832 protein-coding genes, 4 tRNA genes, 2 other RNA genes, 11 pseudogenes, 7 riboswitches and 4 other annotated features (2 of these 860 running past the window's edge) are annotated in these 922746 nt (G+C 37.2%); of the genes and pseudogenes, 525 read left to right on the top strand and 324 right to left on the bottom strand.

Annotated features, from left to right (window positions below; translation table 11 throughout):
• From IGK54_RS09740 to IGK54_RS09690, 11 genes are all read left to right on the top strand, one after another.
• Positions 1 to 205, top strand: partial view of a CDP-glycerol glycerophosphotransferase family protein gene (locus IGK54_RS09740; RefSeq protein ID WP_002395351.1) — the end only. The gene continues 965 nt to the left of window position 1, outside the view; 205 of the gene's 1170 nt are visible here — the last part of the coding sequence; its start codon lies beyond the left edge, outside the window; its stop codon occupies positions 203 to 205.
• A gap of 18 nt (positions 206 to 223) precedes the next feature.
• Positions 224 to 1693 carry a glycosyltransferase family A protein gene (locus tag IGK54_RS09735; RefSeq protein WP_142957406.1) on the top strand — a complete coding sequence of 490 codons (1470 nt, stop codon included), beginning with the start codon at positions 224 to 226 and terminating at the stop codon, positions 1691 to 1693.
• 69 nt (positions 1694 to 1762) lie between these two features.
• Positions 1763 to 4273 carry a glycosyltransferase family 2 protein gene (locus IGK54_RS09730; RefSeq protein WP_142957404.1) on the top strand — a complete coding sequence of 837 codons (2511 nt, stop codon included), beginning with the start codon at positions 1763 to 1765 and terminating at the stop codon, positions 4271 to 4273.
• Positions 4274 to 4340: 67 nt separating this feature from the next.
• Complete coding sequence (gene murB / locus IGK54_RS09725) at positions 4341 to 6794, top strand: UDP-N-acetylmuramate dehydrogenase (RefSeq protein ID WP_016627369.1); 2454 nt, start codon at positions 4341 to 4343, stop codon at positions 6792 to 6794.
• 17 nt (positions 6795 to 6811) lie between these two features.
• A complete protein-coding gene (gene cpsH / locus IGK54_RS09720; RefSeq protein ID WP_002387128.1) occupies positions 6812 to 7210 on the top strand; it encodes a lipoprotein CpsH in 399 nt (132 codons plus the stop codon).
• 58 nt (positions 7211 to 7268) lie between these two features.
• Positions 7269 to 8408, top strand: coding sequence for a UDP-galactopyranose mutase (glf, locus tag IGK54_RS09715; RefSeq protein ID WP_010825432.1), 1140 nt, complete (start codon positions 7269 to 7271; stop codon positions 8406 to 8408).
• Entirely contained in the window at positions 8392 to 9777 is a 1386-nt protein-coding gene (locus tag IGK54_RS09710; protein ID WP_002397124.1) for an ATP-binding cassette domain-containing protein, read from the top strand. Before glf ends, IGK54_RS09710 begins: the two co-directional genes overlap by 17 nt.
• A complete protein-coding gene (locus IGK54_RS09705; RefSeq protein ID WP_002362627.1) occupies positions 9777 to 10589 on the top strand; it encodes an ABC transporter permease in 813 nt (270 codons plus the stop codon). The genes IGK54_RS09710 and IGK54_RS09705 overlap by 1 nt, the downstream gene beginning before the upstream one ends.
• A gap of 662 nt (positions 10590 to 11251) precedes the next feature.
• The gene (locus IGK54_RS09700) at positions 11252 to 11902 is read left to right on the top strand and encodes a diphthine--ammonia ligase (RefSeq protein WP_002368939.1); all 651 of its coding nucleotides are present in this window, start codon (positions 11252 to 11254) and stop codon (positions 11900 to 11902) included.
• 87 nt (positions 11903 to 11989) lie between these two features.
• Positions 11990 to 12217, top strand: a complete 228-nt coding sequence (locus IGK54_RS09695) for a hypothetical protein (RefSeq protein WP_002362220.1) — start codon at positions 11990 to 11992, stop codon at positions 12215 to 12217.
• Between the two features lie 147 nt (positions 12218 to 12364).
• Complete coding sequence (locus tag IGK54_RS09690; RefSeq protein WP_002390007.1) at positions 12365 to 13096, top strand: HAD family hydrolase; 732 nt, start codon at positions 12365 to 12367, stop codon at positions 13094 to 13096.
• Between the two features lie 23 nt (positions 13097 to 13119).
• Here IGK54_RS09690 and IGK54_RS09685 read toward each other — a convergent pair whose 3' ends face one another.
• The 6 genes from IGK54_RS09685 to IGK54_RS09660 all read right to left on the bottom strand — a co-directional run bounded on the left by IGK54_RS09685 (position 13120) and on the right by IGK54_RS09660 (position 18394).
• Positions 13120 to 13338, bottom strand: a complete 219-nt coding sequence (locus tag IGK54_RS09685; RefSeq protein ID WP_340139837.1) for an SHOCT domain-containing protein — start codon at positions 13336 to 13338, stop codon at positions 13120 to 13122.
• A 143-nt stretch (positions 13339 to 13481) separates the two neighbouring features.
• A complete protein-coding gene (locus IGK54_RS09680) occupies positions 13482 to 14231 on the bottom strand; it encodes a DUF4428 domain-containing protein (protein ID WP_142957034.1) in 750 nt (249 codons plus the stop codon).
• Between the two features lie 101 nt (positions 14232 to 14332).
• Positions 14333 to 14884 carry a DUF5067 domain-containing protein gene (locus tag IGK54_RS09675; RefSeq protein ID WP_010783600.1) on the bottom strand — a complete coding sequence of 184 codons (552 nt, stop codon included), beginning with the start codon at positions 14882 to 14884 and terminating at the stop codon, positions 14333 to 14335.
• A 222-nt stretch (positions 14885 to 15106) separates the two neighbouring features.
• Positions 15107 to 15916 carry a TPM domain-containing protein gene (locus tag IGK54_RS09670; protein WP_002359694.1) on the bottom strand — a complete coding sequence of 270 codons (810 nt, stop codon included), beginning with the start codon at positions 15914 to 15916 and terminating at the stop codon, positions 15107 to 15109.
• Positions 15913 to 17058, bottom strand: coding sequence for a TFIIB-type zinc ribbon-containing protein (locus IGK54_RS09665; RefSeq protein ID WP_142957033.1), 1146 nt, complete (start codon positions 17056 to 17058; stop codon positions 15913 to 15915). Before IGK54_RS09665 ends, IGK54_RS09670 begins: the two co-directional genes overlap by 4 nt.
• Positions 17059 to 17161: 103 nt before the next feature.
• Complete coding sequence (locus IGK54_RS09660; RefSeq protein WP_002356656.1) at positions 17162 to 18394, bottom strand: SPFH domain-containing protein; 1233 nt, start codon at positions 18392 to 18394, stop codon at positions 17162 to 17164.
• A 207-nt stretch (positions 18395 to 18601) separates the two neighbouring features.
• Between IGK54_RS09660 and IGK54_RS09655 the strand changes: the two genes are divergently transcribed.
• The 7 genes from IGK54_RS09655 (at position 18602) to IGK54_RS09625 (ending at position 26186) form a co-directional block, all read left to right on the top strand.
• Entirely contained in the window at positions 18602 to 20644 is a 2043-nt protein-coding gene (locus tag IGK54_RS09655; RefSeq protein ID WP_142957032.1) for a penicillin-binding transpeptidase domain-containing protein, read from the top strand.
• A 115-nt stretch (positions 20645 to 20759) separates the two neighbouring features.
• Positions 20760 to 21479 (top strand): tRNA (adenosine(37)-N6)-threonylcarbamoyltransferase complex dimerization subunit type 1 TsaB, encoded by a 720-nt coding sequence (tsaB, locus tag IGK54_RS09650; RefSeq protein ID WP_202522636.1) that lies wholly within the window; start codon positions 20760 to 20762, stop codon positions 21477 to 21479.
• Positions 21451 to 22005, top strand: coding sequence for a ribosomal protein S18-alanine N-acetyltransferase (gene rimI / locus IGK54_RS09645; protein ID WP_002387121.1), 555 nt, complete (start codon positions 21451 to 21453; stop codon positions 22003 to 22005). Before tsaB ends, rimI (IGK54_RS09645) begins: the two co-directional genes overlap by 29 nt.
• Before the next feature lie 7 nt (positions 22006 to 22012).
• A complete protein-coding gene (rimI, locus tag IGK54_RS09640; RefSeq protein ID WP_016634865.1) occupies positions 22013 to 22477 on the top strand; it encodes a ribosomal protein S18-alanine N-acetyltransferase in 465 nt (154 codons plus the stop codon).
• Positions 22474 to 23520 (top strand): tRNA (adenosine(37)-N6)-threonylcarbamoyltransferase complex transferase subunit TsaD, encoded by a 1047-nt coding sequence (gene tsaD, locus IGK54_RS09635; protein WP_002388334.1) that lies wholly within the window; start codon positions 22474 to 22476, stop codon positions 23518 to 23520. Before rimI (IGK54_RS09640) ends, tsaD begins: the two co-directional genes overlap by 4 nt.
• 42 nt (positions 23521 to 23562) lie before the next feature.
• Positions 23563 to 23766 (top strand) — a binding site (T-box leader).
• Positions 23767 to 23838: 72 nt separating this feature from the next.
• On the top strand, positions 23839 to 25530 hold the full coding sequence (gene argS / locus IGK54_RS09630) for an arginine--tRNA ligase (protein WP_430602934.1): 1692 nt from the start codon (positions 23839 to 23841) through the stop codon (positions 25528 to 25530).
• A gap of 155 nt (positions 25531 to 25685) precedes the next feature.
• Positions 25686 to 26186, top strand: coding sequence for an HD domain-containing protein (locus IGK54_RS09625; protein ID WP_002356666.1), 501 nt, complete (start codon positions 25686 to 25688; stop codon positions 26184 to 26186).
• A gap of 80 nt (positions 26187 to 26266) precedes the next feature.
• On the opposite strand, the gene IGK54_RS09620 is transcribed toward IGK54_RS09625, so the two are convergent.
• A complete protein-coding gene (locus tag IGK54_RS09620; protein ID WP_002382719.1) occupies positions 26267 to 26599 on the bottom strand; it encodes a helix-turn-helix domain-containing protein in 333 nt (110 codons plus the stop codon).
• A gap of 93 nt (positions 26600 to 26692) precedes the next feature.
• Here IGK54_RS09620 and IGK54_RS09615 point away from each other — a divergent pair, with 93 nt between their 5' ends.
• The 19 genes from IGK54_RS09615 to holA all read left to right on the top strand — a co-directional run bounded on the left by IGK54_RS09615 (position 26693) and on the right by holA (position 47816).
• The gene (locus IGK54_RS09615) at positions 26693 to 27016 is read left to right on the top strand and encodes a hypothetical protein (protein WP_002395335.1); all 324 of its coding nucleotides are present in this window, start codon (positions 26693 to 26695) and stop codon (positions 27014 to 27016) included.
• A gap of 64 nt (positions 27017 to 27080) precedes the next feature.
• A riboswitch (Fluoride riboswitch) is annotated at positions 27081 to 27150 on the top strand.
• Positions 27151 to 27226: 76 nt separating this feature from the next.
• Positions 27227 to 28492: a voltage-gated chloride channel family protein gene (locus IGK54_RS09610; RefSeq protein WP_141435612.1), complete on the top strand. Its 1266-nt coding sequence runs from the start codon at positions 27227 to 27229 to the stop codon at positions 28490 to 28492.
• Between the two features lie 49 nt (positions 28493 to 28541).
• Positions 28542 to 28820: a UPF0223 family protein gene (locus IGK54_RS09605; protein WP_002356679.1), complete on the top strand. Its 279-nt coding sequence runs from the start codon at positions 28542 to 28544 to the stop codon at positions 28818 to 28820.
• Positions 28821 to 29603 carry an inositol monophosphatase family protein gene (locus tag IGK54_RS09600; RefSeq protein WP_002359710.1) on the top strand — a complete coding sequence of 261 codons (783 nt, stop codon included), beginning with the start codon at positions 28821 to 28823 and terminating at the stop codon, positions 29601 to 29603.
• A gap of 220 nt (positions 29604 to 29823) precedes the next feature.
• Positions 29824 to 31659, top strand: coding sequence for a translational GTPase TypA (gene typA, locus IGK54_RS09595; RefSeq protein ID WP_002356682.1), 1836 nt, complete (start codon positions 29824 to 29826; stop codon positions 31657 to 31659).
• A gap of 316 nt (positions 31660 to 31975) precedes the next feature.
• The gene (recQ, locus tag IGK54_RS09590) at positions 31976 to 33745 is read left to right on the top strand and encodes a DNA helicase RecQ (protein ID WP_002381558.1); all 1770 of its coding nucleotides are present in this window, start codon (positions 31976 to 31978) and stop codon (positions 33743 to 33745) included.
• A 226-nt stretch (positions 33746 to 33971) separates the two neighbouring features.
• Complete coding sequence (locus tag IGK54_RS09585; RefSeq protein ID WP_002356684.1) at positions 33972 to 34277, top strand: YlaN family protein; 306 nt, start codon at positions 33972 to 33974, stop codon at positions 34275 to 34277.
• Positions 34278 to 34280: 3 nt separating this feature from the next.
• Positions 34281 to 35489, top strand: a complete 1209-nt coding sequence (locus IGK54_RS09580; protein WP_002356686.1) for an FtsW/RodA/SpoVE family cell cycle protein — start codon at positions 34281 to 34283, stop codon at positions 35487 to 35489.
• Between the two features lie 32 nt (positions 35490 to 35521).
• Positions 35522 to 38950: a pyruvate carboxylase gene (locus IGK54_RS09575; RefSeq protein WP_113848539.1), complete on the top strand. Its 3429-nt coding sequence runs from the start codon at positions 35522 to 35524 to the stop codon at positions 38948 to 38950.
• Between the two features lie 16 nt (positions 38951 to 38966).
• A complete protein-coding gene (locus tag IGK54_RS09570; RefSeq protein WP_002362207.1) occupies positions 38967 to 40091 on the top strand; it encodes a CAP-associated domain-containing protein in 1125 nt (374 codons plus the stop codon).
• On the top strand, positions 40088 to 40522 hold the full coding sequence (locus tag IGK54_RS09565; protein WP_002356689.1) for a YlbF family regulator: 435 nt from the start codon (positions 40088 to 40090) through the stop codon (positions 40520 to 40522). Before IGK54_RS09570 ends, IGK54_RS09565 begins: the two co-directional genes overlap by 4 nt.
• On the top strand, positions 40512 to 40862 hold the full coding sequence (locus IGK54_RS09560) for a YlbG family protein (protein WP_002359714.1): 351 nt from the start codon (positions 40512 to 40514) through the stop codon (positions 40860 to 40862). The genes IGK54_RS09565 and IGK54_RS09560 overlap by 11 nt, the downstream gene beginning before the upstream one ends.
• 59 nt (positions 40863 to 40921) lie before the next feature.
• The gene (gene rsmD, locus IGK54_RS09555) at positions 40922 to 41515 is read left to right on the top strand and encodes a 16S rRNA (guanine(966)-N(2))-methyltransferase RsmD (RefSeq protein WP_079995072.1); all 594 of its coding nucleotides are present in this window, start codon (positions 40922 to 40924) and stop codon (positions 41513 to 41515) included.
• Position 41516: 1 nt separating this feature from the next.
• Positions 41517 to 42008 (top strand): pantetheine-phosphate adenylyltransferase, encoded by a 492-nt coding sequence (gene coaD, locus IGK54_RS09550; RefSeq protein WP_002356693.1) that lies wholly within the window; start codon positions 41517 to 41519, stop codon positions 42006 to 42008.
• On the top strand, positions 41995 to 43065 hold the full coding sequence (locus tag IGK54_RS09545) for a SepM family pheromone-processing serine protease (protein WP_002382735.1): 1071 nt from the start codon (positions 41995 to 41997) through the stop codon (positions 43063 to 43065). The genes coaD and IGK54_RS09545 overlap by 14 nt, the downstream gene beginning before the upstream one ends.
• Positions 43066 to 43127: 62 nt before the next feature.
• Positions 43128 to 43805 carry a helix-hairpin-helix domain-containing protein gene (locus IGK54_RS09540; RefSeq protein WP_185938053.1) on the top strand — a complete coding sequence of 226 codons (678 nt, stop codon included), beginning with the start codon at positions 43128 to 43130 and terminating at the stop codon, positions 43803 to 43805.
• Positions 43806 to 43927: 122 nt separating this feature from the next.
• Positions 43928 to 44431 (top strand): ComE operon protein 2, encoded by a 504-nt coding sequence (locus IGK54_RS09535; protein WP_002356697.1) that lies wholly within the window; start codon positions 43928 to 43930, stop codon positions 44429 to 44431.
• 34 nt (positions 44432 to 44465) lie between these two features.
• Positions 44466 to 46730, top strand: coding sequence for a DNA internalization-related competence protein ComEC/Rec2 (locus IGK54_RS09530; RefSeq protein WP_185938055.1), 2265 nt, complete (start codon positions 44466 to 44468; stop codon positions 46728 to 46730).
• A gap of 57 nt (positions 46731 to 46787) precedes the next feature.
• On the top strand, positions 46788 to 47816 hold the full coding sequence (gene holA / locus IGK54_RS09525) for a DNA polymerase III subunit delta (protein WP_142957028.1): 1029 nt from the start codon (positions 46788 to 46790) through the stop codon (positions 47814 to 47816).
• A gap of 51 nt (positions 47817 to 47867) precedes the next feature.
• Here holA and IGK54_RS09520 read toward each other — a convergent pair whose 3' ends face one another.
• On the bottom strand, positions 47868 to 48809 hold the full coding sequence (locus IGK54_RS09520; protein WP_142957027.1) for a ketopantoate reductase family protein: 942 nt from the start codon (positions 48807 to 48809) through the stop codon (positions 47868 to 47870).
• Between the two features lie 168 nt (positions 48810 to 48977).
• Between IGK54_RS09520 and IGK54_RS09515 the strand changes: the two genes are divergently transcribed.
• Positions 48978 to 49535, top strand: coding sequence for an acyl-CoA thioesterase (locus tag IGK54_RS09515; protein WP_174078498.1), 558 nt, complete (start codon positions 48978 to 48980; stop codon positions 49533 to 49535).
• Between the two features lie 86 nt (positions 49536 to 49621).
• Here IGK54_RS09515 and rpsT read toward each other — a convergent pair whose 3' ends face one another.
• On the bottom strand, positions 49622 to 49873 hold the full coding sequence (gene rpsT, locus IGK54_RS09510; RefSeq protein WP_002356703.1) for a 30S ribosomal protein S20: 252 nt from the start codon (positions 49871 to 49873) through the stop codon (positions 49622 to 49624).
• A 210-nt stretch (positions 49874 to 50083) separates the two neighbouring features.
• Here rpsT and IGK54_RS09505 point away from each other — a divergent pair, with 210 nt between their 5' ends.
• The 4 genes from IGK54_RS09505 (at position 50084) to IGK54_RS09490 (ending at position 54390) form a co-directional block, all read left to right on the top strand.
• Complete coding sequence (locus tag IGK54_RS09505) at positions 50084 to 51118, top strand: inorganic phosphate transporter (protein WP_002356704.1); 1035 nt, start codon at positions 50084 to 50086, stop codon at positions 51116 to 51118.
• A 12-nt stretch (positions 51119 to 51130) separates the two neighbouring features.
• Positions 51131 to 51754, top strand: coding sequence for a DUF47 domain-containing protein (locus tag IGK54_RS09500; protein WP_142957026.1), 624 nt, complete (start codon positions 51131 to 51133; stop codon positions 51752 to 51754).
• A gap of 18 nt (positions 51755 to 51772) precedes the next feature.
• Positions 51773 to 52558 carry a ChbG/HpnK family deacetylase gene (locus IGK54_RS09495; protein WP_142957025.1) on the top strand — a complete coding sequence of 262 codons (786 nt, stop codon included), beginning with the start codon at positions 51773 to 51775 and terminating at the stop codon, positions 52556 to 52558.
• 131 nt (positions 52559 to 52689) lie between these two features.
• Positions 52690 to 54390: an IS1182 family transposase gene (locus tag IGK54_RS09490; protein WP_430602928.1), complete on the top strand. Its 1701-nt coding sequence runs from the start codon at positions 52690 to 52692 to the stop codon at positions 54388 to 54390.
• Here IGK54_RS09490 and IGK54_RS09485 read toward each other — a convergent pair.
• A complete protein-coding gene (locus IGK54_RS09485) occupies positions 54372 to 55202 on the bottom strand; it encodes an undecaprenyl-diphosphate phosphatase (RefSeq protein WP_002356708.1) in 831 nt (276 codons plus the stop codon). The two genes, IGK54_RS09490 and IGK54_RS09485, sit on opposite strands and share 19 nt — an antisense overlap.
• A gap of 115 nt (positions 55203 to 55317) precedes the next feature.
• Here IGK54_RS09485 and IGK54_RS09480 point away from each other — a divergent pair, with 115 nt between their 5' ends.
• The 5 genes from IGK54_RS09480 (at position 55318) to IGK54_RS09460 (ending at position 60420) form a co-directional block, all read left to right on the top strand.
• A complete protein-coding gene (locus IGK54_RS09480; RefSeq protein ID WP_002397141.1) occupies positions 55318 to 55878 on the top strand; it encodes a PTS sugar transporter subunit IIA in 561 nt (186 codons plus the stop codon).
• Between the two features lie 154 nt (positions 55879 to 56032).
• Positions 56033 to 57142 (top strand): DUF871 domain-containing protein, encoded by a 1110-nt coding sequence (locus IGK54_RS09475; protein ID WP_002364446.1) that lies wholly within the window; start codon positions 56033 to 56035, stop codon positions 57140 to 57142.
• Positions 57117 to 58007 carry an N-acetylmuramic acid 6-phosphate etherase gene (murQ, locus tag IGK54_RS09470; RefSeq protein WP_002356712.1) on the top strand — a complete coding sequence of 297 codons (891 nt, stop codon included), beginning with the start codon at positions 57117 to 57119 and terminating at the stop codon, positions 58005 to 58007. The genes IGK54_RS09475 and murQ overlap by 26 nt, the downstream gene beginning before the upstream one ends.
• A gap of 22 nt (positions 58008 to 58029) precedes the next feature.
• A complete protein-coding gene (locus IGK54_RS09465; RefSeq protein ID WP_002372194.1) occupies positions 58030 to 59484 on the top strand; it encodes a PTS transporter subunit EIIC in 1455 nt (484 codons plus the stop codon).
• A gap of 87 nt (positions 59485 to 59571) precedes the next feature.
• Complete coding sequence (locus IGK54_RS09460; RefSeq protein ID WP_002382748.1) at positions 59572 to 60420, top strand: MurR/RpiR family transcriptional regulator; 849 nt, start codon at positions 59572 to 59574, stop codon at positions 60418 to 60420.
• A 49-nt stretch (positions 60421 to 60469) separates the two neighbouring features.
• Here the strand turns inward: IGK54_RS09460 and IGK54_RS09455 are convergent, their stop codons facing one another.
• The gene (locus tag IGK54_RS09455; protein ID WP_002359733.1) at positions 60470 to 61180 is read right to left on the bottom strand and encodes a histidine phosphatase family protein; all 711 of its coding nucleotides are present in this window, start codon (positions 61178 to 61180) and stop codon (positions 60470 to 60472) included.
• 40 nt (positions 61181 to 61220) lie between these two features.
• A complete protein-coding gene (locus IGK54_RS09450) occupies positions 61221 to 61847 on the bottom strand; it encodes an MBL fold metallo-hydrolase (RefSeq protein WP_002356716.1) in 627 nt (208 codons plus the stop codon).
• Between the two features lie 219 nt (positions 61848 to 62066).
• Here IGK54_RS09450 and guaD point away from each other — a divergent pair, with 219 nt between their 5' ends.
• The 12 genes from guaD to thrB all read left to right on the top strand — a co-directional run bounded on the left by guaD (position 62067) and on the right by thrB (position 75432).
• A complete protein-coding gene (gene guaD, locus IGK54_RS09445) occupies positions 62067 to 63452 on the top strand; it encodes a guanine deaminase (RefSeq protein ID WP_142957024.1) in 1386 nt (461 codons plus the stop codon).
• Between the two features lie 3 nt (positions 63453 to 63455).
• Positions 63456 to 64787, top strand: coding sequence for a nucleobase:cation symporter-2 family protein (locus IGK54_RS09440; RefSeq protein ID WP_002359736.1), 1332 nt, complete (start codon positions 63456 to 63458; stop codon positions 64785 to 64787).
• A gap of 141 nt (positions 64788 to 64928) precedes the next feature.
• Positions 64929 to 65906: a GMP reductase gene (guaC, locus tag IGK54_RS09435; protein WP_002362677.1), complete on the top strand. Its 978-nt coding sequence runs from the start codon at positions 64929 to 64931 to the stop codon at positions 65904 to 65906.
• 161 nt (positions 65907 to 66067) lie between these two features.
• Positions 66068 to 66400, top strand: a complete 333-nt coding sequence (locus IGK54_RS09430; protein ID WP_002356722.1) for a PadR family transcriptional regulator — start codon at positions 66068 to 66070, stop codon at positions 66398 to 66400.
• Positions 66397 to 67425 (top strand): permease prefix domain 1-containing protein, encoded by a 1029-nt coding sequence (locus IGK54_RS09425; protein ID WP_002356724.1) that lies wholly within the window; start codon positions 66397 to 66399, stop codon positions 67423 to 67425. Before IGK54_RS09430 ends, IGK54_RS09425 begins: the two co-directional genes overlap by 4 nt.
• A gap of 134 nt (positions 67426 to 67559) precedes the next feature.
• A complete protein-coding gene (locus IGK54_RS09420; protein ID WP_142957023.1) occupies positions 67560 to 69011 on the top strand; it encodes a PLP-dependent aminotransferase family protein in 1452 nt (483 codons plus the stop codon).
• Positions 69012 to 69131: 120 nt separating this feature from the next.
• On the top strand, positions 69132 to 70856 hold the full coding sequence (locus IGK54_RS09415) for a phospho-sugar mutase (protein WP_002356727.1): 1725 nt from the start codon (positions 69132 to 69134) through the stop codon (positions 70854 to 70856).
• 106 nt (positions 70857 to 70962) lie between these two features.
• Positions 70963 to 71745 (top strand): pyrroline-5-carboxylate reductase, encoded by a 783-nt coding sequence (proC, locus tag IGK54_RS09410; RefSeq protein WP_113848537.1) that lies wholly within the window; start codon positions 70963 to 70965, stop codon positions 71743 to 71745.
• A gap of 116 nt (positions 71746 to 71861) precedes the next feature.
• Positions 71862 to 72170: an ArsR/SmtB family transcription factor gene (locus tag IGK54_RS09405; RefSeq protein ID WP_002356730.1), complete on the top strand. Its 309-nt coding sequence runs from the start codon at positions 71862 to 71864 to the stop codon at positions 72168 to 72170.
• A 51-nt stretch (positions 72171 to 72221) separates the two neighbouring features.
• Entirely contained in the window at positions 72222 to 73514 is a 1293-nt protein-coding gene (locus tag IGK54_RS09400; RefSeq protein WP_078131156.1) for a homoserine dehydrogenase, read from the top strand.
• A 2-nt stretch (positions 73515 to 73516) separates the two neighbouring features.
• The gene (gene thrC, locus IGK54_RS09395; protein ID WP_430602924.1) at positions 73517 to 74572 is read left to right on the top strand and encodes a threonine synthase; all 1056 of its coding nucleotides are present in this window, start codon (positions 73517 to 73519) and stop codon (positions 74570 to 74572) included.
• Positions 74569 to 75432 (top strand): homoserine kinase, encoded by an 864-nt coding sequence (gene thrB / locus IGK54_RS09390; RefSeq protein ID WP_010709745.1) that lies wholly within the window; start codon positions 74569 to 74571, stop codon positions 75430 to 75432. Before thrC ends, thrB begins: the two co-directional genes overlap by 4 nt.
• Positions 75433 to 75476: 44 nt before the next feature.
• Here thrB and IGK54_RS09385 read toward each other — a convergent pair whose 3' ends face one another.
• A complete protein-coding gene (locus IGK54_RS09385) occupies positions 75477 to 76334 on the bottom strand; it encodes a pyruvate, water dikinase regulatory protein (RefSeq protein ID WP_002389973.1) in 858 nt (285 codons plus the stop codon).
• Between the two features lie 98 nt (positions 76335 to 76432).
• Here IGK54_RS09385 and IGK54_RS09380 point away from each other — a divergent pair, with 98 nt between their 5' ends.
• The 12 genes from IGK54_RS09380 (at position 76433) to IGK54_RS09325 (ending at position 87559) form a co-directional block, all read left to right on the top strand.
• Complete coding sequence (locus IGK54_RS09380; RefSeq protein ID WP_185938052.1) at positions 76433 to 76873, top strand: Fur family transcriptional regulator; 441 nt, start codon at positions 76433 to 76435, stop codon at positions 76871 to 76873.
• Between the two features lie 165 nt (positions 76874 to 77038).
• Positions 77039 to 77215 (top strand): 30S ribosomal protein S21, encoded by a 177-nt coding sequence (gene rpsU / locus IGK54_RS09375; RefSeq protein WP_002356740.1) that lies wholly within the window; start codon positions 77039 to 77041, stop codon positions 77213 to 77215.
• 25 nt (positions 77216 to 77240) lie between these two features.
• Positions 77241 to 77690, top strand: coding sequence for a GatB/YqeY domain-containing protein (locus IGK54_RS09370; protein ID WP_002356741.1), 450 nt, complete (start codon positions 77241 to 77243; stop codon positions 77688 to 77690).
• A 242-nt stretch (positions 77691 to 77932) separates the two neighbouring features.
• Positions 77933 to 78847: a PhoH family protein gene (locus IGK54_RS09365; protein ID WP_369810298.1), complete on the top strand. Its 915-nt coding sequence runs from the start codon at positions 77933 to 77935 to the stop codon at positions 78845 to 78847.
• 28 nt (positions 78848 to 78875) lie between these two features.
• Entirely contained in the window at positions 78876 to 81074 is a 2199-nt protein-coding gene (locus tag IGK54_RS09360) for an HD family phosphohydrolase (RefSeq protein WP_095714921.1), read from the top strand.
• On the top strand, positions 81074 to 81553 hold the full coding sequence (ybeY, locus tag IGK54_RS09355) for an rRNA maturation RNase YbeY (protein ID WP_002356745.1): 480 nt from the start codon (positions 81074 to 81076) through the stop codon (positions 81551 to 81553). The genes IGK54_RS09360 and ybeY overlap by 1 nt, the downstream gene beginning before the upstream one ends.
• Positions 81537 to 81938, top strand: coding sequence for a diacylglycerol kinase family protein (locus tag IGK54_RS09350; protein ID WP_002382764.1), 402 nt, complete (start codon positions 81537 to 81539; stop codon positions 81936 to 81938). Before ybeY ends, IGK54_RS09350 begins: the two co-directional genes overlap by 17 nt.
• 13 nt (positions 81939 to 81951) lie before the next feature.
• Positions 81952 to 82854, top strand: coding sequence for a GTPase Era (era, locus tag IGK54_RS09345; protein WP_142957021.1), 903 nt, complete (start codon positions 81952 to 81954; stop codon positions 82852 to 82854).
• A gap of 82 nt (positions 82855 to 82936) precedes the next feature.
• Positions 82937 to 83731, top strand: coding sequence for a DNA repair protein RecO (gene recO / locus IGK54_RS09340; protein WP_002374343.1), 795 nt, complete (start codon positions 82937 to 82939; stop codon positions 83729 to 83731).
• A 602-nt stretch (positions 83732 to 84333) separates the two neighbouring features.
• Positions 84334 to 85242 carry a glycine--tRNA ligase subunit alpha gene (gene glyQ, locus IGK54_RS09335; protein ID WP_033594489.1) on the top strand — a complete coding sequence of 303 codons (909 nt, stop codon included), beginning with the start codon at positions 84334 to 84336 and terminating at the stop codon, positions 85240 to 85242.
• 1 nt (position 85243) lies between these two features.
• The gene (gene glyS / locus IGK54_RS09330; protein ID WP_142957020.1) at positions 85244 to 87328 is read left to right on the top strand and encodes a glycine--tRNA ligase subunit beta; all 2085 of its coding nucleotides are present in this window, start codon (positions 85244 to 85246) and stop codon (positions 87326 to 87328) included.
• 39 nt (positions 87329 to 87367) lie between these two features.
• Positions 87368 to 87559, top strand: coding sequence for a DNA-directed RNA polymerase subunit alpha C-terminal domain-containing protein (locus tag IGK54_RS09325; protein ID WP_002356753.1), 192 nt, complete (start codon positions 87368 to 87370; stop codon positions 87557 to 87559).
• A gap of 33 nt (positions 87560 to 87592) precedes the next feature.
• Here IGK54_RS09325 and yidC read toward each other — a convergent pair whose 3' ends face one another.
• Positions 87593 to 88525: a membrane protein insertase YidC gene (gene yidC, locus IGK54_RS09320; protein WP_002384232.1), complete on the bottom strand. Its 933-nt coding sequence runs from the start codon at positions 88523 to 88525 to the stop codon at positions 87593 to 87595.
• A gap of 166 nt (positions 88526 to 88691) precedes the next feature.
• A complete protein-coding gene (locus IGK54_RS09315; RefSeq protein WP_002356756.1) occupies positions 88692 to 88967 on the bottom strand; it encodes an acylphosphatase in 276 nt (91 codons plus the stop codon).
• Positions 88968 to 89073: 106 nt separating this feature from the next.
• On the opposite strand from IGK54_RS09315, the gene IGK54_RS09310 reads away from it, so the two are divergent.
• From IGK54_RS09310 to sufB, 11 genes are all read left to right on the top strand, one after another.
• A complete protein-coding gene (locus tag IGK54_RS09310) occupies positions 89074 to 89850 on the top strand; it encodes a TrmH family RNA methyltransferase (protein WP_430602922.1) in 777 nt (258 codons plus the stop codon).
• 19 nt (positions 89851 to 89869) lie between these two features.
• Entirely contained in the window at positions 89870 to 90307 is a 438-nt protein-coding gene (locus IGK54_RS09305; protein ID WP_010815202.1) for a GNAT family N-acetyltransferase, read from the top strand.
• 183 nt (positions 90308 to 90490) lie between these two features.
• Positions 90491 to 91276: a 30S ribosomal protein S2 gene (gene rpsB / locus IGK54_RS09300; RefSeq protein ID WP_002356759.1), complete on the top strand. Its 786-nt coding sequence runs from the start codon at positions 90491 to 90493 to the stop codon at positions 91274 to 91276.
• A gap of 105 nt (positions 91277 to 91381) precedes the next feature.
• The gene (gene tsf / locus IGK54_RS09295) at positions 91382 to 92263 is read left to right on the top strand and encodes a translation elongation factor Ts (RefSeq protein WP_002356760.1); all 882 of its coding nucleotides are present in this window, start codon (positions 91382 to 91384) and stop codon (positions 92261 to 92263) included.
• 260 nt (positions 92264 to 92523) lie between these two features.
• Entirely contained in the window at positions 92524 to 93246 is a 723-nt protein-coding gene (gene pyrH / locus IGK54_RS09290; protein ID WP_002356761.1) for a UMP kinase, read from the top strand.
• Between the two features lie 3 nt (positions 93247 to 93249).
• Positions 93250 to 93807 (top strand): ribosome recycling factor, encoded by a 558-nt coding sequence (gene frr / locus IGK54_RS09285; protein WP_002356762.1) that lies wholly within the window; start codon positions 93250 to 93252, stop codon positions 93805 to 93807.
• A 369-nt stretch (positions 93808 to 94176) separates the two neighbouring features.
• Positions 94177 to 94947: a Fe-S cluster assembly ATPase SufC gene (sufC, locus tag IGK54_RS09280; RefSeq protein WP_002356763.1), complete on the top strand. Its 771-nt coding sequence runs from the start codon at positions 94177 to 94179 to the stop codon at positions 94945 to 94947.
• Positions 94948 to 94961: 14 nt separating this feature from the next.
• Positions 94962 to 96248 carry a Fe-S cluster assembly protein SufD gene (gene sufD, locus IGK54_RS09275; RefSeq protein ID WP_002413696.1) on the top strand — a complete coding sequence of 429 codons (1287 nt, stop codon included), beginning with the start codon at positions 94962 to 94964 and terminating at the stop codon, positions 96246 to 96248.
• Positions 96245 to 97480: a cysteine desulfurase gene (locus IGK54_RS09270; protein WP_002364432.1), complete on the top strand. Its 1236-nt coding sequence runs from the start codon at positions 96245 to 96247 to the stop codon at positions 97478 to 97480. Before sufD ends, IGK54_RS09270 begins: the two co-directional genes overlap by 4 nt.
• Positions 97467 to 97934: a Fe-S cluster assembly sulfur transfer protein SufU gene (gene sufU, locus IGK54_RS09265; RefSeq protein ID WP_002356768.1), complete on the top strand. Its 468-nt coding sequence runs from the start codon at positions 97467 to 97469 to the stop codon at positions 97932 to 97934. Before IGK54_RS09270 ends, sufU begins: the two co-directional genes overlap by 14 nt.
• An 18-nt stretch (positions 97935 to 97952) precedes the next feature.
• Positions 97953 to 99347, top strand: a complete 1395-nt coding sequence (sufB, locus tag IGK54_RS09260) for a Fe-S cluster assembly protein SufB (RefSeq protein ID WP_002356769.1) — start codon at positions 97953 to 97955, stop codon at positions 99345 to 99347.
• Between the two features lie 162 nt (positions 99348 to 99509).
• Here the strand turns inward: sufB and IGK54_RS09255 are convergent, their stop codons facing one another.
• Together IGK54_RS09255 and IGK54_RS09250 are read right to left on the bottom strand one after the other, a co-directional pair.
• A complete protein-coding gene (locus tag IGK54_RS09255; protein WP_142957018.1) occupies positions 99510 to 100112 on the bottom strand; it encodes a YczE/YyaS/YitT family protein in 603 nt (200 codons plus the stop codon).
• An 84-nt stretch (positions 100113 to 100196) separates the two neighbouring features.
• Complete coding sequence (locus IGK54_RS09250) at positions 100197 to 100976, bottom strand: SDR family oxidoreductase (RefSeq protein WP_002359767.1); 780 nt, start codon at positions 100974 to 100976, stop codon at positions 100197 to 100199.
• A gap of 416 nt (positions 100977 to 101392) precedes the next feature.
• Here IGK54_RS09250 and rseP point away from each other — a divergent pair, with 416 nt between their 5' ends.
• From rseP to IGK54_RS09200, 10 genes are all read left to right on the top strand, one after another.
• Positions 101393 to 102661, top strand: coding sequence for an RIP metalloprotease RseP (rseP, locus tag IGK54_RS09245; RefSeq protein ID WP_002362168.1), 1269 nt, complete (start codon positions 101393 to 101395; stop codon positions 102659 to 102661).
• Positions 102662 to 102732: 71 nt separating this feature from the next.
• Entirely contained in the window at positions 102733 to 104451 is a 1719-nt protein-coding gene (locus IGK54_RS09240) for a proline--tRNA ligase (protein ID WP_002359769.1), read from the top strand.
• Between the two features lie 250 nt (positions 104452 to 104701).
• Complete coding sequence (locus tag IGK54_RS09235) at positions 104702 to 109057, top strand: PolC-type DNA polymerase III (RefSeq protein WP_142957017.1); 4356 nt, start codon at positions 104702 to 104704, stop codon at positions 109055 to 109057.
• 211 nt (positions 109058 to 109268) lie between these two features.
• Complete coding sequence (locus IGK54_RS09230) at positions 109269 to 110726, top strand: amino acid permease (protein ID WP_002356790.1); 1458 nt, start codon at positions 109269 to 109271, stop codon at positions 110724 to 110726.
• 218 nt (positions 110727 to 110944) lie between these two features.
• Positions 110945 to 112321, top strand: coding sequence for a hypothetical protein (locus tag IGK54_RS09225; protein ID WP_142957016.1), 1377 nt, complete (start codon positions 110945 to 110947; stop codon positions 112319 to 112321).
• Between the two features lie 180 nt (positions 112322 to 112501).
• Complete coding sequence (locus tag IGK54_RS09220; protein WP_142957015.1) at positions 112502 to 115291, top strand: ATP-dependent DNA helicase DinG; 2790 nt, start codon at positions 112502 to 112504, stop codon at positions 115289 to 115291.
• Positions 115292 to 115366: 75 nt separating this feature from the next.
• Complete coding sequence (locus tag IGK54_RS09215) at positions 115367 to 115885, top strand: DUF5590 domain-containing protein (protein WP_002382785.1); 519 nt, start codon at positions 115367 to 115369, stop codon at positions 115883 to 115885.
• Between the two features lie 38 nt (positions 115886 to 115923).
• Positions 115924 to 117123, top strand: a complete 1200-nt coding sequence (locus tag IGK54_RS09210) for a pyridoxal phosphate-dependent aminotransferase (protein WP_142957014.1) — start codon at positions 115924 to 115926, stop codon at positions 117121 to 117123.
• A gap of 16 nt (positions 117124 to 117139) precedes the next feature.
• Complete coding sequence (gene asnS / locus IGK54_RS09205; RefSeq protein WP_002376912.1) at positions 117140 to 118492, top strand: asparagine--tRNA ligase; 1353 nt, start codon at positions 117140 to 117142, stop codon at positions 118490 to 118492.
• A 319-nt stretch (positions 118493 to 118811) separates the two neighbouring features.
• Positions 118812 to 119024, top strand: a complete 213-nt coding sequence (locus IGK54_RS09200; RefSeq protein ID WP_228770508.1) for a hypothetical protein — start codon at positions 118812 to 118814, stop codon at positions 119022 to 119024.
• A 601-nt stretch (positions 119025 to 119625) separates the two neighbouring features.
• Here IGK54_RS09200 and IGK54_RS09195 read toward each other — a convergent pair.
• Entirely contained in the window at positions 119626 to 120585 is a 960-nt protein-coding gene (locus IGK54_RS09195) for a Gfo/Idh/MocA family protein (protein ID WP_010823027.1), read from the bottom strand.
• Between the two features lie 166 nt (positions 120586 to 120751).
• Between IGK54_RS09195 and IGK54_RS09190 the strand changes: the two genes are divergently transcribed.
• From IGK54_RS09190 to clpB, 12 genes are all read left to right on the top strand, one after another.
• A complete protein-coding gene (locus IGK54_RS09190; protein ID WP_002382789.1) occupies positions 120752 to 121276 on the top strand; it encodes a hypothetical protein in 525 nt (174 codons plus the stop codon).
• A gap of 59 nt (positions 121277 to 121335) precedes the next feature.
• A complete protein-coding gene (locus IGK54_RS09185) occupies positions 121336 to 121515 on the top strand; it encodes a hypothetical protein (RefSeq protein WP_002384259.1) in 180 nt (59 codons plus the stop codon).
• A gap of 99 nt (positions 121516 to 121614) precedes the next feature.
• Positions 121615 to 122256 (top strand): glycoside hydrolase family 73 protein, encoded by a 642-nt coding sequence (locus IGK54_RS09180; protein ID WP_002366997.1) that lies wholly within the window; start codon positions 121615 to 121617, stop codon positions 122254 to 122256.
• A gap of 19 nt (positions 122257 to 122275) precedes the next feature.
• Entirely contained in the window at positions 122276 to 122962 is a 687-nt protein-coding gene (locus IGK54_RS09175; protein WP_002356802.1) for a hydrolase, read from the top strand.
• Positions 122963 to 123108: 146 nt separating this feature from the next.
• Positions 123109 to 123206: riboswitch (purine riboswitch) on the top strand.
• 154 nt (positions 123207 to 123360) lie between these two features.
• A complete protein-coding gene (locus IGK54_RS09170) occupies positions 123361 to 123942 on the top strand; it encodes a xanthine phosphoribosyltransferase (RefSeq protein ID WP_002356804.1) in 582 nt (193 codons plus the stop codon).
• 2 nt (positions 123943 to 123944) lie between these two features.
• Entirely contained in the window at positions 123945 to 125264 is a 1320-nt protein-coding gene (locus IGK54_RS09165; RefSeq protein ID WP_185938051.1) for a nucleobase:cation symporter-2 family protein, read from the top strand.
• A 327-nt stretch (positions 125265 to 125591) separates the two neighbouring features.
• Positions 125592 to 126707 (top strand): 5-(carboxyamino)imidazole ribonucleotide synthase, encoded by a 1116-nt coding sequence (gene purK, locus IGK54_RS09160; protein WP_002382795.1) that lies wholly within the window; start codon positions 125592 to 125594, stop codon positions 126705 to 126707.
• 42 nt (positions 126708 to 126749) lie between these two features.
• The gene (purB, locus tag IGK54_RS09155) at positions 126750 to 128045 is read left to right on the top strand and encodes an adenylosuccinate lyase (RefSeq protein ID WP_002356808.1); all 1296 of its coding nucleotides are present in this window, start codon (positions 126750 to 126752) and stop codon (positions 128043 to 128045) included.
• 386 nt (positions 128046 to 128431) lie between these two features.
• Positions 128432 to 129493, top strand: coding sequence for a DUF916 and DUF3324 domain-containing protein (locus IGK54_RS09150; protein WP_142957038.1), 1062 nt, complete (start codon positions 128432 to 128434; stop codon positions 129491 to 129493).
• Between the two features lie 30 nt (positions 129494 to 129523).
• On the top strand, positions 129524 to 134167 hold the full coding sequence (locus IGK54_RS09145) for a WxL domain-containing protein (RefSeq protein ID WP_241408194.1): 4644 nt from the start codon (positions 129524 to 129526) through the stop codon (positions 134165 to 134167).
• Between the two features lie 204 nt (positions 134168 to 134371).
• On the top strand, positions 134372 to 134743 hold the full coding sequence (locus tag IGK54_RS09140; RefSeq protein ID WP_142956572.1) for a DoxX family protein: 372 nt from the start codon (positions 134372 to 134374) through the stop codon (positions 134741 to 134743).
• Positions 134744 to 135014: 271 nt separating this feature from the next.
• Positions 135015 to 137621 (top strand): ATP-dependent chaperone ClpB, encoded by a 2607-nt coding sequence (clpB, locus tag IGK54_RS09135; protein WP_002362158.1) that lies wholly within the window; start codon positions 135015 to 135017, stop codon positions 137619 to 137621.
• Positions 137622 to 137656: 35 nt separating this feature from the next.
• Here the strand turns inward: clpB and IGK54_RS09130 are convergent, their stop codons facing one another.
• Together IGK54_RS09130 and IGK54_RS09125 are read right to left on the bottom strand one after the other, a co-directional pair.
• Positions 137657 to 138136, bottom strand: a complete 480-nt coding sequence (locus tag IGK54_RS09130; RefSeq protein WP_002362157.1) for a nucleoside 2-deoxyribosyltransferase — start codon at positions 138134 to 138136, stop codon at positions 137657 to 137659.
• A gap of 23 nt (positions 138137 to 138159) precedes the next feature.
• On the bottom strand, positions 138160 to 139380 hold the full coding sequence (locus IGK54_RS09125; RefSeq protein WP_002356813.1) for a GNAT family N-acetyltransferase: 1221 nt from the start codon (positions 139378 to 139380) through the stop codon (positions 138160 to 138162).
• Between the two features lie 246 nt (positions 139381 to 139626).
• Here IGK54_RS09125 and lepA point away from each other — a divergent pair, with 246 nt between their 5' ends.
• From lepA to IGK54_RS09060, 13 genes are all read left to right on the top strand, one after another.
• Positions 139627 to 141462, top strand: coding sequence for a translation elongation factor 4 (lepA, locus tag IGK54_RS09120; RefSeq protein WP_002362155.1), 1836 nt, complete (start codon positions 139627 to 139629; stop codon positions 141460 to 141462).
• 185 nt (positions 141463 to 141647) lie between these two features.
• Entirely contained in the window at positions 141648 to 142664 is a 1017-nt protein-coding gene (locus IGK54_RS09115; protein ID WP_002402919.1) for a LacI family DNA-binding transcriptional regulator, read from the top strand.
• A gap of 158 nt (positions 142665 to 142822) precedes the next feature.
• Entirely contained in the window at positions 142823 to 143857 is a 1035-nt protein-coding gene (gene iolC / locus IGK54_RS09110; protein WP_010730008.1) for a 5-dehydro-2-deoxygluconokinase, read from the top strand.
• 10 nt (positions 143858 to 143867) lie between these two features.
• On the top strand, positions 143868 to 145784 hold the full coding sequence (gene iolD / locus IGK54_RS09105; protein WP_083578515.1) for a 3D-(3,5/4)-trihydroxycyclohexane-1,2-dione acylhydrolase (decyclizing): 1917 nt from the start codon (positions 143868 to 143870) through the stop codon (positions 145782 to 145784).
• Between the two features lie 38 nt (positions 145785 to 145822).
• Positions 145823 to 146662, top strand: coding sequence for a 5-deoxy-glucuronate isomerase (iolB, locus tag IGK54_RS09100; protein WP_016617551.1), 840 nt, complete (start codon positions 145823 to 145825; stop codon positions 146660 to 146662).
• A 39-nt stretch (positions 146663 to 146701) separates the two neighbouring features.
• Positions 146702 to 148159 carry a CoA-acylating methylmalonate-semialdehyde dehydrogenase gene (locus tag IGK54_RS09095; RefSeq protein ID WP_010825391.1) on the top strand — a complete coding sequence of 486 codons (1458 nt, stop codon included), beginning with the start codon at positions 146702 to 146704 and terminating at the stop codon, positions 148157 to 148159.
• Positions 148160 to 148332: 173 nt separating this feature from the next.
• On the top strand, positions 148333 to 149340 hold the full coding sequence (locus IGK54_RS09090) for a Gfo/Idh/MocA family protein (protein WP_142957009.1): 1008 nt from the start codon (positions 148333 to 148335) through the stop codon (positions 149338 to 149340).
• Positions 149341 to 149363: 23 nt separating this feature from the next.
• The gene (gene iolG / locus IGK54_RS09085) at positions 149364 to 150383 is read left to right on the top strand and encodes an inositol 2-dehydrogenase (RefSeq protein ID WP_142957008.1); all 1020 of its coding nucleotides are present in this window, start codon (positions 149364 to 149366) and stop codon (positions 150381 to 150383) included.
• Between the two features lie 21 nt (positions 150384 to 150404).
• Positions 150405 to 151295 carry a myo-inosose-2 dehydratase gene (iolE, locus tag IGK54_RS09080; protein WP_010777829.1) on the top strand — a complete coding sequence of 297 codons (891 nt, stop codon included), beginning with the start codon at positions 150405 to 150407 and terminating at the stop codon, positions 151293 to 151295.
• A gap of 23 nt (positions 151296 to 151318) precedes the next feature.
• On the top strand, positions 151319 to 152914 hold the full coding sequence (locus IGK54_RS09075) for a solute:sodium symporter family transporter (RefSeq protein ID WP_002388280.1): 1596 nt from the start codon (positions 151319 to 151321) through the stop codon (positions 152912 to 152914).
• A gap of 9 nt (positions 152915 to 152923) precedes the next feature.
• Positions 152924 to 153247 (top strand): PTS sugar transporter subunit IIB, encoded by a 324-nt coding sequence (locus tag IGK54_RS09070; RefSeq protein WP_002356829.1) that lies wholly within the window; start codon positions 152924 to 152926, stop codon positions 153245 to 153247.
• A gap of 467 nt (positions 153248 to 153714) precedes the next feature.
• A complete protein-coding gene (locus IGK54_RS09065; protein ID WP_241408191.1) occupies positions 153715 to 157797 on the top strand; it encodes a MucBP domain-containing protein in 4083 nt (1360 codons plus the stop codon).
• Between the two features lie 588 nt (positions 157798 to 158385).
• Complete coding sequence (locus tag IGK54_RS09060; RefSeq protein WP_010730004.1) at positions 158386 to 159219, top strand: hypothetical protein; 834 nt, start codon at positions 158386 to 158388, stop codon at positions 159217 to 159219.
• Positions 159220 to 159259: 40 nt separating this feature from the next.
• On the opposite strand, the gene IGK54_RS09055 is transcribed toward IGK54_RS09060, so the two are convergent.
• Complete coding sequence (locus IGK54_RS09055; RefSeq protein WP_142957006.1) at positions 159260 to 160321, bottom strand: LacI family DNA-binding transcriptional regulator; 1062 nt, start codon at positions 160319 to 160321, stop codon at positions 159260 to 159262.
• Positions 160322 to 160496: 175 nt separating this feature from the next.
• Here IGK54_RS09055 and IGK54_RS09050 point away from each other — a divergent pair, with 175 nt between their 5' ends.
• The 10 genes from IGK54_RS09050 to trpS all read left to right on the top strand — a co-directional run bounded on the left by IGK54_RS09050 (position 160497) and on the right by trpS (position 173800).
• On the top strand, positions 160497 to 160883 hold the full coding sequence (locus IGK54_RS09050; RefSeq protein WP_002356835.1) for a hypothetical protein: 387 nt from the start codon (positions 160497 to 160499) through the stop codon (positions 160881 to 160883).
• On the top strand, positions 160864 to 162663 hold the full coding sequence (locus IGK54_RS09045) for a DUF2264 domain-containing protein (RefSeq protein WP_142957005.1): 1800 nt from the start codon (positions 160864 to 160866) through the stop codon (positions 162661 to 162663). The genes IGK54_RS09050 and IGK54_RS09045 overlap by 20 nt, the downstream gene beginning before the upstream one ends.
• Before the next feature lie 15 nt (positions 162664 to 162678).
• Positions 162679 to 163821, top strand: a complete 1143-nt coding sequence (locus tag IGK54_RS09040) for a glycoside hydrolase family 88 protein (protein ID WP_016633581.1) — start codon at positions 162679 to 162681, stop codon at positions 163819 to 163821.
• Between the two features lie 49 nt (positions 163822 to 163870).
• Entirely contained in the window at positions 163871 to 165148 is a 1278-nt protein-coding gene (locus IGK54_RS09035) for an ABC transporter substrate-binding protein (RefSeq protein WP_174125842.1), read from the top strand.
• A 150-nt stretch (positions 165149 to 165298) separates the two neighbouring features.
• Positions 165299 to 166201: a carbohydrate ABC transporter permease gene (locus IGK54_RS09030; RefSeq protein ID WP_002356840.1), complete on the top strand. Its 903-nt coding sequence runs from the start codon at positions 165299 to 165301 to the stop codon at positions 166199 to 166201.
• Complete coding sequence (locus IGK54_RS09025; protein WP_002383582.1) at positions 166174 to 167091, top strand: carbohydrate ABC transporter permease; 918 nt, start codon at positions 166174 to 166176, stop codon at positions 167089 to 167091. The genes IGK54_RS09030 and IGK54_RS09025 overlap by 28 nt, the downstream gene beginning before the upstream one ends.
• A gap of 12 nt (positions 167092 to 167103) precedes the next feature.
• A complete protein-coding gene (locus IGK54_RS09020) occupies positions 167104 to 167775 on the top strand; it encodes a hypothetical protein (RefSeq protein ID WP_002389950.1) in 672 nt (223 codons plus the stop codon).
• 100 nt (positions 167776 to 167875) lie between these two features.
• Positions 167876 to 168844, top strand: a complete 969-nt coding sequence (locus tag IGK54_RS09015; RefSeq protein ID WP_002369004.1) for a hypothetical protein — start codon at positions 167876 to 167878, stop codon at positions 168842 to 168844.
• 10 nt (positions 168845 to 168854) lie between these two features.
• The gene (locus IGK54_RS09010; protein ID WP_002379622.1) at positions 168855 to 172634 is read left to right on the top strand and encodes an Ig-like domain-containing protein; all 3780 of its coding nucleotides are present in this window, start codon (positions 168855 to 168857) and stop codon (positions 172632 to 172634) included.
• Positions 172635 to 172795: 161 nt separating this feature from the next.
• Positions 172796 to 173800 carry a tryptophan--tRNA ligase gene (gene trpS, locus IGK54_RS09005; protein ID WP_002362895.1) on the top strand — a complete coding sequence of 335 codons (1005 nt, stop codon included), beginning with the start codon at positions 172796 to 172798 and terminating at the stop codon, positions 173798 to 173800.
• Between the two features lie 53 nt (positions 173801 to 173853).
• Here the strand turns inward: trpS and IGK54_RS09000 are convergent, their stop codons facing one another.
• Positions 173854 to 175632, bottom strand: coding sequence for an ABC transporter ATP-binding protein (locus tag IGK54_RS09000; protein ID WP_142957002.1), 1779 nt, complete (start codon positions 175630 to 175632; stop codon positions 173854 to 173856).
• 52 nt (positions 175633 to 175684) lie between these two features.
• Complete coding sequence (locus IGK54_RS08995) at positions 175685 to 177412, bottom strand: ABC transporter ATP-binding protein (RefSeq protein WP_142957001.1); 1728 nt, start codon at positions 177410 to 177412, stop codon at positions 175685 to 175687.
• 66 nt (positions 177413 to 177478) lie between these two features.
• Between IGK54_RS08995 and IGK54_RS08990 the strand changes: the two genes are divergently transcribed.
• Complete coding sequence (locus tag IGK54_RS08990; RefSeq protein ID WP_002383586.1) at positions 177479 to 178294, top strand: MerR family transcriptional regulator; 816 nt, start codon at positions 177479 to 177481, stop codon at positions 178292 to 178294.
• A 63-nt stretch (positions 178295 to 178357) separates the two neighbouring features.
• Here IGK54_RS08990 and IGK54_RS08985 read toward each other — a convergent pair whose 3' ends face one another.
• On the bottom strand, positions 178358 to 178945 hold the full coding sequence (locus tag IGK54_RS08985; RefSeq protein ID WP_002400588.1) for a CPBP family intramembrane glutamic endopeptidase: 588 nt from the start codon (positions 178943 to 178945) through the stop codon (positions 178358 to 178360).
• Between the two features lie 351 nt (positions 178946 to 179296).
• On the opposite strand from IGK54_RS08985, the gene IGK54_RS08980 reads away from it, so the two are divergent.
• The 6 genes from IGK54_RS08980 (at position 179297) to IGK54_RS08955 (ending at position 186562) form a co-directional block, all read left to right on the top strand.
• Complete coding sequence (locus IGK54_RS08980; protein ID WP_002356852.1) at positions 179297 to 180253, top strand: ABC transporter permease; 957 nt, start codon at positions 179297 to 179299, stop codon at positions 180251 to 180253.
• A gap of 11 nt (positions 180254 to 180264) precedes the next feature.
• Positions 180265 to 181188 (top strand): carbohydrate ABC transporter permease, encoded by a 924-nt coding sequence (locus IGK54_RS08975; protein WP_002359877.1) that lies wholly within the window; start codon positions 180265 to 180267, stop codon positions 181186 to 181188.
• Positions 181189 to 181211: 23 nt separating this feature from the next.
• Positions 181212 to 182678, top strand: coding sequence for an ABC transporter substrate-binding protein (locus IGK54_RS08970; protein ID WP_002356854.1), 1467 nt, complete (start codon positions 181212 to 181214; stop codon positions 182676 to 182678).
• Positions 182679 to 182749: 71 nt separating this feature from the next.
• A complete protein-coding gene (locus tag IGK54_RS08965; RefSeq protein ID WP_002362905.1) occupies positions 182750 to 183385 on the top strand; it encodes a YesL family protein in 636 nt (211 codons plus the stop codon).
• Positions 183339 to 185069: a sensor histidine kinase gene (locus IGK54_RS08960; protein WP_029656915.1), complete on the top strand. Its 1731-nt coding sequence runs from the start codon at positions 183339 to 183341 to the stop codon at positions 185067 to 185069. Before IGK54_RS08965 ends, IGK54_RS08960 begins: the two co-directional genes overlap by 47 nt.
• 11 nt (positions 185070 to 185080) lie before the next feature.
• Positions 185081 to 186562, top strand: coding sequence for a response regulator transcription factor (locus IGK54_RS08955; RefSeq protein WP_002356858.1), 1482 nt, complete (start codon positions 185081 to 185083; stop codon positions 186560 to 186562).
• A 40-nt stretch (positions 186563 to 186602) separates the two neighbouring features.
• Here IGK54_RS08955 and IGK54_RS08950 read toward each other — a convergent pair whose 3' ends face one another.
• Positions 186603 to 188744, bottom strand: a complete 2142-nt coding sequence (locus tag IGK54_RS08950; RefSeq protein WP_002381613.1) for a GH92 family glycosyl hydrolase — start codon at positions 188742 to 188744, stop codon at positions 186603 to 186605.
• 172 nt (positions 188745 to 188916) lie between these two features.
• Between IGK54_RS08950 and IGK54_RS08945 the strand changes: the two genes are divergently transcribed.
• On the top strand, positions 188917 to 190017 hold the full coding sequence (locus tag IGK54_RS08945; protein ID WP_142957000.1) for an FUSC family protein: 1101 nt from the start codon (positions 188917 to 188919) through the stop codon (positions 190015 to 190017).
• Between the two features lie 43 nt (positions 190018 to 190060).
• On the opposite strand, the gene IGK54_RS08940 is transcribed toward IGK54_RS08945, so the two are convergent.
• Both IGK54_RS08940 and gloA2 read right to left on the bottom strand, forming a co-directional pair.
• Entirely contained in the window at positions 190061 to 190543 is a 483-nt protein-coding gene (locus tag IGK54_RS08940; RefSeq protein ID WP_142956999.1) for an SRPBCC family protein, read from the bottom strand.
• Between the two features lie 21 nt (positions 190544 to 190564).
• On the bottom strand, positions 190565 to 190945 hold the full coding sequence (gene gloA2, locus IGK54_RS08935; protein WP_002356864.1) for an SMU1112c/YaeR family gloxylase I-like metalloprotein: 381 nt from the start codon (positions 190943 to 190945) through the stop codon (positions 190565 to 190567).
• Positions 190946 to 191155: 210 nt separating this feature from the next.
• Between gloA2 and treP the strand changes: the two genes are divergently transcribed.
• Together treP and IGK54_RS08925 are read left to right on the top strand one after the other, a co-directional pair.
• On the top strand, positions 191156 to 192622 hold the full coding sequence (gene treP / locus IGK54_RS08930) for a PTS system trehalose-specific EIIBC component (protein WP_002388267.1): 1467 nt from the start codon (positions 191156 to 191158) through the stop codon (positions 192620 to 192622).
• A 127-nt stretch (positions 192623 to 192749) separates the two neighbouring features.
• Entirely contained in the window at positions 192750 to 193754 is a 1005-nt protein-coding gene (locus IGK54_RS08925) for a nucleoid-associated protein (protein WP_002356866.1), read from the top strand.
• A gap of 37 nt (positions 193755 to 193791) precedes the next feature.
• On the opposite strand, the gene IGK54_RS08920 is transcribed toward IGK54_RS08925, so the two are convergent.
• Positions 193792 to 194145 carry a YxeA family protein gene (locus tag IGK54_RS08920; RefSeq protein ID WP_002387247.1) on the bottom strand — a complete coding sequence of 118 codons (354 nt, stop codon included), beginning with the start codon at positions 194143 to 194145 and terminating at the stop codon, positions 193792 to 193794.
• Positions 194146 to 194343: 198 nt separating this feature from the next.
• Here IGK54_RS08920 and IGK54_RS08915 point away from each other — a divergent pair, with 198 nt between their 5' ends.
• Positions 194344 to 195048: a zinc metallopeptidase gene (locus IGK54_RS08915; protein WP_002384290.1), complete on the top strand. Its 705-nt coding sequence runs from the start codon at positions 194344 to 194346 to the stop codon at positions 195046 to 195048.
• An 83-nt stretch (positions 195049 to 195131) separates the two neighbouring features.
• Positions 195132 to 195470 (top strand): hypothetical protein, encoded by a 339-nt coding sequence (locus tag IGK54_RS08910; protein WP_002356871.1) that lies wholly within the window; start codon positions 195132 to 195134, stop codon positions 195468 to 195470.
• A gap of 26 nt (positions 195471 to 195496) precedes the next feature.
• On the opposite strand, the gene IGK54_RS08905 is transcribed toward IGK54_RS08910, so the two are convergent.
• Entirely contained in the window at positions 195497 to 196342 is an 846-nt protein-coding gene (locus IGK54_RS08905; RefSeq protein ID WP_142956998.1) for a PhzF family phenazine biosynthesis protein, read from the bottom strand.
• Positions 196343 to 196398: 56 nt separating this feature from the next.
• On the bottom strand, positions 196399 to 197250 hold the full coding sequence (locus IGK54_RS08900) for a PucR family transcriptional regulator (protein ID WP_142956997.1): 852 nt from the start codon (positions 197248 to 197250) through the stop codon (positions 196399 to 196401).
• Positions 197251 to 197327: 77 nt separating this feature from the next.
• Between IGK54_RS08900 and tadA the strand changes: the two genes are divergently transcribed.
• Positions 197328 to 197849, top strand: a complete 522-nt coding sequence (gene tadA / locus IGK54_RS08895; RefSeq protein WP_002369024.1) for a tRNA adenosine(34) deaminase TadA — start codon at positions 197328 to 197330, stop codon at positions 197847 to 197849.
• 39 nt (positions 197850 to 197888) lie between these two features.
• Positions 197889 to 197975: signal recognition particle sRNA small type (gene ffs / locus IGK54_RS08890), an RNA gene on the top strand.
• A gap of 87 nt (positions 197976 to 198062) precedes the next feature.
• On the opposite strand, the gene IGK54_RS08885 is transcribed toward ffs, so the two are convergent.
• Entirely contained in the window at positions 198063 to 199301 is a 1239-nt protein-coding gene (locus IGK54_RS08885) for an aminopeptidase (RefSeq protein ID WP_002362125.1), read from the bottom strand.
• Positions 199302 to 199551: 250 nt separating this feature from the next.
• On the opposite strand from IGK54_RS08885, the gene IGK54_RS08880 reads away from it, so the two are divergent.
• Entirely contained in the window at positions 199552 to 200124 is a 573-nt protein-coding gene (locus tag IGK54_RS08880; protein ID WP_002356883.1) for a TetR/AcrR family transcriptional regulator, read from the top strand.
• A 158-nt stretch (positions 200125 to 200282) separates the two neighbouring features.
• Positions 200283 to 200756, top strand: a complete 474-nt coding sequence (locus IGK54_RS08875; RefSeq protein ID WP_002384294.1) for a TspO/MBR family protein — start codon at positions 200283 to 200285, stop codon at positions 200754 to 200756.
• Positions 200757 to 200829: 73 nt separating this feature from the next.
• Here the strand turns inward: IGK54_RS08875 and IGK54_RS08870 are convergent, their stop codons facing one another.
• Positions 200830 to 201273: a flavodoxin gene (locus IGK54_RS08870; protein WP_002356885.1), complete on the bottom strand. Its 444-nt coding sequence runs from the start codon at positions 201271 to 201273 to the stop codon at positions 200830 to 200832.
• A gap of 174 nt (positions 201274 to 201447) precedes the next feature.
• On the opposite strand from IGK54_RS08870, the gene map reads away from it, so the two are divergent.
• From map to IGK54_RS08810, 12 genes are all read left to right on the top strand, one after another.
• Positions 201448 to 202212, top strand: coding sequence for a type I methionyl aminopeptidase (gene map / locus IGK54_RS08865; protein ID WP_002356886.1), 765 nt, complete (start codon positions 201448 to 201450; stop codon positions 202210 to 202212).
• 15 nt (positions 202213 to 202227) lie between these two features.
• Positions 202228 to 203139, top strand: coding sequence for a YihY/virulence factor BrkB family protein (locus tag IGK54_RS08860; protein WP_002384297.1), 912 nt, complete (start codon positions 202228 to 202230; stop codon positions 203137 to 203139).
• 106 nt (positions 203140 to 203245) lie between these two features.
• A complete protein-coding gene (locus tag IGK54_RS08855; RefSeq protein WP_002366956.1) occupies positions 203246 to 204382 on the top strand; it encodes an MraY family glycosyltransferase in 1137 nt (378 codons plus the stop codon).
• 121 nt (positions 204383 to 204503) lie between these two features.
• On the top strand, positions 204504 to 205292 hold the full coding sequence (locus IGK54_RS08850) for a glycosyltransferase family 2 protein (protein ID WP_002359892.1): 789 nt from the start codon (positions 204504 to 204506) through the stop codon (positions 205290 to 205292).
• Entirely contained in the window at positions 205292 to 206119 is an 828-nt protein-coding gene (locus tag IGK54_RS08845) for a glycosyltransferase (RefSeq protein WP_430602910.1), read from the top strand. The genes IGK54_RS08850 and IGK54_RS08845 overlap by 1 nt, the downstream gene beginning before the upstream one ends.
• A 3-nt stretch (positions 206120 to 206122) precedes the next feature.
• Complete coding sequence (locus tag IGK54_RS08840; protein WP_002362119.1) at positions 206123 to 206836, top strand: glycosyltransferase family 2 protein; 714 nt, start codon at positions 206123 to 206125, stop codon at positions 206834 to 206836.
• A gap of 121 nt (positions 206837 to 206957) precedes the next feature.
• Complete coding sequence (rfbA, locus tag IGK54_RS08835; RefSeq protein WP_002364387.1) at positions 206958 to 207824, top strand: glucose-1-phosphate thymidylyltransferase RfbA; 867 nt, start codon at positions 206958 to 206960, stop codon at positions 207822 to 207824.
• Positions 207825 to 207836: 12 nt separating this feature from the next.
• Positions 207837 to 208409, top strand: coding sequence for a dTDP-4-dehydrorhamnose 3,5-epimerase (rfbC, locus tag IGK54_RS08830; protein WP_002356893.1), 573 nt, complete (start codon positions 207837 to 207839; stop codon positions 208407 to 208409).
• A 24-nt stretch (positions 208410 to 208433) separates the two neighbouring features.
• Entirely contained in the window at positions 208434 to 209462 is a 1029-nt protein-coding gene (gene rfbB / locus IGK54_RS08825; RefSeq protein WP_002359895.1) for a dTDP-glucose 4,6-dehydratase, read from the top strand.
• A gap of 92 nt (positions 209463 to 209554) precedes the next feature.
• The gene (rfbD, locus tag IGK54_RS08820; protein WP_002370379.1) at positions 209555 to 210397 is read left to right on the top strand and encodes a dTDP-4-dehydrorhamnose reductase; all 843 of its coding nucleotides are present in this window, start codon (positions 209555 to 209557) and stop codon (positions 210395 to 210397) included.
• 58 nt (positions 210398 to 210455) lie between these two features.
• Positions 210456 to 211181 (top strand): glycosyltransferase family 2 protein, encoded by a 726-nt coding sequence (locus IGK54_RS08815; RefSeq protein ID WP_002359897.1) that lies wholly within the window; start codon positions 210456 to 210458, stop codon positions 211179 to 211181.
• Positions 211181 to 211531 (top strand): DUF2304 domain-containing protein, encoded by a 351-nt coding sequence (locus tag IGK54_RS08810; protein ID WP_142956996.1) that lies wholly within the window; start codon positions 211181 to 211183, stop codon positions 211529 to 211531. The genes IGK54_RS08815 and IGK54_RS08810 overlap by 1 nt, the downstream gene beginning before the upstream one ends.
• A 73-nt stretch (positions 211532 to 211604) precedes the next feature.
• Here IGK54_RS08810 and IGK54_RS08805 read toward each other — a convergent pair whose 3' ends face one another.
• Positions 211605 to 211946 (bottom strand): EamA family transporter, encoded by a 342-nt coding sequence (locus IGK54_RS08805; protein WP_002356899.1) that lies wholly within the window; start codon positions 211944 to 211946, stop codon positions 211605 to 211607.
• A 247-nt stretch (positions 211947 to 212193) separates the two neighbouring features.
• On the opposite strand from IGK54_RS08805, the gene IGK54_RS08800 reads away from it, so the two are divergent.
• The 9 genes from IGK54_RS08800 (at position 212194) to IGK54_RS08760 (ending at position 226152) form a co-directional block, all read left to right on the top strand.
• Positions 212194 to 212988, top strand: a complete 795-nt coding sequence (locus IGK54_RS08800) for an ABC transporter permease (protein WP_002356900.1) — start codon at positions 212194 to 212196, stop codon at positions 212986 to 212988.
• A gap of 12 nt (positions 212989 to 213000) precedes the next feature.
• Entirely contained in the window at positions 213001 to 214218 is a 1218-nt protein-coding gene (locus IGK54_RS08795; RefSeq protein ID WP_002356901.1) for an ABC transporter ATP-binding protein, read from the top strand.
• A complete protein-coding gene (locus tag IGK54_RS08790; RefSeq protein ID WP_142956995.1) occupies positions 214208 to 217351 on the top strand; it encodes a glycosyltransferase in 3144 nt (1047 codons plus the stop codon). Before IGK54_RS08795 ends, IGK54_RS08790 begins: the two co-directional genes overlap by 11 nt.
• Positions 217352 to 217362: 11 nt before the next feature.
• Complete coding sequence (locus IGK54_RS08785; RefSeq protein ID WP_002364384.1) at positions 217363 to 219504, top strand: glycosyltransferase family 2 protein; 2142 nt, start codon at positions 217363 to 217365, stop codon at positions 219502 to 219504.
• On the top strand, positions 219505 to 221508 hold the full coding sequence (locus IGK54_RS08780; RefSeq protein ID WP_185938050.1) for a DUF7657 domain-containing protein: 2004 nt from the start codon (positions 219505 to 219507) through the stop codon (positions 221506 to 221508).
• A gap of 28 nt (positions 221509 to 221536) precedes the next feature.
• Entirely contained in the window at positions 221537 to 222838 is a 1302-nt protein-coding gene (locus IGK54_RS08775) for an EpaQ family protein (protein ID WP_002383757.1), read from the top strand.
• Positions 222839 to 222943: 105 nt separating this feature from the next.
• Positions 222944 to 224341 (top strand): sugar transferase, encoded by a 1398-nt coding sequence (locus tag IGK54_RS08770; protein ID WP_002356909.1) that lies wholly within the window; start codon positions 222944 to 222946, stop codon positions 224339 to 224341.
• A 119-nt stretch (positions 224342 to 224460) separates the two neighbouring features.
• Positions 224461 to 225294, top strand: a complete 834-nt coding sequence (locus tag IGK54_RS08765) for a glycosyltransferase (protein WP_142957037.1) — start codon at positions 224461 to 224463, stop codon at positions 225292 to 225294.
• A gap of 15 nt (positions 225295 to 225309) precedes the next feature.
• Positions 225310 to 226152: a LicD family protein gene (locus IGK54_RS08760; protein ID WP_142956993.1), complete on the top strand. Its 843-nt coding sequence runs from the start codon at positions 225310 to 225312 to the stop codon at positions 226150 to 226152.
• 267 nt (positions 226153 to 226419) lie between these two features.
• Here IGK54_RS08760 and IGK54_RS08755 read toward each other — a convergent pair whose 3' ends face one another.
• A complete protein-coding gene (locus tag IGK54_RS08755; RefSeq protein ID WP_241408187.1) occupies positions 226420 to 226707 on the bottom strand; it encodes a hypothetical protein in 288 nt (95 codons plus the stop codon).
• Here IGK54_RS08755 and IGK54_RS08750 point away from each other — a divergent pair.
• The 25 genes from IGK54_RS08750 (at position 226700) to IGK54_RS08630 (ending at position 260191) form a co-directional block, all read left to right on the top strand.
• Positions 226700 to 229615: a GW domain-containing glycosaminoglycan-binding protein gene (locus IGK54_RS08750; RefSeq protein ID WP_241408186.1), complete on the top strand. Its 2916-nt coding sequence runs from the start codon at positions 226700 to 226702 to the stop codon at positions 229613 to 229615. The two genes, IGK54_RS08755 and IGK54_RS08750, sit on opposite strands and share 8 nt — an antisense overlap.
• Before the next feature lie 568 nt (positions 229616 to 230183).
• On the top strand, positions 230184 to 230888 hold the full coding sequence (locus tag IGK54_RS08745; protein WP_002378508.1) for an IspD/TarI family cytidylyltransferase: 705 nt from the start codon (positions 230184 to 230186) through the stop codon (positions 230886 to 230888).
• Between the two features lie 12 nt (positions 230889 to 230900).
• Positions 230901 to 231959, top strand: coding sequence for an NAD-dependent epimerase/dehydratase family protein (locus IGK54_RS08740; protein WP_010820952.1), 1059 nt, complete (start codon positions 230901 to 230903; stop codon positions 231957 to 231959).
• A gap of 1 nt (position 231960) precedes the next feature.
• Positions 231961 to 232935 (top strand): glycosyltransferase family 2 protein, encoded by a 975-nt coding sequence (locus tag IGK54_RS08735; RefSeq protein ID WP_002369106.1) that lies wholly within the window; start codon positions 231961 to 231963, stop codon positions 232933 to 232935.
• Between the two features lie 40 nt (positions 232936 to 232975).
• Positions 232976 to 234406 carry an O-antigen ligase family protein gene (locus IGK54_RS08730; RefSeq protein WP_002379606.1) on the top strand — a complete coding sequence of 477 codons (1431 nt, stop codon included), beginning with the start codon at positions 232976 to 232978 and terminating at the stop codon, positions 234404 to 234406.
• A 54-nt stretch (positions 234407 to 234460) separates the two neighbouring features.
• Entirely contained in the window at positions 234461 to 235285 is an 825-nt protein-coding gene (locus tag IGK54_RS08725) for a LicD family protein (protein ID WP_002379605.1), read from the top strand.
• 39 nt (positions 235286 to 235324) lie between these two features.
• Entirely contained in the window at positions 235325 to 236296 is a 972-nt protein-coding gene (locus tag IGK54_RS08720) for a glycosyltransferase family 2 protein (RefSeq protein WP_002369113.1), read from the top strand.
• Positions 236297 to 236306: 10 nt separating this feature from the next.
• Complete coding sequence (locus IGK54_RS08715; protein ID WP_142956991.1) at positions 236307 to 237728, top strand: lipopolysaccharide biosynthesis protein; 1422 nt, start codon at positions 236307 to 236309, stop codon at positions 237726 to 237728.
• Between the two features lie 90 nt (positions 237729 to 237818).
• The gene (locus tag IGK54_RS08710) at positions 237819 to 238778 is read left to right on the top strand and encodes a GDP-mannose 4,6-dehydratase (RefSeq protein ID WP_142956990.1); all 960 of its coding nucleotides are present in this window, start codon (positions 237819 to 237821) and stop codon (positions 238776 to 238778) included.
• A 159-nt stretch (positions 238779 to 238937) separates the two neighbouring features.
• Entirely contained in the window at positions 238938 to 239684 is a 747-nt protein-coding gene (locus IGK54_RS08705) for a glycerophosphodiester phosphodiesterase (protein WP_241408185.1), read from the top strand.
• Positions 239685 to 240614 carry a tRNA (adenosine(37)-N6)-dimethylallyltransferase MiaA gene (gene miaA, locus IGK54_RS08700; protein ID WP_002395447.1) on the top strand — a complete coding sequence of 310 codons (930 nt, stop codon included), beginning with the start codon at positions 239685 to 239687 and terminating at the stop codon, positions 240612 to 240614.
• Between the two features lie 3 nt (positions 240615 to 240617).
• Positions 240618 to 241859 (top strand): GTPase HflX, encoded by a 1242-nt coding sequence (gene hflX / locus IGK54_RS08695; RefSeq protein WP_086318084.1) that lies wholly within the window; start codon positions 240618 to 240620, stop codon positions 241857 to 241859.
• A gap of 202 nt (positions 241860 to 242061) precedes the next feature.
• Entirely contained in the window at positions 242062 to 242445 is a 384-nt protein-coding gene (locus IGK54_RS08690; RefSeq protein WP_002388239.1) for a MerR family transcriptional regulator, read from the top strand.
• A gap of 42 nt (positions 242446 to 242487) precedes the next feature.
• Positions 242488 to 243828 (top strand): type I glutamate--ammonia ligase, encoded by a 1341-nt coding sequence (glnA, locus tag IGK54_RS08685; protein ID WP_002356929.1) that lies wholly within the window; start codon positions 242488 to 242490, stop codon positions 243826 to 243828.
• A gap of 258 nt (positions 243829 to 244086) precedes the next feature.
• The gene (gene nifJ, locus IGK54_RS08680) at positions 244087 to 247818 is read left to right on the top strand and encodes a pyruvate:ferredoxin (flavodoxin) oxidoreductase (RefSeq protein ID WP_174090056.1); all 3732 of its coding nucleotides are present in this window, start codon (positions 244087 to 244089) and stop codon (positions 247816 to 247818) included.
• A gap of 196 nt (positions 247819 to 248014) precedes the next feature.
• Positions 248015 to 248899, top strand: a complete 885-nt coding sequence (gene cdaA / locus IGK54_RS08675) for a diadenylate cyclase CdaA (protein ID WP_002389035.1) — start codon at positions 248015 to 248017, stop codon at positions 248897 to 248899.
• Positions 248896 to 250059, top strand: coding sequence for a CdaR family protein (locus IGK54_RS08670; RefSeq protein WP_002366928.1), 1164 nt, complete (start codon positions 248896 to 248898; stop codon positions 250057 to 250059). The genes cdaA and IGK54_RS08670 overlap by 4 nt, the downstream gene beginning before the upstream one ends.
• Positions 250052 to 251407 (top strand): phosphoglucosamine mutase, encoded by a 1356-nt coding sequence (gene glmM / locus IGK54_RS08665; RefSeq protein ID WP_002356936.1) that lies wholly within the window; start codon positions 250052 to 250054, stop codon positions 251405 to 251407. Before IGK54_RS08670 ends, glmM begins: the two co-directional genes overlap by 8 nt.
• Before the next feature lie 229 nt (positions 251408 to 251636).
• On the top strand, positions 251637 to 252188 hold the full coding sequence (locus IGK54_RS08660) for an ECF-type riboflavin transporter substrate-binding protein (RefSeq protein WP_002356937.1): 552 nt from the start codon (positions 251637 to 251639) through the stop codon (positions 252186 to 252188).
• 100 nt (positions 252189 to 252288) lie between these two features.
• On the top strand, positions 252289 to 253995 hold the full coding sequence (locus IGK54_RS08655; RefSeq protein ID WP_430602902.1) for an ABC transporter ATP-binding protein: 1707 nt from the start codon (positions 252289 to 252291) through the stop codon (positions 253993 to 253995).
• Positions 253992 to 254825 carry an energy-coupling factor transporter transmembrane component T family protein gene (locus IGK54_RS08650; protein WP_002359933.1) on the top strand — a complete coding sequence of 278 codons (834 nt, stop codon included), beginning with the start codon at positions 253992 to 253994 and terminating at the stop codon, positions 254823 to 254825. The genes IGK54_RS08655 and IGK54_RS08650 overlap by 4 nt, the downstream gene beginning before the upstream one ends.
• 442 nt (positions 254826 to 255267) lie before the next feature.
• A complete protein-coding gene (gene glmS, locus IGK54_RS08645) occupies positions 255268 to 257076 on the top strand; it encodes a glutamine--fructose-6-phosphate transaminase (isomerizing) (RefSeq protein WP_142956986.1) in 1809 nt (602 codons plus the stop codon).
• A 396-nt stretch (positions 257077 to 257472) separates the two neighbouring features.
• Positions 257473 to 258711: an aminoacyltransferase gene (locus tag IGK54_RS08640; RefSeq protein ID WP_430602900.1), complete on the top strand. Its 1239-nt coding sequence runs from the start codon at positions 257473 to 257475 to the stop codon at positions 258709 to 258711.
• 48 nt (positions 258712 to 258759) lie between these two features.
• The gene (locus IGK54_RS08635; RefSeq protein ID WP_002359936.1) at positions 258760 to 259050 is read left to right on the top strand and encodes a hypothetical protein; all 291 of its coding nucleotides are present in this window, start codon (positions 258760 to 258762) and stop codon (positions 259048 to 259050) included.
• Positions 259051 to 259225: 175 nt separating this feature from the next.
• Positions 259226 to 260191 (top strand): hypothetical protein, encoded by a 966-nt coding sequence (locus tag IGK54_RS08630; RefSeq protein WP_002384324.1) that lies wholly within the window; start codon positions 259226 to 259228, stop codon positions 260189 to 260191.
• Positions 260192 to 260278: 87 nt separating this feature from the next.
• Here IGK54_RS08630 and IGK54_RS08625 read toward each other — a convergent pair whose 3' ends face one another.
• The 3 genes from IGK54_RS08625 to IGK54_RS08615 form a co-directional block, all read right to left on the bottom strand.
• Complete coding sequence (locus IGK54_RS08625; protein ID WP_430602898.1) at positions 260279 to 260458, bottom strand: hypothetical protein; 180 nt, start codon at positions 260456 to 260458, stop codon at positions 260279 to 260281.
• Positions 260459 to 260671: 213 nt separating this feature from the next.
• Complete coding sequence (locus IGK54_RS08620) at positions 260672 to 262162, bottom strand: glucosyltransferase domain-containing protein (RefSeq protein ID WP_142956985.1); 1491 nt, start codon at positions 262160 to 262162, stop codon at positions 260672 to 260674.
• 156 nt (positions 262163 to 262318) lie between these two features.
• Positions 262319 to 262391 (bottom strand) — tRNA-Thr (locus tag IGK54_RS08615).
• A gap of 207 nt (positions 262392 to 262598) precedes the next feature.
• Positions 262599 to 262844, top strand: a binding site (T-box leader).
• A 199-nt stretch (positions 262845 to 263043) separates the two neighbouring features.
• Positions 263044 to 263294: a binding site (T-box leader), on the top strand.
• Positions 263295 to 263379: 85 nt separating this feature from the next.
• On the opposite strand from IGK54_RS08615, the gene IGK54_RS08610 reads away from it, so the two are divergent.
• From IGK54_RS08610 to IGK54_RS08590, 5 genes are all read left to right on the top strand, one after another.
• Complete coding sequence (locus tag IGK54_RS08610; protein ID WP_002395777.1) at positions 263380 to 264450, top strand: methionine ABC transporter ATP-binding protein; 1071 nt, start codon at positions 263380 to 263382, stop codon at positions 264448 to 264450.
• 18 nt (positions 264451 to 264468) lie between these two features.
• Positions 264469 to 265149, top strand: a complete 681-nt coding sequence (locus tag IGK54_RS08605) for a methionine ABC transporter permease (protein ID WP_002395778.1) — start codon at positions 264469 to 264471, stop codon at positions 265147 to 265149.
• A gap of 19 nt (positions 265150 to 265168) precedes the next feature.
• Positions 265169 to 266002 (top strand): MetQ/NlpA family ABC transporter substrate-binding protein, encoded by an 834-nt coding sequence (locus IGK54_RS08600; protein WP_002366917.1) that lies wholly within the window; start codon positions 265169 to 265171, stop codon positions 266000 to 266002.
• A 14-nt stretch (positions 266003 to 266016) separates the two neighbouring features.
• Entirely contained in the window at positions 266017 to 267210 is a 1194-nt protein-coding gene (locus IGK54_RS08595) for an amidohydrolase (RefSeq protein WP_002379588.1), read from the top strand.
• 369 nt (positions 267211 to 267579) lie between these two features.
• Positions 267580 to 269118, top strand: coding sequence for an ABC-F family ATP-binding cassette domain-containing protein (locus IGK54_RS08590; protein WP_002362078.1), 1539 nt, complete (start codon positions 267580 to 267582; stop codon positions 269116 to 269118).
• 54 nt (positions 269119 to 269172) lie between these two features.
• Here IGK54_RS08590 and IGK54_RS08585 read toward each other — a convergent pair whose 3' ends face one another.
• From IGK54_RS08585 to IGK54_RS08575, 3 genes are read right to left on the bottom strand one after another with little or no spacing between them, the layout of a single operon-like run.
• Positions 269173 to 270099: a metal ABC transporter substrate-binding protein gene (locus tag IGK54_RS08585; protein ID WP_002356954.1), complete on the bottom strand. Its 927-nt coding sequence runs from the start codon at positions 270097 to 270099 to the stop codon at positions 269173 to 269175.
• Positions 270086 to 270955: a metal ABC transporter permease gene (locus IGK54_RS08580; RefSeq protein WP_002377030.1), complete on the bottom strand. Its 870-nt coding sequence runs from the start codon at positions 270953 to 270955 to the stop codon at positions 270086 to 270088. The genes IGK54_RS08585 and IGK54_RS08580 overlap by 14 nt, the downstream gene beginning before the upstream one ends.
• Positions 270952 to 271701 (bottom strand): metal ABC transporter ATP-binding protein, encoded by a 750-nt coding sequence (locus tag IGK54_RS08575; protein ID WP_002360005.1) that lies wholly within the window; start codon positions 271699 to 271701, stop codon positions 270952 to 270954. Before IGK54_RS08575 ends, IGK54_RS08580 begins: the two co-directional genes overlap by 4 nt.
• Before the next feature lie 212 nt (positions 271702 to 271913).
• On the opposite strand from IGK54_RS08575, the gene IGK54_RS08570 reads away from it, so the two are divergent.
• The 4 genes from IGK54_RS08570 to mnmA all read left to right on the top strand — a co-directional run bounded on the left by IGK54_RS08570 (position 271914) and on the right by mnmA (position 275952).
• On the top strand, positions 271914 to 272888 hold the full coding sequence (locus IGK54_RS08570) for a ribose-phosphate diphosphokinase (protein WP_002362076.1): 975 nt from the start codon (positions 271914 to 271916) through the stop codon (positions 272886 to 272888).
• Between the two features lie 156 nt (positions 272889 to 273044).
• Positions 273045 to 274190 (top strand): cysteine desulfurase family protein, encoded by a 1146-nt coding sequence (locus tag IGK54_RS08565; protein ID WP_002360007.1) that lies wholly within the window; start codon positions 273045 to 273047, stop codon positions 274188 to 274190.
• Positions 274191 to 274257: 67 nt separating this feature from the next.
• Positions 274258 to 274602: a DUF1831 domain-containing protein gene (locus tag IGK54_RS08560; protein ID WP_002356959.1), complete on the top strand. Its 345-nt coding sequence runs from the start codon at positions 274258 to 274260 to the stop codon at positions 274600 to 274602.
• A 225-nt stretch (positions 274603 to 274827) separates the two neighbouring features.
• Entirely contained in the window at positions 274828 to 275952 is a 1125-nt protein-coding gene (gene mnmA, locus IGK54_RS08555) for a tRNA 2-thiouridine(34) synthase MnmA (protein ID WP_002356960.1), read from the top strand.
• 179 nt (positions 275953 to 276131) lie between these two features.
• Here the strand turns inward: mnmA and IGK54_RS08550 are convergent, their stop codons facing one another.
• A complete protein-coding gene (locus IGK54_RS08550) occupies positions 276132 to 277370 on the bottom strand; it encodes a multidrug efflux MFS transporter (RefSeq protein WP_142956984.1) in 1239 nt (412 codons plus the stop codon).
• A gap of 16 nt (positions 277371 to 277386) precedes the next feature.
• Positions 277387 to 277902, bottom strand: coding sequence for a YbhB/YbcL family Raf kinase inhibitor-like protein (locus IGK54_RS08545; protein WP_142956983.1), 516 nt, complete (start codon positions 277900 to 277902; stop codon positions 277387 to 277389).
• A gap of 132 nt (positions 277903 to 278034) precedes the next feature.
• On the opposite strand from IGK54_RS08545, the gene IGK54_RS08540 reads away from it, so the two are divergent.
• From IGK54_RS08540 to cydC, 8 genes are all read left to right on the top strand, one after another.
• The gene (locus IGK54_RS08540; RefSeq protein ID WP_002379584.1) at positions 278035 to 278604 is read left to right on the top strand and encodes a TetR/AcrR family transcriptional regulator; all 570 of its coding nucleotides are present in this window, start codon (positions 278035 to 278037) and stop codon (positions 278602 to 278604) included.
• Positions 278605 to 278701: 97 nt separating this feature from the next.
• Positions 278702 to 279067: a DUF1033 family protein gene (locus IGK54_RS08535; protein WP_002356966.1), complete on the top strand. Its 366-nt coding sequence runs from the start codon at positions 278702 to 278704 to the stop codon at positions 279065 to 279067.
• Between the two features lie 130 nt (positions 279068 to 279197).
• The gene (locus IGK54_RS08530; protein WP_002388224.1) at positions 279198 to 281279 is read left to right on the top strand and encodes a DNA topoisomerase III; all 2082 of its coding nucleotides are present in this window, start codon (positions 279198 to 279200) and stop codon (positions 281277 to 281279) included.
• An 84-nt stretch (positions 281280 to 281363) separates the two neighbouring features.
• Entirely contained in the window at positions 281364 to 282227 is an 864-nt protein-coding gene (locus IGK54_RS08525; protein ID WP_002409797.1) for an AraC family transcriptional regulator, read from the top strand.
• A 797-nt stretch (positions 282228 to 283024) separates the two neighbouring features.
• Positions 283025 to 284443, top strand: coding sequence for a cytochrome ubiquinol oxidase subunit I (locus IGK54_RS08520; RefSeq protein ID WP_142956982.1), 1419 nt, complete (start codon positions 283025 to 283027; stop codon positions 284441 to 284443).
• Positions 284440 to 285453, top strand: coding sequence for a cytochrome d ubiquinol oxidase subunit II (gene cydB, locus IGK54_RS08515; RefSeq protein ID WP_104866593.1), 1014 nt, complete (start codon positions 284440 to 284442; stop codon positions 285451 to 285453). Before IGK54_RS08520 ends, cydB begins: the two co-directional genes overlap by 4 nt.
• Before the next feature lie 4 nt (positions 285454 to 285457).
• On the top strand, positions 285458 to 287191 hold the full coding sequence (cydD, locus tag IGK54_RS08510) for a thiol reductant ABC exporter subunit CydD (protein WP_002364369.1): 1734 nt from the start codon (positions 285458 to 285460) through the stop codon (positions 287189 to 287191).
• Positions 287188 to 288954: a thiol reductant ABC exporter subunit CydC gene (gene cydC, locus IGK54_RS08505; RefSeq protein ID WP_002383727.1), complete on the top strand. Its 1767-nt coding sequence runs from the start codon at positions 287188 to 287190 to the stop codon at positions 288952 to 288954. The genes cydD and cydC overlap by 4 nt, the downstream gene beginning before the upstream one ends.
• 79 nt (positions 288955 to 289033) lie before the next feature.
• Here the strand turns inward: cydC and IGK54_RS08500 are convergent, their stop codons facing one another.
• Positions 289034 to 290014, bottom strand: a complete 981-nt coding sequence (locus tag IGK54_RS08500; RefSeq protein ID WP_002360015.1) for a polyprenyl synthetase family protein — start codon at positions 290012 to 290014, stop codon at positions 289034 to 289036.
• 121 nt (positions 290015 to 290135) lie between these two features.
• Here IGK54_RS08500 and IGK54_RS08495 point away from each other — a divergent pair, with 121 nt between their 5' ends.
• The 17 genes from IGK54_RS08495 to IGK54_RS08415 all read left to right on the top strand — a co-directional run bounded on the left by IGK54_RS08495 (position 290136) and on the right by IGK54_RS08415 (position 307699).
• Positions 290136 to 291041 carry a prenyltransferase gene (locus IGK54_RS08495; protein WP_002360016.1) on the top strand — a complete coding sequence of 302 codons (906 nt, stop codon included), beginning with the start codon at positions 290136 to 290138 and terminating at the stop codon, positions 291039 to 291041.
• Positions 291042 to 291069: 28 nt separating this feature from the next.
• Positions 291070 to 292281, top strand: coding sequence for an NAD(P)/FAD-dependent oxidoreductase (locus IGK54_RS08490; protein WP_002360017.1), 1212 nt, complete (start codon positions 291070 to 291072; stop codon positions 292279 to 292281).
• Positions 292282 to 292594: 313 nt separating this feature from the next.
• The gene (locus tag IGK54_RS08485) at positions 292595 to 295018 is read left to right on the top strand and encodes a DNA translocase FtsK (protein ID WP_002364367.1); all 2424 of its coding nucleotides are present in this window, start codon (positions 292595 to 292597) and stop codon (positions 295016 to 295018) included.
• A gap of 130 nt (positions 295019 to 295148) precedes the next feature.
• The gene (locus IGK54_RS08480) at positions 295149 to 295850 is read left to right on the top strand and encodes a GntR family transcriptional regulator (protein ID WP_002364244.1); all 702 of its coding nucleotides are present in this window, start codon (positions 295149 to 295151) and stop codon (positions 295848 to 295850) included.
• 117 nt (positions 295851 to 295967) lie between these two features.
• Positions 295968 to 296717, top strand: a complete 750-nt coding sequence (locus IGK54_RS08475; RefSeq protein ID WP_002381711.1) for an ABC transporter ATP-binding protein — start codon at positions 295968 to 295970, stop codon at positions 296715 to 296717.
• Positions 296707 to 298536 carry an ABC transporter permease gene (locus IGK54_RS08470; RefSeq protein WP_002403891.1) on the top strand — a complete coding sequence of 610 codons (1830 nt, stop codon included), beginning with the start codon at positions 296707 to 296709 and terminating at the stop codon, positions 298534 to 298536. Before IGK54_RS08475 ends, IGK54_RS08470 begins: the two co-directional genes overlap by 11 nt.
• A gap of 123 nt (positions 298537 to 298659) precedes the next feature.
• Positions 298660 to 299733, top strand: coding sequence for a 23S rRNA (adenine(2503)-C(2))-methyltransferase RlmN (rlmN, locus tag IGK54_RS08465; protein WP_002356987.1), 1074 nt, complete (start codon positions 298660 to 298662; stop codon positions 299731 to 299733).
• A 290-nt stretch (positions 299734 to 300023) separates the two neighbouring features.
• Positions 300024 to 301352, top strand: coding sequence for an APC family permease (locus IGK54_RS08460; RefSeq protein ID WP_002396609.1), 1329 nt, complete (start codon positions 300024 to 300026; stop codon positions 301350 to 301352).
• 240 nt (positions 301353 to 301592) lie between these two features.
• Complete coding sequence (gene comGA, locus IGK54_RS08455) at positions 301593 to 302561, top strand: competence type IV pilus ATPase ComGA (RefSeq protein ID WP_002374519.1); 969 nt, start codon at positions 301593 to 301595, stop codon at positions 302559 to 302561.
• Positions 302518 to 303564: a competence type IV pilus assembly protein ComGB gene (comGB, locus tag IGK54_RS08450; RefSeq protein WP_010824788.1), complete on the top strand. Its 1047-nt coding sequence runs from the start codon at positions 302518 to 302520 to the stop codon at positions 303562 to 303564. Before comGA ends, comGB begins: the two co-directional genes overlap by 44 nt.
• Positions 303564 to 303839, top strand: coding sequence for a competence type IV pilus major pilin ComGC (comGC, locus tag IGK54_RS08445; protein WP_002356991.1), 276 nt, complete (start codon positions 303564 to 303566; stop codon positions 303837 to 303839). The genes comGB and comGC overlap by 1 nt, the downstream gene beginning before the upstream one ends.
• Positions 303836 to 304282: a competence type IV pilus minor pilin ComGD gene (gene comGD / locus IGK54_RS08440; RefSeq protein WP_430602892.1), complete on the top strand. Its 447-nt coding sequence runs from the start codon at positions 303836 to 303838 to the stop codon at positions 304280 to 304282. Before comGC ends, comGD begins: the two co-directional genes overlap by 4 nt.
• The gene (locus IGK54_RS08435; protein WP_010824787.1) at positions 304248 to 304574 is read left to right on the top strand and encodes a type II secretion system protein; all 327 of its coding nucleotides are present in this window, start codon (positions 304248 to 304250) and stop codon (positions 304572 to 304574) included. The genes comGD and IGK54_RS08435 overlap by 35 nt, the downstream gene beginning before the upstream one ends.
• Positions 304564 to 304998 (top strand): competence type IV pilus minor pilin ComGF, encoded by a 435-nt coding sequence (gene comGF / locus IGK54_RS08430; protein ID WP_002357060.1) that lies wholly within the window; start codon positions 304564 to 304566, stop codon positions 304996 to 304998. The genes IGK54_RS08435 and comGF overlap by 11 nt, the downstream gene beginning before the upstream one ends.
• A complete protein-coding gene (comGG, locus tag IGK54_RS08425) occupies positions 304998 to 305351 on the top strand; it encodes a competence type IV pilus minor pilin ComGG (protein WP_002360027.1) in 354 nt (117 codons plus the stop codon). The genes comGF and comGG overlap by 1 nt, the downstream gene beginning before the upstream one ends.
• A 128-nt stretch (positions 305352 to 305479) precedes the next feature.
• Positions 305480 to 306487 (top strand): class I SAM-dependent methyltransferase, encoded by a 1008-nt coding sequence (locus IGK54_RS08420; protein ID WP_002357063.1) that lies wholly within the window; start codon positions 305480 to 305482, stop codon positions 306485 to 306487.
• A gap of 24 nt (positions 306488 to 306511) precedes the next feature.
• Positions 306512 to 307699 (top strand): acetate/propionate family kinase, encoded by a 1188-nt coding sequence (locus IGK54_RS08415; protein WP_002357064.1) that lies wholly within the window; start codon positions 306512 to 306514, stop codon positions 307697 to 307699.
• 110 nt (positions 307700 to 307809) lie between these two features.
• On the opposite strand, the gene IGK54_RS08410 is transcribed toward IGK54_RS08415, so the two are convergent.
• The 4 genes from IGK54_RS08410 to IGK54_RS08395 form a co-directional block, all read right to left on the bottom strand.
• Complete coding sequence (locus IGK54_RS08410; protein WP_002357065.1) at positions 307810 to 308283, bottom strand: universal stress protein; 474 nt, start codon at positions 308281 to 308283, stop codon at positions 307810 to 307812.
• A 177-nt stretch (positions 308284 to 308460) separates the two neighbouring features.
• Complete coding sequence (locus IGK54_RS08405; RefSeq protein WP_002357068.1) at positions 308461 to 308793, bottom strand: hypothetical protein; 333 nt, start codon at positions 308791 to 308793, stop codon at positions 308461 to 308463.
• A 7-nt stretch (positions 308794 to 308800) separates the two neighbouring features.
• Positions 308801 to 308994: non-coding RNA, 6S RNA (ssrS, locus tag IGK54_RS08400), on the bottom strand.
• A gap of 72 nt (positions 308995 to 309066) precedes the next feature.
• Positions 309067 to 310344, bottom strand: coding sequence for a replication-associated recombination protein A (locus IGK54_RS08395; protein ID WP_002360030.1), 1278 nt, complete (start codon positions 310342 to 310344; stop codon positions 309067 to 309069).
• 128 nt (positions 310345 to 310472) lie between these two features.
• Between IGK54_RS08395 and IGK54_RS08390 the strand changes: the two genes are divergently transcribed.
• From IGK54_RS08390 to IGK54_RS08250, 29 genes are all read left to right on the top strand, one after another.
• Positions 310473 to 311150, top strand: coding sequence for a DNA-3-methyladenine glycosylase (locus IGK54_RS08390; protein ID WP_002364174.1), 678 nt, complete (start codon positions 310473 to 310475; stop codon positions 311148 to 311150).
• Positions 311107 to 311592 carry a DUF3013 family protein gene (locus tag IGK54_RS08385; RefSeq protein ID WP_002388170.1) on the top strand — a complete coding sequence of 162 codons (486 nt, stop codon included), beginning with the start codon at positions 311107 to 311109 and terminating at the stop codon, positions 311590 to 311592. The genes IGK54_RS08390 and IGK54_RS08385 overlap by 44 nt, the downstream gene beginning before the upstream one ends.
• 15 nt (positions 311593 to 311607) lie before the next feature.
• The gene (prmA, locus tag IGK54_RS08380) at positions 311608 to 312555 is read left to right on the top strand and encodes a 50S ribosomal protein L11 methyltransferase (RefSeq protein WP_002357075.1); all 948 of its coding nucleotides are present in this window, start codon (positions 311608 to 311610) and stop codon (positions 312553 to 312555) included.
• Position 312556: 1 nt separating this feature from the next.
• Positions 312557 to 313309, top strand: a complete 753-nt coding sequence (locus IGK54_RS08375; protein ID WP_002370972.1) for a 16S rRNA (uracil(1498)-N(3))-methyltransferase — start codon at positions 312557 to 312559, stop codon at positions 313307 to 313309.
• Between the two features lie 214 nt (positions 313310 to 313523).
• Positions 313524 to 315737: a RelA/SpoT family protein gene (locus IGK54_RS08370; protein WP_002357079.1), complete on the top strand. Its 2214-nt coding sequence runs from the start codon at positions 313524 to 313526 to the stop codon at positions 315735 to 315737.
• Between the two features lie 23 nt (positions 315738 to 315760).
• Positions 315761 to 316207 carry a D-aminoacyl-tRNA deacylase gene (gene dtd / locus IGK54_RS08365; RefSeq protein WP_002357080.1) on the top strand — a complete coding sequence of 149 codons (447 nt, stop codon included), beginning with the start codon at positions 315761 to 315763 and terminating at the stop codon, positions 316205 to 316207.
• A 139-nt stretch (positions 316208 to 316346) separates the two neighbouring features.
• Complete coding sequence (locus tag IGK54_RS08360) at positions 316347 to 316568, top strand: hypothetical protein (protein WP_002383130.1); 222 nt, start codon at positions 316347 to 316349, stop codon at positions 316566 to 316568.
• Positions 316565 to 317866, top strand: coding sequence for a histidine--tRNA ligase (gene hisS / locus IGK54_RS08355; RefSeq protein WP_010825345.1), 1302 nt, complete (start codon positions 316565 to 316567; stop codon positions 317864 to 317866). The genes IGK54_RS08360 and hisS overlap by 4 nt, the downstream gene beginning before the upstream one ends.
• Before the next feature lie 17 nt (positions 317867 to 317883).
• Positions 317884 to 319653: an aspartate--tRNA ligase gene (gene aspS / locus IGK54_RS08350; RefSeq protein WP_002360034.1), complete on the top strand. Its 1770-nt coding sequence runs from the start codon at positions 317884 to 317886 to the stop codon at positions 319651 to 319653.
• A 149-nt stretch (positions 319654 to 319802) separates the two neighbouring features.
• A complete protein-coding gene (locus tag IGK54_RS08345; RefSeq protein WP_002385835.1) occupies positions 319803 to 320639 on the top strand; it encodes a bifunctional hydroxymethylpyrimidine kinase/phosphomethylpyrimidine kinase in 837 nt (278 codons plus the stop codon).
• Complete coding sequence (locus IGK54_RS08340) at positions 320623 to 321129, top strand: ECF transporter S component (protein WP_002357086.1); 507 nt, start codon at positions 320623 to 320625, stop codon at positions 321127 to 321129. Before IGK54_RS08345 ends, IGK54_RS08340 begins: the two co-directional genes overlap by 17 nt.
• A complete protein-coding gene (locus IGK54_RS08335) occupies positions 321126 to 321695 on the top strand; it encodes a TIGR01440 family protein (protein ID WP_002365825.1) in 570 nt (189 codons plus the stop codon). Before IGK54_RS08340 ends, IGK54_RS08335 begins: the two co-directional genes overlap by 4 nt.
• Positions 321696 to 321837: 142 nt before the next feature.
• Positions 321838 to 322716 carry a YitT family protein gene (locus IGK54_RS08330; protein WP_002357090.1) on the top strand — a complete coding sequence of 293 codons (879 nt, stop codon included), beginning with the start codon at positions 321838 to 321840 and terminating at the stop codon, positions 322714 to 322716.
• Between the two features lie 420 nt (positions 322717 to 323136).
• Positions 323137 to 324174: a sugar-binding transcriptional regulator gene (locus tag IGK54_RS08325; protein WP_002357092.1), complete on the top strand. Its 1038-nt coding sequence runs from the start codon at positions 323137 to 323139 to the stop codon at positions 324172 to 324174.
• A gap of 39 nt (positions 324175 to 324213) precedes the next feature.
• Positions 324214 to 325215, top strand: a complete 1002-nt coding sequence (gap, locus tag IGK54_RS08320; protein WP_002357093.1) for a type I glyceraldehyde-3-phosphate dehydrogenase — start codon at positions 324214 to 324216, stop codon at positions 325213 to 325215.
• Positions 325216 to 325341: 126 nt separating this feature from the next.
• The gene (locus IGK54_RS08315) at positions 325342 to 326535 is read left to right on the top strand and encodes a phosphoglycerate kinase (protein ID WP_002357094.1); all 1194 of its coding nucleotides are present in this window, start codon (positions 325342 to 325344) and stop codon (positions 326533 to 326535) included.
• 48 nt (positions 326536 to 326583) lie between these two features.
• Positions 326584 to 327339 (top strand): triose-phosphate isomerase, encoded by a 756-nt coding sequence (gene tpiA / locus IGK54_RS08310; protein ID WP_002362045.1) that lies wholly within the window; start codon positions 326584 to 326586, stop codon positions 327337 to 327339.
• 131 nt (positions 327340 to 327470) lie between these two features.
• The gene (gene eno, locus IGK54_RS08305; protein WP_002357098.1) at positions 327471 to 328769 is read left to right on the top strand and encodes a phosphopyruvate hydratase; all 1299 of its coding nucleotides are present in this window, start codon (positions 327471 to 327473) and stop codon (positions 328767 to 328769) included.
• Positions 328770 to 329122: 353 nt separating this feature from the next.
• Entirely contained in the window at positions 329123 to 329947 is an 825-nt protein-coding gene (locus tag IGK54_RS08300; RefSeq protein WP_002357099.1) for a toll/interleukin-1 receptor domain-containing protein, read from the top strand.
• 16 nt (positions 329948 to 329963) lie between these two features.
• Entirely contained in the window at positions 329964 to 331325 is a 1362-nt protein-coding gene (locus IGK54_RS08295) for a deoxyguanosinetriphosphate triphosphohydrolase (RefSeq protein WP_142956978.1), read from the top strand.
• A gap of 211 nt (positions 331326 to 331536) precedes the next feature.
• A complete protein-coding gene (locus IGK54_RS08290; RefSeq protein WP_002357102.1) occupies positions 331537 to 331752 on the top strand; it encodes a hypothetical protein in 216 nt (71 codons plus the stop codon).
• Between the two features lie 143 nt (positions 331753 to 331895).
• The gene (locus tag IGK54_RS08285; protein ID WP_430602889.1) at positions 331896 to 334667 is read left to right on the top strand and encodes a sigma 54-interacting transcriptional regulator; all 2772 of its coding nucleotides are present in this window, start codon (positions 331896 to 331898) and stop codon (positions 334665 to 334667) included.
• Between the two features lie 71 nt (positions 334668 to 334738).
• The gene (locus IGK54_RS08280; RefSeq protein WP_002389037.1) at positions 334739 to 335158 is read left to right on the top strand and encodes a PTS sugar transporter subunit IIA; all 420 of its coding nucleotides are present in this window, start codon (positions 334739 to 334741) and stop codon (positions 335156 to 335158) included.
• A gap of 11 nt (positions 335159 to 335169) precedes the next feature.
• Positions 335170 to 335640 (top strand): PTS sugar transporter subunit IIB, encoded by a 471-nt coding sequence (locus IGK54_RS08275; protein ID WP_002395206.1) that lies wholly within the window; start codon positions 335170 to 335172, stop codon positions 335638 to 335640.
• A gap of 15 nt (positions 335641 to 335655) precedes the next feature.
• Positions 335656 to 336447 carry a PTS mannose/fructose/sorbose/N-acetylgalactosamine transporter subunit IIC gene (locus IGK54_RS08270; protein WP_430602887.1) on the top strand — a complete coding sequence of 264 codons (792 nt, stop codon included), beginning with the start codon at positions 335656 to 335658 and terminating at the stop codon, positions 336445 to 336447.
• Positions 336428 to 337261, top strand: coding sequence for a PTS system mannose/fructose/sorbose family transporter subunit IID (locus IGK54_RS08265; RefSeq protein WP_002384383.1), 834 nt, complete (start codon positions 336428 to 336430; stop codon positions 337259 to 337261). Before IGK54_RS08270 ends, IGK54_RS08265 begins: the two co-directional genes overlap by 20 nt.
• Before the next feature lie 10 nt (positions 337262 to 337271).
• The gene (locus IGK54_RS08260) at positions 337272 to 338348 is read left to right on the top strand and encodes an SIS domain-containing protein (RefSeq protein ID WP_142956975.1); all 1077 of its coding nucleotides are present in this window, start codon (positions 337272 to 337274) and stop codon (positions 338346 to 338348) included.
• Entirely contained in the window at positions 338342 to 339346 is a 1005-nt protein-coding gene (locus tag IGK54_RS08255; RefSeq protein WP_142956974.1) for an SIS domain-containing protein, read from the top strand. The genes IGK54_RS08260 and IGK54_RS08255 overlap by 7 nt, the downstream gene beginning before the upstream one ends.
• A gap of 73 nt (positions 339347 to 339419) precedes the next feature.
• Entirely contained in the window at positions 339420 to 339770 is a 351-nt protein-coding gene (locus tag IGK54_RS08250; RefSeq protein WP_002360043.1) for a DUF2200 domain-containing protein, read from the top strand.
• Between the two features lie 10 nt (positions 339771 to 339780).
• Here the strand turns inward: IGK54_RS08250 and IGK54_RS08245 are convergent, their stop codons facing one another.
• Together IGK54_RS08245 and IGK54_RS08240 are read right to left on the bottom strand one after the other, a co-directional pair.
• Positions 339781 to 340131 (bottom strand): iron chaperone, encoded by a 351-nt coding sequence (locus tag IGK54_RS08245; RefSeq protein WP_002387299.1) that lies wholly within the window; start codon positions 340129 to 340131, stop codon positions 339781 to 339783.
• A 150-nt stretch (positions 340132 to 340281) separates the two neighbouring features.
• The gene (locus tag IGK54_RS08240; protein ID WP_002357118.1) at positions 340282 to 340431 is read right to left on the bottom strand and encodes a hypothetical protein; all 150 of its coding nucleotides are present in this window, start codon (positions 340429 to 340431) and stop codon (positions 340282 to 340284) included.
• Between the two features lie 208 nt (positions 340432 to 340639).
• Between IGK54_RS08240 and IGK54_RS08235 the strand changes: the two genes are divergently transcribed.
• A complete protein-coding gene (locus IGK54_RS08235) occupies positions 340640 to 342475 on the top strand; it encodes an LTA synthase family protein (RefSeq protein ID WP_142956972.1) in 1836 nt (611 codons plus the stop codon).
• A 36-nt stretch (positions 342476 to 342511) separates the two neighbouring features.
• Here IGK54_RS08235 and IGK54_RS08230 read toward each other — a convergent pair whose 3' ends face one another.
• From IGK54_RS08230 to yeiL, 3 genes are all read right to left on the bottom strand, one after another.
• Positions 342512 to 343693, bottom strand: a complete 1182-nt coding sequence (locus IGK54_RS08230) for a multidrug effflux MFS transporter (protein WP_002365813.1) — start codon at positions 343691 to 343693, stop codon at positions 342512 to 342514.
• A gap of 109 nt (positions 343694 to 343802) precedes the next feature.
• Complete coding sequence (locus IGK54_RS08225) at positions 343803 to 344198, bottom strand: DUF3224 domain-containing protein (RefSeq protein WP_002365812.1); 396 nt, start codon at positions 344196 to 344198, stop codon at positions 343803 to 343805.
• A 71-nt stretch (positions 344199 to 344269) separates the two neighbouring features.
• Positions 344270 to 344935, bottom strand: coding sequence for a transcriptional regulator YeiL (gene yeiL / locus IGK54_RS08220; RefSeq protein WP_142956971.1), 666 nt, complete (start codon positions 344933 to 344935; stop codon positions 344270 to 344272).
• An 88-nt stretch (positions 344936 to 345023) separates the two neighbouring features.
• On the opposite strand from yeiL, the gene IGK54_RS08215 reads away from it, so the two are divergent.
• From IGK54_RS08215 to IGK54_RS08200, 4 genes are all read left to right on the top strand, one after another.
• Positions 345024 to 345674, top strand: coding sequence for a YczE/YyaS/YitT family protein (locus IGK54_RS08215; protein WP_142956970.1), 651 nt, complete (start codon positions 345024 to 345026; stop codon positions 345672 to 345674).
• Between the two features lie 317 nt (positions 345675 to 345991).
• Positions 345992 to 348697: a cation-translocating P-type ATPase gene (locus IGK54_RS08210; protein WP_002377094.1), complete on the top strand. Its 2706-nt coding sequence runs from the start codon at positions 345992 to 345994 to the stop codon at positions 348695 to 348697.
• A gap of 69 nt (positions 348698 to 348766) precedes the next feature.
• A complete protein-coding gene (locus IGK54_RS08205; RefSeq protein WP_002381760.1) occupies positions 348767 to 349303 on the top strand; it encodes a GNAT family N-acetyltransferase in 537 nt (178 codons plus the stop codon).
• A 69-nt stretch (positions 349304 to 349372) separates the two neighbouring features.
• The gene (locus tag IGK54_RS08200) at positions 349373 to 349813 is read left to right on the top strand and encodes a hypothetical protein (protein ID WP_002385841.1); all 441 of its coding nucleotides are present in this window, start codon (positions 349373 to 349375) and stop codon (positions 349811 to 349813) included.
• Between the two features lie 242 nt (positions 349814 to 350055).
• Here IGK54_RS08200 and IGK54_RS08195 read toward each other — a convergent pair whose 3' ends face one another.
• Together IGK54_RS08195 and IGK54_RS08190 are read right to left on the bottom strand one after the other, a co-directional pair.
• Positions 350056 to 350217 (bottom strand): hypothetical protein, encoded by a 162-nt coding sequence (locus IGK54_RS08195; RefSeq protein ID WP_002357133.1) that lies wholly within the window; start codon positions 350215 to 350217, stop codon positions 350056 to 350058.
• Positions 350218 to 350250: 33 nt separating this feature from the next.
• Positions 350251 to 350607 carry a hypothetical protein gene (locus IGK54_RS08190; protein WP_002357135.1) on the bottom strand — a complete coding sequence of 119 codons (357 nt, stop codon included), beginning with the start codon at positions 350605 to 350607 and terminating at the stop codon, positions 350251 to 350253.
• A 179-nt stretch (positions 350608 to 350786) separates the two neighbouring features.
• On the opposite strand from IGK54_RS08190, the gene IGK54_RS08185 reads away from it, so the two are divergent.
• The 7 genes from IGK54_RS08185 (at position 350787) to IGK54_RS08155 (ending at position 359586) form a co-directional block, all read left to right on the top strand.
• Positions 350787 to 352121 (top strand): FAD-dependent oxidoreductase, encoded by a 1335-nt coding sequence (locus IGK54_RS08185; RefSeq protein WP_086317965.1) that lies wholly within the window; start codon positions 350787 to 350789, stop codon positions 352119 to 352121.
• A complete protein-coding gene (locus IGK54_RS08180) occupies positions 352111 to 353577 on the top strand; it encodes a helix-turn-helix domain-containing protein (RefSeq protein WP_002397428.1) in 1467 nt (488 codons plus the stop codon). The genes IGK54_RS08185 and IGK54_RS08180 overlap by 11 nt, the downstream gene beginning before the upstream one ends.
• A gap of 277 nt (positions 353578 to 353854) precedes the next feature.
• A complete protein-coding gene (gene glpK / locus IGK54_RS08175; protein ID WP_142956968.1) occupies positions 353855 to 355360 on the top strand; it encodes a glycerol kinase GlpK in 1506 nt (501 codons plus the stop codon).
• A gap of 20 nt (positions 355361 to 355380) precedes the next feature.
• Entirely contained in the window at positions 355381 to 357210 is a 1830-nt protein-coding gene (gene glpO / locus IGK54_RS08170; RefSeq protein WP_142956967.1) for a type 1 glycerol-3-phosphate oxidase, read from the top strand.
• Between the two features lie 7 nt (positions 357211 to 357217).
• Positions 357218 to 357937 (top strand): MIP/aquaporin family protein, encoded by a 720-nt coding sequence (locus IGK54_RS08165; protein WP_002357140.1) that lies wholly within the window; start codon positions 357218 to 357220, stop codon positions 357935 to 357937.
• Positions 357938 to 358220: 283 nt separating this feature from the next.
• Positions 358221 to 358748 carry a 5-bromo-4-chloroindolyl phosphate hydrolysis family protein gene (locus IGK54_RS08160; RefSeq protein ID WP_048737323.1) on the top strand — a complete coding sequence of 176 codons (528 nt, stop codon included), beginning with the start codon at positions 358221 to 358223 and terminating at the stop codon, positions 358746 to 358748.
• Positions 358741 to 359586 (top strand): hypothetical protein, encoded by an 846-nt coding sequence (locus tag IGK54_RS08155; RefSeq protein ID WP_002369202.1) that lies wholly within the window; start codon positions 358741 to 358743, stop codon positions 359584 to 359586. The genes IGK54_RS08160 and IGK54_RS08155 overlap by 8 nt, the downstream gene beginning before the upstream one ends.
• A 314-nt stretch (positions 359587 to 359900) precedes the next feature.
• On the opposite strand, the pseudogene IGK54_RS08150 reads toward IGK54_RS08155, so the two are convergent.
• Positions 359901 to 361408, bottom strand: a pseudogene (locus IGK54_RS08150) (helix-turn-helix domain-containing protein).
• A gap of 118 nt (positions 361409 to 361526) precedes the next feature.
• Positions 361527 to 363440: a PfkB family carbohydrate kinase gene (locus tag IGK54_RS08145; protein WP_185938048.1), complete on the bottom strand. Its 1914-nt coding sequence runs from the start codon at positions 363438 to 363440 to the stop codon at positions 361527 to 361529.
• A 146-nt stretch (positions 363441 to 363586) separates the two neighbouring features.
• Here IGK54_RS08145 and rihC point away from each other — a divergent pair, with 146 nt between their 5' ends.
• The 3 genes from rihC to IGK54_RS08130 are packed head-to-tail and all read left to right on the top strand — an operon-like array spanning position 363587 to position 366418.
• Positions 363587 to 364540: a ribonucleoside hydrolase RihC gene (gene rihC, locus IGK54_RS08140; protein WP_002383111.1), complete on the top strand. Its 954-nt coding sequence runs from the start codon at positions 363587 to 363589 to the stop codon at positions 364538 to 364540.
• A 16-nt stretch (positions 364541 to 364556) separates the two neighbouring features.
• Positions 364557 to 365930, top strand: a complete 1374-nt coding sequence (dcuC, locus tag IGK54_RS08135; protein ID WP_002360057.1) for a C4-dicarboxylate transporter DcuC — start codon at positions 364557 to 364559, stop codon at positions 365928 to 365930.
• 11 nt (positions 365931 to 365941) lie between these two features.
• Complete coding sequence (locus IGK54_RS08130) at positions 365942 to 366418, top strand: GNAT family N-acetyltransferase (protein WP_002370992.1); 477 nt, start codon at positions 365942 to 365944, stop codon at positions 366416 to 366418.
• Positions 366419 to 366508: 90 nt separating this feature from the next.
• Here IGK54_RS08130 and IGK54_RS08125 read toward each other — a convergent pair whose 3' ends face one another.
• Positions 366509 to 367537 carry a lactonase family protein gene (locus tag IGK54_RS08125; RefSeq protein WP_142956966.1) on the bottom strand — a complete coding sequence of 343 codons (1029 nt, stop codon included), beginning with the start codon at positions 367535 to 367537 and terminating at the stop codon, positions 366509 to 366511.
• 191 nt (positions 367538 to 367728) lie between these two features.
• Here IGK54_RS08125 and clpX point away from each other — a divergent pair, with 191 nt between their 5' ends.
• A complete protein-coding gene (clpX, locus tag IGK54_RS08120) occupies positions 367729 to 368982 on the top strand; it encodes an ATP-dependent Clp protease ATP-binding subunit ClpX (protein WP_002357154.1) in 1254 nt (417 codons plus the stop codon).
• Positions 368983 to 369079: 97 nt separating this feature from the next.
• Entirely contained in the window at positions 369080 to 369661 is a 582-nt protein-coding gene (gene yihA / locus IGK54_RS08115; RefSeq protein ID WP_002357155.1) for a ribosome biogenesis GTP-binding protein YihA/YsxC, read from the top strand.
• Between the two features lie 16 nt (positions 369662 to 369677).
• Here the strand turns inward: yihA and IGK54_RS08110 are convergent, their stop codons facing one another.
• Positions 369678 to 369830 carry an SPJ_0845 family protein gene (locus tag IGK54_RS08110; protein ID WP_002362024.1) on the bottom strand — a complete coding sequence of 51 codons (153 nt, stop codon included), beginning with the start codon at positions 369828 to 369830 and terminating at the stop codon, positions 369678 to 369680.
• A 178-nt stretch (positions 369831 to 370008) separates the two neighbouring features.
• On the opposite strand from IGK54_RS08110, the gene yidD reads away from it, so the two are divergent.
• Both yidD and IGK54_RS08100 read left to right on the top strand, forming a co-directional pair.
• Positions 370009 to 370311 carry a membrane protein insertion efficiency factor YidD gene (yidD, locus tag IGK54_RS08105; protein WP_002357157.1) on the top strand — a complete coding sequence of 101 codons (303 nt, stop codon included), beginning with the start codon at positions 370009 to 370011 and terminating at the stop codon, positions 370309 to 370311.
• Positions 370312 to 370313: 2 nt separating this feature from the next.
• Positions 370314 to 371195 (top strand): ROK family protein, encoded by an 882-nt coding sequence (locus IGK54_RS08100; RefSeq protein ID WP_142956965.1) that lies wholly within the window; start codon positions 370314 to 370316, stop codon positions 371193 to 371195.
• A 40-nt stretch (positions 371196 to 371235) separates the two neighbouring features.
• Here the strand turns inward: IGK54_RS08100 and IGK54_RS08095 are convergent, their stop codons facing one another.
• Positions 371236 to 371847, bottom strand: a complete 612-nt coding sequence (locus IGK54_RS08095) for an FUSC family protein (protein ID WP_002395185.1) — start codon at positions 371845 to 371847, stop codon at positions 371236 to 371238.
• A gap of 102 nt (positions 371848 to 371949) precedes the next feature.
• Between IGK54_RS08095 and IGK54_RS08090 the strand changes: the two genes are divergently transcribed.
• Positions 371950 to 372909, top strand: a complete 960-nt coding sequence (locus tag IGK54_RS08090) for an aromatic acid exporter family protein (protein WP_002360063.1) — start codon at positions 371950 to 371952, stop codon at positions 372907 to 372909.
• Positions 372910 to 372983: 74 nt separating this feature from the next.
• Here the strand turns inward: IGK54_RS08090 and IGK54_RS08085 are convergent.
• Positions 372984 to 374386, bottom strand: a pseudogene (locus IGK54_RS08085) (IS3 family transposase).
• A 156-nt stretch (positions 374387 to 374542) separates the two neighbouring features.
• Between IGK54_RS08085 and IGK54_RS08080 the strand changes: the two are divergent.
• The 4 genes from IGK54_RS08080 (at position 374543) to IGK54_RS08065 (ending at position 378350) form a co-directional block, all read left to right on the top strand.
• Positions 374543 to 375496 (top strand): hypothetical protein, encoded by a 954-nt coding sequence (locus IGK54_RS08080; protein WP_002360064.1) that lies wholly within the window; start codon positions 374543 to 374545, stop codon positions 375494 to 375496.
• Positions 375497 to 375650: 154 nt separating this feature from the next.
• Positions 375651 to 376988, top strand: coding sequence for a UDP-N-acetylmuramate--L-alanine ligase (gene murC / locus IGK54_RS08075; protein WP_002357163.1), 1338 nt, complete (start codon positions 375651 to 375653; stop codon positions 376986 to 376988).
• 197 nt (positions 376989 to 377185) lie between these two features.
• Positions 377186 to 377671: a MaoC/PaaZ C-terminal domain-containing protein gene (locus IGK54_RS08070; protein ID WP_002357164.1), complete on the top strand. Its 486-nt coding sequence runs from the start codon at positions 377186 to 377188 to the stop codon at positions 377669 to 377671.
• Positions 377664 to 378350, top strand: coding sequence for a Bax inhibitor-1/YccA family protein (locus IGK54_RS08065; RefSeq protein WP_002360066.1), 687 nt, complete (start codon positions 377664 to 377666; stop codon positions 378348 to 378350). The genes IGK54_RS08070 and IGK54_RS08065 overlap by 8 nt, the downstream gene beginning before the upstream one ends.
• Positions 378351 to 378394: 44 nt before the next feature.
• On the opposite strand, the gene IGK54_RS08060 is transcribed toward IGK54_RS08065, so the two are convergent.
• The 3 genes from IGK54_RS08060 to IGK54_RS08050 form a co-directional block, all read right to left on the bottom strand.
• The gene (locus IGK54_RS08060; protein WP_430602880.1) at positions 378395 to 380197 is read right to left on the bottom strand and encodes a glycerophosphoryl diester phosphodiesterase membrane domain-containing protein; all 1803 of its coding nucleotides are present in this window, start codon (positions 380195 to 380197) and stop codon (positions 378395 to 378397) included.
• A gap of 100 nt (positions 380198 to 380297) precedes the next feature.
• Entirely contained in the window at positions 380298 to 380906 is a 609-nt protein-coding gene (locus IGK54_RS08055; RefSeq protein ID WP_002383106.1) for a TVP38/TMEM64 family protein, read from the bottom strand.
• A gap of 221 nt (positions 380907 to 381127) precedes the next feature.
• Positions 381128 to 381502, bottom strand: coding sequence for a VOC family protein (locus IGK54_RS08050; protein WP_002419919.1), 375 nt, complete (start codon positions 381500 to 381502; stop codon positions 381128 to 381130).
• A 196-nt stretch (positions 381503 to 381698) separates the two neighbouring features.
• On the opposite strand from IGK54_RS08050, the gene IGK54_RS08045 reads away from it, so the two are divergent.
• The 4 genes from IGK54_RS08045 (at position 381699) to rplS (ending at position 384913) form a co-directional block, all read left to right on the top strand.
• The gene (locus IGK54_RS08045; RefSeq protein WP_002369213.1) at positions 381699 to 383060 is read left to right on the top strand and encodes an Nramp family divalent metal transporter; all 1362 of its coding nucleotides are present in this window, start codon (positions 381699 to 381701) and stop codon (positions 383058 to 383060) included.
• A 107-nt stretch (positions 383061 to 383167) separates the two neighbouring features.
• A complete protein-coding gene (rimM, locus tag IGK54_RS08040; RefSeq protein WP_002360070.1) occupies positions 383168 to 383692 on the top strand; it encodes a ribosome maturation factor RimM in 525 nt (174 codons plus the stop codon).
• On the top strand, positions 383682 to 384422 hold the full coding sequence (gene trmD, locus IGK54_RS08035; protein WP_142957157.1) for a tRNA (guanosine(37)-N1)-methyltransferase TrmD: 741 nt from the start codon (positions 383682 to 383684) through the stop codon (positions 384420 to 384422). Before rimM ends, trmD begins: the two co-directional genes overlap by 11 nt.
• Before the next feature lie 143 nt (positions 384423 to 384565).
• The gene (gene rplS / locus IGK54_RS08030; protein ID WP_002357176.1) at positions 384566 to 384913 is read left to right on the top strand and encodes a 50S ribosomal protein L19; all 348 of its coding nucleotides are present in this window, start codon (positions 384566 to 384568) and stop codon (positions 384911 to 384913) included.
• A 121-nt stretch (positions 384914 to 385034) separates the two neighbouring features.
• Here the strand turns inward: rplS and IGK54_RS08025 are convergent, their stop codons facing one another.
• Positions 385035 to 385940: a polysaccharide deacetylase family protein gene (locus tag IGK54_RS08025; RefSeq protein ID WP_109537953.1), complete on the bottom strand. Its 906-nt coding sequence runs from the start codon at positions 385938 to 385940 to the stop codon at positions 385035 to 385037.
• Positions 385941 to 386170: 230 nt separating this feature from the next.
• Between IGK54_RS08025 and yqeK the strand changes: the two genes are divergently transcribed.
• The 7 genes and pseudogenes from yqeK (at position 386171) to IGK54_RS07990 (ending at position 392576) form a co-directional block, all read left to right on the top strand.
• Positions 386171 to 386749, top strand: a complete 579-nt coding sequence (yqeK, locus tag IGK54_RS08020; RefSeq protein ID WP_002385850.1) for a bis(5'-nucleosyl)-tetraphosphatase (symmetrical) YqeK — start codon at positions 386171 to 386173, stop codon at positions 386747 to 386749.
• 90 nt (positions 386750 to 386839) lie between these two features.
• A pseudogene (locus IGK54_RS08015) lies at positions 386840 to 386947 on the top strand (DUF4767 domain-containing protein); the annotation flags it as partial.
• Positions 386948 to 387178: 231 nt separating this feature from the next.
• Positions 387179 to 387422: pseudogene (locus tag IGK54_RS08010) on the top strand (hypothetical protein).
• A 685-nt stretch (positions 387423 to 388107) separates the two neighbouring features.
• On the top strand, positions 388108 to 388806 hold the full coding sequence (locus IGK54_RS08005) for a hypothetical protein (protein WP_002374582.1): 699 nt from the start codon (positions 388108 to 388110) through the stop codon (positions 388804 to 388806).
• Between the two features lie 117 nt (positions 388807 to 388923).
• Positions 388924 to 389580 carry a hypothetical protein gene (locus tag IGK54_RS08000; protein ID WP_002374584.1) on the top strand — a complete coding sequence of 219 codons (657 nt, stop codon included), beginning with the start codon at positions 388924 to 388926 and terminating at the stop codon, positions 389578 to 389580.
• 22 nt (positions 389581 to 389602) lie between these two features.
• The gene (locus tag IGK54_RS07995; RefSeq protein ID WP_430602876.1) at positions 389603 to 391393 is read left to right on the top strand and encodes a C47 family peptidase; all 1791 of its coding nucleotides are present in this window, start codon (positions 389603 to 389605) and stop codon (positions 391391 to 391393) included.
• Positions 391394 to 391823: 430 nt separating this feature from the next.
• Positions 391824 to 392576 carry a DeoR/GlpR family DNA-binding transcription regulator gene (locus IGK54_RS07990; RefSeq protein WP_002369238.1) on the top strand — a complete coding sequence of 251 codons (753 nt, stop codon included), beginning with the start codon at positions 391824 to 391826 and terminating at the stop codon, positions 392574 to 392576.
• A 40-nt stretch (positions 392577 to 392616) separates the two neighbouring features.
• Here the strand turns inward: IGK54_RS07990 and IGK54_RS07985 are convergent, their stop codons facing one another.
• The 3 genes from IGK54_RS07985 to IGK54_RS07975 all read right to left on the bottom strand — a co-directional run bounded on the left by IGK54_RS07985 (position 392617) and on the right by IGK54_RS07975 (position 394913).
• On the bottom strand, positions 392617 to 394020 hold the full coding sequence (locus IGK54_RS07985; protein WP_002357183.1) for a PTS galactitol transporter subunit IIC: 1404 nt from the start codon (positions 394018 to 394020) through the stop codon (positions 392617 to 392619).
• 94 nt (positions 394021 to 394114) lie between these two features.
• Entirely contained in the window at positions 394115 to 394417 is a 303-nt protein-coding gene (locus tag IGK54_RS07980) for a PTS fructose transporter subunit IIB (protein WP_430602874.1), read from the bottom strand.
• A 1-nt stretch (position 394418) separates the two neighbouring features.
• Positions 394419 to 394913: a PTS sugar transporter subunit IIA gene (locus IGK54_RS07975; RefSeq protein ID WP_002357187.1), complete on the bottom strand. Its 495-nt coding sequence runs from the start codon at positions 394911 to 394913 to the stop codon at positions 394419 to 394421.
• Positions 394914 to 395135: 222 nt separating this feature from the next.
• Here IGK54_RS07975 and lacA point away from each other — a divergent pair, with 222 nt between their 5' ends.
• Both lacA and lacB read left to right on the top strand, forming a co-directional pair.
• Positions 395136 to 395564 carry a galactose-6-phosphate isomerase subunit LacA gene (lacA, locus tag IGK54_RS07970; RefSeq protein WP_010713306.1) on the top strand — a complete coding sequence of 143 codons (429 nt, stop codon included), beginning with the start codon at positions 395136 to 395138 and terminating at the stop codon, positions 395562 to 395564.
• 25 nt (positions 395565 to 395589) lie between these two features.
• Positions 395590 to 396105, top strand: a complete 516-nt coding sequence (lacB, locus tag IGK54_RS07965) for a galactose-6-phosphate isomerase subunit LacB (RefSeq protein WP_142957154.1) — start codon at positions 395590 to 395592, stop codon at positions 396103 to 396105.
• 245 nt (positions 396106 to 396350) lie between these two features.
• On the opposite strand, the gene IGK54_RS07960 is transcribed toward lacB, so the two are convergent.
• Entirely contained in the window at positions 396351 to 396638 is a 288-nt protein-coding gene (locus IGK54_RS07960) for a hypothetical protein (RefSeq protein WP_002369241.1), read from the bottom strand.
• 580 nt (positions 396639 to 397218) lie between these two features.
• On the opposite strand from IGK54_RS07960, the gene IGK54_RS07955 reads away from it, so the two are divergent.
• Genes IGK54_RS07955 through IGK54_RS07940 form a run of 4 tightly spaced genes read left to right on the top strand, consistent with a single transcriptional unit; the run spans position 397219 to position 399891 of the window.
• Positions 397219 to 397650: a PTS sugar transporter subunit IIA gene (locus IGK54_RS07955; protein WP_010709512.1), complete on the top strand. Its 432-nt coding sequence runs from the start codon at positions 397219 to 397221 to the stop codon at positions 397648 to 397650.
• A 14-nt stretch (positions 397651 to 397664) separates the two neighbouring features.
• Positions 397665 to 398162, top strand: a complete 498-nt coding sequence (locus tag IGK54_RS07950) for a PTS system mannose/fructose/N-acetylgalactosamine-transporter subunit IIB (RefSeq protein WP_002357192.1) — start codon at positions 397665 to 397667, stop codon at positions 398160 to 398162.
• A 33-nt stretch (positions 398163 to 398195) separates the two neighbouring features.
• Positions 398196 to 399047 carry a PTS mannose/fructose/sorbose/N-acetylgalactosamine transporter subunit IIC gene (locus IGK54_RS07945; protein WP_002357194.1) on the top strand — a complete coding sequence of 284 codons (852 nt, stop codon included), beginning with the start codon at positions 398196 to 398198 and terminating at the stop codon, positions 399045 to 399047.
• Entirely contained in the window at positions 399022 to 399891 is an 870-nt protein-coding gene (locus IGK54_RS07940; RefSeq protein WP_002394543.1) for a PTS system mannose/fructose/sorbose family transporter subunit IID, read from the top strand. Before IGK54_RS07945 ends, IGK54_RS07940 begins: the two co-directional genes overlap by 26 nt.
• Before the next feature lie 203 nt (positions 399892 to 400094).
• Here IGK54_RS07940 and larD read toward each other — a convergent pair whose 3' ends face one another.
• From larD to larA, 4 genes are read right to left on the bottom strand one after another with little or no spacing between them, the layout of a single operon-like run.
• Positions 400095 to 400805, bottom strand: coding sequence for a D/L-lactic acid transporter LarD (gene larD / locus IGK54_RS07935; protein ID WP_002357197.1), 711 nt, complete (start codon positions 400803 to 400805; stop codon positions 400095 to 400097).
• A gap of 14 nt (positions 400806 to 400819) precedes the next feature.
• Positions 400820 to 402094, bottom strand: a complete 1275-nt coding sequence (gene larC, locus IGK54_RS07930; RefSeq protein ID WP_002362001.1) for a nickel pincer cofactor biosynthesis protein LarC — start codon at positions 402092 to 402094, stop codon at positions 400820 to 400822.
• The gene (gene larB, locus IGK54_RS07925) at positions 402091 to 402834 is read right to left on the bottom strand and encodes a nickel pincer cofactor biosynthesis protein LarB (RefSeq protein ID WP_142956458.1); all 744 of its coding nucleotides are present in this window, start codon (positions 402832 to 402834) and stop codon (positions 402091 to 402093) included. Before larB ends, larC begins: the two co-directional genes overlap by 4 nt.
• 37 nt (positions 402835 to 402871) lie before the next feature.
• Positions 402872 to 404146: a nickel-dependent lactate racemase gene (gene larA, locus IGK54_RS07920; RefSeq protein WP_024041535.1), complete on the bottom strand. Its 1275-nt coding sequence runs from the start codon at positions 404144 to 404146 to the stop codon at positions 402872 to 402874.
• A 159-nt stretch (positions 404147 to 404305) separates the two neighbouring features.
• Here larA and IGK54_RS07915 point away from each other — a divergent pair.
• The 5 genes and pseudogenes from IGK54_RS07915 (at position 404306) to larE (ending at position 408408) form a co-directional block, all read left to right on the top strand.
• Positions 404306 to 404961 (top strand): annotated as a pseudogene (locus IGK54_RS07915) (Crp/Fnr family transcriptional regulator).
• 18 nt (positions 404962 to 404979) lie between these two features.
• Positions 404980 to 405966 (top strand): cobalt transporter CbiM, encoded by a 987-nt coding sequence (gene cbiM, locus IGK54_RS07910; protein WP_002361997.1) that lies wholly within the window; start codon positions 404980 to 404982, stop codon positions 405964 to 405966.
• Positions 405966 to 406751 carry an energy-coupling factor transporter transmembrane component T family protein gene (locus tag IGK54_RS07905; RefSeq protein ID WP_430602870.1) on the top strand — a complete coding sequence of 262 codons (786 nt, stop codon included), beginning with the start codon at positions 405966 to 405968 and terminating at the stop codon, positions 406749 to 406751. The genes cbiM and IGK54_RS07905 overlap by 1 nt, the downstream gene beginning before the upstream one ends.
• A gap of 1 nt (position 406752) precedes the next feature.
• Positions 406753 to 407466, top strand: a complete 714-nt coding sequence (locus IGK54_RS07900) for an ABC transporter ATP-binding protein (protein ID WP_425135864.1) — start codon at positions 406753 to 406755, stop codon at positions 407464 to 407466.
• A gap of 105 nt (positions 407467 to 407571) precedes the next feature.
• Positions 407572 to 408408 (top strand): ATP-dependent sacrificial sulfur transferase LarE, encoded by an 837-nt coding sequence (larE, locus tag IGK54_RS07895; RefSeq protein ID WP_002374609.1) that lies wholly within the window; start codon positions 407572 to 407574, stop codon positions 408406 to 408408.
• Positions 408409 to 408592: 184 nt separating this feature from the next.
• Here larE and IGK54_RS07890 read toward each other — a convergent pair whose 3' ends face one another.
• Together IGK54_RS07890 and IGK54_RS07885 are read right to left on the bottom strand one after the other, a co-directional pair.
• Positions 408593 to 410515 carry an FUSC family protein gene (locus tag IGK54_RS07890; RefSeq protein WP_024041538.1) on the bottom strand — a complete coding sequence of 641 codons (1923 nt, stop codon included), beginning with the start codon at positions 410513 to 410515 and terminating at the stop codon, positions 408593 to 408595.
• A gap of 108 nt (positions 410516 to 410623) precedes the next feature.
• Complete coding sequence (locus tag IGK54_RS07885) at positions 410624 to 412081, bottom strand: helix-turn-helix domain-containing protein (protein WP_002397404.1); 1458 nt, start codon at positions 412079 to 412081, stop codon at positions 410624 to 410626.
• A 227-nt stretch (positions 412082 to 412308) separates the two neighbouring features.
• Between IGK54_RS07885 and IGK54_RS07880 the strand changes: the two genes are divergently transcribed.
• The 13 genes from IGK54_RS07880 (at position 412309) to sprE (ending at position 432780) form a co-directional block, all read left to right on the top strand.
• Positions 412309 to 414969 (top strand): bacterial Ig-like domain-containing protein, encoded by a 2661-nt coding sequence (locus IGK54_RS07880; RefSeq protein WP_430602867.1) that lies wholly within the window; start codon positions 412309 to 412311, stop codon positions 414967 to 414969.
• A complete protein-coding gene (locus IGK54_RS07875; protein WP_002397402.1) occupies positions 414945 to 415304 on the top strand; it encodes a hypothetical protein in 360 nt (119 codons plus the stop codon). Before IGK54_RS07880 ends, IGK54_RS07875 begins: the two co-directional genes overlap by 25 nt.
• Complete coding sequence (locus IGK54_RS07870; protein WP_002357217.1) at positions 415297 to 415848, top strand: hypothetical protein; 552 nt, start codon at positions 415297 to 415299, stop codon at positions 415846 to 415848. Before IGK54_RS07875 ends, IGK54_RS07870 begins: the two co-directional genes overlap by 8 nt.
• 98 nt (positions 415849 to 415946) lie before the next feature.
• Positions 415947 to 416927 (top strand): DUF916 and DUF3324 domain-containing protein, encoded by a 981-nt coding sequence (locus tag IGK54_RS07865; protein WP_142957148.1) that lies wholly within the window; start codon positions 415947 to 415949, stop codon positions 416925 to 416927.
• A 208-nt stretch (positions 416928 to 417135) separates the two neighbouring features.
• The gene (gene adhP, locus IGK54_RS07860) at positions 417136 to 418152 is read left to right on the top strand and encodes an alcohol dehydrogenase AdhP (protein WP_010819442.1); all 1017 of its coding nucleotides are present in this window, start codon (positions 417136 to 417138) and stop codon (positions 418150 to 418152) included.
• A gap of 47 nt (positions 418153 to 418199) precedes the next feature.
• Positions 418200 to 418595: a hypothetical protein gene (locus IGK54_RS07855; protein ID WP_002361986.1), complete on the top strand. Its 396-nt coding sequence runs from the start codon at positions 418200 to 418202 to the stop codon at positions 418593 to 418595.
• A gap of 503 nt (positions 418596 to 419098) precedes the next feature.
• Positions 419099 to 424726, top strand: coding sequence for a TIM-barrel domain-containing protein (locus IGK54_RS07850; RefSeq protein ID WP_185938075.1), 5628 nt, complete (start codon positions 419099 to 419101; stop codon positions 424724 to 424726).
• Between the two features lie 81 nt (positions 424727 to 424807).
• Positions 424808 to 426802 carry an amidase domain-containing protein gene (locus IGK54_RS07845; RefSeq protein WP_430602864.1) on the top strand — a complete coding sequence of 665 codons (1995 nt, stop codon included), beginning with the start codon at positions 424808 to 424810 and terminating at the stop codon, positions 426800 to 426802.
• Positions 426803 to 427221: 419 nt separating this feature from the next.
• Positions 427222 to 427953 (top strand): response regulator FsrA, encoded by a 732-nt coding sequence (fsrA, locus tag IGK54_RS07840; RefSeq protein ID WP_142957145.1) that lies wholly within the window; start codon positions 427222 to 427224, stop codon positions 427951 to 427953.
• Between the two features lie 88 nt (positions 427954 to 428041).
• A complete protein-coding gene (locus IGK54_RS07835) occupies positions 428042 to 428770 on the top strand; it encodes an accessory gene regulator AgrB (RefSeq protein ID WP_002377181.1) in 729 nt (242 codons plus the stop codon).
• Positions 428767 to 430110 carry a sensor histidine kinase FsrC gene (gene fsrC / locus IGK54_RS07830; protein WP_142957144.1) on the top strand — a complete coding sequence of 448 codons (1344 nt, stop codon included), beginning with the start codon at positions 428767 to 428769 and terminating at the stop codon, positions 430108 to 430110. Before IGK54_RS07835 ends, fsrC begins: the two co-directional genes overlap by 4 nt.
• A 234-nt stretch (positions 430111 to 430344) precedes the next feature.
• On the top strand, positions 430345 to 431877 hold the full coding sequence (gene gelE, locus IGK54_RS07825; protein WP_142957143.1) for a M4 family metallopeptidase coccolysin: 1533 nt from the start codon (positions 430345 to 430347) through the stop codon (positions 431875 to 431877).
• Positions 431878 to 431925: 48 nt separating this feature from the next.
• Positions 431926 to 432780, top strand: coding sequence for a serine proteinase SprE (gene sprE / locus IGK54_RS07820; RefSeq protein ID WP_002379530.1), 855 nt, complete (start codon positions 431926 to 431928; stop codon positions 432778 to 432780).
• A gap of 147 nt (positions 432781 to 432927) precedes the next feature.
• Here the strand turns inward: sprE and IGK54_RS07815 are convergent, their stop codons facing one another.
• Complete coding sequence (locus tag IGK54_RS07815) at positions 432928 to 433758, bottom strand: MBL fold metallo-hydrolase (RefSeq protein ID WP_002369253.1); 831 nt, start codon at positions 433756 to 433758, stop codon at positions 432928 to 432930.
• 390 nt (positions 433759 to 434148) lie between these two features.
• On the opposite strand from IGK54_RS07815, the gene IGK54_RS07810 reads away from it, so the two are divergent.
• The 17 genes from IGK54_RS07810 to IGK54_RS07730 all read left to right on the top strand — a co-directional run bounded on the left by IGK54_RS07810 (position 434149) and on the right by IGK54_RS07730 (position 456132).
• Positions 434149 to 435003, top strand: coding sequence for a LysR family transcriptional regulator (locus tag IGK54_RS07810; RefSeq protein WP_002357233.1), 855 nt, complete (start codon positions 434149 to 434151; stop codon positions 435001 to 435003).
• Positions 435004 to 435384: 381 nt separating this feature from the next.
• Positions 435385 to 436773 (top strand): MFS transporter, encoded by a 1389-nt coding sequence (locus tag IGK54_RS07805; RefSeq protein WP_010712556.1) that lies wholly within the window; start codon positions 435385 to 435387, stop codon positions 436771 to 436773.
• A 41-nt stretch (positions 436774 to 436814) separates the two neighbouring features.
• Positions 436815 to 438875, top strand: a complete 2061-nt coding sequence (locus IGK54_RS07800) for an LTA synthase family protein (protein WP_142957142.1) — start codon at positions 436815 to 436817, stop codon at positions 438873 to 438875.
• Positions 438876 to 439375: 500 nt separating this feature from the next.
• Positions 439376 to 440221 carry a glycosyltransferase family 8 protein gene (locus IGK54_RS07795; protein WP_010825306.1) on the top strand — a complete coding sequence of 282 codons (846 nt, stop codon included), beginning with the start codon at positions 439376 to 439378 and terminating at the stop codon, positions 440219 to 440221.
• Positions 440211 to 441113 (top strand): glycosyltransferase family 8 protein, encoded by a 903-nt coding sequence (locus IGK54_RS07790; RefSeq protein ID WP_002382420.1) that lies wholly within the window; start codon positions 440211 to 440213, stop codon positions 441111 to 441113. The genes IGK54_RS07795 and IGK54_RS07790 overlap by 11 nt, the downstream gene beginning before the upstream one ends.
• Before the next feature lie 385 nt (positions 441114 to 441498).
• The gene (locus IGK54_RS07785; protein WP_002360115.1) at positions 441499 to 442230 is read left to right on the top strand and encodes a GntR family transcriptional regulator; all 732 of its coding nucleotides are present in this window, start codon (positions 441499 to 441501) and stop codon (positions 442228 to 442230) included.
• A gap of 11 nt (positions 442231 to 442241) precedes the next feature.
• A complete protein-coding gene (agaS, locus tag IGK54_RS07780; protein WP_002357242.1) occupies positions 442242 to 443414 on the top strand; it encodes an SIS domain-containing protein in 1173 nt (390 codons plus the stop codon).
• 22 nt (positions 443415 to 443436) lie between these two features.
• A complete protein-coding gene (lacD, locus tag IGK54_RS07775; protein ID WP_033627445.1) occupies positions 443437 to 444432 on the top strand; it encodes a tagatose-bisphosphate aldolase in 996 nt (331 codons plus the stop codon).
• Between the two features lie 15 nt (positions 444433 to 444447).
• On the top strand, positions 444448 to 445389 hold the full coding sequence (locus IGK54_RS07770; RefSeq protein ID WP_078071504.1) for a hexose kinase: 942 nt from the start codon (positions 444448 to 444450) through the stop codon (positions 445387 to 445389).
• A gap of 32 nt (positions 445390 to 445421) precedes the next feature.
• A complete protein-coding gene (locus IGK54_RS07765; protein WP_016615181.1) occupies positions 445422 to 447236 on the top strand; it encodes a glycoside hydrolase family 35 protein in 1815 nt (604 codons plus the stop codon).
• Positions 447233 to 447712, top strand: coding sequence for a PTS system mannose/fructose/N-acetylgalactosamine-transporter subunit IIB (locus IGK54_RS07760; RefSeq protein ID WP_002361968.1), 480 nt, complete (start codon positions 447233 to 447235; stop codon positions 447710 to 447712). Before IGK54_RS07765 ends, IGK54_RS07760 begins: the two co-directional genes overlap by 4 nt.
• A gap of 13 nt (positions 447713 to 447725) precedes the next feature.
• A complete protein-coding gene (locus tag IGK54_RS07755) occupies positions 447726 to 448625 on the top strand; it encodes a PTS mannose/fructose/sorbose/N-acetylgalactosamine transporter subunit IIC (RefSeq protein WP_002357253.1) in 900 nt (299 codons plus the stop codon).
• On the top strand, positions 448612 to 449421 hold the full coding sequence (locus tag IGK54_RS07750; RefSeq protein WP_002357254.1) for a PTS system mannose/fructose/sorbose family transporter subunit IID: 810 nt from the start codon (positions 448612 to 448614) through the stop codon (positions 449419 to 449421). Before IGK54_RS07755 ends, IGK54_RS07750 begins: the two co-directional genes overlap by 14 nt.
• A gap of 19 nt (positions 449422 to 449440) precedes the next feature.
• A complete protein-coding gene (locus tag IGK54_RS07745) occupies positions 449441 to 449848 on the top strand; it encodes a PTS sugar transporter subunit IIA (protein ID WP_002365775.1) in 408 nt (135 codons plus the stop codon).
• Positions 449849 to 449997: 149 nt separating this feature from the next.
• A complete protein-coding gene (locus tag IGK54_RS07740; protein WP_016615180.1) occupies positions 449998 to 453972 on the top strand; it encodes an endo-alpha-N-acetylgalactosaminidase family protein in 3975 nt (1324 codons plus the stop codon).
• A 240-nt stretch (positions 453973 to 454212) separates the two neighbouring features.
• Positions 454213 to 455367, top strand: coding sequence for an AI-2E family transporter (locus tag IGK54_RS07735; protein WP_002386882.1), 1155 nt, complete (start codon positions 454213 to 454215; stop codon positions 455365 to 455367).
• A 120-nt stretch (positions 455368 to 455487) separates the two neighbouring features.
• Positions 455488 to 456132 carry a DUF998 domain-containing protein gene (locus IGK54_RS07730; RefSeq protein ID WP_430602859.1) on the top strand — a complete coding sequence of 215 codons (645 nt, stop codon included), beginning with the start codon at positions 455488 to 455490 and terminating at the stop codon, positions 456130 to 456132.
• 46 nt (positions 456133 to 456178) lie between these two features.
• Here IGK54_RS07730 and IGK54_RS07725 read toward each other — a convergent pair whose 3' ends face one another.
• Positions 456179 to 456790, bottom strand: coding sequence for a lipoprotein (locus IGK54_RS07725; protein WP_002382413.1), 612 nt, complete (start codon positions 456788 to 456790; stop codon positions 456179 to 456181).
• A gap of 178 nt (positions 456791 to 456968) precedes the next feature.
• On the opposite strand from IGK54_RS07725, the gene IGK54_RS07720 reads away from it, so the two are divergent.
• The 4 genes from IGK54_RS07720 (at position 456969) to IGK54_RS07705 (ending at position 460788) form a co-directional block, all read left to right on the top strand.
• Positions 456969 to 457421: a DUF2188 domain-containing protein gene (locus IGK54_RS07720; RefSeq protein ID WP_010710281.1), complete on the top strand. Its 453-nt coding sequence runs from the start codon at positions 456969 to 456971 to the stop codon at positions 457419 to 457421.
• A 189-nt stretch (positions 457422 to 457610) separates the two neighbouring features.
• Positions 457611 to 458630, top strand: a complete 1020-nt coding sequence (locus IGK54_RS07715) for a branched-chain amino acid aminotransferase (RefSeq protein WP_430602857.1) — start codon at positions 457611 to 457613, stop codon at positions 458628 to 458630.
• Between the two features lie 133 nt (positions 458631 to 458763).
• Positions 458764 to 459084, top strand: coding sequence for a cupin domain-containing protein (locus IGK54_RS07710; RefSeq protein WP_016633270.1), 321 nt, complete (start codon positions 458764 to 458766; stop codon positions 459082 to 459084).
• A gap of 63 nt (positions 459085 to 459147) precedes the next feature.
• Positions 459148 to 460788 carry a peptide ABC transporter substrate-binding protein gene (locus IGK54_RS07705; protein ID WP_142957141.1) on the top strand — a complete coding sequence of 547 codons (1641 nt, stop codon included), beginning with the start codon at positions 459148 to 459150 and terminating at the stop codon, positions 460786 to 460788.
• A 97-nt stretch (positions 460789 to 460885) separates the two neighbouring features.
• Here the strand turns inward: IGK54_RS07705 and IGK54_RS07700 are convergent, their stop codons facing one another.
• On the bottom strand, positions 460886 to 461761 hold the full coding sequence (locus IGK54_RS07700) for an NAD(P)H-hydrate dehydratase (protein ID WP_002361958.1): 876 nt from the start codon (positions 461759 to 461761) through the stop codon (positions 460886 to 460888).
• 149 nt (positions 461762 to 461910) lie between these two features.
• Between IGK54_RS07700 and IGK54_RS07695 the strand changes: the two genes are divergently transcribed.
• The 14 genes from IGK54_RS07695 to IGK54_RS07630 all read left to right on the top strand — a co-directional run bounded on the left by IGK54_RS07695 (position 461911) and on the right by IGK54_RS07630 (position 475611).
• Positions 461911 to 462777 (top strand): SPFH domain-containing protein, encoded by an 867-nt coding sequence (locus IGK54_RS07695; RefSeq protein ID WP_002366818.1) that lies wholly within the window; start codon positions 461911 to 461913, stop codon positions 462775 to 462777.
• A 173-nt stretch (positions 462778 to 462950) separates the two neighbouring features.
• On the top strand, positions 462951 to 463439 hold the full coding sequence (gene purE / locus IGK54_RS07690; protein ID WP_002360132.1) for a 5-(carboxyamino)imidazole ribonucleotide mutase: 489 nt from the start codon (positions 462951 to 462953) through the stop codon (positions 463437 to 463439).
• Complete coding sequence (gene purK / locus IGK54_RS07685; RefSeq protein ID WP_016633268.1) at positions 463432 to 464556, top strand: 5-(carboxyamino)imidazole ribonucleotide synthase; 1125 nt, start codon at positions 463432 to 463434, stop codon at positions 464554 to 464556. Before purE ends, purK (IGK54_RS07685) begins: the two co-directional genes overlap by 8 nt.
• A gap of 151 nt (positions 464557 to 464707) precedes the next feature.
• Entirely contained in the window at positions 464708 to 465421 is a 714-nt protein-coding gene (purC, locus tag IGK54_RS07680; protein ID WP_002357270.1) for a phosphoribosylaminoimidazolesuccinocarboxamide synthase, read from the top strand.
• A 13-nt stretch (positions 465422 to 465434) separates the two neighbouring features.
• Positions 465435 to 465686: a phosphoribosylformylglycinamidine synthase subunit PurS gene (gene purS, locus IGK54_RS07675; protein ID WP_002357271.1), complete on the top strand. Its 252-nt coding sequence runs from the start codon at positions 465435 to 465437 to the stop codon at positions 465684 to 465686.
• On the top strand, positions 465687 to 466361 hold the full coding sequence (gene purQ / locus IGK54_RS07670) for a phosphoribosylformylglycinamidine synthase subunit PurQ (RefSeq protein ID WP_002361952.1): 675 nt from the start codon (positions 465687 to 465689) through the stop codon (positions 466359 to 466361). It begins immediately after the preceding gene.
• Positions 466358 to 468577: a phosphoribosylformylglycinamidine synthase subunit PurL gene (gene purL, locus IGK54_RS07665; RefSeq protein ID WP_430602853.1), complete on the top strand. Its 2220-nt coding sequence runs from the start codon at positions 466358 to 466360 to the stop codon at positions 468575 to 468577. The genes purQ and purL overlap by 4 nt, the downstream gene beginning before the upstream one ends.
• Positions 468553 to 469992, top strand: a complete 1440-nt coding sequence (purF, locus tag IGK54_RS07660; RefSeq protein WP_016615173.1) for an amidophosphoribosyltransferase — start codon at positions 468553 to 468555, stop codon at positions 469990 to 469992. The genes purL and purF overlap by 25 nt, the downstream gene beginning before the upstream one ends.
• Position 469993: 1 nt before the next feature.
• The gene (gene purM / locus IGK54_RS07655; RefSeq protein WP_016615172.1) at positions 469994 to 471025 is read left to right on the top strand and encodes a phosphoribosylformylglycinamidine cyclo-ligase; all 1032 of its coding nucleotides are present in this window, start codon (positions 469994 to 469996) and stop codon (positions 471023 to 471025) included.
• Positions 471022 to 471594, top strand: coding sequence for a phosphoribosylglycinamide formyltransferase (gene purN, locus IGK54_RS07650; RefSeq protein ID WP_002360141.1), 573 nt, complete (start codon positions 471022 to 471024; stop codon positions 471592 to 471594). The genes purM and purN overlap by 4 nt, the downstream gene beginning before the upstream one ends.
• Positions 471591 to 473132 (top strand): bifunctional phosphoribosylaminoimidazolecarboxamide formyltransferase/IMP cyclohydrolase, encoded by a 1542-nt coding sequence (gene purH / locus IGK54_RS07645; protein ID WP_025193704.1) that lies wholly within the window; start codon positions 471591 to 471593, stop codon positions 473130 to 473132. Before purN ends, purH begins: the two co-directional genes overlap by 4 nt.
• Positions 473133 to 473150: 18 nt before the next feature.
• Positions 473151 to 474398 (top strand): phosphoribosylamine--glycine ligase, encoded by a 1248-nt coding sequence (purD, locus tag IGK54_RS07640; RefSeq protein ID WP_016615170.1) that lies wholly within the window; start codon positions 473151 to 473153, stop codon positions 474396 to 474398.
• Positions 474399 to 474526: 128 nt separating this feature from the next.
• Positions 474527 to 474856, top strand: coding sequence for a DUF1648 domain-containing protein (locus IGK54_RS07635; RefSeq protein WP_010821661.1), 330 nt, complete (start codon positions 474527 to 474529; stop codon positions 474854 to 474856).
• A gap of 20 nt (positions 474857 to 474876) precedes the next feature.
• The gene (locus IGK54_RS07630; protein WP_078071503.1) at positions 474877 to 475611 is read left to right on the top strand and encodes a TIM44-like domain-containing protein; all 735 of its coding nucleotides are present in this window, start codon (positions 474877 to 474879) and stop codon (positions 475609 to 475611) included.
• A gap of 39 nt (positions 475612 to 475650) precedes the next feature.
• Here the strand turns inward: IGK54_RS07630 and IGK54_RS07625 are convergent, their stop codons facing one another.
• The 4 genes from IGK54_RS07625 to IGK54_RS07610 form a co-directional block, all read right to left on the bottom strand.
• The gene (locus IGK54_RS07625) at positions 475651 to 476172 is read right to left on the bottom strand and encodes a QueT transporter family protein (protein WP_002385866.1); all 522 of its coding nucleotides are present in this window, start codon (positions 476170 to 476172) and stop codon (positions 475651 to 475653) included.
• 145 nt (positions 476173 to 476317) lie between these two features.
• A complete protein-coding gene (locus IGK54_RS07620) occupies positions 476318 to 477103 on the bottom strand; it encodes a 3-oxoacyl-ACP reductase (protein ID WP_016616884.1) in 786 nt (261 codons plus the stop codon).
• A gap of 62 nt (positions 477104 to 477165) precedes the next feature.
• On the bottom strand, positions 477166 to 477399 hold the full coding sequence (locus IGK54_RS07615; protein WP_002357284.1) for a DUF2829 domain-containing protein: 234 nt from the start codon (positions 477397 to 477399) through the stop codon (positions 477166 to 477168).
• Positions 477389 to 478051 carry a YigZ family protein gene (locus tag IGK54_RS07610; RefSeq protein ID WP_010708717.1) on the bottom strand — a complete coding sequence of 221 codons (663 nt, stop codon included), beginning with the start codon at positions 478049 to 478051 and terminating at the stop codon, positions 477389 to 477391. Before IGK54_RS07610 ends, IGK54_RS07615 begins: the two co-directional genes overlap by 11 nt.
• 142 nt (positions 478052 to 478193) lie before the next feature.
• Here IGK54_RS07610 and IGK54_RS07605 point away from each other — a divergent pair, with 142 nt between their 5' ends.
• Together IGK54_RS07605 and IGK54_RS07600 are read left to right on the top strand one after the other, a co-directional pair.
• Positions 478194 to 478481, top strand: coding sequence for a DUF7662 domain-containing protein (locus IGK54_RS07605; RefSeq protein WP_002357286.1), 288 nt, complete (start codon positions 478194 to 478196; stop codon positions 478479 to 478481).
• A 120-nt stretch (positions 478482 to 478601) separates the two neighbouring features.
• Complete coding sequence (locus IGK54_RS07600) at positions 478602 to 478937, top strand: PTS sugar transporter subunit IIB (protein ID WP_002381823.1); 336 nt, start codon at positions 478602 to 478604, stop codon at positions 478935 to 478937.
• 324 nt (positions 478938 to 479261) lie between these two features.
• Here the strand turns inward: IGK54_RS07600 and IGK54_RS07595 are convergent, their stop codons facing one another.
• Positions 479262 to 479978, bottom strand: coding sequence for an AAA family ATPase (locus IGK54_RS07595; protein ID WP_142957138.1), 717 nt, complete (start codon positions 479976 to 479978; stop codon positions 479262 to 479264).
• 273 nt (positions 479979 to 480251) lie between these two features.
• On the opposite strand from IGK54_RS07595, the gene IGK54_RS07590 reads away from it, so the two are divergent.
• From IGK54_RS07590 to IGK54_RS07515, 16 genes are all read left to right on the top strand, one after another.
• Positions 480252 to 481568: a DEAD/DEAH box helicase gene (locus IGK54_RS07590; RefSeq protein WP_142957137.1), complete on the top strand. Its 1317-nt coding sequence runs from the start codon at positions 480252 to 480254 to the stop codon at positions 481566 to 481568.
• On the top strand, positions 481558 to 482244 hold the full coding sequence (locus tag IGK54_RS07585) for a ComF family protein (RefSeq protein WP_002361937.1): 687 nt from the start codon (positions 481558 to 481560) through the stop codon (positions 482242 to 482244). Before IGK54_RS07590 ends, IGK54_RS07585 begins: the two co-directional genes overlap by 11 nt.
• 138 nt (positions 482245 to 482382) lie before the next feature.
• On the top strand, positions 482383 to 482934 hold the full coding sequence (hpf, locus tag IGK54_RS07580; protein ID WP_002357293.1) for a ribosome hibernation-promoting factor, HPF/YfiA family: 552 nt from the start codon (positions 482383 to 482385) through the stop codon (positions 482932 to 482934).
• A 255-nt stretch (positions 482935 to 483189) separates the two neighbouring features.
• On the top strand, positions 483190 to 485727 hold the full coding sequence (gene secA / locus IGK54_RS07575) for a preprotein translocase subunit SecA (RefSeq protein ID WP_010817353.1): 2538 nt from the start codon (positions 483190 to 483192) through the stop codon (positions 485725 to 485727).
• A gap of 76 nt (positions 485728 to 485803) precedes the next feature.
• Positions 485804 to 486905, top strand: a protein-coding gene (gene prfB / locus IGK54_RS07570; RefSeq protein ID WP_111997025.1) for a peptide chain release factor 2 whose coding sequence is annotated in 2 segments (ribosomal slippage) — positions 485804 to 485875 and positions 485877 to 486905 — 1101 coding nt in all. Because the reading frame shifts where the segments join, the coding sequence is not laid out codon by codon here.
• 105 nt (positions 486906 to 487010) lie between these two features.
• Complete coding sequence (gene ftsE, locus IGK54_RS07565; protein ID WP_002361935.1) at positions 487011 to 487697, top strand: cell division ATP-binding protein FtsE; 687 nt, start codon at positions 487011 to 487013, stop codon at positions 487695 to 487697.
• Positions 487690 to 488574, top strand: a complete 885-nt coding sequence (gene ftsX / locus IGK54_RS07560) for a permease-like cell division protein FtsX (protein WP_002360154.1) — start codon at positions 487690 to 487692, stop codon at positions 488572 to 488574. The genes ftsE and ftsX overlap by 8 nt, the downstream gene beginning before the upstream one ends.
• Positions 488575 to 488749: 175 nt before the next feature.
• Positions 488750 to 489604 carry a phosphate ABC transporter substrate-binding protein PstS gene (locus tag IGK54_RS07555; RefSeq protein WP_002357298.1) on the top strand — a complete coding sequence of 285 codons (855 nt, stop codon included), beginning with the start codon at positions 488750 to 488752 and terminating at the stop codon, positions 489602 to 489604.
• A 122-nt stretch (positions 489605 to 489726) separates the two neighbouring features.
• Entirely contained in the window at positions 489727 to 490647 is a 921-nt protein-coding gene (gene pstC / locus IGK54_RS07550) for a phosphate ABC transporter permease subunit PstC (RefSeq protein ID WP_002357299.1), read from the top strand.
• On the top strand, positions 490647 to 491531 hold the full coding sequence (gene pstA, locus IGK54_RS07545) for a phosphate ABC transporter permease PstA (protein WP_002357300.1): 885 nt from the start codon (positions 490647 to 490649) through the stop codon (positions 491529 to 491531). The genes pstC and pstA overlap by 1 nt, the downstream gene beginning before the upstream one ends.
• A gap of 16 nt (positions 491532 to 491547) precedes the next feature.
• Positions 491548 to 492357: a phosphate ABC transporter ATP-binding protein PstB gene (gene pstB, locus IGK54_RS07540; RefSeq protein WP_002357302.1), complete on the top strand. Its 810-nt coding sequence runs from the start codon at positions 491548 to 491550 to the stop codon at positions 492355 to 492357.
• 10 nt (positions 492358 to 492367) lie between these two features.
• Entirely contained in the window at positions 492368 to 493126 is a 759-nt protein-coding gene (gene pstB / locus IGK54_RS07535; RefSeq protein WP_002357303.1) for a phosphate ABC transporter ATP-binding protein PstB, read from the top strand.
• Between the two features lie 14 nt (positions 493127 to 493140).
• Positions 493141 to 493818, top strand: a complete 678-nt coding sequence (gene phoU / locus IGK54_RS07530; protein WP_002357304.1) for a phosphate signaling complex protein PhoU — start codon at positions 493141 to 493143, stop codon at positions 493816 to 493818.
• A gap of 208 nt (positions 493819 to 494026) precedes the next feature.
• Positions 494027 to 495628 (top strand): daptomycin-sensing surface protein LiaX, encoded by a 1602-nt coding sequence (liaX, locus tag IGK54_RS07525; protein ID WP_002357305.1) that lies wholly within the window; start codon positions 494027 to 494029, stop codon positions 495626 to 495628.
• A 74-nt stretch (positions 495629 to 495702) separates the two neighbouring features.
• A complete protein-coding gene (locus IGK54_RS07520) occupies positions 495703 to 496026 on the top strand; it encodes a PspC domain-containing protein (RefSeq protein ID WP_002357306.1) in 324 nt (107 codons plus the stop codon).
• On the top strand, positions 496026 to 496382 hold the full coding sequence (locus tag IGK54_RS07515) for a phage holin family protein (protein WP_002357307.1): 357 nt from the start codon (positions 496026 to 496028) through the stop codon (positions 496380 to 496382). Before IGK54_RS07520 ends, IGK54_RS07515 begins: the two co-directional genes overlap by 1 nt.
• Before the next feature lie 35 nt (positions 496383 to 496417).
• Here the strand turns inward: IGK54_RS07515 and IGK54_RS07510 are convergent, their stop codons facing one another.
• Positions 496418 to 497380 (bottom strand): GIY-YIG nuclease family protein, encoded by a 963-nt coding sequence (locus IGK54_RS07510; protein ID WP_002365747.1) that lies wholly within the window; start codon positions 497378 to 497380, stop codon positions 496418 to 496420.
• A gap of 209 nt (positions 497381 to 497589) precedes the next feature.
• Here IGK54_RS07510 and hprK point away from each other — a divergent pair, with 209 nt between their 5' ends.
• The 6 genes from hprK (at position 497590) to IGK54_RS07480 (ending at position 502587) form a co-directional block, all read left to right on the top strand.
• The gene (gene hprK / locus IGK54_RS07505) at positions 497590 to 498525 is read left to right on the top strand and encodes an HPr(Ser) kinase/phosphatase (RefSeq protein ID WP_002357309.1); all 936 of its coding nucleotides are present in this window, start codon (positions 497590 to 497592) and stop codon (positions 498523 to 498525) included.
• 17 nt (positions 498526 to 498542) lie between these two features.
• Entirely contained in the window at positions 498543 to 499376 is an 834-nt protein-coding gene (gene lgt, locus IGK54_RS07500) for a prolipoprotein diacylglyceryl transferase (protein ID WP_002381830.1), read from the top strand.
• A gap of 68 nt (positions 499377 to 499444) precedes the next feature.
• Positions 499445 to 500467: an NAD(P)H-dependent glycerol-3-phosphate dehydrogenase gene (locus IGK54_RS07495; RefSeq protein ID WP_010777678.1), complete on the top strand. Its 1023-nt coding sequence runs from the start codon at positions 499445 to 499447 to the stop codon at positions 500465 to 500467.
• A gap of 11 nt (positions 500468 to 500478) precedes the next feature.
• A complete protein-coding gene (gene galU, locus IGK54_RS07490) occupies positions 500479 to 501375 on the top strand; it encodes a UTP--glucose-1-phosphate uridylyltransferase GalU (RefSeq protein ID WP_002357314.1) in 897 nt (298 codons plus the stop codon).
• A gap of 177 nt (positions 501376 to 501552) precedes the next feature.
• Positions 501553 to 501984: a DUF948 domain-containing protein gene (locus tag IGK54_RS07485; RefSeq protein WP_002357316.1), complete on the top strand. Its 432-nt coding sequence runs from the start codon at positions 501553 to 501555 to the stop codon at positions 501982 to 501984.
• A 15-nt stretch (positions 501985 to 501999) separates the two neighbouring features.
• The gene (locus IGK54_RS07480) at positions 502000 to 502587 is read left to right on the top strand and encodes a YtxH domain-containing protein (protein WP_002381831.1); all 588 of its coding nucleotides are present in this window, start codon (positions 502000 to 502002) and stop codon (positions 502585 to 502587) included.
• A 120-nt stretch (positions 502588 to 502707) separates the two neighbouring features.
• On the opposite strand, the gene IGK54_RS07475 is transcribed toward IGK54_RS07480, so the two are convergent.
• Positions 502708 to 503811, bottom strand: a complete 1104-nt coding sequence (locus tag IGK54_RS07475) for an aminopeptidase P family protein (RefSeq protein WP_002366790.1) — start codon at positions 503809 to 503811, stop codon at positions 502708 to 502710.
• A gap of 214 nt (positions 503812 to 504025) precedes the next feature.
• On the opposite strand from IGK54_RS07475, the gene ccpA reads away from it, so the two are divergent.
• Positions 504026 to 505027: a catabolite control protein A gene (gene ccpA / locus IGK54_RS07470; RefSeq protein WP_002357319.1), complete on the top strand. Its 1002-nt coding sequence runs from the start codon at positions 504026 to 504028 to the stop codon at positions 505025 to 505027.
• A gap of 6 nt (positions 505028 to 505033) precedes the next feature.
• Here the strand turns inward: ccpA and IGK54_RS07465 are convergent, their stop codons facing one another.
• Together IGK54_RS07465 and IGK54_RS07460 are read right to left on the bottom strand one after the other, a co-directional pair.
• Entirely contained in the window at positions 505034 to 506713 is a 1680-nt protein-coding gene (locus IGK54_RS07465) for an IS1182 family transposase (RefSeq protein WP_430602847.1), read from the bottom strand.
• Between the two features lie 187 nt (positions 506714 to 506900).
• The gene (locus tag IGK54_RS07460; protein WP_430602845.1) at positions 506901 to 509309 is read right to left on the bottom strand and encodes a transglycosylase domain-containing protein; all 2409 of its coding nucleotides are present in this window, start codon (positions 509307 to 509309) and stop codon (positions 506901 to 506903) included.
• A 184-nt stretch (positions 509310 to 509493) separates the two neighbouring features.
• Between IGK54_RS07460 and tyrS the strand changes: the two genes are divergently transcribed.
• The 10 genes from tyrS to ybaK all read left to right on the top strand — a co-directional run bounded on the left by tyrS (position 509494) and on the right by ybaK (position 518545).
• Complete coding sequence (gene tyrS, locus IGK54_RS07455) at positions 509494 to 510756, top strand: tyrosine--tRNA ligase (RefSeq protein ID WP_002357324.1); 1263 nt, start codon at positions 509494 to 509496, stop codon at positions 510754 to 510756.
• 4 nt (positions 510757 to 510760) lie between these two features.
• The gene (locus IGK54_RS07450; protein ID WP_002365741.1) at positions 510761 to 510940 is read left to right on the top strand and encodes a hypothetical protein; all 180 of its coding nucleotides are present in this window, start codon (positions 510761 to 510763) and stop codon (positions 510938 to 510940) included.
• Entirely contained in the window at positions 510937 to 511599 is a 663-nt protein-coding gene (locus IGK54_RS07445; protein ID WP_002409442.1) for a YdeI/OmpD-associated family protein, read from the top strand. The genes IGK54_RS07450 and IGK54_RS07445 overlap by 4 nt, the downstream gene beginning before the upstream one ends.
• Entirely contained in the window at positions 511599 to 512066 is a 468-nt protein-coding gene (locus IGK54_RS07440; protein ID WP_142957134.1) for a DUF1801 domain-containing protein, read from the top strand. Before IGK54_RS07445 ends, IGK54_RS07440 begins: the two co-directional genes overlap by 1 nt.
• A gap of 10 nt (positions 512067 to 512076) precedes the next feature.
• Positions 512077 to 512970, top strand: a complete 894-nt coding sequence (locus tag IGK54_RS07435) for a deoxyribonuclease IV (protein WP_002357396.1) — start codon at positions 512077 to 512079, stop codon at positions 512968 to 512970.
• A gap of 193 nt (positions 512971 to 513163) precedes the next feature.
• Positions 513164 to 513382, top strand: coding sequence for a YneF family protein (locus IGK54_RS07430; protein ID WP_002357397.1), 219 nt, complete (start codon positions 513164 to 513166; stop codon positions 513380 to 513382).
• A gap of 198 nt (positions 513383 to 513580) precedes the next feature.
• Complete coding sequence (locus IGK54_RS07425) at positions 513581 to 515332, top strand: ABC transporter ATP-binding protein (RefSeq protein WP_430602842.1); 1752 nt, start codon at positions 513581 to 513583, stop codon at positions 515330 to 515332.
• Positions 515332 to 517116, top strand: coding sequence for an ABC transporter ATP-binding protein (locus IGK54_RS07420; protein ID WP_421001354.1), 1785 nt, complete (start codon positions 515332 to 515334; stop codon positions 517114 to 517116). The genes IGK54_RS07425 and IGK54_RS07420 overlap by 1 nt, the downstream gene beginning before the upstream one ends.
• Positions 517117 to 517271: 155 nt before the next feature.
• A complete protein-coding gene (aroD, locus tag IGK54_RS07415; protein ID WP_002365737.1) occupies positions 517272 to 518033 on the top strand; it encodes a type I 3-dehydroquinate dehydratase in 762 nt (253 codons plus the stop codon).
• Positions 518030 to 518545: a Cys-tRNA(Pro) deacylase gene (gene ybaK, locus IGK54_RS07410; RefSeq protein ID WP_002397353.1), complete on the top strand. Its 516-nt coding sequence runs from the start codon at positions 518030 to 518032 to the stop codon at positions 518543 to 518545. The genes aroD and ybaK overlap by 4 nt, the downstream gene beginning before the upstream one ends.
• Before the next feature lie 129 nt (positions 518546 to 518674).
• Here the strand turns inward: ybaK and IGK54_RS07405 are convergent, their stop codons facing one another.
• Positions 518675 to 519082, bottom strand: a complete 408-nt coding sequence (locus IGK54_RS07405) for a ribonuclease HI family protein (RefSeq protein WP_002357402.1) — start codon at positions 519080 to 519082, stop codon at positions 518675 to 518677.
• A 100-nt stretch (positions 519083 to 519182) separates the two neighbouring features.
• On the opposite strand from IGK54_RS07405, the gene IGK54_RS07400 reads away from it, so the two are divergent.
• Positions 519183 to 519644: an EbsA family protein gene (locus IGK54_RS07400; RefSeq protein ID WP_010712512.1), complete on the top strand. Its 462-nt coding sequence runs from the start codon at positions 519183 to 519185 to the stop codon at positions 519642 to 519644.
• A gap of 104 nt (positions 519645 to 519748) precedes the next feature.
• On the opposite strand, the gene IGK54_RS07395 is transcribed toward IGK54_RS07400, so the two are convergent.
• Positions 519749 to 519955 carry a cold-shock protein gene (locus tag IGK54_RS07395; protein WP_002357404.1) on the bottom strand — a complete coding sequence of 69 codons (207 nt, stop codon included), beginning with the start codon at positions 519953 to 519955 and terminating at the stop codon, positions 519749 to 519751.
• 178 nt (positions 519956 to 520133) lie between these two features.
• Between IGK54_RS07395 and IGK54_RS07390 the strand changes: the two genes are divergently transcribed.
• From IGK54_RS07390 to IGK54_RS07315, 16 genes are all read left to right on the top strand, one after another.
• On the top strand, positions 520134 to 521804 hold the full coding sequence (locus tag IGK54_RS07390; RefSeq protein ID WP_002365735.1) for a formate--tetrahydrofolate ligase: 1671 nt from the start codon (positions 520134 to 520136) through the stop codon (positions 521802 to 521804).
• 104 nt (positions 521805 to 521908) lie between these two features.
• Positions 521909 to 522613, top strand: coding sequence for a CBS domain-containing protein (locus IGK54_RS07385; RefSeq protein ID WP_002360173.1), 705 nt, complete (start codon positions 521909 to 521911; stop codon positions 522611 to 522613).
• Positions 522614 to 522618: 5 nt separating this feature from the next.
• A complete protein-coding gene (gene lspA / locus IGK54_RS07380) occupies positions 522619 to 523095 on the top strand; it encodes a signal peptidase II (RefSeq protein ID WP_002360174.1) in 477 nt (158 codons plus the stop codon).
• Positions 523082 to 523987 carry an RluA family pseudouridine synthase gene (locus IGK54_RS07375; RefSeq protein ID WP_142957130.1) on the top strand — a complete coding sequence of 302 codons (906 nt, stop codon included), beginning with the start codon at positions 523082 to 523084 and terminating at the stop codon, positions 523985 to 523987. The genes lspA and IGK54_RS07375 overlap by 14 nt, the downstream gene beginning before the upstream one ends.
• 338 nt (positions 523988 to 524325) lie before the next feature.
• On the top strand, positions 524326 to 524865 hold the full coding sequence (gene pyrR, locus IGK54_RS07370) for a bifunctional pyr operon transcriptional regulator/uracil phosphoribosyltransferase PyrR (RefSeq protein ID WP_301280621.1): 540 nt from the start codon (positions 524326 to 524328) through the stop codon (positions 524863 to 524865).
• A gap of 16 nt (positions 524866 to 524881) precedes the next feature.
• Positions 524882 to 526162, top strand: a complete 1281-nt coding sequence (locus tag IGK54_RS07365; protein WP_002357410.1) for a solute carrier family 23 protein — start codon at positions 524882 to 524884, stop codon at positions 526160 to 526162.
• Positions 526163 to 526175: 13 nt separating this feature from the next.
• A complete protein-coding gene (locus IGK54_RS07360; RefSeq protein ID WP_002357411.1) occupies positions 526176 to 527102 on the top strand; it encodes an aspartate carbamoyltransferase catalytic subunit in 927 nt (308 codons plus the stop codon).
• Between the two features lie 8 nt (positions 527103 to 527110).
• Entirely contained in the window at positions 527111 to 528394 is a 1284-nt protein-coding gene (locus tag IGK54_RS07355) for a dihydroorotase (protein WP_142957129.1), read from the top strand.
• Positions 528395 to 528396: 2 nt separating this feature from the next.
• On the top strand, positions 528397 to 529476 hold the full coding sequence (locus IGK54_RS07350) for a carbamoyl phosphate synthase small subunit (RefSeq protein WP_430602838.1): 1080 nt from the start codon (positions 528397 to 528399) through the stop codon (positions 529474 to 529476).
• On the top strand, positions 529476 to 532658 hold the full coding sequence (carB, locus tag IGK54_RS07345; RefSeq protein WP_142957128.1) for a carbamoyl-phosphate synthase large subunit: 3183 nt from the start codon (positions 529476 to 529478) through the stop codon (positions 532656 to 532658). The genes IGK54_RS07350 and carB overlap by 1 nt, the downstream gene beginning before the upstream one ends.
• 107 nt (positions 532659 to 532765) lie before the next feature.
• Entirely contained in the window at positions 532766 to 533557 is a 792-nt protein-coding gene (locus IGK54_RS07340) for a dihydroorotate dehydrogenase electron transfer subunit (RefSeq protein ID WP_002365731.1), read from the top strand.
• On the top strand, positions 533554 to 534492 hold the full coding sequence (locus IGK54_RS07335; RefSeq protein WP_002369312.1) for a dihydroorotate dehydrogenase: 939 nt from the start codon (positions 533554 to 533556) through the stop codon (positions 534490 to 534492). The genes IGK54_RS07340 and IGK54_RS07335 overlap by 4 nt, the downstream gene beginning before the upstream one ends.
• A complete protein-coding gene (gene pyrF / locus IGK54_RS07330; RefSeq protein ID WP_002357417.1) occupies positions 534482 to 535195 on the top strand; it encodes an orotidine-5'-phosphate decarboxylase in 714 nt (237 codons plus the stop codon). The genes IGK54_RS07335 and pyrF overlap by 11 nt, the downstream gene beginning before the upstream one ends.
• A 1-nt stretch (position 535196) precedes the next feature.
• Entirely contained in the window at positions 535197 to 535829 is a 633-nt protein-coding gene (gene pyrE / locus IGK54_RS07325; RefSeq protein WP_002360179.1) for an orotate phosphoribosyltransferase, read from the top strand.
• A 182-nt stretch (positions 535830 to 536011) separates the two neighbouring features.
• A complete protein-coding gene (locus IGK54_RS07320) occupies positions 536012 to 536725 on the top strand; it encodes a carbonic anhydrase (protein ID WP_002397349.1) in 714 nt (237 codons plus the stop codon).
• Between the two features lie 18 nt (positions 536726 to 536743).
• Entirely contained in the window at positions 536744 to 537673 is a 930-nt protein-coding gene (locus tag IGK54_RS07315; protein WP_025190792.1) for a LysR family transcriptional regulator, read from the top strand.
• A gap of 48 nt (positions 537674 to 537721) precedes the next feature.
• Here IGK54_RS07315 and IGK54_RS07310 read toward each other — a convergent pair whose 3' ends face one another.
• Positions 537722 to 538768 carry a GntR family transcriptional regulator gene (locus IGK54_RS07310; RefSeq protein ID WP_002374726.1) on the bottom strand — a complete coding sequence of 349 codons (1047 nt, stop codon included), beginning with the start codon at positions 538766 to 538768 and terminating at the stop codon, positions 537722 to 537724.
• A gap of 156 nt (positions 538769 to 538924) precedes the next feature.
• On the opposite strand from IGK54_RS07310, the gene IGK54_RS07305 reads away from it, so the two are divergent.
• The 4 genes from IGK54_RS07305 to IGK54_RS07290 all read left to right on the top strand — a co-directional run bounded on the left by IGK54_RS07305 (position 538925) and on the right by IGK54_RS07290 (position 545257).
• On the top strand, positions 538925 to 540214 hold the full coding sequence (locus tag IGK54_RS07305) for a glycoside hydrolase family 125 protein (protein WP_002365728.1): 1290 nt from the start codon (positions 538925 to 538927) through the stop codon (positions 540212 to 540214).
• 11 nt (positions 540215 to 540225) lie between these two features.
• Positions 540226 to 542916 (top strand): alpha-mannosidase, encoded by a 2691-nt coding sequence (locus tag IGK54_RS07300; protein ID WP_002399015.1) that lies wholly within the window; start codon positions 540226 to 540228, stop codon positions 542914 to 542916.
• Between the two features lie 161 nt (positions 542917 to 543077).
• Positions 543078 to 544256, top strand: coding sequence for a pyridoxal phosphate-dependent aminotransferase (locus tag IGK54_RS07295; RefSeq protein ID WP_002365726.1), 1179 nt, complete (start codon positions 543078 to 543080; stop codon positions 544254 to 544256).
• Between the two features lie 110 nt (positions 544257 to 544366).
• Complete coding sequence (locus IGK54_RS07290) at positions 544367 to 545257, top strand: phosphate ABC transporter substrate-binding protein PstS family protein (RefSeq protein ID WP_002374731.1); 891 nt, start codon at positions 544367 to 544369, stop codon at positions 545255 to 545257.
• A 40-nt stretch (positions 545258 to 545297) separates the two neighbouring features.
• Here IGK54_RS07290 and pnpS read toward each other — a convergent pair whose 3' ends face one another.
• A complete protein-coding gene (pnpS, locus tag IGK54_RS07285) occupies positions 545298 to 547073 on the bottom strand; it encodes a two-component system histidine kinase PnpS (RefSeq protein ID WP_002390658.1) in 1776 nt (591 codons plus the stop codon).
• On the bottom strand, positions 547070 to 547780 hold the full coding sequence (locus IGK54_RS07280; RefSeq protein WP_002360193.1) for a response regulator transcription factor: 711 nt from the start codon (positions 547778 to 547780) through the stop codon (positions 547070 to 547072). The genes pnpS and IGK54_RS07280 overlap by 4 nt, the downstream gene beginning before the upstream one ends.
• A gap of 162 nt (positions 547781 to 547942) precedes the next feature.
• Between IGK54_RS07280 and IGK54_RS07275 the strand changes: the two genes are divergently transcribed.
• The 3 genes from IGK54_RS07275 to ffh all read left to right on the top strand — a co-directional run bounded on the left by IGK54_RS07275 (position 547943) and on the right by ffh (position 550252).
• Complete coding sequence (locus tag IGK54_RS07275; RefSeq protein WP_002364031.1) at positions 547943 to 548407, top strand: DUF523 domain-containing protein; 465 nt, start codon at positions 547943 to 547945, stop codon at positions 548405 to 548407.
• Positions 548408 to 548490: 83 nt separating this feature from the next.
• Positions 548491 to 548829: a putative DNA-binding protein gene (locus IGK54_RS07270; protein WP_002357429.1), complete on the top strand. Its 339-nt coding sequence runs from the start codon at positions 548491 to 548493 to the stop codon at positions 548827 to 548829.
• Between the two features lie 4 nt (positions 548830 to 548833).
• Complete coding sequence (ffh, locus tag IGK54_RS07265; RefSeq protein ID WP_002360194.1) at positions 548834 to 550252, top strand: signal recognition particle protein; 1419 nt, start codon at positions 548834 to 548836, stop codon at positions 550250 to 550252.
• A 74-nt stretch (positions 550253 to 550326) separates the two neighbouring features.
• Here ffh and IGK54_RS07260 read toward each other — a convergent pair whose 3' ends face one another.
• Together IGK54_RS07260 and IGK54_RS07255 are read right to left on the bottom strand one after the other, a co-directional pair.
• Positions 550327 to 551082 carry a MerR family transcriptional regulator gene (locus tag IGK54_RS07260; RefSeq protein WP_002377293.1) on the bottom strand — a complete coding sequence of 252 codons (756 nt, stop codon included), beginning with the start codon at positions 551080 to 551082 and terminating at the stop codon, positions 550327 to 550329.
• Between the two features lie 117 nt (positions 551083 to 551199).
• Positions 551200 to 551754 (bottom strand): NADPH-dependent FMN reductase, encoded by a 555-nt coding sequence (locus IGK54_RS07255; RefSeq protein ID WP_002357432.1) that lies wholly within the window; start codon positions 551752 to 551754, stop codon positions 551200 to 551202.
• Positions 551755 to 551895: 141 nt separating this feature from the next.
• Here IGK54_RS07255 and IGK54_RS07250 point away from each other — a divergent pair, with 141 nt between their 5' ends.
• The 9 genes from IGK54_RS07250 to IGK54_RS07210 all read left to right on the top strand — a co-directional run bounded on the left by IGK54_RS07250 (position 551896) and on the right by IGK54_RS07210 (position 559476).
• Positions 551896 to 552699, top strand: coding sequence for a GNAT family N-acetyltransferase (locus IGK54_RS07250; RefSeq protein WP_185938072.1), 804 nt, complete (start codon positions 551896 to 551898; stop codon positions 552697 to 552699).
• A gap of 146 nt (positions 552700 to 552845) precedes the next feature.
• Positions 552846 to 553121, top strand: a complete 276-nt coding sequence (gene rpsP / locus IGK54_RS07245) for a 30S ribosomal protein S16 (protein ID WP_002357434.1) — start codon at positions 552846 to 552848, stop codon at positions 553119 to 553121.
• Between the two features lie 11 nt (positions 553122 to 553132).
• Positions 553133 to 553378: a KH domain-containing protein gene (locus IGK54_RS07240; RefSeq protein WP_002357435.1), complete on the top strand. Its 246-nt coding sequence runs from the start codon at positions 553133 to 553135 to the stop codon at positions 553376 to 553378.
• A 120-nt stretch (positions 553379 to 553498) separates the two neighbouring features.
• Positions 553499 to 554065 (top strand): hypothetical protein, encoded by a 567-nt coding sequence (locus IGK54_RS07235; protein ID WP_002357436.1) that lies wholly within the window; start codon positions 553499 to 553501, stop codon positions 554063 to 554065.
• Positions 554066 to 554279: 214 nt separating this feature from the next.
• On the top strand, positions 554280 to 555221 hold the full coding sequence (gene rnz, locus IGK54_RS07230) for a ribonuclease Z (RefSeq protein WP_142957126.1): 942 nt from the start codon (positions 554280 to 554282) through the stop codon (positions 555219 to 555221).
• Positions 555222 to 556010: an SDR family NAD(P)-dependent oxidoreductase gene (locus IGK54_RS07225; RefSeq protein ID WP_002357438.1), complete on the top strand. Its 789-nt coding sequence runs from the start codon at positions 555222 to 555224 to the stop codon at positions 556008 to 556010.
• Between the two features lie 16 nt (positions 556011 to 556026).
• On the top strand, positions 556027 to 556494 hold the full coding sequence (locus tag IGK54_RS07220) for a LapA family protein (protein WP_010707540.1): 468 nt from the start codon (positions 556027 to 556029) through the stop codon (positions 556492 to 556494).
• A gap of 154 nt (positions 556495 to 556648) precedes the next feature.
• Complete coding sequence (gene recJ / locus IGK54_RS07215) at positions 556649 to 558961, top strand: single-stranded-DNA-specific exonuclease RecJ (protein ID WP_095725360.1); 2313 nt, start codon at positions 556649 to 556651, stop codon at positions 558959 to 558961.
• A gap of 2 nt (positions 558962 to 558963) precedes the next feature.
• Positions 558964 to 559476, top strand: coding sequence for an adenine phosphoribosyltransferase (locus IGK54_RS07210; RefSeq protein ID WP_002357441.1), 513 nt, complete (start codon positions 558964 to 558966; stop codon positions 559474 to 559476).
• A gap of 108 nt (positions 559477 to 559584) precedes the next feature.
• On the opposite strand, the pseudogene IGK54_RS07205 reads toward IGK54_RS07210, so the two are convergent.
• Positions 559585 to 560987: pseudogene (locus tag IGK54_RS07205) on the bottom strand (IS3 family transposase).
• A gap of 151 nt (positions 560988 to 561138) precedes the next feature.
• Between IGK54_RS07205 and IGK54_RS07200 the strand changes: the two are divergent.
• Positions 561139 to 562821, top strand: coding sequence for an IS1182 family transposase (locus IGK54_RS07200; RefSeq protein WP_430602834.1), 1683 nt, complete (start codon positions 561139 to 561141; stop codon positions 562819 to 562821).
• A 54-nt stretch (positions 562822 to 562875) separates the two neighbouring features.
• Here the strand turns inward: IGK54_RS07200 and IGK54_RS07195 are convergent, their stop codons facing one another.
• Together IGK54_RS07195 and trhA are read right to left on the bottom strand one after the other, a co-directional pair.
• Positions 562876 to 563073: a hypothetical protein gene (locus tag IGK54_RS07195; RefSeq protein WP_002360203.1), complete on the bottom strand. Its 198-nt coding sequence runs from the start codon at positions 563071 to 563073 to the stop codon at positions 562876 to 562878.
• A 193-nt stretch (positions 563074 to 563266) separates the two neighbouring features.
• Positions 563267 to 563920, bottom strand: coding sequence for a PAQR family membrane homeostasis protein TrhA (gene trhA, locus IGK54_RS07190; RefSeq protein ID WP_002357443.1), 654 nt, complete (start codon positions 563918 to 563920; stop codon positions 563267 to 563269).
• 131 nt (positions 563921 to 564051) lie between these two features.
• Here trhA and IGK54_RS07185 point away from each other — a divergent pair, with 131 nt between their 5' ends.
• The 12 genes from IGK54_RS07185 (at position 564052) to IGK54_RS07130 (ending at position 573154) form a co-directional block, all read left to right on the top strand.
• A complete protein-coding gene (locus tag IGK54_RS07185; protein ID WP_002357444.1) occupies positions 564052 to 564894 on the top strand; it encodes a DegV family protein in 843 nt (280 codons plus the stop codon).
• A gap of 103 nt (positions 564895 to 564997) precedes the next feature.
• Positions 564998 to 565897, top strand: a complete 900-nt coding sequence (locus IGK54_RS07180) for an SGNH/GDSL hydrolase family protein (protein WP_002365717.1) — start codon at positions 564998 to 565000, stop codon at positions 565895 to 565897.
• Positions 565890 to 566543: a YpmS family protein gene (locus tag IGK54_RS07175; RefSeq protein ID WP_002357446.1), complete on the top strand. Its 654-nt coding sequence runs from the start codon at positions 565890 to 565892 to the stop codon at positions 566541 to 566543. Before IGK54_RS07180 ends, IGK54_RS07175 begins: the two co-directional genes overlap by 8 nt.
• 16 nt (positions 566544 to 566559) lie before the next feature.
• Positions 566560 to 567075, top strand: coding sequence for a peptide-methionine (S)-S-oxide reductase MsrA (gene msrA, locus IGK54_RS07170; protein ID WP_002357448.1), 516 nt, complete (start codon positions 566560 to 566562; stop codon positions 567073 to 567075).
• 5 nt (positions 567076 to 567080) lie between these two features.
• Positions 567081 to 567299 carry a YozE family protein gene (locus tag IGK54_RS07165; protein WP_002364020.1) on the top strand — a complete coding sequence of 73 codons (219 nt, stop codon included), beginning with the start codon at positions 567081 to 567083 and terminating at the stop codon, positions 567297 to 567299.
• 87 nt (positions 567300 to 567386) lie between these two features.
• Positions 567387 to 568829 carry a S41 family peptidase gene (locus IGK54_RS07160; RefSeq protein ID WP_002379484.1) on the top strand — a complete coding sequence of 481 codons (1443 nt, stop codon included), beginning with the start codon at positions 567387 to 567389 and terminating at the stop codon, positions 568827 to 568829.
• 18 nt (positions 568830 to 568847) lie between these two features.
• Positions 568848 to 569402, top strand: coding sequence for a signal peptidase I (gene lepB / locus IGK54_RS07155; RefSeq protein WP_002382369.1), 555 nt, complete (start codon positions 568848 to 568850; stop codon positions 569400 to 569402).
• Between the two features lie 114 nt (positions 569403 to 569516).
• Positions 569517 to 569966: a hypothetical protein gene (locus tag IGK54_RS07150; RefSeq protein WP_002357452.1), complete on the top strand. Its 450-nt coding sequence runs from the start codon at positions 569517 to 569519 to the stop codon at positions 569964 to 569966.
• Between the two features lie 148 nt (positions 569967 to 570114).
• Positions 570115 to 570483, top strand: coding sequence for a GntR family transcriptional regulator (locus IGK54_RS07145; RefSeq protein WP_002357453.1), 369 nt, complete (start codon positions 570115 to 570117; stop codon positions 570481 to 570483).
• Complete coding sequence (locus IGK54_RS07140; RefSeq protein WP_002366745.1) at positions 570480 to 571334, top strand: ATP-binding cassette domain-containing protein; 855 nt, start codon at positions 570480 to 570482, stop codon at positions 571332 to 571334. Before IGK54_RS07145 ends, IGK54_RS07140 begins: the two co-directional genes overlap by 4 nt.
• Before the next feature lies 1 nt (position 571335).
• On the top strand, positions 571336 to 572067 hold the full coding sequence (locus IGK54_RS07135; protein ID WP_430602831.1) for a hypothetical protein: 732 nt from the start codon (positions 571336 to 571338) through the stop codon (positions 572065 to 572067).
• A 118-nt stretch (positions 572068 to 572185) separates the two neighbouring features.
• The gene (locus tag IGK54_RS07130; protein ID WP_430602829.1) at positions 572186 to 573154 is read left to right on the top strand and encodes an NADP-dependent oxidoreductase; all 969 of its coding nucleotides are present in this window, start codon (positions 572186 to 572188) and stop codon (positions 573152 to 573154) included.
• Positions 573155 to 573374: 220 nt separating this feature from the next.
• Here the strand turns inward: IGK54_RS07130 and IGK54_RS07125 are convergent, their stop codons facing one another.
• From IGK54_RS07125 to IGK54_RS07110, 4 genes are all read right to left on the bottom strand, one after another.
• Positions 573375 to 573977: an alpha/beta hydrolase gene (locus IGK54_RS07125; protein ID WP_002361880.1), complete on the bottom strand. Its 603-nt coding sequence runs from the start codon at positions 573975 to 573977 to the stop codon at positions 573375 to 573377.
• Between the two features lie 12 nt (positions 573978 to 573989).
• Positions 573990 to 574952 carry a ring-cleaving dioxygenase gene (locus IGK54_RS07120; RefSeq protein ID WP_002381868.1) on the bottom strand — a complete coding sequence of 321 codons (963 nt, stop codon included), beginning with the start codon at positions 574950 to 574952 and terminating at the stop codon, positions 573990 to 573992.
• 10 nt (positions 574953 to 574962) lie between these two features.
• A complete protein-coding gene (locus IGK54_RS07115; RefSeq protein WP_002379481.1) occupies positions 574963 to 575391 on the bottom strand; it encodes a MarR family winged helix-turn-helix transcriptional regulator in 429 nt (142 codons plus the stop codon).
• 128 nt (positions 575392 to 575519) lie between these two features.
• A complete protein-coding gene (locus IGK54_RS07110; RefSeq protein WP_002379479.1) occupies positions 575520 to 576314 on the bottom strand; it encodes an SDR family NAD(P)-dependent oxidoreductase in 795 nt (264 codons plus the stop codon).
• 196 nt (positions 576315 to 576510) lie between these two features.
• Between IGK54_RS07110 and IGK54_RS07105 the strand changes: the two genes are divergently transcribed.
• The 3 genes from IGK54_RS07105 (at position 576511) to IGK54_RS07095 (ending at position 579928) form a co-directional block, all read left to right on the top strand.
• Complete coding sequence (locus IGK54_RS07105) at positions 576511 to 577263, top strand: DUF7006 family protein (protein ID WP_016616339.1); 753 nt, start codon at positions 576511 to 576513, stop codon at positions 577261 to 577263.
• A 104-nt stretch (positions 577264 to 577367) separates the two neighbouring features.
• A complete protein-coding gene (locus tag IGK54_RS07100) occupies positions 577368 to 578090 on the top strand; it encodes a TraX family protein (RefSeq protein ID WP_430602827.1) in 723 nt (240 codons plus the stop codon).
• 155 nt (positions 578091 to 578245) lie between these two features.
• Positions 578246 to 579928: an IS1182 family transposase gene (locus IGK54_RS07095; protein WP_430602825.1), complete on the top strand. Its 1683-nt coding sequence runs from the start codon at positions 578246 to 578248 to the stop codon at positions 579926 to 579928.
• Here the strand turns inward: IGK54_RS07095 and IGK54_RS07090 are convergent.
• Entirely contained in the window at positions 579925 to 580959 is a 1035-nt protein-coding gene (locus IGK54_RS07090) for a YdcF family protein (RefSeq protein WP_023895066.1), read from the bottom strand. The genes IGK54_RS07095 and IGK54_RS07090 overlap by 4 nt on opposite strands.
• 282 nt (positions 580960 to 581241) lie before the next feature.
• Between IGK54_RS07090 and ptb the strand changes: the two genes are divergently transcribed.
• The 8 genes and pseudogenes from ptb (at position 581242) to IGK54_RS07050 (ending at position 589108) form a co-directional block, all read left to right on the top strand.
• Complete coding sequence (gene ptb / locus IGK54_RS07085; protein ID WP_002357471.1) at positions 581242 to 582063, top strand: branched-chain phosphotransacylase; 822 nt, start codon at positions 581242 to 581244, stop codon at positions 582061 to 582063.
• 18 nt (positions 582064 to 582081) lie between these two features.
• The gene (buk, locus tag IGK54_RS07080; protein ID WP_002364005.1) at positions 582082 to 583164 is read left to right on the top strand and encodes a butyrate kinase; all 1083 of its coding nucleotides are present in this window, start codon (positions 582082 to 582084) and stop codon (positions 583162 to 583164) included.
• A gap of 5 nt (positions 583165 to 583169) precedes the next feature.
• Positions 583170 to 584579: a dihydrolipoyl dehydrogenase gene (lpdA, locus tag IGK54_RS07075; protein ID WP_033591475.1), complete on the top strand. Its 1410-nt coding sequence runs from the start codon at positions 583170 to 583172 to the stop codon at positions 584577 to 584579.
• Between the two features lie 10 nt (positions 584580 to 584589).
• The gene (locus IGK54_RS07070; protein WP_002379474.1) at positions 584590 to 585582 is read left to right on the top strand and encodes a thiamine pyrophosphate-dependent dehydrogenase E1 component subunit alpha; all 993 of its coding nucleotides are present in this window, start codon (positions 584590 to 584592) and stop codon (positions 585580 to 585582) included.
• Positions 585583 to 585603: 21 nt separating this feature from the next.
• Positions 585604 to 586590: an alpha-ketoacid dehydrogenase subunit beta gene (locus IGK54_RS07065; RefSeq protein WP_002357475.1), complete on the top strand. Its 987-nt coding sequence runs from the start codon at positions 585604 to 585606 to the stop codon at positions 586588 to 586590.
• A 23-nt stretch (positions 586591 to 586613) separates the two neighbouring features.
• A pseudogene (locus tag IGK54_RS07060) lies at positions 586614 to 586784 on the top strand (biotin/lipoyl-containing protein); the annotation flags it as partial.
• Between the two features lie 192 nt (positions 586785 to 586976).
• Positions 586977 to 587912 (top strand): annotated as a pseudogene (locus tag IGK54_RS07055) (dihydrolipoamide acetyltransferase family protein); the annotation flags it as partial.
• Between the two features lie 143 nt (positions 587913 to 588055).
• On the top strand, positions 588056 to 589108 hold the full coding sequence (locus IGK54_RS07050) for a PTS sugar transporter subunit IIC (RefSeq protein WP_002384478.1): 1053 nt from the start codon (positions 588056 to 588058) through the stop codon (positions 589106 to 589108).
• Positions 589109 to 589116: 8 nt separating this feature from the next.
• Here the strand turns inward: IGK54_RS07050 and IGK54_RS07045 are convergent, their stop codons facing one another.
• Positions 589117 to 590007: a LysR family transcriptional regulator gene (locus IGK54_RS07045; RefSeq protein ID WP_002357478.1), complete on the bottom strand. Its 891-nt coding sequence runs from the start codon at positions 590005 to 590007 to the stop codon at positions 589117 to 589119.
• 176 nt (positions 590008 to 590183) lie between these two features.
• On the opposite strand from IGK54_RS07045, the gene IGK54_RS07040 reads away from it, so the two are divergent.
• The 12 genes from IGK54_RS07040 (at position 590184) to IGK54_RS06985 (ending at position 603185) form a co-directional block, all read left to right on the top strand.
• Positions 590184 to 591125: a 2-dehydropantoate 2-reductase gene (locus IGK54_RS07040; RefSeq protein WP_430602823.1), complete on the top strand. Its 942-nt coding sequence runs from the start codon at positions 590184 to 590186 to the stop codon at positions 591123 to 591125.
• Positions 591126 to 591400: 275 nt separating this feature from the next.
• On the top strand, positions 591401 to 592252 hold the full coding sequence (gene ylqF / locus IGK54_RS07035; RefSeq protein WP_430603367.1) for a ribosome biogenesis GTPase YlqF: 852 nt from the start codon (positions 591401 to 591403) through the stop codon (positions 592250 to 592252).
• Position 592253: 1 nt separating this feature from the next.
• The gene (locus IGK54_RS07030; RefSeq protein ID WP_002357481.1) at positions 592254 to 593021 is read left to right on the top strand and encodes a ribonuclease HII; all 768 of its coding nucleotides are present in this window, start codon (positions 592254 to 592256) and stop codon (positions 593019 to 593021) included.
• A 60-nt stretch (positions 593022 to 593081) separates the two neighbouring features.
• Complete coding sequence (gene dprA / locus IGK54_RS07025; protein WP_002382350.1) at positions 593082 to 593945, top strand: DNA-processing protein DprA; 864 nt, start codon at positions 593082 to 593084, stop codon at positions 593943 to 593945.
• A 90-nt stretch (positions 593946 to 594035) separates the two neighbouring features.
• On the top strand, positions 594036 to 594689 hold the full coding sequence (locus IGK54_RS07020) for a CPBP family intramembrane glutamic endopeptidase (protein ID WP_002361865.1): 654 nt from the start codon (positions 594036 to 594038) through the stop codon (positions 594687 to 594689).
• 184 nt (positions 594690 to 594873) lie between these two features.
• Positions 594874 to 596952, top strand: a complete 2079-nt coding sequence (gene topA, locus IGK54_RS07015) for a type I DNA topoisomerase (protein WP_002357484.1) — start codon at positions 594874 to 594876, stop codon at positions 596950 to 596952.
• Positions 596953 to 597059: 107 nt separating this feature from the next.
• Complete coding sequence (gene trmFO / locus IGK54_RS07010) at positions 597060 to 598367, top strand: FADH(2)-oxidizing methylenetetrahydrofolate--tRNA-(uracil(54)-C(5))-methyltransferase TrmFO (RefSeq protein WP_002357486.1); 1308 nt, start codon at positions 597060 to 597062, stop codon at positions 598365 to 598367.
• Positions 598368 to 598578: 211 nt separating this feature from the next.
• Positions 598579 to 599478 carry a tyrosine recombinase XerC gene (xerC, locus tag IGK54_RS07005; protein ID WP_002357488.1) on the top strand — a complete coding sequence of 300 codons (900 nt, stop codon included), beginning with the start codon at positions 598579 to 598581 and terminating at the stop codon, positions 599476 to 599478.
• A gap of 28 nt (positions 599479 to 599506) precedes the next feature.
• Complete coding sequence (gene hslV, locus IGK54_RS07000; RefSeq protein ID WP_002357489.1) at positions 599507 to 600055, top strand: HslVU peptidase proteolytic subunit; 549 nt, start codon at positions 599507 to 599509, stop codon at positions 600053 to 600055.
• 14 nt (positions 600056 to 600069) lie between these two features.
• Positions 600070 to 601473 carry an ATP-dependent protease ATPase subunit HslU gene (gene hslU / locus IGK54_RS06995; protein WP_002360239.1) on the top strand — a complete coding sequence of 468 codons (1404 nt, stop codon included), beginning with the start codon at positions 600070 to 600072 and terminating at the stop codon, positions 601471 to 601473.
• Between the two features lie 20 nt (positions 601474 to 601493).
• Positions 601494 to 602276 (top strand): GTP-sensing pleiotropic transcriptional regulator CodY, encoded by a 783-nt coding sequence (codY, locus tag IGK54_RS06990; protein WP_002357492.1) that lies wholly within the window; start codon positions 601494 to 601496, stop codon positions 602274 to 602276.
• A 33-nt stretch (positions 602277 to 602309) separates the two neighbouring features.
• Positions 602310 to 603185: an aldose 1-epimerase family protein gene (locus tag IGK54_RS06985; RefSeq protein ID WP_033626888.1), complete on the top strand. Its 876-nt coding sequence runs from the start codon at positions 602310 to 602312 to the stop codon at positions 603183 to 603185.
• A gap of 41 nt (positions 603186 to 603226) precedes the next feature.
• Here the strand turns inward: IGK54_RS06985 and plsY are convergent, their stop codons facing one another.
• On the bottom strand, positions 603227 to 603856 hold the full coding sequence (gene plsY / locus IGK54_RS06980; RefSeq protein WP_002360243.1) for a glycerol-3-phosphate 1-O-acyltransferase PlsY: 630 nt from the start codon (positions 603854 to 603856) through the stop codon (positions 603227 to 603229).
• A 205-nt stretch (positions 603857 to 604061) separates the two neighbouring features.
• Positions 604062 to 604221: riboswitch (cobalamin riboswitch) on the top strand.
• 118 nt (positions 604222 to 604339) lie between these two features.
• Between plsY and IGK54_RS06975 the strand changes: the two genes are divergently transcribed.
• The 29 genes from IGK54_RS06975 to IGK54_RS06835 all read left to right on the top strand — a co-directional run bounded on the left by IGK54_RS06975 (position 604340) and on the right by IGK54_RS06835 (position 633698).
• Complete coding sequence (locus IGK54_RS06975) at positions 604340 to 605368, top strand: ABC transporter substrate-binding protein (RefSeq protein ID WP_002415551.1); 1029 nt, start codon at positions 604340 to 604342, stop codon at positions 605366 to 605368.
• Positions 605361 to 606368 carry a FecCD family ABC transporter permease gene (locus tag IGK54_RS06970; protein ID WP_002361862.1) on the top strand — a complete coding sequence of 336 codons (1008 nt, stop codon included), beginning with the start codon at positions 605361 to 605363 and terminating at the stop codon, positions 606366 to 606368. The genes IGK54_RS06975 and IGK54_RS06970 overlap by 8 nt, the downstream gene beginning before the upstream one ends.
• Positions 606365 to 607132, top strand: a complete 768-nt coding sequence (locus tag IGK54_RS06965) for an ABC transporter ATP-binding protein (protein WP_033626889.1) — start codon at positions 606365 to 606367, stop codon at positions 607130 to 607132. The genes IGK54_RS06970 and IGK54_RS06965 overlap by 4 nt, the downstream gene beginning before the upstream one ends.
• Before the next feature lie 141 nt (positions 607133 to 607273).
• A complete protein-coding gene (locus IGK54_RS06960; RefSeq protein WP_002363995.1) occupies positions 607274 to 607717 on the top strand; it encodes a EutP/PduV family microcompartment system protein in 444 nt (147 codons plus the stop codon).
• Positions 607714 to 608295 (top strand): cob(I)yrinic acid a,c-diamide adenosyltransferase, encoded by a 582-nt coding sequence (locus IGK54_RS06955; protein WP_002385894.1) that lies wholly within the window; start codon positions 607714 to 607716, stop codon positions 608293 to 608295. Before IGK54_RS06960 ends, IGK54_RS06955 begins: the two co-directional genes overlap by 4 nt.
• Before the next feature lie 44 nt (positions 608296 to 608339).
• Positions 608340 to 608489, top strand: a riboswitch (adenosylcobalamin (AdoCbl) riboswitch).
• 292 nt (positions 608490 to 608781) lie between these two features.
• Positions 608782 to 609912: a 1-propanol dehydrogenase PduQ gene (locus tag IGK54_RS06950; protein WP_002382342.1), complete on the top strand. Its 1131-nt coding sequence runs from the start codon at positions 608782 to 608784 to the stop codon at positions 609910 to 609912.
• Between the two features lie 159 nt (positions 609913 to 610071).
• On the top strand, positions 610072 to 610419 hold the full coding sequence (gene eutS / locus IGK54_RS06945; RefSeq protein WP_002345864.1) for an ethanolamine utilization microcompartment protein EutS: 348 nt from the start codon (positions 610072 to 610074) through the stop codon (positions 610417 to 610419).
• A 27-nt stretch (positions 610420 to 610446) separates the two neighbouring features.
• The gene (locus IGK54_RS06940) at positions 610447 to 611019 is read left to right on the top strand and encodes an ANTAR domain-containing response regulator (protein WP_002384488.1); all 573 of its coding nucleotides are present in this window, start codon (positions 610447 to 610449) and stop codon (positions 611017 to 611019) included.
• Positions 611020 to 612453, top strand: a complete 1434-nt coding sequence (locus tag IGK54_RS06935; protein WP_002357504.1) for a sensor histidine kinase — start codon at positions 611020 to 611022, stop codon at positions 612451 to 612453.
• A 66-nt stretch (positions 612454 to 612519) separates the two neighbouring features.
• On the top strand, positions 612520 to 613968 hold the full coding sequence (eutA, locus tag IGK54_RS06930) for an ethanolamine ammonia-lyase reactivating factor EutA (RefSeq protein ID WP_002415553.1): 1449 nt from the start codon (positions 612520 to 612522) through the stop codon (positions 613966 to 613968).
• Between the two features lie 17 nt (positions 613969 to 613985).
• On the top strand, positions 613986 to 615350 hold the full coding sequence (locus IGK54_RS06925; protein ID WP_002357506.1) for an ethanolamine ammonia-lyase subunit EutB: 1365 nt from the start codon (positions 613986 to 613988) through the stop codon (positions 615348 to 615350).
• Positions 615351 to 615367: 17 nt separating this feature from the next.
• Positions 615368 to 616279 carry an ethanolamine ammonia-lyase subunit EutC gene (gene eutC / locus IGK54_RS06920; protein ID WP_002363986.1) on the top strand — a complete coding sequence of 304 codons (912 nt, stop codon included), beginning with the start codon at positions 615368 to 615370 and terminating at the stop codon, positions 616277 to 616279.
• A gap of 13 nt (positions 616280 to 616292) precedes the next feature.
• Complete coding sequence (gene eutL, locus IGK54_RS06915) at positions 616293 to 616946, top strand: ethanolamine utilization microcompartment protein EutL (RefSeq protein WP_002357509.1); 654 nt, start codon at positions 616293 to 616295, stop codon at positions 616944 to 616946.
• A gap of 13 nt (positions 616947 to 616959) precedes the next feature.
• On the top strand, positions 616960 to 617478 hold the full coding sequence (locus tag IGK54_RS06910; RefSeq protein WP_002357510.1) for a BMC domain-containing protein: 519 nt from the start codon (positions 616960 to 616962) through the stop codon (positions 617476 to 617478).
• Entirely contained in the window at positions 617469 to 618947 is a 1479-nt protein-coding gene (locus tag IGK54_RS06905; protein WP_002357511.1) for an acetaldehyde dehydrogenase (acetylating), read from the top strand. The genes IGK54_RS06910 and IGK54_RS06905 overlap by 10 nt, the downstream gene beginning before the upstream one ends.
• Positions 618948 to 619070: 123 nt before the next feature.
• Complete coding sequence (locus IGK54_RS06900; RefSeq protein ID WP_002357513.1) at positions 619071 to 619361, top strand: BMC domain-containing protein; 291 nt, start codon at positions 619071 to 619073, stop codon at positions 619359 to 619361.
• Positions 619362 to 619428: 67 nt separating this feature from the next.
• Positions 619429 to 619992 (top strand): hypothetical protein, encoded by a 564-nt coding sequence (locus IGK54_RS06895; RefSeq protein WP_002382340.1) that lies wholly within the window; start codon positions 619429 to 619431, stop codon positions 619990 to 619992.
• 3 nt (positions 619993 to 619995) lie between these two features.
• Entirely contained in the window at positions 619996 to 620631 is a 636-nt protein-coding gene (eutD, locus tag IGK54_RS06890; RefSeq protein ID WP_002357516.1) for an ethanolamine utilization phosphate acetyltransferase EutD, read from the top strand.
• 14 nt (positions 620632 to 620645) lie between these two features.
• Positions 620646 to 621245: a TIGR02536 family ethanolamine utilization protein gene (locus IGK54_RS06885; RefSeq protein WP_002382339.1), complete on the top strand. Its 600-nt coding sequence runs from the start codon at positions 620646 to 620648 to the stop codon at positions 621243 to 621245.
• A gap of 12 nt (positions 621246 to 621257) precedes the next feature.
• The gene (locus IGK54_RS06880; RefSeq protein WP_002357519.1) at positions 621258 to 621521 is read left to right on the top strand and encodes a EutN/CcmL family microcompartment protein; all 264 of its coding nucleotides are present in this window, start codon (positions 621258 to 621260) and stop codon (positions 621519 to 621521) included.
• A 12-nt stretch (positions 621522 to 621533) separates the two neighbouring features.
• Entirely contained in the window at positions 621534 to 622634 is a 1101-nt protein-coding gene (gene eutH, locus IGK54_RS06875) for an ethanolamine utilization protein EutH (protein WP_002357520.1), read from the top strand.
• A 12-nt stretch (positions 622635 to 622646) separates the two neighbouring features.
• Positions 622647 to 623090 carry an ethanolamine utilization protein EutQ gene (locus IGK54_RS06870; RefSeq protein ID WP_002357522.1) on the top strand — a complete coding sequence of 148 codons (444 nt, stop codon included), beginning with the start codon at positions 622647 to 622649 and terminating at the stop codon, positions 623088 to 623090.
• Positions 623091 to 623177: 87 nt separating this feature from the next.
• Entirely contained in the window at positions 623178 to 623606 is a 429-nt protein-coding gene (locus IGK54_RS06865) for a CoA-binding protein (protein ID WP_002365680.1), read from the top strand.
• A 204-nt stretch (positions 623607 to 623810) separates the two neighbouring features.
• Positions 623811 to 625868 carry a DNA topoisomerase IV subunit B gene (parE, locus tag IGK54_RS06860; protein ID WP_086325786.1) on the top strand — a complete coding sequence of 686 codons (2058 nt, stop codon included), beginning with the start codon at positions 623811 to 623813 and terminating at the stop codon, positions 625866 to 625868.
• Between the two features lie 12 nt (positions 625869 to 625880).
• Positions 625881 to 628343 (top strand): DNA topoisomerase IV subunit A, encoded by a 2463-nt coding sequence (parC, locus tag IGK54_RS06855; protein WP_002357527.1) that lies wholly within the window; start codon positions 625881 to 625883, stop codon positions 628341 to 628343.
• A 289-nt stretch (positions 628344 to 628632) separates the two neighbouring features.
• Positions 628633 to 630879 (top strand): formate C-acetyltransferase, encoded by a 2247-nt coding sequence (gene pflB, locus IGK54_RS06850; RefSeq protein ID WP_002357529.1) that lies wholly within the window; start codon positions 628633 to 628635, stop codon positions 630877 to 630879.
• Positions 630880 to 630955: 76 nt separating this feature from the next.
• On the top strand, positions 630956 to 631720 hold the full coding sequence (gene pflA / locus IGK54_RS06845; RefSeq protein ID WP_002357530.1) for a pyruvate formate-lyase-activating protein: 765 nt from the start codon (positions 630956 to 630958) through the stop codon (positions 631718 to 631720).
• Positions 631721 to 631815: 95 nt separating this feature from the next.
• The gene (locus IGK54_RS06840) at positions 631816 to 632742 is read left to right on the top strand and encodes a manganese-dependent inorganic pyrophosphatase (RefSeq protein WP_002360265.1); all 927 of its coding nucleotides are present in this window, start codon (positions 631816 to 631818) and stop codon (positions 632740 to 632742) included.
• A gap of 71 nt (positions 632743 to 632813) precedes the next feature.
• On the top strand, positions 632814 to 633698 hold the full coding sequence (locus IGK54_RS06835; RefSeq protein WP_142957185.1) for a DUF1803 domain-containing protein: 885 nt from the start codon (positions 632814 to 632816) through the stop codon (positions 633696 to 633698).
• 58 nt (positions 633699 to 633756) lie between these two features.
• On the opposite strand, the gene IGK54_RS06830 is transcribed toward IGK54_RS06835, so the two are convergent.
• A complete protein-coding gene (locus IGK54_RS06830) occupies positions 633757 to 634308 on the bottom strand; it encodes a DUF2179 domain-containing protein (protein WP_002361848.1) in 552 nt (183 codons plus the stop codon).
• Positions 634309 to 634488: 180 nt separating this feature from the next.
• Between IGK54_RS06830 and cls the strand changes: the two genes are divergently transcribed.
• From cls to IGK54_RS06810, 4 genes are all read left to right on the top strand, one after another.
• The gene (gene cls / locus IGK54_RS06825; protein WP_002371124.1) at positions 634489 to 635949 is read left to right on the top strand and encodes a cardiolipin synthase; all 1461 of its coding nucleotides are present in this window, start codon (positions 634489 to 634491) and stop codon (positions 635947 to 635949) included.
• 282 nt (positions 635950 to 636231) lie between these two features.
• Positions 636232 to 638112 (top strand): beta-glucoside-specific PTS transporter subunit IIABC, encoded by a 1881-nt coding sequence (locus IGK54_RS06820; protein WP_142957184.1) that lies wholly within the window; start codon positions 636232 to 636234, stop codon positions 638110 to 638112.
• A complete protein-coding gene (locus IGK54_RS06815) occupies positions 638112 to 639521 on the top strand; it encodes a glycoside hydrolase family 1 protein (protein WP_002357536.1) in 1410 nt (469 codons plus the stop codon). The genes IGK54_RS06820 and IGK54_RS06815 overlap by 1 nt, the downstream gene beginning before the upstream one ends.
• Before the next feature lie 109 nt (positions 639522 to 639630).
• Positions 639631 to 639792, top strand: coding sequence for a hypothetical protein (locus IGK54_RS06810; RefSeq protein ID WP_002357537.1), 162 nt, complete (start codon positions 639631 to 639633; stop codon positions 639790 to 639792).
• 59 nt (positions 639793 to 639851) lie between these two features.
• Here the strand turns inward: IGK54_RS06810 and IGK54_RS06805 are convergent, their stop codons facing one another.
• Both IGK54_RS06805 and IGK54_RS06800 read right to left on the bottom strand, forming a co-directional pair.
• A complete protein-coding gene (locus IGK54_RS06805; protein ID WP_002363973.1) occupies positions 639852 to 640832 on the bottom strand; it encodes a LacI family DNA-binding transcriptional regulator in 981 nt (326 codons plus the stop codon).
• Positions 640833 to 640850: 18 nt separating this feature from the next.
• Positions 640851 to 642311, bottom strand: a complete 1461-nt coding sequence (locus IGK54_RS06800) for a sucrose-6-phosphate hydrolase (protein WP_430603365.1) — start codon at positions 642309 to 642311, stop codon at positions 640851 to 640853.
• Between the two features lie 242 nt (positions 642312 to 642553).
• Here IGK54_RS06800 and IGK54_RS06795 point away from each other — a divergent pair, with 242 nt between their 5' ends.
• From IGK54_RS06795 to IGK54_RS06780, 4 genes are all read left to right on the top strand, one after another.
• Positions 642554 to 644227, top strand: coding sequence for a glycoside hydrolase family 13 protein (locus tag IGK54_RS06795; RefSeq protein WP_430602818.1), 1674 nt, complete (start codon positions 642554 to 642556; stop codon positions 644225 to 644227).
• Between the two features lie 16 nt (positions 644228 to 644243).
• Positions 644244 to 646172, top strand: coding sequence for a sucrose-specific PTS transporter subunit IIBC (locus IGK54_RS06790; RefSeq protein ID WP_002360285.1), 1929 nt, complete (start codon positions 644244 to 644246; stop codon positions 646170 to 646172).
• A gap of 272 nt (positions 646173 to 646444) precedes the next feature.
• Positions 646445 to 647326, top strand: a complete 882-nt coding sequence (locus IGK54_RS06785) for a helix-turn-helix domain-containing protein (protein WP_002363971.1) — start codon at positions 646445 to 646447, stop codon at positions 647324 to 647326.
• Between the two features lie 132 nt (positions 647327 to 647458).
• Complete coding sequence (locus IGK54_RS06780; protein WP_241408331.1) at positions 647459 to 648892, top strand: cryptochrome/photolyase family protein; 1434 nt, start codon at positions 647459 to 647461, stop codon at positions 648890 to 648892.
• A gap of 293 nt (positions 648893 to 649185) precedes the next feature.
• Here IGK54_RS06780 and IGK54_RS06775 read toward each other — a convergent pair whose 3' ends face one another.
• The 9 genes and pseudogenes from IGK54_RS06775 to IGK54_RS06735 all read right to left on the bottom strand — a co-directional run bounded on the left by IGK54_RS06775 (position 649186) and on the right by IGK54_RS06735 (position 658615).
• Positions 649186 to 649437, bottom strand: a complete 252-nt coding sequence (locus tag IGK54_RS06775; protein WP_241408338.1) for a hypothetical protein — start codon at positions 649435 to 649437, stop codon at positions 649186 to 649188.
• A gap of 277 nt (positions 649438 to 649714) precedes the next feature.
• Positions 649715 to 649852, bottom strand: a pseudogene (locus IGK54_RS06770) (helix-turn-helix domain-containing protein); the annotation flags it as partial.
• Between the two features lie 218 nt (positions 649853 to 650070).
• Positions 650071 to 650700: an HAD family hydrolase gene (locus tag IGK54_RS06765; protein WP_105208591.1), complete on the bottom strand. Its 630-nt coding sequence runs from the start codon at positions 650698 to 650700 to the stop codon at positions 650071 to 650073.
• A gap of 8 nt (positions 650701 to 650708) precedes the next feature.
• Entirely contained in the window at positions 650709 to 651470 is a 762-nt protein-coding gene (locus IGK54_RS06760) for a DeoR/GlpR family DNA-binding transcription regulator (protein WP_002357548.1), read from the bottom strand.
• A 222-nt stretch (positions 651471 to 651692) separates the two neighbouring features.
• Positions 651693 to 653129, bottom strand: coding sequence for a catalase (locus IGK54_RS06755; RefSeq protein ID WP_430602816.1), 1437 nt, complete (start codon positions 653127 to 653129; stop codon positions 651693 to 651695).
• A 302-nt stretch (positions 653130 to 653431) separates the two neighbouring features.
• Positions 653432 to 654442, bottom strand: coding sequence for a hypothetical protein (locus IGK54_RS06750; protein WP_430602814.1), 1011 nt, complete (start codon positions 654440 to 654442; stop codon positions 653432 to 653434).
• Between the two features lie 139 nt (positions 654443 to 654581).
• Entirely contained in the window at positions 654582 to 655007 is a 426-nt protein-coding gene (locus IGK54_RS06745; RefSeq protein ID WP_002385906.1) for an 8-oxo-dGTP diphosphatase, read from the bottom strand.
• An 88-nt stretch (positions 655008 to 655095) separates the two neighbouring features.
• On the bottom strand, positions 655096 to 656874 hold the full coding sequence (locus IGK54_RS06740; RefSeq protein ID WP_002360293.1) for an ABC transporter ATP-binding protein: 1779 nt from the start codon (positions 656872 to 656874) through the stop codon (positions 655096 to 655098).
• Positions 656867 to 658615, bottom strand: a complete 1749-nt coding sequence (locus IGK54_RS06735; protein WP_002357553.1) for an ABC transporter ATP-binding protein — start codon at positions 658613 to 658615, stop codon at positions 656867 to 656869. Before IGK54_RS06735 ends, IGK54_RS06740 begins: the two co-directional genes overlap by 8 nt.
• 136 nt (positions 658616 to 658751) lie before the next feature.
• Here IGK54_RS06735 and IGK54_RS06730 point away from each other — a divergent pair, with 136 nt between their 5' ends.
• Entirely contained in the window at positions 658752 to 659570 is an 819-nt protein-coding gene (locus tag IGK54_RS06730; protein ID WP_002357554.1) for a helix-turn-helix transcriptional regulator, read from the top strand.
• A gap of 54 nt (positions 659571 to 659624) precedes the next feature.
• Here IGK54_RS06730 and IGK54_RS06725 read toward each other — a convergent pair whose 3' ends face one another.
• Positions 659625 to 660152, bottom strand: a complete 528-nt coding sequence (locus IGK54_RS06725; protein WP_085443686.1) for a GNAT family N-acetyltransferase — start codon at positions 660150 to 660152, stop codon at positions 659625 to 659627.
• A gap of 19 nt (positions 660153 to 660171) precedes the next feature.
• Complete coding sequence (locus IGK54_RS06720) at positions 660172 to 660672, bottom strand: GNAT family N-acetyltransferase (protein ID WP_002382331.1); 501 nt, start codon at positions 660670 to 660672, stop codon at positions 660172 to 660174.
• Positions 660673 to 660848: 176 nt separating this feature from the next.
• On the opposite strand from IGK54_RS06720, the gene IGK54_RS06715 reads away from it, so the two are divergent.
• Positions 660849 to 661457 carry an NUDIX hydrolase N-terminal domain-containing protein gene (locus tag IGK54_RS06715; protein ID WP_002357557.1) on the top strand — a complete coding sequence of 203 codons (609 nt, stop codon included), beginning with the start codon at positions 660849 to 660851 and terminating at the stop codon, positions 661455 to 661457.
• Here the strand turns inward: IGK54_RS06715 and IGK54_RS06710 are convergent.
• The 5 genes from IGK54_RS06710 to IGK54_RS06690 all read right to left on the bottom strand — a co-directional run bounded on the left by IGK54_RS06710 (position 661422) and on the right by IGK54_RS06690 (position 667523).
• Positions 661422 to 663137 (bottom strand): IS1182 family transposase, encoded by a 1716-nt coding sequence (locus tag IGK54_RS06710; protein WP_430603340.1) that lies wholly within the window; start codon positions 663135 to 663137, stop codon positions 661422 to 661424. The genes IGK54_RS06715 and IGK54_RS06710 overlap by 36 nt on opposite strands.
• A gap of 144 nt (positions 663138 to 663281) precedes the next feature.
• Positions 663282 to 664622, bottom strand: a complete 1341-nt coding sequence (locus tag IGK54_RS06705; RefSeq protein ID WP_002361833.1) for an NADH oxidase — start codon at positions 664620 to 664622, stop codon at positions 663282 to 663284.
• A 297-nt stretch (positions 664623 to 664919) separates the two neighbouring features.
• On the bottom strand, positions 664920 to 665363 hold the full coding sequence (locus IGK54_RS06700) for a Fur family transcriptional regulator (RefSeq protein WP_002357560.1): 444 nt from the start codon (positions 665361 to 665363) through the stop codon (positions 664920 to 664922).
• Between the two features lie 138 nt (positions 665364 to 665501).
• Complete coding sequence (gene cysK / locus IGK54_RS06695; protein WP_002357561.1) at positions 665502 to 666434, bottom strand: cysteine synthase A; 933 nt, start codon at positions 666432 to 666434, stop codon at positions 665502 to 665504.
• A gap of 228 nt (positions 666435 to 666662) precedes the next feature.
• The gene (locus IGK54_RS06690; RefSeq protein ID WP_002357562.1) at positions 666663 to 667523 is read right to left on the bottom strand and encodes a glucosaminidase domain-containing protein; all 861 of its coding nucleotides are present in this window, start codon (positions 667521 to 667523) and stop codon (positions 666663 to 666665) included.
• 354 nt (positions 667524 to 667877) lie between these two features.
• On the opposite strand from IGK54_RS06690, the gene IGK54_RS06685 reads away from it, so the two are divergent.
• On the top strand, positions 667878 to 669068 hold the full coding sequence (locus IGK54_RS06685; protein ID WP_002357563.1) for an MFS transporter: 1191 nt from the start codon (positions 667878 to 667880) through the stop codon (positions 669066 to 669068).
• Between the two features lie 51 nt (positions 669069 to 669119).
• On the opposite strand, the gene tkt is transcribed toward IGK54_RS06685, so the two are convergent.
• Entirely contained in the window at positions 669120 to 671114 is a 1995-nt protein-coding gene (tkt, locus tag IGK54_RS06680) for a transketolase (RefSeq protein WP_010826936.1), read from the bottom strand.
• Positions 671115 to 671185: 71 nt separating this feature from the next.
• Positions 671186 to 671428 (bottom strand): DUF896 family protein, encoded by a 243-nt coding sequence (locus IGK54_RS06675; RefSeq protein WP_002382327.1) that lies wholly within the window; start codon positions 671426 to 671428, stop codon positions 671186 to 671188.
• A 150-nt stretch (positions 671429 to 671578) separates the two neighbouring features.
• Here IGK54_RS06675 and lexA point away from each other — a divergent pair, with 150 nt between their 5' ends.
• Positions 671579 to 672199: a transcriptional repressor LexA gene (gene lexA / locus IGK54_RS06670; protein WP_002357566.1), complete on the top strand. Its 621-nt coding sequence runs from the start codon at positions 671579 to 671581 to the stop codon at positions 672197 to 672199.
• Between the two features lie 13 nt (positions 672200 to 672212).
• Here the strand turns inward: lexA and queG are convergent, their stop codons facing one another.
• The 23 genes from queG to IGK54_RS06555 form a co-directional block, all read right to left on the bottom strand.
• The gene (queG, locus tag IGK54_RS06665) at positions 672213 to 673382 is read right to left on the bottom strand and encodes a tRNA epoxyqueuosine(34) reductase QueG (protein ID WP_002382325.1); all 1170 of its coding nucleotides are present in this window, start codon (positions 673380 to 673382) and stop codon (positions 672213 to 672215) included.
• A gap of 23 nt (positions 673383 to 673405) precedes the next feature.
• Entirely contained in the window at positions 673406 to 673900 is a 495-nt protein-coding gene (gene dfr, locus IGK54_RS06660) for a trimethoprim-sensitive dihydrofolate reductase (protein WP_002360302.1), read from the bottom strand.
• A 17-nt stretch (positions 673901 to 673917) separates the two neighbouring features.
• The gene (locus tag IGK54_RS06655; protein ID WP_002357569.1) at positions 673918 to 674865 is read right to left on the bottom strand and encodes a thymidylate synthase; all 948 of its coding nucleotides are present in this window, start codon (positions 674863 to 674865) and stop codon (positions 673918 to 673920) included.
• Positions 674866 to 674882: 17 nt separating this feature from the next.
• The gene (locus tag IGK54_RS06650) at positions 674883 to 676772 is read right to left on the bottom strand and encodes an ABC-F family ATP-binding cassette domain-containing protein (protein ID WP_002365663.1); all 1890 of its coding nucleotides are present in this window, start codon (positions 676770 to 676772) and stop codon (positions 674883 to 674885) included.
• 110 nt (positions 676773 to 676882) lie between these two features.
• Positions 676883 to 678937, bottom strand: coding sequence for a cation:proton antiporter (locus IGK54_RS06645; protein WP_002371149.1), 2055 nt, complete (start codon positions 678935 to 678937; stop codon positions 676883 to 676885).
• A gap of 35 nt (positions 678938 to 678972) precedes the next feature.
• On the bottom strand, positions 678973 to 679305 hold the full coding sequence (locus IGK54_RS06640; RefSeq protein WP_002357572.1) for an ACP phosphodiesterase: 333 nt from the start codon (positions 679303 to 679305) through the stop codon (positions 678973 to 678975).
• A gap of 77 nt (positions 679306 to 679382) precedes the next feature.
• On the bottom strand, positions 679383 to 679859 hold the full coding sequence (locus IGK54_RS06635) for a hypothetical protein (protein ID WP_002369392.1): 477 nt from the start codon (positions 679857 to 679859) through the stop codon (positions 679383 to 679385).
• Between the two features lie 11 nt (positions 679860 to 679870).
• A complete protein-coding gene (locus IGK54_RS06630) occupies positions 679871 to 680065 on the bottom strand; it encodes a hypothetical protein (protein WP_002357574.1) in 195 nt (64 codons plus the stop codon).
• Positions 680066 to 680258: 193 nt separating this feature from the next.
• A complete protein-coding gene (locus tag IGK54_RS06625) occupies positions 680259 to 681107 on the bottom strand; it encodes a DegV family protein (RefSeq protein WP_002382324.1) in 849 nt (282 codons plus the stop codon).
• Between the two features lie 75 nt (positions 681108 to 681182).
• Positions 681183 to 682355, bottom strand: coding sequence for an LCP family protein (locus IGK54_RS06620; RefSeq protein WP_002365661.1), 1173 nt, complete (start codon positions 682353 to 682355; stop codon positions 681183 to 681185).
• Positions 682356 to 682498: 143 nt separating this feature from the next.
• Positions 682499 to 683347: a prephenate dehydratase gene (gene pheA / locus IGK54_RS06615; RefSeq protein ID WP_010708183.1), complete on the bottom strand. Its 849-nt coding sequence runs from the start codon at positions 683345 to 683347 to the stop codon at positions 682499 to 682501.
• 7 nt (positions 683348 to 683354) lie between these two features.
• On the bottom strand, positions 683355 to 683861 hold the full coding sequence (locus tag IGK54_RS06610; RefSeq protein ID WP_002357579.1) for a shikimate kinase: 507 nt from the start codon (positions 683859 to 683861) through the stop codon (positions 683355 to 683357).
• Between the two features lie 19 nt (positions 683862 to 683880).
• Positions 683881 to 685167: a 3-phosphoshikimate 1-carboxyvinyltransferase gene (gene aroA / locus IGK54_RS06605; RefSeq protein WP_002379447.1), complete on the bottom strand. Its 1287-nt coding sequence runs from the start codon at positions 685165 to 685167 to the stop codon at positions 683881 to 683883.
• A gap of 6 nt (positions 685168 to 685173) precedes the next feature.
• Complete coding sequence (locus tag IGK54_RS06600; RefSeq protein WP_002382322.1) at positions 685174 to 686268, bottom strand: prephenate dehydrogenase; 1095 nt, start codon at positions 686266 to 686268, stop codon at positions 685174 to 685176.
• Positions 686269 to 686301: 33 nt separating this feature from the next.
• A complete protein-coding gene (gene aroC, locus IGK54_RS06595) occupies positions 686302 to 687468 on the bottom strand; it encodes a chorismate synthase (protein WP_002357582.1) in 1167 nt (388 codons plus the stop codon).
• Position 687469: 1 nt separating this feature from the next.
• The gene (gene aroB, locus IGK54_RS06590; protein WP_010777636.1) at positions 687470 to 688546 is read right to left on the bottom strand and encodes a 3-dehydroquinate synthase; all 1077 of its coding nucleotides are present in this window, start codon (positions 688544 to 688546) and stop codon (positions 687470 to 687472) included.
• Positions 688547 to 688568: 22 nt separating this feature from the next.
• The gene (aroF, locus tag IGK54_RS06585; RefSeq protein WP_002363948.1) at positions 688569 to 689594 is read right to left on the bottom strand and encodes a 3-deoxy-7-phosphoheptulonate synthase; all 1026 of its coding nucleotides are present in this window, start codon (positions 689592 to 689594) and stop codon (positions 688569 to 688571) included.
• A 36-nt stretch (positions 689595 to 689630) separates the two neighbouring features.
• On the bottom strand, positions 689631 to 690497 hold the full coding sequence (aroE, locus tag IGK54_RS06580; protein WP_002369402.1) for a shikimate dehydrogenase: 867 nt from the start codon (positions 690495 to 690497) through the stop codon (positions 689631 to 689633).
• Positions 690498 to 690985: 488 nt separating this feature from the next.
• Positions 690986 to 691441 (bottom strand): hypothetical protein, encoded by a 456-nt coding sequence (locus IGK54_RS06575; RefSeq protein WP_002357586.1) that lies wholly within the window; start codon positions 691439 to 691441, stop codon positions 690986 to 690988.
• A gap of 89 nt (positions 691442 to 691530) precedes the next feature.
• Positions 691531 to 691905, bottom strand: a complete 375-nt coding sequence (locus tag IGK54_RS06570) for a thioesterase family protein (protein ID WP_002357588.1) — start codon at positions 691903 to 691905, stop codon at positions 691531 to 691533.
• On the bottom strand, positions 691905 to 693125 hold the full coding sequence (locus IGK54_RS06565) for a CCA tRNA nucleotidyltransferase (protein WP_002365655.1): 1221 nt from the start codon (positions 693123 to 693125) through the stop codon (positions 691905 to 691907). The genes IGK54_RS06570 and IGK54_RS06565 overlap by 1 nt, the downstream gene beginning before the upstream one ends.
• Positions 693122 to 693901 carry a 4-hydroxy-tetrahydrodipicolinate reductase gene (gene dapB / locus IGK54_RS06560; protein ID WP_002357591.1) on the bottom strand — a complete coding sequence of 260 codons (780 nt, stop codon included), beginning with the start codon at positions 693899 to 693901 and terminating at the stop codon, positions 693122 to 693124. The genes IGK54_RS06565 and dapB overlap by 4 nt, the downstream gene beginning before the upstream one ends.
• The gene (locus IGK54_RS06555) at positions 693894 to 694244 is read right to left on the bottom strand and encodes a nucleotide pyrophosphohydrolase (RefSeq protein ID WP_002363944.1); all 351 of its coding nucleotides are present in this window, start codon (positions 694242 to 694244) and stop codon (positions 693894 to 693896) included. Before IGK54_RS06555 ends, dapB begins: the two co-directional genes overlap by 8 nt.
• 123 nt (positions 694245 to 694367) lie before the next feature.
• Between IGK54_RS06555 and IGK54_RS06550 the strand changes: the two genes are divergently transcribed.
• On the top strand, positions 694368 to 695252 hold the full coding sequence (locus tag IGK54_RS06550) for a YitT family protein (protein ID WP_002357595.1): 885 nt from the start codon (positions 694368 to 694370) through the stop codon (positions 695250 to 695252).
• Between the two features lie 37 nt (positions 695253 to 695289).
• Here the strand turns inward: IGK54_RS06550 and IGK54_RS06545 are convergent, their stop codons facing one another.
• The 10 genes from IGK54_RS06545 to IGK54_RS06500 form a co-directional block, all read right to left on the bottom strand.
• Positions 695290 to 695829, bottom strand: a complete 540-nt coding sequence (locus IGK54_RS06545; RefSeq protein WP_002360333.1) for a ReoY family proteolytic degradation factor — start codon at positions 695827 to 695829, stop codon at positions 695290 to 695292.
• A 9-nt stretch (positions 695830 to 695838) separates the two neighbouring features.
• Complete coding sequence (locus tag IGK54_RS06540) at positions 695839 to 697095, bottom strand: tetratricopeptide repeat protein (protein WP_002365653.1); 1257 nt, start codon at positions 697093 to 697095, stop codon at positions 695839 to 695841.
• 9 nt (positions 697096 to 697104) lie between these two features.
• Positions 697105 to 698145: a hypothetical protein gene (locus IGK54_RS06535; RefSeq protein ID WP_430603338.1), complete on the bottom strand. Its 1041-nt coding sequence runs from the start codon at positions 698143 to 698145 to the stop codon at positions 697105 to 697107.
• A gap of 306 nt (positions 698146 to 698451) precedes the next feature.
• Positions 698452 to 698727, bottom strand: a complete 276-nt coding sequence (locus IGK54_RS06530) for an HU family DNA-binding protein (RefSeq protein WP_002357604.1) — start codon at positions 698725 to 698727, stop codon at positions 698452 to 698454.
• A 247-nt stretch (positions 698728 to 698974) separates the two neighbouring features.
• Positions 698975 to 700285, bottom strand: a complete 1311-nt coding sequence (gene der, locus IGK54_RS06525) for a ribosome biogenesis GTPase Der (RefSeq protein ID WP_002379441.1) — start codon at positions 700283 to 700285, stop codon at positions 698975 to 698977.
• A 173-nt stretch (positions 700286 to 700458) separates the two neighbouring features.
• Positions 700459 to 701670: a 30S ribosomal protein S1 gene (gene rpsA, locus IGK54_RS06520; RefSeq protein ID WP_002360341.1), complete on the bottom strand. Its 1212-nt coding sequence runs from the start codon at positions 701668 to 701670 to the stop codon at positions 700459 to 700461.
• A 113-nt stretch (positions 701671 to 701783) separates the two neighbouring features.
• Entirely contained in the window at positions 701784 to 702464 is a 681-nt protein-coding gene (cmk, locus tag IGK54_RS06515; protein ID WP_002357612.1) for a (d)CMP kinase, read from the bottom strand.
• A gap of 236 nt (positions 702465 to 702700) precedes the next feature.
• Positions 702701 to 703330: a LysM peptidoglycan-binding domain-containing protein gene (locus tag IGK54_RS06510; RefSeq protein WP_430603336.1), complete on the bottom strand. Its 630-nt coding sequence runs from the start codon at positions 703328 to 703330 to the stop codon at positions 702701 to 702703.
• Positions 703331 to 703405: 75 nt separating this feature from the next.
• On the bottom strand, positions 703406 to 704848 hold the full coding sequence (locus IGK54_RS06505) for a RecQ family ATP-dependent DNA helicase (protein WP_025189377.1): 1443 nt from the start codon (positions 704846 to 704848) through the stop codon (positions 703406 to 703408).
• A complete protein-coding gene (locus tag IGK54_RS06500; RefSeq protein WP_010777633.1) occupies positions 704849 to 705883 on the bottom strand; it encodes a helix-turn-helix domain-containing protein in 1035 nt (344 codons plus the stop codon). It abuts the gene before it with no gap.
• Between the two features lie 35 nt (positions 705884 to 705918).
• On the opposite strand from IGK54_RS06500, the gene IGK54_RS06495 reads away from it, so the two are divergent.
• Complete coding sequence (locus tag IGK54_RS06495) at positions 705919 to 706137, top strand: ferredoxin (RefSeq protein WP_002357617.1); 219 nt, start codon at positions 705919 to 705921, stop codon at positions 706135 to 706137.
• A 22-nt stretch (positions 706138 to 706159) separates the two neighbouring features.
• On the opposite strand, the gene IGK54_RS06490 is transcribed toward IGK54_RS06495, so the two are convergent.
• From IGK54_RS06490 to IGK54_RS06455, 8 genes are all read right to left on the bottom strand, one after another.
• Positions 706160 to 707491, bottom strand: coding sequence for a zinc ribbon domain-containing protein (locus tag IGK54_RS06490; protein WP_161970579.1), 1332 nt, complete (start codon positions 707489 to 707491; stop codon positions 706160 to 706162).
• 255 nt (positions 707492 to 707746) lie between these two features.
• Positions 707747 to 708412 carry an ECF transporter S component gene (locus IGK54_RS06485; protein WP_002382314.1) on the bottom strand — a complete coding sequence of 222 codons (666 nt, stop codon included), beginning with the start codon at positions 708410 to 708412 and terminating at the stop codon, positions 707747 to 707749.
• A gap of 71 nt (positions 708413 to 708483) precedes the next feature.
• A riboswitch (FMN riboswitch) is annotated at positions 708484 to 708603 on the bottom strand.
• Between the two features lie 153 nt (positions 708604 to 708756).
• Positions 708757 to 709473, bottom strand: coding sequence for a pseudouridine synthase (locus tag IGK54_RS06480; protein WP_002357624.1), 717 nt, complete (start codon positions 709471 to 709473; stop codon positions 708757 to 708759).
• 3 nt (positions 709474 to 709476) lie between these two features.
• The gene (scpB, locus tag IGK54_RS06475) at positions 709477 to 710082 is read right to left on the bottom strand and encodes an SMC-Scp complex subunit ScpB (protein ID WP_002357625.1); all 606 of its coding nucleotides are present in this window, start codon (positions 710080 to 710082) and stop codon (positions 709477 to 709479) included.
• A complete protein-coding gene (locus tag IGK54_RS06470; protein ID WP_002390627.1) occupies positions 710079 to 710873 on the bottom strand; it encodes a segregation/condensation protein A in 795 nt (264 codons plus the stop codon). The genes scpB and IGK54_RS06470 overlap by 4 nt, the downstream gene beginning before the upstream one ends.
• Positions 710874 to 710937: 64 nt before the next feature.
• Positions 710938 to 711828: a site-specific tyrosine recombinase XerD gene (gene xerD / locus IGK54_RS06465; protein WP_002360354.1), complete on the bottom strand. Its 891-nt coding sequence runs from the start codon at positions 711826 to 711828 to the stop codon at positions 710938 to 710940.
• Between the two features lie 168 nt (positions 711829 to 711996).
• Positions 711997 to 712926 carry an alpha/beta hydrolase gene (locus tag IGK54_RS06460; protein ID WP_002357629.1) on the bottom strand — a complete coding sequence of 310 codons (930 nt, stop codon included), beginning with the start codon at positions 712924 to 712926 and terminating at the stop codon, positions 711997 to 711999.
• A gap of 193 nt (positions 712927 to 713119) precedes the next feature.
• Positions 713120 to 714211, bottom strand: a complete 1092-nt coding sequence (locus IGK54_RS06455) for a DUF871 domain-containing protein (RefSeq protein WP_430603334.1) — start codon at positions 714209 to 714211, stop codon at positions 713120 to 713122.
• 181 nt (positions 714212 to 714392) lie between these two features.
• Here IGK54_RS06455 and IGK54_RS06450 point away from each other — a divergent pair, with 181 nt between their 5' ends.
• Entirely contained in the window at positions 714393 to 715142 is a 750-nt protein-coding gene (locus IGK54_RS06450; RefSeq protein ID WP_002374887.1) for a peptidylprolyl isomerase, read from the top strand.
• Between the two features lie 43 nt (positions 715143 to 715185).
• Here IGK54_RS06450 and IGK54_RS06445 read toward each other — a convergent pair whose 3' ends face one another.
• The 5 genes from IGK54_RS06445 to obgE form a co-directional block, all read right to left on the bottom strand.
• Positions 715186 to 715560, bottom strand: coding sequence for a YxeA family protein (locus IGK54_RS06445; RefSeq protein WP_002357632.1), 375 nt, complete (start codon positions 715558 to 715560; stop codon positions 715186 to 715188).
• Between the two features lie 142 nt (positions 715561 to 715702).
• The gene (locus IGK54_RS06440; protein ID WP_185938077.1) at positions 715703 to 716248 is read right to left on the bottom strand and encodes a TetR/AcrR family transcriptional regulator; all 546 of its coding nucleotides are present in this window, start codon (positions 716246 to 716248) and stop codon (positions 715703 to 715705) included.
• A 218-nt stretch (positions 716249 to 716466) separates the two neighbouring features.
• The gene (locus IGK54_RS06435) at positions 716467 to 717765 is read right to left on the bottom strand and encodes a PTS sugar transporter subunit IIC (protein ID WP_002363934.1); all 1299 of its coding nucleotides are present in this window, start codon (positions 717763 to 717765) and stop codon (positions 716467 to 716469) included.
• Positions 717766 to 717791: 26 nt separating this feature from the next.
• Entirely contained in the window at positions 717792 to 718094 is a 303-nt protein-coding gene (locus IGK54_RS06430; protein ID WP_002357636.1) for a hypothetical protein, read from the bottom strand.
• A 138-nt stretch (positions 718095 to 718232) separates the two neighbouring features.
• Positions 718233 to 719549: a GTPase ObgE gene (gene obgE, locus IGK54_RS06425; protein WP_002384537.1), complete on the bottom strand. Its 1317-nt coding sequence runs from the start codon at positions 719547 to 719549 to the stop codon at positions 718233 to 718235.
• 287 nt (positions 719550 to 719836) lie between these two features.
• On the opposite strand from obgE, the gene gap (IGK54_RS06420) reads away from it, so the two are divergent.
• A complete protein-coding gene (gene gap / locus IGK54_RS06420) occupies positions 719837 to 720847 on the top strand; it encodes a type I glyceraldehyde-3-phosphate dehydrogenase (protein WP_002357638.1) in 1011 nt (336 codons plus the stop codon).
• Positions 720848 to 720897: 50 nt separating this feature from the next.
• On the opposite strand, the gene IGK54_RS06415 is transcribed toward gap (IGK54_RS06420), so the two are convergent.
• The 18 genes from IGK54_RS06415 to IGK54_RS06330 form a co-directional block, all read right to left on the bottom strand.
• Positions 720898 to 721347 (bottom strand): Fur family transcriptional regulator, encoded by a 450-nt coding sequence (locus IGK54_RS06415; RefSeq protein WP_002357640.1) that lies wholly within the window; start codon positions 721345 to 721347, stop codon positions 720898 to 720900.
• A gap of 115 nt (positions 721348 to 721462) precedes the next feature.
• A complete protein-coding gene (locus IGK54_RS06410; RefSeq protein ID WP_002361792.1) occupies positions 721463 to 722344 on the bottom strand; it encodes a CvfB family protein in 882 nt (293 codons plus the stop codon).
• Between the two features lie 73 nt (positions 722345 to 722417).
• On the bottom strand, positions 722418 to 724481 hold the full coding sequence (locus tag IGK54_RS06405) for a cell division site-positioning protein MapZ family protein (RefSeq protein ID WP_142957177.1): 2064 nt from the start codon (positions 724479 to 724481) through the stop codon (positions 722418 to 722420).
• Between the two features lie 151 nt (positions 724482 to 724632).
• On the bottom strand, positions 724633 to 725739 hold the full coding sequence (gene rpoD / locus IGK54_RS06400) for an RNA polymerase sigma factor RpoD (protein WP_002360364.1): 1107 nt from the start codon (positions 725737 to 725739) through the stop codon (positions 724633 to 724635).
• 107 nt (positions 725740 to 725846) lie between these two features.
• Complete coding sequence (dnaG, locus tag IGK54_RS06395; RefSeq protein WP_002380276.1) at positions 725847 to 727733, bottom strand: DNA primase; 1887 nt, start codon at positions 727731 to 727733, stop codon at positions 725847 to 725849.
• A 316-nt stretch (positions 727734 to 728049) separates the two neighbouring features.
• Complete coding sequence (locus tag IGK54_RS06390; RefSeq protein WP_002382307.1) at positions 728050 to 730386, bottom strand: cation-translocating P-type ATPase; 2337 nt, start codon at positions 730384 to 730386, stop codon at positions 728050 to 728052.
• A gap of 128 nt (positions 730387 to 730514) precedes the next feature.
• Complete coding sequence (locus IGK54_RS06385; RefSeq protein WP_002357646.1) at positions 730515 to 731132, bottom strand: lysozyme family protein; 618 nt, start codon at positions 731130 to 731132, stop codon at positions 730515 to 730517.
• Positions 731133 to 731423: 291 nt separating this feature from the next.
• Positions 731424 to 732113, bottom strand: coding sequence for a D-allulose 6-phosphate 3-epimerase (gene alsE, locus IGK54_RS06380; RefSeq protein WP_002369425.1), 690 nt, complete (start codon positions 732111 to 732113; stop codon positions 731424 to 731426).
• A 137-nt stretch (positions 732114 to 732250) separates the two neighbouring features.
• Positions 732251 to 733351: a PTS fructose transporter subunit IIC gene (locus IGK54_RS06375; protein WP_142957175.1), complete on the bottom strand. Its 1101-nt coding sequence runs from the start codon at positions 733349 to 733351 to the stop codon at positions 732251 to 732253.
• 108 nt (positions 733352 to 733459) lie between these two features.
• Complete coding sequence (locus tag IGK54_RS06370) at positions 733460 to 733909, bottom strand: PTS sugar transporter subunit IIA (protein WP_142957174.1); 450 nt, start codon at positions 733907 to 733909, stop codon at positions 733460 to 733462.
• Between the two features lie 19 nt (positions 733910 to 733928).
• Positions 733929 to 734246 carry a PTS fructose transporter subunit IIB gene (locus tag IGK54_RS06365; protein WP_002408519.1) on the bottom strand — a complete coding sequence of 106 codons (318 nt, stop codon included), beginning with the start codon at positions 734244 to 734246 and terminating at the stop codon, positions 733929 to 733931.
• The gene (locus tag IGK54_RS06360; protein ID WP_142957173.1) at positions 734246 to 734698 is read right to left on the bottom strand and encodes a PTS sugar transporter subunit IIA; all 453 of its coding nucleotides are present in this window, start codon (positions 734696 to 734698) and stop codon (positions 734246 to 734248) included. The genes IGK54_RS06365 and IGK54_RS06360 overlap by 1 nt, the downstream gene beginning before the upstream one ends.
• The gene (locus tag IGK54_RS06355) at positions 734688 to 736169 is read right to left on the bottom strand and encodes a BglG family transcription antiterminator (RefSeq protein WP_142957172.1); all 1482 of its coding nucleotides are present in this window, start codon (positions 736167 to 736169) and stop codon (positions 734688 to 734690) included. Before IGK54_RS06355 ends, IGK54_RS06360 begins: the two co-directional genes overlap by 11 nt.
• 239 nt (positions 736170 to 736408) lie before the next feature.
• A complete protein-coding gene (gene nagE / locus IGK54_RS06350; RefSeq protein WP_142957171.1) occupies positions 736409 to 738406 on the bottom strand; it encodes an N-acetylglucosamine-specific PTS transporter subunit IIBC in 1998 nt (665 codons plus the stop codon).
• A gap of 36 nt (positions 738407 to 738442) precedes the next feature.
• On the bottom strand, positions 738443 to 739276 hold the full coding sequence (locus tag IGK54_RS06345) for a PRD domain-containing protein (protein WP_002357655.1): 834 nt from the start codon (positions 739274 to 739276) through the stop codon (positions 738443 to 738445).
• 309 nt (positions 739277 to 739585) lie between these two features.
• Positions 739586 to 741238: a peptide ABC transporter substrate-binding protein gene (locus IGK54_RS06340; RefSeq protein WP_142957170.1), complete on the bottom strand. Its 1653-nt coding sequence runs from the start codon at positions 741236 to 741238 to the stop codon at positions 739586 to 739588.
• Positions 741239 to 741255: 17 nt separating this feature from the next.
• Positions 741256 to 742632 carry a transglutaminase-like domain-containing protein gene (locus IGK54_RS06335; protein ID WP_002357657.1) on the bottom strand — a complete coding sequence of 459 codons (1377 nt, stop codon included), beginning with the start codon at positions 742630 to 742632 and terminating at the stop codon, positions 741256 to 741258.
• Between the two features lie 16 nt (positions 742633 to 742648).
• A complete protein-coding gene (locus IGK54_RS06330) occupies positions 742649 to 743713 on the bottom strand; it encodes a dipeptide epimerase (protein WP_010777623.1) in 1065 nt (354 codons plus the stop codon).
• A gap of 275 nt (positions 743714 to 743988) precedes the next feature.
• On the opposite strand from IGK54_RS06330, the gene IGK54_RS06325 reads away from it, so the two are divergent.
• Complete coding sequence (locus IGK54_RS06325; RefSeq protein WP_002357660.1) at positions 743989 to 744333, top strand: metal-sulfur cluster assembly factor; 345 nt, start codon at positions 743989 to 743991, stop codon at positions 744331 to 744333.
• 183 nt (positions 744334 to 744516) lie between these two features.
• Here the strand turns inward: IGK54_RS06325 and IGK54_RS06320 are convergent, their stop codons facing one another.
• Both IGK54_RS06320 and lysA read right to left on the bottom strand, forming a co-directional pair.
• Positions 744517 to 745509, bottom strand: coding sequence for an alpha/beta hydrolase (locus IGK54_RS06320; RefSeq protein WP_015543720.1), 993 nt, complete (start codon positions 745507 to 745509; stop codon positions 744517 to 744519).
• Positions 745510 to 745654: 145 nt separating this feature from the next.
• The gene (gene lysA / locus IGK54_RS06315) at positions 745655 to 746965 is read right to left on the bottom strand and encodes a diaminopimelate decarboxylase (protein WP_025190726.1); all 1311 of its coding nucleotides are present in this window, start codon (positions 746963 to 746965) and stop codon (positions 745655 to 745657) included.
• Positions 746966 to 747162: 197 nt separating this feature from the next.
• On the opposite strand from lysA, the gene IGK54_RS06310 reads away from it, so the two are divergent.
• Together IGK54_RS06310 and IGK54_RS06305 are read left to right on the top strand one after the other, a co-directional pair.
• Positions 747163 to 749043, top strand: coding sequence for a fructose-bisphosphatase class III (locus IGK54_RS06310; RefSeq protein ID WP_010777620.1), 1881 nt, complete (start codon positions 747163 to 747165; stop codon positions 749041 to 749043).
• A gap of 154 nt (positions 749044 to 749197) precedes the next feature.
• A complete protein-coding gene (locus IGK54_RS06305; protein ID WP_025189843.1) occupies positions 749198 to 750085 on the top strand; it encodes a serine hydrolase in 888 nt (295 codons plus the stop codon).
• Positions 750086 to 750135: 50 nt separating this feature from the next.
• Here IGK54_RS06305 and IGK54_RS06300 read toward each other — a convergent pair whose 3' ends face one another.
• The 10 genes from IGK54_RS06300 to IGK54_RS06255 form a co-directional block, all read right to left on the bottom strand.
• Complete coding sequence (locus tag IGK54_RS06300; RefSeq protein WP_002388088.1) at positions 750136 to 750546, bottom strand: hypothetical protein; 411 nt, start codon at positions 750544 to 750546, stop codon at positions 750136 to 750138.
• 74 nt (positions 750547 to 750620) lie between these two features.
• Positions 750621 to 751256, bottom strand: a complete 636-nt coding sequence (locus IGK54_RS06295) for a V-type ATP synthase subunit D (protein WP_002357673.1) — start codon at positions 751254 to 751256, stop codon at positions 750621 to 750623.
• A 4-nt stretch (positions 751257 to 751260) separates the two neighbouring features.
• Positions 751261 to 752637 carry a V-type ATP synthase subunit B gene (locus tag IGK54_RS06290; RefSeq protein ID WP_142957169.1) on the bottom strand — a complete coding sequence of 459 codons (1377 nt, stop codon included), beginning with the start codon at positions 752635 to 752637 and terminating at the stop codon, positions 751261 to 751263.
• Positions 752630 to 754411 carry a V-type ATP synthase subunit A gene (locus IGK54_RS06285; RefSeq protein WP_185938076.1) on the bottom strand — a complete coding sequence of 594 codons (1782 nt, stop codon included), beginning with the start codon at positions 754409 to 754411 and terminating at the stop codon, positions 752630 to 752632. Before IGK54_RS06285 ends, IGK54_RS06290 begins: the two co-directional genes overlap by 8 nt.
• Before the next feature lie 17 nt (positions 754412 to 754428).
• Entirely contained in the window at positions 754429 to 754740 is a 312-nt protein-coding gene (locus tag IGK54_RS06280; protein ID WP_002357676.1) for a V-type ATP synthase subunit F, read from the bottom strand.
• Complete coding sequence (locus tag IGK54_RS06275) at positions 754730 to 755731, bottom strand: V-type ATPase subunit (RefSeq protein ID WP_002363908.1); 1002 nt, start codon at positions 755729 to 755731, stop codon at positions 754730 to 754732. Before IGK54_RS06275 ends, IGK54_RS06280 begins: the two co-directional genes overlap by 11 nt.
• 16 nt (positions 755732 to 755747) lie before the next feature.
• Positions 755748 to 756329: a V-type ATP synthase subunit E gene (locus tag IGK54_RS06270; RefSeq protein ID WP_002365627.1), complete on the bottom strand. Its 582-nt coding sequence runs from the start codon at positions 756327 to 756329 to the stop codon at positions 755748 to 755750.
• 16 nt (positions 756330 to 756345) lie between these two features.
• On the bottom strand, positions 756346 to 756819 hold the full coding sequence (locus tag IGK54_RS06265; RefSeq protein ID WP_002363905.1) for a V-type ATP synthase subunit K: 474 nt from the start codon (positions 756817 to 756819) through the stop codon (positions 756346 to 756348).
• A 27-nt stretch (positions 756820 to 756846) separates the two neighbouring features.
• Positions 756847 to 758826 (bottom strand): V-type ATP synthase subunit I, encoded by a 1980-nt coding sequence (locus tag IGK54_RS06260; RefSeq protein WP_033595230.1) that lies wholly within the window; start codon positions 758824 to 758826, stop codon positions 756847 to 756849.
• Positions 758816 to 759139, bottom strand: a complete 324-nt coding sequence (locus IGK54_RS06255) for a V-type ATPase subunit F (RefSeq protein WP_002381927.1) — start codon at positions 759137 to 759139, stop codon at positions 758816 to 758818. The genes IGK54_RS06260 and IGK54_RS06255 overlap by 11 nt, the downstream gene beginning before the upstream one ends.
• A gap of 116 nt (positions 759140 to 759255) precedes the next feature.
• Positions 759256 to 759303, bottom strand: a sequence feature (sodium ion sensor (DUF1646 type); this cis-regulatory element may regulate processes involved in with the transportation of sodium ions).
• A gap of 208 nt (positions 759304 to 759511) precedes the next feature.
• Between IGK54_RS06255 and nrdI the strand changes: the two genes are divergently transcribed.
• Positions 759512 to 759955 (top strand): class Ib ribonucleoside-diphosphate reductase assembly flavoprotein NrdI, encoded by a 444-nt coding sequence (nrdI, locus tag IGK54_RS06250; protein ID WP_002389303.1) that lies wholly within the window; start codon positions 759512 to 759514, stop codon positions 759953 to 759955.
• Between the two features lie 58 nt (positions 759956 to 760013).
• Positions 760014 to 760193, top strand: a complete 180-nt coding sequence (locus tag IGK54_RS06245; RefSeq protein WP_002357684.1) for a hypothetical protein — start codon at positions 760014 to 760016, stop codon at positions 760191 to 760193.
• Positions 760194 to 760258: 65 nt separating this feature from the next.
• On the opposite strand, the gene IGK54_RS06240 is transcribed toward IGK54_RS06245, so the two are convergent.
• Entirely contained in the window at positions 760259 to 761608 is a 1350-nt protein-coding gene (locus tag IGK54_RS06240; RefSeq protein ID WP_002357685.1) for a glucose-6-phosphate isomerase, read from the bottom strand.
• Between the two features lie 181 nt (positions 761609 to 761789).
• Positions 761790 to 763136: an NADP-specific glutamate dehydrogenase gene (gdhA, locus tag IGK54_RS06235; protein ID WP_010712422.1), complete on the bottom strand. Its 1347-nt coding sequence runs from the start codon at positions 763134 to 763136 to the stop codon at positions 761790 to 761792.
• Between the two features lie 137 nt (positions 763137 to 763273).
• Here gdhA and IGK54_RS06230 point away from each other — a divergent pair, with 137 nt between their 5' ends.
• Entirely contained in the window at positions 763274 to 764560 is a 1287-nt protein-coding gene (locus tag IGK54_RS06230) for an NAD(P)/FAD-dependent oxidoreductase (protein ID WP_002357691.1), read from the top strand.
• Positions 764561 to 764600: 40 nt separating this feature from the next.
• On the opposite strand, the gene abc-f is transcribed toward IGK54_RS06230, so the two are convergent.
• Positions 764601 to 766067: a ribosomal protection-like ABC-F family protein gene (abc-f, locus tag IGK54_RS06225; protein ID WP_185938079.1), complete on the bottom strand. Its 1467-nt coding sequence runs from the start codon at positions 766065 to 766067 to the stop codon at positions 764601 to 764603.
• A gap of 245 nt (positions 766068 to 766312) precedes the next feature.
• On the opposite strand from abc-f, the gene IGK54_RS06220 reads away from it, so the two are divergent.
• Positions 766313 to 766819, top strand: coding sequence for a hypothetical protein (locus tag IGK54_RS06220; RefSeq protein WP_002357693.1), 507 nt, complete (start codon positions 766313 to 766315; stop codon positions 766817 to 766819).
• A gap of 25 nt (positions 766820 to 766844) precedes the next feature.
• Here the strand turns inward: IGK54_RS06220 and IGK54_RS06215 are convergent, their stop codons facing one another.
• Positions 766845 to 768239: a 6-phospho-beta-glucosidase gene (locus IGK54_RS06215; protein WP_010712419.1), complete on the bottom strand. Its 1395-nt coding sequence runs from the start codon at positions 768237 to 768239 to the stop codon at positions 766845 to 766847.
• 141 nt (positions 768240 to 768380) lie between these two features.
• Between IGK54_RS06215 and IGK54_RS06210 the strand changes: the two genes are divergently transcribed.
• A complete protein-coding gene (locus IGK54_RS06210; protein ID WP_002360405.1) occupies positions 768381 to 769379 on the top strand; it encodes a LacI family DNA-binding transcriptional regulator in 999 nt (332 codons plus the stop codon).
• A 35-nt stretch (positions 769380 to 769414) separates the two neighbouring features.
• Here IGK54_RS06210 and IGK54_RS06205 read toward each other — a convergent pair whose 3' ends face one another.
• The 33 genes and pseudogenes from IGK54_RS06205 to IGK54_RS06045 all read right to left on the bottom strand — a co-directional run bounded on the left by IGK54_RS06205 (position 769415) and on the right by IGK54_RS06045 (position 805975).
• Positions 769415 to 770677: an ABC transporter permease gene (locus IGK54_RS06205; RefSeq protein ID WP_002357698.1), complete on the bottom strand. Its 1263-nt coding sequence runs from the start codon at positions 770675 to 770677 to the stop codon at positions 769415 to 769417.
• Positions 770670 to 771569 (bottom strand): ABC transporter ATP-binding protein, encoded by a 900-nt coding sequence (locus IGK54_RS06200; RefSeq protein WP_002357699.1) that lies wholly within the window; start codon positions 771567 to 771569, stop codon positions 770670 to 770672. Before IGK54_RS06200 ends, IGK54_RS06205 begins: the two co-directional genes overlap by 8 nt.
• Positions 771570 to 771673: 104 nt before the next feature.
• On the bottom strand, positions 771674 to 771931 hold the full coding sequence (locus tag IGK54_RS06195; protein WP_002379418.1) for a DUF3884 family protein: 258 nt from the start codon (positions 771929 to 771931) through the stop codon (positions 771674 to 771676).
• 151 nt (positions 771932 to 772082) lie between these two features.
• A complete protein-coding gene (gene uvrC, locus IGK54_RS06190; RefSeq protein WP_002357701.1) occupies positions 772083 to 773879 on the bottom strand; it encodes an excinuclease ABC subunit UvrC in 1797 nt (598 codons plus the stop codon).
• A 164-nt stretch (positions 773880 to 774043) separates the two neighbouring features.
• On the bottom strand, positions 774044 to 774358 hold the full coding sequence (trxA, locus tag IGK54_RS06185; RefSeq protein ID WP_002357703.1) for a thioredoxin: 315 nt from the start codon (positions 774356 to 774358) through the stop codon (positions 774044 to 774046).
• A 97-nt stretch (positions 774359 to 774455) separates the two neighbouring features.
• On the bottom strand, positions 774456 to 776822 hold the full coding sequence (locus IGK54_RS06180) for an endonuclease MutS2 (RefSeq protein WP_002382291.1): 2367 nt from the start codon (positions 776820 to 776822) through the stop codon (positions 774456 to 774458).
• Between the two features lie 110 nt (positions 776823 to 776932).
• Positions 776933 to 777481: a CvpA family protein gene (locus tag IGK54_RS06175; RefSeq protein WP_002357705.1), complete on the bottom strand. Its 549-nt coding sequence runs from the start codon at positions 777479 to 777481 to the stop codon at positions 776933 to 776935.
• A 19-nt stretch (positions 777482 to 777500) separates the two neighbouring features.
• Positions 777501 to 777944: a cell division protein ZapA gene (gene zapA, locus IGK54_RS06170; protein ID WP_002357706.1), complete on the bottom strand. Its 444-nt coding sequence runs from the start codon at positions 777942 to 777944 to the stop codon at positions 777501 to 777503.
• Positions 777945 to 778212: 268 nt separating this feature from the next.
• Positions 778213 to 780315 (bottom strand): heavy metal translocating P-type ATPase, encoded by a 2103-nt coding sequence (locus tag IGK54_RS06165; protein ID WP_430603328.1) that lies wholly within the window; start codon positions 780313 to 780315, stop codon positions 778213 to 778215.
• 121 nt (positions 780316 to 780436) lie between these two features.
• Positions 780437 to 781441: an ATP-binding cassette domain-containing protein gene (locus IGK54_RS06160; protein ID WP_002379414.1), complete on the bottom strand. Its 1005-nt coding sequence runs from the start codon at positions 781439 to 781441 to the stop codon at positions 780437 to 780439.
• Entirely contained in the window at positions 781438 to 782109 is a 672-nt protein-coding gene (gene modB, locus IGK54_RS06155) for a molybdate ABC transporter permease subunit (RefSeq protein WP_002357709.1), read from the bottom strand. Before modB ends, IGK54_RS06160 begins: the two co-directional genes overlap by 4 nt.
• An 8-nt stretch (positions 782110 to 782117) precedes the next feature.
• Positions 782118 to 782918, bottom strand: a complete 801-nt coding sequence (modA, locus tag IGK54_RS06150; RefSeq protein WP_002357711.1) for a molybdate ABC transporter substrate-binding protein — start codon at positions 782916 to 782918, stop codon at positions 782118 to 782120.
• Positions 782919 to 782936: 18 nt separating this feature from the next.
• The gene (locus IGK54_RS06145) at positions 782937 to 783908 is read right to left on the bottom strand and encodes a molybdopterin-binding protein (protein WP_142956372.1); all 972 of its coding nucleotides are present in this window, start codon (positions 783906 to 783908) and stop codon (positions 782937 to 782939) included.
• Between the two features lie 3 nt (positions 783909 to 783911).
• Positions 783912 to 784394: a MogA/MoaB family molybdenum cofactor biosynthesis protein gene (locus IGK54_RS06140; protein ID WP_002361756.1), complete on the bottom strand. Its 483-nt coding sequence runs from the start codon at positions 784392 to 784394 to the stop codon at positions 783912 to 783914.
• Complete coding sequence (locus IGK54_RS06135; RefSeq protein ID WP_002357714.1) at positions 784387 to 784821, bottom strand: MOSC domain-containing protein; 435 nt, start codon at positions 784819 to 784821, stop codon at positions 784387 to 784389. Before IGK54_RS06135 ends, IGK54_RS06140 begins: the two co-directional genes overlap by 8 nt.
• Before the next feature lie 2 nt (positions 784822 to 784823).
• Complete coding sequence (gene moaA / locus IGK54_RS06130; RefSeq protein WP_142956371.1) at positions 784824 to 785798, bottom strand: GTP 3',8-cyclase MoaA; 975 nt, start codon at positions 785796 to 785798, stop codon at positions 784824 to 784826.
• Positions 785795 to 786304 (bottom strand): cyclic pyranopterin monophosphate synthase MoaC, encoded by a 510-nt coding sequence (gene moaC / locus IGK54_RS06125; RefSeq protein WP_002366623.1) that lies wholly within the window; start codon positions 786302 to 786304, stop codon positions 785795 to 785797. Before moaC ends, moaA begins: the two co-directional genes overlap by 4 nt.
• 262 nt (positions 786305 to 786566) lie before the next feature.
• The gene (locus IGK54_RS06120; protein WP_430603324.1) at positions 786567 to 787769 is read right to left on the bottom strand and encodes a molybdopterin molybdotransferase MoeA; all 1203 of its coding nucleotides are present in this window, start codon (positions 787767 to 787769) and stop codon (positions 786567 to 786569) included.
• Positions 787770 to 787786: 17 nt separating this feature from the next.
• Positions 787787 to 790507 carry a formate dehydrogenase subunit alpha gene (fdhF, locus tag IGK54_RS06115; RefSeq protein WP_142957162.1) on the bottom strand — a complete coding sequence of 907 codons (2721 nt, stop codon included), beginning with the start codon at positions 790505 to 790507 and terminating at the stop codon, positions 787787 to 787789.
• Positions 790508 to 790509: 2 nt separating this feature from the next.
• Positions 790510 to 791808 (bottom strand): complex I 51 kDa subunit family protein, encoded by a 1299-nt coding sequence (locus tag IGK54_RS06110; protein WP_002363880.1) that lies wholly within the window; start codon positions 791806 to 791808, stop codon positions 790510 to 790512.
• A gap of 11 nt (positions 791809 to 791819) precedes the next feature.
• On the bottom strand, positions 791820 to 792308 hold the full coding sequence (locus tag IGK54_RS06105; protein WP_002357722.1) for an NAD(P)H-dependent oxidoreductase subunit E: 489 nt from the start codon (positions 792306 to 792308) through the stop codon (positions 791820 to 791822).
• Positions 792296 to 792877, bottom strand: coding sequence for a hypothetical protein (locus IGK54_RS06100; protein WP_002363879.1), 582 nt, complete (start codon positions 792875 to 792877; stop codon positions 792296 to 792298). Before IGK54_RS06100 ends, IGK54_RS06105 begins: the two co-directional genes overlap by 13 nt.
• The gene (locus tag IGK54_RS06095; RefSeq protein WP_142957161.1) at positions 792867 to 793691 is read right to left on the bottom strand and encodes a formate/nitrite transporter family protein; all 825 of its coding nucleotides are present in this window, start codon (positions 793689 to 793691) and stop codon (positions 792867 to 792869) included. The genes IGK54_RS06100 and IGK54_RS06095 overlap by 11 nt, the downstream gene beginning before the upstream one ends.
• A 15-nt stretch (positions 793692 to 793706) precedes the next feature.
• A complete protein-coding gene (mobA, locus tag IGK54_RS06090; RefSeq protein WP_002361748.1) occupies positions 793707 to 794282 on the bottom strand; it encodes a molybdenum cofactor guanylyltransferase in 576 nt (191 codons plus the stop codon).
• A 140-nt stretch (positions 794283 to 794422) separates the two neighbouring features.
• Entirely contained in the window at positions 794423 to 795451 is a 1029-nt protein-coding gene (locus IGK54_RS06085; protein WP_002360426.1) for a lysylphosphatidylglycerol synthase transmembrane domain-containing protein, read from the bottom strand.
• 19 nt (positions 795452 to 795470) lie between these two features.
• Positions 795471 to 795737 carry a DUF1294 domain-containing protein gene (locus tag IGK54_RS06080; RefSeq protein WP_002360427.1) on the bottom strand — a complete coding sequence of 89 codons (267 nt, stop codon included), beginning with the start codon at positions 795735 to 795737 and terminating at the stop codon, positions 795471 to 795473.
• 145 nt (positions 795738 to 795882) lie between these two features.
• The gene (gene pepT / locus IGK54_RS06075) at positions 795883 to 797112 is read right to left on the bottom strand and encodes a peptidase T (protein ID WP_010712405.1); all 1230 of its coding nucleotides are present in this window, start codon (positions 797110 to 797112) and stop codon (positions 795883 to 795885) included.
• Between the two features lie 29 nt (positions 797113 to 797141).
• Positions 797142 to 798260 (bottom strand): Nif3-like dinuclear metal center hexameric protein, encoded by a 1119-nt coding sequence (locus tag IGK54_RS06070; protein ID WP_002369477.1) that lies wholly within the window; start codon positions 798258 to 798260, stop codon positions 797142 to 797144.
• A complete protein-coding gene (locus IGK54_RS06065; protein WP_002360431.1) occupies positions 798244 to 798960 on the bottom strand; it encodes a tRNA (adenine(22)-N(1))-methyltransferase in 717 nt (238 codons plus the stop codon). The genes IGK54_RS06070 and IGK54_RS06065 overlap by 17 nt, the downstream gene beginning before the upstream one ends.
• A gap of 202 nt (positions 798961 to 799162) precedes the next feature.
• Positions 799163 to 801805 carry an alanine--tRNA ligase gene (gene alaS, locus IGK54_RS06060; RefSeq protein WP_002366615.1) on the bottom strand — a complete coding sequence of 881 codons (2643 nt, stop codon included), beginning with the start codon at positions 801803 to 801805 and terminating at the stop codon, positions 799163 to 799165.
• A gap of 345 nt (positions 801806 to 802150) precedes the next feature.
• Positions 802151 to 802834 (bottom strand): annotated as a pseudogene (locus IGK54_RS06055) (helix-turn-helix domain-containing protein).
• Between the two features lie 547 nt (positions 802835 to 803381).
• A complete protein-coding gene (locus tag IGK54_RS06050; protein WP_002385937.1) occupies positions 803382 to 804740 on the bottom strand; it encodes a DEAD/DEAH box helicase in 1359 nt (452 codons plus the stop codon).
• Between the two features lie 53 nt (positions 804741 to 804793).
• Positions 804794 to 805975: a VanZ family protein gene (locus IGK54_RS06045; RefSeq protein WP_142956655.1), complete on the bottom strand. Its 1182-nt coding sequence runs from the start codon at positions 805973 to 805975 to the stop codon at positions 804794 to 804796.
• 55 nt (positions 805976 to 806030) lie between these two features.
• Here IGK54_RS06045 and IGK54_RS06040 point away from each other — a divergent pair, with 55 nt between their 5' ends.
• Positions 806031 to 806429 carry a hypothetical protein gene (locus IGK54_RS06040; RefSeq protein ID WP_002382283.1) on the top strand — a complete coding sequence of 133 codons (399 nt, stop codon included), beginning with the start codon at positions 806031 to 806033 and terminating at the stop codon, positions 806427 to 806429.
• Positions 806430 to 806489: 60 nt separating this feature from the next.
• Here IGK54_RS06040 and IGK54_RS06035 read toward each other — a convergent pair whose 3' ends face one another.
• The 5 genes from IGK54_RS06035 to IGK54_RS06015 all read right to left on the bottom strand — a co-directional run bounded on the left by IGK54_RS06035 (position 806490) and on the right by IGK54_RS06015 (position 811550).
• The gene (locus tag IGK54_RS06035) at positions 806490 to 806828 is read right to left on the bottom strand and encodes a zinc ribbon domain-containing protein YjdM (protein ID WP_002357741.1); all 339 of its coding nucleotides are present in this window, start codon (positions 806826 to 806828) and stop codon (positions 806490 to 806492) included.
• Positions 806829 to 806941: 113 nt separating this feature from the next.
• The gene (locus tag IGK54_RS06030) at positions 806942 to 807895 is read right to left on the bottom strand and encodes a DHH family phosphoesterase (RefSeq protein WP_263696094.1); all 954 of its coding nucleotides are present in this window, start codon (positions 807893 to 807895) and stop codon (positions 806942 to 806944) included.
• A gap of 13 nt (positions 807896 to 807908) precedes the next feature.
• The gene (locus tag IGK54_RS06025) at positions 807909 to 809228 is read right to left on the bottom strand and encodes a DRTGG domain-containing protein (RefSeq protein WP_002357743.1); all 1320 of its coding nucleotides are present in this window, start codon (positions 809226 to 809228) and stop codon (positions 807909 to 807911) included.
• 9 nt (positions 809229 to 809237) lie between these two features.
• Complete coding sequence (locus IGK54_RS06020) at positions 809238 to 809912, bottom strand: metal-dependent hydrolase (protein ID WP_002410711.1); 675 nt, start codon at positions 809910 to 809912, stop codon at positions 809238 to 809240.
• Between the two features lie 204 nt (positions 809913 to 810116).
• The gene (locus tag IGK54_RS06015) at positions 810117 to 811550 is read right to left on the bottom strand and encodes an MFS transporter (protein WP_002369482.1); all 1434 of its coding nucleotides are present in this window, start codon (positions 811548 to 811550) and stop codon (positions 810117 to 810119) included.
• Between the two features lie 191 nt (positions 811551 to 811741).
• Here IGK54_RS06015 and IGK54_RS06010 point away from each other — a divergent pair, with 191 nt between their 5' ends.
• From IGK54_RS06010 to IGK54_RS05990, 5 genes are all read left to right on the top strand, one after another.
• Positions 811742 to 812092: a helix-turn-helix domain-containing protein gene (locus IGK54_RS06010; RefSeq protein WP_101731728.1), complete on the top strand. Its 351-nt coding sequence runs from the start codon at positions 811742 to 811744 to the stop codon at positions 812090 to 812092.
• A 336-nt stretch (positions 812093 to 812428) separates the two neighbouring features.
• Complete coding sequence (locus IGK54_RS06005; protein ID WP_142956652.1) at positions 812429 to 813550, top strand: hypothetical protein; 1122 nt, start codon at positions 812429 to 812431, stop codon at positions 813548 to 813550.
• 297 nt (positions 813551 to 813847) lie between these two features.
• Positions 813848 to 814048, top strand: a complete 201-nt coding sequence (locus IGK54_RS06000) for a cold-shock protein (protein WP_002357750.1) — start codon at positions 813848 to 813850, stop codon at positions 814046 to 814048.
• A 156-nt stretch (positions 814049 to 814204) separates the two neighbouring features.
• Entirely contained in the window at positions 814205 to 815410 is a 1206-nt protein-coding gene (locus IGK54_RS05995; RefSeq protein WP_002382277.1) for a YdcF family protein, read from the top strand.
• Between the two features lie 16 nt (positions 815411 to 815426).
• On the top strand, positions 815427 to 816479 hold the full coding sequence (locus IGK54_RS05990) for an AI-2E family transporter (protein WP_002357754.1): 1053 nt from the start codon (positions 815427 to 815429) through the stop codon (positions 816477 to 816479).
• Between the two features lie 19 nt (positions 816480 to 816498).
• Here IGK54_RS05990 and IGK54_RS05985 read toward each other — a convergent pair whose 3' ends face one another.
• Positions 816499 to 818910, bottom strand: coding sequence for a hydroxymethylglutaryl-CoA reductase, degradative (locus IGK54_RS05985; RefSeq protein WP_002382276.1), 2412 nt, complete (start codon positions 818908 to 818910; stop codon positions 816499 to 816501).
• A 185-nt stretch (positions 818911 to 819095) separates the two neighbouring features.
• Between IGK54_RS05985 and IGK54_RS05980 the strand changes: the two genes are divergently transcribed.
• Positions 819096 to 820247 carry a hydroxymethylglutaryl-CoA synthase gene (locus tag IGK54_RS05980; protein WP_430603320.1) on the top strand — a complete coding sequence of 384 codons (1152 nt, stop codon included), beginning with the start codon at positions 819096 to 819098 and terminating at the stop codon, positions 820245 to 820247.
• A 72-nt stretch (positions 820248 to 820319) separates the two neighbouring features.
• On the opposite strand, the gene IGK54_RS05975 is transcribed toward IGK54_RS05980, so the two are convergent.
• The 5 genes from IGK54_RS05975 to IGK54_RS05955 all read right to left on the bottom strand — a co-directional run bounded on the left by IGK54_RS05975 (position 820320) and on the right by IGK54_RS05955 (position 824376).
• Positions 820320 to 821102 carry a hypothetical protein gene (locus tag IGK54_RS05975; protein ID WP_025191830.1) on the bottom strand — a complete coding sequence of 261 codons (783 nt, stop codon included), beginning with the start codon at positions 821100 to 821102 and terminating at the stop codon, positions 820320 to 820322.
• Positions 821103 to 821225: 123 nt separating this feature from the next.
• On the bottom strand, positions 821226 to 821828 hold the full coding sequence (gene dhaL / locus IGK54_RS05970) for a dihydroxyacetone kinase subunit DhaL (RefSeq protein WP_002360441.1): 603 nt from the start codon (positions 821826 to 821828) through the stop codon (positions 821226 to 821228).
• A gap of 13 nt (positions 821829 to 821841) precedes the next feature.
• Positions 821842 to 822825, bottom strand: coding sequence for a dihydroxyacetone kinase subunit DhaK (gene dhaK / locus IGK54_RS05965; RefSeq protein WP_002357760.1), 984 nt, complete (start codon positions 822823 to 822825; stop codon positions 821842 to 821844).
• The gene (dhaM, locus tag IGK54_RS05960; RefSeq protein ID WP_142957700.1) at positions 822826 to 823224 is read right to left on the bottom strand and encodes a dihydroxyacetone kinase phosphoryl donor subunit DhaM; all 399 of its coding nucleotides are present in this window, start codon (positions 823222 to 823224) and stop codon (positions 822826 to 822828) included. It abuts the gene before it with no gap.
• 12 nt (positions 823225 to 823236) lie between these two features.
• Positions 823237 to 824376 carry a glycerol dehydrogenase gene (locus IGK54_RS05955; protein WP_002363858.1) on the bottom strand — a complete coding sequence of 380 codons (1140 nt, stop codon included), beginning with the start codon at positions 824374 to 824376 and terminating at the stop codon, positions 823237 to 823239.
• A gap of 160 nt (positions 824377 to 824536) precedes the next feature.
• Here IGK54_RS05955 and IGK54_RS05950 point away from each other — a divergent pair, with 160 nt between their 5' ends.
• Complete coding sequence (locus IGK54_RS05950; protein ID WP_002382271.1) at positions 824537 to 825523, top strand: PocR ligand-binding domain-containing protein; 987 nt, start codon at positions 824537 to 824539, stop codon at positions 825521 to 825523.
• Between the two features lie 74 nt (positions 825524 to 825597).
• Here the strand turns inward: IGK54_RS05950 and IGK54_RS05945 are convergent.
• The 10 genes and pseudogenes from IGK54_RS05945 to IGK54_RS05900 all read right to left on the bottom strand — a co-directional run bounded on the left by IGK54_RS05945 (position 825598) and on the right by IGK54_RS05900 (position 841894).
• A pseudogene (locus IGK54_RS05945) lies at positions 825598 to 827000 on the bottom strand (IS3 family transposase).
• Positions 827001 to 827153: 153 nt separating this feature from the next.
• Positions 827154 to 828560: a dihydrolipoyl dehydrogenase gene (gene lpdA / locus IGK54_RS05940; protein WP_002357765.1), complete on the bottom strand. Its 1407-nt coding sequence runs from the start codon at positions 828558 to 828560 to the stop codon at positions 827154 to 827156.
• A 7-nt stretch (positions 828561 to 828567) separates the two neighbouring features.
• A complete protein-coding gene (locus IGK54_RS05935) occupies positions 828568 to 830187 on the bottom strand; it encodes a dihydrolipoyllysine-residue acetyltransferase (protein ID WP_002357766.1) in 1620 nt (539 codons plus the stop codon).
• Positions 830188 to 830329: 142 nt separating this feature from the next.
• On the bottom strand, positions 830330 to 831307 hold the full coding sequence (locus IGK54_RS05930; RefSeq protein ID WP_002357767.1) for an alpha-ketoacid dehydrogenase subunit beta: 978 nt from the start codon (positions 831305 to 831307) through the stop codon (positions 830330 to 830332).
• A 2-nt stretch (positions 831308 to 831309) separates the two neighbouring features.
• Positions 831310 to 832425, bottom strand: a complete 1116-nt coding sequence (gene pdhA, locus IGK54_RS05925; protein WP_002357768.1) for a pyruvate dehydrogenase (acetyl-transferring) E1 component subunit alpha — start codon at positions 832423 to 832425, stop codon at positions 831310 to 831312.
• Between the two features lie 598 nt (positions 832426 to 833023).
• Positions 833024 to 835636 (bottom strand): magnesium-translocating P-type ATPase, encoded by a 2613-nt coding sequence (gene mgtA, locus IGK54_RS05920; protein WP_002413922.1) that lies wholly within the window; start codon positions 835634 to 835636, stop codon positions 833024 to 833026.
• Between the two features lie 223 nt (positions 835637 to 835859).
• Positions 835860 to 836027: riboswitch (M-box (ykoK) riboswitch) on the bottom strand.
• 81 nt (positions 836028 to 836108) lie between these two features.
• Positions 836109 to 836690 carry a TMEM175 family protein gene (locus tag IGK54_RS05915; RefSeq protein ID WP_002407466.1) on the bottom strand — a complete coding sequence of 194 codons (582 nt, stop codon included), beginning with the start codon at positions 836688 to 836690 and terminating at the stop codon, positions 836109 to 836111.
• 169 nt (positions 836691 to 836859) lie between these two features.
• Complete coding sequence (locus IGK54_RS05910; protein ID WP_430603318.1) at positions 836860 to 838473, bottom strand: glycoside hydrolase family 13 protein; 1614 nt, start codon at positions 838471 to 838473, stop codon at positions 836860 to 836862.
• Between the two features lies 1 nt (position 838474).
• Positions 838475 to 840100 carry a glycoside hydrolase family 13 protein gene (locus tag IGK54_RS05905; RefSeq protein ID WP_010715143.1) on the bottom strand — a complete coding sequence of 542 codons (1626 nt, stop codon included), beginning with the start codon at positions 840098 to 840100 and terminating at the stop codon, positions 838475 to 838477.
• Between the two features lie 27 nt (positions 840101 to 840127).
• Complete coding sequence (locus IGK54_RS05900; protein WP_430603316.1) at positions 840128 to 841894, bottom strand: glycoside hydrolase family 13 protein; 1767 nt, start codon at positions 841892 to 841894, stop codon at positions 840128 to 840130.
• A gap of 259 nt (positions 841895 to 842153) precedes the next feature.
• Between IGK54_RS05900 and IGK54_RS05895 the strand changes: the two genes are divergently transcribed.
• The 3 genes from IGK54_RS05895 (at position 842154) to IGK54_RS05885 (ending at position 845700) form a co-directional block, all read left to right on the top strand.
• On the top strand, positions 842154 to 843404 hold the full coding sequence (locus tag IGK54_RS05895) for an extracellular solute-binding protein (RefSeq protein WP_430603314.1): 1251 nt from the start codon (positions 842154 to 842156) through the stop codon (positions 843402 to 843404).
• A gap of 85 nt (positions 843405 to 843489) precedes the next feature.
• Positions 843490 to 844833 (top strand): carbohydrate ABC transporter permease, encoded by a 1344-nt coding sequence (locus IGK54_RS05890; protein WP_002357775.1) that lies wholly within the window; start codon positions 843490 to 843492, stop codon positions 844831 to 844833.
• 3 nt (positions 844834 to 844836) lie between these two features.
• Positions 844837 to 845700: a sugar ABC transporter permease gene (locus IGK54_RS05885; RefSeq protein ID WP_002360454.1), complete on the top strand. Its 864-nt coding sequence runs from the start codon at positions 844837 to 844839 to the stop codon at positions 845698 to 845700.
• A gap of 37 nt (positions 845701 to 845737) precedes the next feature.
• Here the strand turns inward: IGK54_RS05885 and IGK54_RS05880 are convergent, their stop codons facing one another.
• Positions 845738 to 846247, bottom strand: coding sequence for a MarR family winged helix-turn-helix transcriptional regulator (locus IGK54_RS05880; protein WP_002365578.1), 510 nt, complete (start codon positions 846245 to 846247; stop codon positions 845738 to 845740).
• A gap of 124 nt (positions 846248 to 846371) precedes the next feature.
• Between IGK54_RS05880 and IGK54_RS05875 the strand changes: the two genes are divergently transcribed.
• The 3 genes from IGK54_RS05875 (at position 846372) to IGK54_RS05865 (ending at position 849988) form a co-directional block, all read left to right on the top strand.
• Positions 846372 to 848711, top strand: a complete 2340-nt coding sequence (locus IGK54_RS05875) for an ATP-binding cassette domain-containing protein (RefSeq protein ID WP_010715140.1) — start codon at positions 846372 to 846374, stop codon at positions 848709 to 848711.
• Between the two features lie 118 nt (positions 848712 to 848829).
• Positions 848830 to 849330, top strand: coding sequence for a plasmid sex pheromone cAM373 precursor (gene camE / locus IGK54_RS05870; protein WP_430603311.1), 501 nt, complete (start codon positions 848830 to 848832; stop codon positions 849328 to 849330).
• 196 nt (positions 849331 to 849526) lie between these two features.
• Complete coding sequence (locus IGK54_RS05865) at positions 849527 to 849988, top strand: phage tail protein (protein WP_430603310.1); 462 nt, start codon at positions 849527 to 849529, stop codon at positions 849986 to 849988.
• A gap of 41 nt (positions 849989 to 850029) precedes the next feature.
• Here the strand turns inward: IGK54_RS05865 and trxB are convergent, their stop codons facing one another.
• The 4 genes from trxB to IGK54_RS05845 all read right to left on the bottom strand — a co-directional run bounded on the left by trxB (position 850030) and on the right by IGK54_RS05845 (position 857526).
• Positions 850030 to 850944 carry a thioredoxin-disulfide reductase gene (trxB, locus tag IGK54_RS05860; protein WP_002357780.1) on the bottom strand — a complete coding sequence of 305 codons (915 nt, stop codon included), beginning with the start codon at positions 850942 to 850944 and terminating at the stop codon, positions 850030 to 850032.
• A 178-nt stretch (positions 850945 to 851122) separates the two neighbouring features.
• Positions 851123 to 851545 carry a cupin domain-containing protein gene (locus IGK54_RS05855; RefSeq protein WP_142957627.1) on the bottom strand — a complete coding sequence of 141 codons (423 nt, stop codon included), beginning with the start codon at positions 851543 to 851545 and terminating at the stop codon, positions 851123 to 851125.
• A gap of 819 nt (positions 851546 to 852364) precedes the next feature.
• Positions 852365 to 853072, bottom strand: coding sequence for a GntR family transcriptional regulator (locus IGK54_RS05850; RefSeq protein WP_002357800.1), 708 nt, complete (start codon positions 853070 to 853072; stop codon positions 852365 to 852367).
• Between the two features lie 206 nt (positions 853073 to 853278).
• Positions 853279 to 857526, bottom strand: a complete 4248-nt coding sequence (locus tag IGK54_RS05845; RefSeq protein WP_142956661.1) for a 2-hydroxyacyl-CoA dehydratase — start codon at positions 857524 to 857526, stop codon at positions 853279 to 853281.
• A gap of 175 nt (positions 857527 to 857701) precedes the next feature.
• On the opposite strand from IGK54_RS05845, the gene IGK54_RS05840 reads away from it, so the two are divergent.
• Entirely contained in the window at positions 857702 to 858313 is a 612-nt protein-coding gene (locus tag IGK54_RS05840) for a TetR/AcrR family transcriptional regulator (RefSeq protein WP_002357803.1), read from the top strand.
• A 55-nt stretch (positions 858314 to 858368) separates the two neighbouring features.
• Here the strand turns inward: IGK54_RS05840 and IGK54_RS05835 are convergent, their stop codons facing one another.
• The 8 genes from IGK54_RS05835 to IGK54_RS05800 form a co-directional block, all read right to left on the bottom strand.
• On the bottom strand, positions 858369 to 858548 hold the full coding sequence (locus IGK54_RS05835; RefSeq protein ID WP_002357804.1) for a hypothetical protein: 180 nt from the start codon (positions 858546 to 858548) through the stop codon (positions 858369 to 858371).
• Positions 858549 to 858702: 154 nt separating this feature from the next.
• Positions 858703 to 858774 (bottom strand) — tRNA-Gln (locus tag IGK54_RS05830).
• 9 nt (positions 858775 to 858783) lie between these two features.
• Positions 858784 to 858864, bottom strand: a tRNA-Tyr gene (locus IGK54_RS05825).
• A 96-nt stretch (positions 858865 to 858960) separates the two neighbouring features.
• Positions 858961 to 859194, bottom strand: coding sequence for a DUF2969 domain-containing protein (locus IGK54_RS05820; protein ID WP_002357806.1), 234 nt, complete (start codon positions 859192 to 859194; stop codon positions 858961 to 858963).
• A 146-nt stretch (positions 859195 to 859340) separates the two neighbouring features.
• Positions 859341 to 860810: a flotillin family protein gene (locus tag IGK54_RS05815; protein WP_002357808.1), complete on the bottom strand. Its 1470-nt coding sequence runs from the start codon at positions 860808 to 860810 to the stop codon at positions 859341 to 859343.
• 16 nt (positions 860811 to 860826) lie between these two features.
• Complete coding sequence (locus IGK54_RS05810) at positions 860827 to 861360, bottom strand: hypothetical protein (protein ID WP_002357809.1); 534 nt, start codon at positions 861358 to 861360, stop codon at positions 860827 to 860829.
• Positions 861361 to 861542: 182 nt separating this feature from the next.
• Positions 861543 to 864179, bottom strand: a complete 2637-nt coding sequence (locus IGK54_RS05805; RefSeq protein WP_142956636.1) for an FtsX-like permease family protein — start codon at positions 864177 to 864179, stop codon at positions 861543 to 861545.
• Between the two features lie 9 nt (positions 864180 to 864188).
• Positions 864189 to 864890 (bottom strand): ABC transporter ATP-binding protein, encoded by a 702-nt coding sequence (locus IGK54_RS05800; RefSeq protein ID WP_002360463.1) that lies wholly within the window; start codon positions 864888 to 864890, stop codon positions 864189 to 864191.
• Between the two features lie 160 nt (positions 864891 to 865050).
• Here IGK54_RS05800 and IGK54_RS05795 point away from each other — a divergent pair, with 160 nt between their 5' ends.
• Together IGK54_RS05795 and IGK54_RS05790 are read left to right on the top strand one after the other, a co-directional pair.
• Entirely contained in the window at positions 865051 to 865710 is a 660-nt protein-coding gene (locus tag IGK54_RS05795; protein ID WP_002357812.1) for a DNA/RNA non-specific endonuclease, read from the top strand.
• A 13-nt stretch (positions 865711 to 865723) separates the two neighbouring features.
• Complete coding sequence (locus IGK54_RS05790; RefSeq protein ID WP_002357813.1) at positions 865724 to 866110, top strand: hypothetical protein; 387 nt, start codon at positions 865724 to 865726, stop codon at positions 866108 to 866110.
• Between the two features lie 42 nt (positions 866111 to 866152).
• Here IGK54_RS05790 and nagA read toward each other — a convergent pair whose 3' ends face one another.
• Together nagA and IGK54_RS05780 are read right to left on the bottom strand one after the other, a co-directional pair.
• Complete coding sequence (nagA, locus tag IGK54_RS05785; protein WP_002357814.1) at positions 866153 to 867301, bottom strand: N-acetylglucosamine-6-phosphate deacetylase; 1149 nt, start codon at positions 867299 to 867301, stop codon at positions 866153 to 866155.
• Between the two features lie 100 nt (positions 867302 to 867401).
• A complete protein-coding gene (locus IGK54_RS05780; protein WP_002381942.1) occupies positions 867402 to 868229 on the bottom strand; it encodes a helix-turn-helix domain-containing protein in 828 nt (275 codons plus the stop codon).
• 177 nt (positions 868230 to 868406) lie between these two features.
• On the opposite strand from IGK54_RS05780, the gene IGK54_RS05775 reads away from it, so the two are divergent.
• Positions 868407 to 868583: a hypothetical protein gene (locus tag IGK54_RS05775; RefSeq protein WP_002357816.1), complete on the top strand. Its 177-nt coding sequence runs from the start codon at positions 868407 to 868409 to the stop codon at positions 868581 to 868583.
• 65 nt (positions 868584 to 868648) lie between these two features.
• On the opposite strand, the gene IGK54_RS05770 is transcribed toward IGK54_RS05775, so the two are convergent.
• The 19 genes from IGK54_RS05770 to mgtA (IGK54_RS05680) form a co-directional block, all read right to left on the bottom strand.
• Complete coding sequence (locus IGK54_RS05770; RefSeq protein ID WP_002357817.1) at positions 868649 to 869866, bottom strand: pyridoxal phosphate-dependent aminotransferase; 1218 nt, start codon at positions 869864 to 869866, stop codon at positions 868649 to 868651.
• Positions 869867 to 870166: 300 nt separating this feature from the next.
• A tRNA-Leu gene (locus IGK54_RS05765) sits at positions 870167 to 870250 on the bottom strand.
• Between the two features lie 68 nt (positions 870251 to 870318).
• Positions 870319 to 870780 carry a SprT family protein gene (locus IGK54_RS05760; RefSeq protein ID WP_002365561.1) on the bottom strand — a complete coding sequence of 154 codons (462 nt, stop codon included), beginning with the start codon at positions 870778 to 870780 and terminating at the stop codon, positions 870319 to 870321.
• 26 nt (positions 870781 to 870806) lie between these two features.
• A complete protein-coding gene (locus tag IGK54_RS05755) occupies positions 870807 to 872999 on the bottom strand; it encodes a Tex family protein (RefSeq protein WP_002366578.1) in 2193 nt (730 codons plus the stop codon).
• A gap of 97 nt (positions 873000 to 873096) precedes the next feature.
• Entirely contained in the window at positions 873097 to 873831 is a 735-nt protein-coding gene (locus tag IGK54_RS05750) for a metallophosphoesterase family protein (protein ID WP_002377683.1), read from the bottom strand.
• Between the two features lie 132 nt (positions 873832 to 873963).
• On the bottom strand, positions 873964 to 874719 hold the full coding sequence (locus IGK54_RS05745; protein WP_002388066.1) for an ABC transporter permease: 756 nt from the start codon (positions 874717 to 874719) through the stop codon (positions 873964 to 873966).
• A complete protein-coding gene (locus IGK54_RS05740) occupies positions 874691 to 875578 on the bottom strand; it encodes an ABC transporter ATP-binding protein (RefSeq protein WP_010775790.1) in 888 nt (295 codons plus the stop codon). The genes IGK54_RS05745 and IGK54_RS05740 overlap by 29 nt, the downstream gene beginning before the upstream one ends.
• Positions 875562 to 876812, bottom strand: coding sequence for a radical SAM/SPASM domain-containing protein (locus IGK54_RS05735; RefSeq protein ID WP_142957623.1), 1251 nt, complete (start codon positions 876810 to 876812; stop codon positions 875562 to 875564). Before IGK54_RS05735 ends, IGK54_RS05740 begins: the two co-directional genes overlap by 17 nt.
• Entirely contained in the window at positions 876805 to 877446 is a 642-nt protein-coding gene (locus tag IGK54_RS05730; RefSeq protein WP_010819950.1) for a hypothetical protein, read from the bottom strand. The genes IGK54_RS05735 and IGK54_RS05730 overlap by 8 nt, the downstream gene beginning before the upstream one ends.
• Positions 877430 to 877960, bottom strand: a complete 531-nt coding sequence (locus IGK54_RS05725) for a S16 family serine protease (protein WP_016615759.1) — start codon at positions 877958 to 877960, stop codon at positions 877430 to 877432. The genes IGK54_RS05730 and IGK54_RS05725 overlap by 17 nt, the downstream gene beginning before the upstream one ends.
• Positions 877961 to 878022: 62 nt before the next feature.
• Positions 878023 to 878166: a hypothetical protein gene (locus IGK54_RS05720; RefSeq protein ID WP_002384628.1), complete on the bottom strand. Its 144-nt coding sequence runs from the start codon at positions 878164 to 878166 to the stop codon at positions 878023 to 878025.
• Positions 878167 to 878403: 237 nt separating this feature from the next.
• Positions 878404 to 879252, bottom strand: coding sequence for a helix-turn-helix domain-containing protein (locus IGK54_RS05715; protein WP_241408337.1), 849 nt, complete (start codon positions 879250 to 879252; stop codon positions 878404 to 878406).
• Between the two features lie 104 nt (positions 879253 to 879356).
• Positions 879357 to 880526 (bottom strand): molecular chaperone DnaJ, encoded by a 1170-nt coding sequence (gene dnaJ, locus IGK54_RS05710; protein WP_142957190.1) that lies wholly within the window; start codon positions 880524 to 880526, stop codon positions 879357 to 879359.
• 54 nt (positions 880527 to 880580) lie between these two features.
• Positions 880581 to 880703 (bottom strand): hypothetical protein, encoded by a 123-nt coding sequence (locus IGK54_RS05705; RefSeq protein ID WP_002357824.1) that lies wholly within the window; start codon positions 880701 to 880703, stop codon positions 880581 to 880583.
• 114 nt (positions 880704 to 880817) lie between these two features.
• A complete protein-coding gene (gene dnaK / locus IGK54_RS05700) occupies positions 880818 to 882647 on the bottom strand; it encodes a molecular chaperone DnaK (RefSeq protein WP_002357825.1) in 1830 nt (609 codons plus the stop codon).
• Positions 882648 to 882706: 59 nt separating this feature from the next.
• Positions 882707 to 883246, bottom strand: a complete 540-nt coding sequence (gene grpE, locus IGK54_RS05695) for a nucleotide exchange factor GrpE (protein WP_002357827.1) — start codon at positions 883244 to 883246, stop codon at positions 882707 to 882709.
• Between the two features lie 54 nt (positions 883247 to 883300).
• Positions 883301 to 884344 (bottom strand): heat-inducible transcriptional repressor HrcA, encoded by a 1044-nt coding sequence (hrcA, locus tag IGK54_RS05690; protein WP_002357828.1) that lies wholly within the window; start codon positions 884342 to 884344, stop codon positions 883301 to 883303.
• A 226-nt stretch (positions 884345 to 884570) separates the two neighbouring features.
• Positions 884571 to 885719, bottom strand: coding sequence for a radical SAM family heme chaperone HemW (gene hemW / locus IGK54_RS05685; protein ID WP_185938082.1), 1149 nt, complete (start codon positions 885717 to 885719; stop codon positions 884571 to 884573).
• Between the two features lie 243 nt (positions 885720 to 885962).
• Positions 885963 to 888623 (bottom strand): magnesium-translocating P-type ATPase, encoded by a 2661-nt coding sequence (mgtA, locus tag IGK54_RS05680; protein WP_142957193.1) that lies wholly within the window; start codon positions 888621 to 888623, stop codon positions 885963 to 885965.
• Between the two features lie 113 nt (positions 888624 to 888736).
• Positions 888737 to 888907, bottom strand: a riboswitch (M-box (ykoK) riboswitch).
• Between the two features lie 252 nt (positions 888908 to 889159).
• Here mgtA (IGK54_RS05680) and IGK54_RS05675 point away from each other — a divergent pair.
• Complete coding sequence (locus tag IGK54_RS05675; RefSeq protein WP_002382245.1) at positions 889160 to 890035, top strand: LysR family transcriptional regulator; 876 nt, start codon at positions 889160 to 889162, stop codon at positions 890033 to 890035.
• A 23-nt stretch (positions 890036 to 890058) separates the two neighbouring features.
• Complete coding sequence (locus IGK54_RS05670) at positions 890059 to 890946, top strand: LysR family transcriptional regulator (RefSeq protein ID WP_010824580.1); 888 nt, start codon at positions 890059 to 890061, stop codon at positions 890944 to 890946.
• A gap of 61 nt (positions 890947 to 891007) precedes the next feature.
• On the opposite strand, the gene IGK54_RS05665 is transcribed toward IGK54_RS05670, so the two are convergent.
• From IGK54_RS05665 to IGK54_RS05555, 23 genes are all read right to left on the bottom strand, one after another.
• Entirely contained in the window at positions 891008 to 892156 is a 1149-nt protein-coding gene (locus IGK54_RS05665) for an FtsW/RodA/SpoVE family cell cycle protein (protein WP_142957194.1), read from the bottom strand.
• On the bottom strand, positions 892122 to 893297 hold the full coding sequence (locus tag IGK54_RS05660; RefSeq protein ID WP_002377695.1) for an FtsW/RodA/SpoVE family cell cycle protein: 1176 nt from the start codon (positions 893295 to 893297) through the stop codon (positions 892122 to 892124). Before IGK54_RS05660 ends, IGK54_RS05665 begins: the two co-directional genes overlap by 35 nt.
• A gap of 158 nt (positions 893298 to 893455) precedes the next feature.
• The gene (locus tag IGK54_RS05655; RefSeq protein ID WP_104859699.1) at positions 893456 to 893716 is read right to left on the bottom strand and encodes a DUF2087 domain-containing protein; all 261 of its coding nucleotides are present in this window, start codon (positions 893714 to 893716) and stop codon (positions 893456 to 893458) included.
• A gap of 25 nt (positions 893717 to 893741) precedes the next feature.
• Positions 893742 to 894083, bottom strand: a complete 342-nt coding sequence (locus tag IGK54_RS05650; protein ID WP_142957195.1) for a DUF1048 domain-containing protein — start codon at positions 894081 to 894083, stop codon at positions 893742 to 893744.
• 3 nt (positions 894084 to 894086) lie between these two features.
• Positions 894087 to 894410, bottom strand: coding sequence for a PadR family transcriptional regulator (locus tag IGK54_RS05645; protein WP_010775788.1), 324 nt, complete (start codon positions 894408 to 894410; stop codon positions 894087 to 894089).
• A 149-nt stretch (positions 894411 to 894559) separates the two neighbouring features.
• Complete coding sequence (locus tag IGK54_RS05640) at positions 894560 to 895156, bottom strand: GNAT family N-acetyltransferase (RefSeq protein ID WP_430603304.1); 597 nt, start codon at positions 895154 to 895156, stop codon at positions 894560 to 894562.
• A complete protein-coding gene (gene ribF, locus IGK54_RS05635) occupies positions 895156 to 896106 on the bottom strand; it encodes a riboflavin biosynthesis protein RibF (protein WP_002363808.1) in 951 nt (316 codons plus the stop codon). The genes IGK54_RS05640 and ribF overlap by 1 nt, the downstream gene beginning before the upstream one ends.
• Positions 896107 to 896131: 25 nt before the next feature.
• On the bottom strand, positions 896132 to 897052 hold the full coding sequence (gene truB / locus IGK54_RS05630) for a tRNA pseudouridine(55) synthase TruB (protein WP_002360476.1): 921 nt from the start codon (positions 897050 to 897052) through the stop codon (positions 896132 to 896134).
• 154 nt (positions 897053 to 897206) lie between these two features.
• Complete coding sequence (locus tag IGK54_RS05625; protein WP_185938080.1) at positions 897207 to 898331, bottom strand: SH3 domain-containing protein; 1125 nt, start codon at positions 898329 to 898331, stop codon at positions 897207 to 897209.
• A 118-nt stretch (positions 898332 to 898449) separates the two neighbouring features.
• Entirely contained in the window at positions 898450 to 898845 is a 396-nt protein-coding gene (locus tag IGK54_RS05620) for a phage holin family protein (protein WP_002357842.1), read from the bottom strand.
• A gap of 23 nt (positions 898846 to 898868) precedes the next feature.
• Positions 898869 to 900638 carry a hypothetical protein gene (locus IGK54_RS05615; RefSeq protein ID WP_142957197.1) on the bottom strand — a complete coding sequence of 590 codons (1770 nt, stop codon included), beginning with the start codon at positions 900636 to 900638 and terminating at the stop codon, positions 898869 to 898871.
• A gap of 32 nt (positions 900639 to 900670) precedes the next feature.
• Positions 900671 to 902128: a phage tail protein gene (locus IGK54_RS05610; RefSeq protein WP_129193594.1), complete on the bottom strand. Its 1458-nt coding sequence runs from the start codon at positions 902126 to 902128 to the stop codon at positions 900671 to 900673.
• A gap of 12 nt (positions 902129 to 902140) precedes the next feature.
• Positions 902141 to 903067 carry a distal tail protein Dit gene (locus tag IGK54_RS05605; protein ID WP_241408321.1) on the bottom strand — a complete coding sequence of 309 codons (927 nt, stop codon included), beginning with the start codon at positions 903065 to 903067 and terminating at the stop codon, positions 902141 to 902143.
• A 1-nt stretch (position 903068) separates the two neighbouring features.
• Positions 903069 to 906002, bottom strand: coding sequence for a phage tail protein (locus IGK54_RS05600; RefSeq protein WP_142957199.1), 2934 nt, complete (start codon positions 906000 to 906002; stop codon positions 903069 to 903071).
• Complete coding sequence (locus IGK54_RS05595; protein WP_430603300.1) at positions 905992 to 906360, bottom strand: hypothetical protein; 369 nt, start codon at positions 906358 to 906360, stop codon at positions 905992 to 905994. Before IGK54_RS05595 ends, IGK54_RS05600 begins: the two co-directional genes overlap by 11 nt.
• A 17-nt stretch (positions 906361 to 906377) precedes the next feature.
• The gene (locus IGK54_RS05590) at positions 906378 to 906737 is read right to left on the bottom strand and encodes a tail assembly chaperone (RefSeq protein WP_002357848.1); all 360 of its coding nucleotides are present in this window, start codon (positions 906735 to 906737) and stop codon (positions 906378 to 906380) included.
• A gap of 32 nt (positions 906738 to 906769) precedes the next feature.
• Positions 906770 to 907282: a phage major tail protein, TP901-1 family gene (locus IGK54_RS05585; RefSeq protein WP_002369526.1), complete on the bottom strand. Its 513-nt coding sequence runs from the start codon at positions 907280 to 907282 to the stop codon at positions 906770 to 906772.
• Between the two features lie 12 nt (positions 907283 to 907294).
• Positions 907295 to 907711 carry a hypothetical protein gene (locus IGK54_RS05580; protein ID WP_002382237.1) on the bottom strand — a complete coding sequence of 139 codons (417 nt, stop codon included), beginning with the start codon at positions 907709 to 907711 and terminating at the stop codon, positions 907295 to 907297.
• A 221-nt stretch (positions 907712 to 907932) separates the two neighbouring features.
• Positions 907933 to 908340, bottom strand: coding sequence for a RinA family phage transcriptional activator (locus tag IGK54_RS05575; RefSeq protein WP_002360491.1), 408 nt, complete (start codon positions 908338 to 908340; stop codon positions 907933 to 907935).
• A gap of 19 nt (positions 908341 to 908359) precedes the next feature.
• Positions 908360 to 908752: a hypothetical protein gene (locus tag IGK54_RS05570; protein WP_016614156.1), complete on the bottom strand. Its 393-nt coding sequence runs from the start codon at positions 908750 to 908752 to the stop codon at positions 908360 to 908362.
• 66 nt (positions 908753 to 908818) lie between these two features.
• Positions 908819 to 909661, bottom strand: a complete 843-nt coding sequence (locus tag IGK54_RS05565; protein WP_002384644.1) for an ATP-binding protein — start codon at positions 909659 to 909661, stop codon at positions 908819 to 908821.
• Positions 909662 to 909679: 18 nt separating this feature from the next.
• Positions 909680 to 910435: a DnaD domain protein gene (locus tag IGK54_RS05560; RefSeq protein ID WP_162783309.1), complete on the bottom strand. Its 756-nt coding sequence runs from the start codon at positions 910433 to 910435 to the stop codon at positions 909680 to 909682.
• 45 nt (positions 910436 to 910480) lie between these two features.
• Positions 910481 to 910615: a hypothetical protein gene (locus IGK54_RS05555; RefSeq protein WP_002360495.1), complete on the bottom strand. Its 135-nt coding sequence runs from the start codon at positions 910613 to 910615 to the stop codon at positions 910481 to 910483.
• Positions 910616 to 910832: 217 nt separating this feature from the next.
• Here IGK54_RS05555 and IGK54_RS05550 point away from each other — a divergent pair, with 217 nt between their 5' ends.
• Positions 910833 to 911315 carry a helix-turn-helix domain-containing protein gene (locus IGK54_RS05550; RefSeq protein ID WP_002357856.1) on the top strand — a complete coding sequence of 161 codons (483 nt, stop codon included), beginning with the start codon at positions 910833 to 910835 and terminating at the stop codon, positions 911313 to 911315.
• A 34-nt stretch (positions 911316 to 911349) separates the two neighbouring features.
• Positions 911350 to 911835, top strand: a complete 486-nt coding sequence (locus tag IGK54_RS05545; RefSeq protein ID WP_002382232.1) for a toxin — start codon at positions 911350 to 911352, stop codon at positions 911833 to 911835.
• A 416-nt stretch (positions 911836 to 912251) separates the two neighbouring features.
• Here the strand turns inward: IGK54_RS05545 and tnpA are convergent, their stop codons facing one another.
• The 9 genes from tnpA to IGK54_RS05500 all read right to left on the bottom strand — a co-directional run.
• Positions 912252 to 912707, bottom strand: a complete 456-nt coding sequence (gene tnpA / locus IGK54_RS05540) for an IS200/IS605 family transposase (RefSeq protein WP_142957203.1) — start codon at positions 912705 to 912707, stop codon at positions 912252 to 912254.
• Between the two features lie 202 nt (positions 912708 to 912909).
• On the bottom strand, positions 912910 to 913260 hold the full coding sequence (rbfA, locus tag IGK54_RS05535; RefSeq protein WP_002360497.1) for a 30S ribosome-binding factor RbfA: 351 nt from the start codon (positions 913258 to 913260) through the stop codon (positions 912910 to 912912).
• A gap of 24 nt (positions 913261 to 913284) precedes the next feature.
• Positions 913285 to 915681 carry a translation initiation factor IF-2 gene (infB, locus tag IGK54_RS05530; protein ID WP_002357859.1) on the bottom strand — a complete coding sequence of 799 codons (2397 nt, stop codon included), beginning with the start codon at positions 915679 to 915681 and terminating at the stop codon, positions 913285 to 913287.
• A gap of 12 nt (positions 915682 to 915693) precedes the next feature.
• A complete protein-coding gene (locus IGK54_RS05525; RefSeq protein WP_002357860.1) occupies positions 915694 to 915999 on the bottom strand; it encodes a YlxQ-related RNA-binding protein in 306 nt (101 codons plus the stop codon).
• Positions 915989 to 916288: an RNase P modulator RnpM gene (gene rnpM, locus IGK54_RS05520; RefSeq protein WP_002363794.1), complete on the bottom strand. Its 300-nt coding sequence runs from the start codon at positions 916286 to 916288 to the stop codon at positions 915989 to 915991. The genes IGK54_RS05525 and rnpM overlap by 11 nt, the downstream gene beginning before the upstream one ends.
• Before the next feature lie 20 nt (positions 916289 to 916308).
• Positions 916309 to 917508, bottom strand: a complete 1200-nt coding sequence (gene nusA, locus IGK54_RS05515; protein ID WP_002357862.1) for a transcription termination factor NusA — start codon at positions 917506 to 917508, stop codon at positions 916309 to 916311.
• 143 nt (positions 917509 to 917651) lie between these two features.
• Positions 917652 to 918125 (bottom strand): ribosome maturation factor RimP, encoded by a 474-nt coding sequence (gene rimP / locus IGK54_RS05510; protein ID WP_002357863.1) that lies wholly within the window; start codon positions 918123 to 918125, stop codon positions 917652 to 917654.
• 205 nt (positions 918126 to 918330) lie between these two features.
• Positions 918331 to 920217 (bottom strand): Ig-like domain-containing protein, encoded by a 1887-nt coding sequence (locus IGK54_RS05505; RefSeq protein ID WP_142957204.1) that lies wholly within the window; start codon positions 920215 to 920217, stop codon positions 918331 to 918333.
• A gap of 141 nt (positions 920218 to 920358) precedes the next feature.
• On the bottom strand, positions 920359 to 922746 hold the 3' portion of the coding sequence (locus tag IGK54_RS05500; protein ID WP_002393199.1) for a cation-translocating P-type ATPase. The gene runs 33 nt beyond the window's last position; the window shows 2388 of its 2421 coding nt (coding positions 34-2421); its start codon lies beyond the right edge, outside the window; it ends in the stop codon at positions 920359 to 920361.

Here is a 922746-nt window from a genome sequence, read left to right as displayed (position 1 = left end):
TACAAGGGGATTCTATTTTGACCCAACAGCAATTTTGCCTGGGAAAATAGTGACAGATACGGATAGCCTAGTAACGTCTGTAAAAAACGTATTGTTTTCTAAAACGGAACAGGAACAACGTTTATATGTGCAGTTTTTTCGTGAATTTTGCCTTGAAAATCAGGATGCCACTAGACAGCTGATTTCAGAAATTTTAAAGAGATAAAAAGCCGGAGGGTGTAGGTTGGAAAAACAAAAAGAAGTCCAAAAAGAATATGAAGAGTATCAATATATGTTAGATACTGAAACGTGGAAAAAGGAGTTAAGTCAATTTAAGCTGTCCTCTTCAGAAAAAATATCAAAAAATCCTAAAGTCTCAATCATTATTGCTAATTACAATAATGCACCATATCTTAAAAAGATGATGGATTCTCTTGTTCAACAAACCATTGGGATTGAGCAATTGCAAGTGATGTTTATTGATGATTGTTCCACAGATCATTCGTTAAAAGTAATAGAACCATATCTTGAAAGATATCCGAATATTGAAATTTATCAGCTGCTTGAAAACACTGGAGGAGCTCACGGCCCAAGAAACGTAGGGATTGTAAATGCACGTGGTGAGTATAGTGTCTTCTTAGATGCAGATGATTGGTATGATTTAAATGCATTGAAATATTTATCAGACCTACTAGATGACTCTCACGATGATTTTGCTGTTTCTGGTCTAATACAGAGTACGGATGGCCACTTAATGTTAAAAAGTAAGCCATATTATGTGGATGGGTCATTTAAAAATCGGTCTATCCAAGAATTGCCAGCTGAATTTTATGGTTGGTTAGGACCGCAAGCTATCATGTTAAGAACTTCACTGATACACAATAATAATTTACACTTTGTTAATCAACGGGTGGCTGATGATGTGCTGTTCTTTTATGAAGCCATGCGATTTTCAAAAACCATTACACAAGGGGAAAGGTTAACGACTTATTTAAATCGAGATGCAGATAATGAAAGTTTAAGCAAATCAATTAATCGGACATTTATGCTTTCTTGGTTGCGTGCGTTAAGTTATATCAATCAACAGTTTCCAGATGATTTGTCTAAAGAACGGATGTTAGCACGCCGTTTAGAATGGCTAATTTATGACTTTTGTATTCGGAGGGATACTGGGTATCCATTCAGTAAAAAGCGATTACAAGACTTTAAAGTACAGATGGATCAGTATTTAGGTGATGAATTGAGTTTTGATCCTAGCCCGTATTTTAGAAGTGATGTGCGCCAAATCATTTGGACATTTTTACAAACTAACGATATTGATGGTTTGTATTGGTTTATTCAATGTCAGTCCATTCGTTGGGTGTTAGTCAATCGCTTTGGTTATGTTTCAAAAACAGAGAGAAGTTATTATTATCCAAGATTATTGAAACGATTCCCAGCAGTTCGCATGAATGCTTATGCAAAAGCAACGCAACGTGAAGGCAATATGCTTTCTTTAAATGTGTATACACACCAAAAAATTACAGGATTTGAAATAAAAGAGCTGAAAAATCCTTTTGAAACAAGACAGAGGCTGGCGTTTAAAAAAATTAGTGAAACTAGTTATCAGGTAGAGTTGCCAGAAAAATTTTCAAATAAAGAAAGTAGATTTACGATAGTTTTTGATAATTATTTAGAAATTGGGGTTAAAGATTTTAGTAAGTTTTTTGCTTAAATTTTGTCCGTTTAAATCAGGATATTTTGAGTATACAACTATAAATGATAAGTGAGGGAAATTTGTTTTATGGAAAATGTGAAAGTGTCAGTTATTGTACCCGTCTATAACGTAGAAACCTATTTAGAAGAGGCATTAATGAGTTTGAAAAACCAAACATTGAAAGAAATTGAATTCTTAATTATTAATGATGGCTCTACTGATAATAGTCAAAAAATTATTGAAGAAATTGCACAAGATGATCCACGTTTTCGCGTTTTCAATGTTAAAAATGGGGGAATTGGAAAAGCCTTTAACTTGGGTGTTTCAGAAGCAAAAGGTGAGTATATTGCTGAATTTGAAAGTGACGATTATGTAGCATTGCATGCCTATGAGCGTTTATACAATACGGCTAAAAGTCACCATGCAGATGTTGTCCGTTGTAACTGGGTTGAATTTTCTTCTGAAGAAGAGGTCGAGCGAGATATATTATGGCAATATCCCGATAAATACAATCAATTGATTGACTTAAAAACGACGGATTTAATTGTACAAGTTTATCCATGGAATGCCATTTATAAAAAAAGTATGATTGAGAAAGAAAACGTAACTTGGGATGAGGAAATTAAAAGTTATGGGGATACTGGTCTATTTTGGAAAATTAATTCAGCATCTCAGAATGTTATTTTTATTAAAGATTGTTTGTATTTTTATAGACAAGACAACCCAAATTCGACAGTAAATAATGTGGCAACAAAGGTTCCTTTCTTGTTTCAACAATTTAAACTAATTCGTTCAAATTTAATTGAACAAAATAAATTTGAACGCTACAAAGGTTATTTTTATAAACAAATGTTCGAAAAATACTTTTGGGCGATTGAAAAATTAACCCATTTACGTGATGAGTCGGTTTATGAAGTGATTCAAAAGGTGGCAGTAGATTTTAGACAAGCTTTAGAAATAGACCAGCTGAATGATATCGATTTTGAATACATCAAACAATTTTATCAAATTGCAAATGATCCAGCAGCTTATTATGAGGACTACTTGAAAAATCTGTATAAAGTTAGTGTTGTCATGCCGATTCACAATGCTTCAAAATATTTAAGACAAACATTAGAAACTGTTTGTGAGCAGTCTTTACGTGAGATTGAAATCATTTTAGTAGAGAATGGCTCTACAGATAATACCATGGATATTATTAACGAATTTGCAGTAAAAGATCCGAGAATTACGGGGATTTCTATTGGCAAAAGTAATCCTGGACACGCAAGAAATGTGGGCATTTCGATGGCACGAGGACGGTATTTGCAATTTCTGGATGCAGATGATCATTTTGAAGCGAATTTATTACAAGACGCTTATTATCGGGCATATGATAGTGCAACAGATATTCTGTTATTTGGCATGAAAGAAAAGTTACCAAATGGAGAAGTGCACGTTGTTCACAATCCATTACTAACTAATGGTGGACGTATGTCTGGTGAAGAAATTTCATTGGATGAAGTAACTCCTTATTTATATGACAAATTATTTTTATTAGAATACATCAAAGAAAATAATTTGGTAAACTTAGAACAATTTGTTGGTGAGGATGCTTATTTCACTTATACAGCATTATTAGGTACCGAAAAAATTGTTGCCTTAAACAAATATTTGCTGACACGAATCGTTAGACAAGATGGCTTGATGTCTACGTATGGAATGAATTATCGTGATGAGTTCAATTTACATGACAAAATGTTGGAGTACTTAAAACAACATGCTCCAAATCGAATTGAAGCATATCGGTTAAAAATTATTAATACATTAAACTGGTTTATTTTTGACATGAATCGTGTTGATCAAGCATTTAAAGAACGTTTCTATCAAGAATTAAAAGAGAAATACATCCAACAATTAGGGCTAGACTTAGTGAAAAAAGAAAAATATTCTAATGATCCAGAACAAGTAGAGCGTATCACACGAATCCAAAATATTTTACAATACAATCTAGAAATATATCAAAATATTTATAAAGATTTTGGGATGAAAAAAACCTTTATTATTCCGAATGTTCATATTCAAGAGCGTGGAGGTAAAGTAATTTTTGGACAAGAGAAAGCCCAGGGAAATGGGACGGCAATTGAAATGTTTTCAATTATTATTGCAGATAACGATACAAGCAATGCCAGCGGAGTAATTGATTTCGTTTATATGGGTGACAATACAAAAATAATTCATGATAGTTTATTAGTATCTTTATTAATTAAAAAAGAAGGTACTACTTTAAAATCGATTGTTTTACAAGCCGAGTGGGAAAAAGGCTATACCTTACTACAAGAAAATATGTATTATACTTTCGTAGACAATGTTTTTACAATTTGGGCGGGCTATACTCAAAAATATGCAGCATTTGATTACAATGTTCGAATTTTGACTTCTCGAGAAGGGGAAACACATTTTAGTGTCGTTCGACAAAACCAAGGCTATATCCAAGATACAATGACAAGTATTGGTAACGAATTAACACCTATCAATAAAATTGAAGGAAATGAACCTACAACAATTAAAAAAGCTGTATCAAAAAGTCTTAAAAAAGCAAAAGGGTTGTTGAAATAACATGTAAAAAAGATTCTTAAACATGAACGAATAATAAGTAATTAACAGAGAAAGTAGGAGCGGAAAAATGAAAAAAGCAGCAATTATGGGCTGGTGGTATAACCAAAATTATGGATCAATCTTAACATACTATGCTCTAAACAAATATGTACAGAATAAAGGGTACGAGACGGTAATGATTGATGGACCACTAGGTTATAAAAACAGAAGTAACTTTCGAGCATGGATGCCTTTAGCGTATAATTTTTTTAAGAAAAATAATATGCCCTATACTGAGCAATTAACAAAAGAAACGTTACCGACATTGAACGATTTAGAAAATCTAGATACCTTTATTTTAGGCTCTGATCAAATGTGGAATCCGTGGAATGGTTGGGTAGACGACGATGATTTCTTAGATTTTGTTTATCCTCGTAATAAAACAATTGCTTATTCTGTTTCATTAGGAAAAGCAGATACAAGTAAATATGATCCCAAATGGGTTGCAAACCGCAAAAAAGATATTACACAGTTTAATCATGTTTCTATGAGAGAAGATTTTTCTGTACAAATTATGAAAGATATTTTTCAAGAAGAAGTTATTCAGGCTTTGGATCCAACCTATCTTGTTGAAAGAAGTGAATATGATTCTTTAGCTGATCAAGCTACGTTTAAACGACAAGAATCAGGAGATTATATGGCTGTCTTTTTCTTGGATATTAACAAGGAAAAAGTTCGTGTAGCACTAGCGATCGCAGAAAAATTGGGACTGAAATTAGTGGTCTTGCCTAATCCTTTAAAAGGACGTGAACTAGCGAAAAAAACGTTTCCTAATACAGTAGAATATGTTTCTGAAGATACACCAGAAAATTTCTTATCTGTTTATCGAGAAGCAAAATATATTATTACTGATTCGTTTCATGGCACTGTTTTTGCGACTATTTTCCAAAAACCGTTTTCAATTTTTTATAATGAACAACGTGGAATTGACCGCTTTAATAGCTTGATGAACCTGTTTGAGCTTGGCGAAACTAGACGTGTCTATGAGCAAAACACAAAACAAGAAATTGAAGAAAATAAAAATATTAGTTTAGCACTTGACTATCAAAAGACCGCTGGAAAGATTGCTAGAGAAAAAGAGATTTCAGATAAGTGGTTAACCGATGCGTTGACAAGTAAATTTAGCCCAGATGAAGACGAAGTATATGATGAATTTAGACGATATATTATCAATAAACCTTTGGATTTTTATCGAGCTAAAACAACTGTTCCGATTTCCGAAGCAATTGTTTTATCGCCAAATGGTACGATAAAAAATTCCAATCCTAATGAAAGCTTTTGGAAGCTAACAGATAAAGAATTAATTTTTATGAATAATCATCGTGAAGTCACTACAAGATTTAATCGTGAAAAGTTTAAGGGAAAGGAAACGTTCAGTCCTTTTAGAATCGTCGGTAAATATGTGAAAGATGAAAAAATCGAACATGTTATGTATTTGCATCCGATACAAAAACCTAAGCCTAAACCGAAACAAGGCACAGAAAAAAAAGCATTAGCAATTCCCGAGAATCTTTTAACAAGAAAACAATTAATTATGAAAATTGTGCAAAATGAGAGAATTCGTTCGTGGAAACAAGATCTTTTAGAAGAATTACCAGATTTAGAGTTATTTGTAGGTCGTGAATTAAAAGAATATGCTTCGAATTTTGTTGGTGGTCCAGCAGACCTTTTAATTTTTCCAAAAACGATAGAAGAAGTTGCTTTAATTGTAAAATATGCTAAAAATAATCAGATTCCTTTAACTGTTATCGGTAAAGGTTCAAATATTTTAGTCCGTGATGGTGGTATCCGTGGGATTACTTTAAATATGACTGCCTTGAATTATCGTAAAATTACGGGGAATGTTTTAACAGTTTCGGCAGGTGCAAGTTTAATTGAAACATCTTATTATCTACTAGAACACTTGAAATGCGGTTTAGAATGGGCAGATAATATTCCAGGAACCATTGGTGGCGCAGTTTATATGAATGCTGGGACAGTTAAGGATATTAATAGTATGTTTCTTGAAGCTACGATTGTAGATGAAAATGGAGAAATTAAAGTTTTAAATAAAGAAGATGTTCAATTTAGTCATCGCTATAGTTCATTTATGGATCATCCTGAGTGGATTATTTTAGAAACTAAATTACAGATTTCAGAAGGTAATTTAGAAAATATGGTAAATGACATGGTAGGAACTGTCGAAATTAGAGAAAGGATGCACCCACTAACACATCCAAATCATGGGTCAACTTTTACTTGGGGACGGGCACCTCGATTAATTCAACAAGCTGGCTTAGTTGGTACTAGAATTGGTGGGGTAAAAGTATCTGAAAAACATCCAGGTTTCTTTATCAATGTTGAACAAGCCTCTGCTCAAGACTATGAAGCATTAATTTATTTAATTATTGCAAAAGTTTATGAATTTTCTGGATTTTTATTAAAACCAGAAGTGAGAATTTTAGGTGCAAATATGTGGGAAGCAAGTTTAACTTTTAAATAAACAGGGGAGTGTGTGACATGAAGAAAATAATCACAATAATTGTGTCTTTAGCAATTGGTATCGGTTGTGGTTTTTGGTCAGGATATTACATCAGTAAAAAATATTCAGAAAACCAAGAGACAACTATTTCCAAAAGTACTAACTCAGAACAACCTTTGATTACAAATGGAGAGTATCAAGTAACAGCTAATTGGGATTGGAAAACATTAGTTGTTAAAGATAATGTGTGGACATTGGATGGCAAACGTATTTATGATGTTTCCACTACAAATGATAATATTGTGATTTTAAAGGGAAAAAATTTGAAATCACTTGTAGTTTATAAAATAGAAAAAGATAACGAAAAAATCAACTTATATTCTTACACAAAAGAAGGCGTTGGGAAAAAAGTATTGGCTACTCTAGTGAAGAAATAAATAATGCATTTGGTGTTTGAAATAAATTGAAAGTAACTTTGTTAGGAGAAGTTAGTAAATGAAATACAATACGAAAAATTATGACTATTTAATTGTTGGTTCGGGACCTTTTGGGGCAACGTTTGCTTGTGAAGCAGCTAAACGAGGAAAAAAAGTATTAGTTATTGAGAAACGTACTCATATTGGTGGCAATATGTATACACATAAAGAAAACGGGATTAATGTCCATGACTATGGTGCCCATATTTTTCATACTGACAATAAAGAAGTATGGTCTTATGTTAATCAATTGACGGAATTCAATGGCTATATCAATCAAGTAGTGGCTAATTACAAAGGAGAGCTCTACAACCTGCCATTCAATATGAACACGTTCTACCAAATGTGGGGGGTAAAAACGCCAGCTGAAGCACAAGCAAAAATTTCAGAGCAGCGGGAGGCAGCAGGGATTAAAGGAGCTCCAAAAAATTTAGAAGAACAAGCGATTCGTTTGATAGGAACGGACATCTATGAAAAATTAATTAAAGGCTACACAGAAAAACAGTGGGGACGTAAGGCTACGGAATTACCAAGTTTTATTATTCGTCGTTTGCCAACTCGTTTTACTTTTGATAATAATTACTTTAACCATCGCTATCAAGGCGTACCTGTCGACGGTTATACAGCTATGTTTGATAAATTGTTAGAGAGTGAATTAATTGATATTCAATTGAATAAAGACTTTTTGGCAGAGAAAGAAACTTACTTATCAGAGTTTCCAAAAATTGTTTATACAGGGATGATTGATGCATTCTTTGATTATTCTTATGGCGAACTAGAATATCGTTCAGTACGTTTTGAAAATGAAACAGTAGATTCAAACAATGCACAAGGTAATGCCGTAATTAATTATACAGATGCGGAAACTCCCTATACACGGATAATGGAATGGCGACATTTTGATCAACAGGCCGATGAAAACAAAACGATTTTGACGAAAGAATACCCGCAAGATTGGGATCGTTCAAAAGAAGCCTATTATCCTGTTAATGATGAGAAAAATTCACTTTTGTTTAGAAAATACAAAGAAAAAGCAAACGCTCAAGAAAAAGTTATTTTTGGTGGACGTTTAGCCAATTATCAATACTATGATATGGACCAAGTTTTCGGAGCAGCTTTGAAAGCAGTCGCTAAAGAATTTGGTGAAATGGCCAACTAGTGAACGGTTAGACTCGGAGGAACAAATGGAAAAAGAACTGAAAGTTAGAACAAAATTACTTACCAAAGAATACAGTTTAGCGCAAACACGTATTGACAAATTGAAGACACTTTTTAGTATTTTTCAAAACAAAGTTCCCACATTTTGGGCGTTAAAAGGTGTTAGCCTCGACGTATATTCTGGAGAAACAATTGGTATTATTGGTTTAAATGGTTCAGGCAAATCCACTTTATCAAATATTATTTCAGGCATCACCCCTCAAACGTCAGGAGAACTTGAAATAAATGGTGAAGTTTCAATTATTTCGATTGGTGCAGGACTAAATAATAATTTAACAGGACGAGAAAACATTCGAATGAAATGTTTAATGTTGGGGGAAAAGAATAAAGAAATTGATGCCAAAATCGATGATATTATTGAATTCTCAGAATTAGGCGTTTTTATCGACCAGCCTGTTAAAACTTATTCTAGCGGTATGCGTGCTAAGCTTGGTTTTTCAATTGCGGTTCATCAAAATCCAGATATTTTAGTAATCGATGAAGCGTTATCTGTAGGAGATCAAACCTTCTATAATAAAGGCTTAAAAAAAATGCTTGCATTTAAAGAGCAAGGCAAAACTATCTTTTTTGTCTCTCATTCTATTCAACAAGTAGAGCAAATTTGTGATCGTGTAGCTTGGATGCATTATGGTGACCTACGTGCATTTGGTGAAACTAAGCATATTTTAAAGGAATATCGTGCTTTCTTGCACCGTTATAATCATTTCACTGAACCGCAAAAAGAATCGTATCAGAGAGATGGCAAGGCCAAACAGAGAAATTTTTCTTTGGAACAACTTCAAGAAACAATTCTTGAAAAAGCCAATCAACAAGTAGGCAGTCGCCGGACGACTAAAGAAGTCATTAAATTTACTACTAAAAATAAAATTGGAGATAAAATGACTCTTGGTACGAAGAGCTTGTTAATTTTGCTACTTTGTATGATTTTTTATGTAAGTCTTACCTTTGTAAAAGGTATTTCATTAACAACAGCTTTCATTCATCCAGCGGAAACAATTCAACGTATATTTGTTCCTGAGAAAGTAGCAGGGAAGGATACAAACGCTGTGAAAACGACTAAAACTAAACCAGCTTCAACAAAAGAATCTAGGCAGCAGGAGGAAGTTCAGCCTAGCCCAACGAACGTACCAGAAAATAATAATAGCGAACAAGCTGTGTCAACGTATACTGTGGAAGTTGGAGATTCAGTCAGTTTGATTGCTGAAAATCACGGACTCACTATAGAACAACTTCAAACTTTGAATCCAGAAATCATTGAGGTACCTATTTATCCTGGACAAGTGTTGAAATTGAAAGAGGTGACTGAATAATGCGCGAGGTAAAATTAATTTTAGCGGAACAGTTTTCATACTTAGGCGTTGCACAACGAATTGCTAAATACAGTAATAAAGCATTATATCAAAGCCACATCTTAGGAAATTTATGGCAAATTTTAAGTCCTTTAATTCAGTTAGGTGTCTATTATTTTGCTTTTGGGATTGCCCTTGGTGGTGCTCGAACCGTAAAAGGAGGAGTATCCTATATTGCTTGGTTGATGGTAGGATTAAGTACATGGATTTTTTTAAGTACAGTAACAAAACAAGCTTCTAGTTCTGTTTATATGCAAGTTGGCATGGTCTCTAGAATGAAGTTTCCAATAAGTATTTTGCCAATGGTTAAAATATTTTCTGAGTTACCAAGTTATTTTGCATTCACTACGTTAGCAGCGATTGTGTCAATCTCGACAGGTGAAAAGATTTCTATTTATTGGATTCAGCTACCTTACTATATTGTAGCGATGATTATCTTTTTATATAGTTTTAGTCTAATTAATTCAACGATTGCTGCATTAATTAGGGATTATCAAATTTTCTTGAATTCTATTATCCAAGTATTAATGTATATGTCAGGGGTCTTTTGGGATTTGAGTACAAAGAATTTACCGTCTTGGTTATCAAAAATTCTTATGTTGAATCCTTACGCATATATTATTAATGGATTTCGAGATACATTTTTCTATAAAAGATGGTTTTTTGAAGATAAGCCCCAGCTTGTTGTTTTTTGGCTAACAACATTAGTAATATTTATCGTAGGAGCTCATTTACATGTTAAGTTCAGAAGTAAATTTGTTGATTATATGTAATATATGAAGAAGTAAAACCACCGTATACTGACAAGAATACGGTGGTTTTACTCTTTAATTGACAATAGCCTTCTCTTTAAAGAGAAGGCTATCTAACGAATCAATATTATTATTTTAAAGTTGGATCAGACTATTTCTAGTATTCAAGTATTTTTCATTTAAGCGATGTATTCCCTACCTCTAATACATCCTTGTATCTCTCTAGACACGCCAGTTTTGAATAAAATCATCAAAACAATTGAATGGTTCGTTTAAAAATATTTTTCGTGTTCTAATTATTATAACATAAAACTCGTCAACTGACCACTAGCTGACGAGTTCATAATTTTTCCAGATAAATAGACAGCCGTTTTCCGCCGACTGTCTAAGATTAAGATAGATTTGTAAAGAAGTGAATAAATGCTTCCTACTATCTCTTTATAACATGAGGAAAAGAAAACTGCAAAAGATAGCTGTGTTTTTTGAAAAAAAGATCAGCTGGTTTCCGCCAGCTGATCATCCGTTGAAAAGAGATATAAAGAAGTGAATAAAGCTTGCTTTACCTCTATTTTATACCATGTTTTGATTCAAATAACTATTCAGTATTAGTTATACTTAAATAATAAATATGTATACGGATGTATTGTTTTGAGGTATAGTCATAGAGAAAAGAGGGAACGTTTATGAAAAAATTTTGTTTAAGTTATAGCTCTGGTAAAGATTGTTTATTGGCGATGGATCGATTAATACAAGCAGGAAATCAGCCAGTAGCGTTAGTGACAACACTAAGTGATGAAATTAATCGTTCTTGGTTTCACGGGATACCAATCTCCGTCTTAGAAGCAGCGGCTGAAGCGTTAGATTTACCACTTGTTATATCACATAACAATGAAACAAATTACACAGAAAAAGTGGTTGAGGCACTGCATGAAACTAAAAAATTGGGTGCAGAAACGGTTTGTTTTGGCGATATAGATATTGAACAAAATGGTGCTTGGGATCGCCAAGTTGCATTAAGTGCTGGGCTTGAGCCACAATTACCTCTTTGGCAGGAGAATCGCGAAGCACTTGTCAAAGAATTCTTGGCAAAAGGGTACACAGCAATTATCAAAACGGTCAGCAAAGAGGCAGGTATTCCAATAAAATTTTTAGGAGAACCGTTAAATGAAACATTTATCACGTATCTTAAAGAGCATCAATTAGATATTTGCGGAGAAAACGGGGAGTACCATACGTTGGTAATTGACGGCCCGCTATTTAAAAAGAGGCTCCATTATTATGCTTCAGGAATTTATGAAAGTCCTTATGCTTATTCCTTGATTATTGATGCTTAAATGAAAGTAAAAGGACACAAGCTGCCACTTTTTCTAGCGATATGCTATAATTAACTTAAGAAAAGTAGAGAAAGTGAGTGGTTAATTATGGAAGAAACTGTCTTTTTTAATTTAGGAAATGCCCTTGCTTCAAAAAGAGATCAAAAAGAATTAATTAAAGAAGCCCAAATTGCGAAAGATACTCGAAAGATTCCAGGAAAACTGATTATCGTTGAAGATGAAGAAAATGGTACCCATATTTTATTTGAATTAGCTGATCAAACAGAACCATCTGCTGAAACAAAAGAATTCAAAGTGAAAAAAGTGATTGATTAATAAAAAAGCAACGAATTTTTCTAAATTCGTTGTTTTTTTATATTTTTTTACACAAATGATACAAAAAGAATATCAAAATCAAATAAATGATTAGTATACTTGAAGAAACAAATAGGAAGCAAAGCAAACGTTTTGAGGTGTTCTTTCATGGAAAATCGAGGAATTTTATTTGATAAAGATGGTACGTGTATTCGTTTTGACACTCTTTGGCAAGCAGGTTTGCAAGCTTGTTTTGAAACACTAAGTATGTTAGCCCCTCATCATTCAGCAGAAATAAAAAAGATATTAGCTATTCAGGAGCAACGTTTTTTGCAAAAACATTTACTTGATGAAGTCCTTTATCAGGAACTGTATCAGGAATTGGCGCAATTTGAGGAATTAGTCGAACAGGGAATCAGCAGTCGATGGCTGGAGCAATTTTTTTATGATTATTTACGAAAAAATCTGAAAAAGATTGAACCAATTGGTGATTTAAAACAGTTATTTCTTGAGCTAAAACGGAAAAACTATAAAATTGGATTAGCAACTTCAGATACTTTGCCAGCGACTATGTTGATTATGGAATATCTTGGTTTAACAGAAATGTTTGATTTTATTGCGACAGGAGATCGTTACTTACCGAAACCAGATGCGGACATGCTCCAAGCCTTTTGTCAGTCATGTCAATTGAAGGCGACAGAAGTAATTATGGTAGGTGATTCGCTCGTGGATGTTTTCATGGGAACGTGTCATGGCAAAGCAGGAATTGGTGTTTTAACCGGCAACTGCCAGTCAACTGATTTTGAAAAGTTTGAAGTAGCTTATTTTCGTGATATCCATGAAATACCTTATCAAGAATTATGGGAAAATACCAAGAAGAAAAAAATCCTGAAAAGATGACGAGTCTTTTCAGGATTTTTTTATTAATCTAATTGAAGCAATTGCCGTTTCTTTTGTTGAAATTCTTCTTCTGTTAGAATTCCTTCATCAACTAACATTTTTAAATTTCTTAACTCAGCCATTACGTCTTCAATAGTGCTAGATGAGTTTTTTTGTGAATCAGATAGTTTTGGTTCAATCGGTTGGTTTTTATCACTCTTTATAGGAGTTGGTATTTCTTTTTCTTTTATTCGACGAACAATAGTGTCTAATGATGAAAGGGCTCGTTCGGCGTTGAAACGGGCTCTATCGATCGCTAATTGACGATCAAATTCAGTGGTTTGCTCACTAAGTGTCTTTAAAAAGGAAATAGTGATGGTTGGGCGTTGCAAATCATCTAGATTAATCAAAATATAGACACTACTGACGCGATCATAAGGTACGTTTTCTTCGGTGAAATGGGTATTTTTTTCTCTAAAATTTTGTAATCAGCGATAATGCTTACTGGCAAAATTTTTGATGAACCAACCAGTCGAAATTTTTTTTCAGGTTCATCGAATTCAATCGAGCCAGCAATAGTTGTTGTAGGATTGAATAGCCGGTTGTCTTCTTGGACATTTCTTAAATCCGTCAATGTCCAAATTTGGGTATATCCTTGTCCCTGGACACCGAGTTGACCTGCACATTTCTTACAGATTTGGTAATTATCTGAAGTTAAATATTTTCCTTTATTATCCTGACAAAGAGCACATAGATTTCCATAAACTTCAGCATTTTTTTCATTTGCTTTTGCGATTTCAGACTGCTTGTTTATTAACTCTTGCATTTGTTGTAAATCAGCTAAACTTTTTTTATCAACGGACCAAGTGGATACTTTGAGTTTTTTTAAACAGCTTTTTCCTACGCGATAAAAATCACTCGTAAAGTACTTGCCAGTTTCCTCTTCGCAAAGATAACATAAATTTCCCTTTGCTTGCATTGCTTGATCCTTTTTTATAATTTCTTCTTGACGTTTTATAATACTTTCCATTGTTCGATCTTTAATTTCTTTTGGTTTTAACTCTAAATGTTCTGCACAATGTTTACAGATACCGTGATTATCAAAGGTGATGATTTTACCAGGATTTAGATCACACAGTTCGCACATACTTTTCATGGGATGACTCCTTTTTGTTAAGATAAATTAATTTTACCATTCAACTCTATGAAGAACAAACCAAAAAAGCAAGTAGAACTAAGTGCCTACTTGCTTACAGACTATTTAATTGTAATTTCTTCAACAGCGATAGGATCTCCCATGCTGAACATACTGTCTCTGAAAGTAAAAGTTACAGGTTTTGTTTCATCAGCAAATTCATAAGGGTATGCTGCTTGGACAGTTGCGCCAGGATTAACTTTTTTATTTAACATGTCAATTCTATCTTTAATCGGAGAATCATTAACAATTCCATAAGTTAAATCTTCTGTTGTATCGCCGGTATTTTGTGATACGCTAACAAAACTAGAGTATAACATTTGTACATCTTGTGCTTCCTTAGTGTTATTAGTCAAATCAAATAGTACATAAAAGATTGGTTTACCATCGAAACTTGTACCTTTTTGGAATTCGGTGATTTTTAATACACCATCAGGAACAGTCAATGTTCGATCTTTATAAGTCCCTTTATCTTCTTTAGCTTTTGTTTCAGTTGTTGCGGTAGCAGTACTTGAGGTTTTTTTAGTTTTATTAGTGTTGTTTGTTCCAGAACCACATGCACCTAAAATCAGAGTACTAATTAAAACTAATCCTAACATAGAAAATTTTTTCATTTTCACTTTCCCTCCCATAGTTTAGTTAATGATTTGTAGCGCTTACTAAATAGTTGAAAACAATCCCCAATTAAATAACTTTGGACTACAAATCACTTAGTTTAAATGAAAATAAGTATACCGCCATGTGTAAAAATAACACATCACAGTATACTTATTTTATCATTATTTCATAAAAATAACACCATTATTTTTATGAAATAATTAAAAAAGATAAAAAATCTAAAAACTTCGACCGCCGCCACCGAATGTGCCGCCGCCAGTTGAGTGGGTGGTGCTACCACCACCGCCCATTCCGCCACTGCCGCCATTGTTTTTAGGAATACGACGCGTAGTGATGAAAGAGTTGGTTAACTGATCTGTGCGGGAGGTTAAGTTTAAAGTTGTTTTTTCCCTAAAAGGATATTGATAACTTGAAAATTTTAATTGGTATTTAGAAATATTGATGCCTAAGAAGACCAAACTGAGTATCAGAGCAGCAGCAAAAGCAATTACCATTTCCAGCGGGGTAATGACTTTATAACGAGTGATTTTACCTGTTTCGCTGTCCACACGATAGTGACCCCCAGGAACCCCTTTGTCAACAAATGCTTGAGTTTCCTGAACAAAGGTTTGAGCAGCCGCAAAATAATTTCCTTGACTCATCCCATCCATTACTTTATCTAAGGTATCATCAATTCGTGCATCCGTCATATAATCAATCATGTTTCCAGAAGTAGAGATGTAGACTTTCCGTAAGTCCATATCAATGAGAAAAAGAATCGCATTTTGATCCTTGCCAACTTTATTTAAAAGATAATGATCTGCATATTCTTGTTCATCGCCATAGGTATTATTATTTGTGGTCACAATAAAGACAGAGGCTTTTGTTTTTTCTTCTAAAGGTTGTATCTCTTGCTTTAGTTGGTTGATTTGATCAGGTGTCAGTAATTGTGCGCCATCATCAATTGAATTTTCAGCCGCCGAAACGGGTAGGGCAAGGCCAAAGGTAAGAAGTATTAGGAAAAAAATAGGTAAAAGTCGTTTTTTCATAGGAAATAACCTCCTAATAAAAAGAGTGCTAAGAGTCCAGCGAAAATGCCTAACGTTGCTAGTCCTAAACGGGTGTAACTAATTGGAAGCACACCGCTTACTTTACCTGTTTGTCCATTCATGGCATAATAATAAACTTTTTTTGATTGTTCCTGACTGCGATAGGTGACTAACCAAATTGGCAAAAGCATATAGTGATTATTTTCTTGGTTTAGAGAAATATCCGTGCGAACATTTGTCAACGTAGTATAACCAGAAGCAGAGTCCCGTAACAATGATTCCGAATAATCTTGTAATTCTTGTTGGACGTGTTTTTTGATTGCTTCATATTCAATATCGCGTTTTTCTGCTTGGAAACCTGCTAGGTATTGGCTTTTGAAAGGCACTGCTTGATCAATTAAAAATGGTTGAACGCCTTCCACCATTTTTTGTTGGACGTTTTTTGACAAGGCATTTTTAACTAATTCTTTAAACGATAATTTTCCTGAACGTCCCACATTGAAACGTTTTGTTTCGGTGTATTCAATATCACCTACGCGCCAAATGCGAATACTTGTGCCAGTAGCTTGCAGTTGTCCGTCGACTTCTGCATCAATGACCCAATAGGGGAAGTAAACCCCAGTTAATTTATCGATTTGATTTTTGCTGAAAAAATCTCGGGGAATGAACCATTTTTTCTTGGTCCAAGCGAGAAATTTTTCAATCGCTTCGTCTTTTTCAATTGTAAAGGGTAAGACGTTTTCTGGTAAAAATTCGCCACTTAATCGACCAGCCAAGACAACTGGATTATGGCAATAATAACAGTATGTGGCTGCCGTTGTTGCATCGGTGACAATTTGAGCGCCACAGCTTGGACAATTAAAAATTTCCATTGTGCCTGCATCTGCAGTTGCTTCATTCTCAGTGGTCTCTGTTTGTTGCGTAGCGGAGGATTCTTCTTCCGCCGTGAAAGTCAAATTTTCCTCGGCAGTCGTTGTTGAGGGATTCTCTAAATGCGCCTCATGTTGCTGTTGCTCATAACGAGTCACTTCTTCTTCCGTGTAAATATTTAAACAATATTCACAATGAAATTTTTGATCTTTGGGATTAAATAAGAGCGGGCCGCCACAGTTGGGGCATTTATGGGTAAATGTTGTTTCCATTGCAACCGTCCTTTCTAATAGAGTGAGTAAATAACAGGAATCTGATTCAAAGAAAAAGGGTAGACTTGTGCCTGACCCTTTTCTTTAATTGTTCACTACTTGCTTATAAAGGAACCCCTTGGAATGGTTTACCACAATGTGGACAGAACTTAGGAATACCATTACTTAAGTCAACAATTTCGCTACATTCACTACATTTCATTTCTAATTTTGGTTTTTCGTTTGTTGGTTTTGGTGTACCACAGTTTGAACAAAACTTCCCAGTGTTTTCAGTCCCACATTGTGGGCAAGTCCAAGTGTCTGTAGCCCCTTGTGCATTTTGCTGGTTTTGTTTTTCTTGCATTTGTTGTTGGTTTGTTTGAGATGCTTGCGCAAAGTAGTTGCCATTCGCATTCATGCCCATACCAACGCCCATAAAGCCGCTCATAGCGCCACCTTCATTTTTACCAGCAGCCTCCATACCACGAGCCAAGGAACCTTGAACATAGCCTTCGCGAACACCTGGATCGCTGAGCATAGCACCTTCATTTCGCATGTTGATTAATTTTGTTGAATCATCTGTATAAGAAATGCTCGCAACTGCTACAGAAACAATTTCCATGCCGCGATTGGTGCGCCAATCCTCGTCAAGCGCAGTTTGCATATATTTACTTAATTCAACACTTTTTGAGGGAACATAAGAAATACGTTGTCCATCAGCAGACATTTGATTGATTGCTGCTTGCAATGCTGTAATGAACTCTGCCAAATATTGTTCATTAATATCATTAATATCTACTTGCGTTTGATTTTTAGGAATCGCATTAGTATAAAATAGCAAAGGATCTGTAATTTTAATTGAGTAATTTCCGTGTGCACGTAAGAAAAGTTCGGCATTATAAAAATTATCAAAATAGTTTAATGGCGCAGGTGTTCCAAATTTAATGCCTTTAATTTCTTGCAAGTTAATATAAAAAACTTGTTGTTTTTGTGGAGTTACGCCACCAAATTTGAAACGACTGAAGGTCTCTGCAATCGCATCTTTTAAAGAACCGTTAAACATTGAAGGCGCAGAATCATTTTTGACTGTATAATAGCCTTCTTCAGCAGTGTAATCGATGATTTTGCCCCCATCGACAAGAAGCATCATCATGTTGGGATAGACATGTACAACAGAACCATCTGTTAAAACATCGTCCGTTCCTTTACGATTAGAACCACGTTTATCATCTTTACGCACAAAAACACCTTTTGTCATGACGGTTGTGTCCCCCATATTATCAGGTTCAATAACCTCTAGCCATTGATCGGCCAAGCCACCGCCAACTGAACTTGTTGCTGCTTTAATAAGTCCCATGTTCATTCCTCCTAATAAAAAACTAATTGTTACAGCTAGTATACCACACAATGAATGCAGAGAAATCCAACGAAAGCCTGATGAAATGGAAAAAATTGATCAAACTTTATTAAGAAATTAAAAAAAGTATAGGTGAAACACAAGCATTTTAAAAAAAGTTACGTATAATAGAAGAAAAGACATATTATATAGTTAGGGGATTATTGAATGGAACGAAGCAATCGTAATAAAAAATCTTCAAAAAAACCACTTATTCTTGGTGTTTCTGCCTTGGTTCTAATCGCTGCTGCCGGTGGCGGGTATTATGCTTATAGTCAATGGCAAGCCAAACAAGAATTAGCCGAAGCGAAGAAAACAGCTACTACATTTTTAAACGTATTGTCAAAACAGGAATTTGATAAGTTACCGTCCGTTGTTCAAGAAGCTAGCTTAAAGAAAAATGGCTATGATACTAAATCTGTTGTTGAAAAATACCAAGCAATTTATTCAGGGATTCAAGCAGAAGGAGTCAAAGCTAGTGATGTTCAAGTCAAAAAGGCGAAAGACAATCAATACACATTTACCTATAAATTATCGATGAGCACGCCTTTAGGCGAAATGAAAGATTTGTCTTATCAATCAAGTATCGCCAAGAAAGGCGATACCTACCAAATCGCTTGGAAGCCGTCTTTAATTTTTCCAGATATGTCAGGAAATGATAAAATTTCGATTCAAGTAGATAATGCCAAACGTGGAGAAATTGTCGATCGTAATGGTAGTGGGCTAGCAATTAACAAAGTGTTTGACGAAGTGGGCGTAGTGCCTGGCAAACTCGGTTCTGGCGCAGAAAAAACAGCCAATATCAAAGCTTTTAGTGATAAGTTCGGCGTTTCTGTTGATGAAATCAATCAAAAGTTAAGCCAAGGGTGGGTCCAAGCAGACTCCTTTGTACCAATCACAGTCGCTTCTGAACCAGTGACAGAATTACCAACAGGGGCTGCGACAAAAGATACAGAGTCACGTTATTATCCGCTGGGGGAAGCAGCTGCGCAATTAATCGGGTATACGGGCACCATTACTGCAGAAGATATTGAAAAAAATCCAGAGTTAAGTAGTACGGGCGTAATTGGTAAAACTGGCTTAGAACGAGCGTTTGATAAAGAATTAAGAGGGCAAGATGGTGGCTCACTAGTTATTTTAGATGACAAAGAGAATGTCAAAAAAGCTTTACAAACCAAAGAGAAAAAAGATGGTCAAACGATTAAATTAACGATTGACAGTGGCGTACAACAACAAGCCTTCGCTATATTTGACAAACGCCCTGGTAGTGCGGTCATTACCGATCCTCAAAAAGGCGATTTATTAGCAACGGTTAGTTCACCTTCGTATGATCCTAATAAAATGGCCAATGGTATTTCTCAAAAAGAATATGATGCTTACAATAACAACAAAGATTTACCATTCACAGCACGTTTTGCGACAGGCTATGCACCAGGCTCTACCTTTAAAACAATTACCGGTGCCATTGGTTTAGATGCAGGGACATTGAAGCCAGATGAAGATCTAGAAATTAATGGCTTGAAATGGCAAAAAGATAAATCTTGGGGCGGCTATTTTGCGACACGTGTAAAAGAAGCAAGTCCAGTCAATCTGCGTACCGCTTTAGTTAATTCAGATAATATTTATTTTGCCCAACAAACATTACGGATGGGAGAAGACAAATTTAGAGCGGGTCTTAATAAATTCATTTTCGGTGAGGAACTAGATTTACCAATTGCCATGACGCCTGCTCAAATTTCAAATGAAGATAAATTTAATTCTGAAATTCTTTTAGCAGATACGGGCTATGGTCAAGGTCAATTGTTAATTTCGCCAATCCAGCAAGCTACCATGTATAGTGTTTTCCAAAATAATGGAACATTAGTCTATCCAAAACTAGTTTTAGACAAAGAAACGAAGAAAAAAGACAATGTAATCAGCGCCAACGCAGCGAATACAATTGCCACAGATCTTTTAGGTAGTGTGGAAGATCCTTCAGGTTATGTTTATAATATGTACAATCCGAACTTCTCATTGGCTGCTAAAACTGGAACAGCTGAAATAAAAGATAAACAAGATACAGATGGCAAAGAAAACAGTTTCCTTCTAACGTTAGATCGTAGTAACAATAAATTCTTAACAATGATTATGGTTGAAAATTCAGGAGAAAATGGTTCTGCAACAGATATCAGTAAACCATTAATTGATTACTTAGAAGCAACCATTAAATAAAAAGAGAAAATGAACGAAACGAGGTTTCTGTAAAAAGAAACCTCGTTTTCCCTTTTTAGAAAAAGGAAAGTGTGCTACAATGAAGCGACTAAATTGTAGAAGGAAAGGGATTCGTGTGCGAATTTTAGCAATAGATACATCTAACCAAACATTGAGTATTGCTGTGTGTGAAAATCAAAAAATTCTGGGAAGTTATACAGCAACGGTTAAAAGAAATCATAGCTTAACATTAATGCCAGCAATTGACTATTTGATGAGTCAATTGAACTTGGTGCCAACGGCAATTGATCGTTTTGTCGTAGCAGAAGGACCTGGATCATACACTGGCTTACGTTTAGGCGTGACGACTGCCAAAACATTGGCCTATACTTTAAAGAAAGAGCTAGTAGGCATTTCCAGTCTACAAACGTTAGCTGCCAATTGTGTTGGACAAACTGGTTTAATTGTGCCTCTTTTTGATGCGCGTCGTAAAAACGTCTATGCTGGTGCTTATCGGTTTGTCAATGGCGTGTGGCAAAATGAGTTACCGGACCAACATATTTCCCTGCGGGAGTTATTAGAACAACTAAAAAATGAACCAAATCTTTTTTTTGTTGGTGAAGATGTTGAAAAATTCACTGAAGAAATAGCTCAAATCATTCCTCATGGAGAAATTTGTGATGTCCCGCAATGGCAAATTCCTAATGCTGCAGTTTTGGCTGCGTTAGGTAGTGTGGCTGAACCTGTTGAAAATGTTCATGGGTTCTTACCTGCGTATTTGAAAAAAGTAGAAGCGGAAGAAAATTGGTTGAAGACACACACGCCTAATGGAGAAAGCTATGTGGAAAAACTTTAATTTTGTGACAAAATACTTTACAAAAAGACGGCAACGGTATATAACTAAAACCATTGCAATGAACCAGCAAGAATTTCAATTGCGTGAAATCACCTACCAAGATATTAAGGATTTACTAGCAATTGAACGTGAAGTTTACGCTGGGGAACTTCCTTGGACGATGTCTGCTTTCATGGCAGAACTTGGCTCAAAAGCGCCGCATCTCTATTTGTTAGCGGCAATTAACGGAAAAACAGTTGGCTTTATTGGTTGTCGGATTCAAGGAACGGATGCACACATTACGAATGTCGCTGTCCATACAGCATACCAAGGCTTAGGTTTAGGTCGTTCTTTAATAGAAGAAACGCGAATTTTTGCCAAGAAAAATCGTTGTGAAACCTTATCGCTAGAAGTACGAATGAGTAATGTTAAAGCCCAACGTTTATATCGGAAAATTGGCTTTGTCTCACAAACGGTGAAAAAAGGCTATTATGACGAAAATAATGAAGACGCACTAGAAATGATAATTGATTTAAAAGAAGAGTGAAGAAAAAATGTTAGTAACAAAAAAAGAAATATCTGTAGCAAATATTGGTGAAGAATTATGGCGTTTTAGTAATTCTTCTTATACAACTGGCTCTCCTTGGACAGAAACACAATTCGAGGAAGATTTTGCACAGGAAAATAGCGAATATCTTTTTTTAGTTGAAAATGGCCAGTGGTTAGGTTATATTGCCTATCATTTTATTTTAGATGAAGCAGAAATTAGTCACGTTGTTGTGAATGGTCAGAAACAACACCAAGGAATTGGTTGTCAGTTAATGAAAGCTTTTAAAGAATATGTTAAAAGTCGTGACATTACACAAATTTTCTTAGAGGTCAGAGAATCGAATACACTAGCTCAAAAACTTTATGAGAAAACAGGTTTTCGGAAAGTAGCTGTTCGAAAAAATTATTATAAAGAACCTCAAGAAAATGCCTTTGTAATGTGTGCGAAATTAAGGAAGGAAGCCCAATGACAATTTTTACAAAAGAACGTAAATTATTATTAGCTGTGGAAAGTAGCTGTGATGAAACAAGTGTGGCTGTCATTGAAGATGGCGACAAAATTCTTTCCAATATCGTAGCTTCGCAAATTAAGAGCCATCAACGTTTTGGTGGAGTCGTTCCAGAAGTTGCGAGTCGTCATCATGTTGAACAAGTGACAATCTGTATTGAAGAAGCATTAACAGAAGCAAAAGTCACACCAGAAGAGCTTAGTGGCGTTGCTGTGACCTATGGGCCTGGGTTAGTCGGTGCTTTATTAATAGGACTTTCTGCAGCAAAAGCATTTGCTTGGGCGCACCAATTACCACTTATTCCAGTCAATCATATGGCTGGGCACATTTATGCTGCCCGTTTTGTGGCACCGCTCGAATTTCCATTGATGGCCTTACTCGTTAGTGGAGGACATACGGAATTGGTCTACATGAAAGAAGATGGCTCTTTCGAAATTGTTGGTGAAACACGTGATGATGCAGCTGGTGAAGCGTATGATAAAGTCGGACGGGTGTTAGGGTTGCCTTATCCTAGTGGCAAAGAGATTGATGCTTTGGCCCATGAAGGCACAGATACCTATCAATTTCCAAGGGCGATGCTAAAAGAGGATAACTATGACTTTAGCTTTAGTGGTTTGAAAAGTGCGTTTATTAACACGGTTCATAATGCAGAGCAACGTGGTGAAGCACTGTCTACAAAGGATTTAGCCGCAAGTTTTCAGGCGAGTGTGGTAGAAGTATTAGTGACTAAAACCATTCGTGCTTGTCAAGAATATCCTGTTAAGCAATTGCTAATCGCTGGGGGCGTTGCTGCGAATCAAGGATTACGAGAAGCAATGAGACATGCAATCAGTGAACAATTACCAGAAGTGACATTACTTATTCCGCCATTAAAACTTTGTGGGGATAACGCGGCGATGATTGGCGCTGCCGCCTTTATCGAAGCTGAAAAGAATCATTTTGCTTCGTATAACTTAAATGCAGAACCTGGCGTTAGTTTTATGACAATTAGTGAAGAAGGCTAGCCAGCTAGACAAAAATTTGCTATAATGAAGCCAGTTTAACAATGACATTCGATGATAAAGAGAGTACTTATTTCAACGTCAGCTTAGCGATCTTGGGAAGGTGGGAGCCAAGAGTGATCGGAATGAGGAAGCGCACTTTTAGAATTCTGCTGAAAGCAGACGGCAATCACCGTTATCGATGAAGCAGGTCTATCCAAGTAGTATAGACAATTAGAGTGGTACCGCGGGTAAATTCTCGTCTCTGACAAAACAAATCATTTTGTTTTGTCAGAGACGTTTTTGTTTTTTTATACTTACAAATTAATCAGGAGGGTTCTTATGAACAACAAAGAAATCGTAGCAAAAGCGTTACATGATGTTTTAAATGAAGAATTAACGATGGATCAAATCGAACAATTATTGGAAAATCCTAAATCTGTTGATCATGGAGATGTTGCTTTTCCAGCCTTTTCATTAGCTAAGATTTATCGTAAAGCACCACAACAAATTGCAGCAGAATTAGCAGAAAAAATTGATGGCACAAATTTTGAAAAAATTGAAGTGGTGGGACCTTATTTAAACTTCTTCATGAATAAAGAAGCAGTCAGTCAAGCTGTTATTGGCGAAGTAGTCAAAGAAAAAAACAACTACGGAAACAGTACCTTTGGCAATAATGGCAATGTTCCTATTGATATGTCTTCACCAAACATTGCTAAACCAATTTCTATGGGGCACTTACGTTCTACGGTAATCGGGAATTCAATTGCTTTTATTTTAGAAAAAATTGGGTATCAGCCAATTCGGATTAACCACTTAGGTGACTGGGGTACACAGTTTGGTAAGTTAATTGTAGCTTATAAAAAATGGGGTTCTGAAGAAGCAGTCCGCCAACAACCAATTAATGAATTATTGCGCTTATATGTGCAATTTCATGAAGAAGCAGAAGAAAAACCAGAATTAGAAGACGAAGCACGTGCTTGGTTTAAAAAATTAGAAGAAGGAGACCAAGAAGCTAATGAATTATGGAAATGGTTCCGTAGCGAGTCTCTAAAAGAATTTGATAAAATCTATTCCATGTTAGAAGTTGAATTTGATTCTTATAATGGCGAAGCCTTTTATAATGATAAAATGGATAAAATTGTTACTTTATTAGAAGAAAAACATTTATTAACAGAAAATCAAGGTGCAGAAATTGTTGATTTGACAGAATATAATTTAAATCCAGCACTTATTCGTAAATCAGATGGTGCGACGTTATATATCACACGGGATTTAGCTGCTGCGCTTTACCGTAAACGGACGTATGATTTTGCCAAATCACTTTATGTAGTCGGTAACGAACAAAGCAATCACTTCAAACAACTAAAAGCAGTCTTGAAAGAACTAGGGTTTGACTGGTCAGATGATATGGAACACATTCCGTTTGGTTTAATTACTCAAGGCGGTAAAAAATTATCCACACGTAAAGGGAAAATCGTTTTATTAGAAGAAGTATTGAATGAAGCCGTTACTTTAGCAGGAAATCAAATTAACGAGAAAAATCCAGACTTAGCAAATCGTGAAGAAGTGGCGAAACAAGTAGGTGTAGGTGCAGTTATTTTCCATGACCTTAAAAATGATCGTCTAAATAATTTCGATTTTGTATTAGATGAAGTTGTTCGTTTTGAAGGCGAAACTGGGCCATATGTTCAATATACACATGCTCGTGCGATGAGTATTTTACGTAAAGCAAACTTTACACCAGACACTACACAACGTTATGCACTAAATGACAAGGATAGCTGGGAAGTCGTGAAGCTGTTACAAAAATTCCCTGAAACCGTGATGCAAGCTGCTGAAAAATATGAACCATCTGTTATTGCGAAACATAGCATTCATTTAGCACAAGCGTTCAATAAATATTATGCTCATGTTCGGATTTTGGATGAAGATGCTCAAAAAGAGGCACGCTTAGCGTTAGTTTATGCAGTAGCTACTGTTCTAAAAGAAGATTTACGTTTACTAGGGTTACATGCACCAGAAGAAATGTAGAAGTTTTTGTGAAAATTTTGCTACGCTGAACGCTAAACTTATTAAGCAAATATTAAAGTTAAGTTACAGATTGAGAAATTCATAGTAATTAAATAGCTGGGGTGCTATACTCGAGTCAAGTTATAAAAGGATTAGAAAAGGTGGCACCCAATTATATGACAGAAAAATGGCGTGAAGACGAAGAATATCTTTCTTATGTAGAAGATTTATTAGCAACCGAAGAAGTCCAAAAATTAGCAGAATACACACAACATATGCATTCAACTCGTTTAGAACATTCAATTAGTGTTTCCTATCATAGCTATAAATTAGCAAAGCGTTGGAACGGCAATGCTCGTGCAACAGCTCGTGCTGGTTTATTACATGATTTGTTTTACTATGATTGGCGCACAACAAAGTTTGACGAAGGCTCTCATGCTTATGTTCATCCACGAATTGCAGCCAAAAATGCTGAAAAAATTACAGAGTTGTCTGATTTAGAACGAGACATTATTATTAAACATATGTGGGGCGCAACTATTGCACCACCAAAATACAAAGAAAGTTACATTGTAACCTTTGTTGACAAATATTGTGCTGTGAAAGAAGCGGCGTTGCCGATGACGACAGCCATGAAAACCAAATGGCGTCAGTATTTTGGCCAACAGTCAATCTAAAAAAAGCTTATCCGGAAGGATAAGCTTTTTTTGTTTAACGTTGACTAAAAAGTCTAACATTCATCTATTTAAAATAAATATTAAAAGTAATTTTGTTCTGTTAATTTCTTTTGAGCATATCGATAGACTGCTTCTTGATTTTCAGTTGTCAATTGTTTGTAAACATTCATAATATTGGTTGGGACAACAAATGGCGTTTCTTCCGTTTCAGGAATACCTAAGATTTCAAGAGGTGATACATCTAAAACTTTAGATAAGGCGACAATTTTATCCCTCCCCATATTTTCAATCATTCCAGTTTCCCATTTCCTGACGGTACTTTTTCCAACACCAACAAAATTTCCAACTTGTTCTAATGTAAGATTTTTCTCCATCCTTTTTTGCTTTAAAAAATTCTCTTTCAAAAAAATCACCTCCGTAAAAACATTCTAGCACAAAAAGTGTCGCAAAAGAAACATGTTTTACTCTATACATAGAGTGATAAATAATTATTGAATAGGCATATATTGACGGTTTTTTCACAAAATGATATACTTCCAGTGTCTAATAAGACACTAAAAGGGGTGAAAAGGGGGAGTAAAATGGAATCAAATTTAATTCATTCAAAATTGAAATTAAAAGGGAAAAATGTTGAATGGTTAGCAAGTGAAATGACCGCTGCAGGTCAACCAATCTCAGCTTCAACAATTTATAAGAAATTAAAAGGAGAGGTTGTATTTAAAGCTTCAGATATTAAATTGATTTCTAAGTTGTTAGATTTGGAAAGCGAAGAAATCATGGTTATTTTTTTTAATGAACTAGTGTCTAAAAAGACACGTAAAGGTTGTTAAAGGTAATGAGTTATTCTTCTATTGCACTTTCCAGAGTTGCGTGGTATTATTTTTAATAGTTTAATAGCAACATGGTGATGGTGTTCACCACGAACTATTTATCGGACGAATAAATTAATGACGCCTACCAAACGGGAGAAGTGTACCCTTTGGTAGGCTTTTTCTGTACGCTAGGATTGGCGATAAGAAAATTGTAAAGGAGCATGTAAAGTGAAAAAAGAAACAAAGCAACTACTATCAATCGGCGGTTATATGGCAAAATGGTTGCTCATTACCGCAATTATTGGTTTATTTATGGGGGCGTTATCCGCCTTTTTCTTAAAGAGTCTCACCTATGTAACAGATGTTCGTTTAGCAAATCCTTGGTTACTCTTTATCCTCCCCATTAGCGGTGTCGTTTTTACGTATTTCTATACGCGTTTTGGGAAAAATGCTAGCCGAGGAAATAACTTAGTGATTGAACAAGGCAATGGCGGGGAAGAAGATATTCCCTTGCGCTTAATTCCTTTAACGTTGTTTGGCACGATTACTACGCACTTATTTGGTGGTTCTGTTGGTCGTGAAGGGACGGCGGTGCAAATGGGGGGCGCAATCGCAAATGCTGTAGGAAAAGTCTTTAAACTGTCCGCTTTGGAACGACAAGTAATTATTATTAGCGGAATTAGTGCAGGTTTTAGTTCTGTTTTTGGCACACCATTAGCGGGAACGGTTTTCGGATTAGAAGTTTTGGCGATTGGAAAACTTCGTGCAGAGGCACTTTTCCCAAGTTTTTTTGCAGGCTTATTTGCTAATTTTGTGACTGAAAGTTTTGGTGTAACACATACGCATTATCCGATGGGCAAAATTCCGACTTGGTCGGTTGATCTATTCGTAAAATTATTTTTGGCATCGATTTGTTTTGGTTTGGCAGGTTGGGTTTTTAGTCGTTCCATTGTCTTTTTAAAAAAGACCTATGCAAATTGGTTTGCTAATGTCTACCTTCGTGCGTTTCTTGGGGCGTCCATTGTCGTTCTGTTTGTGCTCGTCTTAAACAACCAACGTTATTTAGGCTTGAGTTTACCTTTACTAGAAGATGCTTTTGCAGGTAATGCGCAGCCTTTTGATTTTGTTGGGAAATTATTCTTTACGGTGTTATCCTTGGGCGCCGGATTCCAAGGAGGAGAAGTGACGCCATTGTTTGAAATTGGGGCTACGTTAGGGAGTTCTTTGGCCCCTTTGTTACATCTGTCAATTCCTTTTTTAGCAGGTTTAGGATTTATTGGTGTTTTTTCTGGCGCCACGAATACGCCGATTGCTTGTTTCATTATGGGCATTGAACTATTTGGTAGTGAAGCGGCGGTCTATTTTTTCATGGTCTGCTTAATCAGTTTTATGTGTTCAGGAAATAGCGGTATTTATGCTTCACAACAAAGTTTGTATCGCAAAGGAACAGCAGAATATCCTCTCTTTAATGCATTAAAAAATCGACGTAAATAAGATGTTTTTTTATGAAAATATGCTAAACTAGAGAAGATGAGGTGAAGACATGAAAGACTATCAATATCCATTAGATTTAGATTGGACGACGGAGGAAATGGTGATTGTCACAAATATGTGGACAGCAGTTGAGCAAGCCAACGAAACAGGCTTACCTGTTGACAAATTTTTAACAACTTATCAACAATTTAAAACGGTCGTTAAAAGTATCGGCGAAGAAAAACGCTTAGGTCGTGAATTTGAAAATGCTTCAGGATATTCGTTATATCGTACGCTTCAACAAGCTAAAAAACAGGGAAGCGGCAAATTAAAGCTGGGGGATGATTAGATGACTGAAACGCAAAAATTTGTTCAAACAATTCAAAGTTGGCTTTTTGAAGCAGCCGATGTGATTCGAATGAACTTGGAATCAGAGTTAACCGTTCAACAGAAAAATGGCCGCACCGATTTAGTGACAAATATGGATGAACAAACCCAAGAATTTTTAATGAATAAAATTCAAACAAATTTTCCCGAAGATCAAATTTTAGGGGAAGAAAAAGGCTACAATACTTTAAAAAGTTTTGCTGGTCGCGTGTGGATCATCGATCCGATTGATGGCACAATGAATTTCGTGATGGAAAGAGAAAATTTTTGTATTATGTTAGCTGTTTATGAAGACGGCATTGGTAAATTAGGTTTTATCTATGATGTGATGCGAGAAGAACTTTATTGGGGCGGCAAAGGGCTTGGCGTTTATCGGAATAATCAATTATTAAAAGCGCCTACTATGAAAGCCTTGGCAGATGGATTATGGGGCATGAATGCTTACATGCATGGAAAAAATATTCATCACGCAACGGAAATCGGACAAGCAAGTATGGGCGTGCGTATTAGCGGTTGTGCAGGTTTGGAAATTATTGCCATGTTAAAAGGCAACCATCATGGCTATTTATCTAATCTAAGTCCTTGGGATTATGCAGCAGGCTTAGTACTTTTGGAAGAATTTGGGTTTAAATACTCTGGTATTACAGGAAAACCATTAACTTTTGATGGCCGTGAATACTTTATTGCAGCAACTCCTGAAACCTATGATGAAGTATTTACCCGATATTTAAATGAATCGGAATAATCCAAGAAGAGCGTTGCTGAAAGGTAAGGCTCTTCCTCTTTTAAAAGAGAAAAATTTGTAAAAAAATGTCCTTGTTTTCAGAAAAAGCCGAATAATTTCTAAAACTTTCATTATTTTTGCAGGCGAAAGCCTTTTTTTAATGAAAAAAGTTTGCTATAATAAGCAGTCGGCTTTTATGGACTTAAGTAACATAAGCGTATATAGATAAGGAGCAATTAAATTGAAATACAGAGATGATATTCGTAACGTGGCAATTATCGCCCACGTTGACCATGGTAAAACAACCTTAGTAGATGAACTTTTAAAACAATCTGACACTTTAGATGGACACACACAATTACAAGAACGTGCAATGGATTCCAATGCACTTGAAAGTGAACGTGGAATTACTATCTTAGCAAAAAATACAGCCGTAGATTATAACGGTACACGTATCAACATTCTAGATACACCAGGACACGCGGACTTCGGTGGTGAAGTAGAACGTATCATGAAAATGGTAGACGGTGTTGTTTTAGTTGTCGATGCGTATGAAGGAACAATGCCTCAAACACGTTTCGTATTGAAAAAAGCATTAGAACAAAAAGTAACACCAATCGTGGTTGTTAACAAAATTGACAAACCTTCTGCTCGTCCTGAACACGTAGTAGATGAAGTTTTAGAGTTATTCATCGAATTAGGCGCAGACGACGATCAATTAGATTTCCCAGTTGTTTATGCTTCTGCTTTAAACGGAACTTCAAGTGAATCAGATGATCCAGCAGATCAAGAGCCAACAATGGCCCCAATTTTTGATAAAATTATTGAACATGTGCCAGCTCCAGTTGATAATTCAGACGAACCACTTCAATTCCAAGTCTCATTACTAGACTACAACGATTACGTTGGACGTATTGGGATTGGCCGTGTGTTCCGTGGCACAATGAAAGTCGGCGACCAAGTTGCGTTGATGAAATTAGATGGCAGCGTGAAAAATTTCCGTGTAACGAAAATTTTAGGTTTCTTTGGCCTACAACGTGTGGAAATTGATGAAGCAAAAGCGGGCGATTTAATTGCCGTTTCCGGAATGGAAGACATTTTCGTTGGGGAAACAGTTGTAGATGTTCACAATCAAGAAGCATTACCAATTCTACACATTGATGAGCCAACCTTACAAATGACTTTCTTAGTTAACAATTCTCCATTTGCGGGACGTGAAGGAAAATACATCACCGCTCGTAAAATCGAAGAACGTTTAATGGCTGAATTACAAACAGACGTATCTTTACGTGTTGATCCAATTGGCCCAGATTCTTGGACTGTATCAGGCCGTGGCGAATTGCATTTATCAATTTTAATTGAAAACATGCGTCGTGAAGGCTATGAATTACAAGTTTCTCGTCCAGAAGTTATTGAACGTGAAATTGATGGGGTTAAATGTGAACCATTTGAACGTGTTCAAATTGACACACCTGAAGAATACATGGGTAGCGTGATTGAATCCCTAAGTTTACGTAAAGGCGAAATGCAAGATATGATTAATGCCGGTAACGGACAAATGCGTTTAATCTTCTTAGCACCAGCTCGTGGCTTAATTGGTTATTCAACAGAATTCTTATCAATGACTCGTGGGTATGGTATTATGAACCACACCTTCGATCAATACTTACCAATGATTCAAGGAACGATTGGCGGCCGTCATCAAGGTGCGCTAGTTTCAATCGATACTGGTAAAGCAACGACTTACTCAATCATGAGTATTGAAGAACGTGGTACAGTTTTCGTTGAACCAACGACAGAAGTTTACGAAGGAATGATTGTTGGGGAAAACAACCGCGACAATGATTTAACTGTGAACATCACAAAAGCTAAACAAATGACTAACGTTCGTTCGGCAACGAAAGACCAAACATCAGTCATTAAAAAACCGAAAAAATTAACGTTAGAAGAATCATTAGAATTCTTGAATGAAGATGAATACTGTGAAGTAACACCAGAAAGCATCCGTTTAAGAAAACAAATTCTTAACAAAAACGAACGCGAAAAAGCAAGCAAGAAAAAGAAAAAAGCTGAATAATTTTTCGACAAATAAACATTTAAACCAACTATGCTCGTTTTACTACGAAAATAGTTGGTTTTTTTGATGGCAAAAACGGATTAATGCGTATTTTAAGATAAGGTTATTTTTTATGTGTGGATAACTACTCGTTATCCACAACAAGCAAATGTTGCTATTTTTGAAAGCTTTTGATAGCAAGCTTTCACAATTTTTCATTCTTTTTGATGTTTCACGTTAACTGGTGTTTCACGATTGTGTCTTGTTTTAACACACCTTGTTCCTGTTAGATTAGCGTGTTAAAATGACTTGTAGAACAAAGATTGGAGCGCAATAAATGAGTGCATTACAAGAATTATTAAAAGATACATTTGGCTATGATGATTTTCGGCCAGGACAAGAAACGATTATTCGTCATGTATTGCGACAAGAAAATGTCTTAGGCATTATGCCAACAGGTGGAGGCAAATCGATTTGTTATCAGTTGCCAGCCTTACTTCTGGATAATTTAACATTGGTGATTTCACCATTAATTTCTTTAATGAAAGATCAAGTAGATGCCCTGAATTTAATGGGGATTCCAGCTACATATATCAATAGTACCATTTCCTATCAAGAAATGAATCAACGTATTCAATTAGCGGTTAACAAAGAAGTCAAGCTATTGTATGTTGCGCCAGAGCGATTAGAATCTTATGATTTTCAACAGATGCTGACACATGTACCGATTGATTTATTGGCAGTAGATGAGGCACACTGTATTTCACAATGGGGGCATGATTTTCGTCCAAGCTATTTGCGTTTAGCAGAGATTATCGATCAATTTCAACAGCAACCAACTGTGATTGCACTAACAGCAACAGCAACGCCACAAGTAGCGGAGGATATTGTCAAGCAATTAAGAATTCCATCAGAAAATGAAATCAAAACAGGATTCGCTCGAGAAAATTTATCTTTTCAAGTCGTGAAGGATCAAAATAGAGACGTCTTTCTTTTGGAATATTTAAAGATGAATACTGGACAATCAGGTATTATTTATGCAAGCACGCGGAAGGAAGTTGAACGAATTTATCATTTATTAGAAAGTAAAAAAATTGCAGCTGGGATGTATCATGGGGGCATGAGTGAACAGTTACGTAGTGAAAATCAAGAAGCATTCTTGTATGATCAAGTGCAAGTGATGGTAGCAACAAATGCCTTTGGTATGGGGATTAATAAGAGTAATGTTCGTTTTGTCATTCACGCACAAGTACCAGGGAATATTGAATCTTATTACCAAGAAGCCGGCCGAGCTGGTCGTGACGGTCTGCCTAGTGATGCTGTGTTAATGTTTGCTCCACAAGACTTGCAAATTCAACAATACTTTATTGAACAATCTGAAATGACCATTGATTATAAGCAGAAAGAGTACTTGAAATTACGGGAAATGTCACAATATGCGAATGCACAAATGTGTTTACAAAAATATATTTTACGCTATTTTGGTGAAGAAGGGACTGACTGCGGTCGCTGCTCGAATTGTCTGGATAATCGAGAATTAGTCGATATTACGGTCGATGCCCAAAAAGTTTTGTCTTGTGTAAAACGTATGGGAGAACGTTTCGGTAAGGGCTTAGTTGGTAAAGTCTTGACTGGCTCAAAAGATCAAAAAATTGATCAATGGCATTTTGATCGTTTGCCAACATACGGACTAATGAAAGGTCGCACCCAAAAAGAAGTCACACAGCTGATTGATTATTTGACAGCAGAACGTTATTTAATTCCTTCTGATGGGCAATTTCCGTTGTTATCAGTCTCGACAGAAGGTGTTCAGGTGCTTTTAGGGGAACGGAAAGTCTTCCGAAAAGAAGACCAAAAAGTTCGAAAAGTAGCAGTGGATGATGCCTTGTTTGAACGATTACGCGAATTACGTATGGACATGGCTCAAGAGGCAGGCGTGCCGCCATATGTAGTCTTTTCCGATAGTACACTTAAAGAAATGTGTGAAAAATTACCGCAAACAACGATTCAATTATTGCAAATAAAAGGGGTCGGCCAAAATAAATTAGATAAATATGGCACCGCCTTTTTAGAAGTAATTAAAGAATATCAAGAGACAAAAAAATGATATAGTTTGTTATTTTATTTAAAATTAAAAGCAGAAAATAAGGAAAAAGTCTTTTAATGTATTTGTTGTTGTATTGATAAAATAAGCTTGTTATATAAAGAGATTTCTTACTTAATATATCGCTTGGTTTTAGAAAATTTCTTAAAGGAAATTTTCTGAAATCATCATGTATCTAACTGAGAATTATGTTATAATTATTTAATTAAGATAGGGAGGTTCTGTACAAATGGACGAAGGAATTTCAAAGAAATTTGCCATTCAATTATTAGAAGACGATGCAGAACGCATTAAAATGCTTATTCGTAATCAAAAAAACAGTTTGTGCATTTCTCAATGTAAAGCATTTGAAGAAGTGGTGGATACACAAATGTATGGTTTTTCAAGACAAGTGACCTATGCGACCCGTTTGGGGATTTTAACTAATGATGAAGGACATCGCTTACTAAGTGATTTAGAACGCGAATTGAATCAATTATATACAGATGTTTATGAAGAAACACAAGAAAAAAACGAGATTGGCAAGGAGGGTTAAGCTTTGCCAAACAAAGTAAAGAAACGGCATTTGCTAGACTATAGTATTTTTATTCCATATTTAATTTTAAGTATCGTGGGATTGATTATGGTATATAGTTCCACATCCGCATTACAAGTAATGAAAGGTTTTTCACCTACGTCATTCGTTATTAACCAGGTTGCCTTTTGGGTAGTAGGGTTAGTTGCAATGTTTTTTATTTATAAGATGAAAACATCCGTTTTTCAGAATCGAAGTTTTATCATGTTTGCCATTGCAGTAATTACGGTTATGGTTTTAGCCGTTCGGATTCCTGGTATCGGGAAAGAAATTAACGGCGCACGTGGTTGGATTGAGATTGGTGGATTTTCGATGCAACCAGCTGAGTATTTAAAAATTATGGTTGTCTGGTATCTGTCTTATATTTTAGCACGGCGACAAAAGACAATTAATGGAGGCATGGATCAATTTAAACAAGCTGCTGGGCGCCCGTTGATGCTCGTTTTTGTATTAATTGCTCTAGTTGCAATCCAGCCTGACTTCGGGAATGCGGCCATTCTAACATTAATTACCATCGTGATGGTTTTAGCAAGTGGGATTAATTATATGTATACCTACTTGGTCGGTGGCTTGGGCATTTTAGGTAGTATCACGGCTATTCAGTTATTAATTATGTCTAAAGGAAAAATTTTCCCCGCGCGTTATCAATATATTTATAATCGTTTTGCTGTTTTTAAAAATCCATTTTTAGATGAACGGAACTTAGGCCATCAGTTAGCTAATTCTTATTATGCAATCAGTAATGGCGGCTGGTTTGGCAAAGGTCTAGGGAATAGTGTTCAGAAAAAAGGCTTTTTACCAGAAGCACATACGGACTTTATCTTTGCGATTACTTTAGAAGAGTTAGGCATTATCGGCGGTCTAGCGATTTTAGGATTGTTGATGTTTATGATTGCGCGAATTATTTTAGTCGGTGTACGCTCGAAGAAACCTTTTAATTCACTAATGTGTATTGGAATTGGTACAATGTTATTAATTCAAGTCTTTATTAATGTTGGTGGGATTACTGGGATTATTCCATTAACAGGAATTACTTTCCCGTTCTTGAGTCAAGGTGGGAATAGTTTGCTGATTATTTCGATTGCTGTGGCCTTTGTCCTGAATATCAGTGCAGATGAAACACGTCAGAAATTAGAAAATGAGTACTATTTATCTTTAGAACAGAACCAATAAATTTGAAGGAAATTGATGGTAGGAGTGACGTTATGAAAAAGGTATTAGTTGCCAATCGTGGCGAAATTGCGATTCGAATTTTTAGAGCTTGTACAGAATTAGATATCCGTACAGTAGCGATTTATGCTGCAGAAGATGAGTATTCTGTTCATCGTTTCAAAGCAGATGAAGCGTATTTAGTTGGTAAAGGGAAAAAACCAATTGAAGCCTATTTAGACATTGAAAATATTATCCAAATTGCCAAAAAATCGGGAGCAGATGCCATTCATCCTGGTTATGGCTTTTTATCAGAGAACTTACGCTTCGCCGAACGTTGTGAAGAAGAAGGAATCATTTTTGTCGGACCTAAAACACATCATTTAGATATTTTTGGCGATAAAATTAAAGCGAAAGAAGCAGCTGTAGCTGCGGGGATTGCTTCGATTCCAGGCTCAGACGGGCCAGTAGCAACGGTGGAAGAGGTCGTAGCTTTTGGTGAAACGCATGGCTTTCCTATCATGATTAAAGCTGCTTTAGGTGGCGGCGGTCGCGGGATGCGCGTTGCCCACGATGCCAAAGAAGCACGAGAAGGTTACGAAAGAGCAAAAAGTGAAGCGAAAGCAGCCTTTGGTTCTGACGAGGTTTATGTTGAAAAGTATATTTCTAATCCTAAACATATCGAAGTACAAATTTTAGGCGATCATCATGGGAACGTCTTGCATTTATTTGAACGTGATTGTTCCGTTCAACGGCGCCACCAAAAAGTGGTAGAAGTCGCACCATGTGTATCAATGAATGAAGAACAACGAGCAGCCATTTGTTCGGCTGCTGTGCAGTTAATGGCGCATGTCGGCTACGTGAATGCGGGAACGGTTGAGTTTTTAGTAGAAGGGGATCAGTTTTATTTTATTGAAGTGAATCCGCGTGTTCAGGTAGAACATACTATCACAGAAATGATTACAGATATTGATATTGTGATCTCTCAATTACAAATTGCACAAGGGCTTGATTTGCATAAAGATATGCATTTGCCAAAACAAAACGAATTGACATTAAAAGGCGCGGCTATTCAATGTCGGATTACGACTGAAGATCCCCTGAACCAATTTATGCCAGATACAGGGAAAATTGATACGTATCGTTCACCAGGTGGTTTTGGTGTGCGTTTAGATATAGGGAATGCTTATTCTGGCTACGCTGTGACGCCCTATTTTGATTCTTTATTGGTTAAAGTCTGTACGCATGGTTTCTCTTTTGAACAGGCAATCAGTAAAATGCAACGCTGCTTAAAAGAATTTCGGATTCGTGGCGTGAAAACAAATATTCCGTTTTTACAAAATGTTGTGAGCTATCCAGCGTTTCAATCTGGCGAAGCCAAAACAACCTTTATTGATAATACACCTGAATTATTTGAATTTCCTCGTATGCGCGATCGTGGCAATAAAACGATGAAATACATTGGAGAAGTAACGGTCAATGGGTTCCCTGGCATTGAACGAACGGAGAAAAAATATTTTGAAGCCCCGCGCGTGCCGACAGATATTGAAGTTCCAGAAAAAGTGATCACAGCTAAAAATATTCTAGACGCTCAAGGAGCAACCGCCGTCATCGATTGGGTTAAGAATCAAGAAAGTGTGTTAATGACAGATACCACGTTCCGTGATGCGCACCAAAGTTTATTAGCTACTCGTGTGAGAACACAAGATTTTAAAGCAATTGCTGGTCTAACTGGTGCAGCCCTGCCTGAGCTGTTTTCTAGTGAAATGTGGGGTGGCGCTACGTTCGATGTTGCCTATCGCTTCTTAACCGAAGACCCATGGCAACGTTTAAGAAAAATTCGTCAGTTGATGCCAAACACACTTTTACAAATGCTGTTCAGAGGTTCTAATGCGGTAGGCTATCAAAATTACCCTGATAATGTTATTGAAGAATTCATTAAAGAATCTGCTCGCCAAGGAGTCGATGTTTTCCGAATTTTTGATAGCTTAAACTGGATTCCTCAAATGGAAAAAAGTATTCAAGTCGTTCGGGATACCGGAAAAATTGCGGAAGCAGCAATTTGTTATACTGGGGACATCAATGATCCAGCCCGAGCAAAATATAATGTTCAATATTACCTTGATATGGCTAAAGAATTGGAAAATTTAGGTGCACAAATCATTGCGATTAAAGATATGGCTGGCTTATTGAAACCACAAGCTGCTTATCGTTTAATTAGTGAATTAAAGGCAGCCACGGATTTACCAATTCATCTCCACACTCACGACACTAGTGGCAATGGGATCATCACTTATTCAGCAGCTACTAAAGCAGGCGTTGATATTGTTGATGTCGCAATGAGTGCGATGAGTGGCGCAACTAGCCAGCCAAGTATGAACAGTCTATATTATGCTTTAGTCAATGGTGAACGGACGCCAACTATTAACATTGATAATGCACAGAAAATCAATCATTATTGGGAAGATGTGCGCATGTATTATCAACCATTTGAAAATGGGTTAAATGCCCCGCAAACAGAAGTCTATATGCATGAAATGCCTGGTGGGCAATACTCTAATCTACAGCAGCAAGCAAAAGCGGTAGGCTTAGGGCACCGTTGGGATGAAATCAAAAAAATATATCACACAGTGAATTTGATGTTTGGCGATATTGTAAAAGTGACGCCATCTTCAAAAGTCGTGGGAGACATGGCACTCTTCATGGTTCAAAATAATCTGACAGAACAAGATGTTTATGCGCGTGGTGAAGAACTAAGTTTTCCTGAATCAGTTGTGACTTTTTTCCAAGGTGATTTAGGTCAACCAGTTGGTGGGTTCCCGAAAGAGCTCCAACGAATTATTCTAAAAGGTCGACCAGCCTTCACAGAGCGGCCAGGTGACTTAGCAGCACCTGTTGATTTTGCGAAAGTACAAGAAGAATTAGCCGAAAAAATTGGGTATCAACCTAAATTGGAAGAAGTTTTAAGTTATTTAATGTATCCACAAGTATTTTTAGAGTATCGTCAAAAATACGAAACCTTTGGAGATATAACCTTATTAGATACGCCAACATTCTTTAATGGTATTCGTCAAGGAGAGACATTGGAAGTTCAAATTGAACGAGGAAAAACGTTAATTATTCGTTTAGATGAAATTGGCGAACCTGATATTGACGGAAACCGTGTCTTGTTCTTCAATTTGAATGGGCAACGTCGTGAGGTTTTAGTTAAAGATGCCTCTATTAAGTCAGCTGTTCAAGTTAAACAAAAGGCGGAACCAACTAATAAAGAACAAATCGGCGCAACGATGTCTGGTTCTGTTCTACAAGTATTGGTCAAACGTGGCGATAAAGTAGAAAAAGGTCAGCCGTTGCTGATTACAGAAGCCATGAAAATGGAAACGACTATCGAAGCACGTTTTGCGGGCACGGTAGATCACATTTATGTTGAAGAAGGCGAAGCAATCAGCTCAGGTGATTTGTTATTAGAAGTGAAAGAAAAATAAGATGAGAGGGGAAAAAATGAAGCGATTTTGGGCCTTTACTGCTGTTTTTTTAACAGTTCTACTCATTGGATATTTAGAGCCAGTTTTTTTCCCTGCTGAAAAACCAACCGAAACAGCTCAAAGTGGGCGCTTATCTAGCGCTCACACCGCTGTTCCTCATGAAGAATTGCCAGCTTCTGGCTACGCAGCATACATAGGGAAAGATGTGGAAACCTTTATCCGCCAGTTTGGCAATCCTAAAGAAAAAATTAAAACAGGTCGTACGTATGAATTATGGACGTTCGGTTTGACGATGAATGATTACTTAGAAGTCAACGTTCGAGAAAATAAAGTCATCGCAATTAAGGCCTTTAACAATGACAAAATGATAGAACCGTTTAAGATAGATATGAAGCTTGCTGACTTATCTGATTTAATGACGATTTATTCGAATTTTGCATTTAATTTTCATCATGAAGCTTACGATGTCGAGCTGATGGAAGAAGATATGAACTATCGACCACTGGTTGCTTTTGATAATGGCAGTTTTGCAGTGTTATTTTTTAATCAGCGGACAGGCGGTTTAATGGCAGTTAATTATGTCAATAAAGAAACGTTGCTTACGGAAATGCCGTATCAATTAAATGAAGGTTCTCCTTTGCCAGTTGATATAACGCAGTCAATGACCTTCGATCCTGTTCAAAGTAACCAAGCGATTTATGTCATGAATCTGGTTAAACAGCAAGAAAATCAAGCTGCTTTTTCAGTCTCTACACAAAGTCAAAAAGATGCCCAAACATTGTATCAAACGCTGGCTAACCATACACCAACAATTTTGTCGGCAAATCGACAAGCAGAATTGTTACAAACGAGAGAGGAACATACAGCCATTCATCCCTTTCATTTGACTAAGGACGAATTTTCTTTATTAGTTAAAACGAGCAAACTTTCGTTGAGAGAACCAGCAGGTATTTTCCAAGAACCTGTTTATGATAGTACATTTACTATTTTGTCATGGTTTTCGGACCCGCAATATGATAGCTATTTTGCTGAGTCAGAAACGACAGAATTGGGCGTTGCCTTTTCCAATGAAGGTGTGTTAGTCTTATTAGAGAAACGACCAGAAAATAGGCAAATCACGGAGAGTAGTGAAAAGTTATGATTGTGACAGAACATTTATTTGCAATTGAAGATCAAACAGAATGCTTAATTTCAGCACTTTTAGAAAGTGATGCTGTTCAAAACTATAAAGAAACAAAAAAAGCTATGTATGCTTCGGCGGAAGTTGCTCAGTTACAAAAAGCATTTTTAGAAGCTAAGTCAGCCTTTGAACGAGTAGAAGCTTATGGAATTCATGCACCCGATTTTCGGGAGAAACAACGAGCCCTACGTAAAGCGAAGCGGGCGCTTGATTTAAATGAAATCGTTGCAAATTATCGTTTTGCTGAGACAAACGTTCAAACGTTGCTAGATACAATTGGTTTAAAGATTGCGCAACTAATTTCTGAAGATATTAAAGTAGATGCTGGAAATCCTTTCTTTGAACGAGGAAAGAAACATTCAGGTTGTGGAGGAAGCTGCCATGCAAGCTAAAGAAGAAAAAGAATTTACGCTTCAAGAGCGTCGTTGCCTAATTGTTTGGGTATACACATTAAAACCGTTAAAACAGTTACGCCGATATGGACTGATTCACTATGTTTCACGAAAAATGAAATATGTGGTGATTTACATGAATGAAGAAAATATTGAAAGTAACATGGAAAAAATTAATCAGTTACATTTTGTTCGTAGTGTCGATAAATCGTATCGACCAGATGTCGAAATGAATTTTGCTGAAAAAATTGGTACCAAAGCGGCTTATCAAGAACAAGAAGACGATGGCTATGTAGTAGAGGAATTATCTACAGAGATTCGATTAGCAGAGAATGTCTAATGCAAAAGAGTGAGAAATGTTATGAGAAATTTCAAACATTTTTCACTCTTTTTGTTATAATGAATTATAAAAGAATGATTGATAAAGGAGTCGAAACAATGCGTGTTATTTCTGGAGAATATGGTGGCCGGCGCTTGAAAGCGTTAGATGGCGACAATACTAGGCCCACAACAGATAAAGTAAAAGAATCTATTTTTAATATGATTGGTCCATATTTCGATGGTGGAATGGCGCTGGATTTATATTCAGGAAGTGGCGGGTTAGCGATTGAAGCCGTTTCTCGTGGAATGGACAAAAGTATTTGTATTGAAAAGAATTTTGCTGCACTAAAAGTAATTAAAGAAAATATTGCGATTACAAAAGAACCAGAAAAATTTGAAGTTAGAAAAATGGATGCTAATCGTGCCTTAGAACAGTTTTATGAAGAGAAGCTACAATTTGATTTGGTCTTATTGGATCCGCCCTATGCCAAACAAGAAATTGTTTCACAATTAGAAAAGATGTTAGAACGGCAGTTATTAACAAACGAAGCCGTTATCGTTTGTGAAACAGATAAAACTGTCAAATTACCGGAAACGATTGGTACACTAGAAAAAATAAGAGAAACCGTTTACGGAATCACTCAAGTAACGATTTATCGTCAGGAGGCGTAAGATGCGTAAAATTGCTCTATTTCCCGGAAGTTTTGATCCGATGACAAATGGTCATTTAAATTTGATTGAACGCAGTGCGAAGTTATTTGACGAAGTCATCATTGGCGTTTTTATAAATACAAGTAAGCAAACATTATTTACGCCAGAAGAGAAAAAATATTTAATTGAAGAAGCAACTAAAGAAATGCCAAATGTGCGTGTTATCATGCAAGAAACCCAGTTAACTGTGGAAAGTGCAAAATCATTAGGGGCTAATTTTTTGATTCGTGGCATTAGAAACGTCAAAGACTACGAGTACGAGAAAGACATTGCTAAAATGAATCAACATCTGGCGCCAGAAATTGAAACGGTTTTTCTATTAGCAGAAGAACCATATGCACATGTAAGTTCCAGTTTACTAAAAGAAGTTTTACGTTTTGGGGGCGATGTGTCTGACTATCTTCCTCCCAATATTTATCATGCGTTAAAACAAAAGAAGAATGACTGGAGCTAAAATAATGAATAAAAAAACAGAAAAATTTTCGTTTAAATCACTCATTCCAATGGTATTGGCATTGCTGCTAATTGGTTTGTTTATCGTCCCAATTCCTTATTATATTGAAGGACCAGGAACGACAGAAAATTTAAAAGAGTTTGTAACTGTTGATGGAAAAAAAGATACGCAGTCTGGTGCTTTTTATTTAACAACGGTGGGCATTCGTTCGGCCACTATTTTTTCTGCCATAAAAGCAAACTTTTCGGATTTTCAAGAAGTCATGTCCAAAAAAGAATTAATGGGAGATAGTAGTAATAGCGAATATAATCGAATTCAACAATACTATATGGATTCCTCAAAAAACGCCGCAATTGAGCAAGCCTTAAAATTAGCGAAGGTTCCATATGAGATGAAATTTAAAGGCGTCTATGTGTTAGCAATGGAAGACAACTCAAGTTTTAAAGGAAAAATTGAAGTTGGCGATACCGTGACAGGCGTGGATGGCAAATCTTTTAAAAGCAGTGAAGAATTAATGAATTACATTAAAGCACAAAAAGTGAATCAAAAAGTCACTGTTCAATTTATTCAAGATGGCAAAGCAAAAGAAGCGACCGGCAAATTAATTGAATTGCCAACAGATAAAAAAGCGGGGATTGGTATTGGTTTGACCGATCATACAGAAATTGATTCTTCTATCCCAGTATCTATTGAAGCGGGTGATATTGGTGGGCCATCGGCTGGGTTAATGTTTACTTTGCAGACCTATGAACAATTAAGTCATAAAGATTTACGTAAAGGTCATGAAATTGCTGGAACAGGTACGATGAACAGTCAAGGAATCGTTGGTAGAATCGGAGGCATTGACAAAAAAGTTGTAACTGCCAGTGAGAACGGCGCAGAAATTTTCTTTGCACCCGATGATGAAATAACTTCAGAAATGAAAAAAGTTGAGCCAAAAATCAAATCGAATTATCAAGAAGCACAAGAAGCTGCGAAAAAAATTGGGACAAAAATGAAAATTGTCCCAGTAAAAACGGTTCAAGATGCCTTGAACTATCTAGAAAAATTAAAATAAAAGTGTGCCTGGGCCAAAAATTACTAGTGATTTTTGGTCCAGGCGCATTTTTTTGTTAAAAAATGCGTAATTATATTTTGAAGGGAGGACAAACGATGGATTGGTTGAAACAGTTACCCAAAAAGTGGCTATTGCTAGGTAGTGGCGCGTCTATAGTTATTTTGATAACTCTATTAGTGGGCATTTATTTGATGGTTAATAAGGAGCCACGAGTAGACACCACAATGTGGGAGGAGACAAGTCTGACCACTACGGCAGAGGTCGCCACAGATGCCACAAAAGAAAGGGCAGAAACAATGATCTATGTTGATATTAAAGGCGCAGTGAAAGTACCAGGAATCTATCAACTAAAAAATCAGCAGCGGATTTGGGATGCTTTAGCTTTAGCTGGAGGTGTTAGCGAGGAAGCAGATACCGTTCAGGTCAATTACGCTCAAAAAGTAAAAGATCAAATGATTATTTACGTGCCCAAAAAAGGAGAAGCAGTGGCACAGTCATTAGAAACGCTGCAGGAATCAGCACCTGCTCAGCAAAATCAGGAGGAAAAAATCAACCTTAATACGGCAACAGAAGCAGAGCTACAAACGATTTCAGGAATCGGTGCGAAAAAAGCACAAGAGATTATTCGCTTTCGTGACGAACAAGGACCGTTTAAAACCGTCGAGGAACTGAAAAATGTTCCAGGTATTGGAGAGAAAACAGTAGAACGTTTAAAAGACATGTTGACAGTGACTGGCTAACTTTTAACAGAAAATTCCTGAGAATTCTTGACTATGGGATGCGGATAACATACTATTTGTAATAAGATTAAATGATTTGGCAAATCGAACACAGGAGTCATTAAAAATAAAGGAGGTTTATTATGGAACGAATTCCATGGGACCAATATTTTATGGGACAAAGCGTCTTATTATCATTAAGAAGTACTTGCACACGGTTAACTGTCGGAGCAACCATTGTTCGCGACAAACGAATTATTGCAGGAGGTTACAATGGTTCAGTCAGTGGCGGAACGCATTGTATTGATGAAGGATGTTATGTTGTTGATAATCATTGCGTTCGAACAATCCACGCAGAAATGAATGCAATTTTACAATGTGCGAAGTTTGGCGTCCCTACAGAAGGGGCAGAAATTTATGTGACACATTTCCCTTGCCTGCAATGTACAAAGATGATTTTACAAGCAGGGATTAAAAAGATTTATTATTTAAAGGATTACCGTAATGATGCGTACGCCCTAAATTTAATTGAACAAGTAGGAGCCACGGTTGAAAAAGTGACTTTAGTACCAAAATATTTTGCCGAATTACAATGGGGAGAAGAATTTGCCACACTTGAGGACAATCCTTCCTCAGCTGAGGAATAATTGGTTCTTCATAGCTCTGCTGACTAGTTGTGGGCTGTGGTGTTTTTTCGCACCTAGTCTATTAGGAGCTCTTCTTTTTTCTATCACTGTTATCCGTATTGTCTGTACAAAAAGTTTTCCTGTTATATTGGGAGGTTTTTTGTGCAGTTTTTTAATAGTAGGGGGCATATTGATTTTCCAGTGGTTAAAGCCAGTCTCTTTGTTGCCTAAAGAAGTCCGCTTATCAGGACAGCTAACGATATTACCAGATGAAATACAAGTAGATGGCGATCAAGTGAAAATTCCTGCTAATTGGATCGTAAAAGGCAAAAGTCAGAAAGTGATGGCATTTTATCAATTAAAAAGTGTGAAAGAAAAACAGCAATGGCAACAACTAGCCACAACCATTCAGGCAACCGCTGTAGGTATTTTAGACTCGCCCCAAGGTCAAACCAACAAAAATGGCTTCAATTATCAACTATTTTTAAAGAATCAAGGAATAGAAGCTATTTTATTCGTTGAGGAGATAGGACAACCGCGTTCCTTTTTTTCTTGGCGGTTTAAAGAAATCATTAGCGGCTGGCGGAAATGGGCGATGGTACATATTCAGAAAAATTTTGGTGATACTAGTGCAATGTACATGAATGCGTTGCTTTTAGGTTTTCGTAATGAAGAATTTGCTGAAATAAGTGATAAATTTTCAGCATTAGGCATTTTGCATCTTTTTAGTTTGTCAGGGATGCATGTTTCTTTTTTCCTTCGTTTATTTCGCTTGCTAATGCTAAGAATTGCTCGCCGAACGCAAGAAAGTTATTTTTTGTGGCAATGCGGTTTTTCACTGATATATGCTGGTTTAACAGGATTCTCAGTCAGTGTCATGCGGGCGCTTTTACAAACAAACCTCAATACGTTCAATCGACGGTTTAATTGGCAGGTACCGGCCCTCGATTGTTGGAGTTTAACTCTCTTAGTGCACTTGATTGTTCAGCCAACCCTCTTTTTTTCAGTCGGCGGTCAATTTAGTTACTTACTTTCCTTTGTTCTGCTGTTTTTAGAGCAAACATTGGTTGGTTATTCTTCGCCTTTCATTAAAAATTGTTTAGGCTCTTTCCTATTGGCTGTGGCTTCCTTACCTATTTTAGTCCAATCATTTTATGAATGGCCCTTGTTAGGAAGTTTCTTAACATTTCTCTTGTTACCAATTTTTGAACGGTTCTTGTTACCGCTTTTGACGTTGAGCTTTTTTCTAGTGATTATTATGCCAGCACGTTATTTAGCAGCCTTGCTCGAACCACTATTTTTAACAATGAATGGCTTATTTGAGTGGGTGCTAGTTCACTTAAATCCGAAGCTGACCATCGGCTATTTAAATGCTTGGATACAAATTAGTTTGCTATTACTAGTCGGACTTTCAATGATTTATTTAGCAGACAAGTCTAAAAAAATTTTTTTCTCAATCGGACTACTAATTGTTTTGATAAATAGTAAATACCTTTTGCCAATTGGCATTGTTGCAATGATCGATGTAGGCCAAGGGGATAGTTTGTTTATCCAAGCGCCTTTTCACAGAAAAAATACACTAATCGATACAGGTGGTCGGTTGTCTTTTGACAAAGAAGCTTGGCGGCAACGGAAAAATAGTCGATCAGGAGCGGAATATTCAGTGATTCCTTTTCTCAAAAGTCAAGGAGTCAAACGTTTAGATGAAGTGATCATCACACACGCACATGAAGACCATTTTGGCGATTTATTAGCCATTGCGCAGAAGGTTCCAATTTCTGTTCTTTATTTTCCTAAAGGAGCAGCTGAAGCCAATTTTTCGTTTCGCCAAGTCTTGAAACAACTCCAAAAAAGCGGGACAGACTGTCGGCCGATTTTAGCGCCCAAGCGAATTAATGGGCCCGTTTCTTTTCAAATTTTATCACCAAATAAGAGCAGTATTGGGGGCAATAATGACTCGATAGTGTTTTCCACACAATTAGGCGGACGGCATTTTTTATTTACTGGTGACTTGGAAGCCGAAGGAGAAGAACAAGTGTTGGCTCGCTATCCCCAGTTGAAAATCGACATCTTGAAAGTCGGTCATCATGGTAGTAAAACGTCGTCTACTAAAAGATTTATCAAACAGCTTAATCCGCGAGAAGCATTGATTTCAGCTGGACTGAATAATCGTTTTAAACATCCTCATCAGGAGACATTAGCGACGCTGGAGGAGCAAAAAATAAATTATTATCGGACCGATCTTCAAGGAATGATTTATTATCAATGGTTACCCTGGCAAGGGCTTTCTAAAGCCAAATTTGTTAAAGAACAAGACTAGTATTTCCAGAAGTAACATGATAGGATAAACAAGAGAAACGAGAAAAGGAGCGAGCCAATGGAGTTACAAAAAGCTTTGAAAGAAGTGCGAGAGCAAAAAATCGCTCCAGTTTATTTATTAATAGGAACAGAACTTTATTTAACTGAATTATTTAAAACAACATTGATGAAAGAATTGTTGACGGAAGAGGATGATCAATTTAACTTTTTCTCATTTGATATGGAGGAAACACCTTTAAGTGCAGCGATTGCTGAAGCGGAAACAATTCCGTTTTTTGGTGATTATCGCCTTGTCTTTGTGGAAAATCCTTACTTTTTAACTGCCGAAAGAAAAACAAACGGTGTGGAACATGATGTCAATCTTTTATTGAATTATTTGGAAAGTCCATCACCAACAACTGTTCTTGTTTTTATGGCCTCATATGAAAAATTAGATGAACGCAAAAAAGTTACCAAAGCATTGAAAAAAAATGCCACAGTGGTTGACGTCAATCCAATGGATGAAAAGGCTATTCGTCAGTACATTTCTCAAACGATTGAGAGCGAAGGGTACACTATTCGCTCCGATGCTTTTGATTTATTACTTCAATTGACAGACTTGAACTTATCAAAAATTATGGGAGAATTACAGAAGCTGTATTTATATGCCCTTGAAACGAAGACAATTACACGAGGTGCGGTTCAAGAATTAGTCCCTAAGTCTTTGGAACATAATGTTTTTGACTTAATCAACGAAGTACTTTCTGGAAACAGTGAAAAAGCTGTTCAATTGTATGAAGATTTACTTTTACAAGGAGAAGAAACCATTAAGTTAAATGCAATCTTATTGAATCAGATTCGCCTTTTTCTACAAACAAAAATTTTGGCTAAGATGGGCTATCAACAAGCGAATATCGCTGATACATTAAAGGTTCATCCTTATCGAGTCAAGTTAGCGTTACAACAAGTCCGACGATTTGAATTGTCTCGATTAGAAAGACTTTATGATGAATTAGTTGAAAATGATTACCGCATGAAAACGGGCCAAATGGATAAAGAATTACTATTCCAATTATTTATTTTAAAATTGACTGCGCAAGCAAAATAAGAAAGTGCCAGAGACAATCGTCATACAACGATTGTCTCTGGCACTTTCTTATTATTTAGCTCCTAATAGTTCTTCTTTTCCGTGAACAAGCTGTGTCAACATGGCACAGAAAGGTGTTGCTACGTTGTATTTTTGTCCTTTGCGCCAAACAGCACCATTAATGTAATCAATTTCTGTGAGACGATGATTTTTAATTAAATCTTGATACATAGACGGATAGTGCAAGCCAATACCGTTTGGATCATAAGTTTGAGCAATATGTGTATAGACTTCTGCTTGATCTAAATGAATGGCTTCTTTTTCTGCGACTGCTGCAAATTCACTGATTAATGTTTTAACAAGGGATTCACTAACAGATAGTGCACCAAATTCGGCAATATTACAATCAAGGATTGTACACAAACCGTTTAGCGTGCCATTGACACAGGCTTTCCGCCAAATAGAGTAGCGAACATTGCTACTATAGCTTGGATTTAAACTAGCTTGTTGGAAGACATCAACGACTTCTAAAGCAAATTCTTTACCAGAAGGATCAATATTTTCTAATTCAATTTCGCCATCACCTAAAAGTTTAACACGTCCCGGTCCTTCTAAACCAGCTGTCCACATGGTAATGCCAACCAAGATGTTTTCTTTTGGTACATATTTTTCTAGTACATCTTCATGACCTAAGCCATTTAATAAACATAGTACATATGTTTTTTCGGTAATCATTGGTTGAATCGCTTTAAACATTGCATCTAATTGTTGTGCTTTGGTTAAAGCGATAATTAAATCTACTTGTTCATTTTGATGGTCAATTTCTTCTGGTGAGAAGATTGGTAGTTTTGCGACAACTTCTTCTCCATTAAAATCAGCGATTAAACCATTTTTACGAATGGCTTCAATGTGCGCGGGCCATTGATCGATTAAAGTTACATCATTTCCGCCTTGATGCAACATAATTCCTAAACGGCTGCCCATAGCGCCGGCACCAGCAATTGCAATTTTCATGTGTATCCATCTCCTTAAAAGTTCTTTAACCGTTATTATTATACAGCAACTTTCTTAAAAATGAATAAATGGGACTTGCAAATTTGTTATTTTTTAAATGTTTCCTAAAAAGTAAGGATTGCATCAAATGGTAAAGTAAGCTAAAGTAAAGCGTGGAAAAGTTTATAAATGAAAGTAGAGGAATCGTTAATGACGAAAGAAAAATTTTGTCGAGAATCACGAGTGATTCAAACACATCGTGTATTTCCCTTTGATTTAAATCCCTTTGGTGCACTATTTGGTGGGAAATTAATGTCTTTAATTGATGACGCCGCATCCATTTCCGTTTCACGACATTGTCGGAGAGGGGCAGTTACAGCATCTTTAGATAACTTGAATTTTTTAAAACCTTTAAAAGAAAATCACTCAGTGTGTGTTGAAACGTTTGTTTCTGGCGTGCATCATAAATCGATGGAAGTATTTGTTAAAGTTGTAGGAGAAGATTTAACAACTGGAGAGCGTTATTTAGCGGCGACTTGTTTTACAACTTTTGTAGCCATTCCGTCTCATATGAATCCTGAAAGTGACTTCCAATTAGCGACAGTCGTCCCAGAAACTGCAGAAGAAAAGTTGATTTGTTCCAATTATGAAACGAGACGACAACAACGTTTAGCTTTGCGAGAAGAGACTAAATTATTTAGTCAACATCTCACAACAGATTTACCGTGGATTGATTCACCTTTATAAAAAAATGTCCGAGTCTTTGTGAAAACAGACTTGGACATTTTTTGATGAAAAAAGAAGCTAACATGAATGCTAACTTCTATCTCACATTATTTAGCTAATTTGCTTAAACGAATTTTATCGCGGTTAGCTTTGTTTTTATGGATTAAACCTTTAGTTGCAGCCATATCAACAGCTTTAACAGCTTCGTTGTATAAAGCATCGACGTTATCAGCTCCAGCAGCTACAGCTTCTTCAAATTTCTTGATTGCTGTACGCATTGCGTTTGTTTGAGATGAATTTTTCGCATTCGCGTTAGCACTTGTACGTACGCGTTTGATTGCAGATTCGATATTTGGCATTTGTTTCACCTCCGATGATTTAGGTTTTACACTGGTCAGCCAATGTAATTCAACAGTAATCATTATACCTAATCCATTGTTCCATTGCAATAAAAGACGACAAGTTTTTTTCCTTAACAGACAATTTCAAGAAAAAAATAAGAAAATTTGCCAGAGCCTTAAGAAAAAAGCATACATTTTTTTTAAAACATGCTATGATAAAATAGATAAATGAAAAATGGTGGTGTCTTTGTGAGTATTGCATTATTGGTAACGATTACTTTGGTAATGGGTGTAATTTTTGTTAACGGTTGGACGGATGCGCCGAACGCAATTGCAACCGCTGTCTCGACTCGGGTGTTAAAACCGAATGTCGCAATTTGGATGGCTGTTGTGATGAACTTTTTAGGTGCATTAGTCATGACCTTTTTTAATGCCCAAGTAGCTGAAACGATTAGCAACATTGTTAGTTTTGACGCAAATGGAAACGCTTCACAGGTGGCTTTGGCTGCTTCGCTTTTTTCAATTGTGGTTTGGGCAGTTGCTGCGTGGTATTTTGGTATTCCCACAAGTGAAAGCCATGCGTTAATTGCCGGCTTGACTGGTTCGGCAATGGCATTAGGTGGTTTGGGTGCAGTCAATGGCTCGGAATGGATCAAAGTGCTTGTTGGTCTAGTTGTTTCTACCGTTATGGGCTTTGGCGGCGGTTATTTGATTGCCAAACTTGTTGTGAAAGCTTTCTCGGCTGTGCCTAGAAGAAAAGCCAACAAATTTTTTACAGTTGGGCAAGCCTTTGGTGCAGGAGCTAATGCTTTTTTACATGGTGCGCAAGATGGGCAAAAATTTATGGGCGTGTTCATGTTAGTGCTTTTTTATAATAATTTAGTCGAAAAAACAGGTGGCGGTTTTGTGATTCCGTTATGGGTTATGGTTCTGTGTTCCATTACAATGGGCATTGGAACTTCTGTGGGCGGTATGAGAATCATTAAATCAGTTGGGATGGATATGGTAAAACTTGAACGCTATCAAGGCTTCACTGCAGATTTAAGCACGGCTATTTGTTTATTTTTAGCATCGGCTTTTGGGATTCCGGTTTCAACTACTCATACAAAAACAACAGCGATTATGGGAGTAGGTGCTTCTAAGCGAATCTCAAGTGTTGACTGGCGTATCGTGAAAGAAATGCTGATAGCATGGATTTTAACTTTCCCAGGATGTGGGCTGATCGCTTATGTGATGTCAAAATTATTTATTGCAATTTTTTAAGGAGAGAAAAACATGGCACGTAAAAAACAATTTGATTATTTTGGAGAATTAAACCAGTTAGCAACAAATGCTTATGAAGCGGCAAAGGTTTTGCAAGAAATTGTAGACAATTATTCATTAGAAAACTTAGTAAAAAAATCAGAAGTGATTCATCAATTGGAAAAAGAGAATGATGAAATTGTTCGCAAAATTTTAAATGAACTCTATATTTCCTTTATTACGCCGATTGATCGAGAAGATATTGTCGATATTACGGATCACTTAGATAACATTATCGATAGCATTAATAGTTTGTCTTATTTACTTGATCATTTAGTTGTCGAAGAAATGATTGCGCCCGTGCTAGAATTAACTGCTTATATTGTTAAAGCGACAGAAGGCGTTAAATCAGCAACGAAGGAATTTGCAAAATTTAAGAATTCTAAAACGTTAGTTTCATTGATTGATGAAGTGAATACGATTGAATCTCAAGGCGATAAATTATACAGTAGCGCCATGAAAGATTTGATGACTAACGAAAAAGATTTATTGAAAGTTATCAAGTGGAAAGATGTTTATGATCAGCTTGAGCGCACGATTAATGATTGTGAATCAGCTGTTAATATTATTGTCGGAATTGTCATCAAAAATACGTAAAGAAAAGAGGGGGAGCTGTTGGTTAAAGTAATTGTTGATGCTGATGATTTTGGGATGTCAGAAGCGATTAATCATGGCATTATCAAAAGTTATGTCGATGGTTTAACGACGTCGACACTTTTGATGCCCAATTTACCAACAGCAGAACATGCCGTTGCGTTAGCAAAAAATTATCCAGGCTTATTTGTAGGTCAGCATACGAATTTTTTACTAGGGAAACCTTGTGCGGACTCATGTATGATTCCTTCACTGGTAGATGAACAAGGCAATTTTCATCGCTCTTCTTATTATCGTCAACAAAAACAAGTAACCTTCGTATATGAAGAAGTACGACTTGAAACGATTGCGCAATTGACGCGCTTTAAGGAACTAACTGGACATTATCCTGAACATTTTGATTGCCATTCGATTGGTGATGAAGTGGTTGATCAAGTATTTTTAGAATTAGCAGAAGAGTACGGACTTCATACAACCCTGAAATATAGTGGGGAAAAAGAATATCCACCGCAACAAGGTTATTTCCAGGTGACACATTTGTTAGAGTCTGGGGCGTTATCTTATATTCACGAAGGCGTATCAGTGGAGAATTTTTTAAAAGATGACTTTGGTTTATTACGGATGCCGGAATCGGCAATTGCTGAGATGCATTTTGATGTTGGGTATTTGGATCAATTTGTTTTAGACAATTCTTCATATACCACTTTACGCTGCAAAGAATTAGCAACGATTTGTGATCCTCGTGTTCGTCAGTGGTTTGAAGAACAGGGGATTGAGCGAATAACGTTTGGCGATTTAAAAAAATAAAAGAGAATGGGACAATAATCAGAAAAAAATCTGATTATTGCCCCATTTTTTTAATTTCAAAGTACACAAAAAGCACTCATTCCTGTAAGATTAAAGTGACGAAACCCAATCAGAAAGGAAGCGAGTGCTTTATGTTTAAAAATTATACCATCAATCAAACAACTTTACCATTAGATATGGAACAATATATTCCTGAAACAGATGTCGCTTTTGCGGTTAATGCTTTAGTCGAAGCCATGCCACAAACACTCTTTCTTAAATTAGAAGAACAACTAGGCCGACCGGCCTACCACCCCAAAATGATGTTAAAAATTATTTTATATGCTTATACGCAACGTGTTTTTTCAGGTCGTAAAATTGAATTTCTATTAGATGACAGTTATCGTATGCGTTGGCTAGCTAACCACGAACAAGTCAGTTACCGGACCATCAATCGCTTCCGAAGTCAGGAAACAACTGCTCACCTTTTAGCAGAAGCCTTTGTCTTATTCCGCCGTCAATTAATCACCAATCAGGTAATTGACAATGAAGCGCTATTTATTGATGGTACAAAAATCGAAGCGGATGCCAATAAATTCAGTTTTGTCTGGCGCAAAGCAACAAATCGGTATGAAGCTGCTTTGGATAAACAATCAAACGAATTCTATCAAACCCTTTATAAAGAAGAAATCTTGCCTTCTTTAAAAGAAGAAAACCAAAGTGATAGATTGACAAGCACCCAATTGGAAGAAATCGCGCAGCACTTGGAAACAGAGTTGGTGGCGACAGAAGAACAACTACAAAAGGAAAAGAAGAAAGAAAAACAAAGCCAATTAAAGAAAAAAAGAAGAACCTACAAAAAGTATCTACGCAAAATCCAAGCGGATTATTTACCAAGAAAACAAAGATATGAAACCTATAACCGCCTTTTTCAAGAGCGAAATAGTTTTTCTAAAACAGATACAGATGCCACATTTATGCGGATGAAAGACGATTATATGCGCAATGGTCAACTAAAGCCAGGCTACAATTTACAAATCGCAACAGAAAATCAATATGTCCTAGCGTATGATCTGTTCCCGAATCCAACAGATACAAAAACTTTAAATCCATTTTTAGACAGCTTTTTGGAACAACACAACGAATTACCCGAGTATATTGTAGCGGATGCCGGCTATGGAAGTGAAGAAAATTATACGTATATCAACGATGTCTTGCATAAAACGCCATTAATCACCTATGCTAGTTATCATAAAGAAAATAAAAAGACCTATAGAAACAGTCCTTTTATGGTTGATAACTGGCGCTATTTGGAAAAAGAAGATACATATATTTGTCCTGCCCATCGGGCAGTTCCCTTCAAGCGATATAGTCGAAGAAAAGATAAAGGCGGATTTGTCCGTGACTTCAAAATTTATGAATGTGAAAATTGTCGAGATTGTCCTGTTCGTAGTCAATGTACGAAGGCAAAAAGTGAGCAAAACCGACAAATTTTAGTGAATAATACATGGCGCTATTTCAAAGCCGAATGTAAAAAGAAGCTTTTAGAGGAAAAAACAGGTTCGATTTATCGGAAACGGAAAATCGATGTCGAACCAGTGTTCGGCCACCTAAAGGCTCATTTGGCGTTCCAACGTTTCCACTTACGAGGGAAACAAGGAGCCAAGATTGACATTGGCTTGGCGCTCATGGCATTAAATTTAAGAAAATTAGGGAAATATATGGAGAAAAAACAACGTAAAAATGAAAAACCAAGTCCGATTTTGAAAGTAATCATCAAAATCGGACTTGGTTTCTTTTGGAGAAAGGACTATTGTCCCACTCTCTTTTATTTTTATGAGAATAACCAGTAGCCAATTAAAATCGCACCTAAAATTACACGATACCAACCGAAAACTGTAAAATCGTTTTTCTTCAAGTAATTCAATAAGAATTTAATCGCAATGATGGAAACAACGAAGGCAACAATAGAGCCAGTTAATAAAATAATGATTTCTTCTGATCCAAACGTATTTCCTTTGGCCAAGAATTTAAAGATTTTTAAAAAACTTGCTCCAAACATTACTGGAATTCCTAAGAAAAATGAAAACTCTGTTGCAACAAAACGTGAGGCCCCAATTAAGATTGCCCCTAAAATGGTCGCTCCTGAACGTGAAGTTCCTGGAATTAATGCCAGTACTTGGAAAGCACCAACGATTAAAGCGGCTTTATAAGTGAAGTCTTTTAGATTAGTACACTTCGGTGCAACATTTTTATTTCGTTTTTCAATGATAATAAAAGCAATCCCATAAACAATTAACATAATCGATACTGTTAAAAAGTTATAAAAATGTGCATCTAAATAATCATCAAATTTTAGACCAATAACTGCCGCTGGTAAACAAGCGACTAAGACTTTAGACCAAAGAATCCAAGTATCTTTTTTCTCTTCGCCATTTTTCTTCGGTGAGAAAGGATTCAATTTGTGGAAGTATAAAATAACAACCGCCATAATCGCTCCCAATTGGATAACGACGTTGAACATTTCCATAAAATCTTTACTTAGATCGAGTTTAATAAACTCATCCACTAAAATTAAATGTCCGGTACTACTAATTGGAAGCCACTCGGTAATTCCTTCGATAATACCAAGAATAATTGCTTTCCATAGGTTAGCAAAAAGCATGTCACCATTCCTTTCTGAAATAAATGCAAAATACATCAAGTATAAGTATACCCGCTGACAAAGTAAATGCCAATGCAAATTCTTATTTTAAAATAAATTTTAGAATTATACAAAGGTGCCACTTGTAATTCATGAAACTTTTTTCTATACTAGTGATACTTTAAAAAATGGGGGAAGAGAAATGTTTGGATTTTTGAAGAAAAAGAATGAAGTTATCGAAAATAATACAATGTATGCCGTTGCCAATGGAACCGTTATCCCAATTAGTGAAGTGAATGATCCTGTTTTTTCACAAAAAATGATGGGAGATGGCTACGCAGTAGTTCCAGAAAATGGTGAAATTTATGCACCTATTGAAGGAGAAGTTTTAAGCGTTTTCCAAACAAAACATGCCATTGGTTTAAAAATGACAAACGGTCTTGAAATTTTATTACACATGGGTATCGATACGGTAGAGTTAAACGGGGCACCGTTCACTATTAAAGTGAAAGAAGGCGACCAAGTGACTGCAGATACAGTGGTCGCAATTGCTGATTTAGAAGCAATTAAAGCAGCTGGTAAGGGAACTGAAATGGTTGTCATTATTACCAACATGGATAAAGTAGCACAATTTTCGTTAGAGAAAACTGGCGTGGTTACAGCTGGTACACCAGTTGGCTCTGCCACAGCCAATTAATGCATTAGACAGATATTTCTATAAAGGAATATCTGTTTTTTTTTTTTGAACAGGAATAAAATTTTATTTTGGAATTAAAAAATATTTAGAAAAATAGTTGAAATTTTATTTCAAACAAGTTATAATGAAAGCGTATTAGAGAGGAGCTAAAAAGATGTATGGTATTTCAGTTTTTCTTGGTGAAGAGATTACAAACGATACAATTATTTATATCAAAAAGATGAAAGCGCTTGGATTTGATGGCATTTTCACTTCTTTACACATTCCAGAAGATGATACTTCCCTTTATCGCCAACGCTTGACTGATTTAGGGGCAATTGCTAAGGCAGAAAAAATGAAAATTATGGTAGATATTTCAGGTGAAGCGTTAAAAAGAGCGGGTTTTTCTTTCGATGAATTAGAGCCTTTAATCGAGTTGGGCGTAACTGGCCTTCGGATGGACTATGGCATTACGATAGAACAAATGGCTCATGCTTCACATAAGATTGATATAGGATTGAATGCTAGTACCATTACACTGGAAGAAGTGGCTGAGTTAAAGGCTCACCAAGCGGACTTTTCTCGCTTAGAAGCTTGGCATAATTATTATCCAAGACCTGAAACAGGCATTGGAACAACATTTTTTAATGAAAAGAACCGCTGGCTTAAAGAATTAGGCTTACAAGTTTTTACTTTTGTGCCAGGAGATGGGCAAACAAGAGGCCCAATTTTTGCTGGTTTACCAACATTAGAAAAACATCGGGGGCAAAATCCTTTCGCCGCTGCCGTTGGTTTGATGGCTGATCCTTATGTCGATGCTGTTTATATTGGTGATCCCACAATTAGTGAGCGAACCATGGCTCAATTTGGTTATTATCACCAAACCAATCAATTTCTGTTAGAAGTAGCACCTAGCGAGAGCCGCTATTTGAAGCGAATACTTGGGACTCATACCAATCGTTTAGATGCTGCAAGAGATGTTTTGCGAAGTGAATTATCAAGAACGAGTGAAATGTTCAGAAAAGATGAAATTGCAACGATTGAGTCAGAGCAGACTGAAGCCCGTCCAGTGGGAACCGTAACGATTGATAATGAAAAATATGGTCGCTATATGGGAGAAATTCAAGTCACGCTGGTGGACTTGCCGAAAGATGAAAAAGTCAATACGATTACACGAATTATTGAAAAAGATCAAACGATATTGCCGTTAATCAAGGCAGGCAATCAATTTACGCTAGTCACGGAAGGAACGATAGAGAATGAATTTAGAAAACTTAACAACTGAACGTAGAAATGAAAATACAATGGGCTTAGATGAGATGAGTGTCAAAGAAGCTTTACAAAAAATGAATCAAGAAGACCAAAAAGTTGCAATGGCAGTGGGTCAAGAATTAGCAGCCATTGAACCAGTGGTAGAAGCCATCATCAAAAGCTTCAATCAAGGCGGCCGCTTGATCTACATGGGCGCTGGTACGAGTGGTCGGTTAGGTGTCTTAGATGCAGCCGAATGCGTACCAACTTTTGGCGTCGAGCCAGAGATGGTTCAAGGCCTCATCGCTGGTGGTCAAAAAGCAATGACTGTCGCAGTAGAAGGTGCTGAAGATTCAAAAGAACTAGGTCGTCAAGATTTAGTTGATCTAAAATTATCAGCAAATGACATTGTTGTCGGGATTGCAGCCAGTGGTCGGACGCCTTATGTAATTGGCGGTTTAGAATATGCAACAACGGTGGGAGCAGCTACCGCAACTGTGGCATGTAATAAAAATGCCGAAATTAGTAAATATGCGCAAATGCCGATTGAAGTAGATGCAGGACCTGAATTTTTAACAGGTTCGACTCGCTTGAAATCTGGGACAGCTCAAAAATTAATTTTAAATATGTTATCAACTATTTCCATGATTGGTATTGGGAAAGTCTACAATAACTTAATGGTTGATGTAAAACCAACCAATGAAAAATTAGTGGAGCGTTCCAAACGGATTATTATGGAAGCAACGGGTTGTAGTTATGAAGTTGCCGAACTAAAATTTGTAGAAGCAGAAGAAAATGTGAAGTTAGCAATTGTAATGATTTTAACTGATAGTACTAAAGAAGAAGCAACACAAAAATTAATTGACGGGAATCAATTTATCAAGAATACATTAAATTAAGGAATTAGGAGGGTGTTTTAACATGGCAGAAGAAAGAATTAAACGCATTGCTGATGGGATTTATAAAGAAGTTGGTGGTCAAGAAAACGTGGACAAAGTCATTCATTGTATGACTCGTGTTCGTATGGATATCCGCGATTATGACAAAGTGGATATTGAAGGATTGAAAAAAATTGATGGCGTTATGGGCGTCGTAGAAGACGATACGTTGCAAGTAGTTGTTGGTCCAGGGACTGTTAACAAGGTTGCACAAGAAATGGTAGATCAAGCAGGTGTCAAATTGGGAGAACCATTTAATCATGACACCGCAACTGATGCTGCAGCAGGCAAATCTGGAAAAGATTTAGTAGAAGAAAAAGCCGCTCAAATGAAAGCACAACAAAAAGCGAAACAAAATAACACTTCACCATTTAAAAAAGTGTTAAAAGCCATTTCTAGTATCTTTGTTCCGATGATTCCTGCCTTTGTTGGGGCTGGTATTATTGGCGGGATTGCAGCTGTTATGTCTAACTTAGTTGTTGCTGGTGATATTTCAGCTTCATGGCAACAATATATCGATGTCTTAAATATCATTAAAAATGGGATTTTTGCTTATTTAGCTCTTTACACTGGGATTAACAGCGCCAGCGTTTTTGGTGCAACGCCAGCGTTGGGTGGTGTTATTGGGGCAGTCACAATGTTGACAGGAATGAATCCGGATGCTCCAATCAGTAATATTTTCACTGGGGGAACATTATCTGCAGGACAAGGCGGAATTATCGGTGTTATTTTTGCCGTATGGTTATTATCATTGTTAGAAAAACAATTGCATAAAATTGTCCCAGAATCAATTGATATTATCGTAACGCCAACCATTTCACTTTTAGTGATTGGCTTAGCAACTATTTTCTTAATCATGCCTGTAGCCGGAGCTATTTCTAATGGCTTAGTTGGTATTATCAATGTTGTCTTAGAAAAAGGTGGCATGGTTGCTGGCTTTACTCTTGGTTTAACCTTCTTGCCAATGGTAATGTTTGGTTTACATCAAATTTTGACGCCAATCCACATTGAAATGATTAATCAAACAGGGATGACTTTGTTATTACCAATTCTGGCCATGGCTGGTGCGGGACAAGTCGGTGCAGCTTTAGCATTATGGATTCGTTGTAAATCAGATAAAAAATTAGTTGAAATGATTAAAGGTGCCTTGCCAGTTGGGATTTTAGGTATTGGTGAACCATTAATCTACGGAGTTACTTTACCATTAGGACGTCCATTCATTACTGCTTGTATCGGCGGTGGTATTGGTGGTGCAGTAATTGGTGCCTTCGGTAATGTTGGTGCGATTGCTATTGGACCAAGTGGGGTGGCTTTAATTCCATTAATTGCCAACAACCAATGGCTTGCATATGTATTAGGTTTATTGGCTGCTTACGCAGGTGGTTTTGTAGCAACGTTATTCTTTGGGATTCCTAAAGACATGCAAACAACTAAATAATAAATAGAAAAAAGGAGAACTTGGCTTCTCCCTTTTTCTTTGTTAAAATTTAATTGCGTAGGAAATGGTGTATCAGGAGGGGTGTTTATGCAACAAAATATTGTCTTATCTATCCAAGATCGTCTACAACAATTACCAAAATCAGAACGAAAAATCGCAGAATATATTTTAAAAAATACAGAAACAGTTATTTCAATGAATGCGCAAGAGCTAGCGAAACAAGCAGGATCAAGTCCAGCGGCAATTATTCGCTTTTGTCATTCTATGGATGTGAATGGCTTCACAGAGTTGAAACTTTTATTATCTGCAAATCTTGGCCAAATGAAGCAGCAAATGTATACTGAAGTTACTAAAGGGGAATCAACAGCTGATATTAAACAAAAGTTACAGGCGCGCTTTGTTCATGTGGTTGAGCGAAGCGGTCAGACATTAGAGGATGTCGCAGTGAATGAAGCCGTTGATTTGTTGGAAAAAACAGAAGTAATTTTTGTCTATGGGTTGGGCGCCTCTTCGTTGGTTGCTCAAGATATTTATCAAAAGTTTACGCGATTAGGCCGAACGGTATTTACAACATTGGATCATCATTTATTTGCTTCTATGTTAGGCTCAACAGAAAAGCCTAGTGTTTTTATTGTTATTTCTAATTCTGGAACGAATAAAGAAGCAAGTACTTTAGCTGATTTAGCGAAGCAGCAAGGGATTCCTATTATTAGTATCACACAAGATGAAAAATCAGTGATTGGTGAAAAAAGTGATATCGTCCTTCAAACCTCTAGTGGGGAAGACGTGCCATTGAGAAGTGCGGCTACTGTTTCCTTGGTGGCACAATTGTATGTAGTCGATGTTTTATTTTTTGCTTATGCAGCAAAAAACTATAAGGAAACCTTAGAAAAAATTCAAATCTCAAGAAAAAATGTAGAACGTTTAAAAGAATAAACAAAAAGAGAAGGTTATCTGTCATTTTGACAGATAGCCTTCTCTTTTTTTACAATAAACGGCGCTTTTCAGCGATCTTTTTTCCCTTTTCAATATAAGAAATATCATTAATTCCTTGAATGGTAAATGTTCCTTTTTCGTAAGTTAAGGTCGTCACGCTACCATTCTCCAGTGCCATCTGCATAGGCAAACTTGCATCAATTAAGGAAAGTAAAAAGGAAATTGTTAGTCCATGGGAAACCACCATGACTTTGCCGCCACCATTTTTTTCTCGATGATGAGCGATATCTTCGAAACCAGACCAAACACGATCACGGATAACTTCATAAGGCTCCGCCCAGTCAGCCGTATCGGCTTCAATAATAGCATTTGCTAACTCGCGATAGGTAATCTTCGTGGTCATCATGTCCTCATAACTTTTAAAAGCTAAAATGCGTGGCACCACACCCCAAAGTTCACCATCATAGCCACCATCTAAAGAACCAAAACACCACTCACGAATCCGTTTATCGGTTAGGTAAGGAATCTTTTGGTGGTTTTGATGTTCTTGTAAAATAATCTGAGCGGTTTGCATGGCACGACCACTATCACTACTATAGGCTTCCTTAAAGTCTATGTCTCTAAGACCTAAGCCTAAATGATAAATGCCTTCTTCTCCTTGTTTGGTTAAGGGGGTATCTGACCAGCCTTGGGTTCGGCCAATCGTATTAAACATCGTTTTTCCGTGACGAATAATATAAAGTGTCGTTGCTTCAGTCATTGCTACTCCTCCTAAGTTTCTTTAAATAGTGAATAAATCTCTAATTAAAAAATGGGTTTGTGGCTTTTTCATGTTGAATGGTCGTGGCATCACCATGGCCTGGATAAACAGGAAATTCTTCTGGTAAAGTGAATAGATAGGTCGTAATGCTGTGTAATAATTGTTGCATATCACCAGTGTGTAAATCAGTACGACCAATACTACCTTTAAACAATGCATCCCCAACAACAACAAAATCATCAAAGACAAAGCTGACGCTACCAATTGAATGACCAGGTGTTGGGACTACGGAAAATTTCATGCCGCCAATTTCATAATCGGTTAGTTTAAATTCATGTTCGGCGGGTTGAACAATAATATTTGCTATATCGTCATGTCTGCCTAATCCTGAAAGATTCAAAATAGGATTGGAAAGCCACGCTTGTTCTAATGGACTAACATAAACAGGGATTTGATAATGATGGCGCAATTCTTCTACCGCACCAATATGATCATAGTGAGTATGTGTTAATAAAATAGCGGCTGGTTTCTTCCCTAAACGGGTAATTTCTTGAATTAGTTTTGCTCCTTCTGCACCTGGATCAATAATTAATAATGCTTCTTCATTATAAACAAGATAACAGTTTTCTTGAATAACACCTGTTCTAATTTGTTCGATCTGTATCATCTCAGGACCTCCTAAAGTTCTAACGATTCTCTTCAAGTATACCGAAGAATCTTAAGAATAGAAAGTTTTCTTGTTTATCCAAAGAAAAAATAAATCATTCTTAGAATGTTCGGTTTTTACTTGTTTTAACACGTATTTTTTTAAAAAAAATCACATTTTTATAGTTATTAAGCGAAAGTTTATGTATAATCTTCATGTGATAGTAAGGAGGAGTATTAAATGTTTCATTTTGTAATAAAAGGAACAGGTTTTTCTAGTAAAAATTTGCAAGAGATTAAAGTTTATGAAGAGACACTTTTTTGTATAGATGAGGCCGGAGTAATTCAGGAAATAATTGAACCAGATACTGAAGCGTATGAAACTGTGCTAGCAGAACAAAAAGAGGCACAACGTTTTCAAGAATTGCCCCAAGATTCTTATCTTTTACCCGGCTTTGTTGATTTACATGTCCATGCACCTCAGTGGGCACAATCTGGGACCGCCTTGGATATTCCATTGTATGAATGGCTGAATACGTACACGTTTCCTTTGGAGTCCAAATTTGCAGATTTAACATTTGCCCAACAAGTCTATGATGAATTGGTAACCCAATTGTTAGCTAATGGGACAACAACAGCCCTTTATTTTGCAACCATTCATTATGAAGCTAGCCGTCGTTTGGCAGAGATTTGTGCGGAAAAAGGGCAGCGTGGCTTAATTGGTAAAGTTGTAATGGATGATCTTAATGAGAATCCAGAGTACTATCGTGATCAAACAACGCAACAAGCATTAGAAGAAATGGAACGGTTTATTCAAGAAATTCAAACATTAGCGCAGCAAACAAAACAAGGCGTATATCCCGTTGTAACTCCGCGTTTCATTCCTAGTTGTACAGAGGAAGCACTTAAAGGATTAGGAGAATTAGCAGCGAAATATCAAGTCCATGTTCAAAGTCATTGTAGTGAGAGTGATTGGGAACATCAATTTGTTCAAGAACGTTTTGGAAAAAATGATGCGCAAGCATTGAATGATTTTGGTTTATTGACAGAAAAAGCAGTGATGGCACATGCAGGCTTTTTAGAAGAAGCAGATATGAATTTATTCCATGAAACAGGGACGGCTGTGGCGCACTGCCCAATCTCTAATGCTTATTTTGGTAATGCAGTAACACCGATTGCAAAATTAGTACATCAACATCAAGTAGAAGTTGGTTTAGGCAGTGATATTTCAGGTGGTTTTTCACCAAGTCTTTTTGACAATTTAAAGCAAGCGGTTATTTCTTCTAGAATGTTAGAAGATGGCGTCGATGCTACAAAAAAACCAGAAGTACGAGGTGTTAAAACAGCACGGATTACAGTAAATGAAGCGTTTTATTTAGCTACTGCTGGTGGTGGTCAAGCGCTAAGTTTGCCAATTGGAAAATTAGAAAAAGGGTATGCTTGGGATGTTCAAATTATTAATACAAGCTTGTCACAAGCACGAATCCCTAAAAATCCAGGGGAATCATTGCTTGATATTTTCCAAAAAATCTTATATTTAGCACGACCAGAAAATATTCGAGAAGTCTGGGTACAAGGTGAAAAAGTACATGATAAAAATTTAATGTCAGCAACTAAAGGAGTATAAAAAATGAGTGAAAAGAAACAAAATAATCTTCATTTAACAGTGGGGCCAGAAGATTCAGTATCTTTTGGGCAGGCTACTATGTTAGGGATTCAGCATGTCTTAGCAATGGACGTGTACGTCGTACCTGTAATCATTGCTTCAATTATTGGAATTAGCACAGCACAAACGTCTTCTTTAATCCAAGCAACATTCATAGCAGCAGGACTTGCCACGATTATTCAATCTCATTTTTGTATGAGATTACCAGTTGCGCAAGGCCCTTCATTTATTCCAATCGGGGCAATTGCGGGAATTTATTTTGCCAATAACCAACAAGGAAATGGCTGGGGCGCAGTTTTAGGTGCTAGTTTAGTGGGGGCAATTGTTGTTATTATATTAGGATTTACTGGTATCTTTAATCGTTTAATCACTAAATTTGTTCCACCAATTGTGGGAGGAACAATTATTTTTGTGGTGGGTCTTTCGTTAATGCCAGTCGCTTTATCGGATAATATTTACCACGCAAAAGGGGAATTAGGACAAAATATTTTATTAGCATTTATAGCAGCGGGTACGTTGATCTTCTTTGCGCTCTTAGGTTCTGCTTTGAAAAAAGGGCGGATTTTCCGCGTTTCTTCTGTCATTTTGGCATTATTATTTGGGAGCATCGCGGCACAATTATTAGGGGTACTTGATTTATCAGCCGTTAGTGAAGCGGCTTGGTTTAGTTTGCCTCAGTTACCATTAGTTAACTTTTCTTTCCAATTTGATTGGTCAGCTATTGCCACGATGTTAGTTATTTATCTGGTTTTAATGGCGGAAACAACAGGCACTTGGTTTGCTGTGAGTCATGTTGTCGCTGAACCTTTGACCGAAGAAAAAATTAATCGCGGTGTAATTGGTGAAGGCTTAGGTTGCTTAGTTTCTTCATTCATTGGCGGAACGCCAGTAACTAGTTACTCTACAAATGCTGGGATTATTTCAATCACTGGAGTTGCTAGTCGCAAGGTTTTTGTGGCTGCAGGTGCGTGGTTTGTCTTATTTGGCTTATCTGGAAAACTTTCCACCTTGATTTCAGCCATTCCGGCACCAGTTATCGGCGGCGTTTTTGTGGTTGTTTGTGGCATCATTTCTGTAAGTGGAATGAAAGTCATGAGTGATGTAACAATTCATGAAAAAGAGATGTATGTAATTGCCGTTCCGATTATTATGACATTAGCGTTGACATTGTTACCAAAAGAGTTTTTGGAAACTCTACCACAATTTTTACAATATTTATTTAGTTCACCCGTGGCAACTGCCTCAATTGTTGCTATTTTATTGCAGGCCATTTTACCAAACGTTCAAGAAGGGTAAAAAGATTAATTTTCGTTAAAACGCCTTTGACAAGTGGCGGTAAATAGTGTAAATTAACAATGGTGTTTGTAAACACGAACGTTAAATGACCGAATGTTCGGTTTTTACGTTATTTTTGTAAATAACTAGGAGGCAGTAAGTATGAAAGTTTTTGATTATGAAGATGTCCAATTAATTCCCAATAAATGTATCGTGAATAGTCGTTCTGAATGTGATACTACAGTAACTTTAGGAAAACATTCGTTTAAAATGCCTGTCGTTCCAGCGAACATGCAAACAATTATTGATGAAACGATTGCGGAAACCCTTGCTGAAAATGGTTATTTTTATATCATGCATCGGTTTGATGAAGAGGCGCGAGTGCCATTTATTAAAAAAATGCAACAAAAGGGCTTAATCACGTCAATTAGTGTGGGTGTGAAAGAAGGGGAATACGCTTTTGTTGAAACGTTAGCCCGAGAAGGTTTAGTTCCTGACTACGTGACAATTGATATCGCCCATGGTCATTCAAATGCGGTGATTAATATGATTCAACACTTGAAAAAATTTTTACCAGAAACGTTCGTTATTGCGGGCAATGTTGGAACGCCAGAAGCCGTTCGCGAATTAGAAAACGCTGGAGCTGATGCCACCAAAGTGGGGATTGGACCAGGAAAAGTATGTATTACTAAAATTAAGACTGGCTTTGGGACAGGTGGCTGGCAGTTAGCGGCTTTACGTTGGTGTGCCAAAGCTGCTCGGAAACCAATTATTGCAGATGGTGGAATTCGGACCCATGGAGACATTGCAAAATCTGTGCGTTTTGGGGCAACTATGGTCATGATTGGTTCATTATTTGCTGGACATGAAGAATCACCAGGTGAAACAAAAGTGGAAGATGGCGTTGTTTACAAAGAATACTTTGGTAGCGCCTCTGAATTCCAAAAAGGCGAAAAGAAAAACGTTGAAGGCAAAAAAATCTGGTTACGCCATAAAGGGAAGTTGGCAGATACTTTAGTCGAAATGCAACAAGATTTACAATCTTCCATTTCATACGCGGGAGGTCGTGATTTAGAAGCGATTCGTAAAGTTGATTATGTGATTGTAAAAAATTCTATTTTTAATGGTGATACCATTTAACATTCAACTATAGACTGAAAAGAAGACAGCACGTAGTGCAGAAATTAAAATGATTTCTGCATTACGTGCTTTTTTTACTTTACCTATCGTAGTAATCGTGTTAAGATAATTACAACGACAGACGTAGTACGATAGTTGAAGTACTTGAGGGAGGAATTTATGTGATTGGTAGTGATGCAATTCGGGGATACAACGATACCTTTATTCTCTCAATCTTACAATCCGGCGCTTCATATGGTTATGCGATTTCTAAACGCATTCGTGAAATTTCTAAAGAACAATATTCGATTAAAGAAACGACACTTTATTCTGCTTTTACACGTTTAGAGAAAAATGGCTACATTGAATCATTTCCAGGAGAAGTAACGCATGGCAAAAAGCGGACCTATTATCAAATAACCCATGCAGGAGAGCGTTATTTAGAGGAAAAGTTACTAGAATGGGAAGTAACAAAAGACGTCGTCGAAGCATTTGTAAAGGAGATGGGAAAATGAAAATTATAGAAGAATTTATTGATAGCTTATTTTCAGGCGTTGTTGAAACATCTGAAACAAAACAATTAAAGGCGGACTTATTAGCAAATGCTGAGGATCGTTATGAAGACTTGCTCAGCCAAGGAAAATCGGAAAATGAAGCAATTGGTACAATTATTTCTGAATTTGGTACTATTGATGAATTAATGGAAGAATTGAATTTAGAAAATAAACAAGTGGATGAAACAAACGATTCAATGAACGGTTTGCCAGAAATTTCAGTGGAGGAAGGACTTGACTATTTAGCTGTCCAACGTAAAGGTGCTATTCAAATTGGTCTTGGTGTTGTTGCAATCATGGTGGGTGTTGGCTTGCTGGTTGGTATGCGTGGTGTTCTTTCTAACGGTCTTGGTTTAGTTTGTCTTTTCATAGGTGTGGCAATCGGCGTTCCATTATTTATTGTTGCTGGTAATCGGTTTGTTGCAATGGACAAACAGCTGGGGCAACGATTGATTCCGATTAAGTTAAAAAAAGAAGTTGCACAAAGAGAACAAAGTTTTCAACGATCATTTATTTTTTGTATGGCAGCGGGCGTAGTTTTTTGTATTTTGGGTTTAATCCCAGTTGTTGTCTTTAGTAGTGGCCTTCATCTGATGATGCGCCGTTCCATGCATCAAATGATGGGCGGACAATATTATAATGGAACGATGGGGATTAGTTGGCTCTTCTTTTTAGTATCGGTTGGCGTCTTCTTGTTTATATTTGGTGGAGTAATTAAAGGAAGTTTTAATAAATTGTTGAATGAAACTTATTTTTATTCAGAACATGTTGGTCATCCTGATTTTGCCCCTCAACAAACAAAAACAGAGGAAGGACCTGTGGGAAATCCTGTCGGTGCAATTATTGCATCCGTTTATTGGCCCTTAGTTGTTGCACTCTATCTATTTATTAGTTTTGTTTTAGGGGATTGGCGGTTTAGTTGGTTAATCTTTATGTTCGCAGGAATCTTTTATAACACCATCCAAGCATTTTTACACAAACATTGAGACAAACCTGTTAATAGTAAAACAGAAAAGTGGGACATTCGTCAAAACGGCTGTCCCACTTTTCTTGTATTTTCGATTGACAAAAGCATTAAACTGGATTACTTTTAACTCATCCAATTGTTGAGGTGATTGCTATGTGGCAACTTAAAAAAGAACAAAATGTTCCCATTTATCGCAGTATTATGGAAATGATTGTTCAAAAGATTCAAACAGGCGAATTATTACCAGGCGAAAAAATCCCTTCGGAACGTAAACTGGCAGAGTACTTGTCTGTCAATCGTTCAACCGTTGTTCATGCATTAGACGAACTGGTGGACTTAGGCTGGATTGTGCGAAAAAGAGGGAGTGGAACGATTGTCAACGAAGGAAAATGGGGGGTAATGATGACGCCACGAACGGATTGGCATCGTTATTTAGAACAAAATGTGTTCAAACAAGTTCATCCCTTGGTGGCAGAGATTGAGTTACGTGCTAAACAAAATTTGCCGACTGACTTAGATATGTATACAGGCGAGTTGCCGTTAGACTTAATTCCCAGTTTCGATTTTCCAGCATTAAATTGGAAACAATTTTTAAAAGAGGAAGCACAAGATGAATTAGGTTATTTTCCGTTAAGAAAAGAAATCCAAGCCATTACAGCAACGGAATATCAGCTTCATTTACCAAGTGAAAGTTTATTGCTTACTTCAGGTGCGCAACAAGCACTTTTTTTAGTTTTGCAAGTTTTATTGAGACAAGGAGATAGTGTTGCCGTAGAAGATCCATCTTTCTTCTATGCCTTACCAATTTTCCAAGCTGCTGGTGTGCGCTTATTTGGTGTGCCCATGACAGAGGAAGGGATTGATCTTGAAGCGCTAGAACAAACAATCCGACAACATCGCATCAAAATGGTTATGGTTAATCCTTCCTTTCAAAATCCCACTGGGACAGTGATGCCTTTAAGAAAAAGAGAACAGCTCGTGAAAGTTTGTCAAACGTATCAAGTTCCTATTTTAGAAGATGATGTTTTTGGGCAGCTAAGTTTTATCCCGAAAACAGAAATTCCTCCTTTAAAAAAATTAGATCCAGACAATGTCTTGTATATCGGTTCGTTGTCAAAAATTTTAGGTTCGACCACGAAAATTGGTTGGTTAAGTGCGCCCGCCTCCGTGACGAAACAAATTGCAGAAGCCAGAAAAATGATGGATGTTTCGTTGAGTATTTTTCCGCAGATGCTCGCTAAAATGGCGATTGAAGATCCTTCTTTTTCTGAAAAAATTACGTTATTAAATAAACAAGTGGAACAACGAGCAACAGATGTGTATCAAGTATTTAAATCGTTGCCAGAATGGGAAGTTTCGCCAGTAAAAGGCGGCTTTTATTTATGGGCACATTGGCGTCAAGGGGCACTTAAGCCAGAAGATTGGCAAGTGTTTTTACGAGAAGGTGTTTTGGTAGCACCAAGTGTCGCTTTTAGTGAAAAACGTGGAAGTATTCGTTTGAACTGTTCCCGAATTTCACCAGAAGAAATGCCTCTTTTTTGTGAGCGAATGGTACGGATTACACGACAGCTTTCTGAAAATAGACAAACAAAAATAGAACAGTAAGTAAGATTTTTCTTATAAAAATCATTTGCTGAGAGAAAACGCTACAACTTCCCTTTTCTAAACGAATATCCAATGCTATACTTAAAAAGTAAAAACAAAAAAACAAATGAGGTGTTTTCCATGTCTTGGGAACAAGTTTACCAACAATGGTTAAATGAAGAAAATATTCCAGAAAATTTAAAAAATGAATTAAAGGACTTAAATACAGACCCTGAAAAATGTGAAGATGCATTTTACGCACCATTAGAATTTGGGACTGCCGGGATGCGCGGGATTTTAGGCGCCGGTATTAATCGGATGAATATCTTTACAGTTCGTCAAGCGACAGAAGGGCTTGCACGTTTTATGGATACGCAAGATCCTGAAACAAAACGTCGCGGTGTAGCCATTGCCTATGATTCACGTCATATGTCTCCAGAATTTGCAATGGAAGCAGCTAAAACATTAGCTAAACATGATATTCCTTCTTTTGTGTTTGAAAGCTTACGACCAACACCAGAATTATCTTTTGCGGTCCGTTACTTTAAAGCTTTTGCGGGAATCATGATTACGGCTTCTCACAATCCAGCTGCCTATAATGGCTACAAAGTCTATGGTGAAGACGGTGGTCAAATGCCGCCAGCTGATGCAGATGCATTAACTAAATATGTTCGTAGTATCGAAAATCCTTTGAAAATTGATGTCTTATCAGATGAAGAAGTTGCCCACAGCGGTTTAATTAACATTGTTGGTGAAGAAGTCGATAACGCGTATTTGAAAGAAATTAAAACAGTTACGATTAATCAAGAATTAATTAACGAAATGGGTAAAGAATTAAAATTAGTTTACACTCCCTTACATGGAACTGGGAAAATGTTAGGAGAAAAGGCATTAAAACAAGCCGGTTTTGAAAAATTTGTTTTAGTACCTGAGCAAGCCGTTGCTGATCCTGACTTTACTACAGTTAAGTCACCAAACCCTGAAGAACATTCAGCTTTCGAATACGCGATTCGTTTAGGGGAAAAAGAAGGCGCGGATTTATTGATTGCAACAGATCCAGATGCTGATCGTTTAGGTGCTGCTGTGCGGATGCCAAACGGAGACTACCAAGTATTAACAGGAAATCAATTAGGTTCAATTATGATTCATTATATTTTAGAAGCCCATCAACAAGCAGGCACGTTGCCTCAAAATGCTGCGGTTCTAAAATCAATCGTTTCTAGTGAACTTGCTACAGCGATTGCTGAGAAATATAATACGAAGATGTTTAATGTTTTAACAGGTTTCAAATTTATTGCTGAAAAAATTCAACAATACGAAGAAGACCACAGTCAAACGTTTATGTTTGGTTTTGAAGAAAGTTATGGTTACTTAGTGAAACCTTTTGTTCGTGATAAAGATGCAATTCAAGCGTTAGTTTTATTAGCAGAAGTAGCGGCTTTCTATAAAAAACAAGGAAAAACATTATACGATGGCTTACAAGATATCTTTGAAGAATTTGGTTACTTTGAAGAAAAAACTATTTCCGTAACAATGAGCGGAATTGAAGGCAGCGGTAAAATCAAAGCTTTAATGGCAAAATGTCGTGAACAAGCGCCAACTGAGTTTGCCGGGATTCAAGTTGCTCAAACGGAAGATTTTAAAGAATTAACACGCACTTTTGCAGATGGTCAAACAGAACAATTACAAACGCCTCCTTCTGATGTGCTGAAATATCATTTAGAAGATGGCAGTTGGATTGCTATCCGACCATCAGGAACAGAACCAAAAATTAAATTCTATCTAGCGACAAAAGCAACAAGTAGTTCAGAAGCTTCTGAAAAAATTGCTGCGTTTGAAGCAGTCGTTAATGAATTAACAAAATAAAATAAACGAAACAGGCTGTACGGAAAAAAGTACGAATGTTAGTGTTTGTGTCAAAAGCTAATTGACTTTTGGCGCAAACACTTTATTTAACTAAGGAGGGAATGCTATGAAAATTGGCTTTATCGGTGCTGGCAGTATGGGCGGTGCTATGATTAAAGGATTACTGAAAGCTGAGGCAGTCAAGAAGGAACATTTATATGTGAAGGGCGGCTCAAGTGGAACCGCAGAAGCACTTCAAAAAGAGTGGGGCTTTCAACTTGTCACAGATTATGTACTTTTCCAAGAATGTAAGGTTATTTTTATTGCGACAGGAGCAAAGGTCGTGTTACCTGTCCTTCAGGAATTAGCCCCTCATTTTTCCAACGAAAGTCTATTGATTTCTGTTGCAACAGGTCATACCATACAAGAAGCACAAATGGCCCTTGGCAATAAAGAAGCCAAAGTTGTTCATGCCATTCCTAATACACCAGTTAGCGTGAATCAGGGCGTGATTGGCGTAGCCTTGGCACCAACAATTGAAGGCCAAACGAAGGACCTGGTAATGGAACTTCTTGCTACTTTAGGGTTAGTCAAAGAAATTCGTGAAGCGCAACTGGAAACTTTTGGTACTGTGGCTGGTTGCAGTCCAGCTTTTGTTGATATCTTTATGGAGGCATTGGGAGATGCAGCAGTCTTAGAAGGGTTACCAAGGGATTTATCTTATGAAATTGTCGCTCAAATGATAAAAGGAACGGCGACCTTAGCCTTAGACACGAAAAAACACCCAGGAGCATTGAAAGATGAAGTGACTTCTCCAGGAGGAAGTACGATTCGCGGTGTCGTAGCTTTAGAAAAAAATGGCTTCCGTTATGCCGTGATGGATGCAGTTCAGCAAGCCAACCACGAATAGATGAAGAAAGTTGGAAAATCGACAAGTTTGTCATTTTTCCAACTTTCTTTGTGCCATATTTTTCGTAGGAAAGAACAATCGCAGTTCTTATTTTAAAAAACTCTGTGTTATAATGAGTGCAAAGTGAGGCGACTATAATGAAACAAATGGAAGAAATCAAACAAGTAAGTCAATTATATAAAGTATTAAGTGATCCAACACGTTTAAGAATTTTGCTACTTTTAAAAGAAGGCGAACATAACGTAACGGCGATTAGTGAACAATTGGGAATGGAACAGTCCGCCGTTTCTCATCAACTAAAATTATTAAGAGATAGCCGGGTTGTCAAGGCACGTCGCGAAGGAAAAACGATTTTTTATACATTGGATGATCATCATGTAATAGATATTTTAAATCAGACCTTTGAGCATATTGAACATCGATAAAAAGTAGGAAAAAATAGCGTAACTAGAATAGCGCTGTTGATGGAGGTAAAAATGAAGGATACCTTAAAGATCGGGTTACTAGGATTAGGGACTGTAGGCACTGGCGTTTTAACTCTCTTGAAAGAACATCAAGAGAAAATTTCACAAGTGACAGGAATGAATGTAGTCATTGAAAAAGCATTTGTCCGAAATCTTGAAACGAAACAAGCGCAAGCGGAAGAATACGGTCTTTCTTTAACAACTTCAATTGATGATATTTTAGAAGATAAAGAGATTCAAATCGTTGTGGAATTAATGGGAACCATTGAACCAGCCAAAACGTATATCATGAAAGCTTTAGAAAAGGGCAAACATATTGTGACTGCCAATAAAGATTTACTGGCGCAACATGGGAGTGAATTAGTAGCGTTAGCCCAAAAACATCATTGTGATTTATATTACGAAGCAAGTGTTGCTGGCGGGATTCCTATTTTAAGAACAATTGCTAATAGCTTAGCGGCAGACAATATTCAGCAAGTTTTAGGGATTGTGAACGGTACGACGAATTATATGCTTACGCAAATGGTTTCTGCTGATAAAAGTTATGAAGAAGCTTTAGCAGAAGCGCAAGCGTTGGGATTTGCTGAAGCGGATCCGACAAATGATGTCGATGGAATTGACGCAGCCTATAAAATGGTTATTTTAAGTCAATTTGCTTTTGGGATGAATGTTTCATTACCACAAGTTGATATTCGTGGAATTCGCGGATTGTCTTTAGATGATGTCGCCATGGCTAAACAACTGGGGTATGAAATCAAATTGATTGGCTCTGCTGAACAAAATGAGAATAGTATCTCGGTGGAAGTGGCGCCTATGCTAGTCAATCAAAAGCACCCTATTGCATCTGTTCGGAATGAGTACAATGCAGTATTTATTAAAAGTGCAGGCGTGGGGGAATCAATGTATTACGGTCCAGGAGCTGGCGCTAAACCGACAGCAACCAGTGTGGTCAGTGATTTAATTACGATTGCTAAAAACATTCGCTTGGCAACGACTGGCCATATGTTCAATTCGTATCAACATAAAACCCAATTGACGCGTTCCGAAAATGTATTTGGACAGTACTATTTTTCGTTAGATGTTCCAGATACGCCAGGACAATTTTTGCAGTTGACGCAATTAATGACTAAAGCAGAAGTCAGCTTTGATCAATTAGTTCAACAGAAATCAGATGGACAGCGAGCAAGAATTGTTGCCATTACACACCAGATATCAAAAGCACAAATGCAACAAGTTGTGATAGCTATTCAAAATACGGAAGCCTTTCAGTTATTAAATGTAATGAAGGTTATAGGAGATGAGTAAACATGTATGAAGGTTTGTTAAAACAGTATCAAGCGTATTTGCCCGTAACAGAAAAAACACCAATGATTTCTTTAGCCGAAGGAAATACGCCACTGATTCCTTTACCTAATTTATCCAAAGAATTAGGTATTCAATTATATGGAAAATACGAAGGCTTAAATCCCACTGGCTCATTCAAAGATCGCGGGATGGTGATGGCTGTAGCAAAAGCGGTAGAAGAAGGTGCCAAAGCGATTGTTTGTGCTTCTACAGGAAATACTAGTGCCGCCGCTGCTGCGTATGCCACAAGAGCAGGCATTAAAGCGTATGTAGTGATTCCAGAAGGGAAAATCGCACTGGGAAAATTGGCGCAAGCTATTATGTATGGGGCAGACATTATTTCGATTCCAGGTAACTTTGATGAAGCATTAAAAGAGGTGCGAGAGATTGCGAAAACTGAGGCAGTTGCGCTAGTTAATTCAGTGAATCCTTATCGCTTAGAAGGGCAAAAGACAGCAGCTTTTGAAGTTTGTGAACAATTAGGTCAAGCGCCCGATGTCTTAGCGATTCCAGTTGGAAATGCCGGCAATATTTCCGCTTACTGGAAAGGCTTTAAGGAATGGCATGAAAAACAAGGAACAACTTTACCAAGAATGCATGGTTTTGAAGCAGAAGGTGCCGCAGCGATCGTGAAAGGCCAAGTGATTGAGCAACCTGAAACCGTGGCAACAGCGATCCGGATTGGAAATCCTGCTAGTTGGCAACTAGCAGAACAGGCACGGGATGAATCCGGTGGTTTCATTGATGCCGTGACAGATCAAGAAATTTTAACGGCTTACCGAAAAATTGCTGCTCAAGATGGGGTTTTCATTGAACCTGGTTCGGCTGCTTCATTAGCTGGAGTTATTCAACATGTTAAAAGCGGTAAAATTAAAACAGGTGAAACCGTCGTGGCAGTCTTTACTGGTAACGGATTGAAAGATCCTGATACAGCAATGGAGACAGAAGTAGCTATTTCAAAAATGAGTGACGTGGAAGAAATGCGTCTGCACTTACGAAAAGGAGTCGCAACACTATGAAAATAAGAGTACCTGCCACTAGTGCCAACTTAGGACCTGGCTTTGATTCATGTGGCATTGCATTATCCGCTTATTTAACAATCAACGTTTTAGGTGAAAGTGAATTTTGGGAAATTCAACATACTTTGGGAGAAGAGATCCCTACTAATGAAGAGAATTTATTAATTCAAACGGCATTGAAAATTGCACCAGAATTAACACCAAAAGTTATTCGGATGGTTTCTGACATTCCCCTTGCAAGAGGACTAGGCAGTAGCTCAAGTGTGATTGTAGCAGGCATTGAATTAGCTAACCGACTAGCACATTTAAATTTGTCCCCTAAAGAAAAAGTTCGTTTGGCCACAGAGATGGAAGGACATCCTGATAATGTTGCCCCAGCTATTTTAGGAGATTTCGTGGTGGCTAGCCATGTAGAAAACCAAGTCTACCATGTCAAACATCACTTTCCAATGTGTGATGTCATTGCATTTATTCCAGAGGAACCGTTATTTACCGAAAAAAGTCGCGCTGTTTTGCCCGAAAAATTGGCTTATAAAGAAGCAGTCGCGGCCAGCTCAATTGCCAATGTTATGATTGCCGCAATTTTAAACGGGGATTTACCTTTAGCAGGCAAAATGATGGAACAAGATAAATGGCATGAAACGTATCGTCGTTCATTGGTTCCTCACTTAAAAGAAATTCGTCGTTTAACTCAGCAAAGAGGTGCTTATGGCTCTTTCTTAAGCGGTGCTGGTCCAACTGTGCTAATCTTGTCGCCAGAAGAACGAACCAACGAAATTGTTCAAAGTTTGGAGAAATTATCTACCAAAGCGAGCATCCAAATTTTCAATATTGATCAAGAAGGCGTTCAAGTCTTTTAAAAAAAAAACGAGAAAAAATCACTAGTGATTTTTTCTCGTTTTTTTTAATCCTCGGCTGTTTCCGTGGAATAATAGCTATGATCTTCTAAGTTCAAAGCATTAAGAATCATTGAGGCAGTTTCTTCAATTGAAAGAGAAGCGACATCAATAACGATACAACCTAATTTTTGATAAAGATCATTTGCAAAAGCCAGTTCTCGCCGAATTTTTTCAATATCTGAATAAGAAGTATTTTCAGGCAATCCATATGCGCGCATTCGTTCTTTACGAATCCCGTTTAAAACATTGGGATCGTTGGTTAAGCCAACAATTTTTTTAGGGTCCATTTCGAATAATTGTTTCGGTAAATGTGCTTCAGGAATTAGTGGCAAATTAGCAACTTTTAAGTTCTTGTTGGCTAAAAAGAGACTTAGCGGTGTTTTAGAAGTTCGGGAAACGCCAAGAAGTAACACATCCGCTTCTAAAAAGCCTCGTGGGTCCTTGCCATCGTCATATTTGACAGCAAATTCCATTGCTTCAATTCGTTTAAAATAATTTTCATTCAGATGATGTAAGGCACCTGGTTCCCGCATGGGCGCGACACCTGTTAATCGTTCGATTTCCGCAACTGGTGGTGTCAAAATGTCAAAATGGAACAATTGATGCTCATTGAAAAATTGATTAGCAATCGCCACGAGATGATCATTAATAATAGTATGCAGTACCATGGCTTCTGCTTTTTTGGCATCTTCTAACGCTTGCACCAGTTTATCTTCGTCTTTAACGAATGTTCGTCTAATCAAAGTAAAATCAACAGTGGGGTACTGGGCCATTGAAGCAGCCGCCAATTTTGAAGCGGTCTCGCCAGCAGAATCTGAGATGACAAAAATCGTCACACATTTTTTTTCTTCAGAAATAGTCATAGAGGATAAGTCCTTTCTTGCATTTTTAATAATTTTATTATACCATAAGTCCAGAATCTATTTCGTAATGATTCTGATTTAGGTTGGTGAGGGAGGAAATGGCGATGGCACCAGTAAAAACCAATATTGAACAAGCCTTAGAAACCATGAAAGCCAGTGGATTAAAATATACTAAAAAACGAGAATTACTGATGAGCTATTTGATTAAGCGAAATCGGTATGTTTCTGCACGTGAAGTGTATGAATTTATGAATGAAACCTTTAAAGGAGTCAGTTATGATACGGTTTATCGTAACTTGCATGACTTTGAGCGCTTAGAATTGCTGGAAAAAACAGAATTAAATGGCGAGCAAAAGTTTCGCTTCCGTTGTTGCCAAGAGGTGGAACATCATCATCACTTTATTTGTACGGTTTGTGGCAAAACGGAAGAAATTCACATGTGTCCTATGAATTTTTTTGAAGAACAGTTAAAAGGTTGTTCAATTGAAGGACATCGCTTTGAAATACTTGGTCGTTGTGCCGATTGTTTCGAAAAATAGCGAATAAGACGAAAAATCAAACAAAAATTTCGTATTTTATCAGTAGAGTGGTTGACGGTTATTTATGCTTTAGCTATAATATAACAAGGACAGTATTTTAATTTGTGGGTTTTTCCCACAAATAAGAAAAACGGTTACTTTTTAAGCTCGGAGGGAGGGAATAACATGTCAAAAACAGTCGTTCGTAAAAACGAATCTCTTGATGATGCTCTTCGTCGCTTCAAACGTTCCGTTTCAAAAGCGGGTACTTTACAAGAATCACGTAAACGTGAATTCTACGAAAAACCAAGTGTAAAGCGTAAGAAAAAATCTGAAGCAGCTAGAAAACGTAAAAAATTCTAGTTTTGAATGAATTGGAGTTGGTGGTATGTCATTGCTAACCACATTGAATGACGACATTAAAACAGCGATGAAAGCTAAAGACAAAGAAACTTTAGCCGTACTTCGTATGTTAAAGACTGCCATTCAAAATGATCAGATTAAAGCGGGCCGTGAATTGAACGGAGAAGAAGAACTCACTGTATTGTCTCGTGAGATGAAACAGAGAAAAGATTCTTTATCAGAGTTTGAAAAGGCGGGACGCGACGATCTTGTTGAAAAAGTAAAAGTTGAAATAGCAATTGTTGAAAAATATATGCCTCAACAACTAACGGAGGAAGAAATTCGTCAACTAGTTCAAGAGGTAATGACGCAAACTGGCGCCACTTCACCAAAAGATTTTGGTAAAGTGATGGGCGCTATGATGCCGAAAGTCAAAGGCAAAGCCGATGGCAACCAAGTTAACGCAATTGTGAAAGAATTATTACAAGAAAACTAAGAGCGTTATCGAAACTAGGACAGGATACTGTCCTAGTTTTTTTATGCAAAGAGAAAACCGGTAGCTTTTTACGGTTTTCTCTTTTTTGACTTTCAAAGTCAAATCAGGTACGACTTCTTTTTAAACAGATAAGAATGTGGTATCATTGTAAAGGACTATATAATAAAGGAGATGGACGTTTTTTGACAGATAATCAGTCAAAATCTTTGGAATTAATACTTACTGATTCTGATGATGCACACATGCTTTTAGGAACACATGATAAACATATCAAATTTTTAGAAGAGAATACCCACGTAACGATTAATAGTCGTGGCGAAGTTATTCAGTTAATTGGCGAATCATCAGAGGTAGAGTTAGTCGCTTCCGTGTTAAGAGCGCTACAAACATTAATTCAACGAGGCATCAAAGTGCATACGCCAGATGTCGTTTCTGCTTTAAAAATGGCCAAAGCTGGAAATTTAGAGGCGTTTATTGCCATGTATGAAGAAGAAATTATGAAGGACCATCATGGTCGGGCCATCCGAATTAAGAATGTTGGTCAAAAAAAATATATCGATGCAGTTAAAACTCATGACGTCATTTTCGGGGTGGGACCTGCGGGAACAGGAAAAACCTTTTTAGCCGTGGTGATGGCAGTAGCAGCCTTGAAAAAAGGCGAAGTACAAAAAATTATTTTAACTCGTCCAGCGGTGGAAGCTGGCGAAAGCTTGGGCTTTTTACCAGGTGACTTAAAAGAAAAAGTCGATCCTTATTTACGTCCAGTTTACGATGCCTTGTATCAAATTTTTGGTATGGATCATACAAATCGTTTAATGGAACGCGGCGTTATTGAAATTGCCCCGCTTGCTTATATGCGTGGTCGTACATTGGATGATGCTTTTGTCATTTTAGATGAAGCACAAAATACCACGGTTGCCCAAATGAAAATGTTTTTAACTCGTTTAGGGTTTAGTTCAAAAATGATTGTTAATGGAGATACTAGTCAGATTGACTTGCCACGTGGTGTAACAAGTGGTTTAGTTAACGCCGAGCGTACGTTAAAAGACATTGAAAAAATTGCCTTTGTAAATTTTGAAGCCAGTGACGTTGTGCGTCATCCGGTTGTAGCGCAAATTATTCAAGCCTATGAAAAAGAACAACAAAAGCATTCCTAAGCAGTTAGGGAAGGAGTGAAAGTACCTTTTGAAAAAAGTACTTACAAAGTTAGGGGATCGTTTAGGTAAAGCCTATTTACCTATTTTATTAGCCGTTTTTTCTCTTCTTTTATTTATGATTATGTTTGGCAGTGTCCATCAGAAAAGAGTAGAAATTAAAGAAGGTCAACTGGCCGAGAAAACTATTCGTGCAAATAAAAATATCGAGAATACCTACGAAACAGAACAAAGAAAAAAATTGGCAGCAGAAGCTGTCACACCCGAATATATTTATCAAGAAGATACGGCATCTGTCCAACATAATCGTATTGATAAATTATTTAAATTGATTGATTCTGCGAATGAAAAAGTAGACAAAGAGTATAGCAACAAGCAAGCGAAGGCCAAAAAGGAAGAAACGATTCCTGCGCCGACCGTGGAAGAACGAGTAGCTAGCTTAAAGTCATTGTTTGAATCTTTACCGCAAGATGAAGTTGCGTTTTATCAAAGTTTTCCTAATGTTTTTTATCAAACAATCTTTACATTAACCTCTGAGCAATTAGATAAGGTTCGTTCAGAAAGTTTGATGTTGGTGGATGACGCAATGCAAAATCACGTTCGAGAATCTGATTTGGATAAAATTCGCCAAGAAGCTAACGGTAAAATTCAATACTTAGATATTACGAGTACCATGCAACAAGTCATTCGTTACATTGTTAACCAAGGGATTGTGGTAAACGATATTGCCAATGAAAAACGAACAGAAGAGCTACGCCAAAAAGCGATGAATGCTGTTCAACCCGCAATGATTTATCAAGGCGAAATTATTGTTCGTGAAGGTACTCAAATTGATGCAAAAGCGGTCGAAAAACTTGAGTTACTAGGAATGACTAGTCAAAATACCTCTATTTTTCCGATGGTGGCATTAGCACTAGCTATTTTACTTCAAGTTGAAGTGTTGATTTTCTTTACAAAACAAGTGACTGAGCCTTCGCGACAACGCTCGTTTATTATCTTTTACACGGGTGCTATGCTAATCAGTGTTATTTTAATGAAATTCTTCCAGATTTTCCAAACAGAGCAGTTGATGTATATTCCCTTGTTCTATCCAGCAGCCTTTGCGCCGCTGATTCTAAATCATTTTGTGAATCGTCGTTCAGGGATAATCGCTGCCATTTTCCAAGTCGTTTTTGCTTTATTTATCTTTTATAATTCTATTGGCACAAACTCGTTGACGGTTATTCTGATTATGTACTTATTCTCAGGATTTCTAGCAACAGTTGTTAAACGGAAACGGATGAGTGAGCAAGTTTTCCCAGCTTTAATGTGGGTAGTGGTCTTTCCTGTTTTCATGGCGGTTGTCTTAATGATTTATCAAGGAATGAGTTTAACAGATGGTAAAACGTGGACAGCTTTAATTTGTGCAAGTGCAGGAACGGTACTTTCATTTTTAGCAACAATGGGCTTGCATCCGTATATCGAATTATTAGTGACCGATGATAGTATGATTGTCTTGAATGAATTAAGTAATCCGAACCATCCGTTGTTAAAACAACTGTTAGAAGAAGCGCCAGGTACCTATCATCATAGCATGATGGTGGCTAGTTTGAGCGCTAACGCTGTTGCTGAGATTGGCGGGCGGTCGCTATTAACACGAGTTGCTTGTTATTACCATGACATTGGCAAAATTAAACACGCCAATTTCTTTGTGGAAAACTTACCTGCTGGAGCAGAAAATCCACATAACTTTTTATTACCAGAAGATAGTAAACAAATTATTTTTGGACACGTAATTGATGGCGCCAAAATTTTAGAAGAGTACAATATGCCGCAAATGGTGATTGACATTTGTCGTCAACATCATGGCACAACATTGATGAAATTTTTCTATGTGAAAGCAAAAGAACGCAATCCTGAAATTAAAGAATCCGACTTCCGTTATCCTGGGCCACGTCCACAAACACGAGAAGCAGGGATTGTGAGTATTGCTGATACCTGTGAGGCTGCTGTGCGGGCGATGGATCATCCCACCAACGAAAAAATTCAAGCCTTTGTGCATAATGTGATTCAAGATAGAATTTCAGATGGCCAATTAGATGAATGCGGGTTAACGATGAAAGAGATTCGCATCATTGAAAAATCATTAATTAATGGATTGTGCAGTACCTTCCATTCACGGATTAAGTATCCAAAAATGAAAGCTGAAGCAGAAGAAATGAAAGATGAACAAGAAAAGAGAGATGACTAATGGATATTACTTTCATTGATGAAACCGAGAAAGTACCAACAGAAGAAATCAAAGAAATCGAAAACTTGCTGCAATTTGCAGCGGGTTTTCTAGAAATTGCCGAAGATACGGAGATGTCGGTGACTTTTACAGATAACGCAGGTATCCAAGTGATTAATCGTGACTATCGGGGCAAAGATATGCCTACAGATGTCATCAGTTTTGCTTTAGAGGATGAAGGGGAAGACGAATTGCCAATTATTTTTGATGATGAAGAGTTGGCAGAGCTACCACGGAATCTAGGTGATTTAATTATTTCAACAGAGCGAGCAGCAGAACAAGCAGTTGAATATGGGCACACATTGGAACGAGAAATGGGCTTTTTGGCAGTACATGGCTTTTTACATTTGAATGGGTACGATCATATGGAACCTGAAGATGAAAAAGAAATGTTTGGTTTACAGAAAGAGATTTTAGATGCGTATGGCCTTAAAAGATGAGCAAACAGGAAAAAATAAACATTTTATTAATTCATTAGAATTTGCTTGGCAAGGAATCAAAACAGTTTTTCGAGAAGAACGTAATATGCGCAAACATGTGGCGTTTGGTGTCACGGCCATTGTGTTTGGTTTCTTGTTTTCCTTAACACTTGCTGAATGGCTGTGGTTGTTATTGGCCGTTTTTCTTGTCTGGTTGGCAGAAATTATCAACACAATTTTTGAAAATGTCGTAGATATGTTTACGGATTTTCACTTTCATCCAATCGGAAAAAAGGTTAAAGACATGGCCGCAGGAGCTGTTTTATTAACAGCCGGTTTCGCAGTGCTAGTAGGACTAATTCTATTTGTACCAAAAATTTTACAAATCATTCAAATGTGGAAATAAGAGGAGAAATACAATGACAACTGAACATAAATCTGGTTTTGTAGCCATTGTCGGCAGACCAAATGTTGGAAAATCAACATTGTTAAATCGAATTGTCGGCCAAAAAATTGCAATTATGAGTGACAAAGCACAAACAACTCGTAATAAGATTCAAGGAATTTATACAATTCCTGAAGCACAAATTGTTTTTATCGATACTCCAGGGATTCACAAACCTAAACACCGCTTAGGCGATTTCATGGTGGAAAGTGCCTACAATGCGATGCGTGAAGTAGATGCTACTCTATTTATGGTAAGTGCTGATCAAAAACGCGGGAAAGGTGACGACTTTATTATTGAACGATTGAAAAATAATAATAGTCCAGTCTACTTGATTATTAATAAAATTGACAAAGTCCATCCAGATGATTTATTGAGTATTATTGAAGACTATTCGAAACAAATGGACTTTAAAGAAATTATTCCCATTTCTGCCACGGAAGGAAATAATTTTGAGCATTTAATGGATGTTCTCGTTGAGCAAATGCCAGAAGGACCACAATATTTCCCTGATGACCAAATTACGGATCATCCAGAATATTTTATCGTTTCCGAATTAATTCGTGAAAAGGTGTTACTTTTAACAAGAGATGAGATTCCTCATTCTGTCGCTGTCGTTGTGGACTCAATGAAACGGGATGAAAACGATAAAGCCCATGTCCAAGCAACCATTATTGTGGAACGGGACAGTCAAAAAGGTATTATTATTGGCAAAGGCGGAAAAATGCTGAAACAAATTGGTACCAAGGCGCGTCAAGATATTGAATATTTATTAGATGACAAAGTGTATTTGGAGCTGTGGGTAAAAGTTCAAAAAGACTGGCGTGACAAAAAAATCTATTTACAAGATTTTGGTTATCGCAAAGAAGAATATTAAGAAAGTAGTGTTTGGGAAGTGAGTGTATAAACGAACTTTCCAAACACTACACTAATTTACATAAGAAATGGAAGTGAATTGAATGGCATTAGGGGAGACCAAAGGCATTATTTTATTTACGAAGGATTTTAAAGAGAAGGATAAACTCGTCAAAATTTTTACAGAATCCTATGGAAAATTGATGTTTTTTGTGAAAGGCGCGCATCGAAAAAATAATCCTCTTTTGCCAGCGATTCTGCCATTTACAGAAGCCGTCTACATCGGAAATTTTAGAGAAGAAGGCTTATCTTTTCTCAATAGCAGCAAAGAAGTTCAACCTTTTCGAAACATTCAACAAGACATATTTATTAACGCATATGGAACATATATTTTAAACTTAGTCGATGCAGCAATTGAAGATCAGCACTATGATCCGAACTTATTTCAATTTACCCACATGGCATTATCCGCTTTAAATGAGCAAAAAGATCCGGAAATCATTACAAATATTTTTGAAATTCAATTGTTAGAACGGTTTGGTGTACGACCAGAATGGCATCATTGTGTGGCTTGTGGCGAAACACAAGGGAAATTTGACTACTCTTCAAAGTATAGCGGTGTGCTTTGTGAAAAACATTGGCATTTAGATGAACAGCGCTACCATGCAGATCCTAGAGCGATTCATTTTATTCGCTTATTTTCGCAAGTCTCCTATGAAAAAGTCCAAAACATTCAAGTAAAAGAAGAAACTAAGAAAAGTATTCGAGAAACGATTGATATGTTATACGATGAATATGTCGGGTTGCACTTAAAAAGCAAAAAATTTATTGATCAAATGAAAACGTGGGAAAATACGTTAAAAATTCCACCACGAAAGAAGGAAGAAAAAGAAACATAAACAAGCAGACGTTTTTCTAAAAAAAAATTTGACAACTTCCCTCAGACACCGTATTATGATAGAGAAGTTAAATACGTACGAAGAAAAAGAGAAGTAAAAAGAACCCTCTGTTAAGCGAATCTGGGAGAGTGGGAGCCAGAAACACGGAACTTTTGAAAGGCACTTTGGAGTACGACAAACGAAGCTGCCGATGAACACATCGGAAGTAGGGTGGAACCGCGATAATTATTCGTCCCTATGTCTATTAATAGGCATGGGGACTTTTTGCATGTTCCTCACTGCGACTGACACAAAGTGTCAGAGCAGATGTGGAACAGTACAAGGTGACCAAAGGGAACGTTGTCTCCTCTATGTTAAAACAAACTGCTTAGCCAAAAACATGGAGTAGATGATGAACAGTACAAGGTGACCAAAGGGAACGTTGTCTCCTCTGTGTTAAAACAAACTGCTTAGCCAAAAACATGGAGTAGATGTGGAACGTTATAACAGCATAAAAATTATCCCATTCTACAAAATTGTTTTTCTGTAGCCCTTTTTAAATTTACATTCCCGAAGCAAAGTCAATCCCTATGTCTATAAAAAATATTCCAAGGAGGAAAACAATGAAAAACAAGTTAACCGTACAAGAAATGATTTTAACCTTGCAAAAATTTTGGTCATCTAATGGCTGTATGTTAATGCAAGCCTATGATACAGAAAAGGGAGCCGGCACCATGAGTCCTTACACGTTTTTACGTGCCATTGGACCTGAACCATGGAATGCTGCCTACGTAGAACCTTCTCGTCGTCCAGCTGATGGACGCTATGGTGAAAATCCAAACCGTCTATACCAACATCATCAATTCCAAGTTGTAATGAAGCCTTCTCCTGAAAATATCCAAGAACTTTATCTAGAAAGTTTGAAATTATTAGGAATTGATCCATTAGAACATGACATTCGTTTTGTAGAAGATAACTGGGAAAATCCCTCAATGGGTTGTGCTGGTTTAGGTTGGGAAGTTTGGTTAGATGGCATGGAAATTACCCAATTTACGTATTTCCAACAAGTCGGGGGCTTACAATGTCATCCTGTCACTTCTGAAATTACTTACGGGTTAGAACGCTTGGCATCATATATCCAAGAAGTCGAAAGTGTCTATGATTTAGAATGGACACAAGGCGTTAAATATGGTGAAATTTTTGTGCAACCTGAATATGAACATTCAAAATATTCCTTTGAAATTAGTAACCAAGAAATGCTTTTAGAAAACTTTGACAAATTTGAAAAAGAAGCTAAACGCTGTATTGAAGAAAGTTTAGTTCATCCAGCCTATGATTATATTTTAAAATGTAGCCATACATTCAATTTATTAGATGCTCGCGGTGCTGTCTCTGTAACGGAACGTGCAGGATATTTAGCCCGCATTCGGAATATGGCTCGTTCCGTAGCGAAAATTTTTGTGGCTGAACGTGAAAAATTAGGGTTCCCATTATTAAATAAAGATCAAAGTATATCCAAGGAGGCAGAATAACATGGCAAAAGATTTATTATTAGAAATTGGCTTAGAAGAAATGCCCGCACATGTTGTCACACCAAGCCGTATCCAACTTGAAGAAAAAGTAATCAAATTTTTAGATGAACATCATTTAGACTATGAAACAGTGCAATCCTTTGCCACACCTCGTCGTTTAGCCGTGAAAGTAACTGCGATTCCTGAAAAACAAGCGGATGTTGAAGAAGAAGTAAAAGGTCCAGCGAAAAAAATTGCTTTAGATGCTGAAGGAAATTGGTCAAAAGCTGCACAAGGTTTTGTACGCGGCCAAGGAGTTACAACTGAGGACATTGTTTTCAAAGAATTAAATGGTGTCGAATATGTCTATGTGACGAAGTTTACCAAAGGCCAAAGTGCCAAAGAGGTATTAACAAAATTAAATGACGTGATTACAAGTCTAACTTTCCCGGTAACAATGCACTGGGCAAACTATGATTTCGAATATATTCGTCCAATTCACTGGATTGTGGCACTACTTGATGATGAAGTAATTCCTTTTAAAGTGTTAGACGTGACGACAGGGCAAACTTCTCGTGGCCACCGTTTCTTGGGAGACGATGTGACGTTCCAACACGCTAATGAATATGAAACAAAATTAAAAGAACAATTTGTAGTGGTTCAACCGAATGAACGGAAACAAATGATTGTTGATCAAGCGAACGCACTCGCTGCTGAAAAAAATTGGCAGTTAGCTTTAGATGAAGAATTATTGGAAGAAGTTACGAATTTAGTGGAATATCCAACTGCATTTGTAGGCAGTTTTGATGAAAAATATTTATCTGTTCCAGATGAAGTATTAGTGACTTCTATGAAAGAACACCAACGTTACTTTGAAGTTCGTAACGACCAAGGCTTATTAATGCCGCATTTTATCGCTGTTCGCAATGGGGATAATGTTCACCTTGAAAACGTGATTAAAGGAAATGAAAAAGTGTTAATTGCTCGTTTAGAAGATGCAGAATTCTTTTACAATGAAGATAAAAAATTAACGATTGAAGCATGTGTTGAAAAACTAAAAAATGTGACTTTCCATGAAAAGATTGGTTCAATTTATGAAAAAATGCAACGGGTTGCTTTAATTGCACAAATCATTGGTCGAAAAGTTGGCTTATCTGAGGAGGAATTGGAAGATTTAAAACGTGCCTCTGAAATTTATAAATTTGACTTAGTAACAAATATGGTTGGTGAATTCCCAGAATTACAAGGAATTATGGGAGAAAAATATGCCTTATTACAAGGCGAAAAACCAGCCGTAGCAACGGCGATTCGAGAACATTATCTACCAACTTCCAGTGAAGGTGAATTGCCAGAAACAGCAATCGGGGCTGTTTTAGCCTTAGCCGATAAGCTTGACAGCGTCTTTTCATTCTTCTCAGTTGGTATGATTCCAACAGGTTCTAACGATCCTTATGCACTTCGTCGTCAAACCTATGGCGTTATCCGAATTATTGAAGATAAAGGCTGGACCTTCCCATTAGTCCAATTACAAACAGAAGTTGATGAATCAGTGAATCAAGATGTTGAAAAATATGGTGTTTTACTAAACGAAGGACAAGCAGAAGTCGTTGAATTTGTGAAAGCTCGCTTACGTCAATTACTAATGACGAAAAATGTTCGCCATGACATTATCGATGCAGTGGTGTCTGCTGAGCAAGCCGATTTATCGAAATTATTTGCTTCAGCGAATATTTTAAAAAGCCGTTTTGAAGATCAAGATTTTAAACCATCCATGGAAGCCTTAACGCGTGTTATTAATTTAGCGAAAAAAGGTCAAGAACTTTTAGGTGATACTGAAGAAGGGATTGATCCAAGTCTGTTTGAAAATAAGGCAGAAAAAGAACTGTATCAAGCAGTTAACGATTTATCTGAAGCATTTGCGACACGCACGATTGCAGAAAACTATGAAGCACTAGTAAATCTACGTCCGTTAATTGATGCGTACTTCAATGAAACGATGGTTATGGTTGAGGATGAAAAAGTCAAACAAAACCGATTAAAACAATTAATGCAAATTGCTAAAATGGCGTTATCAATTGCTAGCTTAGATTTATTAATTGTAAAATAAAAAGCGCTGCTTTTCGACCGCTAAGGAGGAACCGACAGCATGCTAGAAACAACATTTGAACAAATTTTAACACAATTATCAAAGCCAGCTGTTCGTGCGCTAACGAATGAAAAAATCGACAGTGTGGATGAACTCTACGCACGAGGCCGAAAAGCGTTACTTTCGTTGCATGGCTTTGGTCCAAAGTCTATTCGAACTATTGAAGAGATGACTGGGAAAGAATTGAAGTAAAAAAAGGATCGCCGTTTAGAGGCGATCCTTTTTTTATTTACGTTTTTGTTTTCCAGCATTGCGACCTTTATTGCCGTTTGCTTTTGGTTGGTTCGTTTTTTGCGTTGCTTTGTTTGTTTCTTTTGGTGTCACATCCTTAATAGGAGTAACCACTTGTTTTGGTGGGTTATTTTTCAATTCTTCTTGTACTTGTTTTTTAATTCTTGGACGTAAGAGGATATTTGTGATGGCAGATTGAATACATGTGAAAATACCACCAACTACCCAGTAAAGCGCTACGCCTGCAGGTGAGCTAAAGGACATGAAAACAATCATTAATGGTGAAACAATCAGCATTGATTTCATTGTTTTCTTTTGTTCTTCAGGAATACCAATCATTGAAATATAACCTTGAGCTAAATAGGCTAAACCAGCTAATGCCACTAAAATCATATTTGGTTGCCCTAAATTCATTCCTAAGAAGCTTGCCGTGGCAATACCTTTTGTATAACGAGCAGCAAAGAACAGAGAAGAGAAAATAGGCATTTGAATTAATAAAGGCAAACAACCAATTCCGCCAACCATACTCACATTGTTTTCTTTATAAATCTTTTGTAGTTCTGCTTGTGCGGCCATTTGTTCTTCACGCGTACTTGCTTGTTTCATTTTTGCTTGTGCAACATCCACTTGGGGTTTGATTGCTTGCATTTTTTCCGTTTGGATAAAGCTTTTTTTCGATTGATGTAAGCCTAACGGTAAAATAATGATCCGTACAATAATGGTGATAAAAATAATCGCCCAACCATAGTTCCAATTAAAGTTATCGACAAGATAAGTAATTGCATTACTCATCGGTAAAACAAGGAAGTTATAGACAAAACCTTCACCAGTTGGTTGTCCATCTGCTCCTGTTTTCACACAGCCTGATAAAAACATTACTAAAAATAGTAAGCCAGAGCCGTAAAGCCATCGGTTTAATTTACGCATGTAATTCGGTCCTTTTCTAAAAAATTTTTACATGGTTAACTATACTTGAAACAGCGCTCTTTTTCAATCAAAATCGAAAAGAAGCTCTTACAAAAATCAATAAAAAGCAGGAACTACTTGCTGTTCAAGGCTTCTTCCCAAAGAAATCAATCGTTAGAAAGTAAGTTTATTGAATCACTTTAAATTGTTCCGTTTCTTCTAACAAAGGGTCTTCTTGAATATCAACATACGTTACACGTCCCGCTGGACTGGGGGAATCTTTGATTTTTTTGATAAATGTTTCCATTATGTCTTCAGGTGCAATTGCTGTGATTGAAACGGACCCGTCGTCTTCGTTCTTCACCGAACCAGTGACACCTAATTGATCTGCCACCATTTTGGTCATGTAGCGGAAGCCAACACCTTGGACACGCCCTTGTACATTCATTCTTAGTTTTTCCATGAGAGACACTTCCTTTGCTTTTTTCTTTATGATAGCGATTTTTCTTGGTTCTAGCAAGTATCCAAGCAAGCTAGAAGCATGCTATAATACAAAGGCGAGGTGACTTATGAAAGAAATTATATCAACGAAAAATAACCAATTAAAAGAATGGAAAAAATTACACAAAAAGAAGTACCGAGAAGAACTGAACCAATATATAATAGAAGGATTTCATTTAGTTGAAGAAGCCGTGAAGGCCAACGCTGATGTTCAGTGGATTTTGTTTAACCAAAGAGGTCAACAAGAATGGGGAACTTGGTTAGCTGAACAAGAAACAGAAAAATTAATTTTTGTTAGTGATGAGGTTTTAAATAGCTTGTCGGAGCTGCCAACTTCACAAGGGATTTTGGCAATTGTCACCTTGGAAACGCAACAAGAGCAGTCGCTTTCTTTTAAAGGTGGTTGGTTACTTTTAGATAATATCCAAGACCCTGGCAATGTTGGTACGATGATTCGCACAGCTGATGCAGCAGGTTTAGCAGGCGTGATTTTAGGTAAGGGCACAGCAGATATTTACAATACAAAAGTGTTGCGCTCAATGCAGGGAAGTCACTATCATTTACCAGTTCTCCAACGAGAGTTGACTGAAGTGGTTCAGGCATTCAAGAAGCAAGGACTACCAGTTTTCGGTACAGAATTAAATGAAGCTGCGATTGCTTATTATGAACAAGAGGCAGTGGAAAATTATGCGTTGATTTTAGGCAATGAAGGTAGCGGGGTTTCGCCAGAATTGTTAGCAGAAACCACGAAAAATCTTTATATTCCAATGAAAGGTCAAGCAGAATCATTGAATGTCGCTATCGCAGCGGGCGTGTTAATGTTTTATTTTGAAAATAATAAATAACAGAAACGAGTGTCAAAAAATGCTGACTATCAAAAAGACAACCCAGTTAACAGAAAAAGAATTAGAAACCATTATGGCTATTTGGCTGCAAACGAACCTAGAAGCTCATCCATTTGTCGCACCAACTTATTGGCAAGAAAATAAGGCATTTGTCCGCGCTGCGTTACCAAAAGCAACACTGATCTTAGCAGAAGAAGAGGGTCAGATAATTGGGTTTTTAGGCTTAATGGATAACTATATCGCAGGAATTTTTATAAAAAAAGTGTTTCAAGGGAAGGGCATCGGTCAGAAATTACTGCAAGTAGCAAAAGAAGAACAGGACATCTTATCTTTGGCTGTTTACAGGGAAAATCAAGCAGCGTACGCCTTTTATCAAAAACAAGGCTTTGTCCAACAAAAGCGAACCATCGATGAAACAGGAAACGAAGAATGTCATCTTGTTTGGCAAGCGCAGTAGGAGCTACATTTCTAGTTTTAAGGCTTGCTATTTTTCTGAAAATATCTTATACTGTTAAAGGTGTGATTTTCACACACGAAATCCACATTCTTTTCCATCTGCGAAGTGGTGCTACTACGGTAGTTCTTCAAGGAGTTGACGAAAAGAAGAGGAAAATAAAAACCAAACTGGAGGAAACACAACATGGCAGTAATTTCTATGAAACAATTACTAGAAGCCGGCGTACACTTTGGTCACCAAACTCGTCGCTGGAACCCAAAAATGAAGAAATATATCTTCACAGAAAGAAACGGTATCTACATCATTGACTTACAAAAAACAGTGAAATTAGTAGATGCAGCTTACGATTACATGAAAAACGTTGCAGAAGAAGGCGGCGTTGCTTTATTCGTAGGAACTAAAAAACAAGCACAAGAAGCAATCAAAGATGAAGCAATCCGCGCTGGTCAATACTATGTAAACCATCGTTGGTTAGGTGGTACGTTAACTAACTGGGATACAATCCAAAAACGTATTGCTCGCTTGAAAAAAATCAATGCAATGGAAGAAGACGGCACTTTCGAAGTTTTACCTAAGAAAGAAGTTGCTGGCTTAAACAAAGAACGTGAACGTTTAGAAAAATTCTTAGGTGGTATCGCTGATATGCCAAGAATTCCAGATGTAATGTACATCGTTGACCCACGTAAAGAACGCATTGCTGTTCAAGAAGCACACAAATTAAACATTCCAATCGTTGCAATGGTTGATACAAACTGTGATCCTGATGAGATTGATGTTGTAATCCCTTCAAATGATGATGCAATCCGCGCTGTGAAATTAATCACTGCTAAAATGGCTGACGCTTTCATCGAAGGTAACCAAGGGGAAGACCAAGCAACTGAAGAGTTATTCGTTGAAGAAACACCAGAAGCAACTTCAATCGAAGAAATCGTTGATGTTGTTGAAGGAAACAACGAATCAGCTGAATAATAATGATTACGGAGCTGTCTCAAAGGCTAGGCGACAAAAAGCCTGATTCTCCTTTGAGATAGCTTTTTTAAAAAGAATTGATAATATCCGAGGAGGACACAAATAATGGCAGACGTTACAGCTAAAATGGTAAAAGAATTACGCGATATGACTGGCGTTGGAATGATGGACGCTAAAAAAGCATTAGTAAAAGTAGAAGGCGACATGGAAAAAGCCGTAGACTTTTTACGTGAAAATGGTATGGCTAAAGCAGCGAAGAAAAATGACCGCATTGCGGCTGAAGGTTTAGCAAACGTAGCAACTGTAGGTAACGTTGCAGCAATCGTTGAAGTAAACTCAGAAACTGACTTCGTTTCTAAAAACGAAATGTTCCAAGATTTAGTTAAAGATATTGCGACTAAAGTTGCTGAAAACAAACCAGCTACGATGGAAGAAGCAATGGCTATTAAAACTGAAAAAGGCACAATCGAATCTGATTTAATCGAAGCAACAACTGTTATCGGTGAAAAAATCAGCTTCCGTCGTTTTGAAGTTGTCGAAAAAGCTGACAATGCTGCATTTGGCGCTTACTTACACATGGGTGGCCGTATTGCTGTATTAACAGTTATCGATGGCACAACTGACGAAGAAGTAGCGAAAGATGTTGCTATGCACATCGCGGCAATCAACCCTCGCTATGTCAACGAATCTCAAATTCCTCAAGAAGAATTAGAACACGAAAAAGCTGTGTTAACTGAACAAGCATTAAACGAAGGTAAACCAGCAAATATCGTTGAAAAAATGGTTGTTGGTCGTCTACAAAAATTCAAAGCAGAAATCGCTTTGGTTGACCAACCATTTGTTAAAGATCCAGATATGACTGTCGAAAAATTTGTTGCTTCTAAAGGCGGCGAAGTGAAATCATTCGTACGTTTTGAAGTTGGCGAAGGTATCGAAAAACGTGAAGATAACTTTGCGGATGAAGTAATGAGCCAAATGAAAAACTAAGAGCATCAAACGCTCGGTTGAAAAGCCGTGAATCATAAGTATCTAAACAGACAGCGATCCCCAAAGGAAGCTGCATAAATTGATTACTGCTTGATTCAAGGCAGTCTTTCAGCCATTTGGGAACGCATAACTTTGATATGCGCTCCCTTTTTTTAGGCAAAACCAGTGGATCGCACTGCTTGGTCTAAAAAATCATTTTGGTGAAAAGTCATCTAAATGAGGAATTGAATGATTTTTAGAGAATCTTGGAGGGAATTATGATGGTTAAACCTAAGTATCAACGTGTCGTATTAAAGTTAAGTGGAGAAGCGCTAGCCGGAGAAGACGGTTTTGGCATTAAACCACCAGTCATTAAAGAAATCGTCCAAGAAATTAAAGAGGTCCATGAATTAGGTATCGAAATGGCCATCGTGGTTGGCGGCGGAAACATCTGGCGTGGACAAATTGGTGCTCAAATGGGCATGGAACGTGCACAAGCTGATTATATGGGCATGTTAGCTACTGTGATGAATGCCTTAGCATTGCAAGATACATTAGAAAATCTTGGTGTGCCTACACGTGTTCAAACATCAATTGAAATGCGTCAAATTGCAGAACCATACATTCGTCGTCGTGCAGAACGTCATTTAGAAAAAGGCCGCGTTGTTATTTTTGCCGGAGGAACAGGAAATCCTTACTTCTCGACAGATACAACGGCTGCGTTACGAGCTGCAGAAGTAGATGCGGACGTCATCTTAATGGCGAAGAACAATGTTGATGGTGTTTATTCTGCGGATCCACGTGTGGATGAAACAGCGACAAAATTTGAAGAACTAACACATTTAGATGTTATTTCTAAAGGGCTGCAAGTAATGGATTCAACAGCAAGCTCATTAAGTATGGATAACGATATTCCTTTAGTTGTCTTTAACCTAAATGAAGCAGGAAATATCCGTCGTGCCATCCTTGGTGAAAATATCGGAACAACTGTAAGGGGGAAATAAAGAATGTCTAAAGAAGTTTTAGCAACAGCCAAAGAAAAAATGACAAAAGCGGAAGAAAGCTTACGCCGTGAATTAGGTCAAATTCGTGCTGGTCGTGCGAACGCAAGTCTATTAGACCGTATTCAAGTAGAATATTATGGTGCACCAACACCAGTTAACCAATTAGCAAGTATCAATATCCCAGAAGCACGTGTATTAATGATTACACCGTTTGACAAAAATTCTATCGCTGACATTGAAAAAGCTATTCAAATGAGTGATATCGGCATTAGCCCAACCAATGATGGAAATGTCATCCGTTTAGTGATTCCACAATTAACGGAAGAACGTCGGAAAGAATTAGCCAAAGACGTGAAAAAAGAAGCGGAGAACTCAAAAGTTGCTGTCCGTAACGTTCGTCGTGATGCAATGGATGAGTTGAAAAAAGCTCAAAAAAATGGCGACATCACTGAAGATGAATTACGTTCATTTGAAAAAGATGTTCAAAAATTAACAGATGATAGCATCAAAAATATCGATGCGATTACTGCTGAAAAAGAACAAGAACTTTTAGAAGTATAAAACCAATCACTAATAAAAATTATTGAATCCAGAGAAGCAAATGCTCTGGATTTTTTTGTATAGATGATGAAGGCGTATCTCAACGCTCTCTTTGCGAAAGTCATTCTAAAGTAATTATTTAAGAAAACGCTTTCTTTAATAATTTTTTTTATTCTACCAGAATTTTTTTCTTTGTGTAGGGAGGATCACTTAAAAATATAGAGAAACTTTGAAATATCAGCCTTTTAAAATTTTCCTTCACAAATTGAATCCTAAAATTTGATGATAAGAGTTGTTATTTTTAGCAATTGTAATTTGCGATTCATTCTCAATTAGGCTAAAATGAGTGAGAACGGAAAAACGATTAAAACAAGTTGGAGGGAATTGTACATGTCTGTGTTAGAAATCAAAAATTTACACGTATCAATTGAAGATAAAAAGATTCTAAAAGGGGTCGATTTAACAATTAATACTGGAGAAATCCATGCAATTATGGGACCTAATGGGACTGGTAAATCTACTTTATCAGCAGCAATTATGGGAAATCCTAACTATGAAGTCACAGAAGGAGAAATTCTATTTGACGGCGTCAACGTTTTAGATTTAGAAGTAGACGAACGCGCTCGCCTAGGCTTATTCTTAGCAATGCAATACCCAAGTGAAATTCCAGGGATTACCAATGCTGAATTCATGCGTGCAGCAATCAATGCAAAACGTGACGAAGACAACAAAATGTCAGTCATGCAGTTCTTAAAAAAATTAGATAGCAAAATGGAATTATTAAATATGCCTGAAGAAATGGCTGAGCGTTACTTAAACGAAGGGTTTTCTGGCGGCGAGAAAAAACGAAATGAAATTTTACAATTATTGATGTTAGAGCCAACGTTTGCCATTTTAGATGAAATTGATTCAGGCTTAGATATCGATGCGTTAAAAGTAGTTTCTAAAGGGGTTAATGAAATGCGCGGCGAGAACTTTGGTGCGTTAATTATTACCCATTATCAACGCTTATTGAACTATATCACGCCAGATGTTGTTCATATCATGATGGAAGGCCGCGTTGTGAAAACCGGTGGGGCTGACTTGGCAAAACGTTTAGAAACAGAAGGCTATGCTGGTATCAGCCAAGAATTAGGTATTGATTACAAAGAAGAAGCGTAAGGAGGACAAGATAAATGAAAAAAGTAAATCTAATGGATTATCTTGACGAAGTCACCGCTTTTTCACTAGAACATGAAGAACCAGCTTGGATGACTGAATTGCGAACAACGGCTTTAAAAAACGCTGACGAAAGTGAGTTACCACATATTGATCGTGTGAAATTTCATCGTTGGCCTTTATTAAATGTTCACATGGAAAGTTATGTGCCTTCTGAAGGAAATGTCGCAAGTTTTGATCAAATGAAAGACAATCCTTTAATTGTTCAACAAGGATCTTTTCATGCTTTTGAGCAATTGCCAGCCTCATTAGCGGAACAAGGGGTAATTTTTACAGACATTTTTACTGCTTTACAAGAGCATCCAGAATTAGTTAAAGAATACTATATGACTAAAGCCGTATTACCAGAAGAAGATAAGCTGACAGCAGCTCATGCAGCTTTCATGAATAGTGGCGTTTTCTTATACGTTCCTAAAAACGTAGTGATTGAAGAGCCCATTGAATCTTTGTTTATTCAGGATTCAGATAGCAACCAACCTTTCTTTAAACATGTTTTAATCGTTGCAGATAATCATAGTGAATTCAGTTATTTAGAACGTTTTCAATCAACCGGTCATCATGCAGAGAAAGCTTCGGGAAATATTATTGTGGAAGTGATTGCGAAAGATGGCGCAAAAGTTAAATACTCAGCTGTAGATCAATTAGGGCAAACTGTAACGACTTATATGAATCGTCGTGGCTATATTATGCGGGATGCCTCTGTTGATTGGGCTCTAGGCGTCATGAATGATGGCGATGTTGTGGCTGATTTTGATTCTGATTTAGTTGGCGAAGGCGCTCATTCAGAAGTTAAAGTTGTTGCAATTAGTGCAGGTAAACAAACACAAGGCATCGACACACGAGTGACAAACAAAGCGCCACATTCGATTGGTCATATTTTACAACATGGAGTCATTCGTGAACGTGGTACTTTAACGTTTAATGGAATTGGCCACATTTTAAAAGGAGCAAAAGGAGCCGACGCACAGCAAGAAAGTCGTGTTTTAATGCTGTCTGATAAAGCTCGTGGTGATGCCAATCCAATTCTTTTAATTGATGAAAATGAAGTGACTGCCGGACACGCAGCCAGCGTTGGTCGAGTAGATCCAGAAGAAATGTATTATTTAATGAGCCGCGGCTTGCGTAAAGAAGAAGCGGAACGTTTGGTGATTCGTGGCTTCCTAGGTTCTGTCATTACAGCAATTCCAGTTAAAGAAGTACAAAATGAATTTGTAGAAGTAATTGAAGGGAAGTTAAACGCATGATGGATGCAGCAACCATTCGTCAATCGTTTCCTATTTTATTTCAAGAAGTTAATGATGAACCGCTAGTTTATTTAGACAATGCTGCAACAACCCAAAAACCAACGGCAGTGTTAGATATTTTACGACATTATTATGAAACCGATAATGCCAATGTTCATCGTGGGGTGCACACGTTAGCCGAACGAGCAACGAAGGACTATGAAGCCTCCCGCGAAAAGGTTCGCCAATTTATCCATGCCAAAGAAACAGCGGAAGTTTTATTTACACGAGGAACAACAACCAGTTTGAATTGGATTGCCAAAAGTTATGGTGACTTGGCAGTTACAGCCGGGGATGAAATCGTCATATCTTACATGGAACATCATTCAAACATTATTCCCTGGCAACAATTAGCCCAACGTACAGGAGCCATTTTGAAGTATATAGACGTCACTGAAGACGGCTTTTTAGACATGGCAAGTGCACGTCAACAAATTACAGAAAAAACGAAAATTGTTTCGATTGCTCATGTTTCAAATGTGTTAGGGGTCATTAATCCAATCGAAGAATTAACACAATTAGCTCATCAAAATGGCGCTGTGATGGTGGTAGACGGCGCGCAAGCAGTTCCTCATATGCCTGTGGACGTTCAAGCCATCGATGCTGATTTTTATGCATTTAGTGGTCACAAAATGTGTGGACCAACTGGAATTGGTGTCCTTTATGGCAAACGTCATTTATTGGAACAAATGGAACCTGTGGAATTTGGTGGCGAAATGATTGACTTTGTTCATCTTCAAGAAAGTACTTGGAAAGAGCTTCCATGGAAATTTGAAGCTGGCACACCTAATATTGCTGGGGCAATTGCCTTAGGTGCCGCCATTGATTATTTAACAGAAATTGGTTTGGAGGCCATTCATCAACATGAAGCAGCCCTTGTTCACTATGTTTTGCCGAAGTTGCAAGCTATCGAGGGCTTGACGATTTATGGTCCACAGAATCCAAAAGACCACACAGGTGTGCTTGCTTTTAATATTGACGGTTTACATCCACATGATGTGGCTACGGCGTTAGATATGGAAGGGGTCGCTGTCAGAGCGGGTCACCATTGCGCGCAACCGCTATTAAACTATTTGAGCGTGCCAGCAACCGCACGGGCAAGTTTTTATTTATACAATACCAAAGAAGACGCAGATCGCTTAGTTGAAGCGATTAAAGCGACAAAGGAGTTTTTCCAGCATGGCACTTTCTAAATTAGATAACTTATATCGCCAAGTCATTTTGGACCATTCTAGCCACCCACATCACCACGGAACGCTAGATGCGTCTAGCCAAACAATTGAACTGAATAATCCTACTTGTGGAGATGTGATTGAACTGGATGTGGCCATTGAAGACGGTGTGATTAAAGATATCGCCTTTCAAGGAAGTGGCTGTTCTATCAGTACAGCAAGTGCTAGTATGATGACTGATGCGGTCTTAGGAAAAACAATCGCCGAAGCAACGGCCTTAGCAGAGGATTTCTCTCAACTTGTTCAAGGAAATGAAGTGGCCGAAGATGAAAAATTAGGCGATGCAGCAATGTTAAGCGGCGTAGCTAAATTTCCAGCTCGGATCAAATGTGCAACCCTGGCTTGGAAAGCCTTAGAGCAGGCTGTTGCTAATAACGGCCAAGGCGAAGCTGGTCATTTACATTGTGAAAAATAAAGAAAGGGTGACGACGAATTGAGTACAGTACCTGAATTAGAAGAATATAAATTTGGCTTTCACGACGATGTGGAACCAGTCTTTAGTACCGGAGACGGCCTAACCGAAGACGTCGTTCGCGAAATTTCTCGCGTGAAAGGCGAACCAGAATGGATGCTTGACTTCCGTTTAAAATCGTTAGAACAATTCAATAAAATGCCCATGCAAGAATGGGGTCCAGACCTGTCAGATATTGACTTTAGTAAAATTAAATATTACCAAAAACCGAGTGACAAACCCGCACGCGATTGGGATGATGTACCTGATAAAATCAAAGAAACCTTTGAAAAAATTGGGATTCCCGAAGCTGAGCGTGCTTATCTAGCTGGGGCTTCTGCTCAATATGAATCAGAAGTTGTTTATCATAACATGAAAGAAGAATTTGAAAAATTAGGCATCATTTTTACAGATACTGACTCTGCTTTAAAAGAATATCCTGACTTATTCAAAGAGTATTTTTCAAAACTTGTACCACCAACAGATAATAAACTGGCCGCTTTAAACTCAGCTGTTTGGTCAGGTGGAACCTTTATTTATGTACCAAAAGGCGTTCGAGTTGATGTACCACTACAAACATATTTCCGAATCAACGCTGAAAATACCGGCCAATTTGAACGGACTTTGATTATTGTCGATGAAGGGGCCAGCGTTCACTATGTTGAAGGATGTACGGCACCCACGTATTCAAGTAACAGCTTGCATGCGGCCATCGTAGAAATTTTCACTAGAAAAGATGCCTATTGTCGTTATACCACTATTCAAAACTGGTCAGATAACGTCTACAACCTAGTAACCAAACGTGCTAAAGCTTACGAAGGTGCCACTGTCGAATGGATTGATGGGAACCTAGGAGCTAAAACAACCATGAAATACCCAAGCGTTTACTTAGATGGCAAAGGTGCCCGTGGCACGATGTTATCGATTGCCTTTGCTGGCGCTAACCAAATCCAAGATACTGGGGCCAAAATGATTCACAATGCGCCGAATACCTCTAGCTCAATTGTTTCAAAATCAATTGCTAAAGACGGCGGCGAAGTTAACTACCGTGGCCAAGTTACTTTTGGCAAAGACAGCGCAGGATCGATTTCCCACATCGAATGCGATACGATTATCATGGACGAAAAATCAAAATCAGATACGATTCCGTTTAACGAAATCCATAACAGCCAAGTCTCCTTAGAACACGAAGCCAAAGTTTCAAAAATTTCTGAAGAACAATTATATTATCTAATGAGTCGCGGCTTATCTGAAGCCGAAGCGACAGAAATGATTGTTATGGGCTTTGTTGAACCATTTACGAAAGAATTACCGATGGAATATGCGGTTGAGTTGAATCGGTTGATTAGTTATGAGATGGAAGGGTCTGTCGGCTAGTTTTTCACTCTACCAACAAATAATCAACTAAAACAACAACGGAAAGCCAAACAAGAAACACACTAATCATGCTTCTTCAAAGAAAGTACAAATAAAAAAGCGATGACTCGAGAAGAAAATCTCTATGGAGCCATCGCTTTTTCTTATATTTTAGTTAAAAAATTATTTTACTAAAGGTTGAAGTAACTTGTTCCAGAAACTAATGAGTGGGCCAGCACCAAATGCACAAATAATTGTACCAATCCCAATTGGACCACCAGCAATAAAGCCAATTAATAGGACCAACAAATCTTGTGCTTTTCGAACAGAAGCATAAGGTTTATTGATTTGTTGACAGATGGTTGGCGCAATCGCATCATAAGGGGACTCACCTTGATCTGTAGCCATGTATAAGGCGCAGCCAAATGTAAAAATCAGGACTCCGACGAATAAAGAAAGTAGTTTGCCAATTGTTGAGCCTTCTAAACTATCGGCGTAAGGTTGAAGCCAAGTAGAAATCTGTTGAATCAAAATTCCTACTAAAAGCATATTTAAAATAGTTCCTAGACCAATGGCTTTTTTGTTTTTTAAATAGACATAGAATAGAATAAACGCATTGACAATAATTTGAAAAATGCCTAATTGCATACCAAACATTGAAGAAAGTCCGATATTCATAGCAGTGAAAGGATCAACTCCTAAACCTGCCACTCTTAAAGTGGATGCGCCAATCCCGATAATAACTAAACCAATTAAAATTAAAAGAACATTTTTGACTAGTTTCATGATAAGCCTCCTGAATAGATTTTGTGTGTGATAGTACAAAGTCTGCAACAAAAATTCATAGAGAATTTTGTTGCAGACTACTTTTTAACCAGCTCCGTGTTGGAACGAAGGGTATAGAGACATCCCGCCATCTACAAAGAGTGTTGTTCCGGTTACGTATGAGGATTCATCAGAAGCTAACCAAGCGGCCGCAGCAGCTACTTGATTGGGTTTACCAATAATGCCCATAGGAACCATGCTCGTTGTTTGTTTTAACTGTTCGGGATCGGAAAATTTTTCAGCATTAATAGGTGTGTTAATCGCTCCAGGTGCAATACAGTTGGCACGAATACCATATTCCGCATATTCCAAAGCGATTGTTTTCGTGAACATTTCGGTTGCGCCTTTACTTGCCGCATAGTGGGCGAACGTTGGCCAAGGAATTCTTTGGTGAACGGAGGACATATTAATGATTGACCCTTTGATTTTTTGATCTCTAAATATTCGGAGTGCCTCTCTAGAACCCAAAAAGACACCGTTTAAATTGACATCAATGACACGTTGCCATTCTTTTAATGGCATATCAATTGTCGGAAAAGAAGCCTCCACACCGGCGTTATTTACCCAAATGTCAACATGACCAAACTCTTTTAAAGCGGTTTCAGCTAACGCTTTAATATCTTCCTCATTAGAGACATCAGCCTTCACGAATTTTACGCGGTCTGCGTGCTTGGCTTGAACATCTTCAAATTCTTTAGGCAGCTCACCGACATAGTCAGCAACAACATTCATGCCCTCTAAGATATAACGCAAAGTAATAAATAATCCTAAACCCGTAGCTGCACCAGTGACAACGGCCACTTTACCATGTAATTCTCCATACATTGATTCATTCCCCCTAAAATTACTATTAATACTTTCATGGTAGCACATGTCAATCAGCGTGTTGATAAAATACGACAAACTGTCGGAAAAGTTTATGGTCTAAAGTTAGCTACTATTGTTGAAGGTCTTTAAAATAAATACTGGTCGTAGTAATCAATTCCTCTCATTTATACAGTTTTCTAAAAAAACACAAAATATCTAGGCGAAGTGGTCAAGTCCAATGGTTATTTATGAGTGAATATGCTAAAATAAAACTTGTCTTACATAAGGAAAGATTTGTTCACTAACAGTGGCGACTGTTCTCAGTAAACAGTTGCACTGGTTTATCGGGAAGGGAACAGAGCAAGTTTTACGAGACTTTCCCATGTAATAATAAAAAGCACTGAACGTCAGTGAATGAAGGAAGAAGGACATCTATGAAAACAATTATCACATTCATTATTGTCTTCGGTATTCTTGTCCTCGTACATGAATTTGGCCACTTTTATTTTGCAAAACGAGCGGGTATTTTAGTTCGTGAGTTTGCAATCGGAATGGGACCAAAGATTTTTGCGCATCGTGGAAAAGATGGCACCACTTATACGATTCGCTTATTGCCAATTGGTGGCTATGTGCGAATGGCTGGGATGGGCGAAGACATGACAGAAATCACACCAGGTATGCCTCTATCTGTTGAGTTAAATGCCGTGGGTAATGTGGTTAAAATTAATACAAGTAAAAAAGTACAATTACCTCATAGTATTCCGATGGAAGTCGTTGATTTTGATCTTGAAAAAGAATTATTCATCAAGGGCTATGTCAATGGAAACGAGGAAGAAGAAACCGTTTATAAAGTTGACCATGATGCAACGATTATTGAAAGTGATGGAACCGAGGTGCGGATTGCGCCACTTGACGTTCAATTTCAATCAGCGAAATTATCGCAACGCATTTTGACGAACTTTGCGGGACCCATGAATAACTTTATCTTAGGGTTTATTCTATTTACGTTAGCGGTTTTTCTACAAGGAGGCGTCACTGATTTAAACACGAACCAAATTGGACAAGTGATTCCTAATGGCCCGGCGGCAGAAGCTGGGTTGAAAGAAAATGATAAAGTCTTATCGATTAATAATCAAAAAATCAAAAAATACGAAGATTTTACAACCATTGTGCAGAAGAACCCCGAAAAGCCGTTAACGTTCGTAGTTGAGCGTAACGGCAAAGAAGAGCAACTAACAGTGACACCAGAAAAACAAAAAGTGGAAAAACAAACGATTGGTAAAGTCGGCGTTTATCCTTATATGAAAACCGATTTACCGTCAAAATTGATGGGTGGTATTCAGGATACTTTGAATAGTACGACACAGATTTTTAAAGCACTCGGCTCACTATTCACAGGCTTTAGTTTAAACAAACTAGGTGGGCCAGTCATGATGTTTAAATTATCGGAAGAAGCATCCAATGCTGGAGTAAGTACAGTTGTATTCTTAATGGCCATGTTGTCAATGAACTTAGGGATTATTAATTTGTTGCCAATCCCAGCTTTAGATGGCGGGAAAATTGTCTTAAACATTATTGAAGGTGTACGTGGAAAACCAATTAGTCCTGAAAAAGAAGGCATCATTACGTTAATTGGCTTTGGGTTTGTCATGGTGTTAATGGTGTTAGTTACTTGGAACGATATTCAACGCTTTTTCTTTTAAGGAGAAAGCTTAAGTAAAAAAGTGTGTAAAGAAATCAAAAATAGTTGATTTTAAAATAGAGGAGAGTTTTAATGAAACAGTCAAAAATGTTAATTCCAACGTTAAGAGAAGTACCAAATGATGCAGAAGTCTTAAGTCATCAAATTCTGTTGCGCGCAGGCTATATTCGTCAAGTCGCTGCAGGGATCTATTCTTATTTACCTTTAGCCAATCGTGTTTTAGAAAAATTAAAAACGATTATGCGAGAAGAATTTGAGAAAATTGATGCAGTTGAAATGTTAATGCCTGCGTTATTACCAGCAGAACTTTGGAAAGAATCAGGCCGTTATGAAACTTATGGACCTAACTTGTATCGCTTAAAAGATCGCAATGACCGTGACTATATCTTAGGCCCAACGCATGAAGAAACCTTCACAGAATTAATTCGTGATGAAATCAATTCTTACAAACGATTACCTTTGAATTTATACCAAATTCAAACAAAATATCGTGATGAAAAACGCCCTCGTTCTGGCTTATTAAGAGGCCGTGAATTTATCATGAAAGATGGCTATTCTTTCCATGCCGATGAAGCTAGTTTAGATCAATCATACCGTGATTACGAAAAAGCTTACTCACGCATTTTTGAACGCTGTGGACTAGAATTCCGTGCCATTATTGGGGACGGTGGTGCCATGGGTGGTAAAGATTCTAAAGAATTTATGGCGATTTCTGAAATTGGGGAAGATACTATTTGTTATTCAACAGAAAGTGATTATGCTGCCAATTTAGAAATGGCAACAAGTCTTTATACGCCGAAAAAATCACATGAAACACAATTAGATTTAGAAAAAATTGCAACACCAGAAGTGGGTACAATTGCCGAAGTGGCAAACTTCTTTGAAGTTGAGCCACAACGAATTATTAAATCAGTACTATTTATTGCCGATGAAGAGCCAGTAATGGTCTTGGTTCGTGGCGATCATGATGTCAATGATGTCAAATTGAAAAACTTCTTAGGCGCTGATTTCCTAGATGAAGCAACAGAAGAAGATGCTCGCCGTGTCTTAGGAGCTGGCTTTGGTTCAATTGGTCCAGTCAATGTTTCCGAAGATGTTAAAATTTATGCAGATTTAGCTGTTCAAGATTTAGCCAACGCCATTGTTGGAGCTAACGAAGATGGCTATCATTTGACAAATGTAAATCCAGATCGTGATTTCCAACCAATTAGTTACGAAGATTTACGCTTTGTTCAAGAAGGCGATCCTTCTCCTGATGGCAATGGTGTCTTAGCCTTTACCAAAGGAATCGAAATTGGTCATATCTTCAAATTAGGAACGCGTTACAGTGATGCTATGGGCGCAACAGTTTTAGATGAAAACGGTCGTGAAAAATCAGTGATCATGGGTTGCTATGGTATCGGTGTTAGTCGTTTACTTTCAGCAATCGTTGAACAAAATGCAGACGAGCGCGGTATTAATTGGCCAACAGGAATTGCGCCATTTGATTTACACGTGGTCCAAATGAATGTGAAAGATGAGTATCAAACAAAACTATCACAAGAAGTTGAAGCAATGATGACCGAAGCGGGCTACGAAGTATTAGTTGATGACCGCAACGAGCGCGCAGGCGTAAAATTTGCTGATGCTGATTTAATTGGTTGTCCAATCCGTATCACAGTCGGTAAAAAAGCAGTCGATGGTGTGGTAGAAGTCAAAATCAAACGTACTGGTGAAATGTTGGAAGTACGCAAAGAAGAATTAGAAAGTACACTTTCTATTTTGATGAACACAACATCAGAAGTGGAATAATAATGAAAAGGGCGGACAGAATGATTAGGATAAACTGTTTCCGCCACTTATCAGCGTTTAAGCTTGAAGCAAAAATCTAAAGTGATTTTTGCTTCAAGCTCTTCTTAGCTCTTTTTAGAAAAGAAACAAGATTGTTTTTTTACAAAAAACGAGTATACTTAATAGAGAAGCGAATGCAGAGAAACCGAAAAAAGGCACTTGACAGATTTGTCTGAGGGCCTTTTTTCAATGATAGAAGGAGGTTCATTTTGTGACAGAAAAAGCACGCGATTTATTTGATAAACTGATGACGCAAATTCAGTTAGATGACACAGCGAAAGAACATCCCTTAATTCAAAATGGCCGGATTGACAAGGTCATTGTTCACCAACAAAGTCGCTTATGGGAATTTCATTTAAGTTTTGATGAATTGATGCCAGTGATGCTATATCAAACATTTATGCAACAATTGGAACTAGCTTTTCAACAAATTGCGCAGGTTTCCGTTCAAATAACCACAAATCAGACAACATTTACTGAGGAACAATTAACGGATTATTGGCAGTTGGCCTTGTTAAATAGTCAATGTAATACGCCGTTAGTTCAGAAAGTCTTAAAAACACAGACACCACAATTTGAAGATCGGAAAATTATCTTACCTGTTGATAATGAAGCAGTTATTCCTTATTTGAAGCAACAATATTTACCAATTATTGAGGAACTTTATTTCTCTTACGGGTTTCCTAAATTTCATATTGAACCAAAAATGGATCAACAGCAAGCTGCAGAAGTGCTGAAAAAGTTTGAAGAGCAAAAATTAGAACAAGCCGCAGCCTTTCAACAACAAGCTGCTGAATCGCTTGTTAAACATGAACAAATGAAAAAAGAAAAACAACAACAAGCGCCTGCGTTTGATGGTCCAATTCGTTTAGGGCGGAATATTCCCAATGATGAACCCATTATGCCAATGGGAAATATACTGGAAGAAGAACGTCGGATAACGATTGAAGGCTTTATTTTTGATAAAGAAGTGCGTGAATTGCGTTCTAAACGAAAAATTTTAATTTTGAAAATAACTGATTATACTTCCTCTTTCGTGGTGAAGAAATTTTCGAATGGGGAAAAAGATGAACAAGTTTTTGATGCGATTCAACCGCAAAGTTGGATTCGTGTTCGTGGTAGTGTACAAGAAGATACCTTCATGCGTGATTTAGTCATGAATGCCCAAGATTTGATGGAAGTCGCCCATGCGCCAAGAAAAGACTACGCGCCAGAAGGTGAAAAACGTGTAGAATTACACATGCATAGTAACATGAGTACAATGGATGCGACCAATAAAGTCGGTGACTTGGTGGCGCAAGCGGGGAAATGGGGGCACAAGGCCATCGCAATTACGGATCATGGCGGCGCCCAAGCGTTTCCTGATGCCCATGCTGCAGGTAAAAAAGCAGGCGTTAAAATTTTATACGGCGTGGAAGCCAATATTGTTGATGATGGTGTACCCATTGCTTACAACGAAGAACATATTGAATTAACAGATGCTACCTATGTGGTCTTTGACGTGGAAACAACGGGGCTTTCCGCTGTTTATGATACAATTATTGAATTGGCCGCAGTCAAAATGCACAAAGGAAATGTCATTGAGACTTTTGAGCAATTTATTGATCCTGGCCATCCATTATCTCAAACAACGATCAATTTAACTGGGATTACAGATGAAATGGTGCGCGGTTCAAAATCCGAAGAAGAAGTTTTACGCATGTTTAAAGAGTTTTCAGAAGGAACTATTTTAGTGGCCCACAACGCTTCTTTTGATATGGGGTTCTTAAATACAAGTTATGGCAAACATGGAATACCTGAAGCGGCTAATCCCGTCATCGATACATTAGAATTATCCAGATTCTTGTATCCACATTTCAAAAGCCATCGTCTAAATACCTTATCGAAAAAATTTGGCGTCAACTTAGAACAACATCACCGCGCCATCTATGACTCGGAATCAACGGGTCATTTATGCTGGATTTTCTTAAAAGAAGCGAAAGAGAATCATGATATGCATTTCCATGATGATTTGAATCGTCATATTGGCGAAGGAGACTCATACAAACGAGCTCGACCTTTCCATGCAACGATTTTAGCAACAACTCAAGCAGGATTAAAAAATCTTTTTAAATTGATTTCGATGTCCAATGTAGATTATTTTTTCCGAGTACCACGGATTCCTCGTTCGCAATTATCGAAGTTAAGAGAAGGGCTTTTAATCGGTTCCGCATGTTCAAACGGCGAAATTTTTGAAGCAATGATGCAAAAAGGTGTCGAAGAAGCAAAAAATCGTGCCAAATTCTACGATTATATTGAAGTTATGCCCAAACCAGTTTACGCGCCATTAATTGAACAAGAATTGGTGAAAAATGAAGCAGATTTGGAAGAAATTATTAGTAATCTAGTGAAAATCGGTGACGAACTTGGCAAGCTGGTTGTCGCCACTGGAAATGTTCATTATTTAAATGAAGAAGATGCCATCTATCGGAAAATTTTAGTCGGGTCTATGGGTGGCGCTAATCCGTTAAATCGCCATAGTTTACCAAAGGTTCATTTCCGAACCACCGATGAAATGTTAACGGAATTTCAATTTTTAGGACAAGACGTCGCTAAGCGAATTGTAGTAGAAAATCCCAACAAAGTCGCTGATTTATGTGAAGAAGTTATTCCAGTAAAAGACGATTTGTATACGCCGAAAATTCCTGGGTCTGAACAAGAAATCACTGATTTAAGCTACAATCGTGCGCGCGAATTGTATGGCGATCCTTTACCAGAAATTGTCGAAAAACGGTTAGAAAAGGAACTGAATTCGATTAACGGGAATGGTTTCTCGGTTATTTATTTAATTTCTCAAAAACTGGTGCATAAAAGTAATGAAGACGGCTATTTAGTCGGTTCACGGGGCTCTGTCGGTTCGAGTTTTGTTGCGACAATGACAGGGATTACTGAAGTAAATCCTTTAGCGCCACATTATTATTGTCCTGAGTGTCAATATTCTGAGTTCTATGAAGATGGTTCCTATGGTTCAGGGTTTGATATGCCTGAAAAAGCCTGTCCAAAATGTGGCGCTCGATTGTTTAAAGATGGTCACGATATTCCTTTTGAAACGTTCTTAGGGTTCCATGGCGACAAAGTTCCCGATATCGATTTGAACTTTTCTGGCGATTATCAAGCCGAAGCCCATAACTACACGAAAGTTCTTTTTGGTGAAGAATATGTTTACCGGGCAGGAACCATTGGTACAGTAGCCGACAAAACAGCGTATGGCTTTGTTAAAGGATATGAAAGAGATCATAATTTACATTTGCGCGGCGCTGAAATTGATCGCTTAGCTAAAGGTTCAACAGGGGTTAAACGGACGACTGGGCAGCATCCCGGCGGTATTATTGTAATTCCTGATTACATGGATGTTTATGACTTTACGCCAATTCAATACCCTGCTGATGATCAAGAGGCAGAATGGAAAACGACGCACTTTGATTTCCATTCCATTCACGATAATATTTTAAAACTTGATATTCTAGGACATGATGATCCAACCGTGATTCGGATGTTACAAGATTTATCTGGGATTGAGCCAAAAACCATCCCAACAGACGATCCAGAAGTGATGCGTATTTTTGAAGGACCTGATGTTCTAGGTGTGGATGCAGAGCAAATTTATTCTAAAACAGGAACTTTAGGAATTCCTGAATTTGGGACACGTTTCGTTCGAGGTATGTTAGAACAGACCCATCCATCAACTTTTGCAGAATTACTTCAAATTTCTGGACTGTCTCACGGAACCGATGTGTGGCTAGGGAATGCAGAAGAATTGATTCGTCGTGGCGAAGCCAATCTTGCTGAAGTAATTGGTTGTCGGGATGATATCATGGTATATTTAATTCATGCTGGTTTGGATAGTGGGATGGCCTTTAAGATTATGGAAACGGTTCGTAAAGGACAATGGAATAAGATTCCTGATGAACTAAGGGATACGTATTTAAATGCGATGAAAGAAAACAACGTCCCTGACTGGTATATTGATTCTTGTTCTAAAATTAAATATATGTTCCCGAAAGCCCATGCGGCAGCATACGTATTAATGGCGTTGCGGGTCGCTTACTTTAAAGTTTATTTCCCAATCTTATATTATTGTGCGTTTTTCTCCGTTCGGGCGGATGACTTTGACTTAGTGGCAATGTCACAAGGGAAAGAAGCTGTGAAAGCACGAATGAAAGAAATTACGGACAAAGGGATGGACGCCTCCACTAAAGAGAAGAACTTATTAACGGTTTTAGAATTATGTAATGAAATGCTGGAACGAGGCTATAAATTTGGCATGATTAATTTGTACAAATCAGATGCTGAAAATTTTGTGATTGAAGGGGATACCTTGATTGCACCTTTCCGAGCAGTGCCAAGTTTAGGCCTCAACGTAGCGAAAGCCATTGTCGCTGCGCGAGAAGAGCAACCGTTCTTATCGAAAGAAGATTTGGCAACACGAGGCAAAGTTTCTAAAACGTTAATTGAATACATGAATGAAAATGGTGTCTTAAAAGACTTGCCAGATGAAAACCAATTATCATTATTTGATATGTTATAAAAGAAAAATCTCTTAGAAAAAGGCTGGTGAAGCAACTTATTCACCGGCCTTTTTTAGTCATCAAATAAATTAGAAAATCATTGCTAGAAGCGTTTTAATTACTTATTAAAAAGCCATCTTTATTTAATTATGTTGAGCTTGTGCATAAAAAGTAAAATGCTTATGATAAATGAAGAGCTTTATTTTTTTTAATAAGAAAGGAATTGGTTATATGGACAAAAAGCAATTACGATGGTTTACCGTCGGGTTAATTGCCTTTAACATGGTCTGGGGTCTTGGAAATGTTGTGAATAATTATGCACAACAAGGGATTTCAGTGGTCACTTCATGGCTTTTGATTTTAGTTTTATATTTTATTCCCTATGCGTTAATCGTAGGACAGTTAGGTTCAACATTTAAAGACAGTAATGGTGGGGTTAGTTCGTGGGTGCAAAATACCAGTACTAAACGTCTAGCCTATTATGCAGCATGGACTTATTGGGTAGTGCACATTCCTTACTTGGCACAAAAACCACAAGCAATTTTAATTGCCTTAGGTTGGGCAGTTCAAGGGAATGGAAACTTAGTCAATACGATGCCAATCGTAACGGTATCATTTATTTCATTAATAATTTTCTTGGTTTTCTTGTTATTATCAACAAAAGGGTTAACCACCTTAAAAGTTATTGGTGGTTTAGCTGGAACCGCCATGTTTGTGATGTCTATTTTATTCATTTTATTAGCGGTAGGCGCACCATTTATTAATTCAACGGTTGAATTTGCGACGCCAAACATGTCACAAGTCAGTACTTACATTCCTAAATTTGACTTTAGTTATTTTACAACCGTATCAATGTTAGTTTTTGCGGTAGGTGGCGCTGAAAAAATTTCTCCTTACGTCAATGCAACTAAAAATCCAGCCAAAGAGTTCCCTAAAGGAATGATTTTCCTAGCAGCAATGGTTGGTTTATCGGCTGTTTTAGGTTCATTTGCAATGGGCATGTTATTCTCAAGTGACAATATTCCTAAAGATTTAATGGCAAATGGTGCCTACAGTGCCTTCCAAAAATTAGGCGCATATTATGGTGTCGGTAATCTCTTAATGATTGTTTATGCTTTGACGAATACAGTGGGTCAAGTGGCTGCGTTAGCCTTTTCAATTGATGCTCCACTGAAAATTCTTTTAGCTGAAGCAGATCCAGAATTTGTTCCAAGTTGGTTACGTAAACGTACGAAAAAAGGTACGTTAATTAATGGTTACCTATTAACAGGTATTTTAGTAAGTATTATTATCGCTTTACCGATGTTTGGGTTGAAGGACATGAACGAAGTGGTTAAATGGCTAACTAACTTAAATTCTGTAGTTATGCCAATGCGTTACTTGTGGGTCTTCTTTGCCTATATGCTTCTAAACAAAGCATACAAACAATTTAATTCAGAATATAAATTTGTTAAAAATCCTAAAATTGGTTTTGTGTTTGGTCTTTGGTGTTTCCTATTTACAGCCTTTGCTTGTATCCTAGGAATGGTGCCTAAATTCGAGTATGCCTCAGACCCTCAAGGCTGGTTGTTCCAATTAGCTTCTAACATTGTGACACCAATCGTCTTAATTCTATTAGGAATGATTTTACCAGCAATTGCACGTCGCGAGAAAAAAGACACGATTTTGCCAATTGATTCAGCAGAATAATTGGTTGCATGTTTCAAGGATAAAATAGTCAGTTTAAGTATTTTGCGTGAGATAAATGGTCAATAGGACTGTTTATCTCACGTTTTTTTCTGTCGATTTTTCTCTAAAATTTCTATTGTCTCTTAAAAATATGAGAAAATCAGAAGAATTTCTCCTGTATACTAAAGGTATCTATCATTAAAAAATGGTTATTAACGGAGAAAAAGGAAGTGAACCTCATGACTAAAACACTTGAAACACAACCAGAAGAGAAAACGGTCTTTCTTTGTAAAGAAACGAATCCAGATTTTTTAGGACGAGAAATTTATGCGGATAATGTTGAAACACCGTATAATTTTTACTTAATTCGCAAGCTTTATTTAGCGAAAGAGTACCAAAATTTAGCAGAAGGGGAACAATTTTTTGAGGCTTTATGTGAAAGTTGGGATGAATCAGAACAGTTTGAAGAGTTAATTGTTAAAAAGATTTATGTCTATGTTGAAACGGAGTTAATGTACTACACTGTTTATTTTGGAAGCTTTGAGCCGACTACTCGTGACTTACGATTCGCATTGAAACAATGGATGTATGAAATACCGACAACTAAAAATAAAAAAACAGTCCGTATGAATGAAACCAATGTGCAAGTAGTGACGCAAGAAAATCAATTAACGGAATTAGCTGGTGAAATTGCTGTCTTACGTGAAATGTTGACACTTTTAAAAGAAAATTTAGCCTCCTTAAATGAAGCCGTTAATCAAACGAGAAATCCCGTCATTACTAGACAAATAAAAACGATCCATTTGAAAAGAGCTTCTCCTGTGATAGCCGCAGAACAGGCATCGCTAAAAGTATCAGAGGATACTAATCTGGAACAACCAGACGTCAATCTATCGCCTGATAATCTGGAAAATCAAGAAGGTGAAACAACTGTAGCAACAAGTGAAGCAGTGCTTCCCGTTAACAAACTAGCACTTGAAGAACCAGCGAAAGAACCAGTGCTATCTGAACCAGCGCCATTTAAAGAAGCGTTGCCAGAAAAAAAACAAGAAAACCAGCAGAGTACCGCGGCAAAACCTTTATTTACTTTTCCACAAGAAACAGAAAAAAGCTCGCTAAATTCAGTGAATAAGTCTGCCGAAAAAGAAGAGGAGCAGAAGTCAGAAAAAGAAGCTGTCTCTATGGAAAGTGAGAAAGAAAATTCATCAAGTCGGACAATTCCTGCGGACTTTCAACGACAATTGGACGAATTAGAAGAGGAAATTTATCGTCGCTTTATGAGTCGCCAGTTAGAGGATACTGATGGAAATCAAGCAGTACCGAAAATAACGATTGAAAAAAGACAGTTAGAAGCACAAATGTTTGAAGCAAAAGCATTCTCACAATCATTTAAACAAGTTCAAAAGAAAAAGGCAGGAGACGTGCGAATTTGCAATCAGTTAAGTTGTATGAAACTAGAAAAAGGATTAGATAAATTTTTAGACGAAGTTACAGAATATGTTGAAAAGCGGACACTATTTAATAAAAAGGTTCGTTGTCCGCTCCCAGTAATCAGAGAATTGGAAGGCTATGGGCAATTAAACCAGTATATGCAGAAAATCCTTGACTGTTATTAATCGTTTATTTAGGAGAAGGTAAGACAAAACCGTTCAATTTATCAGCTTTTAAGCCTGAAACAAAAATCACTTTGGATTTTTGTTTCAGGCTCTTTCTTATTATTTCTGGAAAAGATTTCAAGAGAATTTTTGAAATACTAGTGAAAATCCTATAAATTGTAGTATAATTTTCAAAGATGAATGAAAGGCGTGAAGTCATTGAAAGACAAACAAGTGTATGCAGTAGTTGACCTTGAAACGACTGGAACAGATCCTACAAGTGATCGGATCATTCAGTTTGGATGCGTTCTCGTTCAAGATGGAAAGATTATTGCGAACTTTGCGACAGATGTGAATCCCAATCAAGTAGTACCAAAACAAATTCAAAGTTTAACGGGGATTAGTAATACGCAAGTTCAAAAAGCGCCTTATTTTGAAGATGTAGCACATACAATTTATCATTATCTGGAAGATACTATTTTTGTGGCGCATAACGTCCACTTTGATTATAATTTTTTAGCTCGTGAACTGGTACGGTGTGGCACGCCGCCACTTACTATTCCAGCCATTGATACAGTGGAATTGGCACAGATTTTTTTACCGACAGAAAAAAGTTTCCGTTTAAGTGATTTGTCGGAAAGCTTAGGTTTGTCTCATGAGAATCCCCATCAAGCAGATAGTGATGCGCAGGTTACAGCCGAACTTTTGTTATTAATTCAAGAAAAAATGAAATCTTTACCATTAGTCACTATGGAAAAAATTGCGGAATTAAGTCAACAGACAGCGCGGGAAACCAGTGCCTTTATTCAACAAATGTATGAACAAATGAAAAAACAAGTCACACCATTAAATCCAGCTTATCAAGTGGTCAGTGGCATTGCTTTACGCAAAAAAGAAGTTCCTCTTTTTGAAGAAACGTTCTATCAGACTAGCACGTATCCCAAAACTAAAAAAGCCAAAGAAAAACTGTTTGGCGAACGTTTCGCTTATCGTGCGGAACAGAGTCGGATGATGAATTTAGTCTATGATCATTTTACAGAAGGAACGACAAAAGATTTATTTATTGAAGCGGCGACTGGAACGGGAAAAACATTAGGCTATCTGTTGCCGATGAGCTATTTAGCAACGCCAGAAAAACCAGTCATCATTTCAACAGTTTCGATTGTTTTACAAAATCAATTAGTGGAAAAAGATTTACCATTAGCCAATCAAATCTGCCAAGGGAAATTACGAGGCATTGTTATTAAAAGCCATCGACACTATCTTGATTTACAACGCTTTAAGGCAACGTTGAATCAGCCAACTCCGCAAAAACAATACGCTCTTTATCAAATGGGCGTTCTCGTCTGGTTGCTAGAAACAGAAACGGGCGATTTAGATGAACTACAATTGACGAATTTAAATCATTTATTCTGGAAAGAAGTTACACATCGCGGATTGGATTTTCTTTCAAAAAAAGATGAACTTTATGAAGTTGACTTTTTAAGACATCTGTATAAAAAAGTCGCTCAAAGTAACGTGTTGATTGTTAATCATGCATTTTTGGCGCAAGAGTCGCTAAGAAAACAACCGTTATTACCTGAAAGTCCGTGGCTAATTATTGATGAAGCACATCATTTACCAGACATCGCTAGTCGGATGGCAAGCGAACGAGTAAACAGTGTGATACTAAAAAAACAAGTCACGCATTTTATTGAAAAAGAACAACTTTTTGTTGCTTTACAGCAAATTTTTCAACAGTTTTCTGAAGAGTATCGGCTTGTAAAAATTTATCAGCAAGGTTTACTGGATTTTGTGGATGAATGGCAAGATTTTCTTTTTGAATTGCATCGTTTATTTAGTAAAACACAGAAGCGAATAGACCATCAGGAGTTGCTTTTAACCAAAGAACGTATTGATTATTTATCTGCTGCGGGAGAAAAACATAGTCAAACGCTCCAGCTTTTACTGCAGGAGCTGTTAACTATTCAAAGTAAGTTACAGCAAACAATTATGAGTCAGTTGGAAACCTTTAGTTTGGCTGATCGCATCGTTTTTGTTCGCTTGTTTCAATTTTTTGATGAAATTGAACGTATTCATCACTGTTTTACCATTTATCTTGATGATTGGCGTCCACGTTGGGTAAAAGAATATTTACCACAAAATGAAGACCATGGCTTGATTGAAATTCATGACTTAGAAGCTAGTTTGCTTCCTGAAACAAAGTGGTATCCGCGGTATGAACGAATTATTTATACAAGCGGCACATTGAAGTTTGGCAACAATAAAAAGTATTTACCGCAACGGTTAGGTTTAACAGAGGTGACGTTCAAAACCCTGCCAACGCCATATAACTATGCAGAAAATGCGCGAGTCTATGTACCGGAAGAAGCAGTAGCCATTCAAAATGCCTCTTCCTATGAGATGGGTCAATACATTTCAGATACCATTGAAAAATTGATGGCGCAAGAGGAACGTTCGATGTTGGTTCTTTTTACTTCGCATGAATTATTGTCCACCGTGTATCATCAAGTCCAGCCAAGATTATTGGAAAAAGGACAAGAGGTCCTCGCCCAAGGGATTAGCGGCAGTCGTGAAAAAATTCTTAAACGGTTCTCTAATGGAAAACCGAATGTCTTGCTAGGAGCCGATAGCTTTTGGGAAGGTGTGGACTTACCAGGAACAGCTTTACAGTTATTGATAGTCACGCGTTTACCTTTTGAAAATCCGAAACGACCACTTGTGCAAGCAAAATATGCGTATTTAGAAGCAGAAGGGATACAACCATTTGCTCAAGAAGCGGTACCGAAAGCAGCCTTACGTTTGCGACAAGCACTGGGCCGTTTAATCCGTTCTGAAGAAGACAGAGGGGCATTGCTGATTCTGGATCGTCGTTTAGTCACTGCAAAATATGGCAAACGATTAATCAAAGCGTTTCCTAAGGGACTCTCAGTAAAAGAAGCGCCCATGCCTGAAATTTTAGAAGAATTAAAGGAATTTTTAAACAAATAATCGATTATTTTTAGGTCATATTTGTGAAAGGCCGCTATTTTTCTGCTATAATAAGACCCAGTAAGTTTAGAGAGGATGGAAGGATTTTTGGAGGAATTAGAAGAAAAGAAAGAGAAGAAACGGATTACTGTCCTTTTAACCCTATTGGCAATCCTTTTAGCAATTCTTGTAACAATAATTATCTTTTTTGTACGAACCAATCAACCAATGGCTCAAGCCAAAAAAGAAGCAACCGCAATTGCCAAAACTTCTGCTAATTTAGAAACAGTTGATAAATTTTACTGGTTTACACGCAAAAATACGTATTTTACTTTAACCGGCAAAAATGATAAAGGCACAGAGATTGTCGTGATTGTCCCTAAATCGGGAGAAAAAGTCACGGTCTTAAATCAAAAAGATGGTCAAACTGAACAACAAATAACAGACATTGTTGCTAAAGCCCATCCCGATGAATCGGTGATGAAAGCTACGTTAGGGCTTTATGATAAGCGCCCTGCATGGGAAGTGGTCACCGAAAATGATCAAGGAGTACTAACGTATTATCTTATGAGCTTTGATAAAGGCGAAGAGATTAACGTTGTCAAAGATATTTAATTTAGATAGGTTTTGATGAAAGTGGGAGTGAAAGGTGTATGAACGTATCAAATCGAGCACAGCAATTGACTCCTTCTGTTACATTAGCAGCTGCCGCCAAAGCGAAAGCATTAAAAGCAAAAGGTGTAGATGTTTTAAGCTTAACGGTCGGGGAACCAGATTTTGTAACCCCGAAAAATATTCAAAAAGCAGCAATTGCTTCAATTGAGGATGGAAGAGCAAGTTATTACACACCTTCTGGCGGCATTCCTGAATTAAAGCAAGCAATTGTTTCTTATGTGGAACGAGAATATCAACTTTGTTATCAACCCAAGCAAGTTATTGTGACAGATGGTGCCAAATATGCGCTATATCTATTATTTCAAGCCATTTTGAACGTTGGGGACGAAGTGATTATCCCTGTCCCTTATTGGGTAAGTTATGGTGAACAAGTCAAGTTAGCAGAAGGCAAGCCAGTGTTTGTATCAAGCACGCAAGAGCAATCATTTAAAGTATCAGTCGCACAATTAGAAGCTGTACGAACAGACAAAACGAAAGCAATCATTTTAAATTCACCATCTAACCCAACTGGTGTTATTTATACGGAAGAAGAATTACGCCAAATTGGTGAATGGGTAGTTGCTCATAATATCCTCATTATTGCAGATGATATTTATGGTCGTTTGGTGTACAATGGACATCGGTTCACACCAATTGCAACCATCTCAGAAGCAATTCGTCAACAGACAATCATTATTAATGGTGTTTCCAAAACATATGCAATGACAGGCTGGCGCATTGGTTTTGCAGTCGGTGATGAAAAAATTATTCAAGCAATGACACAACTCGCTTCACAATCCACCAGTAATCCAGTCGCAGTTAGCCAATATGCGGCAATTGAGGCTTTAACAGGTGAACAGTCGACAATTGAAGACATGCGTCAGGCCTTTGAAAAACGCCTGAATCATATCTATCCAAAAGTAGCAGCTTTGCCAGGTGTTTCGCTAATAAAACCTGAAGGCGCCTTTTATCTATTCCCGAATGTCAAAAAAACGTTAGAAATTTGTGGGTATGATAACGTGACTAACTGGGTGGAAGATTTATTACAAGAAGCGCATGTTGCTCTGGTAACGGGAGAGGGCTTTGGTGCACCAGAACATGTGCGGATGAGCTATGCGACAGATTTAATGACGTTAGAAAAAGCGATTGAGCGAATGAATGACTTTATAGAAAAGAAACGAATTCAGCACAACGCCTAAAAGAATAAACTAAGAAATGAACGGAGAGACAAACGTGGAACAAATTCAAATTATTGATTCAAACAAACATGTTGGAGAAACAGTAAAAATTGGCGCTTGGATTGCTAACAAACGCTCAAGCGGAAAAATTGCCTTTTTACAATTACGTGACGGGACAGCCTTTTTCCAAGGTGTCGTGTTCAAACCAAACTTCATTGAAGCCTTTGGTGAAGAAGCTGGTACAGAAAAATTCCAAGAAATTAAACATTTATCACAAGAAACAGCAGTCATGGTTACTGGTGTTATCAAAGAAGATAGCCGTTCTAAGTTCGGCTATGAAATGGATATCACTGATTTAGAAGTCGTTGGCGCTTCAGAAGATTACCCAATTACGCCGAAAGAACACGGTACAGATTTCTTAATGGATCATCGTCATTTATGGTTACGTTCAAGCAAACAACATGCAATCATGTTAGTTCGTAACGAAATTATTCGTGCTACTTACGAGTTCTTTAACGAACAAGGATTCATTAAAATTGATAGCCCAATTTTAACAGGATCAGCACCAGAAGGCACAACAGAATTATTTGAAACAGATTACTTCGGACAACCAGCATTCTTATCACAAACAGGTCAATTATATGCAGAAGCTGGTGCGATGGCATTTGGAAAAGTCTTTACTTTTGGACCAACCTTCCGTGCGGAAAAATCCAAAACTCGTCGTCACTTAACGGAATTCTGGATGATTGAACCAGAAATGGCATACACAACTCATGAAGAATCACTAGATATTCAAGAAGCCTATGTAAAACATTTAATTAAATCGGTATTGAAAAATCAACAATATCCATTGGATGTTTTAGAACGTGATACAGCGTTACTAGAAAAATATGTTTCGGAACCTTTCAAACGTATTACTTACGATGATGCGATTGAGTTATTACAAAAAGAAGAAGCAAACAATGATTATGACCACATTGAATGGGGCGAAGACTTTGGTAGTCCACATGAAACCTTTATTTCAAATTACTATGGCGTTCCAACATTCATTTTAAATTATCCAAAAGCAATTAAAGCCTTCTATATGAAACCACATCCAACACGTGAAGATGTTGTAATTTGTGCCGATTTAATTGCACCAGAAGGTTATGGTGAAATTATCGGTGGTTCCGAGCGTGCAACTGATTATGATTATTTGAAAGAAAAAGTAGCTGAGTTTGGCTTATCAGAAGAAGAATACAGCTGGTATTTAGATTTACGTAAATACGGTTCTGTACCACATTCTGGCTTCGGATTAGGTTTAGAACGTGCTGTTACGTTCATTACTGGTAATGAACACATTCGTGAAGCGATTCCGTTCCCACGTATGTTAAACCGTATTTATCCATAGAGAAAAATGGAAACTGGAAGTTTAAGCGTTTAGCTTGAACTTCCAGTTTTATTTGATGCGATAAAGCTTAAATTGATATTCACCAATTAGTAATGTTAAGGGAGTAAAAAAGATGGTTTTCTTTGGTTTTTTATTTATTTTTCTGCTTTCGGTAATTTTATTTGTCTCTGATCGCTATACAATGAAATACGTTTTATGGATTATTTTAGCTGTAACATGGAAAAATTTATTCATATTTAAACTAATTAGCTATTCTATAAATGATAGTGGATTTTTTTATCTGATATATGACATTTTGGTTGTACCGTTATTTTTTATAATGACAGGTGTGGTTCTTTTAATCGAAAGTTTCTACAAAAAAACACGCTCATTTATTCCAGAGGCACTTTTGGTTTTGACTTTTGCGTTGTTAGGGAGTAGTTATGGAGAAACAGTGTTAAGTGAAGTAACGCCTAGTTGGTTAATGATTCAGTTGATCGTAGTGGTCTATTTTTGTTATTTATTGTTACAAAACTTAACTGAGAAGAAGTAGGAAAGAAAGAGAAAAACTGAATTAAGCTTTTATTATTAAAGGAGGTGAACAGAAGCGATGATCAGTACACATCTATTTGCCTATGAAGATATAATTGGTAGCCTGTTGGCTTTCCTAGGACTGTTATATGCCATCAGGACGGAAAGTATCATTAGATATTTTGTATTGACTATTGTTGCAATTATCTGGATCAATCCAGTCTTATTTAAGAATTACATAGTTGTCTTATCGAACATATTTTTACAATTTATGTTTATTCCGTTATTTTTATTATCACTGTCAATCATTTTTTTGACAGAAAAAGAGAATAGATTATTTTGTATACCAATTATTTTTTAAGTATTTCTTGTCTTTTCACAAGCTACTTGGCTTTATGAGTATAATACAGAGTTAAGAGTTAGTGCAGTATTTATGATACTGTTAGGGATATATCTCAAACTAGTAAAAATAATTAAGCAGTAAAACAAAAAGAGGTCGGGACAGAAGTGTTTAACTCCGAGAAATAAGCCGAAGGGGTTGCTTCTGTTCTCGCCGTGTATCAGTTTTTGAGCGTGGAGCAAAAATCCAAAGTGATTTTTGTCCCACGCTCTTTTTGATTCCCTTACGCCTGCCATAATTTTTGCATCTGGTCCAAAATATCAATGACTTCTGTCGTGAAAAATAAGGAGCGGTTGGGTTGTGTACCTTTGATTGCTTCAACCATATTGTAGATTTCATAATTCATGGCTTCAGCTGAGTACCCAGAAACGATGGTCTCAACCGTACCGTCATTGTAGTGAACGATTGCTTCATCTGCACGTGGATAATCTATAATGGTAATATAGGCATCTTCAAAAGCAACAATTCCTTGCTTTGGCATTTTTGCTTGGAATGTTAATGAAATAGTAGCCAACTCATTTTCTTTATTCCGAAGCAATGTCACCGATTGTTCATCAACGCCAGTAGAGAAGGGAACCATGCTAGAGGCTAAAACGTCTGGCTGTGAGCTGAGAAACCAACGAGCAAACGAAACCGCATAAGTACCAATATCTAACAATGCGCCGCCTGCTAAGTCAGGATTAAAAAAGCGATTTTTAGGATCGGGTTCTTTGTAACTTCCAAATGGTGCTTGAATCATTTTTAACTGACCAAATTTGCCAGCATCCATCAAGCGACGTAATTCGTCGTATAGTGGCATGTTAAAAATAGTCATGGCCTCTGCTAAAATAAGGTCATTTTTTTCTGCAACTGCCAAGGCTTGTTTTAATTCTGCCGCGTTCATCGTAATAGCTTTTTCACACAACACATGTTTTCCAGCCTGGAGCGCTTTTAAAATGTGTTCAGCATGTTGTTTATTTGGCACTGCTATATAAACAACATCGATTGTTTCATCTGCTAGCAATTCTTCATAAGAACCATAGGCTTTAGGGATTGAATAATCAGCGGCAAATTGTTCTGCTTTAGTCAATGTCCGTGAAGCAACAGCTGCAAGTTGGCTAGTTTCTTGTTTAAACGTTGAAGCAAATTCGTGGGCAATCCCACCTAATCCTACGATGCCCCATTGATATAATTTTTTTGTCAAAAGAAGTCCTCCTAATCTATGCAATTTCTTCAAATCTTCTTCATTATTTATTATACTGTAAACAAGAGAAATTAGAAAACAAGGACAATTTTGTAAATATGATAAAATCCAGAGATAAAAAGATGCTTTTTTTAGAGAATTTCAGTAAAATAGAAAATGGAGGCGAATGATTATGCATCAAGTTTATGTAGATATTATTGTTGACGCAATTATTGAACAGTACCAAACAGAAGAAAATTTTTACTCCGCTTATCAAATTCAAGCAGCCGATTGGCAAGCTTGGAAAGAAGGCCAATTTGGTTTGGACAATGAAGTCATGCAAAAAATTAAGAATTTATTTACGGATTATGAGTGGATGCTGACTCAAAAAATACTCCGCCAAACCATCTTATTTCCGGAAAAACGTAACCTAGCTGTTTCGGAATATAAACGGTTAAAAACAACAATTGCCAAAAAATGGTTACAATCTGATTTGGGCGTTGTAGAATTGATTCCTAATAATAAACAGGAACAAGAAATTGCTGCTGGTTATATTGATTTGAAAGTGACGCTGGCCTATGGCGAATGGGGTTTTGATGATATTATTACATTCCGGTTACCAGCTACGATTCAACGACAATTGGAAGGTTCAAAAGTTGAATTATTAGATTGGGTCAATGAAAATCTGATGGATACTTACGTAGGTGAATAACGAATAGGAAGGATGGTCTTTTGAAATACACAATTGCTGGGATTTTATCTGTGATTATTATGTTTGGTGCGGTAATTTTTGTCTTTTTTGGCAAAAAGCCAGTTGAAGAATCTGTTCACACATCAACTGAAACAACAGTGAAATCATCCACTAAAATTTCTGAAAGTAGTACAGTTTCTTCAACTGCTACCACTGAATCAAGTACTGAAATCACGAGCGTAAGCAGTGATGAAAGTTGATAATTTTCTGTGAAAATGATACAATTATTCGGTTATAGTAACAAATGAAATCAATCACGAAAGTGAAAGATAGTGAAACATTTTATCGGAAAATAAAAGATGAAGTGGGGAATTAATGAAGTGAGCAACTATCAGAAAAAAAGAAAAAAGCAGCTGAATTTGCCAAAGTTATTCTTAGGCGTAGTTGTCGTCGGTTTGGCCTTTGTCTTTTCGTTATCTGTCCTTTCTGATTCAGATAAGGGACAAAGCGAGTCAGTCAATCGCCAAAATGAAAACATCTCAAAAGAAGAATTTGTTGCTGAAATCACACCGTATGCACGTGAATTACAAGAATCTTACGGGGTATTACCAAGTATTATTATGGGGCAAGCAGTTTTAGAATCTAATTTTGGACAAAGTCAATTAGCATCGAAATATAACAATCTTTTTGGGATTAAAGCATATGGCAATCAACCAAAAGTCAATTTAGAAACAAAAGAGTATGTCAATGAGGTCTGGATTACGATTCAGGGTGATTTTCGAGTTTATGACAATTGGGAAGAATCCATGCGAGATCATACCAAGTTATTTGTTGATGGGGTCGATTGGGATCCAAATTTATATGAAAAAGTCTTGTTAGCCAAAAATTATAAAGAGGCTGCACAAGCGCTTCAAGATGCTGGATACGCAACGGATCCTACATACGCTGATAAGATCATTCATGTAATTGAAGAATACAATTTAAATAAATACGACCGTTAAGCATGGAGGAACGATGACAATGAGCGAAAAGTGGATTCCAGAAATTATGACGCCGCTGAAACAAGATATTGTAAAAATGCCAGAGATTATTCGGCAAGCCAGTGGCATTAAAATTTTTGGCCGTAAAATAAAATCAATTATTTTTACGACAGATATTGCGATTATCCGCAATACGGATGCACAGGCAGTGATTGCTGTATACCCTTTTACACCGCATCCAGCGATTACAAAAGGCATTATTGAAGCAGCGGATATTCCTGTCTTTTCAGGAGTCGGCGGCGGTTTAACGCAAGGCATGCGTTCTGCTTATATGAGTTTATTTGCAGAAGCACAAGGCTCAATGGGTGTCGTTTTGAATGGTCCTACACCAATTGAAACAATTAAAATGGTGGATGAAGCAATCGATATTCCTATTATCAGTACAGTAACTTCTATTCATACGCCAATTGATGAAAAACTTGCGGCTGGCGTGGATATGATTAATATCAGTGCAGGAAAAGACACTGCAGCCACCGTACGCTATTTCCGTGGCAAGTATCCAGAATTACCGATTATTGCAACAGGAGGACCAACTGAATCGAGTATTCATGAAACCATTATCGCCGGAGCGAATGCTATTACATATACGCCCCCTAGTAACGGTGAATTATTCAGCAAAAAAATGAAAAAATATCGTGAACAAGAAAAAGCAACCGATGAAGAATAAAAAACGCTTTGGCAGTCTATCCTGCCAAAGCGTTTTTGGCTATTTAATGTTCGCTTTTACGGAACAATGGAAGAATGAACCAATTATTTGAAAATTCTAATGAAAAAAAGTTGTTAAACCATTGAAAGTTAGAGATTTTTGTACTATCCTAGAGAAACATAGAAGCTTGTATAAGGTCAAAATACGGTTGACCGTCTCTACCCAGCACCGTAAATGCTGGTCTATAAGTGAAGAAGAGCGGATAGCCCTTTTTTGCTTTGGCAAAATGGGCTTTTTTCTTTTGTTAGAACACGAATATAAATAGCACTTTGTTTTATTTCGTTCGTTTTTAACGAACCGTCCTTTCCTCAGGATGAGAACAAAGCATCTATCGAAAAATAAGTAAAGGAGTTCATATTGTGAAGGAATTAGTCGAACGTATTAAAAATGATGGCCGTGTATTAGGTGAAGGTGTTTTAAAAGTAGATAGTTTTATTACGCACCAAGTGGATCCAGAATTAATGGAGGCTATGGGTAATCGTTTTGCTGAGGTTTTCGCAGAAGCAGGCATTACCAAAGTAATTACAATTGAAGCATCAGGAATCGCTCCTGCCTTATACGCAGCGCAAAAATTAGGCGTGCCAATGATCTTCGCTCGTAAGGCAAAAAGTTTAACCATGGATGAAGAGCTTTTAACGGCTTCAGTTTATTCATTTACAAAACAAGTGACAAGTCAAATTTCAATTTCAAGAAAATTTTTATCTGATGCTGATAAAGTGTTGATTATTGATGACTTTTTAGCTAACGGACAAGCTGCCAAAGGATTGGTAGAATTATGCCAACAGGCTGGTGCAAAGGTTGAAGGAATTGGTATCGTAATTGAAAAATCATTCCAAGATGGTCGTCAGTTATTAGAAGACATGGGCTTAAATGTAGTCTCTTTAGCGCGTATTGCTTCATTAAGTGAAGGAACGGTGACGTTTTTAGAGGAGGATGCATAATCTTGGAAACAAAACAATTGAATACACCACAACAGACGGAAACACCAAATGGGAAAGCCGCCGTTTTAGGATTGCAACATTTATTAGCGATGTATGCTGGAGCAGTTGCCGTACCTTTATTAATCGGAACCGGCTTGAATTTTGATTCGCAACAAATGACGTATTTGATTTCAATCGATATTTTTATGTGCGGCGTTGCGACACTTTTACAATTAACGGTGAATAAGTTTTTTGGGATTGGTTTACCAGTCGTTTTAGGTTGTGCCATTCAAGCAGTTGCGCCTTTAATCATGATTGGTACGAACAAAGGGGTTGGTGCAATTTATGGTTCAATTATTGCTTCGGGCATTTTTGTCGTTCTTATTGCAGGATTTTTCTCAAAAATTAAACGTCTATTTCCGCCTTTAGTCACCGGCACAGTCATTACAGTTATTGGTTTGACCTTAATTCCTGTTGCTGTTGAAAAAATGGGTGGCGGCTTAGCAACGGACAAAAGTTTTGGTGATCCTAAAAACTTGCTCCTCGCATTTGTAACAATTGTCTTAATCATTGTTGTGCAAGTTTGGGGACGTGGCTTTATCAAGTCAATTGCCGTGTTAATCGGCCTAGTCGGTGGCACAATTTTAGCTGCGTTTCTGGGATTAGTGGATTTATCTCCTGTTGGTCAAGCTACGTGGTTTCATTTTCCACAGCCATTTTATTTTGGCAAACCAACGTTTGATCTTTCTTCTATTGTGTTGATGATTATTATTTCAATTGTTAGTATGGTTGAATCAACAGGTGTTTATTTTGCCTTAGGAGACATTACAGGGAAGAAAATTGGCGAAGATGATTTACGTCGTGGGTATCATGCAGAAGGTTTAGCCGTCATTTTAGGGGGGATTTTTAATACGTTTCCTTATACAGGTTTCTCTCAAAATGTCGGGTTAGTTCAATTATCTGGGATCAAAACACGTCGACCAATTTATTTTTCTGCTTTTTTCTTAATTATTTTAGGCTTATTACCAAAAATTGGTGCGATGGCTCAAATTATCCCAGAGCCAGTTTTAGGCGGCGGAATGCTGGTTATGTTTGGAATGGTGGCTGTCCAAGGAATGCGCATGTTGTCAAAAGTTGACTACTCAAATGACAAAAATTTATTAATTATTGCCATCTCGATTGGCTTTGGTTTAGGCTTTAATATTATGCCGACGCTCTTTAATAAAGTACCAGAAACTGTTAGCATGTTTACTGGTAATGGAATTGTCATGAGCAGCATTACCGCAATTATTTTAAATCTTTTATTCAATGGTTTAAAAGAAACCTCAGAAAGTAACGAATAGTTTCAAAAAAGTATGATAGATAAGGTCAGGTGGCTTTTCTTTCATACTTTTTTGACCTAATCATCGTTTAGAAAAATTTAATGTTTTCATCAATCTGAAGAGAAAAAGAGAAAAAAGCTTGGTTACAAAGAGACGAGTAGTAAGTTACCGCTGTTTTATCCTAAAGTATGTTAATAAATTCTGATGAGAAAACCTAATGGAAACACTGCTGGCACTTGAAGTTGAGCCTTTTTCCTTGTATCATGTAAAAAGAGCACTCTTAAAGGCTAGACTGCGACGAGAAACCGCAGAAGGATTTTAAGGATAAAACTGTGATGGAAAGTTGTGATGAACTTGGATAAACCACTATTACCTGGTCAAGTGATTGGTATCATTGGTGGCGGACATTTAGCAAAAATGATGGCCCTTAGTGCAAGAGAAATGGGGTTTCGAGTGGGTGTGCTAGATCCACAAATTGATTGTCCTGCTGCACAAGTTGCCGATTGGCAATTATTAGGAGCATATAATGATCCTGAAGCGTTAGAGAAATTGGCAAAACGTGCCCAAGTGATTACGTATGAATTTGAACATGCAGATGTTGATGCGTTAACAGCGATTCAACATTTGGCGAATATACCGCAAGGAACAGACATTTTAGCGATTACGCAAGATCGCTTAATGGAAAAAAGTTTCTTGGAAGATAATAATATTGTGATTGCACCTTATGCAACGATTGTTAGTCCGACTGATATTCAAGAAGCAATTGATGGCATTGGTTATCCGTGTATCTTGAAGAATACGCGAGGGGAAGGTCGTTATGTACTACATAGTACTTCAGACTTAGCGCCATCCATGAATCTTCTGAGAGAAGGAACCTGTGTCTTGGAAGCTTGGATTCCTTACGAAAAAGAATTATCTGTTCTGATTTCTGGTAATGGTCGTGGCGAATTTGCGACATTTCCAGTTGTGGAAACAATTAAAAAAGAGCGTAAGTTACATGAAACGATTGCGCCAGCCCGAATTGATGACGAAGTCAGTGGCGAGTTGCAACGAATTGCTAAGGTGATTGCTAAAGCTGTTGGTTTAGTCGGTACCCTTTCAATTGAAATGTTTTATACAGAAACAGGCGGGATTTATGTAAATAAAATTTTACCTCGTCCAGAAGATGCTGGGAATTTTTCTATAGATGCTTGTTCTTTTAGCCAATATGATACGCATATTCGTGGTTTATGTAATTGGCCAATGCCAACGATTCAACTGTTGTCTGAAGCAGTCACGGTCAATGTGCTTGGAAATGAGGCCTATGAAACGATGGACATTATTAATGAACATCCAGATTGGCATTTCCACTATTATGGCCACAGTGAAGCAAAAGCGCAACGAGCGATGGGGCATATTACTATATTAACCAAAGAAATCGATGAAACACTGGAAGAAATTAAAGAAACAAAGATTTGGTCGTAATTATTTTTCAAAAATTGAGGAGTAAAGAGGGGATAAGGCACAATGATTGATCGTTATACAAGACCCGAAATGGGCGCAATTTGGACAGATGAGAACCGCTACAAGGCATGGCTAGAAGTTGAAATTTTGGCGGATGAAGCTTGGGCAGAACTTGGCGAGATTCCTAAAGAAGATGTACAAAAAATCCGAGAAAATGCATCATTTGATGTTGCACGTATTTTAGAAATTGAAGCAGAAACACGTCATGATGTTGTCGCTTTTACTCGTGCCGTTTCAGAAACGCTTGGTGAAGAGCGAAAATGGGTGCACTATGGGTTAACCAGCACAGATGTTGTGGATACTGCCTATGGTTATCTATTGAAACAGGCGAATGATATTTTACGGAAAGATTTACAAACATTTACGGAGATTGTCGGAGCCAAAGCCAAAGAGTATAAACATACGGTCATGATGGGAAGAACGCATGGTGTTCATGCAGAACCGACTACATTTGGTTTGAAATTAGCGTTGTGGTATTCTGAAATGAAACGCAACATTGAACGTTTTGAACATGCAGCCAAAGGTGTCGAAGCGGGTAAAATCAGTGGAGCCGTAGGTACCTTTGCCAATATTTCACCATTTGTTGAAGAATATGTTTGCGAACATTTGGGAATCCGTGCTCAAGAGATTTCGACACAAGTTTTACCACGTGATTTACATGCAGAGTATGTTTCTGCCATGGCATTAATTGCGACAAGTATTGAAAAATTTGCAACAGAAATTCGTGGTCTACAAAAATCAGAAACACGTGAAGTAGAAGAATTTTTTGCAAAAGGACAAAAAGGATCTTCGGCAATGCCGCATAAACGGAATCCAATTGGTTCTGAAAATATGACTGGTTTGGCACGTGTGATTCGTGGTCATGTCATTACTGCCTTTGAAAATGTGAGTTTATGGCATGAACGAGATATTTCTCACTCGTCTGCTGAACGGATTATTATTCCCGATACGACGATTTTACTAAATTACATGTTGAATCGTTTTGGTAATATTGTCAAAAACTTAACGGTCTTCCCAGAAAATATGAAGCGTAACATGGATGCGACCTATGGACTAATTTATAGCCAACGTGTCTTATTAAAATTGATTGACCATGGCATGACACGTGAAGAAGCGTATGATCTGGTCCAACCAAAAACAGCTTACGCATGGGATCATCAAACGGCGTTCCGTCCGTTGCTAGATGCGGATGAAAAAATTACTTCTGTCTTATCAAAAGAAGAGCTAGATGATGCCTTTGATTACCATTATCATTTAAAAAATGTTGACACGATTTTTGAACGTGTTGGTTTAGGATAACAAGAAAGCGAGAAGAAGGATGATTCTTCTCGCTTTTCTCTTAGTTATTTTCAGAAAAATAATTGAAAATTATTCAGTAGAAAATAGTAAAAAAATCATTAAATTTTAGCAAACAAACATCAAAAGGTAAGTGACATTCACTTACCTTTTGATGTTTGTTTGCTATTTTACTAGTTGTACTTTGAATTTTAAAGGAGTTATTTTCATAAAATAATGAAATTTAAGCATTTTCATAGGCAAAAAGCACTATTAAACCTTTATAGGGGAAGAAAAAGTTATTTTTCAATTAATTGGTTTAAAAATTTAAAATTATTTTTTTTGTATCTTCAGCTATACTGAATTCATTAACGATAATTATTAAAGGAAGGGAGAAAAAGGTGGTTGAAATGAATTTGTCACAAGCCCTAAATAAGTCTATAGGGGATGGAATGAAAGTATTTAGCTATCTCTGTTTTATAATTATTTATTATCTAATCTTCTTACATTTCGAAGTTACTTTAGCTCAACAACCTGAGTCAAAGCCGCTAGCGGGTTTCACGGTTGAAAGTGTGATACCAGATAATCAGCTAGATAAGAATCAAACTTATTTTTATTTAGGTGTTCAGCCAAGTAGTCAGCAGATTGTTCAAGTGAAAATCAGAAGTTTGCAAAAAGAGTCCGTAACTGTCGCTTTAAGTATTCATGATGCAGTGAACGGAACGGATGGACAGATTGATTATACGCAGACGAGCCCCAAACTAGATTCTAGTTTGACGAATTCCATCACACAAATTGTTCATTTGCAAAATAAGGAAGCTACGGTCACTGTAAAAAACTTTGAAGAAAAAATAGTAAATTATGAAATTAGAATTCCTAAAGAGCCATTTTTGGGAGTTAAATTAGGTGCATTACGATTTGTCAAACAACTAGAGGATGAATCATTAACAACTAATCAATTTACATCAACCTATGCTTATACTATTTCAATCATGCTGACAGAAGATAAACAGCCATTTGATGAAGGAGCAGAATTGAAACTAAAAAAAGTTGATACAACGATCAGCGGTGGCCTACCTGTTGTTCAAGCAACATTCCAAAATCGACAACCAAAAGTTATGAAAGGAGCGACAATTACCAACTGGTTAACCAAAAAAGGTCAGCCAAAAGAGTTACTAAAAAAAGTACAAGCAGATGTGTCAGTGGCACCTAATTCATTATTAGCTATGGATCTACCTTTGAATGAAGTTGTCCTGCCAGCGGGAACTTATACTGTTCACAGCCAAGTAAGTGTTGGTAATCAAGAATGGCAGTGGCGAAAAGATTTTATGCTCACACAAACGCAAATAAAACAATGGTCGGCTAGTACAGCTTCAGCAAAAAGGCAACCGCTTTTGTTAATAGGTCTTAGCGCATTGTGTCTTGTTACAATTAGCGTTTATTTTTATTTTAGAAAGAGTAGAACAAAATAAAGGAATAAAAAGGAAAAGAAGGTGTTGGTTATGAATAAGAAAATGATTTCTCTTATTTGTGTCATAGTTATATTATTAGGCACGATGATTTTACCAATTAATGGCTTAGCTGAGGGGTCTAAGCCGACAACAGTAACGAGTGAAATGCAACAAATTGTTGAAGAGTCATTACCTAAGCTATCAGAGCCACCAAAAAAAACGACAGAAACAACAGATTCTTCATCTGAAAAAACACAAGCTACTGAAGCAACGAAAAAAGTAGAAACTGTTTCTTTTACTTGGACGCAACAAGAACCAGAACGGCAAGTGAGTGCAGGCTCGGATTTTTATGTAAAAATAACTAGCAATGTAACCTGGGCGGAAATACAATTACCTCAGGAAATTCAATATAATCCCCAAAAAAATCAACAATTGAAGGAGCATAGTTCCTATAATCAAGAACAACACAGCTTGGTTTTAAGAGACTTAGCTCAGTTGGGGGAGAGCTACTTGCTGTTAACGACAACAAAAGCAGGAACTTTCAGCTTGTCAGTCAAAGACAAAAATCAAAAAGAATTGGCTAATAATTTAGAAGTGACGGTTGCTAAAGAACCAATACCAGAGCCTCAAAAGCCACAGGAGCATAGTGAGCAGAAGCAAACGAAGGAAAATAAAAAAAGCAACCCCGACGATAAGTCTAAAAACATTGACGCCAAAGCGAATGGGATTACGGTTGGTTTGACTGCTCCTGCCACTTATCGCACGTATACCGACTCTACGACAGGAACAGCACCAGATTACTTAACGATTTCTATGCCAGTTTCCATCAGTCAAGCGGGACTCATTGGTACTTCGATTGAGCTTCCTTATGGCTTTTATCCAAGTAAAAGCGACCCCGTTTTTAAAAACTTTGATAATACAGCACCCATTTTTTCGTTGGTAACCCCTAGTACGCCTAGCGCTAATTCAATTGTGGCGTCGTATGTAAATGACACGACCAATAAAAAGTTGATTATTCGTTTGAAACAAACCAAGACAACATTAGAGACGATTAATTTACGTTTTAAATTTAATAATGTCTATAATGCCAAAATTCCACCTGAACAAATTGTATGGAATAATCTCCAAGCGAAGGTATTTGATAATATAGGTACACAAATCGCAAGTTCAGCGGCGAATAAAATCGTAAAAACTAATGTGGGTTCTGCCGCTTCAGTAGTAAGTTCTGTCTATGGGGTTCCTAGTAACAACAGTTATTTTGACGGTGATATTTTTATGTCAAATGGTTATCAGTTTAATTATTTAGCTAGAGCGAATTTAGATCCTAATTATGATCATCAAGTGTATGTTGAAATTCCAACGGGAGCTACATTAAAGGGAACTTTAGCCAATCGATTATTAAAAACAGGGCTCACAAATGTACAAGACCCTAGTGTGCCAGTTGGTTACACTAGGTACTATCAGAAATTAGTAACTCTCTCTCCAAACGTTTTAGAAAACCCAGCAACGCTTGTTGATTTATACTATCGCGATACAAGAGTTACTTTGAATAAAATTTATGCAGAAGGAAGTGCTTTTTCCATAAATTTTGGAATGAAGGTAAAATTTATGAATGGAAAAATAAATACTCTCACAACTAAGAAAAGTTATATAAAGCGTTCTAGACCAGATTTTCAATTGTCAGGAACAGGATATCATCATAGTGTTGTGGGATCTACTAGCACAGTTAATAACTTAAACGATTTAGCGAAAGCTGGAAATTTTTACGCTTTTGGTATCGATACATTTGGTCGATCTTCTACTATTAAGAATACTGGAGCTAAAGCAATTGAAGGGGTAACATACAAATTACAAGAATTAACTGCAGGATCAGCTAAAGGAAACTTTGCTAATCTATATATTTATGGTCTTACTGATGGAGTGAACGCACCAGCCTATTACCGACCTTGGTTTCAGATAAAAAATGCTGTAACTGGAACGAGTCGCTCTGTTTGGAGTGCTACACCAGCTAAGACTGGCAATTTTGGTCCAGCTTTGCCGACTTTAGCGGCCAATGAGTATATTGCCACCATTAATATTATTCCCATGGGAACCGATGGCAAAACCGCCAATTCGCTACCTCCAGGTAATGGGATGGGATTTAGATATCAGATCAAAAGTTGGCCTACTGGAAAGTGGCCAGATGGAACCGCGCTTTCTAAGAAGTCGAATCCAATCACTTTTGGAGCCACCATGCAGTACAAAGATGCAACTGGCACTCCTACAGAGCTTAAATTAAGCAATAATGTAGTATATTATAATAAAGGAGTAGCATTACATGCTAGTGCTAGCTTCACCAGTGTTAATAGTCAAAACAAACTACCAGGAGACACGATTAACTATGAAATAATCGGGAGAAATAATAGCTACTATGGAAACTCTTCTTGGGGGGATTGGGAGAATCCCATTATTACAATTAAAGTGCCCAAACAGTTACGATTAAAAGCTACTACGAAAAAAGATTTTATTGATGATAGTAATCAAGTTACCTATCCAGCTTCGGTGACTGTTGAAACGTTACCTATAAATGATACAACTTACAATTATTATCGTTTTAAGACATCCAGCACGGCTTATAAATCTAAAGTAGCAAGAGAGAGTAGTATATTCAGAATTCCTTTAGAATTTGTAGTTGATAATTCAGCCACTTCTGGGAATTATCAGATTCCTTATATCGCATATAGTAGTCCTAAGTCAGCTGATTTCTTTACTGGTGTGCCTGCTCAATTAGATGCTACAGAGGCTAAGAAAATCGGTTTAGACAACACGAATGAAAATAGCTACGCAATGAAGTCATCTACTACTAACACCAGCTTCTCTGTCGTAGATTCTTCTAAGTTAGATAGCGCAACAAACGCTCGTGGATCAGCAACGCAATCTTGGTCTAGTAGTAATATTTTTGCGGTGGAAAGTAAAGGAACACCGCAAATGCAAACAGTGATTAAAAATTCAGGAAATACCAATTTCACAAGCGTTCGATTATATAACATATTACCTTCTGCTAGTGATGGTCGTGGTTCGACAGGAAGTATCGGTTTTACAAATTTGACCAATAATAGTGGAACAGCCAAAATTTACTATACAACTAAGCCTGTCTCACAATTACCTAGTTATACTAACAATGATTTACAAGCATGGAATGCCACTAAATTAACTAGTTTAGGTTTCACAACAACCAAACCCGCTAACTCTGCTTTAATCACAGCAATCTATGTCGATTTTGGAGCCACTACAATCAAACCAGGTGAGACATTAGATGCGATTATGAACTTTTTAGTGCCGGAAGCGGAAAATCAAAAAGCGATTAACCAATTTCAATATTCTGCCAAAGAAGCCAAAGCGGGAGCAACTTTAACGGCAGTCAGTAACAAAATTACCTTTAGTACGGAGTTTGCTCAAGTAGCATATGAACAAAATTTACCAAACGTTATCGTGCCAGGAAGTGGTGTGAAAGGTCTACCTTCTCCGCAAACGATTCAGTTAGATGTGAATGATGCAGGAAAAATTGTCATTCCAACAACAAAACCAACGCTTAGTGGTTATACTTTTGTAGAATGGCAAGATGTTGCAACGACAACCAAAAAATATCAACCTGGTGCAACGATCAGCTTTACGTCTACTTCAACTACTACAAAAATAACACTGAAAGCTATTTGGAAACCTATCTCAGTGAATGTGACTTTTAATGCCAATGGGGGCTCGGGTGGTACAGCAGCTAAAGCATATACTTTTGGTACAGTGATTAATTTAAGTACTGTTGCGAAGCCAACAAGGACGGGTTACACTTTCCAAGGTTGGGCTGCAACAGCCAACGCCGCAACCCCAAATATTACAACAAATCCTCTTGTTAATTATGCCTCAGCTAAGACCTATTATGCTGTTTGGAAGGGGAATGCGTATACCGTAAAGTTTGATGCGAATGGGGGAACGGGTACCATGCCTAACGCTAGCTTTATTTATGGAACAGGCAAACCATTACCAGCCAACACCTTTACAAAAGAGAGTAATACGTTCCTTGGGTGGTCGAAGACACGGACAAGTGCAGTTGTATATACGGATAAACAAATAATTTCGACATTAACTGCTACTAACAATGGGACTGTAACGTTATATGCGAAATGGAGTGGGCAACGACCCGTATTGATGGGGACACCAAGTACGTTTGATTTTGGCAAACAAACTATTTCGCCAATGGCAAAAAATTACGGATTAAATTCAGCAAACTATGTAGGAAGTCCCGAATTACAACAAGCTGGTTTTAAGTTACGTCTAGAAGATAATCGACCAATCAGCACAGGTTGGAAATTAAACGTTAGTTTATCTGAATTTAAAGATAGTACTGGTACATCTTTACCACAAGGAGAAGGGATTACCTTGAACTTTGCGAACACTCAACTTCAAAAAGTTCAATATGCTAATACAGCTGTGGAATCAGTAACTAATAGTTTTACCAATGGACCGACGTTAGGTTCTCAAGCTTTTCGATCGGGTGCAACAGCCCAATCAATAATAACAGCAACTGGAACGCAAGGAAGTGGAACTTGGCAACTATATTTTCCTTTTGAAGAGATAAAATTAACTGTGCCTGCAAATGTAGGAGAAATATCAAAAGTATATCAATCTACAGTAACCTGGTCATTGGACGATGTAGTCTAATCTTAGTATGTTTCACTTGAAAGGAAAGTTAATTGTATTAAGAAAAAATGTTTCCGAAGAAAAAATATAAGTTTTACAGTAACATTAAAAAACAAACGTATTGTTAAATACGTTTGTTTTTTTCTATACTTTTTTCGATTTATCCTTTATAATGTAACTTAAATAGTTACATTAACTATTTAATGCAAACAAAGGAGGAGAAGTATGGATAAACAACAGCGAGGCATTCAAGTGATTAGAATTTGGCTAGGGGTGACGATGCTAATTCATGGAGTGATGAAAGTAACGTCATTGGAAGATACTTTAGCGTTTTTTGCTAGTATTGGTTTGCCAAGTCTTTTTGTTTATGGTGTAGCAGCAATTGAATTAATTGGTGGATTATTTATGATTATTGGCTTTTTAATTCCTTTGGTATCAGTAGGATTCATAGCAGTTTTAGTCGGAGCTATTTTTTCTTTTGGCTTGGCAAGTGGTTTTAGTGGTTATGAGTACGAATTATTTTTAGCAATAACCAGTTTGGCTATTTTGGTTAGCTATGCCGATAAAAAGTATCTTATGTTAAAACTTTATTTTTAATAAATCAAAGCAATAAAGAGTTGGTCAAACTAGTTGTTATTGCGAAAAAAGCCCTAAAACAGTGATATTTAGTTGTTTTAGGTTTTTTTTATCAAAAAGGTCAAAAAAGGTCAATTTATCCATTGACCTTTACTGACCAATGGGGTATAATAAATTTATAAGGTTTACAAATACCTTAACTTTTGAAGAAATCCATCAAAAGTCGGATAATAATAATTGTAAAGAATGTTAAAATAAAAAAAGACAAAACAATAAACGGGAGGGATCGTTTATGAATATTGAAAAAATGACAACCACGCTTCAAGAGGCGATTGCTGAAGCTCAAAAAGTTGCGGTGACACGGCAACATCAAGAAATTGATATCGCACATTTATGGAAAATTTTTCTTCAACCAAACCATTTTGGTCGTAATTTTTACACAGATGCTGGTTTAGATGTTGACGCATTTGAACGAGAAGTAGATAACGCGTTAGATGAATATCCAAGTGTGGCGGGCGGTAATGTGCAATATGGTCAAAATTTAAGTCAAAATTTGTTCCATTTATTGCAAGAAGCTGATTCACTTCGAGAAGAATTCCAAGATGAATTTTTATCAACCGAAATTGTACTTTTAGCTTTAATGAAATTGAAAAATTATCGTTTAACAAAATATTTAATGCAACAAGGCATTACGGAAAAAGAGTTAAGAAAAAATATTGAAGAGATGAGAGGAGGAGATCGTGTGACTTCTCAAAACCAGGAAGAACAATACAAAGCATTAGAAAAATACGGTGTTGACTTAGTACAACAAGTAAAAGCAGGAAAACAAGATCCAATCATTGGTCGTGACGAAGAAATTCGTGACGTTATTCGGATTTTATCAAGAAAAACTAAAAATAATCCAGTCTTAATTGGTGAACCAGGTGTTGGTAAAACAGCGATTGTTGAAGGATTAGCACAACGAATCGTTCGTAAAGATGTTCCCGAAAACTTAAAAGATAAAACCATTTTTTCTTTAGATATGGGTGCCTTAATTGCGGGAGCAAAATTCCGTGGCGAATTTGAAGAACGGTTAAAAGCTGTTTTAAAAGAAGTGAAAAAAAGTGATGGCAAAATCATTTTATTCATTGATGAAATTCATAATATCGTCGGAGCTGGTAAAACTGAAGGCAGTATGGACGCCGGGAATTTATTAAAACCGATGCTAGCACGTGGTGAATTGCATTTAATCGGTGCCACAACGCTTGATGAATATCGCCAATATATGGAAAAAGATAAAGCCTTAGAACGTCGTTTCCAAAAAGTATTAGTCAAAGAACCAACAGTAGAAGATACAATTTCTATTTTGCGTGGCTTAAAAGAACGATTTGAAATTCACCACGGCGTGAATATTCATGACAATGCTTTAGTTGCTGCCGCTACTTTATCCGATCGCTATATTACTGATCGTTTCTTACCAGATAAAGCGATTGACTTAGTCGATGAAGCAAGCGCAACGATTCGAGTGGAAATGAATTCGATGCCAACAGAGCTCGATCAAGTAACACGTCGGTTAATGCAACTAGAAATTGAAGAAGCGGCCTTGAAAAAAGAATCAGATGATGCAAGTAAAAAACGGTTAGCCAACTTGCAAGAAGAATTAGCAGATTTGCGTGAAGAAGCCAACTCAATGAAAATGCAATGGGAAACGGAAAAAGAAGAAGTTAATGCGGTTTCCAACAAACGTGCAGAGATTGATAAAGCAAAACACGAATTAGAAGATGCTGAAAATAATTATGATTTAGAACGAGCTGCTGTTTTGCGTCATGGAACAATTCCACAATTAGAACATGAATTGAAAGAATTGGAAGAAAAGAACGCTAAAGATAACGTCAAAATGGTACAAGAATCGGTTACTGAAAACGAAATTGCGCAAGTGGTCGGTCGTTTAACCGGCATTCCTGTGACAAAATTAGTTGAAGGCGAACGAGAAAAATTAATGAAACTGAATGAAACATTACACAAACGTGTGATTGGTCAAGATGAAGCCGTCGATGCTGTTAGTGATGCGGTGATTCGTTCAAGAGCAGGCTTACAAGATCCAAATCGCCCACTTGGTTCGTTCCTTTTCTTAGGACCAACTGGTGTTGGTAAAACAGAACTTGCTAAAGCTTTAGCTGAAGATTTGTTTGATTCTGAAGATCATATGGTACGGATTGATATGAGTGAATACATGGAAAAACATGCCGTGTCTCGTTTGGTTGGTGCCCCTCCAGGCTATATTGGTTATGAAGAAGGTGGCCAGTTAACAGAAGCTGTTCGTCGAAACCCTTATACAATTGTCTTATTAGACGAAATTGAAAAAGCGCACCCAGATGTCTTTAATATCTTATTACAAGTTTTAGATGATGGTCGTTTGACAGATTCTAAAGGTCGGGTCGTTGATTTTAAAAATACGGTTTTAATTATGACAAGTAACATCGGCTCTCAGCTTTTATTGGAAGGTGTGACACCTGAAGGAACAATTCCAGAAGAAGTTGAAAATCAAGTCATGAATATTCTAAAAGGACACTTTAAACCAGAGTTCTTAAACAGAATTGATGATACTATTTTATTTACACCATTAAGCTTGGATAATGTGAAAGGAATCATTGGTAAAATGACCGCACAACTTGCTCATCGTTTAGAGCAACAAGAAATTGTGTTGGAAATCACTGATGAAGCTAAAACATGGATTGCTGAAAATGGGTATGAGCCAGCTTATGGAGCTCGTCCGTTAAAACGTTTCATTACTCGTGAAGTCGAAACACCATTAGCAAAAGAAATTGTTTCTGGACGAGTAATGCCAAAAACAAAAGTCACGATTAGTCTATTAGACAATCAATTAGTTTTTGAAAATGAACCAATAGAAGAAGTATAAAAAAAGAACGAGCGAATTCGCTCGTTCTTTTTTTATTATGACAATCGTTGCTTAATTTCTTCCAACAAATCCTCTTCTGAAGAAACAACCCGACCATTCAATTTAATCAAACCAACTGTATAAAGGTTTAAATAATGGAATTGATTTTCAGCGACTTCGTTCAAAGCATCAAGCTTTTGGTGATTATCAGCACCTTGTTGGCGGCTGTCTGTGTAAAGGGCAACCACCGGAATTCCTTTGGCATAAGCAACACCAATTTCGGAAGCTACGCCCGCATCAATGGTTGGACCGTCTAATAAAGCAACCAATAAGTCGCTAGCAAGGACGTTTTCTGTATCTGCTAAGGCAATCATTTTACTATCGGCATAAGCAGATTTGTCGTTAATCGCCGCATTTTCTTGTGGTAAATAAAGATCGATTGTTTTATCCAATTGTCGAATTTGTTCGACTAAATAGGCATTATAACGTAAGTCAGCTTGCGAAAATAAAGGTCCTGCAAAATAAATTTTTGTCATTTGTCTGTCTCCAATCCAAGGTTTTAGAAATAATCACTGAAATAAGCTTCTTGGTCAGGAAAAATCCGTTCCAAAGAATTTAAAGTTTCTTTATCTGTATCAATGCGCTCAATTCGATGTAAGTACGAAGGGCGTCGGTAATTCATGACTAAACAAGTTAGTGTTTGAATATCTAAGTGAACGGCGGTGCCTAGAGGTTCATCCGTAATGGTCACTTGATCATTTTCATCCCAAATTAAGCCAAAAATACCATTATTCCACTCAGCGACAGGATCTTTAACGACAAAATGGAATGGCTTAGCTGTACTTTCAAAAGGGAAGTTTTCTAAAAAGGCTTTGACATCGACAATTCGCGCCATATAATAGGGTTCAATGCTTTCTTTAATTTGGCTGTCTTCTAAAAGAAAGGCTAATGGTTCGTTTTTATAGATATCGCCCTTGACCCAATAAACCATCGAAAAATGCGCAGTAATAAAATTCCACAAGCCATTTCGGGCTTCTTGGTTCAAGTAAAACATTTCCTTAATATGAAATACCTCATCGGCCACCCAATAGAAAAGTACTCCTAAAGGTTCTTGATTGGCACCATAATAGACAGCAGCAGTCCGTTCTTCCTCGTTTTCGAAACGCCAATATTCTTCCCAGTTGAAGGCACTACGAATGAGCGCGCCGTGATTTTGACGAGCGAATCGCGCATAGACATCAAAGACATCTGGGTGATCGACAGCTAATCGTTCAATCATTCCTGGAACAGGAACGGTTTTTGGTAATTGCGTATCCCGAATTTTAAAAGATAACTTGTCGGACATAATTTCCCAACCTTTACGTCGGTAATAAGGAATGTTGTAAGGGAAAAGATAAGAAATCCACTGTTTATCTTGGCGCATTTCTTCTAATGCCGTTTGAATCAAGTCTTTCATTAAACCGTGGTTGGCATATTCAGGATAGGTACCGACACCAGTAACGCCGCCCATTTTATACAAAGCGCCATGGATATTGACTTCGCATGGATAGATAGCAATTTGTGAAATTAATTGATTTTCGTGAAACCAGCCAAATACTTTTGAAAGTTCTAAAATCGGTTGTTTTGATTTGATAAATGCGCGTTTGTTTTCAAAACCACTTTCTTCAATATCTGCTTCAGTCACTTGAAAAACATAGGAAAGAAGTTCATTAAATTGATCAATGTGTTCTTCCTCAACAGGCTTTAAGGTCAGTTGCTTTCGAAATTCTTGTTCATCCATTTTTCCATCTCCAATAAATTTACTGTTTTTAGTATACCAAATTTTTCGAAACTCTGTTAGCCTTTCGAAACCAAAAGAATAAAAGGGAAGTGCTTTAAATCTTCTTCAAAAATTGGTATAATGAAAAGTGCTGATTATCCTAGACCTTTAAACATGATAATTTGATAAAAAAGGCAACTAAAATATAACAATTGATTGATGAAGCTAGCAGGGAGCTAGCTTTTCTTAAAAGAAATGAGGCAAAAAATGAACAATAAAGAAATGAAAGCAAGACAAGAGAAAATTCGTAATTTCTCGATCATTGCCCACATTGACCATGGGAAGTCAACTTTAGCCGACCGGATTTTGGAAAAAACAAATACAGTTAGCAGTCGAGAAATGCAAGATCAATTACTTGATTCAATGGATTTAGAGAGAGAACGCGGCATTACCATCAAATTAAACGCAATTGAATTAAACTATACAGCCAAAGATGGTGAAACCTATACTTTCCATTTGATTGACACACCAGGACACGTCGATTTCACCTATGAAGTTTCTCGTAGCTTGGCAGCTTGTGAAGGGGCTGTTCTAGTTGTTGATGCGGCGCAAGGAATTGAAGCGCAAACGCTAGCAAATGTCTATTTGGCATTGGATAATGACTTAGAAATTTTACCTGTTATTAATAAAATTGATTTACCCGCCGCTGATCCAGAGCGTGTTCGGACAGAGATTGAAGACGTAATTGGAATTGATGCATCGGAAGCTGTTTTAGCAAGTGCAAAAGCAGGGATTGGGATTGAAGATATTTTAGAACAAGTGGTGGAGTATGTACCAGCTCCATCAGGCGATATTGAGGCTCCTTTAAAGGCTTTGATTTTTGACTCTATTTACGATAGTTATCGGGGGGTCGTTTTAAACATCCGTGTAATTGACGGTGTCGTTCGTCCTGGGGATAAAATCCAAATGATGAGTAACGGTAAAACGTTTGATGTAACAGAAGTCGGCGTTTTTTCACCGAAACCAATTGCTCGTGATTATTTAATGGTTGGTGATGTGGGTTATATCACCGCTAGCATTAAAACGGTTCAAGATACACGGGTCGGGGATACAGTGACTTTGGCCGACAATCCAGCAGCAGAAGCACTACCAGGCTATCGCAAAATGAATCCAATGGTTTATTGTGGCTTATATCCAATTGATACGTCGCGCTACAATGATTTACGGGAAGCATTAGAAAAATTACAATTAAATGATGCGGCGTTACAATTTGAACCGGAAACATCGCAAGCTTTAGGGTTTGGTTTCCGTTGTGGTTTCTTAGGTTTGCTGCACATGGATGTTGTTCAGGAACGTTTGGAACGAGAATTTAATTTAGAGTTAATTACAACAGCACCGTCCGTAATCTATCACGTTAATAAAACTGACGGAACAACCGTTGTTGTTGATAACCCAGCTGAATTTCCAGAACCAGTAACGATTGAATCTGTGGAAGAACCTTATGTTAAAGCGCAAATCATGGTGCCAAACGATTATGTAGGAGCAGTAATGGAATTATCACAACGTAAACGTGGCGAATTCATTACAATGGATTACTTAGACGATTATCGTGTAAACGTAGTTTATGAAATTCCGTTATCTGAAATCGTGTTTGACTTTTTCGATAAATTGAAATCAAGTACAAAAGGCTATGCATCCTTAGATTACGAAATGGCTGGCTATCGTACCAGCCGCCTAGTGAAAATGGATATTCTATTAAATGCTGAAAAAGTGGATGCTTTAAGCTTTATTGTTCACCGAGATTTCGCATTTGAGCGTGGTAAAGCGATTGTTGAGAAACTGAAAAAACTAATTCCACGTCAACAGTTTGAAGTCCCAGTTCAAGCGGCGATAGGTCAAAAAATTGTGGCTCGTTCAGATATTAAAGCCTTACGCAAAAACGTACTGGCTAAATGCTATGGTGGCGATGTTTCTCGTAAACGTAAATTGTTAGAGAAACAAAAAGAAGGGAAGAAACGGATGAAACAAATTGGATCCGTGGAAGTTCCTCAAGAAGCCTTTATGGCGGTTCTGAAAATGGATGAAGATGATCAGAAAAAATAACTTATCAAAAAAGTACCTCAGACTGAGCTGAGGTGCTTTTTTTGAAAATATAAATTAAAGTAAACTACATTTTAAAATAAAACACGCAAAATTGCGTGCTTTTTTATATTGTGATAGAATATACATACGAAAGCTTATAAATAATCAAAATAATTTTGCAAATCAAGTAAATAAGGAGAGAACAAATGGCTGGAACAATAAAAGAAATTGCTGAAAAAGCAGGAGTATCTAGGGGAACTGTGGATCGAGCATTGAATAATCGCGGCCGAATCAATCCTGAGGTTGCTGAAAAAATTAAAACAATAGCGAAAGAAATGAACTATGTTCCGAAGAAAAAAAAGATGGCCAAAGAAGAACCAATCAAATTAGGTGTTGTGACACAATTGGCAAAATCTTCTTTTATGATTCCAATTCGATCAGGTTTACAAGCAGTTATAGGTGATCTAAAAAAAAGAAATATCGATTGCTTTTTAGAGGAAATAGACGGGGTCGATGAAGCGGCGCAGTTACAGGCACTTGAACGCTTGTTAGAACTTGGTGTAAAAGGAATTGCCATCATGCCAGTTGATAGTGTGGCGATTAGGGAAAAAATCAATCAGCTTACGGAACAAGGCATTAAGGTCATTACATTCAATTCGGACATTGTTGGTAGTAAACGTCAGTGCTTTGTCGGAATGGATAACTTTAAAAGCGGGAAGACAGCTGCTGGATTATTAGGAATGTTGACAAAAGGAGAGGGAGATGTCCTAGCTATTACTGGATATTTTGGAAATAGTGTGAATAGTTTACGAGTTGCTGGTTTTGTTGAAGAATTGAAACAGTCATTTCCACAATTGAAATTAACAGGTGTTCAAAGCAGTTTTGATTCGAGCGATGAAGTCGAAAAGATTTTAAGTGACACATTAGAGAACTATACTAATTTAAAAGGTGTCGTTGTGTTTTCAGGAGGTCAAGCAGGAATTGCTCGTGTGTTGAAAAAAAGGGCAGGGAAAGACAGACCGTATGTGATTATCTATGATTTAACTGAGAAAAATATCGAGATGCTGAAAAAAAATCAAGTTGATTTTCTAATTGATCAAGATGGTTTTACGCAGGGCTATCGTTCTTTGCTATTATTAGCGAATCAACTACAGAATAATAAATTTATAACAGAAGAGATGTTATTTACAGATATCATTATTAAAACAAAATATAATCTTTAAAAGAAGTGTGAATCTTGCTGTAAAGCAATTCATGCTTTTTTTTTTGCGTTCTTTTAAAATGCACGCAAAAATAATGTGCTAATTTAATGTTGCACGCATTTTGAAAGCGTGCTATAATTCGTTTGTAAATAATAGAAGAACGAAGAAGAGGTGGATCTATGAGTTATATTAGCTTTGATCAATCAAAAGAATTTGATCTAGTTCTTTTAGGTAGAGTGGCTATCGATTTTAACCCTGCCTATAATGAGCAAGTTAAAGAAGAATTTAAGCCTTTAAAAAATGTTCATATGTTTGAAAAGTTTGTGGGAGGTTCTCCTGCAAATATTTCCGTGGGTATCACCAAACATGGGATGAAAGCTGGCTTCATTGGGAAAGTATCCGATGACCAGTTCGGAGAATATGTTATTGATTACTTTAATGAGCAAGGCATTGATACTTCTCAGATAAGTAAAGCACAGCATGGCGAAAAGTTGGGTCTGACTTTTACAGAAATGCTATCACCTAAAGAAAGTAGTATTTTAATGTATCGGAATCAAGCTGCGGATTTACAACTAAGTGTCGAAGATATCGATGAAGATTATTTGAAACGTTCAAAAGCCTTATTAATTTCAGGAACTGCTTTGGCGGAAAGCCCTTCAAGAGAAGCCGTGTTAAAAGCTGTGATGTTAGCGAAAAAAAACAACGTCAAAATTATTTTTGATATCGACTATCGAGAATACAATTGGAAAAATGTGGATGAAATCGCTATTTATTATTCAATAGTTGCGAAAGAATCAGATATTATTATGGGCTCGAGAGAAGAATTTGATTTAACTGAAAGATTGATTCAACCAAATATGACAGATGATGAAAGCGCTGTTTTTTGGCATAATTGTGGCGCTCAAATAGTCGTTATTAAACACGGAATGAAAGGCTCAACAGCTTATACAGCAGATCAACAACAGTTTTCAATTAAACCATTTCCAGTGGAGGCACGCAAGGGATTTGGTGGTGGTGATGGCTATGCAGCTGGATTTTTATATGGTTTATTTGAAGGTTGGGAAATTATCGATTGCTTGGAGTTTGGCTCAGCGGAAGCTTCGATGATGGTCAAAAGTAACAATTGCTCAGATTCTTTACCAACGACGCAAGAAGTAAAAGAGTTCATTAAACTGGAGAAGGAAATATACGGCGAAATGATCGCCAGGATTTAAGGTGGATAAAATGGAAAAGACGATTCGTTTAACGACAGCACAAGCATTATTAAAATTTTTGAATCAACAATATATCAGCATTGATGGAAAAGAAACACCTTATGTGGAAGGAATCTTTCATGTATATGGTCATGGGAATGTTTTAGGGATTGGTCAAGCGTTGGAACAAGATCCGGGACATTTAAAAAGTTACAGTGGAAAAAACGAACAAGGGATGGCTCATGCTGCTATCGCTTTTGCTAGACAAAGTTTACGTAAGAAAATATTCGCAGTTTCAGCGTCTGCTGGTCCAGGTTCAGCTAATTTATTGACTGCTGCTGGAACCGCCTTCGCTAATAATATACCTGTATTGTTTCTGCCAGCAGATACGTTTGCTACTCGGCAACCAGATCCCGTATTACAGCAGTTGGAACATGAATCAAGTGTAACTTTTTCTACCAACGATGCTTTCCAAGCGGTTTCTCGCTATTGGGATCGTATTAATCGGCCAGAACAACTGATGTCAGCATTGCTACGAGCATTTGAAGTTATGACCAATCCTGCAACTACAGGACCTGCCACCATTTGTTTGCCACAAGATGTTGAGTCAGAAGCCTATGATTATCCAGTAGAGTTTTTTAGAAAAAGAGTTCATTATATCGATCGACGGATGCCGACAATTCGTGAGCTTGAAACAGCTAGTCACTTGATAAAGGATAGTAAACACCCAGTAATTATTGTGGGGGGCGGCTGCAAGTATTCAGAAGCAGGTGAGAGCCTTCAGAAAATTTCTCAAGTTCATCAGATACCTTTGGTTGAAACACATGCTGGTAAATCAACTGTTTCATGGGAATTTGAAAATAATCTTGGAGGCTTGGGAATTTTAGGTACCTCGGCTGCTAATAAAGCTGTTCAGCAAGCGGATTTGATTATTGGAATTGGCACGCGTTATACGGATTTTACCACTGCATCAAAAAGTATTTTTAATTTTGAACAATCAAAAATGATAAATATTAACGTAAGTCGACCACAGACTTACAAAATGGAAGCGTTTCAAATTGTGGGAGATGCTCGAGCAACCTTAGAAGGAATTCTGCCAATGATTGAAGGATATCGGACGGCTTATGGTGAAAAAATCACTGAACTGAAGAACGAATGGGTGAAAGAGCGGGAGCGATTAAAAACAACTCATTTTAAACGGAAAGATTTTGATCCGGAAATCAAAAACCACTTTACACAGGATATTTTAAATGATTATGCTGATTCTTTGAATACAACTCTGACACAAACAGAGGTTTTCGTTCATCTGAATGATTTTGTCGAAGATGATGCGATTGTGATTGGTTCGGCAGGGTCATTACCAGGAGATATGCAACGATTGTGGAATCCTGTAAAGGAAAATACTTATCATTTAGAGTATGGCTATTCTTGTATGGGCTATGAAATTGCTGGTGCAATGGGGGTACGGCTTGCTAATCCTAATCAAGAGGTTTACGCATTAGTCGGTGACGGTAGTTTTTTGATGTTGCATAGCGAACTGGTCTCTGCATTACAATATGACAAAAAAATCAATATTGTTCTGTTCAATAATTCTGGGTTCGGATGCATTAATAATCTGCAAATGGAGAATGGCGGCGTAAGTCAAGGGACGGAATTTAGAAATACAAAAGGCGAAATTATGAATATCAATTATGCTAAAATCGCTGAAGGATATGGTGCCAAAGCGTATCAAGTCCATTCGATTGAAGAACTAAAACAGGCGATTGTCGACGCGAAAAACCAAACGCAATCGACATTGATTGAAATAAATGTTCTTCCTAAAACGATGACTGCTGGTTACGATGGTAGTTGGTGGAATGTCGGTGTTGCTGAAGTATCAGAAAAACCAGCGATTCAAGAAGCATACCAAGTTAAAAAAGAAAAACTTGCAACTGCTAGAAAATATTAGGTATTCGTCATACAACCAAAAAGTTAGGAGCGAATGAATTGAAAAAAACATTGAAACATCAACCGTTGATAAAAGAACTAGCTCCCGGTGTTCGACAAGTTCAAAATATTCGAAAAAACAACACTGATTTACAGTATATTGAGTTTCAAGTTCTTGAATTAGATAATGGAGCAATGTATCAAGAAGCTGGTAATGAACTGGAAGTTTGTATCGTCGTATTAACTGGCAAAATCAATGTTAAGGTGGGCGATAAATGGTACGAGAATTTAGGTAAACGAACCTCTGTTTTTGAAAAAATTCCGACAGATAGTATCTATATTCCAGCAAAAACGTCGTTTGAACTAATAGCAACTTCTGATACTGTTCGTTTGGCCCTTTGTTATTCGCCAGCTAAAAAAACGTTACCAGTGCACGTGATTACCGCTGAGGAAAATACGGTTGAAAAACGAGGGATATATCAGAATAAACGACTAGTGCATAACATTTTACCAGACAATGTCGATACTGCCAGTAGTTTGTTGGTGGTTGAAGTCTACACTGAAGGTGGTAACTTTTCTAGCTATCCACCACACAAACATGACCAAGAAAATTTACCTGACGAATCTTATTTAGAAGAGACGTATTATCATGAGCTGAATCCAGAGCAAGGCTTTGTTTTCCAACGAGTATATACAGAGGATGGTTCTATAGATGAAACGATGACTGTAGAGCATCAAAATGTTGTGGAGGTACCTAAGGGATATCATCCTGTCGGCGTGCCAGATGGCTACACCTCTTATTATTTAAATGTGATGGCAGGACCTGAACGAATTTGGAAGTTTCATAACGAGAAAAAACACGAGTGGATTTTAAATCGGAACGAATTGACTAACAATTAGAAATAAAAAAATAAGTAGACTTTTTTAGGAGGAAAATAAATGACTCGATTTTTAAAGAATTATATAGGTGGCCGCTGGGTAACAAGTGCAGCCCCTGAATTTGAAGAAGTGGTCAATCCGGCAACAGAAGAAGCATTAGTAAATGTTCCATTATCTAGTGAAGCAGAAACTGCAGAAGCAATCAGAGTAGCGGATGAGGCTTTTCAAACATGGAAAAAAGTAAGTGTTCCAGTTCGTGGCCGCTATCTTTTCAAATTGCATCATTTATTGATGACGAATAAAGAAGAGCTAGCACGATTAATTACGCTTGAAAATGGAAAATCTTTGTCAGAATCATTAGGTGAGGTTCAGCGAGGGATTGAAAATGTCGAGCACGCAGCGAGCATTACGAATTTAATAATGGGTGATTCTCTATCCACAGCGGCTACAGATATTGAAATTACCAATTACCGTTATCCCATCGGTGTTGTTGGGGGAATTACTCCTTTCAATTTTCCGATGATGGTACCGTTTTGGATTTTCCCAATGGCGTTAGCAGCAGGGAATACGGTGGTGCTGAAGCCTTCCGAAAAAACGCCATTATTGATGGAAAAAATTGTTGAATTAATAGAAGAAGCAGGATTTCCAAGTGGCGTCTTTAATGTTGTCTATGGGGCACACGATGTTGTTAATACTTTATTGCGTGATCCATTAGTAAAAGGAATTAGCTTTGTGGGCTCAAAAAATGTTGGTGAATATGTCTATAAAGAAGGAACAAAAAATCTGAAACGAGTCCAGGCACTAACTGGCGCAAAAAATCATGTCATCGTTTTAAAAGATGCCAACCTTGATCGTGCAGTAAAAGACATTATCGGTGGCTCTTTTGGATCAGCCGGTGAACGCTGTATGGCCGCTTCGGTGATCGTTGTAGAAGAAACTATTGCAGATCAATTCGTTGAAAAATTTAAGGCTGCAGCACAGACGATAAAAATTGGAAATGGTCTGGAAGAAGGAGTCTTTTTAGGCCCCGTGATTCGAAAAGAGGCGCAGCAACGAACATTTGATTACATTCAAAAAGGTATTGATGAAGGAGCGGACTTATTGTTAGATGGCCGTGAAAATATTCCTGAAAAAGGCTACTTCGTGGGACCTACGATCTTTGATCGTGTCACGATGGACATGAAGATTTGGCAAGATGAAATTTTTGCACCCGTTGCCTCAATTGTTCGAGTGAAAAATCTAGAAGCAGCAGTTACACTGACCAATCAATCAGAATTTGCTAACGGTTCATGTCTCTATACGAGTAATGCTTCAGCTATCCGTTACTTTAGAGAGAATGTTGATGCAGGAATGTTAGGCATCAACTTAGGTGTACCAGCACCAATGGCTTGGTTTGCTTTTTCCGGCTGGAAACACTCTTTCTATGGTGACTTACACGCCAATGGAAAAGACAGTGTAGAATTTTATACACATCGAAAAGTTGTAACTGCTCGATACGCTCCTAGCGAAATAAACTAGTTTTACTTCGAAGCTCTGTCAAAGGAGCTTCGAGGATTCTATGATTAAAGCGGTGAAAGTATCTTTTATTAGTACAAATATAAGACATGACTTTCTGAAAATAATGATTGACTAAATAAAATTGTAAGCGTATACATAATACGCATAAAATAAAGAAATCGGAGGACAAATAATTGAAAGTAAAAGTAGGCGTAATTGGTACAGGGGCGATTGGAATCGAACATATTAACAGAATTAATCACAAGACACAAGGCGCTTTTGTAACAGCAGTATCAGATATTAATGTTGAAGCGGCAAGCAAAATTGCTGAGGAGATTGGGGCTCAATTTTTCAAAACAGGCGAAGAATTAATTGCTTCTGAAGAAGTGGAAGTTGTTGTTGTTACTTCCTGGGACCCAACACACGAAAAATATGTCTTGGAAGCAATCAAGCATGGAAAATACGTATTCTGCGAAAAACCATTAGCAATGGATGCCGCAGGATGTCGCCGAATTGTAGATGCAGAAGTCGCTTATGGTAAAAAATTGGTACAGGTGGGCTTCATGCGTCGATACGATCGTGGCTACATTGAGTTGAAAGAAGCAATTGAATCAAAACAGTATGGTGAAGCTCTGATGCTCCATTGTGCGCATAGAAATCCAAGCGCTGATGAAAATTATAAGACGCCAATGGCAATCAGTAATACTGCAATCCATGAAATTGATGTTCTTCGTTGGCTATTAGCCGAAGATTATGCCTCAGTGCAAATGATTTTACCAAAGAAAACCAGTCATACACATGCAGATTTACATGATCCTCAATTACTGATTTTCCAGACGAAATCAGGTGTAACAATTGATTTAGAAATTTTTGTTAATTGTCGTTTTGGCTACGACATTAAGTGTGACGTAGTTTTTGAAACGGCAGAAGTCGGAATGACGGATCCAGCCTATACCAAAATTAAAGCTGCGGAGAAAAATTACACACCAATTTCGCCCGACTGGCAAACGCGTTTTTTAGATGCGTATGATTACGAATTTAAGTTATGGGTTGATTCAATTAAAAACGATAAACTTGTTGGTCCAACTGCTTGGGATGGCTACGTGGCAGCAATCACAATGATGGCTTGTCATGAGTCTCGTGAGTCAGGGAAAAAAGTAATGATTGAAATAGATGAACAACCAGCGTTATATACCAAATAATTCTTAAAAAAAGGAGGGGTTTTGTGGAAAATATTAGAGTAGGAATCGTAGGACTAGGTAGATTAGGCAAGGTACACGCAAAAAATTTATCTTCTGCTGTTAGTGGCTGTGAGCTTACGGCCGCCTGTAGTTTAGTTGAATCAGAATTAGTATTTGCACAGAAGGAGTTAGGTGTTAAGTATACGTTTTCTAGTTATGAAGAAATGGTTCAAAGCGCTGTAATTGATGCCGTTTTTATTGTTTCACCTTCAGGATTCCACTGTGAACAAGTCCGTTTAGCTATGGAAAATGGGAAACACGTATTTACTGAAAAACCATTGGGAATTGAAATTGAGGACATAAAAAAAACACAAGAGGTTATTGAAAAATATCCCGAGCAAGTATTTATGTTAGGTTTCATGCGCCGTTACGATGAATCTTATCAGTATGCGAAAAAAATGGTAGAAGATGGGGAAATTGGGGAAGTCACGTTAATCCGTTGTTATGGAATTGATCCGAGTGATGGACTGGAAAGCTTCGTTAAGTTTGCAATGAACAATGATAGTGGCGGTTTATTTCTAGATATGGCGATTCACGATATTGATTTGGTTCGTTGGTTTACTGGTCAAGAGGTAGAACAAGTTTGGGCAATTGGTAAAAATGCTGCATATCCAGAATTAGATCAAGTCGGTGAATTGGAAACCGGAGCAGCTATGATGAGTCTTAAAGATAAAACAATGGCTTTACTAGTTGCTGGAAGAAATGCTACACATGGTTACCATGTCGAAACAGAAATCATGGGCACCAAAGGGATGTTACGAGTAGCGCAAGTACCTGAAAAAAATTTAGTGACTGTTATGAATAATCAAGGGGTTGTGCGACCTTGCTCTCAAAACTTTCCAGAAAGATTTAGAGAAGCATTCATTCGAGAAGCACAAGAATTTATTTCCTGTATTCAAGAAAAACGTCAACCGGCAGTTAATGCAGAAGATGGTCTACAATCAACAAAAATTGCATTAGCTTGTCAAGAATCATTTGATACGAATCGTTTGGTACAACTATAAATGAAGTAGGAGAGTGACATAATGGCGAAACAAATTCAACTAGCTATTGCGCCGATTGCATGGACAAATGATGATATGCCAGAGCTAGGAAGCGAAAATACGTTTGAACAATGCGTTAGTGAGATGGCGCTAGCTGGATTCAAAGGTACGGAGATTGGCAACAAGTATCCAAAAGATCCACAGGTTTTAAAACAATATTTAGATATTCGTGGACTAAAAGTAGCGAGTGCCTGGTTTAGTACATTTTTAACAACAAAACCTTTCGAAGAAACCGCGGAAGACTTCAAAAAACATCGAGATTTCTTACATGCAATGGATGCTAAGGTTATTGTTGTGGCTGAACAAGGACACAGCATACAAGGAATTATGACGGCTCCTGTTTTTAATGAAAAACCAATTTTTTCTGATGAAGAGTGGCAAAAACTAGCTGAAGGATTAGAAAAACTAGGAGACTTGGCACATGAAAAAGGTATGGAGATTGTTTACCATCACCATATGGGGACAGGAGTCCAAACGACTGAAGAAATCGATCGATTAATGAAAATGACGGATCCGACAAAAGTTAAATTATTGTTTGACACTGGCCATCTTGTCTTCTCAGGAGAAGATCCAATCGCAATCTATCAGCGCTATCAAGACAGGATTAAACACATTCACTTCAAAGATATTCGCAAACAAATGGCAGAGGAAGTCAGAACAGAAGAAGATAGCTTCTTAAAGGCCGTGAAAAAAGGCGTCTTTACAGTCCCTGGGGATGGTATGATTGATTTTAAACCAATTTGGTCAGCAATCGAAGAGAGTGGCTATGAAGGTTGGATTGTGGTTGAAGCGGAACAAGATCCTGCCAAAGCCAATCCGTTTGAATATGCCGTCAAAGCACGAAACTATATCCGAAAGGTCACCGATCTTTAATTTAATCGAGAAGGAGCTAGACAATGAATCTATTTTCAATAATCAGTTTCCTAGTAATTGTCATCTGCGTATGGATTTTTGCCTATTCTCGATCCAGAAGTGTAGATACTTCTGGATCGGAAGGTTTCTTCATGGGTGGCCGAAGCTTAACAGCCTTACCGATTGCTGGGACAATTATTATGACCAACCTATCCACAGAGCAAATTGTTGGACAAAACGGTCAAAGCTATCATGCAGGAATGGAAGTAATGGCTTGGGAAGTAACTGCTGCAATTGCAATTGTCGCATTGGCAGTCATTTTTTTACCAAAATATTTTAAATACGGTATTAATACGGTTTCAGATTTCATTGAAATTCGTTATGATACAGTTACAAAACGAATTATTTCAATCTTGTTTATTGTTACCTATATGATTTCTTTTTTACCAGTAGTTCTTTATTCTGGGTCACTAGTATTCAATAAGATTTTTCATATTGATGAGCTGTTGGGTGTCGAACCTATTGTCGCAATCATTCTTGTGGCGATGGTGATTGGTATTGTTGGGATTCTTTATCTGCTGATTGGCGGCCTATCTTTAAGTGCCAATAGCGATTCGATTTATGGCGTTGGTTTATTGGTTTGTGGTTTGTTGGTTCCAATACTAGGTTTAATGAAACTAGGTGATGGCAGTTTTATTGGTGGGATTGAACAGGTTGTTGAAAACACACCATGGTTACTGAACTCTGTAGGTGCAATTGATTCTGCTGTTGTACCATGGCCAACATTATTTACAGGGATGTTGTTTAATAATTTGTATTTCTGGTGTACCAATCAGATGATTGTTCAAAAAGCACTTTCAGGAAAAAATTTAGCAGAAGCACAAAAAGGGGCTTTTTTAGTGGGGATTTTCAAAGTGTTTGGCGCATTATTCTTAGTATTTCCAGGAATTGTTGCAAGAAATCTTTTTGGGGATGCGTTGATGTCCAATCCTGATAACGCATATCCATATTTAGTAACTGAAGTTTTACCAAAAATGCTTTTCGGCATTTTTGCTGCAGTTATTTTTGGGGCAATTTTATCTTCCTTTGCGGGGGCTTTAAATGCAACCTCCACTCTGTTTTCACTAGATTTTTACAAACCAATTATCAATAAGAAAGCAGATGACAAACAAATTGCTCGTGCGGGAAAAACAGTTACAGTTATTGTAGGGATTATTTCAATTATCGTTGCACCGTTTATTTCTTTTGCACCAGCTGGATTGTACCAATTTGTTCAAGAGTTTAATGGATTATACAATATGCCATTGTTAGTGATTATACTTTTTGCGTTTTATTCCAAAAAAGCAACTGCTTTTGGAGCAAAAATGACAATTGCTATCCACATTGTTTTGTATGCGCTGTCAAAAGTGTTTTTGAAAGATATCCATTTTTTATATGTCTTAAGCCTGCTCTTCTTCTTAGATATTCTTATTTTAATAGTAGTTTCTAAAATAAAACCAGATGGCGAATTTGTTTTAAATTCTTTTGATACGAAAGTAAATATTGAACCTTGGAAACATACAAAACTTGTCGCAAGTATATTAGTTGTCGTGGTTATCCTAACCTATGTAGCATTTTCACCAATCGGATTTGCTAGATAAAAATATTTCATGAATGAGGAGAAGTTTATGAGCAAAAACATATTGATTATTTGTGAGACGGGAATTAGTGCATCGCTGTTAGTTTCAAAATTACTTGAAGCAATTAGGGAAAAAGAGTTATCTTATGATTTAGATTATGCGCCTGTTTGTCGGATTGAGGAAAAACTTGGTTATAAAGAGTATGATGTGTTAATGTTGACCCCACAAGTCGCTCGTGTCAAAGAAAAAGTGGAAAAATATTTAGAAGGCTGTCAGGGGCAGGTTGTTTTTATCGATCAAGAAGATTTTCGTTATATGAACACAGAGAAGATACTCGCAAGTATCGAAAAGTAAGATTTAGAGAGTGGGGCATCAGTTGAAGTGAACGCTGGTGATTATTGACTTTAGTTAGTTGGAATCTAAAAAAAGATTTTGACAAAAGAATGTGTACTACGTATGGGAGAGATAGCTTTAACGGTAAAAAATCCTTTCGATATAATGGATTAAAGCAACTCTATATTGTCTGATGTTGGTATTTTTACCAACATCTTTTTTCGTTTATAAAAAGACACCTCCCCCTTACATAAGACAATTTAATTTGAACATAAAACGAGAATATTTTGACATGAAAATAATTTTCTCGAGAGTTTTAATGATATAGACTAGTTAATTAGAACGGTTATTATTCTCTAAGAGAGAGATTCTTTATTAGAGTATAACAAAGAAAAAATAAATGAAATAAAAAGAGAGGAATAAATATGAAAAATAATATCAGGTTTAGATTGTATAAGACGAGTAAAAAATGTTTTGTATCGAGCATAGTGACAATTACGGTACTCTTTGGTTCACCTAATTTAGTTGTAACTGCAGATGCGATTGCTAACTCGCCAGCAGATAGAACAGAAAATTCAACAACTAGTGGAACTCAACATATAACAGACCAGTATACCACTCAAGCAAATTCTAAAGAAGATATAGCACAGGACCAAGGTTTGACGTCAACAAAACAAACTTCTGAAAGTATCAACAGTATGAAGGATATTCAACCAGTAAAAATGTCTGGGCTAACTTTAGATATGGATACGAGTACTCAAAGTGTAGAGAATACGATTGCTTACACATTGACCTCTGATGGTGTAGGGTGGCCAAATAATGCTTCAAGTACGAGGCAATTTTCAGTTTCAGCTTCAGTTATTACTGGGGATGAAATTAAAATTACTGTCCCTAGTGGTTTAACTATAGAAACTTACGATATACCTAGTGGAGCTACAGTAACCAAAACTTCGGTTAATGGAGGGACGAACCTCACCTATACTTTTTCAACGCCAGGTGTACAATCTTTCAATATTTCATATTATATGTCAGATCAGGGAGACAATCATCAATTTTCTCCTGGCAGTACAACATTACCTATTACAGTAGAAGGTGGTGGACAGACTTTAAATAGTTCTATAGTAGTTACTAATCCTATAACGTCTATTGCTACTGCAAGGACTCATAATACCGCGGTCGCAAATAATGTCTATACGGCAGATGGAAACTCTATTTATAATTTTGTTTTGGGGGTAAAAACTGATCCAGATTTTACAGCTTCGAGTGCGGGAATTACTCAAGCCCAACATGCCAAAGTAAAGGGTATCATTCACGTGCCTTCTGGCTTCGTATTGGTGGGAGGACATTTAGCGGATTATCGAGATACAAATGAAAATGTCCCAGACGACGGTAGTGCAATTCCCAATATTCCTGATGGACTTTCTCAGCCTAATGGTGCAGGAGGGGATATTATTGTATCTAATGTTACAGGGGGAGGGTATTTTTCATATAATGAAGCATTTATGTACCTTTATGGTTACTTTAAGACAGGAACAGCTTCAGGAACTTATCATTTTACTCCAGACTTGACCTTGATACCTCAATATTATGACGGCTCAGTTGGTAATGAACCAATACTACTAGGTAATTTGGATGATGTTGTTATTGGTGCAGCTAACCCTGGAACGATGACTCCAATGTTTGGGGGTGTCTTAGAAGGATATGACAAATCTACAATTGATCCAGAGCATGAAGGTTTCTATTCTAAAACAATCAGTAATAGTACTGGGGTAACAGGATTTGTTACAGGAAAAGAATCGGATACGACGATCAATAAAAATTTAGCTACCCCAAATCTATCCGTAAATTTTCTAGATGATACAGTAAACCAAACGAACAGGTTAAAAGATTACAAATTCACTCTTCCTACTAAATGGTGTGGTAATTTGACAGATATTTCTTTTGCAACCGGTCCTAACGGTTCTGTGACAACTTCTGGAAATCTTAATGCTATCGGTCCATTTACAGTCGTCTTAGATAATGGGTCCACTTATACTGTTTCTACATTAGCATCTAATGATGCAAAAGTAACTGCAGCATTAGATGCTGGTGCACACATTGTAAGTGTTGCAGGACAAGCTAATATTTTGGCAGGGAATAATGTTGAAGTAAGACTACTTAATGCCGTGATTGAGGACAAAACTTATAATAATGGAGAAAGTGTACCTATTATTTTAGATGTGCACAGTGTAACCACAGATAAAGATATGTCAGTTACGGGGCACCTCAAATACTTTGATGATAGTGTAAGTTCGACCTCCCAATTTAGTTTAAAAGGGACTGTGAATTATGATATTTCCGGAACCTATATACAAGGGCAAACCTTTACGACAGGTGCTAAGTGGGCGGAACTCAATAAAGAAACTACAATGGATGGCGGTGTAGATGGGAAAATAATCATTCCTGGAAGCGCAACGACTGGAGTTACCGCAAAAGTAAAATTGCCAACCTTAGTGATCAGTAGCATTGATAAGGGAATGATTGATATAGATCAAAGTAAAATTACGGAATGGGGCTGGACGTACAAGGAGCATAAATATTATCCTGTTATTACAGATTTAGGGATTGATCCGACGACTGGAGAGCACCTTACACAATTAGATTTTTCTAAGGATAGTGTAATAATCCCTGCGGATATGGGTACGTCATCTGCATTCTTTTATCCAGATGCTCTCCCATGGAAAGTAAGTGATGTTGCAGCACCAATGTCAGGAACGACAGTACACTGGGTAACTCAATTAACGGATAACAACAAGGATGAACTACACCCGATTTATGGTGGGAAAGTTTATGATGGCTCTACTGGTATGAAATGGACAATTACGGCTCCATCATCAATTATATCTACCGTAGGATTATCAGGAAATAGAACAGGTGATTCTAACTATTATAAAGAATCAACAGGGAAAGCAGGATTTGATAGAGGTCTGAGAGTCGATAAAAATGATGATGATAACTCGGGTAAAATAATGCTCTCTATTACTAACGGTTCTAATAAAGAGTATACTAATGCGCAGACTCTTGCTGTTCTCCCTCAAAAAACGAATGGTGATACATTTGATATGGTATTAACAGGTCCTGTTTTAAATCTTTTAGGAGCTGGTGCACACGTTGTTTATTCAACAAAAATATACTCTCTCCCTAAGAATGAATCTAATACTTCGGTTGATTTAACGACAAGTGACTGGGTAGACGAAAAGCAAGTCAGCGATTGGTCAGGTATTCGAACAGTTGCAATTAAGGCAGATAAGCTTAAAACACAAACAACAATTTCAGGTTTTATACCCGTTCAGGTAGCGAAAATTGGAAAAGCAAAAATAGGTGAAACAGCTAAACTACACAGCTATTCTTATGCAAAAGGAACGGTTTCAGGGGCGAATCTGAGTAATAATGTTGAAATGACTGCCCAAATCTATGGTATACCACAAATAACAGTTCACTATGAAGAAACTATTAATGATTCCACATCTAATGGAAATATACTTGCCTCTGAAGAAAAAAATAAAGGTAAAGATACAAATGGTGAAGATTCTGTAGACGAGAGCTATACATCTAAGAAAAAAGATATCAAGGGTTACACCTTTTCAGGATTATCTAAAGATTCTGCGCCAAGTTCTGGAACTTTAACGGATAATACCTCTGATATTACGTATCTTTATAAAAAAATTCCAGTTCCTGGAGGGAACATTACTGTCAAGTATGTGGACACAGAGGGCAAACAAATCTCTTATGATGTAGTAAAAAAGGGGAATGTTGGAGAATCTTACTCAACAGAAAAGAAAATCATTTCAGGTTATACGTTTAAAGAAGTTCAAGGCGATGCATCCGGTCATTTTACAGAAAAAATGCAAACCGTGACTTACGTATATACGCACAATTCAATTCCTGGTGGCAATGTCACAGCGAAGTACGTGGATACAAAGGGAAAAACAATAGCGCATGATGTAGTGAAAACAGGAAATATTGGAAATCCCTACTCAACAGAGAAGAAAACAATCTCGGACTATACCTTTAAAGAGGTACAAGGTAATGTATCCGGTCACTTCTCAGGTCAACCTCAAACCGTAACTTACGTATATACGCATGACCCCATTCCCAGCGGCAATATCACAGTAAAGTACGTGGATACAAGGGGACAAGCAATAGCGCATGATGTAGTGAAAATAGGGAAAATTGGAGGTTCCTATTTAACAGAGAAAAAAGAAATCTCTGGTTATAAATTTAAAGAAGTTCAAGGTAATCCTATTGGTCAATTTACGGTTAAAACTCAAGTAGTCACATATGTGTATACGAAAGACAAAATTAATCCCAAAATAAAACCAGATAATAAAGATAAAACTAGAGATAAAGAAACAACTTCAACGGCAAAACATAATTTACCTGAAACTGGTGAAAACGATAAATCTGTATTGGTAAGTATTTGGATAGGTATAGTATTTTTAGGAGTTGCTCTTATCACTTCTGTTTTACGTTTTCGAAAATTAAAAAAAATTATCATAAATAGTTGTAGAAAAGTACAATTACAAAAATAAATCTTAATTAATTTGTTCTTTTTATCAGATACTATTAGTAAAAAATATAGAATAACATTGAATCCAGAGGAAAAGATCCTCTGGATTCTTTTATGACTTTGGTCAGTTGAAGTAAGATATTAAAAAATATGTGAGATAAAATAAGTCACCATCGTTTAAGCCCGTGCAATGACAATAATCATTCATAAATATCATGCGAATTAAAATAGGATCATGTTAATCGATCATTTTGGATAAAAGAGGTTATTATGTGAGTCTTGTAGGGCTAAGAGAAAGTAGCTAAGTATATACGAAAGCAAGGAGCAGAAAATCGAGTAAGGATAGCAAAAAAAGAATGTAAGATAGTCTGCATTTTAAAAGTTCTCGTTAAGGGAGGTGCAAGTAATGAGTCTTTCTGAGGTTACTGAAAATCTGCCAGGTTTACAGGTGAATATTTATTGTGTTCAAAAAGAGCAGAATCAAAATCTTACGTTTTATAGTGAGTACCAAATACTTTTATAGAAATAAAGCTAAAGTCATTATTTTAGTAAAAAATAGATTAATTTACTAAAATAATATATAATAAAGGTAAAACTAGGAGGGAAGCATATGACGTGTATTTCATTATCGATTTTAAATCAAGAACAAGAAGTTAGAAAAGCTAAGATAGATGATTCAGATTCTTTGAAAGAGTTAACTATTACAGGAAAAGATTTTGTTTGTTTGGCTGCTCGGGATTGTCAATTACAAGACGGCGATGTGATTCAAGTTTGTTTAGATACGCCCAATACTTATTTAATGGTGAAGTTAGATGCTACGCTTGATAGCAGTTTAATTTATGTTCCAGAACAAAAATGGACGTTTCCAATCATAAAAAATGAAAACGTTATCGAAGCGCGAGCAGCGTATCGTTTTGAAACCAAGAAACCTTATATAAGTGTGCGTATTGCCACTAAAGAAGAAATTAAGAGTTATCGTAATTGGGCGTTAAATCCACATGATTTACAACATTTTACTGGTGCGTATCCTCATGCATCTGCCAACGTGGAAACGCGAAATGATGCCACTTTTTTTGCTTGCAATGCGATTGACGGTACCTTTGCTAATCTTTATCATGGGCCGTATCCTTATCAATCATGGGGGATTAATCAGCAATTAGATGCCGCATTAAAAATTGAATTTGGGCGTGAAGTCTTGTTGGATAAAGTGATCTTAACATTACGAGCGGACTTTCCTCATGATAATTATTGGCAACAAGTGACTTTAAAATTTTCCGACGGTACACATGAAGTTTTTAAAACTGTTAAGACTGAGCAACGCCAGAGCTTTACCTTTGCGAAACGGGCAGCGGAGTGGGTGATACTAACAGAGTTAATTCAAGCAGATGAACCATCACCATTTCCAGCATTAACACAAATTGAATTATTTGGTCAAAACAAATAAAAAATAAGGACGGTTCCTTTATAGGAGCGGTCCTTATTTTTTATTTCTGGCGTGGGCTAGTTGTCGATTGGCGGACAACCAATTCTGTGTTTAACAGGACTCTACGAGGAATGCTAGGCATTTGAATTCGTTTGTGCAATAAATTAATGCCTGTCTCGCCCATTTCTTCAGTAAAGGCATGGACAGTGGATAGCGGCGGTGAGACATATTGAGAAATAGAGATATCATTGATCCCCATGACACTAATTTCTTCAGGAACCTTTATACCGTGTGCGGCTAACGTATGTATCACACCGATTGCAAAGGCGTCATTATAAGCAAGAATCGCAGTAGGTAAATCATTTCCCCATTTTTCTAACGCTTCTTCTGTCAATTGTTCCCCCGTTTTGACATCCAACATGCCATTTTCTTTTAAGATAAAATAATCTTCGTTAAACAAGTGATAATGCTGCATAATGTCAAGATAAGCGTTGGTTGTCGGTGTTTTATAGCGACGGAAACCATACATATTTTCGCTTTCTTCGGCACCAATAAAGGCAATTTTTTCGTGGCCCAATTCCAAAAGATGGGTTAAGGCAATCTCGGTTGCTTGATAAAAATCAGTATTTACAGAATCAAATTCTTCCAATGGGAAATTACTGCCAATTACACAAAGATTGGGATGCAGTTGCTGCAACTCTTGTAACGTCTTTTGAGTGAATTTACCAATTGCCAAAATGCCATCAATCCCTTGAAGGTTATGTTGTTCCAATTGAGAAACTTTTAGAATATTGTAACCTAACTCTTCGGCCCGTTTTTCAGCGCCTAAACGAATCGACATATAGTAAATATCCGTTAGTTCTTCGTCATCTGAACGCCACTGAACGACGGCAATCGAAGGCTCTTGCGGAGCTGTTTGTACGGAAAGGTTAGGTGTCAGTTGCTCCTGCTGTTTGTTTTTATTTTTAGTTTTATATTTCGTATAATTCAGGGTTTCTGCTGCTTCAAAAATTTTTCGCTTGGTTTCCTCTGTAACGGATAAGTTTGGATCATAGTTCAGAACTCGCGATACAGTTGAAATTGAAACATTCGCGACTTTTGCGATATCTGTGATAGTTGCCATTCTAAATGCCTCCTTCTCAAGTACTATTATAGCATATAGTATATTTCTTTTTAGTAAAAAAAAGCAAGAAAAAGCTTTTTTTACTTTTTTTTAGCAAAAACTATTGATTTTTTGACTAAAAAAATATACTATAAAGTCAAAGAAAGCGCTTTAATTCGATGGAGAAGGTGGTTTAGTGAAAAGATTTTCACTTTTTTTACTAATTTTACTTGCTTTAACAGGTTGTAAATCCGGTGAAAAAGAATTTGATGAAGAATCTCTTCAAAATCTAAAGGAGACGGCACAGTCTTATTCAGAAACAGAATTACAAAATGGTGACGTTCGTTTAAATGAATATATTTCTTTGAAAGGGGAGATTGTTGAGAGCGACAGTCGTTCCAGTTTAATAAAAAAAGGTGATCGTTTTATTTTGAAAAGTGGTTCTAGTAAATATCAAGTTTTTAATGAGCAAAAGAAAAAATTGAAAATTGGTGACGAAGTGACAGTTTACGGAGAATATTACGGCTTTTTGAAAGGGACATTAATTGAAAGTGAGGAGAATCATGATTCAGCCACGAATTAGACAGAATCCTTTTGAAACATACGAAGAGGTTGCAGAAGGATTTGAAGATTTATTAGCGCCACTGGAATTGTTTTTTGATCGAGAGTATCAAGGTCATCTGGATTTAGGGACACACGGGACAGTTTATTCTAAAGGGACACGTGATGCGGAGGCATTTTTACGACCGTTATGGGGACTAGGTCCTTATGTAACGCAAAATGAAAGTGAGTATTTGAATGACTTTCTAACTGGAATTATCGAAGGAACCGATCCTGAGAGTTCATCTTATTGGGGAAAAACAAAAGATTATGATCAATTGATTGTTGAGATGGCAGCATTAAGTACATTTCTTTTGTTAAACAAAGAAAAAACGTGGGACCAATTAACAAAAGAACAGCAAAACAATTTACACAGTTGGCTGATACAAGCCAATGAAAACATTATTCCGCCAAATAATTGGCATTTCTTTAGAGTGTTGCTGAATTTAGCGATGAAACATTGTGAAATGCCGTATTCAAAAGAACAGATCGCTGTTGATTTGGCTGTTATTGATCGTTTTTATGTCGGTAATGGTTGGTATTATGACGGAGTCGAGACACAAGTTGATTATTATGTTTCTTTCGCTATTCATTATTATAGTTTATTGTATTGTCGTTTTGCCCCGGAAGATACCGCAAGAGTGGCTATTATGAAGGAACGAGCAACTTTGTTCGCGCAAGAGTTTAAATATTGGTTTACTCAGCCAGGAGAAGCGATTCCCTTCGGACGTAGCTTAACGTATCGTTTTGCTCAAGTGTCATTTTTTAGTGCCTTAGTTTTTGCAGATGTTGAAGCATTGCCGTGGGGTGAGATTAAAGGTCTAATCAGCCGACATCTTCATCAATGGATGAACAAAGATATTTTTACAACAGATGGATTATTGTCGGTAGGTTATGATTATCAAAATATGGTCTTTGCCGAAGGCTATAATGGTCCTGGTTCACCTTATTGGGCCTTTAAAACATTCATTTTGTTAGCGGTTCCAAAAGATCATCCTTATTGGCAAGCAGAAACACAGCCTATTAGCTTTCCAGAAAAACACTTACCTTCACCAGAAAGTCGGAACTACTATCAAGTAAATAATGCAGGGACACATGGTTTAATGTTTCCAGCGGGACAATTTATTAATTATCAAGCTCATGCGCATGATAAATATAGTAAATTTGTTTATTCTTCCCATTTTGGTTTCAGTACTATAAAGAGTGATTATTGGTATTACGAAGGTGCTTATGATAATTGCTTGGCTTTAGCTGAAGACGACCACTATTTCCGCACGAAAGGATTAGATGATCAGTACGAAATTCTTGATGATCGTATCATTCATCAATGGCATCCTTGGTCCGATGTAGCAATTAAAACGACAATTGTACCATTAGAAGGCCAGCATTTACGGATCCACGAAATTGAGACACAACGTGCATTAGTGGCTTATGAAGGTGGCTTCTCAATCCCGCTCTTCGATGAAAAGGTCACTTGTGTTTCTGATCAAATGGCTGAGGTAAAAAATGCAAAAGGTGTGTCAAAAGTAGAAAATATCAACGGCTTTTCTGAAGCTGCGATTATTCGAACAGAACCGAATACAAATTTACTTTATCCGTTAACGGAGTTGCCATATTTGAAAGCAAACTTGTCGAAAGGGAAACATCTTTTAATTTCATTGGTGACAGGCGTACTGCCGAATGAACAAATTGAGCCAGTTAAAGTTAGGTTAAAAGAAAATCAGCTTTTAGTTGAAGAAAAAGTTGTAATTTTGGGGAATTAGGGGGAGAAATACACAATGACAGAAAATGGACAGATTGAGTGGTTGCCGAAGCAAATCAGTTTTGCTTTAAACAAAGTTCGAGGAAATTTAGAGACATTTAAAGAATTAGTTCCACCCGCGGCAAGTTTAAATCAAATTTATTATCCTGAAGAAAATATTGACTGGACGGCCAGCTTTTGGCCAGGAATGTTATTTTTAGCAAAGGAATTAACAAATTCAACAGAGTTCGATGAGGTGATTGCCACACAGATGGCTTCTTTTCAACATCGCTTGGATGAACAAATTGAGCTGGAAACACATGATATAGGCTTTTTGTATATTTTAACAGCCATTGCTGATTATCAAGTCAATGGTCATGAGGCCTCAAAAGAAATGGCCTTGCAAGCTGCGGACTTATTAATGAAACGTTATTCACCAAAAGCCAAGATTATTCAAGCTTGGGGGAATTTAGACGATCCAGAGCAACGAGGTAGAATGATTATTGATTGTTTAATGAACTTACCATTATTATACTTTGCAGCAAAAATGACTGGCAAGCAAGAGTATTATGAAGCTGCCTACAATCATGCGAAACAAACACAAAAATATATTGTGCGAGAAAATCACACTACGTTCCATACGTATTATTTTGATACGGAAACAGGCGAAGCCTTGTACGGAAAGACACAGCAAGGATACTCAGATGATTCTTGTTGGGCTCGCGGCCAAGCCTGGGGAATTTACGGCTTTACGTTAAGTTATTTATATACAGGAGATAGTAGTTTTCTGGAAACAGCAAAAAATGTTGCTGATTACTTTATTCAAGAATTACCAGAGGACAAAATCTGTTACTGGGATTTAATTTTCAATGAAGGGAGTGAAGAAGAACGTGATAGCTCATCTGCTGCAATTGCTGCATGTGGCTTACTGGAATTATCTCGTCAGCTTCCATTAAATGATGAAAAACATGGCTATTATGAAAAGGTTGCGCTAGAACTATTACAAGCATTAGCGGAAAAGTATACAACAGTTTTACGACCAGAGTCGAACGGCCTATTGCTTCATGGTGTCTATGATAAAAAAACAAATACAGGAGTCGATGAATGCATGATTTGGGGCGACTACTTTTATTTGGAAGCGCTAACTCGTTTAGCGGAAAGCTGGTATTCTTTTTGGTAATTCATGGAGGAAAACTCCTAAAAAATAATAAATAGCGGAGGTAGTACAAATGAAACTTTGGAAAAAAGGCTTAACAGCGGCAGCGTTGTTAGCGGTGGCGGCAGTAACTTTAACAGCATGTGGTGATTCAAGTGAAAAGAAAGCAACTGAAAAGAGTGAAGATGGCAAAACAAAATTAACAGTAACTACTTGGAATTATGACACGACCCCAGAATTTGAGAAATTATTCAGAGCTTTTGAAGCGGAAAATCCTGATATCACTATTGAACCGGTGGACATTGCTTCAGATGATTATGACACAAAAGTAACAACGATGCTTTCATCAGGAGATACGACGGATATTTTAACCATGAAAAACTTACTTTCATATTCTAATTACGCGCTACGCAATCAATTGGTGGATTTAACCGATCACGTTAAAGATTTAGATATCGCACCTGCCAAAGCAAGTTACGAGATGTATGAAATCGATGGTAAAACCTATGCTCAGCCTTACCGTACAGATTTCTGGGTATTGTATTACAATAAAAAAATGTTTGATGAAGCCGGAATTGCCTATCCCGATAACTTAACTTGGGATGAATATGAAGCGTTAGCGAAAAAATTATCTAAACCAGAAGAACAAGTATATGGTGCCTATCAACATACTTGGCGCTCAACCGTTCAAGCGATTGCTGCTGCTCAAAATAATGCCAATTTGATTGAACCGAAATACAATTATATGGAAACTTACTATGATCGCGCATTGAGAATGCAAAAAGATCAATCACAAATGGATTTTGGAACAGCAAAATCAACAAAAGTAACGTATCAATCACAATTTGAAAATTCAAAAGCGGCGATGATGTACATGGGTAGCTGGTACATGGGGACTTTATTAACAAACATTGATGATGGCAAAACAAATGTCGAATGGGGGATTGCCGAAATACCACAACAAGAAAAAGGTAAAGCAACTACCTTTGGCTCACCGACAAGTTTTGCAATTAATAAAAACAGTAAAAAACAAAAAGCTGCTCAAAAATTCTTAGACTTTGCTTCAGGTAAAGAAGGTGCAAAACTTTTAGCAGAAGTAGGAGTGGTTCCTTCTTATAAAACAGATGAAATTGATAAAATCTACTTTGCAAGAAAAGGAATGCCTTCAGATGAAGTCTCACAAAAAGCCTTTAACCCAGATACAATTAATTTAGAATTCCCATCTGATAAAAACGGTGCCGCAATTGATAAAGTATTACAAGAAGAACATGATTTAATTATGGTCGGCGACGAAAAACCAAAAGATGGTATTGCTAACATGGAAAAACGTGTCAAAGCAGAGATAGACTAACTATTATTTCCTGCAAAAACACAAAAGATTGATGAAAAAAATAAGCTGAAATGAGTAACCTACAATGAATTTCAGCTTATTTTTTTAAATAAAGAATGTAGCTTGAGTTTGGAAGGAGGGCCTGTTAAGTTCACTTAACAGAATACAATTATGGAAATTACTTCAAAAACAAAAACAGCAAATAAATTGAGACGAAAAAATACGTGGACTGCGTTATCTTTTATCGCACCAAACTTTATTGGCTTTTTCCTCTTCACTTTAATCCCGGTTATCTGTTCACTGATTTTAGCTTTTATGAGTTGGGATTCTTTTTCAACTCCTGAATTTGTCGGAATGAAAAATTTCACCAAAATGATTCATGATGATACGTTTTGGATTTCGTTAAAACAAACGTTTATCTATACGATTGGTGTTGTTCCGTTAACATTGATTTGCTCATTAGGACTAGCGATTTTGTTGAATCGTAAAATTAGAGGGATGAAATTTTTTAGAACGGCTTTTTTCTTTCCTTATGTAACGTCATTAGTTGCGATTGCGGTCGTTTGGAATATGCTATTTCATCCAACGATGGGACCAATTAATCAATTTTTGAAATTATTTATTGAAAATCCTCCTGGCTGGACATCTAGTTCTACTTGGGCTTTACCAGCAATTATCATCGTTAGTGTGTGGCGCTTTATGGGGTATTATATGATTTTGTATTTAGCTGGTTTACAAAGTGTGCCAAGAGAATTATATGAAGCAGCGTCAATGGATGGCGCGGGTAAATGGAATCAATTTTTAAATGTTACCTTACCTTCACTACGACCAACGACCTTTTTCGTGACTATCATGCTTGTAATTAACTGTTTCAAAGTGTTTGACTTAGTTCAAGTTATGACTGGTGGTGGACCAGGACGTGCAACGAATGTGTTAGTTTACGAAATTTACAATGAAGCCTTTGTCAAATTTAATTTTGGTTATGCATCAGCCATTGCGATGGTCTTATTCATCATCGTTCTAGCGATTACTGTGGCCCAATTTAAATGGAATCAACATCAAGAGAAAGTTTAGGAGGAGAAAAGATGGAAGCAACTTTTTCAAAAAAAGAAAATACTCGAAAAGCAAAAACGAAAAAAGCAGAAAAAGTCACACCTGGTGGGATCCTTGTAATCATTCTCTTAACTTTACTTGCGTTAATTACTTTGGTGCCTTTCATTTGGATGGTTTCAGCATCATTTAAAACAAACAATGAAGTTTTCACCATTCCAATTCAATGGATTCCTAAAAGTTGGCATCCAGAAAACTATTCCGTTATTTGGGAACGCATTCCGTTGTTAACTTTCTTTAAAAATACATTATTTTTAAGTATTGTGATTACGATTATTCAACTATTTACTTCAAGTTTTGCAGCATATGGCTTTTCAAAAATGAATTTTAGAGGAAGAGATACACTTTTTATTACGTACATCGCAACAATTGCTATTCCTTGGCAATCGTATATGATTCCACAATTTATTATGATGCGTCAATTAGGTTTGACTGACACGTTATGGTCACTTGTTTTATTACAAGCATTTAATGCATTTGGGGTTTTTTTACTGAAACAATATTACAGCAGTATTCCAGATTCACTATGTGAAAGCGCGCGGATTGATGGGTTAAGTGAGTGGGGAATTTATTGGAAAATTATTTTACCATTAACTAAACCAGCTTTAGCTAGTCTCACGATTATTACTTTTGTGAATACATGGAATGACTATATGGGACCTTTCATTTATTTATCTTCTACTGAGAATAAAACAATTCAGTTAGGTTTGAAAATGTTCGTCGGTTTATTTGATGCTGAATATGCCTTAATCATGGCCGCATCAGTGGTTTCTATTTTACCAGTAGGGATTGTCTTTTTAGCAATGCAAAAATACTTTGTTGAAGGTATTGCTACATCTGGAATGAAGAATTAGGAGGAAGTTTGAATGTTTACTAAGCAAACCTTTGATAATAATATCTATATGAAAATTTTTCGCTGGCTTTACATTTTATTTATCGGTAATCTAGGGCTTCTCTTAGTGAACATTCCTTTTTTCATAGCGGTGATTAGCTTAGACATTGATCCACGAAACCTCCCACTTTTTGTAGTAACGTTGCTGCCGATGGGGGCAGGGATGATTGCACTTTTAGGTTTAATCGATACTTTTAAAGAAGAAAAGGAGCTGGATCCGTTTAAAACTTTTTTCCAAAAGTTTCGTCAGTTTGGGTTAAGAGGCTTTCTTATCAGCTTGCTTGGCTTAGGAAGTAGCATCATCAGTGTGACAGATATATTCTTTTTTGCCAAAACAACGATTGGTAAATGGTTTATTCCATTGATGGTCCTTCTGCTAATTTTTGGGTTAGCTATTATGCTGAATGCTTGGTATTTTCAAGTACGAAACCCGCAAGCTTCTTTTAAAGATGTGTTTCGGATTTCAATTTACTATGGACTGCGGAAATGGTATGTCAGCTGTCTAAATGTTTTTTTACTATTCTCAATGTTTGCAATGATGTTTTTGAAGCCACAGTTTGGGTTTGTTGTAACCCCTGTCCTGTTCCTAGGGATTATTTATTTAAATACTGGGAAATTGCATGAAAAGCAAAAAAAGAATAAATAATTTTTACATAATAAGTAATCTCGATTTTCAGGAAAATGAATGAAGGTGGGATTGCTTATTTTGTTCTTGCCTTGTTTATTAAAGTGGAGGGAGCGAACGAATGAAGAAAAAAATAATTATTTTAAGTAGCTTTTTGATAGGTGCTATTTTTGTGCTCGTTATTTTTACTACCAGCCAGCAAAGTATGATTAATAACGAAGCAATCCAAGTCGAAGAATTAATTGTTTATGGCGATAAAAATATGAATCGTGTAGCGAAGCAATTCTCTGATCAGAATAATTTAACTTCGTTTGGGAAAAATTTCTGGCGCAAAACGTATAACGGAAAATCACCCACTCAGGAACTACTGAAGGTTGCAACGGAGGATTTAGTACAACATAAAATGATTAAACAGCTGGCAACGGAGTTAGAAATAGCCCACTCACAAACATTTGGGCAAGAAAAAAAAGAATGGCAAGACCAAAAGAGCAGTTTAACGCTCTGGCAATTTTTAGATGCAAAAGATCAACAATTACAGGACCAAATAAAAGAGAAATTAATGGAGAAAGAAAAGCCAACGCAAAAAGAATTGCGGCAGGCCTTTGAGCAATTGGATGATAAATATAAAAAGACCGATTACTTTGTTGAAGCAATTGAAATTCCAAATTTTTCAGGTAAGCAAGCAGAATTAGAAAAAATAGCCGAAGCAATCTCTCCGAATCTATCTTATGAGGAGACGTTATTGGAGTGGCAAAATAAATTACCTAATCTTGTTATTGAATCGTATCAATTGAAGAGTGCAGAAATCCAAAAAGAGGATATTTATTCGTTGTCTGTTGGGGAGATTCTTAGTGAAAAAGCTGTTGGTACCGTGGTGAAAGGATACCACGAAAACCAATACTTTTATATTTTTAATAAGGAAGGAGGGCAACTTTTACAGTTTGAAGAAGCACCACAATTTGGCAAAAATGCCTATATCAACACATGTTACAAAGAGAAATTAGCTACGTATCAACAAGCAACCAAAGTAGACTTGTTGGAGAAAGACAGAGAAAAGTTTTTTCAAAATTATCAAAATAAAAACAGTTAAGGAGCAGAAAATGAGAAAAAAAGCGTATTTTAAAAGTGTAACCATCTTCCTTTCTATTTTGCTTGTTTTTTCCCAGCTTCAATTATTTAGTCTTCCTGCTTATGGGGAAACAGTGAGTGATCAACCGTTACTTTTTCGTTCAGTAGGTGTCGCTCAAAATGGAACGACCTACTATGTGGATGGGGAAGGAGGAAATAATGCCAATGATGGGCAGTCTCCAGCCAGTGCTTGGCGTGATTTTGAAAAAGTGAATCAGACGGAGTTTCAGCCAGGCGACCATCTTTTGCTGAATGCGCAAAGTACCTGGAATAACCAATTGTTGCATCCAAAAGGGAATGGGACAGCGGCACAAAAGATTGTCATTGATTTTTATGATACGAATGACAAAGGAGAAACCATTTTTGAAACAACGCGGCGTCCGATTATTAACGGTGGTGGCACCTACAGCACAGGGACTTTCAAACGTGCAATCTCAGGGGCCGTGCAGTTAGTGAACCAAGAATATTGGAATATTTCAAATTTAGAAGTGACAAATACACCAGAGCTAGATAATCTCGAAGGCTATAAGAAACCAGGAGATGCTCAAAGAGCGGGGATATTAGTACTAGGATATGAACAAAATCGAACGTTCAATAGTGTCACGATAAGGAATAACTATGTTCATGATGTTCAAACAGAATATTATTTGAATCTAAGTGGGAATACTGCAACCAAACGATTAAAAGCGGTAGGTGGAATTATTGTTTTAGGAAGTTGGTTTGATGAGAATGGCAATGTAGTAACGGCAGCCAATGATCATCGAACAACGACTGGATTTAATGATATTTTGATTGAAAATAATGTGATTCAACGAGTGGGACTTGAAGGAATTCGAACAAAAGCTGATTCAGATACCTCAAGAGGCAACACTTTCTACAAAACGTTTTCTAATATTACGATTCGTAATAACTATTTAGAAGATATTGCTGGCGACGGGATTGTCTTGTCAGAAGCCAAAAGTGGCGGTGTCGTCGAAGGAAATGTTGCTGTCCGAATGTGCAATGCCGATTATGGTACACAAAATTACGCGGGCGTTTGGGCAATGTCTGTAGATGACGGACTGTTCCAATATAACGAAGTATACGGAATCAAATATGGATTTAACGATGCTGAAGCTTATGATGTGGACATGCAGTCAAACAATGTTATTTATCAATATAACTATTCACATCATAATACTGGCGGCTTTTTATTGCTTATGTCTGATCAAAAAAATTCGGTTATTCGGTACAATATCTCAGCTAATGACGGCGGTGGTAACCGAGGAACAGGTAAAGACAATCCAGGCGGAGCTGGTGGCTACAATTATAAAGAACAAAGCATTTTCCATTATTGGGTGAAAAATGATGGAGCGGCAATGCCAACTATCCACAATAATACGATTTATGTTGGCGACGGTATTTCAACATCATTATTTGGTGAAGGAAATAGTTCTGACAACAGTGGTACAGTAGCCAATTTTTACAATAATATTTTATACAAAGAAGGTACCGGACAATTAAAATTCTTATCTAATTATCCAACAAATGGGACACAACCAATTGAACGTAAAATGGTCGATAATCCAGAAAAATATTTCAAAAATAATGTTATTTGGCCAAAAGAAATTGCTACAGAAAAAAGTGGTGCAACTGTTGAAAAATTAGTATCAAGTGGAAACATTTTTGAAAAACCACAATTAGAAATCACAGATAACCCTGAAAAAGTGAAAGAGTTGGCAGAGCAAGAATTTACGACATTGAAACCAACAAAAGATAATGTGGTTGAATTTACTTCTAAAGAACGCTTACGTCAGCGAGCACAAATGTTTCGATTAAAAGAAACCTCTCCAGCGATTGGTAAAGGCTTGTCGGAAGTGAACAGTGCGGCCGAAGACTTCTTTGGAAATAGCTTGAAAAATAAATTTTTAGATATTGGTGCGCAACAAGCATCCACAATTGAAAAAAGTATTCGTTATCAAAATCAAGTGTTAGAAATTAGTTCGGCAACAGGTGTGTATCCTAATTTGCCAGAGCAAGTTGAATTAACGTACGAAGAAGTCGTTAATGAAGAAGTGGTTGCGACAGGCAAAAAAGAATTTAAGTTACAATGGGAAGCAATCCCTCAAGAAAAAATTAATACAGCAGGCACAGTTGAAGTTGCAGCAACAGTTATCGGCTTACCGATAGATGCTGTCAAAGTAACAGCCAAGGTCTCTTTTGAGGGTGAACTTGGTGAAGGAAAAGACACCGTTAAACTAAAAACAGCTCAAACTGCCTATGTTCAAAAGAGTGATGGTAACCGAGCATACTCTGCTATAGCAGGCGGTACCGCTGCCATTAGTTCAGGAGACGCCTATAAATATCCTTATGGAGTAAACTATACGGGCAATTACGCATTAAAATTAAAAAATGCTAGTTCTGCGGGGTATAATCGCCGGATTTACGTTGAAATTGATACACAAGAATTGAAGAACTATCAATCACTAAAAAGTGCCAATTTAGAACTAAATGTGATGCGTTATGATGCGTGGAATGGTGCTGGAAATACAAATGATGAACGTTTGAAAAATACGCAGTTCCAAGTAGATGTTTATGGAACAGATACTAATTGGATGAGTAACACCATTACTTGGAACAATGGTCCAAATAATTTAAATGTACCAAATGAAGAATTTATTGCTCGACAATCTTTTACAAATAGTTCAATTATGAATAATCAAAATACAATCTCTATTGATATTAGTAACTATCTACGGAAGCTAATTCAAAGTGGTGAGAAAATTCCAGCCAAGTTAAGTTTCTTATTAGCGATTACAGACAGTCGTTTGCCTGGTTATGATTCTGATAATGCTGGGTTTGATGCTTTTTCAAAAGAAGGCGCACAAAAGGCCTATCAAGACTTTTTAGCAGGCAAATTGACCTTGCCAACTGGTCAACAGCTAACAGAGGATAGTTTAGCTCCTAAAATTGTTTTATCGAATGTTTTCGAAGTCAAACATGAGTCGATTGAGGTTGCGACAGAAGCGGGTCAAGCCCCTAATCTACCAGAAAAAACAACTATTTTTTATTCGGATGGTTCACAACGAGAAGTGACTGTCAATTGGTCAGAAGTTCCAGCATCTTCTTATCAAAAAGAAGGAATATTCACTGTTGTAGGACGAGCAGCAGGTGTTTCACTGCCAATTATTGCCAATGTAAAAGTCACCGCTAAACATATTGTTGGATTCAAGGAATTGCCTACGCTGGATCGACTAACAGGCACCTCGCGAGGCGAACTGAATTTGCCAACTGAAGTAATTGCAAAATTAGATGATGGTAGCGAAACGAAATTGAAGGTTATTTCTTGGGATGACGATGTTAGTAATTATTCGCCAAGTAGCCCGCCAGGTACTTACCAGTTCCCTGCTGCAGTAGAAGAAAAAATAGGAATTGCGAATCCCGATGAACGAAAAATCTTCCAAGTCGTGCAAACTCATGCGATTCCTGAAAGAATTCAATTTGCTACAGAAACAGCCACTATAAAATCAGGCGAAAATTATCAAATTCAATCTAAAGTGATTGGTCAAGCGCCGCACACAGAAACGGATGCTTGGAGCTCGCAAGTAACGTATGAGTTGGTTACACCAGATGCTGGCAATACAGTAAGTGTAGATGAAAACGGTCTGATTAGGACAGAAGCAACGACTGCTGCAGGAAATTATCAAATCAAAGTAACAAGCAAAGTTTTACCGATAGTGACTGCACAATTTTCAATTAAAGTCACAAAATAAATAAACTGTTTGAAGAGGCTGGAACAAGAATTGCTGTACCTTGCAATCTTTCTAGTCTCTTCGATTATCTAGAATCAATAAATATTCTATTGCCTACTATTCATTCTTTTTAAAACAAGGTAAAATAATAAATGAAAGTAAACGATAAAGGTGTGTAGACAATGAATACTATCTTAACAGGTGATCGTCCAACTGGTAAATTGCACCTAGGACATTACGTAGGTTCCTTAAAAAAACGAGTAGAAATGCAAGCAGACCCTACAAATCAATTATTTGTCATGATTGCAGATTTACAAGCATTGACAGATAATGCAAAAAATCCCGAAAAAGTTTCAGCCAATGTTTTAGAAGTTGCTTTGGACTATTTAGCAGTTGGTTTAGACCCTACGAAAACAACAATTTTTATCCAATCGCAAATTCCACAGTTAGCTGAATTAACAATGTACTATCTAAATTTAGTGACCACGTCACGTGTTCGTCGGAATCCAACGGTCAAAGCAGAAATTGAGCAAAAAAAATTTGGGGAAGGTGTTCCGACAGGATTCTTTATATATCCCGTTTCACAAGCAGCTGATATTACTGCCTTTCAAGCGAATTTAGTCCCGGTTGGGGAAGATCAAAAACCAATGTTGGAACAAGCGCAAGAAATTGTGCATAGTTTTAATCAGACGTACGGTGAAGTTTTAGTTAGACCGGAAGCTGTGTTACCACCAAAAGGCATGGGACGCTTGCCAGGAATTGATGGCAACGGAAAAATGAGTAAGTCTTTAGGCAATGGTATTTATCTTTCAGATCCAGCTGAAGTGGTACAGAAAAAAGTAATGAGTATGTATACCGATCCAAATCATATTCGTATAGAGGACCCAGGACAAGTTGAAGGAAATATGGTCTTTACTTACTTGGATGTTTTTGGGAAAAATAAAGAATATATTGAAGAATTAAAAGAGCACTATCGCCATGGCGGTTTAGGAGATGTGAAAATTAAACGTTACTTAATTGATGTCCTAGAAGAAGAACTCGCACCGATTCGTCGACGTCGTGAAGAGCTGGCTAAAAATCCAGAAGCGATTATGGAAATGTTGCATAAAGGAAGTCTTGCTGCTGAAAAAGTGGCAGCACAAACCTTAACAGAAGTCAAAAAAGCGATGGGAATTCAATATTTCTAAGCAATAAAAGAACTGGAACAAGTCATTCTTCTTTTGACTTGTTCCAGTTCTTTTTAAGTGGTTTGAAATTGACTATTATATAAGCTGGCGTAAAGAGTCGGAGTTTGTAATAGTTCCTGATGCGTTCCTTTTTCAATAATATCGCCATTTTTCATCACTAAAATTAAATCAGCATTTTCAATCGTGGATAATCGATGAGCGATAACAAAGCTTGTTCGATTTTCTGTGACAGTTTCCATCGCTTTTTGAATATGGGCTTCTGTTCGTGTGTCCACACTCGAAGTTGCTTCATCGAGAATAACAACGGGCGGATTTGCTAAAATGATTCGGGCGATGGTTAATAACTGTTGTTGCCCTTGTGATAATGCACCATTTTCGCTAGAAATAATTGTGTCATATCCTTGAGGAAGGGTCCGAATAAAATGATCACATTGAGCAATTTTAGCTGCTTCAATTATTTCTTCACGAGAAGCATCTTTTTTTCCATAGGCAATATTATCTGCTACGGTTCCTTCAAATAGCCAAGTGTTTTGTAAAACCATGCCAAATAAATTTCTTAGATTTTGTCGAGAAAGTTTCGTAATATCAATCCCATCAAAAGTAATGGCGCCTTGATTTATTTCATAGAAACGCATTAATAAGTTAACTAATGTTGTTTTACCAGCGCCGGTGGGTCCTACAATAGCCACTGTTTTTTTCGGTTGAACAGAAAAATCAACATTCTTCATTAAAATTTTTTCTGGTGTGTAGCCAAATTGAACATTTTTAAATTCAATGGCTCCTTTAGGAGAAGAAATAGTTTCTAAATGAGTTGCTTCTGGCTGTTCATCAGCTTCATCTAAGATAACAAAAATCCGATCAATGGAAGCCATCGCTGCTTGAATTGAGTTAATGACATAAGAAGCGGTAGAAATCGGCTCAGAAATTTGGTTGATATATTGCAAATACGCTTGCAAGAAACCAATCGTAATACCACCAGATAAAACGAGCATTGCGCCTAAGATAGCACTAATAATAAAAGCCAACTGATTAATAAAACGAATAGCTGGATAAATCGCAAAATTTAGAAACTGTGCTTTTTTAAAGGCACGATAATGTTGTTGATTAACAGCATCAATTGTTTTTTCAGCATTTTGTTGTTGATTAAAGGTTTTTGTGACCAAATTTCCTGCTAAATATTCTTCCATCTTATTATTTAATTGACCTAATTCAGCTTGACTTTGATCAGCAAACACCTTGTTTTTATTCGCGATTTTTGTCGTCATGAAAGTACTGCCGCCAATTAGGAGCAACACTAAAATGGTTAATTTTGCATCAATATAGAACAACATGATTCCTGCAAAAAGGATAGTCACGACGGAAGTGAAAAATTGGTTGATGCCTGTTAAAAGAACTTGTGACAATTGGTTTAAGCCAGTTGTTGAACGACTAATGATATCGCCCACTTGGTGATTGTCAAAGAAGGCCATTGGTAAAGTTTTAAACTTTTTTGTCACTTCTTTTCTAATTCTTAAAGTAACCCGTTCGCTTAAAGAAGCCATTGCTCGTTCCTGAATAAAAGAAGTGATACTACTAATGATTGAAAAGAGAATTAAAAGTAAGACGGGACCTAAGAGCGCTTCTTCAACTAAAGAAAGTGTCATGCCTTTGAGCCCGACACGCTTGATAGCTTCTAAGAGGTTATCAATCCCGATTGCCATAATATAGGTCATGGCAACAATTAATAAGTTTCCAATTAAACTGCAGATCATTAGACCATAAAAGATTGGATGCTCAGGTTTAATCATTTTCCAGAAACGTTTAAAGCTTTGAAGATTCATTGTTTTTTTCATTGTATAGCTTGAAAAGAAAATTTTCTTTCAAGCGGTCACATCCTTTCTTTAGTTACTTGGGTAAGATACCTTGCGATTTAGCAAAGTCTTGGTAATAGCTATTAGTGGTAAGTAAATCAGCGTGGCTGCCTTGACCAACAATCCTTCCTTCATCTAGGACGATAATATTGTCAGCGTTCATGATTGTACTTAACCGTTGAGCAACAATGAGTAAAGTTTTGTCCGCCATTTGTGCATGTAAAGCGGCACGTAGAGCGGCATCAGTTTTGTAATCTAATGCGGAAAAGCTATCATCGAAAATATAAACATCTGCCGGTTTGATTAAGGCTCGTGCAATACACATTCTTTGTTTTTGACCACCAGAATAGTTGGACCCGCCTTGTGCTACGAAACTTTCAATCCCTTGTGGTAAGGAATCGATAAATTCAGAAGATTGTGAAATTTCTAGTGCCGTTCTTATTTCTTCTGTAGTTGCTTCGGCATTTCCCATTAATAAGTTTGATAAGATTGTCCCACTGAAAAGAAAGGCTTTTTGTGGCACATAACTGATGACTTGGCGAATCGTTTGCTGAGATAATGAGCGGATATCTGTGCCAGAATAGCTAATCGTGCCGGCTGTGACCTCATTTATTCGTAAAAGTAACTTAACTAAAGTACTTTTACCAGCGCCAGTTGCACCAACAATCGCCGTTGTTTTTCCTTTAGGGATGACAAAACTAACATTTTCTAAAACAGGATCAGCTGTTTCTGTATATTGAAACGTGACGTGATCGAAGCAAATCAAGGCTTTCTCAGGATGATAAGCAATGGTTGCTTCAGTGTGAGGATCGCTAATTTCAATTTCTTCTGACAAAACTTCTTGCAAGCGATTCAAGGAAGCAACGGACCGTGGAATGACAACTAATACCATAGCCGCGATCATTAAGTAGGCCAAAGTTAGAAGCGTATATTCAATCACAGCTGTAACGGTGCCAATTTGTAGGGTGCCTACCGCCACTAAATTACCGCCAAACCACAAAATAGAGGCATACACAACGCCCATTAATAAAAAGGCAACGGGAGTAATCCAAGCAAAGATTCGATTCACTTTGCTCATGCGTTCAGCATAATTTTTAAATGTTTGATTGGTTCGCTGCTCTTCAAAATCTTGATTATTGAACGCACGAATCATATTAATTCCAGTAAAGAACTCTCGTAAAGTCGTAGTAATTCGATCCATTTTTGGTTGAATTTTTAAAGATAAAGGGGTACCTTTTTTCATTAAAAAATAAACAACGACTAAGTAAAATACGATGGAAGCCAATGTTACCCAAGCGAGTGAAACTGAATAAGAAAATGTCATCACTAAGGCAAATAAACTAATAATAGGCGCTGGAAAGATTAATTGGCAAAATAGCACAATCATTGTTTGAACATTATCTACATCGTTGGTCATTCTAGTTAGCAAAGAATTTGAACCAAATTTATCAACATTTTTCATCGAGAATTGTTGAAATTTTTTAAAGAACAATCCTCTAACTTGAAAACCAAATTTAGCAGCTACTAAAGCAGACAAATAGCTAGAAATAATTGCGGCAATTGTTCCAATGAATGCCACAAGAAACATTTGTATGCCAATCGTTTTAATTACTTGTTGGTCACCGCTAACGATGCCCACATCAATCAACTTGCCAACTAATTTAGGGACGCCAAGGGTTCCTGCGATTTGCAAACAGATGGTTAAAGTTGTCGCAAGAACAATCCATTTATTTTCTTTAATAAACTCTTTCATTAATTTCATGAAATTTCCTCCTTAAACAATACCGTTTTAGCTGTTACAAAGAGTCATTGTACACGTTCAAGTAACTTGAATGTCAACAGTAGAAATGCTAAACTTTTTGATGGAGGGAACAGTATGGAAAAAAATTACACAATAAAAGATGTTTCTGAGTTGTTAAATATCCCTAAGTCCACGATTCGTTATTGGGACGAGCAAGGGTTGATTAGTACAACACGCAATGAAGAAAACGGATATCGAACCTTTGATTTAGAAGATTTGTTCAAAATATATGATATTGATTTTTATCGAAAAATGGGGATTCCTATCAAAGATATGTTGAATTTATATAAAAAGACACCTACCGATCTCTATGCCACCATGGAAGCAACAGAAGAACAACTGGGGCAAGAAATAAAAAGGCTTCAACATAAATACAAAGAAATCAAGAAAAGAAAATTACATTTACATGCGTTAATTGATTTAGAAACATTGGTTTTTTCAGATGAACCAATTCCTTTTGATAAAATTGTTGTTGTTGATATTGAGGATCCAGAAGAGATGAAAGTTTACATGGAACACATTTCAACTTTAGGTATTTACGGGGATTTAAGTGAATCCAATGAACTGACGTATGGGATTTGTTTGGCAAATCATGTGAATAAAAAAAGTTTAGATAAAGTGATTTGGCTCAAAGAATCAAGTAGCCAATACAAAGGCTTTATTTTAAAAGTCAATACACAAGATACCCGTTTGAATAATATCGAAGAAGTAAAAAAGCGTTTAGCAAAACAAGGATTTGAAACAGGCATCGTTGTCGGGGAACATATCTTGACACAACTAGAAGAGGAAAATCAATATATTGAATATTATTATGGTTGGATTGAAATTTTAGGGGAAAAGTGAAGTAATTGAAACAAAGAAGGAACTAGCAATAGCAAATGTAGCTAAGCTAGTTCCTTTTTTGATTTATAACAAGAAACCCAACATATTATTAACAATGTGAATAGCCATAACAAATACAAGCGAACGATTTGATTTTAAGTAAGCTGCAGATAATAAAATAGCTCCTGGCAGATAAATGAGAAAATCAAGGGGCTGTTGTGTGTGCATAAAGGTGAATAAAAAAATTGAAATCATAGTTGCACAGGCTATACCAATTGTTTCCGATAAACAATTCATTAATACTTGCCGAAAAACTAGTTCTTCAGCAATTGGCCCCACGATTGCTAAGAAAAATAGAGTAACAAGCAATGGGACTTGTGCACCAAATGAGAGAACATCTTGTTGATTAGCAATTAGATTATTACTCATGATTTTTTGAATAATAACATCGACTAAAAAAATCAGACCCACCCATAAGAAAATGCTAAAAATACGCCAAAGAGTCTCTTCTTTAAAATAGTCGAACCCAGCAACGATTTCTTTCCAAAATAAAACTATTCCCACAATAGCAGTAATAGTTAAACCTGTTACGAGATTTGCAAAAGATGATTCTACTAAATTATTATCAAATAACAGTGAAATAGCTAATAATAATAAAGAACCAGCTTGCATTAAAACTGTGAAAAAATATACCACAATTAAACTAATTGCTCTAGTGTTTTTACGGATAAAATTCAAAAATAGTCCTCCTCAAAAATAATTAGATAATATCCTTTGTGAAAATAACAAGTTCTCAGCTTTTATACAACAAATACGCACAAGTGAAACCGCTTTATGAGTGGGATTTATCCAATTATTTTTAATGTTCTTAAGAGGTTATAAAAAAAATATTAGATAAACGTTTTCACAAAGAACGGTCAATTCGGTAAATTTTTAGCTTAAAATGACACAAAATCTATAATTTGTTTCTCAAATCCTATAATTTGTTCCTTAAAAAGATATTATGAAAACGCTATTATATTTATGAAAGGAGCGAAACGAATGAAGAAGAAAAACGGGTTTTTTCAAAATGTATGGCGTTATAAGGCCTTAATCCTTATGGCGTTACCAGGATTTATCTGGTTTATATTTTTCTTCTATATACCAGTCTTAGCCAATGTGGTCGCATTTAAAGATTTTCATATTTCACCAGATGGTTTCTTAGCTAGTCTAAGAGAAAGTCCTTGGGTTGGTTTTGAAAACTTTAAATTTTTATTTGCGTCAAAAGATGCTTGGTTAATTACTAGAAACACCATTTTGTACAATGTCGTCTTTTTAGCCTTTAACTTATTCTTCGCGATTGCTTTTGCTATTATTATGAGTGAATTAAGAAATCGTCGCTTGGTTAAAGTTTATCACACGATGTCATTGCTACCATATTTCTTATCTTGGATGGTTATTAACTATTTTGTTTATGCCTTTTTAAGTCCAGATAAAGGGATTTTGAATCAATGGATTACTGGTAATGGCGGCACAATGATTAACTGGTATGCAGATCCACGTTGGTGGCCAGTAATTTTTGTCTTCCTAAATGTTTGGAAGAGTCTAGGCTACAACAGTATTATCTACTATGCTTCTGTGATGGGGATTGATCCGACATACTATGAAGCAGCGATGGTAGATGGTGCCAACAAATGGCAACAAATAAAAAATGTTACGATTCCACAAATTTTACCAATGATGTCTGTTTTATTAATTTTAAACATCGGCGGTATCTTCAGAGCAGACTTTGGTTTGTTCTACATCGTACCAAGAAACTCAGGTGCGCTTTACAACGTGACAAGTGTGTTAGATACCTATATTTACAATGGCTTAACGGCTACTGGTGATGTAGGCATGACGGCAGCTGCAGCGTTATATCAATCTGTCGTTGGGGCATGTTTGTTATTAATTGCGAATTTAGTTGTTCGTCGAATTGAACCAGATTCAGCACTATTTTAGGAGGAAGGATTATGAAAAAGAAAAAAGTCACTAGCGTTAACGTTCGATCCTTCAACCCGACAGCGAATTTGATTTTCAATATTGTCATTGCTATTTTTGCTATTTCCTGTGTGGTTCCGTTTTTCTTTGTTATTATGATTTCATTGACAAGTGAAGGATCATTAGCAGCAAACGGCTACCGGTTTTGGCCAAAAGAATTTTCATTGGAGGCCTATCGTTACATTTTCCAAGGGGCGATGAGTCAACGCATTATTCATGCCTTAGGGGTAACGGTCTTCATTACGGTGACAGGGACGATTGTCAATGCAACAATGACGTCATTATATGCCTATGTCATTTCTCGTTCCAACTTTCCATTTAAAAAATTCTTTACATTGTTTGCGTTAATTACAATGTTATTTTCACCAGGGATGGTTGCGAACTATTTAGTAATGACAAACTTATTGCAATTGAAAGATACAATTTGGGCGTTAATTTTGCCTTTAGCTTTAGGACCATTTAATATTTTAGTGATGCGAACGTTTTTCAAGAAAACCGTGCCTGACAGTATTATTGAATCGGCACGTATTGATGGCGCAAGTGAAATGCGCATTTTTGTCAGCATTGTGTTACCGCTAGCCGTTCCAGGGATTGCCACAATTAGTTTGTTTGCGGCTTTGGGTTATTGGAACGATTGGTTCAATGCGTTACTTTACATTCAAAAAGATACCTTGGTACCATTACAGTATTTATTGATGAAAATTCAAAACAACTTAGAGTTCTTATCAAGAAGTACGGATATGGGTGCAGCAGCACAAGAAGGGTTAGGCGTTCTACCAAGTGAATCGGCTCGAATGGCGATTGTTGTCTTATCTACGTTACCAATTGCGTTAACTTACCCATTCTTCCAAAAATATTTCGTGGGTGGTTTAACAATCGGCGGCGTGAAAGAATAAAATTGTACAGGAGGAAATAAGGAATGAAAAAATGGCAAAAAGGATTAGCCGTAGCTGGCGCAGCAGCTTTAGCTGTAGGACTAAGCGCGTGCGGTAAATCTTCAAAAGATGCAGCGTCAAAAGGTGATGATAGTACACCAACGTTATTAATGTATCGTGTTGGGGACAAACCAGATAATTATGACCAATTAATCGATAATGCGAATAAAATTATCGAGAAAAAAATTGGGGCAAAATTAAAAATGGAATTTGTTGGTTGGGGCGATTGGGACCAAAAAATGTCAACAATTGTTGCTTCTGGTGAAAGCTATGATATTTCATTAGCACAAAATTATGCAACGAATGCACAAAAAGGCGCCTATGCTGATTTAACTGATTTAGCACCTAAATATGCGAAAGAAGCCTATGATCAATTACCAGATAACTATATTAAAGGAAATACGATCAATGGAAAACTGTATGCGTTCCCAATTTTAGGTAACTCTTACGGTCAACAAGTTTTAACTTTTAATAAAGAATATGTTGATAAATACAATTTAGATATTAGTAAAGTTGATGGTAGTTATGAAAGTGCAACCGAAGTTCTAAAAGAATTCCATAAAAAAGAACCAAATATTGCTGCTTTTGCTATCGGCCAAACATTCTTTGCAACAGGTAATTATGACTTCCCTATTGGTAACCAATATCCATTTGCAGTAAAAACAACTGATACTGGCTCACCAAAAATTATTAACCAATATGCCGACAAAGACATGATTAATAACTTAAAAGTCTTACATCAATGGTATAAAGATGGCTTGATTCCAACAGATGCTGCTACAAGTACAACACCATATGACTTAAATACCAATACTTGGTTCATGCGTCAAGAAACACAAGGACCTATGGATTATGGTGATACAATCTTAACACAAGCTGCTGGCAAACCACTTGTTTCTCGTCCACTAACAGAACCATTAAAAACAACATCACAAGCGCAAATGGCTAACTATGTTGTTGCAAATACGTCTAAAAACAAAGAAAAATCTGTTGAATTGCTAGGCTTATTAAACAGCAATCCAGAATTGTTAAACGGACTTGTTTATGGTGAAGAAGGCAAACAATATGAAAAAGTTGGCGATGATCGTGTGAAATTATTGAAAGATTACACACCAACAACTCATTTGAGTGCTTGGAACACAGGAAATAACTTAATCATTTGGCCAGAAGAATCTGTCACTGAAGACATGGTTAAAGAACGTGATAAGAGCATCGAAGAAGCAAAAGATTCACCAATTCTTGGTTTTACTTTTGTAAATGATAAAGTGAAAACTGAAATCACTAACGTTGCTACAGTTATGAACCGTTACGCAGCAAGCTTAAATACAGGAACTGTTGATCCAGAAGAAACACTTCCAAAATTAATGGATGACCTAAAAACAGCTGGCTGGGATAAAGTTCAAAAAGAAATGCAAACACAATTAGACGAATATATCCAATCTCAAAAATAATTACAGGAGGCTGAGGCATTAGCTGAGCGCTTTTGGCTCAGCCTTTTACATAAATAGAAAGGAAGAGGAAGATGGAAAGTACAGGGATTCAGCGGTTGTTTTACCTTTCCTGGACAGTAATCAAACTAAATTTACTGTTTGTTTTATTTAGTTTAGCTGGAGGGATTATTTTTGGTGTTGGTCCAGCACTCCAAATGATGACTGATTTCATTTTGGAAGAGGGCATGAATTATCAAGCAATTACCGTTAAACGAGCATTTGAATCATGGAAAGCACATTTTAAAAGAAGTAACTGTTATTTTTTACTTTTTCTCTTCACTTTAGGATTTGTTTTTTATAATATTTATTTAGCCGTTCAATTTACCGGAATAATGTGGTTAATTATTACATTTATTTTATTTTTTGTTTCCCTAATACTCGTTATTTTTTACATTTATATGCTACTATATGAAGGAAGCTATTTTATCTCAACTATTGATTTAATGAAGCTTTCATTTATCAGTATCTTTTTAAACCTCGGTGTATTTTTTAAAGTCTTATTCGGTGTAATTAGTATCGTTGCTTTAACTTGGAAAATGAAAGGACTGCTACTATTTGCTTCGTTTGCCTTAATTATGATGTGGTGTGCCTATGTCACGCGTAAAAATCGCCAGTTTATTGATGGAAAGTTGGAACAAAATGAAGCGAATCTTCAAAAAACTGTTTAAAAAAAAATATTTATTAAATCGATTAGTACAAAAATACAGTCTACTGTTAACAAGTATTATTTTGTTAACGGTGGCTGCTTTGTGCGTTTATGTTACTTATACAATTAACTTATCAATTGATTCACAAAAAAATAACGCCGTTTCCCAAATTGACAGCTATGTAACGAATAAAAATAATGCGGCGACCAATATGATTAATGAATTAGCTGGCTCTGCAAGTAAAATTGAAAACATGCGAAAATATATGGAACTTTCTCCTCCTGAGTATTTTGACTATACGTACAGCCAATGGTCGGAAGATCGGGTCAGTACCCACTTTGGAAATAATTTAAGTACATTATTTAGCACCTTTCCTGACTTAGAAGAAGTGATTATTCGCTTAGATGAATTTGATCAGGTTTTGTTCGCCAATCGCACAGCTACAAATGGGAAAAAAATGGATATGTCATCAATTAAAAAACATGGCTTTCAACTAATGCGAATTATCTCCGATCCTTATACAGGACAACCGCTGGGAGAATTATACACTGTGTTTTCAAGTCAAGAGTTGCTAGGCAACCAAGCAGACTTATTGAAAAAATCAGGTATTAATGCGTTTATCTATGATAGTGCTGGGAATCAAATTTTTTCTGAAAAAGCGCAGTTTACCAAAGAAGAAGAGCGGCAACTAGATAAAAGAATGCACACCGATAGTGACATTCAACAGGTTTTTCATAATCGCTACGATATTACGGAAATAGAAAGCAGTGGCCGGAGTACCATTCTCTTATTAACAAGCCGCCGAGTCTTATTTCAACAATTGTTTATGAATTATGCGGCCATTTTAGGGATTGGGTTACTTTTGATTGTTATTTTATTAGTGGGCTTAAACCGCCTATTTAAACGCTATTCTCAACAAGTCCAATTAATTTTAGAAGCGACACGAGCCATTGGCGATGGCAATTTAAAAGAACGAATTGACACGAATCAAGTTCAGGAAGAGTTGAATGATATTGCTTCCGCGATTAATTTTATGGTAGACAGTTTAGATCAATACATTCACGATATTTATACTTTAGAAATTAAGCAACGCGATGCTCACATGAGAGCATTACAGTCGCAAATTAATCCTCATTTTCTTTATAATACGTTGGAATATATTCGCATGTATGCCTTGAGTCGGCAACAAGAAGAACTAGCTGATGTTGTCTATGCTTTTTCAACGTTACTTAGGAATAATATTAACCAAGAAAAAACCACGACCTTGGCAGAGGAAATCTCATTTTGCGAAAAATATGTGTATTTGTATCAAATGCGTTATCCCGATCAATTTGCCTATAAGTTCGAAATAGAAGAAACAATTGCTGATGTTGAAATTCCTAAGTTCATCATTCAGCCGCTTGTCGAAAATTATTTTGTGCATGGTATTGACTATCAACGACAAGACAATGCTATTAAGGTCCACGCCTACCGAGAAAGCGAAAAAATTATTGTGGCTGTTGTGGATAATGGAAAAGGAATTACCGCCAATCGGTTAGAGGAAATTCGCGCACGTTTAAATCAAACAGAAATAGACACGGAACAATCCATTGGATTAAGAAATGTTCATGAACGTTTACAACGCTTTTTTGGGGAGAGTTATGGTTTAACCATTGAAGGGAAAGAAGGAGAAGGGACGACAATTCGTCTTTCGTTTGTAGCATAAGGGGTGAAAAGATGTATCGAGTGATGTTTGTTGATGATGAATATATGATTTTAGAAGGCTTAAAATGGATTATTCCTTGGCAAGAGTTAGGCTTTGAAATTGTTAAAACAGCGCGTAGTGCGCAAGAAGCATTGGCTTTTTTAGAAACAGAATCCATTGATGTTTTATTAACAGATATTACGATGCCGGAAATGAGTGGGATCGAATTAATTGAGCAAGCAAAGAAAAAAGGACATCAATTTATTAGTTTAATTTTATCAGGTTATCAAGAGTTTGATTACGTCAAAAAAGGCATGGCTTTGCAGGTCCAAGATTATCTTTTGAAACCAGTCAATAAACAAGAACTATTAGCCAATATCCAGAGAATTAAAACAGAATTGGACCAACAAAAAAAATCCCATGCCCGCGTGCGTCTATATCTAGAAAATGGCTTGATGCGTTGGCTTAATGATGAAATCAGCGAAGGGGAATACGAAGAGTTAATGCAGCAATTTACGACTATAAAACCAGGTGATTTTACCGTTTTATTGGTTGAAGCTGAGATGCCATTTTTAGAAACAATCAAGGAACTATTTATGAAAAAAGGCCAACTGTTATTCATTGAAAGTTGGATGAGTACGTACCACCAATTGTTACTTATCTATAAAGGGGCCAGACAAGAAGCGTTCTTATTTATTCGTGAAATTGAAGCGATTCTAGCTGGTCAAGGTCAGATTTTTGTAGGGGAATCTGTCAATGAATGGGAAACGGTTTATGAAAGTTATGAGAAAGTAAAACAGTTGCAAGCAATTGAAACGTTCTATCAAGAATTTCTGCCAAATAATCAAAAAGAACAAATGAATCGTTCGGCAGAAGATTTTACTTTTCTAGCGTTTAACCAAGCCTTGATGATTGGGGATATGCAGACCATTCAACGGGAATTAGATGCCATTTTCAATCAGTTAAGTCAACAACACGCTACACCAGAATATGTACGCTATGTAGTCTTTTTACTTTTTTCAGATATTTCCCGTCAGTATCCAACTGTGTTAGAAGAAAACTATGAAAAAATCGTGGAAGAAATTCGAGCCAGCAACAATCTTAATACACTGTATGCGTTAATGCAGCAAGTCTTGGCAGAAGTGAAAAATAAACCTAAAATAAAAAAATATTCAGAAAGTGTTAGCCAAGCTGTAGAAAGAATTGAACAAGGCTATTTAGAAGAATTAAACTTAAAAACGGTGGCGGATGAGCTTCATTTGAACCCTAGTTATTTAGGCCAAATTTTCAAAAAAGAAACCAAGCGGAGTTTTTCTCAATATTTGAATCAAGTGCGTACCAAGCATGCCCAAAAATTATTATTGTACACGGATGATACAATCAACGAAATTTCAGAAAAAGTAGGATTTAACAATACCAACTATTTTTCAAAAATGTTTAAAAAATTAAATGGAATTACGCCAAAAGAATTTCGAGAGCAATACCAATCAAATTACGCAGGTGTCGAAGAATAAAAAGAAAGATGTTCAATTTTTATGAACATCTTTCTTTTTATTATTTTTCTGTACTTAATGAAAACGGTCGTTCTGCTGTGTTTTGTGGATTCGGGACGATCCCTAATTGATAATCTAAAGTCCCGCCGTTTAATAGTTCTTGATGAGTAAAGTAAGGCGCAGTATGTTTTTCTTGGTTTAACTGAATTTCATGAATAAATTGTTGTTGGACTTTGTTTGGTGATGTCTGAATGGTTAATTGTTTACCATTTGACAGTTTTACTTCCGCCGTCTGGACTAAAGGCATCCCGATTACATATTCACCAGTTCCTGGTGTGACGGGATAAAAGCCTAAGCTATTAAAAATATACCAAGCAGACATGCTGCCATTGTCTTCATCACCTGGATAGCCAGTTGGTGAAGCATCAAATGTTTGCATTAGTTGTTTTAAAAGTGGTTGAGCCATCTCTGGTTTGCCGATGTAGCTGAATAGAAACGGATAATGGAAACTTGGTTGATTTGAGATGGCTAATTGACCAAAATCAATTGCCGCCATTTCACTCATTTCATGAATTTCAAAACCATAGCCTTCAACGTTAAAGTTAGGCGCTTGATTGCAGAGCTGAATTAATTTTTTTTCGAAAGCTAACTCGCTACCATATAGCTTAATCAAACCTGCAAAATCTTGATAAACCGCAAAACTTGATTGCCAAGCACTTCCTTCGGCGTAATCTTTGCCCCAACGAATATCTAAAAAGTCAGGACGGAAATGGCCTTCAGTATCCTTTGCTTGCATAAAGCCAGTTTCAGGATTAAAAAGTTGTTGATAATTCAAGGCTTGTTGACGATAAAATGTTGCGGTCTCTGAATCATTCAGTGTTTTTGCAACTTGCGAAATACAGAAATCGCTGTACGCATAGTCTAAGGTATGATTGACAGATTCATGATAGGTTGAAGGAACATAGCCATATTTTAGATAATCCAGAGTTCCTTGACGTCCATAATTTTCTCGTTCGCTTTGTTGTGTGGCACCTTTTTTCATCGCTTCTAGGAACTGAGGCATCAAGTCAGGACGAATCTTTTTCACGGCGGCATCAGCAATGACAGCGTCAATCAAGGTGCCGGGCATTAAACCACGCTCATCTGGAGATAACCATTTTGGCAAGAAACCTGTTTCGTTGTAACTATTTAAAAAGCCTTCTAGCATCTCTTCGTATTTTTCTTGAGCAATTAGTGAGAACAATGGGTAGACCGTTTTATAAGTATCCCAAAAGCCATTATTGGTATATAGTACACCAGGACGAACCGTTTGCGAGAACGTATCATAATGAATCGGCTGCTGATTTTCGTCCAATTCATAAAAGGTTTGCGGAAATAGGAATGTTCGATACAGTGTATGATAAAACGTTTTAGTATGTTCAGGGTTTTCATGCGTTACTTTAAGGCGATCGAAATAATTATGCCAATCTGCGATTCCTTGTTGCAGCATCTCAGTAGAACGCAAAGAGATTTCTCGCGCTAAATTTAACTGCGCTTGTTTTTCAGAAATAAATGAACTACTAAAATGAACAACTTGTTGAGCAATATTTCCAAAAGAAAGAAGGATTTTGCCATCTTCACCTGAAGAAGGGGCAAACCATTTGGTTAAAGGCTGTTCAAAATGAAGCACAAAATAAAAACTAAAATCTGGATCTTCACAACCAGAATAGTTGATGACTTTTACAGCCACTTGATGGTCATCTAATTGTTTTACTTGATAACGTCCAGGCAGAGTTAGTAGTAAGTGATTATCTTTTTGTTGATAATCAATGGTTAAGATACCACCATACATGCTTGGGATTAATTGAGAAGTTATTTGATAGCGTAATTGAGTTAAATTAATTTCGACAGGAGAAAAAAGGCTTTCTTCTGGACGATAAGAACTTTGGGCATGGAATAAAGAAAGTTCCGACAATGAACCACTGACAGGGGTCATTAATAAATGGCTAAAATCACCCATCCAAGGACTTGGTTGATGCGTTACTCGATAGCCTTGAAATGTTCGATCTTCTGGATGAAACCACCAGCTGCCTTTTTGGTCAGTTGTTTGCGGGGCGTAAAAATTCATCCCAAATGGCACGCCAGTATAGGGTAGACAATTTCCATTTGAAAAACTATGTTGGTTGGCAGTTCCGTGTCGCGTATCAATCGCTTGAATATTCATGAAAGTAGCTCCTTTGTTTTAAATGATATATCATATAGGCTGATTATAGCACAAAAAACAAGAAATGAAAGCGTATTTATTCGCTTTTTTATTTGTTTTTAACGAATTGGTATATTCAATTTGAAGAGGGAATTGACAAGCATGTTACAATGGATAAGGAATCGATATTGGAGTGATTGTTATTTATTTTTTTAGTACAAAAAGTCAGCAATTTTTTGCGTATGTTTGGGCCATTTTCCCAGTCATCGCCTTTTTTTTGGTTAGTTTTTATACATTGGATTTTTTATTTTCCCCAAGCTATTTAATTATGGTGCCTGTATTTACTATTATGTTTAAAATTAACTATAAAAAATATTATTCGTTTGTAGCGCTGCTCAAAATGAGTATCAGGCAATTTGTGATCAGTTTTTTAGCATTTATAGCTAGTAGTTCCTTTAGCTGGTCTATTATTTTAAATAGTAGTGTGACATTTTTAATTGTTTATTTATTTTATTCATCTGCGACACCGATGCGGTATCATAGTTATTTGATGATGTTTACGTTTTGTCAGTTAATCCAGGTTAAAGGAAATACATTTTTGATGCAATCTCAAGTTGTGGCCTTTTTAATTGGTCTTTTTTTATTGGCTTTAACACTAAACGCTTGGTGGCAAACAGGATTAAGTCAGTTAACCAGCTTAAAGAGTAGAGGCCATAAAAGCATTCAATTAAATATGAAACAACAAAAATTGGCGGTTATTAATTTCTGGCACGACTTACAACAGACTTTTTTTGGGATTACAAGTTTCAAACAATTTTTAGAAAGTCCTGACGAAAGGGTGCAACGATTTCGTTTAGCTATTCGTATGAGTTTCACCATTACGCTGAGTTTTATTTTAATGTGGAGTGTAGGAGGCATTAAAATAATTTGGATTCCGATGAATGTTTTTCTACTCTTGCATCCAGTGAAAGCAGAAATGAACACGCGTATTAAGACACGTTTTTTGGGGACTCTTTTAGGATGTTTCCTTAGTCTGTTTGTTGTCAATTGGCTTCAATTGCCACTGACACACCTCGTTGTTTCTAGTTTGATTGGCATTTTTGTTTATGCCCTAAAACCAGGAACCGTGTTACAAGTGACAATGGCAACGATTTTTGGGTTATGTTTGGCAACAATTAGTTTACGAGGGATGTACGCCGCAGAGTTGCGGGTCTCTTTTGTATTATTGGCAATTTTTGTTGTTTGCTTAATTGATTTAGGTTTATTTGTTTATCAGCGTATTTTACGTTTTTAAAAAGTGTGGCACAGAGGGTTATTTACCCGTTGTGCCACACTTTTTAATTTTCTAAATTCGTTAATTTTTCTAAGTAATGATTTTCTATTTGCGGAAAATCTATTTTTTCTGGTGCTGCATCAGGGGTTTCAACTGCTTGCTTCAAGCGGTTGAGAACAATTGACCAACCAGCGATATCTTTATGGCGAGGTGTTGTAAAATTTTCTGGGAGAGATTCTGAAAAGACTAACAGGGTCTGATGAGGTGCTTGTTCTTTTAAGTCAAAATAGATGATACCAGTATCCCAAGTCACGCCCAGATATTTTTCCTCTGCATAGTCAGTGAAAGGCATTGTTTCTTCAAAATCGGGCAGAATAAACCGCCAAAACCCGTTAACACCTAATTCACCAATTTCTAATTCTGGAAACCATTGTTTTAGCTTGTCTGTCTCAGTCAGGTAGCGCCAAATCGTTTGAGGGCTGGCTGAAATTGCCCGTTCTGTACCAAAATAAATCGTCTGGTTTTCTAAGCGAAAGGTATCTTTCATTTTGTTTCTCTCCTTTATTTATTATTCATGAAGTTCTAAAGGTAGTCCATCTGGATCAAAAAAGAAGGTCATTTTTTCACCCGTAAAATCATCTACTCGTAGCGGTTCTGTTTCAATTCCTTGCTCATTTAAAAAAGCAATCACTTCTTCAATATGTTCAACTTTAAAAGCTAAATGACGTAATCCTAAAGCTTCAGGATAAGAGGGGCGAGCGGGAAATTGATCAGAAATGAAAATTTCCAATTCTTGGCTGCCTAATTTTAAATCTAATTTAATATCGTTTTTTTCGGGACGATGATTTTCGCGAAGAACTTCAAAGCCCAACTTTTCGACATAAAAATTTTTAGTTGCTTGATAATTTGAGGCATTGATTGCCACGTGATGAATTTCTTTAAAAAACATTTTTCATACTCCTTTTCGTTTTTTCCCTCTGTAGTATAGCAATAAAGAAGCAGCTAAAAAAGCGTTCTGTTTGACTCTTTAAGAAAAGACAAGGGATTTGTAAAAAATAAAATTATTTTTTTGAAAGAAAGCGCTTGCCAAAAAAAGAATAATCAAGTATGATGTATATACAACTTAATTGTATATACAAGTTTGAGAGGAGAATGTAAAATGGGTAAGTTTCAAAGCGATGCACAACAGTTGTTGAAAGCAGTAGGAGGCAAAGAAAATATTTCAGCTGTTTCTCATTGTGCAACTCGAATGCGTTTTGTATTAAAAGATCCAAAAAAAGCGGATGTACCTGTGATTGAAGATATTCCTTCTGTAAAAGGAACCTTTACAAATGCTGGACAGTTTCAAGTAATTATTGGGAATGAAGTCCCACAATTTTATAATGATTTTTCTGCAATTTCCGGTTTAGAAGGGGTTTCAAAAGAAGAAGGGAAAGCAGCTGCCAAAAGTAATTTGAGTCCTGTTCAACGAGTTGTTTCTGTTTTAGCTGAGATTTTTACACCATTGATTCCTGCACTTGTTATCGGGGGATTGATTTTAGGATTCCGCAATATTTTGGAAGGGGTTCCATTTGGCTTTCTTGATGGTCAAACAATCGTGGAAGTTTCTCAATTTTGGAATGGAGTCAATTCATTCTTATGGTTAATCGGCGAAGCAATTTTCCACTTCTTGCCAGTTGGGATTACGTGGAGTATTACGAAGAAAATGGGAACCACACAAATTTTGGGGATTGTCCTAGGGATTACATTAGTCTCACCACAACTTCTGAATGCTTATTCAGTTGCGACGACTAAAGCAGCAGAAATTCCTTTCTGGGATTTTGGGTTTGCTCAAGTTAACATGATTGGTTATCAAGCGCAAGTTATCCCAGCTATGTTAGCCGGCTTCTTGCTTGCCTATCTTGAAATTTTCTTTAGAAAAGTGATTCCTCAAGCAATTTCAATGATTTTTGTCCCATTGTTTGCTTTAGTACCAACAGTATTGGCTGCACATGTCATTTTAGGACCAATCGGTTGGACGATTGGTAGTTGGGTTTCTGATATCGTAAATGCAGGATTAACGTCAACATTTAATTGGTTATTTGGCGCCGTCTTTGGCTTTATGTACGCACCATTAGTCATCACTGGGTTGCATCATATGAGTAATGCGATTGATTTACAGTTGATTGCTGACTTTCAGTCAACCAACTTATGGCCAATGATTGCTTTATCAAATATTGCACAAGGTTCAGCAGTTTTAGCGGTTATCTTTATGCATCGTGGAAACAAAAAAGAAGAACAAGTTTCGATTCCAGCAATGATTTCTTGTTACCTAGGTGTGACTGAACCAGCGATGTTTGGGATCAACTTAAAATATGTTTATCCATTTGTTGCGGGCATGATTGGTTCAGCAATGGCAGGAATGTTTGCCACTTTAATGGGCGTTCGTGCGACAAGTATCGGCGTCGGTGGCTTGCCAGGAATTTTATCTATTGTGCCACAATATTACTTGCCGTTTTTAGTCGCAATGGTGATTGCGATTATCGTACCAATGGGCTTAACTTATATTTTCAGAAAGAAAGGCATCTTTAATAAAGTCGATCCAGTTGATGAAGCAACAGGGATGTTATACAGCGAAGAAGGGTAATCGCTTTTTGAAGTTAAGAAGAATTCGTAGACATTTGTCTACGAATTCTTCTTCTTTTTATAGAAACTATTGGCTTTTTTCTCTCTTTCAGTTAGACTAAAAAGGTTGAGAAAAGGAGAGCGTAAAAATGGATATTTATTTAAAAAAAGCAATTTTACACATTATTGATCGAGAAACTGGGACGCCGGTTTTTTCTGAAAAGGAACTAGATTTAACGACTGAGTATATTCGAACGTATTTAACTGCAAAAATTTCAAAACTTTCGACTGCACAAACAAAGACTGGAACATTGGCGGAAAATAGTTCCTTTGTTGATACGTTACGTGGGATTCCTAGTGATTTTGTGAAGAAAAGCCAAGAAGTTACCCAACATTGGTATGATGTTTATTCAGGAAGCGAAGATGCGCCTAGTGCTGATATTTTGTTCATTTTATATGAATTAGATACGGTGTTACATGTCGCAATGATTAAATTAAACTATAAAGAAAGTTACACGCATTACGTCGACTATGAAGAAGAATCCGTTTATAACAAACTGATTATCAATCGAGCAATTTTGTCTTCAAAATCACAAAAACCAGATGAAGGGATTACGGTTGACTTAGATACATTAGCGTTTGAATTACTAGAGAAAAGATATGAATTTTCAGGAGAAAAAATCTGGTATTTCTCTGAAAAAGTGATTGAGACGCAAGCGGCACCTTCCATGGAAGAAAATATCAAAGAAATTAAAAAGGCAGTCAAACGCATTGGAAAGAAATTTAACGAAGATGAGTTTGAACTAATGGCTTCTGTAAAAGAAGCGGTATATGATAGCATTGAGGAAACGGGAACGATTGACAATGAGCAAATTGCTGAACAAGTGTTTAAAGAAAATGTATCAGCTAAATTAGCTTACCAAGAAGAAGTGAATGAGTCGAAATTTGTCGACAAAACACCGCCAGTCAGAGAATCTCGCGAAATTTCTGAAAAGAAATTTGGCAAACAAAAGTTAAAAATGGATAACGGTATTGAATTAATTGTTCCGTTAGATGTTTACCGCAATGGCGATTTAATTGAATTTGTTAATAATCCAGATGGTACAGTGTCCATCATGCTAAAAAATATCGAAAAAATTAGTAATCAATTATAAAGAAAAAACCGTTGGTCGCTTGCCAACGGTTTTTTCTTTATTTTAATTTTTCTAAAGCTTTTTCAGGGACTTCTTTTTCTGTCACTTCATTCCAGCTGATCACGCCTTTACGGGGATTAACTTTCAATTTTAGATAGGCTTTCATACGCAAAGGTTGATCACGGGATTCGTTTAATTCCACGGTTTTTTCTTCACCGTTTTTATTAAACGCAGGTTGTTGATAGTAATAAATGGTCATTGCTTCACCAGAATTTGTTTTTTCATCTTTCTTTTCACCAGATGTTGTGATTTGTGTATAATAGGCTTCTCCACCGTAATAGTAATTATAAACGCCCCAGCTACCACCTGCTAAAATGACTATGGGAATTAATATTTTTAGTAATGTTTTCATTTTCCTCACCTCAAGGAATAGTATGCCTTTTTTTTAGGAAATTTGCCATATTTTTTTCCGTTAATTGAGTGACAATTTTGTTAGTTTCGGCACTTTCTTGAAAAATTCATCATTTTTTTAAACAAAAGACAACGTTTGTCGCTCCCTTTTTTTCACTATCATGCTACAATAAAGAAAAAAAGATGGAGGTAGAGGACAATGATGCCCTTTTATTTTGGAATCGATCCAACCTATATATTGGTAATTATCGGAATTGCGATTTCTGGTGCGGCCTCCGCATATGTTAACAGTACCTTTCGTAAATATGATCAAGTACGAAGCAGTAAACATGTTACAGGCACGCAGGCAGCACAATATATTTTACAAAAAGAACAAATTAATGATGTTGGAGTTCAGCAAATTGCTGGTGATTTAACTGACAATTATAATTCTGGAAACAAAATGTTGAGCTTATCCGAAGCCACTGCTCAATCGACATCGGTCGCGGCTATTGGCGTGGCGGCTCATGAATGCGGACATGCGGTACAAGATCATACGAACTATGTGCCTTTACGTCTTCGTGCAGCTATTGTTCCAGTTGCCAACATCGGTTCAACCATCTCCTTTCCACTAATTTTGATTGGTGTTTTATTTAGTTGGAATCAAACATTAATCAACATTGGAATTTTGGCTTTTTCATTAGCCTTGATTTTTCAATTGGTGACTTTACCGGTGGAGTTTAATGCGTCTAGACGTGCATTAAGTATTCTTTCTGAAGGTGGGTTATTAACAGAAGAAGAAGTCCCAATGGCCAGAAAAGTTCTTTTTGCAGCTGCACTTACCTACGTAGCAGCGGCGCTTTCGACCTTTTTACAACTTTTACGTTTGGTTATTTTATTTGGTGGCAACAACCGCCGAGACTAAGTGCCAGCAAAGGTCTTTCTATTACGCATAAAAGTAATAATATGTTATGATTAAAATAGAAAATAACAGAGGAGCTGAAGGAAATGAAAGCATCAACAAAAATTGGTATCGGTTTAAGCATTGCTGCAGTTGCAAGTGTCTCTGTTGCAGTCATCGCTTCTGAAAAAATTATTAAGAAGGTATCTCATGTTTCCAATCGTTATAAAGTTAAAAAGTTTGTAGACGATAAATTTGATGGAAACCAAAAATTATTATCGATTGTCGATGATTTATCCGATGATGAATTAGATTCTGTTTTAAATGTTGTTGATCGTGTGAAAGATGGCGGTTCAAAATTAGCTGAATATGGCGAAAAAGTTAAAGACAATACAGATTCTTTAAAAGAACGTTTTTTCACATTTATTGAAGATGCAATGAAGTAAAAAAGATGGCCTAGGCCATCTTTTTTTTATAAAAATAATTCTTTTGTTTCAACATAATAGCCTCTGCCACCAACTAGAACTTGATCAATTGTCTTTTGGGATGTAGTGTTCAAACGCACTAAGACTTCTGAAGGAGCGTTTAAGGTATAACCTTGGGCAAAGGTGTAATTGGTTTTTTGTAAAATTTGGTGATGGTGCAGATAACAAGCTAACGCACCATTTGATGTACCAGTAGCGGCTTCTTCATCGATGTCATAAAGGGGTGCAAAATTCCTACAAATGATATTTTCTTCAGACAAAGCAAAAAGATGCATCCCAATAACTCCATACTTTTGACTAAGTAACTTAATTTTTTCAAAGTTTGGTTGTAAATCCTGTAATAATTGCGCATTTTTAATGGGAACCAAAATATCTTTTAGACCCGTTGACACAATCTGGATAGGAAAAGCAGTTGCCACTGCGTTTAAATCAAAGCAGCCGCTCAATTCTTCTAAAGTGAGCGTATCATAAAAAGTTGGGACAGTTTGTTCCATAAATAGTTGTTCATCGTTCGCCGTGATTGCGAGCAAACCGCTGTTCGTTTCGATTGTATATGCTGTTTGCAATAATTTATTTAAGTGCTTCATAATGGTGAAAGCGCCAATTGTCGCGTGGCCACATAAGTCGACTTCTTCTTTTGGTGTAAAATATTCAAGGCGGAAATCAGCAATCTTTGAGTCTGAAATAAAAGCAGTTTCTGCAAATCCTAGTTCTTTGGCGATGGCCATTTTTTTGGTTCTCGTTAAGGGCTGTGTCATAAAAACAACGCCTGCTTTGTTGCCACCTTCGTGGTTTTTACTAAATGCACTAGCGACATATGCGGTAATTTTCATTGGAACGCCTACTTTCTAATTGGGAATAAAAAACATACGAGTAAAAAATGGACGTGCTACTTTCTTAATAACAAATAACAAAAGATTAAATCATCCATTTTTTTTAAAGATAAGCCAGTTTGTTCAAAAAACTTTTCCAACCGATAGTGTAAAGTATTTCGATGCATAAATAAATCTTTTGCAGTGGAGCTGATATTGCCTTGATTTTTCCACAAAGCGCTGATGATTGGCTGAATATCGGTGTCTTTATTTAATAAACGACGATAATACTCAACAAGTACATTTTGGCTCATGGCTTCCTTGGTAAAATAGTGGAGGGCAACATCAGTTAAACTAAAAACAGTCGTCCGACTAGAGGAATTAAGTTCTTCTGAAAAAATACGTTGTTCTTCATGGAAACAACGCCGGAGAATGTCTTCAGAGGAATAAAAATTGCCAACAAATACAGCACTAGTGCAATCAAAGTCTGTATCTAATGTTAAAAAGATCCCTTGAATTTCTTCTTGTTGAAAGGTATTTTTTGACTGTTCTTCAACTAAAATATACATATTATTACTTGGACTGAAACAATCAACTGTATCTGGAAACATCTTTGTTAAATTAAATTGCCATTCAGCTTGTAATTCTTTTGAGATATTCGTTTGAATTTGCAACATACGAAAGGTCCCTTCGGCAGGTAATTTTGCCTGTTGAAATAAGTAACTGAACCAAGGATGGTTACCAGTAATGGTTGGGTTTTCAGAAATCGGGAAAAGCGCTTCCAACAAATGCTGTTCTTTAATACTTAAGAAAGCTTTATTCACAATGAAAAATTGGTCGTCAACAGGAATTGAATAGGTGGCTTCGGAACCAATTGTTTTTGATAAATAGCCTTTGGGATAAAGCTGAGATAAATTTTCAATAATCATAGACACACCTCACTGATTTATTGTACCATGAAGCAAGATAGAAGTTTAGTGGGAAAAAGCCGAAAGGTGGAAATTAATTGGGAAAAAAAGAAACAACGTTAACACAAGAAGAAAAAGAAATTTTTATGCGAGAAGCCATTGCAGAAGCGAAAAAAGCAGAAGGTTTGGCTGAGGTGCCTATTGGAGCTGTAATTGTTCGGCAAGGGGAAATTATTGGCCGCGGGCATAATCTGAGAGAAGCACGGCAAGAAGCAACGGCGCATGCAGAAATGTATGCAATCCAAGAAGCGTGTCGCGGGATAGAAAATTGGCGTCTAGAAGAAACCCAATTATTTGTAACTTTAGAGCCTTGTCCAATGTGTAGTGGGGCGATGCTTTTAGCACGAATTCCAGAAGTTTATTATGGCGCAACTGATCCTAAAGCAGGCACTGCTGGCACATTGATGAATTTATTAGAAGATGAACGCTTCAATCATGTGGCCTATGTCGAAGCAGGCGTTTTAGAAGAAGAGTGTCGCTTATTGCTAGTTCAGTTCTTTAAAAAGTTACGGGCAAAGAAAAAAGAAGAGAAACTTTTAAAAAATCAAAAGAAAGACTAGTCAAAAGAATAAAAATACGTTATACTAGGTTTTGCCGAAAGGCTAGGACAATGGCGGGCTAGTGAATTGTGTCAGATCCGGAAGGAAGCAGCACTAAGCAAGTGCCGCCATGTGTCTGATTGAATAAGGAACGCATCAAGGCTGAGAAGCCTTTTTTATTTGAAATAAAAAGAAGCAAGCCGTTATTTTTTACGGCTTGCTTCTTTTTTAAATTTATGCCCAATCGCCATTTCTAAAAACTGGAACAATCGTCCCGTCTTCCTTAATGCCATCAATATTCATTTTGTCAGATCCTACCATAAAGTCCACATGTGTTTGGCTACGATTTAAACCAGCTTCAGCTAATTCTTCTTCGCTCATCTCCGTGCCGCCTTGTAAGTTGAAGGCATAGGCCGAACCAAAGGCTAAATGATTAGAGGCATTTTCATCAAACAATGTATTATAAAAAATCAAACCGGATTGTGAAATTGGTGAAGGGTCTGGTACTAAAGCAACTTCTCCTAAGTGTTTGGCACCTTCATCAATAGCTAAGAGATTTTTCAATGCTTCTTCGCCTTGTTCAGCTGAGAAGTCAACAACTTTTCCATCTTTAAATGTAAATTTCATGCCCGAAATGATTGTGCCAGCATAACTTAGTGGTTTTGTACTAGAGACATAACCATCAACGCGGCGACTATCTGGAGCGGTGAAAACTTCTTCTGTTGGCATATTAGCCATGAATTCTTCTCCACGCGCGTTATAACTACCAGCGCCTTCCCATAAATGGTTTTTAGGCAAACCAATCGTTAAATCTGTCCCAGGAGCTGTGTAGTGTAAAGCAGTAAATTGTTGTTCGTTTAATTCAGCCGCTTTTTCTTGTAATTTTTTATCATGGATATCCCAAGCAATGACTGGGTTTTCTTCATAAATTCGTGTTGTTTTGAAAATTTCATTCCAAAGTGCATCAACTTGTTCTTCACTTGTTGCTAATTCTGGAAAGACTTTAGCTGCCCAACCTTCACTAGCAGCCGCTACAACAGTCCAACTTACTTTGTTGGCTTGCGTTGCTTTTCGTAGGTTGACCAATGCTTTCCCATTAGCCGCTTGGAAAGCTGCTACACGTTGTGCATCCACGCCAGCTAATGCATCAGGATTAGAAGAAACCACGCTAATTCGGCTTGCGCCTTTGGCAATCCAATCATCGGTTTGATCAATTTTATATTGAGGAACATTTTCAATACGATCAGTTGCAGCATGAGCTAAAAATTCACGTTGAATGGTTTCGTCGCTCCATTGAACAATTACTTCGGCCGCACCTAAGCGATAAGCTTCTTCCGTAATTAAGCGGGCAAGGGGCGCTTGATCAACACTGATTTGTAAAACAACCGTATGATTGTCCTGAACATTGACACCCGTTTCAGCAATTAAACGTGCATATTTCTTTAGATTTTCATTAAAATTCTCTAAGGTCATTCGTGATTCCTCCTTCATTTTGATGGGTAATGACTGCTCATATCATAACACGGAAGAGCAGGGAACTCAACGAAATAAAGCCTTTATCAACTGTTATTTTAAGTCGGGGTAAAAGTTGTCGTGCTCCCGCTCAGTGAACTTTTGTACAAAGAGTTGTTCTAATTTTGCATAATAGAAAAATCGTGTTACAATAACCATAAGCATTTATTTGGAAGCGTTGTATATGAATGAATAAAGGGGATAGGGAATTATGGCAAGAAAAAAAACCATTACGAAAGAGCAGATTTTAACAGCTGCCTATGAAGTAGTCGCCACTGAAGGATTTTCGAAGTTCACTGCACGTAATATTGCTAATAAAATGAAATGTTCCACCCAACCGATTTATTTGGAATTTAAAAACATGGATGATTTACGCGATGCTTTATTCCAAAAAATTCATAAATACTTAGCGAAAGAAGTATTTCCAGTAAAACATACCGGGAATACAATTGTTGATTTGGCTTTAAACTATATTCATTTTGCGACAAGTGAAAGTAAGTTATACCGTGCGCTTTATTTAGAAGAATATGGTGGCGGCAAAAAAATGCAAGAATTCTCTTATCACTATTTTACTGAAGCGGTAAAAGCTGATCCTGAGTATGCTAATTTAAACGATGTTCAAATTGACTCTTTACACATGGGAACATGGGTGGTCGCTACTGGTGTGGCTGCATTGATGACTTCTGGAATTATCCATCCTTCAGAAGAACAAATCATTCATTTAATGAAAGATAGTATTGAAGCAATTCTTGAACGAGATGAACCAATTGATATTGACCTATAAAAATTAAAAAAAAGTGTAACCTCATGCTGATAGCTTCTGTGAGGTTACAGCAAAAGACTGTTTCTTAAAAGAACGGTCTTTTTTTGTTAAGTGTATTAATGGTAGATTATTCGCAACCATGCTACAGTAAAGAAGAGAAATAGAAAGGGGCAAAAAACATGAACCGAGTGAAAGATAAGCGTTTATGGATAAGTATTGTAGGAATTACCGGACTAGGGCTCTTGTCGGGCTTATTTTCAGTAAATGCGAGAGAATATTATCAAGCGTTGAGATTACCAAGTTTTGCTCCGCCAGGCTGGTTATTTGGACCGGTGTGGTTGGTGTTGTATATTTTTATGGGCATTACTTTTTATTTCATCTTAGTTCATCCAAATAAACAACAGAAAAAACGGATGATTACGCTATTTATTTTACAATTTATTGCGAACTTTTTCTGGACATTTTTCTTTTTTTCTTTACAAAACAATTTATTATCTGTGATTGATATCTCATTGTTATGGCTATTATTAATAGTTCAACAGTGGGACTACTTGCGTTATAAATTAATAACGCGTGGCTGGTTGATGATTCCTTATATTCTTTGGGTTACTTTTGCGGCTGCTTTAAATTACAGTATTTTATTTTTAAATTAGGAATATCAAAACACCAGAGAAAAATGGGAACTAGCCATTTTTTTCTGGTGTTTTTTTATTTATTTCAACGTAGTTATTCTGCAGCAGTTGCTAATTTTTTCGCAAATTCTTCTAAACGTTGGATGTCGTCTTCTTCAGCGGCTAGATCAACTTTAACGCTGTCGGCGCCTTTTTTTGCCCCAATTTGAGTAAAGACTGCTTCGAAGTCGTCCACCGATTTACAAAAATCATCATAAAACGTGTCTCCTGAACCACAAACGCCGAAGATTTTTCCTGATAAATCAATCTCTTGTAAGTCTTCATAAAAGTCGACAATTTCATCAGGTAAATCGCCATCGCCATACGTATATGTAGCTACTACACAGATATCGGCCTCTTCAAAATCAGCGGCATCGACTTGCGTACACTCATCAATTTCGACCTCTAATTCTAAATCTTCAAATGCTTCTGCAACAATGTCGGCAATTTCTTCTGTATTCCCAGTCATGCTTGCATACACAATTTTAGCTAACGTCATAAACTTTCTTCCCCCTCATACAATTCTGTCACTTATTATAGCAGATGCGCATTTCTTATAAAAGACTAGCGAGTGCTTTTATTAAGGGACTTTTTGAAAATTGGTGTTTGAACAATCTTTTTTGCAAAAAATGTGATAAAATAATTTGAATGAAACAAGTTTAGGAGAGATAGTATGATTACATTAAAATCACCACGAGAAATTGAAATGATGGATGAATCAGGGGAATTATTAGCGGATGTTCACCGTCATTTACGGACGTTTATTAAACCTGGCATTACAAGCTGGGATATTGAAGTATTTGTGAGAGACTTTATTGAAAGTCATGGTGGCGTGGCGGCTCAAATTGGCTATGAAGGCTACAAATATGCTACTTGTTGTAGTATCAACGACGAAATCTGCCACGGATTTCCTCGTAAAAAAGTATTAAAAGATGGCGACCTAATCAAAGTAGATATGTGTGTCGACTTAAAGGGCGCAATCTCTGATTCATGCTGGTCTTATGTCGTGGGTGAATCAACACCTGAAATTGATCGCTTGATGGAAGTAACCAAAAAAGCGCTATATCTTGGGATTGAACAAGCACAAGTAGGAAATAGAATTGGCGACATTGGTCATGCAATTCAAACGTATGTAGAAGGAGAAGGCTACGGGGTAGTTCGCGACTTTGTAGGTCACGGTATTGGCCCAACTATCCATGAGAGTCCAATGATTCCTCACTATGGTGAAGCAGGTAAAGGACTACGTTTAAAAGAGGGAATGGTTATTACCATTGAGCCAATGGTTAACACAGGAACTTGGCGCATGAAAATGGACCCAAATGGTTGGACTGCTTATACTGAAGATGGCGGTCTAAGTTGTCAATATGAACATTCATTAGCGATTACGAAAGAAGGTCCAAGAATCTTAACGTCACAAGGCGAAGAATTGACTTATTAATAAGGAGAGTGTGTGATGAAGTTTCTCGACAACATCAAAAAGAATCAATCTTTGATGCGTTTTATTGAGACAACGCAAAGTCACATGGTCACAGCCGAAATAGGCAACAGCTCAGTGGTTGTTGCCTATTATTTATTACTCTCGCTGTTTCCATTACTGATTGCGGTAGGTAATGTCTTACCTTATTTAAGAATCGACCCTAATTCTGTGTTGCCTTATATTGCAGAGGCGATTCCGAAAGATGTTTATAAGAACTTAGAACCAGCGATTCGTTCACTATTGACTCAACGTTCAGGCGGGTTGCTTTCTGTTTCCGCTTTAGCAGCATTTTGGAGTGCCAGTCAAAGTATTAATGCACTACAAAACGCGATGAATAAAGCTTTTGGTGTCGAACAAAGGAAAAATTTTATTCTCGTAAGAGTGGTCTCATTTTTAGTTATTTTGTTATTTATGGTAGCGATTGTTGGTGTGGTAGTAATTTTAGGTCTGGGTCAGTACATTATTGAATTACTGCAACCAATTTTCCATTACTCAACGTCTGTGATCGATACTTTCCAAGCGTTAAAATGGCCGTTAACGACCGTTGTTTTATTGGTGATTATGTGTTTGATTTATGCGGTCGTTCCTAATCGGAAATTATCGTTACGTTCTATTTTGCCAGGGGCTATTTTTTCGACAGTCGGTTGGATGCTATTATCACAAATTTTTGGTTTGTACGTAAAATATTTTAGTTCTAGAATCGCAAGTTATCAAATCATCGGGAGTTTTATCATCTTGATGTTATGGCTGAATTTTGCTGCCACGATTATTATTTTAGGAGCAATTGTCAACGCTGTCGTCGATGAATACTTATCTGGAGATAAAGAAAAGAAACAACCAAGTTTTGAACAACGCTTGTTTAGATGGTTTAAAAAGAAAAATAAATAGATTTCTTTAAAAAAGTCTAAACCGTTGCCAGAACACATGTTTCAGCTTGTAAATGCTTCAGTTTACGGTATAATATACCCTGAACGAGAAGAAAGTGGGTTCGACTATGTCACTATTTATTTATGAAGTTTTAATACGTTTATTTATGACATTTATCTTATCTTTGCTATTAACACCACTTGTTAAGCTTCTAGCGTTTCGGATTGGCGCCTACGATGCACCAGGAGAGCGACGAATCAATACCAAAAATATGCCTACAGCAGGAGGACTTGCAATCTACATTGCTTTTGCTAGTTCATGTTTATTGATTTTTCGTTCGATTATCCCACAAGATTATATTTGGCCGATTATTTTGGCTGGTGGAATGGTTGTTTTGACAGGCCTCATTGATGATATTAAAGAGATTACTCCAATGAAAAAAACAATCGGTATTTTGTTAGCAGCATTAGTTATTTATTTTGTTGCTGGAATTCGGATAGATTTTGTGACGTTGCCAGTTGTTGGAATGATTGATTTACGCTGGTTTAGTTTACCACTAACTTTATTGTGGATTTTAGCGATTACGAATGCAGTAAATTTAATTGATGGTTTGGATGGTTTAGCATCAGGCGTATCCATTATTGGATTAACCACGATTGGTATTACAGGGTATTTTTTCCTACATGCTAAAACGGTCTATATCCCAATTGTTATTTTTATTTTAGTTGCGAGCATTGCGGGGTTTTTCCCATACAATTTTTATCCGGCTAAAATATTTCTAGGAGATACTGGGGCGTTATTCCTCGGGTTTATGATTGCAGTAATGTCGTTACAGGGCTTAAAAAATGCCACGTTTATTACGGTAATTACGCCAATGGTGATTTTAGGTGTGCCAATTACGGATACGGTTTATGCAATTATTCGACGGCTATTGAACAAGAAGCCCATTTCCTCAGCAGATAAAATGCATTTGCATCACCGCTTGTTATCTTTAGGTTTTACCCATAAAGGGGCGGTCATGACTATTTATGCATTAGCGTTAGTTTTTTCCTTTGTCTCTTTATTGTTCAGCTATTCAAGTACAGTAGCATCAATTTTATTAATTGTCTTTTGTTTAATTGGCTTAGAACTATTTATTGAACTAATCGGTCTAGTTGGCGAAGGGCATCAACCGTTGATGTATTTGTTACGGATTTTAGGGAATCGTGAATATCGTCAGGAGCAAATGAAAAAGCGACTTGGCAAGCATTCTAAGAGAAAGTAAAGAAATCTTTAGGTTGCTTTGCGAGAGCGTAAACCTATGATATAATTCCATTAAACTTAAAAAAGTATATGTGTGAAACATATGCTTTTTTTTTAAGACGATGTTTCAGTAGTAAGGAGAAATGAGCATGCAAGAAATGGTAACAATCTCGATTGTCACTTATAATAGTCGTTACATTTTTAATGTACTAGACCAATTAAAAGCCGAACTAGGTACTGATAGTATCTATGATATTCATATCTATGACAATCATTCTGAAACAGCGTATCTTGAAAAATTAACAACATATGAACCATTTATTACTATCCATCGCGCTGAAGAAAATCAAGGGTTTGGTCATGGTCATAATCAAGTGTTATTCAATGCTTCGACAAAGTATGCAATTATTTTTAATCCCGATGTTTTGGTTACTAAAGACGTGCTTGATCGTCTATTAGACCGTATCAAAATAGATAAGAACATTGCAGTCGTTAGCCCTAAAGTGCTAAATGAAGATGGCACGACGCAATATTTAGTTCGTCAAAAATTAGATGTTTTCGATTATATGTTACGTTTTATTCCCTTTCAATTTGTAAAGAAAATTTTTGATAAACGTTTGAGTATTTATGAATGTCGCGATTTGTCGGATACAGAAACAACGGATATTAAAATGGGCTCAGGCTGTTTTATGTTGATTGATCGTGAAAAATTCGTTGAAATTGGTGGGTTCGATGAACGTTTCTTCATGTACTTTGAAGACAACGATTTATGTTTACGCTTTGGCAAAGCAGGCTATCGGATTCTCTATACGCCTTTTGAAACGGTTGTTCACATGTATGAAAAGGGCGCCCATAAAAGTCGAAAATTGTTTAAAATCTTTATGCAATCAATGGGAAAATTTTTTAACAAATGGGGCTGGAGGTTCTTTTAATGAGTCAAAGATTAGCGGTAGTCATCGTCTTATATCAAATGAAAATGGCTGATACGCCGAATTATTTGTTATTAAAAGAAGTGGTAAATCACCCCGAATTGCACTTATTTATTTATGACAACAGCCCACTTCCTCAAGAAGATGCATTATTTTTACAACAAAATGTTACTTATCGACATAATCCTGATAATCCAGGCCTAGCGACCGCTTATAATGAAGCGATTGCTTTTAGTCAAGCGAATCAATGTGAATTATTGTTGCTCCTTGACCAAGACACAGAAGTGCCAGCTTCTTATTTTGATACGTTGATCATCATGCCGTTAGATCCGACTGTGGCAGTCTATGTTCCAATTGTAGAAGCAAATGGACAACAAATTTCGCCAGTATATAGTGATCAATATGTTGGACTTAAAGGAGCAAAGCCAACAGCAGGGATAGCCAACCAACCGTTGATGGCTATCAATTCTGGTACAGTCATTACGGCAGAAACACTGCGCTGGTTGGAAGGATTTTCGGAAGAATTTCCTTTGGACTATTTAGATCATTGGTTCTTTTATCAATTGAATCAAGCCAATAAAAAGATTGAAGTCTTCCCAATCCACCTAAAACAAGAATTGTCTGTTTTAGATTATCGTACAATGAGTCCTCAACGTTATCGCTCTATTATTGAAGCAGAAACGTTATTTTATCGTCGATATGATCAAGAAAAGTTTTCCCATCATCGACGCCATTTATTTTTACGCAGTAGTAAGCAATTTTTAACTGTCAAAAATCGCCAAATTTGGCGGCAAACATTGGCAGAATTTCTCAAGTTAATGAAAGGATAATCTATGATCTCAGTTTGTATTGCGACATATAATGGAGAAAAATATCTCGCGGAACAATTAGATAGTATTCTTTTACAAGTCAGTGAAGAAGATGAACTAATTATTTCAGATGATGGTTCTACTGATCATACGTTGGAAATTTTGAGAACGTATGCAGCGAATTATCCCCAAATTCAATTGTTACAAGGTCCAGGGCAAGGAGTGATTGCTAATTTTGCATTTGCGCTTACGCATACGAAAGGCGAAGTAATATTTTTAGCAGATCAAGATGACGTTTGGTTGCCAAATAAAGTAACGACAGTGACAGAATATTTTGAAACGCACCCTGACATCCAAGTGGTTATTAGTGACTTGAAAATTGTTGATGCGGATTTACAAGTTACCAATCCCTCTTATTTTAAGTTCCGAAAAGTCAAACCAGGGTTTTGGCGAAATGCGATAAAAAGTGGCTATATTGGGGCAGGTATGGCCTTTCGTCAAGAGATGAAAAACGTCATTTTACCCATTCCGCCAGAAGTTCCTATGCATGATATGTGGATTGGCTTATTAGCTGCACGGAAAAAGCAAACGGGCCTCATTAAAGAACCATTAGTGCTTTACCGAAGACATGGAGCGAATGTCAGCCCTATTATTACCAAAACAAGTTTCCAACAAAAATTAAATTGGCGTGTGAATTTATTAAAAGCTTTACATCAGCGTTTAAAGGAACAACGCTAAACTTTTACAGATTTGTAAAATTTACGTAAAAAACATGACAAACCCTATGCTTAATGCGATAATAGGGAAGGATATTTGGTTTTATAGAAACTAAAAATAGAAGTATTTAAGGAGATTGTTCATGAAAGGAATTATTTTAGCAGGCGGAAGCGGGACACGCTTATATCCGCTAACAAAAGCAACATCAAAACAATTAATGCCAATTTACGACAAACCAATGATTTATTACCCAATGTCAACGTTAATGTTGGCGGGAATTAATGAAATTTTGATTATCTCTACACCAGAAGATACACCACGTTTTGAAAGCTTATTCGGCGATGGCCATGATTTAGGCATTCATATCGAATACGCGGTACAAGAAAGCCCAGATGGTTTGGCGCAAGCATTTATTATTGGTGAAGAATTTATTGGTGATGACAGTGTCTGCTTAGTTTTAGGGGACAATATTTATTATGGTGGCGGCTTATCAAAAATGTTGCAACGAGCGGCTTCTAAAGAGTCAGGGGCAACAGTCTTTGGTTACCATGTAAATGATCCAGAACGTTTCGGCGTGGTAGAATTTGATGAAGAGATGCGGGCGCTTTCTATTGAAGAAAAACCAGCACAACCGAAGTCAAATTACGCAGTGACAGGTTTGTATTTTTACGACAATGAAGTGGTTGAAATTGCAAAAGGGATCAAACCGTCAGAACGTGGGGAATTAGAAATAACAGACGTTAATAAAGTCTACCTTGAAAAAAATAAACTTTCTGTTGAGGTAATGGGCCGTGGCTTTGCTTGGTTAGATACAGGCACACACGAATCCTTATTAGAAGCGTCAACATTTATTGAAACAATTGAAAAACGTCAAAATTTAAAAGTCGCTTGTTTGGAAGAAATTGCTTATCGAATGGGCTATATTACAAAAGAACAATTGGTAGAATTGGCACAACCATTGAAGAAAAATGGCTACGGCCAATACTTGCTACGTTTAGCAGCAGAATAGGAGCGAAGAAACGTGAAAGTTATTGATACAAAATTACAAGATGTCAAAATTATCGAAATGGATGTTTTCGGTGATCATCGTGGCTTTTTTACAGAAAGTTATTCCAAAGCTAAATTTGCAGAACATGGATTAGACTTTGATTTTGTCCAAGATAATCATTCATTATCAACAGAAGCAGGTGTCTTGCGTGGATTGCATTTTCAAAAAGGCGAAGCTGCGCAAACAAAACTAATTCGCGTTGTAACAGGTGCGGTATTAGATGTGATTGTTGATATTCGTAAAGGGAGTCCAACCTATGGTCAATGGGAAGGCTACATTTTATCAGAACATAATCACCGTCAGCTTTTAGTACCAAAAGGTTTTGCCCATGGTTTTGTCACTTTGACACCGAACGTGAACTTTATGTACAAGTGTGACAATTACTACAATGCGGCAGCAGACGGCGGTATTGCTTTTAACGATCCAGCGTTAGCTATTGATTGGCCAATTGCGCCAGAAAAAGCGATTACGTCAGAAAAGGATCAAAAACATCCAACCTTAAAAGAATTTGAAGCGGAAAATCCGTTTATCTATGGCGAAATTTAAGAAAAAAGTAGGAGAGTTTCAATTATGAAAAAAATCATCGTAACAGGTGGAGCTGGTTTTATCGGCTCAAATTTTGTTCATTATGTTGTAAAGAATCATCCAGAAGTTCATGTAACTGTATTAGATAAATTAACGTATGCAGGAAATGAAAAAAATCTTGAAGGTCTACCAAGTGATCGCGTGGAATTAGTCGTAGGAGATATCGCTGATGCTGAATTAGTTAATCGTTTAGTCGCTGAAACAGATGCGGTCGTTCACTATGCTGCTGAATCGCATAACGACAACTCATTAAACGACCCATTCCCATTTGTACAAACCAATCTGATTGGGACGTACACATTGATCGAAGCTTGCCGTAAAAACAATGTTCGTTACCACCATGTATCGACTGATGAAGTTTATGGCGATTTACCTTTAAGAGAAGATTTACCAGGACATGGAGAAGGCGAAGGGGAAAAATTCACTGCCGAAACGCCTTACAATCCTTCAAGTCCTTATTCTTCAACAAAAGCAGGATCTGACTTGTTAGTCAAAGCGTGGGTTCGTTCTTTCAACTTACAAGCAACAATTTCAAATTGTTCAAATAACTATGGGCCATATCAACATATTGAAAAATTTATTCCTCGTCAAATTACCAATGTCTTAAGTGGCATTACACCAAAACTTTATGGTGCTGGTAAAAATGTTCGTGACTGGATTCATACAAACGACCATTCTTCGGCTGTTTGGGCAATTTTAACAAAAGGGCAAATTGGCGAAACATATTTAATCGGAGCCGATGGTGAAGAAGACAATAAAACAGTGATGGAATTAATTTTAGAATTAATGGGACAACCTGTTGATGCCTATGAGCATGTCAACGATCGTGCAGGACATGACTTACGTTATGCGATTGATTCAACCAGATTACGCGAAGAATTAGGTTGGGAACCAGAATTCACGAATTTCCGTGAAGGCTTGGCAGAAACAATCAAGTGGTATACAGAAAATGAAGACTGGTGGCGTGCAGATAAAGAAGCTGTTGAAGCAAAATATGCACAAAATGGTCAGTAATTTTTTCTGACATGTGAGATAACAGTCGAAAGGCGATGGCAAAGTACAAAAGCTACTTTGCCCTGCCTTTTTTTCAAGAAGGAGCGAAAAAAATGATTTTAATTACTGGTGGAAATGGCCAATTGGGCACAGAATTACGTCACCTATTAGACGAACAAGGAATTGAGTATGTTTCAACGGATTCCAAAGAATTAGATATTACTGATGCGGATAGTACGTTGGCAAAAGTGAAAGAAATTCAACCAAGCGTCATTTATCATTGTGCTGCTTATACAGCTGTTGATAAAGCAGAAGACGAAGGCAAGGAATTAGATGAAAAAGTGAATGTAGATGGCACACGTCATGTTGCAGAAGCTGCTAAAGCAGTGGGGGCGACACTTGTTTACGTAAGTACAGATTATATTTTTGATGGAACTAAAAAAGAAGGCGTCTATGCGATTGATGATCAACCGAATCCTTTAAATGAGTATGGTCGGACGAAGTTATTAGGTGAACAAGCGGTCCAAGAAATCCTGGACGACTATTATATTATTCGAACATCATGGGTATTTGGTCAATACGGTCATAACTTTGTCTTTACCATGCAAAAATTAGCGGAAACAAGAGACCAACTAACGGTAGTGGACGATCAGTTTGGCCGCCCAACTTGGACAAGAACGTTAGCCGAATTTATGGCATTTGTTATTGCAGAAAAAGCGCCATTTGGTGTTTATCATTTGTCTAATGAAAACAGCTGTAGCTGGTATCAGTTTGCTAAAGAAATTTTAAAAGATACTGAAGTGGAAGTACTGCCAGTGGATTCAACTCAATTTCCACAAAAGGCGCAAAGACCACAATATTCTGTCATGGATTTAAGTAAAACAGAAGCGTTAGGCTTTAAAATTCCTACTTGGCAAGAAGCCTTAGCACAAATGTTAGAAAATGTTCAACAATAAATTGTTTTGTGTAAGTGAGGGGTTTTGTTAGAGAAAAAGTGGAAAGGTGTTTCTCTTTATGAAGGTACTTTTAATCATTCCTGCTTACAATGAGGAAGAAAACATTTTGCGGACGATTGCTTCCATTGAAACATTTAAACAGGAAGTTACGCATTTTCAACATGAATTGGATTATGTGGTAATTAATGATGGCTCGACAGATGGAACCAAACAAATTTTAGAAGTCAACCAAATTAATGCCATTCATTTAGTGTTGAATTTAGGTATTGGCGGGGCGGTACAGACCGGCTATAAATATGCCTTAGAAAATGAGTATGATGTGGCGGTTCAGTTTGATGGTGATGGTCAACATGATATCAATAGTTTACCTATTTTACTGGAACCATTAGCAGAGGGTAAATGTGATTTTTCGATTGGCTCTCGTTTCATTCCTGGAAACGAAGCGGCTTTTCAAAGTACGAAAATGCGCCGTTTTGGTATTCGTTTGTTATCCTTTTGTATTCGAATGGCTTCTGGTAAAACAATTTATGATGTGACTTCTGGTTATCGAGCGGGAAATCGGAAAGTGATTGCTTTTTTTGCAAAGCGTTATCCGACAAATTATCCCGAGCCAGAATCGATTGTTCACTTAATTAAAAAACGCTTTGTGATTGTTGAAAGACCTGTCAATATGATGGAACGGCTTGGTGGTGTTTCTTCGATTCGTGCATTGGCTTCTGTGAAGTATATGCTGGAAGTCGGCTCAGCAATTCTGATTGCTGCCTTTATGAAGGAGGGAGATTGATGCTACCAACCGTGTTATGGATAGCTTTATTTTTATTTGCAATTGGCTTTTTCTTATACATTATTCGAGGGATTAATAAAAATATTTTTCTCCTAAAAAATGCCTTGATTTGGTTATTAATCTCAATTGTCTTAATTATTTTTGCTATTTTCCCGCATGTGGCAGAATGGTTAGCAATGGCCTTTGGGTTTGAAACAACATCAAACTTCTTATTATCAGCTGCGGTGATTGTCCTTTTAATTATGGAAATTAAAAATTCTGTGTTGATTTCAAAACACGAAAATCGCATTAAAACATTATTGCAGGAATTATCTATCATGAAATCTGAAGAAAATAAAAAAGATCGCTAATGTGTAGTGACCCTTAAAAGTTGGACCTGAAAGTCTAATTTTTAAGGGTCAGCTCAATGAATAGCGATCTTTTTTATTTAAGATTCATAATCACAATGCCGACAATAATAACCACAGCACCAATAAGGGCATTCGTTGTAATTGTCTCTTTTAGAATAAGATTTGAAGCAATTAAAATAGCGATGTTTGTACAGGCAACGCCTAAAGGAACAATGTAAGAAACATCGGAACGACTAATAATTAACATCCATAAAATAAAACTAATTAAATAACAAAATAAACCTAATAAAGATATAAGTGAGATATTCATTGAAAAGATTGTTTGTTGGAGTTGGATGTTCAAACTGCTAGAACCTAGTTTAAATAAGACCAGACCAGCAGAAGACAGAAATACGTAAATAATAAAAAGAACCATAATTTCCCTTCTCTCAAAAATAATTTCCGTGCAAAAAAATGCAAGACCTCCATTATTGTAGCATAATCTCCTAAAAATTGGACAAGATTTTTTAATATAGCGAAATCAGTTAAATTTTTCTTTATAAAAAGGGGTCTACTATTGAAAAGCTAGGCGTTTATCGATAAAATAGAAATGTTGTTTAAAATGGCATTTTTGTATCCAAAAATTTTAGATAAAAATAGTTTATTACGGAAGGAATAAGTATATGTTTAAAGAAACATTTTCAATTTTCAAGAATATTTTTCAGAACAAAAAATTGTTATTACAATTTTCATTCAATGATTTTAAGGCCAAGTATGCTGGTTCAGCACTAGGAATTGTCTGGGCGTTTTTAACGCCATTAGTAACTGTTTTGACGTATTGGTTTGTCTTTTCTGTAGGCCTTCGTTCTAGAGCTGGCGACAATATGCCGTTCATTGTCTATTTAGTAACAGGGATGGTGCCTTGGTTCTTCTTTTCAGATTCGTTATTATCAGCCACGAATGTGTTTCGTGAATATAGTTATTTAGTTAAAAAAGTCGTGTTTAATGTACAAATTTTACCAACATCTAAAATTTTATCGAACTTGTACACCCACTTGTTTTTCATTCTAATTGGTTTTGTAATTACTACAGCTAACGGTTATTACCCAAGTCTGTACAGTTTGCAATTAATTTACTACTTAGCTTGTTTATTAGTCTTTTTAACAGCAATTACGTGGATTACTGCTTCAACACAACCATTTTTACCTGATATTATGCAATTTATCAATATCATTATGCAAACAGTTATGTGGACATTGCCAATTTTATGGCAGCCAACTGGAATGATTGCGACAATCTTAAAAATCAATCCATTATATTATATTGTTCAAGGATACCGCGAATCTTATTTAGGCGGTGCATGGTTCTGGGAACATTGGCAATATAGCTTATATTTCTGGGGAGTTACTATTGTTTTACTATTAATTGGCTCAACCGTGTTTAGACGCTTAAAACCACATTTTTCAGATGTACTATAAGGAGAGAACGACATGTCAGAATATGCAATCGATATCCAACATATTACCAAAACATACAACATGTATAAAAAGCCGTCCGATCGGTTTAAAGAAGCGCTTAGTCCAACCAAAAAATCCTACCACGATTTGTTTTATGCGTTAGACGATGTCACGATGCAAATTAAAAAAGGCGAGATGATTGGCTTTGTCGGCGAAAATGGCTCTGGGAAATCAACCATGTTAAAAATTATTACAGGGGTATTAACGCCAACCTCCGGGTCCATGGTGATTAATGGGAAAATTTCAGCGTTGCTTGAATTAGGTTCAGGTTTTAACCCTGAATATTCAGGATATGAAAATATTTTCTTAAATGGAATGGTCCTAGGTTTTTCCCGAGAAGAGATGGAAGAGCGTGTCCAAGATGTCATTGATTTTGCTGACATCGGCGATCATTTGTATCAACCAGTTAAAACGTACTCTAGTGGTATGTTTGTCCGCTTGGCATTTGCGGTAGCTATTAACGTGGATCCCGATATTTTAATTGTCGATGAAGCGTTGGCAGTCGGGGATTTAGAGTTTCAATTAAAATGTATGGAAAAATTTACGGAAATTAAAAATTCTGGTAAAACAATTTTATTTGTTTCTCACGATGTAAACTCCATTCGTCGTTTTTGTGACAGAACTTTTTGGTTGCAACACGGGAAAGTCGTTGAATATGGAGATACGATGGACGTGACGACCAACTACGAAAACTTTTTGAAAAAGAAATCAATTAAAACGGTTGACCGCGAAGCGACCATGAAAGATGAAACCCCAACACCAGATATTATTGAAGTGGATCATGCGGAACTTTTAAATGCGGATTATGAACCATTAGAAATGGTAACGCAAGATGAAAAAGTGATTGTAAAAATTGAATATACTGTCAAAAACGACCAAATTAAGAAGCCTGTTTGTGGGGTCGCTATTCGAACAGTGGACAATCATTATGTCTGTGGCTTAAATACGTTGTTAGATGGCGTGCAAATTCCTTGGAAAAAAGGACGGAATGTTTTTTATTTAGAATATGAAAAAATGTCATTATTAACAGGTGAATATTATTTTGATATTGCTTTCTTTGAGGAACATGCAACAGTCCCATTAGTCTACAAAACAAAATACGTGACGATGTTTATTACCGGTCGTTATGCCGGAGAAGGAATTGTCATCTTAGATCATAAATGGAAGGATACGACAAAAGATGAAGTATGATTTTGAAATGGAAACAGACGAGAGTACCAGTGTTGGGAAAATCGTAGCACAAATCAAAGAAAATAGTGATGTCTTGGAATTTGGTCCAGGTAATGGGCGAATGACTAGCTATTTGATGGAAGAAAAAAAGTGCCAGGTCTCAATTGTTGAATTAGACAAAGAACTTTATGATCATGTCAGTCAATTTTCAACAGATGCCTTTTATGGCAATATTGATGAAAATGATTGGGTCGAATACTTTGCTGGTAAGACGTTTGATTATATCGTTTTTGCGGATGTGTTGGAACATTTAATGAATCCTCAAAGCGCCTTAGCAAAAGTCAAACCATTTTTAAAACCAGGCGGTCAAATTTTAATCACGTTCCCTAATTTGGCGCATAATTCTGTCTTAATTGATTTATTTAATAATCGTTTAACATGGAATGAAACTGGGCTGTTGGATGCTACGCATAAATCATTCTATTTACAAGAAGGATTTGAAAAAGTTTTTGCAGAAGTTGGTTTATACATTGCCAAAGAAGATTTTACATTTAATCAAGTTGGCTACAACGAAATTCCTACGACATATGAAGCGTTACCTGTAGAAGTGCAAGCAGCTTTTAAAGCGCGTCCCTTTGGTGAAGTGTATCAGTACTTTTTTGCCTTGACTGCTGAACCGATAGAACAGCCAGAGCGAGTGACACCAGTAAATTCATACAATGAAAAAAACGTTCATATTTTAATTAATTGCGGCGAAGAAAAAGAGACTGAGTTGGATCAACCGGTTGATTTACAAAAACCTGAAACAAAACAGTTCCAACTGAAGATACCAGAAGACGTCCAACTGATAAAATTATTCCCAAGTTTAACGGGGGCAATTGTCAAATTATCCATGACGATAGACGGCGAGACTGTCCCAGTCGCAGCCACGAATGCTTTTCTGGTACAAGAGAATGTCTATTATTTCTTAGATACGCAAGTACCTGTAATCGAAGTAACCGATGCACAAATGGCAGGCAAAGACCTGACAGTAGACATTGATTATTTCTTTGAAGGCAACTATTCAGAACGTGAAAATACCTTTATTCATGCACTGTTAGATGAAAGAAATCAATTTTTAGAAGAAATGAATAAACAGACGGAGACTGCCCCTATGCCTACTGGAAAATATAAACGAATCACGTTAACTAAATTTGATAAAATGATTAATTTAACCATCGATGATATTGCTCGCGATGTAGAAAATAACGTTTCTGTTATCAGAGGGTGGGCGTATGACAAACAAACAAATTATCCGCTAAGATTCAGCATTGCAGAAGCTAGTGAATCAGTCACTTATACGGTGGAAACAGAATATCGTCGGGATGTTATTGATATGTTTGAATTAGAAGGCGATCAAGATTATGGTTTTGTCATTACGATTAAAGATCCAGAAGATTTACCAGCCTACACGTTAAACATTGACACCAAATCAGGCCAGAAGGTTCAATACGTGGTGGAGCGTCCAAACATGGTTCAACCAGGCACGAAATTTGATCGAGCATGGCGTTCGATTCAGACACGTGGTTTCATGGGCTCAGTGAAGTGGTACTTTAAACGACAAGAAAAAGCAGAAGCCCCTGTTGACGTGGAGGCAGTTTTAGCGGAAATTAAAACGTTCCAATTTCAGCCTAAAATTTCTGTCGCTGTGCCTGTTTATAATGTCGAAGAAAAATGGCTTGCAGCATGTGTCTCTTCTTTACAAAATCAGTACTATGAAAATTGGGAGTTATGTTTAGCAGATGATGCATCGCCAAGCGAACATATTAAGCCCATGCTAGAAAAATATAAAGAACTAGATCAACGAATCAAAGTTATTTATCGCGAAGAAAACGGACATATTTCAGAAGCAACTAACTCAGCTTTGTCGATTGCTACTGGCGATTTTATTGGTTTCATGGATAACGATGATGAATTAGCGCCACAAGCATTATATGAAGTGGTCAAAGCTTTAAACACAGACCCAACGATTGATTTTCTTTATACTGATGAAGATAAAATTACAGAAAATGGTCGTCGCTTCAACGCGTTTTACAAATCAGACTGGAATCCAGAACTGATTTTAAACCATAATTACATTACACACTTTGTTGTTGTGAAACGTGATTTATTAGAAAAAGTAGGCGGATTGAACTCAGCATATAACGGTGCTCAAGACTATGATTTCGTATTACGAGCAACGGAACAAGCAACGAAAATCAAGCATATTCCTGGTATGATGTATCATTGGCGTGCCATTGAATCATCGACTGCTCTAAACCCTGAAAGCAAAGGTTACGCCTATGTAGCTGGTCAAAAAGCGGTCCAAGCGGCAACGGAACGCCGTGGCTTAAAAGCACAAGTAGAGATTGCCGAATTTTATGGTTCCTATAAAATTAACTATCTTTATGATCATGTGCCGATGGTATCATTGATTATTACGAATGATACAGAGAATATGAGTAGTTACTTACGTCAATTATTAGAAAAAACTGCCTATACAAATTATGAAATTCTATTGCCTGCACGCTTCGAGAATCAAATAAATATCCAAAATGACCGTCTTCGTTATGTTTCAACAGAAACTCGTCATGGCATGATTCAAGCTGCTAAGGGAGAATATGTGGCTTTATTAAATGCTGGATTGGTACCAACGAAAAATGATTGGTTAAAAGAGTTAATGAACATTGGTCAACAAGAGACCTCTGGTTTAGTGACTGGCCGCGTAGTTGACGCACGCTATCGCGTGGAAACGGTGGGAGTATCAGTTGATACAGACAAAGGTCGATTACTTTATCCCGAAAAAGGCACCCCTGGTAAAAGCTTAGGTTACTATTACAGAATTGCTTTACCAAGAAATATTCAAGCGGCAACTGAAGACTGCTTACTATTCAATAAACAACTTTACCTAAATTTAGAAGGAATTAACGAAAACTTAGGAAAAGAGTGGATGGGTGTCGATTTATCGTTACAATTTGCTAGCGCTGGTAAACGAAATGTATATGTGTCCTATGCAATTTTGAAAGCAGACGAAAAAATGCAAAACCATGATAAAAAAGGATCTTATAAAGAACTTGCGGAAAAATGGACCGCGGAAACTTTAGTTGATCCCTACCGAAATCCGAAACATCTATAAGGAGAATGCACATGAATGAAGACATTAAGGTGATCTTTGATAGTATCTATCGCGACAAAACAACAAATAATTTAACCATTACAGGTTGGGCGTTGGATACAATCACTAAAGAAAGCCCAACTTTCACAATTAATAATGAAAACCAAGTGTCCGCTTATAACATTCAGCGCGTTTTACGTGAAGATGTTAATCAAATTTATCAAACAGAGCCTGCGATTGAAGCTGGCTTTGTTGTTACACTTGAAGGAATTAAACAAAAAAAAGTACTCCCTTTTCATTTTCAATCATCAGCACATGTTGTAACGGTGGATTTTCCCTTGAATAAAAAATATCCAGTGATTCCAGGGACAGAAGATAAAGTGACTCGTCTCTGGATAAAAGCCAAAAAAGGATTTAAGTATATGGCTAAAAATGGTATTTCTCATACCATTCAACGAGCGAAAATTGAGAAACTAAGAAATCAAGCTTCGTATCCTAACTGGTTAGCTAGAAATGAAGTACTAGACATAGAAGCGATGACGCAAGAAATCGCAACATTTCATTATCAACCTAAAATTTCCATTGCGATGCCAGTGTATAATGTTGAAGAAAAATGGCTTCGGTTGTGCATTGATTCTATTTTGAATCAAGTCTATACTAACTGGGAATTATGTATGGCCGATGACGCCTCAACAGATCCTAATGTCAAAAAGATTTTAACTGAGTACCAACAATTGGATGAGCGAATTCGGGTCGTCTTTCGTGAACAAAATGGTCATATTTCCGAAGCAACCAACTCTGCTTTAGCGATTGCTACCGGAGAATTTGTCGCCTTACTAGACAACGATGATGAATTAGCGATCAATGCTTTTTATGAAGTGGTTAAAGTGCTGAATGAAAACCCAGAGCTGGATTTAATTTATAGTGATGAAGATAAGATTGACATGGATGGAAATCGTTCTGATCCAGCCTTTAAACCAGATTGGTCACCTGATTTACTTTTAGGAACCAATTACATTTCGCATTTAGGCGTGTATCGTCGGAGTATTCTAGAAGAAATTGGCGGCTTTCGAAAAGGTTACGAAGGTTCTCAAGACTACGATTTAGTCTTAAGATTTACTGAAAAAACGACAAAAGAACGCATCACACATATTCCAAAAGTTCTTTACTATTGGCGGATGCTGCCAACCTCAACAGCAGTGGATCAGGGCTCCAAAGGTTATGCTTTTGAAGCGGGGCTAAGAGCCGTGCAAGATGCGCTCGTTCGTCGAGGTATTAATGGTCATGCAACGCATGGGGCGGCGAATGGCTTATACGATGTTTATTATGACATTGAATCTGAAAAGTTAGTCTCAATTATTATTCCAACTAAAAATGGCTATAAAGACGTACAACGTTGTGTTTCATCGATTATTGAAAAAACAACCTACCAAAATTACGAGATTATTATGGCTGACAATGGAAGTACAGATCCAAAAATGCACGAATTATATGCAGAATTTGAACAACAATTACCTGGTCGCTTTTTCGTTGAATCAATCGATATTCCATTCAATTTCTCAACTATTAACAATCGTGCAGCAAAAAAAGCGCACGGAGAGTATTTGTTATTTTTAAATAATGATACCGAAGTGATTACAGAGAATTGGTTAACTTTGATGGTTTCATTTGCTCAGCAAGAACGGATTGGCTGTGTAGGTGCGAAATTATTGTATCCAAATAATACGGTCCAACACGCAGGTGTTATTTTAGGATTAGGTGGCGTCGCTGGGCATGGTCATTATGGTTATCCCCATGGTGACTTAGGCTATTTTGGTCGGTTAGCTATTAATGTTAATTATTCAGCAGTAACTGCCGCATGCTTACTTATGAAAAAAGCAGATTTTGATGCAGTTGGTGGTTTTGAAGAAGCGTTTACCGTAGCTTTCAATGATGTTGATTTATGCCTGAAAGTCCAAGCTTTAGGACGTGACAATGTCTGGCTTCATGAAGCAGAGCTTTATCATTTTGAATCTCAAACTCGTGGATATGATGATAAAGGCAAAAAGAAAAAACGTTTTGAACAAGAAAAAGTGATGATGGAAGAAAAATGGGGACCTTTAATTGAAAATGATCCATTTTATAATCCTAATCTGACAAGGGATATTCCCAACTTTTCATTACGAATTGACTAGATGCAATTGCGGATGACGAAATGGAGCGAAAAGATGGAACAACAACTAACTACAAGAAAAGAAAAACAACCATTACGCAACCAAGCTGAGCAGAGCGCTCGCTTGGTTGATCATTTGTTACGCTGGCGCTATCTGCTAGCGGCAGTCATTTTTATTTTACTGGTCGCCTTTAAAGTCCATGGTAGTTCATTAAACATGTGGGATGCGTATGTTTCTGAATATGCGGATGGTCAAAAAAGTTCATTAATTGCTGGTGAACCAAGAGGTGTTCGCTCGGATGAATGGCTCGTTCAAACCCCATTTAGCCTCTCACAAACACAAACAGGTTTGAAAACACATAATGATGTGATTACGTTAAATGGGCAAGACATGGTGGTAGGCTATAATTCACCAGCGTGGAATTTGGCCACGTTAGCGAAACCTTTTACGTGGGGCTATGTACTATTAGGCAAAGAATATGGCTTATCATGGTATTGGAATCTTAAATTAATTGGCTTAATTTTATTTTCTTTTGAAATTGGCTTGATCGTCACACGGCGGAATAAATATTTAGCTTTGTTAGCAAGTGTTTGGATTCCGTTTTCTTCGGCCCTTCAATGGTGGTTTGTCTCGCCAGTTGGAGATTTAGTATTTTTTGGCTTAGGTTTTTTAGTGGGAATTTATAATTATTTCTATTATCATAGTAGTGTTCGACGTCGTGTAATTTGTGCGATAACGGCTGTTATTATGGCCTCAGGATTTGTTTTAGTTATTTATCCTGCGTTACAAGTACCACTTGGTTATTTGATTTTATTATTTTTAATTTTATTCTTTTTAGAATTTCGTGAAAAAATTAAGTTGGATAAGTGGGATGGGGTCCTGATAGGTGGGGCACTCTTGATTACGGCGATTATTGTTGGCGGATCGCTATATGGCTCATTGGATTCCTTAAAAGCAGTAATGGACACCGCTTATCCAGGAAAACGGGTAAGTTTAGGTGGCGATATGCCTAAACGCGATATTTTGTTATTTTTAACAAATTGGAAAATGCCGTTTCAAGATGTTCCATATTCAAATAATTCGGAAATCAGTAGTTTTTATCAATTATTTTTTGTTATTTTGCCGCTCTCACCATTTATTTTTTATAAAAAAATCAAAGAAAACATTTACGGTTTTGTCTTATTCGTGTATTGTTTATTTAACTTAGTTTGGATGAGCGTTCAATTTCCAACAATTTTTGCTAAGTTGACATTGTGGTCTTATGTGCCAGAACAACGGGCGATGTTATCCTTTGGGTTTGCCGCTGTGTTGTTAAGTTTATGGTTCATCGATTATTTATGGAATCGCCAAGCAAAAATTCCAATGATGGCCTGGTTAGGGGCGCTAGGATTAAATGTTGTTCTGTATTTCTTTGTTTTATATACGGGCAATTTACGGTTATACGTTACACGAATGGACATCATTGGTGTCTTAGTTGTCGCTACCGTTTTAATTGTTGCTTTATTTAAACGTTGGCGCACGTTATTTGTCCTTGTCTTATTAGGAATCATTATGGTTTCTGGTGCCTTTGTTAATCCAATTTCTCGAGGCGTTTCTGCTGTCTATGGTAAAAAAATAGCGGTAGAAGTGGAAGAAATTAACAAAAAAGACCCCAACCAATTGTGGGTGGGCGAACGCTTGATGTATGGCTATTTGCCAATGTTAGGTGTGCATACATTTAACGGTGTTGCTTTTACACCTGACTTAGAGGCTTGGAAACCATTAGATCCAAAAGGAAAAGACACATTTATTTATAATCGCTATGCGCACATCAATGTTGAAGTAGGAAATCAGACCCCTGTTTTAGAGTTGATGCAAAAAGATGCGATTATTGCTCGTTTATCTCCAGAAAAATTAAAAGAATATGGGATTAAATATGCGGTCGTTTATAAACCATTAGAACCGTTAGACACACCAACGATTCATTTTGAAAAATTATATGGACCTGATCAGAACGGGGCATATATTTATCGAATAAACGACTAGTGATTCATTCATGGAATGAGGTTTGAATATGGGAAAAGTATTGAATAGAATCGGTCGACTTATTTTATTAGTTACAATGATCGGCTCGTATACGATGTGGGTCGTAGGAATTGATGCGCCAGTCACAAAATATATGTATGCCAATAGTTCAATTTTATTATTAATAGCAGTAATACTTGTACTGCTATTAAATTGTACGAAATTAAAATTTATTGACTGGCTGACCGTAGCGTTGGCGCTAGCCACCTGGCTCTTGTTTCACTTTACGGAATCAATCCGTCATAGCACAATGCAAACAGATACAATGATTCCTTTAATTATTTTGTTGGTCCTTTGTTTTAAAGTTTGTGTCTTTGATCGTTTGGATCAAACGCTTTTATTAATTGTCTCTTTAGTTGCTTTGAGTGCGACTTTGTATCGGATGTCCGTGGAGTTGCCTCAGTTGATTCCAGCAGACGAAATTTTTAAAGAATCAAATAAACTAGAAAGTATTTGGATTAATACCAATACGATTGGTGCAACATTGATGTTTTCAACAATGATGGCCAGTAGTTTGATCAAAGCATATAGAAATAAGGTTTTTAACCTGCTGCTTTTACCTGTATACATTGGTGGTGTTTTAGGTACATGGGTCAGTCAATCAAAAACCTCTTTTGCCATTTTAGTTGGTTTTATTCTGGTGGATAATCTTTTACCAAAACGTTTCTTGCAACGTTCGAAAGTTTGGCTGTTTGGTTTTGTCGGAGTAGCTGCATTGGGACCATTGTTATTTTACTTATGTGCGGAATCGGATACTGTGGATTTATTTACAGGAAGAGAACGAATTTGGCATGAGTTTTTTGCTAAATGGTTATCTGATCCTCAACATATTAAAGTCGGTATGGAGCCTTTTGTGGCCTCATGGAAACCGCTGGGGACACATAATGCTTTTCTATTTACGTTAAGTAATTTTGGTGTCATTGGCTATCTGATTTTATTTGGTTTTTTAGTCAGTATGATTTTATTGATTGGTTTCCGCAAAAAAACATTGGATCGTTTGCAAGTTAGTTTACTTTTAGGCTTCCTTTTAATCTGGATTCATTCATTTATGGAAGATATTTTATTAGCGCCTCATTGGATGCCGATTGTTTATAGTTTCCTTGGGCTAGCCTTCTACTTCCGGCCAGAGAAAAAACGAGGAAGACATGAAAGACCAACGACACCTAAAAGAAGAAAACGAGTGAAACAAACAAGTCCTGTTAGCAATGAAGAGCGCCCGATAGCACCTGTTGACGAAGAGGGCTGGGACCAACCTGAAGAATTAAGTCGTGTCCAAAGACATCGCAGATAATTTTCATCCTATAGAACTTTCTTGTCCGCTGACATTATGGTAATATAGGGGTTGCATGTTATTACAAATAATGTAATTACTGGAAGTGAAGAGAGGAAGTTTTTAATGACATCAAAAAGTGAATGGAGTAATGCAAGACGGATTGTAATTATTTTAGCAGACGTTTTGCTCTATAATTTATCAATCATCTTAGGGTTTATGGTGAAATTTGGCCGAGAAATTCCTTCATTTAACTTTGTGGCTTATGAAAAATCTGCAATTTACATTTCAATCTTTTTTATCTTTTTGAATTTGTTGTTAGGTGCGTATATTTTTTATAATCGCAAAATTAGTGACATCATTTTTGTCACGGTGATTGGTCAAATTTTAATGACTTTAACGATTATGATTGTGACATTTGCCGGACGTTGGTTTACGTTCCCGCGTTCTGTTTTAGGATATTCCTTTATAATCGGAATTATTGTTCTAAGTCTTTGGCGAATTCTTGTTTATTATTTATACTTAAAGGTCAGCAATGAGCGAAAAGTTGTTTTGCTAGGTAAAGAAAATCAAGTCATGCGTTCAATTCAAAACTTTATGTCTGATAAAAATAACAAGCATAAAGTAACGAGCGTTGTTGTCAGCAATTACTATGAAAACTTAAAAAAAATTATCGATGAAATCGATATTGTTTATATTTCAAGTAATGTTGATGAGAACGAAAAAGTAAAATTGTATCAATTAATTGTCAAACACAAGAAAAAAATCTTTTTAGATACAAGTTTTGAAAATCTAATTATGTTAAAACCAAACATGATGAACTTTGAAGATGAAAGTATTATCGAAGTCTCAAATTTTGAAATCCAACCAGAAGAGAATTTTATTAAACGTTTATTCGATATTTTAGTCTCTGTTTGCCTATTTGTGATTACCTCACCCTTAATGCTTATTGCAGCGATTTTAGTCAAAGCAACCTCACCGGGACCAGTGATTTACAAACAAACTCGGATTACATTAGATCAACGTGAGTTCTCGATTTTAAAATTTAGAACGATGTCGGCAACAGCGGAAGCAAAATCAGGTCCAGTCTTATCTACAAGTAACGACAGTCGCGTCACTACAGTTGGTAAATACTTGCGTGCTTTACGTATTGATGAGTTGCCACAACTAATCAATGTTATTCGCGGGGATATGTCCATTGTCGGACCACGTCCTGAACGACCATTCTTTGTTGATCAATTTAATCAGGAAAACCCGAATTACTATTTACGTCACAATGTACGTGCGGGGATTACTGGCTATGCCCAAGTTTATGGGAAGTATGCTTCTGACTACAATAGTAAATTGAACTTTGATTTACTGTACATCAAGAATTATTCATTACTATTGGATATGAAAATTCTGCTTCAAACTATCAAAATTCTCTTTGATAAAGTATCATCAAGAGGATTGGATGAGTCTGAAGAACGTGAAGAATTGACGATGGATTATTGTAAAGAGAATGCTATTAGAATTTACCGTTAAGAGGAGCAGTGGCTCCTCTTTTTTTGAAAAAAAGAGAGACTTCTAACAAAGCTTGAAAAATCAGATATTCTATGTAAAAATATACAAGCGTGGATGAAAAAAGAAATAGGGGTGAAGAAATGGAAAAGGTACCAGTAAGTGTCTTACTTTCCATTTATATAAAGGAGCGTCCTGAATATGTTATTGCATGTTTAGACAGTATTTTTAATCAAACTGTAAAAGTCGATGAAATAGTATTAGTAGAAGATGGTCCTGTAACTGAAGAAATGACAGTCATTGTAGATAAATATAAAGAAACGTATCCAGAAGTGCTTCATGTTTTACCTCTAGAAAAAAATGTTGGTTTAGGTAAAGCGTTGGCAGAAGGGGTTAAAGCTTGTCGTAATGAACTGATTGCACGAATGGATGCAGATGATATTATGAAGACGGATCGGATTGAAAAGCAGTGGCAATTATTTCAAAAAAATCCTAACTTGGTCATTACCGGTTCTAACATTATCGAATTTGACGGGAACATAGAAAATGTTTTGGGTTATCGTAACCTTCCCAGTTCTAATGAGGCTATTCGTGAATTTTCCAAAAGAAGAAACCCGTTTAATCATATGACTGTCATGTATAAGAAGTCAGACATTTTAGAGGTCGGTAACTATCTGCCAATGTCAGGATTTGAAGATTATTATTTGTGGGTGCGGTTACTGAAAAAAGGAAAGGAAGCTCAGAACCTTTCTGAACATTTAGTCTATGCTCGAACAGGCAGTGATATGTACGCACGGCGTGGTGGTTGGCAGTATTTTAAGTCAGGACTAAAAGGACGCAAAGCAATCTATCAAGCAGGACTTGGTAGTTTTAAAGATTTTTTTGTGAGTTCAAGTGCACATGTTGTCGTAAGTTTGATGCCGAATACTTTACGAGGTAAATTTTATGAGAAGTTTTTAAGGAAAGAAAATGATTAAGATTGAGGTAAAATTATGCAAGAGATGTCTCAGACAGATTTAAAAGAAATACAGGCTGTAACATTAACTATGTCCAAATATTTTGTGCAATTTTGTCAAGAAAATAATTTATTATGTTATTTCTGTGGCGGTGGTTGTATTGGTGCTGTACGCAGTCAAGGATTTATTCCGTGGGATGATGATTTGGATTTTTTTATGCCACGACCAGACTATGAAAAATTAAAAAAGCTATGGCCACAGAAAGCAGACATAAATAGATATCCATTATTAGTTGCTTCTAAAACATATAATGATCATAATTCATTTATAACTATTAGGGATACTGCCACTACTTTTATTAAACCCTATCAAGAGGATTTAGATATCCCTCATGGTTTACCAATTGATATTTTTCCGTTAGATGGTGCGCCAGAAGGGAAATTGCGAAGAAAAATCCAAAAGTTTTGGGCACTGATTTATGCGTTATTTTGTTCGCAAGTTGTTCCAGAAAAACATGGTGGTCTGATGGCTACAGGAAGCAAGGTTTTATTAGGGATTTTTTCTTCAAGCAAAATTCGCTATCATATTTGGCGCTTCGCTGAAAAAAGAATGACCAAGTATTCCTTTGGCTCAACTCCTTATATCACTGAATTATGTGTCGGACCACGCTACATGGGCAATATTTATCATTTAGAAGATTTTAAATCTGCTATTTTTGTTCCATTTGAAGATACAAAAATGCCAATACCAGTGGGATACAATCGCTACTTAACAGAGGTTTTTGGAGATTATATGCAATTGCCACCAGAGGAAGATCGTCAACCTCATCATGAAGCGCTAATTGTTGATACTAAAAAATCGTACACAGAATATATTTAAAAACTTTAATTATTTATACTAAGGCTGAACGTTATCTATAAATAGCGTTCAGCATTTTGTTGTAAAAAAATAAATAACACAATCAATGTAATAAAAAGATAAAGTTTAGAAACAAAATAGTAAAAAAAAGTTAGCAAGATTTTCTTGACGTAGGCTAAAATTTATTAGAAAATTATTTGAAACTAGTGCTCATTCTAATCAGTTTTGAGAAATTTCAATTTGAAAAGTAAAAAATTGTTGGTTTCAAGTAAAATTTACATACTATAATTAAATGAGGATTAATTGTAAAGAATACGTAAAAAGAAGGGTTAAATAAATAATGAAGAGAATAAATAAAATATCTGTTATTACAATGCTAATGTTGACAGCATTGGTTCCTAGTTCATCAATAGTGTATGCAATCGATGCATCAAGTAGTGAAAGTGCAGAAGAAGTAATTTCTACGGATACAGCAGAAACACTAAATTCTACGTCATCTAGCGGGGAAACTTCGACAGAAAGTTCTTCTAGCACCTCATCTTCAGTTCCTTCGGAAACAAAAAATAGTTTGGACACGAGTGATGCTAAAGACACTTGGCAATCAAAAGATGCTGAAGAAACTTCGGAAACGACTAGTTCTTCAGAAGCTAATAAGAAAGATGAAGACGAAATCGTAATAACAGAGGATATGAACAAACCTATGGGATCAGGAATGAAAGGAACGAGAAGAAAAAGAGCCGCATATGCCTATGGTGATCCTATTAGCATAACAGAGGCAAATCGTCCGCCTAAAAACTTTATCGATGTATCTTCTTGGAATGGTAGTTTAAGTGTAGCAAATTATCAAACTATGAAAAGTTATGGGATAGGCGGAGTGGTCGTTAAAATGACCGAAGCGACAACTTATCAAAATCCAGAAAGATTTGCACAAGTTCAAAATGCAAATGCAGTGGGAATAAAAGTATCCGCCTATCACTATAGTCACTTTACAACAAAAGATCAGGCAATAAAAGAAGCAAACTACTTTGCCGATACAGCAATGAATACTGGATTACCAAAAGACACTTTAATGATTAATGATGCAGAAGAAGGTAGCATGAATAATGGACAATTGACAGCTAATTCAATTGCTTTTGCTAATCAATTAAAAGCAAGAGGTTTTACGAATGTATTACATTATTCAATGGCAGCCTGGTTTACAGAAGGAGTTTTATCGCCTACACAACTAGGGACTGAAAATATTTGGATTGCTCAGTATCCTTTTGAACCGACTGCAGATCAGTTATGGCACAAAAATGAAGGTTATGCGGCATGGCAATGGTCTTCATTATTAACGATTCCAGGTGTTGATATCGGCGTAGGTGTGTTTGATATTAATGCTGATTACACTGGACGATTTACATCTAGTGGTGGAAAACAGTATGATGTAATTTTAGATGAAAAACAATATGATTACACGGCAAAAGTAAAACCAGCAGCTGAATCAGGAAAACACGGCGTGTTTAATGGGATTATGAATACAGCTCCTGGAATCGTTAATATCGGTATGGGAGATAAATATGCGAACCAAAGCGTTCATATCATAGGATATGCCAAAACAAGCCGGACAGAGTTACTCCATTTTACAGTAGGTGGAAAAGATGCAGGCTGGATGGACAAACGAGCATTCACAGCTACACTAGATAAAGCCACGTATAGTAAAATGAGTCGAGGAGCCAAAATAGGCGATGTAGCAGTTTCATCGAAGCATGGATTATATACAAAACCAAATAATACAGCAGAAGATGGAGAAAAAATAGGTTTAGGCTCTCTATATGCAAATCAAAACGTGCAGATCATTCAATCCGCTGAACTATCAACAGGTGTTACGGCTTATCAATTTCAAATAAATGGACAAACAATCGGCTGGTTGGACAGCCGTGCCTTCAGCAATGTGTATGATGAGCTGCTAGATGAAAAAAGCTATGATTACATGGCAAAAGTAAAACCAGCAGCTGAATCAGGAAAACATGGCGTGTTTAATGGGATTATGAATACAGCTCCTGGGATCGTTAATATCGGTATGGGAGATAAATATGCGAACCAAAGTGTTCATATCATAGGATATGCCAAAACAAGCCGGACAGAGTTACTCCATTTTACAGTAGGTGGAAAAGATGCAGGCTGGATGGACAAACGAGCATTCACAGCTACGCTAGATAAAGCCACGTATAGTAAAACGAGTCGCAAAGCCAAAATAGGCGATGCAGCAGCTTCATCGAAGCATGGATTATATACAAAACCAAATAATACAGCAGAAGATGGAGAAAAAATAGGTTTAGGCTCTCTATATGCAAATCAAAACGTGCAGATCATTCAATCCGCTGAACTATCAACAGGTGTTACGGCTTATCAATTTCAAATAAATGGACAAACAATCGGCTGGTTGGACAGTCGTGCCTTCAGCAATGTGTATGATGAGCTGCTAGATGAAAAAAGCTATGATTACATGGCAAAAGTAAAACCAGCAGCTGAATCAGGAAAACATGGCGTGTTTAATGGGATTATGAATACAGCTCCTGGAATCGTTAATATCGGTATGGGAGATAAATATGCGAACCAAAGCGTTCATATCATAGGATATGCCAAAACAAGCCGGACAGAGTTACTCCATTTTACAGTAGGTGGAAAAGATGCAGGCTGGATGGACAAACGAGCATTCACAGCTACGCTAGATAAAGCCACGTATAGTAAAACGAGTCGAGGAGCCAAAATAGGCGATGTAGCAGTTTCATCGAAGCATGGATTATATACAAAACCAAATAATACAGCAGAAGATGGAGAAAAAATAGGTTTAGGCTCTCTATATGCGAATCAAAACGTGCAGATTATTCAATCCGCTAAACTATCAACAGGTGTTACGGCTTATCAATTTCAAATAAATGGACAAACAATCGGCTGGTTGGACAGCCGTGCCTTCAGCAATGTGTATGATGAGCTGCTAGATGAAAAACGCTATGATTACATGGCAAAAGTAAAACCAGCAGCTGAATCAGGAAAACACGGCGTGTTTAATGGGATTATGAATACAGCTCCTGGAATCGTTAATATCGGTATGGGAGATAAATATGCGAACCAAAGCGTTCATATCATAGGGTATGCCAAAACAAGCCGGACAGAGTTACTCCATTTTACAGTAGGTGGAAAAGATGCAGGCTGGATGGACAAACGAGCATTCACAGCTACGCTAGATAAAGCCACGTATAGTAAAACGAGTCGCAAAGCCAAAATAGGCGATGCAGCAGTTTCATCGAAGCATGGATTATATACAAAACCAAATAATACAGCAGAAGATGGAGAAAAAATAGGTTTAGGCTCTCTATATGCGAATCAAAACGTGCAGATCATTCAATCCGCTAAACTATCAACAGGTGTTACGGCTTATCAATTTCAAATAAATGGTCGAACAATTGGTTGGTTAGATAGCCGCGCCTTTAAAATGTAGAATAAGTTTATAAAGGTAACGACCAAACAATCTATCGAGGTTCTTTGTCAAATAGTATTGCTAAATAAAAATAGTGAACATCGTGAAAGTCAGAGGAGAAAATCCTCTGGCTTCTTTATTTTTTATTAAGTGCTTTTTATTATGAAATTATTTTTTCTCAAACATATGGTCATGGTCTATTTAACGTATTTAAATAATAAATAGTATTTTCTGAAATACTTATATTCGCGATAAATGGCATTGACATGCATGATATTTAAATCGATTTTTACTCACTTCTAAATACGGCTTGAGTTCTACTATTTGAATTCTACAGAATTTTGAGATGTTTTTTGTGAATCAAAAAGTATAGAGTTTTTATCGTTTGTCCGTAATTTTTTTATTAAAATAACGAACAAAAATATTTACAGTTCGATTAAGGTCTACGATAAATTATTGAAACTTACTGATAGTTATGAGAAAATGTAAAAGATTGAATGCAGTTTTGGCTGTGTTGATGAATATATAAGTTAAACAAAATTGAAATAAAACTAGTGGTTGACTAGTTAGAGAAAGGATTTTGTATCAAATGATTACAGCTTTAATTATTGCCGGTGGGGTCGGTAAACGAATGGGGCAGGAGATTCCTAAACAATTTATTATGGTAGAGGAAAAACCGATAATTATCTACACATTGGAATCTTTTCAAAAGCATCCACTCATTGATCGAATCTTAGTTGTGTGTAAAAAAGGTTGGGAACAAACACTAGATGCCTATGCAAAAGAGTACCATATTGACAAATTACAATGGATTATTCCAGGAGGAAATTCTGGTCAAGAATCAATTAACAATGGGGTTAATTTCTTAAAAGAACATTCAAACCCAGAAGATACTATTGTTATCCATGACGGAATTCGCCCATTAGTTGATGAATTAGTTTTATCTGATGTAATTGTTAAGTGTCAAGAATACGGAAATGCAGTGACTTCGTTGCCATATAATGAACAAATTTTTGTAAAAGAAACCGAGGAAACAACTCGACAATATATTAATCGTGAAACATTACGTCGCGTGTCAACACCACAAGCCTATAAATTTGAAAAATTAACTTGGGCTTACGAAAAAGCATTCCGTGAGAATATTGGTATTTCTGAATCGTCATACACGAATACTATGATGGTGGATTTAGGCGAAACATTGTATTTTGCTTTAGGCTCAGATAAAAATATTAAGTTAACCACACAAGATGACTTACAGTTATTTAAAGGCTTCTTGAAAATGAAAGAAGAGTAGTGGAGGGATACCATGTTATTTACAGACGATAATTATTTATCAGACGTTGAACGAGTTTTAGAGAAGACACCAGATTGGACGAAAGTAACTAATAAATCTGTTTTTATAACTGGTGCTTCAGGCATGATTGGGACCTTTTTAATTGATGTGCTTATGTACCAAAATAAAACGAGAAATGCGAATATTTCAATCTGGGCGATGGGACGAACATTGTCGCGTTTAGAAGAGCGATTTACTAGTTATCTAGAGGATCCGTTATTCCATATAGTTATCGGAGATGTCACAGAAGAAATTCAGATAGCAGAAGCTTGTGACTATGTGTTGCATTGTGCTAGTAATACACATCCTAAATCATATGCCAGTGATCCAATTGGAACGATTATGACCAATATTGCTGGTACGCAGCATATTTTAGATTATGCGGTCAAAGCGAATAGTGAAAAAGTGTTATTTTTATCAACTGTTGAAATCTATGGAGAAAATCGTGGAGATCTTGATAAATTTACGGAAGACTATTGCGGCTATATTGACTGTAACACGCTACGGGCCGGTTATCCCGAAGGAAAAAGAGCAAGTGAATCATTATGTCAAGCCTATATTCAGAAATATGGTATTGATGTTGTTATTCCAAGAATTAGTCGTACTTTCGGGCCTACGATGTTACTTTCGGATAGTAAAGCTTCTTCTCAATTTATTCTGAATGCAGTCCATAAAGAAAACATTGTGTTAAAAAGTGCAGGGACCCAACTATATTCTTATGCATATGTTGCAGATATTGTATCTGCTCTTCTGTTTTTATTAGTTAAAGGGCAAAAAGGGGAAGCTTACAATGTTTCAAACGAACATTGCGATATTACGTTACGTACTTTTGCGGAAACATTAGCCAATGTGGCTGGAACAAAAGTGATTCATGGTGAAGCCACCGCCCAAGAAAAACAAGGGTTTTCTAAAGCAACAAAAGCACTACTAGACAATCAAAAAATCTACGCATTAGGTTGGCGGCCACTGTACGACAGTATGGAAGAACCATTAAAACATACAATTAAAATTTTAGAAGGTAGCGGAAATTGATATGCCCAAAATTAGTATTATTGTTCCTGTATACAATGTAGAAAAATATTTAGAAAAATGTGTACGCTCTATTTTAGCTCAAACGTTTACTGACTTTGAATTAATTCTGGTGGACGATGGCTCTCCAGACAGTTCTGGAGCAATGTGTGATCAGTTTGCTGAACAAGATCAACGGGTAAAAGTTATCCATAAAGAAAATGGTGGGCTAAGCGATGCTCGTAATGCTGGAATTGAAATAGCAACAGGTGAGTATTTAGGTTTCGTAGATAGTGATGATTACATTGCAGATGATATGTATGAACTATTATATACAAATATCGTAAAAGAAGATGCCGATTTATCAATCTGTGGTATTTATGATGTCTATGAGGGGAAAGAGCCAATTGTAAAAAGTTTAATACAGGGAACTTTTTCCAGAGAAGAAGCATTATTGTTAATTTTACAAGGAAATATTATCTCCGTACATGCTGTAAATAAGTTATATAAACGAAAACTCTTTGCGGATCTAAGATATCCTAAAGGAAAGTATCATGAAGATTCATTTATTATAGTAGATTTGTTGTCTGAATGTCAGAAAGTTTCTATTGATTCAACACAAAAATATTACTATTATCATCGAATGGGCAGCATTAATACAGAAACATTTTCAGATAAACAATTTGAGTTTATAGAAGCTTGGGAGAAGAATGAACTTAAATTGAAAGGTAAGGGAGCAGTTATAGAAGAAGCTGCCCATCAAAGAGTTTGTTTTGCGAATTTTTTAGTATTAGATAAAATTTTGATTAGTAATGCTTCGAAGGAAAAAGAAACGAAACAAATTGTTCGCTATCTTCGGAAAAACTTTATTTTTATTATGAAAAATAAAGTTTTTACAAAAAGTCGTAAACTATCAATGATTTTACTTATGTTTGGTCTTCCTTTTTATAAAATACCAATTAAATTGAAAAGAAAATATATAGAAAAAACAATAGATTAACAAGTTGTAATCTAAAAGTTGTTTTAAATAATTGGAGGATATGATGATTATTAATTTATCACAGCAGATGCAAAAAATAGAAAAAAGGATAGCTATACCATATATTGTTTTTTTTGAGTTAGTTCTAATTTGTCGAATGGTTAGCATTTATTCGACTTTACCAACAAAAATAGATTCATTATTTACCTTGATAATTATGCTATTGTCAGGTGTTTACTTCATATGTCACTTCTTGCCAATTTTTATAGAAAAAAAACAAAGAAGAATAGAATACTGGCTAATTGCTTTTATAGGAATTTTATTTTTAACAACATTTATTAATCATACGTATGCTTTTTCAGAGAACATTAAGTTGATCATTTGGCAATGTATCTTTTTCTTTTCCGTTTACGAAGTAGGGCGTTCGAATGATAAATCTGTTTTTAAAGCTTTTGAGTATGTACTTTTAATTGTTTGGACCGCATTAGTCATCGTTGGGTTATACTTATTTTTTGCGCGAATCAGCTTTTCAAAACCAGTAGAGTCTTTGTATTACGGAATGAGAATCGGTTTTTTTGAAAATCGATTATATGGTGTTTTTGTGGAGCCTAACTATGCATGTACCATCTCATTAGTTTGTATTTTGGTTGGCGTGCGGAATTTTATTAATACCAATAGCAAATGGTTAAAAGTGGTTTGTGCAATGGTGATTTTTCTACAATTTAGTTATGTAGCATTGTCTGGATCAAGATCAGGAGTTATTCAGTTGATTTCAATGGTAATTTTCGGGATGTTCTTTACAATTTGGTTCTTTCAAAAAAATACATCCAAAGCAGTTATAAAAAAAGTTGTGCAAGCAGTATTAGTTTCTTTTTTCTGTGGTGCTATTGTTTTCGGGGGCTTACAGTTAATAGAAAAAGGGTATATTGCTACTGCAAATTCAGTGAATATTGAAGTACCAAAAGTTTTAGATAATAAAGAAAATGAAATTCTAGGAAATAAGAAAATTACTACTAAGAGACCAGATGTTGAGGGGAAAGACGATATTTCAAATAGTCGATTTGCTCTTTGGCAAAGTGCGATAGATTTAATGAAATTAAATCCTATATTTGGCACTTCTCCAAAAGGTTTTGCAGATATAGCTAAAGATAAATTGCCTCAATCTCATATTGCTAAGACAGCTCAAACACCGCATAGTTTTTTCTTCTATTTATTAGCAGCTACAGGGATTTCAGGTACAATTGTATTTCTAATTTTCTTGCTATCTAAAATGTTTAACTCTGCTAAATTGCTGTTTAGCGTTCGAATTAAAAATTATATGGATTTTGTGTTAGATAACCAAATTGTGTTAGTCATTTTAATTTCTGGATTACTGATAACTGAAGTCATTTTAACAAGACGTTTTGCAACAGTTATCTTTTGGTTATACTTAGGTAAAATTCAGTATCGCACTGACATGGAAAATGATTTGATTAGAGGAAATGAGCAATAATGCTCATTTTTTCTACTATACAATTGATTATTATATAAGTAGGAGAGTAATATCATGCAAAAACTTACGTTAAAAGAGGTTCAGGCGAAGGCTGTTGAAATATTAGTGTATATCGATAATATTTGTCGATCTAACAACTTGCATTATACATTGTTTTATGGAACATTGATTGGTGTAGAACGTCATAAAGGTTTTATTCCTTGGGATGATGATATTGATATAGTTATGCCAAGGCCAGATTATGAATTGTTAATTAAAATCCTTAAAAACGATTCTAACTATCAATTACTTTCTTTTGAAACACGGAAACATTTTCGTTATCCTTTTGCAAAGTTAGTTGATCCTAATACTGTAGCTCATTCCAAACAATATTTTGGTGGAGAAGATAAGGACTTAGGAGTTTTTGTAGATATTTTTCCAATTGATGGTATCCCTGATACTCAAAAGGAGAGAAATGAACTAAGAAAGATAACGGAACAGTATCGGTTAAACTTAATGGATACTTTAGGTTTAAGCTATGCACGAAGTTTTCATCTTAGTAAGGCATTAATAAAATTAATAACTCGTTATCCTAATCACTTTAAAGTGAAAAAAGTAGGAAACAATCAATATTGGCGTGATTTATATCAAACAGAGGCAAAAAAAACCCCATTTGGAGCAACAAAACATTGTGGTTATCTAGAATGGATTCATATAGATTGGGGTGTATTTCCTAATGAATGGTTTTTGGAATATGAGGATGTAGAGTTTGAAGGACATAAATTTATGGCCATTAAAAACCGAAAACAATTTTTAACTTTACGTTATGGAGATTATATGGAAATGCCTCCAGTAGAAGAAAGAATCACTCATCATCCCTATGATTTTTACCAAAAATAAAGATTATTTATAGGTTTTTTAGAAAGAAGGCGTACTTAAATGAAGCAGCAATATACAGCAACTGTTGTTATGGCTACCTATAATGGAGAAAAAAATATCTTAGAACAGTTGGATTCCTTAAAAAATCAGTCGAAAAAAATTGATGAAGTATTAATTTGGGATGACTGCTCTACAGATTCTACAGTTAAAATAATTGAGAACTTTATTTCTGAAAATAAATTAGGTGAAACGTGGCATTTGAAAATCAACACGGAAAATTTAGGTTGGCGCAAAAATTTCTTTAATCTATTGAATGCTGCTACTAAAGAAATTGTTTTTACGTGTGATCAAGACGATATTTGGGATGCATCTAAAATTGAAGTGATGTGTGAAGCTTTTGCAAACACTGATGTTAAAGTTTTAGTAAGTGATTATACTGAATTAGTAGAACCTGGGGGATTAGCAGAGGAATTAAAAAAAATTGATTCAGTTAAATTGCCTAATCAAAAAGCAGAACAGATTATATTTAATGAGAACAATTTATTTTTACGTCGCCCGGGATGTGTATATGCAATTAGAAAGAGCTTCATTGCCAATGTTAATCTATACGCATCTGAAATGGAAAATCCTGTACATGATATGGCGATGTGGGGAAGTTCTTTATTAAGTGATGGGCTCTATATTGTTAGGGAAGAATTAATTAGATGGCGTAAACATGGACAAAGTTCCTTTAAAAAAGAAATTGATTTAGCTAAGAGACAAAATCACTTTGAGGAAAGATTGAATACTTTACGCCGGAGATTACAGCGTACAAAGGCTGCAAAGAATTATTTAAATAACCAACCACATGTTGAAGAATTTGAATATAAAGACAAAGTTCTTTCAAACTTGATTAAAGAGTTGAATATGCGAGTATCTTTATTAGAACGAAAAAAAATTATTCCGATTCTATGTGCCTTTTTTAAGTATCATCATAAATTTTATTTTAGCACAGACATCTACCATATCATGAAATATAAAATTAGAAAGTGAGCATAATGCTATGAATTCAAAAGCAAAAATGGTGGCTAAAAACCTTTATTATACTGTGGCTGCAAATTTTGCAACGTTGGGTATTTCGGTTCTCTTAAATTTATTTGTCCCTAAGTTGTTAGGCGTTACAGAATACAGTTATTGGCAACTTTATGTTTTTTATTCTTCATATGTTGGATTTCTCCACTTAGGCTGGATTGATGGTATCTATTTAAAAATTGGGGGAGAAGAATACGAAAATTTAGATAAAAGAAATCTCGGTTCTCAATTCTGGTATTTAGCGATTTTTGAATGTTGTATTTCTGCTTTTGTCATTCTTTGGGCTTACTTTTTCATGCCGAAAGAATATCAAGGGATTATTTTGATATTGACGGCCATTGTTTCAGTAATTACAATTGCAAAAACGTTTATTCTGTATGTTTTTCAGTCAACAAATCGTATTAAGGAATATGCTCAATTATCCAGAAATGATCGCTATTTATATGTCCTGTTCATTGCAATTTACTTTGCATTAGGAGGACGAGATTTTTATTGGCTAATCATTATGGATATACTTTCTAAACTGATTATTACGGTTTGGGGAATGTTTAGAGTTAAAGACATGTTGCGTGTGAACATGATGAGTTTGAAGGAAGTTACTCCTGAAATAGTTGAGAATATTAACATAGGTAGTAAACTAATGCTCAGTAGTATAGCAAGTATGCTAATAATGGGAACCATTCGCTTTTTTGTTCAACAGCGTTGGACTATCGAAACCTTTGGTAAATTGTCCTTTACTTTAAGTTTATCAAATATGTTTTTAACTTTTATTAATGCTGTTGGAATTGTAATGTTTCCGTTGTTAAGACGGACAAATAAAGAGCGATTGCCGTCTTTATTTGTCACATTAAGAGGTGTTTTTGTTCCGTTGACGTATGCAATTCTGCTGTTATATGTACCCGTCAAATTTGTTTTAGGTATGTGGTTACCCGAATATAGCGAGAGTTTGAAATTTATGGGAATTCTATTTCCTATAGTTATTTATGAAGGTCGGATGTCTTTACTAATTAATACGTATTTAAAAACGTTGAGAAAAGAAAAAATAATTTTATTTGTTAACGTATTGACACTTGCCTTGTCGTTAATCCTATCGCTGTTTGTGATTTTCGTTGTTGGGAACTTGAATTTAACTGTTGGGTTGATATTAGTAAGTTTAGCATTTCGTTGTAATTTAGCGGAAATTTTTCTATGCAAAGATATGAACGTTAAAATAGGTAATAGCACTGTATTGGAAACGTTGGTTACATTATTGTTTATCTTTAGTAATCTTTGGTTTGGCGGTAGTATTTATAGTTTCATTTCTTATGGAATTGTGTATATTATCTATTTCTTATTCATTCATAAGAGCTTTGTAAATAACGCAAAGAATTTAAAATATTTAGTAAAAGGTTGAGAAAGTTATTTTCTCTCCTTTTTTATTGAAAAACAAACTGTAGTCTTTGACATCTAAAAATGGTAAAATTAATGTATTATTTTAATTGGAGTGGGAAACTTGAGTAACTTTTTAATCACAGGCGGTGCCGGCTTTATCGGCTCAACCTTAGCAAATTATTATAGTAAAGACAATCAAGTTGTGGTCATTGATGATTTATCAATGGGCCAAACTGAAAATTTAAACGCATCTGAAAATATCACGTTCATTGAAGGTAGCGTGACTGATCAACAATTAATGGAAAAAGTACTACAAGAGTATCAGTTCGATTACATTTTTCACTTAGCAGCGATTGCTAGTGTAGCAGACTCAGTAGCACGTCCAGTGGAAACACACCAAGTCAATTTTGAGAGTGTGTTACAATTACTGGAATTAATTCGGAAATACCAGAAAGATTTAAAACGTTTGGTGTTTGCTTCTTCTGCAGCGGTTTACGGCGATGAGCCAACTTTACCAAAACAGGAAGAATCAGTAATTCGTCCATTAACGCCTTATGCAGTGGATAAATTTGCTTCTGAAAAATATGTGTTAAACTATTGTCATTTATATGATGTTCCAACAAGCGCTGTTCGCTTCTTTAACGTTTATGGGCCAAATCAAAACCCTAATTCGCCTTATTCTGGCGTTATTTCGATTGTGATGGACTCTTACAAACGCTTATTAGCCAATCAAGAAGTGACATTCAATATCTTTGGCGATGGAAAACAATCTCGTGATTTTGTCTTTGTTGAGGACGTGGTTCAAGCATTGAATCTTGTCGCTCATTCTGACCAATCACTTGGGGAAGTGTATAATGTCGGAACAGGGAAAGCAACCGATTTAAATGAGTTAATTTCTTCTTTAAATGATATTATGAAAGTCACTTTGCCAGTTGAATACAAAGAAGCGCGAGCTGGGGACATCAAAGATTCCTTAGCGGATATATCTAAATTACGTGCCATTGGTTATGAACCGAAATATAGTATCCAATCTGGTTTAGATAAATACGTTAATTATGAATTAAAAGATTAAGAGAATAAAAAGACGGATTTGAGACTAAATTGTTTATAAGACTTAGAGAGTGGGATATCATCAGTCGCCTTGATTGATGTCCTACTCTTTCTTTTCGTTTTTCCTATATTTGAACCCACCTCACTCCAATGGTACAATAAACAAGATTGGAGTGAGAGCATGACAGATATTATTGCACATCGAGGAAGTAAAGGCACCCATCCTGAAAATACGTGTATTGCTTTCAGAGAGGCTGTTCGTGTTGGTGCTGAAGGAATTGAATTAGACGTTCACTTATCTAAAGATGGTTATTTAATCGTTATGCACGATGAAACGGTTGATCGTACGACAGATGGTCATGGTGAAATCCAACAGTTAACATTAAACGAATTAAAACAACTAGATGCTGGAAGCTGGTTTCAGAAAAATCCTTCTGTTCAATGTGTTCCAACATTGGAAGATGTTTTAAATTGTCTTGTAGAAGAACAATTCAATGGTTTTTTGAATATTGAACTTAAAACGGACATTATCCATTATGAAGGAATTGAGAAAAAAGTCGTCCAACAAATGAAGCAAAAAAACTGGCCGTTTGGTTATTTATATTCTAGTTTTTATTTTCCGAGTTTAGTTAAATTAAAAGAAGCTGATCCTAAGACAGAAATTGCCTTTATTTATGAATCTGCAGAGGATTTAAGTCAAGCGGGACCGGCATTCGCGCTTGTCGATAGTTTACATCCCAAAATGTCTTGGGTGTTGGCTCATGAAAAAGAACTTATCGCAATTGGCAAACCGCTGCGGCCGTGGACTGTTAATCGGATGGAAGAAATGGAAAATTGTTTTCAGCTAAAATTGGCGGGTGTTCATACGGATTTTCCTGAAGAAGCAAAATTTGCTCGTCAAAATTGGCAAGAAGAAGGAGAAACATAATTGGAGAAAGTATTAGTTATTGTAGGACCCACTGCGGTGGGGAAAACAGCATTAAGTATTGCTTTAGCAAAAAAATTTAATGGTGAAATTATTAGCGGTGACTCCATGCAAGTTTATCGATCGTTAGACATTGGCACCGCTAAAGTCACAGAAACAGAAAAAGAAGGAATTCCTCACTATTTAATTGATTGCCGTGAAGTCAGCGAAACATATTCTGCCGCTGATTTTCAGAAAGAGGGTCGTCAAAAAATCAAAGAAATTACTGAAAAAGGGAAACTACCAATTATCGTTGGAGGAACAGGTTTGTATATTCAATCACTCCTTTATGATTTTCAACTAGGAAGTCGTGAGATAGATGACTCGCCTGAAATTAGAGAAACGTACAACTTATTTGCGGAAGAAAAAGGGAACCAAGCTTTATGGCAGTTATTACAACAAAAGGATCCTCTAGCGGCTAACAGCATTCATTTTAATAATCGCAAAAAAGTTATTCGTGCGTTAGAGGTCTTTGATAAAACCGGTTATAGTATTTTGACCCCGAAGGAAAAACCAGCTCGTCTCTATGATTATTATTTGTTAGGTTTGGAAACAGATCGTGCTTTATTATATGAGCGTATTAATCAGCGGGTGGATCAAATGATGACAGAAGGACTGTTGGAAGAAGCAAAACAGATGTTTCAGCAACCACATGCACAAGCAGCTCAAGGTATTGGCTATAAAGAATTTTTCCCGTATTTTTCCGGTGAACAATCATTAGAGATGGCGGTTGAAACAGTCAAACAGCAATCGCGGCGATATGCCAAACGTCAATTGACTTGGTTTAGAAATCGAATGGCTGCGCATTGGTGGGATTTGGTTCAGCAGCCAACAGATTTGCCCAAGTTGGAAAAAGAAGTAGCGGAATGGCTACAACAGAAGGAGAGTGAGTAGGCGATGACCACTCATGAAAAAGTTATTTTAGTAGGAGTTGAAACGGAAAAAAATTATCAGACATTTTCTGCATCAATGGAAGAACTGGCGAATTTAACGGAAACCGCTAATGGAGAAGTGGTGTTTGTTTTAACGCAAAAACGACCACAAGTCGATCGACAAACCGTAATCGGTAAGGGGAAATTGGAAGAATTAATTCAATTAACAGATGCCTATGAAGCGGATCTTGTGATTTTTAATCATGAGCTCACACCGCGCCAAAATCAACTGTTATCTGAAGCGTTAGCTGTGCGAGTAATTGATCGTGTACAATTAATTTTGGATATCTTTGCTTTGCGTGCGCGCTCCAAAGAAGGAAAGTTACAAGTTGAATTAGCACAATTGGATTATTTATTGCCTCGCTTGGCTGGTCAAGGAAAACAGTTGTCCCGACTTGGAGGAGGTATTGGGACACGTGGGCCTGGTGAAACGAAATTAGAGTCGGACCGCCGACACATTCGGAATAAAATCTTAGGCATCCGTCGTGAGTTAAAAGAAGTCACTGCTCATCGTGAACGAAGCCGCCAAAAAAGACAAAATTCAGAACTATTTCAAATTGGCTTGATTGGTTATACCAATGCTGGCAAATCAACCATTCTCAACATGTTGACAACAGCAGGAACTTATTCAGAGGATCAATTGTTTGCAACGTTAGATCCTTTAACCAAAAAATGGCAATTGCCTCAAGGCATGGAAGTTACTCTGACAGATACGGTCGGCTTCATTCAAGATTTACCAACACAACTGATTGAAGCCTTTCAGTCGACATTGGAAGAAAGTCGGGCGATGGATTTACTGCTCCATGTGGTGGATGCAAGTGCGCCAGATCGGTTACAACATGAACGCACAGTTCAAACATTGATGAAAGAATTAGCGTTGGAAAATATTCCGTGCTTGACGGTTTATAATAAAAGAGATCAAGTGGACAGCAAAGAATTTGTCCCAACCTTATTTCCCAATGTATTGATCTCAACTAAAATTTCTGAAGATAAAGAACGACTGGTTCAAGCTATCCGTGCCCAAATGATGGAATTACTCGAGCCTTATCAATTAGAAATTAGCCCAACTGACGGACAACTATTAAGTGAACTTCGCCGGATGACACTAATGATTTCAGAAGAATATGCTGAAAATGAAAATCGGTATATCGTGAAAGGTTTTGCGAAAAAAGAGTCTAAATGGTTGGCTGAATCCGAAAAAGAATAAAAAATGGTAAGTTGATTAGAAATGATTTGTAAAAACAAATCATTTCTATTTTTTTGGTTAGCAGGAGAAAATCAGCCGTGAAAAGATGGAAAAGTCCATATTTATCAGGTTTTTTGTTTTATGTTAGAAAATCTAACATAAGTTCTTGACAATTTGTCATTCTATTGTTATTCTAAGAAATAACTAAGAGAGGAGGATGGAGATGAGAGAAAAAGAGTTACGCCGTTCCATGTCAGTTTTTCCAATTGGTACAGTTATGAAACTAACGGATTTGACCGCTCGACAAATTCGCTACTATGAAGAACAGGGATTGATTCATCCAGAACGTAGTGAGGGCAACCGACGCATGTATTCTTTAAATGATATTGATGTTTTGTTAGAAATTAAAGATTATTTATCTGATGGATTGAACATGGCAGGGATTAAGCGTGTGTATGAAATGAAATTAGAGGAACAAAAAAACACCGCCGAGGCGACTCGTCCGTTAACCGATGCAGATGTTCGTCAGATTTTATACGACGAAATCCTTTCGCAAGGAGGACTTACTCAGCAAAATCCGTTCCAATCGAATGTACCAAGGCTCTAACGTTTCAGCAGCCAATAAAAATGAAGGATGGGGATCAGACCGATGACAAGAAAAGCCAAAACGGCAGAAGAGATTAAACATATTGCAGAAGAAGAAAACGTACGTTTTTTACGACTAATGTTTACCGACATTATGGGAACAATTAAAAATGTTGAAGTTCCTGTGAGTCAGCTAGATAAAGTATTAGATAATAAAATGATGTTTGATGGGTCATCCATTGAAGGATTCGTTCGTATCGAAGAAAGTGACATGTATTTATACCCTGATCTATCTACATGGATGATTTTTCCGTGGGAAAGCGACCATGGAAAAGTTGCGCGCTTAATTTGTGATATTTACAATCCTGATGGTACCCCTTTTGCCGGAGATCCCCGCGGTAATTTAAAACGCGCCTTAGCAGATATGAAAGAATTAGGCTTTACTTCTTTTAACTTAGGACCAGAACCAGAATTTTTCCTATTTAAATTAGATGAGAATGGTGAAATTACCACTGATTTGAATGATAAAGGTGGCTATTTTGATTTTGCGCCAACCGATTTAGGTGAAAATTGTCGCCGTGATATTGTTTTAGAGTTAGAAAGTTTAGGCTTTGAAGTGGAAGCTTCGCATCATGAAGTAGCACCTGGTCAGCATGAAATTGACTTTAAATATGCGGATGTAGTTGATGCTTGTGACAATATTCAAACGTTCAAATTAGTTGTGAAAACTATTGCGCGCAAACATGGCTTGCATGCAACATTTATGCCAAAACCTTTGTTTGGAATTAATGGTTCTGGTATGCACTGCAATATGTCATTATTTAATGAAGAAGGTAATGTTTTTTATGACGAGTCAGGAGAGATGGGCTTAAGCCAAACTGCGTATCATTTCTTAGGTGGTTTGTTAAAACATGCCCGTGCCTATACTGCGGTATGTAACCCAACAGTGAACTCTTATAAACGCTTGGTACCAGGTTATGAAGCACCTGTTTATGTAGCTTGGAGCGGCAGAAATCGTTCACCACTCATTCGAGTTCCTGAATCTCGTGGTTTATCGACTCGTTTAGAGTTACGTTCTGTCGATCCTTCAGCGAATCCGTATTTAACAATGGCAGTCTTATTACAAGCAGGTTTGGATGGTATTCGTAATGAACTTACGCCACCGCCAGCAGTTGATCGTAACATTTATGTGATGAATGAGGAAGAACGTCAACATGCACAAATTGAAGATTTGCCATCAACCTTACACAATGCCATCAAAGAATTACGTAAAGATCAAGTAATGATTGATGCATTAGGTCGTCACATTTTTGCCAATTTTGTAGAAGCAAAACGAATGGAATGGGCAGCCTTCCGTCAAACCGTTTCTGAATGGGAAAGAGAACAATATTTGGAGTTGTACTAAAAGTCGTTACTTTTAATAATCTTAATGTTTAGAAAGAGGGAGATAAGTCGAAACGCTTATCTCCCTCTTTCATTCTTTAGTTTGTGAACGAATGGATAATTTCTATTTCACAAAATAAAGTAATTTTAATTCAGTGAAATAGTTTGTTTATAGGGGATAAAGTGGTTTTTCTCTCAATTTCTCTTTTGTTTTTAAGCAAAAAAATTGACAAAATCTTTCATAATTTGTGAAATTCCGCTATAATAAACAAGAATATGCGTGCAACTATTCTATTTTTTAGATATAAAGGATGAGAAAAACATGCGGAAAATGAAAACAATGGATGGAAATGCTGCAGCAGCTTATATTTCCTACGCCTTTACAGAATTAGCAGCCATTTATCCAATAACACCAAGTTCAACGATGGCTGAGCTTGTTGATCAGTGGTCGGCCGAAGGTAAGAAAAATATCTTTGGTCAACCTGTGAAAGTAGTTGAAATGCAATCGGAAGCTGGTGCTGCCGGCGTGGTCCATGGCTCTTTAAAAACTGGCGCGCTTACCACGACCTATACGGCTTCACAAGGGTTACTTTTAATGATTCCTAATATGTATAAAATAGCTGGAGAACTATTACCATCTGTTTTTCATGTGGCGAGCCGAGCTTTAACTACGAATGCTTTAAATATTTTTGGTGATCAAGGAGACGTAATGGCCGCACGCCAAACAGGCTTTGCTATGTTGTCAGAAAGCAGTGTGCAAGAAGTGATGGATTTGGCACCAGTGGCTCACTTGGCTTCGATTGAAGCGAGTGTTCCATTTATGAACTTTTTTGATGGCTTTAGAACAAGTCATGAAATTCAAAAAGTGGCAGTTCTTGACTATGAAGAATTAGCACCCTTAGTAAATCAAGAGAAATTAGCCGAATTCCGTCGTCGGAGCATGAACCCGAATCACCCTTCCGTTAGTGGAATGAACCAAAATCCAGATATTCACTTTCAACAACGAGAAACAATAAATCCTTATTATGAAAAATTACCTGGTATTGTTCAAAAATATATGACAGAAATTAATCGATTACGGGGCACCAATTATGATTTGGTGACGTATTATGGCGCAGAAGATGCGGAAGAAGTGATTGTCACAATGGGTTCAGTTGCGCAAACAATTGAACAGACGGTTGATTATTTACAAGAACAAGGAAGAAAAGTTGGCTTCCTTAATGTCCATCTTTATCGACCATTTCCAGTTGAAACATTTCTTGAAAAAATACCACAATCAGTTAAAGCAATTGCTGTCTTGGATCGGACGAAAGAGCCCGGTGCTGGTGGCGAACCGTTATTATTGGATGTCCAAAGTGCGATGTATGAAGCGGACATTCGCCCAACGATTATTGGTGGGCGCTATGGTTTAGGTTCTAAAGATGTGCTGCCAAATCAAATTGTTGCGGTTTTTGATGAATTAATGAAAGAACGTTCTGCCATGAAGAAGCGTTTTACAATTGGGATTGATGATGATTTAACTTATACTTCATTAGAAGTTGGCAAACCACTTGATTTGACGAATCCGAAAACCTATCAAGCTAAATTTTGGGGCTTTGGTTCTGATGGGACAGTAGGGGCGAACAAGTCAGCAATTAAGATTATCGGTGATCATACAGACAAGTATGCACAAGGATTTTTCTATTATGATTCAAAAAAATCAGGCGGGTTGACCGTTTCTCATTTACGTTTTGGCGAGACGCCTATTCGTTCAACGTACCTCATTGAACATTCTGATTTTGTGGCTTGTCATACAGCGGCTTATTTGCATACTTATGATTTAGTAAAAGGGTTAAAAAAAGGCGGTACTTTCCTCTTAAATACCATTTGGAATGATGAACAACTAGCACGATTTTTACCCAATCAATTAAAACGGTATCTAGCTGAAAATGAGATTCAGTTTTATACAATCAATGCAGTGAAATTAGCTAGTGAAGTCGGACTAGGCGGGCGAATTAATACCGCGATGGAAACAGCTTTCTTCAAATTAGCGGAAATTATGCCTTTTGAGCAAGTGTTGCCAATTTTAAAAGAAGAAGCACTGAAAAGTTATGGTCATAAGTCCATGAAAGTTGTCGAAAAAAATATTCAAGCAATCGATAAGACCGTTGAATTGTTGCATCAGGTACCTGTTCCAGCAGAGTGGAGAACGCTTGAAGTTCAACCGCGAAAACGTTCAGAAAATGTTAGTGATTTTGTTCATGAAATTGTGGAACCGATTAATCGTCAAGAAGGGAATGCGTTATCTGTTGCGACACTAGCGAAAAATGGGATGACAGATGGGCGGATGCCTTTGGGAACTGCGGCAGTTGAAAAACGTGGAGTTGCATTAGAAGTACCTGAGTGGATTAGCGATCGGTGTACTATGTGTAATGAGTGTGCCTTTGTATGTCCTCATGCGGCGATACGACCATTCTTAGCCGATGAAGAAGAAATGACTGAAGCGCCAGAAGGATTCATTGTGCGTGATCTACGTGGTGCCGACGGCTTGAAGTATCGTATCCAAGTCTCAGTCAAAGATTGTACTGGCTGTGGTCTTTGTGTTGAAGCCTGTCCAGCTAAAGGCAAAGCTTTAGTAATGAAACCTTATGAAGAAGAAAAAGAGCAGGCTATGAACTGGGCGTTTGCTATGACGTTACGTCAAAAGGAAAACCCAGCAAAACCGAATACTGTTTTAGGTTCGCAATTTAATAAACCTTTATTAGAGTTTTCTGGTGCTTGTTCTGGTTGCGGCGAAACACCTTATGTTAAATTATTGACGCAAATGTTTGGTGACCGAATGCTGATTGCTAATGCAACAGGTTGCTCATCGATTTGGGGGGCTGCAGCGGGTGTGACACCTTACACTACTAATGAACAAGGACAAGGTCCAGCTTGGTCAAATTCTCTTTTAGAGGATAATGCCGAGTTTGGTTACGGCATGTTGTTAGCAACGCAAGCGCGTCGCGAACGTTTAGCTAGTAAAATGACCAAAGCTTTTTCTGTAGCCAGTGATTCTTTACGTTTATTGATGGAAGATTGGATAGCACATCTGTCCGAAAGTGAAGGTACGCAACAACGTGCAGCTAAATTATGTGCAGCTTTGCTTGAAGAAAAAACGAATCAACCTTTATTGGAAGCAATTTATGACGATCAAGATCTTTTTGTTAAACCAAGTCAGTGGATGATTGGTGGGGACGGATGGGCTTACGATATTGGCTACGGCGGGATTGACCACGTGTTAGCTAGTGGCGCGGATGTAAATATGTTAGTTTTAGATAATGAAGTCTATTCCAATACAGGTGGCCAAACTTCCAAAGCAACTCCTGCATCAGCGATTGCGAAATTTGCTGCCAGTGGGAAATATGCCTCTAAAAAAGATTTAGGGATGATGGCAATGACTTATGAAAATGTCTATGTCGCTCAAATTGCCTCAGGTGCAAACCAAATGCAGACGATTAAAGCTTTTGAAGAAGCAGAAAAATTCCCTGGACCATCGATTATTATTGCTTATACACCATGTATTACACATGGTTTAGCAGGTGGGATGAGTCAAACCTTGAAAGAAGCGAAAGACGCAGTTCATTCAGGTTACTGGTCTTTATATCGCTATAATCCATTATTGCGAGAAAAAGGCAAAGAACCAATGACATTGGATTTCAAAAAACCAGATTTTTCATTAATGAAAGAGTTTATGCGCCAACAAGTTCGCTTTGCATCCTTAGAATCTAGTCAACCAGATACAGCGGAATTGTTATTTAATAAAACAATTAATGATGCTAAGAGACGGTTCTATAATTATGCTCGTTTAGCTGGTCAAGAAGAAAAAATTCGAGCAAAACTAGAAAAACAAAGTGAACCAGAAATAACTGCGCCAGAGAACGAGAAGCCACGAGTGAAAAAAGAACGCGTAGTTGATCCGGAAGCGGAAGCAAGAAGGGCTGCCCGCCGCGCAGAACGAGCAGCCAAGAGAAAACAACGTGAGCAAGATTAAATAGAAGTCAAAAAAACGTGTCTGAGCTTTTTGCTTGGACACGTTTTTTAGTTAGAAATGCGATTTTTTGATGAAAAATTTCAAGTTATTTGAAAAAGTTCCTAAATTTTTTTGATGTTTCCGCTTGCGTTCTGTGATGAAAGAAAATAATGTGGTATACTTGTTAGGAAATCTTGAGAGAGAAGTGAGGGGTATGATGTCGTTTCAATTGAATCAATTATTAGATTTGAATTATTGGCAGCAAGTCATCTCAACGGATTTCTTATCTAAGGATTTTGTTATCAATATCATAGATATCCTAGTCGTATGGTACCTCGTTTACAAATTAATCATGCTTGTTCGTGGAACAAAAGCAGTCCAACTATTAAAAGGTGTCGCTGTTTTTATCATTATCCGCATTCTAAGTGAGATAATTGGTCTACATACATTATCTTGGTTAATGAATCAAGTCATCATGTATGGTGTAATCGCCGCGGTTGTTATTTTTCAACCAGAAGTGCGAAGAGGGCTGGAACATCTAGGGAGAAGTTCGTTTTTCCGCCCGAATAAAGGTGCGCAACAAGAAGATGAGCGTATTATTCAGGCCTTTGACAAAGCCATTCAGTACATGTCAAAACGGAAAATTGGTGCTTTGATAACCATTGAACGCAATACTGGTTTAGATGAATACATTGAGACAGGTATTGATTTGGATGCTGATATTACTGGTGAATTACTGATTAATATTTTCATTCCAAATACACCACTACATGATGGTGCAGTGATTATCAAAAATGAAAAAATTGCTGTTGCTAGTGCGTATTTACCGCTATCAGAGAGCAATTTAATTCCAAAAGAATTTGGAACGCGCCATAGAGCCGCAGTCGGTATCAGTGAAGTCAGTGACGCCATTACGATTGTTGTTTCTGAAGAAACTGGTGACGTTAGTTTGACATTGAACAATGAATTAATTCCTGGTCTAACGCAAGAAGAGTATTTAACAATTTTGCGTAAGGAGTTAATTTCGGAATCATCGGAAGATAAAAAAAGTGCTTTGCAGCATTTTATCGATGATGTAACAAAGGGGGTTAAACGCAAATGAGAAAAGCCTCCCAAAAAAGCTGGTTTAATGGTTTGCTTTCATTGCTGTTTGCATTGTTGTTATTTTTTAATGCCAATGCAACAGGCAATAATCCCTCCAATTCAGGTTCAAGCCAAACGTATAGTGAAACATTGAATAATATTCCGGTCCAAGTCCAATACGATAAAGACAAATATTATGTCTCTGGATTTGAAGAGAGTGTGAATGTTCATTTACGTAGTGCGAACCGCATTCAATTAAACATGGAATCAAATGCTGACACACGAAATTTCCAAGTGGTCGCAGACTTAACCAAATTGCCATTAGGGACTTCGGAAGTGCCTTTGACAGTGCGGGGACTAAGTTCAGCTGTTACAGCTGAAATTGAACCAAAAACAGTGACTGTAACGATTGAAAAGAGAGTAACAAAAAAATTCGATGTAGAAGCACAACTTTCTGATAATATTGAAAAAGAAGGCTACAAAGTAAAAAATATTTCTGTAGATCCAAAAACTGTAGAAGTAACAACTGGAGAAGAAACAGCGAAAGCAATTGACAAAGTGATTGCGCCAGTCTCAAGTGCCAAACAAACAATTGATACGATTAAACAAACGGTAAATGTCCAAGCGCTAGATGCCAAAGGTCAAGTCCTAAGTATCGAAAATCCAGCACCACAAGTCAAAGTAACAGTAGGCTTAACCGCGCCAACGAAAGATGTACCACTGAATGTTAGTATGACAGGTACGCCACCTGCTGGGATCGCTCATTACAATTATAGTTTATCGACGTACCAAGTTAGGGTCAGTGGCCCGCAATCAATTTTAGATACGCTAGAATCAATTGAGGTACCGGTAGATATTTCTGATATTCGCAAAGAAACAAAACAATCAGTGACTATTCCCATTAATGGAGAATACGTAGTTACACCAGATGAGGTTGACGTTTCTTTGAGCCCCGTGTACAATCAACAACAGTCATCAAATACAAATGAAACTTCAGGGGAACCTGCAAGTTCAACAACGGTTGGCTCAGGTAGCCAAGCAGTACAACCAAGTACATCCAGTCAAGTAGAATCAAATACTTCTGAAACAACAAGTGAGGGATCAACAGTAGAAAGTACAACTGCTGGTTCAACTGAAAATACAGAGAATCAAGTGACTAAGGAGAATCAAAATGGGTAAATATTTTGGAACAGATGGTGTAAGAGGAATTGCAAATAAGGAGTTAACACCTGAATTAGCTTTTAAATTAGGGCGTTACGGTGGTTATGTGTTGAGTCAACATGAAGATAGTTCAAGAAAACCTCGTGTTCTCGTAGGGCGCGATACACGTATTTCAGGTGAGATGTTGGAACAAGCATTGATTGCTGGATTATTATCAGTCGGAATTGAAGTTTTCCAATTAGGGGTGATTTCAACACCTGGTGTAGCATATCTTACTCGTTTACAAAAAGCATCTGCTGGCGTAATGATTTCAGCTTCACATAATCCTGCGGAAGACAATGGGATTAAGTTTTTTGGGGCAGACGGCTTCAAATTAGTAGACGATCAAGAAGCAGAAATTGAAGCATTGTTAGACGCAGAAGAAGACACCTTACCAAGACCTTCTGCAGAAGGCTTAGGCTCGTTAGATGAATTTCCAGAAGGCTTACTAAAATATTCGCAATTTTTAGTTCAAAGTATTCCTGGCGATTTAGCGGATATGACTGTTTGTTTAGATGCTGCCAACGGAGCAACCGCAACAGCAGTCAATCGTGTCTTCGCAGATTTAGAGACAGATTTCTATACAATGGGAACAAGTCCTAATGGCTTGAATATCAATGATGGTGTGGGTTCCACTCATCCTGAAGCTTTAGCAGAAATGGTTGTTGAAAAAGGCGCCGATGCTGGTTTGGCTTTCGATGGAGACGGCGATAGAATTATTGCAGTCGATGAATTAGGACGAATTATCGATGGTGATAAAATCATGTATATTTGTGCCAAATATTTAGCTGAGAAAAAACGTTTGAAAAAAGATACAATCGTTACAACAGTGATGAGTAATCTAGGTTTCCATAAAGCTGTAGAAGAAATTGGCTTAAAAGATGTGGTAACGCAAGTGGGTGATCGTTATGTTGTAGAAGAAATGCGTAAAAATGATTACAATTTTGGTGGCGAACAATCTGGTCACATGATCTTTTTAGATTACAACACAACAGGTGATGGCATGCTTTCAGGGATTCAATTGTTGAATGTTATGAAGCAAACGGGCAAAAAATTATCTGAATTAGCGGATGAAGTGACGATTTATCCACAAAAATTAGTCAATATTCGTGTCACAGATAAAAATGGTGCAATGGAAGTTCCGGCAATCAAAGCGGTTGTCGAACAAGCAGAAGCAGAAATGAATGGCGAAGGTCGTATTTTAGTTCGTCCTTCTGGAACAGAACCATTGTTACGTGTGATGGCCGAAGCGCCAACACAAGAAAAAGTTGATTATTACGTTGATAAAATTGCTGAAGTAGTACGTGCAGAAATCGGCGTTGAATAAGAACAAATTAGAAACCAGACACTTAATGCTAGCTTGCGTTAAGTGTCTGGTTTCTTTGTTGGAAATCAAAAAAAGAAAATAGCTAATAAGCTCCGTCTATCATTGACATAGAGCGGTTAAAAGGGTACTATTTTAGAAGTAAGATGCACCGTGTATCTTCTTTTTTTATTTGATAAAATCAAGAAGGGAGCGGCTGTAAATCAATGGAGTTATAGAATGGAGGAGCGAAATGAAAGAAAAAATGTCTGTCAAGACAATTGTAGCAATTGGAATTGGCTCTGCAGTTTTTGTTATTTTAGGTCGATTCGTTGTAATTCCAACTGGGATTCCTAATACGAACTTAGAAACGTCGTATCCATTTCTTGCTTTAATGTCAGTTGTTTTTGGACCAGTAGCTGGAGGGCTAATTGGTTTGATTGGTCACACATTAAAAGATTTTACCACGTATGGTAGCGCTTGGTGGAGCTGGATTATTTGTTCAGGAATTATTGGTATTATTTTTGGCTTCGCTGGTCGTAAAATGGATCTTCAACATGGTGAATTTACAACAAATGACATGGTGCGTTTCAATATTTTCCAAGCCTTTGGCAATATCGTCGTTTGGGGCTTAATCGCGCCTAGTTTGGATATTTTGATTTATAGTGAACCCGCAAGTAAAGTATTTACACAAGGCGTATTCGCGACTGTTTCAAATATTGTCGCTGTGGGGATTATTGGAACATTGTTGATGAAAGCTTATGCATCAACAAGAACAAAGAAAGGCAGTTTATCAAAAGATTAAGAAACTGTCGAAATAATTTAAATGGTTAAGGGTCTGCCCTAGTAATTACTTTGCTAATGCTCAGACCCTTTCTTTTATGGAGAAACTGAGGTGAGGCCGAATGAAAAAACCAATCATTACTTTTAATAATTTTTCCTTTCAATATCATAGCCAATCTGAACCGACATTAAAGGGGATTCAATTAACCATCTATGAAGGAGAAAAGGTTTTAATCGTTGGGCCTAGTGGTAGTGGTAAATCAACATTGGCGCAATGTATCAACGGGTTAATTCCCAATATTTATGAAGGTGAGATTCAAGGAACAGCTACGGTTGCTGGTAAAAATATCCAAGAAACAAGTCTATTTGATTTGTCTTTTGATGTAGGAACTGTTTTGCAAGATACCGATGGGCAGTTTATCGGTTTAACGGTTGCTGAGGATATTGCTTTTGCTTTAGAAAACGATGCAGTTGAACAAGCAGAAATGAAAAAAGCGGTCCACAAATGGTCCGAGATTGTTGAGCTGAATCAGTTATTGCAACACCGTCCACAAGATTTGTCAGGTGGTCAAAAACAACGTGTATCTATGGCGGGCGTTCTAATTAACCAATCAAAAATTTTACTTTTTGATGAACCTTTGGCTAATCTTGACCCACGAGCGGGACAAGAAACAATGACTTTGATTGACACCATTCAACAAGAAACAAAAGCGACCGTTTTAATAATAGAACATCGCTTAGAGGACGTTCTTTGCGAATCAGTTGATCGAATTATTGTCATGAATGAGGGCGCAATTATTTCTGATACAACACCAGATGAATTGTTACGTCAAGATACGTTGACCCAACAAGGGATTCGTGAACCTTTGTACGTTACAGCCATGAAATATGCTGGGATTGATTTAACAAAAGTTAGTCATTTAGACAAATTAGCCGAAGTATCAGGCGAAACGGTTTTGCCTAAAATGACACAGTGGTCTGTCCAACCTAGTTCAGTTAGTGCGGTCAAAGGAGCTGAACTATTACGTTTGGAACAAGTGTCCTATCAATATGATCGTCACGGTGAAAAAGTGTTAGATGACTTCTCAGTAACTATTCATCATGGAGAAATGATCAGCGTTGTAGGAAAAAATGGTGCCGGGAAGTCTACACTTTCTAAAATAATTTGCGGGTTCATCACGCCTCAATCGGGCAAGATTTTATTGGAAGGCCAGGATTTTTCCAATTATTCAATCAAAGAACGTGCAGATAAAATTGGTTATGTGATGCAAAATCCCAATCAAATGATTTCTAAAAAAATGATTTTTGAAGAAGTAGCTTTAGGATTAGTTTTACGAGATGTGCCACAAGCAGAAATTGAGGAACGTGTGACGAATATTTTACATATTTGTGGGCTGTATCCCTTCCGGAACTGGCCGATTTCTGCGTTGAGTTTTGGGCAGAAAAAACGGGTAACTATTGCATCAATCTTAGTTTTAGAACCTGAATTATTAATTTTAGATGAACCAACAGCTGGGCAAGATTTTAAACATTATACAGAAATGATGACATTTTTAGAAGAATTGAACCGCTTAGGTGTGACTATTTTAATGATCACTCACGATATGCACTTAATGTTGGAATATACAACACGTGCGTTAGTAGTTTGTGATGGACGTTTACTAGCAGATGCGACTCCAGTTGCTGTTTTAACAGATGAAAAATTAATTCAAGCAGCTTCTTTAAAAGAAACGAGCTTGTTTACCTTTGCTAAAGCGTTAGGCTTGGAAAATCCCTTGCTATTTACGGAAAAATTTGTTGCTTACGATCGTGAGGTGCGTTTTGGATGAGTGAACGACAAATGTTAGGCTATCATCCTGATTCAACCTGGATTCATCGCTTAAACGGCACAAGCAAATTAGTCTTTTTAATCGTTGTCTCTGTGGCTTGTATGACCACGTATGATACTCGTTATCTGTTAGGAATGTCTGTGGTTTCGCTTGTTTTGTTAAAATTATCAAATATTAAATGGCATCAAATATCTTTTGTTATTAAATTTATTGCTATTTTTTCTTTGTTAAATATCTTAACGGTTTACCTTTTTGCACCTGAATATGGGGTTGATTTATATCAATCACGTACCGTGATTTGGGAAGGAATCGGACGGTTTACTTTGACACAAGAAGAATTATTTTATGAATTTAATTTAGTTTTAAAATATTTCTGTACGATTCCGTTGGCATTAATCTTTTTATTAACAACAAATCCTAGTGAATTTGCCTCCAGCCTGAATCGAATTGGTGTGAGTTATCGGATTAGTTATGCAGTAGCGCTGGCTATTCGTTATATTCCCGATATCCAAGAAGATTTTTTTAATATTTCTTTAGCACAACAAGCGCGAGGCTATGAGATGTCTAAAAAGGGACGGTTAGGCCAACGAATCAAAGGCGTAGCACAAATCGTTTTACCCTTAATCCTATCTAGTTTAGATCGAATTGAAACTGTGAGTACCGCTATGGAATTAAGGCGTTTTGGTCAAAAGAAAAATCGAACGTGGTATGCGCAACAACCTTTTCATCTGCGTGATTTTTCGGTAATGTTACTTGCCTTATGCTTATTAGGAATCAGTTTCTGGTTGTTCCATGTGAATGGTGGCCGGTTTTATAATCCATTCCAATAAATAACAAATTGATAAGGTTCTATAAATAGAACGGATATTTTTTTATTATTAAGAATCTAGTACTTTCTCTTACCATGAGTGTACTAGATTCTTTTTTTACAACTTTAAAGAACTAGACCAATTTTCGTTTTTTAGATTTTTGTTGACAAGCTCCTACTTTTAATTGTATGATTGTTTATGTTTCTACGGAATATATTTAAAAAGGAGGTATATAGACCAATATTTGATAGCGCCAGACCTGAACGTTCAGGTGACGAGGAGAGAGCTTATCGAAGATTCGGCGGGTGGCTCTAGGGACTGCACTCTACAGATAACAAAGAAAAACTAATTGTGAAGTTAGAACAAAGCGGTTATCACGCAGGTAGAAACATATAATGGGATTTGCTAGTTAAACAGGACCTAGTAAATACAGAATTTCAATTGGAAAGTAGGAATTAGCATTATGTGTGGAATTGTCGGAATGATTGGAAAAGAAAATGTCACGGAAAGTTTGATTCAAGGATTAACAAAATTGGAATATAGAGGTTATGATTCTGCTGGGATTTGTGTGAATGATCAAAGCCAACAGCCCCATGTAGTTAAGGCAGTTGGGGGCATTGCCGATTTAGCAGCAAAATTAACGCCAGAAATCGATGGAACAGTTGGTATTGGTCATACTCGTTGGGCCACTCATGGCGAACCAACTGTCGCCAATGCACATCCCCATGTTTCAAGCGATCAACGCTTTGCATTAGTGCATAATGGTGTCATTGAAAACTTTGAAGAATTAAAAGAACAATTTTTAAGTGGTGTTCACTTAATTGGTGATACAGATACTGAAATCGTCGTTCAATTAATTGCTCATTTTGCTGAAAATGGTTTTTCAACAAAAGATGCTTTTAAAGCGGCTTTAGCCGAAATTAAAGGTTCATACGCTTTTGCATTAATGGATAAAATGGACCCCAATACTATCTACGTAGCGAAAAATAAAAGCCCGTTACTTATCGGTCTAGGTGAAGGCTTTAATGTTATTTGTAGTGACGCGATGGCGATGATTAAAGAAACCAATCAATTTGTTGAGATTGTTGATGGTGAAATTGTAACTGTTACAGCGGACAAAGTAGTAATCGAAACGCCAGAAGGACAAGTAATCAACCGAGAACCTTTTGAAGCGCAATTAGATTTAAATGACATTGAAAAAGGAACATATCCGTTTTATATGCTCAAAGAAATTGATGAACAACCTGCAGTGATGCGCAAAATTGTTCAAGCGTATACTCAAGGTGAAAAAGTGACTTTAGATGAGGCGTTACTTGAAAAAATTAATCAATGTGACCGAATTTACATTATTGCTTGTGGGACAAGTTATAATGCAGGTTGGGTCGGAAAATCTTTAATTGAAACGATTGCCAGTATTCCTGTGGAAGTTCATTTATCAAGCGAATTTGGCTACAACATGCCTATTTTATCTGAAAAACCGTTCTTCATTTTCTTAAGTCAAAGTGGTGAAACGGCAGATAGCCGCCAAGTACTGGTACAGGTTAATGAATTAGGGCATCCATCACTTACATTAACAAATGTTGCTGGCTCAACATTATCACGTGAAGCGGACGATACCTTGTTATTATACGCAGGACCAGAAATTGCTGTCGCTTCCACCAAAGCTTATACTGCTCAAATCGCTGTCTTAGCTATTTTAGCAAAAGCAATTGGAGAAGAACGCCAAACATTAGCAGCCGTCTCATTTGATGTGGCTCACGAATTGAGCGTGGTAGCAGCTGTCATGGAAACCTTGATTGATGAAAAACAACAAATGAAAGCCTTGGTGGAAGATTATCTGACGTATACTCGAAATGCCTTCTATATCGGGCGAGGAGTCGACTATTATGTGTCGATGGAAGCGGCCTTGAAGTTGAAAGAAATTTCCTACATTCAAGCAGAAGGCTTTGCGGCAGGTGAATTGAAGCATGGAACGATTGCCTTAATTGAAGAAGGAACACCTGTGATTGGGATTGTGACAGATGCCAAAGTCGCAGCCCATACAAGAGGCAATTTAAAGGAAGTCGAAAGTCGTGGAGCAAGAAATATTGTGATTGCCTTGGAATCCTTGGCAAAACCACAGGACCAACTAATTATTCCAGATGTTCATCCGTTACTTTCTGCCTTAGTTAGCATTGTTCCAGGCCAATTATTAGCGTACTATGCAACCTTACAAAGAGGCTACGATGTTGATAAACCAAGGAACTTAGCCAAAAGTGTAACTGTTGAGTAAATCAAGAACCTGAGAGAAAGATGTTTAACGGGTTCTCATAAGTTTTAATATCTGAGGTCGGGACAGAAGCGTTTAACTCCGAGAAATAAGAAGGAGTTGCTTCTGTTCCCGCCGTTTATAAGTTTTTGAGCGTGGAGCAAAAATCCAAAGTGATTTTTGTCCCACGCTCAGATATTTTTTATAAAAGAAAGATATTCAGTCAAAAATGAAAGATTCCAAAGAAATTCTTTTTTTCCGTTGAAAACTGTTTGCATTTTAGCAAAATTAGATATAATTAATAAGAACCGAAAAATAAGAATTAGCCAGTGAGGTAACTTTGTTTGAAAGAAAGCAAAAAGTAGGTTAAGCTGAAAAGTGCTAATTTATTTAACAAAAAAAGATTGTGAGTTGTTTGATATGGATCAGTTTAGTACATTAACTGAACAAGAATTTACTACCTTTGCAATGACACATCCTGCAGGTAACTTTTTAGAAACACCCGAAATGAAACATTTATTGGAACGACGTGGCTGGCATTGTGAATACGTTGGCGTCAAACGAGAAGGTCAACTAATTGCTGCGTGTATCCTAAGCAAGAAAAAAGTCAAAATTGGTTATGCTTTCGACATTGACGGCGGAATTTTGATGGATTATACAGATAAAAAATGTGTAGAAGCCTTTTTCATAGGCTTAAAAAAATATGTGAAAAAAAATGATGGCCTTTATTTAACCTTTACTCCCAATAAACAAATTTGTTTACGTGATTTTAATGGCGGTGAAGTTGAAAAGGTCAATCAAGAAACATTTGACTATTTCACATCAATTGGTTTTGAACACCAAGGGTTTGATGTGCACAATTTTGATGGCGCGCCACGTTGGCTGTTTGTCAAAGATATGGCTGGATTAACAGAAGAAGAGCTCTGGAAATCTTATGGAAAAGATGCTAAATATGACATCAAGAAAACATGGGAATATGGAGTAACAACCCGAGAACTTCGTTACGAAGAGCTACCTCTCTTTAAGAAATTAACGGAAGAAACAAGTGCACGACGTAATTTTGAAGATAAGGATTTAGCTTATTACCAAGCTGTTTATGAAGAGTTTGGCGAACGAGCGAAATTTATGGTGGCGGAACTAAACTTTGCTACTTATTTAGAAAATCTTCATGAGAAATTACGCAAATTACAAGAGACGCTCAACGAAGTCAATGAAGCGTTAATTGCCAATCCTAAAAGCCGTAAAAAAAATAACCAGAAACGTGAATTTGAAGATGAAGTTCGTACCGTGCGCAAACGGATTGACGAAGCTAAAGAAATGAAAACATCAGATGAACCTGAAATTTTAGCGGGCGCCTTATTCATTGTTCATCCACAAGAAGTGGTTTACTTGTTTAGTGGTACGTATGAAAAATATAAACAATACTATGCACCGTATTTAATTCAACATAAAATGCTAACTTACACAGTAGAAAATAACATTCCCAAATATAATTTTTATGGCGTTGACGGTGTCTTTGATGGAAGTGATGGGGTTCTTAAATTCAAACAATCCTTTGGCGGTCATGTCGAAGAATTAATGGGCAATTTCCAATGGAAAGCCAAACCAATGAAATATGCCTTATACCACGCATTAAAAACAATTAAAGAAAAAGTCTAAAATTAAAACCTAATCCTTAAAAAGGAATGGACAAAGTGAGGCGTTTAAATGGAAAATCAAGTCGAGGTTATGACGTATGCACAGTTAAAAGAAATTATGCAGGCGTTAGAAGCAAACGAAGCGATTACAGAAGATACAAAAGTCTTTATTGATACAGGCTGGGATAGCGTGCAAGAAGTAGCCCCAGATGCGGTCAGTATTGAAAAAGTTGCTAAATTTACAGTAGCAGATGTTTTAACAAACGAAAGTTTTGCTGGGTATAGTTTAGAAGAAAAGGCGGAGAAGATGAACGCTGAGGGCGACCTAGAAACGGCAATTATTATTCGTAATCTTTACTAAAAAAGTCCGTTTGAATAGTTAAAATCGAGGTCGGGACAGAACCGTTTAGCTCCGAGCAACGCGTAGTGTTGGTTCTGTTCCCGCCGGTTATCAGGTTTTGAGCCTGGAGCAAAAATCCAAAGTGATTTTTGTCCCAGGCTCATCTGCTTTAAATAAGAAATAAAGGAGGTTAGATATGAGTACCATTCATGAATTTCCAAAAAACTATGAACGTTTTATTGCACAAGGAGAAGAAGCACTTGTAGAACATAATCAGATCGCCGCTTTAGAAAATTTTCAACAAGCCTATCAGCTACAACAAACGCCGCCAGTAAACCAAAAAATTGTCCAATTATTGTTGGAAATGGGTGAAGCTGACGAAGCACTAGCATTGGCAGAAGCGTTCCAAGAGACTTATTTTGAGAACCTTGAAACAGCGGCAATTTATATGCAAATTTATAGTCAAAGTCGTCGCTTTATTGAAGGGTATATTTTATTGAAGCAATTACTTCAAACTAAAAAAATAACGCTAGCACAACAAAAAACGTTAGAACAGCAATTAATGCAAGTGGAAGAGGCGTATCAACAATTAGAAACGCAGCAAATTCAAGCAATTAAAAGGAACTTGTTAGTAAGCGATCAATTGCCCGTTTATCAACAATTAGCGAACATTAAAACCAGTTTATATTTGCCTAAACCAGTATTTGTGGAAGTCGCAAAAGATTTAGTTATGAACCAAGCACTTAGTTATTTTGCTCGGGAATGGTTCATTGAAGAATTAGCACTGTTGCAATTTTCAGAACCACTGACTTTTCTTTGGTATGACAATCAGCCTCAGACAGTCTTACTAGAAGGAAAAAATGGACCGTTAAATACGCCGATCTATTCCGAAATTTGTACTGAACTTAGGAATCGTTTAGAAAATGATGATCCAATTATGCTGCAGCATTTGGAAGAAGAAATTCGGTTGCATCTTGCCTATTTGTATCCATTAGCAGAGACGGTTATTTCAGATCCAACTATCTGGGTCTTGGGTTATTTGGCAACCTACTATCCTGAATATATTGAAAAAGAATTGACTGAAGCAAAAGGCCATCAAATCGCTGCTGTTCAAAAAGTTCAACAGGCGATACGAACGGCATTTACACAAATAATGCTTTAAAAAATGGCACGTCCTAAAAGCGAGGACGTGCCATTTTTTCGGTTTCAGAAATTTGCTGAATCTGCTCTAATTGCTTTTCTTGACTGATTATTGCGGATAATAGAAAAAAGCAAGACAGAAAAAAGTAAAAAGAATTCCTTGAATCAAGCAAATCACAACGAACAATGGTGTTGCTCCTGGAAAAGAATCAGAAATCCGTGTAATTAAAAATTCAACTAACCATAAAATCATTGAAAATAAAAATAATTTTTTCTGACGAGTTCTCATAGTCCGCAACAACCTTTCTGGTGATTTTCACTTCTCTATCATAACATAGAAAACGAACTGTTTTTTCTCAAAAATTTTGTTACCTCATAAGAAAAATGGGAAATAAGCAAGTTTCAGGAAGTACTAGCTTTACCCGAAAAGAATACTTAATCCATCTTAATCAAACCATACAGTCACGTTTATTGCAAAAGAAGTGTTTTTGGATGGAACAAATTATTTCATAAACACAAATATTTCTTTGTTGTTTGTATAAATGTCATAAAAGTGATTATTTACTACTTTTTGATTTTTAGACATATCCGTATCTTTCAGTGGTGCCATCTCTACTCCTAAATTCGATGAAGTATTGAACCAAACGTAATTAGGGAAGTATAGACCGTCATTTGGTGGCACGATTTTTGAAAGAATTGGGTAGTTTCGACTTGTATTAGCATAAACAGTTGAATTTTTGAAAAACGTATTTAAATAAACTTTTTTTCGTTCGTTTGTTACAACATTTTTTAAATCATCTGTTAAAACAGCTGCTTGGCGATTGAATGCTTCTTTTTGATAGTTTAATGTGGAAGAATACACCAAAACAAACGATAAAATATAATAAGATAACAAGCTGGCCACAAGTAACGAAGTTAGATAAATTGCTTTCACTTGTCGATTGTTAAATAAACTTAACATGCTGATTGTAACGAAAACAGCAAATCCGTAAATATAGCGAGGCGCATCACCTGCGATATTTCTTGAATAGACAATAAAAATACCAAAACTTAAGAGAGAAGCAAGTCCTAAATATAAGATACAATAAAGGAAACTTAAGCATAAGTTGATTTTGCTATTTGATAGATGACTAATAAAAAATAAAACAAGCAGTAGGAGCAGTAATAAGAGCCATAAACGATTACTCTGGTTCAATAGCTCTGAAAAATAATGGTAACTATTTTGATAAGCCACACTGGGAATATCGTGCAAACTTGGTAAGGCCTGACTGCCCCCAATGTTGTTTTTTGCGGAAGGTACAAATTTTAACTCGATAAGGTAGCTGACTATAGAAAGTAGATAAGCGATAGCAGCAAGTGCGACTTTTTTACAAAGAGCAATGAAATTTTCTCCAGCAAGTAACTGCTTGAAAGTAAGGAATAAGACGATAACTATATAAATTCCTGACGAGGCTTGGTAAGTATTAAACATAACAAACAGTGAAAAGACAGAAACCAAGAAAAACGTAAAAGAATTACGCTGCCACCAATAAAAAGGAAGAAACGAACAAAAAATACTCAATGCCATATAGGGACTATCAAACCTGAAACTAAGACATTGGAGGAACCAAGGATTGAGGCCAATTAAAGTAGCTACTAAAGAGGAACCCCAGCTAATTTTTTTGTCATTGATGATATAAATTGCCAGTATGCTTGTGAGAGATAAGATAAGACCTGTTAGAATCGGTGTGGTCAAACCCAGATCTGTCAAATGACGACTTCCTTGAACAAACCATGAGAGAAATTCACTGCCCCAACGTGCGTAAGTCGTACCAAAATCTGTCATTCCAGCGACTTGGCGAGCATTATCATCTAAGTAAGGGAAATTGATAATGCCGATGGATAAAACTGCCACTTGATAAATTAAAATGATCAATAGAAGATAGGCTTTATTTTCAATACACCAATTCTTTAAATCAAATTTTTTTGATTCTGTAGGTAATTGTTTCATCATTGTACTCCACTCCAATAATTATTTAACAATTAAAATATACCATAACGAGTGGAATGAAGAAATTGCTTTTGTTATTTTCTCATCTTGACAGAACACTAAGTGTAGGCAAAACAAAAAATCCCAACTCTTTATTAAAGAGTTGGGATTTTACCAAAAAGCCACCTGCCGGGCTTGAACCGGCGACCCCCACCTTACCATGGTGGTGCTCTACCAACTGAGCTAAGGCGGCGTTTTTAAAGGCTACACTGCGACGAGTAATCGTCAAAGTTCCTTTTGAAAAATCGTACAAATCTCGTGCACAAGAAATAGAATAACGTATAGACGAAAGTTTGTCAATTGCTCTTTCGTAAAAAAAGAAAAATGATTTTTTTCTAAGAAAAACTGTTGACAATCTCTTTTTTCTCTAGTAAAGTGTAAATCAACATCACAGATAACTATTCATTCGTTGAAGAGAAGAGTAAATTTTGATGACCTTCAAAAGAGAGTCTTGATTGGTGAAAAGGGACAAGGTTCAGAAAAGTTGAAGATGGCCTCTGAGAATAAATTGCTGATAAGTAAGCAATTTCGGCTAAGCACCCGTTACCATGTGCACCAAGTTAATAAAGACTTGGATAAGAGATGAGATATAAAGAATCAGTTATATTTCGAAAAAAGGTGGTACCGCGAATCATTCGCCCTTTACTAGCAAAACGCTAGTGAAGGGCTTTTTGCTGTGAATCACTACGACTGGCGCGAAGCGACAGAGTAGATGCTGTCTGCGGTTACTCGACGCAGGATGGCCTTTGTAAGTGATGAACAGTACAAGCTGTTCGAAGAGAACATTAACTCTAGTCTGTTTAATTTTGAAAACAGATGAAAATCAGTTTAGAATGAATAGAAATAAAAAAGCAGTGATATAGTAAGTACAAGACTTGATTTGTTTAACAGAGAGCCTAGGTAGCTGAGAATAGGTGACAAAGACGTTTTGGAAAATGGCTATTGAGCAAGCGCTCCGAGTGTTAAACACAAGGCGGCGACGGGTGCTCCCGTTATCGAGCTAGGGTATCGAACATATTGTTCCGTACTTGAAAAGGGAATTTGTGTGAGCAAATTCTGAACATGAGGTGGTAACACGCAAAAAAGCGTCCTCAACGATACAACTCGAGTTGTGTCGTTGAGGATGCTTTTTTCTTTTTTATGAAAAAATGCAGGTTGGTAAGAATGAAGGGGGATAAAGAATGATTGAACTAAAAAATATCAGTGTGACATTTCAACAAAAAAAACAAGAAATTCAGGCTGTCCAAGATGTGTCTTTGACAATTGATAAAGGGGATATCTACGGAATTGTTGGTTATTCCGGTGCTGGAAAAAGTACGCTAGTACGGGTAATTAATTTATTGCAACGACCAACAGCGGGCACCGTTATTATTAACAAAGAAAATATTTTAACTTTTTCTAAAAAGGAATTACGACAACAACGAAAAAAGATTGGAATGATTTTTCAACATTTTAATTTGATGAAAGAGCGGACCATATTTAGTAATATCGATTTTTCATTAAAATATTCTGGGCTAAGTAAAAGTGAACGGCGTCAAAAAATCAGCCATTTATTAGAGTTAGTTGGACTAAGTGAAAAACGGGACGCTTACCCCAGTCAACTATCAGGAGGGCAAAAACAGCGAGTTGCGATTGCCCGCGCTTTAGCAAATGATCCTGAAATTTTACTTTGTGATGAAGCGACGAGTGCGTTAGATCCAAAAACAACGGGACAGATTTTAGCCTTGTTAAAAAAGTTAAATCAAGAACTGAACTTGACGATTGTCTTAATCACCCATGAAATGCAAGTGGTTAAAGAAATTTGTAATAAAGTCGCGGTGATGGAAAATGGCTGCGTTGTCGAATCAAACGATATTGTTTCGATTTTTAGTCAACCCCAACAACCTTTAACCAAAGATTTTATTCGGACAGCAACTCATATTGACCAAGCGTTAACCACGATTCTTGAACATCCTAAATTAGCTGATTTAGATAAAAATCAAGAATTAATTGAATTTTCTTATGTGGGAGATCAAACGAATGAGCCATTAATTGCACAATTGTATAGCCAATATCAGGTGTATACGAATATCCTTTACGGCAATGTCGAAATTGTTCAAAACGTTCCTATTGGCCATTTAATTGTGGTGCTTTCTGGTGAGGAGGCCCAGCGTCAACAAGCCCTTACTTATTTAGCGAAACAAGGCGTGCGAACCAATGTTTTGAAAACCTATCAGCAAACGAAGCAAAAGCAGAACTTACAGGTGATTTAAAAAAGGAGTGAACTGAGAATGAATCAATTATTTGAGAAATATTTTCCGAATGTTGTCCAATTAAAACAAGAGTTTCTTCAAAGTACATGGGAAACAGTATACATGGTTTTTTGGACAGCCTTGATTGCTGGCGTGTTAGGAGTCTTATTGGGTGTCGTGCTTGTTAGTACTGGGCCCAGTGGTGTTTTGAAAAATCCACCCCTGTATAGTGTCTTAGAAAAAATTATTAATGTTTGCCGTTCTATTCCTTTCATTATTATGCTCGCACTGATTCAACCATTAACACGAATTTTGGCAGGAACGACAATTGGTACAACCGCAGCGTTAGTCCCATTAGTTATTGGCGTAATCCCGTTCTTCGCGCGCCAAATTGAAAATGCGTTATTAGAAGTGGATCCTGGCGTTATTGAAGCGGCAGAAGCCATGGGGACGAGTCCCTTAGGGATTATTTTTCGGGTTTATCTAATTGAAGGGTTACCAAGTATTATTCGTGTTTCAGCGGTGACAATTATTAATTTGATTGGATTAACAGCCATGGCAGGAGCGATTGGAGCCGGTGGTCTGGGAAACTTAGCGATTACTCGAGGATACAATCGGTTTCAAACCGATGTGACATTTATGGCCACGTTAATTATTTTAATTATGGTATTTATTAGTCAAGCCATTAGTAATCAATTAATCAAAAAAACATCACATTAGAAAAAAGGAGAAATGACAAATGAAAAAATTTAGTAAATTAATTGGACTTATTGGGGTATTAGCTTTTACGATTGCAGGTTGTGCATCGGGGTCTGCGAAGGATACTAAGACAGAAACCGTTAAACTAGGGGTTGTAGGAACAAAAAATGATGAATGGGAATCGGTCAAAGACCGTTTGAAAAAGAAAAATATTGATCTACAATTGGTAGAATTTACAGACTATACGCAACCCAATGCAGCATTAGCAGAAAAAGAAATTGATTTAAATGCCTTTCAGCATCAAATCTTTTTAGACAATTACAATAAAGAACATGGGACGAAATTAGTATCAATTGGCAATACAGTCAATGCACCATTGGGAATTTACGCCAATAAATTGAAAGATATCACGAAAATTAAAGACGGCGGAGAAATTGCTATTCCTAATGACCCAACGAATGGTGGGCGGGCGTTAATTTTATTACAAACTGCAGGACTGATAAAAGTTGATCCTGCGAAACAGCAACTACCGACTGTCAGTGATATTACTGAAAATAAACGCCAATTGAAAATAACTGAATTAGATGCTACGCAAACAGCGCGCGCTTTACAAGATGTCGATGCTTCAGTGATTAATAGCGGCATGGCTGTCGATGCTGGGTATACACCAGATAAAGATGCTATTTTCTTAGAACCTGTAAACGAAAAAGCGAAACCTTATGTGAACATTGTCGTGGCCCGAGAAGAAGATCAAGAGAATAAACTTTATCAAAAAGTTGTAGAAGAATATCAACAAGAAGAAACGAAAAAGGTCATTGCAGAAACATCAAAAGGCGCCAATGTTCCAGCCTGGGAAACATTTGGTAAAAAATAAAGGAGGCATTTATAATGAGTACAACAACGATTCAAACAATCCAAGAAGCTATTGCTACAGAAAAGGAATGGATAATCCATTTAAGACGTCATTTTCATCAATATCCTGAAGCAAGTTTAAAAGAATATGAAACGATTAAGCGAATTAAAGAAGAACTACTAGCCTTAGCTATTCCTTTTGTAGAAGTAGGGGAAACGGGTGTTTTAGCAACCATTGAAGGAGGTCTTGGCGCTGGCAAAACGATTTTATTACGTGCAGATATTGATGCGTTGGAATTACCAGATGCAACTGGTGCTGCCTATGCTTCTAAAAATCCAGGACTCAATCATGCTTGTGGACACGATGGTCATGCGGCAGCATTGCTAGGTGCAGCTAAAGTGCTCAAAAAACATCAGGATACCTTTTCAGGAACGATTAAACTGGCCTTCCAGCCAGCTGAAGAAATTGGTGCAGGCGCTCGACAATTTGTGGAAGGAAATTATTTAGAAGCAATCGACCAAGTGTTTGGGATTCATTTAGATTCTAGTGTGCCGGTCGGGAAATTAGTCGCTACCAAAGGCGCCACCAACGCCTCTTGTGATATTTTTAAAATTGAAGTCAGTGGTCAAAGTAGTCACGTCGCCCAACCACAGAATGGCCGAGATGCTGTTTTAGCAGCGGCCAGTATCGTTGTGGAATTACAAAAAATTGTAGCGCGCGAGATTGATCCTTTAGATTCTGTCGTAGTAGGAATTGGCGTTTTACAAGCAGGAACACGCTATAATATTGTAGCAAACCAGGCAACCATTGAAGGTACTGTTCGAACATTTAGTCAGGAAACGCGCCAATTTGTTTTACAACGAGTCGAAGAAATTGCCCATGAAATTGCCCAGTCTCATCGCACAGAAATTGCTGATTTTTCTGTTTATGCGGCAGCGAATCCATTAATTAATGAAGAACAAGCAACCAACCGTGCACAGCAGGTAGCCAGTGAAATTGTTGGTTTTGAAAATGTTGTGACCGATCATCCTAAAAGTTTAGGGGCGGATGATTTTGCTGATTACTTAGCGGTAATTCCTGGTATCTATGGACGGGTCGGTTCACGAAACCCTGAAAATCCTGCTACTCATTTTGGACACCATCATGAACAATTTGATATTGATGAACGTGCCTTACTTTTAGCAGCAGAGTACCACGTACGCTATGCATTAAACTATTTGTCAGAATAATAGGGATAGGGAGCCGACAAAATGATTGTTTGTGGGCTCCTTTCGTTATAAACCAACGTGGCTTGCTTTCTTGTCATTCTATGGTAGAATACAAGCATAAGAAAGGTGATTCACATGTTTTTTGTTTTAACTGATAAATTAACAAGAAAAGTAGCTCCCGATAGTTTAAGAACAGATGAAGCACTGTTGTGGAGCCGAGCAATTAATTTCTTCATCGCTTGATAGGACATTTTTTGACTAGAAAAGCTAGTCTTATTTGAGTGTACGTACAAGCGGTTGTCGGGATTTCTGTCAGGATGGACGACGTGCAGACGTGGTTCTTTTTTTGTTGTCCCAAAATAATCAGTTAACAAGAAAGAAGTGACGAAAATGAGTATTTTAACTATTGAACATTTAACGCATCGATTTGGCGAAAAGGTCTTGTATGAAGAGGCTTCATTGCAAGTGAATAAAGGGGATCATTTAGGCTTAACTGGCCAAAATGGTGTCGGCAAATCCACCTTAATTAAAATTTTAACGGGGGAAGTATTGCCAGACGAAGGAACGATTCAGTGGCAAAAAAATTGCAAGATTGGGTACTTGGATCAGCATGTTTCTGTAGAACAATCACTAACGATGGTTGATTTTTTGAAACAAGCCTTTCAAGAACTTTTTGATAAAGAAGCGAAACTGACAAAACTTTATGAAGAATACAGTCAAACGGCTTCGGAAAAACTTTTAGAACAAGCAGGCAAGTTACAAACAGATTTAGATGAAAGTAATTTTTACCAAATCGACACGATTATTCAGGATTTAGCCAATGGGTTAGGACTACAAGCAATTGGTTTGGATAAAAAGTTAGGGGAGCTAAGCGGTGGTCAACGTTCAAAAGTGATTTTAGCAAAATTATTGTTAGAGGCCCCTGATGTGTTACTTTTAGATGAACCCACCAACTATTTAGATGATACACATATTCAATGGCTTGTTCGCTATCTGAATAATTTTGAAGGAAGCTTTCTATTAGTCTCCCATGATTATCAATTTTTAAATGAAGTGACGAATTGCATCGCAGACATTGAGTTTGGCAAGTTAACCAAATATACTGGAAATGTAGAAAAATCTTTTGCACAAAAAGAGCAGAATAAACAAACCTATTTGAAACAGTATCAGGCCCAACAAGAAAAAATTGAAAAAATGGAAGCCTACATTCGTAAATACAAAGCTGGAAATCGAGCAACGATGGCTAAAAGTCGACAAAAACAATTGGACCGCTTAGAACGATTGACTCCGCCAGGTTCCTTGACTAAGCCGGCGATTGAATTTCCTTATCAAGGGTTAGTTGCAACGCAAGCACTAACGACCCAAAAGTTAGTTGTTGGCTATCGGGAACCTTTGTTAGAACCGTTAGATTTAATGGTTCATGTCGGTGAAAAAGTCGCATTGAAAGGTTTCAATGGGATTGGCAAATCAACATTAATTAAAACGTTAACGAAAGTGATTCCTTCATTAGATGGAGAATTTCATTATCCGCTGAATACAAAAATTGCTTATTTTACCCAAGACTTAGCGTGGCCTAATGAGCAGTTAACGCCACTAGACTATTTATCAGATCGTTTTCCAGATACAACGATTAAAGAGCGAAGAAGTCATTTGGCTAGGGCAGGTTTACCAGATAAGTTAGCAATGCAGTCGCTAGCCCTGTTAAGTGGTGGTGAGCAAACAAAAGTAAAACTAGCGGAATTAATGATGCAAACTAGTAATTTGTTATTTTTAGATGAGCCAACCAATCATATTGATGAAGCGGCCAAAAAAAGTTTACAAGAAGCAATTCACGTTTACCCAGGAACGGTTTTTCTGGTTTCCCATGAAGCAGATTTTTATGAGGAAATTGTGGATCGAGTAATTGATATTGAGGAATTAGTTAAATAAAGAAGAAAGAACCAAGTTGAGGGGGAGTCAACTTGGTTCTTTCTTCTTTATTATTTATTTACTCATTAAGCCATCATGGATTTTTGTTAAATTCCAGTTCATCATGCTGTAGTACGTATCGCCTTCTGTTCCTTCTTTGGCAAGAGAGTCTGTGAAAAGTGTATCGTAAATTGGTCGTTTCACTTCTTTTGAGACACGTTCCATACTACGTTTATCGACACTGGTTTCAACAAATAACACAGGTGCTTTTGATTTCTTAATGGTATCAATAATCGTGGTCATTTGTTCAGGTGTTCCTTGACTTTCTGTGTTAATTTCCCAAATATAAGCGGCATTTAAATCATAAGCTTTGGAGAAATATTTAAAGGCACCTTCACTTGTAACTAATAATTTTTTATCATCAGGAATATCAGCAAATTTAGCTTTGGCTTCCTCATGTAGTTTGCTAAGTTTTTCGGTATAATTTTTCGCGTTTTCTGTATAGAAATCTTTATTTTTTGGATCTTTTTCTACTAACACGTCACGAATGTTTTCTACATATTTAATGCCATTTTCAATGTCTAACCAAGCATGCGGATCTTCTGTTTGTTCTTGACCGGCACTTGTTAAATATTGTGGCGTAACATTTTTGCTTGTAGAAAAGTAATCTTTATTCTCAACTTTTTTGGCCGTTTTCATTAATTTGTTAAACCAGCCATTTCCGCCTGTTTCTAAGTTCAAGCCGTTAAAGAATAAAATGTCCGCTTCAGAAGCTTTCGCAATGTCTTCTGGTAACGGTTCATATTCGTGAGGGTCTGTCCCAATTGGCACAATACTATGCAGCTCAATTTTGTCTTGTCCAACATTTTTCACTAAATCAGATAGGATCGAGTTCGTTGTCACAATTGCTAATTTTTCTTTCTTTTCAGCGGCTTGATTCCCGCAAGCAGCTAACGTTAACCCTGCTAAAAGTGTTAAAAAAAATAAACTAAATTTTTTCATTCGTTGATTCCTCCATTTCTTTCTGACGGTTTACAAATACTAGGCCTTTCTTTGGTGAGAAAAAGAAAGCCAATAAAAAGAATAAGGCGGCGGTTAAAACAATCGTCGCACCAGAAGCTAAGTTATAAGAATAACTGAAGAATAGGCCAATCACTGAACTTAAAATTCCAAAAGTAGAGGCTAAGCCAATCATTGTCGGTAAGTGATTTGTTAATAGATAAGCTGTTGCTGCTGGCGTAATCAGCATGGCAATGACTAAAATAGTTCCGACGGTTTGCAAAGAAGAAACAGCGACTAGTGTTAGTAAAAACATCAATGCATAGTGGAAAAATTGAATATTTAAACCATAGGCCTGAGCCATTGTGGGATCAAAAGAAGTGAGTTGCAACTCTTTATAAAACAATGCCACAAAAATCAAAACAATCACGCCGACGACACAAGTAATTAAAATATCAGTATCTGCGACCGCTAATACATTTCCAAACAGAATATGATATAAATCGGTGGAACTTTTTGCAAAAGAGATAAAAATAATCCCTAAAGCAAAAAAAGAACTAAAGACAACACCAATGGCAGTATCATTTTTTAGTGGACTTTTTTGGGTAATAAAGCCGATCGATAATGCAGCTAATAAGCCAAAAATAGAAGCGCCAAAAATATAATTGAAACCAAACATATAAGAAACAGCGACCCCTGGTAAAACAGCATGGGAAATCGCATCACCCATCAAAGACATCCCACGTAAAATAATGAATGAACCAATTACCCCTGAAATGAGTCCGACAATTACAGACGTCAAAAGGGCATTTTGTAAAAATTGATAACGGAATAAACCATCAATAAATGCAGCAATCATTTTGCAACCCCCTGTATTAATAAATCACCTAACAAATCACCGTATGCTTCTTGGAGCGTTTCTGCAGTAAACGTTTGTTCAACAGGACCCGCAGCAATTAGCCGGTTTTTCAAAACGATTAATTCATCAAAATAGTGGGACACTTTGTGCAAATCATGGTGAACAATGATAATCATTTTACCTTGATTTTTTAATGATTTGAGAATATCCATAATCACTTTTTCACTAGACATATCAATGCCGACGAAAGGTTCATCTAAAAAAATCACCTCAGCACCTTGGGCCAAAACACGGGCGATAAACACACGTTGTAATTGGCCACCAGAAAGTTCGCCAATCTGGCGTTGCGCATAGTCTTCTAATTGCACCATTTTTAATGCAGCCATGGCTGCTTGCTTTTCTTTCTTTCCTGGGCGTTTTAATAGTCCCAAGTTTGGATAGGTTCCTAGCAAGACCGTTTCAAAAACGCTAATTGGGAAACTAAGATCCAAGGCGCTACGTTGTTCTACATAGGCAATGGTTGTTTTTTGTTGGTCAATCGCTTGATTATTTAACAAAACATCACGTTCCTTTGTTTTAATCAAGCCTAATAACCCTTTAATAAATGTTGACTTTCCAGCACCATTTGGTCCGATAATTCCAGTAATTTTACCGGAGGGAATAGTAACGTGGATATTATTTAAAGCGGTCCGTCCTTGATATTGAACGGTTAACGCTTGAACAGCTAAGTTAAAGCTTTTTCTCATGAAATTCCTCCTTTTTAGGTTTGCCTTAAAATCAGTATAAGGGATAGTTTAAGAAAATGCAAATAATTTTTAGGTGCACCTAAATACAAGCGCTTTTTTCACAAAGAAAACCGTTTCTTTCAATAAATTAAGGAGGATCCCATGATTTTTATGACAAAAAATGGTAGAATATGAATGAAAACGACTATTATTTTATATTGACGGAGGATATCATGACCGAAAACTATCAAGATGACACCTTACGCATCTTCAGTTTAAATGCAAATCGACCACTTGCTGAAAAAATCGCAGCATCAGTAGGAACAGAATTAGGAAAAAGCACCGTGCGCCAATTTAGTGATGGCGAAATTCAAATTAATATTGAAGAAAGTATTCGTGGCGATCATGTCTACATCATCCAAGCAACGAATGCTCCTGTAAATGATCATTTGATGGAATTGCTTATTTTAATTGATGCATTAAAACGTGCTAGCGCAAAAACAATTAATGTTATTTTGCCTTACTATGGTTATGCTCGCCAAGACCGCACAGCGAAACCAAGAGAGCCCATTACTGCGAAATTAGTTGCTAATATGTTAGTAGAGGCAGGCGCAACACGATTGTTAACATTAGACTTGCATACTGTTCAAGTCCAAGGATTTTTTGATATCCCAGTAGATAATTTATTTACAATGCCTTTGTTTGCTCATTATTATCGTCAACAAGCATTAGTAGGGGAAGAAATTGTGATTGTTTCGCCTAAAAACAGTGGCGTTCAACGCGCACGTAGTTTATCGGAGTACTTAGATGCGACCTTAGCAATTGTCGACCATGAAGAGATTGATGGGGTGCGTCAAGAAGGTTATGTTATTGGGAATGTCGCTGGGAAAAAATGTATTCTTGTTGATGACATTTTGAATACTGGTCAAACGTTAGCCACAGCGGCGGAAGTTTTAATGAAAAATGGTGCGCAAGAAGTGTATGCTTGCGCCTCGCATGGTTTGTTATCAGAAGGCGCAAAAGCAACCTTAGAAAATGCGCCAATTAAGGAAATTAGTATTACTGACTCTGTTTATACGACAGCAGACCGCCAACCAGCAACCTTGAATATTATTTCTTGCGCTGAGTTAATGGGGGAAGCGTTGCTTCGTATTCATGAAAATAAACCAATGAGTCCATTATTCCGTTTAGAACCAAAAGGAGAATAAGTGATTCCTTAAACTAGAAATAGGTCTAACAACTTTAATAGTGTTGGGCCTATTTTTCTTATCTCTTTTATAAATAGAAGAGAAAGTATTCTGATTTTGTGTTTTAAGCTTTTTATGCTAGAATAACGCCAGAACATAAGGAAAGGGACGAGTCATTTGGAACCCATTTATTTAGATCATGCGGCAACAACACCGCTTCATCCAACGGTCATTCAAGCGATGACTGAAAATATGCAAACGACTTTTGGCAATCCATCAAGTATTCATCAGTTTGGACGAAAGGCACACGGTCTTCTGGAAGAAGTGCGTCAAACGATTGCCGAGAGCTTACAAGCCAAACCCCACGAAATTATTTTTAATAGTGGTGGCACAGAAGGGGATAACACAGCCATCTTGGCAGTTGCTTTTTCTCGTCAAAAGGAAGGAAAACATATTATTACTACGGCAATTGAACATCCTGCTGTGTTACGAACGATGGAATACTTAGAGACGTTAGGTTTTGAAGTGACTTACTTGCCTGTGAATGAAAATGGTCAGATTTCAATGGATCAATTTAAAAAGTCTTTACGTGAAGAAACGATCTTAGTTTCAATGATGTATGGCAATAATGAAATCGGGAATCGATTACCGATTGCTGAAGTTGGTGCAATTCTTAAAAATCATTCGGCGATTTTTCATACAGATGCCGTCCAAGCTTATGGAAGTGAAGTCATTTTACCTCATGAATTAGGGATCGACTTATTAAGTATTTCCGCTCATAAAATCAATGGTCCAAAAGGCGTAGGTTTTTTATTTAAAAGCGATGCAATCCAATTACCACCTCTTTTACATGGTGGGGAACAAGAAGAAAAACGACGTGCGGGCACGGAAAACTTAGCTGGAATTATTGGTATGGGTACTGCCGTTTCATTACTAACTTCTGCAGAAAAGCAAGCAAGAAAAACAGCCTATCAAAGTTTTCAAACGATTATTTTAAAAGCGTTAGAAGAAGCCAATATTGATTTTTCAATTAATGGTGAACCAACCAATCGTTTAGCGCATGTCTTAAATCTTCATTTAAAAGGAATTCCCAGTGATTTGCTCTTAATGCATTTGGACTTAAGAGGTATTGCGATTTCAACAGGATCGGCTTGTACAGCGGGAACTGTGGATCCTTCGCACGTGTTGACAGCGATGTATGGAGAAAATTCCTCAGCTATTAAAGAATCAATCCGGATTAGTTTTGGCTACGGGAACACACCAGAAGAAATTGCGACTTTTTCTGAAGTGCTAGTTGCAGTGATTCAACAATTGAAAAAATAATCTGATTGCGGCAGCTACAGGTTTTCGCTATAATGAAGATAACAATGAAAATAACGAGGTGGAACCCATGGCATTTACAACAACGGCTGCTGTTGAAGGCTCAACAGTTTTTTACAAAGTACATCCTAGTGCAAAACGCTATACATTAAAAGATAACGGCTTTACTGAAACAAAATCAGGGAACTTTCAATTGATTCGTTCCTTAGATCCAACGCCTCAGAGAAATGAAGGCTTCAAATTGAAAATTACGATCACTGCTGATCTAAAAGAGTTGAAAATGTCCATTACAACGGCAAATGGTTTAAAACCAATGAATATTTTCAAGAATGAACAACATGAAATGAGTAAAGAAAAATACTTTTTCTTAATGGATGGCTTAATTAGCCGTGGTGTATTAGAGAAAGTAGAATAACTTAGAGAAACCTGAAGAAACAAGTGAAAGTAGCTTGTTCCTTCAGGTTTTCTGTTTATTTGAAAGCAACAGCTTGTTGGCTGTGTCTTTGTTCCAAGTATTTTCTCATTATACGCCCGGCTTGCTTTACTTATTTCAAAAAAATAGTATAATGAAAAGCACTGAAAAGTTACGACCTTCAAATCGTGGATGATTTCAGAATCTAATTGAAATGATGGTGATAAAATGGCAGATAACAGCAAAACGCGTGTCGTGGTAGGCATGAGTGGCGGTGTCGATTCATCTGTCACAGCGTTGCTTTTAAAAGAGCAAGGCTATGATGTAATTGGGATCTTTATGAAAAATTGGGACGATACAGACGAAAATGGTGTCTGTACCGCAACTGAGGACTATAAAGATGTCGCAAAAGTAGCGGATCAAATTGGGATTCCGTATTATTCGGTCAATTTTGAAAAAGAATATTGGGACCGTGTGTTTGAATATTTTTTAGCAGAATATCGGTTAGGACGGACACCAAATCCAGATGTCATGTGTAATAAAGAAATTAAATTTAAAGCATTCCTAGATTATGCTATGCAACTAGGCGCTGACTATGTTGCAACTGGCCACTATGCGCAAGTAGAAACAGATGAAAATGGCGTAGTGCATATGTTACGTGGAATTGATAATAATAAAGACCAAACCTATTTTTTAAGCCAATTATCACAAGCACAATTGGCAAAAACAATGTTTCCATTGGGTGGCATGGAAAAATCAGAAGTTCGTGCAATTGCTGACCGTGCTGGATTAGCCACAGCCAAGAAAAAAGACTCAACGGGCGTTTGTTTTATTGGTGAAAAGAATTTCAAAGAATTTTTGAGTAATTATTTACCAGCTAAAAAAGGCAACATGGTGACAGAAGATGGCGAAATCAAAGGACAACATGATGGTCTGATGTATTATACTATCGGTCAACGCCAAGGCTTAGGAATTGGTGGCGGCGGTAAAACACAAGAACCATGGTTTGTGATTGGGAAAGATTTAACTACCAATACATTATATGTGGGACAAGGATTTCACCATGAAAAACTATATGCAACACATTTAGAAGCTAGTGAGGTTCATTTTACTGTTGATACGCCAATGCCAAAAGAGTTTGACTGTACGGCTAAATTCCGTTATCGTCAAGCAGATATCCCAGTGCATGTTTCCTTATCTGAAGATGGCACAAAAGCAACCGTTACGTTTAAGGAACCAGCCCGCGCAGTCACTCCAGGTCAAGCTGTTGTTTTTTATGATGGAATGGAATGCTTAGGGGGCGGCTTAATTGATCGCGCCTACCAAGATGAAAAAGAACTACAATACGTCTAAAAAGTTTCACGAGTTGTGAAACAAAAAGGATGAAGTTAACCAAAAGAAAAGCGGATATGCTGGTCATAAAACCAGTAAATATCCGCTTTTCTTTTTTGTTTTATAGGCCTATTTTTTTTAAAATAAGAAAAAGAGAAAAATTAAAAATTCAAATTGTGGATAACTTTTCTGTGTATAACTTAGTCATCATTTTTCTCTTTTTTTAATTCGGCGGTGCTTCGACGAACCCATAGAAGGTTAATGAGAACCAGACAAGAAGTGGAAATAAAGACCCCACGATAACCGAAAGCGGCAGATACGCTTGAACCAATCATAGGACCAATCACATTTCCTGTCGCTTGGAAAGATTGATTGTAACTGAAAATACGACCTGCAGCGTCACTTGGGGAATAACGAGTGATCAACGTTTGAACAGCTGGTAGTAAACAGGCATCGGAAATCCCAACTAAGAAACGAAGCATGGCAAGCTGCCAGACATTTTGAACAAAGGCCATTGGTAGGTAAACGAAAATGGCTAAAATTAAGCCAATTGTCAAGATGCGTTCACTGCCAATACGATCGCCTAACCGGCCGAAACGAGGGGCGGCTATTAACGTTGCAATCCCTGGAATAGAAGCAATGACTCCGCTAATTAAGGTGACATTTCCGTGACCACCCAACAATTGTTGAATATATAAACTGATGATGGGACTAATTGAATTATTGGAAGCTTGAATGATTAATGTCGTAATAAACATTCCAAGAATTACGTGGGGATGTTCTAGTTTTTTTAAAATTTGTTTCCCAGATGCGGCTTGATTTTTTTCAATTGGCACAAACTCTTCATGGACAAAGACGAGACTCAAAACAAAAACGAGTAATAAAATCGTACCAGTAATGAAAAAGGTTGGTCGATAACCGAAAATAGAAGCAGTGACACCGCCCAAAAGAGGACCAAGCAACGTGCCGGTAACAGAACCAGTGGCTAAAGTACCAAGCACTTGACCGCTTTTTTCCTTAGGTGTGCCTGTAGCAACTAACGCAGTTGCATTACTGATATAACCAGAAAAAACACCTTGTAATAAGCGCAAGCCAATCAATTGATAAACACTTGTGACTGCGCCCATTAAACTAATGACGATAGCCATCCCTAATGAAGCACGTAATAACATTAACTTGCGTCCTTTTCGGTCGGCTAAACGGCCCCACCAAGGAGAAACAATGGTCGTGACTAAAAAAGTGGAGGAGAACGTGATTCCGCTCCAAAAATTCAATTGTTGGTGGGTAAAAGTACCTAATGTGTTGATATAAAGAGGCATGAATGGCATCACTAAGCTAAAGCCAATACCAGCCATAAATGTGCCAAACCATAAAACAAGCAGATTTTTTTCCCAAGGTCGTCTTGGACGGAAAATTTTACTTTTAATTAATTCATACATTCTATTTCCTCACTTTCTAGTAAAGAAATTCAAATTTGGCTTTGGCGAGTAGTTGATCATTCAATGCTTGATGCAATTCATTCGCAAAAAAGCCTTCTTTTAAATTTAGTGGATTTTTTGTAGCGTACACATATAACGTATAGGTGTGCACACCAGAGCGAGGGCTTAACCCCAGATAACGTTCGGTTAACTCAGGTAACGTTCCAGTGGCAAGCGCAGGAATCATCTGTTTCCCCAAAGGAGAAGCAAGACTATTTTTTCCTTGAATGGTAGGCTTGAGTGCTGTTCGACTAAAGTCTTCAGGAATCTCATTGGTTACAGGAACATTGGCAGCTAACCAATGAATAAAAGGGAAACCGATTAGAGGAATCGTGTCATAATCAATTAATTCCCAGGATAAATAACGGGCTTCTTTAGGAATGGCCGCTAAAGAAATAGGAAAAGATAAAATAGGACGTTCGTGTAATAAAAATTCTGCACTGGTTCGTTTGCCATAACGATCGGCCAAATGAGAACGGTTGGTAATATGCATGCCAAACAGCCTTCTTTCAAAAATGATGTTTACAAATTATTATTATAAACTATAATTTATAGTTTAAAAAGAGTCAATAGATATGATAAACTAATAATTGTCCAAAACTTAAGAATTGGAGGCGTCAGAAAGATGGCAAAAAAACGGAATTTAACGAAAGCCAAAATCCTTGAAAGTGCCCGCAACCTAGCGGAAGAATTGGGCGTTCAACAATTAACCTTTCAAAATTTAGCCGTTGATTTAGGCATCAAGTATCCTTCACTCTATAATCACTTTAAAAATATTGCTGAAGTAAAAAATGCTCTAGTGGACTTGTTAATTCAAGAATTAAATGATGCATTGCGAAGAGCCTTAGTGGGTAAGAGTGGCGCAGAAGCAATTCGGATATATGCTGAAACGTACCAACAATTTGCTTTTGAAAATTCTGCAGTCTATGAATTACTTATCAGTGTGCCGAAAACGCAAAACCAACAATTAATTGAAGGCATCCATGAAACCAATCAAATTATCTTACAACTTTTAGCTTTTTATCCATTTAATAATGAAGAACGACTGCATAAAAGTCGAGAATTACGTAGTTTAATCCATGGTTATATTACCTTACGTTTTTTAGGTTATTTTCAACGCGAAGAAGCCACGCCGGAAGAAAGTTATCGTCGCATGATTGAAGATTTTATTGTTTCTTTAGAAGTGGCAGGATAAAATAAATTTCAAAAATTTCTCAGTCCGAAACCAAATCCTTGCAACTTTTTCAGAAAGTGACTATGATACCTACAGTAGCAAAAAAAGGAGCGGTTCAATGTATCAAGTAATTACAATGTATGGCGACAATGAACCTTGGTGGTTTTTTGATGATTGGCAAGAGGACATTGTTCAAGAAAAAACCTTCGATAACTTGACCGATGCAGAGACATATTATGTGGAAGTTTGGCAAAAACTTTCTCAGAATTATACATACGTCAACACAAAGCCTAACTATTTAACGGCTTTCTGGAATGATGGGGAAGAACGCTGGTGTGAAGAATGCGATGAAGATTTACAACAATACTTCGGTTTAGCATTACTAGAAAATCATCATGCGGTTACTTTTGAAAATAAAGCTGAGTTTACCACAATATCCAATCATTTTGGCAAAACAAAATTCTGCAAACGGAAAGTTATTTGAAACGCATGAGTTTAAAGAAAAACCTCAGGGAATTTTCTTTAAACTCTTTTTCTATTCTCGGAATTTAGAGAAAATCGAGCTAATATTTGGTATAATACGAAAAGATAGCACTCAAAAAGGAGCGAAACTAGTGGTTGCAAAACAATTAATTATTGCTGAAAAACCTAGCGTAGCAAAAGATTTAAGCCGCGTTTTAGGAGCAAATCAAAAAAATAAGAATTATTATGAAGGACCCAACGTGATTGTCACCTGGGCTTTAGGCCACCTCTTAGGACTAAAAATGCCAGAAGATTTAAACAAAGAATGGCAAACGTGGCAAATGGAAACTTTACCGATGATTCCTAAGAATTTAGGGATTAAACCGTTACCGAAAACGGGACATCAATTAAAAGCGATTAAACAATTAGCCAATCGTAAAGATGTTTCTGAAGCCGTGATTGCCACCGATGCTGGTCGTGAAGGTGAATTAGTGGCCCGCTGGATTTTAGAATATGTCCGTTTTAACAAACCAGTCAAACGCTTATGGATTTCATCTCAAACAGACAAAGCCATTAAAGACGGGTTTAAGAAAATTCGCCCAGCGAAAGACTACGATAATTTGTATTACTCTGCCTTGGCGCGCGCAAAAGCTGACTGGTTAGTGGGTCTAAACGTCACAAGGGCCTTGACAGTGAAATATCAAGATAACTTATCCGCAGGTCGTGTTCAAACACCAACTTTAGCAATGGTGCGCCAACAAGAAAAAACGATTGAACAATTTAAGCCTCAAACTTATTTTACTATCTCGTTAACTGTTGAATCAGAAAAAGCAAAGATGACCCAAAAAAATCCATACGCTTTGAAAGAACGGCAGGAAGCAGAACAATTAGTCAAAGAACTCTCAAAACAAAAGGGCTTAGTTACCGATATTCAAGAAAAAGTTAAAACAGAAAATGCGCCGTTACCGTATGATCTAACCGAAATCCAGCGTGAAGCCAACCAGCGATTCCAATTTTCTGCAAAGAAAACGTTGTCTCTTGTACAAAGTTTATACGAAACCCATAAAATTGTTTCCTATCCTCGAACTGACAGCAAATATCTAACGACGGATATGAAAGGAACGATGAAAGAGCGCCTTCAAGCTATTGCTGATTTTTCACCAGAAGTGAAAGGCTACCTTAAAAATGGGGCTGTTGTTAAACAACAAAAAGTTTTCCAAAATGCAAAAGTCACGGATCACCATGGGTTGATTCCAACTGAACAACGTCCTCGTTATGAAAAGCTAAGCAATGATGAACAAAAAATCTATCAAATGATTGTTCAACGATTCTTAGGTTTGTTTGCTGAGCCAAACCAAACCAAACAAACAAAAGTTACAGTCGCTTTTGGAAAAGAAACATTTGTCTTTCATCAAAATAAAGTAGTTGTTGCTGGCTGGAAAACAACAGCCGAACAGCCGCTATCCACTGTCCAATGGCAAAAAGGCATGACCGTTGCGCCAAACTTTACCATTAACAAAGAATTAACGTCGCCGCCAAAACCATTAACCGAAGGAACGTTGTTAGGAAAAATGGAGAAACACAGTTTAGGCACACCGGCAACGCGAGCTGAAATCATTGAAAAACTGATTAAATCAGAATTGATGGAACGAACCAATAGCGGTTTAAGTGTCTCTGCCAAAGGAAAGCAACTATTAGACTTGGTGAATCCATCACTTGTGACACCTGAACTAACGGAAAAATGGGAAAAATCGCTCGAAGCAATCGCTTCGGGTCAACAAAAGAGTCAACTTTTCTTAAAGGATATTGAAGAGGATACGAAAAAATTAGTCCGTGAAATTAAACAAAGCGAGAAAAAATATCAAGATTTTTCCATTACGCAAAAAAAATGTCCAGATTGTGGCTCAAACTTACGGGAAAAAAATACGAAAGATGGGAAGATTTACGTTTGTACAAACCAAGAATGTTCTTATCGTCGGCGAAAAGATCCTAAAGTATCCAATCACCGTTGCCCACAATGCCATAAAAAAATGGTCATCATAGAAGGAAAAAATGGTCGTTCTTTCAAATGTAAATTCTGTTCGATTACTGAAAAAATTCCCGATAAAAAAGAACGAAAACAAAAAATGACTAAACATGAAGAACGTCGTTTGATGAAAAAATATTCACAACCAGACGAACCAGAAGAAAGTGCTTTAGCGCAGGCCTTAAAAGCCGCTATGAATCAAGAGTAGCGACTTGACGAATGTTGGCTCTAAATAATCAAGTCATCCTTGTTGGTCTTTAGTAAACTTTCAAATAGAAAGAGAGGGACACGGATGCTCGCAAATTTAAATCAAGCAATGGATTATATTGAAGAACATTTAACGGAAGAAGTATCCTTCGATGAATTGGCAAAAAAGACAGGGATTTCTGTTTACCATTTTAAACGAACTTTTTCGTTTATTGCGGGGATGAGTTTGGCTGAGTATATTAAAAAGAGACGTTTGGCGGAAGCAAATTTAGCATTACTTGCTGGTGAAAAAGTGACAGATGTAGCTTTTAAATATGGTTATCAAAGTATTGAAGGATTCTCAAGAGCTTTTCGCGATTGGACAGGACAAGCCCCTTCTGAAGTAATGAAAACACAAATCCAAAAAACGTTCCCTAAATTCTCTTTCTATATTGATATTAAAGGAGGACAATCAATGGATGTTAAATTGATTGAAAAACCAGCGTTTCAAATAGTCGGAGTTAGTCAGAAGGTTCCCTTGCAGTATCAAGGGGAAAATCAAGCAATCATGGAATTAGCGCAGCGCATTACACCACAACAACGAGCGGAAATGCATACATTTGATGATGTATATCCTCATCAAGTAGTAAATGCTTCTTTTGACTTTCAAGAGGGACGAACAACAGAAGGTGGAGAAATGACACACATGATTGGCTTTGCCACTTCGCAAGAAAATACCTATGAAGATTTGGAGCAACTAAGCGTACCTGCTCATACATGGGCGGTTTTTCCAAATGAAGGTCCTTTCCCACAAACTTTACAAGAAACCTGGGCAAGGATATTCTCTGAATGGTTGCCTTCATCTGGTTACCAAGTCGTTGCAGCACCAGAAATTTCGTTTACGCAATATCAAGGACCAGCAGAAGCTAAGTATAGTGAAATCTGGCTCGCTGTTACAGCTACTAAATAAAGAAAACCCACCATTGAAAAATGGTGGGTTTTTCCGCCAAGAAGGAGAAAGTTTGGTATAATAAACGTGAAGAAAAAATTCAGACCTTCTAAACTGAAATCTAGCTATGGATAAGTGATGCGAATACGGAATCATGGAGAAAAAATAATTCTCCGAGGTTTTAGAGTCATGTTGTTTAGAATGGTACCAAAACAACAAATATACAGAATCCACCATCCAAACTGTTTTAGAGTCATGTTGTTTAGAATGGTACCAAAACAATAAATCGGTGAGTTGTTTGATAATGGCTGTTTTAGAGTCATGTTGTTTAGAATGGTACCAAAACTCCTGCTTCTAGCAAGTGGATTGCGCTAATGTTTTAGAGTCATGTTGTTTAAAAACAAACTATCACCACAAGCAATCCGTAATTTTTATCACAAGATTAGAATTTTTATCATCAAAGACGAGCTGCTTCGATTTTCGAAAACTAATCAAGTGATAAGTCAAAATGTTGATAGATTGAGATTAGTTCTTCCTTTTTTTAGGAAGGGCTTTTTTTATTGATAGAAGAAAGGGAAGAAATCTTGGTAGCACCTAAAAAAATTGTGAGAAATGCTTCTGTATTGTTTGGTTTCTGCCTCAGAAAGTTGTATACTTAGATTGGAATTATTCTATATTACATGCATTTTCACACTTTTTGGAAAAGTTCACTTGAATTTTCTTTTAGTTTCGTAGATAAAAGGAGTCATCGCTAATGGAAATGAACAATTCAGGTAAGCTTGTTTCTTTGTGTGGAGGCAAATCAGGGAGGAAATAATATGTTTGATATTGTAACATTGGCGAGAATCCAATTTGCGATGACAACAGTTTTCCACTTTTTCTTCGTACCGTTTTCAATAGGATTAGCACTTGTTGTAGCAATTATGGAAACAATGTACGTTGTGAAAAAAGAGGAACGTTATCGTAAAATGGCCAAGTTTTGGGGAAATATATTCCTATTAAGCTTCGCTGTTGGGGTTGTAACCGGGATTATTCAAGAATTTCAGTTTGGGATGAACTGGTCTGATTATTCTCGATTCGTCGGAGATATTTTTGGGGCACCGTTGGCGGTAGAAGCGCTCTTAGCTTTCTTCTTAGAGTCAACATTCTTAGGTTTATGGATCTTTACTTGGGATAAAATGAATCCGAAATTTCACGTAACCTTTATCTGGTTAGTCGTATTCGGTTCGATGATGTCTGCTTTCTGGATTTTAGTTGCTAATAGTTTTATGCAACATCCAGTAGGTTATGTCATCAATAATGGCCGTGCTGAAATGGTGGACTTTGTAGCTGTCATCAGCAATCCAAAAGTTTGGTATGAATTTTCACACGTTATCATGGGCGCCTTTACATTGGGCGGCATGGCAGTAGCTGGTATGGCTGCTTTCCAATTGTTGAAAAAACGGGATATTTCATTCCACAAAGCATCTATGCGCATTGGCTTATGGGTTACTTTGTTCGGTTCAATCGGCGTTTTATTAGCTGGCGACTTGCAAATGAAAGCTCTAATTGAAGGACAACCAATGAAATTTGCGGCGATGGAAGGGGCCTATGAAGACTCTGATGATCCTGCTGCTTGGACATTGATTGCTTGGGCAGATGAACGGGAACATAAACAAGTTTTTGGTATCGATATTCCGTATATGCTAAGTATTTTATCGTATAATAAATTATCAGGTTCGGTTGATGGGATGGATACAGTCAACAAGCGCTTGGTAGAAAAATATGGGGATGATAAAAATTATTATCCACCAGTTAACACTTTATTCTGGAGCTTCCGTATCATGGCTGGTTTTGGTGCCTTAATGTTATTGGTTGCTGCCTTAGGACTATTCTTTACAAGGAAGAAAAAACCATCGCTGTACGAGAAGAAATGGATGCTGTGGATTGTTGCTTTATGTACGTTCGCACCATTCCTTGCCAATACAACAGGTTGGTTAGTCACTGAATTAGGTCGTTATCCGTGGACTGTCTATGGATTATTTACGATTGAACAAAGTGTTTCACCAAATGTATCGGTTGCTTCATTAATTACGTCAAATGTCATTTATTTCTTATTATTTGCTGGTTTAGGTAGTGTCATGGTTTACTTGGTTATTTTAGAATTACGTAAAGGACCAGACTATGAAGCGAAAAAATTAGCGAAAGAAAATGAACCAGCGTTGGATCCATTTGATAAGGGGGTATTTGGCGAATGAGTACACTACAATTATTATGGTTTGTCCTTATCGGCGTCTTGTTCTCAGGTTTCTTCTTCTTAGAAGGATTTGACTTTGGTGTTGGAATGGCCGTTCAAACGTTGGCACACAATGACGACGAAAAAGATCAAGTCGTTGCAACAATTGGACCTGTCTGGGACGGAAACGAAGTTTGGCTATTAACAGCGGGCGGCGCAATGTTTGCCTCTTTCCCATATTGGTATGCTTCATTATTTAGTGGCTACTATTTAATTCTATTTACGATTTTATTTGGCTTAATTATTCGCGGAGTTTCCTTTGAATTCCGCCATAACATGCCGGAAGGTAAACGTCGTCGGATGTGGAACTGGACGCTATCAATTGGTAGTTTCCTTGTACCGTTCTTCTTTGGTATTTTGTTTATCAGCTTAGTCCAAGGGATGCCTTTAGATGTAAACGGCAATATGCATGCGCAATTTACGGATTATTTTAATCTGTTTTCAATTGTTGGTGGAGTAGCCTTAACATTACTTTGCTACTTACACGGTATGAACTATATTGCTTTAAAAACAGAAGGCCCAATTCGCGAACGTGCTCGAAATTATGCAGAAATCTTATACGGCGTTTTATATGTCGGTTTAGTTGTTTTTGCAGTGTTGATGTACTTCAAAACGGACTTTTATGAAAAGAACTTTGCGGTCACTTTAATTTTAACGTTAGCAATTGTGGTCTTAACTGTCATTGCTAATGTTGGGGTGTTTAAACGCAAAGAGATGTTAGCTTTTCTAGCGAGTGGTTTAACATTAGTTGTACTAGTTGCTCTCTTGTTCAGTGGCTTGTTCCCACGTGTTATGATTGGTAGTGAAGGTTTTGATTTGTTGATTAAAGATGCAACAAGCACACCATATACACTAAAAATTATGACGTGGATTTCTTTAAGCATTTTACCATTCGTGTTAGCTTATACTGCTTGGTCCTATTATATTTTCAGAAAACGTATTTCACAGACAGCCGTACCAGAGGGGTATTAAATCTATGATTGATAAAGACATCTTACAGATGCCTAAAATCAAAAAAATTCTTGTCTTGCTTGCAGGTTTTTCTTTCCTGCAAGCAGTCTTTATAATTGGGCAAGCTTTTTTTCTTTCAAAAGCCATTGTCGGCCTTTGGAGTGGCGGGCATCTTAACCAACAACTACAGAGTATTTTACTCTTTTTTATTTTTTATCTTGGTCGACATGTTATTACGTATTTTCGTGAGAGAATGCTCGATACATTTAGTTATGAACGCTCAAAAGAATTACGCGAACAATTGTTAACCAAAATTTTCCGTTTGGGGCCAAATGTTGTTCAAAAAAATGGAACTGGAAATATGGTTACCATGGCTTTAGAAGGCATCAGTCAAACCGAAAATTATTTACAATTGATTTTGACAAAAATGATGAATATGATGATTATTCCTTGGATTATTTTGGCCTTTGTTTTTACACAAGATATTCGTTCAGGCGTAACATTGCTGATTGTTTTTCCGATTATTATTATTTTTATGATTGTGTTAGGTTATGCAGCACAAAGTAAAGCGGACAAGCAATATGCGGCGTTTCAAATGCTTTCCAATCATTTTATTGATTCCTTGCGAGGAATTGACACGCTGAAACTGTTTGGGTTGAGCAAAAAATATGCTGGGAGTATTTATCATACAAGTGAACGATTCAGAAAAGCGACCATGAGTACATTGAAAATTGCTATTTTATCAACCTTTGCGTTAGACTTTTTTACGACATTATCGGTAGCTGTTGTGGCAGTTTTCCTTGGATTAAGTTTATTAAACGGCACGATTTTATTATTTCCTGCCTTGGTTACTTTAATTTTAGCACCTGAGTTCTTTTTACCGATTCGTGATTTTTCAAGTGATTATCACGCAACCTTAGATGGAAAAAACTCTTTTCAAGCGATCCAAGCGGTATTAGCATTGCCAGAAGCAGAACAGACCGATGTGCTCACGTTAGATGATTGGCATCAAGAAAGTCAGTTGTCAGTCACAGCGTTAAATTTTTCCTATGAAGATGCAACGCAAGAAGCGATTCAATCGTTGCAATTTTCTGTTGATGGTCGCAAAAAGATTGGAATTATTGGGGCGAGTGGTTCTGGTAAGTCAACGTTAATTAATTTATTAAGTGGCTTTTTATTGCCAACAGAAGAAACGAGTCAATTGGCGATAAATGGTCAGACGATTCCACATTTTTTACAAAAAGACTGGCAAAAACAAATCCTTTATATTCCGCAAGCACCATATATTTTCCAAGATACTTTGGCAAACAATATTCGCTTTTATACACCTGAAGCAACAGATGAGGCGATTCAGCAAGCGATTCAGTTAGTTGGCTTAGACGAGCTGGTTAAAGACCTTCCCGAAGGAATTCATACCTTGATTGGGGAAAGTGGTCGAATGTTAAGTGGGGGACAAGCGCAACGAGTAGCGTTGGCCCGCGCCTTTGTCGATCAAAAACGCCACGTCTTGCTGTTTGATGAGCCGACAGCGCATTTGGATATTGAAACAGAAGTTGAAATGAAAGAGCGCATGTTGCCATTAATGAACAATCATCTTGTCTTCTTTGCGACACATCGTCTGCATTGGATGGAAGAAATGGATTACATTTTAGTGATGGAAAAAGGTCAATTAGTGGAACAAGGAACGCTAGCAGAGTTGATTGAAAAAGATGGCTACTATGTTCAATTAATGAAGCAAATGAGAGGAGGACGCCAATGATGGAAAAACAGCCGACAACGAAAGACGTTTGGAAAAACGATCAATGGGTTCGTCCTTTCTTAAAACGCTATAAAAAAACCTTGTATTTTGCCTTACTTTTAGGCTTCTTGACGTTCTTTAGCGCAGGGGCATTAATGTTTACGTCTGGTTACTTAATCAGTCGTGCGGCTTCCTTACCAGAGAATATTTTATTAATTTATATTCCCATTGTTTTAACAAGAGCATTTGGGATTGGCCGTCCTGTTTTTCGTTATGTGGAGCGTCTAACGAGTCATAACTGGGTGTTAAAAATGACCTCTGATCTGCGCTTGAAACTTTATAATGTACTAGAAAAAGATGCGATTTTCTTTAAGACAAAATATCGCACTGGGGATATCTTAGGTTTGCTTTCGGAGGATATTAATCATATCCAAAACTTGTATTTACGAACGATTTTCCCAACCGTTATTGCTTGGATTTTGTATATCTTTTTAGTGATTGCATTAGGTTTCTTTTCTTGGTGGTTTGCTTTATGCATGTTACTGATGTTAGGAGTGGTTGTTTTTCTATTACCACTTGTTTCAGTTCTAGTGAATGGTGCGCGTCAAGAAAAACATAAATATGCCAAAAATGAGTTATATCAAACACTAACCGACAATATTCTAGGTGTGTCTGATTGGGTATTTAGTCAACGAGGCTCTGAATTCGTTGCTCGTTATGAAACAGATGAAGCAAACGTTCGTGCATTAGATGAAAAAATGAAGCAATTTAACCGTGGCCGAGACTTTGTTTTACAACTTCTGTTTGGTGTGATTGCGATTGCTGTCTTAGCTTGGACAAGTGTGCGGTTTCCAGGTAATCATGGGGGCGCAGCCAATTGGATTGGTGCCTTTGTTTTAACCGTTTTTCCGTTAATTGATGCCTTTGCTCCGCTACCTGCTGCAGCACAGGAAACAACGATTTATAAGGATTCCATTCGTCGTTTTAATGAGCTTCCTGAAGGGGAAGATGACTCAACAGAAGCGCCTGTTCAGCCAAATGGCACCGGTTTATCGATAGAACATTTGTCTTTTGCATATGAAAATCAAGCGAAAAAGGTATTAAATGACTTATCGTTAACAATTCCTGAAAAACAAAAATTAGCGATTTTAGGGCGCAGTGGTTCCGGAAAGAGTACGTTGGCTTCGCTCATTCGTGGTGATTTACGGCCTACTTCGGGAGAAATCCTTTTAGGAAATATCCCAACTGAGGCATTTGGTGAGACGATGACTGAATATATTGGGGTTATGCATCAAGCACCGTACCTATTTCGAACAACCATTTTAAATAATATTCGGATTGGTAGAGAAGAAGCAAGCGAAGCAGAAGTTTGGGCGGTTTTAGAAAAAGTTGGCTTAAAAGAAATGGTTGCCCAATTACCAGAAGGTTTACAAACAATGGTGGATGAAGCAGGTTTGCGTTTTTCTGGTGGCGAACGACATCGCTTGGCGCTAGCGCGGATTCTTTTGCAAGATACACCGATTGTGTTATTAGACGAACCAACTACTGGTTTAGATCCAATTACAGAACAGCAATTGCTGGAAACCTTTTTTGAGGCATTAAAAGATAAAACCGTCATCTGGATTACCCACCATTTGCAAGGCGTAACTTTGATGGATCAAGTGATCTTTATTGAAGATGGCCAATTAGAGATGAGTGGTACGCCAGAAGAATTACTTGCAACCAATGCGCATTATCAAAAACTTTACCGAATTGATCGTGGCATTAGTTCTTTCGAGGAATAAAAAAACGACTGGTTGTTGATTAAAGCAAACAATCAGTCGTTTTTCTATTTCAATTAATGGCAATTCTTCCATAAAACGTTTAAAATGAACGATGTAATAAGAGCTCAGTTAAGGAAAGTAAGGTTTCTTTTGCTGTGCCATCAGGCAATTGTTGAATATCAGTGATTGCTTTGTTGGTTACTTTTTTAGCAAAAGCTTGTGCTTCTGTAACGCCATGATAGTCATTGACTAGCGCCGCAACTTCAGCTGCCTCTTCTAAGGTAATGGCGCGTCCTTTATCCAAATAAGGGCTGAATACGTCAGGTGCTGCTTGATAAGCGAAGAGAAGAGGTAACGTATAAACACCTTGTGACAAGTCTTCTAAAGCGGGCTTTTTCAAGGTTTCCGTGTCGGCAGTATAATCTAAAATATCGTCATAGACTTGAAAAGCAATGCCAATATGACGGCCAATTCGTTTAGCTAAACGTTGGACTTCTTTTGAACTATGACCGAAATAGGCCCCTTCAAGACAGCTTAGTGAAAAAAGTTCGGCTGTTTTGCCGTTGACACTTCTTAAATAAGCAGGAATCGACATGCGGCGGTCAAATCGATGACTCATTTGATCGAGTTCACCAAGTAATAACCGTTTCATTCCTTGTGCATTGATTTTCATAAATTCAGAGCCATTCATGGCATCTGCAATCAAAGTAAAGAATTCAGTGAATAGTAAATCACCTGTGTAAACAGCCACGTCTTTACCATATTGTGATTGAATAGTCACAGCGCCTCGGCGCAATGGAGAATCGTCAATAATGTCATCGTGAATCAACGTAGCCATATGTAGGATTTCCAAAGATGCAGCTATTTTTAATAGTTGTTGTTTCTCTTGTTTTTCTTCATCACCCAGTTGAGCAAAAAGAAAGAAAAAAGCGGGGCGTAATAATTTGCCGCCAGAACGAGCCAAAGTTACTAAGGCTTCTTCAATGTCTTCGTTGCGTGTATGCAACGTTTGTTCAATTAATTCACATGTTTCCGTTAAAGAACGTTCAACGTCAGGAAACGACTTCCAAAATGTGTTCATAAATATACTACGATCCTTTCAGTGGTTCAATACTATTTGATTGTATACGAATTGGCGACAGAAATACAGTAATTAAGTTTTAAAAGTAACAAAGTTTGTAAAAAAGTAGCGGAGGGATAGTTTGAATCGAGAAATATTTTTTGAATTAGTAGAATTAAAAGCAAAAACAGCTAGTGTTTTGCCATTTTTGTTAGGAATTTGTTTTAGTTGGTACCAATATGGGCGGCTTCATGTTGGTTATGTTTTAATTTTTTTCATTGCGATGTTTATTTTTAATATGGCGGTCGATATTTTAGATAATTATAATGATTACCATCATGCCACAGAAGTTCATGATTATAAGGAAAAAACGAATATTATCGGTCGAGAAAATTTATCTTTGCCATTAATACGCAAAATGATTTTTTGGATGATTCTCGTTTCTGCTTTAATGGGGATTGGGTTGTCATTTATTGTCGGCTGGCCGTTATTAATTATGGGTCTTTATTGTTACTTAATTGGTATTTTTTATTCATCAGGACCGAAACCTTTATCTAGTCTACCATTAGGGGAAGTTTTCTCAGGATTTACAATGGGGTTCATGATTACCCTTATTTGTGTCTACATTAATACGTTTGAAGTTTTCAATTGGTCAGCAGCTAATTTATGGGGGATTTTCTTAGTCGCCTTACCTAACACTTGTTACATTGCTAACTTAATGTTAGCAAATAATATCTGTGACTTAGAGGAAGATGAAAATAACAAGAGATATACATTAGTTCATTACCTTGGCAAAGCAAGTTCTTTGAAATTATTCGTCGGATTAAATACAATAGCAATGTTAGCCATTTTGTTAGCTGTCGGTTTAGGATTAACCCCGCCAACAATGTTACTCATGCTTTTAACTTTACCTTTTGTACGGAAACAAACCCAAGCCTTACTGAAGGAACAAGTGAAGAGTAAAACATTTGTTTGTGCTGTGAAGATCTTAGCTGTGGGAGCAACTGCACAAGTGCTATTTTTTGCCATAGGTTTGTGGTGGCTGTAAATTTTTTATAGAGTGGAAGGGAATCAAAATGAATAAGAAACATGTTGTTATTTTAGGTGCTGGTTACGCAGGCTTAAAAACATTACGCGAATTACAAAAAGGCGCCAAAGACGTCGAAATTACTTTAGTGGATCGTAACAACTATCACTACGAAGCAACGGATTTGCATGAAGTTGCTGCTGGAACACAACCAGCTGAAAAAATCACATACAATATTATGGATGTTGTCGATGAAAAAATGACCACCTTTATCCAAGGAACAGTTAAAACAATTGATGCTGCAACACAAACAGTTGCTTTAGAAGATGGCCAAACAATCAATTATGATTACTTAGTTGTTTCTCTTGGGTTTGAATCAGAATCATTTGGTATCCCTGGTGTGCAAGAACATGCTCTACAAATGGTAGATGTGAAAACGGCTTTAAACGTGTATGAACATATCCAAGAACAAATGCGTCAATACAAAGCAACTCAAAACGAAGAATTCTTAAAAATTGTTGTCTGCGGAGCAGGCTTTACAGGGATTGAATTATTAGGTTCTCTTGTTGAAAACAAACCAAAATTTGCTGAAATCGCAGGTGTCTCAGCAGATCAAATCCAAATTTATTGTGTCGAAGCAGTTACTCGCCTATTGCCGATGTTTAACGAAAAACTTGCGAACTATGGTGTGCAATTATTAAAAGATTCAGCTATTCATTTATTATTAGGTAAACCGATTAAAGAAATCAAACCAGGCGCAGTTGTTTATCAAGATAACGAAGCAGGCGACTTGGCAGAACTTTCTGCTAAAACAATTATTTGGACAACGGGTGTTAGTGGGAGCCACGTTGTAGGCGATTCTGGCTTTGAAGCTCGTCGTGGTCGTGTCATGGTTCAACCAGATTTAACAGATGCGAACCATAGCAACGTCTATATTATTGGTGACTGCTCAGCAGTTATGGATACAGAAACCAATCGACCTTACCCAACAACAGCACAAATCGCCTTGAAGATGGGCGCTCATGCTGCTAAAAATATTCAAGCACAATTGAAAGGGGAAGCAACTAAACCTTTCAGCTTTAAATCACAAGGTTCTGTTTGTTCTGTCGGAAATACACGTGCTTTAGGAATCGTTGGTAAAACAGACATTAAAGGATACCCAGCTTCATTCATGAAAAAAATTATCATGAACAAAGCGCTCTTTGAAACAGGTGGTACCAAAGAAATGATGGCTAAAGGTCGTTTCGACTTATACCATTAAGAATCAGCAAAATAAGAAATAATGAGGTCGGGACAGAACCGTTTAGCTCCGAGAAATAAGAAGAAATTTCCGAAAATTGCTCTTTAATTTTTGGAGAATTTCGGCTTATTTCCGAAGGAGTTGGTTCTGTTCCCGCCGTTTATCAGTTTTTGAGGGTGGAGCAAAAATCCAAAGTGATTTTTGTCCCACGCTCATTTTTCTTAAATGAAAGTTTTTAAAAAATTTCCATGATTTTTCAAGTAAAATGAGGTGGGCACTTTTGTTCGATTCCATTTTTATGTATAATGAGAAGTGATGGAAAGAGGGAAGTTAAATGGCACAAAAAAGAGCAACAAATAAGAAAAAAAGTACGACAAAGAAAAAGACCAAAAAACAACAGCAACAACAAGAACGTTTAAATTATATGTTTCTTGGCCTGATTTTTATTTTATTCGGTGTCTTTGGACTCTTTCGCTTAGGGTTTTTAGGCACGTTATTAGCGAATTGTTTACGCTTAGTTGTAGGTAATACCTTTCCATTTGCAGCGATTTTACTAATCCTGTATGGCTTATTAGTCATGATTTATGGGAAAGATTTTCCGTTAAAAAGAGGGCGCCCTATTTTTGGGGCTGTTCTGATTTATATTAGTGTTTTGTTATTTTTCCATGCCTTTATGTTTCGAAATGTTAGTGGCAGTCAACCAGATATTTTAGGTAACACTTGGGAATTTTTGCAAAGCGATCTAAAAGCTAACCAAGTGACGCAAAACGTAGGGGGCGGTATGATTGGCGCACTGCTTTATCAAGGAACGTACTTTTTGGTGGCACAATTTGGTAGCTATTTAATTGCCACCTTGCTACTGTTAGCGGGTATTTTCTTGATGAGTATGTGGGATTTTCAGCAAATTGTTGATCATTTCCAAAGTATTCAAGATCGCCTAAGTCATGTTTCGGCAAAATCACAGGCGCGACAAGAAGAAAAAGAGGCGAAGCGAGCAGCGAAGAAAGAAGCCAAAGCTGCAGAACGCCAAGCAAAAATTGAAGCCGCTGCCCAACAAAAATTACAAGAGCGGGAACGCATGGAACAAGCGGCAGCCGAGCGCTTAACAAAAACACCTGTTGAAACCCACCAACCAATGGTGGAAGAACCGGCCGCACCAACGCCTGTTCAAATTGATTCGTTTCAACAGCAAAATCAGGCGATGCCTGTACCACCAATTGCAGCAACAAAACCGCAACGAGAGCAGGAAGAAGAGGCGGCAGATGAAGCTGGTGTTCTCGAATTTGAAATTTCTGAAGAAGCGGAAGATCGTGATTATCAACTACCACCAACTGATTTGTTAGATACAATTCAAGCAACGGATCAAAGTGGTGAATATGAAAAAATCGAAAAAAATATTGGCGTCTTAGAACAAACCTTCAAGAGTTTTGGTGTTGATGCTAAAGTAGTCAAAGCTAGTTTAGGACCATCTGTCACAAAATTTGAAGTTCAACCCGCTGTTGGGGTAAAAGTTAGCAAAATTGTTAACTTGACGGATGACATTGCTTTAGCGCTTGCGGCCAAAGACGTTCGTATGGAGGCTCCGATTCCTGGGAAATCACTAATCGGGATTGAAGTTCCTAATAGTGCAATTAGTACAGTATCCTTTAGAGATATTGTTGAGGCACAACCAAGTCATCCAGATAAACTATTAGAAGTACCTTTAGGTCGAGATATTTCAGGGATGGTTCAAACTGCAGATCTATCAAAAATGCCGCATTTATTAATTGCGGGATCGACAGGGAGTGGGAAATCGGTTGCTATCAATGGCATCATCACAGGTATTTTGATGCAAGCGAAACCTCATGAAGTAAAATTAATGATGATTGACCCGAAAATGGTAGAATTGAATGTGTATAACGGGATTCCTCATTTATTAACGCCAGTGGTTACTAATCCGAGAAAAGCGGCCCAAGCCCTGCAAAAAGTAGTTCAAGAAATGGAATTTCGTTATGAAAAATTTGCAGCAACAGGCGTCCGAAATATCACTGGTTACAATCAACTAATTCAACAGAAAAATGCGGAAGATGGCGAAAATCGTCCAATTCTACCATTTATTGTTGTCATTGTTGATGAGTTAGCTGATTTAATGATGGTGGCAAGTAACGAAGTAGAAGATGCGATTATCCGTTTAGCCCAAATGGCACGGGCAGCAGGTATTCATATGATTTTAGCGACACAACGGCCAAGTGTGGATGTCATTACAGGAATCATCAAAGCAAATGTCCCTTCTCGAATGGCTTTTGCGGTCTCAAGTGGGACAGACTCGCGTACCATTATTGATACCAACGGGGCGGAGAAACTATTAGGTCGAGGCGATATGCTCTTCTTACCAATGGGAGAAAATAAACCAATTCGTATCCAAGGGGCCTTTATCTCTGATCAAGAAGTCGAACGAGTGGTTGCGTTTGTAACGGATCAACAAGAAGCTGAATATCAAGAAAGCATGATGCCAACAGATGAACCGACCACTTCAGGCGGTGGCGAAGCTCCTCAAGATGAGTTGTTTGAAGAAGCGAAAAACTTGGTGGTTGAAATGCAAACAGCTAGTATTTCATTGCTACAAAGACGTTTTAGAATTGGCTATAATCGTGCGGCTCGCTTAGTAGATGAATTGGAAGCACACGGAGTTATTGGACCATCAGAAGGTAGCAAACCAAGAAAAGTCTTTCTACAAGCGGAATCAGAAGAGGCAGCAACCGAGACGCCAGAACAATAAACAAAAAGAACAAAAATAGATAAATTTATCTATTTTTGTTCTTTTTTTATAATTTCAGCAAAGCATCATGTTATAATCATCATTTTCTGGTAAAATAGAAAGGAATAGTGCGGTTGGGAGGGAGCGTATCATGAGAAGAAAAAGCGTGCTTTATTTAGAAGTAGCAGATCAGATTAAAGAAGATATTTTGAGTGGCAAGTATCCAGTAGGAACGTTTTTACCAACAGAAACAGAATTGGAAGAGCTGTTTAACGTTAGTAAAATTACGATTCGGCGGGCAATCGAAATGTTAGCAACAGAAGAATTTGTTGAGAAAAAAAGTGGTCGAGGCACAACTGTGTTAAGCAATCGTCCCTATAATAAACTATCAAAAGCAGGGACATTCACTGAATTTTTGAATGAATCAGGTCAGAAAGTAACTAAAAAAGTTTTACAAGTTGAAAACTTGACGTTGTCAAAAGAGATGCCGGCTTATCAATTTTTAGGAGAAGAAGTGGTTCATCTTTCACGGTTATATCTAATCGATGAACAACCCTATATTTATTTTAATTACTATTTGCCAGCTGCCATGAAAGACGTATCATTGACTGAATACAAAGAAGAATCCTTGTATCGTTTGATGGATCGACATGCCATTGAAATTTATAAATTTGAAGACCGTTTTGAAGTTGCAACTTTGACAGAAGCAGAGCAAAAGATGTTGCAAACAACTGAAACAACGGGCTTAAAAAGAATTCGGCGTTCGTTAAGCCCAACAGGTCGTTGCGTAGAATATTCAGAAGCTATTTATAATACGAAGATTCATCCTTATGTGATTGAATATGAAGCATAACTTTTAAAAGAATAACAGTGCACTTACAGTAATGTAAGTTCATTGTTATTCTTTTCTATTGTCGTTTTTTTTCGTTTTCGATACACTAAATGAGTGAGAAGAATAGGAGTGGAAAATATGTTAGAAGTACAAAATTTAAAAAAAGTTTACGGAAACGAAATTAAATATGAAGCCTTAAAAGGGATTAATTTAACTGTCCAAGATGGTGAATTTATTGGTATTATGGGACCTTCTGGAAGTGGGAAAAGTACACTTTTAAATTTATTGGCAACAATCGATAGTCCAACAGACGGTGAAATACTTTTAAATGGAAAAAATCCAAACAATTTGAATCAAGAACAAATTGCTAAATTCCGTCGTACAGAATTAGGATTTGTTTTTCAAAGCTTTAATTTAATGCCAACATTAACTGTTGAAGAAAATATTATTTTGCCATTGACACTTGATGGAGAAAAAGTCTCTGTAATGAAACGACAATTAGCAGAATTAAGTGAGCGTTTAGGTATCAATCATCTGTTGAAAAAACGAATTGCAGAAATTTCTGGTGGACAAGCACAACGGGTCGCCGTTGCTCGGGCAATGATTCATCATCCACAATTATTATTGGCTGATGAACCAACAGGAAACTTAGATACGAAATCATCTAAGGATGTGATGGGCTTGTTACAACAATTAAATGAAGAAGAAGCGGCGACTATTTTAATGGTGACCCATGATCCGCTAGCCGCAAGTTATTGCAAGCGCATCGTCTTTATTAAAGATGGTGAATTAATTGATGAAATTGTCCAAAATGGCAATCAAAAAGAGTTCTACGATTTAATCATGGTGAAACTGGCTGAGATTGAAGGTGTCGATAATGAATTTTAATCAGTTTGTTATAAGAAACACGATTCGAAATAAGCATTTATACTTGGCTTATTTCCTAAGTACAATGTTTTCTGTGATGATCTTTTTTACGTTCACTGGTTTTGTCTTTCACCCAGCCTTAGCTAATGGTTTAAATCCTAAAGCACAAATGGGAATGACGGCTGCGGCAATTATAATCTATGGTTTCTCTTTCTTATTCGTTTTATACTCGATGGATGTCTTTATCCAATCTCGAAAAAAAGAGTTTGGAACCTTGATGATTCAAGGGATGAGTCCAAAACAGTTAAAGAAAATGATTTTTATTGAAAACTTAGTGATTGGTTTCTTTGCTACAATTTTTGGTAGCATTTTAGGTGTTGGATTTTCACAGTTTATTTTATGGATTAGCAATTTATTGATGCATCTAGGTTTAGGTTTTTATTTGCCAGTGATGCCGTTTATCATTACTGTCATTTCATTTGCGGTCTTGTTCTTAGTAATTTCTTTCTTTATTCAATTCCGCTTGCCAAAAGCGACACTTCAAGAGCTATTAAAAGCAGGAGAAATGGGTAAAGGTGAAATCAAAAGCTCTAAAGTTAAATCTTTCTTAGCCGTGTTACTTTTAATTGTCGGTTACGGAATTGCTTTAGTTGCTAAGGGACAGTTAGTTTTAATGGTGATGTTCCCAGTAATTTTCTTAGTTATTTTAGGGACAAAATTCTTATTTGACCAATTGAGTGTTTCTGTCATTGAACGTTTAAAACGGAAACCAAAAATCTTTTGGAAAAAAACCAATATGGTCGTTTTATCAGATTTAGCATTCCGCATGAAAGATAATGCACGTTCGTTCTTCTTGGTTTCGGTGATATCAACGGTTGCTTTTGCTGCCATTGGAACGTTATACGGCGTGAACGAGATGATTTTTAAAGGAATAAGTTCTGTACCGTACGAACTGACATTGTCTGATTCGACCAACCCAGAAAATCAAGAAATGAAACAATTTGCGACAAAAACATTCCAAGAAAAAAATATTCAGTTTGATCAGATTGATTACACAATGTACAAAACAAGTGCCGGTATCCAATTAATCAAAACATCTGAATATAATAAACTCGCAAAATTTATAGATGAACCAACTTTAACAGGTGAGAAAGTAGTTAATTTATCACAAAAAGATGCTCCTTCTGCTGCATCAGTAGATGTCAAATCTGTTCAATTGGGAAATGATCAAGTTTTAAACATTGATAAAACAGAAGAAACCAATGTATTACCGACTTTTGGCGGTGTGGTTGTTATCCCAGATAGTACCTCAACAGATGGAATCAAAGCGGAAACAGAAACAATTTGGCAGCCCAAAGCAGGAACCAATCGTGAAGAATTGATAAAAGCAGAAAATATTATTGGTGACAAGTATCCCATGTTAGTAGGAACAGCTGCAATGTCGGCAGCCATTACGCAATATTATACGCCAGTTCTATTTGTCGGACTATTTATCGGTATCGTGTTCTTTGTTTCGGCGGGTAGTTTCTTATACTTCCGTTTATACAGTGATATGAATACGGACGTTGAAAAATTCAAGATGATTTACAAACTTGGTTTGACGAAAAAAGAATTGAAGAAAATGATTTACCAACAAGTAGGTATTTTATTCTTTACCCCAATTGTTGTTTCATTTATTCATGGAGCTGTTGCTTTGAAAGCAATGTATGCTGTCTTAGATCAGCCAATGCAATTAGCTGGCTGGGAAGTTTTAGGCGTTTTCTTATTGATTCAGGTCGTTTACTATTTAATTGCCAGAACGTTCTACTTCAAAAAAGTTTATCACTTAGTGAAAGATTAATTATAAAAAATCGTTAAGCATGCACGCTTAACGATTTTTTTGAGACTCTTCGTGATATTGCATTCAAAGTGAGAATACGTTATAGTTATGAAGCGAATGTAATAGCAGAAATGAGGAAAAGAAATGCAGAAAGAATCCATTTATGGACTGACGAGAGAACAGCTTGTGGACTGGTTTTTAGCCCATGGCGAGAAGAAATTTCGCGCAACACAAGTGTGGGAATGGTTGTATACAAAACGTGTTGCTTCATTTAGTGAAATGTCGAACATTTCTAAATCGTTGATGACTTTATTAGAAGAAAATTTTTCATTAAATCCATTAAAACAAGTCATTGTGCAAGAAGCACAAGATGGTACCGTAAAATATTTATTTGAATTACCAGATAAAAATATGATTGAAACAGTCTTGATGCGTCAAGAATATGGATTATCTGTTTGTGTGACCACTCAAGTTGGCTGCAATATTGGGTGTACATTTTGTGCTAGTGGGCTATTAAAAAAACAAAGAGATTTAACTGCTGGCGAGATTGTTGCCCAAATTATGTGGGTGCAACATTATTTCGATGAACGTGGGTTGGATGAACGTGTTAGCCATGTCGTTGTGATGGGAATTGGTGAACCATTTGATAATTATGCCAATGTCATGAACTTTTTACGAACGATTAATGATGATAAAGGCTTGGCTATTGGTGCCCGCCATATTACAGTTTCAACAAGTGGTTTAGTGCCAAAAATTCGTGAATTTGCAGACAGTGGACTACAAGTAAACTTAGCAATCTCATTACATGCTCCTAACAACGAAGTCCGTACATCAATTATGCGGATTAATCGTAGTTTTCCAATTGAAAAATTAATGGCAGCAATTGATGAATACATTGAAAAAACCAACCGACGTGTTACATTTGAATATATTATGTTGAGTCAAGTGAACGACCGACCAGAACATGCTCAACAATTAGCAGATTTACTACGGAATAAGAAAAAACTTTCTTATGTTAATCTGATTCCGTATAACCCAGTGAGTGAACACGATCAATATAGCCGAAGCTCTAAAGAAGCGGTATTAAAATTTTATGATGTACTCAAAAAGAATGGCATCAATTGTGTTATTCGTAAAGAGCACGGAACAGATATTGATGCGGCTTGCGGACAATTACGCAGCAAACAAATGAAAAAAGAAAAAGTCAAAAACCAATAACGTAGTTAAAATCGGATCAGAAAGGTTTCTTTTTGATTCGATTTTTCGTTTATTTAATAAAAAATCGTCGGTTTTTCAGTTCTTGTTTATAAACAAAAGATGAATGCTCTAAAACTTTTATGACAAATTTTCTTTTTGTGGTTTTCAAACTTGAAATTCTAAAAGAAATAGCTATACTGAAAAGAGATCGTTACAGAATTTTTCATGAAAACAGCTATTATTTTCGTTATCTTTTCAAAAAAGTGGAAATTTTGTTACGCTTGTTTAGTTTAAATGAAATGAGGGAGTCTATGGAGAAAAAGCAATTAAAAAGAGAGATAACAACGTTTGGTGCGTTATCCACGGTAATGGGTACGGTGATTGGCGCTGGTGTTTTCTTTAAAGCTGCGAGTGTCGTTGGACACGCACAGTCAGCTAGTTTAGCTATTTTTGCTTGGGTGTTAGGTGGTGCCTTAACCATTTGTGCAGGATTAACCAGCGCCGAACTTGCTACAGCAATCCCTGAAACAGGTGGCGCAGTGAAGTATATTGAATATACATATGGTAAATTAGCTGGTTTTCTTTTAGGGTGGGCACAAAGTATCATTTATTATCCTGCCAACATTTCGGCGTTATCCATTATTTTTAGTACACAACTAATCAATTTGTTTCATTTATCGGCAAATTTATTGATCCCGATTGCCATTCTTGCGGGAACTAGTATCACCGTAATTAATTTATTAGGAACAAAAATTGCTTCTTTGGTCCAATCCACGACATTGGTAGTAAAACTGATTCCAATTGCCTTGATTTCTTTAGTGGGGTTATTTACTCCAGGACAAGTAGCCGTTTCGCTTTTTCCCATTGAAACAACAGCGAATACTGGCTTTTTAGTTGCTTTTAGTGGCGCCTTAGTTGCCACCATGTTTGCTTATGATGGCTGGCTAGGTGTGGGTAACGTGGCTGGTGAAATGAAGCGACCAGAAAGAGACTTGCCTAAAGCCATTATTTTTGGTTTGTTATTGATTACTTTAATTTATGCCTTAATTAATTTTGTGTTTCTAAAAACATTACCAATTGAGCAAATCGCTGGGAATTTGAATGCAGCTTCGGATGCTTCTGTGGCTATTTTTGGACCAATTGGCGGCAAAATCGTAACTATTGGGATTTTAATCTCTGTATATGGTGCGTTAAACGGCTACACAATGACAGGGATTCGGATTCCTTATGCCTTAGCCTTAGATAATCTGATGCCTTTTAGTCGTCAGTTTCAAAAGTTGTCTAAACGCTTTGTTGTTCCTTACGTTGCTGGAATTTTCCAGTTAGCTGTAGCCATTATCATGATGTTTTTCGGGACCTTCGATTTATTGACGGATATGTTAGTTTTTGTTATGTGGCTGTTTAATCTATTAATTTTCTTAGCTGTTTTTATTTTAAGAAAACGAGAACCTGAATTAAAACGACCGTATAAAGTTCCTGGCTATCCAATTATTCCAATTATCGCAAGTCTAGGTGGTATCTTCATCTTGGTTACAACGAGTATTACACAGCCTATTCTAGCATTGATTGGTATAGGGATTACGCTTTTAGGAATTCCAGTTTATTTAGTTAATAAACAAAAAACGAAGCCAAAAACGTAAACGATCCGATCTGATTCTGATAGTTTTTCTCAAAAATTTTGTGATTCAGAGAAATTTTTGAAAACTAAACGCAAGATTTTTTTAGTATAATATTAAGTGTCTAGGAGTTCCACTATTTTGGGGAAGATAGATGGACAGCGCAAACTTCAAAAAAAGAACCTTCATCTTATTGGTGAAGGTTCTTTTTTTTGCTGAAATCATAAAATAAATGCGTAGTTTATTAGTGAGAGGAGGAAATGAATGACTGAAAATGTAAAAAAATTAGCCCATCAATTAATTGAATGGGGCGTCCTTCATGGGGCGCAAGACGTTTATTTTTTACCCAATGATACCGAAATAGCTATCTCTTTTCGGACAGGGATGCAACGGACACCTTACACACAAGTTTCCGCAGAAATAGGCGAAAAGTTAATTTTCCACTTTAAATTTATCGGTGGTATGGATGTCGGAGAAAGACGAAAAGCACAATTAGGCGCGACAACTTATCTAATTGGCGAGACGAAGCAACGCTTGCGTTTATCATCTGTGGGAGATTTTCAGAATCGAGAGAGCTTGGTAATTCGTTTTTTGCACCGATTCGGTGAACAAGCTGAACATTTTTTCTTTCCCCACCAGCTAAATGAAATTGAAGCATCTTGTCAGAAACGAGGACTTTATTTATTCAGTGGGCCAGTTGGTTCCGGGAAAACAACAACCATGTATCGTGTGGCTAAACAAAGAAGTGGCGAACAACAAGTGATAGCAATTGAAGATCCTGTTGAAATTGAGGAAAAGCAGTTTTTACAGTTGCAAACAAATGAAAAAATTCAGTTAACTTATGAAGCCTTAATCAAAGTTTGCTTGCGCCATCATCCTGATATTTTGATTATTGGTGAAATTCGTGATGGCGAGACGGCTCAAGCAGTTATTCGAGCCGCCTTAACGGGTCATACTATTTTTGCGACAATTCACGCCCGTAACTTATTGGGAGTACAACGGCGTTTGATAGAATTAGGTGGCCCAGAGCATGAATTGGCTGAATGCTTGCAAGGTATCATTTATCAACAGATTTTGACAACCACGATCAATAAGGAACAAGTAGCGGGAATTCTTTATGATTATTTCTTCTTTAAGGAAGCCGTTATAAAGAGTAGTTGGCAAAAGAATCTAAGAAAGGCGTGGGCGTATGGGTTTATTACAGAAAAAACGTATTTTCAAGCCATCGAATAAATTAACGAAAAAACAACAGCAGCTTTTTCTGAAACTATTAGCGGATTTGCTTGCAAATGGTTTTAATATACAAGAAAGCTTTTCCTTCATGAAAAAATCAAACGCATTACCCCAGCACAGTATAACTTTTTTAGTTGAAGGCTTTTCCTCAGGCGTTGCCTTACAAGCTTTAGTCGAAGAATTAGGATTTTCAACAATGGTCTCGGCACAATTGTCGTTTGCTACTGCACACGGGGATTTGGTAGGGACACTACAAGCGATTTCCGAACATTTTTTTCAAACGGAAAAATATCGGCAACAGTTCTTTAAAATAATTAGTTATCCGCTGCTCCTGATTGTTTTTTTGATTCTCGTCATTGTTGGTATTCGGCAATTTTTATTGCCCCAATTAATGGAAAATGATGCCAATAGTTATTCTAAAAATATTGGGATTCTTCTGATTGTTTACAGTCCATACATTCTGGTTACCTTAGTTTTTGTCCTCTCATTTAGTTTCTTCATTTTAAACCGTTATTTGAAGCATCAGTCTGCTATTCAGCGGGCCTTCGTATATCTGAAACTGCCAATTATCCGTGGCCTTTATCGGGAATACGTCAGTGCTTTTTTTGCACTAGAATGGGGGAAGTTGCTTGCGCAAGGATTAGAAATGAAAGAGGTCATCGATTTGATGCGCCATACAACCAATTACCCCTTAATGAAAGAATTAGCTGGAGCAATTAGTGAAGGACTGCTAGTTGGTGAAACTTTACATAGACAATTAGCTGCTTATCCTTTTTTTACGAAAGCATTGGGTTTAATGATTCAACAAGGAGAAGTAAAAGGAAAATTAGGCAAGGAGTTGATGGTTTATAGTAATGTCTGTTTCCAAGGTTTTTTCAAAAAAATTGAACGAGTCATTACCCTTGTTCAACCATTTATTTTTATCATAATTGCTTGTTTAATTATCGGTGTCTATGGGGCAATGTTGCTGCCTATTTATGGCAATATGGAAGGAGTTTTATAATGAAAAAGAAACAAAAATACGCAGGATTTACATTATTAGAAATGTTGATTGTCTTATTGATTATTTCCGTATTGATTTTACTTTTTGTCCCTAACTTAGCGAAACATAAAGAAACAGTTGACAAAAAAGGCAATGAAGCAATCGTAAAAATTGTAGAATCACAAATCGAGCTCTATACACTAGAAAAAAATAAGACGCCTTCTTTAAATGAATTAGTCAACGAAGGCTACATTACTAAAGAGCAGTTAGATAAATATACAGCAGAAAAGCAATGAACAAGTCAGCAGGATTCACATTAATGGAAACACTTGCTAGTTTGACGATTGTTTGCTTTATGACTATGCTCCCAACACTCGCTATTCACCGCTGGCAAGAAACATTAAAAATTGAACAGTTTCTTGCTACGGTAGAAAAACAACTTCGTTTTGCGCAACAGCAAGCAATTGTTTTAGAGGAAACACAAGAAGTTTGGTTTTTTGAAGAACAACAAAGCTTTTCATTTCCTGATAAATTGAACCAATCAGCTCGAAGGACTTCGCTAGCTGTACCTGAAAAAATGACAGTGAGTGGCCCAAGCAAACTCAGTTTTCTTCATTCGTCAGGGAACAATGGCCGTTTAGTAAAATATATTATTACTTGGACTGAAAAGAAACAGCAACTTATTTTACAATTTCAGATGGGGAGTGGCAAATATACGAAGAAAATTAACTATTTATAGCGGTTTTATTTTATTAGAGAGTCTCGTTAGTTTTAGTATTGTATGTGTGGTAGCAGGGATATTCTCCCTGACTATTACACAATTAATTCAGCAAAATTATCAACGGGAGCAAGAATTAACGCGCACTCGTCTAGGATACGAAGCAATTTTATTTTTAGAGCAGACGAGTGATTTACGTTTCAAAGAGCGGATATATCAAGGAGAAACTTACCGATTTTCTTTGATGGAGAACGATGGAAGAAGGATACTAAAAGTCACAGATTCAAGAGGAGCGATTTTGATTGGTCAATAAAAAATATGCGGGTTTTACGATGTTAGAGTGTTTAGTAGCACTAGTCGTTTTAAGTTGTATGTGTCAATTGTTTCAGTTGATGATTCAACAAAGTTTTATCGGAAATCAATATTTGAAAAACAATGATTCGAAATCCTGGCATATTTTTTTAATTCAATTAGAAAAAGAATGTCAAAAGCTCGTTTTCCAAACAGGCTCTGCTCAAGAGATTTCTTTCCTCGACTCAGAAACAAACAAGACTATTTCAATTCAAATCAAAGAAGATAAAATTATTAAGCGAGTCAATGGTAAAGGCTATCAACCGCTGTTAATTGGTATCAAAAATGGCCAGTTTAAAAATGAAGGACAATCGTTTACTTTGGAAGTTACTTTTACTTCTGGAAAAACATTTGATAGTTTTTTTCCGATAAAGGGAGAATTTTAATGAGGCAAAAATATTCAGGAAACTTATTGTTCACGGCCATGGCCTTTGTTTATTTGATGAGTTTTCTCGCCCTTCAGTTACTAGAAGAACGTCAGTTAACACAAAAATTTACGCAAGCTACCCAGGAATACTATGCAGGGAAAAGTATCCTTCATTTATTTCTTGCAGATGTTAAACAAAATAGACGAAAGTTAAAAACAGAAGAAAGGCTCGTATACGCGCAAGTGACCCTCGATTATACATACAAAAATGAACAATTAAGAATAACTGTTTTATTAAACAAATCTGGTCGAAAATACCAATATCAAGAGAGAGTTTCTCATCAAAAAAAAGCGGAAACAATACTGGAATAGCGTTGTTTTTCTACAAATTATTAGATTTTAGAAGAAAGACAGTAAAGGCATTGATTATTCTTTCTTTTTTCGTTAAAATAAAACAGGTATGGAAGTTGTTACATTTTGAATAGAATAGAGGTGCTAATTTGTTCCCAGAAAAAATTGAAGAGGCTTTCGAGCCAATGGAACAAGCAATCCAGTTATTGCAACAGTCATTGGATACTTCTTTTTTAGATGCGTATATTGAAAATGGTGAAAATATTTTAGATGATTTTCAAGTACGAGTACTTGACGGAGTACCTAATCCAGAGACAGTGAAACAATTAGAAACGCTGTATCATACGATTAAAAAAATTGATTTAGCTCCTGAAGATGTGCGACGCTTGTCCCAATTACTTTTGTTAAAAGGAACGAGAAAAGAGCAGCTTCAAGCAAATCATCAATTGACGCCAGACGGTATTGGCTTTTTGTTTGTTTATTTAGTAGAACAATTAACAAATAAATCAGAGCCATTAAAAATTTTAGATCCTGCTTCAGGAATGGGAAATTTACTGTTAACGGTTCTGCTGAACCTTGAAACAGCTGGTTACAAAGTTTCTGGTTATGGTGTGGATATCGACGAAACACTTCTGGCAGTATCTTCTGTGAACAATGCTTGGTCACAAGCCAATATTCAGTTGTTCCATCAAGACGGATTGCAAGATTTGTTATTAGATCCAGTTGATTTAGCATTAAGTGATTTGCCGATTGGCTACTATCCAAATGATGAGCGAGCAAAGGGATTTGCTGCTGCTGCGGAGGAAGGCCATAGTTATGCGCATCATTTATTAATGGAACAAGCCATGAAATACGTGAAGCCAGCAGGGTTTGGCTTATTCTTAATCCCGACCAATATTTTAGAGACTGAGCAAAGTGAATTCTTTAAAAATTGGTTGACAAAAAATGTCTATTTACAAGGAATGATACAGTTACCTGATGAATTGTTTAAGTCAGAACAATCACGTAAAAGTATCTTGCTTGTTCAAAACAAGGGTGCAGATGCTGAGCAAGTGAAGGAAGTTTTGTTAGCAAAACTTGCCTCTTTGAAAGATATCAATAAAGTAACGGAGTTCTTTAAACAATTTGAAGCTTGGAAAGCTTCAAATTTAAAATAAAATAGTAACGAAGAGGAGAAAATTATGTCTAAAACAATTGCAATTAATGCAGGTAGTTCAAGTTTAAAATGGCAATTATACCAAATGCCAAATGAAGAAGTGATCGCTAAAGGAATCGTTGAACGTATTGGCTTAAAAGATTCTATCTTCACAATTAAATATGGTGAAGGACAAAAATATGAAGTGATTGTTGATATTGATAACCATGAAGTGGCAGTAAAAATGTTACTAGACCAATTAATCGACTTAAACATTTTAGGTTCTTATGATGAAATTACTGGTGTTGGTCACCGTGTAGTTGCTGGTGGAGAAGAATTTAAAGATTCTGTTGTTATTACAGACGAAGTATTAGAAAAAATTGAAGCTTTATCTGAATTAGCACCTTTACACAACCCAGCGAATGCAATGGGGATTAAAGCATTTAAACATATCTTACCAGAAATCATTAGCGTGGCAGTCTTTGATACGTCGTTCCACACAACAATGCCAGAACACAACTATTTATATAGTGTACCGCGTGAATACTATGAAAAATTTGCTGCACGTAAATATGGGGCACATGGAACAAGTCATCGTTATGTCTCTCAACGTGCTGCAGAAATGTTAGGTCGTCCAATTGAAGACTTAAAAATTATCACTTGTCACTTAGGAAATGGTGCTTCAATCACTGCAGTTGATGGTGGAAAATCAGTCGATACATCAATGGGCTTCACTCCTCTTGCTGGTGTTACAATGGGGACTCGTTCAGGGGATGTTGATGCGTCACTATTGCCTTATTTAATGACAAAACTTGGCTTGACTGATGTGCAAGACATGGTTGATATTTTAAACAAAAAATCTGGTTTATTAGGTTTAACAAATGGTTTATCAAGCGACATGCGCGATATTCAATCAAACCTAGATAAACCTGAAGTTCAAACAGCATACAACATTTTTATCGATCGTATTCGTAAATACATTGGTAGCTATGTCACTGTTATGAATGGCGTTGATGCGATTGTCTTTACTGCTGGAATCGGTGAAAATGCAGTTGGCGTTCGTAAAGATATTATTGATGGCATGACTTGGTTTGGTTGTGAAATCGATGATGACAAAAATAATGTACACGGTGAAGAAGCAGTTATCTCAACTGATGATTCAAAAATCAAGCTTCTATTAGTACCAACTGATGAAGAGTTAATGATTGCCCGTGACGTAGAACGTCTAAAATAATTAAACGAACACACCTTGTGAGACGCTCTCACAAGGTGTGTTTAATAGGTAAAAAAAAGAAACTGAGCCAACTATCACTTTTGATAGTTGGCTCAGTTTCTTCTTATTTTTTATTTTTCTTCATTTTTTGGTAATTTGTTGTCTAAATCCGTCCGTACAACGAGAACATCGCAGCTAGCGTTACGGATAACTGATTCAGAGACAGAGCCAATAAATAAACGCTCAACGGCATTTAATCCAGTTGCTCCTAACATAATTAAATCAATGTTGTATTCTTTTGGTAATTCTTTGGCAATAATGTTCTTAGGAGAACCATAGGCTAGAACGCTAGAGACTTTTGTTTGTCCCATATCCACCGCTTGTTGTTGGTAGGTGTCTAAGGTTTCTTTTGCCATTGACATTGCTTCTTCTGCTAGCGCACCATCAAAAGAGGACACTGATTGGAAAGAGCGCGTATCAACAACATGTGCTAATAGTAATTCAGCATCGTTTCGTTTAGCGACGTTGACCGCTTTTTTAAAGGCTAAGTCTGCTTCGTCAGAACCATCGATTGCTATCATAATTTTTTGATATTGTTGTAACATAATAACCGCTCCTTTCAGCGTAAAAAAAATCATTAATTGTTTCTATAATAATTGTAAAACAAACAAAGAAAAAAAGAAACTGAAACCGCTTCTTTTTTTCTGAATATTGGCATTTTTTTGTAAAAAAAACTTCGTTCAAAAAAATCTTTTTGAACGAAGTTTTAAATTCATCGTCTTTTATGACATTTTTTTTGCAAAAGTTAAACTAAACAACGTTGAAAGTAATAAAACAAAAAAGATAAAACCAATTGACAATAACGGGCGATTAAAAATAGCCGCTAGAACACCTAGAATGGCGATAATCAAGTAATAACGCCCAAAACGTTCGATAAACTGTTGACTTTCTGTTGCAGTTTCTTTTTTTAAGAGTGGTAAAAAAGCTGCACTTTTCTTCATCAAATAATAACTGGCTACGCCTGTGACAACGGCGAGTAATAGTACGAGTATACGAATCATCTTGTCCTCCAAAAAAAAACAACTTGCCAGAGCAAATTGTTTAGAAATCTTCATAAAAATGGTAAAATCCGTCGATGCCGGTAATCGTCCTAGAGTATTGAACCCGCAAGATAAGCAGGTGGGTTCCTCGATCGCAGTATTGAACTACCAAAAGAAAAGGCATGTTACCAACTTTGATACAAGCAGGATCCCTAGATATCAATAAAAATGTTCGGTCAACACAGTGAAAGGACAACGCGTACATCACAGATTTACCATCTTTATAATAGCATACTCTCTCAAAATCGGCAACGAGATTGTTTCTTTTTTTGAAAGCGTATTATTTTGTTATTTTTTCTGTTTCCATTCTTGGATACGCTTGAGTTGCTGATGTAAGGCTTGTTCATATTTACCAATATCGATCGGTTCGTAATAACGTGCCTCTTTTAATTTGTCAGGTAAGTATTGCTGATTGACCCAACCGTTTTCAAAATTATGTGGGTATTGATAACCAATGCCACGGTTTAATTCTTTGGCTCCAGCATAGTGGGCATCACGTAAATGATCAGGAACATCTCCCACAGAGCCTTGTCGAATATCTGCCAAAGCAGCATCAATCGCTGTGACTGCAGAATTTGATTTTGGCGATAAACATAAATCAATGACGACACTAGCTAGAGGAATCCTAGCTTCTGGAAACCCTAGCTTTTCGGCGGCTTGAACAGCGGTGACCGTCCGAGCGGCGGCCGCAGGATTCCCAAGACCGATATCCTCGTAAGCAATGACCATTAAACGACGACAAATAATCGGTAAATCACCTGCTTCAACTAAGCGACCCAAATAATGAAGTGCAGCATCTACATCGCTTCCTCGAATCGACTTTTGGAAAGCGGAAATCACGTCATAATGGGCATCGCCATCTTTATCATGCGTTAAGGCTTTTCGTTGCACGCACTCTTCAATAATCGGTAAGGTGATCTTAATTTCGCCTTGTTCATTTTTGGGTGTTGATTTAACAGCTAATTCTAGTCCATTTAGCGCACTACGTAAGTCACCGTTCGTTGCGCGTGTCAAATGTTGTAATGCTTTTTCTTCTAAGTGGACAGGATAATCGCCTAAGCCACGTGTGCTATCGGTTAAGGCTTCTTGAATCGCTTGCTGAATGTCTGTTTCCGTTAAGGGCTTTACTTCAAAGATTTGCGTACGACTACGAATCGCAGGATTAATTGTGATATATGGATTTTCGGTAGTGGCTCCAATCATAATAATTCGTCCGTTTTCTAAATGAGGGAGCAAAAAATCTTGTTTTGTTTTATCTAATCGGTGAATTTCATCAAGCAGTAAAATCACTGTGCCACTCATTTTGGCTTCTTCAGCAACGATTTGTAAATCTTTTTTTGTGTCTGTGGCCGCGTTCAACATGCGAAAGGCATAATTTGTTGAACCAGCGATTGCGCTGGCAATACTGGTTTTTCCAGTGCCAGGCGGCCCATAAAGAATCATCGATGAAAGCATTTTGGCTTCGACCATCCGACGAATAATTTTACCAGGGCCGACTAAATGTTGTTGACCAACTACTTCGTCTAAGTGACGAGGTCGCATTCGATAGGCTAAAGGTTGTTGCATAGAAGGACCTCCTTTTTCATAATCATCTTATTATAACATAAAGAACGTACATTCGCTTTTTGGTGGTTTTTTGGGTTTTAGATGGATATAGCGGAAGGTTTCGTGTATGATAGGGAGTGGTGAAAGAAATGAAAGAAACGATAAATATCTTTAACACAAAAACAACTGAAGAAGTGGCACAATACTTGTTAGGGATGTATTTAGAGCACGAAACAGCAACAGGCGTTTTAGGTGGGTACATTGTGGATGCAGAAGCTTATTTAGGTCCTGATGATGAGGCGGCCCATAGCTTTGGCTTGAGAAAAACGCCACGCTTACAAGCCATGTATGACAAACCAGGTACGATTTATTTATATACTATGCACACGCATTTAATTTTAAATATGGTGACACAAGAACAAGGCAAACCACAAGGGGTGATGATCCGCGCGATTGAACCTGTTGAAGGTGTCGACAAAATGATTGAAAATCGCCAAGGACGTCAAGGCGTGGAATTGACCAATGGACCAGGTAAATTAGTTGCAGCCTTAGGAATTGATAAGCAATTATATGGGCAGTCGATTTTTTCTAGTTCGTTACGGCTCGTGCCAGAAAAACGAAAATTTCCGAAAAAAATTGAGGCACTACCACGAATTGGGATTCCCAATAAAGGTCGTTGGACAGAGTTGCCTTTAAGATACGTCGTGGCTGGCAATCCATATATTTCTAAACAAAAAAGAACAGCAGTAGACCAAATAGATTTTGGCTGGAAGGATGAAGAAAATGAAAAAAGCAACAATGCTCACATACTTAGAGGAACAACTTGAAAAACACTTAGGAGATTACGAAGTAGGCCTTGATTGGGATCGCAAAAACCATACCATCGAAGTCATTGTTCGTTTATATGCAGAAAACAATGAGCAAGTGGCGATTGATGATGTTGATGGTACGCTTTCAGAAGAAGAATTCATTGAATTTGAAGATGGTTTGTTATTTTACAATCCGCAAAAGTCTGTCGTTGATGACGAAGAGTATTTAGTCACAATTCCTTATGAAGGGAAAAAAGGGCTACGCAAAGCAGTTTTAGACGGATTCATTCACTATTTAAAAGTGGTTTTAGATGAAGGGCAAAGTGATTTGTTAGACTTTTTATCAGATGAAACAGCGGAAGTTTTTGAATTGCATTGGGAGCCAGCAGATTTTGAAGCGATGATTAAAAAAGTGGCAGAAACAGAAAAAGAACAATGGATTGCGTATCCAAGTTATTAATTTAGAGGTGAGAACATGAAGTGGACAGAAGTAAAAGTCGAAACGGCTAGCGAAGCAGTTGAAGCAATTTCAAACATTATGATGGAAGCTGGCGCAAGTGGCGTGGCCATTGAAGATGCGTTGGACATTGAAAATTTTGAAAGTGATCTGTATGGGGAAATTTTAGATAAAGAGCAATTCACCCACATTAAAGAAGGGGCGATTGTGATGGCTTATTTTCCTGAAACAACCTTCTTACCAGAAATTTTACCATTTATGAAAGAAAATATTTTACGCTTGCCTGAGTACGGCTTATCCATTGGTAAAAACGAAATGACAATTAGTGAAGTAGCAGAAAGCGACTGGGCAACTGCTTGGAAAAAATATTATCATCCTGTCCGTGTCACACGATTCTTAACGATTGTGCCAAGTTGGGAAGCCTATCACGCACAAGATGAAGCAGAAAAAATTATCACATTGGATCCGGGCATGGCTTTCGGTACAGGCACGCATCCAACGACTCGTTTAACCTTGCAAGCTTTAGAAACTGTTTTACGTGGTGGCGAAACAGTTCTAGATGTAGGAACGGGTTCTGGTGTTTTGAGTATTGCAAGTCGCTATTTAGGGGCTAAAGACGTCTACGCATATGATTTAGATGAAGTAGCAGTTGCAGCGGCAAAAGAAAATATGGATTTAAATCCCATTGCGGCCGATGTTCATGTGTCAGCCAATGATTTACTAAAAGGGATTGACCATTCTGCTGATGTAATCGTCGCAAATATTTTGGCAGATATTATTGTGTTAATGATTGAAGATGCTTGGCGTTTGCTAAAACAAGACGGTACCTTCATTATTTCTGGAATTATTGAAGATAAAAAAGCAATGGTTTTAGAAGCACTAACGAAAGTCGGTTTTGTGGTGGACCAACTCTTTAATCAAGGCGATTGGTATGCGATTATCTTGAAGAAACCAGAGGAAGAGTAAAATGCAACGGTATTTCATGAAAGAAGATTATCAAGAAAAAGATTTGTATAAAGTCGCAGATGAAAACTATCATCATATTGTGCGAGTTATGCGAATGACGCCGAATGATCGTTGTTATTTAGTATTTCAAAATAAAACTGCCATTTTAGCTGAGATTGTGGAAATTGATTCAACATCTGTTTACTTTAAAGAAATTAGTAAAGAAGAAATGGACAAAGAATTGCCAATTGAAGTGACGATTGCGTGTGGGTTACCAAAAGGGGACAAGTTAGAATGGATTGTTCAAAAAGGCACGGAGCTAGGTGGCAATCAGTTTATCGGCTTTCCTGCGAAAACTTCCGTTGTCAAATGGGACCACAAAAAAAGAGCAGCCAAAGAAAAAAGATTACAAAAAATTGCCACAGAAGCGGCGGAGCAATCGCATCGACAGCAGACACCAAGTGTTTCTTTGGTGGAAAAAACACAAGAAATCATTGCGCAATTTGACTCATATGACACAGTCTTGGTTGCGTATGAAGAATCAGCAAAACAAGGAGAAAAAAGTCAATTAGCACAAGTATTATCCACTTGCCAGCCAGGCGCACGTTTGTGTGTGCTCTTTGGACCTGAAGGTGGCTTTGCACCGCAAGAAATTGAACAATTTCTGCAGGCTGGGGCGAAACTTTGCGGGTTGGGTCCGAGAATTTTACGAGCAGAAACAGCACCGTTGTATCTTTTAAGTGTGGTTAGCTACCAAATGGAACTTTTAAATTAAACGAAAGCCCGCCTGTAAAATTCTTGTAGGCATTCTCTTTAAATAAACAGAGAGTAAAAAAGCGACAGTGATTGAAATTTAAGGGAAATTTAGTATAATAGAGTTGTTGAAAGTGCTACTGTTTCAAGTGGTACTTTTCTTTTTTATTAAAATAGATAAAACGTGAACGAAGTGTTCTTTATCCAAAGGTCACCTTCATAGAGGAGTGAATACCATGCCAAAAGAAGAAATACTGACAGGCCCAGCGGTCATCAAAATTGTAAGTACCTATATGGGACCAGAACATGTTGAGTTGGTTCAAAAAGCATTAACTTATGCTGAAAAAGCACACGAAGGTCAAGTCCGACAATCAGGTGAACCTTACATCATCCATCCGATTCAAGTGGCAGGCATTCTGGCTGAATTACATATGGATCCCCATACTGTAGCAACAGGATTTTTACATGATGTTGTCGAAGATACGGACGTAACACTGGACGATTTAAAAGAAGAATTTGGCGAAGACATCGCAATGTTAGTCGATGGCGTGACGAAACTAGGAAAAATTAAATATAAATCTCATGAAGAACAATTAGCTGAAAATCATCGGAAAATGTTATTGGCAATGGCGCAAGATTTACGGGTTATTATGGTGAAACTAGCCGATCGTTTGCACAATATGCGCACATTAAAACATTTACGTGAAGATAAGCAACGACGGATTGCACAAGAAACTTTAGAAATTTATGCGCCTTTAGCACATCGCTTAGGGATTAGTCGAATTAAATGGGAATTAGAAGATACGGCCCTACGTTATATTAACCCCAACCAATACTATCGAATTGTTAATTTGATGCAAAGCAAACGCGATGAACGTGAAGCTTATGTGGCAGAAGCAGTCGAAGATATTCGTTTAGCTACGGAAGATTTAGAAATTTACGCAGAAATATATGGTCGACCAAAACATATTTATTCAATCTATCGTAAAATGAAGGACCAAAAGAAACAGTTTAATGAAATCTATGACTTATTAGCGATTCGTGTTATTGTCGATTCCATTAAAGATTGCTATGCCGTGTTAGGGGCGATTCATACACGTTGGACACCAATGCCAGGTCGCTTTAAAGATTATATTGCTATGCCAAAAGCGAATATGTATCAATCTATTCATACGACAGTTATTGGGCCAAAAGGGAATCCAGTAGAGGTCCAAATTCGGACCCATGAGATGCACCAAATCGCCGAATTTGGGGTGGCGGCTCACTGGGCCTATAAAGAAGGCAAAGCGGAAAAAATTGAAACAGATGAACTGACGAAGCAAGTCGATTGGTTCCATGAAATTATTGAATTACAAGATGAAAGCTATGATGCTTCTGAATTTATGCAAGGTGTGAAAGAAGACATTTTTAGCGACAAAGTCTATGTCTTTACGCCAAGTGGAGATGTAACCGAACTGCCAAAAGGCTCCGGACCACTAGATTTTGCTTACAGTATCCATACTGAAATTGGGAATAAAACAACCGGTGCGAAAGTCAACGGCAAAATGGTACAGTTAGACTATGTCCTAAAAAATGGGGATATTATTGAAGTCCTAACATCACCGAATTCTTTCGGACCTAGCCGCGACTGGCTGAAAATGGTTAAAACAAGTAAAGCCAAAAATAAAATCAAACGTTTCTTTAAAGAACAAGACCGTGAAGATAACATTATTAAAGGGCATGATGCTGTCATTAAATACATGACAGAAATCGGCTTTACACCAAAAGAATTTTTAACGAAGAATAAAATGGCGGAAGTGCTAGATAAATTTAAATTTCAAACGGAAGATGATTTATTTGCGGCAGTAGGTTATGGCGAAGTAAGTGCGCAAGTAGTGTGCAATCGTTTAACAGAAAAAGAACGCCGCGAACAAGAATTGGAACGCCAACGTCAAGAAGCAGAAGAGTTGCTAAATCAGCCAGCTAAAAAAGAATCAGAAAAAATGAAAGTTCGTCATGAAGGCGGCATCGTGATTCAAGGGGTGGACAACCTATTGATTCGTTTAAGCCGCTGTTGTAATCCAGTGCCTGGTGATGAAATCGTTGGTTACATTACCAAAGGACGTGGTGTTTCAATTCATCGTGCGGACTGTCCTAACGTACAACATCAAGAAGAATTAGCACAACGTCTAATCGAAGTTGAGTGGGAAGATACCGAGCACAGTCGCAAAGAATACGCTGCCGATTTGGAGATTTACGGCTATGATCGTAGTGGCTTACTAAGTGATGTTTTACAAGTCATTAGTTCGATGACAAAAAATTTAGTCGGCGTTGAAGCTCGTCCATCCAAAGATAAGATGGCCCAGATTCATGTCACTGTGAAAATTCAAAACCTTTCTCATTTAAAAACCATCGTTGACAAAATTAAAAGTGTACCAGATGTTTATAGTGTTCGTCGAACCAATGGGTAAGTGTTAAAAGTGAGGCAAAAAAGATGAAAGTAGTTATTCAAAGAGTTAGTCAAGCACAAGTTGCGATAGAAGAGCAGATAGTGGGACAAATCAAACAAGGCTTCATGGTGCTAGTGGGCATCCATCAAGAAGACACGCCAGAAGATGTGGCTTATGTTGTTGGCAAAATCAGTAAATTACGTGTTTTTGAAGATGACGAAGGAAAAATGAATCGCAGCATTCAAGAGATTGAAGGATCAATTCTAAGTATCTCTCAATTTACCCTCTATGCAAAAACTAAAAAAGGCAATCGTCCCAGTTTTATTGAAGCGGCTCGTCCAGATGTGGCGATTCCTTTGTATGAATTATTTAATCAACAATTAGAAGCAGAAGGAATAGCGGTAGCCACAGGAGAATTTGGCGCGGATATGCAAGTGTCGTTGACCAATGATGGTCCAGTGACCATTGTGATTGATACACGAGAAAAATAATTGATTTTCCTGTCGGAACCCCTTGACTTTCTAAGAGAACTTTAGTAGTTTATAGATAATATTAAAAATCTACGAAGGAACGAGTAAGTTTCATCTGTCTGCGAAGAGAGAGTTGCCGTGGCTGAGAGCAACTTCAACAGTGAAAGTGAAAGACATTCTGGAGATGGACGGAAGAAAAGCCGTCCCGTTACGAGCGTTAATCGTTGAGGAAAGAGTAAAATCTTTCAAAACTAGGTGGTACCGTGTAAAAGAGACTTTTACGCCCTTGTATGTTCAACATACAAGGGCTTTTTTCATTTTTAGAAAAAAGAAAATGGCGCACACATTTTTGTGGAATGATAGAAGGAGAGAAAGACAATGAGTTATCAAAAACCAAAAGGAACAAACGATATTTTGCCAGGAACTTCTGAAAAATGGCAATTTGTGGAAGAAACAGCTCGTTTGATTTTTAAAGATTATCAATACCAAGAAATCAGAACCCCGATTTTTGAACATTATGAAGTGATATCTCGCAGTGTTGGCGATACTACAGATATTGTTTCAAAAGAAATGTATGATTTTTATGATAAAGGAGATCGTCACGTGACCCTACGTCCTGAGGGGACAGCACCAATTGTTCGGGCCTTCGTTGAAAATAAATTATATGGTCCGGAATATACGAAACCATATAAAACCTATTACATGGGGCCGATGTTCCGCTATGAACGCCCACAAGCTGGTCGTTTGCGTCAATTCCATCAAATTGGTGTGGAAGCATTTGGTAGTGAAAACCCAGCATTGGATGTTGAAATCATGGCTATGGCTTTGGACTTCTTCAAACAATTAGGCATCCAACAAATCAAATTAGTTATTAATTCCTTGGGGGATAAAGAAACACGTGCTACGTACCGTCAAGCATTAATCGATTATTTAGAGCCCCATATGGCAGAATTAAGCGAGGATTCACAACGTCGCTTACACGAAAATCCATTGCGGGTGTTAGACAGCAAAGATAAAAAAGATAAGGTGATTGTCGCAGAAGCGCCCTCCATTTTAGATTATTTAAATAAACCATCTAAAGCACATTTTGAAGCAGTAACTGATATGTTAGATTTACTAGAAATTCCTTATGAAATTGATAGTAATATGGTTCGCGGCCTGGATTATTACACACACACAATTTTTGAAATTATGAGTGAAGCGCCTAAAATGGGTGCGCAATCAACTATTTGTGCAGGAGGCCGATACAATGGTTTAGTTGAAGAATTAGGCGGCCCAGACACACCAGGTTTTGGTTTTGGTATGGGCATTGAGCGAGTGTTGTTAACAATGGAAGCTGAAGAAGTTGTGATTCCAGCGTTATCTGAATTAGACGCATATGTGGTTGGGATTGGTTCAGAAACCAACGTCGCAGCTTTGCAACTTGTTCAAAGCATTCGTAACTTTGGTTTCTCAGCTGATCGTGATTACATGAATCGCAAACCAAAAGCGCAATTTAAAACGGCCGATAAATTACAAGCAAAATTAGTTTTAACAATCGGTGAAAATGAATTGAATGAAGGCATTGTCAACGTAAAATCAATGGCAACACGCGAAGAAAAAGCCTTCCCGTTAAGTGCTATTCATGATTCATTTGATGAAGTGTATGACGAAATGATGACAAAAATGATTGAAGAATAAAAAGGAGAGATTGAGAAATGGCAAAACGCACAACCTATTGCGGCAATGTATCTGCCGAATTTATTGAAAAAGAAGTTGTATTAAAAGGATGGGTTCAAAAACGTCGTGACTTAGGAGGCGTTATCTTTATTGATTTACGTGACCGTGAAGGAATCGTCCAAGTGGTCTTTAACCCAGAAAAGTCAAAAGAAGCATGGGAAATTGCTGATAAATGTCGTAGTGAATACGTCATCGAAGTTAAAGGTCAAGTCGTTTATCGTGATAAAGAAGCGATTAATCCCAAAATGAAAACTGGCGAGTTTGAAGTGATGGCGACTGACATTACGATTTTAAATACTGCGAAAACAACGCCATTTACCATTGAAGATGACAATAACGTTAATGACGAATTGCGCATGAAATATCGTTATTTAGATTTACGTCGTCCATCAATGACAAACAACATTAAATTACGTCACCAAGTAACGAAAACAATCCGTCACTATTTAGATAATCATGACTTTTTAGATATTGAAACTCCTTATTTAGGCAAATCAACACCAGAAGGCGCTCGCGATTATTTGGTTCCTTCTCGTGTCCATGCCGGTCATTTTTATGCTTTACCACAATCACCACAACTCTTTAAACAATTATTAATGGGAGCAGGCTTCGATCGCTATTACCAAATCGTTCGTTGTTTCCGTGATGAAGATTTACGAGGCGACCGTCAACCAGAATTTACACAAATCGATATCGAAACGACCTTTTTAACACCAGAAGAAATTCAAACATATACAGAAAATATGTTGGCTGAAGTGATGAAAGAGACAAAAGGAATTGAGATTTCTGTTCCGTTTCCACGAATGAGCTATGACGAAGCAATGGCACGCTATGGTAGCGATAAACCCGACACTCGTTTTGCTATGGAATTAATTGATGTTGCAGATGTAGTGAAAGACGTAGACTTCAAAGTTTTCCAAGCAGCGTTGGAAAATGGCGGACATGTGAAGGCTTTAAATGCAAAAGGCGCCGCAGATAAGTATTCTCGTAAAGATATGGATAACTTAGGTAAGTATGTGAGTCAATTTGGCGCAAAAGGCTTAGCTTGGTTAAAAGTTGAAGAAGATGGCTTAAAAGGACCAATTGCTAAATTCTTAACAGAAGTTAGTGATGAATTAATTGCTGCTACCAATGCAGAAGTCGGTGATATTTTAATGTTTGGTGCCGATAAACCTGAAATCGTAGCCGCTGCTTTAGGTGCGGTACGTACACGTTTAGGTAAAGAATTAGGTTTAATTGATGAATCGAAATTCAATTTCTTATGGATTGTGGATTGGCCGTTGTTTGAATATGATGAAGAAGCTGGCCGCTATGTTTCTGCTCATCATCCATTTACACAACCAAAAGCAGAGGATGTGGCCCGCTTAGCAACAGACCCAGCCTCTGTGTATGCTGAAGCTTACGATGTTGTCTTAAACGGCTACGAATTAGGCGGTGGCTCATTACGGATCCATACACGAGAATTACAAGAAAAAATGTTTGAAACGTTAGGTTTTACAAAAGAAGAAGCACAAGACCAATTTGGTTTCTTGCTAGACGCATTAGATTACGGCTTCCCGCCACATGGAGGGATTGCTTTAGGGCTAGACCGCTTAGCAATGCTATTGGCTGGGGAAGAAAATATTCGTGAAGTGATTGCCTTCCCTAAAAACGGGAAAGCAATTGACCCAATGAACAACGCACCAAGTTTAGTTTCTCCATTACAATTGTTTGAATTAAACATTGATGTAACAGCCATTGACGAATAAATGTTAAATCTAAAGAAAGAGTGACTTCATTGACGGATGAGGTCACTCTTTCTTTGGGAAGGAAAAGGATAACAAAATAAAAAGTGGCTGAGCTAAAAATCTGCCAATTGGCTGTTTTTTCTTTTTAGAAAACTTTGTATGATAACGGAGTGTATAAAGGAGCGAAACAAATGACAAAAATAATTTTAACAATTGGCGGTTCCGATCCTTTTTCAGGTGGCGGGATTCAAACAGATTTAAAAACGTTTGAAAATCATCAAGTCTTTGGCTTATCAACTTTAACCTGCCTTGCTACAGCCCCCAAGAATCATTTTCAGATTCATGACCTTGAGACTTCTTTGGTGAAAGAGCAACTCGCTTCCATACCTGCCGGGAGTTTAGACGGCATCAAGATTGGCTTGATTCACAGTGAAGAAAGTATGCTACAAATTGCAACCTTTTTGAAAAAGCACGCAGGTCTGCCGGTGGTGTTGGATCCTGTCTTGGCTTTTAAAGAAACGACTTCAGTTTATGAAAAAAGATACATGCAGTTATTGATTGAGAAACTTTTTCCATTCGCAACGATTATAACGCCTAATTTAAAAGAAGCAGAATTACTCATTGGCAGAAAATTAACAACCGTCGAAGAAGTCCAACAAGCGGCGGAAGAGTTAAACTCTTTAGGAGCGGCAACGGTGGTGATTAAAGGTGGTAATCGTTGGCTTGGCCAAGAAGCACGTGACTTTTTTTATGATGGACAACAACATATTCAATTGGTCAAAGAAAAAGTAATGGCCCACACCATTGATGGCGCTGGTTGTTCCTTTGCTTCTGCAATTGGTGCGAATTTAGTTAAAGGATATCCGTTAATTGAAGCAGTTGATTTAGCAAAAACATACGTTCATGAAGCCATTGTTTCTGGGGTCCAGCTAAATGCAGCTTTTGGAAGTGTGTGGCATGAAGGATTACTAGCAGGAGGTGTGGCGGATAATGACAAGAAAAATTAGTCTATATGCAGTAATTACCGCTTTAACAGTGGCTGTGTCAATGGTCTTTATTATCCCCGTCCCAGCAACAAATGGCTTTGTTACATTGGCGGATGCAGGGATTTACATTGCTAGTTTACTTTTTGGTCCGATTGGTGGCTTGACAGTCGGAGCTTTAAGCGGTGGTTTAATTGATTTATTGTCAGGCTATCCACAATGGTTCGTTTTTTCGTTATTGATTCATGGCGGACAAGGTTGGTTAGCAGGGCACTTCTTTAATAAAAATAAAAAGATGCAAACGCTAGGATTACTTTTAGCCAGTCTCCTCATGATTAGCGGGTATGCTTTAGCGACTAGCTGGCTTTACGGCGTGGGTGCGGGGATTGCCTCATTACCAGGGAATATCATTCAATCCTTATTTGGGGTGATTGTAGCATTGCCTCTTAGTCAAACATTAAAACGTGTGTTACCAAAAAATGGTCGTTTAGAAGAAAGAAGGATGAACAAATGACTATCGATGAAAAAATGTTAAAAGAACAGTTAGTGACAATTACAGAAGAAGTCATTACAGCAGGAAATTTACAAAAAGGGGACCTATTTGTTTTAGGTTGTACCACCAGTGAGGTAGTAGGTGGCGTCATTGGTAAAAATTCCAGTGCCGAAGTAGGACAATGGATTGTCTCAACCTTAATTGAACAATTAGATAAAAAAGGCATCTCTTTGGCTGTCCAAGGATGCGAACATATTAATCGTGCTTTAGCGATGGAACGTCGTGTGGCTGAAGAAAAAGGCTTTGAAATTGTCTCGGTAGTACCACAATTACATGCTGGCGGTTCTTGTTCAGTGGCTGCCTTTGAAAAATTTGATGAACCTGTGGAAGTTGAACATATTGTTGCTCAAGCAGGGATTGACATTGGCGATACATCTATCGGTATGCATGTAAAACATGTGCAAGTTCCGCTTCGCTTGAGCATTCGAACGTTAGGTGCGGCCCATGTTACAGCATTATATTCTCGTCCTAAATATATTGGTGGACCAAGAGCCCATTATGAAACAACCCAAGAACGAAATCGTTAAGATTTCGTTCTTTTTTCATTTCTATAAACATTTGATGAATCTTCCGTAATTATTATAGGAATCTCTTTTTTTCTCTCGGTAAACCACGTATAATATGAAAAGAAATGTAATTTATTGAAAACCTGAAACGAGGCTATTATTTATGAAAAAAATTTATGACGGACTGCCAGTTCATGACTATACAACAAAATTTTCTGTGTCGATTGTCTATGCTATTCTTGCATCAATTGCCATGAACTTTTTCTATCAACCAGGAAATATTTATTCCAGTGGCTTAACAGGCTTGGCACAAATTTTAACAACCCTCTCAACAAAAATTGTCGGTTTTAATGTGCCTGTCTCCATTACATTGTATCTGTTAAATGTGCCGTTATTCTTTATTGCGTGGAAAAAAATAGGTAAGAAGTTTACAATTTTTACTTTCATTACCGTGACTTTAACTTCATTATTTATGCATATTGTTCCGCAAACGGTGATGACCCAAGATCCAATTATCTGTGCTATTTTTGGTGGGGCGATTTCTGGATCAGGAATTGGTTTTGTCTTAAAAAACGGGGTTTCTTCTGGGGGCTTAGATATTCTAAGCATTACCATTCGGAAAAAAACGGGGCGTTCCGTTGGCTCGATTTCAATTTATTTTAACGCACTAATTGTCTTCGTTGCAGGTTATTTATTTGGCTGGCAGTACATGTTCTACAGTGCGTTATCAATTTTTGTAAGTGGGAAGGTCACAGATGCCGTTTATACTAAGCAAAAGAAAATGCAAGTTATGATTGTCACCAAAAACCCAGATCGAGTCGTGGATGAGATTCAAAAGAAAATGCGCCGCGGTATTACAATTATTCATGAAGCGGAAGGGGCATATCGCCACGACCGCCAAACTGTTTTGCTAACTATTGTGACACGCTTTGAGTTGCCAAGTTTAGAAGCAGCCATGAAAGAAAGTGATCCGAATGCCTTTGTCAGCATCTCAGATAATGTTAAAATTTTAGGACGTTTTTACGAAGAAGATTACAAATAAAAGGATATGAAGCAACGAGAGAATGGCTGTGTCTATTCTTTCGTTGCTTTTTTTGAAAAATAAGTAAAAAAATGCTTTGTGTGAGGACCTGAAATTCCCATTTAAACAAGAAGTTAATTGAAAGACGTTCGTGAATTCCTTTGCTTTTGGTTTAATTAGATCTGATTATTCGGAAATAAGTCGCTATTGTTTCTCACAAACGAATGCTTTGTTTGGATTTGAAAGAAAACGATGAAAAAAGAATCATTTTTATTGAAAAGACCTAAAAAAACTGGTACACTAAGTGTGTAATTGATAAGTACTTTTAATACTGTTATGAATAAATAGTAGGAAAAACGAACATCAATTCTATTTTTTTAAAGTTCATAGGTCGTTTTCAGTCTTACTTGGACATATTTCGACCCACAAAAGGAGCGCATCATGTTAAAAGAATTTAAAATGATTGAAGCAGTTGCTCCAGATATGCTCGATGTATTACAAGAAAGATTCCAAATTCTTCGCAATATTTATTGGATGCAACCTATTGGACGTAGAAGTTTATCAGAAACGATGGGAATTACAGAGCGAGTCTTGCGTACAGAAACAGATGTTTTGAAGCAGCTCAACCTGATTGAACCTTCAAAAAGCGGAATGACATTAACAGAACGCGGTTTGGAAGTCTATCAAGGCTTAGAATTAGTCATGAATCAATTGCTTGGCATGCACCAAATCGAAAAAGAAATGACACAGTACTTTGGCATTCAACGTTGTATCGTTGTTGCAGGAGATAGTGATATCCAAAAGAAAGTTCTTTCGGACTTTGGAGATGTCTTAACCAATACGCTGAATTTACTCTTACCAAATGGTGAGAATACAATTGCGGTTATGGGTGGGACAACAATGGCCATGGTGGCCGAAAATATGGGATCACTAGAAACTGAAAAACGTCATAATTTGTTTGTTCCAGCCAGAGGAGGGATTGGTGAAGCAGTTTCTGTCCAAGCCAATTCAATTAGTGCTGTAATGGCCAACAAAACGGGTGGTAACTACCGGGCGTTATATGTCCCAGAACAATTGAGTCGTGAAACGTATAATAGTTTATTACAAGAACCCTCGATTCAAGAAGTTCTTACGTTAATTAGTCATGCCAACTGTGTGGTGCACAGTATTGGTCGAGCGTTGCACATGGCGGCACGCCGAAAAATGTCTGATGACGAAATGGTTATGCTCAAACAAAAAAATGCCGTGGCAGAATCGTTTGGTTATTTCTTTGATGAAGAAGGAAAAGTGGTCTATAAAATTCCACGAATTGGCCTTCAATTAAAAAACTTACAAGAAATTCCCTATGTCGTCGCGATTGCGGGCGGCAAAACGAAAGCCAAAGCCATTCGCGCATATATGAAAAATGCACCAAAACAAACGTGGCTCATCACAGATGAAGCTGCTGCAAACGAGATTTTAAAAGGGGTAACCCTTTAAAATAAAAAATTTTTGATTTTCATAAGGAGGAAATCTTTAATGACAGTTAAAGTAGGTATTAATGGATTTGGACGTATCGGACGCTTAGCTTTCCGTCGTATCCAAGATGTAGAAGGAATCGAAGTAGTTGCAATCAACGACTTAACAGATGCTAAAATGTTAGCACACTTGTTAAAATATGACACAACTCAAGGCCGTTTCAACGGTACAGTTGAAGTTCACGAAGGTTCATTCAACGTTAACGGCAAAGAAATCAAAGTTTTAGCTAACCGTAACCCTGAAGAATTACCATGGGGCGAATTAGGCGTAGACATCGTTTTAGAATGTACTGGTTTCTTTACTTCTAAAGAAGCTGCTGAAAAACATTTAACTGCTGGTGCAAAACGTGTAGTTATTTCAGCTCCTGGTGGTAACGATGTACCAACAATCGTTTACAACACAAACCATGAAACATTAACTGGAGAAGAAACTGTAATTTCAGGCGCTTCTTGTACTACAAACTGCTTAGCTCCAATGGCTAAAGCTTTACATGACAACTTTGGTGTTGTTGAAGGTTTAATGACAACTATCCACGCTTACACAGGTGACCAAATGACATTAGACGGACCACATCCTAAAGGCGACTTCCGTCGTGCGCGCGCTGCTGCTGCAAACATCGTACCTAACTCAACTGGTGCTGCTAAAGCAATCGGCTTAGTAATCCCAGAATTGAACGGTAAATTAGATGGCGCTGCTCAACGTGTTCCTGTAGCTACTGGTTCATTAACTGAATTAGTTACTGTATTAGACAAAGAAGTTACTGTTGATGAAGTAAATGCAGTAATGGAAAAAGCTGCTAACGAATCTTATGGTTATAACACAGACGAAATCGTTTCTTCTGATATCGTAGGTATGACTTACGGTTCATTATTCGATGCAACTCAAACAAAAGTTATGACAGTTGGCGACAAACAATTAGTTAAAACTGTTGCTTGGTATGACAACGAAATGTCATACACTGCTCAATTAGTTCGTACTTTAGAATACTTCGCTAACTTATAAGATTCATTCTTATCATTAGTGAAATTTGAACAATTGTGAAATAATAAGCGGGGAAGCAACGCGCTTCTCCGCTTTCTTTTTTTAAAAAAGAAAAATCCTAAAATTGACAATACAGGAGGTCTACTCATGGCTAAAAAGACAATTAAAGATGTAGATTTAAAAGACAAAAAAGTCCTTGTCCGTGTTGACTTTAACGTTCCGTTAAAAGATGGCGTGATCACAAACGATAATCGTATCGTAGCGGCTTTACCAACAATCAAATACGTGATTGAAAATGGCGGAAAAGCAATTCTTTTCTCTCATTTAGGTCGTGTAAAAACAGAAGAAGACAAAGCTGGCAAATCATTAAAACCAGTGGCTGAACGTTTAAGCGAATTACTAGGTCAACCAGTTACTTTTGTTCCAGAAACACGTGGTAAAGAATTAGAAGACGCTGTTAACAATATGAAAGACGGCGACGTTTTAGTATTTGAAAACACTCGTTTTGAAGATGTTGACGGCAAAAAAGAAAGCGGCAATGACGCTGAATTGGGTAAATACTGGGCTTCTTTAGGCGATGTATTTGTCAATGATGCTTTTGGTACTGCACACCGTGCACATGCCTCAAACGTTGGAATTGCTTCAACTGGTATCCCAACAGTTGCTGGTTTCTTAATGGAAAAAGAAATTAAATTCATCGGCGAAGCTGTTGAAAATCCAAAACGTCCATTCGTAGCAATCTTGGGTGGCGCAAAAGTTTCTGACAAAATCGCTGTCATTGAAAACCTAATTGAAAAAGCCGATAAAATTTTAATCGGTGGCGGTATGGCTTACACATTCATGAAAGCACAAGGCTATAGTGTTGGTTTATCTTTACTTGAAGAAGATAAAGTGGACTTAGCAAAAAGCTTAATGGAAAAAGCTGGCGACAAATTAGTTTTACCGGTTGATACAGTTGTCTCTAAAGAGTTCAGCAATGACGCTCCTTTCCACACGGTTCCTTCAACTGAAATCCCAGATGATGAAGAAGGCTTGGATATCGGTGAAAAAACAATTGAATTATTTGCTAACGAATTACAAGGTGCGAAAACAGTTGTTTGGAATGGACCAATGGGCGTATTTGAAATGAGTAACTTTGCCAAAGGAACAATTGGTGTTTGTGAAGCGATTGCTAATTTAGAAGACGCAACAACAATCATCGGCGGCGGGGACTCTGCTGCTGCAGCAATTCAATTAGGCTACGAAAACAAATTCTCTCACATCTCAACAGGTGGCGGAGCAAGTTTAGAATTATTAGAAGGCAAAACTTTACCAGGTTTAGCTTCTATTAACGATAAATAATCAGTTTAAAAGACAATATTTTTAAAAAAAGAAAAGGATGTGCTTTTCATGCGCAAACCAATTATCGCTGGTAACTGGAAAATGAACAAAACTTTAAGCGAAGCACAAAGCTTTGCAGAAGCAGTCAAAAATGCTGTTCCATCAAACGACGTTGTTGACGCTGTGATTGGATCTCCAGCATTATTCTTAGCTCCTTTAGCTTGGAACCTAAAAGATTCTGAAGTGAAATTAGCTGCACAAAACTGCTACTGGGAAAACGCTGGTGCCTTCACTGGTGAAAACTCACCAGCTGCAATTGCAGATTTAGGTGTAAACTATGTGATTATCGGACACTCTGAACGTCGCGAATATTTCCACGAAACAGATGAAGATATCAATAAAAAAGCCAAAGCAATCTTTGCAAATGGTATGACACCAATCTTCTGTTGTGGTGAAACTTTAGAAACGTATGAAGCTGGTAAAACAGCGGAATGGATCGAAGGTCAAATCACTAACGGCTTAGTTGGTTTATCAAACGAACAAGTTGCTTCCATGGTTATCGCTTACGAACCAATCTGGGCAATCGGAACTGGTAAATCTGCAGATGCTAATATTGCAGATGAAATCTGTGGTGTTGTTCGTTCAACAGTTGAAAAATTATACGGCAAAGAAGTTTCTGAAGCTGTTCGTATCCAATACGGTGGTTCTGTTAAACCAGAAAACATCGCTGAATATATGGCAAAAGAAAACGTTGACGGTGCTTTAGTCGGCGGCGCAAGCTTAGAAGCAGACTCATTCCTAGCTTTATTAGATGCTGTAAAATAAGAAATCACTAACGGTAACGTTTTCTCAATGACTTTTGCAAAAAAATGTTTGCATAGTTTGCGAGAATTAACTACAATCATACATGAGGGAATCCCCTTAGTATAAATACAAACTCAAAGGAGAGACAAAACATGTCAATTATTACTGATATTTACGCACGCGAAGTCTTAGACTCACGCGGTAACCCAACAATCGAAGTAGAAGTTTACACTGAAAGCGGAGCTTTCGGCCGTGGAATGGTTCCTTCAGGAGCTTCAACTGGTGAATACGAAGCAGTTGAATTACGTGATGGCGACAAAGCTCGTTACTTAGGTAAAGGTGTTACTAAAGCTGTAGATAACGTAAACAACATCATTGCTGAAGCAATCATCGGTTACGATGTACGCGATCAAATGGCTATCGATAAAGCAATGATCGATTTAGATGGAACTCCTAACAAAGGTAAATTAGGTGCTAACGCTATTCTTGGTGTGTCTATCGCCGTAGCTCGTGCTGCTGCTGATTACCTAGAAGTGCCTTTATATCATTACTTAGGCGGATTCAATACAAAAGTATTACCAACTCCAATGATGAACATCATCAACGGTGGATCACATGCTGACAACAGTATTGACTTCCAAGAATTCATGATCATGCCTGTAGGTGCGCCTACATTCAAAGAAGCTTTACGTATGGGTGCAGAAGTATTCCACGCATTAGCTTCAATCTTAAAAGGTCGCGGCTTAGCTACTTCAGTAGGTGACGAAGGTGGTTTCGCTCCTAACTTAGGTTCAAACGAAGAAGGTTTCGAAGTAATCATCGAAGCTATCGAAAAAGCTGGCTATGTTCCTGGTAAAGACGTTGTTCTTGCTATGGATGCTGCTTCTTCAGAATTCTACGACAAAGAAAAAGGCGTTTACGTTTTAGCTGACTCAGGCGAAGGCGAAAAAACAACTGAAGAAATGATCGCATTCTACGAAGAATTAGTTTCTAAATACCCAATCATTTCAATCGAAGACGGCTTAGACGAAAACGACTGGGACGGATTCAAAAAATTAACTGAAGTATTAGGCGACAAAGTTCAATTAGTTGGTGACGATTTATTCGTAACAAACACAACTAAATTAGCTGAAGGTATCGAAAAAGGTATCGCTAACTCAATCCTAATCAAAGTTAACCAAATCGGTACTTTAACTGAAACATTTGAAGCAATCGAAATGGCTAAAGAAGCTGGCTACACTGCAGTTGTATCTCACCGTTCTGGTGAAACAGAAGATTCAACAATCTCTGATATCGCTGTTGCAACAAACGCTGGCCAAATCAAAACTGGTTCATTAAGCCGTACTGACCGTATTGCTAAATACAACCAATTATTACGTATTGAAGATCAATTAGGCGATGTAGCTGAATACAAAGGCTTAAAATCTTTCTACAACCTAAAAAACAAATAATTCATTTAATGAATAACGCTTAAAGGGACAATTGGTTAATGAACCAATTCTCCTTATACTCGGACGTAAAAACACGCCTTTCTGCAAAGAAAGGCGTGTTTTTTTATATTTATAAAAATATTGAAAAAAATAGATTAAAAATAACTTCAACCGTACATCGCTCTATAATCACTTGTTTAAAAATAACAAAACATTAACAAAACAACATTATATAAAAATTTAATAAAACAAAATAATTGTTATTTTATAATTTTAGTATTGACTGGTTTCAGATAACGCTGTACGCTTAAAGAAATAGTATAGAATTTCACAAAAAAATGAAAACACAAATTTAACTTGGAGGATGTTGAGTAGTGAGCAACGGGAAAAAGATTTTTATTAGTCATAGTTCAAAGGATCAAGAGTATGTGGATGCGTTTATCCAATTATTGAAAAAGTTTGGGTTTCGAACACAGGATATTTTTTATAGTTCCACTATTGAAACAGGTGTACAGCCAGGAGAATTAATTTTTGACACGATTAAAAGGGAGCTAACCAATCAACCTGTCATGCTGTATTTTTTATCTGATCATTATTATCAGAGTATTCCATGTTTAAACGAAATGGGTGCTTCTTGGATGCTATCAGATAAACACTATCCAATTGCGTTAAATAATTTTTCTATGAAAGATATGAAAGGTGTTATTAGTAGTGAGCGTTTGGCGATTGCGTTTAATGATAAGACAAGTACTAATGAAATAAACTGCTTATTAAAAAAGTTATCTCATGACACAGATGTACAAGCTGAGCCAGATTTTGAACTAAACGTTGAGAAAAATATTCAGCCATTCCAAAATAAACTGACACAACTGATTCGGCAAGCAAGTTATTTAAAACCTGATGAAAAGGGATATTTTGAAACGATTCTTAGCACTCATCGTCCTGTGTATGGCACAGCAAAAGGGGTCTATGACTGTTTTAAATTACCTAGCTTAATTGAGCCTAAAAGTTTAGGTTTAGACACGCTATCAGAGGATGAAAGCCATTGGCTATTCTTTTTTCTTACGTGGGGAACTTTTCAAGAAGGCGAAAAAGTGCGGTTTAAATTGAAAAAGGATAAGGCGTATAACAATCGGGAATTCAGTGATATTGGTAAATGTAAAAATATTTACGTCTCTTATTTAGAGAAGGTAGAGTAATTGGAGGAGGTAATAAATGAAAATGAATTGGCGTCAGTTGGTTGGTACATATCGTATTTCTGATAATGGTAAACAATATCAAAATGACTGGTTAAATAAGCAAGTTGATTTAGCCACAGAACTTCGTAAATCTTTTGATAGTGACTATCGTAGAGTAATTAAAAGTGATGCATTTAGACGCTTACAAGATAAAACACAAGTTTTTCCTTTAGAACGTAATGATTTTGTAAGAACACGTTTAACACATAGCTTAGAAGTGGCAATGCATAGCAGGGATATACTTAGATTAGTTATTTCACAGTTGAACGAACGAAACATTGAGGTTATGGAATTATCAGAATGCTATCGGTTGTTAGAAACAGCTGCATTAATCCATGATATCGGCAATCCCCCTTTTGGACATTTTGGGGAAGAAGCCATTCGTATTTGGTTTGAAAAAAATGGTCCTTTGTATGCTTGTTGGTCTGATTTTTCGGAGCAACAACAAAATGATTTTCTTAACTTTGAAGGAAACGCTCAAACCATCCGACTTTTAACAAAACTGCATCATGATAATGGGACTTCTAAAGCAGGAATGAAACTAACCGCCACGACATTAGACACAGTTATCAAATATACGGCATCTTCAGATCAATTAAATAAGCAACAGCTTTTGTCTAAAAAAGTTGGCTATTTTTACTCGGAAAAACAAGTCTTTAAGGCCATTAAATTTGCGACAGGAACACAAAATAAGCGACACCCATTAGTCTTTTTGCTAGAAGCCTCAGATGATATCGCCTATACTTTTTCAGATATCGAAGATGCCTATAATTATGGTTTATACAGCTATCAAGATTTAAAGCAGTTTGTTGATGCGCAAACAGGAACAAAAAAATTTTTAATGTTAGAAAAAGATAAAACAGAAGAAGCTACCTTACAAGAATTTTTGAGAAAGACACAAAGAGCTGTTTGTCAAAGCGTAGCGAAAAATTTTGCTAATCATTATGACTTAATTATGAGAGGTATCTATCATAATGAAATTATCATTGAAGATTGTGATGAAGTGAAATGCTTTCAGGCATTAAAAAACTTTTCTAGAGCCTATGTTTTTCAAACAAAAACAATTTTGGATCAAGAGGTATTGGGCTTCAATATCATCAATCGTTTACTAGATGAATTTGTTCCAGTCGTACTAAAATACGAAAAAGTTTCCATGAATAAGTATGAGGAGCGAATCTTTAATAATATTTCGGAAAGCGCGAAAGCGTTGTATAGAAGAGAAGCAAAGAACGCTACAGAAGCAGAAAAAGACTATTATCGTTTGAAAATGGCGGTGGACTTTGTATGTAATATGACGGATGGATATGCCAAAAAAGTTTATGATACATTATTCACTTAAAATTTGAGAAAAAGCTTCTCAGCGGTTGCCGCCGCTGAAGAAAACTAGTTCATTGCACAGGCTGATCGTTTCAGTAAAAATTTTAAAGATGCTAGTAATTTCACTGAAAATCGGGTACACTAAAATTAGCTAGTGTAACTAGCAAAAAAGGCAACTGGAATAGATAGGTTGTGCTGTCTATGAAGGGCTTTGTTTGTCAGGTGGTGCTGACATGCAAAGTGCCTTTTTTCTTTTTCTCAACATTTTAAGGACAAAAAACGATTGCAACATGTCACAATCGCTAACCTCGGAGAAAAAGGAATTTTTCTCCAATGGCCATTTCGATAACCTGTTGTGTGTTTCGAAACATTCAGAACGGTGGTGCGTTCTTTCAGTGCCTAATTATCCAATTCGTTTCTTGTTCCTCTATTTACAGTATACTGAATGAAAGCCTATTCTGCAATGATAGAATCAGGTTCCTGTGATTAAATAACATAAAAAATGGGCTCCTTATATAAAGAAAAATAACAAAAGAAATTTTGAATATTGACGTTTTTTTTAGGTACGTTATGATAAATGAGAGGTGATTTTATGTTAAAAATGCAAATTGTTGATTATTTACGCAATCAAACAGCTTTTTTTGAACCATCTTTAGTCAGTGAAATTTTCACAGCAAGCAATATTGCAACGACATTTTCTATCAAACGAAATACAGCTAGTCACTATTTAAATCAGTTAAACGAAGAAGGAATTCTAGTTAAGATCAATACACGACCAGTTTACTTTTTTCATAAAGAAGCGTTTCAGCAACAAAACTATCTTTTAAAAAGAACTGTTTATCAAAGTTTCCAAGAAATGATCGATGAACAGCCTGTTTTTGATCGCAAAAGTGATTTTTTTCAGTCGGTCATTGGTTATCGCGGTAGTTTAGCCCAGACCATCGAACAATTAAAAATGGCAGCGCTTTATCCTGGCGGTGGATTGCCTGTCTTAATTACAGGTGAAAGTGGTACGGGTAAAAGTTTTTTAGCATCCTTATATTATCAGTTTTGTCTTTCAAAAGAACTACTTGACGATTCAGCACCTTTTGTAACAGTTAATTGTGCGCAATATGCCAACAATCCAGAGCTTTTAACTAGTCAATTATTTGGACATCTTAAAGGCGCTTTTACGGGAGCAGATTCCGATAAAATTGGGGCCTTTCAAAGTGCAGAAGGGGGCGTTTTATTTTTAGATGAAGTTCATCGTTTGAGTCCTGAAGGGCAGGAAAAATTGTTTACATTTTTAGATCAGGGCATTATTTATCGAATGGGTGAAACCAATCGGCCCATTCCTGTTACGTGTCGGTTGTGCTTTGCCACAACTGAAGAAATTTCTAGCACCTTTTTAACGACATTTTTAAGACGAATTCCTATTCAAATTAAAATCCCAAGTCTTGCTGAACGCACTCAAGCGGAAAGAAAACAATTAATTATGCGAGCATTTTATGAGGAACAGCAAGCTATTCAAAAAGCAGTTACTATCACGCCACAAGTTATCCAACTTTTAGAAAACCACCATTATGTAGGCAATGTAGGTGAATTAAGAAATAATATAAAAATTATTACTGCACGGAGCTTTGCCGCCAATCTTGATAAACGTGTTATTCCAATCACTTTACACGATCTACCGAAAGAATTTCTGGATCAATCAATCAAACTAGCTCCTGATGAAAATGAATTGCCTATTCGTTTAGATGAGCAAACAAATCTGGTTAGTTTGTTAGAGGAAACAGAGCTTGCGCAAAGAAGAATTATCCAGAGTTATGAACGAATCCTTCGTCTTTATGTCTCTCACCATCATCATCTTTCCACTGCTAATAACGACATCTCGAAAGAAATTGAACGCTTATTCGATGATTTATTATTTGAAAAGAAGCAAGAGAAAAATCACGAAATGCTATTGTTTATTACGCAAAATATCCGTCAATTATTGGAAACGATTGAATCGTCTTATCAAATTCGGTTTAATGGCAGTTTAGTCTATGCATTAAGCACCTATCTGTTTCAACGAAGATGTATTGATTGGTTTCCAGAAAAAGAACCTACAACAGTCATTGACGAACTTTTAACAGAAGTTCAAACCAAATTAACAACTAGTTATGGCTACGCTGAACAACTGTTAACTTTAGTGAAACGTTCATTAGATATTGAACTATCCCAGATGGATCGAATTATTGTCACCATTTATCTTCACTATTCGGGTTCAGTAAAGGAAAGTCACTATCCGAAAGCGGTGATTGTTGCCCACGGATTTGCCACAGCAAGTAGTATTGCGAATGTTGCAAATCGGCTGTTAAATGTGCCAATTTTTCAATCGTTTGACATGCCGTTAGATGTTACTCCCAAAAAAATTTCCGAACACTTAATTCACTATATGGAACGTCAAGAAACGAGGAATGGTTTAGTAATTCTTTTTGATATGGGTTCATTGAAAGAAATTTATCAGTATTTTCCGGCAGAAGAAGAAGGTCCTTTTTTATTAATGAATAATGTGACAACAAGCTTAGCTCTGTCTATAGGAGAAGCCATTAAAGACGAAGTTTCTTTTGAAGAATTGCCCCAAAAAGCGTTAACAGTTCATCCAAATGAATGGGAAATCATATTACCTGAAAATAAAACGGAACGTGTCATTTTAACAACGTGTAGTACCGGAATTGGCACAGCCGTTAAAATTAGAGATTTACTTGAAAAAAGTTTACCTGCGGAAGCACAATTAAAGATTATTCCTTGCGAATATAATCAATTACGTAATGCAGAGTCGATCAAAGAAAGTTTTCCAGAATATGAGATTGTCGGCATCATCGGTACAAACAACCCGTCTTCAAATGACCTCCCGTATATCTCTTTAGAAGAGTTGATTGCAGGAAAAGGAATTACGACCCTTTTAGAATGGACAAAGAGAGAATTAACTAAAGATATGCTGTCCTATGTAAATCATGAGTTGATTCGGAACTTTTCATTAGATCGGGTCATTCAATCAGTGACGATTTTAGATACAGAAAAAATTATTCGACAAGTAGAAGTCTTTTTAATTCAATTAGAAGAGCGGTGGCAACAAACGATTCAAAATGATCGTAAATTAGCGGTATATGTCCATGTCAGTTGTTTAATTGAGCGATTAATCCGGAATGAACCTATTGAAAATTATAATGGCGCCGAACAACTAAAGCAGTGTCAAAGAACGGTCTTGCAAGAGTTAAAAGAGGCGTTTAGTGTCATTGAAAAAGTTTATAGTGTCAATATACCTGAATCGGAGCTTTTTTATGTCTATGATGTGTTGTTTGGAAAAACGGAGTTTAACAACACAGAAAGCGATTTTTAAAATAAAAAGGAGGGAGTGCCACTTTTTTGGCACTCTTTTTGCTATATAAAGAAGTAAGTGAGGTGAAGAAAATGGAACGTAAAATTATTCTGGCAACACATGGTAATTTCGCTGCAGGGATTCAGACATCATTAGCTTTAATTTGTGGTGAAACAAAGAATGTGGAATGTCTTTGCGCTTATATGGAACAACCTTATGATTTAGCCAAGACGGTCAAAGACATTTTAAAGAACAATCAACAAAATGAACTAATTGTGATTACAGACCTATTTGGCGGAAGCGTGAATAACGAATTCTTTAATTATGTGGGGAAACAAGCAATGCATTTAATTTCAGGATTAAATTTAGCAACGTTAATTGAAATATATACCCAAATAAATACTGTTGATTCATTAGTTGATTTAGTAAAACGTGCCGTTGAAAACGGACAAGAAAGTCTTTGTTATTGTAATGAGTTATCTAGTAAAGAAATTTTAGAAGAAGAATTTTAGGAGGAAATGAAATGATTAAATTGTTAAGAGTCGATCATCGCTTGTTACATGGTCAAGTGGCTTTTTCATGGACCCAAGGCTTAGGCGCCGATTGTATTTTAATCGCAAATGATGACGTACCTAAAAATGATATTCGAAAAACAACCATTAAGCTAGCTAAACCAGCAGGAGTAAAACTGGTCATTAAAACGATTGAAGATGCGATTGCCGCACTAAAAAGTGGTGTTACAGAAAAATACAAACTTTTTATTGTAGTTGAGAGTGTGGAGGATGCTTATCGATTGGCTACTGCTTGTCCAGAAATAAAAGAAATTAACTTAGGAGGGATGAAAGTAAGGGAAAATACACGAAACATTTCTAAAGCAATTAATATCACACCGGATGAAGAAAAAATGGTTAAAGAATTGGTCGCAAATGGTTGTGAAGTTGAAATTCGACAAGTCCCAAATGACAAAAAAGTAGCAGCATTAAATGTCTTGTAGAAAGGAGAAATACAAATGATAGGACAAGCGATTCTTTTAGGTTGCATCGCTTTTATTGCGCAGTCGGAATATGCTTTAGGAACCTCGTTGCTTTCAAGACCAATTGTAACCGGTTTATTTGTCGGAATTGTATTAGGTGATGTCAAAACGGGCGTAATCATGGGCGCAACCTTAGAGTTAGCTTTCATCGGTTCTTTTTCAGTGGGCGCCTCAATCCCACCTGATGTAGTGACTGGTGGGATTCTTGGTACAGCGTTTGCTATTACTGCTGGCGCAGGAACAGAAACAGCCTTACTCTTAGGCTTGCCAATCGCAACGTTAACGTTGATTCTTAAAAATATTTATTTGGGTTTGCTCATCCCAATCATGAGTCAAAAAGCTGATCAGTATGCTGAAGAAGGAGCATATAAAGGGGTGGAGCGCATGCATTTACTTGCAGGCTTTGGCTTATCGTTCATGCTAGCGCTCATTGTAACTATTTCATTTGCCGTGGGCAGCAACACCATTAAAGGCTTACTTGATCTGATCCCTGAATTTATTCAACATGGGTTGTCTGTTGCAACGGGGATTATTCCAGCGCTAGGATTTGCGATGCTTGCACGCTTACTGATTAACAAACAAGTGGCGCCATATTTCTTTTTAGGCTTTGTCTTAATGGCTTACTTTAAGTTACCTGTAACAGGAGTAGCAATTTTGGGTGCCATTACAGCAGTAATTGTTGTGAATATCATGAATTATGCCAAAGGAAAGAATGAAACAATACAAACAACAAGTGGGGAGGTAATTGATGATGACGAAGACTTCTAAAACTAAGACAGAAAACTTAATTACAAAAAAAGAACTTAATCAAGTCTTTTGGCGTTCATTTCAAATGGAATTTTCATGGAATTATGAACGTCAGATGAATATGGCTTATGTCTATGCCATGATCCCTATTTTAAAGAAATTATATCCTCAAAAAGAAGAGATGGCGGCAGCTTTAAAACGGCATCTTGCTTTCTTTAATACCACGCCGCATATCGTGACGTTTATTTTAGGAATTAATGCTGCAATGGAAGAAGAAAATGTTCTGGACGAAAATTTTGAAGTTGGAACAATCGATAGTATTAAAACCTCGTTAATGGGACCTTTAGCTGGTTTAGGTGATTCCTTTTTCTGGGGAACCTTACGCTTGATTGCAACAGGTGTTGGAACTTCGTTAGCTTTACAAGGGAATGTGTTAGGGCCAATTCTATTTTTACTCATTTTTAACGTCCCCCATGTGATTGTTCGTTATTTACTGAATCGTTGGGGCTATAAATTAGGAACTGGTTTTCTCAAAAAAATTCAAGCAAATGGCATGATGGAAAGTCTCACATTAGGCGCTTCAATAATTGGCTTGATGGTGGTAGGTGCTATGACCGCCTCCATGATTGATTTAACTATCCCGATTACAATCAGCGGAAGTGGGAAAAATGCAGTCACGGTTCAAAGTATCTTTGACGATATCATGCCTAAATTATTACCGCTTGCATCTTTTGGTTTTGTTTTTTATTTATTGAAAAAAGAAGTAAAACCTTTAGCGATTTTAGGTGGCATGGCAATTGTCGGAATTCTTGGCTCATTAATTGGTCTATTTTAGGAGGCAAAATATGAAAACGATGCTGGATTATATAAATGAGGAGCAAGCAGCTCTAACTCAGATTCTTAACCAATTTCAATTAACTGATACAGACGTTTCAAAGGTCACGCACTGTCTAATTTTAGCAACTGGCTCGTCACATAACGCTTGTCAGGCGGCTAAAGTTTACCTTGAAGAAGTGGCGCCTATTTATGTGGAAATCCAAGAGCCGTTCAATTTTGCTCATTATGGCAAAGTGGATGATCGGTTTGATCTGGTCGTAGCGGTTTCGCAAAGTGGTAAAAGTGCTTCAACAATTGATGCCATTGCAAAAATTAAAAACCAAACGTCTGTAAAAACAGTGGCCTTGACAAGTGATATCACCAGCCCGATTACGGAGGTTGTGGATGAAGTCCTGGATTTAAAAATGGGGCTTGAAACAGTTGGTTTTGTCACAAAAGGCTATACGGCAACACTTTTAAATTTATTTCTATTTGGTTTGAAACTGGGCTATCAAAAGCATCAATTAACAAAAGTAGAGGTTGGAGAAGAATTAGCAAAACTTGCCAAAGCAATTCAGGAAATCGATTCGGTGATTTATAAAACCGAACAATTTTGGCAAAAAACGAAAAAAGAATTAACAGAGGGGACACGATTTATCGCAATTGGTTATGGGCCTAATATTGGTACGGCAAAAGAGTTTGAGACGAAGTTTACAGAAACAGTTCGCTTACCTTCCCAAGGATTTGAAGTCGAAGCCTATATGCATGGGCCTTATCTTGAAGCGGATACTACACATCTTTTGTTTTTTATTGAGAATCAAAGTCCTATTCAAGCACGTAGCCAAGCCTTGAAAAATTATCTAGCCAGTTATGTTGGCCAATGTTACACAATTACAACGGGTTCAACGAGAGCATCAAATACGTTAGGTTTAGCAAGTGATGTCGAAGAAAAAATTAGTCCTTTATTATTAGTTATTCCATTTCAATATTTGGCGTATCAAGTAGCTACAAGTAAAGGAATTGATTTATCTCAACGGATTTTTGATGATTTTGATTGTGTCCTAAAAAGTAAAATAGCAAAGAAAGAGGGAAATCAGCCATGTTAAAATTTAATGAAGAACAACAAATCAAAGACATACGAGGTGCCTTAGCCTTGCGTTCAGATGTTGAAAAAGTTGTTGATCAAGTTTGGACGAAAGGATTTGATACGGTTTATTATTTAGGAATCGGCGGTACTTATGCTTCAGCCATGCAAGCAGTTACTTATGCGAATGGAAAAAGTAATTTACCAATCTATGTTCAACATGCTGCTGAGTATTACACAACAGGCAATAAACGTTTAACAGAAAAATCATTCGTCATCTTGTCTTCCGTTACTGGGACAACACAAGAAGTGGTGCAAGCCGTTCAAGAAATCAAAAAGGTTGGCGCGACGTTATTTGGTTTTATTGATGCAAAAGATAGTCTTTTAGCAGATTTATGTGATTATGTGGTGACTTATCCAGCCCCAGGAACTGAGCAAATCAAGTTCTTTATGGTAGCTGATCGTTTAATGCAAAAAAACAACGAATTTACAGATTACGAAAATTATTACCAAGAATTGGAAGAATATTTGCCTACAGGTTTAGCTGAAGCCGAAAAAAGTGCCGATGCGTTTGGCTTAGCTTTTGCGGAAAAACATCGTCATGATAGCATTCACTATTTTATTGGCGCAGGGAACCAATGGGGAGCGGTCTATTCTTATGCAATGTGCTATTGGGAAGAGCAAAGTTGGCTTCGCTCAAAATCAATTCATGCAGCAGAGTTCTTACATGGGACGCTAGAAATTGTAGATGAAACTACACCAGTAACGTTGTTTATCGGAGAAGACGAGCAACGACCATTGGCAGAACGAGTAGCAAAATTATTGCCGAAAATCTGTGCCAATTATACAATTATTGATTCGAAAGCGTATGAACTTCCAGGAATTAGTGAAAAATATCGTGCCCGAGTTATTTCATTTCTCCTAATGCATGCGGTAACGCAACGCATTGATGCGCATGTAGAAAAATTAAATTGTCACCCATTAGAGATTCGTCGTTATTATCGTCAATTTGATTACTAAGACAAAATAGCCTCTTTTTCCAGCAAGCCTGTGGTAGACTGAAGAGAGAATACTTCAGAAAGTAGGAAAACCAATGACAAAACCGAAAATCTATACAATGACCTTTGCCAGTGTTTACCCGCTATACATCCAAAAAGCAGAACGTAAAAATCGAACGCAAGCGGAGGTTGACGAAATTATTTATTGGTTAACTGGTTATGATGAAAAAGGCTTGCAACAACAATTGGCTCAAAAAGTAACGATGGAAACATTTTTTGAAGAAGCACCCAATTTTAATGAAAACGCCCAATTGATCAAAGGCGTAATTTGTGGCTATCGCGTGGAAGAAATTGAAGATCCTTTAATGCAAAAAATCCGTTATCTAGATAAATTAATCGACGAATTGGCCAAGGGAAAAGCGATGGAAAAAATTTTAAGAACATGAAAACAGGGTCTCATTGAGACCCTGTTTTCATGTTTTCTTGTACACGGAATTTAACTATTTCCTGTATTAATGAAAGAGGTAACTCTTGCGTGTAGGGAAATTGAATGGCACCTTTCGAGGTTTTAAAAGGGCGCAATTCTTTGCTGAAACGTTGGATGGCTGATGGCGTAGGATAGAAACCTAAATGTTGCTTGGCCGCCGCAAAATGCACTAAATTGCCATTTAAGTAAAAGGTCGGCATTCCATAAGCGATTTTTTCAGTAGTCTCCTGAGGAACAACCGCTAAAATTGCTTGGTAGATTTCTGTTAACTGTGTTTGATGTTGGGGTTGCTGGCGAATATAGTTTGCAATGATGGTCATCTAAAAACACCTCCGTTTGTTTCAGTATACTATGTAAAAAATAAAAGGCGAAGAGGATACAAAAAAACCGTCTAGTATTTTTTCTTTACTAAACGGCTTTTAGCTTAAATAACTACCTAAAGGGTCTTGCATGGAAATGTTTGTCACTCCTTAGTTTAATTGTTTTAAGTGTGCAATTGCTTCTTCAATTGTGTGACCAGTTGCTGTTTTACTTTCATTTTTTGCATCAAAAACAATGAAAATATTTTTGTCTGTGTCTAATTGAATACGGTATTGAATGTTTTTTACTTTGTAAGTCATAGTTATTCTCCTTTCATAAAGTACTCTAAAAAGGCGACGATAACTGATAACGAAATTCCATTGTTACTATACCACTGGAAAATTATTTTTGCAACAAATAACATTTTTTCTTTACCATTCCTTAGACTTCTTTGCTAGCTACTTCTTTACATTCTTTTTCAAGAAGCATAAAATAAATACATTACTAGTTTTTGAATAGGAGATCGATGTGAAAAAGAGAGTTGAGAAATTTAGACGATGGCCCTACAGCTACCTTTTGTATGGAATCGGGTTCATCTTATTAATTGTTTTTAGTAATTTATATTTGCAATGGTGTCAGAATAACTTGTCTGTTGATTTAGCCTTCAAGTTTGCTTTTTCGTGGCATACGGAAAAGTTTTTCTTAGGTTGTTTTGTGCTAAGCGTTTTTTTACTTTTTTTATGTAGTTTGGCAGGTTCATTAGGAGTTGGCGCTCTTTTATATAGTGTCATAATAGGTGTTTTAGGATTTGCGGACTATCAAAAGATGTTTTATCGTGTCGAACCTATTTACCCAGACGACTTAAAAATGATCACAGAAGTTAGTTTATTAAAAGAAATGGTTGGTTTATGGCCGTTTATTTTTGTGGTAGCGTTAGGTTGTGTAGCACTTTTTTTCTTAGGAAAAGCCTTTTATAAAAGTTTCTTTTTATCGAAGAAAAAACAAATGATTCGTGTGTTAAGTCTTGTTCTTTCGATTGGTCTATTTTCATATATTGGTGATTTTAACAATCCGCAAAATTTGTTACGTAAAGCCTATAATAAAACCGCGTTATGGATTCCTTACAGCCAAAAAATGAATTACTACAATACAGGATTTATTGGTGGTTTTCTATATAATTTAAAAGTAGAGGCTATGGACCAACCAAAGGGTTATTCAAAAGAAGCTATTTCAGAAATTACTCAGAAATATCAAAAGTTGGCCGAGGCGAAAACAGTGCCGAGCAATGAGCAACCAAATATTGTGTTTGTCATGAGTGAAAGTTTTTCAAATCCAGATCATCTGAAAGGTTTGTCCATTATTGGTAACCCTTTAGCTGATTATCAGCAAATCGCTGATAAAACTTACAGTGGCCAGATGCTTTCACAAAACTACGGGGGCGGAACTGCGAATATTGAATTTGAAGCCCTAACAAGTTTTTCGATGGAATTAATGAATGCCCAAATGACTACACCTTATACAATGATGATTCCTAAGATGACGGAATTGCCTTCTATTGTTTCATTACTTAAGGAACAAAAGTACCAAACAACGGCTATTCATCCGTACAATACATCTATGTATAAACGAAAAGATGTGTATAAAATTTTAGGTTTTGATCAATTTATCAATGAAAAAACAATGAACTATACGGATAAACTAGAAAATAATCCTTACATTTCAGATCAAGCAGCGTATCAGGAAGTGACGACACTGCTTAAAGAAAAAGAGCAACCGCAATTCATTCATTTAGTTACTATGCAAACACATATGCCCTATGAAAATAAATACACAACGTCCAATTATTTTTCTCAAGGAAACGGCAATCAAGTCGCGCTCAATAATTATTTGCAAGATATTGCCTACAGTAGCGAAGCTTTGAAAAATTTCCTACAAGAAATCGAAAAAATGCCCAAACGCACATTAGTCGTTTTTTGGGGAGATCACTTACCAAGTATTTATGATGAAAACATCCAAGCGTTGAATGAAGGAGCAGCCCTTCACCAGACAGAATTTCTAATGTATGATACGGCGAACCAGTTAACAGAAAAAAATCAGCATCAAGCAACTATTAGTCCATTTTATTTTGCTCCCTCACTTTTCCAACAAAGCGGCTTACCGCAATCGGGATTTTACGCTATGTTAAATGAGGTACAAGAACAATTGCCTGCTTTTGAAAAGGGGAATTACTATCTCGGTGGGGAATGGAAAAAAACAGTAGAAATGAATAAAAATCAAGAACAACTATATGAGGAATACCGACTGATTCAATATGACATTGTTTCAGGGAAGCAATATAGTTTAGAAAATCAATTTTTTAGCTAAAAAAAACACACGAAATATTCGTGTGTTTTTTGATTTTTATTTTAAAGTTTTACGATAAACAATGACATAATAGCTGAAAGCTAACAGGCAGGCAAAACTTAAAAAGTAAAGCGGTAAGACCCAAATGGTGCCATTGTGAAAGTAACTAATCAAATAGGTAAAGAAACTAACAAACAAGTAATAGACAAAACTAAAAATTCCACTGGCAGTACCAATTACAGATTCATAGCCTTTTAAGGCCATACTTAAGGCATTGGGCAAAGTAATATTAATCCCTAAGAAAAAGAGAAAAATAAACAAAATAAGACCAATGATTGTTTCAAATTGTGTCATTATTAATAAACAGCAAGCCGCAAAGATACTTAGCAGCAAACCAGCAAAGGCAATTTTTTCCGCTGACCAATATCCTAGCAACCAATTGATAAGAACCGCAGCAAGAATACTAGACACAGCTAAAACTAAACCAAGAAAGCCATATTGGACACTGCTAAAGCCAAAGTGATTGATGAAAATAAACGGAGCTTCTGCATAGTAGCTAAACAATAAACCATTAATGCCCCCAATCAATAAGCCGTAGCACCAAACTTTCGAATCGAAGGAAAGGCGTTTCGCCACGGACCAAAAAGGCGCTTTCGTTAAGGTATTTCCTAAGTGAAAGGTTTCTGGTAAACGATAAAAACTATAGAAAAGTAATAGAACAGCCATGACAATTAAGGTGCTAAAGACATGCTGATAGCCAAAATAGGTTTGAACAAGTCCGCCGACTAAGGGTCCGATGGCAGGAGATAGCGATAGGGCAGCGCTTGTTTGAGCAAAAATTTTCCCTCTTTGAAGATCGTTAAAGCTTTCCCGCATCATCGATTGGGTAATGACAGAACCAACGCTTGCACCAAATGCTTGAATTAAACGGAAGAATAACAGCCAAGGAAATGTCGGACTCAAAAAAAGGCCAATATTTCCAATTAAATAGCATAAAATTCCTAATAACATAGCTGGGCGACGTCCAATCGTATCGGATAAAATTCCCCAGAATAAAACGCCAACGGCAAAGGCAACAAAATAAATACTCATGGTTAATTGTGCCACGCTATCGTGAATGTTAAAAGCAGAACTAAGCGCTGGTAAAATGGGTGTGAAAATCGACTCGCTGATTTGTGGAAATCCCACAAGCAAAATAATAATTAGTAATGATGGGACGGTGTTTCGGGTGTTTTTCATGATTTTTCTCCTTAAAAGTTTAATCTAATCAAAAACACCCATTGTCTTTTACAACCGCCAAATTTAAAATAAGTAAAATAATGTCACCAACTTTCCTTGAAATTTTTTATTATACAAAGTCTAAATGAAGAAGCGCTTCTTCTTGACTAAATTCATAAGTGTAGCGACCGGATAAACCGGCAAGCTCACCTGATGCTTGAAATAGTTCACCTGGGCAGTCTAAAAGACCCTGTGTAAACGTCCCTTTTTCGCAAGCAGTAAAGGTGCCTTTTTTTCCTAAATAAGTTCCTTCGAAATGTAGGAAACCGACCACTTGAGCCACAGCTTCAAGCCCATCTGCCATTGAAGAGCCTTGATAAGTCATTAAGTATTCCACAGAAGCTGTCCCAGATAAGGCGCCTGACAATTGATAAGTAGCGCTCGCTTGATTCACTGGGAAATTTTCATTAAGATTGTCAATCGGTTGTTCTTGCCAACTAGATACAGTAAATGCTGCTTGCTCCATTGCTGTCCCTTCTTTCTTATTAATAAGAATAGGGTAGCGGGAAGTGCACTATTTGTCAACAATCCACCACTTTAACTCTTCATTTTTTGCACAAAAGAATGTAACGCTAAGCGGTTGATGTGATAAGCAGTTCCTTGTTTTTGAATAAAGCCGCGCTCTCGAAATTGTTTGAAGGTATAAATAAGATGGCGATAACTAACCCCTAAGTATTCGGCAATCTCAGTATGTTTTTCTTTATAAACATCTTCGTGATTAGCGGCAACCAATAGCAATTCCGCTAGCCGATAACTTAGTTCATAGGTCTGATTCGTTGTAAAGTGGTCCACCCGTTGGATCATTTTTTTCCCTAGATAATGGCTGAGTTGCTGCATAAAAAGCACCTTGTTTTTTAAAACAGTTTCTGCGTAAGCTAAAGGTACAGCCAAACAACAGGTTTCACCTAAGGCGATAACGTCCTTGGTTATCGTTTCCGCTTGAACTAATGTTAAATCGCCAATTAAATCACCTGTCGTTAAAAACTGAACAATGGATTGGCGGCCATTGCGTTCTGTTTTTAAAATTTTCGCTTTTCCTTTGATTAAATAAAAAAGATAATTTAATGGCTCTGCTTGATGATGAATGAATTCTTGATTTTCAAAATCGATAATAAAACTGTGTTTTAAATCAGTTTCATTAAAAAAAGGCGTATTTTTAGCTAATTCTTGTTTCGGTGATCGTTGGTAGTCTGTTTTAAGCATTTTTTCTCCTTATAATAGGAGAAATCTCCTATTCGTTTCTTCTATTGTAGCACATAATAGACGTATCAAGAGTAGAGGAGTTTTTATAATGTGGAAGAAAAAAATTGTGCTATCGTTTCTTTTTTATTTAATTAGTGCATTGGGCATCAGTTTGACAATTCAAGCAGGCATTGGAGTTAGTAGTTTTAATGCATTTAATGTGACCTTTGCAACACTTACTCATTTAAAAGTCGGGACGGTTACCACAGCTATCAATTTAGCTTTTTTAGGCACGTGTTGGTTGTTAGATCAGCAGCGTAAAATTCAGGACTATTTGATTATTTTGGTGGCGTTAATTGGCTTTGGTTTTGTCATTAATTTTTTCTTGTATCAATTATTTGGTTCGCTTGTTTTTCAAAATTATTTAGTTAAAATTGTTCTATTTATTTTAGGGACAATCATAGCAGGAATCGGGACAGGACAGGTAGTTGCGCTAGGTGTTTTGCAATTTCCCATTGAAAAATTTTGTACACTTATTTCTGAAAGAACGCGCTATAGTTTTCAGGTTTATCGTTATTTAGTTGATATTTTTTGTGTCAGTTTAGCACTAGGATTGTCCATTAGTTATCATTTGCCGATTTTTGTTCGTGAGGGAACTGTGATTAGTCTTTTCTTACTTTCTTGGGTTATTAGTTGGTCGAGAAAGCGGGGGCAACAACGTATTTTACGAATACAAATCAAGAAACTGGAATCCGAATGAAAGGATTTCAGTTTTTTTCAAATGAGCAGAACTTTTATTTGAAAAAAAGAATGGAAAACGGTATACTAATTAAGTAATTATTCATAACATTGGTTCTCCAATCAATGTTAAATAGTTTTTTCATGAGGGAGTAACTGACAGTATTTATGCTGTGACAACATCACCAACTCCGAAAGCAATTTCTGGTGTTGTCTTAAACGGTGAGACTTATGTATGTTCGACGAAGTAGCATACACAAGTCTATTTTTTTTCATTTATTTTTGATGAAATGTAAAATAGTACTTGAAGGATGCTGCAAAAAATAGAGGAGGAAGAACATGTCAGAAGAAAAGAAAACACAATTGTCTGAAGCGTTTTACGCACAAGACGACACAGTTGTTTTGGAGAAAATGAACACAACAACTGATGGATTAAGTGCACAGGAGGCTCAAAAGCGTTTAGAAACGTACGGGGAAAATGTGCTAGATGAAGGGAAGAAAAAATCACTTGCCGTGAAATTCTTTGAGCAATTCAAAGATTTTATGATTATTGTTTTATTAGCGGCAGCGGTCATTTCAGCCGTCTTTTCCCATGATGTGGTAGACTCGATTATCATCTTAGTGGTTGTTATCTTGAACGCCATCTTTGGGGTCATCCAAGAAGCCAAAGCGGAACAAGCCATTGAAGCATTAAAAGAAATGTCTTCACCAAATGCGAATGTTCGCCGTGATGGACACGTCATTACTGTTAAAAGTGATGAATTAGTGCCAGGTGACATTGTTTTATTAGAAGCAGGGGATGTCGTTCCAGCTGATTTACGTTTATTGGAAGCGAATAGCTTAAAAATTGAAGAAGCAGCGTTAACCGGTGAATCTGTTCCAGTTGAAAAAGAAGTAACCATCTTAGAGGGAACCGATATTGGTATCGGTGACCGAATCAATATGGCTTATTCCAATAGTAATGTGACGTATGGACGTGGCCTTGGCGTTGTGGTTGGCACAGGAATGAATACAGAAGTCGGTAAAATTGCTGGCATGCTAGCAAGCGAACAAGAAACGGAAACGCCTTTAAAACAAAACTTAAACCAATTGGGTAAAATGTTAACAATTGCCATTTTAGTCATTGCAGCGGTGATGTTTGTGGTAGGAATGATGAATGGTCGTTCATGGATTGACATGTTATTAACGTCAATTTCGTTAGCTGTAGCGGCAATTCCAGAAGGATTACCAGCGATTGTCACGATTATTTTGGCTTTAGGTACCCAAAAAATGGCCAAGAAAAATGCGATTGTCCGTAAGTTACCAGCCGTTGAAACATTAGGAAGTACAGACATTATCTGTTCAGATAAAACAGGTACGTTAACCTTAAATCAAATGACCGTTGAAGCGTTGTATACAGATGGTCAAGTTTTATCTGCTTCCACAGAAATACCTGCTGATAATATGGCTTTAAAAATCATGAACTTTACGAATGATACAAAAATCGCTCAAGATGGTTCATTAATTGGTGACCCAACAGAAACTGCCTTAGTACAATTTGGTTTAGATCATGCGTTTAACGTAACCGAAAAAGTAGCAGCTGAACCTCGTGTGGCAGAGATTCCTTTTGACTCTGATCGTAAATTAATGACTACTGTTCATGAATTAAAAACAGGTGGCTTCCTAGTTTCTGTCAAAGGTGCACCAGATGAATTATTGAAACGTTGTACGGAAATCTTATCAAATGGAGAAACAAGTCCATTAGATGAAACAAAACGTCAAGAAATTTTGAAAACAAACACCTCATTAGCGAAACAAGCCCTACGTGTTTTAGGAATGGCTTATAAATATGTTGAGACGATTCCAGCCGAAATGAGTTCTGAACTTGTGGAAAAAGATTTAACATTTGCTGGTTTAGTCGGTATGATTGACCCAGAAAGAAAAGAAGCTGCAGATGCTGTAAAAGTCGCGAAAGAAGCGGGTATTCGTCCAATTATGATTACGGGTGACCACCGTGATACAGCAGAAGCAATTGCGGCACGTTTAGGCATCATCAAAGAAGGTGACGACGATGCAGTCATTACAGGCGCTGAATTAAATGAATTGTCAGATGAAAAATTCGCACAAGTCGTGGGACACTACTCTGTCTATGCTCGTGTTTCACCAGAACACAAGGTTCGGATTGTTAAAGCGTGGCAACAAGAAGGAAAAGTGGTTGCTATGACTGGTGATGGCGTAAATGATGCCCCAGCCTTAAAAGCTGCTGACATCGGGATTGGTATGGGAATTACCGGAACAGAAGTATCAAAAGGTGCTTCAGATATGGTACTTGCCGATGATAACTTTTCAACAATTATTGTAGCGGTAGAAGAAGGACGTAAAGTCTTCTCAAATATCCAAAAAACGATTCAATATTTACTTTCAGCTAACTTAGGGGAAGTATTAACCTTGTTTATTGCAACAATGCTCAATTGGGATACCTTGTTACCTGTTCACTTATTGTGGATTAACTTAGTAACAGATACTTTCCCAGCGATTGCGTTAGGTGTGGAACCAGCAGAACGTGATGTGATGAGCCATGAACCTCGTGGTAAAAAATCGAACTTCTTCTCTGGCGGCGTTTTAAGCAGTGTTGTTTATCAAGGGATTACGCAAGGGGCATTGACTTTGATTGTGTATAAAATGTCAATTATGTTCCCAGCACATACCGCAGCTAACACAAACTTATCGGCGCAAGCGTTGTATGATTTACAACACGGCGATGCTTTAACCATGGCCTTTGCTACTTTGGGATTAATTCAATTGTTCCATGCCTTTAATGTGAAGTCGATTTATCAATCAATTTTCAAAGTTGGCTTATTCCGCAACAAATCATTTAACTATGGGATTCTTGTTTCGTTCTTGCTATTAGCTGCAACGATTGTTATTCCAGGATTTAATGATTTATTCAGCGTTACACATTTAGATGCATATCAATGGGCAATTGTAGCAGGTACTTCTTTTGCTATCATCCCAATTGTGGAAATTGTGAAGTTCTTCCAACGTAAAGCAGGTAAAGGTGCTTAATAAATAAGAAAAGAAAATTGGCTGGTACTTAAACCAGTCAATTTTTCTTTATGTAAGGAGTGAAAGGGCTTGAAACGGAAAATTATTTTCGAAACACAACGACTTATTGTCAGAGAATGGCAGTCGGAAGATGAAGCGGAATTGAAAAAATTTTTGCAAGATGAAAATGTGATGTATGCCTATGAACACGCTTTTTCTGATGAAGAGGTTGCAAACTGGCTAAAGTGGAACTTACAGTCCTATCAAGAATACGGCTACGGCTTATGGGCGTTAGAGAAGAAACGAACAGGCGAAGTCATCGGCGAGTGTGGTCTCACCAATCAATTAGTAAAAGGTAAGAGCTATCCAGAAATTGGTTATCATTTATGTGTGAAAGAATGGCACAAAGGGTATGCGATTGAAGCTGCCGCAGCGACAAAGCAATACGCATTCGATGTATTAAATTTTCCAGAAGTTATTTCAACGATTCGTGATACGAACTTAGCCTCTATGAATGTCGCTATTCGAAACCAGATGCTTGTTAGGGATCGATACATTAAAACATACCGTGGCAAAACGATGCCTCACTATGTTTTCTCTGTTAAAAATCAAAAGAATGAAGACTGAAAAAGTGCCACTTGTCAGATGGAATAGAAAAAGTGTAAAATGGAGTGAAAGAGAAAAGGGAAAAGAGGGATGGTTATGAGACCAAATTTAGGATTTTACGTTCAAACAATTAATGATATCGTTAAAACAACAGAAGACATTGGCGAAGTCATGAATCCATATTACGAAGAAGTTCGTCAAGCGATCGATAAGAATAAAGTGAATGATTTAACAGCCGAACGAATTGCAGAAATTCAAGCAAAATTTAAAGAAGGTACTGAAAAATATGAATTAATGCTCAAAAAAGTCGGAACATTAAAACCGACGCCACAAGTACTTGGCATTCACAAAAAATTTCAACATGCTTATACAGAATATGTAGCAGGATGCAATGAAATGATTTTAGCAACAGATCCAGAAACAGGTATTGATGCAGATTTATTTAATGCTTCAGAGGAAAAGCAGGATCAAGCAACGGATGAATTAACCTTTGCCATTACGCGGATGAGCAACATTCTTTTGAAAAAATAAAAAACTAATAAAAATAACTAACGAATTTAATATTTTTTTCATGTCTTTTTTATGGACAAAAGAGAAAGTGTATTGTATTATTAATTCATACCAACAACAACCTTTTTATTTTTCATTTTACTCTTATTGAGTAAATACTCCTTTTCCATCGGCAAAACTGCCGGTGGTTTTTTTTGTTATTTTTTTTATTTAATAATAAAACAACCTTTGATTTTATTAAAATCAAAGGTTGTTTTAGCTCGTTAATTTTCAACATTTCGCACATAATCATCAAAGTATTGAATTAACTCTTTCTTGATTTGTTGATAATCTGCTTCAGAATAGTTCTTTTCTTCTAACGTACCATTAAAAAATGGCAAATTTAGTTCTTCTTTTAAACGTTCAATCACTTCTTCTTGCTTCATAAGGACCCCTTCTCAACGAATTGTTCTCTTCTATTATAGAACATTGTAGTCATCCGTCAATTGTTCAAAGGCAATTTTCATTTCCTCTAGACGTTCATTCAATTGATTGGTTTCATCTTCTTCATTGAAAAAATGTTGTTTTAATTCAAAATAAAAATTTTCGAAGGCTTGGAAAAAAGGCTCAGACTTGTTGTTTTCAAGAGCAGGAACACTTGTGTAGAGAACACGAGCGCTATGGTAGTAAGTGAAAACCTCGTTAATATTTAATAAAATACGCGCTTCCTCTGGGCGTGGTCGACTTGTAACTAAGTCATGTAAAGATAAACTTTTTGTATGGGTTTCAGATAAATAAAATAAAAATAGTTCCAATTGCTCTTTCGTTGCAGACATGAAAACTCCTCCTCAAACAGTAGTAACATTTATTATAAATGAAAATGAAAGTGCTTGAAAAGCAATGCGCTCAGCAAAAATAATTATTTTAAGGGAAAACTATAGTTGTTGCTTTAGCATTCTTTTTAATCATGATAAACTGAGAGAAGTATAATAGGTCCTGACAGAGGAGGAAACAAATGAAAATTGTGATTATTGGTGCATCATTCGCAGGTATTTCCGCAGCAATTGCTTCAAGGAAAAAATATCCCCAAGCAGAAATTTCTTTAATTGATAAACAAGCAACAGTGGGGTATTTATCTGGTGGCTTAAGTGCGTATTTTAATCATACCATCAATGAATTACACGAAGCACGTTACATAACGGAAGAGGAATTACGTCGTCAAAAGATTCAGTTGCTTTTAAATAGAGAAGTCGTGGCAATGGATGTTGAGAACCAATTGATTGCTTGGTCACGAAAGGAAGAGCAACAGTGGTATTCTTATGATAAATTGATTTTAGCGACAGGCGCGAGCCAATTTTCCACGCAAATTCGTGGTAGTCAAACAGAAAAATTACTCAAATATAAATTTTTATCAGGTGCTTTAGCGGCTGTTCCATTACTGGAAAAAAGCCAGACAGTAGCTGTCATTGGTGCAGGACCCATTGGAATGGAAGCTATTGATTTTCTTGTGAAAATGAAGAAAACGGTCCATGTCTTTGAAAGCTTGGAAAATCTATTGCCTAAATATTTTGATAAAGAAATGGTCGCAGAAGTTCAAAAATCTTTGGAAAAACAAGCAGTAATTTTCCATTTTGAAGAAACGGTCCTAGGAATTGAAGAAACAGCAAATGGTATTGTTCTTGAAACAAGCGAACAGAAAATTTCTTGTGACAGTGGGATTTTTGCTTTAAACTTACATCCTCAATTAGCCTATTTAGATAAAAAAATTCAACGGAATCTGGATCAGACAATCGCAGTGGATGCTTATTTACAAACTTCAGTGCCGAATGTTTTTGCCATCGGAGATTGCATTTCAGTTATGAATGAACCAGTCGCGGAAACTTTTTATGCTCCGTTAGTGAACAATGCGGTACGAACTGGCTTAGTAGTCGCCAATAATTTAGAAGAAAAAACACACCGATTCATTGGCTCTTTGCGAACAATGGGAACAAAAGTGGGGGACTATTACCTTGCTAGTACAGGTCTAACCGAAACGGAAGGTTTATTTTTTCCGCAAACACTTGCTTCCGTAATTGTTAGACAGCCAGCGCCGCCTCTACAACATGGGACAGAAATTTTAGGCAAATTAATCTATGATAAAGTGACACAACGGGTCCTTGGGGCACAGCTTTGTTCAAAAAACAATTGTTTAGAAAAAATAAATACGTTAGCATTAAGTATCCAAACAGGTCAGACACTGACAGACCTATTACAAAAAGATTATTTTTATCAACCTTCCTTAACCAATATTTATGATATTACAAATTTGATGGGTGCTTCGGCTTATTGGAGAGAGAACGATGAAAGTTGAGACGTTATTGGAAAAGAAAGCGATGCGACAATTATTAACGGTGCAACAAACCATCTTAGCAGGCGGTACCTGCTCAGTCTCTGATTTAACAGCATTTTTAGCGGTCACAAAAGCCTCCTTTGAAAAAGACTTAGAGGATTTACATTATTTTTTGAAACCTTTTGGACAGGATTGTCAGCTTACTTATGATGGCCAACAGCTATCAATCACCTTATCGGATTTTTTTTCGTTGAATCATTTAATTGAAGCATTTGTAAAAGAGTCTCTTAAATTTCAACTTTTAGATTATTTATATCGTAATAAAGAGTTTTCTATTGTTCAATTAACGACTAAATTTATGATTAGTGAGTCTTCTTTATTTCGAAAGATTAAGGAACTCAATCAATTGTTAGCCGCCTTTGATTTGCAAATAAAAAATGGACAACTACAGGGAGAAGAATTGCAGATTCGTTACTTTTACTTTCAGTTGTATTGGTATATTACTCCCTATGAAATACACCAGAAAAAAACGATGTCGCCGTTAAATAAACGGATAATTGAAGGGATTGAGACTGGCTTAGGTTTTACTTTTAATGAACATAATGCGTTAAAAGTTAGCCTTTGGTTGAGTATTACGAAAAAGCGCCTAGCGGTCACTTCAAAAAAATATCAACAATTGAGAAAGAAAATGATTGATTTTAAAGAAGATCCGTTATTTAAGCAAGTTCGACAATTGTTTTTCCGTTTTTCTAGTCGCTATTCATTAGAATTAGATGAAGGAGAAAGCATGATTCATTTTGTTTTTCTAATCACAATGTCGGTCTTACCAGAATCAGCTTTTGATGAATATTCCTTAATTCGGGGACGTCGTTCCGCTGTTTCTTTAGCTGATACGTTTATCTTGGAAAATGTGGTCTTGTATTATCGGCCCCATAAATTTGAACCTACTCTTGAGAAAACCATGGCTTACTATTTTTCACAAATTCATGGAAAACTGTATTTTTTTAAAGGAGAATTGGAAGTTTTTGATCGGGCCCATATCTGGGAAAAAGAACAGCAATTATCTAGTCGGGAATTAGCTTCTTTTTCAACAACGTTATTAGAAAAAGCTTTAGCTTGTTTTGATGAAACGTATCAACCAGGAGATAGTTTGCATGAACTTTCTCTGGTCAAATATTTAAGCGTGTTGGCATTAATTGAATTTAAAATGATTGGTGAAATAAAAATTGGAATTCACTTAGCAATGGATGCTCTTTATCAAGCGGCGTTAACACAAGTATTAATGCTTAGTCTTAAAAATATGAATGGCACGCTGGTGGAGAGGTATCAGCCTGAACAAACATATGATTTAATTGTGACCAATTATCAGCAAACGAGCTATCAAGGAACACCGGAAGTCTATGTTTTGTCAGAATTAAGTTCGACCTATGATGTGCAACAATTAAAAAAGAAAATACGCACCTTGCGGGAGAAATAAACAAAAGGTTGGTGTGACGGAAATTGTCTGATCCTCGCACCAGCCTTTTTACAACTAAAAGTCGAAAATTAGGCTTTTTTAAACAAAAATGTTTCTTTTTATTGAAAAATTAGAGATAATAAAAGCATTATTGAAAGCGTTGTCTTTGTTGGTTTTAGTAGAAATCCTTTCAATTTTTTTAAAATAAAAAAAGTTTTTGACATGTTTAGTTATTCTTTTATTTGTAAGATAGGAACATAAAGAAAACGATTTCAAAAAACGTTTAGGAGGAATTATCATGGCAGAAGAAAAATACATTATGGCGATTGATCAAGGAACGACTAGTTCTCGTGCAATTATTTTTGATAAAAAAGGAAACAAAATTGGTAGTTCACAAAAGGAATTTACTCAATATTTCCCTAATGCAGGTTGGGTGGAACATAATGCCAATGAAATTTGGAATTCTGTTCAATCCGTTATTGCAGGTTCTTTAATTGAGTCAGGAGTGAAACCTACAGATATTGCCGGAATTGGGATTACAAACCAACGGGAAACAACCGTTGTTTGGGACAAAGCAACTGGGTTACCAATTTATAACGCAATTGTTTGGCAATCACGCCAAACGACACCTATTGCTGATCAACTAAAAGAAGATGGCTACAGCGAAATGATTCATGAAAAAACTGGGTTAATCATTGATGCTTATTTCTCAGCAACGAAGGTTCGTTGGATCTTAGATCACGTAGAAGGTGCGCAAGAACGTGCAGAAAATGGAGAATTGATGTTTGGAACAATTGACACTTGGCTCGTTTGGAAATTAACGGGAGATACTCATGTCACTGATTATTCAAATGCAAGTCGGACGATGTTGTTTAATATCCATGATTTAGATTGGGATCAAGAAATTTTGGATCTTTTAAATATCCCACGAGTGATGTTACCGAAAGTCGTTTCGAACTCTGAAGTGTATGGACTAACAAAAAATTACCATTTTTACGGAAGTGAAGTTCCTATCGCTGGGATGGCTGGTGACCAACAAGCCGCTTTATTTGGTCAAATGGCCTTTGAACCTGGGATGGTTAAAAATACCTATGGAACAGGCTCATTTATTGTCATGAACACTGGCGAAGAACCTCAACTTTCTAAAAATAATCTGCTTACCACTATTGGCTATGGCATTAACGGCAAAGTATATTATGCCTTGGAAGGAAGTATCTTCGTGGCTGGTTCAGCGATTCAATGGTTACGAGATGGCTTAAAAATGTTGCAAACGGCTGCGGAATCTGAAGCAGTAGCCAAAGCGTCAACAGGGCACAATGAAGTTTATGTGGTTCCGGCATTCACTGGTTTGGGCGCACCATATTGGGATTCACAAGCGCGTGGGGCTGTCTTTGGATTAACACGCGGTACCACGAGAGAAGATTTTGTCAAAGCGACACTTCAAGCAGTTGCGTATCAAGTTCGTGACATTATTGGCACGATGAAAGAAGATACAGGCATAGATATTCCCGTCTTAAAAGTAGACGGTGGAGCAGCAAACAATGATTTCTTGATGCAATTCCAAGCAGATATTTTAAACACTGCTGTTCAAAGAGCCCATAACTTAGAAACAACGGCCTTAGGCGCAGCTTTCTTGGCGGGCTTAGCGGTTGGCTTCTGGAAAGACTTAGAAGAAATCAAAGCATTCCAAGAAGAAGGACAACAATTTGAACCAATTATGGCGGAAGAAGAACGAGAAGATTTATATGAAGGTTGGCAACAAGCAGTAGCAGCTACCCAACAATTTAAACGTAAAAATAAGTAAATGGAAAAGGGGAATTTTCTATGACTTTCTCAATAGAAACACGCCGACAATCAATCGACGCTTTAAAAACACAACACTTAGATGTCTTAATTATTGGTGGTGGCATTACTGGCGCAGGCGTTGCTCTGCAAGCCAGTGCCGCTAAAATGAAGACAGGGTTAATTGAAATGCAGGATTTCGCAGAGGGCACCTCTTCACGATCAACCAAATTAGTTCATGGTGGTATCCGCTATTTGAAAACGTTTGACGTGGAGGTGGTGGCGGATACAGTGAAAGAACGAGCCGTCGTTCAATCCATTGCGCCACACATCCCTAAAGCGGATCCCATGTTATTGCCGATTTATGATGAGCCAAATGCAACATTTAATCTATTTTCTGTCAAAATAGCAATGGATTTATATGATCAGTTAGCTGATGTAACAGGTACCAAGTACGCCAACTATTTGTTAACAAAAGACGAGGTTTTGGCACGTGAGCCACAACTAAAAAGTGAAGGTCTACAAGGTGGAGGTGTTTATTTAGATTACCGAAATAATGATGCTCGTTTAGTTATTGAAAATATTAAACAAGCAGTAGCTGACGGGGCACATGCTGTGAGTCGGGTTCAAGCGGTGGGCTTTTTATACAATGATGAAGGTAAAATTACTGGTATTCAAGCAAAGGACCTACTAACTGACGAACAGTTTGAGATTCACGCAGATGTTGTGATTAATACTACTGGTCCTTGGTCAGATAAATTAAGAGGCTTAAACAAAAATGATTCATTTACACCACAAATGCGTCCAACCAAAGGGGTTCATTTAGTTGTCGACAAAAGCCGTTTAAATGTTCCTCAACCAACGTATTTTGATACAGGTAAACAAGATGGCCGCATGGTCTTCGTTGTTCCAAGAGAAGAAAAAACATATTTTGGGACGACGGATACAGATTACCATGGAGACTTTCAACATCCAACAGTAGAACAAAGTGATGTGGATTACCTATTGGAAGTAGTCAATAATCGTTATCCAGAGGTACAATTGACAATTGATGATATTGAAGCCAGCTGGGCTGGCTTGCGACCTTTAATTTCTGCTAACGGTGGCTCAGATTATAATGGGGGAAACAATGGCAAACTTTCAGATAAAAGTATTGATGAAGTCATTGATGTCGTTGACAGATACCAAAAAAATCAAACAGATAAACGAGAAATTGAAGAAGTCCTAAACCATCTGGAAGACAGTTTGGTGGAAAATAAAGTCAATCCTTCAGCTGTCTCTCGAGGCAGCTCATTGGAAAGATCAGCGGATGGCTTGCTCACTTTGGCTGGTGGGAAATTAACAGATTATCGTAAAATGGCAGAAGGTGCGATGAAAATGATTCAAACCATCTTAGCAGAAGAATACCAGAAAGAATTCACCTTAATTGATTCTAAAAACTATCCAGTTTCAGGTGGGAAATTGAACCCTGCAACGGTAGACGAAGAATTAGAAGCGTTGGCAAAACATGGCGTGTCTAAAGGGTTAAGTGAAAAGGATGCACTATACTTAGCTCATTTATATGGCTCCAACGTACCAACTGTTTTTGAAATGATTGATGGTGCCAAAGTAATTCCTGGTTTAACCTTAACAGAAACTGTCTCTTTAAACTATGCGATGGAAGAAGAAATGGCTTTAACACCCGTCGACTTTTTATTGCGACGGACCAACCACTTATTATTTATGCGTGATCGTTTGGACCAAGTGAAAGCGGGAGTCATTGAAGAAATGGCACAGCATTATCAATGGACAGCGGAAGAAAGAGCACGACACATTGAAACATTAGAAAAAGTAATTGAAGAATCAGATTTAAAAAATTTGAAAGTAGGGTGAAGAAAAAATGGGAACTTCGATGATGACACAATTATTCGGTGAATTTTTCGGAACGATGATTTTAGTTTTACTAGGGGATGGCGTCTGTGCCGCAGTTAACTTGAAGAAAAGCAAAGCCTTTGCTTCTGGTTGGGTCGTTATTGCTTTAGGTTGGGGCGCTGCTGTTACATTAGCTGTTTACATGTCTGGGTATATGAGTCCAGCGCATTTAAATCCTGCTGTAACAGTTGCGATGGCAATTACTGGAAACTTTGAATGGGGCATGGTTTTACCTTATATCGTAGCTCAAGTCCTAGGCGGTTTTATTGGTGGTTTAGTTGTCTGGTTAGCTTATTTACCCCATTGGAACATTACAGAAGACAAAGGTGCTATTTTAGGAACCTTCGCCACTGGTCCAGCTGTCCGTAACTATCCAGCCAATGTTTTAACAGAAATTATCGGCACATTTGTCTTGGTTTTTGGCTTACTAGCCTTTTCTCAAAACGACTTAGCGGCTGGCATTAACCCAATGCTTGTTGGGATTTTGGTCTTAGGACTAGGTCTATCATTAGGCGGACCTACAGGTTATGCAATTAACCCTGCACGTGATTTAGGACCTCGTTTAGCGCATCAAATTATTCCTGTGAAAACAAAAGGTGATTCTGATTGGGCTTATTCTTGGGTGCCAATTGTGGGACCTATCTTAGGGGCTTCATTAGCTGCAGTAATTTATTTATTCACTATTTAATAAAATGAAATGTAAATAGTTGTTTTAGACAATAAAAAACGCTTGTGAGAAGTAATCAATTCTTGCAAGTGTTTTTTGCTACATATTAAACCAAAAAAGATTTCCTTAGACATTTAGACAATTTGTCCAAATGCGGAACAGAACAATTTTCCTATATGATACAATAAAAGTGCACAAGTAATTGGGGGAGTAACATTTCATACTTATTTGTCAATTTTAAGCTGGACAATGTGTTCAGTAATATATACTAATTTAAAAAGGAGTACATGATTTGAATGGGATAATGGTTTTGTTAGTGGGCGCTGGGTACATTGGTTGGGTTATTTATAGAAATGGTCGTACGTATTTCCGTTATAAAAAAAATCTAAAAAAATATCAAACGACGCACCATCTAACGGACAGTGACCTAGAGATGTACCAAAGAATTATGGACGAATTAAAAAAACAAATTATTTATTTAAACGAACTAACGAATAAGTCACGAAATTTAAAAAAAATTGAACAAGTAGAACTGGGTGTTGCTTCCGCTAAGGGCATCTTTAAACACTTAGTGAAGTATCCTGAAGCAATTACTCATTTTAGTGATTTTTTATATCATAAGGTACCAGAGATTTTACGAGCATCAGAACGGTTTTTAAGCATTAAAGAAGATAAATTGTCAACAGAAGAAATAACACTTGCAACCAATGGTATCTTAAGTACCATACGAGTGTTGTCGGAAAGTATCACAGATGATTATGAAAGATTAGTCTCCGAAGCATCTGAGGAAATTGCCTTATCAAAAAAATTAGTGGAGAGAAAAAATGGCTAAACAAAAGAATTTTTATGATACATATGATGCGCTTTTTCAAAAGCCAAAATGGTCGTTTTTTCCTGTCACAAGAACAGACACAGTAAAGCAACTTCCTAACCCAAATAAAAAAGTGGTAAAACCACAGACGAAAAAAAAGAAAAAACAAAAAAAGAACAAAAAAATTATTTGGATAGGCATTGCTGTAGCAATTGGCTTTATAGTATATATTGATCTTGCGGAGAAAGATGATTATTGGGATTACTCCGCTTCATCAGAAGATGTTTATCCTTTAAAAGAAGCTGGACTTACCACAACTGGACCTGTTGATTTAGAAAAACCACTAAAAGTCACAATAGAAGAAAATAAACTTTTATTTAATCAAGGCTATCAAATAGAAATTATCGGCGATGCCGATATTGAAACCAGTGGCGGAAAGAACTTTTTAATTTTACCTTCTACAGAGGAGTATCCAGATACAAAATATCTAGGCAATATCAGTTTTTATGAAAAAAGAGACTATTATACATCGGCAGGTATGTACCTTTCTGGCAATCTTGTCAACAGTCTTTCTGATTATTTGGATACAAGTAAAGAGTTTATCAAAGCATACCCAATTGATAAAATTGCTGATGTACAAACCGGCTATATTTTAAAACGGAATCAAGGATATACAGACATCTCAAAATATTATCTCTTTAAAGATGGAACAGGATTTGAATTAGAAGTCTCTGTTGACCAATTGGAAAAGGTCAAAGATCCCAAAGACTATTCTTCTTTTGTAAAAACATACGCAAAAGAAGTCGCTTTTATAGAAAAAAGTTTTAAATTTGAGTCTACTGATGAGGAATCTCGATAGAGAAAATAGTTTTCAGCTTCAAGTAGCGCCTAGCAATACCTTTGTTGAAAAAATGTAAGAGCCTGAGACAAAAAACACTTTGGATCTTCGTCTCAGGCTTAAAAACTGATCAGCGGTGGAAGCGTAGCACTTTAAGGACTGAAGTACGACGTGTACCCACTTACTAGATTGTCTTTGAAGGTAACGTAGAAAAGAACAGCAATATACAAGCAACCTACAAACTATTTTCTGTCAGACTAAAACTGGCAGAAGTGGTTTGTAGGTCGCTTGTTTTCATTATGGTTGGTGAGACAAGTTAGCGCTTGATGTTTGTTTTAATATTGCAAATCAAAAATGGCGATACTTATTTTACTGAAAATTAGTTCCCAATCTTCTCGGGTTAATTCTTCTTCTAAAATGTAAATTCGGTCTATTTCTTTTGGTAAATCAAATAAGGGATAGTCAGTAATCACAATATCACAACTAGAAAAATCGGTTCGTTCAAAAATAATATCCTCACTAAATGCTTGCTTGATTTTCATCATAATAAAGCTAGCAATGTAAAAATCGCGAGAATATGCAACACCAATTTTAATTTTTTTGCGGGGACTATAGTGCTTATAAATTCGTAACAACAATTCACATGTCCAAATTGGGTTCTCCTGATCCTTAAATCTTAACTGATAAGGGGAATGCGCTGAAAAGTTTTGATAAAAAGCATAAATTTTTTTCTGTAAATCTTTTTGATAAGTACTATTTTTATTGACTAAAAAATCTAGAATCGCGGTATTTGGTTGCTGTGAAATAAATAATTGGTTATAGATAATATTTTTAAATAAAATAAGTAAGAAGTAATGACGATCAAATTCACGCATTTTTGGAATTTGAAAAACTTCGCAAAAATTGGTTAATAAAGAATCAACGTAGAAATATTCTGGGCAAGAAATTTCATTTAGAGCAGCCAGTAAATCTTTGGCTCGTTTTGCTGAATCAAAATTATCAATGGCAATGGGTGCAATGATATCTACAACCCGCTGTTGATCTTCTGAAAAATTTGATTGGGAACAAAAATAGTTTGTTTTGAGTCTGAGAAAAGCCTTAAATAAGGATGTTCTTCAAATTCTTTTTGGAGATCATCTTCACAAGTATATGGAAAGCGATATTTTGCGATGTGTAAAAGTAAATTTAATTTTAGTAGAGAAGCGTGTTCCAAGCGTTCAAGAATTTCTGGTTTAATATGTTGCGTCAGTATATCTTCAAAATAAGTAGAGGTATAACGTGGTAAGGCTAAGGTATTTAAAAAGATGGTCCAGTAGACATCAAGAAAAGCATATAGGACTTGAAATTCAGAACCTGTAATCACTTTACTCGCGGAGGGGGAAAAATGGACGGAAATTCCATACAAACCAAATAGTTTATTAATGTTATTTAACCGTTTGTAAATGTAAGATGAGCTAAAATTAGTTTCTTGACTCACTTTCCAGACAGAATTGTTTTCTTTTTTGATAATTGCTTGAAAAAGAATGAAGTCAGTAGAATGGACACAGTAATAATTAAATAATAAAAAATAGTGGGAAAGAAAATCATTGGAAGTCGTATGTAATGAAATTTTTCCGTGATGGATCTGAATCTCTAAGGTATTTTCAGGAAGGGTTGCTAAGTCTTCTTGAATTTCACGAAGATAAATTGATAAATTTTTAGTAGAAAGATCGAATTTTCGGGCAACACTAGATAAATCAAGGTTTGTTTGTTTTGCTAAGTATAAAAAGACAGCCAATTTTTTTTGTGTTTTCTTTGAAAGTAAAAATGTTTTTATGGCATCTTGTGTTTTGATGAGACTCACTCCTTAGTAATAACTTCTCTTTTATTATAATAGTTCGCCTAATAAATTGTAATAAAAAAGAACAATTCTCATTGGTTTATGAGAAAATAACAAAATATTCAGCAGGAAAACACCTGTGTCAGTCGACACAGGTGTTACGATGAGCAAAAAGAGCGGGTTCTTTTTTTATCAAATAATTTTCCAAAGTGACGTGATCAACTAAAGAATCAATCACCCCTTCTTTAGAAACTGAAAATCCTGCAGCCTGAATTGCTATTTGAATGGCTGCTTCAGTCGGATAACCTTTCGAAAGATAGGAGGCGAGCGCGCTGATAAAGCTGTCACTGGCACCAGTACTATCCACAGCTATATTTTCTGTTGCAGGGAAATAGTGGCACACTTGGGGTGTTTTTAATAACACGCCTTTTTTTCCTAAAGTAACAATGACATTTTTTACGCCCATTTCTAAGAAGTACGCCGCTTTCTCTTCTAATGTACCAGTATCTGGTTGAAGTTCCAATAATTCATCTTCATTGGGAATGAAAAAATCAACCTTTTCTAGTATATTCACTGGAATATGATGAATAGCAGCTGGTTTTAAAATAATCGGTACGCCTGAATGTTGGGCGATTTCACAAGCTTTCTCTACAGCAGACAAAGGAATTTCTGTTTGAATGAGACAAAAACTGGCATCCATAAATAGGTGTTTTTGCTGTGCGATTTTTTTAGGCGTAAGCGCTGTGTTTGCACCAGGTAAGATTGAAATCATGGAGTCGCCGCTTGTCTCAACATAAATATAAGCTTGACCAGTCTCAGTATCTTGAATACGTGTGATACCATCTGTCGTAACGTGGTATTTTTCTAATTCTTTATATAAGTAATTCGCATCTGTGTCTGAGCCTAAACAACCAATTAAGGTGGCCTGATGGCCCAGTTTGGTTAAGCCAACAGCTTGATTTAATCCTTTTCCGCCGGGAAATTTAGCATAGCTAGACAAAAAATTTGTTTTACCATTATGTGGTAAATTTGTTGAATACAGATAATTATCAACGTTTAAACTACCCACTACAATCATTTTGCTATGTGGATTAACACTAGACATGCCTAATGTATTTTTGTGATCTAGCACCAATTTTTCAGCCTCATTAATCAAGGCTGTTTTTTCTTTGCGTTTGTTAAGCAATAATAAGGCTAACTGGCTGCCAAACGTCTCTGTATCTAATAAGACGGAAGAAATATGATCAGGTAAAAATGAACGATCAATTTTTCGCTTAATTGCGAGTAAAGAGTAATTATCGGGGGTTCGCAAACCGCTCTGCTTTAAAAGCTGTTCCAAAAAAACAGCCTGGGTATAGTCATCAGTAAGGATACCCGTAATCCCATCTGTGATAAGCTGATTACTGAAATCAGCAGGGATAGTAGTTAAAATATTTTCTTTACTAAAGGGTAAATTGACATCAAACAAGGCTTTTTTATAGCCTGCAATAATTGCTTCTTTATATTTTGGGTTAGTGACGAAATAACTAATTTTTTTATGGTTATTCTGTAATAATTCTTGGGTTAAAACATAACTAGCTTCTTCATAAAGCCCCGCTAGAGAAGGTAATTCGTTAGTTGAGTGATTGACGAAATAGTAAGGAATCGTTAATTCTTCTATAAATTTCGCGTATTGTTTACTGTTTTCATTGATTGGGTCCCAAATAATGCCACTGGCTTGTTTTAACGCTGGCGAGGTAATATTTTTCAGTTCTTGTTCTAAACTACCGTGACTATTTAAAATTAAGCAGCTATAGCCATTTTCTTGAGCTTTATCAATAAAGCTCGTAACCCAAGCCTCAAAAGTTTCATGGCTATTTAATAATAACACGAAGGTTTTTGTAGTACTATTTGTGACGAGATTTGCTGAGTAAGGTGTGTAGTTGTAATCTCGAACGATTTTTAAGACACGCTCACGGGTTTCTTTACTAATAGTTTGATCTTTATTATTTATAATTTTGGATACAGTTGAAGCGGAAACGCCAGCTAATTTTGCAATATCTTTAATATTCATCATTTTCGTCCTTTCACTGAACTCTTTTTTATAGTAAGCATTCTAAAAGCAGAAAGTCAAGAAAAAGCCTAATTATTTATTATTTAGAAATTCTGCTTGACTTTTAATGAAAGCGCTGTTAATCTCAAATTAAGAAAACGTTTCCGGAAATGTTTTTCCTAAATGTGAATGGAGGAAGAAAAATGGATACAAAGAAAAGACCAATCATTATTGATACGGACCCAGGAATTGATGATGCTGTAGCTTTAGCGATTGCACTGAATCATCCTAACCTAGAAGTTCGCTTAATAACGACGGTTGCAGGGAATGTAGATGTAGAAAAAACAACAAATAATGCCTTGAAACTTGTCGATTTTTTTGGGAAAAAGGTTCCTGTAGCCAAGGGGTGTAATTGTCCGTTACTTATTCAATTGGAAGATTCTGCTGAGATTCATGGGGAGACTGGCATGGATGGCTTTGAGTTTCCGCAACCTATCTCTACGTGTTTAGATATTCATGCAGTGGAAGCTATGCGAAAAGAAATTCTGTCTAGTGATGTTCCTTTGACCATTGTTCCAATTGCTGCATTAACGAATATTGCTTTGTTACTGACCCTCTATCCAGAAGTCAAAGAAAATATTGCAGAAATCGTCATGATGGGTGGCTCATTAGCAAGGGGAAATACAAATACAAGTGCTGAATTTAATACGTATGTCGATCCACACGCTGCACAAATTGTTTTCCAATCAGGTGTCCCGCTAACAATGGTAGGATTAGATGTTACAAGTCAAGCTGTGTTAACGAATCATGAAGTAACAGCCATCAGAGCGCTTGGTAGAGTTGGGGAAATGTTTTATGGTCTTTTCCGTCATTATAGAGGCGGCAGTTTAACTACAGGTTTGAAAATGCATGATGTCTGTGCGATTGCCTATTTAACTTCACCAGAATTATTTGAGACAACTGAAACGTTCATTGAAGTTGCTTTGGAAGGTCCAGCTGCGGGAGCTACTGTTGCGGATTTAAAAATGAAGTATCATAAAAACACGAATGCCGTTGCCTGTATAGATGTAAATGTTGAGGCTTTTCAAAAATGGGTTGTCGAAAAAATGAAAGCGGTTAATTAACTGAAGGAGGATAAGTATGATTGAAAGTTTATTGGTGTTGGTCGTTTTAGTTGTTGTAGCCTATTTGATTGTAAAAAATTATCATCCCGCACTCAGTTTAATTATTGGTGCGCTTGTTCTACTTGCCTGTGCATGGATGTTAGGACATCCTATTTATCCTGCAGGAGAAGGAACCGGTTTTGGATTATTTGATATTTTCTTGAAGTTTAAAGATACAATTATTGCACAAGTGAGTTCAGCAGGAATTGTAATTATGATTCTTTTTGGTTATTCAGGCTATATGAATGCAATCGGGGCCAATCAAATGGCTGTCAACTTTTTGGTGAAACCATTAATGAAGATTAAACGTAAATCGTTATTTGTCCCTGTGGTCTTTTTAATTGGAAATTTAATGTCACTGGTAGTTCCTAGTGCATCAAGCTTAGCGATTATTTTAATGTCTATATTATATCCGATGCTAGCCAGCATGGGGATTTCATCATTAACTGCTGCAGGTGTGATTGCAATGACGGCAACTATCATGCCAACACCTTTAGGCGCGGATAACGTAATCGCCGCAAATACCCTTGGTTATGATGTGTTAAATTATGTTGTATGGAATGCCAAAATTTCGCTGCCATCGTTATTAATCATTGCGGTTGCACAGTACTTCTGGCAAAAATACTGCGATAAAAAAGAAGGTGAGGCTGCCTATGTTTCATTAAATGAAGAGGGCTTAAGCAAACAAAAAGAATTTGATGTTCCTAAATTTTATGCAATATTGCCAATATTACCGCTATTATTAATTGTTGGAGTGGGAATCGCAGGAATGTTTATTAAAGGAATAACGATGGATATTTTTGTTCTTACATTTATTTCTTTCTTCATTGCAGTATTGGTTGAGACGCTTCGCTTGAAATCTTTTAAAAAGGTTCAAGATACGGCTGTCGAGATGTTTAAAGGAATGGGGCAAGGGTTTAGTCAAGTTGTGATGCTTGTCGTAGGCGGTTCATTGTTCACGTCTGCGATTCAAACGTTAGGAATTATTGATAGTATTATGGCATCTGTCGAAGCATCAAGTTCAGCAGGAATCGTTACGACCTTAATTTTCAGCGGTGCAACGACCCTTTTTGGAATTTTAAGCGGTGGTGGTCTGGCAATGTTTTATGCGGTTATCGAACTAATCCCTGGGATTGCCGAAAAAGCAGGGATTGATGGTATTTTAATTTCCTTGCCAATGCAGATGATCGCGAATTTAACTAGAACGATTTCTCCTGTAGCAGCAGTTGTCATGATTGTCGCATCAACAGTAGGAGTTAGTCCCATCAGAATTTTAAAACGGACGAGTGTACCGACCATCATTGGCATTATTAGTGTGATTGTCTTGTCGATTCTATTGTTACCTTATTAAGAGAATAAACAATGAAAATTAGAGTGGCTGATGAGAAAGAGTTACCGATTATTCTTCAATTTTTAACAGAAGTAAAGGCATACATGGATGTTGTGGGCATTACACAGTGGACAAAGGACTACCCTTCTCAAGAAGATATCCAAGAAGACATTACAAAAAAACGGTTGTATTTGCTAGTGCACGAAGAAATGATTTTTTCAATGGCAACGTTCTGTATGGAGCAGGAACAAGACTTTGTTTGGTTAAAGCGCTTTGCAACTTCGCCTAATTATATTGCCAAGGGTTATGGCAGTTTGTTGTTCCATGAATTGGAGAAACGAGCAGTCTGGGAAGGAAGACGTAAAATGTATGCTCAGACTAATCATACAAACCATAGAATGATTCGATTTTTCGAAAGTAAAGGGTTCACAAAAATTCATGAATCTTTACAAATGAATCGCTTAGACTTTGGCTCTTTTTATTTATACGTTAAAGAATTGGAGAACTAATCCATCGTTTAAAATAAGAAAACAGGAGTCAGATGCAAACATTAATTAGCATCTGACTCCTGTTATTTTCCAAGGAAATAGTCAACTTAATTATACAAATAAAACACAAACACATTCGGGAACAGCAACATCTTTTTGAATCATTTCTAATAAGCCAGTTTCTTGGTTCCGACGATAAAGTGTTAAGTTATCAGAGTCTTGATTAGCGACAACAACGAAATCTTCAGAAGGATCTAAATCGAAATCTCTTGGAATATCGCCTTCTGTTGAAATTAATTGAATTCGTTCAATCGCTTCGCCGTTTTCTGAAACAGCATAGACAGCAATCGAGTTATGGCCACGGTTTGAAGCATAAAGGAAACGGCCATCAGAAGAAATACGAATCGCAGCACCACCATTAAACGCATCATAATCAGCAGGTAAAGTAGAAACTTTTTGTAATTCAGTGAAAGAACCATCTGTTTCATTATATGAAAGAACTGAAACAGTGCTATCTAATTCACCAAATAAATAAGCCAATGATTTTGTTGGGTGGAACACTAAATGACGTGGACCAGTCCCTGGCTCAGTCACGAATTGAGCGATTTCAGAAAGCTTTCCATCTAAGCTAACATTATACGTATACACACGATCGGTTCCTAGATCACAGACGACTAAGCGTTGATCAGGCGTTAAATCTGTGTAATGAACATGGGCATTGTTTTGGTTTTCATGAGGACCAGTTGGCTCTGTATGAATCACTTTGTCAGCATCTTCCAAAGAACCATCTTCTAAGATACGATACACGTGAACGATACCTTGGTGATAATTTGCTGCATAGACAAGTTGTCGGTTTTCGTCAACAGCTACATAACATGGCGGCGCACCTTCCTCAGTTACTTTATTCAATAAGTTAAAATGGTCCATTTCTGGTTGATAAGCGGCAGTGCCACCTTCACCGTCAACACTAGTGACGCTAAAAAGTTCGCCCTTTTGACTCAGAGCAAGATAGGTAGGACTCGTTTCTTCTAACAAAAGTGTCGCTTCTGTTAAACGACCTTGTGTCGTATCTAATGCAATTTTATAAATGCCTTGGCTGGCTCTTCGAGTATAGGTACCTAGTAAAATTTGTTCTAACATCACAATTCCTCCAATTTGTTTCAACACAATCACTTTTTATGAAAGTGCTTTTATATAATGTAGTATACCATAAGAAGTCTAAGAACAATAAAACTTTCTATCTGAGATGTTCGCATTTTAAAGTGGTTTGTGCTATTATGATGAGAGACTGTGATGACAGTCATTTTTTGATTTTTAGAGGGGTGACGAACATGTACGACAATACGGATAATAACGGGACCGTTCGTTGTTCATTTTGTGGGAAAACACAAGAAGAAGTAAAAAAAATTGTTGCTGGTCCGGGTGTCTATATTTGTAATGAATGTATTGATCTATGTAAAGAGATTATTGATGAAGAATTTTATGATGAAGCAGTCCGAGAATTAACGGATGTGCCAAAACCCCAAGAAATTTTAAATGTTTTAAATGAATATGTTATTGGACAAGAACGTGCAAAACGCACACTTTCTGTTGCTGTTTACAATCACTATAAACGTGTGAATCAATCAGAAACAGCTGCAACTCAAGATGACGTTGAATTGCAAAAAAGTAACATTTGTTTAATTGGACCAACAGGTTCAGGTAAAACTTTCTTGGCTCAAACGTTAGCAAAAACATTAAATGTACCTTTTGCAATCGCTGATGCGACCAGTTTAACAGAAGCAGGTTATGTAGGGGAAGATGTTGAAAACATCCTTTTAAAATTACTACAATCTGCTGACTATAATGTTGAACGTGCGGAAAAGGGCATTATCTATATTGATGAGATTGATAAAATTGCCCGTAAGAGTGAAAATGTTTCGATTACTCGAGATGTTTCAGGTGAGGGTGTTCAACAAGCCTTACTAAAAATTCTTGAAGGAACAGTTGCAAGTGTACCACCACAAGGGGGCCGCAAACATCCACATCAAGAATTTATCCAAATTGACACAACGAATGTTCTCTTCATCGTTGGTGGAGCATTTGATGGAATTGAAACCATTGTTAAAAACCGCTTAGGCGAAAAAACTATTGGTTTTGGTAAAACTAATTCTGCTTTAAATGAAGAAGAAAGCATCATGCAACATATTATTCCAGAAGATTTATTGAAATTTGGTTTAATTCCAGAATTTATTGGACGCTTACCTGTAATGGCTGCGCTTGATAAATTAACGAATGATGATTTAGTTCGAATTTTAACAGAACCGAAGAATGCCTTGGTGAAACAATATCAAAAATTATTGTCTCTTGATGACACTAAATTAGAATTTGAACCAGAAGCATTAAAAGCGATCGCAGCCAAAGCCATTGAACGTAATACTGGCGCACGCGGACTTCGTTCAATCATTGAAGAAATTATGATGGACGTAATGTTTGATGTTCCTTCAGATGAAAGCATTGAAAAAGTTATCATTACTAAAATGGCCGCTGAAGGTACCGGTAAACCAACAATTATTTATAACAAAAAAGATAAAGAAGCTGTATAAGATTGAAGCTGAAAACAGCTCTTTCGGCGGATCTCCGAAAGAGCTGTTTTTGTTAAGCTTTTGAATGAAAGACTGAATAGAAGAACGGAGGAAAACAATGAACGTACATAATGCAGAAATCGTGATTAGTGCGGTATCCCCTAAACAATATCCTGAATCACAATTACCGGAGATTGCTTTAGCTGGACGTTCGAACGTTGGGAAATCATCTTTTATTAATACCTTGATTAATCGTAAAAATTTAGCAAGAACTTCAGGCAAACCTGGTAAAACGCAAACGCTAAACTTTTATTTAATTGAGGATGCCTTACACTTTGTGGATGTTCCTGGCTATGGTTATGCCAAAGTTTCTAAAACAGAACGTGCGAAGTGGGGAAAAATGATTGAAACGTATATCACGCAACGTGAGCAATTACGTGCAGTCGTTTCTTTAATTGATTTACGTCATCCGCCGACCCAAGATGATATCCAAATGTATGAATTTTTGAAATACTATGATTTGCCAGTTATTATTGTGGCAACTAAGGCAGACAAAATTCCGCGGGGCAAATGGAACAAACACGAGAGTGTCATCAAAAAAGCCTTGAATTTTGATAAACAAGATGACTTTATTATTTTCTCTTCTGAAACAAAAGAAGGAAAAGAAGCAGCTTGGACAGCAATTGAAAAATTTCTATAGAAAAAAACAAGCAAAATTACTCTTTTGCTTGTTTTTTTGCTTCTTCTTTTTTTGCTTCTTGTCGTTGTTTTGCCAGTTCTTCAAGAGGTACTTCTTTCTTTAATGGATCAACGGCGAAAGAATCGAAGAGTTTATCTAAGTCATTGGAACGTTCAAATTTTAATCCCATTTACTAAGCCTCCATTCCTTTTTTTTATAGTGTAGCACGTTTTTTTTCATTTGGATAGCAACAGAAATGTAAGAATTCGTAATAGGTGCACCTGGTGTGATTTCTCGTAACTAAGACTTGCCAAACATGAAAAAACAAGCTATTCTTTAGTAAGAATTAGTTAGAAAGAAGGCACTTTATGAAAAATCCGTTAATCGGCGGTGTTCGTTTTTATCAACGATTTATTTCTCCAGGATTGCCTGCACGTTGTCGCTATTACCCAACGTGTTCACAATATATGATTGATGCAATTCATACACATGGAAGTGTCAAAGGAACAACGATGGGAGTAGCACGGATTTTACGATGTCATCCTTTTGTTAAAGGCGGCATTGACTATGTTCCGTTGAAATTTCGCTTGACGAAAAATCCTGATGAGACCTATCATGGACCGTATACGTATCGAAGAAATAAGAAAACAGAAGTAGAAAAGGATGGATAAATATGGCAATTTTAGCATTTGATCTTGGCGGTTCTTCCGTGAAATACGGCGTTTGGACAGGCAAAGAATTAACAAATCAAGGGAGCTTTCCAACACCTGGCTCTTGGGAAGAAATGAAAGCGCATTTATATTCGGTTTATGCAGATAAAAGAAATGAGTCGATTAGTGGTGTTGCTTTTAGTTCACCTGGAGTAGTTGACGAAAAAAGTCAACAGATTTTAGGGATTTCCGCCATTCCATATATTCATCATTTTAACATTTATGAAGAATTAGAAGCGTTGTTTGGCTTACCAGTGACTATCGAAAATGATGCGAATTGTGCTGGTTTAGCTGAGATATATGAAGGCGCGGCGAAAGGGAAAAAAGAAGTGCTTTTTGTCGTTATTGGGACAGGAATTGGCGGAGCGATTTTTCGCAATGGTGAATTGTACAAAGGCGCTCATTTATATGGAGGCGAGTTTGGACTGAACTTTTTAAGTAATGGCCAAACATTCAGTGAAATTGGCACAGCTGTCAAAATGGCTCAGCGCTATTGTGAACGAATTGGAGTCGAAAAACAGGCGGTGACAGGAGAAGAAGTTTTTGAACTGGCACAACGAGGGGATGAGGTTGCTCGCGAAGAAGTCAATAATTTTTATGATTATTTAACACAAGGATTATTCGGCTTACAGTTTTCTTATGATCCTGAAATGATTGTACTTGGAGGCGGTGTTTCTGCTAAAGAAGGCTTATTAGCAGAGATTAATCGCCGGATGCTAACGCATTTACAAACCTTTGAATTAAAAGATTTTGTTCCAGAAATCGTGACCTGCGATTATCAAAATGATGCCAACTTGATTGGCGCAGCCGCCAACTTTCAAGCAAAAACGAATTGGGAACTATAAAGAAACAGCCGATTGTTGTTCTCTTCAATCGGCTGTTTCTTTATTTATTTGCCTTGTCGTCAGTGTTTTCTTCTGCAGCAATCCGCGCTTGAACTTGTTGGCGTAAAGCTTCTAGTTCTTTTTCTTTCTTTTCTAATTCAGCTAAATCTTCAGAAATTTCATGGGCTTCTTCTGCTGGCTTAGGCTGTAAAAAGACGTTTAAACCAATCGCTATAAAGGTCCCAATGAATGTATCCAACACACGTTCCATTGCATATTGAAAGGAATCGCTTTGCGGAATACTTAAAGAAATCATTAAAAGTGTCGCAGTTGCAGAAATGATCCCAGCATTGTTATTAATCCCATCAGAAACAACGATGACGATAATGACTAAAAGTGGTAGTAGCAGTAATTCTACTAAGTTTTGATTAGGAAAATAATCTTGTGCTAATACATAAAGCAAAGCTAAAAAGCCACCCAATGTGTTTCCAATAATGCGCGATTTTCCAAAAGACAAACTGGTATTTAAATCTTGTCTTAATGAAAAAACAGCTGCTAAACAGGCAATCATAGGTGAGCCACGATGGAAAAATTGAAATAAAAGAATACACAGCATGACAGCAATTGCTGTTTTTAACGTTCGCATGCCTAAACGAAATCGACCCACTATCATAAATATTCGCTCCTAAATAACTTTTCTCTTTAATGATAACCGAAATAGAGGTAAAATTACTAGAGAAAAGTGAAGAATTATTATTTTTTAAGGGGAGTATGCATGAAAATTGGTTTACGAACAGTCAAGACAGCCATTAGCGCTGCATTAGCAATGATTATTGCGGAAAAACTGGGATTACTTTATGCCCCTTCGGCAGGGATTATTTCAGTTTTAAGTGTTACTAGCACGAAAAAAACATCTGTCATGACAGGAATTTATCGTTTGTTATCCTTAGCTTTAGCAACTATTTTAGCGTATATTTGTTTTACTTTTTTAGGTTTTACAGCGATTGCTTTTGGTATTTTTTTGTTATTATTTATTCCAGCAGCCGTGTATTTTCAATTATCTGATGGGATTGTTGTGAGTTCCGTTTTGGTAACTCATTATTTAGTCGAAAAAAATCTTTCTTGGGCGATTATTGGAAATGAGTTTTTATTAATGAGTATTGGTGTGGGACTAGCGTTATTAGCTAATTCTTATATGCCTGATACAGAAAAACGTTTAAGAGAAGACCAAGAAGTCATTGAGACAATGTTTCGTAAAATTTTAAGGGAAATGGCGCTACATTTAAACAACGCTGCAGGAGAGCGAAATTTGGTCATGCATTGTGCAGATTTAAAAACCTTTATTCGCACAGGCGAGACGTGGGCCAAAAATCATGCCGAGAATCAATTGCTGTCTACCAATACGTATTATTTAGAGTACTTTGCGATGAGAAAAATGCAAAGTAATATTCTAAAAAACATGTTGGAATTATTAGAAGATATTACTGTTGATGCGCAACAAGTTCGCTATATTCAACAATTATTGGAATATACGGCAGAAACATTTGCAGAGAATAATGATGGACAAGAAATTATGAATCGAATTAAGACCGTTTATGAAACTTATCGCACAAAACCATTGCCGCAAACAAGGAGTGAATTTGAAAATCGGGCGCGACTCTTTCAGTTTTTACAATTGTTTCAGTCATTCATTCAAGTCAAAGCGGACTTTGCCAAATTACAACTAGATAAATAAACAAAAAAGAAACCTTTTTTGTAGTGACCCCAAAAAGTTAGACTTTTTATAGAGTGGATTTTTCCACTCTATTTTTATGCAGTTTTTTGATTGAATTGTCGAAATTCTACTGGGCTTTTCCAGTTAAGTTTTTCCTTGATTCGGTGATGATTGTAATAATAAATGTAGTTCTCAATTGCTTCTCTCAATTCATTTTGACTTTGATAGATTTTTCCATAGTACACTTCTTGTTTTAGGATACTGAAGAAATTCTCCATAGGAGAATTATCTAAACAGGTTCCTTTTCGAGACATACTTTGAAAGATATTGTTGTCCTTTAATGTTTGTATATAGACATTCATTTGATAAGCCCAGCCTTGATCAGAGTGAAAGGTGCGCCGATAGGGACAATCATTTGTTTGAGAAATTGCTTCTTTCAGACCTTCCATAACTGTTTTACCATTTGGTTGAGTAGAAAGGCTATAGCTTAGAATTTCACTATTATACATATCCATAAATGGAGCTAAGTATAGTTTTTTCTGACGAAAGATGCCTGCGTTATCTGCTTCAAAGTACTTAAATTCAGTTGTATCAGTTGTAATTTTTTGATGAGGAACAGAAGTTTTAAATCGGCGACGAATCAAATTTTTAGCGATTTTACCAACGGTTCCTTTATAGGAATTATATTTTCTTGATTTCTTAGTAAAAGCTTTGACTTGTAACTTTAACTTTTGTATTAATCGCTGGACTTTCTTTTTATTCACTTGAAATCCACGTCGTTTCAATTCTTGGGTCATCCTTCTATAGCCATAATGTTGATGTTTTTTACGAATCGCTTGAATTTCTTCTTCGATGATTTGTGTTGAAGCTGTTCTGTCGAGGCGTTTTTGCCAGTACATGTAAGTAGATTTTGGAAACCTTAGGGTTTCCAAAATATCTTTTAATCGAAAGTGTCTTCGGAGACTGTGAATGATTCGTGCGATTCGTTCATTTTTTGTTCGTCCTCTAAACGCAGTCTCCTCAATTCTTTTAAATAGGCATTCTCAATTTTTAACATTCTATTTTCTTTTTCTAGTTTCTCTACTTGAGATCGTTCACTTGGTAGTGGTTGGGGTTCATTTCGTTTCTTTTTAGACATGGTAGGTGGACGTCCTTTCTGTTTAGAGAGTCCCTCTATACCAAACTTCTGATACGTTCTAAGCCAATTCGCAATCAATGATGGATTGTTCATTTTTAGAAGATTAGCTACTTCTTGATAGGACAACTCTGTTGTTAAATATAACTCTATCGCATCTAGCTTAAATTGAACAGAGTAATTCTTATTTTTTCGACTGCGAAGTAGGCCTTCTTCACCAAGTTCTTTATAGGCATTTATCCATTTGCTTATTTGAGAACTATCTTTAAACCCATACTTCTTTGCGAGAAACCTTAGACCTCCTTGACCAGATAAGTAGTCATGAACAAGTTTAAGTTTAAATTCAAAACTGTATTTTGCCATACAAAAAAACCTCCAAAAGTTAGATTTCTAGGTCTAACTTTTGGGGGTCGGCTCATTTAAACGGAGGTTTCTTTTTTTGTTCTCTTAAAAATTCAGGCAAGTTCTTTAGTATTCATTGAGAATGTGTTAAACTAATGAGAAAGAAAAATAAAAGGAATGACCGCAATGGATAATGCTCAAGTGAAGAGAAAACATTTCCGTTTTCCAGCATATGATGATGAACAGGGCGTAAAATTACCAACAGATAATGAACGTAACTTATTTCAAGATGATCTGATTGGTAAAGCAATGTCAGGTAGCAGAAGAACTGCAACATCTGCCGAAGATACCAGACAAAGCACACCATCCGTCCAACAACCAACAACGAATCAATCAACTACAAATAAACAAACACAACAATTAACAGCAGCACAACAAGAGCAATTAGCACGTCATCGTTCTAATTTGCCAGACTACACAAAACATGCTAGTAAAGCAACGAAAAATAAACAAGCAACGAAAAAAAATAATAGCCTTTTTGGGACGCCAAAAGGAAATGGCTGGACACAAACGTATAAAAAAAAAGAAGTCGTAGCGAAACCAAGTAGACCTGCCGCATCACCATTAGTGCAGAAAACGACACCTTCTTATTTTGTTCCTAAATATATCCCGGCTTCTGTGATTCCTGAGGAACAGGAACCTAGTTTTACTGAAGAAGAGTTGCTAAAAGCAATGAAAAAAGATCGGCGTTCATATGTCATTCTTGATGATGAACCAACGGCTTTTCAAGTGAAAGATACGGAAGAAGATCCAACGGTGCGGAAATTTAATATTCCAACCTCAGAACCTGAGATTCCTTTAACTAGACGACAATATCAACAAATCAAACCAGACTTAGAACGTTTTGGCGAAGATGCGTTGGATTTACGTTCGCGTTCCCGTTTGAATGCCGCAAAGAAAAATGCTAAAAGTCAAACTGCCTATGGGAAAAAATTAGCTAAAGCAAATGCTCAAGTGGAGCCGGAAGCACCTGTGACAGAAGAAAAGAAAAAGGGCATCTTGGATAAACCATTAAGTGGGATGCTAGAAGATTCAAGTTCTGTATTAGAAAACAGTAAATATTTTAGTTAAGAGATGAAACTTGCATGTGGAATTGAAACATGTAAGTTTTTTATTCTGTTTTAATAGTTGATTATTTTTTTGTTTTATACGATAATGAATCTCGTATGATTGAAATTTTTTTAAAAAAGGTATGTTTTATATAGTGACAGAGAAGAGGATTATAATGGGAAATCAAGAGAACAAATTATACCATTTTGTCGGAATTAAAGGTTCTGGCATGAGCTCATTAGCGTTGGTCTTACACCAAAAAGGCTACAACGTTCAAGGATCAGACGTAGAAGAGTATTTCTTTACACAACGGGATCTTGAAAAATCAGGTGTCCCTATTTTACCATTTAATGCAGATAATATTGATAAAGACATGATTGTTATTGCTGGAAATGCTTTTCCAGATACCCATGAGGAAATCGCCCGCGCCATCGAATTAGGCGCAGAAGTAATTCGTTACCACGATTTCATTGCTCGTTTTATCGAACCGTACACAAGCATTGCTGTAACAGGGTCACATGGGAAAACAAGTACGACTGGTTTGCTAGCACATGTATTAAGTGGTATCAATCCAACTAGTTATTTAATAGGTGATGGCACTGGCCACGGCGAACCAGATGCTGATTTCTTTGCATTTGAAGCGTGTGAATATCGCCGTCATTTCTTGGCTTATTCACCAGATTATGCGATTATGACGAATATCGATTTTGATCATCCAGATTACTACAAGAGCATTGAGGACGTTTTTTCAGCGTTCCAAACAATGGCTCATCAAGTCAAAAAAGGAATTTTTGCTTATGGTGATGATAAGTATCTTCGTCAGTTAGAATCAGAAGTGCCAGTTTATTATTATGGCGTCAGCGAAGAGGATGATATCCAAGCCCGAAATATTCAACGAACAACGGAAGGCTCATCTTTTGATGTTTATCACAAGGATGATTTTGTAGGTCATTTTGTCTTACCAGCATTTGGCCATCACAATATCATGAATGCGCTAGGTGTGATTGCTGTGGCTTATTTTGAAAAACTTGATATGCAAAAAGTCGCAGAAGAAATGCTAAGTTTTAAAGGTGTGAAACGTCGTTTTAGCGAGAAAAAAGTCAGTGACATGATTATTGTTGATGATTATGCGCACCATCCAGCTGAAATTAAAGCAACGATTGATGGCGCCCGCCAAAAATATCCTGACAAAGAAATTATTGCTGTCTTCCAGCCACATACATTTACACGAACAATTGCCTTAATGGATGAATTTGCTGAAGCACTGGATTTAGCAGATGAAGTATTCTTATGTAATATTTTTGGCTCTGCGCGTGAAACACAAGGCGAGGTACGCATTGAAGATTTAGGTGAAAAAATTCAAAAAGGTGGACAAGTAATTACCGAAGATAATGTGTCGCCTTTACTAGATTTTGAAAATGCAGTGGTTGTCTTTATGGGCGCTGGCGATGTTCAGAAATTTGAACAAGCTTACGAAACATTACTAAGTAACACAACTAGAAACGTTTTATAATAAAAAGAAACAAAATCGGGACAGGGGTATCTGGCTTCAAAAAATAAGAAGCTGCTCCTGTTCCGTTGTTTGTTTTTAGAATGCTAGCATGGTAGATAAGTTGGTTTTGTTTAAACATCCTTTAAAGACTACTTTTTAGCTTGCCTTTTAAGTACATTTTGGTACAATTATCTTATCAATAACGGAGGTGTACTAATTTGAATATCGGAAAACCGAGAAAATTAGGCAAAACCATCGAAGATATCGAAGAGGGAGATTCGTTGTCCTTGACAGAGTCAATTGAAGACAAGGACTTATTACTTTACTTGGGCTTGACCAATGATGCGAATCCTTTATATATCCAACATGATTATGCCCAAAAAACAGAATATGAAAAACCAATCGTACCATCAATTATGCTGATGGGAATTATCACTAGTGCGATTTCAAAACATTTACCAGGACCAGGTTCACATGTTGTGAATTTCTCTGTGAACTTTGTGGAACCCGTTTTTCATTACGAAACATTGACTTTCCAATTAGAAGTAATCAAAGTCGACAAAATGAAAGATGTGATTACCATTTCAGTTGAGGCTGTTAATGAGCAAGAAAATCGCGTGTTAGATGCAGTGGTGATGGTTCAACCACCCCAAGTGACGATTGATGAACTAACAGAGAAAGAAGGGACTTTAACTTATGAATAATCAAGAGTATATCCAAACTGGCACAGGTTTGAATAAATTTTATGCCAAAATTTACGGATTTTTAGCGTTAGGAATTGGTATTAGCGCAATCATGGCTTATGCAATGACGACTGTCTTTTTACCTGTTCTAGCTACTTTATTCAAATCAAGTTTAGCTTTTTGGATGATTTGGCTTGTTGAAATTGGCTTAGTTTTATATCTAGGCGCAAAAGCACAGAAGAATCCAACCATTGCGATTGCAGGATTTGTTGCGTATGCATTATTAAATGGTGTCACTTTATCCGTGACGTTATTAATGTATACTGGTGGAACAGTGGCCGGCGCATTTTTAAGTGCAGCAGCTACCTTTGGCGCGATGTCATTAGTAGGTGTCTTTACGAAGAAAGACCTATCAGCAGTTGGTCATGCCGCTTATAGTGCCTTAATCGGAATTATCATTGCGATGTTGCTAAATATGTTCCTTTTACACAGTAATGCTGTAGAATTCTTTATTTCCATTTTAATGGTCCTAATTTTCTCAGGGATTACTGCTTATGATAACCAACGTATACGCCAAGTCTATGCGCAAACAGGTGATCAAGCAGGTACTGGGATGGCCGTTTTCTTCGCATTACAATTATACCTTGACTTCATCAACTTATTCTTAGCTTTCTTAAGAATTTTTGGTAAAAACAACTAACATGAACGTAAAAGAGCCAATCTGCTGAGCAGATTGGCTCTTTTTTAACCCATTCCAATAGCGAAATTCAACAGTTTATCGGAGTATGTTGGGTTTTCTAAATCGGTTTTCATTGTTTCGTTCAGTAGACTGATCTGATCGGTAATGATGCCATCGACGCCATAAAAAATCATTCGTGTCATAACATCTTCATCATTTGCTGTCCAAGCATAAACCTTTTTCCCATCATGATGAGCGGCATTTACAAAGTTACGATTCATTGTACTGTATTCCATAGTAAAAAAGTCAACTGGCATTTTAGGCGGTCCCACAATGTTGAAAGGAATAACGTAGCCTACATAAAAGCGTGGTTCTTCTTTCTTTAAGGCCATCGCTGTATCATAGGTTAAGGTATGAAGGATATGGCCATTTTCTAAAATATTTTCACGGTATTGTTTGACAAAGCGCTGTACTAAATCAGGGCTATCCTGAGGCGTGGTTTTGATTTCAATTAATAAACGTTGTTTTAATTGATTGGCTTTGGCTAAATAATCATCGAAAGAAACCATTTTAGCAGTTTGACCATTTTCTGTGACATTCATGTTCGTTAATTCTTTAAGTGTTAATTGATTTGGTCGTTTGTTAACGCCCGTTAACGCCCGTAAATTAAAATCGTGCATGACAATAAATTGATGGTCTTTGGTTTCTTGAATATCCATTTCAACATAATCAGGTTTTGCCTTATTGGTCTCGATCAGAGAGTCCAAGGTGTTTTGAACGCCATTGTTACCATTAACACCACGATGGGAGATGGTAACTGGTTTTCGGTCAGGTGTATGACTTAGGTAATTCGTATTATAGGTGCCTACACCAATTCCGAAGATGATTGCAATCAAACAAAAAAGAACGACTCTGAAGGTGGTCCATTCTACCCGAACCTCTGATTTCGGGGTGAACCATTCTGGCGTGTCAGGCAAAATCCCTTCATCTTCCATATCATCAACAATAATGTAAAAAATAGCAACACTAGACAACACCAAGTTTAAGAGCATCATAACCTGAAGGAGTGTCATAGCGATGACAGCGCTAGGTAAAGACCACTCAGGTTTAAACGTTTCAACGGCGGTCTGACCTAAAAATATCAAGAAATAGCCAGCCGTAAAAATCCCTAAAACAGTTCCACCAATGATAATAAATTGCCCTAAAATCTGGAAAAAGCGCCGCTTTGTAATTTGCCAACTACGTTTTAAAGACTCACGAAAACCAACATCACGTAAAATCAACTCTGGAAGGGCAAAAGCAAGTCGAATCGCTAAATATAAGATAATCAGCTCTAACAGTACGAAACCAATAATAATAATGACGCGATTTGCAAAAATAAAATCTAAGATAAAGGCTGGAATCTTAACCCTTGTTAATAAATAAGAGCGGAAGGTTAACCCACTTAATGGTAAAATCAAAAAGAAATATGCCAGGAAAAACAGAAAGGTAATTCCTCGAACTTTTTTGATCTGAAGCAAGGTGCCGTGCAATAATTGCGTTAGAGTAATTGGTTGCTTTTTCTTAATAAAATAAACACTAAGCAATAAAAAGGTAAATTCAAAAAAGAGCGCCAGTAAAATTAACAGCCCAATTAGTAGAAAAGTCAAAAGGACATAGGGATGTTGCGTAGCAATTGCCCCTAAATTATCGTAGGAAATATAATCAATCCCACCTTCTTTGAGTACCAATTTGGACAAACTTGTCAATAAAGGCAATAGAACGAATAACATAAATCCGTGCATCAAGAGCACATCGCGAAAATACGCCGTTGTCCCTTTAAGAAAATCTAGCGTATTCACAATACTATTTTTAAAATAACTAAACATCAAAAGTCCCCCAGTTTCTACCAAAATTCCATAATAAAAGGACTAAATCAAACTGACACAGGCAGAGTTTTGATTTAGTCCGTTCGCTTTTTTATTTATTTTACATTCCCAGTAAGCTAGTTAAAAATGTACCGCCATAAATTAACGCAAGACTATATAAATAGATAGAAGCAGGTTTTGCTAATAGAATAATCAGAGTAAATTTTTTCACAGACATTTTTGTTAAACCGGCCATTAAACAAAGCGCATCATCCGGTGCAATCGGGAAGAAAATTGCTAAAGCAAACAATCGTTCAAAACGTTTTTCATTGTCTAACCAACCGATATACTTGTTATATGTTTTATCACTGACAAGGCTCATAATGAATGGTTTCCCATAATTACGACCTAATAAGAAAATGATAATAGAGCCAAGTGCAATACCAACGTAATTATAGACGAAGCCCATTGTTGGCCCGAAAATCAAGACCCCTGCAGCACAGCTAACACCACCAGGAATAATCGGAATAACCACTTGAATAATCTGAATTAACATGAAAATAATCGGACCGAGAATGACAGATTGCCCTACTAGTCCTCTTAGTGCATTGATGTCCTTGAAGACACCTAATCGGATAAAATAGATGGTTGCAATTATGGTTGCAACAATGCCCAAAATGGAAATAATATTAACAATTTTTCTAGATAGGGTAACACTCACATTTCTCATCTCCTTTAGTTATACTCATCGTACTTTTAGTATATAACTTTTTATCAATAAAAAACATCGTTTGTTCTTTCTGCAAACGAACAAAGTTGTAAGATACACATCATTTGATAAGTTTATTATACAAAAAAAGAGACAGAAAAGACATCCTACTTAAGACCCATTCTGCACTGATCTTTCGAAAGAGAGTTAAAAAAACGAAAGTGGCGCATCTTTTAGGAATATTATAGAGGGGCAAAGAGTGAAATTAAATTTGCATCCACGTCTTTAATGATTGCGTATCGTTGGCCCCAAGGTGCATTCCAAGGTTCTTTAAAAACAATGTAACCAGCTTGGCTCATTTTTTTCACGGTGCTATCAACTTCTGCGGCCGTTTCACAAAGAAAAGCAAGTTCAATTTTATCGCCTTGCTGGCTAGGCGCAAACCCATAGACACCAGTAATCATTTGTAGTGAATTTAAAGAAATCCTGACGCCATTGTTTTGTAATTCTGTGTAATCAGGCGAAGCTTCTCCCAGCACGTTAAAACCTAGCGTTTGGTAAAAAGAGAGTGCTTGTGTCATATCGTTGACGATAATACCGACCATATCTAACTTCATCCTCATAACCTCCGATCTATGATAAAATAAGTGTAAGGGATTTTTTGGTAAAAACCAAACGATTTATAGCGAAAGTACTTAAAAAATTAGAATGTAACAGTTTACAACGAAGAATAAGAAGACTATAATTATGTTAACTAGTTTTAGGTGTACCTAAAAGTGAAATGTGTGAACAAGATAGATTGAGGGATGTTGGATGAAAGAAAAGAAAACGGAAAAAATGCTTAATTATGCAAATGGACCTAGTTTAGAAGAGATAAATAATACCGTTGAGGTACCTAAAAATGCTAGCTTTTGGCGAACTTTGTTAGCCTATAGCGGACCTGGCGCTTTAGTGGCTGTTGGTTATATGGATCCAGGAAATTGGATTACGTCAATTGCTGGCGGAGCGGAATATAAGTACACGTTACTTAGTGTGATTTTACTTTCTAGTTTAGTTGCCATGTTACTACAAAGTATGGCTGCACGCTTAGGAATCGTGACAGGAATGGATTTAGCCCAAGCGACTAGAGAGCATACAAGTAAACGAACGGGCGTTGCCTTGTGGGTGGTGACGGAGTTAGCCATAATGGCAACAGATATCGCTGAGGTAATTGGTGGTGCCGTTGCTTTGCAATTATTATTTGGTTTTCCATTATTAATTGGTGTGTTGATAACAACGTTTGATGTTTTATTACTTTTGCTACTGACAAAGTTAGGCTTTCGCAAAATCGAAGCAATTGTTTCTTGTTTAATTGCAGTCATCTTTTTTGTTTTTGCTTATGAAGTGGCATTAGCAGATCCAAATGTTGGTGAAGTATTACGAGGTTTTATTCCAGACACAAAAATAGCGACAGATAAATCCATGTTATTTTTAGCCTTGGGGATCGTTGGAGCGACAGTCATGCCCCATAACTTATATTTGCATTCTTCCATTGCGCAAGCACGGAAATTTGATCGTAACGATGATGTTGAGAAAGCCAAAGCAATTCGTTTCACTACTTGGGATTCAAATATTCAATTAACTGTCGCTTTTGTCGTAAATTGTTTGTTGTTAATTTTAGGAGGAGCATTATTTTATGGAACCAACAGTGAATTAGGTAAATTTGTTGATTTATTTGATGCTCTGAAAAATCCAGATATTGTTGGTAATATTGCTAGCCCAGTGTTAAGTATTCTTTTTGCAATTGCTTTACTGGCTTCGGGTCAAAATTCAACGATTACAGGTACGTTGTCAGGACAAATTGTAATGGAAGGCTTTATCCATTTAAAAATGCCGTTGTGGGCAAGACGAGTGTTAACTCGTTTGTTAGCAATTGTGCCAGTCATTATTTGTGTCATTATTTATGGCGGTAGCGAAACGGCTGTTGAAGACTTGTTACTTTATACGCAAGTTTTCCTAAGTATTGCTTTGCCAGTGTCGATTATTCCTTTAACGATGTATACAAGTGATAAAAAATTAATGGGCCAATTTGCGAATCCAGCGTGGGTGAAATTTTTAGCTTGGATTATTGCTATTGCCTTGACGTTATTGAATTTATTTTTAATTTATGGCACATTAACTGGTTTAACGAATTAATAAAAACAAAGGCTAACTGGAAAAGTTGGCCTTTGTTTTTTCATAGAATTTGCGCGTAAGAAATGGTAGAATAGGAAAGATGAAATACAAGGAAGAGAGGCTTTCACGTGACAGATTATTTAAATGTAGGAAAAATTGTGAACACACAAGGAATCAAAGGAGAAGTTCGGGTCATTTCGAAAACGGATTTTCCAGAAGAACGTTATCAAAAAGGGGCAACGTTACTGCTATTTCAAGAGAAAAAAGCACCAATTGAATTGGTCGTGAAGTCCCACCGCAAGCATAAGAATTTTGACATTTTAAGCTTTGAAGGACATCCAAATATCAATGATGTTGAAAAATATCGTGACGGTATTTTAAAAGTTGCAAAAGACAATCTCGCTGAATTGGCAGAGGACGAATTTTATTATCACCAAATCATTGGTGCCACTGTTTATGATGAAACTGGTAGTGAACTGGGAAAAATTAAAGAAATTTTATCTCCTGGTGCGAATGATGTGTGGGTCGTCCAACGACCAAAGAAAAAAGATTTACTTTTACCGTATATTGAAGGCGTTGTTACAAAAGTCGATGTCGAAAATCAACGGATTGATGTGGACATTCCAGAAGGATTGATTGACGATGAGAATTGATGTATTAACTCTTTTTCCTAGAATGTTTGAAGGACCAATGGGGGAATCAATTATTGGGAAAGCTCGGGAAAAGCAGTTATTAGAATTGAATGTCTCTAATTTTCGCGATTTTTCAGATAACAAACACCAAACGGTCGATGATTATCCGTATGGCGGTGGCGCAGGGATGCTTTTAAAAGTACAACCGATTTATGATAACCTAAAAGCAATTGAAGAAGAGACAAACCAGCAACCAAAACGGGTCATCTTATTAGATCCAGCAGGAAAACCGTTTAATCAAAAAATGGCCGAGGAATTTTCACAAGAAGAACATTTAGTTTTTATTTGTGGACATTATGAAGGCTATGACGAGCGAATTCGCACGATGGTCACAGATGAAGTTTCATTGGGGGATTACGTTTTAACAGGGGGCGAATTAGGCGCAATGGTCATGATTGATGCGACAGTCCGTTTATTACCTGATGTCTTAGGTAACGATCTTTCTGCACAAACGGATTCACATTCCACTGGCCTATTAGAACATCCACAATATACCAGACCTGCTATTTTCAATGATATGGAAGTCCCTGCCGTGCTAACGAATGGTAACCATAAATTAATTGCAGAATGGCAACTAAAAGAATCATTACGACGGACCTTTTTGCGTCGACCTGACATGTTAGAATCATTAGAAATGACGCCTGAAATGTTGAAGTTATTAGAGGAAATTAAACAAGAAGAACAAAAATAAGGGAACTTTCAAGAAAATTCTCTTTACAGCTCATTTTGTCTATGGTACACTAATTTGGTGAGTGCAATGCGCTCTAACTATTACAATATTCCGCTGTGGCAGAAGTGACCATAAGAATATTTGGGAATAAGGAGAAGGATAAAATGAATCCATTAATTCAAGAATTAACACAAGAACAATTACGTACGGATATTCCTGCGTTCCGTCCTGGTGATACTGTTCGCGTTCATGCGAAAGTAGTCGAAGGTACTCGTGAACGTATCCAGTTATTCGAAGGTGTTGTAATTAAACGCCGTGGTGCTGGAATCAGCGAAACTTACACAGTACGTAAAGTTTCAAATGGTGTTGGTGTGGAACGTACATTCCCATTACACACACCACGTGTTGCTCAAATTGAAGTGGTTCGCTACGGTAAAGTACGTCGTGCAAAACTTTACTACTTACGCGCATTACACGGAAAAGCAGCTCGTATCAAAGAAATCCGTCGTTAATCTTTACTATTCGACAAACGAACACCCTCTTGCTCAGCAAGAGGGTGTTTTTGTGTGTAATTAAACAAAAAATCAACATTGGCTAAGACCAGAAATGCTTCCTTTAGTGCTCCGAGTTGCTTTAATATAACACACCAAATTGATAACCATTTGCTTGATAAAACTCTATTAATTGTGGCAATGCTTGTTTTGTTAATTCCTTATCTACTGAATCATGCATTAAGACTACTCTAATATTATAATCCGGATAAACCTCAAGTGAATGTTGATGGAAAGCGAGCATTTCTGCGACTGTAGTAGGCTGTCTGTCTAAAGGCTCCGCATCCCCAACCATCGCATTCCAGTCAATCCAATGGATGCCAAGTTGTTTGAATAATTCATCAGATTTTTCTGTACCTCCCCATGACATATGACCTCCTGGGTATCGCCAGAGAGTTGTTTGAAATGTTTCGCCCAATATTTTTTTAAGAGAGTTTTTCATGGTTGCTATTTCCGCTTGTATTTCTTCAGTGTTGACAATCCCGTTTGGATATAACGTTGCATAATCATGAGTTGAACTATGAAAGCCTATTGAATGTCCTTCTGCAACTTCGCGTTTCACTATGTTTTGATTTTCGGAAGTTAGGGTATTTCCTACAAGAAAAAAAGTTGCGTGGACGTTATACTTTTTTAATGCATCTAGGACTTGTGGGGTTATTTGATTATTAACGCCATCATCAAAGGTTAAGAATACTAATTTTTCACCTTTGTAAGGTTCTTCTCCAGTTATATATTTTCTGATTTTGTCTGCTGAGTAAGCATATTTTTTTGATGAAATAGTCATGTGTGTTGATTCCTTTTCTAACTTGGTCGGGGAATCTTTTTTTGCAGTTGAATTTTTAGTCGATGTCTGCGTAGTATCATCATTTTTACTTGTTATCTTGGGTTGAGTTAATAGGAACGTTTGAATGAAAACAAGAACAATGAGGATTAACGCACTAAATAATACATACCCGTTTATTTTGAATTTTCTTTTCTTATGTCGCATACTTTCACTCCTCTTTGGTTAATGAAAAAGTTAAAAAATACACCTCCACGTTATACAAAATTGAACGTCCTATTAGTTATAGACGAATTTGAGGACCAAAAAGTTTCAATTTTTTCAATTTAGTTAGTTGTTTATTTAATAAAAAATAAAAGGTTGCTAGAGGATGAAAGGAGTATACTTTATTTATCTAGAAGAGTAATCGTAATGAGAAATGAGAAAGAGCTGTGGAAATGGATCATCAACAGGTGTTGAAAAATGAAATTAAACAATATTTAGTGAGTAAAAACTGTGAGAAGACGTATTATCATTGTATGGAAGTTGGAGAGTATGCCTATCAACTTGGTGAAAAATATTTAACTAGTCCAGAAAAAGTAAGTATTGCAGGATATTTACACGATATCTCTGCGATTTATCCAAATAATCAGAGAATTAGTGTCGCACAAAAATATGGGATTGAATTAAACGAAGCAGAAATGGCCTTTCCAATGATAATTCATCAAAAAATTTCTAAGTCTATTGCGAAAATGGATTTTGGTATTGAAGACAATGAAATTTTATCAGCTATTGAATGCCATACAACATTGAAGAAAAACTATTCGGACATAGATTTAGTTTTGTTTGTCGCTGATAAAATAAAGTGGGATCAAGAAGGGAAGCCACCATACTTAGATGGTTTATTACAAGCTTTAAATTGTTCTTTAGAAAATGCCGCATATTTCTATATCGATTATATTTTGAAACACGATATTAAAGTCGTGCATCCTTGGTTATGGGATGCTTACAATCAACTTAATTTGATAATTAAATAACAAATAAACATAGTCGTTTTTAGTCGAGTTTTGCTGGTGAGAAAAGTGGAAAAGTAGTACAGTATTCTTGTCAGAAAGAAGGGATTCCCAATGAAAAAAATAATCTTGATAGGTCTTTTATTGAGTATTTTATCAGGATATTCTTCCAACAAAAGTGGTGATAGCACTGCAAGCAAATCAAGCAAGCCGACAGCAACTTGAATAAGACAAAAGCTAGTTGTGTATTATTCAACTAAAAATAAAGGGGTCAAAAACTTAAACGTTTTGACCTCTTTGGTTTGTATTGATGTACTTGTTGAATTCAATAGTTTTGAAAAATTTGTGTTCAGAATAAATATTTTCCTATGTAATTGCAACTTATGATGTACCAGTAGGATGAAAAAAATAGTGGTTGATGTCCATCAATAAAAAGGGAAGGAAAAGGTTTGTATGCAAATTTATGCTCATGAAAGAGGAAATTCTTATAGATGTACCTATTTTATAAGTTTTCATGAAGAAGAATTAGTAATAGCGTTGGTATGGGAAGATATTTTTTTTTACTTATAACAAGGAAGAGATAGAAAGTAGAATAAACAAGGTGATGGATTTGGGAACTTCAGTAAAACTAGCTCTTTATCAATTCATAGAAAAAACAAATTATTTGCTGTATCTATCTTACAAGGAATTACACTAAAATTATGCACAAAAAAAGCAATCGACCACTGATTGTTTTTATTTTATTTACCAGATAAATAGCCAGCCGTTTTCAGACGACTGGCCAAAGAGATAAATTTGTAAAGAAGTGATTTTTGCTTCATATAACCATTCTATACCATTTAATGATTTAACAAATAATTATTTTATTAAAAGAGATTAAAAAAATAGAAAACACAGGATACTTCGTTGACGGTCAAAATTTTAGAGACCAGAATACTTTTAAAATAACTATTTGTTTTGTTTGTATTTTATGTATTCATAGAATGTTAAAAATAAACAGACACTGAAGAATAATGTTAAAACTAACTTAGAAACTACACTATTAACTTGATATATTTGTAACAAGAACACAAAAGATACTATCAAATTACTCAACGATTTTGATTTAGAATACTTTTTCTTTTTAATTTCGTACAAAATTGAAAACAAAAGCCAACCTATAAGTACTAAAATTAGGATAGGTTGTTCCCAGGCTCTGGAATAACCAAATTTGATGAAGAAAAATAATAATGTGAAAATTAGAATAACCGTATAAATTAAATAGTTTTTGTATGATATCAGATTCATGATTATCCTCCTAATATTTGTTGTTTACACAATTCTAATACAGGTGTACAATAATGTAAAGGCTTACAAAAAATATTTTATAGAGGAGAGTTAATATGAAAAAGTTTTTTTTGTGTTCTATTGTTGCAATTAGTTTAATGGGTGGGATTGGTGTGCCAAGTGTGGCTATGGCAGCAAGTAATGAAGAAATGAATATGGTTGAGCAAAGCAAAGAGGAAGAAGTAGCTACAAGAGAATTTTTAGCAATGCAAGATCAGATTACTTCGGTTTTACAGATTGAAGATGGTCATTATGTTTACAACAAAGATGATGTAAGAAACATTGTTTATAGTTTTGATTTTGATAAACTTAATCAGCAATTAGATTTAAATTACACTAAAGAAACATTTTACAATATTGCTATAGAGTCAATCGATCAGACTAAGTTTAAAGAGAATAAGTTCACTACTTACAATACAAACCCTTATAATAAAAATGATTTTCAAGAAGGATGGAATTACTATCGTAGTTGGCAAGATCATAACACTGCAAAAACCTCTATAAAAAATATGTATGATGCTGCTGATGTATTAACAGCAGGAGCTGGTATAGGGGGAATAGTAGGAATATTTTCTTCAGGACCATTAGCGCCTTTTGTTGGTATTATGGCTGGTGTTTCTGGTTTAACAGCATTGTATTTCCAAAATATGGCTAGAAACACTGAATATAAAAATAATTATTCAGGGATTGTTCTTGAAGTGAATAAATTTACGGCTGTATATGATGTATGGTCTCAAAGTGAATATAAAGGTTAACCAGAATTTTAAAAGATTTTTTCCTGCAATATTTTAAGAGAGTATTCTTAATATTGCAGGTATTTTTGCAAAAATATTGGTAAGTAACAAATCAATGAAGATGAGGAGTGTTAATCTTTGAAAAAGAAAAAAGTTTCTTTCTTTAAATTATATATGTTAATTGTTTCACTAACTTTATTTTTGGGCTGTGGAAGCCAAGTTTTTGCTGCTTCAGCACCTCAAATGAAGAGCTTAGAAGGATTCAATTCTCTTGAAAAATATGACGATTTGCAAGGAACTGAGCATGCTTTTGCGAAGGTTCTTAATTACAAAACGAAGCGAACAGATATTACTGCTAAATCTATTTTAAAATATGTCTATCCTACAAGAAGGGATAAAGAACTAGAAAATTCTTCAGCGTCTATAAAAGATTGCATGAGATATGCAGAATCTTTGGGAGTTACTATGCAATGGAATGATGAGACTACAATTAAATATGACAATATTAAACAACAAATTGACAGTTTAAATCCCGTTCTTTTGTGCTTTAAACCAGATAAATTCGATTGGATGGAGCCTTATTTACTTACAGTTGCATATGGATATGTATACGTTGAAGGAGATGGTCAAGTGAACAAAAACTTTATGATGGCTAGTATTTGGAATTCCAAATATATAACGCCAACCACAATTAATGTGAATAGTAATGTGAATAATTTACGTGTAACTGATTTTTCAACAAATGGGAATCCCCAAAAAGATTATTCATACATTGGATCTATTACACTAAATTAAACATTTCAAGGAGTGAATTTAATTGAGAGCAAAAAAAATTTTTGGTGGTATGATTTTATTTGTATTGAGTATGTTAGTAGGAATTCCAGCATTTGCAGCAGAATCTAATACTTCTTCTTTGTACATTCAAACAGAGGCAGTGAATCAAGAACTGACAGCGCAAGCACAAAAAAATTGGAAATTTTATTTCGAAAATTTGTCAATAATGGAAAACACAGATTCTTTGAATGTAGATGAATTCTATTTAGGACAGCCATTTTTGCTTACAAATGAAGTAATCTATGAAGATGCGTTCTTTCCTATTATTAACAAACAAACAGGAACTATTGCAAATCTTTTAGAGATTTCAATGATAAATAGCAAACCGTCAATAACAATATCAAGTCAATTTGTAGAGCAATTAAATAATTTGACAACTACATCAGAAGGTTCATGTTTTTCATTGAAAGTAGATAATGACACACAACAACTAGTTATTGAAAAACAAGCTTACAATGACCAGTCAGTAAATATTATGCAAACAGCAAAAGAATCTACTAGACAGAAGCGCTCTGTACCAGATGATATTGTACCAGAGTACACTAGAAAAGTTATACCAAACTGGATGATTACTGAAACTCAAACATATGCTCCCTGGTGTACACGGTATGCTCTGACAGCAATGATGAACACTGTGGAAGGAAATGAAATTTCTAATGCAAAAGATTTATTAAAAAAAGAATATCCTAATGCTACAGAAGAGCAACTACTGAATACTGATTATGTCACTGGAGGAACTATGTCAGAAGTCATTAAGGTGATGCAAAGAGAATATGGTTATACATTAGACATGGCTATAAAACCTTTAGATAGAAATGGTGTGAAGGAACAAATCGATAAAAATGCACCAATTTATGTTTCTTTAAAACCCACATACGAAGGCTCGGATTATAAAGGGCATGCAATTGTGTTGATGGGGTACATCGTTCCAAGTAACCCTTCAGCTGAATCATATTATTATTTTTGGAATCCTTGGTGGAATAAAGTAATGTTAACGAATCAACAAGATATTAGTCATTGGAATTTAAATTCGTACGTATATAATTGGGCATTCTCGGGAATTAATTTACGTAAAGAACCCTTAAAAGTTTCTGAAAATCCAGTGACGGTTACTGAGATAAGTAAAACAATGATGGTTAATAACCAGTCTGGAACAATTAAAACTTTACCAACAGGACGTATTGGATCAGAATACATTAATTCTTCTGGAAAATTTGCTGGATGGGTCGTAACGGCTACTCAAGAAACTGGAACAAATTTGTATTGTAATGAATTAAAAGGATGGGTTGAAAAAAGTGCATTGACAGAAGTAATTTCAATGAGTATTCCTACAAAAATCGTTAATTCAGGCTTTTCTATTGATTATATTCCATGGCAATCAGGTATTCAGCACATAGGATACTCAAAAGACCATATAAATCAGTCTGTAACCATAATTGCTCGTAATGGTTCATATTACTTCGTGCCAGATTTAGGTTGGATAGATAAGAAAGCGTTTAGTGTAAGCACACAAAGTCAAGTAGATGCTATAAAGAACAGCAATACTGTTACTAATACAAAATGGACTATTAAAAATACAGAAAATCATTTAACTGTTTTGAACAATGGAAAATCAATAGACACTTTGCCTTGGGGGAAAAAAGGATTCAATAACTTAAGTAATGTCAATAATCATGCTAGTCAATATATTCACATCACGCAGGATGCAGGTTCGTATGTGTATAGTCCAGACTTAAGGGGCTGGGTAGATAAAAAAGGATTAAATTTTAAATGATATTTATTTTAGAAAATAAATTTACAAAAAAGTACCAGCATGGTATGGAACTGACCCAATAAACTAAGACAAAATAAAAAAGCACCTCTTGTTGAATTTACGGTAAAATGAATTTAACTAGGAGGTGCTTTTTCAATGGGAAATCGAGTTTCTTATCCGATTCACATCAAAGAAATGGCTATACAGGCGAAAAAAGAGAATATTCCTGTAAAAATAATTATGGGAAATTTTTATGCTAGATCTCTATTTGACTAGGCTCAAATAGATCTGAATCAATCGTTGAAGTGATATCTGTTTATATAAAGATAGGCTAAATTGTCATTTTTTTACGAATCGTCGTTCATGTTAAAATAAATGGAGAAATGTTTTAGTATTCATAGTAAGTATTTTATCGTAGAATAAAAGATATACTAACAATGGAGCGATGAAAATGCTAAAAGAAGAAAGATTAAATGCGATAGTCTCTCTAGTAGATCAAAAAGGGGCAATCAAAGTTACTGAAATTATGGAACGATTAAATGTTTCGGATATGACTGTTCGTAGAGATTTGACAGAATTAGAAGCAGCGGGGCGTTTAAAACGAGTACATGGAGGAGCTAGCAGTTTAAATACATATCGTCCACATGAATTGTCTCATGCTGATAAACAAATTATTAATAGTGTTGAAAAAAAAGAAATTGTCCAAAAAGCATTAAGTTTAATTCACGAAGAAGAAACTATCTTCCTAGGACCAGGAACAACTATTGAACTTTTGGCCGAGGCAATGGAATTTAAACATTTAAGAGTAGTAACAAACTGTTTGCCTGTGTTTGAAACGTTAAGTAAAAAAAAGAATGCGTTGACCATTTATTTGGTTGGTGGAGAAATGCGACTTTTAACTAAATCTTTTTTTGGTGAAATCGCTAATAAAGCATTAGAAGAAATGCATTTCCATAAAGCATTTTTTAGTTGTAATGCGTTAAAAGATAATAAAATTATGACAGCCACTATTGAAGAAGGACAAACACAAGCTATTGCATTAGATAACTCAATAGAAAAATATTTGTTAATGGATACTTCTAAAGTAGAGAAACAGGATTTTTATTCTTTTTATCAATTAGAAGAAGTGACAGCGGTAGTTACAAATAAAGATAAATTTGACACATCTAAAGTATTGGAAAAAGTTGTCAGGGTGATCTACTAAAAAGAAGAGGTGCATCTGCACCTCTTCTTTTTAGTTCCCCTTATTGAGCTTTTTGAGCATAAATAATATTTCGCTTCTTCATTTGTTTTGCATACCAAATGAAAATCAGTAGATAGGCGACTAGCGCCAGACATGCGTATAAAATAAATTCGAGTTGACCTTGTGATGCATTGCCGACTAAGTATCCTAAGAATTTTTCCATTGGCCCTTCCATGGTAGTATGTGAAATTAAAGTATTATTATTTAGACCCGCTGGGAAAGCGCCAACTTTTTTTGCGGTTTCGGTAACGAATGGTGCAATTAGGGTACCAGACCATAAGAACAAAGGTAATTCGATTGCTCCAATGATAATCATTCGGATGAGTTTACCTCTTGTTACTACTAGTAGAGCAGGGGTTACACCCATTGCAATAATTCCGCCAAGTGGTAAAAGTTTATTGCCAGGTAGGACAATGGCTTCTAATAGCATAATTGGAGCCAATACGTTAGCTGCTGCCCAGATTTCAGCACGACCAGCTAAGAAAGGCCAATCTAAACCAATATTAAGTGTACGCCCTTTTAATTTATTCGAAGCAAAATCAGTGATACCTTGTGATAAAGGCTCAACTGCAGCGATAAACCAAGTTCCAATTAAAGAGAATAGTTCCAAACAGACTGCAGCCGTAAAGGATAGAGAAAAAATTTGCGTGGGTGTTTGGCCAGCTAAAAGACCCACAAAAATCCCTAAGTAAATCCCGATGGCAAATTTTGATCCCCAAAAGCCAATTTTACTATTCAATTTGGCAGCGTCAAAATCGTATTTGTCTAACCAAGGAAAAAGCTTATCAAAAATTTTATCAAAAACCATAATGATTGGATTCATCATATAGTTCATATGCGTGGTAGTCATAGGATTTGTATCTGGGGCGTTAAGTAAATCGTTAAACGTTGGTTTCATTAAGTCAGAATTGATAATTTTTAAAACACCTATGAAAATAACTAATATTGTTGCAATTATTAAGTTTGCGCCACAAAAAATAGCAAATAAACCAACAATCGATAGATGCCAAATGTCGAAAATATCCACATCTAATGTGTTTGTTTTATTTAGAATTAACATAATGACATTGACAATCACCATAATTAAAAGAAAGTAAAGGGTGTAAGGAGATCCCCAAGTGATGGTGGCCAAAGGTGCCCAACCAACATCGGTAATATTTAAAGAAATTCCTGTACGTTCTACGAAAGAGGCCATTGCATCTGAGAAAGCAGTAGTTAAAATTCCTATAATAGCACTGATACCAGTTAAAGCGATTCCTAGTTTAAGACCACCTTCTAATGCGCGAGTGGGTTTTACCTTAAAACAAAGGGCAATCAGTGTTAAAACAATAGTCATTAAAGGAGCAGCACCTAAATCAATTAAAGGTTTAAAAATTGTATTTGCTAGGTCAATAATCGTATTCATTTATTTTCTCCTTCATAAGCTAAGATAACAAAATTTTTATCTTAGTTTTGTTATTGTTGACAGTGAAGCGTAAGTAATTAGTCTGAAAAGGAAATCATTTGTTTAAAGAGTGAATGATACTTTCCATTTGTTGATAAACAGGTTCAGCCATTGCTGGAATTCGATAAAGAATTGCGCCTGCATCAACTACAGGAATCGTGATTGGGAAACCAAAATCTGTTTTGGCGATTTGGGCGAAAATATCATAATGGGATAGCATCTCTTGATTGATATCTTTAATCATTACGGCATCGCAAGAAACTTGGTAGCCTCTTTTTGATAATTCTGTTTCTAATGCAGATTTGATTTGATGGCTAGAGTTTACCCCAGCCCCACATGCAGCTAAAATTTTAATCATGTTAAATCTCTCCTTTAAAATTTTTTTGTAAAAAACGATAAACTTCTTCTTTATCTTCACATTGAAAAAAAGCCAATAGTGATGAACGGTCTGTCGTGTTAATAAAATCCATGATAGTCGCTAAAAGACCCGTTTGTTCAATACCGTTTTCATTTAAAATCATGAAAAGAAAGGAAACAGAGAGCGTTTCATCTGGGATAATCATGTTATGAAATGATAAGGATTGTTTCAATTTAATCGGGATAATTCTTGTCGTCCGTACAAAGGTACTTTCGGTATGCGGAATGGCGATATTCGGTAGTGCAGGATCAATCGGTGTTAAACTTAAACCAGTCGGATAGTTATGTTCTCGTTCCAATAAATTAGTTAGAAAATCAGGTGTAACTAATTTCTTTTTTAACAAGTCTAAATAAACTTCTTCAAAAACTTCTTCTTGTGTTTTTTTGTTTGAAATATAGGTAGTATCTAATGAAAAAATCGATGTTTTAATAACCATAGAACCCCTCGTTTCTTTAATATATTATTATTTATTTACAAGTATAATATAAAACGCTTTCAAAAAGATGTCAACACAATATTAAACAATAATAAACAAAAAAGAAAATAAATGTTGAATAAAGTTCGATATTGTTTTATTATGTTTTCGAGAAGGGGATTTGAGTTTAAAGAAAGGGACAGAATTTTAATAGTAGATACACGAGGTAAGGAGGAAAACAAAATGCGTGTCATACTTGGTTCAGATTTAGATGGAATAAAATTAAAAGCAGAAATGAAACAATACTTATTGCAAGAAAAAGTTGAGGTAATCGATAAAAGTGAAAGTGCTTCGGAAGACTTTATAGAAGCAACGCTTGCTGTTGCTCATGAAGTTTTAAAGGATACTGAAAGTTTAGGAATCATTTTTGATGGTTATGGGGCAGGTAGTTTTATGACTGCTGCTAAAATTAAAGGAATGATTGTCGCTGAGTTGTCAGATGAGCGTTCTGCATATATGGCGCGAGAACACAACAATGCTCGGATGATCACGGTGGGCGCAAAAATTGTTGGAACGGAACTAGCCAAAAACATAATAAAAGAATTCTTAACAGGTCATTATGCAGGCGGGCGTCATCAAATACGTGTCGATATGTTAAATAAAATGGCTTAACAAATAATAGAAAGGAAGCGTTTTTATGAAAATTGCCATTGGTTGTGATCATATTGTGACGGATACCAAAATAGCAGTTTCTGATTTTTTGAAAGCAAAGGGATATGAAATTTTAGATGTAGGCACGTATGATTTTACTCGAACTCACTATCCTATTTTCGGAAAAAAAGTGGGAGAAGCCGTAATAAGCAATCAGGCTGATTTGGGTATATGTATTTGCGGAACAGGCGTTGGAATTAACAATGCGGTTAACAAAGTACCGGGTATCCGTTCTGCTTTAGTTCGCGATATGACCACAGCGTTGTATGCGAAAGAGGAATTGAACGCAAATGTTATTGGTTTCGGTGGGAAAATAACAGGAGAGTTCTTGATCTGTGATATCGCTGCTGCCTTTATTGAAGCACACTATCATCCAACAGAAGACAACGAACAACTAATTGAAAAAATTAATCAAGTTGAAAAACAACATCCAGAACAACAAGATGCGCATTTTTTCGATGAATTTTTAGATAAATGGCAACGAGGAGTCTATCACGATTAGTATTTAATCAATGAAGGTTACTTAAGAAAGTGATCTTAAATAATAATCATTGGTATTTGAGTTAAATTCCCCTTCAGTAATTTTTATTGCTGTTTTAACGTAGCACTGTAAAGAGCATTATTAAGAAAAAGAAGTAACAAAGAAACAAATGGAAGGCTATACAGGTAACCATAAAAAGTACACGAGTTCTTTTCTCGTGTACTTTTTATGGTTTCACTGCTTGTTTTATTTTAGTAATTATTTTTCTATAAAAATAGTCCCAGAATTATTAAAATAATCCCGATAACTAAACTGCCAATGCCAGAAGCCGTACCATATTTTTTACCTAAATTTATATCAGTAGTATTTTTAGGAATCAAGTTTGAGAAAAAATAAAATTTTTTTACCAAGATTAGATATGCAACAAGTAAAAGTAATAATCCTAAGAGAAGATAACTAAGATTTTCAGCTAATAAATCTAGATGAGCTAATAACAATATCCCCAAAAAGAGGCCTACCAATCCATATTTCATCGTTTTTTCTTTTGCTGACATATAAATATCCCTACTTTACTTTTTAATTTATTAAGAGCATAAAACCATAGATTCGATATAAGTTCATTTTGTTATATCCAAAAGAGGATGACCTGGAATGACCTATATAATTAGAAAATTGGAGTGATATATAGTTATTTTACCATAGCTTAAATGAGTTGATTAACTCCGAATAATGTACAACTATGTACACCTATTGTGGGTGGAATGTGTGTTGGGACTTTGCTAACCTAATAGTTGAAAAAATGAATCAATAAATTTAGAAAAGGGACTATTCAAAAGCAACTTTTTTGGGAATTGCTATATTATTTATTTTTTTAAGCGTAATCAACTAAATGTTTTTATGGATAAAGAAAGTCATTGTTCCTTGTCATCAAGCTACAACAGCCAAATTCATTAGAATTTTTTTAGTGAATGACTTTAATTTTAGAAAGGTACTGTTGTTAAAGATTCATGCTATCAAAGGAGTGTGAGGCGAACGAAGCAAGTATTTTCATTTTATAAAAGTTGTATTATGGACTCTTAAAAAGAGGTGATTTAAAAAATTTTGAAGTGGAAATGTTAAGAAAGGAGAGAGGAAATGACTTATTTAGTTCTGGTCAGTCATGGCGATTTTGCTAGAGGGTTAAAAAATTCATTAGGGATGTTTGCTAGCGAGGAGATAGAGAAAGTCAGAGTGTTTGGCTTACAACCTGGTGAATCTACCGATAATTTTGGTAAGCGGTTTCTTTGTGAAGTTGAAAAATTACCGCAGGAAACGAGGCTAATCGTTTTGGCTGATATTGTAGGTGGGAGTCCACTTGCTACTATTTGTAAAGTATTAGATAAGCAAAAAATGCTAGAAAATTCTCTGATTGTTGGAGGAGTAAATTTTCCAATGGCTTTAAATGCGCTTCTATTGAAAGAAACTAGTGAATTATCTGATTTGAAAAAAATGATAGTAGCAGATGCTTGTCATGGCATTAGAGAGTTAACTATAACTGAAGGCGATGTAACTGAAGAGGATATCTAAAGGAGAAGATGAACATGTCAATTTCTTTTGTTCGAATCGATGATCGAATGATTCATGGCTTAATTACTTTACGTTGGACTAAAGAAATGCCATGTGATGGCATTATAGCTGTGAATGACAAAGCAGCAAGTAACCCCATTTTAAAGGAAGCATATAAAGCAGCTGCACAAGATAAAAAAACCTTTATTTGGACAATGGCGCATTTTTTTGATGTAAAGGATAAAGTATTAGCGTCTAAGTCAAAATACTTTTTGATTACAAAGAGCCCTTTGGATATGAAAAAAATTTTGGTGGATTGGCATTTTGTTCCAAGTGAAGTAAAAATGATTAATGTTGGACCGGGGAATGATCGCGAAGGGACAATTAAATTAGGGGATAACCAATCCTTTACAGCAGAAGAAGCAGCGGCTTTTGAAGAAATTGAAAAGGCTGGTTACAAAGTGGATTTTGCCTTGTTACCTGATCAACGAATTGGTTCTTGGGCGCATTTTAAAGCTAAATTTGGTTACTGATTCTAGAAGTTTTGAAAAGAGGAGAGTAGTATTATGACAATCAACTGGATACAAGCGGCTATTTTAGGCCTATTTGCTTGTCTGTGTTCAAATTCTTGTATGGCTGGACAAGCGGTGGGAAATTATACGATTGGGCGTCCTTTAGTCGGCGGATTAGTTTGTGGCATTATTTTAGGAGATTTAAAATTAGGAATCGCTTGTGGCGTAGCAATGCAATTAGTTTACATTGCTTTGGTCACACCTGGAGGCACAGTGTCTGCTGATGTGCGGGCAATTTCATATATCGGGATTCCTTTGGCGATGGTGGCGATTTCGACCAAAGGGTTAGATCCACTTGGCGGCTCTGCAGCCGACCTAGCTAAATCGGTCGGCACATTAGTTGGAACGATCGGAACGGTATTATTTTATTCTGTTGCTGCGTTAAATTTAGTTTGGCAATCGTTTGGTTGGAAAGATATAAAAAAAGGCAAGCTTGATCATTTATATGCCATTAATTTTGGTTGGCCGTGGATTTCTCATCTACTTTTTTCCTTTTTGCCAACCGTGATTTTAACCTATTTTGGGGCTACGGCTGTTACAGCAATGAGAGATGCATTACCTATGGATGGTCTTGCAATGAAAACGCTTTTTACTGTAGGTGGCATGCTTCCGTGTGTGGGAATTGCAATTTTGTTACGTCAAATTGTTAATAAGAACATTGATTTTGTACCTTTTTTTGTAGGGTTCACATTAGCTGCTTCATTAAAACTCAATTTAGTCTCAATAACGATTATTGCGCTTCTTTTTGCTGTAATTTTTTATAAAATTGCTTTGATTAAAAACAATACTAAACTGGTTGATTCAACAGGAAGTCTGACGAATGATGATGAAGAGGAGGACATATGAGATGGAAGAGTTGAAAGCAAATAAATTAGACCAAAAAACGTTAAAGCATTCTTTTCATTTATGGTTTTGGGGAGCGTTAACTTGTTTTTCACAACAGCATATGCAAACCTTCGGCTATCTTTCTTCAATGCTTCCTATTATCAAAAAACTTTATCCAAAACATGAAGACCAAGTGAAAGCCATTCAAGCATATACAGCTTTTTTTAACACAAATCCAATGCTTGGAACGGTCATTGTTGGTGTGACTGCTAGTATGGAAGAGGCTAGAGCAAGTAAGAATGAAATTGATGGAGAAACCATTAATGATATGAGGGCAGGATTAATGGGGCCAATTGCAGGGATTGGTGATTCATTAGTTGATGGTACCTTAATTCCTATCTTGTTAGGAATTTCCTTAGGAATGTCCACGGGCGGTTCGCCAATTGGTGCCATATTTTATATTATTGTTTGGACGTTAATTTCCTATTTTGGCCAACGCTTTTTGTATTTTAGAGGCTATCATTTTGGCGATAAAGCAGTAAGTTTCTTAGTTGGGAAAGAAGGAGCCGCCGTTAGAGTTGCTATCGGAGTTATCGGTAGTATGGTTGTTGGTGGGGTCCTTGCATCTTGGGTAAATGTAACTACTTCTCTTAAATTAATAGGTGCTGACGGAAAAGTTTTCCTTAAACTGCAAGATAAAATTGACAGTATTTATCCAGGATTATTAACGATACTTGTTACCTTGTTTTGTTGGTGGTTAATGTCCAAAAAACATGTTTCCGCTATTTGGACGATGCTTATTTTAGTTGTTATTTCTCTCGTTGGCGTTTTATTAGGTGTTTTCAATCCAGGATTAACTTACTGAACAATCACCAAAAAGGACTCTAGCTGTTAGAGCAAACTGACTTTTGCATAAAACCGATAACGAAAAAGCTAATAAATTAAATTCTTACTCTCTAAGACACAGAAAAAATCTTGTGATTAAAATAAAAATATATAAAATAGAAGAAATTTAGAGACTAGCTTCTATTTTATATATTTTTTTGTTTTAGAAATTTAGTTGGTTTATTAGAATTTTAGGAAAAATTTTACGAAAAGTGTCGCAAAAATGGCTCCTAAAAACGGTGCAGTTCCGGGAACAATCAACCCATATTGCCAATCATTATTGGTTTTATTTTTGATTGGTAAAAGTTGATAGGCGATACGAGGACCTAAATCACGTGCTTGATTCATTGCGAATCCTGTAGTACCACCTAGCCCCATGCCGATTGCCCAAACAAGCAAGCCAACAGCAATGGGTAGTTGTGTTTCGTAGGAATGTGCAATCGCTAAAATAGATGTTAAAAAAATGAATGTTGCAAAAGTTTCAACAAAATAGTTTCTTGGTAAATTTCGTTGGTTCGGATTTGTAGAAAAAATATTACGAATGGCGATCGGATCGACACTATCGGCGGATAGCTTGAAATGATCAGCATACATAATATAAACAATGACGGCGCCACAAATGCCGCCTAACATTTCAGCGATGACATAGGGAATGAAGTAAGACCATGGAATCATTCCTAAAATAGCTTGAGCGAGGGCCATTGCTGGATTAATACAGACTCCGCCAAAGACGAACAGAACAACAGAGATTCCAAAAGCCCAAGTAGTGATTGCAAACATGTGACCAGAACCAGCGTATTTTGTTCGTTTTAGGACATCGTCGCAGTGAACACCTACCCCAAATACGATCATTAATGCAGTTCCCATAAATTCTGATAAGATATGATGAAACATAAGATAAAGCTCCTTTAATCAATAGTTTTGTTATTTAATGTTTGGACGAGGCGATAGACTTCCTCGATTGTAAAATTATATTGTTTAGCAATTCGTTCACAATCTTGGTATTCAATAGACTCTTTCAATAGGCCATGATAATGATTTTTTTTAATATGGACCTTACCAAAAGGTGTTTCCAAGATTTTGAAAGAACGGTCCATCACACTACGTTCCATTGTTTGAAAACGCATACCAATTGTAGAAGTATGTTTAAAGAGTAGTTCTGTAAAATATTCTTTTTCCTCTGTTGTTGTTAAAACCGTTAATAGAATGGCACTTCGGTTTTTTTTCATATGAATGGGCGTGAAAAAAACATCTAGAGCACCATGCTCTAATAATAGATCCATTACGTAACCTAACTGTTCAGGTGTTTGATTGTCTATATTTGTTTCAATTTTTAAGACTTGGTCATGGTGTTCTGTCCTCTTTTTTTTACTATGTGTTTCAGTAAAGATTGATCCTCTGAGGGCATTGAACTTGCCTGTTTCCCGTTTGCCAAATCCGTAACCTATTTTTTCAATTAATCGTTGTTCTGGTGCGACAAATAGAGGACTAAGTTCTTTAAAAATAGCTAAGCCAGTCGGTGTGACAAGTTCAGTTTTTATCTCAAAGTCTTGTTGAATGATTAAATTCGTTTCTTTACGTAATTCCATCACAGCGGGAACTGGTATTGGCATGACTCCATGGGCAATTGTGATAGTGCCACTTCCATCTGTAATTGGCGTTGAATAGACTTGTTCAATCTCTAACTGTTCCCATAGGATAAAAAAGCCAACGATGTCAACAATTGAATCAATTGCTCCAACTTCATGAAAATGAATAGTGTCAATTGTTTGTTGATGAACAGCAGCTTCAGCTTTTGCAATGTCATAGAAAACATTTTTACTATGTTTTTTTACAAAATTGGACAAGTCGCTTTTTTCAATTAATGTATAAATATCTTTTAAATTTCTAGAATGGCTATGATGATGTGCATGTTCTTTCGTTTCATGATGTTCATTTTCGTGGTGAGGAGAGAGACTGTGTTTTATACCGTAATCCTTTTTTCCATGTTGTAGGAGAACATCGAAATCTGTTCCGTAAATACAACTTTTAGCAATTCGTTGGGCTTGAATGGTGAACCCATCGATGGGAAGTTTTTTTAATTCGATTAACAGTTTGTTTAAATCCCCGCCTAAGTCAAGCAACAATCCATTTAACATATCACCACTAAGACCAGAAAATGGTTCTAAAAATAAGCTTTTCATAGTGAAGACTCCTTTATTTGATTAATCATACTTGCATTATAAGCGGCACCAAACCCGTTATCTATGTTGACTACACTAACGCCAGAGGAACAACTATTTAGCATTCCTAAAAGAGCAGTCAGTCCTTGAAAATTGCTGCCGTAGCCTATGCTAGTAGGGACGGCAATCACTGGCACGCTAACTAGTCCGCCTAGCACGGACACCAGTGCACCTTCCATGCCTGCAATCACAATAACCACCGAAGCCTGTTGAATCTCATCTAGGTGAGCGAACAAACGATGAATGCCAGAAACGCCTACATCATAGATACGTTTTATTTGATTCCCGAAAGTTTCTGCAGTGATTGCTGCTTCTTCAGCAACGGACATGTCTGACGTTCCAGCAGTAACTATCGCAATATAGTTTTTTGTTGTAGTCTCCATTTGGTTGATAACGAAACAACGTGCAAGTTCATAGTAGGTTCCATGAGGAAAGTTCAACTCTAAAGGTTGGGCTTTTTGTTGTGAAACGCGAGTAACTAAGATTGTATTGTTTTCTTTTCTTAAGCTATTGATAATTTTGATGAGTTGCTCAATTGTTTTCCCTTCCCCATAAACGACTTCTGGATACCCAGTTCTTTCTTTGCGCTGCGTATCAATTTTTGCAAAGTCTAATTCGCAAAAGCCATTTAATTTGTTTGTTGCTTCTTCTAAAGATAATTTTCCCTCTTTAAAAGCTCCTAAAATTTCTTTCGGTTGCATAATACAACGCTCCTTATTCCTGATTTCTCAAGGATCATTATTCTACAATGACAGACAAGCCATCTCGAATCACAGTCACTTTTGCATTTAGACCTTCTCTTTCAAATGCTCGCTCTAATGCTTCATCAAACGTTTTTGCTATTTCCATATGCATCGAAGTGATAAGCTCAGGATCAACAAGATCTGAAACAAAAATTATATGATGATGAACTAAAATTCGCGCTAAAATTTGCGAAGTCCATTGATCTGGCACGGTTTCTAATCGTGGTGTATGGATGGCTGCTTCTAAAAATTCGTTTGGATTTTTAACATTGGCAATATTTTCATAAAAACCTTCACCACCGTGACCATCACGACATCCAGCGACCATAATAATGACACCGCCGTCTTTATTGGTTGCTTCTGCAGCGGTCATCCCTTTAACTGCTTGATAAATGTTTTGATCAAGTGGAAATCCGCCGTTCGTTGAAACCGCAATGTCGCAAGGTATTTTTTTGACACGGGCAATTTCTTTTACAAAGTTACAACCAACTTTATGCGCTTCAACCATATCGCCTGCAAAGGAACCAATAATTTTTTTGTCACCATCTAAAACAACATTAACAATAAAAGCTAGATTCGCTTTAGCGGCAGCGTAGACCATGTCATTATGAATCGGATTATCCGTTAAATTTCCTGTCCGTGAGTTGGAGGAATCAATAAATTCTCCAGAATGGTTAGCCATGATGGTTTTATAAGAAGCAATTCCAGGTAAAACAGATTTACGTCCACCAGAAAATCCTGCAAAAAAGTGTGATTCAATAAATCCTTCGGCCAGCAGTAAATCTGCTTCTGCTGCAATGCGATTAATGATACAATCGCCCCCTGAAGGTAGTTGACCGATTTTGACCATTGAGGAATCATCAGTAGAGATATGCATAACGATTTCTTCATTCTCTACGATCTCTTTACCATATTTATTAATCAGTTCTTCTCGTGTAGAGGGGCGATGAAAGCCTGTAGCAACTAAAATCCGGATTCTAGCTGTTTTGTTCACTGAACGAATTCTACGCAAAATAATTGGGGTGATAATATGTGAAGGAACGGGACGTGTGTGATCGGAACTAATAAGGACAATGTCTTTTTTACCCTTAGCTAATTCTTCTAATGGAAGGCTTCCAATAGGATTGTCCAGCGATTTTTCGACTGTTTCTTTCTCGGTATATGGATTTGAAAAATGTTCAGCTTTTGATTCGAGAAGCCCAATAAAATTTTTATCGGGAATTCTTGCAGTAATCATTTTCTTGTCATAAGGTAGGTTAATTTCTACCATAGCAATCATCTCCTAAGTAATATTTTACGAGACTAAGTATAATGAAATTTAGGAATCACACAGTCCTTATTGTGGGTAACATTTGCTAACAAAAGGTTGGTGAGAGTGTTTATAATAGTTAACGAATCAAACAGAAACTTAGTCAAAGGAGTGACAATTATGGAGTCAGATTATCTTACAGCTTTCTTAGATAGAAAGAAGACACCGATTATCAAAAAAAACGCCATACTTATCTCGCTTATCATGGATTGGAGGAAGCGTACACCTATGTATTAAAGAAAGGGGTCGTTAAGACGAGTATTATTTTAAAGGATGGACGAGAATTTAATCTGTCGTATATTGTGTCTCCTGACATTATTTCATTGTTACGTGATGAAGTATCAAATTATACATCTGCTCCTTTTAATATCCGCATTGAGTCGGAAGAGGCTAGCTTTTATCGGATACCAAGGACTGTATTTTGGGAATATGTTAGAGAAGATGCTGTTCTTCAAGATTATGTACGGGATTACTACCGAGCAAAATTATCGGAGAGTATTAGTTCCTTACAGAATATGACAATGAATGGTAAGAAAGGGGCTGTTTGTACTTTTATTTACCAATTAATTGATTTGTTTGGTGTACAGACAGAGGAAGGAATATTAATTGATTTTCAAGTAACTAATGAGGATATTGCGGGGTTTTGCGGGATTTCAACGAGAAATAGCGTAAACCGAATTATCCATGATTTAAAAGAGGAAAAAGTCATCGATATCAAAAAACAAAAAATTGTGATTTACGATCAAAGTTATTTAGCTGATTATATTGATCGATAAGATAGGAGTCTGACGAACATGCATATTCCAGAAAATTATTTAAGCCCACAAACTTGCGCAGTGATGGGCGCGATTATGGTACCTGTCTGGTACCGCGCGGTAAAAAAAGTTGACGTTCAAATTAAATTAAAAAAAGATACAGGGACCATGTTAGGGATTTCCTCCTCCTTGTCATTTTTAATAATGATGTTTAATTTGCCAGTACCTGGTGGAACAACTGCGCACGCTGTTGGGGCTGTTCTCATCGCATTATTGATGGGACCTTGGGCCGCGACGCTGTCTGTTTCGGTGGCTTTACTATTACAGGCTTGTTTATTTGGTGATGGTGGTATATTGGCTTTTGGTGCAAACGCCTTTTCTATGGCTTTTGTGATGCCATTCGTGGGATATGGAGTTTATAAGCTAGTTACGCGTGTAAAAAAATTTGAAACAATGGGTCTTTTCTTAGCTGGGTATCTTGGTGTAAATGTGGCGGCATTTTCTACTTCTGTATTACTAGGTATCCAACCCTTACTATTCCATGAAGCAAATGGTACGCCACTTTATAACCCATATGGTCTTTCTATAACTATACCAGCAATGATGAGTGTTCATCTTTTAGTAATAGGAATTGTTGAAGGTCTCTTCACCGTGTGTGTCTATAATTTTGTAAAAAGTGTGTCAAAAGATGCAATTTTTATCGAAGAAAAGAAGAAAAGGACTCCGTTGTTGCGATTAAAGAGACTGTTATTGGTTATGGTAATTTTATGTCCATTAGGTTTGATTGATCATGCCACTGCTTGGGGTGAATGGGATTTATCTGAATTAGTCAAGAATTTAAAACAGAATCATTTACCTGCAGTACAACCAAAAGGTATGGTGAATGGTTTTTCATTTCATGCACTTTTCAGTGATTACTTTATTCCAGGACTGCCATTAGCACTTGGATATATTTTAAGTGGCGTAACAGCCATAATCGTTTTTTTACTCATTTTTCGTTTATTTAATGGAAGAAGGCAAAGTTGATGCCTGAATGGATGAAAGAATCTTCCACGTCCCTTGAACCTAATAAAAAAGAAACCTTTATGCTTAAAAATCGAAAAGGAATCCTTTTTTTATTAAATAAATTTCAGGTGAGTGGGAAACGCAATAAGACTATTCTCAGTGATATACACCCAGCAATTCAACTGATCAGTACTTTTTTACTAATTGTTTTAATCAGCACAGCACAAAAAGTTCTTGTTTTGTGGCTCTTAGGCATCTACCTAGGCATGTTACTTTTAGTTGAAAAACCAACTATTCTACGAAACATTGTCAAAAAAGCTAGTATCCTCATTTTGATGCCGCTGATTATCTATTTACCGATCTTTTTTTTAGGTCAATTTAGTTTATTATTTATTGTTCATTTGTTTTTTTTAGCCATAGCGATTAGTCAATATATGGAAACAACCAACATGAATCAATTTATAGCAGCATTAAAAATCTTTCATTTTCCGAATATAATACTTTTACAATTAGATATTACGATTAAATATATCTTTTTCTTTGGAAATTTCTTAATCCAACTGCTTGCAGCTGTAGAAGCTAGAGCAGTTGGTGGGAGTATCCAGTTGAGTACGGGTAGTAATTTAATCAGTCTTATTTCTATAAAATCTTTTACGTATGGGAAAAAGTTGGATATGGTGATGGAAGCAAGAGGATATACTGGTCAATATTATCGAGTAAAGCAACCATTAAAAACGAAAGATTTTTTGGTTAGTATTGCCTATCTTTTATTTTTCGGGGGGTTGCTTTATTTAGGGAGGAACTAATATGTATCGAGTAAATCATTTGGTTTATCGCTATCAAACGAAGCCTGTTTTTTCGCCTTGTAATTTGGAAATAGCCAGAGGAGAATATCTGGTTTTGATGGGAGATAACGGCAGTGGAAAATCCACTTTTTTAAATTTGCTCGCAGGTTTTTTAAAACCTTCCGAGGGAACGATTTATTTTATGGAACAATCATTAACGGCCTGGAAAAAAGACCCTATTCATAAAAAGAAGTATTATGCTCATTTGGGTATATTATTTCAAGAGACGGACACACAATTATTTAATGCGACAGTTTATGACGAATTGGCATTTGGCCCTAGACAGCTCCAACTATCCGAGCATGAAACAGCAAAAAGAATTAATGATTGTTTGAATTTATTAAAAATTACCCATTTAAGCAATCAAGTGCCTTATCAATTATCGGGAGGAGAAAAGAAAAAAGTGGCTTTTGCTAGTCTGTTAGTAATGAATCCAGACGTGTATTTATTAGATGAGCCGTTTGCTGGGTTGACAAAAGAATCGGAAAAATTATTTAAAAAGATAATAAAAAATCTGCATCAACTTGGTAAAACAATTATCCTTTCCACCCATGACTATTTGAGTATTTGCGAGGAAGCTGATTCCATTTTATTGTTTGATTCGGCTGTCACAAGGTACTCAAAGGAAGAGATAGAAGCCAATGCTAACTTGTTACAACATTTAAAACTGTATTAAGTGTACAAATATTGACAATAATTGATACTATGAATCGTGATTTTTTCTAATGTGGAGATGTCTATAATTAATTATGTAAAAGAAAATCAATAGGAGATGGTTTAAATGTCTGTCATGAAAACGAAAGAACAAAATTTAGTTCGCGAATTACAAAAAATGGATAAGTTGGCTGTTGCATATTCAGGTGGAATTGATAGCTCTTACTTGCTAAAAAAAGCTTTGGACACTTTAGGTGCTGAAAATGTACTTGCGGTTGTTGTAAATTCAGAATTATTTTCTGATGATGAGTTTGATAAAGCGGTCGATTTAGCTAATGGATTGGGAGCAAATGTGTTAGGCCTTGAAATGAGCGAATTAGCGGATGATAGAATCGTTGCAAATAACCCTAATAGCTGGTTCTACAGTAAAAAATTATTATATAAAACTATTCGTTCGGCTATTCAGAAAGAGGGATTTGATGTTCTGGCCGATGGGATGATTATGGATGATAATACTGACTTTCGTCCTGGATTAAGAGCAAGAGATCAAGAAGGGGTCATCAGTCCGCTACAACAAGCTAAATTATATAAAATTGAAATACGTCAACTTGCTAAAGACGCAGGTATTTCCAATTGGAGTAAAGTTGCCTCATGTAGCATTGCTTCAAGAATTCCTTATGGCATTAAGTTAACACGCTCAGCTATTGATCAAGTATTTGCTAGTGAAAAATATTTACGGGAAATAGGTTTTCCAATTGTCCGTGTCAGAGCACATCATGATTTAGCACGGATTGAAATTCCAGAAGACAAACTTTCTCTGTTATTAGAAAACAGAGAAAAAATTGCAGATTATCTAAAAAAACAAGGATTTAATTATGTAACTTTTGACTTAGAAGGATTTAAATCTGGCCGAATGAATGATATCCTCACAGAAACTGAAAAAAAAGTTTTTTGTGAATGTTAGACAGATAAGTTTATAAAATTGAGTCGGTGTAACGGAGTCAGGACAGGGGTATTCCGTTACAAAAACCAAGTTTTCTGCTCGATTAGGTCGGTTGTTTTCATTGATTACTCTGCCAGTAGATTATCAACTTTTAAGCCTAGGAAAAATTCCCTTTGGATTTTTCCTAGGCTTTTTGTCTATTTAATCATTTGATATTTGCTAAAAAGAAATTAGCTGTAGAATTTTTTAAGATTACCAGTGATTGTTCAATTTGAGGAAAATAAATGGATTGTTTGGACTGGTTGATTAGTCGATTATTTTTGGGATTCGTGAGTGAAAGTATTTGCTGTGAATAGTTAAATAACTCAGTGTTTAGTGTGTCCGGCTTAACTGGTGCTAATTTTTTTAAGTAGTGTTGTGTTTTCATAAGTTCTAAAAGAAGCTCTTCCATAGCAGTTTGCATTTCCAACAGTTGATCATTTAGTTGTTTTTGTTGCATTAAGCTTTCAGCGGAGGCATCGTTACTATAAATAGGAGATTCAAGAACAATTTCTTGAATAGAATAGTTTACTCTACGTTGTACCCGATAAGCTAGTACCCAAGCATCACTAGGCAACGTGGTCTCTTCATTGATTAACGCTAGCAAAATAGAGCTGATCGTTTTTGACCAACTATTGATATTTTTACGTAATACTTGACTATGCCATGTTGGGAAAATAAAAAACATAACAAAAGCAATCAGCGCACCAATAATTACATCAAAAACTCTTGTATAGCCTGCAGAACTACCACCTAATGTGAAAGTTAACCAAGTGGTCACACTTAGCATTAGAAATGCTTGACTTAATTTACGGACGGTTTCATACAATATAACTAGCAAACAAGACAATAGCATTGGCCATAAAGGATTTAGGTTTGTTAAGTTAGCAATTAATTGAGACAAAAAAATGCCTAAACAACCACCTAAAATAGAACCAATAGTTCTTGAAGTGATTTTACCGAGTGTACCATGATAACCTGGCATAACCATCAAACAACCAGAAATAACTACCCAGAATTCGTGATTAGCTAAAGGCAAAGGGTACATGTAATTAAGAATAAGCGAACAAAAATGACACACTAAACCAGTTAAAGCTAAACGAATTGCGAATCTAGCAGAGCTGCCTTTGTAAGAATGAAGGATCTCTTTGGCTTCTGCAAGTCCTTCTTTTGTGGGTAAGAAAGATTTAAATGAGATTTTTTTAAAGGATTGTTCGTTTTGTATCAGAAGGATTGCTGATTTTATTTCGGTGTTTGCTGAAGCAAATTCTTGAAGAGGCAGGGTTAATTGTTCTCCTTTTAAAAAGAGTTGAATTGCTTTTAAAGCAGGAAGATTTTCAGCTGCATTGGTTGAATCTAACGAGCCTGCAATTGCATCTGCTTGTGAAACCAAGGGATAAATCCATGGTGTTTTTTGATGATTGACCCAGGGCATTGTTTCAACAGATTCGCGTACTTTTATTCTGAAATGGACATAGCGTGCGGGTTTTCCTTGTGCTAATAAATATAATTGCTCATATAAATCGGCTACTAATTTTCGTGCCTCATTATTTTGCGGCTTAGAATAAAGACAATAGAACAAACAAAGGATGGACATACCTAAAATTATTGCACCCAGACCTTCAAAAGTTTGACCAATAGACAAATTGCCTTTTAATTGCGCACCAGCTAGTAAAGAAATGGTCCCAAAGAGACATCGAATATACAGACCAATACTAAAGTTTCTTACAATCCCTGAAAAATACAAACCAAGGACGAATAATAAAATAATGAATATACTTGACGACTGTAAAAGTATCCCCAGACTGGCACCAAGAAAAATCATTAAAATACCATCTATGGCACTTCTTTGTGGAGAGCTATGTCGTGGTAAGACACAAATTACAGTGCCCAAAAAGCTACCAACATTTACTAAAACAAAAGCGAAAGGAAAGACTATTGTTAGAACAGCACCAACAGCATTTGCAATAATGATACTAAGAACAAGGGCAAACCAGTTCTGTCTTGTATCAAAAGTTAGTATAGGGCGACTATACGCCCAAGACGATTCTAAGAAGACCTCAAAAAATTTTTTGATAGATAATTTCACAAAACATTCCTTCTTTAAAAATTTATTAAAAGCTAAAAAATTATTCCTCTGCTAGTATACACCTCTAATTTTTTTTTTCAAATTTGCTCTTTTTAAGAAAACTCACAATTATAGGCCAACATTAAGTTTAGCCATATATTTTTGTTGAATAAATTCTGTAAGCTCATGCCAACTTTCTTCATTTTCAATGGAATCTAAGTAGAAAATATCTTGATTAGAAGTAGCTTTTTCGAAGGAATCTGTGATGATGATATCCGCATTTGTGAAGTCTTCGGTAATAGAGATTGCGTTTGTATTATATAAGGAGGATAACCGTGTTTTAATAAAATAATTTGCATAAAAATCTTTGATAATTTGTAAATAGATTCTCACTTGTACTTTTTTTTCGGACACAGACAATGTATAAAGCAGTTGACTGAGTAACTCTAAATGCGTTTCTTGGTGAACTAATTTTGCCACCGTTCCTTTTATTCGATTAAAGTATGCCACATCTGACGGAGTACAAATTTCTGGCTGCGGTAAATAAAGTGTTAAAAAAGTATAATAATTGCCCTCCGTTAAAAAGTACCAAGCATTAAAAATAGAAAGATAGTAAACGTATTGATAATCATGCTGATTTGTCAGTAAGTAGGCTACTTGCTTAAACAATTTTTTTGATAAAACACAATAAGGATGGTTAGATTCTATAAATAATTTTTCTATTTGTTTCGTTTGCTTTTCCGAAAAGATATAAGGAATAAAAATGCGAGATAAAAAATTAAAGTATAAAATTTCAGTTTTTCTTGTTTCGCATTGAATGTCAGCGAAGGAGTGTTCAAGAAAAAATAAAGTCACATGACTGTATTGATTGATCAGAATAAAAAAAGAATGCAGGTTTTTAGAGTGCGGCATCTTTAAGAAGTTTTGTGCACTTGTTCTAGTTTTAAATATCGCATATAAAATATAAAACGCTCTTTTCTTCATTCGGACATTTTTATAGGATCGTTCAAGAAGTTCATCGGGTAGACTTTTTTTTATTTCTTCAAGACTTATTTTAGAGAAAGGCCAAGCCAATTCTTGAAAGGAATCTTGTAGGAAAATGAAAGAAAACACTCGAATCGATAATTCATTGCCAGTTAATTGATAAATACCCTTAATACTAACGATTACTATATCAAAAATTTTAAAAAAGTTATTCAGTTGTTTCGTGATTTTTACCAGATAATGTTCAGAAATATATAAAACTTTAATTAATTCGTTTTTATCAATGGAAGAATGTGTGACCAATTGTACGCAATAATTAAATTGTACATTGTTTTTTAAAAGATTGAGTTTTAACGTGTAGGCGTATTCGACCGCGCTTTTTCGGTACGCTGGATTTACACAAACAATGCCATTATTGTTAGAGACAATAAAATGTTGGATTTGATAAGTATCCTCGAATTCTTGATTTATTTTTATCAGATTTTCCTTGACCGTTCTTTTTGAAATTTTTAAATTGGAAGAAATTTCATTTAATGACGTATGAGCTCGCTTCACTATATAAAATAAAATTTCTAGCTCATTCGTTAGGTAGGATGGAAACATGTTATGGACCTCCAAAAGTAAAATTTAGGTTCATTGTAGTCTACTTTCTTTAAATTTTTGTATTGATATGTTAACACAAGCGCAATAAGAAGCGGCCATCACAATTAATGTACAGCCTTATACATTAATTGTGTGTGGCAAAGCAATTTCAATGTTGATAAGCTAGCAGTAGTTAGAATAATTATTATTTAGTTTCTAATTCCAAAAAAGGTCAAGGTGAGTAAGCAATGAAAAAAATCAACGAACAATTAAAAATGAAAATACCAACCTACAAAAGAAAAAAAAGCATTGCTTATTTCTTTTACTCTTGTCTACTATTGGTAACGATTTCTTGTTTTTTGAGCGTGCATTTTCAAGAATGTGAGGCAGCTTCACTCTATCAAGCGGGAGGGATAGCCATTGATTTGAGAACTGATTTACCTTATGGAATGGAGATAAGCCATGACGATGGTGGTGGTCCTGATGGATCATTTGGAGGAAAATTACACGTAAAATTATACGGAACAGTGGACACTTCTCATACAGAAGCATTGAAGTTTCTTTCTTTTGGTACTGTAGGAATGCAATATGGACTGATGTTTCATTTGCCAGAAAATATAAGTGCAGATAATTTTAAAGCGGCTTATGACAAGGCTTTTGCGGATAATCCAGAAAATTTTTATTCAATTAGTGGACAAAAAAACACACAAATACCAATTGTTAACACAAAAGGAATGCGGACGTTTAACGGTTCTTCAGAAGATGGTTCACCGGGATGGGGTGATCCTGATCAAGATTATAGCGGAATTGATACTGAGCATCAGGTGATGTTTTGTGAACGGGGGGACACTATTAATTTTTCTTTTACTAAACTTTATGAAATTTGGCGACATGAACCTGACAAATCGGCCATAAAATTTGAACTTCATTTTGATTTAGATGTAGCTACTTTAATGAAGGATGGCGATTCAAAGGATTATTCCCTCAATAAAAATTTAACGAAACATCGCTTACCAGTATCAAATGTTTTGTCGGATGGCACTGAAAGTGATCAATTTTCGTTGTCGGCAGATTTTTTTGGTCGAACTTACGAATCAGATACAACGAATACGGTTAATCATAATTGGATATTGCTTAGTCCGGACATGTGGTTACGTGCGACAAGTTTAGCGGCAGCAGCAAAGCAAGATCCAAATAATTTGAATCATCAAATTATCACTGGAATCACTGGGAAAGTGGCTACTTGGTCTTCTTATATCTCGCCATGGGACAGCGGTGATAAAGACAATCCATTATCCAATTACAATACCCAAGATGCCTCTAAATATCCTGAAATACCTGAAAGCACAACGATGTTACCAGGGGAGTTTTTATCACCAAAGTTTACGATGAACCAAAGACAAGACAATCCGCTTAATTGGACAGATGGGTATGTTGCTCAACGGTTTGCGCGCGTAGTTAATTTTCATACTCACACAGTTGATCCTAAAGCCAATGTGAATGTCTCTTCACAACAACAAAACGGGTTAACAACCTATTTATTTAGTGGCAAAGATGGTTGTGGGCGGCCGTTAGTCAACCCGCCAGGAACGGATTCTTCAGAGCCCACAGATAAAACATATATGCGCGTCACAATAGATCCATACCAAGTGCCAAGTTTAGAAAAGGCAGCTTTTGTTAAAGGTCAAACAACATTTCACCCGCAACAAAAGATACCAGTAGAACTAACCGTTAAGGCTCCGACAACTAGAAAAGTTCAGATTGAAGAAAAAATTTCAGGTGCTGCCCAAACTGATTTTCATAAAATTGGGGAGCAAGATTTAAAAAATTTACCAGTCACAGATGATTGCGTTAGTTTTAACTGTTTAGCAGATGCTTTACCAACTTCAGGAGATTACACATTAACATTTAGAATTCTTGATGTTGATGATACATCTAAAAGCTACTCAAATGAGAAAAGTTTAACTGTACACATTGATCAAGCGCAAATTAAAGTTAAATCTCAAGATACGATTTATCAATATACTCAATGGCAACCAGAAAGTGAAGTGACTAGCCTACAAACACCAGATGGTAAAAAAGGTGATTTTCGAGACGTAAGTGTCACCATATATAAACTGGACGGAGAGCAAAAGGTCCCAGTAGATGCGGTGGATACAAAAGTGGTTGGTAAATATGAAATTGATTATAAATACCTAGGATTAGAGGCGCAGACTGCACTAGAAGTCATTCCCTCTTCAGCTCATATTGGTGCACATAACGACAGCTTTTCTGTGGGGACGCCCTTCGATCCAAAACGTCTTTTTGATAGTGCAACAGATAATGATGGACAGTCCATTCCTTATAGTAAGATAACGATTCGCTATACGCCTGATCAGGTAAACGATGAAGTAGCGGGTGTCTATAAAATTACTTATGATATCTCTAAAATAGTAGGTTTTAGTAAAAGTATTACTGTTGATTGGACCTACTATTACTCTAATCGTCTAGACTTTTATCACTTATCTGAACAACTAATGCCTTTTGAGAACGTAAAATTTAATGGCCAAGATCAAACACAGACATTAAAAAGTTGTGAGATGAACATTGAAGATACGGGGGATCCTAATCGGACAACTGGCTGGCAGCTTGAAGTAGCCTATAATTTAAATGATCAGAAAACACAAGCGTGGAAAGACGCAGGGCTTGATCTCACGCTAAATCCAAAGTCAGTCGATTATGTAACAACTGAGCAAAATATCATGGTTAACGATGAGCAACAATTAGTAGCTGGTGTAAGTAACCAATCTATCAAAAATAAAAAAGTTTTGACGAAATTACAATTATTGCCCACATTAACTATTTCAAAAGTCACACTTGCTGATAAATATGAAGCTCAGTTAATTTGGAACTTAGAAGCAACACCGTAAGGGAAGAGGGAATAGCTGTGAAATGGTTTATCTATGATTTATTGTTTGTTGCCTTTATTCTTGGTTTGCCAATTCAAGCACAAGCTGAAGACAAGACAACTGACGCACAAGCTGGCACAAAAGTCATGGTAATAGTGAAAGAGAGTGAGGATATTGTTCCACATCCCAATGAGCTTATACCGCAGACTAACGATATGCCAACTTCACGAGGACAACCTAATTTTTTACCAAAAACAAACGAGATTACGTCTCAAGAGACGATTTTAGGAATCGTGGTACTCGGAAGTACATTAATCGTCGGACTTTATAAAGAAAAGAGGAAAAATAATGAATAAAAAAATAATTGGTTTAACTGTCACTTTAGGAACGGGGATTTTTTTAATTGGACAACAAACTGTGAATGCGGCTGATAATACCAATACCACAGCGAATGTGTCGGTTTTGGGTGGCGGATTAACCATTACACCATTAGCACAAATTAACTTTGGGACGGTGACAAAAGACGGCCAAGATCATACGCAACCAGATCAAAGCAAGTCGCAACTTATCATTAATGATAATCGTGGGACAACGAATACAGGTTGGTATCTGACAGCGAATTTAGAAGATAAAGGAAAAGGTGTCACTGGCTTAGACGGAATGACACTTCATTTAGACACTAAAAAACCTGACGGATCTTCTGAAAAAGGTACCTTTACGGGCGTTGATTTAACCACAGATGCTTCAACCATTATTTCGCTAGATAAAAGTGATATCCGTTTATCAGACACTGTCACGACAGCCGATTTAAATGCAACGTTAAATATACCTAAAAGTATTGCTGCAAATACCTACTCTGGGACCATCGTCTGGAATGCCATCGATGGAGCGCCCGCCTAAGAATTTAACATAAAACGATGTAAGAAAACGAGGCAGATAAATTGAAAAGAATTTTAAAGATACTTTTTATATTGACTATTCTCTGTTCAGGTGGAGCGATGCGTGCCTGGGCAGAGCCGTCTAATACCAATAGTTCAGCAACAATTGACAATGCGAATGGGTATACAGTCACACCCGTTTTCGGAGCAACTCAAAATAACAAAACCAGTAATTTTTTTGATATGACATTAACTCCGAAACAAAAAGATACATTCAAATTAACGATAACCAATACTACGCCGAAGCCTCAAAAATTTAAAGTTCAGGTAAATACAGCAACAACAAATAGTAATGGGATAGTTGACTATACAAAAAGTAGCTTTGAAAAAGATCCATCGATGAGTTTGGTACTTAGTGATTTGATTAGTACCAATAGGAAGGACATTAGTGTTCCTGGTAAACAATCACAAACGATTGATTTTCAAATAACGATGCCAGAAAAGTTATTCTCAGGAATTTTATTAGGTGGAGTGACGATTCGACCTGTAGAGATAGCTGGGGACCAAAGCAAGGGTGGGATTCAAAATGTTTATATGCATACGATTGCTATTCGGGTGAATGAAACAGCAGAGACCATACCTGCAAAATTGGAAAGTGGTTCTGTTAAAATTGGGCAAATTAACCGCCACAATACTGTTTCGATGGAAATTAAAAATCCACAGCGGAAGTTATTGTCAAAAGTCGAAGGAGATTTTTTTGTTAAAGAAAAAGGAACAAACAAAACGATCATTCACGAAAAGAAAAATAATCTTAGTTTTGCACCAAACACAAGGTTTGACCTACCTATTTTACTGAAAGATTCGTTTAAACCTGGAGACTATACCTATACCATTAAGTTGAAAAACCATGAGGGGAGCTGGACGTTCTCAAAAGATTTCACGATAAACAAAAAGCAAGCTGATCAGTATAATAAGCGTTCTGTTGATCATAAAGTCAAAAACCTTCACTGGCTTAAGTACCTCATGGCCTTTTTAATTCTAGTTATTTTAGGTACCGTCTGCTATATCTTGGGAAAAAAGAAGGGAAAAATGAAGTTGTAAAACCTGCCTTTAAAATAGTTGATAATTATGCAGAAAAAATCATGCCAGTATGAATTATCTATGACATAAGGGAAGAATAGCTGTCTAGCAAGGATAAATTGTCAAATTAACGTTAATTTACGCAAGTCATTGGTGTTCCTTATTTTGGAAAGTAGTATTATACTATTATTGTTCAATGATTCACAATAGAAACAAGGAGGAAAGAACCATGTATAAAGCAATTGTCGCAGCAAAAGGAAAAACAACAAAAATTGTTGAAAAAGAATCGCGTCCATTGAAAGATAATGAAGCGCGGTTGAAAATGGAAGTCTGTGGTGTCTGTCATACGGATTTACACGTTAAGAATGCAGATTTTGGCGATGTTAGCGGTTGTACCTTAGGTCACGAAGGAATTGGGATTGTGACGGAGGTTGGAAAAGACGTTACTAGTTTAAAGATTGGTGATCGTGCATCTGTTGCATGGTTTTATGAAGGCTGCGGGCATTGCGAATATTGTACTTCTGGTCGAGAAACGCTTTGTCGTTCAGTAAAAAATGCTGGATATACAGTTGATGGTGCCATGGCCGAAGAATGCATCGTCACAGACGGTTATGCAGTGAAAGTGCCAGAAAATTTAGCATCAGAGCCAGCTTCCTCTATTACTTGTGCAGGGGTAACAACCTACAAAGCGATAAAAGAATCTGGGATTCGTCCAGGTCAATGGCTAATGATTTCAGGATTAGGTGGGCTAGGTAATCTAGCTTTACAATATGCCAAGCATGTCTTTAATGCAAAAGTAGTAGCTGTTGATGTGAATGATGATCAGTTAGCTTTTGCGAAAGAAATGGGTGCTGATCTTTTAATTAATCCAGTTAAAGATCCTGATTTTGCTGCACAACTTCAAAAAGAAATTGGTGGTGTCCATGCAGCAGTAGTCACTGCGGTAGCTAAATCAGCATTTAATGGCGCAGTCGATGCAGTCCGTGCGGGAGGAACGGTTGTCGCCGTTGGATTGCCTGTTGAGACAATGGATTTATCTATTCCACGTCTTGTTCTTGATGGCATTCACGTAGTCGGATCGTTAGTTGGAACCCGTCAAGATTTAAGAGAAGCTTTCCAATTCGGTGCAGAAGGAAAAGTTGTTCCTGTTTGTCAAACACGTCAACCAGAAGAAATTAATGCTATTTTTGAAGAAATGGAACAAGGAAAAATTCGCGGGCGCATGGTCATTGATTTTCGCAGTTAATTTAGTTTTTTAGTGATTCGTTGATTTAATCTGAAAACCATGAAAGGATGGATGGAATGTTTGCGAATCTTACTCTCCGTGAGAGACGACTGCTTAAACAAGCACAAGTGGGAGCCACAATTAGCTTTATTCTTTTGTTTGTACCAATTCTGACAATCAGTCTTTTGCATACTAGTGACTTATTAGCAAAATGGCTAGGTATAGTTGGGGTAATTATGGTTTTACCATTGTTGTATTTTGCGTGGCAGATTTTAAAGATAGCCTATAAAGATCAAAAAGATAATCCAACGCCTCCTTTGTGGGTTCCTAAAGTTTATGGGATTGGGCTTTCGATCAATCCCTATCACCGGTTTGGAAAGTTAATTTTTATATTGCTAGCGGTACTGATAGTTGGCATCATCATTAGTTTGCTTTTCACACCAGCAAGTCAAATCAATCACTAAAAACAATTATTAAACACCCTCTTGCTGAGCAGGAGGGTGTTGATTATTTTTAAATAGACTAAAGTTGAGTAACAGGTATTAGATTTTTGAAAAAAGTCTTTCTTTTTCTGATGTAGATATTTTCGCAATAAAATCATCATTATAAGTGAATTAACAGGTTTATCAAGGGTTAATACTCGTTAATGGTGGCTGCTATAATTAACCGTTGACAAACACAAAAAAACCATCATACGATAATTATGTTATTAAAAAAGTGAAAAATTGGTAGTCAACAAATGAAAACGAATTCATAGAGAAATTGTGATTCTGTACTAAAATTTTTATATAAGATGAAAATAGATTGTTTTCATTTAATATTTTATTGAAAGGATGTGTTTAGGAAGGGGTTACTGAAACTGACTTTCTAACAGTCTCAGTAAACTAAGAAAATCGTTATGACTTTTCATCTGGATAAAACTTTGTTGGGTTTTGGATTTTGCGAGTAATTGTGTCGGAACTATTCTATGGGGAGCAATTTTAAGGAGGAAAAAATGAACAAAGAGTATCAGGGTAAAAAAATTTACGGTAAAAAGCACTGGTTGACATTTTTATTAGTGAGTTCGTCTGTATTGGCGTTCCATTCGTTTGTTACGATGGATTCTCAAGTGGTTGATGCGCAAGAGCAAACAGCAAAAGAAGACGTAGCTGATTCAGCAACGTCAGTCGGAGCAATTGTGTCGATTGAAAAAGCGGAGAAAAACTTTGTCATTACGTATGCTTCTGGCAAAAAAGCACAAATTAGTATTTTAAACGACCATCTTTTTCGCTATCATCTAGATCCAACTGGTAAATTTGAAGAATATCCAACGCCAAATGATCCAAAGCATGTTGCGAAAATTACGGCTAAAACAATGGCCGACTATGGCACACAAGCCTTTGAGCAAACGAACGTCACAGATTCAGGAAACCAATTTATTCTAGAAAATAATGGTTTAAAAATTATGTTCGAAAAAGAAAGCGCTTTAATGAAAGTTCTAGATAAGAAAAAGGATCAAGTCATTTTAGAAGAAACCGCTCCGCTATCCTTTAAAAATGATAAAGCTACACAAACGTTAAAACAAAGTAGTCAAGAAAATTATTTTGGCGGAGGAACTCAAAATGGTCGATTTACGCATAAAGGAACAGCTATCCAGATTGTCAATACGAACAATTGGGTAGATGGCGGAGTAGCATCGCCTAACCCATTTTATTGGTCAACTGCAGGGTATGGCGTTGTTCGAAATACATGGAAACCTGGCAACTATGATTTTGGAAGTCATGATCCACAAACAACCACAACAACGCACGAAGGAACAGATTTTGATGCTTTTTATTTCTTTAATGATTCCTCAGCAGGTATTTTAAAAGATTACTATGAATTAACTGGGAAACCAGCTTTGATGCCAGAATACGGGTTCTATGAAGCACATTTAAACGCGTATAATCGGGACTATTGGGTGAAAGTAGCAGAAGGAACCGCGGGAGCAGTTAAGTTTGAAGATGGTAATTTTTACAAAGAATACCAACCAGGCGATTTAGGAAACTTAAATGGCACGTTAGAATCTTTAAATGGAGAAAAAGAGAATTATCAATTTTCTGCACGCGCAGTTATTGATCGATATAAGAAAAACGATATGCCGTTAGGGTGGTTCTTGCCAAATGACGGCTACGGTGCTGGCTATGGCCAAACAGATTCATTGGACGGCGATGTACAAAACTTAAAAGAATTTACTGATTATGCTCAAGCCAATGGTGTTGAAGTGGGGCTGTGGACCCAATCTAATCTCCATCCAGCGGATCCTAAAAATCCTAAAAAAGGAGAACGGGATATTGCGAAAGAAGTTAGTGTCGCTGGTGTTAAAGCTCTCAAAACTGACGTGGCGTGGGTCGGGTATGGGTATTCCTTTGGCTTAAATGGTGTAGAAGATGCCGCGAATGTTTTTGTAAAAGAAACAGACGGCGCAGTTCGTCCGATGATTGTTTCATTAGATGGTTGGGCCGGAACCCAACGGCACGCTGGTATTTGGACAGGCGATCAAACGGGTGGTCAATGGGAATATATTCGCTTCCATATCCCAACATATATCGGGACTTCGTTGTCTGGACAACCAAATGTCGGTTCAGATATGGATGGAATTTTTGGTGGAAAAAATAAAGAGGTCAACATACGTGATTTCCAATGGAAAACTTTTACACCAGTGCAGCTAAATATGGACGGCTGGGGCTCCAATCCAAAAACGCCATTTGCTTTTGATCAAGAAGCCACAGATTTGAACCGAGCGTATCTAAAATTAAAATCAATGATGATGCCTTATAACTACAGTATTGCCAAGGAATCAGTTGATGGACTACCAATGGTACGGGCCATGGCTTTAGAATTTCCTAATGAAGGAACAGCATATACAAAAGATTCTCAATACCAATATATGTGGGGACCCAATTTACTCGTTGCCCCAATTTATAATGGCAATCAAGATGAGGCAGGAAATTCAATCCGTGATGGAATCTACTTACCAGATGAAAAACAAGTCTGGGTTGACTTATTTACAGGCGAAAAATATCAAGGTGGCCGTGTCTTAAATGGAGTAAAAACACCGCTGTGGAAGGTGCCCGTTTTCGTCAAAGATGGCAGTATTATCCCAATGACGAATCCAAACAACAATCCAAAGGAAATCCAACGGGATCAACGATCTTTCTTGATTTATCCAAATGGCGCCACTTCTTTTAATATGTATGAAGATGACGGAATTTCAACTAGTTATGAAGCTGGGCAATCAGCTACGACTAAAATAAATAGTCAAGGCCCTAAATCAAACGAAAAAGGGGATCTGACCGTTACTATCGAACCGACAAAAGGAAGTTATAGTGGCTTTGTTGATGAACGAAGCACCACGCTTGATTTGCTAGCTTCAGAAGCGCCCGAAAGCGTAACAGCAATGGTGGGGGGAACAGAAGTAACCTTGAAACAAGCAGCTAATAAAGAAGAATTTTTAGCTGGCACAAATCTATATTATTTTGATAAAGAATTCCAAGTGAATCAGTATCTTTCTGAAGCTTCAGGAGAAAAACTGAACCAATCAGCGTTATCAGTAAAACTAGCGAAACAATCTGTGACCGCCAAAGATGTTCAAATAACTGTCAAAGGTTTCATTAATAAAGGAACGGTTGACGGAGGAAATACAACGGTCGATGACCAGTTAACTATTCCGGCAAATGTCGCAATCAATGAAGAAAAAACAACGCCATCTTCTTTGACTCTTCAATGGGATCAAGTAACTGAGGCAACAAGCTATGAAGTAGAGCGTGACGGGACTGTTTTCGGAAATATTCAAACGAATACAGCAACATTTGATGGATTTTCCTTTTTAAGCGAACATACTTTTCGAGTTCGAGCTGTTGGAAAAAACGGGGTCTCTGAATGGAGTGAACCGATTAAAGGAAAAACACAAGATGATCCCTATAAAGAAACAATTAATCAAGTCAAAGCAACAAGTAATTTACCAGAACAACCAGGCGCAGAATTGAAGAAATTAACAGATAAAGATTTGAGTACAGGTTGGCATACGAACTGGTCAACCGGCATCGCTAATCCAAGTGATGGAAATTTCTTGTCTTTAAAATTTGATCTTGGTGCGGAGTATCAAATGGATAAAATTGAATACTTGCCAAGAGACAATGCCGGCAACGGAAATATTTTGCAGCTCCAGTATCGGACGTCGAAAGATGGAGCTAATTGGACAGAGTTTTCAGAACCTATTAACTGGAAGCAAGATGCTTTGACAAAAACCATTGAAACGAAGGACCAAGCGTATCGTTTTGTTGAAATGAAGGTATTAAAATCGGTGGGTAATTTTGGCTCTGGTCGTGAGATGCTCTTTTACAAACAACCAGGAACAGAAGGAATCTTACATGGAGACATTACTAACGATGGAACGATTGATGAAAATGATGCAATGAGTTATCGAAACTATACAGGCTTAGAATCGGTGGACAGTGACTTTAATGGCTATGTTGAAAAAGGTGATTTAAATAAAAATGGGGTAATTGATGCTTATGATATCAGTTATGTTTTACGACAATTAGATGGTGGGATTGAGATACCTGATGTCGAAGAAATTGCGGGCGGTTTATCCCTTGCTGTGGTTAATGAAAATGGCAAGGATACTTATCTTCCTGGCGATACATTAACCTTTACACTTAAAGGTCAAGACTTAAAAAACATTAATGCGTTAAGCACAAAAATGTCCTTTGATTCTAGCAAATTTGAACTTGTCGGTCAGCCTGCAACCACGAATAATACAAAACAAATGGAAAATTATTCTAAATATCGGAAACATTCAAATGATGTGGAGAATCTATATTTAGTTCTTAGTAATCAAGGAAATAAACAATTGTTAAATGGTTCAATGGACTTAGTTACCTTTAAAGTTAAAGTAAAAGAAACAACTCGCGTAAAACGTGCGACAACTGTTGAGCAGCCATTACAATTTGATATGAGTCAAGGCTTATTAGTAGGCCAAGGATTCCAACAAGCCACACTTTCAGATTTTTCTGTAACAGTGAAGCCCACAGAGCTAGTAGATAAAGAGTTATTACAAGCGCTAATTACGCTAAATCAAGCACGTGTCGAAAAAGAATATACGCCTGAAACTTGGGCAATCTTTAAACCAATCTTAGATGAGGCAGTAGCTGTTCTAGCCAATGAGCAAGCCACACAGACAGACGTTTCTGCTGCTGTGGAAAATCTAGAAAAGGCTGTAGAACAGTTGGAAAAAATGCCTGATGTAGCGAATAAAGCTGATTTAGAAAAAGCAATTCAAGAGGGGCTGGCGAAAAAACCAAGTGATGGGCAAGAATTCACCGAAGAAACTAAAAAAGTTCTCGAAGAGTCATTAGCAGCAGCTCAAAAAGTATTTGCTCAAGAAAAAGTTACCCAAGAAGAAATAGACCAAGCGACTAAAACATTGCGTGAAGCAATTGCACAATTAAAAGAACAACCCGTCGCCGTTGATAAGGAAACCTTAAAAGAGAAAATCGCTCAAGCCCGAGGAATAAAGCCGGAAGAAGGATACCAATTTACAAAAGAAACAGAAAAACAATTGCAAGAAGCAATTCAAGCGGCTGAAGCAATCGTAGCGAAAGAAACGGCGACAAAAGAAGAAGTCTCAGCGGCTCTAAACGCATTGGAAACTGCAATGGCTCAATTAAAAGAAGTACCCCTTGTAAATAAAGACCAATTACAAGAAGTTGTCAAACGAGCGCAGCAAGTCACTCCAAGTGAAGGGCACCAATTTACTGCCTCCTCGTTACAAGATTTACAAAAAGCGCTTTTAGCAGCTAAAAACACATTGGAAAACCCAGCAGCTAATCAAAAAATGATTGATGAAGCGGTTGCTGAATTAACTAGTGCCATCGATGGGTTACAAGAAGAAGCGTTAGTTACAGATAAAAAAGCCTTAGAGGCAATGATAGCCAAAGCAAAAGCAATCAAACCATCTGCCGGAAAAGAATTTACCAGCGAGTCTAAAGCGCGCTTAACTGAAGCAATTGACCAAGCGGAAGGGATTTTAGATGATAAAAATGCTCGGCAAGAACAAATTGATACTGCTGAAAAAAATGTAAAAACTGCTTTGGATAGTTTAGAGGAACAAGTCCTTCAAACGGATAAAACAAAGTTGAAAGAACTGCTTCAAAAAGCAGAAACATTGAAACCTAAAGCAGGAAAACAATTTACAAAAGCATCGCAAGAAGCTTTAGCTGAAGCAATTAAACAAGCAAAAGCACTTGTTGAGGACCCAAGTGCGACGCAAGAAGCTGTGGACAAATGTTTAAGTATTTTAGCACAAGCCATTGAAGCAATGGCAGAAGAGCCAATCAGTAGCAACTCTACAGGCAACAATGGAAATCATGGCACGGTTAGCGGGACTGGTAGCGTAACCAGCACAGGAAAGGGCACAGCAACAGGTGGAACGACAACGAAAACCAGCACTTCTGGCACTTTGCCAAAAGCAAATGAAGTTGTTTCGCCAATCTGGTCAATCAGTGGTTTTCTATTGATAGTAAGTATTGGTTTAGGAAAATTATTCTTCAAAAATAAAAAAGACCAAAATTAGCGTATCATTAACTTACAAGGCGCATTTGTACAAAAACAGTGTGCAAATGCGCAAGTAAGTAATAGGAGAGGATTTTTACGAATGAAAAGAAAGAAAATCAAGAATCAACTACTTGTTTTAACAAGTATTCTCGTTCTTCTGAGTTTGGAAGTCGCTCCAGTTGTTACGTTGGCTGCAGAATTACCAAGTAGCTCGCTACAAACAGCTCTGTCCTCGAAAACGACAATTACTTCGGAAGAAAAAGTAATTGAAACAACCAAAACAACCGAAACAACCGAAACAACCGAAACAACCGAAACAACTGTTGCTACATCTACAACGTCCACTAGTAGTTCGTCATCTGAATCAAATAGTTCTACCGATACGACTACCGAATCAACGAGTCAGTCAACGACAGAAACGACAACCACAAATACTAGTTCTGAAACAAAAAAAGAACCTACAGAGCCAACGGTATCATCAGAAATCACGCAGCCTGTTGAACAATCGCAACCACCACAAGTTCCTGTGACCAAGCAAGAACCTGAAGAACCTATTCAAGTTCCTGAAGCCACCAATAACGTTGTTGAAGAAAATCAGGCTGTATCGTTAAATCCGTCCCTCAAAGTAGATGAAATCGCTTCTTCAAATTTAAAAGGCTACGAACTTCCACTGTTGTCGTCTTTTGGCGAAAAGAAACGGGCAGTCGTGGTGGCTGAAGCATTAAGACACGTTGGGAAAACAAAAAAAGAATTTAATTTGACGGAGCAAGCATTGACCAGTAGTTTCCTTGCCCAAAAAATTTACCAACAATTATTTAAAATAGACATTGGCAGTACACCGCAAGAACAAATGACATTTGGTAAAGTTCGTTCTATAGAGGAGGCAGAACCTGGTGATCTGATTTTTTGGCAAACAGCTGAAGGAAAAACGCTTCAAAATGGTGTTTATCTTGGCCAAGGAAAATATTTAATTGCCGCAGCGGAAGCGGATTCTAAGGAGGAACCAGAAGTAATCGCTCAGTTAGAGAATATCTATACTGCCAAACAACAACCAGACTCAAAAGAGGAAATACGCTTGGTAGTGACTAATCCTTTTAAGGAGTTCACATTAACGGAGTATGGCAAAGAAGTTTTAGCAACATATGGTGCGTCATTTGAAATGCAGAAGTCAGAACAAACCACAGCGTTTATTAAAAAAATTGGTGAGACAGCCAGAGAACTTGGCGAAAAATACGATGTTTTTGCATCAGTGATGATAGCTCAGGCTATTTTAGAAAGTGGCTCTGGCGAAAGTCAACTAGCCAAAGAACCTTATTATAATCTCTTTGGCGTGAAAGGTTCGTTCCAAGGAAATAGTGTTAGCTTTTCAACAAAAGAGGCTGATCAGAGGGGCCAACTTTATACAATTTCCGCTGGGTTTCGCGATTACGGTGGCTATAATGACTCATTGCAAGATTATGTTCAATTACTCCGACAAGGGATTGACGGAAATCAAGATTTTTATAAACCAGCGTGGCGTTCGGAAGCCAAAAACTACCTTCAAGCAACGCGTTTTTTAACAGGTAAATATGCAACAGACAAGCAATACGATAATAAATTAAATTCGTTAATTGCGGTTTATAACTTAACGCAATTTGATTTACCAAAAACAGTGGACGGTTTGATTATCCAATCTAAAAATAAGCTGTCGGAAGCGGAACAGCAACAAATGCATTTTCCAGTCTATGATGGGATCAATTATAATCGAAGTGGTAGCTATCCCGTGGGCCAGTGTACGTGGTATGTCTATAATCGTTTCAAACAGTTAGGCACTTCTGTGGATGAATTTATGGGAAATGGCAGTGACTGGGGAAGAAAAGGACGTGCATTAGGCTATCAAGTTAGTTCATTGCCTAAAGCTGGTCGTGCGATTAGTTTCCAACCAGGAGTTGCTGGCGCAGATAATCAATATGGACATGTTGCTTTTGTTGAAGCGGTCACTTCTGATGGAATCATTATTTCTGAAAGCAATGGCATCAATGATCAAACGATTTCGTATCGTGTATTACCTAATGTAATTGCTTATAGTAGTGGCGTGACCTACATTGGCGCTTAATCGACTCATTCAACAGGAAGAACTGTGGATGTTTAAGTAAAAAATTAGCACAATGATCCATGTGTGAACTAACAAATTAAAATAACCAGAATCGACCAATGAATTGATTTTGTCATGTATAAAATGACAAGAACAGTTTGGCGGTTGATTCTTTGTTTTTCATCAACGAAGAGACAATAGTCCTCATGATTCGTTAGCAAAAGATGAATAGTCCAAAGTACTTTTTCTTGATACTTTGTTATTTTATGTTTTTGTTTGCAGGAAACTACTGAAATCGCTATACTAAATTTATGTGAATATACTAACAGACAATCAATTTTTTTATCTCTTTTATTGGTGTATAAATTGATTGAACATTATAATCATTTGTCTTTTGTTGTGTAATTTTATATCTTCTTGAGAAAGGGATGAGTGAACAAATGGCTATTTATATATTAGAAGACCAAATTATTCAAGCAAAAGCGTTAGAAGCATTGTTAACAAATATCCTACATTCAAGAAATATTTATAATGAAACAATCCATTTATTTTCACGTTCAGATGAATTATTACAAGTGGCACACCAGGACGCCCAACTAAATATCTTTTTCCTAGATATTCAAATGAACAATCATATCCAGGCAGGATTTGAGGTTGCTAAAGAAATCAGAAAAACAGACAGTGAAAGTCTGATTGTATTTATTTCTACTCACACAGAATTAGTTTTAACTTCCTACAAATATATGGTTTCAGCTCTTCAATTTATTCAAAAGAACGTGGATTTTCTAGATTTCCAAAAAGAGGTCGAAACATGTGTCGATACATATATTCAACAAAAAGAAAATATAAAGACAAAAAGTGAATATATTATCATTAACTTAAAAGCGTCTTCTATAAAAATGGATATTAATGATATTTATTTCTTTCAAACGGAATACGATCATCGTGTGTCAATGGTTGGTAAAAATTTTAAAAGAGAATTTTATGGAACGTTATCAAAAATTGAACAACTGCATCCAGATTTGATTAGAGTCCATCAATCAATCATCATCAATAAAAAATATGCGTCAAAATTAAATTATAAAACGCATCTTTTAACTATGAGAGACGGAACGGAAGTACCAGTCTCAAGAAGATATTATACTCAGGTCAAGGCACTATTTCTTACTTAGGGAGGGATAATGACTAATTAAGGAATTATCTATCTATTAGTCGCTATATTCGTTATAATTTAGTGCAATACTTGAAGAGGAGGGCGATATGCTAATCGATTGGATTCTAAAAAATATTATGGATATGGATCAGGAAGATCAATCAGGAAAAACACAATGGACAAAGTATTATCTAACCGTTTATTTTTCTGGCTTATTTAATTTTCTGATGATTCTGATTTTATCAGTTTTATTTGGGACGTTAAGCGAAACCTTTATTGTATACGTCGTACTGATTTTTTTACGGCCTGTCGCAGGTGGCTGGCATGCAAAAACTAAATGGCTCTGTCGTCTAGAAAGCATTGTTATCTATGTCGCCATACCATTTGTATTGAAAAATTCTTCTGTGAGCTTACCGTTTATTTATAAAATTCTATTGATTTGCCTCTTAGTCGTATTATTTTATTGGTATGCGCCACAAGGAACAGCAATTGAACCTGTTCAGCCATCTGATTTAAACGTGCTCAAAAAGCAAAGCCTTATAAGGGTGTGTTTACTTATTTTATGTAGTCTGTTTGTCAAAGAAAAGATTGCTTCAGTAATACTCTACGGTCTCGTCATCCAAGGTCTGATGATACTCCCTGTAACAAAAAATTTAATTGAAGGAAGTGTTTTTATGAAATTTGGTAAAAAAATAATTAAAAATGTTATTGAAAAAAGAGTTGCAAAAGTCAGTGATGGTGTGGGAACTAAGCCTAGATTAAATCAAAATTCGCCCAATATATTTGGACAATGGATGGGACAAACTGAAAAACCTAAAAAGAATATTGAAAAATGATTTTGTCGTTATTAGCTACTAACGTTTTGCTGGCATCTAGCTTTATCGTTTTTGTCTTTTTACGAGTAACATTGATCAAGATTGAATGTAAAATACCGTTACTTTCATTGCTTATTGTCATTAATCTTTGTTCGTTTGCGGCATTAATGTTGGGCTACTCTTGGTTGATTTATGCGCTGACAGTCGTTGTTTTTACAGGATTTTTACTCATTCACAAAAAGAGGTTCTCAATTTTTAAAGCGATATTTTTATCCGTTTTTACATTGCTTATGGTTTCGTTTATCAATTACACGGAGCAAACGATTTTAAGTGTTTTTTTTCAACAGATTTATCAAAATAAATTATTATGGATTGCCTCAAATGTTCTTCTGTTGCTTATAAATATCTGGATTGCTTTAAAAATTCCCAATAGTGTTTTTTTAAGATTAAATCGTGTGTTAGAAAATAGCCGAATTTTTTTTGGTTGTTTACTTTTATTGTTGATTCTGTTGTTACTTTTTGTGTTTTTGATTTCGCCAGAGATTTCACCTGACTTTATGCGAGGATTTGTCACGGTAAATAGTTCTAAATTGGAGTTATTAATAAGTGTAGGTTTATTTTTAATTCTGATTGGCTTAGTCATTGAAGCTTATTTGGAAGAACAACGTATCAACACTCAATTATTGAATAATTTAACGATTTATACTGAAAAAATAGAATCCATTAACGAAGAGCTAGCGATGTTTCGTCATGATTATAAAAATTTATTGTATAGTTTACAAATTGCTATTTCATACGAAGATATTCTGGAAATCAAAAGAATTTATGAAGAAACGATTGCACCAACCAAAAAAATTATTGATAATGAAGAATTTGAACTTATGAAGTTAAATCGTTTGAAAAATATGGAACTTAAGGCACTCATAAGTATGAAAATTAATACCGCAAAGCAAGCAAAACTAAAAGTGATTGTTGATGTGCCAGAAGTATTTATTCTTGATACATCAATCGACTTAGTGGTTGTGATTCGTTTGTTGGCTATTCTATTAGATAACGCGATTGAAAACAGTGCAAAATCAGAATTGAAAATGTTCGCTATCTCAATTTTCAATAAAGATGAAACACAAGAGTTTGTGATAACAAATAGTGTCCAAGCCGAATTTGATTTTAAGGTTATGAAGAAAACCAAATTTAGTTCTAAAAGTAACCCAGAAGAGCACGGTTGGGGATTGTTATATGTAAAAGAAATTGTTGATTTTTCAGATCAATTTGATTTACAAACGTCCTTCAAAGAAGGATCGGTCACTCAACATTTAATTATTGAAAAAAATCATAACAGTAAAAAAGTTGTTAACGAATGAATTTGTTAACAACTTTTTTGCTATGGTATTGAGATATGAGGGGCAATACAGGGAAAAATGTCGGCTGATTAAGGAATTTAGATAGTGCCGGTTAGGTAGTTGTCTATAATGAAAATAGCAACAAATATTTACGCAGGGAAAGGGGCGGTCGTTTAACGGGAAAAATTAGGGAGGATAAAGCAATACTTTTGTTGGGAAAAGAAATAAAAGGAAACTGGGGAAGGAGTTAATTGTTTGATGAAGGGAAATAAAATTTTATACATTTTAGGTACAGGCATCTTTGTTGGAAGTTCATGTCTATTTTCTTCACTTTTTGTAGCCGCAGAAGAACAAGTTTATTCAGAAAGTGAAGTTTCAACAGTTTTATCGAAGTTGGAAAAGGAGGCAATTTCTGAGGCAGCTGCTGAACAATATACGGTTGTAGATCGAAAAGAAGACGCGTGGGGGATGAAGCATCTTAAGTTAGAAAAGCAAACGGAAGGCGTTACTGTTGATTCAGATAATGTGATTATTCATTTAGATAAAAACGGTGCAGTAACAAGTGTTACAGGAAATCCAGTTGATCAAGTTGTGAAAATTCAATCGGTTGATGCAATCGGTGAAGAAGGAGTTAAAAAAATTATTGCTTCTGATAATCCGGAAAATAAAGATCTTGTCTTTTTAGCTATTGACAAACGTGTAAATAATGAAGGGCAATTATTTTATAAAGTCAGAGTAACTTCTTCACCAACTGGTGACCCCATATCATTGGTTTATAAAGTAAATGCTACAGATGGAACAATTATGGAAAAACAAGATTTAACGGAACATGTCGGTAGTGAAGTAACGTTAAAAAACTCTTTTCAAGTAACGTTTAATGTACCAGTTGAAAAAAGCAATACGGGAATTGCTTTACACGGAACGGATAACACAGGGGTTTACCATGCAGTAGTTGATGGCAAAAATAATTATTCTATTATTCAAGCGCCATCACTAGCGACATTAAATCAGAATGCTGTTGACGCCTATACGCATGGAAAATTTGTAAAAACATATTATGAAGATCATTTCCAACGACACAGTATTGATGATCGAGGGATGCCCATCTTGTCAGTTGTTGATGAACAACATCCAGATGCTTATGACAATGCTTTTTGGGATGGAAAAGCAATGCGTTATGGTGAAACAAGTACACCAACAGGAAAAACGTATGCTTCCTCTTTAGATGTAGTTGGTCATGAAATGACACATGGTGTGACGGAACATACTGCCGGTTTAGAATATTTAGGACAATCAGGTGCGTTGAATGAATCTTATTCTGATTTGATGGGTTATATTATTTCGGGTGCATCTAATCCAGAAATTGGTGCGGATACTCAGAGTGTTGACCGAAAAACAGGTATTCGAAATTTACAAACGCCAAGTAAACACGGACAACCAGAAACCATGGCTCAATACGACGATCGAGCACGGTATAAAGGAACGCCTTATTATGATCAAGGCGGTGTTCATTATAATAGTGGAATTATTAATCGGATTGGTTACACCATTATCCAGAACTTAGGCATTGAAAAAGCACAGACTATTTTCTACAGCTCGTTAGTAAATTACTTAACACCTAAAGCACAATTCAGTGATGCTCGTGATGCGATGCTTGCTGCTGCAAAAGTTCAATATGGCGATGAAGCAGCTTCAGTGGTGTCAGCAGCCTTTAACTCTGCTGGAATCGGAGCTAAAGAGGATATTCAAGTAAACCAACCAAGTGAATCTGTTCTGGTCAATGAATGAAAAAAATTCCCCAATTAAATAAAAATGGATAAGGAGTGGCATAATCTTATGAAAAAGTTCTCCATACGAAAAATTAGTGCTGGTTTTTTGTTTCTGATTTTAGTAACTTTGATAGCCGGTTTTAGCTTGTCTGCAAATGCAGAAGAGTATATCGTTCCTGCCGAAAGTCATTCACGACAAAAAAGATCGTTACTGGACCCTGAAGACAGAAGACAAGAAGTGGCAGATACAACCGAAGCGCCTTTTGCGTCAATCGGAAGAATCATTTCCCCTGCCAGTAAACCAGGCTATATTTCTTTAGGAACAGGCTTTGTTGTTGGAACTAATACAATTGTCACCAATAATCATGTGGCTGAAAGTTTTAAGAATGCCAAAGTATTAAATCCGAATGCCAAAGATGATGCTTGGTTTTATCCAGGTCGAGATGGCAGTGCGACACCATTTGGCAAATTCAAAGTGATTGATGTAGCTTTTTCCCCGAATGCGGATATTGCGGTCGTGACTGTTGGCAAACAAAACGATCGTCCAGATGGCCCAGAGTTGGGAGAAATTTTAACGCCATTTGTTTTGAAAAAGTTTGAATCTTCAGATACCCATGTCACAATATCAGGCTATCCAGGTGAGAAAAACCACACACAATGGTCTCATGAAAATGATTTGTTTACATCTAACTTTACAGACTTAGAAAATCCATTACTATTTTATGATATCGATACAACTGGTGGTCAATCTGGTTCACCAATCTATAATGATCAGTTTGAAGTAGTTGGTGTTCATTCCAATGGTGGCATTAAGCAAACAGGAAATCATGGTCAAAGACTAAATGAAGTGAATTATAACTTTATTGTTAATCGAGTGAATGAAGAAGAAAATAAACGTTTATCCGCTGTGCCAGCAGCGTAAAGAACCATAAAAATACTCGGAATTTCCAGAATCACGGGAAATCTCGAGTATTTTTGTTTTTTAAGATAGTGTAAGTTACGATAAAAGTACCTTGTAATTATCGGTTAAAAGCATATAATAGTGCTGAAAAGAAGGCAAATAATCCGATTAAGTTAGTATTTCTAAACCATCATAACTCGTAATGATTTCATGCTTTTGAGATAAAGCCGCCATCTCCGCATAAGACAAGCCGCCATTGTGAGAAAAATGGTTGGCAACGTAAATCGTTTTATCTGTGACGAGTTTTCTTTCTTTTAATTCTGCAATTAATTTTAAATTTTCTTCCCAATTCATATGACTATTGCCAGTTTCGTTTGTTTGACTAGTACAATCTAAAGAAACAATACTAAGAAGTAAGTGGCTCTTTTCAAGATATTCAAACATTTCTGACGTAAAGTAACCTGTATCATGGGTGGATAAAAAAGCATCTTTACCATCGTCTATAACGAAAATAAAACAATCTTCACTGAAATTTCCATGTTGTGCAGGAAGGGGATAAATCGTATAGTTCGCAATAGTAAAACATTTGTAGGGCTGAATAACCTGATAATGTAATCGGGTATCGTCTTGACGACCTTCTAAATCAAAGGCGCGCTGATAAAACGTCTTAACTGCTTCATTTCCGTAAACAGTTAAACGATTGGGAATATCTAATGCATAACCAGACATTCGATAAGCCAAATCCTCGCCGTAAAAATGATCGGAATGCCAATGAGAGATTAGTAAAGAGTCAAAGTCTGCAAAACACAAGTCGTACTGCAACAGGTGTAAATAAGAATCCCCTGGAAAATCAATCAGCAGGACATCATCAATAATTAATTGAGTTTGTGTACGAATTTCTCGTCCTTTTTTCTCTCGAGCGTACTTACATAATTTACAATTACAAAAAATTCCTGGAATCCGTTCTGCTGCACCCGTACCTAAATAGTTGATTTTCATTGGGAGTACCTAACCTTTCTTTGACATTCTCATACTTAGTAGATAACGCTGAACCTTAAAGTAAATGGGCATGGAAACTGAAACATTTGTTGTGTCCATCTTACCTTTTTTAGAGAAGAATTGAAATGGAATTTCTTAAGTAAATATGCGTAAAATAGAAAAAGCTAGACGCCTTTTTTGATAAGCCGAATTTACTGCGAATGCTCGTACTATTTCCGAAAAAAAGTTTTACCAAAGGCACTTTCATATCCATCTGCTATTAGTTATAGAAAAATAACAAGATGGACATAGCTTATTAGAGCAAAAATAACTACGCTATTGATAAAGAGTGAGGCGTGTTTTGAACAGGTTGCGTGGGCAAATGAATTTGAATAAAAGGGATGACAAAAGATGACTATTGAAAAATTAGAATATTTTTATACCATTGCAAAATATAATAGTATTTCCAAAGCAGCCTCTGAACTCCACGTTAGTAAATCAACCTTAAGTGCGTCATTAAAAGATTTGGAAAGTGAATTGGGCCATTTACTTTTTGACCGTAACGGTAATTCTTTGACGTTAAATTCCTATGGTGATAAAATCGTCCAATCTGTATATATCATTTTAAACGAGGCTAAGAAAATGAAACTTAATTTGCATGAAATGATTGAGAATCCAGTGATGCGTTTAGGTTTTGGAAATACGTCCTTGATGTATAAAGTGACAGAAAATGAGGATCAACTGAATCGTTTTTGGGAATGTTACCATGGTTCATCGTTTGAGTTATTGAATAAATTGGAGAATCATGAGTTGGATTTTGTGATTACTTCTGCAGATGTGAATAGTCCAGTTTTAAAGAAAGAACAATTAATTGAACTAAAAATGTATCTTTGTGTTTCAAGAGAAATTAAACAAGAAATTGAGGAAGAAGGCTTCACCTGTTTGACCAACTATCCATTTCTATTTTTGCCGCATCACTTAGATCATTTAGAAGCTACCAAGAGTGTGCTAGAAATGTTGCAATTAACAAGTCCGCTTGTTTGTTGCTACGATACATTGATGCTTACTCGTCTCATTGAAAAAAGTAAAGGAGTTTATGCGGTAATCTCTCTTCGGAAAGAACAACTGCAGGAAATTGATTCTAAACTCTTCTTTTTACCGATTGAACGAAAACAAAAATTTTATTTATACCGAAATGTTTCCAGTTCGGTTTTTGTCCAACCTGGTCAAATCAAGGCAACTTTACAAAAGTTGCTAGAGACTTAGCCATTAAAATTACTTTGGAATAGTTACCAAAAATAGCTTTATTCGCTTAGATTTACTTCTGCTGCGGATAAGGCTATTTTTGTTGTTCATTGTTTAAAAGAGATGCTCAATTATGGGGCTGTTCGATATTTCTGAACAGAATGTTCAATTATTTAATAACTTAAGAATCGATAAATCGTATCTATTACGGTTCAATTTAAAGGGGTTCTGGTGTATAGTTTGGCTATCTAAAGATTTATTTTTTTAAGTATAAAATAACTAAATGGCAAGGAATATAAAGAACTGTTGATACGTGAGTACTTGCGATAACTGTGTCGTTAGAAGTTTAAGTGTCATTGTTGCTTTTCCTGTTTTATGTAGTTGCTAGAAAGGACTGTTTTTATGATCGATAGAAAAAAAGTTATTTTGTATACTTGTTGCATGAGTTTGTTTGTAGTGACCATGGATGTTACGGTTGTCAATGTGGCGTTACCATCCATTCAAAGTGATTTTCACACGAATCTGTCTACATTACAGTGGGTAACAGATGGCTACACTTTAATGGTAGCATCCTTATTATTGTTATCTGGGTCTACAGCAGACCGAATTGGCCGTAAACGAGTTCTTCAATTGGGCTTAGCCTGTTTTGGTTTAGCGTCTTTCCTATGTGGGATTTCGCAAACCCCAGGGCAATTGATCGCGTTTCGCATGTTGCAAGGGATTGGTGGTTCTATGTTAAATCCGGTAGCAATGTCTATTATTACACAGGTATTTACCGAAAAGTTAGAACGTGCGAAAGCAATTGGCTTGTGGGGCTCTGTTACAGGGATTTCCTTAGGCATGGGCCCGATTATTGGCGGACTAATTGTTTCTTATTTTAGCTGGCGGTATGTCTTTTTTGTAAATGTACCGATCATTGCTGCGGCAATCATCCTTACACAAAAGTTTGTACCTGAGTCAAAAGTAGAGAAAACGGCGAAAAATGATTTTGTTGGTCAAGCATTGATGATTCTTTTTCTATTTAGTTCTATCTATTCCATTATCGGACTACCTAGAAAAGGGCTTTTCGCGCCAGATATTTTAAGTACTGGGATAATCGGCTGTTTAGCCATTGTCATTTTCTTTATTTATGAATATAACATTGACAATCCGTTAATCAACCCGCGTTTCTTTTTATCTATTCCATTTACATCGGCTTCTTTTTTAGCTATTTTTGGCTTTATCATATATAACGGCTATTTATTTTTAAACACGCTATATTTGCAAGAGATGAGAGGCTTCAGCCCGTTGGAAGCTGGCTTATCAACCATTCCTTTGGCTTTTGTTAGTTTTCTTGTTGCCCCGAGAGCCGGCGAAATGGTAGGGAGAATAGGGACGAAACGTCCTATTATGCTTTGTGGTATTTCAATGTTGGCTGTTAGCTTTTTACAATTATTTGTAACTAAAACAACGCCTATGATTATTTTATTTGTTATTTATATCTTTTTAGGCATTGGGTTTGGGATGTTAAATTCGCCGATTACCATTACAGCGATTGAAGGAATGCCACTTTCTCAGTCAGGAACGGCAGCAGCCATTGCGGTGACATGTAAGCAAATTGGCAATTCTTTAGGGGTTGCGCTACCAAGTCTTTTAATTACAAAGCCTATTACTAGTTCGCTTACTCGAACACCTTTTACAAACGTATGGCTTTTATTTGGATGTTGCGCCATTGCGATTATCTTTTTAAGTTATTTATCCAATTCTCCGCTAGCCAAAAAGTCATTGCGCAGAGTTAGGTTTTATTTTTAACAAATCAAGATTTTTTTGAAGGGAAAGGAAGACAAACTTAGATGAAAAAAATAAATAACCGATTAGGACTCTTTTTATTTTTTGTTTTACTCTTTTGGGCAAAAACGATTCTGGCGTATTACCTAGATTTCTCATTGGGCGTTAAGGGCAGTCTCCAGCGAGAAATTTTATGGTTCAATCCAGTTGCTACTACGCTGTTATTATTTGGTTTTAGTTTGTATTTTAAAAAGCATAAAACATTTATGCTTAGCTTAACTCTTTTAAATGTTTTAAATACATTAATTTTATATTTGAATATTATTTTTTATCGTGAATTCACTGACTTTATTACCATCCAATCTGTTTTTGGCTTTTCAAAAGTTTCAGAAGGAATTTCTGGTGATTTACTTGCCTTAATGAGGGTTCACGATGTCTTTTATTGGCTAGATACTTTAGTGCTGCTCGTTTTGGTATTTTACTCTTTTAAACAGCGACGGAATCATCAAGTCTTTATGACTAAACCTATCAACAGAAGATTGGCGATCTCAATTAGTTGTTTAAGTGTCTTGCTCTTTTCGGTTAACTTATTTTTAAGCGAAACCGATCGTCCTCAATTGCTTCAAAGAATTTTTGACCGTAATTATATTGTAAAATATCTTGGCTTGGATGCATTCACAGCCATCGATGGTGTCAAAACAGCCATGTCAAATGAGGTAAGAGCAGAAGCTAGTTCAAACGAATTACCTGAAATCATGAAATTTACCAAGCAAAATAATTTACCGCTTAATCCGCAGTATGCCGGGATTGCCAAAGGAAAAAATGTATTTGTGATTCATTTAGAAAGTTTTCAACAATTTTTGATTAATATGAAAGTCCAAGGCCAAGAGGTTACACCGTTTTTAAATCAGCTCTATCAAAACAAAGCGACAATCAGTTTTGATAATTTCTTTCATGAAGTAGGGCAAGGAAAAACGAGTGATGCGGAGAACATGTTAGAAACAGGAACATTCGGGCTCCCGCAAGGCTCTCTTTTTACACAATTAGGATCAGACAATACTTTTGAAGCGGCTCCCGCTGTTTTAGGACAAAAAGGCTATACAACCGCTGTTTTCCATGGAAATGTGGGGAGTTTTTGGAATCGAGACCATGTGTATAAAAACTTAGGATATCAATACTTTTTTGATCGGTCATATTTTTCAAAAGATGACAAAATGCTAGGTTACGGTATTTTAGATAAACAATTGTTGCGTGAATCAGCTAGTGAGCTTGAACATTTACAGCAGCCATTCTATGCGAAGTTTTTAACTGTGACCAATCATACCCCTTATTATACGGATGACCAAAACTTCCCGTTTCCTAAATTGAACACAGGCAATTCGATTGTGGATGATTATGTTCGAACAGCGCACTATTTGGATCAATCGCTAGAACAATTTTTCCATTACTTGCAAACAACAAGTTTATACAATCATTCTATTTTTGTTATTTATGGTGACCACTTCGGTATTTCAGATGCGAACAACAAGGACTTATGTAAAGCCTTCAACCGCGATCCAAAAACGTGGACAAACTATGACAATGCGCAATTGCAAAGAGTACCTTTGATGTTTTACATGCCAGGCTATACGCAAGGGAAAATCATGCACGAATATGGTGGGGAAATTGACGTTTTACCGACACTGTACCATCTTTTAGGTGTCGATGATAAAAATTATATCCATTTTGGCACGGACCTTTTATCTCCTCAATATAAACAAGTGGTTCCTTTTAGAAATGGCGATTTTGTAACGCCTCAATTTTCTTATATAGGTGGGGAAATCTACAATAATCAAGGAAAAAAATTAGACCAAGTTCCAGCAGATTTAAAAGCAGAAGTCACGAAAGATAACGATTGGGTGAAAAAATCGTTAAGTTTATCTGACAAATTAAATCAGGAAAACCTTTTACGTTTTTATAAACCACAAGGATTCCAAGAAGTGCAACCAAAGGACTACAACTATGATGTAGCTTTTGAAAAAAACAAAGTCTTAGAAGTAGAAAAACAAAAAAATGCACAATCAACTAGCTTGTTTAGTCAAAATGGCAATCAAACGACAGTCCAAAATTATCCGACTACGCCATAGATCATTTAAGAAGGATAATTTTTGGAAGGGAAAGAGAATCATATATGAAGTGAAGGAGGTCAGGACAGAACCGTTTATTTTCGAAGGAATTGGTTCTGTTCTCGCCATTTATCAGGTTTTGAGCCTAGAACAAAAATCCAAAGTGATTTTTGTCCCAGGCTCTTTCGCTCTTTTATTGAGTAAGAAGTCAGTTTAGAATTTATATTAAGTTTCGCTATACATTTTAAAATTATCATCAACAGAAAATACAACAGGCGGATTTTTAGATAAAAAAATTAGTAAAACAAGTATTAAATAAATAGTATTTTTGAGGATAAAGTAAGAGAAATGTTGCTTTTTTAACAGTTATTAACGCAAAACAAAATTATTTTATAGCCATAAAATATATTTTTATTATAATTATATTATAAAATAATGAGCATATGATTTGCAGATAAGTTTTTCAGGACCTATTCTGAATAGGAACTTAGCTATAAAAATAAAAGAGGAGAGTGGTTTTGATGAGAAAAAATCAGAAGATTGTGCCAATTGTGACAGCTTCAGACGAAAATTATGCTCCTTATTTGAATGTAATGATGACAACTGTTTTAGAAAATTGTCATTCGGAGAGATCTGTTCATTTTTATGTGATTGATGATGGGCTGTCGCTATCTAGCAAAAAAGCACTCCAAGAAACGGTTAGTAGTAACTCACAAAATGCGACTGTTGAATTTCTAACAGCAGACAAAGAAGTCTATCAAAATTTTTTAGTGAGTGATCATATTACAACGACCGCATACTTACGCATTTCTTTACCGTCACTTTTACAAAAATATAGCTATAAAAAGGTTCTTTATTTAGATGCAGATACGCTTGTTTTAGATGATATTGTCCAGTTGTATGATACGCCATTAGTGAACCAAACGATTGGCGCGGTTATTGATCCTGGTCAAGCATATGCCTTGAAACGTTTGGGCATCCATTCCTCCGATTATTATTTTAATTCAGGAGTTATGATTATTGATATTGACCGATGGAACGAGAAAGCAATCACGCAAAAAACAATTCAGTATCTAGAAGAAAATGGGGACCGCATAGTTTATCATGACCAAGATGCTTTAAACGCCGTTCTTTATGAAGATTGGCTAGCTTTAGAACCAAGATGGAATATGCAGACGTCTTTAGTTTTTAATCGTCATGAAGCGCCTAATGAAGCCTATCAAAAATTATATACAGCGGGAAATCAAGAGCCAGCGATTATTCATTTTACTGGACACGATAAACCCTGGAATACGTTAGAAAATCATCCTTATACAGCTCTTTATCTAAACAAATTAAATAAAGTAGGTGCAAGAAATGGAAAATAGAAAAGAATTAGCGATTGTCTCCTGTTGCAATACCAACTTTGTACCGCATCTTGCTGCTATGTTTGTTTCAATTTTAGAAAATAGTCCTTCAGCGGCAGCTGTTCATTTTTATGTGATTGATGACAATATCAATTTTGAAAGCAAGCAACTACTGTATTTTACGATTAAACATACCCAAATCAATGCAGAGTTAACATTTTTAAAAATCAACCCCCATTTTTTCAAAAATGTTGTAACCAGTGAACGAATTCCCAAAACAGCTTACTACAGGATTGCTATTCCAGAGCTGTTTAGAGGAAGCCAGATCGAACGGCTGTTGTATATGGATTGTGACATGATTGCCTTAGATGATGTCGCAAAATTATGGACAGTTGATTTAGGTGAAAATATCATCGCCGCTGTGGAAGATGCAGGGTTCCATCAACGTTTGGAAAAAATGGCGATTCCTGCAGAATCTATGTGTTATTTTAACTCAGGCTTGTTGCTAATCGATGTTAAAAAATGGTTGAATTTAGATGTAACCACTAAAGTCTTAAGATTTATTGAAGAAAATCCAGATAAATTACGTTTCCATGATCAAGATGCATTGAATGCGGTTTTACACGACCGCTGGACCCTGTTGCATCCTAAGTGGAACGCCCAAGGTTATATTCTGTCAAAAGCGAAAAAACATCCAACTATTTATGGAGAAAAACAATATGAAGAAACGAGAAGAGCACCATCCATTATCCACTTTACTGGCCATGTCAAACCTTGGACGAAAGAATTTCAGTGGTATACCAAGCGTTATTATGATCAATATGCGAATAGGACGGCCTTTCGTTGTGTCAACACATTCAATCAATATTTATCTTATACGAAAATTAGCAGAAGGATTGAATATGCTCAATAATGAATATTGTCATGGATTTCGTAAAATCAGTTACTTGTTAGTTGTTGCCAGAACCAAACAATAGAAACGAAGAAGTCGGGATAGAACTGTTTTTCAGATTTTGAGTATGAGACAAAAATCTAAAGTGATTTTTGTCTCATACTCTTTTTTGTCTATTTAAAATAAAGCCAGCAACTGGTATCATATTTAAGGATGGTTTTTTATAAAAAAATGATTTCTTTAGGAAAAAAATATTACAATAAAGAAAAATAAAAAAATGTAAACGTTGTCATTTCAAGGTTATAGCGGTATGAAGATATTTATTAATACTTTTTATTGACAAAATAAAAAAAACCACCGTACTATTGGTTTGTGGTTATAACCAGTTAGGGTAAAGGAGAAAGTTATGGAAAATGCCTTTAAAAACAAAGCTTTGTATCATCAACTTGTTGATTTGCTGCAGGAACGAATCGAAACATGCATGATTCCTCATGACAAGTTGCCCTCTGAACGTGAATTGACTGCACAATATGGAGTGAGTCGGACGACGGTCCGGTTAGCGCTACAAGAACTAGAAAATAGAGGTTCCATCTATCGTCGTCATGGCAAAGGAACGTTTGTTTCAGATATAAAAAAAGAGGCCGCTGATTTAGCTGGCGCATATAGTTTTACAGAACAAATGAAAGGGCTGGGTCGAAAACCACATACCCGTATATTATCCTTCGAAAAATTGGAAGCGGATAAATTTATTTGTCAGCATTTGAATCTTTCGTTAGGAGAGGCAGTTTTTAAATTAAGTCGGTTGCGGATTGCTGATAACGAGCCATTAATGGTTGAAGACACATACTTGCCTGTGAAATTTTTCTTATCACTCACGGATCAATTACTACGTAGCAAACCATTATATGATCTATTTTCGGAAGATTTTAAGCAAACCGTTCGTTTAGCTGATGAAGAATTATACGCTAGCATTGCTTCAAAAGAAGATGCCAAATTATTGATGATTCCAGAAGGAGCGCCAGTCCTTCATTTAGCACGCCAGACATATAACATGAAAAATGAAATTATTGAATTTACGTTGAGTGTGGCGCGAGCAGATCAATTTCATTATCAGATACGCCATATTCGGAATAGTTAGGAGAATTAAGTATGTTTACAGCAGAAAAAGAAGAACTAGAACAACTAGGAGCGGAAATCACGACACGTGAAATTCGTCAGCAACCTGAGCTTTGGCAAGAAACCGTGACACTTTATCATGAAAATCAAACAGCTTTGGAAAACTTTTTAAAAGAAGTCCAAGCCAAAGCGCAAGGAAAACGCACAAGAGTAATTTTTACAGGAGCAGGGACTTCGCAATATGTCGGTGATACGGTTGTACCTTATCTCCGAGCACACGGCGACACACAAGCCTTTTCATTCGAAAGTATTGGGACAACGGATATTGTGGCCAAACCAGAAGATTATCTGATTAAAGACGAACCAACATTGTTAGTTTCGTTTGCAAGAAGTGGAAATAGTCCTGAAAGTTTAGCGGCAGTTGAAGTAGCTAATCAAGTGGTTGAAACAATTCATCATTTAGCGATCACTTGTGCCGAAGAAGGACAACTGGCACAAATAAGCCAAAAAGAAGAAAACAGCTTTTTATTCTTAATGCCAACACGTTCCAATGATGGTGGTTTTGCGATGACTGGTAGCTTTTCTTGCATGACCTTGGGTACATTACTACTCTTTGATCAAACAGCCTTTGAGCAAAAACAAGATTATGTAACCGCTCTAATTAAATTAGGTGAAGAAGTGCTATCCCGTGAAGAAGAATTAAATGAAATTGTTAACCTTGATTTTGAACGAATTGTTTATGTTGGTTCTGGAAGTTTAGCTGGTTTGACAAGAGAAGCGCAATTGAAAATTTTAGAACTAACAGCCGGCAAAGTTGCCACAATTTTTGACTCTTCTATGGGCTTCCGTCATGGACCAAAATCATTTATTAATGAAAAAACAATAATGTTTGGTTTTGTTAATAATACGCCATACACAAGAGATTACGACTTGGATATCTTAGAAGAAGTTCACGGTGACGAAATTGCGGCGGGTGTTTTTGCGATTGCTCAACCTGGCAAACGTAATTTCTCAGGTTCAACTATTGAATATTCCGCAGAAACTGCTCTATTACCTGATGGCTATTTAGCATTAGCAGATATCATGGTAGCCCAAACAGTCGCACTTTTAACATCTATTAAAGTTGGAAATAAACCGGATACCCCTTCACCGACAGGTACAGTGAATCGTGTGGTTAAAGGCGTAACGATTTATGACTATAAATAATACAACATTTGGAGGAGGAACTATGCTTACGTTAACAGCTGGAAAAAAAGCGGCAATGGATCGTTTGTCAACCCAAGAAGGAATCATTAGCGCATTAGCCATTGATCAACGAGGTGCCTTGAAAAAAATGATCAAAGCACTAGATGTAGAGCCAACCGATGCACAAATTGAAACGTTTAAAGAATTAGTCTCGAAAGAATTGACACCTTATGCGTCCGCCATTTTATTGGATCCAGAATATGGATTGCCTGCTGCAAAAGCACGCGATACCGAGGCTGGATTGTTACTCGCTTATGAAAAAACGGGCTATGATGCAACAACTCCGGGACGATTGCCTGATTTACTAGCAGATTGGTCTGTTTTACGCTTGAAAGAAGAAGGCGCAGATGCGATTAAATTTTTACTATACTATGATGTGGATGAGGATCCAGAAATCAATCATCAAAAACATGTATTTATTGAACGCTTAGGGAGTGAATGTGCAGAAGAAGACCTACCATTTTACTTAGAATTAGTTTCTTACGATGCACAAATAGCAGATGCGACTTCTTTAGAATATGCAAAAGTTAAACCGCATAAAGTGAATGAAATGATGAAAGAATTTTCTAAACCCCAATATAAAGTAGATGTATTGAAAGTGGAAGTTCCAGTTAATATGAATTTTGTAGAAGGTTTTGCGCCGGCTGAAACAGCGTATACAAAAGAGGAAGCGGCGAATTATTTCTTAGAACAAAGTCAAGCCACTGATTTACCATTTATCTTTTTAAGTGCCGGTGTCTCAACAGAGCTATTCCAAGAAACACTACGTTTCGCTAAAGAAGCTGGTTCAACATTTAATGGTGTTTTATGTGGCCGTGCTACGTGGAAAAATGGCGTGAAACCTTTCGTTGAAGCAGGAGAAACTGCGGCTTGTGATTGGTTAAAAACAGAAGGCCGAGAAAACATTGAAAGTTTAAATGAAGTCATCGCGGCAACCGCCAGCTCTTGGCATGTAAAAGTTCAAGTAAACGAAGGATAATTGGGAGGCATAGCTGTGATAGTAACAGTAACAATGAATCCGTCAATTGATATCTCCTACCTATTAGATCATCTAAAGCTTGATACCGTTAATCGGACCAGTCAGGTGACCAAAACCCCTGGTGGCAAAGGATTAAATGTCACTCGTGTCATTCATGATTTAGGTGGAGATGTTATAGCTACCGGCGTTCTTGGTGGTTTTCATGGGGCGTTTATTGCAAACGAGTTAAAGAAAGCAAACATCCCCCAAGCATTTACGTCAATCAAAGAAGAAACGCGTGATTCGATTGCGATTTTGCACGAGGGGAATCAAACTGAAATTTTAGAAGCTGGACCAACTGTTTCCCCAGAAGAAATCAGTAACTTCCTTGAAAATTTCGATCAATTAATTAAGCAAGCAGAAATTGTCACAATTTCTGGCAGTTTAGCGAAAGGATTACCATCAAATTTTTATCAAGAATTAGTTCAAAAAGCTCAAGCACAAGAGGTTAAAGTGCTACTAGATACTTCTGGTGATAGTTTAAGGCAAGTTCTTCAAGGACCTTGGAAACCGTATTTAATTAAACCTAATTTAGAGGAACTAGAAGGATTGCTAGAGCAAGATTTTTCAGAAAATCCATTAGCAGCTGTACAAACAGCTTTAACAAAACCAATGTTTGCTGGAATTGAATGGATTGTCGTATCTTTAGGAAAAGATGGTGCAATTGCCAAACATCACAATCAGTTCTATCGTGTAAAAATTCCAACGATTCAAGCTAAAAATCCTGTTGGTTCAGGAGATGCAACCATTGCTGGTCTTGCATATGGACTAGCCAAGGATGCCCCAGCTGCCGAACTGCTAAAATGGGGCATGGCGGCTGGAATGGCTAATGCCCAAGAAAGAATGACTGGGCATGTAGACGTAGAGAACGTGAAGAAACATCTTATGAACATCCAAGTAGTTGAAATTGCTAAATAAAGAGCTTTCTTTATTTAGCAATTATCAAGCAATTGAAAGCGTTTACTAGAAAGGGTGACAATGTGGACAGATTTGAAATTAAAGAGGAGTTTCTTTTAAATGGTCAACCATTTAAAATTTTATCAGGCGCCATTCATTATTTTCGTGTAGATCCCTCAGATTGGCATCATTCACTTTATAACTTGAAAGCTTTAGGCTTCAATACAGTTGAGACATATGTACCATGGAATTTACATGAACCGCAAAAAGGAACATTTCATTTTGAGGGAATATTAGATTTGGAGCGCTTTTTAAAATTAGCACAAGAACTTGGACTATATGCGATTGTGCGGCCGTCTCCTTATATTTGTGCAGAATGGGAGTTTGGCGGTTTTCCAGCCTGGCTATTAAATGAACCAGGACGGATGCGTTCGAATAATCCAACCTATCTGAAGCATGTTGCGGAATATTATGATGTTTTAATGGAAAAAATTGTTCCGCATCAACTTGCTAACGGTGGCAATATTTTAATGATTCAAATCGAAAACGAATATGGTTCATTTGGCGAAGAAAAAGCGTATTTACGGGCGATTCGTGATTTGATGATTGCACGTGGCGTGACAGCACCATTTTTTACTTCTGACGGGCCATGGCGCGCAACATTGCGGGCAGGCAGCATGATTGAAGATGATATTTTAGTAACTGGGAATTTTGGCTCAAAAGCCAAAGAAAATTTCGATATGATGCAAGCCTTTTTTGAAGAACATGGTAAAAAATGGCCGTTAATGTGTATGGAATTTTGGGATGGCTGGTTTAACCGTTGGAAAGAGCCAATTATTAAACGAGATCCGCAAGAATTGGCTGAATCAGTTAGAGAAGCATTAGCATTAGGCAGTATCAACTTATATATGTTTCATGGCGGCACCAATTTTGGGTTTATGAATGGCTGCTCCGCACGAGGAACCATTGATTTACCACAAATCACTTCCTATGATTATGATGCGCCACTGGATGAACAAGGGAACCCAACCGAAAAGTATTTCGCCTTACAAAAAATGCTTCACGAAGAGTACCCTGCGTTACCACAAGCTGAACCATTAGTAAAAGATTCTTTTGCGCAAACAGCAATTCCTTTAACAAACAAAGTGAGTTTGTTTGCGACTTTAGAAACGATTAGTCAGCCAGTGGTCAGCGTTTATCCGCAAACCATGGAACAATTAGGACAAAATACCGGCTATCTTCTTTACCGAACAAGCATTGAAAAAGATGCTGCAGAAGAAAAGCTAAGAGTGATTGACGGTCGTGATCGTCTGCAACTATTTGTCAATCAGGTACATCAAGCAACACAATATCAAACGGAAATCGGCGAAGATATTTACGTTACACTGCCGCAAGAGAATAATCAAATCGATGTTTTAATGGAAAATATGGGTCGTGTCAATTACGGGCACAAATTATTTGCAGATACTCAGAAAAAAGGGATTCGAACGGGTGTCATGGCAGATTTACATTTTATGACGCAATGGCAACAATATTGTTTACCTATGACAAGCTGTGAACAGGTAGACTATTCAAGAGAATGGCAACCTGATCAACCAAGCTTTTACCAGTATCATATGGAGTTAGCAGAAGTGAAAGATACATTTATTGATGTTTCTAAATTCGGCAAAGGAATTGTTTTTGTTAACCAAACCAATCTTGGTCGTTTCTGGAATGTTGGTCCGACGCTTTCCTTATATATTCCCAAAGGATTATTAAAAGAAGGGCAAAATGAGATCGTCATTTTTGAAACGGAAGGAACGTACCAACCAGAAATTAAGTTAGTAAAAGAACCACTATATAAAGAAATGAAAGAGGGATTACAATGAGTATTATTGGCGTAAGAATTGATGGACGTTTGATTCATGGACAAGTGGCAAATTTATGGGCGACAAAATTGAATATTTCCAGAATTATGGTCGTTGATGATGAGGTTGCAGGGAATGCCATTGAAAAAAGTGGCTTGAAATTAGCAACACCAGCTGGCGTGAAACTAAGCGTGTTACCAGTTGAAAAAGCTGCTCAAAATATTTTAGCAGGAAAATACGACTCACAACGTTTACTAATTGTGGTACGGAAACCAGATCGTTTATTAAAACTAGTAGAACTTGGGGTGCCGATTAAAGAAATCAATGTTGGGAACATGTCTCAAACAAACGAAACACGGTCGATTACTAAGTCAATCAATGTGGTCGATCAAGATATTGAGGTTTTTAAAGAGTTAAATGCTAAAGGTGTCCATCTGATTGCTCAAATGGTGCCAAGTGACAAAGCGGAAGACTTTATGAGTTTGATAACAAAATAGGAGGGAACAAAAAATGAATATCTTATGGTGGCAGATCTTATTATTAACATTATACGCAGGATACCAAATTTTAGATGAATTACAAATTTATTCTTCATTAAGTGCGCCAGTGTTTGCAGGTCTTTTTGCAGGATTAGTGATGGGGGATATTAAAGCAGGACTTATTATTGGTGGAAGCATGCAATTAACTGTATTAGGAGTTGGGACTTTCGGGGGTGCCTCCAAAATTGATGCTAACTCAGGTACGATTCTTGCCACAGCATTTTCTGTGTCTTTAGGAATGAACCCTGAACAAGCAATCGCTGCTATTGCAGTACCAGTTGCTAGTTTAATGATTCAATTAGACATTTTGGCTCGTTTTGCGAATACCTACTTTGCACATCGGATTGATAAAATGGTCGAAGATATGAACTACAAAGGAATTGAACGTAACTTCTTAATGGGTGCCTTACCTTGGTCTCTTTCTCGAATGATTCCAGTCTTCTTAGCACTTGCTTTTGGTGGTGGTTTAGTACAAAAAGTTGTATCTGTCCTAAATGGCGATTTGAAATGGTTAGGTGATGGCTTGTCTGTTGCTGGGGCGGTCTTACCAGCGGTCGGTTTTGCAATTTTACTACGTTACTTACCAGTGAAAAAACATTTCCCTTATTTAATTCTTGGTTTTACTGTAACTGCTTTACTAGGAACAATCTTTACAAACATGCAACTTTTAGGAACATCTGTTGCGAGCGTTGTGAAAGACTTCAGTGGTGTATTTAACGCACTACCAATGTTAGCAGTCGCTTTAATTGGTTTCGCTTTAGCCGCAATTAGCTACAAAAATGGTCAAATGATTCCGAGTGGGCCAGCAGCCAAAAAAGAACATGCAGCGAATGATTCAGACGAAGGAGAGATTGAAGATGACGAAATCTAATTATAAATTGACGAAAGAAGATTTTAAACAAATTAATCGCAGAAGCTTGTTTACTTTCCAATTAGGTTGGAACTACGAAAGAATGCAAGGATCAGGTTACTTGTATACGATTTTGCCACAATTGCGTAAAATTTATGGGGATGATACGCCTGAATTAAAAGAAGTGATGAAAACACACACGCAATTTTTCAATACTTCAAACTTCTTTAATACGATTATTACAGGGATCGATTTGGCCATTGAAGAAAAAGAAGGCATTGCTGGAAAACAAACAGTTTCAGGTTTGAAAACTGGTTTAATGGGACCGTTTGCAGCAATTGGGGATTCAATTTTCGCCGCTTTAATTCCAACTATTTTTGGGGCGCTAGCTGCTAACATGGCGATTAATGGTAACCCAACTGGTATCTTTATCTGGATTGTTGCTCAAATTGCCGTGATGGTCTTCCGTTGGAAACAATTGGAATTTGCGTATCGCGAAGGAATTTCTTTGGTAACAACTATGCAACACCGCTTAACTGCCTTAACAGATGCTGCAACTTTACTAGGGGTCTTCATGGTTGGCGCTTTAGTGGCAACAATGGTTAATGTCAAACTATCATGGGCACCAAGTATTGGGGATGTAACACTTAACATGCAAAATAACTTGGATATGATTTTACCACGTCTACTTCCTGCAGGAATTGTCGGTGGCGTTTATTGGATGCTAGGTAAAAAGAATATGACGTCTACTAAAGCCATTTTTATCGTATTAATTGTCTGTGTCGCATTGTCTGCGTTAGGTGTTATTTCAAAATAAGTAAGACAGGAGAAAATCGATGAGTGAACATTTAGTTTTAGTAAGTCATGGCCGTTTTTGCGAGGAATTGAAAAAAAGTGCGGAGATGATTATGGGACCGCAAGAAACAATTTCCACTGTTGCTTTATTACCAGAAGAAGGTGAAGCTGACTTTTTAGAAAAATTTGAAGCGATTACGGAATCGTTAGAAGATTTTGTTGTCTTTGCTGATCTATTAGGGGGGACACCTTGTAATATTTTATCCAAAAAAATTATGCAAGGTGCTTCGTTTGACTTATATACTGGGATGAATTTACCGATGGTTATCAGCTATGTAAATGCAAATTTATTAGCGATTGAAGGTGACTATGTTAAGGAATCAGCAGAAAGTATTGTGAAAGTCAACGAATTGCTGCTAAATGTTGCAGTAGATGATGAGGATGAATAATTCTGACTTGTTGTCGTAAGTAATTAAAGTTTTTAAGAGAATGATTTAGAGATGGACGTTCCAAAAATAAAAGAATTTATTTTTGGAACGCCCCTTTAATTGTTAATAATGAAAGCGCGTTCAAAAATGTTAGGGGGCTGATTTATCAGATGAAACATGGAAAAATAAAACGATTTAGTACATTGACACTATTGGCAAGCGCAACGATTTTAGTACCATTAAGTACGTCTGCAGAAGAAACAACAAACAGCAGCACTGAAACAAGCTCATCAATGGTGGAACCTACCGCAACAGAAGAAAAATTGTGGCAATCTGATTTTCCAGGAGGGAAAATTGGTGAGTGGCAAGATGTGATTGGTAAAACAAATCGAGAATTAGCAGGAGAGTCATTGGCGATTTCACGAGATGCAGCAGCAGGTAATAATGCCGTATCTTTAAATTTAGATTCCCCTAAATTAGCTGATGGTGAAGTAGAAACAAAGTTTAAATACACTGCTGGAAGCGGTCGAACGGGCGTGATTATTCGTGGTAATACCAAAGATAGCTGGGTTTTTGTAGGCTATAACGCGAATGGCAAATGGTTAGTTGAAAGCCCTAATTCGTGGAATGATTCAATTTCTGGGCCAACGTTAAATGAAGATACGAATTATTTGTTGAAAGTACGTTATGTTGGTGAAAAAATTACTATCTGGCTTAACACCACGTTGATTTACGAAGGAGAACCTGTTTTGGCCAACGGAGACAAAATTCCAACAGAAGCCGGACATGTGGGTGTCCGTTTGTGGTACGACAAAAAAATTGTCAATTATGACTATTTTAAAAATGGCCCCGTAGATAGCATTCCAGAAATTGTGCCAGAAGTGACACAAATTGCGCCAGTCAAAGTTTTTACAAAAATTGGTGTCGCACCAAAATTACCGAAACAAGTAAAAGTGACCTATAATACTGGTAAAGAAGCCAATGAAGCAGTAAGTTGGAATGAAATCGATCCTGATGCATACAAAGAACCAGGAACTTTTGAAGTCGACGGTACTTTGGAAAATACAAACATCAAAGCAAAAGCCAGCATTGTTGTTGCTAAAGACAATGAAGCTGAAAAAGGCGAAAAAATCTCTTCTGCAGATTTAACAGCCGTGGTTGACCCACAATTTCCACGAATTATTCGTTACGAAGACCCTCAGAGTAATCAAGTGATTTTTAATGGCCAACACGAGAAAATTGACCAAGTAATGATTGATGGCAAAGCATATAAAGCAACTGCTGAAAAACAAAAGAGTGAAGCAAATCAAGCCGTTTATAACGTAGCTGTCCCAGAAATTGGCCTGCGTTTCACAACGACATTGACTGTTTCCGAAGGCCAAGAATTAGCTATGAAACTCTCAGATATTCGTGAAGAAGGAACCAAAATACACACAATTTCAATTCCAAATCAAGGCTTGATTTCTGTCAATAGTACAGATGAAGGGGCGACTTTTGCTGGCGTTGTGATGAATACTGGGACAAATGCAAATAACGGAAATAAAAATGGTGATACTATCCAAGATTTAACTACAACAAGCCAAGAAGAAACGAAAAAATATATGTATGGTTTCTTAAATACGGCGAATTATGCTGCAAGTTTTTGGACGAACGCCTATGGAGACGGCTCTGTCGATGGTAGTGACAACAATCGAATCCATAAACAAACAAAAGAAGCGGCGACTGGTTTTGTAACAACCTTGTCAAGTGGGGCATGGACCTATCGACCATTTGATGCACCGGAAGATTACACAACTGGAGAAACGCCAGAAGTGAAAGTTAAATTCTCAAAAGATAGCAACGACGACAATCGGGTGGATTGGCAAGATGCGGCAATTGGGTTCCGTTCAATTATGAATAACCCAATGGGCGCGGAAAAAGTCCCTGAATTAGTCAACCAACGGATTCCTTTTAACTTTGCTAGTCAGGCGACAAATCCATTCTTAGTGACGTTAGACGAATCAAAACGTATTTACAATTTAACAGATGGATTAGGACAAATGAATTTACTAAAAGGGTATCAAAATGAAGGACATGATTCTGCGCATCCAGATTACGGTGCTATTGGTCAGCGACCTGGTGGGGAACAAGCGTTGAATCAATTAATTGATGAAGGACATAAATTAAATGCCGTTTTCGGTGTGCATATTAATGACACCGAGTCTTACCCAGAAGCAAAAGGATTTAATGAGGAATTAGTTGATCCAACGAAGCGTGGCTGGGATTGGTTAGATCCGTCTTATTTTATTAAACAAAGACCCGATGCATTGAGTGGTCGTCGCTATGAGCGCTTTAAAGAATTAAAACAAAAAGCACCGAATCTAGATTATATTTATGTTGATGTTTGGGGCAATCAAGGCGAATCAGGTTGGGCAAGTCGTCAACTAAGTAAAGAAATTAATTCACTCGGTTGGTTTACAACCAATGAATTTCCGAATGCTTTAGAGTATGACTCGGTTTGGAACCATTGGTCTGCAGAAAAAGATTACGGCGGTACAACAACGAAAGGCTTTAACAGTACAATCGTTCGTTTTATTCGGAATCATCAAAAAGATACTTGGATTATTTCCGACAACACTTTGTTAGGTGGAGCTGAATTTGAAGCCTATGAAGGTTGGGTGGGTAAAACCAATTTTAATACCTATCGCCAAAAAACTTTTGCCATTAATGTCCCAACTAAGTTCTTACAACATTACCAAATTACAAACTGGGAAACTACAACAGCAGCAGATGGTCAAATCTATGGCACGATTAAATTAGCGAACGGTGCTGAAAAAGTGACCGTTACTCAAGCAGATGCTAATTCGCCAAGAAGCATTACGTTAAATGAGACAGAAGTTCTAAAAGGTGATGCGTATCTACTGCCTTGGAATGTCAATGGTCAAGACAAACTATATCACTGGAATCCAAAAGGCGGTACCAGCACTTGGTCATTGGATAAGAAAATGCAAGGAAAAACGAATTTACATTTATATGAATTAACAGATCAAGGGCGTATTGACAAAGGCGCAATTGCCACTACAAATAACCAAGTGACCATCCAAGCCGAGGCTAATACACCGTATGTCATTGCTGAACCTGACAGTATTGAACCGATGACATTTGGAACAGGAACACCATTTAAAGATCCTGGATTTAATGAAGCCAATACCTTAAAAAATAACTGGAAAGTTTTCCGAGGTGATGGAGAGGTTAAAAAAGATGCCAACGGTGATTATGTCTTTAGTTCAGAAAAAGAAAGAACCGAAATCAAACAAGATATCAATCTTCCTAAACCAGGAAAATATAGTTTGTATCTAAACACAGAAACACATGATCGCAAAGCCACAGTAACTGTTAAAATTGGTGGTAAAAAATATACGCGGACAGTGAATAATTCGGTTGCCCAAAACTATATTCAGGCAGATATTAACCATACAAGCAGGAAAAATCCGCAGTATATGCAAAATATGCGAATTGATTTTGAAATCCCAGATAATGCCAAAAAAGGCTCGGTGACGTTAGCGGTTGATAAAGGCAATTCCGTTACAAAATTTGATGATTTACGAATTGTTGAGCGTCAAACGGATATCATGAATCCAGACAAACAAACAGTTATTAAGCAAGATTTTGAAGACACACAAGCAGTTGGGTTATATCCGTTTGTTAAAGGCTCAGCTGGTGGTGTAGAAGATCCACGGATTCATTTATCAGAAAGAAATGAACCTTACACACAATATGGTTGGAATGGAAACCTTGTTTCAGATGTATTAGAAGGCAACTGGTCCTTGAAAGCCCATAAACAAGGAGCAGGTTTGATGCTTCAAACAATTCCGCAAAATATTAAATTTGAACCGAACAAGAAATATACGGTCCAATTTGATTATCAAACTGATGGTGAAAATGTCTTTACTGCTGGGACCATTAATGGGGAGTTGAAAAATAACAATGACTTTAAGCCAGTCGGTGAGTTGACTTCGACAGCAGCAGATGGTCAAACCAAGCATTATGAAGCAGAAATAATTGGGGATGCTTCAGGAAACACTACGTTTGGTATTTTTACAACAGGTGCCGATAAAGATTTCATTATGGATAACTTTACGGTCACAGTGGAATCGAAAAAATAAATTTAGTCTATCTAAGCAACTTGGGCTACAAGTTAAACGTACTTGTAGCCCAAGTTGCTTCTTTTATGAAAAGAAGCAAGGTCTAGTGCCTCATTTTTATACTGCAGAATAAACAGACACATTTTTTAAAGTGTCAGGCTTCTTTGTGTATTTCATCAAGAACGAATGGACAAACTTGCCTTTTGCCACAAATCGTTTACAATTACAATGATAGGCATAATTTATTTAGAGGTGAAGTGATTGAAGAAATACAATGTTGATTGGAATTACTGGGTTGTCCGCTTTTTATTTGTAATGGCGCTGATTGTTGGCTATTTATTAATCACGAATTATCAGCACTTTGTCCATAGCGTTTCGGGTTTGTTAGGCATCTTATCCCCATTCATTACTGGGTTCGTGATTGCTTATTTATTGAGTGGAAGTCAGAAAAAAATCGAGGGATTACTAGAAAGAGTTCCTTTACCAGTCGTTAAAAAAGCGAAACACGGCTTGAGCGTACTCCTTTTGTACCTGATTATTTTGTTTATTTTTGTCTTGACATTAAACTATATCGTTCCGCTACTCATTAGTAATTTAGTAGATTTAGCAAACTCTTTACCCACTTTTTATGATCATATGGTTCAGTTTGTGATGAGTTTAGAAGATAAAGGGATTTTAAAAACAGCCGCGATTGAAAAATATTTAAATAGTGTCCTTAAAGATTTGTCGCCGGAACGTTTTTTAAATCAATGGACACAAGCGTTATTTTCATTAGGAACGTTGACTAAAAATGTTTCCTCATTCTTTTTAAATGCATTTTTAACGTTGATTATCTCAATCTATGCGCTGGTATTTAAGCAATCTATTTTGACATTTGTTGAAAAGGCTGCCCACAAATTGCTGTCTGAAAAAGTGTACAAGCAAACACAAACCTGGTTAAATACAACGAATAAAATTTTCTATAAATTTATCAGTTGCCAATTTCTTGATGCCTGTATAATTGGCGTTTCATCAACGATTTTGTTAAGTATTTTAAATGTGAAATTTGCTGTGACTTTAGGAATTTTATTAGGTATTTGTAATATGATTCCTTATTTTGGCTCGATTTTTGCATCAATTGTTGCTGGTGTGATTACGCTTTTCACAGGTGGTGTTACTCAAGCAATTACGGTGTTACTAGTTTTATTAATTTTACAACAAATTGACGGCAATATTATTGGTCCTCGAATTATGGGAGATGCCCTAAATGTCAATCCGATTTTAATTATTGTTTCAATCACGATTGGGGGAGCGTACTTCGGCGTCTTAGGGATGTTTTTAGCAGTTCCTGTTGCTGCAATCATTAAAATTATTGTCTCGGAGTGGCTAAATGAATCAAAAGAAAATGATAAGATTGTAGATTCTATTGAATCCTAAAGTAAAACTTTTCGTCTCGCGTTGACGAAAAGTTTTTTAGTGGAAAAGAAAGTTTAATTATTCAGAGTTTTTGATATGCTATACTTAAAATAAATAGAAAATCAAAATTGAGGTGAATAAATGCAGCTTTTAAAAAAATATGGCGGCTATTTTTTAGTTTTAGGGGTCTTACTTGATTTTTTTACACCTTATTATGTCGGATTCAAAGATCAAGGTTACAATCAATTGACAGAAGTAATTAGCTTATTAGGTGAGGTGAATAGTCCAGTTAGGGAAACCTTTAATCGGTTAACTATCATTGCGGGAATGTTGATGTTAGCAAGTTTACCTAGGATATATGCTATTTTTTCCAGAAAAACGAAAAAAGGTGCTTGGTTAGTAGTGGCAATGATTGGCGCTTATGGTTTATTTGATTGTATTTTCAGTGGGCTCTTCAGCGTAGACACTTCAAGCGCTGGCACAGTTGCTGCCGCGCTTCATAACGGAGGATCAGCAGTCGGTTATACAGGCTTTTTGTTGTTATCAGGCGTCTTAACCATTATCTATAGTAAATACGGTTCGAAAAAAAATAAAAACCTTTTTGGCTTTTTGTTTATTTTATGTATGCTTGCAGCCGGCTTATATGGCTTAGCAAGGATTCCACAGCTACAACAGGTAAAACCATTTAATTATTTAGGCTTATGGCAAAGAGTGAGTTCATTTTGTAATTATCTACCAATGCTGGCACTGTGTTTACAAACTAAAACCAATGACAAATTTGATTGAACATTTGTCATTGGTTTTTTACTAGTTAAAATTGTCTGGTAATAACTTAATTATTGGCTACGGTGACTTCACCAGTAACAGTGGCACCATCTTTTTCTAAGTCAGCAGAATCTTTGTATTCTTGTTTATCAAAAGTAATATTGCCATTAACTTTGGTACCATTTAAAGTAAAGCCATTTGCTTTCACCTCAATATCACCTTTGACAGTCCCATGAACGATGTTGAAATTTTCAGAAGAAACGATTAGCTTAGGAACCGTGATTTCATATTCAGCAGTTACTTTTTTATTATCATCTTGAGAATAAAGCGCTAATTTACGATAGACATCGTTGGAATCTTTCCCCTTATCATGGAAAGTACCAGCAACTGTTACCTCTTTATCAAAAGTGACATTGTCAGTAGCTGCGACAATCCAATTTCCTTTATCACTTAACGCCATTTCGAGCTCTTCAGGCTTGGCACTAATTGAAGCACCAGAGACTACTTCTGTACTTGAATTAGCTGTTTCTTTGCTACTAGAACTACTATCTGTTTTTTTATCAGATGAACAAGCACTAAGCAGCACAAGAGCAGCAGTTGCCGTCAAAACAGTGGTGAGTACTTTAGACATTTTCATGAAAATCCCTCCAAAAAATTTATTTATTTCTTCCTTTATCATAACTGATTCAAAGGGAAATGAGTAATCATACACTCAAAGATTGAGAAGTTTGGCCAACGGGAAATTAGGCTTATTCTCTCAAGAATGTTCAGGAAATATTCAAAGTAATCATTTCTTTTTCAAATGTTCCTTTTCTGTAGTAAGCTAGTAATAGACAGAATTTAAGGAGGAGATTTTGATGCCTTGGAATATGAATGATTATCCTACATCAATGAAAAATTTAGCACCTTTGATTCGGAAAAAAGCGATAGATATTGGCAATGCGTTGCTTGCGGATGGCTACCCTGATGATCGCGCCATTCCAATTGCGATTAGTCAAGCGGAGAAATGGTATCAAGAGGCAAGTGAAGCAGACAAAAAAGCCTTCGAACAAGAAGCAAATCCTACGAAACAAGATTCGCATAAACAGGATAAACATGCGGGAAAATTATTAACGGCGGCTGTCAACGTTAAATATAAAGACGGCCAATGGTTGGTGATTTCAGACAGCGCTGAAAAAGCAAGTAATACATTTACCCACAAACAAGAGGCGGTTGAACGAGCTCAAGAAATTGCTCGGAATAAGCAAACAAAGCTGAAAATCTATAAGCAAGATGGTACGTTACAAGAAACCAAAGAATATACTGAATAATTTTTCGAAACCTTGATATTCCGTTGCAATTCAAGAAACGGTTATCAAGGTTTTTTTGCGAGGAGAAATGGACAAGTAAGAAAAAATAACAAAAGTTAAGAATGAGAATAAGACTTGCTTTTCTAGTTTTTGGTGGGTACAATTACACTAATTAAGATAAAAAATCAAAATAATTGAGGTGCTACGACAATGGAAAAAGCCAATCTTGATTGGAATAATTTAGGATTTTCTTACATTAAAACGCCCTTTCGTTATATTAGTTATTGGCGAGATGGCAAGTGGGAAGAAGGCACGCTAACAGATAACAATCAGTTAACGATTAGTGAAGGTTCGCCTGCTCTACATTATGGCCAACAATGTTTTGAAGGATTAAAAGCGTATCAATGTGCAGATGGTTCTGTCAATTTGTTTCGTCCAGATGAAAATGCCAAACGGCTACAAAAAAGTTGTGCGCGTCTACTGATGCCACAAGTGCCAGTAGAAACCTTTGTTTCTGCATGCCAAGAAGTGGTGAAAGCCAACCTTGCTTATTTACCGCCATATGGAACGGGCGGTACGTTGTATCTTCGCCCTTATATGATTGGTGTCGGCGATAATATTGGCGTAGCACCTGCCAAAGAATACATTTTTTCTATTTTTTGCGTGCCGGTTGGTTCATATTTTAAAAATGGTTTAGCACCAACCAACTTTATTGTTTCTGACTATGATCGAGCGGCGGGTCGAGGAACTGGGGCCGCTAAAGTGGGGGGCAATTATGCAGCTAGTCTTTTACCAGGTGCAGAAGCACATGAGAAAGAATTTAGTGATTGCATTTATTTAGATCCGTATACGCATACGAAAATTGAAGAAGTTGGTGCAGCTAATTTCTTTGGCATAACCAAAGATGGTACTTTTATTACGCCGAAATCAGCGTCTATTTTACCAAGTATTACTAAATATTCATTATTGATGCTAGCAAAAGAACGTTTAGGGATGACGGCGCTTGAAGGAGACGTTTACATTGATCGATTAGCGGACTTCTCCGAAGCGGGTGCTTGTGGCACGGCGGCGATTATTTCTCCTATCGGTGGGATTCAAAATGGCACAGATTTCCATGTATTTTATAGTGAAACAGAAGTTGGACCAGTGACCAAACAACTATATGATGAATTGGTTGGCATACAGTTTGGTGACAAAGAAGCGCCAGAAGGCTGGATAGTAAAAGTTTAAAGAGATAAAAAAGAGAGAATTCACGTTCTCTTTTTTTGTGTAGAATATTCAGAATTTTCTATAAAAAGATTGACTTTAATACTATTTAAAGGAATAATGGAAGATACAAGATTTAAAAAAGGAGGGAAAGCTATTGCTTATTAAATCAGCAGAATCAGAAGAAATGACGATTTTTTTTGATAAAGAAAACCAACCAAATGCACAAGTTCAAATGGGCATTATTACATTACAGCCTGGTGAAAAACGGCCTTTAGCTGGATATGCTCACCATGAACAAGATGAATATTCTTATGTGATTTCTGGCGAAGCACATACGATTTTAGAAGATGGTCAAGACTTAGTTGGAAAAGCTGGACAAGCCCAATTAATTGAAGCTGGTGAGGGGCACATTAATTATAATGATGGGTTGGAGCCGGCGGTCGTTGTCTGGATGCTTGTGGAAAGAACAGAATAAAACGGGAAGCTGTCTTTCTGTAAGTAAGAGTATAAAAAAATGAAGAGTTATAGGAGAAAGAAGATGAAAAAGTATTTAAAAATCACAATGGTTTGTATTTTATTGGTAGGATTTTTAGCTGGGTGTACCAATAAAAATGAAAATAAAAAGAAACAGAAAAATACCAAAGAAGCCGTTCAACTGATGTCACCCTCGGAATTAACAACGCTCAACACCTCTGTATTATTGGATTTTCCAGATGCTATTGTCCAAACTGCAGCGTTTGAAGGGTTATATAGTTTAGATGAACAAGACCAATTGGTACCAGCTGTAGCAAAAGCATTGCCGACGATTTCAGAAGATGGAAAAACCTACACGATTTCTTTGAGAAAAGAAGCGGTTTGGAGTAACGATGATCCTGTCACAGCACATGATTTTGAATATGCTTGGAAAAAAATGATTGATCCTAAAAACGGCTTTGTTTATAGCTTCCTCATCGTTGAAACAATTCAAAATGGTGCAGAAATCTCAGCTGGGAAATTAGCACCCAATGAACTAGGTGTCACAGCTGTGGATGATTATACATTAAAAGTGACGCTCAAAGAGCCAAAACCGTACTTTACGTCCTTGTTAGCTTTTCCTACATTTTTTCCGCAAAATCAAAAAGTAGTCGAACAATTTGGTGCGGACTATGGAACTGCTAGCGATAAAGTCGTCTATAATGGCCCGTTTGTGGTAAAAGATTGGCAGCAAACAAAGATGGACTGGCAACTAGCAAAGAATAATCGCTATTGGGATCGCCAGAACGTGCGCTCAGACATTATCAATTATACGGTTATCAAAGAAACATCTACTGCATTGAATCTTTTTGAAGATGGACAATTAGATGTGGCTACACTAAGTGGTGAACTGGCGCAACAGAATAAAAATAATATGCTGTATCATTCGTACCCAACAGCGACAATGAACTACTTACGCTTAAATCAAAAACGGAAAGGGCAAGCAACGCCGCTTGCAAACGAAAACCTGCGTAAAGCATTGGCTTTAGGAATAGATAAAGAAAATCTAGTCAATAATATTATTGCAGATGGTTCTAAAGCTTTACATGGTGCGATTACGGAAGGCTTTGTGGCGAATCCCACAACGGGTCTCGATTTTCGTCAAGAAGCAGGTAATTTAATGGTTTATAACAAAGAAAAAGCGCAAAGTTATTGGAAAAAAGCACAAGCAGAATTAGGAGAAAAGGTTAACGTTGAATTGATGGTAACAGATGATGGTTCTTACAAAAAAATTGGTGAAAGTTTGCAAGGCTCGCTACAAGAACTGTTTCCTGGTTTGACAATAGAGCTAACCGCATTGCCGACCGAAGCTGCATTGAACTTTGGGCGAGAAAGTGACTATGATTTATTCTTAATTTACTGGACACCAGACTATCAAGATCCTATTTCTACCCTGATGACTTTATACAAGGGCAATGATCGCAATTATCAGAACCCTGTCTATGACAAATTATTAGATGAAGCAGCCACAACCTATGCCTTAGAGCCAGAAAAAAGATGGGTGACCCTGATTGCAGCTGAAAAAGAAGTGATTGAAACGACTGCTGGTATGATTCCACTTAGCCAAAATGAACAAACAGTCCTGCAAAATGATAAAGTCAAAGGCTTGAATTTTCATACCTTTGGCGCTCCATTAACGTTAAAAAATGTTTATAAGGAAAAATAAAAAGAGAGCCTGGGATGAAAATCGCTTTTGATTTTCGGCCCAAGCTTAAATCCTGCTTTTTAACCCAAAATTTGTCACCATTTAGCCTTTTCGGGTTTTATCTCGAACGCTTCTGTTCTAATAGTTCAGAATCAGGTGCAGTGTGGGGCTGGGCATATTTTTTCATATATGTCGGCAAGGCTTGACTAATCTTCGTTGGTAAAACAACATAGTCAGTTTTGGCCAAATCATCTCCAATGAGACTGTGTAAGTAGACGGCGCCAGCAATGGTTTCAATTGTCGGCTTAAACTGAGCTAAAAAACCAGCAATGATGCCAGCCAAGGTATCCCCAGTTCCGCCAGTAGCCATCCCAGGGTTGCCACCTGTATTTTGAAAAGGTTCTCCTGCGTGGAAAATTGTGGTGCGATGACTTTTTAAAACAATCGTACTGCCTAATTTTGCTTGTTGGCGCTGGTTATTTACCAGTGTTTGTTGCTCAATAGGTAAGTGACTCAAACGTTGCCATTCCATTTGATGAGGTGTGAAAACAACTTTTTCAGGATAGGTAAGGGAAAAATTGCCTTGGCTAAACAGGGTAATCGCTGAGCCATCGATAATTAACCATTGTTGTTTTTGATGTTGGGCGAGTACCATCTTTAATATTTGTTGTGCAGTAGCATCTAAGCCTAAACCTGGACCAATTAAAATAACCTCCGCTTGCTCTACGACGTTCGTCAGAAGGACTGTTTCTTCAAAGCCCACGACCATCGCTTCTGGGCATCTTGCATGTAAAGGCCCGTGATTTTTAACATCAGTAATCACAGTGGTGAGACCAGCGCCACTATTGATACACGCTTCGGTACTCATGATGATGGCTCCGCCATATTGTCGGTTTCCTCCGATTAATACAACACGCCCAAAATTACTTTTATAAGAGTCAGAGGGGCGTTGAGTGATGACTTCCTCTAAAATGTCCTTGCTTAAATAGCGCATTCTATCACTCCTTTTCTTGGGATTTCTTTGTTCTCAGTATACTACAAGAGCCCCGAAAAAATCAGTTTATTTAATGTTAAAAGTTACTCTATTGAAGGCAATGAGGTGTATAATAAGGACCAGATAAATGAGTTAGGAGAGTGAAACAGATGGAAGAGAAAAAAACATTTTATATGAGTGGTTACGTAGGAATTGCGAGCTTATTAGTTATTTTAATTGCGGGAATTGGTTTATTTATTTATGGAGCGAGTCATACCAATGGAGTTCTTGTAGTTTTAGGTATTATTTTGTTAATTGGGGCTATTTTATTTTTAAGTTCTTTAACCATTGTTAGTCCCAATCAGGCGAAAGCTATTTTATTTTTTGGTCGCTACTTAGGTACGATTAAAGAAAATGGGTTGTTTATTACCATTCCATTTACGCAAAAAATGAACATTTCTTTGAAAGTACGAAATTTCAATAGTTCTCTATTAAAAGTCAATGACTCTGACGGGAATCCAATCGAAATCTCTGCGGTCATCGTTTTTCGGGTAGTCGATACAGCTAAGGCGTTATTTAATGTCGATTATTATCAAGACTTTGTGGAAATTCAAAGCGAAACGGCAATCCGGCATGTAGCAACACAATATCCTTATGACACTTTTTCAGATAATGATGTAACTCTGCGAGGAAATACCGAACAAATTTCCGAGGAGTTAACCAAAGAATTGCAAGAACGCTTAGCAGTGGCTGGTGTAGAGGTTATCGAAACACGGTTGAATCATTTAGCTTATGCAACTGAAATTGCTAGCTCCATGTTGCAAAGACAGCAAGCAAAAGCAATCTTAGCGGCTCGACAAACAATTGTTGAAGGTGCGGTAAGCATGACACAAATGGCCTTAGAACAGATTGAAGAAGGGCAAGAAATTAATTTTACCGATGAACGAAAAGTACAACTTATTAATAATTTACTAGTCTCAATCATTACTGATAAGGGCACACAACCAGTTATTAATACAGGCGACGTTTCTTCTTAAAGAGGAAGCAACGCTAAAAATAGCAAAAAAAGAGTCATCTTTCCGATGACTCTTTTTTTGATAAACACGAACATTATATAATTTTAATCTATAATATTTCGGTTTTTCTTTGACATCTCTTTTTCTCATTGTTAGAATAACAGTGAAAAAAGGCGGAAGGAGTTATTACATTCATGAAACCATTAGTCGCTGTGATTATGGGAAGTACCTCAGACTGGGCAACGATGAAAGCTGCTTGTCTTGTGTTGGAAGAGTTGGGAATTCCTTATGAAAAACGAGTGATATCAGCACATAGGACCCCTGATTTGATGTTTCGTTTTGCAGAGGAATCACGAACAAAAGGATTGAAGGTTATTATCGCTGGCGCTGGTGGAGCGGCCCATTTACCAGGGATGGTAGCTGCAAAGACAACCTTACCTGTCATTGGTGTTCCAGTTAAAACACGAACATTAAACGGTATTGATTCACTGTTGTCTATTGTGCAGATGCCAGGGGGAGTTCCTGTAGCAACAACTGCGATTGGCTCAGCAGGTGCTACCAATGCTGGGTTATTAGCTGCAGAAATACTAAGTATTGATGATTTACAGTTAGCAGAAAGAATCCAAGCAAGACGACAATCATTGGAAAAAGCGGTTATGGAAAGTGGGGAACAACTTGAATAAACCTTTAAAAGTCGGAGCAACTATTGGCATTATAGGTGGGGGACAGTTAGGGCGAATGCTAGTCATGAGTGGTAAAAAAATGGGTTTCCAAATGATTGTGTTGGACCCAACGCTCAATAGTCCAGCTGGTCAAGTAGCTGACCGTCAAATTGTGGCAGCCTTTGATCAGATATCTGCTTTAACTGAACTAGCAGAGTTATGCGATGTGATCACCTATGAATTTGAAAATATTGAAGTGGCCTCCCTAGAAAAGGCCATTCCACTAGAAAAGGTGCCACAAGGAACAGAATTGTTAAAAATTACTCAAAATCGATTGCTTGAAAAAACGTTTCTTCAATCGATTGGCTGTAAGATTGCCCCTTTTGCGGAAGTGAAAAGTCAGAAAGAGCTGCCACAAGCAACAGAAAAGATTGGTTTTCCATGTGTCTTAAAAACTATTCAAGGTGGATACGATGGAAAAGGACAGGTCGTCTTAAAATGCGAAGAGGATTTCTCCCAAGCGACTGAATTATTAGCTAACGCTACTTGTGAATTAGAAAAGTGGGTGCCTTTCACTAAAGAACTTTCAATCATCGTTGCAGGGAATAAGCATGGTTACCAAAGCTTTCCTGTATCTGAAAACATTCATCGAAAGAATATCTTGCATGAATCAATTGTGCCAGCTCGAATTTCTGAGAATGTGCAACAAAAAGCAGCGGAATTGGCGCAACACATTGCTGAGGAATTAAATTTATCTGGGGTTTTAGCTATCGAACTGTTTTTAACAGATTCAGAAGAGTTGTACGTCAATGAATTAGCGCCACGGCCTCATAACTCAGGTCATTACTCAATTGAAGCTTGCTCATTTAGTCAATTTGATGCGCATATTCGAGGGATTAGCAATTGGGGCATTGGGTTACCCCAGTTACTTCAACCAGTGGTTATGGTGAATCTCTTAGGTGAACACTTAGAAAAAAGCTACCAGTTATGCACGTCAAAACCCACTTGGCAAGTCCATTACTATGGAAAAGCCGAATCAAAAGTTGGCAGAAAAATGGGCCACGTCACCATTACAACACCTTGCTTATCAGAAACGTTAAAGGAAATTGAGACTGTTGGTATTTGGAACGTAACTTAATAAATGCTTGCTCCAAGCAAGTTTTTTATTTTTACATTCGACAAACACGAACGATTATTGTTTTTTTATAACTAATGTAAGTTTTTAACTGATGTGAATCAGCTGACTTAGAAAGAATAGCGTTCATGAAGCTAACGAGAAGAGGGAAAGAATGGAAAAGAAAGCACTTGTGTATACAGGAAAAGCGAAGAAGTTGTATCAAACAGAAAATGCAGCGGTTCTTTTTGTGGAATATCTTGATCAAGCAACAGCTTTAAACGGTCAAAAAAAAGACAAAGTTCTTGGGAAAGGCGCTTTAAATAATCAAATCACTAGTCTAATTTTTGAACATTTACAGCAACAAAAGATTCCCAATCATTTTATCAAAAAAGTATCTGAACACGAACAATTAATTCAGGCCGTAGAAATGATTCCTTTGGAAGTTGTCGTACGTAATTATGCGGCAGGAAGTTTTTCAAAGCGTTTAGCGATTGAAGAGGGCACTAAATTAGTGACGCCCATTATCGAATTTTATTACAAAGAAGATCGTCTGGATGATCCTTTTATTAACGAAGACCATATTCAATTTCTAAAAGTAGCCACTCCTGCTGAAATTGTGGAGATTAAAGCATTGGCTTTACAAATTAATCAGGCGCTTAGTCAACTCTTTCAACGCCTCAATATTTGTTTGATCGATTTTAAAATCGAGATTGGTCGGACGAAGGCCAATCAATTGTTACTGGCAGATGAAATTTCTCCAGACACCTGTCGTCTATGGGATTTAAACACAAACGAACATCTGGATAAAGATGTTTATCGCCGTGAATTAGGAGAAATAGTTCCTGTATATGAAGAAGTTTTACAACGTTTACTAACAGCTAATTGAGGAGGAAGCGCGTATGTATTTTGTCAAAGTCTATGTTACGTATAAAGAATCAATTTTGGATCCCCAAGGTGAAGCGGTTAAGGAAGCAGTCCATCGGCTTGGTTTTACAGAAGTAGCCGAAATCCGTGTCGGTAAGTATTTTGAAATGCACGTCCAGCAGACAGAAGCAATTGAAGAGAAAATTGAACAAATTTGTGATCAACTATTAGCCAATGTAAATATGGAATCCTATCGTTTTGAAATTTTATCTTTGGAGGAAATTTAAATGAAATTGGCAGTGATTGTTTTTCCAGGATCCAATTGTGATGCAGACTTATTGTGGGCTGTCAAAGAGGTGATGGGCGTCGATGCAGAATTTGTCCGACACGATGCCACTTCTTTAGCAAAATTTGATGGCGTATTGTTGCCTGGTGGTTTTTCTTATGGCGATTACTTACGTTGTGGTGCAATTGCTCGGTTTTCGCCAATTATCAATGAGGTGATTCGCTTTGCTACAGAAGGCAAAATGGTTTTTGGTACTTGTAATGGCTTTCAAATTTTAACAGAAATTGGCTTGCTTCCTGGTACGTTGTTAAGAAATGATTCGCTTCGTTTTATTTGTAAAAGTGTCCCATTGAAAGTGAATACGCACACAAAGTTTACAAGCGAGTATCCTGAAAATGTTTCGATACATTTACCAGTAGCACATGGCGAAGGGAATTACTATTGTGATGAAAAAACGTTGAAAGAGCTGAAAGAAAAGAACCAAATTGTTTTTACGTATCAAGAAAAGGTGAACGGTAGTCTTGCGAATATTGCTGGTATTTGTAATGAACAGGGCAATGTTCTAGGAATGATGCCTCATCCGGAACGAGCGATGGAAGAATTGTTAGGTTCAACAGATGGACGCAGCTTTTTTGCTTCAATCATTAAAAACTTTGGAAAGGAATTAAGCCAATGATGAATGAACCAACACCAAAAGAAATCAAGGAGACACGGTTGTATGCAGAATGGGGACTAACAGATGAAGAATATCATCAGATTGAGACCATTTTGCAAAGAGAACCTAATTATACAGAAACTGGCTTATTCTCCGTGATGTGGAGTGAACATTGCTCTTACAAAAATTCCAAGCCCGTTTTAAAAAAGTTTCCGACGGAAGGGCCACAAGTGCTTCAAGGCCCTGGTGAAGGAGCTGGGATTGTCGATATTGGTGACGGATTAGCTGTTGTTTTTAAAGCAGAGAGCCATAATCATCCTTCTGCAGTAGAACCTTACGAAGGAGCAGCTACAGGCGTTGGTGGAATTATTCGCGATATTTTCAGTATGGGGGCGCGGCCGATTGCTTTACTGGATTCGCTAAGATTTGGCGAACTGACGGATGCACGAACACGTTATTTGTTTCAAGAAGTTGTGGCGGGGATTAGCGGTTATGGAAATTGTATTGGTATTCCAACCGTTGGCGGCGAAATTGCTTTTGAGCCATGTTATCAAGGAAACCCACTTGTTAATGCTATGTGTGTGGGATTGATTCGTCATGATGAAATTCAAAAAGGCCAAGCAAAAGGCGTCGGAAATAGCATTCTTTACGTAGGTGCGAAAACAGGACGAGATGGAATTCATGGTGCGACCTTTGCTTCAGAAGAATTTAGTGAAGGTGAAGAACAGCAACGATCTGCGGTACAAGTAGGTGATCCGTTTATGGAAAAATTATTATTGGAAGCTTGTCTTGATTTAATCAAAAATCATCAAGATATTTTAATCGGCATCCAAGATATGGGGGCGGCTGGCTTGGTTTCTTCAAGTGCTGAAATGGCATCAAAAGCAGGTTCAGGCTTGATTCTAGAGCTAGATAAAGTTCCACAGAGAGAGACGCAGATGAGCCCCTATGAAATGCTCTTGTCTGAGTCCCAAGAACGGATGTTAATCTGTGTGGAAAAAGGAGCAGAACAGCAAGTTTGTGAATTGTTTCAAACATATGACTTAGAAGCGGTAACGATTGGATCCGTAACAGATGATGGACAGTATCGTGTCTTTCACAGTGGCAAAATAGTCGCAGATGTACCAGTAGATGCTTTAGCAGAAGAAGCACCTGTTTACCAGAAAGCCTATCAAGAACCAGAACGTATGCGTGCTTTTAAAAAATTAGCGCCCTTCATTCCAGAAATTACGAATAGTACGGAATTATTAAAACGCCTATTGCAACAGCCAACGATTGCATCGAAAAAATCAGTTTACGAAACCTATGATAGTCAAGTACAAACGAATACAGTGGTGCAACCAGGAAGTGATGCAGCTGTTTTAAGAGTGCGGGGCACCAATAAAGCCTTAGCGATGACGACAGATTGTAATAGCCGTTATTTGTATTTAAATCCTGAAATTGGTGGGCAAATTGCGGTTGCAGAAGCAGCCCGTAATATTGTAGCAAGTGGAGCACAACCTTTGGCTATCACTGATTGCTTGAATTATGGTTCCCCAGATAAACCAGAAAGTTTTTGGGAATTATGGACGTCGGCGGATGGAATCGCCGCCGCCTGCCGTCAGCTAGGAACACCCGTGATTTCAGGGAACGTCTCTCTTTACAATGAAACAGATGGTCAAGCCATTTACCCTACGCCGATGATTGGTATGGTGGGAGTGATTGAAGATGTTTCACAAATTACCACACAAGCGTTTAAACAAGTTGATGACTTAATTTATCTCATCGGTGAAACCCAAGCAGATTTTAACGGCTCAGAAATTCAAAAAATGCAACTGGGTCGAATTGAAGGGCAATTACGCTCATTTGATTTAAAAGAGGAAAAAGCAAACCAAGAATTAGTTTTAAAAGCAATTCAAGCAGGCCTAGTTGCTAGCGCGCATGATTGCGCTGAAGGCGGCGTTGCCGTTGCTTTAGCCGAGTCGGCTTTTGCTAACGAACTGGGGTTACAGGTGACACTGCCATTGACAAAAGAATATCTATTTGCGGAGACGCAATCCCGTTTTATTCTTTCAGTTAGTCCCCAGCATCAAGAAGCATTTGAAACACTTATCGGAAGAAAAGCCCAACATATTGGAAAAGTGACTGAAACTGGTTTGGTCATTCATGCGTTAGATGATGTGATCAATTGTTCAACAAAAGAAGCCAAAGCCTTATGGGAGGATGCGATTCCATGTCTTATGAAGCAAAAAGCTTAAATGAAGAGTGTGGTATTTTTGGTATTTGGGGTCATCCTGATGCGGCACAAGTGACCTATTTTGGCTTACACAGCTTACAGCATCGAGGCCAAGAAGGCGCGGGAATTGTGGCGAACAATTCTGGGAAATTAGATGGCCACCGTGATTTAGGTTTATTAGCAGAAGTATTCCAAAAGCAAGAACAACTGAATGCATTAGAAGGAACGGCGGCTATTGGTCATGTACGCTATGCAACCGCTGGTACGGGTAGCGTGGATAATATTCAGCCATTTTTATTTAAATTTTATGATAGTCAAATTGGGTTAGCACACAATGGCAATTTGACAAATGCCAAACGTTTACGAAAACAACTAGAAAGAGAAGGCGCTATTTTTCATTCCAATTCAGACACTGAAATTTTAATGCACTTGATTCGAAAAAGCACTGCTGCCTCGTTTCTCGATAAACTAAAAGAGAGCTTGAATTTGGTTAAGGGGGGCTTTGCTTATCTTTTATTAACAGAAACGATGATGATTGCTGCACTAGATCCCAACGGCTTTCGCCCTCTCTCCATCGGACAAATGAACAATGGGGCGTACGTTGTGGCATCCGAAACGTGTGCATTAGAAACAGTTGGGGCTCGCTTTATTCAAGATGTGGCGCCTGGTGAAGTAGTCATCATTTCTGATGAAGGCTTGAAAATAGAGGTTTTCACTACGGAAGTCCAACCGGCAATTTGTGCAATGGAATATATTTATTTTGCACGGCCAGATTCAAATATTGCTGGAGTTAATGTGCATACAGCTCGTAAAAGAATGGGAAAGAACTTGGCGATCGAAAGTCCAGTCGCAGCTGATATGGTAGTTGGGGTACCGAACTCGTCATTGTCTGCAGCTAGCGGCTATGCAGAAGAAGCACAGATTCCTTACGAACTAGGTTTAGTAAAAAATCAATATGTCGCTCGAACATTCATCCAGCCGACACAAGAATTAAGAGAACAAGGTGTCCGTATGAAACTATCGGCAGTTCGTGGCGTGGTCAAAGGAAAAAAAGTCGTTTTAGTAGATGATTCGATTGTTCGCGGGACCACTATTCGGCGCATTATCCATTTATTAAAAGAAGCAGAAGCGCAAGAAGTTCATGTCAGAATTGCTTCACCGCCATTAAAATATCCGTGTTTTTATGGCATTGATATACAGACGAGGGACGAACTAATTGCGGCAAACTATTCAATTGAAGAGATCAAAGAGCAGATTGGCGCAGATTCGCTGGCTTTTTTGAGTGAAGCAGGGCTGATTGATGGGATTCAATTAAATTATGATGCTCCTTATTCTGGGCTGTGTATGGCTTACTTTAATGGAGACTATCCAACGCCTTTGTATGATTATGAAGAACAATATCAAGCATCCTTGAAAAAAGAAACTAGGAGGAATTGACATGGAAAATGCCTATTCAAAAGCTGGCGTAAATGTTGAGGCGGGATACGAAGTAGTGGAACGAATTCAAAAGCATAGCCAAAAGACACAACGGACGGGAACGTTGGGCATGCTTGGTGGTTTTGGTGGTTGTTTTGATTTAAGTAGTTACAAGCTTAAAGAACCAGTTTTGGTATCAGGAACGGATGGCGTAGGGACAAAGTTACTCTTGGCAATTGAAGAACAGAGACACGAGACAATCGGAATTGATTGTGTAGCAATGTGTGTCAATGATGTCGTCGCACAAGGCGCCGAACCGTTATATTTTTTAGATTATTTAGCGTTAGGGATCGTTAATCCAGCTAAAGTTGAAGCAATTGTTGCGGGTGTTGCGGCTGGCTGTTGTGAGGCGAATGCAGCCTTAATTGGGGGCGAAACAGCTGAAATGCCTGATATGTATGAAGCAGATGCTTATGACGTGGCTGGTTTTGCCGTGGGTATTGCTGAGAAAAGTCAACTCTTGACTCCAAGTAACGTAAAAGAAGGCGATTTCTTGATTGGTCTCCCTTCAAGTGGTCTTCATTCTAATGGTTACTCTTTAGTAAGAAATGTTTTTTTTAAGAAACATTCGTTTAAAACAACGGACAAGCTTCCAGAATTGGCACCCAAAACGTTAGGGGAAGAATTATTAACACCAACAAAAATTTATGTGAAGGAATTATTGCCATTGTTAAAAGCAGGACTCGTGCATGGGGCTGCGCATATTACTGGTGGCGGGTTTTTAGAAAATCTACCAAGAATGTTTTCTTCTTCATTAGCTGCAGAGATTCAATTAAATAGTTGGCCAGTGCTACCAATTTTTAAATTGATTCAAAAATACGGTGAAATTCCATCTGAAGAAATGTATGAAATTTTCAATATGGGCTTAGGGATGATTTTAGCGGTGAGTCCAGAGCATGTTGAAAAAGTTCAGGAGCTTTTGCCAGAAGCTTTTGAAATTGGTCGTTTGGTACCTAGGAAAACGAAAGCCGTTATTTTTAAGGAATCCGTATGAAGATAGCTGTTTTTGCATCTGGCAATGGTAGCAATTTTGAGGCGATTGCTGCAGCTTTTTCCCAGAAAAAAATCGCAGGGCAGTTGAGCTTAGTCTTTTGTGATCAGCCTGAAGCCTACGTATTGACCCGTGCCCAAAAACGCAAGATTCCCGTTGTTTGCTTTTCGCCATCTGATTTTCCATCTCGTGGGCAGTATGAGGAACAAGTATTGAAACATTTAAAAGAGCATCAGATCGATTTAATCGTGTTAGCTGGTTATTTGAGAATTATCGGCAAGACTTTACTGGAGGCTTATCCAAAGAGAATCGTCAATATTCATCCTTCGCTGTTACCTAGTTTTCCAGGTCTTCACGGAATTGAAGAGGCATTTCATTATGGAGTGAAAATAACAGGAATCACTATCCATTATGTTGACTCTGGGGTTGATACAGGACCGATTATTTTCCAAACAACCACCAAGATTGATACTGAAGATACATTGGACACATTAGCAGAGAAAATTCATGCTCTTGAGCACGAATGGTACCCAAAAATAATTTCACAAATTGTAAAGGAGACAATGAAATGACCAAAAGAGCATTGATTAGCGTTTCAGACAAAACAGGAGTGACAACATTTGCAGCAGGCTTAGTTGCAAATGGCTTTGAAATTATCTCCACTGGGGGAACAAGGACTGTCTTAGAAGAAGCGGGGGTACCGACACTTGCTATTGACGACATCACTGGCTTTCCAGAAATGTTAGATGGTCGTGTCAAAACGTTACATCCGAATATCCATGGCGGACTTTTGGCAAAAAGGGGAAACCAAGCGCATCAAAAAGCACTGACTGAACAAGGCATTCATTTTATTGACCTTGTAGTAGTGAATCTTTATCCATTTAAAGAAACAATTTTAAAACCAACAATCTCTGAAGCAGAAGCGATTGAAATGATTGATATTGGCGGTCCTAGCATGTTACGTTCAGCGGCAAAAAATTATCAAGACGTAACAGCAGTGGTTGATCCTAGTGATTATGAACAGGTATTAAGTGAAATTAGCAGCACTGGAACTAGCCAGTTAGCCACTAGAAAAAGATTAGCAGCAAAAGTCTTTCGTCATACCGCTGCTTATGACGCGCTTATCGCTGACTATTTAACGACGCAAGTGGGTGAAACTGAACCAGAGAAACAGACGCTTACTTATGAACGTAAGCAAACATTGCGCTATGGTGAAAATAGCCATCAACAGGCCACCTTTTATCAATCCGTTGTACCTGTATCATTATCCATTGCTTCCGCTCGACAACTTCATGGCAAAGAACTGTCATATAACAATATTCGAGATGCTGATGCAGCACTCCGGATTGCTAGCGAGTTTACAGAACCTACGGTCGTCGCTGTTAAACATATGAACCCATGTGGAATTGGAACAGGAAAAACGATTTTGGCAGCCTATCGTCAGGCATTTGAAGCAGATCCAGTTTCAATTTTTGGTGGCATTGTTGTTTTGAATCGTCCAGTGGACCAAGCGACTGCGGCTGAAATGCATCAAATCTTTTTAGAGATAATTATTGCGCCTAGTTTTGAGGAAAAAGCTCTGGCATTGTTATCTCAGAAAAAGAATCTTCGTTTGTTAACGTTAGATTTTCATGCTCAAGAAAAAAAAGCGGTGGAATTAGTTTCTGTTATGGGCGGGTTATTAATTCAAGAACAGGATACAGTTGTTGAAAATGACCAAGCATGGCAAGTTGTTACAGAGCGCCAACCCACACCAGCCGAAAGAGACGCCTTGAACTTTGCTTGGAAAGCAGTCAAGCATGTAAAATCAAACGCTATTGTTTTAGCCAATGAAAGCCAAACGGTGGGGATTGGCGCTGGTCAAATGAATCGAATTGGTTCAGTAAAAATTGCAGTTGATCAAGCCCAAGCAGCTGGAAAATTACAAGGGGCCGTCTTAGCAAGTGATGCCTTTTTCCCCATGGCAGATAGTGTGGAATATGCTGCACAACATGGTATTCAAGCAATTATTCAGCCAGGCGGGAGCATTAAAGACCAAGCATCAATCGATCTAGCGAATCATTATGGCATTGCGATGATTTTTACTGGGACTCGTCATTTCAAACATTAATTTTTAAAGGAGAAACCGATGAATATATTAGTGATTGGGCGTGGTGGTCGTGAACATGCAATCGCCAAAAAATTACAGCAAGAAAATAAAGTCAAGACTGTTTATTGTGCACCAGGTAATCCTGGTATGAGTGGTGATAATATTCGGACTGTACCTATCAGTGAAGAGCAGCAAACGGAACTAATTCAATTTGCAAAGGATAATCAGATTGATTGGACATTCGTCGGACCGGAAACGCCATTAATTGAAGGTATTGTAGATGCCTTTCAAGCAGCGGGATTACTGATTTTTGGCCCGACAAAATCAGCTGCAATAATTGAAGGTTCAAAAAGTTTTGCGAAAGATTTTATGCAAAAATACCAGATTCCAACGGCGGAATATCGGGTCTTTCGACGTTTGGCACCTGCCTTAGAATATATTGAACAGCAAGGAGTACCAATTGTTATTAAGGCAGATGGTTTGGCAGCTGGAAAAGGAGTAGTAGTTGCCGAAACAAAAGCAGCCGCAAAACGGGCGCTAGTTGCGATGATGGAGGACCAACAATTTGGAGCAAGCGGTCAAACGGTCGTAATCGAAGAATTTTTGCAAGGAGAAGAATTTTCCTTAATGGCTTTTGTTTCTAATGAGAAGGTATATCCGATGGTGATTGCTCAAGATCATAAGCGGATTTTCGATGGGGATGCTGGTCCGAATACAGGGGGGATGGGTGCTTACACACCAGTGCCTCAGATCCCAGAAGAAGCGGTTCAGCAAGCCATTAGCCAAGTCCTGAAACCGACTGCTAAAGGAATGGTGGCTGAAAAACGTCCGTTTCAAGGGATTTTATATGCTGGTTTAATCCAAACAGCAACTGGCCCCAAGGTTATTGAATTTAATGCTCGATTTGGGGATCCAGAAACACAAGTTGTGTTGGCACGTTTAGAGAGTCCCCTTTCAGAAATAATTTCTTCATTGCTGGTGAAAGAGCAACCAACGATTGCATGGAATGAGTTAGCGAGTGTTGGTGTTGTTGTAGCAGCAGAAGGCTATCCTAATCAATATAAGACAAATCTACCATTGCCAGAAATGTCTGGTGCAACCATCTATTATGCAGGGGTAACTCGTTCAGAACAGGCTCTGGTTTCGGCTGGCGGACGAATCTTTTTAGCAGAAGCAACTGCTTCGACTCTTGAAGAAGCCCGCAAAAAAGTTTATCAAACATTGGATAATTACTCATTTCCTGGAATGTACTACCGAAAAGATATAGGTGTGAAAGGCTTGATTTAGGATTTTCAAAAACAGAGGCAAGGACATTTAATAGAATGTTTCCTTGTCTTTTTTTTATTGCAAATTCAGATAGGGAGGCATAAACTGAAAGTATATCCATCATTAAACTAGAGGAGAAAGCTAAGATAATGAGAAACAAGCAGATTGAAAAAGTTAGTCAGGGGTTGTTTATTGTTACAAGTGTCTTGGCAGTCTGTTTACTGTTATTAAGTGCGGTGGTTTATCCTGATTTACCAGCTCATGTGCCCATTCATGTGAATTTTTGGGGCGAGGGGAATTCGTTTGGCCCAAGATCTAGTATATTTATGTGGCCAGCGGTCCTGTTTGGCTTGAGTATTTATCAACGAAGTTATCAATCAGTACAACCATATGGCAGATGGCTGAAGGTATTATTAATCATTGTTAATCTTGGCGCTTTGTTTAGTATTCTGCGTCTATTTATTCATTTGTTGGTTTGAAGGGGTCGAAAGGTGAGAAAATGAGAAAGTTAATTTTAGTTTTTGTGGGTTGTGCCATGGCCTTTTGTTTATGGCCTAATCAAGCGGCGGCTGTAGCTGGTGGCTATGGCGGCGGACGTGTAGAAAGTCCTAGCGGAGGTAATCCCTCGAATGGTTTTTCGCCAAGCGGTGATGGATCAAGAAGTTATGTTCATCATAACGAGACCGGGACCAGCAACACAACGCCACTGGAAGGCTTAATTTCAACAGTGTTTTTTGTTCTTTTTGGGGGCACGATGATTTGGCAAAGACGCCGTAGAAATCAACCAGTCGATGAAGGAGCTTTTCAAGAAATGTGGGCAGCATTACCTGGAACATCAAAAGAAAAAAAGGCACTCTTAAAAGAAATACAACAAACGTTTTTAGAAATACAACAAGCGTGGGATCAAGAAAACTTGTCTGTGGTCAAAGATAACTATACAGAAAAACTTTATCAAAAACATCTTGCAGTATTACAAGCAAATCAACAAGCGGGCATCAGAAATCATGTGAAAAAAGTGAAAGTAGCGCCAGCTTCGAATTATCATCCTATTAGTGAAACCAGTTTTTCACTGATGCTTCATTTTTCTTGTATTGACTACGAGGAAGATACTCAAAGCGGTCGTGTTTTATCGGGATACAAGCATCAAAAACAATATTTTTCACAACTTTGGTATTTTGATTACAATCCATCTCTTGGAAAATGGCAAGCAGACTTCATTCAACCTAAAGGATAGTGCTAAAAAGCGCTTGGGGTTTAAACCCCAAGCGCTTTTTTATTCTTCGATGCGTTTTACAAGCTGTATTTTTTTATTTAATACGTAAATCAGGATGCCGCCGACCGTCATTGAAAGAAGTTCACCAAGTCCAACGGTCAACCATGTGTACCAAAAAGGTAACTGATAAAAGAACGTTAAGGGTCCGGCGACAGTGAACATGGACAAAGCAAAAAGAATGGCCGTCAGCATTAGTTTAATCAATAAATTTTGCTGGTTTTTTGTCGCAAAATAGGCAATCCATAAGACTGCGCACGTTCCAGCACTACCGATGACTATATCGATGATACCAAGAGGCGAAGCGGTGTTGGCAATCGCAACCCCTAACGTAATGGACCAGATATATCGCTTGTTAAAAACGCCTAAATAATTAAATAATTCGGCAAGACGAAGCTGTATCGGACCAAAACTAAGCGGAGCGAGAAGTACAGTGACAACGACATACAAAGCGGTAACCAGCGCCATTTTAGCCAAAGCCGTAGCTGACCACGTACTGGTTTGTGGATTTGATGAATGATTCATTTAAGATTCTCCTTTATAAAACAACGACGTGTTTTAGTGATAACCATAACCAAAGGAAGGGCAGCAAAGCCAACTGAAGTGTTATGGTGTGAGTTTCCTCACTGTGTTACATGTTACTGAAGAACAGACACTCTGTAAAGTCTTTTTATTTCATGGTCCAACCACCATCAATGGTCATAACTGTGCCGTGGATATAATCAGCGTCATCACTAGCTAGAAATAATGAAAGTTTTGCTACCTCTTGTGGCTGTGCCCAACGGCCCGCGGGTGTTTCACGTGCTACCCAAGTAGCCATTTCACCTTCTCCTACAAAATCAGCTGCGTTCATGGGTGTTTGGATGGCACCTGGCGCAATCGCATTTGCTCGAATGCCTAATTTGGCATAATCGTAGGAAAGTTGTTTTGTATACCCGATGATTGCGTGTTTGGAGGCAGTGTACGCTGCGCCGCCGCCCCCAGCTACTAAGCCAGCGATAGATGCCATATTAACGATTACTCCTTTTTTTTGTTGGAGGAAATAAGGTAATAGAGCATTGGTCACTAAAAAGACACTTTTTAAATTGGTTGCTAAAATTTGATCCCATAAAGCTTCCGAAGTTTCTAGAGAAGGACGATAATCATCTAAAATACCTGCCGTATTTAATAAAATATCAATTTGGCCGTTGTTTTTCACAATTTGTTTCATCGTGGCTTGCACAAATGAGGGAGAAGACACATCACCGACAAAATAAGTAAATGGCTTAGTAGAATCTGGGTTAACCAGTGCGGCTGTCTGCTTTAACCCCGTTTCGTCTAGGTCGATGCCAATAACTTCAGCACCTTGCTCAGCAAAGGCAATTGCTTGTGCTTGGCCAATCCCTGAAGCTGCACCGGTTACAAGCACCCGTTTTGTTTCAAATTCTTTTGGCATAAGAAAAACTCCTTTAAACATTTAAAAATTAAGGTCTGGAAGAACGAGCAATCGCCGTAATCTGCCAGACCTTATGTGTATAATTATGCTTCAACAATCACCCAATCTTCTGCTAAGACATCACAAGGTGTTGGTGAAAACATGCTGTAGCCTTCATCAGAAGTTTTGATTAAAAAATACGGGGTAACTTGTAAAAATTCACCTTCGGAGGTGCCAATTTCATCACGTAATTCAATAAAAAGTTCAAAACCGCTCCAGCCTTTACGTACGGCTTTTTTTCCTGCTTTAATCTGTGGCAATACTTCTTCAAATGTCATTTGATTGTGCTCCTTTTTCGTTAAATGGTAGTTCATGATAGCTCGTTGCACCTTTTTCAATTGTCAACTGACCGTTAAGTAGATCCGTCATTTCAGCTATAAATGTTTCTGTTGCTTGTTCATCTACTAAACAAATTAACTGAATAGACTCTGTGTAAATAGTTTCTTTAAGCGTGTAGGGACTATGTTCCAAAAAGGCTTGGGCTTTTCCTAATAAAGGATAGGCGATCGTAATCAATAGTTCTTGTTGCAATTTGCCAATGACTAAACCAATTTCATCTAAAGTGTGGGAAAGAGCATGACTATATGCTCGGATTAAACCACCAGTGCCTAATTTTATTCCGCCAAAATAACGAGTGACAACAGCCACTACGTTGATTAACTCTTTTTTCTTTAAGACTTCCAGCATTGGAACACCAGCAGTACCACTAGGTTCGCCGTCATCGCTGCTCCGCTGAATGTCATTTTTTTCGCCGATCACAAAAGCACTACAATTATGATTGGCTTTCCAATGTTCTTTTTTTATTGCGGCGATAAAGGCTTTTGCTTCTTCTTCTGATGTTACGCGCTTTACAGAACAGATAAACCGCGATTTCTTGATTTCAATCTCGCTGAAACCATCTTGTTTGACTGTAATATAGCTTTCTAACATATGGGCATCCTTTTCTCTCGTAATAAAGTCAGTATAAAAAAGAATCAACTGAATAGCAACTTTTTCTCTCATCTTTTTTGTGAGATTTTTTGGAAAAAAACGTTATAATAAGGTATGATAGAGAAAAGGGAGGCGCTGGAAAATGGTACATACACGACAGAAAAAATATGATACAATTACTCATTATTTGAAAACGAATGGCGGTTCCCAAGTTACCTTGACCTTTACCCAGTTTGATGAATTGTTATTCCCTCATTCTGGTTTACCAAAAACTGCTAAGACAGATGTCGATTGGTGGGCGAACGATTATAAGCATCCAGAAAAGGGCGCTTATGGTTGGTTGAATGCGAGTTACCAAGTAGTTCAAGTGAATTTGGAAAAAGAATATGTGGTATTTAATAAATTGCTGAAGTCAGCATGGTACGTTTAAACTAGGATTGTATCCGCTTTAAAAAACAAGAATGATTGACAAAAATTAACTTTACACTATAATATTTTTAATAGATAATGTTGAAAATTGAAAAAGGCAATGGTAAAAGGGGCTGTTAAAATGTCAAAAAAAACAATTATGTTAGTTTGCTCCGCAGGAATGAGTACTAGTTTACTTGTTACAAAAATGCAAAAAGCAGCATTTAATCAAGGCTTAGATGCCCATATATTTGCGGCTTCTGCATCGGAAGCAGAAACGAATTTAGAAAATAATCCAGTTGATGTGTTATTGTTAGGTCCACAAGTTCGTTATATGAAGAGTGATTTTGAAAAGCGTCTATCACCAAAAGGTATCCCAACAGATGTCATTAGCATGTCTGATTACGGCTTAATGAACGGGGAAAAAGTGTTGGAACAAGCCTTGGATTTGTTAGCACAAGCAGATAAAAAAGAGTAAAAACAAGTTGTTTTTTCGAGAATCTTCGAAAAAGCAACTTGTCTTTTTTTATGATTTTAGTTAATTGGAATTGAGCTGAGGCAGTCATTCTGGTTTATCAGTTCCATAAATTATAGTGCCGAAATTAGTCCTGTGAGCTAGAGAAAGATAACTGTCTTTAATTTTTTACTTTAATCTAGATACTAAAAAAGCATACTTAACAATCTATTTTCTGAATAATAAACGCCTTTTTCCGTAGTCTAAAAGTAGTAATTCAAAGAATGATTAACAATATTTTTATATACGAGTCATTATAGTATGGCATAAGCAATTCGAATAACAGACTTATTCAGCAAATAAATGAGAGATAATTCTGTTTTTGTTGTTTAAAAATAATGAGGTTATTTCATAAGGCATACTTTCTTCATACGTGATTTCCAAAGGACTATCTTTATCAAAAGAAATAATTTGTGAGTCAGGCATTGCAAGTAATATAGGTGAATGAGAGACAATAATGAATTGAGACCCCGCATCAATTAGTTTTTTTATAGATATCATTAAAGCTAGTTGGCGTTGAGGTGAGAGAGCCGCTTCAGATTCATCTAACAGGTACAGACCATTTCCTCTAAGCCGATGGTTCACCAGATTCAAAAAACTTTCGCCGTGTGATTGATGATGTAGGGATTTATCGCCATATTCAGAAAAATCTAAGTCTATATTTTCTGCATATGTAGCAACATTGTAGAAACTTTCAGCTCTTAAAAAGAAGCCATCCGTAGCACGCTTTACACTTTTTGCAACAGTTAAATAATTATGTAAATCCAAGTGAGTATCGTTTGTAGAGAAATTAAAATTAATACTACCGCCTTCAGGATTAAATCCCCAATTGACTGCGATTGCTTCTAATAAAGTGGATTTTCCAGTTCCATTTTCACCTGAAAAAAAAGTAATAGGTTTTTTAAAATTTAGTGAATTAAATTTATTCAGCCCTTCAATTTTTGAAAAAACAGAATCTTCTTCAAAAGCTTTGAATTCTAGTCTTTTTAAAAAAATATTTTCCATGATAAAGCTTGCTCCTTTCTAGTCTTTTCAAATTAAAGCTTGAATTACTAGATATACTTTAACATTAATTTTTCTTTAAAGGTAGATAAATTTGTTTATAAAAAAGCTGCATATAGGTAAGTCGAAAGTAGAAGATTCGTGTAAACAATAAAGCGTATCAAGAGTTTGTTTAGTAGGTAACGACTAGATAAGAATAGAAAGATAACGGTGGGAGATCTCCTTTTTCGCAAAAAAAGCTAGAGAAATGCGTATTTTATAATTGAGGTGGTTAACATGAAAGACTTGCATGGACGTAAAATAATTCTTGAAGAAACAGAACGTTCAATACAGACAAAACTGGTTTATTTACCAACAATGTTAGAGCGTTCCCCCCTAACAATTCAATGTCAGCGGTGCGGGGAAGTCGTATCCAAAAAAGAAAATAGATTGGCGATAAATGCATACTACTGTCATGCGTGCATTCAATTAGGCCGTGTGACTTCTTGTCAAAAATTTTGTCATTTACCAGAAAGGCCCAATAGCCCAAGAACTGTCTTTTTTGAGTGGTCTGGACAATTAACAAAGGGACAGCAAGCGATCTCGGTTGAACTTTGTGAGACAGCAAAAGCAAGAGAGAATCGCTTAGTGTGGGCAGTTACAGGTGCAGGCAAAACAGAAATGTTATTTGCTGTTTTACACCAAACCTTACAAGAAGGGGGGCGGATTGCGCTGGCTTCGCCGCGTGTCGATGTTTGCTTAGAACTGTTTCCCAGAATCCAAGCGGTTTTTCCTTATGAAGCAATTGCTTTACTCCACGGAAACAGTCAAGAATCGTATCGTTATACGAAACTAGTGATTTGCACCACCCATCAATTATTGAAATTCCATCAAGCGTTTGATTTACTTATCGTTGATGAAGTCGACTCTTTTCCTTTTGTTAATAACGAACATCTTTATTATGGAGTGCGTAACGCACGAAAAAAAAGAAGTAGTTTGGTGTACTTAACAGCAACGCCTACGAAAGAATTGCGGAAGCTTTTACAGCAAAAGAAGTTAGCAGCCAGTATTTTGCCAGCAAGATATCATCGTAGGCCATTACCTGTGCCACGCCGATTTTGGGTTCAGTCGTGGCAACGTCTTTCTAGCAAAAATATTAAAATCATTGCAAATCATTTGAAACGTTTATTGGTGCGTAATTCAGTTTTACTATTTTGCCCAAGCATTTCATTAATTCACCAATTGCATGCATTAATAGCTGAGCGATTTTCCGACAAAGAAGTTGTCGCCGTTTATGGTAGTGATGAGCTTCGCCTAGAAAAAGTTCAAGCAATGCGTCAGCAGAAAACGGATATTTTGATCACTACAACCATTTTAGAACGTGGTGTGACTTTTGATGCAGTCTCAGTTATTGTTTATGGTGCTAATCATCGAGTCTTCACTTCTTCAACACTTGTCCAAATTGCGGGCCGAGTCGATCGAAGACAAGAATTCAATTACGGCGAAGTTTTATTTTTACATGATGGGGAAACAAGAGATATGAAAGAGGCGATTCGGCAAATAAAGCAAATGAATCGTTTGGCTAGCAAACAAGGGATGTTAGATGGATTGTAAAAATTGCGCAAGCCCCATTCGTTTGGAGATAACATTAAAAATGCTCTTACGTTTTAAAAAATGGGCGAGGCCTTCACTTTGCCAGCACTGCCAAGCAAAGTTCCAGAAACTGCCAATGACAGGCACTTGTTTTGGCTGTAGTCGCGTCAGCCAAGAGCGCTATTGTTTTGATTGTCAAAGGTGGCAGCTGCTTTATCCAGAGTATTCTTTTCATAATGCAGCGTTGTTTCATTATGATGAAGGAATGCAAGAGTGGATGGAACGCTATAAATTTCAAGGAGACTATCGCTTAAGAATGTGTTTTAACGAGGAAATTAACTTTTACTTTCAGCAACAATCTGCGGACTATATTATTCCGGTGCCCTTATCCGAAAAACGAATGCAAGAACGAGGCTTCAACCAAGTAATTGGCTTACTAGAAGCGGCTGATGTTCCGTACAGCCCTTTTTTAATTAGAAAAGAGGAAAATGTTCCGCAATCTAAAAAAACTAGAAAGGAAAGGATGCAGTTGCAACAACCATTTGCCATCCAAAAAGAAAACCAAAAAAAATTAAAAAATTGTTCTGTTATTTTGGTGGATGACATCTATACCACTGGACGAACTCTTTTTCACGCAGCGGCTGTTATCAATGACTGTTATCCTAAAAGTTTGAATACGTTTACTCTCGCGCGGTAAAAAGAAAAGAATTCATAAATTTGATGACTATTTTGTTGGCAAAACCCAGATTATTCGATATAATGAAATTAAGAAGAAGGGAATTAAAGAGTGGTCCTTTAATCTTTTCTTTACTGGTAGATGAAAGGGGTAATTGTTATGTTTAGATATAATGTACGTGGAGAAAATATCGAGGTAACCGAAGCGATTCGAGACTATGTTGAGAAAAAAGTCGGTAAATTAGAAAGATATTTCAGCGATTCACCTGAAGCAACGGTTCACGTGAATTTGAAAGTGTACACTGAAAAAACAGCCAAAGTCGAGGTTACTATTCCTCTTCCTTATCTAGTTTTACGAGCTGAAGAAACGTCACCTGATTTATACGCAAGTATTGATTTGGTTGTCGATAAATTAGAACGACAAATTCGTAAATTTAAAACAAAAATCAACAGAAAATCTCGTGAAACAGGACGTAACAATACAAAAGCCGCTGTCTTCTTAGTTGGTGAAGAAACAGAAGAAACACCTTCAGAATTAGACATCGTTCGTACAAAACGTCTATCATTAAAACCGATGGACAGTGAAGAAGCTGTTTTACAAATGAACATGTTAGGACACAACTTCTTTATTTTTGAAGATGCTGAAACAAATGGAACAAGCATTGTTTACCGTCGTAAAGATGGCAAATATGGCTTGATTGAAACAGACTAAAGCTTAAAATAAGAGCTGAAATGCCTTCGTGCATTTCAGCTCTTTAAACATCTTTAAAGCACGGAGTAAAGAAAAAATAAAGAAATACATAAAATAACTTTAAAAGTTCCTCTTTTAAAGGAAAATGTCTGTAAAATAGAGAGAAATGGTTTTCTTTCTCGTCAAGTAATGATAAAATAAAACGGATAGATTGTGCTTCTTGTACAAAAAGGATACAAAAATAAAAAGAGGTAATTGAAAGGAACACAGATACCAATGGCAAATTTTTTGAAAAAAATGATTGAAAACGATAAAAAAGAATTAAGACGATTAGAAAAAATCGCCGATAAAATTGATGCACATGCAAGTGCAATGGAACAACTAAGCGATGAACAATTACGTGAAAAAACAGATGAATTTAAAGCCCGTTATCAAAAAGGGGAAACCTTAGACGAACTATTACCAGAAGCGTTTGCGGTTGTCCGTGAAGCTGCTAAACGTGTACTAGGTTTATTCCCATACCGTGTCCAATTAATGGGTGGGATTGTGCTTCATGACGGGAACATTCCTGAAATGAGAACAGGTGAAGGGAAAACCTTGACTGCCACAATGCCTGTATACTTGAATGCACTATCTGGCGAAGGAGTACACGTTGTTACAGTTAATGAATACTTAGCAACCCGTGACTCTAACGAAATGGGAGAATTATATAATTTCTTAGGCTTAAGCGTTGGCTTAAACATTAACTCTAAATCTTCTGATGAAAAACGTGAAGCGTATAACTGTGATATCACTTATAGTACAAATAACGAATTAGGATTTGACTATTTGCGTGATAACATGGTTGTTTATCGCAGCCAAATGGTTCAACGTCCATTAAACTATGCAATTGTCGATGAAGTGGATTCAATCTTAATTGATGAAGCAAGAACCCCATTAATTATTTCTGGACAAGCTGAAAAATCGACAGCACTCTATACGCGTGCCGATAATTTTGTCAAACGCTTAAAAGAAGATGAAGATTACAAAATTGATATTCAGTCTAAAACAATTGGTTTAACAGAAGCAGGGATTGAAAAAGCTGAACAAACTTTTGGATTGGATAACCTTTACGATATTGAAAATACAGCATTAACGCACCATTTAGATCAAGCGTTACGGGCAAACTATATCATGTTACTAGATATTGATTACGTGGTTCAAGACAATAAAGTCTTAATTGTTGACCAATTTACTGGTCGTATCATGGATGGTCGTCGTTATTCTGATGGCTTGCATCAAGCGATTGAAGCAAAAGAAGGCGTCGAAATTGAAGATGAAACAAAAACAATGGCGACGATTACGTTCCAAAACTACTTCCGGATGTACAAAAAACTAGCCGGGATGACTGGTACTGCTAAAACAGAAGAAGAAGAATTCCGTGAAATTTACAATATTCAAGTCATTCAAATTCCAACCAATCGTCCAATTATCCGTGACGATCGTCCAGATTTACTTTATCCAACCTTAGAAAGTAAATTTAATGCAGTGGTGGAAGATATTAAAGAACGTTACCACAAAGGACAACCAGTGTTGGTGGGGACTGTTGCGGTAGAAACGTCAGAATTACTTTCTGATAAATTAAACGCAGCTAAAATTCCTCATGAAGTATTAAATGCGAAAAATCACTTTAAAGAAGCCGAAATCATTATGAACGCCGGTCAAAAAGGCGCAGTTACAATTGCAACAAATATGGCTGGTCGTGGAACGGATATTAAACTTGGTTTAGGTGTACTTGAACTAGGTGGTCTAGCGGTTATCGGGACAGAACGTCATGAGTCGCGTCGTATTGATAATCAGTTGCGTGGACGTGCAGGACGTCAAGGGGATCCAGGGGTTTCACAATTTTATTTATCTTTAGAAGATGACTTAATGAAACGCTTTGGTTCAGAACGAATTAAAACATTCTTAGAACGAATGAATGTGCAAGAAGAAGATGCAGTTATTCAAAGTAAAATGTTTACTCGCCAAGTAGAATCTGCTCAAAAACGTGTGGAAGGAAATAACTATGACACACGTAAAAATGTCTTACAATACGATGACGTGATGCGCGAGCAACGTGAAGTTATTTATGCGCAACGACAAGAAGTAATTATGGAAGAAAATGACTTGTCTGATGTATTGATGGGCATGGTAAAACGGACGATTGGCCGAGTGGTGGATAGCCATACACAATTAGAAAAAGAAGAATGGAATTTAGATGGGATTGTCGATTTTGCAGCCTCAACACTTGTCCATGAAGATACGATTTCTAAAAAAGATTTAGAAAATAAATCAGCTGAAGAAATCAAAGACTACTTAGTGGCACGTGCGCAAGAAGTATTTGAAGAAAAATCTCAACAATTGAATGGTCAAGAACAATTGCTAGAATTCGAAAAAGTAGTCATCTTGCGTGTCGTCGATACTAAATGGACAGATCACATTGATGCAATGGATCAATTACGCCAATCTGTCGGCTTACGTGCGTACGGTCAAAACAACCCATTAGTAGAATATCAAACAGAAGGTTATTCTATGTATAACAATATGGTGGGTTCAATCGAATATGAAGTAACACGTTTATTCATGAAATCGGAAATTCGCCAAAATGTCCAACGTGAGCAAGTAGCTCAAGGACAAGCGGAACATCCAGAAACAGAACAAGATGCAGCTGCACAAAGCAACACAAGTGCGAAGCGTCAACCTGTGCGTGTAGATAAAAAAGTGGGCCGTAATGATTTATGCCCATGCGGAAGTGGCAAAAAATTCAAAAATTGTCATGGGAAAAACGCTTAATTAAAGAAAAAACGCAGGGTGGGGCAATTTGTCCCGCCTTTGCTCTTTTTACCATAAAGAGAAAGAAGGAATCATTTTGGAAAACCCAGAAATTCGTACATTATTAGACGAAATGACACAAAAAATTACTAGCTTCAGGAGGTCTCTTTGACTTAGACCAGTTAGAAGAAGACATTGCCGAGGCGGAAAATCGGATGGGAGAACCTGGTTTTTGGGACAACACAGAAACGGCTCAAAAGCTAATTAACGAAACCAATAGTTTGAAAGAAAAATATCAACAATTTCATCAGCTCTCTGAGGAACTTGACGAATTAACGGTGATGTTTGAATTACAACAAGAAGAATATGATGCAGAGATTCAAGAAGAATTGGAAGAAAGAATTCATCTCTTGCAAGAACGTTTAACAACTTATGAGCTATCCTTACTACTAAATGAGCCATATGATCATAATAACGCCCTAATTGAATTACACCCTGGTGCCGGTGGTACTGAATCACAAGATTGGGGAAGTATGCTTTTACGAATGTACACACGTTGGGCAGAAAGTCATGGTTTCCAAGTTGAAACGTTGGATTACCAAGCTGGAGATGAAGCAGGGATTAAAAGTGTCACCTTATTAATCAAAGGTTACAATGCTTATGGTTACCTAAAATCAGAAAAAGGTGTCCATCGTCTTGTGCGGATTTCGCCCTTTGATTCCGCTAAACGCCGTCATACTTCGTTTTGTTCAGTTGATGTAATGCCTGAATTAGACGACACAATAGAAATTGCGATCAATCCAGATGACTTAAAAATTGATACCTATCGAGCAAGTGGTGCCGGTGGTCAGCATATTAATAAAACAGAATCAGCTGTTCGAATCACACATATTCCAACAGGCACCGTTGTTGCAAGCCAAGCACAACGTTCTCAATTAAAAAACCGTGAGCAAGCAATGAGTATGTTAAAAGCCAAATTATATCAATTGGAAATGGAAAAGAAAGCCCAAGAAGCAGCAAGTTTACGTGGTGAACAAATGGAAATTGGCTGGGGCTCACAAATCCGTTCTTACGTGTTCCATCCGTATTCAATGGTCAAAGACCATCGGACAAATTACGAAACCGGTAATGTACAAGCTGTGATGGATGGAGACCTTGATGGTTTCATCGATGCCTACTTAAAACAGCGCTTAAGTTAAGCTCTTCATTAAATTGAAATAAAAATGTAACTTAATGCAAGAAGTTTGCAATATTGACATGTTATAATGAGTAGGATTGAAGAAAAAAGAGATGGAGAGAACGCCATGATTGAAATGAAAGATGTAATGAAGAAATATTCGAATGGTACAACAGCGATTCGGAATATTTCAGTAGAGATTGACCAAGGCGAGTTCGTCTATGTGGTTGGTCCCTCAGGTGCAGGGAAATCAACCTTTATTAGATTAATGTATCGTGAAGAAAAAGCAACAAAAGGTAATTTGACAGTTGCAGGTCATGATTTAATGAAAATAAAAAATAAAGAAGTTCCTTATTTACGTCGTGAAATCGGCATCGTTTTCCAAGACTATAAACTATTACCTAAGAAAACTGTGTATGAGAATGTGGCCTATGCGATGCAAGTTATCGGACGACGTCCTCGCGAAATCAAAAAACGCGTGATGGAAGTTTTAGATTTAGTCGGTCTAAAACATAAGGTACGTGTTTTTCCAAGCGAACTTTCTGGTGGGGAACAGCAACGGGTATCCATTGCACGAGCAATCGTAAATACACCGAAAGTTTTAATTGCCGATGAACCAACTGGGAACTTAGATCCAGAGAATTCATGGGAAATCATGAAATTGTTGGACCGGATTAACGCACAAGGAACAACAGTCGTGATGGCAACGCATAATAGTACAATTGTAAATACGATTCGTCACCGTGTTATTGCCATTGAAAATGGTCGCATTATCCGTGACCAAGTGGAAGGAGAATACGGCTACGATGATTAGAACATTCTTTTCTCATTTATTTGAAAGTATCAAAAGTTTAAAACGGAACGGTTGGATGACTGTTGCCTCAGCAAGTGCGGTTACAATTACATTAGTTTTAGTTGGTATTTTTATGGGCGTTATTTTTAATGCAACGAAACTTGCTGATGATGTCGAAAAAAACGTGACAGTGTCAGTTTTTGTCGATATTGGTACAAAACAAAATGAAATGAAAACATTAGAAAAACAACTTAAAGGATTAGACAATGTTGAAGATATTTCTTATTCAAACAAAGATCAACAATTGAAAAAAATCCAAGAACAAATGGGGGATGCCTGGAATCTTTTCGAAGGCGACAGTAACCCATTATACGACGTGTATTATGTCCGTGCAAAAACACCAGAAGACACGAAAGATATTGCGAAACAAGCAGCTAAATTCCCAAGTGTTTTTAAAGCCGATTACGGTGGTGTAAACTCAGACAAAATCTTTAAAATCGCTCAAACCGTTCGAACTTGGGGCTTAGCAGCTGCTGCATTACTTTTATTCGTTGCAGTGTTCTTAATTTCCAACACCATTCGGATTACGATTTTATCTCGTCAAAAAGAAATCCAAATTATGCGTCTTGTAGGAGCGAAAAACAGTTTCATTCGTTGGCCGTTCTTCTTAGAAGGTGCTTGGATTGGGTTGATTGGCGCAATCGTGCCAGTCATTATTATGACGTTAGGCTACCATCAAGTTTATAACATGTTTAACCCGCAGTTATTGCGTTCGAATTATTCATTAATTCGTCCAGAAGATTTTATCTGGAAAGTTAATCTATTAATGATTGCAACAGGAATGATTATTGGATCACTAGGTTCAGTTATTTCAATGCGTCGTTTCTTGAAAATCTAAACGAAAAAAAGCTCTCCATTTTGGAGAGCTTTTTTTGTTTTATTTTTAAAATACTTGTTATTTAATTTAAGAGTTTTCTCAGTTGTACCAACAAATTGATAACTTATAATTTTCAAGTCCTACATATAATGGTAAAATAGAATAGATTGAAATTAATTGGAGGAATAATGAATCGATGAAAAAAAGATTGCTATTATTTATTGGTTTGGCAAGTATACTTACTTTGACAGGATGTGCAAAATGGATTGATCGTGGTGAATCCATCACAGCGGTAGGCTCATCAGCTTTACAACCATTAGTAGAGACAGCGAGTGAGGAATATCAAAGCCAAAATCCGGGAAGATTTATTAATGTCCAAGGTGGCGGAAGCGGAACAGGTCTGAGTCAAGTCCAATCTGGCGCGGTAGACATTGGTAATTCTGATTTATTTGCAGAAGAGAAAAAGGGCATCAAAGCGGAAGACCTAATTGATCATAAAGTTGCTGTCGTTGGGATTACACCAATCGTTAACAAAAATGTCGGTGTCAAAGATATCTCAATGGAAAATTTAAAGAAAATCTTTTTAGGTGAAGTAACAAACTGGAAAGAACTTGGTGGGAAAGACCAAAAAATTGTTATTTTGAACAGAGCGGCCGGTAGTGGTACGCGTGCGACTTTTGAAAAATGGGTCTTGGGAGATAAAACAGCCATTCGTGCGCAAGAACAAGATTCCAGCGGCATGGTTCGTTCCATTGTTTCTGATACACCAGGAGCGATTAGTTATACCGCATTTTCATATGTTACTGATGAAGTAGCTACGTTAAGTATTGATGGTGTTCAGCCAACAGATGAAAATGTAATGAACAATAAATGGATTATTTGGTCTTATGAACACATGTACACCCGTAAAAATCCAAGTGATTTAACCAAAGAGTTTTTAGACTTTATGTTGTCAGATGATATCCAAGAACGTGTAATTGGTCAATTAGGGTATATTCCTGTTTCGAAAATGGAAATTGAACGGGATTGGCAAGGAAATGTCATTAAATAATTCTCTTAACACAAAATTTACAAACTTAACATAAAATTTACATGTTATTAAAAACAAATTGATGTAAAAAAGGTACACTATTTTTATCTGCAAAAGTTGGATTGTTTGAGGAGGAAATATTCTTGGAAGATGTACAGAAAAAATTATTAACAAAATCGAAAAGAGCCAAGATGGAGCAACGAGGGAAATTTATTAGTTTCCTATGTATTGCCTTAATTGTAGCAGTGGTTGTTTCAATTTTCTATTTTGTTGCAAGTAAAGGACTTGCTACATTCTTTAAAGATAAGATTAATGTGTTTGATTTCTTATTTGGAACAAACTGGAACCCAAGTGATATCGGCGCAGACGGTAAACCCATGGTTGGGGCTTTACCAATGATTGCGGGTTCCTTTATTGTAACGTTTTTGTCAGCGATTGTTGCGACGCCATTTGCGATTGGAGCGGCTGTTTTTATGACAGAAATTTCACCTAAAAAAGGAGCGAAATTTTTACAACCAGTTATTGAATTACTTGTAGGGATTCCCTCTGTTGTTTATGGATTTATTGGTTTATCTGTCATTGTTCCTTTTGTCCGTTCAATCTTTGGCGGAACAGGATTCGGTATTTTAGCTGGTACATTTGTACTATTTGTCATGATTTTACCAACGGTCACTACAATGACCGTGGATGCGCTAAAAGCTGTGCCTAGACATTATCGTGAAGCGTCGTTGGCGCTTGGTGCTACGCGTTGGCAAACGATTTATAAAGTTGTCTTGCGGGCAGCTGTGCCTGGTATTTTAACTGCGGTGGTCTTTGGTATGGCTCGTGCGTTTGGTGAAGCCTTAGCAATCCAAATGGTAATCGGAAATGCAGCTGTGATGCCAACTAGTTTGACAACACCAGCTTCGACACTAACAAGTATTTTGACAATGGGGATTGGGAATACGATTATGGGAACAGTTGAAAACAACGTTCTTTGGTCTTTAGCCTTGATTCTATTGTTGATGTCTTTACTATTCAACATTGTTATCCGAATTATCGGTAAGAGAGGAGCCTTAAAATAATGAATGCAAAAAAAGCAGATAAAATCGCAACAGGTATCTTATATGCCGTATCTGGCGTCATTGTTTTAATTTTGGCGGCCTTACTGATTTACATTTTAGCTAGAGGAATTCCACATATTTCGTGGGAATTTTTAACACAACCATCCAGAGCCTATCAAGTTGGTGGTGGGATTGGTATTCAGCTTTTCAACTCACTATATTTACTATTGATTACAATGATTATTAGTATTCCAATTTCATTAGGTGCTGGAATTTACTTATCGGAATATGCGAAAAAGAATTGGTTAACTGATTTAATTCGTACCTCGATTGAAATTTTAAGTTCATTGCCTTCCGTTGTTGTCGGGCTGTTCGGCTTCTTGATTTTCGTTGTACAAATCGGATATGGCTTTTCAATCTTATCAGGTGCGTTAGCATTAACATTTTTTAACTTACCATTATTGACTAGAAATGTTGAGGAATCTTTGAAAGCCATTCATTATACACAGCGTGAAGCGGGGTTAGCCTTAGGTCTTTCACGTTGGGAAACAGTTAAAAAAGTTATTTTGCCAGAAGCATTACCAGGAATTTTGACAGGTGTTATTTTGAGTTCTGGTCGGATTTTCGGTGAAGCCGCTGCGTTAATTTATACAGCAGGACAAAGCGCACCTGCCTTAGATTTCAGTAATTGGAATCCATTGAGCGTTTCAAGTCCAATTAGCATTTTCCGTCAAGCGGAAACGTTGGCTGTGCATATTTGGAAAATTAATACCGAAGGAACGATGCCAGATGGCGCTGCGGTCTCAGCAGGTGCCTCCGCTGTGTTAATTTTAGTAGTTTTACTTTTCAATTTCGGCGCTCGTTTTATCGGCAACCGTCTTTATAAGAGAATGACATCAGCTTAATGTTAGGGGAATTAGCATGAAAGAATACAATTTAAATGATACCCATTTACTTCAACTAGATAGCCAAAAAGACCCGATTGCGTTACACACGGAAGACTTACATGTCTTTTACGGGGACAATGAAGCTATCAAAGGTGTTGATTTACAATTTGAAAAGAACAAAATAACCGCCTTAATTGGACCTTCTGGTTGCGGTAAATCCACGTATTTACGTTCGCTAAATCGTATGAACGATGGCATTGCCAATTCACGTGTTACTGGAAAAATTATGTATAAAGATGTCGATGTCAATACGAAAGAAGTTGACGTCTACGAAATGAGAAAACGCATTGGCATGGTTTTTCAGCGGCCCAATCCATTTAGTAAATCTATCTATGAAAATATCACATTCGCGTTGAAACAGCATGGCGAAAAGGATAAGAAAAAATTAGATGAAATCGTTGAAACAAGTTTGAAGCAAGCCGCACTTTGGGATCAAGTGAAAGATAACTTAAACAAAAGCGCCTTAGCTCTGTCTGGTGGGCAACAACAACGTTTGTGTATCGCTCGGGCAATTGCGATGAAACCAGATATTTTATTGTTAGATGAACCGGCAAGCGCGTTAGATCCGATTTCAACAGGAACGGTTGAAGAAACGTTAGTGAATTTAAAAGATGATTACACTATCATCATTGTGACACATAACATGCAACAAGCGGCGCGGATTAGTGACTATACAGCTTTCTTCTATATGGGCAAAGTCATTGAATACGACCATACAAGAAAAATCTTTACACGACCAAAAATTCAAGCAACGGAAGACTACGTTTCAGGACATTTTGGTTAGGAGGAGCAAGATGGGCAAAGAAATTATTTCATCAAAAGATTTACATTTATATTACGGGAAAAAAGAAGCATTGAAAGGCATTGATTTAACTTTTAATCAAGGAGAATTAACTGCCATGATTGGTCCTTCTGGTTGCGGGAAATCAACGTATTTACGTTGCTTGAATCGTATGAATGATTTAATCCCAGACGTAACAATTACTGGAAGTGTTGTATATAAAGGAAAAGATATTTATGGACCGAAAACAGATAACGTTGAATTACGTAAAGAAATTGGGATGGTTTTCCAACAACCTAATCCATTTCCATTTTCAGTTTATGAAAATGTGATTTATGGCTTGCGCCTAAAAGGAGTCAAAGACAAGCAAGTTTTAGATGAAGCAGTTGAAACCAGTTTGAAAGCAGCTGCCGTTTGGGAGGATGTCAAAGATAAACTTCACAAAAGTGCACTTTCACTTTCTGGTGGACAACAACAGCGGGTTTGTATCGCTCGTGTTTTAGCTGTGGAACCAGATATTATTTTATTAGATGAACCAACTAGCGCCTTGGACCCAGTTTCTAGTGGTAAAATTGAAAACATGCTGTTAACATTAAAAGAGAAATATACCATGATTATGGTGACACATAATATGTCACAAGCATCACGGATTTCTGATAAAACGGCCTTCTTTTTACAAGGTGATTTAATTGAATTTAATGACACGAAAAAAGTATTTTTAAATCCAAAAGAAAAACAAACAGAAGATTACATTTCTGGTAAATTTGGTTAAAAGGGGGAAAAAGAATGTTACGGACACAATTTGAAGAAGAACTATTGAATCTGCACAATCAATTTTATGAAATGGGTATGATGGTTAGTAGTGCCGTCCATAAATCCGTGAAGGCATATATTAATCATGATAAAAAATTAGCTCAAGAAGTGATTGATCGCGATATTGAAATCAATGATATGGAAGTCAAACTTGAGAAAAAGAGTTTTGAAATGATTGCGTTACAACAACCAGTGACAACAGACTTACGTATGATTATCACTGTTATGAAAGCTAGTTCGGATTTAGAAAGAATGGCGGACCATGCCGTTTCAATTGCTAAATCAACGATTCGCTTAAAAGGAGAAACACGTATTCCTGAAATTGAAAAAGAAATTTCAGATATGTCTGATTATGTGAAAAAAATGGTGGATAATGTTTTAATCGCCTATGTTAAAACGGATCAAAAAGATGCACGAATGATTGCACAAATGGATGATCGTACTAATGAATATTTCGATAGTATTTACAAACATGCCGTAGAAGCAATGAAAGCTAATCCAGAAACGGTCATTAGCGGAACTGATTATCTACATGTGGCACAATACTTGGAAAGAATTGGCGACTATGTCACAAATATTTGTGAGTGGATTGTTTACTTGGCAACTGGTAAAATTACCGAATTGAATAGTAATCGTGACGAACAATTTTAAGATAAACAAATAAAAAAACTAGGAGACGGCCTTTTTTAGACCAATTCCTAGTTTTTTTAGCGTAAAATGAGCTGATTTTATAAAACTAGTCCTTACTAATGAGAAGAAATCGTTCTTAAGTCCTATGACAAATGATCAAAAACAAGGCATAATAATGCATGTAAGGAAAACACTATTGAGTGAAAAATTTGCTAAGGAGGCAATATCCATGAAAGAAAGAGAACGCGTATTAGAATTAGTGAAAAAAGGTATTCTAACGTCAGAAGAAGCGTTAATTTTATTAGAAAATATGGCAACTGAAAAAGATGAAAAACAAATCGAAAAAGCTGCTGAAAAAGTTGATACACAAAATATTGGAACAACAAATAAAGAAGATCAAGTCGCAGATTTAATGGATGCATTAGAAAAAGGCGAATCAGAAGGACCTACTGTTGATTCGTTTGAAGAAAATAAACAGGACAGTGCAGAAAAAGATCGTGAAAACTTAGAAAGAATTCTTGATGAGTTAGCAACAAAAGCCAATCGTGCTTCGGCTGAATTGGACGAAGTCAACGCAGAAATTGCCGGCATCAAAGAAGAAATTAAAGAAGTCGCAGAAGAAATTGGAACATTAGATACAAAAGAAGAATTAGATGCATTAACAGAAGATGAACAAGTTCAACGAAAAGACTTGCACGTTTTACTTGCACAATTAGAAGAAAAATTAGCGACTCAAAGTACTGAAAAAACAGCACTGGAAGAAGAACTAAAAAACATTCGCAAAGAACAATGGAAAGGTCAATGGAATGATACAAAAGAAAAAGTTTCTTCTCAATTCTCTGAAGAGTGGAAAGATCAAGCCACAGATACCTTTAACCAAGTCGGCGGCAAAGTTGCCGAAGTTGGCGGCCAAGTGGGAGAATTCTTGAAAAAAACATTTAATTCTTTCAGTGACACCATGAATGATAATGTGGAATGGAAAGACATTAAAATGAAAGTTCCTGGTGTGGCAACAACTAAGTTTGAACATGAATTTAACTATCCAAATCCACAAGCAAGTTTAATTGATGTCAAGGTAGCAAATGGTACCGTGGTTTTCAAAACTTGGGATCAAGAAGATGTGAAAGTCGAGGCAAAAATCAAATTATATGGTAAAATGGCAGGAGATTCACCAATGGAAGCTTTCTTAGAACGAAGTGACATTGATGTGGATGATGAAACGATTTCTTTCCAAGTGCCAAACAAACGGGTGAAAGCAGATTTAACGTTCTATTTACCAAAACGCACTTACGATCATGTATCTGTTAAATTATTAAACGGAAATGTCTTAGTAGAAGAGTTAACAGCGAAAGATGTTTACACAAAATCAACGAATGGGACGATTACGTTTAAAAAAATTGATGCAACTATGTTAGAAATTGAAGGCGTGAATGGTGAAATTAAAGTCCTAGAAGGAACGATTTTAGATAACATTATTGAAACAGTCAATGGTGATGTGTCTATTTCCGCGGCACCAGAAAGTCTAAGTGTCTCTCTGATTAATGGAGATATCCGCATTACAGCTAAAGAAAAAACGCTTCGCCGTGTTGAAGCAAGCTCTGCAAATGGGAATATCAAGTTAGCCTTGCCAAATGACTTAGGCGTTGAAGGGCAAGTGAAAACGAATTTAGGTAGTATTAACAGCCGTTTAACAGATATTGAAGTTGTCCGTGAAAAGAAAGATCGCGGCAATCAACAATTACATTTTAGACGTGTACTGGAAGAATCAATGGCTCAAATTAATGCTTCTACAACAACGGGAAGTATTTTCCTAAAAGATACGGATAAATAATTAATAATTTTAAGCTAGATGGGCTGACGAATCAGCCTTTCTAGTGTAAAATTTAGTAGACGAGGTGAAAACATATGAAAAGAAAACTAACAAAATCTCCGAATAACGTGGTTTTAACAGGAAGCTTAGCTGGGATTGCTGATTGGCTAGGAATTGACCCAACAATTATTCGTGTCGTTTATGTCTTGCTCAGCTTTTTCTCAGCAGGATTTCCAGGCATTCTCTTATACATTGCCTTAGCAGTCTTGATCCCTTCTGGAAGAACAGGAAGCGATCGCGGCTACGGCCATCAAAATCCTTATAATAGAAATGTTCGCAATGAAAATCCTTATGCTGCCAATAAAAAGCAACGTAAAGAAGCGGAAAAAATTGATGATGACGAATGGAGTGACTTTTAATGACATATTTTCAGCGATTGGTTGTTAATACACTGACATTCATTTCTTTATCAGTTGTTTTTCCTGGCATGATTCATGTGAGAGGCATAATGCCTGCAATTATTGCCGCCTTTGTTCTCTCAATCCTAAATATGTTGGTGAAACCAGTCTTAACAATCTTGTCGCTCCCATTTACTTTATTAACGTTTGGTCTATTTAGCTTTGTTGTCAATGCAGCGATTTTACAAATGACCTCGTTTTTTGTGGGGGAAATGAACTTTGGCTTCTCAAGTTTTTGGGCAGCGGTGCTAATGGCTGTAATTATGTCAATTGTCAATACGATCGTTACGGATCACAATTTATCTAAATATGAATAAAAAAAGCCTGAAGAACGTAGCATAAAATGCGTTCTTCAGGCTTTTTCGATGGTTAAATTTTCTAGGTGACATTCTGGATGGCGGCTGATATAGCCATATAAAATGTTTAAAAAATCAACTTGTTGCTTCGAGTAATGCTCAATTGTTTTCGGTGGTTTTTTGGGCATGATTTTTTTTGCTAGTTCAAGCGGTGAATATTTTTGAAACGTTTGTTTAGTTACAACACGTGTTGCTACCACCAAGCCTTGGTAAATTAAATAGTATTTAATTTTTTTCTGACAAGGTAACCACATCAGTTGCCAATCTCGTTGGTTAGCTTGACTAATTCGTTGATTTTGGTTTGCAAAGCGCGTCAAAAAGAGCCAATCTTCTTTGAGTTTTGCCGCTTTTTCGAAGGCTTGTTTTTCAGCAGCTTCTTGCATTTGTTGAGCAATTCGTTTGATTGGTTCTCGTCCTTGATTATGGAAAAAGTCGAACAATTCTTGTTGAAATAGTTCGGTCGGAATGGCACTCTCTTTTTGAAAGGTTTGATGCCAATAGTTGGTTGGGACGAGATCGTAGATACTATCCAAAATTATTTTTAAACGGTTTAATTTTCGGCGAATCGAATAAGGACCAAAACAGTTCTCTTTAGTGGGAATATTTAAGAGTTTAATCTCTAATTGCCGCTCATTAACGGCTACCGATACATAAGAATATTGTTCATAAGCATTCATTTGGCGATTGTAGCGCGGCCGATACTGTTGAATCAGTTGACATTCTAGAAGGAGCGCATCCAATTCTGTGTCAGTATGGAGAACATCGAAGTCTATAATTTGTTTGACTAAACGCATCGTCTTTCGAGAATGTTGATTACTATTAATAAAATAGCTCGACACGCGATTTTTTAATTTTTTGGCTTTACCCACATAAATAATTGTGTCGGTTGCGTCTTTCATTAAATAAACACCCGGTGTTAACGGTAATTGATGGGCTTTTTCCTTTAAATATTCTTTCATAAGTTTCCTCTTTTCTTAAAAGGATCGGCTTCAAGTATACAAAGTTTTCTGAAATAGTCAAGTGACAGAAATAGCATAGGTAATTTCACTGAAAAATAGTTTCATTTTTTTGAAATATGATAATTCTAGGAATTATCTAGTGAATAGCTAGAAACTTGTATTTTTAAATGATAAAATATAACAAGTAGCAGAAAGGACTGACATTCGATATGACAGAAGTGGTAAAGATTTATCAACTGGTAGAAAATCTTTCTTTAGAAGTAGTATACGGAGATGAAGAAAGCTTAAATAGAACAATTAAAACTGGTGAAATTTCCCGGCCAGGTTTAGAATTAACTGGGTATTTTAATTATTATTCCCATGACCGTTTACAATTATTTGGGAGCAAAGAAATTACCTTTGCGGAACGAATGATGCCTGAAGAGCGTTTATTAGTGATGCGCCGTTTATGTGCGAAAGATACTCCAGCCTTTATAGTATCCAGAGGACTAGAAATCCCCGAAGAATTAATTACAGCAGCAAAAGAAAATGGCGTTTCTGTATTGCGTTCACCGATTTCAACTTCCCGTTTACTAGGGGAACTATCCAGTTATTTAGATGGCCGTTTAGCTGTTCGGACAAGTGTCCATGGGGTTTTAGTTGATGTTTATGGACTTGGTGTTTTGATTCAAGGAGATAGCGGTATTGGTAAAAGTGAAACAGCTTTAGAGCTTATTAAGCGTGGACATCGGCTAATCGCAGACGATCGTGTCGATGTTTATCAGCAAGATGAATTAACCGTGGTGGGAGAGCCACCAAAAATTTTGCAGCATTTAATTGAAATTCGTGGTATCGGGATTATTGACGTCATGAACCTGTTTGGAGCTAGTGCGGTCCGTGGCTTTATGCAAGTTCAATTGGTCGTTTATTTAGAGGCATGGGAAAAAGACAAGAAATATGATCGTCTTGGTAGTGATGATGCAATGGTTGAAATAGCTAACGTTGATGTCCCTCAGATTCGTATTCCTGTTAAGACCGGCCGAAATGTGGCCATTATCATTGAAGTAGCAGCAATGAACTTCCGCGCGAAAACAATGGGCTATGATGCAACAAAAACGTTCGAAGAGCGCTTAACCCGTTTGATTGAAGAAAATTCAGGAGAATAGAAGGAGAAGATGTGATGATGTTAGCTCAAGTAAATTCAATTGCATTTCGCCTTTTCGGTATTCCCGTCTATTGGTATGCAATTATTATTGTTTCAGGGATTGCTTTAGCTGTTTGGCTAAGTAGTCGTGAAGCCGTTCGTGTTGGTTTAAAAGAAGATGATGTCTTTGACTTTATGCTCTGGGGATTACCTGCAGCAATTGTTGGCGCGCGCTTGTATTACGTCGCTTTTCAATGGCAAGATTATGTAGACAATCCGATTGAAATTTTCTTTACTCGAAATGGTGGCTTAGCGATTTATGGTGGTCTTATTGGTGGGGGACTGGCGCTGTTTTTCTTTACGCGTCATCGTTTCATTTCTACATGGACTTTTTTAGATATTGCCGCACCAAGTGTGATTTTAGCGCAAGCAATTGGTCGTTGGGGCAACTTTATGAATCATGAAGCCTATGGGCCAGCGACCACCAGACAATTTTTAGAAAATCTCCATTTACCAACGTTTATCATTGATAACATGAATATCAACGGAACGTATCATCAACCAACATTTTTATATGAATCTGTCTGGAATGTTTTAGGGTTTATCGTTTTAGTGTTATTACGCAAAAAGCCACACTTTTTAAAAGAAGGCGAAGTCTTTTTAGGTTATATAATATGGTATTCTTTCGGCCGCTTCTTCATCGAAGGGTTACGGATGGACAGTTTGTATGCGTTTAGTAACATTCGTGTCTCACAATTGTTGTCTTTAGTGATGTTCGTGGCAGCAATTGTTATTGTGATCGTTCGTAGAAGAAATCCCAATTTGAAATTTTACAATCGGGAGAAACAAAAGAAAAAAATAACAACTTCTTAATCCAACTTGATCGAAGAATATGGTAAACTAAAGAAGTAACGTTGTTTAGCGAAAGGAGAGTTTCACCGATGAAACAAAAAGTCGCTGTTTTAGGTCCAGGTTCCTGGGGGACAGCTTTAGCTCAAGTATTAGCCGAAAATGGACACGAGGTCTGTATTTGGGGAAATAAACCAGAGCAAATCGATGAAATAAATACAAAACATACCAACAAACATTATTTACCAGAATTAATCTTACCTACTTCAATTCAGGCAACCACTGATTTAGCTACTGCTTTAGTAGATGTGGATGCGGTACTGTTTGTGGTACCAACTAAAGCCATTCGTTCAGTAGCACAAGAAGTGGCCCAACATTTAAAAACAAAACCAATTATTATTCATGCAAGTAAAGGGCTCGAACAAGTTACACATAAGCGGATTTCAGAAGTGATAGCGGAAGAGATTCCAGCAGAAAAACGGCAAGGGATTGTGGTTTTATCTGGTCCAAGCCATGCAGAAGAAGTCGCTGTTCATGACATTACAACCATTACAGCAGCAAGCGAAAATTTAGCAGACGCTGTGTATGTGCAAGAGTTGTTTATGAATGATTACTTTAGAATTTATACGAATGATGATGTGATTGGTGTAGAAACAGGGGCGGCCTTAAAAAATATTATTGCTTTGGGCGCCGGAGCGATTCATGGCTTAGGCTTTGGTGATAATGCCAAAGCGGCAATTATGACTCGTGGTTTAGCAGAAATTAGTCGTTTAGGGGTTGCGATGGGAGCAAACCCATTAACATTTATTGGTTTAAGTGGTGTTGGGGATTTAATTGTTACTTGTACAAGTGTCCATTCTCGAAATTGGCGTGCGGGTAATTTATTAGGAAAAGGCCATAAGTTAGATGAAGTCTTAGAAAACATGGGCATGATTGTGGAAGGTGTTTCAACAACTAAAGCAGCCTATGAATTGGCACAACAATTAGAAGTCGAAATGCCAATCACAGAAACAATCTACAATGTCTTGTACAATGACGAAGATGTACAACAAGCAGCAAAAGAAATCATGTTGCGCGATGGCAAAACCGAAAACGAGTTTACACTTGATTTTTAGGAGGAAAAAAGATGAAAGTTAAAAAGGCAGTTATTCCAGCAGCTGGGTTAGGAACACGTTTCTTGCCGGCTACTAAAGCGATGGCAAAAGAAATGTTGCCGATTGTTGATAAACCAACGATTCAATTTATTGTAGAAGAAGCACTAGCTTCAGGAATCGAAGATATTTTAATTGTGACAGGCAAAGCCAAACGTCCGATTGAAGATCATTTCGATTCAAATGTTGAACTAGAAAATAACTTAAAAGAAAAAAATAAAACCGATTTATTGAAATTAGTCGAAGAAACAACGGATGTTAATTTACATTTTATTCGTCAATCCCATCCGAAAGGCTTAGGACACGCTGTTTTACAAGCGAAAGCATTTGTTGGCAATGAACCTTTTGTCGTGATGTTAGGCGACGATTTAATGGAAGATAAAGTGCCATTAACGAAACAATTAATGGATGATTACGAACAAACACATGCTTCGACAATTGCGGTAATGAAAGTACCCCATGAAGATACTTCAAAATATGGTATTATCAACCCAGAAAAAGAAATCGAAAAAGGACTATACAATGTCGAGAATTTTGTTGAAAAACCAAAACCCGAGGAAGCACCAAGTGATTTAGCGATTATCGGCCGTTATTTATTAACCCCTGAAATTTTTGATGTACTTGAAAATCAAAAACCAGGAGCTGGTAACGAAATTCAGTTAACAGATGCGATTGACACTTTAAATAAAACACAACGCGTTTTTGCTCGTGAGTTTAAAGGAGAACGTTACGACGTTGGCGATAAATTTGGGTTTATGAAAACAAGCATTGAATATGGTTTGACTCATCCAGAAGTAAAAGATAATTTACGAGAATACATTATTAATTTAGGTGCTCAATTAGCGAAAAAAGAGCAACCAAAAGAAAAATAAATAAAAATAAGCGTAAAATTTCAATTCGTTAGAAGGAAATTTTACGCTTATTTTCTTAAAGAAAAGGGCATGAGAATTTTATAAAATAAATTGGCATTCTTAGCTTTATGAGTTGTGAAAAATATAAGTTGGTGTTATCCTAAGATTATAAATAAAATTTCAGAGGGGAGTAATGATATGTCAGGTGGGGAAATTGCTGCCTTAATTGCAGCGGTAGCATTTGTTGTTTTAGTCATCTTTTTAGTACTTGTGTTATATAAAGTTTCTCAAGTTGTTTCAAAAATTGAAGATACAATTGATGAAACAAACACAACAATCAAAGTCGTGACTAGCGATGTGAATGTATTGAGTCGCCAAGTGGAAGGCTTGCTTGTTAAAAGTAATGAACTATTGACAGATGTGAATCAAAAAGTGGCAACGATTGATCCGTTGTTTACGGCCGTTGCTGATTTAAGCGAAAGTGTCTCTGAATTGAACACCTCAAGTAAACATTTGATTACAAAGGTAGGAACCGTAGGGAAAGGCACAGCGAAAGCTGGTTTAGTGAGTAAAGTAGGCGGTTCTGCTTTTAGAGCAATGCGTTCAAAAAATAAAAAAACAAATAACTAATTGGAGGAGATTTTTATGGCTAAAAAAGGCGGATTTTTCTTAGGAGCAGTAATTGGTGGAACAGCAGCAGCCGTTGCCGCATTATTACTTGCACCAAAATCAGGTAAAGAATTACGTGATGATTTATCAAATCAAACAGATGATTTAAAAAACAAAGCGCAAGATTACACAGATTATGCTGTTCAAAAAGGAACAGAATTAACAGAAATCGCAAAACAAAAAGCCGGCGTTTTATCAGATCAAGCCTCTGATTTGGCAGGTTCTGTCAAAGAAAAAACAAAAGATTCATTGGATAAAGCACAAGGTGTTTCTGGCGACATGCTTGATAACTTTAAAAAACAAACAGGTGATTTATCTGATCAATTTAAAAAAGCAGCTGACGATGCTCAAGATCACGCAGAAGATTTAGGTGAAATTGCCGAAGATGCAGCAGAAGATATCTATATTGACGTTAAAGATTCTGCGGCAGCGGCCAAAGAAACTGTTTCTGCTGGTGTCGATGAAGCAAAAGAAACCACCAAAGATGTTCCTGAAAAAGCTGCAGAAGCAAAAGAAGATGTTAAAGATGCAGCGAAAGACGTAAAAAAAGAATTTAAAGGGTAACAAGCGTTTAGCTTATGAAAGTTAGCAACGGATCGTGTTGCTTTTGTTCAGCGGCTTACCTTAAAATTTAGAAATGAGGCCATCAGTCCGGTTGACTGATGGCCTCATTTTATTTTTATGCTATTCAATAATTTGCAATTCTTTGGTTGTCTTAGTGAATGGTTCGGAGCCTGTTTTGGTTACGTGTAAACAATCTTCAATACGAACGCCTACTTTTCCAGGAATGTAAATACCGGGCTCAATAGAGAAACACATACCTTCTTCAATGACTAAATCATTGCCATGAACCAGCGATGGGTATTCATGGACAGTGGTTCCAATGCCATGGCCTAAGCGATGGTTAAAGTATTCACCATAACCAGCTTTTGTGATTACACCTCGAGCAATATCATCTAATTCGCCTGCTGTAACACCAGGTTTCACCGCTTCAGTTGCTGCTAATTGTGCTTCTAAGACAATTCCATAAATTTCTTTTTGGAAATCAGAAGGTTCCAAGTAGCTGACTGTTCGTGTGGCATCACTACAATAGCCATTATGAACGACACCTAAATCAAATAGCACTAAGTCATGGGGCTCAATTTTTGTTTCGCCAGGTACCCCGTGAGGACTAGCTCCGTTTTTTCCTGTTAAGACTAACGTATCAAAACTCATTGAGCGAATACCTTGACGTTTTAATTGATACTCGATTTCTGCAACAATTTCTTGTTCCGCAACGCCTGCTTGAATTGCTTTGAAACCAATCTCAAAAGCGACATCCGCCCAACTACCAGCTTCTAGTAAACGTTGAATTTCAGGTTCTGTTTTAATTAATTGAAGTTTTTCAATTAAAGGCGTAACATCATGCGAAAAATCGCTAGCTGGGAAATAGGTTTTCAATTGATCAAAACGAGCTAAAGAAAGAGCTTGTTTTTCTAAAGCAAAGCGTGGTGTGCCTTGTGTTCGTTTATTTAATAAAGCCGCAATTTTTTCCCAAGGATTTTCGCTATCTAAATAACCATAAACGGGATAAGTCCAACTACTATTTTCGGCATCTTCGACTTCTAATGCAGGTGTAAATAAAAATGATTGGTCGTCCGCAGCGATAAACAAAGCTAACACGCGTTCATGAGGTTCGCTTTCGTAACCGGAAAAGTAAGCGATATGACCAGGATCACTAATATAAGTGAAGTCAATCTTTTCTTGGTGCATCCAATTTTTTAAATCGGCAATTTTTTCTTGATTCATAAAACATCCTTCTTTCTTTTATTCTGAAGTGAATCACAGTACTATCATAACATGAAATGACAAAAAGTTCCTTTTGAAATGGAAAGTAAATTTTCATGAAAAAACGATAAAACGGTTGCAAAAATAGAAGAATTTTGATATTCTAGGCTAGGAAAGAAATGTAAACAGTGTTTTCAGAAAATGAGAACAAATTCATATTTATAGGAGAAGAAACATGGAAAAACAAACAATTACAATTTATGATGTTGCTAGAGAGGCAAATGTATCTATGGCTACTGTTTCTCGTGTTGTCAATGGTAATCCCAATGTAAAACCAGCAACGCGTAAAAAAGTCTTAGAAGTGATTGATCGCTTAGATTACCGTCCTAACGCAGTCGCACGTGGTTTAGCAAGTAAAAAAACGACAACAGTGGGTGTCATTATTCCAGATGTTAGTAATGCATTTTTTGCTTCATTAGCACGTGGCATTGACGACGTGGCTACAATGTATAAATATAATATCATTTTAGCTAATTCAGATGGAGACGATCAAAAAGAAGTTACTGTATTAAACAATTTACTTGCCAAGCAAGTAGATGGGATTATCTTTATGGGTCATCGTATTACAGATGATATTCGTGGTGAATTTTCACGTTCAAAAACACCTGTTGTCTTAGCAGGTTCAATTGATCCAGACGAACAAGTTGGTAGCGTTAATATTGATTACACAGAAGCAACGAAAGATGCAACAGCGACTTTAGCGAAAAATGGGAACAAAAAAATTGCTTTTGTTAGTGGTGCATTAATCGATCCAATTAATGGTCAAAACCGAATGAAAGGCTACAAAGAAGCCTTAGCGGAAAATGGCTTGTCTTATAATGAAGGCTTAGTTTTTGAATCTGAATATAAATTTAAAGCAGGCATTAATTTGGCTGAGCGTGTCCGTAATAGTGGGGCAACTGCTGCCTTTGTTACAGATGATGAGCTAGCGATTGGTTTATTAGATGGGATGCTTGATGCTGGTGTGAAAGTTCCAGAAGAATTTGAAATCATTACAAGCAATAACTCATTGCTTACAGAAGTCTCTCGTCCACGTCTATCAAGTATTACACAACCTTTATATGATATCGGTGCCGTGTCAATGCGCTTATTAACAAAACTAATGAACAAAGAAGAAATTGAAGAAAAAACAGTTGTTTTACCTTATGGAATTGATCAAAAAGGTTCAACAAAATAAATTGAATTAAACGAGAGTGGGACAATAGTCCTTTCTCCAAAAGAAACCAAGTCCGATTTTGATGATTACTTTCAAAATCGGACTTGGTTTTTCATTTTTACGTTGTTTTTTCTCCATATATTTCCCTAATTTTCTTAAATTTAATGCCATGAGCGCCAAGCCAATGTCAATCTTGGCTCCTTGTTTCCCTCGTAAGTGGAAACGTTGGAACGCCAAATGAGCCTTTAGGTGGCCGAACACTGGTTCGACATCGATTTTCCGTTTCCGATAAATCGAACCTGTTTTTTCCTCTAAAAGCTTCTTTTTACATTCGGCTTTGAAATAGCGCCATGTATTATTCACTAAAATTTGTCGGTTTTGCTCACTTTTTGCCTTCGTACATTGACTACGAACAGGACAATCTCGACAATTTTCACATTCATAAATTTTGAAGTCACGGACAAATCCGCCTTTATCTTTTCTTCGACTATATCGCTTGAAGGGAACTGCCCGATGGGCAGGACAAATATATGTATCTTCTTTTTCCAAATAGCGCCAGTTATCAACCATAAAAGGACTGTTTCTATAGGTCTTTTTATTTTCTTTATGATAACTAGCATAGGTGATTAATGGCGTTTTATGCAAGACATCGTTGATATACGTATAATTTTCTTCACTTCCATAGCCGGCATCCGCTACAATATACTCGGGTAATTCGTTGTGTTGTTCCAAAAAGCTGTCTAAAAATGGATTTAAAGTTTTTGTATCTGTTGGATTCGGGAACAGATCATACGCTAGGACATATTGATTTTCTGTTGCGATTTGTAAATTGTAGCCTGGCTTTAGTTGACCATTGCGCATATAATCGTCTTTCATCCGCATAAATGTGGCATCTGTATCTGTTTTAGAAAAACTATTTCGCTCTTGAAAAAGGCGGTTATAGGTTTCATATCTTTGTTTTCTTGGTAAATAATCCGCTTGGATTTTGCGTAGATACTTTTTGTAGGTTCTTCTTTTTTTCTTTAATTGGCTTTGTTTTTCTTTCTTCTTTTCCTTTTGTAGTTGTTCTTCTGTCGCCACCAACTCTGTTTCCAAGTGCTGCGCGATTTCTTCCAATTGGGTGCTTGTCAATCTATCACTTTGGTTTTCTTCTTTTAAAGAAGGCAAGATTTCTTCTTTATAAAGGGTTTGATAGAATTCGTTTGATTGTTTATCCAAAGCAGCTTCATACCGATTTGTTGCTTTGCGCCAGACAAAACTGAATTTATTGGCATCCGCTTCGATTTTTGTACCATCAATAAATAGCGCTTCATTGTCAATTACCTGATTGGTGATTAATTGACGGCGGAATAAGACAAAGGCTTCTGCTAAAAGGTGAGCAGTTGTTTCCTGACTTCGGAAGCGATTGATGGTCCGGTAACTGACTTGTTCGTGGTTAGCTAGCCAACGCATACGATAACTGTCATCTAATAGAAATTCAATTTTACGACCTGAAAAAACACGTTGCGTATAAGCATATAAAATAATTTTTAACATCATTTTGGGGTGGTAGGCCGGTCGGCCTAGTTGTTCTTCTAATTTAAGAAAGAGTGTTTGTGGCATGGCTTCGACTAAAGCATTAACCGCAAAAGCGACATCTGTTTCAGGAATATATTGTTCCATATCTAATGGTAAAGTTGTTTGATTGATGGTATAATTTTTAAACATAAAGCACTCGCTTCCTTTCTGATTGGGTTTCGTCACTTTAATCTTACAGGAATGAGTGCTTTTTGTGTACTTTGAAATTAAAAAAATGGGGCAATAATCAGATTTTTTTCTGATTATTGTCCCATTCTCGTTTTTTGATACCTAAAAATGAGCCAGAAAAATACGTTTTCTGGCTCATTTTAGCGAGTTAATTATTGTTCTTTTTATTTTCGTTGTTTTTATTGTTGTTGTTATTATTTGTAGTGGCACGTGGAGCAAGATTTCCCCAGTAAGAAGCGTAATTGCTGTCTGTTCCACCGATCCCAAATTTATAGGTACTTTGTGGTGCACCATCTTTGGCATAGTATGAAGTCGTTGTTTTGCCAGGTGTATTGAACTTGGCACCATTATAGGTAATTGAGCCAGGTTTTTCACCAGTAAATTCAGAAACTTTTGATTTAATGACACTTGGGTCTAATTCAAATTTTTGACCAATGCCAAACAATTCTGGATTCGCATAGTACAGCGCGTTAGCTAAGTTCGCCATATAATTCCCGTTATTGTCGCCGCTGGTCGTCGTCATTGGCGCTGGTAGATCATGTCCTGACCAAGAACTTAGTGTCACAGTCGGGGTAGAGACAATTAGCCATGAATCTTTATAGTCATTAGTTGTCCCAGTTTTTCCGACCCAATCAGCACTGGCTAAATGAGGATTCAAGCCAGCTAATGTTGGTTTGAATTTTGTCGTATTCGCAGAATCCACCACTGAGCGCAACAAGTCATTCATAATAGAAGCGGTCGCCGGTGAATAAACTTGCGTTCCTTCATCTTTGTGTTCGTAGACCACATGTCCGCTATTGTCTGTGATTTTTTCAATCATGTAGGCTTTTTGATATTTACCTTTGTTAGCAAGCGCTTGGAAGCCGTTTGTTTGTGTTACAACATTTGTTTCTACTGAACCCAATGGCGCAGATTCGTAAGCCCAAGCATCTGAAGCTGGATAGTTCATTTTACTTAAGTAGTGATTGTAAGAGAAATTATCATCACCCATTTTTTTCCTTAGCTCATTATTAACATGAACGACAGGGATATTGAAAGACCAATTCAAGGCATTCCGAACAGTCACGAATTGATTTAAATCCACATTTGTGGAATTAACAAATTCTGTACCATCAGCATAAGTCGTTGGGTAGTTGGCCAGACGACTTTCAGAACCAATGAGTCCTTGATCAATCGCAGGGCCATAGACAGAAATTGGTTTAATCGTAGAACCAACTTGACGATCGGCATTAAAGGCATGGTTGTTTTGATTAATATCGAAGTTTCTGCCGCCGATAAAACCAAGGATACGACCAGTAGCGTTATCCATTAAAATATTGCCAGTTTCAATCATTGTATTCCCATTGACATCTGCAGTGCCATCATCAAGCAAATAACCATAATTTGCGACAGCGGTTTGCATCGTGTTATAAATGTTCTGATCAATGGTTGATTGGATTGTATAGCCTTGCGACTGGATTTCGCGACGTGCTTGTTCTTCATATTGATCTAAACCAACTTGATCTAAATCATCACGATTAACTTTAGCTTTTTTCATATCTAAATCCATGACAATCTCAACTGCTTTATCTAACACCGTATAGTATAGATAGCCTTCTGTATTGACATTGGCCTGTTCAGTTGGTAAAAAGTCTTTTTTCAAGTCGTAAGCTTTGGCTTCTTCATATTCCTTTTGTGAAATTGCTTTTTCTCGGTACATACTGAAAAGAACAAAATCTTTTCTCTTCATTCCTAAAGACAAATCGTCTTTCAAGGCACCAGTGTTAGTATAGGGCGTGTAAACAATGGGACTTTGGGGAAGTCCTGCGATAAAGGCCGCTTGAGGAAGATTCAAGTCCTTGGCACTTTTACCAAAGAGTCCTTTGGCTGCTTCTTCCACGCCTGCAATATTTTCACCTTTGTTATTACGACCAAAAGGGGAGACATTTAGATAAGTTGTCACGATTTCGTCCTTAGAAAAGTATTTTTCAATACGTAAAGCTAATAAAATTTCGTTGGCTTTCCGTTTAAAGGTCGTTTCATCAGTTAAAATCTGTTGCTTGACCAATTGCTGAGTCAATGTTGAACCACCAGAAGAACCGCCGATACCTGTCGCATCAGAAATCAACGCTCGAACTAGCGCTTTTGGTACCACCCCATGATGTTCTTCAAAATATTCATCTTCTGTTGAAATAATGGCTTTTTTTAGCAATGGAGACATTTGATCGCCATTAATTCGTGTCCGAATTAAATCTGATTTGATGTTAGCAATCGGAGTACCATCTGCGTAAGTCATTTTTGACACTTCGGTAATATCACTGATTTCTTTTTGCAATTCTTCCTTCGTTGGGGGCTGTGTATCTTCAACTAGAAAAGCAAAATAGCCCATTCCGATACCTAAGCCAAGAGAGCCACCTAAGACAATCAGAATAACCCCAAAAACCACTAATGACTGAAAAACGCGAATAATGACATTTAAAATAAGTAAAAAGACATTGCCGCCAGAAGAGGTCGTTGGTTTTTGCTTATTGTTACTTGAATTATTTTTCAAAAGCTTCACCTCAATAAAATGATACATTCTGTGTTATTATAGCAAAAAAAAGCTTCTATGAATAGTTTCTACACCAATTGCCATTTTTTGTTGAAAAAACTTAAGAGAAAATAGGGAAATCTCATTTTTTGACTTTTCAAGTGTGACAGAATCGGTTACTATGAATAGGGGAATTTGATCTATTATTATGTTTTACTATAGGAGGAAAATCATGAATTCAGCTTTTTTTGAAGAATTAAAAGCCCGTGGGTTGGTCTACCAAGTCACAGATGAAGAAGCCTTACAAAAACAATTAAATGAAGAATCTGTTAAATTATATATCGGCTTTGATCCAACGGCAGACAGTTTACACATCGGGCATCTACTGCCAATTCTTATGTTACGTCGTTTCCAACAAAATGGTCATGTGCCCATTGCTTTAGTTGGTGGCGGAACAGGCATGATTGGTGATCCATCATTCAAAGATGCAGAGCGTAGTTTAAACACACTTGATACAGTGAAAGCTTGGTCTGAAAGTATTAAGGGCCAGTTGTCACGTTTTATCGATTTTGAAGATGAAAAAAATCCAGCGATTCTAGCAAATAACTATGATTGGCTTGGAGAGCTTTCGTTAATTGATTTCTTACGTGATGTGGGAAAAAACTTTACAATTAACTATATGATGAGTAAAGAAAGCGTGAAACGTCGAATCGAAACAGGAATTTCTTATACTGAATTTGCGTATCAATTATTACAAGCGTATGATTTCTTGAAATTGTACGAAACAGAAGGTTGTTTATTGCAATTAGGCGGCAGTGATCAATGGGGAAACATTACTTCAGGGATTGAATTATTACGCCGAGAACAAGAAGTTCAAGGATTTGGCTTAACTATGCCTTTAATTACAAAAGCAGATGGTACCAAATTTGGTAAAACAGAAGGAAACGCAGTTTGGCTAGATGCGGAAAAAACTTCGCCATATGAATTTTATCAATTCTGGATTAACACAGATGATCGTGATGTCGTGAAATTCTTGAAATACTTTACTTTCTTAACATTGGATGAAATTGCAACAATTGAAGAAGAATTTACAGCGAACCCAGGTCAACGTGCTGCGCAAAAAGCGTTAGCCAAAGAAGTGACTACTTTAGTTCACGGTGAAGCAGCCTATCATCAAGCGGTTAAAATTTCAGAAGCGTTGTTCAGCGGAGATATCCAAAGCTTAACAGCAGAAGAAATTAAACAAGGCTTTAAAGATGTACCAACGTACGAGGTGCAACCAGAGGATCAATTAAGTTTAGTCGACTTATTAGTTACCTCAAAAATAGAACCATCCAAACGTCAAGCCCGTGAAGATGTTCAAAATGGAGCGATTTACGTCAATGGAGAACGTAGACAAGATTTAGCAGCTGAATTGACAGAAACTGATAAAATCGAAGGACAATTTACTGTGATTCGTCGCGGGAAGAAAAAATATTTCTTGTTAAAATACTAAAAAAATGAAAGCTTGGGACGAAGGTCGTTTAGACAACAGGTTCCAAGCTTTCGCTTTTAAAAAAGATAAATTGGGATTAATTCTGTTACAAAAAACTCTTTTTTACTATTGGGCATATTCAATTACAGATAACTTGTGCTATGCTAGAATAAAAAGTGCAGTCGCTATAAGGAGTAGGTTATGAAATCAATTGTCGAAAAGTTAAACTTAACGAAGTATCAGCAACCAGTTATTTTAAATAGACCACAGGCAGAGTATCTATCTGAATTTGCTTCAGCCGCGCAGCAATTACCCTCAGAACCAGTTGAGCTGATTTTTGCATTTGTGAAAACGATGGCGGAATTTCAAGAGATTGTTTCAATGGTGATTGAAGGTCAACATTTAGTAGAAAATGGGTTGTTATATGTGGCTTATCCGAAAAAAGGCAATAAAATGTATCCAACCTTTGTCCACCGAGATGAAATTTTTCCAACATTACAAGTAAACGAGGCAGATGGGTATATTAAAGGCTCAACCTTAAAATTTAATCGCATGGTTAGTTTAGATGAGACTTTTACGGTTGTCGGCATGAAGAATGTTCTTAAAAAGCCAGCGAAGAATCAGACCAGTTCTGCTGTTGGGGATTATGTTCAATATTTACCAGAAATTGAAGCGTTGGTACAAACAGAACCAGCTGCTGCAGCGACATTCGCTGCATTAACGCCTGGTTATCAAAAAGAGTGGGCGCGGTATGTATTTAGTGCAAAGCGAGCGGAGACACGGAAAAAGCGGCAAACTGAAATGTTAGTCATTTTAAAAGAAGGCTATAAAACCAAAGCTCTTTATCAGCAAAGGAAGAAATAATGGGGCAGTCAATTGAAACAGTTACAGCATACATCGAAACAGTCGAACCAAAATGGCGAATTGCTTATCAGCAAGTATTAGACGCCGTTTCGCAAAATTTGCCAGCAGGATTTGAATTAACAATGCAATATGGCATGCCAACCTTTGTTGTGCCGCTTTCAGTATTTCCAGAAGGCTATCTCAACCGTGGTGATGAGCCGTTACCATTTATCAGCTTAGGCGCTACTAAAAGGCAAGTAGCTTTATATCACATGGGATTAATGGGAAATGAAGCCGTCCGAAGTTGGTTTCAAGAAGCCTATCAGGAACAAGTGTCAACAAAGCTAAACATGGGGAAAAGTTGTCTTCGCTTCACTAATCCTAAGCGAATACCCTATGAACTAATTGGCGAATTAGTAATAAAAATCACGCTAGAAGAATGGCTGCAACAGTATCAACACTACCAAAAGAAAAAGAAGAATTATTAGGAGGAACCACATGTTATTAGGATCACACGTTAGTATGAGTGGCAAGAAAATGCTATTAGGCTCTGCCGAGGAAGCGGCTAGTTATGGCTCAACAACCTTTATGATTTATACAGGTGCGCCACAAAACACGCGCCGGAAACCGATTGAAGAAATGAATATTGAAGCTGGGCAAGCTTTTATGAAGGAACACAATTTAAGTAATATCGTCGTTCATGCCCCGTATATTATTAATTTAGGTAATACAATTAAAACGGAAAATTTCGGTTTTGCCGTAGACTTTTTGCGTCAAGAAATTGAGCGAGCACAAGCGTTGGGAGCAACGCAAATCACGTTACATCCAGGTGCTCATGTTGGTGCAGGTCCAGAAGCCGGCATCAAACAAATTGTTAAAGGTCTAAACGAAGTCTTGTGGAAAGAGCAAATCCCTCAAATCGCTTTAGAAACAATGGCTGGTAAAGGAACCGAAATCGGCCGTACGTTTGATGAACTAGCTGCGATTATTGACGGAGTTACGCTAAATGATAAACTTTCTGTCACTCTGGATACTTGCCACATTAATGATGCAGGTTATAATGTAAAAGATGATTTTGATGGCGTATTAGTTGAATTTGATAAAATTATCGGATTGGATCGTTTAAAAGTTATTCATGTGAATGATTCTAAAAATCCTATGGGCTCACATAAAGATCGTCATGCCAATATTGGCTTTGGCACTATTGGTTTTGAAGCTTTAAACGGTGTGGTTCACCATGAAAAATTAACTGCTTTACCAAAAATTTTAGAAACACCTTATGTCGGAGAAGACAAAAAAAATAAAAAGGCCCCTTACGGCTTTGAAATTGCGATGTTAAAAAATCAAACATTTGATCCAGAATTATTAGAAAAAATTCAAGGACAAAACTAAAGCAACAATCGCTCTTAAAGGTCCTATTGACATTTAAGAGCGTATATTTTTGACTTTTAATCACTATTTTGCAAAAAAATCAGACTTTTTTCATTATTTAAGAGAAATCCCGCAAAAAGAACTTTTCTTTTTTTGCTATTTCTAGTAAAATAATTCATTGAGAGCAAAACTATACGGAGAGGAGAGAGTTTCAATGGCAACAGGTTGGGTAGTATTAATCGCAGTAATCGCTTTATTAGTAGGCGCTGCAGGGGGCTTTTTCCTTGCACGCAAATATATGCAAGATTATTTCAAAAAAAATCCTCCCGTTAATGAGGATATGTTACGCATGATGATGGCATCAATGGGTCAAAAACCGTCAGAGAAAAAGGTTAGACAAATGATGCAACAAATGAAAAACCAAGGAAAATAGTAAAGGTTATTCAGGTAATCATGAATAAGTGTAAAAACGGGCTGATTTTCAGTCCGTTTTTTTGTTGTTTTGCGGGAGAATAGGATAATCTAGGAGGAAAAGAGCGAGACGTTTAATCAAAAACAACACAATAACGAAGAAACCTTCTAGCTCGAAAGTAGTCTTCGTAGAACAACAAAGTAAAGGAGGGACAACTGAATGTCCATATTCAAAAAATTAGGCTGGTTTTTTAAGCAAGAGAAAAAAAGTTATATTATTGGGGTTTTCTCATTAATGATGGTCGCTCTTGTTCAATTAGTCCCGCCCAAAGTTATTGGCGTCGTTGTAGATGAAATCGTTAACAAAGAAATTCGCTTAACGAAAATTATCGTGTGGGTTGCACTCTTGATTGGTGCTGGGCTTGCCCAATATCTTTTTCGCTATATTTGGCGGATGCATATTTGGGGGAGTGCCGCTCGTTTGGAAAAAGAGCTACGGACTCAATTATTTCATCATTTCACAAAAATGGATAGCATCTTTTATCAGAAATATCGGACAGGTGACTTGATGGCGCATGCAACCAATGATTTAAATGCCATCCAAAATGTGGCTGGAGCTGGGATTTTAACGTTTGCCGACTCTGTGATTACGGGAGGAACAACGATTATCGCAATGATTCTATTTGTCGATTGGCGCTTAACATTAATTGCTTTATTACCGCTGCCTTTATTAGCCGTCACTTCACGAGTTTTAGGTTCTAAGTTGCATGATGCCTTTCGAGATTCACAAGCTGCTTTTTCAGCGATTAATGATAAAACACAAGAAAGTATCACTGGAATTAAAGTCATTAAAACATTTGGGCAAGAAAAAGAAGATCTTGCTGATTTTACAGAGAAAATTGATGATGCTATCGTCAAAAATAAACGAACGAACTTTTTAGATGCACTATTTGATCCGTTTATTACGCTGATTATTGGTGTTTCTTATGTTTTGACAATTATTATTGGTGGTCGTTTCATCATGGAAGGAACGATTAGTTTAGGTCAGTTGGTCTCTTTCATTGCCTATATTGGGATGCTAGTTTGGCCAATGTTTGCGATTGGGCGCTTATTTAATGTGTTAGAACGTGGGAATGCTAGTTACGATCGTGTGAACGAATTATTACATGAAAAAACGCATATTATCGAACGAAAAGATGCCATCAAAACAATGGCGCAAGGGACAATTTCAATGAAGATTGATTCTTTTTCTTATCCAAAAGAAGAGACGGTGGCGTTGGAAAATATCCAATTTTCGTTGCAAGAAGGAGAAACCTTGGGGATTGTTGGTAAAACAGGCGCTGGTAAAACCACTATTTTGAAGTTGTTGATGCGTGAATATGACCAATACCAAGGAACGATTTCCTTTGGAAAACATAACATTAAAAATTACACATTAGATGCATTGATGGGTGCAATGGGTTACGTGCCACAGGACCATTTTCTCTTTTCCATGACGGTACGAGATAACATTCGTTTTGCTAAACCAGACTTGGGACAAGCGGCAGTTGAACAAGCGGCAGCATTAGCATTTATTAACCAAGAAATTAAAGCATTCCCTGAAGGCTATGACACAATGGTTGGGGAACGTGGCGTTTCGCTTTCTGGAGGACAAAAACAACGGATTTCTATTGCACGAGCCTTGATTGTTGAACCAGAATTGTTAATTTTAGACGATGCCTTATCTGCAGTCGATGCGAAGACTGAAGAGGCGATTTTATCAAATCTAAAAGAAACGCGCCAAGAAAAAACCACTATCATTACAGCACATCGTTTAAGTAGTGTCATGCATGCAAAAGAAATCTTAGTGTTGGATGAAGGGAAAATTATTGAACGGGGGACGCATCAAGAGTTACTGGCTCAGAAGGGTTGGTATCAGCGGATGTGGGAAAAACAGCAATTAGAAGCGAAAATTGAAGGGAGTGAGAGTTAATGGAAGAAAAGTATCAATCCGAATGGTCCAGAGAGTTACCGCTGAAAGAACAATTAACGATTGTTCAGCGTTTGTTTCGTTTTGCCAAACCGTTTCGACGCATGTTTTACACAGCTATTCTCTTTGCATTTGGCTTATCAATTATCAATATTCTTTTGCCTAGAGTCATTCAAGTTTTTATGGATAATTATTTAACGCCTAAAACTGCTACAATGCAAGTGATTCTAACTTTTGCTGCTATTTATTTTTTTGGTGTCATTGTCAAAAGTATTGTTTGGTTTTTCCAATGGTATTTGTATTCGATGACTTCTTTAAAAACGTATCAATATATACGAGTGAAATTATTTGAAAAATTACACACTTTAGGTATGCGTTATTTTGATCAAACACCAGCGGGTTCGACGGTGTCTCGTGTTACAAATGACACAGAAACATTGTTTGAATTCTGGTATGTATTCTTAATGGTGATTACAGGAATTTTTGCCGTAATCTCGTCATTTTTTGCAATGTTTCAACTCAGTCCAGAAATCTCATTTTATTGTCTAATTTTCTTGCCAATTTTATTAGTTGTAATTTGGTATTACCAAAAATTTAGTTCAAAATTATATCGCAGTATGCGGGAAAAATTAAGTCAATTAAACACCAAACTAAATGAATACATCTCTGGTATGCAAATCATTCAACAATTTCGCCAAGAAAAGCGTTTGGAAAAAGAATTTGAAGAAACCAATGATGACTATTTAAAAACACGAGTAGCAATGATTCGTATGAATTCGTTATTATTAAGTCCCATCATTAATTTGTTGTATACGTTGGCGATTGCATTGGCCTTAACTATGTTTGGCATCGATGCTTTACATTCACCTGTTGAAGCGGGGATGATTTATGCTTTTGTAACGTATGTCCAAGCTTTTTTTAATCCGATGACACAAATGATGGACTTCCTAAGTATCTTTACAGATGGGATTGTCGCAGGTAGCCGTATTTTAAAAATTATGGATACGGAAGAATTAACGCCGCAACAATCAGTAGGTGCGAATGGGGAAATTATTCGCGGGAAAATTGAATTTCGCAATGTTACTTTTTCTTATGACGGCAAAAACGAAGTATTGAAAAATATTAGCTTTGTTGCAAATCCCGGGGAAACCGTCGCTTTAGTCGGTCATACTGGAAGTGGTAAAAGTTCAATTATTAATGTACTCATGCGTTTCTATGAATTTTATGAAGGCCAGATTTTAATTGATGATCGTGACATTCGTGATTTTCCCATGACAGAATTACGGGAAAAGATGGGCTTAGTATTGCAGGATGCTTTCATGTTTTATGGAGATATTGCTGGAAATATCCGTTTACTGAATCCAAACATCACAGATGAACAAATTAAACAGGCTGCGGAATTTGTTCAGGCGGATAAATTTATTCACACGTTACCCAATACCTATCATGCGAAAGTCATTGAACGAGGAGCGAGTTATTCTAGCGGACAACGTCAATTAATTTCGTTTGCACGAACAATTGTAACTGATCCCAAAATTTTAGTTTTAGATGAAGCAACCGCTAATATTGATACAGAAACAGAAGGATTGATTCAAGAAGGATTAGCCAAAATGCGTCAAGGGAGAACGACAATTGCGATTGCGCATCGCCTTTCGACGATTCGTGACGCAAACTTGATTTTAGTTTTAGACAAAGGGCAGATTGTAGAACGAGGAACGCACGAAACGTTACTGGCAGAAGGTGGCCTTTATGCGGATATGTATCAGTTACAAAGTACGGAAGTTTAACGTAACAACAGAAAGAGTTAAATAACCCAAACAAAGACATTTAGTGTTAGGAAATTCCTAATTCTAGGTGTCTTTGTAGCTCTTTAAATTGCAAAAAAGAATAGAAATGGTATGATATGAAGAGAGAAAAACAAACGAGGAAGTTAGGTGGAACTGTGAAGCCAGTTATAGTCAAAAATGTGCGAATAGGTGAAGGGAATCCCAAAATTGTGGTGCCCATTGTTGCTCCAACAGCCGAGGATATTTTGGCCGAAGCAACGGCGAGCCAAACACTAGATTGTGATTTGGTGGAATGGCGTTTAGACTATTATGAAAATGTCGCTGATTTTTCCGATGTATGTAATCTTTCACAACAAGTAATGGAACGGTTGGGGCAAAAACCGTTATTGTTAACTTTTCGTACACAAAAAGAAGGCGGCGAAATGGCTTTTTCTGAGGAAAATTATTTTGCTTTGTATCATGAATTAGTGAAAAAAGGTGCGTTGGATTTATTAGATATTGAATTATTTGCGAATCCGCTGGCGGCAGATACGTTAATTTACGAAGCTAAAAAGATGGGGATTAAAATTGTTCTCTGTAATCACGACTTTCAGAAAACACCGTCGCAAGAGGAGATTGTCGCGCGGTTACGCCAAATGCAAATGCGTCAGGCGGATATTTGTAAAATAGCTGTGATGCCACAAGATGCGACAGATGTACTTACGTTACTTTCAGCAACCAATGAAATGTACACCCATTATGCATCCGTCCCAATCGTTACTATGTCAATGGGACAGTTAGGGATGATTAGTCGCGTAACAGGTCAACTGTTCGGGTCGGCACTAACTTTTGGCTCAGCCCAGCAAGCGTCTGCACCAGGCCAACTATCCGTACAAGTATTAAGAAATTATTTAAAGACATTCGAACAAAACAAGTGATTCAGAAGGTGAAAAAAGTGGCAAAGAAAAAAACACAACAAAAAACGAATGCGATGCGCATGGTAGAACAACATAAAGTACCATATAAAGAATATGAATTCGCTTGGAGTGAAGATCATTTAAGTGCAGAAAGTGTCGCTGAAAGTTTAGGTATTGACAAAGGACGAATTTTTAAAACCTTGGTTACAGTAGGTAATAAAACAGGTCCAGTCGTGGCTGTCATTCCTGGTAATCAAGAATTAGATTTGAAAAAATTAGCGAAAGCTAGTGGCAACAAAAAGGTAGAAATGCTTCACTTAAAAGATTTAGAAGCAACCACAGGCTATATTCGTGGGGGCTGTTCCCCAATTGGGATGAAAAAACAATTTCCCACCTATTTGGCTGAAGAAGCTCAACAATATTCTGCAATTATTGTTTCTGCAGGCAAACGTGGCATGCAAATTGAATTAGCGCCTGAAGCAATCCTTTCGCTAACCAATGGGCAATTTGCGGAAATAACGACAAAAGAATAAGTGGCTATAAGAAGAAGTCGAGACAGAATCGTTTATCTGTTTTTAAACGTGGAGCAAAAATCACTAGGGATTTTTGCTCCACGTGTTTAATTATCAAATTAATAAAGGAAAAGCATTAAGTAAACAGTGCTACTTTTTATTGGGATAAAATTTTTGTAATGCTTGCCGTGCGAGCATATCGGCCGCTTTGTTTTGACTTTCAGGTAGCCATTTGATTAAGAGCAAAGGGAAATTCTTTTCTAGTTGTTGATATTCTGCTAAATAAGGCTGGTACTTTTCATTTTTAGCATAGTTTTTTTCAATTGTTTGGACAACAATTTTACTATCTGAGTGGAGAAGAACGGTTTGTTGATTGTCTTCATTGGCAATCGCTTGTTTTAAAGCTTCAATCAGCACTTTAAATTCGGCTTCGTGATTACTAACAATGCCTAAAGGAACATGCAATTGTTGCCGAGATTGGTCGGTGAGGTAAACGATACCGCCGCCAGATTCACCTGGATTGCCTTTTGTTGCAGCATCTACATAAATTCTTAACATAAAATTACTCCTAATTTCTTTTTGTTCTTAAAAAAAGTATGTTACTATTATAACATATTTAAATTTAGCGGCGTTGATCCAGAAGTAGTGAGGGCACTTTATGAAAAAACAGAAATTCTATTGGCAGCCAGAATTAGCATCAACAATTATTTACTGGTCTTGCACATTTTGTATATTATTTATTAGTTTAATTTTAGCATTGGAAAATAATGGTCCTTACTTGATTAGTAATCTGGTGATGGTTCCATTTTTTGTGTTTGCTTATCTAGGAATTGCGCGGTCTTTTAACCTGACAGAAACATCTTTAATTGTCAGAGATGTTTTATGGTTTCGCAAAAAAGCACTTCCGCTTTCTCAGATAGAAAAAGTAACCTACAATGAAAAAAGCATCGAAATTTTTTCCTCAGAATTTAAGGAAGGCTCAAAAGTCTTTTTAATGAAAAAGAAAACGATTCCGTTATTTCTTGAGGCACTTAAGATAAAAAAGCCTGAATTGAAGGTAGCAGAAGATCATTCTTTGGGCCTTCATAAAAAAGAAGAAAAAAACAAGAGTGAGTCATAAGTCGAAACGACTGGTGACCCACTCTCAAAATCTTAAAATAATCAGCTGAAACAAACGCTACGTTTACTTACTTTTTGGAGCAAAGCGTTGTTGGTTCAGCTTTTTTAGTTATCTATTTTTTTGACATGTGCTGCTTGTAGCCCACGATTGCCTTCCATTATCTCGAACTCTACAGATTGATTCTCATCAAGTGATTTGAATCCGTCACCTTCTATAGCAGTGAAGTGGACAAAAATCTCATCTTCTTCGTTGTAAACGATAAAACCATAACCTTTTCTGTTATCGAACCATTTGACAATTCCTTTTTGCATCCAATTCACGCTCCTTTTAGATTTGTAAAGACACTTTCATTATACGAGAAAAGGCTACCAAACGTCAATGGTTGGGTTGTTTAAAAAAGGTTATTCTAGCCATTCTATTCAATACAAGCTATAATTTAAAAGAAACAATGTGTCACAAAGACGATAAAGAATTGAAAAGGGGTCCGTTATGAAGACAGATATTAACATTGCACAAGCAGCAACATTAAAACCTATTCAAGAGATTGCCGAAACAATCGGTCTTTCAGAAGATTCGCTCGAACTTTATGGAAAATACAAAGCGAAAATAGATTTTCCAACGCTTCAATCCTTAGAAGCGCAACCAGAAGGTAAATTAATTCTCGTTACATCGATTAATCCAACACCAGCAGGAGAAGGAAAATCAACCGTGACCATTGGTTTAGGAGATGCATTAAATCAAATCAATAAAAAAACAGTTATTGCCCTAAGAGAACCATCATTAGGTCCTGTGATGGGGATTAAAGGTGGCGCAACAGGTGGCGGTTACGCACAAGTATTACCAATGGAAGAAATCAATTTGCATTTTACTGGTGATATGCATGCGATTACGACAGCCAATAATGCCTTAGCTGCGTTACTAGATAATCATTTACAGCAAGGAAATGAATTAAAGATTGATTCTCGACGGGTGATTTGGAAACGGGCAGTGGATCTAAATGATCGTGCGCTCAGACAGGTCGTTGTTGGTTTAGGCGGTCCTTTCCAAGGTGTACCAAGAGAAGACGGTTTCGATATTACTGTGGCGAGTGAAATTATGGCGATTCTTTGTTTAGCGCAAAATTTAACGGACTTAAAAGAACGCTTAAGTCGGATTATTGTCGCCTATAATGACCAAAGAGAGCCGGTGACGGTTAAAGATTTAAACGTGGCAGGTGCACTGACTTTATTATTAAAAGACGCCTTAAAACCTAATTTAGTTCAAACGATTGAAGGAACTCCAGCTTTTGTTCACGGTGGTCCTTTTGCCAATATCGCTCATGGATGTAACAGTATTTTAGCGACAAAAACGGCTTTGCATCTAGGGGATTATGTCGTAACAGAAGCAGGTTTTGGTGGCGACTTGGGTGGCGAAAAATTTTTAGATATTAAAGTACCTTCTTTAGGAAAAGCACCCGATGCCGTTGTGATTGTGGCAACGATTCGCGCGTTGAAAATGCATGGCGGTTTGGCGAAAGATCAGTTAGCAGAAGAAAATTTACCAGCGTTACAAAAAGGCTTTGCCAACTTAGAAAAACATATTCAAAATATGCAACGTTATGATGTACCAGTAGTTGTTGCAATTAATGAGTTTACACAGGATACAGAAAAAGAAATTCAACTATTGAAAGAAGCATGCCAAGCGTTAGGCGTGCCCGTCGAGTTAACAAGTGTTTGGGCGCAAGGTGGCGCAGGTGGCACGAATCTAGCGAAAACAGTAGTAGCAGAGATTGAAGCCAATACAAAACAGTTTCAACCTTTATATAATCCTCGCCAAACAATTGAAGAAAAAATTCAAGCCATTGTACAAACGATTTACGGCGGGGAACAGGCGATTTTTTCTCCGAAAGCACAAAAGCAAATTGCAGACTTTACAAAAAATGGTTGGGATCAATTACCAATCTGCATGGCGAAGACACAGTATTCACTTTCTGACGATCCTCAAAAATTAGGACGGCCAGAAGGATTTACGATTACGATTCGTGAGCTAGTTCCAAAAATCGGTGCAGGGTTTATCGTGGCGTTAACGGGTGACATTTTAACGATGCCTGGCTTGCCGAAAGTTCCTGCTGCGTTAAATATGGATGTGGACGAAACGGGTCAAGCGAGCGGTCTCTTTTAAAGCCGCTCTTTCCTGAGACCTATTTTTAGTATATACTTGAAAGTAGCTCAATAAAAAATAATGACGGAAATTTATTGCGTAGTTTATTATAAGGAGCAACGACTATGGGGGAACGAGCAGATACATTTTTAGCACACTTTAATCGCATTGAAAAGTGGATGAGAGAGAGACTGAACAATCCTGTCAACATGGGATTCAGTGAAATGACAAGACGTCTTTCCCGAAAAGAAAAAGGACAGATTGCTCAATTTGAAGAGGATTTGCTTCAAATGGCTCAGTTAAGAAATGCCATCGTTCATGAGCGAATTGCTGATGATTTTGTAATTGCAGAGCCAAACGAATGGGCAGTTCAACGAATTGAAACGATTGAACAAGCTTTAACAAAACCAGAAAAAGTAGTGCCTAAATTTGCGAAACGTGTTACAGCTTTTGAAATCACCACTTCTTTAGAAACGTTATTAACGATTATTGCAAAAAAACAATATTCCCAATTTCCGATTTATGAAAAAGGTGTATTTAAAGGATTAATCACGGTTCGAGGGATTGGTGTATGGTTTGCCATTGAGAGCACCAAAGGCGAAGTTCACATTGCCAACCGAACGGTGCGAGAATTGTTGGCATCAAATTATAAACGCAGCAACTATCAATTTGTTTCAATTGAAGCAACCGTTTTTGAAGTTGAACAAATGTTTCGGGAGCAGCCACGCTTAGAAGCTGTGCTTATTAGTAAAAGTGGCCATCCTAATGGTGAGTTAGTAGGCATTGTTCGACCAAGAGATTTAGCAAGTATTCATAGAGAAAAGGAATGACGCGATTGTTAGTAGTATATTTTTTAATCAGTGCCTTATTAGTAGGGCTTGACCAATGGAGCAAATATTTGACGGTCCAAAACATTTCTTTGGGTGAAACAAAAGAATTCATTCCTGGATTTTTGTCGCTGACCCATTTAAGAAATACCGGAGCCGCTTGGAGCTTATTAGAAGGAAAGATGATATTCTTTTATGTCATCACAGTAATTGTTAGTGTCGTGATTATTTATTTATTAATTAAGAATTATAAAAAAAGTATCTGGTATTCTGTAGGTTTATCTTTTGTCTTAGCAGGTGCCATTGGGAATTTTATTGATCGTGTACGTTTAGGCTACGTGGTGGACATGCTCCAAACGGATTTTATGAATTTTCCTATTTTTAATGTTGCAGATAGTACGTTAGTGGTCGGCGTTATTTGTATATTTATTTATTTGATTTTAGATGAAAAAGCAGCAAAGGAAGGCAAAAATGGAACAAATTAACGTAACGATTCAAACAGAAAAAGGCCGGATTGACAAAGTATTAAGTGAACATTTACCCAATCATTCCCGCTCGCAAATTCAACAATGGTTAAAAGAAAAACACGTAACAGTTAACGGTGAAACGGTCCGCGCAAATTACAAAGTTACAGCAGGCGATGAAATTGTGGTAACAATTCCTGAACCAGAAGTGCTAGATATGGTAGCAGAGGATATTCCTTTGACCATTGTTTATGAAGACAATGATGTGATTGTCGTCAACAAACCTCAAGGCATGGTTGTTCATCCTTCGGCAGGGCATCCCAAGGGTACATTAGTGAACGCGTTACTTCATCATGCGGATCACTTATCGGCGATTAATGATGTGGTGCGACCGGGAATTGTTCATCGAATTGATAAAGATACTTCGGGGCTATTGATGGTGGCTAAAAATGATCAAGCCCATGAATCATTAGCGAAACAGCTAAAAGAAAAAACATCGTTACGTAAATACGTTGCCTTGGTCCACGGTGTTATTCCTCACGATAAGGGAGAAATAAATGCGCCTATTGGTCGTTCCAAGGTTGACCGTAAAATGCAAGCGGTCATTGAAGGCGGTAAAGAAGCAGTCACGCATTTTACTGTTTTAGAGCGTTTTGATGCATTTACCTTAGTTGAATTACAACTAGAAACAGGCCGGACACATCAAATCCGTGTTCACATGAAATATATCGGTTATCCATTAGCTGGAGATCCATTGTATGGACCGAAAAAAACATTGCCTGGCAATGGACAATTTTTACATGCGAAGTTATTAGGCTTTACACATCCTACTACAGGTGAACAATTAGTCTTTGAAGCACCTTTACCAAAAGTTTTTGAAAAAACTTTACACCAATTAAGAAATAATCATTGATTTTTTTCTGAAGAAGAGGTAAACTCTTTTTTAAGAAGAAAAATAACTAAATAACTGTAACCTTTAAGTTTAGTCCCGTGAGGCTAAGAAGGAATCATGCAAAAGAACACTAGGTGCGCTTAGTTAGTAAGTTGTGTGGGCTACATGGTACCCTTGTACCTTTTTAAACTGTAACCAACATCCTCCTATCCTCATACGGGTAGGAGGATTTTTTGTTGGAAAAAATAACAGGACAATTTCAATAAAAACCCACTTATTTTTCAGCTGCTCAATTGAAGGAAGAATCGCTGACCCCAAGACAGCGAGGACGTAGATAAAAAAGAAATGAGGAGGAAATTATTATGCCAAAGAAAGAAGTTGTTGACGCAGTCACAATGAAACGAGCGCTTACTCGAATCTCGTATGAAATTATTGAAAGAAACAAAGGAATTCAAGACATTGTTTTAGTAGGAATTAAAACGCGTGGGATATACATTGCACAACGTCTAGCCGAACGCTTAAAACAATTAGAAGATATTGACGTGCCAGTTGGTGAATTAGATATTACTTTGTATCGTGATGATGTGAAAGATATGGAGGAACCTGAATTACATTCTTCTGACGTACCAGTCTCAATTGAAGGTAAAGAAGTTATTTTAGTGGATGATGTCTTGTACACGGGCCGGACCATTCGTGCTGCGATGGACGCTGTTATGGATTTAGGTCGTCCAAGAAAAATCTCTTTAGCAGTCTTAGTAGATCGTGGGCATAGGGAACTACCGATTCGTGCCGATTATGTAGGGAAAAATATTCCAACATCAAAAACTGAGGAAATTATTGTGGAAATGGAAGAGCGTGACGGCGCAGATCGTATTATGATCAGTAAAGGAAACGAATAAAAAGGAGTGAACAACGTTGTCAGAAAAAGAATTTCGAAATGAGGATGCAGTCTTAGATATTAAAGACAGACCGCAAGCTTTTCACTGGGTTGGCCTAAGTTTACAACATTTATTTACGATGTTTGGCGCAACGGTTTTAGTACCAATCTTAGTGGGAATTGACCCAGGGATTGCGTTAGTCAGTTCAGGATTAGGAACAATGGTCTATCTGATTACTACAAAAGGAAAAATCCCCGCTTATCTTGGCAGTAGCTTTGCTTTTATTGCAGCGATGCAGATGTTAATGAAGAGTGATGGTTATCCAGCCATTGCCCAAGGTGCTATGACAACCGGCTTGGTATACCTAATCGTTTCATTAATCATTAAAAAAATTGGTTCCGACTGGTTGGATAAAATTTTACCGCCTATCGTTGTAGGACCTGTCGTGATGGTTATCGGTTTAGGCTTAGCAGCTAATGCCGCAAATAACGCAATGTATAACAACAACGTTTATGATTTTAAATATATTGCCGTAGCCTTAATTACTTTAGGCTTAACCATTTTTTACAACATGTTTTTCAAAGGCTTCCTAGGATTAATTCCAATTCTTTTGGGAATTGTTAGTGGGTACCTGGTCGCTTTAGCTTTCGGAATTATTGACTTAACCCCTATTAAAGAAGCCGCTTGGTTTGCTTTACCGAATTTTGAAGTACCTTTTGTTCAATATGAACCGAAATTGTATTTAAATGCCATTACAACAATGGCACCAATTGCTTTTGTAACAATGACAGAACATATTGGTCATTTAATGGTCTTGAATAAATTAACCAAGCGCAACTTTTTCCAAGACCCAGGCTTATCTAAAACTTTAATGGGAGATGGCTTAGCGCAAATTGTAGCAGGTTTTGTTGGTGGACCACCAGTTACAAGTTATGGTGAAAATATCGGCGTGCTGGCAATTACAAGAGTACACAGTGTCTTCGTGATTGGTGGAGCCGCGGTGTTCGCTGTAGCTTTAGGCTTTGTTGGAAAATTAAGTGCCTTGATTCTAAGTATCCCAGGACCAGTTATTTCAGGAATTAGTTTCGTCTTGTTCGGTGTGATTGCCGCAAGTGGTTTGAAAATCTTAATCGATAATAAGATTAATTTTGATAAGAAAAAGAATTTATTGATTGCTTCAGTAATTTTAGTCATCGGCATTGGTGGCTTAGTCTTCAAAGTAGGAACCTTTGAATTGTCTTCAATGGCATTAGCAACCGTCTTAGGAATTGTTTTGAATTTAATTTTACCGGAAAACGCACGTAGCGAAGAACAGTAGGAGGACTGGACGAATGATTATTACATCTGAACGAATTAGTTTAAAACATCTTTTAACTGCTGAGGCTTTAACCGACCGTGAAGTCATGGGGTTAATCCGTCGCGCAGGAGAATTTAAACAGGGAGCAAAATGGCACCCAGAAGAACGTCAATATTTTGCAACAAACTTGTTTTTTGAAAATAGTACTCGAACACATAAAAGTTTTGAGGTAGCTGAGAAAAAATTAGGCTTAGAAGTGATTGAGTTTGAAGCAAGTAGAAGTTCTGTTCAAAAAGGAGAAACGTTATACGACACAGTACTAACGATGTCGGCAATTGGTGTAGATGTAGCAGTCATTCGTCATGGTAAAGAAAATTATTACGATGAATTGATTCAAAGTAAAACGATTCAATGTTCTATTATTAACGGTGGGGACGGGAGTGGACAACACCCTACACAATGTTTATTGGATCTGATGACCATTTATGAAGAATTTGGTGGATTTGAAGGCTTGAAAGTGGCGATTGTGGGAGATATTACACATTCTCGCGTTGCTAAATCAAATATGCAGTTATTAAACCGTTTAGGCGCTGAAATTTATTTTTCAGGTCCAGAAGAGTGGTATGATCATCAGTTTGATGTCTATGGACAATATGTGCCGCTAGATGAAATTGTTGAAAAAGTCGATGTGATGATGTTGCTTCGCGTGCAGCACGAACGTCATGATGGTAAGGAAAGTTTTTCAAAAGAAGGCTATCATTTGGAATATGGTTTAACCAACGAACGGGCAACTCGTTTACAGAAACACGCAATTATTATGCATCCAGCGCCAGTCAATCGGGATGTTGAACTGGCAGATGAATTAGTGGAAAGTCTGCAATCAAGAATCGTCGCGCAAATGAGTAACGGAGTCTTTATGCGCATGGCAATTTTGGAAGCAATTTTACATGGAAAGGCCTAGGTGGAGAAATGAAGACGTTAATTAAGAATGGAAAAATCATCAAAAAAGAGAATCAATTGATTGAGGCAGCACTTTGGCTAGAAAATGGTGTGATTCACGCAATCGGGGAATCGTTTGACGAAGCAGATTTTGAGCAAGTGTTTGATGCGAAAGGGCAACTAATTACACCAGGCTTGGTCGATGTGCATGTTCACTTTAGAGAACCAGGCTTTACGTATAAAGAAACGATTAAAACGGGCAGTAAAGCTGCTGCTCGCGGTGGTTTTACTACGGTTTGCGCAATGCCCAATTTGAATCCAGTACCAGATACGGCTGAAAAATTAAGTGAGGTTTACGACTTAATTCAAAAAGATGCAGTCGTGAAAGTTTTACAATATGCCCCCATTACAGAAGAGCTACGGAGTGAAGTTTTAACCAATCAGAAGGCCTTAAAAGAAGCGGGCGCCTTTGCATTTACGAATGATGGTGTTGGTGTCCAAACGGCAGGAACGATGTACTTAGCCATGAAAGAAGCGGCTGCATTAAATATGGCGCTTGTTGCGCACACGGAAGATGAATCTTTATTATTTGGCGGTGTGATGCATGAAGGCGAAGTTTCTAAGAAATTAGGCCTACCAGGGATTTTAAGTGCAACGGAAGCTTCACAAATTGCTCGGGATATTACTTTAGCAAAAGAAACAGGCGTTCATTATCATGTTTGTCATGTTTCAACAGAAGAAAGCGTGCGCGTTATTCGAGATGCTAAAAAAGCAAGGATTCACGTAACAGCCGAAGTTTCGCCACACCATTTAATTTTAGTCGATGAGGATATTCCTGGTGACGAAGGGTTTTGGAAAATGAACCCGCCATTACGTGGTTTAGCAGATCGACAAGCATTGATTGACGGCTTGTTAGATGGCACGATTGACTGTATTGCTACCGACCACGCGCCCCATGGTTTAGAAGAAAAACAACAATCATTTTTAAACGCACCTTTTGGTATTGTCGGTAGTGAAACGGCCTTCCAATTGATTTATACGAACTTTGTCGAAACAGGCATTTTCACATTAGAACAAGTGATTGATTGGATGGCAGTGAAACCGGCAGAAATTTTTGGATTAAACGCAGGAACACTAACAATTGGTGCACCAGCAGATATTGCAGTTTTTGACTTAGCAACAGCTGCACCAATTGATGCAGAAGCATTTGAATCAATGGCTGTCAATACACCATTTACAGGGTGGACAGTCAAAGGAAAGACACTTATGACATTTGTTGACGGAGCATTAGCTTGGTCGGAGGAGGCGCAGTAGGTTTGAAAAGGTTATTGATTTTAGAAGACGGAACAGTATTTGAAGGAAAAGCGTTTGGTGCAGAAGGCAATGTAGTAGGAGAAGTTGTTTTTACTACTGGCATGACAGGTTACCAAGAAGCAATTACTGACCAAAGTTTTAATGGACAAATGATTACTTTTACGTATCCATTAGTTGGAAATTACGGGGTCAACCGAGATGATTATGAATCCATTGCACCAACCTGTAAAGGTGTCATTGTTAAAGAGCATGCGCGGGTTGCTTCAAATTGGCGTCAACAAATGACCTTGGATGAATTTTTAAAGCGCAAAGGGATTCCGGGAATTTCAGGAATTGATACGCGTGCGCTGACTCGTAAGTTACGATCAGCTGGAACAATGAAAGGGAGCATCATTGATGCCGTGGATGATTTGCCGCATGCATTTGATCAACTAAAAGCGACGGTCATGCCGAAAAATCAAGTGGCACAAGTCTCCATCACTAAACCTTATCCGAGTCCAGGTATTGGGCGTAATGTAGTCGTCGTTGATTTCGGGTTGAAACATAGTATTTTGCGAGAATTATCAAAACGGCAATGCAACTTAACCGTGTTGCCTTATAATACAACGGCCGAAGAGATTTTAGAATTAAGTCCCGATGGTGTCATGTTGACAAATGGGCCTGGAGATCCCAAAGATGTGCCTGAAGCTATTGAAATGATTCAAGAAATCCAAGGAAAAGTTCCAATTTTCGGCATCTGCTTAGGTCATCAGTTATTTTCATTAGCAAATGGTGCGGATACGTATAAGATGAAGTTTGGACATCGCGGTTTGAATCATCCTGTACGAGAAATTGCAACAGGACGCATTGATTTCACTTCACAAAATCACGGATATGCCGTAGATGAAGCAACAATTGATCCAGAAAAATTACTTGTGACCCACGTGGAAGTCAATGATGGAACGGTTGAAGGCGTGCGTCATCGAGATTATCCAGCTTTTACTGTGCAATATCACCCAGATGCGGCTCCAGGACCGCACGATGGTCTTCATTTATTTGACGAATTTATGGAATTAATGGATGCATGGAAGGAGCAAAACTAATGCCAAAACGAACGGACATCAAGAAAATCATGGTGATTGGTTCAGGACCAATCATTATTGGACAAGCAGCAGAATTTGACTATGCAGGCACACAAGCCTGTTTAGCGCTAAAAGAAGAAGGGTATGAAGTTGTCTTAGTAAACTCAAATCCAGCGACTATCATGACCGATAAGGAAATCGCGGATCATGTTTATATCGAACCGATTACTTTAGAATTTGTTTCAAGAATTTTGCGAAAAGAACGTCCTGATGCTCTTCTACCAACATTAGGTGGTCAAACTGGATTAAATATGGCGATGGAATTATCGGAATCAGGAATTTTAGATGAGCTAAATGTAGAATTGCTAGGAACAAAGCTCAGTGCGATTGACCAAGCGGAAGACCGTGATTTATTTAAACAATTGATGGAAGAATTAGAACAACCGATTCCAGAAAGTGAAATTGTCAATACGGTGGAACAAGCCGTGGCTTTTGCCAAACGAATTGGTTATCCAATTATCGTTCGTCCCGCATTTACCTTAGGTGGAACAGGCGGCGGCATGTGCGATACGGAAGAAGAACTCCGCCAAATTGCTGAAAATGGTCTGAAATTATCACCAGTTACACAATGTTTAATTGAAAAAAGTATTGCTGGTTTTAAAGAAATTGAATATGAAGTGATGCGTGACTCGGCTGATAATGCGATTGTGGTTTGTAACATGGAAAACTTTGATCCTGTCGGCATTCACACTGGGGATTCGATTGTTTTTGCTCCGAGTCAAACCTTATCAGATTATGAATACCAAATGTTGCGAGATGCGTCTTTGAAAATTATTCGTGCATTAAAAATTGAAGGTGGCTGTAATGTTCAATTAGCTTTGGATCCACATAGCTTTAATTATTATGTGATTGAAGTTAATCCTCGTGTTTCTCGTTCATCTGCACTTGCTAGTAAAGCCACAGGGTATCCAATTGCGAAGTTAGCCGCAAAAATTGCTGTTGGTTTAACATTAGATGAAATGAAAAATCCAGTTACTGGAACCACTTATGCCGAATTTGAACCAGCTTTGGACTATGTTGTTTCCAAAATTCCTCGTTGGCCTTTTGACAAATTTGAAAAAGGTGCTCGAGAACTAGGAACGCAAATGAAAGCAACCGGGGAAGTCATGGCAATTGGCCGCAATATTGAAGAATCCTTATTAAAAGCAGTTCGTTCTTTAGAAATTGGTGCTTATCACAATGAGTTAGCAGAACTAAGTCATGTCAGTGATTTAGAATTAACGAAGAAAATGGTCCATGCGCAAGATGATCGATTGTTCTACTTATCAGAAGCCATTCGTAGAGGATATAGCATCGAAGAATTACAAAGTTTAACGAAAATTGATTTATTCTTCTTGGATAAACTTTTACACATTATCGAAATTGAAACGGCCCTTGAAAGTCACGTGGACAACGTATCTGTCTTGAAAGAAGCCAAACAAAATGGTTTTTCTGATCGGAAAATTGCGGCACTTTGGGGACAAACAGAACAAGCCATTGCTGACTTCCGCAGAGCCAATCAAATTGTGCCCGTCTATAAAATGGTCGATACGTGTGCTGCAGAGTTTGAATCACACACGCCTTATTTTTATAGCACGTATGAAGTGGAAAACGAAAGCAATGTTTCGAAAAAGCCTTCTGTACTAGTATTAGGTTCTGGTCCCATTCGCATTGGTCAAGGGGTCGAGTTTGATTATGCAACGGTTCATTCTGTCAAAGCGATCCAAGCGGCTGGTTATGAAGCAATTATTATGAATAGTAATCCTGAAACAGTTTCAACAGATTTCTCTGTTTCTGATAAATTATACTTTGAGCCATTAACTTTAGAAGACGTCATGAATGTGATTGATTTAGAAAATCCGATTGGCGTGATCGTCCAATTTGGTGGACAAACAGCGATTAATTTAGCTGAGCCGCTCACAAAACAAGGCGTTAAAATTCTTGGAACAACGATTGAAGATTTAGATCGTGCGGAAAATCGTGATTTATTTGAACAAGCTTTGCAAGAGTTAGAGATTCCTCAACCACCAGGAGATACGGCCACAAGTGCAGAAGAAGCAGTCGTGATTGCTGATCGTATCGGCTATCCCGTTTTAGTGCGTCCAAGTTATGTTTTAGGTGGTCGTGCAATGGAAATTGTCGAAAATCAAAAGGATTTGGAAGATTATATGCGACATGCAGTCAAAGCTTCTCCAGAACATCCTGTCTTGGTTGATAGCTATTTATTGGGACAAGAATGTGAAGTTGATGCCATTTGTGATGGTGAAACAGTACTAATTCCAGGGATTATGGAACATATTGAACGAGCTGGCGTTCATTCTGGCGATTCAATGGCGGTTTATCCACCGCAGTATCTTTCTCAAGAAATTCAGGCAACAATTGCCGATTATACAAAAAAACTAGCACTTGGTTTAAACTGTGTAGGCATGATGAATATTCAATTTGTTATTCATGAAAATCGTGTTTATGTGATTGAAGTGAATCCTCGTGCGAGTCGAACAGTTCCTTTCTTAAGTAAAATCACAGGGATTCCGATGGCCCAAGTTGCTACAAAAGCGATTCTTGGTGAGAAACTGACTGACCTAGGATATCAAGATGGATTATACCCTGAAAGTAAACAAGTTCATGTGAAAGCCCCTGTGTTCTCCTTTACGAAACTACAAAAAGTAGATACGTACTTAGGGCCTGAAATGAAATCAACTGGGGAAGTTATGGGTAGTGATTATTATTTAGAAAAAGCCTTGTATAAAGCCTTTGAAGCATCTGGCTTGCATTTGCCAAGTTATGGAGCTGTACTTTTCACCATTGCTGATGAAACAAAAGAAGAGGCGTTAGAAATTGCTAAGCGTTTTTCAGCAATTGGCTATAGTTTAGTCGCAACGGAAGGAACCGCTGACTTTTTAGCGAAGCATCAGTTGCCTGTTAAGAAAGTGACGAAAATTTCTAATCCTGAAGGGGAAACCGTGCTGGATGTCATTCGTAATGGGAATGCACAAGTGGTAATCAATACCATGGATAAAAATCGTTCCAGTGCCAACCAAGATGGGTTTTCAATCCGTCGGGAAGCAGTCGAACATGGGATTCCATTGTTTACCTCACTTGACACAGCGAATGCGATTTTAAAAGTTTTAGAATCAAGAGCCTTTACGACAGAAGCCATTTAAGCAAAAATCTGGAACAATCGTCTGAGGAGGACTGTTCCAGATTCTTTTACGAAGAAATAGAAAATCATTTATAGGGGAATCAGAGAATAAAGGAGTGAAGGATACTGATGCAGAGAAAGCAAGAAATGATGACCATTGTAGCTCAAAAACAGTTAGCGCCACGGATTTATCAGTTAGACTTACAAGGCGAGTTAGTGAAAGAGATGACACGACCTGGACAGTTTGTGCATATCAAGGTTCCGCGTGCAGATTTACTTTTGCGGCGACCGATTAGCATCAACCAAATTGATCATTCGAACGAAACCTGTCGTTTGATTTATCGAGTCGAAGGCGCTGGAACGGAAGTGTTTGCCACCATGAAGGCTGGTGAACAATTAGATATTTTAGGTCCTTTAGGAAACGGCTTTGATATAACTACCGTAGCAGCTGGTCAAACTGCTTTTATCGTTGGCGGAGGAATCGGGATTCCCCCATTGTATGAATTATCAAAACAACTCAATGAAAAAGGCGTGAAAGTGATTCATTTTCTTGGTTATGCATCAAAAGAGGTTGCTTATTACCAACAAGAATTTATGGCATTAGGAGAAACACATTTTGCCACAGATGACGGCTCGTTTGGCGCTCATGGCAACGTGGGACGTTTATTGTCAGAAGCGTTAGCAAAAGGACGGATCCCTGATGCAGTTTATGCTTGTGGTGCGAATGGTATGTTAAAAGCAATTGATTCTTTATTTCCAACACATCCACACGTTTACCTTTCTTTAGAAGAACGGATGGCCTGTGGAATTGGGGCTTGTTATGCCTGCGTTTGCCATAAAAAAGGAGACACTACTGGAGCAAAAAGTGTCAAGGTCTGTGATGAAGGTCCGATTTTTAAAGCAAGTGAGGTTATCTTATAATGAAAAATCCTTTAGCTGTTTCAATTCCAGGTTTAACATTAAAAAATCCAATTATTCCCGCCAGTGGTTGCTTTGGGTTCGGGGAAGAATATGCTAACTATTATGACCTTGATCAATTAGGTTCAATTATGATTAAGGCAACAACGCCCCAAGCACGATATGGAAATCCCACGCCACGTGTAGCTGAAACACCTAGTGGTATGCTAAATGCCATTGGATTGCAGAATCCAGGTTTAGAAGTGGTGATGCAAGAAAAATTACCGAAATTAGAAAAATACCCTAACTTACCGATTATCGCAAATGTTGCAGGTGCTTGCGAAGAGGACTATGTGGCTGTTTGCGCAAAAATTGGGCAAGCGCCTAACGTCAAAGCAATTGAACTGAATATTTCCTGTCCCAATGTGAAACATGGCGGCATAGCTTTTGGTACAGATCCAGAAGTTGCTTTTCAATTAACACAAGCAGTCAAAAAAGTCGCCTCTGTTCCGATTTATGTTAAACTATCACCAAACGTAACGGACATTGTGCCGATCGCCCAAGCAATTGAAGCAGGGGGCGCAGACGGCTTTTCTATGATTAATACATTGCTCGGGATGCGCATTGACTTAAAAACGAGAAAACCTATTTTAGCCAATCAAACTGGTGGACTATCTGGCCCAGCCATTAAACCTGTTGCCATTCGCTTAATCCGACAAGTCGCCAGTGTTTCTCAGTTGCCAATTATTGGAATGGGCGGTGTTCAAACAGTGGATGATGTCTTGGAAATGTTCATGGCAGGTGCTAGCGCTGTCGGTGTTGGTACGGCCAACTTTACAGATCCATATATTTGTCCGAAGTTGATTGACGGATTACCTAAGCGAATGGAAGAGTTAGGTATTGAATCGTTGGAACAATTAATTAAAGAAGTGAGAGAGGGGCAGCAAAATGCACGATAGACCAATTATTGCGTTAGATTTTCCCACGCAAAAAGAAGTGGCTGTTTTTTTAGAAAAATTTCCTAAGGAAGAAGCCTTGTTTGTTAAAGTGGGGATGGAACTTTTTTACGCAGAAGGACCAGCGATTGTTCGCTGGCTTAAAGAACAAGGGCACGATGTTTTCTTGGATTTAAAATTACATGATATTCCGAATACTGTGGAAAAAGCGATGACAAATTTAGCAAAATTAGGCGTTGCCATTACCAATGTCCATGCAGCAGGGGGCGTTCGAATGATGCAAGCAGCTAAGGAAGGTCTAATCAAAGGGACTCAGCCAGGCGCTAAGGTTCCTGAGTTAATTGCTGTAACCCAGTTGACTTCTACTAGTGAAGAAGAGATGCACCATGATCAATTAATCAACGTTCCTTTAGAGACAAGTGTCATTCATTATGCTAAATGTGCGGAAAAAGCGGGTCTGGATGGCGTGGTTTGTTCAGCATTAGAAGCACGTGGTATTCAAGAAGCAACCAAGCAGACGTTTATTTGTTTAACACCTGGTATTCGTCCAGCAGGAAGTGCAGTAGGTGACCAACAACGGGTCGTTACGCCGCAACATGCTCGCGAAATCGGGTCCACATATATCGTTGTTGGCCGACCTATTACCCAAGCAGAAAATCCTTATGAAGCCTATCAAGAAATCAAAAAAGACTGGAGCGGAAAGTAACATGACAAAAGTAGCAAAAAAGATTGCCAAAGATTTATTAGAGATTGAAGCGGTATTTTTAAACCCTAATGAGCCTTTTACATGGGCTAGTGGCATAAAAAGCCCGATTTATTGTGATAACCGTATCACAATGAGTTATCCTGCTGTGCGTAAAGAAATTGCAGAAGGCTTAGCGGCAAAAATTAAAGAGACTTTCCCAGAAGTCGAAGTGATTGCTGGGACAGCTACCGCAGGGATTCCACATGCGGCATGGGTAGCCGATATTTTAGGATTACCAATGGTTTATATCCGCAGTAAAGCCAAAGATCACGGCAAAGGGAATCAAATTGAAGGCCGAATTTCTGAAGGACAAAAAATGGTAGTTATCGAAGATTTAATTTCAACCGGCGGTAGCGTGTTAGAAGCGGCAGAAGCGGCGGAACGTGAAGGAGCAACGGTTTTAGGCGTTGCGGCAATCTTCACTTATGAGTTACCCAAAGGAACAGCAAATTTTGCAGATAAACAGATGACGTTACTAACGTTAACCAATTATTCAACTTTAATTGATGCTGCATTAGAAGCAAATTATATCGAAGAAAAAGATGTTACCTTATTACAAGAATGGAAAAAAGATCCTGAAAACTGGGGCAAATAACCGTTGCACTAAAGATGGTTCTTGTCTTCTGATTTTTAGTGTCATTTTCAGTAACCAGATTTAACGGTAGGAGAACTTAGGTCATTTGCCGAGGAGCGTAATGATCTAAGTTCTTTTGTTTGACGTAGAAAAGATGTTAGGATAGAGTTTTAACATGAGTTTTACCTGATTACTATGTGGAAATGAAGGAAGAGTGTATGAAAAAAATAAAAAATATGGACGTTGAATGGAGCTATACAGGCAACGATGGACCAGAACATTGGCATACGCTATGTGACTGGTTTGCAGAAGGTGCTAAGTTTGCTTATCAATCGCCAATTGCTTTAGAAAAAGAAAGTGCTGAGACAGTAAATTCTCAGATTACGTTTCATTATAAAAAAGAAGAATTCACTGAAAAAGAATTCAAAAATACGTTTCATTTTGTACCACCAAATACGGAAAGTTACGTAATGTTTGAAAATGTTGCGTATCATTTAACCGATATCCATTTTCATATGCCTAGCGAACATTTGCTATCGGGAAAGCAGTATCCGCTAGAATTCCATTTGGTTCATATGAATGATGCTGGCGAAAATTTAGTTGTCGGTTGCCTGTTTAACATCACAGAGGAAGAAAATCGTTTTTCAGAAGCGAATCATCCGATGGACTGGGAAAACGGCACGCACCAACAATGGTTTAATCCGTCAATCTTTTTACCAGAGGAGCGTCTACACTACCATTATGTAGGCTCGTTAACAACACCGCCAACTAAGGGTCCAGTGAAATGGTTTGTATTTGATACCATTCAAAAAATGGATCAAGCCTTTTTAAATAAGATCAAGGAAGGTATGTTGGCCTTTAACAATCGGCCCCTTCAGCCGTTGAATGGGCGTAAGATTTATTTTTCAAATGATTAGTGTGTGGAGGAAAAAGTGTTGAATATTCAACAAATGAAGTATGTTGCTGCCATAGCTAACAATGGGAGTTTTCGGGAAGCAGCCAAAAAACTATTTATTACACAACCTAGCTTGTCAAATAGTATTCGAGAATTAGAAGAAGAACTAGGAATTTCCCTCTTTTTACGTACTAATAAAGGCGCTTTTTTAACAGAAGAAGGAATGGTTTTTTTAGAACAAGCAGAGAAAGTCTTAGTTCAAATGGAGTTATTGGAAAATCGCTATCGCGAGACAGTGACCAGCGAACGATTCTCCATCTCTTCGCAACATTACGATTTTTTAGGTGAGGTAATTGCCAAAGTTCTTAAAAAGTATGGGGATCAATATAAAGATTTTCGTGTCTTTGAAACCACGACCTTAAAAGTAATTGAAGACGTCAAAGGATTTCACAGTGAGCTGGGGATTATTTATTTAAATGAACAAAATAGTGTCAGTATTGAACGGTATTTAGAACAAGCTAATCTAGCCTACGAGGTAATTAGTACTTTTAATACACACATTTTTTTAGGAAATCATCATCCTTTAGCCAAGCAAAAAGAAATTCATTTAGAGGAATTAGTTCCCTATCCACAAGTTCGCTTTAATCAAGAAGGAAGCAATTTTTCCTATTTTTCTGAAGATTTAGTTGAAATTCCTGAACAGGAATCGGTCATTCATACTACGGATCGTGGAACCTTGATGAATTTGTTGGTAGAAACCAATGCTTATGCTTCTGGTTCAGGAGTCGTAACGGGTTTTACGAAGAAAGAAATTCGGTTAGTGCCATTGGCGCCAGCCTTGGAAAATCGTATTTGTTTACTCTTTCCCAAAAATCGGGAAATCAGTCCGATTGGTCGCTACTTTATCAAAGAACTAAAAGCGTTGTTTAAAAAAGAGGTAGATACCAAAACGTTTAGCGCTAAGGAATAAAAAGAAGGAACTATCAGTGATTTGACTGATAGTTCCTTCTTTTTTGGCTCATTTTGAAACAGTAGAAATGGTTTCTCTTTCAATTAATGTGACAGGCACTTGAATGTCTTCTATGATTTGAAGGTCTTGCTGCATCGTTTGTAATAACACTTCGCCAGCTAGTTTTCCCATTTCTTTAAAGTCTTGCGCCATGGTTGTTAATGGCGGTTCGACAAATGCTGCTGCTTGAATATCGTCAAAACCAATAATCGATAATTCTTCAGGCACATGAATACCTAGGTTTTTACAGTTTCGTAAACAATGTAACGCGCTGAAGTCATTATCGCAGACCACGGCTGTGAGTTGGTGCGCCTCAAAATACTGTTTAAAGTTGTGTTCATCTAAGAGATTGGTTTCCGTGATTGCTGTATGGAACGCCAGATTGGCTTCTTTTAAAGCTTGGAGATAACCTAAATAACGTTGCCGAACGGATTGTAGGGCCGGACTTCCTGAAAGGATATATCCAATTTTTGTATGTCCTAAGCCAATTAAGCGTTCGGTTGCTGTTTTACCACCAGCAAAGTTGTCTGATTGAATGGTTGCAAAAGGTAAATCATGGATCTTTTTATCCAAGACAACGACTGGAAAATTCATCAAAGCCAACTCAAACAATAAGTCGAGGTAGTCATTACTAGTAGCAGCATAATAGACAAGCCCGGCAAACTCATTCACAATGTCCGCAGCATTTTTCTCTCTCAAAAAATTAGGCGAGGTCATAAAGACTTCTAAACCAGCTGCTTGAATAGTAGGGGCCAAACCGCTATAGAAATTTCCTACTGATAAATCGTCTGCAAAAGGCAATAAAAAAAGAACTTTATTTAAAGAGGTATGAAGAGGATGCTTTGGTGCTTGAACAAAACTTCCTTTTCCTTGGTGACGTTGGATTACGCCTTGCGTTTCCAACTCAGTTAGCGCTCGTTTGGACGTAATTCTACTGACGTTAAACTGAGCCGATAATTCTTTTTCGGTAGGCACTTGCGCTCCAACAGGCAATCGCCCTGAATCAATTTCATTTTGTAAATAATCAATAATTTGTTGATATAATGGTTGCTTCATTCATTTCACCTCACAATAAGATATATCTTATTTATAGTTTACCATAAATTAATTGGTTTTAAAATGAAAAAAATGATTGAAATCACTAGACAAAGTGAAATGTAAACGCTATAATTCAATTGTGAAATGATATATCAAATTCAAGAGGTGACGAGAATGGTTTATACAGAAGTTCCAAAATCCGTAGCAACATTTATGGAGACAATTACAGAAAAATGCGGTGAAGCACATCAAGATTGGGCAAAAAACTTTCAGGCGGCCTTTGCCAATACTTTACTAACAACAGTGAAACGTCAAGAAGATGGTACTACCTTTTTATTAACAGGCGATATTCCAGCAATGTGGTTAAGAGACTCAACAGCACAAGTTCGTCCCTATTTAGTGATTGCGAAAGAAGACGAAGACCTTGCTCAAATGATTGCTGGTTTGGTTAAACGCCAGTTTCGTTATATTTGCATTGATCCTTATGCCAATGCGTTTAATGAAACAGATAATCATGCAGGCCATCAAACTGATAAGACAGAAATGAATGGCTGGATTTGGGAACGGAAATATGAAATTGATTCATTATGTTACCCGGTCCAATTAGCCTATTTACTTTATAAAAATACTGGGATGACCGAACAATTTAATTCAGATTTTGTGGAAGGCGTCAAAAAAATTCTCAACGTTTTCACAACAGAACAAGATCACGCACAGTCACCTTATTTATTTGAACGAGATACGTGGCGTCAAGAAGATACGTTGGTTGAAGCAGGGAAAGGAACACCAGTTGGCAAAACAGGGATGACATGGTCAGGCTTCCGTCCTAGTGATGATGCCTGCCAATATGGTTACTTAGTTCCTTCTAACATGTTTGCAGTCGTAATTTTAGGCTATATTCAAGAAATTTTCTCTGATGTTTTAGAAGATGCTACGATTGTGGCGATTGCTAAAAAATTACAAGAAGAGATTGAAGAAGGCATCCAAACATTTGGACGAACAAAAAATCAAAATAACGAAACGATTTATGCGTATGAAGTGGATGGCTTAGGCAATGCAAGCGTGATGGATGACAGTAATGTTCCCAATTTAGTAGCAGCCCCTTATCTGGGTTATTGTTCAACAGAGGATGAACAATATTTAACAACCCGTCAAACCTTATTAAGTAAAGAAAATCCTTACTTCTATGAAGGCAAATTCGCGAAAGGGATTGGTAGCTCGCATACACCAGAAAATTACGTGTGGCCGATTGCTTTAGCAATGGAAGGAATGACAACCAAAGATAAAGCTGAAAAAGAACGAATTTTAGATTTATTAGTTGCCACAGATGCGGGGACTCATTTGATGCATGAAGGTTTTGACGTAGATAATCCTGAAAATTATACAAGAGAATGGTTTTCATGGGCTAATATGATGTTTTGTGAATTAGTTATGGATTATTTTGACATCCGAGTGGAAAAATAGGAGGAAAAGTGATGACAAAGAAAAAAGTCTATATTGTTTCCCATAGTCATTGGGATCGTGAATGGTATCTTCCTTATGAAGAACATCATATGCGCTTAATTGAATTAGTGGATAATGTATTAGATTTAATTGAAAATGATCCAGAGTTTAACAGTTTCCATTTAGATGGACAAACGATTATCTTAGACGACTATTTACAAGTTCGCCCAGAGAAAAAAGAAGCTGTAAAAAAAGCTGTCCAAGCAGGCAAACTAAAAATCGGACCATTTTATATTTTACAAGATGACTTTTTAATTAGCTCTGAATCCAATGTTCGAAACATGCTGATTGGGCATTTAGAAAGTCAAAAATGGGGAGCACCAGTTCAATTAGGTTACTTCCCGGATACATTTGGGAACATGGGTCAAACACCTCAAATGATGCAATTAGCAAATCTGCCTGCGGCTGCCTTTGGACGCGGGGTGAAACCGATTGGCTTTGATAATCAAGTCTTAGAAAGCGACTATAGCTCACAATATTCTGAAATGTGGTGGGAAGGTCCTGACCAAACGAAAATTTTCGGCTTGCTTTTTGCGAACTGGTATAGTAACGGGAACGAAATTCCTTCAGAAAAAGAAGCGGCAATCGCTTTTTGGAAACAAAAATTGGCTGATGTGGAACGTTATGCTTCCACAAACCATTTATTGATGATGAATGGGGTCGACCACCAACCGGTACAAAGAGATATTACTAAGGCCATCGCTTTAGCCAATGAACTATTCCCAGAATATGAATTTATTCATTCCAATTTCGATGACTATTTGAAAGCTGTTCAAGAGGAGTTACCAGAAGATTTAGGAACAGTAACAGGCGAATTAACGAGTCAAGAAACGGATGGCTGGTACACATTAGCCAATACTTCTTCTGCTCGCGTCTATTTAAAACAGTGGAACACAAAAGTCCAACGCCAATTAGAAAATATCGCAGAACCTTTAGCAGCAATGGCTTACGAAGTAACTGGCGACTACCCACATGACCAATTTGATTATGCTTGGAAAACATTGCTTCAAAACCATCCGCACGATAGTATTTGTGGCTGTTCTGTCGACGAGGTTCACCGAGGCATGATGACTCGCTTTGAAAATGCCAATGATGTCGGGCATTTCTTAGCAGATGAAGCAACACGACAATTAACAGAAGCAATTGATACAAGTGTTTTCCCAGAAAAAGCGCACCCGTTTGTTTTATTTAATACTAGTGGCTATCAGAAAACGGAGGTTGTCACTGTGGAAGTGGAGATTGAACGATTGCCATTTTATACAGGAAAACCTGAAGATCTTTATCATGAATTAAAACAAAAAGCCACCCCAGATTATCAAGTGATTGATCCAACTGGAAAAGCCGTTGCAAGCCGTATTGTCAAAGAAGATGTTCGTTTTGGTTACGATTTACCTAAAGATGCTTTCCGTCAACCGTACATGGCCAAATACTTAACGGTCGAATTATCTGTCAAAGAAATGGCGCCATTCTCTTGGGATAGCTTTGCATTGATTCAAGGAGAAACGAAAGCTTTTGAAGGAAGTCTTTTGGCTCAACCAGCAACAAATGAAATGGAAAACGAATTTATTCAAGTGAAAATTGAAAACAATGGTAGCTTAACCATTGCTGACAAAAAAACAGGAGAAACATTTTCAAAATTGTTAACATTTGAAGATACTGGCGACATTGGGAATGAATATATCTTTTTCAAACCGACCGAAGACCAAGGAATTACAACCGAAAATGTAATGGCTGAAATTACGAATAAAGAAAATTCCCCTGTAAAAGCAAGTTATCAAATTAAACAAACCGTCATGTTACCAGTTTCAGCAGATGAACGATTAGAAGAAGAACAAAAGGCTGTTCGTGAGTTTAGAGAACGCCAAGCACAACGTTCAACGACGCTTCGCCCGTTCGAAATAACGACAGTGGTTACAATGATCAAAGAAAGTAACCAATTGTTCTTTGAAACAACCATTAATAATCAAATCAAAGATCATCGTTTACGCGTGCTTTTCCCAACTGGCATGGTCACAGAAACACACGAAGCGGATAGTATTTATGAAGTCGTGACACGACCAAATCAAGTAAGCGACACATGGGAAAATCCAACAAACCCGCAGCACCAACAAGCGTTTGTGAATGTTCATGACCAAAACAAAGGCGTGACTATCTTCAATGAAGGCTTAAATGAGTATGAAGTCTTGGCAGATGGAACCATTGCGGTCACATTAATTCGTTGTGTTGGCGAACTAGGTGATTGGGGCTATTTTGCGACACCAGAAGCACAATGCCAAGGAGAATATACCTTTAAATATGGTTTGTCATTGCATGGAAAACCAGAAGAACGCTTTGCTACGTATCAACAAGCCTATAGTGCACAAATTCCTTTTACTGCAGCTACTACTGCGCGTCATGAAGGTAAACTAGCACCGAACCATGTCTACTTGACAACGGCAGAAGGACCAATTGGTTGGACAGCTGTTAAACGTCAAGAGCAAACAAATCATTTAGTCGTTCGTGGCTTTAATCTAACAGCGCAAAATATTCCTTGTGAACTTCACAAAGAGACACAACCAGCGACTTGTTTAACAAATGTATTAGAAGAACCGTTGACACCAGCGATAGAAGTTGATGCACCATTACGTCCGTTTGAAATTCGGACATGGCGTTTCGAAAAATAAATAAATAGGAGAACTTTGTTGAAAAGGACAAAGTTCTCCTATTTTCTTCTCTGTCGTTTTTTTGAGATATTTATAATAAAAATCTAGCGAAACAATGAGAAAATCATTCATTTTACGGTCAATTTGTGCTACTATAACGTCAACTGAAGGAGTGAAGCTAAATGGATTTAACCAATCGTTTTAATCGTCAAGTAAATAAAATTGCTGTTTCTTTAATTCGTCAATTTGACGAACAAGTTTCAGGAATTGAAGGTATTTTAAAATTAACGCTAGGAGAGCCGGATTTTAATACACCTGAGCATGTCAAAAAAGCAGCCAAAGAAGCAATTGATGCGAATTTTTCTCATTATACAGGGATGTCTGGTTTGTTAGATGTTCGTGAAGCAGCCGCTTATTTTATGAAAGAAAAGTACCATTTGACTTACCAGCCTGCGACAGAAATTTTAGTAACAGTTGGAGCAACAGAAGCGATTTCAGCTTCGTTATTAGCAATTTTAGAACAAGGTGACAAAGTGCTATTGCCAGCACCTATTTACCCAGGGTATGAACCAATTATTACATTGGCGGGGGCGGAACCGGTATATTTGGATACACGAGACAATGATTTTGTCTTGACCCCTGAAATGATTGAAGCGGCAATGGCCGAGCATGGGGAACAAGTCAAAGCAATTATTTTAAATTATCCTAGCAACCCAACTGGTGTCACCTATAACCGCCAAGAGCTGCAAGCAATTGCTGATGTTCTAAAAAAATACGACATTTTTGTGATTAGTGATGAAATTTATAGTGAGTTAACTTATGATGAGAGTCATGTTTCGATTGCTGAAATGTTACGTGACCAAACGATTTTAATTAACGGTTTGTCGAAATCACATGCCATGACAGGCTGGCGGATTGGCTTTATTTTTGCACCAGCGATTTTAACAGCGGAGATCATTAAAGTTCATCAGTATTTAGTTACTGCGGCTGCAACTGTGTCTCAAAAAGCGGCTGTTCGTGCCTTAATCGAAGGAATGCATGATGCTGAAATTATGAAAGAAGAGTATCGGAAACGGCGCGATTTTGTTTATGAACAGATGACTCAATTGGGGTTTGAGGTTGCGCGTCCAAATGGGGCCTTTTATATTTTTGCTAAGATTCCTACTGGTTATGAACAAGATTCTATGAAATTTTGTATTGATTTAGCGCAAAAAGAAGCAGTAGCGTTGATTCCAGGTATTTCTTTTGGCCCAGAAGCAGAAGGATACGTCCGAATTAGTTATGCGTCCGATATGGATAAATTAACAACGGCCATGGAACGAATTGCACATTACATGGCGACACAACGCGTAACGCACTAGCCTTTATAGATTCTTTACACACCTTTACCTTTTATTTACATTTAATTGAAACAGAATTAACAGAGTCTTGGTAGACTAAACTTGTAACTAATTGAAAAGGAAGTGCAAAGATGAAAAAACGTGTAATTGCAGCAACTATGCTGAGTCTAGGGTTATTATTAACTGGGTGCGGAGCTCAAGGAGGCACAACTGAAAAATCCAGCGAAGCGGATAGTAACAAACCAGTTAAAATTGTCGCTGTTGGTTCCACCGCTTTACAACCGTTAGTAGATGCTGCGAAAGATCAATTTACACAAGAACATCCCAATTATACAGTTTCTGTCCAAGGTGGCGGCAGCGGAACAGGACTTTCGCAAGTTGCAGATGGCGCAGTGACCATTGGAAATTCCGATGTGTTTGCCGAAGAGAAAGATGGCGTGGATGCCTCTAAATTAGTCGATCATCGGGTGGCCGTGGTCGGTATGGGACCAGTGGTCAACAAAGAAGTCGGCGTGAAGAATTTAACGAAGCAACAATTGATTGATGTCTTTACTGGCAAAGTCAAAAACTGGAAAGAAGTGGGCGGCAAAGATCAAGAAATCGTCGTAATAAATCGCGCAAACGGAAGTGGCACCCGAGCAACATTTGAAAAATGGGGCTTAGATGGAGCTAAACCAGTTCAATCACAAGAACAAGATTCTTCGGGAACAGTTCGTAAAATTGTTGAACAAACACCAGGAGCAATCAGCTATTTAGCTTTTTCTTATATGGATGATTCCACTGTTGCCTTAAGCATTGATGGTGTTGAACCAAAAGAAGAACACGTGAAAGACAATTCATGGAAAATCTGGTCTTATGAACATATGTATACAAAAGGGGAGCCTAATAAAGATGTAAAAGCCTTCTTAGACTATATGGTCACCGATGATGTTCAAAAAACAATTGTCAAAGACTTAGGTTATTTAGCCATCACAGATATGCAAGTAGAACGTGATGTAAATGGAAAAGTAACTGAAAAATAAACAAAAAACTCAGCCAATAAACAGGATTGGCTGAGTTTTTTTAGGCTTCTTTTTTTGTTAAAGGCAAGGTGATTGTAAAAGTGGTCCCTAAGCCTAAGTGACTATCAATGGCGATTTTACCGCCTAATAATTCTGTGTAATTTTGGACAATAGCTAGACCTAGACCGGTGCCACCAGAATGACGGCTACGTGCTTTATCGACACGATAGAACCGTTCAAAGATCCGTTCTTGGTCTTTTTGACTAATGCCAATGCCAGTATCTTGAACAGATAAACGTAATTGCTGATTTTCAATAGCATAAGAAATAGTAATCTGACCATTTTCTTGGGAATACTGAATGGCATTTTCAATTAGATTCTTCACGATTGGATAAAACAATTCGTATTTGGTGAAAAACTGGCTCTCTGGCAGACCATGAACGACTGTTTTAAGCTGTTTTGCTGCCAATTGTTGCTGATAAGAACCGAGAATTTCTGTAATAAATTTTTCTAAAGTAATTTCTTGTTCTGCATAAGGAATTGTTGCGCTGCCCCGAGAAAGTTCTAAAATTTCTTGAATTAATTGTTGCAGACGCTGGGCATCTTTTTGCATGATGTGCAAAAATTGATTAAGGACTTCCGGATCTTCTTTGGCGCCGTCTATGAGTGTCTCGGTAAAGCCTAAAAGAGAAGTGACAGGCGTTTTTAATTCATGAGACACGTTTGATACAAAATCTTTTTGCATTTTTTCTAGTTGGCGAACGCGCGTTAAATCATAGGCAATTCCTAACACTTGATAATCATTGGCGCTTTGATCATCCAAGTAACGAAGAGAAAGATCTAATCGTAAAGGTGTGGGTCCTTGTGTCACAGTGATTTCTTGATGTAAACTGTTTTTTTCAGCAACGACTTGATGGATTAAATGAATCAAATCGGCGTCTTGAATCACTTCGAGATAATTGCTTTGCATATTTTTAGCAGAGAGTCCTAACATTTCCTGCATTTTAGGGTTCAACAGACGAAGCCGTCCTTGCGTATCAATGATAAAGACACCAATCATCAACTCATCTAAAAGTTCGTGAAATTGCTCATCCGCAGACGTATACGCTTTATACGTTTGACTTACTTGTTGACTCAGTAGGTTAATAGTTTCGTAAAGTTCATTCCATTCAGAAGATTGCTGGATAATGGATCGATTTTCATCTGGATGTTTAAGCATTCGTTTCAGAATCGGTAAGACAGTCACTAGCGGTTGATTTTTTTGCCGTAACAGTAAAAAGATAAACAAGGTAATTAGTAGGAACAAGATGCCAAATGTAAAGATAATATAGCGACGAAAAGATTGGATATTTTTAGAAAATAGCGCAGTTTGTTCCGAAATCCGAATAATGCCAACGATTTCTCCTGATTTTAAAACAGGCGTGGCAACGTACAGAAGTTCTTTATTTAAAGTTTTACTCTTTCGTAAAGCTGAACCATAGGTAGCTCCTGATAGAACCGCAGCGATTTCAGGTCGTTTTTTGTGCGACTCTAGCGGTTCATTTTGGCTGCTGTCAAAAAAGACGGTACCATTTTTTTGCAACAAAGTTACCCGTTCTTCTGCATCATCTAACGCATGGGTGACAAGGAGTTGTTGTTGGTTTGTCAGTTGCCCTTTTTCGAAAACTGAAGGGGGCAACTGGTCTGTTAAAAGGGTATTTTTTCTTCTTAAATAGGTTTCTTGCTGAGCAACCATTTCTTTTTGAAAGAAAAAATTGGTCGCTGCAATACTCCCGACAAATAATAAAAGCATGACTGCCGCAACTAAAAAATATTCAATCCGCAGTCTCTTTTTCATCGTTTTGGCTCCTGAAAACGGTAGCCAAAGCCACGGACAGTTACTAAGTAAACGGGCCGTTTGGGATCGGGCTCGATTTTATCACGTAAATGACTAATATGGACATCGACGATGCGACTTTGTCCAGCAAAGTCATATTGCCAAATTCGTTCCAACAAGGTTTCCCGATTAATGACCCGATCTTTGCGTTTCATAAAGTAAACGAGTAATTCAAATTCTTTCGGTGTTAGTTCAATGGGCTGATTGCGCACAAAGACTTCATAATTTTGTTCATCTACACGAATCTCGCCAATCACAAGCGGAGCTTTAGGTGTGTCCTCTTGAAGCGGTTCGGTCGTGGTAGGTTTTAAACGACGAAAAATAGCTTTCATGCGTGCTAGGACTTCTCTGGGACTAAAAGGTTTTGTTAAATAATCATCTGCCCCAATTTCTAAGCCGATGATTTTATCTACTTGTTCATCTTTGGCAGTTAAAATCAAAATAGGCGTGTCAATTTTTTCTCGACGAAGTGCTTTGGTAATTTCTAAGCCATCCATACCAGGAAGCATTACATCTAAAATTATAAAATCATATTGATTAGACAAAGCTAATTCGAAGCCGTTTTTACCATCTTCGGAAGTAGTCACCTGATAGCCTTCTTTTTCCAAATTAAAGGTTAACAAAGTTAAAATCGATGGTTCATCATCGACGACAAGAACTTTTTTCATTTACATAACTCCTTCAAGAAATTTCTGAAAATAAGTGTATATTTCACTATTGTTAGTTTAACATATTTTTAGAGGAAGAACGTACTTTAAAGTAAGCGAGAATGCTACTTTTGAGAAAAGTCAACTCATGGTATAATAGAGAAATGAAATGAGGAGAAGCGAATGATTGGTATTAGTAGTTGCTTAGGTGGGATTTGTTGCCGTTACGATGGAAAATCTCAAGAACAAGAAGCGTTAAAACAACTTGTAACTAATGGAAAAGCAATAATGATTTGTCCCGAAGTTTTAGGGGAATTGCCCATTCCACGTCCGCCAGCAGAAATCATTGGCGGGGATGGCTTTGATGTTTGGGCGAATACTGCTTATGTATATACGGATAACGGGGAAGATGTGACTGAGGCATTTAAAGCAGGGGCACAACGCGCGTATCAAAAATTAAAAGCCCAACAAATTACAACCTTGATTTTGAAAGAAAAAAGTCCCAGCTGTGGCAGCCAGCTGATTTATGATGGACAATTTTCTGGCATTAAAAAAGCTGGAGTTGGAGTCGCAACTGCTTATTTTATTCAACAAGGAATGACCGTTTATTCTGAAGAAACATGGCAACTTGCGGACATTTCTTTTTAAAAGGTAAAAACTTAGTAAAAAAAGATTGACTATTCCCTATGAAATCGGTAACCTATAAGGGATTGAAGATGGGAGCACGGCTCATGGAAATGGAAAAAACAAACCGCATGAATGCGTTATTTGAATTTTATTCGACATTATTAACGGAAAAGCAGATGAATTATATGGAGCTTTACTATGCTGATGACTTTTCTTTAGGAGAAATTGCGGAAGAATATGAGGTTAGTCGTCAAGCGGTTTATGATAACATTAAACGAACCGAAAAAATTTTAGAAGAATACGAAAAAAAGTTACATCTTTATTCAAACTATGTTGTACGGAAAGAATATCTTGAACAACTACAGCAGTATGTTCAAGAAACTTATCCCAAAGATAGTGAAATCAAAAAATATATTGAACAAATTCAAGAAATAGAGGAATGAAACTATGGCTTTTGAGAGTTTAACAAACCGCCTACAACAGGCAATGAGTAAAATCCGTCGTAAGGGAAAAGTTTCCGAAGCCGACGTAAAAGAAATGATGCGAGAAATCCGTTTGGCTTTATTAGAAGCCGACGTTAATTTACAAGTGGTCAAAGATTTCACAAAACGTGTCAGAGAACGGGCAGTAGGAGTCGAAGTATTAGAAAGCTTATCACCAGCCCAACAAATTGTAAAAATTGTTGATGAAGAATTAACGAAAACGTTAGGTTCAGAAACGGTTGAACTGAATAAATCTCCAAAAATCCCGACAGTGATTATGATGACAGGGTTACAAGGGGCTGGTAAAACAACTTTTACTGGTAAATTAGCCAAACACTTAATGAAAACTGAAAACGCTCGTCCGCTTTTAATCGCTGGTGACGTTTATCGTCCAGCAGCGATTGATCAGTTGAAGGTTTTAGGTCAACAATTAGAAGTTCCCGTTTTTGATATGGGAACAGATGCTAATCCAGTGGAAATTGTTCGTCAAGGGTTAGCGTTAGCAAAAGAAAAGAAAAATGATTATGTCTTAATTGATACGGCCGGCCGTTTACACATTGACGAAGCTTTAATGGACGAATTGAAACAAATTAAAGAGTTGGCTAATCCCAATGAAATTCTGTTAGTTGTTGATGCGATGACGGGGCAAGATGCTGTCAACGTTGCAGATAGTTTTAATGAACAGCTTGGAATTACTGGGGTTGTTATTACCAAAATGGACGGCGATACTCGTGGGGGGGCTGCGCTGTCAATTCGGGCAGTAACGGGGGCTCCGATTAAATTTGTCGGTTCTGGTGAAAAATTAACCGATTTAGAAATTTTCCATCCCGATCGTATGTCGAGTCGTATCCTAGGTATGGGGGACATGTTGACGCTAATTGAAAAAGCGCAACAAGATTACGATGAGAAAAAAGCAGAAGAACTTGCTCAAAAAATGAAAGAAAACAGTTTTGACTTTAACGATTTCATTGAGCAATTGGATCAAGTTATGGGCATGGGACCGATTGAAGACTTATTAAAAATGATCCCTGGAATGAGTAACATGCCTGGTATTGAAAATGTCAAAGTCGATCCAAAAGATGTGGCACGGAAACGGGCGATGGTCTTATCAATGACCCCTGCAGAACGTGAAAATCCTGATCTATTAAATCCTAGTCGCCGCCGCAGAATTGCAGCTGGTTCAGGAAATAGTGTGGTTGAAGTCAATCGTATGATTAAACAATTTAAAGAATCCAAAAAAATGATGCAACAAATGTCCAAAGGGGATATGAACATTCCTGGTATGGATCAAATGCTAGGTGGCGGCGTTAAAGGCAAGCTAGGTAAAATGGCCATGAATCGCATGATGAAGAAAAACAAAAAGAAGAAAAAGAAAAAAAGATAAACAGGCTTTAGTTAATTATTGGAAGAAATAGAAAGTGCGCCATCAGTCGAAGAGACTGATGGCGCACTTTCTGTTTAAGCGTAGTTTTGGATAATTGCGTTTAACGCTTCGGCAAAACCAGCGCCGTGTTGTTCATAATATGACGTAAATCGTTCATCGCCAACATACATAAGGCCTAACCCTTTGTGTGCTTCTGGCGAATAGCTTGACCAAGAGTACATTAACCAATCTTTGTGTAATTGGAAAATTTCTTGCGCAAGTTGACTAGTCAACTTGGGTGATTTTTGATACATGGCTAACTTAGAAAATAAATCTTTTTCCACGTTCTGCATTGCTTGCATGTCTTTTTCCGTCAAGTTTAAATATTTTTTGTTGGCTTGTTCAATCGTTTCGTTGCCATATTTTTCCCGAATCTCTTTACCATATTTTTCTTCGTTTTCTTGAACTCGTTGTTGTTTGAATGCTTCGAATTTTTGCTGATCTGACATGTTTATCTCTCCTTTGTAATGGTGTAAGGTTTGTTGAACAGAGGCTAAAAGACGATCAATTTCATTGCGCTTTTCCAATAGTTTTTGTTGATGCTCGTATAAAGCCTGTTCAACATTAAAGTCAGGTTGCTCCAAAATTTCTTTAATTTCATCTAGTTTCAGATCCAATTCACGGTAAAAAAGAATTTGTTGCAAACGATTCACCTCGGCTTGCCCGTAAATTCGATAACCAGAAGAATTAATTCTGGCTGGTTGAAGAAGACCAATTTCATCATAATATCGTAACGTCCGTGCGCTGACGCCAGATAGTGAAGCCATTTTTTTAATTGTATATTCCATCATTCATTCCTCCTGACAAAATCTATCATAAACCTTTACGTAACGAGAGGGTCAAGCAAAAAAATAAAAAAAGTGAGACAACCTGTAAAAAGTTGCCTCACTTTTTCTCGATTGATTCAATTAGGCAGTTAAGCGATTAAAGAAATCCACGTAAGCATCTACAATTGATTGTAAGAAACCAACAGTGCCATCAATAATTTTACCATCTTCACCAATTAAGTTCGTAATACCTCCAATATAGGCTTCAGGTTGTTGTAAAGTTGGAACATTTAAGAAGACTAATGATTGTCTTAAATGATGGTTCGCACCAAATCCGCTAATTGCACCTGGTGAAACACTCACCACAAGTCCGGGTTTTTTATCCCAAACGCTTTCGCCATACGGACGTGAACCGACATCCAATGCATTTTTTAAAACAGCTGGTACTGAACGGTTATATTCTGGTGTTACAAACATCACACCATCTACTTGTTTGACTTCTTCACGGAACGTTGTCCAAGCTTCGGTGGGGGTTCCTTCATCATCCAAATCTTGATTGTATAATTCTAAATCACCAATGTTAATAAAAACAGGTTCGAAATCAGCTGGAAATAAGTCCGCCATTGTTTTTGCTACCAATTTGTTAAATGAATCTTTTCTTAAACTCCCTACAAAAATACCAATTTTTTTTGTCATGTAAATCCCTCCATTTTTCTTTTACTTACTTTATGATAGTACTTTTTTTAAAAAAGCGCAAACGTTTTATCCTTGTACATTGTTGAACTTCGTAACTTCACGTATAATAGCTAGTAAAAGGATGAGTAAAGGAGCAACTGCTTGAATAAAAAAATAAATTGGCGCCGACAGTTAACACAGTTGGAGAAACAAACATTGACTGAATTAAAAAACAAGGAAATGATTAAACAAGGAACTTTTTATAAATTGGAACAAACATTTCCTGAGGAATCAGCTTATACTTATTATGGTTTATACAGGAAGGAACAAACCATACAAGCGTATATCGTAGGGTATTGTTTTGATGGGGAAACCTTGGAAGCGACGATTGTTGCGCCAAATGTAGGACCATTTTTTGAAGAACTTGTTCAAGAACTCGAAAAGCAAGCAGCTTTGTGGGGAATGAAAGAAGTCTTTCTCGTGATGGATGACAAGCAATCTGTTGCCCTAAATTATTTTAATAGACAAGGAATTGTGCCAGCTTTTTCAGAACAGTATCTGGTTTTTCAAAGAGAAACTTACTCACAGGAGTTGGCGAAGCTGACACTTCTCCGACCACAAGCGGCTGATTTGGATTCCTTGGCTAGGTTACTAGAAGGTACGCCTTTGCCGGAGGACCTTCAACGAACACTTATTTATAAAGAAAACAATCAACTTTTAGCCACGCTACGTTTGGATCATTTTGAAAACGAATGGGGGATTTATGGCTTTGTTGTGACAAAAACGCAACGAGGTCGCGGTCTTGGCCGTCAAGTGTTACAGTCTGCGCTCCGAATGATTTTAGAAAAGTCAACCTCAGCGACTATTTTTTTAGAAGTTGAAACAGAAAATCAAGCAGCGCTTCATCTCTATCAAACAGAAGGCTTTCAAGTGAGAAACCAGTACAACTATTATCAAATTTTGTAAAAATTCTTCATTATTTCGTTTGTTTTCCTGCAAATTGGCTAAAAAAATTGAAAAAAAGTAAAGGTGTCAAGAAAAAACTCTTTACAGGTTGTTGTTAATCTGTTAAACTAACTCTTGTGATTAAGTTAATGGAGGTGTATTTAATAATGGCAGTTAAAATTCGTTTAAAACGTATGGGTTCTAAAAAGAGTCCTTTTTACCGTATTGTAGTAGCTGATTCTCGTTCTCCTCGTGATGGACGTTTCATCGAAACTGTAGGTACTTACAACCCTTTGAAAGACCCTGCAGAAGTAGTTTTAAAAGAAGATTTAGTTTTAGATTGGTTATCTAAAGGTGCGCAACCTTCTGATACAGTTCGTAACATCCTTTCAAAAGAAGGCGTTATGAAAAAACATCATGAAGCTAAAAACGTTAAGAAATAAGGTGATTGAATATGGCAGATGTGAAAGAGTTAATTTTAACTATTGTCCGTCCGTTAGTCAGTCAACCTGAAGCAGTCTCATTAGAAATTGAGGAATCAACTGATTTCCTCGAGTATAATTTGACTGTGGCCAAAGAAGATATTGGACGTATCATTGGTAAACAAGGGCGTGTTGCAAAAGCAATTCGGACAATTGTTTATAGTGTACGTATCGATGGTCCGAAAAAGGTCCGTTTAAATATTCTTGATGGTAAATAAGCATTAACAAGGAGGTAGCCCAGCTATCTTCTTTTTTTATACATAACCAAAAAGTTTTCATTGCTAGAGACAGGCCTTTCTTGCTAAAATAGATGTATCCAGAATAAAGGAGCGATTTGTATGGCAAAACGAATTATCATTATGAACTTTGATATTGAAAGTAAATCGTACCAAGCATTTTCCGAAATAAAAAAGATGCAGGCAGAAAGACAGCTTAAAGGTGAGCAAATGGCGGTTGTTACGCATGTTAATGATGGCCAGCATCAATTTAAAATCAATGATTTTATCGATTTTACAGGCAACAATCATACATCAAAAGATAGCATGATTGGGATGCTAGTAGGCATATTAGGTGGTCCTCTGGGCATTCTTTTTGGCTGGTTTGCTGGAAGTATGTATGGTGCAAGCAAAGACGCCAAAGAAATTCAAGAAGCACAAACGGTTTTTGAACATGTGATTCAAAAGATTGATGAAGGACAAACGGGATTATTATTAATTGCAGAAGAAGAAGACAACCGTCCGCTCAACCAATTGGTTATGTTTGACTTAGGTGGCGAAATCACGCGGCTTGATTTAGAGGAAGTCCAACAAGAAATTAACGATGCGAACGAAGTTGCAAATGAAGCGAAACAATCGTGGCAAGCAAAAAAAGAACAACATAAAGAAGCGACATCGAAAGAAGAATAAGGAGCAAAGACTGTTTTCTGAATAAAGGGAAACAGTCTTTTAAAATACTAAGAAATCACGGTTTTTTATGGTAGTTTGCTAATTTTTTGTTATTTTATCGTAAAATACGGTAAACTAAGAAGAAAACTTTGAGAAAATAGATAAATTATTATTTGCTAAAGGAGCAAACTTCTTCTAAAATAAAAAGGAAGTTTAAAAGAAAGTATGGTAGCAGATGGAAATACAATTTTTAGGAACAGGCGCTGGTGTACCAGCAAAACATCGCAATGTCACAGGAATTGCGTTGAAATTATTAGATGAACGAAATGCAGTTTGGCTCTTCGATTGTGGTGAAGGGACTCAATTGCAAATTTTAAAAAGTAGTATTCGCCCAAGAAAAATTGAAAAGATTTTTATTACACATTTACATGGGGATCATATTTTTGGTTTACCTGGTTTGTTAAGTAGTCGTTCTTTTCAGGGCGGGACAGAACCTTTAGAAATCTATGGACCAGTTGGGATTGCTGATTTTGTTAAAACTTCTTTACGGGTCTCACAATCACGGTTGTCCTATCCACTGAAATTTATTGAATTAACAAAAGAAAATGACGTTATTTTTAAAGATAAACAATGCACTGTTCGCTGTAATATCTTGGACCATGGCATCACGAGCTTTGGCTATCGAATTGAGGAAGCAGCGCATGAAGGAGAATTACAAGTAGAGAAACTTCAAGCTTTAGGGATTCCTTCTGGGCCATTGTATGGCAAACTCAAACGTGGTGAAACGATTGTTTTTGATGGACAGGAAATTAATGGACAAGCGTTTGTGGGAGAGCGTAAACCTGGGCGAATCGTGACGATTTTAGGAGACACTCGCAAAACCAAAAATAGTGTAACTTTAGCACGACGAGCGGATGTTTTAGTCCATGAAAGTACGTTTAATAAACACGAAGCAAAAATGGCAAAAGCCTACTTCCACTCAACCAGTCAACAAGCAGCTGAAGTTGCAAAAGAAGCGCAAGTAAAACAACTTATCTTAACGCATATTAGTGCCCGTTATTTAACCAAAGAGGCCTATCAGCTTCAAGAAGAAGCCCAAGAAATTTTCCCCAATACAAAAATCGTGAAAGATATGGATATCATTGAGATTCCATTTGCCAATGAAGGAGGAGCTTAGATGGATTTAACAAATAAAGTCGTTGTCGTAACTGGAGGTTCAGCTGGTTTAGGTGAACAAATTTGTTATGAAGCAGCTAAACAAGGGGCGGTCGTCGTTGTCTGCGCCCGCAGAATTAATTTGATTGGTAAAGTTCGCGAGCAGTGTGCTGTTTTAAGCGGACGAGAAGCATTTTCTTATCAATTAGATATTGCCGATCCAGAAAGTGTTGAACGTGTGGTTGAAGCTATTTCAGCAGAAGTTGGTCCTATAGATGTTTTAGTCAACAATGCTGGTTTTGGCTTGTTTGAAAATTTTGTTGAAATTGACTTGGCTGTTGCACGCCAAATGTTTGATGTCAACGTTCTAGGAATGATGACGTTTACTCAAAAAGTAGCTATTAAAATGATTGAAGCTGGGCAAGGACATATTATCAACGTTGCTTCAATGGCTGGGAAGATGGCTACAGCTAAATCAACCGTTTATTCTGCAACAAAATTTGCTGTGTTAGGTTTTTCAAATGCTTTACGTTTAGAATTGAAACCGTTGGGTGTAGCAGTAACGACTGTCAATCCAGGACCAATCCAAACAGAATTCTTTGATAAGGCGGACCCGACAGGCACTTATCTAGCTGCGGTGGATAAAATTGTTTTAGACCCTACGAAATTAGCGAAAGAAGTGGTTGGGAGTATGGGGACTTCTCGACGTGAGATTAATCGTCCGTTTGTCATGGAAGCGGCTGCCCGCTTTTATACATTGTTTCCACATTTAGGAGATTTCATAGCGGGAAATATTTTAAATAAAAAATAAAGGAGTCGATCAAGTCATGAAAAATCAATGGCGTGTTATTTTGGGCCTTGTGTTGGTCTTAATTGTTGTTATTTTTGCTGTTTTAAATAATCAAGCTGTTCCAGTAAACTTTGGTTTTACTAAAATTAGTGGACCGTTAATCTTAATTATTTTAGGTTCTGCAATTATTGGCGCACTAGTTGGGTTACTAACCTCCACAACCACCATTTGGAACCAACGTAAGGAATTAAAAGCTGTACAAAAAGAGTTGGATATTTATAAAAATGATATGGATAAATTAGTCAAAGAAGAAACGGAAAAAGTTCAACGTTCTTTTGATAATCAATTGGCTGATTTGCAAGCCAAACAAGCGGCAGCACCACAAGTCTCAGAACCAGTGGTCAACGAACAAACATCAAACACAGAAGTAGACGCAACGCCTGTGTCAGGTAGTCGTATTGATCGTTATGTGAAACCTCGTGTGAATGAAGAGGAACAAAAATAAGGAAGAGACTTTATCGCTAAGTTTCTTTTAAAATAAAACTGTGATATCTGCTATTTATCTAACAGATATCACAGTTTTTTTCTCAGATTTAAAAAAATGCTTTCTTTAGTTTTTGGAAAAATTTTGCTATAATTACTTGGTTAGGAGTGACGTCGTGAAAAAATCAAATTATCAATGGCAGTTACAGACAAAGACAGAATTACCTGTAGAATTTATAGAACAATTAAAAAAAGAAGAAATTAATCCATTAATTGGCCAACTTTTATGGCACCGCAATATCCGGACAGAAGAAGCATTACGTAAGTTTCTACATCCGACTATCGAAGATATTTATGATCCGTTCTTAATGCATGATATGGAGAAAGCGGTAGCCCGCATCCAGCAAGCCGTCGAAGCGGGTGAACAAATCCTTGTCTATGGGGATTATGATGCAGATGGCATCACTAGTACCACGGTTATGAAAGAAGCAATCGAATTAGTCGGTGGCATGGTTCAGTACTTTCTACCGAATCGTTTTGTTCATGGATATGGACCTAATAAAGACGTATTTGCTGAACAAATTGAACAAGGAGTCCAATTAATTGTAACCGTTGATAATGGTGTAGCTGGACATGAAGCAATTAACTACGCTATGGCACAAGGAGTAGATGTAATCGTTACTGACCATCATGAATTGCCTGAACAATTACCAGAGGCCTATGCGCTTGTCCACCCTAGACATCCGCAAGGTGACTATCCTTTTGGAGATTTAGCTGGTGTTGGCGTGGCTTTCAAAGTCGCTACTGCGTTACTTGGTGAATTGCCAATTGAGTTATTAGATTTGGTAGCAATTGGGACGATTGCTGACTTGGTTTCATTAACCGATGAAAATAGAACGTTTGTCAAAATGGGCCTTCAAATGATTCAAACTGGTGATCGAATTGGTTTAGACGTTTTACTACAAGAAGCGGGTGTGAAAAAGGAAGCTGTTTCAGAAGAATCAATTGGCTTTACCATTGGACCTCGTTTAAACGCATTAGGTCGATTAGGGGAAGCCGCACCAGGTGTTGAATTGATGACTACATTTGATGAAGAACAAGCGCTGGAAATCGCTAAATATATTGATCAACAAAACAATGAACGAAAAGACATTGTAACGACGATTGCCAAAGAAGCGCTGGATTTAATCGACCCGAATGCGCCGGTCCATATTTTAGCGAAACAAGGCTGGCATGAAGGCGTCTTAGGGATTGTCGCGGGCCGCATTATGCAAGAAACGGGGAAACCAACCATTATTTTAGCAATAGATGAATCTGGTACGACCGCTAAAGGCTCTGGACGTAGCATTAGCGCATTGAATCTCTATGAGGCGTTGAACGAAGTGCGTGAGCAATTCACTCATTTTGGTGGGCATCATATGGCAGCGGGAATGACTTTACCTGTTGAAAATATTCCTTTTGTTCAAGAACATTTGGCACACTTTATTGAAAAAAATCAAATTGATATGGCTAATGGACAAGAGTTGCTCATTAGTGAGAGCTTAGCGATTTCGCAGGCAACGACTACTTTTATTGATCAATTGCGTATTTTGGCGCCTTTTGGGACTGATAATACTGTGCCAACTTTTGTATTTAAGGAAATCACGCCTACGCAAATTCGTCAAATTGGTGCAGATAATGCACATCTGAAATTTCAAATGAATCAAGAAGGGGCGCAATTGGATGCAATTGCTTTTCAAATGGGGCCTCAAGCGGATGAACTAGCACAAGGAACCGCCGATGTGGCAGGCCAACTTTCCATCAATGAATGGAATGGTCGTAAGAAACCACAATTAATGGTGACTGATTTTGCTGTATCGGGAAGACAATTATTTGATTTTCGTGGCAAAAATAATCAAACGAAACCAATTCCTTCAGAAGCAACAGCTTATCTTTTGTTTGATGAAAAAAATCAAAAATTCATTTCAGATCCAACCGCTAATATTATTGTTTGGTCAAACCAAGAAGAATTGGTGGAAGCTGTTTCTCAAAATCAAATCGAACAACTGGTTTTTGTCGACTGTCCTGTGGAAGCAATCACGGTTAAAGAAATTGTTGAAGCAACTGAGATACAACGTATATACATGATGTTTATTTCACCAGAAGAAGCTTATTTAAACGGTATGGCTTCACGTGAACAATTTGCAACATTGTATAAATTTATTTTGCAGCAAAAAGAAGTAAATCTACGTTCCCAGCTATCGAAGGTGGCAAATTACTTAAATATCCAAGAAAAATTATTAATTTTCATGATACAGGTGTTTTTTGACTTAGGATTTGTTACAATAGAAAGCGGTGTTTTAAACAGTATTGAGAAACCCGACAATCGACCATTGACTGAAAGTCAAGTGTACCAACAACGATTGAAAAAAATAAAAACAGAAGAATTTCTACTTTACAGTGATTGTCAAACAATACAACAATGGCTGTGGAATGAGGAGGACAAATAAAAATGGATTTAAGAGATTACATTGCAAGCATTCCAGATTATCCTGAGAAAGGGATCGTGTTCCGTGACATTTCTCCATTAATGGCTAATGGGGATGCCTACCGTGAAGCAACAAAACAAATCGTGGATTACGCGAAAGAAAAAAGAATTGATATGGTTGTAGGACCGGAAGCTCGTGGCTTTATTGTCGGCTGTCCAGTGGCTTATGAATTAGGGGTTGGCTTTGCTCCGGTTCGTAAAAAAGGAAAACTTCCTCGTGAAACCATCGAAGTGACTTATGACTTAGAATATGGTTCAGATACATTGACGTTGCACAAAGATGCCATCACACCAGGTCAACGTGTTTTGATTTGTGATGACTTGTTAGCAACTGGTGGTACAATTAAAGCAACCATCGAATTAGTCGAACAATTAGGTGGTATTGTGGTTGGTTGTGCGTTCCTAATTGAATTAATGGATTTACATGGCCGCGATAAAATTGATGGCTACGATATTGTTACCTTAATGGAATACTAATCTAATTTAATTAGAAAGAGAATGGGACAATAATCAGAAAAAAATCTGATTATTGTAGTGACCCCAAAAAGTTAGACTTTTTATAGAGTGGATTTTTCCACTCTATTTTTATGCAGTTTTTTGATTGAATTGTCGAAATTCTACTGGGCTTTTCCAGTTAAGTTTTTCCTTGATTCGGTGATGATTGTAATAATAAATGTAGTTCTCAATTGCTTCTCTCAATTCATTTTGACTTTGATAGATTTTTCCATAGTACACTTCTTGTTTTAGGATACTGAAGAAATTCTCCATAGGAGAATTATCTAAACAGGTTCCTTTTCGAGACATACTTTGAAAGATATTGTTGTCCTTTAATGTTTGTATATAGACATTCATTTGATAAGCCCAGCCTTGATCAGAGTGAAAGGTGCGCCGATAGGGACAATCATTTGTTTGAGAAATTGCTTCTTTCAGACCTTCCATAACTGTTTTACCATTTGGTTGAGTAGAAAGGCTATAGCTTAGAATTTCACTATTATACATATCCATAAATGGATCTAAGTATAGTTTTTTCTGACGAAAGATGCCTGCGTTATCTGCTTCAAAGTACTTAAATTCAGTTGTATCAGTTGTAATTTTTTGATGAGGAACAGAGGTTTTAAATCGGCGACGAATCAAATTTTTAGCGATTTTACCAACGGTTCCTTTATAGGAATTATATTTTCTTGATTTCTTAGTAAAAGCTTTGACTTGTAACTTTAACTTTTGTATTAATCGCTGGACTTTCTTTTTATTCACTTGAAATCCACGTCGTTTCAATTCTTGGGTCATCCTTCTATAGCCATAATGTTGATGTTTTTTACGAATCGCTTGAATTTCTTCTTCGATGATTTGTGTTGAAGCTGTTCTGTCGAGGCGTTTTTGCCAGTACATGTAAGTAGATTTTGGAAACCTTAGGGTTTCCAAAATATCTTTTAATCGAAAGTGTCTTCGGAGACTGTGAATGATTCGTGCGATTCGTTCATTTTTTGTTCGTCCTCTAAACGCAGTCTCCTCAATTCTTTTAAATAGGCATTCTCAATTTTTAACATTCTATTTTCTTTTTCTAGTTTCTCTACTTGAGATCGTTCACTTGGTAGTGGTTGGGGTTCATTTCGTTTCTTTTTAGACATGGTAGGTGGACGTCCTTTCTGTTTAGAGAGTCCCTCTATACCAAACTTCTGATACGTTCTAAGCCAATTCGCAATCAATGATGGATTGTTCATTTTTAGAAGATTAGCTACTTCTTGATAGGACAACTCTGTTGTTAAATATAACTCTATCGCATCTAGCTTAAATTGAACAGAGTAATTCTTATTTTTTCGACTGCGAAGTAGGCCTTCTTCACCAAGTTCTTTATAGGCATTTATCCATTTGCTTATTTGAGAACTATCTTTAAACCCATACTTCTTTGCGAGAAACCTTAGACCTCCTTGACCAGATAAGTAGTCATGAACAAGTTTAAGTTTAAATTCAAAACTGTATTTTGCCATACAAAAAAACCTCCAAAAGTTAGATTTCTAGGTCTAACTTTTGGGGGTCGGCTCATATTGCCCCATTTTTTTAATTTCAAAGTACACAAAAAGCACTCATTCCTGTAAGATTAAAGTGACGAAACCCAATCAGAAAGGAAGCGAGTGCTTTATGTTTAAAAATTATACCATCAATCAAACAACTTTACCATTAGATATGGAACAATATATTCCTGAAACAGATGTCGCTTTTGCGGTTAATGCTTTAGTCGAAGCCATGCCACAAACACTCTTTCTTAAATTAGAAGAACAACTAGGCCGACCGGCCTACCACCCCAAAATGATGTTAAAAATTATTTTATATGCTTATACGCAACGTGTTTTTTCAGGTCGTAAAATTGAATTTCTATTAGATGACAGTTATCGTATGCGTTGGCTAGCTAACCACGAACAAGTCAGTTACCGGACCATCAATCGCTTCCGAAGTCAGGAAACAACTGCTCACCTTTTAGCAGAAGCCTTTGTCTTATTCCGCCGTCAATTAATCACCAATCAGGTAATTGACAATGAAGCGCTATTTATTGATGGTACAAAAATCGAAGCGGATGCCAATAAATTCAGTTTTGTCTGGCGCAAAGCAACAAATCGGTATGAAGCTGCTTTGGATAAACAATCAAACGAATTCTATCAAACCCTTTATAAAGAAGAAATCTTGCCTTCTTTAAAAGAAGAAAACCAAAGTGATAGATTGACAAGCACCCAATTGGAAGAAATCGCGCAGCACTTGGAAACAGAGTTGGTGGCGACAGAAGAACAACTACAAAAGGAAAAGAAGAAAGAAAAACAAAGCCAATTAAAGAAAAAAAGAAGAACCTACAAAAAGTATCTACGCAAAATCCAAGCGGATTATTTACCAAGAAAACAAAGATATGAAACCTATAACCGCCTTTTTCAAGAGCGAAATAGTTTTTCTAAAACAGATACAGATGCCACATTTATGCGGATGAAAGACGATTATATGCGCAATGGTCAACTAAAGCCAGGCTACAATTTACAAATCGCAACAGAAAATCAATATGTCCTAGCGTATGATCTGTTCCCGAATCCAACAGATACAAAAACTTTAAATCCATTTTTAGACAGCTTTTTGGAACAACACAACGAATTACCCGAGTATATTGTAGCGGATGCCGGCTATGGAAGTGAAGAAAATTATACGTATATCAACGATGTCTTGCATAAAACGCCATTAATCACCTATGCTAGTTATCATAAAGAAAATAAAAAGACCTATAGAAACAGTCCTTTTATGGTTGATAACTGGCGCTATTTGGAAAAAGAAGATACATATATTTGTCCTGCCCATCGGGCAGTTCCCTTCAAGCGATATAGTCGAAGAAAAGATAAAGGCGGATTTGTCCGTGACTTCAAAATTTATGAATGTGAAAATTGTCGAGATTGTCCTGTTCGTAGTCAATGTACGAAGGCAAAAAGTGAGCAAAACCGACAAATTTTAGTGAATAATACATGGCGCTATTTCAAAGCCGAATGTAAAAAGAAGCTTTTAGAGGAAAAAACAGGTTCGATTTATCGGAAACGGAAAATCGATGTCGAACCAGTGTTCGGCCACCTAAAGGCTCATTTGGCGTTCCAACGTTTCCACTTACGAGGGAAACAAGGAGCCAAGATTGACATTGGCTTGGCGCTCATGGCATTAAATTTAAGAAAATTAGGGAAATATATGGAGAAAAAACAACGTAAAAATGAAAAACCAAGTCCGATTTTGAAAGTAATCATCAAAATCGGACTTGGTTTCTTTTGGAGAAAGGACTATTGTCCCACTCTCTTTCTTTGACATATTTATAAAAACGGAGCGTAGCTTGGGGGGAACACACCGTTTTATTATTTATTAAGGGAACTTACGATAAACGTATCTTGCTTGCTGTTGTTTACGTGTACGTGTATAACGCTTCTCATCCCATGACATAAACCAAAGAATAAATAACGGCGTCACGATCATAAAAGCAAGACGTAATCCTAATGTTCCCAAAAAAATACCTATAACCAATACAAAAAATAAAAATCCAACACGACGAATTGCTTCCATGTGTATCACCTCTTCATTTGATTCGAACGAGTGTTCGTATTGTTATTATACGAATGTATGTTCGTTTTGTAAAGTCTTTTCTACTAATTTATGTTAAAATAATTCGAAAAGAAGAATAATCCTTTATAATAAAGAGATTTAGGGCAATAAAAGAACACGATGCTTTGAGCATCGTGTTCTTATTGTGCTGTGGTTACGTATAAAAGAGAACAGAAAAATACATGAGGATCGCTGCAAGCATGACGAACAAATGCCAAACTACATGCATAAACCGCACATTTTTCAATGAATAGAAGGCTGCACCTAATGTGTAAGACACGCCTCCTGCGACCAATAACGCTGTTCCTGTAAATCCAAGAGATTCATATAACGGACGAGCAGCGATGATACAGAGCCAACCTAAAACAATATAAATAATCGTTGAAATGTTTTTCACTGTTTCTTGTTTATGCAACGTGAGGGATTTATAGACAATACCGACGATGGCGATTAACCAGACTAAACTAAATAAGGTCCAACCTAACCAACCGCCAATACTAATTAAGCAAAACGGCGTATAGCTGCCAGCAATCAATAAGAAAATAGAACTATGATCGAAGACCTGAAAGACCTTTTTGGCTCTTGTAAAAATTAGACTATGAAATAACGTTGAAGATAAAAAAAGTAGAATCAACATGGAGCCATAAATAGCATAAGATACCACGTGAATCGGTGAGCCTAAACGAGCTCCTTTAACAAGTAAAATGACTAAGCCAGCAATACTTAAACCTGCGCCTATGCCATGTGTAACTGCATTTAAGACTTCGTTCACGATTAGGTATTTTTTTGAGAAATGCGTTTTTTCCAATAAATTCACTTCCTTTATTTTAATTTGATGAAAAATTCGGCAGTGTCTGTTATACTATAACTAGATAATTAACCGTTTAATGGTATTCTACCATGAAAACAGGTTCCTTTTAAAGAAAGAGTGATAAATTTATGACAAACGTTAAAATCGTAACGGATTCTTCATGTACGATGGAAAAAAGTCTTAGAGATGAATTAAATATCCATATGATGCCTTTATCAATTATGGTTGATGGCGTTGTTTATCCAGATGATGATCATTTGCCAGGCGAAAAATTTATGGACATGATGGCTAATGCGAAAGCCTTACCCAAAACCAGTCAACCACCAATTGGTGAATTTGTAGAATTATATGATCGCTTAGGTGAAGATGGCAGTGAAGTAATTTCGATTCACATGACAAAAGGCTTAAGTGGAACGGTTGAAGCGGCCCGTCAAGCTAGCAACTTATCATCAAGTAAAGTAACGGTGATTGATAGCGATTTTACAGACCAAGGTTTGTCTTTCCAAGTCATTCAAGCAGCAAAATTGGCACAAGCGGGAGCGGGTGTTCCAGAAATTTTAGCTGAAATTGAACGCGTCAAACAAAATACTAAATTATACATTGGCATTTCAACATTAGATAATTTGGTTAAAGGTGGACGAATCAGCCGTACAACAGGATTATTATCAAACATTTTTAATATGAAAGTTGTCATGGACTTTGAAAATACGGAATTGATTCCTGTAGCGAAAGGCCGCGGCGTTAAAACGTTTAATAAATGGTTTGACGAATTGAAATCAGAATTAAGTAAGATTCCAAATGTTCGACAAATTGGCATTTCTCATGCGGATGGGCTAGAACTAGCAAATGGATTCAAAGAAGGATTACAAGCAATCTTTAAAGACATGGATATTCCCGTATTACATACGAATCCAGTCATTGCAACCCATACAGGAAAAAATGCCTTTGCTATTATGTACTATACAGACTAAGAAATAACGAGGTTGGGTCTCACTCTTAAATGAGTAGACGCAACCTCTTTCTAACAAGAAAAGGAAAATTTCTTGTTGGTTTATTTAAAAGGAAGTGACGAAGATGAAAAAACAAACACAGCATATTTTGCTGACCGTCTTAACACCTATCCTCATTGCGCTAGGTGTTTTTACATTGTTAAGTGTGGCCATCCCCAAAGCAAAGCCACTATTAAAGCAAGAGAAAGTGGCCACAACTGCTCAAAAAAATCAAAAAGAAGTCATTCATTATACAGCTATCGGTGATTCTTTAACTGAAGGAATTGGCGATTTGACGAATAGTGGAGGTTTTGTTCCTATTGTGGCAGATGATTTAAAAGAACACTACAACTTGAACGGTGTTCAAACAGACAATTTTGGGAAAAATGGGGATCGTAGTGATCAAATTTTAAAACGAATCAAAGAGAAACCTGAAATTCAAAAGGGCCTTGCCTCTGCGGACGTGATTACGCTAACGGTTGGTGGAAATGACTTAATGAAAGTAATTAGTAGTAATATTTTCGACTTGAAAGTCAGCTCGTTCAATCGTCCACAAAAAGCCTATCAACGCCGAGTAAGACGACTACTTGAAGAAATCCGAGAGTACAACGAGAAGGCCCCTATTTATGTCTTAGGAATTTACAATCCCTTCTACTTAAACTTTTCCGAAATTACAGAAATGCAAGAAATCGTTGATAACTGGAATCAAGCAACCGAAGAAATGGTTCAAGAGCAAAAACGAGCCTATTTCATTCCTATCAATGATTTACTCTATAAAGGTCGTGGCGATGAAGTTGGCGTAACTGGTGGCGACTCAGAAACTACAGGAAGTAGTGCTAGCAAAGAGGATTTAAACAATTTGTTATATGAAGAAGATCGCTTCCATCCAAATAATCTTGGCTACCAAATTATGGCCGGAGCTGTCCGGGATGAAATGGTCAAGACAGAGAAAGAATGGATAACAAAATCAGAAGGTAGTGAATAAAATGAATGAAGAAAAGCCAAAAACAAGTAAATCAATTAAAAAGACACAACCAACCAATCTTAAACGAAATCCCTGGAAAATCGCTTTTCTTGTTCTAGTGGGTTTAGTCATTGGTAGTGTAGCTTTCGTGACATTTCGAGCAACACAAGTTCGCGAACCAGATTTAAAGAAAATACCAGCAATTGTTGAAAAAGAAGGCGAGCCAGTCGTCACCATTCAGTCAAAAAAACAACAAGTGAACAAACTGATTGACTTTTATTTAGCCGACTTTCAAAAAGGCTCGGAGATTAAATATAAATTTTATTTAGAAAATGATGCTTTATTAAATGGAACATTTCAGGTGTTAGGGCATGACATTCCTTTTTACTTATATTTTGATCCTTACGTGATGGCGAATGGTAATGTACAATTAAAAGCAAAAAGTTTATCTATAGGAACGTTAGGCTTGCCAATTAAAGAAGTATTGAAATTTGCTAAACGTTCTTACAAACTACCTAAATGGGTTGAAATCAATCCAGATGATCAAACTGTTTTATTACGTTTAGATCAGTTTAGAATGCAAAATGGTCTATTTGTTCGAGCAGAAAAGATTAATTTAGTTGACGATGACATTCGGATGAATATATACTTGCCAAAAGAGAAATAAAAAAGGAGTGTTAGAGATGGAAGAAAAAGCAATTTTTGCAGGCGGCTGTTTCTGGTGTATGGTGCAGCCTTTTGATACACAACCAGGGATTATCTCAGTTGTTTCGGGTTATACAGGTGGGCACGTGCCTAATCCAACATATGAACAGGTTCTAACACACACAACAGGCCATACGGAAGCAGTAGAAATCACTTTTGATCCAGCGATTATTTCTTACGAACAATTAGTGGATATTTATTGGCAACAAACAGATCCTACTGATGCTTTCGGTCAGTTTCAAGACCGCGGCGATAATTATCGGCCAGTTATTTTTTATCGTTCCCAAGAACAAAAAGAAATTGCTGAGAAAAGTAAAGAACGTCTAGCTAATAGTGGTCGTTTTACAGAACCAATTGTTACCACCATCGAACCAGCAGCACCATTTTATCCTGCTGAAGAATACCATCAAGACTTTTATAAAAAAGACGCTTTGCGTTATGGATTGTCCCATCAACGTAGAAGTGAATTTATCGAAGAAAAATGGAGTGATTAATTTACATGAGACGAAGCTTTTACCATTACTTAATGACATTAAAAGGTCCGGCTAAAGATTCTGAAACTGATTTTGCCAATGAAGCGGCCAAAGATATTCAGTTTCCAAAACAAACCGAGGATTATCATGAACTTTCTTCTTATTTAGAAATGAATGCTGACTATTTAAGCAACATGGACATCTTTGATGAGTTATGGGAAAAGTACCTTGAAAACAATAAATAAATCCAGAGGAAAAGCAAACAAAGCTTTTCCTCTTTTTTCATTCATGTTATAGTAAACAAAAGTAGTGACGAATTTGTTAGAAATGAGATGAAATCTATGAAGAACAAACGAACTGTTCCTTTTTATCAATATATTATTTCGCTCCTCTGTGTCGCATTTTTAGCTGGAGGAAGTAGTTATATTTATTTTGATCATCGTGTTAAAAAGATGAGTCAAGAAGGGGCAATTACCAATGCTGATTTAAGCAAAGTGCAGGATTTATATAATGAAATTAGTACCAATTATGTAGGTGAAGTAGATAAAAATGAATTAGTTGAAGGCGCCTTAAAAGGCATGTCTGAAGCTATTGGAGACCCATACTCAACTTATCTAAATGAATCTGCTGCCAATAATTTAAACGAAAGCTTATCTGGCGATTTTGAAGGAATTGGTGCCACTATGACAATGAAAGATGGCGAACCAGTTGTAGCAGAGGCCCCTGTAGCAGATTCCCCAGCTGAAAAAGCGGGAATCAAAGAAGGCGATATTATTGAAAAAGTTGATGGTACAGCTACAAAAGGGATGAAACTAGCAGAAGTCGTCTCAAAAGTCCGAGGTAAAAAAGGAACTTCCGTTGAATTGACTATCCAAAGAGAGGGAGAAACTAAAAATATCTCCATCAAACGTGGGAAAATTCCCGTTAAAACAGTGACTGGTGAGTTAGACAAAAATGATGCACAAATTGGCTCGATTAAAATTACGTCCTTTGGTAAAAAAACATATCAAGAATTGAAAGAAACAATCACAAATTTACGTGACAAAGGAGCTAAATCCTTTGTAATTGATGTACGCCAAAATCCTGGTGGACTGCTAGATCAAGCAGAGCGAATGGCCAGTATGTTTTTAAAAAATGGCGAAACAATTGTTCAATTTGAAGACAAAAAAGGACGTACGATGAAAGAAGTTGCTTCCAAAGAATTAGACGGCGGCTTTAAAGTAAAAGAACCTGTTGCAGTTATCATTGATGGCAATAGTGCCAGTGCATCCGAAATTTTTGCTGCAGCACTGCATGAATCTGCGAATGTCCCACTAATTGGAACGAAAACATTTGGCAAAGGAACGGTCCAAACGGTGAAAGATTTAAATGACCAAACCGAAATAAAATTGACTGTTTTAAAATGGTTAACACCAAAAGGCGAATGGATCAACGAAAAAGGAATTGAACCAACCATCAAAGCTGATTACCCCGAGTATGCCTATTTAAAATTGATTCCTCGCGATAAAACGCTAAAAGAAGGAGATCAATCTGAAGATATTCAGAACTTAAATGCTATTTTAGCTGTATTAGCGTATCCTGTTGATGAAAACAATGCAAACTACACCGCAGAAACAAAAGCAGCGGTTAGCGATCTTCAACAGAAAAATGGCTTGCCTGTAACTGGAGAAATCGACAATGAAACAGCCACAAAAATTGAAGCCACTTTAGGTAAATTAATTCTTGAAAATGACGCTGCCTACGATACAGCAGTCAAAGAAATTCAAAAAAACTAGAAAAAAGGTGGCACGAAGTTGAAGAAGAAACGTGATTATGTTGGGTATTTAATGTACTTTCTGAAAATCTTAGTACCAGCAATCGTAGCCGTTTTTATTTTAAGAGGATTTTTCCTGATTCCTGTTCGGGTGGATGGCCATTCCATGCAAAAAACCTTGAATCAAGGAGATATGATTGTGATGGAAAAATTCTCCGCCATTAAACGGTTTGATGTGGTGGTCTTTAAAACAGACACAGGATCGATTCTGATTAAACGTGTGATTGGTTTACCAGGAGAAGCTGTGCGTTACGAAAACGATCAGTTATATGTCAATAATCAGCCAATCGCTGAACCGTATTTAACTAAAAACAGAAAAAAAGATCATGAAACGATGCCTTACACTACGAATTTTGATTCAAAAGAATTGTTAATGCAAGAAAAATTACCTAAAGATAGCTATTTTGTGCTTGGTGATAATCGCCGTATGTCCAAAGACAGCCGTTCTTTTGGTGCAATACATGCAGATCAAATCTTAGGGAAAGCACAATTTGTTTATTACCCACTCACTCATATGAAGATCATTCCTAAATAAGTAAGACCACTAGTTCGTTTATTTAAATAACGACTAGTGGTCTTTTCTAATCTGAAAAATTGTTCTCTTAGCTGAAAAATGTTAAGGTTAAAGTAATGATAGATGTAGGAGGTCATGCAAATGATTAGAAAAACAATTTTAGCAAGTTCTATCTTAGGCGTTGGGTTGCTAATTGGTGCATGTGGGAATCAAACCCAAACTCAAATGAATTCAACTAATACCAGTGAATCATCACAGCCTAAAGTAACCGAATCAAGTCGCAAGTCATCTGAAAGTGCGTCTAATAACGAAGGTGTATCAAGCGATTCTAGTAAATCCACAAGTTCCACTACAGAATCAGAAATCTTAAAAGGTCTGGCGGAAGAAAAAACGCTAAAAGAAAAAATCCCGTCCTTAAATCAAACAACGATTAAGAAAGTCACTGATAATGAGTATAAACGCATTCTTGTGATGGAAGAAAAGGCTACAGGAACGACCTATAAAAGTATTTTGATAAAAAAACAAAATCGCTTAAAAATTGTCAACGAAACAACCGATGAATTGTTATACAATGGAACCCTATAAGAACGAAACCATTCAATAAACTCAAAAGTATCGCCATTGTTTTCAAAGAAAAATTTCTTTGGAAACAATGGTTTTTTTGTTGACAAAAGAATTTCTAAGATATATAGTTAGTTACATAAGTAGTTAACCGTTTAAGCGAGGTGTAAAAATGGAATTTAATTTTTCGGGGGAAAAGCCTTTATTTCAGCAAGTAGCCGATCAGATTGCCGAAGGAATTTTTAATGGCGCTTACTTAGAAGGCGAACAAATTCCCTCAACCACAGAAATATCAAAAAGTTATCAAATCAATCCAGCCACCGTTTTAAAAGGAATGAATTTATTAGTAGAACGACAGTTGATTGAAAAGAAACGGGGGATTGGCATGTTTGTTTTACCAGGCGCTCAAGAGAGAGTAAGAAGTGCACGGAAAGAAGAATTTTTAAATAAAGAAGTCTTAGAAGTTGTCGCAGAAGCTAAAAAATTAGGGATTACAGCTGAACAATTAAAACAACTAATTGAAAGAGGGTATGACGCATGAGTTTGCGGGTGGAATCAGTAAGTAAAAAATATCATCAAAAACAAGCACTAGATAATATTTCAATTACTTTTGAAAAAGAAACGATTTATGGGCTCTTAGGCAGAAACGGGGCTGGTAAAAGTACGTTATTAAATATCATAAATAATCGAAGTTTTGCCACTTCAGGTTCCGTTAAATTGGCGGGAGAAACAGTGACCGATAATGAGGCTGCTTTGACTCATATTTACTTAATGAGTGAAGATAATTTGTTTCCTCCTCAGTTAAAAATTAAAGATATTTTTAAAACGACTGAAGGTTTTTATGGATCCTTTGACTGGTCTTTAGCCGAACAAATGTTAAGCGATTTTGATTTAGATGGTAAAAAGACATTCAAAAAATTATCAACTGGTTATCGGAGTATTGCTAAACTAATAGTGGCGCTATCCGTCCCCTGTGAGTATATTTTTTTAGATGAGCCAGTCTTAGGTTTAGACGCCAATCATCGGGAATTATTTTATACTTATTTAATTGAGACATACCAAGAACGTCCCCGTACGTTTGTGATTTCTACCCATTTGATTGAAGAAATTGCGAATTTATTAGAAGATATTATCATCATTGATCAAGGAAAATTGATTCGCGCAGAATCTATTGAAACAATTTTGAAAAACGGTCGCATTGTTTCTGGGCCGAAAGAACAAGTAGAGCGCTATACTCAGTCATTGGAAATCTTAGGCATGGACACTTTAGGTGGAGCAGTTACGGCTTACGTGTACGGCGACTTGCCGACTGAAAAAGCAGAGGTTCAAATTGCGCCGCTAAATTTACAAACATATTTTGTACAATTAACCAATAGAAAGAAGGAAAAGTAAAATGAAATTTAAAACAGCTTTGCGGTATCGTGTTATTTATCAAGTCCGTTCCTTAGCAATTTATTTTGGCTTTTATGCTTTGTTCGGCATTCTTTTTCCTCTTATTGGGTTGCTCTTTTCTAACGACGTGAATACTGTCAGCTCTGATGCAGTAATTCCTTGTCTGGTTTTTATGGGGATACTATCATTTTTAGGGGTAAACACAGATTTTAAACTGTTTATTCAAAACGGGCTTTCCCGCTGGACGATTTTTTTGGTGAATTTTGTAAGTAATGCTATTTTATCTTTGGTTGGATCCTTGGCTGTACTTGTACTGATTAAAGTATTTAGCGGCAATTTCATTTCTCATTTTCAATTATCAATGAAATTAATTGATGTCTATGCGCAAGGAAACTTTTTCATGTCGTGGTTGCTCTTTTTTATCTTACTAATGCTTAGCGGCTCACTTGGCTTGTTAGCAGGTGTCTTTAATGATCGGATAGATGGCGTAAAAAAACTCATTGTTTTATTGCTGTTATTAATGATTCCTATTTTACTGGGCACGATTGCACAATTAAGGGGGGCACCAATGCGCCTGAGAATGCTCCATGTCTTGCAAGCAATGGTTGGTTATCAATCCACTGGTTTTACTGTCCTACCACTTCTTCTGACAATCAGTTGCTTTGTTGGCATTAATCTTGGTTTGGCCTATTTATTGAATAAACATCGTGAAATTAAACGCGTAAATGCATAACTAATTAAAACAGATCGAGATTAATAATGAATACACTTTCTCTCAAAACAACAACATTTAACTAAAGCATATTCTTATATAAAAAGAAGGCAATAGGCGTATACTAAAAGTGTGAAAAATGAAACAAATGAGAGGAAGTTGGTTTATGAAAGCTGTTGTGATTAATCAGTACGGAAGTAAAGAGGTACTTGAAGAAGCAGAAGTAACACTGCCAGAATTATCGGAACATCAAGTGTTGGTAAAAGAATACGCGACATCAATTAATCCGATTGATTGGAAATTGCGTGAAGGATATTTAAAACAGATGTTTGATTGGTCCTTTCCGATTATTCTTGGTTGGGATGTCGCTGGTGTGATTACAGAGGTGGGGAGTCAAGTAACGGATTGGCAAGTTGGCGATAAAGTTTTTGCTCGTCCTGAAACTACTCGTTTTGGTACCTATGCAGAAGTAACGATTGTGGATGATCATTTATTAGCAAAAATCCCTGAAACAATTAGCTTTGAAGAAGCGGCTGCCGTTCCGTTGGCTGGTTTAACCGCTTGGCAAGCATTGTTTGATCATGGTCACCTTAAAGAAGGAGAAATTGTTTTAATTCATGCGGGTGCAGGTGGGGTCGGTACTTATGCGATTCAACTAGCAAAAGAAGCGGGCGCACATGTCATCACGACCGCTAGCGCAAAAAATCATGCCTTACTGAGAAAAATTGGTGCAGATGAAGTGATTGATTATCATACAACGAATTTTGCAGAGGTATTAGCTGATGTTGATTTGGTCTTTGATACAATGGGTGGTGAGGTTCAAAAAAATAGTTTTGACGTCTTAAAACCAAACACAGGTCGTCTTGTTTCAATTGTGGGCATTGAAGATAAACAATTGGCAGCCGAAAAAAATATTTCTGCTGAAAGTATTTGGCTTCAACCAAATGGAGAACAATTACAAAAAATTGCTGATTTGATGGCAGCTGGAAAAGTGAAATCAATTATTGGTGAAGTTTTCCCTTTTTCTAGACAAGGGATTTATGATGCACATGCACTCAGTGAAACGCACCATGCAGTTGGTAAAATAGTTGTTCAAATGGCAGAATAAAAAGAAGCTCAGACAGTGAATTATCTTAAAATAGAAAAAGTGAGCCTGGGACAAAAATCCAAAGAGATTTTTGTCCCAGGCTCAAAACCTGATAAACGGCGGGAACAGAACCAACTCCTTCGGAAATAAGCCGAAATTCTCCAAAAATTAAAGAGCAATTTTCGGAAATTTCTTCTTATTTCTCGGAGCTAAACGGTTCTGTCCCGACCTCACTTTTTTGTTAAGAGGACAGATGTGCCAACCAAGTTTGTGTTTCCTTAATTTCTTGATAAGTTAATTGATGACTTTGTGTCCAAACCTCTTGTACGGTTGCTCCATGATTCTGAAATAGTTGAATCACACGCATACTTTCAGGAAGTGGAACAATCGGGTCATGCTCTCCTAGAGATAATAAAACAGAAGTGTCGGTCAAGTCTGGTTGATTGGTCAATTCAACAGGAAACATGGGATGATAGAGGACAGCTTGATGGTAACTATCGGGATGAGTAAGCAATAATTGAATAGCGATATTGGCCCCATTTGAATAGCCAATAAAAATAATTTTATCCAATGAAAATTGATGCTCGTTAGCGGCTTGTTGAATAAACTTATGAAGCGCCTCGCCGCGTTTTTCTAGATCTTCTAAGTCATAATGACCTTCCGCTAGGCGCTTAAAATAACGATTCATTCCATTTTCTGAAACATCACCACGAATACTTAGCACAGTAGCTTGTTTATTTAGTTCTTGGGCAATTGGTAGGAGAGATGTTTCATCACCACCTGTACCGTGAAGTAGCACAAAGACAGGTGCTTCAGGATGTCCTTTTTTAAAAATTGAATGCATGTTTTTTCCTCCTTAGGCTCGTTTTGTATTGAACGGCTTGATAACACTCTCAATATACTCACGACGGTTTTCTAAAAATGGCGCAAGAGATAACTTTTCTCCTAATGTTTCGTAAGGTTCATCCCCCATAAATCCTGGTTCATCGGTGGCTAATTCGACTAAAATATGCCCAATACGAACATACAATGATTCAAAGTAATAACGATCGACATAGCCAGAGTTTTGTAAGCCTAAATGATCAAAGAGCGCTTGCCAAGTCCCAAGTGATTTACGATCCGCTAGGCGGAATGCAACGTGATGTACTTCACCATATCCTTGTTGCGCTTGTGAGCTAGTATCATCGTCTACCAAAACGACTTGGGCACCATTGCCACCTTGCCCAACTTCTAGTAAATAGCGATTGCCTTCTTGTGCCACTACGTGAAAGCCTAGAATTTCTTCAAAGACTTCTTTGAATTCATGAAAATAGGAAATAGCTATTTCGACAGGTCCTAAGCCATAAATCGCAAATTCTGTAGGGACAGGTCCTTTTTTCCAAGGGGTGCCCGCTGCAACACCCTGATTTAATTCATCAGAGATTAATTGATACGCTTGATCATCAAAATCCCAAAAGCGAAGGACCTTTTTCCCGAATTCTTCAGAAATACCTGTGTGTTTGACAGCAAATTCATTGAAGCGATTTTCATAATAAGTCAAAGCTGCATCTGAAGGAACCCGGAACCCTGTTCTTGAAATTGTATTGGTTCCTTTTAATCCTTTAGGGTTATTGGGAAAATCGAAAAAGGTCATGGTTGTACCTGGTGTACCCAAATCATCGGCAAAATAGGTGTGGTAAGTATAGATATCATCTTGATTCACTGTTTTTTTGACTAAACGCATCCCTAAAACGTCTGTAAAGAAGTGATAGTTTTTTTCTGCATCACTTGTCATAGCTGTAACGTGGTGGATTCCTAATAATTGATCTTCTTTTTTCATCATTATTTCCTCATTTCGTTTCATTTGTTATTTTTCGTAAAGTTTTTTGAAGAAGAGTTAATTCTTCAGAAGAGAGTTGTTCAAATGCTTCTGCAATTCGCTTTGCATGCATCGGGAAAATTTCTTCAATTAATGTTTTTCCAGCTTCTGTTAATTCAACGTAAGTAATGCGTCGGTCTTTTTCACTGGGGGTGCGCGTTACATAGCCTTTTTTATGTAATTGGTCAATAACATAAGTGGTGCTACTGCTAGCGATTAAAATTTTCTCCTTAATTTTTTGGATGGTCTGAGGACCTTTATGGAGTAACAGCTCTAATACTGAAAATTCTGTAATGTTTAAGTCATAACAAGTGACATCTTGCTTGGCAAGTTGCTCTAGTTGATGGCTGGTTCTTAATAAACCGATATAGGCTTTTAAAGCTTCTTGCTGTTGGGTCATTGTTTCACCTCTTTTTATTTCGAATTCGAGATAAATATAACTTACTTTTGGTAAGTAATCAATTAATATGCTTAAAAAGACAGCCAGCAAAAAATGTGAATTTTTTCTGGCTGTCTTTTTTGTTTAATTTAGAAGATCGTTGGAACTAAGCCGCCATCGATTCTTAAGGCTTCGCCTGAGAATGAAGAAGAATCCGGGCTGGCCACAAAGGTAACAAAACGACCAATTTCTTCTGGTCGAATGAGCCGTTGGATTTGTGAACGAGAACGATGATTTTTCATGAAATCTTTTTCCCAATCCTCTTTGGGAATGTCTGAATCAGCGTACATATCTTCCAACATTTTTTCTACACCTTCGGTAAGGGTTGAGCCAGGCATAACCGTGTTAACGGTGACATGTGTGCCGACAGTTAAGTTGGATAAACTTTTAGCTAAGGAAAGATTCATCGTTTTTGTCATGCTATATTGGGGCATTTCGCCAGAAGGCATCACCGCTTCTTCGCTAGCGATGAAAATAATGCGACCAAAATCTTGTGCAAGCATTTTAGGTAGATAAGCTTTTGCTAATGCATTGCCTGACAACACATTCACAGTAAAAAATTTTTCCCAAGTGGCGTCATCGATGTCCCAGTATTCCATTGGCTCAAAAATCCCCATATTGTTCACTAAAATGTCGACTTTAGGGAATTTTTCAAGTAAAGTAGCTCGTTGACTTTCAATGGAAATATCGGCAGTCCCTGCTTGAGGATGAGTGTCTGGAAACATTGTTTGTATTTCTTCAACAACTTTGATTACTTCGGCTTCATTGCGCCCATTGATAATGACATCGGTCCCTTCACGAGCCATTTCAATCGCAATTGCTTTGCCAATTCCTTTGGTTGAACCAGTAATTAATGCTAATTTCTTCGTTAAGTGTAAATCCATTTAAATCCCTCCAACGTTTGTCTATCTCTAGTGTAGGTCTTTTTCTGGACTTTTAAAAGGAAAAAGTTTTTTCGGCCCGCGAGAAACAAGCCCCAATAATTACTTAACAGCTGAGTTTTCACTTTTTGGGCGTAAAACGAGTAATTATTGTCAGTAAAAAAGCGTCACTTTTTTGATAGAATAACTAGAGACGAAATTGGCAAAGACCAATTTTGTAAAATTGTACATAAAAAAGAAGAGTGGGAATGCTATGAAGAAACAATATTACTGGAATATACCCGATAACTTATTAAACTCGTTAAAACAGCGGAAAAAGTTATACAACTTTTATAAAAATGAACAAAATAAGGCAAGAGAATTAGTAGAGAATTGTCAGTCGGTTCTTTTTCCTGAATTAGTCGCTTCGCTGAATAAAATAGATGAGCGGATTAAATTATTGATATTCTATCAAAATTTAGAAGATTGTGAGCTTTCAGAAGAAGAAATTATTACTGTGATTGAGCGAGAATATTTTGTAACTTTTTACGAAACAATTGAAGAACCGACCACTGAAATTATTAGTAGTCATTCTATGTATTATTTATTGCAACAGCCGACTAAAGAAATGCTTTGGGATTTAGACTTTAGTAACATGTTAAAACAAGGTCAGTTAGTTGATTTAATGGATTATCAAAAATTGACCAAATATTATCAAAAGCTGCAGAATCAAGCTAAAAATTTGATTGAAAAATTAAATAAAGAAACATTTTACACATTCTATAGTCAACTTTTATTGATTGATTGCCAATGCAAATTATTAATAGAAGAGGCGCTTCTAAAAGAAGAATCATTGATGACGGTCGATGAATGCTTAACAGCCATTAAGCAAGAAATTCGAAAAATTCATTTTGAACAATTTAAATACCAACATTATTTATTTGAAGATTTATCTTTGCGGTACCAAGTTTAACGAAAGTGACAAAAAGAATGGTTGAATCTAACAAGAATGTTCGTTGTTTTCTGTTATATAAAAAGATATGATAGTTTCTGTAGAAAAAATAAAGGAGACGATTCATGAACGCAAATCGCTTAAAGTTATTGATGATGGGGTTAATGGTTCTTGACCATATTAGTTATTTTGTTTCGCCAGGATGGGCACTGATTTTTCATGTAATTACTCGTTGTGTCGGTGTGTTTTTTGGTTACATGGCTGTAGAAGGGTTCAACTATACACGGAATGTTTATCGTTACAATGGTCGTTTGTATATTTGGGCAGCAATCATGTTTGTTGGAAATACGCTGCTAAATCATTTAGTGAATAATCCAGCTGTCGCTGTTCACAACAATATTTTCTTCACCTTAGCCCTTGGTGTCAGTATGTTAATTGTGACAAAAGCGATGCTAGAAATGCCAAAAATCAGTTTAAAAATTGTTTTATTGATTAGTATATTAGCAATTTTAGGAATAGGAGCAATGTTTGCTGAAGGTGGCATTGTGATGTTACCTTTTATGTTGATTACGTATTTAGCCAGAAAGAGACTTGTCTTACGGAACTGTTTATATGGTGCATTAGCGCTCTTTTTCTTAGTTACAAGTTTTCAATGGTTGGGAGATTGGCCAACGACAATTGAAATGTTAGCTTATAATTCTGATTTTATGTTTATCACTGTGTTACCATTTATATTGCTTTACAATGGTGAGAGAGGGAGCAAAGCACCATTTTTCAAATATTTATTTTACGGATTCTATCCGCTTCATTTATGGCTGATTGCATTGATAGCCAATTACGTTCATTAAACCTTTTTATATTAAAAAAATAAAAAGAGAATGGGACAATAATCAGAAAAAAATCTGATTATTGCCCCATTTTTTTAATTTCAAAGTACACAAAAAGCACTCATTCCTGTAAGATTAAAGTGACGAAACCCAATCAGAAAGGAAGCGAGTGCTTTATGTTTAAAAATTATACCATCAATCAAACAACTTTACCATTAGATATGGAACAATATATTCCTGAAACAGATGTCGCTTTTGCGGTTAATGCTTTAGTCGAAGCCATGCCACAAACACTCTTTCTTAAATTAGAAGAACAACTAGGCCGACCGGCCTACCACCCCAAAATGATGTTAAAAATTATTTTATATGCTTATACGCAACGTGTTTTTTCAGGTCGTAAAATTGAATTTCTATTAGATGACAGTTATCGTATGCGTTGGCTAGCTAACCACGAACAAGTCAGTTACCGGACCATCAATCGCTTCCGAAGTCAGGAAACAACTGCTCACCTTTTAGCAGAAGCCTTTGTCTTATTCCGCCGTCAATTAATCACCAATCAGGTAATTGACAATGAAGCGCTATTTATTGATGGTACAAAAATCGAAGCGGATGCCAATAAATTCAGTTTTGTCTGGCGCAAAGCAACAAATCGGTATGAAGCTGCTTTGGATAAACAATCAAACGAATTCTATCAAACCCTTTATAAAGAAGAAATCTTGCCTTCTTTAAAAGAAGAAAACCAAAGTGATAGATTGACAAGCACCCAATTGGAAGAAATCGCGCAGCACTTGGAAACAGAGTTGGTGGCGACAGAAGAACAACTACAAAAGGAAAAGAAGAAAGAAAAACAAAGCCAATTAAAGAAAAAAAGAAGAACCTACAAAAAGTATCTACGCAAAATCCAAGCGGATTATTTACCAAGAAAACAAAGATATGAAACCTATAACCGCCTTTTTCAAGAGCGAAATAGTTTTTCTAAAACAGATACAGATGCCACATTTATGCGGATGAAAGACGATTATATGCGCAATGGTCAACTAAAGCCAGGCTACAATTTACAAATCGCAACAGAAAATCAATATGTCCTAGCGTATGATCTGTTCCCGAATCCAACAGATACAAAAACTTTAAATCCATTTTTAGACAGCTTTTTGGAACAACACAACGAATTACCCGAGTATATTGTAGCGGATGCCGGCTATGGAAGTGAAGAAAATTATACGTATATCAACGATGTCTTGCATAAAACGCCATTAATCACCTATGCTAGTTATCATAAAGAAAATAAAAAGACCTATAGAAACAGTCCTTTTATGGTTGATAACTGGCGCTATTTGGAAAAAGAAGATACATATATTTGTCCTGCCCATCGGGCAGTTCCCTTCAAGCGATATAGTCGAAGAAAAGATAAAGGCGGATTTGTCCGTGACTTCAAAATTTATGAATGTGAAAATTGTCGAGATTGTCCTGTTCGTAGTCAATGTACGAAGGCAAAAAGTGAGCAAAACCGACAAATTTTAGTGAATAATACATGGCGCTATTTCAAAGCCGAATGTAAAAAGAAGCTTTTAGAGGAAAAAACAGGTTCGATTTATCGGAAACGGAAAATCGATGTCGAACCAGTGTTCGGCCACCTAAAGGCTCATTTGGCGTTCCAACGTTTCCACTTACGAGGGAAACAAGGAGCCAAGATTGACATTGGCTTGGCGCTCATGGCATTAAATTTAAGAAAATTAGGGAAATATATGGAGAAAAAACAACGTAAAAATGAAAAACCAAGTCCGATTTTGAAAGTAATCATCAAAATCGGACTTGGTTTCTTTTGGAGAAAGGACTATTGTCCCACTCTCTTTTTTTAGATGGGTAAGATACTGATTCCTAAAAGAAGAGTGACAAGTAGAAAAACAAAAAGCACAATTCGCTTATCATGAACCAGTAAGGCAATGTATTCTCGGATTAGAGCAGTTGGTAAAAAATATAAGGCAGTTGGCGCCCCGACACCTTCAGCTTTTAAGCCGACACGATGGGCATACATAGCTCCTCGTAAGACATGATAGTTATTTGTTGAAAAAATAACAGAGGGTTGTTTAGAATCAGACGGCATCTTTTGCCAATCTGCCTGAATTATTGCTTTAGAAAACAACATATTTTCATAAGTGGTTGTGGATTGGCCCTCCATCAAAATTGCTTCTGCAGGAATATTTTGTGAAAGCAAATATTTTTTCATTGCGAAAGCTTCGGCCACAGGTTCGTCAGGACCTTTACCACCGCTGACTACAAATTTAGCGGTGGGATTTTTTTCATAATATTCAATCCCTTTATCTAACCGACTCTTCAAAAGTGGAGGTACTTCCTCGCTACGAATTCCCGAACCTAAAACAATGATATAATCAACCGCTTTTTTTAAAGGAATCATTTGGTACATCCATGAATACAAGACGTAAGCAGCAAATAGAAAGGTCAGTAAAAGATCCATTAACAATAGAAAAAGTAAGAACAGAAAAAGCATATAAGGTATTTGCGCTGTGCCAACTGATAATAAATATAGAAAGGCTGGTAAAGCAATTAATAAGTTCAGCCCTAAGCCCGCCGACAATTTAGCCGTGACACTTTTGCCTTCTTTCGTTTGCATCGTACGTGAGTTAAAAATAAAGTAAAGGCAAATGCCGATAAACACAGCGGGAATTAATAGATAAGCAATGGCCAAGGTAATTAGGTCGCCATTCTTAAAATGTAAATAAATTTTGTCTAATCCGATAAATAGTAAGGTGACTAATGACAATAAGGTGCCGGAAGCCAGAGTGATACCGCCGAGGATACTGCGGTTATTAATTTTTAATATACCAAATCCTAGTAGGGCGATAAACAAAAAGAATAGTAGTAGTGCCATTTAATTCCTCCTAAAAATAAGTATCTAAAGTATAACATGCTTTAGGATCTGACATAAATAAACAGCTGTGCCGAAGCATAAGTTTTCCTTTCATTCTTAGAAAAGAAGTTTTTTCATGAAAAGTAAATTAGATAACAATTGTTTAGAGAAAGAAAAGCTTGATTTACTAAGCTTTTCCTTCTCTATAAAAAATATTAATGAGGACATAAAAATTAACAATTTGTATGCGTTTACATACTAAGGTAGATTTAAAGTGTAAAGAAGAAAAAATGAGGTGAGAAAATGATCACTGTTTCAATTGCAGGAGGTTCACAACCAGAGATTTTACAGCTAGTTAAAAAAGCACTAAAAGAAGCCGAGCAACCGTTGCAGTTTATTGTATTTGATACAAATGAAAATCTTGATACTGAAAATCTCTGGAAATATGTTCATTGCTCAGATGAGGCCGCGGTAGCACAGGAAGCTGTCAGTTTAGTTGCAACCGGTCAAGCACAAATTTTATTGAAAGGAATTATTCAGACCCACACATTACTAAAAGAAATGTTGAAAAGTGAGCATCAATTAAAAAATAAACCGATTCTTTCCCATGTAGCAATGGTGGAGCTGCCTGCAGGAAAAACCTTCTTGTTAACCGATTGTGCGATGAATATCGCTCCCACTCAAGCGACCCTCATTGAAATTGTTGAAAATGCTAAAGAAGTCGCCCAAAAATTGGGATTGCATCACCCGAAAATTGCTTTGTTAAGCGCAGCGGAAAATTTCAATCCTAAAATGCCTTCGTCTGTTTTAGCAAAAGAAGTCACGGCACATTTTAATGGTCAACAAGAGGCTACGGTTTTTGGGCCACTTTCGCTTGATTTAGCGACCTCTGAAGAAGCGGTTGCGCATAAACGTTACAGCGGTCCTATCATGGGGGATGCAGATATTTTAGTGGTCCCAACTATTGATGTTGGCAATTGTTTATACAAATCATTAACCTTGTTTGGGCACGCCAAAGTGGGAGGAACGATTGTTGGCACAAAAGTCCCAGTCGTTTTAACATCTAGAAGCGATTCAACAGAAAGCAAATTCCATTCATTAAGATTTGCCATGAGACAAGTTTAAAAAAAGGAGCAGAAAAAAATGGAAACAGTATTGGTTATTAATCCTGGCTCGACCTCCACGAAGTTAGCGCTTTTTGCTAATCATGATTGCTTGGCAGAAGAAACGCTTAGACATAGCGTCCAAGAATTGGCACCTTTTGAAAATGTTGTCAGTCAAACACCATTTCGAAAACAAATGATCGCGGAATTTTTAGAAACACATAACATCACACAATTAGCCGCTGTCGTGGGGCGTGGTGGTTTGCTTAAGCCTATTCCTGGCGGTACGTATCTTGTCGACCAACAAATGCTAGAAGACTTGCGGACAGAACGCTTTAATACCCATGCTTCAAATTTAGGGGCGATTTTAGCTAATGAGTTTGCAGAAAAATATCACGTGCCAGCCTTTATTGTCGATCCTGTTGTTGTAGATGAGCTACAGCCATTAGCCAGGATTTCTGGATTAAAAGGCATTCAGCGGCGTAGCGTTGGTCACGCCTTAAATCAAAAAGCGGTCGCTCGAAAAATCGCTGAGGATTTAGGGAAAACATATGAGCAAAGCAATTTTATCGTTGTTCATTTAGGTGGGGGCATTAGCTTGGGGGCGCATCAAAAAGGCCGCATGGTGGATGTGGTAAATGGGCTTGATGGTGAAGGTCCTTATACGCCAGAACGCAGTGGCGCCTTACCGCTCGTTGAATTTGCGCAATGGATACTTGAACAGGAGTTGACGATTAGCCAAGTGAAAAAGCTAATTGCGGGGAATAGCGGTCTTAAATCATACCTAGGTGAAACAGATTTACGGCATATCCAAGCACAAATAGCTGCAGGTGATCAAACAGCAAATTACTATTTAAAAGGAATGTGTTACCAAATCGCAAAAAGTATTGGCGAGATGGCCGTAGTTCTTGAAGGCACAATTGATGCAATTATTTTAACAGGGGGCGCAGCCTACTCGCAAACCGTTGTTCAAGAAATTAGTCAAAAAATCACTTGGATTGCACCAATTAAGGTTTACCCAGGTGAAATGGAGATGGCTGCTTTATATGAAGGCGTCAATCGAGTATTAACAGGGGAAGAACAAGCTTTAAATTATAGTGAAGCAAAAATTGAGCAGGAGTGATCAAAATGGCGGAACAAACAGATTTACTGATTTTAGGTGGCGGAACAGGAGGCTATGTAGCAGCAATTCGAGCTGCACAAAAAGGGCTAAACGTCACAATTGTTGAAAAATACAAATTAGGTGGCACTTGTTTGCACAAAGGCTGTATCCCTACAAAAGCTTTATTAAGAAGCGCAGAGGTTTTTGATACCTTAAAACAAGCGGCTTCTTTTGGGATTGAAACAGAGGCAGCGTCCATTGATTTTTCTAAAATACAACAACGGAAAGAAGGAATTATTGAGCAGTTACACAAAGGTGTTGAAGGCTTATGCAAAAAAAATAAAATCAAAATTTTAGCAGGCGAAGGTGCGATTTTAGGTCCCTCTATTTTTTCACCAGTCTCTGGCGCAGTGGCAGTTACGTTTAATGATCCAACACGGGAAGAAGAAATTATCGTTCCTAAAAATGTCATTATTGCGACAGGTTCTAGTCCTAAAACGTTACCTAATTTGCCACTGGATGAAGAATTTATCTTATCTTCTGATGGGATGCTTGAATTAGAAGAGCTACCAGAATCAATTGCAATTATTGGTGGTGGCGTTATTGGTGTCGAGTGGGCTTCTTTATTAAATAGTTTAGGTGTCACCGTAACTATCATTGAATTTTTGGATCGGTTACTTATAAATGAGAGTGCAACAATTTCTAAAGAATTAAAGAAACGTTTAGAGCAACGAGGAATTAACATTTTATTAGGTAGCAAAGTCCAAGAAGCGAAAGTTACCGGGCAGAAGGTTCAAATAGAAGTTGCAGGACAAGAAAGCCTCGCTGTTGACAAAGTCATGGTAGCAATTGGGCGTCAACCCAATATCAATAAGTTAGGGTTACAGAATACCTCAGTGAAATATACTGACAAAGGCATTGAAGTAAATGAATTTTATCAAACCACAGAAGGACATATTTATGCGATCGGTGATTGTATCGATACACTCCAACTAGCACATGTGGCTATGAAAGAAGGAGAGTTAGCTGTTCAGCATCTTTTAGGCGAGACAGTTGAACCTTTAAATTATACAAACGTGCCTCGAGGTGTTTATACAAATCCTGAAATAGCAAGTGTCGGCTATACTAGAGAAACTTTACCAGCAGATAAAGAAGTAGTGATTGGCACCTTCAATTTTAATGGTAATGGTAAATCACTTGTTTATGGAGAAACAGATGGCTTTATAGAAGTAATTCGTGACAAGAAGACCGATGATTTATTAGGGGTTTCTATGATTGGGCCACATGTCACGGATTTAATTGCCGAAGCAAGTACTGCCATGTATTTAGATGCCGCGCCCATTGAAATTGGTGAAGCAATCCATGCGCATCCAACAATGACAGAAGTATTGCAAGAAGCAGCCTTAGATACTTATGGCTTAGCGATTCACAAATAGAGAAAGGTTGATGAAAATGAAAACGCTTAAAAAATCGGGTTTATCAAAAGAAGAATTGATTCAGGCATATCGTCAAGTACTACGAGGACGTCGTTTAGACGAACGGTTGTGGCAATTAACAAGGATTGGTAAGACCTCTTTCAATATTTCTGGTCAAGGGGCAGAAGTTGCACAAGTAGCGATGGCGATGGCTTTTAATCCTCAAAAAGATTATTTTTTACCGTATTATCGTGATATGACCGCGTGCTTGGTTTGGGGCATGACCTCCAAAGATATTTTAATGGGTTCTTTTGGAAAAGAAGCGGATCCTTCTTCCCATGGTCGTCAAATGCCGAATCATTATGGTTCAAAAGAGCATAATATTGTTTCCTTCTCTTCAACAGTAAGTACACAAATGCCATTAGCAACAGGTGTTGGTTATGCAGCGCAACTTCAAAAAGCTGATTTTGTTGCATTGACCACCACTGGGGAAGGCTCTGCCAATCAAGGAGAAGTCCAAGAAGCTATGAACTTTGCAGGCGTAAAAAAATTACCAGTCATTTTTGTTGTTGAAAATAATGAATATGCGATTTCTGTCCCAATTGAAGAACAGTATGCCAATAAACGAATGGCCGATCGCGCGAAAGCTTATGGCTTTGAAGGTGTAACCGTTGATGGTAGTGATTTTACTGAAGTCTATCTAGCATTTAAAGAAGCAGTAAAAGCGGCTCGCGGGAAAAAAGGACCAAAATTGATTGAATTAATGGTTTCTCGCTTGACTTCTCATTCCGCTGACGATGATCAATCTGTTTATCGTTCAAAAGAAGAAATTGAAGAGATGAAAAAGAATGATGCAGTGAAGCTTTTTGAAAAACAATTATTAGAAGAGGGCTATTTAACAGACGAAGACATTGCCAAAATTGATGAAGAAATTCGTACAGAAATCAATCAAGCAACGGATGAAGCAGAAGCAATGCCAGATCCTGTACCGACATCAATTTTAGAAGAAGTGTATGCAAAATAAGAGAAGAGGAGAAGAAATATAATGGCTGAGATGACTTATTTAGAAGCAATTAACTTAGGAATTTCTGAAGAAATGGCTCGTGATGAAAAAGTAGTTATTTTTGGAGAAGATGTCGGCGGCGACAAAGGCGGCGTGTTCGGTGTAACAAAGGGCTTGGCTGCTAAATACGGTGACGAGCGTTGTTTTAATACACCGTTAACAGAAGGCTTAATTGGTGGTTTAGCTGTCGGCTTAGGTTTAATGGGCTATCGCGCAATTGGTGAATTTCAATTTGCGGATTACATTTTGCCTGCAACCAATCAATTGTTATCAGAGGCTCGGACAATGCGCTATAGAACAAAAGGCGATTGGACTGCGCCAATCGTTTATCGGACCCCTTATGGCGGCGGTGTTCGTGGTGGGCTGTATCATTCTCAGTCTACAGAAAAAGTTTTTTGTGGACAACCAGGATTAAGAGTGGTGACCCCCTCTAATCCTTATGATGCAAAAGGGATGATTAAAGCAGCGATTCGTTCCGATGATCCAGTCATTTTTTACGAACATAAGCGTTTATATCGTTTACTAAAAGATGAAGTGCCTGCAGATGATTATATCGTACCAATTGACAAAGCCAATGTCGTTAGAACGGGTAGTGATTTAACCGTGATTAGTTACGGCATGACCTTGCAATTAGCTTTAGCTGCGGCGGAAAAACTAGCCGCTGAAGGAATTGATGCCGAAATCGTCGATGTTCGCTCATTATATCCTTTAGATCGCGAAACATTAGTAGCTGCAGCTAAGAAAACAGGGAAGGTTTTACTCGTAACAGAAGACAATAAAGAAGGCAGCGTGATGAGTGAAATTGCGGCAATGATTTCAGAAGATGCTCTCTTTGATTTAGATGCACCGATTCAACGACTTGCAGGACCTGATTGTCCAAGCATGCCTTATGCATTACCTTTAGAAAGAGAATTTTTAATCAATGAAGAGCAAGTATTAGCAGCAATGAAAGAATTAGCAGAATTTTAATTGAAGCAAGGAGGAAAAAATAAATGGCCACAAAAGAAATCAAAATGCCTCATCTAGGCGAAAGTGTCACAGAGGCAGCCATTGTCCAATGGTTAGTTAAACCAGGAGATTCAGTGAAACGTTATGATCCCTTAATGGAAGTCGTTTCTGATAAAGTCACCACGGAAGTCCCATCAGATTTTGATGGTGTAGTAAAAGAATTTCTGATTTCTCTAGATACAGATGTGCCCATCGGAACAGCGGTGATGACGTTAGAGACAGAAGAAACAACCGAAAAAACAGAAGAAGCTACTTTAGCACCAGTGAAAGAAGCAAGTGCGGAACAAGCACAAGAACATGAAACGGTTGAAACAACAAGCACTGCGACGTCCCATCAAAAAAATAATGGTCGTTATTCCCCAGCAGTCCTTAAAATTGCCCAAGAAAAAAAGATTGATTTAACACAAGTTACAGGGACAGGTCGTGATGGTCGAATTACTAGAAAAGATGTTACAAACTTTACACCAACACAGGCAAGAACGCCTGAGAAAACAGTGAGTCCAGGAACTAGCCCTTCAATTTCAGAGGAGCCAGTTGCTTCGCAAAATGAAAGCGCCGCAACAGCTAGTCCAACTGAAACAACCACAGATAAAATTGTCTCTGCAGATCCTGTACGTAAAGCAATTGCTAAAAAAATGGTCCAAAGTGTCAACGAAATCCCTCACGCTTGGTTAATGGTGGAAGCGGATGTGACCAACTTAGTCCAACTTAGAAATTCATTAAAAGATGAATTTAAACAACAAGAAGGCCTGTCTCTAAGCTTCTTCCCATTTTTTGCCAAAGCAGTCATTCAAGCGTTAAAGAAAAATCCAAAAATCAATACATCTTGGGATGATGGCTCAATTATTTATCATAAAGATGTTAATTTATCCATAGCTGTAACGACAGACGAGCATCTTTACGTGCCAGTGATTCAACAAGCGGATAACTATTCGATTGCAGGGCTAGCTAAAGAAATCAATCGCTTGGCACAAGAAGTCCGACAAGGAACGCTAGCAAGCAAAGAAATGCAAGGAGGGACCTTTACTCTTAATAATACTGGAACACTAGGTTCCGTCCAATCGATGGGAATTATTAACCATCCACAAGCTGCGATATTACAAGTAGAGTCAATTAATAAACGCCTTGTGCCAACCGCAGATGGAGGCTTTAAAGTGGCAGATATGGTTAATTTATGTCTTTCTATTGATCATCGAATTTTAGATGGACAACAAGCAGGTAAGTTCTTGCGAGATGTTAAAGATAATTTAGCGAAATATAATGCGGATACGGATGTATATTAAAAATCGTTCCTTGCTTTAGTTAAATAAAAAGCGCCTCAAAGAAATAAGCGCTCTTCTTTGAGGCCGCTCTTTATCTAATAGAAAGTTCAATCATTCTCAAACTTGTTCTAAAAAAACAAAAATAATCAATAGGAGTGTTGAAAATGCCCACTGATAAACTGGATGCTCAATTAACCCCAAGAATATTTTTTAACAAAGTGTTAGCTGGAACAGCTTCCGGCACCATTATCGCCTTAATTCCCAATGCTGTATTAGGAGCCATTTTAAAATATTTTGCAGAATACAAGATTATCGAAATGATTATTCATGCGGCGCAAATTTTCCAACTAGCCACCCCTTTAATTATTGGTGGACTGATTGCTTTTCAATTTGGCTTAACGCCACAAAAAATGATGATTGCTGGCGGTGCAGCATTTGCTGGCTCTGGCGTGATTAAATTTAATTCAGAAGTGAAAGGCTTTATTGGTGCAGGCACTGGTGACATCATTAATATTATGATTACCGCTTCTGTTGCAGTCTTACTTTTATTAGTCATCGATAAAAAATTCGGTTCAGTGGAAATCATTGCTTTACCGATCGTTGTTGGAGTAGGTGCAGGCTTGTTTGGCATGTTGATTTACCCATATGTGACACAGATCACGGTCGCCATTGGTAAAGTGATTAACAATTTTACTGATTTCCAGCCAATTATCATGAGTATTTTAATTGCTTGTTCATTTGCTGCACTGATTATTTCACCAATCACTACTGTGGCAATCGGTTTGGCGATTCAGTTGAATGGCTTGTCTGCAGGTGCTGCTGCAATGGGAATTGCAGCTACAACTGTTGTTCTTGTGATTAATTCTTGGAATGTCAACCAATCAGGAGTGACACTGGCTGTCTCTTTGGGCGGCATGAAAATGATGATGCCTAACTTATTTAAATACCCAATTATTTTAATTCCTTGTTTATTTACAGCGACTATTTCAGCAATTCCTGTGGTTCTATTCAACATTTCAGGAACCCCACAATCGGCTGGATTTGGCTTGGTTGGACTCGTGGGGCCACTTGCTTCGTTGGATGCGGGCTTAGGGATCTTACCCTTACTCTTTTCTTGGTTTGTTGTTCCAATTGTTGCGGGTTTATTCTCAAAATTCTTATTTGAAAAAGTGTTGAAACTTTATGATAGTAAAGTCGTCTTTGCTTATCAAGGCTAGATTATCCATTAATTTTCTTTAATGATTTGGATAAAATCTCTAACATCTTCTGTCATACTAAAATCGCGGCGCAAAGCAATGCCGATGGGGAAATAGTCAAACTTATCTTTTAAAGGAATCCATTTCAGTCCCTGACTTTTTCCCACTTCATAATATTCAATCGGCAGCAAACAAATCGAATTATTTTTTTGTAAACTATAAAGAAGTACTTGTAAATCATCGTTATGCAAAATGATATTCGGCTCATAACCGAAGCTCCGAGTCCGATCTAGTAGTAGGCGACCAATCATAAAATTATCACTTAACGATGAAAATCGTTGATCTTTCAAATCTTTAAAAGTTAATTTTTCATATTGGGAGAGAGGATTTGATTCTGGTACTACGACATAAACATGGTAGCCTTTGGTAGTCGTTTCTAAAGGTTCAATATGAATAATTTCAGGTAAGGTATTTGGGAAAGAAATTAGTCCCATATCAATTTCTTTATTTGCTAACATCGTTTGTAATTTTGGCGAGCCATCTTGCTGTAATATTAAATTCACATGTGGATGGGTTGTTAAAAATCGTGAAATTTCTTTCATAAATTGTACAGCAAATAAAGTAGTTAAGCCTAAACGCAATTGCTTTTTAACTGGTTTCTGGTTCATTTCACGAATATCTGTTACCAATTGATCGAATTGAAAAACAACTTCTTGGCCATGTTCATATAAATAAACACCTGTATCGGTTAATTGAAACGGTTGATCAGAATGATCAAACAACGCTGTGCCTAACTCAGATTCCATTTTTTTCAATGCTAAAGAAAGTGTTGGTTGGGTGACAAATAAATTGCGAGCGGCCGCCGATAAACTGCGGGTATTAACAATTTCAATGAAGTACTTTAAAAGCTGAATATTCATCAGAAACTCCCTTCCTTTTTAAAAGCGCTTACATAAATGCGCTTGGATAAAAAATAACAAATAGATCACTTATAATATAACATATGTTTTGCCTTTTTATTGCTATAAAAGTAAGAGATAGAGATTTTCTTAGCAGATTTTTACCTAAAAATAAAAAATTGAACGGAGGAAAAGAAATGAAGATTATTATCGCAGGTGCTGGCGCTATGGGCAGTCGCTTTGGACTAATGTTACATCAAGCAGGAAATGACGTTATTTTTGTTGATGGTTGGCCAGAACATATTGAAGCAATAAGAAAAAACGGGTTAGTTGCTGATTTTAATGGCGAAGTGATGACCGCTAAAATTCCTATTTATCCTCAGACAGAAGTAGCAAGCATCGATTTTACAGCAGACTTAGTTATCCTATTTACAAAAGCAATGCAACTGGCAGGAATGCTTGAAGCATTAGAACATTTCCTTAATAAAAATACGAAAGTTTTATGCTTGTTAAATGGAATTGGGCACGAAGATATTATCAAAAAATACGTGCCATACGAAAATATTTTATTAGGAAACACAATGTGGACCGCTGGGTTAGAAAGACCTGGCAAAGTAAAATTATTTGGCAATGGTTCGATTGATTTACAAAATTTAGGAGCGCAAAGTGAACAAGCAGCAGAAGCAGTCATTAAGGTATTAAATAACGCTGGCTTAAATGCACGTTATTCTGAGAATATTTTATCATCCATTTATAAGAAGGCCTGTGTGAATGGAACAATGAATGGTTTATGTACTTTGTTGGATTGTAATATGGCAGACTTTGGCGAAACAGAGCAAGCAGATCAAATTGTTCAACAAATAGTTAATGAATTTTTAGCAGTCGCTGAAGTGGAACAAGTTACGTTAGATAAACAAGCAGTTCTTCAACAAATCCGCTCGTGTTATAATCGAGAAACAATTGGTTTGCACCATCCATCGATGTATCAGGACTTAATAACCAATCATCGTTTAACCGAAATTGATTATATCAATGGAGCAATTGTTCGCAAAGGGAAAGTCTATGGGATTGCTACACCGTACTGTCAGTTTTTAACAGAGTTAATTCATTGTAAAGAAAATTTACTTCATGCTAAATAACAAGTAAAAACAGAAATATTCTTGAGTCGGTCTTGAGAAGAGCTTGACCTACTTCTTTCTATACTTTGCCAGTGTACAAGGCTGAGACAAAATCCAAAGTGAGTTTGGCTCAGCTTTTTTGTTTTTTAAAGAACACTACAGAAAATAAATCAAATCCGTGAAAAATATGTTAAACTAGAGAAGGTGTTTTTTCGCAAGAATCTACGCGGAACACAGGACTCGTTGAAGAATTGAATCAAAGAAACAATGTGTTAAAGAAGGGATTTGAACAGATTATGACCATTCAATGGTTTCCCGGCCATATGGCCAAAGCAAGAAGAGAAGTTTCTGAAAAAATCAAATATGTCGATATTGTATTTGAACTAGTTGATGCGCGGTTACCGCTTTCTTCCCGTAACCCAATGATGGACCAAATTGTCCAACAAAAACCACGATTAGTCCTTTTAAATAAAGGGGACTTAGCAGATAACGACCAAAATAAAAAATGGCAACATTACTTTCAAAAGAAAGGATACCAAACCCTAGTCATCAATGCCCAACAAAATAAAGGAATCAATAAAATTGTGCCAGCAGCCAAGGAAGCGTTAAAAGAAAAATTGGCTCGTGAACAGGCGAAAGGCTTGAAACCGCGTGCGATTCGCGCCATGTGTATTGGGATTCCCAACGTTGGTAAGTCAACCTTAATGAATCGTTTAGTCGGAAAAAAAATTGCGCAAACTGGGAACAAGCCAGGCGTGACAAAAGGACAACAATGGTTACGCTCTGGTTCCCAATTGGAATTACTGGATACACCAGGGATTCTCTGGCCAAAATTTGAAGATGAAGAAATTGGAAAAAAATTAGCTTTAACTGGCGCTATAAAAGATCAATTATTGCATCTAGATGATTTGGCGATTTATGGATTAGATTTTTTTGCACGTTTTTATCCGCAACGTTTGACGGAACGATATGGTTTAACAGAGGAAGAGCTATTTTTACCTGCCCCAGAACAATTGATGTTAATTAGCCAAAAACGTGGTTTTAGAGATGATTATAATCGAGCCAGCGAAATGATTATTTTAGAAATTCGCAGTGGAAAATTAGGTACGTATACTTTGGACCGCTGGGAAGAACTAGGAGACGAATAACATGGCAAAAGAGTCGATTCAGGCAATCAAAGAAGCGTTGTTAACTGTCACTGATGCAACCGATGAACGATTAGCAAGCTGGCGAGAAGATGAACGTTCAGGAGTGCAACAAGCGATCAAACAATGGGAACGTCGCCAGTTAGCCAAAGAAAAAGAGTGGCAACTTTTTAAAGAAATGAGTCAATTTGAGGAAGCGGCCTATAAAAAAGGCCATCGTTTAATTGCAGGAATTGATGAAGTAGGCCGCGGACCATTAGCTGGCCCTGTTGTGACAGCTGCAGTTATTTTACCGAAAGATTGTCAATTATTAGGCTTAAATGATTCAAAAAAACTATCTGCTAAAAAACGGGAAACGTTATATAACCAGATTCAAGAACAGGCTGTCGCTATCGGGTTAGGTATCGCTGATCAAGGAGTCATTGATCAAATTAATATTTATCAAGCAACTAAACAAGCGATGAAAATGGCAATTGACGATTTAGCTTTTGCACCAGATTATTTATTAATTGATGCAATGCAGTTAGACGTTCCCCAACCACAAGAAAGTTTGATTAAAGGGGATGCACGCTCCATTTCGATTGCAGCAGCCAGTATTATTGCAAAAGTAACAAGAGATCGATTAATGGAAGAATATGATGAATTATATCCTGGATATGGATTTAAAAACAATGCAGGCTATGGAACAAAAGAACATCTTCTCGGGTTAGAAAAATACGGTGTAACACCCATTCATCGACGTACGTTTGCGCCAATAAAAGATATGATTTAAAAATAAAACACTTTTTTTACGTATTCTTATTTTAAGAAGATGTGAAAGAGGTGTTTTTTGTTGGAAATTTTACAACGACAATTATTATTTAAATTAGCGGTATGCCAAGGAATTGGCAATTTAGGTATCTTAAAAGTGTTACAAGAAGCTATCGCACAAAAGCGTGTTGATTTTTCCAGTACAGAAATTATTAGAATTGCTGAAATCAAGAAATATCGTGAATTATTTGAACAATCTTGGTTACACCATACGATTCATAGTGAAGCGTTATATATACGACAATGCCAACACCAATTTATGACAATTTTAGATGCCGTCTATCCTAAATTATTACGAGAAATTTATAATCCACCAGCAATTCTTTTTTATAGAGGAAATTTACAATTGTTAAGTAGAAGGAAAATTGGCATCGTCGGCGCTCGCTATGCCACTTCGTATGGGTTAAGAGTGACTGAAGCTCTGGTTCCTAAAATAGTCAAAGAAGGATTCACAATCGTCAGTGGTCTTGCCAAAGGCATTGATAGTCGTAGCCATGAGATGGCCATCCAGAACGGGGGTCAGACAATTGGAATTTTAGGCACTGGATTAGATGTATATTATCCGTATGAAAAGAAAGAATTACAGCAAACTATGAAGCAGAATCAGCTTGTTTTAACAGAATATGTGAATGGGAGTGGGCCGAAAAAATATCATTTTCCTGCACGTAATCGCATTATTGCTGGATTATCTTTAGGGGTCTGCGTGATGGAAGCTCGTAAGAATAGTGGATCTTTAATTACTGCACAAGCGGCGATGGATTACGGGCGCGAGGTATTTGCCGTACCGGGAAGTATTTTCCAGTCTTTTTCAACAGGCTGCCATGAATTAATTCAGGACGGCGCTAAATGTGTTCAGACAATTGATGATATTTGTGAAGAATTGTGACTTTTACTAATTGTGAATTGACAACCTACGTTCACTTCGGTACTATTTAATCAGATTTTAATCTTTTGGTTGGTAGTTAGGAGTGTCTAAATGGAAACGGTTGTTAGAAAAAGATGGTTGTTTGGTATGCAGCTACTGGGCTTTTTGATTTTGGATCAAATTCCTTTGATGATGGTCTCAGTTGTTCAATTTTCTACAGAAAATTTTTGGTTTCGCTTTGTTAGTGGATTAGTGGCTGTTGGACTTGGTGCCTATTTCGTCTATCTATTTGTTGCTTTTTTGAAAAAGAAAAAGCTCATAACTTGGACTTTTTTAGGAATCAAAGAAACCTTGCCAGTGGTCTTGTTAGGTTTGGTGATAATCTTTTGTGTGGGAATATTTGGTGATTTCTTATTACGTCTGGAAGGATTAGAGACGACCTCTAACCAACAAAGTGTTGAAGAAATTGTTCAAGCCATTCCTAAAGGGCTTATACTTATTTTTGCAGGTATGATTGGGCCAATTTTCGAAGAGGGAATTTTTCGTGTCGGGATTCAAGCGTTTTTCAAGCCAGCTTCAAAAATAGGCATACTCGTTTCTTCTATTTTATTTGCACTTGTGCACACGCCGACAGATATAGGTAGTTTTGTTATTTATTGGGGCATGGGTTTAGCTTTAAGTTGGGTCTATCTACGCACGGGTCGCTTTGAAGCTGCTGTCTTGACTCATTTTGTTTGGAATGTTATAGGTATTTTAATGCTTTAGGATAAAATCTATAAATCATAGGCATTTTTTATTTATAAATTCGGACAGTCAAACAGAAATGACAGAAATGTTAGAAAGCCTAGTCTTGACAAACCTATTCTATATAGCATATGATGTATTACGATTTGTGCGTTTTTTACATATATTATATAGTAGGAAAGCGAACGCGAAAGGAGCTAATTGAATGGCCTATAAGTATCTCGTGATTGTAGAATCACCTGCCAAAGCCAAAACAATTGAAAAATATCTAGGAAGAAACTACAAGGTGGTTGCCAGTGTTGGTCACATTCGCGATTTACCAAAAAGTAAAATGGGGATTGATATTGAAAATAATTATGAACCTCATTATATTTCGATTCGCGGAAAAGGCGATGTCATCAAAAGTTTAAAAGCGGCTGCAAAAAAAGCTGAAAAAGTCTATCTCGCAGCCGATCCGGACCGAGAAGGTGAAGCAATTGCTTGGCATTTAGCTTATCTTCTTGGCCTTGATTTAAAAGATAAAAACCGTGTGGTATTCAATGAGATCACTAAAGAAGCGGTAAAAGCGGCATTTAAAGAACCTAGAACCATCAACGTTGATTTAGTTGATGCACAACAAGCACGGCGCATTTTAGACCGTTTAGTTGGATATTCGATTAGTCCTATTTTATGGCGTAAAGTCAAAAAAGGTTTGAGTGCTGGTCGTGTGCAATCTGTTGCTTTAAAAATGATTATTGATCGAGAAAATGAAATTCGAGAATTTAAACCTGAAGAATATTGGAGCATTGATGGGAATTTCCAAAAAGGTCGCAAGAAATTCAAAGCAAATTTCTGGGGCGTAGATGGTAAAAAGAAAAAATTACCAAATGCAGAAGCGGTGAAAGAAATCACTTCTCGGATTGACGGTAAAGATTACGATGTTACAAAAGTTGAGAAAAAAGAACGGAAACGTAATCCTGCATTACCTTTTACAACCAGTAGTTTACAACAAGAAGCGGCACGTAAATTAAATTTCCGTACCCGTAAAACCATGATGGTTGCGCAACAATTGTATGAGGGAATTGCTTTAGGGAAACAAGGCACTGTGGGGCTGATTACCTACATGCGTACAGACTCAACCAGAATTGCTGATTCCGCCAAAGCAGAAGCTGCTGAATTCATTGAAAAGACCTACGGAGATGAGTTCTCAGCACATGGCGGCCGCAAAGCAAAAAATACGCAAGGTGCACAAGATGCCCATGAAGCGGTTCGTCCGTCAAGCGTTTTAAGAACACCCGATGAAATGAAGAAGTATTTAGATAAAGATCAATTAAAATTATATACTCTTATTTGGTCGCGCTTTGTAGCTAGTCAAATGACACCAGCGATTTTAGATACCATGAAGGTCACGCTTCAACAAAACGGCGTAACGTTTATTGCCAATGGCTCCAAAGTGAAATTTAAAGGGTTTATGCAAGTATATGTTGAAGGACGCGATGATGGTAAAGAAGACAAGGAAAATATTTTACCTGAATTAGTGGAAGGTGACGTTGTTAAATCGGTCGATATCGAACCGAAACAACACTTTACTCAACCACCGGCTCGTTTTAGTGAAGCCACGTTAATCCGGACTTTAGAAGAAAATGGTGTGGGCCGACCATCAACGTATGCGCCAACATTAGAAACCATTCAACGGCGTTATTACGTGAAGCTAACCAATAAACGGTTTGAACCAACGGAATTAGGTGAAATTGTGAATTCTCTAGTTTCAGAGTTTTTCCCACAAATTGTCGATACACATTTTACAGCGACAATGGAAACGGACCTAGATAAAGTCGGTGAAGGCCAAGAAAAATGGGTTGAAGTTGTCGATCGCTTCTACAAGCCCTTCGAAAAAGAATTAACAAATGCCGAAGAAAAGATTGAAAAAATCCAAATTAAAGATGAACCAGCAGGCTTTGACTGCGAACTATGTGGACATCCAATGGTGATTAAACTGGGTCGCTACGGAAAATTTTATGCATGTAGTAATTTCCCAGATTGTCGGAATACAAAAGCGATCGTTAAAGAAATTGGCGTGACGTGTCCTGTGTGTCACGAAGGACAAGTTATCGAACGCAAATCAAAGAAAAATCGGATTTTCTATGGCTGTAGTCGGTACCCAGAGTGTGACTTCACTTCTTGGGACAAACCAGTAGGCCGACCATGTCCAAAATGTGGGCAATATTTAGTAGAGAAAAAAGTTAAAGGCGGCAAACAAGTCGTTTGTATCAATGGCGATTATGAAGAAAACGTCCAAAAATAAGAAAAATTGAGACCGAAGAATTTACTTCGGTCTTCTCTTTTAGTAAAATGAATTGAGTTTGTAAGAGACAGCTCTTAACTTCTTGACATAGAAAGGAAATTTTATACATGACAAAAAAAGTCACAATTATTGGTGCCGGTTTAGCCGGAAGTGAAGCGGCATGGCAAGTGGCCAATGCTGGGGTACCAGTTGATTTATATGAAATGCGCCCTGTCAAAAAGACACCAGCGCATCAAACAGAAAATTTTGCAGAGTTAGTTTGTTCTAATTCATTACGTGGAAATAGTTTAACCAATGCGGTAGGTGTTTTGAAAGAAGAAATGCGCCGTTTAAATTCAATCATTATTGGTAGTGCAGATCAAACCGCTGTACCAGCTGGTGGCGCCTTAGCAGTTGACCGTGATTCTTTTTCTGAAACAATCACTGAAAAAATTAAAAGTCATCCATTAATTACAATCAAAAATGAAGAGATCACCGATATTCCGGAAGGGATTGTAATTATTGCAACGGGGCCCTTAACCTCTGAAAGCTTATCTCAAAAAATTCAAGAATTTAATGGTTCTGAAGGCTTTTATTTTTACGATGCAGCAGCACCAATTATTGATAAATCAACAATTGACATGGATAAAGTTTATTTAAAATCTCGTTATAACAAGGGAGAAGCGGCTTACTTAAACTGTCCGATGACTGAAGAAGAGTTCAATGCTTTTCATGAAGCACTAGTCAATGCAGAAGTGGTTCCTTTACGGACGTTTGAAAAAGAGAAGTTTTTCGAAGGCTGTATGCCCATCGAAGTAATGGCGCAACGTGGCATTAAAACCATGTTGTTTGGCCCAATGAAACCTGTCGGACTAGAAGACCCTAAAACAGGTAAACGCCCTTATGCTGTAATTCAATTACGTCAAGACAATGCTGCAGCTTCTTTATACAATATTGTTGGTTTCCAAACGCATTTAAAATGGGGTGAACAAAAACGAGTATTCCGTATGATTCCGGGATTAGAAAATGCTGAATTTGTTCGCTATGGCGTCATGCACCGTAATAGTTTTATGAATTCTCCAGAGTTGCTAAAACCAACCTACCAATCAAAAAAACGTGACGATCTGTTTTTTGCTGGACAAATGACTGGTGTTGAAGGATATGTTGAAAGCGCGGCAAGTGGTTTACTCGCAGGTATTAACGCAGCTCGTCTTGCCAAAGGGGAAGAGCCGATTGAATTCCCTCGCGAAACGACTTTAGGAAGTATGGCTTATTATATTACACATGCAGAAGGCAAACATTTCCAACCAATGAATGCAAACTTTGGGCTTTTCCCAGAGTTACCTGAACGAATTCGTGACAAAAAAGAACGCTATGAAGCAATTGCTAATCGGGCCTTAGATGTCCAAGCTCAAGTTATCCAATCTTTAGACTAAATTAGAAAAAATATGAGAAAAGACCGAGCATCATTGCTAAGAAATGCGATGATACTCAGTCTTTTAATTTTTAGAAAAAAATAACAAAAGCTAAAGAATAGTTAAAATTGTGAACATATTTAGAAATATTGATTAAATTCTGACAACTTAATTGTCTTTTGAAAAAGGTTATGCTAAAGTTACTTTGTAATCGAATGAGGAGGGCTATCACATGGAAGAAAAGAATTGGCCTGAGTTATTTGCTCGTTATCTTATTGTCGAAAGAGGCTATTCAGAAAAAACAAAAAAAGCATATCAAGAAGATATACAACATTTTTTTTCGTTTTTAAAGACTTCAGGTAATGACAATTATTTGACTGTGGAACATTTGGATGTTCGGGCTTATTTGAGCGAATTGTACGATCAGGAATATAGCCGTAATTCGATTAGTCGAAAAATTGCCAGTTTGCGTTCTTTTTATCAATTCTTATTAAAAAATGAAGCAATCCAAGAAAATCCTTTTTCCTATGTTCATATGAAAAAGAAACAGTTACGGTTACCCCGTTTTTTTTATGAAAAAGAAATGGATGCATTATTTGAGAGCGCACAAGGGGAGCAACCGCTTGATTTGAGAAATCAAGCGTTGCTAGAAGTTCTGTATGGCACTGGTATTCGGGTCAGTGAATGTGCGAACTTAACGGTGGACGCAGTTGACTTTCAAGCTTCTGTTTTATTGGTTCATGGAAAAGGAAATAAAGATCGCTATGTGCCTTTTGGTTCATTTGCACAAGACGCCTTAAAGGATTACTTAGAGAATGGCCGCGCGCTATTAATGACAAAATATCAAAAAAAACATCCGTATGTCTTTGTTAATCATCATGGTGAACAAATCACGCCAACAGGGATTGAATATGTCTTAAACCAACTAATTAAAAAAAGTTCATTAAATGCGGAAATTCATCCCCACATGTTACGCCATACATTTGCGACACACTTATTAAATAATGGCGCCGATATGCGGACAGTTCAAGAATTATTAGGACATGCTAATTTATCCACAACTCAGATATATGCGCATGTGACAAAAGAAAGTTTACAAAAAAATTATCGAACGTTTCATCCTCGTGCATAATGGAGGTAAACGTCTAGGAGGAACAATAATGGTTGAATCACAATTTCACTCTACAACAATTTGTGCAGTCGAAAAAGATGGAAAATTTGCAATGGCTGGTGACGGCCAAGTAACAATGGGCGAATCTGTCGTTATGAAAGGTACGGCCAAAAAAGTGCGCCGTATTTACAATGATGAAGTCGTTGTCGGTTTTGCAGGAAGTGTGGCAGATGCCTTTACATTAGAAGAAAAGTTTGAAGGAAAATTAAATGAATACAACGGAAACTTAACGAGAGCTGCGGTTGAGTTAGCCCAAGAGTGGCGTACACAACAGTCTATGCAAAAATTAGAAGCTATGCTGATTGTGATGAATAAGGAAGAAATGCTCTTAGTTTCAGGAACTGGGGAAGTCATCACACCAGACGATGGTATTTTAGCAATTGGTTCAGGCGGTAATTTTGCTTTGTCCGCTGCAAGAGCCATGAAAAACTTTGGCGATAAAGAAATGCCAGCGAAAGAGATTGCTAAAAATGCCTTAAATATTGCTGCAGATATCTGTGTATTTACGAATCATAATATCATTGTAGAAGAATTATAAGCGAGGGAAAATCCATGAATGAATTAAACAAAACACCAAAAGAAATAGTCAAAGAACTAGATCAATATATTGTTGGACAGCAAGCTGCCAAAAAATCAGTGGCGGTAGCTTTACGTAACCGCTATCGTCGCTTGCAATTAGAAGAAAATATGCAACAAGATATTACGCCTAAAAACTTACTAATGATTGGACCAACAGGTGTTGGTAAAACTGAGATTGCTCGTCGTCTCGCAAAAATTGTCAATGCGCCTTTTGTAAAAGTTGAAGCAACCAAATTTACAGAAGTAGGCTATGTCGGTCGGGATGTCGAATCAATGGTTCGGGATTTAGTAGAAAATGCGATCCAAATTGTTGAAAAACAACAATACAGTCGCGTGTATGCGCAAGCGTTAAAAAAGGCCAATCAACGTTTAGTCAAAGTATTAGTGCCTGGAATTAAAAAAGAACAAAAACAGGCTGGCGGTAATCAATTTGAACAAATGATGAACATGTTTAACATGGCTCAGCAACAGCAAGAAGCACAAGAAGAAGTAACGGAAGATATTCGAACGAATCGCCGAACAATTTTGGAACAGCTGGAAAAAGGTCTATTAGATAATCGTGAAGTAACAATTGAAATTGAAGAACCGAAGAAAACGATGCCAGCTATGAACAATGGCCTAGAACAAATGGGTATCGACTTAAATGAAACGTTAGGCGCTCTGTCACCAAAGAAAAAAATCGAACGTACTGTAACGGTGAAAGAAGCACAAGAATTATTAGTGAAAGAAGAATCAGCAAAAATTGTCAATGACGCTGATATCCATAGTGAAGCTATTCGTTTAGCTGAATCAAGCGGAATTATTTTTATCGATGAGATTGATAAAATCACCTCTAAAAGTCAACAAAATTCGGGCGAAGTCTCTCGTGAAGGAGTACAAAGAGACATTTTGCCGATTGTTGAAGGCTCTCAAGTTAACACGAAGTATGGTCCTTTACAAACGGATCACATTTTATTTATCGCTTCAGGTGCTTTCCACTTGTCAAAACCAAGTGACTTGATTCCAGAATTACAAGGCCGCTTCCCAATTCGAGTTGAATTAGATGATTTAACGGCGGATGACTTCGTAAGTATCTTAACTGAGCCAAACAATGCTTTAATTAAACAATATGTAGCATTAATTGGCACAGAAAATGTTTCAGTCATCTTTACAAAAGAAGCAATTGAACGGTTAGCACACATCGCTTATGATGTAAACCGTGATACAGATAATATTGGGGCGCGTCGTTTACACACAATTTTAGAACGTTTATTAGAAGATTTATTATATGAAGCACCAGATATGCAAATGGGTGAAATTACGATTACCGAAGCATATGTCAATGAAAAATTGAATGACATTGTTCAAAATGAAGATTTAAGTCGTTACATCTTATAAAAAAGGCTGGAGGAGAAAAGATGGCTACATTATTAGAAAAAACACGTCAAGTGAACGAGCTTTTGCAAAAAAACAATCTGTTTGACGTACAAGCAGAACTTCCGTACAACAAAATGGCAATGATTTTAGGGGATATTTTAGAAAGTAATGCGTATATTATTAGCAGTTCAGGGGATTTGTTGGGGTATACTGAAAAATTAGATGTTAATAATGCCCGTATCAAAAATATGTTTAAAGAGAAAAAATTTCCTCAAGGATACACCGAGGCCGTGGATATGCTCAAAGTAACCGAAGCCAATATTCCAATAGATAGTGATTTAACTGCATTTCCTTTTGAATCACGAGAGCTGTATCCGTTTGGGTTAACCACTATTGTGCCTTTGTACGGTGCTGGCAAACGCTTGGGTACGATTATTTTAGCGCGTGTTGAAAAATCCTTTAACGAGGATGATTTAGTGTTAGCTGAATATAGTGCGACCGTTGTCGGCATGCAAATTTTGTATCATCAATCCAGAACAATTGAAGCAGAAGTTCGCAGTGCGACTGCCGTGCAAATGGCCATCAACACTCTTTCCTATAGTGAATTAAAAGCCGTCCATGCCATTTTTGAAGCCTTAGATGGCGAAGAAGGTCGTTTAACTGCTTCAAGTATTGCAGATGAAATAGGCATTACTCGTTCCGTAATTGTGAATGCCTTAAGAAAATTAGAATCAGCTGGAATTATTGAATCACGTTCTCTTGGTATGAAAGGGACTTATTTAAAAGTATTAAATCAACAATTTATTAAAGAGTTGGAAAAATAAGCAATTGCTCGTATCAACTAGGAGGACAACGCAATGACTGTACAAATTGAAAATGAATTTCTAATCGCAACATTTGCTGAAGAAGGAGCAGAATTAGTAAGTTTACAATCAAAAGAAACCGGCATTGAATATATTTGGCAAGGAAATCCTGAATTTTGGGCCCGCCATGCGCCCGTACTTTTTCCGATTGTTGGTCGTCTAAAAGAAGATACGTATATGTACCAAAATCAAGCGTATCATTTAACTCAACATGGTTTTGCTCGTGATCAAGTATTTGATGTGATTGAAAAAGGTGGAGAAGAAGTTTCTTTTTCACTAAAATCAACAAAAGAAACCAAGAAGAAGTATCCTTTTGATTTTGAACTAGTGATTACTTATACATTAGAACACCAAGAATTGACTGTAAACTACCAAGTAGAAAACACAGGGAAAGAAGAGATGTATTTTGGGATTGGTGGTCATCCAGCCTTTAATGTACCTTTAGAATCTTCACTAACGTTTGAAGATTATTATCTAAGTTTTTCACCTAAAAAATCACGGACACAAATTCCCTTAGCAGGCCCATTTATTGATTTAGCGAATAAAACGCTAGCCCAAACGAATACCAGCTTTGACTTAACGCATCAATTATTTGAAAATGATGCAATGATTTTTGAAACAAAAGGTCAAACAGCAATTACGATTGCCACAGACGAAAGTGACCATCAAGTCACTTTGAGTTATCCAGAAATGCCTTTTGTGGGGATTTGGTCACCGACACCGAAAGAAGCGCCTTTTGTCTGTATCGAACCTTGGTGCGGGATTGCTGATGCTGTCGACGCAACTGGCCAACTCGCTGAAAAATTTGGCATCAATAAGTTACCAGCTAACGAACTATTTAAAACACAGTATAAGATTAGTGTAAAATAAAGAAAAAGGCTGTGAACATTATTTGTTCACAGCCTTTTTCTTTATTTTTTTGCACGTAAGCCAAAAGAAAGGCGACTTTCTGTTCCATTTTTAATTCGCTGAATGTTTTCACGATGACGGACAAAGATAAAAGTAGTCAAAGCAATCGCAATCACGGTTAATAACCAGTTAAATGTTGGTAAAATAGCTGGGACAGTGAAAGGCAAAATAATAGTAGAAAGTGTAATTAGTACAGCGCTAATCATACTTGTTAAACTCACCATACTGGTTAGATACAGACAAATCACAAAAATAAGAGCAGAATAAATAAAAAATGTGGGGCTGTATGCTAATAACATGCCAGCGCTAGTGGCTACGGCTTTACCACCTTTGAAATTGGCAAAAATAGGGAAGGTATGCCCTAAAACAGCTGCTACCCCAAAGAAGAGCGGATTCACGCCTTGTAAACCAAACAAATAGGGTAATGAAGTGGCTAACGTTCCTTTCAAGATATCCATTAATAATACCGTAATTCCGGCAGGTTTCCCTAAGACACGAAATGTATTGGTTGTTCCTGTATTCCCACTCCCAAATTGGCGTATATCTTTTTTAAAGAAAAGTTTGCCAATCCAAACACCTGAGGGAATCGAACCTAATAAATAGGCAACAAGTAACAAAATGACGATTTTCATCAAGTTAACCTCTTTCTTATTCAAACTAGGATTTATTTTATCATGAATAGAAAAACGGAACAACGTCTAATAACTAAAACAAGAAAAGTTTTTCTTTTACTTGAGGAAGCGTTGACAAATGGTTGATAACCGTTATAATAAATGTGTGTCATTAGACAAAGACGTCTAATCACTGGTTTGAAAATTAGTTATCAACGAAGATACAATATATATGTACTTATGAAGTGTCAGGGAAAGAGGTGCGAATCCTCTACAGACCTACCTACTGTATGGTGGATGAAACCAATAAGACCACAGATTATTCTGGAAGGATTGGGAGTAAGAAGAAGCTAAGTCAGGATACCGGCTTGATAAGTCTAATCATTCTTTTGTAGGAAAAAGAAGGGGCTTTGAAGATAACTGGCTGAGTATATCATTAGCATAGTTAAGTGACTGCTTTTTTTCTATTGGAGAAAAAAGTGGTTTTTTTGTATTGTTTTGACGTTGAGACAAAGGAGGTTCATTTCAGAAAATTTTCCCCAAAATAAAATAGACGAATGCGAGGATGAAAAAATGAAAAAATTTACTTTAACAATGATGACTTTAGGTTTAGTAGCAACACTTGGCTTAGCAGGATGTGGTAAACAGGAAAAGAAAGCAACTACCTCTTCTGAAAAAACAGAAGTAACGTTACCAACCAAAGACCGTAGCGGCAAAGAAATTACTTTACCCAAAGAAGCAAACAAAATTATTTCCCTAGTACCATCAACAACAGAAGTGATTGAAGACTTAGGTAAAACCGACCAATTAATCGCAGTTGATACTCAAAGTAGTACAATGATGACTGATTTAAAAAAATTACCACAAATGGATATGATGGCTGTCGATGCCGAAAAATTGATTGCCTTGAAACCACAAATTGTTTATGTGAATGACATCAATTTAGCTAGCTCAGAAAGTGTTTGGAAACAAGTGGAAGATGCTGGAATTACAGTCGTTAATATCCCCACTAGTACAAGTATCAAAGCAATCAAAGAAGACGTCCAATTCATCGCGGATAGCTTATCTGAACATGAAAAAGGACAAAAGTTAATCAAAACAATGGATCAAGAAATCGACGAAGTAGCCAAAATTGGTAAAACCATTAAAAAACCAAAAACTGTTTTGTTTGAAGTGGCTGCCTTACCAGACATTTATAGTTTTGGTAATGGGACATTTTTAAATGAAATGATTGAAACAATTGGGGCAAAAAATGTTTTGGCAAATGAAAAAGGCTGGTTACCAGTGACAGAAGAAGCGGCCATTGCTGCAAAACCAGAAGTCATTTTAACCAATGTTAACTATATGAAAGATCCCGCCAAAGAAATTTTAGCTCGTAAAAACTGGGAAAACGTTCCTGCAGTTCAAAACAAAGAAGTTTTCGAAATTGATAACATGTCTAGCTCTTTACCAAATAACCACATTACCAAAGCATTAAAACAAATGGCAAAAGCTGTTTATCCAGAGGAATACAAGGATTTAAAAGATGAGTAAAAAAACGTGTCTCATACTGATGCTCTTGATCAGTATGAGCATGCTCTTTTTGGGTATTAAAATTGGAAGTGTTCAGATTTCGTTAACGGATTTGCTTCAAATTTTAGTGAAAAAGACGGTTTCAGAAGATGGGATTTTAGAAGGAATCATCTGGAATGTTCGGTTACCGCGTGTCGTGATGGCCTATCTCGTGGGCGCAGGCTTAGCAGTAAGTGGCACGGTGATGCAATCACTCTTAGGTAATCCTTTAGCTTCTTCATATACTTTGGGCGTATCAGCGGGAGCATCCTTAGGCGCTGCGTTAATCATGGTAACTGGAGTAACTGCTTCGATTTTAGGGGCATTTTTATTGCCTTTAACTGGTTTTATCTTTGGCTTAGCAACGGTCTTTTTAGTTTTGTTATTTACGCAAACAATGGATAGTCAAATGTCTAATCAAACAGTTGTTTTAGTGGGGATGATTATGACCTTGTTTGTCGGTGCTATTTTGACGTTGATTACAGCACTTTTCCAAGATTATTTGAAACAATTAGTCTTTTGGCAAATGGGTAGTTTTTCTGGCAGTAATTGGCAAAAAATTGCTATTTATTGTCCAATCTTGCTTGTCAGCAGTCTGTTTCTTTGGTTTGATGCCAACGCATTGGATGTTCTCGGTTTAGGAGAAGAACATGCGATGTTAGCGGGAGTAGAAGTCAAAACAGCAAAACTACGCATTATTCTTTTGGCTAGTTTATTGGCAGGAAGTGCGGTTTCATTTGTCGGTGTGATTGGTTTTGTTGATTTAATAGCACCACATATTGTCCGTCGCTATTTAGGGGCGACTCATCGCTGGCTGATTCCCGGTTCAGCAATTTTAGGTGGGACCATCATGGTAATAGGGGACACAATTGCCCGCACGATTTTATCACCAAGAGAAATTCCCATCGGGGCCGTAACAGCCTTGATTGGAGCGCCATTCTTCTTGTATATTTACTTTAAAAAAAGGGGCGTTGCTGCATGATTGAATTAAAAAAAACAGCTGTAACGCTCCAACAAACCCCCATTTTAAAAGATATTTTCCTCGTTTTTCCGACAGGTAGTAAAACTTGTATTTTAGGTCCAAATGGTTGCGGTAAAACGACACTTTTAAAAACGATTGCCGGACTTGTCCCTTATAGTGGTTCTGTTTTAATTGATGATCAAGAAGTTCATGGACAAAAGCGGAAGGAATTGTCAACGAAAGTAGCGATGATGAGTCAATTCACGACAGTTGCTTTTGATTATACGGTTTACGAAACAGTTTTGATGGGGGCGTATCGACAACAAGCACAACGTTTTTTACCTATTGTTTCTAAACAAGAAAAAGAACGAGTCCTTTATTATTTAGAACGCACGGGTTTATTGCCTTTAAAAGATAAAGTTGTCAATCAGCTTTCAGGAGGACAACAACAACGAGTATTTTTGGCTAAATTATTTGTACAAGATCCAGAAATTATTTTATTGGATGAACCCAATAATCATTTGGATATTCGGTATCAACAAGAATTGATTCAGCAGTTAAATGAGTGGAGTGCGCAAGAAGGGAAAACGTTAATCGGGGTGTTTCATGATATCCGTTTAGCGTTAACGCTAAGTGAAAAAATTGTGTTTATGAAGCAAGGGAAAGTGGCCGCGCAAGGTGATTTTCAAACGTTGGCTTCCAAAGAATTTTTACAAACGATTTTTGAAACAGATATTGTCTCCTATTTTCAGAAACAACATAAAGTTTGGGAAACTATTCAATAATTTTGACAAGTTTTTTGGAAACAGGTAAGATAAAGGCAAAGAATCAGAAACACAATGGCGTGTTTTAACAAATCGGCAAAGGAGCCCAAGACTAAGTACGTGATGGTACTTGCTTTGGGCTCCTTTTTTATGGAGGTAACGATGAAACGAATCATTTTAATGGGAGCTATCGGTTGTGGCAAAACCACGTTATGTCAAGCTCTGCAAGGCAAAGAATTAATTTATGATAAAACACAGGCGGTGGAATTTCATACAGAAATGATTGATACACCAGGCGAGTTTATTTTGCATCGACAATATTATAATGCATTAAACGTCACAGCGGCAGAAGCAGATGTGATTGGTTTGGTTCAAAGTGCTGTAGAAACACAACAAGTTTTTTCACCAGGATTTGGTAGTATTTTCCCGAAAGAAATCATTGGTATTTTAACCAAGATTGATTTAGCACAAGATTCTCAGCAGTTAGAGATTGTTCGGCAACAATTAAAAAGTGCGGGTGCAACAAGAATTTTTGAAATTTCTTCTGTTGAAAAAATTGGCTTGCAAGAATTAGTAGATTATTTAGAGGAGGATGAAGCAGAATGAAAATTTATACAAAAACTGGCGATAAGGGAATGACGAAATTAGTCGGCAGCTCAACCGTCGCTAAGGATTCTGATCGAGTTGAAAGTTATGGAACGATTGATGAATTGAATTCTTGGGTGGGCTATATTATCAGCCAACTTCCACAAGAAAATCAAGAAATTAAAGAAGAACTAGAAGCTTTACAACATTTACTTTTTGATGCGGGAACAGATTTGTCAACACCGATTGAAGCACAACGACCATTTAAATTACAAAAGGCAAGTGTGCATTGGCTAGAACAGCGGATTGATTTCTACACTGCACAATCACCAGATATTGATCGTTTTATTTTACCTGGCGGAACCCCAGCAGCCAGTATGGTTCATGTGGCTCGGACGATTGCACGGCGCGCAGAACGCATCATTGTTCGTTTAAATTGGACAGCCAAAATTAACGAAGAGGTATTAATTTTTACCAATCGTTTATCAGATTATTTTTATGCGTTGGCTCGCTATTTAAATGTTCAAGCACAACGACCTGATGTTTTTTATGAACGAAGCGAAATGGTTTTCCATAAAATTAAAGAAGATGGATTGTAAACAGTTGCTTTTCTAAAAAACTTATGGTAAATTTCAGATAGATTAAACGAATATTTTATGAAAAATATGAATGGAAGCCAGTGAGAATCTGGCACGGTCCCGCCACTGTGAAGAAGCAAGGTTGCTTTTAAGTCAGGTCTTTTCATTTTTTCATTATTGGGCATGCTGTTTCGAGGCAAAACAGGATGTTTCTTAACAACGCTTGTGTTGAAAATCCAGCCCAAGATATTTGTATTAATCCAATTAATGGCACGAGGAAGTGCTTTTGGGAATTTTGGGCTGGTCTTTCAATGTTGAAGGAGATTTCAGGTACAATGACGTACTGCTATATTCCCTTTTTTTATTGACAATTAATTAAAGGCGTTGTACTCTATGGATAAGGTTTCGTGTACAATGGCGTATACATAAGGAAGCAAAGACGCTTCAGACAGATGATTTTTCGTTTGTTTGAAGTGTCTTTTTGTATTTTATTAAGGAGGAATTGAGATGAAAACAATTCATTTCCCTACCGAACTATGGGTAGGAGAAGGCGCATTAGCCAATTTGGAAACACTTCATGATAGACGTGTTTTCATTGTCACAGATCCATTCATGGTTGACTCTGGATTTGTGAATGAAGTGACAAAGCATTTAACAAAAAGTGAATGGCAAATTTTTAGTGATATCATCCCCGATCCACCAATTGATAAGATTGCTGCGGGAATTAAGCATTTAGCGACATTTCAAGGAGATACGATATTAGCTTTAGGTGGGGGATCCGCTATTGATGCGGCCAAAGCAATGAAATTTTTTGGCAAACGTACTTTGCAAACTCAGATTGCTGAGTTTATTGCGGTTCCTACAACTAGTGGAACTGGTTCAGAAGTTACGAATTTTTCAGTGATTACGGTTGCTGAAACTGGCACCAAAATCCCGCTTGTAACGGATGAAATTCAACCAGAAATTGCGATTTTAGATACAAATTTAGTGATGAGTGTCCCACCAAAAATCACAGCGGATACAGGAATGGACGTCTTAACGCATGTTATTGAAGCGTATGTTTCAACAGAAGCAAATCCGATTTCAGATGCGTTGTGCGAAAAAGTCGTTCGCTTAGTATTCGACAATTTAGAAATAGCCTTTAATGAGGGTAGCAACCAACAAGCCCGTGAAAATATGCATTTAGCTTCATGTATGGCAGGGATGGCGTTTAATGTTACTTCGTTAGGCTTGAATCACGGTATTGCTCATGCGGCCGGTGCACGTTTACATGTGCCACATGGACGAATGAATGCAATGCTCTTACCTGAAGTCATTGCATATAACAGTGGCTTAGCGAATGGCAAAGTCACCAACGAACCAACAGCTAAACGTTATGCGCAGTTAGCAAATTGTCTAAATGATACACAGACAACCAATGCACGGATTGGTGTTCAACAATTTATTCGACAAATCAAGCAACTCCGTCAAAAATTAAACATGCCTGCCACTTTTAGTGACTATGGTTTACCAAAAGAAGAAGTCCAGGCTGCAATCCCAAAAATAGCTGAAGGCGCATTGATGGATGGCTGCACCAAAACAAATCCTGTCCAACCAACAGCAGCAGAAGTGACAAAAATTTTAAATTCTATCTTATAAGCGATTGACAGGATGAAATCGATAACATATAATGTGGGTAGCACAACGGCGTGCTTCAAAATTTAAGAGCAAAGAAGCTCCTTAGTAGAAAGCGAAAGTGGAACCTTTACGTTTTTTATTGAGGATTTTTTATTTGCTAAATTAAAGGAGCGAGTCTGGTTGGAAGAAAAACAACGAATGATTCAAGAATATGTTCCTGGGAAACAAGTAACGTTAGCGCACATCATTGCTAGTCCTAATAAAGAAATTTATACAAAATTAGGATTGCCAGAAGGCACCAGCAATGCACTAGGTATTTTGACAATCACTCCGAGCGAAGCGGCAATTATCGCTGTTGATATTGCGACTAAAAGCGGAGATATCCAAATCGGTTTTATTGATCGTTTTTCTGGATCGGTAGTCATTTCTGGTGACGTAAGCTCAGTGGAAGCAGCCTTACAAGCGGTGATTGAAGGTTTACAACAGATTTTAAACTTTTCTGTAACTTGTAAAATTACCAGAACATAGCGTTGAAAGGACAAGGGCGTGAAGAAAATGGATGGACGAATTGTAATAGTCGATGATGAACCTATTACGAGACTCGATATTCGTGATATTGTGATAGAAGCAGGGTACGAAGTAGTCGGTGAAGCAGCTGATGGTTTTGAAGCAATTGAAGTATGTAAAAAAACACAACCTGACCTAGTATTAATGGACATTCAAATGCCAATTTTAGATGGTCTAAAAGCAGGTAAAAAAATTGTTCAAGACCAACTAGCCAGTAGTATTGTCTTTTTATCTGCATACAGTGACGTACAAAATACGGACAAGGCTAAAAAATTAGGCGCACTGGGTTATTTAGTTAAACCTCTAGACGAAAAATCATTAATACCTACAATTGAAATGAGCATTGAACGAGGCAAACAAACGCAGCTGTTACTAAGTCAAATCGATAAATTAAGTTTAAAATTAGAAGAACGTAAAATTATCGAAAAAGCCAAAGGTATTCTTGTAAAAGAAAATCATATATCGGAAGAAGAAGCCTACCAAATGTTGCGTACGTTAAGTATGAACAAACGCGCACGTATGAGTGAAATTGCAGAATTGATTGTAATGGATGATGAATAAATGAAACGATTAGAGCAATTATGTCACCAATATACCAATCTTTCAGAATCAGACATTAAAGAATTACAACGTACAGCACGTTATCTTTCTTCGACGACACTCTATCAAAGTGCAGATGTTTTTATTGATGTGTATAAGGAAATGTCACAGCAAGCACTAGTCGTTTATCATAAGCCGCCTGCGAAGACAACTTCTTTATATAGTGGAGATGTCGTCGGGATGGAAGCTTTATTAAAAAATGAACCTGGTGTTCTGCGTACCATGCAAACTAGCTTAAATAGCATTGGTTTGTTAGCAGTGACTCAGGAAAATCGTTTGATTAAGCAAAATATCTATCCCATTCGCAATGAACATCGAACGATTGGTGTCATTATTGTCGAGATTGCGGCAGATGAAGAGATTCAAGCGGACTTACAAAAAGAGGAGCTAAATAACTGCCAGTTAGCAAAAGTAGCGAAATCAACTAGTCAAGTCGACGCATTATTTATTGATCAATTGGCAGAAGCCGTTTTGATTTTTGATGCGGCGGGTCACTTATTAATTACCAATCACAATGCACAAGAGCTTTATCGCAAACTTGGTTATCGGGATAATATCATTGGAATGAGTTATGACAATTTGTCCATCGATTATACAACTTTTGAATATGTGTTGTATCAAATGAAATATAAAATGAGTAATCAACCAATTGAAAGCAAAACGACCTACCTTAATTATTATTTTAAGGTTCGGAAAGTGTGGTTGGCATCAGAAGAACAACTGATTATGATTATTCAAGACAATACAGAATTTAAAGAAAAAGAAGCGGAAATTATTTCCAAATCTGTTGCGATTCGTGAAATTCATCATCGTGTTAAAAATAACTTGCAATCGGTGGTTTCCTTATTGCGTATTCAAGAACGGCGAACGCAAAGCCCCGAAGCAAAGAAAGTCCTTCATGAAAGTGTCAATCGAATTATGGCGATTGCAGCCACCCATGAATTGCTGTCAAAACAAGTCAAAGATGACGTTGCTTTACGGCAAACATTGGAAGCAGTGATGTATAATTTTAGACATCTTTTTCAAGGCGCACAACCCATTGAGATGATGATGGATGTTGATCCAGCCATTATGGTTTCTAGCGAACAAATGGTCACCATTTCCCTTGTTGTCAACGAACTATTACAAAACATTTTTGATCATGCATTTGAGCCACAAACAAGTGGCGTTGTTAAACTTAGTGGAACATTAGATAATAAAATGATTACCATTACTGTTACAGATAATGGTAAAGGCTATGACGTTCATCAAAGTAACGAGACCAGTTTAGGTTTGATGATTGTCAAAAGCTACGTAAAAGATAAATTAAAAGGAAAAATTACAATTGAATCCAATAAACAGGGAACTAAAACCTGTTTCTATTTCGAACAGAACACCAGTGATGTTGTTCATTGATTAAGCAAAGGCGCTTAAAGAAAAGTAGAAAGAAATTTTCTAACGATTCTTTAAGTGCCTTTTTGTATGCAAAAGGAGGCGAGTCAGGCGATGTCGAAGGAAACACTTTTAACCGTAGGGATTGATTTAGGGACGTCTACAACCCAATTAGTCTTGTCAGAATTAACTGTTGAAAATTTTGCCTCTGCGTTTACAGTACCACGTATCAGCATTTCTGATAAAAAAGTCATTTACCGAAGTGACATTATCTTTACACCCTTACTTAACCAATCAGAAATTGATGCAGAACCTATCAAAGCGTTTGTAGCGGAGCAATATCGCCAAGCAGGTATTCATAAACAAGATATTCAAATGGGTGCGGTAATTATCACAGGTGAAACTGCTCGAAAAAGCAATGCTAACAATGTGCTACGAGCACTTAGTGGCTATGCAGGTGATTTTGTCGTTGCTACGGCTGGTCCTGATTTAGAAAGTATCATTGCCGGGAAAGGCGCTGGTGCTCAAACTTATTCTGAAACGAAACGCAAACCGGTGGTTAATTTAGACATTGGTGGTGGAACGACAAATTTAGCTGTCTTTAAAGATGGCGAAGTGATTGACACGGCTTGTTTTGACATTGGCGGACGCTTAATTAAATTAGATCAACAACAAAAAATCACCTATATAGCTCCGAAGATTCAAGAAATTATAAATAAAAAAGGGCTAACCTTGCACCTTGGTGACCAAGCCACCGAACAAAACTTACTGCCAATTATTTCGGAATTAGTTGACGTGTTAGAAAATAGCATTGGCTTGGGGACACAAAGTCCGTTCTACCAGTTATTAGTAACCAACCATCCACTACGAAAAGGTGAGGAATTACCAATTGTAACATTTTCTGGTGGTGTGGCTGATTGCTTAAATACGACAAGTACGAATCTCTTTAAATATGGGGACATCGGCTTACTTTTAGGAAAATATCTGAGAAAGTCACTGATTTTTTCGGAAAAAGAAGTCTTAGAAAGCGCAGAAACAATCCGAGCGACGGTCGTCGGAGCAGGTTCACATACTGCTGAAATTAGCGGAAGTACGATCGCTTATCGTGAGCAAATTTTGCCGGTAAAAAATATCCCAATTCTAAAATTAGCGCAAGAGGATGAAACCCTTACTGTGACAGAATTAGGCCAGCGAATCCAAGAAAAACTCAATTGGCATCGTATTGAAGAAACGCCCCAGATTGCCCTAGCAATTAGAGGCATGAGTAATCCAACATTTGCTGATATTCAACGCTATGGTCAAGGGATTGTGGAAGGATTAGCTAGTTTAGTTGCTGAACAAATTCCCATTATTGTTATGGTGGATGAAGACATGGCGAAAGCTTTAGGGCATGCCTTAAGTGCCCATCTGCCAAAAGACTATCCGTTTATCTGTCTTGATTCGGTCAAAGTAGAAAACGGTGATTATGTAGATATCGGTTTACCAGTGGCAGAAGGAGCCGTCCTTCCAGTCATTGTTAAGACCTTAGTATTTAATTAAAAAGGAGCGACACAAAGATGATTTTAAAAACCAAACTATTTGGCAAAGTCTATCAATTTACATCCGTTAAAGAAGTCTTAGCCAAAGCCAATGAAGAAAAATCTGGCGACAAGTTAGCTGGCGTAGCTGCTAATTCAGCCGAAGAACGCGTGGCGGCGAAAGTCGTTTTATCGGAATTGTCCTTAAATGACTTGTTTAACAATCCCGTTGTTGATTATGACGAAGACGAAGTGACACGCATTATTATTGACCAAGTCAATATGCGAATTTTTGAAAGTATTAAACATTGGACAGTTGCAGAATTACGCGAATTTATCTTATCTTCGGAAACAACCGATTTTGATATCAAACGAATTTCCCGTGGACTCACTTCTGAAATGATTGCTGCTGTCTGTAAATTAATGTCCAACATGGATCTAATTGTTGGCGCAAAAAAAATCAATATTGAAAAAACCGCCAACACAACAATTGGCCGTCCCGGAACTTTTTCAAATCGTTTACAGCCGAACCATCCAACCGATAATGTCGATGGCATTATGGCATCAGTTATGGAAGGTCTTTCTTATGGCGCCGGTGATGCGTTAATTGGTTTGAATCCTGTTGATGATTCTACAGAAAGTGTTAAACGGATCTTAAACAAATTTGAAGAGTTCCGCAGCGAATGGGAAATTCCAACACAAACTTGCGTGCTTGCTCACGTAACGACACAAATGGAAGCCATGCGTCAAGGCGCGCCAACTGGCTTAGTCTTTCAATCCATCGCTGGTTCAGAAAAAGGGAACACAGCATTTGGTTTAAATGCAGAAATTTTAGCTGAAGCACAAGATTTAGCGCTTCACAGTGGTCAAGCAGCTGGTCCTAATGTGATGTATTTTGAAACAGGTCAAGGCTCAGAACTTTCTTCTGAAGCAAACTTTGGCGCAGACCAAGTGACAATGGAAGCGCGTTGTTATGGCTTAGCCAAAAAATTTGATCCGTATATTGTAAATACCGTTGTCGGCTTTATTGGACCAGAATATCTTTACGATTCAAAACAAGTCATCCGCGCTGGTTTAGAAGATCATTTCATGGGCAAATTAACAGGAATTTCAATGGGTTGTGATGTCTGCTACACCAACCATATGAAAGCTGATCAAAATGATATGGAAAACTTAGCAATGTTATTAGCAACAGCTGGTTGTACGTATATCATGGGGATTCCTCATGGCGATGATGTCATGTTAAATTATCAAACAACTGGGTTCCATGAAACTGCGACGATTCGTGAAACATTAGGCTTACGTCCAATTAAAGAATTTGAAGAATGGATGGAAAAAATGGGCTTAATGGAAAACGGAAAATTAACAAGTCGCGCTGGCGATGCATCTGTATTTATTAAATAAACGAGGTGAGAATACAAATGAACGAAAAAGAATTAAAAGAAATGATTGCCGGAATTTTAACAGAAATGGTCGCTGACAATCAAGCGGTTTCGACTGCCACTGTGACTGCTGAAGAAAAACCAGTCACAACACACGTCACTGAAACGACAGAAATTGAAGAAGGCCTAATTCCTGACATTACTGAAGTAGATTTACGTAAACAATTACTATTGAAAAATGCCGTAGATCCTGAAGCACTATTAAAAATGAAAGCTTTCTCGCCAGCTCGTTTAGGCGTTGGTCGTGCAGGGACGCGTTATATGACTAGTTCAACATTACGTTTCCGAGCGGACCATGCGGCAGCACAAGATGCGGTCTTTTCAGACGTAAGCGAAGACTTGGTAAAAGAAATGAATTTTATTTCTACAAAAACAATCTGTAACAGTAAAGATGAATATTTAACACGTCCAGATTATGGTCGTCAATTTGATGAAGAAAATAGTGAAATCATTCGGAAAAATACGACACCAAAAGCCAAAATCCAAATGGTCGTAGGGGATGGCCTTAGTTCAGCTGCTATCGAAGCGAATATTAAAGAAGTCCTACCAGCAATTAAACAAGGATTAAACATGTACAACTTAGATTTCGACAATGTTGTTTTTGTTAAATATTGTCGCGTGCCAGCAATGGATAAAATTGGTGAAATCACTGACGCTGATGTTGTTTGCTTGCTAGTTGGCGAACGTCCTGGTTTAGTAACAGCTGAATCTATGAGTGCCTACATTGCCTACAAACCAACTGTCGGTATGCCAGAAGCACGGCGGACAGTTATTTCAAATATTCACAAAGGTGGGACACCGGCTGTTGAAGCAGGGGCCTACATTGCCGAAATTATCAAAAAAATGTTAGACAAGAAAAAATCTGGTATTGATTTAAAAGAAGCTGAATAAAGGAGGATTTCTCATGAAAAATGATCGTCTAGGCGCAAATGTCCTAAGTATGAAAGTCATTCCCAATGTCGATCCGGCATTAGCAAAAGAATTATCATTGAAACCAGAACATCGCTCATTAGGAATTGTTACTTCCGATTGTGATGATGTCACTTATGTTGCATTAGATGAAGCAACCAAAGCCGCCGATGTTACTGTAGTTTACGGTAAAAGTATGTATGCTGGCGCAGCAAATGCTTCAACCAAATTAGCCGGTGAAGTGATTGGCATTATTGCTGGTCCGAGTCCTGCCGAAGTCAATAGTGGCTTGAGTGTCATTACGCAAGTCATTGAAGAAGAAGCCAGCTTCTATAGTGCTAACGAAGATGACAGCATTGTTTATTTTGCACATGTAGTATCAAGAACGGGTAGCTTTTTATCTGAACAAGCGAATATTCCTGAAGGTGAAGCGATTGCTTATCTGATTGCACCACCGCTAGAAGCAATGGTTGGCTTAGATGCAGCAATGAAAGCTGCCGATGTTCAAATGGGTGTCTTTTATGGCCCACCTTCTGAAACGAACTTTGGCGGCGCCTTATTGACAGGTAGTCAATCTGCATGTAAAGCTGCTTGCAGTGCGTTTGAACAAGTCATTCAAAATATCGCTGACAATCCGTTGAGTTATTAAGGATGTGACCTGAATGAAAGCATTAGGAATGGTCGAAGTCAAAGGATTTTTAGGTGCCATTAGTGTGGCCGATGCGGCATTGAAAGCCGCCGACGTTACTTTGTTAAAAGCTGAAATTATTAATGGCGGTTTAACAACTGTGGAACTGATTGGTGACGTTGCCGCGGTTCAAGCTGCCGTTGAAGTAGGTACGGAAGTAGCTAAAGAATTAAATTGTTTAATTGCTCATCATGTGATCTCACGGGTTGATGCTCAAACGGAAGTGATTTTATCAGATCCAGAACCCAAGTCAGCACCTGAACCGATGGAACAAGTAGAAGTAATTGAAGAAGAGATTGAAACACCAGATTTGGAAGAACACACAGGCACACGCCAAAAATTAGAAACACAACGCGTGGTTGATTTACGCAAACAAGCCTACAAAATGAACCTAAGTAGTTTAAAGAAAAGTGAGATTAAATTTGCCAATAAAGAAGCTTTAATTCAAGCAATCATGGCTGAAATAGAAAGAAGTGAAGACGAGTGGAATTAGTAGATAAAGACTTACGTTCCATCCAAGAAACAAGAAATTTAATCAGAAAAGCCAAAGAGGCACAGCAAGTATTAGCAACATTTTCGCAAAAACAAATCGATGCGATTGTTCAAGCGGTTTCAGAGGCTACATTTAACCAACGAGAAAAGTTAGCGAAAATGGCCAATGAAGAAACAGGATTTGGTATCTATGAAGATAAAATCATCAAAAATGCTTTCGCTTCAAAAGTAGTATATGACGAAATGAAGGACAAAGCTACAGTTGGTGTGATCCATGATGATGCTGCCAAAAAAGTCACTGAAATTGCTGTCCCAGTGGGTGTAATTGCAGGATTAATTCCTTCTACCAACCCGACATCAACAGTCATTTACAAAGCATTAATTTCATTAAAAGCTGCCAACAGCATTGTTTTTTCACCACATCCCAATGCGTTGAAATCGATTATTGAAACAGTGGAAATTATCCAAAAAGCGGCTATTGCTGCAGGGGCACCAGAAGGTTGTGTCTCGGTCATCAAAACGCCAACCATGCAAGCGACCAGCGAATTAATGAAAAATAAAGAAACAAATTTAATTTTAGCTACTGGTGGAAACGCAATGGTTAAAGCCGCGTACTCTTCTGGAACACCAGCAATCGGTGTTGGGCCTGGTAATGGACCAGCCTACATCGAACGAAGCGCAAATGTTCCTCATGCAGTGAAACAAATAATGGATTCAAAAACTTTCGATAACGGTACAATTTGTGCATCGGAACAATCAATTATTGTTGAAACTGTCAACCGTGAAGCGGTCAAAGAAGAGTTAATTAAGCAGGGAGCGTATTTCTTAAGTCCAGCCGAAGCCGACAAATTAGCTAAATTTATTTTACGACCAAACGGTACAATGAACCCGCAAATCGTGGGACGTTCCGTTCAACATATTGCTTCATTAGTTGGTTTATCTATTCCAAAAGATCGCCGCTTAATTGTTGCCGAAGAAACACATGTAGGCTTGAAATATCCATTTTCAAGAGAAAAATTGGCACCGATTATTGCTTTCTATACAGTTGAAAACTGGGAAGCAGCTTGCGCGTTATCAATTGAAATTTTGAAAGGTGAAGGTGCGGGTCATACAATGGGCATTCACACAGAAAACAAAGAAGTCATTCGTGAATTTGGCTTAAGAAAACCCGTCTCTCGTTTGCTTGTTAACACCTCTGGTACACTTGGCGGCATTGGTGCTTCAACTAACTTAGTGCCAGCATTAACACTTGGCTGTGGCGCAGTTGGTGGCAGCTCAACTTCTGATAATATTGGGGTTGAAAATCTGTTCAATTTACGTCGTGTTGCATATGGCGTGCGTGATTTAGAAGAGATTCGTCAAGAATTTGGTCAAACATCAACCACATCTGTGGCTACTTCTTGCGAAACAACCAATCAAGAAGAACTAGTAAATGCCGTGGTAGCTCAAGTTTTAGCTCGCTTAAACTAACAAGAAACGAGCGAGTAAGAGTAAAACAAATAAATTATTGGATTTAGGGTTTGGGACCTAAGTCAAATTGCTAATTGTCCCAAATTTTTAAAAATAAAACATACATCTTAGGAGGAAATTATAATGTCAAGTACAAATGCTTTAGGAATGATCGAAACTCGTGGTTTAGTAGGTGCTGTTGAAGCAGCCGATGCAATGGTGAAAGCGGCAAACGTTACTTTAATTGGAAAAGAACAAGTCGGTGGCGGTTTAGTTACAGTAATGGTTCGCGGTGACGTTGGTGCTGTAAAAGCAGCAACAGATGCTGGTGCTGCTGCAGCAGAACGTGTTGGCGAATTATTATCTGTCCATGTAATTCCACGTCCACATACAGAAGTAGACGCTATTTTACCACACGCAACAACTGAATTATAATTTTGATTTTTTGGGGCAGAGGTAGGTTCATTACTTCTGTCCTAAACTTTCATTGAGGAGGGGTGTTATGACAGTTATTACAGAAGATATGCTTCGCATCAAAAGGCTAAAAAAAGAACTAGAAGATGGCACGGATTTTGTGTTTCCTGTAGGCAGTTTTCTGACGCCAGCCGCCAAAAGCTATCTACGCGAGCATCGGATTAATAGCAGCTTCTCTTCAACAAACCCATTGCTTTCTGAGGTTCATTCAGTGAAGGCCTCCTCACAAAAACAAGAACATTTATCGAAAGAAACAATTTATGAGATTCGGCACTTAAGCCATCTATTGTATTTGCCTTTCTTAACGAATGAAGCGTTATCAACAGAAGGTTGGTTATATTTCGAACAACAACAACAGTGGTTAGAGAAATTTATTTTAGAACAGTCGCTTGTAATGGAACCAGTCATTTTGGAATCAAAGGTAACTATTCTAACTAACCAACAGAGACAATGGCGCTATTCCTCAAAAGAAATTCAATTACAACTAGATAAAATTATTCTCCAGTTAAAAGGAGAATCACAACTGTTCGGACTTTTTCAAGCTTGGGCTACAGAATTAATTAGCACCATGGCTGAAATATCACGAAACTAGGAGATGAACAAATTGGATTCAATGAATGAAATTGTTGAAGAAGTTGTTAAACGAATTCAGCAACAACAACAAAATACTTTTGAAGTTGAAGCTTCTGGCCGACATGTTCATTTGTCTCGTCAAGAGATTGATGCATTATTTGGACCAGGATATCAACTAACAAAAGTGAAAGATTTATCACAACCTGGACAGTTCGTTTGTAAAGAACGAATTACGGTTGCTGGACCTAAAGGACTCTTTCAAAATGTGGTTATTTTAGGCCCTGAACGTAGCGAATCACAAGTCGAAGTTTCTATGACGGATACGCGTATTTTAGGAATTAATGCCCCAGTTAGAGAGAGTGGCAAGACAGAAGGGACACCTGGCGTCACGCTGATGAACGGATCAGCAGTTGTGACATTAAGTCACGGCTTAATTGTTGCCAAACGTCATATTCACATGACACCCGAAGACGCCTTGAAAAATAAAGTAAGCAATAGCCAAATTGTGCAAGTCAAAGTGGAAGGCACACGTCCGTTAATCTTTGATGATGTGGTTGTGCGAATCAGTCCGCGATTTGCAACGTACATGCACATTGACTACGATGAAGCCAACGCTTGCGGCTTAACCAAAGGAGCTCGTGGCTACATTCTTAAGTAAAAGGAGGCAAGACAATGAACGTTTCTGAAATGGAAAATTTGATTCAACAGATTACTGATCAAATTTGTCAACAATTGCTGTCGTCGTCTTATTCAGTGGCTTTAGCAGAAGCAAAAGAAGCATTTCCTGAAGAAATGTTTGTTCGTTTTCCTGATGTAAATTGGGTAACCAAGGAGCAGAAGCTAGCACGAGGCTTGGTTGTAAAGAGGCTAACGATTTCCCAAGTAAATGCGATTGCGCATTTACAGGAAACGGATGAATTAGTCAAAAACATCTTAGCATTCTTATTTGAAGGTAAGCCGGTATTGGTTTTAACCCCAATACCTTCAGTGAGTAAAAATTCACGATTGAAGTATCGTTTGAAACAAACGATTCAGGAAAACGTGGACATGTGCCAACAGTTTGGGCTGATTTTTTATCATGATTCAGAAAATTACGCTGTGTTTCAGGCGGCCTGTCAAAAACAACTTCGTTCTTTGGCTGAGACCAAACGAACCTACATTACTGAAAAACAATTGATAAGAATGACAGAATCAGGTGTTTCTTTAAGTAAAAACGCCTATTTAACCCCGTTAGCGAAAGATTATGCTAGGAAACATCAATTGCTGACGTAAGGAGGAAAAACGATGCTTTTAGGAAAAGTGACTGGTAGCCTTTGGTCAACAAGAAAAGATGAAAAATTAAATGGCTGGAAATTTATGATGGTTGATATTTTGAATCAAGAGGACGAAAAGCAAGGATTTTTAATTGCTGCTGACAACGCTGGAGCTGGTGTCGGGGACAAAGTGTTAATTAGTCAAGGCAATGCTGCCCGTATTTCGGCAGAAGATCCGAATGTCCCAATTGATGCAATGATTGTTGGTGTCATTGATTCTACAGAGGAAGAATAGGGAGGACGAGACATGAGCATTAATGAAATTATTATGTATATTATGGTTCTTTTCATGATTATTGGAGGAATCGATAAATGTATTGGCAACAAACTAGGTTTAGGGGAGCAATTTGAGGAAGGGATTATGGCTATGGGTTCTCTAGCGCTTTCTATGGTAGGGATTATCACTTTAGCGCCTGTCTTAGCCAATCTTTTAAGTCCGATTGTCGTTCCTGTCTATGAATTACTAGGGGCTGATCCAGCAATGTTTGCCACAACCTTATTGGCCAATGATATGGGCGGCTTTGCGTTAGCGCAACAATTAGCCAATGATCCGCAAGCTGGTTTATTTGCGGGGGCAATCTTAGGTGCAATGATGGGACCAACGTTAGTCTTTACAATTCCAGTAGCGCTTGGCATTATCCAAAAAGACGACCAACAATTCTTAGCAACAGGTGTTTTGAGCGGGATTATTACAATTCCTTTTGGTTTATTAGCAGGTGGTTTAACAGCTGGCATGCCATTGTCATTGATTATTCCTAACTTAATTCCAATTATTATTGTTGCCGCTTTAATTATTTTAGGTTTATGGTTAGCGCCAAAGGGCATGATTAAAGGCTTCCAAATTTTTGGTCAAGGCGTAGTGATTGTCGCTATCTTTGGTTTAGTTGTGGGGGCGATTCAACTATTATTAGGAATTACAGTGATTCCTGGCATTGCACCAGTTACTGAAGGAATTGAAGTCGTTGGCGGGATTGCTTTAACTTTAGCTGGCGCTTTCTGTTTAGTAGCTGTGATTACGAAAGTCTTTAATAAACCATTGATGAAACTAGGAAAAGTTTTAGGAATGAATGAAGTAGCGGCTGCAGGAATGGTTGCTACATTAGCTAACAATATTCCCATGTTCCAAATGTTAAAAGACATGGATAATCGAGGGAAAATTATTAATATCGCTTTTGCTGTTTCGGCTTCTTTCGTTTTAGGTGACCACCTTGGTTTTACTGCAGGCGTAGCAAAAGAAATGATTTTTCCAATGATTGTTGGCAAATTAGTTGGAGGGATTACCGCCATTTTTGTGGCTATCTTTATGGCAAATCGAATGCTAGGGAAACCCGAAACAGAAGTGAAATAATGAGGTGTAAATATGACAGAATTAAATCGTGAAATGATTGAAACGCTTGTTCGACAAATTGTCACAGAAAAATTAATGCCGACTAAACAAGTGGATCCAAGTGGAATTATGTCCATCAAATTACCCGAAATCGACGTAACAGAAGACGACCGCTTAGATACAGGCAACCCAGCGGACATTGTTTACACAAAAGATCTGTTTTCTTTAGAAGAAAGTCCGCGCCTTGGTTGCGGTTTAATGGTGATGAAAGATACCACCTTCGACTGGACACTAGAATACGATGAAATTGATTATATTATTTCAGGACAATTAGATATACTGATTGACGGACGTAAAATTTCTGCAACAGCCGGCGAAATTATTTTAATCCCGAAAAGTAGCAAAATTCAATTTTCAGTGACGGGTGATGCCCGCTTTGTCTACGTGACTTATCCAGCAGATTGGCAAAGCCAATAATTATTTTATCGGCAGTCAGAGAATAATTTTGCCAAAACCCTTTACTCAGCGTTATAATAAATAAGAACGAAAAAAGGGGTTGAGTGAATGACATTTGAGAATCCAAGTCAAAATCAAATTTTTGATATTTTAAAACAAGCAAAAAATATTGCGGTGGTTGGTTTGAGTAACAAGCCCGACCGCACAAGTTACAAAATTGCGGAAATTTTACAGCAACATGGCTATCGTGTATTGCCTGTCAATCCAGTTTTAAAAGGTGAAACGGTGCTTGGCGAAACGGTTTATGGGACATTAACAGAGATTCCTGAAAAGATTGATATTGTTGACGTCTTTCGGCGGAGTGAATTTTTGCCAGAAGTGGCCGCAGAAACATTGAAAACAGAAGCGCCTGTCTTTTGGGCCCAACTAGGTTTGGAAAACGAAGAGGCAGCGAACTTGTTATTAAATGAAGGTCGTCAAGTTATTATGGACCGTTGTATTAAAATTGAATTGGCAAAAATGGCAGATGCTGAATAAACACGTGTAATTTTATAAAGAAAGAGCGTCCTGAACGGAAAGCTCTTTTTTTTTTGACCCAGATAGAGTATTATTGTAATGATGGTTTTAGAAGGAGCGAACGGAAAACGCAAGAAACCGGCTCACTCTTCTTCTAATTCTTTAAGAAATAGTTAATGTACGCTTATTAACTAAACGAGAATCTAAGTATAAGGAGTTTTTTCTTTGGCTAAAAAAATTAACAATGAGTACAATGATGCCTCTATCCAAGTCCTAGAAGGATTGGAAGCAGTGAGGAAAAGACCTGGTATGTATATCGGTTCAACCGATAGCCGTGGACTCCATCACTTAGTCTATGAAATTGTCGATAACGCAGTCGATGAAGCGTTATCTGGCTACGGGAATGAAATCAACGTAACTATCCAAAAAGATAATAGTATTTATGTTGCAGACTCTGGCCGCGGAATGCCAACAGGGATGCATGCTTCTGGTATCCCAACAGTAGAAGTAATTTTTACTGTCTTACATGCGGGTGGTAAGTTTGGCCAAGGTGGCTATAAAACTTCAGGCGGACTCCATGGGGTAGGTGCCAGTGTTGTTAATGCCTTATCTAAGTGGTTAGAAGTTCATATTGTTCGTGATGGCGTAGAATACATGGAACGATTTGAGGACGGCGGTAAACCAGTTGGTACCTTAAAAAAAATCGGCAAAACAAAAAAACGCAACGGTACCTCCGTTACTTTTTTACCTGACGACACCATTTTCTCTACGACAAATTTTTCTTACGAAATTTTAGCAGAACGTTTGAGAGAATCAGCTTTCTTATTAAAAGGCGTCAAAATTACTTTAACAGATGAACGTGGGGAAGAACCCAAAGAAGAAGTCTTCCACTACGAAGAAGGTATTAAAGAATTTGTTGCCTATCTAAATGAAGAAAAAGATACATTAACACCCGTTGTTTATTTTTCAGGAGCCAAAGAAGGTATTGAAGTTGAATTAGCTTACCAATACAACGATGGCTATTCTGAAAATGTTTTATCTTTCGTTAACAATGTCCGCACAAAAGATGGCGGTACCCACGAAGTCGGTATGAAAACGTCAATGACGAAGGCGTACAATGAATATGCACGGAAAGTGGGACTATTAAAAGAAAAAGATAAAAATTTAGAAGGTAGCGACTTCCGTGAAGGCTTAGCAGCCGTCCTTTCTATTCGAGTACCAGAAAACTTACTACAGTTTGAGGGCCAAACCAAAGGAAAATTAGGTACACCTTTAGCAAGAACCGTTGTCGATAACGTCGTAGGCGAACAAATGGGCTTCTATTTACAAGAAAACAGTGAAATGAGTCAATCATTAATTCGGAAAGCGATTAAAGCCCGTGAAGCCCGTGAAGCGGCTCGTAAAGCCCGTGAAGAAAGCCGGAACGGTAAAAAACGGAAAAAAGGTGAATCGTTACTTTCTGGAAAATTAACACCGGCTCAATCCAGAAATCCTAAGAAAAATGAACTATATCTTGTCGAAGGAGACTCGGCCGGTGGCTCAGCAAAACAAGGGCGCGACCGGAAATTCCAAGCCATTTTACCGCTACGAGGAAAAGTCATTAATACGGAAAAAGCGAAAATGCAAGACATCTTGAAAAACGAAGAAATCAATACTATGATCTATACGATTGGCGCAGGCGTTGGTCCTGAATTTTCAATTGAAGATTGTAATTATGATAAAATCATCATCATGACCGATGCGGATACCGATGGTGCCCATATTCAAGTGTTGCTATTAACGTTCTTCTATCGTTATATGAAACCATTAATTGAAGCCGGCAAAGTCTACATTGCCTTACCACCACTTTATAAAGTCTCTAAAGGAACTGGAAAAAAATCAGTCATTGAGTATGCTTGGACCGATGGTGAATTGGCAGAAGTGATTGATAAAGTTGGTAAAGGCTATATGCTCCAACGCTATAAAGGTCTGGGGGAAATGAATGCAGAACAACTTTGGGAAACAACGATGGATCCTGAAACTAGAACCTTAATTCGTGTTCGGATTGATGATGCAGCTCAAGCAGAACGCCGTGTGACCACATTAATGGGCGACAAAGTCGAACCTCGTCGAAAATGGATTGAACAACATGTTCAATTTACGTTGGAAGAAGATGGCAGTATTTTAGATCGTTCAGAAGAAGACACTTCTGCACCAACAGGAGAAAGTCTTTTAGATGCGGAAAAAACAAAAGAAGCAGAACAAACCGATGACACTGAAATCAGTTTGTTTGACATAGAGTAGGGAGTGACAATTTTGGAAAAACGCCAAGAAGTTCAAGAATTAACCCTTGAAGAAGTAATGGGCGATCGTTTTGGAAGATATTCCAAATACATCATTCAAGAACGGGCCCTACCAGATATTCGAGATGGGCTAAAACCAGTACAACGCCGCATTCTCTTTTCAATGAATAAAGACGGCAATACCTTTGATAAAGGCTTTCGTAAATCAGCAAAATCTGTCGGAAACATTATGGGGAATTATCATCCCCATGGCGACAGCAGTATTTATGAAGCGATGGTGCGTCTAAGTCAAGACTGGAAATTACGGGAAGTACTAATTGAAATGCACGGAAACAACGGAAGTATGGATGGCGACCCACCAGCGGCGATGCGTTATACAGAAGCTCGTTTATCACAGTTAAGTGGTGAGTTGTTAAAAGATATCGACAAAAATACCGTCGATTTCGTCTGGAATTTTGACGATACAGAAAAAGAACCCACTGTTTTACCAGCCAAATATCCTAATTTATTGGTAAACGGCTCAACGGGGATTTCAGCAGGCTATGCAACAGAAATTCCTACGCATAATTTAGCGGAAATCATTGATGGAACTGTGTATTTAATTGATCATCCTAATGCAAGTTTAGAGAAATTAATGGAATACATTCCAGGACCAGATTTCCCAACAGGTGGGATTCTACAAGGAAAAGCAGAAATTAAAAAAGCCTACGAAACCGGCCGTGGTAAAGTAATTTTACGTGCGAAGACAAAGATTGAGCCTTTAAAAGGCGGCAAACAACAAATTGTCATTTCTGAAATTCCTTATGAAGTCAACAAAGCAACGCTAGTGAAGAAGATGGATGAAATCCGTTTAAATAAAAAAGTAGACGGCATTGCCGAAGTTCGTGACGAAAGTGACAGAACTGGCTTGCAAATTGTTGTTGAACTAAAAAAAGATGTCAATGCAGAAGGTATTTTAAATTATCTATTTAAAAACACTGAATTGCAAATCAATTACAACTTTAACATGGTAGCCATCGACAACATGACCCCGCAACAAGTGGGCCTAAAACGGATTTTAGAAAGTTACATTACGCATCGCAAATCAGTTATCATTAACCGTTGTCAATTTGAGTTGGACAAAGCTCGCAAACGTGAGCACATTGTTGCTGGTTTAATTAAAGCATTGTCTATCTTAGATAAAGTGATTGCAACAATCCGTGGCAGTAAAGATAAAAAAGATGCGAAGAAGAACTTAGTATCCGACTATGCGTTTACTGAAGAACAAGCTGAAGCAATCGTTACTTTACAGCTATACCGTTTAACCAATACGGATATTACTGATTTACAAGAAGAAGCGAAAACTTTAGAACAACAAATTGCTGAGTTATTGAACATTTTAAACAATGAAAAAGAACTATTCTCAGTCATGAAAAAAGAACTTCGCGAAGTTAAAAAGCAATATGGCAATCCGCGCTTAACTCAAATTGAAGAGGAAATCCAAGAAATCAAGATTGAAACAGCCGTGTTAGTTGCGCAGGAAGACGTGGTCGTAACCGTGACGCACGAAGGCTATATCAAGCGGAGTAGTATTCGTTCTTATACAGCATCAAAACCAGAAGAAATCGGCATGAAAGAAGGCGACTTTTTATTATATGCTGGCGAAGTCAATACATTAGATCATCTTTTACTAGTAACAAATAAAGGGAATATGATCTATCGCCCCGTCCATGAGTTGCCAGATTTACGCTGGAAAGAAATTGGCGAACATATTTCTCAAACCATTTTAAATCTTGCTATCGATGAATCGATTATTGCTGTATATCCTTATAAAGAGTTAAGTCCGACAAAAACCTTTGTTTTCATTACAAAAGCTGGCATGATTAAACAAACCAAAATGGCTGATTTTGAGCCTTGGCGCACTTATAAGAGCCGCCCGACATCTTGTATGAAATTAAAATCAGACCAAGATGAAATTACCAATGTTTATTTAACAAATGATCAAGACTTATTGGATGTTTTCCTCGTTAGCAATCGCGGTTTTGGCTTACGTTATCCATTATATGAAGTACCAGTCGTGGGTAGTAAAGCGGCTGGAGTTAAATCAATGAACCTCAAAGAAGACGATTATGTCGTTAATGGTTTACTGGTTCATTCTGAAGGGGATACACCGATTGTCATCGTTACCCAACGTGGCGGTGTTAAACGCATGTTAGCCCAAGAATTAACACAATTAGGACGAGCAAAACGTGGACTAATGGTCTTGCGGGAATTGAAGAAAAATCCACATCGTGTTGTCTTTATGTCTGAAAGTACCGATTTAGATTTATTAGTTACTACGCAAAAAGGCACACAAGAAGTTATTCAGTCGAAAAACTATCCAATCAGTGAACGAACATCCAACGGTTCCTTTGTCATCGATGAACAAAAAGATGGCCAAGTAATGGAAGTCCACGAGATGCATTCTGCAGTGATTGAAGAAGAACAAACAAACTGAACTGTGTTATAAATATCTCCACAGCAGCCATCTGTATTAATACAGATGGCTGCTGTTTTTAATACAGAAGTACATTTTTCACAAGTGATAACAACTATAAATCGTTCTTATTTTCACAAGTATAAATGTTTATATATCAGCGTTTAGAATCTTCGTTCCCCATTTATTTATTAAGAAAGTGCAATAAATAATAAAAAAACGCTTGCATCTAAAAGGTTATGTGTTATACTAATCACATAAAGCTGTTACATACAATCAAGTAGCAGTTAACTAAGGAGGCAAACACTTCATGAAACAATGGGAAGGCTTTAAAGGCGACAAATGGAGAACAAGCGTTGACACTCGTGATTTTATTCAAAACAACTACACAGAGTACAAAGGCGACGACAGTTTCTTAGAACCAATCGCTCCGAGCACTGACAAATTATGGACAAAACTACAAGAATTATTTGAAATCCAACATGAAAAAAATGGCGTTTATGACATGGATAGCGATATCCCAGCAACTATTACGTCACATGAACCTGGTTACTTAATCAAAGAAGAAGAAAAAATTGTCGGTTTACAAACAGATGTACCATTAAAACAAGCATTTATGCCATTCGGTGGTATTAAAATGGCGAACAATGCCTTAGTTTCAAATGGTTATGAAACTGACGAAGAAATGACAAAAATCTTCACAGAATACAGAAAAACACATAACCAAGGTGTTTTTGATGCCTACACAGCTGAAATGCGTTTAGCACGTAAAAACAAAATCATTACTGGTCTTCCAGATGCTTATGGCCGTGGCCGTATTATCGGTGACTATCGTCGTATCGCATTATATGGTATCGACTACTTAATGGAACAAAAGAAAAAAGATCATGATAACACTGGTAACAAAGAAATGACAGACGATGTTATTCGCTTACGTGAAGAAATTTCTGAACAATACCGTGCGTTAAATGACTTAAAACAAATGGCTGCTTCTTATGGTTTCGATATTTCTCGTCCTGCTGCAAATGCGCAAGAAGCAATCCAATGGTTATACTTTGGTTACCTAGGTGCCATTAAATCTCAAAATGGTGCGGCAATGTCAATTGGTCGTATCTCAGCATTCTTAGATATCTATATCCAACGTGACTTAGAAGCAGGTTTAATCACTGAATTTGAAGCACAAGAAATGATTGACCATTTAATCATGAAATTACGTATGGTTAAATTTGCACGTACACCAGAATACAACCAATTATTCTCTGGTTATCCAATTTGGGCAACATTATCTATTGCTGGTATGGGTATTGACGGTCGTTCATTAGTTACCAAAAATGACTTCCGTATCTTACACACCTTAACAAACATGGGACCATCTCCAGAACCGAACTTAACTGTATTGTATTCTTCTCACTTACCAGAAGGCTTCAGAACATATGCAGCTAAAATCGCGAAAGAAAGCTCATCTATCCAATTTGAAAACGATGACTTATTACGTGAAAACTGGGGTTCTGACGACTGTGCAATCGCATGTTGTGTTTCTGCAACAGTTATGGGTAAAGATATGCAATTCTTCGGCGCTCGTGCGAACTTAGCGAAAGCTGTTCTTTATGCAATTAACGGCGGGGTCGACGAAAAAACTAAAATGCAAGTAGCACCAAAATATCGTCCAATGACTGGTGACAAATTAGATTACCACGAATTCATGGAACGCTATAAAGACATCTTAGACTGGTTAGCTGAATTGTACGTTAACACATTAAACATTATTCATTATATGCATGATAAATATGCATATGAAGCACCACAATTAGCTTTAATGGATACTGATTTACAACGGACATTCGCAACAGGTATTGCCGGAATCTCTCATGCGACTGATAGTATCATGGCAATTAAACACGGTGAAGTAGAAGTAATCCGTGACGAAGATGGTATGGCAATTGATTATGTACCAACAAAAGAATTCCCAACATACGGAAATGATAACGAAGAAGCCGATGCAATGGCTAACTGGATTTTAGATTACTTTATGACACAAATTAAACGTCAACACACATACCGTAACTCTAAACCAACGACTTCATTATTAACAATCACTTCAAACGTTGTTTATGGTAAAGCAACAGGGAACACGCCTGACGGACGTCGTGCCGGCAAACCTCTTGCACCAGGTGCGAACCCAAGTTATCAAGACGGTAAATTCTTAGGTGAGAAAAATGGCTTGTTAGCTTCATTAAACTCAACAGCTCGTTTAGAATATACAATCGCTTTAGATGGTATTTCTAATACACAAACCATCAACCCTAATGGTTTAGGTAAAGACGACGACACAAGAATTAACAACTTACGTAACGTATTAGATGGCTACTTCGATAAAGGTGGTTACCACTTAAACGTAAACGTATTTACAAACGAATTATTATTAGATGCACAAGCACATCCAGAAAAATATCCAAACTTAACTATCCGTGTATCTGGATATGCCGTGAAATTCCGTGACTTAACTCCTGAACAACAAGCAGACGTTATTTCAAGAACTTCACACGACAGACTATAAAAAACATTTACATTATTTAACTGAAAGGGTGACATTTAACGTGTCATCCTTTTCGTTTGAAAGAAGAGGGATCATTATGACAACACCAGTTACAGGTAGAATTCATTCAACAGAAAATTTTGGTACCGTTGATGGCCCAGGTGTCCGTTTTATCGTATTTACACAAGGGTGTCGCATGAGATGTCAATTCTGTCATAATCCAGATACTTGGAAAATTGGTTCCGGTGGTCGTGTGGTGACGACTGACGAAGTATTAGAGGAAGCATTACGTTTTCGCTCTTATTGGGGCGAAAAGGGTGGTATCACTGTCAGTGGTGGTGAGCCGCTATTGCAAATGGACTTTTTAATCGATTTATTTAAAAAAGCCAAAGCACAAGGCATTCATACAACCTTAGATACGTGTGGCAAACCTTTTACTCGGGAAGAACCCTTCATTAGTCAATTTGATGAATTGATGAAGTATACAGATTTACTCTTATTTGACATCAAACATATTGATAACGAGCAGCATAAACTGTTAACAACGCAATCAAATGATAATATTTTAGAGATGGCTACCTATTTATCTGAAATTGACAAACCTGTTTGGATTCGCCACGTATTGGTGCCTCAACGTAGTGATTACGACGAATATTTAATCCGTCTGGATGCCTTCATAAAAACATTAAACAATGTAGATAAAGTTGAAGTGCTTCCTTACCATACGATGGGCAAGTACAAATGGGAAGAACTAGGTATTCCTTATCCATTAGAAGGAATTGAGCCTCCTAAAAATGATCGTGTTGAAAATGCGAAAAAACTACTACATGTCGAGGACTATCAAGGTTATCTAGCACGTTAACAAACGAAAAAATAGAAAAGAAGACAATTTTTTTGTTGTTTCTTTTCTATTTTTTGTTATCATTAAGAGTGAATCAAAACCAAGGAGTGTGTATTATGTCAAAAATTTTAGTTTTTGGACACCAAAATCCTGATACAGATGCTATCGGAGCAGCAATTAGTTTTGCTTACTTACAAAAAGAATTAGGAAAAGAGACAGAAGCTGTCGCTTTAGGAACACCAAGTGAAGAAACTCAATATGCCTTAGATTATTTTAATATTGAAGCACCACGTGTTGTCACTGAAGCAGCTAGCGAAACAAACCAAGTCATGTTAGTGGATCATAACGAATTCCAACAAAGCATTTCAGATATCGCTGAAGTAAACATTTTAGCAGTAGTGGATCATCACCGGATTGCCAACTTCGAAACAGCAGATCCATTGTATTATCGTGCAGAACCAGTAGGGTGTACCAGTACAATCATCTATAAAATGTTTAAAGAAAATAACGTGACAATACCAGCTCAAATTGCTGGTATGATGGTCTCAGCGATTATTTCTGATACATTATTATTTAAATCACCAACTTGCACACAAGAAGACATCGATGCAGCGCACGCCCTAGCTGATATTGCTGAAATTAATTTAGAAGGCTATGGTCTTGACTTATTAAAAGCAGGAACAAATTTAAGCGATAAATCAGCTGAAGTCCTTTTAGATTTAGATGCTAAGAGCTTCCCAATGAACGGCAAAACAGTTCGCGTTGCTCAAGTAAATACCGTCGATTTAGCAGAAGTTTTAGATCGTCAAGCTGAATTAGAAGCAGCTATGGCCGCAGAAAATGCAGCCAATAATTATGACTTGTTTGTCTTAATTATTACGAATATCCTAGACAGTGATTCTGAATTATTAGCGATTGGTGCGGAACAAGCCAAAATTGAAGCAGCGTTCAATGTAACATTAGTTAACAATCGTGCGTTCTTACCCGGCGTTGTTTCTCGTAAAAAACAAGTAGTACCACAATTAACAGAAGTCTTTAACTAAAACCGTAAGCGCCTAAGCAACGCGATAAATTCCTTGTTGCTTAGGCGCTTCAATAGTAAAGGGGCGTTAACATGAATGATTTAGCAATTTACTATCATTCTCCGCAACAAACGAAACAATACAATCATTTGCTCAACCAATCACTTTTTTTCCCTCTTGTTACTTTTATGTATGAACATCGGGAAGAAAGAATCATTTTAAGACAATTAAAAGCGGCCTTTGCAACAGAAGGCAAGTTAGAACAATTTTTATCAGAAATGATTGATTGTCAGTTAATCATTCGGGAAAATCGTCAATATCGTTTGAATTTTCCTATTTATACGGCAGCTGAAGTTGCGAGTTTGACCTTGGCTGAAGACGAACTTCCTAAGTTTAAAGGAACTGTAACAGAGCAATTATTTTGGCTAGCTGAATCTTTTTGGCCACAAGTGTTTCCAGAAGAGGAAGACTATTTTTTTGGCGTGAGCGGTGGCCCCTCATTTTATCAAAAACAAAGATTGGCCTCGGCACAACTATCTATGATTACGCTTGAAAAAGAAAAGACAGAGGTTCCAACAATGCCTCGTTATTTTGATTACTTGGGCAAAGAGCAACCCTTGCCAGAAGCCTTCAGCGCTTTATATGACTTGCTAGGGGACGTAAATCCTGAATACTATCTTTCGCAAGCGAGAAGAGTCATTAAACAAGCTCTGCGAGGCCGCAAAGTCAGTACTGTGCCTAATATTTTTCAAGAAAGTTTGCACTTGACCCAAGTGATTACGATTGACCAGGACCACTTAAAACTCCTTTTACCAGTAGCAACGGAACAAGCCGAGCCTTTAGAAGCACAGTCGGATATTCTAGCATTTTATTATGAAAAAATTGCTAACCGATCGGCCATCGAACGCTTAGTTTTTATGCAACAATTGATCGAGCAACTAGGTACGAACTCTCTAAGTTATCTTAGAATAAATTAAAGTTACGATAATTTTATTATGTAAACTAAAAATCAATAACAAGAAATGACGCCGCTTCTTAGTGAGAAATGGCGTCATTTCTTTTGCGAACTTTTTTCGTCCAAAAACCACCGGAAATGAACTTAGGCTCATAGGAAATGATAAATGCTCTCGGCTCTAATTGATTGATTAATTTGTACAATGTACGTTCGTTTTTTCTTGGGGAAAGAATTTCTAAAACCATTCGTTCTCCTTCGCGTCCGTAGGCGACACTTTGCGTAACACCATAGCCGTGTTCACGAAGTGTTTCTGGTAAATGAAATTGTTCAGTAGTAGAAGGGAGGATAACCGATACCATAATATAACCCAAGGCCAAATAGTCTTCGATTTTAATTCCTACACTAATGCCAACAGCGTAACCAAGCGCATAAACAAGTAAATTTAAAGGATTGTCTAACCGATTCAGAACCATACTTAGCCCTAAGACATAAATTGTTATTTCAGCCATACTAACCAGCGGTGCAATAACCCGATAACCTTTCATCGTTAACATAAAACGAATAGTATTTAAGGTAATATACGCAAAATTAATGATAAAAATCATAGCTAACATTTTCAAATCAACGACCATAAAATAAGTACCTCTTTTCAAAATCTTTACATCCAGCCCTCATTATAGTACAGAAAAACTGAGAATCAAAGGCGAAACACTTATAGAAATGAATTCTTTTTTGAATACTCGCTCATATTATTCGCCTAATTTAACTGTTATTTGATATAATCTTAGTATGAAGTAAAAAGGAGGTAAGCGATGAAAATTTTTGTTTGGATTTTGTTATTTTTATTAGTAATTAACGTTATTGCTGCCTTAATTACTGTTTTTAGAAAACCTCGTAGTATTTCCAGCGTTTTAGCATGGATGATGACGTTGATTTTCTTGCCTGGTATCGGCTTTATTATTTACTTATTCTGTGGGCGAGGTATCGATGGACAAGAAGTTTTTAAATTGTCTGATGATGAAAAACAAATGGTTCAACGAATTAAAGAAAAAGTGGACGTTGATAACAAAAAAGCAGGGCGCGATAAACGTTATGATTTACTTTATGATGCGAAAGTTTTAAATCGTTATTTCCGGAATATGGACGCATCACCGTTGGCCAAAAGAAATAGTTTGCAATTATTCACAGATGGCCAAGAAAAATTCCAAGCATTATTTGAAGATATTCGTGCAGCGAAAGAAACCGTTCATGTGGAGTATTATGCGTTTTTTAATGACACAATTGGCAATCAATTTTTAGATGTATTAATCGAAAAGTTGCATGAAGGCGTGGAAGTTTACTTAATTTACGATCCTTGGGGTTCACCCGGCGCAAATAAAAAGTTTTTTGCTCGTTACGTTGACGCTGGAGGAAAAGTAGCTCCCTTTATTACTTCTCGCGATATGATCCGTAAAACACGTCTAAATTATCACTTGCATCGGAAAATTGTTGTCATCGATGGGAAAATTGGCTGGACCGGCGGGTTCAATGTTGGGGATCAATATTTGAATGTCACCGAAAAATTTGGTTACTGGCGAGATACCCATATTCGTTTGGTCGGGACGGCCGTATTTTCATTGCAAGAGATATTTATCATGGATTGGAATGCTTCAGTCAAATATCCTGAAGAACGTATGACGTATCATGAAAAATATTTTAAATTACCAGAAGATCATGAAGTGGAGCATTTGTCCTTACAAGTTGTTTCAGATGGTCCTGATTCAGAAGAAGAAATTTTGAAAAGTGGGTTTGTTCGGATGATTTTTTCTGCAGAAAAGAGCGTCTGGATTCAAACACCGTATTTAATCCCTGATGATAGTATGATTAATGCGTTGTTAGTGGCGGTTCGTTCGGGTGTCGACGTGCGAATTATGATTCCTTGTATGCCTGACCATCCCTTTATTTACCGCGCAACACAATATTACGCAAATTACTTACACAAACGCGGCATTAAAATTTATATTTATGATAGTGGGTTTATTCATGCAAAAACAATGGTAATTGATGATGAATTAGCTATGGTTGGCACAACAAACCAAGATATTCGCAGTTATTCATTGAATTTCGAGGTAAGTACGTTTATTTACAATCCCGACATTGCGTGGATGTTAGCGCAAGTCTTTGAAGAAGATATAGAAAAAAGTGTCTTACTAACCGACGAGATAATTAAAAAACAAGGGTACTGGCTACGCTTCAAGCAAAACTTTTCACGCTTGTTGTCCCCAGTCTTGTAATCAAATAAATCAGCAGTGAATGTAGTAAACTACTATTTTCACTGCTGATTTTAGTAACAAAACACTGAGGTGGTCTACCTAATTCATTGATAATCCCTCTAAATAATGGTAAATTAAAAATAAATTCAATCAGCTATTCTATCGTGAGAAACATAGTTATTACGTAGATCAGATCAAAGGGACATTCACGACGAGCAAATATTGAGTGTGTTTGCTGAAATGTGCATGTGTGATTTGGTCTTTTTTATTGAGCTGTTATTTTATAGATAAGGAGTGGTCATCATGGACTACCAAGCAATAGCAAAAGAAATTTTGAAAGACGTAGGTGGCAAAGACAATATCGTGGATGTCACACATTGTTATACACGATTGCGTTTCGTATTGAAAGATACGAAACAAGCGAACAAAGAAGCCTTACTACAAACAGAAGGTGTCATTTCTGTTGTTGAAAGTGGCGGGCAGTATCAAGTGGTTTTAGGCAATAAAGTCGCGCATGTTTATAATGTTCTAGAACCTTTGTTGGCTCAGCAACTTACGACCAAAACATCCACAAAAGAAAAAAATTCATTAGGTAATCGAATTTTAAATACTGTTGCCGCGATTTTCACACCTGTCGTACCAGCAATTGCCGCTTCAGGCATGTTAAAAGGAATTCTAGCCATCGCTGTGATGGTCGCAAACAATTTTTACCAGGTCGATTTAAAACCTTTGAATACGTATATTATTTTAAGCGCCGCTTCCGATGCACTTTTTTATTTTATGCCAGTTATTTTAGGTTATTCAGCTGCTAAGGTTTTCAAAACAAACGAATATATCGCCATGGTAATTGGTGCCACCTTATGTTATCCGACCATCGTTTCATTAATGACCGAAAAACAAGCGGTTACCTTGTTTGGATTACATGTGACCAAAGCCAATTATGTTTCCACGGTAATTCCTATTATTCTTGCAATTTTTATGTTAGCTTATGTGCAACGCTTTTTGGAAAAAGTTATTCCAGAAGTTCTAAAAATTATTATGGTTCCTACGCTGTCATTACTTTTAATGATTCCAGCCACTTTATTATTATTTGGACCGATAGGGATTTATTTAGGTGACGGCGTGAATTGGTTGTATTATTATATAATGAATTTGAGTCCCATCTTGTTAGGCGGTTTTATCGGGGGAATTTGGTGTGTCTTAGTCATTTTTGGGGCTCACCGTGGGCTTGTGCCAATTGGGATTAATGATGTCGCTCGAACAGGACGGCAAAATTTGCTAGCGTTTGCTGGTGCAGCGAACTTTTCTCAAGCGGGCGCCGCATTTGGCGTGTTTGTCCGCACAAAAAATAAAGACTTGAAAGCTGTTGCTGCCTCTGCAACAGTGACTGCATTATTTGGTATCACAGAACCAGCCATTTATGGGGCAAACTTGCGGTTAAAAAAACCGATGATTTATGCGGTGGCTAGCGGAGCAGCAGGTGGGGCCTTAATGGGCTGGGGCGGTTCCTACGGGACAGCCTTCGCTAACCAAGGACTCTTGACCATCCCAGTTTACGCAGAAGCAGGAACCAAAGCCTTTATTTGTTATTTATTAGGTTGTGGCATTGCTTTTTTTGGTGCATTTCTATTAACGATTTTTCTAGGCTTTAATGATTTACCGCTTGACGAGTCACGTCAAGAACCCGGCTTAAAGACAGAGGTAGGGACAGTCAAAGAAAAACAACGGATTCAAGCACCTGTTCAAGGACAACTCGTATCTTTAGACCAAATCAACGATGAAGTCTTTGCTTCTCAACAAATGGGAAAAACGCTAGCTATTTATCCGACAGAGGAACAAATTGTTTCACCAGGAAATGGGCAAGTGACGGCTTTATATCCAACTCATCATGCAATTGGCTTAAAGTTAGACAATGGTGCTGAAATCCTCCTTCACATTGGAATCAATACAGTCGAATTAAAAGGGCGGGGATTTGAAACGTTCGTAAAAGTAGGAGAAAGGGTCAGACTAGGACAAAAACTGCTCTCTTTTGATAAACAAATCATCCAAGCTGCTGGTTATGATCCAACCGTCTTAGTCATCGTAACAAATACTGCGGAAATGGCTGTAATTGAGACAACCAAACAAACAGAGATTACACCACAAACAAATTTATTTTTCATGCAAGTAAAGGAGCAAAACTAATGGTTAAACAATTTAAGAACGATTTTTTATGGGGCGCTTCTTCATCCGCTTTTCAAATTGAGGGCGCTTGGAATGAGGACGGCAAAGGCCTAACAGTCGCTGATTACAATTCTTTTAAAAAGTCAGCTGTACAAGCAGATACGAAAGTCGCCAGCGATTTTTACCATCGTTTCAAAGAGGACATTGCGTTAATGAAAGAATTAGGCTTAAAAACCTATCGTTTTTCTCTTTCATGGGCACGAATCATTCCAACAGGTGATGGCGAAATCAATCAAGCCGGCATCGATTTTTATAATGCTGTCATTGATACACTTTTAGAAAACGATATTTTGCCGTTTGTCACACTTTATCATTTTGATTTACCTTTTGCGTTGGTGGAAAAATACAATGGTTGGGCGGATCGTCGCTGCGTTTCCGCATTTCAACGCTATGCGCAAGTCTGTTATCAAGCGTTTGGTGATCGAGTCAAAAATTGGCAAGTTACAAACGAACAAAACTTAATGATTCGTGTCGATGAACGAATGAATATGTACGACGTTGCACCAGAAAATGCTGAAAAAATTCGTGCACAAATGGATTACCATATGTTTGTTGCCCATGCGTTAGCGACGAATGATTGTCACCAATTGGTCGCTGGGGGAAAAGTCGGTCCCTCTGTTTCCTCAACGATGACTTATCCTAGTTCTAATAAGCCTGAAGATGTTTGGGCGGCTCGTATGAATGATAACTTTAAAACGAATTACGCTCTAGAAATGTATTGTTTTGGCGAATACCCAGGTTACTATCAAGAGTATTTGACCAAATGTGGCATTTATCCCGAAACACAGCCAGAAGATCAAGCAATTTTGAAAGCCGCTAAACCAGATTTTATCGCTCTTAATTATTATCGGACGTTAGTCGCTAGCTATTTACCGACAGATGAGCAACACCCATTGGGTACGAAAGAAAAGGACATTGATTTTGATCTATACGGTTATTTTAAAATCGAAAAAAATCAACATTTAAAAACCTCTAAGTATGGTGCCCAAATTGATCCAACTGGTCTACGTTTAGTTTTAAATGATTATTATCGTCAATACCGTTTGCCGTTAATCATTACAGAAAACGGCTTAGGCACACCAGATCACCTAACAGAGGACGGAAAAATTCATGATGATTATCGAATTGCGTATTTGCATGATCATATTGCTGCTTGTCATGCGGCTATTTCTGACGGTGTTGAGTTGTTTGGCTATTGCCCTTGGTCGGTCATGGATATTTTAAGTTCCCATCAAGGATTCAAAAAACGCTACGGTTTTATTTACGTTAATCGTGAAGACCATGAGTTAAAAGATTTACGACGCATTAAAAAAGATAGTTTTTATTGGTACCAATCAGTTATTAAAAATAATGGGTTATCAGAAGAATAGTGCCCAAAAAAGGATCATCCATTGCATAAGCGGGTGATCCTTTTGTTTTCAAGTTCTCTCATTCCGTGTTAGGCTTAAGTTAATAAACCCATTAAAGGTGGTGAGAGAGATGAATAATTACGATTTATGGAAATGGGCTGCCGGGAAACGAACCGAAAAAAATAAAAATGAAACCTATAGCGCCAAAAATTGGTGGTATGTTTTACTAATGCTCGGTGTATTTGTAGGGATCATGTTGTTGTATTATTTAATCTCTGTGCTTTGGAATTAAGGGAAAATAGGCAAATGAGGAATTAAGAATAAAAAAAGACACCTGAAAAGGTGTCTTTTTTAACAGGATTCAGACAATGATAGCTGAATCGGAATAGGATAATTTTCCTCAAGTGCAACATCAGGATCCTTCATTCTACGAAGCAGTAAGTCAATCATAACGTCACACATCTCGTCGATTGGCTGCACAATGGTTGATAGTTGTGGGGCAATTCTTTTGATTAATTTTGTCCCATCATAACCAATTACTTTTAATTCTTCAGGAATGGATATCTTCAATTTTTGAGCAATATTCATAACTGTAATTGCTGTCAAATCATCTGTACAAAAGATGCCGTCTACAGTTTTATTTTGAAGCAAACGTTCGATTTCTAGATTTTTTAATGTTGTTGAGGTCCCATTATCAATTTGTAGAATCGTTTTTTCTGCGCCATATTTTTCCATTGTTTGTTTATAACCAGCCAATCGATAATCGCTAGGTGCGCCTGTGTTATTAGCACCAGTAATAATTGCAATCTTTTGTGCACCACTTGCAAATAAGGCTTCAGTGGCTTTTTGGCCCCCTTGAAAGTTTTGCGAAGAGACAATTGGAATGCCAGGTGCCAAGAAACGGTCAAAGGAAACAATAGGTAGTGAAACATTTTCATATTCGTTAATAGCTAAGTTATGGCTACCAGTGATTACACCGTCCACTTTATTTGCAGCGAGCATTCGTAAATAGGCGCGCTCTTTTTCTGGATCTTTTTCACTATCACATAAAATCACTTTATATCCTTGAACAAAGAGCTTTCTTTCCAGTGTTTCAATTAATTCACCAAAAAATGGATGACTAACAGAAGGGAAGACTAAACCAATCAGCTGCGTACTTTTTCCTTGGAGGCTTCTGGCTAATCCATTAGGTTGATAATTTAATTCTTCCATCGCTTGATGAACTTTATCAATTGTTTTTTGACTAAGATAACCATAATTATTAATCACGCGGCTTACCGTTGTCGGGCTCACCCCAGCAAGCTTTGCTACATCCGTTAATTTAACCACCATCAAAATTCACCATCATTCCTAATTATTCGTATTTTCCAGCTCATAAAAACAAGCTTTTGCCGTCTTGGATAGATGAAGATACTGTTGCGCTTTATCTGGAAAGAAGCGACCAGTCATCGTTTTTTCACCTTTATTTACATAGATTTCTGCAACAGAGCAATCAACAAAAATAGTTAACTGAACTGACTTATTTTTCCTAATTTTAGTTTCACGAATTGTGCCATACTTTTCAGCAAAAGATTGGCCAGCAAATGTTCGATCAAGGGTTATTTTACCATGAATCGTATCAATTGTAATTAAAAGTCCTTTTGAACCCGTTTCGTTCGCTAAAAGCCGAATAAAAGCAATCTCATTTTTGGGAATATACACTTCTAATTCAAAAGAAGCAGTAGATAAGAAATGGCAGCCATTTGATAAAGTAGTAGCGGATTGACGAAGCATTTCTGTTTCAGAAACTGGATATTGAAATAGTTTCCCGTTGTGAATTGTGAGTTCTTTAACCAGACTTAAGCCATTTGCCCAACCCTCCACATCACTTGGGTAAGTGATTTCTGGCAACCCAATCCAACTGACCGCAAGTGCACGACCATCTGGCGCATTAAAGGCTTGAGTGGCGTAGACATCAAATCCTTCATCTAAATTTTCAAAAGGCCCAGCCTGAACTAAAGAAAGATTCTCCAAATCAAACGTTTCGGCCAATGTGTACATATTCGGATAGATATTCTGATAACTTTTTACAGATGGAGATAGACCTTGTGGGCAAAATAATAAGACAGGCTGGCCATCAATAAATACCAAATTGGGGCATTCAACCATGTAGCCTAATTCTTGGTTGGTGAACGTCAATTCGCCAAGTTGATGAAAATTGTGTACATTTCGATCTTTAGAAAAATAGACCACAATTTTTCCTTGTCCATTTAAATCACTAGCACCAATTAATAAAACAAGTCCTTCTTGATAAGGAAATACCATCGGATCACGAAAATGGGAAGAATAATTGGGGTCAATAGGTAGGAATGGTGTTGATTCCTTTGTGATCGCACCTAAAGAATTCAGCCATGCAATATTTTGATATGCAAATCGTTGCCAAGTTTGATCACGAACATTTCCTGTATAAAATAAACATAGTTGGTTATCTATTGTTAAAGCTGAGCCTGAATAGACGCCATGAGAATCATATTCAGAGTCGGGATAAAGGGCAATTCCTTCATAATCCCAGTGAATTAAGTCGGAGGAAGTTAAGTGGGCCCAACTTTTTAGTCCGTGAACACTCCCGAAAGGAAACGCTTGATAAAATAAATGCCACTGGTTATTGAAATACGAAAAACCGTTGGGATCATTTAGTAGTCCTGTCTGTGGTTGAATATGATACTTAAAACGCCAACTAGATTGCGCGATAATAGAAGTTAGATTTTCGAGGTGAGCAGATGTCCAAGAAGAATAAGGCGCATAACGTAATTCATCCGTCCATTGGTTCATGATGCTTGACATAAGTAATGTCTCCTTTATTAGAAAATAGTAGTTAGTCTAATAGTATAAACAAATCAGAAAAAAGTCAAACGTATAACATATATAAATCTATTTAAATCAAAAGAATATTATAATTTACATTTATTTATGATAAACGTTTGACATATTACGCAAAAACGAGTATCATACAAAATGTAAAAACGGTTACAGAAAAAATTAACAGGACTAGTTTAAGAGTGAGGAGAACCAGAATGAACAGAAATTGGTGGCAAAAAGAAGTGGCCTATCAAATTTATCCACGTAGCTTTTCGGATAGTAATAATGACGGAATTGGTGATTTACAAGGCATTATTCAAAAACTGGATTACTTAGAAAATTTAGGAATTACGCTGATTTGGCTGAGTCCAATGTACCCGTCGCCAATGGCTGACAATGGATATGATATTTCAGACTATTATGGTATTTCTAGCGATTTTGGTACAATGGCAGACTTCGATGAACTCATTGAAGAAGCAAAAAAACGAAACATAAAAGTTATTTTAGATTTGGTGGTAAACCATACATCTGATGAACATGCTTGGTTTCAAGATGTTTTAAAAAATCCTCAAAGTCGTTTTCGAGACTTTTATATTATAAAAGAAGGACGAGAAGCACCTACAAATTGGCGGTCTAACTTCGGTGGTAGTGTTTGGGAAAAATTACCTGGGGAAGATGCCTACTACTTTCATGCCTTTCATAAAAAACAGCCGGATTTAAATTGGGAAAATCCTGAACTACGCAAAGAAATCTATCAAATGATTCGTTTTTGGTTAAACAAAGGAATTGCTGGTTTTCGTGTAGATGCGATTAATTTTATTAAGAAAGATTTGACTTGGACAAACTTACCTGCTGATGGGGCAGATCAATTAGCCAAAGTAACAAAAGCTAGTAGAAACATGCCAGGAATGAGTGACTTTCTGAACGAATTAAAAGAAAAAGCTTTTGCTGGCTTTGATATTGTCACAGTTGCCGAAGCGGCCGGCGTCAATTATCTAAATTTATCAGAATTTATTGGAGAAACAGGGTATTTCGACATGATTTTTGACTTCAAATGGGCTGATTTGGATGTGAAATCAGGAAGCGAATGGTTTTATAGAATCGATTGGTCTTGGAATGATTTACGCACATTAATTTTCAAACAGCAAGAAGCCATGCAAGAGGCTGGTTGGAGTGCAAATTTTATTGAAAATCATGATCAACCTCGAGCGACAACGAAATATTTAAAAGAACAGGCTCAACAGCCAAATGCGGTTAAAACATTCGGCGCCATGTATTTCTTTTTAAGGGGCACGCCTTTTATTTACCAAGGACAAGAATTAGGAATGACCAATTTTGAAAGGGGTTCGATTGATGAATTCGATGATATTTCTAGCATTGATCAATACTATCGAGCAATAAAAGAAGGATTTACGCCCAAAGAAGCCTTGTCACTTGTCAATTTGCGTAGTCGAGACAATGCCCGCACGCCTTTTCCATGGAATGATTCTATGTATGGCGGTTTTTCAAGCGTCAAGCCTTGGTTAGGAATGGTGGATAATTATAAAGAAATCAATGCCGAAGCAGAAATGAAAAATAGTCAAAGTATTTTTCATTTCTATAAGCGGATGATTGCATTTCGTCAAAAGAGTCCCTATACAGACATCTTACTTTATGGAACATTTGAGGGTCTGTCAAATCTTCCAGATAATGTTATTGCTTATAAACGCAAATTAAATGAAAAAACGATTTACGCCTTTTTTAATTTTGGTGAGGCGGTTCCAATCCCTCATTATTTAGTTAATGGCACAGTTATTTTTGATACACAGTCTGAAGAACGAGAGCAATTAGTTCAGCAGGGAACATTATTAAAAAGCTATCAAGGACTATTGATTACTATAAATGAGTAGCTAGGAGGAGTATAACATGGCAGAAAATTATCAGCAGGCAGCCAAAGACATTATTCAATTAATCGGTATGGATAACATTATATCGGTCACCCATTGTCAAACGCGGTTACGTTTTATTTTGAAGGACCATGAACAAGTAGATGGTAAACAACTAGAAAAAATCGATTTAGTCAAGGGGGTTTTTTATAATGGTGGTCAATACCAAGTGATTTTAGGAACTGGTATTGTGACTAAAGTGTATGATGAAATAGAAAAACTTGGAATCAATGTTGTGTCAAAAGCAGAGCAAACAGCAATTTTAAAAAATAATGAAACAGGCATGCGCAAAACAATGCGCATTTTAAGTGAAATATTCATTCCAATTGTTCCAGTAATTGCAGCAACAGGATTGTTCCTAGGGTTAAAAGGTGTTATTTTTAACGATACTTTTTTACAATTATTCGGAGCAAGTGTAGCCAATATTCCTGAAAGCTTTCAACAAATTGTCTCTGTCATTACAGATACCGTCTTTGCCTTTTTGCCAGCTTTGATTGTTTGGTCTACCTTTAAAGCATTTAATGCGACGCCTGTAATCGGGATTGTTATTGGTTTAATGATGGTATCACCCATTTTACCAAACGCTTATGCAGTTGCAACACCAGATTCTGGCGTGAAAGCTATTATGGCTTTTGGTTTTATCCCAGTTGTCGGTGCACAAGGGTCCGTTTTAAGTGCAATTGCTGCTGGTATAATTGGCGCAAAGATTGAACTTTTTTTCCGAAAAAAGATGCCGAATATTCTTGATCAAATTTTTACACCCTTTATGACTATGTTAATTACTTTTTTAATCATGATTCTCGGAATTGGCCCAATTTTGCATACCGTTGAGTTAGGCATGGTAGATGTTGTCCAATGGTTGATTGGGTTGCCCTTAGGATTAGGTGGTTTCGTGATTGGTGCCTCATATCCTTTAATGGTTTTGATTGGTATTCATCATACACTAACTATGGTAGAAACATCATTATTAGCAAATACAGGATTTAATGCATTGATTACAATATGTGCCATGTATGGGTTTGCCAACGTTGGCAGTTGTTTAGCCTTTGCGAAAAAAGCGCAAGATAGCAAAGTGAAGTCGACAGCCATTGGTTCTATGTTGTCTCAATTATTTGGAGTTAGTGAGCCTGTGTTATTTGGATTACTTATTCGTTGGAACTTAAAACCGCTGCTATGTGTCTTGTTTACATCAGGTTTAGGCGGAGCAATTTTAGCTATTTTTCATATTCAATCAAATTCTTATGGCTTAGCCGTTATTCCTTCTTTCTTAATGTATATCTATAGTGCACATCAATTAGTGATCTATTTATTAGTCGCACTTTTATCTGTCGGTGTATGTTATGCATTAACCAGTCTATTTGCAATTCCGCAAGAAGTTTTGATTTCAGATAAAGTAATCGAAGAGGAAGAACGCGAAGTCTTTGAAATGCAACACAATACCTTAGATGAACAACTTTTTTCTCCGGTAACTGGTTACGCCATGAATCTTACTGCTGTTAATGACCCAGTATTTTCAAGCGAGATGATGGGCAAAGGTTTAGCAATCATGCCAACAGCGAACAAGGTTTACGCGCCTGCAGATGGTTTATTAAACTTGGTTGCAGAAACTGGGCACGCTTATGGTATCCAAACGGACGCAGGAGCTGAAGTATTAATTCATATAGGAATTGATACTGTCACATTGGGACAGGAGGTCTTTCAGACACAAGTAACCCAAGGTCATCGTGTTAAAAAAGGAGATCTTTTAGGAACGTTCGATCGAAAAGCCATTAAAGAAGCTGGGCTTGACTCAACTGTCATGGTTATCATTACAAATACTTCAAGTTATTTAAGCGTAGAGCCAATGATGTCAGATCATAATGAAATTACGCCGGAACAAATCATTTTAAATCTAAATACACCTAACTAAACAAAAGAACAGCAAGAAGTAGTTATCACTTCTTGCTGTTCTTTTTCTTAATAAAAAACCAATGATTTTCGGTTGTATTTGTCTATCCGTTTGTAGTATGATTGAGTCAGTTTTAAAGGAAACATGCCAAGTATGGAAGACCATACTTGACACGCATTGACTAATTAAACATGGGGAACGTTGCCATAAGTTGATGTTCCAGTCAATAATGCAAGTAAATCAAACATAGCATGTACCTCCTTTAATTGATAATCAAAGTATAACATTTTTTAATGAATTTACATAATAATACAAGTGGAGGTCTGTTCGTGAAGGTAGCAGGAGACAAAATAAAACAAGCGAGAAAACTTAAAAAAATCACACAATCAGAGCTGGCTAACGGCATCTGTACGCAAGCAACAATTAGTAATATTGAAAACCGTAATCTATGTGACAGTTTAGATATTTTCTCATCTATTTGCCTCCGATTAGATTTAGAAGTAGAAGAATGCATGATGATTTCTGAAGAAAAGAAAATTGAAAATCTACTAAACAAAGTCGAGGATTTATCTTTACGATTATTTCACTTAGAGGCCTACAATTTATTACAAGAAGTGCCTGAAGGTCTTATCTTATCTAATAATGAACTAACGACTAAATTGTTATATTATAAGGGAATTACTTGTTTATTAGGAAAAAAAGATAAAGCAGAGGCCTTGTTTTACCTATACCGGGGCGCGGAAATTGACCGTAAAGTCAATATTTACAACATTTTAAGCCTTAATGCGCTAGGTACGCTATATGAACTGGAAAAAGATATGAGAAAAGCGCAAGTATATTACGAAAAATCATTACAAGAATTGGAACAATTTAAATTAGAATGTTCCTTGGAGCGTTGTAGAATCTATTATAATTCTGCTAAATTCTACTCGGAAATGAAAGACTACCAAAAAAGTGTCATTTTAAGCGAAAAAGGGATTCAGATTTGTCGTGACAAACACTCCATTTATTTGCTAGATTATCTTTTATATGAAAAAGCCTTTAACAAACAAATGCTCGGGGAAGACACAGCCGATGACTATCGTCAAGCCTATTATTTTACACAATTTTTTGGCAATACAGAAGTCCTACAATATATTGAGAAAGATATGAAAGCTTTTAATATTTCCTATTAATTTAATCAAAAAGCCGATAAAAGCTGAAAATCCAGTTTTTATCGGCTTTTTGAAAAGTCTAGGCAAGTTGCTTTTAAAAATCAGCAGTCACGGTTACGATAAGCAAGACGAAGTATTTAGGAGGATTTAAAAATGAAAAGAGTAATGTGGTTTAGACGTGATTTACGATTACAAGATAATAAAGCATTAGCACACGCGTTACAAAATTCTGCAGCTGATGAATTGATTTTATTATTCCAAATGAATCCTCAACAATTTATTCAAGAAAGTGCTAATCATAACGCTTTTTTTGCAAGTTTAGCCTCGTTTAAAGAACGAATAGATCAAGAGGCACATTTACAAATCATGGTCGGCGAACCGTTAGATTTATTTTCACGTTTGAAACGCAAATTACCCGATTGGCAGACCATTTATTTTAATGAAGATACTTGTGGCTTTGGGGCAAAGCGGGACCAGCAAGCTATGCGCTTTTTTGAAGAAAATAATATTCAGTCTTTCTCTTTTCAAGATGCCTATTTGCATGGCTCTGAAGAAATTAAGAAGAACGATGGTAGCAAGTACCAAGTGTTTACGCCCTATTACAATAAATGGAAAGAGGCGCCTAAAGAAACCCCGATTCCTGTTTCCTATACAGCTGAAAAAATTTTTAGTGCGTGTCTTTTTCCAGAAGAGGAAGCAGCATATGGGGAACAGATTGCGAGGATTCCTTTAAAGCACTATAGTGTCGGCGAAAAAACAGCCAGAAGGTGCTTAAATACTTTTATTGATCAAAAACTTCAATCCTATGAAAATAAGCGTGATTTTCCTTATCAGGATCAAACGAGTCATCTGTCTACTTTTTTAAGAACGGGAGAACTTTCGATTCGCACCATTTGGCAAGAGCTTGCATCTGCGCCTTCTAGCTTAAGTAAAGAAACCTTCAAAAAAGAATTAGCTTGGCGTGACTTTTACAATATGATCTATAGTGCGTTTCCACAACAAAAAGAGGAAGCTATTCAAGAAAAATTTCGTTATATTCAATGGACAAATGACCCAGAAATGTTTGCCAAGTGGCAAAAAGGGGAGACGGGGTACCCTATAATTGATGCCGCAATGCGACAACTGAATCAAACTGGTTGGATGCACAATCGCTTAAGAATGATCACTGCCTCTTTTTTAGTTAAAAATTTACACATCGATTGGCGTTGGGGTGAAAAATACTTTCAAAAAATGTTGATTGATTATGATGCCGCCAATAATATCGGTGGCTGGCAATGGGCTGCTTCGACAGGAACGGACGCTGTCCCGTATTTTCGGATTTTTAATCCAATTATCCAGTCAAAAAAATTTGATAATGACGGCCAGTTCATCAAAAAATATGTTCCAGAACTTAAACAAGTGCCACAAAAGTATATTCATCAACCAAATCTAATGAACGAAGCCTTACAAACGCAATATCATGTACATTTAGGAGAAAATTATCCAAAACCCATTGTCGATTATGCATCAAGTAAAAAACAAACATTATTTCTATATGAAGCGAGCAAAGAAATTCATCAAGAAATGAACAATCCAAGGTTTCAATAAACAGTAAACCCAACTAGCTTAGCAAACAACTGTAAGGTTAGTTGGGTGAATTGATTGGTCGAAAGAGAAGTGGCAAGTTATCGGCTAAAGTTTTTTATTTATTCTAGTTTACATAATATACATTATACAAAGTAGAGTAAAAAGGGCGAATGTTAGGATTAAGCGCAACATGTAATTGTTTTAGTATAACGATTGTTCGTGATTTGCTCTATTATATCATGTTTCAATTTCCATATAAATAGTATCGTTCGTTTTGTTCTTTTTTATAACAATGTAAAAACTATTTGTTGGTGCTAGAAAGCTTTCGAATACTCCAAATTAAATTTGTGCTGCGGTGATTTCCACTTAAAGATTTTTCGTGGCCGTAAATTCATACTTTGAACAGCTTGATTGATCTTATTTTGAGAAATATTTTTAAAATTAGATGGTTTTGGAAAATATTCTCTGAGTAATCCATTATGATTTTCATTTGATCCGCGTTCATGTGGCGCGCATGGATTAGCATAATAGATTTTGCAGTCAAAAGTGTCTTCAATAAGTCCAATTTCAAACTGATTGACAAACTCGCTTCCACGGTCACAAAGGAACGATCTTTTTGTAAATCCAGTTATAAATTGTTGATGTACAAACCTTTACACTACGAACTGCGTTCGCTATCTGTTCCGGCGAATATTTCATATCAAGATACTTCATGATAGTTTTAGTATTGTGTACAGTAGCCTTAGTAGTTGTTCCGCAATTTTTCTTGCGAATACGTGCTAAATTACCAGCGCTAGTTGCTTGATAAGGCAAACTAGCGAGACTCTTCTTCTTTCTTTGCTCGGAACCACGTTTGATCTCTCTAGAGATCGTGGATCTATGCCGATCCAATCGGCGAGCTATCTCAGCCTGAGAGACTCCTTCCTTCAGATACGCTTCTATTTGTCCACGCTCTTCAGCTGATAAATGGTTATACGACATTTCATAAACTCCTATCTAAAAAAACAAACCCAACAAACGACGCTTCTAGTAAATCACAAAGATTTCTGCCCACAAATCCCTTAATGACAAGGCGTTCGTAGGTAGACCATTCTCATTTCACAATCTAGGTGATTGAAATCCTTGCTACGACAATCACTTGAAATAATCCTCACTTATGTTAACCGTTAATGAAATAACATATTTTTTAGTAAGCTGATCTATTTTAAGTGTTGTAATATTTCTAGAGGAGTTTCTAACCTAATATCTGCACTTGAGAATAGTGGATTTTCTTTTGCTCCCCACTTTGCTAAAGCAAATTTAGCTCCAGCTGATTGTGAGCTATGCATATCATAGATAGAATCGCCTATATAAATTGTTTCTTCGGGTAAACTTCCTAATTTATTTAATGCATATAGAATTGGTTCAGGATTAGGTTTATGTTTCGTTGTATCAGAGGCAGTTACTGAAATATCAAAAAGTTTACTTAAACCAAAATGTTCAAATTCATTTTCCATTTCTTCATTTGTTTTGGATGTAACGATCCCAATTTGTATCTCGTTTTCTTTTAACTTAGTCAATGCTTCTTCCACTTGAGGAAACAAAGTCGCAAGATGAGAGTATTGTTTAACATGTTCGGACCAACATGCATGTAGCTTATCAACTTCCTCTCCAGATGATGAATACCGTTCAATTGCTTTTTTACCTGGTATACCTAAGATATACTCTAAATTTTCTTCTGGAACGTCCAAGTTTTTCTCTTCTTTTAGAGTTTTTTGTAAAGACTTAATCATGACAAATTCTGTATCTAAGATTGTTCCATCTACGTCAAATAATACCGTTTTAATCATGTTTGCACCTACTTTGAATTTATTATAGAGACATTACTATCTGATATTGTTCTTTCTAAATCATCTGGTAGACGACTTTCTATAACAAGAAAATCAATATCTTCGAAATCTAAACCTTTATAGTTATGACTTAATCCGATTTTTGTATTATCAATTAGTAAAACTACAAGTTTGGATTGTTTTCTTATCTTTTTTTTGAAATCTATATCTTCATCGTAGGCGTAATAAATGCCTGAAGTTGTGATTCCAGCAGCACTCATAAAAGCAACATCAAAGATAAATGAATCCAGCTCAAGCATTGGTTTCGTTCCAACGACATTTCGTTTGATAGGATCGACGCTTCCACCTAAAATCTTAGTTTTACATTTAGTATTTCTCAATAGTTGGTCGGTAATATCTAATGAATTTGTCGTTGCTATGACATTCTCATAAGGTCTTATATGTCTTGGAATGCAACTGACCGTTGTCGAAATATCTAAAAAAATATGGGAATTATCTTTTACTAAATTACTAGCAGTTTTTGCTAGAATATCTTTTTCAGCACTGAGATCTTCAGTACGTTCAAGATATTCATCTAAACGACTAAAGGTATTGGGCAAACTAATTCCACCATATGTGCGATCAATAGCATTATTTTGAGCTAATTTGATAATATCTCTTCTTGCTGTATCTCTTGAAGAACCTGTTAAGTTTATAATTTCCTTCAAACTAAGAGTTCCGCGCGTCTTCAATTCCTCTAAAATTAACTCAAGTCGTTTCTTTTGAATCATAAACATGCCTCCTTTTAAGTTGGTATAAGCATATTTATACATTAGCTTAAAATAGCTTATTTGTCAATGTTAACCCTCGATACATAACAAAAACACTCAACAATAATTTGCTGAGTGTTGCACTTTATTCTAGTATTCGGGAGTAGAGTAAAAAGCATTGAAAAGCAAACAAAACCAGTCTTTAGTTTATCTAGACTGGTTTTGTCACGTACGTTATATAAATTATGCTTGTTGCTTGATGGCTTGTGCGACGCGTGCTCCATATTCTGGATTTACTCTAGTGAACAAATCAATTTGACGCGCGATGATTTCTTGATTTTTCACTTGACCTAAAGATGCCGCTATATTGTTAATTAAGTTTTCTTTTTCTTCGTTTGGCAGCAAATTATACAAAGCGTTTGCTTGTGTAAAGTGATCTTGATTATAGCTATAATTACCAACATTTCCCTCAACTTCAAAGGAACTAATTTTCGCCGTAGGATCTTCTTTTGGTGTTTCAGTATAACTATTTGGTTCGTAATTAATTTCGCTATTGCCATTGTCAAAACGCATATTGCCGTCTTTTTGGTAGTTATTTACAGGTGCTTTTGCTTGGTTGATTGGCAATTGGTGACTATTAGCGCCCACACGATGACGATGTGCATCCCCATAAGCGAACAAACGTCCTTGCAATAATTTATCTGGAGAAGCTTCAATACCAGGAACGAAATTCCCTGGTGAAAAGGTTACTTGTTCAACCTCTGCAAAATAATTCTCTGGATTTCTATTTAAAGTCATCGTGCCAACTTCAATCAGCGGATACTCTTTTTGAGAAACCGTTTTTGTTACATCAAAAAGTGTTTCTTTCATTGTTAACGCATCTGCATACGGGATAATTTGCACAGATAATGTCCAAGAAGGAAATTCTTGATTTTCAATTGCATTATGCAAATCTTCAATATGGAAATCTGGGTTTTTCCCAGCAATTTCTTCTGCTAATTGACTCTCTAGATTTTTGATTCCTTGATTCGTCTTGAAGTGATATTTAACAAAAAATACTTCTCCAGCAGCATTGACCCATTTGAATGTATGGCTACCAAAACCATGCATGTGACGGAACGACAACGGAATGCCACGATCACTCATTAAAATTGTTACTTGATGAAGGCTTTCTGGTGAATGAGACCAAAAATCCCAAACTGCTTCTGGACTTTTCAAATGCGTCCGCGGATTTCTTTTTTGGCTATGAATAAAATCTGGGAACTTAATTGCATCACGAATGAAAAAAATGGGCGTATTATTGCCAACTAAGTCGTAATTTCCTTCGTCTGTATAGAATTTAAGCGCAAAACCGCGAGGATCACGCAATGTATCTGATGAACCTAATTCTCCAGCTACAGTTGAAAAACGAGCGAATAAAGGTGTTTCTTTGCCAACTTCAGATAAAAAATCGGCTTTAGTATATTGTGCCATTGATTGGCTCACCTTGAAAATCCCATGAGCACCAGCACCTTTGGCATGAACAACCCGTTCTGGCACGCGCTCACGATTAAAATGAGCTAATTTTTCTAATAAATGAACGTCTTGGATTAGGACAGGACCAAATTCTCCTGCAGTTAGCGAATTTTGATTATCGCCAACTGGACTTCCTTGTGACGTAGTTAAATATTGATTTTTCACCTAAAACACTCCTTCATCTAAAATTATACTCATTGTATAAAAAAACCACTCTGCATAACAAAAATAATGCTTAAAAACACTCGAAAACATTTGTTATTTAATAGAATGATTAAAAATAGCAGTAGAATTTAAATCAAAAACAAATGTATTAACTTTAAACTGTTTACGCCATTAAAAATAACAACCAATAATTCAAAGAAAACTAAAATGCTGTTTTTTTATTCAAAAAAGACCTAGCATCCCAATCATGCTAGGTCTTTCGTTACTCTTTTTGAGCGACCGTTTTTATTGGTCATTCAGCGTTATTGATTAATCGCAACAGTCGTGTCTTCAATCGATAGACCTGTCATAGAGGTGCTATCGGAAAATATTTTTTCAACTTCTTGTTCTGATAAAATATTTTCTTTCTTAGGCATTGAAATCGTCGCTTTTTTGGCTTTTTGTGTAATGCTAATTTTACTAGATAATGATTCAAGTCCCATATCAACGTTCTTGTCTTGCTGCGGTTTCACATTAATCAACATATTTGTTTTATTTTCTTTTGTATTAACAGAAACTTTGGCAGAAACATCTTTGACTTTTTCGAAAGGATCTTGTTCTTTACCTTTTTCAGATGTTTCTGTCGTAATTTTGATTAACTTTTGTAATTCTTTTTTTGTAAACGTATGGGTAATGGTGTCCCCTTTTTTCTCGAACGTATCCTTGTCTAATCCTTCTAAAAACTCTTTGTATTCTTCCATCGTTTGCTTAAGGTCTTCTTCAGATTCTTGAGTCTCTTTAATTGTATCTTGCCATTCTTTCGCGCTTTCCTCGTTCATGGCTAAAAGATCAATGTATTTTCCTTTTAGTTTTTCTGTATCTAACTGAGAACTATCAATAGCACCGTCAGTCATTGAGTCTGCGACAGCGACAATATATTCCATCATATCTGTTGCTAAATAGAGTTTTGGCTCTTTGCCCTCGTTATCTAATGATCCAACCAATGAAATCGGTACATCCATTCCCATCGCTTTTAATTTCATCTCTAAGTTGAATGCTTTTTCTTTTTTGGCATCTACTTGAATCTTCCCAGAAAGCGATGCGTCTTTGATTTGCGTGATGAGCATCCCAATCATAGGATTCGTTTGTGCACCATCTTCTTGTGAAAATTTCATGTCACTAATTGACATAGAGAAATCCCAAACCCCTGATTCTTGTGCGTTTTGATTGCCGACCCCTTGAATGAACTCATCTTTCGCACTTTTGCCACAGCCTGTCAGTAACAAAGCTGAACAGAAAACGCCTGCGACAATCCCCACTTTTCTTTTTAACACACTTTTTCCCCCTCATTATATAAAAAATTAATTCCCTTTTATTAAGAATAGCAAACATTGCTTATAAATAGCAATGTTTAATTTTAGATTTCCTCTCTTTTAATAAATGGGATTGATTTAATCTTTTAGGTTTGAATCATTAAGCTGTATTATTTTTAAAATAAAATTGCTTTTCGCCAAAAAATACTGGGAAAAGTTCTGCTAAACTGCCAGCTAAAGGACCTTCTCGCAATTCTTTTTCAGTGACCCAAAACAAGGGTTGTTCCGTTTCTTCTGGTAGTTCATCCGCTGTTTCTGCAATGAATAATGTGGCTAATTCCCGCGCACCTGAACAATCATTCAGCCATTCTGCAACACCTACTAATTGTGGCTTCAGCACTAATCCTGTTTCTTCAAGGAGTTCGCGAACCATGGCTGTTTCCATGCCCTCGTTTTTTTCAACATGTCCGCCAGGGAACGTCCAACCAGGCCAATCCTTTTTTTGTCGTTCTTGCACAAGGATTTCATTTTTCTGATTTCTAATCATACATAATGTTGTTAATTCTACTTCAAAATTCCGATTCATTTGGCACCTCATCATTTTTTCCTTTGTTAAGGTTACGATACAGAAAAACAGAGAAAGATTCAACTAAGAATTTTCTCTGTTTTATCATCTAGCTCTTTAATAAGTCGTATTGCGATTGATATAAATGATGATATAACGCATGTTTTGCCATTAGTTGATCATGAGATCCTTCTTCCACAATACGACCACCATCAATATAGAAAATTTTATCGCTATTTTTGATGGTAGAAAGTCGATGAGCAATAATAAACGATGTCCGTCCTTTCAGAAGTTGTTGTAGTCCTTCTTGTAACAATTCTTCTGTTTTTGTATCAATACTGGAGGTTGCTTCGTCTAAAATTAAAATTTTGGGATCTGCCAGTAAAGCACGAGCAAATGAAATTAATTGGCGTTGTCCTGCCGAGAGTGTACTACCCCGCTCTTCCACAACTGTTTCATAGCCATCTTTTAAATCCTTGATAAAGTCGTGCGCACGAACAATTTTTGCGGCTTGGATGACTTCTTCCTCTGTGGCTGCTAAATTTCCGTACCGAATGTTTTCAATAATCGTTCCTGAAAAAATAAACGTATCTTGAAGCATTACCCCCATTTGTTTTCTTAACGAACGGAGTGTCACATCGCGAACATCATAACCATCAATTTTAACGGCCCCTTCATTCACATCATAAAAACGACTTAACAAATTGATGATTGTTGTTTTACCCGCACCTGTTGGCCCAACCAAGGCGATTGTTTGTCCTGGCTCAATATGAAAACTAACATCGGTCAAAATATTTTTTCCTTCTTCATAACGGAAATAAACATGCTGAAAGTCGACGGTTCCTTTAATTGGCGGCAACTCAATAGCGTGCGGCGCATCTTGAATTTCTGGAACAACATCCATCGTTTCAAAAATCCTTTCCAAATAGGCAGTTGCAGTAATCAGAGAATTGTAGAAGTTACCAATATTGATGACTGGATTCCAAAAGTTATTGATATAACCGATAAAAGCAATTAGCGTCCCAGTGGTAACGGACACACCTAATTGACGGATTCCTACGAAATAGATAAAACAAGTCGTAATGACGGATATATTTTGCACTGCTGGCCATAATAAATACTGGACACGCACAGCTTTCATAAAGGATTGACGATATTCTTCGCTTACCTCGTTAAAAATCTGGAAATTTTCATCTTCTCGTGCAAAAGATTGTGTAATTTTAATTCCTGAAATACTTTCATGAATATAGGCATTTAAGTTTGATTGTTTATTGCTAAGCTCTTGGTAAGCTTTCCGTTGTTTCCCTTGGATAAATAGAACCATCACGAACAACACAGGCAATAGCAGCAAACTGTATAAGGTTAATTTCACATCAATAAATAACATGAAGATTAAGGTGATAATCACATTAAATAAATCAGAAATTAAATTGATCAATCCGTTACTTAATAAATCACTTAACGTATTGATGTAATTGACCACCCGAATTAAGATTTTTCCATGCGGCCGACTGTCAAAGTAAGAAAATGGTAATTTTTGTAGATGCTCAAAAATTGAAAAACGCATATCTTTTAAAATATCTTGTCCAATTTCTGTGATGGCATATATCCGATAACGCATACACCAACCAATAATCACCAAGGAAAATAGGAAAATAGCCCCTAGTATCAAGAGTAACGAGAGATTCTTTTGTGGAATTACTTGGTCAATCGCAATTTTAGTAAAGTAAGGGCCTAACATACTTGCCAGATTAGCTAATATGATGACAAATAATGTTTTAAAAACAGCTTTTTTGTAAGGCTTAATATAGGCGCCTAATCGTTTATAGTGGGACCAATTAAATTCTTTTTCTAAAGTCTCATCTACATCAAACGTATTTCTAGCCACGCGACTCACCTTCCTTTGTCAGACCTAATTGTTTTTGATATACGTCAAAATATTTGCCTTTTTGTTCGACTAATTCGCTATGCGTACCGCTTTCCACCACACGGCCTTTTTCCATCATCAAAATTAAATTGGCCTCTCTCACAGAAGAAATTCGGTGGGCAATAATAAATGTCGTTTTCTTTTCCGTCAAACGACCTAGTTCTTTTTGAATTTTTGATTCTGTTTCCATATCAACAGCGGAAGTTGTGTCATCTAAAATTAAAATAGCTGGATCTTTGGTTAAGGCACGGGCCAGTGAAATCCGCTGTTTTTGGCCACCAGATAGGCCAACGCCGCGTTCACCAACAATTGTTGCATAACCTTCGGGCATTCTGGAAATAAAGCTATGAGCATCAGCAATTTCAGCCATCATTTGCACTTGTTCCAAGTTAGCCAATGTGTTACCAAAAGCAATGTTATCTTCTATTGTATTGGAAAAAAGAAAGACATCTTGCATAACCATGGAGATATTTTCTCGCAATTTACGAACAGAATAGCTTTTAGCATCTTTTCCATCAATATAAACAGTGCCTTTTGTTGGATCATAGAACCGAGCGATTAAGTTAACTAAAGTGGTTTTGCCTGAACCAGTTTCCCCTAAAATACCAATTGTTTCACCAGGTTTTGCTGAAAATGAAACATCCGATAAAATGGGGGTTTCTGGATCATCTGAAAAATGAAAGGACACGTGATCAAACGTCACATAGCCTTGGATTGGTTCTGCTTCTTTTTCCCGAGCAATGGGAATCTTCGGTTTCGTTGCTAATAACTGACGAATTTTAATGGACGATGCCGTAAAGCGTTGCACATCATTGATCAACCAGCCACTCATTCGCATCGGCATGTTCAACATCCAGAGAAAACCGTTAAAGGCCACTAAATCACCAATTGTCATCCGACCTTGAATTACAAAGAGGCCACCAAGAACTAAGGCAATAACATTTAAACTACCTGCAAAACCGTCTAACCACGGTAAATATTTTTTTGAGACATCTGCAGAAGCCATATTCCATTTTTTATAGTCTTCATTGTGCTTGTTAAACTTTTCAATTTCATAAGGTTCTTGAGAAAAAGCTTTAACCACCCGATTTCCACCAATATTTTCTTCGACCATCGAATTTAGCCGAGAAAAACTTTCCCGGATCTCAAAAAATACCGGATGCGATTCCTTCGACATTTTTTGTGTTAACAGAAAAATCAAAGGTGTAATTAAAATTAATGCTAGCATCAATTGCCAATTGATCGTCCCCATCACAATCACGGCTGCGATGAACCATAAAATACATTCTAAGAGGTTATAAGTGACCCAAGAAACAAAATGGCGGATAGCGTCTGTATCCCCTGTCATTCGCGCCATAATGTCGCCAACACGTGTATGATTAAAGAAATCAAAATCTAATTCTTGAAGTTTGACATACATATCTTTTCTTAAGTCAAATAACGCAGATTGTCCAACCGATTCAAACAAGACTTGATAACTATAACGAACAACTGTCCGAATAACGGTCACTCCAATCATAATCCCAAGAATTGGGACAAGCTCTTCAGTTTTCCCCTGATTGATTACTTGGTCTACAATTCTGCCAGATAACAATGGAATAATAACAATTAAAATAGCGTTAATAACGACAAAAATAACAGCTAGCAGTAACTTATTCTTATTTTTTTTAGCATATTGCCAAATCCATTCAAAACTATTCATTTTCTCCCCTACTCTCTCTTGTTTTTATGGACGTGTATAAGATTACTGTTTTTTTATAGGAAAAGAAATGGGCATTCTTGTATATTTTGATGTACAATATAGTATAGAAAGCGGATACAAGTAGGAGTGATTTTTTATGAACTACACAAATAGTCGAACGTTTAATCCTGAAATTTTATATGCCTTTGATCCTTGGAACGAAGAGACCCACCCTTATAATTGTCATCATCATGAATTTCTGGAAATATCTATTCTTTTAGAAGGTGAATCTGAATATATTGTTCAAGGGCAACAGTACCATGCCACTGCTGGTACAGTGTTTCTTTTTAATCCGCGAACGGAACATGGTGAGCAACAAAAAGCAGGAACTTACTCACATCAACTACACATTGGCATTTCAAATCTCTATTTAGAAGGCTTAGCGCGAAACGTATTTCCAAATAAATCAGCTTTATTAGATTTAAGTCATTTACATGGTGCTTTTTTAGAAAAAGCTTGGCAAATTGTTCATGAATTAAACCATCAAGAAGTTGAATCAGCGTTACAAATTAAAGCTTTAGTTATTGAACTATTGGTCTATATTTTAAGAAGCTTAGCAGTTGATCAAGAAAATAAAATTGAAACTCGGCTATCGAAAACGGAAAAAAGAAAACGAAATTTAGTCAATCATACGATTTATTATCTGGAAACGCACCATGACGAAGAAATTACTTTGGAACAGTTAGCTGAAATGCTATATGTGACCCCGACTTATTTGTCGAAAACCTTTAAAGCGGCCACAGGCGTTGGGCCAATCAATTATTTAATTCAAATCCGCTTAAACCATGCGAAAGAATTGCTGAAAAATGATTCCCTAAGTGTCAAAGAAGTGGCAAAAACGGTTGGTTACGAAGATGCCTATCATTTCAGTAAATTATTCAAAAAATATTATGGAAAATCTCCTTCACAATTTTAAGATAAAAAAACAAGGAATCGTCGGCTTCATTGCGTCCGTTTCCTTGTTTTTGCTTTACATTGACTCTTTTAACTGTTTCGTCATTGTATAATCGGTATGGCGTTCATTTCCCATATAAAAATCATGTTCATCTGTTTTGACGAAGCCCAATGATTGATAAAATTTTTGCGCTGGATGATTATGTTCCCAAACACCTAACCAAACCGTCTCTTTTTCTGCTTCTTCCGCTAATTCAATTGCTTTCGTAATCAAATGTTTGCCTAAGCCTAAACGCTTAAAAGATTTACGAATATAAATGCGCTCAACTTGTAACGCTTGTGGATGTTGATAGGTAATCTGAGCATCACCGTGATTTAATTTCACATAACCTGCAAGTTCATTATTATAAAAAGCAAAGAAATATTGCGAATCTTTATGTAAGATTTCGCTTTCTAAAACTGCTGGACTAAATTTCCTCTCATAATGTGCCTGTAAATCCTTTTCGTTTTCGCCATCTCCATAAGTATCTGCAAAAGTCTCTTGGCAAATGGCCTCTAATTCTGGTACGTCTGCGACGGTACACTCTCTAATAAATACTGACATACTAAAACTCCTTTGTAGATTAAATCAACTGTTTAATTAAAATTAAACAAGGATTCCAAGCGTCCCATAATGTCGGAAAAACCTCAAGGCGCTTAAAACCCAATGATTCGTAAAAACGAATAGTATGATCGTACACGGAATAATTTCCTTCGTCAACTGTTTTGACTTGAATAAAAAAATAGTTATTTTTAGAATACGTTTCCACGCTTTCTATCAATAACTTGCCGATACCTTTGCGATGATACCGCTTTTTAACTGCCATACAATGGATTTCTACTGTATCTTTACTTGTTTCTGAAAGTGTTATAAAACCGAGTATTTTATTCTCTACATCCTTTGCCACCCACATAGGTAAAGTGCTAGCTATATCGATATACTTGCGGGTCTCTTTTTCAAGGCCAAACCATTCTGGAAGATTAAACAATACTTCTTGTGCTGCCTGAGTCTTTTTATCTGCATTTTTTTCCCTTATAATTGTAAATTCTTTCAATTTACAACCTCCTTTTTGTTTACATAACAAAATTATTGTATACCCAATCTTTTTTATTAAATAATAGCATAGGTAGTTTAAAAATGTAAGTTAGTCATTTATTCTTTATTATTTCCTTAAAACGACGCCTTTTCTCGCTAAATCTGCCCTTTCTTTATTTTTTTCTGTTAAACTAAACGTATTAAGTCTATGAGGAGCGTGCGTATATGGATTATCTGAACACTTATAAGCGGTTGCTAGCATTGGCAGATGCTGGTCTTTTTTACGGGAAAGATGCTTTTGATCAAGAACGTTACCAAGAACTACGAGAACTTACGTTACAACTTATTAGCGCAACCGGACACGAAGCGACTGTCTTGCCCGACTTAGAAAAAATCTTAACTAAAGAAGAAGGTTATCCAACACCGAAAGTAGATGTTCGCGGTTTGATAAAAAAAGAGAATCGTTTTTTATTAGTTGAAGATTTACGGACCAAAGAATGGTCATTACCTGGTGGCTATGCCGAAATTGGCTGCTCTCCTAAAGAAAATATTGAAAAAGAAGTATTGGAAGAAACTGGCTTAGTTGTTACAGCAAAAGAATTGCTTGCTGTTTATGATACAGATAAACGAAAAGACATTCCTCAACTATTTCAGTACTATAAAATGATCTTTTCTTGTGACATTCTAGAAAATCATCCCTTTGAAAAAAACATTGAAACCTCGAATTGTGCTTATTTTTCTTTAGATAATCTCCCCTCTCTTTCTATCAAACGAACAACGAAAGAGCAATTAATGGCATTAATGAACCAAACAACTGGAGCGCTTAGTGACTAACAAAAAGAGAGTGGGACAATAGTCCTTTCTCCAAAAGAAACCAAGTCCGATTTTGATGATTACTTTCAAAATCGGACTTGGTTTTTCATTTTTACGTTGTTTTTTCTCCATATATTTCCCTAATTTTCTTAAATTTAATGCCATGAGCGCCAAGCCAATGTCAATCTTGGCTCCTTGTTTCCCTCGTAAGTGGAAACGTTGGAACGCCAAATGAGCCTTTAGGTGGCCGAACACTGGTTCGACATCGATTTTCCGTTTCCGATAAATCGAACCTGTTTTTTCCTCTAAAAGCTTCTTTTTACATTCGGCTTTGAAATAGCGCCATGTATTATTCACTAAAATTTGTCGGTTTTGCTCACTTTTTGCCTTCGTACATTGACTACGAACAGGACAATCTCGACAATTTTCACATTCATAAATTTTGAAGTCACGGACAAATCCGCCTTTATCTTTTCTTCGACTATATCGCTTGAAGGGAACTGCCCGATGGGCAGGACAAATATATGTATCTTCTTTTTCCAAATAGCGCCAGTTATCAACCATAAAAGGACTGTTTCTATAGGTCTTTTTATTTTCTTTATGATAACTAGCATAGGTGATTAATGGCGTTTTATGCAAGACATCGTTGATATACGTATAATTTTCTTCACTTCCATAGCCGGCATCCGCTACAATATACTCGGGTAATTCGTTGTGTTGTTCCAAAAAGCTGTCTAAAAATGGATTTAAAGTTTTTGTATCTGTTGGATTCGGGAACAGATCATACGCTAGGACATATTGATTTTCTGTTGCGATTTGTAAATTGTAGCCTGGCTTTAGTTGACCATTGCGCATATAATCGTCTTTCATCCGCATAAATGTGGCATCTGTATCTGTTTTAGAAAAACTATTTCGCTCTTGAAAAAGGCGGTTATAGGTTTCATATCTTTGTTTTCTTGGTAAATAATCCGCTTGGATTTTGCGTAGATACTTTTTGTAGGTTCTTCTTTTTTTCTTTAATTGGCTTTGTTTTTCTTTCTTCTTTTCCTTTTGTAGTTGTTCTTCTGTCGCCACCAACTCTGTTTCCAAGTGCTGCGCGATTTCTTCCAATTGGGTGCTTGTCAATCTATCACTTTGGTTTTCTTCTTTTAAAGAAGGCAAGATTTCTTCTTTATAAAGGGTTTGATAGAATTCGTTTGATTGTTTATCCAAAGCAGCTTCATACCGATTTGTTGCTTTGCGCCAGACAAAACTGAATTTATTGGCATCCGCTTCGATTTTTGTACCATCAATAAATAGCGCTTCATTGTCAATTACCTGATTGGTGATTAATTGACGGCGGAATAAGACAAAGGCTTCTGCTAAAAGGTGAGCAGTTGTTTCCTGACTTCGGAAGCGATTGATGGTCCGGTAACTGACTTGTTCGTGGTTAGCTAGCCAACGCATACGATAACTGTCATCTAATAGAAATTCAATTTTACGACCTGAAAAAACACGTTGCGTATAAGCATATAAAATAATTTTTAACATCATTTTGGGGTGGTAGGCCGGTCGGCCTAGTTGTTCTTCTAATTTAAGAAAGAGTGTTTGTGGCATGGCTTCGACTAAAGCATTAACCGCAAAAGCGACATCTGTTTCAGGAATATATTGTTCCATATCTAATGGTAAAGTTGTTTGATTGATGGTATAATTTTTAAACATAAAGCACTCGCTTCCTTTCTGATTGGGTTTCGTCACTTTAATCTTACAGGAATGAGTGCTTTTTGTGTACTTTGAAATTAAAAAAATGGGGCAATAATCAGATTTTTTTCTGATTATTGTCCCATTCTCTTTTTCTATTATTAATTACATATTTTCTAAAGCGGCTTGGGCTAATAAGTTTAAGTAGTTCCAAGGGCGATCAAAATGTGGTTGGAAGAAGAAATCAGAAATCGCTAAATCTTCGACAGTCATTTTATTTTGGACCGCTAATGATAAAGTATTGGCAGATTGTGTGATATCATATTTAGACATCAATTGACCACCAACAATGCGTTGTGTTCCTTTTTCATAGACTAATTCCATCAGAACTTTTTCAGTTGTTGGCATAAACTCTGGACGATAGTTATCTTCGAAAACAGTCGCTTCGACATCTAGTCCGTTTAATTTGGCACTTTCTTTTGTCACACCTGTTGAACCAATTTTCCAACCGAATAAATATAAACCAGAAGTTCCCTGTGTGCCACGATAAGCCAATTTTTGTTCAGTCAAATTACGACCTACTAGCATACCTTGACGAACAGCATTCGTTGCTAATGGGATATAATTTTTTGTTTGACTTGGGTTGTAGTGAACAACTGCACTATCACCCGCAGCAAAAATATCAGGATTGCTTGTTTGCATATACTCATTGACTTCGATTGCACCATTTGGTAACATGTCAACTTTATCTTTTAATAATTCTGTATTTGGACGGAAACCAACACACATAATCACCATATCTGCTTCGAATTCTTGACTTGGTGTAATGACTTTTGCTACTTTTCCTTGCTCATCTGCTACGAATTGTTGGACATTTTCACCTAAAGCTAAATTAACGCCACGATCAACTAATTCTTTTTCTAGAACATCTGTGAATGGCTTATCTAAATATTTATTTAAAATGCGGTCTAACCCGTCAACTAAAGTAACTTGTTTACCTGATTCTACAAAAGCTTCTACTAATTCAATACCAATATAACCGCCACCAACGACAACGACACGTTTGGCATCTTTCGCTTTTTCGATGATCACGTTGGCTTGTGAATAGTTTTTACATAATAAAATATTTTCAGCATCAATTCCTGGAATTGGTGGAATAATTGGCCAAGAACCAGTTGTCATTACTAATTTATCATAAGAAACGGTCTCAGTTGCGCCCGTTTGTAAGTTTTTCGCTGTAACAGTTTTGTCGTCCACGTTGATTTCTTCAACATTGTGTTCCATCTTCACTGTTGCTCCTAAAGAAGCCAGTTCTTCTGGATTTGAATAAAATAAATCAGCAGCATTTTTAACTACGCCTCCAACGTACAAGGCAATTCCGCAAGATAGGAAGGAAATATTGTCATTTCTTTCATATACAGTGACTTCCGCCTCCGGGTGATTTGCTAAAATACTTTTAACTGCTGAAGTTCCAGCATGGGTACATCCTACGACTACGACTTTCATGTTGTAAATCCCTTCTTTCACAATCTTTGTTTTGCAGAGGTGACGTCTCCCTCTGTCTGTTTAAAATATATCAGAGGAATCAAGCTTATTCGAGTTCTATGCTTGTGAATCGCATATAAAAAAATTCACAAACTGTTGCTAATTCTTAATAATAGCTAGTTAATTTTTTGTTTTTAAGAATTTAAAAGTCAATAACCACACAAAAAAACAAGCATAAGAGTGAAAACTCTTACGCTTGTGAAATTTGCCTAGACAAGTGACTTATCTTTTGATAAATTTTTAACAGTATGTAATTTTTTACACATTCTCCTGTTGTGCTTGTTGGCAATCTGGACATAATCCATATAATTCTAAACGATGTTCATTAATTTCGAAGCCTGTTAATTTACTAGCGGCCATTTCAACGTCCTCTAACCCTGGATAATGAAAATCAACGATTTTACCACATTTTTGACAAATCACGTGATAATGTTTCTTCGAACTAAAATCAAAACGACTAGATGCATCGCCATAACTCATTTCTTGAACGAAACCGATTTCAGTAAATAAACGTAGATTGTTGTAAACCGTTGCTACACTCATATTTGGAAAATGATCTTCTAGTGCGCGATAAATTTCATCAGCTGTTGGGTGTGTATGATTTTCGATTAAATATTCCAAGATAGCATAACGTTGCGGAGTAATTCGGATATTGGCTTCTTTTAATTCAGCAAGTGCATTTTTAACCAATACGTTGTCCATCTTTGTATCCCTCCCCTGTCTATCTTTCTTAAATAATACTATTTCTTATTACGATTGACAAGAATTATTGTAGGATTCTCGTGGAAAAAACGAGCATTTTACTAAACTAAGAGAAATGCTCGTTTTTTGGCGTGTTTTTTATTCTGGAAATTCGTAAAGAGCTGTCGAAAGATAACGTTCACCGTTATCCGGAACCAGCGCTAAGACACGTTTGCCTGCGCCTAATTCGACTGCCAAATCAATGGCAGCTTTAATTGCTGCCCCTGCTGAAATCCCCACAAGGATACCTTCTTTTGGCCCCATTAAACGAGCAGTTTCTAATGCGTCTTCACTAGAAACAGCGGCAACTTTTTGATAAACGGTGGTGTCTAAAACTTCTGGGACAAAACCAGCGCCTATTCCTTGGATTTTATGTGGACCTGGTTCGCCACCTTCTAAAACAGGCGACTCTGTTGGTTCTACTGCAACAATTTCAATATCTGGAAAAATCCGTTTCAATTCATGGCCAACTCCTGTAACGGTTCCTCCAGTGCCAACACCAGAAACAAACGCATCTAAGCCACGTTTACCAAAGACATCAACAATTTCTTTTCCTGTTTTTTGTTCATGTACCATTGGATTAGCTGGATTATTAAATTGCAAAGGCATGAAGTACCCGTGTTCTTCTGCTAATGCTGTAGCTTTTGCAATTGCCCCTTTCATTCCTTCGGCACCAGGGGTTAATAATAGATCAGCCCCATATGCTTGCATTAATTTGCGGCGTTCAATACTCATAGTATCTGGCATCACAATCTTAACTGGATATCCCAACGCAGCACCTACCATTGCTAACCCAATGCCTGTATTACCACTAGTCGGCTCAATAATCGTTTGTCCAGGTTTTAGGCGACCATCTGCTTCGGCTTGTTGGATCATGCTTAAAGCAATTCGATCTTTCACACTGCCACCAGGATTAAAGAACTCTAGTTTAACAAAAACATCTGCAGCTCCTTCTGGTACCATCCGTTTTAATTTCACAACTGGGCTTTGACCAATTAACTCTGTTACTGATTTTACATAACCTTTAGTCATAATCCTACATCCTCCAATTTTACAAACAATATAATAATTCTTTCTCTAAGCATAGCTCAAAAAAACGATTTCTACCAGAAAAACGAATTTTAGTTTGTGAAAAATTAAATAAAAAAACGGATTAGGCTCATCAAATAATTGCTGCTAGCCCTACCTATTTTCACGATAAAAGACCTTACAAAAACTACTGCTTTTGTAAGGTCTTTCTTCAACTAAATAATTGCAAAATTAACCGATTTGGATGGTTTGACCCACCGATAAAACAGAATCCAATGTTAATCCATTTAGTGACATTAAATTATCAACTGTCGTTCCAAAACGTGCAGCAATGTCCCACAATGTGTCGCCGTTTGCGACAGTGTAACTTTGACTAGCTACAGTTTCTGCTGTTGCTGTTGCAGAAGCCGCTGTATCGATTGTTGTATCAACGGTTCCCGTTGTATCTGAATAACTAGTGGTTTGAGCGACTGGTGCTCCCCAATCATATTGAGTTAAATTATATGCTTCAATTAACCAATTCAATTTTTCGGCATAGCCTGGATCAGTTGCATAACTTCCAGCTAAAGCGGCTGTTGCATCGCGATAACTGCTAGTATTACTCTTCCAAACGCCTGAATAATGGTATGTATCCCCAAAAGCAGTGGAACGAATAACATTGGCATGATCTTGGAACGATTCCGCATAAGAATTATAACTTCTAAATGCTGCTGTGACGGTCACCCATTGTCCGTCTAAATATTCTTTTGTTGGCATATAAACAGATTGTCCATTATAACTTCCTTTTACACCAAACAAGTTATAGTTCGGTGCAGATGCTAACCCAGAACTACCATAACTACTTTCTAGCAACGCTTGAGCAATCATGACGGAAGCATACATATCATTGCTATTGGCAACGGCTGCTGCTGAATTTCCGATTTCATTAATAAATGCTTGCTGGCTTGATTCTGCTTGGGCAGGTACCGCAGCACCAACCACAGGTGCTAAAATCATTGAAGTCCCCGCAACGGCGGTAGCACGTTTATAAGCTTTTTGCTTTTTAAGAGCTTTTTGAATATGTTTACTACTTCTTGTTAACTGTTCGCTCATTCATTTTTCCTCCTCACTGTCTCACTTTTCTATTTTACCGTTAATTTCCTATTGAAACAAGAAATAAACGTATTAAATTTTGAGTTTTAAAATTTCTGTAATGTAATTGAAATCTTGTTTGTATTTAATTAACCCTCTTCACACTTGTGAAAACAACCACTTCTTCTTTTCAATTTGATGAGATTTTTGTTATTTATCCTCTTACTTTTCTTTATTTATTGTGATAAAATTTTTAATGGACTTGTCACTTTTTGAACAAACTTTATAAGAGAAGTCTGTTTTTGTAATCAAAACAACTATTGCCGAGTAGTTGTTGTATTACAAAATGAATTACATAGAAATGTAGGTGGTTAGATGAAGAAACAACAATCGGGTTTAACAAATCAAGTGACGTTTTTATTAGCGTTAACTTGCGGGGTCGTGGTCGCCAATATGTATTATATTCAACCAATTGGCACCCAAATTGCTCAGGCCTTTCAAGTCAGTATTGGTTCTATTGGTTTTGTTACTATGCTGACCCAATTAGGCTATGCGCTAGGCTTACTTTTTCTTGTTCCATTAGGCGATGTCGTTGATCGTCGCAAATTAATCATTCGAGTAGCCGCGCTCTCCTCGCTGTCTCTAAGTGCTGCATTTTTTGCACCAAGTTTTCTCCTGTTTGCACTCTCTTCTTTTTTTATCGGGCTGCTCTCTATTGTCGCCCAAATTATTATTCCTTATGCTGCGGTCATGGCGGGACCAGCGAACCGTGGTAAAGTAACAGGTCGAATGCTGGGCGGACTATTGACAGGAATTTTATTGTCTCGAACGATCTCGGGTTTCATTGCTAGTGCAGCTTCTTGGCGAACAGTCTACCTAATCGCCGTAATATTCGTGTTAGCATTGGTCGTTCTACTTCAATTAAAATTGCCCAAAACAGTGATACATACTCAAACTTCAAATCGATTAACTTATTTAGGTTCTTTGAAAAGTCTTCCTAAGCTAATCAAATCGCAACCTTTGTTAAGAGAAGCAACTGTCAATGGCTTTTTTATGTTTGCAACCTTTTCAATCTTTTGGTCTACATTAATTTTCTTTGTTAGTAGTCCAGCTTATTATTGGGGACCGAAAGAAGTCGGTATTTTAGCAATTTTTGGTTTATCGGGAGCATTCGTAGCACCCATCATTGGTCGTCTATCCGATTATTATCCAGAGCGGAAGATTGTTTTGATTGGCCTGTTGATGCAGTTCGGTAGTTTTATCTTACTTTTTCTAGGTGGAACACATGTGGTCTTACTAATCTTAGCAATTATTGTTTTAGATATCGGTACTCAATTTGGGCAAGTAGCCAATCAAACACGCGTCCAAAATTTGGGAGAAGAAGCCAGCAATCGTAACAATACCGTCTTTATGTTTTTCTATTTCATCGGCGGTTCACTGGGTTCATTGATTGGTACATTAATGTGGCAAAACTATGGTTGGTCTGGTGTTACTTTAACTGGTATTGGGTTCCAATTGTTCGCATTATTTTTTCACTTTATGCTCTTTGCTCCCAAAAAGAAATGAAGCAAAAAAACCTGAATGCTATCACAAGCATTCAGGTTTTTTATCGTTTATTTATAGTGATTTATAGGTATTAACCACATTTTCAGGAGTAAAGCCGAATTTTTCAAGAACTAGACCGCCAGGTGCAGAAGCGCCGAAGTGATCAATTGTAATTGTTTTGCCTTCCGTCCCTACATAGCGTTCCCAACCAAAGCTTGCTGCAGCTTCAATCGCCACACGTTTTGTCACAGCTTTAGGTAACACACTTTCTTTATATTCAGCAGATTGTTTTTCAAATAAATCAAAACTTGGCATTGACACGACAGATACATCGATGCCTTCTTCCGCTAATTTCGCTTGTGCTTCCACCGCTAGATTTACTTCAGAACCAGTCGCAATTAAAATCCCTGCTGGTTGTTCACCTTTTTGTGGTGACAATACATAAGCACCTTTTTGAACAGAATCAGAAGCGTGTTCTAACGTTCCTTCTAAAACAGGTAAGTTTTGACGACTTAGAACTAAAATAGTTGGTGTTTCCGTAGAAGTCATAGCAATTCTCCAAGCAGCAACAGTTTCATTGCCGTCTGCTGGACGAATCACATGAACATTTGGAATGCAACGAACACTTGCTAATTGCTCAATTGGTTCGTGTGTTGGCCCATCTTCACCCACCGCAACAGAGTCATGCGTTAAGACGTAAGTTACAGGAACTTTTTGTAAAGCGGCTAAACGGATTGCTGGACGTAAGTAGTCAGTAAAGACGAAGAATGTCCCGCCATAAACATGGCTACCACCATGTAATTGAATCCCGTTCATTGCTGCAGCCATTGCAAATTCGCGAACACCAAACCAAATATTACGGCCTTCGTATTGACCAGGTTCGAAATCTTTTTCTGCAGCAACCATTGTATTATTTGAGGCAGATAAATCAGCTGAACCGCCCCAGAAACTTGGAACAACTTTTGAAATAGCTTGAATCGTTTCTTTACTTGTTACACGACTTGCGGCACTTGTTCCTAGTTCATATTTAGGTAATTCTTGTTCCCAACCTTCAGGTAATTGGTTGGCAAAAGCTTCTTTAAATTGTTTGGCTAATTCTGGATGCGCATGTTCATAGTTCTTAAACATCTCATTCCAAGCCTCTTCAGCTTTTTGGCCTTCGTCAATCATCGTTTCTTTAAAACGAGCAGCGACTTCCTCTGGCACAGTAAAGTCAGGGTATTCCCAACCATAAACAGCTTTAGCCGCTGTAATGCCCTCTTCACCAATTGGCGCGCCGTGAACGGAAGATGTTCCTTCTTTTGGTGCTCCGTAACCGATGACTGTTTTAACTTCAATCAATGTTGGTTTATCCGTTTCAGCTTTAGCCGCTTCAATCGCAGCCTCTATTTCATCTAAATCATTGCCATCTTTAACTAAAATATGTTGCCATCCGTATGCTTCATAACGAGCCCCAACATTTTCAGTAAAGGCTTTAGAAGTTGGTCCATCTAATGAGATGTCATTTGAATCGTACAAGACAATTAATTTACCTAATTTCATATGACCAGCCATTGAACTTGCTTCTTGAGAAACACCTTCCATTAAATCACCATCACCACAAATTGCGTACGTATAATGATCCATAATAGGGAAACTATCACGATTATAAGTTGCAGCTAAATGCGCTTCAGCCATTGCCATACCAACAGCCATAGCAATCCCTTGTCCTAGAGGTCCTGTTGTTGCTTCAACACCATCTGTGTGGTGCACTTCTGGATGCCCTGGTGTTTTACTATCCCATTGACGGAAATTTTTCAAATCGTCAATTGTTACGTTGTATCCTGATAGATGTAATAAGCTGTACAACATTGCAGAGCCGTGGCCTGCTGAAAGTACAAAACGATCACGATCAACCCAGTTTCTAGAAGTTGTTGGGTTCACCTTTAAATGTTTTGTCCAAAGTGCATACGCCATTGGGGCAGCACCCATTGGTAAACCAGGATGTCCTGAGTTCGCTTTTTGTACGGCTTCAATACTTAATGTCCGGATTGTATTAACGCCCAATTGATCTGTCTTGTCAAACAAAAAAATCATCTCCTAATTTAGGTTTTTTTTACCTTTATTCATAGTGTAGCTTATTTCGACAATGAAAGCAATTACTTTCTGTTGTGAAGTCCTTTTTCACGCTGAATTTTTTTTAGTTTTTCAGGAGTCACATCGGTCCCTTCTTGATCCACGACCTTCATTCCTTCGATATGGTGACGCATCCCTCCACGAAATGCTTCTAAATACTCTTTACGTAATTCTTGTTGTTCGACTTTTTCTTTCGCACTAAGTTCTTCCACTTTTGCTTTATTCGCTAATTCATTTATACGGGCAATTTTTTCTTTCGATAACATCAAAATCCCTCCTTACTCTCACTGTCTATATTATAAGAACTGCCTTAAAAAAACAACTATATTCTGATATTTATAAAACACGAACGCTTGTTTGATTTCGTTCGCATTTTATGGTACACTAATTTTATCAATTGAAAGAAGGTGCGGGTTTTGGCGAAACGTACAGAAACAAGACAATTAGAAGTACTTAAATATATATACGAACAAGTCGAATTAAAGGGCTATCCGCCAACCGTTCGCGAAATTGGGAAGGCTGTTGATTTATCCTCAACTTCTACCGTTCACGGACATTTAGCTCGTCTTGAAAAAAAGGGTCTAATCTTACGTGACCCAACAAAACCGCGAGCAATCGAATTAACACCAGAAGGCTTGGAAAAGATCGGAATTCAGCCGACAACTATTCCGATGTTAGGTGTCGTAACTGCTGGTGAACCAATTTTAGCGGTGGAAGAAGCATCAGATTTCTTCCCGTTACCTCCTGATTTACGTACAGAAGAAAATGCTTTATTTATGTTGACGATTCGAGGAGAAAGTATGATTAACGCAGGTATTCTAGATGGCGACCAAGTGATTGTTCGTAAGCAATCGAATGCCAATAATGGCGACATCGTAATCGCAATGACCGATGAAGATGAAGCAACCTGTAAACGATTCTTCCGAGAAGTAGATCATATCCGCTTGCAGCCTGAAAATGATGCATTAGCGCCTATTCTTTTAGATAACGTTACAATTTTAGGTAAAGTTGTTGGTTTATATCGCAATCATATTTAATAAAAAAAGGAAGTCACTCCGTTGAGCGGCTTCCTTTTTTGCTTGTTAACAAGTGAATAGCCTTTTGGGCTTCCTCGATAACCTCTTCTTCAGTTTCTACAGAAAGTAGATAATTTAAAGCTTCTAAACTTTGCTCGGGTTCTCTTTTTGCGAGCTGACCTAACGACCAAGCAGCTGTTCCGCGAATGACAGGACGCTGATCATTTAAACAGAGAATAATTTGTGGGATAGCTTCACGGCCGCCCAAATTCGCTAACGCAATTAAAGCATTCCGTTGCAATGGTTTTTTACCACGCCAAGAGCCTGCTAAGTGTCCGAATTGCTGTTTAAACTCTTTATTGGAAATAGTTAATAACGGTGCTAATTTGGGATAAACTTCTTCAATCTTTGGTTCCATCTCTTCATGAAAATGAAAATCTTTTCCTTTATTATAAGGGCAAACCAGCTGACAAATGTCGCAACCATAAATGACGTTACGCATTTTTTTCCGATAGTCTTCAGGCATCATGCCTTTTGTTTGCGTTTGATAAGACAAACATTTTTGAGCATTCATTCGACCGTCCCCTAACAAAGCCCCTGTAGGACACCCTGTGATACAACGAGTACAATCACCGCAACCATTTGGAACAGGTTCATCTGGTTCAAATTGAATATTGGTGGTCACCTCACCTAAATATACAAAGGAACCAAATTCTTCGGTAATCAGTAGACCATTTTTACCAATGAATCCTAAACCCGCCCGCTGAGCAACAGCGGTGTCAACATATTCGCCAGTATCTACTTGCGGCCGAAAGCGCCAGTGTTCTTTTTCTGCTTCAGTGGCAGCCTGCTCTTCAATAAAAGCAATTAATTTTTGCAACCGATCCTGCAAAATGTGATGATAATCAATTCCCCAAGAGGCTCGCGCAAATTGTCCACGCTTTTCATCTCTAGGCATTTTTTCCTGAGCTTTGGTGGGATAAGCTAAAGCAATGGAGATAATACTTTTAGGATGCTCAAACGTTTTTTCTGGGTAAATTCGTTCTTCCACATTTTGATGTTCAAATCCCGAGTTATATCCTCGCTCTCGTTGTTCATGCAGAGAATCTTCTAATTCAATAAATGGTTCAGCATGAGTAAAGCCGATTTTATCGATGCCTAAACGTTGACTCTCTTGAATAATTTTTTCTTTCAATGTCGGCATTGCTCATGACTCCCTTCATTTTATTATTTATCGTTTCGATGATACGTTTCATAGTCATGTGCATAGAGATTTTTCTCGTCCACGACGCCGGGAACAGTGGCAACTTTTTCCCAAACAGACCAGTCGATTTCTGGAAAGAAGGTGTCGCCTTCAAACGTTTCATGAATCATCGTCCGATATAAGACATCGCATGCGGGAATCAATTCTTTAAAAACGACAGAACCTCCACCAATAACGGTCACGCCTTCATACTTGTCAGCATACGCAAGAATTTCCTCTACGGAATGCATAACCAAAACGCCTTCAGCTTGGTAATCCGGATTACTGGTAAGAACAATCGTTGTTCGATTTGGTAACGGACGACATCCCATACCTTCGAAAGTTGCACGTCCTAAAACCAATGTATTATGAATTGTTTTTTCCTTGAAAAATTTCAAGTCGTTGGGTAAATGCCAAGGCAATTTGCCTTCTTTACCAATCACTCCTTGTTCATCTTGGGCCCAAATGGCTGCTAACATAGCTTCTCTCTCCTTTTTTATACGGCAATCGGCGCTTTAATCGTTGGATGTGGGTCATAGCCTTCTACTTTAATATCTTCCATATCAAAATCAAAAACAGAAGCCTTGTCTGGATTCAAAACGAGCGTTGGGAAAGAACGAACTTCTCGTGATAATTGTTCTTGCATTTGTTCCACATGATTTTGATATAAGTGGGCATCTCCTAGCGTGTGTACAAACTCCCCCACTTCTAAACCTGTTTCATGCGCAATCAGATGTGTCAATAAAGCATAGCTTGCAATGTTAAAAGGAACACCTAAAAAAACATCGGCACTGCGCTGATAAAGTTGACAGCTTAATTTTCCTTCATTTACATAAAATTGAAACATAGTGTGACAAGGCGGCAACGCCATTGAAGGCACATCTTCTGGATTCCAAGCGGAAACAATTAAACGGCGAGAATCAGGATTGGTTTTAATCATTTCAATCACATTAGCTAATTGATCGATAAAGCTACCATCTTTGGTTTCCCAGTGACGCCATTGTGCACCATAAATATTCCCTAATTCACCATATTTTTCTGCAAACTCTGCATCATTTAAAATGGCATCACAGAATTTTTGATGTTCTTCTTTGTATTGTTCTGCAAACGCTGGATCTTGTAAGACACGATGCCCAAAATCCGTCATGTCTGGTCCTTGATAATCTGCGCTTTTTACGTAACGTTCGAACGCCCATTCATCCCAAATATGATTATTTCGCTCTAACAAATAGCGAATATTCGTGTCGCCTTTTAAAAACCACAATAACTCACTTTTAATCAAGCCAAACGGTACTCGTTTGGTTGTTAGTAAGGGAAATCCTTTGGCCAAATCAAAACGCATTTGATAGCCAAATAAACTATACGTCCCAGTTCCTGTACGGTCTTCTTTAAAATGACCTTCTTCTAAAATCTTTTTTCCTAGCGCTAAGTATGCTTCTTCCATCTTATTCCCTCCGTCTCTTAATCCGCGTATTCACTCAAGTATTCCCAACGATTCATTTTTTCTTCTAACAATTGTTCCGTTGCTGTTACTGCTTCTTGCAATTCTTGTAAACGAACAAAATCATCACCCTGATGATTCATTTCTTCAGTTAATGTTTCTAATTTCGTTTCTAATTGTGTGATGTCTTCTTCAATTGTTGCCCACTCTTTTTGTTCCATATAAGTCAGCTTTGTTTTTTCTTTCTTTTCTGTCGATGCTTCTTTTACTGGTTTATTGAGCGGTTTTTCTTTGACCTTTTCTTGTTCTTTTTGGTTCGCCAAATATTCACTCATCGTGCCATAAAATGATAGGATCTGACCATTTCCTTGAAAAACTAACAATTTATCCATTGTTTTATCCAAGAAATAACGGTCATGAGAAACCGCAATTACCGCTCCTTTAAACGTTTGGATATAATCTTCTAAAATGGTCAACGTATCAATGTCCAAATCATTGGTTGGCTCATCCAATAATAACACGTTAGGCTGACTAATTAATAATTTTAAGAGATATAACCGGCGTTTTTCTCCACCAGACAGTTTGCCAATCAGTGTGCCATGCATAAAACGAGGAAATAAAAAGCGCTCTAACATTTCAGCGACCCCAACGCTGCTTCCATCACTGCGTTTCACTTCTTCTGCTGCTTCTTGCAAATAAGCAATCATCCGTTGATTAGGATCCATTTCTTCGTTTTGCTGGGTATAATAGCCAATTCGGACGGTTTCACCGATACTATATAGACCACTCTCTAAAGGAATGCGTCCAGCTAAAATATTTAATAATGTGGATTTGCCTGCACCGTTTTTACCAGTAATGCCAATTCGATCGTTTGCTTGAATGAGTAAATTAAAGTCTTTCAAAAGCTGTTTATGATCAATGGCATAATTTCCTTCCTTGATTTCCAGAACTTTTTTCCCTAAACGCTGCGTGGCAAAGTCTGCTTCTAAGGTGCCATTGGTTTGTACCTGATGCAAGTTTTCTTTTAAATCCTGAAACCGATCAATTCTTGCTTGTTGTTTCGTTCCTCGTGCTTGAACGCCTGCTCGCATCCACGCAAGTTCTTGTTTGAAGAGGCGTTTTCTTTTTTCTTCTTGTTCTACAGCGACACGTTCACGTTCGGCTTTTTCCATCACATACGTTTCATAGTTTCCTTTGTATTCATACAGTTTTCCAAAAGAAAGTTCGAAAATCCGATTGGTTACTCGATCTAAAAAGTAGCGGTCATGGGTCACCATTAAAACCGCGCCACGATAGTTATTTAAAAAGTTTTCCAGCCATTCAATCGTTTCATAATCCAGATGGTTCGTTGGTTCATCCAATAACAGTAAATCAGGCGCTTCAATTAAGACTTGCGCCAAGCTTACTCGTTTTAACTGCCCACCAGAAAGCTCACCTATTTTCTTTTCCAATGTGGGAATGCCTAATTTTTGTAAAATAATTTTTGCATTGGTATCTGCTGTCCAAGCATCTTGTTTATTCATGGCTTCTTCTGCTTGCGTGTAACGTCTTTGAACCCCTTCGTCTAAACCATTCTCACTTAAAGCAGCTAACGCTAATTCATAATTTTTGACCGCTTTTATGATCGGGCTGTCTCCCTGAAACACGGCTTCTGCAATCGTAATATTCTCGTCAAATGTTTGATTCTGGGAAAGGTACCCAATTTGATAATCACTTGGCTGCTGAATCGCAGCAAGATCACCATCACCGCTATCTACGCCAGCAATAATATTTAATAAACTGGTTTTCCCTGTGCCGTTAATCCCAATTAAACCAATGCGATCTTTTTCATGAATCAAAAAAGAAAGATGATCAAATAGTGTTTTTTCCCCATATGTTTTGGTTAAATCTGTTACTTTTAATTCTTTCACCGACACTACCAACTCCTTCTATTTTGGTCTTGCTTATTGTATCAAAAATTGGATTATAAAAAAAGTGCATGAGATAAAAATCGTCTTGGTTTCATCTCATACACTATTACTTATTCTTTATTAAAATTTTTAACAAATCGTTTCAGCGGAACATTATTCACTTCGCCGCTAATCGAATAACTCTCTAATAAATTGACATTTTTTCGTAACTCGTTCGCTTCGATAATTGAAATGCGTTCAGATTGTTCGTAATGATCAATCATCCGTCGTTCTTCTTGGAAGCCTAATAATAGGTCTTTGACATAGTCTGTCTCCGTATGAACAATATACGAATCAATAAATTCGCCTTTTTCAAACTTATGGGCTAAATCCAAGCGTCCGTCAATGAAGAAATCAATTAAATCATCATCATAGACACCGCGCAAATTATCTAAACTCTTCAGAATAACTTGAGAATTTCTTAGAAAAACTTGGCGAATATTTTCTAGTTCTTCATTTCGTAATTCTTTTTCTTCTTCAGAAGCTTCACCACGATTGAAAAATAGCTTAGGATGTAAAAGAATCGAAATGATTTGTCGAGCAAATAATAACCAAAAGCCTACAATCGATAATAATTGTTTGGCAATCGACCGTTGCATCCGTGTAATCAAGCGTTGATACATACGATAACTTCTGACACTAATTTCTCCTTGTTTCAGACTTTCTTCTAAGCCGTCTCGTTCAATGGACACAATTAACGTCCGCAACTCTTGCACTTCTTGTTTTCGTTCTGCACTTAGCTGCTCGGTATACAATTCTTTTAAACGATCTTGATAATTTTCAATGACCGCATTCATTTCACCACGAGGATTCTCTTCATTTTGCTGTTTTAAGACATCAATGACATCACGTAATAAATCAATTTCGACTGACTCTTCATTTTCCACTTCCGTCTCTGAATCAGTTAAAAATGGTAAAACTAGAATCCCGCCAATCAGAGTCACCAAAATAACACAAGCCGTAATAAATAGTAATAACGGTCGTTCTTTAAAATGCTCGCCGTTAATCGCTGTTGGCAAAATAAAGATGGTGGCTAAACTCACTGTTCCTTTAACACCGCCAAAAGTTAAAATCAACATTTCATTCATTGCGTTTTTAACTTTCTTAAGTCCATGTTGAAGCGTGTAAACACTGAAAATGGCTAAGAAACGAATCAAAAAGACAACGGCGCTAATAATTAGAACAACCAGTAGTAGGAACCAGTTTGAATATTGTTGGTCAATCCAAATTGGCGAAAACACTTGAGAAAGTTCAATTCCTAAGAATAAGAAAACTAAGGCATTTAAAGTGAACTCAATCATACTCCAAATACTTTCGCCAACATTTGACAGCTCAGCTTCAAAAAGCGAAACTTTTTTCAAACTAGACGCTTGCATAATTCCAGCAATCACAGCAGCAATAATTCCAGAAACGCCAATCAACTCTGAAATTAAATAAGCAATAAATGGCAAGAGTAATTCAATCAACAAGTAGCCTGTAACATCTTTTGCCACTGCAGTTTCAAGTAAATGAACAATTTGCTGTTTTAATAGAACTAACACGATTCCGACTACCGCTCCACCAATGCTGGAAATAACCAAGGTCCCTGCCGCTTCCACCGGCGAAAATGACCCCGTTAATAAAGCCGCTAATGCAAATTGAAAGGCTGTAACGCCTGATGCATCATTAATGAGTCCTTCACCAGATAAAATGTTCATCGAACGTTCAGGAATGTCAATTCGACCTGATAACGAACCTACCGCCACCGCATCCGTTGGCCCTAAAGCCGCTCCAAAAGCGAAGCAAGCAGCTAATGGTAAAGTAGGCAAAATCATATGCAGGGTCCAGCCGACTCCAACTAAGGTAATTAACACACCAAAAAAGGCCAAGAAAAGAATCATCCCGAAATTTTTCATCATTGCTTTCAGATTGATTAGCTCCCCTTCTCTAAATAAAAGCGGTGCAATAATCATTACTAAAAACACTTCAGGCTCAAATTCAATTTCCTGCCCCATTTTAGTTAAACCAATTAGAACGCCTACAATAATTTGCACAATTGGCAGCGGAATGACGGGAACAATCCGGTTGAATATGTTTGAGAAGGTAATAGACAGTGCAAAAACAATGATTAGAAAGGTAAATTCCATCCTATCATTCCCTTCTATATTAAATTTTTATTGACTTACCGATCAAAACATTTAAGTAATTTTTTCTTTTTAAGAATAATTTTCTTTTCAACTTCTTCTAACTCAGAACTGCGTTCGCAAAGTTCCAATTGAGCGCGTCGTGCTTCTAAACGAAGAAGTTCTCCTTTAATTAATTCAATTTTTTTGTAGCGTAAGAAATTTTTCTTTTGCATACGTTCTGCAAAGTGTTGTCGTTTTTCTTCAGGGATTGCTTGATATTTCTTTTTCAAGTCAGCGACACACTTTTCAAATTCTTCACTCACCGAAACAACTTCCTTCCAAAATTTAATCTGACTAATTATAACAAATTTTACCAAAAGTACAAGCAAAATTGCTTTCTTTTTTTCAAAAGAAATTCAGACAAAACTTAACGCGGGAAAAGCTGATTTATAGGAGCTGAACATGGTTAATCTTCATTAACAATAATATCAATTTCTGCCTCTTCATTCATCCGTGTTGAAAGAAAAAGAACCATTTCTTCTAGTGGCGCAGAAAAGCGTAAAACCACCCCTCTTCTGCCTTTTTTTAAATACCCTAAACGAATACCGTTCGGCTTTTGAACAAGGACAATCTTTTCGATATCTTTAAAGGCCGTGCCCCGATTGTCAAAAGGATGCGTAATAATACAGTCCTCCGCAAAACCTCTTGCATCGTAAAGAAAACTGAAGATAATCAAAATATATAACACACTTCGAATCATTTCAATTTTATCTCCTGCCGAAAATGCATTGGCCAGAATCATTAAACTAAAAAAAGCAACTAAATATTTTGTTGTAGGATGTTTTGCAGCCGGAATTACAATACTTTTACGTACGAAGTAAAAGTAACCATACATAACGACGACAAATAAAAATAGCAATAACGTAAATCCATCGATAATCACAAACGACTCCTTTATTTCTTTTTCTTTTGAATATCTGTTAATATATCATTTATTTCTTTAATTTCTTTTTTTGATTCGTTAATCTTTTTGATAACCGCCTCACGGTTTTTTCCAGGCGGTAAGTCAATTGATTCTTGGTAGTAGTTTGCTAAAGCTTGAACTTTTTTCATTTTTTCGCTTTGCAACAAGGCTATATTTCTTTTCATTTAACCGCCTCCTCTTCCTTAGTATACATTACTTTGTAAGGAATTGCTTAATTTGCAAGATATTTTCTAATAAAAAGGAGTAATTTTACATTTTCTTATAAACAAAAAGTGTTCGGCTGAGTAACACCAGCGAACGATAAAATAATAGAATAAAAGATGAGACAGAAGTAGTTTACTTTTGTCTCATCTTTTATTATTGAGCTGAAATCGCTAAACCAATTGCTTTTTCCCCTAGGTGGGTCCCGATAACTGGACCAAAATGACCAATTTCAATTTCTGCATTTGGGTATAGCTTTTGTAATTTTGCTTGTTCTTTTTCAGCAACGATGCGGTTATTGGCATGAATCACATACAGTTTAACTGGTGCTTCAATCCCTGCGTTTCGTTCACCAATAATCTTTTCTGCACGAGCAAAAGCTTTCTTTGTTGAACGGATTTTTTCAAATAATACAATCTTTCCATCTTCAAAAGTCAAGATAGGTTTAATCTTCAATAGTCCAGCGATCAAGGCTGCGCCATTCGTTAAGCGACCGCCACGAACTAAGTTGTTCAGATCTTCTACAATTAGATATGCATACGTATTGTCACGAATTAAATCTAATTTGGCAAAAATTTCTTCTAAGCTGGCTTTTTCTTCTGTTAAATCTAAAGCAGCTTCTACCATGTGTCCCATTGGCATACTTGTAATTTTTGAGTCATATGGATACAAAGCAACGCCTGGGATTTCATCGGTAAGTCCGTGCAATGTATGAACAAAACCAGAGATTCCTGAAGAAAGATGAATGCTGATGATGGTGTCGTACCCTTGTTCAGCGATTGATTTGTAAAGCTCTAACACTTCTCCTAAAGCAGGTTGTGAAGTCGTCGGAAATTCTTTACTATTATTTAGCAATGCATAATATTCATCTGCTTCAATGTCAATGCCTTCGTTGTATATTTTTCCATCTAAAATGACTGGGATGGGAATTACAAAAAGATTCGGATGATCTTTAATGCGCTCGGGTAAATAAGCTGTACTATCTGTCACAATAGCAATTTTCATTTTGTAACCTCGTTTCACTAATTTTCCACGTTGTTTCTAATATAGCATAAAAAAGGATATTTTAAAATGCTTTCCTTATTCGTTCAGGAATTTTTCGATGGCGTCAGCATTTTTTTGTTCATCTACTTCTAAAATACTGCCTGCATAAGAGGATTCACCAAAATTCCAAGAATCTGGTACCGGAACCGATAATGACTCAACCCCTGCTTTTCCTTTAATCAACAATGATGGTCCATTCGTTAACATGAAACTAACAGGCACATCTGTCGACATATAGCCGACTAATTTCCCAAGTGATTCTGGGGTTCTTAATAAAGTCATTGGGTTTTTCATTTGGCTCATTACAGCTGACATAACTTGTTGTTGGCGACGAACCCGACCAAAGTCGCCTTCTTCATCCATCCTAAAGCGAGCGTATTGAAGTAAGACATGTCCATCCATGACCTGTTGCCCTTTTTCAATATCAACACCATCTAAATTCAGTGATTTTTCTGCATCGATTTTGACACCTTTTGGAAACATAGAGTCAACAATTTTTTCAAATGATTGGAAATCTACCTTAGCATAATATTTCGTATCTAAATTAAAGTTTTGTTTTAACGTTTCACGAACCAATTCAGCACCGCCATAAGCGTATGCGGCATTAATTTTATTCGGCCCGACACCAGGAATGTCCACGAATGTATCACGCATAAATGAAATTAATTTCGGTTTTTTTGATGGTCCATTTAGTTGGAGAACCATTATTGTGTCGGCTCGTCCAGCATCTTCCCCACGTGTATCGCTGCCAAGAATTAAAATATTCTTAGCCCCGTTGCTACTTTTGACACCATTAAATGTTTCTACTTTTTCTTGAGGCAACGAGTCATCATGTTCTGCTGCAGATTTTCCTTTTAAAAACATGACTGTACTATAGGCAAATAACAGAATCAATAGGATCACTAGCCATTTGAAAAAGCGTTTTGTTTTTGATTTTTTACGTTTCTTTTTTGGTTTCTTGTCTTTTTTTCCGCGGGGTGGTTGGTCAGAACCGTTGCCACCACCTGAATCTGTTTGATGTCGCCTCTCACTTCTGCGACTGTCCTCAGTATAGCTGTCTTCGTAAACTGGCTCTTGAAGGCTTTCAGCTAGTTCTTCTGGTTCTTCTTCTCTATGTTCACCCATTGATTTTCGGGGATTAAAGGTCTTTTTATGCTCTGCTGGTCTCGATTTTTCATGAATATGTTTATAACGATCTACACGACTCATCGTGTCACTCCTTTACCTCTGTGTTTTATCACCTTTCTTAGGATACCTCATTTCACAGGAAATTCCTATTACAAATATGTAATTTAATAAAAAATGAAACTCACTTTATCTAATAAGTAAGCTTCATTTTCATTTTTAACTCTTTAAAGTGTGGACAAAACATAGATCGGGTAATCCCCTAAAATTTTTATTTCTGCACCAATGAGTTCCAGTTCTGTTAAGGCTGCTTCAATTAATTTTTCTGGTTGATCTTTCACTAAGTCCATTAAAAAGAAGTACTCTCCTAGCTTTGTTTTCAACGGCCGCGATTCTATTTTGCTAAGATTAATCCCTCGCCAACTAAACACGCTTAATGCTTTGTGTAAAGAGCCAGGAACATTACTTGGCATCGTAATCGCCAGTGTTATTTTTTTCTCAGATAGCGGGAAAGAAATCGCTAAATTTTCAGAACCAAGAACCCAAAATCGGGTTTGATTTACCGATAAATCTTGTATATTTTTTTCAACAATGGTCAAATCATACATTTCCGCAGAAAGTTTTGGTGCAATAGCTGCAAAAGGTAATTCTGGATGTTCTGCAATGTATTTGGCGGCGTAAGCTGTTGAAGGTGTTGCTTCTAAAATCGCTTCTGGAAAGTTTTTCTCTAGAAACATCTGCGATTGAGCTAATGCTTGCGGATGTGATAAAATTTTCTGACTTTGTTGCCAGATCGCTTGATTCTCTTTTGCCACCATTAATTGTTGTTGAATCGGTAAAACTAACTCTGCTTGGACAGGTAACTGCGCTTGATGATACAAATAATCTATCGATGCGTTAACAGTTCCTTCAATCGTGTTTTCTATTGGGATAATGCTCCATGCCACTTCTTGCTGTTCAATTGCTTTCAAGCAAGCTGGAATCGATGCGTACGGCATCAACGTAGCTTCAGGAAAAGCAGCCAACGTTGCACTGTACGTAAAGGAACCAATCGGACCTAAATAACCAACTTTCATCGTTTCTCTACTCCTTTAATTGTTGCAGAATTTCATTGATAATTTCTTCTGGCGAGCGATTGGTCGTATCAATTGTCATCTTCGCACATTCTTCATAAAAATTTTTACGAGACTCAAACAAAGTAATGATTTCTTTTGAAGAACGTTCTATAGCTAAGGGCCGTTGGTTTTCAGTATCTTCTGTGATTCTTTTTAACAGCTCTTCTGGTGTCGCATGTAAATAAATCACTTGCTGAAAAGATTTTAATAAGCTACGATTTTCTGGTCCGACAACAATTCCGCCCCCAGTTGAAAGGACGGCTGTATTTTTTGACAGCTCCTTTAAAAGTTGGGTTTCCTGTTCTCGGAAAGCTGCTTCACCATATTTTTCGAAATAGTCAGGAATTGAGCGTCCTATTTTTTCAATTAACGCTGTATCTAAATCAAGATGAGGCATCTTCAGTTTATTGGCCAAACTTTGGCCGATAGTTGTTTTACCCGCACCCATGAAACCAATTAAAACAATGCTTTCCATGGTTCGTTATCCTCCTTCGTTAACAACTTAAACGTTCTAAGTCGTCAAAAAATGCTGGATAAGAAACTGAAACTGCTTCAGCCTTATCTAATTCAACAGTGCCTTCTTTTACAAGTAATGCAGCAATTTGTAACATCATCCCGATACGATGATCCCCATAACTGGTAACTCTTCCACCATGTAAAGAAGTTGGTCCATGTATAATTAAGCCATCATCAGTAGGCGTGATGTCGGCGCCTAAAATTGTTAATTCTTTCGCTACTGCATCAATCCGATTGGTTTCTTTGACTTTCAATTCTTCTGCATCTCGAATGATTGTCGTGCCAGTAGCCTGAGTAGCTAACAAAGCAATAATCGGTAACTCATCAATTAAACGTGGGATAATAGCGCCACCAATCTCTGTAGCTGTTAATTGACTCGTTTTTACAAGTAAATCGCCAGAATGATTGGCCTCATCTTCATTTAAAATAGTGACGGAACCGCCCATGTTTTTAATCACATCTAAAATACCTGTCCGCGTTTGATTTAAGCCAACATTTTTCAGAAGTATCTCGCTATCTGGGACTACTAAACCCGCAACTAAAAAGAAAGCTGCAGAAGAGATATCACCAGGAACTACCACATTTTGACCTGTTAATTGTTGCGGTCCAGTTAACATAATTTTTTTACCGTCTACTTCAAGTGTCCCACCAAATTGTCGAATCATCTCTTCTGTATGATCACGTGTCTTTTCTTTCTCAACCACTACAGAAGTGCCCTCGGCTTGCAAAGCGGCGAATAAAATAGCCGATTTAACTTGAGCACTTGCAACAGGCATTGTGTAGTCAATCGGTTGCAAATTTTGAGTCCCGCGAATAGAAATTGGCGGAAACTCCGTTTGCTGAACCCCTTGACATTCCGCTCCCATTTGGTTTAAAGGAAGCATTACACGATTCATTGGTCGTTTGGCAATAGACGCATCACCAGCTAGGCGCGTTTCAAAGGGACAGCCAGCTAAAATGCCCAGCATCAGACGAATTGTTGTCCCTGAATTTCCAACATCAATTGTATTCTTCGCCTTTTTTAAGCCTGCAAATCCTCGCCCCTCAACGGTGATTGTCGTCCCGTCATCTTCAATGTTCACACCTAAAGAACGAAACGCCGCTAAGGTACTTAAACAATCTTCGCCTCTTAGAAAATTTGTAATCGTCGTTTTTCCAGAAGAAATCGCTCCAAACATAATACTTCTATGGGAAATCGATTTGTCGCTAGGAACCATCAGAGTCCCTTGTAAATGCTTCACATTTGTACGTAGTTGCACCCTCATCACCTCTTATTTTTCGTAACACGTATAGTTCGTTTTTTTAGATAAAATTTGTTTTGCAGCTTGGCAGTCTGGTTGATTTTTAAAAGACAATTGAAGAATCCCATAGATTTCTTCTCTCGTTTCTAAAATTTTAATATTTGTAAGAGAAAGGTCCGCTTCGCCTAAAATTTGCGTAATTTCAGCAATGATTCCTGGTTGATCTGGTACATCAACAAACAGATCATAGAAAGCTGGGATTGCGCCTTCTTTATGAATAGGCAATTGAGCACGTGTTTCTTTGGCCTTATCAAAAAAATTACGAATAGCTGGGGCATTTTTTTCTGTTAACCATTGGCAAACAGTAGTCATCTCTTTTTGCCAATTTTCTAGTAAGTCCAATAATACTAAGCGATTGCTTAATAAAATATCCGTCCACATCGTTGCATCAGAGGAAGCAATTCGAGTAATATCTCTGAATCCTCCAGCCGCTAGCTGCTGCGCTCTAGGGTAAGTGGTATTCAGTTGCTGACTTTCGTTCACTAACGCTGCGGCAACAATATGTGGCAAGTGACTTAGAGCACCAGTAATTTCATCATGTTCCTGTGCAGGCATCGTAATAAACTTCGCATGCGTTCCTTTTAGTAACGTTTGTAACTCCTGAATCTGTTTGTTTTTTTCGCCATGGTCATCGGTAAAAATATAGTAGGCATTTTCAAACAAACGTTCATCAGCGGCTGTTACGCCGGATTTATGTGAACCAGCCATTGGATGACCACCAATAAAATTTTTCATGTTAAGCTTTGTTGCTAACTGATTAATTTCCACCTTGGTACTACCCACATCTGTGATCAGAGCAGTTTCTAGTGATAATTGGTTTAATTCTTCTAGTTGTACTAAAGTTGCTTTAACTGGGGAACAAAGAAAAATAATCTCTGCTCGTCTTGCCCCACTTGTTAAAGATTCAGCTATCTCATCAATTAGACCCGTTTTCTTAGCAAATTCAGTTGCCTCCGCTTGATTATCGAAACCGATAATCTCACTGTTTGGATGCCCTTTTTTGATACACAAAGCCAGTGAACTCCCGATTAGCCCTAATCCTACGATTAAAATACGTTTCTTCATTTTTTCCCTCCATATACTTGCGACTTTCTTCCATTAAAAGTTTTGAGTATATAGACGATAACGTTTCACTGCTTCTTTCATTTGTTCAAATGAGTCACTATCAAATTTTTCGAGCATAGCCTTTGCTACTTCCGTTGCAACAACGGCTTCACAAACAACGCTAGCGGCCGGTACCGCCGTGCTATCAGAGCGCTCAACACTGGCCTTATAAGGCTCTTTTGTATCAATATTCACGCTTTGTAATGGTTTATAAAGGGTTGGAATAGGTTTCATGACACCACGAACGATGATTGGCATTCCGTTGGTCATTCCTCCTTCAAAACCGCCTAAATTGTTGGAAGTTCTGGTATAACCAGTACTTTCGTCCCAAACAATCTCGTCCATCACTTGACTACCAGGGCGTTGTGCCATTTCAAATCCAATGCCAAACTCAGCACCTTTAAAAGCGTTGATGCTTACAACTGCTTGCGCAATTTTGGCATCTAGTTTACGATCCCATTGGACATAGCTACCTAAGCCAGCTGGAACGCCACCCACAAGTACTTCTACTACCCCACCAATTGTATCGCCATTTTTCTTGGTTTGGTCAATTAGTTCTTTCATTTTTTCTTCTACGGAAGGATCTAATACGCGAACGGCAGATTGTTCAGATCGTTCTTGAATTTCACGAATCGTTAAATTTTCAGGGATCGTAGCTTCAATCCCACCTAATACCGCGACATGCCCAGCGACTTGGATATCCAGTTCAGCTAAGAGTTTTTTAGCAACCGCACCAATCGCCACACGCATCGTTGTTTCTCGTGCCGAAGACCGTTCTAAAACATTCCGTAAATCATCATGTTGATATTTCATGCCACCGACTAAATCAGCATGTCCTGGACGTGGTTTGCTGACGCGGCGGATTTTCTTTTGTTTTTCAGGAACTGGCTCTACTGACATCACGGAGGTCCAATTTTTCCAGTCTTTGTTTTCGACAATCAACGTTACTGGTGAGCCAAGTGTTTTACCATGCCGAATACCCGAAGTAATACGTACTTGGTCTTTTTCAATTTTCATCCGTCCCCCACGACCGTAACCGCCTTGACGTCTTGCTAATTCTCGGTTAATCTCTTCGCTACTTAAAGGCAAGCCGGCTGGTAAGCCTTCAATAATAGCAGTTAATTCAGGTCCATGTGATTCGCCTGCTGTAATAAAGCGCATCTTAAATTCCTCCTTCTCTGTTTAAAAATGCTCGAATTTCTTCCGTTGGTAAAGAGACAATTTTCGCTTGACCAATTTTTTCTAAGACAATGATTTTAATCTGTCCCCCACGTGTTTTTTTATCATGTGTAATTGCTTGATAGAGACGTTCTTCTGGCCAACAATCTGTCGTTACTGGTAAATCGAACTTTTCTAGCATGGTGACTAACTCTTGGGTAGTCCCAAGTGGGGAAAGCCCTTGTTGTTCTGCGACTTGAGTTATTTGAATCATTCCTAAAGAAACGCCTTCACCGTGAGCAATCACCCCGTAACCAGCTGTATTTTCTAATGCGTGGCCGATCGTATGCCCAAAATTCAGAATCAAACGTAAACCCAAATCTAATTCATCTTCTTCGACGACATCACGTTTAATCTTGCAACAGGCCGTGATAATTTCTTCTGCATGTGCCACTAAATCTTGTTCATTTTCCAAAGAGGATAAACGGTGCCACAATTCAACATCAGCGATAGCTGCTGATTTTACAATTTCTGCAATTCCTTCACGCACACGTCTAGGTTCTAATGTTTTAAGTGTATTAGGATCAATTAAAACCCCATCTGGTTGGGCAAAAGTACCGACAAGATTTTTGGCTTTTTTAGTGTTAACCGCTGTTTTACCTCCAATGCTACTATCTACTTGTGCCAGTAAGGTTGTTGGTACTTGCAAAAAGTGAATACCGCGCATATAGGTTGAAGCGACAAATCCAGCTAGATCTCCCACAACGCCTCCACCTAAAGCAATTAGACCATCACTTCGAGTCAATTGCTGTTCCGCTAAAAAATCATAAAGAAGCTGAGCTGTTTCGAGGCTCTTACTTTGTTCACCTGCCGCTACAGCAATCAATGATGTTTCAAAACCAGCAGCTTGCAATTCTTTCTCAACAGCTGCGCCATATAATTTATTCACCGTTTCATCGGTAATAATCGCTACCCGTTGTGGCTGCCACAGGCTACGTACCCAGGTGCCAATTTTATCTAAGGCACCTGTTTCGATGGTTAAATCATATGAATGTGTAGGTAACGTTACGGTTAATTTCATGTCCTCTACTCCTCTGTCTTTACTAATCTTCTAAAGCATTAATTTCTTTCATTGCTTTTTCGATGATATGAACTTCTTTCATCATACGTAGGTAAGTTTTTTCATTCAAGGATTGTGGCCCATCTGACCACGCATTCGCTGGATCTGGATGAATTTCTACAATCAAGCCGTCCGCACCTGAAGCAACACCTGCTCGGGCCATTGGCGGTACTAAATCCCAGATACCAACACCATGACTCGGATCAACAATAATTGGAAAATGACTTAATTTTTTAATTAAAGGCACCGCACTTAAATCAAGTGTATTGCGCGTAGCGGTTTCGTACGTACGAATCCCACGTTCAATGAAGATCACATTGAAATTTCCTTGCGCAGCAATGTATTCAGCTGCGTTTAGCCATTCATCAATCGTACCAGCAATCCCGCGTTTTAAGCCAATAGGTTTTCCAGTTTTACCAACCGCTTGTAATAACTTGAAATTTTGCATGTTGCGCGCACCGATTTGTAAAATGTCACTGTATTTTGCGACAAGTTCTAAATTCGCTTCATCCATCACTTCTGTAATGACTTGCATATCTAATTCATCAGCCGCTTGGCGAATGTATTTTAGTCCTTCTTCTTCTAGTCCTTGGAAAGCGTATGGCGACGTTCTAGGTTTGAATGCACCACCTCGTAAAATTGTTGCACCTCCAGCTTTAGCAATTCGCGCACATTCGCGAATCTGATCTAAGCTTTCGATTGAACAAGGGCCCGCCATCATGGTCATACTGCCGTCACCGATTTTAACACCGTTCACATCAACCACTGTATTCTCTGGATGAAATAAACGACTCGTTAGTTTGTAAGACAACGAAATGCGGACACTTTTCTCCACGCCTTCTAATGCTGTTAACTCTGCTTCAACTAATTTTTCTGTATCACCAATCAAGCCTATCACTGTTTTTCCATTATCTTGACTTGTTTGAGTAGTTAAGCCTGCACCTGTTACTAAATCAATGACTTGTTTCATTTGCTTTTCGGTTGCATTTTCTTTCATAATTACGATCATTATATTCTCTCCTCATGCCTTTAAACGGCGCTCTTTTTATCTATTTTCAATTTTACGTTTTACGACTGATACAGGCATTTTTTGTCCTGTCCATTGTTCAAAAGCAGCAGCGCCTTGATAAAGTAGCATGTCCAAGCCGTTGCTTGTTTCTGCACCACGTAAACGGGCTTCTTTTAATAACTGTGTTTCTCTGGGATTATAAATAGCATCATACACAAATAACTTCGGTTGAATCATTGCATAATTTTCTATAGGACTACTATGCGCATGTGGATGCATACCCACACTCGTTGCATTAACTAACAAGACGCTTTCAGCAACATCTTTTGCTAGTTTTTCAGTATCCGCTAAATCGTTTAAATGAATTACACAGTTGGTTCGTTCAGTGAAATTTGCCAGTTTTTTTTGACTGTCGTTAAAGCCCGCGCTTTTCCTGTTGTAAACGGCGATTTCTTTCACGCCATCTAAAGCAGCTTGGGCAATGATTGATAAGGCTGCACCACCTGTTCCTAAGATGGTCATTTTATTCTGAAAAACGTCAACCTTTTTCTCTTTCAAACTCCACATAAAACCAGTACCATCCGTGCTGTCTCCGTAAAGTTTTCCATCTTTGTTGACAATCGTATTAATTGCGCCAACCAGTTGAGCGGTAGGACTTAGTTCATCCATATAACTTACAGCCGCCACTTTATTGGGCATTGATAAGTTGGCCCCTAACATGTGAAACGTTCGAATCGCTTCAATTGCTTGTGGCAATGTCTCTTGTCCAACGTCAAACGCCAGATACCGAGCATCAACTCCTAAATTTTGAAATGCTGTATTATGAATCAACGGTGAAATACTGTGTTGGCTGGGTTTCGCGAATAGCCCAGCTAAACGAGTGGCTCCAGTTATTTCTTTCATCCTGTGTGCTCCTTTACGAAATTTTTTTAGTAAGTTTCTGAAATCCTAATTTTTGGCCAAACAAAAAGGATATTCACAGTAAATTTTAAGAAAAATCTACAGTGAATACCCTACAAAAAAGCAATATAAAAGCCACTATAGATTTTCTTAAATCTACATGGCTGAAAGTCATCTTAAATTTCCCTAGCCATTATAGATACAAACGTTTGTTGTCTGTACCCATAATGTTATGAATACAAACCTATCTAAAATAGCTAAAGTAAAAGTTATTCAGTTGTGTATGGTTTTTCTTCGTTGTTGTCATAAGAATCACTCCAAAACTGATTTAATTAAGAATTGTTAACAGTATACCGCTAGAAAAAACATGTGTCAACACTTATTCGCTTATTTTTTCGACTATTCCATTAAAACCAATGTTATTTTATTCGTCAAAAGACTGAAAAAAGCCACAGGAACCAGTCATTTCACTGATTCCTGTGGAGCAAAAATTATTTTAATTCTTCAGCGTATACATCATCAACTGTTTGTGTTGGGTCGATAACAATGTATAAGTTTTTAGTTTTTTCGCTGACTTTTGTAGATTGATAGATGTTATCCAAGCCCTCATCTGTTTTATCTTTGTAAGGGAAATAAACTAAATCTGGTGTGCCATTTTTGTAAAGAATTTCCATACGTTCGATATCTTCATATTTTAAAGCACGAGAGAACATCCCTAATTCTAAGCCACCTAAGTTAATATCGTGGGTTTGAACATGATCTCCTTCTTGGAAAATTTCAATTTTGAACCCTTCACATGGATGAATTTCAACAAATTCACTACCATGGATACGGCCAAAACTTGTTGTAATATGTTTGATCCATAAATCACCAATAAAACGACGATCAATCGTCCAAGTTTCACCATTTCTGAAATAAAATTTAAGTCCTGTCATTTCTCTAGCCATAGCACAAATCTCCTTACTTAAAAATAATTTCTTACATTATTAGTTTACCATACTTTTGATAAACGGTCACAAACTTTCGCTGTAGATTCTTAATCTTTTGTTATTCTTTTTAAAAAAGAATCAATCTCAACTACTGCACGTTGGTGAGAACCTTTGGCAATTTGTCGTTCTCCTTCATAAGCAACAAATTCATAGCGTATTTTGTGTGCAGTCTGTTCAATGCTGGTCATCGTAACAACGATTGTCGCCCCTACCGCGGATGGAAATAAGTGGCGCAATTCTAACACCGTTCCGACAGTTGTTTCCCCAACTGATAATTGGTCCTTCACAGCTTCTTTGGCTGTTTGTTCAATCATGGCAGCTAAAGCAGGGGTTCCTAAAACTTCTAAGTCACCAGAACCGAGCATTTTAGCCGTTTGTGATTCTTTCACCAAGAATTCTTTTGTAAACATTTCTGTTGGCATTATGCTTTCTCTCCTTTTGAACGTTGTTTTTTGGCAAACGAAAGCAGAACTTCTTGTTTATTCTCTAAGCTACCTTCAACAACGTGTTGCTCGATTTCAGCAATCAGTTCCCCTAACCATTTGCCTGGTGTTTCTTCTAAGACGGCTAAAAGGTCTTTTCCTGTTATGGCCAATTCATGTCTTTGATGGATGGGTAATGCCTTAACTAACTCTTTTGTTACTTGTACTTGACTCTCTTGTTGGTAATAATATAAAAGCCTTTCAACAAGTACTGCTGATTCTTCGCCTAATTCATAAAGCATCATTGGCTGCCAGTCGTTACTCAAGCGAAAACGCAAACCGCGTACTAATTGTGAAACGTTTTGGATTAATTGATTTGAAAGTTTCCAAGCCTTTAAGAAGGAGCGAATTTCTGCTTCTGGTAAATTCAACGATTGGATAAGTAACGTCCACGCTTCTGCTTCTGTTTCAATTTGACGAGCAGGCAAGTCCATTAAACGAAAAAGTCCAGCCCCTTGTTCTCGTAATTTTGGACAGTATTGATAGCATTCTGTTTCAATAAACGGAGCTAAGCCACCTTGTCGATTAACCCCTAAAAGCATTTTTACAAATTCAATTGTAATGCGTTCTACTGAAATTTTTTCCAATAAAGGATGAAATTCAGCGATAGCGGCTAAGGTTTTTTCTTCAATTTTAAAATCTAATTGGCTAGCAAAGCGTAAGCCCCGCATCATTCGCAGAGCATCTTCATGAAACCGCTCATGGGGATTACCGACTGCACGAATGGTTTGATTAGTTAAATCTTCGATACCATCAAATAAATCAATGATTTCACCTGTGCTGTCGAGCGCCAAGGCATTAATCGTAAAATCTCGCCGTTTTAAATCTTCTTTCAAGGAGCGAACAAAGGTGACTTCATCTGGTCGGCGAAAGTCTTGATAAGTTGACTCGGTACGAAAGGTTGTTACTTCATACTGTTGGTCTTCCATCAATACAAGGACTGTGCCATGTTCGATGCCCACATCAACGGTTCGTTTAAAAATTTGCTTGATTTCTTCTGGATAGGCACTTGTCGCAATATCGACATCATGGATTGGTTTATTTAATAAAGCATCACGGACGCTGCCCCCGACAAAATACGCTTCAAAGCCCTGTGCATTGATTTCACGAATAACGGGAGCGGCTTCTTTAAATTCGTTTGGAATAGTTGTCAATTTCATAGCATCTGTTCCAATCCGTAAAGTAGTTCTGTTCTCTGTACCACTTGCCGACAAGCTAACGCTACTCCTGTCATGAATGAACGCCGATCATAAGAATCATGCCGAATAGTGAGCCCTTCACCTACACTGCCAAATTGGACTTGTTGGTGTGCCACTAAACCAGGTAAGCGGACACTATGGATTCGCAGACCCTCGAAATCAGCCCCGCGTGCCCCTGGTATTGATTCTACCTCTTGCGGATTCCCTTGTTTTTTTGCTGGCCGAACTTCTTGAATCATTTCTGCAGTTTTTATAGCCGTTCCGCTCGGTGCATCCAATTTGTTATCATGATGTAATTCAATGATTTCCACATCTGGAAAATACTGCGCCGCTTTTTGGGCAAATTGCATCATTAAAACTGCCCCAATTGCAAAATTTGGCGCAATCAAGCCGCCGATGGCTTTTTCTCGAGATAGGTTTGTCAATTCGTTGATTTGTTCCTCCGTAAAGCCTGTCGTCCCAACAACAGGCGCCATACCGTGTTCCAACGCAAAACGCGTATTTGGATAGGCGGCTTCAGGAACCGTAAAATCAATCCAAACATCTGGTTTGACAGCTAGGACTTCTTCTAAGCGCTGAAAAACGGGAATTGCTGTTTCATCATTGAAAGAAACAGTTTCTTGTGCTTCATGAGGATCATACACACCTACTAATTCAAAGTCTGCGGTTTCTAAGACCATTTGTGTAGCAGTACTGCCCATCCGTCCTTTAAACCCAGCGACAATTATTTTAATCATGTGTTTTCCCATCCTTTCTTTCAAAGCGATAGCGATCCCGCTTGTTAAATTTGGCCATATTTTCTTCAAAAACTTCGGTTAAATCAATCTCTAAAGAATTTGCCATGCTAATCAATACAAAAAAGACATCTCCAAGTTCCTCTGATACTGTCTTTGGTTTTTCGTCTGCTTTTTTCTGTTTTTCACCATAATAATGATTGACTTCACGGGCTAATTCTCCGACCTCTTCCGTCAAACGAGCCATTTGTCCTAATGGTGAAAAATAGCCTGTTTTAAACTGTTGAATATAATCATCAACTTCTGTTTGCATCGATTGCAAACTACGTTGTTCTGATTCTGACATTTTACCCCAACCTTTCTTACTCTACCTCCTACATCTTATCAAAAACTTGGCTATCTGGAAAGGTTCTACTTGTTGTTTTATATAGAGAATGATACAGTTTATACTGTAAAAGGACGTGATTAAATGGAAGAACAAAGATTTTATTTTAAAGATGTGTTATTTATTGTATTAGGAAGCTGTATCTATGCCTTTGGTTTGGTTACTTTCAATATTGCCAATGACCTGGCCGAAGGTGGTGTCACGGGGATTACTTTGATTTTAAGAGCCTTATTTCATTTTAACCCAGCATATACGACATTATTAATCAATATTCCGCTCTTATTAATTGGTGGTAAAATTTTAGGCAAACGTTCCCTCTATTATACGCTAATTGGTACCGTGTCGTTATCGGTATTTTTGTGGTTTTGGCAAAAATTTCCTGTTGAAATTAATTTAGATCATGATTTATTGATTGCTGCTCTCTTAGCTGGTTTGGCCGCAGGATTCGGGAGTGGCCTTGTTTACCGCGTAGGCGGAACCACTGGTGGGACCGACGTCATTGCCCGCATTTTCGAAAAATACTTTGGGATTAGCATGGGCCGCTCGTTGTTACTTTTTGATGTTGCAGTCTTACTCCTCTCGTTGACCTATATTGATGTCAAACGAATGATGTATACTTTAATTGTGTCCTTTGTTTTCAGTCGTGTTGTTGATTCTGTACTCGATGGAGCCTATGCTGCGAAAGGAATTTTAATTGTTTCCAATCATTCCGAAGAAATCGGTCAAAGTTTAATGGCTTCTTTAGAACGTGGGGTAACATATTTAAATGGTGAAGGTGCTTATTCACAAGTGGAAAAACGGGTTCTCTACACGGTAGTCAGCCCTCGAGAAATAATGGAAGTCAAACGGATTGCTAATGAAATAGATGAAAAAGCCTTTGTGTCCATCATTAACGTACATGAAGCAATTGGCGAAGGCTTTACTTATGCAAAACCCAGCAAACAACGGCGCTTTAAATTAAAACAATAAATAAAACCCAGCATTTATTGAAAATGCTGGGTTTTATTTATTGTTGTTTCAAACGATTTAATTCATCGGATAATTCTAAAAACGCTTCTTTGTTGCCTGTTTCTAAAGCATCATCAATTTGAGCTTTAAGTAATGCCATTCGCTGCGTTTGTTCTTCTTGCTTAAAATATTGATCAATCGCTCTGGCAACTTCCTGATCCACTTGTTCATTCCATGGCGCAAACGGATTGTCTTCTAAAACAGATAAATACTGGCTCGTTTGCCAAGCCTCTGGAAATACACATTCTAAATAAAGAGCTTTCCGCCAATTCATTCGAATCTCATGAAAAATTTGTTCCGGATCTGTAAATTCTTGTGCTTGGATAAAAAGCAATAACGGCTCCTTACCTAAACCATCTGCTACCACGCGGATCCCTCGATCAGTCTTCTCTACGTTCTCAACAAAATGAACATTATTTAAAATCGCATCATGCGTTAATAAGTAATTTAAAATCCACAGTACTTCTCTTCTTCCAAAAGGCACGGTATTCACTAACCAAGTTAAAAATTTTTTCTTTTCTGATAAACTAACAAACATCGTCGTTTCCTATCTTTCTTCCATATCTGCTAGCACAGATTGCATGTCGACATCACCAGGTTCATGTTCCAAATAATGGTGCAACAAGTGTTTTGCTTTTTCAAGTTCGCCTTCTTCTCGTAAGAACAATGCGTATTCTTTTAGAAATTCTGGTTCGTGAGACAATTCTTGCGCTGCTTGTTCATAATGAACTTTAGCGACGGCAAAGTTTTCTAATTCGTTGTACGCTTTTGCTAAATTCCATTCAGCATAAGGATGATCCGTTTCCTCTAAATCATTTAAGATAGTAATTACTTCCTCAAAACGCTCTTCCGTGATGTAGAGATTACTTAAGGTCAAACGACTTTCATCTGTTTTCTCACCTAATTCCAAAGCTTTTAACAACCAATTTTCAGCACCAGCAATATCGTGTAAGCGATAGGCATTTTCAGAGGCAAATTGGTATAACTCTACTTGGAAGGGGTTTTCCGCAATTCCTTCTTCGATCACCGCTTTTGCTTCCTCTAATTGCTCTTCTTCTTGGAGCGCTTCCGCTAAATATAGATAAAGTGATTGATAATGTGGGTTTAGTGTTTTTAATTGCTGGAACAACGTAATGGCTTTTTGATTCTCATGTAACTGTAAATAAGTGAAAGCTAACTGGAATAAACGATCGTCTGTTTGTTCTTCTTTGACCGCGGCTTCCAAATAAGGAACTGCTTCTTCAAAATCACCTAACATGCTGTAACTACTTCCTAAGCGTTCATTCAAGGAAATAGCAGAGATTTGTGCTGTCCCGCTTTCTACAATGCTTTGATAACGAGTAATAGCCTCGACAAATTGACCATTTGTAAAGTATAGTTCTCCCAAAGCAAATTGAATTAACGGCTCTTCTGGCATAAGATTAGCCGCTTCTTTTAATTTCGCTTCACTGACTTCTGGAATCCCTAAAACTTGGTACAAATCCGCAGTAACTAAGAGACTTTGAACATAACTGTCACTAGTTTCTGGAATTTTTTCTAAATAGATGAATGCGTCATCTATTTCATTATTTTCAATGGCGATTTCTGCTAATGGAATGTTTAAGCCATCTGCATCGGGAAATTGTTCCAACAATTGTTGGAAAATTTGTTTGGCTTCTTCTAGAAAACCTAAAGATAATAACGTTTCCCCTAAATCAGCTAAGGTATTTTCATCATCTTTCTTTAATGCTTCTTCAAACATTAACTGTGCTTCTGCTAAATTTTCAGCTTGTAATGCTTGAACCATTTTTTCACTGTATGACATAATTTCCCCTCAAATCTCTTTTAAAATTTCTTGGTATCTTTCAATCGTTGTTAACAGTTGATCGGGCGTTGGCTTTAAAGCTGCTCCTAGTTGACCGATTTTTTCCAACACCATAGGAGGACCTAGTGTTTCTGTGTGAAGCAAAACTTGTTCTGCGTAATCAGCACTTAAAATTTCTTTTGGAAACGCCACCGGAAAACCTAAGCGAATAAACCAAACGATAAAATTTTTAAATTGAAAGTCAAAGTGATTGACTTGCTGGCTCCATAAAACTTGTAACAATAATCCCAATAATCGTTTCATGGGGCCTGATAACAAATGGCCATTTTCGGTTGTAGCAAAGGCCGCTTCAAAAACTCGGCCAAATTGATCCACTTTTTCCCCTGCTTGTTCATACAAAGATAACAACTCGTCTAAAATACCATTAAATGACGTTTGATTCAACCGTTTTTTATCTGGATACGTTTGGTATAGCATTTGTAAATAAGCATAATCACAGACAAGACCCGCTCGAATAAAAACGAGCAAATCAATTAAAGGAGCGGCACCTTTTTTATTGGTCAAGGTACTATCAAACAAAATTTCTTCTGAATGATTTTCTATATGCATAGTTGCATGCTGTGCTTGCTGAATTGTGACACTTGGTAAAAGTCCTTGCCGTAACGCTTGAACAGACACAGGCATCAGCCAACATTTGGAGGAACACTTACTTACTTGGTGCAAAAATGCGGTTAATTGTAGTACCCCTTCATTACCCAAACCAATCAATAAAACATCCTGATTTTCTGGCCAATCAGCTAAGAAACGTAACACACTTTCTAATTCTGATAAGTCATTGCAATGAACATCATTGCGACAAATATACCAGTTTAATCCCAACTGTTCCCCAAAGGCATAATTAATCTTCTCCGAAAAAAGATCATAGTAACGCTGATTCGCCAAAACAACGATTGACTCCGTCGTTACTGGTCGTTTTTTTAGGACGGAAGCAAATGTTTCTCCATAAATAATAGCGACCTTGTTTTCCCCTCTAGAATAGTTGTATTTCATTGATTCACCACCTTAAGACTGTTTCCTCTTCCTTCACCCCAAGTCTAGCATAACCACTAAAAAACAGCTACTGGCAACAACTTATTTTTGTCCTTCATTCATAAATCTTTCTCTTTTTATCAAAAAAGCAAGGAGCGAGTGTCGAACCGTTCCCGCTTGATTCTCGGAGCGAAGCACGTTTTTCTCACCCAAGGTTCGTTACAATTTAGCCTTTTAGCGTGCTGTTTCGACCACCTCTTAAAATAACATTTTTTATGTATGATTCAAAAAAGAACCCTTGGAAACCAAGGGTTCTAATTGTCTGTCTTATTTCACTGCATCTTTCAATGCTTTACCTGGTTTGAATGCAGGTACTTTGCTTGCAGCGATTTGAATTTCTTGTCCAGTTTGTGGGTTACGTCCTTTACGAGCTGCGCGTTCGCGAACTTCAAAGTTACCAAAACCGATTAATTGAACTTTTTCACCTTTAGCAAGAGTTTCTTGAATTGTTGAAAAGACAGCGTCTACTGCTGCAGTAGCATCTTTTTTAGTTAAACCAGTTGAAGATGCAACGTTTTCGATTAATTCTGCTTTATTTGCCATGGATCATTTCACCTCCTCTATAAGAGATACGATGTTTTTACACACCTAAAGTTCCGTCTATTTTTGAGTGGTCCAAAAACAGACAGCAAATATTGATCTGGTTCAATATTCTGTTAACAAGATAGCATAAGAAAGTTGTAATAGCAAGGTTTTTAGTGTATTTTAACCAGTTTTTTCAAAAAATAATCATTTTTTCTCAAAGTTGATAAATTTATTTGAATATCTAAAAAAAGTATGGTAGAATGCACTATTTTCGGCGTCGCGGAATGATTTTAATCGGTGTACCCTCAAACGTAAATGCTTTTCTGATTTGATTTTCTAAAAACCGGGCATAAGAAAAGTGCATTAGTTCTTCTTCGTTGACAAAAATAACAAATGTAGGTGGTTTGACTGCCACTTGTGTTGCATAAAAAATCTTCAAACGTTTTCCTTTATCGGTTGGTGTCGGATTAATTGCTACAGCATCCATTACAACGTCATTTAACAACGCTGAAGGAATCCGTAAGTTTTGATTCATACTTACTGTTTCAATTAGTTCAGGCAGTTTATTTAAACGTTGTTTGGTTAATGCAGACACAAAAATAATAGGTGCATAATCTAAATATTGGAATTCATCACGAATTTCCGCTTCAAAATCACGCATTGTATTTGTATCTTTTTTGACTGTATCCCATTTGTTGACCACGATAATAATACCACGACCTGCTTCATGGGCATAGCCCGCCACACGCTTGTCTTGCTCACGAATACCTTCTTCTGCATTCAAGACCATTAAAACAATGTCTGAGCGTTCAATGGCCCGCATTGCGCGCATGACGCTATATTTTTCAGTTGATTCGTATACTTTCCCACGTTTACGCATACCAGCAGTATCAATCATTAAGAACTTTTGACCTTCTTCAGATTCAAAATACGTATCGATTGCGTCTCGCGTTGTTCCTTCAATATCTGAAACAATCACACGATCTTCACCAAGAATAGCATTAATCAATGATGATTTACCGACATTTGGACGCCCGATTAAACTAAATTTAATTGTATCTTCGTCCTCTTCTTCTGAAGTGTTAGGAAAATGTTTAACTGCTTCGTCTAACACATCGCCAATGCCTAAACCATGACTACCAGAAACTGGGAAAGGATCCCCTAGTCCTAAAGCATAAAATTCATAAATATCATTACGCATTTCAGGATTGTCAACTTTATTAACAGCTAAGATCACTGGTTTATTACTACGATATAAAATTTTTGCTACTAACTCATCTGCATCAGTAATTCCTTCACGGCCACTAGCAACAAAGATAATCACATCTGCTTCATCAATCGCAATTTCTGCTTGGTGTTTGATTTGATCCATAAATGGTTCGTCACCTAAATCAATCCCACCTGTATCAATAATACTAAATTCACGCCCTAACCATTCTCCAGTTGTATAAATACGGTCGCGTGTTACGCCAGGAGTATCTTCTACAATCGAGATACGCACACCGGCAATGCGGTTAAAAATAGTCGATTTACCGACATTCGGTCTACCGACAATCGCAATAGTTGGATTTGCCATTTGATTCCCTCCTTGAGAATTTCAATCCTTACTAGTTTACCTAATCAAACCTTAAAGTGCAAGAAAAGTTTTAGTTTCTGCTGATTTTCTAACCAATTCAAGAAAAAATGAGTTTGACACAGCCGATCTGTTTACGGCTATGTCAAACTCATAAATTTCAAGAAAGTAACGTGTTATTCCTCTTCTTTCGCATCAGATAAAGCGTCACCTAAAATATCGCCCATGGTAAAGCCAGTATTTTCTTCAGGCAATTCATATTCCTGTTCTTCTTTTGGTTCTTCTTGAGACTCAGGTTTTGGTTCTAACGCTTTGATACTTAAAGCAATACGATGTTCCTCTGGATTAACTTCTAAAACTTTCACTTGTACTTGATCCCCTTCATGAAGAACTTCATGAGGCGTTGCAATGTGCTTGTGAGAAATTTGAGAAATATGCACTAATCCTTCCACACCAGGGAAAACTTCCACAAAGGCACCGAAGCTTGTTAGGCGTTTTACTGTGCCATCTAAAACAGTCCCAGCGGCTGCTTTTGTTTCGATATCTGTCCATGGTCCAGGCAATGTTTCTTTAATAGATAAAGAAATACGTCCTTCTTCTGGATTAATTGAAAGAATTTTTACTTGAACATCTTCGCCAACAGTTAACGCATCACTTGGTTTGCCCACATGCTGATGAGCAATTTCAGAAACATGAACTAAACCATCCACGCCACCTAAATCAATGAATGCGCCGAAATCTGTTAAACGAGCTACTTTCCCTTCAACAACGTCTCCGTCATGTAAAGAAGAAAGTAATTCTTCTTTTTTCGATTCTTTTTCAGCTTCAACAACTGCTTTATGTGAAAGAATTAAGCGGTTTTCTGAAGGTTCGATTTCAATAATTTTAAATGCTAGTGTTTGACCTTTATATTCAGAAAAATCTGCAACAAAATGATCTTCAACCATTGAGGCAGGAACAAATCCGCGAACACCGACATCAACAACCAAACCACCTTTAACAACATTTGTAACAGGTGCTTCGATTACTTTGCCCGCTTGGAAATCTTGTTCAATTTCTTCCCAAACTTTTTTAGCATCTAAACGGCGTTTTGACAGTAAATAACTGCCGTTTTCTTTATCTTTGCCAATTGATGTGATCACAACTAAATCTAACACATCACCGACTTTCACAAGTTCGTGTACATCTTCAACTGGTAAAGTCGATAATTCCTTTGCAGGAACAACGCCTTCAACGCCCGCTCCTTCAATGCCGACAACAACTTGTTTGTCTTCAATGGCTAAAACTTCGCCTTTAACAATATCGCCAACACTGACTTCTTGAACGCTGTTCATTGCATCTTCCATTGTTTCGTTGTTTGCTACTTGTTTGTCTTCAAAATCTGTCATGCCTCTTATCCTCCTATGCCAACAAAAATTCCAAAACTTAGCTATATATACTTACATAGTACGAGATTTTTGTAAAAAAATAAAGCGATTTCTTCTATTTTTCTTAAAATTCTTTAAAAAAGTTCAAAACCTTTTTGTTTAATCACATTTTGTATGGCGGCGACGACTTCTTCAATCGTCAACCCTGTTGTATCGATTTTCACAGCATCACTTGCTTGGACAAGGGGTGATACTTCTCTGGTTGAATCTAAATAATCCCGACGTTCAATCTCCGCCTTCAAGGTTTCAAAATCCGTCTCAATCCCTTTTTCTTGATTTTCTTTAAAACGACGTTCTGCACGTTCTTCAACGCTAGCCACCAGGAATATCTTTACTTCGGCCTTTGGTAAAACTGCAGTACCAATATCTCGACCATCCATGACAACTCCGCCAGCTTGACCAATTTTCTGTTGTAACGCCACCATTTCTTCTCTAACTTTTGCATGTTTTGAAACAGCTGAAACAGCATTCGTTACATCTGGCTGGCGAATCGCTTCGGTCACTTCATGACCGTCGATAAAAACACGTTGGCCATTCTCTGCTTGCTGAAAAGAAATAGTGTGGTTGACACAAAGCGCTACTAATGGTTCTTCCGCTTGAATATCGATTTGATTTTGCAAGGCCAGATACGTAATCGCTCGGTACATGGCACCCGTGTCACAATACACATAATTCAATTGTTTTGCTAAAATTTTTGCAACTGTACTTTTGCCTGACGAAGCTGGTCCGTCAATAGCAATACTGATTTTCCCCATGAAAAAACTCCTTAACTGATATGCATCCTTTAAAATGCGCTTCTTCTTTTATATTAAAATCAGAAGAAAAGAACTTGGATTTAAACTGATGACGAGTCTCTAACGAAAAAGCAATAAGCCGAAATCCCTCGAAAGACGCAAAACATCTTTCGGAAATTTCTGCTTATTGGCATTCTCATGTAATCATTCGTCGCGGTTTAGCCCTTGAAAGTGCTGTCCAAACCTCTTTTTCTGGATTATTTAATACGTAATGGTTGTCCTGGATAAAACACAGAGGTATCAATCCCAGGATTTAACGCTAAAATTTGTTCTAATGTCATTCCGTTACGTTCGGCAACTTGACGTGCCCCTTCGCCACTTTGAACGGTATCATAAACAGGTTGTTGGTTCTGCGCTTGTTGCTGTTGTTGATTTTGAGCTTCTTGTTGTTGTTGTTGCTGCTCTTGTTGTTGCTGTTGTTGTTGTTGTGCTTGTTGGTCCTGTTGTTGCTGTGCAGCAGCATCTGAACTTGAAGGTGTTGTATTTTCAGCTGGTTGGCTGCTTGCTGGTTCTGAGCTTTCCACTGATTTTGACGTACTTTCTTTTTTCTTCTCTTTTGATGATGATTGGACTAATGAAGAAGATGGCTGGCTATTTTTGCTAGCACTTTCGTTCGGTTTCTTGTCTTGCATCATCCATAAGAAAGTCCCAATTGGAATGGCAATAATTAATAATAGCAAAATAACTAAAACAGTTAGAAATAATGAATTTCCTCGTTGCTGTTGGCGTTTTGCTAAACGAGAACCACCACCATTTTGATCAGGTTCATAAATTGATTGTTCCCATGGCTCACGAGCTTGGTTTTTCTTTTTGTCCTTTTTACTCACTGCTAATTTCCTCCTAAACTTCTCTCGCTTGTTATTATATCATAGCTTTTGCCAACTGCCGACTAAAAAAATGAATTAATCACGTTCTTTAAATAATTTTAGAAATTTAGAACGCCAATCTTCTTCATTTTGATTGCTGGTCTTGTTCGATTTTACTATTGAATCTTGGTAAATGTCAAAGAATAACGCACAATTATCACAACAAGTTTCCGGTGATTGTTTGACAATCGGTTCTTGAAAATAAGTTTGAATCAACGTTCTTCGACAGGTTGTGGTTTCAATATACGTCAGCATCCCTCTTAATTGCGCTTGACGATCTTTTTCTTTCTCCTCTAAACGATGCTCTAGCTCTTCAAAAGAATAATCCTTGGCTAAATAGCCTTGGACCCATTTTTGTTGTAACTCGGTGGCATTTTCTAACAAACCTGCTTGTTCTTCTCCTTCAATCAGCGATTTTAAGGTCGCTCGATTCGCTCTTGTCTCTTCTAAGAAAAACCGATGAATAAATTCATCCCCTTTTTTATATAATAATAGCGCCCAACTTTTTTGACCATCACGTCCAGCTCGCCCGATTTCCTGCAGGTAATTTTCTAAGCTATCAGGCAAATCAAAATGAATCACTCCACGAACATCAGGTTTGTCGATCCCCATCCCAAAAGCATTCGTTGCACAAAGAATATCGATTTGATTATCAATAAATTGTTCTTGCAAGCGACTACGTTCACTAGCCTCCAAGCCCCCATGATAATAGGCCACCTTAAAACTGGTTTTTGCCTGAATAAGTTGACTGATTTGTTCTGTTTTGTTGCGCGTGGCGCAATAGATAATGATTTTACCAGCCGTTTTAGATAAGTAATCTAGTAACACTTCTTCTTTTTCTGACGTTTCCTTCACGAACAAGCCAATATTTTTTCGATTCACTGAAGAAAGAACTTCTTGATAGCTACCATGAGAAAATAATTGTTTTATAATTGCGTGCTGTACAACGGGTGTTGCTGTGGCAGTTAACGCCAAGGTCAAAGGAAAGTCTAGCTGTTTTTGGACCAGATCTAATTTACTATATTCAGGGCGAAAATCGACGCCCCACTGATAAACACAATGGGCTTCATCCACCACAAATAATGCAATTTTTTGGCGTTGTAACACACTAAGTACTTCTTGCTGCAAAAGCATTTCTGGGCTTAAAAACAGATAATCGTATTGGAACATTTTCGCTAAAACATAACGCTTTTCTGAATATTGTAACGTACTGTTTAAGGCAACCGCACCTTTAATTCCTTGTCTTTGTAATTGACGCACCTGATCTTCCATTAACGAAAGTAAGGGAGAAACAATTACCGTTAGTCCCTCTAACTTCTGGCCCACAAATTGATAACACAATGATTTTCCAGTCCCTGTTGGCAAAACAGCCAATGTATTCATACCGTCAAGTAAGTTTGTAATCACTTCTTTTTGACCAGGCTTAAACGCTGCGTAACCAAATCGAGTGAATAATTCTTGTTCTAATGTCAACAACACTCACTCCTTTTCTTGCCAAATTTGTTGGATTTGATATAACCGAAAATCTAAATAAGAAAGCGTCGCTTCTTGCGCTCGCCAATCCCGATACACCCACAACCGCGGATCTTGTTCTGTTTGAGCCAAGTTTTGGAGTATTGCCTCCTTTTCAAGATAAACAGACGCCTGCAGCTGCCCTTGAATAGCCAACTCTAATAGATGGTCATGAATGGTACTCGGTTTTATTTTTCGTTGCTCAGCAATTTCTTGAAGCGTCTTGCCTTCCGTTAACAATCGTTGGGTTTCTTGCATACTTTGGTTTAGATTTTTTTCTAGATACGGCCATACAAGCGTTTGTAAAGCAGGATAGTTTCCTCCGTACATTATCAACTGCAGTAAATGATGAACCGCTTGCGTATGCCATAAACGCTGTTCAAGAGCTGTCTTATGGCTTGTTAATTGCTGAGGAACTTTGCCAGTTTGCTGATAACCAGAAAGTTGCGCAACCAAATAGTCGCTTTCTGCTTCAGGTAGTAACTCAAACCCTCGCAACAGTTCTTCTTTGATTGATTGAATGCGCTGCTCTTTCTTGTCTTGTTGTAACCATCGTTTCAAATATAGTTGCGGAATCGGTGTTGATAAAAGTGGAATATACTGTTTTTCCTCAAATGATAAATACGAAGTCACTTGCACGGCAAATTGAATGAGTTGCCAACTTTCTCGATCACTTCTGCCAAAACGATAAAGATCAATTGCAGGATAATCCAGCAACGAAAAATGATGCTCCTTTAAAAATAGTTGCCCTTCTTTTGTTAGTTGAATCTCATTTGTCTCTTTGTGATACTGAATTTGTTTCGCCTTCGAAAGTTTTTCAAGAAATTGAAAAAAGGCTTGTTCGGAAATCGTTGGCCACCAGCCAATGAACCGTAAACAATCATATAAAAAACCATAAATCAAAACAGAGCTAGTCCGTTTGCCTTTTAAAAGATGATACAAAGTTGATGCACGCACCTTGTATCCGTGAGATAATAACGCTAAAATAAAAGTTGCTTCCATAGTAAACCTCTTTTAGATAGGATGTGTCACTGTTTATGCAATCACGTTTAGTTCCTGAAAAATGTATTGCTTGTGGACTTTGTCAAGTTTATGCGCCCAATATATTTGATTATGATGATCATGGGATTGTCCTTTTTAAAGACGAGCCGCATGCTCGACAACAATTTATTCCAGAAAACGAACGCGAGAATGTGTTAAAAGCGTACCGCAAATGTCCCACGCGTGCAATAGAAATAAGCAAAAATGAGTGCTAAATAATTTAGCACTCATTTTTGCTTAGAGTATTTTTTCGAGCCAAGCAAGTGTTTGCTCATCTATCGAAACAAACTGTAATTGTCCTTCTTTTAGCGGTTCTTTGACTAGATGAATTTGATCATTTAGGCCATTGATCCATTCATAACGAAGACCATTTTCTTTTGCTTTAGAATTTTTGGCTTCTAAATAATAATTGACATGGTAATTTTCTTTACCATCCAATTGTAGCGTATTAATGGTTACTTCAAAATCTGGTGAAACATCGGTCGATTTCTTTTCACGTAATCGTTCAAGTGCTTCTATAAAAGAAGGAAATTGAGGATTATTTTCCCCACCAACGAGATATTTTTTAGCAAATTCTGTACTATCCGTATGACTTTTCACTTGTTTGGCAAATGCTTGATAAAAGGTTTCTAGTGCTTTGCGGGCATCATAGTCGCTAGCTAACGGAAAATTCAATTGTAGCGTTGGATTATCGGAGAGCGCTTCGACAAAATCATTTTCACCAATCGTTTCTTTTGATGTTTGAATTTCTTCTCCATTAATCGTCTTTTTAAGTTGAATCGTCATCCCTTTGGACCAGAACAAAGGGCCAATCGTTTTGCTTCCATTCGTTAGCGTACCAACTTTCCGATCATTAATATAAATATCTGCGTCTGGCAGATTGCTTTCCACAACAAAATTCATTCGTTTAAAATCTAAAGGAATACTAGAAATATAATTTTCCTCTTCTAATAAACGATACTCTTCTGTGATAACAGGTTCGCCGGTGCTATCTTTCACTGTGGCTGTAAAAGTATATTGTCCTGGCGCTAAGGGGCCCAATTCCTTTTGATAAGTGGTTGAGTCGGAAGTGCCCACTTCCCGCCCGTTCATTGCCAGCGTCACACCGCGCTGATTCGTCGTTAACTGAACAGAAACAGGCGTTAAAATGAATTGATAACGGTGAAAGAAAAATGCTGTTTGACTTGTTTCACGAATAGTTAAACCATGTAGCTTTTTATCCTTTAATAGCGCTTTTTCTAATTTTTTTAGCTCAGTTGGATTTTTTTGATAATAAGTGATTAAAGGCTTAATGCTTTGCGGATTCACTTGAAATTCAGACTCGTTCGTCCTCATTTTTTTACTTAATTCTTGGGCATCACCATTCTCAATCGCTTCAATAAAATAAGAAATTTGTTGTTCCTTAGAAAAATAATGCGTCCCGAGAAAATAGCTACCCGCTCCAAGAACGATGAACACAAAAAGAAACACCCAGATCCAGCTTCTTTTTGATCTGAGAGGAGTAGATTCGTTCCCTTTATTCATTGATGGTTGTGCTTGGTTTTCCTCTTGATGCATTGATTCATTCATTAGCGGAGCGCCGCATTCTTCACAAAAGGACTCCGTATCACGATTCACGTGACGACAATTTTTACACTTTTTCACTCAGGAAAACTCCTCTTTCTTTGATGATTTCTATCATACCAAGGGAAAGTTAAAATTACAATGCAGATGGTTTAGTATTTTTTAACAGAATGATGACAGATTATGACAACCTCTTTTCTTTTAGGCGTAAATTTTAAAAACCCGCTGTCAAACATTGTTCAACAGCAGGTTTTTTATCATTTATTTTGTTAACGGTGTTTTTTTCTGAATAGTATGTTGTTTTTTTGATAGCCATGGCAATAACTTCGCATGTAGTACTAGAAAAACACCACTGACTAAGAGGCCTTTAATAAGGTTGAATGGCACAATACCAATCGCCACATAGCTTGCTAAAGATGTTCCTAAAAATTGTTGTGTGGTCACACCATATAATTGTAAGTAAATGGGTGTAATGACAAAATAATTCGCAATACTCATGAAAATTGTCAAGGCTAAGATCCCACTTACTAAGCCCACTATCCGATTTGTACGGATATTTTTCTTTTTACCAAAGAAATAAAAAATTGGCAAGGTGAAGATACTACTTGCTAAAAAGCTAGCGAAATCTCCCACCATATTTTGCGGTGCTAGTCCGGTTAAGAACAGGTGTAGCAACGAACGAACAAAAGCAGTAATTACTCCTGCTAACGGTCCGTACAAGAACATTCCGAGTAGAATCGGAATATCACTAAAATCGATTTTCAAAAAACTAAATGCCGGCATAATCGGAAATGCCACAAATTGTAATACTGTACCGATTGCAGCCAACATTGCAATGCTGACCATTTTTTGTACCTTGTTGTTCATCTGAAATCCTCCAATTAAGGACCCATCTTCAACGAACTTTTTGATTCGCTTCTTTGTCATACAAAAAAACCCTATTTTTCTGCAGGGAAAAATAGAGTAGGATTATCTGATGAAAAAGCGTCTCAAATAAGCCCTATCTTCTTTATCCAGACTATACTGTCGGTATTGGAATTACACCAATTCAATCGTTAAAAACGAGTCGTGGACTATAACCACCGGTCGGGAATTACACCCTGCCCCTGAAGACGAACCTTGTATTATATTTTTTTACTTACTTAGTGTAACCGATTTGAACAATGAATGCAACTAACTAAGCTTTTTTATTAAATTTCATTGATTGTTTCGTTTCTCAAAAAAAAAACAATCCCTCCGCCATAAGCGCGAAGAGATCGAGTCATTTTATCTTATTTAGCTTGATTTAATAATTGACTGATTTCTTTTTTAGTTAAATCACGATATTGTCCTGGTCGCAAACCTTGTAAGGTCAACTCACCATAACGTTCACGTTTTAATTTTTGAACAGGGAAACCAACAGCTTGAAACATTTTCTTCACTTGATGATTACGTCCTTCATGAATCGTTAATTCCACGACACTGCTACCTGTTTTAATATCCGCTGAAAGAATTTGAAAATTGGCTGGTGCTGTGCGTTTGCCATCAATGCGAATGCCTTTGGCTAATGGCAATAGATCTCGTTTAGTTGGTACACCTTTAATTTTTGCTACGTAGACTTTATCTACTTCATGTTTAGGATGGGTTAATTTTTGTGAAAAACTTCCATCATTCGTTAAAAGTAACAACCCAGAAGTATCATAATCCAGACGACCGACTGGATAAATTCGCTCAGTAACATCTGTAAAATAATCCGTTACTACTTTACGGCCTTTATCGTCAGACACCGCAGAAATAACCCCTCTTGGTTTATAGAATAAATAATAACCATATTCTTCTTGATAAATTGGTACACCATCAACTTCAACGGTATCTTGTTTACTTACTTGTGTTCCTAATTCTTTGACCACTTGGCCATTGACTTTTACGCGACCTTTGACAATTAATTCCTCTGCTTTGCGACGCGAAGTCACCCCAGCATGAGCAATTGCTTTTTGTAATCTTTCCATTGTTTAAGCTTCCTCGCCTTCTGTTGTTTCAGACATTGGGTTCGTTTCTTGATAACGATCAAAAAATAGATCCATTGGTAGTTCTTCTTCTAATTCATCTTCCATTTGTTGGATATCTGGTAATTCATCTAAACTTTTCAACCCAAAGTAATCCATAAAATACTTCGTTGTGCCATACAAAATTGCTCTACCAGGACCATCGACGCGGCCTTTTTCTTCTATCAACTGACGGGCAACTAACTTTTGGATAGAGCCAGAAGTCTGTACGCCACGAATTTCATCAATTTCAATACGCGAAATTGGTTGCTTATAAGCAATAATGGATAATGTTTCTAGCGCCGCTTGTGATAAGGCGTTCGACATAGGCGATTGCGCATATTTTTTTAGTAATGAGGCATATTTTTTCTTCGTTGTTAAGACAAAATGATTGCCGACTTCTAAAATATTTAACGCCGATTTATTGTCAGAAGCATAATGTTCTTTCAATTTCGTTAATTCTTCATAGGTTTTTGCTGTTGACTTCTCTAATAAGTACGCAAGCTCTTCCAAGCCAATTCCTTCTTCGCCAACCACAAATAAAATTGCTTCAATTTGACTAACTAATGTCACTGTGTTTCCTCCACCTCTGTTGTATCTTCCTGCTGGGTTTCTGTATTAAATAACAAAATTTCACTATAATTATTCTCTTGTTCAGCATAAATCACGCCTGTTTTCATTAATTCTAAAAGAGCCATGAACGTTGTCACAATTTCTTGTTTGGAATAAGAATCGAAGAAAGAATCAAACGACACTGCCTTCCCTTTCTGTACTTGACGCATACGTTCTGAAATAGCGGTGATTTTTTCTTCGATGGAAACATCGTCACTAGCAACAGTTGTTTCAACAGGCTGGCGATTTTTTTTCTTTTCTAACATGGCATGAAAGGCTAGAAATAAATCAATTGTATTAATTTGATTAGGCGGTAGTGTTGTATCTTCCTCTTTATAATCATCCATATCCATTGGTTCTTTTGTATAATAGAGTTTACGTTCTTCTTCTTTTTCATGTAAAACAGTCGCTGCATATTTAAATTTCCGATACTCCAATAACTGAGCTACTAAAGCTTCCCGTGGGTCTTCCTCTTCAAAAAAATCTTCATCATCAATGATTTCAAGCTCTTGTTTTGGAAGTAACATCTGACTTTTAATAGCCATTAAGGTGGCAGCCATGACTAGATATTCTCCAGCGACTTCTAACTCTAAGGTTTGCATCGCATGAATATAAGACATGTATTGTTCAGTTACTGCTGTAATGGGAATGTCATAGATATCGATTTCTAATTTTTGAATTAAATGTAGTAGAAGATCCAGTGGTCCTTCAAAGACATCTAGTTTTAAATTAATTTCTTGCAAAAACGACACCTACTTTCTTTTCTCGACTTCCTAGTTTACCATAAATTTATTCGTTTGTGGGCATTCTCGCAAATTAAGCCCGAGGAAAATGTTCCTTATAAACATCTGCCATTCGTTGTTTGGTAATATGTGTATAAATTTGTGTCGTGGAGATATCTGCATGTCCTAATAATTCTTGTACGATTCTAAGGTCTGCGCCATTTTCCAACAAATGTGTCGCAAAGCTATGCCGTAATGTATGCGGGGTAATATTTTTCTCTATCTGGGCTTCTCGAACAATCTGTTTTAAATTTTTCCAAATGCCCTGTCTAGATAACGGTTCGCCATGATGATTAACGAACAGGTGTGTTTCATTCGGATGGTTTTTAATCAATTGAGGTCTGGCTTCGTTCATATAGCGCTCAATCCATTGAATCGCATAATCGCCTAAAGGGATAATTCGTTCTTTGTCCCCTTTTCCGATTGTTTGCAATAAACCAATGGATAAATGCAGATCCCCTAATTTTATTTCAATTAGTTCACTAACTCGCAGGCCCGTTGCATACATCACTTCTAAAATAGCACGATTCCGCATACCTAGTGGTTTACTTGTATCAGGCGTTTCAATTAATCGAGTCACTTCGTCAACAGATAATGTACTTGGCAATTTTTGAACTTTCTTGGGGGAGTCAATATGTTGCATCGGATTATGTTCGCTTAAGCGTTCTTGACGTAAAAATTGATGAAATCCTCTCAAACTAGAAATCATCCGAATCACACTTGCTGAAGCTTGCTGTTCTTCGTGAAGGGATTGCAAAAATTCTGTAATCATGTAACGGTCAACTTCGTCCCAAGAATGCAAGCCTTGTTCTTGTAAAAAGGCTACGTATTTTTTTAAATCTCGCTCGTAACTCCGTCGTGTGTTATTTGATAAGCCCCGCTCTATTTGTAAATAGTGTAAATAATCGACTAATTGTTCTTCCATTAACCTTCCCTCATTTCTAGTACTATCCTATCAGATTATGCCCTAGATTGCATGGGTAAATTCCAACTTATTAAAAAAAATCAACTGACAACAAAAGACTTGTTCACTAAGTCGTTAACTTAAGAACAAGTCTTTTGTTGTTGCTACTATTAGTAAAGAATAAATTTGTTATTTTATATATTTATCTAGAAAAGCAGCTACTGTTTCCTTATATTTTTCTGGGTTTTTATTATAAGCTTTCGCATGCTCTGCTCCAGGCACGACATATTTTTCTTTAGGTCCTTGGGTTGCATTATAAACTTCGTCTAACATACTAAACGGCACAAACGTATCATTTTCACCATGAATAAAGAGCATTGGTAAATGATTCTTTTGCAATTGCTTAACAGCGCTTGCTTCCCCAAAGAAATAGCCAGCTCTAAGTTTCGTAATCCCGCTAGTAACATTAACTAATGGGAAACTTGGTAAATTGAAAAGCTCTTTCAATTGATATTGCAACTCCTGATTGACTGTAGAATAGCCACAATCTTCCACAATGGCTTTCACGTTATCTGGTAATTTTTCCCCGCTCGTCATCATGACTGTGGCAGCACCCATACTGACACCATATAAAGTGATTTGTTCTTGCTGACCATTTTCGGTTAAAACTTTCTCAATCCATTGGACATAATCTTTACGATCGGGCCAGCCGAACCCAATATAATCTCCTTGACTTTTCCCATGACCACGCGCATCTGGCGCTAACACATTGTAGCCCCAATCATGATACATTTTCGCAAAGACAGACATCGTTTCTGCCGAACCCATATAACCATGTGCCATAATAACGGTACGATTACTTTTCTTGTCGGCTGGTAAATAAATAGCCTTTAGACGTAGCCCATCTTCTGAAGTAATTGACCATTCTTGTCGATTTTTGTCATCTTTAAACCACGCGCCTTCAGGTGTCTGGACCACTTTTGACCCTGGGGTATTCTCATTTATAAAGTCTTTCTTTCCTGGAACTACTGCATAATTATAAAAATATAAGCCTGCCGCAATTAAACCAATTGCAATTACTACAATAAGCGCAATCAAAATTTTTAACCATCGATTCATCTACGTACTCCTTTTATTTAAATTGTATGATTCATTATAAGTTGTCGCCCTTTTTTTGACAACCACCATTCAAAGATTCAACCATCTTTCTTTACCACTACAATGGGACAATTTTGTTGCGACAAAAAAGCATAGCACAAAAATATTACCTTTTACGCTATGCTCCACTTATCTATTTATAGGAAACTAAAAATTATTTATTTTCAATAAGTTTAAAACTTGACCATGGTTTCAAAAATTCTAATAAGAAACGTTCGTCATCAGAAATACGACCAACCACATTTACACGGCCATCATTTTTCATTTCTTTTAAAGCAATTTGTGTTTCCCCTTTGTATTGTCCATAGCCAACGTTGTCAATCAAGACATCGCCTCGAACAATATCTCTCGTTGTATGAGCTGGGAAAGAACGATCTTTATAGTAAACACGTGTCATTGTTGAACGCAAAACGTAATCAGAACGATCTCCACGATAACTGTGTAAGTTATCGAACAATGCAATTCTTTCATCTTCTGTGATTTCTGGTTCTGTATCCACTTTGATCGAAGGATACGGTGCATGAAAGGCTTCTGCCATTGCTGCTAATTCTGCTTCTGAGGCATAAGCATTTCCGACAGAAATATCATCGATTAATCCTGTTAAAACTAAATGCTTAACTTGCGTTGCAATTTCTAAATCGCGGTGGTCTTCCAAAGAACATAACCCATCTTGTGTCGGCCATGGCCCAAATGTAGCATCGTGTGAGTTCACAAACGCCATCGTATTTAAATTATATTTTCTAAATTTTTCTGAACAATAAACAAAATGATCATAGCCTAAGCCTGTATAGCGATGTGGATAGAAATTATGTGAACCTAGTAAATTTTCTGTATTTGGTGAGTAGGCCATAATATTATCTACATAATTTGTCCCTGAACTCATATTAATTTCAATTTTAATGCCATAAGGGTTTCTTGTCATATTCGCCTCTTCTTGCCCAGTAAAACCAAGATCTAAACGAATACCGTAAGCGCCCATATCATGGAAAAATGATAAATCATCATAAGAGATGCCTAATTGTTCGAACAATGCAGGATTAATATCGACCATCACTTCCATACCTAATTGGTTGGCGTAATCTACGACTTTTTTAAACTCTGCTAATACCTTTTCCCGATCATCATTGATTTGCAATAAACTAGTAAAGACACGCTTAAAGCCGTATTTATGAGCCAAATCCAAATATGCTTTGTCCTTTTCAAATGTTGAACGTTCTGGATAAATTGAAATACCTAATTTTCCCATGTGATTGCCTCCTAAATTGTAAAACATAATAATGTATCTGCTTACATTGTAACAAAAAAAACAAAAGTGGTCTACACCTTTCCTATAGGAAATCTTATAAAAATTCCACTGGTTTGTTATCTTCTCTTTTGTTATGATAAAAAAGAACCTAATTGTCAGTGTGAAAGGAAGAGGAAAACAGATGAAACATAAGAAAATGCTTGCTGTTGCTTCAGTTGCAGCATTCACCTTGCTTTTAGCAGGCTGTAACACAACCAATAATAAAGGCACGACCGCAACGAGTGATTCTGTCGCTAAATCCAGTGAAAGCAAAACAAAGGATTCGGTCGACTTAAATTCACTAGATTTACCACAACTAGATGACAAAGTTGCCGAAGATCAAGACTTAGTCCAAATGGTTACTTCAATGGGAAATATTGAAATCAAACTATTTCCTAAACAGGCTCCAAAAACTGTTGAGAACTTTATGAAACATGCCAAAGATGGCTATTATGATGGCTTGACTTTCCACCGCGTCATCAATAACTTTATGATCCAAGGTGGCGATCCTAGCGGTGATGGAACTGGCGGAAACAGCATCTGGAATAAACCATTTGAAGATGAATTTTCAAACCAGTTATATAACATTCGTGGCGCGTTATCAATGGCGAATGCAGGACCTAATACTAACGGCAGTCAGTTCTTTATTGTCCAAAATACAGATGATCAATCTGATGGTCTTTTATATGATGATTATCCAAAAGCAATCATTGATGCTTACAAAAAAGGCGGCTATCCTTCTCTTGATAAAAAACATACTGTTTTCGGTCAAGTAACCAAAGGAATGGATATTGTCGATAAAATTGCCAAAGTCGAAGTTGGTGCCAACGATAAACCAAAAACCGATGTTAAAATTGAAAAAATCAATATTCTTCAAGAAGCAAAAAAATAACAAAAAGTCAGAACGTATGCTGAAGATACGTTCTGACTTTTTGTTATTTTTGAATCGCTTGTAATGCCTTTTCTGGTACTTGGTCTTGATTGACCTCTTCATACGTATTGATGTGGGCCCCTTTATTTGAGACTTTTAGATAATGATCTGTTTTTAATTCATGGTCCGCTGTGAAAGTTATTTCTCGCGTTTTGCCTTCCTCATCTGCGGCTACTTGCGTATAACTAGCAATTCCATAGCCATTAACGCTATCGGCTTTCTTTGTTTTAACATACACATTTCCTTCTTTAACCAATGGATTTAATTGATCTAACACACCAGCTAATTCGCCAGAGTTCTTTTCTGCGTAAAACTTGGCCCCAAATAAACCACCACCAATAACAATTGCTGTCACCACTAAAAATTTAATAAATTTCATCACATAAATCCTCCCGAGTAATTATTCTCTGTTACTTCTTCCAAAGTATAACAAGATTTAAACAATCCTTCCTCGGGCGCAACGACCAGTTTTTTCTCAGACTTATGTCGTATTTTTGTTATTTTGAATAAATAACAAAACACTACTCTTCTATCAACAATTGACTTAATAATTGAATTTCTTGATTCTTAGTTAAGTCAATTGTCTTCATTGTAACCGCTGTGGCTAAACCTAAATAGATTACCACCATTTTAGGAAATAATTCGACAAATTTTCCTTTGTCCATTTGTACATATTTTTTATCCAATAATAAATGCTCTTCAAAAAAAGTTTGAAGCATTTGCTGCAATTCTTCTTCATAACCATGTGCTTTCATAAATAACGCCGTATAGATTTTTTGATGTTTTTGGGCAAATAATATAAAGTTCAGACCCAATGCAATCACTGGGTCTGAGGCACCGACATCTGCTTTATAAAATAATTGCATACGATGAAATAACGATTTAATTAAGGTTCGTTTTAAATCGTCCATGTTGACAAATTCTAAATAAATTGGCTGCGTAGAAATCCCCATAGTATCTGCAATATTTCTAGCAGTTAAATTAGAAAAACCTTTATCTACTAAAATTTTTTCAGCTACGTTTAAGATTTTTTCCTTTGTATATACCTTCGTTCTAACCATTTTCATACCCCTTTTCTCTTTTAGTTAACAATAACTTTATTATGTTCACACAAAAGAAAACCATTTTCATTATATATATAATATTTTACACTTCTTTATGCGTTTCTTTTCTCAAAATTTTCTATACATTTCAAAAAAATTGAGAATTTTTAACGCCTATAAACAAATAGGTCCAGAACAAAAGGTCACCACCTTTTGTTCTGGACACTAAACGGCTGCACTCTTTATTCTTCTATTTGTTTGCCTTGTTCTTTGGCAAGCTCATTTTTATCATAAGCTACAAAGAACGGATAGTAAATCAAAATGGCCACTAGAATTAAAACAATATTCAAAACAGCAGCACGCCAATCGCCGCCTGTCGCCATAAAGGCGCCAATTGGTCCTGGTAAGGTCCAAGGAGCGGTAAAGACAACTTCACTTACTAAACCTAATTTTGTGGCAAACCAAGCAATCGTTGCTAAAACCATTGGTGCAAAGATAAAAGGAATCATTAAAATCGGATTTAAGACAATCGGTACACCGAAAATAACTGGCTCATTAATATTAAAAATAGACGGTGCTAAAATAGCTTTTCCTAGTTTTGAACCATATTCTGATTTTGCCCGAAAGGCTAATAATATAGCTAAACCAATTGTGGCTCCAGCACCACCAATCCAAATAAACCATTGGTAAAAAGGTTCTGCCGCAATCCGAGGTAATGCTTCGCCAGCTGCTTTAGCAGTCGTGTTTTCCTCTAATAGTTGTAGCCATAGAGGACGCGCCAACGATCCTACGATTGAAGCGCCGTGAATCCCAAAGAACCAGAAAAATGTGGTTAAAAAGACTAACAGCAAGACACTCAATAAAGAGTCCGCTGCTTGAACTAGTGGTCCCACTAAGTTCCCTACAAATGTGTGCCAATCAAAGCCTAAATAATAAGTGATTGAACCAATCAATAACATGACAATTAACGTCGGAGTCAGCGATTCAAATGAACGAGCAACAGCAGGTGGAACGTTATCAGGCATTGTAATTTTGAACTTAGACTTATCTGTCACTCGATAGATTTCGACAGCAATAATTGACGTCACAATCCCGACAAACATCCCTGCACCACCCAAATTAGCCATTGGTAAAACAAACCCAGAAACGCCAGCTGCTTTACTGGCTTCTTCAGGAATCGCCACAGGTACTAATGTTAATAAAAAAGCAATCGTAGCCAAAATCCCTCCAGAGACTTGATCAAGATTATATGATTTCGCTAAACTAGCGCCAATGCCAAAAGTCGCATATAACGCCATAATGTACATTGTCATTCGGTAAGGCAGTAAAATTGTAGCAGCATTACTTGTTAAAAATTGAGTAATGCCCCAAGATTCTGGTAACGGCGGAAACGCAATAATTAGAAAAAAAGAACCGACAATAATTAAAGGTAATGTCGCAATAATCCCATCCCGCACCGCACGTAAATGGCGCTGATTGGCAATTTTAGCCATTGGTCCAGCTAGATGATTTTCAATCCAAACAGTCAGTTTATCTAACATAAATAACACTCTCCTCTGTTTTTCTCTTAAAAAATAACTCCTTTAATCAGCCATAAATAAGAGATAAGCTCTAATAAAATAAGAGAAATTAAAAACAACCAAATAAAACGCTTACAAAAACCTGTTTTCGTTTCAATAAAATAATGACTATACGCTAACGCAAAAGCAATCCCAACAGGCAAAAAAATCATGGCACCAATATTAAACGGCAGATTGAAAGTCCATAATAAAACACTCGGCAACAGGACACCGCATAAGAGCCCCATACTAAAAAGAAAACCGGCACTTTTAACTGAAAACTTAGGAACCATTGCTTGATTGTTTTCCATTTCAATTTCGCTCCTTTCGTTTGTTATTTTGTTACATTTAAAATTATAAGCTATTAAAAATATTATTTCAATCTATTCGCTGATTTAATACTAATTTTAAAATAAAAAACCAGTTCACTGAGTGAACTGGTTTTATGCTTATTCGACAAATTCAAATTCAAAATTACCAATCCGAACAATGTCGCCATCTTTCGCGCCACGTGCTCGTAATGCCTCATCGACACCCATACCACGTAATTGACGTGCAAAACGCATTACTGTTTCATCATGATCGAAATTCGTCATTTCAAATAATTTTTCTAATTTTTCACCAGATAAAACCCATGAAGCATCTGGTTCACGATCAATCGTAAATTCTGGACCTTCTGGTTGGAAGCCATAACGAACGGTTTCTTCCTCTACCACTTCATCTTCATATAATGGGAATTCAGGTGTTACTTCCAACAAGTCAGCTGTTGCATTTAATAGAGGTTCAATACCTTTACGAGTAACCCCAGAGATTGGGAAAATAGGTAGCTCATCAGCATACTCATCGGTGCGTTCCTTCGCAAGTTGCTCTTTAAATTTCGCTAAATTCTCTTCTGCTTCAGGCATGTCCATTTTATTGGCAACAATAATTTGAGGTCGCTCCATCAAACGTAAATTGTGTGAAGCCAATTCTTTATTGATTGCCAAATAATCTTCGTAAGGATCGCGTCCTTCCATGCCACTCATATCAATGACATGTAAAATAACACGCGTCCGTTCAATGTGGCGTAAGAACTGTGTTCCTAAGCCGACACCTTGAGAAGCTCCTTCAATTAAGCCTGGCAAATCTGCTGCAGCGAAGCTTCGACCGTCACTAGTAGTCACCATCCCTAAGTTTGGAACTAACGTCGTAAAATGATAGGCACCAATTTTCGGACGAGCGGACGAGATAACAGAGAGTAACGTTGATTTCCCTACAGAAGGAAACCCAACTAAGCCAACATCTGCTAAGACTTTTAATTCTAATTCGATTTTACGTTCTTGACCCGGTTCGCCGTTTTCGGCAATTTCTGGTGCAGGATTTCTTGGGGAAGCAAAGCGAATATTCCCGCGACCACCGCGTCCGCCTTTTGCTACTACTAAGGTCTGACCATTCTCAATTAAATCTCCAATTAAGGCTCCAGTTTCTGCATCACGAACTGTTGTACCTGGTGGAACTTTGACAAGTAAATCTTCTGAACCACGACCGTGCATTCCTTTACTCATACCATTTTCTCCAGGTGTCGCCTTAAAATGACGATTAAACCGGAAATCCATTAATGTGCGTAATCCTTCTTCAACAACTAAAACAACGTCGCCACCGCGTCCGCCATCACCACCAGCGGGACCCCCGTCTGGTACATATTTTTCTCTACGGAAAGCAACCATTCCGTCGCCGCCTTTACCAGCTTTGACATCAATCGTCACTTGATCTAAAAACATGGACATATAATTTGTCCTCCTATTCTACTTCTACTATCTTTAATCACCTCAAAAAGCGTGATTCGAAAGTCTTTATTATTGTATCGGGAAAACAACCGTTTGTCTAGCAATTCTAGTTAGTTATCGTTGGAAAAAGCAAAATTTCTCATGAATCTTTCGCTTTCTTTTTGTCGCTTCGCTATCAGTCTTTTGACAAAAAAATTTTAGAGGTTCATACTATAGATAGTTGAAGAAAATCACTTTTTCAGCAAGGGTCCAAAGAAACACAAACATCTAAAGGAGGAATTTTTGTTATGACAGTCAAAGTAGGAATTAACGGTTTTGGAAGAATTGGTCGTTTAGCCTTTCGCCGAATAAAAGAAGTTTCTGATGATATTGAAGTTGTGGCTATCAATGATTTGACTAGCCCAACAATGTTGGCTCACTTATTACAATTTGACTCTACGCATGGCACCTATCCTGGCACCGTGACAGCCACTGAAAATGGCATTGTGGTTGACGGCGAAGAAACCCGTGTCTACGCAGAACCAGATGCAAGTAAAATCCCTTGGGTTAAAGAAAACGGAGTAGACATTGTCCTTGAATGTACAGGTTTTTATACCTCTGAAGAAAAAGCACAAGCTCATTTAGATGCAGGTGTGAAACGTGTGGTTATCTCTGCTCCTGCAGGCGCAATGAAAACAATCGTTTATAACGTCAATGATGATACACTTGATGCCAACGATAAAATCATTTCTGCTGGTTCATGTACGACAAACTGTCTAGCACCGATGGCTTACTTCTTAAATAATGAATTTGGTATTGAAGTTGGTACCATGACAACTGTCCATGCCTACACATCAACACAAATGCTATTAGATGGCCCTGTTCGTGGCGGAAATCTTCGTGCGGCACGCTCTGCTGCAGACAATACTATTCCCCATTCAACTGGTGCTGCTAAAGCAATTGGCTTAGTTATTCCAGAACTTAATGGAAAATTACAAGGCCATGCCCAACGTGTTCCCGTTGTGGATGGATCCTTAACAGAATTAGTTAGCATTTTAAAAACAAAAGTAACAGCTGATCAAGTAAATGAAGCAATGAAAAAACACACCATTGATAACCCTTCTTTCGGTTATGATGATCGTGAAATTGTTTCTGGAGACATAATCGGCACGACAGAAGGTTCGATTTTTGACCCAACGCAAACAGAAGTAACGACAGCTGGCGATTTCCAATTAGTGAAAACTGTGGCTTGGTATGACAATGAATATGGTTTTACTTGCCAAATGATTCGCTTATTGGAAAAATTCGCTAATTTATAATTCCAATGAATAAAAAACTGCCTTGCATAAATTAATGCAAGGCAGTTTTTTTAATGTTTACTTTGACAACTTTGACAAATACCATGAAAAGTTAAGCGATGATCTTTGACTAAAAAATGATACCGACTTTCAACAATTTGCTCTACTTCACCAAGCAAGTCTTCTTCCACTTCCTCAATTGTGCCACATTCTAAGCATAACAAATGGTGGTGAAAGTGTTTGGCGCCTTCTTTTCTTAAATCATAGCGAGCTAAACCATCGTTAAAGCTCACTTTATCAACGACTTTTAAGTCTGTTAAAATTTCTAGCGTTCGATAGACTGTTGCTAGACCAATTTCCGGACTTTTTTGTTTTACCAAGAAGTAAATTTCTTCTGCTGATAAATGATCTTTTTCATTTTCCAATAATACAAGTACGGTTGCTTCCCGTTGTGGTGTTAATTTAAAGCCTGATTCATGTAATTGTTTTTTTGTCTTTTTTAAAGCAGCAGTCGAATCCATTATTACAGCTCCTTGTTTAGAATGATTACAAATTAAGAAACTTAATTTATCAATCAAATTAAAATAATTATAAAAGAAATAACTGTAATTTGCAAGATATTCTCAATTAGCTACCTTAATTTTTTTCTTTTGATTGTTCCAACGAGCCAATTAGAATTGTTTTACCATCTTCTTGTTTAATTAATTTTTGTTTCATTAAATGGCCTAAGGCGCGTTTAAATTGAGCTTTACTAATGCCAAAGGTTTGTTTAATTTCATCAGGGCTTGATTTATCGGTGAAAGGAATTTGATGATCGTTTGCTCTTTCTAAGAAAGTTAGAATCATTAACGCATCATCGCTGATTACTTCATGACTTCTTGGTTTTAATGAAAGATTCAATACGCCGTCCGGCCGCACGCCAATCACACGCCCCACTACTTTTTCACCTAAACGTGGTTCCTGGAATCGTTCAGAAGGATGGATAAATCCAATGTATAAATCATCAGTTAAAATATACGTTCCTGCAAGTTTCAGACGATACACATGCCCAGTTAAGTTTTGGTTTTGCATTTCAGCATTCCCGCGTTTTGCCATTGCTTTAAAGACTTTTTCATCTGCTAATTCGCCCCAAATGCGGTCTTTACTGTCCACTTTTAAAGTAACCATTACTCGGTCTTCTTTTTTAGGCCAAAGTTCCCGCATAGTTGGTAATTCATCCAACGAAATAACGACATCTTTATCTGGTAAGCCAACGTCTACAAAGACACCTAAATCACGTCTCGTTCCTGTGACAGTACCAAAGCCATAGCTACCAATGCGCACAGTAGGAATTGTAGTTGTCAGTGCTGGCTCTTGTTTTTGATTTAAATAACCAAACCCTTCTACAGCCTCTCCTATGGCATGCGTACCTTCTTCTTTTTTTAAACGGAATGTGATGCCATTTTTTTGAACAAAATAAAATTGTTCATTTTCATCGACCACAATGCCGGTAAATGTTGTTGCTAGTAATTCTCTCATTTATCATTAACTCCTCAAGGAAAATCAATCGAACAAAAGATTTCTGCTTTTGTTCGATTGTTTCTATTTTCTTTTATTGCCCTGCATTACGAGAAGCGTTCCCTTTGAACCAACCTGTTTTAGCATTGATTGTAACTAAATACATGTGAACATTTTTCTCTGTAGTGCCTTCTAATAATTTTGATTGATTGTTTGTTGCATAAAGATTGTAGTAACCTTCGCCATTCACAATTTTGGCAGGTTCTAAAGAATATCCGCCAGGAACCACATAGCCACGAGCAATCACTGTGTCTAAGACTTTTTCTTTCACACCTGGTGCCCATGTCCACGCTGGATTGCTACTATCAGCGATATCAGCAGCATCTGGCGCATAAAGCGGACTAGTGTAAACCCCGTCACTATTCGGCGCCGTGTAGCCATTCGCTTCTGTTTTTGCTGTTTCTTCCTTCTTAGCGTTCTCTTTTTTCGCGGCAGCAGCTTGTTTTGCTTGTTCTTCTGCTTGTTTTGCTTGCTCTGCGGCAGCTTGTTCTTCTGCAATTCTTTTCTGTTCTTCTTCAACCTTGGTTAACGCTTGGTCAGCTGTCGTGACTTGTTTGACCAGTTCTTTTTTCAGCTTATCACTTGTTACTTTACCTACTTCTGCCTTAGCAGCTTGATACGTGTCTCGATTCAGCTGATTGGTAGTTTTTCCATCTTTATAAATGACCTCAACCGCTTTTTTAGCTTTTTGTAATTGGTTGTATTGTTGGTTCGCTTGATCGATTGCTTGGTTCATCAATTGGTCAAATGGATCATTTCCTGTTAATTTCTTTACGGAAATTGGTTGATCAGCAGCTAGAATCGCCGGTTTCAACTCATTGCCATTGACAATCGGGGCCTCAAATAATTGGTTGATTTGTTGAATGATTTGTTGCTTCTCTTTCAATGTTTGAATTTGTTTATTTAATTGAGAATACTCTTCTGAATCTTTAATTTCCGCGACTTGTTTTGAGAGTTTTTCTGGACTAACAGTCACCATATCGGGTTTAATAAAAACTTGCTCTTTCGTGGTATAAAAGGCTGCTAGTTCATCTTTCAGCGTATCTGTTTTCTTGGTTAGTGCCGCCGCCTCTTGCGCGGCAGCTTTTTGCGTTTGATCATGATACGCCCAAGCACTACCTCCAGCTAATAAAACAACCGCAAGCGCAACGAAAACTACTTTTTTTGATGGTTTCTTCGGAGCAGGCGCTGGTTGAGCATTCCCAGTTTCATTCATCGGTGGTATCACACCTGAATCTGAAACTTTTTCCTCGGTTGCATCAGCGTCGCTCGGTGCCTCTAGCGACGCTGCACTTGTTAACCCTTCTTCAGAATCTGAAATGGATTCAGTTGGTGTTTCGGCTTGGGTTAATACTGCCTCACCGCTGTTTTCTAACTCTTGGGTCTCTGCTGTTTCTTCTGATGGATTTTCAGACATTTCTGTATCTGCTCGATGCGCTTGAATATAAGCTTGCAAAGTTTCGTTTGGTGTTACATCTTGATCTTCTATCGGTGGTTGTGAAAAAATTTCTTCTTCAGAAGTGGTAGAGATAACTTCAGTTCCTGAAATCTCTGTTAAAGCTTCCTCTTCTGACTTCACCGTCTCAGATACCTCAGCTGTTTCTGCTTCAACAGTAGTTGTTTCTTCTGTTGTTTCCTCTAAATTAACTGCTTCGTCCGTTGCTAGTTTTTCTTCTGTTGAATGAGTAGGCGTCTCTTCTGTCGCTGGTGTCGACTCCTCCACCGAATCATGAGTCTCCTCACTAGCCCCTTCTTGAAGCGATGTTTCTAGACCAGAAACATCCTCTGAATCAGAGACTATTAAGTTATCTTCTATCGACTCTTCTTTTTTGTCATCATTACTTTCTTCTTCAGGTGATTCGCCAAACAGTTCCATCACATGGCCTAAGCTCATATCTTTTAACTCAGACCATTCAATATTCTCATTTAATTGATCTTCGTGTTGTTCATTTTCCTGTGTTTCAAAATCTATATTTGTTGAAGTCGTTTCCGCTTCTTCTTTATCAACTGTTGTGTCAGTTAGTGAATAGCCACATGTTGGGCAGGTCGTTAATTCTGCATCGAATTCGTTCCCGCACTTCGGACATTTTTTTGTCATTCTTCCGCCTCACATTCTGCTAATATTCCATTACTTCTAATTTACCACAACTTGCGCCTTCTTCCAATAACTAGCAATGACATTTAGAGACTTTTTAAAAATCAAAAGCGGCTCTTCTCGCATGCACGAAAAGAGCCGCTAAACGGTATGTTTATTCTAAAAAGTCTTTTAATTGTTTTGAACGAGAAGGATGTCTTAGTTTTCTTAACGCTTTTGCTTCAATTTGACGAATACGTTCGCGAGTGACACCGAAAACTTTTCCGACTTCTTCTAGCGTACGTGTCCGACCATCATCTAAACCAAAACGTAAACGTAAAACATTTTCTTCACGGTCTGTTAAAGTATCCAGAACATCTTCTAGTTGTTCTTTTAACAATTCGTAAGCTGCATGCTCAGCAGGACTGGTAGCATCTTGGTCTTCAATGAAATCACCTAAATGTGAATCATCTTCTTCACCAATTGGTGTTTCTAAAGAGACTGGCTCTTGTGCGATTTTTAGGATTTCACGAACTTTTTCTGTTGGTAAATCCATTTCCGCACCAATTTCTTCTGGCGTTGGTTCTCTACCTAAATCTTGCAATAGTTGGCGTTGAATCCGAATCAATTTATTGATTGTTTCAACCATATGAACAGGAATTCGAATCGTTCTAGCTTGGTCCGCAATTGCCCGCGTAATCGCTTGACGAATCCACCAAGTAGCATACGTAGAGAATTTGAACCCTTTACGGTAGTCAAATTTTTCAACAGCTTTCATTAAGCCCATATTACCTTCTTGAATTAAATCCAAGAATTGCATACCACGACCTACATATCGTTTGGCAATTGAAACAACCAAACGTAAGTTAGCTTCTGCTAAACGTTGTTTTGCTTCTTGATCGCCTTCTTCAATTTTAAGTGCCAATTCAACTTCTTCTGCGGCAGTTAACAATTGAACGCGCCCAATTTCTTTTAGGTACATACGCACGGGATCATTAATTTTAACACCTGTTGGCGCAGATAAGTCTTCTGCTTGGGCCTTTTCCGCTTCTTTTTCATCTTTTTTCAAGCTATGTTCACTTGGGTCTCCATTTTCATCGACCACGCTGATACCAGCATCTTCAACTTTTTGGATCAATTTTTCCATAGCTTCTGCATCCAAAGTATACGGTGTGGCTAATTGATTCGCTAAATCATCATAAACCACTGTTCCTTTAGGCTTGTTTTCTTTGATAAATGCTGCCACTGCAGCTTCATATTTTTTACTTGTTTCTTTTTCCATGAAAGAAGGCCCCCTTCATTTTTCGGTTCACGCTTGAAATAACTGATAAATCACTGGGACTTATCAAAATAAAATGAACAAAACGCTTAGTTCTATTCATTTATTACTTAAGTAAATGTTCGTTGAGCTTTAAGCTGTCGAGCCAATTGGATAATCTCCATTGTTAATTCGGCTTCAAGCTGTTGGTTGCCCACTCGTTTTGCTTCTTGCTGTTGAATCTTTTTCTGCTCAATTGCCTCTGCAATACTTGATAAGGCAATTACATGTAATAAATCGGCAACTTCTCGCTCAGAGCTTTCTTCCGATAAATTCTGATACGCAATTTCAATTGCTAATTGTTTGGTTTGATTATCTTGCAAGAAATTAATAAAATCGGCAATGTCGAAACTTTGATGCAGTGTCGCATAACTTTCTAGCAAGAAATATAATTCTTGGTATTCATCATGAGCGAACGAAAAATCTGGCAATTGTTGAACGGTTTGCCGTACTCCTTGTTCATTCATTAAACGAAATAATAAGGAACGTTCTGCTTTTTGAACTTGTGTTAACGGTAACTTGTTCTGGACGTGATTCTCTTCAAAAACAGGTTCTTCCATTGGTGGTGGCATCATTTCATCTTGATAAAATTGTTGCCTTTCTTGCCGTTGGACTGAACGTTGCTCTTGCTTCAATTGATTGAATTGCTCTTCCAAACTATGAACAGAAAGTTGAAATTCCTGAGCAATTTGGTTTAAATAACGATCACGTTCCAAGGGAGATTGAACATTGGTTAACTCCCGTAACAATTCGTTCACATAATCCAATTGTTCTTTTTCGTTATTCATGTTTCTAGTTAATCGATGATAATTCATTTTAAAACTAAAAACTGTTTCTCGGCCATGATTGGCTAAATTTTGAAAAGCTTCTGCGCCATATTTCCGCACATATTCATCAGGATCCAGCTTTTCAGGGATGCTGACAATACTCAAGTCAAAATGACTGTTTTCTTGCAATAATTGAATCGCACGGTTTGTGGCTTGAACACCGGCATTATCGCCATCGTAACAAATAACTACTTCCTTAGCGACCCGCTCCAAACGCCGAATTTGTTCATTGGTCAAACTAGTCCCCATTGAAGCCACCCCACTTTTTACGCCTGATTGCCAAGCAGCGATAACATCCATGAATCCTTCAAAAAGCAAGACTGTATTTTCTTTACGAATTTCTTTTCTGGCTTTATCAAAGTTAAACAGCGTTTCTCGCTTATTAAAAAGTGTTGTTTCAGGACTATTCAAGTATTTAGGCATCTCATCCCCTGGAAAATCAGCTGTTTTTAACAAGCGACCAGAAAAGGCGATGACATTGCCTTGGGGATCATTAATTGGAAACATGATTCGTTGATAGAAACGATCCAAAAACGTACCGTTATCTCTTTGGACAAACAGCCCAGAAGGCTCAAAAAGCGTTTCATCCAGTTGTTCATTTTTAAAAACTTGACTTAAGAAATCACGTTTTTGCGGCGCGAATCCAATTTGAAAGGTCTCAATTAGTTCTTGTGTTAACCCCCGCTCTAATAAATAGTTTAATGCGGGTTCGCCAATTTTAGTATTCACTAAAATATGATGGTAAAGTTCTGCGGCTTTACTATGCAGTTGTAACAAACTCCGTCTTTGTTGGTTTTCTGGGGTATCCGCTACTTCACGCGGCTCTGACCAATCAAAATCCACAGATAAATGTTCCAAATCTGCAACACGTTTCACGGATTCTGGAAAACTAATGCCTTCAATTTCTTGCAAGAAATTAAAAACAGTTCCACCTTTCCCGCAGCCAAAACAGTGAAAAATTTGTTTGTCTTCTGCTACTGAAAATGAAGGGGAACGTTCTTCGTGAAACGGACATAAACCCATATAATTTTTACCGGATTTTTTTAACTGGACATACTGCCCAATAATATCTACTATATTCGTTCGGTGACGAACTTCCTCAATGACTTCCTGAGGAATGCGTTGTGCCATTGTCCTCACCTCCTAAGAATAGCATTGTGCTAACTCATGTGATTGACCGTTTAAAAAACGCACTGTCATTTCAGTGCGAATTCCAATGGACACATTTACACATGATTTATTGTATCACATAATCGCTGTTTTTCAAGTATCTTGTTTCAACTCAACAAAAAAAGAAAGTATCTAGGACAAAAGTCTTCCTGACTCCTGCCCCAGACACTAACTCTTAAAATAATCAGTTAAACATCAAGCTTGCTCCGACTTCCTTCAAGATTTAAAGAAGAACTGCATTTCTGGAGACGAATGCTTTTAGCTCAACCTCTGCTTTTTATAAATCTTTAATTGTTTTTCCAGCACGTTTCATTTGTACGAAACCAATTGTTACACGCACCACAATATTAATGGCCATCATAATAAAGAAGAGACCCATTGTTTGCGAAGTTAAGAAACCAATTTCTAAAATGTTGTGGAATAACATAGCTGCTACATAAATACCAATAATGGTACTGAAAACCAAGAAAATGCGTAGTGGATTTAAAGGCAGACATGCTCGAACAACAGCCATACAGCTAATTCCAACTAATAAATAATACATTAACGTCGTGGTGTCTAAAGAAGAAAATCCTTGATTTTGTCCAATCAGATAAACAGCAATGATATTCGCTACAACTAAAAGCGCATTAACAGACGCATTTTTCAAAGCTGTTGGTAAAAACTTCCCGACAACTTTTCGTTTGTCCCCTTCGAAAGATAAGAAGAAGGCTGGATATCCTTCAATTGCTAAATCAATCAAGGTCACTTGAATCGGAATGAACGGGAACGCAATGGCCGTTAAGGCACAAATGATTGAGAGAATAAACGAATAAATCGTTTTAATGAAGAAAACGCTGGAAACTCGGGTTACATTATTTACCACACGTCGTCCTTCAAACAAGACATCTGGTAACGTTGTAAAATCAGAATCTAGCAAAACTAGATTAGAAATTTGCCGAGTAGCGCCATCTCCCTCTGCCATGGCGATACTACAATCCGCTTCTCGTAACGCTAAAACATCGTTAACGCCATCGCCGGTCATCGCCACCACATGCTCTGTGTCTTTCAACTCACGCACAATGGTTCGTTTTTGCTGAGGCGATACACGTCCGAACACTGTGTATTGCTGAACTGCTTCACGCACTTCTGCTTCTGTCGTTTTGGTCGACAAATCAATATAAGACTCATAACCGGGTAGCCCAGCACGACGAGCAATATTTGAAACAGTCACCGGATTATCACCAGAAATTACTTTTAAGTCGATTCCTTCTTCTTTTAGATAAGCCAGTGTTTCTTTGGCATTTTGGCGAATTGGATCATCAATTTCTAGAATTGCTAATGGCTCTAAATAAGGCATTTTGGTTTCGTTTAACGGTTGTTGCTCCGCAATAGCTAACATCAAGACGCGATACCCATTCTCTTGTGCTGTAAAAACAGCTTCTGGCAACCGACTATCGTCTACCAAACGCTCAGGAGCCCCTAAATAAACTGTCCCAATTTCTGGAAATTCAATAGCGCCCCATTTTCGTTCAGAAGAAAAAGCCAAGACTTCTTTTGCGCCAAATCGATTGGATACTTCATAATGATCACGAATTGCTTGCATTGTAATATTATTATCTGTACTTTCAGATAGGTAGCTTCCGATAATCTGCGGGAAGAGTTCTTCATATTTGTCATGCAAGATAATCGCCTTTTGCACTTTCATTTTACCTTCTGTAATCGTTCCAGTTTTATCTAAACACAAAGTGTCCACATGGGCCAATGTTTCAATTGAGTACATATCTTGTACTAGAATACGTTTTTTGGCTAACTTAATGACACCTGTTGTCAGCGCAATACTAATTAATAGTACTAATCCTTTTGGTAACATCCCTAACAAAGCAGCTGAAGAAGCAACAACAGATGTTTTAATGCCAGCATCTCTTAGCCAAAAAGCTTCAACAAATAAAATAATCCCTAGAGGAATAATCACCCAACTTGTAAATTTAGAGACTTTACGAATCGAATTGACTAACTCTGATTGAATTGGTTTATGCACTTTAGCTTCTTGGGTGATTTTCACAGCATAGTTTTCGGCACCAACGTGGATAACACGGGCATAGGCTTGTCCGCTAACAATGAAACTTCCAGAAAGCAAGGTATCGCCGATTTCCTTTTCAATTAAATCTGATTCACCTGTTAACAACGCTTCATTCGCTTCGACTTTACCGTCAATAACTTCCATATCAGAAGGAACTTGTTCCCCTGCAGAGATAATAACAATATCTTCCATAACTAGTTCTTTTGTATCAATTTCTTGTTGTACGCCATTTCGAACAACATGAACATTTTCTTTTGCCACAATAGATAATTTTTGAACTAAATTACGGGCATGAATTTCTTGGAAAATCCCGATTGACATGTTCACAATAATAATCGCTAAGAAAGCCAGATTGGAATACGCTCCGACAAATAGTAAACAAACAGCGATTGCAAAGTTTAAAAAGTTGAATAACGTCATGACGTTATCAAAAATAATATCTTTTGTAGATTTTGCTACATTTTCCTCATAATTATTTTGAAGGCCTAACTCTTTCTGCTTGGCAACTTCTTCTGTACTTAACCCTTTTTTCAGGTCGACTTTATTCAACATCCAGCTCTTTCCCTACCTTTTCAATTAATCAGTTACATCCCTTCTAGTTTACTTGCATTTTCATGAAACTGCAAGAAAAGCCTAAAAAATTCCTGTAAGTTGAAAGAATTCTTTAGACTTTTCTCGTTTTAATTTAACTTTTCAATAAACCAACGATTCATTTTGACAATTTCCGCATAGAACATATTGCCACCATTTTGATAAAGGTAACCACCATTGTAAACTAACGCTTGCCAACGATAATAACGATATTTCGTATTTTGGTCATTTCCTAGCAACGGTGAAAGGACTTCTCTTGAATATTCTTCTGCTAACTCTGTCGTGTGTTTCCCGCCGCGTTCTTTAACAAACTGAATATAATCCAGTCCATAATTATATGCTTGTACGCCTGTCCACTCATCGCAGCCAGCTTCTTTTGCTTTCGCTAACGCTTCCGCGAGAAATTTGACGCCATGTGCGATACTTTCCTCTGGTGTTTCAATCACTTCTTGTTGTCCATAAACACTTTCACTGCTCTGCATAATATCGCCAGATTTCCCTTTAGATTCTGTATAGATAATCGCTAAAGCTAATGTTTTGTATTCGGGTATTTTATTTTTTTTGACTTCTGCTTCTACTTGTTTTTCAAAGGTCATTACCGTTTCAACATTTTGATGTATTTTATAGCCAAGATAGCCAAGACCAGCAACTAAACCAACAAACAAAAGTAGCATGATTTTATAAATTATTTTTCTTACTCTACGCATCGAATCATCCAAACTTTTTCTTTTAAGATACGTTCTATGTTACTTGAAATAACTGAAAAAAGCGAAGTTTTTGTTACTTCTTTAGTTTTATTTAATAAAAGTAACTTTTTTGTGAACAAACCGTAACTTCGCAAGATTGAACGTTTTCACCTAGAATAGAATAACAAGTAATTTTGTTCTATTGACGCTTATTTATTGCATCAAAAAAAGCCCAGATAAGAATGAACAAAATTCTCTTCTAGGCTTGACTTTATACAACTTATCTATTCTTTTAACAAACAGTCAAATGTTTTATGGAATTTTTTTCCCAGTCATTTCTTCATAGTCTCTACTCATCATTCTCCAAGCTTTTTCAATATCTTCATTCAATCCAAACAATCCACTTCTACCAACAATATAAATATCAGGTCCTGCAGCATCAATTCGCTTAAATGAATTTCTATTCGATGAGCCGTCCATTTCAATTACATAACGATACCCTTTTTCTTCACGTAAATTACGAAGAGCAACAATTTTATCAAGTGTTCCTTCAATAAATCGCTGGCCAGCAAAGCCTGGATCAACGGTCATGATTGTGATTTTATCCAACAATTCAATATATGGAAAGATTGATTCAATAGGCGTTTCGGGATTAAGGACGATCCCTGCTTTAAGATTAGCATTGTGAATTTGGTCAATTAGGCGAAATGCTAGACCATCTAAAACCTCTGCATGCATACAAATCCATTCACATTTGATATCTACTAGTTGTTGTACCCAAAAGCTTGGATTCGTAACCATTAAATGGGCAGATACTGGGAGCTTCGAAATTTTTCTTAACTCCTCAATAAACCACGGAGATAATGTAATGTTTGGCACATAGTGACCATCCATAATGTCTATGTGATACGAAGCAACATGATCATTCAAAAAGGTGATTTGTTGTTTAAACTTGTCCAAATCCATCGTCATTAGTGACGGAGAAAATTCAACTTTGTTCATTCTAATTTTCAACTCTTTCTATCTGATTATTTGGTTGATGTTTTTGAAAATTTTTCTAACTCGTTATATTCAGACGTTGACACATCTCTGACAGGCAATATACATTGCATTAATTTTGTTGCGCTTTTTCATTTTGTTTAGAAAATCTGAATATCTTCCAAGTTTATCTCCTCTTCTTCTTTTTCTACTAAAGCTTCCATATCTTTCTCAGTTACATCTTTCTTAATAATAGCTAAAACTAAACCGGTAACCACAGCGTTTACAACAATTGCAATAATGCCAGCCAGCGGTTTACTCATTGTTGGAATCATTAAAACACCGCCAAATGGAACTGTCGCATCTGCCCCTAGGATCATTGTTGTTGCGCCACCCACGAAGCCACCAATCGCTGTAGCAATGACTCCTCGGACAATATCATTCATAACTAAAGGGATAACACCTTCAACAATGTTAATCACGCCCATTGGTACGGCAGACTTTAACGTCTCAATTTCTAGTTTTGTATAAATATTTTTTCTAAATAATTTAGCAAAGAAGAAAGCTAATCCAAAGCCTATTGGCGTTGCTGTATTTACTAATTGCAATGCTGTAATTGGTCCATTAAGTCCTTCAGCTTGCATTGTCAAAACAAAGGCAAAAACAGTTTTGTTAATGGGTCCGCCATAGTCTATACCACTTAATAAACCAATTACACCACCAAAAATTAATAATGACGAGTTACCTAAGCTATCTAAAAAGTTCGTTAATAATGAAGTAAATGCCGTTATTGGGGTCCCGATAATATATATCATGATTAATCCACCAGTAATTGAGGTTAAAAATGGAATAATTAATGTTGGCATTAACCCTTTCGCCCAATTGGGTAATTTCACATATTTCAAAATAGCTAATACAAGATATCCTGCCAAGTAACCACCTAAGATACCACCAATAAAGCCGGCGCCAACTGCATTCGCAGTTAAACCAATAATAAAGCCTGGAGCAATTCCAGGTTTACCGGCGATTGAAAAGGAAATGCCAGTAGATATAACAACCGGAAGTAAGCCTAAGCCAGCGCCACCCATAGTAGCTAAAGCATCCCAAAGCGAAAATTCACCTGGTACCAAGGTTCCTTGACTTGAGCCACCAATCCCCATACCAATTGCAATTAAAAAGCCAGCGCCACAGACAATTGGAATTAAATATGAGATTGCTGTTAATAAATGACCTTTAAGATTTAACTCTTTTAGTTTTTTCATTTTTATCCTCCTAAACATTGTTCTTTTATTTTATTTTCTATTTAAAAAAATTGCTGTTATGAATTCTTCTGTAGAAAATATCCACAATATGCTGTCTCAGTAATTTCATTAAGAGAATGCCTTCACTACATCCTCTGGCGATTTTGATTGAAGGAGTTCTTTCACTACTTCATCATTTCCGAGTTTTCTGGCAAACAATGATAATAGTTTAAGATGGCTAGTTGTTTCTTTATGATCATTGCCCACAGCAAAAAGAATGATTCCTTTTACGCCATTATCATCTAAAGATTCCCAAGGAATTTCTGTACCATTAATACCAATGGCCACGCCTATTTTTTTTACATACGCACTTTTGCCATGTGGAATGGCTAGATAGTTTCCGATGCCTGTTTGGCCTTCCGCCTCTCTAACATAGATATCTTTTATAAAGCCTTTTTCATCTGAAATATTGCCATTTTCAAGCAAAAGATTGGCTAATTCTTTTAACGCTTCCTCTTTTGTATTTACATTCATATTCGTTTTAACGGTTTTTAAGTCAATGATATCCTTTACTTCCATTACAATTCCTCCTAGAAGGTTACTTTTCTTGTGTCATAACTTCTTCTGCTTTTTCAATTAGTTTAGTGGGTGATTTTACAGCAACTTCTGTAGGTACTTGAATGATTCGTTTCCCATCAAAACGCTCTCTTCCAGAAATTTTTACATCAATGGCTAATATAACAATGTCCGCTTCCTTAATTTGTTCATCCGTTAGTTTGTTTTCAATCCCAATGGTCCCTTGTGTTTCTATATGGATCTCAACTCCTGCTTTTTTTGCAGCGTTCTCCAATTTTTCTTGTGCGATATATGTGTGAGCAATTCCTACTGTGCAGGCTGCTACGCCGACTATCTTCATTATTTTTCCTCCTCAAATTTTTCTATATTTTTATAAAAATCTGTTTCTGTTTTTAAACGCAACAACTTTTCTAAGAAGTCTTCATTTGCTAATTTTCTAGTAAATCGACTGATTTCTTTTTTTACTTTTAACCGTTCATTTTCTTTTAGTAAGATGACAATAATTAATTTCACTTGCTTAATGTCTGCCGTCCATTCTTGGATTTCTGTTTTTAAGCCAATCAGATATATTTCACTTTTTTTCAAGAGTGCATTTTCTAAATGTGGCAAGACAATTTGCTCTGCAATCTGATTACTTCCCATCTTCTCACGATTTACCAAAGATTCCTCAATCTGCTTTTTTTCTTCGGGCGTTAACAAAGGTGCTGCTGTTTCTGCAATGAATTGATATACTTGCTGTTTTGAAAGAAGTTCTTGGTTTAGGAAAACTTGGTATAAAGGATTAACGTTCATGATAGATTTCCTCAACTTTTCTTTGTAATCGATACTGATCATCCATTGTAAACATGGCACTTACCAACAATGATTTAATGGGGACCTTTTCCTGTAAATGAATCGTTGTAAGAATCAATTCAATATCAGAATAATCTTTTAATGATTTCTTTATATTTCGTGTGGCAATAATTTCAACAATTTGTAATTCAGGGAATTTCTTTTCAACTTTTACTCTCAATAGTTCTGAAGTTCCAATTCCAGTGGTACACATAATCAAAGTACGAATAGGTAACTGATTGGTTTCAATCATTCGCGCAAAATACAATGTAATAAACCCATTCTCATCTTCGTTTATAGCCGGCAGTTGATAGTTTTTACTTACTTGCTTAGAAACTTGCGCAATTTTTCTAAAAATTGTTTCATACGTCATTTTTATTTGATCCAATAAACTATTCTTAACATGTATGCCGTTTTCAAGACGATTTATCATTGGTTTTATATGACTAGCCAATTCAAGAAGTAGCTGATCATTATCAGTTAAAATTTTTAGTTGTGCACTCATTTCCTCTAAATAAAATTGAGTAACTTGCATTACTTTGAAAGAAAAATTAGTTACTTTACTAAACGAACCTTGCATCCTAGAAGAAACCAAATATTGATATAAGTAATAAATTTCAACGTTAGGCAGTCTCTTATTTAAATAAGTTTCAATCTGTTGAATCGTTGTTTGCGCGACCTTTTTGAGTACTAAGTCCTTTGTTAATTCTTGTTCTTCTTCGTTAGATAATTGGTATTTTTCAGAAATAGCTACTTTTCGTGAACGACTAATTAAGATATAAAGATGCGAAAAGATGTTTACGTTATATGGATGTGGAATAGTAATATCCAGTTTTTTTTCAATGTTCCTGACTTGATCTAACGTAAAAAGGACATCATAATTATTAAAATTTAATGCTTTGTTGTTTCGAAGATCCTCAATATCGATAATGTTCAACAGCTGTATTCTATCGGAAATGGCTTTCCTGATAGCTCTTTCCTCACCGATAATTGCCAACGTTCGATTTTTCCGTTTGAGTGTTAAATCATATTTCTTTAAATCTTCGGATAATTGTTGTTCATCGCTAAATATCACAGAATCGCCAACATAATATCTTGCAAATAATTCATAAACATTTTTAGCTTGTGGAGAAGCTAACAACAATTCCTCCAGAATTCGATTGCGTCTTTCCCTTGGCGAAAAATCACTTTCTTTTTCGACTAAATGTCGATTCTGTTCCATAAATCGTTCATAGTCTAGCTTGTATCCTCGTCCTTTCTCAGATAATATGAGTGAACCTTCTGAAATTTCATCGTTAATTTTTTTTATCAAACGATAAACTGTCTTAGGAGAAGTACTTAGGCAGTTTGCCAATTCTTCTGCAGTCATATAATCTTGTTTTTTTGAGAGAAGTAACAACAATTTTTGTCCACGTTCTTTTTTCGAACTCATAGCAACCCCTCCTTGATATATTTATTATAATCTATATAAAAGAAAACGCTTCCTTGTTTTCTGTCCGTTACATTGGCCATTTTTGTGAGTGGTTAAAGTGTTCAATTATGCGAAACTTTCTAAGCTATTTATAAATAAAAACCTGTAGAGCAAGCGATTTTTATTACTGGCTCTACAGACACTAACACTTTCAAAGAATACAAAAAAAGGGCTGCCTTGCGGCTAGCCCTTTTTTACTTTTATTTTACGGTAACATTTCCGATTACATCATTCATTGAAGTCGTTTGACCTGCTTTTTGTAAATCGTATTGAGCAACGATATCTTGATTTGTGAAAACAACAATTAAATCTGATTTTTTGCCAGCTTGTTCTAATGCGGCTAAATCAATGGTTGCAATTTTATCGCCTTGTTTTACAACTTGGCCTTCTTCAACATGTAATGTAAATGGTCCACCTTGTAACTCAACAGTATCTAGACCCATGTGTAATAATACTTCAATGCCTGAATCTGTTTGGATACCTAACGCATGTTTTGTTGGGAAAATGCTAGTAATTTTACCAGCAACGGGTGTTGAAACTTCGCCGTCTGTTGGTACGACAGCGTAACCGTCACCCATCATTTTTGCTGAGAAAACATCATCTGGTACTTCAGAAATAGGAATAACTTTCCCATTCGCTACAGAATATAATTCAGTTTCTTTTGTTGAAACTGGTGCTTTTTTTTCAACAACTGGTTGAGAAACAGGTGTTTCTTTGACTGGTGTTGCTGGCGCTTGGTGGTTATATAATCGTTGCATTTCGTCAGCAACAAATTGTACTTCCGTACCAACAATCACTTGGATATTGGTGTCATCAATGACTTTCACACCAGGAACCCCAGTTGCTTTAATTTTTGCTTGATCCACTTTGCCTGTATCTTTCACTGTTAAGCGTAAACGAGTTGTACAGTTATCAATAGAAGTTACATTAGCATCAGCGCCTAAACCATCATAAATACGACGAGCTAGAGAAGCAAATTTGTTGTCACCTTCTGCAACATCTGGCGTTTCTTCGCCATCGCCTTCTTCACGTCCTGGTGTCATTAAGTTAAACTTAGTGATTGCAAAACGGAAACCGAAGTAGTAAATTGCTGCAAAGACAAGTCCTTGAACCACCAACATCATTGGATGATTCGCGACTGGGTTTTTCAAACTTAAGAAGAAGTCTACAAAACCTGCACTAAAGGCAAAGCCAGCTGTCCAATGCATAAACGCAGCGAATGCTAAAGAAATACCTGTAAAGACTGCATGTAAAACATATAAAGGCCAAGCAACGAACATAAATGAGAATTCTAAAGGTTCAGTAACGCCTGTAAAGAAAGCCGCAAAACCAGCAGCTAACATTAATGAAGCTGTAACTTTTTTCTTCTCAGGACGTGCACATTGATAAATAGCAAACGCGCCTGCTGGTAAACCAAACATCATTACTGGGAAGAAACCAGCTTGATACATCCCTGTTTGTCCTACAATTGCTTTACCAGTATCTAACGCTTGTTGACCAGCTAAAAAGTTCCCAATATCATTGATACCAGCAACATCAAACCAGAAAACAGAATTCAAAGCATGATGTAAGCCTGTTGGAATTAATAGTCGGTTAAAGAAACCATACAAGCCAGCTCCTACGAAACCTAAGCTAGAGATTCCTTTACCAAAAGCAACTAATCCGTTATAAACAACTGGCCAGAAGAAGAATAAGACAGCTGAGATTGCTAACATCGAAATAGCTGACATAATAGGAACTAAACGTTTTCCACTAAAGAATGATAAAGCCATTGGCAATTTCACACCAGAGAAACGATTATACATTGCCGCAGCAACTAAACCAGCGACAATCCCGACAAAGACATTGTTGTCCATGCTGTTGAAGGCTGGGTTTACTTCAGCAATATCCTTGAAGCCTTTAATGGCTTGGATAGAAGCAGGCGCTAAAACAGTTTTTGGCACTAAATAAGCGACTAAACCAGCTAATGCTGCCGATCCATCTTTATCTTTTGACATTCCTAACGCTAAACCAACCGCAAATAATAATGCTAAGTTGTTTAAGATAGCCAATCCACCATTCATTAGAAAAGTTGTGGCTGGACTAGCGCCGATTGTACCCACGATCCAGTTAGCAATACCGACTAATAAAGAAGCCGCCGGTAATACAGCAACTGGTAACATTAACGAACGTCCCATTCTTTGCATATACGCTTTCATTATACGTAACTCCTCACATAAACTATTTAATTTTTATTATTTGGTCATTCTTAATCGTTCAATGTGAATCGATAAATAACCAAGTTCTTCATTTGGTACTTGATAATGAAAATTTCTCATTAATAAGACTTGTACTTTTTTTGAGATTTCATAGCTTTCAGCATACTTTTTCTTTACGACTTCCAAAATTTCTTCATCTAAAACAGCATATTGATTTTGTTGGAAGCGATGAATAAACAAACGTAAATGATTCACCAAACGTGAATAACTGAGACTATTTTTATCATCATGAATATCAATAGCCAATTCCTGCTCGATTAAATGAATAATTTCAGAAACGATTGTAACTTCACGGATACTTTTACTATTATCAGTACGCCCGCTGCGAGCACTATGGATATGAATCGCAATATACCCCGCTTCATCATAACTAAATGGAATCTCTAAGGTTTGTGTTAAATATTCTACAGCCCATTGAGCAATAGCAAATTCTTCACTATATAAAATCTCAATTTCACTTAAAAGCTTGTTCCGAACAATAATATTATTTTGAATATTTTCAGCTGCAAAAGCAATGTGATCACTCAACCCAATATTAATATGTTCATTCAACTTTTCACCCAATACCGTTTCAGCATGTTGGATAATTTCTTCACTCGCTAAAAAGTATTTGTCTTCGATTTGTGATAGCAATACTTGAAGTTTTTTCAGTCCTTCTGGCTCCATCACAAACATCCGCTCCACCAATTGTCGAGATAAGACATCATTTTTAGTCTTATTAAACCCGACGCCTTTACCGACAGCTACTTTCTCCTGTCCTTCGTCAAGAACAAGTACAGCATTTTGATTTAGCACCTTTTTAATTTTCATAAATGACCCTCTTCTGCAGAAGTAATTCTAACATTTTCAGTGAAAACAACAAAAAAAGCATAGAACAATCCCGTTAAACATGTTGCGTAACCATTGTACACCACATTGTATTACGAAATTCTTCCATGCCTAGTATTATCTAGTCACATGAAAACGCTATTCATTTGTTAACAGTGCTTATTCTAACGAGTATCATTATTTTTGTCAACCTTTTTCAATTATTTTTTTATTAATTGTTGACTATTAACAAAAAAGAAGCTCTTATCGGGAAAAAAGTACCTTCAGCTAAAGGTACTTTTGTTCACTAATTTATTCTTTATAGGCATACTTATATGTGCTCGTTGCACCGAAGTTATGATACTGAATACCTTTGACACCTGGTCGTATAAGCTGACTACGAGCCTCTTGGTATAAAGGAATTAAAGCGGCATCTTCTTCCACCAATACTTTTTCAGCTTTAATTAATGTTTGCCAACGAGTTTCAGGATCATTTGCGTATTTAGTTGTTGCTTCTTCAATTAGTTGATCAAACGTTGGGCTAGAATAGTTCATACGGTTACCACTAACTGAGCTTTCTAAGAAAGTCATTGGATCCTGATAATCGGGTCCCCACATGCCAACAGACAATTCATAATCCCCTTTTCTCATTAATTCAATCGCATTATTTAAAGGAACTGTTTTGACATTAATAGTGAGACCAGGCAACGTTTCTTGTAACTGGCCTTGGATAAATTCAGCAACTTTTCGGTCACTATCACCATCTCTTGAAAGAAGTTCAATGGCTACATCTCCGTTTAGCTCTGCTTTTGCTTTATCTAAATACTCTTTGGCTTTTTTGGCGTCTGTTTTGACAAGGGCGCCTGCTTCTTGACGAAAATCTTCATTCGTTTCTGGGTTATATACAAATTTTTCTGGAATGTACCCATAAATTTCTTTTGAACCATCTGCTAAAATATTATCGACTAAACTTTTTTTATCCAAAGCATAAGCTAAAGCTTTGCGGACATTCTCATTTGCAAAAATGGATGGTTTTTCGTTTCTTTTTTGGTTTAAACGTAAGGAATAGACTTTTGACCGTTCGATTGCTTCATAGTCTGGGTTGTCTCGATTTTGTTTAGCAAAATCTCCTGTTAAGACAGCCACATCTAATTCACCTGATTCGTACAAATTATAAACGGTATTGGTTTCTTTAAGAACTTCAAAATGAATCGTTTCTGATTTTACTTTTTCTTTATCGTAATAGTCGGGATTACGCACAAAATCCCACGACATCGCTGACTGATCCCAATTTTTCATTAAAAACGGACCATTAGATACAATCATTTCACTAGAAGTGCCATAGGCTTGTCCTTTTTCTTTCACGAATGCTTCGTTTTGTGGGAAAAATGGAGAAAATGCCAATAAGGACGTAAAATATGGTACAGGCTTTTCTAAAGTAACCTCTAAAGTATAATCATCAAGCGCTTTGACACCCAATTCCTCTGGTGCTTTTTCCTCTTTTGTAATAGCTGTTCCGTTCAGAATCGTTCCTTCTAACAAGAAAAAGTAATTGGCTTGGTTTTTGGGATTCGCTAATTTACGCCAAGCAAAAACGAAATCATTGGCTGTTACAGCATCACCATTAGACCACTGGCCATCTTCTCTTAGTTTAATGGTATATCGTTTGCCATCTTCAGAAATTTCTGGCATCTCTTTAGCGGCAGCAGGTATTAGTTGATCTTTTTCATCCAATTGATATAACCCTTCAAAGACATTGGACTGTGCGTTAATACTGGCTTCATCTTGTGTAAAAATAGAATCCATTGAACCGATTTCCGAGTTCTCCATTAAATTTAAAACTTTTTTCGAGACACTGGTTTTCTCAGTTGCTTTCTCGTCTCTTTTTGTTTCTGCTGTTGTGCCACAACCTACCAAGACCGTACTAACAAATAACATAATCCCCATCATTTTTAACTTTTTCATACTATTCCCCCTATGTGTCAATCAAACGGCAACTCTTCCATGGAAAGCCGTTCTTGCGAAACTATCAAGCATGCGTAGGGCAAGCCCTCATTTTCGTACTCAAATTCTCCCCGCTGGTTGTCAATTGGGTCTGCACGCAATTGCATTTTCGCCGGCTGAAAGTCTGCCTGGATCTCACTATTTGCGACCATTCTAAAAACATCTAAATTGCCGAAATAATGATTCCACCGCTGTCTATCCCCGTCTCGGTAAGCACCTCCGCCAAAAGATAAATCCGCAAAGAGCCAGCCGTACGGTTCTATATAAAATTGTGCCCAATCATGACAGCCTGTATAATGTGTAGAAACATATAATCCCGATTGCCATTTGGCTGGTATCCCTGCAATCCGACAAAGCGTGATAAACAAAATCGCTTGCACGCCGCAGTCACCTTTTAAATTAGTTGCAGCATACTCTGAAATATTGGAAATTGTAAAATATTCACGCATGAAAGAATAATGAATCTTTGTCGTCACAAAGTCATAAATCAAGCGTGCCTTTTTTAAGGGATTACTTTCATCGCCCACAATCTCATCTGCTAAATTTCTTAAATAAGGCGTGAATCGAATATGCGGTAACTGTTCCTCTAAATCAAAGCTTGGTTGCATTTTGTCTACGTTATTTTCTTCTAACTGTTGGTAAACCATCCGATTAACATAACAATATTCAACTGTAAACGTTTGATTTTCTTTTAAGATTGTTTCAAAACACAGTGTTCGTTGAGGCGCATCTTCTGCCGCAATATAGGTTGCTTCAGGTGACGTAGCTAGGATTTCAATTTCTGATTGTTGTTGACACGCTTTGGGCAGCGGCAAATGGACACGAACACGCTCACCTGGACGCTCAAATTCTTTTTTCACCTGAATGGTGGCTTTAATTGTTGTTCTCACTTTTCTACCACCGTTTTTTTGCATTTGTTCGATGTTCTCTTTTAGTTCTTTTTTGCGGAGAATTTCTAATTGATTGCTTTCTGCTTCCCGCAAACGTGCAACATATGCCGCATTTGTTTTAATTAAATTGGCCAAAAATCGAAGTTGGAAATACGGTTCACCGTCAATATAAACCCAGTCCACTAAACCCGTTTCTTTTAAACGAATTAATTCCTCTGTTTGATAATCCTGAAAAGTGTCTCTCATCATTTGATCAGCTTTTGCAAAGCTATGAGGATACTCATTCATACGCATCATTTTAATGACATCTTTTTCAATTATCAAACGTTCTTTTAATGCCTGCGGAAGTTCTTTTGTCAACCAAAAATCAATGGCAATATCCGCACTTGCAAAATCGCCAAATTCTTTCACCCTTTGAATTTCCTCAGGCAAAGGGACACTAAGATACTTTAAATCATACTTCATTTGTTTTACTCCTTTTTTATTGAGAAATGCCTAATCCAGCTGCTTCTCCTAATTCCAATAATGGTTTTGCTTCTAAGGATACGCCCCCAGTTACGGGCGCAGTTTCTAAACCGAATGTCGCATCTAAATCTGCTCGTGTGATATTCTTTTGAGCAGCAGCTAAATGGGCAGCAGCCGTGATGCCAATGGTTGTTTCTTCCGCCATGCAACCAATCATGCATTCGATGCCTGCTGTTTCACAAATCTGATTAATTTTCAGCGCTTCATGAATGCCGCCACACTTCATTAATTTTATATTGATAACATCGACTGTGCCTTTTTTAACTAATTCCAACGCATCTTGAGCATCAAAACAGCTTTCATCAGCCATAATTGTCGTATTAACTTGTGAAGTAACGTATTTTAGACCTTCTAAATCGCGTCTTTTAACTGGCTGTTCCACTAATTCAATTTGATAATCTGCTAATTCTTGAATCGCTTTAACTGCATCTTTGGGCGTCCAAGCCTGATTCGCATCTAAGCGGAGCTTGATATCAAAGCCAACTGCTTCACGAATCGCTTTTACTCTTGCGATATCAGCTTCAATTCCTGTTCCGACTTTAATTTTTAATGTATCAAAACCTAGTTTGACTTTTTCGACGGCTTTTTGTGCCATCACATTTGGTTCATCAATACCTAGTGTAATATCCGTTATTACTTGGTTATCATAGCCGCCTAACAATTGATAAAGAGGCAGTTGAGCTTTCTGACCCATCAAATCATAACAAGCAATATCGATTGCTGCTTTTGCCGCTGGAGCGAAAGCAGATATTTTATCCATCACTTCATGAATTTTCTCAATATTAAAGGGGTTTAAGCCAATGATTGCTTGGCCAAATAATTCGATCGTTTCAAGCGTGCCAGCCAACGTTTCACCGGTAATAAAAATGCCTGGCCCTCCTTCTCCATATCCAATAAGTCCCTCTTCTGTTTCAATTTCCACAATTGCACTATCCGCGGATTCAATCGTCCCCAAAGCGATTGTAAATGTTTCTTTCAGCTTGATTTTTGATGCCCTAACATGTACCTGCTTAATTTTCATAAAATCCTCCCTTTGATATTTTCAATTGACTGAAAATTCAGTTTTTTAAAAATATCCAAAAATTAAATTTAGATTGTTATCGATCATTCTAAACTCATTGTTTTCTAATGTCAACAAAATAATGAGATTTTGATTAAAATAAAATGAATTTCGAATTTTATGAGCTTTTTTAGTAAATCAGTAAATTCCATGACATGTGAGATACTTCTCATTTACAAACATTCTTAAAAAAGGTATGATAGTAAAGAGGCAACTTGCAAAGGAGTAGAAGACGAATGAGTGAACAACCTCAACAACGTTCAACCGAAGAAGTTGAAGCAATTAAAGAAGATATTTTAACTGCATTAGAAACAGTGATTGACCCTGAATTAGGCATCGATATTGTTAATTTAGGACTAATTTATGAAGTTGAATTTGCAGAAGAAACTGGTGATACTGTCATCAAAATGACCTTAACCACAATGGGTTGTCCGTTAGCAGATGTTTTAACAGAACAAATCCATGGTGTTTTAAAAGATATTCCTGAAGTGAATAATATCGAAGTAAAATTAGTCTGGTACCCTGCTTGGACAACGGATAAAATGAGCCGTTACGCACGAATTGCTTTGGGTATTCGCTAGTTATTTCGAGACTAATGATAAAAACCGCCTGAAAGAACTGACTGATTAGTTTTTTTATGTGGTTTTTTGTTTAGCTAATAGTTTGCTAGTCCAACTTTTATTATTTTTCTTTTTAAGCACTTAAATTTAGCTAAACGAGTCAGGCAAAAAAAAGACATGGAATCATGAAAATCCATGTCTTTTTTAGTCGGATGTTGTTTTTACTGCAGGACAGTTTTCTTCCAAAAATTCAAAAATACTACTGTAATAATTTTCAGGTTCGTAGACACTTGAAGATAAATGTGGTGCTTTAGCAACAATGAGACCTTTTTTTATCCCCTGAGTTGCCGCTAAATTTTCTTCAAACATTGTCATTGGAACAAAGCGATCACCTGTACCGTGAATAAAGAATGTGGGCAACGTATTTTTGTGTAATTGTCTCACGGAAGAAGCGGTTTTCAATTGAAAGCCATAGTTATTTAATGCTAATTGATTAGCAATTGTTAAAATAGGAAAAGCGGGTAAATGAAAAGATTCATGTAGGACATATTTAAATTCATCATAAACAGAAGTGTAGCCACAATCCACTATTAATCCGCGGACATTCGTTGGTAACTTTTCACCACTTGCCATCATGACAGTAGCCGCTCCCATGGAACCGCCCACTAAAATAATTTCTGCTTCCATATCAATGGCAAGAACTTCACTAAGCCAACTTAATAAATCTAACCGATCCAGCCATCCCATCCCAATTTTATTACCTGAACTTTTCCCGTGCGCACGCAAATCGGGAACTAAAACATTGTAGCCTTCTTCTGCAAAACGTAATGCAGTATATGCCATATCGCGTTTTCCGTTTGAACGATAACCATGCACACAAATCGCCCAACGATGGTTATCTGGATAAGGAATAAAGCACCGTGCATACAATGTTTCATCTTTAATTTTCAACCAACGATCTTCAGCAAAAGACTCTGTCCAAAAAGCTTCGCCTTCTTGTTTTTGTTGTTCTTCTATTTTTGTATATCTTGTTTCACGTTCTTGAAAATTATCAGGATTTAATAACCGATGCCCTTTTTTATGATACCAAGGGTTGTCTTTAAGCAACGCAATTTTCAAAAAATAATTGGCAATGTAAACAGAAAAAACAACGCCAATCATTGCAAAAATGATCAGTAACCCGAGGAGCCATTTCATCTGCAAATCACACCCTCTTCTAAAGTATTTCCTTCTTCATTTAATATACTATGGATTTTTCATTTCTGAAAGAAATCACCCTTACATTTTGTTATTTTTTGAAAAAAAGCAGCCGGCTCAAAAAGAGGCGGCTACTTTTAATCTATCAACAATCCAACGTTGTCATATCTTCATATGTCTCACGGCGAGCAACTAATTTTGCTTGTCCATCTTCGACAAAAACCACCGCTGGTCGAGGATTTCGGTTGTAATTACTTGCCATTGAATAACCGTAAGCCCCCGTACTACTAATGGCCAATAAATCCCCTGCTTTAACTTCTGGCAATAAAATATCTCGAAGTAAGACATCTCCTGATTCGCAATATTTACCAACCACTGTGACTTTCTTGATTGAATCATGCCCATCACGATTCGCTAGAAATCCATCATAAACCGCTTGATACAAAGCAGGCCGTATATTATCACCCATGCCACCATCTACGGAAACAAAATGACGAACACCAGGAACCTCTTTTTGCGCGCCAACTGTATATATCGTTGTGCCCGCTTCGGCAATTAAACTGCGGCCTGGTTCAATCCAAAGCTCAGGCAGTGGATACCCTAATTGTTCACAATGACCTTTCAAGGAATAAACAATTTTTTCAACAAATGTTGCTGGTGCTAATGGCTCATCTTGCTGCGTGTACTGCACACCAAAACCACCACCCATATTTAAAACACGTGCTGTAAATTGATGGACTTGCCGCCAGTCTTCTAAAATAGTGAACATTTTTTCAACAGCAGCTAAAAAGCCTTCCACAGCAAAAATTTGCGAGCCAATATGGCAATGGACCCCTTGCACATCAAAAGAGGGATTTGATAAAAGGCGAACGAGCGCTTCTGTTGCCTGGCCACTTGCAACATCAAAACCAAATTTTGAATCTTCTTGGCCTGTCAAAATGTAATCATGTGTTTCTGCATCCACACCAGGACTCACCCGAAAAAGAACTTTTTGTGTTTGGTTTCGTGTAGCTAATAATTCTTCCAACAAGTCAATTTCGTAAAAATTATCAATGACAATTGTACCTATTTTGTTATCCAAAGCATAACGTAATTCTTCAGGGGTTTTATTATTTCCATGGAACTCAATTTCCGCTGGCTCCATGCCCCCTTTTAAAGCTGTGAATAGTTCTCCACCAGAGACAACATCACAAGCAATATCTTCTTCCTTTAACACTTGATAAATAGCTAAACAACTAAATGCTTTACTTGCATAAACCACTTTATTTTTTATACCTAATTGATTTAACGTTTGTTTAAAACCACGTGCCTGCGCGCGAATATGAGCGACATCATAAACAAATAACGGCGTCCCGAATTTTTGCGCCAACTTTACGGTGTCACAACCACCGACTTCTAAATGATTTTCCCGATTCATTTTTGCTGTACCAAATAACATGTTTTCCCGCCCCTTCATTTTGTTTTATTAAAAATCATAGCATAAAACCCAGTAGCTTCCTATAATTTTCCACATTTTTCTCTGACTTTCTCCTGTTGCTTTTTTTCGCCAAATAGCCTACAATAATTGGCATACGAATAAAAAACCTTTATTATCAATACTTTAATCTTTTAAATCAAAATTGGTATATACGAAAAAGAAAGAAGGCAGATGACTTGGCTACACTGAACCGCAATCAACAAATTGAAGAAATTATTAATTTGGAAGCAATTTTGAATTTACCGAAAGGAACAGAACATTTTGTCAGTGATTTACATGGTGAATTTGAAGCTTTTGACCATATTTTAAGAAATGGTTCTGGGCGAATCCGAGAAAAAGTTCAATTTTTATTTAAACAAGAATTAAATGCCCATCAGATGGACGAGCTTTGTTTTATTATCTACTATCCAGAAGAAAAATTAACACTTTTAGAAAATGAAAGCGCCCTCTCTTATGAATGGTGGCTATTAACGATTCGCCGTCTGGTTGAAATCGTCCGTTCTTCTTCGATGAAGTACACACGTTCTAAAGTTCGCAAAGCCCTTCCTGAAACCTATGGGTATATTCTCGAAGAATTGATTTATCAATATGATGAAACAACAACCAAAAACGGTTACTATCAACAAATTATTGAAAAAATTATTTTACTAGGTGAAGCCAAACGTTTCGTAACAGAATTAGCTTATCTAATCCAACGTCTGATTATCGATCACCTACATGTTATTGGGGATATCTATGACCGGGGGCCAGCACCAGATAAAATTATGGACCGATTAATGTCCTATCACTCCTTGGATATTCAACTAGGCAATCATGATATGATTTGGCTGGCTGCTTATAGTGGTTCACTGGCTTGTTTAGCCAATGTAGTACGTATTTGTGCTCGCTATGGAAATTTAGATTTGTTAGAAGAACGTTATGCTATCGATTTAACCGCCTTAAAAAAATTTAGTTTAGAAACGTATAAAGAAAATCCTGCTTTTGCACCCAAGAAAAATCCCTATCGTGCGTTAACTGAAGATGAAAAACAAGTAGCGATGCGTGTGCAACAAGCCATTGCCATTATTCAAGAAAAACTAGAAGGCCAAATTATTGGTCGACGCCCTGATTTTAACTTGGCACATCGGCTACGCCTAGATAAGATTCAAGGGGAAACTATTACTTTTGACGAATGTCGTTATACATTAATTAACAGCTGTTTCCAAACCGTTTCTGAAGAGCAGCCTTACCAATTAACACGTGAGGAAAAACAGATAATTGATGATTTATTAACGCAATTTCAGTCTTCACCGCGGTTAACAAAACACATGCGCTTTCTAATGGAAAAAGCCTCTCTTTACCTTGTGTATAATCAAAATTTATTGATCCACGGCTGTCTGCCTCTGAATGCGGACGGTACTTTTCAAGCTTATACATTTAAAGGCCACTCCTATTCAGGAAAAGCTTTAGTTGACTTCTTTCAGGAAATGTTAGAAGAAGCTTATGCTCAGCCTGCTAGCACAGATGACTATGCAACAGATTGTTTATGGTATCTTTGGTGTGGCGAAGGTTCCTCATTATTTGGTAAACGAGCTATGAAAACCTTCGAGCGTTATTTTCTCGCTGAAAAAGAAACACATTACGAAGAAAAGAATCCTTATTACTCTTTGCGTGATACGGTTGAAGTTTGTGAAAGAATCCTAGATGAATTTGAAGTGACTGGTGAAAATCGACATATCATTAATGGCCATACACCAGTTAAACGAACAAAAGGCGAATCGCCAATCAAAGCAAATGGCACGCTTCTCGTAATTGACGGCGGCTTTTCAAAATCTTATCAGACAATTACTGGAATTGCTGGTTATACATTGTTGTACAACTCGTTTGGTTTACAACTGACCGCGCATAAATCTTTTTCTAGTAAAGAAACAGCCATTTTAAATAATCAAGACATTCATTCCATCAAACAAGTCATCGATCGTCCCTTACAGCGGCTATTGGTGAAAGATACCACTATCGGCAAAGAGCTATTAAAGCAATCGCAAGCACTCCAAAAACAAATGAAACAAAACCAGTAGTGCCGTTAAAAAGACGCTTGCGCTCTTATCCGAAAAATGATTAAATGGAGGAGTTGAGAAAAATATCTATTAGAGAAACGGAAAGGGTTTTACATTGAAGAAACAGCAACTCTCACTATACGGCACCATTTTCTTTCTTTGCTTTTTCCTAATTGTGGGCTTCTTCTTCTCAAGTCGTGGCGAAGATTATGCCAAAGAATCTGAACAAAAAGTTACAATTGATTCCGCCAAACATGAGAAGCATACGAAAGACAAGGAAGAAAATAATTCAGCAAATACAGTATTTTTTGATAAAATAAATGACCTGCTCGTCGCTTCTGTCAAAGAATTTGAAGGAACGGTCGGGATTAGTTATTTAGATTTAGAAACTGGCGAACAACGTTCCGTGAATGGCCAACATGAATTTTATACAGCTAGTACTATTAAAGTGCCACTGACGATGTTAGTCGCCGACACGGTTGCTTCTGGTCAAAAAAAATGGACAGACCTGATTCCCTATAACGCCGAAGAAGATTATGAAGAAGGAACTGGGATCATTGCCTATAATATCCAACCAGAATATCCATTAAAAACGTTACAAGAATATGCCATCACCTATTCTGATAATATCGCTAAAAATATGCTCTATGACACATTGGGTGGTGATGCAAAAGCAAAACGAGAAATGTATCAGCGTTATTTGCACAAGACACCTTCGATTGAAGAGCCACAATTTTCTTCTGAAGATGCGCTTGTTATTCTACAAAAATTATATACTGAAAAAGCAACAAAACCAGATTACCAAGCGATTTATGATTCTATGAAACAAAGTGTTTTCCATGAAAGAATGGAAACTCCCACAACTCAAGGAAAAGTTGCTCATAAAATTGGTTCCTATGATGAATTTATTCATGATATGGGGATTTTAGAAACACCTCACCCCTTTGCTTTAGCAATTTTTACTAAAGGACCTGATAATGCTAAGAGTGCTGCGTTTATTGCTTCAGTGACAGATAAGCTATGGCAATTACAGGTGTCTGAATATCCTAATGATAACAGTTAAGAAAATACCCTTGGTTTATTAAGACGACTTAATAAACCAAGGGTATTTTTTTATTGTTTGTTATCATTATCCATTTGTACAGACAACAACTTCGTAAAACGTTCTGCCAACATTTGGTGGGCATCAATTTTTTTGGTTCCTTGTGCTTTTGCTGCAAAACTAGCAAAGTTTAAGCCGGCCCCAAATAGTTGTAACGCACCGTTGCCTAAATCTCCCTTTTTAAGAGCTTCAAGCCCATCTTCGATAAATTGGTTACTTTCATCTAAATGACACTCAGGAAGATATTTCACGCCGTGATGATATCGTTTTACATTCAGAATGATTTGCTTCGCGGCTTCTTCTGAAATAGCCGCTCCCAAGTTTAACAGTAGCTCATTGATTGGTTCCACCAAGCGAGCATAGTCACTTTCGTACTTTTGACAATTCAGTGCAATCGCTTTGCGGCGTTCTTCATTTTTCATTTTTTCCACTCCCTTTTTTATTAAAAACGAGCACGAAAGCTACCAACTGGCTTCGCACTCGTTCTTTCTAACCACTAATTTTCTTTGTTCATGCTTTTAATTTTAATTAGACGCGTAATTTCGCCACGTTCATTTTCTTCTAATTTCATTTGAATGTAGTAAATTGTTTCTTCTAATTGTGGAATCGTCATATACTCTAAGGCGTTGACACGACGACGCGTTTTTTCAATTTCTTTTGATAATAATTGGCACGTCTTTTCAACATTTGCAAGTGCTAATAATTTCGGTAAAATGCTTGAAATTTTAGCAAAAGCTTGATCAAGCTCGCTGTTTGAATTCACGTAGCCATAATCTAAGGGTGCTTCTTGAACCGATTCATCGTAATCAAAAATCATTTTAGGAACTGGCACACTTAAGATGTTCTGTTCAATAATTTCTAATTCAACTTTTTCAGCTGGAATTGCCACTAACTCTTCAATAAAGGCTTCGTTCAACGTTGCGTTTGCCAATACAAAATTTGATAACGCATCCGTCACTTCTTGTTCAACCTGAATACGTAACTCATTGTTTTCTTTGACTAGCGCAATAAACCGTCGCATCAATTCATCTTGTTTGTCTTTCAGCAACTTATGACCTCTCGTGGCCGTAGTTAACTGTTTTTTCAATCGGGAAAGTTCCATACGGGTTGGATTAACATTTAATCGAGCCATTTTTCTACTTCCCTTCAGTTAAATATTGATCGAGCATATCCTCTTTAATTCGTTTTAGTTCTGTTCTCGGTAGCATACTTAATAGTTCCCACCCAAGATCTAACGTTTCTTCAATCGAACGGTTTGTGTCGAATCCTTGATTGACATATTCTTCTTCAAAACGTTGGGCAAAAGCTGAGTAAATTTTATCGACATCGGAAAGAGCTGATTCTCCTAAAATGACAGCTAATTCTTTGGCTTGTTTCCCTTGTGCATAGGCTGAGAACAATTGATTCATCGTTGCTGCGTGATCCCCGCGCGTTTTGCCTTCCCCAGTTCCTTTGTCTTTAAGACGGGAAAGTGATGGCAAGACATCAATTGGTGGTTGAATACCGCTCTTATATAGTTCCCGGGACAAGATAATTTGCCCTTCTGTAATATAACCAGTTAAATCGGGAATTGGATGTGTTTTATCCTCCTCTGGCATTGTTAAAATAGGAATCTGTGTTACGGAACCTTTTGAGCCACGAATTCGGCCCGCCCGTTCATACAACGTTGCTAAGTTCGTGTAAAGATAACCTGGGTAACCACGACGTCCTGGAACTTCACGGCGTGCTGCTGAAATTTCTCGCAACGCTTCGCAATAATTGGTCATATCCGTCATGATAACTAAGACATGCATGCCCTTTTCATAAGCTAAATATTCAGCGGCTGTCAAAGCCATTCTAGGTGTTGCAATCCGTTCAATGGCTGGATCATTCGCTAAGTTCATAAACAAGACTGAACGATCAATTGCGCCTGTTTGACGGAAATCTTCCATAAAATATTCCGCTTCTTCAAAGGTAATCCCAATGGCCGCAAAAACTACGGCAAATTCTTCTTCACTATTTAACACGTTGGCTTGTCTGGCAATTTGTGCCGCTAATTCTTTATGAGGTAAGCCAGATGCTGAAAAAACAGGTAATTTTTGACCACGAACTAAGGTATTTAAATGGTCAATCGCTGAAATCCCTGTTTGGATGAACTCATCGGGATAATCACGAGCGACTGGATTGATAACTTCGCCGTTAATATCTAATTTTTTCTCAGGTAATAATTCTGGTCCATTATCTTTTAAGCGACCTAAGCCGTCAAAAACGCGCCCCATCATATCTGGTGAAACCCCTAATTCTAAAGGATGTCCCAGAAAGCGAACTTTTGAATCACGAATATTGATGTTACTCGTTCCTTCAAATATTTGGACCATCGCTTTATCTCCATTGATTTCTAAAACTTGCCCTTGGCGAATTTCGCCATTTTGCATGCGTACTTCAATTAATTCTTCGTACTTTACGCCTGCCACTTTTTCAACAATCATCAGAGGACCAACGACTTCATTGATTGTGCGATATTCTTTAATCATTCGTCATTCCTCCTTCAGCAATGATTTCTTTTATCGTTGTTTTAATTTCTGCTTGTAAACGATCCAATTTTTCTAATTCTTCTTCTGGTAAATACTTGCTACGAGCAATGCGATCACGGATTTCAACTGTTCCCGCCATTAACTCAGAGAAATAAGTGCCTAAACTTAAGGCTTTTTGACCTTCTTCACCAAAAGTTAGAATCAATTGCAACATTTTCGCTTGTTTGGATCGAGAAGTGAACGTATCTACGTCATCAAAAGCATTTTGTTGCAAATAGTCTTCCCGTAATGATTTGGCTGTTTCCAACGTTAAACGGTCTTTATCCGACAAGGAATCAATCCCAACCAAACGAACAATTTCTTCCAATTGAGATTCCTCTTGTAAAATCCGCATCCCTTCAGCTACCATAGCGGCCCAGTTTCCTTGCAATTCCAAGTCTAAATATTGCCCTACTTCTGTGGAGTAAAGAGAATAACTTTGCAACCAGTTAATAGAAGGAAAATGACGTTTTTGTGCTAATTGAGAATCTAAGCCCCAGAATACTTTAACAACGCGTAACGTATTTTGTGTGACAGGTTCTGATATGTCCCCACCAGATGGCGAAACCGCACTAATCGCCGTAATGCTTCCTTCACGATGATCTTTTCCTAACGCGATGACTTGCCCTGCTCGTTCATAATATTCAGCTAAGCGACTACCTAAATAGGCTGGATAGCCTTCATCACCAGGCATTTCTTCTAACCGACCACTCATTTCTCGTAACGCTTCTGCCCAACGAGAAGTAGAATCCGCCATAATTGCGACTGAGTAACCCATATCACGGAAATATTCTGCAATGGTAATCCCTGTATAAATCGAGGCTTCCCGTGCCGCTACCGGCATATTTGACGTATTCGCAATTAAAATCGTCCGATTCATCAAAGACTCACCAGTTGTTGGATCAATTAATTCTGGAAATTCATTTAAAACATCTGTCATTTCATTCCCGCGTTCCCCACAACCAACGTAAACGACTAAGTCGACATCGGCCCACTTGGCAATTTGGTGCTGAACGACTGTTTTTCCAGCGCCAAATGGTCCTGGAACTGCTGCCGCTCCGCCTTTCGTAATTGGGAAAAAGGTATCAATTACGCGTTGTCCGGTCACCATCGGTACTTTGGGACTTAGTTTTTCTAAAATGGGACGTCCCCGCCGAACGGGCCATTTTTGCATCATGCTAAAACTTTCCGTTCCTTTAGCCGTTTTCACTGAGTAAACTGTTTCATCAATGGCAAAGTCACCTGCTTTAATTTCGACAATCGTTCCTGAAACGCCGAAAGGCACCATAATTTTATGTTGAATAATCGGTGTTTCTTGAACCACACCGACGATGTCACCTGCCGACACTTCTTCACCAACTGCCACAGTCGGTTCAAACGTCCATTTTTTCTCACGATCTAATGCATCAATTTTAACGCCACGGCCTAAAAAGTTACTGTGGGTTACTTCTTGAAATGTATCCAATGGTCGTTGAATACCATCAAACATTTCGGCAATTAAACCTGGGGCTAATTCAACAGATAATGGTTCTCCTGTTGAAATAACTGGTTCTCCTGGTCCAATGCCTGTTGTTTCTTCATATACTTGAATCGAAGCGACGTCGCCTCGCATTTCAATAATCTCTCCGATAACGCCTAAATCTCCCACATGACAAATGTCTTGGATACTAGCATCTGACATGTTTTCAGCTAAAATCAAAGGACCTGAAACTTTGACAATTTTTCCAATTTGCACGCTCATTCTCCTTTGCATTATAAAATATTTTGTCCAATTGCTTTTTCAACATTTTTTTCAATCTCACTTAAACCGATTCCGATTGTACCATTATGACTTGGGATTAAAATAATCGCTGGTGTCACTTGTTCTTTGTATCGTTCAATCGTTTCTTCTGCTAAAGTAGAGGCTTCTTCCGTTATGAAAATGACCCCAAACTTATTTTTTGCCATAGTTTCAATGGCTTCTCTAACTTGCATTTCTGAAATGGCATGATGGACCTCAAAGCCAAACAGTTTAAATGGTAAGATTGAATTTTTGTCTCCAATGACACCAATTTTATACCCCATTGACTTTTCGCATCCTTTCTCGAATTTTTTCATTTGAAAACCCACTATGTTTTCCGACCAAAATTAAACGCAAATTTTTCCATTCAACTTCTTTCGCATTCAAAAAGGCTAGTAATGGGAGCGGCCCAAAAGCAACCGTCCGACCGTTTTCATACATTGAGGTCAGGTAATCATCTTTGAGTTTTTCAAAAGCCAATAAATTTAATTCATTGGTTTCTTTATTGATAATCTTTTCTAATAGTTGTCCGTAATTCGTTGTTCTGACAAATGCTGTAAATTCTACAAGTGACTTTTCCGCATAGGTCAACAGCTCTTTCTTTGAGAGACTGCCAGCGCTAGAAAGCACGGTTGATAAAAAGTTACTGTTTTGATGTTGAACAATCCCTCTAGCCATCGTTGATAGATTGGTTAAATCAATAAAAGCGATGACTTCCTTCGTTAACTCTTCATAGCCCAATTCATCCGCTAATTTTCGCTGTTGCTGTAAAAATGCTCGATCATAAAGGATATCAATTGCTTGCGGCAAACCGCCTTCTTCCAGATAGGCAAAAACATCACGAATCACTTCTAACAACGCTGGTTCAAGTTCGGAAGAGTTTTTTGTATGAATGGCACTTTTGACTGTGTTTAGAGAATAACGACCATCTTCTAAATAAAGATAATCAAAATCTTTACCTGTTCGCTCAGCTTTCGTCAAAATTTTCAAGTTATGGAAGGTAAAACGCATCGTATACAACGTTACTACAGCTGGTTCTGGAGCCATTTCATATAACCAGCGATAAAGACTTCCCAGCGCTTCAGAAGAATGGTAGTCAAATTTTTCTTCAAAAGTTTCGGTTAAATAAGGTTGATAAACCGTACTTTTTAACATATTTTTAACGTCTTCAACTGTTTCCGCTTCTAAAAGTTGTTGAAACTGTTGCTCAGAAAGCAGCTCCGTTTCTTTTAAACGAATCAGCGGATTAATTTGATGATACGTTGGTTTTCTCATGCTACGTCCTCCCTTCTTAACTGAAAAGTTTTTCTGCTACTTTAAAGCCTTCTGTTTTTTGAATCTCTTCAACTAATGCTGAAAAGAGAAAATTATAATCCAAACCGTCTTTTGCAACGATAAAGCCACTTTCTTTTGGAACAACTTCCTCTGAAAGCTCCCATTGAACAGTAGCATCAGAAAGGGCGGTCAGCCATTCTTGCGTCACCTTCGTTTGAGAATACTCGCCTAAAAGAATGGTTGCTTTTCCTGTTAATTCAAGTGAACCTAATTGTGCTTTCATGAATTGTTGAAATTCTTCCGCTGACCATTCACTCATCTTTAAGACCACTTCGTCAAATAATTGGTTAAGATATGCTTGTTTTTTATTTAATGCATCCTGACGAATTTCTAATGTTTGCCGTTGTTGGCGTTGTTTAAATTCTTTTAATAATTGTTGTTGTCGTTTTTCTATTTCATGTTCTTGCTTCAGCAAAATTTCTTGTTGTGCTGCTTGGAATTCTTGATCGATGCGCGTTTGTTCACTGGTGACATAGGCTTCGACTTCTTGCTTTCCTTGTTGCTTAATTTCACTGATGATTTTTTCAATGGCATCCATCCATCTGCCTCCTCAATTATTTGACGTTCAATACAAGTAAGAAGGAAATTACGAACCCTAAGATGGCATAAGTTTCAACCATGGCAGCATAGATAATTCCTTTTGTTGCATGTTCTGGTTTCTTCGCTAAAATTTGGATCCCCGCAGCGGCTACACGACCTTGGGCAATCCCAGAGAACAATCCTGCAAAAGCAATTGGTAAAGCTGCTACAAAATAGTTCAATCCTTGAACCATACTCATATCGTTTCCTAAGTTAATATAAATTAAGAAAGCAATAACGAAACCGTATAGTCCTTGTGTACCTGGTAATAACTGTAAAATTAACGCTTGACCAAATTTTTCTGGCTGCTCCGTCGTTAAAGCTGCTGCTGCTTCCCCAGTAAAGCCAACCCCTTTGGCTGATCCAATCCCAGCAAAAATTGTCGCCATTGCCATTCCTAATACTGCAAAAACAATTCCACCATTATTATTAATTAAGTAATCCATCATCTCTATTTTCCTCCAATAAATAATTTTCTATTTTTTCTCAACATTGACATACTTTTCTTTTGTTTTTAGCGGATTAAACGCCCGGCCACCGCCTGTGTAAAATTTTCCAAAGAACTCAACATATTGCAAACGTGCGCCATGAACATAAGCACCTAATAACGATAAGAATATGTTTAACGCATGTAAAACAATTAACAGCAAGATGCCCACGCTAAAACGGGCAACTGGCGGCATGAACTCTACGAGCATATTAAACGCTGAAGCAATACTTCCCCCAGCAATTCCTAACGCCATCAAACGTGTATAACTAACTAAATCACCGACATAACCTGTCACACCGTATAGTCCATACAGTCCTTTGGCTAAGCCTTTTAATTTGGCCTTCGATTGAATCATTGGAATCACAATAATTGCAATGGCAGAAAGGCTAGCTAAAATCGCACCTGCTGTAAATAAGCCTTCATTTTTAACCACTAATTTACCAACGACTAACAATGCTAAACCAAACAAAATCCCTAACCAAGCGTAACTTTCGTTAATACTATCTAAATAGCGCTTTTGTTTTGATAACTGAATCCCATTGATCATTAAACCGACAACCAATTGAATAAACCCAAAAATAACCGATAAAATAAGAATCGTATTTACATCTTCGGTCGTTGATAAAATCGGAAATGGTGATTTGATTCCAAACATTGTTGGCGGTAATGCTGCACCAAAAAACGAACCGTAAATGAAGCCCCAAATAATTGTTGGAAATGATAAAATCAAGAAAAAGTCGGCAAAACGTTTCATGCCTCTCGGTAAAACAAATGCTTTCAGAGCAATAATAGACAAGAGTAGCATCAGTAAGCCATAGCCAATATCCGCTACCATCATGCCAAAAAAGACTAGATAAAACGGCATCATCGCAGGTGTCGGATCAACTTCTTCATATTTTGGTAAGCTATACATCTCTGTTAACATTTCAAACGGCTGCACCAATTTATTATTCGCTAGTTTAACTGGTATATCCGTCTCAATTTCCGCCTTCGTAGGATTTTCAAAAGTAAGAGCTATTTCGTCCTTAGGAACTTTTTCTTCAATCGCTGTCAAAATCTCGGCTTTTTCTTCGACCGGAATCCACGTTTGCAAGATGAAAAATGATGAAGCATTTAACAAATGTTGACGTGCTTGTTCTCTTTGGATAACCGCCAATAAGACTTCTTCAGCCAAACAAAACGTTTCATAAAAATCATGATAAGAAGCCAGTTGTTGCTTTAAGGCTTTTTCTTCTTTTTGTAAAATTTCATATCGTTCTTTGACTTGTTGATATGCCTCTTTAGGTGGAACATCATAACGGTATTGGAGTGGTTCAAAACTATATTGGTTTAATAACTCGGTTACACTCTGCTGATGTTCCTTCAGGTAAACGAGTGTAAAGTAACTATGATGCATACTTTGATAAATTTCTTCAAAATAAACCGTTGGCCATTGAGACAAAGCGCTCAAGAAACTGGCTTTATTGGCTAGATTTATCGAACCATGAACGACATAACTACTTTTTAACTGTTGTTTATGCGGTAAAATATCCAGATATTGCCAGCGGCCTAATAATTCTTCTTCGGCTTCTAACCCTTGACGATCCGTTTGAATTTGTTTCAAAGATTCTTGAATATTCTTTAATTCCGTCAAATAGCTTTGTAATGTTTTTTCATCAAAGGTTTGTTCCAACTCTTCTAAGGTATAGACTTTTCTTTTTATCTTTAAGCCTTTTCCTGAAGAGCGTGTCAAAAATAAAAGAAGCTCTTGCAATTGTTGTAGCATCGTTTCATATTTACGTAGCTGTTCAGTTGACTGTTCTGCTTGTAAAAAAGAATATTGACTCTTTAAGGCTTGTTCTTCTTCAGGCGAATGAAAAATCCGTTTTACTTCGACAATTTGCAAGCCTTGAATGGCTTGTAGAATTGCTGCTTCTTTTTCGGCAGCGGCAATTATTGTCATTTTTTCCATTTTACTAACTGCCATAAACGTCTTTCACCCTCTCAATAATTGAATCAATGACTTGTTCTTTGTTCGCTTCGTAACGTTCGTGAAGCGCTTGTTCAGTGCGCTTTGTTTCATCTAAAAGTTGTTCTTTTTCAAGTTGTAACATCTTTTCTTGCGTTGCTAGTGAATCCGTCAGCACTTTTTCAACAGCTTCTTCACTCTCTTGACGTAGTTCAGCTAAACGTTCTTGCTTCTGTTCTTCATATAAACGACAATTCATCTTAGCTTGTTGCCGATGCTCTTCCACCGCATCTTCCGCTGCCTTGATTTGCTCTAGTACTTCTTGTACCATTGTCTCCACCTCCTTAGTTTTTACACCTTTAGCATATAAGAAAAAGGACTAGCGAAATAGAGATACGCTCAGCCCTTTTGTTTTAGGTATGCAAAAAGGCGCAAACTCAAAAATTGTTCTTCTCACCCCTTGAAGAACTGAATCCTTGAAGCTTTCGCCCAACCATTCTTTATTCAATACTCTACCATCTTAGCAAAGTTTTTCGCAAAATTCAATACTTACCCAAATGAATTAAAATAACAAATTTTCACTTTTATAATAGGTAATAAAAAGGCATTATTTTTTTCGCTTTATAATTATTGATCTTGAATTTTTTTCACATAGATGTGCTATACTTACGTAAACAATTAAATTTATTTGGAGGGGTCTCTGATGAATATACGATATATTTCAATCTCTGGTAATACACGCTCATTTGTTCAACGTTTAACAACTTATGCTGAAGAGCAACATCAGCAAAACGAAAAAAATCCTACGATTACTTTCAAAGAAATTTCGGAAAATTCTCCGTTAGAAGTAGAAACAGAACCATTTTTTACCTTTGTGCCTACCTATTTAGATGGTGGCGATGGCATCAACAACGGCAATACCGAAATTTTAACAGAAGTCATGCGAGAATATCTTGCTTTTGAAAATAATTATCGTTATTGCTCTGGCGTGGTGGGCAGCGGCAATAAAAACTTTAATCACCAATACTGCCTGACAGCTAAACAGTATGCGGAACAATTTAACTTTCCCTTCTTAGCTGACTATGAATTAAGAGGCACCCAAGCGGATATTGAACGAATTTATGCTATTTTAAAGGAAAACCAATAAGCAAGTTTCATTACTAAAAAGCTCACCTATGATAGACTACATTTTGAGGTGAAGAAAAATGAGAAATACATGGTTAGCAGAACAACTTCAGTCAATCAGCGAAGAACCCAATTCTTTTATTATCGAGGAAACCATCAAATATATTGAACAATTAGAAGATGATAATGAAAGTCTTCAAGTTGCATTGGAAGGAACCATTTGGAGTCCTAAAAAATGGAACGAACCTTTGGAAAAATAATTTAAACAGAAGAAAAGAGCCAGAAACACTTACGTTTCTGGCTCTTTTCTTCTGTTATTTACAAATTATAGACGTGCATTTAAATCTTTTGCTAATTCTTCAAATCCTGGTTTACCTAATAAAGCGAACATGTTGCGTTTGTAAGCTTCAACACCTGGTTGATCAAATGGATTAACCCCATTTAAGTAACCTGAGATACCCACCGCAATTTCGAAGAAGTACATAACATAACCTAATGAATAAGCATCCATTGTTGGCACTTTAACGATCATGTTTGGCACACCACCATCTGTGTGAGCAAGCAACGTACCTTCGAACGCTTTTGTATTGACGAAGTCAATTTCTTTTCCTTGTAAATAGCCTAGGCCATCTAGATCTTCATTTTGTTCTGGAATTGAAATGCTATGGCGTGGATTTTCAATTTTAACCACTGTTTCAAATAAGTTACGCATACCTTCTTGAACATATTGACCCATAGAATGTAAGTCAGTTGAAAAGTCTGCGGCTGCTGGGAAAATACCTTTGCCATCTTTTCCTTCTGATTCACCGTATAATTGTTTCCACCATTCAGAGAAATAGTGCATACCAGGCTCATAGTTAATTAACATTTCAGTTGTTTTACCTTTACGATATAAAATGTTACGTAACGCAGCATATTGATAGGCTTGGTTTTCTTTTAAGTCGCTCGTTGCGCCGTATTCTTTACGTGCATCATTTGCACCTTCCATTAAACGATCAATATCTGCACCGCTAACAGCGATTGGTAAAAGACCTACTGGCGTTAAAACAGTGAAACGACCGCCCACATCATCAGGAATCACAAATGTTTCCCAACCTTCCGCATCGGCTTCAACTTTTACTGCTCCTTTAGCACGGTCAGTTGTCGCATAAATACGTTTATTGGCTTCTTCTTTGCCATATTTATTAATTAATAACTCTTTAAAGACGCGGAAAGCAATCGCTGGTTCTGTCGTCGTTCCAGATTTTGAAATAACGTTGACAGAAAAATCACGATCACCAATCACATTGATTAGATCAGCTAAATAAGTTGAGCTGATGCTATTTCCAGCAAAGAAGATTTGTGGCGCTTTCCGTTCTTCTTTTGATAATAGATTATTAAATGAATGTGTCAAAAATTCAATTGCTGCACGGGCACCTAAATATGAACCACCGATACCAATGACTACTAATACCTCAGAGTCAGATTGAATTTTTGCTGCTGCTTTTTTAATGCGCGCGAATTCTTCTTTGTCATAGTTTTCTGGTAAATCAATCCAGCCAGTAAAATCATTACCAGCTCCTGTACCTTCACGTAATGCTTTGTCCACTGCAGTGACTTGTGTTTGCATGTATTCCAATTCATGGTCAGCAACAAATGGTGCTAATTTGGAATAATCTAATTGAATGTGTGACATTCCTTTTCCTCCTCGAAAGTAAACTTACTACATGTATACTTTACGTGTTTTTAGACATTTTTTCAAGCAAATTCTTTTGGATAGACCAATTGTTTAATTTTAACTATTTAATTAGAGATATTTATTCTCTTAATCAAACAAACCAATAAAAAATGCTAGGAAATCCTAGCATTTTTTGTTATTAGACGAGTCCTTGACTTAGCATCGCTGCCGCTACTTTTTCAAAGCCAGCAATATTCGCACCTAAAACAAAGTTATCTCGTTCCTGATATTCGTTAGCTGTATCACGACAAGTCTCATAAATGTTTTGCATAATTTGATCTAGCATACCGTCAACTTTTTCAAAGGACCAAGCTAAACGTTCAGCATTTTGGCTCATCTCTAAGGCAGAAACCGCAACACCACCTGCATTAGCGGCTTTACCTGGACAATAAATTACAGCTGATTTAGCAAAAACGGCGACTGCTTCTAGTGTACAAGGCATATTTGCGCCTTCTGCCACGACTTTCACTCCATTTTTCACTAAAATAGCGGCTTGCTTTTCGTTGATTTCATTTTGTGTTGCACATGGTAACGCAATGTCATACGCTGTTTCGAAATCCCAAACAGATTCTTTATCATAATAAGTTGCGCCTTTACGTGTTTCAACATATTTTGAAATGCGTTCACGATTTTTTTCTTTTAGTTCTTTTACTAACGCCACATCAATTCCTTCTGGATCATAGACAAAACCAGACGAATCGGAACATGTGATTACTGTGGCGCCTAGCTCAGTTGCTTTTTCCATGGCATAAATTGCGACATTCCCGCTACCAGAAACAGCGACTTTTTTGCCTTCAAACGTATCGTTTTTATCTGCTAATAAATGTTTAACAAAATAAACCGTTCCATAACCCGTCGCTTCTGTTCTTGCTTGGCTTCCCCAGTATCCTAAAGGTTTTCCAGTCAACACTCCTGCATCATAGTTGCGCAAGCGTTTATACATGCCAAACAAATAACCAATTTCACGAGCGCCTACGCCAATATCGCCTGCTGGAACATCTGTACTTGGACCAATATGTTTTTGAAGCTCGGTCATGAAACTTTGACAAAAGCGCATCACTTCAGCATCTGACTTACCTTTTGGATCAAAATCACTACCGCCTTTGCCGCCACCGATTGGCAAACCAGTTAAACTATTTTTAAAAATTTGTTCAAAGGCCAAAAACTTCATCACACTTAAATTCACACTTGGATGAAACCGCAAACCACCTTTGTATGGTCCAATCGCTGAATTATATTGGACACGATAGCCTCTGTTCACATGCCAATTGCCCTGGTCATCTTGCCACGGCACACGAAATTGAAAAATACGTTCAGGTTCAATCAAGACACCTAAAACATTTGCTTCAATGTATTGAGGATTTTTTTCTAAAAAACCTTCTACGGTTGGTAAAAACTCATCGACTGCTTGTAAATATTCTGTTTGACCTTGGTCTAATTGGTGAATCTTTTCTTGAATATTTTTAACATATTGTTTTGCGTCCATTTAATCATCCTCTCATTGTTATAGGTTTATTTTAACTGAAAATTCAAAAATTACCATAGTCAAACGTTTATTTTTTCCTTAAATCCAGAAAAAATCCCGTAATTATGGTACACTACCTATTGAATTGGAGGAGAACTATGAAGAAATTTGATGTAATTATTGTCGGCGCTGGGACAAGTGGTATGATGGCCACGATTGCGGCCGCCGAAGCAGGCGCTCAAGTATTATTAATTGAAAAAAATCGCCGTGTTGGGAAAAAATTATTAATGACTGGTGGCGGCCGCTGTAATGTAACTAATAATCGGCCCGCAGAAGAAATCATTTCATTTATTCCTGGAAATGGAAAATTTTTATACAGCGCATTTTCACAATTTGATAACTATGATATCATGAACTTTTTTGAATCCAATGGTATTCACTTAAAAGAAGAAGATCACGGACGCATGTTCCCTGTTACAGATAAATCGAAGTCAATTGTTGATGCGCTATTTAACCGCATTAACGAATTAGGAGTCACTGTTTTTACAAAAACACAGGTCACAAAATTACTACGAAAAGACGATCAAATAATTGGCGTTGAAACCGAACTGGAAAAAATTTATGCACCGTGTGTTGTATTAACAACTGGCGGCCGCACTTATCCTTCCACAGGAGCAACTGGTGATGGCTATAAACTAGCCAAAAAAATGGGGCATACCATCAGCCCACTCTACCCTACCGAATCGCCTATTATTTCTGAAGAACCTTTTATCCTTGATAAAACGTTGCAAGGTCTCTCTTTACAAGATGTTAATTTAACTGTTTTGAACCAAAAAGGAAAACCTTTAGTTAATCATCAAATGGATATGCTGTTTACACATTTTGGCATTTCAGGACCTGCCGCGCTCCGCTGTTCTAGTTTTATTAACCAAGAATTAACTCGCAACGGCAATCAACCTGTCACGGTAGCCTTGGATGTGTTTCCGACAAAATCTTTTGAAGAAGTGCTGAAAAATGTTGATTACATGATTGAGGAACAGCCAAATAAAGTGGCAAAAAATGCCTTTCATTCTTTAATACCAGAACGGCTGCTCACTTTTTATCTAGAGAAACTAGCAATTGAAGAAGTGCCTGCCAAACAACTAACAGAAAAGCAACGTCTTTCCTTTGTGGAACTACTGAAAGACTTTCAGTTCACTGTTACGAAAACATTGCCTTTGGAAAAATCTTTTGTCACAGGCGGTGGGATTTCCCTCAAAGAAGTGACCCCAAAAACAATGGAGAGCAAATTAGTCAATGGTTTATTTTTTGCTGGTGAACTTTTAGATATTAATGGCTATACTGGAGGCTACAATGTTACAGCTGCATTTGTCACTGGACATGTTGCTGGCTCCCATGCCGCAGAAATTGCAGAATACACCTATTTACCAATTGAAGAAGTCTAAACAAAAAGTCGCTACAATAGCGACTTTTTGTTTACTTTTTTTATTTATCAATAATTTTCCCGTTTTCTAAATAAATAGTGCGGGTGGCTACTTTTTCCACAAACGTTTCATCATGCGAGGTAAAAATTACTGTTCCTTGATAGGCACTTATAAATTCTTCAAGTGCTTGGATTGTCTCTAAATCAAGAAAATTGGTGGGTTCATCCAATAAGATAATATTATTTGGTTCTATAAACAGTTGCGCCAAAGTAATTTTTATGGCTTCGCCACCACTTAGAGAAGATATCTTTGTCTGTAAATTTTCTTGTTGAAAACCTAGCCGATATAAAAGTGAACGCACAATCTTTTCAGAATAATTTGTCCGCTTCAATAAATAAGTCAACAGTGGTTCATCATTTTTTAATCGATAATCTAATTGATGATACGTTCCTAACCGGACTTTGGGAGAAAAGTAAATGGCCGGGTGACGAGCTTCAATTTGTTGAAGGAAGGTACTCTTCCCAGCACCATTTTTTCCACAAAGTGCTATTTTTTCGTTTAAAGGAATTTGAACGTTCACTTGGTTAAGAATTGTTCGATTCTCATAAGCGAAAGTTAAATTTTCAATTCTAATTGGATATGGATTGTATAAAGAGAACTGATTATTAGTAGGAAAAATAATTTTTCGCTCTTGTTTTGCTTGCGCAACATCGGGTAATCTGTCAATTCTGGCATTAATCGCTTTCGCTTGTTTTTGGAGTGCTTTTTGTACGGTATCTTTTTGTTTAGAACCAGCTAAACGACTAGGTTTAATTTGCTTTTGTTTTTGTTTTTTTGAAACATGACTAGATTTTTGCGCTTGTGCTTGTTTCTTTGCGTAAGATTCCTGTAATTTTTTCTTTTCCTTTTGATACTGACGATAGACATTATATTGTGTTTGCTGTTCCAATTCTTTTTGACGACAATACGCATCGTAGTTTCCTAAATATTCTTTGACATGTCCATCCGAAACTTCCCAAATTTTCTCTGCTAATTGATTCAAGAAAAAGCGATCATGACTAACAAACAAAACGGTCCCATAATAATACGTTAAATCCGCCACTAACAACTGACGATGTTCTTTATCTAAATGTGTGGTTGGTTCATCTAAAATAACCCCGGTTGGATACTCTGAAAATAATGTTGCTAAGCGTTTTTGGACTTTTTCGCCACCACTTAGTTTTTGATTTTTCTGATTTAGCAAACAGTTTTTGTCAGTTTTCTCTGGTTCATTCGTTATTTCTTCAGCTACTTGTGCCAAGTAATGAAAATCGTTCAATCTTTGAACTTTTCCTTTGTCTGATTGAATCTTACCCATAATTAAATTGAGCAGTGTTGATTTTCCTGCGCCATTTTTACCAATAATCCCAATTTTTTCATTTTCATATACAAATAATTCATCAATTTCTAGAATTGGTTTTCCCGAAAAGTGAATACTTACTTCTTTCAGATGAATACTTAATTTTTTCATTTTGCCCTCTTCTTTCATTTCTGAAACGAAAGAATCTTGGGTACGCAAAAAAGGACAGCCTAATCGCTATCCTTGTAGTTTCGTATAAAAGTACACACGCCACCCATGAATTTTAATTTCAGACTTTTTGATAAGATTTATTCAATTTATTTTGTCAAAAAGTCAATCCAAATTCTGATAGATGCCAACATACAATTATACCTCCTCGTTTAATTACTCCCACATTAACACCTCTGCTTTCTTTTGTCAATTCTGACCCTAAAATCAGAGAATCGGACTTTAGTAGGATACAATTTTACCGAAACTATGGCAAAATAAAGACGGAGGTGAAAACCATGAAGATTACATTGACACGAAAAACATCAGCTTGGGGCGCGTTACGCTATTTTACATTTTATAAAAATGGTGTGCATCAAGGGAAACTTTTTACTAATGTACCTATTGAAATTGAGGCTGATCCTGGGGATGTTTTAACGTTCTATGAAGGCTGGTTCCAGTTTTATCGGCGCATTGAAGTTACTGAAGATACCAAAGAAATCACGATTATCAATTCTAAAAAATTGCAACACGTTTTTTATACCTGTGTCGTCTTATTTTTAATTTTAACGCTATTATTCCTTTCCGCACAGAAACTTTCGACATTTATTATTGCTGAAATTTTAATTTACTCTGGTATTCAGTGGCTGTTCCGCCAACAAACCTATCATTTTACTGTCAAGAAAAAAACGGAATCCTTTGCTTCCTATTCTAAAAAAAGTATCGCACACTAAACGAATCTTTAGCGTGCGATATTTTTTAATTACTTTTCATTAATTCGGCCACATATGTGACTGTTTCTGGTTGTGTTTCTTCAATTTTATTAATCGCATCTGCAAAATTCGGTAAATGCGCTTTGTGGGCAATTAATAATTCGTCCAACAAGGTCTTCGCCATGACGCCGCCAGGAACTAATGGATTAATAGTGAAAGCATGCAATGCTGCGCCGTAATCACCATTTATGGCTGCTCGAATAACCGTTTCTTCCATAGCTTTCATATTTTGAATAATTCCTCGTGCTGCTGGCGGAAAAGCTCCCCAGTTGTAAGGTTCATGGCCATGTGCTGTCACAGGACCAGACACTTCTACAACACAATCATACGGTAAATCAGTAATTGTCCCATTGTTTTCAGTAGAAACAACCATATCCGTTCGTTTATCATTATAAATTGATGCAATCATTTCACAAGCTGCATCGCTATAGTGTGTGCCGCCCCGTTCTTCTAATTCTTTTGGTTTGTAATCTAGTTTGGGATCTTTGTATAGTTCAAACAGACGACTTTCCGTTTCTTTAACCACTTGTGCTCTTGTTTCGCCCCGTTCATACTCTTCGATGGAATGCTTCAACATCTCATCTTCAATATAATAATAGCGATGATAACCACATGGTAACATTCCTAAATCTTTCAACTGTTCATAATGGAACGGCGCATCAAAAATATTTTTCAAATGACTTTCTTGCTCTTGCTTAGGCCCGTAAATTAAATCAATGAGTTCTTGTGTTCGCTCTTGTCCTTCTTTGTCCCAAACGCGGTGCCAATGGAAATGATTAATTCCAGCAAATTTAAAGAATAAGTCTTCTTCTGGAATTCCCAGCATTTCGGCCGCTTGTTTTCTATGACCAATCGGCACATTACATAAGCCAACTGTTTTTTTCCAACCGCCATGTTTAATTGCGGCTTCCGTAACCATTCCAGCTGGATTGGTAAAATTCACTAACCAAGCATCTGGGCAAAGACGTTTCATATCGTCAATAATAGCTAAAATGACAGGAATTGTTCGAAATGCTTTAAACATTCCTCCAGCGCCATTTGTTTCTTGGCCTAATACCCCATGGGACAAAGGAATCCGTTCATCTTTAATGCGAGCATCTAATAATCCTACACGAAACTGTGTTGAAACAAAATCCGCCCCTTTTAAGGCTGCTTCACGGTCCAATGTTAAATGAACTTCCCAATCTAAACCAGCAGCTTTAATCATGCGCTTCGCCATTGCACCAACGATTTCCAATTTTTCTTTACCAGCTTCAATATCGACTAACCAAATTTCCTTAATTGGCAGTTCATCTTTTCTTTTAATGTATCCTTCAATTAATTCAGGTGTATAACTAGAACCGCCACCAATTGTTGCAATTTTTAATGCTCCTCTTGTCATCCGTCTTCTTCCTCCTTGATTAAATTGTTATCGTTTACATCTTTAGGATAAATTATGGGAATGTTCCCATGTCAAGCACTATTTTCAAAAAAATGTATGCTATACTTCTTATAAGAATACATTCCACTTTGGAGGTAAAAAATGACGTCTATCATTGATGTAGCAAAAGTTGCCGGTGTCTCGAAATCGACTGTTTCTCGCTTAATTTCTGGAAAAGGATATGTGAGTGCCGATAGTCAAGAAAAAATTCTCAAAGCAATGAAAGAATTAAATTATACCCCGAATTATGTGGCGCGGAATTTACGAGCAGGTGCCACAAAAACCATTGGCTTTTTAGCCCCTAGCTATTTAGGTTCCTTAGGTATTTTCTTGAATCGCTTTATTTCAATTGCCAAAAAATACAATTATTCCGTAACCTTATTTTTTACAGATGGCGATCAGCAAAAAGAAATTGATGCCTTGAACCAATTAAAATACAAACAATTAGATGGCTTGTTTTTATTGACACGAACAAATGAATGGTCGGTGATTGAGCCTTACAGCGCGTATGGTCCTTTAGCAACCTGGCATCGTATCGATTCACCTAATATATACTCTTCCTACATTGATCATTACTCTGGTTATTATCGTTCCTTAGAATATTTACAACAACAAGGATACCAAAAAATTGGTCATGTCCTCGGTAATCCCGAAAATTTAAACACGCACGCACGAAAACGTGCAATGAAAGATTTTTATGAAAACACTCAGGCACCTTGGCAAGCTGAGTGGCTGATTAATGATCAGTATACTAACCATTCTGGTCGCAAAATTGCCCATTACTGGCAACAATTAACCGAAAAGCCAGAAGCTTTGGCCTTTTATAATGATCACGTAGCAGCTGAGTTTATTTCAGAACTTGAAAATCTAAATTATGCCGTTCCTCGCGATGTCGCTGTCATTGGCTTTGATAATAGTTATGTCAGTGAATTGATGCATATTACGACTGTTGATTATGCCATTCAGTATCAAGCCGAAAACTCATTTATTTACCTATACAACCAATTAAATCAGACGAACATTCCTGAAAAAAAATTAACCGTTCGTCTAGTTGAACGACGAACGGTGCCTAAAAAAGACCCGGCAGATCAGTCACTTTGACTGACTTACCGGGTCCTTTTAGAGTTAAACAAAAATTATTTATGCTTTTGTTCATTTTTTAAAATAGAAATTGACTGTTTTAAGGATTGAATCATGCCGCCTTCGCTGTATACAAGAACGTTTGATTTGTATAAACGAGCAGAGAAGATTGTTAAAATAATTCCAAAAACTGCCAAAATCACTAATGAGACAATTGCTTCCATTGTTGATGCCGTTTCGGTCGCCAAGCGTACTGGCATAATGTATGACGAAATCAGCGGAATAAAGGAAGTCACTTTCACCACGATATTTTGCGGATCATTCGTCCCAAACGTAATGCCAATCATATAACCGATTAAACCAATATACATGATGGGCTGAACTGCTTTTGCTGTATCCTCTGGTTTGGAAACAAGAGAACCACAAAGTGCTGCCAAAACAGCAAAAACGAGAATACCAATAATGAAAAAGCCTAATGTAAAAATAAAGGTTGATGAAAAAATACTTTGTGGTGAAATACCACTTAATAGACTTTTCATAAAATCAAGATTTTTCAATTGAGAATAGCCGAGAACAAACGCCACTCCGTAAATAAAAATTTGTGTTAAAGCTACTAGAATAACCCCAGTTAATTTGCCATAAAAATGGGTTTGCGCTTTTGTACTAGAGAGAATAACTTCCATGATTCTAGTGCCTTTTTCAGAAGCAATCTCTTGGGCAATAATTGAAGAATAACTGCTGATGAAGACAAATAACAAAATTGTTATCCCCATTGCTAACGCCATTTGAATCCCTGTGTTATCTTCTCCTGTTTTTATTTTACCATTTTCATCAAAACTAATTTTGGCTTTTTTAAATGTTGCTTGTTGATTCAACATGGCAACTTGCTCAGCTGTTAGGTTTAAACGATTGGCATTCGCCATTGTTTGTAATTGGTTTAACATTTGAGGAATTAGCATCTCGGTTGCATTTCCTAAAGAGCGTTCAGAGTAAAGCTGACCAGAAATCTGATTATCTGTAGTGTCCAAAAGTAAATAGGCATCAATTTTCTCGTCTTTTAATTGTTCTTGGGCCTTTTTCTCAGAAGAAACAGCTTTGAAAGAAAAGTCCTCTGTTTTATTCTTTGTCAACTCTTTAACGAGCGCTTGATTTTCCGAAACCAGACCAATGGTAGTATCTCCTGAAAAACCGCTAGCTAGAGAGCCCGCTAAGTAAACAATTCCTACAAGAAGAAATGGCGCTAAAATCATGATTAAGAAAGACAGCGACTTCACATTTTTCTTATAGACATCAGTCGCAATAATCCAAAATTTACTCATCTTGCCCACCTACTTTCATTTTGAAAATTTCTTCCAATGTTGGTGGTTGTTGATTAAACATTGGAATGTAGCCGTTGGCTGTCGCTTTATCAAACAACACTTTGCCCACTTCAGCGTTTTCTAATGTCGCTTCTAAGACGCCATCTTGTCGCAAGTGTGCTTCTTTCACACCTGCTGTAGCAGCAACTTCCTCAACAGATAACGGTGATTCTAAGAATAATTTTGTTCGACCAAATTGTTGTCGAATTTCATGAACCTGACCATCTAAAACCATGCGTCCATTTTTTAACATGACTAAATGGTCACAGATTTTCTCCACATTGTCCATATTATGACTGGAAAAAATGACACAAGAACCTTGATTTTTCAATTCAATAATGCCGTCTTTTAATAATTCTGCATTAACTGGATCCAAGCCACTGAATGGTTCGTCTAAAATAATTAACTTCGGTTCATGAATAAGTGTCGCAATCAATTGAACTTTTTGTTGATTGCCTTTTGATAAAGATTTAACTTTATCTGTTTTTTTGCCTTTAACTTGAAATTTTTCCATCCAAAAGTCAATTTTAGGTTCAATTTCTTTTTTAGTTTTTCCCCGCAACGAAGCGAAATAAATTAGTTGGTCTTCAATCGTAATTTTAGGATATAAACCCCGTTCTTCTGGTAAATAACCAATAATATTGTACTCTTTTTCATTTAATGGTTGACCATTCCATAAAACCGACCCGCTATCTTGTGTTAAAAAATTTAAAATCAAGCGAAATGTAGTTGTTTTCCCGGCACCATTTTGGCCAATTAATCCTAAAATTTTCCCGTCCGGTATCGTAAAGGATACATGATCAACTGCTTTAAAATCCCCAAAGGTTTTGACTAACTCTTTTACCTCTAACACATAAACGCCCCCTTCACTTTTTCTAAACCGCTGTTTAGTTACTCATATCGTATCTTTCCTGTGTTGGCTTGTCAATGACAATTGTTATGGAAAGATGTTGCACTTTAATCAGACGCTTTATTTTCTGCTAAACGAAAAAGGCCATCCGTCTCGGCAGAAATATACACTTCATTTGCGGACAAGCCTGTACTTTCATAAAATGTATTTTTAAATTCCTTTGCCGATTTTGATGATTGACAGGCCCAAATTCGACCTGTACGATTCAGCCATCTACCCAATTCATTCATTAAACGCTCATCAATCAGTAATTGATTTGGTACTTTTTTAAATTTTATTTGATAAACGGGTGTTAGTATTTTCATGATCAGACGTCCTCTCTTTTAAGTTAGTATTAGTATATCACGAAAGAAATCGTTATCATATTTTCTTGAGAGTTCAACTTTTCATGAAAAAATTGAATAAAAAAACCAGACAAATTAGGAAAAGCACCTAATTGGTCTGGTTCATTTTCATTTATTTTTCTATCTCAGAGGTTGTTTCTTGATGCAAATGACGATACACATTCTTTGCGACAGTTTCAGGTAACCCAGCTTTTCTTAATTCTTCAACACTGGCTGCCGTAATATTTTTAAGCGATTTAAATTCTTTTAAAAGATTTTTTTTGCGTTTCGGTCCCAAGCCTTCAATGTTATCTAATTTGGAAGCAAAACTATTTTTACTACGTAATTGACGATGGAATGTGATGGCGAAACGATGGACTTCATCTTGGATTCGTTGCAACAAGAAAAATTCTTGTGAGTTTCTTTCCAATGGTACAACTTCTAAGTTTGGACCAAATAAAAGTTCACTCGTTTTGTGCTTGTCGTTCTTGGCTAATCCAGCTACAGGAATATCGACTCCTAGTTGATTGGCTAACACATCTTTGGCAACATCGACTTGACCTTTACCACCATCGATTAAAATTAAATCAGGAAAAGGCAAGCCTTCTTTTAAAACTCGTGAATATCTGCGATAAATGACTTCTCTCATAGAAGCGTAATCATCAGGACCTTGGACGGTTTTTATTTTATATTTTCGATACTCATTTTTAGCTGGCCGTCCGTCAATAAACACAACCATCGCAGAAACAGGATTTGTTCCCATAATATTTGAATTATCAAATGCTTCAATTCGAATGGGCGCAGGTATGTTCATCGCATTGCCTAATTTTTCAACTGCGCCAATTGTTCGTTCTTGTTTCCGTACAATCAAATCGAATTTTTCATTTAAAGCAACTGCAGCATTTTTACTGGCTAATTTAACCAGTTTTTTCTTTTCTCCCCGTTGCGGCTGCAAGACTTTCGTAGCTAATAAAGCTTCGACGCTTTCTTTATCAATGTCATCAGGAATCAAGACTTCTTTTGGCACAAAATGCTCATTCTCTTGATAAAATTGTCCAATAAAAGTTAAAAATGCTTCACTGGCATCATCATAAAATGGAAAAATCGATACATCACGTTCGATTAATTTTCCTTGTCTGACAAAGAATACTTGGACACACATCCAGCCTTTATCAACAGCATAACCAAACACATCACGATCAATTAAATCCACATTCGTCATTTTTTGGCGGGTCATAACTGTTTCAATCGCTTTAATTTGATCGCGAAATTCTGCAGCTTTTTCAAATTCCATATGTGCAGCTGCATAAGCCATTTTTTCTTGTAAGCGGTCCTGAATTTCTGTATGTCCACCAGAGAGAAAACCTTTAATCTCTTCCACCATATCTTTGTAGACTTGCGGATCCACATCAAAAGCATAGGGACACAGACATTGTCCTAAATGATAATACAAACAAGGTGTTTTTTGCGACGGATTACATTTTCGCAAAGGAAAAAGCCGATCTAACAGTTTCTTTGTTTCATTCGCTGCATTTACATCTGGATATGGGCCAAAATATAACGCTTTGTCTTTTAAAACCTTTCGAGTAATCATTAAACGAGGATATTTTTCGTTTGTGATTTTGATAAAAGGATAGGTTTTATCGTCTTTTAACATGATGTTATATTTGGGATTATTTTTATGGATTAAATTAATTTCTAATAAAAGTGCTTCAATATTCGATTCTGTCACAATATATTCAAAATCATCGATTTCACTGACTAATCGTTCTGTCTTAGTATCATGGCTACCACGAAAATAAGATCGGACACGGTTTTTCAAAATTTTGGCTTTCCCAACATAGATAATCGTGCCGTTTTTATCTTTCATTAAATAACAACCAGGTTGATCAGGAAGCAGTGCTAATTTATTTTTTATTCGTTCGTTCATACGATACTTCCTTTCTAACAAAATGCTTCGTCTATTATACACCTCTTTTTGTAATTAAACAAAAAAAGCCGCTACTTTATGTACGAAAGAAACAGCCTGAAAAGACAATCGCTAATGATTTCTCTTCAGACTGAATCAAACTATTCGTAATGACTAATCAACGTTTATAAGTGTTTGGCAATCATTGCTTGCAATTGGTCTTTTGTATGAACACCGACTGCTTTTTCAACAACTTCGCCATCTTTTTTCAATAGCAATGTTGGGATGCTCATGATTCCAAAACTTGCTGGTGTTGCAGGATTTTCATCCACATCCATTTTGACGATTTTCACTTCGTCTTCATCATATTCTTCAGATAATTGTTCTAAGATGGGTGCTTGCATACGGCAAGGGCCACACCAAGTTGCCCAAAAGTCGATTAAGACTAATCCTTCATCTGTTTCTGTTGCAAAATCTTTATCGGTAATTGCTTGTGTCATTTCACAAACCTCCTACTCTTTACTCTTATTACATGCTTAGTATAACACGTCATCTCTAAGATAGCGAGTGTTCTGCTTACTTATTGTAAGTCCTTGTTTATTGGAATTTTACGACAGTCGCACCATTACCACCTTGGTTTTGTGGCGCAAATTCATAGCTTTTCACACTGCGGTGATTTTTTAAAAATTCCGTTATTCCGGTTCTTAATGCACCTGTTCCTTTGCCGTGAACAATGGTTACTTGTGGATAGCCCGCTAGAATCGCAGCATCAATGTATTGGTCAACTTCTGCCAATGCTTCTTCGTAGCGTTTGCCACGTAAGTCTAGTTGTGTGCCAACATGACTGCTTTCTGCAGAACGAACCGTTGTAACTCTTGGTTTCGCTTCTTTTTGTGGAGCGACAGGCGTCATATCCTCTTCAGATACGTTCATTTTTAAAATGCCCAATTGGACTTGCCATTGTCCTTTGCCGTTGTCTTTTAATAAGGTCCCTCGTTGGCCGTAAGTATTGACAATTACTTCATCGCCAGCTTTTAATTTTTTCTGTTCTTTCGCCTTCTTCAGCACTTTGTTTTTAGCAAGCTTGGTTTCTTCATGGTGTAATTGAGAAAGTTGTGTTTTCGCATCAATTAACTGATGTTCTTTGACACCACCTTGTTGGCCACTTTCCAATTGCATTTTGCGAATATCAGAAATAATGGTTTCTGCGTTTTCTTCCGCTTCTGCAATAATTTTATTTGCTTCTTTCCGTGCTTTTTGTAATTCTTTTTCTCGTTCTTCAAAAAATACTTGATAGGCTTCTTTCAGTTCCTTATGCAAAGCGGCCGATTCATCGACATAGTGGCGAGCTTCTAAATATTCAGTTTCGGCCATTTTGCGACGGTTTTCCAAGTCTTCAATCATTTCGTTTAAATCTTGACTTTCACCGTCCATTATTTGTTTTGCAGCCTCAATAATACTGTTGTCTAATCCAAGACGTTTCGAAATTTCAAAAGCATTACTTCGGCCAGGCACGCCAATTAATAAACGATAGGTTGGACTCAAAGTATCTACATCAAATTCCATACTGGCATTGATTGTTCCAGCTCGATTATAGCCATACACTTTTAATTCAGGATAATGGGTTGTTGCCATCACATAGGCTCCTTTAGCGCCCAATGAATCTAAAATGGCAATCGCTAAAGCGGCCCCTTCTTGCGGATCTGTCCCAGCACCTAATTCATCAAATAGTACTAAACTTTGATGATCGACTTTCTTTAAGACAGACACGATATTCGTCATATGTGAAGAGAAAGTACTTAAACTTTGTTCAATCGATTGTTCATCCCCGATATCCGCAAATACTTCTGTAAAAATCCCCATTTTACTCTCTTCTTCAACTGGAATAGGTAATCCAGCTTGACCCATTAATTGTAAAAGACCTAACGTTTTCAGAGTAATGGTTTTCCCGCCGGTATTAGGCCCTGTAATCACAATTGCTTGATATTCTTCTCCAATCACAATGTCATTGGCTACAGCTTTTTCTGGATTTAATAGTGGGTGCCGGGCTTGTTTAAAAACTACATGATTTGCTTGACTAATTTCTGGAACAACTGCTTTTAGTTCTTTTCCTAGTCGCGCCTTAGCATTAATAAAATCAAGTTTACCAATGACATAAGCATTATGCGTAATTTCTCGGCGATAAGGAACCAACTCAGCCGACAGTTCTGCCAAGATGCGAGTAATCTCATTTCTTTCGGCAATTTGTTGTTGTCGCAAACGATTATTCATTTCTAAAATTTGTTTAGGTTCAATAAATAAGGTTTGTCCTGAAGCACTTTGGTCGTGAACCACGCCACCAAAAATATTTTTATATTCTTGTTTGACTGGAATTACGTAGCGTTCATTTCGCATAGTAACAAGGGCATCACTCAGATAACGTGCGTTTTTCCCACGAATAATACTATCTAGTTCTTCTCGAATGGTCTGCTCACTACGACGAATATTTTGCCGAATTGCCTTTAAGGCTGGCGAAGCTTCATCTGTGACGTAGCCATCATCATCAATGGCTTGTTTGAGTTGGCGATTTAATTCAGGCAAAACTTCTAGTTGCTCTCGCCACATATATAAACGTTCAAAATCAACTTCATTTTCACTTAACTCATCAAAAAAACGAGTCAGTTCTGAAGTAGTCGACAAGACACGGCCTACTTGTGCTAATTCTATGCCATTTAAATCCGCACCAATTTCAATCCGTTTCATGTGTGGTTGGATATTTTCTAATTTAGGAATGGGGATTCCACCACGTAATCGTTGAACTTTTAAACCATCCTGTGTTTCATTTAGCCATGATTGAATTTTATTTTCATCAGCAATTGGTAATAATTCCGAAACTTCGTTTGTCCCCTGAGCTGTCACAATAAATTGCAACAACTGTTGTTTTACTTTATCAAACCCTAATGTTGATAGAATACGCTGATTCATTTTTCCACCTACTTTTCTAACTTTTTCATTTGTTGAAAAGACTGAGACATAACATAAGAAGTTTCGCTTTGCTCACTTACTTCTTATCTCTATCTCAGTCCCATTCAGCTTTATTTCGTAATTGGTTCAACCCATAATTCATATGCTTGTTTTGTTAGAATTGGGGTATTTTTTACAATGCCTCGTGCCAAGCCACTTGACCGAAACTGATTTTGGACAATATCTGACGGAATCATTGACGCCGTAGCTAACACTAGAAAAAGACCCACGTATAACACAAGAACACTTAATACGCCACCTAATAGTCCATTTACCTGTTTCAAAACTGGAATAAATGTTAATCCATGTAAAAAGATAGCTAAAAAACGAACGACCAACCAGCCTGCAAACAGCAATAATAGAAACGCAACCGCTGAATAAAAGGCTTTGTCCAAGTCTAAAGAAATCTCTTGATTAAAAAAGACAAGCTTTGACGTTGGCGTAACCGATGGATATGGAATATACAATTCTAAATGAGAAGCGACCTCTTTGTAATAGGTACGAGCAACAAAATATGAAATTAAGTAACCTACCGAATAGAGCACTTGTAAAATCAAGCCTCGTTTAGCTCCTGTATAAAATCCAAAGGCTAAAAGTAATAAAATAAGTATTGTTAACATCTTGTCATCCTTTCAGGAACTACTCCGAAACACCTTTATTTTGAATCTGCTGTTTTCGATTTTCATTCAAAATTTGTTGGGCTTCCACATGATTATGAATTTCTACATCTTCTTGTCCATTCTTTTTCAAAACATCTCGTGCTTCTTCTTCGATAATTTCCATTCGGCGCACACGATTCTCTAATTCAGCCAAACGAATGGTTTTCTGTTTTAAATCTGCTACTTGTTTTTCCAATTTTAAAGCATATTCTTGTTTTTTTAGTTGATCTGAAATTGCATTAATTGCTAATAAAACAGAAGCTTGTTCCGTATCAGTTTGCGGAGAAAGATGTTTAATTTCCGCCAGTTGTTCGTTGACAATTTTTGTGACTAAATCCATATGTTGTTTTGACTCTTGGCCAATAATTGTATACGTATGGTCTGCAATGATTGCTTTATATCGTGTTTTTTCATTTGATGCCATGTTGAGGTTCCCTCCTGTAAATCAATCCATTCTTGCTTATTGTACCATGAAAAAAAAGCGAAGCGCAATTTTCGTACAAATTCTTTCTTATTATATGCCACAAAGCGAAAAATTTAAAGATTTCTTTACAAGAACTCTGGCAATTTAAGAACGAATAGAAATTGTGTAGGAGAAAAAGCGTGGAACAAAAAGTCAAAGTGATTTTTGTCCCACGCTCAAAACCTGATAATCAGCTAAAAACGTTCGTCTCAGCTGTACTTTTTAAGGCTTAGTTATTATCTTTCATCTTTTCTACACGTAAACAACGCATAGCATTTAAAACAGCGATAATAGTTACACCAACATCAGCAAACACTGCTGCTTGCATTGAAGCCAAGCCTAATGCACCTAGTGCCAAGACAATGATTTTAACAGCAATCGCAAAGATAATGTTTTGTTTAACAATTCTCAATGTTTTTCTTGATAATTTAATCGCAGAGGCGATACGACTTGGTTCATCATTCATAATCACCACATCAGCAGCTTCAATTGCCGCGTCACTTCCTAAACCACCCATGGCAATCCCAACATCAGCCCGGGCTAAAACAGGTGCATCATTCATACCATCACCAACAAAGGCAACTTTGTTTTTAGGTGAAGATGCTTTTAACAACTCTTCTAAACGATCCACTTTACCATCTGGTAAAAGTTCTGCATAAACTTTGTCAACACCAACTTCTTTTGCAATAGCTTCTGCAACTTGTTGATTGTCTCCAGTCAGCATAACAGTTTGTTTGACCCCTTCAGCCTTTAATTCTTTTATTGCTGAAATGGCGTCTGGTTTCAATTGATCCGCAATCACTAAATAGCCTGCAAATTGATTATCAATAGCGACAAAAATTAAAGTTCCCGCTTCCTTCACTTCTGGTGCTTCGATACCAAATTGTTTCATTAACTTCGCATTACCGACTAAAACTGTTTTACCTTCAATTGTGGCTTTGATACCGTGTCCGGCAACCTCTTCAATTGCTGTTGCTGGAACAGTTTCTTTGCCATAGCTTTCTTTAATAGAAATAGCAATTGGATGAGTGGATAATTGTTCTGCTGTTGCTGTTAAACGCAACAACTCTTCTTCGGGTAAGACAACACTAGTTATGTTTTGAACCACAAAATTTCCTTTTGTTAGCGTACCAGTTTTATCAAAAACAATTGTTTCCGTATTCGCTAAAATTTCTAAATAGTTACTTCCTTTAATTAAAACACCTAGTTTGCTGGCTCCGCCAATTCCACCGAAGAAACTTAAAGGAACAGAAATGACTAAGGCACATGGACAAGAAATAACCAAGAACGTTAATGCCCGATAAACCCATTCATTAATAGAAGTATCAGGGAAAATAAATGGTGGAATCACTGCCAATAGGATAGCTAAAACAACGACAACTGGTGTATAGTAACGAGCAAATTTAGAAATAAAGTTTTCTGCAGGGGCTTTTTTACTGCTAGCATTTTCAACTAAATCTAAAATTTTGCTAACTGTTGAATCCCCAAATTTTTTCGTAACATTAATGGTCAAGGCCCCATTTTTATTGATAAAACCACCTAAGATTTCATCGCCGACTTTGACCGTTCTTGGAACGGATTCACCAGTCAACGCAGAGGTATCTACCATACTTGATCCATCAATAATTTGACCATCTAATGGAACTTTTTCACCTGGTTTCACTAATATTTGTTGCCCAATTTCAATTGTATCTGGAGCGACCGCTTTTATTTGTCCATTTACTAAAAGATTTGCTGAATCTGGACGAATATCCATTAATTTGGCAATTGATTTTCTGGATTGATCAACCGCAGCACTTTGGAACCATTCGCCGACTTGGTAGAACAACATTACTGCCACAGCTTCGGGATATTCCCCAATAAAGAATGCCCCGATCGTTGCCACAGACATTAAGAAATTTTCATCAAACACTTCCCCACGAAAAATATTCGTTACCGCTCGTTTGACAATGTCGCCACCAATTAAGACATAAACGACTAAATAAGATGCCAAAGCAACCCAATTATTACTTGTTTTAATGATAATAAGTGCTAAAAATAAAACAAATGCAATAATGATACGAATTAAGCGATTCTTATTTGGATTACGTCCCTCTTCTTCTTTGACATCTTTTAAAGAAATAACTTTGACATCTGATTCTAACTTACCAATCACTGCACGCGCTTCATTTTCGACTTCTAAATCATGTCCTGATTCAACTTCCAGTGTCATCTTTTCAGCCATGAAGTCCACACGCGCTTTTTCTACTCCGTGAATTTTTTGGACAGATTTTTCAATTTTGTCTGCACAACTTGCACAATCAAGTCCTTCTAGTTTATAACTCTTTTGCATTTAAACACCTTCACTCCCTATATAATAGCGATTATTCCGTTTACATGAATAACCTTTCATGAATCTATTATAAATGAAGATGCAATCATATGTCAACCGCTTCACGTAATCTTTTTCTATTTTATAGACATAATGGCATAATTGCTGTAGGTGGAATGGATAACTGAGTAATAACTTTCGGATTGAGTCTATTGCTGCCTTTCCACCAAATTTTGGTTTGTTGGTGTTGAAACCAAGCACTTTGTTCAAAAGGTGCTGACAATGTTTGTAAGTGATGCACTTCGATCTGATTGGTTGCCTGCGGTTCTGTTGTGAAATCATGGGCCCGAATACCTATAGAATGACAAGAAATAGGAACTTCTTGTGTAACCATTAGTGTTTGTTGCCAGCCAATCACTTGGACTCTGTGCGCATCTATGCGTTTGACAGGCCAAATATTTTTACAACCAGTGAGTTTAGCTGCTTCAATCGTTTGAGGTTGGTTAAATAATTGATTTGTTGCACCAAAAAGTGTTTGGTTTTTTGTGATTATCACTAAACTCTGACATAACTTATACAGTTCATCTAAACTATGACTCACAATTAAGGCATGTTGATTTAAATTACTTAATCGCTGTTGAAGTTCAATTTGCAGCTCTTCCTTTAAGGGTGCATCTAATGCGGAAAATGGCTCATCTAATAACAGGTAAGCCGGCTGAGCCGCTAGCATTCGCGCAAAAGCCACTCGCTGTCTTTGTCCTCCAGAAAGTTGACTAGGATATTGTTGTTGGACTTTAGTTAAGTGAAAAGATGCAAGCAATTGAGTGACCAATTGTAAATCTTTTGTCACGCACGTCAGATTTTCTACTACCGACAAATGAGGAAACAACGCATACTGTTGAAACAAAAGACCAATTTTTCGTTGTTGCGGCGACAAATTGATCTTTTTTTCAGTATCGAATAAGACTTGATCATTTAAAACAATCTGACCTTTATCCGCAGTCTCAACACCCGCAATACATTTTAACAACATACTCTTGCCACAACCAGAAGCACCTAAAATTCCTGTTGTTTGCGTCTTTGTTTCAAACTGAATTTGCAAAGTATGACTTTTCAATTCTTTTTGAATATCAACAATTAATCTCATTCCGATCTTCTCCAAGCGCGCTGACTAAAAAATTCCGTAAAAAATAAAATAATCAGGCAAAGTAATAACATAATTACAACATATTGATTGGCTAAACGCCAATCCCCACTTGCTACAGCAGAGTAGATAGCTAAAGGAAGCGTTCTTGTTTTACCAGCAATATTCCCTGCTAACATTGTCGTCGCTCCAAATTCGCCTAACCCACGGGCAAAGGCTAACACGCCACCGGCCAAGAGACCGTTCATCGACAAAGGTAACGCAATTTTTCTAAAATATCGACTTTCCGAAAATCCGAGTGTCTGGGCCACAGCCAACAATTCACTATCCATTTGTTCAAACGCCGTTAAGGCTGAACGATACATTAAAGGAAATGAAACAGCAACGGCAGCAATAACCGTAGCTGGCCATGAAAAAACAACTTGAATGGCAAAAAAATCAAGTAAAAACTGGCCCACTGGTTGCTGAACACCAAAAATAGTTAAGAGAAAAAAACCAAAAACAGTCGGCGGTAAAACTAATGGCAACGTAAATAAACTATTCAAAAGAATTTTTAATTTACGATTTTTCAAACGAAAAACAATATACGCAACGCCTGTTCCTAAAACAAAAGTAAATAAAATGGCGATTATTGCTGTCTGAAAAGATAAAAGAATTGGTCGAACATCCATTTTCCCACCTACTTTGTTAACTTAAAGCCAATATTTTCAAAATATTTTCTGCATTGTTGACTCTGTAAAAAATTTAAAAAAGCATCTGCTGATTTTTGTTTCTTAGAGGCGGCAACTTTACCAACTGGGTAGATAATTGGCTTTTTCAAAGCAGCTTCAGGCATGGCCGCAACAATCGCTACTTTTGAATTGGTTGCTGCATCTGTCGCATAAACTAAGCCAGCTTCTGCACTTGCATTCGCTACCCATTCAAGGACTTCTGTTACATTCGTGCCAAAGCTTGCGTGTTTTTCTACATAAGACCAAGCGCCTAAAGCTTTTAAGCCTTCTTCGGCATATTGACCAGCTGGAACACTCGCAGGATCACCAATTGCTATCATTTGGGCTTTTTTTAAATCAGAAAAATCATGCCACTTTGCTTGATCTTGGTTAGGCACAATAAGAACAAGCTGGTTTTCCAATAAAGGAACGACACTTTTTTTATTAATTAGTTTTTCTGCAACCAATGCATTCATTTGTTTTGTCGAAGCTGAGAAAAATACATCGGCTTTTAGGCCTTTTTCAATTTGCATCTGTAATTTTCCAGAACTATCATAGGTTCCAGTTACCTGAATATCTGGATGCTCTTTTTCAAAGGCTGGAATAATTTTCTTCTCCATGACTGATTCTAAGCTAGCTGCTGCCGCAAGGGTTATTTCTTCTTTTTTTGTTGAAACTGTTTCTTTTTGCGGCTGATTTGTACATGCAGCAATTAGGGCAACTAAACTGAATAAACTAAGCAAGAACACAGTCTTTTTTTGTTTAGACATTTGAACGCCTCTTTTCTTTTATAAATACCCGCCATAACTCAAGTCAATAATTTCAGATTTTTTAATCACTTCTTTGGCCATTAATCTTGGTAACAACAAATCAAAAACAGTTTTTTCTGAAAATAAAACACCACCTGGTAAGCCAATGATCGTTTGCTCTCCTTTATAAGCTAGCAAAAACATTGAGCCTGGTAAGACTGGTGTCCCATGGGTTACGATTTCAGCACCTGTCTGCTTAATTGCTAACGGTGTCAAATCATCAGGATCTACACTCATACCACCTGTACAAACAATCAGATCAAGCCCTTGTGCTAACATCTTTTTGATCGCAACAGTAATTTTTTGCGGCTGATCATCGACAATTTCTTGCTTGACAATCGTAACTAAAGGATACGCGGAGAACTTGGCTTTTAACACAGGGTAAAAAGCATCCTCAACCAATCCTGTGTAAACTTCACTGCCAGTAGTTACAATCCCGACCCGTATTTTTTTGAAAGGTTTCACAGAGATTAGTGGCTCAGACGTGCTGAACTGGCGTGCCTTTTCTAATTGGCTTTTAGAAATTGTTAGTGGAATCACTCGAAAGGCTGCAACTTTTTCATCTTTCTGAACTTCTATATTGGTAACTTTAGTTGACAAGGCGAGACCTTCAATTTCATTTAAAGCAATTAATTTTTCTCGATTGACTTTTAAAAGACCTCTCGTGCTAGCTTTAGCAACAATTTTTCCTTCATGGACTTCACTCGGCTGACATGAGTCATCTGTTAACAGGTTATACAAAAATGTCGCTGCCTCTTCTTCATGTATTTCTGCTGGATCCAAGGCAACAAACAGATGTTTTTTCCCTAATGATAAAAGAATTGGAATATCTTCTTGAACAACTATATGTCCTTTTTTAAAACACACTTCCTTGGTCTTTCCATAGTCAATTCGCGTAATATCATGACTCAATGGAAGGCCAACTGCCTCTTCTGTTCGAATTGTTTTCATGGTTTATTCCTCATCATGTATGATTTTTTTATTTGTGATTAAATCCAAAGCGTGGGGCAAAACAGGCAACAAAAAATGCAAATGTTCTGTTACACTTTTCGGGCTACCAGGCAAATTAACAATGAGCGTGCGTCCTCTTTGAACAGAAACGCCTCGACTTAACATAGCAAATGGTGTTTTTTCCAAGCTAAGTTGACGCAAGCCCTCACTGATCCCAGGAATGATTCGCTCTGCTACACGTAAGGTAGCTTCTGGGGTCCGATCCCGTTCACTCAACCCTGTGCCGCCTGTCGTTAAAATCAAATCACAGGTCTTAGACCACTCTTGCAATAGCTCTACTAATTGATTTTCTTCATCTGGTAAAATGGTTTGTTTGGTTACCTGGTAGAGCGCAGGTAACTGTTCACGAATCAAGGGACCCGATTGGTCGACAGCAAGCCCTTGAAAGCAACGATCACTTAACGTTACAATGCCCACTTTAAACAACGTCTAACTGGTCTCCTTTTTTAATATGACCTTCTGTCACAACGACTGCAAAGATTCCTTCTCTAGGCATGATGCAATCGCCCACTCGCGCGTAAATCTGACAGTGTTTATGGCACTCTTTCCCAATTTGAGTAACCACCAATTCGGAATCGCCTATTTTCATTTTCGTTCCAACAGGTAATTGACGTAAATCAATCCCTGAGACGATTATGTTTTCCCCAAAAGCACCATTGCCAACCCGAGCTCCTTTTTCATTGAAAGCCGTTATTTCTTCAAAAGATAACAAACTGACTTGTCGATGCCAATTCCCGCCGTGCGCATCATTTTCTAATCCGAAACCTTTAATTAAGTTGACTTCAGGAATTTCCTTTTTCTGTGTGCCTCTTCGCGGGCTAATATTTATTGCAATAATTTCTCCTGTTTTCATACTTACCCTCCTATTTGTGACATAAATCGTTGTTCTCCTTGTTGTTCCAAGAAAAGATGTTTTTCAGGCTTACAGGCAATGCCACTCTTGATAATCCCTAACAATTCTGCTGTTTGTTCCATAGCTAAAGCTTCCTTTAACGAGTAGCCGTCTGCAGAATGCAGGCACGTTTTTAAATGACCGTCTGCAGTAATTCGAATCCGATTGCACGTCTCGCAAAAACAATGCCCTAATGCACTAATAAAACCTATTTTTCCTTTAAAATCTTTTAAGGCGTAATAACTAGCAGGGCCATTGCCCAATGGTTTTTGGTATGGTTGTAACGTTCCATAATGTTGGGTTAAAATGTCTTCTACTTCTTCTTGTTGCTTACCTGGATGCTCCTTCCCTAATCCAATTGGCATCATTTCAATGAAACGAAGATGCACAGTCTCTTTCTTAGCGATTTCAGCCAGTTCTACAATTGTTGCTTCACTTAGCTCTTTCCTAGCTACAGTATTAATTTTGATATTAGGTAATCCCACATCAATCGCTTGTTCTAAGCCCGCCAGAACATTCCTTAACTGACCAACTCTTGTTATTTCTCGAAATTCTTCTGGATCCAAAGTGTCTAAGCTAATATTAATGCCGTCCAAGCCCGCCTCTTTTAACCCTTGAGCCTCACGAGCTAACTTCATGCCATTAGTCGTTAGGGTTACTTTTTCGATGCCTGAGATTTGCTTTATCCTTTTAATTAAAGAGAGTAAATTCGGTCTAACAAGCGGTTCACCACCTGTTAATTTAACTTTTTTGATGCCTTCTTTCGCTAGTATCCTCAATAAAAAAATAATCTCATCATCTGTTAGAAGCTGCTCTTTTTTTAAAAAGCAAAGACCTGTTGCTGGCATGCAATACGTGCAACGTAAGTCACAACGATCTGTTAAAGACAAACGAACATAATCAATTTCACGGTTAAATGCATCTTTCATGCTGTTCACTCATCACTTTCCTTTGATTTAATTGAAGAACGAATGAAATGACCACTACGTCCACCATTTTTCTCTAATAAACCAATGTTTGTCATTGTCATTCCTCGATCAATTGCTTTACACATGTCATAAATTGTTAAGAGTGCTGCCTGCACACCTGTTAGCGCTTCCATTTCAACGCCAGTTGAACCCACTGTTTTTGTAAAGCAACGTACTTCTAAACAAGTTTGATTGCGCCAATCAAACTGAATTTCACACTTTGTCAAAGCAACCAAATGACACAAAGGAATCCATTCAAACGTTCGTTTTGCGGCGGTAATCCCAGCTACTCTTGCTACCTGTAATACTTCACCTTTTTTAATCATTTGGGTCTGGATCGCTTCTGCTGTCGCTTCCAACATGTGAATTTCTCCATAAGCGAGGGCTGTTCTTTCAGTGTCATTTTTTTCCGAAATATCAACCATGTGCACTTCTCCTTGTGTATTCAAGTGCGTAAATTCCTTACTTTGAACCATTTCTCCACCTCACATTTGACATTTGTTAACGTTTACACAATACTTCTTTTTCAAGTGTATCACTCTTGCATCAAAAAAACAATCTGGCATCCATAATTTTTTTTAGTGAGAAATCGAAGTTAAAAATGTTAAGCGACAAAAATTACGTGATTCGCTTAGCCTGACCAGACTTTTGTCTAAGTCTTAAAACTTGATAAGTAATAAGCCACCAGTCGACTCGACTGATGGCTTACTTTCATACTAATCTTAGGTCAGGTTGTCATCAAGTTTGCCAATAATAGACTTTTACAAGCGCGCCTTTTTTGAGTAGTACACCAGCTGGTTGTTCTAGCAGGCAATTTGTTTCTAAAGTATTTGATAAATTGGATGAAAGATGACTTTTTGTCACTAAATTTACTTTGCCATCTATTTCTTTCGCTCGGTAAAATCGACGTAGTCTACTGGGGGCTAATTCATGCGCTAAAATTGCTGTTCGTTCCTTGAGATTTAACTCGACACAATTAAAAAAAGTAGCTAATAATGTCCAGTAAAAAAGATGTAAATTAACCATTGCCGCAAACGGATTGCCTGAAACGCTTAAAATGAGTGTTTCTTGAAATTTACTTCCCATAACTGGGGTTCCAGGTTTCATATTTACAAAATGAAACAACTCTGTTCCTCCGATACGTTTAATCGCTAAAGGTAAATTATCCTTTTCACCTACCGAAACACCACCACAAGTAATTAATAAATCAAGTTTTGGTAAAATCTCAATCAGCCTATTCGCTAATTCTTCAGGGTCATCTGAACAATGGTCTAGGTGGATTACTTCATTGCCACTCGCTTTGACAAAAGCTGCTAACATGTAGCGATTACTATTATAAATTTTCCCAACTGACAGTGGTTCTTCCAAAGAAACTAACTCACTACCGGTCGCTAAAATCCCCACCTTCATGCGCTTCAAAACAACAACTTTATCAATCCCTTGCATTGCCAACAAACCAATCATACGACTATTAATCTGTTGATGTTTTGCTAAAATTTTTTGCTGAAAAGCAATATCTTCTCCAATTTCCGCATAGTTTTGGCCCGCTGTGACAGAGCGAAAAATTTTAACATGGTCTTGCCCAAAATCCGTCCATTCTTGTGGCACTACAGCATCAAAATCGGTTGGAATAAAAGCACCTGTCGTTATTTTAATCGCACAGTTATTCGTCTGATTACAATAAAACATGGAATCCCCTGCCACTAAAGAACCGACGACTTTTAAACAACTTGGGCTTTCAGCAGTCGCACCTCGTGTTTCTACTGCACGAACGGCATACCCATCCATCCCGGCACGAGGAAAATGAGGAATCGCTGTCTCTGCAAAAATGGTTTCTCCGCTAATCCGCCCCAAGGAATCAAGCAGCGCCACTTCTTCTGTTTCACATTGACTCTTCATATGTTGGGTCATTTTCTCTCGTGCTTCTTCCAACTCGATCATGTTTTAACCATCCTTTATTATTTATTCACTGGTTTAATCGCAACGGCACAAACTTTATATTCAGGAATTGTGGCGATATCATCAAATACAGCATTGGTAATTTCGTTAACATTCCCATCTGGAAAGTGGAATGTCATAAAGACTTCTTGCGGAAATACTCGATTTCCGACAGCCGCATAGGTTTCAATTTTGCCACGTCGAGAATGAACTTCCACTTTGTCACCTTCTTGGATTCCCAGAGCTTGTGCATCGACGGCATTTATCTCAATATAAGAGTGATTCGCTATTTGGTTAATCCCTTCCGTTCGTCCTGTCATTGCTCGGGTATTGTAATGGTAAAGCATTCGGCCTGTCGACATTAAATACGGGTACTCTTCATCTGGTAATTCTTGTGCTTGCTTATACGGAATTGCTTTAAATAAACCTTTCCCACGAGCAAAACTGCCCACATGCATAATCGGCGTACCTGGATCTGTCAAGCTACGACAAGGCCATTGTAAGCTCTCCTTCTCTAATCGTTCATAATTAATTCCACCAAACGAAGGCGTCACAGCTGAAATTTCTTTCATAATTTCTTTTGCAGATTCATACGCACAAGGATAGCCCATTCGTGTCATGACTTCACAAAAAATTTCATAGTCTTCTCGCGCTTGTCCTCTTGGTTCAACAGCTTTACGAACTCTTTGCACGCGCCGTTCTGTATTTGTAAATGTCCCGTCTTTTTCTGCATAACTGATGCCTGGTAAAACGACATCTGCATAAGCAGCCGTTTCTGTCATAAATAATTCTTGAACAACTAAAAAGTCTAAACTTTCTAAAGCTTGACGAACATGTCCTGTGTCTGGATCCGTAACAATTGGATCTTCTCCAAAAATATAAAGGCCTTTGACGTTTCCTGCCGTTGCTGCTGGTAAGACTTTAGTAGAAGTTAAACCTGTGTTTCGATTTAACGGTACATGCCAAGCTTTTTCAAATTTGTCGATTACTTCTAGATTATTGACTTTTTGATAGCCTGGGAAATCATAAGGCATACAGCCCATATCGCAAGCACCTTGAACATTATTTTGACCTCGCAAAGGATTGACACCACAGCCTGGTTTTCCAACTTTACCAACCAACATTGCCAAATTAGACATACTCATAACACCCTCAGTTCCTGTCGAATGTTCCGTTACGCCTAAACAATAAATGATTGGTGCTTTTTCTGCTTTTGCATACATGCGTGCCGCTTGAATTAGATCTTCTGGATGAATATGACAAATTTCTGCGACTTTTTCCGGCGTATAATCAGCCACCATTTTTTCTAAATCTGAAAATCCTTCTGTCCGTTCTTCAATAAAGTGGCGATCTGCTAAACCTTCTTTCAAAATCACATGCATCATGCCATTAGCAAATGCGACATTCGTTCCCGCCTGAACTTGTAAATGCAGTGCACTATCCTTCACTAAGTTAATTTTCCGCGGATCAACAACAACAACTTGTGTTCCTCTTTGGATGGCTTGGCGAATTTGCGCACCAATAACTGGATGAGCTTCTTCTGGATTGGACCCTACTAATAAAATCATATCGACATCTTCAGTGATATCAGCAATAGGATTGGTCATCGCACCAGAGCCTAAGGTTTGGGCTAAACCATGGACCGAAGCCGAATGACAAACACGGGCACAGTTATCAACATTATTGGTACCAAAAGCAGCACGCACCATTTTTTGAAAGACATAATTATCTTCATTTGTTGCTCTAGAGCACGAAAAACCAGCAAGAGCATCCGCGCCGTTTTCTGCTTTAATTTCGTTAAATTTTGACGAAACAAGCGCTAAGGCTTCTTCCCAAGAAGCAGGTTCAAAAATCCCATTCCGTTTAATTAATGGCTCCGTTAAGCGATCTCCTGACCCAACAAATTTATATGAAGCAAATTTTCCTTTCACACAAAGTAAATTTTTATTAGCTGGTCCATCCAGGGGTTCAACACCCACCAAACGATTATTTTTAACGAGTAAATTCATCTGACAGCCTGTCCCACAATGCGGACAAGTTGTAGGGATTTTCTGGGTTTCCCATTTGCGGTACTCTTTCGTATCTTTTGCTGTTAACGCTCCTGTAGGACAGGAAGAGACACAATTGCCACATGATTCACAGATAGATTGATCAAACGCCTGCCCATAACTTGGCATCATTTTTGTTTCAAAGCCACGATTAGCAATACTAAGTACATCTCTTCCCTGCCGCAATTGACAGACACGGGCACAACGACGACACATGATACACTTTTCTGGATCATAAGAGAAAAATGGATTACTGGTATCTTCTTGATGGCAAGGCATTCTTTTTCCCTCGGTAAAGCTAGTGGCATCAATCCCATAATCTAGCGCATACTGTTGTAATTGACAATCCCCGTTTTTTCCACAAGAAAAACATTCTAATTTATGATTACTCAATAATAAATCAAGAATAAAACGTCTGGAATCAGCAACTTTTTCAGAATGTGTTGACACAACCATGTCCTCTTGACAATGTGCCGTACAAGCAGTTGTTAAGCCACCACGTCGGCCGCCTTCCACCTCAACCACGCACATCCGACAAGAACCATCAGGTGCTAATTCCTTTAAATGACAGAGCGTTGGAATTTCAACACCTAGCCCTTTCGCTGCTTCGAGAATAGTAGTCCCTTTAGGCACAGTTACTTCTTGGTTATCAATAGACAACGTAACTGTTTGCGTATGCAACTTAGTTTTCATTTTTACCAACCTCCTTTGCTGGTGGCATAGATTTCTGTTTCAGCAGTCGTTTCAAATTCTTCTGGAAACAAAGCCAATGCACTCTTCATTGGATTTGCGACGGATTGGCCCAAACCACAAGCTGATAATCGCGTGACATGCGTGAGCATCTTTTCCAATCGTGGCAAATCACTAGCTGTTGCCTCGTTCCGATTGAATTTACTCAATAATTCCAAAATCCTAGTTGTTCCCAATCGGCAAGGGGTGCATTTACCACAGGACTCATGAGCAAAAAAGGCCGCCACGTGTACTAAATAGTCCACAACATTGACTGAATCATCCATTACTACAATTGCACCAGAGCCGACAGATAAGTCATGGGCCCATAAATCTTCGTAGGAATACAAACAATCTCTTAACGTTGCGACAGCACCAATTGGACCGGATTGTCCACCGAAGTGAATAAATTTTAATGCTCGACCAGTTGCAGAGCCTCCGCCGTATTGCTCGCCATAAATTATTTCTTCTAATGGTGTTCCAAGGTTGACCTCGTATAAGCCCCGATTTTTAATATGTCCAGACAAACAAATTAGCTTTGTGCCGCCACCATCGGCAGTACCCATCTCTAAAAAGGCTTGTCCACCTTCTCTTAAAATTACAGGAACACTTGCAAATGATTCAACATTATTTACTAATGTTGGTTGCAAATATAAACCAACATCTGCTAAGTGTGGTGGTTTGACACGCGGCCGCCCCGTTTTTCCTTCAATTGAATTTAAAAGTGCTGAATTTTCCCCACAAATATAGGCGCCAGCACCAGAAATAATCGTAATATCATAATTGAATCCTTCAATTCCTAAAATGTTTTCCCCTAAAAAGCCAGCTTGTCGTGCATTATCGAGTGCTTCTTGAAATGTTTTTTGGATTCTGCGATATTCTCCTCGCATATAAATATAACCTGCTTTTGCTGAAAATAAATAGCCAGCAATGATCATTCCTTCAATCACACTCAATGGATCTTCAGATAAAAGTACTTTATCCTTAAAGGTCCCTGGTTCGCCTTCATCAGCATTACAAACAATGTACTTTGTGGTTCCTTTTGCATGATAAAGATGGCGCCATTTTTTTCCTAAAGGATAGGCTGCTCCACCGCGACCTCTTAAGTGAGCAACATCCAGTTCGTTTAAAATTTCTTCATCCGATAGTGAAATTGCTCTTTTTAAACCATCAAATCCATCGTATTTACAATATTCAGCAACATCGGTCGCAGATTGCATTTTTCCCATTCTCTCTAATAACATTGGTTGGTTTCTCTTAAGCATTGACTCACCTCCTACAATCCTTCATAGCAATCATTTTGTAAATGTTGAATTAATTGATAAATTTTCTCTTCTGTTAGTTGACTAAAAACGGTGTCCTTAATTTTAATTACTGGACCCAAATCACAAGCCCCGATACAAGGAATACTGTGATACATAAATAAGCCATCTGGGGTCGGCTGATTCTCTGGCACTTCTAAAATAGTTTCTAAAACTTCGGCAACCATCGCCCCACCAGTATAATGACACGGTGTGCTGTTACAAATCTTCAAGACATACTTCGCTTGCGGTTCCGTCTTTAAAATGGCATAAAAACTGACGATTTCATAGACTCGCGCTTCCGTTAAATGTAGATGCTCTGCAACTAATTGAGCTGTCTCCTGATCGATATACCCTTCCTCTGAAGCAAATTGTAATTCAATTAAAATATTTAAAATTCGTTGTGGATCAGCATCGTTTTCTAGAATAATCGCTTCTTTTTCAATTAAGCTTAATGCACACATTCCTTTTTATTCCCCCTTTTTAGTGAAACTTGAAGTTGTTCTCCTTGATAATAGATACGCAATTCTTTTGGTATTTCAGCAGATAGTAAACAAAAATCGGCTTTATCTATGACTTTTTTTGCTGATTCTTTTTGGCGATTCTGGTTATTCATCATAAGAAATAGTCCTGGCTGCACAACATTACGTAATGAATTTGATTCACAAATGATTAATGCTTGGGCCGGCACAGCTTTCAGAAATTGCTGAATGGCTTCCGCCAAATTTTCTTGAAAAACTTTCAATAGAAAAACTTTTTGACAACCTGCAGCTAATAATTTCATGGTATCTTTATTGCCAATCGTCTCTTGCTCTTCTACTAATTCATAACCAGCTGTAATACTGGTACAAATTCCGCATCCTTTTGTGCCTCGTTGACACACCCCTCGTTGACCACTAATCGTAATAATCTTCAAGCCATAAATTGGATAGACTTCTTGGTACTGTTTAATAAGAGCTTCGGCTAATGTCGTTTTGCCACTATTCCGACCAGTAGATCCAATTTGAATCATGTTTGGTACCTCAATTGCCATAGAGCTCCTCCGTCTGAATCGTTTTCTCAACTCTTGGTTTGACAGTTGCTGGTTTTGTCATAAAGATCAATGGTACGGCCATAAAAAGACTGCCCCCTACCGCATTGCCTAAAAATACCCATAGTGTATTCTGCAAATAATCCCACCAACTGATTGTGGTACTTTGTGAAAAAATTGCCGCTGGAATAATAAATGCATTGGCGACCACGTGTTGAAACCCACAAACAACGAAAACCATGACAGGAAACCATAAGCCAAACATTTTACCTAAATATGATTTTGCCAACGCTCCGAGATAAACCGCTAAACAAACAAAAATATTACAGCCAATCCCTGAAACAAAAGCAACTAGCGGTGGATCAGCAATTTTCGCCTGAGCAACTGCGACTGTTCTATCCAGAAACGCACCTTCAGTTAACCCAACAATATGGCCAAATAAATACGCCACAAGAAATCCGCCTAGACAATTGGTCAATAAAACAACTATCCAGTTATAACAAAGAGCGCCCACTCGAACCTTTTTCTGTAATACGCCTAATGTCATTACCATCATATTGCCTGTTGCTAACTCACCACCAACAAAAGTAAGCGCTATCAATCCAACTGGAAATAAAGCTCCACCCAGAAAATTGTTAAAACTTCCCCATTCTGTGGGGGCGGTTCCAGTGATACGAATAAACGCCAAGTAACCTAGTGCAATACAAAAACCAGCCATGATACCTAAAATACAGAGTCGAACAAACGATAATTTCCCTTTCATTTTTGCCTTATCACCTAAGCTTGCAACTATTTCTTCACTACTGAAAAAATCCATTACGATTCCTCCTTTTTATCGATACCACTGAGACAATTCTTCTTTTCGATTGACATTTTTAAGTTGATTCTCTTTTGATAGTTGCACCGTTTTTACAGATAGATGCTCAAATTCTTGCCGAATCTGATAGTTATTTTGCGCAAGCTGTTTTTGAAATGTTGGTAAACAAGAACATCGATAAAAGCCAAATAATGGTTCTTGACGACCTTCAAAGTCAAAGATTGTTACTTGATTTTGTCCACGCTTAGAGGCTAACTGATACACAAGTTTAGGAGAAAAAGTTGGTATATCACAGGCAATTACAAACACTTCAGCTTTCTGAGTATAGTTCATTGCTGTCACAATCCCACCTAATGGCCCCTTTCCAAGATACATATCTTGAATGATTGTGCATTTTCTAAACGCCTTAGGAAATTTTTGACTATCATTCGTTACTAAAATAACCTCTTCGAACAGTTCCATTAACTTTTCAGCTGTTTGCAAGATCACGTATTGGCCTTGAATTTTCAATAATGCTTTATCAAATCCCATCCGTGAACTTTTCCCGCCGCATAACAGCACTGCTGTACAATCAGCAATAATTTTCGCCACCCCTTTACCATAATTTTTATTAGTTCAAAAAAATATTTTTTAGTCATGTATTAAGTCTATTATAAGACATCCCTCGTACAAGTCAATTCCTTTTAAAAAAAAAGAACGAGAAAAAGAGCGACTCTTTTTCTCGTTCTACCTTATTCATCTGTTTGACGTTTTATTTCTTCAATCTCAATGCGTAATGATTTTCGTTTCTCAATGGCGACATAAACCAAGCCAATCAAAAAGGGTAACACAAAGCTACCAAATCGATACAGTAAAACAGATGCTACAGCATCAACATTGCCGACCAATGGTTTAAACAACAATAAGTAAACAAATTCAAATGGGCCAATGCCAGCAGGTGTTGGAATAACTCCTGAAAGAATAACAGCAAAACTGGTAAAGGACATCACTAATAATAAATCAATATTCGGGTGATTTTCTACTAAAACAATGTAAGGAATAATGTACCAAAATAATAATTTAAATACATTCCATGAAAAGATTCGAAGCAACGCTGAGCGATCTTGTGTAATTGTTTGGACAGCCGCCCGCAAGGAATAGATTTGTAAATTACAATTATCCACCCAATCTCTTAGTTTTGGTCGTTTAAACCAACGATTGGCAAACTTAACCAATAAAACTTGCAACTTTAAGCTACTAGATAAAATAAGCAATGCTGCAATTATTACTAATGTTAAAATAACACCTGCTAAAATGAATGGAATCATCTTAGGCGCATTTTCATAAAACAGGGAAAATTGAATAATCAAACCAATAATTGCTAAAAAAATCACGGCTGCTTTGTACATAATCATATGTAATGCCGTTATCCCTACACTTTTAGAAACAGGAATTCCCTTTTTCTTATAAAAATAAATTTCTGAAAGCAAGGTTCCCGTGCCAAATGAAATAATCCGATAAAATGCTACATAACAAGAAGTAAAAAAACCATCCACTGTTGTAAAGTCTTTGTTAAAATAACGAGCTATTTCCTTGATTGAGCGCCCTTCTGCAAATTGATAAACTACACCAAAAAAAATAACAGCAATCAGCACCAGCCAACTCGTTTCCATCAGTTGAGCAAAAATATCACTTAGTGAATTATCCATGACATAAAAGATTACGCCTAAAACGATAATCATTAACAACATATTTAAGCCAATTTTTACTTTTCCTTTCATCGCTTCTCCTTTTTTGTTCTTACTTAAACGTTAGATAGATGCAACTAATCATCGCGATTACGCCAATTGAATAACACAATGCAAAAACTGGTTTTTGGGTTTTATGATGAAATTTCTTTTGTCCCATTAGCCCACCTAAACCGCCACCGACAAGTCCTATCGTCAATAAGCGGCGTTCTGGAATACGCCAGTTCCCACGTTTTGCTTGTTTTTTATCATAACCCATCATACTAAACAATACTAAATTAATGACGAGGAAATAAATGATTACTATCCACTGAAGCATCCTTTCTGGCCTCCTAACTAGTTACTGTACTAGGATACCTTGTTCTGATTCTAATTGCAAAAAAATTTTCAATGACTCATGAAACTACAACAGGAAAGTAAGTTCTCGGTTGCCCGTTTTCTTACTTTCCTATTGAGTGCCTCATTTATTTTGCATTTAATTCAGCAATTTTAATAATCACATTGGTCGCTTTTTCCATGGCTTGTAATGAAACAAATTCAAAACGGCCATGCATATTTTCGCCACCAGCAAAGATATTTGGTGTTGGAATCCCTAAATAAGAAATTTTTGAGCCATCCGTTCCACCGCGAACTGGTTCAATAATTGGTTGAATTGACAATTCTTCCATTGCTTGTTTAGCAATTTCGACAATGGACATATCTTTTTCAATCACTTCTCGCATATTATAGTATTGATCAAATAAATCAACTTTGATTCGTTCTTCATCAAATGGTGCATTCAATGTTTGCTGAATTTCTTTAATTTTAGCTTTACGTGCTTCAAAAATCTCGCGATTGTGATCGCGAATAATATACGTCATTGTAGCTTCTTCTGGCGTTCCAGCAAACGCTGCTAAATGATAAAAGCCTTCTTCACCTTCTGTTTTTTCTGGAACTTCGTCAGCAGGTAAGGCATTATGGAAATCAATTCCTAATTGTAACGCATTAATCATTGTATTTTTGGCTGTTCCTGGATGAACGTTTTTCCCTTGAATTGTAATTTCTGCTTGCGCCGCATTAAACGTTTCAAATTGTAATTCACCTACCGGTCCGCCATCCATTGTATAAGCAAAATCCACGTTAAATTGAGCGACATCAAATTTGTCGGCACCTACACCAATTTCTTCGTCAGGACCGAAAGCCACACGAATGGTGCCATGTTTAACTTCTGGGTGATTAATTAAATATTCCATGGCTGTCATTATTTCCGCAATACCTGATTTATCATCAGCCCCTAATAAAGTGGTACCATCGGTTGTGATAAGTGTTTCACCACGATAATTTTTTAAGTTAGGAAAGTCTTTCGTATTTAAAGTGAATTTGCCTTCTTTATCTAAAGGAATCGTTGATTCTCCGTCATAGTTCTCAACAATTTGCGGAGAAACATTCACTGCATTAAAATCAGCGGTATCCATATGGGCAATAAAGCCGATTGAACGAACGTCTTTCTCCACGTTACTAGGTAACGTAGCAATCACAAAACCATTTGTTTCGTTATAAATAACATCGCTCATCCCTAATTCTTCTAATTCTTTTTTTAAGGTTTGTGCAAAGGCTACTTGTGTTTGTGTTGATGGTGTCGTTGTGCTTGTTGCATCTGAGCGTGTTTCTGTTTTCACATAGCGTAAAAAACGAGGTAATAAATTTTCATACATAAAAGAACACTCCTTTAATCTTCATTTTTTTATTTAAAACGAAATGGGTTGGTATTCGCTTCTGATTCAAAAATGGATACAGCCCACTCATTTTCTTGTTTCCATTGATTCATTAATTCCACAAGTTTTGGCTTACAAAGCGCTTCAATGTAATGACCAGGATCGATGACTGGTAAATCTTCAGCAATCATGTCATGTGCCGTATGATAATACACATCACCAGTAATATAGACATCGGCTTGTTTACGTAATGCATCATGATAGAATTTTTCACCACTTCCACCACAAATGGCTACCCGTTGAATCATTTTAGTATCATCTTTTGCAATGACCCGCAAGCCGTCCAATTGGAAAGCTTCCTTGACTTGCTGTACAAAATCAGAGAATCTCACAGGCTTGTCTAATACTCCAACCCGACCTAAACCAAATTCTTTTGATTGATTTTCAATGGTATAAACATCATACGCCGGTTCTTCATAAGGATGCGCCTGTAACATAGCTGCAAGAACTTGTTCTTGTTTAGTTTCAGGGAAAATCACTTCGATTTTTGCTTCTTGGACGACACTTTCTTGACCAATTTCGCCAATCGTGGGATTTGCTCCTTGTGTTGGCGTAAAACGTCCTGTTCCAATTAAAGAGTAACTTGTTTTAGAATAATCACCTTGAGACCCGGCGCCAGCTAGACCTAAAGCTTCTCTCATTTGGGGAGCTTCATCAATTGGCACAAAAACGGCTAATTTTTTATAAGGAACAGTATGTGTTTTAGTTAAAAAGGTGGTCTGTTTAATTCCCAATAATTCACAAAACCAATCATTTAGCCCATTGTCAATAATATCCATGTTAGTATGCGCTGCATAAACAGCAATATCGTGTTTTAATAAATCAGCGTACATTTTTTCTTGAAAATTATCTGTGGTTAATCGCTTAACTGGGCGGAAAATAGGTGGGTGTTTCGCAATAATTAAATCAACCTGCTTCTCAATTGCTTCTGCAACGACCTCAGGACGAACATCTAAGGTAACCATCACATTTTCAATTGGTTTATCTAACGTACCAATGTGCAAGCCCACAGGATCTCCCGTTTCTGCTAACCATTCGGGACAATAGTCATTGAAGCGTCGAATCAATGTCTTACCGTTCACAGCCATTGGCCAGCACCTCCTCAATTAATTGTTGGTCTTGCTGTAGTTTTACTTGTTTTTCAATATGTTCTCCACTTGCTTTTGCTAGTTGTGCAAGAACAGTTTTGCGCTGTTTTAGTTCTCTTTGCCATTTTTTAGTAAAAACCGGTCCTTGTTTTTTTATTAAAACTGGCCCAAATAGTAATTCTTGGTCCGTATAAGAAACGGATTGCTCTGTTTTTTCGGCTACGATAATTTCATACAATTTACGGTTTTCTTCCACGATTGTTTCATCAATAATACTGTAGTCATTTGCCATTAACCAGCGGCGTAAAGTTGGTTCACCAATATTCGGTTGTAAAACAAGGCGTTCCTTCCCTGTTAAACGATTTTTTTTGCGTCCAGCTTCTAAAATATCTCGGATTAATGTGCCGCCCATTCCACAAATACTAATGACGTCTATTTGATCTTCAGGTTCAATTGCATCTAGCCCGTTCGCTAAACGTACGATAATTTTATCCGTCAAATTGGATTTACTGACTTGGGTTTTGGCAGATTGATAAGGGCCTTCCACCACTTCCCCAGCCACAGCAAAAGACAGTTTATTTTCTAACATTAAAGCAACTGGTAAATAAGCATGGTCTGAACCAATGTCTGCTAAGCGACTTCCTCTAGGGATTAAATCACCAACCGTTGCGAGACGTTTTGATAATTGATTTTCATTCATATTTTTGATTCCTCCGTTGCTTATTATACCATTGTCAATTGAAGATGAAAACTTACACATTCGTGCAATCTACTGTTTTCTCTCCCTAATCACTTATAAAAAAGAACCCCCTTCAAAATCAATTTCATAACCTTGAAGAGGGCTGTCATTATTGCTATAAAGAGCATTCTCCTTATATTAATAATAGGGAAAACATTTTTAATTAGGCATTTGCCAACCAGTTTTCAACTTCTGCTAAGGCATCCGCAATCCCTGCTGGATTTTTCCCACCAGCTTGAGCCATATCAGGACGACCACCGCCGCCACCGCCAACTTTTGGCGCAATTGCTTTGATTAAGTCACCGGCTTTTAAGCCTTTTCCGTTCATGTCTTTTGTCATAGCCGCTAACAAGCTTACTTTTTCATCTTGTGCAGTTGCTAGAACTAGTACATCAGACAATTCTTTTTGTTTCCATTGGTCAGCCAATTGGCGTAATTGATTCATGTCTTTAACATTGACTTGAGCGGCAATATAACGAACACCGTTGACGTCTTTGACATCTTTAAAAATGTCACCAGCTTGTTGGTTCGCTAATTTGCCTGCCAATTGTTCGTTTTCTTTTTGTAGATCACGTAATTGTTGTTGCAATTGCTCTGTTTTCGTAACCACTTCTTTTAATTGAGGTGATTTAACTAATGTAGCAATCTCTTTCAATTGACGTTCTTCTTCTTGTAAAAGTTGATACGCTTCTTTACTCGTCACTGCTTCAATACGGCGTACTCCTGCACCAATTCCAGATTCAGAAACAATTTTGAAAATCCCGATATCTTCTGTATTAGCAACATGTGTTCCACCACATAATTCGATAGAGTAATCCCCAATATTAACTACACGGACTTCTTTGCCATATTTTTCGCCAAATAACGCCATTGCGCCCATGTTTTTCGCTGTATCAATATCTGTTTCAATTGTGACAACAGGAATAGCTTCCCAGATTTTTTCGTTAACGATGGCTTCCATCCGCGCTAGTTCTTCTGATGTAACTTGCCCAAAATGAGTAAAGTCAAAACGTAGATGTCCTGGTGCAACTAATGAGCCTGCTTGGTTGGCATGCTCCCCTAACACATCTTTTAAAGCACGATGCAATAAATGGGTTGCCGTATGGTTTTTCAAAATACGTGTCCGCATCCGTTCGTCCACTTGCAATTGATAAATTTGACCTTCTGCTAATGGCGCCAAAACTTCTACTTTGTGTAAAAATTGACCGTTTGGTGCTTTTTTCACATCCACCACGTTGGCAACGACTTCCCCTGCGGTATTTTTTACATAGCCGCGGTCAGCAATTTGTCCACCCATTTCAGCATAAAATGGTGTTTCAGCAAAAATTAATTCGGCTGTTCCTGCAGATGCTTCATTTACTAGTGCGTCACCTTGAATAATAACAAATAATTCACTATCATGTGTTAATTCTGTATAGCCAACAAATTTACTTTCTACTTTAATATCTGTTAATAAAGCAGATTGAACACCCATTGAAGTTTCTTTACTGCGGGCAGAACGAGCGCGTTCACGCTGTGCTTCCATTTCTGTTTCAAACCCAGCATGATCGACTTTCAAGCCTTCATCTTCCGCAACTTCTTCCGTTAATTCTACGGGGAAGCCAAAAGTATCATAAAGTTTGAAGATAATTTTTCCATCTAATGTATCGCCTTTTGCATCTTTAACTTCTTTAATAACCTCATTTAACATGCTTAAACCTTCATTGATGGTTTCATGGAAACGTTCTTCCTCTGTCCGAACCACTTTTTCGATGAAGTCTTTTTGTTGTAATACTTCTGGATAGTAGCTTACCATGATTTCGCCAACAACAGGCACTAATTTGTATAAAAAGGCTTCATTAATGCCTAATTTTTTCCCGTGCATTACCGCACGACGTAATAAACGACGTAACACATAGCCACGACCTTCATTTGAAGGAAGCGCACCATCACCAATTGCAAAGGATAAGGCACGAATATGGTCAGCAATAACTTTAAAGGAAACATCCGTTTGTGGTGCATCTCCATATTTCACGTTGGTTCCTAAAGCTTCTACCGCATGAATGATTGGCATAAATAAATCAGTTTCAAAATTTGTTGGTGCATCTTGAATGATAGATACAACACGTTCCAAGCCCATGCCCGTATCAATGTTTTTATGTGGTAATGGTTCATACGTATCTTCTGGTGTATGGTTAAATTCAGAGAACACTAAGTTCCAAATTTCTAAATAGCGTTCATTTTCGCCACCAGGATAATTTTCTGGATCATCTTCTGGAATATCTAAAAATTCTTCGCCGCGATCATAAAAGATTTCCGTATCCGGACCACTTGGACCAGCACCGATATCCCAGAAGTTATCTTCTACATCAATAATATGATCTTCAGATAAACCAACTTCATCACGCCAAATGCGTTTTGCTTCTGTATCTTTCGGATAAACAGTCACATATAATTTTTCTGGGTCAAAAGCAAGCCATTCAGCACCAGTTAAAAATTCCCAAGCCCAGTGAATCGCTTCATTTTTAAAATAATCTCCAATTGAGAAGTTCCCTAACATTTCAAACATTGTATGATGACGAGCCGTTTTCCCAACATTCTCAATATCATTTGTACGAATAGATTTTTGAGCATTCGTAATTCTTGGATTTTCTGGCACAACAGAGCCATCAAAATATTTTTTCAAGGTCGCAACACCAGAGTTAATCCATAATAATGTTGGATCGTTTACTGGTACTAAAGAAGCGCTTGGTTCTACTGAATGTCCTTTAGACTTAAAGAAGTCTAAATACATTTGACGAACTTGACTACTTGTTAATTCTTTCATTGATTTTCCTACTTTCTATTAATAATTAACTATTTATGTTTTGTACCCTCTTAAGTGGCAGATTGTGAACACAAAAAACACCATTGCAGTCAAGGACGATTGCTCGCGGTACCACCTTGATTGCAATGATGTTGGATCATTACCTCTTAAGCTCTATAACGCAGAGTCGCGTTGATATTTCTATCAAGTCCATCTAAAGGGAGCAAGTAAATTTATCTGATGCCCTTCTCTCAGCAATGAACGGCTTTCTGTGATCAAAATAAGATTCCTCATATCCTTTAGCTTATAGTCAAAAGTATAAGAAAGATCTGCTAAAAAGTCAATTGTTTTCGTAGGAATCTTTCCTTACTGAGCTGTTTCAAATAACGTTTGCTCTAAATAAGGCAAAATTTGTTCATTTATTTGATACCCTTTTCCCCAAGAGGTTGTAATAATCTCTTCGTTCATACCTGCATCACTAAATTTTTGTTTCACTCGTTTACATACGAAAGACAGCTGCGATTTTGTAGAAGCATCTGGTTCTTTCTGCCAAAGCAAGCGACAAATTTGATCACGATCCAACCCTTCGTGGGCATGCTGATACAAGATTTTTAAAAAGCGTTGCTCGTTTTTTGTAAAGCGAATCTTTTTTACTTGGTCATCAAGTAGCTCGGCTGTGACTTCGGCAAAACTTTGATCGACAGTGTCAATTTTTTCACGAATATCTTCCAATGAATCTTTGAGGCCTAACCACCGGATAATACCTCTTTCCTACCAAATCTCCGCTTCACGTTTATTACACATCGATTGTGAACGTCGATAAATCGGCTTCTCTAACGATGAAAGACTTCCTAATAATCTCAAGCAATCGTTCTGAGATAGTGTTTCGCTTAATACAATTGCATCAAAATGATTAAAAAAAGTTAACTCATGTTCTATAGTTTCTTCACAGCAGTTCGTACAAAAGACTTCATAATTTAAATGTTGTAATTGCTGCTGAAATGTTTGCTCAACTAAAATGTTCTTTGTTAATACCAAAATCCTTCTCATTTCTTCTTTCCTCCTAGAACTCTTTCTGCTACCAATAACTAAACGCACCAATCAAAATACGTTACCAAATCGCGTGTTTTCTCCATCGATTGGTTAATAAACACCTTTTTATCTTCATCTCTCTTCGCTCCTTTATTCTTTATTTTGGTGGTTATTTATATTATATTAGAAAATGATTTTTTTTGTGTGTAAAATTTTTTTATCCTCCGTAAAAAAAAATGAATTTCCTTTAATATCAACTAATAAAGCTGATTTTTTAACAAAAAAAGTGCCGAAACTTCCTACTTTTTGCTAAAACTCGCCAAAAAATCTGTAATTTTATTATTTTTTTCTTGAGAAAACATCAAAATGTTGATGTTTAACACTAACATTTTGATGTTTTCAACAAAAATCTTTACAATTAATCGGTAATTTTCTCTACTTTTAACGATAACTACTTTTAAAAAAGAGTTATTTTAAAAGTGACTTAAATATTTATCATATAAAAAAGTAAGGGACGAGAATCTTTACGATTCTCGTCCCTTACTTTAAATAATCCACAACAATGTTAGTTAGAAGAATTCTTTTTTGCTTTTCTAGCAGAACGATCTTTTTGACGACGTTCAATTTTACGTTTTTTCTTATTGCTGTCTTCAATTGCCCAATTAATTTTTTTCTTGTATCCTGGTTTAATTTTTTTCTTTTTCTTTTTCACTAAACCAATTAACGTTGGGTCTAATTCTTCTCGAGATTTTTCTCGTTTTGTTCGACGATTGCGATCATACGTCTCTACAATCTCACCATTTTTAATTTCTTTTGGTTTGAAAGAAACACCTAACTGCTCAATCTGAGTAATCGCTTCATCATCCGCTGGTGAATATAATGTTATGGCAGTTCCATTCAATCCATTACGTCCTGTGCGGCCAACCCGATGGATAAAGAAGTCCAATTCATGTGGAACTTCTGCATTGATGACATGTGAAACCCCTTCAATATCAATCCCACGTGCGGCTAAATCAGTAGCTACCACATATTGGTAGTCAAGATTTTGAACTTGACGCATCACACGTTTTCTTTCGCGTGGTGTAATGTCTCCATGAATTTTGGCAACTTTTAGGCCCTGATCTTTTAAGTAATCGGTGATTTCATCAACTCTTTGTTTAGTATTTGCAAAAACAATCGCTAAATAAGGATGCCCGATAGTCAATAATTGATAAATTATTTGATTGCTGTTTTTTCCTTTGGTGGAAATCAACCAATTGTCAATTGTTTCTGAAATAACTGCTTTTGGTTTGATATGTTCAATCACTGGATTTTCTAAATATTTTTTTAAAAATGGTCGTAATTTTTCTGGAATGGTTGCAGAAAAAACGAGCATTTGTAATTTTTCTGGCAAACGACCAGCAATTTGATCGACTTCTGCTAAAAAGCCCATATCTAATGTCATGTCTGCTTCATCGACAACAAAGGCAAAAGCCGTATGCACTTTCAAGGCTTGTTCATTCATCATATCTAAAATCCGCCCTGGTGTACCAATCACCACATGAGGTTGTTGATGCTTTAATTTATTTAATTGACGTTGTTTATCTGTTCCGCCAACAAAATTTGACACTCGAATTTCTGGTTGACTGAAACGAGCCAGTTGCTGCGCTTCTTGATAAATTTGATTGGCTAATTCACGACTAGGCGCAGTAATCACAATTTGTACTTCGTCGATAGTTGGCTTAACTTTATCCATTAATGGAAGTAAAAAAGTATGCGTCTTTCCACTTCCTGTTTGCGATTGTCCAATGACACTTTTCCCTTTCTTAATGATTGGGATTAATTTTTCTTGGACTTCTGTTGGTTCTTCAAACCCTTTTTCTGCGAGTGCTTCGTTGATAAAAGGTTGAAATTGAAATTGTTTAAATGAAGGCACTTGCCTCACCTCTTCTCGTTAAATTCTTTATGCACTTTGGCATTATAACACAAAAACAACTTTTACTCACCTGCTGATTCCTTTGTTTTCGCAACTTCTAATGTACTGACTGTATAAGTGTGGCTGGCTTTTTCATAAAACAAACGCCGTTTTTTACGAATCAAGGTTAACAAAACATTGATCAAAAATAGTAAATATAAAATTAAACAGAACAAATACAGAAGCAGTGACACCATTTGCAACATCCGATTAGAAGAATTCAATAAATCAGTGGCATTAGCTAGATAAATACTAATTACACCATACACAAAATACAAATAACCATAGCGAACAAACAAGGCTTTTAAACGAATTTTTTCATGTCCTGTTTCAACCACCCGAATGCGAACAACTTTTTTACCTAACGTTTGACCATTTGTCAGTTTCATCATGACAATAAAGACCGCAAACACCATGATAAAGAACCACATCCGATCTGAAAAAATCGGATAATTAGTTGCCCAATTTTTATAAGCTGGAATGAAATTTAGTCCAAAAACGAGCAGGCCTTGCACAAAACCAATCACCAACCAATCAATTCCCCATGCAAAGAAACGTCTTAACAGGCTAACTGTCTGCCCTTTTTCATAAGAGGTGGCATCAATTTCTTCTCGTGTTGGCAATAAAAAGGTAAAGAGCGGCGTCAACCAATAACCAACTATGCCTCCGACGGTATTATTAATTAAATCATTGACATCCGCCAAGCGATACGAACGTGGATAAATAAAATAAAGGCCAGATAACTGTGTTAATTCAAAAAATAATGACAATAAAAAACTCGCAAGAACTGTTTTTAAAAATGAACATTTGAAATAATACCGTAAATACACACCAAAAGGTAAAACTAATAAAACATTAAACAGTGGTTCTAAAACGGCATGTTGTTTTAATGCTGGCAAATACGTACTAGGATCTTTGATCGAAAAAACAGTTTCGTTTAAAATCCCTGAAATAAAATGAAAAGGCCGCAGTTCCATTGTTGGTCCTGTGTATTGAGCCACTTCTGCTCGAGATGGCAACGGTAAAATTACCAAGAAATAGGCACATAATAAATAAAAAACAAATGAATACAAAATCATTGCTCGTGTCCAAACAAATGAACCATATTTGCGGTATTCATAGATTAATAATGCCCCAGAAATAAAAAATGCTAGAAACGGGAAAATAATGATTGCCCATTTAATTGGTTCGCTATATACTGCCATAAAAATCCCTCCAAGATAAACAATTTCAAGTATGAATGCCTCAATAACACTATACTTGTTTCTAAAAAAATGTACCAACAATAAATTTTATTTTGCAAATCCTCTCCTTTGCAGTATCATTAAGAAAAAGGAGGACGTTCTCATGTTACAGCCATATTTTGCGTTTGGAGTGCCGCTATTTTTACTTGTGCTCTACTTACTCTTTGCACTGATTCACCGTCAAACAACGATTCATTATTTACGGTTTATTTTGTTACTTATTTCAACATTTCTCATGGTTTTTAGTTTCCAAGTATTGCAAGAATCATGGACCATCAACCCTGAAACGTTAAAAGATGCTGCTTATTCTCCGCAATGGTTATGGATTCCTTTAGGTATCGGGTTAATCCTCACACTTTACAACGCTTGGCACGGCCTTCGTACAATGATAAAATACAAGACCGATAAACATTAGTAAGAGTCTAGGACGATGGTTGTGTCCTAGACTCTTACTGTCTCATCATTCAAATGAAATTTAATTTTTCTTAACAAACTCTGATTTTAACTTCATTGGACCAAAGCCATCTACCTTACAATCTATGTTATGATCACCTTCCACTAAACGAATGTTTTTCACTTTTGTGCCTTGTTTAATTGCGCCACTGGCACCTTTAACTTTCAAATCTTTGATTACAGTAACACTGTCACCATCCGCTAAAAGATTGCCATTTGAGTCCTTGACTACTAAGCCTTCTTCTGCAACTTCTTCTGTTGGTGACCATTCATGACCGCATTCTGGACAAATAAATAATCCGCGATCTTCATAGGCATATGCCGACCCACATTCAGGGCAGTTTGGTAATTGCTCTGTCATTAACGTTCTCCTTTGTAAAAAATAATTCTTTTTCATTTTACCTTATTTTCTAGTGAATGAAAAGTAGTCCTAATGATTTATCAACGTCCGATAACTACTTTCTAATTACTTATTTATTTTTGCGCCCACTCTTGGCAAGCTGCTTGGATTTCTTGGTAAATCACTTCAATTTCAGCCGCATCACGTGCATTAGCGCCACTTGCCAAAGGATGGCCGCCGCCATGATGTTTTTTGGCAATTGTATTAATGATTGGTCCTTTGGAACGTAACCGAACGCGATAATAACCTTCCGGCTGTTCAACAAAGATTGCCCATGAGAGAACATCTTCAATTTTTCCTGGCATTGAAACAATGGCTGCCGTTTCAGAATCGACAATATCATAACTGTTTAAAATACTTTGTGGTAAAACGACACGAGCTGCGCCATTTGCGTCGATTTCTAAATTTTGATAAATATAACCCGCTAATTTAGCAACCTTTAAAGGCATTTGGTCTAACTCACGATTTAAGTCTGCGGCATTAAAGTTAAACGTACGCAATTGTGCAGCGACAGCGAGTGTATGCGCCGAAGTGGAAGGATAAAGAAAACGTCCTGTATCCCCCACAATCCCAGCATACAATAAACGAGCTGTATTATCTGTCATCGTTAATTCTGCTAAATGCTGTTGCCAAAAATCAACAATAATTTCACTACAACTACTTGCATTTGTATTCACCCAAACTAAATCTCCATAAGGTTCATCATTCGGATGATGATCGATTTTAATTAATTGATCGCCTAAAGAAAAACGCGCATCACTAATTCGTGGAGCATTTGCAGTATCTGTTACAATGACTAATGCACCTCGATAGACATCGTCAGTAATAACGTCCATTTCAGCTAAAAACTCTAAGCCTTCCACTGGTCCGCCTACTTGATAAATATTTTTTTCAGGAAAGCTCGCTCTTAAGAGTTCTGCTAACCCAACCTGTGAGCCAATTGCATCTGGATCGGGCCTTTGATGTCTATGAATAATAATTGTTTCATATTGTTTAATTGCTGCCATAATTTCTTTTACTACGTCCATTCTTTGTAGCCTCCTACGTTCTCTCCATCACTTGGCAAACAACAATTGCTTTTGCCACAATGACATTTTCTAAATAAACTTCAATATCTAATTTTGCAGAGCGACGACCAATTTCTAAAATCCGTGGACGAATGTCCAATTCACTTTCCAACTGGATTAGCCGCAAATAATGTAGATTCACTTGTTCAATTAGTACATTTCTTTTTTGATTCATCAACATTGTTCGTTGTGTCACGTTAGAAATAATTTCACTTAGGACACCGAACGAGATGGTACCAACACTGTTAACCATTTGGGGCGCAACCGAAAAACGAAAACGGGTTGTTTCTTTGCCATTTTCTTCAACAGGCATCACTTCCCCGGAAATTTGATCTGAAATTGTATCTGCAATTTGTGGTTGTCGTTGCACCAATTGCATAGCTTTCATCACATCTTGGCGAGAAACAATTCCAACAAGCGCTAAATCATCTTCCACCACAGGCATGACTTCTAGACCATCCCAAATCATTTGATGACTGACACTCGCTACACTCATCATCTTTTTCACAACATTGGGGTCCTTTGTCATGACTTTATCCACGGTTAAATGTTCACTTTTACCAATGACATCTTTGGCTGTGACAATCCCCACTAAACGTAATTTCTTATTTACTACTGGGAAACGAGAATGATGGGTACTTTCAGATAAAGCCTGATAATCTGCAATCGTTTGAGTTGTCAACAAATAATTGGTTTTTTCAAGCGCTGTATAAATATCACTGACGAGTAAAATGTCTTTTTTAATCAGCTGATCACTTAAAGCACGGTTAATCATAGTAGCCACAGTAAATGTATCATATGTGGTTCTCAAGACAGGCATACCCAGACGATCTGCTAACTGCGCAATCTCTTCAGATGTTTCAAATCCACCTGTAATTAAAACGGCTGCCCCATTTTCTAAAGCAAGCTTTTGCACGCCTTGGCGGTTACCAACAATCATTAAGGATCCGGGAGTAATATATCGCGTCATCGCGGTTTCTGTCATCGCACCAATTACAAATTTATTAAGGACTTTGTCTAGACCAGAGCTACCGCCTAACACATCCCCTTCAATAATCCGGACCACTTCACCAAATGTTAATTTTTCAATATGTTTTTTTAACTTCCGCTCAATTCGTATCGTACCAACACGTTGAATGGTGGAAACAAGCCCAATATTTTCTGCATCTTTGATGGCCCGATACGCTGTTCCTTCACTAACACTTAAACTTTTGGCAATGCTTCGAACAGAGATTCGATCGCCAATTGGTAATTCTTCAATATGTTTTAAAATTTGATCATGTTTCGTCGCCATAATTTCCTCCTAAACTAGGATCGTCTCTCCTGGGTTTAATACTTTCCCGCCAACTACTTGTTCTACGAATATTGCTGGATTTTGTTGGATAACAGGAAAGGTATTGTAATGAATTGGAATGGTTATTTTGGGATTTAAGTAAGAGACTGCTTGTAGCGCATCCTCTGGTCCCATCGTGTAATTATCGCCAATTGGTAAGAACGCTACATCAATGGATTGGTCTTTTGCAAAAAGGCGCATATCTGAAAACAACGCCGTATCACCAGCGTGATAAATTTTTTTATCTTCTGCTTCTAAAATAATCCCACTTGCTTCGCCCATGTAGGTCATTACGCCGTCTATTTCATAACCGGAACTATGCAAAGCTGGCACAAATTTAACCGAACCAAAAGGAAAGACATAACGCCCACCTAGATTCATTCCATGCGCTTTTACCCCTTGCGACTGCGCATACGTAGCCACTTCAGCTATCGCAATAATCGTTGCCTTGTTGGCTTGAGCAATTGCTAGCATATCGCCAATATGATCGCTGTGTCCGTGGGTGATTAAGATGTAATCAGGGTGTAAATCTTCAAGTGAAACGTCCGCTAAAGGGTTGCCATTAATAAAAGGATCAAATAAAAGGTTCGTGCCGTCGTTTAGACGAATTTCAATACATGAATGTCCATGTCCTATCAGTTCCATTTGTATTCCTCCTACGGTATTTTCTACACAATCTTATGATAATTAATCGTCAAATCCATTCTTAAAAGTAGTACAGTTTAGTACAGTTTACTTTCTTTATTGTAACAGAGAATTAGAAATATACAATCGCATTTGCTTATTTTCTTAGCTAGTAAAGAAACAGACGAGAAAAATCATGGATCTTTCTCGTCTGTTTCTTTTTACTTATTTGGTTGTTTTCCGAAAACGTAAAATCGTTAATATAAAGGCCGCCACACATAATAGAAAGGCGACAAAAAAGGTTTCACGCATTCCCACAATAAATATATCTGGGCGATTAGCCAGATACGTGGTTACTCGTTCACCATAGGCTTCGCTCATGCCACGATATAAAATGGTCGTTGACAACGCAATCCCAATAACCATTCCTAAGTTTCTAGCAAAAGAATTCATACTTCCTGCTACACCTAAATCTTGCTTTTCAACACTGCTCATAACCATTGTATTGTTTGGAGACTGGAAAAGTGCATTTCCCAAGCCCATAATGGCTGTTGCAATGACATAATACCAGATGGGCGAATTCATATCTAAAAACATATACATTAACGACGTACAGCACAAGAGCAACAATCCGCCAAATGTTAAAATACCTGGGCCAATTTTATCCGTCAAATAGCCACTCAGAGGAGCCCCAACCACCATTAATAACGGAAATACCATCATTAATAGACCAGCATAACTAGCACTTAGTTTGCGTGCATCCTGCAAATAAAATGGAATGACAACATTTACAAAAAAGTTTGAGGCAAAAATTAAAACGGCGGACAATAAACTTAAAGTAAAAATTTTATTTTTAAAAATTGCGAACTTAATAAGTGGGCTTTTTCTTTTTCGTTCAACCATGATAAATAATCCTAATGCGATTACTGCAATAATGAACAATAAATAGGATTGTAACGAGCCAAACCCGCTCTCTTGTCCGAGGAAAATCCCGCCGAAGAACGTCATAATCGCAATGGCAATACAAGCAAATCCTGGAAAATCGATTTTTTCTTTTGTTTTTGTAATATCTTTTGGTAGGAACTTTTCGCCAATTAAAATTGTAACTAGCCCCACGGGAACATTAATCCAAAAAATATACGACCAAGAAAAGTTTGATAAGATCAATCCACCAATCCCAGGACCAGCAATCGCGCCCAAAGAGACAAAGGCACCTACTGCACCAAGCGCCCGCCCTCTTTCATTTAAAGGGAATACTTCCGTAATAATTCCTGAATTGGTCGCCATGGTCATGCTAGCACCAATACTTTGAACGACTCGCGCAAATAATAGAAAGCTCAGCGATTGATTAAAGCCACAAAGTAACGAACCAATCGTAAAAATAACCGTGCCAATTCGATAAACTTTTATTTTTCCAAAACTGTCGCCAATTTTTCCAAATAATAATAAACAAGCACAGACAACCATTAAATAAATAGATACGACCCATTCCGCTTGATTCATGGGTACGGACATTTCTTTTGAAATAGTCGGTAAAGCAATATTTACAATGCTGGAATCTAATGTAGACATGAAGGTAAACATAGCCACAGAAACTAAGATCCACCAACGATTTTTCTGCACTTCAGAATCCTCTTGGTAACTTTTAATTTTCTCCATTGATTCATCCCCTCTCGCTCCAAAACAGTTTACTTACTAATAATAACTCTATTTCTTCTTTTTTTCATCGGAAATTTTCTAAAAAATCACTCATGAGATGTTCACCTTCTTATTACACGCTCGCAATTGACAACCATTCGCTTTTACGCTAATTTAAAATTAGCAAACGGAAAACGCAAGGAGGACTTGAAATGACCTTAATTTCTCGCATTAAACAATTAGCTCAGTCAAAGCAATTAACCCTCGCCCAATTAGAAAGAAACGTCGGCATTTCCAATGGACAAATTCGTCGTTGGGATACCTCTTCGCCTAAAGTAGAGAATCTTTTAAAAATAGCAGACTATTTTTCTGTTTCCTTGGACTATTTAATGGGCCGCACCCAACAAACAGAGATCAATCATCAGGCATCTATGACAAGCACACAAAAAGAGTTACATATTCAGATTACTACGGAAGAGTTAACAGAAGAAGAAATTACTCAGTTAGAGGAAGAAGCAAATCGTTTCTTGCGGTTCCGTAAATTTGAAATGACAAATTCTTAAAGAGCGTTCACTACTCCTAGTCAATTAATAGCAAAAACTAGAACCTAAACAAAAAAAACCACCACGACCGTCGTCTGTGGTGGAAATGAAGGTTGTTATTTACTCTTGGTAGGAGTAAGTATGAAAAAACCAATTCGGGATAATTGGCATAACGTAAGTATAGTAGTTTGTGCCTTTTTTATCATGAGTTTCAGCTATATTTTTTATAAAACTTTTATTAGAACACCATTAACAGTCCTTTATTTAGATTCTTTAAAGCGTTTTCTTTTATTGAACATATTGTTTTAAACATTCGATTTCCTGTGCTACACTTACTTTTAGAAGGGGGATTTTATTATGGCAAATCAAAAAAAAGATAGCTTATCAACATTATTTTCTGAAGAAGTTCATGGACCGTTTGTTACTTTCTTGTTTAACACCCATGTCGCTCATCAAAACGTAGAAAAAGATTCGCTTGTTTTGAAAAATTTTGCAAAAGCGGCAAAAACACGCTTTGAAAAAAAATTTCCTGAGGAAAAATGGGCTGTTTTCCAAGAAAAAATTGACGCACTTCTAGCTGATGCTTCCTTCTGGCGCAACGGCACAGCAAGTGTTTCAATCATCTTATCTCCAGAAAACACCTTTGTTCAACGATTAGATGTGCCCGTTGACGATCAATATTACGTGGACACGATCCCTTATTTACTTGGACTAGTCAAAGACAAACAATTTAACTACCATTATTACCTACTTGCTCTAAATCGCGATTCAATGAAACTTTACAAAGTCGATCATACGACTGTGACTCCTGTTGAATTGCCTAAAGACGCGCCAACAGACGTGGTCACAGCTTTAGGTGATGAATTAACGGGTGGTAATTTAAACTTTTCAACTCAAGGTAGTTCTAACGGTTCTAAAGAAGGTGTCGCTTATCATAGCATCAATACTAAAGATAAAGAAGTTGAAATTGATTGGGTGAACTACTATCAAGCAGTCGATACTTTCTTAAAAGATCAACTGGATAATCCTGAAAAATTACCGCTTTATCTTTATGCTTTACCAGAAAACCAAACACTCTTTAAAAAGATTGCTAAAAATCCTTATTATGATTGCTCAATTTCAGTTGCTGCTTCACCTGCACAAGCAACCATTCAAGATATCCGCAGCGCTAGTGAAAAAATAGCTGCAGAGTTAACAGAAAAAGAAACAGCTTCTTATAACAAATTACTAGATCGTAAATTCTTAGATCAATTTACAGATATTTCGCCAGCCGCAGCTGACGGTAAAATTTCCCATCTTTTTATTGCAACGTCACTCTTTGTTACTGAAAACAATGAAATGTCATCTGAAGAGTACGATCGCCGCAAACTTTTAAACACCATTGCTTACCAAATTATTCAAAATGGCGGTCAAGTTTTTGTTTTAGACCAAAAAGCTGCACCAGATGAAAAATCTTTAGCGGCTATCCTCCGTTATTAAAAACAGGCAAAAAGCCCATTGTAAGAAAGCGCCTTACAATGGGCTTTTTTTCTGAGACTTATTGAAACAGCACTATAACAGCCTTATCTTCACTTTCTAGTTTTTAAAAAACATCCGATAAAAAAGAAAATAAGGTTATCGCTATACAAAAACCAGTTAGTATGCTATAGTAATAGATGTAGTTTTTGTTCGGTAATATGGGTAGCTGTTTCAAATAAACATCTTCCACATTTTTCACCTTTCAAGTAATTGCAAAATATGAATGTGTTATAACACACATCTAGGAGGATATTTATTATGGAAACAGGTACAGTAAAATGGTTTAACTCAGACAAAGGCTTTGGCTTCATCACTGCAGAAAACGGAAACGATGTATTCGTACATTTCTCAGCTATCCAAGGTGACGGCTTCAAAACTTTAGAAGAAGGTCAAGCAGTAACTTTCGAAATCGAAGAAGGTCAACGTGGCCCTCAAGCAACTAACGTTACTAAAGCTTAATTAAACAATACTGACTCAAAAACCTGACGTTAATCGTCAGGTTTTTTTTATAAAAAAAAAGAACAAGAAAACTTTCTGAAACTAAGTGCTTCCTCTATTTTTTTTGAAGAGTTTTCGTTATACTGAAGAGGAAAAATGTTTTAAAGGAGTTTATTTATGCAATTTTATGGTGATTTAACCTTTTTAGGTGTTTATTTATTGGGTCTCTTTTTCATTCCCTCGTGGCGGAAAAAGAAAAAAGAACACGATTGGTTGCCGTGGATGTTTGGCTGGACTGTCTTTATGTTCTTCTCATATGTTTTATATTTAGAAATCATTCGTGGCACAGCCTTCTTTTTAATTCCCATTGCTTTTTTTGGCTTGTTTGCGCTCTTCTACTTCAAAGAAAAAAGGCGTTTACTGAATGGAACATTATTTAATATTTTTCTTGTGGTTCTAGCGACTTATTTAGGGATTACTGCGATTCGTACAAACAACTACTTTCTAATCACCTTAGCAATTATTGCCCTGCTGGCAATTTTTATCGCTTTGGCTTTAGGACTCTATGCCTTAATTATTTTCCTCTATTGGAATGCGGTCGTTGTTATGAGAAAAGAAGGTCGGTCTCTAGGGAACTTGTTGACATTGTTGCTAGCAATTGGCTTAACATTACTATTAATTTATAATTTCTTTTTTCAATCGTTGTTACCAACTTGGCTCTCCTTACCCTTAACTATTGCGCCATTTATTTTGACTTATTTCGCGTTTGTTTTTTATAATTTTTTAACTGTTTCTACGTTGTATCAATTTAATCAGCCAAAATATACACAGGATTATATTGTTGTGTTAGGTTCGGGGTTAATCAATGGTGAGATTGTCCCGCCGTTATTGCAAGCCCGCATCAACAAAGCCATTCAATTTTACAAGGCTCAAAATCGCGCAACGTTAAATCCGCCAAAAATCGTCATGTCTGGTGGCCAAGGTCCCGATGAATTACTTCCTGAAAGTGTCGCGATGAAAATGTATGCTTTGACACAAGGTATTCCTGATGATGATATTTTAGTAGAAGCTCATTCAAAAAACACACTAGAAAATATGCGTTTTTCCAAAGAAACAATGATTGAGGATTTTGGAAATGCTAATTTCCAAGCCATTTTTACTACAAACAATTATCACCTTTTCCGAGCGGGTCTTTTCGCTCGAATGGCTGGCTTAAAAGCTGATGGCATTGGTGCAAAAACCGCTTTTTATTTTTTACCTAACGCGTTTATTCGAGAGTTCATCGCCATTGTAGTGATGTACAAACGCCGCCATATTATTGTTTGCGGCCTAGCTGCCATCGGTATGGTTATGTTATTCTTAACAGGATTGATTATTCAGTAAAGAAGGAGTTTCCCCTATGAGTTTGTATCAAAAATTTATTCAAAATGAACGTTTGCGACGTTTTTGCGTCCTTGCTTTGATTATTTTTGTGCTTTATTTATCCAGAAGTATGATTACAACAATTCTTTTAACATTTATCTTTACCTATTTAGCTGTTCGTTTGGTCCATTTTGTTCAACGCTATATGAAAATCCCGACGATTGTCATCGTTCTCTTAACCTATGCATTGGTTGTTTTTCTAATCTATTTAGCGATTACTAAATATGTTCCCGTTCTAGTTAACCAAACGACTCAAATGATTAATTCTGTAGTTGATTTTTATCAAAGTCCACATACAGATACAAATCAAGTATTGCAATTTATTGATCAATACTTGGAAAAATCTAACTTACTCTCTCAACTCCAGAATGGTGCTTCAATGATTTTACGCTACATTCAAGATATTGGCGCTGTCGGCTTATCATTTGTCATGTCCTTTATTTTAAGTTTCTTCTTTATGATTGAGAAGAAGCAAATGGCTGATTTTTCTAAGTTATTTTTAAAAAGTGATTTTGATTGGTTTTTTCAGGATATCTATTATTTTGCCAACAAGTTCGTCAACACATTTGGTGTCGTAATGGAAGCTCAGTTTTTCATTGCTGTGGTGAATACAGTCATTACTACCTTGGCCTTGGCGATAATCGGCTTTACTCAGCTACCTAGTTTAGCCATTATGATCTTCATTTTGAGCTTAGTCCCAGTTGCTGGTGTGATTATTTCCTGCATTCCGCTAAGTTTCATCGCTTATTCCCAAGGTGGCTTGAACGATGTGATTTATATCTTAGCTTTAATTACAATCGTCCATTTATTTGAATCTTACGTGCTAAATCCTAAATTCATGTCTAGTAAAACAGAGTTACCAATCTTTTATACGTTTGTCATTTTATTAGTTAGTGAGCGTCTTTTTGGTGTATGGGGACTTATTGTAGGAATCCCTGTTTTCACTTTCTTCTTAGATGTCTTAAAAGTAAAACCAATTCGTGGCCTGAAACGGCTACCTAATGTGAAAAAAAATAGTTCAGCAGAATAATTTCTGCTGAACTGTTTTTTTATTGTTTTCTTAAATCATTTAAAATAGCCATGGCTCGGTCTTGGTTCATCGTTTTTTGACGTTTTAATTGTTGAGCGACTGCCTCAACTTCTTTACCAGTAGCTCCGACCGTCATCGCTAAAGAACGTGCTTGTAGAGCCATGTGTCCTTTTTGAATTCCTTCAGAGACTAAGGCCCGTAACGCCGCTAAATTTTGTGCCAAACCAACAGCCGCTACTACTCGACTTAGTTCTTTTGCATCCGTCACTGCTAACAAATCAGCAGCTGCTTGAGATTTAGGTAAGACTTTTGTGGCACCGCCAACCGTGGCTAAAGCAAGCGGAACTGAAATTTCACCAATTAGTTGTTCGCCATCCAGCGTCCAACTAGTCAAGCCTTGGTAGCGACCTTCCTTCACCGCAAAAGCATGACAAGAAGCGCTAACAGCGCGTGTATCATTTCCTGTAGCTAAAACTACAGCTTCAATGCCATTCATGATTCCTTTGTTATGCGTGACTGCCCGATAAGGATCTAATGAAGCATAGCGTGAAGCTAAAACAATTTTTTCAGCAATTTCCCGGCCATTGCTCCCCTTACTTAAACGTGAAACTGGAATAGCCGTTTTCATCGTAACAACCGACTCCGTGGCATAATTACTTAAAATACTGAATAAAATCTTTTGCTCCGCAAACCATTCACGGAACAACTCGGCCACACCTTCCAACATAGCGTTAACGATATTTGCCCCCATTGCATCCTTAACATCTACTAAAAAGTCGACAGATACAAATGATTCATCAAAAGTACGATATTGCAAATCTCTTAAGCCGCCGCCCCGTTTAACGATAGATGGATAACTTAACTCTGCTTGTTGAAAAACTTCCGCTTCTCTTACTTGTAGTTTATCAATCAATGACTCGGGATCTGCAACATCGTAAAAAACGATTTGTCCACGCATTAAGCGTTGTTGATTCACTGTTTTAAATCCTTGTGCTATTTTTGCACCATTACTCAAAGCCGCAATAACTGAGGGCTCTTCTGTCGCCATTGGTACCAAATAATCAGTTTCGTCCACTGTTAAATGTAAGCCAACGCCCATCGGCACTTCTGTTTCACTGATTTGATTTTCAATCATATGATTGGCAATCTGCGAAGATAAAGCCGTATTTTCAAATTCTTTTTTTGTATCAGCAGAAATCTGGCCTTCATTAAGAAGAGAAGCCAGGCGTTCCTCAGGACTCATTTGATAAAATCGGCTGTTTTTTTTTTGCTGAGGTCTCTCTAGTAGCATAGCGAGTCCTAAGCCACCGCCGATACATAAAGAAGCCACTCCATATTTCTTTTCTTTTTGATTTAATTGATAACTTAAACTCGTTAATAAACGAGCACCTGTGGCACCAATCGCATGACCTAATGAAATACCGCCACCATAAATGTTGACCTTTTCCTCTGGTAAAGCCAGTTCTCTTTGGACCACGATTGAAGTTGCTGCAAATGCTTCGTTGATTTCATACAGATCAATTTCTTCCGTAGTAAGTTGATTGCGCGCTAACAGTTTTTGAATGGCTTTAATCGGCGAAATTCCCATATAGGCTGGATCAATACCGACTTCCACACTGTCTCGAATAATAGCTAAATAAGGAAGACCGTGTGCTTCGGCATATTCTTGTGAAGCAATAATCAAAGCAGAAGCCCCATCATTAATGGTTGATGCATTCCCTGCTGTTACAGTACCGTCTTCTTTAAAAACTGTTTTAAGCGTTCCTAGCTTCTCAACGCTCGAATTAGGGCGAATCCCTTCATCTTTCTCCACAAGCGTTCCTGATACTTCTAATGGGGCTATTTCGTCAGCGAATATCCCTTCTGCTTGTGCTTGAGCTGCTTTTAATTGTGAATGTACAGAAAATTGATCTTGCTCTTCTCTAGTTACATGATACTTTTCGGCCACATTTTCAGCAGTTAAGCCCATTGCCTGACCACTAAAGGCATCCGTTAATCCATCATACATCATACTAGAAAAAGGCGCATCGTAGCTTTCTGTTTCGTAATTAAAACGTTGTAATTTAGGTGCTTGGGACATATTCTCAATCCCGCCAGCAATTAAAACTTCCGCTTCTCCTAATTGAATCAATTGTTTCGCCAAAATAACGGCCTTCATTCCTGATCCGCAGACCTCATTAACCGTCATTGCGGGAATTTCATGAGACAAACCGCTGTTTATTGCTATTTGTCGTGCGGGATTTTGGCCATTTCCAGCTTGTAAAACATTTCCAAAGATTACTTGATCAATTTCTTCAGAAATAGTGGAATGTCTTTTTAAAAGTTGTGTTGTAACATGTGTTCCTAAGTCTACGGCACTTACTTGACTTAAGCTGCCTTTATATTTTCCAATTGGTGTTCGTAATGCATCAATAATAACTACTGTTTTCAACTAAATGCACCTCCATCTTGAAATATATCATAAAATCCCAGAATCACAAGTGCCAATTACTGAATGTTAACAGACTTATAAGATATTTTTTAATAATCTATGAAGTTAATACAAAAATTCCCCATTTTGGTTCATTTCGTGCTATTTTATATAATGAATCTATTTATCGTAAAGGAGTTAAAGAAATGACAATTGGGATTGATAAAATTAGTTTTTTTGTGCCCCCTTATTATATTGATATGACGGCACTGGCTGAAGCCAGAAATGTAGACCCTGGAAAATTTCATATTGGTATTGGGCAAGACCAAATGGCGGTGAACCCAATCAGCCAAGATATTGTGACATTTGCAGCCAATGCCGCAGAAGCGATCTTGACCAAAGAAGATAAAGAGGCCATTGATATGGTGATTGTCGGGACTGAGTCCAGTATCGATGAGTCAAAAGCGGCCGCAGTTGTCTTACATCGTTTAATGGGGATTCAACCTTTCGCTCGCTCTTTCGAAATCAAGGAAGCTTGTTACGGAGCAACAGCAGGCTTACAGTTAGCTAAGAATCACGTAGCCTTACATCCAGATAAAAAAGTCTTGGTCGTAGCGGCAGATATTGCAAAATATGGCTTAAATTCTGGCGGTGAGCCTACACAAGGAGCTGGGGCGGTTGCAATGTTAGTTGCTAGTGAACCGCGCATTTTGGCTTTAAAAGAGGATAATGTGATGCTGACGCAAGATATCTATGACTTTTGGCGTCCAACAGGCCACCCGTATCCTATGGTCGATGGTCCTTTGTCAAACGAAACCTACATCCAATCTTTTGCCCAAGTCTGGGATGAACATAAAAAACGAACCGGTCTTGATTTTGCAGATTATGATGCTTTAGCGTTCCATATTCCTTACACAAAAATGGGCAAAAAAGCCTTATTAGCAAAAATCTCCGACCAAACTGAAGCAGAACAGGAACGAATTTTAGCCCGTTATGAAGAAAGCATCATCTATAGTCGTCGCGTAGGAAACTTGTATACGGGTTCACTTTATCTGGGACTCATTTCCCTTTTAGAAAATGCAACGACTTTAACCGCAGGCAATCAAATTGGGTTATTCAGTTATGGTTCTGGTGCTGTCGCTGAATTTTTCACTGGTGAATTAGTAGCTGGTTATCAAAATCATTTACAAAAAGAAACTCATTTAGCACTGCTGGATAATCGGACAGAACTTTCTATCGCTGAATATGAAGCCATGTTTGCAGAAACTTTAGACACAGACATTGATCAAACGTTAGAAGATGAATTAAAATATAGTATTTTTGCTATTAATAATACCGTTCGTTCTTATCGAAACTAAGTATTTAAATCCCCCGATTCAATCAACAAAAGAGCTAGACATTCAAGCAAAAACTTGAATGTCTAGCTCTTTTTATGAAAGCCAAACTTCTTTGACCCCGTCTGTCACGGCGATACCATCTGTCAAAGCTAAACGTTGTGAATAAGAAACGTAGCCATAATAAACATCAACACCGCCGCCATTGTTCCAAGTAACAGTGATTTTAACATTTGGAGTAATCGATTTTGTAGCTGGTTGGGTCGTCGGGCGATAACTAGTCGTATCATAACTTAAAATAGTGCCCGAAGCTCCACTTATTTCGGCTTTTCCTGTGTAAATTTCGCCATTCGTATTCGTCTGCGTGACCGCTCCATTCGCTTCAATGATTAAACCCGCTTGCTTTTGATCTCCTCGTGGATAATAAAAAAGATACGTGGTTGCCCATTTAGCAAATTCATCTGGAATTGGTTTAAGTGATTCCGTTGGAGCCGGACTCGACTTCGTTTGCTTTTCAACCGCGACTTCTTCTTGTCTTTTTAAGCCTTCATTATTTTGATTATTTAGTTTCTCAACCGTTTCTTTAACGATCGAATAATGAGGTTTCCCTAAATCGCTAACAGGGATCGTAGCTAATTTTTCTTCTGATTCTTTATATTGCCCCTCTGCCGTTAACTTTTTAGCTTCTGTAATAATGGCATCATACTTGGTTTGGTCTACGGAAGAGGATGTGCTTTGGCCCGTAGCTTCGACTTGTTTTGTGACACTGTTTTTTTCTGTGGTCACGTCTGATGAATTTCCACAAGCACTTACAAACATTGAGCTAACGATTAATAAACATCCCACAATCACATGCTTTTTCATCTTTAAATCCCCCATTTGTCTATCTTTGTTATTTTTTGTTACTTAAATTATCCCATAGATGAACAAAAGAAACCATTATTTATAAAAAAGTTTAGCAAGCGCTTCAAGAGAGGCACTTGCTAAACTTTTTTCTCACTGTTATTGATTGATTACTTTGACTAGTTCTTCAAATAATAATGCACTAGATGCTGCTCCTGGATCAATATGACCAATTGCTCGTTCCCCTAAATAAGAGGCACGTCCTTTTTTCGCCACCCAATCTTTTGTTGCTTCAGCAAATTGTTCAATTTTTTCTTCATTAAATTGTTCCGTTCCAATCACTTCAGCAACAGGTGCCCAGACATCAACCATCGTTTTATCTCCTGGTTCAGCTTTGCCGCGCATCTGAATCCCAGCTAGACCTTGCTGAACAATTTCTTTTAATTGCTCTGGCGAACTGATGGTTTCCAAATCTTTTGTCGCTTTAGTCATATTCATAAACGCAGTACCATATAAAGGACCAGAAGCTCCGCCAACTTTTGAAATCAAAGCCATGGATAGGACTTTAAATGTCTCCGTGATTGTTGTTGGTACTTTTTTGTCAAACGCAATTTTGTATTCAGCCATACCACGAGCCATGTTGTTACCGTGATCCCCATCACCAATCGGCGTGTCTAATTCACTTAAATAGTCTTTTTTTTCTTCAATAACTTTTGAATAATTGTCTAACCATGTTTGAATGTCTTTTACTGTTAATTCCATCTTTTTATCACCCTTACCAAGAAATTGTTGTTACATTGCTTTCTAGCGCTGTTTGCCAGTCTTTTGTCGCCAAGTCAATCATCGTTAAAGATAATCCTTGCATGTCAATAGACGTCATATAGTTACCCACTTTATGGAAGGTAACTTGAACACCTTTATCTTCTAATAATGTTAGCACGTCGTTCATAAATACAAATTGTTCCATTAATGGCGTGCCGCCCATGCCATTGACAAGTACCCCCACTGTTTGTGGTTGTTGTTCATAGCTACTTAATGTTTTTTCAACTAATTCTTTCGCTAACTCTTTCGATGGTTGGATTTTTTCACGACGATAGCCTGGTTCTCCGTGAATCCCTACGCCAAATTCAATTTCATCTTCTGGTAAAGTAAAACCTGGTTTGCCAACTTCAGGCACAGTGGCTGCTTTTAAAGCCACTCCAATTGTTTTCGTGGCTGCTACAATCTTTTCTCCTAAAGAAACGAGCTCTTCTAAAGAAGCACCTTGGCGGGCATGATGTCCTAAAATTTTATGGACAAGAACAGTCCCGGCAACGCCGCGTTTTCCAGCGGTATAGGTGCTATCTTCGACTGCAATATCGTCATCGACAACGACCATTTCTACATGAATGTCTTCCATATCAGCCATATCTTTGGCCATTTCAAAGTTCAAAATATCGCCTGTATAATTTTTTACGATTAACAGAACACCGGCCCCTTGGTCTGCCGCTTGGATCCCTGTTAAAATTTGATCTGGTGTTGGTGAAGTAAAGACATCACCTAAAACTGCGGCATTTAACATTCCATCACCAACAAACCCAGCATGTGCAGGCTCATGACCACTTCCGCCACCAGATACTAACCCAACTTGTTTGTTTGAGTCGTTGCGAGCAATCACGCGAGAATCTTCGACTTGATGAACAAGGTTTCCATAGCTTTTCACAATTCCTTGGAGCATTTCTTCGACAATTTTACCAGGTTCATTAATAATTTTTTTCATTTAGTTCCACCCTTTCTTACCAGCATTTTGAGCTTCTGCTAAAATTTGCGTCAAATCATCTGAGACACCTGCAGTAATTGCTGCCGCAAAGGCACCTTCAACCAATGGTGCATCGACTAAATGATAATGTTTCTGTTGGTCTTCTTCTAGCATATCAAAAGCTAATTCTGAACTTAAAACGGCACTGCCTAAATCGGCAAAAATTAAAAATTCTCGGTCAGAGTTCGCTTCGTTAATCGTGTCAATGATTTTCATTGGATCTGAACCTAATGAACCATCTGATGTACCACCAAGTGAATGAATCGTAATTTCTTCACTGGCGTTCATCTGTTCAATCATCTCTTTAATACCATCTGTAATCATTTTGCTATGTGAAACGAGTAAAATATCTGCTTTCATGTGGACACTTCCTTAATCTAATTTATGTCTTGTTTTATATTCTTGTCCGACTTTATCTGCAACAATGATTGCATTCGCTACTTCTTCAACGACAATTGGGAATGGCATTGAATGAATTGATTCTTCTGGAATACAAGCAATTTTGGCTACTTCCAACGCTTCTTCATAAGTGATTTCATCGACACCAATGTCTGAAAGCGTTAATGGTAAACCTACAGAAGCGCTAAAGTCTAAAACAGCTTCTAATTCGTCTTTTGCTGCATCTTCTAATACAAGTTGTGCAATCGTTGCAAAGGCTACTTTTTCACCATGTAAATAACTGTGCGCACCAGGTAAGACTGTCATACCGTTATGAATCGCATGCGCTGCAGCTAAACCGCCACTTTCAAAACCTAAGCCTGAAAGTAAGATATTTGTTTCGATAATCTTATTCAATGATTCAGTAACCACATTTGCATCACAAGCTAATTTCGCTTTTAACCCATCTTCCTGTAGATTTTCCCAGCAAAGTTTTGCCATGGCTAAAGCTGCATATGTGCCGCTAGCAGCAGGCGTTAAGCCTTCTCTTGAACCCATTGGCAAACTAGCATTAACCCGAGAATATGAATTGTGTGTTGCGCGTGCTTCAAAATATGTGGATAAGGCATCCCCCATTCCAGCAACTAAAAATCTAGTTGGCGCTTTGGCAACCACTTTTGTATCAACCATAACGACGCTTGGACTTTGTTTAAAGTAAGCATAATCATCAAATGAGCCATCTTCATGATATAGTACAGCTGAATGCGAAGTTGGTGCATCTTGAGCCGCAATCGTTGGTACAATAATTAAGTTTTCACCTTCTGCTACGACTTTTGAAGCATCGATTGCTTTACCGCCACCTAAACCAATGATACAGTCTGCTTGTTCTTTTTGTCCAACGTTTTGCAAACGCTTTGTTTCTTCACGCGTTACTTCTCCACTAAAGCCACCCTCTACGAAGGTAATGTCAAACTTTTTCGCTGTTTCTTCCAATTGTGGACGTACACGATCAACGTCAGCAGGATTTGCAATTAGTAACGCTTTTTTTCCAAAAGTTGAAACGAAGTAACCTAAGTTTAGTAATTCATCTTCCCCTTGAACATATTTCGTTGGTAAAATCAATGCTTTTCTCATGTTGATAGCCTCCTATATTTTGTTTACATACATAGTATAAAACGCTTTCATCCAAAAAGCATTGAACTTTTGGTATCGTTTTCTTGAAAAAAATGATAGAATTATTTTGTGAAATAATAAAATATTATGATTTTTAAACTTTAGATTGAAGGATTGCCTTATGACTGTAGAATTAAAAAATATTTTAGATTTAGAAAAGTGGGAAAAATTGCAAGAATCATTGGCCTTAAGCACTCGTTTAGCCATTATTTTAGTCGATTATAAAGGTCGTCCTGTGACGAAACATAGTCAAGTTCAACCCTTTTGCCAACTGGTACGTCACTCCCCTGAGCTCTCGAAACTTTGTGAAAAATGTGATGCTCGTGGTGGCTTGGAAGCTGTTCGCACTGGTCAGCCTTTTATCTACCGTTGTCACTTTAACATCGTTGATATGGCCATCCCCATTATTGTTGATGACCAGTATGTAGGAGCCATTATGGCTGGTGAAGTTTTGCTCGAAGATCACCAAGAAGAGTTAGAACAGGTTTTAACCATGAATGATGCCTTCATTCAAGAATTTTTAGTAACACACCAAGAGCTGTATCAACAATACCCTGTTTTAGAACTAGCAGACTTAGAAAAGAGCGCGACATTAATCGCTGATCTAAGCCAATATATTATTTCTGAAGCCATCAAAAAAGATTATTTAATCAATACGTACAAACAGTCCTTACAGATTAGTTCGCGAAAAGAAGAGCTGGAGCCATTGAATATGATCCAAAAAGATATTCAACAAACTTTGTTAACTGCTCAATTAACTCCTTCAAGTGCCTATCAAACTAAAAATAAGCAATTGCAACCGGTTTTAGATGCCCTTTGGGAAAACAAATCGCTGCGTTTAAATTTACAAGAACTGGCAGACCTTGTTCATTTGACACCGACGTATTTAAGTCGTTTATTAAAAGAGGAGTTTGGTATTCCCTTTAGTCAATTTTATCGACAATTAAAAATCACATGGGCTAAACAGCTTCTTTTGGAGACAGATAAAACGATCGCCCAAATCAGTGAAGATTTAGGGTTTGTTGAAGATAGCTATTTTGTCCGGATCTTTAAACAAGAAACGGGTGAAACACCCCTTAAATACCGTAAAAGAAAGAACAGAGCATAAAAAAAACAACGACTCCGAGTGTAGCGACCCCAAAAAGTTAGACTTTTTATAGAGTGGATTTTTCCACTCTATTTTTATGCAGTTTTTTGATTGAATTGTCGAAATTCTACTGGGCTTTTCCAGTTAAGTTTTTCCTTGATTCGGTGATGATTGTAATAATAAATGTAGTTCTCAATTGCTTCTATCAATTCATTTTGACTTTGATAGATTTTTCCATAGTACACTTCTTGTTTTAGGATACTGAAGAAATTCTCCATAGGAGAATTATCTAAACAGGTTCCTTTTCGAGACATACTTTGAAAGATATTGTTGTCCTTTAATGTTTGTATATAGACATTCATTTGATAAGCCCAGCCTTGATCAGAGTGAAAGGTGCGCCGATAGGGACAATCATTTGTTTGAGAAATTGCTTCTTTCAGACCTTCCATAACTGTTTTACCATTTGGTTGAGTAGAAAGGCTATAGCTTAGAATTTCACTATTATACATATCCATAAATGGAGCTAAGTATAGTTTTTTCTGACGAAAGATGCCTGCGTTATCTGCTTCAAAGTACTTAAATTCAGTTGTATCAGTTGTAATTTTTTGATGAGGAACAGAAGTTTTAAATCGGCGACGAATCAAATTTTTAGCGATTTTACCAACGGTTCCTTTATAGGAATTATATTTTCTTGATTTCTTAGTAAAAGCTTTGACTTGTAACTTTAACTTTTGTATTAATCGCTGGACTTTCTTTTTATTCACTTGAAATCCACGTCGTTTCAATTCTTGGGTCATCCTTCTATAGCCATAATGTTGATGTTTTTTACGAATCGCTTGAATTTCTTCTTCGATGATTTGTGTTGAAGCTGTTCTGTCGAGGCGTTTTTGCCAGTACATGTAAGTAGATTTTGGAAACCTTAGGGTTTCCAAAATATCTTTTAATCGAAAGTGTCTTCGGAGACTGTGAATGATTCGTGCGATTCGTTCATTTTTTGTTCGTCCTCTAAACGCAGTCTCCTCAATTCTTTTAAATAGGCATTCTCAATTTTTAACATTCTATTTTCTTTTTCTAGTTTCTCTACTTGAGATCGTTCACTTGGTAGTGGTTGGGGTTCATTTCGTTTCTTTTTAGACATGGTAGGTGGACGTCCTTTCTGTTTAGAGAGTCCCTCTATACCAAACTTCTGATACGTTCTAAGCCAATTCGCAATCAATGATGGATTGTTCATTTTTAGAAGATTAGCTGCTTCTTGATAGGACAACTCTGTTGTTAAATATAACTCTATCGCATCTAGCTTAAATTGAACAGAGTAATTCTTATTTTTTCGACTGCGAAGTAGGCCTTCTTCACCAAGTTCTTTATAGGCATTTATCCATTTGCTTATTTGAGAACTATCTTTAAACCCATACTTCTTTGCGAGAAACCTTATACCGCCTTGACCAGATAAGTAGTCATGAACAAGTTTAAGTTTAAATTCAAAACTGTATTTTGCCATACAAAAAAACCTCCAAAAGTTAGATTTCTAGGTCTAACTTTTGGGGGTCGGCTCAGAGAAGTCGTTGTTTTTTTTACACCTTTTGCACTTGCTGTGGCTAATGCAACAAGTGCAAAAGGCGCATTATATCTGTCGTGCGACAAAGTGATACTATTAAATATGAATTGGTAAACCTAAAGCCAATTCAGCTGTATCCATAGTAATTTCGCCCAATGATGGGTGTGGGTGGATTGTTAAAGCAATGTCTTCTGCATTCATGCCAGATTCAATAGCTAAAGCTAATTCAGAAATCATGTCACTTGCACCGACACCGGCAATTTGTGCACCGATGATGACATTGTCTTCTACAGTTGTAACTAAACGCATGAATCCTTCAGTTTTATCTAAAGAAATTGCACGGCCGTTACCAGCAAATGGGAATTTGTAACCTTTTGCTTCGATTCCCGCTTCTTTTGCTTCTGCAACAGTCATACCAACGCTTGCCAATTCTGGATCAGTAAAGGCAACAGCTGGCATTGCTTTGTAATCAACTGCAACTTTCTTACCAGAAATTGCTTCAGCAGCAATTTTTGCTTCGTAGCTTGCTTTATGCGCTAACGCAGCACCTGGTACGATGTCGCCGATTGCGAAGATGTTTTTCACGTTAGTACGTCCTTGGTTATCAACTGGGATTAAACCACGTTCGCCAATTTCAACGCCCGCTTGTTCTAAGCCTAAGTCGTCTGTGTTTGGACGACGTCCAACAGTGACCATTACGTAATCTGCTTCAACACTTTCTTCTTTTCCGTTAACTTCATATTTAACAGTGACGCTATCGCCATTGTCAACAGCTTCTTTAGCCATTGCAGAAGTCACGATTGTTACGTTTTTCTTCTTGAAGTCGTCTGTGACAACTTTAACCATATCTTTTTCATAAGTTGGTAAAATTGATGGGCTACCTTCTAAAATTGTTACTTCTGAACCTAAGTTAGCATAAGCGCCACCTAATTCAGCACCGATGACACCGCCACCGATAATAACGAATTTTTTAGGAACTTCTTTTAAGTTTAAACCGCCTGTAGAATCTAACACGCGTCCGCCAAATTTGAATCCTGGGATTTCAATTGGACGAGAACCTGTTGCTACAATAGCATTATTGAATGAGTAAGTTTGTGCTGAGTCTGGGTGAATAACACGCAATGTATTTTCGTCAACGAAGAATGCTTCGCCTTCAATAATTTCTACTTTGTGTTTTTTCAATAACATGCCAACGCCGCCTGTTAATGATTTAACAACTGTGTTATCTTTCCAGTCTTGTGTTTTTGCAAAGTCTAATTCGACTCCTTTAGCTGTTACACCAAAAGTTGAAGAATCTTGTGCTTCTTGGTAATGATGTCCAGCAGCAATTAAAGCTTTTGAAGGAATACATCCAACGTTTAAACAAACGCCTCCGATGTATTCACGTTCGATAATCGCAACTTTTTGACCCATTTCTGCGGCACGAATTGCGGCAACGTATCCTCCAGGACCAGCTCCGATTACGACTGTATCTAGTTCAATGGCGAAATCTCCTACTACCATTTGTTAATCATCCTTCCATTAATAGTAATTCTGGATCAGCTAATAAGCGTTTAATGTTGTTCATTGCTTTTTGAGCAGTTGCGCCGTCAACGATACGGTGGTCAAAGCTTAATGATAATTTCATCATGCGTCCCACAACGATTTCGCCGTCTGCATTAACAACTGGTTCTTGTGCAATTGTACCAACGCCTAAAATAGCAACTTCAGGGTAGTTGATTACTGGTGTAAACCAGCCGCCACCGACTGAACCAATGTTACTAATTGTGATTGTACCATCACGCATATCTTGTGCAGTTAATTTACCTTCGATAGCCAATGCTGCTTTTTCGTTGATTTCATCAGCGATAGCAAACATGCTCTTCGTATTAGCATTTTTAACATTTGGTACATATAAGCCATGATCTGTATCAGTAGCGATACCAATGTTAAAGTAATTTTTGTAAACAATTTCTTGTGCTGCATCATCGATTGATGCATTCAAGATTGGGAATTTTTGAACAGTTGAAGTCAATGCTTTTACAACGTATGGTAAGAATGTTAATTTTGTACCATTTGCAGCAGCAACATCTTTAAATTTCTTACGGTGATCCCATAATTTAGAAACTTCTACTTCATCATGTAATGTTACGTGAGGAGCAGTGTGTTTGCTGTTAACCATTGCTTTAGCAATTGCTTTACGTGTTGGTGTCATTTTTTCACGTGTTTCCATTTCGCCTAAATCAGAAGTAAAGGCTTTTGGCGCTGCTTTAGGTGCAGCTGCTTCCGCTTTAGGTGCTGCTTCTGTTGCGGCAGCTTCAGTAGCTGGTGCTGCTTGAGAACCACCAGAAACAAAGGCATCAATATCCGCTTTAATGACACGGCCACCTTTACCAGTTGCAGTTACTTGTGTAATATCAACGTCTTTTTCACGCGCATACTGACGAACAGATGGCATTGCTAAAACGCGTTTGTTTGGATCAGCGGCTGCAACTACGCCTGTTGAAGCGGCTGGAGCTGATGCTTCCGCTTTAGGGGCGTCAGTAGCTGGTGCTGCGGCTGCCGGTGCTGCTGAATTATGACCAGGTGCGTCAATTTCAACTAACACGTCACCCACATTGGCAACTGTTCCTTCTGGTACAACGATATTTTTTACAGTACCTGTTACTGGTGATGGAATTTCTTCTACTGATTTGTCATTTTGTACTTCTAATAATGAATCATCTTCATTAATTGTGTCGCCCGCTTTAACGAACCATTTAACGATTTCGCCTTCGGCAATTCCTTCACCGATGTCTGGTAATTTGAATTGGAAAAATCCGCCAGCTGCTTCGGTTGTTGGTACAGCAGCAGGTTGTGCTGGTGTTTGTTCTTGTGCAGGAGCTGCTGGTGCTGCATCGTTATCTTCGTGACCAGGTGCGTCGATTTCGATTAACACGTCACCAACGTTTGCAACTGTTCCTTCTGGTACAACGATATTTTTTACAGTACCTGTTACTGGTGATGGAATTTCTTCCACTGATTTGTCATTTTGTACTTCTAATAACGTATCGTCTTCGTTGATTGTATCGCCAGGTTTTACAAACCATTTAACGATTTCGCCTTCGGCAATCCCTTCACCGATATCCGGTAATTTAAACTGATAAGCCATTTTTTAAGTCTTCCCTTCTTCGTTGGATCTGTCTATTTTCTTAGGAGCAAAACGCGGGGAAACGACTATAGTAGCTGAACATTTCATGCCTATAGCCGTATTCCACCTGTTTAATTCTTCGTTTATCTACTTCGAATAACTATTAAAATTCGACGATTTCTCTAGCTTTTGCTTCGATATCTTTCGCATTTGGTAACCAGATATTTTCTGCTTGTCCGAATGGGAAGATTGTATCTGGAGCAGATACACGTCCGATTGGTGCTTCTAATGATAATACGGCACGTTCAGAAATTTCAGAAACAACCATAGCGCCAACGCCAGCTTGTTTTTGTGCTTCTTGAACGACAACCACACGGCCAGTTTTTTCAACAGAGTTAATAATTGTTTCCACATCTAAAGGAGCCACTGTACGTAAGTCAATGATTTCTGCTGAAATATTGTCTTTCGCTAAGCTATCAGCTGCTTTAATCGCTTCACGAACCATAGCGCCGTAAGTGATGATTGATACGTCTGTTCCTTCACGAGTTACAGCCGCTTTATCTAAAGGCACTTCATAAGCTTCGTCTGGCACTTCCTCACGGAATGAACGGTATAATTTCATGTGCTCTAAGTAGACAACTGGATCGTTGCTGCGAATAGATGAAATTAATAGTCCTTTTGCATCGTAAGGGTTTGATGGAATAACAACACGAACACCTGGTGATTGTGCGATTAATCCTTCTAAGTTATCTGAGTGAAGTTCTGGTGTATGAACACCACCACCAAATGGGGCACGAACAGTAATTGGCATATTACGAGTTCCACCCATACGGTAACGCGTACGAGCCATTTGACCAACGATTTCGTCAAATACTTCAAAAACGAAACCAAAGAATTGGATTTCAGGAACTGGACGGTAACCTTGCAAGGCAAGACCGAAAGCCAATCCACCGATACCAGATTCAGCTAAAGGTGTATCGAAGACGCGGTCTTCACCAAATTTTTCTTGTAAACCTTCAGTTGCACGGAAAACCCCACCGTTGTTACCAACGTCTTCACCGAAGATTAAGACATTTTCGTCTTTCTCTAATTCAAGAGCTAAGGCATCTGTAATTGCTTGGATCATAGTTTTTTGTGCCATTTTTATTTCGACTCCTTCGCTTCATAAAATGCAATTTGTTCTTTAATTGTTTGAGGTTGAACTTCAAACATATTTTTCAAGAAATCAGAAACTTTTTGTTTTGGCGCTTTATCCGCTTCTGCAATCGCTACTTTGATTTCTTCTTTTGTTTTTTCAATAATTTCTTCTTCTTTTGCTTCAGACCATAAGCCTTTATCTGTTAGATATTTACGGAAACGAGTCAATGGATCTTTTTGTACCCATTCGTCATCCATTTCTTTTGAACGGTAACGTGTTGGATCGTCTCCAGATAAAGTATGTGGACCATAACGATAAGTTAATGTTTCAATTAAAACTGGACCGTTTCCTGCAGCTGACCAATCGCGTGCTTCTTTTGCAATTGCGTAAACTGCTAATGGATCCATACCATCAACTTGAATACCAGGAATTCCTGCTGCAACAGCTTTTTGAGCTAAAGTTTTAGCCGCTGTTTGTTTTTCACGAGGTGTAGAAATCGCAAAACCATTGTTTTGGATAATGAAGACACCGTTTGCTTGGTAAGCACCAGCAAAGTTAATTGCTTCATAGAAGTCCCCTTGTGAAGAACCGCCGTCACCAGTATAAGTGAATACAACATTTTCTTTTCCACGTTTTTTCAATCCTAAAGCAACACCAGCTGCTTGGATGTATTGAGCACCGATGATAATTTGTGGTGGTAATGCATTTAAATCTTCCGCGTAGTAGTTCCCTGCTACGTGACCACGAGACCATAAGAAAGCTTCTCTTAATGGTAAACCATGTTGTACTAATTGAGGTACATCACGGTAACCTGGTAGTAAGTAGTCTTCTTTTTCCATTGCAAATTGACTTGCCAATTGGCTTGCTTCTTGTCCAGCTGTTGGCGCGAAGAATCCTAAGCGTCCTTGACGGTTTAATGCAGTAGAACGTTGGTCTAACACACGAGACCAAACCATGCGTGTCATTAATTCAACTAATTCCTCATCCGATAAATCAGGTACTAAATCTTCATTCACAATTTTTCCATCTTGATCCAAGATTTGGAAAGTTGGGAAATCAGCGTCGACTTTAGCCATTAGCTCTTTAAAGTCAATAGGTTTTTGTTTCTTAGCCTTTGCCATTTTGTCACACAATCCTCTCTATTACGTTTCTTTAATTTCGACAAAAGTAAAACAGAGTGCGAAACTGTATTACTTTTTATCGACTACACTTAACAAATTATCACTAAATTCGAAAAAGCGCAAGAAAAAAACTCTAATTTCTTCATTTTTTCACAAAAGAGCAAAACCGCATGTTTTTGCGGTTTAGTGATAATTTTCACAAACAAGAAAACGGTTTCCGTTCTACACTTCTTCTGTACTATTTTTCTCCTAACTGTTATATTCTATTTTAAAAATATTATATAACAGTTCTATTAATTCGAGCTCTCTCATCCCCGAGCTGGCTAGTAATCTGATTTCCGAACTTTGCGTTTTCATGAAAATTATCTTGAAAAAACCAAAAAATAAAAACCGTCAGCCGAGTAACCTACTCAGCATGCGGTTTTTTATTTTTTTTAGAACAAAGTTTTTTTCGTTAATTTTTATTTTTTTGGGCTCGTTTTTTTAACAAATACTTTACCTTAGGTTTTATCACGAACATTCATTGCGTAAAATCACCAAATTTTCGCAAAACGAGTAATACAGCTTAGCAATTTCTTTTCTCTTTCAGTAGATTTTACTAAATCCATTCCTTAGTAATTTTAATATATAAACGTTTAGCTACTTCAACAGTTAACATGTACGCAATGATGATTCCAAAGAACCATGGCCAGTAGTTAGCCGGAAGTTTCACAAAGTCAAAAACCTCTCTTATAGGCGTTGCTACAATCAGGAAACCGAGTAAAATTGCGCCTAAACTACTTAACATCACAGGCATTGACGCACGACTTTGAATGAATGGTATTTTCCGCGTCCGGACCATATGAACAACTAACGTTTGACTAACAAGTCCCACCATAAACCAACCTGTTTGGAATAAATGTTGAGTTGCCAAACTATTGGCGCTAAACACAAACCACATGACAAGATACGTTAGAATATCGAAAATACTACTTACCGGGCCAATACATACTGTAAATTTCGCTAGTCCGTTCGTTTCCCACCGAACAGGGCTTAATAACTCTTCTTCATCGACATTATCCCAAGGAATTGTCAACTGAGCCACATCATAAATCAAATTTTGAATCAAGAGTTGTAAGGAAAGCATTGGTAGAAATGGTAAAAAGGCACTGGCTACTAAAATTGAAAAGACATTCCCAAAATTGGAACTGATGGTAATTTTAATATATTTCATCATATTGCTAAATACTTTTCGTCCTTCAATCACACCAGATTCCAGTACATTTAAACTTTTTTCCAGTAAAATAATCGAGCTAGCATCTTTAGTAATATCAGCTGCAGTATCTACTGAAATGCCCACATCAGCTTTTCGTAATGCCGGTGCATCATTAATGCCATCCCCCATAAAACCAACCGTATGACCTTTTGCTTGTAGCAATTCAATAATTTTAGATTTTTGCATCGGATTTAATTTGGCAAATAAATTAGTTTCTTCTACTTGCGCCCGCAACTCTTCATCTGTCATTGCTTCAATTTGAGAACCTAATAACACATGGGAAACTTCAATGCCTACATCTTTACAGACTTTTTTGGCGACAATGTCATTATCGCCCGTTAGCACTTTCACGTTGACACCATGTTCATGTAAGGAGCGGATAGCGCTGACAGCTGACTCTTTTGCTGGATCAAGAAAACCCATAAACCCAATCAATGTCATCTCTTTTTCATCTTCAACTGAATAAACTGCTTCTTTATGGACATCTTTTTTTACAGCTACCGCTAACACACGCATCCCTTGTTTGTTCATTTGAACATTCACTCGGCGTAGTTCTTCTCGTACAGCACTGCTTAATGGTACAATTTCGCCATTAATTTGCGCATGCGTGCACACTTCTTCCATTTCTTCCACGGCGCCTTTCGTAATCATCAATTGATGATCATCTGCATTTACGACAACCGTTAAGCGGCGTCTGGAAAAATCAAAAGGAATTTCATCAATTTTAGTGACATTTTTAAACGGCGTTTTCCATTGATGCTCTTCATAAAAATTAATAACGGCAATATCCATTAAATTTTTCCAACCTGTTTGATAAGAAGAATTTAAGTAGGCTAAATTTAGAACCTCGTCACTCAAATCACCTAATGGATTCAAATGTTGAACCAAAACTACACGATCTTCGGTAATCGTTCCAGTCTTATCTGTACAGAGCACATCCATACCACCCAAATTTTGGATAGCCGCTAATTCTTTAACAATGACTTTATGTTTCGATAAGGATAATGCACCCTTGGCTAAGTTACTCGTAACAATCATTGGCAACATTTCTGGTGTCAAACCAACTGCAACGGCAATCGCGAAGAAAAACGCTTCGCCCCAAGCACCTTTAGTTAAACCATTAATCAAGAAAACGATTGGAAACAAAATCATTACCATTCGTAATAAAAACTTACTGACTTTTGCTAAGCCTAAGTCAAAACTAGTTTTTCCTCTTTGTGTTGTAGCATTTTTAGCAATATCACCAAAAAATGTATGTTGCCCAGTTTTTAAAATAATCGCTTTTCCTTGTCCACTCAAGACATCTGTGCCCATAAACACTAGGTCTTGCATATCTAATGCAGAAACCTCTGTTTGTTGACGATCCACACCTGCATCCACAAATTTTTCGACAGGCATGGATTCGCCTGTTAGCGACGATTGATTAACGAATAAATCTTTGGTCCAAATCAACACGGCATCTGCAGGAATCATGTCTCCTGTAGCTAAAGTTACAATGTCTCCTGGAACAATTTCGTCCATTGGAATTTCTTTCGTAATTCCTTCCCGTGTCACTGCAGCGGTGTTTTCAATTAATTCTTTTAAATCCAAACTCGCTTTTTGCGAACGATATTCTTGTATAAAAGCAATCAAGACACTGGCTAAAATCATCACGCCCATCACGATAGCGGCTTCGAAATCTTTCGTTAAAGTTGAAACGACCATCAATAAGGCTAAGACATAGACAAATGGATCTTTGAATGCACTTAAAAATAAAATAATTGCTGGGGTTGGCTTTTGTGCAGAAACTTCGTTTGGTCCAAATTCCTCTAATCTTTTTTCGGCATCTTCATTCGAGAGTCCTTTTTCAGATGTCCGTAATTCCATCATTAATTCCCGTTCAGAAAGCAACGCCAATTTACGTAATTCTTGATCTTTGGTTGCTTTTCTCATATCCATTGTTTTTTTGTTCATCATTTTCTTTTCCTCCAAGGTTGTGGTCACCTGCCGAAAAGAGTACTAAAATCTTCTCCTTTCGTTGGTGACTGTATTTTGTTTCTCTGTTCACTTCCAGGGTCTTCCATGACAGTCATCCTTTCTTTTTCTTATTTATACTTCCAGTGAATAATTGCTTTTTTGCCAAATACACAAAAAAGGACCTACTCAACAATAGAGTACGTCCCAAAATACCATCTTTAAATAAGATTCTCTATCGTTGAGCTTTAGCACTATAGGGCGTAGATAACATGTATCAGCTACATTATGAATAACCTTCACGATTATTCCTGTTCAACCAACTAAGGGTCTCTCGATCCTTTCGCGGCAGCAGCATTTGTCCAAATAGGAGCCTCACCTAACAATTATTCAGTTTTTATCCACTTCTTATAATAGAGGAGTTTGACATTCTTGTCAAAAGATTTATGACTTTTTTGTTATAAATAAAAAATAACTACTTTAAAATTTCCTTTATTTCTGCTTTTCGCTCAGGAATAAACCACATGACTAAAACAATCGTATCAATAATCAGGACAGCGATTGGCGCTACTAGTTTGCCTACAATCAACGCAATAATATTCAACACAATCGAAAGCGTTAATTTTGGATAGTGGCCAAACAAACGTTGTACTTCGGATTTGGGGCCATTTGCCTGAATCAATGCCCGCACCACTAGATAATAAGCAACATCAGCTCCTAATACTACTAAGCCATACAAAGCTTGTGGCGGCCAAGAAAACGGATGTTCACCTACCCAACCAGTAACAAACGGGAAAAACGTCAACGTCAAAATTAGAAAATTATTCATCCAAAGGACACGTCCATCAATTTTACGGACACTTTGAAATAAATGGTGATGATTGTTCCAATAAATTAATAAAGTAACAAAACTAATTAAATAAATAATGATTTTGTGTCCAGATTGAGTCAGAGCGGACCAATCTGCTTTTTCAGGAATTTTTAATTCTAAAATTAATAACGTTAAAATAATCGCAATGACTGCATCTGTAAATGCTTCTACACGTGTTTTCGGCATCATTTCCCCCTACTTTCATAAAATTAAATAACTTACCCAAAGTAAGTATAACGCATTTCTGTAAAAATTCAATTATTTATGAAGTCTCTCGGTTGTTGAAGTACCTAAAAACGAGTGCAAGAGTCCCACTTAAAAGTAAGCCTCTTACACTCGTTATAGAACAAATCAGTTATTGGAAGACCCCTGCCTGATAAGGTGCTAACTGCATTCGTTTCTCCACTGTAAAATCTTGATTCCCTAACAATTGTTGCCACTTTCTGCCTAGTAATTTATTTGGCAAGTCAAATTGGCACTTTTCTCCACTTAAATTGACAATCACTAACGCTGTTGCCTCAGTTGTTTTTCTTAAAAAAGCAAAAACAGACGGATGATTGGGCGCTAATAGTTCAAACTGTCCATTTGTAAAGACTGGATTTTCTTTCCGCAGTGCAATTAACTTTTTATAATAATTCAACACGGATTGCGCATCCGTTTCTTGGTCAGCCACATTTATTTCTTTGAAATTGGGATGAATTGCTAACCACGGATGCCCCGAGGTGAATGAACTTGCCTCTTGACTCGTCCACTGCATAGGCGTACGCGAATGGTCCCGCGTCCAATGCGCCACTTCTTTTAATGCTTGTTTCGCATCGTAGCCACTTTCTATAAGCAAACGATAATGGTTATGAGAATCTTTAGCATCTAACTCGTCAATCTGTTGAAACGGATAATTAACCATGCCGATTTCCTGTCCTTGATAAATAAACGGCGTTCCTCGCAAGAGCAAGGCGATTGTTCCAATCGCCTTAGCAGAATGAGAGGTTTCATTGCCTAAAATCGAATTGATTCTGGGATTATCATGATTTTCTACATATAATGCATTCCAGCCTTCTGTCCCTAAATGCTTTTGCCAGCGAGCCATTACTTTTTTATAGCCTAAAATATTTAACCGTTCTTCTCCTGGCTTTCCTTCTCGAACATTGTGCTCTAATTCAAAAATCATATTCAGATAGCCCGCATCATTGGTCCATTCCACCGCTTTTTTACTTGAAACGCCACTAGCTTCCCCCACTGTCATGATGTCATACTCAGCAAAAATAGCTTTCAAATCCAGCATATAGTCTTCAATGCCTTTTACATTCATAAAGGGAGCCCATGGATTCGTGGTAATTTTAAAATCCCAAGGTTCTTTTTGGATATGACTAATCGCATCCAATCGGAAACCATCAATTCCCAAATCTAACCACCAGCGAATCATCGCATAAATCTCTTCACGAACTTTAGGATTTTCCCAGTTCAAATCAGGTTGCTCTTTTGCAAACACATGAAAATATGCTTGCTTTGTACCCTCGTCATACGTCCAAGTCGAGCCACCAAAAAAACTTTGCCATTCATTCGGCATACGATCTGGTGTCGCATCGGCCCATAAATAATACTCACGATACGGATTATCTAAACTTTTTTTCGCTTCAACAAACCACGGATGTTGATCACTTGTATGATTGACTACCAGATCAAGAATAATCTTCAAATCTAATTGATGCGCTTGATCCAAAAGTTCTTGAAAATCTTCCATCGTACCAAATTCTGGCTGAATCCCTTGATAATCCGCAATATCATAACCATTGTCAACGTTTGGCGAAGTGTAAATCGGATTTAACCATAAAAAATCGACCCCTAGTTCTTTTAAATACGGTAATTGCTCAATAATTCCCCGCAAATCACCAATGCCATCCCCGTTGCTATCTTTAAAACTCCGAGGATAAATTTGATAACCGACAGCATTTTTCCACCATTGTTCCATCTTATTGACTCACTTTCACAACAAATGCTTGCCAAGGCGCTAACGAATAGTCTGCTAAAGCAGTGACATCTGTCGGCATATTTTCAATCATTACTTGTTCTACATGAACGTCTGCAGAAAATGGCTGAACTTTGTCAGAAAAGTTCGTTACAACAAGCCAGCGTTCCTCACCATAGGTACGATAAAAACTGATCACTTCCTCCACTGTTTCTAGCAATTCAAAGTTGCCCCAAACAATTAAAGGATGTTCTTTTCTCAAACGAATCATTTCTTGGTACGTATAGAATAGTGAATTTTTATCTGCCAAAGCAGCAGCGACGTTAATCGTTTGATAATTAGAATTAACATCAATCCAAGGTGTACCAGTCGTAAAGCCCGCATTTTTTTCAGCAGTCCACTGCATAGGCCGGCGTGCATTGTCGCGACCTTTAGTATTAATTTTCAGCAAAATTTCTTCTTTAGAATATCCTTTTTCTAGATACTCATGGTACATGTTAATCGTTTCGATGTCCCGCGCTTCGCGAATATCTGTAATCGGCGTATTGGTCATACCAATTTCTTCCCCTTGATAAATATAAGGTGTGCCTTTCATCATGTGCAGTAAAATAGCGAATAACTTACTACTTTCCAACCAATGTTCCTGATCATTTCCCCAACGCGAAATCATTCTCGGTAAATCATGGTTATTCCAAAATAAAGAATTCCAGCCATCATTTCCTAATTCTGTTTGCCATTTTGCAAAAACCTGTTTCAACTTGGCAACTTCCATTGGCTGAAGGTCCCATTTTTCTTTACCTGGTTGTTGATCCAAGCTCATATGTTCAAACTGAAAAATCATAGATAATTCATGACGCTCTGGACTAGAGTACATTTTTGCAATTTCAGGTGTGGCCCCCCATGTTTCACCTACAGTTAACAGCTCTTTGCCTCCAAATGTCGCGGCGTTCATTTCTTGTAAATAACGATGTAAATGAGGTCCATTCGCGGTGATCTCTTCTCCTGGAATTTTACCCACTAAGTCAATTACATCTAAACGGAAACCGCCAATTCCTTTATCAATCCAAAAATTCATCATCTCGTAAACCGACTGACGCATTTGTTGGTTTTCCCAATTTAAATCTGGTTGTTTTTTACTAAACAAATGCAAATAGTATTGCCCACTCGCTTCATCAAACGTCCACGCCGAACCCGAAAAGGCAGATTTCAATCGGTTAGGCACACCGCCATCTGAAGCAGGATCAGCCCATACATAATAGTCTCGGTAGGGGTTCTCCTTGCTTTTTTTCGCTTCAATAAACCAACGATGTTCATCTGACGTATGGTTAACAACTAAATCCATAATAATTTCAATCTTTCGCTTTTTCGCTTCCTCAATTAGACGATCCATATCCGCCATCGTCCCAAACTCTGTCATAATCGCTTCATAATCAGAAATGTCATAACCATTGTCATCATTGGGTGATTGATAAACTGGTGATAACCAAATAGCCCCAATGCCTAACGTTTCCAAATAATCCAATTTTTCAATAATTCCTGGTAAATCTCCAATGCCATCTCCATTGCTATCCTTAAAACTGCGAGGATAAATCTGATAAACCACGACTTCTTGCCACCAATGTTTTTCCATTCTTCTTCACATTCCTTTGCTTAATTATTATGCTTGATATAAAAGAAAACCTTTTGGTAAAACCATTATCTGTTCTGAAGCAGTTTCGATAGAAGAACTTAGCAAAACTTCTCGATCAGTTCTATCAACAAATTGTGTCTCTTGGCCAGTATTAAAAATCCCATAGATCGTTTGTTCCTCCAAACGACAAGCGAGTCTAATCAACCTCGTTTCAAAAGAAGTGCCTGTCCAATCGATTGTTCCACCAGAAAAAACAGCCGCATACTTTTTGCGAAGGGCAATCAATGATTTTACAAATTCCTTCAAATCCAAATCTTGCTGATTTTCCTCCCAAACCATACAACGACGACAATCAGGATCCATATCACCTGTCATACCAATTTCATCACCATAGTAAAGACAAGGGACGCCTGGTTGAATATACGTAAACGCTAATACTTGGCGCATCAGCTCTTTATCCTCTTTCGTTTCATGCAATAAGCGTGGTGTATCGTGGGAATCTAAAACATTAAACTGCATTTGATTCGTTTGTTGTCGATAGAGCATTAACTGGTTGTTCATTTCAGAGAGCATCTTTTCCAAGGACAGTTCTTGCTTGACAAAGTAGCCCATAATCGCATCTGTGTATGCATAATTCATCACTGCATGAAATTCGTCTCCTTGGAGCCAGCTTTGCGACGAGTGCCAAATTTCTCCTAAAATATAAAAATCTTCTTTTGCGTCATCACATGTTTGCCGGAATTTTTTCCAGAACGCATGATCCACTTCGTTTGACACATCTAAACGCCAGGCGTCAATATCATATTCCTCAATCCAATAACGAGCAATTTCTAAAAGATAGGCTTGCACTTCTGGATTTGCTGTATTTAATTTAGGCATATGCGGAGTGAATGCAAAAGTATCATAGGTAATGTTGCTCGCTTCTTCAAAATCAGCACTTTCTTCATAGCTAGCTGGAAACTCATTTACGTGGAACCAATCGGCATAAATTGAGTCCTGGCCATTTTTTAACACGTCTTGCCATTGAGGCGAAGTGTCCCCCATATGATTAAAAACGGCGTCCAACATAATCTTAATGCCCCGTCGATGACACTCTTCGACTAAACGCTTAAAGGTAACGCCATCACCAAAAGCTGGATCAATTTTTAAATAATCAATCGTATCATATTTGTGATTAGAAAACGCTTCAAAAATCGGGCAAAAATATAAGCCATTAACACCTAAATCTTCAATGTAATCAAGATGATCTAGCACCCCTTGCAAATCCCCACCAAAAAAATCTTGTCGATCTGGTCTTTTAGATCCCCACGGTAACGTCCCTTCAGGATCATTGGCAGGATCACCATTTGCAAAACGCTCTGGAAATATTTGATACCAAACCGTTTCTTTCACCCATTCAGGTGCTTTAAAACGATCGACTTCATGAAAATACGGCATCCGAAAATAATTATTCGCCATCTCTAAATACTTTTCTTCTAAAGGATAAATGCCGTGTTCGCCATAAAACGCCGTCAAGCCATCCGTCCCTACTAAAGTAAAAGCATATGAAAGGCGTTTAAATTTTGCACTTAATGCAATAAACCAGTAATCATATAACTCCGTAGATACTAACTTCTCCATGGTTAACGACTGTTGGTACCACTTTTCTTTCCCTAAAAGATAAGGATCTCCTTGCACTAATTGGACAGAGGCAATGTCGCCTTTTGCCGTACGCAAACGAATATGCATGGTTTCTTCTGTATAAAGATAAGCAAATTCACTTTCTGGACGATGGTAGATTGCAGCAGTGTTCATTTAATTCTCTCCTTTAATTGTCGCTTTTCGTGTATTTTCTAATACTCGAACACATTTTAGCGCAAACGATTGCATTTGTATACCCTTTTTTATTTTTTTATTTAAAATGCTCAATTAGTGGTATACACCACTTTAAATAAACAGTATGTTATTTATAACAAAAAAACTTTTTTAACTTTCTCGATGAAAAACACTTGATTATTTCCGCAATCGGTTGCATAATAAGGCTTGTAAAAAATAATTTTTGGAGGGTTCAAAAATGAAAGCGAATTGGAAAAAGATTTTAATGGGCGGTATCCTTTTAAGTGCTTCCGCGGTTTTACTTACTGCCTGTGGTGGCGCAGAAAAAACGAAAGCCGGAAATGAAAGCGGTTCAGCAAATAAAGCAGCTGGTGACGTAAAATTATGGGTTGATACTGAATATATGGGCGTCTTTAAAAAAGTTGTCGCCGATTTTGAAAAAGAAAACCCCGATATTAAAGTTAACTTAACTGCTGGAAATTCGGCAGATGCTAAAAAAGACATTGCAAAAGATCCTAAAGCTGCCGCAGATGTTTTCATGATGCCACATGATCAAATTGGTCAAATGGCAGAAGCTGGTCTGATTTACCCTAACACAAAATATGAAAAAGAAGTCAAAGAAAACAATATCGACTCGGCAGTCGCAGGAGTCACTTGGAAAGACAAAGTCTATGCCTACCCTTATGCCGTAGAGTCACAAGTTCTTTATTATAACAAAGATACGTATTCTCCAGAGGAAATCAAAACTTGGAAGTCTTTAACTGAAAAAGGCAAAATCGGTACCAATTTTGGCGAAGATGGCGCAAATTATATCTTCGGTCCTCTATTTATGAGTAACGGCGATTACTTATATGGTGAAAATGGCGAAGATCCAAAAGGTACCAACTTTAACAACCAACAAGGTATAGAAGTATTACAATGGATTGCCGATCAAAAAAATAATCCTGGTGTGATCCAATCAAATACAGAAGCATTGTCTAATCTAGGTTCTGGCAAAACGGATGCCTTCCTTTCTGGTCCTTGGTCTAAAAACGATGTAGAAAAAGCTCTTGGCGACAAAATGGGGGCCGCTGCCTACCCAACCATTGATTTTGGCAATGGAGAAAAACAAATGAAAGCTTTCTTGGGCGTTCGTAGTTTTGCTGTCAACCAACAAACACAAGCACCATTGGCCGCAATGACATTAGCAAACTATTTAACAAGTGAAAAATCACAAATGACTTACTTCAAAGAAATCGGTTTTGTCCCTTCAAACAAAAAATTACAAACAAACGAAGAAATTACACAAGATACTGTTGCAAAAGCTATCTTAGAAATGGCGCAACCAACCCACTCTGTGGTAATGCCAAAAATCCCAGAAATCGTTTCATTCTGGCCTGCGATGGATGCAGTGATCAATGATACGTACAAAGGCAATATCAAACCTGCGGATTATCAAGCAAAATTAGATAAATTAGTCCAAGACACATCAAAAGAAGCAAAAGAATAAAAAGAGTAAAGAAATGGGACGAGCTTCAATCTGCTGTCCCATTTCCTCTATCTTTTTTATTTAAGTAGAAAGTGAGTGAACGAAGATGTTCAAGAAAAAGAAAGCCCAGACGTCATTTCGAGAGGTCTTTAAAAAAGGCGACTTCGCTACAAAACTATCTTTTTTAGTTATGGGTGCTGCAAACTTCGCCAACAAGCAGTGGTTAAAGGGAATCATCTTTTTAACAGCTGAAATCGGCTTTATCTATTGGTTAATCCGTAATGGTTTCCACGCATTAATGATGCTAGGAACACTAGGGACCCAACAGCAAGGATTAGTATATGATGATTCTTTAGGGATTGAAGTTCTAAAAGAAGGCGATAATTCAATGCTCTTATTATTATTCGGAATTGCAGCAATTTTAGTCTGTTTATCGCTAATCATTTTATATGTAATCAATTTAAAAAGCGCCCGTCACCTATATGAATTAAAGACAGCCGGCAAAAAAATTCCAACAACTATGGATGATTTACGTAGCTTGTTAAACGAGCGTTTCCATGCAACTTTAATGACGATTCCCTTACTAGGCGTTCTTTTCTTTACCATCTTGCCGTTGTTGTATATGATTTCAATTGCCTTTACCAACTACGACCATAACCATTTGCCACCGAAAAACCTTTTTACTTGGGTTGGCTTGGCAAATCTAGGTAATGTAATCACAGGCGATATGGCTTCAACGTTCTTTCCAGTACTTGGCTGGACCTTGATTTGGGCTGTTTTCGCAACCGCAACTTGTTTCTTTTTTGGAATCATTTTAGCCTTGCTTATCAATACAAAAGGCTTAAAATATAAAGCGTTTTGGCGGACTATTTTTGTTATCACGATGGCCGTACCTCCGTTTGTTTCACTTTTAATTATGCGAAACCTCTTAAATGGTTCTGGACCTATCAATGCTCTGTTGTTAAATTGGGGCTTAATCGATTCTTCTATCCCCTTCTTAACAGATCCGAATTGGGCAAAATTAACCATTATTGTTGTCAATATGTGGATTGGTATTCCTGCTACGATGTTAATCTCTACAGGGATTATCCAAAATCTCCCTGAAGATCAAATCGAAGCTGCTAGAATTGACGGCGCCAATAAATGGCAAATTTTTAAAAGTATTACGTTTCCACAAATTCTATTTGTGATGACCCCGGCGCTAATTCAACAGTTTATTGGCAACATCAATAACTTCAATGTCATTTATCTATTAACAGGTGGTGGGCCAGCCAATTCTAACTTCTACGGTGCAGGCTCAACTGACCTTTTAGTTACCTGGCTATACAAATTGACTGTCGATACAATGGATTACAATTTAGCCTCTGTGATTGGTATTTTAATCTTCATTCTCTCCGCAGTCTTCAGTTTAATTGCCTATACACGGACGAATTCATTTAAGGAGGCGTAACTTATGGCTAAAGCAAAAAGTTACCAGAAAAAACAACGCACTGCACTTACCAGCGTTTACATCATTCTAACCATTTTAGCAGTTTTTTGGATGTTCCCCATTGTGTGGATTATCTTAACAAGTTTTCGTGGCGAGGGCGGTGCATTTGTTCCCTATATCATTCCCAAAACATTCACTTTAGAAAACTATAAAGTATTATTAACAAATCAGACTGGCAACTTCCCCTTTGTCCGTTGGTTTTTGAACACCTTGTTCGTTTCCATCGCAAGCTGTCTGTTATCAACTTTCATTACAATCGCAATGGCTTATGCGCTGTCCCGGTTGCGTTTCCGCTTAAGAAAACCATTTTTAAAAGTGGCGCTCGTTTTAAATATGTTCCCTGGTTTTATGAGCATGATTGCCGTTTACTATATTTTAAAAGCCTTAAATTTAACTGAAAGTTTATTCGCTTTAATTCTGGTTTACTCTGCAGGCTCGGCGCTAGGTTTTTACATCGCCAAAGGGTTCTTCGATACCATTCCGATGGCTTTAGACGAGTCGGCTATGATTGACGGTGCCAACAAGTGGCAAATTTTCACAAAAATTACGTTGCCATTGTCGAAACCAATTATTGTCTATACTTCTTTAACCGCCTTCATGGGCCCTTGGATGGATTTTATTTTCGCAAAAGTTATTATGGGTGATAAAGTTGAAAATTACACCGTTGCGATTGGTCTCTTTTCGATGATGACCAAATCAACAGCCAATTCACTATTCATGGCTTTTACAGCAGGATGTGTGCTGATTGCCATTCCAATTACTATTTTATTTATATTAATGCAACGTTTCTATGTAGAAGGCGTGACTTCTGGCTCTGTCAAAGGCTAGAAAAAACATCGTTTGGTTTATAGCCAAACGATGTTTTTTATTTTTTGGCGTTGTTTTCCTTACACGTTTTTCTTCGTAGCGCTTGATAATTGGACAAAATTTTCATGACCGCCAAAAAGTGTTGATTGACCTCTTGATAATCCTCTAAGGAAAGAACACTAAGCGTTTCAGATAGTTGCTGTTTTACTTGATTTTCTTTTTGCTTAAAGAGCTTCTCGCCTTCTTTTGTCGTATAAACATTAACCACGCGGCGATTTTCTTGATTATGGCGACGTTGAACAATCGCTCGTTCTTCTAACCCCGCAATAGAGCGACTCACTTGAACTTTCGACGTTCCTACTTGGTTGGCTAACTCTGTCATACTGATTCCTTCATTCGTTGCCACAATTAATAAAATTAACATGTCTAACTTGGTTAATTTTAGATCCTCCAAGTCTAGGTCTTTAAAAAGCAATTGGCTCATATATGAAAAAATTTCAGTAAAGACACTAATATCTAAATTTGAAGAATGCTTCTCTTTATCCATATGTTCTCCCTCGTTTCCCACCTAGTGTATACTAAATTCACTTGATTATCAAATGGTAATGATTGATTTTTGTTAACTATTATGTTACGTTATACACTAACTTAAGGTTGTGTTGTTGATAAATTGGAAGAAGGATGCGAAAAATATGCTAGAACTCAAAGAGATAAAAAAATATTATACTGTCGGCGGAACGACCACTAAAGCTTTAGATGGCGTCTCTGTCGCTTTTCGAAAACAAGAATTTGTAGCCATTCTGGGTCCCAGCGGCTCTGGTAAAACGACGATGTTGAATGTGATTGGCGGATTGGACAATTACGATTCTGGTGACTTAATCATTAACGGCAAATCAACAAAAAATTTTAAAGAAGCCGATTGGGATGCTTATCGGAATAACTCAATTGGTTTTATTTTTCAAAGTTACAACTTAATTAGTCATCAAGGGATTTTGGATAATGTCGAGCTTGGTATGACACTAAGTGGTATTTCAAAAGCAGAAAGACGCCAAAAAGCCGAAGATGCACTCATCCGTGTCGGTTTGAAGGACCATATCCATAAAAAACCTTCCCAATTATCTGGCGGTCAAATGCAACGGGTTGCCATTGCTCGCGCTTTAGCTAATGATCCCGATATTTTACTTTGTGATGAACCAACTGGTGCATTGGATTCAGAAACCAGTCTGCAAATTATGGCACTTATCCAAGAACTTTCGAAAGAAAAATTAGTTATTATGGTGACCCACAATCCTGAATTAGCTCACGAATACGCTGATCGAATTATTGAATTTTCAGATGGCCAAATTCGTCATGACTCGCGTCCTCATATTGAACATGAAAAAAAAGAACCTTTCGAATTGAAACGCACCAAAATGAAATTCACAACTGCGCTGCGTTTGTCTTTTAATAATATCCGCACTAAAAAAGGGCGAACTTTTTTAACCGCCTTTGCTTCAAGTATCGGAATTATCAGTATCGCGATTGTCCTTTCTCTTTCAACAGGATTCCAGAAACAAATTGATAAAACTCAGTCGGAAACGTTAGCGCAATTTCCGATTACCATTTCTAAAATAGCGACAGATCAAGATCCAGAAAGTTTCAATAATCAGGACAAAAAAGGTACCTTCCCGAAAGAAAAAGAAGTGACTGCTAAAATTAGCGATGCGGACCGTGCGCAACACACGAATTTAATTGATCAAAAGTTTATTGACTATGTCAATCACATTGATCCTGAATTAAGTAATAATATCGGCTATACTCGTCTAGTCAATATGAACTTATTAAGAGAAATCAACGGGAAAGCACAAACTGTCAAATTTTCAAACGATGCACCCGACGGCCAATCAAACGCGATGGCTTCTATGATGGCTGCCCAAACTGGCGTCGGCGTTTCTGCTTTTCCTAAACAACTAGAAAATGGAAAAAACAATTTCTTAAAAGACAATTACTCGTTGCTTGAAGGAAATTATCCAGAAAAAGAAACCGATGTCGTTTTAATCGTCGATAGTAACAATACCACCAATATTAATGCTTTAAAAAATCTTGGCTTTGACGTGAAAGATAATCAAAAGATTGCCTTTTCAGACATTGTTGGCACAAAAATGAAATTAGCCAATAATAATGCATTTTACACCAAATTACCGACAGGCAACTTCATTCCTAACCAAGATTTGCAAGCTGTTTACGATAACCCAGAAAATACTGAATTAACAATTTCAGGGATTTTGCGAATTAAAGATTCTTCAACAATGAATCTATTAGCACCTGGAATTGCTTATAGCGATGCACTTTCAACTAATATGATTGCCAAAAACAAAACCTCTGACATTGTTAAAGCGCAAGAAGCCAGCAATACTAACGTTATGACTAACGAAACATTAGATGCTTCCGCGAAAGAAAACCTGTTGTCTTATTTAGGAGCGAATGAAATCCCTTCAAGTATTATGATTTATCCAAACGATTTCAAATCAAAAGATAAAATTCTTGATTATTTAGATGCTTATAACAAAGGAAAAGATAAAAAAGACCAAATCATCTATTCTGATTTAGCTGGAACAATGACCCGCTTAACAGGTGGTTTAATGGATGCCATCACCTATGTGCTGATTGCATTTGCTGGGATTTCCCTTGTTACAAGTATGATTATGATTGGGATTATCACCTATACTTCTGTCATTGAGCGGACCAAAGAAATCGGTATTCTGAAAGCGTTAGGAGCTCGTAAAAAAGATATTACCCGGGTGTTCGATGCCGAAACTGCTATTTTAGGCGTTGCCTCTGGTATTCTTGGTGTTGTGATTGCCTTTCTCGCAACATTTCCGATCAATGCAGTGCTCTATAACCTGACTGATTTAGAAAATGTTGCCACCTTAAATCCAATTCACGGAATTATTTTGATTGTAATTAGCACAATCTTAACCATGATTGGTGGCCATATTCCTGCCCGAATGGCAGCGAAAAAAGATGCGGCAGTTGCTTTACGTGCAGAATAAATAACAAAAAATAATCCTTTAATTTCTCTTAAAGGATTATTTTTTGTTTGTAATTTTTATAAAACCACCGTATACTAAATGATTGTGAATGCTTAATAAAAAGAAACGAGGTAATTTCATGTTAAAAAAACCATTTTTACTATTTTTTTCACTTTTAGGAGCTATTTTTATTTTAGCTAGTTGTGGCATAGGAAAAGATGCTGTCACAGATACTAAGTACAAAGTTAGTTTGCAGCAAGCTGCTGAAATCTACGAAAAAGAAGCTGGCAACAGCAAACCATTAGTAAATGTCCAATTTGATACAGAACCAGCAAGTGACTACAGCTATATCTTTACCAACGATACAGAAACACTTTACGTTAATCCTGAAACAGGAAAAGTCACCAAAAATACTGAAGCAAATCAACTTGGCGAAAACGAGACAGCCTTTTCAGCTGCTGAAGTCAAAGATTTAGGCGCTGTTAACGACGTCTTAGCCAAAGCAAAAAAAGAAGTTGGAGGACTTTCGCCACGTATTTTAACTTGGAAGTTAACCAAAAATAACAATAAACTTGTTTATACAGTAGATGTTAAAACAACTACGGCAGATGAAAAAGTTACCTTAGATGCCAATAAATAAGCACAAGCGTATAACTTATCACGAAATAACCAAATCTTAAAATACTCTTCGGGACAGAACCTACGCTTTCGGAAAGCTTAACATTTTCTGAAGCCGATCGTTCTGTCCCAATTTCATTCTTTTAAGCAATAATAATTGTTCGTTACCCCTGCTACCGTTATACTTAGTTTAAAAGAAAAGATGGGAGTATCAATTCATGGTTTATACAGTTGATTTTAAAGAAGTAGCCACTCTTGGTTTAGAAAGTTCACCAGTGGCACCTGCTCTTGCTGGACTAAGAGCGAATGAAGCTCGCTATTTTTGGAATAAATACAAACATCGCTTTACGACCGTCCCTGCCTCTGAAGCTCCAGAAACATTGGCCTGGATTGAAAAAATTTTATTAGAACGAGCGTTACATTTCCCTTACAAGCCACTTGAAATTTCTTCTTTCACTTTAGATGGCATAAAAATGGCCTATGTATTTTATGAAAACGGCTTAGCAGTTAACGTGATGTACACATTAGCTGAGGAAGGCAAACGCGCCGTTGGGTTTAAACTTTCAGATGGTATGGCAATCCCTGCAGAATTTGAAGGAAAATTCAAATTTGCTCGTCAAAAATCAAAATTAGCTGGAACCATTCGCGGCTCTTATTTTGTCATTAAAGGAACCTATTAAAAAATGCTTTTGCCTTTAATAATAAAGGCAAAAGCATTTTTTTATTTTAATTCTTCAATGTAGTTAAATACTTGTTGTCCAGCGATACCGCCTTCACCGACCGCTGTCGTGATTTGACGCAATGTTTTTTCACGGACATCACCAATGGCATAAACACCAGGGATTTTTGTTCTCATTTCTTGGTCTGTTTCAATCCAACCAGCCTCATTCGTAATACCAGCTTTCTTAAATGGTTCTGTTAATGGATCTAGCCCCACGTAAATGAACACGCCGTTTGCTTCAATTTCAGAAACTTCATCTGTTTTGACATTCCGGGCTTTCACACCTGTCACGACCATTTCATTGCCAACAATTTCTTCGACAACTGTATCCCAAACAAAGGAAATCTTTTCATTTGCAAAGGCACGATCTTGAATGATTTTTTGCGCACGCAATTCATCGCGACGGTGAACAATCACTACTTCAGAAGCAAATTGTGTTAAATAGATTGCTTCTTCAACTGCAGAATCGCCGCCACCAACAACTACTAAGCGTTTATTTTTAAAGAAGGCACCGTCACAAACGGCACAATAAGAAACACCACGGCCAGCAAATTCTTCTTCGCCTTTTACACCCAATTTTCGGTGTTCACAGCCTGTTGCAATAATTACCGCTTTAGCTTCATAAGATTTGTCATCACAAATCACTTCTTTATAGGATCCGTGGTCTTCAATACCCATCACAATGCCATACGCATTTTCCGTACCAAATTTTTCTACATTTTCATACATTTTATAGGCCAATTCTGGACCCATAATAGAATCAAAGCCTGGGTAATTCTCTACCTCAGCAGTGTTGTTCATTTGCCCACCAGGCGCACCGCGTTCAATCATCAATACAGAAAGATTAGACCGTGATGCATAAAGTGCTGCCGTCATCCCAGCAGGACCGGCACCAATGATAATTACATCATACATTTTATTTCCCCCAAAATTTTAAGTAAGTTTACTTTACTCCTTAAACAATTTCTTGTCTACTTTTCTGCCCTTTTTTGACATTCGGAGTAGGTGTGTCTATTACGTAAGTTATTGTACCACGGTTTTGTGTTTTCTAGGAGGGGGAAAAGAAAAGTTTAGAAATAACGATCACCACGAATCATTTATTTTTTAGAAGCCGTTGTACTGTCGCATCAGAGAATTCTTCTTTATCATTTTTTAAGCATTCCTGTTGGTTTTGCCCTTGTGGAACAAAACGAAATACAGTGAATGATGCAGATAACGTATCAGGATTACTAATCCGATGAAGACTATTATGCATCCGAATAAGTTCTCCTTCTGCACAAATTCTTGAAACAATTTGCTGATTTTCTACCTCTTCTACTTTCACTTTTCCCGACTGCACAAGTAAAACTTCTTCGATTTCGTGATGTTTATGCCAACCTTGCACAGTTTTTCCTGGCAAGCTATTTATATGTATTTCAAACTCTGGAAATAGAAAATAATTTACTTCTGTTCCATCTGGCTTTTTACGAAAGATGGCCTCGTCTCTTGTTAAAATTTCTATATATTTCTGTAACATGGCAGGCTCCTTTTAACTTTTTTTATAGCCGAAAGCTATTCTTTCAAACTAAGTTTGAAGCTACTTTCTGAAAATTCGAGTTCCTTTAAATATACTTTTATCACCATTTGAAAATCACTTTTTTTAAAACAATTGACTGCTCAGCATCAATCTTCACTAATCCATCTGTTCACCAGAAAAAATATAGTATTTCCGATTATTCACGAACTTATTATTCAACTTCAAAGGAAAATCAGTCAACACACAGCCCACATATCTAACATCAGAAACACTTCTACTTTTCTCAAGTACTGCTATGGTATACATTGACCTTACTAGTAACATTATAGCATCAAGTTTTAATCATATGTAGATTTTAAAAAAATTGATAGCACCCTAACAGATGTTTTCGTTGCTCATTTAATTTACATGATTATTTTTTAGATGCTAATTAAATGTTTGTCAGTAACCTGAATTTTTGATATTTTTATCCAAATTACTTATGTCGGTTTATCAATTAAAAAAAAGAATATAAAAAATGGACAAAAATGAACTACAGCCAAAAAAAGAATAAAAGCAAATAAACTAGCAGCTATTATAAGTTTATTTTTAACAATATTTATAGCGGGACAAACCATCTCACTTTTCTGGTATTCAGACTTGCTACTCTATTCAATATTTATTTGAATTGAGATGCTTTCACTAATTTTAATTTGAATTCTACCTGATAAGTTCATAAAAAATAACCTCCAAAAATTGTATTTTTCAGATACAACTTTTGGAGGTTAAAATATCTTACCTCAGCCTATTTCTTGGCATTTTTCTATACTTATCATTTCTCTACTTCTCTAAATAAAACTCAAATCGACTTCCTGCATACTGCGTACGAACATATTCAAAAGGTAGTCCGTTTTCAAAATAGGATACTTGGCGCACACGCAGAATCGCATCGCCTCGTTTAATCTCTAAATATTCTGCGATCTGTTCCGATGCTTGAACAGCAGAGATTGTTTGGTTAGAATGGCCAATTTTGTGGCCAGATTTGGCTTCAAGTGTTTTATAAAAAGAGTTCGTGATTTCAGATTTGCCATATTGCGAGACCAATGAATAAGGAATGCTCGCCACCTCAAAACAAATCGGAATGTCATCCGCAAAACGAATTCTTTCCATTCGTAAAATTGAATCTTCTGGACCTAGTTGTAATTTTTCCATCTCACTAGAACTAGGTTTCGCTACAAAATAAGACACCGTCCGACTAGAAGGAACGCGATTTTGAGACAAGGTAATTTCTGTAAAACTAGTGGTACCTGTCATTGTTTCTTGAACTTTCTTACGTGCTACATACGTTCCTGAACCAATTTTTCGTTCTAAAATCCCTTCGTCTGCTAAAGTCTGGATGGCTTGGCGTAAGGTCATTCGACTAACATCAAATTTCAAGGCTAATTCTCGCTCAGAGGGCAAACGATCCCCGATGCTCCAGACACCTTTTTCAATATCTTCTTTGATTTTATCGTGAATTTGAATATAAATTGGTATATTTTGAACCATTTACGCTTCCTCCTCTTCGTTCATCTCCTCTTCTATTATAACTGGTATAGACCGTGTAAACAACCAAAAAATGATAAATAAAAGAGGAATTGGAATTTTTATCAAAGTTGGTCTAGTTGCATGCTTTCTTTTTATAACAAAAACATTTGGCTTAGTCAGTAAAAAGTGACCAAGTCAAATGTTTTTAAACGAATTTCTATTAGTTATTATCTTTTTACATTTTCTTCTTTCAACAACTTGTTCGCTGTGGCCATCATCAAACGGATTCGGTTCAACTGATTAACCAAAGATACCCCTGGATCATAATCCACCGCCGCAATGTTTGCTTGCGGATATTGACGTCGTAGCTCTTTCACGACCCCTTTTCCAACAATATGGTTTGGTAAACATCCAAACGGCTGCATACAAACGATGTTATTCACCTCGTGTTTTAAGAGCTCAATCATTTCAGCTGTTAAAAACCAACCTTCACCCGTATGATTGCCAATTGATAAAATTTTACTTGCGTCTGCTGCCATATCATAAATGGAATGAATACCATCAAAACGGACCGATTTTCTCAATGCCTTATCCATTGGTTTTTCTACCAATTCAATGATTTTTATCGCAAATTCTGCTAAACGTTTGCTTTGTTTTGACATGCCCATATTTTCGTATTTCCAAATTTGATTGTACAAAGAATAGTTCATAAAGCCAACAATATCTGGTACAACTGCTTCAGCGCCTTCTTCTTCTAGCAAACGCACAATATCATTATTCGCTGTCGGCGAATATTTCACTAAAATTTCCCCGACCACACCGACTTTTGGTTTTTTTATCTCTTGTAAAGGAATTTCATCAAACGTCCGAATAATTTTTTTCATGAAGTGATTAAATTGTGTCAGCGAACCATTCCGGACATTGGCTTCCACTCTTTTTAGCCAATCTTGGTGCAGTTGATCCACCATTCCTTTTTCTGTTTCATAAGGTCTTGTTCGATAAACTACTCGTTCGAATAAGTCACCATATAAAAAGGCAACCACTAAGCGTTTGATCATTGGCAACGTAAATTTAAATCCTGGATTGGATTCGACCCCTTTATTGCCCATCGAAACTGAAACTACAGGAACTTGAGAAAAACCAGCATCATTTAAGGCTTTTCGTAATAAGGGAATGTAATTCGTTGCGCGACAACCGCCCCCTGTTTGCGTCATTAAGACACTGACATTATCCAAATCATATTGACCACTTTCCAAAGCTTCGACTAGTTGTCCGATAGAAATAATTGCTGGGTAACACGCATCATTATTGACATATTTTAACCCGACATTCACGGCTTCTTTATCCTGCGCAGGCAAACAGACGACATGATACCCAGAAGCTTGTAATGCTACATCGACTAATCCAGATTGATGAATCGGGCTAAGCATTGGTAACAGTAAGGTATGTGTTTTTTTCATTTGTTTTGTAAACACAATTTTCTCCGGCTCTTCCATTTGCATATGCGGAACAAACTGTTGCTTCTCCCGCTCATTGACAGCCGCTTTCAAGGAGCGCAACCGAATACGAATTGCGCCCAAATTCGCACCTTCATCGATTTTGAGGACTGTATAAATTTTGCCAGACCGATCCATGATTTCTTCTACTTGATCGGTTGTCACAGCATCTAAGCCGCAACCAAAGGAATTCAGTTGGACAAGTTCTAAATTTTTCGTCTTAGCCACTACTTTAGCCGCCGCATATAAGCGAGAATGATAGACCCATTGATTCACCACACGTAAATTCTGCACGTCTCCAAGATGCGAGATACTGTCTTCTGTCAAGACATGGAATCCTTCCTGTGTAATGACTTCGGCAATGCCGTGATTAATTTCTGGATCCAAGTGATACGGTCGTCCCGATAAGACAATTCCTCTCTGGCCTTTTTCAGTTAACATGGCTAACGTTTCTTCGCCTTTTTCTTGAATTTCTTTTTTAAAGGCTGCTAATTCTTGATAACCATGATGCAGCGCTGTTTGAATTTCTTCTAGGGAAATCCCTAAATCAGCAAAATTTTCAGCTAAAACTTTGGCAACTGCAGCTTCATTCGCTAAATTAAGATAGGGATTTCGATAATCTACTTGGCCCTCTCTGATGGCATCCACATTATTTCGAATGACATCTGGGTAGCTTTGCACAATTGGACAATTAAAATGATTATCCGCTTCCACTGTTTCTTGCTGTTCAAAAACGACACCAGGATAAAAGATGATTGGCACTTGCGCATCAATTAATGCTTGAATATGTCCATGCGCCATTTTCGCTGGGTAACAAACCGTATCACTGGGAATCGTTTCAAGGCCTTGTTCATAGATTTGCTTATTAGAACGTGGCGATAATTCGACCCGAAAGCCTAAGTCAGTAAAAAATGTATGCCACAAAGGATAATTTTCATACATGTTTAGGACTCTAGGGATACCCAAGCGCCCACGAAACGCTTTATTTTCCCGCAAAGGTCGGTACTTAAATAACTTGCGGTACTTATAATCAACCAAATTCACTTTGCGTTCTTCTCGTTTAATTTTAATTCGCGCACCACGTTCACAGCGATTTCCCGTAATAAATTGGCGCCCATCTGAAAACACTGTGACCGTTAATTGACAATTGTTTTCACACAAGCCGCAATGAGTAAATTCCTTTTCAGAGGTAAATGCCGCTAACTCTTCTAAAGAAAGAAGCGTGGTTTCTTCCCCAATTTCATAAGCGTCCAAAGCAATCAGCGCTGCCCCATAGGCCCCCATCAAACCAGCAATAGAAGGACGAACCACTTCACGACCGCTAATTTTTTCAAAAGCTCTCAAGACCGCTTCATTGTAAAATGTTCCTCCCTGGCAGACAATCTTTTCTCCCAACTCTTCAGGTCGGCGAACCTTAATGACTTTATAAATGGCATTTTTGATGACTGAATAAGATAGTCCAGCAGAAATATCGCCGACAGAGGCCCCTTCTTTTTGAACTTGTTTCACTTTTGAGTTCATAAAAACAGTACACCGAGAACCTAAATCAACAGGCGCTTGCGATTCTAAAGCCGCCAAAGCAAAATCCTTCACATTATATTTTAAAGATTGCGCAAAGGTTTCGATAAAAGAACCGCACCCAGAAGAACAAGCTTCATTTAATTGTATCGAGGAAAGCACGCCATTTTTAATGGTCATCGCTTTCATATCTTGTCCTCCGATATCCAAAATAAAATCCACACCTGGCTGAAAATGGTTGGCTGCTTTGTAATGGGCCATCGTTTCAACTTCACCAATATCGACTTTTAACGCATTTTTTATTAGCTGTTCTCCATATCCTGTAACAGCCCCTTTTCCGATAAAAACTTCTTCAGGCAGTTGTTGATAAAGTGATTTCAGTACTGTCATGGTGGTTTCTAAAGGTTGCCCTTGGTTATTACCATAAAAAGAAAACAACAAATGACCATCTTCATCAATCAATGTGACTTTTGTCGTTGTGGAGCCTGCATCAATCCCTAAAAAGGTCACGCCAGTATGTTGAGATAAAGGTTTCTCCTTTGCTTGAGCTTGCGCGTGTCTTTCTCGAAAATCTGCCAAATCTTCTGCGCTGTTAAATAACGGTGGTAACGTGTCGCTCGGCTGTAAATCAGTAGCCTGGCTGTTCACTAAGCGCTGAATTAATTCTTCCAATGTACATTCGGCTGCATCTTCTGAATAAAGTGCTGCACCCATTGCTACAAACAGTTGCGGTTGTTCTGGAAAAATAACATCTTCTGGCTGAATTGCTAAGGTTTCAACAAACCGTTTTCTCAATTCTGACATGAAAAATAAAGGTCCCCCTAAAAACGCTACTTTACCTTTAATTTTGCGACCAGCAGCTAACCCGGCGATTGTTTGATTAACTACCGCTTGAAAAATACTCGCCGCGATATCTTCTTTCGCTGCTCCTTCATTGATTAAAGGTTGAACATCCGTTTTGGCAAAAACCCCACAGCGGGAAGCAATCGGATAAATAGTTTGATAATTCTTCGCCAATTCATTCACTCCATTGGCATCCGTTTTAAGTAAAACAGCCATTTGATCGATGAAGGCGCCTGTCCCACCTGCACAACTACCATTCATTCGTTGCTCTAAAGCACCATCAAAAAAAGTGATTTTTGCATCTTCTCCGCCAAGTTCAATAGCAACATCCGTTTCTGGTATTATTGTTTCAACAGTTCGTGTACACGCGATAACCTCTTGAACAAAGGGAATCCCTAATACCTCAGCCAGCCCCATACCACCAGAGCCAGTTATGCTCATTGTCACAGGTTGGTCTGCACCGATCCTTGCTAGCCCTTCTTTTAAAATGCGTTCCGTTGCTGCTTTGACATCTGAAAAATGGCGTTCATATTTTGTAAAAATAGGCTGATTTTGTTTATTTAAAAATACTAATTTTACTGTCGTTGAGCCAACATCAATCCCTGCTCTCATAACCATCAATTAAAATACCCCTTCATTTCCCAACAGTTTGTTGATTATTATACAAACTGTTTGTTATAATAGATATACCTATTTTAGAAAGGTTCTAAATGATTTGCAACAAGCAATTTACCCTATTTTGTGAGATAAACAACAAAGTTTCCGCGAATGTTGACTATCTCGAAAGGAATTTATGATGGCAAAGAAAACAGACCTTAGAGTACAACGAACCAGAAAAATGATTATTGAAGCTTTTTTTAAACTTGTAGAAACGAAAGGCTACGAAGCGGTGACGATTCAGGATATTGCTGATGAAGCTATGATTAATCGTGCGACTTTTTATGCTCATTTTAAAGACAAACAGCATTTATATGATGCAATCTTCACCTTTACGCTTAGTGCTTTTACCGCTATTCTTGATTCGCAACAACTGGTTAATGGCAACCGTGTCCGCGTGAAGCACATTGAAGAACTTCTGACGCAGCTCTACATTAATATTCAAGAGAATAAATCTTTCTTCTTAACTATCATGGACAATAATTTCAACGAACACTTTCGAAAACGCTTAGCTGAAATTATCGAAGAAAAATATGCGACGATTTTTTCGCAGTTGCGTATTACCGAAAATGATATTGATGTACCGATAGATTTTGTTATTGAATACATGACCTCTATCTTCATCGGTACCCTTCATTGGTGGATTACTAGCGAAACGGATATGACACCCAACCACTTAGCCCAATTAGTTATCAAATTAGTTGGTAATGGTCATTTAACTGTCTTAGGCATCGAATTAGAAAAATAAAAACACCGGAGTAGACAATAACGTTGTCTGCTCCGGTGTTTCTGTTAAAGACGAGTTAGTTTTTTGAACGCCATTTGATATTGTGGGCTGTATTTCTTGAAGAAGTGACTTTAACACCACTTTTGATGTTACCTTTTTTACGAGGAATTAAGTCAACTTTGACATCATACTTACCATCGCGTGCTAAATCGTAAACATTTTCAACCATTTCTGTAATTTTTTCTTTAAAGTTCATTCTTATCAACTCCAGACTATTCTTTCTTAATACTTTAGCATATTCTTATATAAATGAAAACTTTTCTAGCCTGTACATGAGGAAAATCTTACCTCATTTTTGTTATATAATTATACAAAAAAAGAACATCTCTCTACCAGAAATGTTCTGAAAACTGGGGTAGCTGGATTCGAACCAACGCATGACGGAGTCAAAGTCCGTTGCCTTACCGCTTGGCTATACCCCAAAAAGAAAATGGAGGAAAGTGGATTCGAACCACTGAACCCTAAGGAACGGATTTACAGTCCGTCGCGTTTAGCCACTTCGCTATTCCTCCAAAAAGTCATTGTCGCTGTAACGACCTGACTTAGTTATAATACAATCTTTTCCAGAAAAAAGCAACCCTTTTTTTAAAAAAATTGTTATTTATTTTTTATTCACTTAAATTCCATTGACGAATAATTGTTTCAAAGGCTTCGTCCAGATTTTTTGCTGTACCTTCTTGCTTGCCATCAATTTCAATGATGAATTTTTTATCATTTTGCGGAATGACACGACCGATTTCTTTTTTACCAATAAATAATTTGTTCATTAAAACATTTGCTCCATTGTATTGGGCTTTTTCTTCTTCAACACGTACTTCAATATCTTTATTCTTTTTTGACATCTCTATCCCTCCAAGAACTCTATGTTATCAGAATCTTTGAAACAAAACAAGCACTCGCTATTTCTCTGTCAGCTTGTTCGTTTATCGTTTCAATGCAGCATTAAGGAGTAACGAAATGCGATTCGCTACTCCTTAAAGGCTGATTTCTATTCTTTTTCTGAACCTTCTGTTGCATGATAGTTCACGCTATTTGAGGTACCTTTTTTAGAAAAGTTTTCAATTAGCTCTTTCACGTCGAGGCCCGTTGTTTCTTTTAGTGTTTCTTGTGTACCAGCCAACAAGTTTGTTGCATAATTGGTAATACGGTTGGCGCCAGAATTTTCGCCACCTGCGCCTGTATCTACCACTGAAATCTTGTCGATGTTGCCCAATGGTTGTGCTGCTTCTTTCATTAATTGTGGTAACATTTCCATCACCATACTTAACACAGCTGCTTCACCATATTCTTTGAAGGCATCAGCAATCTTTTGTTTGGCTTCGGCTTCCGCTGCACCACGAGCTAAAATAGCTTCGGCTTGCGCTTGACCTGTTAAACGCGTTTTATTGGCTTCCGCTTCGGCTAATGCTTCAACTTTGAAGCGTTCTGCTTCGGCTTCTGCCACTTCGCGTGCTTTTTGAGCAAGAGCTTCTTGTTCGCGTGCGTAACGATCTGCATCGGCTTTTTTCTTCACTTCTGAGTCGTATTGTTTTTCACGACGCGTAATTTCTTTTTCTTCTAACTCAATTTGTTTTTGACGTTCAACGACTTTGACTTCCATTTCTTGTTCCACCACGTGTTGTTGTGCACGCGCGCTTTCCAAGTTATAGGCTTGGTCTGCTTTGGCTTTGGCAATATCTTGTTCTTGTTTGTATAATGCTAATTTCAATTCTTTTTCTTTTGAAGCTTCTGCAATTTCTGTTTGACGTTGCAATTCCGCTTGTTGTGATTCTTTTTCTGCTTCCGCTTTTTTGATGCGAGTTTCTTTCAAGGCTTCTGCTTCTGCAATATCTGCATCACGTTTAACTTGAGCGATTCTTGGTTTCCCTAATGAATCCAAGTATCCATTTTTATCACGAACTTCTTTAATTGTGAACGACACAATAACTAAGCCCATTTTAGCTAAGTCAACACTGGCAACTTCTTGTACACTTTGGCTAAATTTATCACGATTTTGGTAAATTTCTTCCACTGTCATTGAACCTAAAATCGAACGTAAATGTCCTTCTAATACTTCACGTGCTTCATTTTCTAATTCTTCTGTTGTTTTTCCTAAAAATTGTTCCGCTGCTGTCGCAATTTCTTCAACTGACGAACCAATTTTAATGATTGATGTCCCATCACACATTACAGGAACCCCTTGTTCTGTGTACACTTCTGGTGTGGAAACATCTAATTTACTTGAAAGCAAACTAATTCGATTTGAACGTTGGAACACTGGTAAGACAAACGCACCACCGCCACGAACGATTTTAATTTTGTTGCCACCTTCGTCTACATGAACATTTTTAGAGCCTAGATAGCTCCCGCTGATAATTAACGCTTCATCAGGTTTGGCTGTCTGATATTTAGAAACAAACACAATTAATAACATTAATAATACTAAAACTGCAATAATAATCGGTAACAAAATCCCCATTTTCTTCTCTCCTACTCTATATTTTTAGACTGCCTTCGTAAGGAATGACATAACAAACCCGTTCTTTCAATTCAATAATCAATACCTCACTACCTCTTGGCGCAGCCACTTCTTGTGGCACATAAAATGCTGCTGGTCGACTTAACGAACCTGTGACACTCTTCAATTGAATCTCGCCCATTCCCCGGACAGGAATTGGGGTAATCACAGTAGCAACACGACCCTCCATGTCTTTTTCCGAAATAGAAATTGTGGCCTCCGAATTTTTCAAAGGGACCAACACATAAAAATTTAGGAAGAAAACAATAATGGTTGAAAGAATACCACTGACAATTAAAATAAGCCAACTATTCACCGCTGTTAACTCTTCCCCAAGGTACCCAAACAGCGAGGTAAAAGCAATCCATGGAATAATCAGCATTGGGTCCACCGGTCCATCAAAATTAAAAACATCCCCAAAAATAATTAGTAAAAAAGCGAGGACCGCGCTCCCCACTAATGCATAAAAATAAACCGTTTCCAATGGTAGACCTTCTAACACTTTTCCCACACTCCTTTCTGTGCTATAACCTAGTAATAGTGTACCAATTTTTAAATAAAAAGAGTAGTAATTTCCAAATAAATCTCAAAAGATACATCTTAAGACCTATTTTTTCTTAATAAAAGAAGCAGCAATAAACGAGCAGTCCTAGAATTATCGAACTTCTACGGACTCCTCGTTTTTAAAATGTGCTATTCATTTGATTTTAACGCTTCAATCATATTGATTTTCTTCAATTTCCGATGCATAATGACCATCACAAACAACGTGAAACACATGGTGATGACTGCGGAATATAGATAACTTGGCCAATGAATAATTGGCGAAAACATAATTAAATCAACTTCAACGGTTGCTAAAATATACTGATGCAAAATTTTCCCAAAGAAACAGCCAACAATAATACCAATGAACGTTAAAATAATGTTTTCACGGTAAACATAGGTAGTGACTTCACGATCGTAAAATCCTAAAACCTTAATCGTGGAAAGTTCTCGAATCCGTTCAGAAACATTAATGTTGGTTAAATTATATAACACAATTAACGCTAAAGAACCAGAAACAGCAATTAGTACCCAAATGACAATATCAAGGCTTTTCAGCATATCATCAAACGAACCTTTCATCGCAGTTAAAAACGTAATATTCAACACTTTCGGCTGTTTTGTCAACGCCTCTCCGATTGAGGTTTCTTGTTTTGAGGATAACTTTTTGTCAAAAAGTAGGAATTCTGTATTATACTCCGGCTTCTGTTTCGTCATCGTCTGGTAGAGTTTCGGCGTCATATAGACAAAATGACCCGTGTAGTTCTCTGCAATCGCGGCAATTTTCACGTGATAGGTTTGATTATCACTATTTTCTAAATTTAATTGATCTCCGACTTTATAGCCAAATAATTTAGCTAATTTTTCATTAATGATTACACCGTCATCGTTGAGGGAATATTTTTCTCCAGTGACTCGATCATTAAATAACTGAAAATCAGTCATTTTCGAAGGATCTTGTGGCACATAAAGAGTAATATTTTGAGTTGGTGCGCCTTTGCCCTTCGTTTTAAAGATTTCTGAATATAACGGAATTGTTTTATTCAAACCATCCAGTTTGCGCAACGTTTCTTGATACTCTTTTGTCTCTTCAGCTGTTGTTTGCTCTTTAAAAGTCACGACTGCTTGATAATGCCAGATTTTATTGAATTGAATTGTAGCGACATCCACAATTGAATCGCGTAAACCAAAACCAACAATTAACAGCCCCATACAACCAGCTATTCCGATAACAGTCATCAGCATCCGTCGTTTATAGCGGAACAGATTTCTAGCGGTCACTTTTTGAATAAAGCTCATGCGTTGCCATAAAGGGCGGATTCGTTCTAATAAAATCCGTTGGCCTGCTTTCGGCGCTTTGGGTCTTAGCAAGGTAGCTGGGGTACTTAATAAATCGATTCTTAATGTCACTAAGGCCGCTCCCACAGTACAAGCTAAGGCTACAATGATGCCCCATAAACTGTAATTTAAGTACCACGGTGTAACTAAATCAGGAATATTGTACATTTGACCGTAGGCATCAAAAATTATTTTAGGGAATAGATAATAGCCAACTGTCAATCCTAATAATGCACCTGTTAGGCTGGCAACCGTTGCATAGGTAATAAAAATCGAAGCAATTTCACGATTACGATAACCTAAAGCTTTCAAACTACCAATTTCCATTCTTTTTTCTTCCACCATACGTGTCATGGTAGTTAAGCTGACTAATGCCGCAATTAGGAAAAAGAACAACGGGAACAGCGTGGCTAAAGAAGAAATCCGATCAGCATTATCTTGATATTCAGAAAATCCTGGATTGTCTTCCCTGGTAAAATAATAATACGTCGGGGCTTTCAAATTGGCTAGCTCTGTTTCTTTTTCAGCCAACAGTTGTTCTTGTTTAGCTAATTCGTCTTTTTGCTTTTCAAGCATCTCAGCTGGAATTCCTGGTTGTTGCTCCAACTGCGCAAGTGCTTGTTTTCCCGTTTCCAGCGCTTGCCGACCTTGGTTAATGTCCGGCTGAGCCGAATCACGCAGAGCCGCAACCTGTTCTTCTGGCCGATTTTTCAGTGTCTCTTTTACTTGATTTAAGGCCTGCTCTCTTTTCTTTTCATAATCAGAGGAATACGTATTTTGATGTTTTAATGAACGAAATGAGATTAGCAATTCTGGATACAGTTGACTGTCAAAGGCTTTTTCCGAAACCACGCCAAAAAAGTTTAACGTTCCAGAACCGACCGTTGTGGTTCCCCTGGATGTATTATCAATATATTCTGGTGAATTGATAAATCCGACAACAGTAAAATGAGTTTGTGTCAGTCCTTTTTCTTTAATCGCTGCATCGTTTAAAGTGATTTTATCACCCATTTTATAGTCATATCTAGTTTTCGCTAATGTATCTAATGCAATTTCATTTGTTTGTTTAGGTAACCGACCGTCAACTACTTGATAGTTAACCGATCCTGCTTGATTTTTTCGATAGCCAAACAATTTTACTGCATTATTTTGCGGCCCAATCGTGGCATCTATTGTATACCGCGGCACAACTGTTTCGACATCTTTTAAAGACTGTAGTGTTGTTAAATCTTTCTTTTCCAGTCCCATTGTAGAAATTATTCGCGCATCTGGAAGCTGCTCTTTCTGGTAATAATTATTCGCGGTTTTAATCATATCTGGGCCAGTAGCTTTCAAACCAACAAAGACCATTACACCAAGGAAAATAATCCCCATAATCGATAAAAACCGTGTAGTAGATTGTCTAATTTCACGTAAGCTTGTTTTAATTAGCGCTGTTTTCTTCATTTTAGGCACCTACCATTCAATTTCAGCAACCAATTTAGGCTGATCATTCACAGTCATTTCACGAACTTTCGCATCATTAATTCGAATTACCCGATCGGCCATTTCTGCAATGGCTGAATTATGGGTAATAATTAAGACGGTCGTTCCTGTTTCACGAGCAGTGTTTTGCAAAATGGTTAAAATTTGTTTCCCTGTTTCATAATCCAGCGCTCCTGTCGGTTCATCACATAAAAGTAACTTGGGCTTTTTAGCAATCGCACGGGCGATGGTCACTCGTTGTTGTTCACCACCAGAAAGTTGCGCTGGAAAATTATCTAAACGTTCCCCTAAACCCACCGATTGTAAAACAGTGGTCGAATCCAACGCATCCGCAACGATTTGCGAAGCCAATTCGACATTTTCTTTTGCTGTTAAATTTGGGACTAAATTGTAAAATTGGAAAACAAACCCGACATCATTGCGTCGATAAGTGGTTAATTGTTTCTCTGAAAACTGAGCGATATCTGTGCCATCAATAATAATTTCCCCTTCATCACAGCTGTCCATTCCACCAAGAATATTTAAAACAGTTGATTTTCCAGCACCGCTGGGGCCTAAAATAACCGCTACTTCTCCTTTTTCCACTTCAAAAGAAATGCCGTCATTCGCAGTAATAGTTGTCTCTCCCATTTGGTAACGCTTGTATTCATTTTTGACTTCAATATAGGCCATCCACTATCCCTTCCCTTCTACATTAAAATAGTAACATATCTGAGAAAACAAGTCTTTCAAAGAAAAGCCTTTTTTGATTTTTTAGCAAATTTACGTATAATAGAAAAGATGGTCCACTTAAATTTGGACTATTGCAAGTATAAAATTAGAGGAGCACGTTATGGCAAACAGAAAGAAGAAACCACCATTTAATTCAACCATCATGCTGATTGGCGCATTAATCATTTTAATTTTAGGCGCGGTTGGCGTTAAAGTTCCTGATGCTTTACAAGATTTATTTAATGTTCAACCACAAACAACCACCCCTTCAAGCACACCAGCACCTAAAGGAGATAATCCCGGACCCATTGAAAATGGTAAAGCCACATTTTCAGCAGAGGAATTAAAGGATAACTCAAACGGCTGGATTACTTATCATTCTCTAGATCGTCTAAAACGAGCGACAGGCGCTGATGCGCTATTAAAACCCGCAATGGTCAATACAGGAACTTCCGCTAATAAAGATATTCGACCAGCTGGTTTCATTTCAGGAAAAGCTAATCATTCGCGTGGCCACCTAATCGGCCGTCAAATGGGAGGCAGTGGTGATGATCCACGTAACTTAACCACCTTGTATCAGAATCCTGTCAACACTCCTTATATGACGAAATATGAAAATCAGATTCGGGCAGCTCTTGATCGCGGAGAAACTGTTCGCTATCGCGTGACACCTGTATATAACGGAAACGATTTGTTGGCTGAAAAAATCATCTTAGAAGCCAAAAGCCTTAAAACAAATTCACCCATTGATTTTTCAGTAACTATTTTAAACAAACAATAAGGAGGAACTTTCATTGGATTTTGAACAGCTAAAAGAAACATTACCCGATGCAAAACCACAAACATTTTTGCAAGCAATCCTCTCTCAACCTCAAGAAGAGGATGCTGAATTAACTTTCAGTGAAGAAATTGATGAACAGTTTGTCGAAAATTGTAAATTTTTAGCCTCTCCGGAAACCATTTCTGAAACAGATGTGGAACATTGGCGCGAACAAGAATTTTTAGTTGTCGCCCAAAGTTTAGATGGCGATTATCTAGCAGGCACCCTAGAGCAAACCTTTGTGATTCCTAGCTCCCTTTACAAAGAGGATATTGAGCAATTTGACAAGCAATTAATCGATTTTTTTATTGCCTACGAGAACAAAGAAATCACTTCTGCGATTTTACCAAAAGAATTATAAAAAAAGCTTGCGGATAAATTTCCGCAAGCTTTTTCTTGTGTCTTATGCTCGATAACGTTCAACGCCATCTAAATAAGTAGCTGCTAATTCCATGGTTGGTTCTAATACGATAAAGTCAGCATCACGACCATTTGCAATCATGCCGCATTGATCATCAATTTTACAGCTGATCGCAGGAACTAATGAAGCCATCATAATTGCTTGTGCAGGTGTTGCAATACCCCAATCAACTACATTTTTAATTGCTTCTTTTAGTTTTAAAATACTACCTGCTAAGTTCCCAGTATCCAAACGAGCCGTTCCTTCTGCTACCACAACAGGAAATTCACCTAAATTGTAGTTGCCATCTGGCATACCGCCAGCCATCATGCAGTCTGTAATTAACGCAACGTGATCATGGCCCGCTTTTTCCATCAATACTTCAGCCGCTTGCGGATGTACATGGTGTCCATCACAAATTAATTCAGAGAAAACGTGTTGTAACGTTAACAATGCACCAACCATCCCTGGTTCACGGTGATTTAAGCCACGCATCCCATTATATGCATGAACAAAAACGCTAGCGCCTGCTTCAACTGCCACATCAGCTTCTTCTAAGGTCGCATTACTATGGCCTAAAGCAACAACGACACCTTCATCTGTAACGGTTTCAACAAATTCTTTCACCCCATTACGTTCTGGTGCCAACGCAATTTTCTTAATAATTCCGCCTGAAGCTTCTTGCCATTCGTGGAATGTATCAAGGTCTGGATCTCCAAAATAACTTGGATTTTGTGCGCCTTTATGTTCTTCAGTAAAGAAAGGTCCTTCAAAGTAAATCCCTTGAATTTTTGCACCAGGTACTTCTTGGTAGACTTGACCAATCGTACGTGCAACGTCTGTTAAACGTTCTTTACTTGACGTTAACGTTGTTGGTAAAAATGAAGTTACACCACAAGATAATAAGCCTTCAGACATCACTTTAATGCCTTCTGCATCGTTATCCATTACGTCATGATTCATGTAACCATGAATATGAGTATCGACTAAACCTGGGGCAATCCATTTGCCTTCCTCACGAATAATTTTTACGTCCCCTTGCGGTTCATCTTTTGTATAATTACCAAAGATACCATCCGTGATTTCTAAATAACCAGGTCCTTTAACATCGCTTTTTAAAAAGAACTTGTCTGCAAAGATAAATGTTTTCATCTTCATCCTTCTTTCTTTATTTTACTTACTTCAAAAGTACTCTTAATCAGTACAAAAGTCAAGAAATGGTGTAGACCTTTTAAGCAATTCTGAGGATTTTTTAAAGATTGCCACTTTCCACATTTTTCATTTGTTGTGCTAAGTTCAGATAACGTTCCGCTTCTTCATGTTTATTCTTTCTCATTAAAACTAAATATTTTAGATTTAATAATTCACTTAAATAATAATAACTATTTTTTTTGCGAGCCCAAGTAATTCCTTGATCCACATAAATTTCGGCATCTTTTTCTGTATAATTTTTGAATAAGAAATCAGCATAATTAAAAAATATTTTCGTTAACTCTGCATTACTGCGTTCATTTGGCAATTGATTAAAATAATGAATACTCAAACTTAAAAATCGTTCTGCCTCTACTCGATTGCCCATGTAACCATAAGTAGCACCTAGACAACTAATTAATTGAATCTCTAAATCAGAAACATTTAATTTATCGGCTTTATAGGTGAAAGATAATCCTTTACGCAAACTAGCAATAGCTTTTTCGTAATCATTTAGAACAAACAATTCACAACTACCTAAATAATAATAATATTTTTGCCAGTCCGTATCTAAATACAATTGTTCTTCAATACGATTTTCCTTTAAATAATTTAATAATAATTGATATTTTTTATGGCGAAAATATTCAGCCATTTTTTCAAATGAATACGTAACAACGTGCACATCACCAGATTTATAACGCATAATCTGGTCAACAGTCACACCTAAACGATCACAAAGTTGTTGCATTACGAGAACGTTTGGCAACTCTTCATTGTTTTCAATGCGGCTTAAAACACTTTGCGAACAGATGTCTTCTGATAACATTTTCTGTGTCAATTTTCTATTTTTTCTAATTTCTTTAATAACTGCACCTAAAGAATTCATCACAATAGCTCCTATTTATATCGGCCATTTTCCTTGCAAAATGGGGATTTTGTCAAAATATGCGAATTCGCATTATGCTTTTATTGTACTTTATTGCATAATATACTGCAAGAACATTATCTAAGGTTTTCTTAGAAAATAAATAGGTTCATTTTTATTAAAAAGGAGTGTTATTGTATGGCCGAAGAGAAAAAGGTTCACTTCATTTGGGAAAAAACAAATTATTCAGGCTTTGTGGAGAAGGAGTATGAAAATTCTTATCTCATCGTAGTAGCAAATCCTAGTCCTGATATGGAAGAAAAATATACCAACCGAATGATTATTAGTAAAAAAGCATGTGAAACCGCAGAATAGTATTGTTGATAAAACAAGAACTACCAAAAAATAGCTTCGTTAGAGGCTATTTTTTGGTAGTTCTTTTATTTTTGTTTGTAGGTACTTAAAAATTCACGCATTTTATCTGCTGTAGTTTTTAAGTCTTCCATCTTCGGTAAATAAACAATACGGAAGTGATCTGGTTGTTGCCAGTTGAACCCACCACCATGGACTAATAAAATATGATGTTTGTGTAAGAAATCTAAAACAAATTTTTCATCATCATAAATGTCAAATTTGGCCGTATCAATTTTCGGGAAAATATAGAAAGCTGCTTTAGGCTTCACGGCTGATAAACCAGGAATATCATTTATCGCATTGTAAATAAATTCTCGTTGTTCGTAAATTCTGCCACCTGGTAAAAGTAAATCATCGACACTTTGATAGCCGCCTAATGCGGTTTGAATGATTTGTTGTGACAACACATTCGAGCATAACCGCATGGAAGCAAGCATATTTAGCCCTTCGATATACCCTTTTACTCGTGATTTATCTCCACTTAACACCATCCAACCGCATCGGAAGCCTGCCACTCGATGTGATTTTGACAAACCATTCAATGTTACGACAAATAAATCAGGTGCTAATGTAGCAATTGGTACATGAACCAAACCGTCCATGACCAAACGATCATAAATTTCATCGGAGTAAATAATTAAATCATTTTGACGTGCCACTTCGACAATTTCTAGTAATAACTCTTTCGGATATAAAGCACCAGTCGGATTATTTGGATTTATAATAACGATTGCTTTTGTATTCGAAGTTATTTTTGATTTTATATCATCAATGTCTGGATACCATTCTGCTTGCTCATCACAAATATAATGAACGGGCGTACCGCCTGCCAAAGAAACAGACGCAGTCCATAGAGGATAGTCTGGCATTGGCACAAGTACTTCATCGCCGTTATTTAACAAGCCTTGCATACACATGGTAATTAATTCACTCACGCCATTACCAGTGTAAATATCATTAATCGTTACATTAGGAAATTTTTTTAATTGGCAATATTGTTCAATCGCTTTTCTTGCAGAAAAAATACCTTTTGAATCGGAATAACCTTCTGAATCGCGAACATTTACAATCATGTCGCGCACAATTTCATTTGGGGCATCAAAACCAAATGGCGCTGGATTCCCTGTATTTAATTTCAAAATACGTATGCCCTCTTCTTGCATGCGTTCTGCTTCTTCTAAAACAGGACCACGGACATCGTAACTTACGTTATTTAATTTATCGGATTTTTTAAAATTTCTCACACGGACTCCCTCGCTTCACAAATTTATACTCTAAAGTTACGCCAACTATAATGAAAAAGCAATAATAAATATCAGAATTTAATAAAAAATTGATGGTTTTTCCGTAATAAACAAGAGCGTGGGACAAAAATCACTTTGGATTTTTGCTCCACGCTCAAAAACTGATAAACGGTGGGAACAGAAGCAACTTCTTCGGAAATAAGCCGAAATTCTCCAAAAATTAAAGAACAATTTTCGGAAATTCCTTCTTATTTCTCGGAGTTAAACACTTCTGTCCCGACCTCTTGTTATACTAGTTGATGCAGATGATGGGACTCGAACCCACACGGACATCTGTCCACATGACCCTCAATCATGCTTGTCTGCCAATTCCAACACATCTGCATTTTAAGAGCACTTATTTATCCTAAAATAATTACTGGTCTTTGTCAAGATAACAAAGACCAGAATTGTTAGATTTGTTCTTTTTTCGCTTGCCAGGACAAACGCCCATGACATTTTCCGCAGACATATCGTGTCGTATCAATTCGTCGTTTTCTGAGGATGACTTCTCCACAAGACTGACATTGGTACTGATGGAAAACTGCTTTTTTCCGTTCTACTAGAGGCGGTGCATAACGGGCACCGCCAGTCTTAGCCAATAACTCTTTAAAGTCCTTATCTTTATGCTGATAGCCTTTGCCAGCTAAATGTAAATGATAGTGACATAACTCATGCTTAATGACTTTTTCCAGTTCCTCTTGTCCATACTTTAAAAAGACAGTTGGATTAAAATCCAGGTGATGCGAAGCTAAATGATAGCGACCGCCCGTAGTTTTTAACCGCCGATTAAATGTAGCTTGATGCAGAAAAGGTTTCTGAAAAAATACGATTGAAATTTTTTCCACTAGCGTTTGAAGCGCTTGATCTGTCATCAAGACTGGTTGAGACTCTTTCATTGTTACTCTTTTCTATCAGCCCGAGGCAACATGGTTAAACTAATACGCCCCTTTTTCAAGTCAACATCTTCTACCCAAACTGTGACTACATCCCCCACCGCAACAACATCCGTTGGGTGCTTAACAAATTTAGTACTTAACTTAGAAATGTGAACTAAGCCATCTTGCTTCACACCAATATCGACAAACGCACCAAAGTCAATTACATTTCGAACAGTCCCTTGCATTTCCATTCCTGGTTTCAAATCTTCCATCGTCAACACGTCTTTACGTAAAAGTGGCGCTGACATCTCATCGCGCATATCACGACCTGGTTGGATTAAACTAGCAATAATATCTGTGAGTGTTTCTGAACCTACTTCTAACTCAGTAGCTAATTGATTCACTGGTAACTGTTTCAATTTTTCGATAGCTTCTGCTGTCCCTAATTCTTTAGAAGCAATCTCTGCTTTTTCTAAAATTGCTTGTGCTACTGGATAACTTTCTGGGTGAATGCCAGTGTTATCTAACACATTTTTGCCATTAGGAATTCGTAAAAAGCCAATTGCTTGTTCAAATGCTTTTGGTCCTAAACGAGGTACTTTTTTGACTTGATTTCGTGCTGTAAAGACACCATTTTCATCACGATAAGTGACTAAGTTTTGCGCCGTTGTTTTATTTAAGCCAGAAATATGTTGTAAAAGTTGAGCACTCGCTGTATTCACATCAACACCAACTTGGTTTACCGCAGTTTCTACAACAAAATCCAATTGCTCGGCAAGACGTTTTTGCGATACGTCATGCTGATATTGACCAACCCCGACTGCTTTGGGATCAATTTTTACTAATTCTGCCAGCGGATCTTGTAAACGACGTGCAATGCTGACCGCACTTCGTTCTTCAACTTGTAAATCAGGAAACTCTTTACGAGCCACTTCACTCGCAGAGTAAACGGAAGCCCCTGCTTCATTAACAATCACGTAAAAGACGTCACGCTTCACCGCTTTTAATTGCTCTGCCACAAACAATTCAGATTCACGACTTGCCGTTCCGTTTCCAATAGCTACCATGTCCACTTGATAGTCTTCAATGATTTTTTTAAAGGCTGGACCAGCGGCTTCACGTTTCGCAGCAGTCGCTGGTTTATGTGGATAAATCACTTGAATTGCTAAAACTTTACCCGTTTCATCGACAACTGCTAATTTACAACCTGTCCGATAAGCCGGGTCAAATCCTAGAACAACTTTTCCTTTAAGTGGTGACTGTAATAATAAATTACGTAAATTTTCACCGAAAATTGCAATCGCTTGTTCATCAGCTTTTTCTGTTAATTCATTGCGAATCTCCCGTTCAATCGCTGGTCCAATGAATCGTTTATAGCTATCTAAATAAGCAGCCTCAATGTATGGAGCAGCTAAGCTTGTTGCTTGTTTGCCGATTAGTTGACGTTGGAAATAATCATTAATTTTTGTTTCATCAGCGACAAGGGAAACCTTTAGAATGTCTTCTTTTTCACCACGATTCGTTGCTAAGACACGGTGCGGCACCATTTTGCTAACTGGTTCTGCAAAATCGTAATACATTTCATAGGTCCGCTTTTCGTCTTTTTCTTCATCCTTAACTACGCTAACGTATTGCGCATGTTTAACCATATAATCACGTAACCATGTTCGGTATTTTGGTTCATCGCTAATACGTTCTGCTAAAATTTCATGAGCACCTTGCAAGGCTATCTCGGCGGTTGCAACTTCTTTTTCTTCATTAATAAAAGTAGCCGCTTTAGCTAAGATATCCGCGTTTTCAGGTAAAGAGAGCAACCAATCTGCTAATGGTTCCAACCCTTTTTCTTTCGCGATAGTCGCTTTAGTCCGACGTTTTTGTTTATATGGTCGATATAAATCTTCCACTTGTTGCATTTTTACTGCTTTTTGAATATCTGTTTTGAGTTCTTTTGTTAGTTTTCCTTGCTCTTCAATTAAACGGAGAACTTCTTCTTTCCGCTTTTTCAAGTTTTGTAAATAATGATAACGTTCTTCTATTTCACGGATTTGGACTTCATCTAAACTTCCAGTCATTTCTTTCCGGTAACGGGCAATAAAAGGAACTGTATTTCCTTCATTTAATAAAGTTAAAACCGTTGTTATTTGTTTTGAACGATACGTTGTCAATTCTTTTTGAAGTAGCGCTACTACTTCTTCGTTATAAGCTTCTGCCATTAACTAGATACCTCTTTTCTTATGCATACTTATCTATTTTAGCATATTTTTGCTTCTAAATATAGAAGTGAGGTAACTGATTCGTGCGATTAAGGAATCAAAATTCTGGTTGCCACGCAGGGGTGCGTTTTTGATATTCGATATCTTGGACAATGCCTTTTTCATTAAAAATCACACCATGTACAGAGCCGCCAAAAATAGCACCACCATCTATCCCAATTTTTCCATCACTTTGCCAAAGGTCCGTGGTCTGCATATCACCATGTAACATCGGAGTAATGGTATGACCAAAAACAATGGTCTTGCCTGTATTATTTTTCCCTTGATGAAAGGGTTCGCGAATCCACAAAAAATCCTTAGGTGCTGTTTGCCGCCAATCTTCCATCGTTAAATCAACCCCAGCATGCACAAATAAGTAATGCTGCCATTCAAAATAAAGCGGTCGTTTTGTTAAAAAATCAATTAACTCTGGATAGCGACTACGGATCATTAAGGCCATTTCTGTTGGTGAGTATTCTGCAGTAGCTCCTGGATGCAAGAGGCTTTCAATTGTTTCCTTGCCACCATTGCGAACATATCCTGCAAACCAGTCCTCTGGATTTTGAAGAAACTGCAAAAAATATTCTTCATGATTGCCTCGTAAATAAACAGCGCCGTGTTGCTCGACAAGTTCTTTTCCTTTGAGAAAACAGGCTTTAGAATGCGGACCACGGTCGTTTAAATCACCAATTAAAACTAGCTGATGCTCGACTGGGTCATAGTCTGTGAGTAAGGCATCAAACAAATCTGCTTGTCCATGAATATCACTGATTACATAAACATATGGTTTCATAAATAAGCCCTCCTAACTTGCTTATATTAAGTATACGCTAAATTTTAAAATATTCTCGTAAAATGTTTGGAAATAAAAAAGCTCTTAAAAGTTTACTTTTCAATAAACTTTTAAGAGAGTCAGCTTATTCTGTTAATATCTACGATCTACACCTGCAGATTTACTCTTGTCATAAATACTATCAAACGCTAAAATTCCTAAAGTCAGATAACTAACAGAAATAATAATAAATAATAGATATTCTCCACTAGAAATTGCTTCACCTTGAATCAAGGTTTGACTAATTTTGATTCCTTTAGTAATAGGTAGTAATTGACCTATTTTTTGAAGCCAATTAGGTAATAATCCCAGAGGAAAAATCGCACCTGATAAAATCATTATTCCATATGAAATAATCGACTCAAAAGAAGCTGTTTTAGTAAACTTTAACGTTAGGCCACACAAAAGCATCGTAAACCCAAGAATTCCGAGACTTGCAATAAAAAAAATAGGAACCAAGAGCATATGGAAGCCTAAAGTTAAATTTAAAATCACTTTTAAAATAATAAGTGCTACAAGAACTTTCACTAAATTAACGACACCCCAAATACTCGAACGAATTAAAATTAGTTTTTTCAAACCGATTGGTTGAATCATTAATTGTTCCAAAACACCCATTTGTTTTTCACTAGAAGTTGAAACTGAGGCTTCGCCAATTAAACTACTTAATAAAAACCAATAGACAAATCCAATATAAAAAGAGCTTTCCGACGTGTTTCCGCTCATTAATCCCATACCAATAAAAATAAAAATCGTAATCACTGTACTCACAATTTGGTCAGGGTAATACATTTTAATTTCAAATAAATATTTACGAAGTTCACCAACGAATGCTTGTAGAATTTTCATGATAAACCTCCCTTAAAATTTCTTCAATGTTTTTCTTACGTTTTTCAAATCTATTAATTTGGTACCCTTGTTTGATTAAATTTTGTAGTTCTAGCTGTGCTGTTTCCTCTCCTTCAAGAATTATTTCTTTTGAGGGTTCTCCTAAAAAATTAAAAACTATTTCATACATATCAGATTCAAATTGTTTTATAAAGGTCGAATAGCTACCATAATATAATTGCTTACCGTTATTTAACAACAAGACTCGATCTGACAAGGTTTCTAAAACATCCGCTTGATGGGAGGTTAAGACAATTGTTTTTTGCTCTTGGTGCGCTAATTCTTCAATAATTGCCATAATTTCTTTATTTGACTGAAAATCTAAACCTAAGGTTGGTTCATCTAAAAATAAAATATCTGTTTCTTTAACTAACGCACAAATAATGGCTAATTTTTGTTGCATACCTCGTGAATAAGCTCCTGCCGGTTTGTGAATAGCTTGTTGCAACTGAAAGCGTTGGACCCATTGATGAACTTTTTGTTTTTCCTTCTTGTATGATTTTCCAGATAAACTTAGAAAATAACGAATATTTTCTATCCCAGATAAAAAAGGGTAGATATTGTCTACTGATTCCAAAACTGCTCCCATTTTGCTATATAGCTGAGCAGAATTATTTTTTTTAATTCCAGCATATTTTACTTCCCCCTTGGTCGCATAGATCATTCCCAACAGAATTTTAATCAAGGTTGATTTACCTGCGCCATTCTTACCAAGAATCACAAAAATTTCTCCTTTATTAATTGCAAAAGATAAATCTTCAAAAATGAGTTCTTGTCCAAATTTTTTAGTGAGGTTCTGACATTTAATCACTTCTTCCATTAAGATACATCCTTTCTGAAAATTCATGCACTAGAGGGATAGAATTACTCTCAAATGAATTTTTGGGGCACTTAAACGTTTTACTGAATCTCTTATAATAGCAACCCCCATCACAAACAGGTAAAAACTTACATTCTATACAGTCCTCTAAAGATTCATTTTTATTAATCTCTTGCGAACGGATAAAATCAAACATGAATTCACCATATTCTCTTACATGTACTTGTTGAAATTGTTTTAAACCTACTGCTTCTATACATGAATAAAGATAACCATTTGCTCCAATAATAAAATTATTTTTTTGAAACATGCTACATCCTAAAAATATATCTCTATAAAATGGTTCGTATGTATATCCCTCTTCCAGTGCTATTTTGTGTACTTCGTACCAATGAGTATCTTCTTTTAAAGTATATTCATACTGTTCATCTTTAGTATCTATGACATCACTAAATATAAGTGGATAGGTAATATTTTGTACTTTTAATTGTTGAATTAATTCAGGAATAGAATCTACATTTTCAGCATTTAGATTACAATTAATTTGAATGTTAATATCTGGATATTTTTCATTTAATAATGCTATGTTCTCCAAAATTTTATCAAAGCTACCACTTCCGTGTTTCGAAACACGAAAATTATCATGTATTAACCTCGGACCATCTAATGTAATCATAAGCTCTTTCAGACCTAAATCGTACAATCTTTGGTATTTTCTCCCCATTATAGTACCGTTAGTAACCATATTGAAATGAGTTCGCTCCCTAGGTACACTCAAAGTTTTCATAATATTTTCAATTGATTTTGAATGAAGCATGGGTTCCCCTCCGATAAAACAAATATCCACTTGTTCTGGTTGGATGTCGTTTACAGAAACATTTATAAAATTAACAACCTCGTTAACTGTAACTTCTGTCATTACTTCTTTCTCTGAAATAACATTCTGATAACAATAACTACACTTTAAATTACAATCATAATTTAAATGAACGACATATCGTGCAACTTTGTCTGAAAATAAATATGAATTTCTTACAGGATTCAACAGTTCTTCTTTGTCAGATTTACATGTTTTATTCATATAAAACTGATGTTCTAATTCTGGATACATGGAGTCTCTATTTTCGTTATCAATGAGCATATGTTGTTTTGTTAACATATTGTAAAGCGCAGTCTGACTTTTATTTATCCTAGTTTTTACAACATACTTACTAAGTCTTTCCAATTTATTCATCCCTCTCCAACACAGCTTTATATTCATCCCTTATATTATTGTATATTGATATTTTACTTTCATTAAATTCTTGACAAATATCTTTATTGCTAAGCATAGTTTTGAAAAAGCCAAACGTTACTTGCAATGAAGGAAACATACCAAATAAAAAAAGTAATTCCTCAGGGTAATCATATATTTGCTTGCAGTCATTATATTTTTTTACAAAAAAATTTTTATTGTTTTTCAGTTTTAATGTAGAACTATTTCTGATAAATAGATTAAAGTTTTCAAAATGATATTCATCAGTTTCAAAAGTCATTTCTATGCATATATTTTTATATAAATTATATGTTTTACAAATTTTATTCAATTCTTTCAAATCATTGATATTTTCAATTTTTATGAAATAATTATTTTCAAAAAAGCGAGAATTGTATATGTACTCCAAATAATTTTCTTCTTTATATTTTTTTTGAACTAATATACCATTTGCAACTAGCTTCTCCACTAATTCCAAATCATATTTCACCCAATCATCAATTCTATTCCATAGTTGATAAGGAACTTCAAAAACAGTGAGAGAAAAATAATTTATTATTCTTACAGTTTCTTTTCCTCTTTCTACAAATATATAATTAGATTTTTTCAACATGAGAAGCCCTCATTTCTATTATAGACAAAGTGTCATAAATATTATCACAACTTAATTCATCGCTATAACGTAACACTTCATTACCTTCTTTAGGTATAACAAATAAAGAAAAATTTTCTTTTCTAAAAAATTTTCTTTTCTCCTCCAAACCACCAATTTCTTTGACATTTCCCCTCAAATCAACATCTCCAGTTACTAAAAATGTAAAATCGCTATTTATTAGCTTCATTTTGGTGTGATACTTCTGATAATATAATATTGCCATAAAAATCCCAAGAGACGCCGAAGGTCCATCTTTAAATATATCATTATTAGTAAAATGGATATGAAAGTCTTTTATTTCATTTAAACCAAACTTCTGTTTATTATTTTTAAGCAATGTTTTCGCTATAAATACTGAATCTTTTATTTGCGAACCTACTAACCCTGTAATTACAGTAGTATCTGACTGGGCAATCTGAATTTCAAAATATTCTACAAATCTATCTTCAGAAATTGCAGGAACATAAAACATTTTTAATTCCTCCTTTTAAAAAAACTCACTATAAAATAAAGATTTTATAGTGAGTTTTTTGATTAAATGTGTATATTTACTTGACGTTGAGTTTTTGCGCAGCAAGAATATACTTTCGAAAGATTACTTACCTCTTTCTTGACTTTACTTTTTGTGTTTTCCATCACTTTCTTTTCTACCATCGAAATTTCTGACATTTTTTTCATTACCCAATCCTCCTAAAAAAATATATTTTAATTAGGTTAAATACCTAATTATTCAATGTATAAACAATCCACCATTCATTTCCCATAATAAATCTCCTTTCTTTGTAACATAATACACAAGAATGATTTAATTAAAAATGACTTTTTTGTCCTTGACTATAAACACAATTTAAGGCATAATTATTTTTTTGTCTTTCTCCCATTCATCTAATATTTTTTCTTTTAATAGATAATCACTTAATAATAATCACTTAATAACTCAGCTATATTTATTGCAGTCAAGTATTTATTATCAGCTTTGCCCAAATTTTTGTTAACAACTACTTCATATTTTCCTTCTAACATTTCCCATATTGCCCAGTTATTTAACCAGTGAGCCTGCTTTCTTATTTGCTTAGAAAATTTGATTATATTGTATAAATCCTCATATCTTTTTTTTCTAAAACAAATACTAGCAACGGAAGTGAAAACTCCATCCAAAATAACAAGCTCTAAATCATACAAGTAATTGATACTACAGATTAATTTTTTTAATATTTTACTAAATTCACCTTCATTCCATCCGTAACTATGGAGCATCTCAAAATATATCTTTGAAAGTAATAATTCGTTAATACCATAAACTTCAGGTTCTATTAATCTTTTAAAATTATTTTTCAAAAGATTTTCCATGTAGTCTACATTTTTAGTTACTACAGTACTTATTATTGAACTTTCTAATTCAATAGTTAGTTGTTCTTCTAACGGAAGATCAAAAAAATACTTTTCATATATTAACTCTAAAATCCCTTCTTTATATTCTAACCTTTCCAAGCTACCTATCACAGGGTACGTTTTAAAAACTTTATGTTTTAATTTTAAATAGTCTCTAGGCAGTTCACTTTTTTGTTCAATTAAATTTACTACAGCCACATTTAATTGCTTCGCTATAAAGTTTAGTACACTAATCGTAGTGTTTGCGTTTTCATTTTCTATTCTAGTTAATTGCCTGACAGAAAGTTTACTTTCATCTTCACAGAGGGATTCTCTAGATAATCCTTTTTTACACCTCAACATCTGGATATTTTTACCAATATCTAGCACCATAATATTCACCCTTTTTTCTCATCGTAATATAACTTTATTCAAATGTAAAGGAAAAATAAACCCAGCAAGCCACGAAATATTCATGACTTACTGGGTTGTCTCTTTTATTTTTTCTTCTTACCGCCAAACGCATCTTTCATTTTATCAAAGAAGCCTTCTTCTTGTTGTTCAGTTACATTTTGTCCGCCAGCTTTTGCAAAAGCTCGTAGGGCATCCTTTTGTTCTTCATTAAGATTTTTTGGTGTTATTAATTTCACTTTCACGTGTTGATCACCATTGCCCCCACCACGTAAACGTGGCGCACCTTTGCCTCTTAAGCGGAAGTTTGTGCCAGTTTGTGTTCCAGCCGGAATTTTTAATTTCACGTCACCATGAACAGTTGGGACAGTTACTTCGTCCCCTAGAGCCGCTTGGACGAAACTTACTGGTAAATCGTAGTAGATTTCTGCGCCATCTCGATCGAAAATATCACTATCTTCAACACGAAAGACTACATATAAATCACCATAAGGTCCACCATTGGTACCCGCTTCTCCTTGGTTAGCTAAGCGCATTTGTTGACCGTCTTCTACTCCAGCAGGCACATTTACTTTGACAGTATGTGCTTTTTTCTCATGACCTGTGCCATGACAAGTTGGACATGGTTCTTTGATTTCTTTCCCTGTGCCATGACACACATCACAAGTTTGACGACTCATCATACGACCTAATGGCGTTTGACGTTCAACATTGATTGTTCCAGAGCCATGACATTTATGACAAGTTTCTGGGTGTGTGCCTGGTTTGGCGCCATTACCGCCACAGGTTGCACAAGTATCTTCTCGATTGTACTTAATCTCTTTTTCGACACCGAAAATAGCTTCTTCAAATTTCAATTGAATTGTATATTGTAAATCGGCGCCTTGTCTTGGTGCATTTGGATCAACAGAACGGCCACCGCCGCCGCCAAAGAATGAATCGAAAATATCTTCGAATCCACCAAAACCACTACTGCTAAATCCGCCGCCACCGAAACCGCCAAAGCCACCAGCGCCGCTACCGTAATTAGGATCAGTTCCTGCATGGCCATATTGGTCATAGGCCGCTTTTTTCTGTGGATCACTTAATACTTCATACGCTTCAGAAACTTCTTTAAATTTTTCTTCCGCATCGGCTTCTTTGTTAATATCTGGATGGTACTTTTTGGAAAGTTTGCGGTATGCTTTTTTTATTTCATCATCTGAAGCACCTTTTGCTAATCCTAGCACTTCATAATAATCTCGTTTCGTCGCCATTGACTTCCCTCCAACTTTCTTCAAACTTTACAATGTGTTTAGAACCAGCCAAATTCATCGATTGCTTTCGGTCTCTCTGGTTGGATTATCTGTCACACCTTGAATCAGTGTTACTAGCTGTGAATAGGTATTTTCAGCTTGTTTAACATCGTTGTAATCATACCACAGTTCTTTCAAAACCTAAATAGTTTCTTGCTAACTTGATTGTGGTTGATTTCCTCACAAAAGACAAGGGACTGGGACATTAGTCATTGTACTAATGATCCAGTCCCTAAAATCAATTGTTATTGATTATTTATCATCACCATTTACTTCTTCAAAATCAGCATCAACAACATCATCAGCGCCACCTTGGGCAGCTTCAGGATTTTCTTGTGCTTGTTGTTGCGCAGCTTGTTCGTAAAGTTTTACTGTTAAGTTTTGGACGATTTCATTCAATGAATCACGTTTTGCTTTCATTTGTTCGATATCGTTTGCTTCGATGGCTGCTTTTAATTCATCACGCGCATCTTCTGCTTTTTTCACTTCTTCAGCGTCTACTTTGCCTTCTAATTCTTTCAATGTTTTATCAACAGTGAATAATAAAGCATCTGCATCGTTACGTAAGTCAACTTCTTCTTTACGTTGTTTATCTGCTTCAGCGTTTGCTTCAGCATCTTTCACCATACGTTCGATTTCATCATCAGATAAACCTGAAGAAGATTTAATCGTGATTGTTTGTTCTTTTTGAGTGCCTAAGTCTTTCGCACGAACATTTACAATCCCGTTTTTATCAATGTCAAAGCTTACTTCAATTTGTGGCACACCACGAGGAGCCGCAGGAATATCTGTTAATTGGAAACGACCTAATGTTTTATTATCAGCGGCCATTGGACGTTCACCTTGTAAAACGTGAATATCAACAGCTGGTTGATTGTCAGCAGCAGTTGAGAAGACTTGTGATTTACTTGTTGGAATCGTAGTGTTACGATCAATTAATTTTGTAAATACGCCACCCATTGTTTCAATCCCTAATGACAACGGTGTTACGTCTAATAAGACAACGTCTTTAACATCACCAGTGATTACGCCACCTTGGATTGCAGCACCCATTGCTACTACTTCGTCAGGGTTAACTGATTTGTTTGGTTCTTTGTTTGTTTCTTTGCGAACAGCTTCAACTACAGCTGGAATACGTGTTGAACCACCAACTAGGATAACTTCGTCGATTTCAGAAGGATTTAATCCAGCATCTTTCAAGGCTTGACGTACTGGTACTTTTGTACGTTCAACTAAATCACTTGTTAATTCATCAAATTTTGCACGAGTTAAGTTCATTTCTAAGTGCAATGGTCCTGCTTCGCCAGCAGTAATAAATGGCAAGCTGATTTGTGTGCTTGTTACACCTGATAAGTCTTTTTTCGCTTTTTCAGCAGCATCTTTCAAACGTTGTAATGCCATTTTATCGTTAGCTAAGTCAATGCCATTTTCTTTTTTGAATTCTGCAACCATGTAGTCAATGATCTTATTATCAAAGTCATCCCCACCTAGGTTGTTATCACCGGCTGTTGATAATACATCGAAAACGCCATCGCCTAATTCAAGGATTGACACGTCGAATGTACCACCACCAAGGTCAAAGACAAGAATTTTTTCATCTTTGTCTGTTTTATCTAAACCATAAGCTAAAGCTGCTGCTGTTGGTTCGTTAACGATCCGTTCTACTTCTAAGCCAGCAATTTTACCAGCATCTTTTGTTGCTTGACGTTGCGCATCGTTGAAATATGCAGGAACTGTAATAACTGCTTTTTCAACTTTTTCACCTAAATAGTCTTCAGCAAAACCTTTTAAATATTGTAAGATCATTGCAGAAACTTCTTGTGGTGTATATGATTTTCCTTCAACATCAACTTTGTAGCCAGCTTCACCCATGTGACGTTTAATAGATGAAATCGTGTTAGGATTTGTAACAGCTTGACGTTTTGCTACTTCGCCCACTTGAATTTCACCGTTTTTGAATGAAACGACCGAAGGAGTTGTGCGGTTACCTTCTGGGTTTGCAATAATTTTCGCTTCGCCGCCTTCTAGCACTGCGACAGCTGAGTTTGTTGTTCCTAAGTCAATACCAATAATTTTACTCATAGTGAATATCTCCAATCTGTATTAGTTTTCTATAATAATATATTTTTAATTAACGTTTGTTATTGTGCAACAATGACCATTGATGGTCGTAACACACGATCTTGTAATTTGTACCCTTTTTGTAGAACTTCAACAATGGTATCTGCTGGGGTTTCTTCAGAAGCAGGGACTGTTTGAACGGCTTGATGTAAATTTGGATCAAAGGTTTCACCCATTGCTGGGATTTCTTCAATTCCTTCTTCTTTTAAAGCCACAGTAATACTTTCTAGCACCATCGAAATACCTTTTTTCAAGCTTTCGCCTTGTTCATCTGATACTTCAATAGCCATTGCTCGTTCTAAATTATCAATGGATGGTAAAATCTTTTTACCTAAATCTTGTGAGCGGTAACGAACTAATAATTCTCGTTCGTTTTTATTTCGATTGCTCATATTAGCAATTTCGGCTCTTGCCCGCAAGAACTTGTCTTCCATTTCGGAAAGCTCTGCTTTAAGATTTTCAATCTCTGTTGCTTCAACTTCTACTTCAGAAACGCCAGCAGCATCAACAGCTTCCATTTCTTCTTGTAATTCTTCTTGCTTCTCTTCTTTTTTACTCACTTCAGCAACTTCCTTTCTCTTTATGCATCTACTTCTTATCCTAACAAGGTTTGCTTAATTACCTAAAAAACGGTAATAGTCACCTAGTTGTGAAGCTAGCTCATGTCGAAACGTGTCTACCAAACCGAATATTTTTGAATACGGCATACTGGTTGGTCCTAGCAGGGCAATTGTTCCTTTGCCATGTCCTGATACTTCATACGTAGCAGTGATCATGCTCATATCTTCTAAGAGATTGTTGCCAATTTCTGAGCCGATACGAAAAACAATTGGATTTTCTGTTGTTGCAGAACCATTTAATAAATGCGTCAGCTCATCAGAATTTTGCATAAAGGAATAGACAGATTTCAATTGTTCAATATCTTGTTTGATGCCAAAATCTAACAAATTCATGCGACCACCGACAAAGACTTTTTCTTCAAAGGCATGTCCTAACATCTCATCGAATAAGTTCATCATTCCTTCTGGCGTTTGGAAATAGCGATGTAAAATCATCGGAATCTCCGTCCGCAAACGATGATAAACGGTCAACAAAGGTTGTCCAACCAACTTATCATTGATGATTTGTGTCATTTTTTCAAGATCTTGGCTAGAAACAGCGGCAGGAATGGCAAATACTTGGTTTTCAACATTGCCTTTATCTGTCACTATAATAGCAAGGACTTGCCGATCATTCAAAGGAACCATTCGAAAGCCGGTTAATTTCCGTTCTTTCACTTCAGGTCCTAATGAAAAAGCAGTATAACTTGTCAATTCTGATAGAATTTCAGCTGATTGTCGAATAATATCATTAATCTCATGAAATTCTTTTCCAAAAGATTGACGAATCCTTCTAAGTTCGTTCTCTTCTACTTGTGTTGGTTGTAAAAGATGATCCACGTAGTAACGATAACCAGCCATTGAGGGAATTCGCCCTGAAGAAGAATGGGTCTTAGCTAATAAGCCGTATTCCTCTAATGCTTTCATATCATTACGAATTGTGGCAGAACTAGAGGCAATGCCATCCTCCATCAATTTCTTAGAACCGACAGGTAAGCCCGTGTTCGTGTAATTTTGGATGATAAGTCTCAAGATATTTTGTTGTCTTTCTGTAATCATCGTTATTACCACCCTTCATTAGCACTCTTAACATCTAAGTGCTAACTACATATACTAATATAACAAGTCCTTACCTTTTTGTCAAGGGAAATACGCAACTTTTTAGCACTCTCCACACAAGAGTGCTAATCGCTGCAAACCACCTTCAAAAACCATCAATACCAACTTTTGTAATAAAAAAATCATCGGAATGCTTTGTCACACTTCGATGATTTTTTTATTTTTTTTACTCTTTTTCACTTAACAAAAATGCTTCAAAAACATTATTCCCCACAAATAGTCCTTTTTTCGTTAAACGTAAGATATCTGCTTCTTCAATTAATAATTCTTCTTTGATTAAGCGTTGAATGACCTCACCATAAATTGCTTCAATTGGTTCATGAAATTTTTGTTGGAATTTTTGTTTAGAAATGCCTACTTTTTTACGTAAGCCTAAAAATAGCTCTTCTTCTATTTGATTTAGACGAGTTAATTCTTCAGTCTCCACAATTGGCAATTGATTTTCTCGCAAGGGTTTCAAATAATGTTGGATTGGGCCATGATTTTTGTAACGAGTTTGCCCAAGATAGCCGCTGGCACCTGCGCCAAATCCATAGTAGTGGTCATTATTCCAATAAGCCAGATTATGCTGGCTTTCTTTTCCTGTTAAAGCAAAATTACTAACTTCATATTGGTGACGTCCTTTTTTCTCCATTGCTTCAATCGTTTCGTCAAACATTTGTGCTTCGATTTCTTCTTCAGGCAGCTGTAACCGTCCTTGACGAACCCAGTTCATGAACATTGTTTTATTTTCAAGAATTAATGAATAAAGCGAATAGTGCGGCAAGTCCAATGCTAAGGCTCTTGTCAAAGTATCGCGAAAACTTTCCAATGTTTGTCCAGGTAAAGCATAGATTAAGTCAATACTGACATTGGTAAAATTTTCTTTCTCTAAAAATTTCATTGTTTCATAAACATCTGCGGCGGTGTGTTTGCGACCGATTTTTTTGAGCAATCGATCATCAAATGTCTGAACGCCCATCGAAAGACGATTGACGCCATAGTTTTTCATGACTTGTAATTTTTCTTGGGTTAAATCACCAGGGTTTGCTTCCACCGTAAATTCATTTCGGTCATCAAATGTTAGCTGTTCGCGAACCCCATTTAGTAGCACATCTAACTGTTTCGCTGATAATGAAGTTGGCGTGCCTCCGCCAATATAGATTGTTTTCATTTCTTGTTCTGGATACAATGCTTGCGTAAGTTGAATTTCTTTTAATAAACTCTGAATATATTCATCAACTGGTTGTCCTTCTAAAAAGACCTTGTTAAAATCGCAATAATAACAAATATGCTCACAAAATGGAATATGAATATAGGCCGACCGATCGAACATCGGCGTTGAAGTTGAAAGTTGGTTTGTTTTGGTCATTAGCTCGTTTTATCTCCTTATTACCAAAAAGCTCGTTCTTTTTGGAAAGTCTCTACTAGCCATACTAACTGTAAATGACAAATAAATCCATAAAAAAATTCGCACAGTCACTTAAAACAACAACGAGGAGCTGTCATAAAAACCGACACCTCCTCAACCTTGAAAGAAAAGTAAAAAAATTTTTCTATATATAATAGTACAAATCAGTTACAGTAATTGACCGTAACGTTTGACGTATAAAACTTTAATGAACGCAACCAGTGCTAAATAAGCAACAATTGTCGGGATTAAATACAAGAAATAGCTTGGTGATAAACCGACAAATCCTAGTTCTGCACCGAAAGCGGTAAAGGGTAAAACAGTTCCGAGAACAATCCCTGCTGTAGTGACTAACGTCATAATTCCAGAAGCACTACTTTGAAGGAAAGGCATTTTTTCTGTTCGTAGGAAATGCAAGACGAGCATTTGGGACCATAAGGACTCAATGAACCACCCTGCATGGAAAATACCGATAAAGAGCAATTTATCTGCTCCATTTAATTCAAAGAATGAGCCACCTAGGATAGCCGGACACACAATGAAATACATAAATAAATAGGTAACAATATCAAAAATAGAACTCGTTGGACCAAACCAACGCATAAAATTACCAATTGATTTTGGTTCCCATTTTTTTGGTTTTTCTACGTATTCTTCATCTACTTTGTCCCAAGGAACTGACATGCACGAAGTATCGTAAATTAGATTTAATAATAGCGATTGAATCGGAGCAATCGGTAAAAATGGTAAAAAGATACTTGCTGGGATCACGGAAAAAACATTGCCAAAATTAGAACTTGCTGTTAATTTGACGTACTTCATCGTGTTCGTAAACACGCGCCGTCCAGATAAAATTCCTTTTTCCAAAACCATTAAATCTTTTCTCAATAAAATTACATCCGCCGATTCTTTCGCCACATCGACAGCTGTATCAACAGAGATTCCTACATCAGCAGCACGCATTGCTCCAGCATCATTTATTCCATCACCTAAAAAGCCAACAGTTTGACCATTTTCAGTTAACGCATTTACAATACGAACTTTTTGGTCAGGCGTAATTTTGGCGAAAATATTATACGCTTGAACGGTTTTTCTTAATTCTTCTTGGTTTAATTGTTGAAGTTCATTTCCTGTAATAATTTTTTCGCCAGCCAGACCAACTTCTTTACAAACAGAATGCGTCACATACTGATTGTCCCCCGTTAATACTTTCACAGCTACATTATGTTGATGCAAGGCGTGAATAGCTGCCGCCGCTGTTTCTTTTGGCGGATCCAAGAAGGCAAGATAACCTTGTAAAATCAACTCTGATTCATCTTTAGTTGTATACTCCCATTCAGCCGCTTCGACTTTTTTATCGGCAATTGCTAGAACGCGCAAACCATCTCGATTTAAAGCTTCAACGTCTTTGGTAATTTTTTGACGTAGCGTCTCTGTTAAAGGCACAATTTCGCCATCTAAAAGTACCTGTGTGCAGACCAAGAGCATTTCTTCAACCGCACCTTTGGTAATTAAGCGTGTTTCTCGCGTTTTAAACTCTTTGATAATCACGCTCATTCGACGTCGATTGAAATCGAAAGGAATTTCATCTACTTTATAAAAATCATCTGATTGTATATCACTTTCTTGTGTCGCCGCTTGAATAACGGCGTTATCCATTAAATTACGCAAACCTGTTTGAAAATAACTGTTTAGAAATGCTAAATCCAAGACTTTTTGATCTTCTTGGCACCCAATATTATAGTGGTATTCTAAAATTACTTTATCTTGTGTTAAGGTACCTGTTTTATCCGTACAAAGTACATCCATCCCGCCAAAATTTTGAATGGCATTGACATTTTTCATAATCGTGCCTTCTTTAGCCATTTCTCGAGAACCTTTGACTAAATTGGTTGTTACAATCATAGGTAACATTTCTGGTGTCAAGCCGACAGCTGTGGCAATCGCGAACATTAATGCTTCCACCCAATCGCCTTTTGTTAACCCATTAATTAGAAAAACAGTCGGCGTAATGACCAACATAAAGCGAATCAGCACCCACGTTGTTTTATTAATTCCTGTTTCAAAACTCGTCTGCTGCTGCTCTTCTCCGTTATCAGAAGCCATCCGTCCGAATAAAGTTTGATTACCAACTTTAATGACAATGCCTAAACCAGTGCCACTAATTACATTTGTTCCTAAAAACAAAAGATTGTCGTATTCTGTATCAATTTGATCACTATCTTTTTGATGAGTCGCGTGTTTTTCAATGGGAAAACTCTCTCCAGTCAAGGATGATTGGGAAACAAATAAGTCCTTAGATTGGATTAAACGTAAATCGGCTGGAATCATATCGCCAGCGGATAGTTGGACTAAGTCGCCACACACAACTTCCTCAATAGGAATTTCCATTTGCTTCTTGTCACGAATGACTGTCGCTGTAACTTTAATCATATTTTGTAATTTTTCAACTGCATTGCTTGATTTGACTGATTGTACAAAACTCATCGTGCCGCTTAAGATGACCATCGCTAACATAATTAACACGCCAGTAACATCTTTTTCCTCTGGCGCAGCATAGACATATTCTGTAAAAAATGAAATCGTGGCTAGTGCTAATAACACCAAAGTAAACGGCGTGATATACGATTTTATAAAAAGTCGCAGCCGTGAAGCTTTTTTTTCATTCATAATTTTATTGCGGCCATAACGTTCTTGTAATTCTTCAATATCTTGGTGTTTAATGCCATCCCAAGTTGAGCCGAAACGTTGTAAAACTTTTTCTACTTCTGAATGGGCAAACTTTTTGTAACTATAGTCATGGCCCAAGTGACGCATTTTCTTTTCCATTTTCTTTCACCTCATTTATCTGTTGTTGACTTGAATTGACGATCGGTTCATCTTCCATTTTCCTCACCCTTTCCACAAAAAAAGACACGCTGAAAACTCAACGTGTCAAAGAATAATCGTTCTTATCGTTGAGCTTTAGCACTATACAACGTAAAAAGCGATTGCTTTTAGCTACCTTAAGAAAAGCCTTCATTCGACAGTTCCTGTTCTACCCATTGGCGTCTCTCGACATTTTTGGGCAGTAGCCTATGTTTGTATAGGAGCCTCACCTAACAAATCTTATTTAATTACAACAGCAAGTATAATTCTTCCTTGAAAAAATAACGATATAGAAAAAGTTTTTAGCAGATAACTTTTTGTCCCTTCAGTAACAAAAAGAAAAATAATCCGCTTATTTACTATGGTTTTCTGGTATGATTCGTATTTATTCATAGAATCATAACTGGTTAAATTAATCTAAAGACCGTCAGATAGCCTTGTCGAGAAGCTTTTCTTCTGCTATTTTTTGTATAGTTAAAGAAACGGCGGTGAGGAAAATGAAATTACAACAACTAGAATATTTTATGGCAGTTTCAAAGTATGCGAGTTTTACTTTAGCTTCTCAAAAGCTCCATACGAGTCAACCTTATTTAAGTACCCAGCTCAAGGAGTTGGAACGTGAATTAGGTGCTTCATTAATTTTAAGAGACAAGAAACATTGTCGGCTTTCTCCAGCAGGCGAAGTCGTCGCCAAGCGAACAGAAATGATTTTTGCACTCATTAAGGAAGCGCAAGAAGAAATTAATGAATTAGTGACCCAAGGTTCGACAACGACCATTCGGATTGGAACAAACTTAATTGATATAGATAAAGCATTTGGAGAAGTCTTGTTGTTATTTAATCAATCCTATCCGTATGTAAGTATTGATTTTAAGTATTATTACGATCTTGAAACAGCCTTGGAAACAGATTTAATTGACATTGGGATTGGGATATTTTTGGATACCTCGATTCCATTAGAGAAAGAATTAATTTATACAGAAAGCTATCTCCTTTGTGTCAATAAAAATCATCCTTTAGCCCATGCCGATAGCGTGACGATTGACGAAATTCGTTCTTTACCTTTTGCTGCATATTCCGATCAAGTATATGAAAAAAAAGTGTTTAAACGTTGGGAACGTAAAATCAATTGGGAAAATCGGCAAATCGTCATCGAACTCCCTTCTCTTCATTTAGTCTTAGACATGGTCCAACGAGAAAAAGCCTGTAGCATCCTTCCCTATTCACTCACTGATGAACTAAACAGACGTAACTTAGTTGGTATTCCTCTGGAAGATAGTCCAGAACGAGCCATCTATTTAGTTCAGAATAATCATCACGGACATTGTGAAGCACACCGTTATTTATTCGAACAATTACGTTATTTATTCTAGGAATAGAAAAAGGAGGAATTCCCATGGAACTATTTCGTTTACATTATTTTTTAGAGTTATGCAAAGTGAAACAATTTACTAAAGCAGCCGAAAATTTAGCAATTTCTCAAGCTGCATTAAGTAAGCAAATAAAAATTCTTGAAGCAACGTTAGGCGCTGAACTTTTTAATCGCCAAGGTCAAACTACCACCTTAACACCAGCTGGATTAATTTTAGAAAAATATTGTTGGCGCATCACCAATGAGTTGGTCTCAATTGAAGAAGAGCTAAAAGAAATTAATCATTCTTCCAACCATATTTATGTAGCCACTTATCTCTGTGATTTAGAATATAAATTGAATGACTTACTAATGACAACATTAACGGATCGTTCATCCAACTTACAAGTCCACACTATTATTACAGAAAATATTCTTCAATCCTTGGAAACAATGGATGCAGATTTTGGTATTTCCTTTGCTGACTTACCATTACCTGAACATATTGGTAAAATTGATTTATTTACAGCAAATTATCAATTCATTTTAAGAAACGATCATCCAGCTTTGGCAAACGCCACGACGGAAGAAATTTTAAAAGAACTAACAATGTACCCCTTTGTCCGTTTAAATACCGAATTTTCCGAGCAAAACAAATTAACCAATTGGCTAGATACTACGTTTTCTAATTTTTCTCCAGAGAAAGTCATTCAAGTGGATACTCTTTCACTTATTACTCACTTGGTGTCTCATTCCGATAGTTTCGCTATTGTCCCCGAATACACAAATATTCAACTTTTAGACAATTCGATTCATACACTAACTTACCAAGAACTACCTAAACGAAACATGGCAGTTTATTATTTAAAAGAACGTTACATGAGTCGACAACTTCAACAACTTTTGGCTGAATGCCAAAAACAATTTCAATAGTAAAAACCAAGACTAGAGCTTGTCGGCAAGCGAGTTCCAGTCTTGGTTTTTATTTGTGTTTTCAGGTAGCGGCTTCTCTTCCTTTGACAAATCCTAAAGAAGTGATAGCCATCACTAACGAAGTGCCTCCTTGACTTAAAAACGGAAGCGGAATACCTTTTAACGGCAACAGTCCAATCACCGCACCGATATTCTCCACCGTTTGAAAAACCAGCGAAAAAATGAGGGCGACACAGATGTACATACAAAAACGCGAATTGCTCCGCAAGCCAGCTACTAAAACTTGATAAAACAAGTAAAAATAGAGAAAAACAACAGTGGCACTGCCCACAAAGCCCCAGGCTTCCCCGATAAAAGTAAAAACCATATCAGACTCACGAACAGGAACATACACTTCAATCCCATGCACACCCTTGCCAAATAAACCACCCGAACCAATTGCCAATAAGCCTTGTACTTGTTGATAGGAGATTTTATCGACATAATCATAGGGATGAATCCATGCTAAAATTCGATCCAATTGATATTGTTTAAAATGTAAAAAGAAGAGTACTTTGTGCCCCCACTCTGTAAAGACTAACAGAATCAAGACCACGCCTAACGTTGCTAAAGCACTGAAAATAATGATTAAAATTTTACGATCAATTCCTGAAATAACTAAAAGAGATAGGATAATCGTTACGAAAACAAGGGATGTCCCAAAATCTTTTTGTATCGCCATCAAGAAAAAAACAGGGACACTAACCGCAACGATTTTTTTTAGAAGTCGCTTGTCTGAACGCCATTTATCGGACCAGTCTTGTTGCTCATGTTGGACAATAATTTTTGCCAACATTAAAATAAACGCAATTTTCGCAATTTCTGATGGCTGAAATTTAATAAACCCTAAATCTAACCAGCGCTTTGTGCCCGTCAATAAATACATTCCTTTGTCATAGGAAAAATACAAAGCGCTCATCAAGATTAATGAAAATCCATAGAAAAAAGGAGCTACTTTCCAAATAAATTTCTGTGACAGCCGACTAGCTAAAAACATGCCTGCATAGCCAACAAAAATAAAGAAGAGTTGTTTTAATGCTGGCACAGTTCCGTCTTTTCCTTCATTAACGGCAATCCAATATTGCACACCAGAAGATAAAAGTGTGAGTAAAAAAATGGGCAATAATAAATCATAATTAAGATGTAAGTTGAATTTTTTTGTATTGACCATTTAACTGCCGCCTTTCGTTTGCAATAATTTTAATGACGATTCCTAATGCCACTGAAAAGATTAAATAACTTGTCCCACCGTAACTAACAAACGGTAAAGGAATTCCCGTCATTGGAATCAAACCCAAAACGCCACCAATGTTAATCGCCGTTTGAGCTAAAATCAAGGTCCCGACCCCTAACAAAAACAAGCCGTAACAATGATTTTTTATTACACAACTACTCCGCAAAATCGAGGCCGCTAAAAATAACAAAAGAAATAGCAATAGTAAGCCGCCAATCAAACCAAGTTCTTCCACAATCACCGCAAAGATAAAATCGGTTTGACCTTCTGGCAAGCCACCTTTTTTTACCATACCATTGGCTAGTCCGGTGCCCCAAAACCCACCGTTATACATCGCCAAATAGGCCATTGAAGGCTGAAATCCGCGATCATGAAAGGATAAAAACGGATTTTTCAAAACAACTAAGCGGTCATACACATGCGCAAAAAAATGTGGTAAGTACTGGTGATCCCCTAGAAAAATAATTATTTTAGAAAGAAGCGCCGCGCTAGCAACGACAATCCCCGCAGCAATTACACTAAATTTTGCATGAATACTTGCTGAGAAAATCAAGACACTGCCAATAACTAAAATAAGAATAGCCCCGCCAACTTTGGGTTGGATCAAAACTAAAAATGCAACGACCAAAACAAACAGCCATTGTTTCCTTAACTGCTTCGTTGTCAAGCCATTTTCTTTTTCACCTAAATAACAACTCAAGTAATAAATAATCGCAAAATTACAAAGCTCTGATGGCTGAAATTGGATTCCAAAGAGAGAAATCCAACGTTGTGCGCCATTCGCTGCTACACCAAAAAAAGGTAGTCGAACCATTAACAGTAATAGTACCGAAACTAAAAGCAGTCCAATCGCAATTTTCTTATTAAATAACACTTCTAGTCGAACTTTGTAGATCACGAACATTAGCACCCAGCTGAGACACATAATAATACCTTGTTTAATAAACACAGCAGTGGGCTTCACGCCTTGCATCAGCAAGTCATAGCTACTGGCGCTATAAATCATTAACGCGCCAATAATACTTAATATAATAAAGGTCAAAAGAATTTTTGTTAGACCTAAAGTACGTAGATTCATTCTCTCACCTCTATCTTTTTCTAATTAAATCAATCTTACCAGTCTGAGTTAGAAAACAAATAGAGAGTTTTTTATAGAACTATTACTAAGCTTACATAACAAAAAGTAGCTAGACTTGGTTCATTTCACCTAGTTTCGCTACTTTTAAAAAAAGACATTTATATAATTTTTGTGTGTTGCTCACATTTCTGATAAATTTTTCCAAACTTATCTCTTTCTAAATACTGATAATCTACTAAATACCGTCTCAAAAGTGCATAATCTTCATAGATTTCTCTAAGTCGCTGATTGACTTCTTTTTCCGTATATTCTTTCCCAAATTCAAATTGGTTGGCCACACGTTGAAACTCTTGGACTTTTTTCGCATTTTTCTTGGGAATAACCAGCAACTTTCCTTCTTTAAAAAAATTTTCAACCATGTTTATTCTCCTTTTTTTGTTTTGACTATTGTTTAGAAAATTGATGATTCAGTTTTTCTTTCTGTTTATCAATCCATTTGCCAGCGACTTCATTGACAATTGTTTCAGCAAAATCACCTACTTTTTCTCCCGTAATATTTTTGATAGGTGTTCCGTTAGCAGCTCCTTCTTCAAACAAATCAAGTAAATCAGTCAACGCATTGAACATATTGGCTCCGCTATGATCTGAAAAATGCCATGCATATTTTTCAATTTCTTGAAATACTTGTCGATACTCTGCTGGTAATGCTGCAATCCGTCGTTTATATTCTTTGTACTCTTTTTTATCCCCAACAACTTTTTTGATCAACGCTTTAAAATTTGACATGCTCTATCCCTCCATTTTTTTCATCTTGTTTACTTGTTTTGAAAGCAACGTCCACCGCTGCCAAAAATCAGCGAGTTCTGCTTCTCCTGATGAGGTTAAGCGATAGAACTTCCGCATTGGTCCTTTTTCTGAAGGTTTTTTTTCAGCTATAACCCATTGATTTTTTTCTAAACGCAGTAAAATCGTATAAATGGTTCCTTCAACAATTTCAGTAAACCCTTGGTCATTTAAAATTTTTGTAATTTCATAACCATATGTTTCTTTCCTTTGGATGATGGCTAAAACTAAACCTTCTAAAATGCCTTTTAGCAACTCTGTCTGCTTCACTGCTTTTCCTCCCTGAACTACTCTTTATTACTACATACCACTACATAATAATACTGAGTACCGGTTCTGTCAACTACTTTGTAATAAAAAGTAGTAAAGACACGACAACCACCAGTACTTAACTAGTGGTTGGCGTGTCTTATTATTCTTTATTCATTTATTCCGAGTTCTGCTTCAAAGGCTTCTAATTCTGCAAGGTGTGTTTCTGGATAAGCAAAGCATGTTGAAAAATGCCACTCCCCACCACTTGTGCCAAAATAACCTGGCAGTAATTCCAAAGCCAATAATGCTTCTGATGTTTCTTTTTCCGGTAACGTAATCTGAAAAGTAGTCGCTGGAACAAAACCGAACTTCGTATAGTAAGTTGGATGGCTCAGGATAATCAATCCGCCGATGCCTAATTCTTTGGCCTTCTGCACAGAATGCTTAATTAACGCTGAGCCTACGCCCGTGTTCTGTGCTTCTGGATGGACACTTAGCGGCCCAACGGTCAAAACAGCCTTTTCTGTATGATCAGGTAATCGTAGTTTGGCTTTTGAAGACATAATATGACCCGTTAATTTTCCTTGATCAGTTTCTGAGACTAAGGACAACTCCGGAATAAAGTCGGCACTTTCTCTTAATAAATGCACGATAAAATGCTCTGTGGGACGCCAGTTTTCGGTCAAGTTTAATTCCTTGAACGCTTGATACGTTAAACGCTCTACAGCTTGATACTCTGCAGGTTTTTCTTGACGAATCTTCATTATTTGTCCTCAGATTGTTGGAAATAGTCAGCCGTATCTCGTTCATCTTGTTTTAATTGGTCGATTAAGGCTTCAGCCCCATTGAATTTCACTTGGTCACGTAAATAATGATTCCAACGAACCACCACTTGTTCGCCATAGATGTCTTGATGGAAGTCCAAAATATAGACTTCCACGGTTAAATCGCGTCCTTCTCCAAAGGTGTCATTATGACCAATTGAGCCCATGCCGACATACCATTTGCCACCAACTTCGATTTGCACAGCATAGACGCCAATTCTTGGTAAGCGCACGGTGCTTTTCACTTTGACATTAGCGGTCGGGAAACCCAATAAACGGCCACGAGCATCGCCATGGACAACTGTTCCTTCTGTTTCATAAATATATCCTAACAACTCCGTGACCTCCTCCATTTCGCCGGCTTCCATTTTTTCGCGAATTCTTGTTGAGCTAATTTTGGCACCAGTCATTTCTTCTTTTGGTACTGTCACCACTTCAAAACGGCCTTGCGCATACGTTGGTAACTGTTTGACTCCAGCGATTTCTTTAGGACCATACGTATAATCAAACCCAGAGACTGCCACTGCACTATTTAAATTAACGATATACTGATCGACAAAATCTTGCGGTTTTAATTGAGCAAACGCTGAAGTAAATTCGACAATATATAAAATATCAACGCCCAAGTTGGCCATTAGGCGTTCTTTTTGTTCCAAGCTAGTTAAATATTTCATATTTTCTGGTAAAACTTTTTGAAAAACGATTGATGGGTGTTGGTTGAAGGTCATCACAGCTAACTTCAAGCCTTTTTCCTCCGCAATCTTTTTGCCTGTTTCAATTACTTTTTGGTGGCCTTTGTGGACACCGTCAAAAAAGCCTAGGACCATCACGACTTCTTCATTAGGAATTTGATTGGGTTCATAGGGATGATGTAGTTGAATAACTTGCATGTGCAAAAACTTCCTTCTTTTTTATTTAATTGTTCCGTAGAACTTTACTTGGTTTCAATAATTTATCATGCGTTGGGTGTGGCATGTATAAACTAACCACTTGATTTTGGTAAAATAAGGCAACTAAGGATTCTGGCATTGCCTTTATTCCTAATTCTTTTTTGTGCAAACGCATGCCATTTTTTACTTTTTGATACAATTCATCTGATAAATCAATTCGTGGGAATTGTTCTACTGCTGTCTCAATGGGCAACAGGCATTGATCGATTGTTTCAGCAGCCATTTGTTTGGCTACTTCTTCTAACGTTAAGCATTGCGCAGCTTGCAAACCGCCACTTGCCGTTCTCGTTAAATCCGACATATGGGCAGGATAGCCTAATTTTTTGCCAGTATCCACGGATAGTGTCCGCACATAGGTTCCTTTGCCACAGACCACTTTAAACCGCCAACTTTGTGTTTGAGCGGATTCGTTAAAAATTGGTTCACTAGTACGTTCAAATGAATAAATCGTAGCTTTTCGTTGGGGCCGTTCAACTTCTTCCCCATTCCGCGCATATTCATATAAACGTTTACCATTGACTTTCACCGCAGAAAACATCGGTGGGATTTGTGTGATTTCACCTGTCATTTCGGCCATTGCTTGATCAATTTGTTCAGTTGACAGAGGTGTTGTAACTGGTTTTTTTTCAACAATTTCACCACTAACATCTTCGGTTGTCGTAGCAAATCCAAGTGTAATTTCACCTTCATAGGTTTTGCCAGAATCTACCATGTATTCGATCACTTTCGTTCCTTTGCCAACGCAGATGGGTAAGACCCCTTCGACATCTGGATCTAGCGTACCACCATGACCAATTTTTTTGGTATGTAAAATTTTTCTCAATTTAAATACGCAGTCATGACTTGTCATGCCACGTTCCTTCCATAACGGTAAAATGCCGTCCATTATAGTTCCTCCAGTTCCGATAATACTAACTTTGTCATTATAGCATAAAAGTACCTAGCTTCGCAGTCTCCATTGCTTATTCTCTTTGGCAAAATCTCTGCTAAATGCACAAAAAGCCACAAACTCTGCTTTTATCAGAGTTTGTGGCTTTTTTTTAGCTAGTAAATGATCCCCATGTATTCTGTGCGTTGCCATCGTTTGGTCCGATTGGCAAATAAATTCTCGCGCCTGTCGTATCTGTTCCACCAATAAAAACATACCCATCTGCAATATAAAACGCATCGTAATAAAAGCGAGTATTTTTGGGCCAAATACCATAAATGGGTGCTGACAAACTAGGTTGTCCTGCTCTTAAAACAATGCCTTCGTCCACACCAATTAAAAATGATTTCTTCGTTTGCGGGTGCCAAAGTTCAGCAATGTCGCCATCGTTCACATAGCCTAACAAATGTCCGCTATTTTCAATACGGTAAAGGTTTTGTCGGTCTGGTAATTTCGCTGTAATTGTTCCTACTTGTGTCCAAAGTGCCTCTGCTGATAGATGTTCATTGATTAAAGCATCTGGTGTTGGATAGATTGAAGTGAAACGAATTGCTTGTCCTACTTGATATTTTGGCGCATTAGGTTTACCTGGCTGAATAATGACAGTCTCACCTGTTTCAGAAACGCCCGTTTGTAAATCTTGTGCCAACTGCGCTTTACTAATCCCCCAACGCGCTAAATAACCATAAGGATCTGTATGATCTCCCCACCAATTTTTTGTAATCCAATCATGAGTGACTATGCCATAACCTGTTCCATCGTCCAGCGAAAAATCAGCACCAATGTTCTGAGCCAAATCACGGGCCAAATTAACATAGGCAGCATAATCTTTTTTAAATGTCGCCGCATTATTCGTTCGAGCCAATTCGATTTGTGCATAGGCTTTTTGATTAGCTAAAGAACCTGCGCCATATTGAATTTGGCCAGCAGGAGCTAATTGTTTCACTCGTCCACCAGATCCGACAAAATATGAGACATAAGCATTTGACCAATTTCGTTTCATATAGGCCACTTCATTGTCTAAACTGTGTGGTCCTAGGTTCCGCTCGTTTCCTGATTCATGTAAAACAATTAATTCATTGCTTGCAGAGCCTGGAAAATAAGTAAAGTTGATTGGATCCGCTTCGATGGTGTAAGCGCAAGCCGTCATCGGAATCGTTAAACTTAAGCCAATCACTAAAGCAAGTTGAATCATTAATTTTTTAAACATAGCATACTCCTTTCTAAAAAAAGCCATGAAAGGAAAGTCAAAATAGCTTCCCTTTCACGGCTTAAACCTGCAGATAAATGGCGGGACAGAAGTAATTTCTTCGGCAATCAGCCGAAAATTCTACGTTTGTCCCGACCACTTCTACTTAATCATCTTTATTTTTTAACTGAATAAATAACTCTTTTAACTTTTTCGGCATAGGAATAAAGGTCGCAATGTTTTCAAAAAAAGAAAGTCCTTCGTTCGCAATGTAAAAAATCAGAACCATTTCCCGAATTGGCAAATTGTTCCCCACAACTTTTTCAACACGAACCGCTACGGCAACCACAAATAACATCGTCACTTTTTTCGCAATTCCGAGCATACCAATCCGACTGGACAATTCTTTTGTGGCGATTGCCTTAATCCAACCTGTGATGAAATCGACAATAATTAAAAAGAGGAAGACATCCAACAATTGATCTAATCCGCCTAATAAACGTACGACAATCCCACCGAAAATGCTTAAAAGCATTGTTATTGTGTTGAGATAACGTTCCATAAAAAGTCTCCTAAACTAGCTTGTTATTTTGTCGGAAACGGATCGTCCGTGTACCAACTTCCTTGGAGGTAAATATTTCCAGCACGGTTAGCACCAAAAAGAATTCCTTGATTTCCCATCTCATATAAACCTGCACAATTCGGTTGAGGGAATGTATATTGCATAGCAGTTAACGCCAAATTCCATATTCCCTTTGTAATCTTCGTCGATAATGTATATCCTGTTGGAACAGTAAACACTTTAACCACATTATTATTCAATTTCGTCGGATCACTCAAATTACATCTTACAAATGCATCGACACGATTTCCTACCCTAATTAATACAAATTTCATATTGTCTTTATTAAAGGCCGCCTGATATTTTGCCTCGACTTCACCGACTCCACTAGCTTCATAAATGGCCATTTTAGAGGATTCCAAAGGCACACCATTGACGGTTGGCATAGTTACAAAATTCTTCATCCCAGCAATCTCTTGGTCACCTGTTTGTGTCACAGCTTGACCTTTAATCGCTTCCGCAACGTTTTTCGGGTGCATATATTTACTCGTTAAAGTTCCCGCGACTGCTTCGCTGTCTGATGCGAAGCCATAATTTTCTACATTGCCTAGCCCCACTTGTTCAGCGGTTACTTGGTGCGGATTATCCTGATTTTCCACATGGGTCTTGAGTTGCTCTGCTTGAACAAAACCACTCTTCGCTAAAACCGCTTGGGCATCAACAGACAGACCAATATGAAGCCCCACGTAATCAACTTCTACGCTGGCTGGCGTTACCCCATTTGATGAATCTGTATAGCTCATTAAATAAATGAAACCTTCATCTGTGATAAAATTCTGATCATTGATTTGAATTGAAAAATCGCTGAACTCTTTTGCTGATTCTTGGATTTGAGTTACCCAATTATCCGTAGTTGGTAAATACGCAGCGATTTTAATCGTTTGATTATTGGGCGCAGCGGCTTTCACGCGTTGATTAATCGTAAAAAATTGAACGTTCTGGCGAATAAATGCCACCGCCTCGTCAGTTGTGAATGTTTCAAACATTTGTGGAATTAATTTTTTTGCGGCTTCAACGAGATTGAAGGCCGCTAATTGTTGTGGAATCACACCACTTTGGGTGGAACCTGTTTTCACACCCTCATCATCACGGCTGGCCATTTTATTGTAGTCCGCTTGGGAAACTTCCTCCCAAACGTCTGTTGGCTTCTTAAGAATTTTAGCCGTAAAATCAGTGGAATAACTGTTTGCATTGGTGGCTGTATTGCCGGCCGTTTTACCGTTAAAGTCTAACTTCAATTTGACAGTGGTTGGCTTAGCCAATAAAGAAATACCATCTGCTTTTGTCATACGGTCATTCAAATCAATTTGAAGACGATTCGCTAAGGTAGCTTGTTTGATGCCTTGTGTATCTGTGCGTGCTTGGACAATTTCTGGATTACTATCACCTGCTTCTGCTACTAATTGATCGAAATCATTTCGCAAAGTATCAAATTCTTGTTTATTATTATTTGCCGTTGAAACTGCATTTCCTGCCATCGTGATGGCTGTTTTGGCATTGTTCATCGCTTGGTTGGCTGTTTCATTTGCTTGATTGCCTGCATCGGTGGCAATTTGTACGGCTTCTTTGCCAGCTTCATCTGCGATGTTTTTCGCTTCAGAAATTCCATTCGTTAACTGGACTTGGTAAGCATCAACTTTCTCAGCTGATGCATTCGACTGATCCAAGATTGCATTGATTTTAAGGCGACCTTGATTCAGGGTATCTAATTCTTCAATATGTTCTACTGACATTTCGTCACACTCCTCTAGTTTTCATTATTTTATTAAAACTGGCCACCCAATTGGGATTGAATATACACACGACAGATGACCGAAGCATCCAACCATAGTGGCTGATGAGAGAAAAATTGAAGCGTGTGATTGCCGCGTTCGATTTTTCCATCTGTTGTTTTTCGTAAATAACTCAAAATATTTAGCCGTTGTTGTTGCAATGATAGTTGGGGTAATTTTTTGCCATCCACTACCAAATCAATATTCGTTACAGAATGCGAAGGTCCTTTAGCAGTTGCCTTGAACGTTAATTCTGCGGTGTTTACATAAAGAATGTCCTCGTCAAAGTATAAATTCAGCTCCACTGGCTGTGTCTTGCTAAGTTCTCCTTGTATTGAACGATTTAAAAGTGTCGTCGCCCCTTGTGCGTAAGTTTCGCTAATCTCTTGTTTCCGACTGAAAGCTGTCATGGTACTATGAATTGTTTCTTGCAGATTTCCCAACTCTAGCTGAATGTCTTGGGGGGCACCAAAGACATCTTTTTTACTTTCTTTTTTGATACGAAGGTTGACACTCCCAAATTCATTCGTATTAATCATGATAACCGTACCCAACCGCAAACGATCGATTGCCAAAGGTTGATCTGTTAATTTAATTAAATCAGCTGCAGTCACTACCCAAGAAACTTGTGGCTTGGTCCATTCTTCTAACATTCGCAAAGCATTTTCCTTTAATGCCTTGGGATCAGAAAAACGCTGTTCTACCCAAATTGACTCCAATAAACCATAGCGGTCAATTGCGGCCTTGTTCTCTAAATACGGAACCCCTTGATTGACCGAGCGAATATTGACTTTGTTAACACCTTCGCCTGAACCTAATGGATAAATCCGATTGATTAGCATCTTGGGATTACGTTCTATTTCAAATCCTTGCATGTTGTAACCTTCTTGAATTCGCGCAACTGGTTCTGTTGGTGGTTTGACTAATGAAAGTTCAAAAGGATAGACCTCTGTATTCCATTGCCAAAGATATTCCTCTTCGAAATCGGCTGGGATGCTAAATAAAGGCTCGACTAGCCCGTTTTCATTCTCCCATTTATAGGTTAATTTCCTTGAAAAATCACATTTTTTTAGGACCCAATGCTTTGTTTTTTGTTTATTTAATAGAAATTGAATGGCCTCTTTCGTTGTTTTGTTTTTAATTTCGTGACAACCAAATAGGACAGTATCGCCTAAGGTACATAATGCTTCTGTGGCAGAGTAGTGAATTTGATTATTGTTCGCATCTTTCTTAATTGTGGTTGGCATCACGCGATATAAACCAATATATTCATTCTCATTGTCGGTCAGTTCCACCCATTGCATTTCTGCAATAAATTCATTTTTAGGATCATCTAGCGGCATGGTAAAATCTAAACTGCCAATTTTGTTCTCTATTTTTTCATAACTGACTTGATAGGCATTATCCAAGATTGCCGTATATGTTCTTTTCAAATCCAGCGCCATTAACATTTAATCACCCTCCTACACAAATCGGTTAGGATAGCGAATCGTCAAGCGGAAGTCGCTATCTTTGGCTTGAATATACAGCGGTTCATTGGGATATAGGTAAAAATCGTTCATTGGTCGAATCATCGGTGCACCATTTTTTGTCAGATAAAAATTTTCAGTATCAATGATAATTTCCGAACGATCAAAGTCTCCTAAGTTAATTGTATCGTTCCGTGTTTTAATCCAAACACCACGTCCGGTTCCTGTTAAAATAATGGTCGGTTTGACTTTTAAGCCTTCAACCGTAGGATAAATTTCAATTGGCCGAACTTCTTTGCCTAAATCCCCCATCGTGTAGGCCCGATTTTGAAAGGTAATCATGGTTGATCCCCAATAAGCCCCGCCTTCAATTAAAATTGGAAAATCAACTGCACCTGAGCCTGTATTCCCCATTAAGTAATTTGCTTGAAATGTAATGGTTGGCGAACCCCACATCACACTAGTCGCATCACTCCGTGTGTATTTATACGGATCAGAAAGCAATAAAGTAAAGGTGCCTGTTACTTGGTTAACACCTTCGGGTACATCACTCACTGAAGACTTACTGCCAAACCACAGCATTTCCGGTTCATCGTTAAACCAAATAGAAACGTCTTTTTCTGTAAACAAAGCAACGTTTAAATGATTAAATGCATCTCGAAACGCTTCATTATTCACAGCTGAAAGGCGATATTTGACTGTTAATTCTCGTTCTGGAATCCGCGCATAAATGTGACGTTTACCATCACGAATCCCTAATTGATAGCTTTCAATTTCGCTTGGAACTAATTCTCGTCCTGAAACTGATAATGTTTGATAACCAGGGATGACTTTTTCTAAAAATTGGCCGTTAAAATTCAACGCTTCTGAAGGAAGAGGCGTTGAATGAGTTGCTTGATTGGTATCAACAAATTTATACATGTTATCCTCTCCTTCCTAAGCGGTTATTTTGTTTCACTTGTTGTCGTTGTAACTCTGTTGCTAAATAAGGCGCCGTAGTTGCTGCGACAACTTTCCCATCTAACGTTGACTCTACTGTCACAAATAATGGTCGATTGTATGCATCATTTTCTAAACGATGGTCAATCGTTGCTGTGAAGTTTCCTCGACCAGCTAAGTCCAAGGCAAAATCATTTAACAGCGGTAAATCTAAAATAGAAGCCATTGCTCTACTAACGGCTGTTTCGCCTGCATAAATCCCCGTGGCAATTGTGCCGCCGAAATTCAATTTATGCAAATCAGATAAGGGACCTTCTTTTGCTGGTGAAAATGGTAAAAAGTTACGAATTTTACTGACGACCCCATCGATTGCTTCTTTGGCTTTTCCAATTGCGCCTGTAATTCCATCAGCAATCATGCCGACAATATTCGCACCGGCATCGGTGAATTTTGAAAACCAACCTTGGATTGCTTGCCAAGCACCTTCAATTACAGAACCAATGGCATTTTTTACCTGATCGGCTGCATTGGTAACCCCATTTTTGATATTTTCAACTAACTGTCCGCCCGAAGCTAACAGTTGACCAAAATAAGAACCAATCTTCGTGATCATTTGTGAGATTAATGTTCCTGCTGCGGACAGCAAGGCACCCAATAGACTGAGTACACCATTAATTAAGGCTTGAATCAGTTGAATCCCAGCACTTAACAACTGTGGCAACGCATTGATTAACGCACCCATTAAAGCGGTAATTAGCGTAATTGCTGCAGTAACCAGTTGCGGTAAAATTGAAATAATCCCTTGGATCAAAGCCATTAGCAATTTGACGCCTGCGCTGATGATTTGTGGTAACGCACCAATTAAGGCATTTACCAATGTCAAAATCAAGGTAATAGCTGCCGCAACTAAGGTTGGTAAAATCGAAATAATTCCTTGAATTAACGCCATTAACAATTTGACACCTGCGCTGATAATCTGTGGTAAGGCACCTACCAACGCAGTCACTAACGCTAGAATAATCGTCAGCGCTGATTGAATTAACTGAGGTAAAATCGTCATAATCCCAGTGATTAATGCCATCAAAATTTGTAAACCAGCAGTCAAAATCAACGGTAACATCGTAACAAATGCATTGACTAAGGCCGTGATAATTGAAACACCTGCTGTAACTAGCATTGGTAACGCTGTGACAAAAGCTGTCACTAATGTAGTGATGATATTAATCGCTGCAGTTGTAATTGTTGGCAAGGCGGTGACAATCGCATTAACTAAAGTCATTAATAAGCTCAAACCAACTTCTATCAACATTGGTAAGACTGTTGTAATCCCCTGAATCAACGTAGTAATAATTTGTGTTGCCGCTTCAATTAAGACTGGCAAATTGGCAACGATCGCACCAACAATTAACGTAATTAAACTAGATAACGCGGTTACGATGCTTGGAATAGCTTCTGTTATTTTCCCGAGAATACTGGTTAAGACTGTTGTAAAAAGTTGTATAACTTTCGGTAGATTAGCTGCCAGCATTGTTGTAACCGATGTAATCGTGTTACCTAAATTATCAAAGACTTGGGTAATACCACCCGCACTCAAATCACCGGTTTTCATCCAGGCCGTCACGAATGAAACAATCAAGGAAATAATTAGACCAAACGGCCCAGAAATTCCTAATGCAGCCAGTGCAACCTTTGTCAGAACTTTTACCAAAAGACCAACCGCTAAACCAGCTTTGTCAAAGGTGCCACCAAATTGCCCTAATAAGTTACTACCTAATTGCAAACCGCTGGCAAAAACGCCTGCTAGCACACGACCAATTGTTGAAAAAATAGTCGCCATTTTCTCTAAGCCTACTGCAAAAAATTGTTTAAAAACTGCCATTACTTGCTGAAAGGCCGGCTGGATCTGTTGTAGCAATCCTACCAATTTGCCAAACGCCGCTGAAACAGCTCCTTGAATGGCACTAGCTAAGCTATTGATACTATTTCTAAATGTTTCATTGGTTTTATAGAAATAAACAAACGCTGCTACCGCTGCTAAAACGGCTGCTACAATTAAAATTAATGGTCCTCCACTTAAGGCACTAAAACTAGCACTTAGTTTTGATAAGCCACCACCTAACTTCCCAATGTTTCCTTTTATAAGAACCAAACCATCACTAAACTGTTGAAATTTTTGCTGAGCCATCGTTACCATAATCAACATGGGCCCAATGGCGGCTAAAATGCCCATAATGGCAACAATAAAAACTTGGACGGGTTTTGGTAATTTGATAAATAAATTCACCAAAGCTGTAATGCCTTTGACGACTGTGATAACCACTTGAACCAAAATTTCCATTCCTGGAGCCATCACGCTTTGAATCACTTGTGCCGCCGCTTCAAATGATTGATTCATCTGAGTCAATGCCCCTTGCAACTCGCCCTGCAATGAATCAGAAATCCCTCCTGCACTAGCCATAATCAGTCCTTGCATTCCTTGAAATTCGCCACTGACCCCAGCACCGACGCCCATAGCTGTTTTTAAAACATTCAGCATAGGTAAGGAAACGGCACTAGTCATGGCCGTCCCAAAGCTCAGCATATTATTTTGTGCATTAGTAAAGCCATCAGAGGTTTCTTTCCCCGCTTTTTTAGCTGCTTCACCGGTTTGTTCAGCAGAATCTGTTAACGCTGTGTTCATTTGATCTGCTGCCTTTGCTGTTTCGTCTCCTGTTTTTTTCACTGTTTCTCCAGATTGTTGCATGACGGTTTTAAATGTGTTCATGACCGTGGCTGACTGATTGACACCCGCACTAATTTTCCCTAAATATCCACTTAATAAGGCATACTCACCGCTCATACTTTTTAATGCTTGTTGGACGCCTGCAAGGCTTTTCTTTGCCTCCGATAACGGCGTTTTTTCTTTGTCATTCTCCATCTACTCTCCTCCCTTCTCGATAGCGGCGTAGACGCTCTGCCACAGTAGCAAGTTGCGTTTTTTTCCGCTCATTTAATTTCATTCGTTGTGGCTGGTTAGCTGCCAGAACTTCAGCAACTCGTTTTTCATAATCATAAAAACTTTTAAAGCTTTCAAAAACGGGTTTTCCTTTTTTGTTTGTCGCTTGCGCTTTAACATTTAAGTAGGCAAGCTCGTGCCTTTTCCGCTCTTCATCTACTTCTGCTAAATTAAAAGCAATCATTCGTAATTCAAATTCAGACATGGTCATCCGATCCACTTCTTCAAATGAACGACAGCCTAAGTAGCGAAAAGCAGAAAGAGCGATGTCGTGATACACGTCATCGCTCGTTTTAATTAGTTGGTCGCTTGCGCTTCTGCTTTCTTCGCTTCTTTGCTGAACTGATCGATCATTGGTTTTGTAAGAGGTTGCTTTCCCATTTCTTTAAGCAAATCATCTGAAAGTTTTTTGACATCTTGGGTCATTAACCATGCTTCAATTTCCGACTTACCTATTTTTAATTGCCCACTTTGTAAAGCTTCCATGATGTCAACTAAGATTACTGGATTGTATTGGCGTAAATAAATCATTGCTGAACTGATGCCCATGCCGAATTTGGCAGCGCCATTTTCAATTTGGTAACGTTTATCTAATTCGCGAATCGCGCCAATCGTAAATTTCACTTCAATTGTTTTTCCGTTAATCTCTAAATTCATTTTTTATCCTCCTAAAATTCAACACTTTTTGATTATTCGCCAGGTTGTGGTGCTTTCTCTGGAACGGTATCTTGGAACGCATATTGTGCTTCTGCAATAATATCTGCTTCTACTGTTGCAAAACCATCTTGTGGTTTGCCATTAATAGAGGCTTCTGTTTCAATTTCTACTAATTCTTCTACATTGGCTGGTAAACTCCATGAATTTACATAACCTTGGGCATAAATTGCTGGATATTTACCTTCCGCATTTTTTTCACCTTTTAAATCAACGTCCCAAAATTCCATTAAGATGCCATCTTCAACTGCGTCTTTCATGTATAAATTTTCATCATCTCGAGAGGCTAAACCGCTTAACGATAACGTAACTTCTAAACCAGAAACAGCATTCGCAACGCCATCTTTTGTTTGCGTACCGCTCGATTCACGTGAGAATTCCCATTCATGTTCAATTTGAAATAAGGGTTTCATTGCTTTCTTTGTCGCTGCTTCATCCAAGCGACGAACTAATAAAATACGGTCTTTTCCTTGCATAACTTCTCCCATTGATAATTCCTCCTAGTAAAATTGCATGTGTAATGGTAGTACAGCATGCCAAATTGTTTTTTTCATTTGTTTGGTATCTTTTACCATTTGTGCTTTGACTTCTTGATGTTTGATACCCCAATTAAAATGAGCCGTTCGTTTTAAGTTACTGGTTGCCTGCCGTAAAATCGTTCCTTTAATTGTAGAAATTTGTTGTCGTTCAGATAACGCACCATAAACATGCATTATTAATTCAATTTCTCCCAAAATAGCTGATTTAGTTGGCTTAGGTAATTCTTTACTATCACCTAAATAAACAAATGGCTGATCTGGTAAATCTGTCGGCAGTTCCTCTAGCAACAAAAATCCTGACGTCTGGCAGATTGCAACAAGGGCTTCATATAACTCTTGTTCCGCTTCATTCATTTTTAGCGCCACCTTTCCATTCAAAAAATTCAGGATTGGTTAACAAATTGGCTCTCTTCTAGTCAAAATGAAGGATCTTGAAAGTAGCCGGCATTTTCTGCTCCTTCATAGCTGACACAAGAAAGCAGTCAAAATCATAGAATTCCGTGTCTTCATTTTTTTGGTTGCCTCACGTTTATCTATCTCTTTCGACACTATTAATTTACCATGTTGACACCTGAAAAAATTCCACGCTTTTTCCATGTTTACATCCCTAGTTCATCCGCCACCGCTTCAAAGAAATGATTTCTTAATTTATAGGCTTGGCTTTTACTAATAAATAATTGCTGGGCAAGTCCAATTAATGTTAAAGAGGGCCGTTTTTTCATATATAGTTCTTCAATAATCACGCGCGTTTGTTCATCCGCTTCAGCTAAACAATTTTTGATAATGTCTCGATTTCTCTCTAAGTTCCACAGACGACGATCCATAGCTATCGTAATCGCCATTCGTTCGGTCACTACAGAGTGAAGTCCTTGTCCTCTAATACCAGCATTTAAATCTGCTTCTTGATAAGGGTGCCGTAATTCTTCTTCCCGTTGACGGATATACTCATCTGTTTTATAAAAGTCTGCTAAAATATCTTTGATATAATTAAATGTTGACGTACGCATTGGTTAATCTCCTTTACTTTTATTCATTTAAAAGTGTTAATCGATAAATAAAATAACACTCTTTCGACATTTCTAAGCCGTGACGAATCGCTTCATCTGAATAACCGAGCCAAATTAAATAGAGATACTCGCTTTTTGTAAACGATGCGGCCTTGATGGATTGGATGGGTCTTGATTGATCCATCGACCAATTACCGATTGCTTGTCCTAATTCTTGAATTTCCTGCATAATAAGTTTATTTTTTTGACTTGCCCAATCGGGATATTGATTCATTAGTTGTAAGAGTCGTTTTCTTTTTTGTGCTTTTTCGCTTTGTTGCTTTGAAATATCTTTAAATACAACGCTTTTCATTTCAAATAAATCTTTTTTACGTTTTGTTAAATTACTCATGTTTACGGCCTTCTCTTTCACCAATTAGATAACCTAACATTAGTGTCATTGTCCAAAAGATAAACCCAATAATAATTGTTAACATATTTATTTCACACTCCTCATTCGTTTGTCTGTTGTGTCTTTATATTGGAAAACATAGCCACTGGCGTGCTTCATTAGACGAGAAATAATGCGTGTTCCATAGGCCTCCACCAGTTGTTTTCCAGAAAAATTAGTAGTAAAAATAGTTGCTTTATTCTGTCTAGCTTCTAAAATTCGGTTTAAGATATCATTATTAAAATCCGTACTAACTTTATTTTTAATTCCTAATTCAGCACCTAAATCATCTAAGACCAAAACGTCTGCTTTTTTCATTCTAGTAATATACGCTTGAGCCTTTGCTTGGCTTTTGGCCGATTCATTCATGGACATTTTTAGTTTTTCTAATAACTCAGAGTAGCTGACAAATAAACAATACTTTTGATATGCAGAGCGTTCTAAGACTTCAACTAAAATACTGATAGCCAAATGACTTTTACCGACACCAGGTTTCCCTGAAAAAATAACGTGGATTGGCTTTCCTTCAACAATCGCTGAAACTGCTGCTAAGGCCCGTTCTTTTGCTTGTCTTGTTTCTAATTCAGTGGTTTGGTAATTGGTTAAACGACATTGCCGTAGCGCATCATCAGCAATTAAGGACCCTTGATGAAAAAATTTTTGTGTACGTGCCATAAAACTCTCTTGAGAACGTTGTTGAGTGGCTTCTTGTTCATGTTTTTTTAGCATTTTATACCCACACGACCAACAAGTTGGGGCACAACGTTCTGTGCCATCTTTATTTTTTTGTTGCCAAACATATTGTTCACTGCCACATTCAGGACAACGGTCTTCAACTTTTTCTAACAATTGACTCAATAGTATTTGAAAAGTTTGATCTGTCGCATGCATACTGATTTCCTCCTTTCTTTAAAAACCTAACTCTTGATATTCTTCTGTCATTTGCGGCGTATGCTCCAACACTTGTTTTTTATCATTTACTAGAACTTCATGTACGGATAAATAATTTTGTTGCTCCCAACTTTTCAAAATAGCATTTACATAGCCGTAATTCCGTTTATTTCGATCAACGGCAATTCCTAAAGCATGCAAGATTAATTGGCATGCTTCCTCTTGGCTAGCCCCTTTTTGTATAAAATCTTGCAACCAATACTTAAAATCTTGGCTTGTTTTTGAGGCCAGTGTACCAAAGCCGTTTTCCTCATAAAAATGATAAATCGTCTTTAAACAATCGTTTTCCGAACTACTACCTTGACTCTGACCTAACTTAGACTGGACTATGCTTTCCTGTGGTAACCGTTGGTAGTCAGCTGGTTGACCACTGACAGACGATTCTGCTTTAAACGTATAAGCTTTGCTATTTTTTTCAACAATCTGATTTTTCTCTTCTTGATACAAGGTTGGTTTGTAACGATCACTGCGAATATAATTATGAATTTTCCAATGTTTGATAACGATCACACCACTTTCAAATACTAGAATAAATTTTTTAACCATTAGCAATTTTAGATCGTCTTCCCCACAACCGACCATTCGCTGCAATTTTTTGGGATTATTGATAAATCCATCATCATCGGCACGCATCGCTAAATGAAAATACAGGGCCTGACTTGATAAGGGCATATCTAAAAACGCATCACTATCAATAATCGTTTTTGCAAACATGCGTCGTTCTGCCAATACGCTTCTCTCCTTTTAACTAAATTATTGTTACTCTGTCAGTAATTCCATGAGGCCAATCATACCAATCACGATGGCCCCGATTTTTATTGAGACACTGCTTATTAATAAAATAATTGCTAAAAGTAACATATCCGACAACGTTTTTTTATAGTTCCGACTCATTTCTTCACCCTTTCCACTAAAATACGGTTTTCCGAACATAGTGTTCAAAAAAATTAGTTCAGTTAACCGAACACTTGAATGGCTCTATCTTAGCACCAAATATTTTCACTGTCAACTCATAAGTTCGGTTTTATGAACCGCTAATTTTAATTGCGATTGTTACTTGCCTTCTCTAAACAGGTATAGTATACTTTGAGGCAATAGGAGGTTCGGAAATATGAACATTTTTGCTATCCGTTTAAAAGAAGCTTTAACAGCCAAGAACATCAAACCTAGTGAATTAGCGAAAAAAACTGGCATCGGTAAATCTTCGATCAGCGATTGGCTAGCTGGTCGTTACGAAGCAAAACAAGACAAAGTTTATCGCATTGCAGATGCATTAGACATTAATGAGGCCTGGTTGATGGGACAAGAGGTTCCCATGGAAAAAAATGCCTCAACTATCGACCGCATTTATAAAAAATTAGAGCCCCAACGACAAGCCATCGTTTATCAATTTGCCGAACAACAATTACACGAACAACAAACGCAAGCAGAAATTCTCTCATTCCCTCGCCGTGACGAAATGACACTGGCTGCCCACGCTGGGGATCCAGAAAAGATATTTTCAAAAGAAGAAATCGAGAAAATTCACGATTACTTGGATGAAATTGATGCCAAATATCAACAATCGATTTCTTCTGACAAAAAAGAGGATTAACTTCCCATCTACTCTTTTTATTAAGTAATGGCAGGTGAATGGTAAAGTGAATGATTATGAAAAACTCGTCAGTTCCATTCAAAAGGATGTGACGGTTTTAGAAATTGATTTATACAATCAAACAGGTTGTTATGGGTTGTATCGAAATGGCAAAATTTATATTGAAAAAACATTGAGTACCCGTCAAAAGAAGAATATTTTAGCCGAGGAATACGGGCATTATCAAACATCCGTTGGCACTATTTTAAATCAAAATTGTACAGAAAATCGGAAGCAAGAGTTGAAAGCCCGCAATGTGGCCTTAGAGCAATTAGTTACATTAGACGATTTAATTCGTTGCTCTGAAGCTGGCTTAAGCAACCATTATTCTTGTGCTGAATTTTTGGAAATCGATGTTGAAACATTAAAAAATGTGATTACGTACTATCGACAAAAGTATGGCGCCACTTATCTTTATAAAGGACGAATTTTTGAATTTAGGGATTATTCTGTGATGGTATTAAATACTGGGTTAACTTAAAAAGCATGGAACAAAATCAATAAGGATTTTGTTCCATGCTTAAAAGTATTCTGGAAATTTCAAGAGCGGTTTTTGTACCAATGGTTAATATGTCCGACGCCAAACATAAGATTGGGGACAAGTATGAGGACGAATATAAATGACGGCCAAAATCCGATGAACTGAATAATACGTTCCCGCATACTATGTAGTATAAAGAAGAAAAGAAAAAAGTACAGGGAACTTTTACCTGAACCCATTTCTTTTAAATAGCGATCTCCATTTTTATAGAAAGCAACAATTCTTTTCATCTTTGCACCTCCATGACTATTTTATCAAGAAGTAAATAGCCCTAGAAGGGCTCGCTACCTGCTGCTCCCTTTAAGGGAGCTTTTTTAGAGACCGCCAACCGCTACCTTTCTATTCTTATCTAGCTGTTACTTCCTAAATGGATCTTTATACTCTCTTTTGTTTATACTATCCCTTACTCGATCTTCTGCTTCTTGTTCTCGTATACACTTTGCTATCGTTTTTTGGTTCAGTCCTACAGTGCTCACATAATAACCTTTTGACCAAAAGGATCGATTTCCATAATTGTATTTTAAATTCGCATGACGTTCATGAATGATTACTGCACTTCTTCCTTTTAAGAAACCCATAAAACCTGATACACTCAACTTCGGTGGAATTCTTACCAACATATGGATATGGTCGGGCATTGCATGCGCTTCAATGATTTCGACTTCTTTCATCTCACACAATTTTCTTAGTATTTTCCCTATATCTCGCTTCAATTGACCATAGATTACTTTTCTTCTATATTTTGGTGTAAACACAAGATGATACTTACAATTCCAACGAGTATGTGCTAAACTTTTATCGTCGTTCGACATTCAAAAACTCCTTTCGATTTGATAACGGTTGGTAGCCTTTATCTATTATATCGAAAGGAGTTTTTATCGCTAAAGTTCTGACCTCCACGCGCAGTACGCGTGGTTTTTTTGTCGAAATCTCTTTAGAGATTTCAACTGACTAAAGTCATTAATCATGAAAAGAAAAAGCACACCATTCGTCTGGTGTGCTTTTTCTTTTTAATTATTCACCTTGATTCAACTTACGAATCAACTCATCAATGTGATTTCCGTATTGGACAGATTCGTCTCTTTCAAAAATCAACTCTGGTGTTTTATACAAGGTTAACCGTTGTCCTAATTCTTTACGAATCAGTCCTTTGGCTTTGTCTAATCCTTGTTGAGCTTTTTGTTGTTCGGAAGCTAAATCAGATAACAAGCTGTAATAAATCGTTGCTTGTTGTAAATCACCGGTCACACGAACATCTGTAATAGTGATGCCTTGGACGCGTGGATCTCTGATGCGTTTGTTCAAGATATCATTCACTTCACGCATGATTTCTTGACCTACACGACGGTCACGATAATTTGCCATAGTGTCTTCCTCCAATTACTAAAATTATTGTTTGATTTCTTCCATAATGAAGCCTTCAATCGCATCATCTACACGTAAATCATTGAAGTTTTCAATCATAGCGCCACATTCAAAACCAAGTTTGACTTCTTTCACGTCATCTTTAAAGCGTTTCAAGCTTGCTAATTTACCTTCATAAATAACAATACCATCACGAATGACACGCACGCCACTATCGCGGCGAATAAAGCCTTCTGTAACATAACAGCCAGCGATTGTGCCAACTTTAGATACTTTGTACAATTCACGAACCGTCATTTGACCCGTAATTTTTTCTTCAAATTCTGGATCTAATAACCCTTTCATCGCTGTTTCGATTTCTTCTAGGGCTTTATAGATAATACGGTGTAAACGAATATCAACTTCTTCTTGTTCTGCTTGTTGTTTCGCTTGTGGTGTTGGGCGAACGTTAAAGCCGATAATAATCGCATTACTTGCTGCGGCTAAAGTTACGTCGCTTTCATTGATGGCCCCAACTGCCGCGTGAACAATTTTCACACGAACGCCTTCTACATCAATTTTTTGTAAACTTGCTGAAACGGCTTCGGCAGATCCTTGTACGTCTGCTTTGACAATGATATTAACTTCTTTTAATTCGCCTTCTTTTAGGCTTTCAAATAAGTTATCCAATGTCACACGGCTACTTGCTGAACGTTGTTCAAGCAACGCACGTTTAGCCCGTTCTTCCCCTGCTTGACGTGCTGTTTTTTCATCTTCAAAGACCACAAAACGATCACCCGCTTGAGGAACATCATTTAATCCGGTAATTTCTACAGGAGTTGCGGGTCCTGCTTCTTTATCACGGCGGCCCATGTCATTGGTCATCACACGAACACGTCCGTAAGTATTACCAACAACGATTGGATCACCAACATGTAAAGTTCCTTGTTGAACGAGTAATGTCGCAACCGGACCTTTACCTTTATCTAAGCGCGCTTCAATCACTGTTCCAATTGCTTTTTGCGTTGGATCAGCTTTTAAGTCTTCTACTTCAGCAATCAATAAAATATTTTCCAATAGCTCATCAATGTTTTGATTGAATTTCGCTGAAATATTGACGAAAATCGTATCTCCGCCCCATTCTTCAGGAATTAATTCATGTTCACTTAATTCTTGTTTCACATGATCAGGATTTGCACCAGGCTTATCAATTTTGTTAACTGCTACAATAATCGGCACTTTTGCCGCTTTGGCATGGTTAATCGCCTCGATTGTTTGTGGCATTACTCCATCGTCCGCTGCAACAACTAAGATGGTAATATCAGTGATGCTGGCACCACGCGCGCGCATACTTGTAAAGGCCGCATGTCCTGGTGTATCTAAGAACGTAATTGGTTTGCCATCAATATCTAACTGATAGGCACCAATATGCTGCGTGATACCGCCTGCTTCACCTGAAGTCACACGAGAATGGCGCAATGTATCTAATAATGTTGTTTTCCCGTGGTCTACGTGTCCCATGATTGTGACAACAGGGGGACGTGTAGTTAAGTTTTCTTCAACAACTGCTTCTGGTTCGAAGAATTTATCAATGTCCGCAATATCAACTTGAACTTTTTCTTGCGGTTCCATGCCATAGTCCACAGCTAATAATTCAATTGTATCTTTATCTAAGGCTTGGTTTTGGTTAACCATGACACCCATCATAAATAATTTTTTGATGATTTCCGCTGGTTCGCGGTGGATTTTTTTCGCAATATCCGCCACGTTCATACCTTCTGTATATTCTAAAACATCTGGTAATTCACGGAATTTACGTGCTGGTACTGCTGGCTTCGCTGATTCTTGTTGATGTTTGCCTTTTTTCCCTTTTTTGTTGAAACGATTGCGGTTTTGGTTATTAAAGTTATTCCGGTTATTACGATTTTGACCGCCACCAAAATTGTTGTTACGGTTTTGGCCGCCACGGTTTTGGTTGTTCCCGCCATTGTTATTTTGGCTGGTCCGATTTTGATTCGTTGTAGAACCGTTATTGTTTTGGGTATTGCGGTTTTGATTGTTTGTATTTGTTTGATTGCTACGGTTTTGTGTGTTGCTTTGGCCGTGACGATTTTGGTTGTTGTTGTTTCTTTGTTGTCCATTCGTTGATTGATTGTTTGGACGATTTTGGTTATTTCTTTGTTCACCAGGTTTATTGTTCATTGGTTTCTTATTGGCTGGTTTATTTTGTGTTGTTTGTTGCTTTTGGTTGTTTGTTGCTTTTGATTGAGTATTTACGGTACTTCCTCCTCCGAATGCTTGACGAAGCTTTGTTTCTTGCTCGGAACTAATTGCGCCCATATGGTTTTTAACATCCATACCTAATTGATGCGCTTTATCGACAACGTCTTTGCTTGCTTTATTCATTTCTTTTGCTAGTTCATAAATTCTTTTTTTTCCCATGCAATCACCTTCCTAACCTTTTAGTAATTCCTTGATTTTGGTGGCAAATCCTGCATCAGTTACTCCGATAACCATTCGTGGTCGCCCAATCGCTTGGCTGAGCTCGAATTGACTGAACAGTTCGCTAACAGGAACATTATAATAAGAACTTTTGTCCTTGATTTTCTTTCTAGTATTCTCACTGGCATCTTGCGCAACAAACACAAATTTCGCTTTGTTTGCACGAATATCTTTAAGGGTTAATTCCTCGCCTGTGACTAATTTACCGGCGCGCATTGCTAAACCTAAAAGGTTCAAAATTTTGGTTTTATTTTCCATCGCCAAACAACTCTTTGCGGGCTTTTTGATGTGTTACATAATCCAATAGTTCTTGATAAAATTCATCACTTAATTTTGTTTCTAAGACACGATCAAGAATTTTTTTATCCCAAGCTTTTTGGACTTCCGCAGGATCCAAATCAACGTAAGCGCCACGTCCAGGTAATTTACCAGTTGGATCTAAGGCCACTTCGCCTTCTTTGGAGCGAGTGATTCTGACTAATTCTTTTTTCGGTTTCATTTCGCCTGAAACAACCGATTTACGCATTGGAATTTTTCTCTTTTTCATTTTTTCACCCTCCAAAAACGTTATTCTTGTTCAGGTAATTCTTCTGTAATTTCTGCTTCAACAACTGCTTCTTCAGCAGCCAAGTTTTCGTAATCATCTGCCGTCATATCTGAATGGATAATTGCTTCATCCATTTCTTCTGCCACTTCGGCAACTTCTTGATTGGCTTGTTGTTCATAAAATTCAGCCATATCAGATTCTGATTTGATATCAATTTTATGGCCCGTTAATTTAGCAGCTAAGCGCGCATTTTGACCACGTTTACCAATTGCTAATGACAATTGATAATCAGGTACAACAACTGTACATGCTTTGCTATTTTCTGGATCAAAAATAACATCTAATACTTGAGCTGGATTCAAGGCATTACTAATATAAATAGCTGGATCTTCGTTCCATTCCACAATATCCATATTTTCGCCTTTTAATTCATTCACAATCGCTTGGACACGTTGGCCTTTTGGACCAACACAGGTACCCACTGGGTCAATATTAGGATCTGTTGAACGAACGGCTACTTTTGAACGATCGCCAGCTTCACGAGCGACGCTTACGATTTCAACAATTCCATCATAAACTTCTGGAATTTCTTGTTCAAAAAGACGTTTTAGTAAATCTGGATGGCTACGGCTTACAAAAACTTGTGGGCCTTTTGATGTGTTTTCAACACGTGATACGTAAACTTTAATCCGATCATGCGGTTGGTAAAATTCATTTGGCATTTGATCTTGTTTTGATAAGACTGCTTCGATTTTACCTAAGTTTACATAGATATAACGACGATCTTGACGTTCAACAATTCCTTGCATGATGTCATTTTCGTATTCGCTAAATTCATTATAAATAATTGTTCTTTCTGCTTCACGGACACGTTGTAAAATTACTTGCTTTGCTGTTTGGGCAGCAATGCGGCCAAAGTCTTTTGGCGTAACTTCAAAACGAATTTTGTCGCCGATTTCATATGCACCATTTAATGCAACGGCATCTTTTAATGAAACTTCCAATTGTGAATCAAATACTTCTTCTGTTACTTCTTTGACAGCATACACGTGAATATTGCCTTTTTTTGGTTCAAATTCAACTTCGACGTTGCTTGCTTGTCCATAATGTCTTTTATATGCAGAAACTAAAGCTGCTTGTAACGCTTCAATCACCGTATCTTTAGGAATCCCTTTTTCAGCTTCTAATACGTCTAATGCATTTAACATTTCTTTGCTCATTGTTTTTCTTTTCCTCCTATGGATTCGTTAAAGCTGAACGAGTGGTTCTTCTTCCAAGGGAAAAACTTCTCGTTAAAACTTGTCACAGGCCTAGCTAAAAGTAAAACTTTTAGTGGACCCTTTTTTACATTCGAGTCTGTTGATTAAAATTGAATGGCTAAACGAGCTTTTGCGATATTTTTACGTTCAAAAGTCATTTCCTTCACTCTGGTTTTAATTTTTACACTTAATGTTAATTGTTCTGAATCAAGATGGACTAAGGTACCCTCAATCTGTTTTTCTCCATCAACTGCTTGATAAAGAGAAATATGAATGTACTTGCCTACCGCTTGTTCATAATCGCTTTCTTTCTTTAACGGACGTTCTGCTCCCGGAGAAGAAACTTCCAGAAAGTACGCTTGCGGAATTGGATCTGGATCCATTGCATCTAGTTTTTCACTTAATTTTTCGCTGACAAAGGCACATTCCTCAATATCAATGCCACCTTCTTTATCGATAAATACTCGTAAAAACCAATTTTTTCCTTCCTTAACAAACTCTACTTCCACAAGTTCAAAATTTTGTTCTTCTAAGATTGGTGTGACTAACTTTGTTACAGTTTCCACAGCACTACTCAAAATTTTCGCCTCCTTCGAGATTGATGTAACGAACCGTGTCCTGATGACTTTTCCATCAAAAAGAGTGAGCAGAAATCCGCTCACTCCCAACTAGTATCATTACGCTAAAGATAGTATAGCACAGAACCACTCCAAACTCAAATGAACAAGCTAAACCTCTCGAAATTTGCACATTTTGTCTCGATTACTGAAACTATCTAAGCGATTATTTTTTCGTTTTAAAATAGATAAATACTCCTTGAATCAAAAGAAGGCTACCTAAGAAAAGAAACGCGTTTTCTTTTGTTTCTCCTGTTTTTGGCAATTCCTTATTACGAATCGCCTGTTTTTCAATGGTTATTGAAGTAGTTTCTGTGGTTGAATTCGTGGTAGTATCTGTTGTCCCACTCGTTGGTGGCGTGGTACTTTCTATAGGTTTTTCTGGCGTATAGTGATTAGTAAATACTTGACCTCCATCATACTGAATAGTCGCCACAAGATTTCCTAAAAGCGCCTCGACGGTTACTTGAACTTGAAGGTTGTGCGTATCGTAGGAAACACCTGCCTGTTGCGTGTTTACTTCCCGAATGGTGTATTGATAGTTTCCAGGAGTTTCAAAGGTTAATGGCGAAAATTGAATTTTCCCTAAAGTATCGTTACCAACCGTTTCTAGTACTGTGCCTTTCTCATCTAACAATTCAAATTGAAATTCAGCATCCTTCAGTGGTTTTCCTAAAAGAACTTTTCCAGCTAAAAATGAAGCAGCGACTGGTTGATATGAAATCTTATGATTCACAACAGTTTTCAGTGCAACTAAGTTTTTACCAAAGTCTTCAGGCGTTATTGGAATCTTGTTTTGCGAAAGTTGGTAACCAATAGGTGCTTTGGTTTCTACTAAAGTATAGTTATCTTTTAACAAGCCTTTAACAATCGCTGTTCCGTTTTGATCTGTTGTGATTTTGGCCACTGTTTGATTGGTTGAGTTTCGAATGAGTTCAAATTCTGCACCTGCTAAACGCTGGCCCGCTTCATCTTCTTTATGGATTTCAACAACATATTGTTCACCATTAGCTTCTCCACCACCCGTTTGTGAGACACGACTCACTTCGACTTCTTCCACCACCGTTTGATTTTCTGTTAATTTTGCATAATTTGTGAAGGTTTCACCTTTTTCGGGAAGATGATTGATTTTGGTTTTATAAGTGATACGATATTCGTTGGTTCCAATATTGCCAAAATGCACCGAAAAATTGCGGTCACCAGGACCATACTGGACAGCCAACTGACCAGTTATATCTTCCTCTGGCGTGAACTGCCAAATAGCATTTCCATCCAGTGTCCATTGTCCTCGTTCAATTTTCATAGTGTCTTTCATATAACTTAAACTTTCTGTTTTTAGCACATCTTCTACTTCTAAATCAGTATACGTTTGCCCTGTTGGATTAATCCGTAGCACATTGTAAATTTCGGTTGGATCGTCTTCGATAAACCATGAATACTTGCTAAATTTTTCGTTAACATCATCGCCTTCACCTTGGTAATCAAGATCGCCAGCAAATATTTTTTCCCCTTCAACCGTGACGTAAATAGGAATCTTGGATTCATTTTCGACATTTTCGAAATCAATCAAACTTGTAAAATATAAAGACCCACTAATATTGGCATGGTTTTCTACGTAATCTGTATACGTTAACGTGACCGTTTTATTTGCTACATCGGTCTGTGCAATTGCAACCACAGCACCTGTATCATCTACTACATTAAAGGTCATATTTTTCTCGAGACGTAGCTCTTCGGGTAAAGTAATCACACTCGTATCCCCACTATTAACGGTATTATCCGGTAAGTTGAACTCAATTCGGAGGTAGATGTCTGTATATTGATTAATGGTCCCAAGCGGGTTTCCCTCTTTGTCCGTTAGTTGAATCGCTGACACAATGTTGCCCACTTGTTTACGCGGCACTACATTTGGCGTAGCAGAAATTTGATTGGTTTCACTGGTACTAGTTGGTTCCGTTTGCGCATATCCTGTTTCAAGTTTCAGAAAAGGCGTTATCAGCGTCGACAAAAGAATGAAAAACATTCCCCAATAGACAAAACTTCTTTTTTTCATTTTTATTCAATCCTTCCTACCTAAAATAATTGGTTAGGTTTATACTATCAAGGATTAACTAGGTACAAGTGTTTTTATTTTTCTCAACAATAAAAAACAAAAAACACCGAACCAAAATAATTTTGGCTCGGTGTTTTGCTCCTAATGTCTTTTCTTATAAAACCATAATTGAACTTTTTCAGAAATGGTTGATAAATGTTGGAAAGTTGAGTCTGCTGCAAAGAAAAGAATGGCTAAAAGTAACAAGGCTGTTGGCGATACCGAAGTTAACGAGAACAAGTTTTTCATGGAAATACTTGTAATAACCATTCCGATTAAACAGCCAATCATTACGCGCTTGCGGTAACGATTCATTGGTGAACTAATTTTATAAAGAACCATAAAGCCGACTGAAACTAGCAACAATGTTGCAGTCGTTGAAATGTCCGTTTTTTGAAGTGCAAGAATATCACCACAAATTAGTAAGGCACCGACTACTAACATATCCGTTAACCCACCAGGAATTGCTTTTGATAACACATTGAAAAGAAATTTCCCTTCAATGCGACGATGATTTGGTTCCAAAGCTAGAAATGTCGAAGGAATCCCAATTGTAAATAAACTAATCAATGTGACTTGTGTCGGTTGTAAAGGATATGTCACGGCAAAAATCATAGCAAAGACAGACATTAGCAAGGAGAAAATATTTTTTACAAGGAATAAACTTGAAGAGCGTTCAATGTTATTAACTACTTGGCGGCCTTCAAAGACAACCTCCGGCATCGTTGAAAAATCAGAATCCAACAACACAACTTGCGAGGCTTGTGCTGTAGCTTGATTTCCTGAAGCCATGGCAATACTACAATCTGCTTCTTTCATGGCTAAAATATCATTGACTCCATCCCCTGTCATCGCCACTGTATGATCTAATTTTTTCAACAATAGCACAAATTGTTTCTTTTGTTCTGGCGTGACACGACCAAAAACGGTGTATTTTTCTAAGGCTTCTGTCTGGGCTTCCATTGTAGTTAATGTTCGCGCATCCACGTAATTTTCAGCACCAATAATGCCTGCCGCTTGTGCTACATTGGATACTGTTAAAGGATTATCGCCAGAAATGACCTTAATGGCCACATTTTGTTCAGCGAAATATTCAAAAGTTGCTTTGGCTTCTTTACGAATCGGATTCCAAAGAAGAATGTAGCCTAGAGGTTGAACCTCTGCTGTCAACGTTTCCTGAAATTCTCCTAAATACTTTCCGAACACCAATAAGCGATAGCCTTGACTTGTATAATGTTCCACTTCAGATTGATACATTTCATAATTGTCTCTCAAAATCATCTCTGGCGCCCCAAGAATATACGTCGCTTCTGGGAAAGTCACGCTACTAAATTTTTCGACAGACGAAAACGAGGTATAGCTAACGGCTTCCCTCTGATTATTAGTAACAAAAAATTCTTTCATCGCTTTCATCGTATCGTTGTCAGCTGACATTGTTCGGCAAAAATCGCCAATTAATTTTTCGACATTGGTTAAGTCTGTACCATCATTTTCGATACTCACCACAGGAACCAACTCTTGGACTTCCATCGTGTTTTCAGTAATTGTTCCTGTTTTATCTACACATAACACATCAACACGTGCTAAGGATTCGATACTTTTCATGTTGTGCAATAAAACGCCGCGCTTCGCTAAGCGCATTGTGCTGGCAGCTAATGCAACGGTTGTTAAAAGGTACAACCCTTCCGGAATCATCCCAATCAAGGCAGCTTCCATGGAGACAATGCTGTCATGAAGCCCTTGATGGTTGATGAAATAACTTTGGAAAAATAGAACACAGCCGATCGGGATAATAATAATTCCTACCCATTTCACCAAACGGTTAATGGAACCAACCATCTCTGATTGTTCCCCTTTTTTAATTGACTTCGCTTCAAGCGTTAATTGATGAACATAGGCCTCAGCGCCAATTTTATCAATTCTTGCATAACAAGAACCTGACACAATAAAGCTACCTGACAAAAGTTGGCTATCTGCTACTTTGGTAATCTCATCAGATTCCCCAGTTAACAAGGATTCATTCACACGGACTTCACCAGATAAGACAATTGCATCCCCAGAAATCTGTTCACCCGATTTAAAGAGCACCACATCATCCAAAACCAGTTCATCTGGCGAAATTTCTTGTTCTTGGCCATCCCTTACAACGGTTACTTTTGTAGCGTTTAGAATATTTAAGCTATCTAATACTTTCTTCGACTTAATTTCTTGGTAAATTCCAATGACCGTATTAATGATTACTACTGGCAAAAAGGTCATATTTTTATAAGATTGTACCAGCATTAATAACACACCTAGTACCACAAAAATTAAGTTGAAATACGTAAATACGTTATTAATAACAATCTGTTTCGTTGTGATAAACTCTGTATCGACGGCGGCATTGACTAAGCCTTTTCGCTGTCTTTCTTCAACTTGTGCGGCCGTCAAGCCTTGTTTATCTTCTGGATAATAGCGTTCCGCGTTAGCAGTCACTGCTATTGGTTCATT

The organism is Enterococcus sp. DIV2384 (assembly GCF_050534975.1).
In the GTDB taxonomy this organism is placed as follows: Bacteria; Bacillota; Bacilli; order Lactobacillales; family Enterococcaceae; genus Enterococcus; species Enterococcus faecalis.
This window is presented reverse-complemented; position numbering and strand designations above follow the sequence as displayed.

What these genes read in the sequence shown, in the direction of transcription:
- IGK54_RS09730 (WP_142957404.1), top strand. Translation starts at nt 1,763, where the DNA reads ATGGAAAATGTGAAAGTGTCAGTTATTGTACCCGTCTATAACGTAGAA.
- murB (WP_016627369.1), top strand. Translation starts at nt 4,341, where the DNA reads ATGAAAAAAGCAGCAATTATGGGCTGGTGGTATAACCAAAATTATGGA.
- cpsH (WP_002387128.1), top strand. Translation starts at nt 6,812, where the DNA reads ATGAAGAAAATAATCACAATAATTGTGTCTTTAGCAATTGGTATCGGT.
- glf (WP_010825432.1), top strand. Translation starts at nt 7,269, where the DNA reads ATGAAATACAATACGAAAAATTATGACTATTTAATTGTTGGTTCGGGA.
- IGK54_RS09705 (WP_002362627.1), top strand. Translation starts at nt 9,777, where the DNA reads ATGCGCGAGGTAAAATTAATTTTAGCGGAACAGTTTTCATACTTAGGC.
- IGK54_RS09700 (WP_002368939.1), top strand. Translation starts at nt 11,252, where the DNA reads ATGAAAAAATTTTGTTTAAGTTATAGCTCTGGTAAAGATTGTTTATTG.
- IGK54_RS09695 (WP_002362220.1), top strand. Translation starts at nt 11,990, where the DNA reads ATGGAAGAAACTGTCTTTTTTAATTTAGGAAATGCCCTTGCTTCAAAA.
- IGK54_RS09690 (WP_002390007.1), top strand. Translation starts at nt 12,365, where the DNA reads ATGGAAAATCGAGGAATTTTATTTGATAAAGATGGTACGTGTATTCGT.
- IGK54_RS09680 (WP_142957034.1), bottom strand. Translation starts at nt 14,231, where the DNA reads ATGAAAAGTATGTGCGAACTGTGTGATCTAAATCCTGGTAAAATCATC.
- IGK54_RS09675 (WP_010783600.1), bottom strand. Translation starts at nt 14,884, where the DNA reads ATGAAAAAATTTTCTATGTTAGGATTAGTTTTAATTAGTACTCTGATT.
- IGK54_RS09670 (WP_002359694.1), bottom strand. Translation starts at nt 15,916, where the DNA reads ATGAAAAAACGACTTTTACCTATTTTTTTCCTAATACTTCTTACCTTT.
- IGK54_RS09665 (WP_142957033.1), bottom strand. Translation starts at nt 17,058, where the DNA reads ATGGAAACAACATTTACCCATAAATGCCCCAACTGTGGCGGCCCGCTC.
- IGK54_RS09660 (WP_002356656.1), bottom strand. Translation starts at nt 18,394, where the DNA reads ATGGGACTTATTAAAGCAGCAACAAGTTCAGTTGGCGGTGGCTTGGCC.
- IGK54_RS09655 (WP_142957032.1), top strand. Translation starts at nt 18,602, where the DNA reads ATGGAACGAAGCAATCGTAATAAAAAATCTTCAAAAAAACCACTTATT.
- rimI (WP_002387121.1), top strand. Translation starts at nt 21,451, where the DNA reads ATGGAGAAAGCTATGTGGAAAAACTTTAATTTTGTGACAAAATACTTT.
- rimI (WP_016634865.1), top strand. Translation starts at nt 22,013, where the DNA reads ATGTTAGTAACAAAAAAAGAAATATCTGTAGCAAATATTGGTGAAGAA.
- tsaD (WP_002388334.1), top strand. Translation starts at nt 22,474, where the DNA reads ATGACAATTTTTACAAAAGAACGTAAATTATTATTAGCTGTGGAAAGT.
- argS (WP_430602934.1), top strand. Translation starts at nt 23,839, where the DNA reads ATGAACAACAAAGAAATCGTAGCAAAAGCGTTACATGATGTTTTAAAT.
- IGK54_RS09625 (WP_002356666.1), top strand. Translation starts at nt 25,686, where the DNA reads ATGACAGAAAAATGGCGTGAAGACGAAGAATATCTTTCTTATGTAGAA.
- IGK54_RS09605 (WP_002356679.1), top strand. Translation starts at nt 28,542, where the DNA reads ATGAAAGACTATCAATATCCATTAGATTTAGATTGGACGACGGAGGAA.
- IGK54_RS09600 (WP_002359710.1), top strand. Translation starts at nt 28,821, where the DNA reads ATGACTGAAACGCAAAAATTTGTTCAAACAATTCAAAGTTGGCTTTTT.
- recQ (WP_002381558.1), top strand. Translation starts at nt 31,976, where the DNA reads ATGAGTGCATTACAAGAATTATTAAAAGATACATTTGGCTATGATGAT.
- IGK54_RS09585 (WP_002356684.1), top strand. Translation starts at nt 33,972, where the DNA reads ATGGACGAAGGAATTTCAAAGAAATTTGCCATTCAATTATTAGAAGAC.
- IGK54_RS09575 (WP_113848539.1), top strand. Translation starts at nt 35,522, where the DNA reads ATGAAAAAGGTATTAGTTGCCAATCGTGGCGAAATTGCGATTCGAATT.
- IGK54_RS09570 (WP_002362207.1), top strand. Translation starts at nt 38,967, where the DNA reads ATGAAGCGATTTTGGGCCTTTACTGCTGTTTTTTTAACAGTTCTACTC.
- IGK54_RS09565 (WP_002356689.1), top strand. Translation starts at nt 40,088, where the DNA reads ATGATTGTGACAGAACATTTATTTGCAATTGAAGATCAAACAGAATGC.
- IGK54_RS09560 (WP_002359714.1), top strand. Translation starts at nt 40,512, where the DNA reads ATGCAAGCTAAAGAAGAAAAAGAATTTACGCTTCAAGAGCGTCGTTGC.
- rsmD (WP_079995072.1), top strand. Translation starts at nt 40,922, where the DNA reads ATGAATTATAAAAGAATGATTGATAAAGGAGTCGAAACAATGCGTGTT.
- coaD (WP_002356693.1), top strand. Translation starts at nt 41,517, where the DNA reads ATGCGTAAAATTGCTCTATTTCCCGGAAGTTTTGATCCGATGACAAAT.
- IGK54_RS09545 (WP_002382735.1), top strand. Translation starts at nt 41,995, where the DNA reads ATGACTGGAGCTAAAATAATGAATAAAAAAACAGAAAAATTTTCGTTT.
- IGK54_RS09540 (WP_185938053.1), top strand. Translation starts at nt 43,128, where the DNA reads ATGCGTAATTATATTTTGAAGGGAGGACAAACGATGGATTGGTTGAAA.
- IGK54_RS09535 (WP_002356697.1), top strand. Translation starts at nt 43,928, where the DNA reads ATGGAACGAATTCCATGGGACCAATATTTTATGGGACAAAGCGTCTTA.
- holA (WP_142957028.1), top strand. Translation starts at nt 46,788, where the DNA reads ATGGAGTTACAAAAAGCTTTGAAAGAAGTGCGAGAGCAAAAAATCGCT.
- IGK54_RS09520 (WP_142957027.1), bottom strand. Translation starts at nt 48,809, where the DNA reads ATGAAAATTGCAATTGCTGGTGCCGGCGCTATGGGCAGCCGTTTAGGA.
- IGK54_RS09515 (WP_174078498.1), top strand. Translation starts at nt 48,978, where the DNA reads ATGAAAGTAGAGGAATCGTTAATGACGAAAGAAAAATTTTGTCGAGAA.
- rpsT (WP_002356703.1), bottom strand. Translation starts at nt 49,873, where the DNA reads ATGCCAAATATCGAATCTGCAATCAAACGCGTACGTACAAGTGCTAAC.
- IGK54_RS09505 (WP_002356704.1), top strand. Translation starts at nt 50,084, where the DNA reads ATGAAAAATGGTGGTGTCTTTGTGAGTATTGCATTATTGGTAACGATT.
- IGK54_RS09500 (WP_142957026.1), top strand. Translation starts at nt 51,131, where the DNA reads ATGGCACGTAAAAAACAATTTGATTATTTTGGAGAATTAAACCAGTTA.
- IGK54_RS09490 (WP_430602928.1), top strand. Translation starts at nt 52,690, where the DNA reads ATGTTTAAAAATTATACCATCAATCAAACAACTTTACCATTAGATATG.
- IGK54_RS09485 (WP_002356708.1), bottom strand. Translation starts at nt 55,202, where the DNA reads ATGCTTTTTGCTAACCTATGGAAAGCAATTATTCTTGGTATTATCGAA.
- IGK54_RS09475 (WP_002364446.1), top strand. Translation starts at nt 56,033, where the DNA reads ATGTATGGTATTTCAGTTTTTCTTGGTGAAGAGATTACAAACGATACA.
- murQ (WP_002356712.1), top strand. Translation starts at nt 57,117, where the DNA reads ATGAATTTAGAAAACTTAACAACTGAACGTAGAAATGAAAATACAATG.
- IGK54_RS09465 (WP_002372194.1), top strand. Translation starts at nt 58,030, where the DNA reads ATGGCAGAAGAAAGAATTAAACGCATTGCTGATGGGATTTATAAAGAA.
- IGK54_RS09460 (WP_002382748.1), top strand. Translation starts at nt 59,572, where the DNA reads ATGCAACAAAATATTGTCTTATCTATCCAAGATCGTCTACAACAATTA.
- IGK54_RS09455 (WP_002359733.1), bottom strand. Translation starts at nt 61,180, where the DNA reads ATGACTGAAGCAACGACACTTTATATTATTCGTCACGGAAAAACGATG.
- IGK54_RS09450 (WP_002356716.1), bottom strand. Translation starts at nt 61,847, where the DNA reads ATGATACAGATCGAACAAATTAGAACAGGTGTTATTCAAGAAAACTGT.
- guaD (WP_142957024.1), top strand. Translation starts at nt 62,067, where the DNA reads ATGTTTCATTTTGTAATAAAAGGAACAGGTTTTTCTAGTAAAAATTTG.
- IGK54_RS09440 (WP_002359736.1), top strand. Translation starts at nt 63,456, where the DNA reads ATGAGTGAAAAGAAACAAAATAATCTTCATTTAACAGTGGGGCCAGAA.
- guaC (WP_002362677.1), top strand. Translation starts at nt 64,929, where the DNA reads ATGAAAGTTTTTGATTATGAAGATGTCCAATTAATTCCCAATAAATGT.
- IGK54_RS09425 (WP_002356724.1), top strand. Translation starts at nt 66,397, where the DNA reads ATGAAAATTATAGAAGAATTTATTGATAGCTTATTTTCAGGCGTTGTT.
- IGK54_RS09420 (WP_142957023.1), top strand. Translation starts at nt 67,560, where the DNA reads ATGTGGCAACTTAAAAAAGAACAAAATGTTCCCATTTATCGCAGTATT.
- IGK54_RS09415 (WP_002356727.1), top strand. Translation starts at nt 69,132, where the DNA reads ATGTCTTGGGAACAAGTTTACCAACAATGGTTAAATGAAGAAAATATT.
- proC (WP_113848537.1), top strand. Translation starts at nt 70,963, where the DNA reads ATGAAAATTGGCTTTATCGGTGCTGGCAGTATGGGCGGTGCTATGATT.
- IGK54_RS09400 (WP_078131156.1), top strand. Translation starts at nt 72,222, where the DNA reads ATGAAGGATACCTTAAAGATCGGGTTACTAGGATTAGGGACTGTAGGC.
- thrC (WP_430602924.1), top strand. Translation starts at nt 73,517, where the DNA reads ATGTATGAAGGTTTGTTAAAACAGTATCAAGCGTATTTGCCCGTAACA.
- thrB (WP_010709745.1), top strand. Translation starts at nt 74,569, where the DNA reads ATGAAAATAAGAGTACCTGCCACTAGTGCCAACTTAGGACCTGGCTTT.
- IGK54_RS09385 (WP_002389973.1), bottom strand. Translation starts at nt 76,334, where the DNA reads ATGACTATTTCTGAAGAAAAAAAATGTGTGACGATTTTTGTCATCTCA.
- IGK54_RS09380 (WP_185938052.1), top strand. Translation starts at nt 76,433, where the DNA reads ATGGCGATGGCACCAGTAAAAACCAATATTGAACAAGCCTTAGAAACC.
- rpsU (WP_002356740.1), top strand. Translation starts at nt 77,039, where the DNA reads ATGTCAAAAACAGTCGTTCGTAAAAACGAATCTCTTGATGATGCTCTT.
- IGK54_RS09370 (WP_002356741.1), top strand. Translation starts at nt 77,241, where the DNA reads ATGTCATTGCTAACCACATTGAATGACGACATTAAAACAGCGATGAAA.
- IGK54_RS09365 (WP_369810298.1), top strand. Translation starts at nt 77,933, where the DNA reads ATGCTTTTAGGAACACATGATAAACATATCAAATTTTTAGAAGAGAAT.
- ybeY (WP_002356745.1), top strand. Translation starts at nt 81,074, where the DNA reads ATGGATATTACTTTCATTGATGAAACCGAGAAAGTACCAACAGAAGAA.
- IGK54_RS09350 (WP_002382764.1), top strand. Translation starts at nt 81,537, where the DNA reads ATGGCCTTAAAAGATGAGCAAACAGGAAAAAATAAACATTTTATTAAT.
- era (WP_142957021.1), top strand. Translation starts at nt 81,952, where the DNA reads ATGACAACTGAACATAAATCTGGTTTTGTAGCCATTGTCGGCAGACCA.
- recO (WP_002374343.1), top strand. Translation starts at nt 82,937, where the DNA reads ATGGCATTAGGGGAGACCAAAGGCATTATTTTATTTACGAAGGATTTT.
- glyQ (WP_033594489.1), top strand. Translation starts at nt 84,334, where the DNA reads ATGAAAAACAAGTTAACCGTACAAGAAATGATTTTAACCTTGCAAAAA.
- glyS (WP_142957020.1), top strand. Translation starts at nt 85,244, where the DNA reads ATGGCAAAAGATTTATTATTAGAAATTGGCTTAGAAGAAATGCCCGCA.
- IGK54_RS09325 (WP_002356753.1), top strand. Translation starts at nt 87,368, where the DNA reads ATGCTAGAAACAACATTTGAACAAATTTTAACACAATTATCAAAGCCA.
- yidC (WP_002384232.1), bottom strand. Translation starts at nt 88,525, where the DNA reads ATGCGTAAATTAAACCGATGGCTTTACGGCTCTGGCTTACTATTTTTA.
- IGK54_RS09315 (WP_002356756.1), bottom strand. Translation starts at nt 88,967, where the DNA reads ATGGAAAAACTAAGAATGAATGTACAAGGGCGTGTCCAAGGTGTTGGC.
- IGK54_RS09310 (WP_430602922.1), top strand. Translation starts at nt 89,074, where the DNA reads ATGAAAGAAATTATATCAACGAAAAATAACCAATTAAAAGAATGGAAA.
- IGK54_RS09305 (WP_010815202.1), top strand. Translation starts at nt 89,870, where the DNA reads ATGCTGACTATCAAAAAGACAACCCAGTTAACAGAAAAAGAATTAGAA.
- rpsB (WP_002356759.1), top strand. Translation starts at nt 90,491, where the DNA reads ATGGCAGTAATTTCTATGAAACAATTACTAGAAGCCGGCGTACACTTT.
- tsf (WP_002356760.1), top strand. Translation starts at nt 91,382, where the DNA reads ATGGCAGACGTTACAGCTAAAATGGTAAAAGAATTACGCGATATGACT.
- pyrH (WP_002356761.1), top strand. Translation starts at nt 92,524, where the DNA reads ATGGTTAAACCTAAGTATCAACGTGTCGTATTAAAGTTAAGTGGAGAA.
- frr (WP_002356762.1), top strand. Translation starts at nt 93,250, where the DNA reads ATGTCTAAAGAAGTTTTAGCAACAGCCAAAGAAAAAATGACAAAAGCG.
- sufC (WP_002356763.1), top strand. Translation starts at nt 94,177, where the DNA reads ATGTCTGTGTTAGAAATCAAAAATTTACACGTATCAATTGAAGATAAA.
- sufD (WP_002413696.1), top strand. Translation starts at nt 94,962, where the DNA reads ATGAAAAAAGTAAATCTAATGGATTATCTTGACGAAGTCACCGCTTTT.
- IGK54_RS09270 (WP_002364432.1), top strand. Translation starts at nt 96,245, where the DNA reads ATGATGGATGCAGCAACCATTCGTCAATCGTTTCCTATTTTATTTCAA.
- sufU (WP_002356768.1), top strand. Translation starts at nt 97,467, where the DNA reads ATGGCACTTTCTAAATTAGATAACTTATATCGCCAAGTCATTTTGGAC.
- IGK54_RS09255 (WP_142957018.1), bottom strand. Translation starts at nt 100,112, where the DNA reads ATGAAACTAGTCAAAAATGTTCTTTTAATTTTAATTGGTTTAGTTATT.
- IGK54_RS09250 (WP_002359767.1), bottom strand. Translation starts at nt 100,976, where the DNA reads ATGTATGGAGAATTACATGGTAAAGTGGCCGTTGTCACTGGTGCAGCT.
- rseP (WP_002362168.1), top strand. Translation starts at nt 101,393, where the DNA reads ATGAAAACAATTATCACATTCATTATTGTCTTCGGTATTCTTGTCCTC.
- IGK54_RS09240 (WP_002359769.1), top strand. Translation starts at nt 102,733, where the DNA reads ATGAAACAGTCAAAAATGTTAATTCCAACGTTAAGAGAAGTACCAAAT.
- IGK54_RS09230 (WP_002356790.1), top strand. Translation starts at nt 109,269, where the DNA reads ATGGACAAAAAGCAATTACGATGGTTTACCGTCGGGTTAATTGCCTTT.
- IGK54_RS09225 (WP_142957016.1), top strand. Translation starts at nt 110,945, where the DNA reads ATGACTAAAACACTTGAAACACAACCAGAAGAGAAAACGGTCTTTCTT.
- IGK54_RS09220 (WP_142957015.1), top strand. Translation starts at nt 112,502, where the DNA reads ATGAAAGGCGTGAAGTCATTGAAAGACAAACAAGTGTATGCAGTAGTT.
- IGK54_RS09215 (WP_002382785.1), top strand. Translation starts at nt 115,367, where the DNA reads ATGGAAGGATTTTTGGAGGAATTAGAAGAAAAGAAAGAGAAGAAACGG.
- IGK54_RS09210 (WP_142957014.1), top strand. Translation starts at nt 115,924, where the DNA reads ATGAACGTATCAAATCGAGCACAGCAATTGACTCCTTCTGTTACATTA.
- asnS (WP_002376912.1), top strand. Translation starts at nt 117,140, where the DNA reads ATGAACGGAGAGACAAACGTGGAACAAATTCAAATTATTGATTCAAAC.
- IGK54_RS09200 (WP_228770508.1), top strand. Translation starts at nt 118,812, where the DNA reads ATGACAGGTGTGGTTCTTTTAATCGAAAGTTTCTACAAAAAAACACGC.
- IGK54_RS09190 (WP_002382789.1), top strand. Translation starts at nt 120,752, where the DNA reads ATGATTATGCATCAAGTTTATGTAGATATTATTGTTGACGCAATTATT.
- IGK54_RS09185 (WP_002384259.1), top strand. Translation starts at nt 121,336, where the DNA reads ATGTTTGGTGCGGTAATTTTTGTCTTTTTTGGCAAAAAGCCAGTTGAA.
- IGK54_RS09180 (WP_002366997.1), top strand. Translation starts at nt 121,615, where the DNA reads ATGAAGTGGGGAATTAATGAAGTGAGCAACTATCAGAAAAAAAGAAAA.
- IGK54_RS09175 (WP_002356802.1), top strand. Translation starts at nt 122,276, where the DNA reads ATGAGCGAAAAGTGGATTCCAGAAATTATGACGCCGCTGAAACAAGAT.
- purK (WP_002382795.1), top strand. Translation starts at nt 125,592, where the DNA reads ATGAACTTGGATAAACCACTATTACCTGGTCAAGTGATTGGTATCATT.
- purB (WP_002356808.1), top strand. Translation starts at nt 126,750, where the DNA reads ATGATTGATCGTTATACAAGACCCGAAATGGGCGCAATTTGGACAGAT.
- IGK54_RS09150 (WP_142957038.1), top strand. Translation starts at nt 128,432, where the DNA reads ATGAATTTGTCACAAGCCCTAAATAAGTCTATAGGGGATGGAATGAAA.
- IGK54_RS09145 (WP_241408194.1), top strand. Translation starts at nt 129,524, where the DNA reads ATGAATAAGAAAATGATTTCTCTTATTTGTGTCATAGTTATATTATTA.
- IGK54_RS09140 (WP_142956572.1), top strand. Translation starts at nt 134,372, where the DNA reads ATGGATAAACAACAGCGAGGCATTCAAGTGATTAGAATTTGGCTAGGG.
- clpB (WP_002362158.1), top strand. Translation starts at nt 135,015, where the DNA reads ATGAATATTGAAAAAATGACAACCACGCTTCAAGAGGCGATTGCTGAA.
- IGK54_RS09130 (WP_002362157.1), bottom strand. Translation starts at nt 138,136, where the DNA reads ATGACAAAAATTTATTTTGCAGGACCTTTATTTTCGCAAGCTGACTTA.
- IGK54_RS09125 (WP_002356813.1), bottom strand. Translation starts at nt 139,380, where the DNA reads ATGGATGAACAAGAATTTCGAAAGCAACTGACCTTAAAGCCTGTTGAG.
- lepA (WP_002362155.1), top strand. Translation starts at nt 139,627, where the DNA reads ATGAACAATAAAGAAATGAAAGCAAGACAAGAGAAAATTCGTAATTTC.
- IGK54_RS09115 (WP_002402919.1), top strand. Translation starts at nt 141,648, where the DNA reads ATGGCTGGAACAATAAAAGAAATTGCTGAAAAAGCAGGAGTATCTAGG.
- iolC (WP_010730008.1), top strand. Translation starts at nt 142,823, where the DNA reads ATGAGTTATATTAGCTTTGATCAATCAAAAGAATTTGATCTAGTTCTT.
- iolD (WP_083578515.1), top strand. Translation starts at nt 143,868, where the DNA reads ATGGAAAAGACGATTCGTTTAACGACAGCACAAGCATTATTAAAATTT.
- IGK54_RS09095 (WP_010825391.1), top strand. Translation starts at nt 146,702, where the DNA reads ATGACTCGATTTTTAAAGAATTATATAGGTGGCCGCTGGGTAACAAGT.
- iolE (WP_010777829.1), top strand. Translation starts at nt 150,405, where the DNA reads ATGGCGAAACAAATTCAACTAGCTATTGCGCCGATTGCATGGACAAAT.
- IGK54_RS09075 (WP_002388280.1), top strand. Translation starts at nt 151,319, where the DNA reads ATGAATCTATTTTCAATAATCAGTTTCCTAGTAATTGTCATCTGCGTA.
- IGK54_RS09070 (WP_002356829.1), top strand. Translation starts at nt 152,924, where the DNA reads ATGAATGAGGAGAAGTTTATGAGCAAAAACATATTGATTATTTGTGAG.
- IGK54_RS09060 (WP_010730004.1), top strand. Translation starts at nt 158,386, where the DNA reads ATGACGTGTATTTCATTATCGATTTTAAATCAAGAACAAGAAGTTAGA.
- IGK54_RS09055 (WP_142957006.1), bottom strand. Translation starts at nt 160,321, where the DNA reads ATGGCAACTATCACAGATATCGCAAAAGTCGCGAATGTTTCAATTTCA.
- IGK54_RS09045 (WP_142957005.1), top strand. Translation starts at nt 160,864, where the DNA reads ATGATTCAGCCACGAATTAGACAGAATCCTTTTGAAACATACGAAGAG.
- IGK54_RS09040 (WP_016633581.1), top strand. Translation starts at nt 162,679, where the DNA reads ATGACAGAAAATGGACAGATTGAGTGGTTGCCGAAGCAAATCAGTTTT.
- IGK54_RS09035 (WP_174125842.1), top strand. Translation starts at nt 163,871, where the DNA reads ATGAAACTTTGGAAAAAAGGCTTAACAGCGGCAGCGTTGTTAGCGGTG.
- IGK54_RS09030 (WP_002356840.1), top strand. Translation starts at nt 165,299, where the DNA reads ATGGAAATTACTTCAAAAACAAAAACAGCAAATAAATTGAGACGAAAA.
- IGK54_RS09025 (WP_002383582.1), top strand. Translation starts at nt 166,174, where the DNA reads ATGGAATCAACATCAAGAGAAAGTTTAGGAGGAGAAAAGATGGAAGCA.
- IGK54_RS09020 (WP_002389950.1), top strand. Translation starts at nt 167,104, where the DNA reads ATGTTTACTAAGCAAACCTTTGATAATAATATCTATATGAAAATTTTT.
- IGK54_RS09015 (WP_002369004.1), top strand. Translation starts at nt 167,876, where the DNA reads ATGAAGAAAAAAATAATTATTTTAAGTAGCTTTTTGATAGGTGCTATT.
- IGK54_RS09010 (WP_002379622.1), top strand. Translation starts at nt 168,855, where the DNA reads ATGAGAAAAAAAGCGTATTTTAAAAGTGTAACCATCTTCCTTTCTATT.
- trpS (WP_002362895.1), top strand. Translation starts at nt 172,796, where the DNA reads ATGAATACTATCTTAACAGGTGATCGTCCAACTGGTAAATTGCACCTA.
- IGK54_RS09000 (WP_142957002.1), bottom strand. Translation starts at nt 175,632, where the DNA reads ATGAAAAAAACAATGAATCTTCAAAGCTTTAAACGTTTCTGGAAAATG.
- IGK54_RS08995 (WP_142957001.1), bottom strand. Translation starts at nt 177,412, where the DNA reads ATGAAATTAATGAAAGAGTTTATTAAAGAAAATAAATGGATTGTTCTT.
- IGK54_RS08985 (WP_002400588.1), bottom strand. Translation starts at nt 178,945, where the DNA reads ATGCAAGCTGGTTCTTTATTATTATTAGCTATTTCACTGTTATTTGAT.
- IGK54_RS08980 (WP_002356852.1), top strand. Translation starts at nt 179,297, where the DNA reads ATGAAAGGAGCGAAACGAATGAAGAAGAAAAACGGGTTTTTTCAAAAT.
- IGK54_RS08975 (WP_002359877.1), top strand. Translation starts at nt 180,265, where the DNA reads ATGAAAAAGAAAAAAGTCACTAGCGTTAACGTTCGATCCTTCAACCCG.
- IGK54_RS08970 (WP_002356854.1), top strand. Translation starts at nt 181,212, where the DNA reads ATGAAAAAATGGCAAAAAGGATTAGCCGTAGCTGGCGCAGCAGCTTTA.
- IGK54_RS08965 (WP_002362905.1), top strand. Translation starts at nt 182,750, where the DNA reads ATGGAAAGTACAGGGATTCAGCGGTTGTTTTACCTTTCCTGGACAGTA.
- IGK54_RS08960 (WP_029656915.1), top strand. Translation starts at nt 183,339, where the DNA reads ATGGAAAGTTGGAACAAAATGAAGCGAATCTTCAAAAAACTGTTTAAA.
- IGK54_RS08955 (WP_002356858.1), top strand. Translation starts at nt 185,081, where the DNA reads ATGTATCGAGTGATGTTTGTTGATGATGAATATATGATTTTAGAAGGC.
- IGK54_RS08950 (WP_002381613.1), bottom strand. Translation starts at nt 188,744, where the DNA reads ATGAATATTCAAGCGATTGATACGCGACACGGAACTGCCAACCAACAT.
- IGK54_RS08940 (WP_142956999.1), bottom strand. Translation starts at nt 190,543, where the DNA reads ATGAAAGATACCTTTCGCTTAGAAAACCAGACGATTTATTTTGGTACA.
- gloA2 (WP_002356864.1), bottom strand. Translation starts at nt 190,945, where the DNA reads ATGTTTTTTAAAGAAATTCATCACGTGGCAATCAATGCCTCAAATTAT.
- treP (WP_002388267.1), top strand. Translation starts at nt 191,156, where the DNA reads ATGGGTAAGTTTCAAAGCGATGCACAACAGTTGTTGAAAGCAGTAGGA.
- IGK54_RS08925 (WP_002356866.1), top strand. Translation starts at nt 192,750, where the DNA reads ATGGATATTTATTTAAAAAAAGCAATTTTACACATTATTGATCGAGAA.
- IGK54_RS08920 (WP_002387247.1), bottom strand. Translation starts at nt 194,145, where the DNA reads ATGAAAACATTACTAAAAATATTAATTCCCATAGTCATTTTAGCAGGT.
- IGK54_RS08915 (WP_002384290.1), top strand. Translation starts at nt 194,344, where the DNA reads ATGATGCCCTTTTATTTTGGAATCGATCCAACCTATATATTGGTAATT.
- IGK54_RS08910 (WP_002356871.1), top strand. Translation starts at nt 195,132, where the DNA reads ATGAAAGCATCAACAAAAATTGGTATCGGTTTAAGCATTGCTGCAGTT.
- IGK54_RS08905 (WP_142956998.1), bottom strand. Translation starts at nt 196,342, where the DNA reads ATGAAAATTACCGCATATGTCGCTAGTGCATTTAGTAAAAACCACGAA.
- IGK54_RS08900 (WP_142956997.1), bottom strand. Translation starts at nt 197,250, where the DNA reads ATGATTATTGAAAATTTATCTCAGCTTTATCCCAAAGGCTATTTATCA.
- IGK54_RS08885 (WP_002362125.1), bottom strand. Translation starts at nt 199,301, where the DNA reads ATGACCTTAGAGAATTTTAATGAAAATCTAAAGAAATATGCACGTTTA.
- IGK54_RS08880 (WP_002356883.1), top strand. Translation starts at nt 199,552, where the DNA reads ATGGCAAGAAAAAAAACCATTACGAAAGAGCAGATTTTAACAGCTGCC.
- IGK54_RS08875 (WP_002384294.1), top strand. Translation starts at nt 200,283, where the DNA reads ATGAACCGAGTGAAAGATAAGCGTTTATGGATAAGTATTGTAGGAATT.
- IGK54_RS08870 (WP_002356885.1), bottom strand. Translation starts at nt 201,273, where the DNA reads ATGACGTTAGCTAAAATTGTGTATGCAAGCATGACTGGGAATACAGAA.
- map (WP_002356886.1), top strand. Translation starts at nt 201,448, where the DNA reads ATGATTACATTAAAATCACCACGAGAAATTGAAATGATGGATGAATCA.
- IGK54_RS08860 (WP_002384297.1), top strand. Translation starts at nt 202,228, where the DNA reads ATGAAGTTTCTCGACAACATCAAAAAGAATCAATCTTTGATGCGTTTT.
- IGK54_RS08855 (WP_002366956.1), top strand. Translation starts at nt 203,246, where the DNA reads ATGTCACTATTTATTTATGAAGTTTTAATACGTTTATTTATGACATTT.
- IGK54_RS08850 (WP_002359892.1), top strand. Translation starts at nt 204,504, where the DNA reads ATGAGCATGCAAGAAATGGTAACAATCTCGATTGTCACTTATAATAGT.
- IGK54_RS08845 (WP_430602910.1), top strand. Translation starts at nt 205,292, where the DNA reads ATGAGTCAAAGATTAGCGGTAGTCATCGTCTTATATCAAATGAAAATG.
- IGK54_RS08840 (WP_002362119.1), top strand. Translation starts at nt 206,123, where the DNA reads ATGATCTCAGTTTGTATTGCGACATATAATGGAGAAAAATATCTCGCG.
- rfbA (WP_002364387.1), top strand. Translation starts at nt 206,958, where the DNA reads ATGAAAGGAATTATTTTAGCAGGCGGAAGCGGGACACGCTTATATCCG.
- rfbB (WP_002359895.1), top strand. Translation starts at nt 208,434, where the DNA reads ATGAAAAAAATCATCGTAACAGGTGGAGCTGGTTTTATCGGCTCAAAT.
- rfbD (WP_002370379.1), top strand. Translation starts at nt 209,555, where the DNA reads ATGATTTTAATTACTGGTGGAAATGGCCAATTGGGCACAGAATTACGT.
- IGK54_RS08815 (WP_002359897.1), top strand. Translation starts at nt 210,456, where the DNA reads ATGAAGGTACTTTTAATCATTCCTGCTTACAATGAGGAAGAAAACATT.
- IGK54_RS08810 (WP_142956996.1), top strand. Translation starts at nt 211,181, where the DNA reads ATGCTACCAACCGTGTTATGGATAGCTTTATTTTTATTTGCAATTGGC.
- IGK54_RS08805 (WP_002356899.1), bottom strand. Translation starts at nt 211,946, where the DNA reads ATGGTTCTTTTTATTATTTACGTATTTCTGTCTTCTGCTGGTCTGGTC.
- IGK54_RS08800 (WP_002356900.1), top strand. Translation starts at nt 212,194, where the DNA reads ATGTTTAAAGAAACATTTTCAATTTTCAAGAATATTTTTCAGAACAAA.
- IGK54_RS08795 (WP_002356901.1), top strand. Translation starts at nt 213,001, where the DNA reads ATGTCAGAATATGCAATCGATATCCAACATATTACCAAAACATACAAC.
- IGK54_RS08790 (WP_142956995.1), top strand. Translation starts at nt 214,208, where the DNA reads ATGAAGTATGATTTTGAAATGGAAACAGACGAGAGTACCAGTGTTGGG.
- IGK54_RS08785 (WP_002364384.1), top strand. Translation starts at nt 217,363, where the DNA reads ATGAATGAAGACATTAAGGTGATCTTTGATAGTATCTATCGCGACAAA.
- IGK54_RS08780 (WP_185938050.1), top strand. Translation starts at nt 219,505, where the DNA reads ATGCAATTGCGGATGACGAAATGGAGCGAAAAGATGGAACAACAACTA.
- IGK54_RS08775 (WP_002383757.1), top strand. Translation starts at nt 221,537, where the DNA reads ATGGGAAAAGTATTGAATAGAATCGGTCGACTTATTTTATTAGTTACA.
- IGK54_RS08770 (WP_002356909.1), top strand. Translation starts at nt 222,944, where the DNA reads ATGACATCAAAAAGTGAATGGAGTAATGCAAGACGGATTGTAATTATT.
- IGK54_RS08765 (WP_142957037.1), top strand. Translation starts at nt 224,461, where the DNA reads ATGGAAAAGGTACCAGTAAGTGTCTTACTTTCCATTTATATAAAGGAG.
- IGK54_RS08760 (WP_142956993.1), top strand. Translation starts at nt 225,310, where the DNA reads ATGCAAGAGATGTCTCAGACAGATTTAAAAGAAATACAGGCTGTAACA.
- IGK54_RS08745 (WP_002378508.1), top strand. Translation starts at nt 230,184, where the DNA reads ATGATTACAGCTTTAATTATTGCCGGTGGGGTCGGTAAACGAATGGGG.
- IGK54_RS08740 (WP_010820952.1), top strand. Translation starts at nt 230,901, where the DNA reads ATGTTATTTACAGACGATAATTATTTATCAGACGTTGAACGAGTTTTA.
- IGK54_RS08735 (WP_002369106.1), top strand. Translation starts at nt 231,961, where the DNA reads ATGCCCAAAATTAGTATTATTGTTCCTGTATACAATGTAGAAAAATAT.
- IGK54_RS08730 (WP_002379606.1), top strand. Translation starts at nt 232,976, where the DNA reads ATGATGATTATTAATTTATCACAGCAGATGCAAAAAATAGAAAAAAGG.
- IGK54_RS08725 (WP_002379605.1), top strand. Translation starts at nt 234,461, where the DNA reads ATGCAAAAACTTACGTTAAAAGAGGTTCAGGCGAAGGCTGTTGAAATA.
- IGK54_RS08720 (WP_002369113.1), top strand. Translation starts at nt 235,325, where the DNA reads ATGAAGCAGCAATATACAGCAACTGTTGTTATGGCTACCTATAATGGA.
- IGK54_RS08715 (WP_142956991.1), top strand. Translation starts at nt 236,307, where the DNA reads ATGAATTCAAAAGCAAAAATGGTGGCTAAAAACCTTTATTATACTGTG.
- IGK54_RS08705 (WP_241408185.1), top strand. Translation starts at nt 238,938, where the DNA reads ATGACAGATATTATTGCACATCGAGGAAGTAAAGGCACCCATCCTGAA.
- hflX (WP_086318084.1), top strand. Translation starts at nt 240,618, where the DNA reads ATGACCACTCATGAAAAAGTTATTTTAGTAGGAGTTGAAACGGAAAAA.
- IGK54_RS08690 (WP_002388239.1), top strand. Translation starts at nt 242,062, where the DNA reads ATGAGAGAAAAAGAGTTACGCCGTTCCATGTCAGTTTTTCCAATTGGT.
- glnA (WP_002356929.1), top strand. Translation starts at nt 242,488, where the DNA reads ATGACAAGAAAAGCCAAAACGGCAGAAGAGATTAAACATATTGCAGAA.
- cdaA (WP_002389035.1), top strand. Translation starts at nt 248,015, where the DNA reads ATGTCGTTTCAATTGAATCAATTATTAGATTTGAATTATTGGCAGCAA.
- IGK54_RS08670 (WP_002366928.1), top strand. Translation starts at nt 248,896, where the DNA reads ATGAGAAAAGCCTCCCAAAAAAGCTGGTTTAATGGTTTGCTTTCATTG.
- glmM (WP_002356936.1), top strand. Translation starts at nt 250,052, where the DNA reads ATGGGTAAATATTTTGGAACAGATGGTGTAAGAGGAATTGCAAATAAG.
- IGK54_RS08660 (WP_002356937.1), top strand. Translation starts at nt 251,637, where the DNA reads ATGAAAGAAAAAATGTCTGTCAAGACAATTGTAGCAATTGGAATTGGC.
- IGK54_RS08655 (WP_430602902.1), top strand. Translation starts at nt 252,289, where the DNA reads ATGAAAAAACCAATCATTACTTTTAATAATTTTTCCTTTCAATATCAT.
- IGK54_RS08650 (WP_002359933.1), top strand. Translation starts at nt 253,992, where the DNA reads ATGAGTGAACGACAAATGTTAGGCTATCATCCTGATTCAACCTGGATT.
- glmS (WP_142956986.1), top strand. Translation starts at nt 255,268, where the DNA reads ATGTGTGGAATTGTCGGAATGATTGGAAAAGAAAATGTCACGGAAAGT.
- IGK54_RS08640 (WP_430602900.1), top strand. Translation starts at nt 257,473, where the DNA reads ATGGATCAGTTTAGTACATTAACTGAACAAGAATTTACTACCTTTGCA.
- IGK54_RS08635 (WP_002359936.1), top strand. Translation starts at nt 258,760, where the DNA reads ATGGAAAATCAAGTCGAGGTTATGACGTATGCACAGTTAAAAGAAATT.
- IGK54_RS08630 (WP_002384324.1), top strand. Translation starts at nt 259,226, where the DNA reads ATGAGTACCATTCATGAATTTCCAAAAAACTATGAACGTTTTATTGCA.
- IGK54_RS08625 (WP_430602898.1), bottom strand. Translation starts at nt 260,458, where the DNA reads ATGAGAACTCGTCAGAAAAAATTATTTTTATTTTCAATGATTTTATGG.
- IGK54_RS08620 (WP_142956985.1), bottom strand. Translation starts at nt 262,162, where the DNA reads ATGATGAAACAATTACCTACAGAATCAAAAAAATTTGATTTAAAGAAT.
- IGK54_RS08610 (WP_002395777.1), top strand. Translation starts at nt 263,380, where the DNA reads ATGATTGAACTAAAAAATATCAGTGTGACATTTCAACAAAAAAAACAA.
- IGK54_RS08605 (WP_002395778.1), top strand. Translation starts at nt 264,469, where the DNA reads ATGAATCAATTATTTGAGAAATATTTTCCGAATGTTGTCCAATTAAAA.
- IGK54_RS08600 (WP_002366917.1), top strand. Translation starts at nt 265,169, where the DNA reads ATGAAAAAATTTAGTAAATTAATTGGACTTATTGGGGTATTAGCTTTT.
- IGK54_RS08595 (WP_002379588.1), top strand. Translation starts at nt 266,017, where the DNA reads ATGAGTACAACAACGATTCAAACAATCCAAGAAGCTATTGCTACAGAA.
- IGK54_RS08590 (WP_002362078.1), top strand. Translation starts at nt 267,580, where the DNA reads ATGAGTATTTTAACTATTGAACATTTAACGCATCGATTTGGCGAAAAG.
- IGK54_RS08585 (WP_002356954.1), bottom strand. Translation starts at nt 270,099, where the DNA reads ATGAAAAAATTTAGTTTATTTTTTTTAACACTTTTAGCAGGGTTAACG.
- IGK54_RS08580 (WP_002377030.1), bottom strand. Translation starts at nt 270,955, where the DNA reads ATGATTGCTGCATTTATTGATGGTTTATTCCGTTATCAATTTTTACAA.
- IGK54_RS08575 (WP_002360005.1), bottom strand. Translation starts at nt 271,701, where the DNA reads ATGAGAAAAAGCTTTAACTTAGCTGTTCAAGCGTTAACCGTTCAATAT.
- IGK54_RS08570 (WP_002362076.1), top strand. Translation starts at nt 271,914, where the DNA reads ATGACCGAAAACTATCAAGATGACACCTTACGCATCTTCAGTTTAAAT.
- IGK54_RS08560 (WP_002356959.1), top strand. Translation starts at nt 274,258, where the DNA reads ATGGCATTTACAACAACGGCTGCTGTTGAAGGCTCAACAGTTTTTTAC.
- mnmA (WP_002356960.1), top strand. Translation starts at nt 274,828, where the DNA reads ATGGCAGATAACAGCAAAACGCGTGTCGTGGTAGGCATGAGTGGCGGT.
- IGK54_RS08550 (WP_142956984.1), bottom strand. Translation starts at nt 277,370, where the DNA reads ATGTATGAATTAATTAAAAGTAAAATTTTCCGTCCAAGACGACCTTGG.
- IGK54_RS08545 (WP_142956983.1), bottom strand. Translation starts at nt 277,902, where the DNA reads ATGCATATTACCAACCGTTCTCATTTGGCCGATCGTTATGGCAAACGA.
- IGK54_RS08540 (WP_002379584.1), top strand. Translation starts at nt 278,035, where the DNA reads ATGGCAAAAAAACGGAATTTAACGAAAGCCAAAATCCTTGAAAGTGCC.
- IGK54_RS08535 (WP_002356966.1), top strand. Translation starts at nt 278,702, where the DNA reads ATGTATCAAGTAATTACAATGTATGGCGACAATGAACCTTGGTGGTTT.
- IGK54_RS08525 (WP_002409797.1), top strand. Translation starts at nt 281,364, where the DNA reads ATGCTCGCAAATTTAAATCAAGCAATGGATTATATTGAAGAACATTTA.
- IGK54_RS08520 (WP_142956982.1), top strand. Translation starts at nt 283,025, where the DNA reads ATGTTTGATATTGTAACATTGGCGAGAATCCAATTTGCGATGACAACA.
- cydB (WP_104866593.1), top strand. Translation starts at nt 284,440, where the DNA reads ATGAGTACACTACAATTATTATGGTTTGTCCTTATCGGCGTCTTGTTC.
- cydD (WP_002364369.1), top strand. Translation starts at nt 285,458, where the DNA reads ATGATTGATAAAGACATCTTACAGATGCCTAAAATCAAAAAAATTCTT.
- cydC (WP_002383727.1), top strand. Translation starts at nt 287,188, where the DNA reads ATGATGGAAAAACAGCCGACAACGAAAGACGTTTGGAAAAACGATCAA.
- IGK54_RS08500 (WP_002360015.1), bottom strand. Translation starts at nt 290,014, where the DNA reads ATGAACACATTTTGGAAGTCGTTTCCTGACGTTGAACGTTCTTTAACG.
- IGK54_RS08490 (WP_002360017.1), top strand. Translation starts at nt 291,070, where the DNA reads ATGAATAAGAAACATGTTGTTATTTTAGGTGCTGGTTACGCAGGCTTA.
- IGK54_RS08485 (WP_002364367.1), top strand. Translation starts at nt 292,595, where the DNA reads ATGGCACAAAAAAGAGCAACAAATAAGAAAAAAAGTACGACAAAGAAA.
- IGK54_RS08480 (WP_002364244.1), top strand. Translation starts at nt 295,149, where the DNA reads ATGAGAAGAAAAAGCGTGCTTTATTTAGAAGTAGCAGATCAGATTAAA.
- IGK54_RS08475 (WP_002381711.1), top strand. Translation starts at nt 295,968, where the DNA reads ATGTTAGAAGTACAAAATTTAAAAAAAGTTTACGGAAACGAAATTAAA.
- IGK54_RS08470 (WP_002403891.1), top strand. Translation starts at nt 296,707, where the DNA reads ATGAATTTTAATCAGTTTGTTATAAGAAACACGATTCGAAATAAGCAT.
- rlmN (WP_002356987.1), top strand. Translation starts at nt 298,660, where the DNA reads ATGCAGAAAGAATCCATTTATGGACTGACGAGAGAACAGCTTGTGGAC.
- IGK54_RS08460 (WP_002396609.1), top strand. Translation starts at nt 300,024, where the DNA reads ATGGAGAAAAAGCAATTAAAAAGAGAGATAACAACGTTTGGTGCGTTA.
- comGA (WP_002374519.1), top strand. Translation starts at nt 301,593, where the DNA reads ATGACTGAAAATGTAAAAAAATTAGCCCATCAATTAATTGAATGGGGC.
- comGB (WP_010824788.1), top strand. Translation starts at nt 302,518, where the DNA reads ATGGGTTTATTACAGAAAAAACGTATTTTCAAGCCATCGAATAAATTA.
- comGC (WP_002356991.1), top strand. Translation starts at nt 303,564, where the DNA reads ATGAAAAAGAAACAAAAATACGCAGGATTTACATTATTAGAAATGTTG.
- comGD (WP_430602892.1), top strand. Translation starts at nt 303,836, where the DNA reads ATGAACAAGTCAGCAGGATTCACATTAATGGAAACACTTGCTAGTTTG.
- comGG (WP_002360027.1), top strand. Translation starts at nt 304,998, where the DNA reads ATGAGGCAAAAATATTCAGGAAACTTATTGTTCACGGCCATGGCCTTT.
- IGK54_RS08415 (WP_002357064.1), top strand. Translation starts at nt 306,512, where the DNA reads ATGTCTAAAACAATTGCAATTAATGCAGGTAGTTCAAGTTTAAAATGG.
- IGK54_RS08410 (WP_002357065.1), bottom strand. Translation starts at nt 308,283, where the DNA reads ATGTTACAACAATATCAAAAAATTATGATAGCAATCGATGGTTCTGAC.
- IGK54_RS08405 (WP_002357068.1), bottom strand. Translation starts at nt 308,793, where the DNA reads ATGAAGATTTCTAAACAATTTGCTCTGGCAAGTTGTTTTTTTTTGGAG.
- IGK54_RS08395 (WP_002360030.1), bottom strand. Translation starts at nt 310,344, where the DNA reads ATGCAACAACCTTTAGCCTATCGAATGCGACCTCGTCACTTAGACGAA.
- IGK54_RS08390 (WP_002364174.1), top strand. Translation starts at nt 310,473, where the DNA reads ATGAAAGAAACGATAAATATCTTTAACACAAAAACAACTGAAGAAGTG.
- IGK54_RS08385 (WP_002388170.1), top strand. Translation starts at nt 311,107, where the DNA reads ATGAAAAAAGCAACAATGCTCACATACTTAGAGGAACAACTTGAAAAA.
- prmA (WP_002357075.1), top strand. Translation starts at nt 311,608, where the DNA reads ATGAAGTGGACAGAAGTAAAAGTCGAAACGGCTAGCGAAGCAGTTGAA.
- IGK54_RS08375 (WP_002370972.1), top strand. Translation starts at nt 312,557, where the DNA reads ATGCAACGGTATTTCATGAAAGAAGATTATCAAGAAAAAGATTTGTAT.
- IGK54_RS08370 (WP_002357079.1), top strand. Translation starts at nt 313,524, where the DNA reads ATGCCAAAAGAAGAAATACTGACAGGCCCAGCGGTCATCAAAATTGTA.
- dtd (WP_002357080.1), top strand. Translation starts at nt 315,761, where the DNA reads ATGAAAGTAGTTATTCAAAGAGTTAGTCAAGCACAAGTTGCGATAGAA.
- hisS (WP_010825345.1), top strand. Translation starts at nt 316,565, where the DNA reads ATGAGTTATCAAAAACCAAAAGGAACAAACGATATTTTGCCAGGAACT.
- aspS (WP_002360034.1), top strand. Translation starts at nt 317,884, where the DNA reads ATGGCAAAACGCACAACCTATTGCGGCAATGTATCTGCCGAATTTATT.
- IGK54_RS08340 (WP_002357086.1), top strand. Translation starts at nt 320,623, where the DNA reads ATGACAAGAAAAATTAGTCTATATGCAGTAATTACCGCTTTAACAGTG.
- IGK54_RS08335 (WP_002365825.1), top strand. Translation starts at nt 321,126, where the DNA reads ATGACTATCGATGAAAAAATGTTAAAAGAACAGTTAGTGACAATTACA.
- IGK54_RS08330 (WP_002357090.1), top strand. Translation starts at nt 321,838, where the DNA reads ATGAAAAAAATTTATGACGGACTGCCAGTTCATGACTATACAACAAAA.
- IGK54_RS08325 (WP_002357092.1), top strand. Translation starts at nt 323,137, where the DNA reads ATGTTAAAAGAATTTAAAATGATTGAAGCAGTTGCTCCAGATATGCTC.
- gap (WP_002357093.1), top strand. Translation starts at nt 324,214, where the DNA reads ATGACAGTTAAAGTAGGTATTAATGGATTTGGACGTATCGGACGCTTA.
- IGK54_RS08315 (WP_002357094.1), top strand. Translation starts at nt 325,342, where the DNA reads ATGGCTAAAAAGACAATTAAAGATGTAGATTTAAAAGACAAAAAAGTC.
- tpiA (WP_002362045.1), top strand. Translation starts at nt 326,584, where the DNA reads ATGCGCAAACCAATTATCGCTGGTAACTGGAAAATGAACAAAACTTTA.
- eno (WP_002357098.1), top strand. Translation starts at nt 327,471, where the DNA reads ATGTCAATTATTACTGATATTTACGCACGCGAAGTCTTAGACTCACGC.
- IGK54_RS08295 (WP_142956978.1), top strand. Translation starts at nt 329,964, where the DNA reads ATGAAAATGAATTGGCGTCAGTTGGTTGGTACATATCGTATTTCTGAT.
- IGK54_RS08290 (WP_002357102.1), top strand. Translation starts at nt 331,537, where the DNA reads ATGCAAAGTGCCTTTTTTCTTTTTCTCAACATTTTAAGGACAAAAAAC.
- IGK54_RS08285 (WP_430602889.1), top strand. Translation starts at nt 331,896, where the DNA reads ATGTTAAAAATGCAAATTGTTGATTATTTACGCAATCAAACAGCTTTT.
- IGK54_RS08280 (WP_002389037.1), top strand. Translation starts at nt 334,739, where the DNA reads ATGGAACGTAAAATTATTCTGGCAACACATGGTAATTTCGCTGCAGGG.
- IGK54_RS08275 (WP_002395206.1), top strand. Translation starts at nt 335,170, where the DNA reads ATGATTAAATTGTTAAGAGTCGATCATCGCTTGTTACATGGTCAAGTG.
- IGK54_RS08270 (WP_430602887.1), top strand. Translation starts at nt 335,656, where the DNA reads ATGATAGGACAAGCGATTCTTTTAGGTTGCATCGCTTTTATTGCGCAG.
- IGK54_RS08265 (WP_002384383.1), top strand. Translation starts at nt 336,428, where the DNA reads ATGATGACGAAGACTTCTAAAACTAAGACAGAAAACTTAATTACAAAA.
- IGK54_RS08260 (WP_142956975.1), top strand. Translation starts at nt 337,272, where the DNA reads ATGAAAACGATGCTGGATTATATAAATGAGGAGCAAGCAGCTCTAACT.
- IGK54_RS08255 (WP_142956974.1), top strand. Translation starts at nt 338,342, where the DNA reads ATGTTAAAATTTAATGAAGAACAACAAATCAAAGACATACGAGGTGCC.
- IGK54_RS08250 (WP_002360043.1), top strand. Translation starts at nt 339,420, where the DNA reads ATGACAAAACCGAAAATCTATACAATGACCTTTGCCAGTGTTTACCCG.
- IGK54_RS08245 (WP_002387299.1), bottom strand. Translation starts at nt 340,131, where the DNA reads ATGACCATCATTGCAAACTATATTCGCCAGCAACCCCAACATCAAACA.
- IGK54_RS08240 (WP_002357118.1), bottom strand. Translation starts at nt 340,431, where the DNA reads ATGACTTACAAAGTAAAAAACATTCAATACCGTATTCAATTAGACACA.
- IGK54_RS08230 (WP_002365813.1), bottom strand. Translation starts at nt 343,693, where the DNA reads ATGAAAAACACCCGAAACACCGTCCCATCATTACTAATTATTATTTTG.
- IGK54_RS08225 (WP_002365812.1), bottom strand. Translation starts at nt 344,198, where the DNA reads ATGGAGCAAGCAGCATTTACTGTATCTAGTTGGCAAGAACAACCGATT.
- yeiL (WP_142956971.1), bottom strand. Translation starts at nt 344,935, where the DNA reads ATGCTTAAAACAGACTACCAACGATCACCGAAACAAGAATTAGCTAAA.
- IGK54_RS08215 (WP_142956970.1), top strand. Translation starts at nt 345,024, where the DNA reads ATGTGGAAGAAAAAAATTGTGCTATCGTTTCTTTTTTATTTAATTAGT.
- IGK54_RS08210 (WP_002377094.1), top strand. Translation starts at nt 345,992, where the DNA reads ATGTCAGAAGAAAAGAAAACACAATTGTCTGAAGCGTTTTACGCACAA.
- IGK54_RS08200 (WP_002385841.1), top strand. Translation starts at nt 349,373, where the DNA reads ATGGTTATGAGACCAAATTTAGGATTTTACGTTCAAACAATTAATGAT.
- IGK54_RS08195 (WP_002357133.1), bottom strand. Translation starts at nt 350,217, where the DNA reads ATGAAGCAAGAAGAAGTGATTGAACGTTTAAAAGAAGAACTAAATTTG.
- IGK54_RS08190 (WP_002357135.1), bottom strand. Translation starts at nt 350,607, where the DNA reads ATGTCTGCAACGAAAGAGCAATTGGAACTATTTTTATTTTATTTATCT.
- IGK54_RS08185 (WP_086317965.1), top strand. Translation starts at nt 350,787, where the DNA reads ATGAAAATTGTGATTATTGGTGCATCATTCGCAGGTATTTCCGCAGCA.
- IGK54_RS08180 (WP_002397428.1), top strand. Translation starts at nt 352,111, where the DNA reads ATGAAAGTTGAGACGTTATTGGAAAAGAAAGCGATGCGACAATTATTA.
- glpK (WP_142956968.1), top strand. Translation starts at nt 353,855, where the DNA reads ATGGCAGAAGAAAAATACATTATGGCGATTGATCAAGGAACGACTAGT.
- glpO (WP_142956967.1), top strand. Translation starts at nt 355,381, where the DNA reads ATGACTTTCTCAATAGAAACACGCCGACAATCAATCGACGCTTTAAAA.
- IGK54_RS08165 (WP_002357140.1), top strand. Translation starts at nt 357,218, where the DNA reads ATGGGAACTTCGATGATGACACAATTATTCGGTGAATTTTTCGGAACG.
- IGK54_RS08160 (WP_048737323.1), top strand. Translation starts at nt 358,221, where the DNA reads ATGGTTTTGTTAGTGGGCGCTGGGTACATTGGTTGGGTTATTTATAGA.
- IGK54_RS08155 (WP_002369202.1), top strand. Translation starts at nt 358,741, where the DNA reads ATGGCTAAACAAAAGAATTTTTATGATACATATGATGCGCTTTTTCAA.
- IGK54_RS08145 (WP_185938048.1), bottom strand. Translation starts at nt 363,440, where the DNA reads ATGATGAATATTAAAGATATTGCAAAATTAGCTGGCGTTTCCGCTTCA.
- rihC (WP_002383111.1), top strand. Translation starts at nt 363,587, where the DNA reads ATGTTTTTCCTAAATGTGAATGGAGGAAGAAAAATGGATACAAAGAAA.
- dcuC (WP_002360057.1), top strand. Translation starts at nt 364,557, where the DNA reads ATGATTGAAAGTTTATTGGTGTTGGTCGTTTTAGTTGTTGTAGCCTAT.
- IGK54_RS08130 (WP_002370992.1), top strand. Translation starts at nt 365,942, where the DNA reads ATGAAAATTAGAGTGGCTGATGAGAAAGAGTTACCGATTATTCTTCAA.
- IGK54_RS08125 (WP_142956966.1), bottom strand. Translation starts at nt 367,537, where the DNA reads ATGTTAGAACAAATTTTACTAGGTACCTATACTCGAAGAGCCAGCCAA.
- clpX (WP_002357154.1), top strand. Translation starts at nt 367,729, where the DNA reads ATGTACGACAATACGGATAATAACGGGACCGTTCGTTGTTCATTTTGT.
- yihA (WP_002357155.1), top strand. Translation starts at nt 369,080, where the DNA reads ATGAACGTACATAATGCAGAAATCGTGATTAGTGCGGTATCCCCTAAA.
- IGK54_RS08110 (WP_002362024.1), bottom strand. Translation starts at nt 369,830, where the DNA reads ATGGGATTAAAATTTGAACGTTCCAATGACTTAGATAAACTCTTCGAT.
- yidD (WP_002357157.1), top strand. Translation starts at nt 370,009, where the DNA reads ATGAAAAATCCGTTAATCGGCGGTGTTCGTTTTTATCAACGATTTATT.
- IGK54_RS08100 (WP_142956965.1), top strand. Translation starts at nt 370,314, where the DNA reads ATGGCAATTTTAGCATTTGATCTTGGCGGTTCTTCCGTGAAATACGGC.
- IGK54_RS08095 (WP_002395185.1), bottom strand. Translation starts at nt 371,847, where the DNA reads ATGATAGTGGGTCGATTTCGTTTAGGCATGCGAACGTTAAAAACAGCA.
- IGK54_RS08090 (WP_002360063.1), top strand. Translation starts at nt 371,950, where the DNA reads ATGAAAATTGGTTTACGAACAGTCAAGACAGCCATTAGCGCTGCATTA.
- IGK54_RS08080 (WP_002360064.1), top strand. Translation starts at nt 374,543, where the DNA reads ATGACCGCAATGGATAATGCTCAAGTGAAGAGAAAACATTTCCGTTTT.
- murC (WP_002357163.1), top strand. Translation starts at nt 375,651, where the DNA reads ATGGGAAATCAAGAGAACAAATTATACCATTTTGTCGGAATTAAAGGT.
- IGK54_RS08065 (WP_002360066.1), top strand. Translation starts at nt 377,664, where the DNA reads ATGAATAATCAAGAGTATATCCAAACTGGCACAGGTTTGAATAAATTT.
- IGK54_RS08060 (WP_430602880.1), bottom strand. Translation starts at nt 380,197, where the DNA reads ATGTTTAGTTATTTTAAAAATAGTATTGTGAATACGCTAGATTTTCTT.
- IGK54_RS08055 (WP_002383106.1), bottom strand. Translation starts at nt 380,906, where the DNA reads ATGAGAAATGTGAGTGTTACCCTATCTAGAAAAATTGTTAATATTATT.
- IGK54_RS08050 (WP_002419919.1), bottom strand. Translation starts at nt 381,502, where the DNA reads ATGAAGTTAGATATGGTCGGTATTATCGTCAACGATATGACACAAGCA.
- IGK54_RS08045 (WP_002369213.1), top strand. Translation starts at nt 381,699, where the DNA reads ATGAAAGAAAAGAAAACGGAAAAAATGCTTAATTATGCAAATGGACCT.
- trmD (WP_142957157.1), top strand. Translation starts at nt 383,682, where the DNA reads ATGAGAATTGATGTATTAACTCTTTTTCCTAGAATGTTTGAAGGACCA.
- rplS (WP_002357176.1), top strand. Translation starts at nt 384,566, where the DNA reads ATGAATCCATTAATTCAAGAATTAACACAAGAACAATTACGTACGGAT.
- IGK54_RS08025 (WP_109537953.1), bottom strand. Translation starts at nt 385,940, where the DNA reads ATGCGACATAAGAAAAGAAAATTCAAAATAAACGGGTATGTATTATTT.
- yqeK (WP_002385850.1), top strand. Translation starts at nt 386,171, where the DNA reads ATGGATCATCAACAGGTGTTGAAAAATGAAATTAAACAATATTTAGTG.
- IGK54_RS08005 (WP_002374582.1), top strand. Translation starts at nt 388,108, where the DNA reads ATGAAAAAGTTTTTTTTGTGTTCTATTGTTGCAATTAGTTTAATGGGT.
- IGK54_RS07990 (WP_002369238.1), top strand. Translation starts at nt 391,824, where the DNA reads ATGCTAAAAGAAGAAAGATTAAATGCGATAGTCTCTCTAGTAGATCAA.
- IGK54_RS07985 (WP_002357183.1), bottom strand. Translation starts at nt 394,020, where the DNA reads ATGAATACGATTATTGACCTAGCAAATACAATTTTTAAACCTTTAATT.
- IGK54_RS07980 (WP_430602874.1), bottom strand. Translation starts at nt 394,417, where the DNA reads ATGATTAAAATTTTAGCTGCATGTGGGGCTGGGGTAAACTCTAGCCAT.
- IGK54_RS07975 (WP_002357187.1), bottom strand. Translation starts at nt 394,913, where the DNA reads ATGGTTATTAAAACATCGATTTTTTCATTAGATACTACCTATATTTCA.
- lacA (WP_010713306.1), top strand. Translation starts at nt 395,136, where the DNA reads ATGCGTGTCATACTTGGTTCAGATTTAGATGGAATAAAATTAAAAGCA.
- lacB (WP_142957154.1), top strand. Translation starts at nt 395,590, where the DNA reads ATGAAAATTGCCATTGGTTGTGATCATATTGTGACGGATACCAAAATA.
- IGK54_RS07960 (WP_002369241.1), bottom strand. Translation starts at nt 396,638, where the DNA reads ATGTCAGCAAAAGAAAAAACGATGAAATATGGATTGGTAGGCCTCTTT.
- IGK54_RS07955 (WP_010709512.1), top strand. Translation starts at nt 397,219, where the DNA reads ATGACTTATTTAGTTCTGGTCAGTCATGGCGATTTTGCTAGAGGGTTA.
- IGK54_RS07950 (WP_002357192.1), top strand. Translation starts at nt 397,665, where the DNA reads ATGTCAATTTCTTTTGTTCGAATCGATGATCGAATGATTCATGGCTTA.
- IGK54_RS07945 (WP_002357194.1), top strand. Translation starts at nt 398,196, where the DNA reads ATGACAATCAACTGGATACAAGCGGCTATTTTAGGCCTATTTGCTTGT.
- IGK54_RS07940 (WP_002394543.1), top strand. Translation starts at nt 399,022, where the DNA reads ATGATGATGAAGAGGAGGACATATGAGATGGAAGAGTTGAAAGCAAAT.
- larD (WP_002357197.1), bottom strand. Translation starts at nt 400,805, where the DNA reads ATGTTTCATCATATCTTATCAGAATTTATGGGAACTGCATTAATGATC.
- larC (WP_002362001.1), bottom strand. Translation starts at nt 402,094, where the DNA reads ATGAAAAGCTTATTTTTAGAACCATTTTCTGGTCTTAGTGGTGATATG.
- larB (WP_142956458.1), bottom strand. Translation starts at nt 402,834, where the DNA reads ATGCAACCGAAAGAAATTTTAGGAGCTTTTAAAGAGGGAAAATTATCT.
- larA (WP_024041535.1), bottom strand. Translation starts at nt 404,146, where the DNA reads ATGGTAGAAATTAACCTACCTTATGACAAGAAAATGATTACTGCAAGA.
- cbiM (WP_002361997.1), top strand. Translation starts at nt 404,980, where the DNA reads ATGCATATTCCAGAAAATTATTTAAGCCCACAAACTTGCGCAGTGATG.
- IGK54_RS07905 (WP_430602870.1), top strand. Translation starts at nt 405,966, where the DNA reads ATGCCTGAATGGATGAAAGAATCTTCCACGTCCCTTGAACCTAATAAA.
- IGK54_RS07900 (WP_425135864.1), top strand. Translation starts at nt 406,753, where the DNA reads ATGTATCGAGTAAATCATTTGGTTTATCGCTATCAAACGAAGCCTGTT.
- larE (WP_002374609.1), top strand. Translation starts at nt 407,572, where the DNA reads ATGTCTGTCATGAAAACGAAAGAACAAAATTTAGTTCGCGAATTACAA.
- IGK54_RS07885 (WP_002397404.1), bottom strand. Translation starts at nt 412,081, where the DNA reads ATGTTTCCATCCTACCTAACGAATGAGCTAGAAATTTTATTTTATATA.
- IGK54_RS07880 (WP_430602867.1), top strand. Translation starts at nt 412,309, where the DNA reads ATGAAAAAAATCAACGAACAATTAAAAATGAAAATACCAACCTACAAA.
- IGK54_RS07870 (WP_002357217.1), top strand. Translation starts at nt 415,297, where the DNA reads ATGAATAAAAAAATAATTGGTTTAACTGTCACTTTAGGAACGGGGATT.
- IGK54_RS07865 (WP_142957148.1), top strand. Translation starts at nt 415,947, where the DNA reads ATGCGTGCCTGGGCAGAGCCGTCTAATACCAATAGTTCAGCAACAATT.
- adhP (WP_010819442.1), top strand. Translation starts at nt 417,136, where the DNA reads ATGTATAAAGCAATTGTCGCAGCAAAAGGAAAAACAACAAAAATTGTT.
- IGK54_RS07855 (WP_002361986.1), top strand. Translation starts at nt 418,200, where the DNA reads ATGGATGGAATGTTTGCGAATCTTACTCTCCGTGAGAGACGACTGCTT.
- IGK54_RS07850 (WP_185938075.1), top strand. Translation starts at nt 419,099, where the DNA reads ATGGGGAGCAATTTTAAGGAGGAAAAAATGAACAAAGAGTATCAGGGT.
- IGK54_RS07845 (WP_430602864.1), top strand. Translation starts at nt 424,808, where the DNA reads ATGAAAAGAAAGAAAATCAAGAATCAACTACTTGTTTTAACAAGTATT.
- fsrA (WP_142957145.1), top strand. Translation starts at nt 427,222, where the DNA reads ATGGCTATTTATATATTAGAAGACCAAATTATTCAAGCAAAAGCGTTA.
- IGK54_RS07835 (WP_002377181.1), top strand. Translation starts at nt 428,042, where the DNA reads ATGCTAATCGATTGGATTCTAAAAAATATTATGGATATGGATCAGGAA.
- fsrC (WP_142957144.1), top strand. Translation starts at nt 428,767, where the DNA reads ATGATTTTGTCGTTATTAGCTACTAACGTTTTGCTGGCATCTAGCTTT.
- sprE (WP_002379530.1), top strand. Translation starts at nt 431,926, where the DNA reads ATGAAAAAGTTCTCCATACGAAAAATTAGTGCTGGTTTTTTGTTTCTG.
- IGK54_RS07815 (WP_002369253.1), bottom strand. Translation starts at nt 433,758, where the DNA reads ATGAAAATCAACTATTTAGGTACGGGTGCAGCAGAACGGATTCCAGGA.
- IGK54_RS07810 (WP_002357233.1), top strand. Translation starts at nt 434,149, where the DNA reads ATGACTATTGAAAAATTAGAATATTTTTATACCATTGCAAAATATAAT.
- IGK54_RS07805 (WP_010712556.1), top strand. Translation starts at nt 435,385, where the DNA reads ATGATCGATAGAAAAAAAGTTATTTTGTATACTTGTTGCATGAGTTTG.
- IGK54_RS07800 (WP_142957142.1), top strand. Translation starts at nt 436,815, where the DNA reads ATGAAAAAAATAAATAACCGATTAGGACTCTTTTTATTTTTTGTTTTA.
- IGK54_RS07795 (WP_010825306.1), top strand. Translation starts at nt 439,376, where the DNA reads ATGAGAAAAAATCAGAAGATTGTGCCAATTGTGACAGCTTCAGACGAA.
- IGK54_RS07790 (WP_002382420.1), top strand. Translation starts at nt 440,211, where the DNA reads ATGGAAAATAGAAAAGAATTAGCGATTGTCTCCTGTTGCAATACCAAC.
- IGK54_RS07785 (WP_002360115.1), top strand. Translation starts at nt 441,499, where the DNA reads ATGGAAAATGCCTTTAAAAACAAAGCTTTGTATCATCAACTTGTTGAT.
- agaS (WP_002357242.1), top strand. Translation starts at nt 442,242, where the DNA reads ATGTTTACAGCAGAAAAAGAAGAACTAGAACAACTAGGAGCGGAAATC.
- lacD (WP_033627445.1), top strand. Translation starts at nt 443,437, where the DNA reads ATGCTTACGTTAACAGCTGGAAAAAAAGCGGCAATGGATCGTTTGTCA.
- IGK54_RS07760 (WP_002361968.1), top strand. Translation starts at nt 447,233, where the DNA reads ATGAGTATTATTGGCGTAAGAATTGATGGACGTTTGATTCATGGACAA.
- IGK54_RS07755 (WP_002357253.1), top strand. Translation starts at nt 447,726, where the DNA reads ATGAATATCTTATGGTGGCAGATCTTATTATTAACATTATACGCAGGA.
- IGK54_RS07750 (WP_002357254.1), top strand. Translation starts at nt 448,612, where the DNA reads ATGACGAAATCTAATTATAAATTGACGAAAGAAGATTTTAAACAAATT.
- IGK54_RS07745 (WP_002365775.1), top strand. Translation starts at nt 449,441, where the DNA reads ATGAGTGAACATTTAGTTTTAGTAAGTCATGGCCGTTTTTGCGAGGAA.
- IGK54_RS07740 (WP_016615180.1), top strand. Translation starts at nt 449,998, where the DNA reads ATGAAACATGGAAAAATAAAACGATTTAGTACATTGACACTATTGGCA.
- IGK54_RS07730 (WP_430602859.1), top strand. Translation starts at nt 455,488, where the DNA reads ATGCAGCTTTTAAAAAAATATGGCGGCTATTTTTTAGTTTTAGGGGTC.
- IGK54_RS07725 (WP_002382413.1), bottom strand. Translation starts at nt 456,790, where the DNA reads ATGATAAAGGAAGAAATAAATAAATTTTTTGGAGGGATTTTCATGAAA.
- IGK54_RS07720 (WP_010710281.1), top strand. Translation starts at nt 456,969, where the DNA reads ATGCCTTGGAATATGAATGATTATCCTACATCAATGAAAAATTTAGCA.
- IGK54_RS07715 (WP_430602857.1), top strand. Translation starts at nt 457,611, where the DNA reads ATGGAAAAAGCCAATCTTGATTGGAATAATTTAGGATTTTCTTACATT.
- IGK54_RS07705 (WP_142957141.1), top strand. Translation starts at nt 459,148, where the DNA reads ATGAAAAAGTATTTAAAAATCACAATGGTTTGTATTTTATTGGTAGGA.
- IGK54_RS07700 (WP_002361958.1), bottom strand. Translation starts at nt 461,761, where the DNA reads ATGCGCTATTTAAGCAAGGACATTTTAGAGGAAGTCATCACTCAACGC.
- IGK54_RS07695 (WP_002366818.1), top strand. Translation starts at nt 461,911, where the DNA reads ATGGAAGAGAAAAAAACATTTTATATGAGTGGTTACGTAGGAATTGCG.
- purE (WP_002360132.1), top strand. Translation starts at nt 462,951, where the DNA reads ATGAAACCATTAGTCGCTGTGATTATGGGAAGTACCTCAGACTGGGCA.
- purC (WP_002357270.1), top strand. Translation starts at nt 464,708, where the DNA reads ATGGAAAAGAAAGCACTTGTGTATACAGGAAAAGCGAAGAAGTTGTAT.
- purS (WP_002357271.1), top strand. Translation starts at nt 465,435, where the DNA reads ATGTATTTTGTCAAAGTCTATGTTACGTATAAAGAATCAATTTTGGAT.
- purQ (WP_002361952.1), top strand. Translation starts at nt 465,687, where the DNA reads ATGAAATTGGCAGTGATTGTTTTTCCAGGATCCAATTGTGATGCAGAC.
- purL (WP_430602853.1), top strand. Translation starts at nt 466,358, where the DNA reads ATGATGAATGAACCAACACCAAAAGAAATCAAGGAGACACGGTTGTAT.
- purF (WP_016615173.1), top strand. Translation starts at nt 468,553, where the DNA reads ATGTCTTATGAAGCAAAAAGCTTAAATGAAGAGTGTGGTATTTTTGGT.
- purM (WP_016615172.1), top strand. Translation starts at nt 469,994, where the DNA reads ATGGAAAATGCCTATTCAAAAGCTGGCGTAAATGTTGAGGCGGGATAC.
- purN (WP_002360141.1), top strand. Translation starts at nt 471,022, where the DNA reads ATGAAGATAGCTGTTTTTGCATCTGGCAATGGTAGCAATTTTGAGGCG.
- purH (WP_025193704.1), top strand. Translation starts at nt 471,591, where the DNA reads ATGACCAAAAGAGCATTGATTAGCGTTTCAGACAAAACAGGAGTGACA.
- purD (WP_016615170.1), top strand. Translation starts at nt 473,151, where the DNA reads ATGAATATATTAGTGATTGGGCGTGGTGGTCGTGAACATGCAATCGCC.
- IGK54_RS07635 (WP_010821661.1), top strand. Translation starts at nt 474,527, where the DNA reads ATGAGAAACAAGCAGATTGAAAAAGTTAGTCAGGGGTTGTTTATTGTT.
- IGK54_RS07630 (WP_078071503.1), top strand. Translation starts at nt 474,877, where the DNA reads ATGAGAAAGTTAATTTTAGTTTTTGTGGGTTGTGCCATGGCCTTTTGT.
- IGK54_RS07625 (WP_002385866.1), bottom strand. Translation starts at nt 476,172, where the DNA reads ATGAATCATTCATCAAATCCACAAACCAGTACGTGGTCAGCTACGGCT.
- IGK54_RS07620 (WP_016616884.1), bottom strand. Translation starts at nt 477,103, where the DNA reads ATGTTTAAAGGAGTTTTTCTTATGCCAAAAGAATTTGAAACAAAACGG.
- IGK54_RS07615 (WP_002357284.1), bottom strand. Translation starts at nt 477,399, where the DNA reads ATGACATTTGAAGAAGTATTGCCACAGATTAAAGCAGGAAAAAAAGCC.
- IGK54_RS07610 (WP_010708717.1), bottom strand. Translation starts at nt 478,051, where the DNA reads ATGTTAGAAAGCTATATTACAGTCAAACAAGATGGTTTCAGCGAGATT.
- IGK54_RS07605 (WP_002357286.1), top strand. Translation starts at nt 478,194, where the DNA reads ATGGTACATACACGACAGAAAAAATATGATACAATTACTCATTATTTG.
- IGK54_RS07600 (WP_002381823.1), top strand. Translation starts at nt 478,602, where the DNA reads ATGTCAAAAAAAACAATTATGTTAGTTTGCTCCGCAGGAATGAGTACT.
- IGK54_RS07595 (WP_142957138.1), bottom strand. Translation starts at nt 479,978, where the DNA reads ATGGAAAATATTTTTTTAAAAAGACTAGAATTCAAAGCTTTTGAAGAA.
- IGK54_RS07590 (WP_142957137.1), top strand. Translation starts at nt 480,252, where the DNA reads ATGAAAGACTTGCATGGACGTAAAATAATTCTTGAAGAAACAGAACGT.
- IGK54_RS07585 (WP_002361937.1), top strand. Translation starts at nt 481,558, where the DNA reads ATGGATTGTAAAAATTGCGCAAGCCCCATTCGTTTGGAGATAACATTA.
- hpf (WP_002357293.1), top strand. Translation starts at nt 482,383, where the DNA reads ATGTTTAGATATAATGTACGTGGAGAAAATATCGAGGTAACCGAAGCG.
- secA (WP_010817353.1), top strand. Translation starts at nt 483,190, where the DNA reads ATGGCAAATTTTTTGAAAAAAATGATTGAAAACGATAAAAAAGAATTA.
- ftsE (WP_002361935.1), top strand. Translation starts at nt 487,011, where the DNA reads ATGATTGAAATGAAAGATGTAATGAAGAAATATTCGAATGGTACAACA.
- ftsX (WP_002360154.1), top strand. Translation starts at nt 487,690, where the DNA reads ATGATTAGAACATTCTTTTCTCATTTATTTGAAAGTATCAAAAGTTTA.
- IGK54_RS07555 (WP_002357298.1), top strand. Translation starts at nt 488,750, where the DNA reads ATGAAAAAAAGATTGCTATTATTTATTGGTTTGGCAAGTATACTTACT.
- pstA (WP_002357300.1), top strand. Translation starts at nt 490,647, where the DNA reads ATGAATGCAAAAAAAGCAGATAAAATCGCAACAGGTATCTTATATGCC.
- pstB (WP_002357302.1), top strand. Translation starts at nt 491,548, where the DNA reads ATGAAAGAATACAATTTAAATGATACCCATTTACTTCAACTAGATAGC.
- pstB (WP_002357303.1), top strand. Translation starts at nt 492,368, where the DNA reads ATGGGCAAAGAAATTATTTCATCAAAAGATTTACATTTATATTACGGG.
- phoU (WP_002357304.1), top strand. Translation starts at nt 493,141, where the DNA reads ATGTTACGGACACAATTTGAAGAAGAACTATTGAATCTGCACAATCAA.
- liaX (WP_002357305.1), top strand. Translation starts at nt 494,027, where the DNA reads ATGAAAGAAAGAGAACGCGTATTAGAATTAGTGAAAAAAGGTATTCTA.
- IGK54_RS07520 (WP_002357306.1), top strand. Translation starts at nt 495,703, where the DNA reads ATGAAAAGAAAACTAACAAAATCTCCGAATAACGTGGTTTTAACAGGA.
- IGK54_RS07515 (WP_002357307.1), top strand. Translation starts at nt 496,026, where the DNA reads ATGACATATTTTCAGCGATTGGTTGTTAATACACTGACATTCATTTCT.
- IGK54_RS07510 (WP_002365747.1), bottom strand. Translation starts at nt 497,380, where the DNA reads ATGAAAGAATATTTAAAGGAAAAAGCCCATCAATTACCGTTAACACCG.
- hprK (WP_002357309.1), top strand. Translation starts at nt 497,590, where the DNA reads ATGACAGAAGTGGTAAAGATTTATCAACTGGTAGAAAATCTTTCTTTA.
- lgt (WP_002381830.1), top strand. Translation starts at nt 498,543, where the DNA reads ATGTTAGCTCAAGTAAATTCAATTGCATTTCGCCTTTTCGGTATTCCC.
- IGK54_RS07495 (WP_010777678.1), top strand. Translation starts at nt 499,445, where the DNA reads ATGAAACAAAAAGTCGCTGTTTTAGGTCCAGGTTCCTGGGGGACAGCT.
- galU (WP_002357314.1), top strand. Translation starts at nt 500,479, where the DNA reads ATGAAAGTTAAAAAGGCAGTTATTCCAGCAGCTGGGTTAGGAACACGT.
- IGK54_RS07485 (WP_002357316.1), top strand. Translation starts at nt 501,553, where the DNA reads ATGTCAGGTGGGGAAATTGCTGCCTTAATTGCAGCGGTAGCATTTGTT.
- IGK54_RS07480 (WP_002381831.1), top strand. Translation starts at nt 502,000, where the DNA reads ATGGCTAAAAAAGGCGGATTTTTCTTAGGAGCAGTAATTGGTGGAACA.
- IGK54_RS07475 (WP_002366790.1), bottom strand. Translation starts at nt 503,811, where the DNA reads ATGAATCAAGAAAAAATTGCCGATTTAAAAAATTGGATGCACCAAGAA.
- ccpA (WP_002357319.1), top strand. Translation starts at nt 504,026, where the DNA reads ATGGAAAAACAAACAATTACAATTTATGATGTTGCTAGAGAGGCAAAT.
- IGK54_RS07465 (WP_430602847.1), bottom strand. Translation starts at nt 506,713, where the DNA reads ATGTTTAAAAATTATACCATCAATCAAACAACTTTACCATTAGATATG.
- IGK54_RS07460 (WP_430602845.1), bottom strand. Translation starts at nt 509,309, where the DNA reads ATGTATCATTTTATTGAGGTGAAGCTTTTGAAAAATAATTCAAGTAAC.
- tyrS (WP_002357324.1), top strand. Translation starts at nt 509,494, where the DNA reads ATGAATTCAGCTTTTTTTGAAGAATTAAAAGCCCGTGGGTTGGTCTAC.
- IGK54_RS07450 (WP_002365741.1), top strand. Translation starts at nt 510,761, where the DNA reads ATGAAAGCTTGGGACGAAGGTCGTTTAGACAACAGGTTCCAAGCTTTC.
- IGK54_RS07445 (WP_002409442.1), top strand. Translation starts at nt 510,937, where the DNA reads ATGAAATCAATTGTCGAAAAGTTAAACTTAACGAAGTATCAGCAACCA.
- IGK54_RS07440 (WP_142957134.1), top strand. Translation starts at nt 511,599, where the DNA reads ATGGGGCAGTCAATTGAAACAGTTACAGCATACATCGAAACAGTCGAA.
- IGK54_RS07435 (WP_002357396.1), top strand. Translation starts at nt 512,077, where the DNA reads ATGTTATTAGGATCACACGTTAGTATGAGTGGCAAGAAAATGCTATTA.
- IGK54_RS07430 (WP_002357397.1), top strand. Translation starts at nt 513,164, where the DNA reads ATGGCAACAGGTTGGGTAGTATTAATCGCAGTAATCGCTTTATTAGTA.
- IGK54_RS07425 (WP_430602842.1), top strand. Translation starts at nt 513,581, where the DNA reads ATGTCCATATTCAAAAAATTAGGCTGGTTTTTTAAGCAAGAGAAAAAA.
- IGK54_RS07420 (WP_421001354.1), top strand. Translation starts at nt 515,332, where the DNA reads ATGGAAGAAAAGTATCAATCCGAATGGTCCAGAGAGTTACCGCTGAAA.
- IGK54_RS07405 (WP_002357402.1), bottom strand. Translation starts at nt 519,082, where the DNA reads ATGTTAAGAATTTATGTAGATGCTGCAACAAAAGGCAATCCAGGTGAA.
- IGK54_RS07400 (WP_010712512.1), top strand. Translation starts at nt 519,183, where the DNA reads ATGAAAAAACAGAAATTCTATTGGCAGCCAGAATTAGCATCAACAATT.
- IGK54_RS07395 (WP_002357404.1), bottom strand. Translation starts at nt 519,955, where the DNA reads ATGCAAAAAGGAATTGTCAAATGGTTCGATAACAGAAAAGGTTATGGT.
- IGK54_RS07390 (WP_002365735.1), top strand. Translation starts at nt 520,134, where the DNA reads ATGAAGACAGATATTAACATTGCACAAGCAGCAACATTAAAACCTATT.
- IGK54_RS07385 (WP_002360173.1), top strand. Translation starts at nt 521,909, where the DNA reads ATGGGGGAACGAGCAGATACATTTTTAGCACACTTTAATCGCATTGAA.
- IGK54_RS07375 (WP_142957130.1), top strand. Translation starts at nt 523,082, where the DNA reads ATGGAACAAATTAACGTAACGATTCAAACAGAAAAAGGCCGGATTGAC.
- IGK54_RS07360 (WP_002357411.1), top strand. Translation starts at nt 526,176, where the DNA reads ATGATTATTACATCTGAACGAATTAGTTTAAAACATCTTTTAACTGCT.
- IGK54_RS07355 (WP_142957129.1), top strand. Translation starts at nt 527,111, where the DNA reads ATGAAGACGTTAATTAAGAATGGAAAAATCATCAAAAAAGAGAATCAA.
- carB (WP_142957128.1), top strand. Translation starts at nt 529,476, where the DNA reads ATGCCAAAACGAACGGACATCAAGAAAATCATGGTGATTGGTTCAGGA.
- IGK54_RS07340 (WP_002365731.1), top strand. Translation starts at nt 532,766, where the DNA reads ATGCAGAGAAAGCAAGAAATGATGACCATTGTAGCTCAAAAACAGTTA.
- pyrF (WP_002357417.1), top strand. Translation starts at nt 534,482, where the DNA reads ATGCACGATAGACCAATTATTGCGTTAGATTTTCCCACGCAAAAAGAA.
- pyrE (WP_002360179.1), top strand. Translation starts at nt 535,197, where the DNA reads ATGACAAAAGTAGCAAAAAAGATTGCCAAAGATTTATTAGAGATTGAA.
- IGK54_RS07320 (WP_002397349.1), top strand. Translation starts at nt 536,012, where the DNA reads ATGAAGGAAGAGTGTATGAAAAAAATAAAAAATATGGACGTTGAATGG.
- IGK54_RS07310 (WP_002374726.1), bottom strand. Translation starts at nt 538,768, where the DNA reads ATGAAGCAACCATTATATCAACAAATTATTGATTATTTACAAAATGAA.
- IGK54_RS07305 (WP_002365728.1), top strand. Translation starts at nt 538,925, where the DNA reads ATGGTTTATACAGAAGTTCCAAAATCCGTAGCAACATTTATGGAGACA.
- IGK54_RS07300 (WP_002399015.1), top strand. Translation starts at nt 540,226, where the DNA reads ATGACAAAGAAAAAAGTCTATATTGTTTCCCATAGTCATTGGGATCGT.
- IGK54_RS07295 (WP_002365726.1), top strand. Translation starts at nt 543,078, where the DNA reads ATGGATTTAACCAATCGTTTTAATCGTCAAGTAAATAAAATTGCTGTT.
- IGK54_RS07290 (WP_002374731.1), top strand. Translation starts at nt 544,367, where the DNA reads ATGAAAAAACGTGTAATTGCAGCAACTATGCTGAGTCTAGGGTTATTA.
- pnpS (WP_002390658.1), bottom strand. Translation starts at nt 547,073, where the DNA reads ATGAAAAAGAGACTGCGGATTGAATATTTTTTAGTTGCGGCAGTCATG.
- IGK54_RS07280 (WP_002360193.1), bottom strand. Translation starts at nt 547,780, where the DNA reads ATGAAAAAAGTTCTTGTCGTCGATGATGAACCATCGATTTTAACTTTG.
- IGK54_RS07275 (WP_002364031.1), top strand. Translation starts at nt 547,943, where the DNA reads ATGATTGGTATTAGTAGTTGCTTAGGTGGGATTTGTTGCCGTTACGAT.
- IGK54_RS07270 (WP_002357429.1), top strand. Translation starts at nt 548,491, where the DNA reads ATGGAAATGGAAAAAACAAACCGCATGAATGCGTTATTTGAATTTTAT.
- ffh (WP_002360194.1), top strand. Translation starts at nt 548,834, where the DNA reads ATGGCTTTTGAGAGTTTAACAAACCGCCTACAACAGGCAATGAGTAAA.
- IGK54_RS07260 (WP_002377293.1), bottom strand. Translation starts at nt 551,082, where the DNA reads ATGATGGAATATACAATTAAAAAAATGGCTTCACTATCTGGCGTCAGC.
- IGK54_RS07255 (WP_002357432.1), bottom strand. Translation starts at nt 551,754, where the DNA reads ATGACAAAAAAAATTGGTATTTTTGTAGGGAGTTTAAGAAAAGATTCA.
- rpsP (WP_002357434.1), top strand. Translation starts at nt 552,846, where the DNA reads ATGGCAGTTAAAATTCGTTTAAAACGTATGGGTTCTAAAAAGAGTCCT.
- IGK54_RS07240 (WP_002357435.1), top strand. Translation starts at nt 553,133, where the DNA reads ATGGCAGATGTGAAAGAGTTAATTTTAACTATTGTCCGTCCGTTAGTC.
- IGK54_RS07235 (WP_002357436.1), top strand. Translation starts at nt 553,499, where the DNA reads ATGGCAAAACGAATTATCATTATGAACTTTGATATTGAAAGTAAATCG.
- rnz (WP_142957126.1), top strand. Translation starts at nt 554,280, where the DNA reads ATGGAAATACAATTTTTAGGAACAGGCGCTGGTGTACCAGCAAAACAT.
- IGK54_RS07225 (WP_002357438.1), top strand. Translation starts at nt 555,222, where the DNA reads ATGGATTTAACAAATAAAGTCGTTGTCGTAACTGGAGGTTCAGCTGGT.
- IGK54_RS07220 (WP_010707540.1), top strand. Translation starts at nt 556,027, where the DNA reads ATGAAAAATCAATGGCGTGTTATTTTGGGCCTTGTGTTGGTCTTAATT.
- IGK54_RS07210 (WP_002357441.1), top strand. Translation starts at nt 558,964, where the DNA reads ATGGATTTAAGAGATTACATTGCAAGCATTCCAGATTATCCTGAGAAA.
- IGK54_RS07200 (WP_430602834.1), top strand. Translation starts at nt 561,139, where the DNA reads ATGTTTAAAAATTATACCATCAATCAAACAACTTTACCATTAGATATG.
- IGK54_RS07195 (WP_002360203.1), bottom strand. Translation starts at nt 563,073, where the DNA reads ATGGAAGCAATTCGTCGTGTTGGATTTTTATTTTTTGTATTGGTTATA.
- IGK54_RS07185 (WP_002357444.1), top strand. Translation starts at nt 564,052, where the DNA reads ATGACAAACGTTAAAATCGTAACGGATTCTTCATGTACGATGGAAAAA.
- IGK54_RS07180 (WP_002365717.1), top strand. Translation starts at nt 564,998, where the DNA reads ATGAAAAAACAAACACAGCATATTTTGCTGACCGTCTTAACACCTATC.
- msrA (WP_002357448.1), top strand. Translation starts at nt 566,560, where the DNA reads ATGGAAGAAAAAGCAATTTTTGCAGGCGGCTGTTTCTGGTGTATGGTG.
- IGK54_RS07165 (WP_002364020.1), top strand. Translation starts at nt 567,081, where the DNA reads ATGAGACGAAGCTTTTACCATTACTTAATGACATTAAAAGGTCCGGCT.
- IGK54_RS07160 (WP_002379484.1), top strand. Translation starts at nt 567,387, where the DNA reads ATGAAATCTATGAAGAACAAACGAACTGTTCCTTTTTATCAATATATT.
- IGK54_RS07150 (WP_002357452.1), top strand. Translation starts at nt 569,517, where the DNA reads ATGCAAATGATTAGAAAAACAATTTTAGCAAGTTCTATCTTAGGCGTT.
- IGK54_RS07145 (WP_002357453.1), top strand. Translation starts at nt 570,115, where the DNA reads ATGGAATTTAATTTTTCGGGGGAAAAGCCTTTATTTCAGCAAGTAGCC.
- IGK54_RS07140 (WP_002366745.1), top strand. Translation starts at nt 570,480, where the DNA reads ATGAGTTTGCGGGTGGAATCAGTAAGTAAAAAATATCATCAAAAACAA.
- IGK54_RS07135 (WP_430602831.1), top strand. Translation starts at nt 571,336, where the DNA reads ATGAAATTTAAAACAGCTTTGCGGTATCGTGTTATTTATCAAGTCCGT.
- IGK54_RS07130 (WP_430602829.1), top strand. Translation starts at nt 572,186, where the DNA reads ATGAAACAAATGAGAGGAAGTTGGTTTATGAAAGCTGTTGTGATTAAT.
- IGK54_RS07125 (WP_002361880.1), bottom strand. Translation starts at nt 573,977, where the DNA reads ATGCATTCAATTTTTAAAAAAGGACATCCTGAAGCACCTGTCTTTGTG.
- IGK54_RS07120 (WP_002381868.1), bottom strand. Translation starts at nt 574,952, where the DNA reads ATGAAAAAAGAAGATCAATTATTAGGAATCCACCACGTTACAGCTATG.
- IGK54_RS07115 (WP_002379481.1), bottom strand. Translation starts at nt 575,391, where the DNA reads ATGACCCAACAGCAAGAAGCTTTAAAAGCCTATATCGGTTTATTAAGA.
- IGK54_RS07110 (WP_002379479.1), bottom strand. Translation starts at nt 576,314, where the DNA reads ATGGATTTACACTTAACGAAGAAATTAGCATTAATTACTGGTTCAACC.
- IGK54_RS07100 (WP_430602827.1), top strand. Translation starts at nt 577,368, where the DNA reads ATGAACGCAAATCGCTTAAAGTTATTGATGATGGGGTTAATGGTTCTT.
- IGK54_RS07095 (WP_430602825.1), top strand. Translation starts at nt 578,246, where the DNA reads ATGTTTAAAAATTATACCATCAATCAAACAACTTTACCATTAGATATG.
- IGK54_RS07090 (WP_023895066.1), bottom strand. Translation starts at nt 580,959, where the DNA reads ATGGCACTACTACTATTCTTTTTGTTTATCGCCCTACTAGGATTTGGT.
- ptb (WP_002357471.1), top strand. Translation starts at nt 581,242, where the DNA reads ATGATCACTGTTTCAATTGCAGGAGGTTCACAACCAGAGATTTTACAG.
- buk (WP_002364005.1), top strand. Translation starts at nt 582,082, where the DNA reads ATGGAAACAGTATTGGTTATTAATCCTGGCTCGACCTCCACGAAGTTA.
- lpdA (WP_033591475.1), top strand. Translation starts at nt 583,170, where the DNA reads ATGGCGGAACAAACAGATTTACTGATTTTAGGTGGCGGAACAGGAGGC.
- IGK54_RS07070 (WP_002379474.1), top strand. Translation starts at nt 584,590, where the DNA reads ATGAAAATGAAAACGCTTAAAAAATCGGGTTTATCAAAAGAAGAATTG.
- IGK54_RS07065 (WP_002357475.1), top strand. Translation starts at nt 585,604, where the DNA reads ATGGCTGAGATGACTTATTTAGAAGCAATTAACTTAGGAATTTCTGAA.
- IGK54_RS07050 (WP_002384478.1), top strand. Translation starts at nt 588,056, where the DNA reads ATGCCCACTGATAAACTGGATGCTCAATTAACCCCAAGAATATTTTTT.
- IGK54_RS07045 (WP_002357478.1), bottom strand. Translation starts at nt 590,007, where the DNA reads ATGAATATTCAGCTTTTAAAGTACTTCATTGAAATTGTTAATACCCGC.
- IGK54_RS07040 (WP_430602823.1), top strand. Translation starts at nt 590,184, where the DNA reads ATGAAGATTATTATCGCAGGTGCTGGCGCTATGGGCAGTCGCTTTGGA.
- ylqF (WP_430603367.1), top strand. Translation starts at nt 591,401, where the DNA reads ATGACCATTCAATGGTTTCCCGGCCATATGGCCAAAGCAAGAAGAGAA.
- IGK54_RS07030 (WP_002357481.1), top strand. Translation starts at nt 592,254, where the DNA reads ATGGCAAAAGAGTCGATTCAGGCAATCAAAGAAGCGTTGTTAACTGTC.
- IGK54_RS07020 (WP_002361865.1), top strand. Translation starts at nt 594,036, where the DNA reads ATGGAAACGGTTGTTAGAAAAAGATGGTTGTTTGGTATGCAGCTACTG.
- topA (WP_002357484.1), top strand. Translation starts at nt 594,874, where the DNA reads ATGGCCTATAAGTATCTCGTGATTGTAGAATCACCTGCCAAAGCCAAA.
- trmFO (WP_002357486.1), top strand. Translation starts at nt 597,060, where the DNA reads ATGACAAAAAAAGTCACAATTATTGGTGCCGGTTTAGCCGGAAGTGAA.
- xerC (WP_002357488.1), top strand. Translation starts at nt 598,579, where the DNA reads ATGGAAGAAAAGAATTGGCCTGAGTTATTTGCTCGTTATCTTATTGTC.
- hslV (WP_002357489.1), top strand. Translation starts at nt 599,507, where the DNA reads ATGGTTGAATCACAATTTCACTCTACAACAATTTGTGCAGTCGAAAAA.
- hslU (WP_002360239.1), top strand. Translation starts at nt 600,070, where the DNA reads ATGAATGAATTAAACAAAACACCAAAAGAAATAGTCAAAGAACTAGAT.
- codY (WP_002357492.1), top strand. Translation starts at nt 601,494, where the DNA reads ATGGCTACATTATTAGAAAAAACACGTCAAGTGAACGAGCTTTTGCAA.
- IGK54_RS06985 (WP_033626888.1), top strand. Translation starts at nt 602,310, where the DNA reads ATGACTGTACAAATTGAAAATGAATTTCTAATCGCAACATTTGCTGAA.
- plsY (WP_002360243.1), bottom strand. Translation starts at nt 603,856, where the DNA reads ATGAAAATCGTCATTTTGTTACTTGTTGCCTATTTATTAGGTTCGATT.
- IGK54_RS06970 (WP_002361862.1), top strand. Translation starts at nt 605,361, where the DNA reads ATGAGTAAAAAAACGTGTCTCATACTGATGCTCTTGATCAGTATGAGC.
- IGK54_RS06965 (WP_033626889.1), top strand. Translation starts at nt 606,365, where the DNA reads ATGATTGAATTAAAAAAAACAGCTGTAACGCTCCAACAAACCCCCATT.
- IGK54_RS06960 (WP_002363995.1), top strand. Translation starts at nt 607,274, where the DNA reads ATGAAACGAATCATTTTAATGGGAGCTATCGGTTGTGGCAAAACCACG.
- IGK54_RS06955 (WP_002385894.1), top strand. Translation starts at nt 607,714, where the DNA reads ATGAAAATTTATACAAAAACTGGCGATAAGGGAATGACGAAATTAGTC.
- IGK54_RS06950 (WP_002382342.1), top strand. Translation starts at nt 608,782, where the DNA reads ATGAAAACAATTCATTTCCCTACCGAACTATGGGTAGGAGAAGGCGCA.
- IGK54_RS06940 (WP_002384488.1), top strand. Translation starts at nt 610,447, where the DNA reads ATGGATGGACGAATTGTAATAGTCGATGATGAACCTATTACGAGACTC.
- IGK54_RS06935 (WP_002357504.1), top strand. Translation starts at nt 611,020, where the DNA reads ATGAAACGATTAGAGCAATTATGTCACCAATATACCAATCTTTCAGAA.
- eutA (WP_002415553.1), top strand. Translation starts at nt 612,520, where the DNA reads ATGCAAAAGGAGGCGAGTCAGGCGATGTCGAAGGAAACACTTTTAACC.
- IGK54_RS06925 (WP_002357506.1), top strand. Translation starts at nt 613,986, where the DNA reads ATGATTTTAAAAACCAAACTATTTGGCAAAGTCTATCAATTTACATCC.
- eutC (WP_002363986.1), top strand. Translation starts at nt 615,368, where the DNA reads ATGAACGAAAAAGAATTAAAAGAAATGATTGCCGGAATTTTAACAGAA.
- eutL (WP_002357509.1), top strand. Translation starts at nt 616,293, where the DNA reads ATGAAAAATGATCGTCTAGGCGCAAATGTCCTAAGTATGAAAGTCATT.
- IGK54_RS06910 (WP_002357510.1), top strand. Translation starts at nt 616,960, where the DNA reads ATGAAAGCATTAGGAATGGTCGAAGTCAAAGGATTTTTAGGTGCCATT.
- IGK54_RS06900 (WP_002357513.1), top strand. Translation starts at nt 619,071, where the DNA reads ATGTCAAGTACAAATGCTTTAGGAATGATCGAAACTCGTGGTTTAGTA.
- IGK54_RS06895 (WP_002382340.1), top strand. Translation starts at nt 619,429, where the DNA reads ATGACAGTTATTACAGAAGATATGCTTCGCATCAAAAGGCTAAAAAAA.
- eutD (WP_002357516.1), top strand. Translation starts at nt 619,996, where the DNA reads ATGAACAAATTGGATTCAATGAATGAAATTGTTGAAGAAGTTGTTAAA.
- IGK54_RS06885 (WP_002382339.1), top strand. Translation starts at nt 620,646, where the DNA reads ATGAACGTTTCTGAAATGGAAAATTTGATTCAACAGATTACTGATCAA.
- IGK54_RS06880 (WP_002357519.1), top strand. Translation starts at nt 621,258, where the DNA reads ATGCTTTTAGGAAAAGTGACTGGTAGCCTTTGGTCAACAAGAAAAGAT.
- eutH (WP_002357520.1), top strand. Translation starts at nt 621,534, where the DNA reads ATGAGCATTAATGAAATTATTATGTATATTATGGTTCTTTTCATGATT.
- IGK54_RS06870 (WP_002357522.1), top strand. Translation starts at nt 622,647, where the DNA reads ATGACAGAATTAAATCGTGAAATGATTGAAACGCTTGTTCGACAAATT.
- IGK54_RS06865 (WP_002365680.1), top strand. Translation starts at nt 623,178, where the DNA reads ATGACATTTGAGAATCCAAGTCAAAATCAAATTTTTGATATTTTAAAA.
- pflB (WP_002357529.1), top strand. Translation starts at nt 628,633, where the DNA reads ATGAAACAATGGGAAGGCTTTAAAGGCGACAAATGGAGAACAAGCGTT.
- pflA (WP_002357530.1), top strand. Translation starts at nt 630,956, where the DNA reads ATGACAACACCAGTTACAGGTAGAATTCATTCAACAGAAAATTTTGGT.
- IGK54_RS06840 (WP_002360265.1), top strand. Translation starts at nt 631,816, where the DNA reads ATGTCAAAAATTTTAGTTTTTGGACACCAAAATCCTGATACAGATGCT.
- IGK54_RS06835 (WP_142957185.1), top strand. Translation starts at nt 632,814, where the DNA reads ATGAATGATTTAGCAATTTACTATCATTCTCCGCAACAAACGAAACAA.
- IGK54_RS06830 (WP_002361848.1), bottom strand. Translation starts at nt 634,308, where the DNA reads ATGGTCGTTGATTTGAAAATGTTAGCTATGATTTTTATCATTAATTTT.
- cls (WP_002371124.1), top strand. Translation starts at nt 634,489, where the DNA reads ATGAAAATTTTTGTTTGGATTTTGTTATTTTTATTAGTAATTAACGTT.
- IGK54_RS06820 (WP_142957184.1), top strand. Translation starts at nt 636,232, where the DNA reads ATGGACTACCAAGCAATAGCAAAAGAAATTTTGAAAGACGTAGGTGGC.
- IGK54_RS06815 (WP_002357536.1), top strand. Translation starts at nt 638,112, where the DNA reads ATGGTTAAACAATTTAAGAACGATTTTTTATGGGGCGCTTCTTCATCC.
- IGK54_RS06810 (WP_002357537.1), top strand. Translation starts at nt 639,631, where the DNA reads ATGAATAATTACGATTTATGGAAATGGGCTGCCGGGAAACGAACCGAA.
- IGK54_RS06805 (WP_002363973.1), bottom strand. Translation starts at nt 640,832, where the DNA reads ATGGTGGTTAAATTAACGGATGTAGCAAAGCTTGCTGGGGTGAGCCCG.
- IGK54_RS06800 (WP_430603365.1), bottom strand. Translation starts at nt 642,311, where the DNA reads ATGAACCAATGGACGGATGAATTACGTTATGCGCCTTATTCTTCTTGG.
- IGK54_RS06795 (WP_430602818.1), top strand. Translation starts at nt 642,554, where the DNA reads ATGAACAGAAATTGGTGGCAAAAAGAAGTGGCCTATCAAATTTATCCA.
- IGK54_RS06790 (WP_002360285.1), top strand. Translation starts at nt 644,244, where the DNA reads ATGGCAGAAAATTATCAGCAGGCAGCCAAAGACATTATTCAATTAATC.
- IGK54_RS06785 (WP_002363971.1), top strand. Translation starts at nt 646,445, where the DNA reads ATGAATTTACATAATAATACAAGTGGAGGTCTGTTCGTGAAGGTAGCA.
- IGK54_RS06780 (WP_241408331.1), top strand. Translation starts at nt 647,459, where the DNA reads ATGAAAAGAGTAATGTGGTTTAGACGTGATTTACGATTACAAGATAAT.
- IGK54_RS06765 (WP_105208591.1), bottom strand. Translation starts at nt 650,700, where the DNA reads ATGATTAAAACGGTATTATTTGACGTAGATGGAACAATCTTAGATACA.
- IGK54_RS06760 (WP_002357548.1), bottom strand. Translation starts at nt 651,470, where the DNA reads ATGATTCAAAAGAAACGACTTGAGTTAATTTTAGAGGAATTGAAGACG.
- IGK54_RS06745 (WP_002385906.1), bottom strand. Translation starts at nt 655,007, where the DNA reads ATGAATCGGAATTTTGAAGTAGAATTAACAACATTATGTATGATTAGA.
- IGK54_RS06735 (WP_002357553.1), bottom strand. Translation starts at nt 658,615, where the DNA reads ATGAATAGTTTTGAATGGATTTGGCAATATGCTAAAAAAAATAAGAAT.
- IGK54_RS06730 (WP_002357554.1), top strand. Translation starts at nt 658,752, where the DNA reads ATGAACTACACAAATAGTCGAACGTTTAATCCTGAAATTTTATATGCC.
- IGK54_RS06725 (WP_085443686.1), bottom strand. Translation starts at nt 660,152, where the DNA reads ATGTCAGTATTTATTAGAGAGTGTACCGTCGCAGACGTACCAGAATTA.
- IGK54_RS06715 (WP_002357557.1), top strand. Translation starts at nt 660,849, where the DNA reads ATGGATTATCTGAACACTTATAAGCGGTTGCTAGCATTGGCAGATGCT.
- IGK54_RS06710 (WP_430603340.1), bottom strand. Translation starts at nt 663,137, where the DNA reads ATGTTTAAAAATTATACCATCAATCAAACAACTTTACCATTAGATATG.
- IGK54_RS06705 (WP_002361833.1), bottom strand. Translation starts at nt 664,622, where the DNA reads ATGAAAGTCGTAGTCGTAGGATGTACCCATGCTGGAACTTCAGCAGTT.
- IGK54_RS06700 (WP_002357560.1), bottom strand. Translation starts at nt 665,363, where the DNA reads ATGGACAACGTATTGGTTAAAAATGCACTTGCTGAATTAAAAGAAGCC.
- cysK (WP_002357561.1), bottom strand. Translation starts at nt 666,434, where the DNA reads ATGACTAAAGGTTATGTAAAATCAGTAACAGAGTTAATTGGTCAAAGC.
- IGK54_RS06690 (WP_002357562.1), bottom strand. Translation starts at nt 667,523, where the DNA reads ATGAGCGAACAGTTAACAAGAAGTAGTAAACATATTCAAAAAGCTCTT.
- IGK54_RS06685 (WP_002357563.1), top strand. Translation starts at nt 667,878, where the DNA reads ATGAAGAAACAACAATCGGGTTTAACAAATCAAGTGACGTTTTTATTA.
- IGK54_RS06675 (WP_002382327.1), bottom strand. Translation starts at nt 671,428, where the DNA reads ATGTTATCGAAAGAAAAAATTGCCCGTATAAATGAATTAGCGAATAAA.
- queG (WP_002382325.1), bottom strand. Translation starts at nt 673,382, where the DNA reads ATGCCGACATTGAAAGAAAAAATTATTCAAGAGAGTCAACGTTTAGGC.
- dfr (WP_002360302.1), bottom strand. Translation starts at nt 673,900, where the DNA reads ATGTTAGCAGCCATTTGGGCCCAAGATGAACAAGGAGTGATTGGTAAA.
- IGK54_RS06655 (WP_002357569.1), bottom strand. Translation starts at nt 674,865, where the DNA reads ATGGAAGAAGCATACTTAGCGCTAGGAAAAAAGATTTTAGAAGAAGGT.
- IGK54_RS06645 (WP_002371149.1), bottom strand. Translation starts at nt 678,937, where the DNA reads ATGGAATTTACCTTTCTAATCATTGTTTTTGCACTGTCTATTACCTTC.
- IGK54_RS06630 (WP_002357574.1), bottom strand. Translation starts at nt 680,065, where the DNA reads ATGAAAAGAAATATAGCCTTGTTGCAAAGCGAAAAAATGAAAAAAGTT.
- IGK54_RS06625 (WP_002382324.1), bottom strand. Translation starts at nt 681,107, where the DNA reads ATGAAAATTGCTATTGTGACAGATAGTACAGCTTATTTACCCGAGCGC.
- IGK54_RS06620 (WP_002365661.1), bottom strand. Translation starts at nt 682,355, where the DNA reads ATGAGTCGTGTAGATCGTTATAAACATATTCATGAAAAATCGAGACCA.
- pheA (WP_010708183.1), bottom strand. Translation starts at nt 683,347, where the DNA reads ATGAAAGTTGGTTATTTAGGTCCGATTGGTTCCTTTACGTACAGTGCA.
- IGK54_RS06610 (WP_002357579.1), bottom strand. Translation starts at nt 683,861, where the DNA reads ATGGAAAGCATTGTTTTAATTGGTTTCATGGGTGCGGGTAAAACAACT.
- aroA (WP_002379447.1), bottom strand. Translation starts at nt 685,167, where the DNA reads ATGAGGGTGCAACTACGTACAAATGTGAAGCATTTACAAGGGACTCTG.
- IGK54_RS06600 (WP_002382322.1), bottom strand. Translation starts at nt 686,268, where the DNA reads ATGAAGAAACGTATTTTAATCGTAGGATTAGGGCTAATCGGGAGTTCA.
- aroC (WP_002357582.1), bottom strand. Translation starts at nt 687,468, where the DNA reads ATGCGCTTTATTACAGCAGGCGAATCACATGGACCTGAATTAACTGCT.
- aroB (WP_010777636.1), bottom strand. Translation starts at nt 688,546, where the DNA reads ATGAAATTAACCGTAACGTTACCTACACATTCATATGATTTAACCATC.
- aroF (WP_002363948.1), bottom strand. Translation starts at nt 689,594, where the DNA reads ATGATCGTAATTATGAAAGAAAATGCAACCGAAAAGCAAATGAAACAA.
- aroE (WP_002369402.1), bottom strand. Translation starts at nt 690,497, where the DNA reads ATGAAAGAAATAACTGGAGCCACTCGTTTAGCTGGGCTATTCGCGAAA.
- IGK54_RS06575 (WP_002357586.1), bottom strand. Translation starts at nt 691,441, where the DNA reads ATGGCTAGAGAAATGACAGGACTTAAATTTTATTTCAGAAATGGTGAA.
- IGK54_RS06570 (WP_002357588.1), bottom strand. Translation starts at nt 691,905, where the DNA reads ATGCCAACAGAAATGTTTACAAAAGAATTCTTGGTGAAAGAATCACAA.
- IGK54_RS06565 (WP_002365655.1), bottom strand. Translation starts at nt 693,125, where the DNA reads ATGAAATTGACAACTATTCCAAACGAATTTAAAGAAGCCGCTCCCGTT.
- dapB (WP_002357591.1), bottom strand. Translation starts at nt 693,901, where the DNA reads ATGATTAAAATAATTGTCGCTGGGTTTAAAGGACGGATGGGCAGTACT.
- IGK54_RS06555 (WP_002363944.1), bottom strand. Translation starts at nt 694,244, where the DNA reads ATGTCAGAATCAGAACAACGTAGTTTGCAATCGATGCAAACAGAAGTT.
- IGK54_RS06550 (WP_002357595.1), top strand. Translation starts at nt 694,368, where the DNA reads ATGGAAGAACAAAGATTTTATTTTAAAGATGTGTTATTTATTGTATTA.
- IGK54_RS06545 (WP_002360333.1), bottom strand. Translation starts at nt 695,829, where the DNA reads ATGTTTGTTAGTTTATCAGAAAAGAAAAAATTTTTAACTTGGTTAGTG.
- IGK54_RS06540 (WP_002365653.1), bottom strand. Translation starts at nt 697,095, where the DNA reads ATGTCATACAGTGAAAAAATGGTTCAAGCATTACAAGCTGAAAATTTA.
- IGK54_RS06535 (WP_430603338.1), bottom strand. Translation starts at nt 698,145, where the DNA reads ATGAAATACAACTATTCTAGAGGGGAAAACAAGGTCGCTATTATTTAT.
- IGK54_RS06530 (WP_002357604.1), bottom strand. Translation starts at nt 698,727, where the DNA reads ATGGCAAATAAAGCAGAATTAATCGAAAACGTTGCATCTTCAACTGGT.
- der (WP_002379441.1), bottom strand. Translation starts at nt 700,285, where the DNA reads ATGGCAAATCCAACTATTGCGATTGTCGGTAGACCGAATGTCGGTAAA.
- rpsA (WP_002360341.1), bottom strand. Translation starts at nt 701,670, where the DNA reads ATGACAGATTTTGAAGACAAACAAGTAGCAAACAACGAAACAATGGAA.
- cmk (WP_002357612.1), bottom strand. Translation starts at nt 702,464, where the DNA reads ATGGGGAAAATCAGTATTGCTATTGACGGACCAGCTTCGTCAGGCAAA.
- IGK54_RS06500 (WP_010777633.1), bottom strand. Translation starts at nt 705,883, where the DNA reads ATGGAAGCAACTTTTATTTTAGCGTTATTATCTCACGGATACAAGGTG.
- IGK54_RS06495 (WP_002357617.1), top strand. Translation starts at nt 705,919, where the DNA reads ATGCAATCACGTTTAGTTCCTGAAAAATGTATTGCTTGTGGACTTTGT.
- IGK54_RS06490 (WP_161970579.1), bottom strand. Translation starts at nt 707,491, where the DNA reads ATGAATGAATCAATGCATCAAGAGGAAAACCAAGCACAACCATCAATG.
- IGK54_RS06485 (WP_002382314.1), bottom strand. Translation starts at nt 708,412, where the DNA reads ATGACAAAGAAGCGAATCAAAAAGTTCGTTGAAGATGGGTCCTTAATT.
- IGK54_RS06480 (WP_002357624.1), bottom strand. Translation starts at nt 709,473, where the DNA reads ATGGAAAGATTACAAAAAGCAATTGCTCATGCTGGGGTGACTTCGCGT.
- xerD (WP_002360354.1), bottom strand. Translation starts at nt 711,828, where the DNA reads ATGGAAGAACAATTAGTCGATTATTTACACTATTTACAAATAGAGCGG.
- IGK54_RS06460 (WP_002357629.1), bottom strand. Translation starts at nt 712,926, where the DNA reads ATGAATCGATGGTTAAAAATTTTGATTGCGCTTATTGTAGTAATTGCA.
- IGK54_RS06455 (WP_430603334.1), bottom strand. Translation starts at nt 714,211, where the DNA reads ATGGGAAAATTAGGTATTTCAATTTATCCAGAACGTTCAACATTTGAA.
- IGK54_RS06450 (WP_002374887.1), top strand. Translation starts at nt 714,393, where the DNA reads ATGAAACATAAGAAAATGCTTGCTGTTGCTTCAGTTGCAGCATTCACC.
- IGK54_RS06445 (WP_002357632.1), bottom strand. Translation starts at nt 715,560, where the DNA reads ATGAAATTTATTAAATTTTTAGTGGTGACAGCAATTGTTATTGGTGGT.
- IGK54_RS06440 (WP_185938077.1), bottom strand. Translation starts at nt 716,248, where the DNA reads ATGAAAATGGTTAGAACGAAGGTATATACAAAGGAAAAAATCTTAAAC.
- IGK54_RS06435 (WP_002363934.1), bottom strand. Translation starts at nt 717,765, where the DNA reads ATGTTAGATAAACTGACTGTTTGGATTGAAAATCATCTAGCTGGACCA.
- IGK54_RS06430 (WP_002357636.1), bottom strand. Translation starts at nt 718,094, where the DNA reads ATGGAAAACAATCAAGCAATGGTTCCTAAGTTTTCAGTTAAAAGTGCC.
- obgE (WP_002384537.1), bottom strand. Translation starts at nt 719,549, where the DNA reads ATGTCCATGTTTTTAGATCAAGTGACGATTGATGTCAAAGCTGGTAAA.
- gap (WP_002357638.1), top strand. Translation starts at nt 719,837, where the DNA reads ATGACAGTCAAAGTAGGAATTAACGGTTTTGGAAGAATTGGTCGTTTA.
- IGK54_RS06415 (WP_002357640.1), bottom strand. Translation starts at nt 721,347, where the DNA reads ATGGATTCGACTGCTGCTTTAAAAAAGACAAAAAAACAATTACATGAA.
- IGK54_RS06410 (WP_002361792.1), bottom strand. Translation starts at nt 722,344, where the DNA reads ATGAGAGAATTACTAGCAACAACATTTACCGGCATTGTGGTCGATGAA.
- IGK54_RS06405 (WP_142957177.1), bottom strand. Translation starts at nt 724,481, where the DNA reads ATGACAAAAAAATGTCCGAAGTGCGGGAACGAATTCGATGCAGAATTA.
- rpoD (WP_002360364.1), bottom strand. Translation starts at nt 725,739, where the DNA reads ATGGAAAAAGAAACAAGTAAAAAATATGAAGCTGCAGTGGCAGCATTT.
- dnaG (WP_002380276.1), bottom strand. Translation starts at nt 727,733, where the DNA reads ATGGCACAACGCATTCCTCAGGAAGTCATTGAGGAAGTTCGTCACCGA.
- IGK54_RS06390 (WP_002382307.1), bottom strand. Translation starts at nt 730,386, where the DNA reads ATGTTGAATAAAGTCGACCTGAAAAAAGGGTTAAGTACAGAAGAAGTT.
- IGK54_RS06385 (WP_002357646.1), bottom strand. Translation starts at nt 731,132, where the DNA reads ATGCGTAGAGTAAGAAAAATAATTTATAAAATCATGCTACTTTTGTTT.
- alsE (WP_002369425.1), bottom strand. Translation starts at nt 732,113, where the DNA reads ATGAACAAAGTTGAATTTTCTCCGTCACTAATGACGATGGATTTGGAC.
- IGK54_RS06375 (WP_142957175.1), bottom strand. Translation starts at nt 733,351, where the DNA reads ATGAAAAAACTAAAAGAGTTAAATCTTAAAGGTCATTTATTAACAGCA.
- IGK54_RS06370 (WP_142957174.1), bottom strand. Translation starts at nt 733,909, where the DNA reads ATGGAAGTAAAGGATATCATTGACTTAAAAACCGTTAAAACGAATATG.
- IGK54_RS06365 (WP_002408519.1), bottom strand. Translation starts at nt 734,246, where the DNA reads ATGAAGATAGTCGGCGTAGCAGCCTGCACAGTAGGAATTGCTCACACA.
- IGK54_RS06360 (WP_142957173.1), bottom strand. Translation starts at nt 734,698, where the DNA reads ATGAACGTTAATCCTTTATACCAAGTTTTCCTAAACCAAGAACTTCTT.
- IGK54_RS06355 (WP_142957172.1), bottom strand. Translation starts at nt 736,169, where the DNA reads ATGAGTTCGAAAAAAGAACGTGGACAAAAATTGTTGTTACTTCTCTCA.
- nagE (WP_142957171.1), bottom strand. Translation starts at nt 738,406, where the DNA reads ATGAAAGCGTATATGCAAAGAATGGGACGTTCGTTAATGTTACCAGTT.
- IGK54_RS06345 (WP_002357655.1), bottom strand. Translation starts at nt 739,276, where the DNA reads ATGAAAATTAAAAAGGTGCTAAATCAAAATGCTGTACTTGTTCTTGAC.
- IGK54_RS06340 (WP_142957170.1), bottom strand. Translation starts at nt 741,238, where the DNA reads ATGAAAAAGTTAAAAATGATGGGGATTATGTTATTTGTTAGTACGGTC.
- IGK54_RS06335 (WP_002357657.1), bottom strand. Translation starts at nt 742,632, where the DNA reads ATGAAGTATGATTTAAAGTATCTTAGTGTCCCTTTGCCTGAGGAAATT.
- IGK54_RS06330 (WP_010777623.1), bottom strand. Translation starts at nt 743,713, where the DNA reads ATGAAAATTAAGCAGGTACATGTTAGGGCATCAAAAATCAAGCTGAAA.
- IGK54_RS06325 (WP_002357660.1), top strand. Translation starts at nt 743,989, where the DNA reads ATGAGTGAACAACCTCAACAACGTTCAACCGAAGAAGTTGAAGCAATT.
- IGK54_RS06320 (WP_015543720.1), bottom strand. Translation starts at nt 745,509, where the DNA reads ATGAAATGGCTCCTCGGGTTACTGATCATTTTTGCAATGATTGGCGTT.
- lysA (WP_025190726.1), bottom strand. Translation starts at nt 746,965, where the DNA reads ATGAAGGGGCGGGAAAACATGTTATTTGGTACAGCAAAAATGAATCGG.
- IGK54_RS06300 (WP_002388088.1), bottom strand. Translation starts at nt 750,546, where the DNA reads ATGAAAAATGAAGAACGCCGCAAAGCGATTGCACTGAATTGTCAAAAG.
- IGK54_RS06295 (WP_002357673.1), bottom strand. Translation starts at nt 751,256, where the DNA reads ATGGCTCGATTAAATGTTAATCCAACCCGTATGGAACTTTCCCGATTG.
- IGK54_RS06290 (WP_142957169.1), bottom strand. Translation starts at nt 752,637, where the DNA reads ATGATTAAAGAATATCGCACAATCAATGAAGTCGTTGGTCCTCTGATG.
- IGK54_RS06280 (WP_002357676.1), bottom strand. Translation starts at nt 754,740, where the DNA reads ATGGGGTATAAAATTGGTGTCATTGGAGACAAAAATTCAATCTTACCA.
- IGK54_RS06275 (WP_002363908.1), bottom strand. Translation starts at nt 755,731, where the DNA reads ATGAGAAAACCAACGTATCATCAAATTAATCCGCTGATTCGTTTAAAA.
- IGK54_RS06270 (WP_002365627.1), bottom strand. Translation starts at nt 756,329, where the DNA reads ATGGATGCCATTGAAAAAATCATCAGTGAAATTAAGCAACAAGGAAAG.
- IGK54_RS06265 (WP_002363905.1), bottom strand. Translation starts at nt 756,819, where the DNA reads ATGATGGATTACTTAATTAATAATAATGGTGGAATTGTTTTTGCAGTA.
- IGK54_RS06260 (WP_033595230.1), bottom strand. Translation starts at nt 758,826, where the DNA reads ATGGCAGTTAGTAAAATGGAAAAAATGACAATAATTGCCGCTGCCGAA.
- IGK54_RS06255 (WP_002381927.1), bottom strand. Translation starts at nt 759,139, where the DNA reads ATGGTACAAGAAGTACTAGAGCAAATCAAGGCAGCGGAAGATGCGGTG.
- nrdI (WP_002389303.1), top strand. Translation starts at nt 759,512, where the DNA reads ATGAATATACGATATATTTCAATCTCTGGTAATACACGCTCATTTGTT.
- IGK54_RS06245 (WP_002357684.1), top strand. Translation starts at nt 760,014, where the DNA reads ATGAGAAATACATGGTTAGCAGAACAACTTCAGTCAATCAGCGAAGAA.
- IGK54_RS06240 (WP_002357685.1), bottom strand. Translation starts at nt 761,608, where the DNA reads ATGTCACACATTCAATTAGATTATTCCAAATTAGCACCATTTGTTGCT.
- gdhA (WP_010712422.1), bottom strand. Translation starts at nt 763,136, where the DNA reads ATGGACGCAAAACAATATGTTAAAAATATTCAAGAAAAGATTCACCAA.
- IGK54_RS06230 (WP_002357691.1), top strand. Translation starts at nt 763,274, where the DNA reads ATGAAGAAATTTGATGTAATTATTGTCGGCGCTGGGACAAGTGGTATG.
- abc-f (WP_185938079.1), bottom strand. Translation starts at nt 766,067, where the DNA reads ATGAAAGAAGAGGGCAAAATGAAAAAATTAAGTATTCATCTGAAAGAA.
- IGK54_RS06215 (WP_010712419.1), bottom strand. Translation starts at nt 768,239, where the DNA reads ATGACAAGAGGAGCATTAAAAATTGCAACAATTGGTGGCGGTTCTAGT.
- IGK54_RS06210 (WP_002360405.1), top strand. Translation starts at nt 768,381, where the DNA reads ATGACGTCTATCATTGATGTAGCAAAAGTTGCCGGTGTCTCGAAATCG.
- IGK54_RS06205 (WP_002357698.1), bottom strand. Translation starts at nt 770,677, where the DNA reads ATGAGTAAATTTTGGATTATTGCGACTGATGTCTATAAGAAAAATGTG.
- IGK54_RS06195 (WP_002379418.1), bottom strand. Translation starts at nt 771,931, where the DNA reads ATGAAAATACTAACACCCGTTTATCAAATAAAATTTAAAAAAGTACCA.
- uvrC (WP_002357701.1), bottom strand. Translation starts at nt 773,879, where the DNA reads ATGAACGAACGAATAAAAAATAAATTAGCACTGCTTCCTGATCAACCT.
- trxA (WP_002357703.1), bottom strand. Translation starts at nt 774,358, where the DNA reads ATGACACAAGCAATTACCGATAAAGATTTTGCAACAGAAACAGATGAA.
- IGK54_RS06180 (WP_002382291.1), bottom strand. Translation starts at nt 776,822, where the DNA reads ATGAATCAGCGTATTCTATCAACATTAGGGTTTGATAAAGTAAAACAA.
- IGK54_RS06175 (WP_002357705.1), bottom strand. Translation starts at nt 777,481, where the DNA reads ATGTTAACAATACTTATTTTATTACTTTTAGCCTTTGGATTTTATACA.
- zapA (WP_002357706.1), bottom strand. Translation starts at nt 777,944, where the DNA reads ATGGCATCAAATGAAAAAACACGATATAAAGCAATCATTGCAGACCAT.
- IGK54_RS06165 (WP_430603328.1), bottom strand. Translation starts at nt 780,315, where the DNA reads ATGCAAAAGAGTTATAAACTAGAAGGACTTGATTGTGCAAGTTGTGCA.
- IGK54_RS06160 (WP_002379414.1), bottom strand. Translation starts at nt 781,441, where the DNA reads ATGAGATTAATTGTTGATATTCAAAAAGAATTGAAAAGTCATACTTTG.
- modB (WP_002357709.1), bottom strand. Translation starts at nt 782,109, where the DNA reads ATGGATGTTCGACCAATTCTTTTATCTTTTCAGACAGCAATAATCGCC.
- modA (WP_002357711.1), bottom strand. Translation starts at nt 782,918, where the DNA reads ATGTCTAAACAAAAAAAGACTGTGTTCTTGCTTAGTTTATTCAGTTTA.
- IGK54_RS06145 (WP_142956372.1), bottom strand. Translation starts at nt 783,908, where the DNA reads ATGAAAACAATTCGAACAGAAGAGGCAGTTGGCCTTCCATTGAGTCAT.
- IGK54_RS06135 (WP_002357714.1), bottom strand. Translation starts at nt 784,821, where the DNA reads ATGAAAACAGGAGAAATTATTGCAATAAATATTAGCCCGCGAAGAGGC.
- moaC (WP_002366623.1), bottom strand. Translation starts at nt 786,304, where the DNA reads ATGGTTCAAAGTAAGGAATTTACGCACTTGAATACACAAGGAGAAGTG.
- IGK54_RS06120 (WP_430603324.1), bottom strand. Translation starts at nt 787,769, where the DNA reads ATGATCGAGTTGGAAGAAGCACGAGAGAAAATGACCCAACATATGAAG.
- fdhF (WP_142957162.1), bottom strand. Translation starts at nt 790,507, where the DNA reads ATGAAAACTAAGTTGCATACGCAAACAGTTACGTTGTCTATTGATAAC.
- IGK54_RS06110 (WP_002363880.1), bottom strand. Translation starts at nt 791,808, where the DNA reads ATGCTTAAGAGAAACCAACCAATGTTATTAGAGAGAATGGGAAAAATG.
- IGK54_RS06105 (WP_002357722.1), bottom strand. Translation starts at nt 792,308, where the DNA reads ATGTGTGCATTAAGCTTAATTGAAAAAGAAGCGATTATTCTAGAAAAC.
- IGK54_RS06100 (WP_002363879.1), bottom strand. Translation starts at nt 792,877, where the DNA reads ATGGCAATTGAGGTACCAAACATGATTCAAATTGGATCTACTGGTCGG.
- IGK54_RS06095 (WP_142957161.1), bottom strand. Translation starts at nt 793,691, where the DNA reads ATGGATTTTTTCAGTAGTGAAGAAATAGTTGCAAGCTTAGGTGATAAG.
- IGK54_RS06085 (WP_002360426.1), bottom strand. Translation starts at nt 795,451, where the DNA reads ATGAAAGGAAAAGTAAAAATTGGCTTAAATATGTTGTTAATGATTATC.
- IGK54_RS06080 (WP_002360427.1), bottom strand. Translation starts at nt 795,737, where the DNA reads ATGCTTCAGTGGATAGTAATCATTTATTTCCTCGTCATTAATTTAGTA.
- pepT (WP_010712405.1), bottom strand. Translation starts at nt 797,112, where the DNA reads ATGTATGAAAATTTATTACCTCGTTTTTTACGCTATGTGAAAACAGAA.
- IGK54_RS06070 (WP_002369477.1), bottom strand. Translation starts at nt 798,260, where the DNA reads ATGGCTGTGAACGGTAAGACATTGATTCGACGCTTCAATGACTATTGT.
- IGK54_RS06065 (WP_002360431.1), bottom strand. Translation starts at nt 798,960, where the DNA reads ATGAATGAAAATCAATTATCAAAACGTCTCGCAACGGTTGGTGATTTA.
- alaS (WP_002366615.1), bottom strand. Translation starts at nt 801,805, where the DNA reads ATGAAAGAATTAACAAGTAGTCAAGTTCGTCAAATGTATTTAGACTTC.
- IGK54_RS06045 (WP_142956655.1), bottom strand. Translation starts at nt 805,975, where the DNA reads ATGGCAGTATATAGCGAACCAATTAAATGGGCAATCATTATTTTCCCG.
- IGK54_RS06035 (WP_002357741.1), bottom strand. Translation starts at nt 806,828, where the DNA reads ATGACAGAGCAATTACCAAACTGCCCTGAATGTGGGTCGGCATATGCC.
- IGK54_RS06030 (WP_263696094.1), bottom strand. Translation starts at nt 807,895, where the DNA reads ATGGACGTAGTAAAAGAAATTATGGCAGCAATTAAACAATATGAAACA.
- IGK54_RS06025 (WP_002357743.1), bottom strand. Translation starts at nt 809,228, where the DNA reads ATGGCGACGAAACATGATCAAATTTTAAAACATATTGAAGAATTACCA.
- IGK54_RS06020 (WP_002410711.1), bottom strand. Translation starts at nt 809,912, where the DNA reads ATGGAACTGATAGGACATGGACATTCATGTATTGAAATTCGTCTAAAC.
- IGK54_RS06015 (WP_002369482.1), bottom strand. Translation starts at nt 811,550, where the DNA reads ATGGAGAAAATTAAAAGTTACCAAGAGGATTCTGAAGTGCAGAAAAAT.
- IGK54_RS06010 (WP_101731728.1), top strand. Translation starts at nt 811,742, where the DNA reads ATGACCTTAATTTCTCGCATTAAACAATTAGCTCAGTCAAAGCAATTA.
- IGK54_RS06005 (WP_142956652.1), top strand. Translation starts at nt 812,429, where the DNA reads ATGGCAAATCAAAAAAAAGATAGCTTATCAACATTATTTTCTGAAGAA.
- IGK54_RS06000 (WP_002357750.1), top strand. Translation starts at nt 813,848, where the DNA reads ATGGAAACAGGTACAGTAAAATGGTTTAACTCAGACAAAGGCTTTGGC.
- IGK54_RS05995 (WP_002382277.1), top strand. Translation starts at nt 814,205, where the DNA reads ATGCAATTTTATGGTGATTTAACCTTTTTAGGTGTTTATTTATTGGGT.
- IGK54_RS05990 (WP_002357754.1), top strand. Translation starts at nt 815,427, where the DNA reads ATGAGTTTGTATCAAAAATTTATTCAAAATGAACGTTTGCGACGTTTT.
- IGK54_RS05980 (WP_430603320.1), top strand. Translation starts at nt 819,096, where the DNA reads ATGACAATTGGGATTGATAAAATTAGTTTTTTTGTGCCCCCTTATTAT.
- IGK54_RS05975 (WP_025191830.1), bottom strand. Translation starts at nt 821,102, where the DNA reads ATGGGGGATTTAAAGATGAAAAAGCATGTGATTGTGGGATGTTTATTA.
- dhaL (WP_002360441.1), bottom strand. Translation starts at nt 821,828, where the DNA reads ATGGAATTAACAGTAAAAGACATTCAAACATGGTTAGACAATTATTCA.
- dhaK (WP_002357760.1), bottom strand. Translation starts at nt 822,825, where the DNA reads ATGAAAAAAATTATTAATGAACCTGGTAAAATTGTCGAAGAAATGCTC.
- dhaM (WP_142957700.1), bottom strand. Translation starts at nt 823,224, where the DNA reads ATGAAAGCAGATATTTTACTCGTTTCACATAGCAAAATGATTACAGAT.
- IGK54_RS05955 (WP_002363858.1), bottom strand. Translation starts at nt 824,376, where the DNA reads ATGAGAAAAGCATTGATTTTACCAACGAAATATGTTCAAGGGGAAGAT.
- IGK54_RS05950 (WP_002382271.1), top strand. Translation starts at nt 824,537, where the DNA reads ATGACTGTAGAATTAAAAAATATTTTAGATTTAGAAAAGTGGGAAAAA.
- lpdA (WP_002357765.1), bottom strand. Translation starts at nt 828,560, where the DNA reads ATGGTAGTAGGAGATTTCGCCATTGAACTAGATACAGTCGTAATCGGA.
- IGK54_RS05935 (WP_002357766.1), bottom strand. Translation starts at nt 830,187, where the DNA reads ATGGCTTATCAGTTTAAATTACCGGATATCGGTGAAGGGATTGCCGAA.
- IGK54_RS05930 (WP_002357767.1), bottom strand. Translation starts at nt 831,307, where the DNA reads ATGGCACAAAAAACTATGATCCAAGCAATTACAGATGCCTTAGCTCTT.
- pdhA (WP_002357768.1), bottom strand. Translation starts at nt 832,425, where the DNA reads ATGGCAAAGGCTAAGAAACAAAAACCTATTGACTTTAAAGAGCTAATG.
- mgtA (WP_002413922.1), bottom strand. Translation starts at nt 835,636, where the DNA reads ATGATGAACAAAAAAACAATGGATATGAGAAAAGCAACCAAAGATCAA.
- IGK54_RS05915 (WP_002407466.1), bottom strand. Translation starts at nt 836,690, where the DNA reads ATGCCGAAAACACGTGTAGAAGCATTTACAGATGCAGTCATTGCGATT.
- IGK54_RS05910 (WP_430603318.1), bottom strand. Translation starts at nt 838,473, where the DNA reads ATGGAACAATGGTGGAAAAATGCTGTCGGTTATCAAATTTATCCTCGG.
- IGK54_RS05905 (WP_010715143.1), bottom strand. Translation starts at nt 840,100, where the DNA reads ATGGAAAAACATTGGTGGCAAGAAGTCGTGGTTTATCAGATTTATCCT.
- IGK54_RS05900 (WP_430603316.1), bottom strand. Translation starts at nt 841,894, where the DNA reads ATGAACACTGCTGCAATCTACCATCGTCCAGAAAGTGAATTTGCTTAT.
- IGK54_RS05895 (WP_430603314.1), top strand. Translation starts at nt 842,154, where the DNA reads ATGAAAGCGAATTGGAAAAAGATTTTAATGGGCGGTATCCTTTTAAGT.
- IGK54_RS05890 (WP_002357775.1), top strand. Translation starts at nt 843,490, where the DNA reads ATGTTCAAGAAAAAGAAAGCCCAGACGTCATTTCGAGAGGTCTTTAAA.
- IGK54_RS05885 (WP_002360454.1), top strand. Translation starts at nt 844,837, where the DNA reads ATGGCTAAAGCAAAAAGTTACCAGAAAAAACAACGCACTGCACTTACC.
- IGK54_RS05875 (WP_010715140.1), top strand. Translation starts at nt 846,372, where the DNA reads ATGCTAGAACTCAAAGAGATAAAAAAATATTATACTGTCGGCGGAACG.
- camE (WP_430603311.1), top strand. Translation starts at nt 848,830, where the DNA reads ATGTTAAAAAAACCATTTTTACTATTTTTTTCACTTTTAGGAGCTATT.
- IGK54_RS05865 (WP_430603310.1), top strand. Translation starts at nt 849,527, where the DNA reads ATGGTTTATACAGTTGATTTTAAAGAAGTAGCCACTCTTGGTTTAGAA.
- trxB (WP_002357780.1), bottom strand. Translation starts at nt 850,944, where the DNA reads ATGTATGATGTAATTATCATTGGTGCCGGTCCTGCTGGGATGACGGCA.
- IGK54_RS05855 (WP_142957627.1), bottom strand. Translation starts at nt 851,545, where the DNA reads ATGTTACAGAAATATATAGAAATTTTAACAAGAGACGAGGCCATCTTT.
- IGK54_RS05850 (WP_002357800.1), bottom strand. Translation starts at nt 853,072, where the DNA reads ATGGTTCAAAATATACCAATTTATATTCAAATTCACGATAAAATCAAA.
- IGK54_RS05845 (WP_142956661.1), bottom strand. Translation starts at nt 857,526, where the DNA reads ATGGTTATGAGAGCAGGGATTGATGTTGGCTCAACGACAGTAAAATTA.
- IGK54_RS05840 (WP_002357803.1), top strand. Translation starts at nt 857,702, where the DNA reads ATGATGGCAAAGAAAACAGACCTTAGAGTACAACGAACCAGAAAAATG.
- IGK54_RS05835 (WP_002357804.1), bottom strand. Translation starts at nt 858,548, where the DNA reads ATGAACTTTAAAGAAAAAATTACAGAAATGGTTGAAAATGTTTACGAT.
- IGK54_RS05820 (WP_002357806.1), bottom strand. Translation starts at nt 859,194, where the DNA reads ATGTCAAAAAAGAATAAAGATATTGAAGTACGTGTTGAAGAAGAAAAA.
- IGK54_RS05815 (WP_002357808.1), bottom strand. Translation starts at nt 860,810, where the DNA reads ATGGGGATTTTGTTACCGATTATTATTGCAGTTTTAGTATTATTAATG.
- IGK54_RS05805 (WP_142956636.1), bottom strand. Translation starts at nt 864,179, where the DNA reads ATGAAGAAAACAGCGCTAATTAAAACAAGCTTACGTGAAATTAGACAA.
- IGK54_RS05800 (WP_002360463.1), bottom strand. Translation starts at nt 864,890, where the DNA reads ATGGCCTATATTGAAGTCAAAAATGAATACAAGCGTTACCAAATGGGA.
- IGK54_RS05795 (WP_002357812.1), top strand. Translation starts at nt 865,051, where the DNA reads ATGGCAAACAGAAAGAAGAAACCACCATTTAATTCAACCATCATGCTG.
- nagA (WP_002357814.1), bottom strand. Translation starts at nt 867,301, where the DNA reads ATGAAAACATTTATCTTTGCAGACAAGTTCTTTTTAAAAAGCGATGTT.
- IGK54_RS05780 (WP_002381942.1), bottom strand. Translation starts at nt 868,229, where the DNA reads ATGAATTCTTTAGGTGCAGTTATTAAAGAAATTAGAAAAAATAGAAAA.
- IGK54_RS05775 (WP_002357816.1), top strand. Translation starts at nt 868,407, where the DNA reads ATGGCCGAAGAGAAAAAGGTTCACTTCATTTGGGAAAAAACAAATTAT.
- IGK54_RS05760 (WP_002365561.1), bottom strand. Translation starts at nt 870,780, where the DNA reads ATGACAGATCAAGCGCTTCAAACGCTAGTGGAAAAAATTTCAATCGTA.
- IGK54_RS05755 (WP_002366578.1), bottom strand. Translation starts at nt 872,999, where the DNA reads ATGGCAGAAGCTTATAACGAAGAAGTAGTAGCGCTACTTCAAAAAGAA.
- IGK54_RS05750 (WP_002377683.1), bottom strand. Translation starts at nt 873,831, where the DNA reads ATGAAACCATATGTTTATGTAATCAGTGATATTCATGGACAAGCAGAT.
- IGK54_RS05745 (WP_002388066.1), bottom strand. Translation starts at nt 874,719, where the DNA reads ATGAAAATTCTACAAGCATTCGTTGGTGAACTTCGTAAATATTTATTT.
- IGK54_RS05740 (WP_010775790.1), bottom strand. Translation starts at nt 875,578, where the DNA reads ATGGAAGAAGTGATTAAATGTCAGAACCTCACTAAAAAATTTGGACAA.
- IGK54_RS05735 (WP_142957623.1), bottom strand. Translation starts at nt 876,812, where the DNA reads ATGAATAAATTGGAAAGACTTAGTAAGTATGTTGTAAAAACTAGGATA.
- IGK54_RS05730 (WP_010819950.1), bottom strand. Translation starts at nt 877,446, where the DNA reads ATGTTGAAAAAATCTAATTATATATTTGTAGAAAGAGGAAAAGAAACT.
- IGK54_RS05725 (WP_016615759.1), bottom strand. Translation starts at nt 877,960, where the DNA reads ATGTTTTATGTTCCTGCAATTTCTGAAGATAGATTTGTAGAATATTTT.
- IGK54_RS05720 (WP_002384628.1), bottom strand. Translation starts at nt 878,166, where the DNA reads ATGAAAAAAATGTCAGAAATTTCGATGGTAGAAAAGAAAGTGATGGAA.
- IGK54_RS05715 (WP_241408337.1), bottom strand. Translation starts at nt 879,252, where the DNA reads ATGGTGCTAGATATTGGTAAAAATATCCAGATGTTGAGGTGTAAAAAA.
- dnaJ (WP_142957190.1), bottom strand. Translation starts at nt 880,526, where the DNA reads ATGGCGACGAAACGAGATTATTATGAAGTGCTAGGATTAGCAAAAGGT.
- dnaK (WP_002357825.1), bottom strand. Translation starts at nt 882,647, where the DNA reads ATGAGTAAAATTATTGGTATTGACTTAGGAACAACAAACTCAGCTGTC.
- hrcA (WP_002357828.1), bottom strand. Translation starts at nt 884,344, where the DNA reads ATGATTACAGAAAGACAACAAAATATCTTGAGACTTATCATCCAAAAT.
- hemW (WP_185938082.1), bottom strand. Translation starts at nt 885,719, where the DNA reads ATGTTCGATCGGTCGGCCTATATTCATATTCCATTTTGTGAGCATATT.
- mgtA (WP_142957193.1), bottom strand. Translation starts at nt 888,623, where the DNA reads ATGGAAAAGAAAATGCGTCACTTGGGCCATGACTATAGTTACAAAAAG.
- IGK54_RS05675 (WP_002382245.1), top strand. Translation starts at nt 889,160, where the DNA reads ATGAAATTACAACAACTAGAATATTTTATGGCAGTTTCAAAGTATGCG.
- IGK54_RS05670 (WP_010824580.1), top strand. Translation starts at nt 890,059, where the DNA reads ATGGAACTATTTCGTTTACATTATTTTTTAGAGTTATGCAAAGTGAAA.
- IGK54_RS05665 (WP_142957194.1), bottom strand. Translation starts at nt 892,156, where the DNA reads ATGGTCAATACAAAAAAATTCAACTTACATCTTAATTATGATTTATTA.
- IGK54_RS05660 (WP_002377695.1), bottom strand. Translation starts at nt 893,297, where the DNA reads ATGAATCTACGTACTTTAGGTCTAACAAAAATTCTTTTGACCTTTATT.
- IGK54_RS05655 (WP_104859699.1), bottom strand. Translation starts at nt 893,716, where the DNA reads ATGGTTGAAAATTTTTTTAAAGAAGGAAAGTTGCTGGTTATTCCCAAG.
- IGK54_RS05650 (WP_142957195.1), bottom strand. Translation starts at nt 894,083, where the DNA reads ATGTCAAATTTTAAAGCGTTGATCAAAAAAGTTGTTGGGGATAAAAAA.
- IGK54_RS05640 (WP_430603304.1), bottom strand. Translation starts at nt 895,156, where the DNA reads ATGAAGATTCGTCAAGAAAAACCTGCAGAGTATCAAGCTGTAGAGCGT.
- ribF (WP_002363808.1), bottom strand. Translation starts at nt 896,106, where the DNA reads ATGCAAGTTATTCAACTACATCATCCCTATGAACCCAATCAAATTCCT.
- truB (WP_002360476.1), bottom strand. Translation starts at nt 897,052, where the DNA reads ATGGACGGCATTTTACCGTTATGGAAGGAACGTGGCATGACAAGTCAT.
- IGK54_RS05625 (WP_185938080.1), bottom strand. Translation starts at nt 898,331, where the DNA reads ATGGCTTTTTTTAGAAAGGAGTATGCTATGTTTAAAAAATTAATGATT.
- IGK54_RS05620 (WP_002357842.1), bottom strand. Translation starts at nt 898,845, where the DNA reads ATGGAACGTTATCTCAACACAATAACAATGCTTTTAAGCATTTTCGGT.
- IGK54_RS05615 (WP_142957197.1), bottom strand. Translation starts at nt 900,638, where the DNA reads ATGTCAGTAGAACATATTGAAGAATTAGATACCCTGAATCAAGGTCGC.
- IGK54_RS05610 (WP_129193594.1), bottom strand. Translation starts at nt 902,128, where the DNA reads ATGTTAATGGCGCTGGATTTGAAAAGAACATATACGGCAATCTTGGAT.
- IGK54_RS05605 (WP_241408321.1), bottom strand. Translation starts at nt 903,067, where the DNA reads ATGTATAAATTTGTTGATACCAATCAAGCAACTCATTCAACGCCTCTT.
- IGK54_RS05600 (WP_142957199.1), bottom strand. Translation starts at nt 906,002, where the DNA reads ATGGAGAATGACAAAGAAAAAACGCCGTTATCGGAGGCAAAGAAAAGC.
- IGK54_RS05590 (WP_002357848.1), bottom strand. Translation starts at nt 906,737, where the DNA reads ATGAATTTAGAGATTAACGGAAAAACAATTGAAGTGAAATTTACGATT.
- IGK54_RS05585 (WP_002369526.1), bottom strand. Translation starts at nt 907,282, where the DNA reads ATGGGAGAAGTTATGCAAGGAAAAGACCGTATTTTATTAGTTCGTCGC.
- IGK54_RS05575 (WP_002360491.1), bottom strand. Translation starts at nt 908,340, where the DNA reads ATGCGTACGTCAACATTTAATTATATCAAAGATATTTTAGCAGACTTT.
- IGK54_RS05565 (WP_002384644.1), bottom strand. Translation starts at nt 909,661, where the DNA reads ATGCATGCGACAGATCAAACTTTTCAAATACTATTGAGTCAATTGTTA.
- IGK54_RS05560 (WP_162783309.1), bottom strand. Translation starts at nt 910,435, where the DNA reads ATGTTTGCAAAAACGATTATTGATAGTGATGCGTTTTTAGATATGCCC.
- IGK54_RS05555 (WP_002360495.1), bottom strand. Translation starts at nt 910,615, where the DNA reads ATGAGTCGGAACTATAAAAAAACGTTGTCGGATATGTTACTTTTAGCA.
- IGK54_RS05550 (WP_002357856.1), top strand. Translation starts at nt 910,833, where the DNA reads ATGAACATTTTTGCTATCCGTTTAAAAGAAGCTTTAACAGCCAAGAAC.
- tnpA (WP_142957203.1), bottom strand. Translation starts at nt 912,707, where the DNA reads ATGTCGAACGACGATAAAAGTTTAGCACATACTCGTTGGAATTGTAAG.
- rbfA (WP_002360497.1), bottom strand. Translation starts at nt 913,260, where the DNA reads ATGGCAAATTATCGTGACCGTCGTGTAGGTCAAGAAATCATGCGTGAA.
- infB (WP_002357859.1), bottom strand. Translation starts at nt 915,681, where the DNA reads ATGGGAAAAAAAAGAATTTATGAACTAGCAAAAGAAATGAATAAAGCA.
- IGK54_RS05525 (WP_002357860.1), bottom strand. Translation starts at nt 915,999, where the DNA reads ATGGAAAATAAAACCAAAATTTTGAACCTTTTAGGTTTAGCAATGCGC.
- rnpM (WP_002363794.1), bottom strand. Translation starts at nt 916,288, where the DNA reads ATGAAAAAGAGAAAAATTCCAATGCGTAAATCGGTTGTTTCAGGCGAA.
- nusA (WP_002357862.1), bottom strand. Translation starts at nt 917,508, where the DNA reads ATGAGCAAAGAAATGTTAAATGCATTAGACGTATTAGAAGCTGAAAAA.
- IGK54_RS05505 (WP_142957204.1), bottom strand. Translation starts at nt 920,217, where the DNA reads ATGAAAAAAAGAAGTTTTGTCTATTGGGGAATGTTTTTCATTCTTTTG.